At 60.6% G+C, this 914,685-nt stretch carries 824 protein-coding genes, 7 tRNA genes, 1 other RNA gene, 11 pseudogenes and 1 riboswitch (2 of these 844 cut by a window edge); of the genes and pseudogenes, 349 read left to right on the top strand and 494 right to left on the bottom strand.

Features of this window, described 5'->3' with window-relative positions; translation table 11 throughout:
• Positions 1-72, top strand: partial view of an anti-sigma factor family protein gene (locus tag DOCECA_RS06120; RefSeq protein WP_420764611.1) — the final stretch only. Its footprint begins 681 nt before the window's first position; only the last 72 of its 753 coding nucleotides appear in the window; its start codon lies beyond the left edge, outside the window; it ends in the stop codon at positions 70-72.
• Between the two features lie 134 nt (positions 73-206).
• Here the strand turns inward: DOCECA_RS06120 and DOCECA_RS06115 are convergent, their stop codons facing one another.
• Complete coding sequence (locus DOCECA_RS06115) at positions 207-1,043, bottom strand: IclR family transcriptional regulator (RefSeq protein ID WP_434610677.1); 837 nt, start codon at positions 1,041-1,043, stop codon at positions 207-209.
• Between the two features lie 244 nt (positions 1,044-1,287).
• On the opposite strand from DOCECA_RS06115, the gene DOCECA_RS06110 reads away from it, so the two are divergent.
• From DOCECA_RS06110 to DOCECA_RS06075, 8 genes are all read left to right on the top strand, one after another.
• Complete coding sequence (locus DOCECA_RS06110) at positions 1,288-2,313, top strand: ABC transporter ATP-binding protein (RefSeq protein ID WP_434610675.1); 1,026 nt, start codon at positions 1,288-1,290, stop codon at positions 2,311-2,313.
• Positions 2,310-3,179 (top strand): ABC transporter permease, encoded by an 870-nt coding sequence (locus DOCECA_RS06105; RefSeq protein ID WP_434650580.1) that lies wholly within the window; start codon positions 2,310-2,312, stop codon positions 3,177-3,179. The genes DOCECA_RS06110 and DOCECA_RS06105 overlap by 4 nt, the downstream gene beginning before the upstream one ends.
• Before the next feature lie 6 nt (positions 3,180-3,185).
• Positions 3,186-3,980, top strand: coding sequence for an ABC transporter permease (locus DOCECA_RS06100; protein ID WP_030140057.1), 795 nt, complete (start codon positions 3,186-3,188; stop codon positions 3,978-3,980).
• 7 nt (positions 3,981-3,987) lie between these two features.
• The gene (locus DOCECA_RS06095) at positions 3,988-4,278 is read left to right on the top strand and encodes a (2Fe-2S)-binding protein (protein WP_434700952.1); all 291 of its coding nucleotides are present in this window, start codon (positions 3,988-3,990) and stop codon (positions 4,276-4,278) included.
• Positions 4,279-4,438: 160 nt separating this feature from the next.
• Entirely contained in the window at positions 4,439-5,794 is a 1,356-nt protein-coding gene (locus DOCECA_RS06090) for an FAD-dependent oxidoreductase (RefSeq protein WP_434650578.1), read from the top strand.
• Positions 5,791-6,906, top strand: a complete 1,116-nt coding sequence (locus DOCECA_RS06085) for an NAD(P)/FAD-dependent oxidoreductase (RefSeq protein ID WP_434650576.1) — start codon at positions 5,791-5,793, stop codon at positions 6,904-6,906. The genes DOCECA_RS06090 and DOCECA_RS06085 overlap by 4 nt, the downstream gene beginning before the upstream one ends.
• A gap of 18 nt (positions 6,907-6,924) precedes the next feature.
• Positions 6,925-7,986 (top strand): ABC transporter substrate-binding protein, encoded by a 1,062-nt coding sequence (locus DOCECA_RS06080; RefSeq protein WP_434610664.1) that lies wholly within the window; start codon positions 6,925-6,927, stop codon positions 7,984-7,986.
• Positions 7,987-8,074: 88 nt separating this feature from the next.
• Complete coding sequence (locus DOCECA_RS06075) at positions 8,075-9,415, top strand: leucine-rich repeat-containing protein kinase family protein (RefSeq protein ID WP_445571600.1); 1,341 nt, start codon at positions 8,075-8,077, stop codon at positions 9,413-9,415.
• A gap of 7 nt (positions 9,416-9,422) precedes the next feature.
• On the opposite strand, the gene DOCECA_RS06070 is transcribed toward DOCECA_RS06075, so the two are convergent.
• The gene (locus tag DOCECA_RS06070) at positions 9,423-10,127 is read right to left on the bottom strand and encodes a YebC/PmpR family DNA-binding transcriptional regulator (protein ID WP_420764620.1); all 705 of its coding nucleotides are present in this window, start codon (positions 10,125-10,127) and stop codon (positions 9,423-9,425) included.
• Positions 10,128-10,343: 216 nt separating this feature from the next.
• On the opposite strand from DOCECA_RS06070, the gene DOCECA_RS06065 reads away from it, so the two are divergent.
• Both DOCECA_RS06065 and DOCECA_RS06060 read left to right on the top strand, forming a co-directional pair.
• Positions 10,344-11,732 carry a type VI secretion system Vgr family protein gene (locus DOCECA_RS06065; protein WP_445571599.1) on the top strand — a complete coding sequence of 463 codons (1,389 nt, stop codon included), beginning with the start codon at positions 10,344-10,346 and terminating at the stop codon, positions 11,730-11,732.
• A 451-nt stretch (positions 11,733-12,183) separates the two neighbouring features.
• Positions 12,184-12,681 (top strand): hypothetical protein, encoded by a 498-nt coding sequence (locus DOCECA_RS06060; protein WP_434650568.1) that lies wholly within the window; start codon positions 12,184-12,186, stop codon positions 12,679-12,681.
• Positions 12,682-12,724: 43 nt separating this feature from the next.
• Here the strand turns inward: DOCECA_RS06060 and DOCECA_RS06055 are convergent, their stop codons facing one another.
• Positions 12,725-13,633, bottom strand: a complete 909-nt coding sequence (locus DOCECA_RS06055; protein WP_445571598.1) for a 1-aminocyclopropane-1-carboxylate deaminase/D-cysteine desulfhydrase — start codon at positions 13,631-13,633, stop codon at positions 12,725-12,727.
• Positions 13,634-13,806: 173 nt separating this feature from the next.
• A complete protein-coding gene (locus tag DOCECA_RS06050; protein ID WP_420764625.1) occupies positions 13,807-15,846 on the bottom strand; it encodes an oxidoreductase in 2,040 nt (679 codons plus the stop codon).
• Between the two features lie 269 nt (positions 15,847-16,115).
• Here DOCECA_RS06050 and DOCECA_RS06045 point away from each other — a divergent pair, with 269 nt between their 5' ends.
• Complete coding sequence (locus DOCECA_RS06045; protein WP_434650564.1) at positions 16,116-17,246, top strand: carbon-nitrogen hydrolase family protein; 1,131 nt, start codon at positions 16,116-16,118, stop codon at positions 17,244-17,246.
• A gap of 2 nt (positions 17,247-17,248) precedes the next feature.
• Positions 17,249-18,286, top strand: a complete 1,038-nt coding sequence (locus tag DOCECA_RS06040) for an AraC family transcriptional regulator (RefSeq protein WP_445571597.1) — start codon at positions 17,249-17,251, stop codon at positions 18,284-18,286.
• A gap of 330 nt (positions 18,287-18,616) precedes the next feature.
• On the opposite strand, the gene DOCECA_RS06035 is transcribed toward DOCECA_RS06040, so the two are convergent.
• The 10 genes from DOCECA_RS06035 to DOCECA_RS05990 all read right to left on the bottom strand — a co-directional run bounded on the left by DOCECA_RS06035 (position 18,617) and on the right by DOCECA_RS05990 (position 28,966).
• On the bottom strand, positions 18,617-19,486 hold the full coding sequence (locus DOCECA_RS06035) for a DUF2242 domain-containing protein (RefSeq protein WP_445571596.1): 870 nt from the start codon (positions 19,484-19,486) through the stop codon (positions 18,617-18,619).
• Positions 19,487-19,707: 221 nt separating this feature from the next.
• Positions 19,708-21,579 (bottom strand): SurA N-terminal domain-containing protein, encoded by a 1,872-nt coding sequence (locus DOCECA_RS06030; RefSeq protein ID WP_445571595.1) that lies wholly within the window; start codon positions 21,577-21,579, stop codon positions 19,708-19,710.
• Between the two features lie 224 nt (positions 21,580-21,803).
• Positions 21,804-22,076, bottom strand: a complete 273-nt coding sequence (locus DOCECA_RS06025) for an HU family DNA-binding protein (RefSeq protein WP_003183171.1) — start codon at positions 22,074-22,076, stop codon at positions 21,804-21,806.
• Positions 22,077-22,224: 148 nt separating this feature from the next.
• Positions 22,225-24,621, bottom strand: a complete 2,397-nt coding sequence (gene lon / locus DOCECA_RS06020) for an endopeptidase La (protein WP_039589135.1) — start codon at positions 24,619-24,621, stop codon at positions 22,225-22,227.
• 160 nt (positions 24,622-24,781) lie between these two features.
• Positions 24,782-26,065 carry an ATP-dependent Clp protease ATP-binding subunit ClpX gene (gene clpX, locus DOCECA_RS06015; protein ID WP_024778305.1) on the bottom strand — a complete coding sequence of 428 codons (1,284 nt, stop codon included), beginning with the start codon at positions 26,063-26,065 and terminating at the stop codon, positions 24,782-24,784.
• A 107-nt stretch (positions 26,066-26,172) separates the two neighbouring features.
• On the bottom strand, positions 26,173-26,814 hold the full coding sequence (gene clpP, locus DOCECA_RS06010) for an ATP-dependent Clp endopeptidase proteolytic subunit ClpP (protein ID WP_003183177.1): 642 nt from the start codon (positions 26,812-26,814) through the stop codon (positions 26,173-26,175).
• Positions 26,815-26,906: 92 nt separating this feature from the next.
• A complete protein-coding gene (gene tig, locus DOCECA_RS06005; protein WP_420764630.1) occupies positions 26,907-28,217 on the bottom strand; it encodes a trigger factor in 1,311 nt (436 codons plus the stop codon).
• A gap of 413 nt (positions 28,218-28,630) precedes the next feature.
• Positions 28,631-28,715: transfer RNA gene (locus DOCECA_RS06000), tRNA-Leu, on the bottom strand.
• A gap of 58 nt (positions 28,716-28,773) precedes the next feature.
• Positions 28,774-28,849 (bottom strand) — tRNA-His (locus DOCECA_RS05995).
• Between the two features lie 40 nt (positions 28,850-28,889).
• Positions 28,890-28,966 (bottom strand) — tRNA-Arg (locus DOCECA_RS05990).
• A gap of 281 nt (positions 28,967-29,247) precedes the next feature.
• Between DOCECA_RS05990 and folD the strand changes: the two genes are divergently transcribed.
• Positions 29,248-30,102 (top strand): bifunctional methylenetetrahydrofolate dehydrogenase/methenyltetrahydrofolate cyclohydrolase FolD, encoded by an 855-nt coding sequence (folD, locus tag DOCECA_RS05985; RefSeq protein WP_420764631.1) that lies wholly within the window; start codon positions 29,248-29,250, stop codon positions 30,100-30,102.
• 325 nt (positions 30,103-30,427) lie between these two features.
• The gene (gene pbpG / locus DOCECA_RS05980) at positions 30,428-31,366 is read left to right on the top strand and encodes a D-alanyl-D-alanine endopeptidase (protein ID WP_445571594.1); all 939 of its coding nucleotides are present in this window, start codon (positions 30,428-30,430) and stop codon (positions 31,364-31,366) included.
• A gap of 51 nt (positions 31,367-31,417) precedes the next feature.
• Here pbpG and DOCECA_RS05975 read toward each other — a convergent pair whose 3' ends face one another.
• Both DOCECA_RS05975 and DOCECA_RS05970 read right to left on the bottom strand, forming a co-directional pair.
• Positions 31,418-31,621, bottom strand: a complete 204-nt coding sequence (locus tag DOCECA_RS05975; protein WP_420764633.1) for a DUF6021 family protein — start codon at positions 31,619-31,621, stop codon at positions 31,418-31,420.
• Between the two features lie 99 nt (positions 31,622-31,720).
• Positions 31,721-32,398: a peptidase C39 family protein gene (locus DOCECA_RS05970; protein WP_434610642.1), complete on the bottom strand. Its 678-nt coding sequence runs from the start codon at positions 32,396-32,398 to the stop codon at positions 31,721-31,723.
• Between the two features lie 222 nt (positions 32,399-32,620).
• Here DOCECA_RS05970 and DOCECA_RS05965 point away from each other — a divergent pair, with 222 nt between their 5' ends.
• A complete protein-coding gene (locus DOCECA_RS05965) occupies positions 32,621-32,785 on the top strand; it encodes a hypothetical protein (RefSeq protein WP_420764636.1) in 165 nt (54 codons plus the stop codon).
• Between the two features lie 198 nt (positions 32,786-32,983).
• On the opposite strand, the gene DOCECA_RS05960 is transcribed toward DOCECA_RS05965, so the two are convergent.
• Positions 32,984-33,733, bottom strand: a complete 750-nt coding sequence (locus tag DOCECA_RS05960) for a TerC family protein (protein ID WP_420764637.1) — start codon at positions 33,731-33,733, stop codon at positions 32,984-32,986.
• A 27-nt stretch (positions 33,734-33,760) separates the two neighbouring features.
• The gene (locus tag DOCECA_RS05955) at positions 33,761-34,024 is read right to left on the bottom strand and encodes a hypothetical protein (RefSeq protein WP_420764638.1); all 264 of its coding nucleotides are present in this window, start codon (positions 34,022-34,024) and stop codon (positions 33,761-33,763) included.
• A gap of 136 nt (positions 34,025-34,160) precedes the next feature.
• Here DOCECA_RS05955 and nhaR point away from each other — a divergent pair, with 136 nt between their 5' ends.
• Positions 34,161-35,057, top strand: a complete 897-nt coding sequence (nhaR, locus tag DOCECA_RS05950; RefSeq protein ID WP_420764639.1) for a transcriptional activator NhaR — start codon at positions 34,161-34,163, stop codon at positions 35,055-35,057.
• Here nhaR and DOCECA_RS05945 read toward each other — a convergent pair.
• Complete coding sequence (locus tag DOCECA_RS05945; protein ID WP_434563331.1) at positions 35,054-36,214, bottom strand: MFS transporter; 1,161 nt, start codon at positions 36,212-36,214, stop codon at positions 35,054-35,056. The genes nhaR and DOCECA_RS05945 overlap by 4 nt on opposite strands.
• 280 nt (positions 36,215-36,494) lie before the next feature.
• Here DOCECA_RS05945 and sstT point away from each other — a divergent pair, with 280 nt between their 5' ends.
• Entirely contained in the window at positions 36,495-37,727 is a 1,233-nt protein-coding gene (sstT, locus tag DOCECA_RS05940) for a serine/threonine transporter SstT (RefSeq protein ID WP_420764641.1), read from the top strand.
• A 79-nt stretch (positions 37,728-37,806) separates the two neighbouring features.
• On the opposite strand, the gene DOCECA_RS05935 is transcribed toward sstT, so the two are convergent.
• The gene (locus DOCECA_RS05935) at positions 37,807-38,316 is read right to left on the bottom strand and encodes a DUF1993 domain-containing protein (RefSeq protein ID WP_434650554.1); all 510 of its coding nucleotides are present in this window, start codon (positions 38,314-38,316) and stop codon (positions 37,807-37,809) included.
• Positions 38,317-38,445: 129 nt separating this feature from the next.
• On the opposite strand from DOCECA_RS05935, the gene DOCECA_RS05930 reads away from it, so the two are divergent.
• Positions 38,446-39,093: a YceH family protein gene (locus DOCECA_RS05930; protein ID WP_420764643.1), complete on the top strand. Its 648-nt coding sequence runs from the start codon at positions 38,446-38,448 to the stop codon at positions 39,091-39,093.
• 6 nt (positions 39,094-39,099) lie between these two features.
• Here the strand turns inward: DOCECA_RS05930 and DOCECA_RS05925 are convergent, their stop codons facing one another.
• Positions 39,100-39,921 (bottom strand): shikimate 5-dehydrogenase, encoded by an 822-nt coding sequence (locus DOCECA_RS05925; protein WP_420764644.1) that lies wholly within the window; start codon positions 39,919-39,921, stop codon positions 39,100-39,102.
• Positions 39,922-40,166: 245 nt separating this feature from the next.
• On the opposite strand from DOCECA_RS05925, the gene DOCECA_RS05920 reads away from it, so the two are divergent.
• Positions 40,167-40,517 carry a hypothetical protein gene (locus DOCECA_RS05920; protein WP_039589121.1) on the top strand — a complete coding sequence of 117 codons (351 nt, stop codon included), beginning with the start codon at positions 40,167-40,169 and terminating at the stop codon, positions 40,515-40,517.
• Positions 40,518-40,603: 86 nt separating this feature from the next.
• Here the strand turns inward: DOCECA_RS05920 and DOCECA_RS05915 are convergent, their stop codons facing one another.
• The 5 genes from DOCECA_RS05915 to DOCECA_RS05895 all read right to left on the bottom strand — a co-directional run bounded on the left by DOCECA_RS05915 (position 40,604) and on the right by DOCECA_RS05895 (position 48,414).
• Positions 40,604-42,124, bottom strand: a complete 1,521-nt coding sequence (locus DOCECA_RS05915; protein WP_420764645.1) for a nucleobase:cation symporter-2 family protein — start codon at positions 42,122-42,124, stop codon at positions 40,604-40,606.
• Between the two features lie 130 nt (positions 42,125-42,254).
• Positions 42,255-43,085: an arylamine N-acetyltransferase family protein gene (locus DOCECA_RS05910; RefSeq protein WP_434650552.1), complete on the bottom strand. Its 831-nt coding sequence runs from the start codon at positions 43,083-43,085 to the stop codon at positions 42,255-42,257.
• A 115-nt stretch (positions 43,086-43,200) separates the two neighbouring features.
• On the bottom strand, positions 43,201-43,995 hold the full coding sequence (xth, locus tag DOCECA_RS05905; protein ID WP_420764647.1) for an exodeoxyribonuclease III: 795 nt from the start codon (positions 43,993-43,995) through the stop codon (positions 43,201-43,203).
• A 70-nt stretch (positions 43,996-44,065) separates the two neighbouring features.
• A complete protein-coding gene (locus DOCECA_RS05900) occupies positions 44,066-46,642 on the bottom strand; it encodes a bifunctional diguanylate cyclase/phosphodiesterase (RefSeq protein WP_445571593.1) in 2,577 nt (858 codons plus the stop codon).
• A 200-nt stretch (positions 46,643-46,842) separates the two neighbouring features.
• Positions 46,843-48,414, bottom strand: coding sequence for a sensor domain-containing diguanylate cyclase (locus DOCECA_RS05895; RefSeq protein ID WP_434610626.1), 1,572 nt, complete (start codon positions 48,412-48,414; stop codon positions 46,843-46,845).
• Positions 48,415-48,700: 286 nt separating this feature from the next.
• On the opposite strand from DOCECA_RS05895, the gene DOCECA_RS05890 reads away from it, so the two are divergent.
• Both DOCECA_RS05890 and DOCECA_RS05885 read left to right on the top strand, forming a co-directional pair.
• Positions 48,701-49,849 carry a mechanosensitive ion channel family protein gene (locus DOCECA_RS05890; protein ID WP_434563318.1) on the top strand — a complete coding sequence of 383 codons (1,149 nt, stop codon included), beginning with the start codon at positions 48,701-48,703 and terminating at the stop codon, positions 49,847-49,849.
• 87 nt (positions 49,850-49,936) lie between these two features.
• Positions 49,937-50,416 (top strand): hypothetical protein, encoded by a 480-nt coding sequence (locus DOCECA_RS05885; RefSeq protein WP_420764651.1) that lies wholly within the window; start codon positions 49,937-49,939, stop codon positions 50,414-50,416.
• Between the two features lie 31 nt (positions 50,417-50,447).
• On the opposite strand, the gene DOCECA_RS05880 is transcribed toward DOCECA_RS05885, so the two are convergent.
• Positions 50,448-50,690 carry a hypothetical protein gene (locus DOCECA_RS05880; RefSeq protein ID WP_434610621.1) on the bottom strand — a complete coding sequence of 81 codons (243 nt, stop codon included), beginning with the start codon at positions 50,688-50,690 and terminating at the stop codon, positions 50,448-50,450.
• Positions 50,691-50,799: 109 nt separating this feature from the next.
• The gene (locus DOCECA_RS05875) at positions 50,800-52,023 is read right to left on the bottom strand and encodes an MFS transporter (RefSeq protein WP_445571592.1); all 1,224 of its coding nucleotides are present in this window, start codon (positions 52,021-52,023) and stop codon (positions 50,800-50,802) included.
• Between the two features lie 258 nt (positions 52,024-52,281).
• Here DOCECA_RS05875 and DOCECA_RS05870 point away from each other — a divergent pair, with 258 nt between their 5' ends.
• Entirely contained in the window at positions 52,282-53,199 is a 918-nt protein-coding gene (locus DOCECA_RS05870; RefSeq protein WP_434610616.1) for an AraC family transcriptional regulator, read from the top strand.
• Positions 53,200-53,361: 162 nt separating this feature from the next.
• Here DOCECA_RS05870 and DOCECA_RS05865 read toward each other — a convergent pair whose 3' ends face one another.
• The 4 genes from DOCECA_RS05865 to DOCECA_RS05850 all read right to left on the bottom strand — a co-directional run bounded on the left by DOCECA_RS05865 (position 53,362) and on the right by DOCECA_RS05850 (position 57,152).
• On the bottom strand, positions 53,362-54,255 hold the full coding sequence (locus DOCECA_RS05865; RefSeq protein WP_445571591.1) for a LysR family transcriptional regulator: 894 nt from the start codon (positions 54,253-54,255) through the stop codon (positions 53,362-53,364).
• Between the two features lie 7 nt (positions 54,256-54,262).
• Positions 54,263-54,949, bottom strand: a complete 687-nt coding sequence (locus tag DOCECA_RS05860) for a cysteine hydrolase family protein (RefSeq protein WP_420764655.1) — start codon at positions 54,947-54,949, stop codon at positions 54,263-54,265.
• A gap of 122 nt (positions 54,950-55,071) precedes the next feature.
• Positions 55,072-55,935: a TIGR03915 family putative DNA repair protein gene (locus DOCECA_RS05855; protein ID WP_445571590.1), complete on the bottom strand. Its 864-nt coding sequence runs from the start codon at positions 55,933-55,935 to the stop codon at positions 55,072-55,074.
• The gene (locus tag DOCECA_RS05850) at positions 55,932-57,152 is read right to left on the bottom strand and encodes a putative DNA modification/repair radical SAM protein (protein WP_434563302.1); all 1,221 of its coding nucleotides are present in this window, start codon (positions 57,150-57,152) and stop codon (positions 55,932-55,934) included. The genes DOCECA_RS05855 and DOCECA_RS05850 overlap by 4 nt, the downstream gene beginning before the upstream one ends.
• Before the next feature lie 161 nt (positions 57,153-57,313).
• On the opposite strand from DOCECA_RS05850, the gene DOCECA_RS05845 reads away from it, so the two are divergent.
• The 5 genes from DOCECA_RS05845 to tal all read left to right on the top strand — a co-directional run bounded on the left by DOCECA_RS05845 (position 57,314) and on the right by tal (position 61,068).
• On the top strand, positions 57,314-57,484 hold the full coding sequence (locus DOCECA_RS05845) for a YhfG family protein (protein WP_085987050.1): 171 nt from the start codon (positions 57,314-57,316) through the stop codon (positions 57,482-57,484).
• The gene (locus DOCECA_RS05840) at positions 57,484-58,089 is read left to right on the top strand and encodes a putative adenosine monophosphate-protein transferase Fic (protein ID WP_434610606.1); all 606 of its coding nucleotides are present in this window, start codon (positions 57,484-57,486) and stop codon (positions 58,087-58,089) included. Before DOCECA_RS05845 ends, DOCECA_RS05840 begins: the two co-directional genes overlap by 1 nt.
• A gap of 64 nt (positions 58,090-58,153) precedes the next feature.
• The gene (locus tag DOCECA_RS05835; protein WP_445571589.1) at positions 58,154-58,876 is read left to right on the top strand and encodes a metallophosphoesterase; all 723 of its coding nucleotides are present in this window, start codon (positions 58,154-58,156) and stop codon (positions 58,874-58,876) included.
• Between the two features lie 91 nt (positions 58,877-58,967).
• Positions 58,968-59,963 (top strand): tRNA dihydrouridine(20/20a) synthase DusA, encoded by a 996-nt coding sequence (gene dusA, locus DOCECA_RS05830; protein ID WP_434650538.1) that lies wholly within the window; start codon positions 58,968-58,970, stop codon positions 59,961-59,963.
• A gap of 178 nt (positions 59,964-60,141) precedes the next feature.
• On the top strand, positions 60,142-61,068 hold the full coding sequence (gene tal / locus DOCECA_RS05825) for a transaldolase (RefSeq protein ID WP_420764661.1): 927 nt from the start codon (positions 60,142-60,144) through the stop codon (positions 61,066-61,068).
• Positions 61,069-61,212: 144 nt separating this feature from the next.
• On the opposite strand, the gene rssC is transcribed toward tal, so the two are convergent.
• From rssC to DOCECA_RS05810, 3 genes are all read right to left on the bottom strand, one after another.
• Positions 61,213-61,695, bottom strand: coding sequence for an anti-sigma factor antagonist RssC (gene rssC, locus DOCECA_RS05820; protein WP_420764662.1), 483 nt, complete (start codon positions 61,693-61,695; stop codon positions 61,213-61,215).
• Complete coding sequence (gene rssB, locus DOCECA_RS05815; RefSeq protein ID WP_039589103.1) at positions 61,695-62,876, bottom strand: two-component system response regulator RssB; 1,182 nt, start codon at positions 62,874-62,876, stop codon at positions 61,695-61,697. The genes rssC and rssB overlap by 1 nt, the downstream gene beginning before the upstream one ends.
• A 341-nt stretch (positions 62,877-63,217) precedes the next feature.
• Positions 63,218-63,907, bottom strand: coding sequence for an MlaA family lipoprotein (locus tag DOCECA_RS05810; RefSeq protein WP_420764663.1), 690 nt, complete (start codon positions 63,905-63,907; stop codon positions 63,218-63,220).
• A gap of 201 nt (positions 63,908-64,108) precedes the next feature.
• Here DOCECA_RS05810 and DOCECA_RS05805 point away from each other — a divergent pair, with 201 nt between their 5' ends.
• Entirely contained in the window at positions 64,109-64,729 is a 621-nt protein-coding gene (locus tag DOCECA_RS05805; RefSeq protein ID WP_420764664.1) for an HAD family phosphatase, read from the top strand.
• A 109-nt stretch (positions 64,730-64,838) separates the two neighbouring features.
• Complete coding sequence (locus DOCECA_RS05800) at positions 64,839-65,105, top strand: DUF4404 family protein (RefSeq protein ID WP_434675067.1); 267 nt, start codon at positions 64,839-64,841, stop codon at positions 65,103-65,105.
• An 84-nt stretch (positions 65,106-65,189) separates the two neighbouring features.
• On the opposite strand, the gene queF is transcribed toward DOCECA_RS05800, so the two are convergent.
• The 5 genes from queF to DOCECA_RS05775 all read right to left on the bottom strand — a co-directional run bounded on the left by queF (position 65,190) and on the right by DOCECA_RS05775 (position 70,117).
• The gene (queF, locus tag DOCECA_RS05795; RefSeq protein ID WP_445571588.1) at positions 65,190-66,020 is read right to left on the bottom strand and encodes an NADPH-dependent 7-cyano-7-deazaguanine reductase QueF; all 831 of its coding nucleotides are present in this window, start codon (positions 66,018-66,020) and stop codon (positions 65,190-65,192) included.
• Positions 66,021-66,080: 60 nt separating this feature from the next.
• Positions 66,081-66,602 (bottom strand): copper-resistant cuproprotein CopI, encoded by a 522-nt coding sequence (gene copI / locus DOCECA_RS05790; RefSeq protein WP_445571587.1) that lies wholly within the window; start codon positions 66,600-66,602, stop codon positions 66,081-66,083.
• Positions 66,603-66,867: 265 nt separating this feature from the next.
• Positions 66,868-68,112 (bottom strand): lipoprotein-releasing ABC transporter permease subunit, encoded by a 1,245-nt coding sequence (locus tag DOCECA_RS05785; protein ID WP_434628411.1) that lies wholly within the window; start codon positions 68,110-68,112, stop codon positions 66,868-66,870.
• 63 nt (positions 68,113-68,175) lie between these two features.
• Positions 68,176-68,859 (bottom strand): lipoprotein-releasing ABC transporter ATP-binding protein LolD, encoded by a 684-nt coding sequence (lolD, locus tag DOCECA_RS05780; RefSeq protein WP_162843734.1) that lies wholly within the window; start codon positions 68,857-68,859, stop codon positions 68,176-68,178.
• Positions 68,860-68,866: 7 nt separating this feature from the next.
• Entirely contained in the window at positions 68,867-70,117 is a 1,251-nt protein-coding gene (locus DOCECA_RS05775; RefSeq protein ID WP_434675071.1) for a lipoprotein-releasing ABC transporter permease subunit, read from the bottom strand.
• A 94-nt stretch (positions 70,118-70,211) separates the two neighbouring features.
• Between DOCECA_RS05775 and DOCECA_RS05770 the strand changes: the two genes are divergently transcribed.
• Positions 70,212-70,808, top strand: a complete 597-nt coding sequence (locus DOCECA_RS05770) for a PilZ domain-containing protein (RefSeq protein ID WP_434563288.1) — start codon at positions 70,212-70,214, stop codon at positions 70,806-70,808.
• Positions 70,805-71,527: a glycerophosphodiester phosphodiesterase gene (locus DOCECA_RS05765; RefSeq protein WP_434563286.1), complete on the top strand. Its 723-nt coding sequence runs from the start codon at positions 70,805-70,807 to the stop codon at positions 71,525-71,527. Before DOCECA_RS05770 ends, DOCECA_RS05765 begins: the two co-directional genes overlap by 4 nt.
• A gap of 42 nt (positions 71,528-71,569) precedes the next feature.
• On the opposite strand, the gene sthA is transcribed toward DOCECA_RS05765, so the two are convergent.
• Positions 71,570-72,964, bottom strand: a complete 1,395-nt coding sequence (gene sthA, locus DOCECA_RS05760; protein WP_304553302.1) for a Si-specific NAD(P)(+) transhydrogenase — start codon at positions 72,962-72,964, stop codon at positions 71,570-71,572.
• 415 nt (positions 72,965-73,379) lie between these two features.
• Entirely contained in the window at positions 73,380-74,366 is a 987-nt protein-coding gene (locus tag DOCECA_RS05755) for an FAD:protein FMN transferase (protein ID WP_434702043.1), read from the bottom strand.
• Positions 74,367-74,593: 227 nt separating this feature from the next.
• On the opposite strand from DOCECA_RS05755, the gene DOCECA_RS05750 reads away from it, so the two are divergent.
• Complete coding sequence (locus DOCECA_RS05750) at positions 74,594-75,892, top strand: MFS transporter (protein WP_434650532.1); 1,299 nt, start codon at positions 74,594-74,596, stop codon at positions 75,890-75,892.
• A gap of 59 nt (positions 75,893-75,951) precedes the next feature.
• Here the strand turns inward: DOCECA_RS05750 and DOCECA_RS05745 are convergent, their stop codons facing one another.
• On the bottom strand, positions 75,952-77,415 hold the full coding sequence (locus DOCECA_RS05745; protein ID WP_445571586.1) for a glyceraldehyde-3-phosphate dehydrogenase: 1,464 nt from the start codon (positions 77,413-77,415) through the stop codon (positions 75,952-75,954).
• A 168-nt stretch (positions 77,416-77,583) separates the two neighbouring features.
• Here DOCECA_RS05745 and mfd point away from each other — a divergent pair, with 168 nt between their 5' ends.
• The 3 genes from mfd to DOCECA_RS05730 are packed head-to-tail and all read left to right on the top strand — an operon-like array spanning position 77,584 to position 84,315.
• Positions 77,584-81,033 (top strand): transcription-repair coupling factor, encoded by a 3,450-nt coding sequence (gene mfd, locus DOCECA_RS05740; protein WP_445571585.1) that lies wholly within the window; start codon positions 77,584-77,586, stop codon positions 81,031-81,033.
• Positions 81,034-81,043: 10 nt separating this feature from the next.
• Positions 81,044-81,610, top strand: a complete 567-nt coding sequence (locus DOCECA_RS05735) for a CsiV family protein (RefSeq protein ID WP_420764675.1) — start codon at positions 81,044-81,046, stop codon at positions 81,608-81,610.
• A gap of 11 nt (positions 81,611-81,621) precedes the next feature.
• Positions 81,622-84,315, top strand: coding sequence for a DEAD/DEAH box helicase (locus tag DOCECA_RS05730; RefSeq protein WP_434610580.1), 2,694 nt, complete (start codon positions 81,622-81,624; stop codon positions 84,313-84,315).
• Positions 84,316-84,380: 65 nt separating this feature from the next.
• Here the strand turns inward: DOCECA_RS05730 and DOCECA_RS05725 are convergent, their stop codons facing one another.
• The 3 genes from DOCECA_RS05725 to DOCECA_RS05715 form a co-directional block, all read right to left on the bottom strand.
• Positions 84,381-85,121 carry an S-methyl-5'-thioinosine phosphorylase gene (locus tag DOCECA_RS05725; RefSeq protein ID WP_445571584.1) on the bottom strand — a complete coding sequence of 247 codons (741 nt, stop codon included), beginning with the start codon at positions 85,119-85,121 and terminating at the stop codon, positions 84,381-84,383.
• A 10-nt stretch (positions 85,122-85,131) separates the two neighbouring features.
• Positions 85,132-86,142 (bottom strand): beta-N-acetylhexosaminidase, encoded by a 1,011-nt coding sequence (gene nagZ / locus DOCECA_RS05720; RefSeq protein WP_434650528.1) that lies wholly within the window; start codon positions 86,140-86,142, stop codon positions 85,132-85,134.
• Positions 86,143-86,313: 171 nt separating this feature from the next.
• A complete protein-coding gene (locus DOCECA_RS05715; protein WP_420764679.1) occupies positions 86,314-87,021 on the bottom strand; it encodes a TetR/AcrR family transcriptional regulator in 708 nt (235 codons plus the stop codon).
• Positions 87,022-87,261: 240 nt separating this feature from the next.
• Between DOCECA_RS05715 and lexA the strand changes: the two genes are divergently transcribed.
• A complete protein-coding gene (gene lexA, locus DOCECA_RS05710) occupies positions 87,262-87,870 on the top strand; it encodes a transcriptional repressor LexA (RefSeq protein WP_420764680.1) in 609 nt (202 codons plus the stop codon).
• 10 nt (positions 87,871-87,880) lie between these two features.
• Positions 87,881-88,354 carry an SOS-induced cell division inhibitor SulA gene (sulA, locus tag DOCECA_RS05705; RefSeq protein WP_445571583.1) on the top strand — a complete coding sequence of 158 codons (474 nt, stop codon included), beginning with the start codon at positions 87,881-87,883 and terminating at the stop codon, positions 88,352-88,354.
• 67 nt (positions 88,355-88,421) lie between these two features.
• Here sulA and DOCECA_RS05700 read toward each other — a convergent pair whose 3' ends face one another.
• The 7 genes from DOCECA_RS05700 to DOCECA_RS05670 all read right to left on the bottom strand — a co-directional run bounded on the left by DOCECA_RS05700 (position 88,422) and on the right by DOCECA_RS05670 (position 96,844).
• Positions 88,422-88,655 carry a hypothetical protein gene (locus tag DOCECA_RS05700; protein WP_003183419.1) on the bottom strand — a complete coding sequence of 78 codons (234 nt, stop codon included), beginning with the start codon at positions 88,653-88,655 and terminating at the stop codon, positions 88,422-88,424.
• 92 nt (positions 88,656-88,747) lie between these two features.
• Positions 88,748-89,272, bottom strand: a complete 525-nt coding sequence (locus DOCECA_RS05695) for a DUF6586 family protein (RefSeq protein WP_434563276.1) — start codon at positions 89,270-89,272, stop codon at positions 88,748-88,750.
• Between the two features lie 222 nt (positions 89,273-89,494).
• Positions 89,495-92,107 (bottom strand): type I DNA topoisomerase, encoded by a 2,613-nt coding sequence (topA, locus tag DOCECA_RS05690; protein ID WP_445571582.1) that lies wholly within the window; start codon positions 92,105-92,107, stop codon positions 89,495-89,497.
• A gap of 115 nt (positions 92,108-92,222) precedes the next feature.
• Entirely contained in the window at positions 92,223-92,459 is a 237-nt protein-coding gene (locus DOCECA_RS05685) for a DUF1653 domain-containing protein (protein WP_420764684.1), read from the bottom strand.
• A gap of 109 nt (positions 92,460-92,568) precedes the next feature.
• Positions 92,569-93,744 carry an acetyl-CoA C-acyltransferase FadA gene (gene fadA, locus DOCECA_RS05680; RefSeq protein WP_420764685.1) on the bottom strand — a complete coding sequence of 392 codons (1,176 nt, stop codon included), beginning with the start codon at positions 93,742-93,744 and terminating at the stop codon, positions 92,569-92,571.
• Positions 93,745-93,774: 30 nt separating this feature from the next.
• Positions 93,775-95,922 (bottom strand): fatty acid oxidation complex subunit alpha FadB, encoded by a 2,148-nt coding sequence (gene fadB, locus DOCECA_RS05675; RefSeq protein ID WP_420764686.1) that lies wholly within the window; start codon positions 95,920-95,922, stop codon positions 93,775-93,777.
• A 484-nt stretch (positions 95,923-96,406) separates the two neighbouring features.
• Positions 96,407-96,844 (bottom strand): hypothetical protein, encoded by a 438-nt coding sequence (locus tag DOCECA_RS05670; protein ID WP_420764687.1) that lies wholly within the window; start codon positions 96,842-96,844, stop codon positions 96,407-96,409.
• A gap of 102 nt (positions 96,845-96,946) precedes the next feature.
• Here DOCECA_RS05670 and DOCECA_RS05665 point away from each other — a divergent pair, with 102 nt between their 5' ends.
• On the top strand, positions 96,947-97,387 hold the full coding sequence (locus DOCECA_RS05665; protein ID WP_420764688.1) for a universal stress protein: 441 nt from the start codon (positions 96,947-96,949) through the stop codon (positions 97,385-97,387).
• Between the two features lie 107 nt (positions 97,388-97,494).
• Here the strand turns inward: DOCECA_RS05665 and DOCECA_RS05660 are convergent, their stop codons facing one another.
• Positions 97,495-99,414: an ATP-binding cassette domain-containing protein gene (locus tag DOCECA_RS05660; RefSeq protein ID WP_420764689.1), complete on the bottom strand. Its 1,920-nt coding sequence runs from the start codon at positions 99,412-99,414 to the stop codon at positions 97,495-97,497.
• 215 nt (positions 99,415-99,629) lie between these two features.
• On the opposite strand from DOCECA_RS05660, the gene DOCECA_RS05655 reads away from it, so the two are divergent.
• The gene (locus tag DOCECA_RS05655) at positions 99,630-101,558 is read left to right on the top strand and encodes a transglycosylase SLT domain-containing protein (protein WP_434700981.1); all 1,929 of its coding nucleotides are present in this window, start codon (positions 99,630-99,632) and stop codon (positions 101,556-101,558) included.
• Positions 101,559-101,764: 206 nt separating this feature from the next.
• Here the strand turns inward: DOCECA_RS05655 and DOCECA_RS05650 are convergent, their stop codons facing one another.
• The gene (locus DOCECA_RS05650) at positions 101,765-103,576 is read right to left on the bottom strand and encodes an ABC transporter transmembrane domain-containing protein (RefSeq protein ID WP_445571581.1); all 1,812 of its coding nucleotides are present in this window, start codon (positions 103,574-103,576) and stop codon (positions 101,765-101,767) included.
• A gap of 218 nt (positions 103,577-103,794) precedes the next feature.
• On the opposite strand from DOCECA_RS05650, the gene DOCECA_RS05645 reads away from it, so the two are divergent.
• On the top strand, positions 103,795-103,974 hold the full coding sequence (locus tag DOCECA_RS05645) for a PA1571 family protein (protein ID WP_003199629.1): 180 nt from the start codon (positions 103,795-103,797) through the stop codon (positions 103,972-103,974).
• 62 nt (positions 103,975-104,036) lie between these two features.
• Here the strand turns inward: DOCECA_RS05645 and pdxB are convergent, their stop codons facing one another.
• Entirely contained in the window at positions 104,037-105,179 is a 1,143-nt protein-coding gene (gene pdxB / locus DOCECA_RS05640; protein ID WP_434650520.1) for a 4-phosphoerythronate dehydrogenase PdxB, read from the bottom strand.
• A gap of 291 nt (positions 105,180-105,470) precedes the next feature.
• Here pdxB and DOCECA_RS05635 point away from each other — a divergent pair, with 291 nt between their 5' ends.
• Complete coding sequence (locus DOCECA_RS05635) at positions 105,471-106,874, top strand: MATE family efflux transporter (RefSeq protein WP_434650518.1); 1,404 nt, start codon at positions 105,471-105,473, stop codon at positions 106,872-106,874.
• Here DOCECA_RS05635 and tusA read toward each other — a convergent pair.
• Positions 106,871-107,122, bottom strand: a complete 252-nt coding sequence (gene tusA / locus DOCECA_RS05630; protein WP_420764694.1) for a sulfurtransferase TusA — start codon at positions 107,120-107,122, stop codon at positions 106,871-106,873. The genes DOCECA_RS05635 and tusA overlap by 4 nt on opposite strands.
• Before the next feature lie 187 nt (positions 107,123-107,309).
• Positions 107,310-108,383, bottom strand: a complete 1,074-nt coding sequence (gene rlmM / locus DOCECA_RS05625; protein WP_445571580.1) for a 23S rRNA (cytidine(2498)-2'-O)-methyltransferase RlmM — start codon at positions 108,381-108,383, stop codon at positions 107,310-107,312.
• Positions 108,384-108,555: 172 nt separating this feature from the next.
• Here rlmM and acnA point away from each other — a divergent pair, with 172 nt between their 5' ends.
• The 3 genes from acnA (at position 108,556) to DOCECA_RS05610 (ending at position 113,843) form a co-directional block, all read left to right on the top strand.
• Positions 108,556-111,297 (top strand): aconitate hydratase AcnA, encoded by a 2,742-nt coding sequence (gene acnA, locus DOCECA_RS05620; RefSeq protein WP_445571579.1) that lies wholly within the window; start codon positions 108,556-108,558, stop codon positions 111,295-111,297.
• 115 nt (positions 111,298-111,412) lie between these two features.
• Positions 111,413-112,201: a CPBP family intramembrane glutamic endopeptidase gene (locus tag DOCECA_RS05615; RefSeq protein ID WP_420764697.1), complete on the top strand. Its 789-nt coding sequence runs from the start codon at positions 111,413-111,415 to the stop codon at positions 112,199-112,201.
• 76 nt (positions 112,202-112,277) lie between these two features.
• Positions 112,278-113,843: a methyl-accepting chemotaxis protein gene (locus tag DOCECA_RS05610; RefSeq protein ID WP_420764698.1), complete on the top strand. Its 1,566-nt coding sequence runs from the start codon at positions 112,278-112,280 to the stop codon at positions 113,841-113,843.
• 168 nt (positions 113,844-114,011) lie between these two features.
• Here the strand turns inward: DOCECA_RS05610 and DOCECA_RS05605 are convergent, their stop codons facing one another.
• On the bottom strand, positions 114,012-114,704 hold the full coding sequence (locus DOCECA_RS05605) for an alpha/beta family hydrolase (RefSeq protein ID WP_445571578.1): 693 nt from the start codon (positions 114,702-114,704) through the stop codon (positions 114,012-114,014).
• Between the two features lie 96 nt (positions 114,705-114,800).
• On the opposite strand from DOCECA_RS05605, the gene ccoN (DOCECA_RS05600) reads away from it, so the two are divergent.
• The 23 genes from ccoN (DOCECA_RS05600) to DOCECA_RS05490 all read left to right on the top strand — a co-directional run bounded on the left by ccoN (DOCECA_RS05600) (position 114,801) and on the right by DOCECA_RS05490 (position 138,628).
• Entirely contained in the window at positions 114,801-116,225 is a 1,425-nt protein-coding gene (gene ccoN, locus DOCECA_RS05600) for a cytochrome-c oxidase, cbb3-type subunit I (RefSeq protein ID WP_434563260.1), read from the top strand.
• Positions 116,226-116,235: 10 nt separating this feature from the next.
• A complete protein-coding gene (gene ccoO, locus DOCECA_RS05595; protein ID WP_181286923.1) occupies positions 116,236-116,844 on the top strand; it encodes a cytochrome-c oxidase, cbb3-type subunit II in 609 nt (202 codons plus the stop codon).
• Positions 116,845-116,847: 3 nt separating this feature from the next.
• Positions 116,848-117,048: a cbb3-type cytochrome oxidase subunit 3 gene (locus DOCECA_RS05590; RefSeq protein ID WP_420764702.1), complete on the top strand. Its 201-nt coding sequence runs from the start codon at positions 116,848-116,850 to the stop codon at positions 117,046-117,048.
• Positions 117,045-117,998: a cytochrome-c oxidase, cbb3-type subunit III gene (gene ccoP, locus DOCECA_RS05585; RefSeq protein ID WP_445571577.1), complete on the top strand. Its 954-nt coding sequence runs from the start codon at positions 117,045-117,047 to the stop codon at positions 117,996-117,998. The genes DOCECA_RS05590 and ccoP (DOCECA_RS05585) overlap by 4 nt, the downstream gene beginning before the upstream one ends.
• A gap of 481 nt (positions 117,999-118,479) precedes the next feature.
• Positions 118,480-119,922 carry a cytochrome-c oxidase, cbb3-type subunit I gene (gene ccoN, locus DOCECA_RS05580; RefSeq protein ID WP_420764704.1) on the top strand — a complete coding sequence of 481 codons (1,443 nt, stop codon included), beginning with the start codon at positions 118,480-118,482 and terminating at the stop codon, positions 119,920-119,922.
• Complete coding sequence (ccoO, locus tag DOCECA_RS05575) at positions 119,922-120,530, top strand: cytochrome-c oxidase, cbb3-type subunit II (protein ID WP_039589059.1); 609 nt, start codon at positions 119,922-119,924, stop codon at positions 120,528-120,530. The genes ccoN (DOCECA_RS05580) and ccoO (DOCECA_RS05575) overlap by 1 nt, the downstream gene beginning before the upstream one ends.
• 5 nt (positions 120,531-120,535) lie before the next feature.
• On the top strand, positions 120,536-120,721 hold the full coding sequence (locus tag DOCECA_RS05570; RefSeq protein WP_003183474.1) for a CcoQ/FixQ family Cbb3-type cytochrome c oxidase assembly chaperone: 186 nt from the start codon (positions 120,536-120,538) through the stop codon (positions 120,719-120,721).
• A complete protein-coding gene (ccoP, locus tag DOCECA_RS05565) occupies positions 120,718-121,701 on the top strand; it encodes a cytochrome-c oxidase, cbb3-type subunit III (RefSeq protein WP_434563254.1) in 984 nt (327 codons plus the stop codon). Before DOCECA_RS05570 ends, ccoP (DOCECA_RS05565) begins: the two co-directional genes overlap by 4 nt.
• Positions 121,702-121,851: 150 nt before the next feature.
• The gene (locus DOCECA_RS05560) at positions 121,852-122,106 is read left to right on the top strand and encodes a type II toxin-antitoxin system Phd/YefM family antitoxin (RefSeq protein WP_434650506.1); all 255 of its coding nucleotides are present in this window, start codon (positions 121,852-121,854) and stop codon (positions 122,104-122,106) included.
• Positions 122,107-122,517, top strand: coding sequence for a type II toxin-antitoxin system VapC family toxin (locus DOCECA_RS05555; protein ID WP_420764707.1), 411 nt, complete (start codon positions 122,107-122,109; stop codon positions 122,515-122,517).
• Positions 122,518-122,612: 95 nt separating this feature from the next.
• The gene (locus tag DOCECA_RS05550) at positions 122,613-127,031 is read left to right on the top strand and encodes an RHS repeat-associated core domain-containing protein (protein WP_445571576.1); all 4,419 of its coding nucleotides are present in this window, start codon (positions 122,613-122,615) and stop codon (positions 127,029-127,031) included.
• Complete coding sequence (locus DOCECA_RS05545; protein ID WP_434563250.1) at positions 127,022-127,432, top strand: SMI1/KNR4 family protein; 411 nt, start codon at positions 127,022-127,024, stop codon at positions 127,430-127,432. Before DOCECA_RS05550 ends, DOCECA_RS05545 begins: the two co-directional genes overlap by 10 nt.
• An 84-nt stretch (positions 127,433-127,516) precedes the next feature.
• Positions 127,517-128,128: a hypothetical protein gene (locus tag DOCECA_RS05540; RefSeq protein WP_445571575.1), complete on the top strand. Its 612-nt coding sequence runs from the start codon at positions 127,517-127,519 to the stop codon at positions 128,126-128,128.
• Positions 128,129-128,633: 505 nt separating this feature from the next.
• A complete protein-coding gene (locus DOCECA_RS05535; RefSeq protein WP_434563246.1) occupies positions 128,634-128,993 on the top strand; it encodes a DUF6124 family protein in 360 nt (119 codons plus the stop codon).
• A 496-nt stretch (positions 128,994-129,489) separates the two neighbouring features.
• Positions 129,490-129,960 (top strand): hypothetical protein, encoded by a 471-nt coding sequence (locus DOCECA_RS05530; RefSeq protein WP_434563244.1) that lies wholly within the window; start codon positions 129,490-129,492, stop codon positions 129,958-129,960.
• 357 nt (positions 129,961-130,317) lie between these two features.
• Positions 130,318-131,733 carry a cytochrome c oxidase accessory protein CcoG gene (gene ccoG / locus DOCECA_RS05525; RefSeq protein ID WP_445571574.1) on the top strand — a complete coding sequence of 472 codons (1,416 nt, stop codon included), beginning with the start codon at positions 130,318-130,320 and terminating at the stop codon, positions 131,731-131,733.
• A gap of 11 nt (positions 131,734-131,744) precedes the next feature.
• Positions 131,745-132,284, top strand: a complete 540-nt coding sequence (locus DOCECA_RS05520) for a FixH family protein (protein WP_420764714.1) — start codon at positions 131,745-131,747, stop codon at positions 132,282-132,284.
• Positions 132,285-132,304: 20 nt separating this feature from the next.
• The gene (locus DOCECA_RS05515) at positions 132,305-134,755 is read left to right on the top strand and encodes a heavy metal translocating P-type ATPase (protein ID WP_445571573.1); all 2,451 of its coding nucleotides are present in this window, start codon (positions 132,305-132,307) and stop codon (positions 134,753-134,755) included.
• Between the two features lie 24 nt (positions 134,756-134,779).
• Positions 134,780-134,998, top strand: a complete 219-nt coding sequence (gene ccoS, locus DOCECA_RS05510; RefSeq protein ID WP_420764716.1) for a cbb3-type cytochrome oxidase assembly protein CcoS — start codon at positions 134,780-134,782, stop codon at positions 134,996-134,998.
• Positions 134,991-135,674: a sulfite exporter TauE/SafE family protein gene (locus DOCECA_RS05505; RefSeq protein WP_434563238.1), complete on the top strand. Its 684-nt coding sequence runs from the start codon at positions 134,991-134,993 to the stop codon at positions 135,672-135,674. Before ccoS ends, DOCECA_RS05505 begins: the two co-directional genes overlap by 8 nt.
• Before the next feature lie 118 nt (positions 135,675-135,792).
• On the top strand, positions 135,793-137,175 hold the full coding sequence (hemN, locus tag DOCECA_RS05500; protein ID WP_445571572.1) for an oxygen-independent coproporphyrinogen III oxidase: 1,383 nt from the start codon (positions 135,793-135,795) through the stop codon (positions 137,173-137,175).
• Between the two features lie 94 nt (positions 137,176-137,269).
• Positions 137,270-138,004, top strand: coding sequence for a fumarate/nitrate reduction transcriptional regulator Fnr (gene fnr, locus DOCECA_RS05495; protein ID WP_420764719.1), 735 nt, complete (start codon positions 137,270-137,272; stop codon positions 138,002-138,004).
• A 75-nt stretch (positions 138,005-138,079) separates the two neighbouring features.
• Complete coding sequence (locus DOCECA_RS05490) at positions 138,080-138,628, top strand: adenine phosphoribosyltransferase (RefSeq protein ID WP_420764720.1); 549 nt, start codon at positions 138,080-138,082, stop codon at positions 138,626-138,628.
• A 130-nt stretch (positions 138,629-138,758) separates the two neighbouring features.
• Here DOCECA_RS05490 and recR read toward each other — a convergent pair whose 3' ends face one another.
• The 4 genes from recR to dnaX form a co-directional block, all read right to left on the bottom strand.
• Entirely contained in the window at positions 138,759-139,361 is a 603-nt protein-coding gene (gene recR, locus DOCECA_RS05485; protein WP_445571571.1) for a recombination mediator RecR, read from the bottom strand.
• 66 nt (positions 139,362-139,427) lie between these two features.
• Positions 139,428-140,456, bottom strand: coding sequence for an NADP-dependent oxidoreductase (locus DOCECA_RS05480; RefSeq protein WP_445571570.1), 1,029 nt, complete (start codon positions 140,454-140,456; stop codon positions 139,428-139,430).
• A gap of 219 nt (positions 140,457-140,675) precedes the next feature.
• A complete protein-coding gene (locus DOCECA_RS05475; protein ID WP_003183512.1) occupies positions 140,676-141,014 on the bottom strand; it encodes a YbaB/EbfC family nucleoid-associated protein in 339 nt (112 codons plus the stop codon).
• 64 nt (positions 141,015-141,078) lie between these two features.
• Entirely contained in the window at positions 141,079-143,160 is a 2,082-nt protein-coding gene (dnaX, locus tag DOCECA_RS05470; RefSeq protein WP_434650494.1) for a DNA polymerase III subunit gamma/tau, read from the bottom strand.
• 143 nt (positions 143,161-143,303) lie between these two features.
• Here dnaX and DOCECA_RS05465 point away from each other — a divergent pair, with 143 nt between their 5' ends.
• Positions 143,304-144,071: a substrate-binding periplasmic protein gene (locus tag DOCECA_RS05465; protein ID WP_434650492.1), complete on the top strand. Its 768-nt coding sequence runs from the start codon at positions 143,304-143,306 to the stop codon at positions 144,069-144,071.
• A 132-nt stretch (positions 144,072-144,203) separates the two neighbouring features.
• On the opposite strand, the gene ffs is transcribed toward DOCECA_RS05465, so the two are convergent.
• The 6 genes from ffs to DOCECA_RS05435 form a co-directional block, all read right to left on the bottom strand.
• Positions 144,204-144,300, bottom strand: an RNA gene (gene ffs / locus DOCECA_RS05460) — signal recognition particle sRNA small type.
• Between the two features lie 160 nt (positions 144,301-144,460).
• On the bottom strand, positions 144,461-145,621 hold the full coding sequence (locus DOCECA_RS05455; RefSeq protein ID WP_445571569.1) for a zinc-binding metallopeptidase family protein: 1,161 nt from the start codon (positions 145,619-145,621) through the stop codon (positions 144,461-144,463).
• A 124-nt stretch (positions 145,622-145,745) separates the two neighbouring features.
• Positions 145,746-148,103 (bottom strand): NAD-dependent DNA ligase LigA, encoded by a 2,358-nt coding sequence (gene ligA / locus DOCECA_RS05450; protein WP_445571568.1) that lies wholly within the window; start codon positions 148,101-148,103, stop codon positions 145,746-145,748.
• A 137-nt stretch (positions 148,104-148,240) separates the two neighbouring features.
• Complete coding sequence (gene zipA / locus DOCECA_RS05445; protein WP_420764726.1) at positions 148,241-149,086, bottom strand: cell division protein ZipA; 846 nt, start codon at positions 149,084-149,086, stop codon at positions 148,241-148,243.
• Between the two features lie 258 nt (positions 149,087-149,344).
• A complete protein-coding gene (gene smc / locus DOCECA_RS05440; RefSeq protein ID WP_445571567.1) occupies positions 149,345-152,833 on the bottom strand; it encodes a chromosome segregation protein SMC in 3,489 nt (1,162 codons plus the stop codon).
• A 1-nt stretch (position 152,834) separates the two neighbouring features.
• Positions 152,835-153,494 carry a GntR family transcriptional regulator gene (locus tag DOCECA_RS05435; RefSeq protein WP_420764728.1) on the bottom strand — a complete coding sequence of 220 codons (660 nt, stop codon included), beginning with the start codon at positions 153,492-153,494 and terminating at the stop codon, positions 152,835-152,837.
• A gap of 279 nt (positions 153,495-153,773) precedes the next feature.
• Between DOCECA_RS05435 and xdhA the strand changes: the two genes are divergently transcribed.
• From xdhA to guaD, 4 genes are all read left to right on the top strand, one after another.
• The gene (xdhA, locus tag DOCECA_RS05430; protein ID WP_434650483.1) at positions 153,774-155,228 is read left to right on the top strand and encodes a xanthine dehydrogenase small subunit; all 1,455 of its coding nucleotides are present in this window, start codon (positions 153,774-153,776) and stop codon (positions 155,226-155,228) included.
• On the top strand, positions 155,221-157,620 hold the full coding sequence (gene xdhB, locus DOCECA_RS05425; RefSeq protein ID WP_445571566.1) for a xanthine dehydrogenase molybdopterin binding subunit: 2,400 nt from the start codon (positions 155,221-155,223) through the stop codon (positions 157,618-157,620). Before xdhA ends, xdhB begins: the two co-directional genes overlap by 8 nt.
• 114 nt (positions 157,621-157,734) lie before the next feature.
• Positions 157,735-158,571, top strand: coding sequence for a xanthine dehydrogenase accessory protein XdhC (gene xdhC, locus DOCECA_RS05420; protein WP_445571565.1), 837 nt, complete (start codon positions 157,735-157,737; stop codon positions 158,569-158,571).
• Positions 158,572-158,590: 19 nt separating this feature from the next.
• Positions 158,591-159,895 carry a guanine deaminase gene (gene guaD, locus DOCECA_RS05415; RefSeq protein WP_445571564.1) on the top strand — a complete coding sequence of 435 codons (1,305 nt, stop codon included), beginning with the start codon at positions 158,591-158,593 and terminating at the stop codon, positions 159,893-159,895.
• A gap of 120 nt (positions 159,896-160,015) precedes the next feature.
• Here the strand turns inward: guaD and DOCECA_RS05410 are convergent, their stop codons facing one another.
• Positions 160,016-160,780, bottom strand: a complete 765-nt coding sequence (locus DOCECA_RS05410) for a GntR family transcriptional regulator (protein ID WP_420764733.1) — start codon at positions 160,778-160,780, stop codon at positions 160,016-160,018.
• 242 nt (positions 160,781-161,022) lie between these two features.
• On the opposite strand from DOCECA_RS05410, the gene DOCECA_RS05405 reads away from it, so the two are divergent.
• Positions 161,023-162,213, top strand: a complete 1,191-nt coding sequence (locus DOCECA_RS05405) for a benzoate/H(+) symporter BenE family transporter (RefSeq protein ID WP_434563216.1) — start codon at positions 161,023-161,025, stop codon at positions 162,211-162,213.
• Between the two features lie 158 nt (positions 162,214-162,371).
• On the opposite strand, the gene DOCECA_RS05400 is transcribed toward DOCECA_RS05405, so the two are convergent.
• Complete coding sequence (locus tag DOCECA_RS05400; protein WP_249875505.1) at positions 162,372-162,716, bottom strand: YggL family protein; 345 nt, start codon at positions 162,714-162,716, stop codon at positions 162,372-162,374.
• Between the two features lie 233 nt (positions 162,717-162,949).
• Between DOCECA_RS05400 and dacB the strand changes: the two genes are divergently transcribed.
• A complete protein-coding gene (dacB, locus tag DOCECA_RS05395; RefSeq protein WP_445571563.1) occupies positions 162,950-164,416 on the top strand; it encodes a D-alanyl-D-alanine carboxypeptidase/D-alanyl-D-alanine endopeptidase in 1,467 nt (488 codons plus the stop codon).
• Positions 164,417-164,546: 130 nt separating this feature from the next.
• Here dacB and DOCECA_RS05390 read toward each other — a convergent pair whose 3' ends face one another.
• A complete protein-coding gene (locus tag DOCECA_RS05390; protein WP_445571562.1) occupies positions 164,547-166,931 on the bottom strand; it encodes a sensor domain-containing diguanylate cyclase in 2,385 nt (794 codons plus the stop codon).
• Between the two features lie 141 nt (positions 166,932-167,072).
• Positions 167,073-169,343 carry a bifunctional 23S rRNA (guanine(2069)-N(7))-methyltransferase RlmK/23S rRNA (guanine(2445)-N(2))-methyltransferase RlmL gene (rlmKL, locus tag DOCECA_RS05385; RefSeq protein WP_420764737.1) on the bottom strand — a complete coding sequence of 757 codons (2,271 nt, stop codon included), beginning with the start codon at positions 169,341-169,343 and terminating at the stop codon, positions 167,073-167,075.
• A 532-nt stretch (positions 169,344-169,875) separates the two neighbouring features.
• On the opposite strand from rlmKL, the gene rmf reads away from it, so the two are divergent.
• Positions 169,876-170,091 (top strand): ribosome modulation factor, encoded by a 216-nt coding sequence (rmf, locus tag DOCECA_RS05380; protein ID WP_003223300.1) that lies wholly within the window; start codon positions 169,876-169,878, stop codon positions 170,089-170,091.
• A 205-nt stretch (positions 170,092-170,296) separates the two neighbouring features.
• On the opposite strand, the gene DOCECA_RS05375 is transcribed toward rmf, so the two are convergent.
• Positions 170,297-171,316, bottom strand: a complete 1,020-nt coding sequence (locus tag DOCECA_RS05375; protein WP_420764738.1) for a quinone-dependent dihydroorotate dehydrogenase — start codon at positions 171,314-171,316, stop codon at positions 170,297-170,299.
• A 234-nt stretch (positions 171,317-171,550) separates the two neighbouring features.
• On the opposite strand from DOCECA_RS05375, the gene DOCECA_RS05370 reads away from it, so the two are divergent.
• From DOCECA_RS05370 to cobA, 8 genes are all read left to right on the top strand, one after another.
• Positions 171,551-172,762, top strand: coding sequence for a CmpA/NrtA family ABC transporter substrate-binding protein (locus DOCECA_RS05370; protein ID WP_420764739.1), 1,212 nt, complete (start codon positions 171,551-171,553; stop codon positions 172,760-172,762).
• A gap of 14 nt (positions 172,763-172,776) precedes the next feature.
• A complete protein-coding gene (locus tag DOCECA_RS05365; RefSeq protein ID WP_420764740.1) occupies positions 172,777-173,352 on the top strand; it encodes an ANTAR domain-containing response regulator in 576 nt (191 codons plus the stop codon).
• Between the two features lie 459 nt (positions 173,353-173,811).
• A complete protein-coding gene (locus DOCECA_RS05360) occupies positions 173,812-175,023 on the top strand; it encodes a nitrate/nitrite transporter (RefSeq protein WP_445571561.1) in 1,212 nt (403 codons plus the stop codon).
• Positions 175,024-175,032: 9 nt separating this feature from the next.
• Positions 175,033-176,703 carry a protein kinase domain-containing protein gene (locus DOCECA_RS05355; RefSeq protein WP_445571560.1) on the top strand — a complete coding sequence of 557 codons (1,671 nt, stop codon included), beginning with the start codon at positions 175,033-175,035 and terminating at the stop codon, positions 176,701-176,703.
• Between the two features lie 427 nt (positions 176,704-177,130).
• Entirely contained in the window at positions 177,131-179,584 is a 2,454-nt protein-coding gene (gene nirB, locus DOCECA_RS05350) for a nitrite reductase large subunit NirB (RefSeq protein WP_445571559.1), read from the top strand.
• Complete coding sequence (nirD, locus tag DOCECA_RS05345; RefSeq protein WP_445571558.1) at positions 179,581-179,901, top strand: nitrite reductase small subunit NirD; 321 nt, start codon at positions 179,581-179,583, stop codon at positions 179,899-179,901. The genes nirB and nirD overlap by 4 nt, the downstream gene beginning before the upstream one ends.
• Entirely contained in the window at positions 179,898-182,615 is a 2,718-nt protein-coding gene (locus tag DOCECA_RS05340; protein ID WP_445571557.1) for a nitrate reductase, read from the top strand. Before nirD ends, DOCECA_RS05340 begins: the two co-directional genes overlap by 4 nt.
• Before the next feature lie 10 nt (positions 182,616-182,625).
• Positions 182,626-183,381, top strand: a complete 756-nt coding sequence (gene cobA / locus DOCECA_RS05335) for a uroporphyrinogen-III C-methyltransferase (RefSeq protein WP_420764746.1) — start codon at positions 182,626-182,628, stop codon at positions 183,379-183,381.
• 186 nt (positions 183,382-183,567) lie between these two features.
• On the opposite strand, the gene DOCECA_RS05330 is transcribed toward cobA, so the two are convergent.
• From DOCECA_RS05330 to ppsA, 8 genes are all read right to left on the bottom strand, one after another.
• The gene (locus tag DOCECA_RS05330; protein ID WP_186609887.1) at positions 183,568-184,602 is read right to left on the bottom strand and encodes an OmpA family protein; all 1,035 of its coding nucleotides are present in this window, start codon (positions 184,600-184,602) and stop codon (positions 183,568-183,570) included.
• A 107-nt stretch (positions 184,603-184,709) separates the two neighbouring features.
• The gene (sigX, locus tag DOCECA_RS05325; protein ID WP_420764747.1) at positions 184,710-185,300 is read right to left on the bottom strand and encodes an RNA polymerase sigma factor SigX; all 591 of its coding nucleotides are present in this window, start codon (positions 185,298-185,300) and stop codon (positions 184,710-184,712) included.
• A gap of 91 nt (positions 185,301-185,391) precedes the next feature.
• Complete coding sequence (locus tag DOCECA_RS05320) at positions 185,392-186,216, bottom strand: mechanosensitive ion channel family protein (RefSeq protein WP_045155488.1); 825 nt, start codon at positions 186,214-186,216, stop codon at positions 185,392-185,394.
• A gap of 2 nt (positions 186,217-186,218) precedes the next feature.
• Positions 186,219-186,464 (bottom strand): CrfX protein, encoded by a 246-nt coding sequence (locus tag DOCECA_RS05315; protein ID WP_420764748.1) that lies wholly within the window; start codon positions 186,462-186,464, stop codon positions 186,219-186,221.
• Between the two features lie 63 nt (positions 186,465-186,527).
• On the bottom strand, positions 186,528-187,523 hold the full coding sequence (locus DOCECA_RS05310) for a zinc transporter ZntB (RefSeq protein ID WP_420764749.1): 996 nt from the start codon (positions 187,521-187,523) through the stop codon (positions 186,528-186,530).
• Positions 187,524-187,548: 25 nt separating this feature from the next.
• On the bottom strand, positions 187,549-188,040 hold the full coding sequence (gene rraA, locus DOCECA_RS05305; protein ID WP_420764750.1) for a ribonuclease E activity regulator RraA: 492 nt from the start codon (positions 188,038-188,040) through the stop codon (positions 187,549-187,551).
• Positions 188,041-188,168: 128 nt separating this feature from the next.
• A complete protein-coding gene (locus DOCECA_RS05300) occupies positions 188,169-189,158 on the bottom strand; it encodes an alpha/beta fold hydrolase (protein WP_445571556.1) in 990 nt (329 codons plus the stop codon).
• Positions 189,159-189,294: 136 nt separating this feature from the next.
• Positions 189,295-191,670, bottom strand: coding sequence for a phosphoenolpyruvate synthase (gene ppsA, locus DOCECA_RS05295; protein WP_420764836.1), 2,376 nt, complete (start codon positions 191,668-191,670; stop codon positions 189,295-189,297).
• Between the two features lie 184 nt (positions 191,671-191,854).
• On the opposite strand from ppsA, the gene ppsR reads away from it, so the two are divergent.
• On the top strand, positions 191,855-192,673 hold the full coding sequence (gene ppsR / locus DOCECA_RS05290; RefSeq protein ID WP_420764752.1) for a posphoenolpyruvate synthetase regulatory kinase/phosphorylase PpsR: 819 nt from the start codon (positions 191,855-191,857) through the stop codon (positions 192,671-192,673).
• A 121-nt stretch (positions 192,674-192,794) separates the two neighbouring features.
• Here ppsR and DOCECA_RS05285 read toward each other — a convergent pair whose 3' ends face one another.
• The 4 genes from DOCECA_RS05285 to DOCECA_RS05270 form a co-directional block, all read right to left on the bottom strand.
• Entirely contained in the window at positions 192,795-193,022 is a 228-nt protein-coding gene (locus tag DOCECA_RS05285; protein ID WP_434610477.1) for an MbtH family protein, read from the bottom strand.
• Positions 193,023-193,105: 83 nt separating this feature from the next.
• Positions 193,106-194,515 (bottom strand): aspartate aminotransferase family protein, encoded by a 1,410-nt coding sequence (locus DOCECA_RS05280; protein WP_445571555.1) that lies wholly within the window; start codon positions 194,513-194,515, stop codon positions 193,106-193,108.
• 122 nt (positions 194,516-194,637) lie between these two features.
• Positions 194,638-195,969 carry an ATP-binding protein gene (locus DOCECA_RS05275; RefSeq protein WP_420764755.1) on the bottom strand — a complete coding sequence of 444 codons (1,332 nt, stop codon included), beginning with the start codon at positions 195,967-195,969 and terminating at the stop codon, positions 194,638-194,640.
• Complete coding sequence (locus tag DOCECA_RS05270) at positions 195,969-196,649, bottom strand: response regulator (protein ID WP_420764756.1); 681 nt, start codon at positions 196,647-196,649, stop codon at positions 195,969-195,971. Before DOCECA_RS05270 ends, DOCECA_RS05275 begins: the two co-directional genes overlap by 1 nt.
• Before the next feature lie 212 nt (positions 196,650-196,861).
• Here DOCECA_RS05270 and DOCECA_RS05265 point away from each other — a divergent pair, with 212 nt between their 5' ends.
• The 4 genes from DOCECA_RS05265 (at position 196,862) to dsbG (ending at position 201,243) form a co-directional block, all read left to right on the top strand.
• Entirely contained in the window at positions 196,862-197,800 is a 939-nt protein-coding gene (locus DOCECA_RS05265; RefSeq protein WP_445571554.1) for a sel1 repeat family protein, read from the top strand.
• Between the two features lie 103 nt (positions 197,801-197,903).
• On the top strand, positions 197,904-199,631 hold the full coding sequence (dsbD, locus tag DOCECA_RS05260) for a protein-disulfide reductase DsbD (RefSeq protein WP_434650459.1): 1,728 nt from the start codon (positions 197,904-197,906) through the stop codon (positions 199,629-199,631).
• Complete coding sequence (locus tag DOCECA_RS05255) at positions 199,631-200,500, top strand: TlpA family protein disulfide reductase (protein WP_434610468.1); 870 nt, start codon at positions 199,631-199,633, stop codon at positions 200,498-200,500. Before dsbD ends, DOCECA_RS05255 begins: the two co-directional genes overlap by 1 nt.
• Positions 200,476-201,243 (top strand): thiol:disulfide interchange protein DsbG, encoded by a 768-nt coding sequence (dsbG, locus tag DOCECA_RS05250; RefSeq protein ID WP_420764760.1) that lies wholly within the window; start codon positions 200,476-200,478, stop codon positions 201,241-201,243. The genes DOCECA_RS05255 and dsbG overlap by 25 nt, the downstream gene beginning before the upstream one ends.
• Positions 201,244-201,291: 48 nt before the next feature.
• Here the strand turns inward: dsbG and DOCECA_RS05245 are convergent, their stop codons facing one another.
• Together DOCECA_RS05245 and DOCECA_RS05240 are read right to left on the bottom strand one after the other, a co-directional pair.
• Positions 201,292-202,104, bottom strand: coding sequence for an alpha/beta fold hydrolase (locus DOCECA_RS05245; RefSeq protein ID WP_445571553.1), 813 nt, complete (start codon positions 202,102-202,104; stop codon positions 201,292-201,294).
• A gap of 277 nt (positions 202,105-202,381) precedes the next feature.
• A complete protein-coding gene (locus DOCECA_RS05240; RefSeq protein ID WP_445571552.1) occupies positions 202,382-215,368 on the bottom strand; it encodes a non-ribosomal peptide synthetase in 12,987 nt (4,328 codons plus the stop codon).
• 282 nt (positions 215,369-215,650) lie between these two features.
• Here DOCECA_RS05240 and DOCECA_RS05235 point away from each other — a divergent pair, with 282 nt between their 5' ends.
• Positions 215,651-216,199, top strand: coding sequence for an RNA polymerase factor sigma-70 (locus DOCECA_RS05235; RefSeq protein WP_039589001.1), 549 nt, complete (start codon positions 215,651-215,653; stop codon positions 216,197-216,199).
• Positions 216,200-216,303: 104 nt separating this feature from the next.
• On the opposite strand, the gene DOCECA_RS05230 is transcribed toward DOCECA_RS05235, so the two are convergent.
• From DOCECA_RS05230 to DOCECA_RS05220, 3 genes are all read right to left on the bottom strand, one after another.
• Positions 216,304-217,317, bottom strand: a complete 1,014-nt coding sequence (locus DOCECA_RS05230; protein ID WP_445571551.1) for a GNAT family N-acetyltransferase — start codon at positions 217,315-217,317, stop codon at positions 216,304-216,306.
• Between the two features lie 67 nt (positions 217,318-217,384).
• Positions 217,385-218,164 (bottom strand): substrate-binding periplasmic protein, encoded by a 780-nt coding sequence (locus DOCECA_RS05225; protein WP_420764837.1) that lies wholly within the window; start codon positions 218,162-218,164, stop codon positions 217,385-217,387.
• 54 nt (positions 218,165-218,218) lie between these two features.
• Positions 218,219-218,878 carry a TetR/AcrR family transcriptional regulator gene (locus tag DOCECA_RS05220; protein ID WP_434610455.1) on the bottom strand — a complete coding sequence of 220 codons (660 nt, stop codon included), beginning with the start codon at positions 218,876-218,878 and terminating at the stop codon, positions 218,219-218,221.
• Between the two features lie 213 nt (positions 218,879-219,091).
• On the opposite strand from DOCECA_RS05220, the gene DOCECA_RS05215 reads away from it, so the two are divergent.
• Both DOCECA_RS05215 and ppnP read left to right on the top strand, forming a co-directional pair.
• The gene (locus DOCECA_RS05215) at positions 219,092-219,634 is read left to right on the top strand and encodes an exonuclease domain-containing protein (protein ID WP_434563176.1); all 543 of its coding nucleotides are present in this window, start codon (positions 219,092-219,094) and stop codon (positions 219,632-219,634) included.
• A 79-nt stretch (positions 219,635-219,713) separates the two neighbouring features.
• Complete coding sequence (ppnP, locus tag DOCECA_RS05210; RefSeq protein WP_003183665.1) at positions 219,714-219,998, top strand: pyrimidine/purine nucleoside phosphorylase; 285 nt, start codon at positions 219,714-219,716, stop codon at positions 219,996-219,998.
• An 86-nt stretch (positions 219,999-220,084) separates the two neighbouring features.
• Here the strand turns inward: ppnP and DOCECA_RS05205 are convergent, their stop codons facing one another.
• Together DOCECA_RS05205 and DOCECA_RS05200 are read right to left on the bottom strand one after the other, a co-directional pair.
• Positions 220,085-220,894, bottom strand: coding sequence for an MOSC domain-containing protein (locus tag DOCECA_RS05205; protein WP_434610452.1), 810 nt, complete (start codon positions 220,892-220,894; stop codon positions 220,085-220,087).
• Between the two features lie 71 nt (positions 220,895-220,965).
• Entirely contained in the window at positions 220,966-221,889 is a 924-nt protein-coding gene (locus DOCECA_RS05200; RefSeq protein ID WP_039588994.1) for a chemotaxis protein CheV, read from the bottom strand.
• Between the two features lie 482 nt (positions 221,890-222,371).
• Here DOCECA_RS05200 and DOCECA_RS05195 point away from each other — a divergent pair, with 482 nt between their 5' ends.
• From DOCECA_RS05195 to DOCECA_RS05185, 3 genes are all read left to right on the top strand, one after another.
• Positions 222,372-222,839 (top strand): hypothetical protein, encoded by a 468-nt coding sequence (locus DOCECA_RS05195; RefSeq protein WP_420764767.1) that lies wholly within the window; start codon positions 222,372-222,374, stop codon positions 222,837-222,839.
• Between the two features lie 225 nt (positions 222,840-223,064).
• Positions 223,065-223,958: a sensor histidine kinase gene (locus DOCECA_RS05190; RefSeq protein WP_434564091.1), complete on the top strand. Its 894-nt coding sequence runs from the start codon at positions 223,065-223,067 to the stop codon at positions 223,956-223,958.
• On the top strand, positions 223,955-224,614 hold the full coding sequence (locus DOCECA_RS05185) for a response regulator (RefSeq protein WP_420764768.1): 660 nt from the start codon (positions 223,955-223,957) through the stop codon (positions 224,612-224,614). Before DOCECA_RS05190 ends, DOCECA_RS05185 begins: the two co-directional genes overlap by 4 nt.
• Here the strand turns inward: DOCECA_RS05185 and yegS are convergent.
• Positions 224,598-225,515, bottom strand: coding sequence for a lipid kinase YegS (gene yegS, locus DOCECA_RS05180; RefSeq protein WP_434650445.1), 918 nt, complete (start codon positions 225,513-225,515; stop codon positions 224,598-224,600). The genes DOCECA_RS05185 and yegS overlap by 17 nt on opposite strands.
• A 348-nt stretch (positions 225,516-225,863) precedes the next feature.
• Between yegS and DOCECA_RS05175 the strand changes: the two genes are divergently transcribed.
• Positions 225,864-226,172 carry a hypothetical protein gene (locus DOCECA_RS05175; RefSeq protein ID WP_434563170.1) on the top strand — a complete coding sequence of 103 codons (309 nt, stop codon included), beginning with the start codon at positions 225,864-225,866 and terminating at the stop codon, positions 226,170-226,172.
• 60 nt (positions 226,173-226,232) lie between these two features.
• Here the strand turns inward: DOCECA_RS05175 and DOCECA_RS05170 are convergent, their stop codons facing one another.
• The gene (locus DOCECA_RS05170; RefSeq protein ID WP_420764839.1) at positions 226,233-227,420 is read right to left on the bottom strand and encodes a molybdopterin molybdotransferase MoeA; all 1,188 of its coding nucleotides are present in this window, start codon (positions 227,418-227,420) and stop codon (positions 226,233-226,235) included.
• 22 nt (positions 227,421-227,442) lie between these two features.
• Positions 227,443-227,982, bottom strand: coding sequence for a molybdenum cofactor biosynthesis protein B (gene moaB, locus DOCECA_RS05165; protein ID WP_434610448.1), 540 nt, complete (start codon positions 227,980-227,982; stop codon positions 227,443-227,445).
• 78 nt (positions 227,983-228,060) lie between these two features.
• Between moaB and mobA the strand changes: the two genes are divergently transcribed.
• Positions 228,061-228,663: a molybdenum cofactor guanylyltransferase MobA gene (gene mobA / locus DOCECA_RS05160; RefSeq protein WP_420764772.1), complete on the top strand. Its 603-nt coding sequence runs from the start codon at positions 228,061-228,063 to the stop codon at positions 228,661-228,663.
• A 75-nt stretch (positions 228,664-228,738) separates the two neighbouring features.
• On the top strand, positions 228,739-228,960 hold the full coding sequence (locus DOCECA_RS05155; RefSeq protein ID WP_039588986.1) for a YgdI/YgdR family lipoprotein: 222 nt from the start codon (positions 228,739-228,741) through the stop codon (positions 228,958-228,960).
• Positions 228,961-229,042: 82 nt separating this feature from the next.
• Here the strand turns inward: DOCECA_RS05155 and DOCECA_RS05150 are convergent, their stop codons facing one another.
• The 3 genes from DOCECA_RS05150 to DOCECA_RS05140 all read right to left on the bottom strand — a co-directional run bounded on the left by DOCECA_RS05150 (position 229,043) and on the right by DOCECA_RS05140 (position 230,657).
• Positions 229,043-229,933 carry a pseudouridine synthase gene (locus tag DOCECA_RS05150; RefSeq protein ID WP_434650443.1) on the bottom strand — a complete coding sequence of 297 codons (891 nt, stop codon included), beginning with the start codon at positions 229,931-229,933 and terminating at the stop codon, positions 229,043-229,045.
• Between the two features lie 73 nt (positions 229,934-230,006).
• Positions 230,007-230,327 carry a transcriptional regulator gene (locus DOCECA_RS05145; protein WP_420764774.1) on the bottom strand — a complete coding sequence of 107 codons (321 nt, stop codon included), beginning with the start codon at positions 230,325-230,327 and terminating at the stop codon, positions 230,007-230,009.
• Positions 230,328-230,417: 90 nt separating this feature from the next.
• Positions 230,418-230,657, bottom strand: a complete 240-nt coding sequence (locus DOCECA_RS05140; protein ID WP_420764775.1) for a glutaredoxin family protein — start codon at positions 230,655-230,657, stop codon at positions 230,418-230,420.
• Between the two features lie 191 nt (positions 230,658-230,848).
• On the opposite strand from DOCECA_RS05140, the gene DOCECA_RS05135 reads away from it, so the two are divergent.
• A complete protein-coding gene (locus DOCECA_RS05135) occupies positions 230,849-232,561 on the top strand; it encodes a cation:proton antiporter (RefSeq protein WP_445571550.1) in 1,713 nt (570 codons plus the stop codon).
• A 7-nt stretch (positions 232,562-232,568) separates the two neighbouring features.
• On the opposite strand, the gene DOCECA_RS05130 is transcribed toward DOCECA_RS05135, so the two are convergent.
• The gene (locus DOCECA_RS05130; protein ID WP_434675117.1) at positions 232,569-233,777 is read right to left on the bottom strand and encodes an ammonium transporter; all 1,209 of its coding nucleotides are present in this window, start codon (positions 233,775-233,777) and stop codon (positions 232,569-232,571) included.
• A gap of 340 nt (positions 233,778-234,117) precedes the next feature.
• Between DOCECA_RS05130 and DOCECA_RS05125 the strand changes: the two genes are divergently transcribed.
• The 4 genes from DOCECA_RS05125 (at position 234,118) to DOCECA_RS05110 (ending at position 236,635) form a co-directional block, all read left to right on the top strand.
• Positions 234,118-234,432: a DUF883 family protein gene (locus DOCECA_RS05125; protein ID WP_445571549.1), complete on the top strand. Its 315-nt coding sequence runs from the start codon at positions 234,118-234,120 to the stop codon at positions 234,430-234,432.
• Positions 234,433-234,434: 2 nt separating this feature from the next.
• Entirely contained in the window at positions 234,435-234,824 is a 390-nt protein-coding gene (locus DOCECA_RS05120) for a phage holin family protein (RefSeq protein WP_434563160.1), read from the top strand.
• On the top strand, positions 234,821-235,156 hold the full coding sequence (locus DOCECA_RS05115; protein WP_420764780.1) for a hypothetical protein: 336 nt from the start codon (positions 234,821-234,823) through the stop codon (positions 235,154-235,156). The genes DOCECA_RS05120 and DOCECA_RS05115 overlap by 4 nt, the downstream gene beginning before the upstream one ends.
• Positions 235,157-235,306: 150 nt before the next feature.
• Positions 235,307-236,635, top strand: coding sequence for a deoxyguanosinetriphosphate triphosphohydrolase (locus DOCECA_RS05110; RefSeq protein WP_434563156.1), 1,329 nt, complete (start codon positions 235,307-235,309; stop codon positions 236,633-236,635).
• 88 nt (positions 236,636-236,723) lie between these two features.
• On the opposite strand, the gene DOCECA_RS05105 is transcribed toward DOCECA_RS05110, so the two are convergent.
• Positions 236,724-236,903 carry a hypothetical protein gene (locus DOCECA_RS05105; protein WP_434650439.1) on the bottom strand — a complete coding sequence of 60 codons (180 nt, stop codon included), beginning with the start codon at positions 236,901-236,903 and terminating at the stop codon, positions 236,724-236,726.
• Between the two features lie 75 nt (positions 236,904-236,978).
• On the opposite strand from DOCECA_RS05105, the gene DOCECA_RS05100 reads away from it, so the two are divergent.
• The 3 genes from DOCECA_RS05100 (at position 236,979) to DOCECA_RS05090 (ending at position 244,260) form a co-directional block, all read left to right on the top strand.
• Positions 236,979-237,605, top strand: a complete 627-nt coding sequence (locus tag DOCECA_RS05100) for a response regulator (protein WP_420764782.1) — start codon at positions 236,979-236,981, stop codon at positions 237,603-237,605.
• Between the two features lie 11 nt (positions 237,606-237,616).
• Positions 237,617-241,237: a transporter substrate-binding domain-containing protein gene (locus tag DOCECA_RS05095; RefSeq protein WP_445571548.1), complete on the top strand. Its 3,621-nt coding sequence runs from the start codon at positions 237,617-237,619 to the stop codon at positions 241,235-241,237.
• A gap of 74 nt (positions 241,238-241,311) precedes the next feature.
• Positions 241,312-244,260, top strand: coding sequence for an HD domain-containing phosphohydrolase (locus DOCECA_RS05090; protein WP_445571547.1), 2,949 nt, complete (start codon positions 241,312-241,314; stop codon positions 244,258-244,260).
• Here the strand turns inward: DOCECA_RS05090 and DOCECA_RS05085 are convergent, their stop codons facing one another.
• Together DOCECA_RS05085 and DOCECA_RS05080 are read right to left on the bottom strand one after the other, a co-directional pair.
• Positions 244,261-244,743, bottom strand: a complete 483-nt coding sequence (locus tag DOCECA_RS05085) for a GAF domain-containing protein (protein WP_434563150.1) — start codon at positions 244,741-244,743, stop codon at positions 244,261-244,263.
• Entirely contained in the window at positions 244,740-245,630 is an 891-nt protein-coding gene (locus DOCECA_RS05080; protein ID WP_434563148.1) for an ATP-binding protein, read from the bottom strand. The genes DOCECA_RS05085 and DOCECA_RS05080 overlap by 4 nt, the downstream gene beginning before the upstream one ends.
• Positions 245,631-245,793: 163 nt before the next feature.
• Between DOCECA_RS05080 and DOCECA_RS05075 the strand changes: the two genes are divergently transcribed.
• On the top strand, positions 245,794-248,115 hold the full coding sequence (locus DOCECA_RS05075; protein WP_445571546.1) for a response regulator: 2,322 nt from the start codon (positions 245,794-245,796) through the stop codon (positions 248,113-248,115).
• Here the strand turns inward: DOCECA_RS05075 and DOCECA_RS05070 are convergent.
• From DOCECA_RS05070 to msrB, 3 genes are all read right to left on the bottom strand, one after another.
• Positions 248,099-248,560: a MarR family winged helix-turn-helix transcriptional regulator gene (locus DOCECA_RS05070; protein ID WP_434563144.1), complete on the bottom strand. Its 462-nt coding sequence runs from the start codon at positions 248,558-248,560 to the stop codon at positions 248,099-248,101. The genes DOCECA_RS05075 and DOCECA_RS05070 overlap by 17 nt on opposite strands.
• The gene (locus DOCECA_RS05065; protein WP_420764789.1) at positions 248,557-249,042 is read right to left on the bottom strand and encodes a glutathione peroxidase; all 486 of its coding nucleotides are present in this window, start codon (positions 249,040-249,042) and stop codon (positions 248,557-248,559) included. The genes DOCECA_RS05070 and DOCECA_RS05065 overlap by 4 nt, the downstream gene beginning before the upstream one ends.
• 171 nt (positions 249,043-249,213) lie before the next feature.
• On the bottom strand, positions 249,214-249,609 hold the full coding sequence (gene msrB / locus DOCECA_RS05060; protein WP_420764790.1) for a peptide-methionine (R)-S-oxide reductase MsrB: 396 nt from the start codon (positions 249,607-249,609) through the stop codon (positions 249,214-249,216).
• A 220-nt stretch (positions 249,610-249,829) separates the two neighbouring features.
• Here msrB and DOCECA_RS05055 point away from each other — a divergent pair, with 220 nt between their 5' ends.
• The gene (locus DOCECA_RS05055) at positions 249,830-251,041 is read left to right on the top strand and encodes a pyridoxal phosphate-dependent aminotransferase (RefSeq protein WP_434650434.1); all 1,212 of its coding nucleotides are present in this window, start codon (positions 249,830-249,832) and stop codon (positions 251,039-251,041) included.
• A 301-nt stretch (positions 251,042-251,342) separates the two neighbouring features.
• On the top strand, positions 251,343-252,230 hold the full coding sequence (htpX, locus tag DOCECA_RS05050) for a protease HtpX (RefSeq protein WP_003183732.1): 888 nt from the start codon (positions 251,343-251,345) through the stop codon (positions 252,228-252,230).
• Between the two features lie 48 nt (positions 252,231-252,278).
• Here the strand turns inward: htpX and DOCECA_RS05045 are convergent, their stop codons facing one another.
• Positions 252,279-252,983, bottom strand: a complete 705-nt coding sequence (locus DOCECA_RS05045; RefSeq protein ID WP_434650433.1) for a thiopurine S-methyltransferase — start codon at positions 252,981-252,983, stop codon at positions 252,279-252,281.
• A 104-nt stretch (positions 252,984-253,087) separates the two neighbouring features.
• Between DOCECA_RS05045 and DOCECA_RS05040 the strand changes: the two genes are divergently transcribed.
• Positions 253,088-253,855: a DODA-type extradiol aromatic ring-opening family dioxygenase gene (locus tag DOCECA_RS05040; protein WP_445571545.1), complete on the top strand. Its 768-nt coding sequence runs from the start codon at positions 253,088-253,090 to the stop codon at positions 253,853-253,855.
• Positions 253,856-254,055: 200 nt separating this feature from the next.
• On the opposite strand, the gene DOCECA_RS05035 is transcribed toward DOCECA_RS05040, so the two are convergent.
• A complete protein-coding gene (locus DOCECA_RS05035; RefSeq protein WP_030141884.1) occupies positions 254,056-255,729 on the bottom strand; it encodes a DEAD/DEAH box helicase in 1,674 nt (557 codons plus the stop codon).
• A gap of 465 nt (positions 255,730-256,194) precedes the next feature.
• Complete coding sequence (locus tag DOCECA_RS05030) at positions 256,195-256,950, bottom strand: spermidine synthase (protein WP_434610425.1); 756 nt, start codon at positions 256,948-256,950, stop codon at positions 256,195-256,197.
• Between the two features lie 141 nt (positions 256,951-257,091).
• Between DOCECA_RS05030 and DOCECA_RS05025 the strand changes: the two genes are divergently transcribed.
• Positions 257,092-258,438 carry a class II 3-deoxy-7-phosphoheptulonate synthase gene (locus DOCECA_RS05025; protein ID WP_420764795.1) on the top strand — a complete coding sequence of 449 codons (1,347 nt, stop codon included), beginning with the start codon at positions 257,092-257,094 and terminating at the stop codon, positions 258,436-258,438.
• Positions 258,439-258,571: 133 nt separating this feature from the next.
• Here DOCECA_RS05025 and DOCECA_RS05020 read toward each other — a convergent pair whose 3' ends face one another.
• Together DOCECA_RS05020 and DOCECA_RS05015 are read right to left on the bottom strand one after the other, a co-directional pair.
• Positions 258,572-259,801 (bottom strand): winged helix-turn-helix domain-containing protein, encoded by a 1,230-nt coding sequence (locus DOCECA_RS05020; protein WP_445571544.1) that lies wholly within the window; start codon positions 259,799-259,801, stop codon positions 258,572-258,574.
• A gap of 64 nt (positions 259,802-259,865) precedes the next feature.
• Positions 259,866-260,087 carry a DUF1127 domain-containing protein gene (locus DOCECA_RS05015; RefSeq protein WP_420764797.1) on the bottom strand — a complete coding sequence of 74 codons (222 nt, stop codon included), beginning with the start codon at positions 260,085-260,087 and terminating at the stop codon, positions 259,866-259,868.
• A 97-nt stretch (positions 260,088-260,184) separates the two neighbouring features.
• Here DOCECA_RS05015 and DOCECA_RS05010 point away from each other — a divergent pair, with 97 nt between their 5' ends.
• Positions 260,185-261,039, top strand: coding sequence for a LysR substrate-binding domain-containing protein (locus tag DOCECA_RS05010; RefSeq protein WP_420764840.1), 855 nt, complete (start codon positions 260,185-260,187; stop codon positions 261,037-261,039).
• Here DOCECA_RS05010 and DOCECA_RS05005 read toward each other — a convergent pair.
• A complete protein-coding gene (locus DOCECA_RS05005) occupies positions 261,029-261,778 on the bottom strand; it encodes a sulfite exporter TauE/SafE family protein (protein WP_434701003.1) in 750 nt (249 codons plus the stop codon). The two genes, DOCECA_RS05010 and DOCECA_RS05005, sit on opposite strands and share 11 nt — an antisense overlap.
• Before the next feature lie 147 nt (positions 261,779-261,925).
• Between DOCECA_RS05005 and DOCECA_RS05000 the strand changes: the two genes are divergently transcribed.
• The 3 genes from DOCECA_RS05000 (at position 261,926) to DOCECA_RS04990 (ending at position 264,154) form a co-directional block, all read left to right on the top strand.
• Positions 261,926-262,387 carry a MarR family winged helix-turn-helix transcriptional regulator gene (locus DOCECA_RS05000; RefSeq protein WP_434563134.1) on the top strand — a complete coding sequence of 154 codons (462 nt, stop codon included), beginning with the start codon at positions 261,926-261,928 and terminating at the stop codon, positions 262,385-262,387.
• A gap of 297 nt (positions 262,388-262,684) precedes the next feature.
• Positions 262,685-263,104, top strand: a complete 420-nt coding sequence (locus DOCECA_RS04995) for an organic hydroperoxide resistance protein (RefSeq protein WP_434563132.1) — start codon at positions 262,685-262,687, stop codon at positions 263,102-263,104.
• 36 nt (positions 263,105-263,140) lie between these two features.
• Positions 263,141-264,154, top strand: a complete 1,014-nt coding sequence (locus DOCECA_RS04990; RefSeq protein ID WP_434701004.1) for an alpha/beta hydrolase — start codon at positions 263,141-263,143, stop codon at positions 264,152-264,154.
• A 70-nt stretch (positions 264,155-264,224) separates the two neighbouring features.
• Here DOCECA_RS04990 and DOCECA_RS04985 read toward each other — a convergent pair whose 3' ends face one another.
• Both DOCECA_RS04985 and earP read right to left on the bottom strand, forming a co-directional pair.
• Positions 264,225-264,794, bottom strand: coding sequence for an elongation factor P (locus DOCECA_RS04985; RefSeq protein ID WP_007955690.1), 570 nt, complete (start codon positions 264,792-264,794; stop codon positions 264,225-264,227).
• 48 nt (positions 264,795-264,842) lie between these two features.
• Positions 264,843-265,976 carry an elongation factor P maturation arginine rhamnosyltransferase EarP gene (earP, locus tag DOCECA_RS04980; protein WP_445571543.1) on the bottom strand — a complete coding sequence of 378 codons (1,134 nt, stop codon included), beginning with the start codon at positions 265,974-265,976 and terminating at the stop codon, positions 264,843-264,845.
• A gap of 121 nt (positions 265,977-266,097) precedes the next feature.
• Between earP and DOCECA_RS04975 the strand changes: the two genes are divergently transcribed.
• Positions 266,098-266,484: a cytochrome b/b6 domain-containing protein gene (locus DOCECA_RS04975; protein WP_445571542.1), complete on the top strand. Its 387-nt coding sequence runs from the start codon at positions 266,098-266,100 to the stop codon at positions 266,482-266,484.
• 2 nt (positions 266,485-266,486) lie between these two features.
• A complete protein-coding gene (locus DOCECA_RS04970) occupies positions 266,487-266,969 on the top strand; it encodes a GreA/GreB family elongation factor (protein ID WP_420764804.1) in 483 nt (160 codons plus the stop codon).
• Between the two features lie 6 nt (positions 266,970-266,975).
• On the opposite strand, the gene cysB is transcribed toward DOCECA_RS04970, so the two are convergent.
• The 4 genes from cysB to DOCECA_RS04950 form a co-directional block, all read right to left on the bottom strand.
• Positions 266,976-267,950: an HTH-type transcriptional regulator CysB gene (gene cysB / locus DOCECA_RS04965; protein ID WP_003183769.1), complete on the bottom strand. Its 975-nt coding sequence runs from the start codon at positions 267,948-267,950 to the stop codon at positions 266,976-266,978.
• A 110-nt stretch (positions 267,951-268,060) separates the two neighbouring features.
• A complete protein-coding gene (locus DOCECA_RS04960; protein ID WP_420764805.1) occupies positions 268,061-268,561 on the bottom strand; it encodes a universal stress protein in 501 nt (166 codons plus the stop codon).
• A 96-nt stretch (positions 268,562-268,657) separates the two neighbouring features.
• Positions 268,658-269,563 (bottom strand): 5'-nucleotidase, encoded by a 906-nt coding sequence (locus DOCECA_RS04955; RefSeq protein WP_434675122.1) that lies wholly within the window; start codon positions 269,561-269,563, stop codon positions 268,658-268,660.
• Between the two features lie 18 nt (positions 269,564-269,581).
• A complete protein-coding gene (locus DOCECA_RS04950; protein WP_445571541.1) occupies positions 269,582-270,547 on the bottom strand; it encodes a putative 2-dehydropantoate 2-reductase in 966 nt (321 codons plus the stop codon).
• Between the two features lie 214 nt (positions 270,548-270,761).
• On the opposite strand from DOCECA_RS04950, the gene DOCECA_RS04945 reads away from it, so the two are divergent.
• Positions 270,762-271,838: a 3-deoxy-7-phosphoheptulonate synthase gene (locus tag DOCECA_RS04945; protein ID WP_420764808.1), complete on the top strand. Its 1,077-nt coding sequence runs from the start codon at positions 270,762-270,764 to the stop codon at positions 271,836-271,838.
• 83 nt (positions 271,839-271,921) lie between these two features.
• Here DOCECA_RS04945 and DOCECA_RS04940 read toward each other — a convergent pair whose 3' ends face one another.
• Positions 271,922-272,203: a GNAT family N-acetyltransferase gene (locus DOCECA_RS04940; RefSeq protein WP_445571540.1), complete on the bottom strand. Its 282-nt coding sequence runs from the start codon at positions 272,201-272,203 to the stop codon at positions 271,922-271,924.
• 635 nt (positions 272,204-272,838) lie between these two features.
• Here DOCECA_RS04940 and oprI point away from each other — a divergent pair.
• The gene (gene oprI / locus DOCECA_RS04935) at positions 272,839-273,090 is read left to right on the top strand and encodes an outer membrane lipoprotei OprI (RefSeq protein ID WP_011335311.1); all 252 of its coding nucleotides are present in this window, start codon (positions 272,839-272,841) and stop codon (positions 273,088-273,090) included.
• Positions 273,091-273,213: 123 nt separating this feature from the next.
• Here oprI and DOCECA_RS04930 read toward each other — a convergent pair whose 3' ends face one another.
• The 3 genes from DOCECA_RS04930 to DOCECA_RS04920 form a co-directional block, all read right to left on the bottom strand.
• The gene (locus DOCECA_RS04930) at positions 273,214-274,185 is read right to left on the bottom strand and encodes a L,D-transpeptidase family protein (RefSeq protein ID WP_434563123.1); all 972 of its coding nucleotides are present in this window, start codon (positions 274,183-274,185) and stop codon (positions 273,214-273,216) included.
• A gap of 243 nt (positions 274,186-274,428) precedes the next feature.
• Positions 274,429-274,722, bottom strand: coding sequence for a hypothetical protein (locus DOCECA_RS04925; protein ID WP_041020059.1), 294 nt, complete (start codon positions 274,720-274,722; stop codon positions 274,429-274,431).
• Positions 274,723-274,778: 56 nt separating this feature from the next.
• Positions 274,779-275,384, bottom strand: a complete 606-nt coding sequence (locus DOCECA_RS04920) for an arylesterase (protein ID WP_434563121.1) — start codon at positions 275,382-275,384, stop codon at positions 274,779-274,781.
• Between the two features lie 10 nt (positions 275,385-275,394).
• On the opposite strand from DOCECA_RS04920, the gene DOCECA_RS04915 reads away from it, so the two are divergent.
• The 4 genes from DOCECA_RS04915 (at position 275,395) to DOCECA_RS04900 (ending at position 280,122) form a co-directional block, all read left to right on the top strand.
• Positions 275,395-276,078 (top strand): ABC transporter ATP-binding protein, encoded by a 684-nt coding sequence (locus DOCECA_RS04915; RefSeq protein WP_039588896.1) that lies wholly within the window; start codon positions 275,395-275,397, stop codon positions 276,076-276,078.
• Complete coding sequence (locus tag DOCECA_RS04910; RefSeq protein WP_420764812.1) at positions 276,078-278,582, top strand: ABC transporter permease; 2,505 nt, start codon at positions 276,078-276,080, stop codon at positions 278,580-278,582. Before DOCECA_RS04915 ends, DOCECA_RS04910 begins: the two co-directional genes overlap by 1 nt.
• Positions 278,583-278,616: 34 nt before the next feature.
• The gene (gene greB, locus DOCECA_RS04905; protein ID WP_420764813.1) at positions 278,617-279,114 is read left to right on the top strand and encodes a transcription elongation factor GreB; all 498 of its coding nucleotides are present in this window, start codon (positions 278,617-278,619) and stop codon (positions 279,112-279,114) included.
• A gap of 144 nt (positions 279,115-279,258) precedes the next feature.
• Entirely contained in the window at positions 279,259-280,122 is an 864-nt protein-coding gene (locus DOCECA_RS04900) for a hypothetical protein (protein ID WP_445571539.1), read from the top strand.
• Here DOCECA_RS04900 and DOCECA_RS04895 read toward each other — a convergent pair.
• From DOCECA_RS04895 to DOCECA_RS04885, 3 genes are all read right to left on the bottom strand, one after another.
• Positions 280,109-280,417 (bottom strand): class I SAM-dependent methyltransferase, encoded by a 309-nt coding sequence (locus DOCECA_RS04895; protein WP_420764815.1) that lies wholly within the window; start codon positions 280,415-280,417, stop codon positions 280,109-280,111. The genes DOCECA_RS04900 and DOCECA_RS04895 overlap by 14 nt on opposite strands.
• 249 nt (positions 280,418-280,666) lie before the next feature.
• Positions 280,667-281,101 carry a DoxX family protein gene (locus DOCECA_RS04890; protein ID WP_434563116.1) on the bottom strand — a complete coding sequence of 145 codons (435 nt, stop codon included), beginning with the start codon at positions 281,099-281,101 and terminating at the stop codon, positions 280,667-280,669.
• Positions 281,102-281,198: 97 nt separating this feature from the next.
• Complete coding sequence (locus tag DOCECA_RS04885; RefSeq protein WP_445571538.1) at positions 281,199-282,620, bottom strand: transglycosylase SLT domain-containing protein; 1,422 nt, start codon at positions 282,618-282,620, stop codon at positions 281,199-281,201.
• Between the two features lie 230 nt (positions 282,621-282,850).
• Here DOCECA_RS04885 and DOCECA_RS04880 point away from each other — a divergent pair, with 230 nt between their 5' ends.
• The 3 genes from DOCECA_RS04880 (at position 282,851) to DOCECA_RS04870 (ending at position 285,525) form a co-directional block, all read left to right on the top strand.
• Entirely contained in the window at positions 282,851-283,660 is an 810-nt protein-coding gene (locus tag DOCECA_RS04880; RefSeq protein ID WP_445571537.1) for a TatD family hydrolase, read from the top strand.
• Positions 283,661-283,817: 157 nt separating this feature from the next.
• A complete protein-coding gene (locus DOCECA_RS04875; RefSeq protein WP_445571536.1) occupies positions 283,818-285,035 on the top strand; it encodes a methyl-accepting chemotaxis protein in 1,218 nt (405 codons plus the stop codon).
• Positions 285,036-285,162: 127 nt separating this feature from the next.
• Complete coding sequence (locus DOCECA_RS04870) at positions 285,163-285,525, top strand: terminase (RefSeq protein ID WP_434610396.1); 363 nt, start codon at positions 285,163-285,165, stop codon at positions 285,523-285,525.
• Between the two features lie 14 nt (positions 285,526-285,539).
• On the opposite strand, the gene DOCECA_RS04865 is transcribed toward DOCECA_RS04870, so the two are convergent.
• The 3 genes from DOCECA_RS04865 to DOCECA_RS04855 all read right to left on the bottom strand — a co-directional run bounded on the left by DOCECA_RS04865 (position 285,540) and on the right by DOCECA_RS04855 (position 287,637).
• Complete coding sequence (locus tag DOCECA_RS04865; RefSeq protein ID WP_420764821.1) at positions 285,540-286,337, bottom strand: acyl-CoA thioesterase; 798 nt, start codon at positions 286,335-286,337, stop codon at positions 285,540-285,542.
• A 145-nt stretch (positions 286,338-286,482) separates the two neighbouring features.
• Complete coding sequence (locus DOCECA_RS04860) at positions 286,483-287,244, bottom strand: CHAD domain-containing protein (RefSeq protein ID WP_434610394.1); 762 nt, start codon at positions 287,242-287,244, stop codon at positions 286,483-286,485.
• A 102-nt stretch (positions 287,245-287,346) separates the two neighbouring features.
• Positions 287,347-287,637, bottom strand: a complete 291-nt coding sequence (locus DOCECA_RS04855; protein WP_420764823.1) for a hypothetical protein — start codon at positions 287,635-287,637, stop codon at positions 287,347-287,349.
• A 208-nt stretch (positions 287,638-287,845) separates the two neighbouring features.
• Here DOCECA_RS04855 and DOCECA_RS04850 point away from each other — a divergent pair, with 208 nt between their 5' ends.
• Entirely contained in the window at positions 287,846-288,883 is a 1,038-nt protein-coding gene (locus DOCECA_RS04850; RefSeq protein WP_420764824.1) for a patatin-like phospholipase family protein, read from the top strand.
• Positions 288,884-289,055: 172 nt separating this feature from the next.
• On the opposite strand, the gene DOCECA_RS04845 is transcribed toward DOCECA_RS04850, so the two are convergent.
• The 8 genes from DOCECA_RS04845 to DOCECA_RS04810 all read right to left on the bottom strand — a co-directional run bounded on the left by DOCECA_RS04845 (position 289,056) and on the right by DOCECA_RS04810 (position 302,738).
• Complete coding sequence (locus DOCECA_RS04845) at positions 289,056-289,760, bottom strand: response regulator (protein WP_445571535.1); 705 nt, start codon at positions 289,758-289,760, stop codon at positions 289,056-289,058.
• 47 nt (positions 289,761-289,807) lie between these two features.
• A complete protein-coding gene (locus DOCECA_RS04840) occupies positions 289,808-292,459 on the bottom strand; it encodes a DUF4118 domain-containing protein (protein WP_445571534.1) in 2,652 nt (883 codons plus the stop codon).
• 131 nt (positions 292,460-292,590) lie between these two features.
• Positions 292,591-293,136, bottom strand: coding sequence for a potassium-transporting ATPase subunit KdpC (gene kdpC, locus DOCECA_RS04835; protein WP_434701011.1), 546 nt, complete (start codon positions 293,134-293,136; stop codon positions 292,591-292,593).
• A gap of 33 nt (positions 293,137-293,169) precedes the next feature.
• Positions 293,170-295,224: a potassium-transporting ATPase subunit KdpB gene (kdpB, locus tag DOCECA_RS04830; RefSeq protein ID WP_445571533.1), complete on the bottom strand. Its 2,055-nt coding sequence runs from the start codon at positions 295,222-295,224 to the stop codon at positions 293,170-293,172.
• A 9-nt stretch (positions 295,225-295,233) separates the two neighbouring features.
• Positions 295,234-296,928 (bottom strand): potassium-transporting ATPase subunit KdpA, encoded by a 1,695-nt coding sequence (gene kdpA, locus DOCECA_RS04825; RefSeq protein WP_434675130.1) that lies wholly within the window; start codon positions 296,926-296,928, stop codon positions 295,234-295,236.
• 8 nt (positions 296,929-296,936) lie between these two features.
• Complete coding sequence (kdpF, locus tag DOCECA_RS04820) at positions 296,937-297,026, bottom strand: K(+)-transporting ATPase subunit F (RefSeq protein ID WP_032863112.1); 90 nt, start codon at positions 297,024-297,026, stop codon at positions 296,937-296,939.
• A 447-nt stretch (positions 297,027-297,473) separates the two neighbouring features.
• A complete protein-coding gene (locus DOCECA_RS04815) occupies positions 297,474-297,884 on the bottom strand; it encodes a hypothetical protein (protein ID WP_445571532.1) in 411 nt (136 codons plus the stop codon).
• Positions 297,885-297,887: 3 nt separating this feature from the next.
• Complete coding sequence (locus DOCECA_RS04810) at positions 297,888-302,738, bottom strand: RHS repeat-associated core domain-containing protein (protein WP_445571531.1); 4,851 nt, start codon at positions 302,736-302,738, stop codon at positions 297,888-297,890.
• Between the two features lie 317 nt (positions 302,739-303,055).
• Here DOCECA_RS04810 and eat point away from each other — a divergent pair, with 317 nt between their 5' ends.
• Both eat and DOCECA_RS04800 read left to right on the top strand, forming a co-directional pair.
• Positions 303,056-304,420 carry an ethanolamine permease gene (gene eat, locus DOCECA_RS04805; protein WP_445571530.1) on the top strand — a complete coding sequence of 455 codons (1,365 nt, stop codon included), beginning with the start codon at positions 303,056-303,058 and terminating at the stop codon, positions 304,418-304,420.
• A 119-nt stretch (positions 304,421-304,539) separates the two neighbouring features.
• A complete protein-coding gene (locus DOCECA_RS04800) occupies positions 304,540-304,707 on the top strand; it encodes a DUF2897 family protein (RefSeq protein WP_003183831.1) in 168 nt (55 codons plus the stop codon).
• Positions 304,708-304,874: 167 nt separating this feature from the next.
• Here the strand turns inward: DOCECA_RS04800 and DOCECA_RS04795 are convergent, their stop codons facing one another.
• The 3 genes from DOCECA_RS04795 to DOCECA_RS04785 all read right to left on the bottom strand — a co-directional run bounded on the left by DOCECA_RS04795 (position 304,875) and on the right by DOCECA_RS04785 (position 308,242).
• Positions 304,875-305,726, bottom strand: coding sequence for an urea carboxylase-associated family protein (locus tag DOCECA_RS04795; protein WP_445571529.1), 852 nt, complete (start codon positions 305,724-305,726; stop codon positions 304,875-304,877).
• 16 nt (positions 305,727-305,742) lie between these two features.
• Positions 305,743-306,396: a GntR family transcriptional regulator gene (locus DOCECA_RS04790; protein WP_445571528.1), complete on the bottom strand. Its 654-nt coding sequence runs from the start codon at positions 306,394-306,396 to the stop codon at positions 305,743-305,745.
• Positions 306,397-306,598: 202 nt separating this feature from the next.
• Positions 306,599-308,242, bottom strand: a complete 1,644-nt coding sequence (locus DOCECA_RS04785) for a hypothetical protein (protein WP_445571527.1) — start codon at positions 308,240-308,242, stop codon at positions 306,599-306,601.
• A 453-nt stretch (positions 308,243-308,695) separates the two neighbouring features.
• On the opposite strand from DOCECA_RS04785, the gene DOCECA_RS04780 reads away from it, so the two are divergent.
• The 7 genes from DOCECA_RS04780 to rffA all read left to right on the top strand — a co-directional run bounded on the left by DOCECA_RS04780 (position 308,696) and on the right by rffA (position 314,603).
• Positions 308,696-309,646, top strand: coding sequence for a glycosyltransferase family 2 protein (locus DOCECA_RS04780; RefSeq protein ID WP_445571526.1), 951 nt, complete (start codon positions 308,696-308,698; stop codon positions 309,644-309,646).
• A gap of 2 nt (positions 309,647-309,648) precedes the next feature.
• A complete protein-coding gene (locus DOCECA_RS04775; protein ID WP_445571525.1) occupies positions 309,649-310,545 on the top strand; it encodes a DapH/DapD/GlmU-related protein in 897 nt (298 codons plus the stop codon).
• Complete coding sequence (locus tag DOCECA_RS04770; RefSeq protein ID WP_445571524.1) at positions 310,545-311,171, top strand: hypothetical protein; 627 nt, start codon at positions 310,545-310,547, stop codon at positions 311,169-311,171. Before DOCECA_RS04775 ends, DOCECA_RS04770 begins: the two co-directional genes overlap by 1 nt.
• Positions 311,172-311,200: 29 nt before the next feature.
• Positions 311,201-311,593 (top strand): acyl carrier protein, encoded by a 393-nt coding sequence (locus DOCECA_RS04765; protein WP_445571523.1) that lies wholly within the window; start codon positions 311,201-311,203, stop codon positions 311,591-311,593.
• Positions 311,594-311,719: 126 nt separating this feature from the next.
• Positions 311,720-312,682, top strand: coding sequence for a lysylphosphatidylglycerol synthase transmembrane domain-containing protein (locus tag DOCECA_RS04760; protein WP_445571522.1), 963 nt, complete (start codon positions 311,720-311,722; stop codon positions 312,680-312,682).
• Between the two features lie 15 nt (positions 312,683-312,697).
• On the top strand, positions 312,698-313,450 hold the full coding sequence (locus tag DOCECA_RS04755) for a class I SAM-dependent methyltransferase (RefSeq protein ID WP_445571521.1): 753 nt from the start codon (positions 312,698-312,700) through the stop codon (positions 313,448-313,450).
• A 49-nt stretch (positions 313,451-313,499) separates the two neighbouring features.
• A complete protein-coding gene (gene rffA, locus DOCECA_RS04750; RefSeq protein WP_445572149.1) occupies positions 313,500-314,603 on the top strand; it encodes a dTDP-4-amino-4,6-dideoxygalactose transaminase in 1,104 nt (367 codons plus the stop codon).
• Between the two features lie 111 nt (positions 314,604-314,714).
• Here rffA and DOCECA_RS04745 read toward each other — a convergent pair whose 3' ends face one another.
• The 24 genes and pseudogenes from DOCECA_RS04745 to mtnA all read right to left on the bottom strand — a co-directional run bounded on the left by DOCECA_RS04745 (position 314,715) and on the right by mtnA (position 345,494).
• Positions 314,715-315,047 carry a ComEA family DNA-binding protein gene (locus DOCECA_RS04745; protein WP_445571520.1) on the bottom strand — a complete coding sequence of 111 codons (333 nt, stop codon included), beginning with the start codon at positions 315,045-315,047 and terminating at the stop codon, positions 314,715-314,717.
• A 114-nt stretch (positions 315,048-315,161) separates the two neighbouring features.
• On the bottom strand, positions 315,162-317,156 hold the full coding sequence (locus DOCECA_RS04740; protein WP_445572148.1) for a polysaccharide biosynthesis protein: 1,995 nt from the start codon (positions 317,154-317,156) through the stop codon (positions 315,162-315,164).
• Between the two features lie 642 nt (positions 317,157-317,798).
• On the bottom strand, positions 317,799-319,808 hold the full coding sequence (locus DOCECA_RS04735; RefSeq protein WP_445572147.1) for a polysaccharide biosynthesis protein: 2,010 nt from the start codon (positions 319,806-319,808) through the stop codon (positions 317,799-317,801).
• Positions 319,809-319,907: 99 nt separating this feature from the next.
• Complete coding sequence (locus DOCECA_RS04730) at positions 319,908-320,924, bottom strand: MraY family glycosyltransferase (protein ID WP_445571519.1); 1,017 nt, start codon at positions 320,922-320,924, stop codon at positions 319,908-319,910.
• Complete coding sequence (locus tag DOCECA_RS04725) at positions 320,921-321,886, bottom strand: UDP-glucose 4-epimerase family protein (protein WP_445571518.1); 966 nt, start codon at positions 321,884-321,886, stop codon at positions 320,921-320,923. Before DOCECA_RS04725 ends, DOCECA_RS04730 begins: the two co-directional genes overlap by 4 nt.
• A pseudogene (locus tag DOCECA_RS04720) lies at positions 321,886-323,138 on the bottom strand (glycosyltransferase family 4 protein). Before DOCECA_RS04720 ends, DOCECA_RS04725 begins: the two are co-directional and overlap by 1 nt.
• Positions 323,139-323,152: 14 nt before the next feature.
• Positions 323,153-324,283 carry a non-hydrolyzing UDP-N-acetylglucosamine 2-epimerase gene (wecB, locus tag DOCECA_RS04715; protein WP_445571517.1) on the bottom strand — a complete coding sequence of 377 codons (1,131 nt, stop codon included), beginning with the start codon at positions 324,281-324,283 and terminating at the stop codon, positions 323,153-323,155.
• A 163-nt stretch (positions 324,284-324,446) separates the two neighbouring features.
• The gene (gene wbjC / locus DOCECA_RS04710; protein ID WP_445571516.1) at positions 324,447-325,562 is read right to left on the bottom strand and encodes a UDP-2-acetamido-2,6-beta-L-arabino-hexul-4-ose reductase; all 1,116 of its coding nucleotides are present in this window, start codon (positions 325,560-325,562) and stop codon (positions 324,447-324,449) included.
• A gap of 3 nt (positions 325,563-325,565) precedes the next feature.
• Entirely contained in the window at positions 325,566-326,603 is a 1,038-nt protein-coding gene (locus DOCECA_RS04705) for a polysaccharide biosynthesis protein (protein WP_445571515.1), read from the bottom strand.
• Positions 326,604-326,615: 12 nt separating this feature from the next.
• Entirely contained in the window at positions 326,616-327,818 is a 1,203-nt protein-coding gene (locus DOCECA_RS04700) for a glycosyltransferase family 4 protein (protein WP_445571514.1), read from the bottom strand.
• Positions 327,818-328,984, bottom strand: a complete 1,167-nt coding sequence (locus tag DOCECA_RS04695; RefSeq protein WP_445571513.1) for an EpsG family protein — start codon at positions 328,982-328,984, stop codon at positions 327,818-327,820. The genes DOCECA_RS04700 and DOCECA_RS04695 overlap by 1 nt, the downstream gene beginning before the upstream one ends.
• Entirely contained in the window at positions 328,981-330,264 is a 1,284-nt protein-coding gene (locus DOCECA_RS04690) for an oligosaccharide flippase family protein (protein WP_445571512.1), read from the bottom strand. Before DOCECA_RS04690 ends, DOCECA_RS04695 begins: the two co-directional genes overlap by 4 nt.
• Before the next feature lie 304 nt (positions 330,265-330,568).
• Positions 330,569-331,612: an LPS O-antigen chain length determinant protein WzzB gene (locus DOCECA_RS04685; RefSeq protein ID WP_445571511.1), complete on the bottom strand. Its 1,044-nt coding sequence runs from the start codon at positions 331,610-331,612 to the stop codon at positions 330,569-330,571.
• Between the two features lie 187 nt (positions 331,613-331,799).
• Positions 331,800-332,024 carry a lipopolysaccharide assembly protein LapA domain-containing protein gene (locus DOCECA_RS04680; RefSeq protein ID WP_420767792.1) on the bottom strand — a complete coding sequence of 75 codons (225 nt, stop codon included), beginning with the start codon at positions 332,022-332,024 and terminating at the stop codon, positions 331,800-331,802.
• Between the two features lie 26 nt (positions 332,025-332,050).
• Positions 332,051-332,347: an integration host factor subunit beta gene (ihfB, locus tag DOCECA_RS04675; RefSeq protein ID WP_420767791.1), complete on the bottom strand. Its 297-nt coding sequence runs from the start codon at positions 332,345-332,347 to the stop codon at positions 332,051-332,053.
• A 145-nt stretch (positions 332,348-332,492) separates the two neighbouring features.
• Entirely contained in the window at positions 332,493-332,771 is a 279-nt protein-coding gene (locus tag DOCECA_RS04670; RefSeq protein ID WP_420767790.1) for a hypothetical protein, read from the bottom strand.
• A gap of 201 nt (positions 332,772-332,972) precedes the next feature.
• Entirely contained in the window at positions 332,973-334,664 is a 1,692-nt protein-coding gene (gene rpsA / locus DOCECA_RS04665) for a 30S ribosomal protein S1 (protein ID WP_030141013.1), read from the bottom strand.
• A gap of 120 nt (positions 334,665-334,784) precedes the next feature.
• Positions 334,785-335,474 carry a (d)CMP kinase gene (gene cmk, locus DOCECA_RS04660; RefSeq protein WP_030141014.1) on the bottom strand — a complete coding sequence of 230 codons (690 nt, stop codon included), beginning with the start codon at positions 335,472-335,474 and terminating at the stop codon, positions 334,785-334,787.
• A complete protein-coding gene (locus DOCECA_RS04655) occupies positions 335,471-337,678 on the bottom strand; it encodes a bifunctional prephenate dehydrogenase/3-phosphoshikimate 1-carboxyvinyltransferase (protein ID WP_445572146.1) in 2,208 nt (735 codons plus the stop codon). The genes cmk and DOCECA_RS04655 overlap by 4 nt, the downstream gene beginning before the upstream one ends.
• Before the next feature lie 28 nt (positions 337,679-337,706).
• Positions 337,707-338,819: a histidinol-phosphate transaminase gene (hisC, locus tag DOCECA_RS04650; RefSeq protein ID WP_445571510.1), complete on the bottom strand. Its 1,113-nt coding sequence runs from the start codon at positions 338,817-338,819 to the stop codon at positions 337,707-337,709.
• A gap of 13 nt (positions 338,820-338,832) precedes the next feature.
• Positions 338,833-339,927, bottom strand: coding sequence for a prephenate dehydratase (gene pheA, locus DOCECA_RS04645; protein WP_420767788.1), 1,095 nt, complete (start codon positions 339,925-339,927; stop codon positions 338,833-338,835).
• Positions 339,927-341,012 (bottom strand): 3-phosphoserine/phosphohydroxythreonine transaminase, encoded by a 1,086-nt coding sequence (serC, locus tag DOCECA_RS04640; protein WP_420767787.1) that lies wholly within the window; start codon positions 341,010-341,012, stop codon positions 339,927-339,929. The genes pheA and serC overlap by 1 nt, the downstream gene beginning before the upstream one ends.
• Positions 341,013-341,332: 320 nt before the next feature.
• Entirely contained in the window at positions 341,333-343,996 is a 2,664-nt protein-coding gene (gyrA, locus tag DOCECA_RS04635) for a DNA gyrase subunit A (RefSeq protein ID WP_445571509.1), read from the bottom strand.
• A gap of 421 nt (positions 343,997-344,417) precedes the next feature.
• On the bottom strand, positions 344,418-345,494 hold the full coding sequence (mtnA, locus tag DOCECA_RS04630; protein WP_434610335.1) for an S-methyl-5-thioribose-1-phosphate isomerase: 1,077 nt from the start codon (positions 345,492-345,494) through the stop codon (positions 344,418-344,420).
• A 105-nt stretch (positions 345,495-345,599) separates the two neighbouring features.
• Between mtnA and DOCECA_RS04625 the strand changes: the two genes are divergently transcribed.
• The 5 genes from DOCECA_RS04625 (at position 345,600) to DOCECA_RS04605 (ending at position 350,593) form a co-directional block, all read left to right on the top strand.
• Positions 345,600-346,931 (top strand): TRZ/ATZ family hydrolase, encoded by a 1,332-nt coding sequence (locus DOCECA_RS04625; protein WP_445571508.1) that lies wholly within the window; start codon positions 345,600-345,602, stop codon positions 346,929-346,931.
• A 61-nt stretch (positions 346,932-346,992) separates the two neighbouring features.
• Complete coding sequence (gene ubiG, locus DOCECA_RS04620; RefSeq protein WP_039588851.1) at positions 346,993-347,691, top strand: bifunctional 2-polyprenyl-6-hydroxyphenol methylase/3-demethylubiquinol 3-O-methyltransferase UbiG; 699 nt, start codon at positions 346,993-346,995, stop codon at positions 347,689-347,691.
• 4 nt (positions 347,692-347,695) lie between these two features.
• Positions 347,696-348,367 carry an N-acetylmuramic acid 6-phosphate phosphatase MupP gene (mupP, locus tag DOCECA_RS04615; RefSeq protein ID WP_420767783.1) on the top strand — a complete coding sequence of 224 codons (672 nt, stop codon included), beginning with the start codon at positions 347,696-347,698 and terminating at the stop codon, positions 348,365-348,367.
• Between the two features lie 199 nt (positions 348,368-348,566).
• Positions 348,567-349,307: a YciK family oxidoreductase gene (locus DOCECA_RS04610; protein ID WP_434563054.1), complete on the top strand. Its 741-nt coding sequence runs from the start codon at positions 348,567-348,569 to the stop codon at positions 349,305-349,307.
• Positions 349,308-349,666: 359 nt separating this feature from the next.
• The gene (locus DOCECA_RS04605) at positions 349,667-350,593 is read left to right on the top strand and encodes a GGDEF domain-containing protein (protein ID WP_420767781.1); all 927 of its coding nucleotides are present in this window, start codon (positions 349,667-349,669) and stop codon (positions 350,591-350,593) included.
• 881 nt (positions 350,594-351,474) lie between these two features.
• Here DOCECA_RS04605 and DOCECA_RS04600 read toward each other — a convergent pair.
• From DOCECA_RS04600 to DOCECA_RS04570, 7 genes are all read right to left on the bottom strand, one after another.
• Positions 351,475-352,245 carry a TenA family transcriptional regulator gene (locus DOCECA_RS04600; protein ID WP_420767904.1) on the bottom strand — a complete coding sequence of 257 codons (771 nt, stop codon included), beginning with the start codon at positions 352,243-352,245 and terminating at the stop codon, positions 351,475-351,477.
• A 79-nt stretch (positions 352,246-352,324) separates the two neighbouring features.
• Positions 352,325-354,784 carry an EAL domain-containing protein gene (locus tag DOCECA_RS04595; protein ID WP_420767905.1) on the bottom strand — a complete coding sequence of 820 codons (2,460 nt, stop codon included), beginning with the start codon at positions 354,782-354,784 and terminating at the stop codon, positions 352,325-352,327.
• Between the two features lie 190 nt (positions 354,785-354,974).
• The gene (locus DOCECA_RS04590; protein ID WP_434563050.1) at positions 354,975-356,804 is read right to left on the bottom strand and encodes an ABC transporter ATP-binding protein; all 1,830 of its coding nucleotides are present in this window, start codon (positions 356,802-356,804) and stop codon (positions 354,975-354,977) included.
• A complete protein-coding gene (locus tag DOCECA_RS04585; protein ID WP_420767913.1) occupies positions 356,797-357,399 on the bottom strand; it encodes a DsbA family protein in 603 nt (200 codons plus the stop codon). The genes DOCECA_RS04590 and DOCECA_RS04585 overlap by 8 nt, the downstream gene beginning before the upstream one ends.
• Positions 357,400-357,435: 36 nt before the next feature.
• A complete protein-coding gene (trhO, locus tag DOCECA_RS04580) occupies positions 357,436-358,377 on the bottom strand; it encodes an oxygen-dependent tRNA uridine(34) hydroxylase TrhO (protein ID WP_420767907.1) in 942 nt (313 codons plus the stop codon).
• A 263-nt stretch (positions 358,378-358,640) separates the two neighbouring features.
• Positions 358,641-358,940, bottom strand: a complete 300-nt coding sequence (locus DOCECA_RS04575; RefSeq protein WP_420767908.1) for a BolA family protein — start codon at positions 358,938-358,940, stop codon at positions 358,641-358,643.
• 13 nt (positions 358,941-358,953) lie between these two features.
• On the bottom strand, positions 358,954-359,475 hold the full coding sequence (locus DOCECA_RS04570) for a DUF2059 domain-containing protein (RefSeq protein ID WP_420767909.1): 522 nt from the start codon (positions 359,473-359,475) through the stop codon (positions 358,954-358,956).
• A gap of 202 nt (positions 359,476-359,677) precedes the next feature.
• On the opposite strand from DOCECA_RS04570, the gene DOCECA_RS04565 reads away from it, so the two are divergent.
• Positions 359,678-361,072 (top strand): class II fumarate hydratase, encoded by a 1,395-nt coding sequence (locus DOCECA_RS04565; protein WP_030141034.1) that lies wholly within the window; start codon positions 359,678-359,680, stop codon positions 361,070-361,072.
• Between the two features lie 170 nt (positions 361,073-361,242).
• Here DOCECA_RS04565 and DOCECA_RS04560 read toward each other — a convergent pair whose 3' ends face one another.
• Complete coding sequence (locus DOCECA_RS04560; protein WP_420767914.1) at positions 361,243-362,205, bottom strand: DMT family transporter; 963 nt, start codon at positions 362,203-362,205, stop codon at positions 361,243-361,245.
• 190 nt (positions 362,206-362,395) lie between these two features.
• Between DOCECA_RS04560 and DOCECA_RS04555 the strand changes: the two are divergent.
• Positions 362,396-362,590 (top strand): annotated as a pseudogene (locus DOCECA_RS04555) (DUF6316 family protein); the annotation flags it as partial.
• A 148-nt stretch (positions 362,591-362,738) separates the two neighbouring features.
• On the opposite strand, the gene DOCECA_RS04550 reads toward DOCECA_RS04555, so the two are convergent.
• Together DOCECA_RS04550 and pap are read right to left on the bottom strand one after the other, a co-directional pair.
• Positions 362,739-363,923 carry a thiolase family protein gene (locus tag DOCECA_RS04550; protein ID WP_434610322.1) on the bottom strand — a complete coding sequence of 395 codons (1,185 nt, stop codon included), beginning with the start codon at positions 363,921-363,923 and terminating at the stop codon, positions 362,739-362,741.
• 104 nt (positions 363,924-364,027) lie between these two features.
• Positions 364,028-365,539 (bottom strand): polyphosphate:AMP phosphotransferase, encoded by a 1,512-nt coding sequence (gene pap, locus DOCECA_RS04545; RefSeq protein ID WP_434563044.1) that lies wholly within the window; start codon positions 365,537-365,539, stop codon positions 364,028-364,030.
• A 150-nt stretch (positions 365,540-365,689) separates the two neighbouring features.
• On the opposite strand from pap, the gene mnmC reads away from it, so the two are divergent.
• The 5 genes from mnmC (at position 365,690) to DOCECA_RS04520 (ending at position 373,253) form a co-directional block, all read left to right on the top strand.
• Complete coding sequence (gene mnmC / locus DOCECA_RS04540) at positions 365,690-367,672, top strand: bifunctional tRNA (5-methylaminomethyl-2-thiouridine)(34)-methyltransferase MnmD/FAD-dependent 5-carboxymethylaminomethyl-2-thiouridine(34) oxidoreductase MnmC (RefSeq protein ID WP_445571507.1); 1,983 nt, start codon at positions 365,690-365,692, stop codon at positions 367,670-367,672.
• Positions 367,673-367,958: 286 nt separating this feature from the next.
• Positions 367,959-369,731, top strand: coding sequence for an N-acetylglutaminylglutamine amidotransferase (locus DOCECA_RS04535; RefSeq protein WP_434675161.1), 1,773 nt, complete (start codon positions 367,959-367,961; stop codon positions 369,729-369,731).
• Positions 369,732-369,734: 3 nt separating this feature from the next.
• Positions 369,735-371,480: an N-acetylglutaminylglutamine synthetase gene (gene ngg / locus DOCECA_RS04530; protein ID WP_445571506.1), complete on the top strand. Its 1,746-nt coding sequence runs from the start codon at positions 369,735-369,737 to the stop codon at positions 371,478-371,480.
• A 175-nt stretch (positions 371,481-371,655) separates the two neighbouring features.
• Complete coding sequence (locus tag DOCECA_RS04525; RefSeq protein WP_420767887.1) at positions 371,656-372,846, top strand: osmoprotectant NAGGN system M42 family peptidase; 1,191 nt, start codon at positions 371,656-371,658, stop codon at positions 372,844-372,846.
• Positions 372,847-373,025: 179 nt separating this feature from the next.
• A complete protein-coding gene (locus DOCECA_RS04520; protein WP_024778700.1) occupies positions 373,026-373,253 on the top strand; it encodes a YheU family protein in 228 nt (75 codons plus the stop codon).
• Here the strand turns inward: DOCECA_RS04520 and csrA are convergent.
• The 3 genes from csrA to DOCECA_RS04505 all read right to left on the bottom strand — a co-directional run bounded on the left by csrA (position 373,242) and on the right by DOCECA_RS04505 (position 374,796).
• Positions 373,242-373,442 carry a carbon storage regulator CsrA gene (gene csrA / locus DOCECA_RS04515; RefSeq protein WP_420767888.1) on the bottom strand — a complete coding sequence of 67 codons (201 nt, stop codon included), beginning with the start codon at positions 373,440-373,442 and terminating at the stop codon, positions 373,242-373,244. The genes DOCECA_RS04520 and csrA overlap by 12 nt on opposite strands.
• A 148-nt stretch (positions 373,443-373,590) precedes the next feature.
• Positions 373,591-373,923, bottom strand: a complete 333-nt coding sequence (locus DOCECA_RS04510) for a YnfA family protein (RefSeq protein WP_434563038.1) — start codon at positions 373,921-373,923, stop codon at positions 373,591-373,593.
• Positions 373,924-373,980: 57 nt separating this feature from the next.
• The gene (locus tag DOCECA_RS04505) at positions 373,981-374,796 is read right to left on the bottom strand and encodes an SDR family oxidoreductase (RefSeq protein WP_420767890.1); all 816 of its coding nucleotides are present in this window, start codon (positions 374,794-374,796) and stop codon (positions 373,981-373,983) included.
• Between the two features lie 288 nt (positions 374,797-375,084).
• On the opposite strand from DOCECA_RS04505, the gene DOCECA_RS04500 reads away from it, so the two are divergent.
• Positions 375,085-375,237 (top strand): DUF3309 family protein, encoded by a 153-nt coding sequence (locus tag DOCECA_RS04500; protein WP_018606531.1) that lies wholly within the window; start codon positions 375,085-375,087, stop codon positions 375,235-375,237.
• Between the two features lie 56 nt (positions 375,238-375,293).
• Here DOCECA_RS04500 and DOCECA_RS04495 read toward each other — a convergent pair whose 3' ends face one another.
• From DOCECA_RS04495 to ccmA, 12 genes are all read right to left on the bottom strand, one after another.
• Complete coding sequence (locus DOCECA_RS04495) at positions 375,294-377,387, bottom strand: LTA synthase family protein (protein WP_420767891.1); 2,094 nt, start codon at positions 377,385-377,387, stop codon at positions 375,294-375,296.
• Positions 377,388-377,659: 272 nt separating this feature from the next.
• On the bottom strand, positions 377,660-378,535 hold the full coding sequence (speE, locus tag DOCECA_RS04490; RefSeq protein WP_434563036.1) for a polyamine aminopropyltransferase: 876 nt from the start codon (positions 378,533-378,535) through the stop codon (positions 377,660-377,662).
• A gap of 151 nt (positions 378,536-378,686) precedes the next feature.
• Complete coding sequence (locus tag DOCECA_RS04485; protein WP_434563034.1) at positions 378,687-379,094, bottom strand: hypothetical protein; 408 nt, start codon at positions 379,092-379,094, stop codon at positions 378,687-378,689.
• A 14-nt stretch (positions 379,095-379,108) separates the two neighbouring features.
• Entirely contained in the window at positions 379,109-380,311 is a 1,203-nt protein-coding gene (gene ccmI / locus DOCECA_RS04480) for a c-type cytochrome biogenesis protein CcmI (RefSeq protein WP_434610306.1), read from the bottom strand.
• Positions 380,304-380,777 carry a cytochrome c-type biogenesis protein gene (locus DOCECA_RS04475; RefSeq protein ID WP_420767895.1) on the bottom strand — a complete coding sequence of 158 codons (474 nt, stop codon included), beginning with the start codon at positions 380,775-380,777 and terminating at the stop codon, positions 380,304-380,306. The genes ccmI and DOCECA_RS04475 overlap by 8 nt, the downstream gene beginning before the upstream one ends.
• Positions 380,774-381,310, bottom strand: coding sequence for a DsbE family thiol:disulfide interchange protein (locus DOCECA_RS04470; protein ID WP_445571505.1), 537 nt, complete (start codon positions 381,308-381,310; stop codon positions 380,774-380,776). Before DOCECA_RS04470 ends, DOCECA_RS04475 begins: the two co-directional genes overlap by 4 nt.
• Positions 381,307-383,295 carry a heme lyase CcmF/NrfE family subunit gene (locus DOCECA_RS04465; RefSeq protein WP_434610304.1) on the bottom strand — a complete coding sequence of 663 codons (1,989 nt, stop codon included), beginning with the start codon at positions 383,293-383,295 and terminating at the stop codon, positions 381,307-381,309. The genes DOCECA_RS04470 and DOCECA_RS04465 overlap by 4 nt, the downstream gene beginning before the upstream one ends.
• Before the next feature lie 4 nt (positions 383,296-383,299).
• The gene (ccmE, locus tag DOCECA_RS04460) at positions 383,300-383,755 is read right to left on the bottom strand and encodes a cytochrome c maturation protein CcmE (protein WP_445571504.1); all 456 of its coding nucleotides are present in this window, start codon (positions 383,753-383,755) and stop codon (positions 383,300-383,302) included.
• Entirely contained in the window at positions 383,752-383,928 is a 177-nt protein-coding gene (gene ccmD / locus DOCECA_RS04455; RefSeq protein ID WP_007939192.1) for a heme exporter protein CcmD, read from the bottom strand. Before ccmD ends, ccmE begins: the two co-directional genes overlap by 4 nt.
• Entirely contained in the window at positions 383,925-384,680 is a 756-nt protein-coding gene (locus DOCECA_RS04450; RefSeq protein ID WP_434610302.1) for a heme ABC transporter permease, read from the bottom strand. Before DOCECA_RS04450 ends, ccmD begins: the two co-directional genes overlap by 4 nt.
• Before the next feature lie 94 nt (positions 384,681-384,774).
• Entirely contained in the window at positions 384,775-385,443 is a 669-nt protein-coding gene (gene ccmB / locus DOCECA_RS04445; protein WP_420767900.1) for a heme exporter protein CcmB, read from the bottom strand.
• Positions 385,440-386,075: a cytochrome c biogenesis heme-transporting ATPase CcmA gene (gene ccmA / locus DOCECA_RS04440; RefSeq protein WP_445571503.1), complete on the bottom strand. Its 636-nt coding sequence runs from the start codon at positions 386,073-386,075 to the stop codon at positions 385,440-385,442. Before ccmA ends, ccmB begins: the two co-directional genes overlap by 4 nt.
• 197 nt (positions 386,076-386,272) lie before the next feature.
• Here ccmA and fliK point away from each other — a divergent pair, with 197 nt between their 5' ends.
• Together fliK and DOCECA_RS04430 are read left to right on the top strand one after the other, a co-directional pair.
• Positions 386,273-387,844, top strand: a complete 1,572-nt coding sequence (gene fliK / locus DOCECA_RS04435; protein ID WP_445571502.1) for a flagellar hook-length control protein FliK — start codon at positions 386,273-386,275, stop codon at positions 387,842-387,844.
• Positions 387,841-388,170 (top strand): EscU/YscU/HrcU family type III secretion system export apparatus switch protein, encoded by a 330-nt coding sequence (locus tag DOCECA_RS04430; RefSeq protein WP_420767903.1) that lies wholly within the window; start codon positions 387,841-387,843, stop codon positions 388,168-388,170. Before fliK ends, DOCECA_RS04430 begins: the two co-directional genes overlap by 4 nt.
• Before the next feature lie 813 nt (positions 388,171-388,983).
• Here DOCECA_RS04430 and DOCECA_RS04425 read toward each other — a convergent pair.
• The 58 genes from DOCECA_RS04425 to DOCECA_RS04140 all read right to left on the bottom strand — a co-directional run bounded on the left by DOCECA_RS04425 (position 388,984) and on the right by DOCECA_RS04140 (position 452,287).
• Positions 388,984-389,379 carry a DUF2802 domain-containing protein gene (locus DOCECA_RS04425; protein ID WP_420767359.1) on the bottom strand — a complete coding sequence of 132 codons (396 nt, stop codon included), beginning with the start codon at positions 389,377-389,379 and terminating at the stop codon, positions 388,984-388,986.
• Between the two features lies 1 nt (position 389,380).
• Positions 389,381-389,866 carry a chemotaxis protein CheW gene (locus DOCECA_RS04420; RefSeq protein WP_024778681.1) on the bottom strand — a complete coding sequence of 162 codons (486 nt, stop codon included), beginning with the start codon at positions 389,864-389,866 and terminating at the stop codon, positions 389,381-389,383.
• A gap of 72 nt (positions 389,867-389,938) precedes the next feature.
• The gene (locus DOCECA_RS04415) at positions 389,939-390,811 is read right to left on the bottom strand and encodes a CheW domain-containing protein (protein WP_434675166.1); all 873 of its coding nucleotides are present in this window, start codon (positions 390,809-390,811) and stop codon (positions 389,939-389,941) included.
• A gap of 96 nt (positions 390,812-390,907) precedes the next feature.
• The gene (locus DOCECA_RS04410; RefSeq protein WP_420767361.1) at positions 390,908-391,699 is read right to left on the bottom strand and encodes a ParA family protein; all 792 of its coding nucleotides are present in this window, start codon (positions 391,697-391,699) and stop codon (positions 390,908-390,910) included.
• Positions 391,700-391,748: 49 nt separating this feature from the next.
• Positions 391,749-392,633, bottom strand: a complete 885-nt coding sequence (gene motD / locus DOCECA_RS04405) for a flagellar motor protein MotD (protein WP_420767362.1) — start codon at positions 392,631-392,633, stop codon at positions 391,749-391,751.
• A gap of 15 nt (positions 392,634-392,648) precedes the next feature.
• Positions 392,649-393,389: a flagellar motor protein gene (locus DOCECA_RS04400; protein WP_305499634.1), complete on the bottom strand. Its 741-nt coding sequence runs from the start codon at positions 393,387-393,389 to the stop codon at positions 392,649-392,651.
• Entirely contained in the window at positions 393,389-394,522 is a 1,134-nt protein-coding gene (locus DOCECA_RS04395) for a protein-glutamate methylesterase/protein-glutamine glutaminase (RefSeq protein WP_434563020.1), read from the bottom strand. Before DOCECA_RS04395 ends, DOCECA_RS04400 begins: the two co-directional genes overlap by 1 nt.
• A gap of 48 nt (positions 394,523-394,570) precedes the next feature.
• On the bottom strand, positions 394,571-396,820 hold the full coding sequence (locus DOCECA_RS04390; protein WP_445571501.1) for a chemotaxis protein CheA: 2,250 nt from the start codon (positions 396,818-396,820) through the stop codon (positions 394,571-394,573).
• A 30-nt stretch (positions 396,821-396,850) separates the two neighbouring features.
• Positions 396,851-397,636 (bottom strand): protein phosphatase CheZ, encoded by a 786-nt coding sequence (locus DOCECA_RS04385; protein WP_420767365.1) that lies wholly within the window; start codon positions 397,634-397,636, stop codon positions 396,851-396,853.
• Positions 397,637-397,654: 18 nt separating this feature from the next.
• Positions 397,655-398,026: a chemotaxis response regulator CheY gene (locus DOCECA_RS04380; protein WP_003183998.1), complete on the bottom strand. Its 372-nt coding sequence runs from the start codon at positions 398,024-398,026 to the stop codon at positions 397,655-397,657.
• 167 nt (positions 398,027-398,193) lie between these two features.
• Positions 398,194-398,937 carry an RNA polymerase sigma factor FliA gene (gene fliA / locus DOCECA_RS04375; RefSeq protein WP_003184000.1) on the bottom strand — a complete coding sequence of 248 codons (744 nt, stop codon included), beginning with the start codon at positions 398,935-398,937 and terminating at the stop codon, positions 398,194-398,196.
• Positions 398,934-399,764, bottom strand: a complete 831-nt coding sequence (gene fleN / locus DOCECA_RS04370; protein ID WP_003184001.1) for a flagellar synthesis regulator FleN — start codon at positions 399,762-399,764, stop codon at positions 398,934-398,936. The genes fliA and fleN overlap by 4 nt, the downstream gene beginning before the upstream one ends.
• Before the next feature lie 116 nt (positions 399,765-399,880).
• The gene (flhF, locus tag DOCECA_RS04365; protein WP_445571500.1) at positions 399,881-401,230 is read right to left on the bottom strand and encodes a flagellar biosynthesis protein FlhF; all 1,350 of its coding nucleotides are present in this window, start codon (positions 401,228-401,230) and stop codon (positions 399,881-399,883) included.
• Positions 401,231-401,241: 11 nt separating this feature from the next.
• Positions 401,242-403,371, bottom strand: a complete 2,130-nt coding sequence (gene flhA, locus DOCECA_RS04360; RefSeq protein ID WP_420767367.1) for a flagellar biosynthesis protein FlhA — start codon at positions 403,369-403,371, stop codon at positions 401,242-401,244.
• A gap of 230 nt (positions 403,372-403,601) precedes the next feature.
• Positions 403,602-404,738 (bottom strand): flagellar biosynthesis protein FlhB, encoded by a 1,137-nt coding sequence (flhB, locus tag DOCECA_RS04355; protein WP_445571499.1) that lies wholly within the window; start codon positions 404,736-404,738, stop codon positions 403,602-403,604.
• Between the two features lie 3 nt (positions 404,739-404,741).
• On the bottom strand, positions 404,742-405,524 hold the full coding sequence (fliR, locus tag DOCECA_RS04350) for a flagellar biosynthetic protein FliR (protein WP_420767369.1): 783 nt from the start codon (positions 405,522-405,524) through the stop codon (positions 404,742-404,744).
• 2 nt (positions 405,525-405,526) lie between these two features.
• Complete coding sequence (fliQ, locus tag DOCECA_RS04345) at positions 405,527-405,796, bottom strand: flagellar biosynthesis protein FliQ (RefSeq protein WP_003184009.1); 270 nt, start codon at positions 405,794-405,796, stop codon at positions 405,527-405,529.
• 23 nt (positions 405,797-405,819) lie between these two features.
• Positions 405,820-406,569: a flagellar type III secretion system pore protein FliP gene (fliP, locus tag DOCECA_RS04340; RefSeq protein ID WP_445571498.1), complete on the bottom strand. Its 750-nt coding sequence runs from the start codon at positions 406,567-406,569 to the stop codon at positions 405,820-405,822.
• Complete coding sequence (fliO, locus tag DOCECA_RS04335) at positions 406,569-407,006, bottom strand: flagellar biosynthetic protein FliO (RefSeq protein WP_434610286.1); 438 nt, start codon at positions 407,004-407,006, stop codon at positions 406,569-406,571. Before fliO ends, fliP begins: the two co-directional genes overlap by 1 nt.
• The gene (fliN, locus tag DOCECA_RS04330) at positions 407,007-407,465 is read right to left on the bottom strand and encodes a flagellar motor switch protein FliN (RefSeq protein WP_420767372.1); all 459 of its coding nucleotides are present in this window, start codon (positions 407,463-407,465) and stop codon (positions 407,007-407,009) included.
• A 59-nt stretch (positions 407,466-407,524) separates the two neighbouring features.
• Positions 407,525-408,493 carry a flagellar motor switch protein FliM gene (gene fliM, locus DOCECA_RS04325; RefSeq protein WP_003184019.1) on the bottom strand — a complete coding sequence of 323 codons (969 nt, stop codon included), beginning with the start codon at positions 408,491-408,493 and terminating at the stop codon, positions 407,525-407,527.
• A 9-nt stretch (positions 408,494-408,502) separates the two neighbouring features.
• Complete coding sequence (gene fliL / locus DOCECA_RS04320; RefSeq protein ID WP_420767373.1) at positions 408,503-409,006, bottom strand: flagellar basal body-associated protein FliL; 504 nt, start codon at positions 409,004-409,006, stop codon at positions 408,503-408,505.
• 218 nt (positions 409,007-409,224) lie between these two features.
• The gene (locus DOCECA_RS04315) at positions 409,225-410,589 is read right to left on the bottom strand and encodes a flagellar hook-length control protein FliK (RefSeq protein ID WP_445571497.1); all 1,365 of its coding nucleotides are present in this window, start codon (positions 410,587-410,589) and stop codon (positions 409,225-409,227) included.
• 85 nt (positions 410,590-410,674) lie between these two features.
• Entirely contained in the window at positions 410,675-411,019 is a 345-nt protein-coding gene (locus DOCECA_RS04310) for an Hpt domain-containing protein (RefSeq protein WP_420767375.1), read from the bottom strand.
• Positions 411,020-411,050: 31 nt separating this feature from the next.
• The gene (locus DOCECA_RS04305) at positions 411,051-412,757 is read right to left on the bottom strand and encodes an ATP-binding SpoIIE family protein phosphatase (protein ID WP_434610276.1); all 1,707 of its coding nucleotides are present in this window, start codon (positions 412,755-412,757) and stop codon (positions 411,051-411,053) included.
• Positions 412,758-412,762: 5 nt separating this feature from the next.
• Complete coding sequence (locus DOCECA_RS04300) at positions 412,763-413,068, bottom strand: STAS domain-containing protein (protein WP_258648063.1); 306 nt, start codon at positions 413,066-413,068, stop codon at positions 412,763-412,765.
• Positions 413,069-413,170: 102 nt separating this feature from the next.
• Positions 413,171-413,620 (bottom strand): flagellar export protein FliJ, encoded by a 450-nt coding sequence (fliJ, locus tag DOCECA_RS04295; protein WP_003184033.1) that lies wholly within the window; start codon positions 413,618-413,620, stop codon positions 413,171-413,173.
• A gap of 6 nt (positions 413,621-413,626) precedes the next feature.
• Positions 413,627-414,985 (bottom strand): flagellar protein export ATPase FliI, encoded by a 1,359-nt coding sequence (gene fliI / locus DOCECA_RS04290; protein WP_420767378.1) that lies wholly within the window; start codon positions 414,983-414,985, stop codon positions 413,627-413,629.
• The gene (gene fliH, locus DOCECA_RS04285; protein WP_434610273.1) at positions 414,975-415,805 is read right to left on the bottom strand and encodes a flagellar assembly protein FliH; all 831 of its coding nucleotides are present in this window, start codon (positions 415,803-415,805) and stop codon (positions 414,975-414,977) included. The genes fliI and fliH overlap by 11 nt, the downstream gene beginning before the upstream one ends.
• A 7-nt stretch (positions 415,806-415,812) precedes the next feature.
• Positions 415,813-416,832, bottom strand: coding sequence for a flagellar motor switch protein FliG (gene fliG, locus DOCECA_RS04280; RefSeq protein ID WP_007958288.1), 1,020 nt, complete (start codon positions 416,830-416,832; stop codon positions 415,813-415,815).
• On the bottom strand, positions 416,825-418,609 hold the full coding sequence (fliF, locus tag DOCECA_RS04275) for a flagellar basal-body MS-ring/collar protein FliF (protein WP_258648065.1): 1,785 nt from the start codon (positions 418,607-418,609) through the stop codon (positions 416,825-416,827). Before fliF ends, fliG begins: the two co-directional genes overlap by 8 nt.
• A gap of 15 nt (positions 418,610-418,624) precedes the next feature.
• Positions 418,625-418,951 carry a flagellar hook-basal body complex protein FliE gene (gene fliE, locus DOCECA_RS04270; protein ID WP_003184044.1) on the bottom strand — a complete coding sequence of 109 codons (327 nt, stop codon included), beginning with the start codon at positions 418,949-418,951 and terminating at the stop codon, positions 418,625-418,627.
• 249 nt (positions 418,952-419,200) lie between these two features.
• Positions 419,201-420,583, bottom strand: a complete 1,383-nt coding sequence (fleR, locus tag DOCECA_RS04265) for a sigma-54-dependent response regulator transcription factor FleR (RefSeq protein WP_420767381.1) — start codon at positions 420,581-420,583, stop codon at positions 419,201-419,203.
• Positions 420,584-420,588: 5 nt separating this feature from the next.
• Positions 420,589-421,797 (bottom strand): sensor histidine kinase, encoded by a 1,209-nt coding sequence (locus tag DOCECA_RS04260; protein ID WP_434563004.1) that lies wholly within the window; start codon positions 421,795-421,797, stop codon positions 420,589-420,591.
• Positions 421,798-421,907: 110 nt separating this feature from the next.
• On the bottom strand, positions 421,908-423,383 hold the full coding sequence (locus tag DOCECA_RS04255) for a sigma-54 dependent transcriptional regulator (protein WP_434563002.1): 1,476 nt from the start codon (positions 423,381-423,383) through the stop codon (positions 421,908-421,910).
• Positions 423,384-423,556: 173 nt separating this feature from the next.
• Positions 423,557-423,853: a flagellar protein FliT gene (locus tag DOCECA_RS04250; protein ID WP_420767383.1), complete on the bottom strand. Its 297-nt coding sequence runs from the start codon at positions 423,851-423,853 to the stop codon at positions 423,557-423,559.
• Positions 423,854-423,864: 11 nt separating this feature from the next.
• On the bottom strand, positions 423,865-424,260 hold the full coding sequence (gene fliS, locus DOCECA_RS04245) for a flagellar export chaperone FliS (RefSeq protein WP_445571496.1): 396 nt from the start codon (positions 424,258-424,260) through the stop codon (positions 423,865-423,867).
• A gap of 130 nt (positions 424,261-424,390) precedes the next feature.
• Complete coding sequence (fliD, locus tag DOCECA_RS04240) at positions 424,391-425,827, bottom strand: flagellar filament capping protein FliD (protein WP_445571495.1); 1,437 nt, start codon at positions 425,825-425,827, stop codon at positions 424,391-424,393.
• 81 nt (positions 425,828-425,908) lie between these two features.
• Complete coding sequence (locus DOCECA_RS04235; RefSeq protein ID WP_445571494.1) at positions 425,909-426,274, bottom strand: flagellar protein FlaG; 366 nt, start codon at positions 426,272-426,274, stop codon at positions 425,909-425,911.
• A gap of 72 nt (positions 426,275-426,346) precedes the next feature.
• Entirely contained in the window at positions 426,347-427,198 is an 852-nt protein-coding gene (locus DOCECA_RS04230) for a flagellin domain-containing protein (protein WP_045155383.1), read from the bottom strand.
• Between the two features lie 410 nt (positions 427,199-427,608).
• A complete protein-coding gene (locus DOCECA_RS04225) occupies positions 427,609-428,535 on the bottom strand; it encodes a ketoacyl-ACP synthase III (RefSeq protein ID WP_217860066.1) in 927 nt (308 codons plus the stop codon).
• A 228-nt stretch (positions 428,536-428,763) separates the two neighbouring features.
• Positions 428,764-431,697, bottom strand: coding sequence for a TIGR00180 family glycosyltransferase (locus DOCECA_RS04220; RefSeq protein ID WP_445571493.1), 2,934 nt, complete (start codon positions 431,695-431,697; stop codon positions 428,764-428,766).
• A 51-nt stretch (positions 431,698-431,748) separates the two neighbouring features.
• Positions 431,749-432,486: a cephalosporin hydroxylase family protein gene (locus DOCECA_RS04215; protein WP_445571492.1), complete on the bottom strand. Its 738-nt coding sequence runs from the start codon at positions 432,484-432,486 to the stop codon at positions 431,749-431,751.
• Positions 432,487-432,502: 16 nt separating this feature from the next.
• Positions 432,503-433,573, bottom strand: a complete 1,071-nt coding sequence (locus DOCECA_RS04210) for a class I SAM-dependent methyltransferase (protein ID WP_445571491.1) — start codon at positions 433,571-433,573, stop codon at positions 432,503-432,505.
• Complete coding sequence (locus DOCECA_RS04205; RefSeq protein WP_434650313.1) at positions 433,563-434,420, bottom strand: NAD-dependent epimerase/dehydratase family protein; 858 nt, start codon at positions 434,418-434,420, stop codon at positions 433,563-433,565. The genes DOCECA_RS04210 and DOCECA_RS04205 overlap by 11 nt, the downstream gene beginning before the upstream one ends.
• The gene (locus DOCECA_RS04200; protein ID WP_445571490.1) at positions 434,417-435,643 is read right to left on the bottom strand and encodes a methyltransferase domain-containing protein; all 1,227 of its coding nucleotides are present in this window, start codon (positions 435,641-435,643) and stop codon (positions 434,417-434,419) included. The genes DOCECA_RS04205 and DOCECA_RS04200 overlap by 4 nt, the downstream gene beginning before the upstream one ends.
• A complete protein-coding gene (rfbC, locus tag DOCECA_RS04195; protein WP_434562972.1) occupies positions 435,640-436,200 on the bottom strand; it encodes a dTDP-4-dehydrorhamnose 3,5-epimerase in 561 nt (186 codons plus the stop codon). Before rfbC ends, DOCECA_RS04200 begins: the two co-directional genes overlap by 4 nt.
• Positions 436,197-437,279, bottom strand: coding sequence for a CDP-glucose 4,6-dehydratase (gene rfbG / locus DOCECA_RS04190; protein ID WP_445571489.1), 1,083 nt, complete (start codon positions 437,277-437,279; stop codon positions 436,197-436,199). Before rfbG ends, rfbC begins: the two co-directional genes overlap by 4 nt.
• Positions 437,261-438,034, bottom strand: coding sequence for a glucose-1-phosphate cytidylyltransferase (gene rfbF, locus DOCECA_RS04185; protein WP_420767398.1), 774 nt, complete (start codon positions 438,032-438,034; stop codon positions 437,261-437,263). The genes rfbG and rfbF overlap by 19 nt, the downstream gene beginning before the upstream one ends.
• Before the next feature lie 264 nt (positions 438,035-438,298).
• Positions 438,299-441,868, bottom strand: a complete 3,570-nt coding sequence (locus tag DOCECA_RS04180) for a glycosyltransferase (protein WP_445571488.1) — start codon at positions 441,866-441,868, stop codon at positions 438,299-438,301.
• 94 nt (positions 441,869-441,962) lie between these two features.
• Entirely contained in the window at positions 441,963-443,528 is a 1,566-nt protein-coding gene (locus DOCECA_RS04175; RefSeq protein WP_434562966.1) for a flagellar hook-associated protein 3, read from the bottom strand.
• Positions 443,529-443,541: 13 nt separating this feature from the next.
• Positions 443,542-445,608 (bottom strand): flagellar hook-associated protein FlgK, encoded by a 2,067-nt coding sequence (gene flgK / locus DOCECA_RS04170; protein WP_420767401.1) that lies wholly within the window; start codon positions 445,606-445,608, stop codon positions 443,542-443,544.
• Between the two features lie 10 nt (positions 445,609-445,618).
• A complete protein-coding gene (gene flgJ, locus DOCECA_RS04165; RefSeq protein ID WP_445572145.1) occupies positions 445,619-446,917 on the bottom strand; it encodes a flagellar assembly peptidoglycan hydrolase FlgJ in 1,299 nt (432 codons plus the stop codon).
• Between the two features lie 14 nt (positions 446,918-446,931).
• Positions 446,932-448,002, bottom strand: a complete 1,071-nt coding sequence (locus DOCECA_RS04160; protein WP_170847652.1) for a flagellar basal body P-ring protein FlgI — start codon at positions 448,000-448,002, stop codon at positions 446,932-446,934.
• 45 nt (positions 448,003-448,047) lie between these two features.
• Positions 448,048-448,743, bottom strand: coding sequence for a flagellar basal body L-ring protein FlgH (flgH, locus tag DOCECA_RS04155; protein ID WP_420767402.1), 696 nt, complete (start codon positions 448,741-448,743; stop codon positions 448,048-448,050).
• 72 nt (positions 448,744-448,815) lie between these two features.
• On the bottom strand, positions 448,816-449,601 hold the full coding sequence (gene flgG / locus DOCECA_RS04150; RefSeq protein WP_186610404.1) for a flagellar basal-body rod protein FlgG: 786 nt from the start codon (positions 449,599-449,601) through the stop codon (positions 448,816-448,818).
• A gap of 49 nt (positions 449,602-449,650) precedes the next feature.
• Positions 449,651-450,388 carry a flagellar basal body rod protein FlgF gene (locus DOCECA_RS04145; protein WP_003199043.1) on the bottom strand — a complete coding sequence of 246 codons (738 nt, stop codon included), beginning with the start codon at positions 450,386-450,388 and terminating at the stop codon, positions 449,651-449,653.
• Positions 450,389-450,724: 336 nt separating this feature from the next.
• Positions 450,725-452,287: a sigma-54-dependent transcriptional regulator gene (locus DOCECA_RS04140; protein WP_445571487.1), complete on the bottom strand. Its 1,563-nt coding sequence runs from the start codon at positions 452,285-452,287 to the stop codon at positions 450,725-450,727.
• Between the two features lie 385 nt (positions 452,288-452,672).
• Between DOCECA_RS04140 and phhA the strand changes: the two genes are divergently transcribed.
• The 3 genes from phhA (at position 452,673) to DOCECA_RS04125 (ending at position 455,107) form a co-directional block, all read left to right on the top strand.
• Positions 452,673-453,458 carry a phenylalanine 4-monooxygenase gene (gene phhA, locus DOCECA_RS04135; protein ID WP_434650302.1) on the top strand — a complete coding sequence of 262 codons (786 nt, stop codon included), beginning with the start codon at positions 452,673-452,675 and terminating at the stop codon, positions 453,456-453,458.
• Positions 453,459-453,557: 99 nt separating this feature from the next.
• A complete protein-coding gene (locus DOCECA_RS04130) occupies positions 453,558-453,914 on the top strand; it encodes a 4a-hydroxytetrahydrobiopterin dehydratase (protein ID WP_420767404.1) in 357 nt (118 codons plus the stop codon).
• Entirely contained in the window at positions 453,914-455,107 is a 1,194-nt protein-coding gene (locus DOCECA_RS04125; protein ID WP_445571486.1) for an amino acid aminotransferase, read from the top strand. The genes DOCECA_RS04130 and DOCECA_RS04125 overlap by 1 nt, the downstream gene beginning before the upstream one ends.
• 193 nt (positions 455,108-455,300) lie before the next feature.
• Here the strand turns inward: DOCECA_RS04125 and DOCECA_RS04120 are convergent, their stop codons facing one another.
• Positions 455,301-455,864 (bottom strand): NAD(P)H nitroreductase, encoded by a 564-nt coding sequence (locus tag DOCECA_RS04120; RefSeq protein WP_434562958.1) that lies wholly within the window; start codon positions 455,862-455,864, stop codon positions 455,301-455,303.
• A gap of 154 nt (positions 455,865-456,018) precedes the next feature.
• Here DOCECA_RS04120 and DOCECA_RS04115 point away from each other — a divergent pair, with 154 nt between their 5' ends.
• Positions 456,019-457,473 carry a TrkH family potassium uptake protein gene (locus DOCECA_RS04115; protein WP_420767407.1) on the top strand — a complete coding sequence of 485 codons (1,455 nt, stop codon included), beginning with the start codon at positions 456,019-456,021 and terminating at the stop codon, positions 457,471-457,473.
• Here DOCECA_RS04115 and DOCECA_RS04110 read toward each other — a convergent pair.
• Positions 457,430-458,485 carry an AraC family transcriptional regulator gene (locus tag DOCECA_RS04110; RefSeq protein WP_434562955.1) on the bottom strand — a complete coding sequence of 352 codons (1,056 nt, stop codon included), beginning with the start codon at positions 458,483-458,485 and terminating at the stop codon, positions 457,430-457,432. The genes DOCECA_RS04115 and DOCECA_RS04110 overlap by 44 nt on opposite strands.
• A gap of 199 nt (positions 458,486-458,684) precedes the next feature.
• On the opposite strand from DOCECA_RS04110, the gene DOCECA_RS04105 reads away from it, so the two are divergent.
• Together DOCECA_RS04105 and DOCECA_RS04100 are read left to right on the top strand one after the other, a co-directional pair.
• On the top strand, positions 458,685-458,996 hold the full coding sequence (locus tag DOCECA_RS04105) for an Mpo1-like protein (RefSeq protein WP_420767409.1): 312 nt from the start codon (positions 458,685-458,687) through the stop codon (positions 458,994-458,996).
• An 11-nt stretch (positions 458,997-459,007) separates the two neighbouring features.
• A complete protein-coding gene (locus tag DOCECA_RS04100; protein ID WP_434562953.1) occupies positions 459,008-459,592 on the top strand; it encodes an HD domain-containing protein in 585 nt (194 codons plus the stop codon).
• Positions 459,593-459,646: 54 nt separating this feature from the next.
• Here the strand turns inward: DOCECA_RS04100 and DOCECA_RS04095 are convergent, their stop codons facing one another.
• Positions 459,647-460,465: a UDP-2,3-diacylglucosamine diphosphatase gene (locus DOCECA_RS04095; protein ID WP_420767411.1), complete on the bottom strand. Its 819-nt coding sequence runs from the start codon at positions 460,463-460,465 to the stop codon at positions 459,647-459,649.
• A 136-nt stretch (positions 460,466-460,601) separates the two neighbouring features.
• Here DOCECA_RS04095 and DOCECA_RS04090 point away from each other — a divergent pair, with 136 nt between their 5' ends.
• Positions 460,602-461,351 carry a helix-turn-helix transcriptional regulator gene (locus DOCECA_RS04090; protein ID WP_420767412.1) on the top strand — a complete coding sequence of 250 codons (750 nt, stop codon included), beginning with the start codon at positions 460,602-460,604 and terminating at the stop codon, positions 461,349-461,351.
• Between the two features lie 92 nt (positions 461,352-461,443).
• Positions 461,444-462,334: a DMT family transporter gene (locus tag DOCECA_RS04085; RefSeq protein ID WP_420767413.1), complete on the top strand. Its 891-nt coding sequence runs from the start codon at positions 461,444-461,446 to the stop codon at positions 462,332-462,334.
• A gap of 6 nt (positions 462,335-462,340) precedes the next feature.
• Here DOCECA_RS04085 and DOCECA_RS04080 read toward each other — a convergent pair whose 3' ends face one another.
• A complete protein-coding gene (locus tag DOCECA_RS04080) occupies positions 462,341-462,628 on the bottom strand; it encodes a SelT/SelW/SelH family protein (protein WP_420767414.1) in 288 nt (95 codons plus the stop codon).
• Between the two features lie 68 nt (positions 462,629-462,696).
• Between DOCECA_RS04080 and DOCECA_RS04075 the strand changes: the two genes are divergently transcribed.
• Complete coding sequence (locus tag DOCECA_RS04075) at positions 462,697-464,898, top strand: patatin-like phospholipase family protein (RefSeq protein ID WP_420767415.1); 2,202 nt, start codon at positions 462,697-462,699, stop codon at positions 464,896-464,898.
• Between the two features lie 136 nt (positions 464,899-465,034).
• Here the strand turns inward: DOCECA_RS04075 and DOCECA_RS04070 are convergent, their stop codons facing one another.
• The 3 genes from DOCECA_RS04070 to recQ all read right to left on the bottom strand — a co-directional run bounded on the left by DOCECA_RS04070 (position 465,035) and on the right by recQ (position 469,798).
• Positions 465,035-467,008 (bottom strand): FimV/HubP family polar landmark protein, encoded by a 1,974-nt coding sequence (locus DOCECA_RS04070; RefSeq protein WP_445571485.1) that lies wholly within the window; start codon positions 467,006-467,008, stop codon positions 465,035-465,037.
• A gap of 111 nt (positions 467,009-467,119) precedes the next feature.
• Positions 467,120-467,554, bottom strand: a complete 435-nt coding sequence (locus DOCECA_RS04065) for a MarR family transcriptional regulator (RefSeq protein WP_003199001.1) — start codon at positions 467,552-467,554, stop codon at positions 467,120-467,122.
• Positions 467,555-467,671: 117 nt separating this feature from the next.
• Complete coding sequence (gene recQ / locus DOCECA_RS04060) at positions 467,672-469,798, bottom strand: DNA helicase RecQ (protein ID WP_434650288.1); 2,127 nt, start codon at positions 469,796-469,798, stop codon at positions 467,672-467,674.
• Positions 469,799-470,125: 327 nt separating this feature from the next.
• Between recQ and DOCECA_RS04055 the strand changes: the two genes are divergently transcribed.
• The 4 genes from DOCECA_RS04055 (at position 470,126) to DOCECA_RS04040 (ending at position 474,026) form a co-directional block, all read left to right on the top strand.
• Positions 470,126-470,713, top strand: a complete 588-nt coding sequence (locus DOCECA_RS04055; RefSeq protein ID WP_420767418.1) for a UPF0149 family protein — start codon at positions 470,126-470,128, stop codon at positions 470,711-470,713.
• 8 nt (positions 470,714-470,721) lie between these two features.
• A complete protein-coding gene (locus tag DOCECA_RS04050; RefSeq protein WP_434562943.1) occupies positions 470,722-471,117 on the top strand; it encodes a YbaN family protein in 396 nt (131 codons plus the stop codon).
• Between the two features lie 156 nt (positions 471,118-471,273).
• The gene (locus tag DOCECA_RS04045) at positions 471,274-471,714 is read left to right on the top strand and encodes a hypothetical protein (protein ID WP_445571484.1); all 441 of its coding nucleotides are present in this window, start codon (positions 471,274-471,276) and stop codon (positions 471,712-471,714) included.
• Between the two features lie 266 nt (positions 471,715-471,980).
• On the top strand, positions 471,981-474,026 hold the full coding sequence (locus tag DOCECA_RS04040) for a hypothetical protein (RefSeq protein WP_445571483.1): 2,046 nt from the start codon (positions 471,981-471,983) through the stop codon (positions 474,024-474,026).
• Between the two features lie 105 nt (positions 474,027-474,131).
• Here the strand turns inward: DOCECA_RS04040 and DOCECA_RS04035 are convergent, their stop codons facing one another.
• Positions 474,132-480,497, bottom strand: a complete 6,366-nt coding sequence (locus DOCECA_RS04035; protein ID WP_445571482.1) for a retention module-containing protein — start codon at positions 480,495-480,497, stop codon at positions 474,132-474,134.
• Positions 480,498-480,946: 449 nt separating this feature from the next.
• Here DOCECA_RS04035 and DOCECA_RS04030 point away from each other — a divergent pair, with 449 nt between their 5' ends.
• The 3 genes from DOCECA_RS04030 (at position 480,947) to DOCECA_RS04020 (ending at position 486,042) form a co-directional block, all read left to right on the top strand.
• Entirely contained in the window at positions 480,947-482,305 is a 1,359-nt protein-coding gene (locus DOCECA_RS04030; protein ID WP_420767423.1) for a TolC family outer membrane protein, read from the top strand.
• Between the two features lie 19 nt (positions 482,306-482,324).
• Entirely contained in the window at positions 482,325-484,484 is a 2,160-nt protein-coding gene (locus tag DOCECA_RS04025; protein ID WP_434610212.1) for a type I secretion system permease/ATPase, read from the top strand.
• 193 nt (positions 484,485-484,677) lie between these two features.
• Positions 484,678-486,042 carry an HlyD family type I secretion periplasmic adaptor subunit gene (locus tag DOCECA_RS04020; protein WP_445571481.1) on the top strand — a complete coding sequence of 455 codons (1,365 nt, stop codon included), beginning with the start codon at positions 484,678-484,680 and terminating at the stop codon, positions 486,040-486,042.
• Between the two features lie 174 nt (positions 486,043-486,216).
• Here the strand turns inward: DOCECA_RS04020 and DOCECA_RS04015 are convergent, their stop codons facing one another.
• Together DOCECA_RS04015 and DOCECA_RS04010 are read right to left on the bottom strand one after the other, a co-directional pair.
• On the bottom strand, positions 486,217-486,813 hold the full coding sequence (locus DOCECA_RS04015) for a tRNA-uridine aminocarboxypropyltransferase (protein WP_434562937.1): 597 nt from the start codon (positions 486,811-486,813) through the stop codon (positions 486,217-486,219).
• 2 nt (positions 486,814-486,815) lie between these two features.
• A complete protein-coding gene (locus tag DOCECA_RS04010; RefSeq protein ID WP_420767427.1) occupies positions 486,816-487,709 on the bottom strand; it encodes a LysR family transcriptional regulator in 894 nt (297 codons plus the stop codon).
• Positions 487,710-488,042: 333 nt separating this feature from the next.
• Between DOCECA_RS04010 and speB the strand changes: the two genes are divergently transcribed.
• The 4 genes from speB to DOCECA_RS03990 all read left to right on the top strand — a co-directional run bounded on the left by speB (position 488,043) and on the right by DOCECA_RS03990 (position 492,491).
• Entirely contained in the window at positions 488,043-488,993 is a 951-nt protein-coding gene (gene speB / locus DOCECA_RS04005) for an agmatinase (RefSeq protein ID WP_420767428.1), read from the top strand.
• Between the two features lie 9 nt (positions 488,994-489,002).
• On the top strand, positions 489,003-489,410 hold the full coding sequence (locus tag DOCECA_RS04000) for a YybH family protein (RefSeq protein WP_434562935.1): 408 nt from the start codon (positions 489,003-489,005) through the stop codon (positions 489,408-489,410).
• A gap of 51 nt (positions 489,411-489,461) precedes the next feature.
• A complete protein-coding gene (locus DOCECA_RS03995; protein ID WP_445572144.1) occupies positions 489,462-490,997 on the top strand; it encodes a purine-cytosine permease family protein in 1,536 nt (511 codons plus the stop codon).
• Between the two features lie 105 nt (positions 490,998-491,102).
• Positions 491,103-492,491, top strand: a complete 1,389-nt coding sequence (locus DOCECA_RS03990) for a sodium:solute symporter (RefSeq protein ID WP_434650275.1) — start codon at positions 491,103-491,105, stop codon at positions 492,489-492,491.
• 208 nt (positions 492,492-492,699) lie between these two features.
• Here DOCECA_RS03990 and DOCECA_RS03985 read toward each other — a convergent pair whose 3' ends face one another.
• Positions 492,700-492,828, bottom strand: a complete 129-nt coding sequence (locus tag DOCECA_RS03985) for a PA1414 family protein (protein ID WP_256222727.1) — start codon at positions 492,826-492,828, stop codon at positions 492,700-492,702.
• A 138-nt stretch (positions 492,829-492,966) separates the two neighbouring features.
• Positions 492,967-493,860 carry a putrescine utilization regulator PtrR gene (gene ptrR, locus DOCECA_RS03980; protein ID WP_434562929.1) on the bottom strand — a complete coding sequence of 298 codons (894 nt, stop codon included), beginning with the start codon at positions 493,858-493,860 and terminating at the stop codon, positions 492,967-492,969.
• A 103-nt stretch (positions 493,861-493,963) separates the two neighbouring features.
• On the opposite strand from ptrR, the gene DOCECA_RS03975 reads away from it, so the two are divergent.
• Positions 493,964-495,136 (top strand): MFS transporter, encoded by a 1,173-nt coding sequence (locus DOCECA_RS03975; protein ID WP_445571480.1) that lies wholly within the window; start codon positions 493,964-493,966, stop codon positions 495,134-495,136.
• On the opposite strand, the gene DOCECA_RS03970 is transcribed toward DOCECA_RS03975, so the two are convergent.
• Both DOCECA_RS03970 and DOCECA_RS03965 read right to left on the bottom strand, forming a co-directional pair.
• A complete protein-coding gene (locus DOCECA_RS03970) occupies positions 495,137-496,591 on the bottom strand; it encodes an NCS1 family nucleobase:cation symporter-1 (protein WP_445571479.1) in 1,455 nt (484 codons plus the stop codon).
• 406 nt (positions 496,592-496,997) lie between these two features.
• Positions 496,998-497,834, bottom strand: coding sequence for a CvfB family protein (locus DOCECA_RS03965; RefSeq protein ID WP_434610199.1), 837 nt, complete (start codon positions 497,832-497,834; stop codon positions 496,998-497,000).
• Positions 497,835-498,163: 329 nt separating this feature from the next.
• Between DOCECA_RS03965 and DOCECA_RS03960 the strand changes: the two genes are divergently transcribed.
• The 3 genes from DOCECA_RS03960 to DOCECA_RS03950 all read left to right on the top strand — a co-directional run bounded on the left by DOCECA_RS03960 (position 498,164) and on the right by DOCECA_RS03950 (position 500,207).
• Positions 498,164-498,352 (top strand): hypothetical protein, encoded by a 189-nt coding sequence (locus DOCECA_RS03960; protein WP_018607615.1) that lies wholly within the window; start codon positions 498,164-498,166, stop codon positions 498,350-498,352.
• 196 nt (positions 498,353-498,548) lie between these two features.
• Positions 498,549-499,259, top strand: a complete 711-nt coding sequence (locus DOCECA_RS03955) for a TorF family putative porin (RefSeq protein WP_445571478.1) — start codon at positions 498,549-498,551, stop codon at positions 499,257-499,259.
• 81 nt (positions 499,260-499,340) lie between these two features.
• Complete coding sequence (locus tag DOCECA_RS03950; RefSeq protein ID WP_445571477.1) at positions 499,341-500,207, top strand: DUF6279 family lipoprotein; 867 nt, start codon at positions 499,341-499,343, stop codon at positions 500,205-500,207.
• Between the two features lie 137 nt (positions 500,208-500,344).
• On the opposite strand, the gene DOCECA_RS03945 is transcribed toward DOCECA_RS03950, so the two are convergent.
• Positions 500,345-500,737 carry a hypothetical protein gene (locus tag DOCECA_RS03945; protein ID WP_030141150.1) on the bottom strand — a complete coding sequence of 131 codons (393 nt, stop codon included), beginning with the start codon at positions 500,735-500,737 and terminating at the stop codon, positions 500,345-500,347.
• A gap of 188 nt (positions 500,738-500,925) precedes the next feature.
• On the opposite strand from DOCECA_RS03945, the gene DOCECA_RS03940 reads away from it, so the two are divergent.
• Positions 500,926-501,657 carry a DUF899 domain-containing protein gene (locus DOCECA_RS03940; protein WP_445571476.1) on the top strand — a complete coding sequence of 244 codons (732 nt, stop codon included), beginning with the start codon at positions 500,926-500,928 and terminating at the stop codon, positions 501,655-501,657.
• 199 nt (positions 501,658-501,856) lie between these two features.
• Here DOCECA_RS03940 and DOCECA_RS03935 read toward each other — a convergent pair whose 3' ends face one another.
• Both DOCECA_RS03935 and DOCECA_RS03930 read right to left on the bottom strand, forming a co-directional pair.
• Positions 501,857-502,114 (bottom strand): BrnA antitoxin family protein, encoded by a 258-nt coding sequence (locus tag DOCECA_RS03935; protein WP_053186480.1) that lies wholly within the window; start codon positions 502,112-502,114, stop codon positions 501,857-501,859.
• Positions 502,092-502,370, bottom strand: coding sequence for a BrnT family toxin (locus DOCECA_RS03930; protein ID WP_434610190.1), 279 nt, complete (start codon positions 502,368-502,370; stop codon positions 502,092-502,094). Before DOCECA_RS03930 ends, DOCECA_RS03935 begins: the two co-directional genes overlap by 23 nt.
• 579 nt (positions 502,371-502,949) lie before the next feature.
• Between DOCECA_RS03930 and DOCECA_RS03925 the strand changes: the two genes are divergently transcribed.
• Positions 502,950-503,222, top strand: coding sequence for a hypothetical protein (locus DOCECA_RS03925; RefSeq protein ID WP_420766644.1), 273 nt, complete (start codon positions 502,950-502,952; stop codon positions 503,220-503,222).
• Between the two features lie 196 nt (positions 503,223-503,418).
• On the opposite strand, the gene imm45 is transcribed toward DOCECA_RS03925, so the two are convergent.
• The gene (gene imm45, locus DOCECA_RS03920; protein WP_420766645.1) at positions 503,419-503,757 is read right to left on the bottom strand and encodes an Imm45 family immunity protein; all 339 of its coding nucleotides are present in this window, start codon (positions 503,755-503,757) and stop codon (positions 503,419-503,421) included.
• 263 nt (positions 503,758-504,020) lie between these two features.
• On the opposite strand from imm45, the pseudogene DOCECA_RS03915 reads away from it, so the two are divergent.
• Positions 504,021-505,214 (top strand): annotated as a pseudogene (locus DOCECA_RS03915) (IS4 family transposase).
• Positions 505,215-505,264: 50 nt separating this feature from the next.
• On the opposite strand, the gene DOCECA_RS03910 reads toward DOCECA_RS03915, so the two are convergent.
• Positions 505,265-505,696, bottom strand: a complete 432-nt coding sequence (locus DOCECA_RS03910) for a hypothetical protein (protein WP_445571475.1) — start codon at positions 505,694-505,696, stop codon at positions 505,265-505,267.
• Positions 505,696-506,454 carry a hypothetical protein gene (locus DOCECA_RS03905; RefSeq protein ID WP_445571474.1) on the bottom strand — a complete coding sequence of 253 codons (759 nt, stop codon included), beginning with the start codon at positions 506,452-506,454 and terminating at the stop codon, positions 505,696-505,698. The genes DOCECA_RS03910 and DOCECA_RS03905 overlap by 1 nt, the downstream gene beginning before the upstream one ends.
• A gap of 174 nt (positions 506,455-506,628) precedes the next feature.
• Between DOCECA_RS03905 and DOCECA_RS03900 the strand changes: the two are divergent.
• Positions 506,629-507,183 (top strand): annotated as a pseudogene (locus DOCECA_RS03900) (DUF899 domain-containing protein); the annotation flags it as partial.
• Positions 507,184-507,419: 236 nt separating this feature from the next.
• On the top strand, positions 507,420-507,692 hold the full coding sequence (locus DOCECA_RS03895; RefSeq protein WP_445571473.1) for a hypothetical protein: 273 nt from the start codon (positions 507,420-507,422) through the stop codon (positions 507,690-507,692).
• A gap of 102 nt (positions 507,693-507,794) precedes the next feature.
• Here the strand turns inward: DOCECA_RS03895 and DOCECA_RS03890 are convergent, their stop codons facing one another.
• The 8 genes and pseudogenes from DOCECA_RS03890 to DOCECA_RS03855 all read right to left on the bottom strand — a co-directional run bounded on the left by DOCECA_RS03890 (position 507,795) and on the right by DOCECA_RS03855 (position 524,662).
• A complete protein-coding gene (locus DOCECA_RS03890; protein WP_445571472.1) occupies positions 507,795-508,349 on the bottom strand; it encodes a hypothetical protein in 555 nt (184 codons plus the stop codon).
• 36 nt (positions 508,350-508,385) lie between these two features.
• Entirely contained in the window at positions 508,386-508,751 is a 366-nt protein-coding gene (locus tag DOCECA_RS03885; protein ID WP_445571471.1) for a hypothetical protein, read from the bottom strand.
• Positions 508,751-510,034 carry a VENN motif pre-toxin domain-containing protein gene (locus DOCECA_RS03880; RefSeq protein ID WP_445571470.1) on the bottom strand — a complete coding sequence of 428 codons (1,284 nt, stop codon included), beginning with the start codon at positions 510,032-510,034 and terminating at the stop codon, positions 508,751-508,753. Before DOCECA_RS03880 ends, DOCECA_RS03885 begins: the two co-directional genes overlap by 1 nt.
• Before the next feature lie 842 nt (positions 510,035-510,876).
• Positions 510,877-511,113: pseudogene (locus DOCECA_RS03875) on the bottom strand (transposase); the annotation flags it as partial.
• Positions 511,114-511,474: 361 nt separating this feature from the next.
• Positions 511,475-511,942, bottom strand: coding sequence for a hypothetical protein (locus DOCECA_RS03870; RefSeq protein ID WP_445571469.1), 468 nt, complete (start codon positions 511,940-511,942; stop codon positions 511,475-511,477).
• 139 nt (positions 511,943-512,081) lie between these two features.
• Positions 512,082-512,351, bottom strand: a complete 270-nt coding sequence (locus tag DOCECA_RS03865) for a hypothetical protein (protein WP_434562911.1) — start codon at positions 512,349-512,351, stop codon at positions 512,082-512,084.
• Positions 512,332-522,930 carry a two-partner secretion domain-containing protein gene (locus DOCECA_RS03860; RefSeq protein WP_445571468.1) on the bottom strand — a complete coding sequence of 3,533 codons (10,599 nt, stop codon included), beginning with the start codon at positions 522,928-522,930 and terminating at the stop codon, positions 512,332-512,334. Before DOCECA_RS03860 ends, DOCECA_RS03865 begins: the two co-directional genes overlap by 20 nt.
• Before the next feature lie 25 nt (positions 522,931-522,955).
• On the bottom strand, positions 522,956-524,662 hold the full coding sequence (locus DOCECA_RS03855; RefSeq protein ID WP_445571467.1) for a ShlB/FhaC/HecB family hemolysin secretion/activation protein: 1,707 nt from the start codon (positions 524,660-524,662) through the stop codon (positions 522,956-522,958).
• 247 nt (positions 524,663-524,909) lie between these two features.
• On the opposite strand from DOCECA_RS03855, the gene DOCECA_RS03850 reads away from it, so the two are divergent.
• Positions 524,910-525,185, top strand: a complete 276-nt coding sequence (locus tag DOCECA_RS03850; protein WP_445571466.1) for a hypothetical protein — start codon at positions 524,910-524,912, stop codon at positions 525,183-525,185.
• A 223-nt stretch (positions 525,186-525,408) separates the two neighbouring features.
• Here the strand turns inward: DOCECA_RS03850 and DOCECA_RS03845 are convergent, their stop codons facing one another.
• A complete protein-coding gene (locus DOCECA_RS03845) occupies positions 525,409-526,755 on the bottom strand; it encodes a DEAD/DEAH box helicase (protein WP_434650253.1) in 1,347 nt (448 codons plus the stop codon).
• A 192-nt stretch (positions 526,756-526,947) separates the two neighbouring features.
• Here DOCECA_RS03845 and DOCECA_RS03840 point away from each other — a divergent pair, with 192 nt between their 5' ends.
• Positions 526,948-528,246, top strand: coding sequence for a mechanosensitive ion channel family protein (locus DOCECA_RS03840; protein ID WP_434675210.1), 1,299 nt, complete (start codon positions 526,948-526,950; stop codon positions 528,244-528,246).
• A gap of 110 nt (positions 528,247-528,356) precedes the next feature.
• On the opposite strand, the gene DOCECA_RS03835 is transcribed toward DOCECA_RS03840, so the two are convergent.
• The 3 genes from DOCECA_RS03835 to DOCECA_RS03825 form a co-directional block, all read right to left on the bottom strand.
• Positions 528,357-529,223, bottom strand: a complete 867-nt coding sequence (locus DOCECA_RS03835; protein ID WP_434675211.1) for a carboxylate/amino acid/amine transporter — start codon at positions 529,221-529,223, stop codon at positions 528,357-528,359.
• Between the two features lie 343 nt (positions 529,224-529,566).
• Positions 529,567-530,166, bottom strand: a complete 600-nt coding sequence (locus tag DOCECA_RS03830) for an FMN-dependent NADH-azoreductase (protein WP_434650249.1) — start codon at positions 530,164-530,166, stop codon at positions 529,567-529,569.
• Between the two features lie 150 nt (positions 530,167-530,316).
• Positions 530,317-530,631: a 3-phosphoglycerate kinase gene (locus DOCECA_RS03825; protein ID WP_420766660.1), complete on the bottom strand. Its 315-nt coding sequence runs from the start codon at positions 530,629-530,631 to the stop codon at positions 530,317-530,319.
• A gap of 50 nt (positions 530,632-530,681) precedes the next feature.
• Here DOCECA_RS03825 and DOCECA_RS03820 point away from each other — a divergent pair, with 50 nt between their 5' ends.
• From DOCECA_RS03820 to DOCECA_RS03805, 4 genes are all read left to right on the top strand, one after another.
• The gene (locus DOCECA_RS03820; protein WP_256233402.1) at positions 530,682-531,605 is read left to right on the top strand and encodes a LysR family transcriptional regulator; all 924 of its coding nucleotides are present in this window, start codon (positions 530,682-530,684) and stop codon (positions 531,603-531,605) included.
• A gap of 14 nt (positions 531,606-531,619) precedes the next feature.
• Positions 531,620-532,423 carry an alpha/beta fold hydrolase gene (locus DOCECA_RS03815; protein WP_434650247.1) on the top strand — a complete coding sequence of 268 codons (804 nt, stop codon included), beginning with the start codon at positions 531,620-531,622 and terminating at the stop codon, positions 532,421-532,423.
• A gap of 4 nt (positions 532,424-532,427) precedes the next feature.
• A complete protein-coding gene (locus DOCECA_RS03810; protein ID WP_445571465.1) occupies positions 532,428-532,991 on the top strand; it encodes a peptidylprolyl isomerase in 564 nt (187 codons plus the stop codon).
• 84 nt (positions 532,992-533,075) lie between these two features.
• Positions 533,076-534,908: an ABC transporter ATP-binding protein gene (locus DOCECA_RS03805; protein WP_445571464.1), complete on the top strand. Its 1,833-nt coding sequence runs from the start codon at positions 533,076-533,078 to the stop codon at positions 534,906-534,908.
• A 163-nt stretch (positions 534,909-535,071) separates the two neighbouring features.
• On the opposite strand, the gene DOCECA_RS03800 is transcribed toward DOCECA_RS03805, so the two are convergent.
• The 5 genes from DOCECA_RS03800 to aceK all read right to left on the bottom strand — a co-directional run bounded on the left by DOCECA_RS03800 (position 535,072) and on the right by aceK (position 545,141).
• A complete protein-coding gene (locus tag DOCECA_RS03800) occupies positions 535,072-536,196 on the bottom strand; it encodes a GNAT family N-acetyltransferase (protein ID WP_434610164.1) in 1,125 nt (374 codons plus the stop codon).
• 140 nt (positions 536,197-536,336) lie between these two features.
• Positions 536,337-537,647, bottom strand: a complete 1,311-nt coding sequence (locus DOCECA_RS03795) for an OprO/OprP family phosphate-selective porin (protein ID WP_434562888.1) — start codon at positions 537,645-537,647, stop codon at positions 536,337-536,339.
• Between the two features lie 289 nt (positions 537,648-537,936).
• Positions 537,937-539,058 carry a beta-ketoacyl-ACP synthase III gene (locus DOCECA_RS03790; protein WP_434650244.1) on the bottom strand — a complete coding sequence of 374 codons (1,122 nt, stop codon included), beginning with the start codon at positions 539,056-539,058 and terminating at the stop codon, positions 537,937-537,939.
• 240 nt (positions 539,059-539,298) lie between these two features.
• Positions 539,299-543,210 carry an ATP-dependent RNA helicase HrpA gene (gene hrpA, locus DOCECA_RS03785; RefSeq protein WP_445571463.1) on the bottom strand — a complete coding sequence of 1,304 codons (3,912 nt, stop codon included), beginning with the start codon at positions 543,208-543,210 and terminating at the stop codon, positions 539,299-539,301.
• Positions 543,211-543,419: 209 nt separating this feature from the next.
• Positions 543,420-545,141 carry a bifunctional isocitrate dehydrogenase kinase/phosphatase gene (gene aceK / locus DOCECA_RS03780; protein WP_445571462.1) on the bottom strand — a complete coding sequence of 574 codons (1,722 nt, stop codon included), beginning with the start codon at positions 545,139-545,141 and terminating at the stop codon, positions 543,420-543,422.
• A gap of 130 nt (positions 545,142-545,271) precedes the next feature.
• On the opposite strand from aceK, the gene DOCECA_RS03775 reads away from it, so the two are divergent.
• Positions 545,272-546,180, top strand: coding sequence for a DMT family transporter (locus DOCECA_RS03775; RefSeq protein WP_420766669.1), 909 nt, complete (start codon positions 545,272-545,274; stop codon positions 546,178-546,180).
• Between the two features lie 114 nt (positions 546,181-546,294).
• Here DOCECA_RS03775 and DOCECA_RS03770 read toward each other — a convergent pair whose 3' ends face one another.
• From DOCECA_RS03770 to cysK, 3 genes are all read right to left on the bottom strand, one after another.
• Entirely contained in the window at positions 546,295-547,158 is an 864-nt protein-coding gene (locus DOCECA_RS03770; protein ID WP_434562880.1) for a DMT family transporter, read from the bottom strand.
• Positions 547,159-547,492: 334 nt separating this feature from the next.
• Positions 547,493-548,431: an aspartyl/asparaginyl beta-hydroxylase domain-containing protein gene (locus DOCECA_RS03765; protein WP_434562878.1), complete on the bottom strand. Its 939-nt coding sequence runs from the start codon at positions 548,429-548,431 to the stop codon at positions 547,493-547,495.
• A 354-nt stretch (positions 548,432-548,785) separates the two neighbouring features.
• On the bottom strand, positions 548,786-549,760 hold the full coding sequence (gene cysK, locus DOCECA_RS03760; protein WP_434610156.1) for a cysteine synthase A: 975 nt from the start codon (positions 549,758-549,760) through the stop codon (positions 548,786-548,788).
• 126 nt (positions 549,761-549,886) lie between these two features.
• On the opposite strand from cysK, the gene DOCECA_RS03755 reads away from it, so the two are divergent.
• The 3 genes from DOCECA_RS03755 (at position 549,887) to DOCECA_RS03745 (ending at position 553,327) form a co-directional block, all read left to right on the top strand.
• Positions 549,887-550,963 (top strand): DUF748 domain-containing protein, encoded by a 1,077-nt coding sequence (locus DOCECA_RS03755; protein WP_434610153.1) that lies wholly within the window; start codon positions 549,887-549,889, stop codon positions 550,961-550,963.
• A gap of 305 nt (positions 550,964-551,268) precedes the next feature.
• The gene (locus tag DOCECA_RS03750) at positions 551,269-552,114 is read left to right on the top strand and encodes an AAA family ATPase (protein WP_053143593.1); all 846 of its coding nucleotides are present in this window, start codon (positions 551,269-551,271) and stop codon (positions 552,112-552,114) included.
• Positions 552,115-552,148: 34 nt separating this feature from the next.
• Positions 552,149-553,327 carry a vWA domain-containing protein gene (locus DOCECA_RS03745; RefSeq protein ID WP_003198888.1) on the top strand — a complete coding sequence of 393 codons (1,179 nt, stop codon included), beginning with the start codon at positions 552,149-552,151 and terminating at the stop codon, positions 553,325-553,327.
• 119 nt (positions 553,328-553,446) lie between these two features.
• Here the strand turns inward: DOCECA_RS03745 and DOCECA_RS03740 are convergent, their stop codons facing one another.
• The 7 genes from DOCECA_RS03740 to DOCECA_RS03710 all read right to left on the bottom strand — a co-directional run bounded on the left by DOCECA_RS03740 (position 553,447) and on the right by DOCECA_RS03710 (position 559,317).
• A complete protein-coding gene (locus tag DOCECA_RS03740) occupies positions 553,447-554,367 on the bottom strand; it encodes a biotin-dependent carboxyltransferase family protein (protein ID WP_434610149.1) in 921 nt (306 codons plus the stop codon).
• Entirely contained in the window at positions 554,364-555,068 is a 705-nt protein-coding gene (pxpB, locus tag DOCECA_RS03735) for a 5-oxoprolinase subunit PxpB (RefSeq protein ID WP_445571461.1), read from the bottom strand. The genes DOCECA_RS03740 and pxpB overlap by 4 nt, the downstream gene beginning before the upstream one ends.
• A complete protein-coding gene (locus tag DOCECA_RS03730) occupies positions 555,065-555,817 on the bottom strand; it encodes a 5-oxoprolinase subunit PxpA (protein WP_445571460.1) in 753 nt (250 codons plus the stop codon). Before DOCECA_RS03730 ends, pxpB begins: the two co-directional genes overlap by 4 nt.
• Positions 555,818-555,879: 62 nt before the next feature.
• Complete coding sequence (locus DOCECA_RS03725; RefSeq protein WP_420766678.1) at positions 555,880-557,166, bottom strand: MFS transporter; 1,287 nt, start codon at positions 557,164-557,166, stop codon at positions 555,880-555,882.
• Between the two features lie 293 nt (positions 557,167-557,459).
• Positions 557,460-558,002: a DUF2937 family protein gene (locus DOCECA_RS03720; protein ID WP_003184238.1), complete on the bottom strand. Its 543-nt coding sequence runs from the start codon at positions 558,000-558,002 to the stop codon at positions 557,460-557,462.
• 12 nt (positions 558,003-558,014) lie between these two features.
• Positions 558,015-558,791, bottom strand: coding sequence for a class II glutamine amidotransferase (locus DOCECA_RS03715; RefSeq protein WP_445571459.1), 777 nt, complete (start codon positions 558,789-558,791; stop codon positions 558,015-558,017).
• A 31-nt stretch (positions 558,792-558,822) separates the two neighbouring features.
• Entirely contained in the window at positions 558,823-559,317 is a 495-nt protein-coding gene (locus DOCECA_RS03710; protein WP_445571458.1) for an MFS transporter, read from the bottom strand.
• A gap of 159 nt (positions 559,318-559,476) precedes the next feature.
• Between DOCECA_RS03710 and DOCECA_RS03705 the strand changes: the two genes are divergently transcribed.
• Together DOCECA_RS03705 and DOCECA_RS03700 are read left to right on the top strand one after the other, a co-directional pair.
• A complete protein-coding gene (locus tag DOCECA_RS03705; RefSeq protein ID WP_434701067.1) occupies positions 559,477-561,531 on the top strand; it encodes a S9 family peptidase in 2,055 nt (684 codons plus the stop codon).
• Positions 561,532-561,661: 130 nt separating this feature from the next.
• On the top strand, positions 561,662-562,135 hold the full coding sequence (locus DOCECA_RS03700) for a cyclic nucleotide-binding domain-containing protein (RefSeq protein WP_420766683.1): 474 nt from the start codon (positions 561,662-561,664) through the stop codon (positions 562,133-562,135).
• Between the two features lie 72 nt (positions 562,136-562,207).
• Here the strand turns inward: DOCECA_RS03700 and DOCECA_RS03695 are convergent, their stop codons facing one another.
• On the bottom strand, positions 562,208-562,492 hold the full coding sequence (locus DOCECA_RS03695) for a hypothetical protein (RefSeq protein WP_445571457.1): 285 nt from the start codon (positions 562,490-562,492) through the stop codon (positions 562,208-562,210).
• A gap of 76 nt (positions 562,493-562,568) precedes the next feature.
• On the opposite strand from DOCECA_RS03695, the gene DOCECA_RS03690 reads away from it, so the two are divergent.
• The 4 genes from DOCECA_RS03690 (at position 562,569) to DOCECA_RS03675 (ending at position 564,805) form a co-directional block, all read left to right on the top strand.
• Entirely contained in the window at positions 562,569-563,255 is a 687-nt protein-coding gene (locus tag DOCECA_RS03690; RefSeq protein WP_039593339.1) for a spermidine synthase, read from the top strand.
• A 48-nt stretch (positions 563,256-563,303) separates the two neighbouring features.
• On the top strand, positions 563,304-563,678 hold the full coding sequence (locus DOCECA_RS03685) for a YajD family HNH nuclease (protein WP_054596159.1): 375 nt from the start codon (positions 563,304-563,306) through the stop codon (positions 563,676-563,678).
• A 201-nt stretch (positions 563,679-563,879) separates the two neighbouring features.
• Positions 563,880-564,350, top strand: coding sequence for an RNA methyltransferase (locus tag DOCECA_RS03680; protein ID WP_420766685.1), 471 nt, complete (start codon positions 563,880-563,882; stop codon positions 564,348-564,350).
• A gap of 77 nt (positions 564,351-564,427) precedes the next feature.
• Positions 564,428-564,805 carry a YgaP family membrane protein gene (locus DOCECA_RS03675; RefSeq protein ID WP_420766686.1) on the top strand — a complete coding sequence of 126 codons (378 nt, stop codon included), beginning with the start codon at positions 564,428-564,430 and terminating at the stop codon, positions 564,803-564,805.
• A 121-nt stretch (positions 564,806-564,926) separates the two neighbouring features.
• Here DOCECA_RS03675 and DOCECA_RS03670 read toward each other — a convergent pair whose 3' ends face one another.
• On the bottom strand, positions 564,927-566,156 hold the full coding sequence (locus tag DOCECA_RS03670) for a hypothetical protein (RefSeq protein WP_434701069.1): 1,230 nt from the start codon (positions 566,154-566,156) through the stop codon (positions 564,927-564,929).
• 35 nt (positions 566,157-566,191) lie between these two features.
• Positions 566,192-566,641, bottom strand: a complete 450-nt coding sequence (locus tag DOCECA_RS03665) for a YcgN family cysteine cluster protein (protein WP_420766688.1) — start codon at positions 566,639-566,641, stop codon at positions 566,192-566,194.
• A gap of 159 nt (positions 566,642-566,800) precedes the next feature.
• On the opposite strand from DOCECA_RS03665, the gene DOCECA_RS03660 reads away from it, so the two are divergent.
• Positions 566,801-567,394, top strand: a complete 594-nt coding sequence (locus DOCECA_RS03660; protein WP_434610131.1) for a nitroreductase family protein — start codon at positions 566,801-566,803, stop codon at positions 567,392-567,394.
• Between the two features lie 121 nt (positions 567,395-567,515).
• Here DOCECA_RS03660 and DOCECA_RS03655 read toward each other — a convergent pair whose 3' ends face one another.
• From DOCECA_RS03655 to DOCECA_RS03620, 8 genes and pseudogenes are all read right to left on the bottom strand, one after another.
• The gene (locus DOCECA_RS03655) at positions 567,516-568,448 is read right to left on the bottom strand and encodes a D-2-hydroxyacid dehydrogenase (RefSeq protein ID WP_445571456.1); all 933 of its coding nucleotides are present in this window, start codon (positions 568,446-568,448) and stop codon (positions 567,516-567,518) included.
• A 122-nt stretch (positions 568,449-568,570) separates the two neighbouring features.
• The gene (locus DOCECA_RS03650; protein ID WP_445571455.1) at positions 568,571-568,864 is read right to left on the bottom strand and encodes a YcgL domain-containing protein; all 294 of its coding nucleotides are present in this window, start codon (positions 568,862-568,864) and stop codon (positions 568,571-568,573) included.
• Positions 568,861-569,994: a ribonuclease D gene (rnd, locus tag DOCECA_RS03645; protein WP_420766692.1), complete on the bottom strand. Its 1,134-nt coding sequence runs from the start codon at positions 569,992-569,994 to the stop codon at positions 568,861-568,863. Before rnd ends, DOCECA_RS03650 begins: the two co-directional genes overlap by 4 nt.
• 121 nt (positions 569,995-570,115) lie before the next feature.
• Positions 570,116-570,757: a class I SAM-dependent methyltransferase gene (locus DOCECA_RS03640; RefSeq protein ID WP_434610123.1), complete on the bottom strand. Its 642-nt coding sequence runs from the start codon at positions 570,755-570,757 to the stop codon at positions 570,116-570,118.
• Between the two features lie 64 nt (positions 570,758-570,821).
• The gene (locus DOCECA_RS03635) at positions 570,822-572,471 is read right to left on the bottom strand and encodes a phosphoethanolamine transferase (protein WP_445571454.1); all 1,650 of its coding nucleotides are present in this window, start codon (positions 572,469-572,471) and stop codon (positions 570,822-570,824) included.
• 162 nt (positions 572,472-572,633) lie between these two features.
• Positions 572,634-574,007: a glutamine synthetase family protein gene (locus tag DOCECA_RS03630; protein ID WP_445571453.1), complete on the bottom strand. Its 1,374-nt coding sequence runs from the start codon at positions 574,005-574,007 to the stop codon at positions 572,634-572,636.
• A gap of 372 nt (positions 574,008-574,379) precedes the next feature.
• Entirely contained in the window at positions 574,380-574,745 is a 366-nt protein-coding gene (locus tag DOCECA_RS03625; RefSeq protein WP_420766696.1) for a 5-carboxymethyl-2-hydroxymuconate Delta-isomerase, read from the bottom strand.
• A gap of 71 nt (positions 574,746-574,816) precedes the next feature.
• Positions 574,817-575,026 (bottom strand): annotated as a pseudogene (locus DOCECA_RS03620) (hypothetical protein); the annotation flags it as partial.
• A gap of 238 nt (positions 575,027-575,264) precedes the next feature.
• On the opposite strand from DOCECA_RS03620, the gene DOCECA_RS03615 reads away from it, so the two are divergent.
• The 3 genes from DOCECA_RS03615 to DOCECA_RS03605 all read left to right on the top strand — a co-directional run bounded on the left by DOCECA_RS03615 (position 575,265) and on the right by DOCECA_RS03605 (position 576,867).
• Complete coding sequence (locus DOCECA_RS03615) at positions 575,265-575,456, top strand: YegP family protein (RefSeq protein WP_249873713.1); 192 nt, start codon at positions 575,265-575,267, stop codon at positions 575,454-575,456.
• Positions 575,457-575,591: 135 nt separating this feature from the next.
• The gene (locus DOCECA_RS03610) at positions 575,592-576,398 is read left to right on the top strand and encodes an AraC family transcriptional regulator (RefSeq protein WP_420766698.1); all 807 of its coding nucleotides are present in this window, start codon (positions 575,592-575,594) and stop codon (positions 576,396-576,398) included.
• Between the two features lie 100 nt (positions 576,399-576,498).
• Entirely contained in the window at positions 576,499-576,867 is a 369-nt protein-coding gene (locus DOCECA_RS03605) for a cupin domain-containing protein (RefSeq protein ID WP_445571452.1), read from the top strand.
• Between the two features lie 9 nt (positions 576,868-576,876).
• Here the strand turns inward: DOCECA_RS03605 and DOCECA_RS03600 are convergent, their stop codons facing one another.
• From DOCECA_RS03600 to DOCECA_RS03590, 3 genes and pseudogenes are all read right to left on the bottom strand, one after another.
• Positions 576,877-577,623, bottom strand: coding sequence for a phytanoyl-CoA dioxygenase family protein (locus DOCECA_RS03600; RefSeq protein ID WP_445571451.1), 747 nt, complete (start codon positions 577,621-577,623; stop codon positions 576,877-576,879).
• 12 nt (positions 577,624-577,635) lie between these two features.
• Positions 577,636-578,235 (bottom strand): annotated as a pseudogene (locus DOCECA_RS03595) (methyl-accepting chemotaxis protein); the annotation flags it as partial.
• A 306-nt stretch (positions 578,236-578,541) separates the two neighbouring features.
• Positions 578,542-579,189 (bottom strand): annotated as a pseudogene (locus DOCECA_RS03590) (MCP four helix bundle domain-containing protein); the annotation flags it as partial.
• Positions 579,190-579,603: 414 nt separating this feature from the next.
• Between DOCECA_RS03590 and DOCECA_RS03585 the strand changes: the two are divergent.
• From DOCECA_RS03585 to DOCECA_RS03570, 4 genes are all read left to right on the top strand, one after another.
• The gene (locus tag DOCECA_RS03585; protein ID WP_434650218.1) at positions 579,604-579,759 is read left to right on the top strand and encodes a hypothetical protein; all 156 of its coding nucleotides are present in this window, start codon (positions 579,604-579,606) and stop codon (positions 579,757-579,759) included.
• Positions 579,756-580,022 carry a short-chain dehydrogenase gene (locus tag DOCECA_RS03580; protein WP_249873708.1) on the top strand — a complete coding sequence of 89 codons (267 nt, stop codon included), beginning with the start codon at positions 579,756-579,758 and terminating at the stop codon, positions 580,020-580,022. The genes DOCECA_RS03585 and DOCECA_RS03580 overlap by 4 nt, the downstream gene beginning before the upstream one ends.
• 286 nt (positions 580,023-580,308) lie before the next feature.
• Positions 580,309-580,725 (top strand): type II toxin-antitoxin system YafO family toxin, encoded by a 417-nt coding sequence (locus DOCECA_RS03575; protein WP_445571450.1) that lies wholly within the window; start codon positions 580,309-580,311, stop codon positions 580,723-580,725.
• Positions 580,726-581,292: 567 nt separating this feature from the next.
• Positions 581,293-581,781: a hypothetical protein gene (locus tag DOCECA_RS03570; RefSeq protein ID WP_445571449.1), complete on the top strand. Its 489-nt coding sequence runs from the start codon at positions 581,293-581,295 to the stop codon at positions 581,779-581,781.
• Positions 581,782-581,982: 201 nt separating this feature from the next.
• Here DOCECA_RS03570 and DOCECA_RS03565 read toward each other — a convergent pair whose 3' ends face one another.
• Entirely contained in the window at positions 581,983-582,636 is a 654-nt protein-coding gene (locus DOCECA_RS03565; protein WP_445571448.1) for a hypothetical protein, read from the bottom strand.
• Positions 582,637-582,883: 247 nt separating this feature from the next.
• On the opposite strand from DOCECA_RS03565, the gene DOCECA_RS03560 reads away from it, so the two are divergent.
• Positions 582,884-583,594 carry a hypothetical protein gene (locus tag DOCECA_RS03560; RefSeq protein WP_445571447.1) on the top strand — a complete coding sequence of 237 codons (711 nt, stop codon included), beginning with the start codon at positions 582,884-582,886 and terminating at the stop codon, positions 583,592-583,594.
• Positions 583,595-583,651: 57 nt separating this feature from the next.
• Here the strand turns inward: DOCECA_RS03560 and DOCECA_RS03555 are convergent.
• The 5 genes from DOCECA_RS03555 to dapA form a co-directional block, all read right to left on the bottom strand.
• Positions 583,652-583,741 (bottom strand) — tRNA-Ser (locus tag DOCECA_RS03555).
• 83 nt (positions 583,742-583,824) lie between these two features.
• Entirely contained in the window at positions 583,825-584,538 is a 714-nt protein-coding gene (gene purC / locus DOCECA_RS03550; RefSeq protein ID WP_025212375.1) for a phosphoribosylaminoimidazolesuccinocarboxamide synthase, read from the bottom strand.
• A gap of 28 nt (positions 584,539-584,566) precedes the next feature.
• Positions 584,567-585,325 carry an MBL fold metallo-hydrolase gene (locus DOCECA_RS03545; RefSeq protein WP_420766700.1) on the bottom strand — a complete coding sequence of 253 codons (759 nt, stop codon included), beginning with the start codon at positions 585,323-585,325 and terminating at the stop codon, positions 584,567-584,569.
• Positions 585,326-585,329: 4 nt separating this feature from the next.
• Entirely contained in the window at positions 585,330-586,445 is a 1,116-nt protein-coding gene (gene bamC / locus DOCECA_RS03540; protein WP_420766701.1) for an outer membrane protein assembly factor BamC, read from the bottom strand.
• A gap of 17 nt (positions 586,446-586,462) precedes the next feature.
• Positions 586,463-587,341, bottom strand: a complete 879-nt coding sequence (gene dapA / locus DOCECA_RS03535; protein ID WP_420766702.1) for a 4-hydroxy-tetrahydrodipicolinate synthase — start codon at positions 587,339-587,341, stop codon at positions 586,463-586,465.
• Positions 587,342-587,656: 315 nt separating this feature from the next.
• Here dapA and DOCECA_RS03530 point away from each other — a divergent pair, with 315 nt between their 5' ends.
• Both DOCECA_RS03530 and DOCECA_RS03525 read left to right on the top strand, forming a co-directional pair.
• Positions 587,657-588,217, top strand: coding sequence for a glycine cleavage system protein R (locus DOCECA_RS03530; RefSeq protein WP_003184325.1), 561 nt, complete (start codon positions 587,657-587,659; stop codon positions 588,215-588,217).
• Between the two features lie 10 nt (positions 588,218-588,227).
• Complete coding sequence (locus tag DOCECA_RS03525) at positions 588,228-588,701, top strand: peroxiredoxin (protein WP_434675234.1); 474 nt, start codon at positions 588,228-588,230, stop codon at positions 588,699-588,701.
• A gap of 138 nt (positions 588,702-588,839) precedes the next feature.
• Here DOCECA_RS03525 and DOCECA_RS03520 read toward each other — a convergent pair whose 3' ends face one another.
• A complete protein-coding gene (locus DOCECA_RS03520) occupies positions 588,840-589,910 on the bottom strand; it encodes an AI-2E family transporter (RefSeq protein WP_420766704.1) in 1,071 nt (356 codons plus the stop codon).
• Positions 589,911-589,939: 29 nt separating this feature from the next.
• Positions 589,940-590,179 (bottom strand): sulfurtransferase TusA family protein, encoded by a 240-nt coding sequence (locus DOCECA_RS03515; RefSeq protein ID WP_434562826.1) that lies wholly within the window; start codon positions 590,177-590,179, stop codon positions 589,940-589,942.
• 98 nt (positions 590,180-590,277) lie between these two features.
• On the opposite strand from DOCECA_RS03515, the gene DOCECA_RS03510 reads away from it, so the two are divergent.
• On the top strand, positions 590,278-591,711 hold the full coding sequence (locus DOCECA_RS03510; RefSeq protein WP_445571446.1) for a M48 family metalloprotease: 1,434 nt from the start codon (positions 590,278-590,280) through the stop codon (positions 591,709-591,711).
• A gap of 70 nt (positions 591,712-591,781) precedes the next feature.
• Here the strand turns inward: DOCECA_RS03510 and DOCECA_RS03505 are convergent, their stop codons facing one another.
• The 4 genes from DOCECA_RS03505 to rpoE form a co-directional block, all read right to left on the bottom strand.
• A complete protein-coding gene (locus DOCECA_RS03505; RefSeq protein WP_420766707.1) occupies positions 591,782-593,209 on the bottom strand; it encodes a DegQ family serine endoprotease in 1,428 nt (475 codons plus the stop codon).
• Between the two features lie 229 nt (positions 593,210-593,438).
• Positions 593,439-594,386 carry a MucB/RseB C-terminal domain-containing protein gene (locus tag DOCECA_RS03500; RefSeq protein ID WP_420766708.1) on the bottom strand — a complete coding sequence of 316 codons (948 nt, stop codon included), beginning with the start codon at positions 594,384-594,386 and terminating at the stop codon, positions 593,439-593,441.
• Positions 594,387-594,394: 8 nt separating this feature from the next.
• Positions 594,395-594,982: a sigma-E factor negative regulatory protein gene (locus DOCECA_RS03495; protein ID WP_039593313.1), complete on the bottom strand. Its 588-nt coding sequence runs from the start codon at positions 594,980-594,982 to the stop codon at positions 594,395-594,397.
• 30 nt (positions 594,983-595,012) lie between these two features.
• Positions 595,013-595,594: an RNA polymerase sigma factor RpoE gene (gene rpoE / locus DOCECA_RS03490; protein ID WP_003172477.1), complete on the bottom strand. Its 582-nt coding sequence runs from the start codon at positions 595,592-595,594 to the stop codon at positions 595,013-595,015.
• 557 nt (positions 595,595-596,151) lie between these two features.
• Here rpoE and nadB point away from each other — a divergent pair.
• Positions 596,152-597,768: an L-aspartate oxidase gene (nadB, locus tag DOCECA_RS03485; protein ID WP_434675236.1), complete on the top strand. Its 1,617-nt coding sequence runs from the start codon at positions 596,152-596,154 to the stop codon at positions 597,766-597,768.
• On the opposite strand, the gene DOCECA_RS03480 is transcribed toward nadB, so the two are convergent.
• Together DOCECA_RS03480 and DOCECA_RS03475 are read right to left on the bottom strand one after the other, a co-directional pair.
• Entirely contained in the window at positions 597,737-598,189 is a 453-nt protein-coding gene (locus tag DOCECA_RS03480) for a protein YgfX (RefSeq protein ID WP_434610097.1), read from the bottom strand. The two genes, nadB and DOCECA_RS03480, sit on opposite strands and share 32 nt — an antisense overlap.
• A complete protein-coding gene (locus DOCECA_RS03475; protein WP_003184348.1) occupies positions 598,173-598,427 on the bottom strand; it encodes an FAD assembly factor SdhE in 255 nt (84 codons plus the stop codon). Before DOCECA_RS03475 ends, DOCECA_RS03480 begins: the two co-directional genes overlap by 17 nt.
• 149 nt (positions 598,428-598,576) lie before the next feature.
• Here DOCECA_RS03475 and ygfZ point away from each other — a divergent pair, with 149 nt between their 5' ends.
• Together ygfZ and DOCECA_RS03465 are read left to right on the top strand one after the other, a co-directional pair.
• Entirely contained in the window at positions 598,577-599,518 is a 942-nt protein-coding gene (gene ygfZ / locus DOCECA_RS03470) for a CAF17-like 4Fe-4S cluster assembly/insertion protein YgfZ (protein ID WP_434610095.1), read from the top strand.
• 35 nt (positions 599,519-599,553) lie between these two features.
• Positions 599,554-600,375 carry an HDOD domain-containing protein gene (locus tag DOCECA_RS03465; RefSeq protein WP_434562814.1) on the top strand — a complete coding sequence of 274 codons (822 nt, stop codon included), beginning with the start codon at positions 599,554-599,556 and terminating at the stop codon, positions 600,373-600,375.
• A gap of 58 nt (positions 600,376-600,433) precedes the next feature.
• Here the strand turns inward: DOCECA_RS03465 and DOCECA_RS03460 are convergent, their stop codons facing one another.
• Complete coding sequence (locus DOCECA_RS03460; protein WP_445571445.1) at positions 600,434-601,819, bottom strand: sensor histidine kinase; 1,386 nt, start codon at positions 601,817-601,819, stop codon at positions 600,434-600,436.
• Positions 601,812-602,483, bottom strand: coding sequence for a response regulator (locus tag DOCECA_RS03455; protein WP_420766714.1), 672 nt, complete (start codon positions 602,481-602,483; stop codon positions 601,812-601,814). Before DOCECA_RS03455 ends, DOCECA_RS03460 begins: the two co-directional genes overlap by 8 nt.
• A 420-nt stretch (positions 602,484-602,903) precedes the next feature.
• On the opposite strand from DOCECA_RS03455, the gene DOCECA_RS03450 reads away from it, so the two are divergent.
• From DOCECA_RS03450 to DOCECA_RS03435, 4 genes are read left to right on the top strand one after another with little or no spacing between them, the layout of a single operon-like run.
• Positions 602,904-603,896 (top strand): Bug family tripartite tricarboxylate transporter substrate binding protein, encoded by a 993-nt coding sequence (locus tag DOCECA_RS03450; protein WP_420766715.1) that lies wholly within the window; start codon positions 602,904-602,906, stop codon positions 603,894-603,896.
• A 54-nt stretch (positions 603,897-603,950) separates the two neighbouring features.
• The gene (locus DOCECA_RS03445) at positions 603,951-604,412 is read left to right on the top strand and encodes a tripartite tricarboxylate transporter TctB family protein (RefSeq protein ID WP_434562810.1); all 462 of its coding nucleotides are present in this window, start codon (positions 603,951-603,953) and stop codon (positions 604,410-604,412) included.
• A gap of 1 nt (position 604,413) precedes the next feature.
• A complete protein-coding gene (locus tag DOCECA_RS03440; protein ID WP_420766717.1) occupies positions 604,414-605,928 on the top strand; it encodes a tripartite tricarboxylate transporter permease in 1,515 nt (504 codons plus the stop codon).
• Positions 605,921-606,964, top strand: a complete 1,044-nt coding sequence (locus DOCECA_RS03435; protein WP_434562808.1) for an AbrB family transcriptional regulator — start codon at positions 605,921-605,923, stop codon at positions 606,962-606,964. Before DOCECA_RS03440 ends, DOCECA_RS03435 begins: the two co-directional genes overlap by 8 nt.
• A gap of 126 nt (positions 606,965-607,090) precedes the next feature.
• On the opposite strand, the gene ung is transcribed toward DOCECA_RS03435, so the two are convergent.
• Entirely contained in the window at positions 607,091-607,783 is a 693-nt protein-coding gene (ung, locus tag DOCECA_RS03430; protein ID WP_434562806.1) for a uracil-DNA glycosylase, read from the bottom strand.
• A gap of 130 nt (positions 607,784-607,913) precedes the next feature.
• Between ung and DOCECA_RS03425 the strand changes: the two genes are divergently transcribed.
• Entirely contained in the window at positions 607,914-609,026 is a 1,113-nt protein-coding gene (locus tag DOCECA_RS03425; protein ID WP_420766720.1) for an enoyl-CoA hydratase/isomerase family protein, read from the top strand.
• 118 nt (positions 609,027-609,144) lie between these two features.
• Here the strand turns inward: DOCECA_RS03425 and DOCECA_RS03420 are convergent, their stop codons facing one another.
• Positions 609,145-609,540, bottom strand: a complete 396-nt coding sequence (locus tag DOCECA_RS03420) for a hypothetical protein (RefSeq protein ID WP_420766721.1) — start codon at positions 609,538-609,540, stop codon at positions 609,145-609,147.
• A 306-nt stretch (positions 609,541-609,846) separates the two neighbouring features.
• Positions 609,847-609,948: riboswitch (guanidine-I (ykkC/yxkD leader) on the top strand.
• A 60-nt stretch (positions 609,949-610,008) separates the two neighbouring features.
• Here DOCECA_RS03420 and DOCECA_RS03415 point away from each other — a divergent pair.
• The 12 genes and pseudogenes from DOCECA_RS03415 to DOCECA_RS03360 all read left to right on the top strand — a co-directional run bounded on the left by DOCECA_RS03415 (position 610,009) and on the right by DOCECA_RS03360 (position 623,035).
• Positions 610,009-611,076 carry a putative urea ABC transporter substrate-binding protein gene (locus DOCECA_RS03415; protein ID WP_445571444.1) on the top strand — a complete coding sequence of 356 codons (1,068 nt, stop codon included), beginning with the start codon at positions 610,009-610,011 and terminating at the stop codon, positions 611,074-611,076.
• 15 nt (positions 611,077-611,091) lie between these two features.
• The gene (locus DOCECA_RS03410) at positions 611,092-611,907 is read left to right on the top strand and encodes an ABC transporter permease (protein WP_434650199.1); all 816 of its coding nucleotides are present in this window, start codon (positions 611,092-611,094) and stop codon (positions 611,905-611,907) included.
• Entirely contained in the window at positions 611,904-612,692 is a 789-nt protein-coding gene (locus tag DOCECA_RS03405) for an ABC transporter ATP-binding protein (RefSeq protein WP_434610084.1), read from the top strand. Before DOCECA_RS03410 ends, DOCECA_RS03405 begins: the two co-directional genes overlap by 4 nt.
• 13 nt (positions 612,693-612,705) lie before the next feature.
• Positions 612,706-613,431 (top strand): urea amidolyase associated protein UAAP1, encoded by a 726-nt coding sequence (locus tag DOCECA_RS03400; RefSeq protein WP_434650197.1) that lies wholly within the window; start codon positions 612,706-612,708, stop codon positions 613,429-613,431.
• An 11-nt stretch (positions 613,432-613,442) separates the two neighbouring features.
• A complete protein-coding gene (locus DOCECA_RS03395) occupies positions 613,443-614,084 on the top strand; it encodes an urea amidolyase associated protein UAAP2 (RefSeq protein WP_434610080.1) in 642 nt (213 codons plus the stop codon).
• Between the two features lie 297 nt (positions 614,085-614,381).
• Complete coding sequence (gene uca / locus DOCECA_RS03390) at positions 614,382-618,011, top strand: urea carboxylase (RefSeq protein ID WP_445571443.1); 3,630 nt, start codon at positions 614,382-614,384, stop codon at positions 618,009-618,011.
• Between the two features lie 22 nt (positions 618,012-618,033).
• Positions 618,034-619,818: an allophanate hydrolase gene (gene atzF, locus DOCECA_RS03385; protein ID WP_445571442.1), complete on the top strand. Its 1,785-nt coding sequence runs from the start codon at positions 618,034-618,036 to the stop codon at positions 619,816-619,818.
• A gap of 245 nt (positions 619,819-620,063) precedes the next feature.
• A pseudogene (locus tag DOCECA_RS03380) lies at positions 620,064-620,681 on the top strand (GGDEF domain-containing protein); the annotation flags it as partial.
• The gene (locus tag DOCECA_RS03375; protein ID WP_434650192.1) at positions 620,674-620,892 is read left to right on the top strand and encodes a cysteine-rich CWC family protein; all 219 of its coding nucleotides are present in this window, start codon (positions 620,674-620,676) and stop codon (positions 620,890-620,892) included. The pseudogene DOCECA_RS03380 and the gene DOCECA_RS03375, both read left to right, overlap by 8 nt.
• Positions 620,893-620,925: 33 nt before the next feature.
• A complete protein-coding gene (locus DOCECA_RS03370) occupies positions 620,926-621,618 on the top strand; it encodes a pseudouridine synthase (protein WP_434650190.1) in 693 nt (230 codons plus the stop codon).
• A 309-nt stretch (positions 621,619-621,927) separates the two neighbouring features.
• A complete protein-coding gene (locus tag DOCECA_RS03365; RefSeq protein WP_420766731.1) occupies positions 621,928-622,812 on the top strand; it encodes an alpha/beta fold hydrolase in 885 nt (294 codons plus the stop codon).
• Positions 622,813-622,961: 149 nt separating this feature from the next.
• Positions 622,962-623,035: transfer RNA gene (locus DOCECA_RS03360), tRNA-Gly, on the top strand.
• A 215-nt stretch (positions 623,036-623,250) separates the two neighbouring features.
• Here DOCECA_RS03360 and DOCECA_RS03355 read toward each other — a convergent pair.
• Positions 623,251-623,727, bottom strand: coding sequence for an Lrp/AsnC family transcriptional regulator (locus tag DOCECA_RS03355; RefSeq protein ID WP_434610068.1), 477 nt, complete (start codon positions 623,725-623,727; stop codon positions 623,251-623,253).
• Positions 623,728-623,872: 145 nt separating this feature from the next.
• Between DOCECA_RS03355 and DOCECA_RS03350 the strand changes: the two genes are divergently transcribed.
• The 3 genes from DOCECA_RS03350 to DOCECA_RS03340 all read left to right on the top strand — a co-directional run bounded on the left by DOCECA_RS03350 (position 623,873) and on the right by DOCECA_RS03340 (position 625,396).
• Positions 623,873-624,502, top strand: coding sequence for a LysE family translocator (locus DOCECA_RS03350; protein ID WP_434610066.1), 630 nt, complete (start codon positions 623,873-623,875; stop codon positions 624,500-624,502).
• A 267-nt stretch (positions 624,503-624,769) separates the two neighbouring features.
• A complete protein-coding gene (locus tag DOCECA_RS03345) occupies positions 624,770-624,985 on the top strand; it encodes a type II toxin-antitoxin system HicA family toxin (RefSeq protein ID WP_445571441.1) in 216 nt (71 codons plus the stop codon).
• On the top strand, positions 624,986-625,396 hold the full coding sequence (locus DOCECA_RS03340) for a type II toxin-antitoxin system HicB family antitoxin (protein WP_198797116.1): 411 nt from the start codon (positions 624,986-624,988) through the stop codon (positions 625,394-625,396).
• 124 nt (positions 625,397-625,520) lie between these two features.
• Here the strand turns inward: DOCECA_RS03340 and DOCECA_RS03335 are convergent, their stop codons facing one another.
• Positions 625,521-625,667 (bottom strand): hypothetical protein, encoded by a 147-nt coding sequence (locus DOCECA_RS03335; RefSeq protein WP_434562766.1) that lies wholly within the window; start codon positions 625,665-625,667, stop codon positions 625,521-625,523.
• 174 nt (positions 625,668-625,841) lie between these two features.
• Between DOCECA_RS03335 and DOCECA_RS03330 the strand changes: the two genes are divergently transcribed.
• Positions 625,842-626,246 carry a low affinity iron permease family protein gene (locus DOCECA_RS03330; RefSeq protein WP_445571440.1) on the top strand — a complete coding sequence of 135 codons (405 nt, stop codon included), beginning with the start codon at positions 625,842-625,844 and terminating at the stop codon, positions 626,244-626,246.
• A 46-nt stretch (positions 626,247-626,292) separates the two neighbouring features.
• Here the strand turns inward: DOCECA_RS03330 and DOCECA_RS03325 are convergent, their stop codons facing one another.
• From DOCECA_RS03325 to DOCECA_RS03315, 3 genes are all read right to left on the bottom strand, one after another.
• Positions 626,293-627,201, bottom strand: coding sequence for an SDR family oxidoreductase (locus tag DOCECA_RS03325; protein ID WP_420766737.1), 909 nt, complete (start codon positions 627,199-627,201; stop codon positions 626,293-626,295).
• 80 nt (positions 627,202-627,281) lie between these two features.
• Positions 627,282-627,785, bottom strand: a complete 504-nt coding sequence (locus tag DOCECA_RS03320; protein WP_420766738.1) for a DUF4142 domain-containing protein — start codon at positions 627,783-627,785, stop codon at positions 627,282-627,284.
• Positions 627,786-628,131: 346 nt separating this feature from the next.
• Positions 628,132-629,481 carry a sensor domain-containing protein gene (locus tag DOCECA_RS03315; RefSeq protein WP_420766739.1) on the bottom strand — a complete coding sequence of 450 codons (1,350 nt, stop codon included), beginning with the start codon at positions 629,479-629,481 and terminating at the stop codon, positions 628,132-628,134.
• 365 nt (positions 629,482-629,846) lie between these two features.
• Here DOCECA_RS03315 and DOCECA_RS03310 point away from each other — a divergent pair, with 365 nt between their 5' ends.
• From DOCECA_RS03310 to DOCECA_RS03300, 3 genes are all read left to right on the top strand, one after another.
• Positions 629,847-631,082 carry an aminotransferase class I/II-fold pyridoxal phosphate-dependent enzyme gene (locus tag DOCECA_RS03310; protein ID WP_445571439.1) on the top strand — a complete coding sequence of 412 codons (1,236 nt, stop codon included), beginning with the start codon at positions 629,847-629,849 and terminating at the stop codon, positions 631,080-631,082.
• A gap of 12 nt (positions 631,083-631,094) precedes the next feature.
• Positions 631,095-632,261, top strand: coding sequence for an MFS transporter (locus DOCECA_RS03305; RefSeq protein ID WP_434610057.1), 1,167 nt, complete (start codon positions 631,095-631,097; stop codon positions 632,259-632,261).
• A gap of 104 nt (positions 632,262-632,365) precedes the next feature.
• Positions 632,366-633,385, top strand: a complete 1,020-nt coding sequence (locus DOCECA_RS03300) for a DUF4917 family protein (protein ID WP_434610054.1) — start codon at positions 632,366-632,368, stop codon at positions 633,383-633,385.
• Between the two features lie 23 nt (positions 633,386-633,408).
• Here DOCECA_RS03300 and DOCECA_RS03295 read toward each other — a convergent pair whose 3' ends face one another.
• The 5 genes from DOCECA_RS03295 to DOCECA_RS03275 all read right to left on the bottom strand — a co-directional run bounded on the left by DOCECA_RS03295 (position 633,409) and on the right by DOCECA_RS03275 (position 637,765).
• Positions 633,409-633,990, bottom strand: a complete 582-nt coding sequence (locus DOCECA_RS03295; RefSeq protein ID WP_434650180.1) for a DJ-1/PfpI family protein — start codon at positions 633,988-633,990, stop codon at positions 633,409-633,411.
• 202 nt (positions 633,991-634,192) lie between these two features.
• Positions 634,193-635,410: a class I SAM-dependent methyltransferase gene (locus DOCECA_RS03290; RefSeq protein ID WP_434650179.1), complete on the bottom strand. Its 1,218-nt coding sequence runs from the start codon at positions 635,408-635,410 to the stop codon at positions 634,193-634,195.
• A gap of 282 nt (positions 635,411-635,692) precedes the next feature.
• Entirely contained in the window at positions 635,693-636,310 is a 618-nt protein-coding gene (locus DOCECA_RS03285) for a TPM domain-containing protein (protein WP_420766745.1), read from the bottom strand.
• A gap of 28 nt (positions 636,311-636,338) precedes the next feature.
• Entirely contained in the window at positions 636,339-637,157 is an 819-nt protein-coding gene (locus DOCECA_RS03280) for a TPM domain-containing protein (protein WP_445571438.1), read from the bottom strand.
• Positions 637,157-637,765, bottom strand: coding sequence for a LemA family protein (locus tag DOCECA_RS03275; RefSeq protein ID WP_420766747.1), 609 nt, complete (start codon positions 637,763-637,765; stop codon positions 637,157-637,159). The genes DOCECA_RS03280 and DOCECA_RS03275 overlap by 1 nt, the downstream gene beginning before the upstream one ends.
• Positions 637,766-638,026: 261 nt before the next feature.
• Between DOCECA_RS03275 and bglX the strand changes: the two genes are divergently transcribed.
• Complete coding sequence (gene bglX / locus DOCECA_RS03270; RefSeq protein ID WP_420766748.1) at positions 638,027-640,318, top strand: beta-glucosidase BglX; 2,292 nt, start codon at positions 638,027-638,029, stop codon at positions 640,316-640,318.
• 130 nt (positions 640,319-640,448) lie between these two features.
• Here bglX and DOCECA_RS03265 read toward each other — a convergent pair whose 3' ends face one another.
• The 5 genes from DOCECA_RS03265 to DOCECA_RS03245 all read right to left on the bottom strand — a co-directional run bounded on the left by DOCECA_RS03265 (position 640,449) and on the right by DOCECA_RS03245 (position 644,879).
• Positions 640,449-641,606 carry a phospholipase D-like domain-containing protein gene (locus DOCECA_RS03265; protein WP_445571437.1) on the bottom strand — a complete coding sequence of 386 codons (1,158 nt, stop codon included), beginning with the start codon at positions 641,604-641,606 and terminating at the stop codon, positions 640,449-640,451.
• Between the two features lies 1 nt (position 641,607).
• A complete protein-coding gene (locus DOCECA_RS03260) occupies positions 641,608-642,198 on the bottom strand; it encodes a YceI family protein (protein WP_420766750.1) in 591 nt (196 codons plus the stop codon).
• Between the two features lie 231 nt (positions 642,199-642,429).
• Positions 642,430-642,741: an amidase gene (locus tag DOCECA_RS03255; RefSeq protein ID WP_445571436.1), complete on the bottom strand. Its 312-nt coding sequence runs from the start codon at positions 642,739-642,741 to the stop codon at positions 642,430-642,432.
• Positions 642,738-643,832, bottom strand: a complete 1,095-nt coding sequence (locus tag DOCECA_RS03250; RefSeq protein ID WP_445571435.1) for a serine hydrolase domain-containing protein — start codon at positions 643,830-643,832, stop codon at positions 642,738-642,740. The genes DOCECA_RS03255 and DOCECA_RS03250 overlap by 4 nt, the downstream gene beginning before the upstream one ends.
• Positions 643,833-643,994: 162 nt before the next feature.
• Positions 643,995-644,879 (bottom strand): acyl-CoA dehydrogenase, encoded by an 885-nt coding sequence (locus tag DOCECA_RS03245; protein WP_434610039.1) that lies wholly within the window; start codon positions 644,877-644,879, stop codon positions 643,995-643,997.
• A gap of 144 nt (positions 644,880-645,023) precedes the next feature.
• Between DOCECA_RS03245 and olsB the strand changes: the two genes are divergently transcribed.
• Entirely contained in the window at positions 645,024-645,779 is a 756-nt protein-coding gene (gene olsB, locus DOCECA_RS03240) for an L-ornithine N(alpha)-acyltransferase (RefSeq protein WP_434562738.1), read from the top strand.
• Positions 645,779-646,573, top strand: coding sequence for a lysophospholipid acyltransferase family protein (locus DOCECA_RS03235; RefSeq protein WP_445571434.1), 795 nt, complete (start codon positions 645,779-645,781; stop codon positions 646,571-646,573). Before olsB ends, DOCECA_RS03235 begins: the two co-directional genes overlap by 1 nt.
• Positions 646,574-646,685: 112 nt before the next feature.
• On the opposite strand, the gene DOCECA_RS03230 is transcribed toward DOCECA_RS03235, so the two are convergent.
• Complete coding sequence (locus DOCECA_RS03230) at positions 646,686-647,270, bottom strand: ACP phosphodiesterase (RefSeq protein ID WP_434650175.1); 585 nt, start codon at positions 647,268-647,270, stop codon at positions 646,686-646,688.
• A gap of 152 nt (positions 647,271-647,422) precedes the next feature.
• Here DOCECA_RS03230 and DOCECA_RS03225 point away from each other — a divergent pair, with 152 nt between their 5' ends.
• From DOCECA_RS03225 to DOCECA_RS03210, 4 genes are all read left to right on the top strand, one after another.
• On the top strand, positions 647,423-647,725 hold the full coding sequence (locus DOCECA_RS03225) for an ArsR/SmtB family transcription factor (RefSeq protein ID WP_057449693.1): 303 nt from the start codon (positions 647,423-647,425) through the stop codon (positions 647,723-647,725).
• 17 nt (positions 647,726-647,742) lie between these two features.
• Positions 647,743-648,909 carry an MFS transporter gene (locus DOCECA_RS03220; RefSeq protein ID WP_420766757.1) on the top strand — a complete coding sequence of 389 codons (1,167 nt, stop codon included), beginning with the start codon at positions 647,743-647,745 and terminating at the stop codon, positions 648,907-648,909.
• 33 nt (positions 648,910-648,942) lie between these two features.
• Positions 648,943-649,992, top strand: a complete 1,050-nt coding sequence (locus DOCECA_RS03215) for an alkene reductase (RefSeq protein ID WP_420766758.1) — start codon at positions 648,943-648,945, stop codon at positions 649,990-649,992.
• Positions 649,993-650,168: 176 nt separating this feature from the next.
• Positions 650,169-650,795, top strand: a complete 627-nt coding sequence (locus DOCECA_RS03210) for a hypothetical protein (RefSeq protein ID WP_445571433.1) — start codon at positions 650,169-650,171, stop codon at positions 650,793-650,795.
• Between the two features lie 197 nt (positions 650,796-650,992).
• On the opposite strand, the gene DOCECA_RS03205 is transcribed toward DOCECA_RS03210, so the two are convergent.
• Positions 650,993-651,625 (bottom strand): TetR family transcriptional regulator, encoded by a 633-nt coding sequence (locus DOCECA_RS03205; RefSeq protein WP_420766760.1) that lies wholly within the window; start codon positions 651,623-651,625, stop codon positions 650,993-650,995.
• A gap of 264 nt (positions 651,626-651,889) precedes the next feature.
• Between DOCECA_RS03205 and DOCECA_RS03200 the strand changes: the two genes are divergently transcribed.
• The 4 genes from DOCECA_RS03200 (at position 651,890) to DOCECA_RS03185 (ending at position 659,451) form a co-directional block, all read left to right on the top strand.
• Entirely contained in the window at positions 651,890-653,047 is a 1,158-nt protein-coding gene (locus tag DOCECA_RS03200) for an efflux RND transporter periplasmic adaptor subunit (RefSeq protein WP_420766761.1), read from the top strand.
• 3 nt (positions 653,048-653,050) lie between these two features.
• Positions 653,051-656,215, top strand: a complete 3,165-nt coding sequence (gene emhB, locus DOCECA_RS03195) for an efflux RND transporter permease subunit EmhB (protein WP_434562726.1) — start codon at positions 653,051-653,053, stop codon at positions 656,213-656,215.
• The gene (gene adeC, locus DOCECA_RS03190; RefSeq protein ID WP_420766763.1) at positions 656,212-657,669 is read left to right on the top strand and encodes an AdeC/AdeK/OprM family multidrug efflux complex outer membrane factor; all 1,458 of its coding nucleotides are present in this window, start codon (positions 656,212-656,214) and stop codon (positions 657,667-657,669) included. Before emhB ends, adeC begins: the two co-directional genes overlap by 4 nt.
• Before the next feature lie 528 nt (positions 657,670-658,197).
• A complete protein-coding gene (locus tag DOCECA_RS03185) occupies positions 658,198-659,451 on the top strand; it encodes an OprD family porin (protein WP_445571432.1) in 1,254 nt (417 codons plus the stop codon).
• Between the two features lie 476 nt (positions 659,452-659,927).
• On the opposite strand, the gene pcaC is transcribed toward DOCECA_RS03185, so the two are convergent.
• From pcaC to pcaR, 11 genes are all read right to left on the bottom strand, one after another.
• Positions 659,928-660,320, bottom strand: a complete 393-nt coding sequence (pcaC, locus tag DOCECA_RS03180) for a 4-carboxymuconolactone decarboxylase (RefSeq protein WP_030142291.1) — start codon at positions 660,318-660,320, stop codon at positions 659,928-659,930.
• A gap of 10 nt (positions 660,321-660,330) precedes the next feature.
• On the bottom strand, positions 660,331-661,131 hold the full coding sequence (gene pcaD, locus DOCECA_RS03175; protein ID WP_434650166.1) for a 3-oxoadipate enol-lactonase: 801 nt from the start codon (positions 661,129-661,131) through the stop codon (positions 660,331-660,333).
• A gap of 12 nt (positions 661,132-661,143) precedes the next feature.
• Complete coding sequence (locus DOCECA_RS03170) at positions 661,144-662,508, bottom strand: 3-carboxy-cis,cis-muconate cycloisomerase (protein ID WP_434650164.1); 1,365 nt, start codon at positions 662,506-662,508, stop codon at positions 661,144-661,146.
• A gap of 135 nt (positions 662,509-662,643) precedes the next feature.
• Positions 662,644-663,939, bottom strand: a complete 1,296-nt coding sequence (locus DOCECA_RS03165; protein WP_434650163.1) for an MFS family transporter — start codon at positions 663,937-663,939, stop codon at positions 662,644-662,646.
• 342 nt (positions 663,940-664,281) lie between these two features.
• The gene (gene pcaG / locus DOCECA_RS03160; RefSeq protein WP_420764443.1) at positions 664,282-664,848 is read right to left on the bottom strand and encodes a protocatechuate 3,4-dioxygenase subunit alpha; all 567 of its coding nucleotides are present in this window, start codon (positions 664,846-664,848) and stop codon (positions 664,282-664,284) included.
• A 1-nt stretch (position 664,849) separates the two neighbouring features.
• Positions 664,850-665,554, bottom strand: a complete 705-nt coding sequence (gene pcaH / locus DOCECA_RS03155; protein WP_420764442.1) for a protocatechuate 3,4-dioxygenase subunit beta — start codon at positions 665,552-665,554, stop codon at positions 664,850-664,852.
• Positions 665,555-665,590: 36 nt separating this feature from the next.
• Positions 665,591-666,796, bottom strand: coding sequence for a 3-oxoadipyl-CoA thiolase (pcaF, locus tag DOCECA_RS03150; RefSeq protein WP_434611535.1), 1,206 nt, complete (start codon positions 666,794-666,796; stop codon positions 665,591-665,593).
• Positions 666,793-667,572 (bottom strand): CoA-transferase subunit beta, encoded by a 780-nt coding sequence (locus DOCECA_RS03145; RefSeq protein ID WP_420764441.1) that lies wholly within the window; start codon positions 667,570-667,572, stop codon positions 666,793-666,795. Before DOCECA_RS03145 ends, pcaF begins: the two co-directional genes overlap by 4 nt.
• Positions 667,569-668,429, bottom strand: coding sequence for a CoA transferase subunit A (locus tag DOCECA_RS03140; RefSeq protein ID WP_420764440.1), 861 nt, complete (start codon positions 668,427-668,429; stop codon positions 667,569-667,571). Before DOCECA_RS03140 ends, DOCECA_RS03145 begins: the two co-directional genes overlap by 4 nt.
• Before the next feature lie 294 nt (positions 668,430-668,723).
• Complete coding sequence (locus DOCECA_RS03135) at positions 668,724-670,070, bottom strand: MFS transporter (RefSeq protein WP_434562714.1); 1,347 nt, start codon at positions 670,068-670,070, stop codon at positions 668,724-668,726.
• A gap of 109 nt (positions 670,071-670,179) precedes the next feature.
• The gene (gene pcaR / locus DOCECA_RS03130) at positions 670,180-671,022 is read right to left on the bottom strand and encodes a pca regulon transcriptional regulator PcaR (RefSeq protein WP_420764438.1); all 843 of its coding nucleotides are present in this window, start codon (positions 671,020-671,022) and stop codon (positions 670,180-670,182) included.
• 16 nt (positions 671,023-671,038) lie between these two features.
• On the opposite strand from pcaR, the gene DOCECA_RS03125 reads away from it, so the two are divergent.
• From DOCECA_RS03125 to DOCECA_RS03115, 3 genes are all read left to right on the top strand, one after another.
• On the top strand, positions 671,039-671,452 hold the full coding sequence (locus DOCECA_RS03125) for a hypothetical protein (protein ID WP_434610013.1): 414 nt from the start codon (positions 671,039-671,041) through the stop codon (positions 671,450-671,452).
• A gap of 132 nt (positions 671,453-671,584) precedes the next feature.
• Complete coding sequence (locus DOCECA_RS03120) at positions 671,585-671,785, top strand: hypothetical protein (protein ID WP_420764436.1); 201 nt, start codon at positions 671,585-671,587, stop codon at positions 671,783-671,785.
• Between the two features lie 353 nt (positions 671,786-672,138).
• On the top strand, positions 672,139-673,614 hold the full coding sequence (locus DOCECA_RS03115; protein WP_420764435.1) for an inorganic phosphate transporter: 1,476 nt from the start codon (positions 672,139-672,141) through the stop codon (positions 673,612-673,614).
• A gap of 185 nt (positions 673,615-673,799) precedes the next feature.
• Here the strand turns inward: DOCECA_RS03115 and ccoM are convergent, their stop codons facing one another.
• The 3 genes from ccoM to DOCECA_RS03100 all read right to left on the bottom strand — a co-directional run bounded on the left by ccoM (position 673,800) and on the right by DOCECA_RS03100 (position 674,656).
• A complete protein-coding gene (gene ccoM / locus DOCECA_RS03110; protein ID WP_030139315.1) occupies positions 673,800-673,916 on the bottom strand; it encodes a cytochrome c oxidase subunit CcoM in 117 nt (38 codons plus the stop codon).
• A gap of 145 nt (positions 673,917-674,061) precedes the next feature.
• On the bottom strand, positions 674,062-674,223 hold the full coding sequence (locus tag DOCECA_RS03105) for a hypothetical protein (RefSeq protein WP_305496283.1): 162 nt from the start codon (positions 674,221-674,223) through the stop codon (positions 674,062-674,064).
• A 91-nt stretch (positions 674,224-674,314) separates the two neighbouring features.
• On the bottom strand, positions 674,315-674,656 hold the full coding sequence (locus tag DOCECA_RS03100; RefSeq protein ID WP_445571431.1) for an aspartate-semialdehyde dehydrogenase: 342 nt from the start codon (positions 674,654-674,656) through the stop codon (positions 674,315-674,317).
• A 250-nt stretch (positions 674,657-674,906) separates the two neighbouring features.
• On the opposite strand from DOCECA_RS03100, the gene rapA reads away from it, so the two are divergent.
• The gene (gene rapA / locus DOCECA_RS03095; RefSeq protein WP_420764432.1) at positions 674,907-677,753 is read left to right on the top strand and encodes an RNA polymerase-associated protein RapA; all 2,847 of its coding nucleotides are present in this window, start codon (positions 674,907-674,909) and stop codon (positions 677,751-677,753) included.
• Between the two features lie 58 nt (positions 677,754-677,811).
• Here rapA and DOCECA_RS03090 read toward each other — a convergent pair whose 3' ends face one another.
• The 3 genes from DOCECA_RS03090 to DOCECA_RS03080 form a co-directional block, all read right to left on the bottom strand.
• On the bottom strand, positions 677,812-678,690 hold the full coding sequence (locus DOCECA_RS03090) for an ATPase (RefSeq protein WP_420764431.1): 879 nt from the start codon (positions 678,688-678,690) through the stop codon (positions 677,812-677,814).
• A 107-nt stretch (positions 678,691-678,797) separates the two neighbouring features.
• Complete coding sequence (locus DOCECA_RS03085; RefSeq protein ID WP_420764430.1) at positions 678,798-679,790, bottom strand: NAD-dependent epimerase/dehydratase family protein; 993 nt, start codon at positions 679,788-679,790, stop codon at positions 678,798-678,800.
• A gap of 41 nt (positions 679,791-679,831) precedes the next feature.
• The gene (locus DOCECA_RS03080; protein WP_420764429.1) at positions 679,832-680,725 is read right to left on the bottom strand and encodes a LysR family transcriptional regulator ArgP; all 894 of its coding nucleotides are present in this window, start codon (positions 680,723-680,725) and stop codon (positions 679,832-679,834) included.
• Positions 680,726-680,823: 98 nt separating this feature from the next.
• Between DOCECA_RS03080 and DOCECA_RS03075 the strand changes: the two genes are divergently transcribed.
• The 4 genes from DOCECA_RS03075 to DOCECA_RS03060 all read left to right on the top strand — a co-directional run bounded on the left by DOCECA_RS03075 (position 680,824) and on the right by DOCECA_RS03060 (position 686,129).
• The gene (locus tag DOCECA_RS03075; RefSeq protein ID WP_434562704.1) at positions 680,824-681,426 is read left to right on the top strand and encodes a LysE/ArgO family amino acid transporter; all 603 of its coding nucleotides are present in this window, start codon (positions 680,824-680,826) and stop codon (positions 681,424-681,426) included.
• Positions 681,427-681,600: 174 nt separating this feature from the next.
• Complete coding sequence (locus tag DOCECA_RS03070; RefSeq protein WP_420764427.1) at positions 681,601-682,197, top strand: superoxide dismutase; 597 nt, start codon at positions 681,601-681,603, stop codon at positions 682,195-682,197.
• Positions 682,198-682,550: 353 nt separating this feature from the next.
• The gene (locus DOCECA_RS03065; RefSeq protein ID WP_420764426.1) at positions 682,551-684,602 is read left to right on the top strand and encodes a putative bifunctional diguanylate cyclase/phosphodiesterase; all 2,052 of its coding nucleotides are present in this window, start codon (positions 682,551-682,553) and stop codon (positions 684,600-684,602) included.
• Between the two features lie 183 nt (positions 684,603-684,785).
• The gene (locus DOCECA_RS03060; RefSeq protein ID WP_420764425.1) at positions 684,786-686,129 is read left to right on the top strand and encodes an imelysin family protein; all 1,344 of its coding nucleotides are present in this window, start codon (positions 684,786-684,788) and stop codon (positions 686,127-686,129) included.
• 315 nt (positions 686,130-686,444) lie between these two features.
• On the opposite strand, the gene DOCECA_RS03055 is transcribed toward DOCECA_RS03060, so the two are convergent.
• From DOCECA_RS03055 to DOCECA_RS03045, 3 genes are all read right to left on the bottom strand, one after another.
• On the bottom strand, positions 686,445-687,680 hold the full coding sequence (locus DOCECA_RS03055) for an RNA polymerase sigma factor (protein ID WP_434650160.1): 1,236 nt from the start codon (positions 687,678-687,680) through the stop codon (positions 686,445-686,447).
• A 91-nt stretch (positions 687,681-687,771) separates the two neighbouring features.
• Positions 687,772-688,116 carry a YciI family protein gene (locus tag DOCECA_RS03050; RefSeq protein WP_434562700.1) on the bottom strand — a complete coding sequence of 115 codons (345 nt, stop codon included), beginning with the start codon at positions 688,114-688,116 and terminating at the stop codon, positions 687,772-687,774.
• Between the two features lie 55 nt (positions 688,117-688,171).
• Positions 688,172-688,606, bottom strand: coding sequence for a YybH family protein (locus DOCECA_RS03045; RefSeq protein WP_420764422.1), 435 nt, complete (start codon positions 688,604-688,606; stop codon positions 688,172-688,174).
• Positions 688,607-688,747: 141 nt separating this feature from the next.
• On the opposite strand from DOCECA_RS03045, the gene DOCECA_RS03040 reads away from it, so the two are divergent.
• A complete protein-coding gene (locus DOCECA_RS03040; protein ID WP_434562698.1) occupies positions 688,748-689,233 on the top strand; it encodes a GNAT family N-acetyltransferase in 486 nt (161 codons plus the stop codon).
• A 134-nt stretch (positions 689,234-689,367) separates the two neighbouring features.
• Here DOCECA_RS03040 and DOCECA_RS03035 read toward each other — a convergent pair whose 3' ends face one another.
• Positions 689,368-689,856: a GyrI-like domain-containing protein gene (locus DOCECA_RS03035; protein ID WP_445571430.1), complete on the bottom strand. Its 489-nt coding sequence runs from the start codon at positions 689,854-689,856 to the stop codon at positions 689,368-689,370.
• Between the two features lie 77 nt (positions 689,857-689,933).
• On the bottom strand, positions 689,934-690,596 hold the full coding sequence (locus tag DOCECA_RS03030) for a LysE family translocator (RefSeq protein WP_445571429.1): 663 nt from the start codon (positions 690,594-690,596) through the stop codon (positions 689,934-689,936).
• Between the two features lie 207 nt (positions 690,597-690,803).
• Here DOCECA_RS03030 and alaC point away from each other — a divergent pair, with 207 nt between their 5' ends.
• The gene (gene alaC, locus DOCECA_RS03025) at positions 690,804-692,018 is read left to right on the top strand and encodes an alanine transaminase (RefSeq protein WP_305496304.1); all 1,215 of its coding nucleotides are present in this window, start codon (positions 690,804-690,806) and stop codon (positions 692,016-692,018) included.
• A gap of 163 nt (positions 692,019-692,181) precedes the next feature.
• Here alaC and DOCECA_RS03020 read toward each other — a convergent pair whose 3' ends face one another.
• Complete coding sequence (locus tag DOCECA_RS03020) at positions 692,182-693,534, bottom strand: GntP family permease (protein ID WP_305496305.1); 1,353 nt, start codon at positions 693,532-693,534, stop codon at positions 692,182-692,184.
• A 92-nt stretch (positions 693,535-693,626) separates the two neighbouring features.
• A complete protein-coding gene (locus tag DOCECA_RS03015; RefSeq protein ID WP_420764418.1) occupies positions 693,627-694,160 on the bottom strand; it encodes a gluconokinase in 534 nt (177 codons plus the stop codon).
• A 216-nt stretch (positions 694,161-694,376) separates the two neighbouring features.
• On the opposite strand from DOCECA_RS03015, the gene DOCECA_RS03010 reads away from it, so the two are divergent.
• The 3 genes from DOCECA_RS03010 (at position 694,377) to DOCECA_RS03000 (ending at position 696,630) form a co-directional block, all read left to right on the top strand.
• Positions 694,377-695,408 (top strand): LacI family DNA-binding transcriptional regulator, encoded by a 1,032-nt coding sequence (locus DOCECA_RS03010; RefSeq protein ID WP_420764417.1) that lies wholly within the window; start codon positions 694,377-694,379, stop codon positions 695,406-695,408.
• A 158-nt stretch (positions 695,409-695,566) separates the two neighbouring features.
• Positions 695,567-696,121: a hypothetical protein gene (locus tag DOCECA_RS03005; protein WP_434562688.1), complete on the top strand. Its 555-nt coding sequence runs from the start codon at positions 695,567-695,569 to the stop codon at positions 696,119-696,121.
• Between the two features lie 86 nt (positions 696,122-696,207).
• Positions 696,208-696,630, top strand: coding sequence for a GNAT family N-acetyltransferase (locus DOCECA_RS03000; protein ID WP_434609992.1), 423 nt, complete (start codon positions 696,208-696,210; stop codon positions 696,628-696,630).
• 66 nt (positions 696,631-696,696) lie between these two features.
• Here the strand turns inward: DOCECA_RS03000 and def are convergent, their stop codons facing one another.
• The 3 genes from def to DOCECA_RS02985 form a co-directional block, all read right to left on the bottom strand.
• Positions 696,697-697,236 (bottom strand): peptide deformylase, encoded by a 540-nt coding sequence (gene def / locus DOCECA_RS02995; protein ID WP_445571428.1) that lies wholly within the window; start codon positions 697,234-697,236, stop codon positions 696,697-696,699.
• On the bottom strand, positions 697,233-698,183 hold the full coding sequence (locus DOCECA_RS02990) for a YihY/virulence factor BrkB family protein (RefSeq protein ID WP_420764413.1): 951 nt from the start codon (positions 698,181-698,183) through the stop codon (positions 697,233-697,235). Before DOCECA_RS02990 ends, def begins: the two co-directional genes overlap by 4 nt.
• Positions 698,184-698,357: 174 nt before the next feature.
• Positions 698,358-698,549 (bottom strand): CsbD family protein, encoded by a 192-nt coding sequence (locus DOCECA_RS02985; RefSeq protein WP_420764412.1) that lies wholly within the window; start codon positions 698,547-698,549, stop codon positions 698,358-698,360.
• A gap of 195 nt (positions 698,550-698,744) precedes the next feature.
• Here DOCECA_RS02985 and DOCECA_RS02980 point away from each other — a divergent pair, with 195 nt between their 5' ends.
• The gene (locus tag DOCECA_RS02980) at positions 698,745-699,122 is read left to right on the top strand and encodes a hypothetical protein (RefSeq protein WP_030139341.1); all 378 of its coding nucleotides are present in this window, start codon (positions 698,745-698,747) and stop codon (positions 699,120-699,122) included.
• 58 nt (positions 699,123-699,180) lie between these two features.
• On the opposite strand, the gene fadD1 is transcribed toward DOCECA_RS02980, so the two are convergent.
• Together fadD1 and fadD2 are read right to left on the bottom strand one after the other, a co-directional pair.
• Positions 699,181-700,872: a long-chain-fatty-acid--CoA ligase FadD1 gene (gene fadD1, locus DOCECA_RS02975; RefSeq protein WP_445571427.1), complete on the bottom strand. Its 1,692-nt coding sequence runs from the start codon at positions 700,870-700,872 to the stop codon at positions 699,181-699,183.
• Between the two features lie 363 nt (positions 700,873-701,235).
• Positions 701,236-702,924, bottom strand: a complete 1,689-nt coding sequence (gene fadD2 / locus DOCECA_RS02970) for a long-chain-fatty-acid--CoA ligase FadD2 (RefSeq protein ID WP_445571426.1) — start codon at positions 702,922-702,924, stop codon at positions 701,236-701,238.
• Positions 702,925-703,133: 209 nt separating this feature from the next.
• Here fadD2 and DOCECA_RS02965 point away from each other — a divergent pair, with 209 nt between their 5' ends.
• A complete protein-coding gene (locus tag DOCECA_RS02965; RefSeq protein WP_434675262.1) occupies positions 703,134-704,078 on the top strand; it encodes a lysophospholipase in 945 nt (314 codons plus the stop codon).
• 40 nt (positions 704,079-704,118) lie between these two features.
• On the top strand, positions 704,119-704,589 hold the full coding sequence (locus DOCECA_RS02960; RefSeq protein ID WP_420764408.1) for a MaoC family dehydratase: 471 nt from the start codon (positions 704,119-704,121) through the stop codon (positions 704,587-704,589).
• Positions 704,590-704,755: 166 nt separating this feature from the next.
• Here DOCECA_RS02960 and DOCECA_RS02955 read toward each other — a convergent pair whose 3' ends face one another.
• The 4 genes from DOCECA_RS02955 to DOCECA_RS02940 all read right to left on the bottom strand — a co-directional run bounded on the left by DOCECA_RS02955 (position 704,756) and on the right by DOCECA_RS02940 (position 708,493).
• Positions 704,756-705,619, bottom strand: coding sequence for an efflux RND transporter periplasmic adaptor subunit (locus tag DOCECA_RS02955; protein ID WP_420764407.1), 864 nt, complete (start codon positions 705,617-705,619; stop codon positions 704,756-704,758).
• 10 nt (positions 705,620-705,629) lie between these two features.
• Entirely contained in the window at positions 705,630-705,836 is a 207-nt protein-coding gene (locus tag DOCECA_RS02950) for a DUF1656 domain-containing protein (protein WP_420764406.1), read from the bottom strand.
• On the bottom strand, positions 705,823-707,823 hold the full coding sequence (locus DOCECA_RS02945; protein WP_445571425.1) for an FUSC family protein: 2,001 nt from the start codon (positions 707,821-707,823) through the stop codon (positions 705,823-705,825). Before DOCECA_RS02945 ends, DOCECA_RS02950 begins: the two co-directional genes overlap by 14 nt.
• A gap of 205 nt (positions 707,824-708,028) precedes the next feature.
• Positions 708,029-708,493: a PA2169 family four-helix-bundle protein gene (locus tag DOCECA_RS02940; protein ID WP_186709209.1), complete on the bottom strand. Its 465-nt coding sequence runs from the start codon at positions 708,491-708,493 to the stop codon at positions 708,029-708,031.
• Between the two features lie 207 nt (positions 708,494-708,700).
• Between DOCECA_RS02940 and DOCECA_RS02935 the strand changes: the two genes are divergently transcribed.
• Together DOCECA_RS02935 and DOCECA_RS02930 are read left to right on the top strand one after the other, a co-directional pair.
• Positions 708,701-708,937: a DUF3820 family protein gene (locus DOCECA_RS02935; RefSeq protein WP_060738861.1), complete on the top strand. Its 237-nt coding sequence runs from the start codon at positions 708,701-708,703 to the stop codon at positions 708,935-708,937.
• A gap of 29 nt (positions 708,938-708,966) precedes the next feature.
• Positions 708,967-710,154 (top strand): aminotransferase class V-fold PLP-dependent enzyme, encoded by a 1,188-nt coding sequence (locus tag DOCECA_RS02930; RefSeq protein WP_420764404.1) that lies wholly within the window; start codon positions 708,967-708,969, stop codon positions 710,152-710,154.
• Positions 710,155-710,280: 126 nt separating this feature from the next.
• On the opposite strand, the gene DOCECA_RS02925 is transcribed toward DOCECA_RS02930, so the two are convergent.
• Genes DOCECA_RS02925 through zwf form a run of 3 tightly spaced genes read right to left on the bottom strand, consistent with a single transcriptional unit; the run spans position 710,281 to position 713,136 of the window.
• Positions 710,281-710,946: a bifunctional 4-hydroxy-2-oxoglutarate aldolase/2-dehydro-3-deoxy-phosphogluconate aldolase gene (locus tag DOCECA_RS02925; RefSeq protein WP_283556083.1), complete on the bottom strand. Its 666-nt coding sequence runs from the start codon at positions 710,944-710,946 to the stop codon at positions 710,281-710,283.
• Between the two features lie 17 nt (positions 710,947-710,963).
• Complete coding sequence (gene pgl / locus DOCECA_RS02920; RefSeq protein WP_445571424.1) at positions 710,964-711,677, bottom strand: 6-phosphogluconolactonase; 714 nt, start codon at positions 711,675-711,677, stop codon at positions 710,964-710,966.
• The gene (gene zwf / locus DOCECA_RS02915) at positions 711,664-713,136 is read right to left on the bottom strand and encodes a glucose-6-phosphate dehydrogenase (protein ID WP_434562672.1); all 1,473 of its coding nucleotides are present in this window, start codon (positions 713,134-713,136) and stop codon (positions 711,664-711,666) included. Before zwf ends, pgl begins: the two co-directional genes overlap by 14 nt.
• 196 nt (positions 713,137-713,332) lie before the next feature.
• Here zwf and DOCECA_RS02910 point away from each other — a divergent pair, with 196 nt between their 5' ends.
• A complete protein-coding gene (locus DOCECA_RS02910) occupies positions 713,333-714,193 on the top strand; it encodes a MurR/RpiR family transcriptional regulator (protein ID WP_181289374.1) in 861 nt (286 codons plus the stop codon).
• Positions 714,194-714,333: 140 nt separating this feature from the next.
• On the opposite strand, the gene DOCECA_RS02905 is transcribed toward DOCECA_RS02910, so the two are convergent.
• The 11 genes from DOCECA_RS02905 to edd all read right to left on the bottom strand — a co-directional run bounded on the left by DOCECA_RS02905 (position 714,334) and on the right by edd (position 728,083).
• A complete protein-coding gene (locus tag DOCECA_RS02905) occupies positions 714,334-715,188 on the bottom strand; it encodes a D-hexose-6-phosphate mutarotase (protein ID WP_420764401.1) in 855 nt (284 codons plus the stop codon).
• Positions 715,189-715,473: 285 nt separating this feature from the next.
• Complete coding sequence (locus DOCECA_RS02900; RefSeq protein ID WP_420764400.1) at positions 715,474-716,820, bottom strand: carbohydrate porin; 1,347 nt, start codon at positions 716,818-716,820, stop codon at positions 715,474-715,476.
• A 130-nt stretch (positions 716,821-716,950) separates the two neighbouring features.
• Complete coding sequence (locus DOCECA_RS02895; protein ID WP_434609975.1) at positions 716,951-718,111, bottom strand: ABC transporter ATP-binding protein; 1,161 nt, start codon at positions 718,109-718,111, stop codon at positions 716,951-716,953.
• Positions 718,112-718,113: 2 nt separating this feature from the next.
• Positions 718,114-718,953 carry a carbohydrate ABC transporter permease gene (locus tag DOCECA_RS02890; RefSeq protein ID WP_420764398.1) on the bottom strand — a complete coding sequence of 280 codons (840 nt, stop codon included), beginning with the start codon at positions 718,951-718,953 and terminating at the stop codon, positions 718,114-718,116.
• A complete protein-coding gene (locus DOCECA_RS02885) occupies positions 718,946-719,854 on the bottom strand; it encodes a carbohydrate ABC transporter permease (RefSeq protein WP_030139360.1) in 909 nt (302 codons plus the stop codon). The genes DOCECA_RS02890 and DOCECA_RS02885 overlap by 8 nt, the downstream gene beginning before the upstream one ends.
• 140 nt (positions 719,855-719,994) lie before the next feature.
• Positions 719,995-721,296 carry an ABC transporter substrate-binding protein gene (locus DOCECA_RS02880; RefSeq protein ID WP_420764397.1) on the bottom strand — a complete coding sequence of 434 codons (1,302 nt, stop codon included), beginning with the start codon at positions 721,294-721,296 and terminating at the stop codon, positions 719,995-719,997.
• A 116-nt stretch (positions 721,297-721,412) separates the two neighbouring features.
• Complete coding sequence (locus DOCECA_RS02875; protein ID WP_445571423.1) at positions 721,413-722,672, bottom strand: D-mannose isomerase; 1,260 nt, start codon at positions 722,670-722,672, stop codon at positions 721,413-721,415.
• Between the two features lie 255 nt (positions 722,673-722,927).
• The gene (locus tag DOCECA_RS02870; RefSeq protein WP_420764395.1) at positions 722,928-724,397 is read right to left on the bottom strand and encodes an ATP-binding protein; all 1,470 of its coding nucleotides are present in this window, start codon (positions 724,395-724,397) and stop codon (positions 722,928-722,930) included.
• Positions 724,387-725,118 (bottom strand): response regulator, encoded by a 732-nt coding sequence (locus DOCECA_RS02865; protein ID WP_420764394.1) that lies wholly within the window; start codon positions 725,116-725,118, stop codon positions 724,387-724,389. The genes DOCECA_RS02870 and DOCECA_RS02865 overlap by 11 nt, the downstream gene beginning before the upstream one ends.
• A 182-nt stretch (positions 725,119-725,300) precedes the next feature.
• The gene (locus DOCECA_RS02860; protein WP_420764393.1) at positions 725,301-726,260 is read right to left on the bottom strand and encodes a glucokinase; all 960 of its coding nucleotides are present in this window, start codon (positions 726,258-726,260) and stop codon (positions 725,301-725,303) included.
• Complete coding sequence (gene edd, locus DOCECA_RS02855) at positions 726,257-728,083, bottom strand: phosphogluconate dehydratase (RefSeq protein ID WP_434650150.1); 1,827 nt, start codon at positions 728,081-728,083, stop codon at positions 726,257-726,259. The genes DOCECA_RS02860 and edd overlap by 4 nt, the downstream gene beginning before the upstream one ends.
• Before the next feature lie 230 nt (positions 728,084-728,313).
• On the opposite strand from edd, the gene gap reads away from it, so the two are divergent.
• The 9 genes from gap (at position 728,314) to DOCECA_RS02810 (ending at position 737,335) form a co-directional block, all read left to right on the top strand.
• Positions 728,314-729,315, top strand: a complete 1,002-nt coding sequence (gene gap / locus DOCECA_RS02850) for a type I glyceraldehyde-3-phosphate dehydrogenase (RefSeq protein WP_039593774.1) — start codon at positions 728,314-728,316, stop codon at positions 729,313-729,315.
• 201 nt (positions 729,316-729,516) lie between these two features.
• A complete protein-coding gene (locus tag DOCECA_RS02845) occupies positions 729,517-730,029 on the top strand; it encodes an RNA polymerase sigma factor (protein WP_445571422.1) in 513 nt (170 codons plus the stop codon).
• A 106-nt stretch (positions 730,030-730,135) separates the two neighbouring features.
• Positions 730,136-731,098, top strand: a complete 963-nt coding sequence (locus DOCECA_RS02840) for a FecR family protein (RefSeq protein WP_445571421.1) — start codon at positions 730,136-730,138, stop codon at positions 731,096-731,098.
• A 120-nt stretch (positions 731,099-731,218) separates the two neighbouring features.
• Entirely contained in the window at positions 731,219-733,810 is a 2,592-nt protein-coding gene (locus tag DOCECA_RS02835; protein WP_445571420.1) for a TonB-dependent receptor, read from the top strand.
• A 160-nt stretch (positions 733,811-733,970) separates the two neighbouring features.
• Positions 733,971-734,561 carry a biliverdin-producing heme oxygenase gene (locus tag DOCECA_RS02830; RefSeq protein WP_445571419.1) on the top strand — a complete coding sequence of 197 codons (591 nt, stop codon included), beginning with the start codon at positions 733,971-733,973 and terminating at the stop codon, positions 734,559-734,561.
• A gap of 135 nt (positions 734,562-734,696) precedes the next feature.
• Entirely contained in the window at positions 734,697-735,119 is a 423-nt protein-coding gene (locus DOCECA_RS02825) for a YbaN family protein (protein ID WP_434650146.1), read from the top strand.
• 56 nt (positions 735,120-735,175) lie between these two features.
• Entirely contained in the window at positions 735,176-736,522 is a 1,347-nt protein-coding gene (locus tag DOCECA_RS02820; RefSeq protein WP_434609955.1) for a CoA transferase, read from the top strand.
• A 108-nt stretch (positions 736,523-736,630) separates the two neighbouring features.
• Positions 736,631-736,990 carry a DUF5064 family protein gene (locus DOCECA_RS02815; RefSeq protein WP_434609953.1) on the top strand — a complete coding sequence of 120 codons (360 nt, stop codon included), beginning with the start codon at positions 736,631-736,633 and terminating at the stop codon, positions 736,988-736,990.
• 168 nt (positions 736,991-737,158) lie between these two features.
• On the top strand, positions 737,159-737,335 hold the full coding sequence (locus DOCECA_RS02810; protein WP_420764340.1) for a hypothetical protein: 177 nt from the start codon (positions 737,159-737,161) through the stop codon (positions 737,333-737,335).
• Between the two features lie 7 nt (positions 737,336-737,342).
• Here DOCECA_RS02810 and DOCECA_RS02805 read toward each other — a convergent pair whose 3' ends face one another.
• Positions 737,343-738,236, bottom strand: coding sequence for a helix-turn-helix domain-containing protein (locus DOCECA_RS02805; protein ID WP_420764339.1), 894 nt, complete (start codon positions 738,234-738,236; stop codon positions 737,343-737,345).
• 172 nt (positions 738,237-738,408) lie between these two features.
• Between DOCECA_RS02805 and pobA the strand changes: the two genes are divergently transcribed.
• Together pobA and DOCECA_RS02795 are read left to right on the top strand one after the other, a co-directional pair.
• Positions 738,409-739,599, top strand: coding sequence for a 4-hydroxybenzoate 3-monooxygenase (gene pobA, locus DOCECA_RS02800; RefSeq protein WP_434650145.1), 1,191 nt, complete (start codon positions 738,409-738,411; stop codon positions 739,597-739,599).
• A 94-nt stretch (positions 739,600-739,693) separates the two neighbouring features.
• The gene (locus tag DOCECA_RS02795; protein WP_420764337.1) at positions 739,694-741,184 is read left to right on the top strand and encodes an MDR family MFS transporter; all 1,491 of its coding nucleotides are present in this window, start codon (positions 739,694-739,696) and stop codon (positions 741,182-741,184) included.
• A 174-nt stretch (positions 741,185-741,358) separates the two neighbouring features.
• On the opposite strand, the gene DOCECA_RS02790 is transcribed toward DOCECA_RS02795, so the two are convergent.
• Positions 741,359-742,708, bottom strand: coding sequence for a spinster family MFS transporter (locus tag DOCECA_RS02790; RefSeq protein WP_434562648.1), 1,350 nt, complete (start codon positions 742,706-742,708; stop codon positions 741,359-741,361).
• A 361-nt stretch (positions 742,709-743,069) separates the two neighbouring features.
• Between DOCECA_RS02790 and DOCECA_RS02785 the strand changes: the two genes are divergently transcribed.
• The gene (locus DOCECA_RS02785) at positions 743,070-745,244 is read left to right on the top strand and encodes a hypothetical protein (RefSeq protein ID WP_420764335.1); all 2,175 of its coding nucleotides are present in this window, start codon (positions 743,070-743,072) and stop codon (positions 745,242-745,244) included.
• Positions 745,245-745,529: 285 nt separating this feature from the next.
• Here the strand turns inward: DOCECA_RS02785 and DOCECA_RS02780 are convergent, their stop codons facing one another.
• Positions 745,530-745,835, bottom strand: a complete 306-nt coding sequence (locus DOCECA_RS02780; protein ID WP_264428324.1) for a DUF2288 domain-containing protein — start codon at positions 745,833-745,835, stop codon at positions 745,530-745,532.
• 42 nt (positions 745,836-745,877) lie between these two features.
• Here DOCECA_RS02780 and DOCECA_RS02775 point away from each other — a divergent pair, with 42 nt between their 5' ends.
• The 6 genes from DOCECA_RS02775 (at position 745,878) to DOCECA_RS02750 (ending at position 751,175) form a co-directional block, all read left to right on the top strand.
• Complete coding sequence (locus DOCECA_RS02775; protein WP_434650143.1) at positions 745,878-746,114, top strand: hypothetical protein; 237 nt, start codon at positions 745,878-745,880, stop codon at positions 746,112-746,114.
• Between the two features lie 60 nt (positions 746,115-746,174).
• Entirely contained in the window at positions 746,175-747,302 is a 1,128-nt protein-coding gene (locus tag DOCECA_RS02770; protein ID WP_420764333.1) for a branched-chain amino acid ABC transporter substrate-binding protein, read from the top strand.
• 230 nt (positions 747,303-747,532) lie between these two features.
• On the top strand, positions 747,533-748,456 hold the full coding sequence (livH, locus tag DOCECA_RS02765) for a high-affinity branched-chain amino acid ABC transporter permease LivH (RefSeq protein ID WP_434609939.1): 924 nt from the start codon (positions 747,533-747,535) through the stop codon (positions 748,454-748,456).
• Entirely contained in the window at positions 748,453-749,709 is a 1,257-nt protein-coding gene (locus DOCECA_RS02760; RefSeq protein ID WP_420764331.1) for a high-affinity branched-chain amino acid ABC transporter permease LivM, read from the top strand. Before livH ends, DOCECA_RS02760 begins: the two co-directional genes overlap by 4 nt.
• Complete coding sequence (livG, locus tag DOCECA_RS02755; protein ID WP_420764330.1) at positions 749,706-750,473, top strand: high-affinity branched-chain amino acid ABC transporter ATP-binding protein LivG; 768 nt, start codon at positions 749,706-749,708, stop codon at positions 750,471-750,473. The genes DOCECA_RS02760 and livG overlap by 4 nt, the downstream gene beginning before the upstream one ends.
• Positions 750,474-751,175 (top strand): ABC transporter ATP-binding protein, encoded by a 702-nt coding sequence (locus DOCECA_RS02750; protein WP_072409624.1) that lies wholly within the window; start codon positions 750,474-750,476, stop codon positions 751,173-751,175.
• A 189-nt stretch (positions 751,176-751,364) separates the two neighbouring features.
• Here the strand turns inward: DOCECA_RS02750 and DOCECA_RS02745 are convergent, their stop codons facing one another.
• On the bottom strand, positions 751,365-752,273 hold the full coding sequence (locus DOCECA_RS02745) for a LysR family transcriptional regulator (RefSeq protein WP_434562640.1): 909 nt from the start codon (positions 752,271-752,273) through the stop codon (positions 751,365-751,367).
• 104 nt (positions 752,274-752,377) lie between these two features.
• Here DOCECA_RS02745 and DOCECA_RS02740 point away from each other — a divergent pair, with 104 nt between their 5' ends.
• The 3 genes from DOCECA_RS02740 (at position 752,378) to DOCECA_RS02730 (ending at position 755,434) form a co-directional block, all read left to right on the top strand.
• Complete coding sequence (locus DOCECA_RS02740; protein ID WP_434562638.1) at positions 752,378-752,977, top strand: short chain dehydrogenase; 600 nt, start codon at positions 752,378-752,380, stop codon at positions 752,975-752,977.
• A 59-nt stretch (positions 752,978-753,036) separates the two neighbouring features.
• The gene (locus DOCECA_RS02735; protein WP_434611532.1) at positions 753,037-753,711 is read left to right on the top strand and encodes a COG3650 family protein; all 675 of its coding nucleotides are present in this window, start codon (positions 753,037-753,039) and stop codon (positions 753,709-753,711) included.
• A 109-nt stretch (positions 753,712-753,820) separates the two neighbouring features.
• Entirely contained in the window at positions 753,821-755,434 is a 1,614-nt protein-coding gene (locus DOCECA_RS02730; RefSeq protein WP_434675272.1) for an NAD(P)/FAD-dependent oxidoreductase, read from the top strand.
• Between the two features lie 124 nt (positions 755,435-755,558).
• On the opposite strand, the gene DOCECA_RS02725 is transcribed toward DOCECA_RS02730, so the two are convergent.
• On the bottom strand, positions 755,559-756,653 hold the full coding sequence (locus tag DOCECA_RS02725; protein WP_445571418.1) for a PLP-dependent cysteine synthase family protein: 1,095 nt from the start codon (positions 756,651-756,653) through the stop codon (positions 755,559-755,561).
• 263 nt (positions 756,654-756,916) lie between these two features.
• Here DOCECA_RS02725 and nhaA point away from each other — a divergent pair, with 263 nt between their 5' ends.
• Positions 756,917-758,104, top strand: a complete 1,188-nt coding sequence (gene nhaA, locus DOCECA_RS02720; RefSeq protein WP_434609931.1) for a Na+/H+ antiporter NhaA — start codon at positions 756,917-756,919, stop codon at positions 758,102-758,104.
• Between the two features lie 201 nt (positions 758,105-758,305).
• Here the strand turns inward: nhaA and DOCECA_RS02715 are convergent, their stop codons facing one another.
• Positions 758,306-758,770 (bottom strand): outer membrane lipoprotein, encoded by a 465-nt coding sequence (locus tag DOCECA_RS02715; RefSeq protein ID WP_024776354.1) that lies wholly within the window; start codon positions 758,768-758,770, stop codon positions 758,306-758,308.
• 172 nt (positions 758,771-758,942) lie between these two features.
• Here DOCECA_RS02715 and DOCECA_RS02710 point away from each other — a divergent pair, with 172 nt between their 5' ends.
• Positions 758,943-759,224, top strand: a complete 282-nt coding sequence (locus tag DOCECA_RS02710) for a hypothetical protein (RefSeq protein WP_420764324.1) — start codon at positions 758,943-758,945, stop codon at positions 759,222-759,224.
• On the opposite strand, the gene pdxH is transcribed toward DOCECA_RS02710, so the two are convergent.
• The 4 genes from pdxH to dinG all read right to left on the bottom strand — a co-directional run bounded on the left by pdxH (position 759,172) and on the right by dinG (position 764,513).
• On the bottom strand, positions 759,172-759,819 hold the full coding sequence (gene pdxH, locus DOCECA_RS02705; protein ID WP_434609929.1) for a pyridoxamine 5'-phosphate oxidase: 648 nt from the start codon (positions 759,817-759,819) through the stop codon (positions 759,172-759,174). The two genes, DOCECA_RS02710 and pdxH, sit on opposite strands and share 53 nt — an antisense overlap.
• Before the next feature lie 24 nt (positions 759,820-759,843).
• Entirely contained in the window at positions 759,844-760,962 is a 1,119-nt protein-coding gene (locus DOCECA_RS02700; RefSeq protein ID WP_420764322.1) for an OmpA family protein, read from the bottom strand.
• 118 nt (positions 760,963-761,080) lie between these two features.
• Entirely contained in the window at positions 761,081-762,226 is a 1,146-nt protein-coding gene (locus tag DOCECA_RS02695) for a serine hydrolase domain-containing protein (RefSeq protein ID WP_420764321.1), read from the bottom strand.
• Between the two features lie 142 nt (positions 762,227-762,368).
• Positions 762,369-764,513 carry an ATP-dependent DNA helicase DinG gene (dinG, locus tag DOCECA_RS02690; protein ID WP_420764320.1) on the bottom strand — a complete coding sequence of 715 codons (2,145 nt, stop codon included), beginning with the start codon at positions 764,511-764,513 and terminating at the stop codon, positions 762,369-762,371.
• 98 nt (positions 764,514-764,611) lie between these two features.
• On the opposite strand from dinG, the gene DOCECA_RS02685 reads away from it, so the two are divergent.
• Positions 764,612-765,076 (top strand): CopD family protein, encoded by a 465-nt coding sequence (locus DOCECA_RS02685; protein WP_420764319.1) that lies wholly within the window; start codon positions 764,612-764,614, stop codon positions 765,074-765,076.
• Between the two features lie 51 nt (positions 765,077-765,127).
• On the opposite strand, the gene DOCECA_RS02680 is transcribed toward DOCECA_RS02685, so the two are convergent.
• The 4 genes from DOCECA_RS02680 to DOCECA_RS02665 form a co-directional block, all read right to left on the bottom strand.
• A complete protein-coding gene (locus DOCECA_RS02680) occupies positions 765,128-765,886 on the bottom strand; it encodes a collagen-like protein (RefSeq protein ID WP_420764318.1) in 759 nt (252 codons plus the stop codon).
• Positions 765,879-766,151 (bottom strand): DUF1145 domain-containing protein, encoded by a 273-nt coding sequence (locus tag DOCECA_RS02675; protein ID WP_420764317.1) that lies wholly within the window; start codon positions 766,149-766,151, stop codon positions 765,879-765,881. Before DOCECA_RS02675 ends, DOCECA_RS02680 begins: the two co-directional genes overlap by 8 nt.
• A 122-nt stretch (positions 766,152-766,273) precedes the next feature.
• On the bottom strand, positions 766,274-766,999 hold the full coding sequence (locus DOCECA_RS02670) for an OmpA family protein (protein ID WP_420764316.1): 726 nt from the start codon (positions 766,997-766,999) through the stop codon (positions 766,274-766,276).
• A gap of 90 nt (positions 767,000-767,089) precedes the next feature.
• Positions 767,090-767,785: an OmpA family protein gene (locus tag DOCECA_RS02665; protein WP_420764315.1), complete on the bottom strand. Its 696-nt coding sequence runs from the start codon at positions 767,783-767,785 to the stop codon at positions 767,090-767,092.
• A gap of 193 nt (positions 767,786-767,978) precedes the next feature.
• Between DOCECA_RS02665 and DOCECA_RS02660 the strand changes: the two genes are divergently transcribed.
• From DOCECA_RS02660 to DOCECA_RS02645, 4 genes are all read left to right on the top strand, one after another.
• Positions 767,979-768,476 carry a DUF6231 family protein gene (locus DOCECA_RS02660; RefSeq protein ID WP_420764314.1) on the top strand — a complete coding sequence of 166 codons (498 nt, stop codon included), beginning with the start codon at positions 767,979-767,981 and terminating at the stop codon, positions 768,474-768,476.
• A gap of 14 nt (positions 768,477-768,490) precedes the next feature.
• Positions 768,491-768,967: a YchJ family protein gene (locus DOCECA_RS02655; protein WP_434611530.1), complete on the top strand. Its 477-nt coding sequence runs from the start codon at positions 768,491-768,493 to the stop codon at positions 768,965-768,967.
• A gap of 67 nt (positions 768,968-769,034) precedes the next feature.
• On the top strand, positions 769,035-769,520 hold the full coding sequence (locus DOCECA_RS02650; protein ID WP_420764313.1) for an LEA type 2 family protein: 486 nt from the start codon (positions 769,035-769,037) through the stop codon (positions 769,518-769,520).
• Positions 769,521-769,525: 5 nt separating this feature from the next.
• Positions 769,526-769,726 carry an SEC-C metal-binding domain-containing protein gene (locus DOCECA_RS02645; RefSeq protein WP_034146774.1) on the top strand — a complete coding sequence of 67 codons (201 nt, stop codon included), beginning with the start codon at positions 769,526-769,528 and terminating at the stop codon, positions 769,724-769,726.
• Between the two features lie 128 nt (positions 769,727-769,854).
• Here DOCECA_RS02645 and DOCECA_RS02640 read toward each other — a convergent pair whose 3' ends face one another.
• Positions 769,855-770,412, bottom strand: a complete 558-nt coding sequence (locus DOCECA_RS02640; RefSeq protein WP_434562628.1) for a cysteine hydrolase family protein — start codon at positions 770,410-770,412, stop codon at positions 769,855-769,857.
• Positions 770,413-770,671: 259 nt separating this feature from the next.
• Here DOCECA_RS02640 and DOCECA_RS02635 point away from each other — a divergent pair, with 259 nt between their 5' ends.
• The 10 genes from DOCECA_RS02635 (at position 770,672) to pdeM (ending at position 783,912) form a co-directional block, all read left to right on the top strand.
• Positions 770,672-773,122: a penicillin acylase family protein gene (locus DOCECA_RS02635; protein ID WP_445571417.1), complete on the top strand. Its 2,451-nt coding sequence runs from the start codon at positions 770,672-770,674 to the stop codon at positions 773,120-773,122.
• Positions 773,123-773,342: 220 nt separating this feature from the next.
• Complete coding sequence (locus DOCECA_RS02630; protein ID WP_434701152.1) at positions 773,343-774,374, top strand: ligase-associated DNA damage response exonuclease; 1,032 nt, start codon at positions 773,343-773,345, stop codon at positions 774,372-774,374.
• Entirely contained in the window at positions 774,371-776,059 is a 1,689-nt protein-coding gene (locus DOCECA_RS02625; RefSeq protein WP_445571416.1) for an ATP-dependent DNA ligase, read from the top strand. The genes DOCECA_RS02630 and DOCECA_RS02625 overlap by 4 nt, the downstream gene beginning before the upstream one ends.
• Before the next feature lie 259 nt (positions 776,060-776,318).
• Positions 776,319-777,101 (top strand): transporter substrate-binding domain-containing protein, encoded by a 783-nt coding sequence (locus tag DOCECA_RS02620; RefSeq protein WP_434609912.1) that lies wholly within the window; start codon positions 776,319-776,321, stop codon positions 777,099-777,101.
• A 58-nt stretch (positions 777,102-777,159) separates the two neighbouring features.
• The gene (locus DOCECA_RS02615) at positions 777,160-777,888 is read left to right on the top strand and encodes an ABC transporter permease (protein ID WP_420764307.1); all 729 of its coding nucleotides are present in this window, start codon (positions 777,160-777,162) and stop codon (positions 777,886-777,888) included.
• Positions 777,885-778,595, top strand: a complete 711-nt coding sequence (locus DOCECA_RS02610; RefSeq protein WP_420764306.1) for an ABC transporter permease — start codon at positions 777,885-777,887, stop codon at positions 778,593-778,595. Before DOCECA_RS02615 ends, DOCECA_RS02610 begins: the two co-directional genes overlap by 4 nt.
• Before the next feature lie 27 nt (positions 778,596-778,622).
• On the top strand, positions 778,623-779,741 hold the full coding sequence (locus DOCECA_RS02605; RefSeq protein ID WP_445571415.1) for a succinylglutamate desuccinylase/aspartoacylase family protein: 1,119 nt from the start codon (positions 778,623-778,625) through the stop codon (positions 779,739-779,741).
• A 13-nt stretch (positions 779,742-779,754) separates the two neighbouring features.
• Positions 779,755-780,519, top strand: coding sequence for an ABC transporter ATP-binding protein (locus DOCECA_RS02600; RefSeq protein ID WP_420764304.1), 765 nt, complete (start codon positions 779,755-779,757; stop codon positions 780,517-780,519).
• A gap of 250 nt (positions 780,520-780,769) precedes the next feature.
• Entirely contained in the window at positions 780,770-783,256 is a 2,487-nt protein-coding gene (locus DOCECA_RS02595) for a ligase-associated DNA damage response DEXH box helicase (RefSeq protein WP_434650129.1), read from the top strand.
• Complete coding sequence (gene pdeM, locus DOCECA_RS02590) at positions 783,256-783,912, top strand: ligase-associated DNA damage response endonuclease PdeM (protein WP_445571414.1); 657 nt, start codon at positions 783,256-783,258, stop codon at positions 783,910-783,912. Before DOCECA_RS02595 ends, pdeM begins: the two co-directional genes overlap by 1 nt.
• A 34-nt stretch (positions 783,913-783,946) precedes the next feature.
• Here pdeM and DOCECA_RS02585 read toward each other — a convergent pair whose 3' ends face one another.
• Both DOCECA_RS02585 and dcd read right to left on the bottom strand, forming a co-directional pair.
• Complete coding sequence (locus DOCECA_RS02585) at positions 783,947-784,153, bottom strand: hypothetical protein (protein WP_420764301.1); 207 nt, start codon at positions 784,151-784,153, stop codon at positions 783,947-783,949.
• 102 nt (positions 784,154-784,255) lie between these two features.
• Positions 784,256-784,822 (bottom strand): dCTP deaminase, encoded by a 567-nt coding sequence (dcd, locus tag DOCECA_RS02580; protein ID WP_017126297.1) that lies wholly within the window; start codon positions 784,820-784,822, stop codon positions 784,256-784,258.
• Positions 784,823-785,175: 353 nt separating this feature from the next.
• On the opposite strand from dcd, the gene DOCECA_RS02575 reads away from it, so the two are divergent.
• The gene (locus DOCECA_RS02575) at positions 785,176-785,385 is read left to right on the top strand and encodes a cold-shock protein (protein WP_002554837.1); all 210 of its coding nucleotides are present in this window, start codon (positions 785,176-785,178) and stop codon (positions 785,383-785,385) included.
• Positions 785,386-785,562: 177 nt separating this feature from the next.
• Here the strand turns inward: DOCECA_RS02575 and DOCECA_RS02570 are convergent, their stop codons facing one another.
• On the bottom strand, positions 785,563-786,570 hold the full coding sequence (locus DOCECA_RS02570; RefSeq protein ID WP_420764300.1) for a DUF481 domain-containing protein: 1,008 nt from the start codon (positions 786,568-786,570) through the stop codon (positions 785,563-785,565).
• Between the two features lie 155 nt (positions 786,571-786,725).
• Between DOCECA_RS02570 and DOCECA_RS02565 the strand changes: the two genes are divergently transcribed.
• From DOCECA_RS02565 to DOCECA_RS02550, 4 genes are all read left to right on the top strand, one after another.
• Positions 786,726-787,079, top strand: a complete 354-nt coding sequence (locus DOCECA_RS02565) for an MGMT family protein (protein WP_434562610.1) — start codon at positions 786,726-786,728, stop codon at positions 787,077-787,079.
• Between the two features lie 44 nt (positions 787,080-787,123).
• Positions 787,124-788,701 (top strand): AmpG family muropeptide MFS transporter, encoded by a 1,578-nt coding sequence (locus DOCECA_RS02560; protein ID WP_420764298.1) that lies wholly within the window; start codon positions 787,124-787,126, stop codon positions 788,699-788,701.
• A gap of 144 nt (positions 788,702-788,845) precedes the next feature.
• Positions 788,846-790,561, top strand: a complete 1,716-nt coding sequence (locus DOCECA_RS02555; RefSeq protein ID WP_420764297.1) for a proline--tRNA ligase — start codon at positions 788,846-788,848, stop codon at positions 790,559-790,561.
• A gap of 17 nt (positions 790,562-790,578) precedes the next feature.
• A complete protein-coding gene (locus tag DOCECA_RS02550) occupies positions 790,579-791,532 on the top strand; it encodes a hypothetical protein (protein WP_434562606.1) in 954 nt (317 codons plus the stop codon).
• A gap of 63 nt (positions 791,533-791,595) precedes the next feature.
• On the opposite strand, the gene dinB is transcribed toward DOCECA_RS02550, so the two are convergent.
• Entirely contained in the window at positions 791,596-792,657 is a 1,062-nt protein-coding gene (gene dinB / locus DOCECA_RS02545) for a DNA polymerase IV (RefSeq protein ID WP_420764295.1), read from the bottom strand.
• 282 nt (positions 792,658-792,939) lie between these two features.
• Here dinB and DOCECA_RS02540 point away from each other — a divergent pair.
• From DOCECA_RS02540 to DOCECA_RS02525, 4 genes are all read left to right on the top strand, one after another.
• Positions 792,940-793,016 (top strand) — tRNA-Met (locus tag DOCECA_RS02540).
• Between the two features lie 220 nt (positions 793,017-793,236).
• Positions 793,237-793,313, top strand: a tRNA-Met gene (locus DOCECA_RS02535).
• A gap of 224 nt (positions 793,314-793,537) precedes the next feature.
• A complete protein-coding gene (mprF, locus tag DOCECA_RS02530) occupies positions 793,538-796,105 on the top strand; it encodes a bifunctional lysylphosphatidylglycerol flippase/synthetase MprF (protein WP_445572143.1) in 2,568 nt (855 codons plus the stop codon).
• Positions 796,105-797,394 (top strand): virulence factor family protein, encoded by a 1,290-nt coding sequence (locus tag DOCECA_RS02525; protein ID WP_445571413.1) that lies wholly within the window; start codon positions 796,105-796,107, stop codon positions 797,392-797,394. The genes mprF and DOCECA_RS02525 overlap by 1 nt, the downstream gene beginning before the upstream one ends.
• 55 nt (positions 797,395-797,449) lie before the next feature.
• On the opposite strand, the gene DOCECA_RS02520 is transcribed toward DOCECA_RS02525, so the two are convergent.
• The 3 genes from DOCECA_RS02520 to DOCECA_RS02510 all read right to left on the bottom strand — a co-directional run bounded on the left by DOCECA_RS02520 (position 797,450) and on the right by DOCECA_RS02510 (position 800,058).
• Positions 797,450-797,737, bottom strand: coding sequence for a type II toxin-antitoxin system RelE family toxin (locus tag DOCECA_RS02520; protein ID WP_434609895.1), 288 nt, complete (start codon positions 797,735-797,737; stop codon positions 797,450-797,452).
• Between the two features lie 11 nt (positions 797,738-797,748).
• Positions 797,749-798,039, bottom strand: a complete 291-nt coding sequence (locus DOCECA_RS02515; protein WP_445571412.1) for a type II toxin-antitoxin system Phd/YefM family antitoxin — start codon at positions 798,037-798,039, stop codon at positions 797,749-797,751.
• A 177-nt stretch (positions 798,040-798,216) separates the two neighbouring features.
• Positions 798,217-800,058, bottom strand: coding sequence for a potassium transporter Kup (locus tag DOCECA_RS02510; RefSeq protein ID WP_420764452.1), 1,842 nt, complete (start codon positions 800,056-800,058; stop codon positions 798,217-798,219).
• 334 nt (positions 800,059-800,392) lie between these two features.
• Here DOCECA_RS02510 and rimO point away from each other — a divergent pair, with 334 nt between their 5' ends.
• The 5 genes from rimO to tsaA all read left to right on the top strand — a co-directional run bounded on the left by rimO (position 800,393) and on the right by tsaA (position 804,621).
• Positions 800,393-801,733, top strand: a complete 1,341-nt coding sequence (rimO, locus tag DOCECA_RS02505) for a 30S ribosomal protein S12 methylthiotransferase RimO (RefSeq protein ID WP_445571411.1) — start codon at positions 800,393-800,395, stop codon at positions 801,731-801,733.
• A gap of 251 nt (positions 801,734-801,984) precedes the next feature.
• Positions 801,985-802,458, top strand: a complete 474-nt coding sequence (locus DOCECA_RS02500) for a GNAT family N-acetyltransferase (protein WP_420764451.1) — start codon at positions 801,985-801,987, stop codon at positions 802,456-802,458.
• Between the two features lie 81 nt (positions 802,459-802,539).
• Complete coding sequence (locus tag DOCECA_RS02495; RefSeq protein ID WP_420764292.1) at positions 802,540-803,250, top strand: rRNA pseudouridine synthase; 711 nt, start codon at positions 802,540-802,542, stop codon at positions 803,248-803,250.
• Between the two features lie 55 nt (positions 803,251-803,305).
• A complete protein-coding gene (locus DOCECA_RS02490; protein ID WP_420764291.1) occupies positions 803,306-803,767 on the top strand; it encodes a YehS family protein in 462 nt (153 codons plus the stop codon).
• Positions 803,768-803,922: 155 nt separating this feature from the next.
• Complete coding sequence (gene tsaA, locus DOCECA_RS02485) at positions 803,923-804,621, top strand: tRNA (N6-threonylcarbamoyladenosine(37)-N6)-methyltransferase TrmO (RefSeq protein ID WP_420764290.1); 699 nt, start codon at positions 803,923-803,925, stop codon at positions 804,619-804,621.
• 208 nt (positions 804,622-804,829) lie between these two features.
• Here the strand turns inward: tsaA and fpr are convergent, their stop codons facing one another.
• Positions 804,830-805,609, bottom strand: coding sequence for a ferredoxin-NADP reductase (gene fpr, locus DOCECA_RS02480; protein ID WP_003198368.1), 780 nt, complete (start codon positions 805,607-805,609; stop codon positions 804,830-804,832).
• A gap of 122 nt (positions 805,610-805,731) precedes the next feature.
• Here fpr and DOCECA_RS02475 point away from each other — a divergent pair, with 122 nt between their 5' ends.
• Positions 805,732-806,658, top strand: coding sequence for a LysR family transcriptional regulator (locus tag DOCECA_RS02475; RefSeq protein ID WP_039594356.1), 927 nt, complete (start codon positions 805,732-805,734; stop codon positions 806,656-806,658).
• 1 nt (position 806,659) lies between these two features.
• Here the strand turns inward: DOCECA_RS02475 and DOCECA_RS02470 are convergent, their stop codons facing one another.
• The 3 genes from DOCECA_RS02470 to DOCECA_RS02460 form a co-directional block, all read right to left on the bottom strand.
• Complete coding sequence (locus tag DOCECA_RS02470; protein WP_420764289.1) at positions 806,660-807,022, bottom strand: diacylglycerol kinase; 363 nt, start codon at positions 807,020-807,022, stop codon at positions 806,660-806,662.
• A gap of 71 nt (positions 807,023-807,093) precedes the next feature.
• Positions 807,094-807,747 (bottom strand): response regulator transcription factor ErdR, encoded by a 654-nt coding sequence (gene erdR, locus DOCECA_RS02465; protein WP_434562592.1) that lies wholly within the window; start codon positions 807,745-807,747, stop codon positions 807,094-807,096.
• A 216-nt stretch (positions 807,748-807,963) separates the two neighbouring features.
• On the bottom strand, positions 807,964-808,707 hold the full coding sequence (locus DOCECA_RS02460) for a tRNA-uridine aminocarboxypropyltransferase (RefSeq protein ID WP_434562590.1): 744 nt from the start codon (positions 808,705-808,707) through the stop codon (positions 807,964-807,966).
• Positions 808,708-808,890: 183 nt separating this feature from the next.
• Here DOCECA_RS02460 and DOCECA_RS02455 point away from each other — a divergent pair, with 183 nt between their 5' ends.
• Positions 808,891-809,313, top strand: a complete 423-nt coding sequence (locus tag DOCECA_RS02455; RefSeq protein ID WP_420764286.1) for a quorum-sensing-regulated virulence factor family protein — start codon at positions 808,891-808,893, stop codon at positions 809,311-809,313.
• Here DOCECA_RS02455 and DOCECA_RS02450 read toward each other — a convergent pair whose 3' ends face one another.
• A complete protein-coding gene (locus tag DOCECA_RS02450; RefSeq protein WP_445571410.1) occupies positions 809,314-809,508 on the bottom strand; it encodes a hypothetical protein in 195 nt (64 codons plus the stop codon). It lies immediately after the preceding gene.
• Positions 809,509-810,008: 500 nt separating this feature from the next.
• On the opposite strand from DOCECA_RS02450, the gene DOCECA_RS02445 reads away from it, so the two are divergent.
• Entirely contained in the window at positions 810,009-811,127 is a 1,119-nt protein-coding gene (locus tag DOCECA_RS02445) for an LOG family protein (RefSeq protein ID WP_420764284.1), read from the top strand.
• Positions 811,128-811,169: 42 nt separating this feature from the next.
• Here DOCECA_RS02445 and recX read toward each other — a convergent pair whose 3' ends face one another.
• The 5 genes from recX to DOCECA_RS02420 all read right to left on the bottom strand — a co-directional run bounded on the left by recX (position 811,170) and on the right by DOCECA_RS02420 (position 814,410).
• Positions 811,170-811,637, bottom strand: coding sequence for a recombination regulator RecX (recX, locus tag DOCECA_RS02440; protein ID WP_420764283.1), 468 nt, complete (start codon positions 811,635-811,637; stop codon positions 811,170-811,172).
• An 8-nt stretch (positions 811,638-811,645) separates the two neighbouring features.
• Positions 811,646-812,698: a recombinase RecA gene (gene recA / locus DOCECA_RS02435; RefSeq protein WP_420764282.1), complete on the bottom strand. Its 1,053-nt coding sequence runs from the start codon at positions 812,696-812,698 to the stop codon at positions 811,646-811,648.
• 83 nt (positions 812,699-812,781) lie between these two features.
• Complete coding sequence (locus DOCECA_RS02430; RefSeq protein ID WP_434609882.1) at positions 812,782-813,282, bottom strand: CinA family protein; 501 nt, start codon at positions 813,280-813,282, stop codon at positions 812,782-812,784.
• 70 nt (positions 813,283-813,352) lie between these two features.
• The gene (locus DOCECA_RS02425) at positions 813,353-813,868 is read right to left on the bottom strand and encodes a lysis system i-spanin subunit Rz (RefSeq protein ID WP_445571409.1); all 516 of its coding nucleotides are present in this window, start codon (positions 813,866-813,868) and stop codon (positions 813,353-813,355) included.
• Positions 813,865-814,410, bottom strand: a complete 546-nt coding sequence (locus DOCECA_RS02420; RefSeq protein WP_434650117.1) for a glycoside hydrolase family 19 protein — start codon at positions 814,408-814,410, stop codon at positions 813,865-813,867. The genes DOCECA_RS02425 and DOCECA_RS02420 overlap by 4 nt, the downstream gene beginning before the upstream one ends.
• 59 nt (positions 814,411-814,469) lie before the next feature.
• Here DOCECA_RS02420 and DOCECA_RS02415 point away from each other — a divergent pair, with 59 nt between their 5' ends.
• The gene (locus tag DOCECA_RS02415; RefSeq protein ID WP_420764278.1) at positions 814,470-815,282 is read left to right on the top strand and encodes a lipopolysaccharide biosynthesis protein; all 813 of its coding nucleotides are present in this window, start codon (positions 814,470-814,472) and stop codon (positions 815,280-815,282) included.
• 23 nt (positions 815,283-815,305) lie between these two features.
• Here DOCECA_RS02415 and DOCECA_RS02410 read toward each other — a convergent pair whose 3' ends face one another.
• From DOCECA_RS02410 to DOCECA_RS02320, 19 genes are all read right to left on the bottom strand, one after another.
• A complete protein-coding gene (locus DOCECA_RS02410) occupies positions 815,306-816,322 on the bottom strand; it encodes a phage late control D family protein (RefSeq protein WP_420764277.1) in 1,017 nt (338 codons plus the stop codon).
• Between the two features lie 9 nt (positions 816,323-816,331).
• Entirely contained in the window at positions 816,332-816,544 is a 213-nt protein-coding gene (locus DOCECA_RS02405; protein ID WP_420764276.1) for a tail protein X, read from the bottom strand.
• Entirely contained in the window at positions 816,537-816,920 is a 384-nt protein-coding gene (locus DOCECA_RS02400) for a phage tail protein (protein ID WP_420764275.1), read from the bottom strand. The genes DOCECA_RS02405 and DOCECA_RS02400 overlap by 8 nt, the downstream gene beginning before the upstream one ends.
• On the bottom strand, positions 816,920-818,830 hold the full coding sequence (locus DOCECA_RS02395; protein WP_445571408.1) for a phage tail tape measure protein: 1,911 nt from the start codon (positions 818,828-818,830) through the stop codon (positions 816,920-816,922). The genes DOCECA_RS02400 and DOCECA_RS02395 overlap by 1 nt, the downstream gene beginning before the upstream one ends.
• Positions 818,831-819,087: 257 nt before the next feature.
• Positions 819,088-819,654, bottom strand: coding sequence for a phage tail assembly protein (locus DOCECA_RS02390; RefSeq protein WP_420764273.1), 567 nt, complete (start codon positions 819,652-819,654; stop codon positions 819,088-819,090).
• 150 nt (positions 819,655-819,804) lie between these two features.
• Positions 819,805-820,311 (bottom strand): phage major tail tube protein, encoded by a 507-nt coding sequence (locus DOCECA_RS02385; protein ID WP_420764272.1) that lies wholly within the window; start codon positions 820,309-820,311, stop codon positions 819,805-819,807.
• Complete coding sequence (locus tag DOCECA_RS02380) at positions 820,311-821,477, bottom strand: phage tail protein (protein ID WP_434609871.1); 1,167 nt, start codon at positions 821,475-821,477, stop codon at positions 820,311-820,313. The genes DOCECA_RS02385 and DOCECA_RS02380 overlap by 1 nt, the downstream gene beginning before the upstream one ends.
• Before the next feature lie 2 nt (positions 821,478-821,479).
• Entirely contained in the window at positions 821,480-821,689 is a 210-nt protein-coding gene (locus DOCECA_RS02375) for a hypothetical protein (protein ID WP_445571407.1), read from the bottom strand.
• A 99-nt stretch (positions 821,690-821,788) separates the two neighbouring features.
• A complete protein-coding gene (locus DOCECA_RS02370) occupies positions 821,789-822,199 on the bottom strand; it encodes a phage tail assembly chaperone (RefSeq protein ID WP_445571406.1) in 411 nt (136 codons plus the stop codon).
• On the bottom strand, positions 822,193-824,700 hold the full coding sequence (locus DOCECA_RS02365; RefSeq protein WP_445571405.1) for a phage tail protein: 2,508 nt from the start codon (positions 824,698-824,700) through the stop codon (positions 822,193-822,195). Before DOCECA_RS02365 ends, DOCECA_RS02370 begins: the two co-directional genes overlap by 7 nt.
• Positions 824,701-825,336 carry a phage tail protein I gene (locus DOCECA_RS02360; RefSeq protein WP_445571404.1) on the bottom strand — a complete coding sequence of 212 codons (636 nt, stop codon included), beginning with the start codon at positions 825,334-825,336 and terminating at the stop codon, positions 824,701-824,703.
• Entirely contained in the window at positions 825,333-826,328 is a 996-nt protein-coding gene (locus tag DOCECA_RS02355; protein ID WP_445571403.1) for a baseplate J/gp47 family protein, read from the bottom strand. Before DOCECA_RS02355 ends, DOCECA_RS02360 begins: the two co-directional genes overlap by 4 nt.
• A complete protein-coding gene (locus tag DOCECA_RS02350) occupies positions 826,325-826,657 on the bottom strand; it encodes a phage baseplate protein (protein WP_420764265.1) in 333 nt (110 codons plus the stop codon). Before DOCECA_RS02350 ends, DOCECA_RS02355 begins: the two co-directional genes overlap by 4 nt.
• Before the next feature lie 11 nt (positions 826,658-826,668).
• Positions 826,669-827,280: a phage baseplate assembly protein V gene (locus tag DOCECA_RS02345; protein ID WP_434609857.1), complete on the bottom strand. Its 612-nt coding sequence runs from the start codon at positions 827,278-827,280 to the stop codon at positions 826,669-826,671.
• A 3-nt stretch (positions 827,281-827,283) separates the two neighbouring features.
• Positions 827,284-827,796, bottom strand: coding sequence for a hypothetical protein (locus DOCECA_RS02340; RefSeq protein ID WP_445571402.1), 513 nt, complete (start codon positions 827,794-827,796; stop codon positions 827,284-827,286).
• A 36-nt stretch (positions 827,797-827,832) separates the two neighbouring features.
• A complete protein-coding gene (locus DOCECA_RS02335) occupies positions 827,833-828,183 on the bottom strand; it encodes a phage holin family protein (RefSeq protein ID WP_434650110.1) in 351 nt (116 codons plus the stop codon).
• A 49-nt stretch (positions 828,184-828,232) separates the two neighbouring features.
• Positions 828,233-828,814: a DUF642 domain-containing protein gene (locus DOCECA_RS02330; protein WP_445571401.1), complete on the bottom strand. Its 582-nt coding sequence runs from the start codon at positions 828,812-828,814 to the stop codon at positions 828,233-828,235.
• 41 nt (positions 828,815-828,855) lie between these two features.
• Positions 828,856-829,038 (bottom strand): Com family DNA-binding transcriptional regulator, encoded by a 183-nt coding sequence (locus DOCECA_RS02325; RefSeq protein ID WP_434651105.1) that lies wholly within the window; start codon positions 829,036-829,038, stop codon positions 828,856-828,858.
• 461 nt (positions 829,039-829,499) lie between these two features.
• The gene (locus tag DOCECA_RS02320) at positions 829,500-830,234 is read right to left on the bottom strand and encodes a LexA family transcriptional regulator (protein ID WP_003198297.1); all 735 of its coding nucleotides are present in this window, start codon (positions 830,232-830,234) and stop codon (positions 829,500-829,502) included.
• Positions 830,235-830,778: 544 nt separating this feature from the next.
• Here DOCECA_RS02320 and DOCECA_RS02315 point away from each other — a divergent pair.
• From DOCECA_RS02315 to fdxA, 5 genes and pseudogenes are all read left to right on the top strand, one after another.
• Complete coding sequence (locus tag DOCECA_RS02315) at positions 830,779-831,132, top strand: DUF6124 family protein (protein WP_445571400.1); 354 nt, start codon at positions 830,779-830,781, stop codon at positions 831,130-831,132.
• A 252-nt stretch (positions 831,133-831,384) separates the two neighbouring features.
• Positions 831,385-832,127, top strand: a pseudogene (locus DOCECA_RS02310) (zeta toxin family protein).
• Positions 832,128-832,138: 11 nt separating this feature from the next.
• On the top strand, positions 832,139-832,306 hold the full coding sequence (locus tag DOCECA_RS02305) for a hypothetical protein (RefSeq protein WP_186611217.1): 168 nt from the start codon (positions 832,139-832,141) through the stop codon (positions 832,304-832,306).
• Positions 832,307-832,564: 258 nt separating this feature from the next.
• The gene (gene mutS / locus DOCECA_RS02300) at positions 832,565-835,132 is read left to right on the top strand and encodes a DNA mismatch repair protein MutS (protein ID WP_420764259.1); all 2,568 of its coding nucleotides are present in this window, start codon (positions 832,565-832,567) and stop codon (positions 835,130-835,132) included.
• Positions 835,133-835,276: 144 nt separating this feature from the next.
• The gene (fdxA, locus tag DOCECA_RS02295; RefSeq protein ID WP_065886008.1) at positions 835,277-835,600 is read left to right on the top strand and encodes a ferredoxin FdxA; all 324 of its coding nucleotides are present in this window, start codon (positions 835,277-835,279) and stop codon (positions 835,598-835,600) included.
• A gap of 490 nt (positions 835,601-836,090) precedes the next feature.
• Here fdxA and rpoS read toward each other — a convergent pair whose 3' ends face one another.
• The 8 genes from rpoS to DOCECA_RS02255 form a co-directional block, all read right to left on the bottom strand.
• Entirely contained in the window at positions 836,091-837,098 is a 1,008-nt protein-coding gene (gene rpoS / locus DOCECA_RS02290) for an RNA polymerase sigma factor RpoS (protein WP_420764258.1), read from the bottom strand.
• 106 nt (positions 837,099-837,204) lie between these two features.
• A complete protein-coding gene (locus DOCECA_RS02285) occupies positions 837,205-838,050 on the bottom strand; it encodes a peptidoglycan DD-metalloendopeptidase family protein (RefSeq protein ID WP_434562560.1) in 846 nt (281 codons plus the stop codon).
• Between the two features lie 226 nt (positions 838,051-838,276).
• A complete protein-coding gene (locus tag DOCECA_RS02280) occupies positions 838,277-838,912 on the bottom strand; it encodes a protein-L-isoaspartate(D-aspartate) O-methyltransferase (protein WP_161796107.1) in 636 nt (211 codons plus the stop codon).
• 41 nt (positions 838,913-838,953) lie between these two features.
• Positions 838,954-839,703: a 5'/3'-nucleotidase SurE gene (gene surE / locus DOCECA_RS02275; RefSeq protein WP_420764256.1), complete on the bottom strand. Its 750-nt coding sequence runs from the start codon at positions 839,701-839,703 to the stop codon at positions 838,954-838,956.
• Positions 839,691-840,749, bottom strand: a complete 1,059-nt coding sequence (truD, locus tag DOCECA_RS02270) for a tRNA pseudouridine(13) synthase TruD (RefSeq protein WP_434650105.1) — start codon at positions 840,747-840,749, stop codon at positions 839,691-839,693. The genes surE and truD overlap by 13 nt, the downstream gene beginning before the upstream one ends.
• Positions 840,746-841,219 (bottom strand): 2-C-methyl-D-erythritol 2,4-cyclodiphosphate synthase, encoded by a 474-nt coding sequence (ispF, locus tag DOCECA_RS02265; protein WP_434609843.1) that lies wholly within the window; start codon positions 841,217-841,219, stop codon positions 840,746-840,748. Before ispF ends, truD begins: the two co-directional genes overlap by 4 nt.
• Before the next feature lie 43 nt (positions 841,220-841,262).
• Positions 841,263-842,108, bottom strand: coding sequence for an S-formylglutathione hydrolase (gene fghA, locus DOCECA_RS02260; RefSeq protein WP_434562551.1), 846 nt, complete (start codon positions 842,106-842,108; stop codon positions 841,263-841,265).
• 8 nt (positions 842,109-842,116) lie between these two features.
• Positions 842,117-843,229, bottom strand: coding sequence for an S-(hydroxymethyl)glutathione dehydrogenase/class III alcohol dehydrogenase (locus tag DOCECA_RS02255; RefSeq protein ID WP_445571399.1), 1,113 nt, complete (start codon positions 843,227-843,229; stop codon positions 842,117-842,119).
• Positions 843,230-843,336: 107 nt separating this feature from the next.
• Here DOCECA_RS02255 and DOCECA_RS02250 point away from each other — a divergent pair, with 107 nt between their 5' ends.
• Positions 843,337-844,233, top strand: coding sequence for a LysR substrate-binding domain-containing protein (locus DOCECA_RS02250; RefSeq protein ID WP_420764251.1), 897 nt, complete (start codon positions 843,337-843,339; stop codon positions 844,231-844,233).
• 153 nt (positions 844,234-844,386) lie between these two features.
• Here DOCECA_RS02250 and ispD read toward each other — a convergent pair whose 3' ends face one another.
• The 23 genes from ispD to rpsB form a co-directional block, all read right to left on the bottom strand.
• Entirely contained in the window at positions 844,387-845,094 is a 708-nt protein-coding gene (gene ispD / locus DOCECA_RS02245) for a 2-C-methyl-D-erythritol 4-phosphate cytidylyltransferase (protein ID WP_420764250.1), read from the bottom strand.
• Positions 845,091-845,369, bottom strand: coding sequence for a cell division protein FtsB (ftsB, locus tag DOCECA_RS02240; protein ID WP_420764249.1), 279 nt, complete (start codon positions 845,367-845,369; stop codon positions 845,091-845,093). Before ftsB ends, ispD begins: the two co-directional genes overlap by 4 nt.
• A 171-nt stretch (positions 845,370-845,540) precedes the next feature.
• Positions 845,541-846,830, bottom strand: coding sequence for a phosphopyruvate hydratase (gene eno / locus DOCECA_RS02235; protein WP_258631378.1), 1,290 nt, complete (start codon positions 846,828-846,830; stop codon positions 845,541-845,543).
• A 154-nt stretch (positions 846,831-846,984) separates the two neighbouring features.
• On the bottom strand, positions 846,985-847,830 hold the full coding sequence (kdsA, locus tag DOCECA_RS02230) for a 3-deoxy-8-phosphooctulonate synthase (protein ID WP_122565457.1): 846 nt from the start codon (positions 847,828-847,830) through the stop codon (positions 846,985-846,987).
• Between the two features lie 4 nt (positions 847,831-847,834).
• Positions 847,835-849,466 carry a CTP synthase gene (locus DOCECA_RS02225; protein WP_420764248.1) on the bottom strand — a complete coding sequence of 544 codons (1,632 nt, stop codon included), beginning with the start codon at positions 849,464-849,466 and terminating at the stop codon, positions 847,835-847,837.
• A gap of 298 nt (positions 849,467-849,764) precedes the next feature.
• Positions 849,765-851,066, bottom strand: coding sequence for a tRNA lysidine(34) synthetase TilS (gene tilS, locus DOCECA_RS02220; RefSeq protein ID WP_445571398.1), 1,302 nt, complete (start codon positions 851,064-851,066; stop codon positions 849,765-849,767).
• 132 nt (positions 851,067-851,198) lie between these two features.
• Positions 851,199-852,146, bottom strand: a complete 948-nt coding sequence (locus tag DOCECA_RS02215) for an acetyl-CoA carboxylase carboxyltransferase subunit alpha (protein ID WP_420764246.1) — start codon at positions 852,144-852,146, stop codon at positions 851,199-851,201.
• A gap of 150 nt (positions 852,147-852,296) precedes the next feature.
• Positions 852,297-855,818: a DNA polymerase III subunit alpha gene (gene dnaE, locus DOCECA_RS02210; RefSeq protein WP_445571397.1), complete on the bottom strand. Its 3,522-nt coding sequence runs from the start codon at positions 855,816-855,818 to the stop codon at positions 852,297-852,299.
• 239 nt (positions 855,819-856,057) lie between these two features.
• Positions 856,058-856,702, bottom strand: a complete 645-nt coding sequence (gene rnhB / locus DOCECA_RS02205; protein WP_445572142.1) for a ribonuclease HII — start codon at positions 856,700-856,702, stop codon at positions 856,058-856,060.
• A gap of 11 nt (positions 856,703-856,713) precedes the next feature.
• Positions 856,714-857,844 (bottom strand): lipid-A-disaccharide synthase, encoded by a 1,131-nt coding sequence (lpxB, locus tag DOCECA_RS02200; protein WP_420764244.1) that lies wholly within the window; start codon positions 857,842-857,844, stop codon positions 856,714-856,716.
• Between the two features lie 2 nt (positions 857,845-857,846).
• The gene (gene lpxA, locus DOCECA_RS02195; protein WP_434650101.1) at positions 857,847-858,623 is read right to left on the bottom strand and encodes an acyl-ACP--UDP-N-acetylglucosamine O-acyltransferase; all 777 of its coding nucleotides are present in this window, start codon (positions 858,621-858,623) and stop codon (positions 857,847-857,849) included.
• The gene (gene fabZ, locus DOCECA_RS02190; RefSeq protein WP_003184897.1) at positions 858,620-859,060 is read right to left on the bottom strand and encodes a 3-hydroxyacyl-ACP dehydratase FabZ; all 441 of its coding nucleotides are present in this window, start codon (positions 859,058-859,060) and stop codon (positions 858,620-858,622) included. The genes lpxA and fabZ overlap by 4 nt, the downstream gene beginning before the upstream one ends.
• A gap of 111 nt (positions 859,061-859,171) precedes the next feature.
• A complete protein-coding gene (gene lpxD / locus DOCECA_RS02185) occupies positions 859,172-860,227 on the bottom strand; it encodes a UDP-3-O-(3-hydroxymyristoyl)glucosamine N-acyltransferase (protein WP_434562535.1) in 1,056 nt (351 codons plus the stop codon).
• A gap of 3 nt (positions 860,228-860,230) precedes the next feature.
• Positions 860,231-860,734 (bottom strand): OmpH family outer membrane protein, encoded by a 504-nt coding sequence (locus tag DOCECA_RS02180; protein WP_003184901.1) that lies wholly within the window; start codon positions 860,732-860,734, stop codon positions 860,231-860,233.
• A 45-nt stretch (positions 860,735-860,779) separates the two neighbouring features.
• Positions 860,780-863,155 carry an outer membrane protein assembly factor BamA gene (gene bamA, locus DOCECA_RS02175; protein WP_420764241.1) on the bottom strand — a complete coding sequence of 792 codons (2,376 nt, stop codon included), beginning with the start codon at positions 863,153-863,155 and terminating at the stop codon, positions 860,780-860,782.
• Between the two features lie 74 nt (positions 863,156-863,229).
• The gene (gene rseP / locus DOCECA_RS02170; protein ID WP_434701168.1) at positions 863,230-864,582 is read right to left on the bottom strand and encodes an RIP metalloprotease RseP; all 1,353 of its coding nucleotides are present in this window, start codon (positions 864,580-864,582) and stop codon (positions 863,230-863,232) included.
• 52 nt (positions 864,583-864,634) lie between these two features.
• Positions 864,635-865,825: a 1-deoxy-D-xylulose-5-phosphate reductoisomerase gene (ispC, locus tag DOCECA_RS02165; RefSeq protein WP_420764239.1), complete on the bottom strand. Its 1,191-nt coding sequence runs from the start codon at positions 865,823-865,825 to the stop codon at positions 864,635-864,637.
• Positions 865,822-866,628, bottom strand: coding sequence for a phosphatidate cytidylyltransferase (locus DOCECA_RS02160; protein ID WP_434650099.1), 807 nt, complete (start codon positions 866,626-866,628; stop codon positions 865,822-865,824). Before DOCECA_RS02160 ends, ispC begins: the two co-directional genes overlap by 4 nt.
• The gene (gene uppS, locus DOCECA_RS02155) at positions 866,628-867,383 is read right to left on the bottom strand and encodes a polyprenyl diphosphate synthase (RefSeq protein WP_434562533.1); all 756 of its coding nucleotides are present in this window, start codon (positions 867,381-867,383) and stop codon (positions 866,628-866,630) included. Before uppS ends, DOCECA_RS02160 begins: the two co-directional genes overlap by 1 nt.
• Positions 867,384-867,396: 13 nt before the next feature.
• Positions 867,397-867,954, bottom strand: coding sequence for a ribosome recycling factor (gene frr, locus DOCECA_RS02150; RefSeq protein ID WP_420764236.1), 558 nt, complete (start codon positions 867,952-867,954; stop codon positions 867,397-867,399).
• Complete coding sequence (pyrH, locus tag DOCECA_RS02145; protein ID WP_039591983.1) at positions 867,951-868,694, bottom strand: UMP kinase; 744 nt, start codon at positions 868,692-868,694, stop codon at positions 867,951-867,953. The genes frr and pyrH overlap by 4 nt, the downstream gene beginning before the upstream one ends.
• Positions 868,695-868,907: 213 nt before the next feature.
• Positions 868,908-869,774 (bottom strand): translation elongation factor Ts, encoded by an 867-nt coding sequence (tsf, locus tag DOCECA_RS02140; protein WP_072387961.1) that lies wholly within the window; start codon positions 869,772-869,774, stop codon positions 868,908-868,910.
• Positions 869,775-869,969: 195 nt separating this feature from the next.
• Entirely contained in the window at positions 869,970-870,707 is a 738-nt protein-coding gene (rpsB, locus tag DOCECA_RS02135; protein WP_003198231.1) for a 30S ribosomal protein S2, read from the bottom strand.
• A 375-nt stretch (positions 870,708-871,082) separates the two neighbouring features.
• Here rpsB and map point away from each other — a divergent pair, with 375 nt between their 5' ends.
• From map to dapC, 3 genes are all read left to right on the top strand, one after another.
• Positions 871,083-871,865, top strand: coding sequence for a type I methionyl aminopeptidase (gene map / locus DOCECA_RS02130; protein WP_186705495.1), 783 nt, complete (start codon positions 871,083-871,085; stop codon positions 871,863-871,865).
• Positions 871,866-871,909: 44 nt separating this feature from the next.
• A complete protein-coding gene (locus tag DOCECA_RS02125; protein ID WP_434650098.1) occupies positions 871,910-874,612 on the top strand; it encodes a [protein-PII] uridylyltransferase in 2,703 nt (900 codons plus the stop codon).
• A gap of 136 nt (positions 874,613-874,748) precedes the next feature.
• Positions 874,749-875,948 carry a succinyldiaminopimelate transaminase gene (gene dapC, locus DOCECA_RS02120; protein WP_434609821.1) on the top strand — a complete coding sequence of 400 codons (1,200 nt, stop codon included), beginning with the start codon at positions 874,749-874,751 and terminating at the stop codon, positions 875,946-875,948.
• A gap of 262 nt (positions 875,949-876,210) precedes the next feature.
• On the opposite strand, the pseudogene DOCECA_RS02115 reads toward dapC, so the two are convergent.
• Positions 876,211-876,357 (bottom strand): annotated as a pseudogene (locus DOCECA_RS02115) (DUF6124 family protein); the annotation flags it as partial.
• A gap of 86 nt (positions 876,358-876,443) precedes the next feature.
• On the opposite strand from DOCECA_RS02115, the gene DOCECA_RS02110 reads away from it, so the two are divergent.
• Both DOCECA_RS02110 and DOCECA_RS02105 read left to right on the top strand, forming a co-directional pair.
• Positions 876,444-876,785, top strand: a complete 342-nt coding sequence (locus tag DOCECA_RS02110; RefSeq protein WP_434650096.1) for a type II toxin-antitoxin system RelE/ParE family toxin — start codon at positions 876,444-876,446, stop codon at positions 876,783-876,785.
• A gap of 10 nt (positions 876,786-876,795) precedes the next feature.
• Positions 876,796-877,098: a Fis family transcriptional regulator gene (locus DOCECA_RS02105; protein ID WP_420764233.1), complete on the top strand. Its 303-nt coding sequence runs from the start codon at positions 876,796-876,798 to the stop codon at positions 877,096-877,098.
• A 240-nt stretch (positions 877,099-877,338) separates the two neighbouring features.
• Here DOCECA_RS02105 and DOCECA_RS02100 read toward each other — a convergent pair whose 3' ends face one another.
• Positions 877,339-877,701, bottom strand: coding sequence for a DUF6124 family protein (locus DOCECA_RS02100; RefSeq protein ID WP_434650095.1), 363 nt, complete (start codon positions 877,699-877,701; stop codon positions 877,339-877,341).
• 1,027 nt (positions 877,702-878,728) lie between these two features.
• Between DOCECA_RS02100 and DOCECA_RS02095 the strand changes: the two genes are divergently transcribed.
• Positions 878,729-879,031 (top strand): type II toxin-antitoxin system HigB family toxin, encoded by a 303-nt coding sequence (locus tag DOCECA_RS02095; protein ID WP_434609814.1) that lies wholly within the window; start codon positions 878,729-878,731, stop codon positions 879,029-879,031.
• Between the two features lie 5 nt (positions 879,032-879,036).
• The gene (locus tag DOCECA_RS02090; protein ID WP_434609812.1) at positions 879,037-879,408 is read left to right on the top strand and encodes a helix-turn-helix domain-containing protein; all 372 of its coding nucleotides are present in this window, start codon (positions 879,037-879,039) and stop codon (positions 879,406-879,408) included.
• Between the two features lie 83 nt (positions 879,409-879,491).
• Here DOCECA_RS02090 and DOCECA_RS02085 read toward each other — a convergent pair whose 3' ends face one another.
• The gene (locus tag DOCECA_RS02085) at positions 879,492-879,923 is read right to left on the bottom strand and encodes a hypothetical protein (protein ID WP_445571396.1); all 432 of its coding nucleotides are present in this window, start codon (positions 879,921-879,923) and stop codon (positions 879,492-879,494) included.
• Positions 879,924-879,960: 37 nt separating this feature from the next.
• Here DOCECA_RS02085 and DOCECA_RS02080 point away from each other — a divergent pair, with 37 nt between their 5' ends.
• The 4 genes from DOCECA_RS02080 (at position 879,961) to DOCECA_RS02065 (ending at position 883,016) form a co-directional block, all read left to right on the top strand.
• Complete coding sequence (locus DOCECA_RS02080) at positions 879,961-880,269, top strand: arsenate reductase (protein ID WP_238349422.1); 309 nt, start codon at positions 879,961-879,963, stop codon at positions 880,267-880,269.
• A 32-nt stretch (positions 880,270-880,301) separates the two neighbouring features.
• Positions 880,302-881,336, top strand: coding sequence for a 2,3,4,5-tetrahydropyridine-2,6-dicarboxylate N-succinyltransferase (gene dapD, locus DOCECA_RS02075; RefSeq protein ID WP_420764230.1), 1,035 nt, complete (start codon positions 880,302-880,304; stop codon positions 881,334-881,336).
• Positions 881,337-881,409: 73 nt separating this feature from the next.
• Positions 881,410-882,615 carry an aminotransferase class V-fold PLP-dependent enzyme gene (locus DOCECA_RS02070; RefSeq protein WP_434650093.1) on the top strand — a complete coding sequence of 402 codons (1,206 nt, stop codon included), beginning with the start codon at positions 881,410-881,412 and terminating at the stop codon, positions 882,613-882,615.
• Positions 882,612-883,016: a SufE family protein gene (locus DOCECA_RS02065; protein ID WP_445571395.1), complete on the top strand. Its 405-nt coding sequence runs from the start codon at positions 882,612-882,614 to the stop codon at positions 883,014-883,016. The genes DOCECA_RS02070 and DOCECA_RS02065 overlap by 4 nt, the downstream gene beginning before the upstream one ends.
• A 140-nt stretch (positions 883,017-883,156) precedes the next feature.
• Here the strand turns inward: DOCECA_RS02065 and tcdA are convergent, their stop codons facing one another.
• Entirely contained in the window at positions 883,157-883,969 is an 813-nt protein-coding gene (gene tcdA / locus DOCECA_RS02060) for a tRNA cyclic N6-threonylcarbamoyladenosine(37) synthase TcdA (RefSeq protein WP_053182857.1), read from the bottom strand.
• A 305-nt stretch (positions 883,970-884,274) separates the two neighbouring features.
• Here tcdA and dapE point away from each other — a divergent pair, with 305 nt between their 5' ends.
• The 3 genes from dapE (at position 884,275) to DOCECA_RS02045 (ending at position 886,692) form a co-directional block, all read left to right on the top strand.
• On the top strand, positions 884,275-885,426 hold the full coding sequence (dapE, locus tag DOCECA_RS02055; RefSeq protein WP_445571394.1) for a succinyl-diaminopimelate desuccinylase: 1,152 nt from the start codon (positions 884,275-884,277) through the stop codon (positions 885,424-885,426).
• Positions 885,426-886,235: a putative RNA methyltransferase gene (locus tag DOCECA_RS02050; RefSeq protein WP_434562519.1), complete on the top strand. Its 810-nt coding sequence runs from the start codon at positions 885,426-885,428 to the stop codon at positions 886,233-886,235. The genes dapE and DOCECA_RS02050 overlap by 1 nt, the downstream gene beginning before the upstream one ends.
• Positions 886,236-886,314: 79 nt before the next feature.
• Positions 886,315-886,692, top strand: a complete 378-nt coding sequence (locus DOCECA_RS02045) for a hypothetical protein (RefSeq protein ID WP_420764225.1) — start codon at positions 886,315-886,317, stop codon at positions 886,690-886,692.
• Positions 886,693-886,831: 139 nt separating this feature from the next.
• On the opposite strand, the gene DOCECA_RS02040 is transcribed toward DOCECA_RS02045, so the two are convergent.
• The gene (locus DOCECA_RS02040) at positions 886,832-887,041 is read right to left on the bottom strand and encodes a cold-shock protein (protein ID WP_007927922.1); all 210 of its coding nucleotides are present in this window, start codon (positions 887,039-887,041) and stop codon (positions 886,832-886,834) included.
• A 240-nt stretch (positions 887,042-887,281) separates the two neighbouring features.
• On the opposite strand from DOCECA_RS02040, the gene plsB reads away from it, so the two are divergent.
• The 3 genes from plsB to DOCECA_RS02025 are packed head-to-tail and all read left to right on the top strand — an operon-like array spanning position 887,282 to position 890,954.
• Positions 887,282-889,783 carry a glycerol-3-phosphate 1-O-acyltransferase PlsB gene (plsB, locus tag DOCECA_RS02035; protein WP_445571393.1) on the top strand — a complete coding sequence of 834 codons (2,502 nt, stop codon included), beginning with the start codon at positions 887,282-887,284 and terminating at the stop codon, positions 889,781-889,783.
• A 53-nt stretch (positions 889,784-889,836) separates the two neighbouring features.
• Positions 889,837-890,235, top strand: coding sequence for a YbaY family lipoprotein (locus tag DOCECA_RS02030; protein ID WP_420764223.1), 399 nt, complete (start codon positions 889,837-889,839; stop codon positions 890,233-890,235).
• 29 nt (positions 890,236-890,264) lie between these two features.
• A complete protein-coding gene (locus tag DOCECA_RS02025) occupies positions 890,265-890,954 on the top strand; it encodes a DUF4197 domain-containing protein (protein ID WP_434562515.1) in 690 nt (229 codons plus the stop codon).
• A 135-nt stretch (positions 890,955-891,089) separates the two neighbouring features.
• Here DOCECA_RS02025 and DOCECA_RS02020 read toward each other — a convergent pair whose 3' ends face one another.
• Positions 891,090-894,155, bottom strand: a complete 3,066-nt coding sequence (locus DOCECA_RS02020; RefSeq protein ID WP_434562513.1) for an efflux RND transporter permease subunit — start codon at positions 894,153-894,155, stop codon at positions 891,090-891,092.
• 6 nt (positions 894,156-894,161) lie between these two features.
• On the bottom strand, positions 894,162-895,262 hold the full coding sequence (locus DOCECA_RS02015) for an efflux RND transporter periplasmic adaptor subunit (RefSeq protein WP_420764221.1): 1,101 nt from the start codon (positions 895,260-895,262) through the stop codon (positions 894,162-894,164).
• A 93-nt stretch (positions 895,263-895,355) separates the two neighbouring features.
• Here DOCECA_RS02015 and DOCECA_RS02010 point away from each other — a divergent pair, with 93 nt between their 5' ends.
• Positions 895,356-895,991: a TetR/AcrR family transcriptional regulator gene (locus tag DOCECA_RS02010; protein ID WP_420764220.1), complete on the top strand. Its 636-nt coding sequence runs from the start codon at positions 895,356-895,358 to the stop codon at positions 895,989-895,991.
• 111 nt (positions 895,992-896,102) lie between these two features.
• On the opposite strand, the gene DOCECA_RS02005 is transcribed toward DOCECA_RS02010, so the two are convergent.
• Complete coding sequence (locus tag DOCECA_RS02005) at positions 896,103-896,885, bottom strand: class I SAM-dependent methyltransferase (protein ID WP_420764219.1); 783 nt, start codon at positions 896,883-896,885, stop codon at positions 896,103-896,105.
• Between the two features lie 92 nt (positions 896,886-896,977).
• On the opposite strand from DOCECA_RS02005, the gene DOCECA_RS02000 reads away from it, so the two are divergent.
• Complete coding sequence (locus tag DOCECA_RS02000) at positions 896,978-897,598, top strand: energy transducer TonB (protein WP_420764218.1); 621 nt, start codon at positions 896,978-896,980, stop codon at positions 897,596-897,598.
• A 3-nt stretch (positions 897,599-897,601) separates the two neighbouring features.
• Here the strand turns inward: DOCECA_RS02000 and DOCECA_RS01995 are convergent, their stop codons facing one another.
• The 7 genes from DOCECA_RS01995 to ppc form a co-directional block, all read right to left on the bottom strand.
• Positions 897,602-898,300: an extensin-like domain-containing protein gene (locus DOCECA_RS01995; protein ID WP_434562511.1), complete on the bottom strand. Its 699-nt coding sequence runs from the start codon at positions 898,298-898,300 to the stop codon at positions 897,602-897,604.
• Positions 898,301-898,316: 16 nt separating this feature from the next.
• Positions 898,317-899,138, bottom strand: a complete 822-nt coding sequence (locus DOCECA_RS01990) for an isocitrate lyase/PEP mutase family protein (protein WP_434650089.1) — start codon at positions 899,136-899,138, stop codon at positions 898,317-898,319.
• Between the two features lie 33 nt (positions 899,139-899,171).
• Positions 899,172-900,032 (bottom strand): DUF72 domain-containing protein, encoded by an 861-nt coding sequence (locus DOCECA_RS01985; protein WP_434650088.1) that lies wholly within the window; start codon positions 900,030-900,032, stop codon positions 899,172-899,174.
• The gene (locus DOCECA_RS01980; RefSeq protein WP_420764214.1) at positions 900,032-900,340 is read right to left on the bottom strand and encodes a hypothetical protein; all 309 of its coding nucleotides are present in this window, start codon (positions 900,338-900,340) and stop codon (positions 900,032-900,034) included. The genes DOCECA_RS01985 and DOCECA_RS01980 overlap by 1 nt, the downstream gene beginning before the upstream one ends.
• Before the next feature lie 329 nt (positions 900,341-900,669).
• Positions 900,670-901,359 (bottom strand): tRNA (adenosine(37)-N6)-threonylcarbamoyltransferase complex dimerization subunit type 1 TsaB, encoded by a 690-nt coding sequence (gene tsaB, locus DOCECA_RS01975; protein WP_420764213.1) that lies wholly within the window; start codon positions 901,357-901,359, stop codon positions 900,670-900,672.
• Positions 901,360-901,453: 94 nt separating this feature from the next.
• Positions 901,454-902,101, bottom strand: coding sequence for an adenylate kinase (adk, locus tag DOCECA_RS01970; protein ID WP_420764212.1), 648 nt, complete (start codon positions 902,099-902,101; stop codon positions 901,454-901,456).
• 289 nt (positions 902,102-902,390) lie between these two features.
• Complete coding sequence (ppc, locus tag DOCECA_RS01965) at positions 902,391-905,021, bottom strand: phosphoenolpyruvate carboxylase (RefSeq protein WP_445571392.1); 2,631 nt, start codon at positions 905,019-905,021, stop codon at positions 902,391-902,393.
• Positions 905,022-905,197: 176 nt separating this feature from the next.
• On the opposite strand from ppc, the gene DOCECA_RS01960 reads away from it, so the two are divergent.
• The 3 genes from DOCECA_RS01960 to DOCECA_RS01950 all read left to right on the top strand — a co-directional run bounded on the left by DOCECA_RS01960 (position 905,198) and on the right by DOCECA_RS01950 (position 907,083).
• A complete protein-coding gene (locus DOCECA_RS01960; RefSeq protein ID WP_420764210.1) occupies positions 905,198-905,542 on the top strand; it encodes a pilin assembly protein in 345 nt (114 codons plus the stop codon).
• Between the two features lie 286 nt (positions 905,543-905,828).
• Positions 905,829-906,242: a DUF4398 domain-containing protein gene (locus DOCECA_RS01955; protein ID WP_014336761.1), complete on the top strand. Its 414-nt coding sequence runs from the start codon at positions 905,829-905,831 to the stop codon at positions 906,240-906,242.
• Positions 906,243-906,291: 49 nt separating this feature from the next.
• Positions 906,292-907,083 carry an OmpA family protein gene (locus tag DOCECA_RS01950; protein ID WP_420764209.1) on the top strand — a complete coding sequence of 264 codons (792 nt, stop codon included), beginning with the start codon at positions 906,292-906,294 and terminating at the stop codon, positions 907,081-907,083.
• A 186-nt stretch (positions 907,084-907,269) separates the two neighbouring features.
• Here DOCECA_RS01950 and DOCECA_RS01945 read toward each other — a convergent pair whose 3' ends face one another.
• From DOCECA_RS01945 to DOCECA_RS01910, 8 genes are all read right to left on the bottom strand, one after another.
• Complete coding sequence (locus DOCECA_RS01945; RefSeq protein WP_420764208.1) at positions 907,270-907,599, bottom strand: hypothetical protein; 330 nt, start codon at positions 907,597-907,599, stop codon at positions 907,270-907,272.
• Positions 907,596-908,501, bottom strand: a complete 906-nt coding sequence (locus DOCECA_RS01940; protein ID WP_445571391.1) for an alpha/beta hydrolase — start codon at positions 908,499-908,501, stop codon at positions 907,596-907,598. The genes DOCECA_RS01945 and DOCECA_RS01940 overlap by 4 nt, the downstream gene beginning before the upstream one ends.
• 144 nt (positions 908,502-908,645) lie before the next feature.
• On the bottom strand, positions 908,646-909,923 hold the full coding sequence (locus DOCECA_RS01935; RefSeq protein ID WP_420764206.1) for a flavohemoglobin expression-modulating QEGLA motif protein: 1,278 nt from the start codon (positions 909,921-909,923) through the stop codon (positions 908,646-908,648).
• A gap of 37 nt (positions 909,924-909,960) precedes the next feature.
• Positions 909,961-910,515, bottom strand: coding sequence for a hypothetical protein (locus DOCECA_RS01930; RefSeq protein WP_445571390.1), 555 nt, complete (start codon positions 910,513-910,515; stop codon positions 909,961-909,963).
• 172 nt (positions 910,516-910,687) lie between these two features.
• Positions 910,688-911,404: a TetR/AcrR family transcriptional regulator gene (locus DOCECA_RS01925; protein ID WP_420764204.1), complete on the bottom strand. Its 717-nt coding sequence runs from the start codon at positions 911,402-911,404 to the stop codon at positions 910,688-910,690.
• Between the two features lie 101 nt (positions 911,405-911,505).
• Complete coding sequence (lysS, locus tag DOCECA_RS01920; protein WP_420764203.1) at positions 911,506-913,008, bottom strand: lysine--tRNA ligase; 1,503 nt, start codon at positions 913,006-913,008, stop codon at positions 911,506-911,508.
• Positions 913,009-913,115: 107 nt separating this feature from the next.
• Positions 913,116-914,211, bottom strand: a protein-coding gene (gene prfB, locus DOCECA_RS01915) for a peptide chain release factor 2 (RefSeq protein ID WP_095963568.1) whose coding sequence is annotated in 2 segments (ribosomal slippage) — positions 913,116-914,138 and positions 914,140-914,211 — 1,095 coding nt in all. Because the reading frame shifts where the segments join, the coding sequence is not laid out codon by codon here.
• A gap of 390 nt (positions 914,212-914,601) precedes the next feature.
• Positions 914,602-914,685, bottom strand: partial view of a tellurite resistance TerB family protein gene (locus DOCECA_RS01910; protein ID WP_434609775.1) — the 3' portion only. The gene runs 627 nt beyond the window's last position; 84 of the gene's 711 nt are visible here — the last part of the coding sequence; the start codon falls outside the window, past its right edge — the gene reads right to left on this strand; the stop codon is at positions 914,602-914,604.

The raw sequence follows: 914,685 nt of genomic DNA, 5'->3' as shown, positions 1-914,685 counted from the left end.
TACAACTATGCGATGGTCATCCCGAGCGATACGCCGACGGCGCAGAAGCTCAAGCAGACCTTGAATTTCTGACCACCACCTTCCCCTGTGGGAGCGAGCCTGCTCGCGAAATCGGTCGCACAGTTAGAAATGATGTCGACTGAGATACCGCCTTCGCGAGCAGGCTCGCTCCCACAGAGGTCTTGTGACAGGCCAAAAATCGGTATTCACCCCTGCCTGAACACCTGCGAAGGCCTGCGCAGCAGCGGATCGAACGGGTTGATTCGCGGGCCGATCATCGCGGCTTCGCGCTTGAGCATTTCCACCACCGTTGGCAGCCTATCCGGCCCGAGCCGGTCGCTGATGGTTGCCACGCTCAAGGCCGCCACGGCCCGTCCCTCACGATCGAGAATCGGCACCGCCACGCCGGCCATGCCCTGCAAGACCCCGGTGTTGCGCCCGGCATAACCCAGCGTGCGGACGTTCTCCACTTCCGTGCGCAGGAAAACCTCATCGTACAAATGAAAATCCTTGAGCCGTGGCAGGTTGTAATGGATCACCGTGTCGCGCTCTTCCTCCGGGAGGAACGCCAGGATCGCCAGGCTGCCCTGTCCCACGCCCAAGGCCACGCGGCCACCGATGTCGCCGGTGAATGTGCGGATCGGAAACGGCCCTTCGCTGCGGTCCAGGCAGATCGCATCGAAGCCACAGCGTGCCAGCAGAAATAGCGAATCCCCCAACGACGCCGACAACCGCAACATCGCGGGCCTGGCCAGTTCCCGCAGGTTGCCGGTGTTACCTGCGCGGGCCGCCAGGGCAAAAAAGTCCAGGCTCAAGCGGTAGCGTTTGCTGCGCGCATCCTGCTCGACCATGCCTTCATCCATCAGGTTGCGCAGCAAGCGGTGCGTTGTGGGCTGGGACAGGCCAATGCGCTGGGCCAGTTGCGTGACTCGCTCGCCGCCCTCTGCGGTCTCGCCCAGGCTGCGCAAAACGGCAAACAACCGAGAAACCGAGCCAACCCCTACTTCAATCTTTTTGGTATTCCGCTCAATGGAATCAGACATCGGATTTTTTACTCAGTTATTTATTCACCGAAAGAAACGGAAAATAGTCATCGCTTCAGTGAAATAGTCCATTGAGCCCATCCTATTCTTCGTCCTACTCTGCGTCCATACAGGGGCGATTCGAACAACAGCGGCAGCCGACGTAAGTCGAGCGCCAACGCACCCCGCGACATCCTTTCGTATCTGCCCATACAAAAAACCGCGCCTCGCGGCGACGCATAACAATCTCAGGTGGAGCGCAGTCATGGCTTTCGTGCAACTTCAAGACTTGAGCAAACGGTATGGCGACCTGGACGCCGTGGTCGCCACCAACCTCTGTGTGGAGAAAGGCGAATTCGTCTCTCTGCTAGGGCCGTCCGGTTGCGGCAAGACCACCACCCTGCAAATGATCGCCGGCTTCGTTGAGGCCAGCAGCGGCCGCATCCTGCTGGACGGGCGCGACATCACTCATGCCAAGCCCGCCAGCCGCGGCCTGGGCGTGGTGTTCCAGAGTTACGCGCTGTTTCCCCACATGACCGTCAAAGACAACGTCGCCTTCGGCTTGCGCATGCGCAAGGTGCCCAGCGCAGAATTGCAGTCCCGGGTCGATCGAGTGCTCAAGCTGGTGCGCCTGGACCGGCATGCCGAGCGTTACCCGCGAGAACTCTCGGGCGGCCAGCGTCAGCGCGTGGCATTGGCCCGGGCGCTGGTGATCGAACCGCCGGTGCTGCTGCTCGACGAACCCTTGTCCAACCTCGACGCCAACCTGCGTGAGGAAATGCAGTTCGAAATCCGCCGCATCCAGCGCGAAGTCGGCATCACCACATTGATGGTCACGCATGACCAATCCGAGGCGCTTTCGATAAGCGATCGAGTGGTGGTCATGCAGGCCGGCCGCATCACCCAGATCGACGCGCCCTACACCCTTTACGAGCACCCGCGCACCGAGTTCATTTCCGGCTTCGTCGGCAAGGCCAATCTGCTGCCCGGCGAACGTGATAGCGCCGGCGTCGTGCAAGCCAGCAGCACCGGTAAAGGTGAGCTGACCCTGAGCCTGCGTCCCGAAAAGATCGACCTGTGCGCCCCCGGCTCGGGACGACTGCAAGGCACCGTCACCCAGCGTTTTTTCCTCGGTAGCCAATGGCTGTATGGCGTCTGCACCCCTCTGGGCGAACTCAGCGTGGTACGGCGCAACGACGGCTCGGCGCCCCTGGCCGAAGGCACCGCGGTGGGTCTGGACTGGGATCCGGCGCTGCTGCGTGTGTTGAGCGTGGATGAGGTGTTGGCATGAAGCTGATCGATGCCATGAAGCGCGGCCGCCAAGGCTATTGGATGTCAGCCCCGGCCCTGGCCTTGTACCTGGGCCTGCTGGTGATTCCCCTTGGTCTGACGCTCGTGCTGTCGTTCAATGTTTTCGACTACGGCTCGGGTATCGACAGCGACGCCTACACCTTCGAGCACTACACCAGCCTTCTGGGCGACCCGTACTTCTACGAAATCTTCCTGCGCACGTTCTGGATCAGCGCCCTGACCACGTTGCTGTGCGTGGTGATCGGCGTACCCGAGGCGTACATCCTCAGCCGCATGGGCGCGCCGTGGCGTTCGATCTTTCTGATCCTGATCCTTACGCCGCTACTGATTTCGGTGGTGGTGCGAGCGTTCGGCTGGAGCCTGCTGCTCGGCGCCGATGGCCTGATCAACCAGACGCTGCAAGCCCTCGGCGGCTCACCCATGAAGCTGCTCTACACACCGTTCGCGGTGGTCATCGCCCTGGTGCACGTGATGCTGCCGTTCATGATCATTCCGGTGTGGACCTCGCTGCAAAAACTTGATCCCGCCGCCGAACAGGCCGCCCTATCCCTGGGCGCGAGCCAATTGACGGTGATCCGCAAGGTGGTGCTGCCGCAGATCATGCCGGGCGTGTTGTCCGGCACGCTGATCGTGTTCGGCCTCGCCGCCAGTTCGTTCGCCATCCCCGGCCTGCTCGGCGGGCGCCGCCTGAAAATGGTCGCCACGCTGATCTACGACCAATACCTGTCGGAACTGAACTGGCCGATGGGCGCGGCCATTGCCGTCGCGCTGTTGCTGCTCAATCTTCTGATCATGCTGTCGTGGAACCGCATGATCGAAGGCCGCTACAAGAAGTCACTGGGGTAATTCTTCATGTCCAGGAACGGTCCTTTCGCCCTGTTGTTTCATGCCTTGGTAGTGGTGTTCATGCTGGCGCCGCTGGTGGTGGTCTGCCTGGTCGCCTTCACGCCGGAAAACACCCTGAGCTTGCCCACCACGGAATTTTCCCTGCGCTGGTTTCGTGCCGTGTTCGAGCGCGCGGATTTTGTCGATGCGTTCTACAACAGCCTCATCCTGGCGTTCAGCGCGGCCTCGCTGGCGACACTGATCGCGGTGCCGGCGGCCTTGGCGATCACCCGGTTGGAGTTTCCTGGCAGGGATTTTTTCAACGGCCTGTTCCTGTCGCCGATCATCATTCCGCACTTGGTGCTGGGCGTCGCGTTGCTGCGGCTGTTTGCACTGATGGGCGTGAACGGCAATTTCAGCTGGCTGATCTTCGCCCATGTGCTGGTGATCACGCCATATGTGCTGCGCCTGGTATTGGCCTCGGCCATCGGCCTGGATCGCAGCGCCGAGCAAGCCGCGCAGTCATTGGGCGCCGGTCGTTTCACCCTGTTCCGCCAGATCACCTTGCCGATGATTTTGCCCGGCGTCGCCGGAGGCTGGTTGCTGGCGTTCATCAACAGTTTCGATGAAGTCACGCTGTCGATTTTCGTCACCTCGCCGGCGACGCAAACCTTGCCGGTGCGCATGTACGTCTACGCCACCGAATCCATCGATCCGATGATGGCGGCGGTGTCGGCGCTGGTGATCGCGCTGACGGCGCTGACCATGATTCTGCTCGACCGGGTGTATGGCCTGGATCGAGTCCTGGTAGGCAAACAATGAGGGCACCATGGCTCTGCTGAAACGACTGGCCGAAAACGACCGCCCGGCCCTGGATTTCCTGCTCGACGGCGAACCCGCCAGCGGCTTGCTCGGCGATACCGTGCTCACCGCGGTACTGACCTGCGGCGAACACCTGCGCGGCAGCGATTTCAGCGCCGAGCCCCGTGCCGGCTTCTGCCTGATGGGCGCCTGCCAGGATTGCTGGGTGAGACTGGGCGATGGCCGCCGCGTGCGCGCGTGCTCGACGATGCTCGAAGCCGGCCAGCAGATCAATCGCGAACCGGGGCGGCAGGTATGAACGGCTTTGACAGGTATGGCCCCATCGCGAGCAAGCTCGCTCCCACAGGTGACCTGCGGCGTACGCACAATCGGCATCCACGACAGATCCCATGTGGGAGCGAGCTTGCTCGCGAAGGCGGCCTCGACAGCAGCGAAAATCCGCTGCCGGTGGGGTTGCCATGAAACCCATCGTCATCATCGGCGCCGGCCCCGCCGGTATCCGCGCCGCGCAAACCTTGGTCGCCCATGGCATCTACCCGATCCTGCTGGACGAAGCCGCCCGCGGTGGCGGGCAGATCTACCGACGCCAACCCGTCAATTTCAGTCGGTCTGCGGGCAAGCTTTATGGCTTTGAGGCAACAAAGGCCAACGCCATCCACCAGACCCTCGATGCGTTGCGCGAGCAGCTCGACTACCGCCCCGACACGCTGGTCTGGAACGCTGAAGCCGGTCAGTTGGATACCTTGCATGAGGGCCGCGCCGATCGCCTGGATTACGCCAACGTGATCGTCGCAACGGGGGCCACCGACAGGATTCTGCCGGTCCCCGGCTGGACCCTGCCGGGCGTCTACAGCCTGGGCGCGGCGCAGATCGCCCTTAAATTCCAAGGCTGCGCCATTGGTGAACGGGTGGTATTCGCGGGCAGCGGGCCATTGCTGTATCTGGTGGCGTACCAATACGCCAAGGCCGGCGCGAACGTCGCCGCGGTACTCGACAGTTCGCCCTTGAGCGCGCAGACCCGCGCTCTGCCCGGCCTGCTCGCACAACCGGCCACGCTCGCCAAGGGCCTCTATTACCGCGCCTGGCTGACGACACATGGTATCCCGGTGCATCAAGGCGCCACCCTTGCGCACATCGACGGGAAACGCCGGGTACAGTCGTTGAAGTGGCGAAACAAAAAGGGCGAGCACACGCTCGATTGTGATGCGGTCGCCTTCGCCCACGGCTTGCGCAGTGAAACCCAACTGGCCGATCTGCTGGGCTGCGAGTTTGCCTGGAACCCGCTCAATCGCGCCTGGCTACCGCAACGCGACAGCGCCGGTCGCAGCAGTTCGGCCGGGGTCTACCTGGCCGGTGACGGCGCTGGGATCATGGGCGCCGACGCCGCCGAAATGGCCGGCGAGCGCGCCGCCCTGGCACTGCTCGAAGACCTCGGCTACCGAGTCGACCCGCAACGTTGCGCCCAGTTGGAACAGTCTCTCGAACGCATCGGTAATTTCCGCCAAGGCCTGGAGCAGGCCTTTGCCTTCCCTGATGAGTGGGCGAGCCTCGCTCAAGACGACTTGATGATTTGCCGCTGCGAAGAAGTCAGCGTCGGTGAAATCCGCCAGGTCGTGGGCGAAGGTCACTGGGAAATCAACCGGGTCAAGGCCCACTGCCGGGTCGGCATGGGCCGTTGCCAGGGGCGGATGTGCGGTGCCGCCGCCGCGGAAATCATCGCTTGCGCAAGTGGCCGCGACATCCGGGACATCGGGCGCCTGCGGGCACAGGCACCAGTCAAGCCCGTGCCGTTTGGCCTGGAGGTCGAGCCATGATCGAGGTCGATGCAGTAATCATTGGTGGCGGCATCGTCGGCGCCTCGGCCGCACTGTTTTTGAGCAAGGCCGGACGCCGCGTGGCGCTGTTGGAACGAGACTTCTGCGGCTCGCATTCCAGCGGCGTGAACTACGGCGGCGTGCGGCGCCAGGGCCGGCCCTTGTCTCAGTTGCCGCTGTCGCAACGTGCCCATGAAATCTGGGGTCAATTGCCGCAGTTGATTGGCATCGACGGCGAGTATCAGCGCAGCGGCCATCTGAAGTTGGCACGCAGCCTCGATGACCTGCGTTCATTGCAGAACTACGCCGCCAGCAGTCAGGGCTTTGGCCTCGATTTGCAACTGCTGGATCGCGACGAATTACGCAGACGGTTTCCCTGGGTCGGCACCGTCGCGGTCGGCGCCTCGCTGTGCCCGGACGATGGTCACGCCAACCCGCGGTTGGTCTCGCCGGCATTTGCCCAGGCGGCCCGCAGGCATGGCGCACAGGTTCACGAGCAATGCCCGGTCAGCCACGTCACTCACGACGGCCAACGCTTTGCCGTGCACACCGAAACCGGCCTCGAATGTCGCGCGCCGTGGCTACTGAATTGCGCTGGCGCCTGGGCGAGCCGCTTCGCCGCGCAGTTCGGCGAAGCAGTGCCGATGCACGCCGGGCACCCAGCGATGCTGGTGACCGAGCCGCTGCCCGTGGTGATGGACGCCAGCACGGGCGTCGAAGGCGGCGGCATCTATGCGCGCCAGGTCGCCCGGGGCAATTGCGTGCTGGGAGGGGGCCAGGGCTTCGCACTGGACGACGCCCGCGCCAGGCCCGGCCAGCACGCGGTCATCGAGATCCTGCGCCAGGCCGTCGAACTCTACCCTTTTCTGGAGGGCGCCCAGGCGATCCGCACCTGGAGCGGCACCGAAGGCTACCTGCCCGATCGCCAACCGGTGATCGGCCCCAGCAGCACCCAACCCGGTCTCTTGCATGCGTTCGGCTTCGCCGGCGCGGGCTTCCAGATCGGCCCGGCGGTGGGCCAGGCGCTCACCGAGATCATCTGCAGCGGGGCTTCGTCCACGCCGCTGGATGCGTTTTCCATCACCCGGTTCCACTCCATCTCCGTTGCTTGATAGAGGAAGGTCGCGCTAATGAATAACGTCAAACGCAGTGCACTGTTCGGCTTCTGCTCGCTGGGTTCCGCTTGCCTGGGCGCCCTGCTCCCCGTCACCCAGGCGTTGGCCGAGCCGACGCTTTACCTGGGCATGAACGGCGGCACCATGGAGCGGCTTTATGCCGACAAGGTCTTGCCGGCCTTCGAGAAGGCCAACAATGTCAAGGTGGTGATCGTGCCGGGCACTTCGGCCGACATCCTGGCCAAGGTCCAGGCCAGCAAGGGCAACCCGCAGATGCACGTGATGTTCCTGGACGATGGCATCATGTACCGCGCCATCGCCATGGGGCTGTGCGACAAGCTGCAGGACAGCGCCCCCCTGGCACAGATTCCGGCCAAGGGCCGCATCAAGGACCAGGCCGTCGCCGTCAGCCTCGGCGTCACCGGACTGGCCTACAACACGCGGCTATTCAAGGAAAAAGGCTGGAACACGCCGACGTCCTGGATGGATCTGGCGGACCCTCGATTCAAGGACAAGGTGGTGTTTCAATCGATGGCCTCCTCAACCTTCGGCCTGCACGGTTTTCTGATGTTCAACCGGATCCAGGGCGGCAGCGAAACTGACGTCGAGCCAGGCTTCAAGGCGTGGCCGAACACCGTCGGGCGCAACGTGCTGGAGTACATCCCCAGCTCGGCGAAAATCTCCGAGATGTTGCAGACGGACGAAGCGGCGCTGTTCCCGTTGACGCCGACCCAGGTCACCGCGTTGAAACTCAAGGGCATGCCGGTCGAATATGCACAACCGAAGGAAGGCGCGGTGGTGCTGAACGTCGCCGAATGTGCCGTCGCCCAGAACAGCGAACCCGAACTCGCGCAAAAACTCGCTGCCTTCCTGCTGACGCCCGAAGCCCAGGCCATCGCCCTTGAAGAAGGCGACCAGATCCCGTCCAACCCCAACACGCCGACCACCGACAAGACGCGAGGCCAAGTGGACGCGATGAAGCAGTACCTGGAAACCGCGATCGCGGTGGATTGGGATCAGGTCAATGAACAACGTCCGGCGTGGAATGCGCGGTGGAACCGCAGCATCGAGCGCTAGAAGCACTGGCGCAACCTTTTTGTTTATCATGCGGGCCTGCGCGGGTTTCACCATTGCGCTCGGCCCCTTGATAGCAGCGACTTCCCCAATGCAGACCCTCACCCAACTCCAAACCGGCCAGCTATCGGGCATTGCCCGACTGAAGCTGTCGTGCGGCCTGACGGAGTTTCCTCAGGAAATTTACGACCTGGCGGACTCGCTCGAAATCCTCGACCTGAGCGGCAATCAACTCGAAACGCTGCCAGCGGATCTCCATCGGCTTACTCGCTTGCGGATACTGTTCTGTTCGGACAACCGCTTCACCGAACTGCCTGAATGCCTGGGCCGTTGCAGCGCATTGACCATGGTCGGCTTCAAGGCCAACCGCATCGAGCGCGTCACGGGCGCAGCCTTGCCGCCGCTGCTGCGCTGGTTGATCTTGACCGACAATTGCGTCAGCCAGCTGCCGGATGAGCTGGGCCGGCGTCCCCACCTGCAGAAATTGATGCTGGCCGGTAATCGCCTGCGGCAATTGCCGCCGAGCCTGGCCCGGTGTCATCGCCTCGAATTGCTGCGTGTTTGCGCCAATCAACTGACCGAACTGCCCTCCTGGCTGCTGGAAATGCCGAGCCTCAGTTGGCTGGCCTACGCCGGCAATCCATTGCAAGCGCAAGGCGATACCCAGGCGCTGCATGCCGCCACGCCGATCGCTTGGTCGCAGTTGAGCTTGCAGCGTTCATTGGGCGAAGGGGCTTCGGGCGTGATCCACCATGCACTTTGGCAACCGCCCGGCAAGGCCAGGCGCGACGTCGCGGTCAAGCTCTACAAAGGCCAGATGACCAGCGATGGCTCGCCATTGCATGAAATGCACGCGTGCATCACCGCCGGCAAGCATCCGAACCTGATCGAGGTACTGGGTCAGGTCAGCGGCCACCCAGAGCAACAGGCCGGGCTGGTGATGGCCCTGATCGGGCCCGATTACCGCAACCTGGCCGGGCTGCCGAGCCTGGAATCCTGTACCCGCGACGTGTATGCCGATGAACTGCGCCTGAGCGCCGATGTGGCCTTGCGCATCGCCCGGGGTATTGCCGGCGTGGCGTGCCACTTGCACCGACAAGGCCTTACCCATGGAGACCTGTACGGCCACAACATCCTCTTCAATGACCAAGGCGATTGCCTGCTGGGGGATTTTGGCGCGGCGTCTTTCCACGCCACGGTCGAAAAAGACAGGCAAACACGGGCGTTGCAGCGCATCGAGGTGCGGGCCTTCGGGATTCTGTTGGGGGAATTGCTGGCGCGGATCGAACCGGCGCTCGGTAACGAGGATCTTTCACGACTGAAAGACCTCGAGGCGCGGTGCTGCCAGCCGGATGTACTGGCGCGGCCGGGGTTTGACGAGATTGAAGAATTGCTGCGAGTGGTGAAGGAGCTCGCTCCCTCACCACAGTGACTTTGGCTTAGCCCGCCAGACCGACAAACATATCCTGCACGTCGTCGTGGTTGTCGAGGCCTTCGAGGAACGCCTCGACTTCCGCCATCTGCTCATCGGTCAGGCCGCTGACCGGGTTTTTCGGCTGATAGCCCAATTTGGCGGACAACACCGTGAAGCCTTGCTCCGGCAACGCCTTTTGCACGGCGTCCAGGTCGCCAGGCTCGGTGATGAACAGCGTCGCACCGTCCTCGCCCGGTTCGAAATCCTGGGCCCCGGCCTCGATGGCGGCCATTTCCGGATCAGCGTCGGGGCTGTCCGGGGCGGCTTCGATCATGCCCACGTGGTTGAAATCCCAGGCCACTGAACCCGAGGCGCCCAGTTGGCCCTTGCGGAACGCAACGCGAATCTCCGCGACGGTACGGTTGATGTTGTCGGTCACGCACTCAACGATCAGCGGCACCTGATGGGGTGCGAACCCTTCGTAGGTGACACGATGGTATTGCACGGTTTCGCCGAGCTGGCCGGAGCCCTTCTTGATCGCGCGCTCCAGGGTCTCGCGGGGCATCGAAGCTTTTTTTGCCTGCTCGACCACCAGCCGCAGGTGCGCGTTGGTGGCGACATCAGCACCGTTGCGCGCGGCAATGGTGATTTCCTTCACCAATTTGCCGAAGATCTTGCCCTTGGCGTTGGCAGCCGCTTCTTTGTGTTTAACCTTCCACTGTGCGCCCATTACTCACTCTCTTGTCTGACGCGCCGAGACACCTGGCCGGCGCTGTGGCGCAAGTTTATACGGCCTAAACCGGCTGATCGACCAAAAAATCGCTGCCTCCAATCGACATTTTCACAACGTGTTGTAGGGGGTTTCCGAAATAGCGATTCGGGCACAGCGCTGCGCGCCGGGGTTTCGTACCCTTGCACTCTTATCCTTCAGCCAGCATGGGCCGCAATGCGCAACGATTCGGAACACCCTTTCAGCCTGACGATCCTTCAAAGCGACCTGCGCCTGCAAGTGCTGCGGCTCAATGGCCGTGAGGCCCTGAACCAGCCTTACCGCTTCGACCTTGACCTGATCGGCCTGGCGCCGCCGGTCAGCCCCGACAGTCTGCTGGGGCAGGCAGCTTTCCTACGCCTTGATGGCGAGTCGGGCGTACATGGGGTTGTGCATTATGTCAGCCTGACCGCCGACACCATGCGCCGCGTGGGCTATCGCTTGACGCTGGTCCCTCATCTGCAGCAATTGGAACAAGGGCCACGACGGCGGGTTTTTCATCGGCTCAACGTTGTCCAGATCCTGCAGTGCCTGCTGGAAGGTAACGCCGTGCCTTCCGACAGCTATCGTTTCGAGCTGCCGCACGGGCAGTATCCGACTCGCCCGTTCTGCATTCAATATGAAGAAAGCGACCTGGATCTGTTGCAGCGGTTATGCGAAGAGGAAGGCATTCACTATCACTTCGAACACGCGCCCCAGGGCCACGTCGCCGTATTCGCGGAAGACCCAAAGAGCTTCCCGGCACAGCCGGTCGAACTGGTCATGCGCCAGGATGCGGACAGACACCCGACTATCAGGCGGCTATACCAGCGCCATCATTCGATCATCGCCAGACCACCCGTGGGCCACAACGACCGAGGGGCGACACTCCCGCCTGGAAGCGCGGCCCCAGAAAAAATGCGTGAAGATCCGGCACAGGCTTACCGCTACCAGGCGGGTCGCCGCAGCCTTGAACGGTTGCGCTATCGGCATCGGGAAATCCATGGCCACGCCACAGAACCAGCCCTGCGCAGCGGTCACATCGCGCAGATCTGCAATCACCCGGTGTCGTCCTTCAATGATCAATGGCTGATCACCGAGGTCCAGCACCGAGGAAGGCAATTTTCCATTCTAGAAGCGAACCCGCCGGCCACGCCGCAACCGCGGCATTATCGCAACCGGTTTTGCGCCATCCCTTGGTCCACGGTGTTCCGCCCGGCGCTCAAGCATCCCAAGCCATGTATCGCCGGTTACCACGTCGCCTACGTGTTCGGCCCGCCCGGCCAGCAAGCCAGGCCTAACGAGCAGGGTAAAGTCGAGGTCAGCCTCTGGAGCCCGGAGGAAGAACCGATCGCGTTGCCCCTGTCTTGGCCGATGCCCGATGACCGTCCCCCATTGATTGCCGGCAGCGAAGTGCTGGTCAGCTTCATCGAGGGCGACCCAGACCGTCCAGTATTGTGTGCAGGATTGGTGGGCCCGGCCGTGGACAGCGATGGCCCTCCGTCTGCCCCCCCGCCTGAGCCAGGCGACAAAGATGTCGGGCTGCTGTTCAACTGGCTCTTGAACCCGCCGGACATCTCACCATGATCCTTTCCTAACCCAATTGCGGCTCGTCGATGCGCACTTTTCATTCAAAGTTTTCTTTCCGATAAAAAATGCCGCAACCCCATGGAGATTGCGGCAATAGTTCACGGCATTTCCAATCGAACGTTTCATACATTAACAACTGAACAATACAAATCTTCAGTTCTTTTTGTTCCCGTCCATGTCAAACCATTCGCCATCGGGAAATAGCACACTCCCATCCGGAAATTGAATCTATCCATCGGCAAATACTACACGCCCATCAAGGTATACCAACGTGCCGTCGCCATATTGAATAGTTCCATCGGGACGCGTGACCGATTCACCTTCGACATCCACCACACTGCCATCGGCCAGCGAGACTGTCCCATCGTTATTCGGGGTACTCCCGGGTGATTTTGCCAGGTTTACGAACGCCAGGGGATCGATACCCACGTTCAAGGTGGGCCACGGAATGGATGCCCACGCCGGGGCGGGTTTAGTGGACGGACCGGGTGTCGTCGCTGGTGCCGGATTGGGTTTTGGCGTTGGTTTAGGTGTTGGCTTGGGCGCTGGTTTGGGTGCCGGCATTGGGGTGGGCTTTGGTATTGGCTTGGGTGCGGGTTTGAGCGCCGGGCCAGGCTTGGCCGCCGGTTTTGAAACAAGGCCAGGCTTCGCCGTCGGCCTCGGGCGCGGCGGTTTCGCCATCTGCCGGTTAATGACAGCGTGTTGTGCGTTGTTGCCATTGAACGTATCCATGTTCTACCCCTCGTTTTATAAATACGGCCCGGCCGATCCAGGCTCGCTTATTTATAAATCCAAAAACATTGAGGCAACGATAGAGAACTTGAAAAGACCGTACAAACGAAAAAGATCATATAAATATGACGGGCAAGTATTTCAGAATCTCGACCGCACAACAGCAGACCTGCAAACTTCAACCAGAGCTGAACAACAATGTTGGAGATCGTAGGAAAGAGCGAGGATTGATTGCTGTACATGATCTTATTGATGGCTCACTGAAACCCCCGACGCCCCTGCAAGCCACCCGTATGAACGAAGATCAACCGAGTACCCGGCTCAAAGGCGCCGGCCTCGACCTGAGCCTTTAGCAACATCAACGCCTTGCCGGTGTAGAGCGGTTCCAGCTCGATGGCCTGGGTGGTTTCTATGAACGTGGAGAGATCAGCATCAACCTGGCCGAAACCACCACGGCTGCCGTCGAGCAGCTCGTAGAGCGGGTCGGCAAGCCCTGCCGCCCTCACGATGTTTTCCACGTTCTGGCTGACGCCATGGCCTTGGGGCACCGCCAGGACGCCATGCACCTTGCGCTGGCCGGCTTCAGCCAGCACCAGGCCCGCCAGCGACGTTCCGGTGCCGCAGGCCAGCCACCAGCCGTGATAGTCCGCCCAGCCCAACGCCGCCAGTTGATCACGGGCACAGGCGACCCAGCTCATGCAACCTTGCGCGCCGGGCAGGCCTGCCCCCCCTTCCGGCACCGCCCAGAGTTCAGGGTATTGCGACCGCCAGGGTGTCCAGAAACCCTCGTCATGACGCCTGCGGTATCCCTCGTAACCCAACCAGTGCAGCGTCATGCCGAACGCTTTCAAGTCGAGCACCGTGGGCGTATCCAGGGGATGACCGCGCAGCAGTCCGACCGTCGCGAACCCAAAGCGCCGGCCCGCTGCGGCCAGTGCGTGCAGATGGTTGGAATGAGCGCCGCCCAGGCTCATCACACCTGCAGCACCGGCCCGATGAGCTGCGCGCAGGTGGTGAAGCAACTTGAACCATTTGTTCCCGCTGATCAGCGGATCGATCCGGTCCAGGCGCAGCACTGCCACCTCGACGCCGGACCGGGCGAGCCAGTCCAGATGAAGGGGTTCGAGGCGAGGTTGAGGGTGCCAGTCGAGAGCGGGAAGTAGCATGGCGGCGAGTCGGGTGGAAAACAGGCCGGCATATTAACAGCTGGTTGCAAACGTCCTGACATCAGAAAAACGGTGGGGCGAGCTTGCTCGCGATAACGGTGGGTCAGCCAAACATTTCTGAAACTGACTGACCGCCATCGCGAGCAGGCTCGCTCCCACAGAGGACTTGCGCCTTACAACTGCGCCGCCAGTCGCGAGCCTTGGTTGATCGCGCGCTTGGCATCCAACTCCGCCGCCACGTCGGCGCCGCCGATAAGGTGGACGGTCTGGCCGGCCGCTTCCAAGCCCTCCTGCAACTCGCGCAGCGGATCCTGGCCGGCGCAGATAACCACGTTGTCCACCGCCAACACTTGCGGCTCGCCCGTTTCGCCGATGCGAATGTGCAGGCCCTGATCGTCAATCTTCAGGTACTCGACGCTGTTGAGCATCTGCACCTGCTTGTTTTTCAGACCTGTGCGATGAATCCAGCCGGTGGTCTTGCCCAGACCGTCGCCGACCTTGGACTTCTTACGCTGCAACAGGAACACCTGCCGCGCCGGCGCATGAGGTTGCGCCTTGACCCCGGCCACGCCGCCGCGCGCCTCGAGGTGGGTATCGATCCCCCACTCCTTCCAGAACGCTTCGCGGTCCTGGCTGGTGGCAACCCCCTGGTGTACGAGGAATTCCGACACGTCAAAGCCGATCCCACCTGCACCGATCACCGCGACGCTACGCCCTACCGGCTTACGCTCGAGGATCACGTCCAGGTAACTCAGCACCTTGGGATGATCCACGCCCGGGATGGCTGGCACTCGCGGTGCGATGCCGGTCGCCAGGATAATTTCATCGAAACCGCCGGCCACCAACTGCGCGACGTCCACCCGGGTATCGAGGCACAGCTCGACGTGGCTCGTCTGCAACTTGCGCTTGAAATAACGCAATGTTTCGAAAAACTCTTCCTTGCCGGGCACACGCTTGGCGATGTTGAACTGCCCGCCGATTTCACTGGCCGAATCGAACAGCGTCACCTGATGGCCGCGCTCGGCCGCCACGGTGGCGGCGGACAACCCGGCAGGACCGGCGCCCACCACGGCGATTTTTTTCACCTGGGTCACTGGCAGGTAGTTGAGCTCGGTCTCATGGCACGCTCGCGGATTCACCAGGCAACTGGTGAGCTTGCCACCGAACGTATGGTCCAGGCAGGCCTGGTTGCAGCCGATACAGGTATTGATTTCATCCGCCCGGCCAGCGGCTGCCTTGTTGACGAACTCCGGGTCAGCGAGGAAAGGCCGAGCCATGGACACCATGTCGGCGTCGCCCTCGGCCAGGATCTGCTCAGCGACCTCAGGCGTATTGATGCGGTTGGTGGTGATCAACGGAATGCTCACCGAACCGCGCAGCTTGGCGGTGACTTTACTGAACGCTGCCCTTGGAACCTTGGTGGCGATGGTGGGAATACGCGCTTCATGCCAACCGATACCCGTGTTGATGATCGTTGCACCGGCCTGCTCGATGGCCTTGGCCAGTTGGACGATCTCTTCCCAGGTGCTGCCCCCTTCCACCAGGTCGAGCATCGACAGACGGAAGATGATGATGAAATTCGGGCCGACCGCCTCGCGCACCCGACGCACGATGTCCACCGGGAGGCGCATGCGGTTTTCGTAACTGCCCCCCCAACGGTCGGTACGGTGGTTGGTGTGGGCCGCCAGGAACTGGTTAATGAAATAGCCTTCCGAGCCCATGATCTCGACACCGTCGTACTCGGCCTTCTGGGCCAGCAACGAACAAGTCACAAAATCGCTGATCTGTTTCTCGATGCCCTCTTCGTCCAGTTCCTTGGGCTTGAATGGGTTGATTGGCGCTTGGATCGCGCTCGGTGCCACCTGCTTGGGGCTATAGGCATAGCGTCCGGCATGGAGGATCTGCATGCAGATCTTGCCACCGGCTTCATGCACCGCCCGGGTGACGATCTGGTGCTTGAGGGCTTCCTCCTCGGTGGTCAGCTTGGCCGCACCGGAGTAAACGCCACCCTCATCGTTAGGACCGATTCCCCCGGTGACCATCAGGCCCACGCCGCCACGGGCGCGCTCGGCAAAATAGGCCGCCATGCGCTCGAAGCCACCGGGCTTTTCTTCAAGACCGGTGTGCATCGACCCCATCAGGGTACGGTTGCGCAGCGTGGTAAAGCCAAGGTCCAGCGGGGCCAGCAAATGCGGGTAATGAGGGGCGGTCATCGGTTACTCCACTACGGGCGATCACGGAAAATGCGGAAGCTCTATGGCCTCCGTCAGTCATGGATAACAGCCTAAGAGTCGGGATGGGGACGCTCAATGACCGAAACTGACAAGTTGATGATCCAAATGCACAGGACAATCGGTTCGCCTAGACTTCCCACATCCTCCTCACACCGCTGTGCGCCCTTTCGCTAATCCTTTGTTTTACCGTACCCTGCCAGGTGTCCTGGTGAAAATCACGAACCTGTAAGCGACCATTGACTGTCCCCATGCGCAAATTTCTGTACCTGCTGTTCTCACTGGCCTTGATGGCCGCCGTTATCACTTACGCACTGTGGACAGCGGACCGTCCAGTCGGCCATTACCTTTCAGACCTGCGCATCAACCTGGCGGTCGACCAGGGCACGCCCTCTGATCGCGGCAACTTGCTCGGCATCCAGCCCGAGCTTTTCCCCACCGACTACCAGAGCCCCCAGCGCCTGCGTCGCAAGCTGGCCGCCTATCTGCAAGCGGCGCGCGACCAAGGGTTTCTCAACGACAAAACCATCGTGGTCCTGCCCGAGCACATCGGCACTTGGCTGATGGTCAGCGGCGAAAAGGACGAGGTGTATCAAGCCAGTACATTGAAGCAAGCCATGCATTGGCTCGCCGCCAGCAATCCGCTGGCTTTTATTCGCGCCCTGGCAAGCGCCAAGGGCAGCAGCCGCCTGGACGATGCCTACCTGCGGATGAAAGCGGACACCATGGCCCGGGATTACCAGACGTTGTTTGGGGGCCTGGCCAAGGAATTCGGCGTGACCCTGGTGGCCGGCTCCATCGTGCTGCCCGAACCCAATGTCAGCGAAGGCGAGCTGAAGATCAGTGGCGGCGCGCTGTACAACACCAGCCTGGTTTTCGGCCCCGATGGTCGTCCGATCGGCCAACCCCTGCGTCAACGTCATCCGATATTCGACCAACAAGACGTGCTCGGGGCAGAAGAAAGCCAGGCTACCCCGGTCATCGACACGCCGGCCGGTCGCCTCGGCGTACTGATCGGCAGTGACAGTTGGTATCCGCTCCATTATCGGCAACTCGACGAGCAGGACGTGCAATTGATTGCCGTACCCGCCTTTGTGGTTGGCCGCGATTCGTGGAATAAACCCTGGGCAGGCTACAAAGGCCTGTCCACGCCAAGCGAAGTGAGCCTCAAGCCCGGCGAGATAACCGAAGGCCAGGCATGGCGTCGCCTGACATTGACCAGCCAGTTGCCGGTCAGCCAGGCCCGGGGGGGCGTCAGCGTGTTTCTGCGCGGCCAGTTCTGGGACAACGGCAGTGCCGGCCAGAGTTTCATCAGCCATGGCGGCCAGCAGTTCCCCGATGGCGAAGCCCGTGGCGCTCGCCTGTTGAACCTCTGGTTGTGAGCATGAAGCCACAGCCGATGCGCCTGGGCGACTTGTCCGTGGGTTTCGTCCATAGCCTTGCCGACGCGATTGCCAGCCACGGGAGGGATCCGCTGCCGTTGCTCGAACAATACGGCCTTGATCCTGCACGCCTGGCCGAACCCAGGGCGCGGCTGTCGATTCCGCGCTACATGCGCCTGGGCCACGCCGCGATCCAATTGACAGAGGATCCGGCACTGGGCTTGCGCATGGGTCAGCTCAGCCGCTTGAGCCAGGCCGGGCTCGCCGGCGTGACTGCCGCCCAGGCGCCCACCGTACGGGAAGCTGCCCGCTGCATGATCCGCTTCGAGCCGCTGTACGGTTCCAATTATCGCGGACAATCAAGCTTCCTCGAGGACGCCCGAGGCGCCTGGCTGCGGTTCTATTCCATCAGCCCCTATAACGCCTATAACCGCTTCGTCGTGGATTCGATCATTGCCGGCTGGCTCAAGCAGTTGTCCAGTGTGAGCGAAATCGGGCTGCAAGCCGAACGCATCGACATCGAATTCGAGGAGCCGGAGTATGGGCAGGCCTATCAGATACTTGGCGACTGCCCGGTGCAGTTCGGCGCCGAGCAGAACCAGCTGCGATTGGGCCTGGATAGCCTCGCACAGCGCAATCCTCAACACTGTCCCAGTACCTGGCGGCACCTGGTCCAATTATGCGAACGGGAACTGGAGCAACTGACACGCACGCGAACCTTGCGTGAACGTATCATCCAACTGCTGGGTCCGCTGCTCAGTGGTGGGCGGGAGCCGGATCTTGAAGAAGTGGCGATGCGCCTGAAACTGCCGACCTGGACGTTGCGCCGCAAACTGGCGGAGGAAGGCACGCAGTTCAGGGCGATCCTCAACGAGACCCGTCGAGACCTGGCCATGACGTACATTCGCGACACGGAGTTGGCGTTCGGCGAGATCGCCTACTTGCTGGGGTTCGCCTCGGCGGAAGCCTTTCAACGTGCCTTCAAGCGCTGGAACAACCAAACGCCCGGAGACTTTCGTCGCAGCCGCAAGGGGACATGAACCCGATACCCAGCGCCCAGGCTCCGTCGTGTCTCGTCGCCTCTAACTGGCCTCTAGCTGCCAGCAGACATGCCCCTAAAGCTCAGTCGCATCCTCGGCTGGTTCCAGCGGGTCCAGCTCATAGGCCTGATATTCCAGCAGCTCTTCCTGATAATCATCCATTGCGCGTCCTTCCCAATCGTTGAACCGAAGCCTGATGGCTTGGAATCAGCATAAAGCTGCTTTGTGAATAAAACATGAAGCCACAGCCTCATGAATTAAACGTAGCACAGCATTGGGGATTTAAAGCCAAGACATGTAGCAAGGAATGACAGCCCTTGCTACAGCTGCTCAGGAGGCCGGCAGGGGTTGGATTGGCTCGGTCGGTGCAGGCAAGGAGCTGGCCGGCGGCGGTGTGATGGTGTCCGACGAAGAAGGCGCGTAGGACTCCGGCTCGCTGGGTGCGATCGGCGCGGGCTCGACTGGCGGCGCGACCGGCTCCGATGCGGCGGGGGCCGACTCGACCGGCATGATGGGTGCCGGGGCCGGCGCTGGTTCCGCTGCAGGCGCTTGCAAGGCCCCAGGGGCGGATGCGGGAGCCGACGCGGGAGCCAAGGCTGCCGGTTCGGCCTTGGGTTCCGGAACGCCAAGCTCCGCTTTTGGCTTATCAGCATTCTCCACGGCTTTCTTGGCTTCCAGTGGCAGGAACACCTCCACCAGCGCGAAGAAGCGCTCATAGAACTTGGCCGCCGATACGGTTTCACTGGCGACCTTGACCATCGAATCATCCGAAGAACCGATCGGCATCGAGACCGATCCCAACACGCCCACGCCCAGGCTGGCGGAGTTGTTGATTTTCTTCAGGGCGTAGCGGTCCTGCAAGGCGTTGGCGAACATGGTGGCGCGATGGCCGGGACCGCCATCCTCGGCGCAGACCAGGTTGAAGCTGATCTCCATGTGGGTATCGCCAGTCTGCTGGAAACTCTTGTGGCCGCTGATCAGCTTCGGATCGCTGCTGGTGATGATGTAGCCCTGGCTGAGCAACGCCCGGCGCCCTGCTTCGCAGGTCGCCACATCAGTCACCGGATAGGTACGCGAGAACGTACCCGAATCATCAAAGTTCTCGTGCTCGTAGATGGCGGCCTTCTTGGAGGAGCAGCCGGCCGCGACAGCCAGCAGCAATGCCAGCCCAACGGTGCGCATGTGAAATGATTTGAACATTGAGCATCCTGGGTAAAACAATCCGGCGCGTATTGTGCAACAGAACGCGACCAGGCAGCTTGGGTAATCGTGTCTCAAAGGGGGTACAAATCTACGGGGGCTTGCGGACAGGAAAAAGACCAAGTTCGACGAATCGACGAACATCCCCGTCAACAGCAATACACAGATACAAAAAGACCCCGGCTTTTCGGCCGGGGTCCATGGCTAACGCATCAATGCACTCAGAAGCGCTTGATGTCCGCCTCGCTTTCCAACTGTTTGCGGTAAGCCGCAAAATCCTGCTGGCCGACACGGGACGCCAGGTAGCGACGGTACTCGGCCTTTTCTTCCTCGGTCGGTGCCGCACCTTCGTTGACGCCGTTCAGGCGCAAGACCGTCACGCTGCCGTCAGGCAGGGTCACGCTGGCGAACGTCGGCTTGTCCTTGGTCTGCGGCTTGGACATGCGGAACAGCGCCTGCAGCACGGCAGGATCGATGCCTTCCTGGCTGCGAGTCGCCGCTTCTACAGCTTTCCACGCCTGGCCATTGACCGGCTTGTCCAGGGCAACCTTGCCATCGCGCAGGCTGGCGATCAGCTCATCGGCCTGGGTCTTGGCACCTGCGCTGGCATGTTCCTTGGACAATTGAGCGCGTATCGGACCGGCCACGCTTTCCAGCGGCATTTGCGCAGGCTTGCGGTGTTCCTTGGCACGCAGCACCACGACCGTTTCCGGGTCCAGCTCGATGGCCGTGCTGTTGGCACCCTCTTCCAGCACTTCCGGGCTGAACGCAGCAGTGATCACGGCGCGGTTGGCCGCAATTCCTTCACCGCCTTCGCGACCAAACGGTGCCGAGGTGTGCACGGTCAGCTTGAGGTCCTGGGCAGGCTGCGCCAAGTCCGAGGCTTCGAACGAAGCGTCTTCCAATTGCTTGGTCGCCTCGACGAAACGCTGCTCGACCTGCTGAGCCTTCAGTTCGCGAGTCAGCTTGTCCTTCAGGCTCGCAAAGGTCGGCACCTCAGGGGCTTCAACACCCAGCAGCTTGATCAGATGCAGGCCAAAGTCGGTTCGCACCGGTGCCGAAACCTGGTCCTTGTTCAGGGCGTACAGCACCTTTTCGAACTCCGGATCGTAGACCCCTGGCCCCGCAAAGCCCAGATCGCCGCCATTGTTCGCCGAGCCTGGATCCTGGGAATATTCCTTCGCCAAGGCTTCAAACGACTCGCCTTTGGCCAGGCGCGCCTGGACTTCCTCGATCTTCGCCTTGGCCTGGGCTTCGGTGACCTTATCGTTGATTTCAATAAGGATGTGCGCCGCGCGACGCTGTTCGGACAAGTTGGCGATTTCTTTCTGATACGCCGCTTGCAGGTCCTCATCCTTGACGCTGACCTGGTCGAAGAAAGAGGCTTTCTTCAGCTCAACGTAGTCAATGACCACCTGGTCGGGTGTCATGAATTCCTTGGCGTGCTGATCATAGTAGGCCTTGACCTCGTCATCGGTCAGCTTCACGGTCGATGGATCTGCCTTGATGGTAAGGGTAGCGAAGTCACGGGTCTGCTTTTCCAGACGGGCAAACGCCAGCACCTGGGCATCGGTGACAAATCCGCTGCCAGCCAGGCCTGCGCGCAGCTGGCCGATCAGCATTTCCTGCGCCAGCATCTGGCGGAACTGCAGGCGACCGTAACCCAACTGGCGTATGACCTGGTCGAAACGCTCAGGGCTGAACTTGCCATCGACCTGGAACTCAGGCGTTTGCAGGATCACTTGATCCAGCGCGGCTTCGGAAAAAGCGAAATCCGCATCATGGGCGCCTTGTAGCAACAACTTGCGATCGATCAGGCCCTTGAGAGCCGAGTCGCGCAACATCTTTTCGTCCAGCAAGGAAGCATCGAAATCCTTGCCCAACTGTTGCATCAGCTGACGGCGTTGCATGTCGACCGCTTGGCTCAGCTCGTTCTGGCTGATCTCCTCGCCGTTGACCTTGGCCGCTTCATTAGTGTTCGAGGTGGCCTGAAAAATGGCTTCGAAACCGGTCAACGCCATCAATGCGACGATGATCCCGATGATGGTCTTGGCAATCCAGCCTTGTGAATTGTCCCTGATATTCTGCAGCATGCGTCCCCCAGAAACGGTTGAACTTCAAATTTAGGCAACCGTGGAGCGTGGGTAGAATCCGGATAGAAGAAAGGCGCATCCGAGGATGCGCCTTCTCGTAACTGGCGGAGCGGACCGGGCTCGAACCCGCGAGCCTCGGCGTGACAGCCCGGATGTTACCGGACGCATTACCGCTCCGCTGCCAAGCCAGGCATGACCCCGACCCGGATAAACTCAGTGAAACCTTAGTTGACGGCTTCTTTCAGCGCTTTACCAGCCTTGAAGCCAGGCTTTTTGGCAGCCGGGATCTCCAGGGTCTTGCCGGTCTGCGGGTTGCGACCGGTGCGAGCTGGACGATCAGTCACGGAGAAGGTACCGAAACCAACCAGAACAACGGAGTCGCCGGCCTTGAGAGCGCCAGTGACGGATTCGATTACAGCGTCCAGCGCACGGCCAGCAGCAGCTTTCGGGATATCAGCGGATGCAGCGATAGCATCAATCAGTTCCGACTTGTTCACTCTAAGTCCCCTTATATCTATTTGAGATGATTCTAAGTTTTTTTGGTGAAAGCAAAAACGAGTGCTGAATGGCCTGCAGACACTTAAGAGCCGCTTTATAACAAGGGCTCTAAAAAACTGTCAAGGAAGCCCCCCAGGCAAATGCGTATTAATGCGTGCTAATTCTTTCCTTAGAGTCAGACTCTCGCTTTTCTTCCTTCGCGACAATCTCCGGAGCCACATCCGGCAAGGGCTCCGGCGCGTATTGCAGCGCAATTTGCAGGACTTCGTCAATCCATTTAACCGGTTTGATCTGAAGATCCTGCTTAATGTTGTCAGGAATTTCCTTCAGATCGCGCACGTTCTCTTCGGGAATGATCACAATCTTGATCCCACCCCGGTGAGCCGCCAGCAGTTTTTCCTTCAAGCCGCCAATTGCCAGGACCTGACCGCGCAGGGTGATTTCACCCGTCATCGCAACATCGGCACGCACCGGAATGCCGGTCAGCGCGGAAACCAAGGCGGTGCACATACCCACGCCGGCACTCGGTCCGTCCTTGGGCGTTGCCCCCTCCGGCATGTGGATGTGGGTGTCGCGTTTCTCATGGAAATCCAGCGGGATACCCAGGCTCCGCGCACGGCTGCGGACAACCGTCAGCGCAGCCGTGATCGATTCCACCATCACATCGCCCAGGGAACCGGTCTTGATCAACTGGCCTTTTCCGGGCACCACGGCGGCTTCGATCGTCAGCAATTCGCCACCCACCTGCGTCCACGCAAGGCCGGTCACCTGGCCAATCTGGTCCTGCTGTTCGGCAAGGCCGTAGCGGAATTTACGCACGCCCAGGAAGTGCTCCAGCAGGTCCGAAGTGACCTTGACCGCGAAGCGTTTTTCCAGGGCGTGTTCCTTCACGGCCTTGCGGCAAACCTTGGCAATCTGCCGCTCAAGGCCCCGCACACCCGCTTCGCGAGTGTAGTAGCGGATGATGTCGCGGATTGCTTCCTCGTCGAATTCCAGCTCGCCCTTCTTCAGGCCGTTGGCCTGGATCTGCTTGGGCGAAAGGTATTTGACGGCGATGTTGATCTTCTCGTCCTCGGTGTAGCCCGGCAGACGGATCACCTCCATCCGGTCCAGCAACGCTGGCGGGATGTTCATGGAGTTGGAGGTGCAGAGGAACATCACATCCGACAAGTCGTAGTCGACTTCAAGGTAGTGATCGTTGAAGTTGTGATTCTGCTCGGGATCGAGGACCTCCAGCAACGCAGAAGCTGGATCGCCGCGCATGTCGCTGCCCATCTTGTCGATTTCGTCCAAGAGGAACAGTGGGTTGCGCACGCCGACCTTTGTCATTTTTTGAATCAATCTTCCTGGCATCGAACCGATGTAGGTACGGCGATGACCACGGATTTCCGCCTCGTCGCGCACGCCGCCAAGGGCCATGCGTACGAACTTACGGTTAGTGGCGTGGGCAATCGACTCTGCCAGAGAGGTTTTACCCACCCCTGGAGGACCGACCAGGCACAACACCGGACCACGAATTTTCTTCACACGCTTTTGCACAGCGAGGTATTCGAGGATGCGTTCCTTGACCTCTTCCAGACCGTAGTGGTCGGCATCGAGGATATCCTCGGCACGCGCCAGGTCCAGACGTACCTTGCTCTGGGCTTTCCATGGCACCTGGACCAGCCAATCAATGTAGGAGCGCACCACGGTGGCTTCCGCCGACATCGGCGACATCTGCTTGAGCTTGTTCAGTTCGGCCTGGGCCTTGGCAAGGGCATCCTTCGGCAGGCCGGCGGCATCGATGCGCTTCTTCAGCTCTTCGATTTCGTTGTGACCTTCGTCACCATCGCCGAGCTCTTTCTGAATGGCCTTCATCTGCTCGTTCAGGTAGTACTCGCGCTGGCTGCGCTCCATCTGTTTCTTGACGCGACCACGAATGCGCTTCTCAACCTGCAGCAGGTCGATCTCGCCATCGAGCAATGCCAATACATGCTCGACACGGGCTGAGAGATCGATGATCTCGAGGATTTCCTGCTTCTGCTCGATCTTGAGGGCCATGTGAGCCGCCATCGTGTCGACCAGGCGTCCTGGCTCGTCGATGCTGTTAAGCGACGATAGCACCTCGGCAGGCACCTTCTTGCCCAGCTGAACGTACTGTTCGAACTGCGACAGCAGGCTGCGGACAAACACTTCGGACTCACGCTCTGGTGCATCGACTTCATCGATGAGCGAGACTTCGGCACGGCAGTGACCATCCACCTCGCTGAAACGCTCGACCGCCCCTCGCTGCTCGCCTTCAACCAGCACTTTTACCGTGCCATCGGGAAGCTTGAGCAACTGCAGGACCGTTGCAATCGTACCTACGCGATAAAGTGCGTCTTCGCCGGGATCATCGTCGGCAGGATTTCTCTGAGCGATCAGAAGAATCTGCTTATCACCCGTCATCGCGGCCTCGAGGGCTTCGATGGACTTCTCGCGCCCCACGAACAGCGGGATAACCATGTGCGGATATACCACGACATCGCGCAATGGCAGGAGAGGCAATTCGATGGTTGTCTTCATGATTTCGCCTCTACGGCGGCCATAAGGCCGTAAACAGATGGAAGTGAGCTTGAAACCAAGATGGGGGCAGCCTTCAAAAAAAACAAGCGCTAACACGTCTAAAACGCGCTAATAGCAAAGGGGCCCGAAGGCCCCTTCTTTTATTTCAACTGCGGGACACTCACGCGTCCGGCGCAGCCTTGGCAGCCGGCTCACTGTTTTCGTAGATATACAGTGGCTTGGACTTGCCTTCGATGACACTTTCGTCGATCACGACTTTGCTCACCTCGGATTGCGAGGGGATTTCATACATCGTATCGAGCAGCACACCTTCAAGAATCGAGCGCAACCCACGGGCACCGGTCTTGCGTTCCAGGGCTCGTTTGGCAACCGACTTCAGCGCGTCCGAACGGAACTCAAGGTCTACGCCTTCCATTTCGAACAGCTTGGCGTATTGCTTGGTCAGGGCGTTTTTCGGCTCGGTCAGAATCTGCATCAATGCTGCTTCATCCAACTCGTCCAGGGTCGCCAGGACAGGCAGACGACCGACGAATTCAGGGATCAGGCCGAACTTGACCAGATCGTCAGGCTCGACTTCACGCAGGGATTCACCGACCTTCTTGCCCTCTTCCTTGCTGCGGACTTCGGCGTTGAAACCGATGCCACCACGGGTCGAACGGTTCTGGATGACCTTTTCGAGGCCAGAGAACGCACCACCGCAGATGAACAGGATGTTACGGGTGTCGACCTGCAGGAACTCCTGCTGCGGATGCTTGCGACCACCCTGGGGCGGTACGGAAGCGACCGTGCCTTCGATCAACTTGAGCAAGGCCTGTTGCACGCCCTCGCCGGAAACATCCCGGGTAATGGACGGGTTATCTGACTTGCGGGAAATCTTGTCGATTTCATCGATGTAAACAATGCCCATCTGGGCCTTTTCCACGTCGTAGTCGCACTTCTGCAACAACTTCTGAATGATGTTCTCGACGTCCTCACCCACATAACCCGCCTCGGTGAGGGTGGTTGCGTCGGCGATGGTGAACGGAACGTTCAGCAAGCGGGCCAGAGTTTCTGCAAGCAGGGTCTTACCCGAGCCCGTAGGGCCGATCAGCAGGATGTTGCTCTTGCCGAGTTCGACCTCGTCATTCTTTTTGTCACGCTGGTTCAGGCGCTTGTAGTGGTTGTACACCGCTACGGCCAGTACCTTTTTCGCGCGCTCCTGACCGATAACATACTGGTCAAGGATGCCGCTGATTTCTTTAGGCGAAGGCAACTTATGCGCGCTGCTTTCGGCCTGGGCTTCCTGCACCTCCTCGCGGATGATGTCATTGCACAGGTCGACGCACTCGTCGCAAATGAAGACCGAGGGACCGGCAATCAATTTGCGTACTTCATGCTGGCTTTTGCCACAGAAGGAGCAATAAAGCAGTTTGCCGTTGTCCTCGCCGTTGCGGGTGTCAGTCATTCGATCGATCCAAATCCGATAGGCTTGCAACACAAGATGAAGGCAATTGCGGGCTTTTTCAAGCCCGCAGGCGGCCGGTCATCCCAACCACCTGCATTTTGAGCGGCTTAGGCAGGCATTTGACGCTTGTTGATCACAGAGTCGATCAGACCGTATTCGGCCGCACGCTCAGCGCTCATGAAGTTGTCACGCTCGGTGTCACGCTCAATGGTTTCGAGGCTTTGGCCGGTGTGATGGGCCAGCAACGAATTCAGGCGCGAGCGAATATGCAGAATTTCCTTGGCATGGATATCGATGTCCGACGCCTGGCCCTGGAAGCCGCCCAATGGCTGGTGGATCATCATGCGCGAGTTAGGCAGGCAATGGCGCTTGCCCGCTGCGCCGCCGGCGAGCAGGAACGCACCCATGCTGCAGGCTTGGCCGATGCAGATGGTGGACACGTCAGGCTTGATGAACTGCATGGTGTCGTAGATCGACATGCCCGCAGTCACCGAACCGCCGGGAGAGTTGATGTACAGATGGATATCCTTGTCCGGGTTTTCCGCCTCAAGGAACAGCAACTGCGCCGCAACCAGGTTGGCCATGTAGTCTTCGACGGGGCCGATCAGGAAGATGACGCGCTCCTTGAGCAGGCGCGAATAGATGTCATAGGCACGTTCGCCACGGGCGGACTGCTCGATAACCATAGGGACCAGGCCGCCTGCGGCCTGGATGTCAGAGCTCTGCTGATAAAAAGAATTGCGGGACATGTCTCGCAGTCACTCCCAAATAGTTATGTCTTGAATACGCATAAGCCAGCGCGAAGGCTGGCTTATGGTGTGTATTTCTTACCGCAGAACCATCAATCGGCTTGTGGAGCTTCCACCGGCTTGACCGCTTCTTCGTAAGAGACCGCTTTGTCGGTCACGCTAGCTTTCTGCAGAACAGTATCCACAACTTGTTCTTCCAGCACAACCGAACGGACTTCGTTCAGCTGCTGCTCGTTCTTGTAGTACCAGGACACCACTTGCTCAGGCTCTTGGTAGGCCGAGGCCATTTCCTGGATCAGCTCGCGCACGCGGGCTTCGTCAGGCTTGAGTTCGAATTGCTTGACCACTTCGGCGACGATCAGGCCCAGTACCACGCGGCGCTTGGCCTGCTCTTCGAACAGCTCGGCCGGCAGTTGGTCTGGCTTGATGTTGCCGCCGAACTGTTGAACGGCCTGTACGCGCAGACGGTTCACTTCGTTGTCCAGCAGGGCCTTTGGCACTTCGATCGGGTTGGAAGCCAGCAGACCGTCCATGACCTGGTTCTTGACCTTGGACTTGATGGCCTGGCGCAGCTCACGCTCCATGTTCTTGCGAACTTCGGCGCGGAAACCTTCCAGGCCGGTTTCCTTGATGCCGAACTGAGCGAAGAATTCTTCGTTCAGCTCAGGCAGCTTCGGCTCGGAAACACTGTTGACGGTCACGGTGAACTCGGCGGCTTTGCCAGCCAGGTCCAGGTTCTGGTAGTCCTCGGGGAAGGTCACGTTCAGGACGCGCTCTTCACCGGCCTTGGCGCCAACCAGGCCGTCTTCGAAGCCTGGGATCATGCGACCCGAGCCCAGCACCAGCTGGGTAGCCTTGGCGGAACCGCCAGCGAATACTTCGCCGTCGACCTTGCCGACGAAATCGATGTTCAGCTGGTCTTCGTTCTGGGCGGCACGGTCGGTCGCTTCGAAGCGGGTGTTCTGCTTGCGCAGGATATCCAGCATCTTGTCCAGGTCGGCGTCCGAAACGTCGGCGCTCAGGCGCTCAACGGCAATGGATTCGAAACCGGCAACGGTGAACTCAGGGAACACTTCGAACGTGGCGACGAACTCGAGGTCCTTGCCTTTTTCCAGCACTTTAGGCTCGACGGAAGGAGCGCCAGCCGGGTTCAGCTTCTGCTCGACCACTGCTTCGTAGAAAGAAGACTGGATCACGTCGCCCACGGCTTCCTGGCGCGCATCAGCTTCGTAACGCTGACGGATCACGCTCATTGGCACTTTGCCTGGGCGGAAACCTGGGATTTTGGCCTTTTGGGCAGTCTGCTGCAGACGCTTGTTGACCTGAGTCTCGATACGCTCAGCTGGCACGGTGATGCTCATGCGGCGCTCAAGAGCAGAAGTATTTTCAACAGAAACTTGCATGGATATTCCTCGTTGCACAGACGTTGGCCGGGCGTTTCCGACCCCAGAATCAAGGGCATGCATTCTAGTAGGTCAAACTCAAGAAGTCACCCTACTGAAAACGCGCGGGAAACAGGCGCCGGGTTTAGAAGCGGAGCAATCAGTCATGCCCCGCCCGGTTTGCAAATAAAGTCGATCCTCGCCAGGGCTCTGCACGGCGCTTCTATATATAGAAGCGCCGCCCTCGAGCACTTGGCGTAAGGCCTCCACGAAAAGACCGACGGACATGCCAAGCATCATCACGAAACACAATCGCGACGAATCGCCCTGTGCCCGCATGAAAAAAACCGGACATGAGTCCGCGAATAAAACAAAAACGGCGCAGCCCTTTTCAGGTTCTGCGCCGTTCTCTGCTAATTAAATAGCGACTTGTATGGTGCGGACGGAGAGACTCGAACTCTCACACCTTGCGGCGCTGGAACCTAAATCCAGTGTGTCTACCAATTCCACCACATCCGCGTATCAAGCTTTTAAAGCAAAGGCGCCAGACTGTTAAATCTGGCGCCTTTCTAGAATATGGGGTGGACGATGGGGATCGAACCCACGACAACGGGAGTCACAATCCCGTGCTCTACCAACTGAGCTACGCCCACCATATTGCCTTGTTGCCTTACTTGTGCCAAAGCTGCCTAATGGCGCACCCGGCAGGACTCGAACCTGCGACCATCCGCTTAGAAGGCGGATGCTCTATCCAGCTGAGCTACGGGCGCCTTTTTAATCTGTATTCTTGGACGATTACAAACTAAGTGCTTTCAGTTTTACCGAGTTGAAACATCCAACTCCGCTCCACCTTCTTAACCAGTGCTAGGCTGTGCCCGACAAGTGCGACGAATGTTATAGACGGCCCGATAGGTCGTCAACTCTTTTTTAAAAAAAATTCATTTAATTAAAGGGGTTAGGGGAATTTACAGACCAAGCGCCTTTGCCCTCACGCCTCGGCATGCGAGAATGCGCTCTCTTTTTTTCCCCTCTCGATGGTTAACCACGCGCAATGACTGCACAACTTATCGACGGCAAATCGATCGCCGCCAGCCTGCGCCAGCAGATCGCCCAACGAGTCACCGAGCGCCGCCAGCAAGGCCTGCGCACGCCCGGCCTTGCGGTGATCCTGGTCGGCAGCGATCCTGCCTCTCAGGTTTATGTCTCGCACAAGCGTAAAGACTGTGAAGAGGTCGGCTTCCTTTCCCAGGCCTACGACCTGCCTTCCGAAACCACTCAGCAAGCGCTGGCCGATCTGATCGACCGCCTGAACGACGATCCGAACATCGACGGTGTTCTGCTCCAGTTGCCGCTGCCTGAACACCTGGACGCCTCCAAGCTTTTGGAACGTATCCGTCCGGACAAAGACGTCGACGGTTTCCACCCTTATAACGTCGGCCGCCTCGCCCAACGCATTCCATTGCTGCGCCCCTGCACGCCCAAGGGCATCATGACCTTGCTGGAAAGCACCGGGGTGGATCTTTACGGGCTCGATGCCGTGGTCGTGGGCGCCTCCAACATCGTCGGTCGCCCAATGGCGATGGAATTACTGTTGGCTGGCTGCACCGTCACCGTGACCCACCGCTTCACCAAGGACCTGGCCGGCCACGTCGGCCGTGCCGATCTGGTGGTGGTTGCCGCCGGCAAGCCTGGCCTGGTCAAAGGCGAATGGATCAAGGAAGGCGCCATCGTGATCGACGTGGGCATCAACCGCCAGGACGACGGCAAACTGGTAGGCGATGTGACCTACGAGACCGCCCTGCCCCGCGCCGGTTGGATCACACCGGTTCCCGGTGGCGTCGGCCCGATGACCCGTGCCTGCCTGTTGGAAAACACGCTGTACGCGGCCGAGACGCTTCATAGCTGATAAAGGCCTCGACGCAACCTGTGGGAGCGAGCTCGCTCGTGATAGCGGTGGACCAGCCAGCATATCCGTTGACTGAAACCTACCTATCGCGAGCAAGCTCGCTCCCACAGTGTTTTCAGCTGCCAACATCCGATCCAACCCGTGACGCTCGAATTACATTTTTTTCAGATTCGATTCGCCAGAATCCCCGTCCATTAAACTTTATTTATTCAAGCGTCCCGGTGGCAGCGGCATATGGCGCTGTCATCGCCCATACTCATAAAATGCGGCGCTTTTTCAACACGCCCCGCTCAACGGCACCCTTAACTCAATCGAGTCTACTCGCGTGAAAATCCGTCTTTCGATCATCAGTCTGTTTTTCGTTTTTACAGGGACTTTCATCGCGCACAACGTCAGTGCCCAGGAAACCATCGCTGCTCCACGGGACACTTCCAAACTGCAAGTCGCATCCGGCAGCGCCATCCTGTTGGACTTGCAGACCGACAAAGTGGTGTATTCCAGCAGTCCGGATGTCGTGGTGCCGATTGCATCGGTAACCAAGTTGATGACCGGCCTGATCGTGCTGGACGCCAAGCAGAACCTGGATGAATACATTTCCATGACCATCGCGAACACACCGGAAATGAAAGGCGTGTTTTCCAGGGTCAAGCTCAACAGCGAACTGTCCCGCCGGGATACGTTGCTGATCGCATTGATGTCGTCGGAGAATCGAGCCGCCGCCAGCCTTGCCCATCATTACCCAGGCGGTTATGCGGCGTTCATCGCGGCGATGAACGCCAAAGCCAAGGCCCTGGGCATGACCAGCACCCATTACGTCGAACCCACCGGCCTGTCAATCCACAACGTGTCGACGGCCCGGGACCTGACGAAGCTGCTGATCGCCGCGCGCAAATACCCCTTGCTGAGTGAGCTGAGCACCACCAAGGAAAGGACTGTAACGTTCCGCAAACCGGTCTACAGCTTGGGCTTTCGCAACACCGATCACCTGGTGCACAAGGCCAATTGGGATATTCAACTGACCAAGACCGGCTTCACCAATCAGGCGGGTCACTGCCTCGTATTGGTGACCAAGATGGGCAATCGTCCGATGGCACTGGTCATCCTCGATGCGTTTGGCAAATACACCCACTTCGCCGACGCAAGCCGCATCCGTAGCTGGGTCGAGACCGGAAAAAGCGCCAGCGTCCCGGCTGTGGCCTTGCAATACAAAGCCGCTAAGAACCTCAAGAGTCGCCAGAGCGGTGTGGTGGAAGCGTCTAAATAAGGCGCGATACATCACACATGAATAGCCCCGACTCGTCGGGGCTATTTGCATTCAGGGCTTCAAGTCACCCAGCGGATCATAAGGCCGGGAAGAAGGCGGTTCCTCGTCGTCCTCATCCTGGGGTGCCTTGGCCGGCCCTATCGGATCGACTTGGGGATCGTCGAGGTCCGGAGAGTCGGGATCGAATCCCAAGTCATCGTCACCGGACGAATGTTCGGAAGAATGCGGTCCCGAAGGTGTTTTCGATTGTGCCATTGCTGCCTCCTTGGATCATGGCCTGGAAACTCCAGGCCTTGACGGTAAGAACCCGAGGCACGCCGGGTCGTGCCCGCCAGGTGACGAACGGGGCAGCGCTCAGCGGGCGGTGCCCAAAGCCTTGGTGGCGCGCGCGGCTGCCTGTTCCTGCCCTGCTCCGGCCAACTCATCGGCGGCCTTCAACCAGCGCTTCGAATCGACATTGGCCGGCAACTGCCCCGGTTGCTGGACCAAGACTGCCCAACCGCCAGCGCCTTTGAAAGCCGATTCGAACGCACCGAAACTCATCGAGGAGCGGCGATTCATCCCTGAACGCAGCAGTACGGTGCGCTTGTGCCGGTTATAACCCACGAGGATTGCGTAGCGCGGCTCAGCCCAGAACGCCGAGCCGTCGGTATAGCGCAGCAACACCGGATAACCGGCAGCCACCTGTTCGAGCAACGCGCCAAGCTCAGCCTCCAGGGGATACACCACCAGCCCATGTTCACGTGCCAGGGTTTGCAGGTTCTGCTGTAAACGGGCCTCGCCGCCGGGCAGGTGCAGCGGCTTCTCCAACAACCCTGGGGTAGTCACTGTGCCTTGCAACGTCAATAGGGCCGCCAGGGATTGCGGCGCGCCCTGGAACATTTCGCCACGAAAGAACGGCACGCTGTTGAGTTCTACCCGTTCAGGCAGTCGCTTTACTTGCGGCGACACACTTCCCGCGCATCCCGCCAGGGCGGCGAGACACGCCGTCGCGAATACCAGTGATCGAAAAGATGAAATTACTGGCAACATGATGACTCTCTTATTCAGACAGCCCCGGTATCAAGGCCGGGCTTGGGCCGACGATGATAAGACGCGTGCCGGCCCGGGTATAGCCATAAGCGACAGTTTCGACACCGTGATAGAACCAACCGATTCTTTGCACATGCAAGATATCGACTGCCCGTAACACTTGAGCGACTAGACTGTCCATTGTAAGAGTGCATTGCCCGGTCTGGGCAGAAGGAGGCACAGATGAGCCTGATGACGACTATTCTGATGCTGGTTTTCGGCTGGTTGAGCGTAGCGGCAGCCATGTTGTGGGGGGTGTTGCGAATCGCCCGTCGCCACCATCCCGCACCAAGACGAGAAATGCAGCAGACCACTAAATCTTCCAGGCGCCACGCCACCGCGCACTAGGGCCTGCAGAAATGTGATCGCGAAGGCCAGACAACGCGAAACGGGGCGAGGAAGCGCAGTGTCCTGAAGTACATGAGCATTCCGAACCTCGTTCAACGCAGTCTGGGCGAGTGCGGATACGTTTCGTATAGGGCCTAGAGCGTCACCATGAAAAAAGCCGCCCGGGCGTTAACCCGGGCGGCTTTTGTCTGCCTTGGATCAGGCTTCGTCGACCAAGACCTTCTGCTTGGCGCGACGGGACATCATGTTCAACACCTCGATAGCCGCCGAGAAGGCCATGGCCGCGTAGATATAGCCCTTGGGCACGTGGGCACCGAAGCCTTCCGCGATCAGCGTCATGCCGATCATGATCAAGAAGCCCAGGGCCAACATGACCACGGTGGGGTTGTCGTTGATGAATTTCGCCAGCGGCTCGGCGGCCAGCAGCATCACCAATACCGAGACCACGACGGCAATAATCATGATCGGCAAGTGCTCGGTCATGCCCACCGCCGTGATGATGCTGTCAATGGAGAACACCAGGTCAAGCATCAGGATCTGACCGATCGCAGCGGCAAACCCCAGGGTCACGCCGGAAGTGGCCGACTTCGGATCATTGGGCGCCGGGTCCATGCTGTGATGGATCTCGGTGGTCGCCTTCCACAACAGGAACAGGCCGCCGGCGATCAGGATCATGTCCTTCCAGGAAAACGCCTGGCCGAGAATCTCGATGACAGGCTCCGTCAATTGCACGATGAAGGCGATGGTGCTCAGCAGACCCAGGCGCAGGATCAACGCCATGCCGATGCCAATCCGCCGCGCCTTGGCACGGTGTTGCTCGGGCAACTTGTTGGTCAGGATCGAAATGAAGATCAGGTTATCGATGCCGAGCACGATTTCCATGACGACGAGGGTTGCCAGAGCAATCCAGGCGGTGGGGCTGGCGGCGAGCTGTAACAGATAATCCATGGGTCAGTCCTGACTCGATTTGACGGGTTAGAGGGTATGGGTAGCGGGTTCGGATTCTTCAGCGTCCTTCTCCGGCGCTTTCTTGGGGCTGATCAGCCCGCCGGTGGCGTCACTGAGGGCTTGCTCGGCGGCCTTGTGCGTATCGTCGATGGCCTGCTTGGCCGTTTCGACAGCTTGCTCCTTCAACTGCTCGGCCAATTGTTGGGCGCTTTTTTCCGCTTGTTCGCAGCCCACCAGGGCCATCGAGGAAAATGCCAGCAAGGCTGCAAGCCCCAGGGTTCTATACGTCATGCACATTGCCTCTCAGAGAATAGAGGGAGCACGAAAGATGGCTCACCGATGGCCCGGAATTCTAGAGAGGGAGATACTTCAGGAAAATTCGTATTTTCAGCGGCTATACTTCGGTTTTTACGAAGCGGCGAGAATCATGCTCAATTATCGACAGCTGCATTATTTCTGGGTCGTGGCGAAAACCGGCAGCATCGTGCGGGCCTGCGAGCAACTGAACCTGACGCCGCAAACCATCAGCGGGCAAATCTCATTGTTTGAACAGACCTACAACATCAAGCTGTTCCGCCGAGTCGGACGCCAGTTGGAACTGACCGAGGCCGGCCGCCAGACGCTGCCTTACGCCGAGCACATGTTCCAACTGGGCGGCGAACTGGAGCTGATGCTGCGGGCTCAACCCAACGAGCAGCAAACGCTGTTCCGGGTCGGGGTGGCGGACGTCGTGCCCAAATCCATCGTTTATCGGCTGTTGGCACCTACCATGGAATTGAGCGAGCCGCTGCGCATTACCTGCCGGGAAGACAAGCTCGAACGGCTATTGGCTGACCTGGCGATCCAGCGCCTGGATCTGGTGATTTCCGACAGTCCGATGCCAAGTCATCTGGATATCAAGGGCTACAGCCAGAAACTGGGGGAATGCGGAATCAGCTTTTTCGCCACCCCGGCGTTGGCCGAACATCATGGGCAGGACTTCCCCCACGGCCTGCATGACGCCCCGCTGCTGATCCCCGGGCCGGAGACAGTCGTGCGCAGCCGGCTGCAACGCTGGTTCGCTGAACAGCAGATCCAACCGCGCATCGTCGGTGAATTCGATGACAGCGCATTGATGCAGGCGTTTGGGCAATCCGGCAGCGGGATCTTCATCGGTCCCAGCGTGATCGCTGAAGAAGTCCAACAGCAATACGGGGTACAGGTGATCGGCCAGACCGATGCGGTGAGCGAGTCTTTCTACGCCATCTCCGTGGAGCGCAAGGTCAGCCACCCGGGCATCGTCGCGATCGCCGAGGGGGCGCGGCGCGAGCTGTTCAGCGCTTAGTGCTGCACACAGGCGGCGCGGGGCTTGAACGTCATCAGCAATAACGCCAGCAGGATCGACACCAGAATGAACCCGGCCGCGGCGAAACCGACCTTACCCAGCCCAAGGGTATCGATGACCCGACCGCCAACCATCGCGCCCAGGCCTATACCCAGGTTCGCCCCCGCGATATTCAGCGACGCGGCAAAGGCCGGAGCTTCTGGTGCGGCCTTCATCAGCCGGACATGGCTGACCAAAAACAGCGCCGCCTGGGTCACGCCCCATATGCCAAGGGCGGCGGCTAGCCCAAGAGTCGAATGGATACTCGGCACCAGCGCGACCATGCCGCCGATCATGAACAGGCAGAACACCATCGAGGCGATCAAGGGATGCCGGTCCACCGCGCGACCGCCCAGGGAATTGCCGAGCAGGCCTACCGCGCCAAAACCCATCAGGCACCAGCCCACCAGCGTGCCATCGAAGCCGGCCAGGCGTTCAAGGATATCCGCGAGGTAGGTGTAGGCGGTGAACATGCCGCTGAACACCAGGATCGACAACAACACATGCCCTTGCATCAACGGGCTGTGCAGGATCTTGAATTGCGAGCGAAAGCTCACCTGGTGTTGATGCAGGTTTGTCCTAGGCAAGTAGATGAACAGCAGCAGCGCCTTGGCGAACGCAATGACGGCCAGGATCGCAAAGGCGCTTCGCCAGCCGAATGCATCGCTGATCAGCGTACCCACCGGGATACCAAACACCGTGGCGCAGACGATACCGAAGCCGATCCGGGCGATGGCCCTCCCGGCGAACTGCGGCCCGACTATGTCCACTGCCGTTTCGCTGGCCAATGCCCAGAACACAGGCAAGCCTAGGGCCGGGATCAATCGGGCAACTGCCATGACCCAGATGTTGGGCGCCAGCGCCGCCAGGGTGTTGGCCAACGCGAACATCACCAGCACGCTGATAAACAATTTGCGCCGTTCAACCCGGGCGAACCAGGCGGTGAGGAACGGCCCGAACGCCGCGACAGTAAACGCAAACAGCGTCACTAACAGCCCCGCCTGGGGAATGGTGACGTGCAGGTCGCGGGCAATGGAAGGCAGCAGGCCGACGATGATGAATTCCGTGGTCAACACCGTAAAACCGGCGGCGGACAACAGGAAAATGGGTAACAGCATGCGCGACTCCGGGGAAAACGACGACACCAGCGATAGCCATAGGCCCGCTGGCGGTATTGAAAAGTGAGAAGGACAAAGCCTACCAGAATGTGCCCGTCAGAAAAACGTGCTCAAACATGGGGGTGACGGATCGTCACGGGTCCGTCAGATTTTTCGTCGGGCTGTGATAAAGTCCGCGACCTGCAAACGCTCTACCTTCTTTCGGTCCCGTCCATGTGGCCTGCCGGCTTATAGCCCCGTTCGGCTGACCGTTACACATAAAAAAATCAGAGATACCGTTATGACAGCTGTCTCCCCTTCTCCATTGCACCGCCTCAAAAGCACTGGCCTGGTCACGCAGATCATTATTGGCCTGATCGCCGGTATTGTCCTGGCATGGCTGGCGCCGGACCTGGCGAAATCCACTGAATTCATCGGCAAGGTTTTTGTGTCCGCGCTCAAGGCGGTGGCACCGATCCTGGTGTTCGTGCTGGTCATGGCCTCTATCGCCAACCATAAGCACGGCCAGGAGACCCATATCCGGCCGATCCTGTTCCTTTATCTGTTGGGTACTTTCGCGGCCGCGGTGGTCGCGGTCATCGCCAGCACGCTGTTTCCCTCCAGCCTTGTGCTGAGCACCCAGGACGTTGCGGTCACCGCACCGGGTGGCATCAGCGAAGTGCTGCAAAGCCTGGCGTTGAGCGTCGTTGACAACCCGGTCCGTGCATTGATGACCGGCAACTTCATCGGCATCCTGGCCTGGGCCATCGGCATGGGCATCGCCATTCGCCATGCCGGCCAAACCACGCGCACTGTGCTCGAAGACCTGTCCAACGGCGTGACCGTGATCGTGCGCCTGGTCATCCGCTTCGCCCCGCTGGGGATTTTCGGGCTGGTGGCCTCGACGCTCGCCACTTCTGGCTTCAGCGCCCTGCTCGGCTACCTGCATCTGCTGATCGTACTGATCGGTTGCATGCTGTTCGTGGCGCTGGTGGTCAACCCACTCATCGTGTTCTGGAAACTGCGTCGCAACCCTTACCCGCTGGTGTTTACCTGCCTGCGTGAAAGCGGCATCACCGCGTTCTTCACCCGCAGCTCCGCGGCGAACATCCCCGTGAACCTGGAGCTCAGCAGACGCCTCGGCCTGCATGAGGATACGTACTCGGTTTCGATCCCGCTGGGTGCGACCATCAACATGGCGGGCGCCGCCATTACCATCACGGTCCTGACACTGGCCGCCGTGCATACCCTGGGTATCGTGGTGGATATCCCCACCGCCGTGCTGCTCAGTGTCGTTGCCGCCGTCTGCGCTTGCGGTGCTTCCGGGGTCGCGGGCGGGTCGCTGTTGTTGATTCCCCTGGCGTGCAGCCTGTTTGGCATTCCCAGCGAAATCGCCATGCAGGTGGTCGCCGTAGGGTTCATCATCGGCGTGCTGCAGGATTCGGCTGAAACGGCGTTGAATTCGTCCACCGATGTCTTGTTCACGGCGGCGGCTTGCCTGGGTGAAGAAGAGCGGGCGCGGGGCGCGGCGTAAACGCTTGGTGGCCTGACAGCCAGCCATAAAAAAGCCCGGGACGGCTCCACCGCCCCGGGCTTTTTCATGCCTGCGGGAGTTAGAACGCGCCCATGTAATCGCGCTTGCCTACTTCCACGCCATTGTGACGCAACAATGCATATGCGGTGGTCACGTGGAAGAAGAACTGCGGCAAGCCGTAGGTCAGCAGATAATTCTGGCCAGTGAAGCGTTTTTCCTTCGGCGTGCCCGGACGGGTCACGATTTCGATGCCTTCCTTGCCGTCAATCTGCTGGGCATTGATGCCATCGATGAAAGCCAGCACCTTGGCGATCAATGCCTGCAGCTCAGCGAAGGTGGTCTCGCTGTCGTCATACTTCGGCACTTCGATCTCCGCCAGGCGCGCGGACACGCCCTTGGCGAAGTCCACGGCAATTTGCACCTGGCGTACCAACGGGAACATGTCCGGGAACAGGCGCGCTTGCAAGAGCGCGTTCGGATCGATGTTCTTGGAGGTGGCGTGGGCCTCGGCCTTGTTCAAAACATCGCTCAGGGCATTGAGCATTTGCTTGAAAACCGGGACGGAGGCAGCGTACAGGGAAATAGTCATGGCGATCTCATGGAGTAATGGAAGGAAACGAATCAAACGTGGGCGATTATAGCCACGGCTTGTTGCGCACCTTGTCTTTTATTGCGCAAGGATTAGGCTAGGCGGCTTCCACAGCATAGGGAACGCGCGATGAGCATCGAAGAACAAAGCCCGGCCGAAGAACCGCGGCTCAACAGCACGGAAATCCGCATTCTTGGCGCCCTGATCGAAAAGCAGGCCACCAATCCCGAGACTTACCCCCTCACCCTCAACGCGCTGGTGTTGGCTTGCAACCAGAAAACCAGCCGCGAACCGGTGATGAACCTCAACCCGGGGCCAGTCGGCCAAAGCCTGCGAGCCCTGGAAGGACGTGGTTTTACCCGGTTGGTGATGGGCAGTCGCGCCGACCGCTGGGAGCACCGGGTCGACAAGGCGCTGGAACTGGTGCCGGCCCAGGTGATCCTGATGGGATTGCTGTTCCTGCGCGGCCCGCAGACCGTCAATGAGCTGCTGACCCGCAGCGGCCGCATGCATGATTTCGAGGACACCGAGCAGGTGGTGCATCAGCTGGAGCGCCTGATCGCTCGTGGCCTGGCGTTGCTGGTGCCGCGCCAGGCCGGCCAACGGGAAGACCGTTACATGCATGCCATGGGCGACCCGGCAGACATCGAGGCGATCCTCGCCGCGCGTCACCAGCCGACCGAACGCAGCGCGGCCGGCGGCGTATCGCTGGAGCGTATCGAAGAGCTAGAAGCGCGAATCGCAGCGCTGGAAGAACGGCTGGCACGATTGGAATGACAGGGCCTACACCGCTCGGGCAAACGCCACGGCCTTGTCGAATTGTTCCAGGTTGGGCCGAACGCCGGTGTACAGGACAAACTGCTCCAACGCCTGGATCGCAATGACCTCAAGGCCGGTGATCACCCGTTTGCCTTCCGCTCTGGCATGCACGATCAACGGCGTTTCCGAAGGAATCGCCACGACATCGAACACAGTGTCGGCGGCAGCGATGGCGGCGGGCTCGAATGCCAACAGGTCCGCTTCCGCCCCGCCGGTCATGCCGATCGGCGTGACGTTGATGAGCATCTGCGGCCGTCGGTCACCCAACTCGGCTTGCCATTCGTAACCCAGCGTGTCGGCCAGCGCTCGGCCGGTGGTTTCGTTGCGGGCAACGATCAAGCCGTTTGTATAGCCGCCGTCGCGCAAGGCGCTGGCGACTGCCTTGGCCATGCCACCGCTGCCGCGCAAGGCAAATGTTGACTCCTTGGGCACGGCATGGCTTTGCAACAGTTGCGCGATGGCGATGTAGTCCGTGTTGTAGGCCTTCAAATGACCATTGGTATTGACGATGGTGTTGATCGACTGGATGGCAGCGGCGGAAGGATCCAGCTCATCGACCAAGGCAATGCAGGCCTCCTTGAATGGCATCGACACACCGCACCCGCGGATACCCAGGGCACGGATACCGCCCACTGCCCCGGCCAGGTCCTGGCTGGTGAACGCCTTGTAGTAGAAGTTGAGCCCCAACTGCTCATACAGGTGATTGTGAAAACGCAGGCCGAAATTGCCCGGGCGCCCCGATAGCGACATGCATAGCTGGGTGTCTTTGTTGGGGTTCATCTGCATGTGCGTCTCCTTCAAGCCACTTTCGGATGGACGGGAGTGTCGTCCCGACCGGTTCATCGATGATCAGACACCGTGCGCAGCGAACCGACTCGGTGTTCGTAAAAAAAATCTGTCGCAGACCTTACACAACCTTTACCCAACAGCGCCGCAAATCCTGGGAAAATCGCTGTCATAGCAAGTATCCCCGCGCCCTTATTCGGGTCTGTAGCAGGCCACAGGCGCCGGGGTCGGAACGAGGAAACGCCATGAAACGCAAACTCCCTATCATCGCCCTGCTCGTGGGGGCACTCGCGGTCACCGGCCAGGCATCCGCCCATGGTCGCGGTGGTTGGGAGGGGCCCGCAGTGTTCGGCGCCATCGTCGGCTCTGCCATTGTCGGCTCCGCGCTCATCAACCGAGACCGGCCGGTTTACGTACAACAGCCCGTCTACGTTCAGCCACAGCCGGTCTACGTGCAGCAACCTCCACCGGTCTACTACCAGCCACAGCCGGTGTATATCGAGCAGCCGATCTATTATCGCCCGGCCCCGGTGTATTACGGGCCACCGAGGGGCTATTACTACGGTCCGCCACGTGGGCACTACGGGCGCTGGTAAACGGCCCCTCTAAAGCGAAACAAAAAAGCAGCCTGTGATTTATCATCACAGGCTGCTTTTTGTTGGGCTGGCGTTTTTCGCCAAGGCTAGACGTGCTCACCGCTTTTCAATCGCACCGGGCCATGATCCCCAGTGGGATGCTCAGGTGCGGCTACGACGGGGATTTCGTTACCGTCGCAGTCGTGCAACTTGCCGTCGCTGAAATAGTCACCTTCCCGTAGCGCCGCCAGGTCCTGATAACGCAGCACCCGCTCGGTGCCGGCGGCGAATACCGATTGTTGATCGGAGTTGCCGGTGGTGAAGTGGTTGAAGGCCAGGTTCAACATGATGGCCATGATGGCCGATGAGCTGATGCCGGAGTGAAAGATCGTCGCGAACCAGCTCGGGAAATGATCGTAGAAGTTCGGTGCGGCGATGGGAATCATGCCGAAGCCAATGGACGTGGCGACAATGATCAGGTTGACGTTGTTGCGGTAATCGACCTTCGACAGCGTCCGGATTCCGCTGGCGGCAACGGTACCGAACAACACGATACCAGCGCCTCCGAGCACGGAGGTCGGCACGGCGGCGATTACCCGGCCCATGAAGGGCAACAGCCCAAGCACCACCAGGAACACACCCCCTGTCGCCACCACGAAACGACTCTTGATTCCAGTCACTGCCACCAGGCCGACGTTCTGGGCAAAGGCGCTCTGGGTGAACGATCCGAAGATCGGCGCGATCATGCTCGACAACATATCTGCTCGAAGGCCGTTGCCCAGACGCCGGGAATCGACCTTGGTGTCGATAATCTCGCCCACTGCCAGGATATCGGCCGAGGTTTCCACCAGCGTCACCATGATCACGATGCACATCGACAGAATCGCGGCGATATGAAAGGTCGGCATGCCGAAGTGAAAAGGTGTCGGGAAGCCGAACATTGGCCCCTCACCCACTGACGAAAAATCGGCCATGCCGAGGAACACCGCGATGACCGTACCGATGACCATCGCCAGCAGGATCGATAACCGCGAAATCGTCGCGCTGCCCATCTTGCTCAGCACCAGTACCAACACCAGGGTCACCGCGGCCAGGCCAATGTTGGCCATGCTGCCAAAATCCGGCGCATGGCTGTTGCCGCCCATTGCCCAGCGTGCCGCCACCGGCATCAACGTCAGGCCAATGGTGGTGATGACGATGCCGGTCACCAGAGGTGGGAAAAAACGCGTGATGCGGGAAAACACCGGAGTGATAAGCAGGCCGATCAAGGAGGCGGCAATCACCGCGCCGAGGATGGCCTGGAAGCCGCCCTCCCCACCGGTGCCGACAATTGCAACCATGGTTGCGACGCCGGAGAACGAAACGCCTTGGACCAGCGGCAGTTGGCAACCAAAAAACGGCAGGCCCAGGGTCTGCAACAACGTCGCCAGCCCCCCTGCAAACAACGAAGCCGCGATCAGCAGACCGATGTCGGCCGGGGACAACCCGGCCGCCTGGCCGATGATCAACGGCACCGCGACGATGCCACCGTACATGGTCAGGACATGTTGCAGGCCGTAAGCCATATTCGCGCCGACCCCTAGGTTTTCGTCCTCGGGCCGTGGGAGTGAAACATGGGGCGTTTTCATGGTTCGGGGGTTCCCTGTTTTTTGTTATGCGCACACTGTATTCAAAAGTCAGGACAAATGTCCATAGAGTTGTATACAACTTGTTGCGCATCCGTCGCTGACAGGGAATGCAATTGCTAAACCAAAACGCTCAAGGCATCACACCCAACAGCCCTTCGATTGCGGGTCGCAGCAGTTCCCGGGGCGGCACCGTGAGGCTGAATTCATTTTCCAGCAACGTGATCAGCTCATCCGCGTCGTTGATGGTGCGTCGTTCACTTTCGTGCCCGATCCGGTGCACGGCATAGCTGTTGCCGTTGAGCGTCCTACGGAGTCCCTCACCGGTACGGGCGACCATCAGCCTTCCCATGAACGGTGATTCGGGATGGGAGCAGACGTACCAATTGCCCACGGTATAGTCGATTTCCTCCTGGCGTTGCAGGTCGAAAAGATACATCGGGCGCCATTCATCGCCGACCTGGGCGCGCAGCAGGTAGCCACCCGGGTTGACGTCGATGCGATACGGCTCATGGGGCGTGTGCTGGATATCGCGGCTATCCAGCAAAAGCGGCGCGGTGGGCACCATACCGCCGAAACCGACGTCGGTGATATAGCGCACGCCACTGAGCGTCACCACGCTCAAGCGATGGGTGCGCGCTGTCCAGGCGCCCTCGGCGGCGTTCATCACAACGCGTCCAGTGATGCCCTGGGCATCAAAGCCCAGGGTTTGCAACAGCGCCAGGAACAACTGGTTGAGTTCATAGCAATAACCGCCACGGCCCTGTTCGAAAACCTTCCGCTCGACGGATTCAAGGTCGATGGCGACCGGCTGGCGCAACAGTGTCGAGAGGGTTTCGAAGGGAAACTCGGCCGTATGGCGCTTTTGAAGCTGACGCAGCGTTTCCAGCGTTGGAGGCGGCGCCGTGTCAAAGCCCAGGCGTCGTAGATAGCGACCGGTGTCGCTCAGTCGAGGTTGGCTCATGGGGATGTCCTTTCCTGTCAAGGCAGGGCTTTGGGTTAGCGCGCTGCGATTGGGCAGGTATAAGGCATTTCCTTCCTACGGACAAATCCCACGAGTGCTTGGTCCGCTCGCCCCTTCAGCGTCGCTTGCGCGAAGACAAGCGAATCCAGGTAGGCGCATGGTCACTGGGATGCTCCTGGTTCCTGACCCAGGCATCCACGCCCGCGTCGCTCAGGTATGCACTGGCCACGGGGTTGAGCAGCAGGTGATCGATGCGCAGCCCGGAGTTCTTTTGCCAATGCTGGCGAAAATAGTCCCAGAACGTATAGATCCGCTCTTCTGGGTAGAGGTGACGCAGGGAGTCCGTCCACCCCTGGTCCAGCAGTCGTTGGTAGCACTCCCGGCTTTCGGGCTGCAACAACGCGTCCTTGAGCCAGGAGCGTGGGTTGTAGATATCCATGTCGGTTGGCACCACGTTGTAGTCCCCAGCCAACACCACCGGATGATCACTCGCCTGGAGTGCCTGCGCATAGTCGATCAGGCGCTCGAACCATGCCAGCTTGTAGTCGAACTTCGGACCGGGCTGGGGATTGCCATTGGGCAAATAGAGGCAGCCCACCAGCACGCCATGCACCGCCGCCTCCAGATAACGACTGTGACTGTCTTCCTCTCCTCCTGGCAGCCCGCGTCTACTCTCCAGGGGTTGCGCATCACGGGCCAGGATCGCCACACCGTTCCATGAAGCCTGGCCATGCCAGATCGATCCATATCCCACCGACTCCAACTCGGCGGCAGGAAAGTCCTTGTCCGCAGCCTTGAGCTCTTGCAGGCAGGCAATATCGGGTTTTTCCCGCTCCAGCCATTCCAGCAGGTTAGGCAACCGCGCCCGAATGCCGTTGATGTTGAACGTCGCGATCCGCAGGTTCTTCATGGGCGAATAATTCCTGAATGCCAAGACATAGCTGTGACCGGCGACAGGCCTCGGGGGTTGCAATCATTGCTCAGGAACCGGTTCTTGACATGGACTGGCTGCTTTCAAGCAAGGCAGCAAATGCCTGCTTGTCGATTGGCCGGCTAAGGAAATAGCCCTGCACTTCGTGGCATTCATCGGTGCCCAATGAACCCAATTGTGCCAGGGTCTCCACGCCCTCCGCCGTGACGGTCAAGCCCATCGCCTTGCCCAGGTTGATAATCGCCTGGACCACGGCGCGGTCGTTGCTGCTATTGCTCATCGAGGCAATGAAGCGCTTGTCGATCTTGATGCCGTCGAACGGGTATGTGCGCAGGTAGCCGAGGGATGAGTAACCGGTACCAAAATCGTCCATGTTCAAGCGCACCCCCAATTCCTTGAGCGCATTCATCACCTGGAGCGCGCCATCCACGTCGTTCAGCATGACGTTTTCGGTGATCTCCAGCTCCAGGCGACTCGCCGGGAAGTGGGTTTCGATCAATACCTGGCGGACATCCTCGACCACATCGCTGCGTTCGAATTGCGCCGGTGACAGGTTGACCGAAACCATCAGCGATCCCGGCCAGGTGAGCGCGGTTTCGCACGCCTCGCGCAGTACCCAGCGCGACAGCGGGACGATCAGGTCGGTTTGCTCGGCCAGCGGAATGAAGGCATCGGGGCTCAACAGACCCTGGGTTGGATGTTGCCAGCGCACCAGCGATTCCACCGCGACGATCTCCTGGCCGTCGACCGTGTAGCGAGGCTGGAAATGCAGGATGAATTCGTTGTTCTTCACCGCTTGGCGCAGGTCGTTTTCCAACTGACGACGATGCTGGATCTGATCGTTCATGTGCGAGGCGAAATAGCACCAGGTCTTTTTACCCTCGGACTTGGCCTGGTACAGGGCTATGTCGGCGCAGCGGATCAACTCGCCTGGTACGTAGCCTTGTCGTCGGCTCACGGCAACGCCGATGCTCACACCAATGTGCAGGGAATGGGACTCGTAGTGGATCGGTTGCTGCAGGCTGTCGATGAGCCGCGTACAGAATCGGTCGATTTCAGTGGAGTGCTCCGCGCCACTGAGCACTATCACGAACTCATCCCCTCCCAGGCGCGCCACCAGGTCCTGTTCACGCGTGCTGTCGCGCAGGCGCTGGGCGACTTCCAGCAACACAGCATCGCCCGCCGCATGGCCCAGGGAATCGTTGATCGGCTTGAAGTTGTCCAGGTCCACCATCAGCAGGGCCAACGGCGCGGAATGCTCCTTGGCGATCAACGCGTCGTCCAGGTGTCGCGCCAACTTGTTGCGATTCGGCAGTCCGGTCAGCGCATCATGCAGCGACAGATGCTGGACTTGAGCGTGGGCGGCCACCTCATCGGTGATGTCGCTGGCCGTGCCGCGATAGCCCGTCACGGTTGCCTTGTCCTGGATCGGTCGCGCCGAGACCCGACAGAATCGCAATTGCCCGGAATGATCGCGGTAAGAGCAGCGCAGGTTGCTGGCGTTCTGTTCTTCGACCAGGTTGCCCAGCCAGGAAGCAATGGGCAGGGTGTCGCAGAACAGCAACTGCTCGATCTCCTGGCCCAGCCACTGCTGGTCGGAAAAACCCGTGACGGCATTAAAGCGAGCCGATAGATAGGTGATGCGTTGCTGGCTGTCGATCTCCCATATCCAGTCGGACGCAGCCTCGGCCACGGCGCGAAAACGTTCTTCGCTGGCCTCGAGCGCTTGTTTCGATTTTTCAAGGCTGTCGTAGCTGGCGTCCACCTGTCGAGCCGTGCGCATGGCATACCGGAAAAAATAGGCGGTGAGCAACGCCAGGATCAGCAATGCGCCTCCCAACGGCGGAGCCAGTGACCACAGCAAATGCTGGCCCGGCCGCTGCAGCTGCGATATCAAGCTGTAGCCGGTACTGTCCAACGGCACCGCGGGCTGGCCGGGCTCCAATGTGGTGTCTTTCACCAGGTTCAGGTCGGTCAGGCCGTAACCCATGCCCACCTTGCGCAGTTTCACCGGCGTCAGTTGGTCGACGAACAGCAGGATCGACGTCTCCCTGGCGTTGACCTGGGGACGTTCGTCGTTGGGCACAATCACCGAAGCCGTGACGACGGCCGGCCAGCCTTCGAACAAGGTGTAGCGGATCATCGGCCTGGTCAGGTCAGGTTGTGCCTGGAGCTCATCCACGAGGTCCTTCAGCGGCATATTCATGAACGCCGCCGCGTCTGCCTGGACCTGCTGGCCCCGCACCACGGCATATTTGGTGCGCTCATGGTCAATGACAAACACACCTTCTAGTTCATCGTTGGTGAACAGGGTCTTGCCCATGTTCTGGTCGGCATAGGCCCACTGCACATCGACCTCGCCGCTTAGGTGCTCGTAGGCAGTGGTCCAGTAGGCGTAGCTGGTGATGTAGTTTTTCGTGGCTGTGATGCGATTATCGAGGGCACGCTGGATATAGAAGCGGGTCTCATCCACATCCTGTGCATCCAGCTTTTGCGCGATGTTGAACAGCGCGGCGACGGCCACCAGAACCCCCAGGACAAACAACACGCCAAGGGCCGCCACCAGGCGACGGGTGATCGGCGTATGACGCGAGACATCAGAGGGGGTATCGGCAGTGGTATCCATTGACCTGTTCCTATCCTTTCGGCGCTGGCTTCGCCGTGCAAAGGTCACGGCGTGAACCGCATCGGACCGTTGCGCTTTCATAACCTTAGCAGCCATCGTCCAGCCAGATGATGAGCCCACAAGATTTGACGAAAGGGCCCACGCCTAGCCTGCATGTTGACCAATGGACCGTTATCCGCCGCCGATGATTCCAACGGATCTCAACGGTCGGAACGCTCCAGCGCATCCAGCGCGCCTTCCCTGGATAGGACCGCGACACAGTTGCGACCGCTGTGCTTGGCCTGATAGAGCGCAGCGTCCGCCCGTTGGATAAACACTTCGGTACTGTCCAGGCTGCTCGGCACGAAGGCATAGCAGCCGAGGCTGACCGTCAGGTAGCCAGAGGGGGAAGCGGAGTGGCTGATGTGCTTGTCGATGACACAGCTGCGGATCTGCTCGGCCAATGCCATGGCACCGTGCAGGTTGGTGTCGGGCAGCAGGACGGCGAACTCCTCGCCGCCGTAGCGCACCGCCAGGTCGGCCTTGCGATGACAGCAACTCTTGAGCACCTTCGCCACCTCGGCCAGGCAGTGGTCCCCCGCAACATGCCCATAGGTGTCGTTGTAGCGTTTGAAAAAATCGATGTCGAGCATGATCAGGCTCAGGGGGCTGCGCTGGCGAGCGCCTCGCCCGAATTCGATGTCCAGGGCACGTTCGAATAAACGCCGATTCGCCAGGCCGGTCAGGCTGTCGTGGGTGGCTATCAGCTCCAGCGCTTCCTGGGCCTTGCGCAAGTCTGCCTCGATCCGCTCGCTGTTGCGCACCTGGCGCACGAAGACCCAACCAAACAGGCAAACGCCCAACACCACCAAGGCCACGATAAGGCTGGACTGGAACGCCCTGTCGTACCAGCCCGCCAGGATTGCTTGTTCGGACATCGCGGCGGTCACCATCAGCGGATAAGCCTGCAGATGCCGGTGCCCATATAACCGGACGATGCCGTCGGGCGCCGGGCGGAGCACCGTATCGCCGGCGCCCATGCTTGCGTGCTGGTGTTCGTAAACGTACTCATCGGCAAGCGGACGACCGATCTGTCCCTCATCGAAAGGACGACGCGCCAGCAACGTACCGTCGGACAGCGCCAAAGACATTTCGCCTTTGGCGTCGAGACTGAAGCTTTTAAAGAATTGATCGAAATAGGACATCTTGATGCCGGCCAGCAGCACGCCCTGGAAGTTGCCCTTCTGGTCATTCAATCGACGGGAAACCGGAATGATCCATTCACCGTTCTGTCGGCTTCGAACCGCTGGGCCGACGTGGGCGATCAGCGAGGCGTTCTGCTGGTGGAACTTGAAATAGTCCCGATCGGCCACCCCCGCCCCCCTGTGCAGGTGTTCGAAAGAAGTAATGATCCACTGGCCGTTCTTGTCGAACAGGAACAGACCATGCAACTGCTCCAGGGACTGCACCCGCCGGGCAAATGTCTGGTGCAGGCGTGGACGTGTCGACGGACCGAACCCGTCGTTTTGAATCCAGTCGGCCAGGCTGGCAAGCGCCAGGTCGGCTTGCAGGAATGTGTCCTGGGCCTGTTGGGCCATGGCCCGGGTGAGGTTGGCCGAAGCGAGGCGCGCCGACTCCAGGTCATGCCGACGGGACTGCTCCAGTTGCAAGAAGAGCAAACCGCAGAGGCACAGGCACACGGCTGCGATGAACATCACTGCGGCCTTGAGCAAAGGCAGGCGTTTCAAGGCACCGCCAGGCGCATGGTTCGGATCGTGGATGGGGATAGGCAAGCGAAATCCTGGGGAGGGCAAAACAGTGAGCGAGTCGCTCAAAAGCCCCCAATAATCGCGAGCTTAGCGTACCGCTTGGGGGGCGGCAATTTGCCTTTAGGAGGAAGTCGATGGATGGCGCAATGGATCCAAAACAAGCCAAGCGCAAGGCACGCGCCGCGCCCGGAGAATAAATTTGAACGGCCCCTGGCCCACATGAACTAACAAAGTTCATGGCCCGGCCCGTGCCTTGCGCGAATCGGCCAGGGCACAACCTGAACAGCAATGGCACAGGTGATCCCGACCCATGGATTCAAGCTCTCTCGACATTTTTACCGACACCCAACTGCTCGGCATTTCCATCGCCAATTGGTTACTGGCACTCAGCGTGATGACGGTGAGTTTCATCGTTGCCAGAGCCGGCATCGGCTTCCTGTTGAAAAACGTACGGGCCCGGGCGCAAAGGCCCGATGCCTACGTCAGCCATATTGCTGTCGAGGTCTTGTCCAGCACCAGCAACACCCTGCTATTGCTGGCCTCGATTCTGATCGGCATCGGTGTTCTGGACCTGCCGGAACGCTGGCTGGGTCGGGTCAGCAGCCTTTGGTTCGTCGTCGCCGCCTTGCAGGTGGGGTTATGGGCAAACCGGGCGATCGCCCTGGCCTTGCTGCACTATTTCGCGCGCCACAGCCACAGCGACATCCATCAGAAAAGCGCCTTGGCCACCTTGAGCCTCTGGGGCGCAAAAGTGTTCCTGTGGGCAGTGGTGCTGCTGGCGATGCTTTCCAACCTGGGCGTGAACATCACAGCATTCGTTGCCAGCCTCGGCGTTGGCGGCATTGCCGTAGCGCTCGCCGTGCAGAATATTCTCGGCGACCTGTTCGCCTCGCTGTCCATTGCCGTGGACAAACCCTTCGAAGTCGGCGACTTCATCGTGGTCGGTTCCCTGGCGGGCACCGTGGAACATGTCGGCCTGAAGACCACCCGGATCCGCAGCCTGGGCGGCGAGCAGATCGTCATGGCCAACGCGGGGATGATCAGCACCACCATCCAGAACTACAAACGCCTGCAGGAGCGCCGCATCGTCTTCGAATTCGCCCTGCCTCAGGAATGCTCGACCGAACAACTTCGGCAAGTGCCCGTCATCGTCGAAAACATCATCAAGGCCCAGGAGAAAACCCGCTTCGACCGCGCGCACTTTCGCGGTTTCGGCGAAAGCACGTTGGAATTCGAAACGGTCTACATCGTGCTGGACCCCAGCTACAACGTCTATATGGACATCCAGCAAGCCATCAACCTGGGGATGATGGACGAGTTCGCCAAGATCGGCGTGCGCTTCGCCATGCCGTCCCGCGCCGTGCACGTGGCTTCGTTGCCGGAGATGCCTGAGCAATTCGCCAGGGGGAACAGTGAAAGGATGCCGCTACGAACCGATGGGGCAGGCGCCAAGCATTAACCGTCAATTGCGCTTCCATGACCCAGCGCAAACGCCCACCCTGCCCCTTCGGCTAAGCTCAACCCATCACCACGACAGGGAATCGACATGAGCAAGGCAGACGAACTCGCAGCAAAGCTGAGGCAGGCCCAACGCGCGCCGGCCGACACTGACCATTGCGCCGACCTGGCGATTGAACACTGGCCTGGCCAGGTGTACGAGCTGTACCGCCAGATTGAAAGCTGGCTGGCGCCGGTCTGTGAGGCGGGCCTGGTTATCCGGCGTAACCCCACCCATGTGTTTGAAAGCCATTCCAGCGGGTCGACTTACAACTATGCCATCGACCAATTGGTGATCGAGGGCAATCACCGCCGTATCTTGCTCGACCCGATCGCTCGCTTTTCCCCCGATGCCGAGGGATGCATCGAAATCCATACGAAGGGATTGGAGCGCTGCATCCTGCGCACGGTGGGGATGCATGGCGAATCCCATTGGCATCTGCGGCCAACCGGCCAGCAGAAGCCCGAACCCGTGACCCTCGATGAAGACACTTTCCTGTCGTTCATCGAGGAAGGCTTGGGCCTTTAAGCACAAACGGGATTCAACGGATTGCCCGTTCTCAGAGTCGATTCGATTCAAATGCCGCATCAGGCCCGCTTTTGATTGGCGTCCCTGTTTGCCGGTCAATGAGGATCGCCATGGCATTGTCGATCTCGTCGGCGGCACGCTCCGCATGTTGGGCATCCGCCCAGGTCCAGTGTTGTTCGGACACCAGGCCGCCCACCGCCTGGGCGCATAACTCATCGCAACTGATGCCCATTTTTCCCGCAGCAGCTATTACCGCCAGAAGGGCCTGCTCCAAGGGTTGAATTCTCTCAGTAGACACAACTAACCAACTCGGTAGATAACGAGTCCAAAGTCTACCAAGATATCAATGTGCCACCAACCGCAGCCGCCCAACGGCTCCCAAGTCAACGCCCCGTGCTGTATGTCACGGTGGGCGACGCTTGTGTCGATGGTCGAGCCGCCGCCCGAGCTGCCAGAATGGTGAGGATTGCGGCTACGACCAAGACCGCGGCACTGGTCTCGAAGGTCGCGCGATAACCGCTCAAGTCAAACAGCACGCCGCCCACCGTGGCCCCCGAGGCAATGGCGAGTTGAACGATCGCGACCATCAATCCACCCCCTGCCTCGGCATCGTCCGGCAACGTCCTTGCCAGCCAGGTCCACCAGCCCACAGGCGCGGCCGTGGCCACCAGGCCCCAGAGGCCGAGCAGTAAGGCTGTGATGGACGCGGAATCGCCGAACCCCACCAAGGCCAGGGCGATCGCGGCCATGAGCAGCGGGATGATGATCAGCGTGCGATACAGGCCTTTTTTGAGGAGCGCACCGATCAGGAAGGTGCCGAGCAATCCCGCCAGACCAATCGCCAGCAACATCAGCGAAAGCAACGAGACGTCCACCCGCGTCACGCTCTCCAGGAACGGCCGCAGGTAGGTAAACAACATGAACTGGCCCATGAAGAACGTGCTGACCGCCAGCATGCCCAACGCAACCGGCGCCCGGGCCATCAGCTTCAAAGGATTGGCGGCGCCCCGTTTCGCCTGGATGGGCATCGACGGCAGGCTCATCAGCAGCCATGCCAGGGCGAGCGCGGCGACGGGCACGATGCAGAAAAACGCACCACGCCAGCCGATGATCGCTCCCAGGAAACTGCCCAACGGCGCGGCTACGACCGTGGCCAAGGCATTGCCGCCGTTGACGATGGCAAGGGCCCGGGGAACTTTATCCTGCGGCACCAGGCGCATGGCCGTTGCCGCCGACAACGACCAGAAGCCGCCAATCGCAACGCCGATCAGTGCCCGCCCGACCATGAAAACCAGATAACTGGGCGCCAGTGCCGCCACCGTTCCGGAGATGATCATCAACAGCGTCAGCGCCGAGAGCAGCCACTTGCGTTCGATGCGCGCCGCGATCGACGCGATGAACAGGCTGGTGACTAACGCAAAGGCACCGGAGACGGCGATGCCCTGACCAGCCTGTCCTTCGCTGATGTGCAGGTCTGCGGCCACCAGTGTCAGCAGGCTGACCGGCATGAATTCCGACGCAACGAGTGCAAAGGCCGCCAACGACATGGCGAGCACAGCGCCCCATGCAGGTTTGCCCTGTGGTTTTGGCAATGAGGTATCGGTCATGAAAATCCTGAAATTGCTTGATGGGCTCGGAGCCCCTCTCTTGGGTCTAGGGATTGCACCGAGCATGGACCCGGCGAGCGAGCGCCGTTCCGGATGAGCTTAATGTGACGTGCAGTTTTAACGACCGGCAAGGGCGACCGGTAGAACATTTCGCTGGAGTTCTTGCCCGATCCTGTGAACCCGCCTGTTTGCCATAGGCAACGCTTCGCTTGGCGGGGTAATGTTCTGCCTATAGCTCTCAATCCCGCAGATATCCACATGACCGCCCAAGACAGATCGCTCCAACAGAGGCTCGCCAACCTCATCGATAACCGGACGACAGGACCGGGCGACTTTGAAACGTCAATTGCCGGTCTTTGTTTTTTCCGGCGCGACGCCCCTGCCCCACCCATGACCTGCATGATCGAACCGAGCATCGTCCTCGTCGCCCAAGGGATGAAACAGGTGTGGATTGGGGGGCAGGCGTATGGGTACGACACCGCACGTTTCCTTATGACTTCGCTGGATATGCCTGCGAACTCGGAAGTGTTGGCCGCCAGCCCGCAACAGCCCTGCCTGGGGCTGGTCATGCGACTCGATTTGCGCATGGTGGCGGATCTGATCGCCCAGGGCAGCGTGATACCACGGGTCGAGCGCGCCGTCGGGATAGGTGCGGGGATCGGCACGGCCACCCAGGATTTTCTCGAGCCGTTCGTGCGCCTGCTGGCCCTGCTCGATGAACCCGACGCCATCCCGGTGCTGGCGCCCTTGATCCAGCGAGAAATTCACTATCGGTTGTTGATGGGCGACCAGGCCGCGCGGCTAAGGCAGATTGCCTCCGTCGACAGCCAAGGCTACCGGATCGCCAAGGCCATCGACTGGTTGAAGCTCAACTACACCGGGCCTGTCCGTGTGGAGGACCTCGCGTCGCGCGTGCAGATGAGCGCCCCGACGTTCCATCACCATTTCCGCCAGCTCACGGCTATGAGCCCACTGCAATACCAGAAATGGCTGCGGTTGAACGAAGCAAAGCGCCTGATGCTCAACGAGCACTTGGACGTGGCGAGCGCGGCCTACCAGGTGGGCTATGAAAGCCCCTCGCAGTTCAGCCGAGAATACAGCCGTCTCTTCGGCGCGTCCCCGAAGCGGGATATCGCGGCGTTGCGCAGGCCGGCAAATGCCATTAAAGCTGATTGACTCGTGGTGCCCGGCTCCACCTTGGCGACTCGGCCTCATCCTACGGGTCCGCCAGCGCAATACATTTGCGCGCCAGGATCAGGGGGATTGCATTGCACCTACACCAACCGCAAGCCAACCATGCGCAAGCCATGGAATACCTTGGAGCGCGCTTCGTTGTGCTCATCCGCCTGACACTGCGCGGTAATACTGCGTCATGTACTCCACGAACACGCGCACCTTGGCCGGCAGATGCCGGGCATGAGGGTAAAGCGCGTAGTAGTGCCGTTCCCCAAGGGTGTGCTCAGGCAGGATTCGCACCAGCCTGCCGGCCAACAGGTCATCTTGCACCGTCGCCAGGGTAAACGCGGCTATGCCGCCGCCTGCCAAGGCATAAGCGTGCAAGGCAGTGATGGTGTCTGTATGAAAAATGCCCTGGCAATCCAGACTGACGGGGCCTTCCCAGGCGCTGGTGAGCGTCCACTGAGGAGTCGCCCCATACGTCAGCAACCGATGCTCGTTGAGTTCGGCAGCACTGCGAGGCAAACCGCACTTGAACACGTAAGCCGGCGCCGCTACCAGCACCAGCGGTGAAACGCTGAGCAAACGGGCGACCAGGCTGCTGTCGGCCAAGGGCCCGCAAATCCGCAACGCGACGTCGAAGCCATCGGCCACCAGATCGACCAACGGATCAGAGCAAGACAAATCGATCTGGATCTCCGGATACCGCGCCTGGAAGGCCGGCAACCAATGCGCCAACTCCAAGGTGCCTACCACCAGCGGCGCGCTGATCCGAAGCAGCCCGAAGGGACGCTCGTGTTCCAGCGCGACGGCTTGGGACGCGGCATCGACTCGGTCAAGGATATCCACGCAGGCTGCGTAGTACCTTTCCCCTGCTGCCGTAAGGCTCATGCGGCGGGTATTGCGATTGACCAGACGCACGCCCAACGTGGATTCCAACTGATGCAAATGCCGGGAAACCGACGAGTGCGTGGTGTTCAGCCGCTCAGCGGCGGCTGAGAATCCCTGGGCCTCAGCGATGCAGCGGAACACACGCATGGCGACCATCTGATTCATAGGGGGCTTAGCGCACCGGTAGCTTGATGATTTCGGTGGTGTTCATCACATCGCCGAACGTATCCTCAATCTCGGCGAGGGCAGCCTTGTGCAAGGCGTCCTTGTCGATCGATTCCCCATTGACCCGGGTAATCGCACGCGTAGCTGATGCATCGGCCGCCACCAACACGTTATAGCTCAGCGGTGCCGCATCCCGAGCAGCGCCCGCCACGCACGCATGGGTCATGAGGCCGGAGACGATCACGTTCTCGATACCCCCGGCTTTCAGACGCTTGTCCAGATCGGTACTGCCGAACACGCTGACGGTGGTTTTTTGCAAGACCGGGTCATTGGGCCTGGGCTGCATATCAGGATGGAATTTCACGGTTTCACCGTCGATGGCAAACACAGGGGAGCCGGCGGGTGCGATGTGCTGAACGTGGTAGACCGGCATTTTGTGTTCATCGGCGAATTCGATCAGCTTCCGGGCGTTGGCCAGCGCTGCCGGGCCGTCAGGGATCGGCATCTTACCGGTGAAGTATTCATTCTGAAAATCGATCACCAGTAACGCGGTTTTACCGGCAGGCAACTGGCTCACGGGCACTGCACCAGACATTGCACGAATGGTTGGATGACTCTCGGCCGAGGCGCCGGCACTGGCGAGAACGCCTGAGAATACACAGGCGGTGAGCAATCGACGGGTAAAGCTTTGCATGGGCAGTTCCTTCTTTCATGGAGTGAATGAAGGGAATCCTAGGTGGATGGCTGGCGCCGGAACACAGCGCGGACGGCACAGAACTTGTTTGGAATTTGCACAGGTGAACCGTGATCGAGCGCTCAGGACTGTCTACAGCCCCGTACCTCTGCCCCACTGCCCGCGATTATCCGCTTCCCCACTTTCTCCCCCACTTCCAATGCCTGCCCATCCCTCTGCTTGCCCTGCCGCGCCTGCCCCACCAGCTGAGGAATCAAATCCCCTTCCGGTAAGTGCTTCCAGAATCGCCCCGGCATGTGCTGGCGCAACGCGGTGGGGTTGAGCCTCGCCGGATTGAAGATGTGTCGATAATAGGTGCGCCACAGTTCCGCGCCGGGATCTTCGGCGTGGCGGGCCCATTGTTGCCATTGCTCGGGGCAACGGCGTTGATAGTCCAGCGAATGCCCATCGAAACGAATGCCATCGCGGGGCGTTGCGATCAGCCAGCGTTGCCGGCCCAATCGCTCGGCAAAATGCCCGCTCGCGCTTTCAAGGATGTCGTGGGCGGGCTGGTGGAAAGCCACAAGATCCAACTGCAGTTGTTCGGCGACCGCCGGCGGCAGCGGTACGAAACGCACGAACGCATGAAGGTGATGGGCTTCGCGGCTGACCTGTTTGATGCGCCGTTGCAATTCGCTGCCCAATCGATCGCCAGCGAGCATTGCGGTGCGGTCGCCATGGGCGACGCGCCAGAGCACTTCGTACAGCAGATTCCAGCGTTGTTCGCCCTGGTAGCGGCTGGCCTGTTCCAATTGCCCCAACAACCCCGCCGGCACGCGCGTCTGGAACGGCCCCGGGCCCTGTGGCAGCGGCGTCGGCACAGCCAGCAGGTCGGCGATCGGGCCCTGGGCCCATGTCACGTCGCTGGGGTCGATTCCGTGGCCCAGCAGCGTTCGGGCCTGGTCACGCCAGGTGCTGAAATCGTCGCCACAATCGAGGGCGATCATGCCCACAGCCCCATTTGCACCGGCCGCTGTGGGTCGCGCAAGCGCGCTCGGAGCAGCCCGCTGCGCACTTGGCCGTCAGCGGGGCGGTAATCGCTGGTCACGATAAACGGACGCGCCTTTTCCAACACGCAACGCAACTGCACCAAGTCGTCGTAGCGAATCCGCCGCTCCCTGCGCAGTGTCACCAGCCGCTGGACACTGCGCAGGCCGATGCCGGGAATGCGCGCGAGCAAAGCCGGCTCGGCGCGGTTGAGGTCGAGTGGAAACACATCACGATTGGCCAATGCCCAGGCCAGCTTGGGGTCAATGTCCAGGTCCAGGTTGGTGGATGTGCTCAATAGTTCGCCTGCCTTATAGCCGTAGCCTCGCATGAGGAAGTCGGCCTGATACAACCGATGCTCCCGCAGCAAAGGTGGCGCGGCCAGTGGCACGCTGGCGGGGCTCTCGGGGATCGGGCTGAAGGCGGAGTAATAGACTCGCCGCAGGCCGTAGCCCTGGTAAAGCGACTCGGCGTTGCTGAGGATGGCGTGGTCGTCGGTGGCATCGGCCCCGACGATCACTTGCGTGCTCTGCCCGGCCGGGGCAAAACGAGGCGCCCGCGGCTCGCCCGCCACCGCCTGTTGGCCGTCGTGGATGGTGCCCATCGCCTGACGGATGGTAGCCAGTTGCTTCTCCGGCGCCAGGCGCTTGAGGCTGATCTCCGAGGACAATTCGATATTCACGCTCAGGCGATCCGCCAGCCGCCCGGCCTCTTCGATCAATAGCGGGTCGGCGTCGGGAATGGTCTTGAGATGGATATATCCACGGAACTGGTGCTCTTCGCGCAGCAACCGCGCGACTCGAACCAACTGCTCCATGGTGTAATCGGCCGAGCGAATGATGCCAGAGCTCAGGAAAAGGCCGCTGATGCAATTACGTCGATAGAAATCCAGGGTCAGCCGGACCACTTCTTCGGGTGAGAATCGCGCCCTCGGCACATTGCTGGAGCGGCGGTTCACGCAGTACTGGCAGTCGTACAGGCAGAAATTGGTCAACAACACCTTGAGCAGCGATACACAGCGACCATCCGGCGTGTAGCTATGGCAGATACCCATGCCATCCGTGGCCCCAAGCCCGTCCCGCCCCCGCGAACTGCGCTTGGGGGCGCCACTGCTGGCGCAGGATGCGTCATATTTGGCGGCATCGGCAAGAATGCCCAGCTTGGCAATGAGTTGCATGGAAAACACTCGGACACTGGATGCATGAACAGTATTCGCAGATGCGCCGTGTTGCAAGCTCCGTTGGTCAATCCAGCCGCCGAATCGACAGTGACAGATGGGTTCATTGGCTACGCGATGGGCTATAATCCGCTCACCCACGTGATTCGAGGTCCAACCCCATGGGCACTGTCAGCCTTGAAACAAAGAAGGCCTACGCGGCCAGGACTCGTAGGTCCAACTACGCAGCGAGCCTGCGCCTGGAGGGCTTCAAGGTGTCTTTCGAGGACGGCGAACGCAAGCTGCCATCCCGTGAAGACGTGTTGAAGACCTTCACCAAGACCCGAGCCTGATGCCCGACAAATATGGCGTCGGCGAGGACGCCTACTGCTATCCCGGCTCCACGGTCCTGCGCAACAAACTCGATATCCACGACGAACCCACCCTGGGCGAAGCCGAACAACAGCTTTCGGCGATCGCGGCGAGCAGTGTTGAATTCAACCCGCCCCCTTACAGCCTGGCTTACCTTCAGAACATCCATCACGCATTGTTCGCAGACCTGTTCGAATGGGCCGGACAGCTGCGGACCGTTGGCATGGCCAAGCAGGACACTCGCTTCTGCCAACCGGAATACATGGAGAAGGAAGCCGAAAAGATTTTCGCCCGCATAGCGGCAGCGAATTGGTTCGAAGCAATGGGCCGGGATGAACTCATAGTCGCCGTGGCGGACGCCTACTCCGATATCAACGTCATCCATCCCTTTCGTGAAGGCAACGGCCGCGCCCAACGCATCCTGTTTGAGCACCTCATCATGAATGTCGGGTTCGAAATAAGTTGGTGGGGAATCGAAAAAGACGAATGGATCAATGCCAATATCGCGGCTTATAACTGCGTGCTCGATCCCATGGAAACCGTTTTCAAGAAGTGTATTGGACAGCCGATACAATCTCGACCATAAGTTACCTGCGCTCTTTGCTTAAGCGATACATTCCGTGCCAGCCAACCCTGCCGAAAGACGATGTATGAACCAGACCGCCTCGTTCCCCCCGAATGAACGAGGCCGAGACTTTGTCGTGGGCGACGTCCACGGGCATTTCAAGCTTCTGGAAAGGGCCTTGGTGAAACTCGAGTTCAATACCGAAGTAGACCGGGTTTTTTCCGTGGGGGACCTCATCGATCGCGGTCCCGACTCAGAGGACGTATTGAATTGGCTTGGGCAACCCTGGTTTCATGCGGTACGCGGCAACCATGAGCAAATGGTTATCGATGGTATCTGCGGCCACGGAGACAGACACAGGCACATCCGCAACGGCGGCGCCTGGCTCTATGAGTTGAGCCCGACCACCCAGGAGCAACTTCTAGCAGCGTTTCAGCAACTTCCGATCATTATCGAAGTTAAGTTATCCGACGATAAAACAGTTGGGATAGTACATGCCCAAGCGCCAGCTGTCGGGCTTGAAAATGAATGGCAGAATGCGAAGGAAGCCATTACCGGAACGCGAGGAAAGCAGTCCGAACAACAAGCCTTGGCGCAAGCCCTTTATGCCCGGGACAAAATCGAACAGCAGGACCCGACTCCAATCAAAGGCATCCACGAAGTTTATGTCGGACACTCATCAGTCCCGCGCGTCACCCGCCTCGGCAACGTTCTCTACATGGATACTGGCTGCTCCTTTTCCGACGGAGCACTGAGCCTCATGGAAATCGGCAGCCAATCGGTTTTCAGCATAGGCATGACGCAGTGAATGGGCGGGCTGCCTAGTCCGGGCTGAATGCATTCGCTGCCGCCCCATACCTGATAAACTGTGCGGCCTCCGCATTTGCCTCCAGATTCCCATGCCTCTTCAAGAAACTTTGCGACAGTCCGTTTCCCGCCGCTTCAGCGTGGCCCCGATGATGGATTGGACCGACGCCCACTGTCGCTTCTTCCTACGCATCCTCTCCAAGCACGCCCTGCTTTACACCGAAATGGTCACCACCGGTGCCTTGCTCAACGGCGACCACGAACGCTTCCTGCGCCACCATGAAACCGAGCATCCGCTGGCCCTGCAACTGGGCGGCAGCGTCCCCGGCGACCTGGCGGCCTGCGCCCGAATGGCCCAGGAACATGGCTACGACGAGGTGAATCTCAACGTCGGCTGCCCAAGCGACCGGGTGCAGAACAACATGATCGGCGCCTGCTTGATGGGGCATCCGGAATTGGTGGCCGATTGCGTGAAAGCGATGCGCGACGCCGTGTCGATTCCGGTGACGGTCAAGCATCGGATCGGGATCAATGGTCGCGACAGTTATGAGCAATTGTGCGAGTTCGTCGGGACCGTGCGTGACGCCGGTTGCAACAGTTTTACCGTGCATGCGCGGATTGCGATCCTGGAGGGGTTGTCGCCGAAGGAGAATCGCGACATTCCGCCATTGCGCTATGACGTGGTGGCCCGATTGAAAGCGGACTTCCCTGAGCTGGAGATCGTACTCAACGGTGGAATCAAGACACTGGAGGCCTGCCACGAACATCTGCAAACGTTCGATGGTGTCATGCTGGGCCGCGAGGCGTACCACAACCCGTATCTGCTGGCCGAAGTGGACCAACAGTTGTTCGGCAGCACTGCGCCGCTCATTACTCGTGCCGAGGCCTTGGCACAGCTGCGGCCTTATATTGCCGATCACTTGGCACAAGGCGGTGCCATGCACCACATCACCCGTCACGTGCTGGGGCTGGGCACTGGGTTCCCGGGCGCGCGGCGGTTCCGGCAGTTGTTGTCGGTGGATATCCACAAGACCAAGGATCCGTTGGCCTTGCTCGATCAGGCGGGCCAGTTGCTGGAAGGGCGTTAACCATCACTTGCTTTGAACCTGCGCGCTGTTTTGGCATCGTATCTACCGGTAGTTGCCCCGGCCTTTCAAACACCCGTTTTCAGGTTGTTGCCGCTGGGGCCATCGATACCTCTTCACGCCCTTGAGTGGCTGCCGGCCCTCGGGTAATGTCAACGGACCCATAGGACAGAGCACGCTCATGACTTCCAAGCTGGAACAACTCAAGCAGTTCACCACCGTCGTGGCCGATACGGGCGACTTCGAAGCCATCGCCCGCATCAAACCCGTCGACGCCACCACCAACCCATCCCTGCTGCTCAAGGCTTCGGCCATCCACGGTTATGCCGAGCTGCTGAACGCTTGCGTGGCGGACTGCAAGGGCGACGTGGGCCTGGCCAGCGACCGCTTTGGTGTTGCGGTGGGCCAGGAAATCCTGAAAGTGATTCCGGGGCGCATTTCCACCGAAGTGGATGCACGCCTTTCGTTCGATACCGAAGCCATGCTCAAGCGCGCGCATCGGCTGGTCGATCTGTACGAAAAGGCCGGCGTTGGCCGTGACCGCGTGCTGATCAAGATCGCTTCGACCTGGGAAGGCATCCGCGCTGCCGAGAAACTGGAGCGCGAAGGCATCCAGTGCAACCTGACCCTGCTGTTCTCCTTCGCCCAGGCCGCTGCCTGTGCAGATGCCGGGGTTTTCCTGATCTCGCCGTTCGTGGGCCGTATCTACGATTGGTACAAGAAGGCCAACGGCAACGACTACACCGGCGCCGATGATCCGGGCGTGCAGTCCGTGACGCGCATCTATAACTATTACAAGGCCAATGACTACAAGACCGTGGTTATGGGCGCGAGCTTCCGCAACCTCAACCAGATCGAGCAATTGGCCGGTTGCGATCGCTTGACTGTCAGCCCTGAGCTGCTGGAGAAACTGGCCGCCGACGAAGGCAAGCTGGAGCGCAAACTGGCACCTGGGCAAGCTGGAGAAGCTCGCCTGAGCCTCAATGAGCCCCAGTTCCGCTGGTTGTCCAACGAAGACGCCATGGCGACCGAGAAACTGGCTGAAGGCATCCGTCAGTTCGCTCGTGACCAGGAGAAGCTGGAAGCGTTGCTGCAAGCCAAGCTTTGAGCTGATTCGCAAGGCATGCAAAAGGGCGAACCCTGATGGGTTCGCCCTTTTTTATGCGGCTCGGCCTGAGAAATCTGGCGTCTGACCAGGCCATTCGCAAGCAGGCTCGCGAAAGCGTCAGTCCGGCCTACGCAGGCTCAAGAATCAAGGCCGCTCCAGCGCATTCACCAAGTCATGGAACGCTTCGCGATTGGAGTCGTTCAGCCCCATGAGGATCTTGTGGGCTTCGAGTACCTTGATCCGCACTTCTTCCTCGGATTGGTCCTGGTCAGGCAGGTCGTCCAGGCAATCGGGGCATGGCACCGGATCGCCGACGATGTTGAACACCTGGTCGAAACCCATCGATTGCAGAAGACGGGTGATGTCGTTGTGGGTAGTGACGACAGTCGGCAGCAGGCCGACTTTCTGCCGCGACAGTATCGACAGCTTGGCCAGTAGGCCCAGCGTAGTGCTGTCGATGCTGCGGGTTTCGGTCAGGTCGATCACGATGGCGCTGAAATTCAGCGCGGTGAAGATCTTTTCTATTGTCGCATCCAGCGCCGAACACAAGGTCAGGCGCACCTCACCGACAAACTTCAGGACAAAAGTGCCGTCCTGCTCGGCGAACTGGATTCTACCGGTACTCATCAAAGGTTCCTGCTCAACACTAACAGGGCGATATCATCCGGCATCTCCCCTAGCGTGGCTAATCCAAACACTTGCCGCAGGCCTTCCAGGCTGCCGCCCGCTGCACTCACCCGCTCGGGCAAGGCCGCTTCTTTCTCTTTGAGTGTAGGCTCTGACAAAAGGTCCAGAATGCCATCAGACATCAGCGTCAGGCTGAATGTCGGTGGCAGCTCCAATACGTGGTCCTCATAGGTCGCCTCGTTGAACAGGCCTACCGGCAAACCACGCCCTTCCAGGTAACGAACACTGTCTGGTGTATATAACACAGGCAACGGCAGGTGACCGCCGATGCTATAGGTCAACAAACCAGTCTCCTCGTCGATGACTCCACCGACCATCGTGACGTGCTTGCCCAGCTTACAACTGATCAGGCCCCGGTTGATATGCCCAAGGACCTCCGAAGGCTTGAATTCCGGCAATGTACCGTTGCGCTTGGATTCGAACAGCAGGCGCGTGGTCATGAACTTCAGCAACACCGTGACGAACGCCGACGAAGCACCGTGCCCGGAAACGTCCGCTAGGTAGAACGCCACGCGACGCTCATCTACACGAAAATAATCGACGAAGTCCCCCGACAGGTACAACGACGGGATGATCTGATGGGCAAAACGGAAACCATCGACCGTCCAGGGGCTCACCGGCAGCATGTTCATTTGCACCTGGCGCCCGGCGTTCTGGTCCTCTTGCAACAGGTTCAGGCTGGCTTCGAGCTCGCGATTGGCGGTCTCCAGCTTTTCCCTGTAGCGCTGGTTCTCCACCAGCAGTCGCGAGCGATCCAGGGCTCGGCGCACCGAGTGCTCAAGCACCGCGAGGTCTTCGAGGGGCTTGATCAGGTAGTCCGCCGCGCCCAGGCGCAACGCCTCGACCGCGTCGTTCATCACACCCGCGCCCGAAACGACGATGACCGGGGTCTGCGACGACAGCTCGGTGACCTGGCGAATGAGTTCGAGTCCGCCCATCTGCGGCATGCGCAAGTCGCAGATGACCAGGTCGGGCTTCTCCTGCTCGAATACCTGAAGACCCTGTTGGCCGTTACTGGCCTGCAAGACGCTGAAACCACTGTCTTCCAAGTAGGCCGCGAGACTGGCTCGCACCACTTCGTCATCATCGATTATCAGCAGCGTGGCACTGGTTTTTGGCATGTGGGCAAACGGCGCCAGAATTAGGTTGGCGTAGCGGGCTTGGCGTTGGGCCTGCGCGCACTACTGGATTCGCTTTCTAGCCTCTCTGCCGTACCGGCTTCAGGCCTTCGCCCTACACACGGTTACACCAGAGGTGCCCTTCTAAGGCGCAGACGGTACTCCCATCCGCGGGGCGTTTCAAGCTCATGCGAATCGCCGCTTGCCGTCTTTATTTGTCAAAGCACGGAGAGTTATAAGAACCGAGCGAAGCGTAACTCAATGGAAGGACAAATCTGCGCTTGAACCCTACCAAAGCAAAGAAGGCGGCCATCTGGGCCGCCTCCGCAACTTACAATTGGAAATCAAAAATCATCTTCGACTTGACCATCCTTGACCTTGAATTCGCGGTTTTGCAGGAAGGCATTGCGGATGAACACATACTTGTCGCCGCTGACGAGCTTTTCCGCCGAGAGCAGGCTGGCACGGGTGTCGACGATGTTCAGGCCCCAGATCGAATTGCGGACCGAGACATTATCGATATAAGGGTAAGGGGTGGCGTAGCTGTCGACCCACTTGGCCGGCGCGTCACGCAGGGTACTCGGCCCCAGCAGTGGCAGCATCAGGTACGGTCCGCTGCCCAGCCCCCAATACCCGAGGGTCTGGCCGAAATCTTCGTCGTTACGTTGCAGGCCCATCTTGGTGCCCACGTCGAAAAACCCCAGGAGACCGAACGTGGTATTGAAAATCAAACGGGCTGTGTCGACTCCCGCAGCGGCCGGTTTGGCTTGCAACAGGTCGTTGGCCAGGTTGCCCACGTCACCGATGTTGCGAAACATGTTGTGGATGCCGTCTTCGAGGAATCGCGGCGTCACGTACTGATAACCCTGGGCCAGCGGTTTGAGCGCATAGGTATCAATGGTGTCGTTGAAGGTGAAGATTGGACGGTTGATGCTTTCCCATGGATCTTCTTCCGTGGCGGCCTGGGCGGCAAACGGTACCAGCAGGATACTGGCAGATAGACACAGCTGAGCTAGACGATGGCTCCAGCGCATAGGGAAAACTCCTTGGATTATTCAGGCAAGGGCGCCGAGCCCAGGCGGTAAGGCCGCTAGTATAAGACGGAAAACGTGGATAGGCAGCACTGAAGCAAGAAGCTCGCTGTAGGAATATTCCACAACTAACTCGCATCATGGTGCTGTCACCGGACTGTCATCCGCGCTCGCTAGGCTGCTGGTTATTTCAAGGACGTTCCCATGCCGCGCGCCGAAGCACTGCCCCTCCCTGCCCCCAGCCTTACCGCCGTACTGTTTGGCCTGAGTGGATGCCTGGTGGATTTCGGGGCGCGCGTACGCCAGCCAGGCACCCAGCCATCGGATCATGCCCATCCGACCCCAGGCGCGCTGGAAAGCCTGCAACGCTTGCAGCATCTGGATATCCCCTGCGCCTGGCTCGACGACCTGCCCCCCGCCGTCAGCCATGGCCTGGCGACTTCGTTGCCTGCGTCCATCAAGGCGCCGCAACTTCCCGCAACAAATCAACCTTGGCCGGCGCCGCATGCCTGCTGGCAAGCCCTCATGGCGCTGAACGTCCAACAGTTGGACGGCTGCGTGTTGGTCAGTGGCGAACCCAAGTTGTTGCAGTCCGGGCTCAACGCCGGGTTGTGGACCATTGGACTGGCGTCCTGCGGCTCATTGTGCGGGCTGTCCCCTTCCGAATGGCAAGCCCTGAGCCAGCAGGAACGGGAAATCAAACGGGCCAAGGCCACGGTGCAGCTCTTCAGCCTCGGCGTGCATTCGGTGATCGACCACCTGGGCGAACTGGACACTTGCCTGGCCGACATCAGCCTGCGCAGACAAAAAGGCGAGAAGCCCTGAGCCGGATCATGCAGGGTGCGTGAGTGTGGATTACTCTTAAGGCAGGCCAAGGACCTTTGACGCAGCGTCGCGGTCCATGTCTGTGCCTATCAATAAAGGGAGTACGCCAATGCCTGCCAGCCGGGAATTGCAAGAACAACTCGATACCTTGCGCGAGCAATTGGAACAGGACCCGCCGCTGTCTGAGCCAGATCGCGAACATCTGCACAAGTTGATGGTAGAGATCGAATCTCAGATCGAACTGGAAAACCAGCTTCAGGACAACAGCCTGGTCGACGGCGTAAACCTGGCCGTAGAGCGTTTTGAAGTGGAGCACCCAACGATCGCCGGAACACTGCGCAATATCGTCATTACCTTGGGCGGCATGGGGATCTAAACCCTTGAAACGCAGAAAGCCCTGCTATCGCCAGCAGGGCTTTTTAATGTTTACGAATTGAAATGCAATCCCACAATCAAGATGTCATTGGCGGGCCAGCCGATGGTTCGGCAATTGCACCTCGTCGGTACTGCGATACGGATTGATATCCAACCCACCACGCCGCACATACCGCGCATACACCGTCAGTTTCTCCGGCTTGAGCAAGCGCTGCAGGTCGAGGAAGATCCGCTCCACGCACTGCTCATGGAAATCCGAGTGCTGGCGAAAGCTGACGATGTAGGCCAACAAGCTCGCATGATCCAACGCAGCGCCGCGATACTCCACCGCTACGCTGCCCCAATCCGGCTGGCTCGTCACCGGGCAGTTGGACTTGAGCAAATGGCTGTGCAGGCTTTCCTCGACGATGCGCGAGTCATCGCAACGCAACAGTTCCGGGCGCGGGTGCTCATAGGAATCGACGCTGATGTCCAATTCGTCGATGCACGCACCGGGCAGCGCCACGATGCCTTCGTTTTCCACATCCTTGAGATTGCGGATCCGCACACCCACTGGCTTGCCGGCAGCCGCCGAAAGGTCCTGGCGCAAGGTCGCTTCCAGGCTCGCGGTGTCGGTGAATGGGGTCTGGTTCAACGAGTTCAAGTAAAGCTTGAAGGATTTGGACTCGATAATGTTCGGCGAATCCGCCGCGATGGCGAACTCGCCGATGGCCACCACCGGCTTGCCGGAAGGCAACAGCCAGGACAATTCGAAACAGTTCCAGAAATCCACGCCTTTGTACGGCAGGGTCTCGGCCGTCAGGCCCAGCTCCGCCCACTTCGCGGCGCGCGGAATCGGGAACAGCAGTGACGGCGTGTACGTGGCAATGTATTCGCTGGATTTGCCCAGCGGCGAATGTTCGGCTGCGGGATGCATGACGGAAACCTGACTGAAGAATCAGCGGATTCTATCAGCCTTTGCCGCAGCTTTTAGTGCTTACTGACTGACTGTCAGCTCGCCCCTCATGCCAGCCTGGTAATGGCCGGGAATATTACAGGCGAATTCCAGGCGCGTGGCCTTGCTGAAGGTCCAGGTCAGCTCGGCGGTCTTGCCCGGCTCCACCAGCACGCTGTTGGGATCATCGTGGCGCATCTTCGCCTCGCCGTGGCCCATGGCGGCATGATCCAACCCCGGCTTCATCGTGGTCGGCATCAACTGGCCGCTCTGCTGCATCTTGAGCATTTGCTTTTGGTGCTCCACGTGCGTTGCAGCGTTGCCGAGGTTGAACTCATGAAGCAGCTGGCCTTTGTTGATGAGTACGAATCGAACCGTCTCGCCGGCCTTGACGCCCAGCGCACCGGGATCGAACGTCATGTCGCCCATCACCACATCGATGCTGCGACCGGCCTTGGCCGCTGGCGCAGGCTGACCGAAATCAAAATGGCCCGGCGATGCCCACGACAGCGCACTGAGGGTCAATGCGCAAACAGCCAGGATCAAGCGTACTCCCATCAACATGTCCATACTCCAGTCAGATTCAGCGTGTGGGAAAATCCATCGTCGCAGGCCTGCCAGTCGGCTTACAACTCGATTACAACTTTGTCAGGTTGTGCCACGAACCCGCCTGCCGGACTCAATCCCGGTGGCGAGGGAGCTTGCTCCCGCTGGAGGGCGAAGCGCTCCCAAAATCCAAACGCTGCTTATCATTTCGATGAGTGAGATTTTTGGGCTGCGGCGAAGCCCAGCGGGAGCAAGCTCCCTCGCCACGTAAGCCGGTTCAGCCTCAAGAATACCGCAACGCCTGCGCCGGTTCGATCTTCGCCGCGCGCCACGCCGGGTACACGGTGGCGAGGAAGCTGAGGATGAACCCGGCAGAACAGATCAGCACCACGTCGCCACGCTGAAGCTCAGACGGCAGGTTGCTGACGAAATACACATCGGAACTGAAAATGTGCTGACCGCTGACCCGCTCCAGCCAACCCACCAACTCACTGACGTTCAACGCGGCGATCACGCCCAGCACGCCGCCAATGAGCGTGCCGACGATACCGATCACCGTTCCCTGGACCATGAAGATCGCCATGATCTGCCGCGGCGTGGCGCCGATGGTGCGCAGGATGGCGATGTCGGCGCCTTTATCGTTCACCACCATGATCAACGTGGCGATGATGTTGAACGCCGCCACCGCGACGATCATCAGCAACAGCAAGCCAATCATGGTCTTTTCCATTTTCATGGCGCTGAACAGGCTGCCCTGGGTGTGGGTCCAGTCGTCGGCCTTGTAGTTCGCGCCGAGACCGGTGGCGATGTCACCGGAAACCTTCGGCGCTGCGTACAAGTCCTTCACCGCCAGGCGCACGCTTTGCACCTGGTTCGGCTGCCAGTGCTGCATCTGCGCGGCGTCAGCCAGGTGGATCAGCGCCATGGAGCCGTCCAGCTCGGCGCCGACCTTGAACACGCCGACCACATTCAGCCGCTGCATCCGTGGCGTGATGCCGCCAGGCGCTGTGCTGACTTCCGGCACGATCAGGGTCAGTTTATCGCCCACGTTCAGGCGGAAGCGCCGGGCAGTGATCTCGCCGATCACCACGCCAAACTCCCCCGGTTTCAGGGCGTCGAGACGGCCCTGGACGATGTGCTGGGCGACGATGGAAACCTTGCCTTCCTGGGCCGGGTCCACGCCGCTGATCTGGATCGGCTGCATCGAACCTTTATGGCTCAGCATGCCTTCCATCTCGGTGAACGGAACGGCCGCGAGGACCTCAGGATTTTTCAATGCGGCGGCGGCCACTGGCTGCCAGTCATCGATCGGGTTAACGCCAACGATGGTGGCGTGCGGAACCATGCCGAGGATGCGCGAACTCATTTCGCGCTGGAAGCCATTCATCACCGACAACACGACGATCATCGCCAGTACGCCAAGGGCGAGGCCGATCATCGATGTCATGGAAATGAACGAGACAAAACGATTGCGGCGCTTGGCGCGGGTATAGCGCGTGCCGATGAAAATCGATAACGGTCTGAACATTCGTTGGGCACCGTATGAAAATAAAAGACCCGGCGCTTGCGACAAGCGCCGGGTTTCGGTCGATCAGATGGGCGTCAGGCAACCTTCCTGCAAGTGCAGGACGCGGTCCATCTGGCGGGCCAGGTTCATATCATGGGTCACCACCAGGAACGCCGTGCGCATCGAGGTGCTGAGCTCCAGCATCAAGTCCTGGATGCCCTGGGCGGTGTGGGAATCGAGGTTGCCGGTCGGCTCGTCGAGCATCACCAGGCCGGGCTTGTTGACCAGGGCGCGGGCAATCGCCACGCGCTGGCGCTCGCCACCGGACAGTTCGGCCGGCTTGTGCTCCAGGCGATGCCCCAGCCCTACCCGCTCCAACAGTGCAGTGGCGCGCTGACGGGCCTCGGGAATCGCCGTGCGACCGATCAACAGCGGCATGCAGACGTTTTCCAGGGCCGTGAACTCGGGCAGCAGATGGTGGAACTGATAGACGAAACCCAGGGAACGGTTACGTAACAGGCCACGGGCTTTCTCATTCAATGCCGAGAGTTCTTCGCCCGCCAGCCAGACACTGCCGGCGGTTGGCGTATCGAGGCCACCGAGCAGATTCAGCAAGGTGCTTTTGCCCGAGCCGGAAGTTCCGACGATCGCCACGCGCTCGCCGGGATGCAGCTCCAGCTGCAGGCCCGACAACACCACCACCGACTCCGGGCCTTCCTCGTAGGATTTGCCCAGGTTGCGGCAACTCAAGATTGCTTTTTCACTCATGCCCGACTCACTCATAACGTAACGCCTCCGCAGGCTGGGTGCGCGCGGCACGCCAGGCTGGATACAGGGTGGCGAGAAAACTCAGGACCAACGCGGCGCCGCAGACCATCAACACGTCATCGGCCTGCAATTGCGAAGGCAAGTAATCGATGAAGTACACGTCGGCGTTGAGAAACTTGTGCCCGATCAGGGTTTCGAGACCGGCAATCGCGGCGCTGACATTCAGCGCGGCGAACATTCCGACCAGGGCCCCGACGAACGTACCGATAACGCCGATGACGGTGCCCTGAACCATGAAGATGCGCATGATCTGCCCCGGCGTGGCGCCGAGGGTACGCAGGATGGCGATATCGCCCTTCTTGTCGTTCACCACCATTACCAGCGTCGAGATGATGTTGAACGCCGCCACGGCGACAATCAGCAACAGCAGCAGGCCGATCATGGCTTTTTCCATGCGGATCGCCTGGTACAGGTTGCCGTGTGTGCGGGTCCAGTCGCGGGCGTAGTAACGGTCTTCGCCGAGTTGCTGGGCAATGTTCCAGGCAACACGTGGCGCCTGGAACAGGTCATCGAACTTCAATCGCAGGCCTTGGACCTGGTCCGGTTTCCAGCGATGCAGGCGGGCGAGATCCTGGAGATTGGTCACGCCCAGGTAGCCGTCCAGCTCGCCGGCGCCGACATGGAAGATTCCGACCACGGTAAAGCGTTTCATGCGCGGGAACATGCCGCCCGGGGTGACGGTGACTTCCGGCGCGACGAAGGTCAGCTTGTCGCCGATGGCCACGCCGAGCTTGGCCGCGGCTTTGTCGCCGATCACGATGCCGAAGCTGCCTGGCGCCAGGTCGTCGAGTTTGCCCTGCTTCATGAAGTTGTCGATGATCGACACCTGCCGCTCCAGCCCGGGGTCGATGCCGTTGAGCAAGACCTTGGAAACCTTGCCGTCGTTGGTCAGCAGCCCCTGCATCTGGGTGAACGGCGCGACGGCCAGCACCTGCGGGTTCCGCTTGACGTTGGCGGCCAGGCTCGGCCAATCGCTGATGGCTTCGCCGGTTTCGAGGGTCGCGTGAGGCACCATGCCCAGTACGCGGGTGCGCATTTCATGATCGAAGCCGTTCATCACCGACAACACGACGATCATCACGACCACGCCAAGGGCCAGTCCGATGATGGACGTCAGGGAAATGAACGATACGAAATGATTGCGACGCTTTGCACGGGTATAACGCGTGCCGATGAATACGAAGAGAGGTCTGAACATGTCGGGGCTTGTTCGGAGGGAAAAGGAACGTCCTTGTGGCGGGGGTCACAAACCAGCTTTACACTCAGACCACCGCCGCTACCATGGGTTCGCCATGTCGACATTAGATGAAGAAGATCGCCGCGAATACTACCGTATCGAGGACACGATCGCACTGGAAATTCGGCCCCTGTCCGTTCCTGAAGCCGCCAGCCAGGAAGTGTTGCAGGATGAGTCCCCATTGTTCAATCTGCTCAGCGAATTGCACCTGAGCGAATTCGAGTCACAGCACCTGTTGCGCCAGATCAGCGAGCGCGAACGCAGCATCGCCGCCTACCTGAAGGCCATGAACAAACGCATCGACTTGCTCAGCCAGGTCATCGCGGTGACCGTGCTTGGCGAAATCGGCGAACCACAGCCTGTGATCATCTCCGAAGGCGGCATTGATTTCCAATACCCCTCCCCCGTTGCGGTCGGCGCGCACCTGTCGATCAAGCTGGTGCTGATGCCCCAGGCCCTGGGCCTGTTGCTCCGAGCCCGCGTCACGCATTGCGATCCCAAGGGCGATGGCTACGACGTGGGAACAGAGTTTGAACACCCGACCGACGCCCAGCGCCAATTGCTGGCCCGCTACATCCTGCAAAAACAGGCGCAAGAACGGCGCCTGGCGCGGGAACTGAACGAATCTGGCATCAATAAGGAAGAACCGTGACCCTCATCTATGGCCACCGCGGCGCCAAGGGCGAAGCACCGGAAAATACCCTCACCGGGTTCCAGGAATGCCTCAAGCACGGCGTGCGCCGTTGCGAGCTGGACTTGCACCTGTCCATGGACGGCGAATTGATGGTGATCCACGACCCGACCCTCAAGCGCACCACCGATCGCCGGGGCAAAGTCGTCGAACACACCGCCGCCGAACTGGTGACCTACGATGCGCGCAAAGGTGGCCCAGGCTGGATCAAGCCGTGCCCGATTCCTCGGCTGGAAGAGCTGTTCGAGCAATGCGATTTCGAGCACTGGCAACTTGAAGTGAAAAGCGCGTCACGCACCCGCGCCGCCGCGACCGTGCTGGGCATTCGCGAGATGGCCCAACGCTTCGGGCTGCTGGATAAGATCACCATCACCTCCAGTTCCCGGGAAGTGCTCAAGGCGGCCCTGGACCTGACCCCGGACATTTCCCGCGGACTGGTGGCCGAATACGCCTGGCTCGATCCGTTGAAGGTCGCCCAGAGTTATGGCTGCGAGATTCTGGCGCTGAACTGGACCCTGTGCACGCCGGAACGCCTTATCAAGGCGCAGCGCCAGGGGCTGCATGTGTCGGTGTGGACGGTCAACGAGCCCGCGCTCATGCGCAGGCTCGCCGACTTTGGCGCTGACAGCCTGATTACAGACTTTCCCGGTTTGGCCACTGCCACCCTCGAGAATTGCTGAAATCGGTCTCCCCGGCCGGCTCAGGCCACCGGCCGGAGCCGCTCAAAAAAGCCGGTTGAGCCCGTCATAGGCGGCTACCCGATAGGCTTCAGCCATGGTCGGGTAGTTGAACGTGGTGTTCACGAAGTATTTCAACGTGTTCAGTTCGCCCGGCTGGTTCATGATCGCCTGGCCGATGTGAACGATCTCCGACGCCTGATAGCCGAAGCAGTGCACACCGAGCACTTCCAGCGTCTCGCGATGGAAGAGGATCTTCAGCATGCCTTGCGGCTCGCCGGCGATCTGTGCCCGCGCCATGCTCTTGAAAAAGGCCTTGCCCACTTCATAAGGCACCTTGGCCTGGGTCAGTTCCTGCTCGTTCTTGCCGATCGAGCTGATCTCCGGAATGGTGTAGATGCCAGTCGGTACATCGTTGACGAAGCGCCAGCTGCCGTTGTCGACAATACTGCCGGCGGCCGAACGGCCCTGGTCGTGGGCGGCACTGGCCAGGCTCGGCCATCCGATCACATCACCGGCACCGTAGATATTCGGTACGCAGGTGCGGTAGTTCTCGTCGACCTCGATCTGGCCACGGCTGTTGACCTTTACGCCAATGTTCTCCAGGCCCAGGGTGTCCGTGTTGCCGGTACGGCCGTTGCACCAGAGCAAGGCGTCGGCCTTGATCTTCTTGCCAGACTTGAGGTGCAGGATCACACCGTTGTCGACGCCTTCCACGCGGTCGTATTCCTCGTTGTGGCGCACGGTAATGTTGTTGTTGCTGAAGTGGTAGCTCAAGGCCTGGGAGATTTCCGAGTCAAGGAAGCTCAGCAACTGGCCGCGGTTGTCCACCAGCTCCACCAGCACGCCCAGGCCGCTGAAGATCGAGGCGTATTCGCAACCGATCACCCCGGCGCCGTAGACGATGAGCTTACGTGGGGTGTGACCCAGGCTCAGGATAGTGTCGCTATCGTAGATACGTGCGTGGTTGAAATCGATATCAGCCGGACGATATGGGCGCGAACCGGTGGCGATGATGATGTGCTTGGCCACCAGTTTCTCGACCACGCCATTGCCACAGACTACTTCGACAGTCTGCTCGTCGGCGAAGCTGCCAGTGCCGAAGAACACATCGACACGGTTGCGAGCGTAGTAGCCGGTACGCGAGGCCACTTGCTTGGAGATCACCTTCTCGGCGCTCTTGAGCACGTCCGGAAAGGAGAACCAGCGCGGCTCGCCGATGGCCCGGAACATCGGGTTGGTGTTGAACTGCATGATCTGCCGGACCGAGTGACGCAAGGCCTTGGACGGGATGGTGCCCAAGTGGGTGCAGTTGCCGCCGACCTGCCGACGGCTGTCGACCATCGCCACTTTGCGCCCTGCCTTGGCAGCGTTCATTGCCGCGCCTTCCCCGGCAGGGCCGGAACCCAGTACTACCACGTCGTAGTTGTAGACAGCCATGCGTACTCCTCAGAACAGGCCGCGATGCCACGCTTGGCACCGACGGCTAAATCATGCCGACCGGCGGCATGAAGGAACAATTTGGGGCCGGTTCACGCGCCCGGCCACAGTCTATAGAAGCGTCAACGCCGCGCACATTACCCCTTGGTCGCGTCGTAGGCTAGGGGGCGTTCTCAATTAGTTTCCCCACCGCGTTGTGGGTAAATAAATTGAGAATGCCCCCTTTGCCTGCGCTATTTCGCCACGGGAGCCTTTCAGCACCCTGTCATTGCATGACACTGATCTCAAGTACGCTTGGATCATGTGGCGAGGGAGCTTGCTCCCGCTGGGGTGCGTAGCGCCCCCTCCATTTTTGTGAGCGCTTCGCACTCAAGCGGGAGCAAGCTCCCTCGCCACGGTAATTCCACTTCAATGATCATTGGTTTTTTCCACGGGTCATCCGTTCAAAGATGTCGTTGGTGCGGCTGACGAAACGCTCCCCATCCCGCAATACGAAAAATACCCCGACGCCATGTTCCTGGGCATAGTCCCAACCTCGTTCAGGACCGAGAATCAGCAACAGCGTCGATAGTCCATCGGCCATCATCGCCGAAGGATGAATCACCGTGACGGACGCCAGGTTGTGTAGGACCGGCGCACCAGTACGCGCATCAAAGGTGTGGGAATAACGCTTGCCGCCCTGCTCGAAGTATTTTCGGTAATCACCTGACGTTGAAATCCCGTAGCCGTTGACCTCGATGACCCGCTCCGCCACTTGCCGGTCGTCCCGTGGTTCTTCCAGAGCGATGCGCCAGGGCGAACCATCCGGCTTGCGCCCGATAGCCTTGAGTTCACCGGTAGCTTCGGCCAGGTAGCTGTCGATGCCCAGGGCCTGAAGCCTGGCGGCGATGCGGTCGACGGCGTAACCGGCCGCGATGCTGTTGAAATCGACTTCCACCGCGGCGTCCTTGCACAGTTGGTCGCGCTCAATGCGCAGATGTCTATGACCTACGCGCTGACGAGTTTCGGCCAGGGCCTCGGCGCTCGGCACCTGTTCTTCCCGGGACTGCGGACCGAACCCCCACAGGTTCAATAAAGGCTCAACCGTCAAATCGAAGGCGCCTGCGCTTTGCGAGGAGAGTTGCTCGCCCGCTCGGATCAGCTCGAGCACTGGCTCCGGCATCACTCGGCAACTATCAGCAGGCATCGTATTGAAACGCTCGATGTCCGAGTCACTGCGATAGGTGGACAACTGTCTATCTACTTCGGCCAGGATCTTTTCCACCTCGCCCTGCACCACTTTCGGACCGGGGGTAGCGACATGCCTGACGTACTGGATGGAATAGCGGCTGCCCATGGTCGGGCCGTCGAAGCGCTCCAAGGTGTCGCCGTTGCCGCAAGCGGATAACACGCCAGCAAGCATCACACCCCCTATCCATCGTCCAGTTAACAAATCTTCATCTCCCGACAAAACCGCGCCAGCCATTATGGGCTACAGACACGCGCAAAAAACCTGTGGGAGCGAGCTTGCTCGCGGCGGCGGGGGCTCATCGACAATGCGCTACCTGACACACCGCTATTACGAGCAAGCTCGCTCCCACAGGGGCTGCAGCGTTTTCATACAAGATTTGCCAAAGTGGGTACTTAACCATGTCTTCCAACACGAGCAACGGCAAGGCGATTTTCCGCGTCGTCAGCGGCAACTTCCTCGAGATGTTCGACTTCATGGTCTACGGCTTCTACGCCACGGCCATCGCCAAGACATTTTTCCCAACAGACAGCGCCTTTGCCTCGCTGATGCTGTCCCTGGCCACGTTCGGCGCGGGATTCCTGATGCGTCCGCTGGGCGCGATTTTCCTCGGCGCCTACATCGACCGCCACGGCCGCCGCAAAGGCCTGATCATCACCCTGGCGATGATGGCCGCCGGCACGGTGCTGATCGCCTGCGTTCCGGGCTACGCCACATTGGGCGTGGCGGCACCGTTACTGGTGTTGCTGGGTCGATTGCTGCAAGGCTTTTCCGCTGGCGTGGAGCTGGGTGGGGTGTCGGTGTACCTGGCGGAAATTTCCACGCCAGGGCGCAAGGGCTTTTTCGTCAGTTGGCAGTCCGCCAGCCAACAGGCCGCGGTGGTGTTCGCCGGTCTGCTGGGGGTCGGTCTCAATCATTGGCTGAGCCCCCAGGAGATGGGCGAATGGGGCTGGCGCGTGCCGTTCCTGGTCGGCTGTCTGATCGTACCGGTCATCTTCGTGATTCGCCGCTCCCTGGAGGAGACGGCTGAATTCCAGGCCAGAAAACACCGCCCTACCCTGTCAGAAATTGTCCGCTCCATCGGTCAGAACTTCGGCATCGTATTGGCAGGCATGGCGTTGGTAGTGATGACCACAGTGTCGTTCTACCTGATCACGGCTTACACACCGACCTTCGGCAAGGCCGAGTTGAACCTTTCGGACCTGGACGCGCTATTAGTCACCGTGTGCATCGGCTTGTCGAACTTCTTCTGGCTGCCCGTGATGGGCGCGTTTTCCGACAGGATCGGGCGTAAACCCCTACTGCTCGGTGCGACGATCCTGGCGATCCTGACCGCGTACCCAGCACTGTCCTGGCTGGTGGCGAACCCCAGTTTCAGCCATCTGCTGATCGTCGAGTTGTGGCTATCGTTCCTGTATGGATCCTACAACGGCGCAATGGTCGTGGCCTTGACGGAAATCATGCCAGTCGAGGTGCGTACCACTGGTTTTTCCCTGGCCTATAGCCTCGCCACCGCGACCTTCGGCGGATTTACCCCAGCGGCCTGCACCTACCTGATCCACGTGCTCGGCAACAAGGCTGCACCGGGAATCTGGCTCAGCGGCGCGGCGGTGTTGGGGTTGATTGCGACCTTGGTGCTGTTCAAGGGTAACCGGCATGAGCTGCGGACCGCCCAAGCTTCTGCCGTTAGTGGCGCCTGACAAATCCCAGGCAAAAAAACGCCCCGACAAGTCGGGGCGTTTTCACAAGCAGTTAACGCTTAGCGCGGGAATGCAGGCGGATTCACATCAGCCATGTCTTCCATCACGCGAACCACCTGGCAGCTGTAACCGAACTCGTTGTCGTACCAGACGTAAAGGACAACACGGTTATCCTGGACGATGGTCGCTTCTGCGTCGACGACACCGGCGTGGCGGGAGCCAACGAAGTCGGTGGACACCACTTCCTGCGAGTTGACGAAGTCGATTTGCTTATGCAGATCGGAGTGCAGCGCCATGTAGCGCAGGTAGTCGTTCATCTCTTCGCGAGTCGCGGCTTTCTCAAGGTTCAGGTTGAGAATGGCCATCGACACGTTCGGCGTCGGCACGCGGATCGCGTTACCGGTCAGCTTGCCGGCCAGCTCAGGCAGGGCCTTGGCTGCAGCAGTGGCGGCACCGGTCTCGGTGATGACCATGTTCAGCGCGGCGCTACGACCACGGCGATCGCCCTTGTGGAAGTTGTCGATCAAGTTCTGGTCGTTGGTGTACGAGTGAACGGTTTCGACGTGACCGTTGATGATGCCGAACTTGTCGTTCACGGCCTTGAGCACCGGCACGATGGCGTTGGTGGTGCAGGACGCGGCGGAGACGATCTTGTCGTCAGCGGTGATTTCGTTGTGGTTGATACCGTGAACGATGTTCTTCAGCTTGCCCTTGCCAGGCGCGGTCAGGACAACGCGGTCGATACCCGGGCACGCCAGGTGCTGGCCCAGGCCATCGGCGTCACGCCATACGCCGGTGTTGTCCACCAGCAGCGCGTCCTTGATGCCGTACTGGGTGTAATCCACCTCGGTCGGGTTCTTCGCGTAGATCACCTGGATCAGGTTGCCGTTGGCGGTGATGGTGTTGTTTTCTTCGTCGATGGTAATGGTGCCATTGAACGAACCGTGGACCGAATCGCGACGCAGCAGGCTGGCGCGCTTGGTCAGGTCGTTCTCGGCGCCTTTGCGCACGACGATGGCACGCAGGCGCAGGCCGTCTCCACCACCGGTTTTCTCGATCAGGATGCGCGCCAGCAGACGACCGATACGGCCAAAGCCGTAGAGCACGACGTCAGTGCCTTTGCGCGGCGTAGCGTTCTGTTGACCAACCACATCGGCCATTTCTTCGCGAACGAACTGCTCGGCGCTACGGCCATTGCCTTCGTTACGGAATTTGAACGCCAACTTGCCCAGGTCCACCGAAGCCGCGCCGAGCTTGAGCTCGCTCATGGCCTTGAGCAGGGGGAATGTTTCGTGGACGGAGAGTTCGCTGTCGTCGGAAGAACGGTGGCGAGCAAAGCGGTGGGCCTTGAGGATCGCGATGACAGACTGGTTGATCAGGCTGCGGCCATAGATCGAGCTCACCACATTGTTATTGCGGTAGAGCTGACCGATGAGAGGGATCATCGCTTCTGCGAGTGCTTCACGATCAATCCATTCACCAAGACACTGGTCGGGCTTCTGAGTCACGGTAACCTTCCACATGTAGGGGCTGAAAAAAGGGGCTACATTATGCCGCCGAGTCCTCTGCGGAGCAATGCGCGCCCGTCGCGCCGTGGTTTTGCGTTCTGACAGAGTAGTCCGCGACTGACAGCCGGGCACTTCCCCCGCTACAATTGTCGACTTTGTCGCAACGCTGGAGCTCAACCTTCCGTGCCCGTTCTGCGTCTTCCGCTTCTCCCTGCCGCGGCAGGTAAACAGCACTGGGGCAACCTGCCCGGTGCCGCCCTGAGCCTGGCTATCGCCGAGGCCGCCAGCGCTGCAAAGCGCTTCACCCTGTTGTTGACCGCCGACAGCCAGAGCGCCGAGCGGCTGGAACAGGAGCTGGGTTTCTTCGCCCCGGATTTGCCAGTGCTGCATTTCCCGGACTGGGAAACCCTGCCCTACGACCTTTTTTCGCCGCACCAGGACATCATTTCCCAGCGTATCGCCAGCCTCTACCGGCTGCCGGAGCTCAGTCATGGCGTTTTGGTAGTGCCGATCACCACAGCCCTACATCGCCTCGCACCGACTCAGTTCCTGCTGGGCAGCAGCCTGGTGCTGGACATCGGCCAGAAGCTTGACGTCGAGCAGATGCGCAGCCGGCTCGAGGCCAGTGGCTATCGCTACGTCGATACCGTTTACGAGCACGGTGAGTTCGCGGTCCGTGGCGCCCTGATCGACCTCTTCCCGATGGGCAGCAAATTGCCCTATCGCATCGACCTGTTCGATGACGAAATCGAGACCCTGCGCACTTTCGATCCGGAAAACCAGCGTTCCATCGACAAGGTCCAATCGATCCGCCTGTTGCCCGCCAAGGAGTTCCCGCTGCAAAAAGACGCGGTCACCCGGTTCAAGGCGCGTTTTCGCGAGCGTTTCGACGTGGACTTCCGCCGTTGCCCGATCTTCCAGGACCTGAGCAGCGGAATCACGCCGGCCGGCATCGAGTATTACTTGCCGCTGTTCTTCGAAGAAACGTCCACGCTGTTCGATTATCTGCCCCAGGACACCCAGGTGTTTTCCCTTCCGGGCATCGAGCAGGCGGCGGAAAACTTCTGGAACGATGTACGTAATCGCTACGAAGAACGTCGTGTCGATCCGTCTCGCCCTTTGTTGCCGCCTGCCGAGCTGTTCTTGCCGGTGGAAGACTGCTTCGCCCGCCTCAAGAGTTGGCCCCGTGTGGTGGCGAGCCAGCAGGACGTGGAAACCGGCGCCGGGCGTGAACGCTTCCCTGCCAAGCCTTTGCCGGACCTGGCAATTGAAGCCAAGGCCACGCAACCGCTGGCGGCCCTGGCCGGTTTCCTCGACGGTTTCCCTGGCCGTGTGCTGTTTACCGCCGAGTCCGCGGGCCGCCGCGAAGTGTTGCTGGAGCTGCTCGAACGCCTGAAGTTGCGTCCGAAGACCGTCGACAGCTGGCCTGACTTTGTCGCGGGCAAGGATCGCCTGGCGATCACCATCGCACCGCTTAACGACGGCTTGATCCTTGACGATCCGGCCTTGGGCCTGGTGGCTGAAAGCCCATTGTTCGGCCAGCGTGTCATGCAGCGTCGTCGTCGCGAAAAACGCGCCGACGCAGCCAACGACGCAGTTATCAAGAACCTCACGGAACTACGTGAAGGCGCGCCGGTGGTGCACATTGACCACGGCGTGGGCCGCTACCTGGGCTTGGCGACCCTGGAGATCGAAAACCAGGCCGCCGAATTCCTGACCCTCGAATACGCCGAGGGCGCGAAACTGTACGTGCCGGTGGCCAACCTGCACCTCATCGCCCGCTACACCGGCAGCGACGACGCCTTGGCCCCGCTCCATCGCCTGGGCTCGGAAACCTGGCAGAAAGCCAAGCGCAAGGCCGCCGAACAGGTGCGCGACGTGGCAGCGGAATTGCTGGATATCTATGCTCGCCGGGCCGCACGCGAGGGTTATGCATTCGCGGACCCGAAAGCCGACTACGAAACCTTCAGCGCCGGCTTCCCCTTCGAAGAAACCGTCGACCAGCAGACCACCATCGAAGCCGTGCGCGCCGACATGCTCGCGCCCAAGCCCATGGACCGGCTGGTGTGTGGCGACGTGGGTTTCGGCAAGACCGAAGTGGCGATGCGTGCTGCGTTCATCGCCGTGCATGGCGGCAAGCAGGTGGCGATCCTGGTGCCGACTACCCTGCTCGCCCAACAGCATTACAACAGTTTCCGCGACCGCTTCGCCGATTGGCCGGTGACCGTGGAAGTGATGAGCCGCTTCAAATCCGCCAAGGAAGTAAACGCCGCCGTGGCCGACCTGGCCGAAGGCAAGATCGACATCGTCATCGGCACGCACAAGCTGCTGCAGGACGATGTGAAGATCAAGAACCTCGGGCTGGTGATCATCGATGAAGAGCACCGTTTTGGCGTACGCCAGAAAGAACAGCTCAAGGCCCTGCGCAGCGAAGTCGACATCCTGACCCTGACCGCCACGCCGATCCCGCGCACATTGAACATGGCCGTTTCAGGCATGCGCGACCTGTCGATCATCGCCACGCCGCCGGCCCGGCGCCTGTCGGTGCGCACATTCGTCATGGAGCAGAACAAGAGCACGGTCAAGGAGGCCTTGCTACGCGAGCTGCTGCGCGGCGGCCAGGTCTATTACCTGCACAACGACGTGAAGACCATCGAGAAGTGCGCCGCCGACCTGGCCGAGTTGGTGCCGGAAGCACGCATCGGCATCGGCCACGGACAAATGCGTGAGCGCGAGCTCGAACAGGTGATGAGCGACTTCTACCACAAACGCTTCAACGTGCTGATCGCCTCGACCATCATCGAGACCGGCATCGACGTGCCAAGCGCCAACACGATTATCATCGAGCGCGCCGACAAATTCGGCCTGGCCCAGTTGCACCAATTGCGTGGCCGGGTCGGACGCAGTCACCACCAGGCCTACGCCTACCTGCTGACACCGCCGCGCCAGCAGATCACCCCGGACGCGGAAAAACGCCTGGAAGCCATTGCCAACACCCAGGACCTGGGCGCCGGCTTCGTACTGGCCACCAATGACCTTGAAATCCGTGGCGCTGGCGAGTTGCTTGGCGATGGCCAGAGCGGGCAGATCCAGGCAGTGGGTTTCACCCTCTACATGGAAATGCTTGAACGGGCGGTCAAGTCGATCCGCAAGGGCGAGCAACCGAACCTCGACCAGCCCCTCGGCGGCGGCCCGGAAATCAACCTGCGGGTGCCAGCGCTGATCCCCGAGGATTACCTGCCGGATGTTCATGCACGCCTGATCCTCTACAAACGCATCGCCTCGGCCACCGACGAGGAAGGCCTGAAGGACCTGCAAGTGGAGATGATCGACCGCTTCGGCCTGCTTCCGGAGCCGACCAAGAACCTGGTACGCACAACGCTGCTCAAGCTCAAGGCCGAGCAATTGGGCATCAAGAAAGTCGACGGCGGCCCCAACGGCGGCCGGATCGAGTTCGAGGCGCAGACCCCGGTTGATCCGCTGGTCCTGATCAAGCTGATCCAGGGCCAGCCCAAACGCTACAAATTCGAAGGCGCCACGATGTTCAAGTTCATGGTGCCCATGGAACGCCCGGAAGAGCGCTTCAATACCGTAGAGGCGCTGTTCGAGCGCCTCAATCCGACCACTGCTTGAAGGACGCCCAATGCGCCTGTTTCGCTCCTTGACGTTGTTGATGACGCTGATCGCTCCCCTGGCGGTTGCCGACGACTTGTACCAGGTTGAAATGATTCTGGTCCGCCAGAATGCCGAGCCGGCCATCATCAGCCGCGCCGCGCCGGAGGACTGGGACGCCGGCGCACAACGCCTGGGCGCGGACAGCCAGCGCACGCCGGCGATGGGCAACATCGTCGAGAAACTCAACGCCAGCGGTCAATACACCGTGCTGATGCACAAGGCCTGGCAACAGAACCTGGGCGAACAGGGCAGCAAGATTGCCGTCAGTGATGGCGCCGAGCAGTTCGGCCAGTTTCCCATCGAGGGCACCCTGGAACTGAAACTGGGCCGTTTCACTGACGTAGACGCCGACTTCTGGATCAACCAGATCGACGCCAATGGGCTGGTCACGGCCAGCGAGCGCTTGAAACAACAGAGCCATACCAAGAACGGCCAGCTGAACTTCCTCGATAACGGCCACCTTGGCTTGTTGATCAAGATCACCTCGTTGACTGCGCCTGCGCCTCGGCAGGCACCTGACGTCATTCCAGACTGATCGGCGCGCCCATGCCCTCGCCCCTGAGCAAACCGCTGGCACCTTCCTGGGTCAATCGATTCAAGGAACAAAGCCTGGAGCGTGGGCGCCGATACGCGCTGGAAAACCGCGTGAGGGTCGTCGAGGCCGGCGACAGCACCATCATCGCCAGCTGCGAAGGCTCGGGCGGCAGCGTCTACCGTCAGACCATTCGCCTCAAGGAGTCAGCCAAAGGCACATTGATCCTGCTAGACGCCGCGTGCTCCTGCCCGGTGCGCATCAATTGCAAGCATTGCGCAGCGGTGCTGCTGCAAGTTCAGGAAACCCTGGCCTACCCGGCCGCCGAAAAAGACGCGCAATTGCTGGAAAAGCTCCAGGCAGTGCTGGACAACCGCAGCCCCAAGGCCCCGCCGCAAGTCCTGGTGGAAAACGTGCAGCCGGTGCCACGGCTTTGGCTGGCAAGTGTCGAGTTCAGCGCCTTCGAGCCGCGCAACGGCAAGATGCAGCGTTATATCCAGCACCGCGCCGCCTTGTCCTTCAGTTATCTGGACGAGTACGTCAGCGGCCAGCGCAACACCGACGTACTGATTCGCCAGGAAACCCAGACGCTGCGGATAAAACGCCAGATCGAAGTGGAACAGTCCTACCGCGAGCAGTTGCGAATTCTTGGATTCAAGGTTGCGACCCGACAAAGCAAGGCTCTACCGGAGAGCGCTGGCGAACTGTACGAAATGGTCAACGACAGCGCCTGGCTGACCTTTACCCTCAATGACCTGCCAAAGCTGCGCACCCAGGGTTGGGAATTGCAGATTGATGAAGACTTCGGCTTCGACCTGACGGCGGTGGATGAGTGGTACGCCACGGTCGATGAGACTCCGGAGCGTGACTGGTTCGACCTGGAGCTGGGCATCATCGTCAACGGCGAGCGACTGAGCCTGCTGCCTATCCTGTTGAACCTGATGCGCTCGCATATCGAGCTATTCAACCCGGAACGACTGGCCAGGCGCCGCGATGACGAACTTATCCTGGTTAACTTGCCGCACCGGCCCAACTCGGAATTCGGCCCTCAGCAAGTTGCCCTGCCGTACGGGCGGTTGAAGCCCGTGCTGGCGACCCTCGGCGAGTTCTACCTGCAAGAGCCCGGCACCACCAAACTGCGCCTCAACAGCGCCGATGCCCTGCGCCTGAACCCATTGCAGGACATGCCGCTGCGCTGGGAAGGTGGCGAGCACATACGCAGCCTGGCCCAACGCCTGCGGGACATCAAGGACTACACCGCCACCGCCCCGCAGGGCTTGAACGCCACGCTGCGACCCTACCAGCTCGAAGGTTTGAGCTGGATGCAATCGCTACGACAGCTGGAAGTAGGCGGGATTCTCGCGGACGACATGGGACTGGGCAAAACCCTACAGACCCTGGCGCACATTCTCAGCGAAAAAAACGCTGGGCGCCTGGACCGACCGTGCATGGTGGTGATGCCGACGAGCCTGATTCCCAACTGGCTCGACGAAGCCTCGCATTTCACTCCGCAGCTCAAAGTACTGGCGCTGTACGGTGCCGGGCGCAAGAAACACTTCGAGCGCCTGGCCGATTACGACTTGATCCTGACCACCTATGCGCTGCTTCCCAAGGATGTCGAACGCCTCAAGGCGCAGCCGCTGCATGTACTGATCCTGGATGAAGCCCAGTACATCAAGAACCCCACCAGCAAAGCCGCCCAAGCCGCCCGGGAACTCGATGCCAGGCAACGGTTGTGCCTGTCCGGTACACCACTGGAAAACCACCTTGGTGAACTCTGGTCGCTGTTTCACTTCCTGCTGCCGGGCTGGCTTGGCGACGTCAAAAGCTTCAATCGCGACTACCGCGTACCGATCGAAAAGCGCGGCAGCGACGTACGATTGCAACACCTGAACGGTCGGATAAAACCATTCTTGCTGCGCCGTACCAAAGAGCAAGTGGCGACGGAGCTGCCACCCAAGACCGAAATCATCCATTGGGTGGAACTCAGCGACGCCCAGCGGGATGTCTACGAGACGATGCGCCTGGCGATGGACAAGAAGGTGCGCGACGAGATCACCCGCAAAGGCGTGGCGCGCAGCCAGATCATCATCCTGGAAGCGCTGCTCAAGCTGCGCCAGGTGTGCTGCGATTTGCGCCTGATCAGTGATGCCACCCTGCCCACCCGCGGCAGCACCTCGGGCAAGCTCGACAGCCTGATGGAAATGCTTGAGGAATTGTTCGAAGAAGGTCGGCGGGTGCTGCTGTTTTCACAGTTCACCTCCATGTTGGCGCTGATTGAAGATGAACTGAAAAAACGCGGCGTGGATTACGCCATCCTCACCGGCCAGACCCGAGACCGACGCACGCCAGTGAAGGAATTCCAAAGCGGCAAGCGTCAAATCTTTCTGATCAGCCTGAAGGCCGGCGGCGTGGGCCTGAACCTGACAGAAGCGGACACGGTGATTCACTACGATCCTTGGTGGAACCCCGCCACCGAAAACCAGGCAACCGACCGCGCCTATCGCATTGGCCAGGAAAAACCGGTGTTCGTGTACAAACTGATTGCCCGCGGCACGGTGGAAGAAAAGATCCAGCTGCTGCAAAAAGAAAAGTCCGACCTGGCGGCCGGCGTGCTAGATGGGCGTGTGGCTGGGGATTGGAAACTGCAGAATGAAGACATCGAGGCGCTATTTGCGCCGCTGCCGGACAAGCTGGAGAAGCGCTGAAACTCCTGATTGTGGGAGCGAGCAGGCTCGCTCCCACAAGATCATTCTCCAATAAACCGGACTTTCTAGCCCGCCATCAACACCCGCGCCAGGGTCGACTTCACTTTACCCATTCCGTCATGCAGGGCCTGCTCGATCTCCGCCATGGTAATCACCGCAGTGGATTTGCCCGCCGCCGGGTTCACCACCAGCGCCAGGCAGGCGTAGTCCAGTTCCAGCTCACGGGCCAGCGCCGCCTCCGGCATGCCCGTCATACCGACGATATCGCAGCCATCGCGCCCCAGGCGTGCGATTTCGGCCACGGTTTCCAGGCGCGGCCCCTGCGTGCAGGCATAGACACCGTGACTGCTATAGCCGCAGCCTTCGGCAGCCAGGGCCGCAATCAATTGCTGGCGCAGCGATTCCGTGTAGGGGTAGCTGAAATCAATGTGGGTCACCGCCTCCAGGTCATCGGCGAAATACGTATGCTGGCGACCGCTGGTGTAATCGATCAGCTGGTGGGGCACGCAAAAATGACCGGTACCCATCGCGGCGTGGATCCCGCCGACGGCGTTGACCGCCAGGACCGCCTCGGCGCCCGCCTGCTTCAGCGCCCAGAGATTGGCGCGATAGTTGACCTGATGCGGCGGGAAACGGTGGGGATGGCCATGGCGTGCCAGAAACAACACCTCACGCCCGGCGTATTCGCCGATCTGCACCTCGGCTGATGGCGCGCCGTAGGGCGTCTCCACCGCCAGGGATTGGCCAATGGTCAGGCCTTCCAGCTGGGTCAGGCCGGTGCCGCCGATAATTGCGTAAACAGTCATCGAAACATCCTTAATCAATCAGTTGAGCGGCTTTCAACGCGCCGATCGCTGTCAACCAGCGCGGATCCTGACGGTACTCGGTACTGGCGAAGGCCTGGCCACGCATACGGGCAATCCGCGCCGACGGCGTGACCTTCAGGCGCTGGGCAGCGCTCAAGGCGAGCTCGGCGGCCGCGCGGTCGTTGCAGACCAGCCCCATGTCGCAGCCCGCGGTCAAGGCAGCCTCGATCCGACTGGCGGCATCGCCGACCACGTGGGCGCCGGCCATCGAAAGATCATCGCTGAAGATCACTCCATCAAACTGCAACTCGCCGCGCAGGACGTCTTGCAGCCAACGACGGGAGAACCCTGCCGGGCTGGCATCCACCTGGGGATAAATGACATGGGCGGGCATGACGGCCGCCAGCTTCTTGCTCAGCTTGGTAAACGGTACCAGGTCGCAGGCTCGGATCTGTTCGAGACTGCGTTCGTCAGTAGGAATGGCGACATGGGAGTCTGCCTCGGCCCAGCCATGCCCCGGAAAATGCTTGCCTGTGGCCGCCATTCCCGCGGCGTTCATGCCACGGATAAACGCACCTGCCAGCAGTGTGGCGCGCTCGGGGTCGCCTTCGAAGGCACGACTTCCTACCACCGCGCTGCGTTGGTAATCGAGGTCCAGCACGGGGGCGAAGCTCAAATCGAGGCCGACCGCCAGCACTTCGGTGGCCATGATCCAGCCGCACTGCTCGGCCAAGTACTCGGCGTTCGGGTTATCGGCTATGGCCCGCATCGCCGGCAGACGCACGAAGCCTTGGCGCAGGCGTTGCACCCGGCCGCCCTCCTGGTCGACAGCCAACAACAGATCGGGGCGAATGGCCCGGATCGAGGCGCTCAGCTCGCGCACCTGGCGGGGATGCTCGATATTGCGGGCAAAAATGATCAATCCACCCACTTCGGGCTGACGCAACAGATGGCGATCTTCAGCCGTCAGCCAGGTTCCGGCGACGTCCACCATCAACGAGCCTTGAAGGGCACCAGTCATAACAGTTCCTTTTAATAACGAGGGACGCGCGCGATGCTGCATCCGCCCCGGCACCGCCAGGCTGAAGGGCCGGCAGACCGCGCGGGCGAAGAATATTGAGACGAATTCAAAAGGAGAATCGGCATGGGCGGCTAGCTTAGCGGATGTAGCCATCCGCGCCCACCCGTGTGCCTATGCCTTGGCGAGCGCCGGCGTCGATTTGCTGCGCGGACGCAGCTGCGCGGCCGCCATTGCTTCATCGGTGACGCCGCTTTCGGCGCGCATGCCCGCTGCCAGGAACGGCACCATCAGGCGCATCACCTGCTCGATCGACGTATTCACGCCGAAGTCGGTCTCGGCGATAGCCCGCAGCGCCTTGATGCCCGACATGCTGAATGCCGCGGCACCAAGCATGAAATGCACGCGCCAGAACAATTCGATAGGTGGTATGCGCGGCGCGGCTTCGTTGACCAGCAGCATGTAGCGACGGAACACCTTGCCGTACATGTCTTCGAGATAGCGCCGCAAGTGCCCTTGGCTCTGGCTGAATGCCAGGCCCAGCAGACGCATGAATATGGAGAGGTCGTTACCGCTGCGTGGCTGGACCACGAGGGCTTGTTCGACCAGGATCTCGAGCAGCTCTTCCAGAGTGGGCTTGACGTCAGGCTTGGCCTGGCGACGCTCCAGCTCGCGATCGAGGCTGATACAGAACGGCCCGAGGAAGCGCGAAAATACCGCTTGGATCAGGGCTTTTTTCGAGCCGAAGTGGTAGTTCACCGCCGCCAGGTTCACCCCGGCCTTGCTGGTAATCAGACGCAAAGAGGTTTCGGCGAAACCTTTTTCCGCGAACAATTGCTCGGCAGCATCGAGAATGCGTTCAACGGTTTCCGACTGGGCCATGGCTACTCCGCCTGACAAACACTTGTTTGAAACATACGTTTCAGCCTGGGGCTTGTCAAGCCTGCCGGGGCATTTTGCGAACGTCCGGTCAGGTATTTAACCACACCTTTGGCGAGCTGTAGCACAGTCCCTGCCAGCGGTTCCATCTACCGTCTGGCAGCCTGGCGAAAAAGGAGGATTGCCAACTGACTCGTACTGTATATAATCCCAGTCACTGTATAAAAAGACAGAGCGATCGATATGCTAAAGCTGACGCCACGCCAAGCAGAGATTCTGGCCTTCATCAAACGCTGCCTAGAAGACAACGGCTATCCGCCGACCCGTGCGGAAATCGCTCAGGAACTGGGTTTCAAATCCCCCAACGCGGCTGAAGAGCACCTCAAGGCGCTGGCCCGCAAGGGTGCAATAGAAATGACGCCCGGAGCATCCCGGGGGATTCGCATCCCCGGCTTCGAAGCCAAGGCCGACGACACCACCCTGCCTATCATCGGGCGCGTGGCCGCCGGCGCGCCTATCCTCGCCCAGCAGCACGTCGAGGAGTCTTGCAACATCAATCCTTCGTTCTTTCACCCGAGGGCCGATTATCTTCTGCGCGTGCACGGTATGAGCATGAAGGACATTGGTATCTTCGATGGCGATCTCCTGGCTGTCCACACCACCCGTGAAGCCCGTAACGGCCAGGTCGTGGTCGCGCGGATCGGCGATGAAGTCACCGTCAAGCGCTTCAAGCGCGAGGGCAGCAAGGTCTGGTTGATCGCCGAGAACCCGGAATTCGCCCCCATCGAAGTGGACCTGAAAGACCAGGACCTGGTTATCGAAGGCTTGAGCGTTGGCGTCATTCGCCGCTAAAGGAGGCTTTATGCAATTTCCTCATACAACACAGCACACACAACTTCCGCTGTTCGAGGCATTCATGGCCCAACCGCTGGCTCCAGTCCTGAACGAGGTCATCGAGTCGCCCTGGAGCGTCGAACCCGAAGCCTTCAGCGAGCTGTCGTTGCGTGGTGCGGCGGGAAATTGCCTGAACCTGCTAGCGCCGATCCTGAGAGAACTGAGCCAGGACCAGGACGCTCGCTGGCTTACGCTGATCGCACCACCGGCCAGCGTAACGCAGGCCTGGTTGCGAGACGCTGGTCTCAATCGCGAGCGAATCCTGCTATTGCAGCCGCGCGGCAGCCAGAGCGCCCAGCAGTTGACCTGCGAAGCGTTGCGCCTGGGGCGCAGTCATACGGTGGTTAGCTGGCTCAATCCCTTGACCGCGACCGCGCGTCAGCAATTGATCAGCGCCGCGCGCACCGGCGATGCACAAAGCCTGAATATTCGATTGGGATAAACGCAGGGCTTCTCCAGGACAGAGAAGCCAGACCAGTCACATTACTTCAAAAGCCGACAAACGGGGATCAATGTAGAACCCGCGGCCCCTCTTCCTTGTTGAATTCGCCTTCAACCAGGCGACCTGCCATCTGGACACCCACGCTGAGCATCGCCTTGGCGACCTCGACATGTTGGCCCTGAAGAAACACCTTGGCATCCTCGGAGAAGTTCAGGGTAACCAGCGAACCCTCGTCTTCAGCCCGGCGCAGCTCAATGCGACCATCAGGAAGTTCGACAATTTCTAGAAAGGACGTAGGCATAAAAGTCTGTTCTCCACGAAAGGCGGGGATTATATAGTCATCGGCCAGGCTTCGCTCAGGATCTTGACCAAGCGTTACCGACGGCCATCACGTCAGCATTCGTTCAAGCCGTCACGGAACCGAATCGCCAGGCTTTTGAGATTCTGACGCCAGCTCTCCAACTCTTCCCGACTCAGCTCTGGCTCTGGTTCCTGCTCGTCAAGATTGACCGCGACAATCAACGGCTGGGTAACATCACCCTTCGGTTTACGCGGGGCCCGTGGCGGCTGGAATAACGCGGCATGAGCCTCCAGCAACTTGGCCAGCCAGGTCTCGCGGTTCTGCGCCAACTCGACCATTTCCGCCAGCTCGGGAATCGCAAGGCTGTCCAGTACTTCTGGCATCAGCATCAGTTCGGCCCGTGACGCATTCGCCTGGGGCAAGCGATAGAACCCGGCAATTTCGTGGCAAAGACCCAGCAAGGCGCCGTACAAATGAAACAGCACGGATTCACGCCCAGCCTGGACCAGCGCGGGAGCATTCATGGCGCGCCCATCCTCTGCCCTGGCAAGCGCTTCGAGCGACAGGCCGGCAAAATAAATCTTCTGATTGGTACGGGTGTAGAGTTCGTGGGCCATGGCGGCATTCTCCCCAACGAAATAAAAGCGTCACGCAGGTGCGACAGTGTCGTGGATCAACCGAAGCTACTGCAAGCCAAAAACTGAAAGGCCGCATGAAAACCCAAGGGTTGTCATGCGGCCTTTTGCTTACGCGGCGTTTAGAACAACGACTGAATCGCCCAGCGGGAGCAAGCTCCCTCGCCACGAGGATCGCGCAGATTCAAATCCTTTCGCCATCAATCAGCGCTTGTCTTCAACGGTCCACTTGCCACCGTCGTAGAACGCTTTCCAACCGGTAGGCTTGCCGTCAACCTCGGTCTGCACGTATTGCTCCTTGGTCTTGCGGCTGTAGCGGATCACCGCTGGGCGGCCATCCGGATCCTTCTGCGGCGCGTCGCAGAGGAAATGATACTTTGGATCGATCTCATCCTTGTGCGGCAAGATCTCGATCACCAGCGGCGCCCGAGTCTCGCGATTTTTCGGAAACTGGCTGGCTGCCAGGAACAGGCCGGATGCACCATCACGAAGGATGTAGCTGTCGTTTACCTTCTCGCACTTGAGCTCGGGCATCTTCACCGGATCCATCTTCGGCGGCGCCGCGTCACCGCTCTTGAGCAGCTTGCGGGTGTTCTTGCAGGTCGGATTGGTGCAACCGAAGAACTTGCCGAAACGGCCGGTTTTCAGCTGCATTTCGCTGCCACACTTGTCGCATTCCAGGCTCGGACCTTCGTAGCCCTTGATGCGATAGGTGCCCTCTTCGATCTCGTAGCCGGCACAATCAGGATTGTTACCGCAGATGTGCAGCTTGCGCTTTTCATCCAGCAGGTAAGCATCCATCGCTGTGCTGCAGATAGGGCAACGGTGTTTGCCGCGCAGCACCAGGGACTCCGACTCACCTTCGTCGTCCGCGGCGATTTCGTCGCCTGGCACCAGGTTGACCGTCGCCTTGCAGCGCTCCTTCGGCGGCAGGCTGTAGCCCGAGCAACCCAGGAATACACCGGTCGACGCGGTACGGATCTGCATCGGACGCCCGCAGGTCTGGCATGGAATATCGGTCATGACCGGCTGGTTCGCCCGCATGCCGCTTTCCGGACTTTCGGCCACTTCCAGTTTTTTCTTGAAGTCGCCGTAGAACTCGTCGAGTACGTTCTTCCAGTCCCGCTCACCCTGGGCCACGTCGTCCAGGTTCTCTTCCATGCCGGCGGTGAAGCCGTAGTCCATCAGGTTCGAGAAACTCTCGGACAAGCGCTCGGTGACGATGTCCCCCATCTTTTCCGAATAGAAGCGACGGTTGTGCAGCGTCACGTAGCCGCGATCCTGGATGGTGGAAATGATCGCCGCATAGGTCGAAGGACGACCGATGCCACGTTTTTCCATTTCCTTGACCAGGCTGGCCTCGGAATACCGTGCCGGCGGCTTGGTGAAGTGCTGGGTCGGATCCAGCTTGATCAGCTTCATCACGTCGCCCTGGGCCATGTCCGGCAGGACGTCGTCGTCCCCCGGCTTGGTGATCTGCGGCATGACGCGGGTATAGCCGTCGAACTTCAGGATACGACCCTTGGCGCGCAGCTCGAAATCGCCAGCACCGACGCTGACCGTGGTCGACAGGTATTGCGCAGGTAGCATCTGGCATGCCAGGAACTGGCGCCAGATCAGCTCGTAGAGACGCTCGGCGTCGCGTTCCATGCCCGACAGCTTGCTTGGCTCGGTATTGGCGTCGGAAGGACGAATCGCTTCGTGAGCCTCCTGGGCGCCTTCCTTGCTGCTGTACACGTTCGGCGTATCCGGCAGGTACTTCTTGCCAAACTCGCTTTCTATATAAGTACGCGCCATCGCCACGGCATCGGCCGAGAGATTGGTCGAGTCGGTACGCATGTACGTGATGTAGCCCGCTTCGTACAGACGCTGGGCCATCATCATGGTCTTCTTCACACCGAAGCCCAGGCGGTTGCTCGCCGCCTGCTGCAAGGTGGACGTAATGAAGGGCGCCGACGGCTTGCTGCTGGTGGGCTTGTCTTCGCGCTTGACGATGCTGTAGCTGGAAGCCTTGAGCTTCTCCAGCGCTGCCATGGCCTGGGCTTCATTGAGCGGCTTGAAGGCTTCGCCTTTCTCGCGAGCCACTTCGAAACGCACGGTAGCGCCCTTGGCGGTACCGAGATCAGCATGGACTTCCCAATATTCTTCGGGATTGAACGCACGGATTTCCCGCTCGCGCTCCACCACCAGCTTTACCGCCACCGACTGCACACGACCGGCCGACAGGCCACGGGCGATCTTGGCCCACAACAATGGCGAGACCATGTAGCCCACGACGCGGTCAAGGAAGCGACGCGCCTGTTGGGCATTGACCCGGTCGATGTCCAGCTCGCCCGGCTGGGAGAAGGCTTCCTGGATAGCCTTCTTGGTGATCTCGTTGAACACCACGCGCTTGTAGCGGCTGTCATCCCCACCGATGGCTTCGCGCAGGTGCCAGGCGATGGCTTCCCCTTCGCGGTCCAAGTCCGTCGCGAGATAAATGGTGTCGGCGTCCTTGGCGAGCCGACGCAGTTCTTCGATGACCTTTTCCTTGCCCGGAAGGATCTCGTACTTGGCTTTCCAGCCGTGCTCCGGATCGACTCCCATGCGTGAGACCAGCTGCTTGCGCGCCTTGTCTTTCGGCGACAGCGCCGGCGCTTCACCAGCGGCCGCCTTGCCGCGCTTGGCGGCTGGCTCCTTGCTGGCGCTAGCCGAACCGCTGGTGGGCAGGTCTCGGATATGGCCGATACTCGACTTCACCACGTATTGGTTGCCCAGATACTTGTTGATGGTCTTGGCCTTAGCCGGGGATTCCACAATGACCAGCGATTTGCCCATGGATCAGAAAATTCCTGAATTCTAAAAAGTGAAAGGCGGTTGGCGCCTGACGCGGCACCGCTATATATAGTGGCTGCAAGGTGAGGTCAAGGGCGGGGTCGCTCTCACACTGGCCTCAAGACTTGGAAAAGATGCTCTCCTCGACCTGCACCAAAGCAAAGCGCGGCACCTGTTCGCCGTCAACTTCGACAGACTCCTGGAACATGCTCAACGGACGCACCCAAAAGCCGTAATCGCCATACAGGGCTTGATAGAAGACCACTTCTTCCTCGGTCTCGGAATGCCGCGCAACGCTGAATACGCGGTACTGCGGACCTTTGTAATGTTGGTAGAGCCCAGGTTGTATCGGCATGCGTTGGCCCTCACTCAAATTTTTTCAAAATAAAAACAAAATCTTTCTTTTACTAAACCCGAAAAACAAAAACCGGGGCACTTGGCCCCGGCTTCCATCAACGCAACGCTTAGACGCGTTCGAAGACAGTGGCGATGCCCTGGCCGAGGCCAATGCACATGGTGGACACCCCTAAAGTGCCGCCGTTCTGCTTCATGACGTTGAGCAGCGTGCCAGAGATACGCGCACCAGAGCAACCGAACGGGTGACCCAGGGCGATCGCGCCGCCGTGCAGGTTAACCTTCTCGTTCATCTTGTCGAGTACTTTCAAATCTTTCAGCACAGGCAGCGCTTGTGCGGCGAAAGCTTCGTTGAGCTCGAAGAAGTCGATATCGGAAATGCTCAGGCCCGCGCGCTTCAAGGCTTTCTGCGTAGCCGGTACTGGACCATAGCCCATGATCGCCGGGTCCACACCCGCGACAGCCATCGAACGAATCACGGCCATCGGCTGGATGCCCAGGTCCTGGGCACGCTGGGCCGACATCACGATCATGCACGAGGCACCGTCGGTGATCTGCGACGAAGTACCCGCCGTCACGGTGCCGCCCTTAGGATTGAAGGCCGGCTTCAAGGTCGCCAGGCTTTCCAGGGTGGTTTCCGGACGAATGGTTTCGTCGTAGTCGAACAGTTTCAAGAAGCCGTTCTCGTCGTAGCCCTGCATCGGGATGATTTCATCCTTGAACTTGCCTTCCACCGTCGCCTTGTGGGCGAGCTGGTGGGAGCGCACGCCAAAGGCGTCCTGCTGTTCGCGGGTGATGCCATGCATCTTGCCGAGCATTTCCGCGGTCAGGCCCATCATGCCCGAGGCTTTTGCCGCGTACAGCGACATGTGCGGGTTCGGATCGACACCGTGCATCATGCTCACGTGGCCCATGTGCTCGACACCGCCGACCACGAACACATCACCGTTACCGGTCATGATCGCCTGGGCGGCGGTGTGCAGCGCGCTCATGGACGAACCGCACAGGCGGCTGACCGTCTGGCCGGCAGCGGTGTGAGGGATCTGGGTCATCAGCGAAGCCATGCGGGCGATGTTCCAGCCCTGCTCCAGGGTCTGGTTCACGCAGCCCCAGATCACGTCCTCGACTTCGTTGGGGTCGACCTTGACGTTGCGTTCCAGCAGTTTGCTGATCAGGTGCGCCGACATGTCTTCGGCGCGAGTGTTGCGGTGCATGCCGCCCTTGGAGCGGCCCATCGGCGTACGACCGAAGTCGACAATCACGACGTCTCTAGGATTCAAGCTCATAAATGTTCTCTCGCTCTAGTCGTTGGGCGCTTAACCGAAGAAACGCTGGCCGTTCTTGGCCATTTCACGCAGCTTCGCGGTCGGGTGGTACAACGCGCCCAGATCAGCGTACTGGTCAGCCAGGGCAACGAACTCGGCCACACCGATCGAATCGATGTAGCGCAGCGCACCGCCACGGAATGGAGGGAAACCGATGCCGTAGACCAGACCCATGTCGGCTTCGGCGGCGGTTTCGACAATGCCGTCTTCCAGGCAACGCACGGTTTCCAGGCACAGCGGGATCATCATCCAGTTGATGATGTCCTCGTCGGTGACTTCGCGCTGCTCGTAGACGATCGGCTTGAGCACTTCCAGCACCGACGAATCGGCGACTTTCTTCTGCTTGCCGCGCTTGTCGGTCTCGTAGGCGTAGAAGCCCTTGCCGTTCTTCTGTCCCAGGCGCTTGGCTTCGTAGAGCACGTCGACGGCGGAACGACGGTCGTCTTTCATGCGGTCCGGGAAGCCTTCAGCCATGACGTCGCGACCGTGGTGGCCGGTGTCGATGCCGACCACGTCCATCAGGTACGCCGGGCCCATCGGCCAGCCGAATTTTTCCATGATCTTGTCGATGCGCACGAAGTCCACACCGGCACTGACCAGCTTGGCGAAACCGCCGAAGTACGGAAACAGCACGCGGTTGACCAAAAAGCCCGGGCAATCGTTGACGACGATCGGGTTCTTGCCCATTTTTTTGGCGTAGGCCACGGTGGTGGCAATCGCCTCCTCGCTGGATTTCTCGCCACGGATCACTTCCACCAGGGGCATCATGTGCACCGGGTTGAAGAAATGCATGCCGACGAAGTTTTCCGGACGCTTGAGGGCTTTGGCCAGCAGCGAAATGGAAATGGTCGAGGTGTTCGACGCGAGGATGGTGTCCTCTTTGACCTTGTCTTCGACTTCAGCCAGAACCGCCTGCTTGACCTTCGGGTTCTCGACAACCGCTTCGACCACCAGGTCGACGTGGCCGAAATCGCCGTAGGACAACGTCGGACGAATGCCATTGAGCACTTCGGCCATCTTCGCGGCGGTCATGCGACCTTTGTCGACGCGACCGACCAGCAGCTTGGCGGCTTCGGCCAACCCCTGCTCGATGCCGTGTTCATTGATGTCCTTCATCAGGATCGGCGTGCCCTTGGACGCCGACTGATAGGCGATGCCGCCACCCATGATGCCGGCGCCGAGCACGGCGGCCTGTTTCACGTCACGGGCAATTTCGTCGTAGGCCTTGGCCTTTTTCTTCAGCTCCTGATCATTGAGGAACAGACCGATCAGGCTCTGGGCGGCAGACGTCTTGGCCAGTTTCACGAAACCGGCGGCTTCGACTTCCAAGGCTTTGTCGCGACCGAAATTCGCGGCTTTCTGGATGGTCTTGATCGCCTCGACCGGCGCCGGGTAGTTCGGGCCCGCCTGGCCGGCGACGAAACCTTTGGCGGTCTCGAAGGCCATCATCTGTTCGATGGCGTTGAGCTTGAGTTTTTCCAGCTTCGGCTGGCGCTTGGCCTTGTAGTCAAACTCGCCGCTGATGGCGCGCTTGACGGTTTCAAGGGCCGCCTCCAGAAGCTTGCCGGGTTCGACCACCGCATCCACGGCGCCGACTTTCAGCGCGTCTTCGGCACGGTTTTCCTTGCCAGCGGCAATCCACTCGATAGCGTTGTCAGCACCGATCAGGCGCGGCAGGCGCACGGTGCCGCCGAAACCCGGGTAGATGCCCAGCTTGACTTCCGGCAGGCCGATCTTGGCCGCGGTGGACATGACGCGGTAGTCCGCCGCCAGGCACATTTCCAGGCCGCCACCCAGTGCGATGCCGTTGATGGCCGCGACGGTCGGTACGTTGAGGTCTTCAAAGTCGCTGAAGATACGGTTGGCTTCGAGGTTGCCAGCGATCAGTTCGGCATCGGGCAGCTTGAAGTTGTCGACGAATTCGGTGATGTCGGCGCCGACGATGAACACGTCCTTGCCACTGCTGACGATCACACCCTTGATCGACGCATCTGCCTTGATAGTGTCCACGGCCTGACGCAATTCATTCAGGGTTAGACGGTTGAACTTGTTGACGGACTCACCCTTGAGGTCGAATTTCAGTTCGACGATGCCACTTTCAAGAGCCTTAACCGTGATGGCTTTACCTTCGTAAATCATCAACTGATCTCCACGATATGGAAGCTGAACAGTACACGTTGGACGCTGGCCCCTGGCTCCACATGGACATAACCGCCGATGCTACGCCAATCGCCAGACACACCCGTCAACGCGATAGTCGGGTTCTGTAGGAACGTTCTGAAAATACAAACGCTCAATTCATACGCCCGTTTGATTTGGGTACGTCACCTTCACGGAATTTCCGACAATTGTCAATCGCCCTAAACAGGCGTTTGAACGGGACTCCGCAGTCATTACCGTACCGCCTGGATCCGTAACACGACCTTGCATGAGCGACCATTCATAGAATCAATCATTAGAAAAGTCGCCCTAATTCCAGGCGCACCGGATTCAACCGACTAAGCTGGTGACAATATGATTGAGTACGCGGGAAAAAGGACGTTTCGAAGCACGCCCTGGAAAGAATGGTTTTACCGGCCTGCCTGGCCAACCCGCCCGATGATGCTGTCGGGCTTTTTTACGCTCAGGCCAACGCCTTTAATACGGCAGAAATGTCCTGCAAAACACTGGCTTCGCCTTTCTCTCCCCAATACAGGGCGATCATTTGCCGGTCGGCCTCGACCTTATAGACATTGGCTGGCAATGCTCGGAAGTGGCCGAGCAACGCTTCATCCTGGCACACCTCCTGCCATTGGTTGACCCACACCCCTGGAGCCTTTTGCCAATAACTCCAGCTGGCCGGCTGGCTGCCCCGCCGGGCTCGGTGGTACTGCGCACAGGGGTTTGGTGGCTGCTGGCCAAGCCAATGGGGCCAGTCTTGCGGGGTCAATCGCATGGCCAGCCCGAGGCGTCGCGCCTCCATGCGAAGGGCTATACGCCCGCTCTGTGCGCGGGACGGTCGCAACCATGCCAGGGGGCTTAATACCACCAACAGGATTGACACCACTATCCAGACCGTCATATCTGTACTCCCGAATTCTGATGAGCCCATTGACCTGTATCGCCATCAATGCGCTTGAAACCAGCCATACTTACCGTATCGCCATTCTCTGGAGTGCTTTTCATGTACTACGAACACATCCTGGTCGCCGTCGACCTTACTGAAGAATGCGATCCCGTCGTCAAGCGAGCCCTCGCCCTTTGCGAAGGGCGGGACAACAAACTGTCGCTGGTGCATATCGTCGAGCCGATGGCGATGGCCTTCGGCGGTGACGTTCCGATGGATCTTTCCCAGTTGCAACAGCAGCAGTTCGACCAGGCCAAGGAACGCCTTGACCGATTGATCGTGAAATACCCTGCCTTGAAAAAGGAAAATAGCCACCTGACCTATGGCCAGCCGCGCCAGGAGATCCATCACCTGGCCAAGGAGCAAGGCTGCGACCTGATCGTGGTCGGCAGCCATGGCCGCCATGGCCTGGCGTTGCTGCTGGGCTCTACCGCCAACGACGTGCTGCATGGCGCGCCTTGCGATGTGCTGGCGGTGCACCTGGTCAAGCGCACCTGACCCTGGACCTTCGGGAGCGAGCAAGCTGGCTCCCACAAGGGATTGCGTTTCAAATAAAAAAATCCCGGCGTTCATTGCTGAATGCCGGGAATCTTCTCAACAGCGGATCAAGCGTCCAGCTCAGCCCAACGCTCGACCAGCGCATCCAGCTCAGCCTGCAACTGTTCCAGATGCGCGATTACCTTGGCGGTTTCGGCCGCGGGACGCTGGTAGAAGCCGGCATCAGCCATCTCGGCCTCCACCGCGGCGATCTGCTGCTCCTTCGCGTCGATATCACCTGGCAAGGCTTCCAGTTCACGCTGCAGCTTGTAGCTGAGCTTTTTCTTGGTCGGAGCCGGTGCGGCAGCGGCGGCAACCGGCGCCGGCTCGGCCTTGACGACCGCGGAGTTCAAGTCGGCCTTGCCTGATTTGCTCTCTGTCACACCCAGCAGGCGCGGCGAGCCGCCTTGGCGTAGCCAATCCTGATAACCACCGACATATTCGCGAACCAGCCCCTCGCCTTCGAACACCAACGTGCTAGTGACCACGTTATCGAGGAAGGCCCGATCGTGGCTGACCATCAGCACAGTGCCGTTGAACGTCAACAACACTTCTTCCAGCAGCTCGAGGGTTTCCACGTCCAAGTCGTTGGTTGGTTCGTCGAGCACCAGCAGGTTCGCCGGCTTGCTGAACAACTTGGCCAGCAGCAGCCGTGCCCGCTCACCACCAGACAGCGCTTTCACCGGCGTACGGGCGCGCTGTGGGCTGAACAGGAAGTCGCCGAGGTAACTCAATACGTGGCGGCTCTGGCCATCGATTTCGATGAAGTCGCGGCCTTCGGCGACGTTGTCGATCACGGTTTTTTCCAAGTCCAACTGATGGCGCAACTGGTCGAAATAGGCGACGTCGATCTTTGTCCCCTCCTCCACTTTGCCGCTGGTCGGCACCAGGCCGCCAAGCATCAGCTTGAGCAGGGTCGTCTTGCCGGTACCGTTGGCGCCAAGCAGGCCGATCCGGTCACCGCGCTGCAGGACCATGGAGAAATCCTTGATCAGGAACGGGCCGCCCGGATGGGCGAAACTGACATCTTCCAGCACCATGACCTGCTTGCCCGACTTGTCGGCCGTCTCGAGCTGGATATTGGCCTTGCCGGTGCGCTCGCGGCGTTCGCTACGCTCCACGCGCAATGCCTTGAGGGCGCGCACACGGCCTTCGTTACGAGTCCGTCGGGCCTTGATGCCCTGGCGGATCCACACTTCTTCCTGGGCCAGGCGCTTGTCGAACAAGGCGTTGGCGGTTTCTTCCGCCGCCAGCACCGCTTCCTTGTGCACCAGGAAACTGGCGTAGTCGCCGTTCCAATCGATCAGGCCGCCACGATCCAGTTCGAGGATGCGGGTCGCCAGGTTCTGCAGGAAGGAACGGTCGTGCGTGATGAACAGAACCGCCCCTTGGAAATCCTTCAGCGCTTCTTCAAGCCAGGCGATGGCACCGATGTCCAGGTGGTTGGTCGGTTCGTCGAGCAGCAAAAGGTCTGGCTCGGACACGAGGGCCTGGGCCAGCAGGACCCGACGACGCCAGCCGCCGGACAGCTCGGCCAAGGTCTTGTCAGCCGGGAGTTGCAGGCGGCTCAAGGTGCTATCGACCAATTGCTGCAGGCGCCAGCCATCACGGGCCTCGAGGTCGTGCTGCACATGCATCAACTTGTCCAGGTCGGCATCGGTGACGATGTTCTGGCTCAGGTGGTGATATTCGGCCAGCAGCGCGCCGACACCGTCCAGGCCTTCGGCAACCACGTCGAACACGGTCCGCTCGTCGGCTACCGGCAGCTCTTGTGGCAGCTCGCCGATTTTCAGCCCGGGCGCACGCCAGACGGAGCCGTCATCGGGCTTCTGATCCCCCTTGACCAGCTTCATCATGCTGGACTTGCCAGTGCCGTTGCGGCCGATGATGCACACCCGCTCTCCACGGGCGATCTGCCAGGACACCTTGTCCAACAACGGCATCGCGCCGAAAGCAAGGGACACATCGCTGAATTTGAGCAGGGTCATGAGCTTCTCCAAAAACCGGGCGCGCATTCTACCTGAGAAGAGACCTCAAAAGTCCGTCAATTTCGTCGTCGAAGCACTCTGTACTACAAATGTTGCGAAGTTGTGCCAACAGTCCCGCAAAGCTTTCGCCGGTTGCTGGCAAAAGGCTAAGCTACAGGCAAGTTACCCTGGGTTTCTCCCTGGGCTTGTCATGTTTATCTTTGCCCGGACGTATCATGCGCAGTCGCCTTTTCAGTGTTTTATCTTGTTTGTTTGTATGTGCCACTGCCGTTCAAACCGCCCATGCGGTGGATATTTCCACCCAGCGCCAGTACTACGACGAGGCCAAGCGCGCTCTGGCCAAAGGCGATTCCGCTCCCTACTTTCGCTACAGCCAGGCCCTGCGCGATTATCCGCTGGAACCGTACCTGGCCTATGACGAACTGACTGCGCGACTCAAGAGCGCGAGCAACGCCGAAATCGAAAAATTCCTCGCCGAACATGGCGACCTGCCCCAGGCCAACTGGATGAAGTTGCGCTGGTTGCGCTGGTTGGCCGAACGTGGCGACTGGGCAACCTTCGTCAAGTATTACGATCCCAAGCTCAACTTCACCGAGCTGGATTGCCTCAACGCTCAATATCAACTGAGCCATGGCCTTAAGGCCGAAGGTTATGCCAACGCCGAGAAACTATGGCTTACCGGTAAATCCCAGCCGACGGCTTGCGACGCGCTGTTCGGCATGTGGGCCGCGCAAGGCCAGTTGACCGAGCAGAAACGCTGGGAGCGCGCGAAACTGGCGGCCCAGGCACGCAACTATCCGCTGGCCAATAGCCTGGTCAGCGGCCTGACCACCCTTGCCCCCCGAGGCAAGCTGTTGGTTGACGTCGCGCAAAAGCCCGAACTGCTCAACCAGCCTTCGCGCTTCATGCCCGCCGATGAGCCCATGTCCGATGTCGTCAGTCTTGGGCTGCGCCGCCTGGCCCGCCAGGACCCGGAAAAAGCCATGTCATTGCTGGAGGGCTATGCCAGCACCATGCGTTTCTCTCGGGACGAGAAGGTCGCCATCGCCCGGGAAATCGGCCTGACCCTGGCCAAGCGCTTCGATAGCCGCGCCCTGGATGTCATGACCAAATATGACCCGGAGCTTCGGGACGACACCGTATCGGAGTGGCGCTTGCGCCTGCTCCTGCGCCTCGCCCGCTGGGACGACGCCTACCAACTGACCCGCCGCCTGCCCGAATCGCTGGCGAGCACCAATCGCTGGCGCTACTGGCAGGCCCGTAGCCTGGAACTGGCGCAGCCACAGAACCCCGAAGCGCTGACGCTCTACAAGCATCTGGCTCGCGAGCGTGATTTCTACGGTTTCCTGGCCGCCGACCGGTCCCAGTCACCGTATTCGCTGGTGAACAAGCCGCTGCCCATGAGCCAGGCGCTGATCAACAAAGTCCGCAATACACCGGGCATACGTCGGGCGCTGGAATTCCACGCGCGTGGTCAAATCGTCGACGGACGCCGCGAGTGGTATCATGTCAGCCGCCATTTCAGCCGGGACGAAATGGTCGCCCAGGCGAAACTGGCCTACGACCTCAAGTGGTATTTCCCAGCCATCCGCACCATCAGCCAGGCCAAATACTGGGATGACTTGGATATCCGTTTCCCGATGGCCTACCGCGACACGCTGGTGCGAGAAGCCAAGATCCGCGGCTTGCACCCTAGCTGGGCGTTCGCCATCACCCGGCAGGAAAGTGCGTTCATGGACGACGCCCGCTCCGGTGTCGGCGCCAGCGGCCTCATGCAATTGATGCCGGCCACGGCCAAGGAAACCGCGCGCAAATTCAACATTCCCCTGGCATCACCGCAGCAAGTCTTCAACCCGGACAAGAATATCCAGCTGGGCGCGGCGTACCTGAGCCAGGTGCACAGCCAGTTCAACGGCAACCGCGTCCTCGCCTCCGCCGCCTACAACGCCGGCCCCGGTCGCGTGCGCCAATGGTTGCGCGGTGCAGACCACCTGAGCTTCGACGTCTGGGTCGAAAGCATCCCCTTCGACGAAACCCGCCAATACGTGCAGAACGTGTTGTCGTACTCGGTCATCTACGGCCAGAAGCTCAACTTGCCGCAACCGCTGGTGGACTGGCATGAGCGGTATTTTGATGATCAGTGAGTATTAGCGAGACGCTGTTCCTGAGAAGAAAAAAATGCCCGCATCGAAAGATGCGGGCATTTTTGGTCGGCTACTTGGTCTGTTGCTGGACCTTGTGGGAGCGAGCTTGCTCGCGATGGCGTCGGCACCTTCAACATGGATGCAAGCTGACCCACCGCTATCGCGAGCAAGCTCGCTCCCACAGGGGATTCGTGTGGACGCTGCGCTCAGTCGGCTGCCGAGTCCAAGCCAACGTTGAACTGCAACGCTGCCAACCGCGCATACAGCGCATTGCTTGCAACCAGTTCCTGATGGCTACCCACCGCAACCACCTTGCCCTGGTCCATCACCGCAATCCGGTCGGCGTTTTTCACCGTGGCCAGGCGATGGGCGATGACCAGGGTGGTACGGTTCTTCATCAGGCTGGGCAAGGCTTGCTGGATCAGGTGTTCACTTTGCGCGTCGAGGGCGCTGGTGGCTTCGTCCAGTAGCAGGATTGGCGCGTCCACCAGCAGGGCCCGGGCGATCGCCAGGCGTTGGCGCTGGCCGCCGGACAGTCCAAGGCCGCCATCGCCCAGGTGGGTCTGGTAGCCGTCAGGCATTTTTTCTATGAAATCATGGGCGTGGGCAATCTGCGCAGCCTCGCGTACCTGCTCGAATGTTGCTTGGGGATTGCCGTAGCGAAGATTTTCTTCGACCGTGCCGAAAAACAGTGCCGGGTTTTGAGAAACCAGGGCGAAATGACGACGCAGGTCCAAAGGGTCGACCGAGGTCAACGGCACGTCGTCGATCAGGATCCGCCCTTGCACCGGATCGTAGAAGCGCAGCAGCAGGTCATACACCGTTGACTTGCCCGCGCCGGATGGCCCGACGAGGGCCAGGGTTTCGCCGGCCTTGATGCTCAGGTCGAGGCCATCGACCGCATAGCTGTCCGGTCGGGAGGGGTAGGAAAAACGCACGCCTTCAAGGCGCAGGTCACCCCGCACCCGCTCCGGCAACGTCACCAGCCCTGTGACCGGTGGCTGGATAATGTTCTGCGAACGCAGCAACTCGGCAATGCGTTCCGCGGCGCCCGCTGCCCGTTGCAGCTCGCCGATCACTTCGCTGAGGGTGCCAAAGGCGCTGCCAACGATCAGGCTGTAGAACACGAACGCCGCGAGTTCGCCGCCGGAAATCCGCCCGGCGATCACATCCATGCCGCCGACCCAGAGCATCACCCCTACCGCACCCAGCACCAGCACGATCACCAGGGTGATCAACCAGGCCCGCTGGGCGATGCGCTTGCGGGCGGTGTCGAAGGCTTGCTCCACCGTCACGGAAAAACGTTGTTCATCCTGAACCTGGTGGTTGTAGGCCTGCACGGTCTTGATCTGGCCGAGGGTTTCGGAGACGTAGCTGCCGACGTCGGCGATGCGGTCCTGGCTCTGGCGCGACAAGCTGCGCACCCGTCGCCCGAACACCAGGATCGGCGCCAGGACCAATGGCAGGGCAATGACCACGATACTGGTGAGCTTGGGGTTGGTGACAAACAGCAGCACGATGCCGCCAATCACCATCAAGGCGTTGCGCAGGAACAACGACAGCGACGAACCAATCACCGATTGCAGCAGAGTCGTATCGGCGGTCAGGCGTGACTGGATTTCCGAACTGCGATTGTTCTCGTAGAAGCCCGGGTGCAGATACACCAGGTGATTGAAGACCTGCCGCCGAATATCGGCCACCACCCGCTCACCGATCCATGACACGAGATAAAAGCGTGCAAACGTACCGATAGCCAGGCCCACCACCAGCACCATGAACAGGCCAATGGACTGATTGAGCAGATGCGGCGAACGGGTCATGAAGCCTTGGTCCACCAGCAGGCGGATCCCTTGGCCCATGGACAACGTGATACCGGCCGTGACAATCAGGGCCAGCAAAGCACCGGCGACCTGTTTGCGGTAAGGGGCGATGAAGCCGCTGGCCAGGCGTATTGCGCGGCGATGTCGTGAAGAAAGCATCGAGAGTGTCCGATAATGGAACAGGAAAAGATTGGCCATCAGTACCGAAACGCAGCGGAACCAAGTGGAATCGAAATGAGTCAGGTTAAATATGACCGCCGAGACTAATGCCTAGATGTTATCGGTCTAACGTCTGGCTGGAAACGCGAGTGTGTTTCTGGTTGAGTGGAGCTGTCGTCATGGACCTTCAAGGAGTGTCATGGCTCGGTCACCTGACGACATTACGATAGGCACGCAACCTGATGAGGAGACAGGCCATGTCCTTGCAACACAGCAGCGACGACAAGATTCAAGTAATCCGCACGCAACCGGACCAGTCCCTGGGCTGCTCGTTCATCGATGCCCAAGGGCGCGAAGTACCGATCACCGAAGACATGATCCAGAAAGCCTGCAGCGAGCTGGAGAAACGACTGGTCAAACCTGCCGAACAAAAGTGATACAGCCCGTCTTCAATTGAACCCGACCTTGATGTCGGGTTTTTTATGCCTGTTCACCGGGCTTAAACGATAGTAGCTCCCAGGGCCGTCACGATCTGCTGCAAGGCCGTCGACTGCCCTTCGATACGCACCTTCAAGCTGTCGATCTCCCGGCGTGGCGGGTAATGCTTGCGCAACGCATCAAACGCACTGCGCTGCTCACTCACCGTACCGATCAAGCTGCGGCGAAAATCCGCATCGTCGCGGCGCGGGTCGTACACGCTCCGGCACAACACCGCCAGCGCCCAGGCCGGGTCGGTATCGGCATCCAGCGTGATGCCCCCGAGCCAAGGCCGGGGTAACAAGTCGGCCAGATCGACTTCGGCGGGCCGCCCAAGAAAATCGCACAGGGCCTGGTAGATCTGCGCCGTGCCGCGCTGGCGACCGTCAAGGCTGTAGCCGGCAATGTGCGGGGTGGCGATCACGCAGAGGTCGGCCAGGTCCACGTCCACCGTCGGCTCCTGCTCCCAGACATCAAGCACCGCCTGGAGGTCTTCGCGCTCCAACAGCACCTCGCGCAACGCCGAGTTATCGATGACCGGGCCGCGCGCGGCGTTGATCAGCCAGGTGCCAGGCTTCAGGCTGTTCAAGCGATGCTCATCAAAAAGGTGCCAAGTCACGTGCTCACCCGTGCGAGCCAATGGCGTGTGCAGGCTGATGACGTCGCATTCCTCGATGATCTGCTCCAGGCTCACGTAGTCGCCGCCTTCGGCAGCGTGGCGAGGCGGGTCGCAGACTTTCACAGCCCAGCCCAGGCCCTTGAGCACCTCGATCAACCGCCCACCTACCTGCCCCGCGCCGACCACGCCAAACGTGCGCTGCGCAAGATCCGCGCCTTCGATCTCAGCCAGGGCCATAAGGCTGCCCAGTACGTAATCCACCACGCCACGGGCATTGCAGCCAGGCGCGCTGGCCCAGCGGATGCCGGCCTCGGCAAAATAATCCAGGTCCAGGTGATCAGTGCCAATGGTGCAAGTGCCGACGAAGCGCACCTTGCTGCCTTCCAGCAGGGCTCGATTGACCTGGCTGACCGACCGCACCAACAGCACATCGGCCTGCTCTACCAATGCCCGGTCAATGCCCCGCCCCGGCACCCGGCGGATCTCACCGAAACCTTGGAAAAATGCATCGAGCAGGGGAATGTTTTCGTCGGCGACGATCAGCATGGCAGAGCTCCTTTGGCGGGACGGGCAGTGTAGGCGTTCCTCGCCTCGATGGGCCAGCCCATTACTTCAGTGAACCCGTTTGTGGCGAGGAAGCTTGCTCCCGCTGGCCTGCGAAGCGGGCCCAAAAGGCAGGCGACTGCTGCGCAGTCGAGCGGGAGCAGGTTCCCTCGCCACAAGCATTCGTACGACTTAGCGAGCGATTACAAATCCACAACACAGGTTTTTTCCTGACCACTGCGTCAAGGCGTAGAATCCGCCGCCTTGCGTTTATCTTTTTCGGATGCTTGCCTCGTGAATCCTGCAATCGACACTCCTTCCGTCCTCTCTCGCCCCGCCCGGGTTCGCCTGGAGCTCAAAACGCTGCTCGCCCTCGCCTTGCCGATCATGGTGGCGCAATTGGCGACAACTGCCATGGGTTTTGTCGATGCGGTGATGGCCGGGCGGGTCGGCCCGCGGGACCTCGCCGCGGTGGCGCTGGGTAATTCGATCTGGGTGCCGGTATTCCTGTTGATGACCGGCACGCTGCTGGCCACTACGCCAAAAGTTGCCCAGCGTTTCGGGGCCGGCACATTCGAACAGATTGGCCCCTTGGTGCGCCAGGCATTGTGGTTGGCCCTCGCGGTGGGGCTGGCCGCGACATTAGCGCTGTTCAGCGCCGAGCCGATCCTGCATGTGATGCACGTCGATCCCGAATTGATCGGCCCTTGCATGGAATACCTGCGGGGTATAGGCACCGGGCTCCCGGCAGTGGCGCTCTATTACGTGCTGCGCTGTTTCAGCGACGGCCTGGGGCGCACGCGACCGGCCATGGTGCTGGGGCTGTGCGGACTGGCGCTGAACATTCCGCTCAATTACATCTTCATCTACGGGCACCTGGGCGTCCCAGCCATGGGCGGGGTTGGCTGCGGCTGGGCCACCGCCATCGTGATGTGGTTCATGGCAGCGGGCATGGCGATCTGGACGTATCGGGCCCCAATCTATCAATCGAGCCGTCTGTTCGCCCGTTTCGACTGGCCGCAATGGTCGATGATCAAGCGCCTGCTGGGCATTGGCCTGCCGATTGGCATCGCGGTGTTTGCCGAGTCGAGCATCTTTGCGGTGATCGCCCTGCTGATCGGCAGCCTCGGCGCCACGGTGGTGGCCGGGCACCAGATCGCGCTGAACTTCAGCTCGCTGGTGTTCATGATCCCCTACTCCCTGGGCATGGCCGTGACGGTACGGGTAGGCCAGGCGCTGGGGCGTGGCCAGCCTCGAGAGGCGCGCTTCGCCGCGGGCGTCGGCATGGGCACGGCCCTGGCGTACGCGTGCCTGTCAGCGAGCGTGATGTTCGCGCTGCGCGGTCCCATCGCAGCGATCTACACAGCCGATCCGCGGGTGATCGAGGTCGCATCGATGCTGATCGTCTACGCGGCGCTGTTCCAGTTTTCCGATGCGATCCAGGTCACGGCGGCCGGCGCATTGCGCGGCTACCAGGACACCCGGGTGACGATGATCCTGACGCTCTTCGCTTACTGGGGCATCGGCTTGCCGGTGGGTTACGCCCTGGGCCTGACCGACAGGCTCGGCACCGCCAGTGGCCCAAGCGGATTATGGCAAGGCTTGATCGTGGGGTTGAGCTGCGCGGCGCTGATGCTGTCGATTCGCCTGGCACGCAGCGCGCGAGGGCAGATCCGCATCAGCCGTGCGACGGGTTAGGCGAGTTTCTTGCGGATCCAGTAGAGGTAGGTGCCGGCGTCCTCTTGCTGGGCCACCAGCTCGTGGTCCAGAAACACGCAGAACTTAGGGATGTCGCGGCGAGTCGAGGGGTCGGTGGCGATGACTTTCAGCAGGCCACCTGGGGCCAGGTCGCGGATATGCTGGTGCAACATCATTACCGGTTCCGGGCAATTCAGACCAGTGGCATCCAGCGTGCCGTCGATTGGCGCATCGTTCATTTCACTCATGATCTACTCCTGAAACTGGCGGGCATTGTCGCGCAATGTCGGCGTTCGGTCACCCCTGGTTCAACACTGCACCCTGTGGGAGCGAGCTTGCTCGCGATGGCGCCAGCACATCCAATATCGATGCAAACTGACCCACCGCTATCGCGAGCAAGCTCGCTCCCACAAGGGCTTCATTGGCTTTCGAGGACTAACGGGACTTCGTTTTTTTGGTGTCCAACCGCCGCAGATGACACGTCACCTCCTCTCGGTCGTGGTACAGCTGCTTGCAGCCGATCTCGACCTGGATGCCCCGGGCCTTGAAACCCTCGGCGATGCGTTCGAGCAGGCGTTTCACCTCGGCGTAACGCTGTTTCATCGGCAACTTGAGGTTGACCACGGCCTCGCGGCAATGGCCCTCGCCGATCCACTCTTCCAGCATCGCCGCGTTGCGCGCCGGTTTCTCGACGATGTCGCAGACCATCCAGTCCACCGGCTGCCTGGGCTTGAACGTGAATCCGTCCGCCATCAAGTGCTGCACCAGGCCGGTGTCCATCAGGCTTTCGGCCATTGGGCCATTGTCGATGGCCGTCACCAGCATGCCACGGTTGACCAATTGCCACGTCCAGCCACCCGGCGCCGCACCGAGGTCCACACCGGTCATGTCGCTGTGCAGGCGTTCGTCCCACTGGTCCCGAGGAATGAAATGGTGCCAGGCCTCCTCGAGCTTGAGTGTGGAGCGGCTCGGCGCGTCCCGGGGGAACTTCAGGCGCGGGATACCCATCGGCCACATCGCTGAGTTATCCGCCTCAGCCAGGCCAAGGAAGACTTCACGACCGCTCTTGAAGGTCAACAGCAGGCGCGGCTTGCGCGGGTCGTCCACCAGTTTCCCTGCCCCGCCCAAGGCCTTGCGCAGCGGGCCTTCGAACTTCTTGCAGAAGTTCGACAGTTCCTTGCCGTCGTTCGTGTCAACTACCTCCAGCCACAGGCTGCCACACGTTGGGAAGGCCGTCATGTGGGACAGAATGACGCTGATTCGGTCGGTCTCAGGCAATTCGATGAACGTGCCACGCGCCCACTGCCGAGGAAAAATCAGATCGGCGAAACGTTGCCCGCGCATCAACCGCTCGGCGCCGTCCTCTTCGGTACAGACAAATTCGGCGCAGGCGCTGGCCGGCTTGGCCTTGGCGTACCCGGCGACGTTGAGCCGGGCCGCGTGTTCGGCGATCTCGGAACAGACCTCGCCTTCGAAGCCCGGCCGGCAGTGCATGAAAAGCGTGTTCATTGAAACTCCGTAGCAAAGCCTGTCACGAAAACCGGCGCATGATAGCGGAGTTCGGAACCGCGAACCTTGCTATACAGTCCAGTGATTAGTCATACGTTCAAAACAGGGCTAGGTTAAAGGCTCTGTCCGTTCCGTCAGTCCGTAGCCGTGCGGACTCAAAGGAGTGATTTCAATGCCGTCCATCGATAGCCTGAAAACCCTTAAAACATTGCAAGTCGACGCCAGGACCTACCATTATTTCAGCCTGCCGGACGCAGCGCGAAGCCTGGGCGACCTGGACAAGTTGCCGATGTCCCTCAAGGTTCTGCTGGAAAACCTGTTGCGCTGGGAAGATGACAAAACCGTCACCGGCACCGACCTCAAGGCGCTGGCCGGCTGGCTCAAAGAGCGCCGTTCCGACCGCGAGATTCAATACCGCCCGGCCCGGGTGCTGATGCAGGACTTCACCGGCGTCCCCGCCGTGGTCGACCTGGCGGCCATGCGCGCAGCGGTGGAAAAGGCCGGCGGCGATCCGCAGAGGATCAATCCGCTGTCACCGGTCGACCTGGTCATCGACCACTCGGTGATGGTGGACAAGTTCGCCAGCCAACAGGCCTTCGAGCAGAACGTCGACATCGAGATGCAGCGCAACGGCGAACGCTACGCCTTCCTGCGTTGGGGCCAGAGCGCGTTCGACAACTTCAGCGTGGTGCCACCGGGCACCGGCATCTGCCACCAGGTCAACCTCGAATACCTCGGCCGTACCGTATGGACCAAAGAGGAAGACGGTCGTCTCTACGCCTTCCCCGACACCCTGGTCGGCACCGACTCCCACACCACCATGATCAATGGCCTGGGCGTGCTCGGCTGGGGCGTCGGCGGTATCGAAGCGGAAGCGGCGATGCTCGGCCAACCGGTATCAATGCTGATTCCGGAAGTCATTGGTTTCAAACTCGTCGGCAAACTGCGCGAAGGCATCACCGCCACCGACCTGGTGCTGACCGTCACGCAGATGCTGCGCAAGAAAGGCGTGGTGGGCAAATTCGTCGAGTTCTATGGCGACGGTCTAGCCGACCTGCCATTGGCCGATCGCGCCACCATCGCCAACATGGCCCCGGAGTACGGCGCCACCTGCGGCTTCTTCCCCGTCGACGATGTGACGTTGGACTACCTGCGCCTGTCCGGCCGTCCGACGGAAACCGTGAAACTGGTGGAAGCCTACTGCAAGGCCCAGGGACTGTGGCGGTTGCCAGGGCAGGAACCGGTTTTCACCGACACGCTGGAACTGGATATGGGCAGTGTCGAAGCCAGCCTCGCCGGCCCCAAGCGTCCCCAGGACCGGGTGTCGCTGCCGAATGTAGGCCAGGCCTTCAGCGACTTCCTGGGCCTTCAGATAAAGCCCACCAGCAAAGAAGAAGGTCGCCTCGAAAGCGAAGGCGGCGGCGGTGTCGCGGTGGGCAACGCCGACCAGGTGGGCGAAGCGGAATATGAATTCGAAGGCCAGACCCACCGCCTGAAAAACGGTGCGGTGGTCATCGCGGCGATTACGTCCTGTACCAACACATCCAACCCCAGCGTGATGATGGCCGCCGGATTGCTTGCAAAAAAAGCCGTGGAAAAAGGCCTGGCCCGCAAGCCTTGGGTGAAGAGTTCACTGGCACCGGGCTCGAAGGTGGTGACCGACTACTACAAGGCCGCCGGCCTGACCGAATACCTCGACAAACTCGGTTTCGACCTGGTGGGCTATGGTTGCACGACGTGTATCGGCAATTCAGGCCCGCTGCCCGATCCGATTGAAAAAGCCATCCAGAAAGCCGACCTTTCCGTGGCGTCCGTGCTGTCGGGAAACCGCAACTTCGAGGGACGGGTGCATCCTTTGGTGAAAACCAACTGGCTGGCCTCACCGCCACTGGTGGTCGCCTATGCCCTGGCCGGCACCGTGCGCATCGACATCAGCAGCGAACCGCTGGGCAACGACCGCGAAGGCAATCCGGTGTACCTGCGGGACATCTGGCCGAGCAGCAAGGAAGTGGCTGACGCGGTGGCTCAAGTGGACACAAGCATGTTCCACAAGGAATATGCCGCCGTGTTTGCCGGCGACGAGCAATGGCAAGCGATCGAGGTTCCACAAGCCGCGACCTACGTCTGGCAATCGGACTCCACGTACATCCAGCATCCACCGTTCTTCGACGATATTGGCGGGCCTCCACCCGTGGTAAAAAACTTGGAGGGTGCGCGGGTCCTCGCTCTGCTGGGAGACTCGGTGACCACGGACCACATCTCCCCCGCCGGCAACATCAAGGCGGACAGCCCGGCCGGTCGCTACCTGCGCGAACAGGGCGTCGAGCCACGGGACTTCAACTCCTACGGTTCGCGACGGGGCAATCACCAGGTCATGATGCGAGGCACCTTCGCCAACATCCGCATCCGCAACGAAATGCTCGGCGGCGAGGAAGGCGGCAATACGATCTATATCCCCAACGGCGAACGCATGTCGATCTACGATGCCGCGATGTTGTACCAGGCCACCGGCACGCCATTGGTGGTGATCGCGGGTCAGGAATACGGCACGGGGTCAAGTCGAGACTGGGCGGCCAAGGGTACGAACCTGCTGGGAGTCAAAGCCGTTATCGCCGAAAGCTTCGAGCGTATCCACCGCTCCAACCTGGTGGGCATGGGCGTGCTGCCGTTGCAATTCAAGCTCGATCAGAATCGCAAGAGCCTGAACCTCACCGGCAGGGAAACTTTGGACATCCTCGGTTTGAGCGACACCGAGCTGACGCCACGCATGAACCTGCCCGTGGTCATTACCCGCGAAGACGGTAGCCAGGAACGGATTGATGTGTTGTGCCGGATCGACACCTTGAATGAAGTGGAATATTTCAAGGCCGGTGGCATCCTGCACTTTGTCCTACGGCAATTGATTGCAGGATAAAAAGAAGCGTCCTACGAAAACACCGCCTCAGATAGGCGGTGTTTTTGTATGGGCCTGCCTATAATCCCCGCCGGCTCTGCGAGCTTCGCCCGTTTTCCAGCCCCAAGGATTCGACATGCCCGCCCTACCCTGGCCCTACCTGGCCCTTCTCTCGATCGGCTATGGCTTCGCCCTGGTCTATGGCCACCTGGCCTGGACAGCGGCTATTTCGGTCGCGCTGCTGCTGTTCGCCGGGTATGCCGTTCGCCAGCGGCAGACGCCGGTCGGGCAGTTCCTCGGGCATTGCCTGTTCGCGGTGCTCGCGGTCGCGCTGGCCCTGCACTGGATGCCAGGCTTCTTCAACGGCAGGGCCATCGCGGCACAACGTTTTACCGATGATGCCGTGCGATTCGCCATGTACCTGAACCAGGACAAGCCACTGATTGGCTTCTGGTTGCTGTTGTTCTGCCCATGGATCATCGGGCGGCGCCCGTTTCGCTTGTCTGTCTATGCCACGGCCCTGGGCATGTGCATCAGTACGATCCTGGCCCTGGGCGGGGCCATGCTGCTGGGCATGATCAATTGGGCGCCTAAATGGCCAGACTCGGCCTGGCTGTGGGTCCTGAATAATCTTCTTCTGGTGACGTTGGTGGAGGAAGCGCTGTTTCGTGGCTATATCCAGGGAGGCCTGAGCCGGCGCTTTCAACACTTGCGCCATGGCGACAACCTCGCGTTACTGCTGGCCTCGCTGGTGTTCGGCCTGGTGCATGCCGGCGCCGGTTGGGAATGGGTGCTGCTGTCGGGGCTGGCCGGGATCGGTTACGGCCTGGCCTATCGATTGGGTGGCCTGGGTGCAGCGATAGCCACGCATTTTGGCCTCAACCTGCTTCACTTCACCCTGTTTACCTACCCGATGCTGGCGTGACACCGCCGGGAAGAATTATTTCAACAAAAAGCTGACGGTGCCGACAACCTTTCAAAGCCTTGCGGACTACCACACCATGCGTAACAACCAGCCTATTACACAACGCGAAAGGACCTTCCCGGCCCAGCAACGACTTATTTCCACCACCAACGCCAAGGGTGTGATTACCTACTGCAACGATGCTTTCATCGACATCAGTGGTTTTACAAAGGAACAATTGATCCATTCGCCGCACAACCTGGTGCGCCATCCCGACGTTCCGTCGGCCGTGTTCACCCACATGTGGAACACGTTGAAACAAGGCTTGCCATGGATGGGCATCGTCAAGAATCGCTGCCAGAACGGCGATCACTACTGGGTCAACGCCTACGTCACGCCCGTGTTCGAAGGCAATCAGGTCGTAGGCTATGAATCGGTACGGGTCAAACCCACCGCTGAGCAGATTACCCGAGCCGAAGCCCTTTATAAGCGCCTCAACCAAGGCAAATCCGCAGTGCCGGGCAGCGATAAATGGCTGCCGATGCTGCAGGACTGGCTGCCGTTCATCCTGGTCAGCCAGTTGAGTTTCGTTGTCGGCGCTTTTTTCACCTCTTCTTGGGGGTTTGCCCTCGCCGGCCTGCTGTCGGTGCCGTTGGGACTGCTGGGCCTGCAGTGGCAGCAACGCGGTATCAAGCGCCTGCTGCGCCTGGCCGAACAAACCACCTCGGACCCGTTGATCGCGCGGATGTTCACCGATAGCCGCGGCGTCCAGGCACGCCTGGAGATGTCGATCCTGAGCCAGGAAGCCCGCCTCAAAACCTGCCTGACCCGCCTGCAGGACACTGCCGAGCACCTGAACGGCCAGGCGCGCCAATCCAGCGCGTTGGCCCACGACAGCTCCAGCGGCCTGGAGCGCCAGCGGGTGGAAACCGAACAAGTGGCCACCGCCATCAACCAGATGGCCGCGACCACCCAGGAAGTCGCCAGCCACGTGCAGCGCACCGCCGATGCCACCCAAGAGGCCAATCGCCTGACGGGACGCGGTCGCGACATTGCAGGCGAAACCCGCGAGGCCATCGAGCGACTGTCGGTCGTCGTGGGCGAGACCGGGCAGACCGTGACCCAGTTGGCCAAGGACAGCGATGAAATCGGTGGCGTGGTTGACGTGATCAAGGGCATCGCCGACCAGACCAACCTGCTGGCCCTCAACGCCGCCATCGAAGCGGCCCGCGCCGGCGAGATGGGACGCGGGTTTGCCGTCGTCGCCGATGAAGTGCGGCAATTGGCCCAACGCACCAGCGAGTCCACTGGGCAGATCCATGCCTTGATCGCCAAACTGCAACAGACCGCCACCAACGCCGTGCAGACCATGGACGCCGGTCATCGCCAGGCTGAAGAAGGCGTTGCGCGGGTCATGGAAGCCGACCAGGCACTGGCGGGGATCAGCGAAGCGGTGGCACACATCACCGACATGACCACTCAGATCGCCGCCGCGACCGAGGAACAAAGTTCGGTGGCCGAGGAAATCAGCCGCAACATCAGTAACATCTCGGAACTGGCCGACCAGACCTCCGGGCAGGCCCACAGCTCGGCGCTGCTGAGCGAAGAACTGACCCGCACGGCCAACACGCAGTATTCGTTGGTGGAGCGGTTCAACCGCTGAGTTCAATTGGCGAACCAAAGGCCCGGACAGCGAAAGCTTCCGGGTTTTTGTCGTCTGGCAGGCCGCTATCGCGAGCAAGCTCGCCCCCACAGGGGGTGTGGGTCGTTCATTCAAATGCATTCCAATGTGGGAGCGAGCTTGCTCGCGATGAGGCCATGACTGGCAGCATCAGTCTTGAGACACAAACCCGGCCACCGCCTGCGCCGCCGCCTGCAGATGCTGCTCATGACTAAACCCCGACGCCTTCAACGGTTTCAGATCATGATCCGCCGCCACCAGCCACATGACCTCGATGCCCGGTGACAACGTGTAGCCCTGCACCGCCTCCCGATTGCCCAACGCATCCCGCTCACCCTGGACGATCAAGGTTCGGGTCTTCAACGTTGCCAAGTGCTCGACCCGCGGTTTCTCCGGTTTGCCTACCGCGTAGAAGGGATAGCCCAGGCACACCAGCGCATCGGCGCCCAGCTCATCAGCCACCAAACTAGCCATCCGCCCGCCCATGGACTTGCCGCCAATGGCCAGCTGCCCAGCGACATAAGGCCGCACGGTGGCGTACACCTCTCGCCAGCATTCCAGCAGCTTTGGCGCAGGGTTCGGTGGACGCTTGCCGCCGTCCACGCGCCGCTGGGCCATGTAGGGAAACTCGAAGCGCAACACATTGACGCCCTGTGCGCCTAGGCGGGTGGCCATTTGCGCCATGAAACCGCTGTCCATCGGTGCGCCGGCGCCATGGGCCAGGATCAGGGTCGGCGACTCGGCGCCAGCACCTGGCTTGGCGGCCGTCCACAGCCAACCATGTTCCGCCACGCATCGCGCCCATTGATCCCCGTCAATACTGGCCTTGTGCTGTTTGTCCATGCTTGCCTCGCTTTTAGTCTGCCTATAACTCCAGGCGAAGAACGCCGCACTGCCTTGCGCAGGCACTCACTTCGACTGAACCGTGGATGGGGAACCATGAACACTTCTATCAGTACCGCCTACAACTACAAGGTGGTCCGCCAATTCGCCATTATGACGGTGGTGTGGGGCATCGTCGGCATGGGGCTCGGGGTTTTTCTCGCGGCCCAGTTGGTCTGGCCGCAGCTCAACTTCGATTTGCCCTGGACCAGCTTCGGCCGCCTGCGCCCGTTGCACACCAATGCGGTGATCTTTGCCTTCGGCGGTTGCGCGTTGTTTGCGAGTTCGTTTTATTCAGTGCAGCGCACCTGCCAGACAACGTTGTTCGCGCCGAAAATCGCCGCATTCTGCTTTTGGGGCTGGCAGCTTGTGATCCTGCTGGCGGCCATCAGCCTGCCGCTGGGCTACACCAGTTCCAAGGAATACGCCGAATTGGAATGGCCGATCGACATTCTGATCACCATCGTCTGGGTCGCCTACGCCATCGTGTTCTTCGGCACCGTGGCCAAGCGTAGGACCAAGCACATCTACGTCGGTAACTGGTTCTTCGGCGGGTTCATCCTGACCGTGGCGATCCTGCACATCGTCAACAACCTGGAATTGCCGGTGAGCCTGACCAAATCCTACTCGGTGTATGCCGGGGCCACCGATGCGATGGTGCAATGGTGGTACGGCCACAACGCCGTAGGCTTTTTCCTCACCGCAGGCTTCTTGGGGATGATGTATTACTTCGTGCCGAAACAGGCCGAGCGCCCGGTGTATTCGTATCGTCTGTCCATTGTCCACTTCTGGGCGCTGATCACGCTGTATATCTGGGCCGGCCCGCACCACCTGCACTACACCGCGCTGCCGGATTGGGCGCAATCGCTGGGGATGGTGATGTCGCTGATCCTGCTGGCGCCAAGCTGGGGCGGCATGATCAACGGCATGATGACCCTCTCGGGCGCCTGGCATAAATTGCGCAGCGACCCGATCCTGCGCTTTCTGGTGGTGTCCCTGGCGTTCTACGGTATGTCGACCTTCGAAGGGCCGATGATGGCGATCAAGACCGTCAACGCCCTCTCCCACTACACCGACTGGACCATCGGCCACGTACACGCCGGCGCACTGGGCTGGGTGGCGATGATTTCCATCGGCGCGCTGTACCACATGATCCCCAAAGTCTTCGGCCGCACGCAGATGCACAGTATCGGCCTGATCAACGCGCACTTCTGGCTCGCAACCATCGGCACCGTTTTGTACATCGCCTCGATGTGGGTCAACGGCATTGCCCAGGGCCTGATGTGGCGTGCGGTGAACGAAGACGGCACGCTCACCTACTCCTTCGTCGAAACCCTGGTGGCCAGCCACCCAGGCTTCATCGTGCGGCTGGTAGGCGGGGCGATCTTCCTCAGCGGCATGTTGCTGATGGCCTACAACACCTGGCGCACCGTGCGGGCCTCTCAGCCTGCCGAAGCCACCGTTGCCGCGCAGATGGCTTGAGGAGTCCGCGATGAAACACGAAACAATCGAAAAAAACGTCGGCCTGCTGATGCTGCTGATGGTCCTGGCCGTGAGTATCGGGGGCTTGACCCAGATCGTGCCGCTGTTCTTCCAGGACGTGACCAATAAACCGGTGGACGGCATGAAACCCTACACCGCCCTGCAGTTGGAAGGCCGCGACATTTACATCCGCGAAGGCTGCGTCGGCTGCCACTCGCAGATGATTCGTCCGTTTCGCGCCGAGACCGAGCGCTACGGCCACTACTCGGTGGCCGGCGAAAGCGTCTGGGATCACCCGTTCCTTTGGGGCTCCAAGCGCACTGGCCCGGACCTGGCCCGGGTCGGCGCGCGTTACTCCGATGATTGGCATCGCGCGCACTTGTACAACCCGCGCAACGTCGTGCCCGAATCGAAAATGCCGGCCTACCCGTGGCTCGTCACCCAAGCCGTCGACAGCAGCCACACCGAAGGCAAGCTGCGCGCCATGCGCACCCTCGGCGTGCCGTACACCGACGATGACATCGCAGGCGCGACGGCCACGCTCAAGGGCAAGACCGAAATGGATGCGCTGGTGGCCTACCTGCAAGTGCTTGGCACTGCCATCAAGAGCAAGAGGTGAGCCATGGTGCTTGAAATGAGTACTGGAATGATCCGCGGCCTGGGCACCGTCGTGGTGTTCATCGCTTTCATCGGCCTGGTCCTGTGGGTGTTCAGCAGCAAGCGCGGCCCGGAATTCGCCCAGGCACGCCTGCTGCCGTTTGCCGATGAGCCGCCCGCCGACCTCATCCCCCAAGACCCTGAACCAAGGAGTACCCGGTCATGACCACTTTCTGGAGTACGTGGATCTGCGTACTGACCCTCGGCAGCCTCATCGGCCTGACCTGGCTGCTGATCGGCACCCGCAAGGGCGAGACCAAGGGCAGCGTCGACCAGACCATGGGCCACAGCTTCGACGGCATCGAGGAATACGACAACCCGCTGCCGCAATGGTGGTTCCTGTTGTTCGCCGGCACCTTGGTGTTTTCCGTTGGCTACCTGATTCTCTATCCGGGCCTGGGCAACTGGAAAGGCATCCTGCCCGGCTACGACAACGGCTGGACCGGCGCCCATGAATGGGAAAAGGAAATGGCCAAGGCTGACGCCAGGTTCGGGCCAATCTTCGCCAGGTTCTCCGCGATGCCGGTGGAAGAAGTCGCCAAGGATCCGCAAGCCTTGAAAATGGGCAGCCGCTTGTTCGCTTCCAACTGCTCGGTCTGCCATGGCTCGGACGCCAAGGGCGCCTTCGGCTTCCCGAACCTTGCCGACAGTAACTGGCGCTGGGGCGGCAATGCCGAAACCATCAAGGCGACCATCATGGGCGGCCGCATGGCAGCGATGCCCGCCTGGGGCGACGTGTTGGGAGATGCCGGGGTCAGGAACGTCGCCGCGTATGTGCGACACGATCTGGCAGGCCTGCCGCTACCGGCGGACAGCGGTGCCGACCTGCAAGCCGGCCAGCAAGCGTTCAGCACCACCTGCGTCGCCTGCCACGGCGCCAACGGCCAGGGCACCGAAGCCATGGGCGCGCCGAACCTGACGCAACCGGCCGGCTTCATCTACGGCACCAGCCTGGCCCAATTGCAGCAGACCATTCGCCATGGTCGCCAAGGCCATATGCCTGCGCAGAATGAACTGCTTGGCAATGATAAGGTGCAACTGCTCGCGGCTTACGTCTACAGCCTGTCCCAGGGTGCCGGCACCGAGCGCCTGCAAGCGGAACACAAAAGCGAATAAATCCTGACCACACGAACAGCCGCGTTCATCTGGATGCGGCCGTTCCGTGCCCCTGCGCGACTCATTGTCGCACCCTGCCTTAGTCTTTCTTTCGGTTCCATGGAATCAGGTCTAAGCTTGCCTTTGCGTGTGCTGGCGACTGCCGGTTTCAGGTCGATCCGACCCGATGCGTTCGACAATCGTTCGACAAAAAGGCCGCAAAGGCAGGTGAATACCGGCTGTTGCGACAGTTGCCTGTCACCCCCCGAACGCCGTGTTTGAACACACCCCGTTACAACCGACCTGACCCCCTCGCCTCCTTCCTTTGTCGCGACATTTTGCCGAGGGCCAATTTTGTCCCTACACCGAACATGGAAAGGCCGCAGAATCAGCTTTGGAAAGCATTGACCCCGGTCATGGCGCGTTGCAATGACCCCCCGCTTTCTCCATACTTGCGACCGATTTTTATCCTAATAAAACACCCAAACCGTGGAACCTTAGAATGAGCACAGCAATCAGTCCGACTGCTTATAACTATAAGGTAGTCCGCCAGTTCGCCATCATGACGGTGGTCTGGGGGATCCTTGGCATGGGGCTCGGTGTCTTCATCGCCTCGCAACTGGTCTGGCCGGAGTTGAACTTCGATCTGCCATGGACGACATTTGGACGCCTGCGCCCGCTGCACACCAACCTGGTGATCTTCGCCTTCGGTGGTTGTGCGTTGTTTGCCACTTCTTATTACGTCGTGCAGCGAACCTGCCAAACGCGACTGATTTCCGACAGCCTCGCCGCCTTCACCTTCTGGGGTTGGCAAGCGGTGATCGTTGGCGCGATCGTGACCTTGCCAATGGGTTTCACCACCACCAAGGAATACGCGGAACTGGAATGGCCCCTGGCTATCCTGCTGGCCATCGTCTGGGTGACCTACGGTTTGGTGTTCTTCGGCACCATCGTCAAGCGCAAGACCAAGCACATCTATGTCGGCAACTGGTTCTACGGCGCGTTCATCGTCGTGACCGCCATGTTGCACATCGTCAACCACGCGTCCCTGCCGGTCAGCTTCTTCAAGTCTTACTCGGCCTATTCGGGCGCCACCGACGCGATGATCCAATGGTGGTACGGCCACAACGCCGTGGGCTTCTTCCTGACCACCGGCTTTCTGGGGATGATGTACTACTTCGTGCCGAAACAGGCCGAGCGTCCGATCTACTCCTATCGTCTGTCCATCGTGCACTTCTGGGCGCTGATCACCCTGTACATCTGGGCCGGCCCTCACCACCTGCACTACACCGCGCTGCCGGACTGGGCGCAGTCCCTGGGCATGGCGATGTCGATCATCCTGCTGGCGCCAAGCTGGGGCGGCATGATCAACGGCATGATGACCCTCTCGGGCGCCTGGCATAAGCTGCGCACCGACCCGATCCTGCGGTTCCTGGTGGTGTCTTTGGCGTTCTACGGCATGTCGACCTTCGAAGGCCCGATGATGGCCATCAAGACCGTCAACTCCTTGAGCCACTACACCGACTGGACCATCGGCCACGTACACGCCGGCGCCCTCGGCTGGGTAGCGATGATTTCCATCGGCGCCATCTACCACATGATCCCGAAACTGTTCGGTCGCGCGCAGATGCACAGCACTGGCCTGATCAACGCGCACTTCTGGCTCGCGACCATCGGCACCGTGCTGTACATCGCCTCGATGTGGGTCAACGGCATTACCCAAGGCCTGATGTGGCGTGCGATCAACGATGACGGCACCCTGACCTACTCGTTCGTCGAAGCGCTGCAAGCCAGCCACCCGGGCTTTATTGTCCGTGCCCTGGGCGGCGCGTTCTTCGCCAGCGGCATGCTGCTGATGGCTTACAACGTATTGCGCACCGTTCGTGCCTCTGACCCGGCTGAAGCTGAAGCCGCTGCCAAGATCGCCGTTGTTGGAGCTCACTGATGAAGCACGAAGCAGTAGAGAAGAATATCGGCCTGCTGGCCTTCTTCATGGTTATCGCCGTGAGCATCGGCGGCCTGACCCAGATCGTTCCACTGTTCTTCCAGGACGTGACCAACAAGCCGGTCGAAGGCATGAAGCCGCGCACCGCCCTTGAACTCGAAGGCCGCGACGTCTACATCGCCAACGGTTGTGTCGGCTGCCATTCGCAGATGATCCGTCCGTTCCGCGCCGAGACCGAACGCTACGGCCACTACTCGGTCGCCGGTGAAAGCGTCTGGGACCACCCGTTCCTGTGGGGTTCCAAGCGTACCGGTCCGGACCTGGCCCGTGTCGGCGGCCGCTACTCCGACGACTGGCAGCGTGCGCACTTGTACAACCCGCGCAACGTCGTGCCTGAGTCGAAAATGCCGGCCTACCCGTTCCTCGTAGAAAACAAGCTCGACGGCAAAGACACCGCCAAGAAAATGGAAGTCCTGCGCTCCCTGGGCGTTCCCTACACCGACGAAGACATCGCCGGCGCCAGGGATGCCGTGAAGGGCAAGACTGAAATGGACGCGCTGGTGGCCTATCTGCAAGGCCTGGGCACCATCATCAAAAGCAAACGGTGATCTGGATGGATATCGGGATGATTCGTGGCCTGGGCACCGTCGTCGTGATGGTGGCCTTCATCGGCCTGGCTCTGTGGGTGTTCAGCCCCAAGCGCAAGTCGGAGTTTGACGACGCGACCTTACTGCCGTTCGCGGACGATCCCGAAGCCATCAAGCACGTCGAGCAAGCTTCTAGGAGTAACAAAGAATGACTACGTTCTGGAGTCTGTACGTCACAGTCCTCAGCCTGGGAACGATCTTCGCCCTGACCTGGCTGCTGCTGTCGACCCGTAAGGGCCAGCGCAGCGAAGCCACCGAGGAGACGGTCGGCCACTCCTTCGACGGGATCGAGGAGTACGACAACCCGCTGCCGAAGTGGTGGTTCATGCTGTTCGTGGGCACCATCATCTTCGCCCTCGGCTACCTGGTGCTCTACCCCGGCCTGGGTAACTGGAAGGGCCTGCTGCCAGGCTATAACTACCTGGACACCGAAAAGCAGACCCCTTTTGCCAACGGCCAGACCGGCTGGACTGGCGTGCATGAGTGGGAAAAGGAAATGGCCCGCTCGGATGCCAAGTTCGGTCCGATCTTCGCCAAGTTCGCTTCCATGCCCATCGAAGAAGTCGCCAAGGACCCGCAAGCCTTGAAGATGGGTGGCCGCCTGTTCGCTTCCAACTGCTCGGTCTGCCACGGTTCCGACGCCAAGGGTGCCTATGGCTTCCCCAACCTGACCGACGCTGACTGGCGCTGGGGCGGCGAGCCGGAAACCATCAAGACCACCATCATGGGCGGCCGTCACGCCGTCATGCCGGGCTGGGCTGCCGTGGTTGGCGAACAAGGCGTTGCCGACGTGGCTTCCTACGTCGTGACCGGCCTGCACGGTCGCAAACTGCCGGAAGGCGCCAAGGCGGATCCGGCCAATGGCCAGAAACTGTTCGCAGCCAACTGCGTGGCTTGCCACGGTCCGGCCGGCAAAGGCACGCCCGCCATGGGCGCACCTGACCTGACGCACCCGGCCGGCTTCATCTACGGTTCGAGCTTCGCCCAGCTGCAGCAGACCATCCGCTACGGTCGTCAAGGCCAGATGCCGGCCCAGGCCGACATGCAAGGCAATGACAAGGTCCACCTGTTGGCCGCCTACGTCTATAGCCTGTCACATGGCGAAAAGGCTCCGGCCGCTGACGCTCAGTAAAGCAACTTCCTGATACACGAAAGGCCCCGCCAATCCATTTGGCAGGGCCTTTTTTATCGGCCTTAGAAACATGTCGAGCCTGTTTCCCCTTGCCTGCACTTGGCGCCAGTAGTAACGTGCCTACATTCAGTTTCCATGGGGTACGCCACCATGTCCGTCACTACCATTTCCAGCCGCGAATTCAACCACGACACAAGTGGTGCCAAAAAAGCCGCCCGTGAAGGGCCGGTGATCATCACCGATCGTGGCAAGCCGGCCCATGTGCTGCTAAGCATTGAGGAGTACCAGAAACTGACCGGCATTGGCGCCAGTATTGTCGAGTTGCTGGTCATGCCCGACGCGTCGGATATCCACTTCGATCCCGAACGTGCCGTCATCACTCCCCGATCGGTCGACCTGTCCTGAATGTTTCTACTCGATACCAATGTCATCTCGGAGCTGCGCAAACCCCAAGCCGACAAGAACGTGCAGGCTTGGGCACGCAGCGTCCCCGCCCCCAGCCTCTACGTCTCGGCCATTACCGTGTTGGAGCTGGAAACCGGCGTCTTGCGCATCGAACGCAAGGACCCGGTGCAAGGCAGTCGCCTGCGCGCATGGCTGGACAACCACGTCATGCCCACGTTTGCCGGCAGGATTCTCGCCGTCGACCGCGCCGTTGCGCTTCGCTGCGCACGTCTTCACGTTCTCGACCGCAGCAATGAATGCGATGCTTTGATTGCCGCCACCGCGTTGGTTCACGGGCTGACCGTGGTGACCCGCAACGTGACGGATTTCCAGAGCAGCGGCGTGGCGTTGCTCAATCCTTGGTCAAGCTGATAACACAACGGACTCACCATTTAACGCCAGGGAGACAGGCGCAATGAAAGGCATCGAACCACCCAAGCATACAAGCGCCAGTTTGAGCATCGTCCATGTCTGACGCGCTCTGGGCTGCCCGCCTGGGCGACGCGCTGAACCACACTTCAATGATGGCCGACATTCTCGGCGGCGTGCTGGAGGTGGCGGCGAACATCGCGATCACTGCCGTGGCGACCGCCGCGGTGGTCGCCGCCACGGGCATTACCGTGGTCACTGGCGGCCTGGGCTGCTTCGTGCTCGGCCTGGTGGTGGGAACGGTGGTCGGCCTGGCCATGAGCAAGACCGGGGCCGATAAAGGCTTGAGCAATATATGCGAAGGCATCGGCAACGCCCTCTTTCCGCCCACGGTGCAGGCCAACATCCTCACCGGGTCCACCGACACCCTCACCAACAACATACCCGCCGCCCGCGCCGCCGGAGCGATTCAATCCCATGTCGCCCCGGCCGGCACCGAGCTCGAAGCCTCCGAGCCAGAAGAAGAACCCAGCTACCTGGACATGGCCGGGTCATTCTTCTCGCAGATGTGGCGTCCTACCGTCGCCACGCCCGCGCCGGGCGCCGTACCCAAGCCCGAAGACTTGGTCATCTGCACGAAGCACCCGCCGATGCCCCCGCAATTCATGGCCGAGGGCTCGGACAAGGTCACCATCAACGGCCAGCCCGCCGTGCGCAGCGGCGACCGCAGCACGTGCGACGCGACGGTGGTGTCGTCCGGGCTGATCTCACCGGACGTGACCATCGGCGGCGGTTCGGTGGTAGTGCGCGAGATCCGCAGCGGCAAGACCCCGGGCGTGGGGTTGGCGGTCACGGCGCTTTTGATGCTCAAGGGCGGCAAAGGCAAGTTCTTCAGCAAATTGCCCTGCATGTTGGTGGGCGGCGCGGTGTCCATGGCCGCCAGCAGTGCGGCGAACGCGGCTGCCAACGCCGCCCTGGGCTCGCCGAACCCGGTGCATGCCGCCACCGGCGCCAAGGTGCTGGGTGGTGATGAAGAGCTGGACTTCGTCTTGCCCGGCATCCTGCCGATAAACTGGCAGCGTTTCTACAACAGCCGCGACGAACGTCACGGCAGCCTGTTCGGAGCCGGGTGGAGCGTGAGCTATGAGGTAAAGGTCGAAATCCTCCCTCACCCCGACGGCGGCGAAACCCTGGTCTACACCGATGAACAGGCGCGCCCCATCGACATGGGCTCGATCCCATTGGGCGGCGCAGTGTTCAGCGCCGGCGAGGGTCTGGCCGTGCGCCGTCACGCGAACGGGCAATTGCTGATCGAAAGCGACGACGGCCTGTACCGTTTGTTCGAACCCACGCCGGTCAACCCGGCACACCTGCGCCTGAGCCAACTGGGTGACCGCAACGACAACCGTATCCACCTCGACTATGACGACGCCGGACGCCTGGTGCGGCTGCGCGACACCTTCGATCTGGTGCAGGTCGAGTTGATTCGCGAAGGCGAACGCGTCAGCCGGATCGAACGTCTCTACCCTGATCAATCGCGGGAAGTGCTGGTCAGCTACGCCTACGACGCCGCATGCAACCTCGCCGAAGTACGCGACGGTGGCAACCAGATGCAACGGCGTTTCAGCTATGACGCCGGGCAGCGGATGGTCGAGCACCAATTGCCCACCGGCCTGCGCTGCTTCTATGAGTGGGCCTTGATCCAAAGCCAGGAATGGCGCGTGGTCCGGCACTGGACCGACGAGGGCGACGCCTACCAGTTCGACTATGACCTGCACGCCGGTATCACTCGCATCAGCGACAGCCTGCAACGCGTCAGCATTCGGCATTGGAACAGCCAGCACCAGATCATCCGGTTCAGCGACAACCTCGGCCAGACGTGGCTGTTCGAATGGAATGATGAACGTCAGTTGCTCAGCGCCACCGATCCACAAGGTGGCCTGTATCAGTTCAGCTATGACGATGCCGGCAATCTGATCAGCGAAACCGACCCGATGGGCCGCAGCGAATCCACCCTCTGGCTCGAACATTGGGCACTGCCGCTGGTGGACACCAACGCCGCCGGCCACAGCTGGAAATACCGCTACGATCAACGCGGCAATTGCACCGCGCAAACCGACCCGCGGGGCCACATCACCCACTATCGCTACGACGCCCACGGCCAGGTCGTGGAAATCATCGACGCCACCGGCAAAAACAAAAAGCTGCGCTGGAACCCGTTTGGGCAATTGGTTGAACACGTCGATTGCTCGGGTTATCCGACGCGTTTCAGTTATGACCAGCGAGGCTACCTGCAAACCATCACCGATGCCCTCGGCGAGCGCACCCAATTCAGCTACGACGCCCAAGGGCGCTTGCTCAGCAGCCAATTGCCGGACGGCCGCACCGAGCACTATCAGCGCGACACCGCAGGCCAACTCACCGGCTACACCGACCCGGCCGGGCACACCACGCTTTACCAGCACAACCGCCGCGGTCAGGTCCGCCAACGCACCGACGCCCAGGGCCGGCAAGTGCAGTTCGCCTACGACAGCTTCGGCCGGCTGCAAGCGCTGACCAATGAGAATGGCGAGAGCTACCGGTTTGCCTGGGATATCGCCAATCGGTTGAGCGAACAACAAGACCTGGATGGCAGCGCCAAGCGCTACGACTATGACCGCCTCGACAACGTCGCGGCAGTGACGGCGATGCCTGCACCGTACGGCACGGGCCTGGCGCTCATTCCCGAAATACCGCCGGCGCCCATCGTCCATCGCCTGGAACGCGATGCCGTGGGTCGGCTGATCGCCAAAGTCACCGACGATGGCCGCACTGAATACAGCTACGATCCGCTGGACCAACTCACCGCCGTCACCTTCACCGACCTGCAAGGCAACGCGCAAACCCTGAGCTTCGCCTACGACGCCCTCGGCCAGTTGCTCGCCGAAAACAGCGCCGCCGGCAGCCTGCAACACCACTACGACGAACTTGGCAACCTGATCCAGACCCAACTGCCCGATGGCCGCTGGGTCAACCGCCTGTACTACGGCAGTGGTCATCTGCACCAGATCAACCTCGACGGCCAGGTCATCAGCGACTTCGAACGCGACCGCCTGCACCGCGAAGTGCTGCGTACCCAAGGGCAGATCAGCACCCGCAGCGAATACGACCGCAGCGGTCGCCTGCGCACGCGACAACGCCGCCACAGCGGCCAACCCTCGCTGTTGCCGGCGGCGGTGCAAAAACACTTCGAGTACGACCCCGCCGACAACCTCATCGGCAAACTCGACCAGCAACCCGCCGCGCAACAGCGCCAGCTCCTGCACTACGACGCCACCGGTCGCATCATCGCCAGCCAGGACAGCCTGCACGGCCAGCGCGAAACCTTCACCTACGACGCCGCCGCCAACCTGCTGGACGGCCCGGCCCCCGGCGCCGGATTGGTGGTGCACAACAAACTGCTGACCTACCAGGACAAGCGCTACCGCTACGACGCCTTCGGCCGGATGATCGAAAAACGCAGCGCCAAACGTGGCGTGCAGCACTTTGCCTACGACGCCGAAAGCCGCTTGATCGAGGTGCGCAATGACAACGGCAGCGTGGTCAAAATGGCCTACGACCCGCTGGGCCGGCGCATCGAAAAAACCGAACACGACAGCCACGGCTACCCGCTGGGGGAAACCCGCTTCACCTGGGATGGCATGCGCTTATTGCAGGAAAGTCGATACAACCAGACTAGCCTTTATCTTTATACGGATAACACCTACGAACCCCTTGCGCGGATAGATGGATACGGTGCGCATCAGAAAGTCCGTTATTACCACAACGACCTGAACGGCCTGCCCGAACAACTCACAGAAGTCGACGGACGAAGCGTCTGGCAAGCTCGCTTTGAGGTGTGGGGTAACCCTCTTCAGGAAATTCGTGAACCCTACTTCATTGAAGAGCAAAACCTGAGGTACCAAGGACAGTATCTCGATCGAGAAATTGGGCTGCACTACAACGTTCTCAGGTTTTACGATCCTGACGTGGGTCGCTTCACTACGCCCGATCCAATAGGCTTGGCTGGAGGCCTAAATTTCTATGCCTATGCGCCCAACCCTATCGGCTATGCAGACCCTCTAGGCCTTGCAGTCGACCCGCTGATAAAACTGAAAGACCGTGGGTACACCGGCGTCACGAAGACACCTGGTGGAGGTCTCGACTATTCTGAAAGTAACGCGCTTTACAACAAAAAATCCGGCGTGAACCCAATCGTTAGAATTGAATACACTGGCGACTACGGGAAGGACTTCGAGGCCGCAAACAAGGCGGCCAAGTTGAGTCAAAAAACTACTCCATCCGGCCACGTATGGCACCACTTGGATGATTACGACCCGAAGACCAACACAGGCACGATGCAGCTCATCAAGCAAAACGCCCACAGCGGCATAAGCCATAACGGCGGTGTAGCTCAATACAAAGCAGCTACGGGCAAGGCCTACACCCACCCAGCTCGTTTCAAGAGCAGAACAAAAGGAGCATCCAAATGCGGCTGACCCTCGAAGAATCCGAACACGCCCTCTCTGTGCAAGAGTTGAATGAGTTCCAAGAAAAATTCAATGTGGAATTACCGACAGCCTTTAGGCAATTTTATCTAAAGCACAACGGCGGCGATTTGGCTGAGAGCAATAGCGAGAATGATTTTTTGCTGGGTGGATTCACTCCGATCAAATACGGACAAGCCCCTATCGAAACGGTCTATCGAGACTTGACGGACGACGTTCCGTCGTTAAAGCAAATGATCCCCTTTGCGTACGATCACGGTGGCAATTCCTTCCTCTTATCCGTTAAGGAGGCTGACTTCGGAAATATTTACCTGTACTTGATGGATGAAGAAGATCTGGCGTTCGTATGCGAATCATTTGAAGAATTCCTCGCTGAACTCACGGGTCAATAGAGCCATGCGTCATCGCTGGACAGGCTTAGTCTACACACGAGCCCGTGAAGCGATAGCCTCACGAGGCTCGCTCAGGTCTGCGCCATGAGTATGGAAATTCGCAAGCATCTGGAAGTGAAACTACTGGCGGCGCTGCAGCAAACAACGTCAGCCCACTTGGACCTGAAGGCCAGCAAAAACAAACTTGGCCTGCTCGCTGCCAAGGAAAAATTTGGGGAAATCTACGTTCAACACCTAACCAAGGCCGACGGCTATTACGCGGGGTTGGAGCTCTATACCTGCGAGGCCTTCAGCTTCTGCAAAGAGCAATCCCCGCCCTACGAGAGCCGCCTGCTGAATGCATCGTTTTTATCGAAGAGCTCCTTGTCGGAGCAAGCAAAACAATTCGGTGACGAGCCGGGCGGCATCATCAGGACCCCGTCCCCTCAAGCCATCAGCGCAACCGTCAAGAAAATAAGCGAACGGCTCGAGAAATTTTACCTGCCCAAGGCAGAGCACAGCGTTCTTGGCTCCCCCACATTAATCGATGACGTGTTGGCCGAGCCGGATAACTATGCGTTCCCATTCCTGACGATTGTCTTTGCAGCGCACAAAAATAATCTGAGCCTGGATTCGGATTTGCTCAAGAACGCTCTGGCCACTAAATCAATATTCGGAAACAAGCAGTTCGACTTGCCGCTTGCGAAAAACTACTAGGCGCAGGTTAAGCGCAAATTCCCGTGGCGAGGGAGCTTGCCCTTGCTGGGCTGCACAGCAGCCCCAAAAAGGCAGGCGCATTCCTACAGAAAAAACGCTGCGCCACCGAGCGAAAGCAAGCTCCCTCGCACCGAATCCAGGGCATTACGAAGGCTTGTTTATTCTCCCTGCGCAATGCTTCCGACAAGCTACGAATCCTTGCGCCATTGCCTACAACTACGCCAGAATCCGCCCGCTTGTGCGCCTTGCCCATGGGTTCTATCGTTTCCCTGCCACTGCCCATCAGTGGTCGGGCTTGGCGGCCCGGTACACGAAAGGCGCAACAGCCCCCAATATGATTGCAATGTCTCTGGCATTTGGCACTCCTATGTTATGGCGGGTTGCGCAAGGATCCCTTCGGGGATGCCGGGTTCCTTTCGTGCCGGTCCGCCAACCTTGCGTAACCCGTCACCCCACCTGCTTGGCGGCAGACGGTGATGGTTCCTCTTACGAAAGGAGCTGCACCATGTTCAAAATTACACCGAATCCCCCCGAAACAGAGCGCATCTCTGCGTCCACTCAATCCAAAACGAAGAAACAAGACGAAGCAGAAAAGCGCGCCTTGGATTACTACCTGCTACCGAAACCGGAAAAGTCCGAAGATGCATCCAAACCGGACCTGCTCTTCATCGTGGCAAAAAACGCCGACAACGAATGCCTGCTCGCTAACCTCAGCGAAAACCTGGCATCCGCTGACGCGATGATCAGCAACCTAGCCTTCGACCTCGAAGGCCCCCGCCGCCACATCGCCCTCGGCATCCAGCAATTGATCGAACTGAGTTCAATGCTGGCCAGCCGTGTACTGGATAACGTCGATCCACGCTAGCTGCTACACCACCTCCGTGGCGAGGAAGCTTGCTCCCGCTGGGTGGCGAAGCCGCCCCAAAACAGACCGGCGCATCCCTACAGACACACCGCATCAGCCGGTTTACGACGGCTGCGCCGCCGAGCGGGAGCAAGCTCCCTCGCCACGGATCGCCTACACCTCAAAAGCAAGCGTGTAACCCGCCCTCACCAACCTGCAAGGCGACGTGCAAACCCTGAGCTTCGCCTACGACGCCCTCGGCCAGATGCGATTCAGCACGTCCAGTATGTGCGCAGTACAAAATCCGGAGCCATCTACAAGCTTGACTACCATCCAGGCGGCAGCCCTACCCAGCCCAACGTCCATGGAAATGATTATTGGAAGGTCTATAAAGTCAATAAAGCCGGTGAAGATGTTGTATTCGGCAGGATTGGACATAGTGACTTTAAAAATTATGACCCTCATAAAAGACTGACCCGTATACGTAAACGGCACGCTAATGAACGGTGGAACTTAAATGATTGATTTTGCAGCCGACATAAAATCCAAGCATTCAATTGCGAACATTTTATTGCAAGACAATATCTCGACCTATATGAATGAGCTCTATGAGCATCATAAAGTCGAGATAAAGAGCTACACGCTACCTGACGGTGAAACTAGAACAGCGTACGTAATCGATAGTACGCTCACCCTCTCAACCCTTCCTGACGGAACAATTTTTTCAATCGGTTGCAACGCGCGATACAAAGGGCTTTACGAACATACGCTTTCCACAGGGATGCCTTTTGACCAGATAAAGAAGCTGACCGAACGCCAGCGCATATTTAATGGCATCATAATCCTCAACGAGGATTTTGGCTTCTGCTACGTCTTGCCAACACCTTATGACGAGATAGCTGACAGCATCGAAAACATACCGCCGACGCTAACGCTGGATGAAATTTACATATCCGACTTTTCTTCCTGGCTTCATAAACCGCAATAACATAAACCATCAAATTATCCGTCTGAATGCCAGCTAGAAAGAGGCAGCGCGGAACGCTGGCTGAGCACAAGATTTGAGGCGAAACGCAGATCCCCTGACGAGGGAGCTTGTTCCCGCTGGGCGGCGAAGCCGCCCCCATCCAATCTCCGCCAATGCCATGCTCTGTCTATAGTCAATTGATCCAGGTCATGACTTGTTACATCCGCTACACCATTCAGCCCGGACACCCAACGCGACCAAAGGTCGCACCCTTGAGCCAGAGCGACAGGCGTATCATTGCGCCACTGCAACACCCTTTCTGACCGTGGTCGGCACGTACTGGCCTCGGCATTTTTCCACTGCCGTGGGATGCAATTGATGAGCAACCAGATTCCGGTACATGACGTTACCCCGCCTGCCAAAGACGCCAACAAAAGCGTCGACCTGTACGCCTCTCGGGAGAAAATCTACACCCGCGCCTTCACGGGCCTGTTCCGCAACCTGCGAATGGTTGGCGGGGGGTTTCTGTTCCTGCTGTATTTCGGCACGGTCTGGCTGAATTGGGGCGGTCACCAGGCCGTCTGGTGGAACCTGCCTGAACGCAAATTCTTTATTTTTGGTGCAACCTTCTGGCCCCAGGACTTCATCCTCCTCTCCGGCATGCTGATCATCGCCGCCTTCGGCCTGTTTTTCATAACGGTGTATGCCGGGCGCGTCTGGTGCGGCTACACCTGCCCGCAAAGCGTCTGGACCTGGATCTTCATGTGGTGCGAAAAGATCACCGAAGGCGACCGCAACCAGCGCATCAAGCTCGACAAGACGTCCATGAGCGCCAATAAATTCCTGCGCAAATTCGCCAAGCACAGCCTGTGGCTACTGATCGGTTTCGTCACCGGCATGACCTTCGTCGGTTACTTCACCCCGATCCGCGAACTGGTGTTCGAGTTCTTCACCGGCCAGGCCGATGGCTGGTCGTATTTCTGGGTCGGATTCTTCACCTTGGCCACTTACGGCAATGCCGGCTGGCTGCGTGAACAAGTGTGCATCTACATGTGCCCTTACGCCCGCTTCCAGAGCGTGATGTTCGACAAAGACACCTTGATCGTTTCCTATGACCCGCGTCGCGGTGAAAGCCGTGGCCCGCGCAAGAAAGGCATCGATTACAAGGCCCTGGGCCTCGGCGATTGCATCGACTGCACCATGTGCGTCCAGGTCTGCCCCACCGGCATCGACATCCGCGACGGCTTGCAGATCGAGTGTATCGGCTGCGCAGCCTGCATAGATGCCTGCGACAACATCATGGACAAGATGGATTATCCGCGCGGGCTGATCAGCTACACCACCGAACACAACCTCTCGGGGCAAAAAACCCATAAACTGCGCCCGCGCCTGATCGGCTACGCCTTGGTGCTGCTGGCCATGATCAGCTTGCTGGTAACGGCGTTTTTCATGCGTTCGCTGGTGGGTTTCGACGTCAGCAAGGACCGCGTGCTGTACCGCGAGAACGCCGAAGGCCGGATCGAGAACGTCTACAGCCTGAAGATCATGAACAAGGACCAACGCGACCATACGTACGTCCTGGAAGCCGCCGGCCTGCCTGATCTCAAGCTCGAAGGCCGACGGGAAATCAAGGTCGCCGCCGGCGAGATCTACAGCCAGCCGGTCGAATTGTCCAGCGCACCTGAACAATTGCCATCGAGCACCAACGAGGTGACCTTCATCCTCAAGGATGCCGATGACGAAAGCGTCCATGTTGAAGCCAAGAGCCGGTTCATCGGCCCACAGACTCGTTGAGAGAAATGAACATGCCTGCAGCAACTGCCACCAGCCCTTGGTACAAGCACCTCTGGCCGTGGATCATCATCGGTATCCTTGCCTGCTCGGTAACGCTGAGCCTGACCATGGTGACCATCGCGGTGAACAACCCGGATAACCTGGTCAACGACAACTACTACGAAGCCGGTAAAGGCATCAACCGCTCCCTGGAGCGCGAACTGCTGGCCCAGACCCTGCAATTGCATGCCAATGTGCAGCTGGACGACCTCACCGGGGAAGTCAACCTGCGCCTGGACGGCAACAGCCGTCCCCAGACCCTCGAACTGAGCCTGATCTCACCCACCCAGCCGGAGAAGGACCGCAAGATCGTCCTGACCCGCAACGACAGCGAACCTGGGCGCTACGTTGGCCAATTGGCAGACAAGGTCGAAGGCCGGCGCTTTGTCGAACTGCTGGGGGCGCAGAACGAGAAGACCTGGCGCTTGTTCGAAGAAGAGCAGATCAACCACGAACAGGCCATCTTGCTCGGTGATGAACCGCTGCAAGGCGCTGAAGACCTGAAGAAATAAGCCGCTTTTATGCAGCAACCATGACCACCCCACGGCCCTGCTACCACTGCGCCCTGCCCGTCCCGCCCGGCAGTCGCTTCACCGCCGTTGTCCTCGGTGAAACCCGCGAGCTGTGCTGCCCGGGTTGCCAGGCGGTGGCCGAAGCGATTGTGGCCGGCGGTTTGGAAAGCTATTACCAGCATCGCAGTGAAGCATCGGCCAACCCCCAGTCCCTGCCGGTGCAGCTGACCGAAGAACTGGCGCTGTACGATCGCCCTGACGTGCAGCAATCGTTCGTTCGCCATGAAGGCGAGCTTTGCGAAACCACCCTGCTGATGGAAGGCATCAGTTGCGCTGCCTGTGGCTGGCTGATCGAAAAGCACCTGCGCGCTTTGCCAGCGGTGGCCGAGGCGCGACTGAACCTGTCCAACCATCGCCTGCACGTCCGCTGGGCCGACGCCCAATTGCCGCTGAGCACCCTGCTCGCGCAATTGCGCCAGATCGGCTACGCCGCGCACCCGTACCAGGCCGACCAGGCTTGCGAACAGCTCGCCGCGCAAAACCGTCTGGCCCTGCGCCAGCTGGGCGTGGCTGGCTTGCTTTGGTTCCAGGCGATGATGGCGACCATGGCCACCTGGCCGGAATTCAACATCGACCTGAGCCCGGAGATGCACACCATCCTGCGCTGGGTCGCGCTATTCCTGACAACGCCCATTGTGTTCTACAGCTGCGCACCTTTTTTCAAGGGTGCCATGCGTGACCTGCGCACTCGCCACCTGACGATGGACGTTTCAGTCTCCCTGGCCATCGGTGGCGCGTACATTGCCGGCATCTGGACCTCCATTACCGGTGTCGGCGAGTTGTATTTCGATGCCGTCGGCATGTTCGCCCTGTTCCTGCTGGCCGGCCGCTACCTGGAACGCCGGGCTCGGGAACGCACCGCTGCGGCCACCGCCCAATTGGTGAACCTGTTGCCGGCCTCGTGCCTGCGCCTGGCGGATGACGGCCAGAGCGAGCGCATCCTGCTCAGCGAACTGCATACGGGCGACCGGGTGCTGGTGCAGCCCGGGGCTATCCTGCCCGCCGACGGCAGGATTCTCGAAGGGCAGTCCAGCGTCGACGAATCGCTGCTGACCGGTGAATACCTGCCGCAACCCCGCCAGGCCGGCGATGCAGTCACGGCGGGCACGCTGAACGTCGAGGGCGCGCTGACCGTTCAGGTATTGGCCTTGGGGCAGGACACTCGTTTGTCCGCCATCGTCCGCCTGCTGGAACGCGCCCAAGGCGAGAAACCGCGCCTGGCGGAAATCGCCGACCGCGCCGCCCAATGGTTCCTGCTGTTCTCTCTGGTTGCCGCCTCCGCCATCGGCCTGTTGTGGTGGCATCTGGATGCTTCGCGCGCTTTCTGGATCGTCCTGGCGATGCTCGTCGCGACCTGCCCTTGCGCGCTGTCCCTGGCGACGCCAACCGCACTCACCGCAGCCACCGGCACCCTGCACAAACTCGGATTGTTGCTGACCCGCGGCCATGTATTGGAAGGCCTGAACCAGATCGACACGGTGATTTTCGACAAGACCGGCACCCTTACCGAAGGCCGCTTGGCGTTGCGCGCCATCCGCCCCCTGGCGGCGCTCGACAGCGATCAGTGCCTGGCCTTGGCCGCGGCCTTGGAGAATCGCTCCGAACACCCGATTGCCCGCGCCTTCGGCCGGGCGCCACTGGCCGCTGAGAATGTGCAGAGTTTTCCGGGACTTGGGCTTGAGGGCTTGGTGGGGGAACAGCGATTGCGCATCGGCCATCCCGGCTTTGTCTGCGACCCGAGTGGCGCCACCGTACCGGTGATGCCGGACGAACCTGGGCAATGGCTGTTGCTGGGGGATGATGCCGGGCCGCTGGCCTGGTTTGTCCTCGACGACCGTCTGCGTACCGATGCCCCGGCCCTTGTCGCGGCCTGCAAGGCGCGGGGCTGGCGCACGCTCTTGCTGTCGGGCGACAGCTCGCCGATGGTCGCCAGCGTTGCCGCCGGACTGGGCATCGATGAGGCTCGCGGCGGTCTGCGCCCGGATGACAAGCTGGCCGTGCTGCAGCAGTTGCGTCAACAGGGCCGCAAGGTGCTGGTGCTCGGCGACGGCGTGAACGATGTGCCGGTACTGGCAGCGGCGGATATCAGCGTCGCCATGGGCTCGGCCACCGACCTGGCCAAGACCAGCGCCGACGCGGTACTGCTGTCCAACCGCCTCGAGGCCCTGGTTCACGCCTTCAGCCTCGCCCGGCGCACCCGTCGGGTCATCATCGAGAACCTGGTCTGGGCGGGGCTGTACAATGGCCTCATGTTGCCGTTCGCCGCCCTTGGCTGGATCACACCCGTGTGGGCTGCGGCCGGCATGTCCATCAGTTCGCTGACCGTGGTCTTGAACGCGCTGAGGCTGACCCGCCAACCCAAGGTGCAGGTTCTTGATGCCACGCCCGATACCCGTCCGCAGCCGGCCTGAGCCGCGCGGGCATGGAGGTCCGACATGCCAGCTCTTTACGTAATGATTCCGGCCGCGCTGCTGATCGTAGCGATCGCCGTCTACATATTCTTCTGGGCCGTGGACAGCGGCCAATACGACGACCTCGACGGCCCGGCCCACAGCATCCTGTTCGACGAACAAGACCCGAACCATAAGGCCGCGGTGGAAGAAGCAAGCGGCGAGGCCCAGAAACCGGACGACAAGGCGCCGCCCCATGCTTGATCTGGCGCCGCTGTTGATATCGGCCGTCATCCTCGGCCTGCTCGGCGGCGGCCACTGCCTGGGCATGTGCGGCGGTCTGATGGGCGCCCTCACCCTGGCGATTCCCAAAGAACAGCGCAGCCGGCGTTTTCGATTATTGCTGGCGTACAACCTGGGGCGGATCCTGAGTTACGCCACGGCGGGCTTGCTGATCGGACTGGCCGGCTGGGCCGTCGCCAACAGCCCGGCGGCGATGATCATGCGGGTGCTGGCCGGTCTGCTGCTGATCGCCATGGGCCTGTATCTCGCCGGATGGTGGAGCGGCCTGACCCGTATCGAGGGGATCGGCCGGGGCTTGTGGCGACACATCCAACCCGTCGCCAACCGCCTGCTGCCGGTATCAAGCCTGCCACGGGCCTTGCTGCTCGGCGCGCTGTGGGGGTGGCTGCCATGCGGGTTGGTCTACAGCACCCTTCTCTGGTCCGCCAGCCAGGGCAATGCGCTGGACAGCGCGCTATTGATGCTCGCCTTCGGCCTGGGTACCTGGCCGGTGCTCCTCGCCACTGGCCTGGCGGCCGAGCGTGTCACCGCCCTGTTGCGTAAACGCAGCGTGCGCATGGCCGGTGGGTTGTTGGTGATCGTCTTCGGCATCTGGACACTGCCGGGGCCGCATCAGCATTGGCTCATGGGTCATTGACCGAGTCGCGATGAGGCCATCATCGACCACACTCATTCGCTGTTGACGCAAATCAACACGCCCTTTTCCACGCCCCCCTAGACTCGCGACCATGCCAGCCTATCCGGGGAACGCCCGCATGCTCGACGCCATCCGTTGGGACTCAGACCTCATCCGCCGCTACGACCTGGCGGGACCACGCTACACCTCTTATCCTACTGCGGCACAGTTCGCCGGCCAGGTGGGCACCTTCGACCTGCTCCACGCCCTGCGCGACAGCCGCAAGGCACACAGGCCACTGTCGCTGTACGTGCACGTGCCGTTTTGCGCGAACATCTGCTACTACTGCGCCTGCAATAAAGTCATTACCAAGGATCGCGGTCGTGCCCACACCTACCTGCGACGCCTGGAGCAGGAAATCCAACTGATCGGCTGCCATCTGGCCCCTTCCCAACGCGTGGAACAACTGCACCTGGGCGGTGGCACGCCGACGTTCCTGAGCCACGACGAGCTGCGCCAACTCATGGCCAGCCTGCGCAAGCATATGAATCTGGTGGACGACGATTCCGGCGACTACGGCATCGAAATCGATCCACGGGAAGCCGACTGGTCAACCATGGGCCTGCTGCGGGAGCTGGGCTTCAACCGGGTCAGCATCGGGCTGCAAGACCTCGACCCTGCCGTGCAGCGAGCCGTCAATCGCCTGCAGAGCCTCGAAGAAACCCGGGCGGTGATCGAAGCCGCCCGGACCTTGCAGTTCCGCTCGATCAACATCGACCTGATCTATGGCTTGCCCCAACAAACGCCGGAAAACTTCGCGCGCACGGTCGAAGAAGTCATCAGCCTGCAACCGGACCGTCTCTCGGTTTTCAATTACGCCCACCTGCCGGAGCGCTTCATGCCGCAGCGGCGGATCGATGGCCAGGACCTGCCTACCCCGGTGCAGAAACTGGCCATGCTGCAAGGCACCATCGAACAGCTGACCGCCGCCGGTTATCGCTACATCGGCATGGACCACTTCGCCCTCCCCGACGACGAACTGGCGATCGCCCAAGAAGAAGCGACCCTGCAGCGCAACTTCCAAGGCTACACCACCCATGGGCATTGCGACCTGATCGGCCTCGGCGTGTCAGCCATCAGCCAGGTCGGCGATTTGTACTGCCAGAACAGCAGCGACCTGACCCACTACCAGAACACCCTTGCCGACGGGCAACTGGCAACCAGCCGCGGGCTGGTGTGCAACGCCGACGACCGTTTGCGACGCGCCGTGATCCAGCAGTTGATCTGCCATTTCTCGCTGGCGTTCGCCGAGATAGAGCGAGACTTCAATGTCGACTTGCGCGGTTATTTTGGCTCTTTATGGCCGCAACTACAGACGATGGCAGCCGATGGGCTGCTCGAATTGACGCAGACCCATATCAACGTACTGCCTGCGGGGCGCCTGCTGGTGCGTTCTGTCTGCATGGTCTTCGACGGTTATCTGCAGCAACAAAACCGCCAATGTTTTTCCCGGGTCATCTGAGCGCGACACTTTGACGGGGACACCGCACTGGCCGGAGTTTGTGCGCTGGGTTACCCTTACGTCTTATGTGTGTTTTCCCACAAGGATTTAAGAAATGTCCGAGCCAGTCAAATCCCGCGCTCACAGCCAGGCCCATTGCAAGGATTGCAGCCTGGCCCCTCTATGCCTGCCACTTTCGTTGAATCTGGAGGACATGGACGCGCTGGATGACATCGTCAAACGGGGACGGCCGCTGAAAAAAGGTGAGTTCCTGTTTCGCCAGGGCGATGGCTTCGACTCGGTTTACGCAGTGCGCTCGGGCGCCCTGAAGACGTTCAACCTGAGCGACGGTGGCGAAGAGCAGCTCACCGGTTTCCATCTGCCCAGCGAGCTTGTGGGCCTGTCGGGCATGGACACCGAGACCCACCCGGTCTCGGCCCAGGCACTGGAGACCACTTCGGTGTGCGAAATTCCTTTTGATCGTCTCGATGAGCTGGCGGTGCAGCTGCCGCAACTGCGTCGACAATTGATGCGGGTGATGAGCCGGGAAATTCGTGACGACCAGCAAATGATGCTGTTGCTTTCGAAGAAAACCGCCGACGAACGCATCGCCACGTTCCTGGTCAATCTCTCGGCGCGTTTTCGCGCCCGCGGGTTTTCGGCCAATCAGTTTCGCTTGAGCATGTCCCGCAATGAAATGGGCAACTACCTGGGCCTGGCCGTGGAAACCGTGTCCAGGGTGTTCACCCGCTTCCAACAGAACGCGTTGATCGCAGCCGAAGGCAAGGAAATTCATATTCTCGACCCGATCCAGCTCTGCGCCCTGGCCGGCGGCTCGGTCGAAGGCTGACGCACTCGCGCGGCTGAGGCTTTCGCCCCGTCGCGCTATACTGCCGCGTTTGCAGCCAGCCAGGACACCTCGACGATGGTCTTCGACTCCTTCGACATCAAATCCCTGATCCGCCCCGTGATCGACTTCCCCAAGCCAGGCGTGATCTTTCGCGATATCACTCCGCTGTTCCAGTCGCCCACTGCCCTGCGGCTGGTCATGGACAGCTTCGCCCATCGCTATGTCGAGGCCGAGTTCACGCATATCGGCGCGATGGATGCCCGGGGTTTCCTGATCGGCTCCATCCTGGCCTATCAGCTGAACAAGCCGCTGGTGTTGTTTCGCAAACAGGGCAAGCTGCCAGCCGACGTACTGGCCGAGGGTTACCAGACCGAGTACGGCGAAGCCTTTCTTGAAGTGCACGCCGACAGCCTGTGCGAAGGGGATTCGGTGGTGATGTTCGATGACCTGATCGCCACTGGCGGAACGTTGATCGCCGCCGCCAACCTGATCCGCCGCATGGGCGCCAGGGTCCATGAAGCCGCGGCGATCATCGACTTGCCGGAACTGCTCGGCTCCCAGCGCCTGGAAGACATGGGCATCCCGACGTTCTGCCTGACGCAGTTCTCCCTCAGCGAAAAATAACCTGGCCAAATCACATAACCCATTGTGGGAGCGAGCCTGCTCGCGATGGCGGTAGATCTGTCAATACCTATACTGGCTGACACACCGCTATCGCGAGCAGGCTCGCTCCCACAAGGGATTCGTGTTGCGGCTACAACGCGATTGGCTTGCGCCCGGCAAACGAATGCGCCAGCGTCCCGCCGTCCACCAACTCAAGCTCCCCACCCAACGGCACGCCATGGGCGATGCGGGAGGCGACCAGGCCTTTGTTGCTGAGCAGTTGGGCTATGTAATGCGCAGTGGCTTCGCCTTCGACCGTCGGGTTGGTGGCGAGGATGACTTCGGTAAACGTGCCCGCCTCCTCGATCCGCGCCATCAACTGCGGGATGCCGATGGCTTCAGGCCCCAGGCCGTCGAGCGGTGACAAGTGCCCCTTGAGCACAAAGTAACGGCCGCGAAAGCCGGTCTGCTCCACCGCATAGACATCCATAGGCCCCTCGACCACGCAGAGCAGGCTGTCTTCCCGTCGCGGGTCGGCGCATTGCGGGCAAAGATCGTCCTCGGTCAGGGTGCGGCACTGGCGACAATGCCCGACACCTTCCATGGCCTGGCTCAACGCCTGGGCCAGGCGAGAGCCGCCGCTGCGATCACGCTCGAGCAGTTGCAACGCCATGCGCTGGGCGGTTTTCTGACCCACGCCTGGCAAGGTTCGCAGGGCATCGATCAGTTGGCGGATCAAAGGGCTGAAGCTCATGGGGGAAACGTCCGACATAACAACGAGACGCGGTTTATACCCGCGCCTCCGATTAGCGTCAAATACTCAATCGCGCGCTACTCGCACCACCAACTTGCCGAAATTTCGCCCCTCCAACATGCCGATGAAAGCCTGGGGCGCATTTTCAAGACCGTCGACCACGTCCTCGCGGAACTTGACCTTGCCATCGCGCACCCAAGGCGCCATGGCGCTGATGAATTCCGGCTGGCGATCACCGTAATCATCGAACACGATGAAACCCTGGATGCGCACGCGCTTGGTCAACAGCGTGCGTTGTAGTTGCGGCAGGCGATCCGGGCCACTTGGCGGCTGATGATCATTGTAGGATGCGATCAAGCCGCAAAGCGGGACGCGCGCCTTGGCGTTGAGCAGCGGCACGACCGCATCGAAGACCTTGCCGCCGACGTTTTCGTAATAGATATCGATACCTTGATCGCAAGCCCTGGCAAGCTCTTCGGCGAAATTCGCGCTTTTATGGTCAATACAGGCGTCGAAACCCAGTTCATCGACCACGTACTTGCATTTTTCGCCACCGCCGGCCACCCCCACCACCCGCAAGCCCTTGATCTTCGCCACCTGGCCAACCACGGAGCCCACGGCGCCCGACGCCGCCGCCACGACCAGGGTTTCCCCGGCCTTGGGCTGGCCAATGTCCATCAACCCCATGTAGGCCGTCATGCCCGGCATCCCCAACACCCCCAGCGCCATCGAGGGGCTGGGCAAGCCGGAAGGGATCGGAATGACATTGCGGCCATCGCTGATGCAGTGGCTCTGCCAACCCGTGGCCCCCACCACCAGATCACCCTCTTGGAATTTTGGATGCATCGAGCGCTCTACGCGGCTGACGGCACCACCGGTCATCACCTCATCGATCTGCACCGGCGCAGCGTAGGAAGGCGCGTCACTCATGCGCCCGCGCATGTAAGGGTCCAGTGACAGGAAGAGCGTCTTGAGCAGGATTTGTCCTTCGGCAAGATCGGGCAACGTCACGTGTTCAAGTCGAAAGTTTTCAGGGGTTGGCGCACCTTGGGGGCGCGAGGCCAGCACGATGCGCTGATTGGAAATCGATGACATGGAGGCGTCTCCTAGTTCGTTGAGCGTACACGTATAGGGAGCAGACCATTGCCTTGGGGGCGCGTTCGATGTTTATGCCGGGATAGCACGGTGCAGCCTGCTCCGGACGGCGTTCCGACGAAAGCAGTCGAACAGAGACCCCATTGCTCCTGCCAGAAACAAAAATGCCAGGCGCGATGCCTGGCATTGTGTGTAGCCCATCCCGAGCGCGATGGCGAATCAGAACGGCAGTTTCATGCCCGGCGGCAGCTGCATGCCAGCGGTCATGCCGGACATCTTGTCCTGGCTGTTCGCTTCGATCTTGCGCACTGCGTCGTTGACGGCGGCGGCGAACAGGGCTTCGAGCATTTCCTTGTCGTCTTCGCTCAGGCCTTCGACCACGCTCGGGTCGATGCTGACGCGCTTGATATCGTGGCGACCGGTCATGACCACCGTCACCATGTCGCCACCGGATTTGCCGGTGACTTCAGCGTTGGCCAGCTCTTCCTGCATCTTGGCCATTTTTTCCTGCATCTGCTGCGCCTGCTTCATCAGGCCGGCCATGCCACCTTTCATCATGGTAATCACCTCGAAAGTACTTGGATAAACAACGCGCCCGGCCTGCCCGGCCCGGCGCCTTCAGTTATGAGCCCTGGGTGACCGGGGCCTCGACAGGTTCGATAGTATCGTGACGGACCACGGCGCCGAACTGTTGCATCATCTGTTGGATGAACGGATCGTTCTGGATCGATTCCTCGGCTTCGCGCTGACGGTCGGCGCGGCGCCGGGACGCGGCCTGAGCCGGGGTTTCCTGCTCGGGCTTGATCAGCTCGATGGTCAACGTGAGAGTGCGCTGGTGGTACTGGTTCAGCGCATCGTTGAGGCGACGCTGTTGGGTTGCGTTGAACAGCGCGCTGTGGGCCGGATCCAGGTGCAGCAGCCAATGGTCGCCCTCGACCGAGATCAAGGTGCAGTTGGCGGCGATGCTACCGGTCATGCCACTGATCTGCAGCTTGGGGAACAGCTCCAGCCATTGCAGGGCCAGCCCAGTGGCGGGCATTGCCGCCGGTTCAGGTTCTGGCTCCGGTGCCGGTTCGGCGGCATGTTCGCTGGCCAGGTCGTCCAGGTAGCTGTAGGCCGAATCGATGTCCGGCTCGATGTAGTCCTCGTCCAGCGGCGGCTCATCGTCCAGATCGATGCCCGGCGTCGCGACCTCGACGTCGGCCACCGTCGGCTCCGGCATTGGCGCAGCCACCCACTCGGGTGCATCGGGCACCACGCTGTCGGGTGTCGGCAGGGGCATCGGCGGCAACTCGGGCTGCTCGGCGATGGTTTCCAAAACGGGCTCGACGGCGGGTTGCTGGACAACTTGCGGCTCGACCGGGTCGTTCCAAGGCAGGTCGATGACTTCTTCGGCGACGGGCTCGGGGAGCGCCTCGACGACCGGTTCGGGCTCTGGCTCAGGCGTGACGACAACAGGCGCCGGGGCCGGAATCGGCTGGGCTGCGGGCGCCACCGCCGTAGGAGCAGGAGCCGCTGCCGACGCAACAACGGGCGTGGCAGCCACTGGCTTGGCGGAATCAGCTGTGGCCTGGCTGATCCCCACTGGCTTTAGCGCTTGTCTCGGGGCGTCCGCGGTATCGGCCGGCCGGAACGCAAGCATTCGCAGCAGCACCATCTCGAAGCCGCCGCGCGGATCCGGTGCCAGTGGCAGGTCGCGACGGCCGATCAGGCCCATCTGGTAATAAAACTGTACGTCTTCGGCCGGCAGCGCCTGGGCCAAAGCCAACACGCGGTCCCGGTCGCCATGGCCGTTGTCGACCCCCTCGGGCAAGGCCTGGGCGATGGCGACACGGTGCAGCACGTTGAGAATCTCCGAGAGCACGCCATTCCAGTCCGGCCCCTGCTCGGCCAGGTGACGCACCGCTTCGAGCAATGCCTTTGCGTCCCCTTCGATCAGCGCAGTCAAAACGTCGTAGACCTGGCCGTGATCGAGGGTGCCCAGCATGGCGCGCACCTCGGCGGCCATGACCTTGCCTTCGCCGAAGGCAATGGCCTGGTCGGTCAGGCTCATGGCGTCACGCATCGAACCGTCGGCGGCTCGTCCCAGCAGCCACAGCGCATCGTCCTCGAACGGCACGTTCTCCACGCCCAGCACATGGGTCAGGTGCTCGACGACCCGTTCCGGCGTCATGTTCTTCAGAGAGAACTGCAAGCAGCGCGACAAAATCGTTGCGGGAAGTTTCTGCGGATCGGTGGTCGCCAGGATGAATTTGACGTAGGGCGGCGGTTCTTCGAGAGTCTTGAGCAGCGCATTGAAGGAATGGCTGGAGAGCATGTGCACTTCGTCGATCAGGTAGACCTTGAAGCGCCCACGGCTCGGGGCGTACTGCACGTTGTCGAGCAGCTCGCGGGTATCCTCGACCTTGGTGCGGCTGGCGGCGTCGATTTCGATCAGGTCGACGAAACGACCTTCGTCGATTTCCCGGCAGACAGAACATTCGCCGCAAGGCGTCGACGTAATACCGGTTTCACAGTTCACGCACTTGGCGATGATCCGCGCAATGGTGGTCTTGCCTACGCCGCGGGTACCGGTGAACAGATAGGCATGGTGCAGCCGCTGGCTGTCCAAGGCATTGATCAGAGCCTTGAGCACATGGGTCTGGCCGACCATTTCGCGGAACGAGCGCGGACGCCATTTACGTGCAAGAACCTGATAACTCATCGAAAACCGTCGCAACGAAGGAACATAAGCGGCTAATGCTAGCGGAGCAGGGACGAAATTGCATCCGGTGCGCTCGTCTAATCTGGCTAAGCTAGGTTCAGCAGCTCGGTTGTCGACAGTTTTTTGTACAGTCAGGAGAGTTTATGCGTTCGGCCATGGGGGCTTTGCTGTTGTTGGGGACGGGGTGTTTCGCTGATGAGGTTCCCTTGCGTTTTGCCGTCACCGATGGCTGGGCCATGCCCATGGTGCAGATCGACAGAGGCCGCCCGACCCAAGGCATTCTGACGGACGTCATGACCAGCCTGGCGACCCAGGTGGGCATGCCTGCGCAATTCCATGTCTTGGCCCGCGCGCGGCTGGACAGCGCCATGGAGCAGGGCGAAATAGACATGCGCTGTTATGTCTCGCCTGATTGGGTGAAGGATATTGAGGGCGACTATCTCTGGAGCGTCCCGCTGTTCTTCCAGCGCGATGTGCTTGTCGGTTCGCCCGGCGCTCCCGCTGCCATCACGCCGTCGGCACTCACACAACAGCCCATCGGCACCGTGCTGAGCTACAGCTACCCCACCCTGCAGCCATTGTTCGACAGTGGCCACCTGCGGCGCGACGACGCCCGCAGCCAGGATCAGGTCCTGGCGAAACTGCTGGCCCGGCGATACCGCTATGCGGTCAGCAATCAATGGGCGCTGGACTGGTTCAACCAGCGTCACAGCGCTGACCGACAGCTACGCCAAGTCGCTGTCCTGCAGGAACAACAGTTGAGCTGCTATGTGCGCAATGATCCGAAGATTCCCGCACAGCGCATCCTGCGTACCTTGTCGAACATGAAGAGATCCGGGGAAATCGACGCGATCATCCAGCTATATACTGGCCGCAACGAAGGGTTGCGGGACGGCGATGCGTCTCCATGATCAACGGGTCGGGCCTGACGCTGTGGCGGCGCCCTGTGGTTTCGTCAGCCATCGGCACGAGCGTGATATCGCAGAACAGGAAGGTATCTGGCAAACCTTGCGAACGAAGGCCTGGGGGCGTTAAGGAGGCAACCCCACCAGCCACACCCCGGCACACAATGTTCCCGCTGTGGCTGCTTCCTTCCGGATCTGACCAGGTTCACGGGTAATCGTTGCGGGGGGACCGATGGGGTCACCATAACGACGCCCGCCTTGCGGCGAGCCGCGCCATTGTACCTATCTGACAAGAAGTTACAACCGTTCGTGTCGGATTAAAAAAATCCATGAGGTTCAAGTACTTGCTATGGGAAGAACCTCTTTCGCAATCGCCTCGGCCATTCAGATAGAACCTACAACAGCACCTCATCCGCCCGGCCACCCTCCTCCTGGATCACCAGATGGATGAAATGCAGTTTGGTGATTACTGCCGCCGGTACGACGAACGGGTAGAAATCCGGCTGGCCCATGCTGCGCGAGAGTTCGTTGAGCATTCCGGCCAGTTCGATCCAGGCGTTGACGAATGAAAGGAACGCCTTGCCGCCCGCATGCTCGGGGTCGAACAGGGTTTCGGGAGGAAATGGCTGGTAGTCGAAATCCATTTCCCGCGCACTCATGCCGAAGCCGAGCGCCGTGTCGACGGCGTCCATCATGTGCAGGTAATGGGCCCAGGTTTCAGCCCAGTCCTCCCACGGGTGCATGGTGGCGTAGGCGCTGACGTAACGGGCCTGCCAATCCAGTGGCGCGCCTTGTTGATAATGCCGCTCCAACGCTTCGGAGTAGCTTGCGCGCTCATCGCCGAACAAGGCGCGAAACGGCTCCAGCCAGTGTCTGTCGGCAACCAGCCGGTCCCAGAAATAATGGCCGACCTCGTGGCGAAAATGCCCGAGCAAGGTCCGATACGGCTCGTGCATCTGCTGCCGCACGTGCTCGCGGTGAGCATCGTCGGCTTCCTTGATGTCGAGGGTGATAAGGCCGCTGGCGTGCCCGGTCGTCGGCGGTTTCCCGTCGGGGTCGACGCCGATGAAATCAAAGGCCAGGCCGATGTTTTCGTCGGCGCTCTTGGGGATGACCGGCAAGCCGAGGCTAATCAGTTGCGCCACGAGGCGGCGCTTGGCGGTTTCGACCTTGCGCCAGCGCTCGGGGTTTTCCGGGATCGAGAGGTCAGGAATCGTGCGATTCAGGCTGCAGGCGATGCACAGTGTGTCGTGCCCGTTGGCTGGTAACAGCCAATTGCACGCCGCCGGGGTGTCGAGATTGGCGCAGCGGCGAAACAGTCCGGCCTGCGGGTCGACGTCCAGGAGCCAGGTATCAGGTTGCTCGCCGGGCTGAAGGGACGAAAGGCGGCTCTGCTCCGGCTGATACCCCAACGCCGCCAGGCACGCCAGGCATTGGCTGTTGCGAAAGAACAATGACTGGCCGCAGCGGCACGGCCAGACTTTGCTGTTGCGTGACCGATCACCCAGGAACGGCGCGGCGATGCGTGAGCTCAGTTGTTCGAAAAAGCGGTACATGGCGATCTCTCCCAGGAGCCTGCAAGACTAGATCACCTGATGCTCATGATCGTTCCAAAACGCTGTGTCATGACCCCGATAACCGTGGCGAGGGAGCTTGCGTCCCCGCCACAAAAGCCAAGCCTCAGAGCGCGACGCCATGCCCTGTCAAGAACTCGACAAACGCTTGTTCGTCGAGCACCTTGAGCCCCAATTCATTGGCTTTGGTCAATTTCGATCCAGCGCCCGGCCCGGCCACCACGCAGTGGGTTTTCGCCGACACGGAACCGGCCACCTTCGCCCCCAGGCTTTCCAACTTGTCCTTGGCGACATCGCGACTCATCAGCTCCAGCGAACCGGTCAGGACCCAGGTGTGCCCCGCTTCAGGCAAGCCCTCGACAACTTTCTTCTCGCTCCGCCAGTGCATGCCGAAATCCCGCAGTTGCTGCTCGGCAGCCAAGGCCTGTTCACGATTGGCGGCGATGGCGAAGAATTCGCGCACGGCGTTTGCCTGCTTTTCCGGCAACGCCTGGCGCATGTCCAGCCAGTCGGCATCCATGACGGCTTCGAGGGAACCGAACTTGTCCGCCAGTTTCTGCGCGCCGCCCGGCCCGACCGAAGGAATGTGCAGCTTGTCGAGGAAGCCTCCCAGGGTAGTACTGGCGGAAAATTCCGCGCTCAGTTCGCCCTGGTCCTGGATCTCCAGGCCATGGCGCAGCAGATCCTTGATGACCTGGCGATTGTGCGGGTCTTCGAAGAAGCTGTGGATCTCGTGGGCAACTTCCAGGCCGACATCCGGCAGGTACGTCAGCACCTGCGGCAGCGCCGCCTGCACGCGCTCCAGTGAACCGAGGGAGCGGGCCAGGACCTTGGCGGTCTCCTCGCCCACGTCGGGAATGCCGAGGGCGTAGATAAAACGCGCCAGACTCGGCTTCTTGCTGTCGACGATCGCTGACAGCAGATTTCTGCTCGACAGCTCGGCGAAGCCTTCCAGGTCGACGATCTGCTCGAACGTCAGCGCATACAGGTCAGCCGGCGACCCCACCAGGCCTTCGTCCACCAATTGTTCAACGCTCTTCTCGCCCAGCCCTTCGATATCCATGGCCCGGCGCGAGACAAAATGAATGATTGCCTGCTTGAGCTGCGCGCCACAGGCCAGGCGACCGACGCAGCGGTACACCGCGCCTTCGCTGACGGTTTCACGGCCCTTGCTGCGCTTGATCAGTTGCGTGCGTTCGACGTGGGAACCGCAAACCGGACATTGCTGCGGCACTGCCACCGGACGGGCATTGGCTGGACGACGCTCGGTGACGACTTGCACCACTTGCGGGATGACATCACCGGCTCGGCGAATGATCACCGTGTCGCCGATCATCAGGCCCAGGCGCGCCACCTCGTCCATGTTGTGCAACGTGGCGTTGGCCACCGTCACGCCAGCCACCTTGACCGGCTTGAGCCGCGCCACGGGCGTGACGGCGCCGGTGCGGCCGACCTGAAACTCGACGTCCAGCAGTTCGGTAAGCTCTTCGCTGGCAGGGAATTTATGAGCGATAGCCCAGCGAGGCTCCCGCGCGCGAAAACCCAGTTCGCGCTGTGACGCGATGCTGTTGACCTTGAACACCACGCCGTCGATTTCGTAGGGCAGCGAACTGCGCCGCTCACCAATGTCACGGTAGTAATCCAGGCATTCGTCGATGCCGTGGGCCAGCTTCAGCTCGCGGCTGATGGGCATGCCCCAAGCCTTGAGTTGTTTGAGATTGCCAATGTGGGTATCGGCGATGTCCGACGTCACCTGGCCGATGCCATAGCAGCAAAACTCAAGGGGACGATTGGCGGTTATCCGGGAGTCCAACTGGCGCAGGCTGCCCGCGGCAGCGTTGCGGGGGTTGGCGAACGTCTTGCCGCCCGCCTCCAGCTGGGTGGCGTTCAAGCGCTCGAAACCGGCCTTGGACATGTACACCTCGCCGCGCACCTCCAGCACCGGTGGCCAGCCGCTGCCTTGCAACTTGAGAGGAATGTTGCGCACGGTGCGCACGTTGACGCTGATGTCTTCGCCCGTGGTGCCGTCACCGCGCGTCGCGCCGCGCACCAGCATGCCGTCTTGATACAACAGGCTGACCGCCAGGCCATCGAGCTTCGGCTCGCAACTGTATTCCACCGCCGCGCCGCCGCCGAGCAAATCGTCCATGGGCAGGTCGAGGCCTTCGGTCACTCGCCGGTCGAACTCGCGCAGAGTGGTTTCGTCGAACACGTTGCCCAGGCTGAGCATCGGGATTTCGTGACGCACCTGGCTGAAGGCCGACAGCGCCACGCTGCCGACTCGCTGGGTCGGGGAATCGCTCGTCACCAGCTCCGGGTGTTGTTCTTCCAAGGCTTTGAGCTCATGGAAAAGACGATCGTATTCAGCGTCCGGAATGGAAGGTTCATCGAGGACGTGATAGCGGTAATTATGCTGGTCCAGCTCGGTGCGCAGCTCTAGGATGCGGGTTTCGACGGCGCTCATGGTGTTCTCTCATAAAGCAAAAGAGCAGCCTGGGCTGCTCAATTTTCTCAAGACGTTGAGGGGTGCTTCGCACCCCAGCGGGAGCAAGCTCCCTCGCCACAAGAGGCTCTCCAACCAAGGGGAGCCGGTCTCATCGCTCAACGCTTCTGGGTCAGCGCACGGCGTTCGAATTCGACAATGCGCTGGCGGTAGTGCTCGATGGTCTGGGCCGTCAGCACGCTGCGTTGGTCGTCCTTCAATTCGCCGTTGAGCTCCTGGGCAAGCTTGCGCGCAGCGGCCACCATCACGTCGAAAGCCTGCTTGGGATGACGCGGGCCTGGCAGGCCCAGGAAGAAGCTCACCGCCGGCGTGCTGAAATGGTCGATGTCGTCCAGGTCGAACACGCCAGGCTTGACGGCGTTGGCCATGGAGAACAACACCTCGCCATTGCCTGCCATGCTTTCGTGGCGATGGAAGATGTCCATCTCGCCAAAACGCAGGCCGCTTTCCAGGATGTTCTGCAACAGCGCAGGGCCCTTGAAGCCGGCCGGGTCGCGGCAGATCACGCTGATCACCAGCACTTCTTCGGCCTGGGCCTGTTCCTTGTCGCCGCTGGATGACTTGCTCTCGTCCGGGAAATCGCCGTCACGGCTGTTGAAGCTCGGCCCGCCATCGAGGTCGAGGTTCAGGTTCAAATCACCCTGGGACGGTTCGCTGTTGCGCTTGCCGCGCTTGGAACCCGACTCCCGTGGCTCACGGGCAGGCGCGCTCATGGACGGCAAATCGTGTTCGTCCAGCTGCGGCTCCTTGTGGGTGTCCAGCACCCGGGGCGGGCCCAACAGCTCGGCGCTGTCATCCTCATCGGGGAGGTTCGACAGGCTGCGATCCAGGCGAAACTTGAGTTTGCCCTTGCCGCCGCGCATGCGACGCCAGCCGTCGAAAAGAATACCGGCAATGACAATGATGCCGATGACGATCAGCCACTCGCGCAGACCGATTTCCATTTAATCCCGTGCCTCTATAAAAATGCTGAAAAATAAGGGGCTTAGCTATTTGCAAACCGCTTTAAAACGTGGCGCCAACTCTATGTTCTGAATGGCGTTTTGCCCACGCATACGAAAAATTGACATTAAACTAGCACGACCAAAGATAACTTTACACCGTCTGTCGCATAGGCTTGTGCCCAATCTGTGAATTGAACATCAGCCCCAAGGGTAAAAAACACCTACAGCGTTCAAAACAGAAGCCCTGCGAGCCTTTGTTCAGGCGTCCACCATGGCCATGGCCTCCTCCACATCCACCGCCACCAGCCGCGAACACCCCGGCTCATGCATGGTCACGCCCATCAACTGGTCGGCCATTTCCATGGCGATCTTGTTGTGGGTGATGTAGATGAACTGCACCGTTTCGGACATTTCCTTCACCAGCCGTGCGTAACGGCCGACGTTGGCGTCGTCCAGTGGCGCGTCGACCTCATCGAGCATGCAGAACGGCGCCGGGTTCAGTTTGAAAATGGCAAAGACCAGAGCCAGCGCCGTCAGCGCTTTTTCGCCGCCGGAGAGCAAATGGATGGTGCTGTTCTTCTTGCCGGGAGGACGCGCCATGATTGTCACCCCTGTATCGAGTAGATCTTCGCCCGTCAGTTCCAAGTAGGCGCTACCGCCACCGAAAACTTTTGGGAAAAGCGCCTGCAAACCGCCGTTGATCTGATCAAAGGTATCCTTGAAGCGGTTGCGGGTTTCCTTGTCGATTTTGCGGATGACGTTTTCCAGGGTCTCCAGCGCCTCCGCCAGATCGTCGTTCTGAGCGTCCAGGTAACGCTTGCGCTCTGACTGCTGCTGGTACTCGTCGATGGCCGCCAGGTTGATTGCCCCCAGGCGCTGGATGCGCTGGGCGATGCGTTCAAGTTCTTCCTCGGCGTCCTTTTCGTTCGCCCCGGCCACCAGGGTGGCGAGCACGCCGTCGAGGTCGTAGCCGTCTTCCAGCAATTGGTCCTGCAAGGCTCTGCGCCGCACCGTCAAGGCCTGCCACTCCATGCGCTGCTGCTCCATCTGGCCACGGATCAGCTGCGATTGCTGCTCGGCCTGGCTGCGGCGCTTCTCAGCGTCGCGCAGTTCGCGGTCGGCATCCTCCAGGGCAATCTGTGCAGTCTTGAGTTCTTCGTCGACGCTCATGCGTTTGTCGAGCAACTCTTCGAGCTTGAGGCGCAGTTCTTCCAGTGGCGCCTCGCCCTCTTCCAGGTTGAGGCTCAACTGCTCACGCTTTTCGGTCAGGCGCTCGGACTGCATTTCCAGACGTTCCAAGGCCTGGCGTGTGGAATCGAGCTGGGCCCTGAGCGAGCCCAGGCGTACCGCCAGCTGATGGGCATGGTCTTTATGCTGGCGCGCTTCCTGGCGCACGCGGTCCAGGCGTTCACGCAGGCTGTCGCGCTGGGCCAGCAGCAATTCACGCTGTTCGGTATCCACCGCCATCGCATCAAGGGCTTCTTGCAATTGCAGGCGCGCCTCGCCGATCTGTTCGTGTTCCAACGCCCGCTGCTCGCCCAACTCGGCGATTTCTTCGTCAAGACGGGTACGACGCAGGGCCAATTGTTCGACCTTGGCCTTGCCGGCAGACAGCTGCGCCTTGAGTTCGCCCTGCTGGCGCGCTTCATCTTGCAACAGCCGACGCAGGTGTTCGCGGCCGTTTTCCTGTTGGCGCTGTTGCGCCCGCAGGTTCTGTAGTTCGGTTTCCAGGGCTTCGACGCTGGCCTCGCGCTCTTCGCGCTCGGCGGCCAGGCGCTGGATTTCCTGGACTCGGGCGAGCATGCCGCTCTCGGCTTCAGAGGCCCGGCGAACCCGCAGGAAATGCCGCCCGACCCAATACCCGTCGCGGCTGATCAGGCTTTCGCCGGCTGCCAATTGCCCACGCAAGGCCAAGGCGTGCTCGAGGCTGTCCACCGGCTTGACCTGCCCCAGCCAAGGCGACAGGTCGACCTGGGCTTCGACCTTGTCCAACAGACTGCCTGGCACCCGCACGCCGTCGCCGGCCGGGCTGAGCAGGCGCAGATCGCCCTGGCTGAAACCGGAAAGATCGAACCCGGCGAAATCATCCACCAGCACTGCTTGCAGATCGGCGCCCAGCACGGTTTCCACCGCCAGTTCCCAGCCGGCATCGACCTTCAAACCTTCGGCCAGGCGCGGGCGCTCGGCCAGGTGCTGGTCGCGCAGCCATTCGGCAGTGCCGGTGCCTGGGTCCAATGCGGCTTGCTGCAAGGCCTCCAGCGAGGCCAGCCGACCGTTGAGTCGCTGCAATTCGCCCTGGGCCTGTTGCTGGTTCTGCAAGGCCAGCTGCAAGGCTTGGCGCAGTTGTTCAAGGCGTTCGACCTGGGCATCTTCGCTGGCCTGCAGGTCTTCGAGGGTGGCTTCGCTGGTCGCCAGTTGCTCGCTCAGCTCCAGAATCGCGGCGTCTTCCGGATCCGCGGCGAGCAAGGCGCGCTCTTCAGACAGGCGACGCTGACGTTCGGCCAGGCGCTCCATGCTGGTTTCCAACTGCTGGATGCGCGACTGCTGGACTTCTGCCTGGCGCCGCGGCTCGGCCGAGGTCAGGTTGAAACTGTCCCACTGCTCTTGCCAACCATGCATGGTCAACTCGGCTTCTTCCAGGGCTGCGGCTGCCTCTTCGGCGGCGGCGCTGGTGAGTTCCTGCTCCGGCGTGAGCCGCTCCAGCTCCTCGCCGAGGGTCAGCAACAAGGTGCGATCGTGGCCCAGGTGGGATTCGGTTTCCAGGCGTGCGCGCTCAGCCTCCTTCAAATCTTCCTGCAACTGGCGCAGGCGCTGCTGGCCGTGCTGGATGCTTTGCTCGACCCTGGCAATGTCGCCTCCCACGGAATAGAAGCGCCCTTGCACCAGGTTGAAGCGCTCGGAAAGTTCATGGTGCCCGTCGCGCAGGCGCTCGATGGCGGCATCGGCGTTGCGCTGCTCGGCGACCAACGCTTCGAAGCTGACTTCCTGGTTGCCGATGATCGCCTCGCGCTGGCCCACCTGTTCGTTCAACGCCTGCCAGCGCAGGGCCGACAGTTGGGCCTTGAGCTGGCGCTCTTCGGCTTTGTATTCCTGGTATTTCTTTGCCGCCTCGGCCTGGCGATGCAGGCGTTCGAGCTGGCGCTCGAGTTCTTCACGCAGGTCAGTCAGACGCGCGAGGTTTTCGTGGGTACGGCGGATGCGGTTCTCGGTCTCGCGACGCCGTTCCTTGTATTTGGAGATGCCGGCGGCTTCTTCGATGAAGTTGCGCAGGTCTTCGGGCTTGGCCTCGATCAGCTTGGAGATCATGCCCTGCTCGATGATCGAATAGCTGCGCGGCCCCAGGCCGGTGCCTAGGAAGATGTCGGTGATGTCCCGGCGACGGCATTTGGCGCCGTTGAGGAAATAGCTGTTCTGGCTGTCACGGGTCACTTTGCGGCGGATGGAGATTTCCGCGTAGGCCGCGTATTCGCCGATGAGGGTGCCATCGGAATTATCGAACACCAGTTCGATGCTGGCCTGGCTCACTGGCTTGCGGCTGGTGGAGCCGTTGAAGATGACATCGGTCATCGACTCGCCGCGCAGGTTCTTGGCCGAGCTTTCGCCCATCACCCAGCGCACGGCGTCGATGATGTTCGACTTGCCGCAACCATTGGGCCCGACCACCGCCGCCATGTTGCTGGGGAAGTTCACCGTCGTCGGGTCGACGAAGGATTTGAACCCCGCCAGCTTGATGCACTTGAGTCGCACGTCAGGCCGCCGTCAGGGCCGAAACCACCAGATCGCAACTGCGCTGGGCGTAAGCCGTCAGCACAGTGCGGATCTGCGGCAGATCACGGGCCAGCACGGCCGCGAGCAGGCGCTGGAACAGGTCGAGGAATTCGCTCATTTCCGCCTTGCGCTGCTCAAGAGCCAGGAAATAGGCGCGGCTCATGGCCGGTTGCAGGTTTTCAACGGTTTCCTGCAGATAAGGGTTGTTGGCAAAGGGATAGGCTGCTCGCATCACGCTGAAGCTATCGTCGACGAACGTACGGATGTCCTGGCGCTCGTAGGCTTCCTTGAGGCGCTGCTGGATCGCCACGAACGGCGCCATGTCTGCCTGCTCTTTCCAACCATGCGCCACTGCATTGCCCAGCAGGATATAGAGCTCGCTCATCAATGCGCAAAGGCTGCGCACCTTGTGTTCGGTGAGCTCGGTGACGTGGGCGCCACGGCGCGGCAAGATGGCGATCAGGTGACGCCGCTCCAGGATCAGCAAGGCCTCGCGGACCGAACCGCGGCTGACATTGAGCGCCAGCGTAACCTTCTGCTCCTGGATGCGCTCTCCCGGCTTCATTTCGCCGCGAATGATGCGCTCGGCGAGATGATGGGCGATTTGCTCGGCGAGGCTGTCCGGGGCCTTGAACGTCATGGTTGTCCTTCAAACTCTTCATATCTGCACAAGCGGCGCAGTGTAGCGCACTCAATACGTCATGGCGCAGGGCCTCCACCTGGTTTTTGGCACGATATAAGCAAAAAGTGCCTGCCCTCTTGGTGAAAGAGAGCCTGTGAGAGCGAGCTCGCTCCCACAAGGTTTTATCGACAAAACGGTATTTCTTGACCTTTAAGTCAGAAACTAATTGACCGAAAAGTCAGAACTGCTAAATTCAGCTCACGTCGATACAACAATAATGAATCTGCGAGGCCTTCCGTGATCCAGTTTTTACTCAACCAGGAACTCCGTAGCGAGCATGCCCTGGACCCGAACCTGACCGTGCTCAATTACCTGCGCGAACACGTTGGTAAACCCGGCACCAAGGAAGGCTGCGCCAGCGGCGACTGCGGCGCATGCACCGTGGTGGTGGGCGAATTGGAGACGGACGCAGAAGGTGGCGAGCGTATTCGCTACCGCAGCCTCAATTCGTGCCTGACCTTCGTCTCGTCGCTGCACGGCAAGCAATTGATCAGCGTCGAAGACCTCAAGCACGATGGCCAGCTGCACAGCGTCCAGCAGGCGATGGTCGATTGCCACGGTTCGCAATGTGGTTTCTGTACCCCGGGCTTCGTCATGTCGTTGTTCGCCCTGCAAAAGAACAGCGAGCAGCCCGACGCCCATAAGGCCCACGAAGCGTTGGCCGGTAACTTGTGCCGCTGCACCGGTTACCGGCCGATCCTGGCCGCCGCCGACCAGGCCTGTTGCGCCAAGCAGCCCGACCAGTTCGACGCCCGTGAGGCCCAGACCATTGCCCGCCTCAAAGCCATCGCACCGACCGAGACCGGAGAACTCAACAGTGGCGACAAACGCTGCCTGGTGCCACTGACCGTGGCTGACCTGGCCGACCTCTACGACGCCTACCCACAAGCACGGCTGCTGGCCGGCGGCACTGACCTGGCGCTGGAAGTCACCCAGTTCCACCGCACCCTGCCGGTGATGATCTACGTGGGCAACGTCGCCGAACTCAAGCGCGTCGAGCGTTTCGATGATCGCCTGGAAATCGGCGCGGCCACCGCGCTTTCCGATTGTTACGAGGCCCTGCAAGCCGAATATCCGGACTTCGGCGAACTGCTGCAGCGCTTCGCCTCGTTGCAGATCCGCAACCAGGGCACCCTGGGCGGGAACATCGGCAACGCCTCGCCCATAGGCGACTCGCCGCCCCTACTGATCGCCCTCGGCGCGCAGATTGTGCTGTGCAAAGGCCAGACTCGCCGCACCCTGGCCCTGGAAGATTATTTCATCGATTACCGGGTCACCGCCCGCCAGGAAAGCGAATTCATCGAAAAGATCATCGTGCCCCGGGCCAGCGCCGAGCAAGCGTTTCGCGCCTACAAAGTCTCCAAGCGCCTGGACGACGACATTTCCGCCGTGTGCGCGGCGTTCAACCTGCGCATCGACAACGGCATGGTCCGCGAGGCACGTGTGGCCTTCGGTGGCATGGCCGCGACCCCCAAGCGCGCCAAGCACTGTGAGGCCGCGCTGATCGGCGCGCCCTGGACCGACAGCACCCTCGAACGCGCCTGCGCGGCCCTGGCGGAGGATTTCACGCCCCTGTCGGACTTCCGCGCCAGCAAGGAATATCGCCTGCTCAGCGCCCGCAACCTGCTGCGCAAATATTTCATCGAACTGCAAACGCCCCACATCGAGACTCGGGTGACCGCTTATGTCTAATCATCACGCCGTAGAAAAGACCCAAGCCGAACTGGCGCAACTGTTCGCCCGCGACCTCACCACCGGCGTGGGCCGCAGCGTCAAGCATGACAGCGCCGCGAAGCACGTTTCAGGCGAGGCACAGTACATCGACGACCGCCTGGAATTCTCGAACCAATTGCACGTCTATGCCCGGCTCTCGGACCGCGCCCACGCGCGGATCCTGCGCATCGACACCGCGCCTTGCTACGCCTTCGAAGGCGTGCGCATCGCCATTACCCACCAGGACATCCCGGGCCTGAAGGACATCGGCCCGTTGCTGCCCGGTGACCCGCTGCTGGCGATCGACGATGTGCAGTTCGTTGGTCAACCCGTTCTGGCCGTTGCCGCCAGGGATCTCGAAACGGCGCGCAAGGCAGCCATGGCGGCCATAGTCGAATACGAGGACCTGGAACCGGTGCTGGATGTGGTCGAGGCGCTGCGCAAGCGGCATTTCGTGCTCGACAGCCATACCCACCAGCGCGGCGATTCAGCCACGGCGCTGGCAAGCGCCGAACATCGCATCCAGGGTTCACTGCACATCGGCGGCCAGGAACATTTCTACCTGGAAACCCAGATTTCCTCGGTGATGCCCACCGAAGACGGCGGCATGATCGTCTACTGCTCGACCCAGAACCCCACCGAAGTGCAAAAGCTGGTGGCCGAAGTGCTCGGCGTGTCGATGAACAAAGTGGTGGTGGACATGCGTCGCATGGGCGGTGGGTTCGGCGGCAAGGAGACCCAGGCCGCCAGCCCGGCGTGCCTGTGCGCCGTCATCGCGCACCTCACCGGCCAGCCGACCAAGATGCGCCTGCCCCGGCTCGAAGACATGCTGATGACCGGCAAGCGCCATCCCTTCTACATCGAATACGACGTCGGCTTCGACAGCACCGGTCGTCTGCACGGCATTGCCTTGGAACTGGCTGGCAATTGCGGCTGCTCGCCGGACCTGTCCGCCTCGATCGTCGACCGAGCGATGTTCCATGCCGACAACGCCTACTACCTGGGCGATGCAACGATCAACGGCCACCGCTGCAAGACCAACACCGCCTCGAACACCGCTTACCGTGGTTTCGGCGGCCCCCAAGGCATGGTCGCCATCGAAGAGGTGATGGACGCTATCGCCCGGCACCTGGGGCTCGACCCCCTGGCGGTGCGCAAGGCCAACTACTACGGCAAGACCGAGCGCAACGTCACGCATTACTACCAGACCGTCGAGCACAACATGCTCGAAGAGATGACCGCCGAGCTTGAACAAAGCAGCCAATACGCCGAGCGCCGCGAAGCGATCCGCCGCTACAACGCAGGCAGCCCGATCCTGAAAAAGGGCCTGGCGCTGACGCCGGTGAAGTTCGGCATTTCGTTCACCGCCAGCTTCCTCAACCAGGCCGGCGCGTTGATTCACGTCTACACCGACGGCAGCATCCACCTCAATCACGGCGGCACAGAGATGGGCCAAGGCTTGAACACCAAGGTCGCCCAAGTGGTGGCCGAGGTATTCCAGGTGGAAATGGACCGCGTGCAGATCACCGCGACCAACACCGACAAGGTGCCGAACACCTCGCCCACCGCCGCGTCCAGTGGCGCCGACCTGAACGGCAAGGCGGCGCAGAATGCCGCCGAAACCATCAAGCGGCGCCTGGTGGAGTTCGCCGCGCGGCAATACAAGGTCAGCGAGGAAGACGTGGAATTCCACAACGGCCACGTGCGGGTGCGCGATCACATCCTGACCTTCGAGGCACTGGTTCAACAGGCGTATTTCGCGCAGGTCTCGCTGTCGAGCACCGGTTTCTACAAGACCCCCAAAATCTATTACGACCGCAGCCAGGCCCGTGGCAGGCCGTTCTACTACTACGCCTACGGCGCGGCGTGCGCCGAGGTGATCGTCGATACCCTCACCGGCGAGTACAAGATGCTGCGCACCGACATCCTTCACGACGTCGGCGCCTCGCTGAACCCAGCCATCGACATCGGCCAGGTCGAGGGCGGATTCATCCAGGGCATGGGCTGGCTGACCATGGAAGAACTGGTGTGGAACGACAAGGGCAAGCTGATGACCAATGGTCCGGCCAGCTACAAGATCCCCGCCGTGGCTGACATGCCATTGGATTTGCGGGTCAAGCTGGTGGAAAACCGCAAGAACCCGGAAGACACGGTGTTCCACTCCAAGGCCGTGGGCGAGCCGCCGTTCATGCTCGGCATCGCCGCTTGGTGCGCCATCAAGGACGCCGTGGCGAGCCTGGGGGATTACCGGCATCAACCGAAGATCGACGCGCCGGCCACGCCGGAGCGGGTGTTGTGGGGGTGTGAGCAGATGCGGCAGTTGAAGGCTGTGAAGCCTGCGCAAGCCGAGGTCGAGTTGGCTTCACTTTAAACCGCGGCGCGGCCTTCGCGAGCAGGCTCGCTCCCACAGGGACCGCGTTGCAAATGTGGGAGCGAGCCTGCTCGCGAAAGCGGCCGAACAGACAACAGAGATGCCGAGGTGAACATGTACAACTGGATCAGCGCCCTCGCCGACCTGCAAACCCGCGGTGAACCCTGCGTGCTGGTGACGATCATCGAAGAGCTTGGCTCCACGCCGCGCAACGCCGGTTCGAAGATGGTCATCAGCGCCAGCCAGACGTTCGACACCATCGGTGGCGGTCACCTGGAATACAAGGCCATGGAAATCGCTCGGCAGATGCTCGCCAGCGGCCAGCAGAACACGCATCTGGAGCGTTTCAGCCTCGGCGCCAGCCTTGGCCAGTGCTGCGGCGGCGTCACCGTGTTGCTGTTCGAACCCATGAGGCAGGTCCAGGCGCAGATCGCCGTGTTTGGCGCCGGCCATGTCGGCCGGGCCTTGGTGCCGTTGCTGGCAAGCCTGCCCTGCCGGGTCCGCTGGATCGACTCGCGGGAGGCGGAGTTTCCTGAACAGTTACTCCATGGTGTGCGCAAGATCGTCACTGAAGAGCCATTGGATGAAGTCGACGACTTGCCCGCCGGCAGCTACTGCATCGTCATGACCCACAACCATCAGCTCGACCTGGAACTGAGCGCCGCGATTCTCAAGCGCAACGACTTCGCCTATTTCGGCCTGATCGGCTCGAAGACCAAACGGGTCAAGTTCGAACACCGCTTGCGGGATCGCGGCTTCGACAGCGGCACCCTGCAACGTATGCGTTGCCCGATGGGCATTGGCGAAGTCAAAGGCAAATTGCCTGTGGAGATCGCCATCTCCATCGCCGGCGAAATCATCGCCACCTATAACGCGGATTTCGGCCAGCATACCTCGCGCGCCGAACCCATTGCCAAGTTGCTGCCGGTTTCGCGCCGCAGCCAGCGTTAATCTTTTATCGAGACAGACCATGCCCCTGACACGCAAAGCCTACCGCGCCGCCCTGCTCCACAGCCTCGCCGACCCGGCCGAAGTTGGCATCGAGGCGTCCTATGAATATTTCGAGGATGGCCTGCTGGTGGTGGAAAATGGCCAGATCAGCGCCATCGGCCACGCCCATGAGCTGCTGCCGACCCTGGCGGCGGATATCGAAATCGCCCATTACCCGGACGCGCTGATCACTCCAGGCCTCATCGATACCCATATCCACCTGCCTCAGACCGGTATGGTCGGCGCCTATGGCGAGCAACTGCTGGATTGGCTCAACACCTACACCTTCCCCTGCGAAAGCCAATTCGCCGACCCGGCCCACGCCGAGGCAGTGGCGGATATTTTCGTCAAGGAACTGCTGCGCAACGGCACTACCACGGCCCTGGTGTTTGGCAGCGTACATCCCCAATCGGTGAATGCATTTTTCGAGGTTGCCGAGAAGCTCGACCTGCGCATGATTGCCGGCAAGGTGATGATGGACCGCAACGCCCCGGACTATCTGGTCGACACTGCCGAATCCAGCTACACCCAGAGCAAGGCATTGATCGAGCGTTGGCATGGCAAGGGTCGCCTGCACTACGCCGTGACGCCGCGCTTCGCGCCGACCAGCACCCCGGAGCAACTGACCCTGGCCGGCCAGTTGCTCAATGAATACCCGGACCTGTACATGCAGACCCACATCAGTGAGAACCTGCAGGAAGTGCAATGGGTCAAGGAATTGTTCCCGGAGCGCAAGGGATACCTGGACGTCTACGACCACTACCAGTTGCTCGGCGAACGTTCGGTATTCGCCCATGGCGTGCACCTGTGTGACGACGAATGCGCGCGCCTGGCCGAGACCGGATCGGCCATCGCCTTTTGCCCGACGTCGAACTTCTTCCTCGGCAGTGGCCTGTTCAACTTGCCGATGACGGAGAAGCACAAAGTGAACGTGGGCCTGGGCACGGACGTGGGCGGTGGCACCAGTTTCTCGCTGCTGCAAACCTTGAACGAAGCCTACAAGGTCATGCAACTGCAGGGCGCGCGGCTGAGCCCGTTCAAATCGCTGTACCTGGCCACCCTCGGCGGGGCCCGGGCCTTGCGCCTGGAAGACAAGATCGGGACGTTGCAACCGGGAACGGACGCGGATTTCCTGGTGCTGGACTACAACGCCACGCCATTGCTGAGCTATCGCCTGAAGCAGGCCAAGGACATTGCCGAGCGGTTGTTCGTGCTGATGACGCTGGGGGATGATCGGGCGGTGGCGCAGACTTATGCGGCGGGTCGGTTGGTGCACCAGCGGTAGGTTGTATTGCCTGCCAGGACGCTATCGCGAGCAAGCTCGCTCCCACAGTGGATTTGTGGTGTACACATAACCCTGTGGGAGCGAGCTTGCTCGCGATTGGCGGTATGACTGGTTCAACCCTCAGAGCTTGGCAGGCGAACGCCCCGGCTTCTTGCTCTGCAACAGGTGCGAGAACACCGCGTGCAAGTCATCCGACGCGCTTTCTTCGTCGAGGTTGAGCTTGCTGTCGATGTGGTCCATGTGATGCATCATCAGGTTCACCGCCAAGGCCGCGTCACGGGCCTCGATGGCGTCGATCAATTGGGTGTGTTCGTCATAGGAACAGTGCGAGCGGTTGCCGCTTTCGTACTGGGCAATGATCAACGAAGTCTGGGACACCAGGCTGCGCTGGAAGCTGATCAGCGGTGCGTTTTTTGCCGCCTCGGCCAGTTTCAGGTGGAACTCGCCCGACAGCCGGATGCCGGCGCCACGGTCGCCACGGGAAAAACTGTCGCGCTCGTCGCTGACCATCTGCCGCAGCTCGGCAAGCTGCTCGGCCGTGGCGTGCTGGACCGCCAGCTCCGTGATCGCCTTCTCCACCATGCGCCGGGCGAAGAAAACCTGGCGGGCCTCTTCGACACTTGGGCTGGCAACCACCGCGCCACGATTGGGCCTCAGCAACACCACGCCTTCATGGGCCAGGCGCGACAGCGCGCGGCGAATGATCGTGCGGCTGACCCCGAAAATCTCCCCCAGCGCCTCTTCGCTCAATTTCGTACCGGGCGCCAGGCGCTGTTCGAGGATGGCCTCGAAAATGTGCGCATAGACAATATCGTCCTGGGTTCCGCTGCGGCCGGCTTTGCCAGCTCGCGGTTGTTTCTTGAGGGGCTGCAACTGTTCGTTCATGGGCACTCGAGTCGGGAGAACTGCGGCGATTTAACCGTGACTGTAATACGGCACAGCGGGTCGCTGGCAAGTATCGCGTAAAAAACACGGCGATTGTACACAACCTCTGATGGCAACACGACTGTACGGCTGTTTGCGGACACGGCTGTATCGCGACCGGTCGGTGCGTTGAGTTTAGGCTTTAAACCCGAACCTGTGGCGCCACCCGCCCAGTCAATCTACAACAAGGACCGCCGCCCACCATGACCGAAGTCACGACCGCGCCACTTCGTCCATTGGCCGATACATCGCCCTCGGCCATCGTTGCCGGTTTCATCGCCATGATGACCGGTTACACCAGTTCCCTGGTGCTGATGTTCCAGGCCGGACAAGCGGCTGGCCTGACCACCGGGCAGATTTCCTCGTGGATCTGGGCCATCTCCATCGGCATGGCGGTGTGCTCCATCGGTTTGTCGCTGCGCTACCGCACGCCCATCACCATCGCCTGGTCGACACCCGGCGCGGCGCTGCTGATTACCAGCCTCGGCGGCGTGAGTTATGGCGAGGCCATCGGCGCGTACATCACCTGCGCGGTACTGGTCACGATCTGCGGCCTGACCGGCAGCTTCGAGCGCCTGGTCAAGCGTATTCCTGCCTCCCTGGCGGCGGCGTTGCTGGCAGGCATTTTGTTCAAGATCGGCAGCGAGATTTTCGTCGCGGCCCAGCACCGCACCGGTCTGGTGCTGGGGATGTTTTTCACCTACCTGATCGTCAAGCGCCTGTCGCCACGTTATGCGGTGCTGGCGGCACTGCTGGTGGGCACGGCGCTGTCGGGCGTGCTGGGGCTCCTGGATTTCAGCGGTTTTGCCTTGGAAGTCGCGACGCCGGTCTGGACCACGCCGCACTTTTCCCTGGCCGCCACCATCAGCATCGGCATCCCGCTGTTCGTGGTGGCAATGACCTCGCAGAACATGCCCGGCATCGCGGTGCTGCGCGCCGATGGCTACAACGTACCGGCCTCGCCGTTGATCACCAGCACCGGCATCGCCTCGCTGCTGTTGGCGCCGTTTGGCTCCCATGGCATCAACCTCGCTGCGATCAGCGCAGCGATCTGCACCGGGCCGCACGCCCACGAAGATCGCAACAAGCGCTACACGGCGGCCGTGTGGTGTGGAGTTTTCTACGGAATTGCCGGGGTTTTCGGCGCGACACTGGCGGCGTTATTCGCGGCGCTGCCCAAGGAACTGGTGCTGTCCATCGCGGCGCTGGCCCTGTTCGGGTCGATCATCAACGGCCTGAGCATCGCCATGAGCGAAGCGAAGGAACGGGAAGCGGCGCTGATCACCTTCATGGTCACGGCGTCGGGGCTGACGCTGTTTTCCATCGGCTCGGCGTTCTGGGGGATTGTGGCGGGGGTGTTGACGTTGCTTATCCTTAACTGGCGCAACGCTTAAAAGCATCGCGAGCAGGCTCGCTCCCCCAGGGGACTTGTGTCGCTCACATAACCTTGTGGGAGCGAGCCTGCTCGCGAAAGCGGCCTGAAGGACGACAATTACTTAACAGACAGGCACAAAAAAACCGGCACCTGTGAAGGTCGCCGGTTTTTTTAACATCAAGCCTTCGAATTGATCGGCTTTTCCGGATACCACACGTCCAGCAACGGGCTGACTTCAACGCTGGTCAGCTCAGGACGGGCCTTGAGCCAGGCTTCGACGGCAGCGCGCTGCTCTTCGGTAACCGAGCCACGCTTCTGCAGGCAAACCAGGCCGTAGTCGTCACCGCCGACATAACCCAGGCCGTTGGCTTCCATGGCTTCTTTCAGGAAAGCGTCGAGGAAAGCGTCAATAGCCTCATCGGCCAGATCTTCTTTGAAATCCAGGTTCAGTTCGAAACCCAGCTCTTGAAATTCATCCACGCACAGCTTTTTGCGCAGACGCTGGGAACGGTTAGTCGCCATTGAAACAATCCTCATAAGTAATAACGGCCGGCACTTTACCAGTTTGGTGCGTCGATTGCCCGACTCATCGGGCATCTGTGCCTACCGTCGGTAAAAAAATACCGCTTCGGCGGGCTTGGGCACGGCACAAGCCGTTGCGCCTTGGGGCATAATGCCGAACTTTCATGACCGTTGAGGACGTTCATTTTCATGTCCTCGTCTTTTCTCCCCTCGCCTGCAGGGTTTTACTTCACATGATCAAATCTTTGCGTCCACTGCTTCTGGCCAGCCTTCTTTTTCCCCTGGCCCTTCCGGTCTCCACCAGCGCCGCCACCATCAACACCGCCCTGTCGCCCAATGTGCAAAAGGCCCTCAAGAACAGCAAGCTGCAAGACAACGCCCTCTCCCTGGTGATGGTGCCGCTCAACGGCCCCGGCACCCCGACGCTTTACAACGCCGACGTCTCGGTGAACCCGGCGTCCACCATGAAGCTGGTGACGACCTACGCGGCCCTGGAAATGCTCGGGCCGAACCACCAGTGGAAAACCGAGTTCTACACCGACGGGACCCTCAGCGGCGGGATCCTCAACGGTAACCTGTACCTCAAGGGCGGCGGCGACCCCAAGCTGAACATGGAGAAGCTCTGGCTGTTGATGCGCGATTTGCGGGCCAACGGCGTGCAACAAGTCACCGGCGACCTGGTGCTCGACCGCAGCTTTTTCATCCAGCCGCAATTGCCCGAGTTCAACGACGACGGCAACGATGTGAACAAGCCCTTCCTGGTCAAGCCCGACTCGCTGCTGGTCAACCTGAAGGCCCTGCGCTTCGTGGCCCGCAATGACGGGGGCCGGGTGCTGGTGTCGGTGGAGCCTCCCATTGCCAACATCCGCATCGAAAACGTGGTCAAGGCCGCCAACTCCAAGCAATGCACCGGCGGCGTGCGCTACAACCCGGTGGCCCAGGCGGACGGCAGCATGACGGTGACCGTCAGCGGCCAGCTCGGCGAGGGTTGCAGTTCCCAGACTTACCTGTCGCTGCTCGATCATGCTACCTACACCGCTGGCGCCGTGCGGGCGATCTGGAAAGAACTGGGCGGCAGCATCCAGGGCAACGACCGCCTGGCCGCGACCCCGAAGAGCGCCAAACTGTTGGCCCGGGCATTCTCCCCGGACCTGGCGGAGATCATCCGCGACATCAACAAATACAGTAACAACACCATGGCCCAACAACTGTTCCTGAGCCTGGGCGCGGAGTTTCGCAACGAGGCCGACGGTGACGACGCCAAGGCGGCGCAACGAGTGGTACGCCAATGGCTGGCCAAGAAAGGCATCACGGCGCCGCACCTGGTGATGGAAAACGGCTCGGGCCTGTCCCGCGCGGAACGGGTCAGCGCCCGGGAAATGGCGGCGATGCTGCAAGCGGCATGGCGCAGCCCGTACGCGGCGGAATTCGTCAGCTCGATGCCCATCGCCGGCACCGACGGCACCATGCGCAAACGCTTGAAGACCACTGCCATGGCGGGCGAAGCCCACATCAAGACCGGCACGCTGAACACCGTCCGCGCCATTGCCGGCTACAGCCGTGACATCAATGGCAATACCTGGGCGGTGGTGGCCATCCTCAACGATCCGAAGCCATGGGGCGCTTCCTCCGTGCTGGACCAGGTGCTGCTGGACCTGTATCGCCAGCCGAAACTGCCACAGGCAGCGTCGCTGCTCTGAGCCAGGCCCCAACACCAACCCAATGTGGGAGCGAGCCTGCTCGCGATTCGGTCGACCAGCACACATCGATGCTGGTTGAGACACCGCTATCGCGAGCAAGCTCACTCCCGCAGCGGTTAGCGTGAAGCCATTATGCCAACTGCACCTCGACCCGATCCCGTCCTGCCTGCTTGGCCGCGTAAACCCCAGCGTCAGCCCGCAGCAGCAACGCATCGGCGCCTTCGCCGGCGCGCCAACCGGCCACGCCAAAACTGGCGGTGATGATGCCCACGTCGTCAATCGGCGCGCTGCGAAGACCATCCCACAACCCCAACGCCAGCGTGGAGGCGCTTTCGCTGTCGGTATCCGGGCATAGCACCACGAACTCCTCCCCGCCCAGCCGGCAAAACACATCGGTGCGGCGCAGTCGCTGGGTGATCCGCTGGCAGACCGCCTGCAACACCCGGTCCCCCACCGCATGGCCGTGCTGGTCGTTGATACGCTTGAAATGATCGATATCGAGCATGACCACCGTCAGCTCCCCGGAGCCACGTTCGACCCGGGTCATTTCCGTCGTCAGGCGTTCCTGGAAATAGCGCCGGTTGCGAATCCCGGTCAAGGCGTCGGTGACCGACAGCGCCCGCAGCTCTTCCTCGACGCGCTTGAGGTCCGAGATGTCGGAAATGTAGCCGTGCCATAACACGCCGCCGCCGGGCAACTGTTCGGGAGTCGCCTCGCCACGCACCCAACGCAGCCCGCGATGCGGCAGTTGCACCCGGTACTCCTCCCGCCAGGGGCTCAAGGTATCGGCCGAGGTGCGAATCGACGCGCGTACCCGTGCGCTGTCGGATGGATGGATACGCGAGAAAATCGCATCAGCGTGCCGCACCAGCACATCAGGCTCCAACTCATAAATGTCGCGGATGCCATCGCTGGCGTAGATCACACTGAACCCGCCGTTGAAATCCATCTTGAATTGATAGATGCCGCCAGGCACATGGGCGCTGAGTTTCTTCAACAGCAGATCCCTCGCCGCCAGCGCTTCGTGGACGCGCTTGCGCTCGGTGACGTCGATGCAGATCGCCAGGTGCCCGACCCATAATCCCTGCTCATCGAGCACCGGCGTAGCCAACATGTTGACCGTCAGGTGACTGCCGTCGCGGCGCACCAGGGTCCACTCACGAGCCTGTTGTCCACTTTGTTCGCCGCCCTCAAGCAGCATCGCGTGACATGTCGGGATCGGTTTTCCAAAGCGGGCCGCCAGTTGTGCGGCCCGGTGTTGCAACTCGCGGGGAACGTGGAGGCTCTCCAGGGTCATGCTTTGCAGGACGTCACAGCTGCGGTAGCCGAGCATCTGTTCGGCGCCGGCATTGAACGTAGTGATGACACCGCGCAGGTCGGTGGCGATGATCGCAACCTGGGTCGCGGCATCGAGCACGCCCCGCAGTTGGCCGTGGGTGCCGCGCAGTTCCGACTCCCGGGCCCGCAATTCCCGGGTGCGCTGCTCCACCAGTGCCAGGGCCCGCTGCCGTTGGCTGACCAGCGTATAAAACAACGCGCTCAGTAACAGGCTGAGCAATGCGCCCAGCACTGTCAGGCTTGTCACGCTGGAATGGTTGCTCGACAGGAACAGGCGGCTGGGACGCAATTCGACCCGGAAGTCCCGGTCCGCGAGGCGCAGTAATCGGGTCGCTGCCAAATCGCTTTTGCCCGGCTGGTCCGACGTCTCGTACAGCACCTCCCCATGATCGCCATCGGACAGGTCGATCACACGCATCGACAGATTGTCGCGGCCCGGCGCAGGCAGGTCATCGGCGACCAGCTGGCGCATGCTGACGGCGGCCACCACGTATCCGAACGGCTCACCGGCCAGATGCCGACTCACGGGGGCTGCGAGCACGACCCCGCGGGAAAAGGCCGGGTCGACCCCTATCAGGTTAACCGGTTGGGAAACCACCAGGGCGTTACGCTGGCGGGCCCGCTCCAGCGTCACACGGCGTAACGGCTGCGAAAGAAGATCCAGGCCCAGCGGCGAGCCATAGGACGGTTGGCTCTGGACGTACAGCACCGGTACGTATTCGTCCCGTTCGATGGCCGGGTGCAACATACCGGCTTCATCCTGTTCGCGAATGGTATAGGTGCCAGACACCTCGGCCCGCGCCTGTTGTTCAAACGGCTGCCGATCGTCCCGAAAGACCCGGGGCGCCCAGGCAAAGGCCCGGGTGCGCCGCAGCAGGGCTTCGGTGTAGCCATGGAACTCGCTGTTGGAAACCCCGGAGGAGTTGGCGAAGAAACGTCTCAGGCTGTCGAGGCGTTGCTCCTGGTCCTGGAAACGTTCCTGGAGGCGGCTATAGCGCTCTTCGGCTTGCAGTTCGAAGCGCTGACGCAATTGCTGGTTGAACAGGTTCAGCGTGCCCCAGGCCAGCAAACCGGTCAGCAGCAAGCCCGCCATCAGGACCAGGGACGCCACTAGCCATGCCGAAACATCTTCACTGATAAAGCCCAGGATTCTGGGACGCACCTGATGTAATGCCATACACATAACTCAGAAAGGGACCAGGCATATGTACAGCCCCGGCCACAGCCTAGTTATAGCTATCTGCCATCACTTTAGCCAGCCCCAATGATGCCCGGGAGCCTTGAATTTCAAGGCTCCCCTGGATCCAATGCCTCGAGATCAGCGCGCCATGATTTTCCAGGCGCGGTGGATTTTGCCGTTGCGGGCGAAGTCCGGGTCGATGGTCTTGGCGGTGATTTCCTCCACCGCGTAACGCTCGGCCAGGTTTTCTTCGAGCTGGAACTTGCGGAAGTTGTTGGAAAAATACAGCACGCCGCCCGGCGCCAGGCGCGCCATGGCCAGGTCGAGCAGTTGCACGTGGTCGCGCTGCACGTCGAACACGCCTTCCATGCGCTTGGAGTTGGAGAAGGTCGGCGGGTCGATGAAGATCAAGTCGTACTCGTCGCGACTGGCTTCAAGCCAGGCCATGACGTCGCCCTGCTCCAGGCGGTTCTTGTCCGAAAAGCCATTGAGGGACAGGTTGCGTCGCGCCCAGTCCAGGTAGGTTTTCGACAAGTCGACGCTGGTGGTGCTGCGCGCACCGCCCTTGGCGGCGTGGACGCTGGCGGTCGCGGTGTAGCAGAACAGGTTCAGGAAACGCTTGCCGGCTGCCTCCTTCTGGATCCGCAGGCGCATCGGCCGGTGGTCGAGGAACAACCCCGTGTCCAGGTAATCCGTGAGGTTGACCAGCAGCTTCACGCCGCCTTCGCTGACCTCGGTGAATTTGCCTTGGGCACTCTGGCGCTCGTACTGTTTGGTGCCGCTCTGGCGCTCGCGGCGCTTGATGACCACGCGGCTCTTGTCGACATTCAAGGCCTGGGGAATCGCCGCCAGCGCATCGAACAACCGGGCCGAGGCCTTTTCCGGATCGATGGATTTGGGCGCGACGTATTCCTGGACGTGCACCCAATCGTGGTACAGGTCGATGGCCATCGAGTATTCGGGCATGTCGGCATCGTAGACGCGATAGCACTCCACGCCCTCACGCTTGGCCCACTTGCTCAGCAACTTCAGGTTTTTCTGCAGCCGGTTGGCAAACATCTGCCCGCCTTCGCTCAGGCGCGCCTGCTCGATCACCGGGGCGGGTGCCGGGGCTGGCTTGATGGGGTTGCCGTTCTTGTTGTACTGGCGCTCCTGGGGGACATCCGGGGCCTGGTCGTAGGCGGATTGTTCACGCTCGGCCTGGCGTTGTTCCGGGGTGCGACGCTCGCCCGTGACGAACTGATCCGGCAGCACCTTGATCAACAGCAGCTTGCAGGGCAAGGCGCCGTTCCAGAACGAATATTGCTTGTGGCTGCGAATGCCCATGCGCTTGCCCAGGTCCGGCGCGCCGGTGAACACCGCCGCTTCCCAGTTGAGGCAGGCCTGGCGCAGGCGTTCGCCGAGGTTCTGGTAGAGATACAGCAGGCTGGCTTCGTCACCCAGACGCTCGCCATACGGTGGGTTGCAGATCACCAGGCCCTTCTGGTTCTGGTCCGGGCGTGGTTCGAAAGTGGCGACTTCGCCCTGGTAGATCTTGATCCACTCGCTCAGGCCCGCGCGTTCGACGTTGTTGCGGCCCGGCTGGATCAGCCGTGGGTCGGCCTCGTAGCCACGAATCCACAACGGCGGCTTGGCCAGTCCGGCGGCGGCGCGCTCGGTGGCCTCCTCATGGAGCTTGCGCCACAGCGCCGGCACATGGCCGAGCCAGGCGGTAAAGCCCCATTGCTGACGACGCAAGTTGGGCGCCATGTCGGCGGCGATCATGCCGGCTTCCACCAGGAACGTGCCGACGCCGCACATCGGGTCGGCCAGCGCCCCGCCTTCAGCGGCAATGCGCGGCCAGCCGGCGCGGATCAGGATCGCGGCGGCGAGGTTTTCCTTCAATGGTGCGGCGCCTTGCTGCAAGCGATAGCCGCGCTGGTGCAGGCTGTGGCCCGAGAGATCCAGGGAAAGGATCGCTTCGCCACGGTCCAGGCGCAGGTGGATGCGCAGGTCCGGGTTGAGCTTATCGATGGAAGGACGGTCGCCCGAAGGGGTGCGCAATTTGTCGACGATCGCGTCCTTGACCTTCAAGGCGCCGAAATGGGTGTTGTCGATGCCCGAGCCGTGACCGCTGAATTCCACCGCCAGGGTGCCATCGGGCAGCATGTGGTCTTGCCAATCGACATCCAGTACGCCGTGGTAAAGGTCTTCAGCGTCCTTCATCGGGAAGCGCTTGAGCACCAGCAACACGCGGTTCGCCAGGCGCGACCATAGGCAGAGCCGATAGGCTGTCTCCATGTCAGCGCTGCCGCGAACGGCCGAGGTGTGCTCGCGCGCCTCTTCAAGGCCAAGCCCGACGGCTTCCTCAAGAAGCAGGCCTTCGAGGCCCTTGGGACAGGTGAGGAAGAGTTCGAAACGGTCGGACATGGGATTTCCAGAGCCTTTGGCTAAGTGGGCCGGGCAACGCATTGCCGGGCCGGGTTCAATCAGGTGCTTTTCTCAAGAGCACCCGCGTGGCACGAGCGTGTGCCGTTCCGTACTCGCCGCTCAGGTTCAAAGAGCTTAGATGCGTGTACAGATAAAAAAATTCTGTGCAACAAATTGTGAAAAGTCACCCCTTTCGTCGAATAGTACCCGAGTGCAACAGGGGGACATTCTCATCCGACCATGGCGACCGCCTTTCGGCGCAGGGCTGATCATACAGGGGTCTTGCTCAAAAGCGGGTGTTGAACATCATGTTACTTATCGCCCTAGCATCTTTAATGTTACGTGCTTATGACAAAACGATCATTCCATCCGTGTGACGCTTTGGTTAGAACTCACCACAGGTTGACGTCGCAACGGCGTCAACACCTCGGCTCGTCACGCCGGCAACGAGCCGCCAACGGCAGAATGATTCTGCCCCGGCCTCAATAGAGGTCGACGCTAAGCAACAGTCAACAAGTGAGGGCAACACCCTATGAGAAGACTTAAGCGTGATCCGTTGGAAAGAGCATTTTTACGCGGTTACCAATATGGCGTTGGTGGTAAATCCCGTGAGCTTTGCCCCTTTACTCTACCGTCGGTACGTCAAGCCTGGATCAATGGCTGGCGGGAAGGACGCGGCGACAACTGGGACGGTATGACCGGCACTGCGGGTATCCATAGACTCAACGAACTTCACGCCGTCGGCTGACACAGGGCTTATTACTCAAGAACTCGACAACTTGACATCCAAACCGATTTAACCACGCACGTCCCATCCGGACGGCGGGCCACGGCCCAAGGGGCTCCTTCTGGAGCCCTTTTTAATGCCCGGGATTCGCGGATTTGAGCTGAAAACACTGTGTGGCGAGGGGCTTTATCCCCTCGCCACAAATGGACCTCACCAACCTAAGGAATCACCCCAACGCCGCAATCGCATCCACCGACTCTCGAATCAGCGCCGGCCCCTTGTAGATGAAACCCGAATAAACCTGCACCAGGCTTGCCCCAGCGGTGATTTTCTCGGCGGCATGCCGGCCTTCGGTGATCCCGCCCGCCGCAATGATCGGCAAGCGTCCCGCCAGTTCACCCGCCAGGATTTTCACGGTATGGGTGCTCTTGTCACGCACCGGCGCACCAGACAAACCGCCCGCCTCGTCACCGTGTTCCAGCCCTTCGACGCCTTCGCGTCCCAGGGTGGTATTGGTGGCAATCACCGCGTCCATGCCGGTCTCGATCAGGGCCTGGGCCACTTGGACGGTTTCCTCGTCGCTCATGTCCGGGGCGATCTTGATGGCCAACGGAACATGCCGGCCATGGATAACCGCCAGCTCCGCGCGGCGCCGGGCCAGGTCGGCGAGCAATTGCTTGAGGGAGTCACCAAATTGCAGGCTACGCAGCCCCGGAGTGTTCGGGGAGCTGACATTTACGGTGACATAGCTGGCATGGGCATAGACCTTGTCCAGGCAGATCAGATAGTCGTCGACGGCGCGCTCCACCGGGGTGTCGAAATTCTTGCCGATGTTGATGCCCAGCACGCCCTTGTACTTGGCCGCCGCGACACGGGCCAGCAGGTGATCGACGCCCAGGTTGTTGAAGCCCATGCGATTGATGATCGCCTCGGCCTGAGGCAGACGGAACAATCGTGGCTTCGGGTTGCCCGGCTGTGGCCGCGGCGTCACGGTGCCGATCTCGACGAAGCCGAAACCCAGTTGCGCAAAGCCGTCGATGGCGGCGCCATTCTTGTCCAGGCCCGCCGCCAACCCGACCGGGTTGGGAAATTCCAGGCCCATGACCGTCACCGGCAGTTTCGCCGCAGCCTTGCACAGCAGACCGTTGAGGCCCAAGCGCCCGCCCGCGCCGATCAGGTCCAGGGACAGGTCGTGGGAGGTTTCCGGGGAGAGTTTGAACAGCAGTTCACGGGCCAGGGTGTACATGGGCGGCTTTGACTCGGGCGACGAAATGAGGCCGCGATTATAGCCGCGCAACGGCGTCGCAAGCGAGGCGCTCGCACAAAACCGCAGCGCTGGCATATGCCTTGCACCTTTTTGGTCATCAGCGCCCCATGCCAACGACGGAATGAGTGCCGCACTGTTTCAAAGGACAACGGCGTCGGCGTCCGGCCTTCCTTGGCCCGGACACGGCGCTTTTTGATGTGGAAGGTGATATCGATGAATGAAGTTCCAGCCACGCCCCTGGCCTGGGTCAATGGCAGCGATGCCCCGGAAAAAAGCGCGATCAATCTTGGCTTCATGGCCCTGAGCGACTGCGCCCCGGTGGTGGTGGCCGCCACCCAAGGCTTCGCCCAACCCTACGGCCTGACCTTGAACCTCAAGCGCCAGGCGTCCTGGGCTAACCTGCGGGACAAGCTGGTCAGTGGCGAAATCGACGCAGCCCACAGCCTGTACGGCCTGATCTATGCCGTGCACCTGGGCATCGGCGGCGTCGCGCCCACCGACATGGCCGTGCTGATGGGGCTGAACCAGAACGGCCAGAGCATCAACCTGTCCCACGGCCTCCAGGCCCAAGGCGTGACCAGTCCTGAGGCACTGGAACAGCACGTGCACCAAACTCGCCCGAAACTGACGTTCGCCCAGACGTTCCCCACCGGCACCCACGCCATGTGGCTCTACTACTGGCTCGCGGCCCAGGGCATTCATCCTTTATCGGACGTCGACAGCGTCGTGGTGCCACCGCCGCAAATGGTCGCGCACTTGCAAGCTGGTCGTATCGACGGTTTTTGCGTGGGCGAACCCTGGTGCGCCAGCGCGGTGAAGCAGAACCTTGGTTTTACCCTGGCGACCACCCAGACGATCTGGCCCGATCACCCGGAGAAAGTCCTCGGCTGCACCCGCGCTTTCGTCGAGCAATACCCCAATACCGCCCGGGCATTGGTCATGGCGATCCTTGAAGCCAGCCGTTTCATCGAGCAAAGCGTCGAGAACCGTCGCAGTACCGCGCAATTGCTCAGCGCGCCCGAATACCTCGATGCGCCGCTGGATTGCATCGAGCCGCGCCTGCTGGGCATCTACGCCGACGGCCTGGGCAACAGCTGGCAGGATCCCCATGCCATGCGCTTCCACGGAGGCGGCGAGGTGAACCTGCCATACTTGTCCGACGGCATGTGGTTCATGACACAGTTCCGCCGCTGGGGCCTGCTGCGCGAAGACCCGGACTACCTGGCCGTCGCGCGCCAGGTCCAGCAACTCGAGCTGTACCGTGAAGCTGCTGCGACACTGGGCATGACGCCCCCAGGCCAGGACATGCGCAGCAGCCAACTGATCGACGGCACCACCTGGGACGGCACGGACCCGGCCGGGTACGCCCGCAGCTTCAAACTGCACGCCTTGAGCGATGCGGCTCCCCTTCTCGCCAGCCGCTGACAGGAGCCACGATTATGCTGCGTATCCTGCTGATCAACGACACCGCGAAAAAAGTCGGCCGCCTTAGAGCGGCCTTGATTGAGGCCGGCTTCGAAGTGATCGACGAATCCGGCCTGACCATCGACCTGCCAGCGCGCGTCGAAACGGTGCGTCCGGACGTGATCCTGATCGATACCGAGTCACCCGGACGCGATGTGATGGAGCAAGTAGTGCTTGTCAGTCGCGACCAGCCGCGACCGATCGTCATGTTTACCGACGAGCACGATCCGGATGTGATGCGCCAGGCCATCAAGTCGGGTGTGAGTGCCTACATCGTCGAAGGCATCCACGCCGCGCGCCTGCAACCGATCCTTGATGTCGCCATGGCGCGCTTCGAAAGCGACCAGGCCCTGCGCGCCCAATTGCTGGCCCGCGACCAGCAACTGGCTGAACGCAAGCGCATCGAACTGGCCAAGGGCATGCTGATGAAGATGAAAGAGTGCAACGAGGAACAGGCCTACACGCTGATGCGCCGCCAGGCCATGAGCCGCCAGCAGAAGCTGATCCAGGTGGCGGAGCAGATCATTGCGATGAATGAATTGCTTGGCTGAAAGCCTTGTAGTGCCTGGCCTGCCCCATTCGCGAGCAGGCTCGCTCCCACAATAGACCGCAGCTCCACTGTAGGAGCGAGCTTGCTCGCGATTGCAATCCCGCTTTCAACATCTCAATCGACTGACCCACCGTCATCGCGAGCAAGCTCGCTCCCACATTGATCTCAGGGTGAACGCAGCACTTTGCGAACGCCCCCGACCCACTGTGGGAGCGAGCCTGCTCGCGATAGCCATCCCCCTCCCTCGGGTTGGCACAGATCTCGCTTAAGCAACCCCACAGGTAACCAACGGCGGTTGCCCCACCTACGACAAAGACGTCGCACACCCTCTTGCCACTCAGGCAATCCGGGTTGCGGCGTTTTTTTGTTTTGGTCCCGCGGGACCGGTGGTGCGACCACAGGCGGCGCACTGCTCAAAGCACTGACTCATTTCTCGAGACTTTTACAGCTGAGGTGCGCGATGAATTCAAGCTTCTGGAAATCCGGCCACACCCCGACATTGTTCGCGGCCTTCCTCTATTTCGACCTGAGCTTCATGGTCTGGTACCTGCTTGGCCCGTTGGCGGTGCAGATCTCTGCCGACCTGCACCTGACCACGCAACAGCGCGGCCTGATGGTCGCCACCCCGATCCTCGCCGGTGCCGTACTGCGCCTGTTCATGGGCCTGCTGGCCGACCGGATTTCGCCGAAGACCGCCGGCATGGTCGGTCAGGTGATCGTCATTGGTGCGCTGTTCTGCGCCTGGAAACTGGGCATCCACAGCTACGAGCAAGCGCTGCTGCTAGGCCTGTTCCTCGGTGTGGCCGGCGCTTCGTTCGCCGTGGCCCTGCCGCTGGCCTCCCAGTGGTATCCGCCGCAGCACCAGGGCAAGGCCATGGGCATCGCCGGGGCTGGCAACTCGGGCACCGTGCTCGCCGCATTGATCGCACCGGTCATGGCCGTGGCCTTCGGCTGGACCAACGTGTTCGGCTTCGCGCTGATCCCGCTGGTGCTGACCCTGGTCCTCTTCGCCTGGCTGGCCAAGAACGCCCCCGAGCGCCCCAAGGCCAAATCCATGGCCGACTACCTCAAGGCCCTGGGCGACCGGGACAGCTGGTGGTTCATGTTTTTCTATAGCGTGACCTTCGGCGGCTTCATCGGCCTGGCCAGCGCCCTGCCCGGCTACTTCAATGACCAATATGGCCTGAGCCCGGTCAAGGCCGGCTACTACACCGCCGCCTGCGTCTTTGGTGGCAGCCTCATGCGCCCATTGGGCGGCGCCCTGGCGGACCGCTTCGGCGGCATCCGCACCTTGCTCGGCATGTACACCGTCGCGGCCGTCTGCATCGCCGCGGTGGGGTTCAACCTGCCAAGTTCCTATGCGGCATTGGCTTTGTTCGTCTGCACCATGCTTGGCCTGGGTGCGGGCAACGGCGCGGTGTTCCAACTGGTGCCACAACGTTTCCGTCGGGAAATCGGCGTGATGACCGGGCTGATCGGCATGGCCGGCGGCATCGGCGGCTTCGCCCTCGCGGCGGGCATGGGCGCGATCAAGCAGAGCACCGGCAGCTACCAATTGGCGTTGTGGTTGTTCGCCAGCCTTGGTGTCCTGGCCTGGTTCGGCCTGCACGGCGTCAAGCGTCGCTGGAGAACCACCTGGGGTTCGGCCGCCGTCACCGCTGCTCGGGTCTGACCGCCCATCATGAGCCTGCAATTGAGTTTTGCCGAAGCCAGTGCCATCGGCCCACGGGAGGAGAACCAGGACGCCCTGCGCCTGGTGACCCCTGCCCCGGCCTTGGCCGCCAGCAAGGGTTACCTGTTCGCTATCGCCGACGGTGTGAGCCAATGCGCCGATGGCGGGTTGGCGGCGCGCTCTACTTTGCAGGCACTGGCGCTGGACTACTACGCCACGCCGCAAACCTGGGGCGTGGCCCAGGCACTCGACCGGCTGCTGTCGGCGCAGAACCGCTGGCTGCAGGCCAACGGTGGCGGGCAGCCGCTGCTCACCACCGTCAGTGCCCTGGTGCTGCGGGGCCGGCGCTTCACCCTCGCCCATGTCGGCGATTGCCGGGTCTACCGCTGGCACGCCGACAACCTGCAACGGGTCAGCGAAGACCATGTCTGGGAACAACAGGGCATGCAGCATGTGCTCAAGCGCGCCCTGGGGTTGGATCAGCACCTGATCCTCGATTTCCTGGACGGTGAGCTACGCGAAGACGAAACCTTCGTGCTGCTCAGCGACGGTGTCTGGGCGGTACTCGGGGACACGGCCATCGCCGGCATCCTGCGCGACCAGCCGGACCTCAATCTCGCCGCGCAGACGCTGGTCAACGCCGCGCATCTGGCCGGTAGCCAGGACAACGCCAGCGCGCTGCTGGTGCGGGTCGATGCGGTGGGCGAAGCGAGCATCGGCGACGCGCTGATCCAATTGCAGCAGTGGCCCCTGCCACCTGCGCTGAAGGCGGGCCAAGTGTTCGAGGGCTGGCAGATCGAAGGCGCGCTCGGCCAGAGCCAGCAGTCGTTGCTCTACCGGGTACGCGATGGCCAGGGCCAACCCTGGCTGCTGAAAACCTTGCCCGGGCAGTTACGGGACGACACCCGGGCTGGCCAGGCGCTGCTATCGGAAGAATGGTTTCTCAAGCGGGTCGCGGGCAGGCAATTTCCGGAGGTGCATGGCGTGCCTCAGCGCCAGCATCTGTACTACGTGATGCGCGAATACCCGGGCGCGACCCTGGCCGAGCTGTTCAACCAGGGCGGTCCGCTGTCGCTGGCCCAATGGCAAGATCTGGCGCAGCGGTTGGTGCGAGCGGTGGGTCTGCTGCATCGAAGGCAGATCTACCACCGCGACATCAAGCCGGAAAACCTGCACCTGGGAGACGATGGCGAATTGCGCCTGCTGGATTTTGGCCTCGCGTACTGCCCCGGCCTGTCCGAGGACCAGGCCAACGTGCTGCCCGGAACGCCCAGCTACATTGCCCCGGAAGCCTTCGGCGGCAACGCCCCTACGGCGCAACAGGATTTGTATGCGGTCGGCGTGACCTTGTATTTCCTGCTGACGGGGCACTATCCCTACGGCGAAATCGAAGCCTTCCAGCGCCCGCGCTTTGGCGTGCCGATCAACGCCAGCCGCTATCGACCGGACCTTGCCGAATGGCTTGGACAAAGCCTGGAACGGGCCGTGGCGGCAGACCCCGCGCAGCGCTTTGAAACAGCCGAGGAATGGCTGTTGGTTCTGGAACAGGGCGAGCGGCGCAGCATGAGCGTAAGGCCCAGGCCTTTGCTCGAGAGAGAGCCGCTGAAAGTGTGGCGGACGTTGGCGCTGGTGTCGTTGGTGGTGAATGTGGTGCTGCTATTCCTGGTGTTTAACAGCTGAAATCCGGTCGCCCCCCATCGCGAGCAAGCTCGCTCCCACACTGGATCCTCAGTGGAAACAAAACCTGTGGGAGCGAGCTTGCTCGCGATGGCGGCCTGTCTACCACTACAAACTATCGGCCCCACGCTCCATTAGCGAGCAACACGCTTTGATTCGGTGCAATAAATTCCCCTCGGTTTCACCCGACCCGCCGATCACCCAACAAATCCGCGTTCCCGAAGCACTTGGCACAACCACTGCATAACCTCTCTCACCATACATAAAGCAACGCTTCCAACGATGAAGGCGGTGCTTCCCGAGAGAACGGGACCAGGACAAAGGCGTCCTCGCTAGCTGTGCTAGCGGGACGCCTTTTTTTGTTTTCGAAAAATTGTCGAGCCAGCCTGACCGCCGTGATGAAACAGGCCTGAGCTTGCGGAGAACCCTGATGAAAAAACTCAAACTGGTAATGATCGGCAACGGCATGGCCGGGGTTCGAACCCTCGAGGAACTGCTCAAGTTGAGCAATGAGCTCTACGACATCACGGTGTTCGGCGCCGAGCCCCACGCCAACTACAACCGCATCCTGCTCTCACCCGTGCTCGCCGGGGAACAGACGTTCGAAGAAATCGTGCTCAACGACCTGAACTGGTATCAGGAAAACAACATCAAGCTGTTGCTCAACCGCAAGGTAGTAGAGATCGACCGGGTCAAGCGCCGGGTCATCGCCGAAGACGGCAGCGAAGCCGAATACGACCGCTTGCTCATCGCCACCGGTTCCACGCCGTTCATCCTGCCGATCCCCGGCAACACCCTCAATGGCGTGATCGGCTACCGCGACATCGCCGACACCCAGGCGATGATCGAAACCGCCAAGACCCATAAACACGCTGTGGTGATCGGTGGCGGCCTGCTGGGCCTGGAAGCCGCCAACGGCCTGAAGCTGCGCGGCATGGACGTGACCGTCGTGCACATCGGCGAATGGCTGCTGGAACGGCAATTGGACAAGACCAGCGGCCAACTGCTGCAAACCGCCCTGGAAAGCCGTGGCCTGAAATTCCGTCTCAGCGAACAGACCCAGGCCCTGCATGACGCCGGCAATGGCCGTGTCGGCTCGGTACAGTTCAAGAACGGCGACGTCATTCCCGCCGACCTGGTGGTAATGGCCGCTGGCATCCGTCCCAACACCGAGCTGGCTGAAAAATCCGGCATCCCGTGCAACCGCGGGATCCTGGTCAACGACACGATGCAGACCTACGACCCACGCGTTTACGCCATCGGCGAATGCGCCAGCCACCGTGGCACCGCCTACGGCCTGGTCGCGCCGTTGTTCGAACAGGCAAAAGTCTGCGCCAACCACCTCGCGCAACTGGGTTTCGCCACTTACAAGGGGTCAGTCACGTCAACCAAGCTGAAAGTCACCGGCATCGACCTGTTCTCCGCCGGCGACTTCATGGGCGGCGAAGGCACCGAGACCATCACCCTTTCCGACCCGATCGGCGGCGTCTACAAAAAACTGGTGATTAAGGATGACGTGCTGGTCGGCGCCTGTCTGTACGGCGATACGGCGGATGGCGGATGGTATTTCCGCCAGATTCGTGAGAATCACGCCATCAGCGAGATCCGCGACCACCTCATGTTCGGCGAAAACGCACTTGGCGATGTAGGCCATCAGGGCCAGGACAAAGCCATGAGCATGGCCGACACTGCCGAAGTCTGCGGCTGCAACGGCGTGTGCAAGGGCACCATCGTCAAGGCGATCCAGGAACACGGGCTGTTCAGCGTCGATGACGTGAAGAAACACACCAAGGCCGCCAGTTCCTGCGGCTCCTGCGCCGGCCTGGTGGAGCAGATCCTGATCAACACCGTGGGCGGCGCGGCGGACGTCAAGCCGAAAAGCGAGAAAGCCATCTGCGGCTGCAGCGACCTCAACCACGGCCAGATTCGCCAGGCGATCCGCGACCAGCACCTGCTGACCATCGCCGGAACCATGAGCTACCTGAACTGGCGCACCCCGAACGGCTGCGCCACCTGCCGACCTGCGCTGAACTATTACCTGATTTCCACCTGGCCCGGCGAAGCCCAGGACGATCCGCAGTCGCGCCTGATCAACGAACGCGCCCACGCCAATATCCAGAAAGACGGAACCTACTCCGTAGTGCCGCGGATGTGGGGCGGCGTGACCAACCCGTCCGAGCTGCGGCGCATTGCCGATGTCGCCGACAAGTACAACGTGCCCATGGTCAAGGTCACTGGCGGTCAGCGCATCGACTTGCTGGGCATCAAGAAGCAAGACCTGCCCGGCGTGTGGAAAGACCTCGATATGCCGTCCGGCCATGCCTACGGCAAATCCATCCGCACGGTGAAGACCTGCGTGGGCAGTGAGTTCTGCCGCTTCGGCACGCAGAACTCCACCCAGCTTGGCATCGAGCTCGAACATGACTTGTTCAATATGTGGTCGCCGCACAAAGTGAAGCTGGCTGTCTCCGGTTGCCCTCGCAACTGCTCGGAAGCAGGCATCAAGGACGTAGGCATTATCGGCGTCGATTCCGGCTGGGAGATGTACATCGGCGGCAACGGCGGGATCAAGACCGAGGTCGCCGAGTTTTTCGTCAAGCTCAAGACCGCCGAAGAAGTACGCGAATACAACGGTGCTTTTCTTCAGCTGTACCGCGAGGAAGCCTTCTACCTCGAACGCACCGTGCACTACATGCAGCGGGTCGGCATGGAGCACATCAAGAAAGCGGTATTGGAAGACCCGGAGCGGCGCAAGGCCCTCAACGAACGTCTGAAGTTTTCCCTGTCCCTGGAACGGGACCCTTGGAAACAGCGGCTGGAACAGCCTCAACTGAAAAAAGAGTTCGAGGCCATCCCCGTGAAAAACCTGGAGGTGCCGGCATGAACTGGCTGGATATCTGCGCGTTGGACGAAATCAACGCCCTGGGCTCACGCATCATCCAGGGGCCGAAGGGCGATATCGCGATTTTTCGTACCAGCGACGATGAAGTTTTCGCACTCGACGACCGCTGCCCGCACAAGGGCGGCCCATTGTCCCAAGGCCTGATCTACGGCAAGCGCGTGGCCTGCCCGCTGCACAACTGGCAGATCGACTTGGAAACCGGCCTGGCCCAAGCCCCGGACATGGGTTGCGCCCACCACCATGCGGCCCGGGTAGAGAACGGCCGGGTCATGCTGGCCCTGCGGGAAGCAAGCTCATGAGCCGCCAGACCACAGCCTCGACCTGCTGTTATTGCGGGGTCGGTTGCGGCGTGTTGATCGAGCATGACGGCGAGCGGATCCTCGGCGTCAGTGGCGATCCTGCCCATCCGGCCAACTTCGGCAAACTGTGCAGCAAGGGCTCGACGCTGCACCTGACCGGCGACCTCGCCGCCCGCGCGCTCTACCCCGAGCTGCGCCTGGGCAAAGGCCTGGCCCGGGCCCGCACCGACTGGGACAGCGCGCTCGATCACGCTGCCAGTATTTTCGCCGAGACCATCGCCGAGCACGGCCCCGACAGCGTGGCCTTCTACATCTCCGGTCAATTGCTCACCGAGGATTACTACGCCTTCAACAAACTCGCCCGGGCTCTGGTGGGCACCAACAATATCGACAGCAACTCGCGGCTGTGCATGTCCTCCGCCGTGGTGGGCTACAAGCGAAGCCTCGGCGCCGACGCCCCACCTTGCAGCTACGAGGACCTGGAACTGAGCGACTGCGTGATGATCGTCGGCAGTAACATGGCCTACGCCCACCCGATCCTGTTTCGTCGCCTCGAAGAAGCCAAATCCCGCCGGCCAGAGATGAAAATCATCGTCATCGACCCCCGGCGCACCGACACCTGCGACCTGGCGGACCTGCACCTGGCGATCCTGCCGGGCACCGACGTCGCATTGTTCCATGGGATTTTGCACCTGCTGTTGTGGGAAGACTGGATTGATCGCAGTTTCATCAAGGCACACACCGAAGGCCTCGCGGACCTGAAGAATCTGGTACGCGACTACACACCCGCCATGGTCGCCCAGCTGTGCGGTATCAGTGTCGAGCAACTGCACCAATGCGCCGAATGGGTCGGCACCTCGCCCAGTTTCCTGTCGTTGTGGTGCATGGGCCTGAACCAGTCCACCGCCGGCAGCGCCAAAAACAGCGCCCTGATCAACCTGCACCTGGCCACCGGACAGATCGGCCGTCCGGGCGCGGGCCCGTTTTCCTTGACCGGCCAGCCCAACGCCATGGGCGGCCGCGAAACGGGCAGTCTGTCCAACCTGCTGCCCGGTCATCGCGAAGTAGCCAACCCGGAACATCGCGCTGAAGTAGCCGATTACTGGGGCGTCGAACAATTGCCGGCAACCCCCGGCCTCAGCGCCATCGAGTTGTTCGAGCAGGTGCGCAACGGCAAGATCAAGGCGCTGTGGATCGCCTGCACCAACCCGGCCCAATCAATGCCTGACCAGGCCGCCATACGCGAAGCCCTGCAAGCCTGCCCATTCGTGGTATTGCAGGAGGCTTTCCGCACCACCGAGACCGCCACCTTCGCCGACCTGCTGCTGCCAGCGGCCAGTTGGGGTGAGAAAGAAGGCTCGGTCACCAACTCCGAGCGGCGCATTTCACACGTTCGCCGGGCAATAAACGCACCGGGTGAAGCACGTCCGGACTGGGCCATTACTGTGGATTTCGCACAACGCCTGGAAAAACGTCTGCGCCCTACCTCCTCAAGCCTGTTCGGCTTCGAAACACCGGCGCAACTGTTCGATGAATACAAGCAGCTGACCCGTGGTCGCGACCTGGACCTGTCCGGTATCAGCCACGCGCTGATCGATCAGCTTGGCCCCCAGCAATGGCCTTTCCGCGAAGGCGCTACGGTCGGCACCGCCCGTTTATACGTAGACGGCGTGTTTCCTACGGAAAGCGGCCGGGCTCGGTTTGTAGCCGACCCCTATCGCGCCGCCAAGGAATTGCGTGACGCGCGCTATCCGTTGACCCTGAACACCGGCCGCTTGCGTGACCAGTGGCACGGCATGAGCCGCACCGGCACCGCCGCGCAATTGTTTGGCCATGTCAACGAAGCGGTGCTCAGCCTGCATCCCGACGAGCTGCTTCGCCATCGCCTGCAAGCGGGCGACCTGGTCAGCCTCAAAAGCCGTCGCGGCAGCCTGATCGTGGCGGTGGACAGCGACGAAAGCGTGCGCCCCGGACAGGCATTCCTGCCCATGCACTGGGGCGACCGGTTTCTCAAGGGCGGGGTCAACGTCCTGACCCAACCGGCGTTCGACCCTTTGTCGAAGCAGCCGGAGCTCAAGCACAGCGGCGTGCGCCTGGAACCGGTGAACCTGCCATGGCAGCTTTTCGCCTTGGTCGAAGGCGATGTACAACAGCATCTGGAGACTTTGCGTCCTCTGTGTGAGGCGTTTGCCTACGTCAGCCTTAGCCTTACCGGACGTGAACGTCCCGCATTGCTGATTCGCGCCGCCAGCGCCGCTGCGCCCGAACCGCAGCTGCTCCAGGCGATCGACGAGCAACTCGGCCTTATCGACGGGCCCGTCTTGGCCTATGACGATCCGCGCCGCTCCATTGGCAAGAGGGTGCGGATCGAAAACGGCCGCATCACGGCCATTCGGCTGGCCGGAGAAACCCTGGCTCGCCATTGGCTGCAGAACCTGTGGCTCGAAGGTCGCGCCGACGAGCAACTGCGGCGCTGGCTGCTGGCCCCCTTGAGCGCGCCACCGGGCAACACCGGTGCCGCCATGGGCGGCGGGAAAACCCTGTGCAATTGCATGAATGTCAGCCAGCGCGCGGTTTGCGCGGGTATCGAGCGCGGCCTGGATTTGCAGGGGCTGAAAAAAGAACTGGGTTGCGGCACACAGTGCGGTTCCTGCGTACCGGAAATCAAACGCCTGCTGGTTGCCAACACGCAACCGCTGGCGGCTATCTCGTGAGGAAAACACTATGAACGCAAAAGTCTGGCTGGTAGGTGCGGGTCCTGGCGACCCTGAATTGCTGACCCTCAAAGCCGTGCGCGCCATGGGCGAAGCCGACGTCGTGTTGATCGATGACCTGGTCAACGAGGCAGTGCTGGAACATTGCCCGGGCGCGCGCATCATCGCCGTGGGCAAGCGCGGCGGTTGCCGCTCCACGCCACAAGCGTTCATTCATCGACTGATGCTGCGTTATGCCCGCCAAGGCAAATGCGTGGTACGCCTCAAGGGCGGCGACCCGTGCGTTTTCGGCCGGGGCGGCGAAGAAGCGCAGTGGCTGCGCGAACACGGGGTCGAGGTGGAACTGGTCAATGGCATCACGGCGGGTCTTGCCGGAGCCACCCAATGCGATATTCCACTGACCTTACGCGGCGTTGCCCGTGGCGTGACGCTGGTCACCGCCCATACCCAGGACGGCAGCAGCCTGAACTGGCAAGCCCTGGCCCAGGGCGGGACGACCCTTGTGGTGTATATGGGGGTGGCGAAACTGAGCGAGATCCGTGAGCAATTGCTGGCGGGCGGTATGGCGGCGAATACACCGGTCGCCATGATTGAAAACGCCTCCCTGCCCCACCAGCGCGACTGCCGCAGCGACCTGGCATCGATGGAAACCGACGCCAGCGCGTTTCAACTCAAGAGTCCGGCGATCCTGGTGATTGGTGCGGTGGCGGCTGCCGCTGAGCTTGCCACCTCCCCGCCTGCCTGGGCCCAGGTTTGCGCCCTCTAACAGACAAACCAAAACCTGTGTGAGCGAGCTTGCTCGCGATGGCGGTGGTTAAGTCGCACATACATGGACTGACACACTGCCATCGCGAGCAAGCTCGCTCCCACAGGTTCTGCACAAGCCGTCCAATTAAATCCCAGACAAAGAAAAACCCGGCCTAAGCCGGGTTTTTCTAGTGCTGTGGGCTAATTACTTAGCTTGAGCTTCAACCTGCGCTTCTACGCGACGGTTGACTGCACGACCAGCGTCAGTGGCGTTGTCGGCAACTGGGCGGGATTCGCCGTAGCCAACAGACTGAACGCGGGACGATTCAACACCGTACTGGTTGGTCAGAACTTGCTTAACGGCGTTTGCACGACGCTCAGACAGTTTCTGGTTGTAAGCGTCAGGACCGACGGAGTCAGTGTGACCTTCAACAGTGGTGCTGGTGGATGGGTACTGCTTCATGAAGTCAGCCAGGTTCTTGATGTCGCCATAGCTGTTTTCTTTAACGACCGACTTGTCGAAGTCGAACTTGACGTCCAGCTCAACACGTACGACTTCAGCAACAGCTGGGCAGCCATCAGCGTCAACGGTTACGTTGGCTGGGGTGTCAGGGCACTTGTCGACGTTGTCGCACACGCCATCGTTGTCGCTGTCGGAGCAGACTTCAGCAGGTGCTGGAACTGGAGCAGCAGCTGGCTTGGAGCCGCCACCGAAGTTCACACCGATACCGACGCTAGGAGCCCACTCGGTGTCGCCCTGGTCGATGTTGTACTGAGCTTCAACGCCAGCACGGGCGTAGAAGTTGTCGGTGAAATACAGCTTGGCGCCGCCACCAACGTTGGCGAAGGTAGAACGGTTACGACCGTTGCTGCCATTCTGGTCGATGCTCTGGTCGGAGAAACCGGCCGAAACGTAAGGACGCAGCATGTCGCCTGGGTTGTTGAAGTGGTACAGAGCGTCCAGAGCGGTGTTCGCGCCCTTGACGTTGGTGCCATCGTCGGTACGTGCGTTGTGCACTTCGTCGTAGGCCAGACGCAGTTCAACGTCGTCGGTCAGGAAGTAACCAACCGAACCGCCGAACAGGTTGCCGTTGTTCTTGAAATCACGAGCGCTGTCGAACATTTCTTTCTTGGCGAAGCCTTCGATTTCAACTGCGCCTTGGCCTTGTGCCAGAGCGCCGAACGAAGTGGCAGCAATCAAAGAACCAATGGCAAAGCCCAAGGTGTTTTTCAGTTTCATCCGTTAAATCCCCATCTGGTGATTGTGAAGCAGTCCCGCAAACCGGGGGACAACTCGGCGGCAAGTCTATCAGAACTTGCCTACACGTAAGAGATATTTGCGCTGAACTAAGTTTCAGCTATGCCCGCAAATTTCTCACGCAGCTTATCGAGCGCGCGCTTATAACGCATTTTTGTCGCGCTCAGACCCATGTGCATTATGTCTGCGATCTCCTGGAATTCCAGTTCTGCGACAAATCGTAGCACCAGAATTTCCCTGTCGATCGGGTTCACATAAACCAGCCAGCGATCGAGTCCACCCTTTTCCTCGGGCTTGGGCGCCTTTTCCTCGGACGCTTCCTCGAGAGGGTCAAGGCTCAACGCGTCCATCAACCGACGCTTTCGCCGCTCCTTGCGATACTGTGTGATGCATTCGTTGTAGGTGATGCTATATAGCCACGTCTTGAACTTCGATTTCCCCTCGAAGTTCTTCAAGCCGTACAGCACCTTCAACATCACCTCCTGACAGACATCATCAGCATCACGATCGTTCCCAAGATATCTTGCACAAACGTTAAATAATGTTCGCTGGTAACGGCGCATCAACTCTTCGTATGCGCGTGTGACGTGAAACAGCTCCGAATGCGCGCGCGCGACCAACTCCTCATCGGAGAGATCACGGGGGTCGTAGCGCGTGGATAGCGATTGGGGTTTGTTCAAAACAAGTCGGGCCGACAGTCTAGGTCAATGTGCGCCGCAGCCTGCGGTACCAGGCATTTTGCGGCGGCATACATTAGCAGGATTTGCCGGGTTAGCGGCTACTCACATGCTGTTCCAGCAGGATCCGATTGGACAGCGACACCAGCTCGCCTTCCTCGGTCAGCAATGTGGTCTTCACCGTGCCGATCTCTTCGATCTGGCCTTCGACCTCTCCAACACGCACTTGTTGCCCAACCTCGTAGAGCTCACGCACATAGATTCCCGCAAGAATCTGACCGGCGATTTCCCGGCTTCCCAACCCCATGGCCAGCGCAACCGCCAGACCAACGGTAATCAAGACAATCACGATCACATGGTTGAGCAGGTCAGTCTTGACCTCCAACTGGCTGATCGCGACCGAAATACTGATGATGATCACCAGGCCCTGGGCAATCCGTCCAAGTCCCGAAGCATAATCGAGCCCGACACCTTCGGCGGCGCCGCGCACCAGGCCGTTGGCCAGTTGCGCCAGCAACACGCCCACCAGCAACACCAAGGCAGCGCCGAACACCTTCGGCAAATACAGCGCCAGCATGTCCAGGGTCGCTGAAACGCGCTCCAGGCCCAGGGACTCAGCCGCGGAAACCAGGAATATAAGCAGCACGAACCAATAGACGATCTTGCCCACCAAGGTCGAGATCGGAACCTGGATGCCGCCACGGGACAAGAGCTTGGTCAGGCCGGTGCCGCCCATCAGGCGATCGAGGCCCAATTTGGCGAGCAGCTTGGACAGCAACGTGTCCAGCAGCTTGGCCACGACAAAACCCAACAACAGCACCACCAGAGCGCCGAAGAGATTGGGAATAAAGTTAGCTATCTTGGTCCACAACGCAGTCATTGCCGTGACGAGGCTCTGGGTCCAGAGATCAAGTTCCATATTCAGTCAGCCTTATCAGCGGTGCGAGTAACAGGTTTGCGACGGGAAACCGGCGAGACGTGGGCCGACCCGTTGTTCAGGGCGATCATCAGCGCTGGCACCCAACGGCCCAGCAGGCTGAACAGATCGCCGGCGCCCACCTGGCGGTTGGCGGTTTTGAGTACACGGCCCAAGCATGCATCGTCGTCCCGGCTGGACGGCGAGGCCTTGAGCATGTCGCGCAGAGACTGTTCAAACGGATCGTGCATACGCACCTCTCGTGATGTCTGTGGAAGACGCGATCAGATTTCGTCGGGTCACATGAAACCCCATCACACCCAACGCAAACGGCGAAACAGCCACCATTGCCCCAGCGCAACGCAGACCATCAGCAGGCAAGCGACGAGGAAACCATAGGGGCTCTCGGAAAACGGAATGCCGCCGACATTGATGCCCAGCAGCCCCGTGAGGAAACTCATCGGCAGGAAGATCCCAGTGATGATGCCGAAGCGGTACATGGTGCGGTTCATGCGCACTGAAAGGCGCCGGTCCTCGGCCTCCAGCACCAGCCCCACGCGCTCGCGAGTCAGTTCCAGCTCTTCAAGGTAGCGGGTCAGGCTGTTGTTCAACTCATTCCAGTAGTCACCGTCGTCCTCGACGAACCAGGGCAACTTGATCCTCGACATCTGGCCGAAAATATCCCGCTGCGGCGCCAGGAATCGCTTCAGCCCGGCAGCCCGGCGACGGATGTGCAAAATGGCATCGTGCTCAGGCGTATACCGTTCGTCGGTATCGAGCTTTTCTTCCTCGGTGTCGACAATTTCCGACAGGCACGTCACCAGGTCCTGCACCTTATTGGTCAGGTACTGCGCCATATAAAGGATGAGTTCCGAAGCTGTCCGGGGCCCCTTGCCCTCGGACAGCTCGGCCAGCAGCTCATCGGTGGCGCGCAAAGGGCGCAGCCGCAGGGAAATCACTCGCTGCGCCGCCGCAAAGATGCGCACCGACACCATGTCTTCCGGCTCGGCCCCCGGATTGAGGTTGATCCCACGCAAAAACAGCAGCAGTTCGGCGTTGGGCAGCGGCAGCAGTCGTGGACGGGTGTTCTCTTCAAGCAGCAGGTCGCAGTTGAATTCACTCAAACCACTGGATTTGCGCAGCCACGTATGGGTTTGCGGATGACTGCGGTCCCAATGCAGCCACAGGCTTTCATGGGCCTGCAGCTGCAGATCGTCAAGTTCGGTCCGGGCTATCGAACGCGCGCCACCTTTACCATCCAGCACCAGGGCATGCACCAGCCCCCATTGCGCGTTTTCTTCCTCGAACATCCTCATCCCTTATGGCTGCAACGCTTTATTCAGGCATCTTCAACGGGCTCGGCGAGACAATCACGCCGTTATTGTCCGCATAGACATACTCGCCCGGACGGAACGTCACGCCAGCAAAGGTGACCGCCACATTGAGATCGCCGATGCCACGCTTGTCGGTCTTCATCGGATGGCTGGCCAGGGCCTGGACGCCGAGGTCGGTCTGGGCAATGACGTCGACGTCGCGGATGCAACCGTAGATCACCAACCCTTCCCAACCATTTTTCGCGGCCTTTTCCGCCAGCATGTCTCCCAGCAGCGCCCGACGCAGGGAACCGCCGCCGTCGACCACCAGCACCTTGCCGTCCCCCTTGAGCTCGACCTGTTCCTTGACCAGGGAATTGTCTTCGAAACACTTGATGGTCACTATCTCGCCACCAAAGGAATCGCGGCCGCCGAAATTGCTGAACATCGGTTCCACCACTTGCACGAGGTCTGGATAGGCATCGCACAGGTCAGGCGTGAGGTAATGGTTCATCGAACAACTCCTGTATGGGCTGGAACGTCGGGCTGAAGTGAACCGCTGTTTGTGACCGGAACAGCGGAACGCGTCATATCTTAGCCGCAAGCAGTCCAGAGCGAAATGCCCTCCTCAGAGCCTTCGCGTCAAACCGCCTCCGCCAGGTGGGGTTGATCCGCCGGCAACGGTCCGCGCTGATCCTCCAGCCACCGAGCCACCAATGGCCAGACCTCGGCCTGGGCGGCTTTACTGACGAGCATTTCGACGTGGCCGAAATCATCGCCGAAGCCTTGTTCGCGCCCAAGGCAGACAAATTGCTTGTGCTCGGAACCGATCTGCTCGAACAGTTTGCGGCATGCCCAGGTAGGATCCTGCTGATCGCCGACGGCGCTCACCGCCAGCACCGGCACCTGCACGTCGGCCAGGCCCGCCCACCAGTTTTTCTCGGCATCGCCGAAACGCCCGAACAGGCCATACCAGCGCAGGCTCTCCAGGGCCAGGCCGATGGGCTCATCTTCTGGGCCGCGCTTGAGCCTTGAACCGGACAAATGGGCGAAACGCTTGAGGATGAAGCGCCCGCTCCATTCAACCGGGGGAATTTTCAGTGGCCAATAGGTACGGCTGACCTGTGTACCAAAAAATGCCGCCGATGCCACGGCAGGCGCGCCCAGGTAATGGCCGCCCAAGGCCGCTGCCAGGGTGATGCCGCCCAGCGAGTGACCGATCCAATGGGGCACCTGCCCGCTCTGCTCGCGCACGAAGGCGCCGATGGCCGGCAAGTCATACCGGGCGTAGTCGGCCACGCGGTTGTTGCGGTAGCCCTGGTTTCGTTGGGATAAGCCATGCCCGCGCATCTCGGGAATCCAGACATCGAACCCCAACCGCGCCAGGTGCGCCCCCAGCCCCAGCCCCTTGGGCGAATACCAGAAGCGACGATTGGAAAAACTGCCGTGCAACAGGATCACCGGGACACCCCGGCTTTCGCCGACATCGGCCATGCCCAGCCGGGTGACGGCCAGCTCGACGCTGTAGTCGGGGCTGTTACCGGGTTTCAAACGATAGACATCTTCGCTCAGATCGCCACGCCGCTCGGCGCTGATCAGGGCGACAGGAAATAGGTTGCTGCTGCTTTGCATGATCTTCTTGCACAAAAAAGGGCGGCTTCCAAATGGAGCCCGCCCTACTTCAAATCAAAAGGGGCCGGAAGAACGGCCGCCGGATACCACAAGGAATTACCCCGGCTTACATTACCGATCAGGCCCCTTCACTCGATCAGACCGCAGCCTGCCCCTCAGCCAGGAAGAACCAGGTTTCCAGTACCGAGTCCGGGTTCAACGAAACGCTTTCGATACCCTGCTCCATCAGCCACTTGGCCAGGTCCGGGTGGTCCGAAGGGCCCTGGCCGCAGATGCCGATGTACTTGCCGGCCTTGTTGCAGGCGGCGATAGCATTGGCCAACAGCTTCTTGACCGCCGGGTTACGTTCGTCGAACAGGTGGGCGATGATCCCCGAATCGCGGTCCAGACCCAAGGTCAGTTGGGTCAGGTCGTTGGAGCCGATGGAGAAGCCGTCGAAGAACTCGAGGAATTCTTCGGCCAGGATCGCGTTGGACGGCAGTTCGCACATCATGATGACGCGCAGGCCATTCTGGCCACGGGCCAGGCCGTTTTCCGCCAACAGGTCGACCACTTGGCTCGCCTCGCCGAGGGTGCGCACGAACGGCACCATGATCTCGACGTTGGTCAGGCCCATCTCGTTACGCACGCGCTTGAGGGCACGGCATTCGAGTTCGAAGCAATCGCGGAACGATTCGCTGATGTAGCGCGACGCACCACGGAAGCCCAGCATCGGGTTCTCTTCTTCGGGCTCGTAGAGTTTGCCACCGATCAGGTTGGCGTATTCGTTGGACTTGAAGTCCGACAGCCGCACGATGACTTTCTTCGGCCAGAACGCCGCCGCCAGGGTGCTGATGCCTTCCACGAGCTTCTCGACGTAGAAACCGACCGGGTCGTCGTAGCCGGCAATGCGCTTGTCGACGCTGTCCTTGATGTCCTGTGGCAGGCCGTCATAGTTCAGCAGTGCCTTGGGGTGCACGCCGATCATGCGGTTGATGATGAACTCCAGGCGGGCCAGGCCCACGCCGGCGTTCGGCAGCTGCGCGAAGTCGAAGGCACGGTCCGGGTTGCCGACGTTCATCATGATCTTGAACGGCAGCTCCGGCATGGCGTCCACGGAGTTCTTCTTGATGTCGAAGCCCAACTCGCCTTCGAAGATGTAGCCGGTGTCGCCTTCGGCGCAGGAAACGGTCACGCCCTGGCCGTCCTTGAGCAGTTCGGTGGCATTGCCGCAACCGACCACGGCCGGAATGCCCAGCTCACGGGCGATGATCGCCGCGTGGCAAGTGCGTCCACCGCGGTTGGTGACAATGGCGCTGGCGCGCTTCATCACCGGTTCCCAGTCCGGGTCGGTCATGTCGGAGACCAGCACGTCGCCGGCCTGGACCTTGTCCATCTCCGAGACGTCCTTGATGATCCGCACCTTGCCGGCGCCGATGCGCTGGCCGATTGCGCGGCCTTCCACCAGCACGGTGCCGGTTTCCTTGAGCAGGTAGCGCTCCATGACGTTGGCCTGGGTGCGGCTCTTCACGGTTTCCGGACGGGCCTGCACGATGTACAGCTTGCCGTCGTCGCCGTCCTTGGCCCACTCGATGTCCATCGGGCACTTGTAGTGCTTCTCGATGATCATCGCCTGCTTGGCCAGCTCGCTGACTTCGGCGTCGGTCAGGCAGAAGCGCGCGCGATCAGCCTTGTCGACATCGACGGTCTTGACCGAACGACCCGCCTTGGCTTCGTCGCCATAGACCATCTTGATGGCCTTGCTGCCCAGGTTGCGGCGCAGGATGGCCGGACGACCGGCTTCCAGGGTGCCCTTGTGGACATAGAATTCATCGGGGTTCACCGCGCCTTGCACGACGGTTTCACCCAGGCCATAGGCGCCGGTGATGAACACGACGTCACGAAAGCCCGACTCGGTGTCGAGGGTGAACATCACGCCGGCGGTGCCGGTTTCGGAGCGGACCATGCGCTGCACACCGGCGGATAGGGCGACCAGTTTGTGGTCGAAGCCCTGATGCACGCGGTAGGAAATGGCACGGTCGTTGAAAAGGGAGGCGAAGACTTCCTTGGCGGCTCGGATGACGTTTTCCACGCCACGGATATTCAGGAAAGTCTCCTGCTGGCCGGCGAACGAGGCGTCCGGCAAGTCTTCGGCGGTGGCCGAGGAGCGTACGGCGACAGCGATGTCGGGGTTGCCTTCGGAGAGCTTGGCAAAAGCCGTGCGGATTTCGCTGTTCAGCTTCTCGGGAAACTCGGCTTCCATGATCCATTGGCGGATCTGGGCACCGGTCTTGGCCAGGGCATTGACGTCATCGACGTCCAGGGCGTCGAGCGCATCGTGGATCTGCTGGTTCAGGCCGCTCAGTTCCAGGAAGTCACGATAAGCCTGGGCGGTCGTGGCGAAGCCACCCGGCACCGATACTCCGGCGCCCGCGAGGTTACTGATCATCTCGCCCAGGGATGCGTTCTTGCCCCCCACATGCTCTACATCATGGACGCCGAGCTTATCGAGGGAAACTACGTACTCTACCAAGGTGATCTCTCCACTGACTGTGTTGGAAAAGCTCAAGGTACCGGCGGCTCCAGGGGAGCGCTCACCGGCGATATGGCCTGGACCTGGAAAATAAGTGAGAATGCGGGCCACGGGCGGCCGGCAAATCGCGCCTATCATATCCAAGAATCGTGACTAGCTCACTAGCTTAAGGCCCAAGGCGCAAATGAAACGATCTGCTTTCTTTATCTCCGACGGCACCGGCATCACGGCCGAAACGCTGGGCCAGAGCCTGTTGGCGCAGTTCGAAAACATTACCTTCACTAAGCTGACACGCCCCTACATAGACAGCGTCGACAAGGCGCGGGCCATGGTACAGCAAATCAATAAAGCCGCCGAAAACGACGGTTTTCGCCCGATTATCTTCGACACCATCGTCAATCAGGACATCCGTGAGATTCTCGCAACGTCCAATGGTTTCATGATCGACATTTTTTCCACGTTCCTGGCGCCCCTGGAACAGGAACTGAGCGAACATTCTTCCTATTCGGTCGGCAAGTCCCATTCCATTGGTCACAACTCCAACTACATGGAGCGGATCGAGGCGGTCAACTTTGCGCTGGACAACGATGACGGCGCCCGCACGCATTATTACGACAAGGCCGACCTGATCCTAGTGGGTGTGTCGCGGTGTGGTAAGACGCCGACGTGTCTGTACATGGCGATGCAATTCGGCATCCGCGCGGCCAACTATCCGTTGACTGAAGACGACATGGAGCGCCTGCAACTGCCCAATGCGTTGCGCGCCCACCAGCACAAACTGTTCGGCCTGACCATCGACCCGGACCGCCTCACCGCGATCCGCAACGAACGCAAGCCCAACAGCCGCTATTCGAGCTACGCCCAGTGTGAGTTCGAAGTGCGCGAAGTGGAAAACCTGTTCCGGCGGGAGAACATTCCCCATATCAACTCCACGCATTTTTCCGTGGAAGAGATATCGGCGAAGATCCTGGTGGAGAAAGGCGTGGAGCGGCGGTTCAAATAAAACCCGCAACACCACAAAGCCCTGCGGGAGCGAGCCTGCTCGCGATAGCATCACTTTGGTCTGACTGAAAGACCCAGTTGCCTGCATCGCGAGCAGGCTCGCTCCCACATGTGTCCGCGGTCTACTGCGCTAATGCCGCCTGCTCGTCCATCTTCTTGCGCAAACTCAACGGGCGCATGTCGGTCCAGACCTCTTCGATATACGCCAGGCATTCCTTCTTGAAGCCGCTTTTGCCGACCGTACGCCAGCCTTCCGGGATGGCTTTGTAGTCCGGCCAGATCGAATATTGTTCTTCGTGGTTGACCACGACCTGGAAGAGGATGTCCTCGCGATCGAATACTGAAGTCATGGTGTTTCTCCGTCATTGCTCAAGGTTCGCCGCGCCACGGGCGCAGCCAAGGTATGAAAGGAACGTACCGGGCCGAGGGAAAATTAGGCATCGGCCACGGCGGCTTCCAGGGCGCGCCGGAAAATGTCGGCGACCCGATCGATTTCCGCCGCCGTGATAATCAATGGCGGCAGGAACCGCACCACGCCGCCCTGTCGGCCGCCCAACTCCAGGATCAGCCCACGCTTGAGGCACTCGCGCTGCAAGCGTGGCGCCAGACGCGCATGCACCGGTGGGTGACCCTGGGTGTCCGGCACGCCCGCAGGGTCGACCAACTCGACGCCGAGCATCAGGCCGCGACCGCGAATATCGCCCATCTGCGGGAAATCCCGTTGCAGGATTAGCAAATGCTCGCTCAAGCGCTCGCCCATGGCGGTGGCGTGGGCCGGCAGGTCGTGTTCCACCAGATAACGCATCACAGCGCAACCGGCTGCCATGGCCATCTGGTTGCCCCGGAACGTGCCGGCATGGGCGCCCGGCGCCCAGGTGTCGAGCCAGTCGCGATACACCACGACCGCCAGCGGCAGGCTGCCGCCGATGGCCTTGGACAGCACGACCACGTCCGGGACGATTCCGGCATGCTCGAAGGCGAACATCTTACCGGTCCGGCCGAAGCCACTCTGGATTTCATCGACAATCAACGCCACCCCGGCCTGCTCGGTGATCCGCCGCAAGCCACGCAGCCAGTCGAGGTCGGCCGGTACGACGCCGCCCTCGCCCTGCACCACTTCGACGATGACGGCCGCTGGCAATTGCACGCCGGCCTCCGGATCGTTCAGCAGGTTTTGCAGATAATGCAGGTTGGCCTTGACGCCTTCCGCGCCGCCCAAACCGAACGGGCAGCGGTAATCGTAGGGATACGGCATGAACTGCACGCCGTTGCTGAGCAAGGCGCCCAAGGGCTTCTTCGGCCCCAGGCTGCCCATCAGGCTCAACGCACCTTGGCTCATTCCGTGATAGCCGCCCTGGAACGACAGCACCGTGCTACGCCCCGTCGCGGTACGTACCAGCTTGAGCGCCGCTTCTACGGCGTCGGTGCCGGTGGGGCCGCAGAACTGGATCTTCGCCTCGGCGACCAGGGCTGCCGGCAACAGGCCGAACAGATCCTGGACAAAGCGGTCCTTCACCGGCGTGGTCAGGTCCAGGGTATGCAGGGGCAGTTCATCGGCAAGCACTTGCCGGATCGCCTCGATCACTACCGGGTGGTTGTGCCCGAGCGCCAGCGTGCCGGCGCCAGCCAGGCAATCGATGAAAGTACGGCCCTCGACGTCTTCGACGTACAGCCCCTTGGCGCGTTTGAGCGCCAGGGGTATGCGTCGGGGATAACTGCGTGCATTGGATTCCTGGCGGTTCTGGCGCGCCAGCAACGGTGATTCGTCGAATTGGTAAAGCGTCTCGACCGGCGTGGAGCCGCCTCGTACTGTCGACGCTTCGATAGGACTTGTGACTGACATGTTCTCGACCCCGCAATGAGTGACCAAACGGCGCACCGGGCAGGTGCGCATTCGCAGCGCACATGCAGGTTTCCTGTTGTGGGAACGCATCAGCGAGGCACGGATTTACTGCCTCGGGCTATCTACTGAGTCAAAGAGGCTTGCACCGGCACGGTCAGCTCGACCCGCAGCCCGTCCGGGCGGCTGTCGAACTGCAAGCCGCAGCCGCATCGCTGAACGATGGCCTGGACGATTGCCAGCCCCAACCCGCAACCTTCGCTCTGCCCATTGCGCCAGAAGCGCTGCGTCAGGTGCTGGACATCGTCGGCGGCAATGCCGGGCCCGTGGTCGCGTACCTGGAAACGCACGCGCTGGCCCACCATTTCCAGGTTCAGCTCGACGTCAGTATCGTCCGGGGTATGGCGCAGGGCGTTGTCCAACAGATTGCGCAGCGCGGCTATGGACAAGACCGCCGGCATCTGGACCGGCGCATCGGACAATTGCGGCGAGACATGCAGCCTGATTCGCTGGGGAGCGCCATTGGCCGCGTCCTGGATAGCCAGCCGCGCGACTTGCGCGGCATTGCATTGCACACCGTCGTCGAACGACAGGCTGCCCTCGACCCGGGCCAGCAACAACAATTGTTCCAGGGTACGGTGCAACCGATCGGCGCCCTCCTCCGCCCGCGCCAGGGACTGGTCGCGAGCGGCGCCGTCGGTCATGCGCGCCACCTGCAGGTGCGTCTTGATGGCGGTCAAGGGGCTGCGCAATTCATGGGCCGCGTCGCCGGTCAGGCGGCGCTCACGTTCGATGGCCTTGCCGATGCGCAGCAGCAGCTGGTTCTGGGTTTCCAGCAAGGGTTGCAACTCGCTGGGCAACGGCTGGATCTGCAACGGCTCCAGGGAGTCCGCGTTACGCCGCGTCAACGCATCGCGCATGCGATTGAGCGGCGCCAAGCCCTGGCCGACGCCTAGCCACAACAGGCACAGGCAACCGAGCAACGCCACGCCGACCGGCACCGACGCCGCCAACAGCACCGACATGTTCAAGGCTTCGCGTTCAATCTGGCGGTCGGCGGTGGTGATACGCAAGTCGCCACGGGCCAGGGTGAAGCTGCGCCACGGCGCGCCATCGATCATCTGGTCATGAAAGCCCATCTTCTCGGCTTCCAGCGGTTGTCCCGGGGTGTCGTGGCTGCGTGCCAGGATTTCGCCCCGCAACGAGGTAACCTGACAAGCCATGCCCCCCGGGACGCTCAGTTGTTCGGCGCTGAAATGCGTACCCTCACCCTTGCTGGGCACCGGCGGCAATTGCTCCAGCAGCCCGGCGACCATCTGTGCCGAGGCGACCAGGCGCTGATCGAGAGAAAACATCATCTGATTGCGCAGGTCGCTGAGCATCCACGCCGCCGCCAAGGCCCAGATCAGGGCAAATGCCGCGCCCAGGGTCAGGCTCAAGCGCAATCGCAGGCTCATCACTTGGAAGATTCCCCGCCATCGGCCGGCCCCAGGCGATAGCCCAGCCCGCGCACCGTCTCGACAACGCCATTGCCCAGTTTGCGTCGCAGGTGGTGGATATGGACGTTGAGCGCATTGCTTTCCAGCTCGTCATTGAAGCCGTAGACGCTGTCCTTGAGTTGCTCGGTGGAGAGCACCCGGCCACGGCTGTGCAACAACGCCTGCAATAGCGCCTGCTCGCGCCGGGAGAGGTCAACCGGCTGGCCGTCCAGGGTGGTTTCCCGGCTGCTGGGGTCATACGTCAGGCGACCATGTTCGATCAGGTTGACGCTGCGCCCGGCAACGCGCCGCAACAACGTATGCAGGCGCGCCGCCAGCTCGCGCAGGTCGAAGGGCTTGAGCAGATAGTCATCGGCGCCGGCCTGCAAGCCGTCGACACGGTCGGTCACCGAGTCCCTCGCGGTCAGGATCAGCACCGGGATTTCCAAGCCCTGCTGGCGCAATTGCTTGAGCAGCTTGAGGCCATCCTCATCGGGCAAGCCGAGGTCCAGCACCATGACATCGAACGTCGCCACGCCGACCATGGCCCGCGCCGCCGATGCCGTGGCGACGTGCTCGACCGTCAGGCCTTGAGCCGTGAGCCCGGCCACGATGCCGCTGGCAATCAGCGCGTCATCTTCGCATACCAATACGTGCATGAACGCTCCATGGGCAAAAGCCGCGATTGAACCAAGTGAACATTAAGGCGCAATTATGGCAGCCCGCAAAGCCGTGGGTGCGAGGCATACCAGTAACCGTTGGAAACATTCGAACCCATCGCCATACATATATACCGCACCCGAATGGACCGTCGCTTTTACTTTGGTACCCGCTGGACACATATTTTCCTTATTGAAGCAGGTATCCCAACATGTATACGCATACGAACGCGCTGCTCAGTTACGCCGACTTTGTCACCGCGATCCAAAACCTGGTCGACCATGTAAAAAAGCAACGAACAATGGCGACAAACGAGGGCCTGGAGTTATACAACCTGGGAGAATTCAACAGGGCGAAACTCCATCTATTGATAGCTGCCACGGATGGCAACAAAGAAGCGCAATATGCCTTGGCGGAGGTGCTGAGGCGTGACGCCGGAAACATGACCGAAGAGGCGCGAAACTGGTACCAAAAGGCTGCTGGTCAAGATCATTTCTACGCCCTGCTGCGACTGGCGGACGAAACGTCGTTGGCCAAGGCCAAGGCATTGGCTGAAGCCAACGCAGACCCGGCTGAGCGCCTGCTACAGCTTTACGAATTGACGGGGGACATCGAGTCGTTGAGAAAATCCGAGCGAGCCGGTTCCTCCGAGGCCAAATGTATCCTGGCTTACTTGTATGGAAGGGATGAAAAACTTGTCCCCTCCGGCCTCACCCCAACGGCTGAACAGACGAGACTCCTGCTGGAAGCCGCGATTGCGGGCTTGCCCAAAGCCATGGCGTGGTACCCCAGACTGTTAACAGTACGCGATAAGACAACCAGACGTGCCTGGCTGGAAAAGAGGCTTCAGCTCAATGATGTCAATGCCTTGCTGGACTACGCCTTTGCGATCTCGACGGAATACGACATGGACGAGGATGAACAGGAATACGGCTACGAAAAAGACCTTGTCAAAGCCTACGCTCTGCTCTGGCTGGTCAGTGATACAACGCGCCAATTCAAGCGCCACGCTGATACTGTCAAAAATCTCGCCAACCTCGAAGCGCAATTGACCGCGCAAGAAATCACCGACGCCAAGCAACAGGCCCAAGCGTGGAAACTGAGCCATCCCCCGATGTCCGAATACCGGTTAACCTATCAGGAATTCTGATTGGCCCGACGGGTGCCGGCACGTTTGTAGGCTGGCGTTAACTTAAGGTTAATCGCCAGCCGCCACTGTGCGCCTCACTCTCCTGGTTCTAAGGCTCTACCCCATGCGTCGATTGTTTTTGCTGTGGCTGTTTCTGATCTCGGGCCTGGCCCAGGCCGCCAATCCCTTCGAAACCAAGCCCGACTTCCTGCCGGTGGAAAAGGCATTCGTCTTTACTTCCGAACGCCTGGACTCCGGTGAAACCCAGTTGTTCTGGCAGATCGCCGACGGGTATTACCTGTATCAGCAGCGGCTCAAGTTCGATGGCCTGGCCGAAGCGCAGAAACCGAAGCTGCCCGAGGGCGAAGCCCACAGCGACGAGTTCTTCGGCGAACAGCAAGTCTACCGCCAGGCATTGGAGCTGAAGATTCCCGCCGGGGCTACCGGCAAGGTCAAGGTCGGTTTCCAGGGCTGCGCCGATGCGGGCCTGTGCTATCCGCCCCAGACCCAAATCCTAGACCTGGGCGGCGCCGCACCGGTGGCAAGCACTGGCGAGGCGCAAGACCAGGCGCTGGCCAGCGGCTTGCAGCAGCGCGCGCTGGGCTGGAGCCTGCTGGTGTTCTTCGGCCTTGGGCTGTTGCTGGCGTTTACCCCTTGTTCGCTGCCGATGCTGCCAATCCTGGCGGGATTGGTGGTGGGTAGCGGCGCCGGCCCCCGGCGCGGCCTGGCGTTGGCCGGCAGCTACGTGATCAGCATGGCGATGGTGTACGCCGCCATGGGCGTGCTCGCCGCGCTGTTGGGAGCCAATCTGCAGGCATTGCTGCAACAACCGTGGTTGCTGGGCACCTTCGCGGCCATCTTCGTTGTATTGGCGCTGCCGATGTTTGGCTTTTTCGAACTGCAACTCCCAGCCGCCCTGCGTGATCGCTTGGAAAACGCCGGCCGCCAGCGCCGCGGTGGCAGCCTGGTGGGTGCCGGCGTTCTGGGAGCCCTGTCCGGTCTGTTGGTAGGGCCGTGCATGACTGCGCCGCTGGCCGGCGCGCTGTTGTACATCGCCCAGAGCGGCAACGCGCTGCATGGCGGCCTGATCCTGTTCACCATGGGTGTCGGCATGGGCCTGCCGCTGTTGTTGCTGGTGACCGTCGGCAATCGTTTCCTGCCCAAGCCAGGCGCCTGGATGAACCTGCTCAAGGGCGTATTCGGCTTCCTGTTCCTGGGTACCGCGTTGCTGATGATCCGCCCGGTCATCGACGGCTCGCTGTGGATCGGCCTTTGGGGCGCTCTGCTGCTGATTGCCGCTTACTGCGCCTGGCGCCAGACCCAGGGGTTCGGTCGCGCGCCCTATCTGTGGGGCAGCGTATCGCTGCTGTTCGGGTTGTGGGGAAGCCTGCTGGTGGTCGGGGCGGCGGGAGGCAGCGACGATCTGTTCAAGCCGCTGGAGGTCTACAGCGGTGCCCAGGGCAATGCGACTGCCCAGGCCCACGACGCCTTCATCACCGTCAGCGAGCCCGCCGCCCTGCAACGGGAATTGGACAGCGCCAAGGCCCAGGGCCAATGGGTCCTGCTGGACTACTACGCCGATTGGTGCGTGTCGTGCAAAATCATCGAGAAACAGGTGTTTGGCCGCGCCGAAGTCATGGCCGCGCTTAGCGACGTGCGCCTGCTGCGCCTGGACGTCACTGCCGACAACGCCGCCAGCCGAGCGCTGCTCCAGCGCTACCAGGTGCCGGGCCCGCCCAGCCTGCTGTGGATCGGGCCCGACGCAGAAGAACGCCGTGGCCAGCGCATCACGGGCGAGATCGATGCCAAAGGCTTCCTGGAGCGTTGGAACCTGACCCGGGATGCAGGCTGATGCTGACCTTTACCCTGGGCACCTTTGCCATCGCTATCCATCACCTCCTGTTGATCAGCGCGCTGGCATTGGCGACGTTCGTCGGCTGGCGAGTGGCCAAGCGCGGGGGCGAGAACCCCGAGTCGGTGCTGTTCGTGCTGTTTTTGCTCGGGCTGCTCGCCGCGCGAACAGGTTTTGTCGTGGCGTACTGGAACCATTATCGGGACGACCTCTGGCAGATCGTCGATCTGCGCGATGGCGGTTTCCTTGCATGGCCGGGGATATTGGTGCTGTTGGCCGCGGCGCTGCTGTGGGCGCGGCGCCGACCGACCCTGCGCCGGCCATTGGGCTTTGGTGTGGGCAGCGGCCTGCTGTTCTGGCTGGTGGCGACAATGTCATTGACCATCTATGACCAAGGCACGCGGTTGCCGGAGATCGAGCTGCGCAACGCCGACGGCCAAACGGTGAAACTTACCGACTATCAGGGCGGGCCTCTGGTGGTCAATCTGTGGGCCACCTGGTGCCCGCCCTGCCGTCGCGAAATGCCGGTGCTGGAAGCCGCTCAACTGGAACGCCCGGACTTGACTTTCCTGTTCGTCAATCAGGCCGAAAGCATGCATAGCGTCAGCACTTACCTCGCCACCCAGGGCCTGAGCCTGCACAACGTGCTGTTCGACGGCAGTGGCCGTCTCGCCCAGGCCGTCGGGTCAATGGCCTTGCCGACGACCCTGTTCTACGGCGCCGATGGCCGCCTGCTCGGCAGTCACCTGGGTGAACTGTCGGAAGCCAGCCTGGCCCGCGCCCTGGAAAATTTCGAAACGCCGGGTCCAACCTCGGCGATCCCACCTTCTACAAGGAAACTGCCATGCCCCGCCTCCACCACCTGCTGACCCTGGCTTTCGCCGGCGCGTTGCTGCAGGCACCGCTGCTTCACGCCGAAGAATTGCCAGCGGCCATCAAGAAGATCGAAGCCAAGGGCGCGAAAATCGTCGGCACCTTCCAAGCACCGGACGGCCTGCGCGGCTACGCGGCGCAATACCAGAACCGTGGGATGGCGCTGTACCTGACGCCGGACGGCAAACACGTCCTGCTGGGCAACCTGTACGACGCCGACGGCAAGGACTTGAGCGCCGAACCGCTGCAAAAACTGGTCTATGCCCCGATGGCCAAGGAAATCTGGGCGAAAATGGAGGCCAGCAACTGGATCGCCGACGGCAGCAAGGACGCACCGCGCACCGTGTACCTGTTCAGTGACCCCAATTGCCCGTATTGCAACATGTTCTGGGAACAGGCCCGGCCGTGGGTCAAGGCCGGCAAGGTGCAGTTGCGTCACATCATGGTGGGCATCATCCGCGAAGACAGCCCCGGCAAATCGGCCGCCCTGCTCGCGGCCAAGGCGCCGGAAAAGGCGCTGGCCGACCATGAGAAAGCCGGCAAGGGCAGCTCGCTCAAGCCGCTCAAGGAAATACCACCGGCCATCCAGGCGAAACTGGACGCCAATCAGCAATTGATGGACGAGTTGGAGCTGTCCTCCACTCCAGCCATTTTCTACCTCGATGACCAGGGCGAACTGCAACAGCAGCAAGGCGCGCCGTCGTCGGACAAACTGGTGAAGATTCTCGGGCCTAAGTGATCCGGAACACTGAACTGTGGCGAGGGGATTTATCCCCTCGCCACAAAGTCAGTGCATCCGTTTCAGAAATCCCAACAACGCTTCAGTCACACATTCCGGATTCTCCAGGTTGGATATATGACCCGCCTGCGCAATCAGCATGTGTTCGCAGCCGATCAGCTCGGCCATTTCCAGGGCCTCGGACGGTGGCCGCGGCTTGTCCTGGTCGCCACACATCACCAGCGTGCGCCTGGCATCCAGTTCAGGCAGGCGCGACAGGACGTCGTCCCGACCAAAAATGATCCGCCCCAACGGCACGATACTGTCCCTCAGGCGATCCGTTGGCAGCGCGGCCAAGGTGGCACGAAACTGCTGGTAGAGCGCCGACCGCGGATCGATGCCCGGCCGGAAGAAAATCGGCACGATGATATCCAGCAGCGGCTCGGGCACGCTGCCACTGGCCTCGATCTTGTCGAACAGTGAAAAATAATACTGGCGGGTCGGTTCCGGCTCTACCCCGACGTAGGTGTCCATCAACACCAGCGAACTCACTCGCTTAGGCGCTGCCAGCGCCAACCGCGCCCCCCACATTCCGCCCACCGACAGGCCGACCAGGTTGAAGCAGTCGATATCCAGGTGATCCATCAACGCCAGTGTCTGGCGGGACAAGTCGTCCAGTGAGGTCATGCCCTCGGGAAGTCGTCCGGATTGCCCGTGGCCCCATAGCTCCGGGACGATGACCCGATAGTGTTTCGACAGGGCATCGACCTGTGGCGCCCACATGCTCTGGTCCCACAAATAGCTGCTACCCAGCACCACTACCGGGCCTTGGCCCTGGTCCAGGTAATGGAGCGGTTGTCCGTCAATCGTTGCAAAGGGCATCGGTGACCTCCTTGTTTGGCAATGGAATGGCCCAGGGGAGACTGCCGTGACCCGCACTGAGCGTCAACCGCTGGCCTAAACCGCTTCGTAACGACCTGTAAGGTCTGACAGTAGATAAACGCAGCCACTGACGATAGCTCGACGGTTCGATCGCAAAACCGCGACAAAAGTCTCGCCCCCCATCGCGAGCAGGCTCGCTCACACATTTTGATCTCTGGACTCTGATCCATTGTGGGAGCGAGCCTGTCGCGATGAGGCCGCGACAGGCATCACAGCACTACAACCCCTCCAACTCCGCCATCAGATCATTCAACCGGTCCACTTTCTCCTCGGTCATTTCGCTGGCTTGCAACCCCGCAATGTATTCAGCCAATTGCTCCACGGTGCTGCACTCGAACATCGCCCTGAGCGGCACGTTGCGTTGCAAGGCCTTCTGCACGCGGGAGGCAATTTGTGTCGCCAGCAAGGAGTGCCCGCCCAGCTCAAGGAAATTGTCCCGCGCCCCCACCCGCTCGACCTTCAACACTTCGGCCCAGATATCCGCCAGGGTCTGCTCCAGCGCATTCGCGGGCGCCTGGTAGTCGTGGCCGTGCAACTGGCCGATTTCCAACGCCGGCAGCCCCTTGCGATCGAGCTTGCCGTTGGCATTGAGGGGCAAGCGGTCGAGCCACAGCCAGTGCAGCGGCACCATGTATTCGGGCAGCTCGCTGCGCAGGCGCTGTTTGATCCGATCCAGGCGTTCGCTCGGGCTGAGCGTCGAGTCGGCATCAACCAGATAGCCCACCAGATGCTTGCCATTGACGCCCTCCTGCACCCCGACCGCCGCATCGCGGACTTCGGGCTGCTCATGCAGCCGTGCTTCGATTTCCCCCAGTTCGATGCGGTAACCGCGGATCTTCACTTGATGATCTATGCGCCCGACGTATTCCAGCACGCCATCGCTGCGGCGGCGCGCCAGGTCGCCAGTGCGGTACAGCCGCTCGCCCGGTGCGCCGAACGGGTTGGGCACGAAGACCGGCGCCGTACGCAACGGATCGCTGACATAACCACGCCCCACTCCGGTGCCGGCGACGCACAACTCGCCCACCGCGCCCAATGGCACCAGTTCCAGCGCGCCGTCGAGCACGTACAAACGGTTGTTGTCGGTCGGCGTGCCGATGGGCAGGTAGGTGCCACGGGTCGAGGCCATGTCGACCCGGAAGAACGCCACGTCATCGGAACATTCCGCCGGTCCGTAGGCATTCACCAGGGCGATGTCGGGGTAACGCACCAGCCATTGATGGGCCAGCTCCGGTGGCATCGCTTCGCCGGTGGGCAGCATCCAGCGCAACCCATCCAGACCGGTGTGCTCCTGGGCGAGCATGCCCTGGATCAACGAAGGCACGCTTTCCAGCACGGTAATGCCCTGACGACCCACATGGTCCAACAGTCCTTGGGGATCGTGGGCGATGGCATTGGGCACGATGTCCACCCGGGCGCCGAACAACGGGGCGGTCAGGAACTGCCACACCGAAATATCGAAGCTCTGGGACGCGGTCTGGGCGATCACGTCCGTTTCATCCAGCGCCAGGTACGGCACTTTGCTGAGCTGGTTGTTGAGCATGCCGCGCTGCTGCACCATCACGCCTTTGGGCAAGCCGGTGGAGCCAGAGGTGTAGATCACATAGGCGAGGTTGTCCGGCCCGCTGTAAACGCCAGGATTGTCCACCGCCGTATCACTGGCCTGGACGTCTTCCCAGACCAGCAGCTTCGGCCTCCCGGCACAGGCGAACTCTTCCAGCAAGGCCAACGCCTGTTCGCGACAAGCTCTCGTGCAGACCAGCAACGGCGTGCGGCTCAGCTCGATGATGCGGCTCAGGCGTTGGCTCGGCAGGCCTGGGTCCAGCGGCAGATAACCGCCGCCGGCCTTGAAGCTGCCGATGATCATGCCCAGCAAGTCCAGGCCGCGCTCGGCCAGCAGCGCCACCGGCTGGTCGAGACCGACGCCCGCCTCGATCAGCCCATGACCGAGGCGGTTGCTGCGTACGTTCAACGCGGCGTAAGTCCAGCTGTCGTCCTGGCAACTGGCGGCAATGCGTTGCGGATGAGCCGCCACCCGGGCCTCGAACAGCTCCACGTAACTCTGCTCCAGCGGATAGGCACGTTCACTCTGGTTGCAGCCCTCGATGAGGAAAGTCTTTTCTTCAGACCCGATCAGCGCCAGCTCGGCCATGTCACCGTGGAAACCTTCGATCAACGCCAGCAGCAATCGCTTGAACTCACCCAGCAGCCCCTGGACCGTCGACTCATTGAAGTAACGCTGGTCGTAGGACAGGTGCAGTCCGAGATCGTCGCCCGGGTAACACACCGCCGTCAGCGGGAAGTTGGTGTGGGTGCGCCCTGAATCCGAGGTGGCGTTGAGGCTCTGGGCGCGGTCCAGCACCGAGACTTCCACCGGCGCGTTCTCGAACACGAACAGGCTGTCGAACAACGGCTGGCCCTTGGGCAGTTCGCTGACCTCCTGGATGCTCACCAGCGGCAGGTATTCGTACTCGCGCAGTTGCATGTTGCTGTCCAGCAAACCGTTGAGCCATTGGCGCACGCTGCAACGCTGGTCATCCGACGGAATCTGCACTCGCAAGGCGACGCTGTTGATGAACAGCCCCACCGTGCGCTGCATGTGCGGCAGCTCCACCGGACGGCCGGCCACGGTGACGCCGAACAGCACGTCGCGATCGCCGCTGACCCTACGCAGCACCAAGGCCCACGCGGCCTGGGCGAAGGTGTTGACAGTCAGCTGATGGGCCTGGGCCAGCTCGCGCAAACGCGCACCGTCTCGAACGTCGAGCCGGGTGTAGCAATCGCCGACGACCATGCCGCCGCTGTCACCGGCGTGCTCGCGCAGGAACGGTCGATCCGCGGGGATCGGCGTGGTCCGCTCGAAGCCTTGCAGGTTCTGCTGCCACCACTGCCGGGCTTCGGCCAGGCCCTGGTGTTGCAGCCAACCGATGTAGTCGCGATAGCGCGGCGGCACGGCCAGGTGGGGCTCGCGCTGTTCGCCAAGGGCCGTGTAGATTTCGAAGAAATCGTCCATCAGCAGCGAACGGCACCACGCATCGATGAGGATGTGGTGGTTGCTCATCATGAACCAGTAACGCGCCGCGCCAACCCGGATCAAGCGCAAGTGGAACGGCGCCTCGTTCAACAGATCGAAACCGGCCTCCCGTTCGCTCTTGAGCAGCGCCTGGAGTTTGGGCTCCTGGGCGTCGTCGGGTACTTGCGTCCAGTCGAGGTATTGCACCGGCGTGCGGCCGGGCTTGTGGATGACCTGCAGCATGTCTTCACCGACATTCCAGCAGAACGAGGCGCGCAAGGCTTCGTGACGGGCGATCACCGCCTGCCAGGCTTGGGCGAAACGCTGGGGGTCGAGTTCACTGTTGATGCGGTAGCGGTCCTGCATGTAGTACAGGCCCGTGCCCGGTTCCAGCAAGGTGTGCAGCAGCATGCCTTCCTGCATCGGTGTCAGTGGGTAGACGTCTTCGATCTCCGCGGCCGGCACCGGCAGGTTGTCCAGTTGCGCCTGGGTCAGTTTCGCCAGCGGGAAGTCCGACGGCGTCAGGCCGCCCGCCTCGTCCGTCAGGCAGTGTTCGATCAAGTGCTGCAGTTCGTCGAGGTAAGCGTTGGCCAGCACGGCGATGCTCTGGCGGTCATGGCGCTCGGCACTGAAGGTCCAGCGCAGCGCCAGTTCGCCGCCGCTGACCTGGCAGTCGAGGCTCAGTTCGTTGGGCAGCGGAGCGTCGGGGTCGTGAATCGCGCCAAGCGGCTCGTCCAGCGGTCGGAACAGCGCGTCCTGGCCGAGGGCATGGTCGAGCTGGCCGAGGTAGTTGAAAGTGACCAACGCTTGCGGCAGGCCGGCCATCGCCTCGCGGGTGCCGCTGTCTGTCAGGTAACGCAGCACGCCATAGCCGAGGCCCTTATGGGGCACGGCGCGCAGTTGCTCCTTGATGGCTTTGATCGAGGTGCCGATATCATCGGCCGATGGGCTCAGGCGCAGCGGATAGACACTGGTAAACCATCCCACGGTGCGGGTCAGATCGATGTCATCGAACAGCGCCTCGCGACCATGACCTTCGAGCTGGACCAACGCCGAATCGTGATTGCTCCAACGGCACAGCACCCGGGCCAGCGCCGTGAGCAACAGGTCATTGACCTGGGTGCGGTAGGCACTGGGCGCCTGTTGCAGCAATTGCCGGGTGCGCTCGGCGTCCAGGCGCAGGCTGACGATGCCGGCATGCCGTTCCTGCCGCCCGCCGTCGGGACGCGCGCAAGGCAGTGTCACCTGCGGACCACTTAACTGACCTTGCCACCAGCTCATTTCCTCGCGCAGGGATTCGCTACCGGCGTAGGCCCGCAAACGCGCGGCCCAATCACGCAAGGGGCTGGTCTTGGCTGGCATTTGCAGCGTTTGTCCGGCGACGCATTGGCGGTAAGCCGTTTGCAGATCGTCCATCAGCACCCGCCATGACACACCGTCCACCACCAGGTGGTGAATCGCGATCAGCAGGCGCTGCCGACCGTCCGGCAGGTGCGCCAGCACGGCTCGTAGCAGCGGCCCAGTCGCCAGTTCGAAGCCACGCTGGGCCTGGGCAAACACGGCTTCGCAGGCGTGCGGCGAGCCCACCGATACCGTTTCCAGCAGCGCTCCCTCGAACACTGGCTGATGCTCGGCGCGCCACTGACCGGCGCTGTTGCCAAAGCCCAGGCGCAAGGCGTCGTGCTGCTCGAAAACGGCGCGCAACGCTTGCTCCAGAGCATCCGCTTCCAAGGGCGTGGTCGGCTCCAGCAACAACGCCTGGTTCCAATGTTCACGGTTGGGTATTTCGTTGGCCAAGAACCAATGCTGGATCGGCGTCAGCGCCGACTCACCGCTCAACAACCCTTGCTCGGCGCTCACCTGTTCGCTGCGAGTCGCGACCGCCGCCAGGGCCTGCACGGTCTGGTGCTGGAACAGGTCGCGTGGCGTGAAGTGGAGGCCCTGTTGCCGGGCCCGGCTGACGACCTGGATCGACAGGATCGAATCGCCGCCCAGCTCGAAGAAGTTGTCGTTGAGGCCGACCTGCTTCAGGTTCAGCACGTCGCACCAGATTGCCGCCAGCGCTTGCTCCAAGGCATTGCTCGGCGCCACGTATTGTTGGCGATTGAGCTCCGGATCCGGCATCGGCAAGGCGCGGCGGTCGAGCTTGCCGTTGGCGGTCAGCGGCATGCTCGCCAGCAGGATCAAGTGCGCGGGCACCATGTAGTCCGGCAGTTGCGCCTTGAGGTGGTTCTTCAGCGCTTCGCGCAGCGCCGCTTGCCCGGCGGCGTCCTGAGCGGCGATGTCGGTGGCCAGATAACCGGCCAGTTGCTTGCCGCCGGGCATGTCCAGGGCCAGTACCACGGCCTCGCGCACGGCATCGTGCTCCAACAAACGGTTTTCGATTTCCCCCAGCTCGATGCGGAAACCGCGAATCTTCACCTGATGGTCGATGCGTCCAAGGTACTCCACCTGGCCGTCGGCGCGCTGGCGCACCAAATCGCCAGTGCGATACAACCGTCCGCCATGGGCGGCAAACGGGTCGGCGACGAAACGCTCGGCGGTCATGCCCGGGCGCTGGTGATAACCCTGGGCCAGCCCGGCGCCGCCAACGTACAACTCACCGGTCGCGCCCTGCGGCACCAATGCCAGGTCGGCGTCGAGAATGTAGGCGACCCGAGCACCGATCACGCTGCCGATCGGCACGCTGCCGGCGCCCTCCTCCAGTCGCTCCGGGGCGAGGCTCGCCAGCGGCATGACCACGGTTTCGGTCGGCCCGTAGGCGTTGAAGAATAGATCCGGGCTGAATGCGGCGCGGATACGCTGCAAATGCTCGCCGGTCAGGGCCTCACCACCGGTGATGCACATGCGCACCGGCAGCGTCTGGCCCTGGGTCGCCAGCCATTGCGCCAATTGGCTGCCATAGCTGGGGGTGAAACCGAGGATATTGATGCGGTGTTGGCGAATCAGGCCGCAGATTTCCTCGGCATCCCACTGGCCCTGAGCGCGCAGCACCACGTGGGCCCCGCTGAGCAAGGGCACCAGCAAGCGCTCGGTGGCGGCGTCGAAATTGATCGAATAGAAATGCAGCTCGCAGTCTTCGGGGCGCATGCCGAAGCGCTGGATCACCGCCTGGCAATGCATGGCGATTTCGCCGTGGGACACCACCACACCCTTGGGTTTGCCGGTGGAGCCGGAGGTGTAGATCAAGTAAGCCTGGTGTTGCGGCAGATTGATTAGCCCTGGTGACTGGTCGGGGTAATCCGCCACGGCCGCGCTGTCGTCTTCCAGGCACCAGCGTTGCACGCCTTCCGGCAGTGGGCCTAGGGCCTGAAACATGGCCCGATCGCTGAGCAACAGACCGACGCCGCTGTCCTCGATCATGTAGAGCAAGCGGTCCAGCGGGTATTCCGGATCCAGCGGCACGTAGGCGCCACCCGCCTTGAGGATCGCCAGCAAGCCGACGACCATTTCCAGCGAGCGCTCCAGGGCCAGGCCCACGCGAACCTGAGGCCCGACACCACGTTCGCGCAACATCCAGGCCAGGCGATTGGCCCGGCGTTCGAGTTCACCATAGGTCAGGCTCTGCCCGGCGAACGTCAGCGCCGGCGCGTCCGGGCGCACCCTGGCCTGTTCTTCGAACAATGAATGGATGCATCGATCCAGGCGATGCTCGCCCGGTTCTTCGCCCAGACTCTCGAGCAACTGCCGCTGTTCGCCGGCCTCCAGCAACGACAGCTCGCTCAGCCGCCGGGCCGGATCCACCAGCAGCGCTTCCAACAGGTTGCGCCAGTGCCCGGCCATGCGGGCAATGCGTGGCTCGTCGAACAAATCGGTGCTGTAGGTCAGGCAGCAACCCAGGCGCCGGTCCAGATCGGTGACTTCCAGGTTGAGGTCGAACTTGGTGGCCCGCGCATCGTTGACCAGATAGTCGACGCTGATGCCGGCCAGCGTGCGGCTTTGTTGGAATTCCCACCGCTGCACGTTGCACATCACCTGGAACAGCGGGTTGTACGCCGCGCTGCGCGGTGGCTGCAACGCTTCCACCAGATGATCGAACGGCAGGTCCTGGTGGGACTGGCCCTCGATCACGGTGTGGCGCACCTGCTCCAATAGCTCGCCAACGGACATCTGCCCGTCGAGTTGGCAACGCAGCACTTGGGTGTTGAGGAACGCGCCGATCAACCCTTCACTTTCCGGACGGATGCGGTTGGCCACCGGCGCGCCGATGCGCAGGTCGGTCTGGCCGCTGTAGCGATAGAGCAGCACGGCCAGGGCAGCGGTCATCGTCATGAAAAGGGTCAAGCCATGCTCGGCGTTGAAGGCACGAACCCGTGCGGCCAAGTCATCGCTGAGGTCGAAACGGAACAGTTCGCCGCGATGGCTTTGTACCGGCGGACGCGGGCGGTCCCCCGGCAACTCCAGCAAGGGATGTTCGCGGCCCAGCTGCGCGGTCCAGTAATCGAGTTGGCGTTGGCGCTCGCCGGATTCCAACCACTGGCGCTGCCAGGCGCTGTAGTCCAGGTACTGCACCGGCAACGGTTCCAGCGGCGACTCGCGATCATCGATAAAGGCTTCGTACAGCGCGCTTAGCTCCCGGGCGAAGATGTCCATCGCCCAGCCCTCGGTGACGATGTGATGCAGCGTCAGCACCAGGTAATGTTCGTGCTCGGCGGTCTTGACCAGGCAGGCCCGCAGCAGCGGCCCGATTTCCAGGTCAAAGGGCTCGTGAGCTTCGCTGTCGGCCAGTTGCTGCACCCGTTGCTGGCGAATGTCGGCGTCGAGCATGGAGAAGTCCTTCCAGTCCATGCGCAGGCCCGTCTCGTCGTGTACGTGCTGGCGAGGCACGCCGTCGACGCTCGGGAACGTGGTGCGCAAGGTTTCATGGCGCAGGATCAACGCCTGCAACGCCGCTTCGAAGCGCCCGACATCCAGCACCCCGCGCAGCCGCGCCATGCCACCGACGTTGTAGGCCGGGCTATGCGGTTCCATCTGCCAGAGGAACCACATGCGTTGCTGGGAATAGGACAACGGCACCGGTTGGCTGCGGTCGACTTTCTCGATTGGCGGCTGGCGGTTGGTCCGGCCGCTGGCCTGGATCAACCGCACTTGCTCGGCGAACGCTCCCAGCTCACTGGCCTCGAACAACGCACGCAACGGCAACTCGACATCGCAGGCCTGGCGCGTACGGGAAATGATCTGGGTCGCGAGCAACGAATGGCCGCCCAGGGCGAAAAAATCGTCCCTCAAGCCGACGCGGGCAAGGCCCAGCACGTCGCGCCAGATCGCGGCGATCTGCTGTTCGAGAGCGCTGGCCGGTTCGACGTGTTCGCGCACCTGCCATTGCGGCTCGGGCAAGGCACGACGGTCGAGCTTGCCGCTCGGGCTCAGGGGCATGGCGTCCAGGCGCAGCAGTTGGGCGGGCACCATGTAGTCAGGCAGCTCACTGGCAAGGGCGCTCTTCAAGCGCGCGGCCTGGGCGATATCGTCTTCATCAAGGACTGCTGCGGTGTAATAGCCGATCAACTGCGGACCGGCCGCCGTATCGCGCACCAGCACCGCCGCCTGGGCGACGCCGTCCTGGGCCAGCAACCGCGCCTCGATTTCCTGAGGTTCGACGCGGAAACCGCGCAGCTTCACCTGCTGATCGAGGCGGCCGAGGTATTCGATGACGCCGTCGGCACCCCAGCGCGCTCGGTCCCCGGTCCGGTAGAGCCGCGCGCCCGCCAGCCCTTGGGGGTCGGCGACGAAGCGCTCCGCGGTCAACCCGGGGCGCCCGAGGTAACCCCGGGCCAGGCCCAGTCCACCGATGCACAGCTCACCCGGCACGCCGACGGGCACGGGATTGAGTTCACTGTCGAGGATGCGGCACAGCACGTTAGCCAAGGGCCGGCCGATGGGCGAGCGCTCGCCATCGTCTGCGGTGCAGTGCCAATGAGTGACGTTGATCGCGGTTTCGGTCGGGCCATAACGGTTGTGCAATTGCGCCGCCGGCAATTGCGCCAGCACCCGGTTACGCAATTCGGCTGGCAAGGCTTCGCCCCCGGAGAAAATCCGCCGCAGGCTGGTGCAACGGGCACTCAACGGCTCGTCGATAAACAGGCTGAGCAACGGCGGGACGAAATGCAGCGTGGTTACGCCAAAGTGCTCGACCAATTGAGCGATGCGGTGCGGGTCGCGGTGTTCCCCCGGGCCGGCCAGGACCAATCGGCTGCCGGTGATCAGCGGCCAGAAGCACTCCCACACCGACACGTCGAAACTGATCGGCGCCTTTTGCATCAACACGTCGGTTTCATCCAGCTCATAGGCGGCCTGCATCCACTGCAAGCGTTCAGCCAGGGCCGCGTGGGTATTGCCGACACCCTTGGGTTGGCCGGTCGAGCCGGAGGTGTAGATCACGTAGGCCAGATGATCGCCGTGCAGGTGCAACCGCGGCGGGTTGCTCGGCCATTGCTCCAGGTGCAGCGCATCCATGGCGATGACGCTGACGCCCTCGCAGGCCGGCAAGCGTTCGAGCAGCGCGGTTTGGGTCAGCAGCAGATCGACGCCGCTGTCGTGGAGCATGTAGGCCAGGCGTTCGCTCGGGTAATCGACATCCAGCGGCACGTAGGCGCCACCTGCCTTGATGATCGCCAGCACGCCAACAAGCAATTGCGGCGAGCGCTCGGCGGCAATCGCCACGCACACGTCCGGGCCCACGCCTTTGTCCCGAAGATAATGAGCCAGCCGATTGGCCTGGGCGTGCAGTTCAGCGTAGTCCAGCGAGCCGCCATCCCACTGCAATGCCCTGCGTTGCGGTGTGAGCCGGGCCTGGTCATTAAGCAGTTCCGGGAGCCATTGCGTGGCGGGCGCGCAGGGTGCCGCCGCCCAACGCTGCTGCTGGGCGAGTTCATCGGCGCTCAACAACGGCAAATCGCCCAGGGCCTGCTGCGGATCAGCGCAGACCGCCCGCAGCAAACTGCAAAAGTGCTCGGCCAGGCGCGCGATGGTTGCCGCCTCGAACAACTCGTCTGCGTAGTCGAACGACAGTGTCAGCCGACCGTTGCGGTCTTCTTCGCTGTGCAACTGCAGGTCGAACTTGGCCTCGCGGCTGTGCCATGGCAACTCATCCGCCAACAGTCCCGGCAGACGCCGCAACGCGCCGAGGTCGCGCTGCTGGTGGTTGAACATCACTTGGAACAGACCTTGATCGCGAGCCTGGGGGAAGGCTTCCAACAGCTGTTCGAAGGGCAGGTCCTGATGGGCCTGGGCGGCGAGCGTCGCCTCCCGGGCCTGGGCCAGCAGCGCGGCGAAGGGTTGACGCGAATCGGTTTGCGCGCGCAGCACCTGAGTGTTGATGAAAAAACCGATCAAGCCTTGGGTTTCCAGGCGCGGGCGGTTGGCGTTGGGTACGCCGACGCGAATGTCGGACTGACCGGTGTAGCGCTGCAACAAGGCCTGGAACGCCGCCAGCAACAGCATGAACACCGTCGCGTCATGGGCCTGGGCGATCTGGCGCAGAGCATCACTGAGTGACTTGTCCACGCGCAGGCTATGGCGCGAGGCGCTGCGACGCAGTTGGGCACTGCGCGGGTGGTCGGTGCCCAGCGCCAGGGTCGGGTGCTCGTCGCCCAACTGCTGTTTCCAATACGCCAGTTGGCGATCGGCTTCGCCCTGGGCAAGCCATTGCCGTTGCCAACTGCCGTAGTCGGCGTATTGCAGCGGCAACGGCGCCAGCGCGGCGATTTGTCCTTGGGACGCTGCGGCGTACAGTCGCGAGAATTCTTCGATCAACACATTCATCGACCAGCCATCGGCAATGATGTGGTGCATCGTCACCAACAGCAGGTGATCGTCTTCCGCCAGGCGCAGCAAGGCGACCCGCAGCAGCGGGCCTTTTTCCAAGTCGAATTGAGTGGCTGCTTCGTCTTCGCGGAGACGCTGGGCCTGGGCTTCGCGTTGATCGGTGGCCACGTCGCTGAGGTCGATCACCTGGAGATTGAACTCGCCGGCCGGATCGATCCGCTGCAGGGCCACGCCGTCGCGCTCCAGGAACCGTGTGCGCAAGGATTCATGGCGCTCGGTCAATTGTTGGAGGCTGGCGCGCAGCGCTTGTTCGTCCAACTCACCACGCAGGCGCAGGGCGCCGGGGATGTTGTAGGCGCGGCTGGCAGGGTCCAGCTGCCAGGTCAGCCACAAACGGTTCTGGGCCAGGGACTGCGGCAGGGCTTCATCGCGCGCCAACGCTTTGATGGCGCCTTGGGCCTGGCCGCCGTCCTGTTGCAGATTTGCCACTGCCGTCGCGAACGCGTCCAGGGTTGGCGCTTCGAAGAGCAGGCGCAGGTTGAGTTCCAGACCAAGCACTTCACGCAGCCGTGCAATGATCTGGGTGGCTGCGATGGAGTTGCCGCCCAACAGGAAAAAATGATCGTCGCCACGAACCCGCTCAACGTGTAGCTGCTCGCACCAGAGGCGGCCGATCAGTTCTTGCAGCTCGGATGATGGCGCGGTTTCATCGCCGGTTTCAGCCTTGGCCGAGGGGAACCGTGCATAGCTGTCGAGGCTGGCGTCCGCCAACCGGGCGCGGCACGCCGAACGTTGCAGTTTGCCGCTGGACGTCTTGGGCAGCGCCCCCGGGTTGAGCAGCACCACCACGCTCGGCGCTTGCTGGCAGGCGTCGGCCACGGCCTGGCGAATCGCGTTGATCAAGGCGTCGGGGGGCAGGATCTTCTGTACGCTACGGCTGATTTCAGCAGCGATGCCGATGCCTTCCTCGCCCGCCTCATCGACGGCGAAGGCGGCAACCCGTCCTTTGCGCACCACTTCCACTTCCCGTTCGATGGTTTGCTCGATGTCCTGGGGGTAGAGGTTGTGCCCGCGCACGATCAGCATGTCCTTCAGGCGGCCGGTGATGTACAGCTCGCCTTCGCGCATAAAACCCAGGTCGCCGGTGCGCAGCCAAGTGCGGCCGTCATGCTGGACGAAGGTCTTGGCGCTGGCCTCGGGGTTGCGCCAGTAACCGTGGGCGATGCTCGGGCCGGCGGCCCAGACCTCGCCCACCTGGCTGTCGGCCAGCGGTTGCAGGGTGTTGGGTTCGACGATCAGCACCGCATGATCCGGCTGGCTCACGCCACAACTCATCACCGCGCAGCCCTGCCCCGGCTCGGCACGGTTTTGCGTCAAGGCTGCATCGTCCATGCGCATCGATGGGATGCCTCGGCCACGTGGCGTGCCGGCCACGAACAACGTCGCCTCGGCGAGCCCGTAGGAGGCCATGAAACGGTCGGCCGTGAAGCCGCACGCGGCAAATTTCCCGGCAAAGCGCTCCAGGCTATCGAGGCGGATCGGCTCGGAGCCGGAATAGGCCACGCGCCAGCCACTCAGGTCGAGGCGGCTCAGGGCGGACTCACTGACCCGTTCGCTGCACAATCGATAGGCGAAGTCCGGGCCGCCGCTGATGGTGCCGCCGTACTCGCTGATCGCTTCGAGCCAACGCAACGGCCGGGCGAGGAAATAGGCCGGCGACATCAGCACGCAAGGCACGCCGCTGAAGATCGGCTGTAGCAAGCCGCCAATCAGGCCCATGTCGTGGTAAAGCGGCAGCCAGCTGACGATGACATCGTCGGGGTTCACATCGATGCCGAAGCCACGGCGGATCAACAGTTCATTGGCGACCAGGTTGCCGTGGCTGACCTGCACGCCCTTTGGCAAGGCGGTGGAACCGGAGGTGTATTGCAGGAAAGCGATGTCATCGCGTTGCAGCTGCGGCGCTTGCCATTGCTCGGCGCGGGTCGGATCGAGCGTATCGACGCACAGCACCGGCGGTGCCGATTCGATGGCTTGCAAGGTGTCGCGCAGGTCAGCGGTGGTCAGCAACAGCCGCGGCTCGGCATCGGCGATGATCGACAGCAAGCGCTCCTGATGATGCCGACGGGAGGATTCCGGCGGATAGGCCGGTACGGCGATCACGCCGGCATACAGGCAACCGAAGAATGCCGCGACATAATCCGGGCCGCTGGGGAACAACAGCACCGCTCGATCAGCGAATCGGGCCTCGGCCTGCAAGGCGGCGGCGATGGTCCGGGCGCGTTGATCCAGGTCGCGATAACTCAACACCACGCCCTGCTCCGGGGTATCAGCCAGGAAGCGCAAGGCCACCTGATCCGGGGTCAACGCGGCGCGGCGCTGGAGTGCGTGAGCCAGGGTGCGGGGAAGTTCGAACGCGTCGGTCATGGGGGGTTCCTGCCTGAAATTCGGCTTGCAAGTGGTCACCCATGGGGACGGATAACACCGGCAAATAATTAGTCGGCGACCTTGTCCTCACGCGGGTGGCAGAACTGCAGGCCATCACGCGCCGCGACAACGGGTCGCAGCTATCGGGCTGGACTTCCTTTCATCAATAATTCTTCTTCTCAATTGACAATAATTATCATTACGCCTAATTTGGCCGTCGATGTGTAGGACATGTCCGCCGGACCGGTCGTCCTGCTAACTATTTGCAGCAAGGTGAATTCCATGACGGAACAAGTATCCACAAGCAGGTGCGACTCACCGCTACTCCAGGCATTCGTCGATAACCGAACCATCCTGGTCAAGATCGCAGCGCGTATCACGGGCTGCCGGTCCCGGGCCGAAGATGTGGTCCAGGATGCGTTTTTCCGGTTGCAGTCGGCGCCCCAGATCACCTCGTCCTTCAAGGCCCAGCTCAGTTATCTGTTCCAGATCGTGCGCAACCTGGCCATCGATCATTACCGCAAGCAAGCGCTGGAACAGAAATACTCGGGGCCGGAAGAGGAAGGGCTGAACGTGGTGATCCAGGGTGCTTCGCCGGAAACGTCTCACATCAACTTCTCCACGCTCGAGCACATTGCCGAGGCCCTGACCGAGTTGCCGAGCCGCACCCGCTATGCCTTCGAGATGTATCGCCTGCACGGCGTGCCGCAGAAAGACATCGCCAAGGAGCTGGGGGTCTCACCGACGTTGGTGAACTTCATGATTCGCGATGCCCTGGTGCATTGCCGCAAGGTGTCCGGGGTGCGTGGAGATACCTTCGCTCGGCGGTGATTCCGCGGTGGGCTGACCGAGCAACTCACTCCCACGCAAGCGTCGTCGCAGTGCATGTGGGAGCGAGCTTGCTCGCGATGGGGCCTTGAGAAACGCGGTGAGATTTACATCAACGAACACCGGTCAAAAAACCGCTCGCGCCCCAGGATCATCAGCGCCGCTCGCTTGTGCGGAAAGTCGAATTCCTTTTCGCAGTGGAAACACTGGTTGTGCAGATGCCCGATCATGCGGGCGTTGTCGGCCCGGGGCTCGGCCACCACGCGCTGGGTGCGCGGATCGTCCAGAAACAGATAGTGCACCAATGCCGACAGCCAGCTGGCGACCTTATGCGGGCCACGGTGTTGTTCCTCGCCCACCAGCATGTGAGTGCCACGGTCATAATCGTTGGCCTGGTAGAACGGCGCGATTCGATCCTCCTTGGCCCAGTAGGCCTCGAAATAGGCGAATGGCTCGTCGTTGAAACAGCCGATCAGCGTCAAGACCCGAGGGTCGTGCTGCAAGTTGCCCAAGTACTTCCGGTGCTGCTCCAGGCTACCCTCCTCCTGCCAGAAGCTGGCGACCCGAGGGCTGTTCTGCCAACGATTGAAACGCGTCAGGTCCTGCTCGATTTCAAGGGTTCGCAAGGACACCCAGGCACCCAGACGCGCGTCGAAACGCCGATACACCTCGCCCCGAGGCTTGATGGGCCGGCGAGGATGACGCTTGCCATCGGTGATGATCATCTGTTGCGGATAACTGCCACTGAACGACTCCCCCAGCCAGGGCTGCGGCAGTTGCCAGAACAGCGTACGTTCGCATGCGTATTCGTTGGGTTGCGCGGTGCCCACCAGCAGGCCGCTGAGCAACGCTTCACCAGGACGCTCGGCAAGATGCCAGACCAGGCACTGGCAGCCCGGATCCCGGGTAAACAGCCAATAGCAGGCCGCCCAAAGCGCCGGCCCCACCGGGCGCCCGTTGGTTTCCTGCAAATGCACGTGCAAGGGCGCGCCTCGTTCCAGGCGCAGCCGGATCAGCGGCGCGCCTTCGAGCATCAGGCTCAGGTGACGTTCGGTTTCATCGGCGCCCAGGCAGCGACCGCCGGGCAAGGGCAGCGTCGCTGCAGGATTGAGGTCTGGCATTGAAGGCTCACGTATTCGTCGGTAGTCAACGTGTGACGTGAGCCGGAAGGGGAAATTTAGTGTCGCCTCAGTGGCGAGGGGTCGACACGAGCTCGATCTGGTAGGGCTTGAAAATCTCCAACAGCTGCCCGCTGTCTCTCAACTTGCCCAGCAATTGCCCAAACGCCTCCCCGGAGATCGGCGCCTGGGGTCGCAGCAGCGCGAAATGGTGATAAATCTGGTCGATACGCTCGGACACGAGCAGTTGCGGAGCGACTTGAGGATTGCGCAGCAGATAGTCGCTGAGGTACGAACGGGTCACCAGCGCAACGTCCGCGCGCCCACGCAAGACCATTTGCAGATTGCTGTCATGGGAATACGTCAGCGTGGCGTTGAACTGGCCGATCAGGAACTTGGGATCGGCATTGAACTCGGCAAAAGCGTAGTGATAACCGCTGAACAGAGCCAGCCGCTTGGCCCGCAGGTCCGCGAAATAGCTCTGCTGGCGGTCAGGCAAACGCTGGGTCACGAAGATCTCCGCATCCTCCAGGCCCATGTCCACCGTGGTATGCGGCACATCCTGCCAACCCCAGTCAGGGTTTTCGAAGATGGCCATGTCGATCCGGCCTTGCTTGAAATCATTGAAGCGCCGCGGGATCGAGGTAGGGACGAGCACAAACTGGTAATCGGCCTGGGCGCGATTCAACGCCTCGACCAGTTCCGGTAGCAGGCCGGTGTCCGCACCTTTTTCGGGTCGAACGGTATAGGGCGGAAAATGTGCCGCACCGATCCGGACCAGCTGCGCCGCCTCGACGGGCAACATCCATAGCAAGGCCAGAGCAGCCAGAACGCGCGAGGTCACCCCCATCGGCGAAAACGTCAAGATAACCACTCCCCCAGAAGTCCGTTCAATATGTTCACGCTAGGCGGTTTCAGGCGCTTGGCCAGCCGCTGGTTTATCGTTTTCTTGCAATACCAGAATCAGCGCCTGGTCAGCCAATTGATCAAGGCTCAGGCTGCCTCCGGCGCGAAACCAGGTGGAGGTCCAGGACAATGCACCTGTCAGGAAACGTCGGGTAACGAATACGTCCCCGCGAATATACCCGGCCTCCTTGGCCTCTCCCAGGACTTCAAGCCACACACGTTCGTAGATATCACGCAAGGCCAGCACTTGCCGCTGCCCTTCCTCGGACAAAGAGCGCCATTCGTAGACCAGCACCGCCATCGCCTCGCCGTTTTCCCCCGTGATCGATTGCAATTCACAGCGGATCAACGCCAGCACCCGCTCGCGAATGCTGCCGCCCTCTGCCAGGGCTGCCCGCATCATCGCGGTGTTGTAGCGGACGGTCTCTTCCATCACCGCCCACAGAATTTCGTCCTTGCTTTTGAAATGATGAAAAATACTGCCCGACTGAATGCCCACGGCGCTGGCCAGATCCCGCACCGTGGTGCGCTCGAAGCCTTTGTTGCGGAACAGGTGGGCGGCGGTCTGGAGCAGTTTGCCGCGAGCGCTGTCCGGATCGGTCAGTTGCCCGGCGTCGACCAGCTCACGCATCACGTCCAAGGCTTTTTGCTCGTTCACCAACTTTGCTCCTCAGTCGAACGATCAATGCGCGGCCACTCTCAGAATCGCAGTGACACGGCAATTTAAGCTGGCCGGGGCAACCAAGCAAGCGCTCGGGCGCAAGAACCTGCGCTCGGTCCCTCGTGTCGGCGCCTCAAGATAGGGCTAGGCGCAGGCGCCGGGTTTGACTACGCTCAAACCCATCAGCACGCCGATACCGGGAACTCTGCAATGCCTCACTGGCTGGTGATTGATCTGGAGGCCACCACCGATGAAGGTGGCTGGCCGGTAACCGAAATGGAAATTATCGAAATCGGCGCGACCCTGGTGAATCGAGACGGCCGGGAAATCGATCATTTCCAGCGGTTCGTACGGCCGCTGAGGCGACCGCTGCTCACCCCTTTCTGTCGCTCGCTGACCCACATCAGTCAGGCCAACATCGACAGTGCCGGGCCTCTGACCGAGGTCTGGCCGGCGTTCGAACATTGGCTGGCGCCCTACCACCCCAACCTGGAAGGCTGGGTCAGTTGGGGCGACTACGATCGCAAGCAGCTGCTTCAGGAATGGCAGCAACAGCGATTGCACAGCCTCCTCGGCCAAGTGCCGCACATGAACCTCAAGCAACGTTTCGCCAAGGCCCGCCGGTTGGAACGACCGTTGGGACTCAATAGCGCGCTGCAACTGGCCGGGCTGCAATTTTGCGGACAACAGCACCGCGCGCTCGAGGACGCCCGCAATACAGCGCGACTATTGCCTCTGGTGCTGACGGGCTGACCCGGCGTAGCAGATGACGGCCCGTGTGGCCTTGTGCATACTGGCCGGCCTTTTTCAGCCCTTTCTCGAGGAATCGCCCATGTTCAAAGTCAACGAGTACTTCGACGGCACCGTCAAGTCGATCGCGTTCGGCACTGCCGAAGGCCCCGCGACCATCGGCGTCATGGCACCGGGCGAATACGAATTCGGCACCGCCCAGCGGGAAATCATGCACGTCGTTTCCGGCGCCCTGACCGTGAAACTGCCTGACAGCACCGACTGGGAAACCTTCGCGGCCGGCAGCCAGTTCAACGTCCCGGCCAACAGCAAGTTCCAGCTCAAGGTCGCCGTCGACACGGCTTACCTGTGCGAATATCGCGGCTGAGTCGGACCGTAGCAAGGGCGCTTGCCCCACGGCAAAAGCGATTGCGTGGTAAATGAAATGCCCGTGTCCAACGACACGGGCATTTTTTATTCCAGCACTTCGACCGGCATGCCCACTTCCAGGCTGCCATTACCGTCATTGACCAGGTTCTGCCCGAACATCGCACCGTCCGGGGTCGAACGGTACTGCAGCAACGTCGCGAAAGGCTCGCGCTGCGGATCGCGCTCACCGGTCTGCGGATCGATCGTGGTCATGATGCAGCGCGAGCACGGCTTGACCACGCGCAACTCAATATCGCCGATACGGATACGCTTCCAACCATCTTCGGCGAACGCCTCGCTGCCCTCGACCACCAGGTTCGGACGGAAACGCAGCATTTCCAGCGGGCGACCTACCCTGCCAGACAGGTCCTGCAATGAGGCCTGGCCGATCAACAGCAAGGGAAAACCGTCGGCGAAGGCCACCTTGTCATCGTCCTTGCCATACCCGGCGGCTGTGGTGCGGGCCAACTCCACTGGCACATGCACGAGCCGGGTAGGATTGCCGATGAACGCGCTGACCCAGGCAGCCGCCTCGTCGCCCGCATCCGGCACGCGCAACGTGTCGCGCCAGATGATCACGCCGCGCCGCTGTTCTTCGTGGGCAGGCGGCAACGGCACTTCGATGACGCCATGGCCCGGCGCACTGAGCGTCAGGCCACCCGCCTCGTTCCACAGCGCCGAAAGCTGGCTCATTTTCGCCACGGCTCGCTGGGTCAGGAACCGTCCGCTGGCCTCATCTACCAGCATCCAGCGACGATCACCGTCGAGCCCGAGCTTGTCCAGGCCAATCCCTTGGACCTGCTGCCCCTTGCCGGACTTCAACGGATAACGGTAAAGCGCACTCAGCCGCAACATGATCGACGTTCCTGGTGGCGAAAAAACGCAACCTTATACGAGCCGGTCGATGAAACAAACCCGGATTGGCTTCAGTCGAGCATCAACCGTTGGCGTACTACATCAACGAGCTTGTCCGGCTGGAATTTGGAGAGGAAATTGTCACAGCCGACCTTCTTGACCATCGAGTCGTTGAAGCTACCGGACAGCGAGGTGTGCAGCACCACATAGAGCCCACGCAGCCGCGGGTCGTTACGGATTTCGGTGGTCAGGCGATAGCCGTCCATCTCTGGCATTTCCGCGTCGGTGAAGATCATCAGCAACTTGTCAGTCATCACCTCGCCGGAATCAGCCCAGGCCTTGAGCATGTTCAACGCCTTCAAGCCGTCGCTGGCGATGTGCATCTTCACGCCCAACTGGCCCAAGGTATCGCGCAACTGGGAGAGCGCTACGTTGGAATCGTCCACCAGCAAGACTTCGCGACCACGGGCGCGCTCCAGCACCGGGTCTTCGAGTTTGTCTCGGGAAACCTTGGCGTTGTAGGGGACGATCTCCGCCAGGACCTTCTCCACGTCGATGATTTCCACCAACTGATCGTCCACCTTGCTGATGGCCGTCAGGTAATGCTCGCGGCCGGCGCTGGTCGGCGGTGGCAGGATGGCTTCCCAGTTCATGTTGACGATGCGGTCCACGCCCCCCACCAGGAACGCCTGGACCGAGCGGTTGTACTCGGTGACGATGATGGTGCTGTTCGGCCCGGGCACGAGCGGACGCATGCCGATGGCCTGGGACAGATCAATGACTGGCAACGTCTGGCCCCGCAGGTTGACCACGCCGCAGACGAAAGGATGGCGCTGGGGCATCAAGGTCAGCTTCGGCAGTTGCAACACTTCCTGGACCTTGAACACGTTAATGGCAAACAATTGCCGCCCTGCCAGGCGAAACATGAGAATTTCCAGGCGATTCTCACCCACCAGTTGGGTTCGCTGATCTACTGTGTCGAGAATGCCGGCCATCGATGACTCCTGGGCTTGTTCGGATGAATCTTGTAAAGGCTTATCGGCTGCCGGGGCCGGATCTTGACCCCGACACGAAATACTCCCTTCGGGGATTGATGTCACATTAACATCATGCTTTACTGGCGTTCCGTTTTCATCCGTTATTTTTTCGCTGCGCGACTCCGGTATGCGCACGAAGTTCCCCTGCCTAAGGGATTCCCCTAGGCACAATCAGGTCCAACCTGATATTCGCGCTATCCAATAGCCATTAATGTGACGCCATTCTCATTGCTGAACGGAGTCAGGCTTTTGTGCGCCATCGCAGGACACCGAACCTCAAGCCTTTCGGCCGATCCCGCCCGTGCAATCGTTTGCGAACAGCAGCCCTTTGCCGGATCGCATGGGCGCGCCGGGCGTATTGGTTCGTTGTCGGCCATGAGAGCCAACCGTTCGCCACGCGCGATTTACTTTTCGCCTGACATGATGTTGTGGAGATAAGCATGCCGAACGATCGCAAGAATTGGAGCCAGCGCCTTCCTGAGTTCCTGGTCGAAGCCGAGACCCTCTTGGCCAAGTCAGAGGAATGCCTGAGCCACCTGCAATTGATCAGCAACGATAAAGACGCCATTGATTGCATGCTCAGCACGCTGCTGAAGCTGGCAAACAAGGCCGATGCGCTGGCGCTGGAGGCCGTTTCGGAGTTTTCACTGCATATCCACGGCTTGCTCAGCCATGCGCAGGACATGGAACTGCATGAGCAGGCCCTGGTCGCGCTCAAGGATTGTTTCACGCTCATGGCCTGGCAGCTGGAGCTGGTCGACCACACCACCGGAAAACTGGGCCTGGACAACAGCGAACAGACGTCGCTGATCGAAGCCTTCGCCTTCCAGGTGGGTCAGAGCCCTTGTCAGGCGTTACAACCACCGCGCCCGCTGGCATTGGTGCCCTACGCCCAGAAACAAGCATGAAGCTGCCTCTCGCTGCCTGGTGCCATGTGCCCGGCGCACGGAGCTTTCGGGCCGCCAAGCCGAGCGCGACCAACGATATTTGAAGTGGTACTATGTCTCGCGTCGTTCGCTTCAACCAGCCGCCGCCAACTGAAGCAATCCCCGACCTGAAACGTTTACCCGACCCGGCCCGTCAGATGCGCTGACCGGCTTGCCCGCAGCGAACACCCATTGGCTCCATCCGCTATGTACGCCAGCTTCAAGTCATTCATTTCCTGGCCACCTTCCCGAGAAAACGCCCGCCGGTTCACGCTGTTGCTGTGCATCTGCTCGACCCTCGGTTGTCTGTTGGCTTACCTGTCGGCCCTCACGGTGCCGTTGAGCTTGCTGGTACTGAATGTCGCAGCCCTTGCCTGTGTCTGGATCCAGTATCGGTTGTCACGAAAATCCATCAAATTCCAGCCGCAGGAACTCGCTGACCGGCTGCTTGAGGTCCAGGAAAACGAGCGCCATCGCCTCAGTCGCGAACTGCACGACGACATTGGCCAATTGCTGACAGCGGCAAAACTGCAGAGCGAATGGCTCAAGCGTCGCATGCCGCAAGAGCTGCAAGGCCAATGCTCCGTGCTCAGCGAGACGCTGGAAGAAACGTTGAACAAGGTGCGCGACGTGTCGGCGATCCTCAATCCAAGGCAACTGACCAGCCTGGGACTCGAAGCCAGCCTGCGCGCGCATCTGCTCAAGACCCTGGCTAATACCCCCGTAAACTGGAGCCTGGATTGCCAGCAACGCATGACGGGTATCCCGGAAGAAATGACAGTGGCGGCTTTTCGGATCACACAGGAAGCGGTCACCAACATCCTGCGCCACGCCCAGGCAAAAAACCTGCTGGTACGCCTGCAACGACTGCCCGAAGGGCTGACGCTGCTCATCAGCGACGACGGCCGGGGCTTTGTCCCCGCCATCCATCCCGCCCGCGAAGGGCAACGCGGCATGGCCGGCATGTCGGAACGGGTCGAACAACTGGGCGGCGCCCTGAAGGTAACCAGCGAGGCCGGCAAAGGCACGCATATCGAAGCTCGCTTTCCCTGGGCGCCTCGCACCCTGGAACGGGCCAGCAAGAATAAGGTTCTCCATTGACTTGTAATTTGCTTCTGGTAGATGACCATTCGCTGATCAGGGCCGGTGTGCGCGCCCTGGTCCTCGACCTGCCTGGCTACGCCGTGGTCGGCGAAGCCAATGACGGCGCCCAACTGTTGGAGCTGGTAGAACGACTGAACCCCGATATCGTGCTGCTGGATATTTCCATGAAAGACACCAGCGGCCTGCAAGCCTTGCAACAGCTCAAGCAGGTCCGCCCCCAGAGCAAGGTGTTGATCCTGTCAATGCACACAGACCCAGAGGTGATCATGCAGGCGCTGGAGTCCGGAGCCCATGGCTATCTGCTCAAGGACGCCACTCCCACCGAGCTGGAGCACGCCCTGGAAGCGCTGCGCAACAACGAACGCTACCTGAGCCCGGCCATCGCCCATACCGTGATCAACCAGGCACTGACCCGGGTGCAGAAACAGCCGCCCCATCCTGCCCCGACCCATAACCTGACGGCGCGTCAGCTGGAGATCCTGCGGTTGATCGTGCGTGGCAAGTCCACCCGGGAAATCGCCAACGGCTTGAGCCTGAGCATCAAGACCGTGGAAACCCACCGCGCCCAGATCATGAAACGCCTGCAAATCCATGACGTGGCGGGCCTGGTGCTGTTTGCGGTGCGCGAGCAGATCATCAGCCTGGACGATTGAGCAATCCGGGGGATCCCAATAGCGGCGAGTCCACCGGCAGATGCACCCGCAGTGCCTTGGGACGCAAGGTAAAACGCAGATTATCGACCTGTAGTGGTTCGCCATCCAGATTGATATCCAGTCCCTGGGCTACCTTGATTTCCACCCAGGGCAAGCGTGCCCGCACGAACATGTTGTCGATACCCAGGCCACCGGCCAGCAGGTCCTTCAGCGTGCTCACCACCTCCTGCGGCGCCGGCAGGATACTGATATCAAGCAGCCCGTCATCGGCCAACGCCTCCGGACACAACATGTGCCCCCCGCCGGCCTGCCGGCCATTGCCTATCCCCAGCGCCAGCAGATCGCCGCGCCATTGGAAACCAGGCCCTTGCAGTTCGCCATAGGCTGCACTCAGCTCACCGAACCTTGAAAGGCCGGTGAACAGATAGGCGGCCCCGCCGAGAATTTTCTTCAAGTCTTCCGAGGTGTTCGCTGTTACCTGGCTACCGAAGCCGCCCGTGGCCATGTTAAGGAAAATCCGCCCGCCGACCTCACCCAGATCGACCGCCCGAGGCTCAACCTCCAGCAAGTCCAGGGCCCGCTCCGGCTCCAGCGGGACACCGGCGGCCCGGGAAAAATCGTTGGCCGTGCCCAGCGGCAGCAATACCAGGCTGGCATCGCCAGAGTGCTGGGCAATGGCCTCGGCAATATCGCGCAAGGTCCCGTCGCCGCCACCGGCAATCAACTGGGTATAACCGGCCGCCAGTGCTTCCTCCACACATCGCCGGGCATCACCAGCTTCCCAAGTCAACCGGACCGCGAGGTCCCAACCCTGTTTGCGCTTGAGCATCACTGCGGCGCGAACCTCTTCGTTGAGCGCTTGCTTGCCATGCAGGATCAATAGCGCCTTGCCTTTGCTCATTGTTGTCTCCGTCATTGGAAAGAAGGTTCAGGAAATGGGACCGCTCATTCACTGGAAAAAGCCCAGCCTCCTTCAATTTATATGAAAAAGCATGGCGTTCGGGCCGATGCCACGAAGGTGGGGACAGCCTTCCCATGGCTTTTTCTTATTCAAAGAATTTTCTTACAAGACGTGGCGAATCAGCTCAATTGACCCCCTGGGCATATTGAGACACCTTGGCATTCTGTTGCGTTTAACCGGCAAACGATCATTTAGACAAGGATGTGTCACCCATGGATGGATATGTCACGGCCCGTAGAGGCCCACTGAATCGCTCGATTAATCATGGCCACAGGGAAGGAACGTCCTATGCGCAGCCATGAATGCAAGGTGTCGCCCCGCCACTTCGTATCCTTCGGGAGCGAGCGGGCCGACGCCAAAAACGAAGGCAAAAGTTGCAGTAATCCCGCTGGAGGAATTGATTTGGAACCGCGCGTCGTTGAACTGGAAACCCACCTCAAGTACATCCGCAGGGACATGGATGAAATTCGTACCGACGTCAAGGCGGTTCGCCACCGACTTGCCTATCTGGCAGGCGCGGCGGCGGTGGTGGTCGGCCTGCTGGGGTGGGTCGCGAACAGCCGTTTCGATCAACTGGTGATGCTACTGTCGCGATGAAGGCAAAACCGCAACGGCCCGAGCCCAGCTCAGGCCGTCACCAATGAATGCGATGCAGGACTAACCCAGCACCTCGCTCAAAGGAATGAAGCCCACTTCATCGCCTTCGACCAACGTCCGCTCTTCGAGGACCTCGACCAGTCCGTCGGCCCAAGCTGCGCTGCGCAGGACTCCCGAACTCTGGTTGCGATAGATGATTGCTCGACCATTTTCGATGCGGCCTCGCAAGTATTCGCGCCGGCTGCCAGCCTTCGGCCAGGCGAAACCGGCCGGCACCTTGAACTTGAGGGGGGCCACTGACTGAACGCCCTGGCGTCGCAACAGATAAGGCCGAGCCAACAACGCGAAGGTCACCAGCGTCGAAGCAGGGTTCCCGGGCAGGCCTATGACCGGCACGTCGCGAAAATGCCCAAATGTCAGGGGTTTTCCCGGCTTGATGGCAAGTTTCCACAGCGTCAGCTCGCCTTCCTCACGAAGGGCGATGCCCAGGAAGTCAGCCTCCCCCACCGATACACCGCCAGTCGACAGGATCAGGTCGACATCCGACAGTTGGGCCAGGCATTTGCGGGTAGTGGGCAGGTCATCGGGCAGGATACCTGCATCGATAACCTCGCACCCCAGGCGTTGCAGCCAACCACAGAGCAACACGCGATTGCTGTTGTAGATCTGGCCCGGCCCAAGGGGCTGGCCAGGCTCCACCAATTCATCGCCCGTGGACAGGACCGCAACGCGCACCCTGCGCACGACTTCCAACGATGCACATCCCAGGGAGGCCGCCAGCCCAAGCTCAATCGGGCCCAGGCGGGTGCCGGCACAAAGCACCCGTTCGCCAACGGTCGTTTCCTGCCCTTGAGGGCGGATATTCTGCCCGATCGCCAGGGGCTGGATGAACCGCACCCGCTGGTCATCCTCAAGCTCGACGTTTTCCTGCATCTCGACGCAATCGGCGCCGACCGGAATCGGCGCACCAGTGAAGATCCGCGCGCAGGTTCCCGCGACCAGGGGCTCCGGAGCCTGCCCGGCGAAAATCCGCTGGCTGACCACCAGTGGCTCGCCGCGCCAATCGGCCAGGCGTAACGCGTAGCCGTCCATGGCACTGTTGGGCCAAGGCGGCAGGTCGAGCGTCGCCACCAGATCTTCGGCGAGGATCCGCCCCTGCGCTTGCGCCAGTGAAACCCGCTCACGCTCGACGATTGGCGAAGCCGCCGCGCTCTGGAGCAAGCGCTCCAGCGCGACTTCGACGGCCATCAAGGCACCGGTCTTGCCCGGTTTACCCACGGGATTCACAAGGGGCCGCCTGTTTCAAATGGGCTACGAAGTTACACGGCCGGTGCCGCGCATCCAGTTGCTCGGCCAGTATGCCGTCCCATCCGGTGCGCACCGCATTGGTGGAGCCCGGCAAGCAGCACACCAGCGTCCCGTTGGCCAGCCCGGCCAGTGCCCGGGATTGAACGGTGGAGGTGCCAATGTCCGCCACGGATATCTGCCGGAACAACTCACCGAAACCGTCGACCTGCTTGTCCAACAGACACACAACGGCTTCTGGAGTACTGTCACGGCCGGTAAAGCCGGTCCCCCCGGTGATCAGCACCACCTGCACCACCTCGTCGGCAATCCAGGCGGCGACTTGCGCGCGGATCTTGTACAGATCATCTTTGAGCAGCACCCGGGCCGCGAGATTGTGCCCGGCTTCCGAGAGCCGGTCGACGAAGACCTGGCCCGACGTGTCGGTTTCCAGGGTACGGGTATCGCTGACAGTCAGCACCGCGATATTGAGCGGTACGAAAGGTACATCAGCCTTGGGTTTCATAGGCTCGTCCAGTTGTAGGGGAAACAGCCTGGTGTTATATCACAGCGCCCGATTTTTTCGCCCGTGTGGAGACACCTCATGACCTTGAACAATCCCCTGCCGCCCTGCTCCATCCTGCTCCTGGCGGGCGGACGCGGGCAACGGATGGGTGGACAGGATAAAGGGCTGCTGGAGTGGCAAGGCAGCCCATTGATTGCTCATCTGCATCGGCAGACCCGGGCCATGAGCGATGACTTGATCATTTCCTGCAACCGCAACCGGGAGCGTTACGCCGCGTACGCCGATCAGTTGGTGCATGATGACGAGGGTGATTTCCCCGGCCCGCTGGCAGGCATACGGGCGGGCCTGAGGGCGGCACGCCATCCGTATCTGTTGGTGTTGCCATGCGACGTGCCGCGAATCGACACCAGCCTGCTCGAAGGCATGCGGGAAACGGCAAGCCGACACCCGGACAAGCCATTGATGGTTCGTCATGGCGAACATTGGGAGCCGCTGTTGTGCGTCATCCCGCGAGCCTTGGCCAATGACTTCGAACAGGCATGGAAAGAAGGCGAACGCAGCCCCGGCCGGATCATGCGCACGTTGCACGCGGTCCCATTGCAATGCCCGGCCGACGATCCCCGGCTGGCCAATCTCAATACGCCGGAACTCCTTGCCCAGCACAAAGGCGTGTCAGATTGACACTAGCCAGGAACTTGCTCGCGATGTATACGTCTGAAGGTCAGTAACTTGAAGAAATCCTTTCGGAGAAACACCATGACTCAACGGACCCTCGCTACTTTCATGCTCGCGCTGGGCCTCGCCACTCTCGCCGGGTGCGCATCGCCAACAGTGATTACCTTGAATGACGGTCGCGAAATCCAGGCCGTCGACACGCCACATTATGATGAAGACAGCGGCTTCTACGAATTCGAACAATTGGACGGCAAGCAGACTCGCGTGAACAAGGATCAGGTTCGTACCGTTAAAGACCTGTGATCCTCAGCGTCAAAGCCAGATAAAGAAAAGCCCGCAATGGTTATTGCGGGCTTTTTTGTTGCCTGCTCGAACCGTCGGCTCGCTACCACCCCAACGAAATCCGACTTTCAAAGTCCCGTTCCTGCCCCGTAAGCGGATCGATGAAACGAACACCTCGAGCCAGCAGCTTGAGCGGATTGGCAAAATCATCCACCGCGTCTCGCACCACGTCCGGATAGAACGGATCGTTACAGATAGGCGCGCCCAAGGCGTTCATATGGACCCGTAGCTGGTGTTTTTTCCCGGTGACCGGATACAGGCCGTAGCGCCATAGGTCCCCGCTTTTTTCAAGCACTTCCATGGCCGTTTCGGTGTTGGGCTCGCCCGCCCCCTCCTGCATGCGAAAAAAGGGTTCACCATCGACCATCCGGCTTTTGTGTACGCGGGGAAACGTCAATCCGGGCAATGCGGGAGCGATGGCTTGGTAGAATTTTTCAATCCGTCGCGTTGGAAACAAGGCTTGATAACGCGAGCGGGTGTCCGGATTGGCTGAAAACAACACCAGCCCGGCGGTGTGCCGATCGATGCGGTGCAAAGGCACCAGTTGGGGATTGTCCAGGCGATGAATCAGCCGTCGCAACAAGGTCTGCTCAACGTACTCGCCCGCTGGGGTGACCGGCAGGAAATGTGGTTTGTCCGCCACGACCAGATGTTCATCGACATACAGAATCGACTCCATCACCGGGATCGGCTTTTCGTCCGGTACTTCCCGAAAGTAATGGACGCGCAAGCCTTCCCGGTATGGCAGGTCGGCGCGGATTGCCTTGCCCTCGGCGTCCAGCACCCGGCCTCGAGCGATGCGATCGAGCCACTGCTCGCGGCTGATCGCCCTGAAGCGGTCGCACAGGCAATCCAATACCGTCTGCCAGGGGCCGGGCGGCAGGTAAAGCGTGCTGGCCTGATGCTGAGCTGCGGAAAACGATGGACCGGACATTAAAAAATTCTTCAGCCTGTTGCGGACTGGGTATTATCCGACAGTCACACGAGCCAGCCCAGCAATGATTGCCTCATGCAAGGATTGGCGCCGGCCTCGTCGCGGCCTCGGTGAATTCCTTAAGCCAGCGCAGCACCTCGACCGCCTCCCAGCGCCCCGGATCGTACAGCGCATACAACAGCCCCTGATAACCCACCACATCCAGCTGCTTGTGGTAGCCGGCGCGCTGGAACAGCGCCTCGATCTCGGCAAAACATGTGTTGAAGTGAAGTTTATTGAAGGGCGTCTTGCCTTCGGTCACCAGCCCGTCCAGACGCAATTCCAGGACCGCCTCGCGCACAACGTCCACGGACATCCGGTTCACGCTGTTTTTCAGTTGTTCGACATTGACCAAGGGACCCACTCCAGATAACTGTATGGGCATACAGTAACCGAAGAACGTCTTTTCGCCAATCGCGACGTAGGGACCCAGCCGATGGAAGGTTCAACGTAAAAATGCAGCAACCCGGTCTGGATCGTCGAAGGGCCAGTCCAGTTCGGCGCCTGTATCAACCCTGCGCAGCACTGGAATGCGCAGCCCGTAGGCTTCGGATAAGGCCTCGCTTTCGGCGATATCCACCAACTCCACCAATAATCCATATTCGACGAAAGGCATCAGCACGCTCTCGGCGACTTCACACAGATGGCAACCCAGGGTGCCGAACAGCTGGCATTCAGGAAGCATGGCAGGTAGACCCAAAAAGACAGTTCGCCATTCTAGGCCCACCTCACGCAACCGTCGAGCCGGCTAAAATGCCGCAGATTATTGTCGGTAAAACGCTGATGCAAATCACTGTGCTGAAATGACTTTCCAGTGATGCTCAAGTTTTTTGCTGTTCTACGCTGGATCCAGCAAGCCCTGAAACGGAGTGTCTCTTGTACGCCAACCTGCTGATCATCCTTGCCTCGTCCCTGGTGGTCATCGCCCTGTTCAGGCGACTGCGCCTGCCGCCGGTACTCGGTTACCTGTGCGTGGGCCTGGCCATCGGGCCCACTGCGCTGGACTGGGTCAACGACAGCGAAGAGCTGCCGGACCTGGCTGAGCTTGGGGTGGTTTTCCTGTTGTTTTCCTTGGGGCTGGAATTCTCGTTATCGAAAATGCTCGAGCTGCGTCGGGTGGTGTTTGGACTTGGCAGCCTCCAGGTCCTGGCTTCTGGGTTGCTATTGGGCGTGCTGCTGGCAAGCAGTGGTGTGCCGATGACGGCGGCCGTGTTGCTTGGTGCCGGGCTGGCCTTGTCGTCTACCGCCATTGTCAGCAAGGAACTGACCAGCCTGGGGGAAATCTTCACCAGCCACGGCCAGAACGCCATAGGCGTGTTGCTGTTCCAGGACGTCGTCGCCGTGTTGCTCCTGACCCTGGTGCCGGTATTTGCCGGCAGCAGCGAACACCCGTGGTATTGGGCGTTGCCGTTGACTCTGGGCAAGACCCTGGTGCTGTTTGGCGGTCTGTTGCTGGCCAGCCGACTATTGCTGCCACGGCTGTTCCATGAGGTGGCAGCCTCCCGGTCCGCCGAACTGTTCGTGCTGCTGGCCCTGGTGATCGTGTTGTTGACGGCATGGCTTACGCACCTGCTCGGCCTCTCCCCCGCCCTGGGAGCGTTCCTGGCCGGCATGCTGCTGGGAGAGAGCCACTACCGGCACCAGATCGAGGCCGATATCCGACCGTTCCGCGACATCTTGCTGGGGCTGTTCTTCGTCAGCATTGGCATGCTGATCGACCTGCAATTGTTTGTCGACGATGGCCTGTTGATCCTCGGGCTGACCCTCGCTCTGATGCTCATCAAGGGCAGCGTCGTGGCCGCCCTGGTGAAGTGGCGCGGCAGCGACGGCGAAACCGCCTGGCGCAGCGGCCTCGCCCTGGCCCAGGGCGGTGAATTCTGTTTCGCGCTGATGGCGCTGATGCAACAGAACCGACTCATGCCAGGGGATATCGGCGGCCTGCTATTGGCCGCCACCTTCTGCTCGATGCTGTTGACGCCGCTGTTGCTGCGCGCCGCACCCGGCCTGGCCGCGCGGCTGCACCGCAAACCCAACGAAGAGGCGCAACTGGACCAGATCAGCGCTCTCAATGCCGACTTGTCGAGTCACGTAATCATCTGCGGGTATGGCCGGGTAGGACAATCGATCGGGCGCTTTCTGCGCCGGGAGGGCTTGGCGTTCGTGGCCCTGGATGATGACCCGGTCATCATTCGTGAAGCGTCCGTCGGCGAACGATGCGTGCATTACGGAGACTCACGCAGAGCCGACCTGCTGGCCGCCGTAGGGCTGGGTCGCGCAAGGCTGCTGGTCATTGCAGTCGACAAGACGGACATTGCGATGACCGTGCTGAGGGAGGCCCGGCGGGTCAACCCGCAAGTGCCCATCCTCGTGCGCACCCGGGACGACAGCCAACTGGCCGAGTTGCAGGCAGCCGGAGCCACCGAGGTGGTTCCAGAACTGCTGGAATCGAGCCTGATGCTGGCCTCCCATGCGCTGATCATGCTCGGGCTGCCCGAGCAGCGGGTGCGGCACCATGTGGATCAAGTCCGTCACGAGCGCTATGGCTTGCTCCATGGCTTCTATCCCGGCAATCAGGACAAGGAGCCGTAGTACAGGCTCAGTCCTGACTGACCGCTCCGATCTTGTGAATGGACAAGTCGGCCCCGTAGTACTCTTCTTCCTGAGTCAGCCGCAAGCCCAGCACCGCCTTGATCACACCGTAGACCGCGAAACCACCGACCAGGGCGATCAACACGCCGAGGGCGGTGCCGACGAACTGGCTGGCGAGGCTTACCCCGCCCAAGCCACCCAAGGCGTCCTGGCCGAAAATCCCGCAGGCGATACCGCCCCAGACGCCGCACAGCCCATGCAGGGGCCAGACGCCCAGCACATCGTCGATTTTCCACTTGCCCTGGGCCGCGGTAAAACACCAGACGAACAGACCGCCAGCAATTGCGCCGGTCGCCAGGGCACCCATCGGATGCATCAGGTCGGAGCCGGCGCAGACCGCCACCAATCCGGCCAGCGGGCCGTTGTGCAGGAAACCGGGGTCGTTGCGCCCAACGACCAGCGCCGTCACGGTCCCACCGACCATTGCCATCAACGAGTTGACCGCCACCAACCCACTCACGCCGGGCAAGGTCTGGGCGCTCATCACGTTGAAGCCGAACCAGCCGACGATGAGAATCCACGACCCCAGCGCCAGGAACGGAATGCTCGAAGGCGCGAAGGCCACCAGACGACCGTCCCGGTAACGCCCGTTTCGCGGTCCGAGCAGGAGCACCGCGGCCAGTGCCAGCCAGCCGCCCATGGCGTGCACCACCACGGAGCCGGCAAAGTCATGGAAGCTGGCGCCAAAGTGCGCTTGCAGCCAAGCCTGGAAACCGAAATTGCCATTCCAGACCAGACCTTCGAAAAACGGATAGACGAACGCCACGATCAGCACCGTGGCGCATAACTGCGGGACGAACCGGGCACGCTCGGCTATCCCGCCAGAGATAATCGCCGGGATCGCGGCGGCGAACGTCAACAAGAAGAAAAACTTCACCAAACTGTAGCCGTGGTCGGCACTGAGAACTGCCGCCGGTTGCAGGAAAGTCACGCCGTAGGAAATCCAATAACCAATGAAGAAATAGGCCAGCGTCGATACCGCGAAATCGCTGAGGATTTTCGACAGCGCGTTCACCTGATTCTTCTGCCGGACCGTTCCTACTTCCAGAAACGCGAACCCGGCATGCATGGCCAGGACCATGACCGCGCCGAGCAGGATGAACAGCGTGTTGGAGCTATGGACCAGACCGTCCACAGCACTTTGCAGATTTTCCATGGTATTGGCAGACCTGAAGAAGTTGAAAAAGCACCGTGATGGTTCATCCCAGCCGGTCATGCACCAAGTTGAGACCGAACGACCGACCATAGGTGGGCAGCCGAACCGCTTTGGTGCATGAAACGCGACAACATGACGCCCCGCTTGGAGGTGCTTCGCCGGTTTTGATTATTTGGGTTAAGGTTTTCGGGCTTTCGCCCAGCTTCAGCGCACCGGCACACCTCGGCGCACCAGCACATGGCAAAGGGCGGAGCAAAAGTTGTACCAGTCAGTTTCACTGAACCTTCCGGTTGGGCTCATACTCGAACGCTTCAGACGTCACTTACGGAGATCCACCCCCATGGCCAGAACCCAGGCAAAGACTGCTCAAGAAACATTGATGGAAGATTTTCAGACGCTGGTCAAAGACACCGAACGATTGCTGGATCACACCGCCACGCTGGCAGGCGACCAGGCGGACGAACTGCGTGGCCAGATCCACGAAACACTGCTGCGCGCCCGCGAAACCCTCAAGGTGACCGAAGATTCAGTGCGTGAGCGCGGCCAGGCAGCCATGATCGCTACCGAAGAATACGTACAGGCCAATCCCTGGCAATCGGTCGGCATCGCGGCGGGCGTAGGCTTTTTGATCGGATTGTTGGCGACACGGCGCTGATCATGGGCATCGACGAATCCGGATCGCCCGAAACGGGCACTAAACCAACAGCGCGTCGCCTGGGCGCGGCATTCCTTGGATTGCTGCACAGCCACGTCGAGTTGTTCGGTATCGAACTGCAGGAACAAAAGGCTCGCACCGTCAGCCTGTTGTTATTCGCGGGGCTGGCATTGGTTTTCGGCCTGCTGTTACTGGTGGGGCTGTCGGCTCTGGTATTGATCCTGGTGTGGGATACCTATCGGTTAGCGGGCATCATCGGCCTGTGCCTGTTCTACCTGCTGGCGGCGCTGTTCTGCGGGCTTCGGCTCAAGGCAGCGATTTTTGATGAGTCCTCGCCTTTCCACGCCACTCTCGAAGAACTCGCCAACGACCGGGAGCGCCTGTTGCCATGAGTCGCCCAAATGCTCCTCAAGCCCGTACGCGGCAGGAAATGCGCAAGGCACTGGTGCGCCTGCGCATGGAGATGCATCGCCAGGAAATTCGTCAGGAAACGCGACAATTGCTGCACCCGTTGCAACGGGTACGCGGATTCACCCAGAGCTGGCACGAAGGGTTCGGCCTCAAGCACGCATCGCTTTGGGGCGTCGCCGCGGTGAGCCTGCTCGGCTTTCTCGGTGGCAAGCGAACCCGCAGTGGCCGCTCCGGTGGTTTGTCACGCCTGATCCGGCTGGCGACCGCCGTGCTTCCCCTGATCAAACTGGCCAAGAGTGCGCGCAAGCCTTGAGGCGAATCGACGGGCTCTTCCATCGAAGAGCCCTGTTCGACCGTCGACGCAGCAACACCCGGGCACAACTGATCGGGGTCCTGAGGCCTTGCAGGACGGCGCTCGAACCGGGAAGCTAGGACTTCGACTCATCAAACGGAGCAACCGGCCTTGGATTGGCACACCCTGCTGACGCGCGAACGCCTGGGAAAACCGCTGCACAGCCCGGAAGAGCTGGGCCGCAGTCCATTCCACAAAGACCACGATCGCATTATCTTTTCCGGTGCCTTCCGCCGCCTCGGGCGCAAGACGCAGGTGCATCCGGTTTCCAGCAACGACCATATCCACACGCGCCTGACCCATTCGCTGGAAGTCAGTTGCGTCGGTCGCTCCCTGGGTATGCGCGTAGGGGAAACCATCCGCGGCGCCCTGCCCGACTGGTGTGAGCCCAGTGATCTGGGCATGGTGGTGCAGTCGGCCTGCCTGGCCCATGACATCGGCAATCCACCGTTCGGCCATTCGGGCGAGGACGCCATCCGCTACTGGTTCCAACAGGCGGCGGGACGGGGCTGGCTTGACGCAATGAGCGAGGCCGAGCGCAACGATTTTCTCAACTTCGAAGGCAATGCCCAGGGCTTCCGCGTCCTTACGCAGCTCGAATACCACCAGTTCGACGGCGGCACCCGCCTGACCTATGCGACCCTCGGCACGTACCTGAAGTATCCCTGGACGGCTCGCCACGCCGATTCCCTGGGCTACAAGAAGCACAAGTTTGGCTGCTACCAGAGTGAACTGCCGTTGCTGGAGCAAATCGCCCATAAACTCGGCCTCCCGCAAATCGAGGATGAGCGCTGGGCAAGGCATCCGCTGGTCTACCTGATGGAAGCCGCGGATGACATCTGCTATGCGCTCATCGACCTGGAGGACGGCGTCGAAATGGACCTGCTGGAGTATCCGCAGGTGGAATCGCTGCTCCTGGACCTGGTGGGTGATGATCTGCCAGAGACGTACCGTCAACTCGGGCCGCTGGATTCGCGACGGCGAAAGCTGGCGATCCTGCGAGGCAAGGCCATCGAGCACCTGACCAATGCGGCCGCACGGGCATTCGTCGAGCAGCAGGAGGCGTTGCTCGCTGGCACGCTGCAAGGCGATTTGGTGGAACACATGCACGGCCCTGCCAAGCGTTGCGTATTAAACGCCAAGGACATGGCCCGCAAGAAAATTTTCCAGGACAAACGAAAGACCCTGAACGAAATCGGCGCCTACACCACGCTGGAGATCCTGCTCAACGGTTTCTGCGGCGCAGCCCTCGAACAACACGGTGGCCGTACGCCGTCGTTCAAGAATCGCCGGATTCTCGACTTGCTGGGCAATAACGCGCCCGATCCTCAAGGTTCACTTCACAGCGCCTTCCTGCGGATGATCGACTTCATCGCCGGCATGACTGACAGCTATGCAAGCGACATGGCACAGGAGATGACCGGCCGCACTCGCCAATAGCAGGCGATTGCAGCCGGCGATCGGTAGGGAAACGCGACCTGGCGCTCGCTTTGCAGCCTGCGCCTGGAGCCTTCCGGTTGTCAGCTCGTCATTTTCTGCCGCTGAAATAACGGCACAGTTTCTTTTCCCCAACTATTAAAAGCGCGGTTTTATATTCAATAAAATGTAAAACATGCCCTCCTCGCTCCACTTGCCTACCTGCCCCCCTAAATACGTCGTGGTATCCCGCTTCTTTTTTTGTAGGAAACTTCTGAAATTGATCGTGCATGCCGGTCTCCCCGCACGAGTTAGCCTTAACTGGGCTAAGGTGCGCGCTTTATAAGAGCTCTAGGGGACTTTATTCATGAACTCCGTTTTCATTGTCGACGATCATCCGGTCATCCGCCTCGCTGTCCGAATGCTGCTGGAGCATGAAGGCTATAAAGTCGTCGGAGAAACTGACAATGGCGTCGACGCGATGCAAATGGTGCGTGAATGCATGCCGGACCTGGTCATCCTCGACATCAGCATTCCGAAACTTGACGGGCTGGAAATTCTTTCGCGCTTCAACGCCATGACCACGCCCCTCAAGACGCTGGTCCTGACGGCGCAATCGCCAACGCTGTTTGGCATTCGCTGCATGCAGTCCGGGGCTTCCGGCTATGTCTGTAAACAGGAAGATCTCAGTGAACTGGTCAGCGCGATCAAAGCCGTATTATCCGGCTACAACTATTTCCCCAGCCAGGCACTTAACCCTGTTCGTCCAGATGATCCACGCAGTTTCGAGTTGGACCTGTTCAAAAGTGTCAACGACCGGGAGTTGATGGTATTGCAACTTTTTGCCCAAGGTCGGACCAACAAGGAAATAGCCAAAGGCATGTTTCTTAGCAATAAAACTGTCAGCACTTATAAAAAACGACTCATGCAAAAACTCAAGGTGAAGTCCCTGGTCGACCTTATCGAAATGGCAAAACGCAACGCACTGGTGTGAGAAACAACAGAATGCTCAAATGCATAAGCCGCTACTTTTTGTTGTTAGCCGCAGGACTCCATGCAGGGCTCCTCCTGGCGACAACGAATGTGCCTCAGGCCTACTCGTTGCTGAGTCGCGCGGCCGCGGATCATATCGAGATCAGGCTCGACGATACCCAGCGCGCCTGGCTCAAGGAACGTCGCGAACTGATCCTGGGAACCTCCGCCCCGGATTATCCGCCTTTTGACCTTTCCAGCAGTGGCCGCGACTACGAAGGCATGACCGCCGATTATGCCGGAGTCATCGCCAAGGCGACCGGCCTGCCAATGACCGTACTGCGGTTCGATTCGCGGGAAGCCGCCATCGCCGCGCTCAAGGCCGGAGAAATCGACCTGCTCGGCACTGCCAACAGGTTCGAAGCGCAGAATTCAGGCGTCGCTCTTTCGGCACACTACGCTGTCGATCAACCGGTGCTGGTCACCCGGACGAATGAAAACCGCCCGCTGAACGAAGACCTCAAAGGGCTGCGGCTCAGCATGGTCTATCACTACCTGCCGTTGGAGGAAGTCAAACAGCTATACCCCACGGCCCGCATCAACACGTATCCCTCCTACCAGAACGCGATCAATGCCGTTGCCTTCGGCCAGGCCGATGTCTTTCTTGGCGACGCCATCTCCACCCACTACATGATCAGCAAGGGGTACTTGAACAACATCCGCATGGCCAGCTTTGCCAAACACGAGGCACACGGGTTCGGCTTCGCGCTCCGGGAGGACGACACCCGCCTGTTGGACATCGTCAATACCACGCTCAACCAGATTCCCATTGCCGAACAAGCGGCAATCTCCAAGCGCTGGAGGGCAGGCAGCGACCTGTACCTCGCCGAACATAAAATCCAGCTGACCGACCGCGAACAGGACTGGCTGGCTCGGCACCCGGTGGTCCGGGTGGCGGTGAACGAAAGATTCGCGCCCTTTACTTTTTTCGACCCAGACGGGGATTTCCACGGCATCAGCGCCGACCTGCTGGAACTGATCCGCCTGCGCAGCGGCTTGCGCCTGGATATCCAGCGTTATCAGGACGATGACGAAATGATCGCCGCGGTCCTCGGCGGCAAAGCCGACGTGATCGCCGCGTTGCTGCCTGGCAGCGAACGACAGAAATCGCTGAAATTCAGCCGTCCCTACATGGACAGCTCGTTTGTATTGCTTACGCGCAAGCAGTCCGACACACCGGCAACGCTGGACCAGTTCGGCGCGCGGAGCCTGGCCGTTACCAAAGGCAACCCCATCATCGAATGGCTACGCAGCCAGTATCCAGACCTGCGAATTATCGAAACCGTCGATTCGCAGCATGCCGCCCAGTCGCTCGCCGAGGGGCAAGTCGACGGCAGCGTGAACGCGCTGGTCATGGCCAACTATTTCCTGGCGTCCCATACGCTGCAGGGCAAGCTGCAGATCAGCAGCACCGTCGGCACCCGCGACGCCATGTTCTCCCTGGCCACGGCCAGGAACGCGACGGAGCTGAGCGCCATCCTCGATAAAGCCCTGACCAGCATCGACCCCGATGAACTGGGCGTGATCGACAACCGTTGGCGCGGCTATATCCCGGCCTCGGAAAGCACATGGCGCACCTACAACCGCCTGTTTCTCCAGGTCGTAGCGGGGGCAGGCCTTTTGCTGCTGCTCTCACTGGCCTGGAATGCCTATATGCAACGGCAGATCCGCCAACGCCAGCGGGCGGAACTGGCCCTCAATGACCAGCTCGAGTTCATGCACGCCCTGCTCAACGGCACGCCCCATCCCATTTATGTAAGAGACCGGGACGGGGTCCTGCAAAGCTGCAACGACAGCTACCTGGAGACGTTCGACGCAAGACGCGAAGACGTGATCGGCAAGGACATCATGCCCGGGGCCATGAGCAACGCCTTCGAAGCGCTGGAGTACCAGGCCGATTATCGACGCGTCATGGCCCAGGGCACCGCACAGATCATCGATCGGCCCCTGCACATCGGTGACCGCAAGCTGACGATCTATCACTGGATACTGCCTTACCGTAACTCCGCGGCCCAGGTGCAAGGGATCATCGGCGGTTGGATCGATATCAGCGAACGGCGACAGCTTGTCGAGGATCTGCGAGCCGCCAAGGAACAGGCCGACGACGCCAACCGGGCCAAGAGCACGTTCCTGGCCACCATGAGCCATGAGATCCGCACCCCCATGAATGCCGTGATCGGCATGCTCGAATTGGCGCTCAAGCATGCCGACAAGGGCCAGATGGACCGCGCGGCGATTGAAGTCGCATACGAGTCGGCTTCCGGCATGCTCGACCTGATCGGCGATATCCTCGACATTGCCCGTATCGAATCCGGCCACTTGGGCCTTGCACCCGAACGGGTCGACCTCAAGGCGCTGGTGCAATCGGTCATGCGGGTTTTCGAAGGACTGGCCCGGCAGAAAAACCTGGCGTTGTCGTTGCGATTCGAGCCAACCGAGGGTAACCCGGACGTGCTGATGGACCCGTTGCGATTCAAGCAGGTGATTTCGAACCTCATCAGCAACGCCCTGAAGTTCACCGAGCAAGGTGAAGTGAATGTCAGCGTGAGGCTGTCACGCACGATCGGGGAAGACACCCTTCGAATGCAACTGAACGTGCGCGACAGTGGCATCGGCATCAGCCCCGCCGACCTGCAACGCCTGTTCGAGCCGTTTGCCCAGGTCGACAATGGCAACCGGATGGCCCGCAAGGGCGCTGGGCTGGGCCTGGTGATCAGCCGCCACCTGTGCCAGGTCATGGGCGGTGAACTGCACATGAACAGCCAACCGGGCGCAGGAACCCAGGTCCGGGTTTGCCTGCCCTTGGCCATCCTGCCCGACGCAAAGGCTCGCGCCCCCGTCGCGCCTGTCGTTGAAACAGCCGCCTGCGCGCTGAACGTCCTGGTCGTGGACGATCATCCGGCCAATCGCCTGTTGATGTCGCAACAACTGGACTACCTGGGTCATCACCACCATGTCAGCCATGACGGCGAACAGGGATTCAAGGCCTGGCAGGAGGGGAATTTCGACCTGGTCATCGCCGACTGCAACATGCCAGTCATGAGCGGCTACGAGCTCGCCGGAGCAATCCGTCGACACGAGGCCGAACAACGGCGGCCGCCCTGCACCATCCTCGGGTTCACCGCCAATGCACAACCCGAGGAAAAACAACGCTGCAAGGAGGCGGGCATGGACGACTGCCTCTTCAAGCCCATCAGCCTGAGCGCCCTGCATCAGTGGATGAGCACGATCAAACCCGGCGGCCGCGTCCACGCTTTCAACGTTCAAAGCCTGCAGATGCTGACTGGCGGCGACCCTGTCTCCATCCAGCGTCTGCTGGCGGAACTGCTCAGCAGCAATCGCGCAGACCGCCAGGAGCTACTCGACGTCGCCCGAGGGGCAAACCCACAGGCGATCACCGAGACCGCACACAAGATAAAAGGCGTCGCCCGTATCGTGCAGGCGACTTCATTGATCCAGCTGTGCGAGACACTGGAGCAGGCCTGCCAACAAGGGCTCGCGCCGGAACGCATCGATGAATGCACGCATGCCCTGGGCCGGGCGATGAGCGAACTGGAGCAGGCCCTGGAAACAGAGATCGCCAAGGCAAAATAACCGGTGTTTACTATGCTGTTCGCTCAGCAGTGCGTAGCCGGGGGCGATCTCCCCCAACACTTGGAGTGATGGAAATGCCCAGCGCACCGCGTCCGCAAAAACGCCGGTTTCCCCTGCACGTTCATATCAGTGTGATGTTCACGCTGCTCTTGCTGCTGACCGCTGTGGTGCTGGGCGTCTTCAACTATCGGCAAACCACCCAGATCATCCTGTCTGGCAGCGAACAGCTGTTCAATCGAATCGAACAGGACGTGCGCCTGGACCTGTACGACACTTATGAACCGATCCGCCATCTGCTGGGCCTGCTGGCCCACTACCCGGCGACGCGCGAACCGGGGATGGCCCAGCGACTGACGCTCCTCGCCCCCTTCACCCAGGCACTGCGGGACAACCCGAACCTGGCATCGCTGTACCTGGGCGATCGCGACGGCAATTTCCTGATGGTCCGGCCTTTGGGCTCCGAGGCCTCGAAGACGGCGATCAAGGCACCGGCTGCCGCGCGCTACGAGGTCTGGACCATCGAGCGCACGGCTGACGAAGGCCAGGTGCTCTCCCAATCATTGTTCTACGATCAGGCCCTGGCGCTCATCGGTCGCCGCGACAACTCTGGCGAGACCTTCGATCCGCGCAGCCGCGGCTGGTTTCGCAGCGCAATGGACACCTCCGAACAAATCACCACCGAACCCTACGTGTTTTTTTCCAGCCGCAACATCGGCACGACCCTCGCCCGCCGCAGTGGTGATCAGGCCGTCATCGGCGCAGACCTCACCCTGGCCGCCCTCTCCCAGACGCTGGCCAAGCACAAAGTAACCGCCAGTACCGAGATTGTCCTGGCTGATCTGCAAGGCAACGCCGTGGGTTATCCCAACAGCGGCCGGCTGGTGACCGACAGCCAGTCGGCACGCCTGATCAAGGCGCGCGACTTGCACCCGGCCATTGCCGCCGCGCTCGACAACGACACTGATACGCCGCGCCTGGAGGCGGCGGGACGCGAGTGGATCGTTTCTCGCAGCCACATGCAGGAAGGCGGCCCGAAGGGCCTGGAACTGGCGTTGCTGGTTCCGGAAGACGAGCTGCTCGCCGGCGCCTATCGCATGCGCTGGCAAGGCGCGCTGATCACCCTCGCCACCTTGCTGCTGTGCCTGCCCTTGGGCTGGCTGACCTCCAGGATCCTGGTCAAGCCATTGCGGGCCCTGGTGCAAGAGGCCGATGCCATCCGCAGTTTCAATTTCCATTACCCGGTGTCCCGTCGCTCCCCCGTGTTGGAGGTTGACCAACTGGGCGTTTCAATGGCCCGCATGAAGGAAACCCTGGCGAGCTTTTTCGAAATCACCGCCAGCCTGCGCGCCGAAACCCGCTTCGCCCCGCTACTGGAGCGAGTGCTGTTCGAGACCGTGAAAATTGGCCAGGCCCAGGCTGGCCTGATCTACCTGCGCGAAAACGATGGCGAGCACATCAAGCCCTGCGGACTGGTCATCGACGGTTCCCCTCGGGACCCGCAAACCTTCGCCCTGCGAGGTTACTCGCTGGACGCTGCGGACAATCCCCAATGGCTTCGCGAGCTGGCCGTCGCGCAAACCCTTGTATCGTCCCTGGGTTTCGAACAGGCGGGCGATTTGCGCAGTGTCCTGCTTGCGCTGGACGCGCCACGGGTACACCTGATCGGCATCCGCCTGTGCAATCGTCACCAGGAAACCGTTGGCGCGCTGGTTCTGCTGATCACCGACACCGGCACCGAAGCGGACCTGGAAAAGCTCCAGCCGGATCGCATCGCCTTCCTGCAGGCCGTGTCCGGCACCGCGACGGTGAGCATCGAAAGCCAGCGCCTGCAAGCCAGGCAAAAACAATTGCTGGACTCGTTCATCCAATTGCTGGCCGGCGCGATCGATGCAAAGAGCCCCTACACCGGCGGCCATTGCCAGCGAGTACCGGCCCTGACGCTGATGCTCGCCCAGGCCGCCGCCGCCAGCCCGGCGCCGGCGTTCGAAAGCTACCGCCCGACCGAAGACGAATGGGAGGCGCTGCACATCGCGGCCTGGCTACACGACTGTGGCAAGGTGACCACGCCCGAATACGTGGTGGACAAAGCCACCAAGCTGGAAACCCTGAACGACCGTATCCACGAGATCCGTACCCGCTTCGAAGTCCTCAAGCGTGACGCCTGGGTCGACTACTGGCAGGCGCTGGCAACCGGAGGCGAACCCTCATCCCTGGCAGAGCGACGCGACGCGACACTGGCCGCCCTCAACGATGACTTCACCTTTGTCGCACGCTGCAACCTGGGCTCCGAAGCCATGGCCGATGCCGACCTGCAACGCTTGCAAACCATCGCCCGCCGCACATGGACCCGAACCCTGGACGATCGCCTGGGGGTTTCCTGGGAAGAAAACCGCCGCCAGGCGCGCACGCCCAAGCCGACATTGCCCGTGAATGAACCCTTGTTGGTGGACAAACCCGAGCACCTGTTCGAGCGGCACGAGGCCGAGTTGATTCCAGAGGACAATCCCTGGGGTTTCCAGCTCGATGTGCCGACCTGGAAATACAACCGCGGCGAACTCTACAACCTCAGCATCACGCGTGGCACGCTGACCCGCGAAGAGCGCTACGTGATCAACCACCACATGGTCCAGACCATCCTGATGCTCAGCCAGTTGCCCTTCCCCAGCCACCTGGAAAATGTTGCGGAAATTGCCGGCGGCCACCACGAGAAAATGGACGGCACCGGCTACCCCAAGCGATTGAAGCGTGAGCAGATGAGCCTGCCGGCTCGAATGATGGCGATTGCCGATATCTTCGAAGCCCTGACCGCGGCCGATCGCCCCTATAAAAAAGCCAAGAAGCTGAGCGAAGCCCTGGGCATCATGGCCACCATGTGCCGTGACGCCCATATCGATCCCGAGCTGTTCGGGCTGTTCATCGAAGAAAGAATCTACCTGCGCTACGCCGAGGCGTTTCTCGACCCGCTCCAGATCGATGAAGTCGACCCGGGCGACCTATTGCTCAGGGCTGGATTGAAAGCATGATCAGCAATCGGTCAGGCGCAGGAATATCGCCGCCAACTGTTCGATACCGGCCTGGTCATGCTCGCTGAAGCGCGCCAGTTTGGGACTGTCCAGGTCCAGTACGCCGACCAGGCGCCCGTCCTTGACCAGCGGCACCACCAACTCGCTGTTCGAGGCGCTGTCGCAGGCGATATGCCCGGGGAACGCATGCACGTCCTCGACGCGCTGGGTCTGGCGGGTCGCCGCAGCGGCACCACACACGCCGCGACCGAAGGGAATCCTTACACAAGCGATCTGCCCCTGGAACGGCCCCAGCACCAGCTCATCGTTGCGATTGAGGTAAAAACCGGCCCAGTTGAGGTCGTCCAGCTGACTGAACAGGAACGCCGAGAACTGTGCGGCGTTGGCGATGAAATCGCGCTCATCCGCCAGCAGCGATTGCAACTGAGCCGATAACAAGCCATAGCCTTCGAGGCCTTCGCCAGTGCTTTTCAAATCGATCATGCATCTTGCTCCAGCAATTTCAGGCCCACCCAATAACGGGCAAATTGATAGGCGCAACGTCCGTTGCGATTGCCGCGTCCGGTCGCCCAGCGAACCGCTTGTATTTCCAGCGCCTCGTCACGCTGCCAGGCCAGCCCGGCCTTCGCCGCGAGCTCGCCGATCCAATGCTCAACCACGTCGAGAAAATGCTCTTGGGTGAACGGATAAAACGACAGCCAAAGCCCGAAACGGTCAGACAAGGCAATCTTGTCCTCCACGGCTTCGCTCGGATGAAGCTCGCCGTCGACCCGCTTCCAGTTCTCGTTGTCGCTTTCCTTTTCTGGCACCAGATGACGACGGTTCGAGGTGGCATACAGCAGCACGTTGTCCGGGGCCTGTTCGAGGGATCCGTCGAGCACGCTCTTGAGTACGCGGTAGTCACCTTCGCCGGACTCGAACGACAAGTCATCGCAGAACACCACGAAGCGCTGGGGCAATTTCGCCACTTGCTCGACCACCCGAGGCAGATCGGCCAGATGATCGCGTTCGATCTCGATCAAGCGCAGGCCCTGGCCAGCATGTTCGGCCAGCAACGCACGTACCAGCGAAGACTTGCCCGTGCCGCGCGAGCCCCACAGCAAGGCGTGGTTGGCAGGCATGCCATCGATGAACTGCCGGGTGTTGCGCCCCAACTGTTCGACCTGGCGATCAACGCCAATCAGGTCCGACAAGCGCATATCGAGGCTGACCTGGAGCGGCAGGAGAAAACCGCCGCGCCCGTCGCGCTGCCAACGGGCGGCCAGGGTCTGGTTCCAGTCGATGGCGGGCCGTGGCGCAGGCAAAAAGGGCTCGATACGGGTCAGCACCGCATCGGCGCGTTCAAGAAAAGCAATCAATCGGGCGTCCACGTCTTCTCCTCGGACAGGTTCACAGTAATGATGACGCTACAGCGACGAAACGACGAAGCCGATAGCGGGTCTGTTTCACACACTACATACCGGCCGCACCGATATTCAGAGATGATCAGCTATGCTTGACCGGCGAAGGGAAACGTAAGTGGTTCACCATTCCATGGACATCAGGTTCACCCAACGGTTGTCGTACAAACAGGCCCGACTGACCGTCCTGGTGGGTTTCGTGCTGGGTACTTTATTAAGCCTGGGACAGATCGGCATCGATTATGCCAGCGAAGACGCATCGATCAACCGTGAAATCCTCTCGCTGTTGGAAATCAGCCACAACCCGGCCTCGCGCATCGCCTATAACATCGACGCCGAACTCGCTCAGGAACTGGCCCTGGGCCTGTTGCGCTCGCCGGCCATCATCGGTGCCGAACTCATCGACAACAACAATACGGTCCTGGCCAGCGTCAAACGTCCCGAACTGCAGAGCAACAATCGGTTCATCAGCGACTTTCTCTTTGGCGCCCAGCGCCAGTTCGAAGACCGGCTCTACCTGACCCATCTGCCCGGCGAGTCCCTGGGAGTGTTGCGGCTGGATGTCGACACCTATTCGTTCGGCAGTCGCTTCCTGCGACGGGCCGAGATCACCCTGCTCAACGGTTTCGCTCGTAGCCTGATCCTGACCGGCCTGTTGCTGGCGCTTTTCTACGTCATGCTGACCAAGCCCTTGGTGCGGGTCATCCGCGAGCTAAGCAGCCGCGATCCCAGTAGCAGCGAACAGAGCCCACTGGAATGCCCTTCCGGCCATCAATACGACGAAATCGGCGTGCTGGTTTCAGTCGCCAACCAGCAGTTCGAAAATATCTCCACCGAGATCCAGCAGCGACGCACGGCTGAAAACCGCCTCACCGATTACCTGGCGCAATTGGAAAATATCGTTTCGGCGCGCACCGCCGAACTCAAGGCCATCAATGCCCGCCTCAGCCAGTCCAACGAAGAACTGGAGGTTGCCCGGCGTACCGCCTTGGACATGGCCGACACCCGTTCTGCATTCCTCGCCAACATGAGCCATGAGATCCGCACGCCACTCAATGGCCTGCTCGGTATGATCGCCCTGTCCCTGGATGGCCCACTGACCGCTGAACAGCAGCAACAGCTGTCGATCGCCCACGACTCGGGCAAAGTGCTGGTCGAGTTGCTGAACGATATCCTCGACTTGTCCAAGTTCGATGCCGGCCAGCTGGAGCTCGAACGCATCCCGTTCGACCTGGGTTCCCTGGTCGAAGACACCGCCAACCTGCTTTCACAAAATGCCGCCCCGAGCGTCGAACTGGCGTGCCTGATCGAGCCGCAGTTTCCCGCGCAGGTACTGGGCGACCCGACCCGCGTCCGCCAGATCGTCAGCAACCTGCTGTCCAACGCCTTGAAGTTCACCCGCTTCGGCCGGGTCGATGTGCGCTTGAGCCAGTATGAGGGCGGCGTGCGGATCGAGGTCTGCGACACGGGCATCGGCATCCCCCAGGAGGCCCAGGCGCGGATCCTCCAGCCGTTCACCCAGGCCGGCGCAGGCATTACCCGCCAGTTCGGCGGCACCGGGCTGGGGCTGGCATTGACTTACAACCTCTGCGAAGCCATGCAGGGCCGGCTCACGATCAGTTCCGAGGCCGGCTTCGGCAGCCAGTTCTGTGCCGACCTGCCGTTGCCTTGCCACACCCCTGCCGTCCCCGTCGTACACTTGCATGGCAACGTCGTGACCATCACCACCGCGAACAGCGGGCTGGCCGAACTGCTGGGCATGTTGCTACCTGCCTGGGGATTGGATTATGTCCAACGTTCCGTGGATGACGGGCTGCTGGGGCTCAAGCCCGACATCCTGATCACCGATTGCCCGGAATGCCTGTTCAACCTGCGGCCGACCTTCGACGCCACCATTCTGCTGGTTACCGCCTATGGCAGTTTCATGCCCAGCGAAGAAGCGAGCGCCCTCGCCCCATTGCTGCAACAGGCCCGGCCGCTAGCGCGCCATGCGCTTTATCAGGTCCTGCGTCGCGCCTTGCAAAGCGAGGCGACCACGATCAATGAGGCGCAGATCGACGCATTGCCGCCCACCCTGCGTGCTCGTGTCCTGTTGGTGGAAGACAACCCCGTCAACCAGCTGGTGGCCAAGGGCATGCTGGTCAAACTGGGTTGTGAAGTGGTTGTCGCGGCCCACGGCGCCGAGGGCCTGGATCAGCTCGAACAGCGGGAATTCGACCTGGTCCTGATGGACTGCAACATGCCGGTCATGGACGGCTACGAAGCCAGCCGGCAGATCCGCCGCAGCGGGCGCTGGCCCGACCTGCCGATTGTCGCGCTGACCGCCAACGCCATGCCCGAGGAACGTGAGCGCTGTCGGGCCGCCGGCATGAGCGACTATTTATCCAAGCCGTTCCGTCGCGAAGAACTGGCCGCATTGCTGGATCAATGGGTGCCCACTACGTCAGCGCTTTGATCTGGGCCAACAAATGATCGAGGCCGTCACGCAGCTCTCCCACGCGATCCAGATCAATACCGCTGTCACACAGCAAGCGAGCCTTGAGCGGGCCGACCTGCTCACGCAAGGTCCGCCCGCGCTCCGACAGGCTCAAATGCACTTCGCGTTCATCACGTGCCGATCGTTGCCGCTGGACCAGCTCCAGTTGTTCCAGGCGCTTGAGCAACGGCGTCAGCGTGCCGGAATCAAGCAGCAAGCGTTCGCCCAGGGCTTTGACGGTCGGTTGCTCCGGCGGGCTCACCTGCCATTCCCACAGTACGAGCATCGCCAGGTATTGCGGATAGGTCAGGCCAAGCTGATCCAACATCGGCTTGTAACCCCGAATCACCGCCCGCGACGCGGCGTACAACTTGAAGCACAACTGGCTGTCGAGCTTCAGCGAATCGACTGACAGATCATTCATTTGAGCAGGGCTTCGATCTCGGCGGTGAGGTCTTGGGGCTTGGTGGTCGGGGCAAAGCGCTTCACCACTTGGCCGTCCTTGCCGATCAGGAACTTGGTGAAATTCCATTTGATGCCCTTGGACCCCAGCACCCCAGGTGCCCGCTGCTTGAGCTGCACGAACAACGGATGGGCATTGGCACCGTTGACCTCGACCTTCTTGAACAATGGAAAGCTCACGCCGAAATTGAGTTCGCAAAACTCAGAAATCGCCCCCTCGTTGCCTGGCTCCTGCTTGCCGAACTGATTGCAGGGAAAACCCAGCACCACCAGCCCCCGGTCCTTGTAGGACTGCCACAACGCCTCGAGCCCCTTGTACTGCGGTGTGAAACCACATTGGCTGGCGGTATTGACCACCAACACGGCCTTGCCGGAAAAATCGGCCAGGGTCTTTTGCTCGCCCTTGATGGTCGTGCACGGGATGCTTAGCAGATTGTCGGTCATGAGGGCAGCTCCTGAAGAGGTGGGAGAATGAAGATAGCGACCAATTAAATTGCGTGCAATTTAATTCTCGGAACACCTCATGGATCATGATGCTGCTGTGACTGTTGTGATGAGCCATGGGTGTTGTGGCGAGGGCGCTTTCTCCCTCGCCACAAAGGACCGCGTAGAACGTTACTCCCGAGGCACGAGATCCAGGCACACCGAGTTGATGCAATAACGCAGGCCGGTGGGCGGCGGGCCGTCGGGGAAGACGTGCCCCAGGTGCGCGTCGCATTTGGCGCAGACCACCTCGGTGCGGATCATGCCATGGCTGACATCCCGCACTTCCACCACCGCGCTGCCTTCGATGGGCGCATAGAAACTCGGCCAGCCACAGCCGGAATCGAACTTGGTCATCGAATCGAACAACGGCTCGTTGCAGCAGATGCAGTGGTAAACACCGTCGGTCTTGGTCCCGTTGTATTTGCCGGAGAACGGTCGCTCGGTGCCTTTGAGCCTACAGACGTTGTATTGCTCCGGGTCGAGCATTTCACGCCACTCTTCAAGGGTTTTCTGCAACTTTTCCATCGTCCTACCTCGGCAATTGAAAAAGCCCGATCCGACGCTTTTCCGCAGATCGGGCGGCACGTATGATTGCGCCTCGTCAGGCGCCAGTCTGGCAGCCACGTCATGCGCATTCAAATGGATTGTGGCGCATCTACCGCGTCCGGCCCGGGCACAGACGCAGGATCCCCAGTACGGTAGTTCACACGCCGCCTGGATCGTTCATTTTCGGGAACACATCGCCATGCAGGTCAGCAAATCGAACAAGCTCGCCAACGTCTGCTACGACATTCGCGGCCCGGTGCTCAAGCACGCCAAACGCCTGGAAGAGGAAGGCCACCGCATCCTCAAGCTGAACATCGGCAACCCGGCGCCCTTTGGTTTCGAAGCCCCCGATGAAATCCTCCAGGACGTCATCCGCAACCTGCCGACCGCACAGGGCTACAGCGACTCCAAAGGTCTGTTCAGTGCGCGCAAGGCCGTGATGCAGTACTACCAGCAGAAGCAGGTCGAAGGCATCGGCATCGAGGACATCTACCTGGGCAACGGCGTGTCCGAGCTGATCGTCATGTCCATGCAAGCCTTGCTCAACAACGGCGACGAAGTCCTGGTGCCGGCGCCGGACTATCCGTTGTGGACCGCTGCCGTGAGCCTGTCCGGCGGCAACCCGGTGCATTACCTGTGCGACGAGCAGGCGAACTGGTTCCCTGACCTGGCGGACATCAAGGCCAAGATCACCCCGAACACCAAGGCCCTGGTGATCATCAACCCGAACAACCCCACCGGCGCCGTCTATTCCAGAGAAGTGCTGCTGGGCATGCTGGAACTGGCCCGTCAGCACAACCTGGTAGTGTTTTCCGACGAGATCTACGACAAGATCCTGTACGACGATGCCGTGCACGTCTGCACCGCGTCCCTGGCGCCGGATCTCCTCTGCCTGACCTTCAACGGCTTGTCGAAGTCCTATCGCGTCGCCGGCTTCCGCTCCGGCTGGATCGCCATCTCCGGGCCCAAGCATCACGCCCAGAGCTACATCGAAGGCATCGACATGCTGGCCAACATGCGCCTGTGCGCCAACGTGCCGAGCCAACACGCCATCCAGACGGCATTGGGCGGCTACCAGAGCATCAACGACCTGGTCTTGCCCCAGGGCCGGTTGTTGGAACAACGCAACCGTACCTGGGAACTGCTCAACAACATCCCAGGCGTCAGCTGCGTCAAGCCGATGGGCGCCTTGTATGCGTTCCCGCGCATCGACCCGAAAATCTGCCCGATCCACAACGACGAGAAATTCGTCCTCGACCTGCTGCTGTCCGAAAAGCTGCTGGTCGTCCAGGGCACGGCGTTCAACTGGCCATGGCCGGATCATTTCCGTGTCGTGACCCTGCCGCGAGTCGATGACCTGGACCAGGCCATCGGACGCATCGGCAATTTCCTAAAGTCCTACCACCAGTAGCCCGGTCAGCGTGCGAGGCCCCTCGCCTCGCACGCTGTCTGATTCAGCAACATATCCGATCTTTGCGCGCCGGCAGGCCTTCTACACTGGGAAACCAGCGACCTTAGGAAGAGGAAACTCAACGTTCACGGGGCAAGGGCGACAAATCTCGATTCCACGATCACTTTCAGAAAAGTCTTTCAAACATTTAGGACGCGTGTAGGACACAGTTTGAAATAGTAGGCGAGTTGAATAGCCTGCGGCAGCACCTTATATACCCCGCATAACGCTACATCTTTAGCATGAGGAGATTGCTACCACCATGATGCGCATCCTGCTGTTTTTGGCCACTAACCTGGCGGTCGTGCTGATTGCCAGCATCACCCTAAGCCTTTTCGGCTTCAACGGGTTCATGGCGGCCAACGGGGTTGACCTCAACCTCAATCAGCTGCTGATCTTCTGTGCGGTGTTCGGTTTCGCCGGTTCCCTGTTCTCGCTGTTCATTTCCAAATGGATGGCGAAGATGAGCACCGGTACCCAGATCATCAGCCAGCCGCGCACTCGCCACGAACAATGGCTGCTGCAGACCGTCGAGCAACTGTCTCGCGAAGCCGGTATCAAGATGCCCGAAGTCGGGATATTCCCGGCCTACGAGGCCAACGCCTTCGCGACCGGTTGGAACAAGAATGATGCACTGGTGGCGGTAAGCCAGGGCTTGCTCGAGCGGTTCTCACCGGATGAAGTCAAGGCGGTGCTGGCTCACGAGATCGGCCACGTGGCAAACGGTGACATGGTGACCTTGGCGCTGATCCAGGGCGTGGTGAACACCTTCGTGATGTTCTTTGCCCGCATCATCGGCAACTTTGTCGACAAGGTGATCTTCAAGAACGAAGAAGGCCAAGGCATCGCCTACTACGTGGCGACCATTTTCGCCGAGCTGGTGCTGGGTATCCTCGCCAGTGCGATCGTCATGTGGTTTTCGCGCAAACGCGAGTTCCGCGCCGATGACGCCGGCGCCCGCCTGGCCGGCACCAGCGCCATGATCGGCGCCCTGCAGCGCCTGCGCGCCGAGCAAGGTTTGCCAGTGCACATGCCCGACACCCTGAATGCCTTTGGCATCAACGGTGGCATCAAGCAGGGCCTGGCCCGCATGTTCATGAGCCACCCGCCGCTGGAAGAGCGGATTGACGCACTGCGTCGCCGTGGTTGATCGCTAGAGCCTCAAAAAGAAGCCCGCAGCAGTGCGGGCTTTTTTTTGCTATTCCAAGCGCGGGGGCGGACTTTTCAACGATGGGGTCATTGAATGCACCCCACGACTGGATACCAGATATACCCGCTCATCCAGCCGCTTTACGCCCGCCTGCAAGAACTTCCAACTCTCGCCCAGCACATCCTGTTCGTGCAAGACCTGCAACTCCCAAGCCCCACCCAGCAACCGCTGCACCTCGTCATGCCCTACCGAAAACGGAGGTCCAGGCATCTCGTCCTGGTTGTAATCCAGCGTGATCACCAGCCCGACACAGTCCGGCATTATGCTCTGCAGATGGGCCGCATACCGCTCACGCATCGGCTCGGGCAAGGCGATCAATGCAGCGCGGTCATACAACGTCGCGCAATCGGCTACGTCCAAAGGCGTCAACGCAAAGAAATCACCGCAACGGATTTCAATGGCGCCGGCACGAAATATCTTGAAGGCGCCCTCCTCACTCACGTTCGGCTGGAGCTGATGTTCCTGGAAGAAATCAGTGACGGCTTTTTCCGACAGCTCAATCCCCCGTACGGAAAAACCTTGTTGCGCCAACCACAGCAGATCCAGCGTCTTGCCGCACAAGGGCACCAACACTCGCGTCTCTTCAGGCAACCCCAACTGAGGCCAGAAACGCCGCAGGTAAGGGTTCACTTCAGGCAGATGAAAGCCGATCTGGTTGGTTGACCAACGCTTGTGCCAAAACTCGGGGTCCATGGGGTTCGCTCCATAAATTCGATCAAAACAGCTTAAAACTTGTATTAGATTTCGATCATTGACCTGACAGAAGATGACACATCTTAACCCTCAGGAGCCCGTCGATGCTGCCCAGCCTGTTTATCTCCCATGGCTCCCCCATGCTTGCCCTGGAGCCTGGCGAAAGCGGTCCGGCCCTGACTCGCCTTGCCGCGCAGTTGCCCAGGCCCAAGGCCATCGTCGTTGTCTCAGCTCATTGGGAGAGTGATGAGCTGCTGGTCAGCGCCAACCCACGGCCACGCACCTGGCATGATTTCGGTGGTTTTCCACCCGACCTGTACAAGGTGCAATATCCCGCCCCAGGCGATCCTCGGTTGGCAACACAGGTCGCCGACCTGCTCAACGCCACGCAGCTGCAGGCACGCCTCGACACGGGACGGCCCGCCGACCATGGCGTCTGGGTGCCGCTGTCACTGATGTATCCCGAGGCGGATATTCCGGTGGTACAGGTCTCTTTGCCTAGCCGTCAGGGGCCAACGCTGCAAACGCGGGTGGGCCGCGCATTGGCGAGCCTGCGGGAACAAGGCGTGCTGGTGATCGGCTCCGGGAGCATCACCCACAACCTGCGGGACTTGGATTGGAACGCCGGCCCCGACAGCATCGAGCCGTGGGCCAAGGCGTTTCGCGATTGGATGGTTGCCAGGCTGGCGTCGAACGACGAGACGGCATTGCATGACTACCGCCGCCAGGCTCCCCACGCCGTGCGCAGCCATCCCAGCGACGAGCATTTGTTGCCGCTGTATTTCGCCCGCGGAGCCGGTGGTACGTTCAGCGTTGCCCATGCTGGATTTACCATGGGGACGCTGGGGATGGACATTTATCGGTTCGACTGATCGCAAACCGAGTCGCGCCAATCGCGAGCAAGCTCGCTCCCACATTGGGTCTTCGGCGCTCAAAAATCCCCTGTGGGAGCGAGCTTGCTCGCGATTGGCCTCCCCGCCGCTCGCATTGAAAAGCGCCAAACGACAGGCAAAAAAAATCCCCGAACCAGTCGGGGATTTTTTCGTGCTCGATCAATCAACCCGTAGGTCGATCAATCCTCGCGGTAGCGACGCAGCTTGAGCTGCTTGCCGGCCACGCGGGTGTCCTTGAGCTTGGTCAGCAACTTCTCCAGGCCATCTTCCGGCAGTTCCACCAGGCTGAAGCTGTCACGCACCTGGATACGACCGATGGCTTCACGAGCCAGGCCACCCTCGTTGAGGATCGCGCCCAGCAGGTTCTTGGCGGCAATGCCGTCACGAGCACCCAGCGCGGTACGGCAGCGAGCACGGCCTTCGGCCAACGGGATCGGTGCACGACGCTCGCGATCACCACGGTCCGGACGATCGCCACTGCGCTCAGGACGGTCGCCACGCGGTGCGTTGTTCGGCACCAGTGGGCGTTCCTTCTCGATTGCAGCCAGGTTCAGCGCTTGGCCGTTGGTGGCCTTGCGCAACAGGGCAGCGGCCAGGGCACGTGGGGTGCAACCGATGTCGGCGGTCAGGCGATCGAGCAGATCACCGTGGGTCGATTCGGCGTCAGCCACCAGCGGCGACAGGCTGTTGGTCAGTTTCTTGATGCGGGCATCGAGAACGGCCTGGGCGTCCGGCAGGCGGACTTCAGCGACCTTCTGACCCGTCACACGCTCGATCACTTGCAGCATGCGGCGCTCACGCGGGGTGACCAACAACAACGCACGGCCTTCGCGACCGGCACGGCCGGTACGACCGATACGGTGTACGTAGGACTCCGGATCGTACGGCATGTCGACGTTGAACACGTGGGTGATACGCGGAACGTCCAGGCCACGGGCCGCGACGTCGGTCGCCACAACGATGTCCAGGCGGCCATCCTTGAGGGAGTCGATCACGCGCTCACGCTGGTTCTGGGCAATGTCACCGTTCAGCGCGGCGGCTTTGTAGCCTTTGGCTTCCAGGGCGCTGGCCAGGTCCAGGGTCGCTTGCTTGGTGCGCACGAACATGATCAGGGCGTCGAAGTCTTCGACTTCCAGCAGGCTGAGAACGGCGGAAGTCTTCTGGTCGGCGTGAACCAGCAGGTGAGCCTGCTCGATCGCGGTGACGGTCTGGGTCTTGCTCTGGATCTTCACGTGCTTCGGATCGCGCAGATGGCGTTCGGCGATGGCACGGATCGATTGTGGCAAGGTGGCCGAGAACAGGACGGTCTGGCGAGTCTCAGGCATGGCCTTGAAGATGACTTCCAGGTCGTCCATGAAGCCCAGCTTGAGCATTTCGTCCGCTTCGTCGAGAACCAGGTGGTTCACGGTGGCGAGGACTTTTTCGTCGCGACGCAGGTGGTCGCACAGACGGCCCGGGGTGGCGACAACGATCTGTGCGCCATTACGGATTGCTTTCAGTTGTGGGCCCATCGGCGCGCCGCCGTAGACAGCCACAACAGTCACGCCTGGCATTTGCTTGGCGTAGGTTTCGAAAGCGGTTGCAACTTGTAGCGCCAACTCACGAGTTGGGGCCAGGATCAGAGCTTGCGGCTCGCGCTTGGACGGATCAATGCGGTGCAGGATCGGCAGTGCGAACGCGGCGGTTTTACCCGTACCGGTTTGCGCCTGACCAATCATATCGTGACCGGCGAGAATGATCGGGATCGACTGCTGCTGAATGGCCGAAGGCTCTTCATAGCCGGTAGCGACTACTGCAGCGACAATATTGGGATGAAGTTCAAGAGCGGCGAAGCCGCCGATTTCCTGGGTCATGGGTCTGCCTCTAAGTGCATCCGCAAAGACCCATGCTCCAAAGCTGCGCATGCCGTGTTGAGACTCAAGAGTCGCCCTGGCAGCTTTGTCGGCGGGGATTTGCGAAAACGAATGAATGAAAAAGAACGTCGCGGAAGCATCCGTTGTGCGGACATGCAACCGAAGCTGGCTTCGGAATATTGCGCTACCTTGACGCGGCCCGGCTAAAGGCCGGCGCGCACTATACCGGAATTCGCCCAAAAAGGGAGCTTTTTTTACTGAAACACTGTTGTAGGGCTCGCGACCAAAAGCCTTGGGGCAGCCGGCTAAAACGGTTCACTTGCGCTGGCGTTCCCCTGTGGCGAGGGAGCTTGCTCCCGCTGGGTCGCGAAGCGGCCCCATCGATTCCAGACTACTGACCCAGGCGTCTGCTTCGCAGCCGAGCGGGAGCAAGCTCCCTCGCCACAAAAGCCCTTGCAGTTCTGATCACGTCGCCGGGCGGATGGCCTTGATCAGCGATTGCAACGAATACCCCAATCGTGGCGCCAGCCCTTCGGCCCGGGCAACCAAGCCTTGCATGTCCAGCGCCTGGTCCAGGTCCGCCGGCACGATCAGGATCACGTTGCCCTCCTTCACCGGCAATTCCCAATAGTGTCGGTGGTACAGGCCACGCAACAATGCCGCGCCCAGGGGCTTGCCGTCATCGGTTGCCCATTGATTGATCACTAGCCAGCCGCCCGGGTTGAGGCGCTTCTGGCAGTTTTCCAGAAAACCCCACGCCAGATGGCCTACGCCGGGGCCGACATCGGTATAGAGGTCGACAAAAATCAGATCGGCCGGCTCCGCCGTTTCAAGCAGTTCCAGGGCATCGCCGACGCGGATGTACAAGCGCGGATCGTCATCCAGCCCCAGGTATTCGATGGCCAGGCGCGGCACCTCGGGGCGCAGCTCGATCGCCTCGACATCTTCCAGCGGCAGAAACTTGAGGCAGGCCTGGGTCAAGGTTCCTGCGCCCAATCCCAGGAAGAGCGCGCTTTCCGGCTGCTCGTGACACAACGCACCGATGAGCATGGCGCGAGTGTAGTCGTATTCGAGCCAGCTGGGATCGGCCGTGAACACGCAGCTCTGCTCGATGGCATCGCCGAACTCGAGAAACCGGTAGTCGGCCACTTCGAACACGCGAATCATGCCGAACTCGTCGTGCACCTCGGCGAGCAAATGCTCGACGCGCTCCTCTGTCATTTCATCTCCTGATGTTGCCGGGCGGCCATGGGCCTGCCCATACGGGGCGAAGGCGCGATTGTCCGCGAAGCAAGCGGAGCAGGTCACGCACTAATTTGCTGATAACATGAGCGCCCGAGCGTAAATCACCTAGAGATCATGATGAGCCAACCCTGGAGCCCTGACAGCTGGCGCGCCCTGCCGATCCAGCAGCAACCCCGATACCCTGACGCGGCGCATCTGCAACGGGTCGAGCAGACCCTGGCCAGCTATCCGCCACTGGTGTTTGCCGGTGAAGCCCGGGAGTTGCGCCGTCAGTTCGCCGAAGTTACCCAGGGCCGGGCCTTTCTGTTGCAGGGCGGCGACTGTGCGGAAAGCTTCGTCGAATTCTCCGCCGCCAAGATCCGCGACACCTTCAAGGTGCTGCTGCAGATGGCGATCGTGATGACGTTCGCCGCCGGTTGCCCGGTGGTGAAGGTCGGGCGCATGGCCGGCCAGTTCGCCAAGCCACGCTCCGCCAATGATGAAACCATCGACGGCGTAACGCTGCCGGCCTACCGGGGTGACATCGTCAATGGCATCGGCTTCGACGAGCAAAGTCGTGTACCGGATCCGGAGCGGTTGCTGCAGTCCTACCACCAGTCCACCGCCACGCTGAACCTGCTGCGTGCGTTCGCCCAGGGCGGCTTTGCCGATCTGCACCAGGTGCACAAATGGAATCTGGACTTCATCGCCAACTCGGCCCTGGCGGAAAAATACAGCCACCTGGCCGACCGCATCGACGAAACCCTGGCCTTCATGCGCGCCTGCGGCATGGACAGCTCGCCACAACTGCGTGAAACCAGTTTTTTCACCGCCCACGAGGCGTTGCTGCTCAACTACGAAGAAGCCTTCGTGCGCCGCGACAGCCTGACCAATGACTATTACGACTGCTCGGCCCATATGCTGTGGATCGGCGACCGAACCCGTCAGCTGGACGGTGCCCACGTCGAGTTTCTGCGCGGGGTGAACAACCCGATCGGCGTCAAGGTCGGCCCCAGCATGAACCCTGACGACCTGATTCGCCTGATCGACGTCCTCAACCCGGACAATGACCCGGGCCGACTGAACCTGATCGCGCGCATGGGCGCCAACAAGGTTGGCGATCACCTGCCGCAACTGCTGCGCGCCGTACAGCGTGAAGGCAAGCAGGTGCTGTGGAGCTCCGATCCGATGCACGGCAACACCATCAAGGCCAGCAGCGGCTACAAGACCCGGGACTTTGCGCAGATCCTTGGCGAAGTGAAGCAATTCTTCCAGGTCCATGAAGCCGAAGGGACTTACGCCGGCGGTATCCACATCGAGATGACCGGGCAGAACGTCACCGAATGCATCGGCGGCGCGCGCCCGATCACCGAGGACGGCCTGTCGGACCGCTACCACACCCACTGCGATCCGCGGATGAATGCTGACCAGTCGCTGGAGTTGGCGTTCTTGATTGCCGAGACCTTGAAGCAGGTTCGGCGGTGAGTCTGTAGGTCCTTCTTCACCGGTTCAATCGCCTCGCGAGCAGGCTCGCTCCCACATTGGATTTGCTGTGTCACAAAGGCTGTAGTCACCGCAAATCCCTGTGGGAGCGAGCCTGCTCGCGAAGGGGGCCAGCTCAGTCACTGGTAATTTCAGCCAATGCCACCGCCAACCGAACCCCACCCTCCCGCTGGCAATTGAGTTGAACCCGCTCCAACCCCAACCACCGGGCCATGCTCCACAGATTCGCCGCCAGCGCCAGCATGCCCTCCTCGTCCATCCCGGGCACCTCTTCGTGCACGGCATGCACGGCCAATTGCCCCAAAGCCCGCTCCGCCCGCAAATCAACCCGGGCGGCAATTCGCTCGTTGTGTAGAAACGGCAGGACGTAATAGCCATACACCCGCTTGTGTACCGGCGTGTAGATCTCCAGGCGATAGCGAAAATCAAACAGCCGCTCGGTGCGATTGCGCTCCCAGACCAGCGAATCGAACGGTGACAGCAGCGCACTGGCGGCAACCTTGCGTGGAATTTTCACAAGGGGGCGACACCAGGCCGGCTGTTTCCAACCCTGGACCTGACAGCGCAGCAGTGCTCCGGCCTCTTCCAGTTCAGCCAGCCGCTCGCGGGCGTCCGCCGGGCTCAAGCGAAAGTAGTCACGCAGATCCTTCTCGGTGCCAACCCCCAAGGCTTCGGCGGCATGGATCAGCAGTGTGCGCTGGGCCTGGGCTTCGTCCGGCAGCGGTTGCTGCAGGATCGAGGCCGGCAAGACCCGCTCCGGCAAATCATAGAGGCGCTCGAAGCCACGGCGCCCCGCCACCGTCACCTCGCCCGCCGCGAACAGCCACTCCAGCGCATGCTTCTCCGCGCTCCAGTCCCACCACGGCCCAGCCTTTTCCTGGCGCGTGGACAAGCTGCCCGCGCCAATCGCGCCCTGGTCCCGAACAGATTGCAGGACTCGACCGATCACGTCTTGCTGCTCGCGGCCGAAACGCGCCAATTGTTGATAAATACCTTCGCCGCGCGCCGCCCGGGCCATGCGCCAGCGCATCGACGGATACATCCTCATCGGCAGCAGCGAAGCCTCATGCCCCCAATATTCGAACAACGTGCGACGACGCCCCTGGCTCCAGGCAGCTTGTTCGAGCAAATCGCGATTGTAATGACCGAGGCGGGAGAACAGCGGAAGGTAATGCGAGCGCACCAACGCGTTGACTGAATCGATCTGCAGGACGCCAAGGCGTTCGATCAGGCGGTTGAGGCGGGAGGGTTGGACCGGCGCCGACGGTAGCCGCCCATCGAATCCTTGGGCGGCCAACGCCAGACGCCGGGCCTGTTTGGGGGTAAAGGACAGAGTCGCGGGCATGGAGATCTCCTTGTCTGCTCGCAACCTACCTCACCACTAAGCGGTTTGTGTAGGGAAGGATGGCTCATTTGTGCATTGGGTCATCCCAGAATGGCCGGACCACTTCTTTTTCCACGTCGGCACGGCTGACGCCGATGTCCTTGAGCGCCTCGTCGCTCAGGCCGGCAAGCAATTCACGTTCATGGTGCAATTCATACCAGCGGCTAAACTTGTGCAGCAGATCGCTGAGGGAAAACCGGTGGAATGAGTGCTTGTCTATCGATACATACCCTTTCTGACCTTTCATCGTCATGTCCTCCGTTGGGGGTAGCTCAAGTCTCGCGCCAAGGCTAAGATCAATCCAACGAATGTTTCTTATGCAATACATCTCGGAGATTGATCCATTGTCGAGTTACCCGAGCATCGATACGGAAGTGCTGCGGACCTTTGTCGCCATCGCCGATCAGGGTGGTTTCACCCGTGCCGGGGAATTGGTCAACCGTACGCAATCCGCGGTCAGCATGCAGATGAAGCGGCTGGAGGAAGACGTGTTGCAGCGTCGGCTGTTCGAGCGCGACGGGCGACAAGTAAAGCTCACCGCCGAGGGCCAGGTGTTGCTGGGTTATGCCCGGCGCATCCTCAAGTTGCACAGCGAAGTGTTCAATACCCTGCGCGAACCCCATATGGTCGGCACCGTCCGCATCGGCACACCGGACGATTATGTGATGCGCTTTCTGCCAGGCATCCTGCAGCGCTTCGCCCAGTTCTACCCGCTGATCGAAATCGAGGTGCATTGCGAATCATCCAAGCAATTGCTGCTGCGCCAGGACCTGGACCTGTCCATCGTCACCCGCAAGCCTGGGGATGAAATAGGCCAGTTGCTGCGCAAGGAACGTTTTGTCTGGGCCGAAGCGGCGTGCTTCAACACCCATGAGCAAACGCCCCTGCCGCTGGCAATGTTCAACAGCGATTGCTTCTGCCGGCAGTGGGCCTGCAATGCGCTGGACGCCATGGGACGCGATTACCGCGTGGCCTATAACAGCTCGAGCTTGTCGGCGATCATGGCGGTGGTAGGCGCGGGCCTGGCAATCACTGCGCAACTGGAAAGCCTGCTGACCCCTGACATGCGCGTCCTCGGCGAGGCCGAGAACCTGCCGGAGCTGCCCGAGGCCAGCATCATGCTGATCCGCAACCTGCACAATCCGTCGCCGATCACCGAATGCCTGGCCGAACACATCGTGGAAGGCTTCAAACTTTAAAGATGAGCAGTACGGCGCACAGCACCAGGAAACCGCAGAACAGCCCACGCAACAGTCGCTCCGGCAAGGCGTGGGCGACCTTCACGCCCCAGCTGATGCTCATCAGCCCACCGACTGCCAGCGGCACGCCGATCCACCAGTCCACTTCATGATGAAACGCATAAGTGACAAGGGTCACGCCGGTACTGGGCAAGGCCAACGACAGCGACAGGCCCTGGGCAACTACCTGAGTCGTGCCGAACACACTGGTGAGGAACGGCGTTGCGACAACGGCCCCACCCACACCAAACAGGCCACCCATCGTTCCTGAAGCCGCACCCAACACGCCGAGCCATGGCCAACCGTGGCGCATCTGCGCCGAAGCGGGCGCCGTGGTGGTGAACATTCGGATGAGGTTATATGCAGCCAAAACAACCAAGAACACCACGAAGCCGATGCGCATGCTTTCGGCGTCAACGCCCACGGCCCAGATAGAGCCGAGCCAGGCGAAGCAGAATCCCATGGACGCCAACGGCAGGACATGACGCAACTCGATGCGATTGCGCTGGTGATAACGCCACAGCGCCAGCATGACGTTAGGCACCACCATCACCAATGCCGTGCCCTGGGCAATCTGCTGGTCCAGGCCGAACCATACGCCCAGCACCGGTATCGCAATCAGCCCGCCACCGATGCCGAACAATCCCCCCAAGGTGCCCAACGCGGCGCCCAACAGCAAATACAGCACGACCTCGATCACAGACCACTCTCCCCTTAATCAGGGCGCCTATCCTACGCAGTTGCCGAGACCGAGGAAACGCAACACCTGATCAAGTCGTCAGAATTATCTGGTGCATTAAAGATTCGTCCGCTAGATTCGTAATCATCTTTGACGAAAGGTTTTGCCATGAGCACCCAACGCGACACCCCCGACCCTTGCGAAGCCCTTTTGCTGGACAACCAGGTCTGTTTCGCCCTGCACTCGACATCGCTGTTGATGACCAAGGTGTACAAGCCACTGCTCCAAGCCCTGGGCCTGACCTATCCGCAGTATCTGGCGATGATGGTGCTGTGGGAAAAAGACGGTTTGACCGTCGGTGAAATCAGCACCCGCCTGCTCACTGACCCGGGCTCCCTGACACCATTGCTCAAGCGCCTGGAGGCCGAGGGCCTATTGAGCCGCACCCGCAGCCGTGAGGACGAGCGCGTGGTGATCGTCGAGCTCACCGAGCAAGGCCGCGCCTTGCAGAAAAAGGCCCTCGACATCCCCCAATGCATCCTCGCCGCCAGCGGCCAGACGTTGGAGCAACTGAAGAAACTGCAGCATGATCTCCAGCAGTTGCGTGGGCACTTGCAAGACAGCCTCTAACTTCAGGAACACCGCCGGCTCTATGTGGGACCGAGCCTGCTCGCGAAGGCGCCGGCGAATCCAATACCCCTCCCCTTGACCTTCCGCCCTTCCCGTCAAAACCCCCCGCATCGAAAAATTTTCAACCCCATCGAACCGCTCTAGAACAGCCCCTCCAGCCATTTCCGGCTTGCCAATTCATATTCTCCGTAAAAATTTATCTTGCGCACAAATTATTAGCGCTATACATTCTCTCCACACCTACTTAGCGCGCAAACATTTAGCGCAAATAACCAACCGGAAAACGAGGCGCCCACCATGAAAACGCTCTACACCGCAATCGCAACTTCCACCGGCGGCCGTGACGGTCGTGCTATCTCCAGCGACAACATTCTCGACGTCAAACTCGCCACGCCAAAAGAACTCGGCGGCGCAGGCGGTGCGGCGACCAACCCTGAACAACTGTTCGCCGCCGGTTACTCGGCCTGCTTCATCGGCGCGTTGAAATTCGTCGCCAGCCAGACCAAACGCAAGATCCCAGACGACGCCTCTATCTCTGCCCATGTCGGCATCGGCCAGATTCCTGGTGGTTTCGGTCTCGACATCGACCTGCACATCAGCCTGCCGGGCCTCGACCAGGCCGACGCCCAGAGCCTCGTCGATGCCGCGCACCAGGTGTGCCCTTACTCCAACGCCACCCGCGGCAACGTTGATGTGCGCCTGCACGTGACCGTTTGATCTTCGCCCCTCGAACCTGAATTTAAGGAGATGCACATGAGCACTTTCAGCAAAACCCTGACCGGCGCCCTTCTCGCCCTGAGCGTTAGCAACGCTTTCGCCGACGGCATCGTCGAACACAACACCCAGGCCTTCCTCGACGCGCTGAACGCCGGCACCGGCAAGCCGCTGGAGCAGTTGTCGCCCAAAGACGCCCGCGCAGTACTGGTCGGCGCCCAGGCCGGTGTGAAGTTGACGCTGCCCAAGGCCGATGTCAGCGAGAAAACCATCAAGGTCGATGGACAATCGATCAGCCTGACCATCGTTCGTCCGGCCGGTATCAAGGGTGAGCTGCCCGTGTTCATGTTCTTCCACGGCGGAGGCTGGGTGCTGGGGGACTTCCCAACCCATGAACGCCTGGTTCGCGACCTGGTGGCGGGTTCGGGCGCCGTCGCGGTGTTTGTCAACTACACGCCTTCACCCGAAGCGCGTTACCCGGTGGCGATCAACCAGGCTTATGCCGCAACCAAGTGGGTGGCCGAGCACGGTAAGGAAATCAATGTCGATGGCAAGCGCCTGGCGGTAGCGGGCAACAGCGTTGGCGGTAACATGGCTGCGGTCGTGGCGCTGATGGCCAAGGACAAGGGCACCCCGGCGATCCGCTTCCAAGCGCTGTTATGGCCGGTGACCGATGCCAATTTCGAGACGGCGTCCTACAACCAGTTCGCCGAAGGGCATTTCCTCAGCAAGAACATGATGAAGTGGTTCTGGGACAACTACACCACCGATGCCGGGCAGCGCAACGAGATCTATGCGTCGCCATTGCGGGCAACCACCGCGCAGCTCAAGGGCCTGCCGCCCGCGCTGGTGCAGACTGCCGAGGCTGACGTACTGCGCGACGAAGGCGAAGCCTACGCCCGCAAACTGGACGCGGCCGGCGTGCCAGTCACGGCTGTCCGTTACAACGGCATGATCCACGACTATGGCTTGCTCAACGTCGTGAGCCAGGTGCCAGCGGTGCGCTCGGCGATGTTGCAAGCGTCCCAAGAACTCAAGGAACACCTGAAGTAACAGGGCCCCTGGGAGCAAGAATGAAAAAGCCCGACTCAATGGTCGGGCTTTTTCGTACAAGAGACTTCGCTTATTTAGCGCGGCCTTTGTAGGAACCGCCTTCGCGGGTATCGATCTCGATCATGTCGCCGATTTCGATGAAGTCAGCAACCGACAGCTCGGTACCGTTCTTCAGTTTGGCAGGCTTCATCACCTTGCCGGAAGTATCACCGCGAGCGGAGCCTTCGGTGTAGTCAACCTGACGCACGATGGTGGTCGGCAGTTCTACGGAAACCAGGCGGCCTTCGAAGAATACGGCTTCGCAGACGTCGGTCATGCCTTCTTCAACGAATGGCAGAACGCTTTCGATGTCTTCGGCGTTCAGTTCGTACATGGTGTAGTCAGTGGTGTCCATGAACGTGTAGGAGTCGCCGCTGATGAAGGACAGGGTCGCTTCTTTACGGTCCAGGATCACGTCGTCCAGCTTGTCGTCCGCACCGTAGACGGTTTCGGTCTTGTAGCCGGTCAGCAGGTTTTTCAGCTTGGTCTTCATGATCGCGCTGTTACGACCCGACTTGGTGAATTCAGCTTTCTGAACCAGCCAAGGATCGTTGTCGATACGAATCACGGTACCGGGTTTGAGTTCTTTACCAGTTTTCATTGCGAATATCCGAATTTGGATGGGATTTACAAAAATCTAGGCCGCGTATCATATCCAATTTCGGTAAAACTTCACCAGCGCCGTGGCGAGATCGGCTCGCGAGGCCTGTCCCAGGCACCATGCCTGGGCGTGTTCGGCCAGTTCACGACGCGCTTCGCCAGTGGCTTTCCAGTGCTCGGCCATGTCCTGGCCGGCATTCCAGGCCCGCCAAAGACCGCTGATCGCTTTTTCCGCCGAAGCCGAAAGACCTTGGGTGTACAACGCGAGAAACGCTTCGAGCTTTTCCAGATGGACGTCTTCTTCCTGCTGGTAGATGTGCCAGAGCAACGGCCGCCCGGCCCATTGCGCACGTACGAACGAGTCTTCGCCACGCACCGCGTTGAAATCGCAGCACCACAGGAGCCGGTCGTAATCATCCTGCCTAATAAAGGGCAGCACCTGCACCGTCAGGGCGCCGCGGCGATGCAGCGCGCCGGACTCCAAGCCATCCACGCCCAGCCAGCGCGCCACATCGCCCAGGACCCGACCTTCGGGAACCAATACATGGGATGCGCGCGCATCGGTCGCCATCGCCTCGAACCAGCTCGCCAGTCCGGCGTTCTCATAGGCGAACAGCGAGATCAGGCGCGCCCCGGGTTCCCGCACGACGCCCAATCCATGCAGGAAATTTCGCTGCGCCACGTCATCCTGTTGAAACAGCCGACGATGCTCCAGCAGGCCGGCCTCGCGCAGCAAGCCCCCCGTTCCCTCTTGGAAACCAGGAAAAAAGAAATATTTCTGCACATGCTTGTACTTGACCGACGGCAGGCCATGGCAACCGATGACCCAGTCTTCGGCGCTCAAGTAGTCGAGGTTCATCCATAACGGCGTCACCTCGCGTTCGGCCATCGCGTCCATATAGGCACTGGGCAATTGGCAGGCGAAGGCTGCTATCACAACGTCCGCCGCGTCGGTGTCGCACCATTGCGTGGGCCAGTGTCGGACCTGTACACCCTGCTGCCATTGTTCACAAAGGCCGACGTCGATCTCGGGGCACAGCCGCTCGAAAGCACGCAGGTCATCGACCCAAAGCCGCACCGCGCATCGATGCTCGGCCACCAATTGCCGGGCCAGGCGCCACGTGACGCCGATGTCGCCAAAGTTATCCACGACGGTGCAAAAAATATCCCAGCGCACGGTCATTCCCGACTCCCTGTGGCAAAGCCTGATTGTCCCGCATTGGCCCCGTATTGCAGAAGGGCCGACGGCGATTAATCTTCATGCGACAATCAGCGCCTATCCATGCCCCTGCCAGGAAGCAGTCATGCCTGATCATCCCCCCGCCCTGCGCCTCACAGCCCTGCGATTGACCGTCAGTATTGCCCTGGGCCTGTGGCTGGGGTTTGTCGCCATCGTTCTGACGGGCTGGTTGCTGTCCAGGTTCCTGTTCGATGAACAACTGGCCCCGGTGGCCGCCGCGGTCCATCAACTGGCGCAACCGCCAGCGGTGCAACCGGCGCCCGAGCCGCCCACGCCGATGTTCGAGCAGTACCAGCAGAATCTGCAGAAGAACGAGCAGCGACAGGCGTTGGAACTGGTGCGCAACAATCCTCGCAACCTGTCCAACCCCAAATGCCAGTTCTGGCTGCAACAGGACCAGAACGCGCCCAGCGAGAAAAGCCGCGCCAATGTCCTGCAATTTTGCGAGTGATCATGAACAAGCAGACCGTTCACCAATTGATCCTCGACAAGCTCAAGGTTGACCTCGACGTCGCCGAGCGAGCCGCGCAAACCGCTTATGAAACCGCGACCCACGAGGAAAACATCGCCGAAAACAAGTACGACACCCTTGGTCTCGAAGCGTCCTACCTTGCCGCGGGGCAGGCCAGGCGCGTAGAGGAAATCCGCCAGGCCCTCGCCCTCTGCCAGAACCTGGCGCTAAGGCCTTACGATGGGCAACGCGGCATCCAGGTCGGCACCTTGATCGGACTGGAAGATGAAGATGGCCGCCAACAGTGGCTGTTCCTGGGGCCGGATGCAGCGGGGCTGAAGGTGTCGCTGGTGGGTCAGCCGATCACCGTCATCACCCCTCGCTCGCCGCTGGGCCGAGGCCTGCTGGGCAAATTCGAAGGGGATGAAGTGGAGATCGTCGTAGCGGGCGCCCGGCAACAATTCGCTGTCACCGAGGCGATTTAGTCCAGCTTAGTGCACCGGCAATTCGACGCCGTCGAACAGCTCTTCGAGTTCCTGCTTGTTGTGGCACTGAATGGCCTTCGCCATCACCTCCCGAGTGAGGTGCGGCGCGAATTTCTCGATGAAATCGCACATGAAGCCACGCAGGAAGGTGCCACGACGGAAGCCGATCTTGGTCACGCTGGATTCGAACAGCTCGCTGGCATCCAACACCACCAGGTCATTGTCGAGCTTGGTATCGACGGCCATCTTCGCCACGATTCCCACACCCAGGCCGAGGCGTACATAAGTCTTGATTACGTCGGCGTCGGCGGCGGTGAACACCACCTTCGGCGTCAGGCCACGATGGCTGAAGGCTTCGTCGAGTTTCGAACGGCCGGTGAAGCCGAACACGTAGGTCACGATCGGGTATTCGGCCAAGGCCTCGAGGGTCAGCTTCGGCAGCTTGGTCAACGGATGGCCCTGGGGCACCACCACGCAGCGGTTCCAGCGATAGCACGGCATCATCACCAGGTCGCCGAACAACTCCAGGGCTTCGGTGGCGATGGCGAAGTCCACGGTGCCGTCGGCGGCCATTTCGGCGATCTGCATCGGCGAACCCTGGTGCATGTGCAGCGCCACGTCCGGATATTGCTTGATGAAATTGCTGATCACCGGCGGCAGCGCATAACGGGCCTGGGTGTGCGTGGTCGCGATGGACAGGGTGCCTTTCTTCTCGTTGGAAAATTCCTGGGCGATCTGCTTGATGCTTTCGACCTTGCGCAGGATCTCGCCAGCCGTGGTGATGATGCGCTCACCGGCCGGAGTGACACGGGTCAGGTGCTTGCCGCTGCGGGCGAAGACTTCGACGCCCAGTTCGTCTTCCAACAGGCGGATCTGCTTGCTGATGCCAGGTTGCGACGTGTAGAGGCTTTGGGCGGTAGCGGAAACGTTGAGGTCGTGGTGCGCCACTTCCCAGATGTAGCGCAATTGTTGAAGCTTCATATGTATCCCTCAAAGCAGTTGGATGCGACGGGCATCAGCGACGGCATATAACTATATGAATGGTTGTATTAATAAATCTAGAACTTTTTATAAAAAGCCATCATTTAGCCTTAGGTCTCCCCGTGGCGCCGGCGCTGCACCAGCGGCACCAGGTAGACCGGCACCCGGGATAACTGCAATACCCGTGCGGCGGTCCTCCCCAAAGGGGTCTCGCCATTCGCCCCCTGGCAATGACTGCCTACGATCAACAAATCGACGGAGAGTTTCGCGGCCTGCTCGAGAATGACCTGGGAAGGATCACCCTGGAATACCCTCACCGACTTGATCAGCTTCAAGTCTTGCTGCCCCTCCCCCAGTTCCTCGCGAAAATTGTCGAGTACCCGCTGCTCGATATTGGCCATCACCGTATTCAGACCCTGGCGATGAAATTCGTTCAGCGCGTGCTCGTCGAGGTAGCTTTGCAACACCGACTCGGCGAACAGCCCCATCGGTTCCACCGCATGCACTACATACAACTCGGCTTCAAACGTCCGTGCCAACGCCAAGGCATGCTGCATCACATAAGGGGCATAAAGGCCCAGGTCTGTGGCGTACAGCATCGAACGAATCATGTGACCTCCTCGAATGCCTGAATGGCGGAGATTGATTCAGCTTAGCAGCGCCCCGAGGAGTGCGACGTGCGGCGTGACGCTCCCCGCAACGGGTGGTCAGAGCTTCACTTCGTTACTGATGCCATGGGGCACGTGCCCGGTGGCGACCACTTCCCGGGCAAGCTCGCAATGTCCGGTCTGGTCGTCGAAAAACACGTCGGCGGCAAAAGCCTCGAGAAAGGCCGACTTGGTCAAGCCGCCCAGGAACAGCGACTCGTCGAGGCGGATATCCCATTCGCGCAACGTGCGAATGACCCGTTCGTGGGCCGGCGCCGAACGGGCCGTCACCAATGCCGTGCGGATCGGGCAAGCATCCTCGGGAAACTCGCGTTGCAGCGCATTGAGCGCCGCCAGGAAGCCCTTGAATGGCCCCCCTCGCAGCGGCTCGCGCGCGGCCTGGCGCTCACTGGCCTGGAAGGCTTCCAGGCCACCGCTCTGATAGACGCGTTCCGACTCGTCGGAAAACAGCACCGCATCACCGTCGAAAGCAATGCGCAATTCCTCGCTGGCGGCACGGCTGGCGCCCCCCGACAGAATTGTCGCGGCCGCAAACCCCGCGTCCAGGGCGCTGCGCACGTCTTCGGCATGGGTGGACAAAAACAGGTCGCAGCCGAAGGCCTTCAGATAAGGGTATGGACTGCGGCCCCCAACGAATGCGGCGCGGGAAATCGCCAAGCCATAATGGTGGATCGAGTTGAATACCCGCAGGCCGGTATCGGCGCTGTTTCGCGACACCAGGATGACTTCGACACGGGCGCGCCCAAGGTGCTCGTTGAGGTTGAGCAGTTTCTGCACCAGGGCGAAGGCGTCCCCCGGCTCCAGGACCTCGTCTTCATGCTCGATCTGGTATTGCCGATAGGCCTCGACGCCACTCGACAGATAGACCTTGTGGCTTTCGCTCAAATCGAACAAGGCCCGCGATGAAATCGCCAGCACCAGCTTGTCATCGATGTTATTTGCCATGTTGCCCCCTTTCGCCTGTCAACGGTTGCGGCGATCCAGGAACGCCAGCGCCTGATGCAACGCTTCGATCTTCGGCAGCTCGCAGCCTGCCGCCTTGGCCGCCGCCAATGGCCGGGCGTAGATTGCCTCCAGCTCCAGCGGCCGTTTATGGGCGTAATCGTGATACATGCTCGGCCAATAGTCGGGCATTTTTTCGGTCATCGTGAACAGATAATCCGCATACCCAGGCGCGATCTGATGGCCGCAGGCCTGCGCACCGCGTACCACCTCGCCCATGAGCGCCTGGATCAGCCCGCGACTGTGATCATTCGCCATCAACGGCGAGGTGCTGGCGCCCAGCAGCACCGACAGGCCGTTATACGGTACGTTCCACACCAGCTTCTGCCAACGAGCCTGTTGCAGGTCGGGCATCGCCTGGGAGTCGATGCCGGCGTCACGGAACAGACCCGCCGCCTCTTCGACGATCGCCATGCGCTCAGCCTGGTCCTGGCAGGGACCACTGTGATAGCCGATGTTGACCGCACCGAGCGCCTGGTGAGCGATGACGCCCGGGCCGACACGATTCACGCAGATCAGGCACAGGCCACCCAACAGGTGCAGCGAATCGGGCAACAACGGCCGCAGATCGTCTTCGACATCGAGGCCGTTCTGCAGCAACAGGATTTTCGCCCCATCGGCGGCCGCCTGGATGATCGCCGGCGCCAGGTCCGCATTGCTGGTGGTCTTGGCGCCCACCAGCAGCCACTCGCAAGGCGGCATCTGCTCCGCCGACCGGTACGCCTGGACCGGATCGAGGCTCAGCGCGCCATGGACATCGCTGTCGATCCGCAGGCCGCCCTCGGCGACGGCGGCAAATTCGCTGCGCAACAAGAAGTGAACGTCGTGACCGGCCCGGGCCAGCATCACACCGTAAAACCCACCGATCGCCCCGGTGCCGATCATGCCGATCCTGCCGCTCCCGGGCCTAGCGCCTGCCTGCGTCATGCAACTCCCCCTCTCTGACAATCCCCGCGCATCATTACACAGGACCCACGCTTCGTGGCGAGGACCCTGCCCGCCGCAATTAAAGCGGCCCCTGCCCATTGTCGAGCCACCTCCGAACGCGCTAAGGTTCGGCTCCCCGACGCGCTTAACTTCGCTGTGCACCGCCGCGCGGGGATCGCTGGCGGCCGGCACCCGTGACCTGACGAGTAACACGATGGCTGATTTACCGATCAATGACCTAAACGTCGCCTCCAACGAGACCCTCATCACGCCTGACCAACTCAAGCGCGATATCCCCCTGAGCGACGCTGCCCTGCGCACCGTGACCAAGGGCCGGGAAGTCATCCGCAACATTCTCGACGGCACCGACCATCGCCTGTTCGTGGTCATCGGGCCTTGCTCGATCCATGACATCAAGGCTGCCCACGAATACGCCGAGCGCCTGAAGGTACTCGCCGCGGAAGTTTCCGACACCTTGTACCTGGTAATGCGGGTGTATTTCGAGAAGCCTCGGACGACCGTTGGCTGGAAGGGCCTGATCAACGACCCGTACCTGGACGACTCCTTCAAGATCCAGGACGGCCTGCATATCGGTCGCCAATTGCTGCTGGACCTGGCCGAAATGGGCCTGCCCACCGCCACCGAAGCCCTGGACCCGATCTCTCCGCAATATTTGCAGGACCTGATCAGCTGGTCGGCCATCGGCGCACGCACCACCGAATCCCAGACCCACCGGGAAATGGCCTCCGGCCTGTCCTCGGCGGTGGGCTTCAAGAACGGCACCGACGGCGGCCTGACTGTGGCGATCAACGCCTTGCAGTCGGTTTCCAGCCCGCACCGTTTCCTGGGCATCAACCAGGAAGGTGGCGTCTCGATCGTCACCACCAAGGGCAACGCCTACGGCCACGTGGTATTGCGCGGCGGCAACGGCAAGCCGAACTATGATTCGGTCAGTGTCGCCCTGTGTGAGCAGGCGCTGGACAAGGCCAAGGTCAAGCCGAACATCATGGTCGATTGCAGCCACGCCAACTCCAACAAGGACCCGGCGCTGCAGCCGCTGGTGATGGAAAACGTTGCCAACCAGATCCTGGAAGGCAACCAATCAATCATCGGCCTGATGGTGGAAAGTCATTTGAACTGGGGCTGCCAGGCGATCCCGAAAGACCTCGCCGATTTGCAGTACGGCGTCTCCATCACCGACGCCTGCATCGACTGGGGCACCACCGAGAAAACCTTGCGCAGCATGCACGCCAAGCTCAAGGACGTGCTGCCAAAGCGTCAGCGCAGCTGATCGATCGCTTCGACAGATAAAACACCAGCATAAAAAAACGCCGGGCTTTTCAGCCCGGCGTTTTTTTGGGGAACCGTTGGGTGTCAGAGCTTCGCCGCGTGCCGCTGGTGACGCTCCATGTATCGCTCCACATAGGAGCAGGACGGGATCACCGTGTAGCCCATTTCCTCGGCGTACTGCAGGGCCGTTTCAGTCAGCTTCGCCGCGATTCCCCTGCCACGCAACGCGTTGGGCACGAACGTGCGATAGATATCCAGGGTCTGCTTGCCCAGGTCCATGTAGGTCAGATAGGCACGATGACCGTCCACAATGGTCTCGAACTGATGACCAGCCTGGTCATGGTGGATGGTAACCGCCTCGCTCATCACTACTCCTCGCGGGTCTGAATGCCGACCCCTACCTTACCGATGTTTTTCCGGCGAAGGAACATCTACGCCACCCCGTGCCTGCTTGGTCACCGAGCGCAAAAAATCAATCGCTCAAACCCGAGCACGTCGTGAATAGTAGGCACCAATGACGCAAATGCTCAAGGCACGCCTGTCACTGAAGGGATAAACCCCGGCGGGTTTATCGATTGAGCGTCACGCTCACCCTGTAGTCGATCAAGGCGCAATAGCTGAACATCGCCAGTTGTTGAGTCTTGAGACGAGCGCCGATTGTTAAAGTCACCGCCGTTACCAATAAAAGATGTGCCGGCGGTTGCGCAAAAAATGAGCAAAAGTCTAGGAGAATCAATAAACAGCGACTTTAGCGCTCTGCAATGAGTTGGTCTGCCCAGCGGAACTTTTCTTCACCGCCGCGCTCCATTCCGGAGGTTGGGCTGTGCGTTTTTTAAACAGCACTCAGAAAAGTTGCTTGAAAAAGAATCACCGCCTACAATTTTTTTGCTTCTTGCGCTACGTCAGTTTACTTACTACAAGTAATGAGTAGTATGTACGCCGGCTAACTCCTCACTCTGGGGAGACAGTCATTAAATAGAAAGTCCTTGAAGGGGAACACGATGAACAACGTTCTGAAATTCTCTGCTCTGGCCCTGGCCGCAGTTCTGGCTACCGGTTGCAGCAGCGCATCGAAAGAAACCGAAGCCCGTCTGACTGCTACCGAAGACGCAGCAGCTCGCGCCCAAGCTCGTGCAGACGAAGCCTACCGTAAAGCTGATGAAGCTCTGGCTGCTGCTCAAAAAGCACAACAGACTGCTGACGAAGCTAACGAGCGTGCTCTGCGCATGCTGGAAAAAGCTAGCCGCAAGTAATAGTCCTTCGGGATTGTTATCGAGCCGACCTGTTACTGGGTCGGCTTTTTTATTGCCCTGAGTTTTTGCAAGGCAAAAAAAACCGCCGAGGTCGCAAGAAGTCGGCGGTTTGCTTCAGGACAGTTACTGGGGCATGTCGACCGGGGCGCTCGAGACCATCGGGGCTGATGCACTTGGCACTGCGATTTCCACCGGCAGGCCATCTTCGGCAGCTACCACGTCACGCACCACGTCCCAGTTCATGCGCAAGTTGCTGGTGATGTCCTCACGCTTGAGCATCGCATTGATGACCGCGGTGTGCTTGTCCACCACGGACGGGTTGCCCTTGTCGTCCAGGGGCGTATGAGCTTCCAGGTAAACCTTGCCGCCACTGAGGCCCAACTTGTACGGATCGTTGATGATTCGTACCGAAGTGCCCACCGGCACCATGCCGGCCATCTCCAGGACGTTGTTGTTGAACATACGGAAACAGCCGTGGCTGGTACGCATGCCAATGCCAAACTTCTTGTTCGATCCATGGATCAGGTAGCCCGGCGTACCCAGGGTGAACTTGAACGGGCCCAATGGATTGTCAGGACCGGCCGGCACGACATTCGGCAGCGGGTCGCCATCAGCGGCGTGTTCGGCCTTGATCGAGGCCGGAGGCGTCCAGGTCGGGTTAGGCGTCTTGGCGATGATGCTGGTGCGCGCAATGGGCGAACCCCAACCTTCGCGGCCAATCCCCAGCGGGAACGTATAGACCACGTTCCGGCCCTTGGGGAAATAGTAGAGGCGATATTCGGCGAGGTTGATCACGATGCCTTCGCGCGGGCCCGGAGGAAGAATGAAACGGGTCGGCAGGACAATCTCGGTGCCAGCCCCCGGCAACCACGGATCGACCCCGGGGTTGGCCGCCACCATCTCGGTATAGCCCAAGTCATAGGTGGTGCCCAGGTCAGCGAAGGTATCTTCGTATTTGGCCTTGATGACCTGCACCTGGCCGACGATGTCTTCGCCCGGTGGGGGCAGGGGCAACTCCAACGCAGCAACGGGACCAGCCATACACAGGGCGGCAAGAGACAGGCAGCGGGCGACGGCAGGCAAGCGCGGCAACATCCGGGAAATCCTTCGCAGATCGAACAAGGGGTATCGAAACGGCGATTGTACACTGCCCCCCGTTATTTCGGGGAGAGCGGCACCGGAGTGTCCGATGCGCAGCATGCCGGGGGATCAACTGAAACCCTGTGGGAGCGAGCTTGCTCGCGATTGGCGGTGGGCCTGCCTGCACTGTATGGGACTGTGCCGGCCCTATCGCGAGCAAGCTCGCTCCCACAAAAGCGATACTCTGGGCCAGAAGGATCACAACTCGAACCGCAACTCCGGCCAGATTGGCGAGGTGCCGCGTTTCTGCGACTCCAGGATCGCCCGGCACAAGGAACACAGGCGGTGATCCTGGAAAATCCTGCGATCGACCCCGGACCAACGTGGCTGGGCCGGCAACAGGCTGCCGCACAGGGTCCGGTCGGCCGATCCGCCCAGTTCCAACTGCCGGGTCACCAGGTGCACCCGTACTTCCTGGCAGGCGAACAGATCCAGCTGCTCGTCAGGCTCGATCAGTTGGTAGGCAAACAGGGACCAGGCGGGACGCGGCATCGGGGGCTCCAAATCGGGGGCGCCACATTAGCCGAAACACCGCCTGTAGAAAAGCGTCAAAGCAGCGGTTTCAGCGTCGGCCAGACATTTTCCAGCAACTTGCCCTGAGCCGCGACGGACGGGTGCAACCCGTCGCCTTGCATCATCCCCGGGACACCTCCCACATCCTTGAGAAAAAACGGCACCAGCGGCACCTTCTTCTCCTCGGCCAAGGTGGTGTAGACCTTCGCGAAAGCCTCGGTGTAGCGCCGCCCATAGTTGGGCGGCAACTGCATGCCCAGCAAGATCACCTTCGCACCGCTGGCGCGAGAGCTCTCGATCATCGCTGCAAGGTTTTGTTGCAATTGTGTTGGCGGCTGTCCGCGCAGCCCATCGTTGCCTCCCAACTCCAGAACCACCACCTCCGGCTTATGGGCCGCAAGCAGCGTCGGCAGGCGCGCCAGGCCACCTGCACTGGTGTCGCCACTGATCGAGGCATTGACCACTTTATCGTCGAAACCCTCGGCCTTGAGCCGTTGTTCTAGCAACGACACCCAGCCTTGCCGGGTATCCAGGCCGAAAGCCGCGCTGATACTATCGCCAACGATCAGGACTGTACCCGCCGCTGCGTTCTGGACCATGCACATCAAGGCCAGGCCGGCACTCAAAAACCACACACGCATCGGATTCTCCATGGGCTCAAGCATTCTCACCGCGACGGACCTTAGCAAAGTGGTTCCCAGCGCGGAAGGTGAACTGACCATCCTGCACGAACTCAGCCTGGAACTGAACAAGGGCGACAGCCTGGCCATCGTCGGCGCGTCCGGTTCCGGCAAGTCGACGCTGCTCGGCCTGCTGGCCGGGCTCGACCTGCCCAGCAAGGGCGAAGTGACCCTCGCCGGCCAAGCCCTCAGCGCATTGGACGAGGATCAGCGGGCACGGGTTCGCGCCGAACATGTCGGCTTCGTCTTCCAGTCTTTCCAGCTGCTCGACAGCCTCAACGCGCTGGAGAACGTTATGCTGCCGCTGGAACTGGACGGCCGCAAGGACGCCCGGGAGCGCGCCACGCAACTGCTGCAACGGGTCGGGCTCGGCCAGCGGTTGACTCACTCGCCACGCCAGCTCTCCGGCGGCGAACAACAGCGCGTTGCGATCGCCCGCGCCTTTGCCGCCGAACCCGACGTTCTGTTTGCCGACGAGCCTACCGGCAACCTCGACAGCCACACTGGCGAACGCATCAGCGATCTGCTGTTCGAGCTGAACAAGGAACGCGGTACGACCCTGGTGCTGGTCACCCACGACGAACGCCTGGCCCATCGCTGCCGGCGCCTGATCCGACTTGAAGCCGGCCAGATGGTCGCGCCCCTGGAGCCTTGATGGCACGCTTGCCCCTGCTGCGCCTGTTCAGTCTTGCCATTCGCCAGTTGCTGCGCGACGCCCGCGCCGGCGAGCTGCGCGTGCTGTTCTTCGCCTTGCTGGTGGCCGTGGCGGCAAGCACCGCCATCGGCTACTTCGGCGCCCGGCTCAACGGCGCGATGATGATGCGCGCCACCGAGTTCCTCGGCGCCGACCTGCTGCTCGAAGGCAGCTCCCCCGCCCGCCCGGAACAGATTCGCAGCGGCACCGAACTGGGCCTGGAACATGCCCGCGTGGTGGAGTTTTCCAGTGTCGTTGCCACCGACAACGGTATCCAGCTGTCCAGCGTCAAGGCAGCCGATGACATCTACCCCTTGCGCGGCGAACTGAAAAGCGCCCCCGCGCCCCTTGCACAGGAGGAAACGGGCGGACGTCCAGCCCCGGGTGAGGCCTGGGTGGAGGCGCGGCTGCTGACCGCCCTGGACCTGAAGATCGGTGACAGCATCGATGTCGGCAACAAGACCCTTCGCCTGAGCCGGGTGCTGACCTACGAACCGGATCGCGCCGGCAACTTCTACAGCCTTACACCGCGAGTCATGATCAATCTCAAGGATCTGGACGCCACAGGCGTGGTGCAACCGGGCAGCCGCGTCAGCTATCGCGACCTGTGGCGAGGCCCGGCCCCGGCACTGCAAACCTACCGCGACCTGGTCAAGCCAGGCCTGGAACCCAACCAGCGTCTGCAGGATGCCCGCGATGGCAACCGGCAGATCGGAGGCGCCCTGGGCAAGGCCGAGCGCTACCTGAACATGGCCAGCCTGGTGGCGGTGCTGCTGTCCGGCGTGGCCGTCGCCCTCTCCGCCAACCGCTTCGCCACGCGGCGCTTCGACGCCAGCGCGCTGTTGCGTTGTCTCGGCCTGTCGCGCCGGGAAGCCATGGTGCTGTTCAGCCTGCAATTGACGGTGCTGGGCCTGCTGGCCAGTATCAGCGGCGCCCTCCTTGGCTGGATCGCCCAACTGGGCCTGTTCGCCTTGCTGCATGACCTGTTGCCGACCACCGTGCCGCCAGGCGGCCTGTTGCCGGCGATCGCCGGGATCGGCACCGGGTTGGTGGCGCTGGCGGGGTTCGCCTTGCCGCCGTTGGCTGCACTGGGCCGGGTCCCGCCGCTGCGCGTACTGCGCCGGGACATGCTGCCGATCCCCTCCAGTACCTGGGTGGTCTACGGCGCCGCATTGGGTGCCCTTGGGCTGATCATGTGGCGCCTGAGCCTGGACCTGGTGCTCACGTTTGCCCTGCTCGGTGGCGGCGTGATTGCCGCGCTGGTCCTTGGTGGCCTGCTGCTGCTGGCATTGCAGAGCCTGCGTCGGATGCTGGCCCGCGCCTCGCTGCCCTGGCGCCTGGGGCTCGGCCAGTTGCTGCGCCACCCGCTGGCCGCGGCGGGCCAGGCCCTGGCATTCGGCCTGATCCTGTTGTCCATGGCATTGATTGCGTTGCTGCGCGGCGAGTTGTTGGATACCTGGCAAAACCAGCTGCCCAAGAACGCTCCGAACTATTTCGCCCTGAACATCCTGCCCAACGACAAACAGGCGTTCGCCGACAAGCTGATGGAACTGTCCGCGCAGTCGGCCCCGCTGTATCCCGTGGTACCGGGGCGGCTCATCAGCATCAACGGCGAGCCGGCCAAGGAATTCGTGACCAAAGACTCGGCGGGCGACCGCGCGCTGCAGCGCGACCTGAGCCTGACCTGGGCCGCGGATCTGCCTGCGGGCAATGTGGTGACCGCCGGAAACTGGTGGCCTCAACAGCCACCGGACGATATTCCAGGAGTGTCGGTGGAAGGCAAGGTGGCCGAAAACCTCAAGATCAAGCTGGGCGACCGCCTGGTGTTCAATGTCGGGGGTCTCAACCGGGAGGCGAAGGTCACCAGCCTGCGGGAAATCAATTGGGACAATTTCCAGCCAAACTTCTTCATGATTTTCCAGCCCGGCACCTTGAAGGATCTTCCGGCCACCTACCTCACCAGCTTCTATCTGGCAGCCGGTCACGACCAGCAGATTGTCGACCTGTCACGGGCGTTCCCCGCCGTGACGATCCTGCAGGTGGAAGCCCTGCTCGAACAACTGCGGAGCATCCTCGCCCAGGTGACGCTGGCCGTGGAATATGTGCTGCTGTTCGTGCTCGCGGCGGGGATGGCCGTGCTGTTCTCAGGCTTGCAAGCCACGCTCGATGAAAGGATTCGCCAAGGCGCATTGCTACGCGCCCTCGGTGCCGAGCGGCCACTGCTGACCAAGGCCCGGCGCATCGAGTTCGGTTTGCTGGGCGCGGTCAGCGGCTTGCTGGCCGCCCTGGGCTCGGAGTTGGTGAGCCTGGTGCTTTACCGGTACGCATTCGACCTGCCATGGCATCCGCATCCATGGCTGCTGGTGCTGCCATTGGTGGGCGCTTTGCTGATCGGTGCAGCGGGCGTATTTGGTACCCGCCGAGCGCTCAACGCCAGCCCGCTGACAGTGTTGCGCGAGGGTTGATAGACTTCCGGCTTCGCTATCACAAGAAGTTGCCATGAGTCGCTATCGCCCTCCCCGCACCGCCGGCACCGCGCTGATCACCCCCGAAGGTGAGGCGCGGATGCGCGCTGAACTCCACGAACTCTGGCACGTGCGCCGTCCCCAGGTGACCCAATCGGTCAGCGAGGCGGCGGCCCAGGGCGATCGTTCGGAAAACGCCGAATACACTTACGGCAAGAAGATGCTGCGGGAAATCGACAGTCGCGTGCGCTTCCTCACCAAGCGCCTCGAAGCGCTCAAGGTCGTCAGTGAAAAGCCCAGCGACCCCAACAAGGTTTATTTCGGCGCCTGGGTCACCGTGGAAGATGAAGAAGGCAACGAGTCCCGCTATCGCATCGTCGGGCCCGATGAGCTGGATTTGAAACAGAACCTGATCAGCATCGACTCGCCGCTGGCCCGGGCATTGATCGGCAAGGCCCTGGATGCCGAAGCCCGAGTCCAAACGCCTGCCGGCGAGCAACTTATATATATAACCCACATCGAATACCTGTAAAAACCAAAGAAAATTAATCCGCGGACATATCGCGGCACAACGACAAGCAACTTGTTATTTGACATCAACAGGTTCATCCGGGAAATTGAAAGTGCGCCGAGAGCGCACTTTTTTATTATCTGTACATATTCAAGGATGAATAACATGGACCCGAACTTCAGTGATCGATGGATGAACCACACACAGCAAATTTATAAACTTCGCATCGATGAACTAATTCTCCCCGGCACCCATGATTCAGGCTCTGACAGAGAAGCGCCGAAGATGCAGTTTCCGTTTGAAATCACCCAAGACGTTCCAATCCGCGATCAGATCAACCGTGGGTTTCGCGTACTCGACCTGCGCGTTGAGCTGTTCGCCGACCAGCCTGCCGGGCACCCGCGTCGCTTCCAGCTTTATCACCTGACCTCGTCGGGCCGTACCGTGGCCGGTGATGTCCTTGACGTGCTCAACGCGTTTTATGCGAACCCAGCCCGAGAGAAGGAAATCATCGTTTTGAACTTTCATCAGTTCAAGAATTTTACCGATGCGGCACATAACGAACTTCACGACCTGATTGACCAGACGATCGGACATCGACTGATCCACTACGCTCAGAGCTATATGACGCTTCAGGAACTATGGCAACGCATGCCAGGAAAGAATATCGTCATTTCCTATAACAGGCGTGGCGGGGATGGTTACTGGCCCGGGGTCGAGCACCAATGGTCCGGCGAGGACTATATAAGCACTTCAACGCTGAAAAAATTCATGGACGATGCCAGTTCACAGCCTAAAAGGCCCTACGCGCTTCGCTCCATCCAATGCGCGAAATATACAGGCTTCTTCGTCCCGGATGATTTCAGCGACAAAGTTGACGAATGGTTCGCGTCCCAAGACATCAATAGCTATATCCAACGCTTTCACATCATCAATACCGACTGGTCGACGCGAAGCAGCATTGTGCTCAACTGCATGCACGCCAACCAGTTCCGGGGCCTGGCCAAAGGGGACCTTAACGGCGGGTGATCAGTCCCTGCCTGGCCACACGGGTCAGCTGCCGGATCGTTTCGGCAGCGTCCGCCCGGGTGGGGGACTGGATCACGGCGAGGTCGAAGCTGTCATTGGCAAAACGCGCCAGGGACTCGCCGTCTTCGACAAATTGGATCAGGAAGGCAGCAGGCCCATGGTTGCGTCGCGGCCAGCCGTCCAGATAACGCAGCAGCGTTGGCTGGTGGGTACCGCCCAGGAGAATTTTCGGATTGCGTTGGAGAAGGTTCGCCGTGATTGGCGCAAGACGTACGAGGGGGCTGGATGCGTTCATTGTGTCGTGTCTCTGCCTCAAAAGTCTGCATGGCAGGTGAGAGGCAACACCGAACCAGCGCTTTAGCGGTATTTCGAAGCCCTGTTGTCCTGGCTTCTATCGGTGACCGGAAGTCACCTGGCGCCCCGCAAGTAGCTGTTTAAATCGGCGCATGAGCGGCATCCTAGAGAAGCTGACCGGCCAGTGTCAAGAATCGATGAGCACAAAAAAGGCCCGTACTGGACGGGCCTCGACGATTCAAGCAAGGGGTCAGCGGGCGATGGCGTTGTCGGCGGAAAGCTTGCCAGCACCTTCAATCAGCACGGCGATGCTACCCGCCAGCAGGGCCAGGCCAAACTCGTAGCCATTGTTGGCCATGAACAGACCATTGCCGATATGCACCGAGAAAATCGCCACCAGCGACAGAATCGCCAGACCCAGCGCCGCAGGGCGCGCCAGAAGGCCGATGATCAGCGCCAGGCCGGCAAAGAACTCGGTACCGCCCGCCAACGTCGCCATCAAGTAACCGGGAGCCAGGCCGATGCTTTCCATCCACTGCGCCGTCCCCGCCAAACCATAACCGCCAAACAGACCGAACAGCTTTTGCCCACCGTGGGCAGTGAAGATGATACCCACGACGATGCGCAGGACAGTCAGGCCGTAGCCAGCACGGGAGAACAGTACTTTGTTGATGAGAGTGCTCATGGATCATTCCTTGGTGATGTGTGGTTAGACGCCATATTAATCGAATAACCTTATCTAACTAGCGCAAAAACTCCGCCATAACGATCAGGTTATTTGATTATTTTCGCAGGACCACCTTTCGTTCCTGGGACTCCAGCGACTCTCGCTCCCGGTCAAACGCCAGATAGTATTTATTCACACTATTAACGTAGCTGACTGCGCCCATCCCCACCTGCTCCATGGCGATGCGCTCCACCTGGAAAAACCACTGGTTCGGGTTCAATCCCCGTCGCCGGGCCTCGGCGCGCATCCCTTGCACCCGCTCGGGTCCCATGTTGTAGGCCGCCAGGACGAACGCCATGCGCTCTCGCTCGTTGAGTTTGGGGCTGGCGAAAAACTTGCGGCGGATCATGGCCAGGTACTTGGCGCCAGCCTGCACATTACCATCGAGGTTGCGGATGTCATTGACCCCGACCCGCTGGGCCGCGGACGGAGTGATCTGCATCAGGCCCGTCGGGCCGCTGCCGCTGCGCGCGTTGGGTTGCAGGGCCGACTCCTTGAAGGCCAGGGCCGCCAGGTTGAGCCAGTCCATGCCTTGAGCCTGGGCGTGCTTTTGCAGCACCGGCCGCAGCTTCTCCAGGCGCTGGCGATTGGCCCGGGCCAACGGATAATGGACCTGGTACAAGCGACGGTAGATCCGCAGGAACGCAGCGTCCTCGTTTGACGGTGCCTTGTAGGTGACGAGGAATCGATCGATGCTCGCCCGCAGCATCGCGGCGTCACGACGGACGAACCAGAACTCATCGCTCGGCTCGCCGATGAGCAATTGGCGGTCGAAGCGCAGCTTGGGCAAGATCTTGCCCCAACGTTCGGCAATCGGCTGTTCGACAATGGTCAGGTGGAAGATCCCGCCCTGGACCATTTCCAGCACATCCTCCACCGCCAGGGTGGGATCGACCCATTCGATTTTCACCGCCGGCAACTTGAGCAACGCAAGCTTCTGATTGATCTGGCTGACGGCATCCCCCGCCGCGCTGCCAGTGGGCAGGGCCAGGGTCTTGCCAGACAATTGTTCGACGCGGGTATATCGCTTCTCCCCCTTGATGCCCACCAACAGCCACGGCACGTCGCTGCGGATCGGACCACTGGCGCTGACCGCCTGGCCCGGTTGCGGCTCAAGCAGTTCGCCGGGAGCGACCAGGTCGCCCTCGCCACGTTGCAAGGCGCCAAGCAGCTGATCCTTGGCCTTGGGAATGATCTTGAGGGTAATTTCCTGGCCGTCCCGGGCATGTCCGTTGAGGTATTGCTCGAACGCCCGCAACCGGTGATATTCGACGCCAATGGGCTGTCCCTGGACTTCGCCGGAACTGTTGCGGCTCTGATTGACCAGGACTTTCAGCACCCGGCTGTCCCGGATCTGCGCCAGGTCCCGGACGGTTCCCGGCGCCACGGCTTGCAGCGGTCCGGGCAGCCGCGCTTCGGCCGGCATCGGCAAAAACAGCGAACAACACAGCACAAGCAATACCTGGGGACGTGCCATCCACTCTCCGGAAGGACAGTGCCGAGCCATCCCAGGGAACGGGACCGACTGGCAAAACAGAGCACCTTGGGGCGCTGAAAAGTGCGAAAGACTGGCACAGCGATGGCATTCGCACCACCCCAACCGGTCTCGTGGCCTCAACAGACAGCCGCAACTCGTTGTAGTTCTTGGCTTTTTTTATAAATCTACAGCTCTGATATGCTTTGCGGCCTTTGGGCCGAGGTAGCACCATGCAACTCATCGATATCGGCGTCAACCTGACCAACCCCAGTTTTGCCGACAAACACCAGGCCGTGCTCGAGCGCGCTTATGAAGCGGGCGTCTGCCAACTGGTCTTGACCGGTACCAGCATCGAAGGCAGCGAGCAGGCCCTTGAACTCTGCCAGCACCTCGACGAAGAGGGGCAACGGCTGTTTTCCACTGCCGGCATCCATCCCCACAGCGCCAGCGACTGGACGACCGACAGCGCACGACACCTGAAGGATCTGCTCAAGCAAGACCGCGTCCGCGCGGTGGGGGAATGCGGATTGGATTTCAACCGGGACTTCTCGCCCCGCCCACAGCAGGAAAAGGTCCTGGAAGAACACCTGGCCCTTGCGATGGAGTTGCAATTGCCGGTGTTTCTCCACGAGCGCGACGCCGACCAGCGTCTGCTGGAAATTCTACAAGGCTTTCGTGACCGATTGCCCGCCGCGGTGGTGCATTGTTTTACGGGCGAGCAAAAAGCGCTGTTCCGCTACCTCGATCTGGACCTGCACATCGGAATCACCGGGTGGATCTGCGATGAGCGCCGGGGCACCCACCTGCATCCATTGATGCGGGAAATCCCACGCGGTCGGCTCATGCTCGAAAGCGACGCCCCGTATTTACTGCCGCGTACCCTGCGGCCCAAGCCCAAGAACGGTCGCAACGAGCCGGCGTATCTGACGGACGTCCTTCGCGAAGTTGCCCTGCACCGCGGTGAAACCCAGGAAGACCTGGCAGTCCACACCACCGCCTGCGCCCGGGCGTTTTTTGGGTTGCCGAACCTTTCCGAATGAGCCGAAAGGCCCTGGGGAGCGAGCAAGCTCGCTCCCCAGGGCTCTTGGTCAAGGGCTCTTTAGCATCTGTTGACGCACATCAAAACCCCGCCCCCTGGATAGCAGCAGAATACTGGCACCTTGCCGAAACTGTTTCCGCTATCAGAGAAGACCTACCATGGGTGCCTGGCTTAGCAATATCTCGCTTAAATACAAATTCTGGGCGGTCAATGCGGTCGCATTCGCCACAACCTTGCTGTTGGTGCTCTATGCCATGCATTTGGAACAGCAGGTCCGAGGGGTGAGCCTGGGTCTGGTCTTTGCCGAACGCTTCAGCCAATACGCCGTGGCGGTGATGGTGTTGATGCTGGCAATGCTGGGTGCCTCGCAACTGTTGATCCGCTTCCTGCTCAGTCAGCTCGACACGTTGAAAGACGTGATGCTGCACGTGGAAAAAACCGGTGACCTTTCTGCCCGCGTGCCCTTGGCCTGCCGCGACGAGGTGGGCCAGATGGCCGCCGCGTTCAACGCGATGCAGGCGGGTTACCAACGGGTGGTCGACACCGTCGCCAGCACCGCGCGGCAGTTGGACAACGGGGCCGCTCGGCTGGCGTCGAGCATGAACGAGGTGCGCCACGGCATGCTCGGCCAACAGAGCGAGACCGACCAGGCCGCCACGGCGATCAACAAGATGTCCGCGACGGTTTATCACATCGCCCAGCATGCTGGCGCCACCCGTGATCTGTCGAAAACCACCGACACCCTCGCCGGCAACGGCCGCGAGGTGGTCAGCCGTGTCCAGCAATCGATTACCGGCCTGTCCACCGGCGTGCAGCAGACAGCCGAGATGATCCAGCGCCTGGCCGAAGACAGCCAGAAAATCAACGGCGTGGTCGGTGTCATCCACAGCATCGCCGAGCAAACCAACCTACTGGCCCTGAACGCCGCCATCGAAGCGGCGCGGGCCGGTGACATGGGGCGAGGCTTTGCGGTGGTGGCCGATGAGGTCCGCAACCTCGCCAGGCGTGTCCAAACCTCTACGGACGAGATCACCACGATGGTGTCGGCGCTGCAGGCGGTCACCCGGGATGCGGTGGAGTTCATGCAGGAAAGTTCGCACAAGGCCGATGACTGCGTACAGCAGGCTTGCGCAGCCGGCGAGGCGTTGGCGCAGATCACCGAGGCGGTGGCAAAGATGCGCGAGAGCAATACCCAGATCGCCGTCGCGGCCGAGCAACAAAGCCACGTCGCCGAGGAGATGAACAGAGCGGTGCTGGGTATTCGCGACGTAACCGAAGACACCGTGCGCCAGACGGTGGACTCCGCCGCCACCAGTGCTGAACTGGCGACGCTGGCGGGGCAATTGAACAAGGCGATTGGGCAGTTGAAGCTTTGAACCCCTCGTCCAGAAGGCTTATGGCTATCGCCACCTATCGCCACGATAGCCAACCGCGATTCGCCGCCCCGCCCGGCCCGACCTATCCTTCGTTTATTCGGTTTAAACGGACTCAAGGAACAGCATCATGGGCAAACGTCACCCCAACCTTCCGGCCTGGCAATGGCGCGCCTACCCTGACAATCATCGCCACCCGACCAACCTGGTCCTGCACCTGATCGCGGTGCCGTTGTTCATCGTCGCGTTTTTGCTGATTGTCTGCGGCGTGTTCAGCCTGAGCCTGGGGGATGTCGCCATCGGTGTGATCGGCTTGCTTGCCGCACTCGGGCTGCAACGCCATGGCCATAGCCTGGAGACACAAGCGTCGGAGCCTTTCAGTGATCGCAAGGACGCGATGTCGCGCCTGCTGGTGGAACAATTCCTGACCTTCCCACGATTTTTTCTAAGCGGTGGATGGTGGCGCGCCTGGCGGGAGCGCCACCGCCGCTGAATCGCCGAAACGTCTCAGCCGAAAATGGTCACTGTCTGCCGGCTCATGGCGATCAGCCGCCCATCGGCACTCCAGAATTTCGCCGCGACATGGCCATAGCCATCCTGGGCGTGTTCGATCTCAGCCAAATACTGGCACCAATCCAACGTCGTGAGTTCCAGCAACGGCTGGACAAACTCGATCGTCCAGGTCAGCGTACTGCCCGGGGCCATCTGGGTGAGGTGTGGTAACAGCGCCGGTGGCCAGGCATCCACCAGCGCCAGGATATGCCCTTCGTCCAGGGGTTGTTCTTTCACATCGCCGCGCAAACGTACCCAACCGCCCATGCTGCGGGATTTATTGCCGGTGAATGGCAGCCCGCCCACGCTCCAGCGCATCGCCAAGTGGCGCATGAACTCAGGAGTAGCGCCCTTGATGTAGGGCAACTCCTGGCATTGCTCGACATCCTTGAATTCAGGCGCGGGGTCAGCCTGCACCGACACGGTTGAAGATCGCGACGCGCCAAAGCTGCCTTGCACCACGGTCACCACTTCACCGTTCTGTACCGCACGCCCCAAGACCTGGCTGACCGCCTTGCCTTCACGCAACACCTGCACTTGAAAACTGACGGGGACGTCGGGCGCGACGGGGCCGACAAAGGTGATCGCCAACGAACGCACCGGGCGATCCGCCGGGACCTGGGCCCTCATCGCCTCGTATTGCAGCGCCGCCACCAGCCCGCCAAAACTGGCCCGTCCCTGGCCCCATTCAGGAGGGATCACAACGGCGCCTGGCTGATGGCGCACGGCATCGATCAAATCGGAGAAGCGCATGTCGACCTCGAGAGCAGCGGAAAAAGATGAAGGAATCTTAACCAGCGCGGGCAAGCGACACAGCGCTCATTCCGGCCAAAGAGACTGACAGAAAAGCCGTGGGGCTTGAATCCACCCCGGATGGTCACAGGGGTTTGGGGTAGCCTCAGGATTTATCGAAACAACTGGCGATGAGTTTATCCAGCACGCGGTCGGACTTGGCCTCGGCCTTTTCCATGGTGATTCGCCAGACCGGCACACAGGCTTGCAAATCGGCTTCATGCTCGGCCCGCGCCAGCCATTGCCAGCAATCATGCCAATCCCCCAGGGCACCTTGGGCAGCCTTCAGCCGTGGCATGGCCGTTTCCGGCAAGCGATCGAGTTCAGGATAGGCCTCGATGGCGTAGCGCACGCGCTTGATCAACAGGCGCAACCGGTGACGGTCATGGGCGGGGTCGCGCAAGGCTTCGCCGAGTTTTTTCCATTGCTTGTCGAGGCGTTTTTCGATGCGCTTGCGCAGCCCGGCAAGCAGGCCCTGGCGCTGGGCAGCGCGGATGAAGCGTGGGAACGCGTCGAGAATCATCAGCAGCTGCGCCAATTCCGGGCTGCTGGCCACGGCGGGATAGGCTTCAGCCATTTGCACCTGGCGCCGCTGCGCCGCGTCGGTCTTGCCGTGCTTTTGCAGATAAGCCGCCAGCACCTCGCGGTCGCGCAAGGGCGTAGTCAGGGTTCCTACTGCCGACGCGGCCGTTTCCAGCTGTTCGACACCGGGCAATCCACGCAACGGACGAAGCAGGCTGCGCAACCGACGGACCGTGGTTCGCAGGTCATGCAGTGCTTCGCTGTCGGTTTGGGCATTCAAGCGGGCCTGGCAGGCCAACAGGCGGACTTCCAGGCCCAGTATCCGGGCCACCAGCCGATCAATCATCGGGCGTACTCCGTACGCAGCTTCGAGTTTCGAGCTACAGGCCGCAAGGGAAAACAGTTTCGCTTCCACTTACAGCTTGCAGCTTGTAGCTCGCCGCTGTGTTTATCGTCCTGCGCGGGATTCGCGAATGTAGAAGCGGGCCTTCTCGGCTTTTTGAGTGCAGCCTTCGAAGGCTTCGAATTGCTGCTGGGTCTTGGCGCCGGTCAGCAGCGACAGGGCCTTGGAGTAGCTGACCGTACCGGCAAAACCTTCGGCCTTGGCCAGGTCCAGTTCGCGCCAGGCGCTGTCGAGTTGACTGCCACAACTGTCGCGGTACGCGGTCTTGCCGGCACAACCGGCCAGGGCCAGAACCATCAGGGATGCCACCAGGGGCAGGCAGATCCGGGCTTTCATCGATAACACCTCAAGTCAGGTCAACAGTCGTGCTGGTAAGACGGTTTCGCCGGGAAAAAGTGCCTCGGCGCCACCGCTATATTCAAGTGTGGACGAGAATACGCAAATGCCGTCGCGGCGTGTCAAAAAACGACGCCTGCGCCACAACGATTTGAGCCGGGCCGTCGATGAGTGCATTGTTGACGTCTGTTCGATAAGAGGCCGGCTCATGACAAAACGTGTCGCATTGGTATTGGGCTCGGGCGGCGCCCGGGGCTATGCCCATATCGGAGTGATCGAGGAAATCGAACGGCGCGGCTACGACATTGCCTGCATCGCCGGCTGCTCCATGGGCGCCGTCGTGGGCGGAATCTACGCCGCCGGCAAGCTAGAGGATTACCGCAACTGGATCGAAAGCCTCGACTACCTGGATGTGCTGAGGCTGGTGGACGTCAGCTTTCGTCTCGGGGCGATTCGCGGAGAAAAAGTCTTCGGGCAAATCCGCAAAATTGTCGGCGAACTCAACATCGAAGACCTGCGCATTCCTTATACGGCTGTCGCCACCGACCTGACCAACCAGCAGGAAATCTGGTTCCAGGAAGGTTGCCTGCACCAGGCGATGCGCGCCTCGGCGGCCATTCCCAGCCTGTTCACCCCGGTGATGCAAGGCAACCGCATGCTGGTGGACGGCGGGCTGCTCAACCCGCTGCCGATCGTGCCAGTGGTGTCGAGCCATTGCGACCTGATCATTGCGGTCAACCTCAACGCCACCAACCAGAAGCAATATCGGCTGCCAGTGATCCAGCGCCCCGCCGCGTTCCGGCGTCGCTTCGATACCCTGGTCAGCTCCCTGGGCTCACGGCTGCCATTTCGCCGCAAACAGGCCGAGCAGCTGTTGCTGTTGGAGCAGGAAGCGCTGAAGGCCGAGGCCGCCGATATCAACCCGTGGATCGAATCCGCCGAGCCGGAAGGCCAGCAACCGGCCGCCGCGCCAGAGAGCGACGGTGCGCCAAGATCCGCCACCGGCTCGTTCATCATCGATAACGTCGGGCCCGCGTCCTTGCTGGATTTGATCAACCAGAGTTTCGAAGTAATGCAGACCTCCCTGGCCCAGTACAAAATCGCCGGTTACCCGCCGGACGTGCTGATCAACGTGCCGAAACGGGTGTGCCGGTTCTTCGAGTTCTACAAGGCGCCGGAACTGATCGCGTTGGGGCGGGAGATCGCCCGGGATACGTTGGATCGGTATGAGAGTGAGCAGAATTGAAGGATCGCAGAGTTCCCGTGGCGAGGGAGCTTGCTCCCGCTGGGCTGCGAAGCGGCCCCGAAAACTTCAGATATGATTTTTGCCTGACACACCCCATGCTCAGGTTTTTAGGGCTGCTTCGCAGCCCAGCGGGAGCAAGCTCCCTCGCCACGACAGCGCTTGGCCTTAGATCTCAACGGTGATCAAGCCCACCCTCCAACAACCGATACCCCACCCCCGCTTCAGTCACGATAAACCGAGGCCGGGTCGGGTCGTCGGCCAGTTTCTGGCGCAGGTGACCGACCACGATGCGCAGGTAGTGGCTGTCCTCAACGTGGGTCGGGCCCCAGATGTCCTTGAGCAGTTGTTGCTGGGTGATGACCCGCCCCGGATGTCGCGCCAGTTGCGCCAGCACCGCGTATTCCTTGCGGGTCAGGGCCACTTCGGCGCCGTTCAGCAGGACCCGGCGATACGCCAGGTCCACCGTCAGCGGGCCGAACGTCAGCGCCGCCGGCGGTGCCTCGCCTGGCGGCGCCTGGCGCAGCAACGCACGCACGCGGGCAAGGAATTCCTGGATGCCAAAAGGCTTGGTCACGTAGTCATTGGCGCCGTTGTCCAGCGCCTCGACTTTCTGCGCCTCGCTGGCCCGCACCGAGAGGACCAGCACCGGCACCGCCGACCACTGGCGAAACTCTCGCAACACTTGCTGGCCGTCCATGTCCGGCAGGCCCAGGTCGAGCACCAACAGGTCGGGTTTGTTCAACGCCGCCTGGGCCAAGCCCTCGGCTCCCGTCTCGGCTTCGAGCACCTTGTAGCCTTGCGAGGCCAGGCTGATGCGCAGGAATTTGCGGATCTGCGGTTCGTCATCGATGACCAAAAGGGTCGCGCTCAGGCTCATGGGGTCCATTCATCCAATCAAGTGGCGAGAGCATAACGCAGCGCCGGTCAGGCTTCATCGTCCATGCCTGGTTGTGCCTGCAAGGGCAGGTGCAAAGTGATGCAGGTGCCACAACCGTCGAGGCCGTCGCCGACGCTGATCCGCCCACCGTGGGCACCGACCATGCCCTGGCAGATCGCCAATCCGAGCCCGGTGCCCTGCCCGCCTCGATCACCGCGCGCAGCGGTGTAGAACATGTCGAAGATCTTTTCCCGCTCTTGCTCGGGAATGCCCGGCCCTTCATCCGCCACGGCGAACAGGATTTCGTCGGCCGTCGCCTCGGCGTTGAGCAGCAGCCGTCCATGGGCCGGGGAAAACCGCGCGGCGTTCTCCAGCACATTGACCAGGGCCTGTTCGATCAGCGCGGCGTGGACATACAGCAACGGCAAGCCGACCGGCACCTGGACATCGACCGCCAACGGCGCCAGCACGGCCCGCAGACGGTTCAACGCACTGGCGACGATGTCGGCGGGTGACACCCAATCGCGCGCCAGCTTCAGCGCGCCATGGCCGAGCCGGGTCATGTCGAGCAGATTCTGGATATAACGGTCCAGGCGCTCGGCCTCGTCGCGGGTGCCTTCCAGCAGCTCGCGACGGTCCTGCAGCGGGATCGCCTCGCCCAGCGCCAACAGGCTGTCGATGCTGCCGCGCATGGACGTCAGCGGTGTGCGCAGATCATGGGAGACAGACGCGAGCAAGGCACTGCGCAACTGTTCGGTTTCGCCGTGCAGGCGCGCTGCTTCCAGATCCTGTGCCAGTTGCGCCCGGGCCAGCGCCTGGGCCAGCGGCTGGCTGAGGGCCGCCAACAAGCGTCGACGATGGCCGCTCAACGGCTTGCCGTCTTTCGGGCAGACGCCCAGCAGGCCCAGCGGAGCGCCCTCGCTGGACAAGGGCCACCACCACCAGCGCCCGGACGGCAACGTCGCGGTGCCGGCACCGGCCGGTTGGTCGTGTTGCCAGGACCAGTCGGCGGCAGCGCGCTCGGCCTCGGTGAAGGTCAACGGCTCGGCGGTCTCGACCTTCCAACCATGCCCGCCGTCGCGGTTGAGCAGGCACAGCTGCAAATCGTCCTCGCTGTCGAGGTGTTGCACGGCGGCGCTGATCACGGCCTGGCGATCCGTGGCGGCAGTCAGCTTGCGTGACAGGTCGAGCTGTTCACCGGTTTCCTGCTGGGTGTCGCGCAGCGCTTGCAGTTGACGGCGCTGGCGGGCCGCGAGATTGCCCGTCAGGGCGGCCATCAGTAGGAAAAATGCCAGCGTCAGTACGTCCTCTTCGCGCTGGATCGTCAGGGAAAAATTGGGCGGGATAAACAGAAAATCGTAGGCCAGGAACGACAGCGCCGCACAGGCCAGGGCCGGGCCGAGGCTGCTGCGCACCGCCACCAGCAACACCGCCATCAGAAACACCAGGGAGATGTTTGGCAGTGCCAGCAACCCTGAGACTCCCCAGGCCAAGGCACTGGCCGCCCCTGTCGCCGCGAGCGCCAGGGCATAGTCGAAACCGGTGGCGAGGGTGCTCGGGGCCAGGCGCGTGGGCGGTGGCGATTCATCGCTGTCCAACACGTTGATTTCCAGGCCACGGGCGTTGCGCAAAAGGCGTGAGGCCAGGCCACCGCCAAACCATCGCCGCCGCAGACGCCGGCGGGACTGCCCTACCAACAGCAACGTGGCGCGGCGTTGCATGGCGTGCTGGATCAACGTCCGCGCGACCTCCCCGGCGCGCAGCGACACCACTTCCCCTCCCAGGCGCTCGGCCAATTGCTGGGCGTTCTGCAGGCGTTGGCGCGACGACTCGTCCCGCGCCCCGCCGTTATCCACATGCACCACGCTCCACGGCAGATGCCGGCGCTGGGCGACGCGGCTGGCGTGGCGCACCAACCGTTCGGCCTGCAAGTCGCCGTCCACGCCCACCAGCAACCGACCGCGCACCGCCGGCGCCGCCTGGCCCAGTTGCCGATAGCCTTGCGCCAGATCGTCGTCCACTTGCGCCGCCGCGGTCTGCATGGCCAGCTCGCGCAGCGCGGTAAGATTGGTCTGGGTAAAAAACGCATCGATGGCTGCCCGCGCCTGCTCCGGCACATAAACCTTGCCGTCGCGCAGGCGCTCCAGCAGCTCGCGCGGCGGCAAGTCGATCAGCAGCAACTCGTCGGCTTCCTGCAACACCCAGTCCGGCAACGTCTCGCGCACCTGCACGCCGGTGATGCCGCGCACCTGATCGTTGAGACTTTCCAAATGCTGGACATTCACCGTGGTGTAGACATCGATGCCTGCCGCCAACAACTCCTGGATGTCTTGCCAGCGCTTGGCATGCCGGCTGCCGGGCGCGTTGCTGTGGGCCAGTTCATCCACCAACACCAGGCTCGGGCGAGACGACAAAAGGCCGTCGAGGTCCATTTCCTCGAGCACCACGCCGCGATATTCCGAACGCACCAGCGGCTGCTGCTGCAGGCCATTCAACAGCGCTTCGGTCTCGGCGCGCCCGTGGGTCTCGACCACGCCGGCGACGACGTTCGTGCCTTGGCGCAGCCGGGCGTGAGCCGCTTGCAGCATGGCGTAGGTCTTGCCCACGCCCGGCGCGGCGCCGAGGAAAACCTTGAGGCGGCCACGGTCGTGGCGGGGCAGATTGGCTAGCAGTGCATCGGCGCGGCCGGAGTCGCTCATGCTATGTCTCTTGTTTCAGGGATGGAATTTAGCCTCTGTGGGAGCGAGCTTGCTCGCGATGGCGGTCGTTCAGCCGTCACTGTCATTGACTGACCCACCGCTATCGCGAGCAAGCTCGCTCCCACAGGTTTCTACAGTTTTTCCAGGGCCATGTTCAGCGCCAGCACATTTACCACCGGCGGTCCCACCAACGGCTGCTCGATGTTGTCATTGAGCAACTGCTGCAACCTCGACACTGGCACATTCCTGGCCGCCGCGACACGCGTCAGTTGATAGGCAATCGCGGCCGGAGGCAAGTGCGGGTCCAACCCGCTGCCGGAAGTGGTCAGCAGCGCCAGGGGCACCGGTCCCTGGCCGGGCACTTGCAGCTTCTGGGCACCATCGATCACCCGCGTGGCCAGTGCCGGGTTGCTCGGCGAAAAGTTGCTCGCGCCACTGGCCACCGTCGCAAACGCGCCAGCCGAGGGCCGTGGGTGAAACCACCCATCGCCGACGAAATCCTGGGCGATCAGCCGGGAGCCACGGACCTTGCCGTCGGCATCATGGACCAGGCTGCCGTTGGCCTGGTCCGGGAAAGCGATTTGCGCCACGCCGGTGACGATGAGTGGGTAAGCGATGCCGGTGATCAAGGTCATCAGCAGCAACAGGCTCAAGGCCGGGCGAATCAAGGTGAACATTGCTAAATCCTCAGTTGATGGATGTCTTCAGGCTCAAACCAACCCCAATCCCGTCAGCAACAGATCGATCGCCTTGATCCCCACGAACGGCACCGCGATCCCGCCCAGGCCGTAGATCAGCAGGTTGCGGCGCAGCAAGGCCGCCGCGCTCGCGGCTTGCACTCGCACGCCGCGCAGGGCCAGGGGGATCAACACGACGATGATCAGGGCGTTGAAGACGATGGCCGACAGGATCGCGCTTTGCGGGCTCTGCAAATGCATGACGTTCAATACGCCGAGCTGCGGATAGATGGAGGCGAACAGCGCCGGCAGGATGGCGAAGTACTTGGCGATATCATTGGCGATGGAAAACGTGGTGAGCGCGCCCCGGGTCACCAGCAGTTCCTTGCCGATCTGCACCACGTCCAGCAACTTGGTCGGATCGCTGTCGAGGTCGACCATGTTGGCCGCCTCGCGCGCGGCCTGGGTGCCGTCGTTCATCGCCATGCCTACATCGGCCTGGGCCAGGGCCGGAGCGTCGTTGGCACCGTCGCCACACATGGCGACGAGTCGACCATCGTTCTGCTCATGGCGAATGCGCGCCAGTTTTTTCTCCGGCGTGGCCTCGGCCAGCACATCATCCACGCCGGCTTCGGCGGCAATTGCGGCAGCGGTCAGCGGGTTGTCGCCCGTGACCATCACGGTGCGGATCCCCAGTTTGCGCAGCTCGGCAAAGCGCTCGCGGATGCCGGGCTTGACCACGTCCTTGAGGTGAATGGCGCCGAGCAATTTTCCGTCCACGCAGACCAGCAACGGCGTGCCGCCGCTCTGGGCGATCTTGTCGACTTCCCGGCCCAATGCGGTGGGCAGTCTGTCACGGGGCAAGCCAATGAAAGTCAGCAGCGAATCCACCGCGCCCTTGCGATACACGCGCCCCTGATAATCCACGCCGGACAAGCGTGTTTCGGCACTGAATGGCACGGCTGTCAGCAACTGCGCGGCGGGTTCAGCCTGAGGATGCAACCCACGCAGGTATTCGACGATGGACTTGCCCTCGGCCGTATCGTCGGCCAACGAGGCGAACAACGCGCCTTCGGCCAGCTCCTTGGCGCTTACGCCCGGGGCGGCATAGACCGCTGCGCAACGACGGTTACCAAACGTGATGGTGCCGGTCTTGTCCAGCATCAACACGTGCACATCCCCCGCTGCCTCCACGGCGCGACCGGACTTGGCGATCACGTTCAGGCGTACCAGGCGGTCCATCCCGGCGATGCCGATGGCCGACAGCAAGCCGCCGATAGTGGTGGGGATCAACGTCACCAACAGCGCCACCAGGAACACCAGCGGCAGGCTGCCGTTGGCGAAATGGGCGAACGGCTGCAACGTCACCACCACCAGCAGGAAGATCAGCGTCAGACCAATCAGCAAGATATCCAGCGCCACTTCGTTCGGGGTTTTCTGGCGTTTGGCGCCTTCCACCAGGGCGATCATGCGATCCAGGGTGGATTCGCCGGGATTGCTGGTGATGCGCACCAACAACCAATCGGAGACCAGCCGCGTATTGCCGGTAACCGCCGAGCGATCCCCGCCCGATTCGCGAATGACCGGCGCCGACTCCCCGGTGATCGCCGCTTCATTGACCGCCGCGATGCCTTCGATCACTTCTCCGTCGCCGGGGATCATCTCCCCCGCCGCAACGCGAACGACATCGCCTTTGCGCAGGCGTGTGGCGGGTATCACCTCGAAACCGTTCGCCGTCTGGCGGCGGGCACTCAAGCCTTCACTGCCAGCCTTGAGGCTGTCGGCGCGAGCCTTGCCGCGCCCTTCGGCCAAGGCTTCGGCGAAGTTGGCGAACAACACGGTGAACCACAGCCACAGGGCAATCTGCGCGGCTACGAAAGTCGGCACGGTGCTGTCGGGAACCAGGCACAGCACGGTGGTGAGGACCGCGGTGAGTTCCACCACCAGCATCACCGGCGCACGGTGCAACTGGCGTGGATCAAGCTTGACGAAAGCTTGCACCAACGCAGGCCGCCACAGCGCCGACAGATTGGTTTTCGGTTGCTCCGGCGCCTTGGCGACGACGGTCTTACTCATCGGCATGTTCATCTCAAATCCTCAGAAACCCAGGCTCAGGTGTTCGGCGATCGGGCCCAGGGCCAGGGTTGGCAAGAAGGTCAGGCCGCCGACCAACAGGATGGTCACGGTCAGCAACGTCACGAACAGCGGGCCGTGGGTGGGGAAACTGTTCTGGCCGACAGGGGCGGGCTTTTTCATCGCCAGGCTACCGGCCAACGCCAGCACCGGCAGGATGTAGCCGAAACGGCCAATTAGCATGCCCAGGCCCAGCATCAGATTGTGAAACGGCGTGTTGGCGCCAAAACCGGCGAAAGCCGAACCGTTGTTGGCCCCCGCCGAGGTGTAGGCGTAGAGCAATTGGCTGAAACCGTGGGCGCCAGGGTTGCTCACCGCCGCCGCAGGGCCGGGCAGGCTTGCGGCAATAGCGCCGAGCACCAGCACGCTCACGGGCATCACCAGCAGCGTTACCACCAGCAATTGCACTTCCCGGGCACCGAGCTTCTTGCCCAGGTATTCGGGCGTGCGACCAATCATCAACCCGGCGAGGAACACCGCAATCAGCACATTCAGCAACATCCCGTAGAGCCCGGCCCCGACGCCGCCGAAGACCACCTCGCCGACCATCATGTTCATCAGCGCCACCATGCCGCTGAGGGGGTTGAGGCTGTCGTGCATGGCATTGACCGAGCCGTTGGACGCCGCCGTGGTCGTCACTGACCAAAGCACCGTGGCAGTGGTGCCGAAGCGCGCCTCCTTGCCTTCCAGCGGCGCGGCTTGCTCAACCGCGGCGTTGTCGAGGGCTGGGTTGGGTTGGTACTCGGCCCACAGCGACGTCGCGCCGCCGATCAGGAACAGCGCAAGCATGCAGGCGATGATCGCCCGGCTCTGGCGCAGGTCCTTGACGTAGTGGCCGAAGGTGAACACCAGCGCCGCCGGAATCAGGATGATCGACGCGACTTCGAACAGATTGGTCCAGGCCGTCGGGTTCTCGAACGGGTGCGCCGAGTTGACGCCGAAGAAACCGCCGCCATTGGTGCCCAATTGCTTGATTGCAATCTGGCTGGCCGCCGGCCCGAGCGGGATCACTTGATCCACGCCCTGCATCGTCACGCCATGTATGTAATGCGCGAAGGTCTGCGGCACGCCCTGCCACACCAGAAACAGCGCCAGTACCAGGCACAGCGGCAACAATCCGTAGAGCGTGGCGCGGGTCAGGTCGACCCAGAAATTGCCGAGGGTCGTGGCGGACTTGCGCCCGATCCCACGACACAACGCCACCAGCACAGCCAGGCCAGTGGCAGCGCTGACGAAGTTCTGCACCGTCAGGCCGATCATCTGGCTCAAGTAACTGAGGGACGCCTCACCGCTGTAGGACTGCCAGTTGGTGTTGGTCATGAAACTGACCGCCGTGTTGAAGGCCTGGGTCCATTCCATGCCGGGCAGGTTTTCGGTGTTGAGTGGCAAATGCCCTTGCAACAACAGAACCGCGAACAGCAAAGCGAAACCCGCCAGGTTGAAGGCGAGCAAGGCCAAGGTGTACTTCTGCCAACTCTGCTCGGTGGTCGGATCGACACCGGCCACCTTGTAACAACACCTCTCCACCGGCCCAAACACCGGTGAAAGCCAGGTGCGCTGGCCTTCCATCACCCGATAGTAGAACCGCCCCAGGAACGGTGCCGGAATCAGCACCAGCGCAAAAAAGCCAAGGATCAGCCCGTAGTCATAGCCGTGCATAACCGCTCCTAACCCCGGTCCGCGCGCAACAGCGCAACCAACAGATAAATGAACAGCGCCACTGCCAACAGCAGCGACACCCCGTCCAGAACACTCATGGGATTTCTCCGTGGTACGGCGTCGTGCCGTGTGTGGAGAGATTGTCGGTAGGGAGGGTGTAAAGGTGCGAGATCGAGGGTTGGGTGGGGGGATAAAGAAATTGTAAAAAAACGGGGTGGGGTTGAGGGGGTGGCCCATTCACGAGGCGGCGGAACTGCTCAAGTCGTGGAGGCCCTTTAGGGATAACGCCGTCAATCTTGCTCGCGATTGACGGCCTCCCTCGTTTAGTCAGTGTCCATCAGCTGAACTGTTGCCGGCGGCTATCTTTTTTATTTTATTTAGCGCGTTCGCTAATGCTTCTTCAGCTGTATCCAGTTTGTTGTGATTTCAGAGTGTATCGGAATGTCCCGGCTGGATTTGTTATAGCCGTTTTAGCGCGCCACCAAACAGTTTCGCTCTGATGGCTGGTCAGCTTCCAAGGCGCGCCGAGGTGGCACTGCACTGCCTTATATGCTTGGAACATCATCTTTATTTAATGATTGCATCCAATGCAAATAGTAGTTGATTTGCTCTTGGATGTTGTTTGTTAGATCTCTATCTTCGTAATCAAAGATATTTACGATTCTATCGTCGTCCGCCGGTTCACCAGCAGTAACCTCGTAAGCGATTATCCCTCCAGACATCTGCGAAGACATCCGCGAAGGGTGTACGTTAAGCTTCGAGCCCTTGCATAAAAATTTTACATCCGGGTAATCTTTCCTAACTTTTCCAAAGCACATATACAGGTCAGCGTCGGTATAAGATCTTTCTGATCCGTCCGGCATGAGCACGGTCATCATGTTGGTTTTCCGATCGCATTTAAATTCCGCAGTCTTTAAAGAGCTGCCTATTTCAACTGCCACCTCACGAATAATCATATATCACCTTTTGAAATTAGGTATCGAATAGCCCACGAAAGCTCCATCTGAATCCACGGGAGTTGCGCCAACTATATCTTTTTTATCGACACCGCCAGGAACTGCTATCTCCAATTCCTTCCGATGGGGTGAGAGCAGACCAAGTTTTTTATTAACATCAATGCCTGGCACATTTTTTAATACATATACATACCCTGACTCGAGCCCGTACCCCGTTGCAAATTTTTTCGCCTCCTTCATCGAAGTGGTGGTGCTCACATAGATGCTGGGGGGACTCCGATTATCCTTAGCGTGAAGGAATAAATCAGTACTAAAGCCTAATGGTTCGAAGCCTTCGTCAAAAATTTCCCACGGTTCTCTGGTGTCGCCTCTATAGGTATAGATAGCTTTGGGCTTGGCGCCTGGGGACTCAGGGCCCCCTTCATTCACTCCAACTTTCGCCGAATCCTGCTCTCTAACCGCCGGCTTACACCCGCCGCTCCCAGGACAATCCACCAACCCCAACGGATCCACCCACCCCGTCGGGTTCAGGGTGTACCGATACCCATTGAGCCCACCCTTCAGCTTGCTCGGATCCAGCGTCAGATACCGCCCCGTCTCCGGATTGTAGTACCGGTGCCGGTTGTAATGCAGGCCGCTTTCCCGGTCGTGGTATTGCCCCTGAAAGCGCAGCGGTTGTTCCAGGCGCTTGCCGTCGCCGTGGCGCAGTTCGGTGAGTTTGCCGTAGCCGTTGTAGCGCGCGGCCCAGACGACTTCGCCTTGGTGGCTGGTCAGTTCCTGGGGAGTGCCGAGGTGGTCGAGGTGGTAGTAGAACGGCGTGGCTTTTTCCGGGCCTGCGCCTTCGAGCAGGGCCAGGGGGCGGAAGGTGCCGGGTTCATAGACGTAGCTCTGGTAGTGACGGTCGCTGCTTTCAGCGATGACCTGGTCGCCCTGCCAGATGAATTCCGTGGTGAGGCCGTCCACGGTCTTTTCGATGCGTCGGCCGAAGGCGTCGTAGCGGTAGGAGGTTTCGCTCCCGTCGGGGGTGGTGACGCCGATGAGCCGATGTTGGCTGTCGTAGCGGTATTGCGTGACGAGGCACTGGGCATGGCCGCGGCGTTCGCGGACCAGGTTGCCGTAGGCGTCGTAGTCATAGTGACGATCGCCCTCCATCAGCAGGCGGTTGCCCTTGAGGGTGGTCGGGCCGGGACGGTCGTTGAACAACACATTGCCGGCCGGGTCGTGGGAAAAGTGTTCCGGGGGTTGGCTGTGGGCGTAGTCGATGCGCACCAGGCGATCCAGCGCGTCGTAGTGGTAGCCGCGTCGGTTTCGCGTGTCGGAAAGCGCGGCGAGGTTGCCGTTGGCGCTGTAGGAATAGTCACGCCAGAACAGTTGTTTTTGCTGGCTTTGCCACACGGTCTGGGCCTTGAGGCGACCCTGTTCGTCGTAGCTGTAGTCGCTGAGCAACTGGCCCTGCTGGCGCTGGCGTTCGCGGCCGCCCTTGAAACGGTGTTCGGTCAGGCACGTGCCGTTGAGGTCGATGGCGATCAGCGCCCCGCCTCGCAGGTGGCGGTAATCCAGGGTGCTGCGATCGGGCAGGCGGCAATGGACCAGCCGGCCGACATCGTCGTAGCGATAATGCAGGCTCGCCCAACCCTGGTGTTCGGCGACGAGGCGGTCCTGGTTGTCGTATTCGTAGGCCAGCGGCCAATGGCCGTCTTCAACGCTGATCAGTCGCCCGAGGGCGTCGTAGCCGTACTCGACCGTGGCACCGTCGGGCAAGGTCTTGCGCAGCAGGCGGCCGGCGGTGTCGCGTTGGTAGGCGGTGATCCGCTGGCTGCCGTCGGCGCCGAATTCGGTCTTTTCCAGCAGGTGGCCGTTGAGGTCGTAGGCGTAGCCGGTGCGCTGGCCGTCGAAGCCGGTTTCCTGTCGGATCAGTCCGTTGGGCGTGTAGTCCAGCTGATACTTTTCGCCGGATTCGTTCTCGATTTCGGTCAGCAACAGCCGCGCCGAGTCGTAGCGGTACTTCAGTTCGCTGCCGTCGGGGTTGAGGCGGCGGCTGACCAGGTGCAGATCGTCGGCGTATTCGTAGCGGGTGATGCGCCCCAGTTCGTCCCGCTCCGCGGTGACCTTGCCGTAGGCGTTGTAGCTCCATGCACGGGTCGCGCCGGTGGGCAGGGTGGTCTGTAGCAAGCGGCCCACGGCGTCCCATTGGTAATGGGTGACGGCGCCGCGTTCGTCTTGACGGGTCAGCAGACGGCCCAGGGCGTCGTAGGAAAAAACTCGCTGGCCGTCGTCCGGCAGGATTTCTTCCGTCAGTTGGCCCAACGGGTTTCGCACAAAATGATGGGCACCGCCGTCCGGGTAGCTGATGGTATTCAGTTGCCCCTGGTCGTCGTAGTGATACCAGGTGCTTTGGCGAGCCGGGTCGACGACTTCGATGATGTCGCCCTGGGCATTGCGCCAGTAGGTCCACACGGCCTTGCCGCGAGTCCGGGCGTGTAGGAAACCGTTTCGGTATTCGTAGGACGTGGGCTCGCCTTCCGGCGGAATCAGCGCCACCAGCCGTCCGACTTCGTCGTAGCGGTATTCGGTGACGGCGCCCAGCGGGTCTTGCTCGGCGATCAGCCGGCCCTGTTCGTCATAAGCCTTGAGGTGTTCGCCGCCGGCGGGATCGACCTGGCGCACCAGCCGCGCGTGGTCGTCGTGGACATACACGTCCTGGCTGCCATCGATATGCCGGACCGTGACGCTGCCGTCATCGCCCCAGGTGTAGCGGCTGTCCATCTGCGCGAACGAGGCCCAATGCCGGACACAGCGCGCCGCCGGGCCGAGGCCTTGCCACTCCCAGTAGAAACTCGCGCCCCCGGCCAGTTGCCGCTGGAGGATGACGTGCTGGTCGTCGTAGTCGTAGCGCTCGCTCTCGCCGGCGGCGTTGGTCGCTTCGATGAGGCGCGAACGCGCATCGTAGCGGTAGGTCACCAGGGTCTGTTCAGTGCGCCAGGCTTCGTCAAGGGTCAGCGCCGGGTGGAAGCTCTGATAGTCGATGGCGACCAGGTGCCGATGTTCGTAGCGCAAACGCAAACAGCGGCCGGCACCGTTGTCCAGACGGCTGATGTCGCCGTAGATGTTGCGTTGGACGGTCAGGCGGTTGTCGTACCGATCGCTCAGGGCCGTCAGATGACCGTCGCGAAAATGTAGGAAAGGAGCGTCTTCGCCGGGCTGGGCGACGATCAATTCGTCCGGCTCGTTGCTCAGGTAAATCGCCGCGCGGGCCAGGCTGTTGTGGATGGCGGGGCGTTGCAGGCTGGGCCGGGGAAACGTGGTGCGGCGGTTTTCCTGGTCGACCCAGGTCACCTGCTCGCCGTCGATCAACAGGCGATGGGCCAGGGCATGGGTCCATCCGCGGCCGAGCCCGATGTCCAGGTCGGCGGCGCTGGTGCGGTAGAGGCGGGTGAAGACGAAGGGCAAGCGTCCGTCGAGGGTGCCGTCTTCGAGGGTGAGCAGCTCTTCGCCGGTGACCATGGACACCGGGCAACCGTCGGTGCGGGTCTGGGCGGCGCTGTCGGCGGGGTCGCCGTTGGGGTTTTTCGATTGGGCGGGGGCGTCGTCGTGGGGCTCGTACTTGTTTAGCTGAGTGGAAGGCTGGGATTTTTCCCGCACGATCGCGGCAGGATTGCTGACCGACAGAGGTGGGGAGTCTCCCGTGGTGATTTGCAAGGGTCTGACAGGCGCCGGCCCCACTGAAGGTCCTCGCCCCGCAATCACGACCGGCTTGAGCACATCGGCATGAGCGTTAAGGCTGTCGCCACCGAGTTGGCCCAGGCGTTGGCTCGAGGCCTGCAACCATGCGCGGGCTCGTTCCGAGCGAACCAAGCGCAGCGCCTTGCCGCTCAGGCGCAGACCCAAACCCAGGCCGCCGGTGACAGCCGCCAATAGGAAATTGATCAGAATCTCGGCGCGCATCTCCCCCATGACTTCGGCCAAATATTGCGGTGGCAACATCCGCAGCCAACTGGTGAACGCCGCCGTGTAAACGAAGAGCAAGGGCTCATCGCTCACAATCATCAGCGCTTTGGCGATCGCCTCTGACGAAGTTTCCAGCAGTTGCTCAAGCTCGGCCCCGGTGAGGTATTCCAGGAGCTTTTCACTGTTGGCCTGAAGGTCCGCCAGCAGATTGAAAATCTGTTTGACGTTGTCCCACAGTCCACGGAGGACTCTTTCAAAATCGCGCTGTTCGGCTTCTTGCAACACGTTAAAACGCTTCACGAAACCGCTTTCGGTGAACTCTTTCCACAGCGGTTGAAACTCGTTCCACTCGGCTTTCAGCCAACCTTCGAGTTCGGCGATCACGAGGTGGTAGGAGGCGTACAGCGCCTTCACATGATCGGTCGTAACATCAGGGAAAAAAGTGATGCGGTAACGCCGGCCGCGATCGCATTTGGGGATTTCCAAGATGCCGCTGGGGCCGATGACGTGACGGACTGGCTCGCCAAACGTTTCCTTCCCCTGCGCGTTCACACTGATCGGTTCCAACACCACCGGCGTGTCGCCGATCGGCACGAAACGTGATGCCTGGAACATATGCACAAGGGTCAATGGACCTTGCGCCGGACACGCTGTCACCACGGAGCTGACCCGTTTGCCGCCGTCCTTTGCGGGTGCGAGCGACACCTCGTTGCCCACCTTGAACACTTGCTTGATGTCCAGTGTCCGGCCACTCCAGAACTTCTCTGCCCACGTGTCGTAGTCCCCCAGGCAATGGCGAAAGTCCTGCAGTACCGCTTCGATATCGGGGTGATCCGGGTTCATGACCGCCATCACCAGCGAACCAATGACGTTGCCCTGGGCAAGGATTTTGTCGTAGGGGAGCATGTAAACATCTCGCAACGCAGGAGTGGGCGCGAGACTGTGCCGAGGACGGCTGGGGAAATAAGTCAGGAAAAGAAGCGGTGCGCGTAGGGCGATTCCTTAATTGGCTCAACCGAGCCAGTAGCCCACCGTAATCTCTGCTCGCAATGACGCCCACCCAGGTACCAGCGCTCCGAACTGGGGCACAAACCCAGCCTATCCAGCCGCGAACATCCCCGATACGACACGATTTCCTCCATTACGACCGCCCGAACCATACTGGCACGCCCACTGCACTGCCCTCCCCCAGCGCTTTTGCTACTTATCGAGGGGAGCCACCAATGAACACACAACTCAAACCCACGCTTGGCACCCTGCATTTGTGGGGCATCGCCGTCGGCCTGGTGATTTCCGGCGAGTACTTCGGCTGGAGCTACGGCTGGGGCGTGGCCGGCACGCTGGGCTTTCTGGTGACATCATTCATGGTTGCGGCCATGTACACCTGCTTCATTTTCAGTTTCACCGAACTGACCACCGCCATCCCCCACGCCGGCGGACCGTTCGCCTACAGCCGTCGGGCCTTTGGCGAGAAAGGCGGCTTGATCGCTGGGCTGGCAACCTTGATCGAATTCGTCTTCGCTCCACCCGCCATCGCGCTCGCCATCGGCGCCTACCTGAACGTGCAATTCCCGGCGCTCGATCCGAAACACGCCGCCGTCGGCGCCTATATCGTATTCATGGCCCTGAACATCCTCGGGGTGAAATTGGCCGCGACCTTCGAACTGGTCGTTTGCGTACTCGCGGTCGCCGAGCTGCTGGTGTTCATGGGCGTGGTCGCGCCAGCGTTCAGCTTCAGCAGTTTCGCCCTGAACGGCTGGGCCGGTTCCGACGTGTTCGGCGCACCGGCCATCGCCGGGATGTTCGCGGCGATCCCCTTCGCGATCTGGTTCTTCCTCGCCATCGAAGGCGCGGCCATGGCTGCCGAAGAAGCCAAGGACCCAAAACGCACGATTCCCAAGGCCTACATCAGCGGCATCCTGACCCTGGTAGTGCTGGCCATGGGCGTGATGTTCTTCGCCGGTGGCGTCGGTGATTGGCGCACCCTCTCCAACATCAACGACCCGCTGCCCCAAGCCATGAAAACCGTGGTCGGCGAAAGCTCCGGCTGGTTGCACATGCTCGTCTGGATCGGCCTGTTCGGCCTGGTGGCGAGCTTCCACGGCATCATCCTCGGCTACTCCCGCCAATTCTTCGCCCTGGCCCGCGCCGGCTACCTGCCCGCCTCCCTCGCCAAACTGTCGCGTTTCCAGACCCCGCACCGCGCCATAATCGCCGGCGGCGTGATCGGCATCGCCGCCATCTACAGCGACGGCCTGATCAACCTCGGCGGCATGACCCTCACCGCCGCGATGATCACCATGGCCGTGTTCGGCGCCATCGTCATGTACATCATGAGCATGCTCAGCCTGTTCAAACTGCGCAAAACCGAGCCCAACCTGGAACGCACCTTCCGCGCGCCGGGCTACCCGATCGTGCCGGGCATCGCCTTGGCCCTGGCGGTGGTGTGCCTGGTGGCAATGGCCTGGTTCAACGCCCTGATCGGGTTGATCTTCCTCAGCTTCATGGCGGTGGGCTTCGTGTATTTCGTGCTGACCGCACAGTTGCGTGCCGATGCCCCGGCTGATGCGATGTTGACCGGGCTATAAGGTGTACCCGGCATAACCGGCGTAGTATGGAACCACTGCGAACCGTCTTCGCTCATAAGTGGTAGAGGCAATGGCCAGCGAAATTTTCGCCCGGCCACTGCCCCCTCAAGGAGAGCCCTATGCCCTGGTATGCCTGGTTAATCCTGATCGTCGCCATCGGCTCGATCGTGGGTGGTCTGATGATGCTGCGCGACACCGCCAACAAGGTCGAGTTGACGGACGAACAGCGCAAACGTGTTGCCGAGCGCAATGCCGAGATGGATGCGAAAGAAGCGAAGGATCGCTGACCCGCTTTTCGTGGCGAGGGAGCTTGCTCCCGCTGGGGCGCGAAGCGCCCCCACCCCCTGCTGACCCGGTGTGGCAGTTCTATTGTGTTCAACGCGTCTGGGGGCGCTCCGCAGCCCAGCGGGAGCAAGCTCCCTCGCCACAAGAGCCGCTCGCGCCGTTGCGGTATTTAGTTCTCCCAATCCGCCTTGGCAATATGCAACCCATGCAGCCCTTTGTAAGCCGCCCGCTCCGGCTGACTCCAGCCCTGCAGCAACGAATCCTCCAACCGATAAATCTCCACTCCCAGCGGACGACAAACGCTTAAAGGATCCTGCGCCTCCGGCCCCCACATCGCCAGCGACAGATCCCCACCAGGGCACGTCGACAATGCACATAACAAATCGATCTCCGCAAAAAACTCCAGGTAATCGCCCTTCTGCGCCGGACACGCCTTCATGAAATACATGTCGTCATGATTCAGCCCGGTGCACTGGAAAATATTCAGCACATCGTGGACATCAAACTCGGTCAAACCATGGGGCAACACCGCACGCGTCAGGTTCGAGTGGCAGTGATGATGGAAATCTTCGCCGGTCAGCATCTTGTTCACGTACGGGTCACATCGCGTCCCCAGCAAATCATGCAAACGCCCGCCGTGTTCGTCGATGCCGTAAGCCGCCAAGCTGTCATCGGTGATCGTTACCAATGGCCGCAGGAATGGCAGGTTCGACCACAACCGATCATAGGTGCTGACATGAGCGCCCTGCAGCTGCCGCGTCCGCGCCGCCCACAACCGTTCACGTGGATCGTGGGCGTTCCAGACGTTGAAATCCCCGACTTGCGGACCGACCGGTGTTGTCACGCGAAAGACATGACCGGCCGGCACATGCCAGGCGCGGCCGGTGCGGATTGGGACTTCGAACTGCTCGATCAGGGTGCGTTTGTTCTGCTGGGTGCGGATGCGGTCGTAGAAGGGTTTGTCCACTTGGAGGGCAGAGCCTTTGCTGACCTGGTAGGCGGCTGGGTAGTCTTTGTACATGGCGCAGGTCCTCTGATCAGTGAGGGTTGGCGGGAGTCAGCAGGTGCACAAGCAACTGCTCGGAATCGTCGAGGTAAGGGCTCATCGCTTCGTAAGCCGCCAGCCTGTCGCCTTCGGCCAACCAATCATGGATGCACCGGTCACGCGCCAGCCAAGGAGCCTGGAAGCACGCCTCATCGGGCGCGGAGCTAAACACCAGGCGCAGTTGTGCAACCACATTGGTGAAAAACTCATCAAGCAACGGGCTACGCATCAATCCAACAACATTCTGATGGAACACCAAGCCATGGGTGCCAACCGAACGCCAGTCCTCACGCTCCCGAGCCAGATCCGCCGCCTCGAGGGCCTCGAGCATCCGGTCGGATTGATACTCGCGCAATGGCTGGCTGCCCAGGATGGCTTGAAGCTCCAGGGTGCGGCGGACCTTGAATAGATCTCGCACGTCATCGACACCCAGCCTTCGGACCACCACCCCTTTGTTACGCACGTAACGGGTCAGCCCTTCCTGGCCCAGGCAGTGTAACGCTTCGCGAATGGTGTTGCGGGAGGAGTTGTAGGCCGAGACCAGGTTGTTCTCAACGAGCGCCATGCCTGGCAACAGACGACCGCCGATGATATCGGCACGTAACTCAAGGGTGATCTGGTCGGCGAGGCCAAGTCCATCGTTCATATTCGATACCCGGAATTGTTCAACAATCGATGGCTATCGAATAATCACTTTTCATGCCAGGCATCACATCTACGTTTTGCAGAGCTTGCTGGCGTTCACCCTGCCAAAGTCGAACCCACCGCAAAGCACGGACCGGTCATTGCGACCGGCCTGTTTCCCCGTCAGCGATTTCCGGGCTGATTGTAATCAAGACCCTTGCCAGTCAGAGCTTACCGAAATTGACACAGCAATAACCTTTATCATCTTTTTCCTGCGCCTCCCTGAATCGATACGGTACCCATTCGCACCGGGTGATCAGCCCTGGACTGTTTAGCCCTTTCAGAAAAGGCAACAACTTACCGTTACCCAAGTCGCCGCCATAACCCGTTTCGGACACATAAAGTACGTGGATCGGTTGCTTATCGTGCAGAAAGGCAAAGTATGTCATGTGATCAACGACAACATTCTCCGCTGATTGCGTAGGAATATTGCACGATGCCCCCAACTTTTTAATTGACTCCAAGTGAGGTTTTACACCAAACACCGGAATCGACAGCGGTTGCCCAGGCAAGCTTGACTGGGTAAACGTTGCATTGCCAACTAGGCCTGGCGTAACGAGTACCGACAATGTTACCAGCGACGCCGTCGCCAAGATCAATAGAAGTGAATAAGCAGCCAATACAAAGGCGTTGTTGAGCTTCGCTGCGCGCCGGGTATGCATCAATAAGGCCGCCATGATGATGGAGACTGGCACGAACTGAATGCCGGCGTAGAAATTCTGGATATTGTAAAAAAATGCGTTGATCACATTGGCCCCGGCCAACAATAGCGCCAACACCACCGGAACAGTGATTCGCCGGCGAAACACTTGTAGCAAAAACACCAGAATACTTAGAACGTGAGTCGCGGCTATAAATGCGTACAGAACGTATTCAATAGCCAAATTAAGGTATGGCAACACTCCAAAGCCATCCGTTATCGGAGGCAGCCAACCGGATTGGTAAGTGGCATTAAATGTCAGATGCGGCAACATCCGCTCAGGAAAGCTAATTAAATTGTTATAGGCAGCGCTGATGAACTCGACGGGGGCACTGAACAACATGCCCGGCAATAGGGTATTGGCCGCTAACAGCTGTTGAATATATGGAGCGTCCTGGCAGCCGCCCAGTGCGCTGAAATACAGAAAGACCTGAACACATAAGGCAAGGACGAATAGCAGCAGCCCATAGCGGACCACTTTATGATAGGTAGCCGTCGCCGACCAGACGGCCGCCAGCGCGAACGGCATGTAAAACAGGCTTTTGGGATGAGCATAGAAGAAGAAAGACAGCAAAAAGGCCAATCCTACCGCCATTGCCGCTTGGGCACGTGGAGACTTGCCTTTCTTCAAGAACAGCGCAGCCAAACAGAGCACCAGAATCGCCAGCATCAGAAGATGCTCTGGACGCGACATAACCCATAAAAAAGGCAAGACACCCAGCGACGCCACTGCAACTAATCCAGCAAAACGCTGGCGCCCTGCTCCCGAGTCGTGCGCTTGGCGCAAACACCAATAAGCCAGCAAACCGAACCATATCAGTGCTAGAACAATACCGCTTATCCGTAGGCCAAGCGGCCCCAGGTGGGCATATATGGCCGACAGCAACATCGCCGCGGGATAAAATATCCAAGCGACCGCTCGCCCGGCGGTGGCCGTGCATTGTGGAAACAAGGTAACCGCATTGCCTTCCTCAAGGAAAAGCCGCGCAATTCTAAACTTTGTCACCACCTCATCGGAATAGATCGGGAGAAATATCCCACCCAGTAATACCGCAAAAAACAATATCAGGTGAAGGATCTGGATTTTTCTTATTACCACTTCTCTCATTCATCAACATCCGGTCGAATCAAGATGGACTGTCCATCTTCGTCAATAGAGGTCTACTCGTCGGCGCCGATGATAGCCGAATCTCGGAACCGAACCTATCATGTGTCCGTCGAGCCCCACTGTTCGGTGTGAGATCCATTCGAAGTGACGCTTCGACACCCACCTGTCCCTCTTCCAATTGAAGAAGCATCAAGCTCCCGGTGCCGTGACACCATCTGCTCCATGGCTTAAAATCCCTCTCTTTTTTACCGTAGACCCACTGAGGCGCCATCAATGCCTGCTGAAGTCGAGCGACGCCGGTGACTGGTAAAGCCTGATGCCCCACCCAATCGGCTGCCACATGGCGTGCACGGCCTAGCGCAAAGCAACGAATCTACAAGCCCGCAACATCCATGCAGGACGCATCGGCAGCCTGTGTCATCGTTCAATCCAATGGTCAGGATGAAGCTCAAGGTGATTGATAGAACCGTTTCAGTTAGCTTGGTTGTACCCGTTTATAAGAGCATGAGTATGCTCCCGGAGTTTTACGCACGCGCACAGGCGGCCCTTGGGCAGATTTGCGACGACTGGGAAATTATTCTGGTGGACGATGCGAGCCCGGATCAGACGTGGTTTGCCGCACTTGCGCTCCACGAACAAGATCCGCGGGTCAAAGCCATTCGCTTCGCAAGGAACAAAGGGCAACAACACGCCACCCTCTGTGGCATCAGCTACGCGTGCAAACGCTATGTCGTGACGATTGACGATGACCTACAGTGTTTCCCGGAAGACCTGTCACTTTTCATCGATCAGCTTCAGGCGGGTAAGCATGTCGTCATTGGCAAGATACCGATGGCCGAAAAACAACACAGTGCCTGGCGTAACCTCGCCTCCTGGCTTAACCAGAAACTTGTCAGCAAGGTGTTGGGTAAACCTACCGATTTCGGCCTTTCGAGCTACAGGGCGATGAGCCAGCAAGTGGCGAAACAGCTAGCCAGGTATCAAGGATCACATCCCCATATCGCCGCGATGCTGTTCAATTCGGTGCCCCTCAGCATGATGGCGAATGTGACCATCCGTCACGCACCGCGCGCCGACGGTGGTCCAAGTACCTACACCTTGGGCAAGATGTTCAAAACGCTTTCGTTCCTCATCATCAACTATTCGCTGCTGCCATTGCGCTATGTGGTGATTTGGGGATTCATGGTCAGTGCGTCGAGCATTCTCTTCGCCATATTCGTGCTGCTGCGCACTCTCTTGACTGATCATGTCGTGCCCGGCTGGGCGTCACTTGCTATCCTAGTGTCCTTTCTCACCGGTAACATACTTCTGGCTTTGGGCGTACAGGGTGAGTACCTCGGAAGGCTGGTAGAAAACGCAACTCATCTTAGCCAGTTCCCTATTATCGAAGAGCATGTGGATTAATAATGACCTCCACCTACCGAGTCATGGATTATTTTCCAACCGAAGATACCTTAAATAGCGGCTTCTTTACGCACCTCGACGAAATTGAAGCACAGGCATCGGGCGCCCTAGTGTACTGTCAGAATATTCATTACCTGCATAAAGCGCTGGCTATCGGCAATGTGGCCGGTATTCTGTGCCCCGACAACCTCAAAGATGAAGTAAGGGAAACAGAAAAAACAATTGTATTTTGCGTCGATCCTCGCACCTCCTTTTTCCGCCTCTACAATAGTTTCCATCAAGATGCTGGAGGTGCAACGCTGTCTTCCCCCTTCATCGGCGACAACTGCAAACTACACCCCAGCGCTGTTATCTCGCCATTGGCCAGACTGGGCAACAACGTCGAAGTTTCAGCGAATGTTGTCATAGAAGGCCCTGTCGAGATCGGAGACAACGTTTTTATTGGTTCGAATGCCGTGGTGGGCGCTGAAGGCCTCATCACCCTGCGCAACGGCGACGGCACACTGATGATGGTCAAGCATCAGGGCGGTGTCCGCATCGGATCGGGCTGCCAAATACTCGCCGGGGCGGTAATCGCGCGTTCGTTGTTTCAGCGACCGACCACCATCCACGATAATTGCCAGATTGGCATCATGAGCAATATTGGTCACGGCGCGGTGATTGGCGAAAATTGCGTGGTATCTGGCAACACCGTGGTCGCCGGGCGCTCTCGCCTGGGAACAGGCGTATGGGTCGGTGCCTCCTGCTCCATCGCCCAGGGTCTGGTGATCGGGGACGCGGTACAAATAAAAATGGGCTCGGTGGTCATCAACGACATTGCACCGCGTAGCGTTGTGTCCGGAAACTTCGCGATCAATCATAGGGCGAACATGACGGCCTATCTGGGGAGACTGAAGTAATGCACTCCATCGAGCTCTCATTGGGTTTCAAGGGCAAACGGACCTACGTACATGGGCCCGACATGCTCAACGCCACGATGCAATCCATCATGGATCACACGCCGCACGCACGAATCGAAAAGCTCGATTTCAAAATAGGTACAATGACCAGCCATTTGCTTAGTTGTCATTGGTGGCCAAGATCCACTCCCCGGGCGCCAGCGGGTAAAGATATCGCCAGCTTCACCTTTCACCTCGATGGCGTTGAACATGAAGGTAGACTAACTCAAGCCGAAGGACTTGCCGAAGCTCGACGCGCCTATGACGAGTCGCTGATCGAAAGTAACTGCCATTACTCCGATGCTAGGCATTCGATTAGCCTGACAAACATGCCGGCAGACTTTTCCTCGATAGAGGTACTGGTATCACTGAACAAAGCGTTGCATCTCAAAGAACTGTGCCTACCCAATGGTAGCCAGTGGGTTTTCTGTCGCTGGGAAAGCCCCAAGTGGCCGCTGAGCCATGACTTGGGCGGGGTAGAGCTGACGATCGAACAAACCCTGGGCACCCGATTGAGCCGTACTCGCATCGAACTCGGTGCGGAACAGATCGGAACCATTTACTTCAGCGCCCTCAACGTAGATTGACGGCTATCTGCGATAAGGATGCGAGCTGCATGCAGGACAGCCCCGCGACGGCTTCGATTGTGGCAAAATGCTCGGGCTTGAGCTTCGTACCCACCGCGAACTCGCCATTCGCCCCCTGCGTCACTCATCCCGGCCAAAATCTTGATCGGAATGACACCAGAAACCAGCACAAGGAAACACCCACCGTGCCAACAACAAAAGAAACGATCATCGAACTCATCAGCAAGGCCAATGTGATAGCTGATGCCTCGTCATTACGTGACCACCTGAAGTTGATCGACCAGGGAATTGACTCCATGGACATTTTCGCCATCATGCTTGCGGTCCAGGATCATTACCAGATCCAGATACCCGACAGCGATATTGAAAACCTTCAAACATTAGATGAGCTGGTCAATTACATAGACTTTAAACAATCATAAGCGGTTTATTGATCACTCAAGGTGAAACATCGTGCGAATGACCACCCTGCACGGTCACCGACTGCACATGCAACTTCATCTGTGTTTAGCGAAGTGTTCGCCGCCCTCAAACCTTGAGCAGCCCGTATGCCTGCAACGCTTTTAAAGCTGATTTTTGCCATTTTAATTTGCGTCTTCCTGGCAAAAACGCTGGATATCCAGCTAGCCTCATTAATTGATGACATCAAAGCATGGCATTATCTTGCGTTGGCTGCGGGCCTCCCCCTGACGCTAAGCTCGTTTTTTTCCATCAGTCGCTGGCAAGTATTTTTACGACTTAACTCAATTGACGAAGCGTTACCCAGTCTATGGAAGATAAGCTTGGTCTCTCAGTTTCAAGGCTTGATTTTTCCATCGTCCCAGGGCGGAGACGCTTTTCGTATGCTCCATATCGAACGGCGTCATCCGGATAAGCGGGGAAAGGCGGGCAGTACCGTCATCATTGAAAGGATGATAGGCTTATTGGTCCTATGTGCTCTTACTCTTTGCGCCCTACCTTTTCTACCGAGCTCAGACGACTATAACTCTCTCATCATTACCGTTCTCGTTATCAGCTGCATCGCTATAGGCGCGCAAATTTTATTCAGCAGTAGAAAAATCCATGCGTTCTATAGCCATCTCAACTTCCAGAACTCGCTGCTGTCTCGCCTGTTAGGGTATATGGAAAAACTTCATGCCAGCACCGTTAGCTTTCCCTATCAACGTGCTTTAAAAAGCTCTTTGCCTTATATTTTCTGCTATCAGATATCTCTCATATCGGTGGTGTATCTGGTATTTCGAGCGTATGGCTACGATATCCCATTCGCTCAACACTTCGCGCTATACCCTATCATAGCGATCCTGACCATACTTCCATTAACCATTGGCGGGCTCGGCGTGCGAGAAGGTTTTTTTGTATATTTTTATGGTTTGCTAGACGTACCGGCCAACGTAGCCGTAGGCGCTTCCCTTGCAAATTACACGCTGATGGTACTAATCCCCGCCGCTTGCGGAGGAATTATTTATTTGTGGGATACCATTCGGGACAATCGCCTGAAGCGCACCAATTAATAGAGAGCCTGGTCAATGAACTCAGATCGCAGCCCGTTTCCCAAGTCCGCCTTCGAAGTCCTTGCCCTGGCTGAGTCACGCCATTGGTGGTTTCGGGCACGTAACCGCGTAATTACGTGGGTATTGAAATCTCGCATCGGCAAAATTCACAATTTCCTGGAAATTGGTTGTGGTACTGGTTTTGTGCTGGAAGGCATCCACCAGGAGTACCCCGAGGCAACCCTTCATGGAACTGAGTTTTACGAAGAAGGCCTGACGCATGCACGTCGACGGTTACCCGGGGCACACTTTGAAAAGCTGGACGCGCGCACCATGGTCGATGTAGGACGATTCGACGTGATTGGCGCTTTTGATGTCATCGAGCATATAGAAGAAGACGAGCAGGTCCTGACGAATCTTTCACGCGCGCTGCACAAAAATGGTCATTTATTGCTGACTGTTCCCCAGCACAAATGGCTTTGGTCTGCAGCAGATGAACGCGCCTGTCATGTGCGCCGCTATACTCGCCGCGAACTCATCGCCAAGGTGAAAGACGCCGGATTCGAAATTCGATACGTGACGTCTTTTGTCAGTTTTCTTGTTCCCCTGATGTGGCTGGCCAGGCAGCGTCCTGGACAAAAGGACGCAGAAGTGAACAGCGAGTTCAATGTTTCTGAGCGAACCAATCGGTTCCTGGAGTTCGTCATGAAGATAGAGCTTGGCATTTTGAAGGCAGGTATCACGTTCCCCTTCGGGGGCTCGCTCCTGTTGTTAGCTGAAAAACAATAATCGGAGACATGCAGTGAACGACTTTAAAATCCCCTTCAATCGCCCTTACATGACGGGTAAAGAGCTTTACTATATCGCCGAGGCAAAATTCCTCAATAAACTCTCGGGCGACGGCCCGTTCACCCGGCGGTGCCATCAGTGGCTGGAACAGTATAGCCACAGTGAAAAGGTATTACTGACACACTCATGCACTGCCGCCTTGGAAATGTCCGCGCTATTGCTGGATATTCAACCTGGGGACGAAGTCATCATGCCGTCTTACACATTCGTTTCCACCGCTAACGCATTCGTGTTGCGCGGCGGGATACCCGTATTTGTGGATATCAGAGAAGACACCTTAAATTTGGACGAAAGGTTAATTGAAGCCGCAATTACACCTCGCACCAAGGCAATCGTTCCGGTTCACTACGCTGGCGTTGCATGCGAAATGGACACGATAATGGAGATCGCCCGCCGGCACGGCCTCTATGTGGTAGAGGATGCTGCTCAGGGGGTCATGGCCTCGTATAAAGGAAGAGCTTTAGGCAGTATTGGTGATTTAGGTGCGTATAGCTTCCATGAAACCAAGAACGTCATCTCCGGTGAAGGCGGCGCGCTATTGGTCAACGACCCCGCAATCTCATTGCGCGCCGAAATTATTCGCGAGAAAGGTACGGACCGAAGCCGCTTCTTCAGAGGGGAGGTCGACAAGTACACTTGGCAGGAAGTCGGATCATCCTATTTGCCAGGGGAATTGACCGCCGCGTTTCTTTGGGCACAACTGGAAGAGGCACAATCGATTACACAGAATCGCCTGAATAGCTGGAGCCGCTATCATCAGGCGCTCGAGAGGCTTGAGTTGACAGGCGCAGTACGCCGTCCGATCATCCCGGCAAATTGCACACACAATGCGCACATGTATTATGTTTTGCTTGCTCCCGGCATCGACCGCCAGCGCACGCTAGATAAACTCAAGCGCGACCATATTTCTTCGGTGTTCCACTACGTACCGCTGCATTCCTCGCCAGCAGGGCTACGTTACGGTCGTACCCATGGCGCGATGACAAATACAGACACCTTGTCGGAACGTTTGATCCGCCTGCCACTCTGGATGGGGCTGAGTGAGGACCAACTCACCCATATCGTCGACTCGCTACAGCGTGCCGTTTCCTGAAAATATGCGCATGCAATTAGTTCGAGTGTTTTTGTATAGGGCTAGAACTACGTACGCACATGCAAAAAGGCCGGTCATCGAGACCGGCCTTTTTCGTTTACTACTTAACCCTCATCTCACTTCCAACTTGTCACGATTCCTGTCTACGATAGCCTTGCCAATTCCCTTGACCTCCAACAGCTCTTCAACCGATGAAAACGTCCCGTTACTTTCACGGTAAGCAACAATCGCCTTGGCCTTGGCTTCTCCAACCCCCAACAGCTCTCGTTGCAAGGTCGCGGCATCGGCATCATTAAGATCGATTTTTATGCGTTGAGATGCTCCAACCTCAATGACCTGCTGCGGGGCTACGGTTTCCAGTTTGGCGGCAGGCGCGGCGATAGCAGCTATTGAGGCGCCGGTCAGAAGGGCAAAAACCAAGGAGTAGAAATAGCGTGTATGCATCAGTGAAGCTCCATGACGTCGTTAAGAAAGAAACAGCTTTTCCCAAGCTGCCTCTCAAACTTAGGCGATGATGCATCGCTGTCAAAAATGTGTACGTTACCGGTTGTGTATCAATCAGGGCTCAAGACGCCGTTGCTGATAGATCCAGTCGACAATCTCTCCGTCCGGGGCGTAACCACTGACAGTATCCCGAAGTAGCTGGCGGACCCTGGTATAGTCATCGCGCTCAATTGCGGCCAGCAACTCAGCCAGCTTGCTCTTGAGGACGTCCCAAGGCAGGTAGTCTTCGTTGGCGCTCATGATCATCGGGTGCTGGGTCGCGGCGACGTCGTAACCAATCAACAACTCTTCGTAAAGCTTCTCGCCCGGACGCAGGCCTGTGAATTGGATTGCAATGTCACCGTGGGGATTCTTTTCCGATCGAACGCTCAGGCCGGACAAATGAATCATTTTTTCTGCCAGCTCGACAATTTTCACTGGATCTCCCATGTCCAGCACGAACACATCTCCGCCCAACCCCATGGAGCCCGCCTGGATCACCAACTGTGCGGCCTCGGGAATGGTCATGAAATAGCGGGTGATCTTGGGATGGGTAACGGTCAACGGCCCTCCAGATTTGATCTGTTTATGGAACAAGGGGATAACCGAACCGGACGAGCCCAATACATTGCCGAACCGGACCATGGTGAAACGTGTCTTGTTGACCCGCGAGACGTTGCCCTTGTCGCCGAACAACACCGGGGCGAGTTCACGACTGAGGGCTTGCAATGTCAGCTCCGCGAGCCGCTTGGTGCTGCCCATTACATTGGTCGGGCGCACCGCTTTATCGGTGGAGATCAGGACGAAGTTCGATACCCCCGCCTGTAACGCAGCCTGTGCTGTGTTCAATGTACCAATTACATTGTTCAGGATGCCTTCGGCGATGTTGTGCTCGACCATCGGGACGTGTTTATAAGCGGCGGCGTGATAGACCGTATCGACACTCCAGGTCTTCATCACGTCCAGCAGTTTGTCCTCGTCTCGTACCGATCCGAGGATAGGCAACAGCCGAACCGAGAACGATTCCCGAATGACTCGTGGTTCGAGCTCAGTCAGAATGCTATAAAGATTGAATTCGCTATGCTCATACAGCAGCAACGTAGTCGGCTTCAGTGCCAGGATTTGCCGACAAAGCTCGGAACCAATCGAACCACCGGCTCCAGTGACCAGGACCGACTGCCCAACGATGCAATGCTCAAGCAGCTCAGCTTGCGCAGGTACCGAATCGCGCCCAAGAAGATCCGCGATATCCACTTCCTGGATGTCATCGACCTTGACCCGACCACTGGCCAGGTCCATGAAGCCCGGGACGCTGCGCACGTGCAGCGGGAACCCCTCAAGCAGCGCCAATATCTCCCGACGGCGCCCACGTGATGAGGAAGGCACTGCCAGCAGAACTTCTTCTGCGCCGGTTGCATCGATCATCTTTTGAATATTTCTGGGCGCGTAAACCTGCAACCCGGCGATCACGCGGTCGGTGATATCGCTGTCGTCATCTATAAATGCAACGGGTCTCATCACCCGCCCCATGCGTAGCGCGGCCACTAATTGATTGCCAGCGGCCCCGGCGCCGTAGATAGCAACCTTGGGCAGGCCATCGTCACGATTGGTGAATGGAACATGTTGAGCTGCGGCGAACCAGTCGCCCAAGAAATACTGTCGCATCATCAGGCGTAAACCGCCAATCATGATCAGACTCAACCACCAATAATTGAAAATAATGGAGCGTGGCACCACGGTTTTATGATTGCTGTACCAATACACGACAAGGGCCAGTAACAAGGCCGAAAGGCTGACCGCCTTGCAAATCGCGACCAGCGCATCATTTCCGAAATAACGCATGACAGCGCGATACATGCCAAAACGGATGAAGATCGGGATGGCGACCAATGGGGCGGAGCCAAAAAGCCATAAATGCGTTGCAATCGGGCTGGCCAATGCTTCAACTCCCAGACGAACGGCGAACGCCATCCATAAGGCGATCCAGACAAGGATAATGTCTGTTGCCACTTGTATCGCCCGCTTGTGGCGTCGCGGCAATCCCAGCAGGAAGATTCTTAACTTATCCATAAATCCTTTATGCATCTTGACCTGCCTCTGGCGCAACTCCATTTTTATTGAAACGGTGGACGTCACACATCACTGGTAAAACACTCATTGAAAAGAATAGCTGTATCAGCTTCCAAGATTAGACCTTATTTGGTCATCCCAGCGTGAGCCGAAGCCCATGACCCCAGCGGCACGTTATTACCTGCCTCGCCGCACCAGGCTCCGGAACACGAAGCCGCCGCAACAGGCAACAAGGCATGACGGCCATTGCAACGGGTCGAGCAGAGAGCGCCCGTATGTTTATGGCTGAGGCGGGCAACCTACCATAGTCGATGATCGTCAAGAAATATTTACGCATCAGCAGCCATGCTGGAGGACACAGTGGCATTGCAATCAGTCAAAATCCGCGTAATGCTGGATGAATCAAAAGTGCCTGGACGATCGCTCAGCGCCGCCTCTTTTCGGCACTTTGGATTGGCTTGTAGTAAAAAATCATCGCGCGTCAGCAAGGCCCATCATTTAATGGAGCATGCCCATAATGACGTCCTCAGGCCAACAGGAAATTAATGAAAGTTTTTTATCCCTGACAACATATCCACGGCAGCTTTTTTCGCTGACTTTGAACGGCATACCGATCCACCTGGCAACCGCCAACATGCTCCCTTAACGATCCTTGTGTTGCGCTATCGAGCGTCGTTGTTGGAATATCCAATCGACGATCTCGCCTTCGGGCGCGTAACCGCTCACGGTTTCGCGTAGCAGCATTCGGACCCGTGAATACTCATCGTTGGTAACGGCGGCCATCAGTTCATCCAGTTTGGCCTTGAGTTGTTCCCACGGCAGATGGTCTTCATTGGCGCTCATGATCATCGGGTGCTGGGTCGCGATCACGTTGTCACCGATCAGCAACTCTTCATAAAGCTTCTCGCCCGGCCGCAAACCGGTGAATTCAATCGCAATATCACCGTGCACGTTCTTCTCGGAACACACATTCAAGCCAGACAGGTGGACCATTTGCTCCGCCAGCTCGGCGATTTTCACCGGCTCCCCCATGTCCAGCACAAACACATCGCCGCCCCGCCCCATGGACCCCGCCTGGATCACCAACTGGGCCGCTTCTGGAATCGTCATGAAATAACGGGTGATATTGGGATGCGTGACGGTGATGGGACCGCCGGACTTGATCTGCTGGCGGAAACGCGGAATAACCGAGCCGGACGACCCGAGCACATTACCGAAGCGCACCATGACGAAACGGGTCTTGTTGACCCAGGCAACATTACCACTGTCTGCGAAGAGCACCGGCGCGAGTTCTTGACTCAGAGCCTGCAAGACCAATTCAGCCAGGCGCTTGGTGCTGCCCATGACATTGGTAGGGCGCACGGCCTTGTCCGTGGAAATGAGCACGAAGTTCTCGACCTGGGCCTTCAACGCCGCTTGCGCGGTATTCAACGTACCGATGACGTTGTTAAGCATACCTTCGGCAATATTATGCTCCACCAAGGGCACATGCTTATACGCTGCTGCGTGATACACCGTTTCGACGTTCCAGGAAGTCATGACATCAAACAATTTAGCCGCATTGCGCACCGAGCCCAGGATCGGCAATAAGTTCACCGGGATCGATTGTCGGACGATGGTCCCTTCCAGTTCACTCAAGATGCTGTAGAGGTTGAACTCACTATGATCGAACAACAGCAAAGTGGACGGTTGCAGGGCGAGAATCTGACGACAGAGTTCAGAACCGATCGACCCACCCGCTCCCGTGACCAGAATGACCTTAGCGCTGATACAACGGGACAGAAGCTCGGGTTGTGCAGGCACCGCATCGCGCCCCAACAAGTCGGCAATATCGACCTCTTGGATGTCGTCGACTTTCACACGGCCACTGGCCAGATCCATAAAACCCGGCACACTGCGTACGTACAATGGATAGCCTTCCAGGTACCCGAGGATTTCACGGCGTCGCGCACGACTGGCCGAAGGAACGGCCAATAGCACTTCCTGAGCGCCGGTAAGTTCAATCATCTTCTGAATATGCTTGGGCTTGAATACCTGCAAACCAGAGACCATTCGATTCGCAATACTGGTGTCATCATCGATGAAAGCCACCGGCTGCATGTCTCGACCAATACGCAAGGCCGCTACAAGCTGATTACCGGCGGCCCCGGCTCCGTAGATCGCCACTTTGGTAAGACCGGCACCACGGTTGACGAAGGGCATCTGACCGGAGGGAATGAACCAGTCGCCCATGAAATATTGGCGCATGAGCAATCTCAAACCGCCGATCATCACCAGGCTGAGCCACCAGTAATTGAAGATCACAGAACGCGGCACAGGCGTCATGTAAGAGCCGCCCCAGTACACCACGAGCGCCAAAACCAACGCGCTCAGGCTGACGGCCTTGACGATCGCGACCAAGGCATCGTTACCCAGGTAACGCATGACGGCACGGTACATACCAAAACGAACAAACAGTGGGATAGCAATGAAAGAAGCACAGACAAGGAGCCACGGATAACTGCTAAACGGATTGATCATCTCGTCGAAACCAAGGCGCACTGCGAACGCCAACCACAGGGCGGTCCAGACCAGCAGTACATCGGTCACGACCTGAAGCAGGCGCTTCTGCCGACGTGGCAGGCCCAGCAATTCAACACGAAGTCTATCCATGGATGTTTCCAGCACCTTGTTGTTCGTACCCATTTTCGTTATGTCCAACTGCTCGATGACAGCCGTCCATGACCCATTTTACGTCTATACCCGGGATATTCAGGCGCCCTCCAGCTGGCCGGCCTTGAACTTGAAAGCCAATAACACCAGGGGCACGTAGGCCAGCAAAACACCCGTCAGCCCATCCAGCTTTAGGACCACGACACACCACGCCAGGGGAAACAACCACAGCACATTGATCGCCGCCACTGCCAACGTGACAGGGCGATGATGCCCATAATGGCGCGAGGCAAACTGATAGGCATGGCTACGATGGGCCTCGTAAACTTTATCACCCCGCAAAAACCGCCGGATCAGGGTGACGGTCGCGTCGACGATGAACACTCCCAGCAGGATCAGCCACGCCCAGAACAAGGCCGGGGAAACCCAGGCGGCTTGCAGGGACATGATTCCGAGTGCGGTGCCCAGGAAGCCACTGCCCGCATCCCCCATGAAAATTTTCGCGGGTGGAAAATTCCAGAACAGAAAGCCCAGCACGGCAGCGGCCAAGACCAACGGAGGCCAGACCAGATCGGTGAAACCCGACAGAACGTACAGGGCACTCACCCCCAGGCAAGCCAGCACCGCCTCTATACTGGCGATACCGTCAATACCGTCCATGAAGTTATACAGGTTGAGAAGCCAGACAAGATAAAAAGCCGCCAGGGCATGCCCTATCCAGGATAGATCCACACTAACACCAAACAGGTCCAGAGGCGCCAAGCCTTCAAGCCATGCCAACGCCCAGACCGCAGCACTGAAATGCCCAAGCAATCGCCACCGCGCCGCAATATGTCCATGGTCATCCATGAAACCCACGATGGCGACCAATGCACCTGCCCCACCCAACGCGATCAGGTGGTGAAGCTGTGCCAAACCCAATTGGCCCAGCACGGGCAGTGTCAGCAGGAACGCCACGACGATGGCGACGCCCCCGCCCCGGGGCGTCGGGATACTGTGGGAGCTGCGTGCATTCGGAATATCGATGATGCTACGCGCCAAGGCATAGCGACGCAGCCCCGCAGTCATGAATAGTGAAGCCATCGTGACAGAGGCAAATAACCAAAAATACGTCATTTAGCTTGATTCATCCTGAAATGCCGTGCGGTCTTGGCCAGTGCATCATCGACACTCACGGGAGGGTTCCAATTCAAAAGTGTACGGGTCTTCTCGATGCTGACCTGCAGCGAACCACACAGGCGCTGGGACAGCGCTTTCCTGCCCAGCATGCTGGCGCCGCGCTCGAGTATCCAACTGGGGACCGGAATCAACCGCGCAGGTTTACCCAGCGCGTGGGCCATCCGACTGAGCAACATCGTGGTCGATAGATCTTCTCCATCGTTGACCAGGAGGGTCTGGTTCGCCGCCGCTGGATGATCAATGCACGTCACGATGAGATCGACCAGGTTATCGATGCTTACCAGGCTGCGCCGGTTATCGATGGAACCGAATGGCAAAGGCACCCCTTTGTCCAGCCAACGCATCATATTCAAGAAATTAGCCTTCACGCCGGGCCCATAAACCAGGACAGGCCGGATGATAACCACTTCCATTTCTGTCGCCTGCGCCACTTCCCGAAGGCCCTGCTCAGCCTCCTGCTTGGACACGCCATACGGGTCCGTCGGCGCAGGCATATCGTCGGCGGTATAAGGTTGGCCGGCCGGGGTACCTTCCCCGTTCACTTTGATGGAACTGATAAAAATAAATCGACGGACGCCGGCTTCAGCTGCTTGCCTGGCAAAATTCAGCGTTCCTTCCACGTTGACCTGCCGAAAAGCAGCCAGCGGATCAGCTTCCGTATCATGCATTACGTGCACGCGAGCAGCGCAATGAATGATTGTATCCACGTTGGCCAAGTGCGCGCGCCACTGGGTTTGCGCAGAAAACGAGTCGATCCGCACGGTACTGATAGGCGCTGATAAATGCCGATCACCGCGAACCACGGCAACCACCGATCTTCCTGAGTCTGCCTGTAACCTTAGGGAGACCGCTCCGCCTACAAACCCACTCGCACCGGTCACGAGAATACTTTGCTGCATCAGTGGTTCACCCTCCGTAGCGTGGCTTTTCTGAAAATATCTTCCAAACGCATCAGTAGTCGTTGCTTGGAGTAGTGCTGAAGATAATAGTCACGGCCGCTCTCTCCCATGACCTTGCGTAGGGGGGGGTAATGTCCGCCAATGCCTGAGTGATACGTGCCAAGCCATCCGCGTCGCCGGATGCACATGTAAACCCCGCACCGGACTCGTCGATTACACGTGCAGCTTCACCATTGATCATACCCAGCAGAGGCCTGCCCGAAGCCAGGTAAGCCTGGACTTTGCCGGGGATGGTTTTTTCAAACACATCATTGGTCTTCAGTGACACCAACAGTGCATCGGCGTTGGAGAACAAGGCAGGCATGGCATCCAATGGATGCCTGCCCAAAAGCAGAACGTTATCCAAGCCTCGCGCGCTCACCTGCTGGCTCAGCCACTGACTCATCCGGCCATCGCCGACAATGACCCAACGCACAGCAACTTTCCCGCGCAGTTGCTCAACAGCGTCCAGCACGGCAGGGAAATCCTGAGCTTCACCCAGATTCCCAGCGAATACCACCGTAAATACCGACTCCTCACGTGCAAGTATCGAGGTCGAGTGATCCGGAGCTGCAGAGAAGTCATCTTCAGCCCAACTGGGAAAGTAAATCAAACGTTGCGAGTCTATGGACCGAGTACAGTAGCCTTTGACATTCTCTAGAAAACCATTGGATTGCAGCAAAAGGTAGTCAGCACGGTTATAGATCCAAGACACCATCCGACCCACCATGGACAATAATGCCGGTTGTTTCAATACGCCAACCGCCTTCAGAGTGTCCGGCCACAAATCCAGCACCCAGATAAACACGGGGGCTTTCTTCAAGCGGCCGATCACCAACGCAGGGATAGCCGCCATGATCGGGGACACTGCGTAGACGAATATGGCATCGAAACTGCGTCCTCGCAACGAATAGGCACCCAAGGTAGAAGCACTGGAAAAAAAACTCAGGTAGTTGAAGATCAACTGGATGCTGCGTTTGCCGCGCGGGAGCATAGGCACCCGGACAACCTGGGCCCCCTGATATTCGGTGAACTGCGCAGGTGCTGCCTTGTAGGCTTCAAACACCTCTCCTTCCGGATAATTAGGCACCCCGGTAAGTACCGTGACCGAGTGCCCTTTTTCGGTGAAGTCACGTACCAGGTCGTTGATACGCATGTTCTCCGGCCAGAAATACTGCGTGACCACCAAAATATCCAGTTTGCTCTCCGGCATGTCCACAACTCGACTCAATACCGCTTCCAAACAACACGATTTACGTAGTCGGTATAGCTGTGCAGGATCCTGACAACCTTTTCCGAAACGTTAGGCATGCTGTAGTCCGCCACCAAGCGAAGGCTGCGCTCGCTGCCGGATTTTTGTGCCTGAAGAATATTCAATCCTTGCAGCACTCGCTCGATTTCCAACCCCACCATCATCACAGCCGCTTCTTCCATTCCCTCTGGTCGCTCATGAGCTTCGCGCAGGTTCAAGGCGGGGAAATTGAGAATGGAGGACTCTTCATTGATAGTGCCGCTGTCAGACAGAGCCGCATGCGACTCGAGTTGCAGTTTATTGTAATCCATGAATCCCAAAGGCTTGAGCAATCGGACATTTTCATGAAACACGATGCCCATGGAATCAACACGCTTTTGGGTGCGCGGATGGGTAGAGACGATAACAGGCTGGCCAAACGTACTGGCCACGGTATTGAGCACTTCGACCAATTTGAGAAAATTCTTATCCGAATCGACGTTCTCTTCGCGGTGAGCGCTGACCACGAAGAACTTACCCGCCTCCAAGCCAAGTCGCTCCAGGACGTTGGAAGCCTCGATGCTATCGCGATAATGGTTGAGCACTTCAAACATAGGACTGCCCGTCTTGATGACACGGTCTGCAGGCAAACCTTCGCTTAGCAGATAATCTCGAGCGATAGTGCTATAGGTCAGGTTGACGTCTGCCGTATGGTCAACGATACGTCGATTGATTTCCTCAGGGACGCGCATGTCAAAGCAGCGGTTCCCAGCCTCCATATGGAACGTGGGAATCTTGCGTCGCTTGGCGGGAATAACGGCCATGCAACTGTTTGTATCGCCCAGTACCAGCACGGCTTCAGGCTCGATGAAAGCCAGCACCCGGTCAAACGCGATGATGACATTGCCTATGGTTTCCGCGCCGGTGCTCCCGGCTGCATTCAAGAAGTGGTCTGGCTTTCGGATGCCTAAGTCCTGAAAGAAAATCTCGTTCAGCTCGTAGTCGTAATTCTGCCCCGTATGAACAAGGACATGCTCACAGTACTGGTCCAGCGCGGCCATGACCCGCGACAAGCGAATGATTTCCGGACGAGTGCCGACTACAGTTACGACTTTTAGTTTTTTCATTTGCTATGGCCATTTTTGAATAAATTAAACTTACTTGACATATCAACGCAACACCACCGAGCGGTAACGCCAACGATGACCACTCAAACCCTCGGCATGAGATGAAATATTCGGAGATTTCATTTCACGTGCCGACTGAAGCGCCATTTCTAGACATCCGATGCTAAACCTCTGTGCCAACCGGCAGCGCGTAAGTATCCGGTGCAGAACGATCAAAAATCTCGTTAGCCCAAAGCATCACAATCATTTCATCGGTGCCAATATTCGTGATGTCATGTGTCCACCCTGGCACGGTTTCAACTATTTCCGAACGTTCACCTGTGGTGGTCAGCTCATAGAACTCACCCGACACTATATGGCGGAATCGAAAACACGCAGTACCTTTGATAACAAGAAATTTTTCCGTTTTCGAATGGTGATAATGTCCGCCGCGAGTGATGCCCGGATGCGCCGTGAAGTAAGAAAACTGGCCAGAATCCTTAGTCTTTAACATCTCAACAAAAGCACCCCGAGGATCGACGTGCCTTGGAACTTCGTAGGTAAATTGATCAGGGGACAGATAGCTGAGGTACGTAGAGTACAGCGCCCGACATAATCCCGTTCCAACACGCTCGGAAATCATCGTATCGCGACTGTCACGGAAGGATTTCAGCTGGTCAGCAAGGGCTCCTACCGTGGTATCGTACTGAGGTACCTCTACAAAAGGTGTTCCTTCCTTTCTTCCCTCTAGAACTTCCATAAAACATTGTACGACATCATCAATATACGTAAGCTTTAGAGCCGCATTTGAATCATTTATTGTAATCGGCAATCCGTGAGCAATGTTATGGCAGAATGTAGCTACGGCTGAATTATAGTTAGGCCGTGCCCATTTACCGAAGACATTAGGCAAACGAAATATATGTACCGGCGATCCGGTTTTATCTTGCAAATCTATTAATAATTGTTCAGCCCCAAGCTTACTGCTTCCATAGGGGTTATCCAAGGGCGCTTGAGTAGACGAGGTATAGACCACAGGTACCGGCCGACCACTTTTTCGGATCGCATCGCAAAGGGCACCAGTAAGATCAGTGTTACCCTTTTGAAAATCTAGGGGATCTTGAGGACGATTGATCCCAGCCAAATGAAAAACAAAATCCACTTGATTAATTAAAGCTGGGAGACTCGCGATAGAATCATTACGTGTGAATGATAATACCTCAACATTGGATTTAACATAAAAATGCGATACGAGATTGCGACCAATAAAGCCGTTAGCGCCTGTTATCAAAATTTTCATTAATTACTCCTCAGGCGTCGCGTGCTCACCGCGCTGAATCGCACGCATGAAGTCCAATTTGAGTAACAGTTCCTGCATACCTTCTACATCCAGACGCTCAGTATTATGAGAGTTATAATCTTCGGTACGAGAAATTTTTGTTTCACCTTGCTCTACGAACTTAGCATAGTTCAGATCGCGTAGATCAGGAGGCACACGGAAATAATCACCACGGTCCTCGGCACATGCCATTTCCTCGCGGCTAAGCAGCGCTTCAAACAGTTTTTCGCCGTGTCGCGTACCGATTACCTGAATAGGATGATCTGGCACGTCAAGCATGCTAGTCAATGCTTGTGCCAAGACTTCAACCGTAGCTGCCGGAGCTTTCTGAACGAACATATCGCCATTCGAACCATGCTCAAACGCATACAATACAAGATCAACAGCGTCCGCAAGGGTCATCATGAATCGAGTCATATTAGGATCAGTCAGACTCAGAGGAGTGCCTGACCTAATTTGATCAATAAACAAAGGAATCACCGACCCTCTGGAAGCCATTACATTCCCATAACGCGTACCACAAATCACGGTACTGTTATCATTACGTGACTTTGCAACCATCACCTTTTCCATCATCGCCTTGGAGATCCCCATTGCGTTGATTGGATAAACAGCTTTATCAGTGCTGAGGCAAACAACTCGCTTCACATTATTCTGGATCGCGGCCTCAAGCACATTATCCGTGCCCAGTACGTTCGTCTTAACGGCTTCCATAGGATGGAACTCGCAAGAAGGCACTTGTTTCAAGGCTGCCGCATGAAATATGTGGTCTACGCCGCGTGTAGCGTTAAGGACGCTTTGAAAATCCCTCACATCACCAATATAAAACTTCAACTTACTGTTGGCATATTTTTTACGCATATCATCTTGCTTTTTCTCATCCCGGCTAAATACACGTATTTCTTTGATATCAGTATCCAGGAATCGCTTGAGCACCGCGTTTCCGAAGGAACCTGTTCCCCCGGTAATTAAAAGCGTAGAATCCTTGAACGAAATAGCCATAACCAACCCCATTTACAATAATGAAATAATGATACTTCTCGCGTTTTCTACGCTCAAATTTTTTTCATAATAATGTCGACCGTTTCTGCCCAACTCAGCGCATAGCGCTGAGTTCTCAATCAGCATATCCAGCTTTGCCTTTAGCGCCGCTGCATCACCAGCCACCACAGCATAGCCGCCGCGAACGCCATTTTCCAATATATCACCAAAATCCGTGACCGAATCCAGCGATGCCAGAATCGGCAATGAGACCTTAAAGTAATCAAGAGATTTAGACGGAAAACTGGGCACTGTTAACTTCCTAGACAGCGATATCAGACCGACATCACACGACTGGACAACATGCTCATATTCTTCACGCGGAATATAGTCGATAAATATAATATTCTGTAACCCACGAGTAGCAACTGCTTTTTGCAAACGATCTTTTTCAGTGCCTTTACCAATAAAAACGAAAGTTACTTCATCTTTTGAATACATCGCAGCCAATTCAAGAATATTTTCCAGTTCCTGTACAATTGACATCGCACCACCGTATATCGCAACAAATCCTTCAGGCGGCAAATTATACCTTTTCCTCACTTTACTTTTATCGACCGGTTCAATTTTCTTGATTTTTGCCCAGAGCGGCAAAAGTTGTACTTTTTCTTTTGAAACGGAAGGAAAATTTTCAAAAAGGAATCGAGCGTTGCCTTCTGTCATACAGCCAATTCGATCAAAACTGGTATACATCAATTCTTCCAGGTATCGAAAGAAACCGAAGAACAGCTTATTCCTGATCGCACCGAGATCTTTCAAATAGAATGGAAAAAAATCCCACAACACAAGAAAACATTTAGAATTATATCGTTTTCTAAAAAACCGGGACATTCCTAGAATTGTGACGCAAGGCGTATTCGCTATGAGCAAATCACAGCATTTAATCTCTTGGGCAATTTTATATCTTGCCAAAAAGGGAAATACAAATATTTTCAACCCCGTCCCTATGACGCCGGAACTATAAAATATCGAAGGGAGCTTAATCCGTATGACTTTAATTCCATCGATAACCTTCGTAACCGATTCCGGCTCGTTTTTTAACCAAGAGAAAACGACGACCGTAACATCGTTTCCTTCCTCGCTCATAGAATACGCCAGCTCATTAGTGAGCCAAGCGTCTTTTTTTTCGTCAGCATACTTCGTGGTAAGCAGTACAATATTTTTACGCAAGCTCATTATTTGGACCACAGCTCGTCAAGTTGATTGAGTAGGTTATTTGTTCGCTCCCGCCCCGTCGAATTGTGCTCATCATAAAACAGCTGACTCTGGTAAGGAATATAAACGATGGAAAGTGGACTCGAGAGAAATCGATAAAACGGCAAATACGCGACTACAGCAATTACAACAACCGCAAGCAGTCGACTTTTGTAATTTAAATGCAGCAATGCATTCATTGCCGCACCAATTAAAAAGACTGCGAAAAAATACTGATACCTGGTAGACAGCGTCGGAAATCCAAATATTATCAGTGGAATGAGCAGACCTACAAATGCCAGACGATAGAGCATGGGCGATGCTAATTGATTTGTATTATTTTGAGCATCATTATTCCTCCATGCTAGATAAATACTTGAAGAAATCACAATTGACACAAGGACATAGGCAGCACGGTATGCAAAAGAAGCATTAAATACATCCCTATCCAGATAAATCATATATTTTGGACTCACATAAACTATAAGCACTTCTGCTGCGGCACGAATAACATCCAACGAAGACAAGTACAGCGCCACGGAGACCAGGAAAATGACGAGAAAGGTCGTTCGGCTTAAGGGGAACCGATAAATCAGCAGCAACAGCAGCACCCCGCCTAACACCGAGTAGTGTATAGAGGCAGAGACGGCAAACAGTATAAATGCGAGAAACTGCCTTCCCAACAAAAACTTCTGCACCCCGAGCAGAAAGATACTAACCGCCAACCCCTGCCTAAGTAATGAAAACGTCGGAATCAAATAAAAATCCGGGACAGAATACATTACAGCCAACACCAGCAAACAATGCCTAGAAAAAAAGCTCCTCACTACGATCGATATGAATACGACCTCTACAATAGAAACCAAAGCGGAGAAATTCTCAAACGCCATACCAAGAAACGATGAAACACGAACAAGCCATTCATACCCAAACTCAAAATCCAGATAAAACTCTTCGCCACTTCGTATTGCATTGTAATGTGATTCATAGATAGGCCAGTCGTAACCTGTCTGAAATTTCAGACCAACAAACAAGGACAGAAGTGCCACTTGGAATGAATATATCGCCGTCGACGGCGAACCTGTCTTTTTCAATGACAACAGGCTCAACATCCAAATCGATGCATATATAAGATTATATTGCATCATGACGCGACCGCCCCTACAGACGTCGTTTTATTTCGACTAATAAAAAACCAGAGCAGCACTAAAAATAGCGAAATCAAGCCTTGCAGAACATAGCCGTAAGCCATATTTTCAAACCCATACAGCCGGTACAGAAAAATACACGATGCCAGATACAAAAATGCCGTAGTCACCTCATAAACGAGATAGGCTCGAACGCGCTGCTTGGCGAGCATCACATAAAGAAATATCCAGCCCAAACATTTCAGCCCATCCCCTATGACATATATCTTCAACACCTGTGAAGACATTGCGAACGCTTCACCATAAATCAGCCAGACAATAGAACCTGCCAACTGGCCAACCACAAGAACCAGAACAACTCCAAAAACCAACGCAACCACTGTCATTCGCCAAATAAAACTGTCCAGTACTCGCCCTTCCATTGCACTATACTTTGGCAATAAAAGGGTAGAGAACAATACGCTACAGATGCCCATATAAATATCTGACAGACGTGTTGCCGCATACCACAGACCCGACTCAGCCATTGTGCTATTCGTTGCAATATAGTTTCTCAGGAAAATCTGCCCTCCATACACGACCACTGCGGACCCCAACGCCATGAAGGAATAAGAAACCAATATTCTTAGTATTTTACCGTCAATTTTTTTAAAAGCACCTCGCACTCGTGGCAGACGAAACCTTTTTGGCAAAAACAAAATGCATACACCAGCAACAACTGGCGCTATTACCACAGAATAAACCGCCCCCACTTTACCAAAATAAAATGAAATGGCGCAAGTTGAAAGCGCCGTTATAAAAGCAGTGATCATCGAGTACCAAAAATACTCACTGTATTTCTGCACGCCATTAAAATAGGACACAAATAAATTATTCAGCCCTAGAAAAAAACCTGCCAGTGGCAGCACTAGCAGCACTACGACCCAATCCCCTTGCAGAAAGTAACCTGCTATCTCGCCACTTGAGAAAAGCAAAGCGACAAAACAAACAAAACTTAAGGAAACCAACAAAAACGCAGAAGTCCGCACTATACTTTCTTTAGAGTACTTATCTTCTGCGACTAACTTTACTACACCTGTGGTAGTAACTGATGAAACACCGGCACTTAGGATTTGAAGAAAGGATTGAACCTGCCCAACTACAGCCATTCCGCCAGGTCCAACATAAAACGCAACGACCTTTAGCGAGACGACAGAAAACATCAATTTAAATACGGCCTGAACGGCAATATTTATGATCGGCCGAAGCATTCCTTTTCTTATTACCGTACTGCCAACCATAGCGCAACACCTAGCACGAGCGACACAAAAAACCATAACAACATCAACTTGGAAACCAGAACTAATTATCTATGTCGCTAGAATCGATCGCCTAAAGCCTGGTAGAGTCCATATCCAAAATATCACCCCATCTAAATTGATGACCTGCACATTTATGACTTAACACTAACGCTGTCAAAATCAACATCTGCAGCCGGTACAAACCCACCAGTCTTGCTTCTATCAAGGGATATGAATCGCTTGCATACGTATTACCAACCTGCCTGAGACCTATCGATACGGAGCTGCTGCTGCCATGTATCGATTATTCTTCAACACGCGCTTGAAATACCTGCCTCATCAGCGCGCCCCCTAGCCCCAACACAAGGCCCAAGATCAGTCCTTTCAATAGAATAGCCAGCTTATTTGGCTTAATTGGGGTTTGTGGAACCTCTACGCTGCCATCTTGCCTGTATACCGACACTTGATCGGGATCGACTTTAAGCATACGATAGAAATCGTAACGCATCTGCAGCGTGCGTAGATCAGGAATGAATGCATCATCAGAAACCCTTGCCTCCAGAGCGGATACCTCCGCCGCCAGAGCTAAAGTCCCTCGCTGATAATCCATCTTACTGCCTGTATCGACAGTGATATCAACTGCAGCGGAGGAGTTTATCACAGGCGTCTTCAAACCAATTGTTTCAGCAATTTTTAGAGCCTCTCGAAGCTGCTGAATACGGTCCTCACGGACCCGTTGAGCATTCTCTCGTAGACTTATAATTCGCTGCTCCAGATTCCTTGCCCGAACCGCGGCCTCAGTAGTAACGTTTTTGACCAGCTCAGCCTCGGCAGCCTCACTGGCGCGCGCCACGTAGGCCTTGGCCCACTCGGTAGCCTTCACCGGGTCGCCGATTTGCACAGTGACGGAGAAACGATCTGGCGTATCCTTCCCAGGCCCTTTGACGACCAGCTGGCGAGAGAACCGCTCATACAAACGATCAAGAGCCCCCTCTCGTTGCGACTCATCAAGCGAAGGAAGATAAACCTCATTAAAAAAAGTCTGACGAAGCGACTCACCCTGCAAGTTACGAGCAAAAACATCGTAAACATGCTTGATGGTATAAGTTTCCAGCTCCGTACTTTTCCCACGCCCATAGTTCAACTCAGCGATCTCATTCTGAGTCGGCGGCATGATAAAAAGCTTTGCTTCATAGACAGGTTTGCTGAGGAACGCGTAAGCAGCGGCGCCAGCAGTGACCAGAAGAGTAATGGCGAGGATCAGCCATTTTTGAGCCCAAAGCCCGCGAGCGAGGGCGATCAGGTCGATTTCATCGTCGTCGCGCGTTGCAATACGATTATCTTGCATGGATAGCCTCGCTCCCTTTTTTTAGCTTTGCGCTTGCAGACACACGGGTCGCATTAAAAGGTAAGGCGGGCAAGTCCCCGACGGACACAGCGGTCTTTTTATTAAACTTAAACAAATGCAACATACCCAAAGTCAGAAATTTGCGGCAGTGATCCTTACTACGAGACTACTGGGCTCACACATCCATTTATTTCAGCCGCCGACCTCTCCCGGCGATCCACGCCAATAGGGGGCCAATCATCATTCCAGAGAGGAGCGCGAGCAACACAAAAACCGAAACAGGAAGTTGCGGTGCCGACCATCCCAGGAACAACAGCGCGACAGGCTGATTGTTTTCAAGCACGAACAGTACGATAGCCGAAGCCACGAGCACCGCAAGTACGACAAGCGCAAGGCGCTTAAAGTTCCGCATGGAGACCTCTTTTTTTTGGGGTCGATTCAGACCTCGTCACCCTCTTCCTCGTTCACCCGGTCTCGGAGCTCCTTGCCCGGCTTGAAATGAGGTACGAATTTTCCATCGAGGCTGACAGATTGACCTGTTTTTGGGTTGCGACCCACACGAGGGGCGCGGTAGTGCAGGGAGAAACTGCCGAACCCGCGGATTTCGATACGATCTCCGGTCGCCAGGCATTGGGACATTTGTTCAAGCATGGTCTTGATGGCCAGCTCTACATCCTTGGATGAGAGCAGCCCTTGATGGGTGACAATTCGTTCGATCAACTCCGACTTCGTCATGTTTTTCCCTTCTTTTTCAAGCAGCTAGGAAAATCGCTTCAAAGGTTTTAGCATGCCCGGAGGAATTTGAACAGCCCAACTCTTGACATATCTTCAGCGCCCCCTGATCGCCCCTTTTTGGCGCAGACTGAAAACAATTTGCAGGTTAGCGGCACATGACCAGCATGGTGCGAGTCAGGTAACCCGCCGGATTGAAGCCAAAGGGGTATTGATCCTGGTCTTTTGCATCATCGGATCGAGTGATCACCTTGTAGCCTGCCCCCTTGCACTCCTTGGCTGCGCGCTTATGGCACTTCTCCCAGCCGGAGCCCAGCCCTGAGCAATCGATCTCGATACCGCTGACACCTCGCACGGCGTGGGTCTTGGCGCTCGTGGCGCATCCTGCCAGCAGCAGAACAACCAACATCAGAAAGAGCTTATTCATTCAGATCCTTCGTTAGAGGGACGCATCCCTGTCCCGAATTTTTCCAGCTGTGTCATAGAAGAGACACCCATGCTGGCCGTTTGGTTTCGCAACGCTTCGAGAGGAACGCCTGGGACAACCCTACAATGCCTTGGCAAACCAGAAATCGCAGGCACAAAAAAGGGCGACCGAAGTCGCCCTTTTTTTATGGTCTGACAGAACTCAGTTCTGTTTTTCCATCTGTGCACGCAGCAGGTCGCCCAGAGTGGTAGGACCAGCAGCAATGTCAGTAGCTGGCTTGTCGCGCAGGCTCTGGATTGCTTCTTTCTCTTCAGCGTCGTCTTTCGACTTGATGGAGAGCTGGATTACGCGGCTCTTGCGGTCAACGCTGATGATCTTGGCTTCTACTTCTTCGCCTTCCTTCAGGACGTTGCGCGCGTCTTCAACGCGGTCACGGCTGATTTCGGAGGCTTTCAGAGTCGCTTCGATATCGTCGGCCAGGGTGATGATGGCGCCTTTGGCGTCAACTTCTTTCACGATGCCCTTAACGATTGCGCCTTTGTCGTTCTCTTGAACGTACTCGGAGAACGGATCGCTTTCCAGTTGCTTGATACCCAGGGAGATGCGCTCGCGCTCTGGGTCAACCGACAGGATAACGGTGTCCAGCTCGTCGCCCTTCTTGAAACGGCGTACGGCTTCTTCGCCCACTTCGTTCCAGGAGATGTCGGACAGGTGAACCAGGCCGTCGATGCCGCCGTCCAGACCAATGAAGATACCGAAATCGGTGATCGACTTGATGGTGCCGGAGATTTTATCGCCCTTGTTGAACTGGCCAGAGAAGTCTTCCCATGGGTTGGACTTGCACTGCTTGATGCCGAGGGAGATACGACGACGCTCTTCGTCGATGTCCAGAACCATGACTTCCACTTCGTCGCCGACTTGTACGACTTTCGAAGGGTGGATGTTCTTGTTGGTCCAGTCCATTTCGGAGACGTGTACCAGGCCTTCAACGCCTTCTTCCAGCTCAGCGAAGCAGCCGTAGTCGGTGAGGTTGGTAACACGGGCGGTGACGCGGGTGCCTTCTGGGTAACGGGCTTTGATAGCGACCCATGGATCTTCACCCAGTTGCTTGAGGCCCAGGGAAACACGATTGCGCTCGCGATCGTACTTCAGAACCTTGACATCGATCTCGTCGCCAACGTTGACGATTTCCGAAGGATGCTTGATACGCTTCCAGGCCATGTCGGTGATGTGCAGCAGGCCATCGACGCCACCCAGATCGACGAATGCGCCGTAATCGGTGAGGTTTTTGACGATACCCTTGACCTGCTGGCCTTCCTGCAGCGATTCCAGCAGAGCTTCACGCTCGGCGGAGTTCTCGGCTTCCAGGACACTGCGACGGGAAACGACAACGTTGTTGCGCTTCTGGTCCAGCTTGATGACCTTGAATTCCAGCTCTTTGCCTTCCAGGTGCGTGGTGTCGCGCACTGGACGAACGTCAACCAGGGAACCTGGCAGGAACGCACGGATGCCGTTAACGTCGACAGTGAAGCCGCCTTTAACCTTACCGTTGATAACGCCCTTGACCACTTCCTCAGCTGCGAAGGCCGCTTCCAGAACGATCCAGCATTCAGCACGCTTGGCTTTTTCACGGGACAGCTTGGTTTCACCGAAGCCATCTTCAACCGAATCCAACGCTACGTGAACTTCGTCACCAACGTTGATGTTCAGTTCGCCAGCGTCGTTGTAGAACTGCTCAAGCGGGATCAGCGCTTCAGACTTCAGACCAGCGTGAACGGTTACCCAGCGAGCCTGGTAATCGATATCAACGATAACGCCGGTGATGATGGAGCCTGCCTGAAGGTTCAGGGTTTTCAAGCTTTCTTCAAAGAGTTCCGCAAAGCTTTCGCTCATTTTAATTCCTGTTGATTAGGGCGAAGTAAACGCCCATCTCCACACCCCAGACGATGTGGGTTAGTTTCATATATAAGAAGCACCGCAGGACTATGACTGGTCCCCTGCGGAGCTTCCTGGTCACCCGGCGATATCGCGAAGCGCGATTTCACTCATGATGCGTTGCAACACCTGATCGATGGACAACTCCGTGGAATCCAGCTGTATCGCATCGGCCGCCGGCTTTAGCGGGGCCACTGCGCGCTGGGTATCACGCTCGTCGCGTGCACGGATCTCATCTAGCAGACTCGACAGACTAACATCCTCGCCTTTACCCTTCAACTGCAAATATCGGCGGCGAGCCCGCTCCTCCGCGCTGGCGGTCAGGAAAATCTTCAGCGGCGCATCGGTGAACACCACCGTGCCCATGTCCCGGCCGTCCGCCACCAGCCCCGGCGGCTCCTGGAAAGCCCGCTGGCGTTGCAGCAACGCTTCGCGCACCGCCGGCAGCGCGGCGACCTGGGAAGCCCCGGCGCCAACGCTTTCGGTGCGGATGACATCACTGACTTCATCACCTTCGAGGATGATCCGCTGCAACTGGCCATCGGTGGCCGCGATGAACTGCACGTCCAGATGGGCGGCAAGGGCCTTGAGCAGCTCTTCATTGGTCAGATCGACGCCATGGTTGGCCGCGGCGAAGGCCAGCAAGCGATACAGGGCACCGGAATCGAGCAGATTCCAGCCCAGTTGCTTGGCCAGCATGCCGGCGATGGTGCCCTTGCCCGATCCGCTTGGGCCATCGATGGTGATGACCGGTGCCTTGATGTTCACGACTGTGCCTCTTGTGCTACTCGAATACCGACCTGCGCGCACAACGCCAGGAAGTTCGGGAACGACGTGGCGACGTTGGCGCAATCATGGATACGGATCGGCGCGCTGGCGCGCAGGGACGCAACACTGAAGGCCATGGCGATACGGTGATCACCGTGCCCATGGACCTCGCCGCCACCAATCTGGCCGCCGTCGATGATGATGCCATCCGGCGTCGGCTCACATTTGACGCCGAGCGCGAGCAGGCCGTCCGCCATCACCTGGATGCGGTCCGATTCCTTGACCCGCAGCTCTTCGGCGCCAGTCAGCACAGTGCGGCCTTCCGCGCAGGCAGCCGCCACGAACAGCACCGGGAACTCGTCAATCGCCAGGGGAACCAGCGCTTCCGGAATCTCGATGCCCTTGAGTTTAGCCGCTCGTACGCGCAAGTCCGCAACCGGTTCGCCGCCCACTTCACGCTGGTTCTCCAGGGTGATGTCGGCGCCCATGAGGCGCAGGATGTCGATCACGCCGGTACGGGTCGGGTTGATGCCGACATGCTCCAGCACCAGGTCGGAGCCTTCGGCGATCGAGGCCGCCACCAGGAAGAACGCCGACGAAGAGATATCGCCAGGCACTTCGATGTGGGTCGCGGTCAGTTTGTTGCCGGATTCAACAGACGCCGTGGCGCCGTCGACCGTGACCGGGTAGCCGAAGCCACGCAGCATGCGTTCGGTGTGGTCGCGGGTCGGAGCCGGCTCGGTGACCGTCGTCTTGCCTTCGGCGTAGAGGCCCGCCAGCAGCAGGCAGGATTTCACCTGGGCACTGGCCATCGGCATGGTGTAGGTCAGGCCCTTGAGCTTGTTGCCACCACGAATGGTCATGGGTGGACGGCCCTCGGCAGCGGTCTCGATCACCGCGCCCATTTCCCGCAACGGGTTGGCAACACGGTTCATCGGGCGCTTGGACAGCGAGGCATCGCCGGTCAGGGTGCTGTCGAAGTCCTGGGCGGCCAGCAGGCCGGACAACAGGCGCATCGAGGTGCCGGAGTTGCCCAGGTAGATCGGGCCCGGCGCAGGCTTGAGGCCGTGCAGGCCGACACCATGAATCGTCACGCGGCCGTGGTGCGGACCTTCGATGACCACGCCCATGTCGCGAAACGCTTGCAGCGTCGCCAGAGCGTCTTCACCCTCGAGGAAACCTTCCACCTCGGTCACGCCCTCGGCCAGCGAGCCGAGCATGATCGAACGGTGGGAAATCGATTTATCGCCCGGTACACGAATCCGCCCCCTGAGGGAGCCACCAGGTTGTGCCAGGAAAATCAGATCGTTGGAGTTCATAGCGTCCACATAGGCCCGACGGGCCAGGATTTTACTGAAATGCTCGCGGGCCACCCTGGCACGTGTGAAAACGCCCAGCAATTGGTGCCCGTCCCCTGCATCGACCGCGTCGCGCAAGGCGTCGAGGTCGCTGCGAAATGTATCGAGTGTGCGTAGGACAGCTTCACGGTTGGCGAGGAAGATGTCATGCCACATGACCGGGTCGCTACCCGCGATTCTCGTGAAATCGCGGAAACCGCCGGCAGCGTAACGGAAGATCTCAAGATTTTCATTGCGTTTGGCCAATGAATCCACCAGACCGAACGCCAGCAGATGCGGCAAATGGCTGGTGGCGGCCAATACTTCGTCGTGTCGCTCGACCTGCATGTGCTCGACATCCGCACCCAACTCGCGCCACAGGCGATCCACCACCGCCAGCGCCGTCGGGTCCGTCTGGTCCAACGGCGTTAGGATGACCTTGTGCCGACGGAACAGCTCGGCATTGGAAGCCTCCACCCCGCTCTGTTCGGAGCCGGCGATCGGGTGACCGGGCACGAAACGCGCCGGCACGCCGCCAAACGCCTCGGTCGCCGCCCGCACAACATTGCCCTTGGCACTGCCGACGTCGGTGAGAATCGCTTGCCCGAGCTCCATGCCGGCCAATCGGGCCAGTAGTTTCTCCATGGCCAGGATCGGCACCGCCAGCTGGATCACATCCGCGCCCTGGCAAGCGACCTGCAAATCGTCTTCACAGCGGTCCACCACGCCCAGCTCTACCGCCAGCTTGCGTGAATGCGGGTCAAGATCGACGCCCACGACTTCCTGGCACAGCCCGCTTTCACGAAGGCCCTTGGCGAACGAACCGCCAATCAACCCCAGGCCGACCACCACCAGGCGACCGATCATAGGGGTCGCAGGTTGCAGCAAGGTGACATCACCCACGAGCCAGGACCTTGCTCAGCGCCTCCAGGAAACGGGTGTTTTCCGCCGGCAGGCCAACGGTGACGCGCAGGTGATTCGGCATGCCGTAGTTGGCCACCGGACGCACGATCACGCCTTCGCGCAGCAAGCCTTGATAGACCGGCGCCGCGACGCGTCCAACGTCCACACAAATGAAGTTGCCCTTGGAAGGAATCCAGCCCAGACCCAACTTACGCAAGCCCGTTTCCAATTGCTGCATGCCGGCTTCGTTCAAGCGACGGCTTTGCGCCAGGTAGGCTTCGTCCTGCAATGCGGCGCAAGCGGCAGCCAGGGCGAAGCTGTTGACGTTGAATGGTTGGCGCACGCGGTTCAGCACATCGGCCACCACCGCAGTGGACAAGCCGTAGCCAACCCGAAGCGACGCCAGGCCATAAGCCTTGGAGAAGGTGCGCGACACCAGCAGGTTCGGGTAGGCGGCGAGGAAATCCAACCCATCGGGCAAGTCACTGCCTTCGGCGTATTCGATGTAGGCCTCGTCCAGCACCACCAGGACGTGCTCGGGCACGTCCTGCAGGAAGTCGTCCAAGGCTTGGGCGTCGAACCAGGTGCCGGTCGGGTTGTTCGGGTTGGCGATGAAGACTACGCGGGTATTGGCGTCGATGGCGGCGAGCATGGCGGGCAGGTCGTGCCCCCAAGCCTTGGCTGGAACGACACGGGCATCGGCACCGACGGCCTGGGTGGCAATCGGGTAGACCGCGAACGCATGTTCACTGAACACGGCATTGAGGCCCGGCGCCAGGTACGCGCGGGCGACCAGCTCGAGAATGTCGTTGGAGCCGTTACCCAGGGTCACCTGGTTCAGCTCGACGCCGCAGCGCTCGGCCAGCAGGCTTTTCAAGGCGAAGCCGTTGCCATCGGGGTAGCGCGTCAGCTCGGCCAGTTCGTCGCGAATTGCCGCGAGTGCCTTGGGGCTCGCGCCCAGCGGATTTTCGTTGCTCGCCAACTTGACGATGCTGGCCGGGTCAAGATCCAGCTCGCGGGCCAGTTCGTCCACAGGCTTGCCTGGAACGTAGGGCGAAAGTTGTTGAACGCCTGGCTGGGCCAGGGCGAGGAAGTTGCCACTCATTTGCTATCCGCCCTTAAAGAACTGCCTTGGGGTAGGAACCCAGCACCTTGAGTGCCACTGCTTCCTGACTGATTTTCTCCAGCACACCTTTCACCAGCGGATCGCGGTGGTGGCCGACGAAATCGATGAAGAACACGTAGGTCCATTTACCACTGCGCGAAGGGCGAGTCTCGATCCGCGTCAGATCGATGCCGTTGTCATGGAACGGCACCAACAGCTCATGAAGTGCCCCCGGCTTGTTGCTCATGGAGACAATGATCGAGGTCTTGTCGTCGCCGGTCGGCGGAACTTCCTGGTTACCGATCATCAGGAACCGGGTGGAGTTGTCCGGACGGTCCTCGATTTTCTCGGCCAGGCGCGTCAGCTCGTAAAGGCCTGCCGCCATGTCGCCGGCGATCGCCGCCGAGTTCCACTCACCCTTGACCCGCTTGGCCGCCTCGGCATTGCTCGATACCGCCACGCGCTCGACGTTCGGGTAATGGGCGTCCAGCCACTTACGGCACTGGGCCAGGGACTGTGCGTGGGAGTAGATCCGGCTGATGCTGTCGGTCTTGGTGTTCTCACCCACCAGCAGGTGATGGTGAATGCGCAGCTCGACTTCGCCGCAGATCACCATGTCGTGCTCGAGGAAGCTGTCCAGCGTGTGGTTGACCGCACCTTCGGTGGAGTTCTCCACCGGCACCACGCCGAAATTCACGGCACCGGCCGCCACTTCGCGGAAGACTTCGTCGATGGCCGCCATCGGCTTGCTGATCACGGCGTGACCGAAATGCTTCATGGCCGCTGCCTGGGTGAAGGTGCCCTCCGGGCCCAGGTAAGCGACTTTCAGCGGCTGTTCGAGAGCCAGGCACGAGGACATGATTTCGCGGAACAAGCGCGCCATCTCTTCGTTGCCCAACGGCCCCTTGTTGCGTTCCATGACACGCTTGAGCACTTGGGCTTCGCGCTCCGGCCGGTAGAACACCGGCACTTCGCCTTCGGCCAGGGACGCCATTTTTACCCGGGCAACTTCCTGGGCACAGCGTGCGCGCTCGCTGATCAACTCCAGGACTTTCTCATCCAGGGCATCGATGCGCAGGCGCAGCGCCTTGAGTTCTTGCTCAGACATCAGCCGTGTTCCTTCTCGAACTCCGCCATGTAGGCAATCAGCGCGTTGACTGCGTTGATGTCCACGGCGTTGTAGATGGAGGCGCGCATGCCGCCGACCGAGCGGTGGCCCTTGAGGTTCAGCAGGCCACGCTCGTCGGCGCCGGCCAGGAACGGCTTGTCGAGACGATCATCCGCCAGGCGGAACGGCACGTTCATCCAGGAGCGATCAGACTTGTTGATCGGGTTGCTGTAGAGGCCGCTGGCATCGATGAAGTCATACAGCGTGCGCTGCTTCACTTCGTTGAGCTTGCCGATAGCCTCGACACCGCCCTGCTCTTTCAGCCACTCGAAGACCAGGCCTGACAGGTACCAGGCCAGGGTCGGCGGGGTGTTGTACATCGAGCCGTTGTCCGCCGCGACCTTGTAGTTGAGCATGGTCGGGCACAGAGAGCGGGCGCGACCGAGCAGGTCTTCGCGGATGATCGCGACCAGAATGCCGCTCGGGCCGATGTTCTTCTGGGCGCCGGCGTAAATCATGCCGAAACGGGAGATGTCCACTGGACGCGAAAGGATGTCCGAGGACATGTCGGCCACCAGCGGCACGTCACCGGTTTCCGGGACCCAGTTGAATTCCAGGCCACCAATGGTTTCGTTTGGCGCGTAGTGGACGTACGCCGCGTCCTTGGACAGCTTCCACTCGTTCTGGCCGGGTATCGCGAAATAATCGTAGGGCTTGGCGGTGGCCGCCACGTTGACGTGACCGTAGCGCGACGCTTCTTCGATGGCCTTCTGCGACCAGATACCGGTGTCGATGTAGTCAGCCGAGCCGTTTTCCGGCAGCAGGTTCAGCGCAATCTGGGCGAACTGCTGGCTGGCGCCGCCTTGCAGGAACAGCACTTTATAGTTGGACGGGATGTTCAGCAGATCACGCAGGTCCTGCTCGGCCTTGGTGGCGATGGACACGAATTCATCGCTGCGATGGCTCATCTCCATGACCGACAGGCCCTTGCCATGCCAGTCGAGAAGTTCGCCCTGGGCACGCTTCAGGACCGCTTCGGGAAGCGCCGCCGGGCCGGCACAGAAGTTATAGGCTCTCTTGCTCACATCCAATCTCGCTCTGATCTGGTGGTCACATAAATCTTTTGGTCCGCACACCGCCGTTACAGGGCTACCGCTTAGTCAAGACATGGCTGAATCAGTGGCGAGGGAGCTTGCTCCCGCTTGAGTGCGAAGCGCTCACAAAAAATAGGGGCCGCTGCGCACTGGAGCGCCAGCCGGCCCAGCGGGAGCAAGCTCCCTCGCCACAATGAATCAAACAAGCCTCAAGAGAGGGGCAGTCCCCATAGGGATTGCGCAGTGTCGCAAATTTTCAAACGGAACAAACAACAAGGGGGCGAATTTTCATCCGCCCCCTGCGTGCCCGCTTAGTCCTGCGGCTCTTCTTCGTCTGCGGCAGCATCGAGCGGTTGGTCGCCGACGACGTCGTCAACATCGGCACCGAGGGCGCCATCGAACGCCACGCCGTCCTCGCCTTCCAGCTCTTCGCCTTCGACTTCCGAAGGCTCCTGGACGCGCTCAAGGCCGACCAGTTTTTCGTCTTTGGCCAGCTTGATCAGCGTCACGCCCTGGGTGTTACGACCCAGGCTGGAGACTTCGTCGACCCGCGTACGCACCAACGTGCCTTGGTCGGAAATCAGCATGATCTCCTCGCCGTCGAGCACCTGGACCGCGCCAACCAGGCGACCGTTACGCTCGTTGCTGACCATGGCGATCACGCCCTGGCCGCCACGCTTGTACTCGGGGAACTCGCTGATGGCGGTACGCTTGCCGTAGCCACGCTCGGAAGCGGTGAGGATCTGGCTGCCTTCTTCGGGGATCAGCATGGAAATCAGCTTTTGCCCTTCCGGCAGACGCATGCCGCGCACACCACGGGCGGTACGGCCCATGGCGCGGACATCGGATTCCTTGAAGCGCGTGACCTTGCCGCCGTCGGAGAACAGCATGACTTCGCGTTCGCCGTCGGTGATGGCGGCGGAAATCAGCACGTCGCCCTCGTCCAGCTCCAGGGCGATCAGGCCGACGCTGCGCTGGCGGCTGAAGGATTCCAGCGGGGTCTTCTTCACGGTGCCGTTGGCGGTTGCCATGAAGATGTAGTGACCTTCGGTGTATTCCTCCACCGGCAGCATGGTGGTGATGCATTCACCGTCGTCCAGCGGCAACAGGTTGACCAGCGGACGACCACGGGCAGCGCGGGATGCTTCGGGAATTTCGTAAGTCTTGAGCCAGTACACCTTGCCCTTGCTGGAGAACAGCAGCAACGTGGTGTGGCTGTTGGCGACCAGCAGGTGTGCGATGTAGTCCTCGTCCTTGACGCCGGTAGCCGATTTGCCTTTGCCACCGCGACGTTGGGCCTGGTAGGCGGCCAACGGTTGGGTCTTGGCATAGCCGCCGTGGGAAATGGTCACCACGCGCTCTTCTTCCGGGATCATGTCCCCCAGGGTCAGGTCCAGGCGCGCATCGAGGATTTCGGTGCGGCGCACGTCGCCGTATTCGGCGCGGATCACTTCCAGTTCTTCGCGGATCACTTCCATCAGGCGCGTGGCGCTGTTGAGGATGCGGATCAGCTCGCCGATCTGGTTGAGGATTTCCTGGTATTCGGCCAGCAGCTTCTCGTGCTCCAGACCGGTCAGGCGGTGCAGGCGCAGTTCCAGGATGGCTTGCGCCTGCTCCGGGGACAGGAAGTACTTGCCTTCGCGCAGGCCGTATTGCGGATCTAGGTTTTCCGGACGGCACGAATCGGCACCGGCGCGTTCGACCATCGCCACTACCGCACTGGATTCCCAAGGGGTGCTGACCAGCGCTTCCTTGGCTTCCGACGGCGTTGGCGAGGCCTTGATCAAGGCGATCACCGGGTCGATGTTCGACAGGGCAACGGCCTGGCCTTCGAGGATATGGCCGCGCTCGCGCGCCTTGCGCAGCTCGAACACGGTACGGCGGGTAACCACTTCGCGGCGGTGACGGACGAAGGCTTCCAGCAGGTCCTTGAGGTTCAGGATCCGCGGACGGCCGTCGATCAACGCGACGATGTTGATGCCGAACACGCTTTGCAGCTGGGTCTGGGCGTAGAGGTTGTTGAGGATCACCTCGGGCACTTCGCCACGACGCAACTCGATCACGACGCGCATGCCGTCCTTGTCGGACTCGTCACGCAGCTCGGTGATGCCTTCGAGCTTCTTCTCTTTCACCAGCTCGGCGATCTTCTCGATCAGGCGAGCCTTGTTCAGTTGGTACGGCAGCTCGGTGATGACGATCTGCTGGCGACCGCCGACCTTGTCGATATCTTCAACGGTGGAGCGGGCGCGCATGTAGATGCGGCCACGACCGGTGCGATAGGCCTCGATGATGCCGGCGCGACCGTTGATGATCGCGGCGGTCGGGAAATCCGGGCCGGGGATGTACTGCATCAGCTCATCGACGGACAGTTCCGGGTTGTCGATGAGGGCCAGGCAACCGTCGATGACTTCGCCGAGGTTGTGCGGCGGGATGTTGGTCGCCATGCCCACGGCGATACCGCTGGAGCCGTTGACGAGCAGGTTCGGGATACGGGTCGGCATGACCGCCGGGATCATCTCGGTGCCGTCGTAGTTCGGCACCCAGTCCACGGTTTCCTTGTGCAGGTCGGCCAGCAGCTCGTGGGCCAGCTTGGTCATGCGCACTTCGGTGTATCGCATGGCCGCGGCGTTGTCGCCGTCCACCGAACCGAAGTTGCCCTGGCCATCCACCAGCAGGTAGCGCAGGGAGAACGGCTGCGCCATCCGCACGATGGTGTCGTACACGGCAGTGTCGCCGTGGGGGTGATACTTACCGATCACGTCGCCGACGACACGGGCGGATTTCTTGTACGGCTTGTTGAAGTCGTTGCCCAGCTCGCTCATCGCGAACAGCACGCGCCGGTGCACGGGCTTCAAGCCATCGCGCGCATCCGGCAGCGCCCGCCCGACGATCACGCTCATTGCGTAGTCGAGGTAGGACTGTTTCAGCTCGTCTTCGATATTGACCGGGAGGATTTCTTTGGCCAGTTCGCCCATGAGAAGCCTGATTCCTTTTTCTGGTGAAACCTCGTCACGTCCAGATGGGACGAACGAAGCTCGCCGCTGCAGGACAAATGCCGAGCAGCGACTTACGACAAATCAACGAGTTATGCCATGGATCTGCGCAGTAAAGGCCACCTCGCGAGGCAGCCTTGGAAACCGCCGGATGTTATCACAAGAGCCGCCACGCACCTATCCCCCAGATGCGCATGGTGCGTAGTTAGTTGACCGATGACAGGCTGAAAAGGGACGAGAGAAGCTCAGAGGCGCTGGGAATGGCGATTCGTGGCCGGATTTGGCTGTTTTTTCAGGCTTTGCCGGCCCCATCGCGAGCAGGCTTGCTCCCACAGGGCAACGTACGCCGTCCAATGGGGGAGCGAGCCTGCTCGCGATGGGGCCAGCTCAGGCGCCGAAGCCCTTAGTGCAACCGTTTGCGACACATCAGTTGGGCCATCTTCGCCGCATCTGGCCGCTCAACAATGCCTTTCTCCGTCACGATAGCGTCGATCAGGTCTGCCGGGGTCACGTCGAAAACCGGATTGAAGGCGTCGGCATCGGCCCCGACCCGCTTGCCGCCAACTTCCAGCAATTCGCGGCCGTCACGCTCTTCGATGGGAATGTCTTCACCGCTGGCCAGGTTCATGTCGATGGTCGAGCTCGGCGCCACCACCATGAAGCGCACACCGTGGTGCATGGCGCAGACTGCCAATTGATAGGTGCCGATCTTGTTCGCCACGTCGCCATTGGCGGTGATGCGGTCGGCGCCGACGATCACCCAGGTCACGCCTTTGGTCTTCATGATATGGGCGGCAGCGGAGTCGGCGTTGAGGGTCACCGGAATGCCTTCGTTCGCCAGTTCCCACGCGGTCAACCGCGAACCCTGTAGCCATGGGCGGGTTTCGTCGGCGTAGACCCGCTCGACCATGCCTTCAAGGAATGCACCGCGAATCACCCCGAGCGCGGTACCGAAGCCGCCGGTGGCAAGGGCGCCGGTGTTGCAGTGGGTCAGGATCGCCTGGGCGTTGCCCTGATGCTTGCGAATCAGGTCGACGCCGAGCTGGGCCATGGTCAGGTTGGCCTCGCGATCGCTTTCGTGGATCGCCATGGCTTCGGCCTCCAGGGCCGCCAGTGGATCGGCATGCTCTTTGAGGCGCGCCAAGCGGTCGCGCATGCGGTCAAGCGCCCAGAACAGATTGACCGCCGTCGGCCGGGAATCGGCCAGCAAGGCGAAATCCGCTTCCAGCGCATCTTGCCAGTCACCGCCCTCGGCCAACCGCGCCCGCGCCGCCAGCACCACGCCATAGGCGGCACTGATGCCGATGGCCGGCGCGCCGCGCACTACCATCGAACGGATGGCCTCGGCCACGCCGGCCGCACTGGTGTAGCCGATCCAGTTCTCCTCGAACGGTAAAACACGCTGATCGAGCAGATAAAGAGCGCCATCACGCCAATCGATGGCCTTCACCTTCTCCGCAGCCAACAGTCGATTGCGCATCCTTCACCCCGCACTCAGAAACAAAAGCCGCCGATTATAGCGATCCCTCCGCGAAGACGCTCGGGTATACTTCGCCTCCTTTATAACTCATGGAACCGTTCCACGATGCCCAAGCCTGCCGTTGCGCTCGACTTATTATTGCTGCCGACCTGGTTGGTGCCTGTCGAACCCGCCGGTGTCGTGCTCAAGGATCATGGTCTGGGGATTCGCGACGGTTGCATCGTGTTCATCGGGCCACGGGCCGAAGCCATGAGGTGCGACGCCGCTGAAGTCCGCGAATTGCCCGGCATGCTGCTCAGCCCGGGCCTGGTCAACGCCCACGGTCACGCGGCGATGACGCTGTTCCGCGGCCTGGCCGATGACCTGCCGCTGATGACCTGGCTCGAACAGCACATCTGGCCCGCCGAGGGCAAATGGGTCGATGAGGATTTCGTCCGCGACGGCACCGACCTGGCGATCGCCGAGCAGATCCAGGGCGGCATCACCTGCTTTTCGGACATGTACTTCTACCCCAAGGTCGCCAGCGACCGCGTCCATAACAGCGGCATCCGCGCGCAAATAGCCATTCCCATTCTCGACTTTCCGATCCCCGGCGCCGCCAACGCCGACGACGCCATTCGTCAGGGCATCGAATTATTCGGCGACCTCAAGCACCACCCGAGGATCAAAGTCGCATTCGGCCCGCATGCGCCATACACCGTGGGCGACGACAACCTGGAGAAGATCCGGGTGATCGCCGAAGAACTGGACGCGGCCATCCACATGCATGTTCACGAAACCGCCTTCGAAGTGCAGCAGGCTGTGGATAATACCGGCGAGCGGCCGATGGCCCGACTGGCGCGGCTTGGCCTGTTGGGGCCACGCTTCCAGGCGGTGCACATGACCCAGGTCAGCGACGAGGACCAGGCCCTGCTGGTAGAACACAACTGCAGCGTGATCCATTGTCCGGAGTCCAATCTGAAGCTGGCCAGCGGCTTCTGCCCGGTGGAGCGCCTGTGGCAGGCTGGCGTCAACGTCGCGGTCGGCACCGACGGTGCGGCGAGCAACAATGACCTGGACCTGCTGGGCGAAACCCGCACCGCCGCCCTGCTGGCGAAGGCCGTTGCGGGCTCGGCCACCGCCCTGGACGCCCACCGTGCGCTGCGCATGGCCACGCTCAACGGCGCCCGGGCTTTGGGCATCGAAGCGACGGTCGGTTCACTGGAAGTCGGCAAGGCCGCCGACCTGGTGGCCTTCGACCTGTCCGGGCTGGCGCAACAACCGATCTACGACCCGGTTTCGCAGTTGATCTACGCCACGGGCCGGCATTGCGTCAAACACCTGTGGGTGGCCGGAAAACAATTGCTGGAGGAAGGTCGCCTGACTCGCATGGACGAGTCGCAACTGACTGCCACGGCCCAGGCCTGGGGCCGGCGGGTGAACGGCCAGGACGAATAGCACGCCCTTTGAGCCAAGGCTCGGGGGTCACTGATTTTTCAAGTTTTTCGAGGATCTTCACATGAGCAACGTCGACCACGCCGAAATCGCCAAGTTCGAAGCCCTGGCCCATCGCTGGTGGGACCGCGAGAGCGAATTCAAACCGCTGCACGACATCAACCCGCTGCGGGTCAACTGGATCGACGAGCGCGTCAGCCTCGCGGGCAAGAAAGTCCTCGACGTCGGTTGTGGCGGCGGCATCCTCAGCGAAGCCATGGCCCTGCGTGGCGCCACTGTCATGGGCATCGACATGGGCGAGGCGCCGCTGGCGGTTGCGCAATTGCATCAGCTTGAGTCCGGCGTCAGCGTGGAATATCGGCAGATCACCGCCGAAGCCCTGGCCGAGGAAATGCCCGGCCAGTTCGACGTGGTCACCTGCCTGGAGATGCTCGAGCACGTGCCGGACCCTTCGTCGGTCATCCGCGCCTGCTTCCAGATGGTCAAGCCCGGCGGCCAGGTGTTCTTCTCCACGATCAACCGCAACCCGAAGGCCTACCTGTTCGCCATCATCGGCGCCGAATACATCATGAAGCTGCTGCCGCGTGGCACCCACGACTTCAAGAAATTCATCCGTCCTTCCGAGCTCGGCGCCTGGAGCCGCATGGCCGGGTTGACCGTCAAGGACATCATCGGCCTGACCTACAACCCGCTGACCAAGCACTACAAGCTGGCCGCCGACGTTGACGTCAACTACATGATCCAGACCCTGCGCGAGGAATAAGTCGATGCGTCTCAAAGCGGTTCTCTTCGACATGGACGGCACGCTGCTCGACACCGCGCCCGACTTCATCGCCATCTGCCAGGCCATGCGCGCCGACCGTGGCTTGCCGCCGATGAACACCCAGCACATCCGCGACGAAATTTCCGGCGGCGCCCGGGCGATGGTCGCGGCGACGTTCTCGATGGACCCCGAATCGCCGGGCTTCGAAGAACTGCGCCAGGAATTCCTCGACCGTTACCTCAAAGGGTGCGCGGTCCACAGTCACCTCTTCGATGGCATGGCCGAAGTGCTGGCCGACATCGAGGCGGCCAACCTTATCTGGGGCGTGGTCACCAACAAACCGGTACGTTTTGCCGAGCCGATCATGCAGCAGCTGGGCCTGGCCGAGCGCTCGAAAGTGTTGATCTGCCCCGACCATGTGAAAAACAGCAAGCCGGATCCCGAACCGTTGACCCTGGCCTGCAAGATGCTCGACCTGGATCCGGCCAGCGTGCTCTTCGTGGGTGATGACCTACGCGATATCGAGTCGGGCCGCGGCGCTGGCACCAAGACCTGTGCGGTCACTTACGGCTATATCCATCCAGACGACAATCCCAAGCACTGGGGCGCGGATGTGGTGATCGACCATCCCCTGGCCCTGCGTGAAGTGCTGGATAACGCGTTGTGCAGTTGCTGATCTGAGGCCCGCTCTTGTGGCGAGGGAGCTTGCTGTGGCGAGGGGATTTATCCCCGCTGGGGTGCGCAGCGTCCCCAAAAATATAACTGCCACCGCAGTACATCAAACCGAACCCAGAGGGGCGGTGCGACGTTTCGATAAATCCCCTCGCCACAACTGCGCACCACTGACGCATTGTTTTGTTTCGTGAGGTTTCTTTATGTTTGATTACTCCGCCCGCCCCGACCTGCTCGAAGGCCGCATCATTCTCGTCACCGGCGCCGGCCGCGGGATCGGCGCCGCTGCCGCCAAGGCTTATGCCGCCCATGGCGCCACCGTGCTGTTGCTAGGCAAGACCGAGGCCAACCTGACCCAGGTCTATGACGAAATCGAAGCGGCCGGCCATCCGCAACCAGCGGTGATTCCCTTCAACCTCGAAACTGCCCTGCCCCATCAATACGATGAGCTGGCCGCCATGATCGAGACCGAGTTCGGTCACCTCGACGGGCTGCTGCACAACGCCTCGATCATTGGTCCGCGCACGCCGCTGGAGCAGCTTTCCGGCGAGAATTTCATGCGCGTGATGCAAGTGAACGTCAACGCCATGTTCATGCTCACCAGCACGTTGTTGCCGCTGCTCAAATTGTCCAAGGATGCCTCCGTGGTGTTCACTTCCAGCAGCGTCGGACGCAAAGGCCGGGCGTATTGGGGCGCTTATGGCGTGTCCAAGTTCGCCACCGAGGGGCTGATGCAAACTCTCGCTGACGAAGTCGACACCGTAGCGCCAGTGCGTTCCAACAGCATCAATCCCGGCGCCACCCGCACCAGCATGCGGGCCCAGGCCTACCCAGGAGAAAATCCGCTCAACAATCCGACACCCGAAGAAATCATGCCGGTCTACCTGTACCTCATGGGACCTGACAGCCAGGGCGTCAATGGCCAAGCGCTCAACGCGCAGTGACAGCCATCCGCGTCGCGGCGGTTTACCGTCGCGACGCACCCTTCCTCGATGCGCCACCCAACCGAAACGCCAAGCCGTCGCCGCCCCTTGCTCGCATTACGACCACCGTCAGTCATCAACGCCTTGATTCAATAGTGGTTTTTATCAAGGTGAACTGAATGGCACGAGTTTCGCTCTAACCCTTTTAAACACGCCGTGTCCGGCGAGTAGCGAACATTGCGAAGGGTTTATGCCTGCCAGATAAAGCGGACTAAACTCAACTCAGTGTCCTTCGGGACTGATGGATCAGTACGACGCGTAGCCTAGGGCCACCTCACCCCCGCCGGTCAGGATCGATAAAGTTCAGGGGCTCACGCCATATGAAAACGCCCACACAGACCAACGCGATCGACTTTGATAGCGCCAAGTTGCAGCGCCTGGGCCTGGCCCAGCCGTCTCCACTCGTGGCGCGGCCCGTCAGCCTGTCCCAGCTGCGCCAACAACTTGGTCAACAGTTGCAGACCAGCCTGGAACCGCAACGGATCCTTGGCTTGTTCTTCCGCGAAGTGCAACGGCTGGTGCCCTTGGACGCGCTGGCGTATCAGCACAAGCCCAGCGACCTGCGTATGGAATTCGGCCAACGCGGACATCACAACCTCAGCTACAACCTCAGCCATGAGGGCGAACATCTGGGTGAGCTGGTGTTCCGCCGCAATCAGCGCTTTACCGAGTCGGAACAGAGCGACCTGGAATCGACACTGTCTTCGCTGTTTTTTCCGCTGCGCAACGCCTTGCTCTACCGCGCCGCCACCCAAAGCGCCCTACGCGATCCGCTGACCGGCACCGGCAACCGCATCGCGATGGACCAGACGCTGGAACGTGAGATCGACATGGCCCGGCGCCACATGCAGCCACTGTCGCTGTTGATGCTGGACATCGATCATTTCAAGCGGATCAACGACACCCATGGGCATGGTGTCGGCGATGAAGTGCTCAGGGCCGTCGCTGACTCGATCAAAAGCCATCTGCGCAATGTCGACATGGTGTTCCGGTTTGGCGGGGAAGAGTTCCTGATCCTGCTGGCCAACACCAGCCGGGATGCCGCGGCCATGGTCGGCGAACGGCTGCGTTATGCCGCCCAGACCCAGGATTATTTCGCCGGCGGGACAAGGATTGAACTGACCGTCAGCCTCGGCTGCGCGACATTGCTGCCGGGCGAGTCGGCCGAAAGCCTCTTGCGCCGAGCCGACAGTGCGCTGTATGTAGCAAAGCGCGAGGGCAGAAACCGGTTGACGATGGCGGGCTGAAGCCCCAACTGCTTGACGCCGACACACCGCCATCGCGAGCAGGCTCGCTCCCACAGGGGATTGGCGGTGTACATAAGATCTTCACTCACCACAAAACCACTGTGGGAGCGAGCCTGCTAGCGAAGGGGCCGGGTCTGCCAATACAAGATTAACTGCCAGACCGCCATCGCGAGCAAGCTCGCTCCCACAAGGGATTGGCGGTGTACATAAGATCTTCACTCACCACAAAACCACTGTGGGAGCGAGCCTGGTCGCGAAGGGGCCGGGCCTGCCAACGCAAGGTTAACTGCCAGACCGCCATCGCGAGCAGGCTCGCTCCCACAAGGGATTGGCGGTGTACATAAGATCTTCACTCACCACAAAGCCACTGTGGGAGCGAGCTTGCTCGCGAAGGGGCCGGGTCTGCCAACGCAAGGTTAACTGCCAGACCGCCATCGCGAGCAAGCTCGCTCCCACAGGGGATTGGCGGTGTACATCAGATTTTCGATCCCCACAAAACCATTGTGGGAGCGAGCCTGCTCGCGAAGGGGCCGGGCCTGCCAACGCAAGGTTAACTGCCAGACCGTCATCGCGAGCAGGCTCGCTCCCACAAGGGATTGGCGGTGTACATCAGATTTTCGATCCCCACAAAACCACTGTGGGAGCGAGCCTGCTCGCGAAGGGGCCGGGTCTGCCAATACAAGATTAACTGCCAGACCGCCATCGCGAGCAAGCTCGCTCCCACAAGGGATCGGCGGTGTACATCAGATTTTCGATCCCCACAAAACCATTGTGGGAGCGAGCTTGCTCGCGAAGGGGCCGGAACATTCAACACAAGGTTGACGGTTCAGACCGCTTTCGCGAGCAAGCCCGCTCCCACAGGTGGGTCAAGCTATCGGGTATCAGCTACCCGCCAACGCCAGGCGCTCGCGGCTGGGCGGGGTCTTCTCGGCTACGCCCGATTGCTCCAGCTGCATGCATCGTTCCAGGAACAGATACATGTAGTCGTAGCTCTTGCAAACGGCCTGCCGCAGCTCCACCTGCAGCGCCTTGCTCGGGTTCATGCCGGCCAGTGTGCAGATGATTTCCAGCGCTTCCCAAGGGTGGGCATCGTCATATTGGGCATGCATCTTCAGCCATTTCATGGCCCGCTTGCGGTCTTCCTCGGCGAAGGCCGATGCGTAGACGCCATTGGAGCAGACCAGCGCCGACCATTCCCCGGTCGCGCCCTCGATGGCGTAGTTGGTCGCCGCGATCGCCACGATCAGCGAGTCCGCCGAGCTGGTGTGCCAGCACCAATGGCTCAGTGCGTGCAGCTCTGGCGGCACCTGCTGTGCCTGGAGATCCTCGAGCGTCACACCATGGGCGGCGCTCCAGTTCACCCAGTAGTCGGCGTGATTGAGTTCGACACGAATGTTGCGCATCAGCCAGCGACGCGCCATGTCCTCGCCAGGGTGGCGGGCAAAGCGGGTCTTGGTGAGATTCTGTGCCATGTATAAAGCGAACTGTTCAACGACCGGCCAACCACCAATGAGGTAGTGGCGCATGGTCTTGGCGCTGAGCTTGTTGTCACGCATGCGTTGATACAGCTCGTGTTCGACAACCCGGCGCTTGCTCTCGCTGCAATCTGTAATGAGCTGCTGTGCCCATTTCGGATAGCTACTAGCGTCCATGAGCGGGCCTGTTCGGTTGAATGTGTCGATCACTGTCGGGCTCCTTTTGATTGTGATTTTTTGCGGACCAACAAGAGTTTCAGCGGAACGTGCCGGGGGCCTTGAATAACAACGGTTGGGGCCTGGCCGGCCTGCACTGCAATGTGTCACAGGTAAACATTTGTGGACGCTCGATAACATACCCCTGAGCGTAATCCACGCCAATCTCAAGCAATGCCTGTTCGATCTGTACCGTTTCAACGAACTCGGCAATCGTACGCTTACCCATGACGTGGCCGATATGATTGATCACTTCGACCATTGCCCGGTTAATCGGGTCGTCCAGCATATCCTTTACGAAACTCCCATCGATCTTCAGGAAGTCTACAGGTAAATGTTTCAAGTAAGCGAATGAAGACATTCCGGCACAAAAGTCATCCAGGGAAAAGTAACAACCCAAGCCTTTGAGTTCATTGATAAAGCGGATCGCACTGCCCAGATTGGAAATTGCACTGGTCTCGGTAATTTCAAAACAAATCATTTCTGGTGGGATGGCGTACGTCTCAAACTGTTTACGCAGGAAGTCCAGGAATGCCTGATCTCCTATAGTCGTGCCTGACAGATTAATCGCACACATTGCCAACGGACCCCGCCTTGATTCGTTCAGGCACTGGCGAATGATCCTGAAAACATTCTCCACTACCCAACGGTCCAGCGAAGTCATCAGGCCATAACGTTCCGCCGCCGGGATGAAACTGTCCGGCAGGATCATCCGGCCCGCCTCGTCATGCAGGCGCAACAGGATTTCAATGTGACCGCCGCCATGGTCACCCGGACCCAATGCGGCAATTTCCTGGGCGTAGAGACAGAAGCGATTTTCTTCCAGGGCCATATGCAGGCGCTGGACCCAGGCCATCTCGCCGAAACGCAGGGACAGTTCCGAATCGTCGGCATGGTAGACCTGGACCCGGTTGCGCCCTTTTTCCTTGGCCATGTAGCACGCCATGTCCGCGGCCCGCAGGGACGCCTCCAGCGTGGTCGGACTCTGGGCGATGTGCACGAGGCCAATGCTAACGGTGGTCACGAATGGCCGGCCTTTCCATACAAAATGCAGGTTCTGTACGGTCTGGCGCAGACCTTCGGCAATTTTTTCCGCCGCGTCCGGCGAACAGTTTTCCAACAAGATGCCGAACTCATCCCCGCCCAGCCGGGCCAATGTATCGTTTTCCCGCAACCCCGATTGCAGCAGCGCGCAAATATGGCGCAGCAACTCGTCACCCGCGGCATGACCGCACGTGTCGTTGACCAGCTTGAACTGATCCAGGTCGAGAAACATCAAGGCGTGGCGGCCCACTTGCCGAGTCAGGTTATGCAGGGCCTGTTCGAGGCGGTATTCGAATTCGCGACGGTTCGCCAGGCCGGTCAATGCATCGTGCGTGGCCTGCCAGGACAGGTTGGCGATGTACTGCCGCTCCTGGGTCATGTCGTGCAACACCAGCACCGCGCCGCTGACCTTGCCCGCGTGGCGGATCGGCGCACCGACCAGCGTGACCGACACGGTGCTGCCGTCCAGCCTCTGGATCAGCTTGGAATGTTCGCTGCCGCCGCCAAGCCGCCCGCTGAGGATATGCTCGATCAATGTCAGCCCCTCGGTCTGGGCATTGTCGTCGAGCAGATTGAACAGCGCCGCCAGGGGCAGCCCCGCCGCATGCTCGGCTTTCCAGTGCGTCATCGCTTCGGCCGCGGGGTTCATGTAGGCAATGGCGCCTTCAACGTCGGTGGTGATCACCCCGTCGCCGATCGATTGCAGGGTGATCTGCGCCCGCTCCTTCTCTAACTGCAGCGCGTTGGCGAAGACTTGTCGCTGGGCCAGCAATTTATGCGTGCGCAACAGCGCCAGCACGATCAGCCCCAGGGCCGTGGCGAAGTTGGTCACGAGCAACAGGCGCAGGATGAACCGCGACCCCTCGCCCAGCGCATCGCTGAAAGCCTTGGCGGCCGGCGTCACCGAATCGTTGATCGCGAAAATCTGCGCTTTCCAGCCTCGCACGTCGTTTTCCGTCACCTCCCCCGCCGTGATGCTGCGGTGCATTTGTCGCGCGACATTATCCAGCTCGGTGAGGTAGCCATCGCCCACTGTCCAGAGGTCGATGGCTTCTTCCAGGTAACTGAAGTGGCGAAAGTTGAGGTACAGCCAGATCAGGCTGGAAACGTCGTCCGGATGATTCCCGCCCTGGAGGATCCCGGCCCGCGCCGCTTCCAGGTCCGGCGGTTGGCGGTCGAGGGCCACGCGAAGGTCATGGCCGCCCTCAGGCACGGCGATGGCCTGTTGGTATTTGCGGAAAATCGATTCGTCACGGCTGTCGGCATACAAATTGAGGTAATAAATGGCGTCTTTCTGGCCCTTGGACCAAAGACTTTCCCCCGCCACATATCCGCGTACCGCAGACAAGACATACAGGCTGACGCCGCCAAGCAATGCTTGAAATAGCACAACGGCAATAAAGGGCCAGACAATGCCCAACAATCGTGGCGTTCCGAGAGTCCGCTTTTGCTTCATGAGGTCCCTTGCACAAGCATTGCCAATGAGCACCCGCGAGAATTCCGCTCCAGATTCCACAGCCTAGGCTAGTTTTCGATCCTTCGAACGAATGGATCACGGGATCGCTTGGCTTGGGGTGGAGATTCGGACGAATCGGGGGCTCTGGCTGATTTTTTTCCGATACTAAGCACAGAAAAGCAAAGGAAACTCAAGGTCGCTGTATTTGTTGCAAGTGACCATAGAGTCGAGCGTACAAACCACCCTCGGCAATCAGTTGCAGATGGTCGCCGTCTTCGGCGATTTGCCCGCCGTCGAATACCAATACCCGGTCGGCCTGTTTCACCGCCGATAACCGGTGGGCGATGATCAAGGTGGTGCGCCCGTGCAGGAACTTCGCCAATGCCTGGTGCAGGTTATATTCGGTGGCGGCGTCCAGCGCCGATGTGGCTTCATCGAGAATCACCACCCGGGGGTCGGCCAGGACCATGCGCGCAATCGCCAGTCGCTGACGCTGCCCGCCCGACAACCTCACCCCGGATCGACCCACAACACTCTCCAGCCCCATGGGCAGCGCCCGCACTGTCGATTCGAGCTGGGCGATCGCCAGTGCTCGCCAGCAATCCTCATCGCTGCAATCGCGACCCATGGACAAATTGGCCCGCACCGTGTCGTTGAACAGCGCCGGGTGCTGAAGCACCACCGCGACATTTTCCCGGATGGTTTCCAGGCCGATTTCCTGTTGGCTCGCGCCCCCGAACCGAATACTGCCGGCCTGTGGCGTATAGAGCCCCAACAGCAGTTGCACCAGGGTGCTTTTTCCGCCACCGCTGGCCCCGACGATTGCGACCTTTTCCCCCGGCGAGATGGACAGGTTCATCTGATCGAGCACCCGCTCCTCGCCGTAGCCAAAACTGAGTCCCTGGATGTCGATGCCTACCGTGTCCCGCCCTTTGAATGGGTCGACGCCACCGTCGTACTGAGGCTCATCGGCGCGGGCCAGCAATTCGTTGATGCGATTCAAGGCGCCGGACGCCGCGTAATAGGCGTATTGCAGGTTCAGCAGTTGCTCGACTGGGCCAATCATGAACCACAAGTAGCTGAACACCGCGAGCATCTGGCCCACGGACAGGTCCGAAAACAACACGGTGAGCATGGCCGCGGCGCGGAAAATGTCGATGCCGAACTGGAACAGCAGGCCACTGGCACGGTTCGAGGCGTCGGTTTTCCATTGTGAATTCACCGCGTAGTCCCGGACATCCCGGGCACGCATCCCCAATCGTCCGAGGAAAAATCCCTGGCGGTTACCGGCGCGTACTTCCTGGATGGCATCCAGGGTTTCTGTCAGCGCCTGGGTGAAACGCGAGGTGCTGTCGTTTTCCAGCTTCTTCAGGTGCTTGACCCGCTTGCCCAACTGCACCGTGGCGTAGATCACCAACGGATTGAACAACAGGATCAGCAGCGCCAGCTTCCAGTGCATCCACATCAGGATCCCGGCGGTGCCCACCAGAGTCAGCATGGCCACCAGGAACCGGCTGAGGGTTTCGCCGACGAACTTGTCGAGAGTGTCCAGGTCGGTGACCAGATGGGTGGTCACGGTGCCGCTGCCCAGGCTTTCGTATTCGCCGAGGGAAATGCGTTTGAGGCGTTCAATCAGCCGGATACGGATGCGATAGACGATGTCCTTGGCCAGGCTGGCGAATAAACGGGCCTGCAAGACGTTGAACAGCAATGCGCCGCAACGCAGTGCCAACGTCACGAGCAGCATCAACCCAATGTAGCCGGCCGCACTCTGCCAGGCCGCCGGCAGCGCATGATTCATGACCTTCAATGCCGCGTCGCCGTGACCCAGCAGGACTTCGTCCACCAGTAACGGCAGCAACAACGGGATTGGTACGCTGCACAGCGTCGCCAGCACGGCAACGCCGTTGGCGATCCACAGGGCTTTCTTGTGCTTGAGGGCCAAGCGACGGATTTCCGCCCAGCTCAACCGATCGATGCGCCGCGTGGCGGATACGCCATCACCGGGCAGGTCAGGCACAGGCCGCGCGCTCCAACCAGCGGCCCAGCAGCGGGGCCAACTGATCCAAAGGTTGGTAGCCGTTGGTCAGCAAGGCCAATTGGCCGTCCCGTTCGGCCAGCAGCGTGGGGAACCCGGCGATGCCCAGGTCTTGTACCCAAGTGAAATCAGCGGCCGTGGCGGCATGCTGATCGGCGCGATCGAAGGCGGCGGCAAACTCGATGCGAGGCAGCCCGGCCTGCTCCGCCAGTTCCACCAGGACGCTGGCGTGGGTCACGTCGCGACCCTGTGCATAAAAAGCCTGCTGGATCAGCTTCATCAGCGTCCAGGCCATGTCCGGCGCCAGGCTGCGGGCCGTCACCAGCGCGCGGCAAGCGGGCTCGGTGTCGTAGACAAAACCGTCCGGTAGCGCACCCTCGAGCTTGAACGGCTGGCCGGTGGCCTGGGTGACCGCCTGCCAGTGTTCCAAGATGTAGCGCCGAGTCGTCGGCTCCAAGGCCGAACCGCTGCCAGTGCGCAAGCCGCCCACCACCAGGTGCAATTCCACGCCCGCGGCCTGCGCCTGCTCGGCCAACGCCTCGGCCACCGGCGCGAAGCCCCAGCACCAGGAACACATCGGGTCCATCACATACAGCAGGCGCGACGCCATGGCTCAAGCCTCGGAAGGTGTTTGCTTGTAGTTGTAGCCGATCGGGTGCGGCATGTTGCGGGCCTTGGCCAGTTCGATCTGCTTTTGCCGGTCGATGGCGCTGCGGCGGGTCTTCTCGCTCAGCTTGTCCCAGCAGTGCGGGCAACTGATCCCGGGCACGTAGTGCTCGGAGGCGCGATCTTCAACGCTCACCGGCGTACGGCATGCATGACATTGATCGTAGTCGCCTTCGCTGAGATCGTGGCGCACGGTCACGCGGTTATCGAATACAAAGCAGTCGCCGCGCCATTTGGTTTCTTCCTGGGGCACCTCTTCAAGGTATTTAAGGATGCCGCCCTTGAGGTGATAGACCTCGTCGAAACCTTGGCCAAGCATATAGCTCGACGCTTTTTCACAACGAATGCCACCGGTGCAGAACATCGCCACTTTCTTGTGCCGGGTTGGGTCGAAGTGGGCTTTGATGTAGTCGGGGAATTCTCGGAAGCTGGTGGTCTTGGGATCGATGGCGCCTTCGAAGGTGCCGATGGCCACTTCGTAGTCATTGCGCGTGTCGATCAGCAGGACTTCCGGATCGCTGATCAAGGCGTTCCAGTCTTGCGGCTCGACATAGGTGCCAACCTGCTTGTTCGGGTCCACGCCGTCGACGCCGAGGGTGACGATTTCTTTCTTGAGCTTGACCTTGGTGCGGTAGAACGGCTGCTCGTCGCAGTACGACTCCTTGTGGTCGATATCATCCATGCGCGGGTCGTTCTTGAGCCAGGCCATCAATCCGTCAATCCCTTCGCGGGTGCCGGAAACGGTGCCATTGATGCCTTCCTCGGCGATCAACAACGTGCCTTTGATGCCGTTGTCGAGCATCGCCTTGAGCAGGGGCTCGCGCAGCTCGACGTAATCTTCCAGGGTGACGAACTTATACAGTGCCGCCACGACAATGGGTGGTGTCATGGGTATTTCTCCAGGTGGCTACCCTCGCAAAGGGTGAACCGGATGCGAAAAAAAACGCGCCGGGTAAGCGGCGCGGTGCGGATTCTAGCAAAAACATATGTATTGCAGGGCTGCAATTGCAAGGCCGGACACTGCCCTGTGGCGAGGGGATTTATCCCCGCTCGGCTGCGAAGCAGGCGCCAGGCTTCCTTCCGGATGGGCCTGCTTCGCAGGCCAGCGGGGATGAATCCCCTCGCCACAACAAGCTACTTCACCCATGACAATCAGTGCTTGCTGCCTCCGGCACAGGTCGGCGAAGCCGGGGCCGCGTCGATCTGGGCCCATTCTTGCGGCGTGTAGGTGTGCAGCGCCAGTGCATGGAATTCGCCCATCAATTCGCCCAGCGTGCCGTAGACCATCTGGTGACGCTTGACCCGATTGAGCCCCTCGAACTGTCGGCTGACCACGACCGCCTTGAAGTGGGTCTGCAACCCACGGCTGTGCATGTGGCTTTCGTCCAGCACTTGCAAGTGCTCGGGCTGCAGAAGCCCAAGGGTCGATTCAATGCGTTGTTGCATGCTCATGCCAGGGCTCCGCTTATGGCTTTTTCTTGGCCGGGGCAGCGGCTTTCGGCTCGAGCTCGGCGGTCATGTCCGCCAGCAGCTTGTTGACCACCGGCACCGCGCTTTCCAGCTTGGCCTGGGTCAGTTGCGCCGATTGCTGGGTCAGCTGGGGCATTTTTTCCAGGACTTTCTTGCCCAGGGGAGACTGATAGAAGGACACAAGTTCCTTGAGCTCCGATTCGCTGAAGTTGCTGGTGTAGAGCTTGACCATGTCCGGCTTGAGCTTGTTCCAGCCGATGGCCTGGTCCAGCGCGGCATTGGCCTTGGCCTGGTAGGTCTCCAGCGTGGCCTTTTTCGACTCGGGAGCTTTGGTCTGCTCGAAGCGCTGGGCAAACATCTGCTGTACTTGCATGTAGACGGGGGTACCCAGCTTGTCGGCATGCGCCAGGGTCAGGAACGCTTCGGCACTGGCGTTGTGGCTGGCGGTATCGGCGAAGACAGGGCCGCTGGCACACACCAGAGCAACGGCGGTACAGATGGCACGAAGACGGGTCATCGAGTTTCCTTTTCTAACAGGCGAGGTAAAACCCCAAGGGCGATCATTCTGCGCCTAATAAACGCCGGGGCTCAACCCCGACCCTTGGCGGGGCCGATTGACGGACAGAACCGCGCACTCCTAGATTGAGGGGTGATTGAGGGAACCGCTGGCGCCCACCAGGGCCTAAACTGCGCATTCAGACCTACAGGAGTTTGACCCGATGAGCCGTATTGAAACCGACAGCCTTGGCCAGGTTGAAGTCCCGGATGAAGCCTATTGGGGCGCACAGACACAGCGCTCCATGATCAACTTTGCCATCGGCAACGAACGCATGCCGCTGTCGGTGTTGCACGCTTTGGCGCTGGTCAAAAAAGCCGCCGCGCGGGTCAACGACCGCAACGGTGACCTGCCCGCCGACATCGCCCGCCTGATCGAGCAGGCCGCCGACGAGGTGCTGGCCGGCCAGCATGACGACCAGTTTCCTCTGGTGGTCTGGCAGACCGGCAGCGGGACCCAGAGCAACATGAACGTCAACGAGGTCATCGCCGGGCGCGCCAATGAGCTGGCGGGCAACCCGCGAGGCGGCAAGAGCCCGGTTCACCCCAACGACCACGTCAACCGTTCCCAGAGTTCCAACGACTGCTTCCCCACCGCGATGCACATCGCCGCCGCCCAAGCCGTCTACCAGCAATTGCTGCCGGCCATCAGCGAGTTGTCGGGTGGTCTCGCGGAACTGGCGGCGCGCCATATGAAGCTGGTCAAGACCGGCCGTACCCACATGATGGACGCCACGCCGATCACGTTCGGCCAGGAACTGTCCGCGTTCATCGCCCAACTCGATTATGCCGAACGAGCGATCCGCGCCGCCTTGCCGGCCGTCTGCGAGCTGGCCCAGGGCGGCACGGCGGTGGGCACAGGGCTCAATTCCCCCCATGGTTTTGGCGAAGCGATTGCCGCTGAGTTGGCGGCGTTGTCCGGCTTGCCCTTCGTTACCGCGCCGAACAAGTTCGCTGCGCTGGCGGGCCATGAGCCGCTGACCACATTGTCCGGCGCGCTGAAGACCCTGGCCGTGACCCTGATGAAAATCGCCAACGACCTTCGCCTGCTGGGTTCCGGGCCGCGAGCGGGGTTTGCCGAGGTGAAATTGCCGGCCAACGAGCCGGGCAGTTCCATCATGCCTGGCAAGGTCAACCCGACCCAGTGCGAAGCGTTGTCGATGCTCGCCTGCCAAGTCCTGGGCAACGACGTGGCCATCGGTTTCGCTGCCAGCCAGGGTCACTTGCAGCTGAACGTGTTCAAGCCGGTGATCATCCACAACCTGCTGCAATCGATCCGCCTGCTGGCCGATGGCTGCAGCAACTTCCAACAGCACTGCATCGCCGGCCTCGAACCGGATGCCGAGCAGATGGCGGCGCACCTGGAACGCGGATTGATGCTGGTGACGGCGCTGAACCCGCACATCGGCTACGACAAGTCGGCGGAAATCGCCAAGAAAGCCTACAGCGAGGGGCTGACCCTGCGGGAGGCCGCGTTGCAGCTGGGGTACCTGACCGATGAGGAGTTCGAGGCCTGGGTCCGGCCGGAGAACATGCTGGAGGCCGGTGGGCAGGGTTGAGTTTGTTGTCCTGAAGGCCGCCATCGCGAGCAGGCTCGCTTCCTCAGGGGCCTGTGTGGGCCGTGATGTCGGGTCCACAGACGAACCCCTGTGGGAGCGAGCCTGCTCGCGATGGCGCCAGCAGGCTCGACATCACCATACATGACACCCACCTACGCTCCCTCAGCGATCTAGCGACCCACCGCCAAACGCTCGCGCCGGGCCCTGAGCCCGGCGATGAGCGATGGTCCCAACGCCACCAGCGCGGATCCCAGCACGACCAACACCGCCCCGCCATACCCCAAAACGTTGATCTGTTCGGCATGGACATACTCGGGCCACCACCAGGCGGCCATCGCCACGGCGGCGAACGTCACCAGCGGCGTGATCGCCAGGGTCGCGCTGACCCGCGAGGCTTCCCAATGGGCCAGCGCCTCGGCAAACGCACCATAAGCAATCAACGTGTTGAGGCAGCAGGCGAGCAACAGCCAGCCCTGCAATGGGGTCAGTTGCAACGCCTCCAGCGGATGAACCCAAGGCGTGAGCAACAACGCGCAGAACAGGTAGATCACCATCATCACTTGCAATGAATTCCAGACCGTCAGCAGTTGCTTCTGGCCCAGGGCATAAAACGTCCAGACCGTCGACGCAGACAGCACCAGCAAGACCCCGGCGGTGTAGTCGCTCAACGACGTCAGCAACTCGGTGAGACGCTGGTTGAAGAACAGCGCAAAACCAATCAGCAACACCAGCAGGCCAATGCCCTGCCCCACGCTGAAACGCTCCTTGAATACAAACAGACTGGCGACCAGCAGCATGATCGGCCCCATCTGCACCACCAGTTGCGCCGTACCGGGACTCAGGCGGTTCAGGCCCATCAGGTACAGGACGTAGTTACCCACCAGCCCCAACACCGCCATCACCACCAGCCAGCCGCCACGCGGGCCAAGCACCTTGCGGCTGGGCAGGCGCCGTGTCGCCGCCAGGTAAACGAAGAGCAACCCGCCGGACACCGTCAGCCGAAACCAGGTCACCGTCACCGGATCCATCACTTGCAGCACTTGCTTGAGCTTGATCGGCAGGATTCCCCACAACAGGGCGGTCAACAAAGCCAGAAGAAGCCCGTAGACCCAGCGACCGGACGATATGTGCATGCAACCCTCGAAGCCCTCGATATGAACGCCCATTCTAGGCTCGGATCGATCGGTGGCACAGGCACAATCGGGCATTTGGCGCCGACGCAATTGTACGGGTCGCTAGCCGTCGATCGGCTGGACAGGCGCAAACCTGCGACACCACATATGCTCAATTGAGACAACCACGCAGCCCCCATGGAGACCCGAAATGCCAGGAACGCGCGCAAACGATACAGACGCCCCCAAGACAGTATTCCGCAGTGACCGGATCTGCCGGGTGAATGGCGAATTTTATTACAATACGCGCGAAGGCACCCAGGAAGGTCCGTTCGAAACTCGTGAGGCGGCGGAGCAGGAGATTGCGGCATACATCCAACGGATGCAGAAGTTGCCCAAGGTGGCTGAACAGTTTGCAGCTCCCGTGGCGAGGGAGCTTGCTCCCGCTGGGCCGCAAAGCGGCCCTTCTATGGTTCATACCCAGTAAAAAGGGGCAACTGCTTCGCAGCCGAGTGGGAGCAAGCGCCCTCGCCACGAAGCTCCTGAGGCGGCGCTTATCGCACCGCCTCGAACAACCCCGTCGCCCCCATCCCGCCGCCCACGCACATGGTCACGACGCCATAGCGCAGGTTGCGCCGTTGCAACTCCCGCACCAGATGCCCCACTTGCCGCGAGCCGGTCATGCCGAACGGGTGACCGATGGAAATCGAGCCGCCGTTGACGTTGTATTTCTCGTTATCGATTTCCAACCGGTTGCGACTGTAGAGGCATTGGGAGGCAAACGCTTCGTTGAGCTCCCACAGGTCGATGTCGCCAATCTGTAGCCCCTTGGCCTTGAGCAACCTGGGCACCGAGAACACCGGGCCGATGCCCATCTCGTCCGGCTCGCAACCGGCGACGGTAAAGCCGCGGAAAAACGCCTTGGGTTTGAGCCCCAGGGCCAGCGCTTTTTCCAGGCTCATCACCAGCGTCATCGAGGCGCCATCGGACAGTTGGGAAGAGTTGCCCGCCGTCACCGAACCGTCCTCGGCAAACACCGGCTTCAAGCCGGCCAGGCTTTCGTAGGTGGTATCGGGGCGGTTGCAGTCATCGCGGTCAACCACACCGTCCAGAATCTGAACCGCGCCGGTGTTCTTGTCCTCGACCCGGTACTTGACCGTCATCGGCACGATTTCATCGTTGAATAGCCCTTCGGCCTGGGCCCGGGCCGTGCGCTGCTGGCTCTGCAAGGCGTAGCGGTCCTGCTCCTCGCGGCTCACCTGATAACGGCGCGCGACGACCTCGGCAGTCTGACCCATGGGAAAGTAGATCCCCGGCACTTGCTCCTTGAGTAATGGGTTGATCAAGTTGTCGGTGTTGACGCTCTTCATCGTCAGGCTGATGGATTCGACGCCGCCGGCGACGATGATCTCGCTGCAACCCGAGGCGATCTGGTTGGCGGCAATCGCGATGGCTTGCAGGCCCGAGGAGCAGAAACGGTTGAGGGTCATCCCGGCGGTGCCGATGCCCAGTTGCGAGAGCACCGCCACGTTACGCCCGATGTTGAAGCCTTGGGCGCCTTCGTTGGAACCGGCGCCGACGATGCAATCCTCGACACTGGCCGGGTCGATGTCGTTACGCGCCAGCAACGCATTGACGCAATGCGCCGCCATGTCGTCCGGACGGGTCATGTTGAACTTGCCGCGAAAGGACTTGGCCAATCCGGTCCGTACGCTGTCGACGATCACCACTTCACGCATGGCGGCACCTCATTGTTGTTATCGGTTAAGAGTGGATTCGAGGATAAATCCACCGCATAACCGAACGCGACAATCATTCACCCCGCGTATGCGTGCCCATCGTGCTAGCTCTTTTTCCGCGCTTGCCTGGCGGAACGCTCGAACGCGGCCTCCAGCGCGTCATTGAGCGTGCGCAACACCTTGACCCGGGCCCAGCGCTTGTCATTGGCCTCCACCAGCGTCCAGGGCGCGATCTCGGTGCTGGTGCGATCGACCATGTCGCAGACCGCCGAGCGATAGGCGTCCCACTTGTCCCGGTTGCGCCAGTCGTCCTCGGTGATCTTGAAGCGCTTGAAGGGGATTTCCTCCCGCTCCTGGAAGCGCTCCAGCTGCGTTTCCTTGTCGATCGCCAGCCAGAACTTCACCACCACCACGCCGGCATCGGCCAGCTGTTCCTCGAAATCATTGATTTCGCCGTAGGCCCGCAGCCAGTCGGCGCGGCTGCAAAAGCCTTCGACCCGCTCCACCAGCACCCGGCCGTACCAGGAGCGATCGAACATGGTGAACTTGCCCCGGGCCGGAATATGTCGCCAGAACCGCCACATGTAGGGGTGGGCACGTTCTTCCTCAGTGGGCGCGGCAATCGGCACGATGCTGTACTGGCGCGGATCGAGCGCCGCCGCGACCCGGCGGATGGCACCGCCCTTGCCCGCCGCGTCGTTGCCTTCGAACACGGCCACCAGGGCATGCCGGCGCATGCGCTTGTCGCGCAGCAGGCCGGCGAAGCGGGCCTGCTCGGTGATCAACTGTTCTTCGTAGTCGGCCTTGTCCAGACGTAGCGTCATGTCCAGGCTATCGATCAAGGTCACCTGGTCATCCAGCGCTGGCAACGGCGCCACGTTGACCTTGGCCGCCTTGACCTTCGGCCGATCCAAGGCCTGGCGCAAGCCTTCGAGCAAGATGCGTCCGACCGCAAGGCTGCGGTAACAGGCATCCACCCCTTCGATCACATGCCACGGCGCGTAATCGCGACTGGTGCGGCGCAGCACGCGCTCGCCGTACTTGACGAACTTGTCGTAGGTCTTCGACTGCTGCCAGTCCAGCGGGCTGATGCGCCAGCTGTGCAGCGGATCGTCCTTGAGGCTTTTGAGGCGGGCCTTCATCTGTTTCTTGGATAGGTGAAACCAGAACTTGAAGATCAGCGCGCCCTCATCGCAGAGCATTTTCTCCAGGCGTTCGGCACCGTTGATCCCCTGGTCGAGCCGCGGGTCCTTGAACTCGCCGTGGACCCGCCCTTGCAGCATCTGGCTGTACCAGTTACCGAAAAAAATCCCCATGCGCCCCTTGGCCGGCAGCATCCGCCAATAGCGCCAGGCCGGCGGCCGCGCCAGCTCCTCGTCAGTCTGCTGGTCGAAGGTGCGGACCTCGATCAATCGCGGATCCATCCACTCGTTGAGCAACTTCACCGTCTCGCCCTTGCCCGCGCCTTCGATGCCGTTGATCAGTACGATGACCGGGAAACGCCCCTGCTGGTGCAGCTCGTATTGCGCTTCGAGCAACGCTTCGCGCAGTGCCGGGACTTCAGCCTCATAGGTTTCTTTATCAACGACGTGACCGATTTCGGCGGACTCGAACATGGGCAGCTCCTTCAAGGAATGGGGCAAGACTAGCGGATTGGATGCGCGCCTGCGCAGCAGATTCCTTCCGGATGCGGGCCCCCTTGCCTTGGATCAAGCAACGCCTTGCCGATCGGCTAGAATGGCGCCTTCATTTTCGCCGAGCCCGTCATGACGCCCATTCAACACCACGCCCAACTCGACTGGGACGACCAGGGTCGCCCCCGCTCCCGGGTGTTCAACGATGTCTATTTCTCCGACCAGTCGGGCCTGGAAGAAACCCGCTACGTGTTCTTGCAACAGAACAACCTCGCCGAGCGTTTCGCCGGGCTGGCGGAGGGTGGGCGGCTGGTGATCGGTGAAACCGGGTTTGGTACCGGGTTGAATTTCCTTTGCGCCTGGCAGTTGTTCGAGCAATGCGCACCGGCCGGGGCGCGGCTGCACTTTGTCAGCGTCGAGAAGTTTCCCCTGAGCCCCGAGGACCTGCGCCGGGCCCTGGCCTTATGGCCCGCGCTCAAAGTCCAGGCCGATCAATTGCTCGGGCAGTACGTGGCGATCCACCCAGGTTTCCAGCGCCTGACCCTGGCGAGCGGCCGGGTCACCCTGACGTTGTTGATTGGCGATGCCCTGGAGCAATTGCCGCAACTGGATGGGCGGATCGACGCCTGGTTCCTCGACGGTTTCGCCCCGGCGAAAAACCCCGAGATGTGGAGCGCCGAGCTGTTCGCCGAGCTGGCGCGACTGGCCGCGCCGGGGGCTACCCTCAGCACCTTCACCAGCACCGGCTGGGTGCGGCGCCGGTTGAACGCGGCGGGTTTCAAGATGAAGCGCACGCCAGGCATCGGCCATAAATGGGAGATTCTTCGCGGCGTGTTCCTCGGTTGGCCGGAGCAGACGCCGTCACCCGCGCCGATCAAGCCCTGGTACGCCCGGCCCGCGCCGCATACCGGCGAGCGGCGGGCCTTGGTCATCGGCGGCGGACTGGCCGGTTGCGCCAGCGCGGCCAGCCTCGCGGCCCGTGGCTGGCACGTGACCTTGCTGGAGCGTCACGCTGGGTTGGCCGAGGAAGCGTCCGGTAATCCCCAGGGCGTGCTGTACCTCAAGCTGTCGGCCCACGGCACGGCGCTGTCGCAGATGATCCTCAGCGGTTTCGGCTACACGCGGCGCGTGCTCGAACACCTGCAGCGCAGCCTCGACTGGGACGGCTGCGGTGTCCTGCAATTGGCCTTCGATGCCAAGGAAGCCGAGCGCCAGGCGCGCTTGGCCGAGGCCTTTGCGGCCAGTCTGTTGAAGGCGCTTGATCGCGACGAGGCCGAGGCGCATGCCGGCATTGGTTTGCCCAGCGGGGGCCTGTTTTACCCCGAGGGCGGCTGGGTGCATCCGCCAGCGCTGTGTCGCTGGCAGGCTTCGAACCCTGCGATTACCTTGCAGCCACACCATGAAGTGTTGGAACTGCGCCGTGTCGACGGCCAATGGCAGGCCTGGGACGGCGAACGTTGCGTGGCCAGCGCACCGGTGGCGATCCTCGCCAGCGCGGCCGAGATCAAACGTTTCGAGCCTGCCGCCGAACTGCCCCTCAAGCGCATTCGCGGGCAGATCACTCGCCTGCCGCAAACCACCCGCAGCCAGCGCCTGGCAACGGTGGTCTGTGCCGAAGGCTACGTGGCGCCGCCGCGAATGGGCGAGCACACGTTGGGCGCCAGTTTCGATTTTCACAGCGACGACCTGACCCCCACCGCCGCCGAGCATGCCGGCAACCTTAAGATGCTCGAAGATATTTCCTTGGACCTGGTAGACCGGCTCAACGCCAAAGCGCTGGACCCAGCGCAACTGGAAGGCCGCGCGGCGTTTCGCTGTACCAGCCCGGACTACCTGCCAATCGTCGGGCCACTGGCCGATCACTCTGCCTTCATCGAGGCGTATTCGGTTCTGGCCAAGGACGCCCGTCAAGTGCCCGACGCCCCCTGCCCCTGGCTCGACGGCCTGTACGTCAACAGCGGCCACGGCTCCCGAGGCCTGATCACCGCGCCGCTGTCGGGCGAGCTGATCGCCGCGTGGCTGGAGAACGAACCGCTGCCCCTGCCGCGAAGCGTGGCCGAGGCCTGTCATCCCAACCGATTTGCGTTACGGGCGTTGATTCGGGGCAAGGCCTGACGGACTTTGACGATTCGCCACATTCTCCTGTGGGAGCGAGCCTGCTCGCGAAAGCGGTGGTTCAACCGGCTTAGAAGTTGACTGAACCACCGCCTTCGCGAGCAGGCTCGCTCCCACAAGGTCTAGTTTTTCCTGGACAAATGTCGCAAGACCCACAGCCTCCATCCGTCGGCTTATAACGCATCGATATAAAACTCACAGCCATCCCTCCGGTCAGTTTCAGAGTACCCGCCCTTTTGGCGTGTATGGCTTGACCCCTCCCCAACGGAAAAACCGGTAAGGACTTATGTGCGGATTAGCTGGTGAGTTACGTTTCGATCAACACCCTGCGGACCTTGCGGCCGTAGAGCGCATCACCCATCACTTGGCCCCTCGCGGCCCCGACGCGTGGGGCTTTCATAGCCAGGGCCCAATTGCCCTCGGCCATCGACGCCTGAAAATCATGGACCTGTCCGACGGCTCGGCCCAGCCGATGATCGACAATCAACTGGGCCTGTCACTGGCGTTCAACGGCGCGATCTACAACTACCCGGAATTACGGGCCGAACTCGAAGGCCTGGGCTACGCCTTTCATTCGGGCGGTGACACCGAAGTGCTGCTCAAGGGCTATCACGCCTGGGGCGAAGCTCTGCTGCCCAAGCTCAACGGCATGTTCGCCTTCGCCATCTGGGAGCGCGACGCCAAGCGGCTGTTCATCGCCCGTGACCGTCTCGGCGTGAAGCCGCTGTACCTGTCTCGCACCGGCCAGCGCCTGCGCTTCGCCTCGGCATTGCCAGCATTGCTCAAGGGCGGCGACATCAACCCGGTGCTCGACCCGGTCGCGCTGAATCACTACCTCAATTTCCACGCGGTCGTCCCGGCGCCTCGCACCTTGCTGGCTGGTATCGAGAAGTTGCCCCCGGCCACTTGGATGCGTGTCGAGGCGGATGGCAGCACTGAGCAGAAAACCTGGTGGACGCTGCCCTACGGTCCCCGGCCCGACGAGCAGAACCTCAACCTGGAAGACTGGATCGAGCGTGTATTGGACAGCACCCGCGAAGCGGTCGCCATCCGCCAGCGCGCCGCCGTCGATGTCGGCGTGCTGCTGTCGGGCGGCGTGGACTCGAGCATGCTCGTGGGCCTGCTGCGCGAAGTCGGCGTTGACGACCTGTCCACCTTCTCCATCGGCTTCCAGGACGCCGGCGGTGAGCGCGGCGACGAGTTTCAATATTCAGACCTGATCGCCAAGCACTACGGCACCCGCCACCATCAGTTGCGCATCGACGAAAAAGAAATCATTGAACAGTTGCCCGCCGCGTTCCGCGCCATGAGTGAACCGATGGTGAGCCACGACTGCATCGCCTTCTACCTGCTCTCGCGGGAAGTGGCCAAGCACTGCAAAGTGGTTCAGAGCGGCCAGGGCGCCGATGAGTTGTTCGCCGGTTACCATTGGTATCCGCAAGTGGATGGCGCCAGCGACCCGTATGCGGCCTATCGCGCGGCGTTCTTCGACCGCACTTACGAGGAGTATGCCGCCACCGTTCAACCCAAATGGCTGACGGCCAACGATGCCGCCGGAGACTTCGTCAAGGAGCACTTCGACCAGCCGGGCGCCGATGCCGCCGTCGACAAGGCCTTGCGCCTGGACAGCACGGTGATGCTGGTGGACGACCCGGTCAAGCGCGTCGACAACATGACCATGGCCTGGGGCCTGGAAGCACGCACACCGTTCCTCGACTACCGTCTGGTGGAGCTTTCCGCTCGGGTGCCGGCCAAATTCAAGCTCCCCGAGGGCGGCAAGCACGTGCTCAAGGAAGCGGCACGCCGGGTGATCCCGAGCGAGGTCATCGACCGCAAGAAAGGCTATTTCCCGGTGCCGGGCCTCAAGCACCTTGAAGGCAACACCCTGGCCTGGGTCCGTGAACTGCTGCTGGATCCGAGCCAGGATCGCGGCCTGTTCAACCCGACCATGCTTGATCGCCTGCTGACCGACCCCAACGGCCAACTGACGCCGTTGCGCGGTTCGCGGCTGTGGCAATTGGCAGCGCTGAACCTGTGGCTCAGCGAGCAAGGAATCTGACCGATGAAACCCCATTCCACCCTCCACAACCAACGACTCTTGCGCGGCCAACCGCCGTCCTACGAACGCTTGCAGGCACGCCTGGCCGAAGACGGCAGCGAACTCAATGCCGCCCCCATCGCCGTGCATTGCGGCTGGGGCCGGCTGCTGATCGGCCATACGTTCCCGGACCCGGCGACCCTGGCCCAGGAACTGCTCAACGAACAACCCGGCGAACGGGACATCGCCCTGTACGTCGCCGCGCCCCAGCAAGTGCTGGGGCTGGAGCCGGCGCACCTGTTTCTCGATCCGTCCGACACCCTGCGCCTGTGGTTCAGCGATTACCGACAAGCCACGCGAGTATTCCGCGGTTTCCGGATCCGCCGCGCCCAGAACGACAGCGACTGGCAGGCCATCAACCAGCTGTACCAGGCTCGCGGCATGCTGCCCATCGACCCGGAGCGATTGACACCGCGCCATCAAGGTGGCCCGGTCTACTGGCTGGCCGAGGACGACGACACCGGCGCGGTGATTGGCAGCGTCATGGGCCTCAATCACCAGAAAGCCTTCAACGATCCAGAAAACGGCAGCAGTCTCTGGTGCCTGGCGGTGGACCCACAGTGTTCACGCCCCGGCGTTGGCGAGGTGCTGGTGCGCCACCTCATCGAGCATTTCATGAGCCGGGGCTTGAGCTACCTCGACCTGTCGGTACTGCACGATAATCGGATGGCGAAAAACCTCTATGCCAAACTCGGTTTCCGCAGCCTCCAGACCTTCGCCATCAAGCGCAAGAATGGCATCAACCAGCCGTTGTTCCTTGGGCCCGGCCCCGAGGCGCAATTCAACCCCTATGCGCGGATCATCGTCGAGGAAGCGCATCGTCGCGGCATCGAAGTGCAAGTGGACGACGCCGAGGCCGGCCTGTTCACCCTGATGCACGGCAGCCGCCGGATTCGCTGCCGGGAATCGCTGAGCGACCTGACCAGCGCAATCAGCATGACGCTGTGCCAGAACAAGAGCCTGACCCACAAAGTGCTGAAAAACGCTGGCCTGAACCTGCCGGCCCAACAGCTGGCGGGCAATGCCGACGACAACCTGGCGTTTCTCGATGAGCATGAACGGGTGGTCGTGAAGCCGTTGGACGGCGAACAGGGCCAAGGCGTGGCGGTGGACCTGCGCACGATCGAAGAAGTACAGGCCGCCATCGAAGCTGCCCGGCGGTTTGACAGCCGGGTATTGCTAGAAAGCTTCCACGAAGGGTTGGACTTGCGAATCCTCGTGATCGGTTTTGAAGTGGTGGCCGCGGCAATCCGTCGCCCGGCCGAGGTAATCGGCGACGGGCAGCACACCATCGGCGCGCTCATCGAAGCCCAGAGCCGACGGCGCCAGGCCGCTACCGGCGGTGAGAGCAAGATCCCGATGGATGCCGAAACCGAGCGCACCTTGAGCGCGGCCGGTTATGCCTACGATAGCGTGCTGCCCAAGGGTGAGCATCTGTTCGTACGGCGCACGGCGAACCTGCATACCGGTGGCGTCCTGGAGGACGTGACCGCCATCCTCCATCCGACCCTGGCCGATGCGGCGGTTCGTGCAGCACGGGCCCTGGACATCCCGATGGTCGGCCTGGACATGCTCGTCCCGGCGGCTGATCAACCGGAATACGTGTTCATCGAAGCCAACGAACGCGCCGGGCTGGCCAATCACGAACCGCAACCCACCGCAGAGCGTTTTGTGGACTTGTTGTTTCCCCATAGCCAAGCGGTGGTCTGAGATTTCTGTGGCGAGGGAGCTTGCTCCCGCTGGGCCGGGCCGGCCACCAGCGCGAGGCGGCCCTGCTGACTCACTTAGTGCTCCGATTTGAGCTCAAGGCGACTGCTTCGCAGTCGAGCGGGAGCAAGCTCCCTCGCCACGGGTCTCTCGTTCCAATATTTCGCGAGGAGTTTCCATGATCAGTAAGATTCCCGAACCGAATCTCGAATACCTGCAGAAAGTCTTGCTGGAAATGCTCGCCATTCCCAGCCCTACCGGTTTCACCGACACCATTGTCCGTTACGTCGCCGAGCGCCTCGAAGAGCTGGGCATTCCTTTCGAAATGACCCGGCGCGGTACCATTCGCGCCACCCTCAAGGGCCGCAAAAGCAGCCCCGACCGCGCGGTCTCGGCGCACCTGGACACCATTGGCGCCTCGGTCCGGGCCATCAAGGACAACGGTCGCCTGACACTGGCGCCCGTGGGTTGCTGGTCGAGCCGGTTTGCCGAGGGCAGCCGGGTCAGCCTGTTTACCGATACGGGCGTGATTCGCGGCAGCGTCCTGCCGTTGATGGCGTCCGGTCACGCGTTCAATACCGCCGTGGATGAAATGCCCATCAGTTGGGACCACATCGAACTGCGCCTGGATGCCTACTGCGCCACCCGCGCCGATTGCGAGACCCTGGGCGTGGGCATCGGCGACTACGTGGCCTTCGATCCCTTGCCCGAATTCACCGAAAGCGGCCATATCAGCGCCCGTCACCTGGATGACAAGGCCGGGGTCGCCGCGTTGTTGGCGGCGCTGAAGGCCATCGTCGACAGCGGCGAAGAGCTGCTGATCGATTGCCATCCGCTGTTCACCATCACCGAGGAGACCGGCAGCGGCGCGGCCGCCGCGCTGCCCTGGGACGTCAGTGAGTTCGTCGGGATCGACATCGCACCGGTCGCGCCGGGCCAGCACTCCAGCGAACACGCCGTAAGCGTGGCGATGCAGGATTCCGGCGGCCCTTACGACTACCATCTGTCGCGGCACTTATTGAAACTGGCCAAGGAAAACGAACTGCCGGCGCGCCGTGACCTGTTTCGCTACTACTTCAGTGACGCCCATTCCGCGATCACCGCCGGCCACGACATCCGCACCGCCCTGCTCGCTTTCGGCTGCGACGCCACCCATGGCTACGAACGCACCCACATCGACAGCCTGGCGGCTCTCAGCCGTCTGCTCGGCGCCTACATCCTCAGCCCGCCGGTGTTTGCCAGCGATGCGCAACCGGCCCAGGGTTCACTGGACCGCTTCAGCCATCAGATCGAACACGATGCACAAATGGAAAGCGACACCCGGGTGCCTTCTGTGGACAGCCTGATTGGGCAGCGTTCCGATAGCTGATCCCACATGCTCACTATTCCATCAAGAACACGCTCGCTCCCACGACAGACTTCAATGCACTGAGGCCCTGTGGGAGCGAGCTTGCTCGCGATGAAGCCAGAGCAGACATGAGAAACCCCGGGCTAGCCGCCACAGCTCATCCGCCGTAGCATCCGCCCAATATTTAGCGGAGCCCTATCATGCTGATCCCCCACGACCAACTCGAAGTCGACACCCTCACCCGCCTGATCGAGGATTTCGTCACCCGTGACGGGACCGACAATGGCGACGACACGCCTTTGGAAACCCGCGTCCTGCGGGTCCGCCAGGCCCTGACCAAAGGCCAGGCAATGATTGTCTTCGATCCGGAAAGCGAACAATGCCAATTGATGCTCAAGCACGACGTGCCCAAGCATCTATTCGATTGAACAGGCCTTGCGTGCCGCCTGGGCCTTTTTTCTCTGAATCTTGTCGTAGATTTCGGAACGATGCACTTCGACGTGTCGAGGCGCCTCCACGCCGAAACGCACGGTGCTGCCGCTGACCGACAGCACGCGCACGGAAATATTGTCGCCGATGGAAATCAACTCGCCCACTGCGCGGCTTAATACGAGCATGGTTCTTGTCCTTAAGAGTGTCTGGACCTTGACCATGCCCGGCCTGTTTTCCATGCACAAGATACCGGCGCGAATTCAGTATTCCCCTACACATCGGGATCCTTGTAACTGAAGGAAATGTCCTGCAAAAAACGTTTATCGAAGCCGATCAAGGTCCCGTGAATCGCGGCCCGAAGAGAATTATTCCCGCCCCCATTACACAGAGCGCCACGCCGATCCAGTCGGAAGCCAGCGGCCGCGCGCGCTCGATGACCGCCAGCCAGCCGATGGACGCGACGATATAGATCCCACCATAGGCGGCATAGGCGCGACCGGCATACGTGGCTTCGATACGAGTCAGCAACAGGGCGAACAATGTCAGGCTGAGTAACGCCGGCGCGATCCACCAGGCGCTCTTGCCCTGGCGCAACCACATCCAGAAGGCATAGCACCCGGCGATTTCAAAGAGCGCGGCAAGGAAAAACCATAGGTAATTGAGCATGGAGCGGTCCATCAGGAGGGCACGAGGCGCCATCCTGATGGATGCCGGGAAGGCAGGTCAACTTGGGGACTGTCGCGCCTTGGCGCGCATTTTGTCTGCCATGGCGGTCATTTCGTCGTAGAGCAGCTGTGGGTTTTTCTGCTTCAACGTCCAGGCCGCGCGCCCCTGTTCGTGGGGCAGGATCATGAACTGGCCCTCGGCAACGTGCTGGTAGATGTAGTCGGCGATGTCAGCGGCACTGATCGGCGAGCTCTCCAGCAATTTACCGACCTGGGCTTTCATGGCGGGAGTCGGCCCGCGGAACGAGTCCAGCAGGTTGGTCTGGAAGAACGACGGGCAGACCACGTGCACACCGATTTCCTGCTGCGCCAGTTCGATCAGCAGGCTTTCCGACAACGCCACCACGCCGGCCTTGGCCACGTTGTAGTTGCTCATGGCCGGGCCTTGCATCAGGGCCGCCATGGAGGCGATGTTGATGATTTTGCCACGGCTTTTCTCCAGCAGTGGCAGGAACGCCTTGCAGCCCTTGACCACCCCCATCAGGTTGATCGCGATCTGCCAGTCCCAATCCTCGAGGGACAGTTCGCTGAAGAATCCACCCGACGCCACGCCAGCGTTGTTGACGATGATGTCGATGCCGCCAAGTTTTTCTTCGCAAGCCTGGGCAAACGCGGTGAGCTGGCTGTAGTCACGCACGTCGCAACGTTGCACAAAGCCGTCGCCGCCCGCTTCGCGAACCAGCCTGAGGGTTTCCTGCAGGCCCGGTTCACTGACGTCAGACAAGGCCAGGCGCCAGCCTTCGCGGGCCCAGCGCAGCGCGATTTCGCGACCCAGGCCAGAGCCAGCACCGGTGATCATCATGCGATTTTGCATAGGGAAACAGCCTTGTTGTTCCGGGAGAGATGGGCCGAGTGTAGCGAAGGAGCCGGCCCGACCCACGTTCCATCATCTTGCTGAATGGCGAGGGCAAACCATGACAGTTGATGGGTTTGAAACCTTGGCAAGAGATGGCGTCAACCCGCGCGCAATGGCGACGACAAAAAACTTTGAATTTTTTACAGGACGTTACGGTCGGAGTTTATAAGCCGCCCGGATTTAATGCATGCGCGCTGGCAGTTGAAAGTTTCATCACTCCAGAACTGACCAATAAGGAAATCAACAATGGGCACTATACTTATCATCATCCTGATCCTCCTGCTGATCGGTGGCCTTCCGGTCTTCCCGCACTCCAGAAGTTGGGGTTACGGCCCGTCCGGTATCATCGGCGTAGTATTGGTGGTGCTGTTGATCCTGCTGTTACTTGGCAAGATATAGATCCCCAAGCGCAAAAAAAAAGAGGCCTTCAAGGCCTCTTTTTTATTCACCGGTTATCAGTCCGGCTTGCCGTCGATAACGCCGGCGGTGTTATCCAACAAACTCTTTGTCGCGGTTTGCAGGAACGATTCAAGCTTGAGTTTCATCTCGGCAGTTTCCGGTGCATCGGGAATGACTTCTGCCCGCGGGTTCGCACCGAGTTCATAGCGATACATCTTGGGCGCCATTTCTTTCTCTTTTGGCAGCACCAGGATCTTGTCGTCGCGAATGATCGCCGTGGTCTGCTCGCTACCGGACGGCTTGATCACGCCGAAACCGGTATCGCCTTGCGGCAGGTTCAGCAGGTCACGGCCCCAACATTGATTGCGCACTTCCCCGCCGAGGCGGCCCATGATGGTCGGGACGATATCGACCTGGGTGCCCACGGTGTGATTGCGCTGGCCAAACTTCTCCTGCACGCCCGGTCCGATCAGCAGCATCGGCACGTTGAAGCGGCCCAGGTCCATTTCGGTGATCTGGCGCTCGTTGCCGAAACCATGGTCGCCGACCACCACGAACAGGGTTTCCTTGAAGTAAGGCTCTTTGCGGGCCTTCTCGAAGAACTGGCCCAGCGCCCAATCGGAGTAACGCATGGCGGTCAGGTGTTCGTTCAGGCTGCCACGGTCAGTCACGCGCTCCACCGGCAACGGCGTTGGCAGGGCGTAGGGCGTGTGGTTGGACAGGGTTTGCAACAACGCATAGAACGGCTTGCCATTCTCCCGTGCCTTGAGCTCGATCAGGCCACGGTCGAACATGTCCTGGTCCGACACGCCCCAGGTCGGATCGGAGAACACTGGGTTCACGAAGTCGTTACGGCCAATGAACGTGGTCATGCCCTGGCTGCTGAAGAAGCCCGACTGGTTGTCCCAGGCGAAGTCGCCGTTATAGACATACACGTCGTCATATTCACGGGCGCTGAGCAGCTGCGGCAAGCCCGACAGCTTGTGACTGCCTTCCGGCGTCTGCATCAGGTATTCGAAACCTGGCAGGTTCGGGAAGCAGGCCATGGTGGCGAACATACCCTGGTGGGTGTGCGTGCCATTGGAGAAGAAGCGGTCGAACAGCAGGCCCTCCTTGGACAGCTTGTCCAGGTAAGGCGTGATGTTGCCCGGCGCGCCAAGGGCGCCCACGGAATGACCGGCCATGCTTTCCATCAGGATCACGACGACGTTCTTGATCGGCAGCGTCTTGTCGGCAGGCGGCGTGTAGTCGCGACGCACGGCGGCCGTCTCGGCGTCCACCAGCTTGTCGTCGGCCATCACCAGCATGTCGCGCACGGTCTGCTGCGCCAGCGGCTGCTCAAGAGTGGCTTTCCAGATGTTGTCACGGTCTTCGGACATCCGGCTCTTCGCCGCTGCCACCAGCGACAGCGTGCCGTTGAGACCCAACTGGTTGGCGAAGTTGGAATCAGTGGTGTAGACGTCACCCCAACGCAGCGGTGGCCCTTGGCGCAGGGTGCCACGCGCAGCGGCCACGGCCACCAGCAGGCAAACCAGGAACACGGCGACACGGCCATACCACGGCGCGATCTGGCGCGTGCCGATGCTGCCGCCACTGAAAGGCCCACGCGGCCGTGTGGCACGATCGGCGCCCTTGAACGCCAGGCTCAGGATGATGGTGCCGCCCACCCAGGCCAGCAGGTAACGAACCACGGGAAAACCATACCAGAGCATGCTCGCCACGGTTTTGGGGTCTTCCTTCACGTACTGGAAGACCAGGCCGTTGAGGCGCTGGTGAAACTCACGGTAGAAGTCCATCTCCATCAAGCCCAGGAACAGCGCGATGCTGGAGGTGACCGTCAGCCAGAAACGAAAGAACCCACGTGCCGCCATGGCCCGCGCGCTGAACAATGCCAGCAGCAGCGGAATGCAGAGATAGACGACCAGACGCAAGTCGAAACGCAGCCCGTTGATAAAAGCTTCCACGAAGGTCGAGGCTGGGGTATCGAGGATCATCTGGCGGTTGTAGACCAGCAGCGCCACGCGCAGCAGGCTGAGCATGATCATCATCACCAGGGCACAGAGCAGCGTGTAGGCCAGGTGCGATTTGACGGTCGGTTGCAGCAGGCGATGCGTGGTGCGCTGCTGACTCAGGGCGTCCGGGATTGCCATGTCGTTTTAGGACCTATTGGAAGTGGGGTCGAAAGTAGGAACAACAGCGCGCCCTCTGTTGAGCCATTCAAGGCCGGGGCTTGCGCGAAAGCGCAAATCTTGCACGAACGGTCATGGCATTGCCATTAATAACCGCCGCAATAAAAGCGCGTGGGATTGTCTGCAAGGTTTCGTGAAAATTTTGTTGATTGAATATTTGGCAACACAAAAGGGCCAGCGCCTAGTGGCGAGGGAGCTTGCTCTCTCGCCACAGGAGCAGACTGTCGCTGACGTCAGTCGTTGCTCGGCTTGTTGATCGCCTGCAGCACGTATTGCGGCATGGCGAACGCACCGATATGAATCTCGGGGTTGTAGTAGCGCGTCACGATACCGCTGCCGGTAAAGCGCTCGCGCAGGGTTTCGCGGGAGAGCTTGCGGTAAGCGGCGTTGGTCGAACCCCAGGCAAAGGTCATGGCGCCGCCGATATAGGTCGGCACGGCGGCCTGGTAGAAATGCCAGTCGGCGAACAGGCCGTGCAAGCGCCCGGCGGTGGTCTGGACTTCGCCCAACTGCATGAACGGCGTGCCGTTCTGAGTGACCAGGATCCCGCCTTCATTGAGGCAGCGGTGGCATGCCTGGTAGAAATTCTCCGAGAACAGTACTTCGCCCGGACCGATCGGGTCGGTGGAGTCGGAAATGATGACGTCGAATTTTTCCTGGGTCGTGGCAACGAAACGCATGCCATCGTCAATCACCAGGTTCAGGCGCGGGTCGTCATAGGCGCCCTTGGAATGGTTCGGCAAAAACTCCTTGCACATGTCCACCACCGTGCCGTCGATCTCCACCATGGTGATGTGCTCGATGCCCACATGCTTGGTCACTTCCCGCAGCATGCCGCCGTCACCACCGCCAATGATCAGCACGCGCTTGACCGCGCCATGGGCCAGGATCGGCACGTGGGTCAACATCTCGTGGTAGATATATTCATCGGCTTCGGTGGTCTGGATCACGCCGTCCAGGGCCATGACCCGGCCCATGCGCGGGTTTTCGAAAATCACCAGGTGCTGGTGCTCGGTGCGCACTTCATGCAGCAGCTTGTCCATGCGAAAACGCTGGCCATAGCCTTCGTAGAGGGTTTCAAGGTAATCGCCGGTCGGGGTGGTCGTCATGGTCAGGTGCTCCGATAAATACGCGGTTGGCCAGTGAGGCTCGCAAAGGCGCGCATTCTACGACGCTGGGGATGACAGGTCGAACCTTCAACTGTCTGACGACACAACGCAGCCTTTGTGGCGAGGGAGCAAGCTCCCTCGCCATGGTTTTTTAGTTGAATTTGCGTCCGAGCCCAGCCGGCACGCCTTCGATGGTGGTGTCTTCCCACGGCCCGTTCGGGCTGACGGAACGGCTCCAGCCATTGTTCCAGCGATAGTAGGTGCGCTGGCGGTAGAAGGTATTGGTCTGATCATCCAGCACATAGACCCCGAGCTTGGCATCCCAATGGCTGTTGCCGCCGGGTGGGGGCGCGAAACTGGCGGAGGTACGCGGCACTGGCTTGGCCGGTTTGTTCGGGGTCACCGGTTTGCCGGGGGCGGTCGACGGTGCTGGCTTGGTGGTCGGCGTCGACGGCGGTATGGGCGGCAGCGGCGCCGAAGGTTCGGGCGGACGCTGGACCGCACAAGCGCTCAGGCCCAGGACGAGCGTGAGCAGTGTGATACGAGCGATGGCGGTCATGGGGCGAGTTCCTGTCATTGGTCCGGACTGTCGATGGTCAATTGCTGCGGTGCGGTGGTACTGCTCGCCAAGGGCTGGCTGCGACCGATCCACTCGCCGGCGGTCGGTTGACCGGCCCGGGATATACGCGCCACCAGTTGGACTTCGGGGAAGTTCGACAGTTTCAGCTGCGGCATCATTGCGTCCGCGTCGCCCAACTCGACGCTGGCGGGCAGGTCGGCGACGGTCAGGCGCTTGGCCGCCAGCGGCGCCGGCGGGCCGGAAACGGCGCGGGCGAAAATGAACACGCTGTCGCCCGGCTGCACCTTCGCCTTGAGCGCCGGAGCCAGGTCGACGCGAACCTTGAGCAGTGCCACGGCCTTGGCCGTCGGCGCCTGGGCGAGCTTGCCCCCACTGGCCTGGAGCTTCTCGGTGGCCCGGGTGATGCCGCCCTGCAACGCTTCGCGGGATCTATCGCCTTCAGGCAATTGCGCCAGCAAGCGTTCCCAATAATCGATCGCTTCCTGATAACGCTCGCCTTCAAACGCGGCGATGCCCAACAGGCCAAGGCTGGTCACTTCCTTGGGGTCGAGCTTCAGCGCTTCGTCGGTCAGGGCCTGGACTTTATCCGACCATTTCTTGCCATCGGCAAAGTACTGCGCCTGCGCCCATTGGCCCAACAGCTCCGGTTGGCGACCCGCGACCGCCACGGTGCGTTCGAAAATCTTCGCCGCGTCCGCCGGCCGATCCTGCGCCATGTAGGTCCGACCGAGGAAATACAAGCCCTCGGCGGAATCCGGTTGTGCCGCCACCGCGCGCTCCAGGCGCAGGGTCATCTCCTCCATGGACTGCGGCGCCTGGGCGAATTCGCGGGTCAGTTCGACTTTGTCGATGGCACCGAAATGCAGGTACAACGCCAGGCCCAACACCGGCACCAGCACAGCGGCGAGAAGCGGCAACGGCTTGCCCAGGCGTGATTCACGCGGCGCATCGGCGCCTTCGGTATCAGCCAGCAATTCTCGGGCGGCCTCGGCGCGCCCGGTGTCCAGTTGGGACGCGTTGAGCACGCCCTCTTCCCGCTCGGCCTGCAGTTCGGCAACCCGTTCCTGATACAGCGCCACGTTCAGCGCGGTGCGATCTTCTTCCAATTGGGCGCGACGGCCACGTAACACGGGGATCAACAGAAAACTCAGGGCGACCAGGAGAAGCAGACCTGCGGCGAGCCAGAAATCAATCATGCTTGGTTTTATCCAACAGTTGGTCGAGGCGCTGGCGCTCTTCGACAGAAAGCGTATCCGGGGCGGCGCTGCGCTGCACCCGACGGCGGCGCACGATCACCGCGATCACCACGAAACCACCCAGCAGCAGCCCGGCGGGGCCGAACCATAGCAGCGCGGTCTTGGAAGACAGGGCTGGGTTGTAGCGCACGAACTCACCGTAGCGATCCACCATGAAATCGATGATTTGCTGGTTGTCCTTGCCCTCGCCGAGCATCCGGAAGATTTCCTTGCGCAAATCGGTCGCGATCGGCGCGTTGGAATCGGCGATGTCCTGATTCTGACATTTGGGGCAGCGCAACTCCTTGGTCAGCTCGCGAAACCGCTCGCGCTCCGCGTCATTGGCGAATTCATAGGTATCGATGGCGGCATGGGCCACACCCGACAGACTCAAACCGAGGACAGCGGCGGCTAACCAGCGCTTCATGGCTTGGTCTCATCCACCAGGGCCTGGTATTTGCCAGCCAGTTTTTCGCGCCAGACCTGTTCGTCGATCACACCGACGAACTTGTCGCGGATGATGCCCTTGGCGTCGATGAAGAAGGTTTCCGGCGCGCCGTACACACCCAGGTTCAGGCCGAGGGTGCCCTCCTCGTCGCGGATATCGAGCTGATATGGGTTGTGGAATTCAGCCAGCCATTTCAAGGCGTCGGCATTGACGTCCTTGTAATTGACCCCGTAGATCACCACGCCATTCTGGGCCAGCTTGTTCAACACCGGATGCTCGACCCGGCAGGAAATGCACCAGGTACCCCACACGTTGACCAACGCCGGCTTGCCCTGCAGGTCGGCGTGGGTCAGGGTCCTGTCGCCTTGTACCGAGGGCAGGGAAAATTCCGGGAACGGCTTGCCGATCAGCGCCGAGGGCAACTCCGACGGATTCAAGAACAGCCCCCGGTAGAGGAACACCGCAACCATCAGGAACAGCGCCAGCGGCAATACCATCAACCAACGTTTCATGCAGTGGCTCCTGTCACGCCCAGCGCTTCACGCACCCGGGTCTTCACTTTGACGCGATAACGACGATCCAGCGCCGCCAGGACTCCGCCCAGGCCGGTCAGCAAGCCACCGAACCAGATCCAGCGCACGAACGGCTTGACGTGGACGCGCACCGCCCAGGCGCCATCGCCCAGGGATTCGCCCAGCGCGACATAGAGATCACGGGTGAAACCAGCATCGATCCCGGCTTCGGTCATCACCGAGTTCTGCACGGTGTAGAGGCGTTTCTCCGGGTGCAGCACGGTAATTTCCTGGCCGTTGCGAAGGACCCGCACGGTGCCCTTGTCGGAGGTGAAGTTAGGCCCTTCGAAATGCTTGGCGCCCTCGAAGACGAACTGGTAGCCACCCAGGTCCATGGATTCGCCCGGCGACAGGCGCAGGTCACGTTCGGCACTGTTCTGGCTGGACAGCACCACGCCCAGGGCGCAAACGGCGATGCCCAGGTGGGCGAGTTGCATGCCCCAATAACTGCGGGTCAGGGTCGGCAGGCCCTTGATCAAGCCTTTGTGACGGGTCTTGTCGAAGATGTCCCGAACGCCGGCCAGCAATACCCAGGCGGCCAGGACGAAGGTCGCCAGCACGGCCCAGTTGAAGTCGCCGTAGGCGATCCCGGCCACCACGGCCAGGGCAGCCGTGCCCAACAGCACCGGTGTCAGCATGCCCATCAGCCATTTGACCGGCGTGTCTTTCCAGCGCACCAGCACGCCGACGGCCATCACCACCATGAGGATCGCCATCAGCGGTATGAACAATGCGTTGAAATACGGCGGGCCAACCGACAGCTTGGCGCCGGACAACGCATCGAGCACCAGCGGGTACAGCGTGCCCAGCAGGATCATCGACGCCGCCACCACCAGCACCAGGTTGTTGCCCAACAGCAGGGTTTCCCGGGACCAGAGGTTGAAGCCGACCTGGCTCTTGACCACCGGCGCGCGCAGGGCGAACAGCGTCAGCGAACCGCCGACCACGACCATCAGGAACATCAGGATGAACACGCCACGCTCCGGGTCCGAGGCGAAGGCATGCACCGACGTCAGCACGCCGGAACGCACGAGGAAGGTTCCCAGCAGGCTCAAGGAGAATGCCGCGATGGCCAGCAGGACCGTCCAGCTCTTGAATACCCCGCGCTTTTCCGTGACCGCTAGGGAATGGATCAGGGCCGTGCCGACGAGCCATGGCATGAACGAGGCGTTTTCCACCGGGTCCCAGAACCACCAGCCGCCCCAGCCGAGTTCATAGTAGGCCCACCACGAGCCGAGGGTGATGCCGATGCCGAGAAAGGCCCAGGCAACAATGGTCCATGGGCGCGACCAGCGAGCCCAAGCGGCATCGAGGCGACCACCGAGCAACGCGGCGATGGCAAACGCGAAGGCCACGGAAAAACCGACGTACCCCATGTACAGCATCGGCGGATGGACAATCAGGCCTATGTCCTGGAGCAACGGGTTCAGGTCGCGACCGTCGGTCGGCACCTGGGGCAGGATGCGCTCGAACGGGTTGGACGTGACGATCAAAAACAGCAGGAAACCGGTGCTGATGATGCCCATCACCGCCAATACCCGGGCCAGCATCACCTGGGGCAATTGCCGAGAGAACACCGACACGGCAAAGGTCCACCCGGCGAGGATCAAGGCCCAGAGCAACAACGAACCTTCGTGGGCGCCCCACACCGCGCTGAACTTGTAGTACCAGGGCAAGGCGCTGTTGGAGTTGCTGGCGACGTACTCAACGGAAAAGTCGTCGGCCATGAACGCGTAGGTCAGGCAGGCGAAGGCAAACAGCATGAACGCGAACTGTCCCCATGCCGCTGGCTGGGCGAGGCTCATCCACAGACGGTCACCACGCCAGGCGCCGAGCAATGGAACCACGGCCTGCACCAGGGAGAAACACAGGGCCAGGATCATCGCCAGATGGCCCAGCTCGGGGATGAAGATACCGGTGGTCATCTTATCAACCCTCCTTCGCGGGCGCGGGCGCCGATTGGCCGCTGTCTTTCAGGGCCTTGGTCACTTCCGGCGGCATGTACTTCTCGTCGTGCTTGGCCAGCACTTCGTCGGCCACCACCACTCCGTCTGCATTGAGCTTGCCCAGGGCGACGATGCCCTGCCCTTCGCGGAACAGGTCAGGGAGAATGCCGCGGTAGGTGATGGTCACGGTCTTGTTGAAGTCGGTGACGTTGAACCTCACGTCCAGCGAATCGCTGGAACGCACCAGCGACCCCTGCTCCACCATGCCGCCGGCGCGGATGCGAGTGTCCTTGGGCGCCTCTCCGCTGGCAATCTGCGTCGGGGTATAGAACAGGTTGATGTTCTGCTGCAGGGCGCTCAGGGCCAGGCCGACCGCCGCGCCGACGCCGACCAGGATCGCCAGAATGATGACAAGACGTTTTTTGCGCAGCGGATTCACTGACCATTCTCCCGGCGCAGACGACGCGCCTCTTGTTGCAGATACCGCTTGCGGGCCAGGATCGGCGCCGCCACGTTGAGAGCCAGCACCGCCAGGCAGATGCCGTAGGCTGACCAGACATACAAGCCGTGATGGCCCATGGCGAGGAAATCGCCGAATGACGCGAAACTCATCGAGCGGCCTCCAGGCTGTTCTGTACTTCGGCTTTCACCCAGCTGGCCCGGGACTCGCGCTTGAGCACTTCCAGGCGCATGCGCAGCAGCAGCACCGCGCCGAAGAAGCAATAGAACCCCAGCGCGGTCAGCAACAGCGGCAGCCACATCTCCACCGGCATCGCCGGTTTTTCAGTGAGGGTGAAGGTCGCGCCCTGGTGCAGGGTGTTCCACCACTCCACCGAGTACTTGATGATCGGGATGTTGATAACCCCGACGATCGCCAGCACCGCGCTGGCCTTGGCGGCGCTGTCACGATTGCTGATGGCGTTGCCCAGCGCAATAAGACCGAAGTACAGGAACAGCAGGATCAGCATCGACGTCAGTCGTGCATCCCAGACCCACCACGAACCCCAGGTCGGCTTGCCCCAGATGGCCCCGGTGACCAGCGCCACGGCGGTCATCCAGGCGCCGATGGGCGCGGCGCATTGCAGGGCTACGTCGGCCAGTTTCATTTTCCACACCAGCCCGACCACGCCGCATACCGCCAGCATCACGTAGATCGACTGGGCCAGCATCGCCGTCGGGACATGGATATAGATAATGCGGAAGCTGTTGCCTTGCTGATAGTCCGGCGGCGCGAAGGCCAGGCCCCAGACCACGCCGATGCCGATCAGCAACAGGGCGGCGATGCTCAACCAGGGCAGCATTTTGCCACTGATGCCGTAGAACCACTTGGGTGAGCCGAGCTTGTGAAACCAGGTCCAGTTCATTGCAGATTCCATCACGGTTGCGGCTCGCTATCGCGAACCGCTGGGGCGGCCTTTACTTCCTGGGAAGTGGTCAACTCCTGACCAGGCCTCATTATTATTCGCCGACGCTGATCTTCAGGCCAGCGGCTATTGCAAAGGGTGTCAGGGTTATCGCCAGGGCGGTCAGGCTCCCAAGCCACAGCAGATAACCGGTTGCCGGCATGCCTTGCAGTGCCGCTTGCAAGGCGCCACTTCCAAGGATCAATACCGGTATGTACAGCGGCAGAATCAGCAGGGCCAGCAACAAGCCTCCGCGCTTGAGCCCCACAGTCAGCGCCGCGCCTACCGCGCCGAGCAGGCTCAGCACCGGCGTGCCCAGCAACAGCGACAACAGCAGCACCGGCATGCAGGCCGCGGGCAAGCCCAGCATCATCGCCATCAACGGCGAGAGCAGCACCAGCGCCAGGCCGGAAAAAACCCAGTGTGCCAGTACCTTGGCCAAAACCAGAAGGGCCAGGGGGTGCGACGAAAGGACCCACTGTTCCAGGGATCCGTCCTCGAAATCACTGCGGAAAAGCCCGTCCAGCGAGAGCAGGACCGATAAAAGCGCTGCCACCCAGACCAGTCCAGGCGACAACGTTTGCAACAATTGAGTCTCCGGGCCGACCGCAAGCGGGAACAAGGCGATGACGATTGCGAAGAATACCAACGGGTTGGCCAGTTCGGCCGGACGACGGAACAACAGGCGCGCCTCACGGGCGAGCAACAAGCCAAAGACACTCATACCGCCCAGTTCCCCAGGTCGATGCTGCGATAACCGGAGGGCATCCGGGCCAAGGTGTGGTGCGTGGTCAGCAACACCATGCCGCCGTTTTCGCAATGGCCGGCCAGGTGTTCTTCAAGTTGCGCCACGCCCTGCTTGTCCAGAGCGGTGAACGGCTCGTCGAGGATCCACAGTGGCGGGCTGTCCAGGTACAGCCGGGCCAGGGCCACGCGGCGCTGCTGGCCGGCCGACAGGGTATGGCTCGAAACGTCCTCGAAACCTTTCAATCCCACCGCCGCCAATGCCCGCCAAATCGCCTCGCGCCCAGCCGGACGATGCAACGCGCAGAGCCAACTCAGGTTCTCTTCGGGGGTCAGCAGGTCCTTGATGCCGGCGGCATGGCCGATCCAGAGCAGGTTGCGTGCCAGTTCGCTACGCTGGCTGTGCAGCGGCTGGCCGTTGAGCAGGATCTCGCCGGCGGTGGGCTGCATCAACCCGGCCAGCAGGCGCAACAGGCTGGTCTTGCCACTGCCGTTGGGGCCACTGATCTGTACCATATCGCCAGGCGAGAGTCTCAATTCGAGATTTTCGAAAAGCAGTCGCAGATCTCGCTCACAGGCGAGGCCGACGGTTTGCAGGAGAGGACTGGTCAAGGGATCACGAGCCTTATACGGTTCAAGTCGGCAGTGCGGCAGCCGTTAAAGTGATGCAGCATAGATGCATTGACGGCCCGATCCACAGAGCTGCGTCAAACAATTGCAAGGTTTTGCCACTCTCTGGAAGGCGGGCGGCATTATACATGTGAAGTTCTTCTCTCAAGAGCGCTGATTTCCCCAAGGTAATACCGCAGATGACAGGCGACATGAACATCCCGCCGCTGCCCCAGCCCACGGCAACGACGCGTATGCCGGCGGTCACGGGCGAGTTGCTCAAGCTGCTGGCACCGGCCGAGGGATTGATCGGTCCGGGCCAGACCGCCAAGGCCGAGGTGCTGTCGCTCAAGCAGGCGGACCAGGCTTTCCAACTGCTGCTCAAGGTCACGCTGGAGAGCGGCCGGCAGGCCACCGTACAAGCCACCAGCACCCAGCCGCTGCCCCAGGGCACCAGCCTGGCCGTGACTCAGCCTTCGGCCAGCAACCTGGCGATTACCGTGCAGCAGGCCCTCGCCTCCAGCGTCGCCGCCCTGACCCGGATCGACACCGCGCAATTGCCCGTGGGCACTTTGTTGCAGGGCAAAGTGCTGACCAGCCAGGCCTTGCCGCAACAGCCCGGGCAACCGGCGGTGTATCGCTCGCTGGTAAGCCTGCTCAACACCGCCCAGGCCGGCAGCACCCTGGACATTGACAGCCCGCAGCCGCTGCGCATCGGCATGCTGTTGAGCGCCCAGGTACAGGATGCTCAGACATTGAAATTCTTGCCCTTGAGCAATCGCCAGGAGCAATTGGCGGTGAGCCAGCAATTGGTGACGCAAGTGAGCCGCCAGGGCTCGCTGGACAGCCTGCTCACCGCCCTGCAAAACCTTCCCGCCAGCGATGACGCCGGCCCCGAACTGCGCGCGGCGGTGACACGCCTGCTGGCTGGCCTGCCGGACGTACAACAACTGAGCACTCCCAAGGGCCTGGCCCAAGCCATGGTCGCCAGCGGCGTGTTCCTGGAAAGCAAGCTGCTGGCCGGCCAACCGCCAAGCCTGGCCCCGGACATGAAAGGCGACCTGCTGAAACTGATCGCCCAACTGACACCCGCCCTGCCCGCTTCCGCCAACCTCTCCGCGGTCATCGCCGCCAACACCCTGGCCCAGGCATTGCCCAGCTTCGTGCGCAGCGCCCTGGGGATGCTCGGCCAGGTCAGCGCCAAGCCACAACCCACCGGCTTTCCGCTGCCCGCCAGATTATTGAAAGGTCAGGATGAAGAAGGTGACCTGGAGCATCTGCTGCGCCTGGCGGCCGCCGCCGTGTCACGCCTGCAAAGCCATCAGCTGTCCAGCCTGGAGCAAACCGGGCTGACCGATGACGGCCGGTTGATGAGCACTTGGCAACTGGAGATTCCGATGCGCAACCTGCAGGACATCGTGCCGTTGCAGGTCAAGTTCCAGCGCGAGGAAACCGCCGCCCGGGAACAACCGGACGAACGCCGCGAACAAACCGAACCGAAACAGCAGCTCTGGCGGGTCGAGCTGGCCTTCGACATGGAACCGCTGGGGCCGCTGCAGATCCAGGCCCAGTTGCTCAGTGGCAGCCTGTCCAGTCAGCTGTGGGCAGAACGAGCGTACACCGCGGGCCTGATCGAAAGGAACCTGACCGCATTGCGCGAGCGCCTTGTGACGTGCGGGTTGAATGTCGGCGACCTCGACTGCCACCTCGGCACCCCGCCCCAAGGACCCAAGACCCGGCTGGAACAACGCTGGGTGGACGAAACCGCATGACAACCCACACCGAACCCCGCCAGGCCATCGCCCTCAAGTACGACGGCCACCACGCCCCCACCCTCACCGCCAAGGGCGACGAAGCCCTGGCCGAGGAAATCCTGCGCATCGCCCGCGAGAGCGAAGTACCGATCTACGAAAATGCTGAACTGGTGAAGTTGCTGGCACGGCTGGAGCTGGGCGACAGCATTCCGGAAGAGTTGTACCGCACGATTGCCGAGATCATTGCGTTTGCCTGGAACCTGAAGGGCAAATTTCCCCAAGGCTTCGACCCGCATGCGCAAAACATCGAGAAAGACGTGACGGAGCGTGGGGATGATTACTAATCGCTGAAGGCGCTACCCGTGGCGAGGGAGCTTGCTCCCGCTCGGCTGCTAAGCAGTCGTAAAAGCTGGGGCCGCTGCGCGACCCAGCGGGAGCAAGCTCCCTCGCCACGGGGACCGGGCTGGAATGATTATTTCTGAACGCCAGAAAAACCTGTGGGAGCGAGCCTGCTCGCGATGGAGGTCATACATTCAGCATATTTGCTGACTGTCACACCGCTATCGCGAGCAAGCTCGCTCCCACACAGAGGTCACGGAACGCGGGAATGATCAGCGATCAGCGACGACGCTATCCGTGGCGAGGGAGCTTGCTCCCGCTCGGCTGCGAAGCAGTCGTAAAAACCTGGGGCCGCTGCGCGACCCAGCGGGAGCAAGCTCCCTCGCCACGGTGGCTGGGCTGGAATGATTATTTCTGAACGCCAGAAAAAACCTGTGGGAGCGAGCCTGCTCGCGATGGCGGTCATACATTCAGCATATTTGCTGACTGTCACACCGCTATCGCGAGCAAGCTCGCTCCCACACAGAGGTCACGGAACGCGGGAATGATCAGCGATCAGCGACGACGCTACCCGTGGCGAGGGAGCTTGCTCCCGCTCGGCTGCGAAGCAGTCGTAAAAACCTGGGGCCGCTGCGCGACCCAGCGCGAGCAAGCTCCCTCGCCACGGGGACCGGGCTGGAATGATTATTTCTGAACGCCAGAAAAACCTGTGGGAGCGAGCCTGCTCGCGATGGCGGTCATACAACCTATTTGCTGACTGTCACACCGCTATCGCGAGCAAGCTCGCTCCCGCATGGGTTCTGGGGGATGGCTAGATATCAGCCGCCCTTGTGCAACTTGCTCATCAATTCGGCTTCGGCCTGGGTCAGGCCGCACGCCTGGGTCAGTTCGTCGATGCTGGCGCCCATGCCGACCAGCCGGGCGGCTTGGGCAAAGGACAAGCTGGAGGGGTCGCGCTGTTCCAGTTGCGCCAGTTTGTCCGGCAATGGCGCGACGACGGCACGCAGCTCATGGAGCGCTTCGCCCATGCGCACGGTGCCGTTCTGATAGTCGTCGACACGCTTGGCCAGGTCCCGGATGCGCTGATCGCGCAGCGCATCGCCCTGGGCCTGTTGAGCGGCGATTTCCCGCTGGCCACGTATGTAGGACAAAAACATCGCCAGCGTGCCTGCCCAGAAAAGGAACAGGACAATGACTGCTACCTCAAGAATCAAATCAGATACTCTCCAGTTCCGACCACTCTTCTTCGCTCATCATTTTTTCCAGTTCGACCAGGATCAGCAACTCGTTGTTCTTGTTGCACACGCCCTGGATGAACTTGGCCGATTCCTCGTTACCGACGTTAGGCGCGGTTTCGATTTCCGACTGACGCAAGTAAACCACTTCAGCAACGCTATCGACCAGGATACCGACCACTTGCTTGTCCGCCTCGATGATCACGATACGGGTGTTGTCGTTGACCTCGGTGGAGTTCAAGCCGAAACGCTGACGGGTGTCGATCACGGTCACGACGTTACCACGCAGGTTGATGATGCCCAGCACGTAGCTTGGCGCACCCGGGACCGGGGCGATCTCGGTGTAGCGCAGCACTTCCTGCACGCGCATCACGTTGATGCCGTAGGTTTCGTTATCGAGCTTGAAAGTCACCCATTGCAAGATCGGATCTTCGGAACCCTTGAGAGACGACGCCTTATCATTCATACCCTGACCCCTCGAAAAACCGCCTGTGGCGGTGTGTGTTCTGTCCGGCGTCGCCCTGCGCCGCCGGTTGTCTTATTTCGGTTTCCGGACCGGCTTGGCGCCGTCCAGGTGTTTTGCCCCGCCGCTGGCGATCAGCTCCGCCAGTTCGGAAACGTCCAGCAAGGCGCACATGTGTTCGATCACCGTACCGGCCAGCCATGGCCGTTGCCCTCGATGGCTGCGCCACTTGATCTCGTTCGGGTCCAGGCGCAGCGAACGGCTGACCTGATGCACCGCCAATCCCCATTCGTAGCCCTGCACAGAAATCACGTACTGCAGGCCCTGGCGAAAATCATCGCGATAACGATCCGGCATGACCCAGCGCGCGGTGTCCAGCACTTTCAGGTTGCCGGCCTGGCTCGGCAGGATTCCGAGGAACCACTCCGGTTGGCCAAACAACGGCGTCAATTCCTGCCCGGCCAGGGAGTAGATCGATCCCAGGCACACCAGCGGCACCGCCAGCGTCAAACCGGCCACATCGAACAACAAACACTCGAACGGCTCGGCGGCCCACGCCGGGCGATCATCGCCCGGCGCCGGCGGCGGCGTGTTGCTCGGCGGCATGTGGATTTCCACTACCGGCGTCACCAACCCCTGCAACAATGGCGCGACGGTGGAGACCGGCGCCAGGATCGGTGCGGGTGCTTCCATCACCGCCAACTGCGGCTTGACGAACGGCGCTTCCACCGCTGTCACAATCGCTGAAGCCTGTGCATCACGGGCCTGCTCCTCGAGCACGGCGGCCTGGAACTCGTCGAGCGCGGGTTCGGCTTCGACAGGCTCGGGCAACGCCTGGAACGCGCTCGGCTGCGCTGGCAATTCATCGGTCGCTTCCTGCAACAGCCCATCCAGATAGGACTGCAGGGCCAATTGGGGACGCGAAGTTGTCTTGATGGGGCGGTTCATGGGAACTGTGCGCCACTTGAAAAGGTTATCGGCATGGATACGGCAGGACTTGAGCGCCCGCAAGCAAGCACAACGTCTAAGGAGAACTTCATCAACTCAAGCCACCTGCTGCGCAACGAGCTGCTGGGCCAGCAGGTGCTTGAGAAGCGCGCGATAGGCCAGTACACCACGGCTTTTGCCATCGAATTGCGACGGTGTCACGCCGGCGCGGCTGGCGTCGCGCAAACGCGTGTCCACCGGGATGTAGCCTTGCCAGATGTCGTCCGGGTACATGTCGCGCAGCACTCGCAAGGTGCCGAGGGACGCCTGGGTACGACGGTCGAACAGGGTCGGCACGATGTTGAATGCCAGCGACTGCTTGCGTGAACGGTTGACCATCGCCAGGGTGTTGACCATGCGCTCCAGGCCCTTCACCGCGAGGTGTTCGGTCTGCACAGGAATGACCAATTGCTGGCTGGCGGCCAAGGCATTGACCATCAGCAGGCCCAGCAACGGCGGGCTGTCGATGATCGCGTAATCGAAATCCTGCCACAGCTGCGCCAGACTCTTGGCGATCACCAGGCCCAGGCCGCTCTGGCCGGGCGATTGGCGCTCCAAGGTGGCCAGGGCGGTGCTCGACGGCAGCAAGGAGATCCGCTCGTCGCTGGTGGACAGCAGCAACTGCCCCGGCAAGCCTTCGGGCACGCTGCCCTTGTGCAGGAACAAATCGTAGTTGCTGTGTTCCAGGCTATCGGGATCGTAGCCGAAGTAACTGGTCATCGAGCCATGGGGGTCCAAATCGACGATGACCACGCGCTTGCCGGCCTCGGCCAGCAAACCGGCTAAAGCGATGGAGGATGTGGTTTTGCCCACACCACCTTTTTGATTGGCGACTGCCCAGACTCTCATTCGGATCGTTCCTCCCGGTCGAGACGGGCTCGACCGAGAAATAGCTCGGTTATAAAGCCGGTGACGGAGAATTGACGGCGTTCTGTCTATCCGGCGACTTGACCGGGGTCGGTGCAGTTTGTGTGCCAGCCCGCTTCAATGCCGCATCGGGCTTTGCATTGGCGGTGCCGGTACCGGTCAGGCTGCGACGCACATCGAGGTTGCGCGAAACCACCAGCACCACCCGTCGATTGCGTGCGCGCCCCTCGGCCGTGGCGTTATTGGCCACCGGCTGGAATTCGCCATACCCCACCGACGCCAGGCGGCCCGGGTTGACACCCTGCATGGCGAGCATGCGCACGATGCTTGCCGAACGGGCCGACGACAATTCCCAGTTGGTGGGGTACTGCGCGGTGCGGATCGGCTGGTCGTCGGTGAAACCTTCGACGTGGATCGGGTTGTCGAACGGTCTCAGGATCGCCGCCACTTTATCGATGATGTTGAACGCCATGTCGCTGGGCATCGCGTCGCCGCTGCCGAACAGCAGGCTGGAGTTGAGTTCGATCTCGACCCACAACTCGTTGCCACGCACGGTCATCTGGTTGGAGCTGATCAGGTCGCCGAACGCCGAACTGATGTCATCGGCAATGCTCTTCAACGGATCGCTGCCACCGGCAATGCCGGCGTCGACCTGTTCGCTGTCCTTGACCAGCGGCTTGGCCGGGGTCGTCGTCTTCGGACGCTCTTCGCCGATGGGAATCGGCTTGAGGGCGCGGTCCGAATCGGTAAAGACGCCGATCAACGCTTCGGAAATGACCTTGTACTTGCCTTCGTTCACCGAAGAGATCGAATACATGACCACAAAAAAGGCGAACAGCAGCGTGATGAAGTCGGCATAGGAAACCAGCCAGCGTTCATGGTTGACGTGTTCTTCACGATGTCTGCGACGCGCCATCTGCCATTTCCCCCATCAGTCCATGAAGCCCTGGAGCTTCAACTCGATGGAACGCGGGTTCTCGCCTTCGGCAATCGACAGGATCCCTTCCAGCAGCATTTCGCGGTAGCGCGACTGGCGCAACGCAATGGATTTGAGCTTGGCCGCGATCGGCAGCAGCACCAGGTTGGCGCTCGCCACGCCGTAGATGGTGGCAACGAATGCCACGGCAATGCCGCTGCCCAGTTGCGACGGATCGGCCAGGTTGCCCATCACATGGATCAAACCCATGACAGCACCGATGATACCGATGGTCGGCGCGTAGCCTCCCATGCTCTCGAACACCTTGGCCGCTTCGATGTCGCGGCTTTCCTGGGTGTAGAAATCCACCTCCAGGATGCTGCGAATCGCTTCGGGTTCGGCGCCGTCCACCAGCAATTGAAGGCCCTTGCGCGAGTAGCTGTCGGGTTCGGCATCGGCCACCCCTTCCAGCCCAAGCAGGCCTTCCTTGCGGGCGGTCAGGCTCCAGTTGACCACGCGGTCGATGCCGCCGGCCAGGTCGACCCGAGGTGGAAACAGAATCCACACCAGGACCTGCATGGCGCGCTTGAAGGCGCTCATCGGCGACTGCAACAGCGCAGCGCCTACAGTGCCACCGATCACGATCAACGCGGCCGGGCCGTTGGCCAGCGCACCGAGATGACCGCCTTCCAGGTAATTGCCACCAATGATGGCGACGAACGCCATGATGATGCCGATCAGACTGAGCACATCCATTACAGGCACGCCTCGATCAGATGTTTACCCATGTCGTCCAGGCTGTAGACCGCGTCAGCCAGGTCGGCCTTGACGATCGCCATGGGCATGCCGTAGATCACGCAACTGGCCTCGTCCTGGGCCCAGATCGCACTGCCGCCCTGCTTGAGCAGGCGCGCACCCTCGCGGCCATCGGCACCCATGCCGGTGAGCACCACCGCCAGAACTTTGTCGCCGTAGGATTTCGCCGCGGAACCGAAGGTGATGTCTACGCAAGGCTTGTAGTTCAAGCGCTCATCGCCCGGCAGGATTTTCACCGCGCCACGGCCGTCGATCATCATCTGCTTGCCACCCGGTGCCAGCAGCGCCAGGCCTGGACGGAGGATGTCGCCATCCTCGGCTTCCTTGACGCTGATGCGGCACAGTTTGTCCAAACGTTCGGCGAACGCCTTGGTGAACGCGGCGGGCATGTGCTGGATCAACACGATCGGGGCCGGGAAGTTCGCTGGCAGCTGGGTCAAGACCCGTTGCAGCGCAACCGGGCCGCCCGTGGACGTGCCGATGGCGACCAGTTTGTAGGCCTTGCGCTTGGGCGCTGGCGACGACGGGCTGGCCGGCGCCGGGCGAGCGGGCGCCGGCGCAGGAGCACTGCGAACCGGCGCCGAACTGAAGCTGCTCGACGCAGAAGGCGCAGGCGTTGGTGCTGGCGCAGCAGCCGGCACTGACGCCGGTGCGCTGTAGGCACTGACGCGGCGGTTACTGCGGGAAATACTGTGGACCTTCTCACATAGCAACTGGCGGACCTTGTCCGGGTTGCGCGAGATGTCTTCAAAGTTCTTTGGCAGGAAGTCCACCGCCCCGGCATCCAGCGCATCGAGGGTGACTCGGGCGCCTTCATGGGTCAGGGACGAGAACATCAAAACCGGGGTCGGACAGCGTTGCATGATATGCCGCACTGCCGTGATGCCGTCCATCATCGGCATCTCGTAGTCCATGGTGATCACGTCCGGCTTGAGCGCCAGGGCCTGATCGATCGCCTCTTTGCCATTGGTCGCCGTACCGACGACCTGAATGCTCGTGTCCGCTGAAAGAATTTCCGAGACGCGGCGGCGGAAAAACCCCGAATCGTCCACCACCAGGACTTTAACTACCATAAACACTCCGTTAGACAAGGCGCGGCGTCGGGCCGCGCCCCTCCAGAATCAAATACGCCGAGCGGCGTAGCGCTTGAGCATGCTAGGCACATCGAGGATCAACGCGATGCGGCCGTCGCCGGTGATGGTGGCGCCGGACATGCCCGGGGTGCCCTGGAGCATCTTGCCCAACGGCTTGATGACCACTTCTTCCTGGCCCACCAACTGGTCGACGACGAAGCCGATCCGCTGGGTGCCCACCGAAAGGATCACCACATGGCCTTCGCCCTGCTCCACATGAGCGGCAGAGCTGACCAGCCAGCGCTTGAGGTAGAACAGCGGCAGTGCCTTGTCCCGTACGATGACCACTTCCTGGCCATCGACGACGTTGGTGCGCGACAGGTCGAGGTGGAAAATCTCGTTGACGTTGACCAGCGGGAAGGCGAACGCCTGGTTGCCCAGCATCACCATCAGGGTCGGCATGATCGCCAAGGTCAACGGGACCTTGATGACGATCTTCGAGCCCTGGCCCTTGGTCGAGTAAATGTTGATCGAACCGTTGAGCTGGGAAATCTTGGTTTTCACCACGTCCATGCCCACGCCACGACCCGACACATCGGAAATCTCGGTCTTGGTCGAGAAGCCCGGGGCGAAGATCAGGTTGTAGCACTCGGTGTCGCTCAGGCGATCGGCCGCGTCCTTGTCCATCACACCGCGTTTCACGGCAATGGAACGGAGCACGTTCGGGTCCATGCCCTTGCCGTCGTCGGAGATCGACAGCAGGATATGGTCGCCTTCCTGCTCGGCGGCCAGGATCACCTTGCCGCTGCGGACCTTGCCTGACGCTTCGCGCTCTTCCGGCGACTCGATGCCGTGGTCGACCGCGTTGCGCACCAAGTGGACCAGCGGGTCGGCCAGGGCCTCGACAAGGTTCTTGTCGAGGTCGGTCTCTTCACCCACCAGTTCCAGGTTGATTTCTTTCTTGAGCTGGCGGGCCAGGTCGCGAACCAGGCGCGGGAAGCGCCCGAAAACTTTCTTGATCGGCTGCATCCGGGTCTTCATGACCGCGGTTTGCAGGTCAGCCGTGACCACGTCGAGGTTCGACACGGCCTTGGACATGGCTTCGTCCTGGCTGTTGAGGCCCAGGCGCACCAGCCGGTTACGCACCAGCACCAGTTCGCCGACCATGTTCATGATCTCATCCAGCCGCGCGGTGTCGACGCGAACGGTGGTCTCGGCTTCGCTCGCCGGTTTTTCGGCGGGCGCGGCAGAAGGCGCGCGAGCCGGGGCTGGCGCCGCTGCGGCGGCAGGCTTCGGGGTTTCCGCTTTCGGTTCCGGCGCCTTGGCGGCCGGCTTCGGCGCGGCCTTGGCGGCGGGTGCAGCCGTGGCGGCAGCGGCAGGCGCGGCGGCGGCCGTGCCGACTTCGCTGAACTTGCCCTTGCCATGCAGCTCGTCGAGCCGCGATTCGAATTCGTGGTCGCTGATCAAGTCGCTTCCGGCTGCCGCTGCCACTGGTTTGGCCGGGGTCGGCGCCGAAGCGATGGCCGAATCCAACGCGTCGACGGCAAAGTTGCCCTTGCCATGCAACTGGTCGAGCAAGGCTTCGAATTCGTCGTCGGTAATGTCGGAGTCATCCCCCGCTGCCTTTGGCGCAGCCGGGGCCGCCGGCGCTACGACCGCATCGGGGGCGAACTGGCCCTTGCCGTGCAGTTGGTCGAGCAGCGATTCGAACTCATCGTCGGTAATTTCATCGCTGGCAGCGGCATCGGCGGCTGGCGCAGCGGGCGCGGCCGGAGCCTCGGCTTCGGCCTTGACGGCGTTCAGCGAGTCCAGCAGCGATTCGAATTCATGATCGGTGATGTCGCCCGATTCTTGCGCAACCGGTTCTTCGACCACAGGCTCGGCAACGGGCATGGCTTCGTCAGCCGACTGCGGCTCGGCCAGGCGCGACAGCGCGGCGAGAAGCTCGGGGGTGGCCGGGGTGATCGGCGAGCGCTCGCGCACTTCGCTGAACATGCTGTTGACCGCATCCAGGGCCTCGAGCACCACGTCCATCAGTTCCGAGTCGACGCGACGCTCACCCTTGCGCAGGATGTCGAACACGTTCTCGGCAATGTGGCAGCACTCCACCAGCTCATTGAGCTGGAGGAAGCCGGCGCCTCCTTTTACAGTGTGGAAACCGCGAAAAATTGCATTGAGCAGATCCGCATCATCAGGTCGGCTTTCCAGCTCGACCAGCTGTTCGGATAGTTGCTCTAGAATCTCGCCGGCCTCAACCAGGAAATCCTGAAGGATCTCTTCATCGGCGCCGAAGCTCATTAATGGCTGCTCCTAAAATAGGGCTAAAACTTAGAATCCAAGGCTGGACAGCAAATCGTCCACATCGTCCTGACCGGACACAACGTCTTCTCTTTTATCGGCATGAATCTGCGGACCTTCACCCTGAGAGAGATGTTTTTGTGGATCTTTTTCGGCAAGCATCGCTTCACGGTCGTGTTCGATACCTGCAAAGCGGTCGACCTGGCTAGCCATCAGCACCAGTTTGAGCAGGTTGCTTTCCACTTCGGTGACCAGCTGGGTCACACGCTTGATCACCTGGCCGGTCAGGTCTTGATAGTCCTGGGCCAGCAGAATGTCGTTGAGGTTGCTGGCCACGGCGCGATTCTCGGCGCTGCTGCGCGCCAGGAAACCGTCAACCCGACGGGCCAGCTCCCGGAACTCCTCGGCGCCGACTTCGCGACGCATGAACCGTCCCCAATCGGTGCTCAACGCCTGGGCTTCCTCGCTCAGGCCGTTGACCAGGGGCGTTGCGCTTTCCACCAGGTCCATGGTGCGGTTCGCTGCGGCTTCGGTCAGCTTGACCACATAACCCAGGCGCTCGGTGGCGTCGGTGATCTGCGAGACTTCCTCGGCCTGCGGCATGTTCGGATCGATCTGGAAATTGACGATCGCGCTGTGCAGTTCACGGGTGAGCTTGCCGACTTCCTGGTACAGACCGCGATCACGGGTCTGGTTGAGCTCATGAATCATTTGAACCGCATCGCCGAAGCGGCCCTTTTCAAGGCTGTCTACCAGTTCGCGGGCATGTTTTTTCAGGGTCGATTCGAAATCGCCCATTGAAGATTCGTTGTCCATAGCTCCCCCGTGGCGCCGTTAACCGATGCGTTCGAAGATTTTTTCGATCTTCTCTTTCAACGCCTGGGCCGTGAAGGGTTTGACCACATAGCCGTTCACACCGGCCTGGGCCGCTTCGATGATCTGCTCGCGCTTGGCTTCGGCAGTGACCATCAGCACCGGGAGGTGCTTGAGTTTTTCGTCGGCGCGCACGTGGCGCAGCAAGTCGATACCGGTCATGCCAGGCATGTTCCAGTCAGTCACCAGAAAGTCGATGCTCCCGCTGTTGAGGACCGGAATGGCGGTTGTGCCATCGTCGGCCTCGACCGTGTTGGTGAACCCGAGGTCACGCAACAGGTTTTTTATGATCCGCCGCATCGTTGAGAAGTCATCAACGATGAGGATTTTCATGTTCTTGTCCAATTCGACCTCCAAGCAGTCTTAAACGCGCCCAGCACCTAGACGCGCCATTTCAATCAATCCGGCACAACACTCGACAACGGTATGGAGCACAACGGATGGAGACTGGCCCGGCATACGCCATGCCAGCCCCGCTCGCAGCGTCCCCACACTGCTCGTCAGCGCGCTCGCCACTCCCCCAAACGCCCCCGCAAGCGGGCCGCGCACTGGCTATGTAACTGGCTGACCCGCGATTCGCTTACCCCCAGGACTTCACCGATTTCCTTGAGGTTCAGCTCTTCGTCGTAGTACAGCGCCAAGACCAGTCGCTCACGCTCCGGCAAATTGGCAATCGCATCCGCCAGGGCGCTCTGGAAACGTTCATCTTCCAGGTCGCGCGACGGCTCCATGTGAGCACTCGCGCCGTCCTCGTGCAGCCCTTCGTGTTCGCCGTCCTGCAACAGGTCGTCGAAACTGAACAGGCGACTGCCCAAGGTATCGTTCAAAATCCCGTAATAATCATCGAGACTCAACTGGAGTTCGGCCGCAACCTCGTGATCTTTAGCGTCTCGCCCGGTTTTCGCTTCAATCGCACGAATCGCGTCGCTGACCATGCGGGTGTTGCGATGCACCGAACGCGGCGCCCAGTCGCCCTTGCGGACCTCATCGAGCATCGCCCCGCGGATACGGATACCGGCGTATGTCTCGAAACTGGCGCCCTTGCTCGCGTCGTATTTGTTCGACACTTCGAGCAGGCCGATCATGCCCGCCTGGATCAAGTCCTCGACCTGGACACTGGCCGGCAAACGCGCCAGCAAGTGGTAGGCGATGCGCTTGACCAGTGGCGCGTAACGCTCGATCAATTCGTACTGGGCGTCCCGTGCCGATTTTTTGTAGAGATGGTTGTAACCGCTGGCTGTCATAACACGGGCCCTGCTGTTTGTTGCACGAGACGCTCGACGAAAAATTCCAGATGCCCACGTGGGTTGGCCGGCAGCGGCCAGGTGTCGACCTTCTGGGCGATCGCCTTGAACGCCAGGGCGCATTTGGAACGAGGAAAAGCTTCATAAACGGCACGTTGCTTCTGGACAGCCTTGCGTACGCTTTCGTCGTAAGGCACTGCGCCGACGTATTGCAGGGCGACGTCCAGGAAGCGATCCGTGACCTTGGTCAACTTGGCGAACAGGTTGCGTCCTTCCTGTGGGCTTTGGGCCATGTTGGCCAGGACGCGAAAGCGGTTCATGCCATAGTCGCGGTTAAGCAGTTTGATCAGCGCGTAGGCGTCGGTGATCGACGTCGGTTCGTCGCAGACCACCAGCAACACTTCCTGGGCGGCGCGCACGAAACTGACCACCGAGTCACCGATACCGGCTGCCGTGTCGATCACCAGCACATCGAGGTTGTCACCGATGTCGCTGAAGGCCTGGATCAGGCCGGCGTGCTGCGCCGGGGTCAGGTGAACCATGCTCTGGGTGCCGGAGGCGGCCGGCACGATGCGAATCCCGCCGGGGCCTTGCAACAGCACGTCGCGCAATTCACAGCGCCCTTCGATCACGTCCGCCAGCGTGCGCTTGGGTGTGAGCCCCAGCAGCACGTCGACGTTCGCCAGGCCCAGGTCGGCGTCCAGCAGCATGACCCGTCGGCCAAGCTCTGCCAGAGCCAGGGACAAGTTCACTGACACGTTAGTCTTCCCGACGCCACCTTTGCCGCCGGTCACCGCGATCACCTGTACGGGATGCATGCTGCCCATGTTCGTTCTTTACCTTGTCTTACTTAGACGGAGGCCACATTACTGGCTGCGCGTTCACATACGGAACAATGCATGGCAGACCATCGATGTAGGTACAAAAAATATTCATGAATACCTCAGCCAACCTGCTTGGTCGGGCTGTGGTAGATATCAGCGAACATGTCAGCCATGGCTTCTTCGCTGGGTTCTTCCTGCATTTGCACACTCACGGCACGACTGACCAGTTGATGACGGCGCGGCAGATGCAAATCATCCGGGATCCGCGGCCCGTCGGTCAGGTAGGCCACCGGTAGTTCATGACCGATCGCCAGGCTCAACACCTCGCCCAGGCTTGCCGTTTCGTCCAGCTTAGTCAGGATGCAGCCGGCCAGCCCGCAGCGTTTGTAACTGTGGTATGCGGCGGTTAGAACCTGTTTCTGGCTGGTGGTTGCCAACACGAGATAATTTTTTGACTTGATGCCACGCCCGGCCAGGCTTTCCAGCTGCATGCGCAGGGCCGGATCGCTGGCTTGCAGGCCGGCGGTGTCGATCAGTACGACGCGCTTGCGCATCAGCGGTTCCAGCGCCTGGGCCAGGGACTGGCCCGGATCCACATGGGTCACCGACACATTGAGGATCCGGCCCAAGGTCTTGAGTTGCTCCTGGGCACCGATGCGGAAACTGTCCATGCTCACCAGGGCGATACTCTGGGCGCCGTACTTGAGTACATAACGGGCCGCGAGCTTGGCCAGAGTGGTGGTCTTGCCCATGCCGGCCGGGCCGACCATGGCGATTACTCCGCCCTCTTCCAGTGGCTCGACTTCCGGCGTGGCGATCATCCGCGCCAGGTGCGCAAGCAGCATGCGCCAGGCCTGGCGAGGCTCGTCGATGTCGCTGATCAATGCCAGCAGGTCGCGCGCCAGCGGGCCGGACAGGCCAATGCGTTGCAGGCGACGCCACAGGTTGGCCTGGGCCGGACGGCTGCCTTGCAGTTGGTTCCAGGCCAGCGAGCCGAGCTGGACTTCCATCAGCTCGCGCAGGCTGTTGAGTTCGAAGCGCATCGAGTCCAGGGCACGGGGATCAACGCCCGCGGCTGCGGCAACGGGTACCGGTGCCGGACGACGCGGTTCGGCCGGCGTCGGCTCGATCAGCGGTTCGGCAGCGGTCAGCGGCAGGCCTGCGGTCAGTGGCTGGCCGGCGAACAATTGACGATTGGTGCCCGCGCTGGCCGAGCCTTCGCTGCTGCGCAGGCTCAACTCGGCCTGGGCGCTGGCGATGCGCGACTGAGTCTTGCGCAGCTCGTCCTCGAGCTCCATGTTCGGAACGCGAGGGGCCAGCGCCGACAATTTGTAGTCCAGGGCCGCCGTCAGCTCGACACCGCCGGCGATACGACGGTTGCCGATGATGGCTGCTTCAGCGCCCAGCTCGTCACGAACCAGTTTCATGGCCTGACGCATATCGGCGGCGAAAAAACGCTTCACTTGCATAAACCACTACCTCAGCCGTTGGGCCCTACTGTCGCAACGATGGTCACTTGCTTGTTGTCCGGTATTTCCTGGTACGCCAGCACATGCAGCCCCGGGACCGCGAGGCGCCCGAACCGCGAAAGCATCGCGCGAATCGGACCGGCCACCAGCAGGATCACCGGTTGGCCTTGCATCTCTTGCCGCTGGGCTGCTTCGATCAGCGAACGCTGCAGCTTCTCGGCCATGCTTGGCTCCAGCAGAACACCCTCTTCCGAGCCTTGTCCTGCCTTCTGCAGACTATTGAGCAATATCTGTTCCAACCTTGGTTCCAGAGTGATCACAGGCAGCTCAGACTCAGTGCCTACAATGCTTTGGACGATTGCGCGGGATACGCCGACCCGCACCGCAGCCACCAGAGCGGCGGTATCTTGACTCTTCGAAGCGTTGTTGGCGATCGCTTCGGCAATGCTGCGTATGTCGCGCACCGGAACCTGTTCGGCCAGCAGCGCCTGCAACACCTTGAGCAATTGGGACAACGAAACCACGCCCGGCACCAATTCTTCAGCCAGTTTCGGCGAGCCTTTGGCCAGTACTTGCAGCAGTTGCTGGACTTCTTCGTGACCGATCAGCTCGCTGGAATGCTTGTAGAGAATCTGGTTCAAGTGGGTCGCCACGACCGTGCTGGCGTCCACCACGGTATAACCGAGGGACTGGGCCTGGGCCCGCTGGCTGATTTCGATCCACACCGCTTCCAGGCCGAAAGCCGGATCCTTGGCGGTAATGCCGTTGAGCGAACCGTAGACCTGCCCTGGGTTGATCGCCAGCTCGCGGTCCGGGTAGATCTCGGCTTCCGCCAGGATCACGCCCATGAGCGTCAGGCGATAGGCGCTCGGCGCCAGGTCGAGGTTGTCGCGAATGTGGACGGTGGGCATGAGGAAGCCCAGATCCTGGGACAGCTTCTTGCGCACGCCCTTGATCCGCGCCAGCAACTGACCGCCCTGGTTGCGATCGACCAATGGAATCAAGCGGTAGCCGACTTCCAGGCCGATCATGTCGATCGGCGTCACGTCATCCCAACCCAATTCCTTGGTTTCCATGGCACGCGCTGGCGACGGCAGCAGTTCCTGCTGGCGCTTGACCTCTTCCAGCGCCTGGACCTTCTGCACGTTCTGCTTCTTCCAGAACAGGTACGCGCCACCCGCGGCCAAGGCCGCCATGCTCAGGAAAGAAAAGTGCGGCATTCCCGGCACGAGACCCATCACCGCCATCAGGCCGGCCGCCACGGCCAGGGCCTTGGGCGACGCGAACATCTGGCGATTGATCTGCTTGCCCATGTCTTCGGAGCCCGAAGCACGGGTCACCATGATCGCCGCCGCTGTGGATAACAACAGTGATGGCAATTGCGCCACCAAACCGTCACCGATGGTCAGCAACGCGTAGACCTTGCCGGCGTCGCCGAAAGCCATGCCGTGCTGGAAGATACCGACGGCCATGCCGCCAATCAGGTTGATGAACAGGATCAGCAGGCCGGCGATGGCGTCACCGCGGACAAACTTACTTGCACCGTCCATGGACCCGTAGAACTCGGCTTCCTGGGCTACTTCGAGACGGCGCAGCTTGGCCTGGCTCTGATCGATCAAGCCGGCATTGAGGTCAGCGTCGATCGCCATCTGCTTTCCAGGCATCGCGTCGAGGGTGAAACGCGCGCTCACCTCGGAAATCCGCCCGGCGCCCTTGGTCACCACGACGAAGTTAATGATCATCAAGATGGCAAAGACCACGATACCGACCACGTAGTTGCCGCCGATCACCACTTCGCCGAAGGCCTGGATCACCTTACCGGCGGCCTGGTGCCCCTCGTGACCGTGAATCATCACCACCCGGGTGGACGCCACGTTCAGCGCCAGGCGCAACAGCGTCGCCACCAGCAGGATGGTCGGGAAGACGGCGAAGTCCAATGGGCGCAGGGCGTATACGCACACCAGCAGCACCACGATCGACAAGGCGAGGTTGAACGTGAAGAACACGTCCAGCAGGAACGGCGGTACCGGCAGCATCATCATGGCGAGCAGGACCAGCAGCAACAGCGGCACGCCCAGATTGCCCCTGCTGAGGTCTACGACGTTGCTGCGAGCGGTGCTGAGTAACTGAGAGCGATCCACCAATATTCCCCGTTCCTGGAAGCAAACTTTTGACGCCCGGAAGGGGCGCAGGCGGGGTATTGCAAGAAGCTTTCCAACTTTCGCGGGAGGTTGAAATAGAGGCTTTCAAGGGATGCCGACCTGTGGGAGCGAGCTTGCTCGCGATGGCGGAGGGTCAGTTTGTGCGAGCGTTGACTGGAAGACCGCTATCGCGAGCAAGCTCGCTCCCACAGGGGCTTTGGCACCTTGGTTCAGGAATCGCGGCGCAAATCCGGCGGGATGGGCAGGTCCTTGAGCGGTTCTGGCCGCTTGGCCTTGCCGGCGCGGTGCTGGCGGATCTGGTAGACGTAGGCCAGCACCTGGGCGACGGCGAGGTACAAGCCTCCCGGGATTTCCTGGTCAAGCTCGGTGGAGTAGTAGATCGACCGCGCCAATGCCGGAGATTCGAGCAGCATCACTTCGTTGGCGACGGCGATCTCGCGAATCTTCAACGCCAGGAAATCGCTGCCCTTGGCCAGCAGGACCGGCGCATTGCCCTTGTCGGGATCGTACTTGAGCGCGACGGCATAGTGAGTCGGGTTGGTGATGACCACGTCGGCGTCGGGAATCGCCGCCATCATCCGCCGCTGGGAAACCTCGCGCTGCAACTGGCGGATCCGCTGCTTGACCTCCGGCTTGCCCTCCGAGTCCTTGTACTCGTCGCGCACCTCCTGCTTGGTCATCATCAATTTCTGCTTGCTCTGGTAGAGCTGGATCGGCACGTCGATGGCGGCGATGAGGATCAGCCCGCAAGCCATCCACAAGGTGCTCCAGCCGACCAACTGCACGCTATGGATGATGGCTTGCTCCAGCGGCTCATGGGCAATGCGCAGCAGATCGTCGATATCGGCCTGCAACACCGCCAGCGCGACGAACAACACCAGGAGAAATTTTCCGAAAGCCTTGAGCAGTTCCATCAACGCCGTGGTGGAAAACATGCGCTTGATACCGGCGGCCGGATTCATCCGGCTGAACTTCGGTGCCAGGCTACCGGCGGCGAACAGCCATCCGCCCAGGGAAATCGGGCCGATGAAAGCCGCCAACAGCAGAAAAATGAGCACCGGTTGCATTGCAAGCATCGCGATCTTGCCCGAATGCAACAGGTACTGCGTCATAGCGCCCGGCGTGAGCAATACCTCGCGAGGCAAGGAAAAATTCAACCGCATGATTTCCAGCAGATCCAACGCCAGTCCGCCACCGTAAATCAGCAAGCCACCGGCACCGGCGAGCATGATCGCCAGGGTGTTGAGCTCCTTGGAACGGGCAATCTCGCCCTTTTCCCGGGACTGCTTCTTGCGTTTCTCGGTGGGGTCTTCTGTTTTATCCTGACCGCTTTCGCTCTCGGCCATGGTTCAGCGCGCCTGTGCCATGTCGCGTAACAGCTGCAAGGCCTGGGTGGCCAACGGCTGATACTGATTGAGAATGTCCCCCAGGCTGACCCAGAAAATCACCATGCCCAGCACCAGGGTCAGCGGGAAGCCGATGGAAAAGATGTTCAACTGCGGCGCCGCCCGGGTCATCACGCCGAAGGCGATGTTGACCACCAGCAGCGCGGTAATCGCCGGCAACACCAGTACCATCGCCGCGCCGAGGACCCAGCCAAGCTTGCTGGCAATGTCCCAGAAATGATTGACCAGCATCGCGCTGCCTACCGGCAATGTGGTGAAGCTCTCCGTCAATACTTCGAACACCACCAGATGCCCGTTCATGGCGAGGAACAGCAACGTCACCAGCATCGTCAGGAACTGCCCGATAACGGCAGTGTTCACGCCGTTGGTGGGGTCGATCATCGAGGCGAACGCCATGCCCATCTGGATCGAGATGATTTGCCCGGCCACCACGAATGCCTGGAAAAACAACTGCAGCGAAAAGCCCAGCAAGGCGCCTATGAGGATCTGTTCGGCCACCAGCATCAACGCGGTGAGGTCCAGGGCGTTGACCGGCGGCATGGGCGGCAGCCCGGGGGCGATGACCACCGTAATCGCCAGGGCGAAATACAGGCGCACACGACCCGGCACCAAGGTCGTGCCGAAGACCGGCATGCTCATCAGCACGGCCGTGACACGAAACAACGGCAGGATGAACGACGCCACCCAGGTACTGATCTGGGTATCCGTCAGCGCGAGCATCGACATCGTCAGCCGATCAACTGCGGAATACTGCCGTACAACTGCAGGATGTATTCCATGAAGGTTTGCACCAGCCAGGGACCGGCGACGATCAGCGTGACCAGCATCACCAGCAGGCGCGGCAGGAAACTCAGGGTCTGCTCGTTGATCTGCGTGGCGGCCTGGAACATCGCCACGAGCAAGCCAACCAGCAGGCTCGGGATCACCAGGATGGCCACCATCATGGTGGTCAGCCAGAGGGCCTCGCGGAACAGGTCTACCGCTACTTCAGGCGTCATATCGTACTACCCGCGTGAGAGGTCTAAACACCGCCGAAACTGCCCGCCAGGGTGCCGATGATCAACGCCCAGCCATCCACCAGCACGAACAGCATGATCTTGAATGGCAGCGAAATGATCAGCGGCGACAACATCATCATGCCCATGGCCATGAGGATACTGGCGACCACCAGGTCGATGATCAGGAACGGGATGAAAATCATGAAACCGATCTGGAAGGCGGTCTTGAGCTCGGAGGTCACGAACGCTGGCACCAGGATGGTCAATGGCGCCTGGTCGGGGCTGGCAATGTCGGTGCGTTTGGACAGGCGCATGAACAGCTCCAGGTCGCTGCTGCGGGTCTGGGCGAGCATGAAATCCTTGATCGGCACCTGGGCCCTGGCCACGGCATCCTGGGCGCTGAGGGTTTCCGCCAGATAGGGTTGCAGCGCGTCCTGGTTCACCCGGTCGAACACCGGCGCCATGATGAACATGGTCAGGAACAGCGCCATGCCGGTGAGGATCTGGTTCGACGGCGTCTGTTGCAGGCCAAGGGCCTGGCGCAAGATCGAAAAGACGATGATGATCCGGGTGAAACTGGTCATCAGCATGACGAACGCCGGGATGAAACTCAGCGCGGTCATGATCAGCAGGATCTGCAAGCTGACCGAGTATTCCTGTGCCCCTTCGGCGTTGGTGCCCAAGGTGATCGCAGGGATCGACAGCGGGTCGGCGGAGTACGCCAACGGCGCGGCCAGCATCAGGGCCAACGCCAAGAGAATGCGCAACGGCATTACTTTTTATCCTTTTGGTCTTTTCCCAGCAGTTCCATGAGCCGTTGGGCAAACTCGGGCGTGGCCTGCTCCGTGACCGGCACCTGCACCGGTTCCTTCAGGACATGCAGCGCAGTGATGCTGCCAGGACTCAGGCCGAGCAGGATCTGCTCGGTGCCGACCTGCACCAGCACCAGCCGATCCCGTGGCCCCAGCGCGCGGGAACCGACAATGTCGATGACCTGCCCTTTGCCGGCAGGCCCCGCCTGCTGAACGCGTCGCAGCATCCACGCCAGGAAGAAAATCAACCCGAGCACCACCAGCAGGCCCAGCACCAGTTGCGCCAGTTGCCCGGCCATGCCGCTGCCACTCGCCGGCGCAACGGCAGCCGTGGCCACCGGCTCGGCTGCCAGAACACTGAACGGCAGCATCAGGGCTGCGGCGAGAAAGCCTTTCATTCAGCGCAGCTTCTTGATGCGTTCGCTCGGGCTGATCACGTCCGTCAGGCGAATGCCGAACTTCTCGTTGACCACAACCACTTCGCCATGGGCGATCAGGGTGCCGTTGACCAACACATCCAGCGGCTCACCGGCAAGGCGATCCAGCTCGATCACCGAGCCTTGGTTGAGCTGCAGCAAGTTGCGGATGTTGATGTCGGTGCTGCCCACTTCCATGGAGATCGACACCGGGATGTCGAGGATCACGTCCAGGTTGGGACCGTCGAGCGTCACTTGTTCGTTGCTTTTCGGCACGCTGCCGAATTCTTCCATTTGCAAGCGGTTGGACCCATGGTTGCCTGTGTCAGCCGCCAGCAATGCATCGATGTCTGCCTGCCCGGCATCGCCGGTTTCTTCCAGGGCCGCAGCCCACTCATCGGCCAGCGCCTGGTCATCCTGGGTATTCATATCGTCAGCCATCATGTTTCCTCGGCGGGCAAAAATCGGTTAAAAACCAAAACTTAAGAAGTTGACACCGCTCAGCGGCGTTCGATCGGCTCGATCACCTGTAACGCCAGGTTGCCTTTGTGAGAGCCCATCTTGACCTTGAAGGCCGGCACGCCATTGGCGCGCATGATCATGTCTTCCGGCATTTCGACGGGGATGATATCCCCCGGCTGCATGTGCAGGATGTCCCGCAATCGTAGCTGGCGTCGGGCGACCGTCGCGCCGATCGGCACGTCGACATCCAGCACGTCCTGGCGCAAGGCGTTGATCCAGCGCTCGTCCTGGTCGTCGAGGTCCGACTGGAAACCGGCGTCGAGCATTTCACGCACCGGCTCGATCATCGAATACGGCATGGTCACGTGCAGGTCGCCGCCACCCCCATCGAGCTCGATGTGGAACGTCGAGACGACAATGGCTTCGCTTGGGCCGACGATGTTGGCCATCGCCGGGTTCACTTCCGAGTTGATGTACTCGAAATTCACTTCCATGATCGCCTGCCAGGCTTCCTTCAAATCGACGAAAGCCTGCTCCAGCACCATGCGCACGACACGCAGTTCGGTCGGTGTGAATTCGCGACCTTCGATCTTGGCGTGACGACCGTCGCCGCCGAAGAAGTTGTCCACCAACTTGAACACCAGCTTGGCGTCGAGGATGAACAATGCCGTGCCACGCAGCGGCTTGATCTTCACCAGATTGAGGCTGGTGGGCACGTACAGCGAATGCACGTATTCGCCGAATTTCATCACCTGCACGCCACCCACGGCCACGTCGGCCGAGCGGCGCAGCATGTTGAACATACTGATGCGGGTGTATCGGGCGAAACGCTCGTTGATCATTTCCAGGGTCGGCATGCGTCCACGAACGATGCGATCCTGGCTGGTCAGGTCGTAGCTTTTGACGCTGCCCGGTTCAGCAGCGTTTTCGGTCTGCACCAGGCCGTCGTCGACACCGTGCAACAGCGCGTCGATTTCGTCCTGGGACAACAAGTCCTGCACGGCCATGTCGTGTTCCTACTGCAATACGAAGTTAGTGAAGAGCAACTGTTCGATCACCACTTTGCCGAGTTCTTTCTGGGCCACTTCCTGCACGCTGGCCGTGGCTTTCTGACGCAGCATTTCCTGGCCCACCGGAGTGGCCAGGGTGTCGAAACTCTGTCCGGAAAACAGCATCACCAGATTATTGCGAATCAGCGGCATGTGTACACGCAACGCTTCCAGGTCGGCCTGGTTGCGCCCCAGCAAGGTAATGCTCACCTGCATGTAGCGCTGACGACCGTTCTGGGTGTAGTTGGCGACGAAGGCCGGGGCCATCGGCTCGAAAACCGCTGGCTGCTTGCCCACCGGAGCAGCTTCCACCGCCTCGGCCGGCTTGCTCTGGGCGTTGTGCATGAAATACCAGGTCGCCCCCACGGACACGCCGACGGCCAGGAGCAAGCCCACCACGATCAGGATGATCATCTTGAGTTTGCCTTTGGTTGCGGGGTCTTTTACAGCTGCTGCTTCGCTCTTCGCCATGCCAATAATCCGTCGTTAATCGGGGGTTCACTGTTGCATGGCTAGGCTGGAGCAAGTGTTATGCCAGAAGAGAAACGATGGTCGACGCAATTTCGAGAACACCCTAAACCATTATGGGAGCGAGCTTGCTCGCGACGCCGATTTTTCAGCCACCGTTGCAGGTGACTGATCCATCGTTATCGCGAGCCAGCTCGCTCCCACAAGGTTAGTGCGTTGAATCAGGCGTAGTAATCGACCGCGCTGGTGCCAATGACGCTGGTGGTGCTGGCCGCCACTTCGGCAACGCTGGCCGGCATCTCTTCATCCAGCGAGTCAACTCGGCCGCCGGAGGACGTGGTGCGTCCAGCCTGGGCTTGCTGCTGGGCCTGTTGATCCTGGTTCTGCGAGCCACGGGATTGATCCGACACGCTGACGTCGACCTGCCCCATTCCCTGCTGGGCGAAACTGTCACGCAGACGATGCATCTGGCCTTCGAGGGCTTCGCGCACGCCTGAGTGGGCGCTCATGAAGGTCACCTGGGTCTGCTGGTCTGGAATCATGTTCACCCGAATATCCAGGCGTCCGAGCTCGGCAGGTTGCAACTGGATGTCGGCCGCCTTGAGATTGGCGCTCGACAAGTACATCACCCGGTTGACCACCTCCTCGGTCCAGCCGCCCTGGTTCATGGCGATGGGCTGATTGACCGGCACCGCGTTGGCGGTTTTCGGTGTGGCGGCCTGGGTCAGTGCCGCCAGGCGGTTGGCAAAGTCATCCACGCGCGTATCGCTGGAAGCGGCCGTCAGATCCTTGAGGCCTTCGCTGATCAGGCCACTGAACGCCTTGTCACCCCCCTGGCTGCCGGCACCGGTGCTGTCCTGGTCGGCTTGCACGGTGAGCATGCTCGCCATACCGGCGGCGAACGTCTGGGCCGAAGTCGGCTCACCATCGAGAGACGCCGGCGCAGCGGTCTTGGACTGCGCCTGGCTGGAAGCGGACACGTGGCCGCTCTGCTCCATCGCCAACCGCAACGCCGGTAGTGCGTCGAGCGGATCGGCCTGCGGGTCGAACTCCGGGTCCGTCACCGGCGCCGAGGCTTTGGCCGCCACACTCGGGGCAACGGGAGCCGCTACCGCCGCAGTGACTTGGGCCTCGATCGTAGGCACCACGGCAGGCTGCGCCTCAGCGACGCCCTCTGGAATAACGGTGCCCGGCAACAACGCAGGGTCCAGCGTCGGATCGACAGGCGCGGCATCCGCTACCGGCGTTTCTGGCGCATCGCTGTCGGCATCATCCGCCGTCTTGCTACCGGCAGTGGTCGGCTTGTCGGCGGGCAAGGGTTTGCCGCTATCGGCAACCGCCGGCTCCGGAGCGGCAGTATCGCTGCCCGCGTCCTTCTTGGCGGCATTGTCGGCGGTCTTGTCGCGCACCGGTTTTGCCGATGGCTCAGGCACCGCCGGTGATTTGACGGGTGCCTGCTTGGCGAAGACCTGGGCGAAGCTGGAGGCTCTGTTCTCGGCGTCCGGACCTGCTGCCAGTGGATTGACGGCGGCCTGCGGCTTGGCCTGGGCGGTGGCCTGGAGCAGTGTGTTGGGTGTAACGGGCATAAGATGGTCTCCGCTGCACTGGAATCATAGATGCAGTTGAGACAGGGCAATGCAAGGGACGGGCCAATGAAGCAAACGGGATGCTTCAGCAGTGAAAGCTTTCGCGCTCTTCTCGACAAAGCGTACGAACGTGAGCGAATTCGCTATCGATTTCATTGACCAGGCTCTCGATACCGTGCAGCGACGGCTCCTTGGCACGCTGCTCCAGCTCACCACACAGCTCGGCCAGGCGAATGGCGCCCATATTGCTGCTGCTGCCCTTGAAACTATGGGCAGTAGCACTGAGCATTTGCGCGTCCCTCGCCTCGTGCAGTACACGAAGGCGGGCTTCGGAATCCTTGAGGAAAGTATCCAACAGCTCCGGATACCCGTCCTCCATGACTTCCTTCAACGTGCTCAGCACGTCGAGATCCAGATGAATTTCGTTCACTTGTTCGCTCCCTGATCAAGAATGGCCCCGATTATGACAGAGCCTCCCAGAAAAACTCCACGCGCGCACTACGACCATCGTCGGACCAGGAGGCCTGATGACAGAGTTGGCGCACCAGGCTCACGCCGCGCCCAGACAATCGATCCCGGTCCAGCGGCCGCGCCAACACCTTGGCGACATCGAAGCCCTTTCCGCTGTCTTCGACTTCAATGATTAGTCTGCCACCGTCGCCCTGGGGCGTGACGTGCAGATGCACCCGCACGTGACCATCGTCCAACTTGTCCAGACGCGCGCCGCGCTCCTGATAGTAACGAGCAAAACCGGTCGCATCACGCTTCAGGCTGGAGTCGAGCCCCAGCACCCCGTGTTCCAGGGCGTTGGAATAAAGCTCCGACAACACGTTGTATAGGGCTCCACTCTGCGCCCTGAGCCCGTGGACCTCCAACAATAATTGCAGCAGGTAAGGCATCGGGTTGAAGCGCTTGAGTGTTTGCGCGCGGAATTCGAAACTCAACGACCAATCCAGCGGACTGGACTGGCCACTATCGGAATAGACCGGTGGCGGCGGGTTGAGTTGCGTCGGCGCGACCAGCCGCACCTCGACCATGCTGAAGTCATCACGGGCCTCACCGCGAAAATCCCGCAAGGCTTGCTGGATATCCTCGAAGAGACGGTCGGGTTCGCGGTTGGCCGAGAACACCTGCTGCAACCGCTCCACGCCAAACGGTTGATCATCGTGGTCGCTGGTTTCTATCACTCCGTCGGACAACAGGAAGACCCGATCACCCACCGACAGCGAGTGGACCTCGGTGCGATCGTCGAACAACTGGGGCGTCAGCACACCCAGCGGCAAGTGCCGCGCCGGCAACGGCGTGCGCACGCCACTGAGGCTGTCGTGCAGATACCCGTCAGGCATGCCGCCATTCCAGACCTCGACGGTGCAGCGCTGGAAACTCATGCTTAACAGCGTCGCGCAACAGAACATATCCACCGGCAGGATGCGCTTGAGCTTGGCATTCATCTCCCGCAGGATCTGCGCCAGGCCATAACCTTTGGCAGTCATCCCGTAGAACACTTCCGCCAGCGGCATCGCGCCGACCGCCGCCGGCAGGCCGTGCCCGGTAAAATCGCCGAGCAGGATATGCATGTCGCCGGCCGGGTTGAACGCGGCCAGCAGCAAGTCGCCGTTGAACAAGGCATAAGGTGATTGCAGATAACGGATATTCGGCGCGCTCAGGCAACCGGAGTGGGCAATCTTGTCGAACACGGCCTTGGCGACCCGCTGCTCATTGAGAAGGTAATCGTGGTGTCGGGCGATCTGGTCGCGCTGCTCGACCACCGTGGCCTGCAACCGACGCAAGCGGTCCATGGCCTTGATTTTCGCAGCCAGGATGACTTGGTTATAGGGTTTCGCCAGGAAGTCATCCCCACCGGCCTCAAGGCATCGGGCGAGCCCTTCGCTTTCGGTCAATGAGGTGAGGAAAATGATCGGGACCAACTGATCCCCGGCCAATTGCTTGATCTTCTGCGCCGCTTCGAAGCCATCCATGACCGGCATCATCGCGTCCATCAGCACAAGATGAGGACGCTGCTCCAGATAGACGTCGACCGCCTCGGCGCCATCGGCGGCGGTGAGCACGTGGTGCCCCTGGCGACGGACAATGGTCGACAACAGCAGTCGGTCCGCGGCGCTGTCTTCGGCAATCAGGATCGTCAGCGGCTCCGGCGACGATTGCATGGCGATCAACTGATATCGAACAGCTTGTCGAAATTGGAAATCGCGAGGATTTTCTTGACGTCGCTGCTGCTGTTGACGACGCGGATATCCGATTCGTCGCCACCGGCATGGTCACGCAACAGCAGGAGCATGCCCAAGGCAGAGCTATCTAGGTAAGTGGCCTCTTTCAGATCCACCACGATGGACTCGGGTTTCGTGTTGAGCTTTTCATAGGACTCACGAAACTCCTGATGCCGGCCAAAATCGAAGCGGCCCTTGATCGAGATCGTCAGTTTTTGCCCATCAGGAGATACTTCGGTAACGACAGACATATTCACTTCCTTGTCGTGGACATACGTGTACAAGGTTTAGCACCTGGTAGAGGTCTGAGCAAGGTTTCAAATCGCCTGCCCGACAAAACTCTACCGCCAATATCAATACGGGTCCTGGCGCGGCAAGCGCTGGGACAATTCATCCAGCAGTTTCTGCTCACGCTTATCCTCCAATTGCCGCGCCTCGTCGATGTAACGCTGTACCAGTTTGCGCAGCCCCTCGACTCGGGCGAACGCTTCCTGCCAACTCTGGCGAGCCTTCTCGAGATTGTTCTGGTGCCAGACCAGGCTTTGGCGCTGCTGATCGATGGCGGTGCCCAATTGCGCCAGGAACCCCTGGTAACCCAACAACCACTGTCCGGAAACGCCGTGACTGCCACGGGCGATCCACTGTTCCTGGTATTCCAGACGAAAATTCTCCAGGTCAGCCAGCTTGCTTTCAGCAACAGCCACTTGCCCCTGGAAATACGCCAACCGCTGTACAGCGGTTTTCTCAGCCTTTTCCGCCATGTCCACCACCGGTGCCAGGCGCGCCGCACGACTCGTGGCCATGATCGGTTACGTGCCGGAGACTGGGGCGAAAATGGTTTGCAGGTGCGCTTCGCTGGCGCCCATGCCGATGCTGTCATTCAGCGCCTGGCGCAGATACACCGCCATGGCCGGATAGAGGTTGATGGCCGTGTCGGTTTCGCGATCGCCGCCAGGCACATAGGCACCTACGCTGATCAGGTCGCGACTCTGCTGGTAACGGGACCAGTACTGCTTGAACTGTTGCGCCCGTTTCATGTGCTCGGGGCTGATCACCGATGGCATGACCCGGCTGATCGACGCTTCGATGTCGATGGCGGGGTAATGTCCTTCTTCCGCCAGACGCCGGGACAATACGATATGGCCGTCGAGCACACCACGGGCCGAGTCGGCGATCGGATCCTGTTGGTCGTCGCCCTCGGACAGCACGGTGTAGAACGCGGTGATGGAGCCACCGCCCTTCTCCGCGTTTCCGGCGCGTTCCACCAATTTCGGCAGCTTGGCGAAGACTGAAGGCGGATACCCTTTGGTCGCCGGAGGTTCGCCGATGGCCAGGGCGATTTCCCGCTGGGCCTGGGCGAAACGGGTCAGTGAGTCCATCAGCAACAGGACATTCTTGCCCTTGTCGCGGAAATATTCAGCGATACGCGTGCAGTACATGGCGGCACGCAGGCGCATCAATGGCGCATCGTCCGCCGGCGAAGCCACCACCACGGAACGTTTGAGCCCTTCTTCGCCGAGGATGTGCTCGATGAATTCCTTCACCTCGCGACCCCGCTCGCCGATCAAGCCCACCACGATGATGTCGGCTTCGGTAAAGCGGGTCATCATGCCCAGCAGCACACTCTTGCCCACACCAGTACCGGCGAACAGGCCCAGGCGCTGGCCGCGTCCAACCGTCAACAAACCGTTGATGCAACGAATGCCCACGTCCAGCGGTACGCTGATGGGGTCGCGCTTGAGCGGGTTGATCGTCGGGCCATCCATCGGCACCCAATCTTCAGCCTTCATACCGCCCTTGCCGTCCAGGGCCCGTCCAGCGCCATCCAGCACCCGGCCGAGCATGCTCATGCCCATGGGCAGGCGACCGGTATCGGCCAGCGGTACCACGCGGGCACCCGGGGCGATGCCGGCGACACTGCCCACCGGCATCAGGAATACCTTGCTGCCGGAGAAACCCATGACCTCGGCTTCGACCTGCACCGGGTGATAACTGTCATCGTTGATCACCAGGCAACGACTGCCCATGGCGGCACGCAAGCCTTCCGCCTCAAGGGTCAGGCCGACCATACGCAGCAGACGACCTTCCAGGATCGGCTGGCCGGCCAGTTCGGTGGCCTCGGCGTAGCTGCCCAGGCGCTTGCCAAAGCTGGTTCGCTCAAGGCGCATCGCGGCTGTCCGTTGCGCCAACAAGCGGTTCGTCACCGTCCGGATCGACGATGACAGCGGCCTTGGGTTCGTCCGGCAGATCCAGGCTGAGGTCGGCCGGAGCCGGATGCAGGGCCTGTTCGTGCAGTTGGTCAAAGAGTTTCGCCATGATCTGGCTGATGCGCGTCTCGATTGTCGCGTCGATGCGGCTGTGCTCGGTTTCTACGCGGCAACCGCCCGGCAGCAGGGACTCGTCCTCGACGATGCGCCAGGTTTCCTCGTGGCGCTCGCGCAGGGCCTTCACCAGTTCGAAGTCCTGAGGATTGATGTACAGCCGCACGTTGCCCACGCCCAGCGGCAGCAGCTTGAGGGCTTCGCGCATGACGTGTTCGATCTGGCTCGAATCGATCGCCAGCTCGCGCTGGATCACTTGGCGGGTGATGTGCTGCACCAGCCCGACCAATGACTTTTCGATCTGGGTGTCCTGCTCGGCGATGGGCTCGAACAGATTGAGCATCAGTGATTCCAACGCACGTAGCTTCGCCGTCAGCGCCACGTCGGCTTCCTGGCGAACCTTGATCGTCGTGCTGTGGAAACCTTCTTTCTCGCCAATGGCGAAGCCTTCGTTGTAGGCCTCCTGACGAATGCTCTCGACTTCTTCGAGGGTCAGTGGCTGGACTTCCTCCAGCGGCACCTCCTCCATCTCCGGCAGCTCTTCCACCGGCTCCGGCTCGGGCTCGGGCACGAAGGGGTCGAAACTGGGCAGCGACCAGACGTCGAAACCTCCGACGTCCCGGGCGCGGATCAGGTCGCTGGGTGCATCATCACTCTTGGCAGACATAACGACCTTAGATCATCTCTTCGCCGCCCTTGCCACCGAGCACGATTTCTCCGGCTTCGGCCATACGGCGGGCGATGGTGAGGATTTCCTTCTGTGCGGTTTCCACGTCGCTGACGCGCACCGGGCCCTTGGCCTCGAGGTCGTCGCGCAACAGTTCGGCCGCTCGTTTGGACATGTTCTTGAAGATCTTCTCCTTGACGCCTTCGTCCGAACCCTTGAGGGCCAGGACCAGGACGTCGGAGGACACTTCGCGCAACAGAGCCTGGATACCACGATCGTCGACATCGGCCAGGTTGTTGAACACGAACATGAGGTCTTCGATCTGACCGGACAGGTCTTCGTCGACTTCGCGAATCGAGTCCATCAGTTGACCTTCGATCGAACTGTCGAGGAAGTTCATGATGTCCGCCGCGCGTTTGATACCGCCCAAGGTGGTGCGCGAGGCATTGGAGTTGCCCGAGAACTGCTTCTCGAGAATCTGGTTCAGTTCTTTCAGGGCCGCCGGCTGCACGGTGTTCAACGACGACACACGCAGGATGATATCGAGGCGAACCTTATGGTCGAAGTTGCCCAGCACTTCACCGGCCTGGTCCGGGTCGAGGTACGCCACCACGATCGCCTGGATCTGGGGGTGTTCATAACGGATCACGTCGGCAACCGCGCGCGGCTCCATCCACTTGAGGCTGTCCAGGCCGCTGGTGTTGCCACCCAGCAGGATCCGGTCGATCAGGCCGTTGGCCTTGTCCTCGCCCAGGGCCTGGGTGAGCATCTTGCGCACGTAGTCGTCGGAACCGACGCCCAGGCTGGTCTGGTCGCCGACGATGTCGACGAACTCGCTCATGACCTGCTCGACCTGCTCGCGATGGACATTGCCCATCTGGGCCATGGCCACGCCAACGCGCTGGACCTCTTTGGGCCCCATGTGACGCAGCACTTGGGCGGCGTCGGTCGAACCCAGGGACAGCAGCAGGATCGCGGCTTTGTCGACCCGGGACAATTTGGCAACAGCGGCTCGATTATCACTCATCTGCGTTAATCCACTCTTTCACGACCTGGGCCACACGACCCGGATCTTCTGCCACCAGACTCTTGATGGCGTTCAACTGAGCGTCGTAGCCTTCGCTCGGGCTTGGCAGCAGGATGCTCTGCGGCCCGCCGAGGCTGACGCGATCGTTGGCCAATTCGCCATCCAGGCCGCCCATGCCTCCCAGCTCTACATCGCCCAAGCCTGCCAACTGCTTGTTCTTGCCGCCACCGGTGATGTTGTTCAGCACCGGGCGCAACACGCCGAATACCAGTATCAGGATGAACAACACACCCAATACTTGCTTGACCACATCCCAGAACCAGGGTTGCGAATAAAACGGAATGTCGGCGATTTCTTCACCGCGCTCCAGGGAGAACGGCACGTTGATCACGCTGACGCTGTCGCCACGGCTGGCGTCGAAACCAACGGCGTCCTGCACCAGGCGAGTGAAGCGCGCCAATTCGTCGGCGCTCCACGGCGCACGGCTGGTTTCGCCGTTGGCCGGGTTGATCTTGACCTGATCGTCCACGACGACGGCGACCGACAGGCGATTCAAACGGCCCTGCTGCTGCTTGGTGTGGCTGATGGAACGGTCGAGCTCGAAGTTCTTGGTGGATTGTTGACGCTTGTCGGCCGGGTACGGCGCGAGCATCGGCTGGCCGGTGGCCGGGTCCATGATCTGTTGGCCATTGGCATCGATCAGCGGCTGGCCGGGCTGCACCATGCCCGCGGCGGCGGTGGCGCCACCGGTGGTTTGCGGCGCGCTGGCCGGCGACGGCGGCTGGTTGCTCAGGGCACCCGGCACGCCTTGCGGACCATTGCTGGCGGTACGCTGTTCGTTCACCGACTGCTCGCTGCGCAACGCGGGTTGATCCGGGTTGAATTGCTCGGAGGTCGATTCGACCGCACTGAAATCCACGTCCGCCGAGACTTCGGCCTTGTAGCGGCCATTGCCCAGGATAGGTTGCAGAATGTTATGCACCCGCTGGGTGAACATGCCTTCCATGCGGCGGCTGTAATCGTACTGCTTGCCGGCCATGGTCAGTTCGGAGTTTTCCGCCTGGTCGGACAGCAGGTTGCCCTTCTGGTCGACCACGGTGATTTGCGACTTGCTCAGTTCGGGAACGCTGGTCGCCACCAGGTTGATGATGGCGACGACTTGGCCTGGCTCCAGGGAGCGGCCGGAATACAGTTCAACCAGTACCGAAGCACTCGGCTTGCGCTCATCGCGCACGAACACCGAGCTTTTCGGGATCGCCAAGTGCACACGGGCAGCCTTGACGTTGTTGAGGCTGGAGATGGTGCGCGCCAGTTCGCCTTCCAGGCCGCGACGATAACGAGTCGCTTCCATGAACTGGCTGGTGCCCAGGCCCTGGTCCTTGTCCAGAATCTCGAAACCGATGTTGCCATCGGTCGGTGTCACGCCAGCGGCAGCGAGCTTGAGGCGCGCGCGCGCCACGTCGTCGGCCTTGACCAGCAAGGCGCCAGAATTGGGTTCAACGGTGTAGGGAATGTCGGCAGAAGCCAGGGTTTCCATGACCTGCTTGGCGTCCATGCCTTCCAGGCTACCGTACAACGGACGGTAGTCTGGCTGCTGGGACCACAACACGACGGCGAAACCAATCGCCACGCTGGCAGCCAGGCCGACCAACAGGCCAACCTGACGCAGCATGGTCATCTCGGAGAGGTTTTCCAGGAAAGACAGACCGAACAACGGCGGTTTGCCGTCTACCGGAGTGGCCTTGGCTGGAACGTTATCAACGGCTGCTTCTGCCATGACTCAATAGTTTCCTTAGACCGGCATCTGCATGATGTCTTGGTAGGCTTGAACCAGTTTGTTACGTACCTGGGTCAACGCCTGAAACGAGACACTGGCTTTCTGCGAAGAGATCATTACATCCGTCAGGTCGACGCCACTTTTACCAATCTCGAAAGCACTGGCCAACTGGTTCGAAGCCTGCTGGGTATCGTTCACTTTATTGACGGCCTGACCGAGCATGTCGGAAAAGCTGCTGCCACCCACCTGGGGGACCGCGACCGATTTCGGCTGGGCCATGGCGTCCATTTGCATGGACCGCATGTCCAACATCAATCGATTAAATTCAATACCTTGGCTCATGGTCTATTCTCTCTGGCGGCCCGCATTTTTTTGACACTTACTCAGCGGGTACGTAGGTGTTAGCAACAAGGGTGCCAGCTCGATGGCCGTAAAAAACAAATGCATGCGCGAGCTCATCCGGACTCATGTGGGAGCGAGCCTGCTCGCGATAGCGGTCTGTCAGTCAACATCTACATCGCCTGAATCACCGCCTTCGCGAGCAGGGCTCGCTCCCACAGATTTAGAGGTGCAACTGCTTGGATCAATGATTCAACTGGCGAAAAGGTAAGCCTCCACATCCATCCCGGCATCACGCATTTGCGCCAACTTGTAGCGCAGGGTTCGGGGACTGATGCCGAGGCGTTCGGCCGCTTCCTTGCGACGGCCGCGCTCGGCGCGCAGGGTGTCGATGATCATCTGGAATTCGCGACGACGCAGATCGTCCTCCAACGCACCGGCTGATTCGGCTACCTCGACCGGAGGCACTACCGGCGCCAGCGGCGGTACCGGCAAAGGCGCACAAGCCACCGGACCGGCCAGGCAGAAATCCTCGGGCTGGATCAAGCCGCCCTGCTGCAGGATCAGCGCCCGCTGGATCGCGTTATCCAGTTCCCGGACGTTACCGGGCCAGGGATACCCGATCAGGCAAGCCTGTGCCTCGGCGGACAGGCGCGCCGTTGCGTGCTTCATTTTATTGACGTGCTTGGCCAGAAGACGCTCGGCCAGCGGCAGGATATCGGCGGTGCGCTCGCGTAACGGACGCCAGGCCAACGGAAAAACCGACAGCCGGTAATAAAGGTCTTCCCGGAAACGCCCCGCTGCCACTTCGCCCGCCAGGTCGCGGTTGGTTGTCGCGACCACTCGGATGTCCAGGCTGATGGGCTTGCGCGCGCCGACCCGCTCCACTTCTCGCTCCTGCAACACCCGCAGCAATTTTGCCTGCAGGCCCAGGGGCATCTCAGAGATTTCATCCAGCAGGATGGTGCCGCCATCGGCCTGTTCGAACTTGCCAGCCTGGGCCGCGATGGCGCCGGTGAACGAACCCTTTTCGTGGCCGAACAATGTTGCTTCGAGCATGTTGTCGGGAATCGCCGCGCAGTTGATGGCAATGAACGGCTCGCTGGCGCGACGGGACTGCTGGTGAATATAACGGGCCAAGACTTCCTTGCCCGTACCGGACTCACCGGAAATCAATACGGTTGAATCGCTGCGTGCCACCCGCGCGGCCAATTCCAGCAACTGCGCACTGGCCGGCTCGATCGCCACCGGGCCTTCACCTTCAACGGCAAGGCTTCCCAGGGCATGGCGCGCCACCAGGTCAAGCAGCGCCTTGGGCTCGAACGGCTTGACCAGATAGTCCGCCGCCCCCTGGCGCATGGCATCCACCGCTCGTTCGACCGCACCGTGGGCGGTCATCAACAGGACTGGCAATTGAGGCTGGCGCGCCCGCAGTAAACCGAGCAACTGATGGCCGTCCATGCCCGGCATATTGACGTCGCTGACCACCAGGCTGAACGGCTCACGGGCGACCGCCAACAACGCCTCCTCCGCCGAACCGACGACGGCATGATCATGCCCGGCCAACAGCAGTGTATCGGCGAGCGCCTCGCGCAGGGCACGATCGTCCTCCACCAGCAAAACCTTGATTGCCATTGCCTTCACTCCACCCTTGGCACACTGGAAAACAGCGGCAGGAGGACCAGCGCACACGTGCCGCGCCCCGGCCGCGAGCGCAACTGCAATTCACCCTGATGGGCCCGCGCCACGGCCTTGACCACGGTCAGGCCGAGGCCCGTCCCGGTGGTCTTGGTGGTAAAAAAAGGCTCACCCAGGCGGGTCAACACGGCTGGATCGATGCCGCTGCCGTTGTCGCTGACACACAGGCGCAACGTGCTGCCACGGGTGTATAGGTGGACTTTCAGGCGAACGTCGCCGTCGCCCGCCTGGATCGCGTTTTCAATCAGGTTCAATACCGCGCCCACCAGCGTGTCGCGGTTGCACAGGACTTCGCCCGCGCGGCTGTCACACTGCCAGCGGATCGGCAAACCCTGTACGTGGGTCGACGCTGCGGCCTGCAAGGATTGCAGCAACGCCTTGGGCGTCACGCGGTCGGTCAACGGCAATTCGCCGCGGGCGAACACCAGCATGTCGCGGACCTGGTGCTCCAGCTCATGCAAGCGTTCCTTCAGGCGGCCGGCGAAGCGCTGCTGGGTATCCATCGGCAGTTGCTGTTCAGTCAAATGACTGGCGTAGAGCAACGCGGCGGACAGCGGCGTACGGATCTGATGGGCCAGCGACGCCACCATCCGCCCAAGGGAAGACAGCCGCTCGTGGCGGGCCAGCTGATCTTGCAGGTGGCGGGTTTCAGTCAGGTCGTTGAGCAGCACCAACTGCCCGGGCTCGGCATCAAGCGAACGGGTCGAGATAGAAAGGCGTCGACCGTCCTTGAGGGAAATCTCATGGCCGTCATCTTCGCGAGGAGCGAAGCAGCGGGCAATCACATGCCGCCACAGCTCGCCCTCCAATGGCAGGCCGAGCAGCTCGCACGCTGCCGGGTTGGCTTCGCGCACGAAACCGTGCTCATCAATGACAATGACGCCGCCAGGCAAGAGGTCGAGGAGGTTTTGCAGCCGATTGGCCAGGCGTTCTTTTTCCGCCAGCTCCTGCATGCGCTGAGCGCTGACCACCGCCAGCTCACCCTTGAGCTCGGTGACCCGGGCTTCGAGCAGGCTGTAGGAGTCGGATAACTGGCTGGAGACCTGGTTAAACAGCGAAAACGCCTGCTCAAGTCCAAGCCGGCTAGCCTGCTCGGCGGACGGCATGAGTCCCGGCTCAGGGACAGGAGACATCAGGGCGGCTTGGGTCATCGTGCTCTCTCGCTTGGCTGACCGTCAGTTAAACGGAACGTTGCGAGGGCAGTAGCAATACCCGTGCCGAAAAAAAACCGCCCAGAAATCAGGCGGTTGTAAAACAGGCGTCAATCATCCGCCTGTTCATCTCCTTCGCGACGGCTCATGCCGTACTTGCGCATCTTTTCCACCAGAGTCGTGCGACGGATGCGCAGGCGTTCCGCCGCGCGGGCGACGATGCCGTTGGCATCGTCGAGTGCCTGCTGAATGAGGCCCTGCTCCAGGCCTCCCAGATAATCCTTCAGATCCAGGCCTTCCGGCGGCAGCATGGCGTTACTGGTGAAGTCCGGCGTATGGCCATTGATCGCTACGCGCTCTTCCAAGTCGCTGCGCAGGCTGTCGACCATCTGCTCGTCTTCGTCGTCGACGTAGCGGAACTTCTTCGGCAACTCGGCCACGCCGATCACGCCGTAGGGGTGCATGATCGCCATGCGCTCCACCAGGTTGGCCAACTCGCGGACGTTGCCCGGCCAGCCATGGCGGCAGAGGGACATGATCGCCGCCGAGTTGAAGCGGATCGAACCGCGCTTCTCATGCTCCATGCGCGAGATCAATTCGTTCATCAGCAGCGGAATGTCTTCGACCCGCTCACGCAGCGGCGCCATTTCGATCGGGAATACGTTGAGGCGGTAATAGAGATCCTCGCGGAAACTGCCGACCTCGATCATGCTTTCCAGATTCTTGTGAGTCGCGGCGATGATCCGCACGTCGACGCTCTGGGTCTTGTTGCTGCCCACGCGTTCAAAGGTGCGCTCTTGCAGCACGCGCAGCAGCTTGACCTGCATCGGCAGCGGCATGTCGCCGATTTCATCGAGGAACAGCGTGCCGCCGTTAGCCAATTCGAAACGCCCGGCGCGACTGGTAATTGCGCCGGTGAATGCGCCCTTCTCGTGGCCGAACAATTCGCTTTCCAGCAACTCGGCTGGGATCGCCCCGCAGTTGACTGGAACGAACGGCGCTTCGCGGCGCTTGGAATGGTAATGCAGGTTGCGCGCAACCACTTCCTTGCCGGTGCCGGACTCACCCAGGATCAGCACGCTGGCGTCGGTGTCGGCCACCTGCTGCATCATCTGGCGCACGTGCTGGATCGCACGGCTGGTGCCGACAAGGCTGCGGAAAAGATTGGGTTCACGATGCCGGCCGCGTTCACGGGCCTGGTCATACATTTCGCGATAAACCTGCGCACGGTGCAGCGAATCAAGCAATTTGCTGTAGCTGGGCGGCATTTCCAAGGTGGAAAGTACCCGGCGGCGCTGGTCTTCCGGCAGGTCTAGGGAAGAATTTTCTCCCATCAGCAAAACGGGAAGGAACTCATCCCAGGTTGAGAGTGTCTTTAGCAAGCCCAAAAGCGATGCGGGGGCATTTACGGTCCCGATAAGGACGCAAATGACTTCACGGCTGGACGACAATGAGCCGACAGCCTGCTGCCAGTCATGGCTGCCGCAGGGTAAATTTTCTTCGCCGAGAAAATTAAGGATCACCGCCAGGTCGCGGCGGCGGACGCTATCGTCATCGATCAGGAGAATTTTGGTTTCACGCCACATGCAATAGCAACTTCCCTAGTCAACTCAGTGCCCGAATTTGGGGGCAAGCTAGACGCTTGCAGACTTGTCATGCCTGTAGACGCCTGAAATCTGTAAACAGCCACTAGTTAAGTCAAAAAATCGCGCACAGTCAAATTTATGGCGCACTTTGTTCGGATTAAATGAAAATTAAATCATCCGAACAGGTGGTAAACCTTCGCCGCGTTCTGTGCCTGGTTAATCTGTGACATTTCGTTCACGATCGCCTGACGTTCCCCCGTCGCGGCATCCAGCAACTGCCGATACACGCCAAGCAACTCTTCCAGGTTGTTACGCAACGCCGCCTCGTCCACCTCGGACTCGCCCATGACGTCTTCCATGCAGGAACGGCACGCCAGATCCAATTGACCGATGGCCTCCCAATTGCGCTCAGCCAGGGCATCAACCAGGGCATCTCGGGTTTGTTCTATGCGCTGCAAGACAAGACTCATGAGCTTATTCCTCAGAATTGCGGGCCAGGTTGCGCGATACCGTCCCAGCCTTCCTTGACCGTGCGCAGTAGATCAGCGACTTCGTCGAGGATCTTCGGATCGGTCTTAGCGTTGGCTTCGGCGAGACGTTTCATCATGTAGGTGTAAAGAGCATCCAACTCGGCTACCGACTCGGCCTGGTTTTCCAGATCCAGGCCTTCACGCAGGCCACCCACGATACCGATGGCCTTACTGATCAGGACGCCTTTGTTGGCTATGTCCTTGCGCTCCATAGCGCCCTTGGCCTGGGCGATACGGTCCAACCCACCTTCCATGAGCATCTGCACGAGACGATGGGGACTTGCTTCGGAGGTTTGCGCCTGGGCGCCAATCTTCTGGTATTGGCGAAGGGCTAACATCGGATTCATGTTCTACCTCATCAAAAACTTCGGTTCGTATAAACAGCGTATCGACGCTGTGTCAAAAAACTTTAGACCGAAAAGCCGAAAGCCCGGAGCGTTGTCAAAACGCTGCCGGGCTTTTTGTATCGGTCGAAAATCAGCTGTTCTTCTGTTGTGCCGTCATCGCTTCAAACATCGAGGTGATGTTACTGGCAGTGGCTTTCAGCTTGCCGACGAGGGTATCCATGTCGTTGTACTTTTTGGTCAGTACGGCGGTGAGGGTTTCGATTCGGCGGTCCAAAGCTGCTTGATCGGCAGTCAATTTCTTCTGGATGATTTCAAGATTTTTGGACCTTGCCGTGAGGATATTATCAACGGGCTTTCCGTTGGCATCCAGTTTGCTTTCAGTGTATGGCTTGATCGCATTCTGCATGCGCTCGATCAGACCGTTATCGCCGGTGAACAGCGTCTGCACCTCCCCGCCCAGCTGCTTATCGTTCAGGGCTGCAGTGAACTTAACGCTATTGAAATCCAGGGCGCCCGTAGTCTGGTTGGTGGTGATCCCCAGTTGGGACAAAACGGTCAGTTTTGTGCCGGCCCCGGTTTCGGACAGCGGACCACGAATAGCGGCCAATAACGCACGCGGCATCGCATCGCCATTCAAGGCAGCCGGAATAGAATTTCCGTCAGCGTCTACGGTGGGCTTGGTCAGCGAAGTAACTGCCTTAGCAATAGCGTTATAGGCATCGACAAATTTCTGAATCGAAGCCTTCAGTCCGTCAGTGTTTGTCGCGACGGTCACTGTAACCGCCGTAGCCGTCGGCGCAACGAGCGTCATGCTTAATCCAGAGACCGCATTATCCAACTTGTTAGTTGGACTGGTCATCGCCAAACCATCGATGTTGAATACCGCATCTTTGGCCAGCGACAGGGAACCAGCGGAACCGGCGGTTGGCGGAGTAGCCATGGCAACCGTGCCGTCAACCGCAAGGCTAGCAATACCACTCATGGACAGGTCACTGCCCGCGCCGGTTTTGCTACTTCCTACCACCAATCGCGAACCGAAGCTGTCGGTGATGATGTTAGCGTTTATACCGCTGGCCTGGTATTTGGTGTTTATCGCGTCGCGCACTGACTGTAGCGTGGAGCCGGCTGGAACATCGACCGCATAGGAGTCGCCGTTCTGGCTGCTAATGGTCAAAGTCCCCGCATCTACCGTACTGGTTGCGCCGCCAGCAAAAGCAGCCGTCGAAACCTTCGAAGAGGTTGCCAGGCTATCGATTTTAATACTGTAGGTACCACCGACCGCCGAGTTGCTCGACGTAGCGGTCAACACCTTGATATCTGAGGAAGTGGCAGAAAAACCAGTAAACTGGGGCGTGGTTTTGTTTCCCAAGGCTTCAAGTGCAGACTGGAACGTAGCCAGCAACGATTTCAACGACCCAATGCCAGAAATGTTCGAGGTATTGGTCTTGGTGGCACGATCAATCTGACCCTGCTTGGCTGCTTTGTCAGAATCCACTAATGCCTTAACAATAGCAGTGGTATCGAGGCCAGAGCCTAAACCCAAGCCAGGTAGTATTGGACTTGCCATGTGGGACTCCCTCAGTGTGTCGCCGGTCTTTTGACCGTTACAACGCCCAAAAGAACATACAACAAAAATTCGTACCGGTTGTCAGGCTTCGGCGCTGAACAACAAGCTGTTTGCGCTGTTCAAACTGTCCGCCAGCCGTAAAACCTCTTCATTCGGAATCTGACGAATCACTTCGCCTGAGCTGCTGGCGATTACCTTGACCACTACTTTGCCTGAAGGCTCATCAATTGAGAACTCCAGGTTACGCTTGACCGATTGAACAAACTTCTCAATTTCCTCGACAGCCTTCTTGAGTTTATCCTGCTCGGCAACAGCGTCTTTAGGCGCTTGCTTGACCGGTGTCACGGTAACAACGCCGGCTTGAGGCTTCTCTACGGGCTTGTCGGCCACTGTGGGTGCCGGCTTCGCCGCTGGATAAGACAAGTTCAGCTTCACGCTCATATCCATGTCCATCACCTCTTGAACGGAAAAAGCGAGAGAGCACGCAAGCGCACTCCCCCGCTAAAACCCAACCGGCTATTACTGAAGCAGCTTCAGTACAGCGGATGGCAGTTGGTTGGCTTGGGCCAGAACCGAAGTAGACGCTTGCTGCAGAGTCTGCTGCTTGGTCAGTTGTGCAGTTTCAGCAGCGAAGTCGGTATCTTGTACGCGACCCAGTGCAGCACTGGCGTTTTCGTTGATGTTCTGCAGGTTGGAAATGGTGCTGGTCATACGGTTTTGTGCAGCACCGAGGTCAGCACGGCTGGAGTTGATCTTGGCCAGAGCGGCGTCGATTTTGGTCAGCGCGTTGTTCATCGAAGCTTCAGCGGTAGCCGAGTCGGTACCAGTAATCTGTACGGTAGCCGAGTCAACCGACAGGGAAGCTGCATCGAAGCCGCTATCCAGGGTCAAAGTGATCTGGTTGTCAGCACCGGTGTTGGAACCAACCTGGAAGGTCATGGTGCCAGCAGTACCGTCAATCAGGTTCTTACCGTTCAGGTTGGTCGACTTGGCGATACGAGTCAGCTCGTTCGACATCGAAGCAAATTCTTTGTTCAGAGCTGCACGGTCTTCGGTACCGTTAGAATCGTTTCGTGCCTGTACTGCCAGCTCACGCATACGCTGCAGAATGTTGGTGGACTCTTGCAGAGCGCCTTCAGCTGTCTGAGCGATGGAAATACCATCGTTGGCGTTCTTGATCGCCATTGTCTGACCACGGATTTGCGAGGTCATACGAGTGGAGATTTGCAGGCCGGCGGCGTCGTCTTTGGCGCTATTGATTTTCAGGCCGGAAGACAGGCGAGTCATCGAAGTGGAGAGCGCATCGGAAGCCTTGTTCAGGTTCTTCTGGACGTTCAACGACGTTACGTTGGTGTTTACTGTTAAAGCCATGACGAATTCCTCGTTGGTTGGGTACTGCGGCTTCCGGCCCTGGCAACCGCCGGGTGTGGCCTAGAGAACCTTCGTAATAGTTATCGTCGTAATCGGAACTTGCTTTAGCGGTTTTTTCAAAAAAATTGCCATCAGGTGGCCACCCCTCATAAATCAAGGACTTGCTAAAGCCTGGAGGGTAAAAAATGACGCCAGGGAACTGTCGCTAGCGAGACCGGGGGAACCTGCCAACGAGTCAACGGCATGGAATCACCTGATCAGCGGCCAACAGATCAACCAACTCGCATTCGATCGCCTGGAGATTGCGCTGAAAAAAACTTGCTCATAGCGCCTCGCTTTTCGATCAGGCAAAAAAATAGCGTTCAAGGTTTACACCTTGGCCGCTATTTTTGTGCCCGGCCTTTACTGGCTCACGGGCGATAGATGATCGCCGACCCCCAGGACAGGCCTACGCCAAAGCCACTTAACGCCACTCGCTTCCAGTCGGAATCGAGCACGTGCTTCTCCAGCAAGAGCGGAATACTCGACGACACGGTGTTGCCGGTCTCGACCATGTCCTTGATGAACTTCTCCGGCTCGCCTTCGAAACGCCGCGCCACGGCATCGACGATTGCGGCGCTGCCTTGATGAATGCAGAACGCATCGATGTCACTGGGTTGCAGATCGGAATCGGCGAGCAACTCATGCAAATGTGCCGGCACCTTGAGCAACGCGAAGTTGAACACCTGGCGACCGTTCATGAAGAATACGCCGTCGCTGACCTTCAGGTGCGGCGCACCGGAGCCGTCGGTGCCGAACTTTGCCTTGCCCAGTTGCCACGGCGCATCCTCGCCCATCCACGTCGCCGTGGCGGCATCACCGAACAGCATCGTGGTGTTGCGATCTTCCGGGTCGACGATTTTCGAGTATGGGTCGGCGGTTACCAACAGGCCATTCTTCAGGCCAGCGGCTTCCATGAAGCCCTTGATGGCGTAGATGCCATAGACATAACCCGAGCAACCCAGGGATATATCGAACGCCGCTACGCTGGTGGGCAGGCCGAGCTTGTCCTGAACGATAGCCGCCGTGTGGGGCAACCCTTCTTCATCGCCGTTCTGGGTGACGACGATCAGCACGTCAATGGATTCGCGCTTCAGATCGGGATTATTGGCAAACAGCGCATTGGCCGCTTCGACGCACAGATCCGAGGTTTCCTGGCCGTCATCCTTGCGTGGCAAGAAGGCGGAACCGATCTTGCCGAGGATGAACTCTTCATCCTTTTCAAATTTTGCACCTTGTGCGTAATTGTCCACGCCGGCTACAGGAACGTAGCTCGCAATGCTTTTTATGCCAATCATTACGGCTTCCCAATCAAAAACAGCCCAATACCACCGCTCGCAAGGAATCGAGGGGCGCCGACAAACGGGAAGTGTAAAGGGCTATCACCGGTCCTGATAAGGGCCAGGCGCCATCTTCCCGGTCAATACAATACAGTGAAGATGCGCGTTATGACTCGCAGGTCACGCTAAATTGCCGAATAAGCCCTTTTTGCGAGGGCTTATACGACAATGGAAGGAGGCATCGGGCTATGCCAGCAACCGCGCCCAGTCGACAGCCGTGGCGGTACCCAGCGCAAAACCTTTGTCCGTCAAGGCCAGGTTCGGGTTACGGACCGCGTCGTGTTCGAAACGCGCCTGCCACTTTTTGCATAGGGCATCGAGTGCCTCCGGCGCATCGGAAACCGTACCGGCGTGCAGCATCTGCGCCTGGGGTGTCCAGACCGTGAGATAGCCTGCGTCAGCTACTTTCAGACAAAGGTCGACGTCGGCAAAGGCCTCGGCGAAATGTTCTTCGTCCAGGCCGCCTACGGCTTCGAACAAATCCTTACGGATCATCAGGCAAACGCCGGACACCGCAGAGTAGTTCTGTTCCGCCTGATGGCCATTGAGATAACCCTTGGCGTCCTTGCGTTCACCAACGAACACCGAGGCCACCTGGCCATCGGGCTTGAGCACCAGGCCAGCCTGGGTGGTGATGCCGCGAATATCCATCTGTTTGCTGCCGACGATCCCCACTTCCGGTCGCTGGGCCTGGTTGAGCAAGCTGTCGAGCCAGTTGGCGTTGATCACTTGCACCTCGGCCGACAACAGCACCAGGTATTCACCCTTCGCCTGGGCGCTCGCCCAGTTGTACAGAGCCGACGCACTCAAGCGCCGATCGCTGCGCAGGATACGGATCCGATCGCCTTTGCCTTCCAGGCTGTCGAGCCACTGGGCCATTGCTTCGGACTGGCTATGATTATCTGCGATCAGGATTTCATGGCGATGATAACGGGTGCGCTGCAGCACGCTGACCAGCGCCTGTTGAATCTGTTCGAAGTTGTCCCGGCTTTCGAGAATGATCGATACCAACGGCCGCTCGGCATGCTGGTAGTCGATTTGATAGGTCAGCGGTTGCGCCGAGGTGACCTGGGCACGATAACCCCGGGCCGCCAAGTGGCGCGTCAGTACTTGACGCTCCTGGGCATTTTCCTCTTGCGCCGGGGCATTGCAGATCAGCAACGGCTCGGACAGATGCGCCAGGCCGGCAAGCCCCGCCTCTTCGATCAGACGCAACAACACGTCCAACTCCAACGCCTGGGTGTATTCAGGCGTAAAACCGCGTGCCTGTACCAGCACGTCACGACGAATCAGCCAATGCCGCGCCATCAGCGAAGGCACCGATTGCAGGAAGTCAAGATTGACGCCAGGACGGAACACATCGACCAGGCTGCCGTCGGCCTTACGCTGGATTTCGTCCATGGCCACGGCACGCACGCCATCAGCGCCGATCAGTTCAAGACTGGCGCGCAGCAGACCGCTTTCGGTGAACTGGTCGCCAGCCTCGGCCAGTACCATCCAGTCGGCGGAGGACTGCCCGATGATCTGGTTGATGCGCTCGACATAATTGCCAGTGCTGACTTTGACGAAGTGCACGGTGTCGCGCACGGTGGTGGTCGCCGGCAGGTCGCCGGTGGTGAAGACCACCACGTTGAACGCCTTGCTATGACCGTTGACCAGGCTGTCGAAGGTCGCCTGCAGCTTGAACATGTCAGCGTCCAGGTCCAGCAACAAGATGCCGAACCGCGGGCCGCCTTGATGCTCGGCCAGGTGCGCCGCGATGGACTTGAGCTGCTGCGCATCTGGATTACGCGCCTCAAGCCAATTCAACAAACGGCCGGAGTGCATGTTTTCCAGTAACCGGCGCTCTTGCTGACCCGGCACCGAGTCCAGGCGCTCGGCCCAGGCCTGCAGTTTCACTGCCTCATCTGGCTCATCGCTGCTTTTCAACGACTCGGCCAGGCGCTTGATCACGGTGCGGTTGAACGCGTACAGGCCTTGGGCTTCCCACAGACGGCTGCGTAGGGTGCGCTCGTTATCGTTTGGTTGCACACGCATCAGCTCATGCTGACGCAGCAGAATGCCTTCCAATTGTTGAAGCTGAAGGCGGCCGGCTGGCATGGCATGCAGCAGGAATTCAAAGTGAGTCAGAAGATCGAAGACCCGTTGATTGTAGAAAGGCATTTCAACAAATTGCTGTGGGCCAAACGAACGAACCGGCTCACCACCGGCCTCCAACCAGGCCGAACGGATAATCTGCGTGCCCTTGAGCGAACGCCCTTGCTGCAGGCAGTCGGCCATGGCCGCAAAACTGTCCAGAGCAATCTGCTTGATGCGTTCCGGAGCCTGCTCGCTGAGCTGGGTCGGCACCGATGCCAGGAACTCGGCGAACTGCTCACGCTCGGCGACGCTTTTGGCGTCTTTGTAACTCAACACCGTCAGGACGTTGGTGTTGTGTTCGGAACCGCCGTAGTTGAGTTCGCGCACGGCGAACGGAATCGGCAGGATCCGCGCCTTGGCACACGCCAGCAAGTAAAAGGTATGGCCGATCTCCTGCCACTCGAAACTGGTGCCAGGCGGCAACATGCCGTACCACTGTTGCAGCAAGTCAGTGCGGGTCACGGCGTAGAACGGCGGCAGGAATTGATCCATGAAACGGATCACACGGTCCTCGGCCAGTTCGCTGTCGTAGTCCTCATGCACCTTGCGGTCACGGCGGAAGTAGCAGACTTCTGTTGCGCAGGACAAATACATGATGCCGTAGCCGTGGCAAAGGCCGTAGTCGGGGTTGGCTTCGAGAAACTCAACCGATTCGGTCAAGGCATCATGCAGCAGGAAATCGTCGTCGGCAGCGAACACCATATAAGGCGTTTTGACCTGGTTGACACCGTAGGTCAATTTTTCCTGAAGCCCTTTGTAGGTGAATTGAGGCAAGTGGCGGTAATCGACCGACGGAAAATCCTCGGCGATCCGATCATCGCGCTCCACCGACGAGTCCAATACCAGTACCGAACACGGATAGCTGCTGTAGTAATGCAATGTGCGGCGCAGAAATGCGCTGCGGTTGTGGGAGATGACTACCACGGTGAACCGCTCGCTCAGCGGTGCCACGTTGTTTTGAAGCATATTTCGAACCTGCATATTTCCTAGTCCCCACAACCTGCCAGACGCCAATGACTTGAAACGGATGGATTAACGAACCCGACGCAGATAACCATCCGGCGCAACGGTGATCAGCAGCTTGTTCTGCAGTTGCTGGTCGATTTCGAAGCTGTCGTTTTCTTCGAGGTATTTCCACACAGCGGTTTTCGGGTTGTCGCCCGGGCCCCATGGGCGATCCGGGAAGAAGTCCGCCGGCATGTCTTCCACCACCGTGTCCATCACCACGCAGTAGCTGCCCACCGAAACCAGCGGCGCGTACAGGCGCAGTTCTTCGAGGACATGGTCATGGGTGTGGTTGGAGTCGAGTACCAGAATAACTTTCTTGCCTTTGGCCGCTGCATGGACCTGCTCGGCAATGGCCGGATCGATGCTCGAACCCTCGATCATCGAGATGCGCTTGCTCATCGGATGGCTCTCGATGGCTTCACGGTTGTACGGGCGGATATCCAGGTCGATGCCCAATACTTCGCCGTGGCCTTGCAACTCCAGCAACGAAGCGTAATAGATGATCGAACCGCCGTGGGCGATACCGCATTCGATGATCAGGTCAGGCTTGATCTGCCAGATCAGTTCCTGCATGGCCATCATGTCCTGCGGCAGTTGGATGATTGGCCGGCCCATCCATGAAAAATGGTAGCTGTACTTGTGGCGGGCCGACTCGTTGAAAAACTCCTTGGCCAAGCCGACGAGTTTCTGATCTTGGCCTTGCCCGGCGATTTCGGTCTGGCATTGGGCTTCGAAAGCTGTATGGATAGTGTTGTCAGTCATTTTTCGAATCTCGCGGTTATTGGAACGAAGCGCTATCAACGGCGTGGTAGACGTAGCGCCCACCGGTCATCCGCTTGATCTCTCCGAGGTAATTGGAATTCATTACGAACAGGTTGGCGCCTTCGGGCAATGCATTCATGGCTTCTTGCGGCGAAGACACCCGGGCGCCCGACAGCGGCAGATATCGCCCCTGCTTGGCCGGGTTGATATCCACCACGCAGTCCACCGCTACACCGGCTCGTTGCAGGAATAGCGAGTAGATCACCCCTTTGGAGGATGCCCCCCAGATCGCCGAGCCTTGTTGCGGCGCGGCCTGAACGATCTGCACGGCGCGACTGAGGCTGGCGGTGAATTCGTCTGGCATTTGCAAGGCTGGAACGGGTTGCTCCGGCTCCAGGCGCAACGTGGCCAGATCGGCAACGATGTACAGGTACTGACCGCCGAACAGGTGCCCGGCCTCATGCACCGTGCCAAACATCCGGCGCAGGTCATCGAGGCGGAAATAGTTCACGTGCTCATAGAACAGGTCGAACCAGGCACGATGCTCCAGGATCCAGTCCAGGCACGGCACTTCAATGTAAATCTGTCCGCCCTGGTTGGCCGCTGAGATTTCTGCAAGGAAAGCCACCGGATCCTGAATATGTTCCAGCACGTGACGTAGCACGACCGCGTCGGCCGACAGGCCCAGATCGCGAGTGAACGGCGCCTTGATCACGTCGGCGTTGTCGCCCTCATAGGCAGGGTCGATACCCGTGATCGCATAACCACGTTCCTTGAGCAGTTCCAGGAAATAGCCTTTGCCGCAACCGACCTCGATCAAGTCCTGACCGCTGAAATGCCTGGCGATGATGCCTTCCACGTCAGCGAGATGCCTCTGGAACTGACCGGAGTGGGCCTGTTCATTCTGGTAGTCGCTGTCATAGCTGAGCTTGTCCGCATCGAACGCTTGGTTGAAAACCAACCCGCTCACGTCGTCCTGAACCAACACCATGTCGGCACTCGCCGAGGCTCTGGCCGACTGCTCATCGGCGAAGGTACGGTTCTGCAGAACCGGAAGGCCGGCGGCCCGGTACAGCTCACGCGTCATGTTCGGCTCCCAACAAGGTTTGCAAACGTTCGGCCACGCCCCAGAACGCCATGGGTTCGTGGGTCGGATAGGGATAATGGCCCAAGTTCAGGCGAATGGCCGCGCCACGCTCGCGCAGGCGTGCTTCTACCAGTGCGCGAACCGACACCGGTTCGCCACTTGAGCAATTGACGACACCATTGAATTCGCGCAGCGACAGCAGACCCGCCATATAAGCACTCGCTGTTTCGATGGCCAGGTAATCGCGCAACTGCTCGCCACCCGACATATCGAATACCGGCGCTTGGGCATCGATGGCCCGGTCCAGCGCCGCGAGCAGGCTGTTGGGGTTCTGACCGATGCCGTGCAAATAGAACAAGCGTACCCACTGCAACGTAAACGAATGCTCGCGTTGCAGGTGTTCAAGAAACAGGCGCAAGGTATTTTTTGCCAAGCCGTAAGGGTTGGACGGTTGTGGCGCAGTCTTCTCGTCAAGCGGCCCGCTCTGCAGGCCATATTCAAAACAGGTACCCGTGACCAGCACCTGTCCCACCCCCGCCACGACTACCTGTTTGATGAATTGATAATCGGCCATCAGGTTATGTTCGAAATGAAGGAGGGCCTGGTAATTCGGCAATCCCGGCCACGCCAGGTGCGCCAAGGCATCGACACCCTTGACCAATGCAGCGACGTCCAGCTCTTTGGAATGGACATCGGCCGCGACGAATTCAACACGGTCGAACCAGGGCAGCGCCTCGGCCGGCTCGATCCGACGCGCAACGGCCCGAACCTGGCAACCACGCGCGAGCAGAGCTTCGACGAGATGTCGACCCACAAATCCGGTTGCCCCCGTCACCAGCACCTTCATAGGAGCGTCAACTCAGGTACGGCGACTACAAATCGGCCACCCCACCCACGCACCTCTTCCAACTGCTGGCTGACTTCGCTCAGCAGGTTCCAAGGCAGGACGAGAATGTAATCAGGCTTCTCGGCGGCAATACGCTCAGGCGCCACTATGGGAATGCGACTGCCCGGCAAGTATTTACCTTGTTTGTGTGGATTGGCATCGGCTACCCATGCCAGCAGGTCGGGCCTGACCCCCGCATAATTCAGCAATGTATTGCCCTTGGCCGCTGCGCCGTAGCCCACCACACGCTTGCCGTCGGCCTTGGCCTGCAAAAGGAAACGCAGCAAGCCATGCTTGATCGCTTCGGCAGCCGGCGCCAGGGTGGCGTAGTACGCGGCGGTCTTCACGCCAGCCTCCTGTTCGGCCTGCAATTGTTGCTGCACCGAGGACTGGATCGAACGCCGCACTCCGTCGGCACGCTGGACGAAGACTCGCAACGAACCGCCATGGGTCGACAACCGGCTGACATCGAATACTTCCAGCCCGTTGCGCTCGCACAGGGTTTGCACGGAGGTCAGCGACAAGTAGGAAAAATGCTCGTGGTACAGCGTGTCGAATTGCTGCCCGGCCATCAATGCCAGCAGTTGCGGAAACTCGAAAGTCGCTACGCCGGTTGGCTTGAGCAGGGTGGCAAAACCAGCAAGGAAATCGTTGATGTCCGGCACGTGGGCAAGGACGTTGTTGGCCGCCATCAAATCCGCTGCCCAGCCTTCGCTGTTCAATTGCATGGCCGTTTCGCGACCAAAGAACAACTCGCGGATCACCAGGCCTTTGGCACGAGCCGCCTCGGCGGTGCTGCGCGTCGGCTCGACGCCCAGGCAGGGAATACCGCGCTTGGCCACGTACTGCAACAGGTAGCCATCGTTGGCGGCAATTTCCACCACGCGACTGTCTGCACTCAATTCGAAGCGCTCCACCATCTCGGCAACGTAGCGCTCGGCGTGGGCCAGCCAGGTGCTGGAGAACGAACTGAAGTAGGCGTACTCAGCGTCAAACAATGTGTCCGCGCGGGTGTAGTCCTCGGTCTGCACCAACCAGCATTGCTGGCACACCGCGACCTTGAGCGGCATCCACTGCTCGGCCTGATCCAGTTGGTCGGCCCGCACATAAGCGTTGGATGGCGGCGAAGTACCAAGATCGATCAAAGGCAAAGCCAGGGCAGTTCCGCAACCTCGGCAGTTCATAGACGCACTCCAGCGAAACGCTCGTCGAGCAAGGGATGGTTGCTGTCCCGGCTCGACAGATTATTGACAGGCAGCGGCCAGGCAATCGCCAGCCGCGGATCATTCACCGACAGGCCGCCCTCGTGCTCGGGAGCGTAGTCGGCACTGTGCAAGTAAAGCAGCTCGGCGTCTTCGGTCAGGGTCTGGAAGCCATGGGCAAACCCGGCCGGGATCAACAGGCTGCGGCCATCGCCAGCCTTCAAGTGCTCGGCATGCCAATGCAAAAACGTCTCGGAATCGGGACGCAGATCCACGGCTACATCCCAGACTTCGCCACGCAGGCAGGTGATCAACTTGGCTTCCGGCTGCGCCGCGTTCTGATAATGCAACCCACGCACGCTACCGCGCTCACGAGTGCAGGAATGGTTGATCTGGCGGATATGAAATGGCTGGCCAAATGCGCTCAGGCTACCTTCGCAGAACAGCCGGGCGAAATGCCCGCGCTGATCTTCGAAGCGTTTGTGCTGAACGCTGAACAGACCGGCCAGCGGCAACGCCATCAAGGAAAACTCGCTCACAACGCCCCTCGATACAGGTTCAGTTGGCCGAGGCTGACTTGACGCATATCATCGCCGTCCTGCCATGCCAAGTGCCAATCCAGGGTCTGGGCCAGGCATTGTTGCAACGACCAGCGCGGCTGCCAGCCAAGCAGCTGCCGGGCGCGACTGCTGTCCAGGCGCAACAGGCCGGCCTCGTGTAAGTCGCACGGCTCGATGCGCAGGCCGGGCGCTTGCGGCCAGCGCTCGGCCAACAGCTGGACGACCTCGCCGACGCTGCACATGTCGGTTTCACCCGGGCCGAAGTTCCAGGCACCGGCGAACTCTGGTCCCTGCTGATAAAGGCACTCAGCCAATAATAGGTATCCGGCCAACGGTTCCAGGGCGTGCTGCCACGGACGAACGGCCTGTGGATAACGCAGCGTCACCGGCTCGTCTGCCGACCAGGCTTTAAGCACGTCGGGAATCAGGCGCTCGGGAGCGAAATCACCGCCGCCCAGCACATTGCCGGCCCGCGCCGTGGCCAGAGCAAGGCCATGCTCGGCATAGCGCTCAGCCGAAAAGAATGAGGCGGCATAAGACTGCGCCAGCAATTCGCAGCAGGCCTTGCTGCTGCTATAAGGATCATGACCGCCCAAAGGCTCGTTTTCGCGGTAGGGCCATAACCATTCCTGGTTGGCGTAGACCTTGTCGGTGGTAACCAGTACACATGCCTTGACGCCACCCACCTGGCGAACCGCTTCCAGCAGGTTGAGAGTGCCCATGACGTTGCTGGAATACGTGCCCAATGGGTCCCGGTAACCTTCGCGCACCAGCGGCTGAGCGGCGAGGTGCAGGACGATCTCCGGCTGCACGTCGGCCAGCAGTTCCAGCAAGGCGCCGAGGTCGCGCAAGTCACCGCGCCGGTCATCGATGCCCTCGCTCACGCGGGCCAACTCGAACAGGTTCGGCTGGGTGGCGGGGTCGAGGGAAAAACCACTGACCTTGGCCCCGAGGCTTTGCAGCCACAGCGTCAGCCAACTGCCCTTGAAGCCGGTATGGCCTGTGACCAGTACGCGCTTGCCACGCCAGAACTCAGGGTTCAAGACCATTGCTTCCATGGGGCCTCGCCGCTTTGCCACAGGGCTTCGAGGTGGTTCTTGTCCCGCAGGGTGTCCATCGGATGCCAGAAACCGTCGTGCTGGAAAGCGTTGAGTTGCTCCTGCGCTGCCAGCGTCGCCAGCGGTTCGGCCTCCCATGAGGTCTGATCGTCAGCGATATAAGGCAACACCTTGGGCGAAAGCACGAAGAATCCGCCATTGATCCAACCGCCATCGCCTCGCGGTTTTTCGGTAAACCCGAGGACAGAATCGCCGTTGCGCTCCAGCGCACCGTAACGTCCAGGCGGCTGGACGGCTGTCACCGTGGCAAGCTTGCCGTGGGACAAATGAAAATCCACCAGCGCGCCAATATTGAGATCCGACACACCGTCGCCATAGGTGAAGCAGAACGCCTCTTCATTCTCCAGGTAACGCGCCGCCCGACGCAGTCGCCCACCGGTCATGGTGTCATCGCCAGTGTCGATCAAGGTCACACGCCACGGTTCACTGTAGTTCTGGTGAACGTCCATGCGGTTGTTGCACATGTCGAAGGTAACGTCAGAGGTGTGCAAGAAGTAGTTGGCGAAGAAATCCTTGATGGCATAGCCCTTGTAGCCCAGGCAGATCACGAAGTCGTGGATTCCATGGGCGGAATACTGCTTCATGATGTGCCAAAGAATTGGCTTGCCACCGATCTCGATCATCGGCTTGGGCTTGAGGTGCGACTCCTCGCTGATCCGCGTGCCGAGACCACCTGCCAAGATAACTGCCTTCATCGTCTCCCCTCTTGTTCATCACCGGGCTCGACCAAGCGTTGTTTCGCTTTGCGGACGCGGGGATTACACCTTCAATGCCGATTTGGGCGCTGCGAAAGGCCGCGAGCGCTCGTTTTATGGCGATATGAGGGGGGCTTGCAGGAAACGCGCCAGCTCTGTTGAGGCGGTTTCAGGGGAAGGAAGGCGAAAAGACGACCGTATGCGGCCTTTATGGCGAGGGAGCCAGCTCCCTCTCCACGAGTGTCAACGCTGCACAGGCAACGTTCAATCCGGCAACCACCCCCACAACCAATGCTGCAGGTTCTTGCCGTTGAGCATGTAGTCCCGCAGCACCGCTTCGCGCAGTTCGTCACCCATGCGGTAACTCGCGTCCGGATCGGCCAGGTGCATGCGGATCGCTTCAACCCACTCCTCAGTGCTGTTGCTGCGCACTTTGGTGCAGGGCAGAAAACCGTCGTAGGCCTTGGTGTCGGTGCAGATGACCGGGTAGCCACAGGCACCGTATTCCAGCAAGCGCAGGTTGCTCTTGCAGTCGTTGAAAATGTGGAACTCCAGGGGAGCCAGCGCCAAGTCGAGATTCAGGCTGGCCAGCTTGAATGGGTAGGTGTTCAAGCCGACCGAGCTGTGGAACTCATGAATATACGGACGCAGTGCATCCGGGCACATACCGAAGAACACCCATTCCACTTCGTTTGCCAACTCGCGAACCACGTCCGCAATGATTTCCAGATCACCGCTGTGGCTGGTTCCTCCCCCCCAACCCACCCGAGGCTTGGAGGACGTGCCGCGCCGGCTGGTCAGCTTCGCCCACGGCTCAGGTGGCAACATGTTAGGCACGATACGAATTTCATTGTGCATGCTGGACAAGGCATCAGCGAGCGAAGGTGTCGTCACCACCACACGATCACACAGCCCGATTCCTTCGCGCAGCATCTGTTCGATATTGGCCGGCTTGTTGCGCGCATGCGTGTTTTTCTTGGGTGCCTGGATGACGTAATCGTCGAGTTCGAAAATCCGCAAGGCACCGGAGTATTTTTTCATTCTGAGAATATCGCCGGCGGCCCCTTCGCTGTAGCGCCCCTGCAATACGATCGTATCCGGCGACAGGCGCTCAATCTCGACGGTAGGAGGCGACTCGTAGGCGACCCGAGCGATTACCCGCCCGGCGGCCTCCAAAGCGGCCAACGGGGCCGTGACGCGATAATGCCCAACCGCGGTGGCGTTGACCGGCAAGCCAAGTATCAATGGCAGGGCGCGGCGGCAGAACGGGTTCCAATTGTTGCGCAGCGAAGGTTCCAGGCTGAAGCTGGACGCCCCGAGGCTCAGCGCAGGGTTGTAGCCTGGATCCTGGGCGATCTGCGGCAGCCATTTGCGATAGAAGATTTCGCGCTCGCGCTCCACCAACGCGGTTTCTTCAGGCTGGACAGCGGTCGACGGCAGGTCGACTTTCATGACCGTGGCGTAGGGCGTCCAGACAACCAGGTAGCCAATTTTTCCTGCGCGCAGGCACAGATCGACATCGCTGAGGCCGAAGGTTAAGGACGCATCCAGGCAGCCGAGTTCATCGAATACCTGCTTGCGCACCATCAAGCAATCGCTGCTTACCGAACTCCAGTTCTGCGTCGTATGCAAACGCTGCATGTAGCCGCGCGAAGCCGCGGATTCACCGTAGAACGGCGTGCCCACCGGCCCAGCCAACCCAAGAACTTGCCCGCCGCCGACAATCGTGCCTTGAGGACTGAGTATCCTCGCACCGACCACCGCTACCTCAGGACGCTGGGCATGATTGACCATCTCGTCCAACCAGTCATTTTCACAAATGACCGTTTGCGGACTGAGCAACAGCAAATAGTCGCCCCGGGCCTGACCTGCAGCAAAATTGCGCACCGCTGCATCGCTGTCATCACCGGCGTATCGCAATACGCGCAACATGCTCGCACCCAACTGCGACATGTTATCCAGCCAGTCGAGCATTGCCGGGTCCCGGACGCCGCTGTCAACAATCAGAATTTCATAATGGGTGTAGGCCGTACGTTCGATCAGGCTCTCGGCGCAACGCTGCAAGGCGGCGAGCGAGTCACCGGTACGCATGATGATCGATACCAGCGGGCGCTCGCCGTGTCGGTAGCTGATGCGGTTGATCAACGGCAAGGTGTCCGGGGAAATCTCATGATCGATGCCGATACGCTCCAGATGCGCGCCAACCAACCGGGCGTTGCCCTCGATCACCTCGGGCAGCGACAACCATTGGGCGAAGCTCAGGACCGACTCAACCTGGATTTCCGCGATGTGTTCGATGGTCTGAGGGCCAGCCTCTTCCACCAGGCGCCAGAGCAGATCGTGGGGCGCCAGTTCACCGTGATCCGGTTCAAAACCACCGAGGGCCATGAATCGTTCACGCTCGAAAGCCAAGGTCCGACCGACATAGGGATAGGCGCGCATCAGGTCCAGGTTGAAATCCGGCTTGAACACTGGCTCGAAGGACTCGCCGTCCACCAAAGCGCCTTCATCGCTGTAGACGCAAAGGATGCCCGGCCTCCCGGCAACGCGCTCGGCCAGGATCAACAACGCTGAATCGCGCAGCACGTCGCCCGCGCGCAGCACGTAGAACCAATGGGCGCCTTCCAGCTGTGGAACGATGGCATTAAGCTGACTCGGCCAATCCGCCTGGTAAGGCAACTGCAGAACCCGTTCATCCGCTTCGCAAGGAGCATCGGAAAGCACCACTACGGCCTGGGCTGAATACAGCTGGCCCTTGATGCTGCGTAGCGTCGCCTCAAGCGACTCCGCATCGCCGAGCGCGTCGATGACCAAAGGCACGATGTTCGGCCGAAACGGCCAACTATCGATGCGCGCGGGCATGACGCGTCGTTCTACCTCACTGAACCGGCGGACGGCCAGCCATTCACGATAGAAGTCGGCATAACTATCGCTTTGCGCCCCGACTCGACCATTCACGACGGTATTGCGGTTGCCCAATACGCGGGTTACGCAGAGCTCCTGCCAGGCGTGAGGTTCATCGGTGATCTTGTCCAGATCAATGCAGCGCACCCAACCAGAAGCCGGCGCCGCTTCACCGCTGCGCGCGACAAGCATCTGCGCCAGCCATTCCCACTCTGTCTTTGCTGCCTTGAGCATTTCCGGGGTCTTGCTCAAACGCTCCGGGTAGAGGCGCTCGATACTCAACACGGTATTCAAGGCAATCAGATTGCCGCGCCGCATCAGGCAAACAAACAAGGCGAAGTCGAGCACCGCGACAAAACCGGCACCGTCCTGGATCAACGCAGGCAACAATTCCAGCACATCGGCGCGGCGCATCAGGGTGGAACTGAAATTGCCGATGAAGTTGGTTGGCGTGCTCTCGAAAATTGCCAGCATGTCGTCGCCTTTGAGCAAGGCGTCATTTGGCGAGAAGCGGCAGTTATCCACCCGGGGCGGCAAGATGAAGTTGCCTGCGTCGCACAACAGCCGCAGCGCGAACACCACGCTCACGTCAGCATGATCCATCAACGCCTGGGCCTGCATCGCAATGCTCGGTGCGAATAGACGATCGTCATCGCACAAGACCTTGATGAACTCGCCCTGCGCCTCATCGACACAACGCAACAGATTGCCCGGCAGTCCTAGCCGTTGAGGATTTTTCAGATAGCGGACCGGATGGGCCGGCTGTTTGAATGACGCGACTATGTTGCGAATCTCATCGTCAGGCGAATCGTCGCAAACGATGATTTCAACGTTTTCGTAGGTCTGGGCCAACGCACTGAGCAGTGCCTGGTCAAAGAACCGAGGGTTGTATGCGGGGATGACGATGCTGACGAGGGGAAGTGACTTCACGGTTTAAACTCTCGAGCGGCGGGCCCCGGCCTTTTCAGGCCGGAGCCCCGGAACCGCTTAAAAAAAGACGGTTGGCGGCTCGGTCGATACCGGCTCAGATCTTGTTGAACAGACCCAACTGGGCGATCTTGCTGAACGCCAGTTGCGAGGCTTGCAGCATGGTCTGTTGCAATGTCAGGCGGGTTAATACCTCGGCCGAATCGGAGTCACGGATCGACGATTGGGTCTGTTTATTGGCCAGCATCAAGCTCTGGTTGGTGTCGCTCTGGGTGTCCAGAGCGGCACCACGACCACCCACGGAACTCAGGGCGCTGGACAATTGATCGGTGCCGCTTGCCAGGTTGCCGATGCCGGACGCCAGCGAAGCCTGCAGTTTCTGCAACGCTATCGGATCGTTGTTGGTCGGTGTGTTCAACGCGGTTTTCAGCTGATTCACGGTGTCCAGGATGTTCTGGGTTTCGTGGGTGTTGACCGCGATGCTGAACTGATCGTCTGCGGCTGGCGTGCCGTCCAGGGTGAAGCTCACGCCCGAAGCGGTGGCTACGTTACCGGCCAGGGTGCCGCTGGACACGGGTTGGCTGTTAGCGGTCAGCGGCGCTGCGTAAAGGTCGAAATCGGTGGCGCTGGTGAACTTCAACACGGCCGCCCCCGTAGGGAAACTAGCGTGGTAGGCCACCGGATCGGTGATTTCGCTGCCGGTGACTTGCACCGCGGTCGGGTTGCCAGGACTGCGCATCGGAACAAAGGTGTCCGGCTTGGCAGCCAGGGTGAAGGTATGGCCTGGCAACACCGTGCCAGGGACATCGCCCGTTTGCAGATTGATGTTCAGGGTCAGCTCCACACCACGGAACTGGACCGCCTGCCCGCTCTTGCTGTTAGGGTCGAACGCGCCGCCCTGGCTCGCTTCGGCGGTCACGTCATTGCCGAGCGAGTCGGTGATTCTCAGTTGCGTGCCGCTGGTGAACTCCACGGTGTACGGCTCGCCGCTGCGGAACTTGCTGTTATAGCTAACGCTGGAGGAAACCTGGCCGTCGGACAAGACCACGCGCCCGTCATCCACCGGCGGCGCGGTCCGAGTGACCTGGCTGCGGCTGGTGTTGACGGCTTGCTGGAACACTTCCCAGCCGGTGCTGTTGGTGGCCATCGACATGGTGTCACCGACCGGCAGGTCGAGCGTCACCTGGTCGCCGTTGTAGCTGTAGCTACCATCGGTGTTGCGGGTGAACGGGACGGTGTCACCCTTGGAACCGGAGAAGATGTACTTCCCGTTTTCGTCCTTGCTGTTCATCAGGCTCAGCAACTGTTCTTCGATCTGCGCCAGCTCCGAAGCGTTGGCCTGACGGTCAGCGTCGGTGTAACCGGCGTTACCGGCACCGACAGCCAGTTCCTTGGCGCGCTGCAGCACGTTGCCGATGCTGGTCATCACCGCTTCGGTGGTACCCAGGGTGGCCTTGATGGTGTTGGCGTTGGTTTCGTACTGGGCCAGCATCGAAGCCTGGGTACCCAATTGCAGCAGACGCGAAGCGCCCACCGGATCATCGGCGGCGGTGTTCACGCGCACCAGGCTGCTGGCCTCTTCGCTGGTCTTGACCACGTTGGCGAAATTCTTCTGGTAGTTCGCAGCCGTGCTTTCGTAAAACTGAGAAGTAGAAATGCGCATGGGCTACGGCTCCTTAAAGACTGTTGATCAATGTGCTGAAGATTTCCTGCGCAGCCTTGATGATCTGCGAAGACGCGGTGTAGTACTGCTGGAACTTGACCAGATTGCCGGTCTCTTCATCCAGGTCAACGCCCGACAGCGAGTCGCGGGCATTCTTGGCGTTGTCCAGGATCGCGCCGGTGGCGGCGCTGTCCAGCTTGCCTTGGGCGGCCTTGGCACCGACGCCTTCCACCAGTTTGCCGTAGGCATCGTTCAAGGAAATGCCCTTGCTGGCCGAACCGGTATCCACGGTTTTGGCGGTCTGCAAGCCAGCGAGCACGGTACCGTTACGGTTATCAAGGCTACCAGGCTGACTGAGGCTTATATCGATGCCGGCACCGTCGGAAGGCGCGCCGGCGATGGACATATCGAACGTGACGGTACGCTGCACCGGCGGTACGGACGAATCCATGATCGGGGCGCCGGTGGCGTCCTTGAGCGGAACGCTCAGGCTCAGGGTGTTGCTCTGACCGGGTTTGATGGTGCCACTGCTGATCACGCCGCCCTTGGCATCGAGCAACTGATAAGCCTGGCTGGTGCCACCGGCCGACGTCGCCCCGAACACCACTTTGACCGGCATCGAATTCTTGATGCCGTTCTGGATGATGCTGGTAGTGGCTTCGTCGTAGATGTCCAGCTTGGTGGTCATGGTCGGCTGGCCGCTGGCCGGAATGGTCAGCGTGCCGCTGCCGCCCGGCGTGATGGCGGCGCCCAGCGGCGCGGCAATCGCCAGCCGCTTGGAGTCGGTCATCTCGGTCTTGATGCTGCCCGCGGCGTTGCGGGTCGGGGTGATCTTGAACGAGTCACCGACGGCCGCGGTGCCGTTGGCGAAGGTCAGCGAGAAACCATCGACCACCGGTGCCGGCGTGGTCGCGGTGTTGAACGCACCCATCGGCGTGTTATCGGGCAGACGCTGGACGGTGTAGTCGGTGGCGCTGGTGAAGGTGATCTTGTAGTCGTTGGTGGTCAGCTTGCCCGTGTCTTCGATCGACACGTTGAAGTTGCCGGACCCGGCGCTGTTGCCCAGCGAGGCAACGCTGCGCTGGCTCATCTGGGCCGCACTGTTGATGCTGCTGAACAGGTTGGAACCGAATGCGCCGTTCTTGTCGATACCCGAGGCCTGGATGCTGTTCATCTGGTCGGCGACGACCAGCGCCACACGGCCCAGCTCGTTCATGGCCGGGTCGAGGACGGTGCTGCGGTAGCGCATCAGGCCACCGATTTCACCGCCGGTCATCACCTGGGTGATGTCCATGACGCTGGAGCCGCTGTTGAGCTGGATGCCAATGCGACCGGGGTCGTTCTTGTCCGGCACCGCTTCCAGTTTATTGGTGATATTGCCCATGACCAGTGGCTGGCCGGATCCCAGGTAGATGTCCAGGCTGCTGCCGTTCTCCACGACCTGAGTGCCGGTGAAGGTGGACAGCTGGCGAATGGTCTCGCTGCGGGCATCGAGCAGGTCGTTCGGCGCGCCGCCGGCGTTGGAGACTTCGGCGATTTTTTTGTTCAGCTGGGCGACCGTGGTGGCCAGGCTGTTGATCTGCTCGACCATGTTCGACAGGTTGCCGTTGATGTTCTCGCTCTGCGCCGTCAACTGGCTGGCTACCGAATTGAAACGGTTGCTCAAGGCCTGTGCATCGCTGAGCAGCAACTGGCGAGAGGCGTCGTCGCCCGGCTTGGCGTTGACGTTCTGCACCGAGGCGAAGAACTTGGTCAGCGCGCCGTTGAGGCCAGTGCCGCTGTCCGACAGCAGGGAATCAAGCGGTGTGATCTGCCCCTGGTAGGCCGCCGCATCGCTGTTGAGCGAGGTGGTGGTCTTCAGTTGCGCTTCAAGATAGGAGTTGTAGACCCGGCGTACGTCCGCCAGGGTCGTGCCGGAGCCGATGAACACGTTGCCGTACTGGTTCGACGCCTTGGTGGTCTGCACGGTCTGCTGACGCGAATACCCTGCGGTATCGACGTTGGCGATGTTGTTACCCGTGGTCACCAGTGCGGTCTGGCTTGCGGACAGACCCGACATCCCGATATTGAGCAAACTCATGGTTCAGACCTTATAAAGTCGTGGTGGCACCAGCCGAAGCGTAGTTTTGGTAACTCGTCATCTGCCGGGCTATGTTCGAAATCTTGCTGGCGTAGTTCGGGTCGGTGGCGTAACCGGCCTTCTGCAACTCGCGTACAAACTGTTCCGGGTTATCGGCCGACTTCAGCACAGCTTGATAGCGACTGTTGCTTTGCAGCAGATTGACCAGGTCATGGAAACTGTCACGGTACGAGGCGTAGGAACGGAACTCGGCCGTCTCCTTGACCATCTCGCCATTGCGGAATTCGCTGGTGATCGCCCGCGCCGAATCGCCCTTCCAGTTCGCGCTGGCCTTGATGCCGAACAGGTTGTGGCTGCTGCTGCCATCGGGCTGGCGCATCACCGATTTGCCCCAACCGGTTTCGAGAGCAGCCTGGGCCACCAGGTAACGAGGGTCGACGCCGATACGGTCCGCTGCTTCCTTGGCCATTGGCAGCATGGCGTTGACGAATTCATCGGCATCGCGGAAGGCCTTGCGCGCCGGCGCCAACGGTGGCTGGGCCACGGCGCGGCCATAGACTTGCATGTCGCCTTTGGGCTCGGCAGCCTTGAGCGCGGCCAGCCAGTCACCGTTGGCCAGCTCACCGGAAGCCGGCTTGACGGCGGCAATGGCGCGATCAGGCAACACGTTCTGCGCCATCGCTTCAGGCCTGACCGATGCCGAAGGCACCAACCCCGCGAGCAAGCGGTCGGCGAGTTTCGGTGGCAGGGCCAGGCGGCGCTGGTTGATCAATTCCATGTCGTTACGGTGAATGCCCTCGGCACCTTGCGGCGCGCTCACGGCACGCGACGCCCAGAGTGGGCGCTGGCCGTTGCTGCGCGACAACGGCCCGTCGGGCAGCGTTCCGGCCGCCACAGGCGTGGGTACTGGCGCCTTGGCCTTGTCCAGCGCCTCTTGCTGCTTGGCGGCCGATAAGGTGGCCGCCTCGCCCGAGGCCAGCGGTTTGTTCTTCGACATCTGGCGCAGCAGCACGTCAGCCAGGCCGATACCGCCGCCCTCGCGGGACATGGAAACGGCCAACTGCTGGTCGTACATTTCCTGGTATTGCTTGGCTTCCGGCGTGTTCATTGGATTGTCCTTGCCCAGGGCCTCGGTGGCCGAACGCATGGACTTGAGCATTTCGCCGAGGAACAGCGACTCGAACTCCTGCGCCACTTTGCGCAGGTTGCCTTCGCTGTTCTTGTCGCCGACCTTGAGCTGATTGAGGCGATTGAGGTCCGAATAGGACGCTGAATCCCCACTGATCAAGGCGCCTTTGCGCATATCCACCATGACCGCTTTCCTTAAATCACGATCAGGTCGGCTTGCAACGCGCCGGCCTGCTTCAAGGCTTCGAGAATCGCCATCAGGTCGCCCGGTGCCGCGCCGACCTGGTTCACCGCCCGGACGATTTCATCCAGGGTCGTGCCCGGACCGAACTTGAACATCGGCTTGGCTTCCTGCTCGGCATTGACCCGTGAACGCGGGACCACGGCGGTCTGGCCGTTGGACAATGGGCCCGGCTGGCTGACGATCGGGTCTTCGGTGATGGTCACGGTCAGGCTGCCGTGGGTCACGGCGGCTGGCGAAACCTTGACGTTCTGGCCAATCACGATGGTGCCGGTGCGCGAGTTGATGATGACTTTCGCCACCGCCTGGCCCGGGTCGACTTCGAGGTTTTCCAGGATCGACAGGTAGTCGACCCGCTGGCTCGGATCCAGTGGCGCGGTGACGCGGATCGAACCGCCGTCGATTGCCTGGGCCACGCCTGGGCCGAGCATGTCATTGATCTTGTCGACGATGCGCTTGGCCGTGGTGAAGTCGGAACGATTGAGGTTCAGCGTCAGGCTGTTGCCCTGGTTGAAACCGCTCGGCACCGCACGTTCAACCGACGCGCCGCCAGGGATGCGCCCGGCCGACGGAACGTTGACGGTGATCTTCGAACCGTCGCGCCCTTCGGCATCGAAACCGCCCACCACCAGGTTGCCCTGGGCGATGGCGTAGACGTTGCCGTCGATACCCTTGAGCGGGGTCAGCAACAAGGTGCCGCCGCGCAAGCTCTTGGAGTTACCGATGGACGAAACGGTGATGTCCACCTGCTGGCCGGGCTTGGCGAAGGCCGGCAGATCGGCACTGACCGACACCGCCGCAACGTTTTTCAACTGCACGTTGCCGGAGCCCGCCGGCACCTTGATGCCGAACTGCGACAGCATGTTGTTGAAGGTCTGCAGGGTAAACGGTGTCTGTGTGGTCTGGTCACCGGTGCCATTGAGGCCAACGACCAGGCCGTAGCCGATCAACTGGTTGGAACGCACGCCGGAAATACTGGCGATGTCCTTCAGGCGCTCGGCTTGAGCGCTGAAGGCTGCCGACATCACCAGGGCACCGATCAACAGCTGTTTAAGATTCAACTTGATCACCTAGAAAGGGAACTTCGGGCTGAGGAAGAAGCGGTCGAACCAACCTGGCTGACTCGCATCGGCAAAGGCACCAGTGCCCGAATAGGTGATGCGCGCATCGGCCACGCGAGTGGACGAAACGGTGTTATCGGTGGCGATGTCATCGGCCCGAACCATGCCGGCGATGCGTACCAGTTCGTCACCGGTGTTGAGCGTCAGCCACTTTTCACCCCGTACGACGATGATGCCGTTGGGCAGGACGTCGGCCACCGTCACGGTGATCGAACCGGTCAGGCTGTTGCTCTGTCCCGACTTGCTGTCGCCCTTGGTGGCACGGTCGGCGCCATAGCCGGCGTTGAGGCTGAGATCGTTGCTGCCGATCGGATTGTTGGTGGTCAGGCCCGAGCCGAACAGCGATGTCAGGCCGACGCTGGTCTCGCTGGTCTTGTCGATCTGCGAGTTGGCGTTCTTGCTGGCCTGGGTCCGCTCGTTCAGGGTGATGGTGATGATGTCACCGACCCGGAAAGCCTTGCGATCGCTGTACAGATTCTGCTCGAAACCGGCCTGGTAGATCGAACCGTTATTGGCCGCCGCCGGCAACGGTGTGCGCGGCAACACCGGAGCGTAGTACGGGTCATTGGGCCTTGGCGTTGGCGCGACACAGCCCGCCAATGCGGTGATCCCACTCAATGCCAGAACAGATACGAAGCGATTCATGACCCTACCTCTTGGTGTTGCAGGCGACCCTGGAGCCGCCCTGTCTACGTGATGACGAATGTTGCGACGCGATTACAGGTTCTGCGTGACGAACGAGAGCATCTGGTCGGCGGTGGAGATGACTTTGGAGTTCATCTCGTAGGCGCGCTGGGTGGTGATCATGTTGACCATCTCCTCAACGGTGCTCACGTTCGACGTTTCCAGGGTGTTCTGCAGCGTGGTGCCGAAGCCGTTCAGGCCAGGCGTGCCGACTTGTGGCGCGCCGCTGGCAGCGGTTTCCATGAACAGGTTGTTACCCACCGCTTGCAGGCCGGCCGGGTTAATGAAATCGGCGGTCTGCAGGTTGCCGATCACCTGGGAGGCCGGGTTGCCCGCCACGGTGATGGACACGGTGCCGTCGCGGCCCACGGTGAAGGTCTGGGCATCGTTCGGGATGATGATGGCCGGTTCCAGGGCGAAACCACTGGCGTTGACGATCTGGCCATTGGAATCGAGGTGGAAGGTACCGTCACGGGTGTAGGACGTGGTGCCGTCCGGCTGCAGGATCTGGAAGAAACCGCGACCGTCGATGGCCATGTCCAGCGGCTGCTCGGTGGTCTGCAGGCTGCCGGCGTTGAAGTTTTTCTGCGTGCCGACGATGCGCACACCGGTACCCACTTGCAGGCCCGACGGCAATTCGCTGTCCTGGGTCGACTGGGCGCCTGGCTGGCGTTTTACCTGGTAGAGCAGGTCCTGGAACTCGGCGCGATCACGTTTGAAACCCGTGGTCGAGACGTTCGCCAGGTTGTTGGAAATGGTGGACAGGTTTGTGTCCTGGGCGGACAGACCTGTTTTGGCAACCCAAAGAGCCGGAAGCATTCGATTCTCCTCTCACGCCTGTTTTTCGGCGCAGCGCTGTAATTAGTGATTAGATCTGCAAGACCCGAGCCATGGCCTCATCGCCTTCTTTGGCGGTGTTCATCATCTTGACGTGAAGCTCAAACTGCTTGGCCAGGGCCAGCACCGAAGTCATTTCATCCACGGCATTGACGTTGCTCGCTTCCTGGAAGCCCGACACCAGTTGTACGTTGGCATCGATGGGCGCGGGCTGGCCGTCCTTGGTACGGATCGAGCCGTCGAGGCCCTTGGTCATGTTCTTGAGGTCAGGGTTGACCAGTTTGATTCGGTCCACCTCAGCCATCACCCGCGGGCCTTCGCCCATGGCGCGAATGCTGATGGTGCCGTCCTGGCCGATTTCGATTTTCTGCTCTGGTGGCACGGCGATCGGACCGCCATTGCCCATTACCGGCATGCCGTTGCCGGCCCGCAGCACACCCAGGGCGTCAACGTTGAGGCTGCCGGTACGCACGTAGCTTTCACCGCCGTCGGGATTCTGCACGGCCATCCAGCCCGGCCCGCTGACCGCCACGTCCAGGTCGCGACCGGTTTCAACCAGTGCTCCCGGGGTGAAGTCAGTGGCAGGCCGCTCGGACATGGCAAACGCCCGCGCCGGAAAGCTGTCGCCGAACACCGGCATCGAACGTGCCTGCTCCAGGTCTTTCTGAAAACCATTGGTGGAGATGTTCGCCAGGTTGTTGGCATGGGCCCGTTGCGCCAGTGCGTTCTGGCTGGCGCCGGTCATTGCCACATAAAGGTACTTGTCCACTGTCGTTCCTCTGCATGCCGGACGTTTGCCGCCCACTGCTGTGTTGCACAGCCTTAAGCAAATTGCAGACCAACTTATTTCTGACGCTGGTGGGGCCGGTAAATAAAGGGCTTGGCGGAATTGAAAGGGATTATGGAAACGTATCGAAGACGAAAAACCGGCGGTGTCGTGCCGCTTACGGCAAGTGTCCGCCTAACCTGATCAAATAGACGCCCCGTGGCGAGGGAGCTTGCTCCCGCTGGGCCGGTCCGACGCCTCGGGCGTAGCGGCCCCACACTTTTGGCGATTGCTACGCAACCGAGCGGGAGCAGCTCCCTCGCCACGAAGCGTCTATCATCACATGCCGGGTTCTTTGCCCACCTCATACTCACGCAACTTATTGGCAATCGTCGTATGGGAAACCCCCAGCCGCTTGCCCAGTTGCCGGCTGCTCGGGTGTTCGGAATACAGGCGCTCGAGCACGGCCTTCTCGAAACGGCCGACGATCTCGTCCAGCCCTCCGTCGAGGGAAAAGTCACCGAGGGGTTGGCGCACGCCGTAGTCCGGCAGGCGAATGTGTTCGGCCTTGACCTTCCCGCCGTCGCATAGGGAAACGGCCTGGAACAGCACGTTTTCCAGTTGCCGGACATTGCCTGGCCAGTGGTAATGACTGAGCCGGTCCATCGCCGCTGGGGCCAGTCTTGGCAGTGGGCAGCCAATCTGGCGACTGGCCTGGTCGAGGAAATGCTCGACCAGCGGGGCCAGCCCGTCGAGGCATTCGCGCAGCGGCGGGATGTGCAGAGAAAGCACATTCAGGCGATGGTACAAATCTTGACGGAATTCTCCCCGGGCACAGAGTTCGGACAAATCGACCTGGGTCGCGCAGATCACCCTGACATCCAGGTAGACCTCTTCGTCACTGCCTACGCGGCGGAAGCAACCGTCCTGTAGGAAACGCAGCAATTTCACTTGCAAGCGCGGACTCATTTCTCCGACACCGTCGAGAAACAGCGTACCGCCCGCCGTCAGCTCCAGCAGCCCGAGCTTGCCTTCGGCCCGCGCCCCTTCGAAGGCGCCGGGCCCGTAGCCGAACAGTTCAGTCTCGGCCATGGACTCCGGTAATCCGGCGCAGTTGAGCGCCATCAACGGCGATTGCCCCCGTGGGCTTGCCAGGTGACAGGCACGGGCCAGCAATTCCTTGCCGGTTCCGGTTTCGCCTTCTATCAATAGCGGCGCGTCCAGCGGCGCCATGCGCCGGGCCTCGCGGACCACCGCCGCCATTACCTTCGAACTCTGGAAAATACTGTCGAAGCCGCGCAGTTCCTGCTTGCGCACGTTATAGATGCGCTCGCCCACCCGGTCGGCGCGGTGCAAGGTCAGCACCGCGCCGGCCATCGCCTCGCTGTCGTCGTGCTCCGATTGGAGCGGCGCGATGTCCGCCAGGAACACATCGCCCTTGACCTTGACCCGCAGGCCATTGATCCGCGATTGGTTGGCGCGCACCAGTTCCGGCAGGTCGAAGTCCTCGGCGTAGCGGGACAAGGGAATCCCCGGCACCTCGTCGACCCGCACCCCGAGCAACTGCGCCGCCGCCCGGTTGGCCGCGACGATGGAGCCGCCCATGTCGATGGACAACACCGGAAACTCCAAGGCGCCAAGCAAGGCATTGAGCTCCATGTGCCGACGCTCGCTCGGCATCAGCCCTACGCGCTTGACGCCGAACACCCCGGCGATGCCTTCGAACTTCGGACGCAACGCCTGGAACTGGATGTTGATCAGGTTCGGGCAGTGCAGGTAGATCGCATTGCCATGCTCGCCACCGACCTCGCCCCGGGCGACGTTGATGCCGTATTCCACCAGCAGATTGAGAATGTCCCGCAGGATGCCGATGCGGTTCTGGCAATGGACTTTGATACGCATGAGAGGCCCGATGCTGTTCACTTAAGGTTTGTTTGATTCATTGTGGCGAGGGAGCTTGCTCCCGCTGGGGCGCGAAGCGGCCCTGTTTTTTTGGGGCTGCTGCGCAGCCCAGCGGGAGCTAGCTCCTCGCCACAGTTTTCTGCGCTGCGGCGCAAATAGCCGTCAAGATTATGTGACAGTTTGAGGACCTTTCCCAGCCGAAAATACCTGCAACACCGAGACTCGCCAGAATACGTAACGTAAACTTTACACTTTATGCATGACTGGCGGTTGTTCGGCCAGCTAGCCCTGCTGCGCCTGCCCCTGGTTTGGGTTATCCCTTATGCATCGCTGGAGATAACAACAAACAAATCTTCCCCTTGAGGGATATCAGCAGGAGAGCAGCATGAAGCAGACGCAATACGTGGCCCGCGAGCCCGATGCGCAAGGTTTTATCCACTACACCGCTGAAGAACACGCAGTGTGGAACACGCTGATCACCCGCCAGCTGAAAGTCATCGAAGGCCGTGCGTGCCAGGAGTACCTGGACGGTATCGACAAGCTGGGGTTGCCCCATGACCGCATCCCGCAGCTGGAGGAAGTCAACAAAGTGCTGGGCGAGACCACGGGCTGGCAGGTCGCCCGGGTGCCCGCGCTAATCCCTTTCCAGACCTTTTTCGAGTTGCTCGCCAGCAAGCAGTTTCCGGTGGCGACCTTTATTCGTACCCGTGAAGAACTGGACTACTTGCAAGAGCCGGACATTTTCCACGAGATCTTTGGTCACTGCCCTCTGCTGACCAATCCCTGGTTTGCTGAATTTACCCACACCTACGGCAAACTCGGCCTACAGGCCTCCAAGGAAGAACGCGTCTACCTGGCGCGTCTGTATTGGATGACCATCGAATTCGGCCTGGTGCAGACGCCGCAAGGCCGGCGCATCTACGGCGGCGGCATTCTCTCGTCGCCCAAGGAAACCGTGTACTGCCTGTCAGACGAGCCGGAGCACCAGGCCTTCGATCCGCTGGAAGCCATGCGCACGCCTTACCGCATCGACATCCTGCAACCCGTGTACTTCGTGCTGCCCGAGCTCAAGCGCCTGTTCGATCTGGCCCACGAAGACATCATGGGAATGGTCAAGCGCGGGCGGGAACTGGGCCTGCACGCACCGAAATTTCCACCGAAAGCCGCGTGAACCGCTGGTTTTGATTCCAATTGAGTCTGTTGCGCCTCGCGACTTTGCTTTAGCGTGGCTGCATCGACGTTTTCCAAATATCCGATCCGGGAACCCACCATGACCACTTTGAACCAAGCCCATTGCGAAGCCTGCCGCGCCGATGCCCCACAGGTCAGCGACGAAGAACTTCCAGTACTGATCAAGCAGATTCCCGACTGGAACATCGAAGTGCGCGACGGCGTGATGCAGCTGGAAAAGGTTTTCCTGTTCAAGAATTTCAAGCACGCCCTAGCGTTCACCAACGCCGTCGGCGAGATCTCCGAGGCCGAAGGTCATCACCCGGGCCTGCTCACCGAGTGGGGCAAAGTCACCGTCACCTGGTGGAGCCATTCGATCAAGGGCCTGCACCGCAACGACTTCATCATGGCCGCTCGCACCGACGAAGTGGCCAAGACCGCCGAGGGCCGCAAGTAATGCATTTCGATGCCATCGGCCGCGTGCCCGGCGACCCGATCCTGGGCCTGATGGAGGCCTACGGGGCGGACAGCAACCCTGGCAAGTTCGACCTGGGCGTTGGTGTCTACAAGGACGCCCAGGGTCTGACGCCGATTCTTCAGTCAGTGAAACAGGCCGAGCAGTGGCTGGTGGATCGCCAGTCCACCAAGACTTACATCGGCGGTCATGGCGACGCCGCGTTCGGCCAATTGATGAATGCGCTGGTGCTGGGCGCCGATTCACCGTTGATCGCCGGCAAACGCGCCGGTGCCACCCAGACCCCAGGCGGCACCGGCGCCCTGCGCTTGAGCGCCGACTTCATCGCCCAGTGCCTGCCGGGCCGTGGTGTCTGGTTGAGCAACCCGACCTGGCCGATCCACGAAACCATCTTCGCCGCCGCGGGCGTCAAGGCCAGTCATTACCCCTACGTGGGCGCCGACAACCGCCTGGATTTCGAGGCAATGCTCGCCAACCTGGGCCAGGTGCCAAAAGGCGATGTGGTGTTGCTGCACGCGTGCTGCCACAACCCGACCGGCTTCGACCTGTCTCACGAGCAATGGCGCCAGGTGTTGGAAGTGGTGCGCAGCCGTGGCCTGCTGCCGTTGATCGATTTCGCTTATCAGGGCTTCGGCGACGGGCTGGAGCAGGACGCCTGGGCCGTGCGGTTGTTTGCCGAAGCGTTGCCCGAGGTGCTGGTCACCAGTTCCTGCTCGAAGAATTTTGGCCTTTACCGCGACCGCACCGGTGCGCTGATTGTCTGCGCCCGCGATGCCGACAAACTGGTCGACATTCGCAGCCAACTGGCCAACATCGCCCGCAACCTTTGGTCGACGCCGCCGGATCATGGCGCGGCGGTGGTGGCGACGATCCTCGGCAATCCGGAACTCAGGGGCCTGTGGGCCGACGAAGTGGAAGCCATGCGCCTGCGCATCGCGCAACTGCGCAGCGGCCTGCTGGAAGCGCTCGAACCCCATGGCTTGCGTGAGCGCTTTGCCCATATCGGCGTGCAACGCGGGATGTTTTCCTACACCGGCCTGACACCGGGACAGGTCAAGCAGCTGCGCGAGCGCCACAGCGTCTATATGGTCGGCACCGGCCGGGCCAACGTGGCCGGCATCGATGCGACGCGCCTGGATGCGCTGGCGGTGGCGATTGCGGATGTTTGCAGGTAGCTTTCTGTCGCCGCTGGTCTCGTGGCGAGGGAGCTTGCTCCCGCTGGGCTGCGCAGCAGCCCTAAAGTAGAAGCTTAAGATTGTCAGGCTGTCTCTGCTCGACACTTTGGGGCGGCTTCGCCGCCCAGCGGGAGCAAGCTCCCTCGCCACGATGGATCCAAACAGCCTCGAGTCATCCGCCGCCCTTGAGAAGTTATTCCCCCGTCCAGGCCCGAACAAACCGCCCGATATCTTCCTGTGGTGCCGTGCGCGCCTCTTTCTGCGGCGTGCCAAGGTAAAGGAAACCAATCACCTCCTCGCCGTCTTCAAGCCCCAGGCCCCGGGCCACATGCGGCGAGTAAGCCAACTCACCCGTACGCCACACGCCGCCTATCCCTTGTGCATAAGCGGCCAGCAGAATGCCGTGTGCCGCGCAGCCTGCCGCCAGCAATTGTTCAGGCTTTGGAATCTTGAAATGGTCTTGCAACCGCGCAATCACTACCACCACCAGCGGCGCCCGTAGCGGGCCGTTGAGGGCTTTCTCCACGACGGCTTCGGGCACCAGCGGATCATTGAAGCGCGCTGCTTCGGCCAACAGCTCGCCCATGCGATGGCGTGCCTGCCCCTCCACCGTCAGGAACCGCCACGGGCGCAACTGGCCATGGTCGGGCGCGCGCATCGCGGCCGCGAACATGACTTCGCGCTGTTGCGGCGTGGGCGCCGGGTCAACCAGGCGTGGCACGGAAACACGGTTGAGCAAAGCATCTAAAGCCTGCATCGGCGACCTCCTGGAAAAATGTTCGGCTATTCTAGTGGCTGTTCCGTCAATCCGTTAGCCCGAATTCAGAGACAGGCAACGCCGGACGCCGGTTTACACGCCGCTTGTCGCAGGTAGAATGGCGCCCTTTCCTCTTTCAGACCGAGCGGACTTCATGGCGTTGCCGACCCTGCGGATCATTGGTTTCATCATCGGCATCTTCCTGATCACCCTGGCGATCTTCATGGTCGTGCCGATGGCCACGTTGCTGGTCTACGAGCGCACCGGCGACCTGCCATCGTTCCTCTGGTCAAGCATGATTACTTTTGTCGCCGGCCTGGCACTGATTCTTCCCGGACGCCCCGAGCACGTCCATCTTCGGCCCCGGGACATGTACCTTTTGACCGTCAGCAGTTGGTTGGTGGTGTGTGTGTTTGCCGCGCTCCCCTTCCTGTTGACCCAGCACATCAGCTACACCGATTCGTTCTTCGAAAGCATGTCAGGCATTACCGCCACCGGCGCGACGGTGTTGAGCGGCCTGGACACGATGTCGCCCGGAATCCTGATGTGGCGATCGCTGTTGCACTGGCTTGGCGGCATCGGCTTTATCGGCATGGCCGTGGCGATCCTGCCGCTGTTGCGCATCGGCGGCATGCGGCTGTTCCAGACCGAGTCGTCCGACCGCTCGGAAAAGGTCATGCCCCGCTCGCACATGGTGGCGCGGCTGATCGTGGCGTCCTATGTGGGCATTACGGTTCTCGGCACGCTGGCGCTCTGGTGGGCCGGGATGAGCCTGTTCGATGCGATCAACCATTCGATGTCGGCGATTTCCACCGGTGGTTTTTCCACCTCGGACCTGTCCCTGGCCAAATGGACCCAGCCAGCGGTGCATTGGGTCACTATTGTGATCATGATCCTCGGCAGCCTGCCGTTCGCCTTGTATGTCTCGACGCTGCGGGGCAATCGCCGGGCGCTGATCAAGGACCAGCAAGTCCAGGGGCTTATCGGCGTGCTGCTGGTCACCTGGCTGGTGCTTGGCACCTGGTATTGGGCGACCACCGACCTGCATTGGCTCGACGCGCTGCGGCATGTGGCGCTGAACGTGACGTCCATCGTCACCACCACCGGTTTCGCCCTGGGCGACTACAGCCTCTGGGGCAATTTTTCACTGATGCTGTTCTTCTACCTGGGTTTCGTCGGCGGCTGCTCGGGCTCGACCGCCGGCGGAATCAAGATTTTCCGCTTCCAGGTCGCCTACATCCTGCTTCGGGCCAACCTTAACCAACTGATCCACCCGCGTGCGGTGATCAAGCAGAAATACAACGGCCATCGCCTCGATGAAGAAATCGTGCGTTCGATCCTGACCTTCTCGTTCTTCTTCGCCATCACCATCTGCGTGATCGCCCTGCTGTTGTCGCTGTTGGGCGTGGAATGGATGACAGCGTTGACCGGCGCGGCCAGTACCGTGTCCGGCGTCGGCCCTGGGCTCGGCGAGACAATCGGCCCGGCCGGCAACTTCGCGCCGCTGCCGGACGCGGCCAAGTGGATCCTCTCGGGCGGCATGTTGCTGGGCCGGCTGGAGATCATCACGGTGTTCGTGCTGTGTATTCCTGCGTTCTGGCGTCACTGACCGGCTTGGCCACGCCCCGCGCCCGATAGTCGCCGGGCGTGGTACCGAACCAACGGCGGAAGGCCCGGAAAAAATTGCTCGGATCGGCAAACCCGAGCAAGTAGGCGACTTCCAGCAAGGTCATGCTGGGTTGCGCCAGGTATTGCTCGGCCAGTTCGCGTCGGGTGTCGTCCAGCAAACTCTGGAAACTGGTGCCCTCTTCCTGCAAGCGCCGCTGCAAGGTGCGCTGGGACAAGTGCAGCGTCTGCGCCACCACGTCACGCTTGGGCTCGCCCTGGGGCAGCAACCGGCACAGCACTTGCCGCGCCTGGTGAGTCACGCGGCTGCCTGAAAACCGCGCCAGGTATTCCCCCGCGAACCGGTCGTGCAACAGCGCCATGGCCTCGTTGGCCGTGGGCAGTGGTGTTTCCATGTCGTCCTGCTGGAAAATCAGCGCATCGTAGGGTGCGTCAAAAACCAGCGGCGCGCCGAAGGCCTGTCGATAAGGTGCAACGTCAACGGGTTCGTTGCCTTGGAACAGCACTTTCACCGGATGCAAAGTGCGCCCGGTCAGCCAACTGCACAAGGCCAGCGCGCAAGCCAGGGACGCTTCGGCACTTTGCCGGGTGGGCGGAAGGTGGTCGCCGTGTACCGTCAGGATCAGCCCATACCCTTCATCCAAATGGCGGAAGCTCAAGTCGGCGCTTTCGGCAATGATTCGTTGATAACGCACCAACCGGCGGAACCCTTCGGCCAGCGTCCGACTGGACATCAACGCGTAACCGACCACATGGAACGATGCCGGGCGCACCACCTTGCCCATGTTCAAGCCGATGGCCGGATTGCCCGACTGCTCCACCGCAAGCTGCCAGAGCCGTGTCATCGAATCCTGGGGAAAGCGCGCATCAGGATCGTCCAGCGCCTCGAAATCCAGCCCCAGTTGCTTGAACAGCGCCCGACAGTCCAGGCCGTCCATTTCCAACGCCTTGACAATCCCCATCGCCCAGCTTGAAGAAGTGGTTCGTTCGCTCATGACGTTTACTTGCATGACGAGCCGCACGGTACGGCTGGATTTGCGGAGGATATCAGTGTCCTGTCATACGAACAGTATTTGTAAGACAGGACACTAGAGTGGCGCTGATTGTCACTGGCCGTTGCGAATGACCGCTCTAGACTTGGTCATGAGGCATGAAACACCGGTCGCCAGAACAATAACCAAAGAGCCCGCAGTCTTGGAAAACACTAAACGATTCAACACCTTCGCCGAATTTTATCCGTACTACCTCAGCGAACACCGCAACAGCACCTGCCGACGCTTGCACTTCATCGGCACCTCCCTGGTCCTGCTGGTTTTCGCCACGGCGCTGGTGGTCGGTGCCTGGTGGCTGTGGGTCGCCCTGCCGGTGGCGGGCTACGGTTTCGCCTGGGTCGGGCATTTTTTCTTCGAGAAAAACCGTCCTGCCACTTTCCAACATCCCCTTTACAGCCTGCTCGGTGACTTTGTCATGTACCGCGACATGCTGCTGGGCAAAGTCGCGTTCTAGGAGGGCTGTCGATGAATTCTCACGCACGCTTCACCCACATGCAGGACGGGACCCAGGAAGACTGGGCAATCATCGCGGCCGACTTCAGCGCCTATGCGCGGCAGCTGCCGAGTCGGGTTCTCGCCCATTTGAAATTGCTCGACGGCGATTTTGGCGGGTTCCCGGTGGATCGCATGACCCATTCCCTGCAAACCGCCACGCGCGCCTACCGCGACGGGCGGGACGAGGAGTACGTGGTCTGCGCCCTGCTTCATGACATCGGCGATACGTTGGGCACCTACAATCACCCGGACATCGCCGCGGCGATCCTCAAGCCGTTCGTCAGCGCCGAAAACCTGTGGATGGTGGAAAAACACGGGATTTTCCAGGGCTACTACTTTTTCCATCATTTGGGCATGGACCGGCATTTGCGCGAGCAATTCTGCGAACATCCTCAGTACCAGGCGACCATCGACTTCTGTGCGAAATACGACGCCGCGGCGTTCGATCCCGAATACGACACGCTGCCGTTGAGCTTCTTCGAGCCGATGCTGGAAAGGGTGTTCGCCGCGCCGAAGCAATCCATCTACAAGGCGGCGATGGCCGAACAGCCCTGAATTCTTGCAGACGCAGCCACAGGTTCTAAGTGGGTGGATAGACAGGCCGGCGCTCTAGGCAGGCTCAGCCACTTTCAATTCAGCCTTGAGCAGCGCCTCCCGCGCCTGGGCGTCCGCCAACCGATACAGCTCGATCGTCCCATCCCAATGTTCGATCAGCGCCGTGCAGGATTCGACCCAGTCGCCGCAGTTAAGGTATTCCACCTCGCCCACCTTGCGAATCTCGGCATGGTGGATGTGCCCGCAGACCACCCCGTGCAACTCACGCTTCACGCATTCATGGGCGATGGCTTCTTCGAAATCGCTGATAAAACTGACGGCGGTCTTGACCTTGTGCTTGAGGTACGCCGACAGCGACCAATAGCCGTAGCCGTAACGGGCCCGCCAATGGTTGAGCCAACGGTTCAGCGTCAGGGTGAATTCGTAGGCCCAATCCCCAAGGAACGCCAACCAACGGTGGTAACGGGTGATGACATCGAACTGATCGCCATGGATCACCAGCAGGTGCCGGCCGTCGGCGGTGACGTGCACCGCTTCGTCCACCAACTGGATATTGCCCAGTATCAGCTTCGAATAACGCCGCAGGAATTCGTCATGGTTGCCGGTGACATAGATCACCTCGGTGCCGCGCTTGCTCATGGTCAGCAGGCGGCGAATGACATTGGTATGGGCCTGGGGCCAATACATGCCGCTGCGCAGTTTCCAGCCGTCGATGATATCGCCCACCAGATAGACCTTGTCGGCGTGGTAACCCTTGAGGAAGTGCGACAGGTGTTCGGCCTGGCAATCCCGAGTGCCCAGGTGCACATCGGAAATCCACAGGGTGCGTACACGTTGCTTGCGGCTGGGCCTGGCGAGCTCGGCGCTGGTCATGGGGGCAACCCTCTGATCGTTTTCACCACAGTGCACCCGAGCGGTTAATGCTCCGTGACAGCAATAAGTCGATTACATGACAGCGCGGGGCGCCGCGCCCTCGGTGTAGACTGGCCGCCTGACAAGGGAGACTGCGATGAGACCGATCCTCACGCTACGCCACTACAGCCACGATCTGATTGTCCACAGCCACGACCACGCGCAACTGGTGTTCGGGTTGTCTGGCGCGCTGGACTTCGAAGTCGAAGGGCGTGGCAGCCAGGTGGTGCAGCAGAGTTTCGTGGTGGTACCGGCCGGTGCTCATCATGCGTGCGGCAGCCCACGGGGCAGCCGTTGCCTGGTGCTGGACGTGCCGGATGATGAATGGATCGGGCAATGCCTGGGCGACCATGCCGATGCCAGCCGCCGATTACTCGACAACAATACCCGCCTGCCCCTGGATGCGGGGCAAAGCCAACTGGTCAGTTGGTTGGCGGGCAGCCCGGTGGACGACCCGGTGATTGCACAGCAAGGCGCGGTACTGTTGCTGGCCAGCCTCAACGGCGGGCGTTTGGAAACCACCGGTGGCCGGCGCCTGCCCTACGCGGCGCTCAACGCTCACATCGACCAATATGCCGCTTATCCGCTACAGGTAGCGGACCTGGCGCAAGTCGCAGGGCTTTCCAGTGCTCGCCTGCATGCCCGTTTCGTCGCCGAATGCGGCCAGACACCGATGGAATACATCCGCAGCCGCCGCTTGCACAAGGCACTTGAGCTGCTGCGTGACTCGCAGTTGGCGATCGGCGAGATCGCCCATCGCGTTGGCTACAGCTCGCAAAGCGCTTTTGCCGCAGCCGTGCAGCGCGAATTCGGCGTCCCGCCGGGCAAGCTCCGGCAACCGCGCTAGTCTCGCGCTAAAAATCGCTAGGATCGCGACAGACGAAGGCGCTTGGCAGCGGGCTTAATAGCCGAACGTCCCACCGTTGAACAAGGATTGCAATGACACCCCGTACCGCCCTCGGCGCCCTGCACATCGGCGCACTCATGTTCGGCCTCACCGGCGTGTTCGGTAAGCTCGCCGCAGCCTCGCCGGCCGTCATCGTGTTTGGTCGCGCGGTGTTCGCCGTGCTGGCGCTGGCGGCGTTTGCCCGGTTCGCCAGCCCTACCCGCTGGGAAAAGCTGCGGGGCCGGGACCTGCGCAGGTTGCTGCTTGGCGGGCTGTTGCTCACCGGGCACTGGGTGAGTTTTTTCATTTCGGTGAAAGTCGCCGGCGTTGCGATCGCCACCCTGGGATTCGCCAGTTTTCCGGCTTTTACGGTGCTGCTTGAAGGGCTGATTTTCCGCGAGCGCATCCGCGCCAACGAAATCCTCTTGGTGGTGCTGGTGAGCGTCGGCCTGGTGTTGGTCACGCCAACCTTCGACCTGGCGAGCGGCGCTACCACCGGGCTGCTCTGGGCGGTGGCCTCGGGGCTGTTGTTCTCGTTGTTATCACTGACCAATCGCGCCGGTTCCGGACACGTGCCCCCGGTGCAGGCCGCGCTGTGCCAGAACGTCGTGGTCGGACTCTGCCTGTTGCCAATGGCCGCGCCGCAATTGGCCGACGTTCGTCCGCTCGACTGGTTGTGGATCGGCCTGCTCGGGGTGTTCTGCACCGGCCTGGCCCATAGCCTGTTCGTCGCCAGCCTCGCGGTGATCAAGGCCCGCACCGCCGCGGTGGTGTTCGCCATGGAGCCGGTCTACGGCATCACCATCGCCTGGCTGCTGTTCGACGAAGACCCGACCCTGCGCATGTTGCTCGGTGGCGCGCTGATCATCGTTGCGATCGTGGTGTCGAGCCAGCTGGACGGCACAAAGAAATCCAGCGCCGGCGCCCAGGCCCCGTCTCACTGAGCCCGGTCACTGGATTCTGTCGTTGTGCCCCAGGTCGCGCTCCGGGTCGATCTGGTCGCGGACCCGCTGCTTGAGCACCTTGGCCTCGGGAAAACCTCCATCCGCCTTGCGCTCCCAGATCTGGGTACCATCGCAGCCAATGTGGAAAACCCCACCGGTGCCTGGCACCAGGGACACCTTGCCGAGGTCGTCGCCGAACGTGCTTAGCAGTTCCTGGGCCAACCAGGCGGCACGCAGCAGCCATTGGCACTGTGTGCAATAAGTGATGACGATTTCCGGTTTCTGCGCGGTCATGGGATCAACTCCTGGTTGCAAAGGCGTCGTTATACTACTCGCCTTTGATTGCCTACCCGGAATTGACGATGCGCCGCCTGCTGCCTTGCCTGCTACTTTTGCTATTGCCCCTGCTCGGCCAGGCCAACGAGCCCGCCGTCGAAACATCGCGCCCGAAGATCGGCCTGGTACTGTCCGGCGGCGCGGCTCGTGGCCTGGCCCACATCGGCGTGCTCAAAGCCCTGGAGGAACAAGGCATCAAGATCGACGCCATCGCCGGCACCAGCATGGGCGCGGTGATCGGCGGCCTCTATGCCTCGGGCTACAAGATCGACGAGCTGGAAAAACTCGCCCTGGGCATTGATTGGCAACAAGCCCTGTCCGATGCCCCGCCGCGCAAGGACGTACCCTTCAGGCGCAAGCAGGATGACCGGGATTTCCTGGTCAAGCAGAAACTGAGCTTTCGCGACGACGGCAGCCTCGGCCTGCCGCTGGGAGTGATCCAGGGACAGAACCTGGCCCTGCTGCTCGAAAGCCTCCTGGCCCACGCCAGTGATACCCGGGACTTCGACAAACTGCCAATCCCCTTCCGCGCCGTGGCGACCGACATCGCCACCGGTGAAAAAGTCGTGTTTCGCAAGGGCCACCTGCCCAAGGTCATCCGCGCCAGCATGTCGATCCCGGCCGTGTTTGCGCCGGTGGAGCTGGACGGCCGCCTTCTGGTGGACGGTGGCATGACCGACAACATCCCTTTGGATGTGGCTCGGGAAATGGGGGTGGACGTGGCCATCGTCGTTGATATCGGCACCCCACTGCGCACCCGCAAGCAACTGGTCACGGTGGTGGACGTGTTGAATCAGTCAACGACGCTGATGACCCGGCGCAACTCCGAAGAGCAATTGGCCACGTTGGGGAAAGATGACGTGTTGATCCAACCGGCCCTGGCAAGCTTCGGTTCCACCGACTTCGGACGAGCGCAGGAAATAGTCGATGCCGGTTACCGCGCCACACGGATACTCCAAACGCGCCTGGCGCACTTGCGTCCCGCCGAGCCGGCCGACGCCGAACTGCTGGCGGCGCGCACCCCGAGCGAGCGCACCCCGGTCATCACCGCGATCCGGGTGGAAAACGATTCGAAAGTCGGTGACGACGTGATCCGCTATTACATTCGCCAGAAGATCGGCGAGCCGCTGGACCTGGGGCGCCTGCAGACCGACATGGGCACGCTGTACGGCCTGGATTATTTCGAGCAGGTGCAATACCGCGTCGTACACAAGGGCGCGGACAACACGCTGGTGATCAATGCCCGGGGCAGACGCACCGGCACCGATTACCTGCGCGTGGGCCTGAGCCTGTCGGACGACATGCGCGGCGACAGCGCCTTCAACCTTGGCGCCAGCTATCGGGTCAACGGCATCAATCGACTGGGTGCGGAATGGCTGACCCGGGCGCAGATCGGCGACAAACAGGAGCTGTACAGCGAGTTCTACCAACCGCTGGATGTCGGCTCGCGCTACTTCGTCGCGCCCTATGGACGGTTCGAATCGCGCAACGTCGATTCGATCCTCGACAACGATCCGGTGGCCCAGTACAGGGTCGAGCGCTATGGCTTTGGTCTGAACCTGGGTCGCCAGATCGGCAACAGCGGGGAGATCCGCTTCGGTGTCGGCCAGGCCTGGGGCAAGGCCGACGTGCGCATCGGCGACCACGACCAGCCCAGCGAGAATTTCAATGAGGGCTTTTACGAGCTCAAGTATTCCTTCGACTCCCTGGACAACGTGTACTTCCCCCACGAAGGCGAAGACATCGGTTTGTCCTGGCGTCAGTACGAACCGGGCCTGGGCTCGGACCAGCGCTACCGCCAATGGGAATTCAAACTGGACAAGGCCCTGAGCAGCGGCCCGGATACGTTCATCCTGGGCGGTCGCTACGGCCGCACCCTCGATACCGCCGAAGTAGTGACCTCCAGTTTTGTCCTCGGCGGCGCTCGGCAATTATCAGGCTTTCGCGAGGACGGGATATCCGGCCAGAACATGAGCCTGATGCGCGCCGTGTATTACCGCAGGCTCACGCCTCGGGCCTACCTGCCGTTGGATTTCCCGCTGTATATCGGCGGCTCGCTGGAGCGTGGTCGGGCCTGGAACAACGACAACGAGTTCGACAGTGGCTACATCAACGCCGCCAGTATTTTCCTGGGTTTCGACACGCCGCTGGGCCCCTTGAACTTCAGCTATGGCGTAAATGACGACGATGAGCAGGCGGTGTATTTGAACCTGGGGCAGACGTTCTAAAGAACACAGCCCCTACCTTGTGGGAGCGAGCCTGCTCGCGAAAGCGGTAGACCGGCTTGCACTGGTCGTGAATACACACCTGTCATCCCGAGCAGGCTCGCCCCCACACAGGATTCCCGTCGGCCTTGCAATCGTCTCAGCGAATCCCGGCGAGCAAAACCCGGGCGGTTTCCCTGAGCGGTTCATCGCCCTCTTGCAGCAGCTCTTCCAGCAACGTGATGGCGCTCTTCAGATCGCCCTCGTCGATGCAATTCTGGGCTTCTTCGAGTTTCTCCGAGTGCTCCGATGTGTGCGGTTCGAAGGAGACAGGTTCGAGGGAGAGGGATTCGAATTCGGGTTCAACGGGCGCTGGCTCCAACTCCAGCGCTTGCTCCTCATCGGCAAACCCATCGAGGAAATCATCGTCCAACGACTCCGTTTCCAACGGCGCGCCCCATTGCAGGTCCGTCTCATCGAAGCCCGATAGGGTCAGCGTATCGGCAGCAGCGGCCGGCGGTTTTGGGGGCTCTGGGGATGCCCGTTGGTCATCGGCCAGGTCCCAGCTGTTCTCCAGGGAAAGTCCATCCAGGTTCAACTCGAACTCATCGCTGGGCGCGGCCACAGGTTTCGGCGCGGGCACTGGTGCCTGAGGTTCTGTCGGCGTTTGCGTCGCAGCATTAACGAGGGTGACCCTGGGGTAACGTTTGCGGACGTCTTCCAGTGCCTGGCGATCGACGCCCTGGGCCGATAAATGGCTCTCCTGGGCCTGGAAGCCGATCACATCGCCCTGCTTGCCTAATACATCCAGCAACTTCAGGCCCAGGTCGGTACGGTCCGGCTCGGCCAGCAGTGCCGCACGCAGCAGCCCCGCAGCTTCAGTGAAACGGCCATACGTCAGGTAGATCCCAACGCCCTCGAGCACGTCTCCCAAAGGCGCATCGCCATTGTTGAACGACGAGGCGACCTCGGGATGCTCTTTGTCGGCACTCTCGGCATAGGTTTCGGTGTCGTCATCCAGGGCCAGGTCCGGACGCTCGGCCAATGGCACAGGCCTTGTCAGTTCTTGTTGTTGACGGTGACGAAGGAACAGCAAAAGCGCAAGCAACCCAACCAGCCCCACCAATCCCCCTACCCACAACCAGTCGACGCCTTCGGTTTGCGTCGCTGGTGCTGTCTCGTCCATCGGCAAGGCTTCGGCGGGTTCGGTTGATTCGGCAGGTTCCGGAGCAAGTTCCGAGGTGATCTCAGGTGACGATGCCTGGGTCAGTTGCGCTTGGAGATCGCTGATCTGCTGGCGTTGAGCGGCGATTTCCTGGTCCTGAGCCTGGATCCTGGCTTGCAGTTGTTCGATAGTCTGCTGTTGCTGCTGGCCTTGCAGCACACTGGCTGCCAATTGCTCGGCATTGTTGTCGGGCGCGGCGGGAGCCGGGCTGACAGGACTTTGGGCTGGAGCAGGCAGGATGGCCGAATCGGGAAGCAACAAGCGTTGGCCGATGGAAAGTCGCTCGCTGCCGGGGTTCAAGGCCTCAATCCCCTGCATCAGTTCATTGACCGATGCATTGCTGCCCGCATCGTGCAGGCGCTTGGCGATGATCCAAGGGTTGTCGCCCTGCACCACGGTGTAGCGTTTGCCCTGTGTGGCCGGAGGCGCCTTGATGGCTGCCTTTGTCTCGGCCGGGGCGGAAGGTTCATCAACAGACGGAGCTATGCCGGGCGCGCCCGGTGGATCGATCAACACGGTGTATTCGCGCAACAAACGCCCGTTGGGCTGATTGAGCTGCACCAGAAAGTTGAGAAACGGCTCCTCCACCGGTTTGCTGGACGTCACCCGAATGAAACTGCGCCCGCCACGCAGCACGGGGGTAAAGCGCAAATTATTGAGGAAGAATACCCGCTCCACGCCCGCACGACTGAAATCCTCCGCCCCCGCCAGGCTGGCGGACAGGTCGCCCTCGCTGAGGCCCGCCGCGTCAACCAAGGCGATATCGGCGCGCAACGGCTGGTTCAGGGCGGAATGGAGCGTGATCTCACCCAGCCCCAGCGCCGACGCCAGGGCTGGAAATCCCAGGACACCCACGACGACCGACACGTTGATCCAACTGCGCAACGTGGACTGCAAACTTTCAAGCATGGGTATCCCTTTGATCAACGACCTATGCGAAACGCTTCCAATACGATCGCTTAGTACTGGTTATAGTTCGCTAACCGTCGAATCTCAAAAGTCGGATGCCAGGGATATGCCTCAGGATTTTTCAAGGTTGGCCAGGATCGTGCCGTGAACCCGCATGCAAACCCGCATGTCCGCTTCATCGACGCCCTCGAACAACTCCCGGCGCAACTGCGTGGCAATGGTTTCGATTTGTTCGATCAGCGGTAACGCCGGGGCGCACAGCACGATTTTCTTGGCCCGACGGTCTTCGGCCACGGCTTGGCGTTGCACCAGCCCCTGGGTTTCCAGGCTATCGAGCAAGCGGGCCAAGGTCGGGCCTTCGACGGCGACACTCTGGGCCAACTCGCGTTGGGTCGGCGCCTGCTCGAAACGGGCCAGGTGCAGCAGCACCAGCCAGCGCGCCTGGGACAGGCCCAGTCCGGCGAGACGACGATCCAGTTCGGCGCGCCAGCCTCGGGACATTTGCGCCAACTGCATGCCAAAACGGTGTTGATCGGTCAAAGGCATAAAAAACTCATCAAATCTGAAATAGAGAAATACTAATTATTAGTCAGCTAAGCATGAGCTTGAGGTTCAGGCAAGGCTCGCACTGTAGTGAATCGTTAAAGGAATGTAACTGGCTGATCAGACTTCAAATTCCGATTGCAATGCAGCCCTGACGCAATACAAAACTCCTTCTGGGACACGTCCTACAAACAACGCGGCAACTTCCGATACGGGAGGCAACTCGCCCTCCCCATCGAGAAACGCATCCTGAACCTCGCCCATCAATTCTTCAGGCAGATCCAGCGCCTGCTCCAGGGACAGTTGTTGCTCGCCAATGGCCTCGGCCAGCATCGTGTAGACGTTCTTTTCCGAGCATTGCAACTGTCCGGCAATCTGCAGCGGGGTCATGCCGGCTCGAGCCAAGGTGATGAGTTCGTGGCGTACATCGGCCACCGCTGGCGGTGTCTCGGCTTCGCCTCCCAACACCTGGAGGAAGGCCTCGCCATAACGCTCCAGCTTGCGCGCGCCGACACCACTGACCCGGGCCATTTCCGCCAGGGAAGTCGGTTGGCTGCGGAGCATTTCCAGCAAAGTGGAATCGGGAAAGATGACATACGGCGGTACACCGTGTTCCTCGGCCAGCTTGCGACGCAGGGCGCGCAAGGCTTCCCACTGATCGCGCTCTTCGCCGCGCACCAGTTGGCTGGCCTGGCTCTTGCTGCTCTTGACCGCTGTCGCGGGCTTGAGGTCGCGGCGCAGCTCCAGGGTGACCTCACCCTTGAGCAAGGGGCGGCAACTCGGGCTCAGGCGTAAGCCGCCGTAGCCTTCCAGGTCGATGTCCACCAGCCCGCGGGCCACCAGTTGCCGGAACAATGACCGCCATTCGCTTTCGCTGCGGGCCTTGCCCACGCCAAACACTGACAAGTGCTGATGACCGAAGCCACGGACTTTCTCGTTGTCCTTGCCCAGCAGCACATCGACCAGATGCCCCACGCCATAACGCTGGCCCGTGCGATAGATCGTCGAGAGTGCCTGGCGGGCAGGCTCGGTGGCGTCCCAGGTCTCCACTCCATCGACGCAGTTGTCACAGTGCCCGCAAGGCTGGGGCATGTCTTCGTCGAAATAGGCGAGCAGGGTCTGGCGTCGGCAGCGGGTTTCTTCGCACAGTGAAAGCATCGCGTCGAGCTTGTGCTGCTCCAACCGCTTGTGACGTTCATCGCCCTCCGAGTTCTGCAGCATCTGCTTGAGCATCACCACGTCTTGCAGGCCGTAGGCCATCCAGGCATCCGCCGGCAAGCCGTCACGACCGGCACGCCCGGTTTCCTGGTAATAGGCCTCGAGGGACTTGGGCAAGTCAAGATGAGCGACGAAACGCACGTTGGGCTTGTCGATGCCCATGCCGAACGCCACGGTGGCGACCATGATCAAGCCTTCTTCGTTGAGAAAGCGCTTCTGGTGATAGGCCCGCAAGTCATTGGGTAGCCCCGCATGATAGGGCAATGCCGGGAAACCTTGTTCGCTGAGGAACGCCGCCACCTCCTCGACTTTCTTGCGCGACAGGCAATAGACAATGCCCGCGTCGCTGCGCCGCTCCGCGAGGAACGCCAGCAACTGCTTGCGTGGCTGCTCCTTGGGCACGATGCGATAGAAAATATTCGGGCGGTCGAAACTGGAGAGGAATCGCTCGGCGTCTTGTAGATGCAGCCGCTCAATGATTTCTTCACGGGTACGCTTGTCGGCGGTGGCCGTCAGCGCGATCCGCGGTACATCGGGAAACAGCTCCGCCAGTTGTCCCAACTGCAGGTATTCGCGACGGAAATCATGACCCCATTGGGACACGCAGTGAGCTTCGTCGATGGCGAACAGGGCTATTTCCAAGCCCTGTAGAAAAGCCAGCATGCGCGGCTGCACGAGGCGCTCCGGCGCCAGGTACAGCATTTTCACCTCGCCACGCTTGATGCGCGCCGCCAGGTCCCGCTGCTGCTCGGCGCTCAAGGTGGAATTGAGCGATGCGGCGGCGACACCCAGCTCTTCAAGCGTGGCGACCTGGTCATCCATCAAAGCGATCAGCGGCGAAACCACCACCGCCAGACCATTGCGCAGCAGCGCGGGCACCTGGAAACACAAGGACTTGCCACCGCCGGTGGGCATGAGCACCAGGGCATCGCCACCGCTGGCCACGCGCTCAATAATGGCACCCTGGCGGCCACGGAAACTGTCGTAGCCGAAGATGTCCTTGAGAACGCGTTGAGCCTGTTCGAGCATAGAAACTCCAAAATCACCAAAACATCCCTGCAAGGCTGGTTCAGAATCCAAAAGACTGCACCGACAAATCGTAAGTGGGCGTTTCGAACCGGCGGGACGCCGCAGGGCATCACAAAACGCGGCAGTATACCCGAGGGCTTCGTTGCGAAGGGGGTTGCTGACAAGAGGCGCTAGCGGCGAGTGTTGGACCAGGCCCAGACCTGCCACAGATCGCCCTGACATTGAGTCATGCCCGGCCAACGAAGAGGCAAATCCACCACGCGGCTGGCCTGAGCGCTTAAGAAGGCCTAGAATTCCCGCATTGTTTATTCCCCAAGGTAGCCCGTAATGTCCTTCGCTGAGCAACTGACCCGCCTGCAAGTCTTCCTCGACGCCGATGAGCTGCACGAAGAGGCGCTGGATTACGTGGCCGCTCATGGCTATCTGACTGCCCTGTCGATCTGCGCGGAATCGGTGCCCGATCGTGAGTGGATCGACGCCCTGTTCGCCGAAGAACCGCACTACGCCGACGAAGCCCAGCGCGCTGAAATCGAAGCCACGCTGGTGGGCCTCAAGGCCCACATCGCGCGTCAACTGGCTTCCGATGAGGAATTCGAGTTGCCGTGCGAGCTGGACCTGGGCGACGACCCGGACGATTCGGAACTGCGCGGCTGGTGCATCGGTTTCATGGAAGGCGTGTTCCTGCGCGAAGCCGCCTGGTTCGAAACCGCCGAGGAAGAAGTCAGCGAAATGCTGCTGCCGATCATGGTCGGTTCCGGCCTGTTCGACGAGCAACCGGAGTTCGAAGACATTGCCAAGGACGCGAACCTGATGGACGACATGATCGTGCAGATCCCGGAAGCACTGACGGCCCTGTACCTGCTGTGCAACGCACCGGACGAGAAGCCGGCGATTCTCAAGCCTCGCCACCACTGAGTCACCGGGTGCGCGCCCCTATCGGCAAGCGCCCGCTGATCCTGCGTTACGCTCTGCTGGCCGTCGGCTGGCTGAGCGTGGTGCTGGGGGTCATCGGCATCTTCATTCCCGTTCTCCCCACCACCCCCTTCCTCCTCCTGGCCGCTGCCTGTTTCGCTCGCAGTTCGCCGCGCTTCTACCAATGGCTGGTGGAACATCCCCGCCTCGGCCCGTGGATCGGCGACTACCTCAGCGGCAACGGCATCCCGCTCAAGGGCAAGGTCTACGCCATCGGCTTGATGTGGGTAAGCATCCTGCTCTCGTGCTACCTGGTGCCATTGCCGTGGGCGCGGGTCTTCATGCTGACCAGCGCGGTGCTGGTGACGGTTTACATACTCCGGCAAAAAACGCTGCGCCGGCCCTGATGCAGAAGGTCGCGTAGCGTCGCAAAGGTTCTGCACCTTTCGTCGCGAATCGCTGCCGACCTGTCAACCTTGACAGTAGCCAGCGCGCCACGGTCGAGGCTCAATGTCATCATTTCGTCATGCTTCAACCATAGCGTCGCCCCAAGGAGCGTGGTCATGCCCGACATTTCCTTCCCACTCGGTTCCTACGCCAATCAAGTATCGCCTCGCGCCCGCCATGCAGCCAAACGGCTGCCCCCTACCGTGCGTGCCACGTTGCCCTGCCCCAGGTTGGAAGAGGCCTCCCCGCCGGATGTGTTCGACCCTGGCAAAGAGTTCGAAGTCGTTCACGTGCTGATCGAATATCCGCAAATGGCTCGCAACGACATTCTTAGGTGCTATTGGCTTGGGGAAGATTCGTTGGGGTGTACCAGCAGCAAATTGACCGTCTCCGACGTCTTCGAAGGCTGTCCGGTGCGGTTCGCGGTGGGGACAGAATTTGTCATGCCGAACATGGGCCGACGTGTCAGGGTGAGCTATACCTTGTGGCGCGCCGGCACGCGGGAATATGAATACTCATCGGTACTCAACTTGTTGGTGCGTGAACTCATAGCATGACCCGTTCCAGCAGAGCCCTCCCGTGGCTGAATAGACCACACCCGACATTTCGCCGGGTGTTGTCTATTCGGCTCAGCTTAAACCGTGTCCAGCTTCAAACTTCGCCCACCAAGCCTGCGAAAAACGTCACCCCTCCCAGCTCCCTACCGCTCATCCAAAACCTGCCCATACCTGTCGACTCTGACAGTAGCCGGCGCTGTCGGCTGGGAGTTTGATAGCCCATACGTCAATGGGCATTCGCCCGTTCTGCTCTTGGGAAAATCGCCATGGATATCCGATCCCCTGCCTTAAACCAGCTGTTTGAACTATATCCTGTGGTCATTCCGGGTTGGATAAGTCCGGTGAAACCAGCAGGCATCGCAAATGGCGGAGTGCCCAAGAAGCTTTACGAGTCATCGTCCGACGGACTGCTATGCGTGGTTGACCCATGGGCCGAACTCATCGGTCGTTCCTGGACAATGGCCGCGTTTGATCGAGTCGATTTATACGTCAATGACGGGCCGACCCCCGTTGATGGCCATACCGTTCTGCCAGGGCAGGAGCAAGAACGCATCCCATTGCATGTCACTCCTGGGAGATTGAATGAAGGGGTGAACAAACTGCACTATAAAGTCACCCGCGTTGGGAACAACGAAGAGCTCTCTCGACCGCTGAACGTTCTCTATCACCTGCAATCGCCGGGTGACCCATCACTCAGCGCGGATCTAGTCATTCCACTTGACGTTATTAGCGACGGCGTCAGCTTCGATAAGGCGGAGCAAGGGGTGGAGTTCGGATTCACTTATACCAACCGCCGAAACTACGACCATATCGATTTTTTTGTGGGCAACGTGACCGTCCCATTCGACGTGGCGGATGTTCCCCAGCCGGTTGCGCATACGTTGTTCACCGACACGTTCAGGCAGGCGGGGGACAACCCCGCCACGCCGCTGCGATTCACCGTCACCGACCAATTGGGCAATGCCAACGAGTCGAAGACCAGGCGCCTGGATATTCATCTTGAAGTTGCGTTGATCACCCCTACCCTCGACAGCGTAAAAGACCCCGCCGGCCAGGACATTCCCGACGAAGGCAGCACCACCAGCACCGCCTTGACGCTCTCGGGGCAGGCAAGCAAAGGAAAGCAAATCGAGGTATACGACGGTAGTGGGTCCAGCGCCGTTTCCAAGGGGACTGCAACCGCAGATGCAGCAACCGGCCTTTGGACCTTGGCCATCACCGTCCCCGCAGGAAGACGTCGTCTTTATGCCAAATCCCTTTACCACCCCACAAATGTGTACTCGAATGTACGCCACCTTACGGTGACTATGGCCCTGACGATCGATACCAGCCCGGTAAGATTCACCCAACCGGTGCACGTGACCACCGCATCCGAAGCGCATCCGTTCAGGCCGGATTTCTCGGACGTGCAGCGGCAAGCCTCCAATGGGAGTCCTCCGTACAGCTACACCTCCAGCAATCCCAGTGTCGCTTCGGTGAACGCCGCTGATGGCCGAGTCTTTATCGCACGCGCAGGGACCACCGATATCCGCGTCACCGACAGCACCGGAGCCAGCCTTGCCTACACCGTGACCATCAACCAGGCTTGGGTGTGGGTTTTTTCCACGCACCGTATTAGCGGTGATAACGCAGAAAGGTGGCGGCGAAGTGTTTCCGGGGCGATAGCCCCTTCGCCGGGCACTCAGTTCACAGCCCTCGACGCCCGTTATGTGTTCCCCGCTGATTGGCGTTCCGCGGTTTATTACGGTGCCGTCGCCGGGCCAGATCGTTACTATCGATTAACTTGGTACGGTACCTGGGACACGACTAACCAGCTCCCACTCTATCGAGGCGTCGGCTACATCATATCGACGGCCAGTTCTCGAACCGTTGGCGCTTATCAATACATCGCGCTGACCTGGCTGAACAAAGAAGCCCTGCCGAACAGCAAGACACTGGCCCGGCAGTTGGCGACCTCCGGCCAAGTCTTCGACGGCATCGGCCAGTTGGTCGATGAGGCAACGTTGCAAGTGCGTCAGCCCGGCGCCATCGGCGACGATCAAGGCGATTCTCAGATCCCTATTCCTGATGGACATCACCAGGTCGAGGGGGCTACCGCCACACTCGTGACCTGGCGCGAGGGTTCGGTCTATCAATGGAAAGTAATCCTGCAGCAGACGGATGCCGAAACAGTATTTGGCGAGGATCCCGCTCCGGAAGACGACACCCTGACCGTAGCCTCTAATCCCAACGCCATTCTCGCCACCTGGCTCGATGCGTCGGGGACGTATCGGTACCAGGTCATCCTCCAGGACAGCGTGGTGGACGCTTGACCGGCAGGAAACGCTGAACGAGGCCTGACAGGGTTCGTCATGCTTGAGTCCAAAGCGCCAGGCAGCACCCGGCATTTCGCCGGGTGCTGCCCACTTCGTTTCAGCTCAAACCGTGTCCACCTTCAACGAATGATCATTGAGCATTCCGTTGATGATCGTCGCCGTATCAGCCCCGCCAATCATTCCACCCGATCCCGGCGTCACCCCGTAATGGCTGGCAAGATCGATGCCGGCCAGGTCGATGGTCTGGTTCGGCGTGGCGCCCGCGGTGCTGCTGACGTCGATGCTGGTCACGACCGATGCGCCGGTTCCGGTAACGGTGAAGTGCAGGTAGTCGTCCAGGGACGCCGCGCTGCCGTTTTCGCCCAGTAGCAGTTGGGACAGGTCGAGTTTGTCCAGGCCCGGGGTGAAGTCGGTGATGACGTCGTGGCCGCTGTTGCCAGCCTGCCATTGGAAGGTGTCCGCGCCGCTGCCGCCGCTGAGGATGTTATTGCCCAGGCCGCCAATCAAAATGTCGTCGCCGCCCCCGCCGTTGAGCACGTCATGGCCAAGGCCGCCATCGATGCGATTGCCCGAGCCGTCACCCGTGAGGGTGTCGTTGAAATTCGAGCCAACGAGGTTTTCGATGCCGGCCAGGGTGTCGGTCCCGGCCCCGAGGGTGTTTTGCGCGGCCAGCAGGCCGAGGTTCACGGTGACGCCTGCCGTGGCATGGGCATAGCTGGCGGTATCGTTGCCGGTGCCGCCGTCGAGCAGGTCGTTGCCGACGCCGCTGTAGAGCACATCATCCCCTGCCCCACCGTGCATGGCGTTATTGCCAGTGCCCGCGCTGAGAACATCGTCACCACCGCCGGCGTTCAGCACGTTGTCGCCATTGCCGGCCAGCAGCACGTCGTCGCCCGCCGTCCCCGTCAGGGTGTGACCGGCTTGATAGCTGATGCCTACCCCGGCGCTATCGCTGCCACCGTGGTTGTCGCTGGCGGTGTAGGTGCCATGGAAATCCGGCGTGCTGTTTTGAGCGCCCGCGTAGTTGACCGTCAGGGTCAGCTGGTAGTTTTCCGAGCCATTGCCATTGCCAGGATTGGGAATGTTGGTCACATGGATCTGGTAATTGCCAGTCGCCGCCGCCGTGAACGAGGCACCGTCGCTGATCGCGATGAAGGGCCCGCCATTCAAGGAGTACTCCATGGCGATGCGGCCCGCGGCCAGGTTGTGATCCAGTTTGAGGGTTTCGCCCTGCTTCAGGCTGATGTTGAGCCGGTCTTCATCGTTGGCGTTGCTGTTCGACACCGCCCCCAGCGCGCCACTGACCACCAGCACCGCTGTCATGCTCGCGGCATTGGCGACGAAGGCGCTGCGGTTCAGGTTGATCGACTGGACGTTGTTGCCGGCGAAGCTTGCGGTGCCGGTGCTGCCGGTGAAGTCCGCGCCCTTGGCAACCCAGCCTGTGTTGAAACTGGTCGGCGACGCGGTAAGCGGGTCGCCATTGGCGTCGCTGTCGTTGCCCAGCAACAGCTCACCGGGGACTACGATATTGCCCGACAGCACGTTGGTTATGACGTTGTCATCGATCGCCACCGGCGGGCTGTTGGGTTGGACCTTGATGACCAGGTTGGAGCTGGCCAGGTCGCCATCGTTATCACTGAGGGTGTAGCCGATGTTCTCGGTGATCAACGTACCGGTGGTGGTCTGGGAGGTGTAGCTGAACGCCCCGGTGTCGAGGTTCACCACCAGAGTGCCGTCGTGGCCGGTGGCGATGCTGACCGTGTTGGTCGCCGTATTGAAGACCCCATGATTGGTTCCACCGCTGGCAGTCAGTGCTCCCTGGCCACCGTTGGCGTCCGGGTTGTAGCTGTAGGTCGTGCCGTCCACCAGGAGGCTTTTGACAAATCCGCCGTCGGCGCCGAACGAACCGCCCTCCCCGAGCAGGCTGCCGGTGACCGGCACGCCCTGCACGGTACCGGAAAGCACCGAGTTGAGCTGGTTCAGGTCGGTGACCACGACCGCGTTCGTGTCGGTGTGGGTGCTGCCGTCGTGGGCCAGCGGATCGAGATTGATGTTTCTCGCGCCGCTGCCCAGTCCGATGGCGTAGTTCTTGATGCCATTGGCATCGAGAAAGGCTTTCCACGCGACCTCGTCCGCCGAGCCGATTTCGCCCAAGGTCGGCTTGCCGTCTGAAAAGAAGTAGCCAACGTTTTGTGCGCCAACCAGTTTGCCGGAGGTTGCGAACGCAGTCTGGGCCGTGGCCACCGCCGCGTCGTAATTGGTGTCACCGTGCGCTTTCAGCGCGGCGATCAGCGTCTTGGCCGTTGCAACGTCCACCCAGACGGCACTCTGGTCGGTGGCGCTGCCGCTGAAGGTCACCAGTTGGACTTTCACGTCGCCCATGTCGTCGTATTTGTCGAGCAAGGCGCTGACCGCCTGCTTGGCCAGGTCCATTCGCGAAAGCCCCGGGACACCGGAGGCATCTTTCATGCTGCCGGAGACGTCGAGCACGATCAGCAGGTTAGAGTCGATCTCGGTCGCCGTGACCGAACGCTCGGACGCGACAGCCTTGGGTACGTCATCGACGATGCTGACCACCAGGTTGCCGGTGGTGCTGTTGCCCAGGGCGTCAGTAGCCTGATAGGTGAAGTTCTCGGTCAATACGTTCGGGCCATTGTTGGCATTGGGCGACGTTGCCGCCGCAGACGTCAGCGTATAGGTGTAGGAACCATTGGGGTTGAGCGACAATTGGCCGTGGGCGCCGTTGGCATCACCCACCAGGGCGAACGTGACGGCTCCGGTTGCGCCAGTGACCGAGCCTACCAGGGAGCCAGTCGCGGTTTCGCTGGTGGAGCCTGGCTCGCTGCCGGTCGTGGTGCCGGGCGCCAGGTCCTGGCCGTCCTGTTTCAGGTCCAGGGCCTTTTCGTAGACGGTGATGTCATGGTCGGTCTCGGCAACCAGGCAACTGTTGTGCACATCGATGGTGATGGTTGTGGTGCTTTCATCGCCGTCACCGTCGCGCACGGTGTAGGTGAACACATCAGTTGCACCTGGCGCGCCGACGGAGTCCGGATTGCTGTGATAGACCGCATTGCCGTTGGCATCCAGCGTCAGGTAGCCATAAGCGCCATTGATCTGCGTATTGAGGCCGCCGTTGGCGGGGCTTGAGGTGTCGTTGCCAGCGCGCACGCCAACCACCGTGCCACCGTCGGCACCAAGCACGTCGTTGTGCAAAACGTTGCCGCTGACCGTCCCGCCCTCCACCACCGCTGCGGTATCGCAATGCGCCTTGGGCACATCGTCGACAATATTGATGACGATGGTGCTGGTGACGGTGTTGCCGAGTGCATCCGTGGCCTGATAGGTAAAGCTTTCACTCAGTTCATTCGGGCCATCGTTGGCGGCGGGCGTTGTCGTGGCGGGCGACGTCAGGGTGTAGGTGTAGGAACCGTCCGGGTTGAGCAATAGTTGACCGTGGGCGCCGGTGGCATTGCCGACCAGGGCGAACGTGACGGCGCCAACGGCACCGGTCACCGAGTCCAGCAGGCTGCCGCTGGCGGTTTCGCTGGTGGCGTTCGGCAGGCTACCGGTGACGGTGCCGGGAGCCAGGTCCTGGCCGTCCTGGTTCAGGTCGAGCGCACTTTCACGCACGCTGACTTCATCATCCGGTGCGGCGACAAGGCAGCTGTTATGCACGTCGATGGTGATGGTGGTGGTGCTTTCGTCACCGTCGGCGTCGCGCACGGTGTAGGTGAACACGTCGGTGGCACCCGGTGCGCTGACGGCATTCGGATTGCTGTGGTACACAGCGTTGCCATTGGCGTCCAGGGTCAGGTAACCATAGCTGCCGTTGATCTGGGTATTGAGGCCGCCGACGGCCGAGGTCGAGGTATCGCTGCCGGCGCGAACGCCGATCACCGCGCCGCTTGCCGCAGGCCCATCGGCACCGCCCTCATCGTTGTTGAGAACGTTGCCGCTGACCGTCCCGCCCTCATCCACCGAGGCGGAGTCGGCATGAGCGGTAGGCAAGTCATCGACAATGTTCACGTCCAGGTTGCCGGTGGCCGTGGTCCCGTTATCGTCCGTGACCACCACGGTAAATTGCTCGCCCAGGCTGTTGGCGCCGCTGGCGTTGGGATGGGCTTCGTTGTCGAGCAAGGTGTAGCTGTAGCTGACCACGCCCGTGGCGGCGTTGAAGCCGGTCACGGTCAGGGTATTGCCCAGCGCCGTGGTGATCGATTGTGGAAAACCGGCGGCCACGCCACCGCTGACCACGGTGATGCCGCCGACGCTCAGGCTCTGCACGCCGTCCAGCGCGGTCACGGTGAAGGTGCCGTTTTGCGTCAGCGCCGACGTGTCCGGGCTGCTGCCGTCGTCGAGGTTGTTTTCCTGGACCGTGAGCTCGCCGCCATCGGTATCCAGGCCGGTGATGATCACCGGGTCGTCGTTGTTGTGGACTTGCAGCACCAGGTTCGCGGTGCTGGTGTCGCCATCGGCGTCGGTCAGGGTGTAGGTGAAGGTTTCCGTGCCGCTGCCGCCACCATTCAGGCCTTTGAAATCGGTATCGGACGCATTGAGTGTGTAGGTGTAGGACCCATCGGCGTTCAGGACGAGGGTGCCATAGGTGCCGGTGAACGTTCCGGGCGTGATCGGATCGGACGCCACCTGATCGGCACCTTGGGTGTCGTTGGGCAGCACGCTGCCGGTGAGGGTCAGGCTGCTTTCCGACGCGGTGCCGGTGTTGCTGTCGTCCACGGCGTTGGGCACGTCATCGACGATATTCACGTCCAGGTTGCCGGTGGCCGTGGTGCCGTTATCGTCTGTGACCACCACGGTAAATTGCTCGCCAAGGCTGTTGGTGCCGCTGGCGTTGGGATGGGCTTCGTTGTCGAGCAAGGTGTAGCTATAGCTGACCACGCCCGTGGCGGCGTTGAAGCCGGTCACGGTCAGGGTATTGCCCAGCGCCGTGGTGATCGATTGTGGAAAACCGGCGGCCACGCCACCGCTGACCACGGTGATGCCGCCAACGCTCAGGCTCTGCACGCCGTCCAGCGCGGTCACGGTGAAGGTGCCGTTTTGCGTCAGCGCCGACGTGTCCGGGCTGCTGCCGTCGTCGAGGTTGTTTTCCTGCACCGTGAGCTCGCCGCCATCGGTATCCAGGCCGGTGATGATCACCGGGTCGTCGTTGTTGTGGACTTGCAGCACCAGGTTCGCGGTGCTGGTGTCGCCATCGGCGTCGGTCAGGGTGTAGGTGAAGGTTTCCGTGCCGCTGCCGCCGCCGTGTAACGCGACAAACTGCGGATCGCTGGTGTTCAGCGTGTAGGTGTAGGTGCCATTGGGATTGAGAACCAAAGTACCGTAGGTGCCGGTAAATGTGCCGCCAATGATCGGCCCGCTGTCAGGGCCGGTGGGAATGCGGTCCGCACCTTGGTGATCGTTGGGCAAAACGTTGCCGGTCAGGCTCACGAGGGTTTCCGACGCGGTACTGGCGTGGCTGTCGTCGATCGCCTGGGGCACGTCGTCGGTGATGTTGACGTCCAGGCTCCCGTTCGCGATATCACCGTCGGTGTCGATTGCCACCACCGGGAATTGCTCGCTGATGGTGTTGGCACCACCGCCCGCCGGATGCGCTTCGTTGTCGGTCAAGGTGTAGCTGTAGGTGACGACGCCAGTGGCGGGGTCGTATCCGGTAATCGTCAGCGTGTTGCCCAGGGCCGAAGTGATGGACTGCGGGAAACCTGCGGGCACGCCACCGGTGATGACGCTGATGCCGCCGATGCTCAAGCTGCTCAGGCCGTCGGGAGCCGAGATGGTAAAGGTGCCATTTTGCACCAATGCACCAGCATTACTGGCGGTGCCGTCGGCGAGGTTGGCCTCGTTGGCGGTCAATTCGCCACCGTCCACGGTCAGGCCATCGAGGGTGATGGGGTTGTCTGGGGTTTCAGGAATGACCGGCGCAACGGCTGCGTCGTCGCCATCCGGGTCAGCCGCCACCTCCAGCAGCGGAAATTCAGGTATGCCATTGAAGCCTGCGGTGGGGAAGCCGATCAGTGGATCGACCTGTCCACCGACTTCTTCCAGCAACACAAAACTGTGCCCGCCGCCCACTGCGCCGGGGTTGCCGCCCTCGGCCCCGGCGGCCGTGGCCTCGCCAGTCTGGGTCGGGTCGGCGCCGGCCGCGATGGCTTGCTGCAGCTTCTGCACATCGGTCAGTTGGGCCTCGCTGGGCGTCGGCGTTTGCGGCGTGTCCACCCGCGGCGCCTGCTGATCGGCGAGCAATTGTGGGGTCAAGGTCAAGTCGCTGCCGCGACCCAGGGTCAGCTCATGGCCGTTCTGCAACTGCACCGCGACAGCGCCTTCGGCCCCGGTGACCAGGTGCTCGCCGGCATACAGCCGGTCACCTTCGACCAGAGGACGCCGCAGCCCGCCGACGTCCTGTGCGAAAACCTGCCCTACCACCTTGCTGACGGTACCGATGAGCGCTGCCATGTGCATTCCCTCCGCTGCCAACCACAGTCGGCACCTGTCTGGGTGAAGATCGGTGCTGGGTAGCCGCCAGAATTTGGAAAATCTGCCAGCTTTCGAGACCGTACGAGGGACAGTCAAATTGCCATAACGACAAAAAAACGTCACTCAAAACTGTCTCACTTTTGAACCCTTCAGCACCTCTTCACATCGTTTCAAAAATTATGTGGAACTTTTTATTGACGCCTACAAACCGACGCAACCCTTATTCGGCGAGGCTTTCGCTTTGAACAATGTGCTGGATTTTTCCAAGCTCATAAGTTTTTTTTGGAATAACTGTTATGAGAAATTCTTCTTAGGTTTTTCCTAGGATGTTCTTAGCTGTGTTGTTACAAGGTTGAAACGGTTTTGATCTTTTAAACGTCAATATTCTGGCGACAACGAAGTACAACAGACCTCAGGAGAAGCACCCCATGCGCGTTCTTACCCCCCTCTGCAGCGCGGTTCTACTGGCCATGGCCTGCTCCTCTCAGGTTCAGGCGATGTCCCTGACCGAGGCGATCCAGAGCACCATCGCGACTCACCCGGAACTGGCGCAACGGGTAGACAGCCGTCTGTCGGCCAACGAGGACGTCAAGGTCGCCAGAGGAGGCTTCTTTCCGTCGGTGGATTTGAACGCCGGTTATGGCCGTGGCTACAGCGACAACACCAATACCCGGGCACTGGGCAACCATCACACCAACATCCTGACCTACACCCAGTCGGAACTGCGCCTGCGGCAGATGATCTTCGACGGTTTTAATACCGCCAATGAAGTGGAACGTACCCAGGGCGTGGTCAATTCCCGGGCCTATTACGCCCAGGGCACCGCGCAGGATCTGGCGCTGCGGACCATCGAGGTCTACCTGGAAGTGCTCAAGCGTCGCGAACTGGTGACCTTGGCCAAGAACAACCTGCAAGCGCACCTGCGCGTCAATGACCAGATCGGCCTGCGCACCGAGCGCGGCGTGGGCAGTACCGCCGACTCCGATCAGTCCAATGCACGTCGGGCCCTGGCGGAAAACAACTACGACACCGCCCAGGTCGACCTGGCGGACGCGGAAGCAAATTTCTACAGCGTGGTCGGGCGCATGCCCGATGAGCTGGAAACCCCACCGTCCACCAAAGGCGAGATCCCCGTGGACCTGCGCGAAGCCCAGCAAAGCATGGTGGATAACAACCCGTACCTGAAATCGGCCCAGGCCGACATCCAGTCCGCCGAAAGCCAATACGAGGTGGCGAAATCACCGTTCTATCCGCGCTTCGACGCCGAAGCAGCCGTGGGCGCCAACAACAACCTGGGCGGCGAGGAAGGCCACGACAACAACTGGCGGCTGGGCGTGGTGATGAACTACAACCTGTTCCGCGGCGGCAGCGACAAGGCGCGGCTGGCATCCAACGCCCACCAGATCAACCAGGCGATGGACATCCGCAACAACGCACTGCGCCAGCTCAACGAAGACACCCGCCTGGCCTGGAACGCAATGCTCAACGCCCGCAAACAGACCCCGACCGCCCGGGAATACGCCGACACCACTTCTCGTGTACGCGCGGCTTATCAAGATCAGTTCGGCCTCGGCCAACGCACACTGCTTGACCTGCTCGACAGTGAAAACGAGCTGTATAACGCCAACCGCCGTTACACCGAGGTGCGCTACACCGAGGAATACTCGATGTACCGGGTGTTGGCGAACATGGGCCTGCTGCTGCAGAAACAACGGATCGTGCTGCCGGCCGATGCGGTCGCGCAGACCGAAGTCAAGAACCAGGCACGGCTGCCGGAACTGAAGTAATCCAGTGGGAGTGATCAGCATGACCCGCATGGAACCGGCAATTCCCGGCACCGACCCGCGCTTGAACTTCGATGATCCCTTGCTGGACGGCTTGTTGATCCTCTGCAAACTCCATGGCGCGACCGTCAGCCGCGCCAGCCTCAGCGCCGGGCTTCCTATGGCGCACCAACGTCTGAGCCTGGACCTGCTGCCTCGCGCAGCGGCCCGGGCCAGTTTGCAGGCGCGGCTGTTGCGCCGCGAGCTGGGGGATATATCGGCGCTGAATTTGCCGGTGATGCTGATCCTCGCCGGGGGCCGCTGCGCGATATTGCGGCGCTGGGGCGAGGACGGTCGCGCGCTGATCCTGCCCAGCGAGGCCGATGGCGGTGAACAATGGGTCAGCCGCGAGGAACTGACCACCGATTACAGCGGCCAGGCGCTCTTCGCCCGGCCGCGCCATGAGCTTGAAGACCTGCGCGCGCCCCTGGTGCCACGGGTCGAAGCGTGGTTTCGCGACACCTTGAAACTGTCCCGCTGGCTGTACAGCGACGCAATCCTGGCCAGTTTCCTGATCAATCTGCTGGGCTTGATGGTGCCACTGTTCGTCATGCAGACCTACGACCGCGTGGTGCCGAACCAGGCCACCTCCACGTTGTGGGTGCTGGCCGTCGGGCTGTTGATCGGCACCGGTTTCGAGCTCGTGTTGCGGGTGGTGCGTGCTCATCTGCTGGACACCGCCGGCAAGAAAACCGACGTGATTCTTTCCGCCACCCTGTTCGAGCGCATCACCGGCATGGCCATGAAAGCCAAGCCGGTGACCATCGGCGGATTCGCCCAAAGCATCCATGACTTCCAAGGGCTGCGGGAGTTTCTTACCGCCGTGACCCTTACCAGCCTGATCGACCTACCCTTCGCCCTGCTGATGCTGGTGGTGATTGGGCTGCTGGGCGGTTGGCTGGTGGTGATTCCGGTGGTGGCGTTTCCCATCACCGTGGTATTCGCGATGATCATCCAGGCGCGCCTGCGCGACACCGTGCAAAAAAGCCTGGCCCTGGGCGCCCAGCGCCAAGCCCTGCTGATCGAAACCCTCGGCGGCCTGGAAACCCTCAAGGCCTGCAGCGCCGAAAGCGAACGCCAGCACCAGTGGGAAAGCACCCACGGCGCCCTCACCCGCCTCGACAGCCATGCGCGCAATCTTTCGGCCCTGGCGACCAACGGCACGTTGTTCCTGCAACAACTGGCGGGCATGGCGACCATCGTCGCCGGGGTCTACAGCATCATCGCCGGCAACCTCAGCGTCGGCGCACTGGTGGCGACTTACATGCTCGGCAGCCGCGTGCTGGCTCCGCTCGGGCAGATCGCCGGGTTGATCACCCGCTACCAGCAAGCGCAGCTCACCATGCGCAGCACCGATGCCCTGATGGCCTTGCCCCAGGAGCGCGACGCCAAGCAGCGCCCGCTGGACCGAACCCAATTGCAAGGTGCCCTGGACATCAGCGGCATCACCTTCCATTACAACGGCCAGGACGCTCCGGCGCTGGCCGATGTCAGCTTCAGCCTCAAGCCCGGCGAACGGGTCGGGATCATCGGTCGCAGCGGCTCGGGCAAAAGCACCCTGGCGCGGCTGGTGATGGGGTTTTATGCGCCGGAGCAAGGCCAGTTGCTGCTGGACGGCCTGGACTTGCGGCAACTGGACGTTGCCGACTTGCGTCAGCAGATCGGCTATGTCGCCCATGACTTGCCGCTGCTGGCCGGCAGCCTGCGGGACAACCTCACCCTCGGCGCGCGCTACATCAGCGACGGGCGCATGCTGGAAGTGGCGGAACTGACCGGCGTTACCGAATTGGCCCGTCAACATCCCCAAGGCTTCGACCGCCCGGTGGGAGAACGCGGGCAACTGCTGTCCGGCGGCCAACGCCAGGCCGTGCTACTGGCCCGGGCCTTGTTGCTCGACCCGCCGATCCTGCTGCTGGACGAACCCACCAGCGCCATGGACAACAGCAGCGAAGACACTCTGCGCCAGAAGCTTCATACCCATGTGCAAGGCAAGACCGTGCTGCTGGTCACCCACCGTACCTCGATGTTGAGCCTGGTTGACCGGTTGGTGGTGCTGGATAACGGGCGGATCGTGGCGGACGGACCGAAGGACGCGGTGATCGATGCGCTGCGCAAAGGGCGGGTGGGCTCTGCTGCGGTTTAGCTGCCAACAAATACCTTTGTGGCGAGGGGATTTATCCCCGCTGGGCCGCGAAGCGGCCCCAAGACAGTCAACTCAATCTGTCTGGTACACCGAGGTGTCAGGGTTTAGGGCTGCTTCGCAGCCCAGCGGGGATAAATCCCCTCGCCACAAAAGCAGCACTCAGTAAATCTCATATAGCCAACGGGTACCGCCCATGTCTGCTCAAACATCCGATTCAGCCGCCCGAAGCTACTTCGGCAGCTTCAGCAAAAGCGCTGAAAGCGAGTTCATGCCGGAAACCGCCGGCGCCACGCTGCAGGACTCGCCCCGTCGCTCGCGGGTCACTGTCTGGCTGGCGGCCGGGCTGATTGTCACTGGGCTGGTCTGGGCGAAACTGGCGGTCCTGGAGGAAGTCACCACCGGCGAAGGCAAGGCGATTCCATCGAGCAAGATCCAGGTGATCCAGAACCTGGAGGGCGGCATCGTCACCGAGATTTTCGTGCGCGAAGGCCAGATGGTGAACAAGGGCGACACCTTGCTGCGCCTGGATGACACGCGGTTCCTGTCGAACAAGGGCGAGAGCGAGGCCGACCGTTATGCGTTGATGGCCCAGGTCGAACGCTTGTCGGCGGAGGCCGAAGGACGGCGATTGCAGTTATCCAGCGAAGTGACCGGCAAGGCGCCACAAGTGGCCGAGGACGAGCGTGCGCTCCATGAGCAGCGCCAGCGTCGCCTGGCCAGCGAGCAACGGACCTTGACCGAACAATTGCGGCAGAAAACCCAGGAACTGGCGGAGTTTCGCTCCAAGCAAGGCCAATTCAGCTCGGCACTGGCGTTGCTGCAAGAAGAGATGAACATGTCGGCACCGTTGGTGCGTACCGGGGCGGTGTCGCCGGTGGAGATTCTGCGGCTCAAGCGCAGCGCGGTGGAAATCCGCGGCTCGCTCAACGCCACCACCCTGGCGATCCCTCGGGCCGAGTCGGCCATCAATGAGATTAAGAGCAAGATCGACGAGTCGGAACAGACCTTCCGCTCCGACGCGGCCAAGGAGCTCAACGAGAAACGCACGGAACTGTCGAAAATCACCGCCTCCAGCATCGCCATCGATGACCGCGTGACCCGCACCACCGTAGTCTCGCCGGTGCATGGGGTAATCAAGCAAATGAAGGTCAACACCATCGGCGGCGTGGTCCAGCCGGGCAGCGACATGATCGAAGTCGTGCCCCTGGAAGACAACCTGCTGATCGAAGCCAAGGTCCGCCCACAGGACGTCGCCTTCCTGCACCCAGGCCAGAAAGCCATGGTCAAGTTCAGCGCCTACGACTACACGATCTATGGTGGGCTGAGCGCCAAGCTCGAACTGATCGGCGCCGATACCATCACCGACGACAAGGGCAACAGTTTCTACCTGATCCAGGTACGCACCGATAAGAACCACCTGGGTGGGGATGCGAAACCGTTGCTGATCATTCCGGGGATGGTGGCGACAGTGGACATCATCACCGGGGAGAAAAGTGTGTTGGACTACCTGCTCAAGCCGGTGTTGAAGGCGCGGACCGAGGCGATGCGCGAGCGGTAATCCGAATCTACGCCGATCTCGTGGCGAGGGAGCTTGCTCCCGCTGGGCTGCGCAGCAGCCCCAAGACCATTCACCTCGTTGTGTCAGGCAGACCGCGCCAGCAGGTTTTACGACGGCTGCGCCCGAGGCGTCGGACCGGCCGAGCGGGAGCAAGCTCCCTCGCCACAGGGGTCTCTATACCCCTCCATGGTTCTTCTGGTAAGTCTCCTCCCCCATCGCCGCAATCTGCCCCTCGATCAACGCCTCGAACGGCCGCAACAACGGCTCGAAACTCACCGGTGTCTCAAGCGTCTGCAACGCCTGGGCGATCGCCTCCACCGTCGACAACGCCCCTGGCCCTGGCGCCTTGCGCAAGCGATAGCGGGACACGCCGCCGTCGGCCAAGGTCACCCTTGGCAGTGCCGCCAGCAGCGGGTTGAGGTGCAGTAACTTGCGGGCCTTGCGCCAGGTGCCGTCAGGAACGACCAACAGCAGCGGCTCATCGCAGGGGGTGTAGGCTTGCAGCGGCTGCGCATCGTCGGCGGGAAACAACAACCGCGCCCGGTAACCCGGTTGATCGAGCAGCCGTGACAGATCCTCGAACACCTCGCCCACGATCAATTCGGCATTGTTGAGCCCCAACGCCGCCAGCCGTGCGGTGTTCAAGGCATGGTTCACCTCGCTGGGATGCTGTAACAGCAACACGCGGGTGCGGCTGTCGAGGCTGGGGATCAAAGGGCACAGGCAATGGCTTTGCGGCCTGAGGCAACGTGGGCAGTGGATTCTGGACATGGTCAGGCCTGGTTCAGTTGAGCTTTGAGCAGATCACGGAAGGTCTGGATCAGCGGCTCGCGGCTGCGGCCACGGCGAACGATCATCGAGAACGGCGCCTGATAACCAAACGTCGCCGGCAGCAGCACGCGTAAATCGCCCTTGTCGACCCAGGCCTGAGCGTAATGCTCGGGCAGATAACCGATGTAGGCGCCCGACAGTACCAGGATCAACTGTGCCTCCATGCTTTCCACTGTCGCCGCGCTGTGCTTGAAGCCATGGCGGGCCAGCTCGGCCTGGCTCCAGTAACCGCGCCCGACCATGCGCTGCTGGGTGATGAGTTGCTCCGGGATACGTCGTTCGCCGAACAACGGGTGGCGACTGCTGCAATACAACCAGTGCTGCTCGCGGTACAGCGGCATGTAGACCAGCCCACTCATGCGCGTGGAAAACGCGCCGATGGCCAGGTCCAGGCGGTTGTCCTGGACGCCGAGTTGCAATTCGTAAGGGCTCAGGACCGACAGGTGCAGATGCACCGCCGGGTGTTCCTGACTGTACGCGCCGATGGCTTCGGCGAACGGCAAGGCTTTGTCGCTCACCGTGGAATCGATCACCCCCAGGTTCAGGGTGCCGCGCAACTCGCCCTTGAGGGCCGCAGCATATTGCTCGAAGCCTTCGAGTTCGCCGAGCAGGCGCAAGGTTTCCTGATGGAACAACTCGCCCTTGCTGGTCAGGCTGAACCCACCCCGCCCGCGATGACAGAGCACCAGGCCCAGGGCCGATTCGAGTTGGCTCATGTAGGTACTGATGGCGGATGTGGAGAGGTTGAGCTCGTGCTGCGCGTTGGCAAACCCCTGGTGCCGGACCACGCTGACGAAGATGCGCAGCAGTTTCAGGTCGGGTAGAGCGTTGGCCATGGGGGTATCTCCATACAAGCAGGTCAATGCACATTTGTGGCGAGGGGATTTATCCCCGCTGGGCTGCGAAGCGGCCCCAAGACAGTCAACTCAATCCGCCTGATACACCGGGATATCAGGGTTTAGGGCCGCTTCGCGCCCCAGCGGGGATAAATCCCCTCGCCACAGGGGGCGTCATTTGCCCCAGGATTGCGCCGCTGCGGAGTCTATCGCCCCGCCCGCCATTAGTTTAGAAAAATCTGAACTAAGTATTTGCCGCCAGCGATTCTTCACGGCACAGGCTTTTCGCAGAATCGGCCCCTGATAAATAAAACAAACGATGAGGCCCTACCCGTGGACAAGATTCTTCACCAACCACTGGGCGGCAACGAAATGCCGCGCTTCGGCGGCATCGCCACCATGATGCGACTTCCCCACGTGCCCACCGCCGCCGGCCTGGACGCTGCCTTTGTCGGCGTGCCGCTGGACATCGGCACGTCCCTGCGCGCCGGCACCCGTTTCGGGCCGCGCGAAATCCGCGCCGAATCCGTGATGATCCGCCCCTACAACATGGCCACTGGTGCCGCGCCGTTCGACTCCTTGTCGGTGGCGGACATTGGCGACGTGGCGATCAATACCTTCAACCTGCTCGATGCCGTGCGAATCATTGAGGAGTCGTACCACAAGATCCTCGAACACAACGTCATCCCCCTGACCCTGGGCGGTGACCACACCATTACCCTGCCGATTTTGCGGGCGATCCACAAAAAACACGGCAAGGTCGGCCTCGTGCACATCGACGCCCACGCCGACGTGAACGACCACATGTTCGGCGAGAAAATCGCCCACGGCACCACCTTCCGCCGCGCCGTGGAAGAAGGCCTGCTCGATTGCGACCGCGTGGTGCAAATCGGGCTGCGCGCCCAGGGCTATACCGCCGAGGATTTCAACTGGAGTCGCAACCAGGGCTTTCGCGTGGTCCAGGCCGAAGAGTGCTGGCACAAATCCCTGGCGCCGTTGATGGCTGAAGTGCGCGAGAAAGTCGGCGGCGGCCCGGTGTACCTGAGCTTCGACATCGACGGCATCGACCCGGCCTGGGCGCCAGGCACCGGCACCCCGGAAATCGGCGGCCTGACCACCATCCAGGCAATCGAAATCGTCCGCGGCTGCCAGGGCCTCGACCTGGTCGGTTGCGATCTGGTAGAAGTTTCGCCGCCGTACGACACCACCGGCAATACCTCGCTGCTGGGCGCCAACCTGCTGTACGAGATGCTCTGCGTACTGCCCGGCGTGGTTCATCGCTGAGGCGCGGCCATGAACGATCGAGATCAAGTCCTCGAAGCCGCCGCCGATCTGGTGTCGGCCTTCGCCCGCAACGATCGCGAGGCTTACTTCGGCGCGTTCAGCACCGATGCGAGCTTCGTGTTCTACACCCTCGAACAGCCGCTGCTGTCGCGCGATGCCTACCAGGCGTTGTGGGATCGCTGGCGGTCCGAGGATGGCTTCGAGGTGCTGAGCTGCACCTCGAGCAACGCCTTCGTCAGCCTGCAAGGGAACGTGGCGATTTTCATCCATGACGTGGCCACCGAGCTGCGCATGCAAGGGGAGCTTCACTTTAGCCAGGAGCGCGAAACCATCGTGTTTCGCCAAGAACAACAAGGCCTATGGCTGGCCTGTCATGAACATTTGTCCGCAATGCCGGAAGGGCTGCCACCCCCTTAGCCAAGCAGGCGACGTTCACGCACGATGAACGCGCCTTGATGATCGGAGCAGATCATGAATAACAATAACGATAAAAGCCTTACGCAGATTGAAACCAACGGGGTCGAGCAGATCCCGGACCATGAACGAACCGCCGGCCCGGGTGATCTGTTTCGACTGATCTTCGGCGGCGCCAATACCTTTGCCACCGCCGTGTTCGGCAGTTTCCCGGTGTTGTTCGGCCTTTCGTTCCAGGCCGGGGTCTGGGCGATCGTGCTGGGGGTGTTGGTCGGTTCGATCATCCTCGCGCCGATGGGCCTGTTCGGCCCGCTCAACGGCACCAACAACGCGGTTTCGTCCGGCGCGCATTTCGGTGTTCACGGCCGGATCGTCGGCTCGTTCCTGTCGCTGCTGACCGCTATCGCGTTCTTCTCCCTGTCGGTATGGAGTTCGGGGGACGCGCTGATCGGCGGCGCCAAGCGGCTGGTCGGTGTGCCGGAAACCGACTTGAGTCTGGGCCTGGCCTACGGCCTGTTCGCCCTGCTGGTGCTGACGGTGTGCATCTACGGCTTCCGCTTCATGCTGTGGGTCAATCGCATCGCCGTGTGGGCCGCGAGCCTGTTGTTCCTGCTGGGCATCTTCGCCTTCGCGCCGAGTTTCGACAGCCAGTTCGCCGGCACGGTCGCCCTCGGCCAAACAGGCTTCTATGCCGCCTTCATCGGCGCGGCACTGGTGGCCATGAGCAACCCGATTTCTTTCGGCGCCTTCCTGGGTGACTGGTCGCGCTACATTCCGCGAAATACCCCCAAGCGACACATCATGCTGGCGGTGATTGCCGCTCAGTTGGCAACGCTGATCCCGTTCCTGTTCGGCCTCGCCACCGCCACCATCGTGGCGACCAAGGCGCCGGACTACATCGCGGCAAACAACTACGTGGGCGGGCTGCTGGCGGTTTCGCCGGGATGGTTCTTCCTGCCGGTGTGCCTGATAGCGGTGATCGGTGGCATGTCCACCGGCACCACATCGCTGTATGGCACGGGATTGGACATGTCCAGCGTATTCCCACGGGTGCTGTCGCGGGTCAAGGCGACGCTGCTGATCGGCGTCATGTCGATTGCCTTCATCTTCATCGGCCGCTTCGCGGCAAACCTTGTGCAGAGCGTCTCGACCTTCGCCGTGCTGATCATCACCTGCACCACGCCGTGGATGGTGATCATGATCATCGGCCTGTTGGTGCGCCGCGGCTTCTACTGCCCGGATGACCTGCAAGTGTTCACCCGAGGCGAGATCGGCGGACGCTACTGGTTCAGCCACGGCTGGAACTGGCGCGGTCTGGGAGCGTGGATTCCCAGCGCATTGGTCGGGCTGTGCTTCGTCAACTTGCCGGGACAGTTCGTCGGGCCGCTGGGTGAATTGGCCGGCGGGATCGACATCAGCCTGCCGGTGACCCTGGGGCTGGCCTCGGTGGTGTACCTGGCATTGCTGGGGCTGTTTCCGGAACCGGCGGCGGTGTATGGGCCGGGGGGGGTGGCGAGGGGATTTATCCCCGCTGGGCTGCGAAGCGGCCCTAATACCAGGCGCCTCGGTGTGCCAGACAGATTGAGTTGACTGTGTTTGGGGCTGCTTCGCAGCCCAGCGGGGATAAATCCCCTCGCCACAAAGGCATCAATCACCCGACTTCACTATAAAAAAGACAATCGGAGACACGCCATCATGGCCCTGGATTTAATCGTCGTTCTCATCTATGCCACCGGCATGATCGCCCTCGGCTGGTACGGCATGCGCCGCGCCAAGACCCGTGACGACTACCTCGTCGCCGGACGCAACCTCGGCCCGGGCTTCTACCTGGGCACCATGGCCGCCACCGTGCTCGGCGGCGCATCGACCATCGGCACCGTGCGCCTGGGCTATGTCCATGGCATTTCCGGATTCTGGCTGTGCGGCGCCATCGGCCTGGGCATCGTCGGGCTGAGCCTGTTTCTCGCCAAGCCGTTGCTCAAGCTCAAGATCTATACCGTGACCCAAGTGCTAGAGCGCCGTTACAACCCGGCCGCACGCCATGCCAGCGCATTGATCATGCTGGTCTACGCGCTGATGATCGGCGCCACCTCGACCATCGCCATCGGCACGGTCATGCAGGTGCTGTTCGGCCTGCCCTTCTGGGTTTCGATCCTGGTGGGCGGCGGCGTGGTGGTGCTGTATTCAACCATTGGCGGGATGTGGTCGCTGACCCTGACCGACATCGTGCAATTCCTGATCATGACCATCGGCCTGGTGTTCCTGCTGATGCCCCTGTCCATCAGTGACGCCGGTGGCTGGGACGCGATGGTGGCGGCCTTGCCGGCGCGCTATTTCGATTTCACCGCCATTGGCTGGGACACCATCATCACGTACTTCCTGATCTACTTCTTTGGCATCTTCATCGGCCAGGACATCTGGCAACGGGTGTTCACCGCCCGCAGCGAAGGCGTGGCAAAAGTCGCCGGCACCGCCGCCGGCCTGTACTGCGTGCTGTACGGCCTGGCCGGTGCGCTGATCGGCATGGCCGCCAAGGTGCTGTTGCCGGACCTGGAAAACGTCAACAACGCCTTTGCCAGCGTGGTGCAACACAGCTTGCCCAACGGGATACGCGGTCTGGTAATCGCCGCAGCCCTCGCGGCGCTGATGTCCACTGCGGCGGCGGGTCTGTTGGCGGCCTCCACCACCGTGGTCCAGGACCTGCTGCCGCGTCTGCGCCAGGGTCGTGAAAGCGGCAACGGCGACGTCCATGAAAATCGCATCGCAACCCTGCTGCTGGGCGCCGTGGTCCTGGCGATCGCCCTGGTGGTGAGCGACGTGATCAGCGCCCTGACCCTGGCCTACAACCTGCTGGTGGGCGGCATGCTGGTCCCGCTGATAGGCGCCATCTACTGGAAACGCGCTACCACGGCCGGCGCGATTACCAGCATGTCGCTGGGCTTCGTGACCGCGCTGTTCTTCATGGTCAAGGATGGCCTGGACGCGAATACGCCGATCTATTACAGCCTGAGCGTGGCATTGGTGAGTTTCGTGGTGGTCAGCCTGCTGTCGCCACGATCGAATGTGGTGCCAAAGGCGGCTTGATCGTCAACTCTCGGCAAGAAGAGATTCCTGTAGGACGGAGCTTGCTCGCGATGACGGCGGTACATTCAACATGGATGCATGCCGGTCACCGCTATCGCGAGCAAGCTCGCTCCCACAGGTTCTGTCTTTCAGAAATAAAAAGATCGCAGCTGCGGGCCATCTCGACTGAAATGGTCCGCAGCTGCGATCTCTCCAAATTCGGCGGTGTTTACCGGCGGCGCGGCTGGCGGCGGCGTTGCTCATCGTCAGTGCGGATCGGTATCGGCTGCATGGGCGGCTCGATCAGGCCGAGCGCGACACCCAAGTCGTGAAGCCAGTTCTGGATTTTCTCTTTCATCGTGGTGCCCCCTCAGGTGGTGCGAGCGGCAGATTTCTGTGGCCCCTTCGCACTGATAATAGTCCGAAGTCCTACGCAATGCTCGTTACAGATTGCAATGATCTGTTACTGAATTGATCCGAATCCCAGGCTGTGAGTTCAAGCCGATTGCGCCGTCATCATTGGCGCCCGCGGCCACGCTTGTTGTTGCATCTCAATCCAGGCGTTCAGGTTGGCTCCGACCATGCCTTTACGCCACATCAACCACGTTGTCGCACTCGCAAATGGCTCGGCGAGTGGATGAACCATCACACGCTCGCGCCCCGGCAGGCTGGCGAGCATCGACTCGGACATCAGCGCCACCCCGGACCCGGCGATGACACACGCCAGCATCCCCTGATAGGACTCGATCTCCATCGCCCGCCCCATGGTTGCATGATCATGGGCAAACCAGGCCTCCAGGCGCATCCGGTACGAACAGCCCCGGCGAAAGGTGAACACTGCGCGGCCTTGCACGTCCAGCGCACTGCGTACCGGTGCGTGGTCAGCCTCGGTGATCAGCACCAGCCGCTCGTCGCACAACGGCACGCCATCGAGCCCCGCCAGTTCCAGCGGGCCGTCCACCAACGCCGCGTCGAGGCGATTGGTGAGCAGGCCTTCAAGTAATTCGCCACTCGGCCCCGATTGCACTTGCAGGTTCACCGCCGGGTAGGCCCGGTGATAAGCCGCCAGCAGATCAGGCAAATGCGTCGCTGCCGTGCTGTACATGGTGCCGAGCAGGAAATCCCCGGCCGGCTGACCGCCCTGCACCGCCGCGTGGGCTTCGTCATGCAGGGCAAACAGCTTGGTCGCATAGTCCAATAGGACTTTTCCCGCAGGCGACAATTGCAAACGCTGACGCTCTCTTAGGAAAAGATCCACGCCCAACTGCTCTTCGAGCTGTTTGAGCCGCGTCGACAAGTTCGACGGCACCCGATGCAAGCGCTCGGCAGCCCGGGTGATCGAACCTTCCTCGGCCACGGCCTGGAAAATCCTAAGTTGGCTGAACTCCATGACCTTCTCCAAAAAAGAACAAGTTACTCACTATTATTCATTTTTAATGAAAGTCAATCAGTCCTAGCCTGACGGTCATTCGCCTCAGCGCTGGAGTACGACCATGCCGCCCTTGATTCGCCTGCTCGCCAGTTTCATAGCCCTGATGATGGCCATGGGCATCGGCCGCTTCGCCCTTACACCGCAGTTACCTCATTTGATCGGCGAAGGCCAGGTGGACTTGACCGCCGCCGGTCTGATCGCCGCCGCCAACTACCTGGGTTATTTCCTCGGGGCGCTGGACGCCATGTTTGCCCGTCGCGCCGAACAGGTACAGCGGCGTTTATTGGGCGGCCTGTGGTTGTGCGTGCTGCTGACGCTGGCGTCGTTCTGGGCCTGGGGCTTCTGGCCGCACTTGGCGCTGCGCTTCGGCACAGGCGTGGCGAGCGCTTGGGTGATGGTGATGATCACCGCCCTCAGCCAACCCTTGGCTGCGGCGGCGGGACGGCCACGGCTTGGTGCACTGGTATTCGCCGGACCGGGGCTGGGGATTTTTCTGACAGGCTTGTTGGCCCTTGGCTCGAACCTGCTGGGCCAGACCTCCGACGTGTTGTGGCTGGTATACGCCGGCGCGGCACTGGTGATGTTGTTGGTGATCCTGCCGGCCCTGCCGAAACCCACGTCGGCAGCCGCCCCAGCAGCATCCGTCGTTGCATCCAGCAATCGCGGCATCGCCCGGCTTTGCGTGGTCTACGCCTTGTATGGCGTGGGCTACATCATACCGGCGACGTTCCTGTCGCAGATGGCTTCGGCGCAGTTCCACGGGCAATGGCAGGCGGATCTGTTCTGGCCTTGTTTCGGCCTGGCGGCCGCCACGGGCGTGCTGTTGGTGAGTCTGCGGCGGCCGAACCCGGACACCACTGCCCGGTGGTTGATGGCCACTTTATGGCTGCAAGCCGCGGGCGTGTTTGCCTGCATGCTGGGCAGTGGCACAGGCCTGGCGCTGGGCGTGATCCTGTGTGGCGCCCCGTTTCTGGCCTGCATGCAACTGATGGTGATGCGCGCCCGGGAACTGGCGCCCCATGCCACCCAGCGCAACATCGGTTTGTTGACCGCGTGCTTCGCCGTCGGCCAACTCAGCGGCCCCCTGTTGGCGGCACTGAGCAGTCACTTCAGCGGCGGCTTGCAACCGGCATTGATCGTTGCCGGCAGCGGCCTAGTGCTTGCGGGCGGCCTGTTGCTGCGGCCCACCAATGCGAGCGCGGTGAAACCTTGCGCCCAGACCGCCCTGCGCTGATCAAGCCGGGCCGACCGGGTTTAACGACGGGTTCAGGTGTAGGAAGGGTTGGCGTCGGGCCAAGGCGAAATACAACACGCCTCCAAGGAAGCAACCGGTGAACCAGGCAAAGTTGGCCATTGGTTGGAGGAACGGTGTGAAAGTGATCGCCACGCCCATCAGCGTCGCCGGGATCAACGCTTTGACTGCTGTCCAGTTAATGCCTCCGCTGTAGTAATAGCGCCCGCTCGGGCCGTCATTGAATAGCGAATCAACGTCGATCTGCTGCTTCTTGATCAGGTAGTAATCCACCAGCAGGATCCCGAAAAGCGGGCCAATAAACGCCGCTAGCACGTCCAGGGTGTAGTGGATCACTTCAGGGTTATTGAACAGGTTCCAAGGCGTGATGAAAATCGAGGCCACTGCCGCGATCATGCCGCCGGCGCGCCAGCTGATCTTGCTCGGCGCGACGTTGGCGAAATCAAAAGCCGGGGACACGAAGTTGGCGACGATGTTGATGCCAATGGTTGCGGTGACGAACGCAAAGGCTCCCAGCAAGACGGCCACGTCGTTGTCGATGCGTGCCACGGTGGCGATCGGGTCGTGGAGCATCTCGCCGAACACTGGCAACGTCCCGGAAACGATCACCACGGTCACCAGGGAAAAGGCCAGGAAATTCACCGGCAGCCCCCAGAAATTGCCGCGACGTACGTCGGACATGCTCCGGCAGTACCGGCTGAAATCACCGAAATTCAAGGTAGGGCCGGAAAAGTACGACACAACCAGGGCCGTTGCCACGATCACCTGGCCGAATGCCTGCCAGCCGGACAGCGATTTTTCCGCCAAGGTAAAACTGATGTTGCTCCAGCCGGCCTTCCAGACGATCCAGCCGGCCAGCAGGAACATCACGGCATACACCACCGGCCCGGCCCAGTCGATGAAGCGACGGATCGACTCCATGCCCGTCCAGAACACCAGCGCCTGGACAAACCACAGCCCAAGGAAACCGAACCAGCCGAGGTAGGACAAACCTGCAAAATGTGGCGTCGCGTAGACTTCCATCGAAGGAAAGAACCGCAGGACCACGATGACCAGAGCGCTGGACGCCAGGTACGTCTGGATCCCATACCAAGCCACGGCGATCAGCCCACGAATGACCGCCGGGATGTTCGCCCCGAACACGCCGAACGCCAGCCTGCAAATGACCGGATAAGGCACCGCCGCCTGTTGGCTCGGTTTGGCGACCAGGTTGGCAATCAACTGCACGATACAAATCCCGCCGAGCAAGGCAATCAGCACCTGCCAACTCGCCAGGCCCAAGGCGAACAGGCTGGCAGCAAACACATAACCGCCGACGCTGTGCACATCACTCATCCAGAACGCGAAGATGTTGTACCAATTCCATTTCTGCGGCAGCGGGCCCAGGTCTTCGTTATAGAGGCGGGGGCTGTAGCCGTTGGGCAATTGCTCGGACATTGCGGGGCTCCTTGGGTGGCCGCCGTGCTCCCGCGTTTGATTGTCCACCACACTGCGCACGGGAGCCGGCGTGGTTTGTATACGGGTTCCTACGCAGAATGCGTGCCATGGCTGGTGGATACGAGACAAACCGCGCTTTTCAGCGCAGGTAAAAACCGAACGAACACAACAGAACGCCCACGAACGGGGCGCGGGTGCATGGTTAAGGTGCAAGGATTTTTGTATACAGCGAAGATCTGTGGCGAGGGGATTTATCCCCGCTGGGCTGCGGAGCAGCCCCAAAAATAACCACTCAATCTGGCAGGTACACCGAGGCGTTCGAATCAGGGCTGCTTCGCAGCCCAGCGGGGATAAATCCCCTCGCCACAGGATGACCTAGCCAACGGTGGTTTGCTCGGCCTAACGATCAAGTCAGCTCAATACGATCAGCATGAATGATAATCTGGCCATTCTTGTACAGCGCACCAATGGCTTTCTTGAAGTTGCCCTTGCTGACGCCAAACAGACTGGTGATCAGCGCAGGATCGCTCTTGTCGCTCACCGCGAGCGTGCCGTTGTTCTCACGCAACTTTGCAAGAATCTTGGCGTTGAGGCTGGTCGCCGCTTCCTGGCCCACCGGCTGCAAGCTCAGGCTGATCTTGCCGTCCGGACGGACTTCCTTGATAAAGCCCTTTTCCTGTTTGCCGGCGCGCATGAACTTGAAGATTTCGTTCTTGTGGATCAAGCCCCAGTGCTTGTTATTGATGATTGCCTTGAAGCCCATGTCGGTGGCTTCGGCGACCAGCAAATCCACTTCCTGACCAGGCGTGTAGTTGGCCGGGGTCTTGTCCAGATAACGATCCAGGCGTGCCGTCGCGGTGATGCGGCGGGTGTGCTTGTCCAGATAGACATGCACCACGCAGTACTCGCCCGCAGTCAGTTGACGTTTTTCTTCGGAGTACGGCAGCAGCAGATCTTTAGGCAGGCCCCAGTCCAGGAACACACCGATGCTGTTGACCTCAACTACTTTCAGACTGGCGAATTCGCCCACCTGGACTTTCGGTTTTTCCGTGGTAGCGATCAGTTTGTCGTCGCTGTCCAGATAAATGAAAACATTGAGCCAGTCTTCATCTTCGCTGGGAATATCCTTGGGGATATAACGGTTGGGCAGCAGGATTTCACCGTCCGCGCCGCCGTCCAGATATAAACCGAAGTTAGTATGTTTAACCACTTGCAAACTGTTGTAGCGCCCGACTAAAGCCATTTCCAAATACCCTCGTTACGTGGCCGGCATTCTACCCGGTTTTGCCGTACGATTCGTCGCCGCCAGCATCGATCGGCGTGCGCCCCTTGATTTTTCAGGCTTTTTGGCCCGCAGGCGGCCATTCGTCAGAAGACACTGGGTTTGAATCGCCCCGCTTACGTTTGTAATTTCAAGGCGGGTTGTTATTTAAAACAGTGGCTTAGGTCAATACACAGGCATGAGTCGGTCGATATTCCAGCCCTACTGCAAATAATTCAGGGGGATATTTGCCAAGCAATTGTCAAGTATTTCCTGTACGATGCCTGGCCCAATTAATTATCCATAGGTTAATGGCCGTCATGCGCGTAAAAGCATCCAACAGCAAAGCAAAGCCAGCTCCAGCCGTTGAAACCAGCGAGTCGATCAACGACCAGATCGCTGCGTTCCTCAAGTCCGGCGGTGAAATCCAGCAGATTGCCAAAGGTGTCAGCGGCCAGACATTCGGCCCGTCCAAGCAGATCAGCCTGGGCAAGAAGTAATCCCCGCGTCACCTGGTCCCAAAGCGCTTTGAATCTCGAAGCGCTTGGACTGGAACCCCTCTCTCAGCCCCTTCCCCGCAAAAATCGACGAACGGCCATCTCGCTCGGGCATTCGCCGGTATGCTTGCACCTCTCTAGCTCAAGCGTTTCAGCTTGGTTACGGTTCCCTGCTCCTCGCTATTCATGGAGTGAAGCATTGCGCATTCCTGTTGTCCTGCTGGCGTTCAGTCTGCTCGCTTGCCCTGCTTCTTATGGGCAGGTGTTTCAGCGTGAGCTCGGTGACTTCGACCTTAAACTCGGCACCACACCCAGCCGCAGCATGGCCCAGGGCCTCGTCACGCCGTCGAGCACCGGCTCGTTTCATGGCGGCCTGGACCTGAGCCACGACAGCGGCTGGTACGTTGGGCAATGGTCACCCAGCGCAGGTTTCTCCGCTGACCTGGAAGTCGATTCCTACATGGGTTTCAAACAGCCCTTCGACCAGACCTTGGGCTACGAAGTCGGCCTGATCCACTACAGCTACCCCACCGTCGATACCCTCGACAGCCAGGAATTCTATGGCGGCCTGACCATTCTAGGCAGCCGCTTCGGTGCGGCCTTGAGCAACGACCCGGACAAACAGAACAGCACCCTGTTCGCCGACCTCGGTGGCAACGTGCCCTTCGGCATCGGCATCAGCGCCAAGTACACCACCCACCAGCTTAATACCCCGGTCTCGGTGGAGAATGGTTACGTAGGCAGTTTCAGCGACTGGTCGTTGAAAATATCCCGTCCCTGGAAAGGTATCGACCTGGACCTGATCTACAGCGACTCAAGCCTCAGCGGCAGCAGTTGCTCGGCCTATTCCGGGCACAACAGCGAATGCGACAGCCTGCTGACCCTGAAGATGGCCCATCCTTTTTACTAAGCGTTACTTATTCGTTCGGCTGAACTGCCACGCGCCTGCCATGCTCAAACAAATCACCTCCGCCTTCGCAAGGACCCGCTCATGTCGCGCTGGTTAACACGCACCGCCATGTTCATCGCCCTGCTGCTGACACTCACCGCTTGCAGCCGTGTCGGCCTGGCCTACCGCAACCTCGACCTGATCATTCCCTGGACCCTCAACGATTACCTGGAGATCAACGGCGAGCAAAAGGACTGGTTCGACGATCGCCTCAAGGAACACCTGAGCTGGCACTGCACCACGCAACTGCCGGGCTATCTCGATTGGCTGGACCGCCTGAAGACCATGGTGCAAACCAACGCGGTAACCGACGAAGCCCTGCAGCAACGCACCCGCGAAGCCAAGGCCGCCATCGCCGAAACCGCCCGGGCAATCACCCCGTCGGCCATCGAACTGCTGCAAGGCCTGAGCGACGAACAAGTCGCCGACATGGACGCCGCGTTCGTCAAGGATCAACAAAAGCGTCAGCGCGAATACCTCAAGCCGACGTTGCAGCAGCAGATCCAGGAACGTGCCGAGCGCATGGAGAAACGGCTCAACGACTGGATCGGCCCGCTCAACGACGCCCAGCGCCAGCGTGTGATGGCTTGGTCTACCGCTCTTGGCGATCAAAACCAGCAATGGATCGCCAACCGCGCCCACTGGCAAAACCAGTTCAGCGAGGCCGTCGCCCAACGCCAAAGCCCCGACTTCCCGAAACGCATCGAGCAACTGCTGGTAAACCGCGAGAGCCTGTGGACCCCCGCTTACCGCGAGGCCTACAACAAAACCGAAGCCCAGGCCCGCAGCCTGCTGGTGGACCTGATGGCCAACAGCACCCCGGCCCAGCGTGAACGGTTGTTGCAAAAAATTGATGGGGTGAAGAAAGATTTCAGTGATCTGAAATGCTTGAAGGCAGCACGCTCGTAAAACCACTGTGATCCATGTGGAAGATCCAATGTGGGAGCGAGCTTGCTCGCGATAGCGGCCTGACATTCAACAGGTGTTTTGCCTGTTTAATCGCCATCGCGAGCAAGCTCGCTCCCACACGGTTCAGTGCCAGCCTGTCAGGCAATCTGCGCCTTAGAAGCCAAATCATCAAAGGTAAACTCATCCAGCGCATCTTCCTGCTCATCCAGCACCTGGCGCGGATGATCATTGCCCGGAATGCTGCTGTCGATCAGGCTCAACAACCGCGAGCCGCGAGGCGTCAGCACGAAGTTTTCGCCATTGCCGCCCTCTTCCTCCGGCCGAGGCTCGATATACCCACGCTCCAACAGCAGCTTTTCGTACTCCCCGGCAACCGCTTTCAGATGATCGAGGTTCTCGATTTCCTCGCCCTGTGCCGCTTTTTCCGCCGCGTGCTGCTCTGCATAAGGCCGAGGGGTAAAACTGTGGCCGGCGCCGTTCTGCACTTCGTGGAGCAACCGTTCGATCAAGTCCCAGTTATAAGTCGTCATCCTGGTCCATCCTCTAAAGCTTAAGAGAGAGATGCCTACCTAACGTGTGACCGAAGCGGTTCAGCGCCGTTCAGCCGGGTTTTCGACCGCCCTTATCCACAAGCCGACCAACGGTTTGTCGAATCCGCCACCAGCCAAACGACTAACCGTTGCAATCGTCGGTAAATCCATCCCTGAGGAGAAGCCCCATGAACATCGAGCACCATCAGGTCGTCTCGCATGAAGAATGGCTCGCCGCCCGCCGCGAACACCTGGCCCATGAAAAAGCCTTCACCCGTGAACGAGACAAACTCAGCGCCGAACGCCGCGCCCTGCCCTGGGTAAAAATCGACAAACCCTACCGCTTCCAAGGTCCCCACGGCGAACTGAGCCTCGCGGACCTGTTCGGCGGCCGCAGCCAACTGATCATCTACCACTTCATGTTCGGCCCCGGCTGGACCGAAGGCTGCCAGGGCTGCTCGTTCCTGTCCGACCACATCGACGGCGCCAACCAACACCTGGCCCACCACGACGTAGCCGTGGTCGCCGTCTCCCGTGCACCTTTTGCCGAATTCCAACCGTTCAAGCGCCGCATGGGCTGGGCCTTCGACTGGGTCTCGTCGCAAGGCTGCGACTTCAACTATGACTTCGGCGTCAGCCTCAAAACCGAAGACAGCGCCGCCGGAACAGCCACCTACAACTACGAAAAAACCGACACCACCGAAGGCGAACTCCCAGGCCTGAGTGTCTTCTATCGCAACGAAGCCGGCGACATCTTCCACACCTACTCCACCTACGCCCGCGGCCTCGACATCCTCGTCGGCACCTACAACTACCTCGACCTCACGCCCAAGGGCCGCAATGAAGACGAGATCATGGATTGGGTGAGGCATCATGATAAGTATGAAGAGGCCAAGCCGCGTGGATGCTGCCACAGTTGATGCGCCAAGCAGCCCAGTCGAGCCCAGTCCCCGTGGCGAGGGAGCTTGCTCCCGCTCGACTGCGCAGCAGTCGCCAGTTTTGTCTTAACCACAGCGCCACGCGAGAGGATTGATCGAATCGGAAGACCTGCGAGCGCCGCTAACAGAATCGATGACAACGGGCGACTTCTCAGTCGCCCGCTTCATAGCATTGATTTGCTCATCGCCGATGGCCCTGCTGGGCCTGCATGTATTGGCGAAGAAGCTGATTGATGCGTGTCTGATAGCCCGCGCCCTGCCCCTTGAACCACTCGACCACATCGGCATCAAGGCGAATAGTCACCGCCTGCTTTACCGGCACACGCAGCTCGGCGCGACGGAAGAAATCCTCATCCAATTCGGGGATATCGCTGGTATCGATGTCCGCATCATCTAACTTGGCCAAGCGCTCCCAGTCAGTTTTCGATGTTTTCGACATAACGTATGGCCTCCTGCTTAGTGGCTTTTCGGGCGGAGATGATGCGGATCACATCGTCCCGCCGTTCGGTATACACGACCACGCCAATCAACGCTTTGATCAATCCGATAGTGATCCAACGCTCTTCCCCGTAAGCCATTCGGTCATCGTGGAAGACCAGCATCGGATGCTGGAAAATGCCCGGCACGTCGTTGAAGTCGATGCCGTGCTTAAGAATGTTGGCCCGGTTCTTGGCTTCGTCCCATTTAAATAGCATGGGACCTTCTGTACTTACTTACGTACATACACACTACTCTCCTCTGCAGAAATACACAGCCCCGGTAGCTCGATGAGATGACCATCGGATCACTAGCGACATTGGAAACGGCTCAGAAGGCGCAACCGTATTCGACACATGCCTCTTTCCCGAAGATTACTGTCGTAACCGTCCATCCGAAATCAGACGCGTCCCGTATAGAAGTACGAAGGATCCCGCTCGAAGGTTGAAACTTCCTACAAACGGACAGATGACAAAACAGCTCGTAAATGGAAGAAACGAGGACTTATCCGCATCCCAACGGACGCTAAGAGGCCAAGCCCTGCGGCCACTGATGCGGATAAGCACAATCTAGCCGAGCACCGCCCCGTGGCGAGGGAGCTTGCTCCCGCTCGACTGCGCAGCAGTCGCTTGCTTTAAGCCGACAAATGCCAGGCCAAACGTCCTACATAAAGCTCAGAAAGCGGCGTCTTGTGGCTCCGGAGTGGACCAGCTTATAGTCCCTCGTCGCCCAAAAAGGCGACCGGGTTTGGCGACCCGAATAAACAGAGAGACTCATCAACTTCCGAGGCTCTTGCTATGACTAGATTCATGCCCATCACTGGCGTCGACTGCACGCCCGCCACCCTGCTCATCGACACCGAAGCCCCACTCGACGTCCTCTTCGAAACCGCCGACTACCGCATCCGCACCGTGACCCAACTGCTGGAAAACATCGCGTTTCGTTCGGATATCAGCTCCGATACGGTTGTGCTTTCGGACTTTTGCAAAATGCTGACGATAGCGTTGCGTGATGGGTGTGACGTGCTGGATGTAATTGGGAGACGGTTGCGGGCGCAAGCTGCTGAGTGACGAAAACGGGCGACCTTTGGGTCGCCGTTTTCACATGTGCGGAAAGCTAAAGAAAACCAGGGACACAGATAACGTAGTCTGTCCCCGGTTCTGCTTAGCTCCATCTGTGCTCTCATTTAAGGTTTGTATTGTCTGGTCCTGAAACGGCTGTAAACCTATTTCAGGACTAGACATCCTTTTAAGGACAAGCCAACACTTAACGACCTACAAAATTAGACGGAATCGCTGCTTGCTTAAATAAATAAACCTTCTCAACAGGGCAATCGGGATAGATCCATTTGGCCCAGTTCTTAATCAGCCATTCCCTTGAAATCTCTCGGGTATCTGAAAAACGACTTTCAAGAGGTAGGCGCACCACCAAAAGCCCCGCCTTATTACCGGACGCAACGGCAATAGAATGCCCGTACTGGTCGTCCGGAATATCAACGACCATGAAATCTACGATCTCCTCATACGGCCATTTAGCAGGGAGTCGGAATATCTGCCCACGAGTTATCGCTGGAGCCAGACTATCGACTAATTTGATACCTTTCATTATTTAACCCTCAAATCATGCCCACCAGATGTGTCCTTTGAATTAGGAACAGCAACCAAATCAAAATAATATTCGCCAATGTGTTTTCCTGTTTTGCCGTGCACCTGCTCCAACCTGCCAGGAAAAACGGGGACGGAAAAACGGGGACAGACCCTGAGGGATCCCCGAATTTTCTTATAGAAAATCAAGAAGTTGGAATATTGAAGAGACCTGCATGAGTCGGCAACTTGGTTTGCACCACGCAAAAACAAGATCCCGAACCCATGCAGGCCATCCGATTTTTACACAGAGCGCTCGCTCAAGCACTTCCCTCTGTCCATTCCCGTCGTCTGACTACGTTGATGAGTTGTGTTAGTTCATTGCTGCAAGGCCGTCGTCTGACGCTGACAGGACTAGGGCGGTCGATGCCAGGCCGGGCTTAACCCAAACATGCCATCAAGCGAGTAGATCGATTGCTGGGTAATCAGCACCTCAGAGCAGAGCGCCCACTGTTCTACTGGGTGATGTTACGAGCGTTGCTGGGCTCGCTAAAACATCCATTGATTTTGGTCGACTGGTCTCGAATTGACGCCCCAGGAGACGCGTTCTTGTTGAGAGCAGCGATTCCGTTGGCCGGACGCTCATTTCCCATTTATGAAAGTGTGCATGAGCGTGAGAGTTGCCCGAGATACCAAAAACGATTGCTCAACACACTGGCTGAACTACTGCCTGACGGCTGTATTCCCATCTTGGTAACTGACGCGGGTTTTCGGCGTCCATGGATGAAGGCGGTGGCAGCACAGGGCTGGTATTACGTAGCTCGCATACGAAATCGTGAGCTTTATCGCACTGGTGGCGCTGACTGGCAACCCGTGAAAAGCCTATATGCTCTGGCCACTTCATCACCCAGATCGTTGGGCCATGTCGAGATGACCCGTAGCGCTCCCCATTTCATCGACTTGTATTGTGTCCGGCACTCAGCCAAAGGACGAAAGCATCAACGCGTCACAGGCTCAATCGCCAAAAGCAAGCTCAGTCGACAGTCCGCCAGGCGTGAACGTGAACCTTGGTTGCTGGCGAGCAATCTGGAGCACAGTGAGTGGAATCCGGCGAAAATCGTCGCGATTTATAAAAGGCGCATGCAGATCGAAGAAGGCTTCCGGGATGTAAAAAGTGAGCACTTGGGGTTGGGGCTGAACCTGCATAGAAGTCATTGCCCTCGGCGCATTGAGGCGCTGCTGTTGATTGCGGCTCTGGCCAACTACCTCATCTTCCTGACAGGGCTACAGGCCCGTGAAAGCAAATTGGAACAGCGTTATCAAAGCAACAGCCTAAAAGATAGACGGGTGCTTTCGTTGTGGCGCTTGGGACTGGAGTATTGGCGTTGCTGTACGGACTTTGGCGGACGAGAGCATTTAGAAAAGCTCGAGCAGGCCCTGCGTGACGAGGTGCATTATCAGGCGCAGAGCCTGGCGTAGATTTGTGGGGATCCCTCAGGGTCTGTCCCCGGTTCTGCTGCTCACAAACATCAAAAATCGCTAATACTATTCACACCCTCACTGGAACCCACTGACAGCATGCAAATAATATTTAAAATTTCTGCGGGCAGCTCAGATCCCTTTTTACCACTTTTGGGTTTGGCGACCAACTTGTATTCTCCCCCACTAAAATCATGACTATACAGCCCCTTTTTCGCCATAGAAACAAACGACTGCAAGTATCTATTCCGTTGAGCTTCGGAGCTGAACACTGGTAGATTCTCTTCGACCACCTCAACCTCAAAGCATTCTTTTAACGAATCAAAATACTCATATATCAACTCATATTTAGAAAGGGACTCTTTTATTGACTGCGGAACGCCCCCCTTTCCTCCAGTCGCAAAATGCGCAAGATACCCATCTTTATAAGAAGCAAACCAATCTAAGTCATTGACTTCCAAAAACTCATCATCCATTTCCATTATTCCGCTCCAAAGATATTTGTGCAATTCTCGCAACGTGGAACTACGTCTCCTGTTCGAGGGCGAATCGCAGGAGTAAATTTAATATCACTGAGCTTAAGGCTAGGATTGCTCAAAAGCAGTTCATTAGCAGCTCTAAACTCAGCACAACGACCCAGGGTGTTGCCACATGCTGTTTTAATACCCAAACCTCCGAGCTTGTCCGCGTACGCCTGCAGTTCAGGTGCAATCGTACTCGGAACAGCTCCACTAGAAGTAGTAACTATTTTCCCTGTTAATGGATCCACCGCACCGATAACAGTTGGCGGCTTATACTTACCAAACGTTCCAATGTACTTCTCTAGCTCTTGATTAGCATCGTCAAGGAGCTTAGCTACATCCTCTTTTGTTGTCCCAGCAATATTTTTTTCTGCATCAACCGCCCCCGCAAGATTACCCCCAGCCTTCGGTGTCAGTCCATTACTGGTCTCAAGGTAGAGCTTGCCGTCCGCTGCCAACACTTCCGTGTTACCAGTCTTACTGTTGATGACCCGACGGTAGCCCTCTGGCAAACCACCCGTCACGCTGGCTCCCGAGGAACTGCCTTCACGATAGCCTGCAGGCAAAGCGGTTTTCTCTGCCGTTAGGGTCGCTCCCGTACGTATGGCCTTGGCTTCAGTAAACTTATCCAAAGCCGCCTGAACCCGAGGCGAGATCCCTGCTTCGCCAGTGCCAGCACCACGCGCGCCGCCTGAGGTAGGTATGACCAGCGCAGCCACGCTCGTTGCGTTTTCCCACTGATCAGTGACCTTCGCCAGGTTCGTCAGGTCGTTTAGTGAGGAAAAAAGGGGACAGATTTATTTTCCCATCGGCGTTTACCTCCCACGCGATCAACCAGGTCCGGATCGCCCCCCATCATCACAGGCTCAGAAAATAAATCTGTCCCCTTTTTTCTGAGCCTCGCCGACCTGTTCGGCGGCCGCAGCCAACTGATCATCTACCACTTCATGTTCGGCCCCGGCTGGACCGAAGGCTGCCAGGGCTGCTCGTTCCTGTCCGACCACATCGACGGCGCCAACCAACACCTGGCCCACCACGACGTAGCCGTGGTCGCCGTCTCCCGTGCACCTTTTGCCGAATTCCAACCGTTCAAGCGCCGCATGGGCTGGGCCTTCGACTGGGTCTCGTCGCAAGGCTGCGACTTCAACTATGACTTCGGCGTCAGCCTCAAAACCGAAGACAGCGCCGCCGGAACAGCCACCTACAACTACGAAAAAACCGACACCACCGAAGGCGAACTCCCAGGCCTCAGCGTCTTCTATCGCAACGAAGCCGGCGACATCTTCCACACCTACTCCACCTACGCTCGCGGCCTCGACATTTTGGTCGGCACCTACAACTACCTCGACCTCACGCCCAAGGGCCGCAATGAAGACGAGATCATGGATTGGGTGCGGCATCATGATAAGTACGAAGAGGCCAAGCCCCAGGGCTGCTGCCACAGCTGATACGTCAGCCCGCCCAGTCGAGCGACGTGGCGAGGGAGCTTGCTCCCGCTCGACTGCGCAGCAGTCGCTTGCTTTAAGCCGACAAATGCCAGGCCAAACGTCCTACATAAGGCTCAGAAAGCGGCGTCTTGTGGCTCCGGAGTGGACCAGCTTATAGTCCCTCGTCGCCCAAAAAGGCGACCGGGTTTGGCGACCCGAATAAACAGAGAGACTCATCAACTTCCGAGGCTCTTGCTATGACTAGATTCATGCCCATCACTGGCGTCGACTGCACACCCGCCACCCTGCTCATCGACACCGAAGCCCCACTCGATGTCCTCTTCGAAACCGCCGACTACCGCATCCGCACCGTTACCCAGCTGCTGGAAAACATCGCGTTTCGTTCGGATATCAGTTCCGATACACTGGTGCTTTCAGACTTTTGCAAGATGCTGACGATAGCGTTGCGTGATGGGTGTGACGTGCTGGATGTAATTGGGAGACGGTTGCGGGCGCAAGCTGCTGAGTGACGAAAACGGGCGACCTTTGGGTCGCCGTTTTCATATGTGCGAAAAGCTAAATTTGTCCGATTTTCCCTTACTTTTTCCTTCCGCTTTCCCCCTTTTTTCAAGCTAAGGCAAGCTCGCAACCGGAACACGCTCCTGTGGCCGCGAGACATCAAACACATGCTGCTCGCAACGGTTGCCCACGAACTGAAACTCCACCAAATAAACCTTGCCCCGCTCCGGCGTAAAAGTGCTTCGAACCGGACCACAGCGGTAACTACTATCGATGCTGCCGCCACTGGCGGAACCAGAAACCTCGAACGGTTGATCGACGTCAGCCTGAACTTCCAACTGCGGAAAGTGCTTCAAGGTTGCGCTGTGCACCGTTTCGTTGACCTTGGCAATCCAGCCGAACACCTTGCCTCGACCGGTATCCACTACAGTCCCCTGCATATCCATCCGCTGATCAGGATCCGCCGCGCGCCTGATGGAAAACTCTACCGGATAAGTGGCCCCAGACGCTTTCATAATGACTTTGGCGTGCTGTGCATCGACGGTCACTTTGTTTTGCTGGAACTGGATGCCGTCGTTGAGTACGGTGGGGGAGGAATCTTTGACGTTGGATTTGCAGCCGGGTAACGTCAGGATCAGGGTTAAGATTACAAATAAAATTTTATTCATATTGGGCCCACGCAAAAAATCATAGACCGCACCTTTTCATACCCACTTAAAATCAGGAGAAATATTACATTCAATCCCTACAGAAACAAGAGCATTGCGCACCCGTAAAACTTCCTCTGCCTGGCCGACAAACACGAGAAAACTACCGGACTGAAGCTTTTTCCTAGAAACCAAAAAATTGCAACCCGCCACATCAGAGACTACTCTGACATGCGCTTCACTTTTATAATCACCAACACAGCTAACACTATACTCAACCTCATCCAATTTAATTTCCTCTATATGCGTCGTAACCACCGACCAGCCACAATCAGCGCATCTCACTCCTTGAGCGCTAGCCTCTTTGAAGATCTTTAGATCCCCTCCGCACCGTTCACAAAGCATAAAATTCGGCTTACTCATCAAGGCCTACCAGGATTGAATGTTTTAAAGGTCCCTTGGTTTGCCAAGTCAGGAAGATTAAACAATGGCGAACTCGGATTCGACGAGGACCTAGGGGCTACCACGACCTTACCATTACCGTAAGCCCATACCAAGCTAGTTGGTGCCTTCACGGGGACTCCCATTTTGTTTGCCAGATTCTGCGCGAATCCAGTGTCACATGCCCCGGTATCGCATGACAACAACCGGATAGGCTGGCCGGTATAGTTAGGATTGTTCTCGATAAGGCGCGATACGACTCGTTGGTCAGCCATTACCGTACCATTAGGGGTAACAATTTCTATTTTCTGTTTACTACCGTGAGCTATCACATCAAAAAAACCATCTGCATCCACGTCTGACCTCTTGGATGCATTTTTAAAAAATAAGTCCGTATCCCCCATAAAATTGGCTGGCCCCGGAACAGCTGTATCTGTTTTGCCCGTTACGCCCCTTATGCCGTAGAAACCAGCCAACGTCGCTGTAAGTGTGCTCAGCGTCATCGCCAAATCATAGCGACGCTCAACTTCATCACGTGTCATTCCCGACTCATTTGATAACGCAGTAATTACTACGTCCCTTGTAACATCCTCCGCACCCAACCCCTGCAACGCTTTCTCTAAATTTTCCGCATCGGCTGGATATAAATCTTTATAGAGCAGGCGATAAGAGGCATTTTCGCCATATTTCGCAAGGGCTTCTTGGGCTTGCGCAACCAAAACTGCACAGCCTCCGGACGACTTATTACCTGCCGTACAAATAGATGCAATAGCGGCATCTCGATCTTTATCACGTTTCTTTATCGAGGCCAGCTCAGCCTTTTCGTCATCACTAAGTACAGTTTTGCGCTCAAGGACGGCTTTTCTCGTCGCTTCTTGAAGACTGAGATAGTTGTTTTCTACAGCATTCTTCCCTGCCAGCGCAGCTGCTACCGCATCCAGCGAACCAGCCCCGACAGATGCACCACCAATACCCGCAACTAATGTGGCAAGACTGGATATGGTTTGCTTCTGTTCCTGCGTGAGCTGGTCGTTACTCACACCACCGTACAACTGCTCCTTGATAATCCGAGCCGCCTCTTCCGCAGCAACCGCCCCTACCGCTCCAGCAAGCGCAGAGTTACCGCTGGCCCTGGCAACCAAGGCACCCAATACCGCGTGCGCCATCAGATTTGCAGTCGAGTCTCCTTCGGTAGCGTCTCTAATTTCCTGGGCAATATATGGCGCCGCCGCACCACTCAAGGCACCGGTGATATTGCCTACCAAGACGCCTTGTACAATCGCGGCGATGGCCTGGGACGCTTTCTGGAAGCTGCTGCCCATTCCATGAAAAAAAGGGGACAGATTTATTTTCAGTCACTGCAAATCAGGTCAAAATGCTGAGCACTCCGCTAGTCACGAGGAAAATAAATCCGTCCCTTTTTTCCGCAATTGAGGATGCGCTGCCCGGGTTAAAGAAAAATAAATCCGTCCCCGTTTCTCAATGAAGGTCTGCCTGACGGCAGGCCATTACCGGCCCGCACACAAAAAATCTGACACTCCCGAAGAAGACCGGACACTTCCCATTTTGCACCGCTGTGGCTTTGCTTAACTCTTCACAACTAAATCCATCGCAATAGCTAACCTTAACTGAGAATGACGACCTCGTAGTTTTTTACGATACTGTTCAATTTCAATAGCGACGAAGTTTTCAGGCTTCGGATCTCCACAGTTTCGAGACAGTTCAAAACTGACCACAATAGAGCCGTTTACCAGAAGCACGTAAAAGTCCTCTCCCTGGTCGGGCGTGTGGCTAAGCACATAGGCAGACGAAATCGGGCCGAACATTTCCTCAAGAAATGTCAAAATTATTACATTATTAAATATGTAGCATGCTGAACAAATTAGCGTCTCTCTAATTTTCATCTCAGTCACACTGCCTATAAGTTTCATTTAAGCACCCCAGGAAACGCGGACACTAAATTCCCAGCCTCATCTGTTAGCACACTCATTTTCGTTGTGGAAGAAAAATCATTAAATTTATCCGTCCCAATATTTTTCCCTACGTCCACCTCCCGCACAAATCTTGGCCCATCTGAACACAAAAAGGGGACGGATTTATTTTTCTGCTCTCCCCTTGGCCGCCCCTGACCTCGTTGTTCTATTCGGATACCAACTATCCGCTCTACCTCATCAACGAAGCGTCCCGTCTCAGTCAACTGGCCTCGCTGCAACGCATCACGGATCAAACGGACCTGCTCTGCAGGTATGGCCTCGCACACGAAAGCCTCATACCTACGACGCCGCTCCAAAGCCGTAGCGCCTAGAGCAACGAAGCAGGGATCGACATCCAGCCATTCGCTGTCAGGCCCATTACCCACCCTGCTTCTGAGAAAAAAGGGGACAGATTTATTTTCCCATCGGCGTTTACCTCCCACGCGATCAACCAGGTCCGGATCGCCCCCCATCATCACAGGCTCAGAAAATAAATCTGTCCCCTTTTTTCTGCTCTTATGGGCTTGCTCAGCGAGCAGTTCCATATAAAAAACATAGTCATCATCTGAGAAAAAACAGACCGATCGATTATTCCCTCATTGTATTAGATGCAAGGGAACACCCGGTATCATGACGCGTGCTCTGCGTGGCATATAGGAAGAGTCCTTTCATACAGTCGAACCAAAAGCTTAGTCAACCTAAATAGAAGATATCACTTCCTTATATTTCCTGCTATTTCAGCCAGTCAAAGCACATCACAAAAACGTCGTCTGTCCCCGGTTCTGTGTTCACACCCTCACTGGAGCCCACTGACAGCATGCAAATAATATTTAAAATTTCTGCGGGCAGCTCAGATCCCTTTTTACCACATTTGGGTTTGGCGACCAACTTGTACTCTCCCCCACTAAAATCATGACTGTACAGCCCTTTTTTCGCCATAGAAACAAACGACTGCAAGTATCTATTCCGTTGAGCTTCGGAGCTGAACACTGGTAGATTCTCTTCGACCACCTCAACCTCAAACCACTCTTTTAACGAATCAAAATACTCATATATCAACTCATATTTAGAAAGGGACTCTTTTATTGACTGCGGAACGCCCCCCTTTCCTCCAGTCGTAAAATGCGCAAGAAACCCATCTTTATAAGAAGCAAACCAATCTAAATCATTGACTTCCAAAAACTCATCATCCATTTCCATTATTCCGCTCCCCCCCCCCAAAAAAAGGGGATAGATTTATTTTCCCATCGGCGTTTACCTCCCACGCGATCAACCAGGTCCGGATCGCCCCCATCATCACAAGCTCAGAAAATAAATCTGTCCCCTTTCTTCTGCTGACTTACACCATGTAACCCGCAGCCCTCATCAACAGCAAAACCGTCTCGTCAAACTGCCGATCAGACATACCTCTAATCGACTTTGAGCTCTTCCAGTGCCATATTACTGGAAGGATTTTGCTATCCAAACGATCATATTCTTCTAAAAAAATATTTGCCAAAGCATATTTATCTAAATGGGGATCGACCTCCAGCATCATGTTCAGCACCGTGCTTGGCAACTTGCCTTCCAGTAATTGCGCTAACAAATGTCTATTTTTTGAAGGTGACATAAGTAATGTCTCCAATGGTTTCAATTTTATCGACCTTTCCGTATCCGTATCTTTGGGATATTTGGCCTGTCCAAGTATTCAAGGCAGCGTTTTCTTTTGACATTCCATGAGCAATATTTTCGAGATATTGAGCAGTGTTAACGCTGTCAGTACCAGCCACCCAAGCCCCACGGATTTGATTGACCTGGATACCCTCATTGCCGAGACGTTGCATTGCGCTGGCAAACATGTCAGTGCCTGATGCATCGTACAAAGGGTGATTGTGTGCTGCACGAATATCAAACCCCAGCACTCCTTCCTTGTTTACGTTCACGACTAATCCTGCTACACCATCAGGATTGCCATACTTTAGTTCGACCCCTCCATCTTTGGACACGCTCATCATAAAATCGTCTGTGACATCGACTTTGGGGATGGGTGGCTCAATTCTCGCCAGTCCTCCTTTTTCATCGACAAGCACGGGGCTAGGTGATTTCCCGGTGGTAAGCCCACCTTCAAGCACAACCCCTATACCAATACCTATCGCAGTACTGGACGCCTCATTCGACTGTACAACCCTAGCGCCGTTGCCCTGCATGATATGCAGATTGTCAAGATAGCCCTTCAGGCGAAGCTCTTCCGGAATCTGCAAAACCGAATTCCAGGCCTCCTGCACATCAGCCGCCGCACAGCTAGGGCAGTTGGCCGCTCCCATTGCCCAAAGCGCCGCCTTTGACGGACCGCTGGCCATGCCTTCCACTGCCAAGGCAAAACCTTCCTGGCTACCTCGCCCCTTGGCCTCAAGGACTTCACGCATGTAGCGTGCATCGGTCCGGTAGTCCAGCGGATCAACCAATGCAACATTCTTTAGCATTTTTTCGAGTGAGGTCTTGTCTTTGAACAACTCGACCAAGCCAACGCGCTCATTGTTGTAATCGGCCAATGACACGTTGAACAAGGTGTCATTCTTGTACTGATTCAACTCCACTCGAAGATAATCCGCTGCCCTGGCAGTCTTGCCCTCCGTCAGCACGCTGTCCCAACCACGGTCCACCATGGCAGCGGCGGTGCGTAGCAGTTCCTGCTGTGCTTTTTCTTCGGTTAAGCCATTCTGCGCCGCGTATCGTTTTACGCGCTCTTTATCGCTGGCAAATTCGATTTCATCCGGGTGCAGTTGACGGTTGTATTGCGTACTGTTCTGCGCAGCCCATGAGCCAATTTGCAAGTCTGCCGCATCGCCACCGCCTGCTGCTGCCGCAAGTATTCCGATCAGTTGCGAGTTCATCACCAGCAACTTTTTCCTCTGCTCGGGTTGCATGCTCTCGAACTGCTTGGCGAGGGTATCAACCAGAGCCTCGTTCAAGCCGGCAGCCAATGCGCCAGTCTTGAAATCACCTCCAGCCACCTCAGCTGCTAAACCACCCATTACTGCGTGTAAACCGATCTTAGCTATACCGCCTTCTTTTAAATCGAACCCTTTACCGAGATCCCCCACGAGGTTGAACCCCGCCGCAGCAAAGGTGTTCGCCAGACTGGAACGCAGGGCATTATCGAACTGACTGTCACCACCCAGCGCCCGGTCCAGCAGCGTTGACGTACCGTTCTGCAACAGTTGGTTGGCGCCGAACCGACCGATGCCTTCCAAACTCGATAAACCACCTTGGGCAACAACTTTGCCCACGTTTGGCAAGGCTCCTTCCACCGATGTGGTGGTATTGGTCATCTTGTCGAAGATTCCGGCCGTCAATCCCGCCGTTACCCCAGACACGACATAACCGCGCAAGGCATCCGAAGAAGTGACGTCCTTGAATACGGCCCCCAGATTTCCACCGTTATTGATAAAGCTGACCGTGGCGTTGCTCGCAGCGCCCGTTGCGATAGCCGTGAGCGCCACGTTCGCCCAACCGGCGGCCACAGTTGAAGTGGCAACTGTGCCACCGACGACTGTCGATCCGGCCACTGTTCCGGCTGCCATGGCGGTCCCCGAACCTGCGGTGGCACCTGCCATGCTGCCAATCAAGCCACTGGCAGCACCCGCAGTGAAATAGACCACCAGAATCGCAATGATCATCTGCACAGCCGGCCCCATGCCGGAGTGGCTGTATTTATAAGAGTCGTGGACTTCCTTGACCTTGCGCCAATCCACATCGCCGCGCTTCTCGGCTTCGGCCAACCACGCCAGTTGCGGGTCCGCATCGACCATGGCTTTGATCGATTGATGGACGCTTTCTTGATTGACCTGCTTGATGTCGATGTTCAACCCATCGACAGCTTTGATCGCAATGGTACCGGCAGCAACCATCTGCGTCTGGCGCAGTGTTTCGTCGGTATTGCCCTTACCCGACATCGAGCTCCAGGCCATGCTGCTTTTGCTTTTTGCGTGGTCCTCCTTATGCAGGTCCTTTACAGCTTCGAAGGTAATAGAACCGCCACTGTCCAACGTGATGTCCTTGCCACTTTCAAGCTTCGCCACCTGATATCGCTGGTCATCCCCGCTCTTGATGACCAGATCACCTCCCGTAGTGATCTCACTCCCAACGTTCTTCACATCAGTCACTTCATCACGCTGAGTCTTCTTGCTCCCCCAACTCCCCTTTTTCTTCTCGTCATACAGCGAATAATCGCTGTCTTGTGCCGCCAGCAACCCCAGCTTGCCCCCCGCCACCAGATAAGCCTCGTCACCCGCCGCGATCCGGCTCGACACCATCGTCAGGTTCTTGCCGGCGTCCATGGCGACGTTTCCACCGGCGGTAATTTCAGCCTTGACCTGCTGGACATGGTCTTCCTGGATCGTCAGCTTCTTGCTCTTGTACAGAAAGTGCTGTTCATCCGCCGCCGAGCTGATGTTGACGTTCTCGGTCGCGGCCATGTCGACGTCGCGCTTGGCGTCGATCTGGCTGGCAACGACATTGAGGTCCCGGCCGGCCGTAGCCGATACATCTCGCCCGGCGCTGACGCTGGCGCCGTACTGGGTGATGGTGCTGCTGTTGCGGTTGACGTCGCGGATCAGGTTGTCGACGGTCTGCGCAGCGACGAGGTTGACGTCGTTTCCGGCATTCACGCGGATGTCGCGCCCACTTTGCAGGGCACCGCCGATGTTGTTGAGGCTGCCGCCCGCCGAGAGGCTCAGGCCATTGGCGGCTTCGATGCGCGCCGCGCTGTCGGCGAAATCGTTGCGATCCTGGACCTGGCCGTAGGCAATTTGCGATGACGTCACCGTGCGCTCGTTGACCACATCCCCCATCAACGCCGTGGCAGAGACATCCCGACCGGTGATGATGCCACCCGCCCTGTTGACGAGATGGTTGCCGGCCAAAAGGTCGAGACGCTCACCTGCTTGCACCAAGCCGCTGTTGACCAGATTCTCCCCCGCCGAAGCTGACAGGTTACTGGTCGCCTTCAGCGTACCTACGTTAGCCAGGTTCTTGCCGGCGACCAGGTTGAGGTTGTTGCCCTCAATCAACGCCCCATTCGGCGAGAGGCGGTTGTTGGCGTTGGCCAGGTACAACACCGGCACCAGGACTTGCTCGCCATTCACCTCGGCACTTTCCATCCAGACGATGTCGTGGGTCAGGGCCGCGACTTGTTCGGAGGTGAGGCTGACACCCACAGCCAGATCGAGCTCTGTTTTGCTGGCGATGGCGTTGTTCATCAGGTACTTGAACATGTCCTCGTTGGAGGTTTGTCCGTCGATGAAGCGCTGGCCGGTGCGAGCGATCACGGCTTCCTGGATCAGCTTCTGTTCATAAAAACCATCACCCAGGCGTTTGGCGCTTTCGTCCGGGTCGTAGCCGAGGTTCTCCAGCAGGTAATCCGAACTCATGAACTGCTTGAGGTCAGTGAGCAGCGGATTGGTTTCGATCAGGTATTTGTGCGGGCTGGCCGTCACGGTGCGCGTGGGCAAGCCTTGGACACGGTTAACGGTGAGGTCGGTCGTTCGTCCGCCCGCCGTGTCGGCATGGATGGGGTCCATGTTGCTAGCAGACGGTGGCGTAACGTTGCCCAGCGCAAGATCCCGCACTTGACCTACAGGCAGCGCTTGCTGGCGCTGGGCCGGGCTCAGGCTTGCGCTACCCAAAGACCAGTTCTGCGGTGCGCTGGCAGCCGAGGTACCGCCACCCTGCCCGCTCAGGCGAAACAGGCCATTTTGCCCAGTCGGCAAGCTGAACCCAGGCAGGCTCACCGGGTTGACTTGCTGTTGAGACAGGTCGGCCGGTAACTGACGGTTAAGCAACACAACCGAGGGGTGGGTCGCGCTGTAGACACTTGTGTTGGCGGAGCGGCCCGTCACGCTGGAAGAAGTGTTCAGGACGACCAGGCTGCTGATGTCGTTGGATGCGGTGAGCTTCGCAGTGCCACCGGCTTGAATGATGGCCGCTGCGACCGATGCCCCATCGGCCTGGACAGCAACCGGCCTGTTGATGCCGTAAAACAGAGAGGGATCGAACTTGCCGACCAGTTCGTTGAATGCCACGGGATCGAACGGTCCGGAGCGCGGGTGTTTCCTGTTGTAATCCTTGACCTCATCAATGAGTCGATAGAAATACTCACCGGTGATCCAAGTGCCCGCGCCTACTTCATGGCCGGATGTTCCGGAAGCCGAAAGCGCAGCCTTGTTGGTGATGTTGGTACTGGTGATGGACAGGTCGTTGGCTGCCGACACCACACTGTATTGGTTCAGGAAATCTGTGCTGTTGACGGTCAGGTTGCGTCCGGCCAGCAGCGTCGCGGTTGGCGAGTCCTCGCTGACAACGCTTTCTACGGTGTTGTAGATAAACACCGGGCCACGCACTCGCGGGGTATCCGGACCGTCGCAATGTTGGACACACCGGATGGTCATATAGCCGCCGGTGACCTCCTGCGCCATGCTGAACTTGTCGCGCTGGTTGACGATGTTGTCCGCGGCCAGGGTGATATCCCCTCCAGCTTCAATGCTGGCGGAGCTATTGAGCACGTTTTGAGCCGAAGTGCCTGCTGTGGCTCCGCTGACCAGCAGATTGCCCAGACTGTAGACGTCGGCGTAACGGTTGGTAAAGGACGCCGTCCGCAGCTCCATGTTCCGCCCGCTGAACAAGAACCCACGACCGCCATCCGGTGCTTGGGCGTTAAGCAGGGCCTGGGTTGTAACCGTTAGATCTCTAGAGGCCGCTATAGCCCCATAGTTGCTGACGCCGGCGGCCGTCACGCTTAAATCATTGGCTGATGACAACTGCCCGTAGTTGGTCAATTGCCCGCCAACTTTGATAACGGTTGTCGCGCCGCCCGCGATGCTTGCGGCGTCAGCCAACTCCAACTGCCCGGCGTCAGCGGTCAGGTTGCCGAGACTGGTCATTCGACCGCTACCGGAGTATGTCCCGCCAAGCGTCAGCACCAATGTGCCGTCACTGGCCAGCAGTCCGTCGTTGCGCCAGTTACCTCCGCTGCCCACAAAGGCCGTTGTCGCCAGCAATTGTCCCGTTGCGGTCTGGGTGAAATTGTTGACATTGACGTTCAGGGTGCCGGCTTGGAGTACGCTGGTGTTGGTCCAGCTGTCAGCGTTGAGTGTCATGGCTCCGTGCGTAACGAAGCTACCGCCGGCATTGACGACATTGTCGGTGGCGACACCAAAGGTGCCGATGCCGATGTGCAGGACGCTGCCATCGGCATTAAGCAAGTCGCCCACACCCAAGCTCAAATCGGTATTGGCGCTTTCCAGCACACCACTGCGGTTATCGAACAAACCACCGATCTGGAAGTTGGTTTTGCCGCCGGTACCCAACGCACGGATTTTTCCGGTCTGGTTGTCCAGGCTCCTAGCCTTGACCGACAAGGTGCTATCGCTCTCGATGATGCCCAGTCGGTTGTTCAAGGCGCCGGTCAGGTTCAAGTCGATCTGGCTGCCGGCGATCTGGCCGTCGTTGTCGCCGCTGTTGTCAAAATCGTTGGCCGTAACGTTGACTTTGCCTTTGGCGTAGAGGCCACCGTTGCGGTTGTCGAAGTTACCGGTGGTGATGACGACGTCGCCGGTTTGGGCCGAGATGCGTCCGCCGTAGTTGTCCAGGCCACCCAATGCGATAAGGTTCAGGCGCTGGGCCTGGGTGATACCGCCCTGGCGGTTGTTGTTCAGGTCGTAGCCGTTTCTCAGCACGCCGGTCAGGTCGGTTTTCAGCAGGCCTTGCAGGCTGGCGAGCACGCCGCCGCGGTTGTCGAGGTTGCTCGCTTCAACGCTCAGCTCACCGGTCTTGGCCTGGATGCGGCCGCTCTGGTTGTCGATGTCTTGGTCGACGACCAGGGTCAGGTTGCCCTGGCTTTGTACGGTGCCCTTGCCGTTGGCGAGGCTGTCGGCGTCGATTTGCACGGCACCGTTCTGGCTGTAGATGAGGCCGTCGGCGCTGTTCTGAACCGCGCCGGCGGTGGCCAGGACGAGTGCGTCATTGGCCGCGACGGTGCCGCGATTGCGGTTGTCCAGGCCGCCGATGAGCAAGGTAAGCAGGCTTTGGCTGGCAATCTGGCCGCCCTGGTTGTCGAGCTGCGTGGCGCGCTCGACCCGCAACGGCCCGGTGCTGGCAAGCTTGCCGTTGGTGTTGGTCAGAACGCCGAGCAGGTCCAGGGTCACGGCGGCATTGCCGATCAGCGTGCCGCCGGTGTTGTCCAGGGTGGTGCCGGTGAAGGTCAACGCTTGTTGCGCGTTGACGGTGCCGTCCGCGTTGCCCAGGGTCATGGCGTTCATGACCAGGGTCGCGGCGCTGTCGATCAAGCCACCTTGGGCGTTGTTCAGCAAACCACCGGTGACGGTCAAGGTCTGGTCGGCGCCGCTGGACAGAATCCCGCCGCGGTTGTCGATGCTGGCCGCGGTGATGGTGAGTTTTTTCTTGCCGGCCAATGCGCCGTCAGCACTGTTGAGCAGCGCACCGCTCAAGGTCACGCTCACGTCTTCGTCGCGGCTCGACAGCGTGCCGGCGTTGCGGTTGTCCAGGCTCGCGGCGCTCAGGTCAAGGCCTTTGAAGCCCGACATCAGGCCGCCCTGGTTGGTTACGTCGCGGGCCTTCACGGTCAGCAAACCGTTGCTGATGAGTTTGCCGGCGCTGCTATTGAGATCGCGAGCCGTCAGGTCGAGGTTCTGGCTACTGGAGATTTCGCCGCCCTGGTTGTCCAGGTCCCGCAGGTTCTTGAGGCTGAGTACACCGGCGGTGGTGATAAGGCCGGCGCCGTTGTTCAGATCGCCAGTGGCGGCACCGAAGTCGATGGCGATGGCGCTACCCAGCAACGAACCTTGCTGGTTGTTCAAGTCGCGGGTGCTGATGGTCAAGGCGTCAGTGGCGTTGATCAGGCCCTGGTTCTGGTTGACCAACGGACCTGTGAGTTTCAGGTCGAGGTTGGCGCGGCTGGTCAGGGTGCCGCCGCTGTTGTCCAGGCTGGCGGCCTCGACATCCAGCACGGCGGCGGCGATCAGGCCCTTGAGGTTGGTCAGCGCGTTGTCGATGCGCAGGGTCATCGCCTGGTTGCTCAGCAACTTGGCGTTGTCGTTGATCAGGTTTTGCGCGGCCAGGGTGAACGCCTGGGCGCTGGAGATTTCACCCCCAGCGTTGTTGACGCCCTTGAGGTTTTTCAGCATCAGCAAGGGGGCGTTGATCAAGCCGTTCTGGTTGTTCAGTTGCCCTTGGTTCAGATCAAGACTCAGCGACGTGTCGCTGAAGAGTTGGCCGCCCTGCTGATCGAGGCCTGTGACGCTGGCGGTCAGCGCGCCGCTGCTGGCGATGCGTCCGCCGTCCTGGTTGGTCAACTGTTTCGTGGTGAGTTCGAGGTTGGCGCCGCTGCTCAGGCGTCCGGCCTGGCTGTTGTCGAACGCGCCGGTTTCAATAGTGACCGCTTGCTTGGCGCTGATGCTGCCTTGGTTGCGGTTGTCCAGGCTTGCGCTTTTGAGGATGAGACCGGCATCGGTGACGATGCCGCCGCCCTGGTTCAGCACGGCGTTATCAAGCGTGAGCGCCAGTGCCCCAGCACTAGAAACGCTGCCCAGGGTGTTGATGAGGCTGGCGGCGGTAACGTCGAGCGCCCCTTCGGCGCTCAAGGCGCCCTTGGCGTTGTTCAGGTCGCCGTCGAGGTGCGCGGTGAGGTTCTTTTGGGTCAGCAGCGAGCCGCCGCTGTTATCCAGCGTTTCGCCGGTCAAGGTCAGGCCGGTCTTGCCGGAGAGCAGGCCCTTGGTGCGGTTGAGCACGTCCTGCACCGTCAGGGCCAATGCGCCGTTGGCGATGACTTGACCGCCGTCGCTGTTGTCCAGCGCGTCGCCGGTCAAAGCAACATCGCCGTGGCCAGACAGTTCGCCGCCACGGTTGTCGATCGAACCGACGTTCAGCGTCAGCGTGTCGGTCGCCCCGACCAGCCCTGCCGTGCGGTTGTCCAGCGAGGCGCCGGTCAGCGTCAATCCGCCGAGGGCGATCATCTGGCCGCCCTGATTGTTCACACTGTCGATAGTGGCCGTGACGTTGGTTTTGCCGGCGATCTGGCCGGCGCCGTTGTTGAGGTGGGTGGCCTCGATGTGCAGGTCACCGTCGGCAATGATCGCGGCGTCCCGATTGATCAGTTGACCGTCCACGGTCATGACCAGGACGCCACGGCTGCTGATCAGGCCATCGGTGTTGTCCAGGCTGGCGCTGTGGGCGTCGATGGATTGGGCGGAAACCAGCCCCTTGATGTTATTGAGCGCCTGGTCGATACGCAGGGTCAGCGCCTGGTTGCTGATCAACTTGCCGTCGCGGTTATCGAGGTTGCGGGCCGCCAGCGTGAACGCCTGGGCACTGGAAATCTCGCCGCCACGGTTGTCCACGTCCTTGAGGTTTTTCAACACCAGGAGCGGCGCGTTGATCACGCCCTTGAGGTTGTTCAAATGGCCGTTGTTGAGGTCCAGGGTCAAGGCTGTTTTGCTGAACAGTTCGCCGCCCTGCTGATCCAGGCCGGTGATGCTGGCGGTCAGCGCCTTGTCGCTGGCGATGCGACTGGCGGCGCCGTTGTTGACTTGGTTGGCGGTGAGATCAAGGGTGTCGCCGCTGATCAGATAACCGCCTGCGGTGTTGTCGAACACGCCGGTGGTGACGCGGGTGGCGCCCTTGGCGCTGAGCAGGCCGTTGCTGTTGTCCAGGGCGACGCTGGTAACTGTAAGGGAGGCGGCGCCGGAGACTTCGCCGTCGTGGTTATTCAACTGTCCGACATCAGCCGTCAGATTGCCGTTGCTATTGACGATGCCTTGGGTATTGAGGAGTTTGTCGGCGGTGACGTTCAGCGCGCCGCTGCTCAACACACGACCCTTGTTCTGGTTATCCAGCGTCCCGGCTTTTACCGTGGCGGTTTGTCCGGCGCTGAGGGTGCCGGCCTGGTTGCTCAGCGTTTGCGCAATGTTGGTCGTGAGGTTACGGCTGGCAACGATGCTCTTGCCGCTGTTATTGAGCGCCTGCGCCGTGACGCTCACATCTCCCGCAGCATTGCGCGTGTTATTCGCATTCACCCCAGCTTCAATAATCCCGTTGTTGCTCAACTGTCCACCGGCACTGAGGCTGATGCCATCGCGCGCCGCCAACGTCTGCCGGTTGGTTAAATCCCCCTGAGCCTGCGCATTCAACGTCGTCCCGGCATAAACCGGTCCCTTCACATCAATGCTCGCAGCCTTGACGTTAACCGCCCCCGTGGCCGAGGTATCGACCATGCTCAAATGCCCATTGGCATCGAGCTGGATATCCCCGCCACTGGCAATCAACTTGCCGTCCAGCTTCACTCCAACCCCTGCCTCGGTGCCGACCAACTTGATCGCCCCGGCGTACATCCCGCCCAGGGCCGAGGAGTCGATCGCCAGTTCCGGCTTGGCGCTGCCATCGTCGGCACGGGCCGTGGCATTCAAGGTATCGGCGTTGACGTCGTTGCGACCGGCCACGATCGTCAGGTTCTTGGCCTGGATTTCGGCATTGATCTTGGCGCTGCGAGTGATGATTTCGAAATGATCGACGTTGTTCGCGTTGAGCCCCGCGCCTTCGATGGAGACGCTGCCCTGGTCCACTTGGTAGCGATCCAACCGACCATTTTCCACCACCGGTTTGCCGGTGCTCAGGGTCACTTTCGGGCTGTTGATGAAGCCGCAGCCGTTGCAGGTGATGCCATACGGGTTGGCAACGATGACGTGGGCCGACTGCCCTGCCACTTCGGTGTAGCCGCGCAACTGGCTGGGGTTGCCGCCGTTGACTTCGTTGAGGATGGTCGTGGCGGCCGTGCCGTTGAGATTCGGGTTGCCGAGGATGATCCCGCCCAGTTGCGTGGACTGGGTCCGGGATGTGGCGTTGTTGAGAATGATGCCGTTGCTGCCGACGTTGTAGTCGGTAAATGTGTTGTGGGACAGGCCGCTGCCGTTGGGCTTGGCGATGTTGACGATGGGCACGCCGTTGCCCGCCTTGCCGAGACTGGTGCCCGGCGCGCTGACCACGATGCCGTCGGCCTGGGCCCACAGCGGTTGCCAGAACATGACGTTGGCCAACAGGAACGCCAGGCCGCGCTTGGGCATGCCGAGGAACCGCTCGCGGTTTTTCAGGGCAGCAGAAGGTTGGCGGGCCAGGAAGGTGTATTGGCGGTCATCCATGATCGGGTCTCGTTGCAGCGAATTTTTAGATGGATAGGTCAAGGCGGAAGTAGATCGGCGCTTCGCGCTCGGTCAGGGCATCCGGACGTTCCAGGGAATGGGCGAAGGCCACGCTGGCGCTCAGGTGTTGACCGCGGGCAAACAACTCCAGCGAATTGCTCGACATACGTCCGTGCTGATCGCCGTTGTAGCGATCGCCCCGAATGACGCCCTGGTCGTAACCGAGGCTGGTGCCGTATTCGGCGAACACCGGACGCAGCCATTCCACGGTCACCGGACGGCTCCAGCGCAGGTCGTTGCGCCAGTAACCACCGCTGTCCCCCGCCAGGGATTGATCCTTGTAGCCACGAATCGATGATTCCCCGCCCAGGCTCATGCGCTGCGGGCTGAACAACACGTCTTCGCTGCGCTGGCCGGTCATCAGGCTGCTGAAGCTGAAGGACTCTCCCCCTATCTGGAACGGTTGCAGATAGCTGAGGGTGGCGGTGTATTTACGGTAGCGTGCATCGGCCTGACCCGGCCTCGGGTCGTCGTCACCTTGGGCATCGAAGGCGCCGATGCCTTGCTGCATGCCCAAATCCAGGTTGACGAAAGCGTTGCCGACCCGACGACCGTGGTTGATGCCGAACTGGCCTTCGCTGAGGCGATTGCTGCTGACATCGAGTTTGCTGTCTTCGATGTAGCTGTTGGTACGCAGGTAGGCCAGGCCAGTGTTGAGAGAGGTTTTGCTCACCGCGTCGCGGTGGATCACCCGCTCGACGCGCAACTGATGGTTCTGGCTGTCGCCGGTCTGCTTGAAGTTGAAACCGTTGGCCGCGATCTGTGAGCGGTATTCGCTTTGGCTGTAGGTGTAGCTGACGTTCCACCAGCCCCAAGGCAAGTTGTAATAGAGCATGGCGTTGTTGGAGGTGTGCTGGTGGTCGGTCATCGCATCGTGGCCGCCGCGCAACATCAATTGATCGGCTAATCCCAGCGGACTGTCCCACTCGAAACGAGTGCCCCACTGTTGTTCGCCGGTGCTGCGCTGGCCGTCGTTGCTGCGAGAGAGGCCGGCGCGCCAAGGCTTTTGTGGATCGTTGGTGACGCGTACTTCACTGCCGCCAACGTTCTGGCCAGGGGTCAGCTCCATTTTGGCCTGGTTCGAAGGGAGGCGATTGAGCTGGTCCACCAGTTGCTCGATTTCCCGCAGGTTGACCAGGTCGCCGGTCTTGCCGGGAAACGCCATCGCCAATTCCCGCTCGGACAACCGGCTGTTCTCGGCGCCCTTCAGGCCTTCCAGTCGCCCTTCCACCACCAATACGCTCAGGTGTCCGGCGGACAAATCCTGCTGCGGCAGATAGGCACGGCTGGTAACCAGGCCTTTTTCGATGTAGTGATCGGTGATGACTTTGAGCAATTCGTTGAGCTGCGGCACGCCCAGGCATTGGCCGATGTAGGGCTTGAGCAAACGCTCCTGATCGCTGGCGGACAAACTGTCGGCGCCTTTGAGCTCAATGGTCTTGATGGGAAAGCAACGGCTATCGGCAGGCGCTGTCGGCTGGGTAGGCTTCGCCTCCTTGCCCGGCAGGTCCTTGAGTTCTTCCAGACGCCGGCGCTGCTCTTCGAGCAAGCGATTCTGGCGTTCGCGGATCAGGTCGGTGTCGCCGGGAGTTGGGGCGGCATGAGCAAGGGAAAGCGGAGAAAGGCACAGCAAAGCCACGCACAACCTCGCCCAAGGGGCGGGTGAGAACATGTTCGATCCTTCGACAAAAGCGATATCAAAATAGTGGCGCAATATTAATGAGCCATCATTTTGGCGTCAACCAACCGCGTGCGCTTCGAGATCATTGGCGCACCCGCTTATCTGAGAACCAGACGGCTCTTGAACATCGAACAGTCCGCCTCCTGCAGGGCTGGCGCCGTGGCAATCAAATGAACTTTCCAACGCAGCCCGGCCTCAACCGGATATCTGCCCAACAAAGGAATACGAGGCCCGAGCCATGAAAACCCTCCTCAAACTCACCCTCGCCGCCACTCTCGCCTGCGCCCTGCCGGCCTGGGCTACGTGCACGCCTGAAGAAGCCACCATCAAGCGTGAGCAGCTGGCGGACAAAGTCGCCAAGCTCACCGAGCAGGACCCATCCAAGGCAAAAGAGATGAATGAAGAACTGCAGGCCATGAACATGGAGACATCCAGCAAGGACGTGCCGGACAAGTGCCAGTTGATCGACAAGCGTCTGCAGGAGTTGGAAGAGGCGCAGAAGAAGGCGGAGTGATGAGTCGGGCACGACCCGCTTTTGTGGCGAGGGAGCTTGCTCCCGCTGGGCTGCGCAGCAGTCCCAATAAAAGCCCCCCGTTTGCTCCTGGCACACCGAGTCGCTGGTTTTAGGGCTGCTTCGCAGCCCAGCGGGAGCAAGCTCCCTCGCCACAGGGTTGTGGAATTCCCTCAATAAAAAACCGGACCCAAGGTCCGGTTTTTTATTGAGCGTTAACGCGATTTCACTCAGCCGCCGGCGCCTCTGGCTTGCGGCGCTTGAGCGGGGCCATGCCGTCCTTGCTGACCAGAGACGGCGCGTCGGTCTTCGGGCGGTTGGCGGTCTTGCGTTTGGTCGGGGCCTTGGCGCCGGTCTTTTTCTTGTCGCCCTTGCCGTCGACCTTTTTCTTCTTCACGCCAACGGCCTTGCCCGATGCCTTGACCTTCTTCGGTCCGCTGTAGGTGCCTTTGACTTCCTTGATGGTGCGGCGCTCGAAGCTCTGCTTCAGGTAGCGCTCGATGCTCGACATCAGGTTCCAGTCGCCGTGGCAAATCAGCGAGATCGCCAAGCCATCGTTGCCAGCACGACCGGTACGGCCGATGCGGTGAACGTATTCATCACCACTGCGGGGCATGTCGAAGTTGATGACCATGTCCAGGCCTTCCACGTCCAGGCCACGAGCGGCGACGTCGGTGGCGACGAGGATTTTCACGCCGCCCTGCTTCAGACGGTCGATGGCCAGCTTGCGGTCCTTTTGATCCTTCTCGCCGTGCAGCACGAACGCCTTGTATTCCTGGGCAACGAGGCGGCCGTAGATGCGGTCGGCCATGGCCCGGGTGTTGGTGAAGATGATGGCCTTTTCGTAGGTCTCGTTGGCCAGCAGCCAGTTCACGATCTGTTCTTTGTGCTGGTTGTGGTCAGCGGTGATGATTTGCTGGCGGGTGGTGGAGTTCAGCTGGCTAACCGCGTTGAGCTGCAGGTGCTCGGGGTTGTTCAGCACCTTGGCGATCATCTCGCGCAGGCCCGAACCGCCGGTGGTGGCGGAGAACAGCATGGTCTGCTGGCGGTTCACGCACTCGTCTACCAGGCGTTGCACGTCTTCGGCAAAACCCATGTCGAGCATGCGGTCGGCTTCGTCGAGCACCAGCACTTCGACTTCCTTGAGGTCGAGGTTGCCGGCGTTCAGCTGCTCGATCATCCGCCCAGGGGTGCCAATCAGGATGTCCGGAACCTTGCGCAGCATGGCGGCCTGGACCTTGAAATCTTCGCCGCCGGTGATCAGGCCGGACTTGATGAAGGTGAACTGCGAGAAGCGCTCCACTTCCTTCAAGGTCTGCTGGGCCAGTTCACGGGTTGGCAGCAGGATCAGCGTCTTGATGCTGACACGGACCTTGGCCGGGCCGATCAGGCGATTGAGGATCGGCAGCACGAACGCGGCCGTTTTGCCGCTGCCGGTCTGCGCCGTCACCCGCAGGTCACGCCCTTGGAGCGCGAGCGGAATAGCCGCTGCCTGCACTGGCGTTGGCTCGACAAATTTAAGCTCGGCCACGGCTTTGAGCAGGCGTTCGTGCAGGGCGAATTGGGAAAACACGGGTGCTACCTCGAAGAAATGCAAAAAAACAGCTGCATAGGGTAACGGTTTCGAGCGCGAAGGCCGAGTTTCTTTATGCAAACGGCCGCAAATCAGTGTGTTGTCATGATTGGATTCACGATCAACGGTCACTTCCCGCCGCTTAAAATGCTCTAATTCGCCCCTCGCGCTCATAAAAGAACCGACTCGCCCATGGATATCAAACAACTCTGGCTCAACCTCCAGGATTTCTGGGGCGCCCTTGATCAACATCCGATCCTGCATTCGAGCCTTGCGCTGGTGTTGCTGCTGGCGATCGCGCTGGTGCTTGGACGGGTGGCGCGCTATTTGATCCTGCACGGCGCCAAGCTGATCGGCCGCCAGCCGGCGCTGCACTGGGTCAACGACCTGCGCCAGAACAAAGTTTTTCATCGCCTGGCGCAGACGACGCCGTCGCTGATCATTCAGTTCGGCTTGCACCTGGTGCCAGGGCTGAGCAAGACCAGCATGATTTTCCTGGGCAATGTCGCGCTGTCCTTCACCATCCTGTTCATGTTGCTGGCCATCAGCGCCTTGCTCAGCGCCCTGCTGGACGTCTACGCCCGCACCGAACACGCGCGCACCCGCTCGATCAAAGGCTACGTGCAGCTCACGAAAATGGTGTTGTACGTGTTTGGCGCGATCATCATTGTCGCCACGCTGATCGATCGTTCGCCGCTGTTGCTGCTGTCGGGCCTGGGTGCGATGTCGGCGGTGATCCTGTTGGTCTACAAGGACACCCTGCTGTCGTTCGTCGCCAGCGTGCAGCTGACCAGCAACGACATGCTGCGGGTTGGCGATTGGATCGAAATGCCACAAGTGGGCGCCGACGGTGATGTAGTGGACATCACGCTGCACACGGTGAAGGTGCAGAATTTCGACAAGACCATCGTCTCGATCCCCACCTGGCGGTTGATGTCCGAGTCGTTCAAGAACTGGCGCGGCATGCAGCAATCCGGCGGACGACGGATCAAGCGCAGCCTGTTCATCGACGCCAGTGGCGTGCGCTTCCTGCATGACGACGAAGAGCAGCGCCTGTCCCAGGTTCGCCTGCTGACTGATTACATCGGCCGCAAACAGGCCGAGCTCAAGGCCTGGAACGAAGCCCAGGGCAACGTCGCGGCGATGTCGGCCAACCGTCGGCGCATGACCAACCTGGGCACCTTTCGCGCCTATGCCCTGGCCTATCTGAAAAGCCACCCCGAGATCCAGCCGAACATGACCTGCATGGTCCGGCAGCTACAGACCACCGCCCAAGGGATCCCGCTGGAGATATACTGCTTCACGGGTACCACCGTGTGGGCCGACTACGAGCGCATCCAGGGGGATATTTTCGATTACCTGCTGGCGGTGATGCCGGAGTTCGGGCTGGGCTTGTACCAGCAGCCGAGCGGCACGGATTTGCGGGCGGGATTGCTGCCGGCGGCGCTGGGGACGAGTCACTTGTCGGAGCCGGAGAAGCAGGCGGTCTAAAGCCAACCCCATTCGCCTGTGGGAGCGAGCTTGCTCGCGATAGCAGTGTGTCAGAAACATAGATGCTGACTGGTACAACGCCATCGCGAGCAGGCTCGCTCCCACAGAGGTCAGCGTGTAACGAGCGGTTGGCGAACCCCCAACCGACTGATCCACACCGCCGCCAGTATCACCGAACCACCCAACACCAACCGCCCCAGCGCCTCGTGCTGGTTCCAGATCAGCAGGTTCACCAGCAACCCCACCGGCACGTGCAGGTTATTCATCACCGCCAGCGTGCCGCCGTTGACCAGGCACGCGCCTTTGTTCCACCAGTAGAGGCCCAACGCGGTGGAAACCAGGCCGAGAAAGACCAGCACGCCCCACTGCAACGGCGCTTGCGGCCAGAAGTCGGCTTTGCCGAACAGCAGGAACGCCGGCAACGCCACCATCAATGCACCGAGGTAGAAATAACCGAAACGCCGGTAATGCGGCAGATCGCTTGGGTGACGCGCCACCAAGTGCTTGTAAAGCACCTGCCCGGCCGCGTAGGTGAAGTTGGCCAGTTGCAGCAGCAGGAAACCCATGAAGAAGTCCGGGTTGATCCTGTCATAACGAATCACCGCCGCACCGGCCACGGCCACCAGCGCCGCAATCAATGCCCAGGGATTGAAGCGCCGATTGAGGGCGTCTTCGATCAAGGTCACGTGCAGGGGTGTAAGGATGGTGAACAGCAGCACTTCCGGCACCGTCAACACCCGGAAACTCAGGTAGAGGCAGACGTAGGTCACACCAAACTGCAAGGCACCGATCAAGAGCATGCCGCGCATGAACGACGGCTCGACCTGGCGCCAGCGCGTCAGGGGGATGAACACCAGCCCCGCCAGCACGACCCGCACCAGCACCGCGAAATAACTGTCGACATGCCCCGCCAGGTATTCGCCGATCAGGCTGAAGGAAAACGCCTGGATCAGCGTTACAAAAAGTAGATAGCCCATACCGCCCCTCGTTTTGAATGGCGGCGAAGATAGCGGGTTTTGGTGGTTGTCGCGAATCTCTCCGAACACTGAACCCTGTGGGAGCGAGCTTGCTCGCGATAGCGGCAGGCCGGCCAACATCTACATGGCTGATCCACCGCTATCGCGAGCAAGCTCGCTCCCACATGGGCATTCAGCGAATGGAATATCCCAGACAAAAAAAAGCCCGATCTCGCTTAAGCGTTCAATCGGGCGGGTGCACTCAGGAGCTGTGAAAGTGCGAAGGGAGGTTCGATGCGCAAAACGGTTTGAAGGGAAGCGCCGAGTCACTAGAACACCCGGCGATTATCCGAAGATTAACGGCTCAGGCGACCTGGGAAAGCTTGGCGTTGGCCTGGTTCAAACCCTTCTCCTGGAAGTCGCCGCCCAGGTTCATGCCCTCGGCATGAATGAAGGTCACGTCGTGGATACCGATGAAGCCCATGACCTGGCGCAGGTACGGTTCCTGGTGATCGGTGGCGCCGCCGGCGTGGATGCCGCCGCGAGCGGTGAGCACGAAGGCGCGCTTTTCGGTCAGCAGACCTTGAGGACCGGTGGGGGTGTATTTGAAGGTCACACCAGCACGCAGCACATGGTCGAGCCAGGCTTTCAAAGTGCTGGGAATGGCGAAGTTGTACATCGGCGCCGCCATCACCAGGACGTCGGCGGCCAGCAGCTCGTCAGTCAGTTCGTTGGAGCGTTCCAGCGAAGCGTTCTCGATGTCGTTGCGTTGCTCGGCAGGCTTCATCCAGCCGCCCAGCAGGTTGGCATCCAGGTGCGGCACCGGATTGATTGCCAGGTCGCGGACGCTGATCTCATCGGCCGGGTGCGCGGCTTTCCACTGGCTGATAAACGTTTGGGTCAGTTGACGGGAAACCGAATCTTGCTGGCGGGCGCTGCTTTCGATGATCAGGACGCGGGACATGGCTTGTAGGCTCCATCTGAGAATGTTGTCAGTCGATGGAGTGAAGGTTAAGCGTGATCATATCGATGAAAAAGCGCAAATAATTGCTGCGAACCATCGATATTTTCGTTTATAAGCGGAGCAAGCTTTGTGATGCTGCCCCGCCGCTGGCTATTTCGGCTTGCAGGTCAGCTCGATGCGCAGCTTGATGATGTTGCGGTTGAACTTGGCGGTGGCGTTCTTGAACTTGCCGGCGGCGACTTCGATGTTGCGGGTGCGCGGCGCCTCCGGGCCGTTGCGGAACACTACTTTGCAGGTTGCATCGGTGCTGCCGTAGTTGTTGACCTGGATCGAGCCGATGTCGGCGTCGGTGTCATAGGCGTTGTAGTCGATGCTCAGGCCGTTGAGGTGTTTTTCCACATCGATCGGGTAGGCAAATGCAGTCAGCGGCAGCAGGGCCAGCACCGCACAACAGATTTTTTTCATTCGGCAGTCTCCACCAAGGGACCGCCAGCTTAGGACAAGAGGAGCTCAATATGAAAGCGCCCCGCGTGACCCTTGATCAATGGCGAACGTTGCAGGCGGTGGTGGACCACGGTGGTTTCGCCCAGGCCGCCGAAGTGCTGCACCGCTCGCAATCGTCGGTGAGCTACACCGTGGCTCGCATGCAAGACCAGCTCGGCGTGCCGCTGCTGCGCATCGATGGGCGCAAGGCGGTGCTGACCGAGGCCGGCGGCGTGCTGCTGCGCCGCTCGCGGCAACTGGTGAAGCAGGCCAGCCAACTGGAAGACCTGGCCCACCACATGGAGCAAGGCTGGGAAGCGGAAGTGCGTCTGGTGGTGGATGCGGCCTACCCCAACGCCCGCCTCGTCCGCGCCCTCACGGCATTCATGCCACAAAGCCGGGGCTGCCGGGTGCGCCTGCGTGAAGAAGTGTTGTCGGGCGTCGAAGAAGTGCTGCTCGAAGGCGTGGCCGACCTGGCCATCAGCGGCTTCAGCATCCCTGGTTACCTGGGCGCGGAGTTGAGCGACGTCGAATTCGTCGCGGTGGCCCACCCCGAACATGCCCTGCATCGCCTCAACCGCGAACTGAGCTTCCAGGACCTGGAAAGCCAGCTGCAAGTGGTCATCCGCGACTCCGGTCGCCAGCAGCCCAGGGACGTCGGCTGGCTCGGTGCCGAACAACGCTGGACCGTAGGCAGCCTGGCCACCGCCGCGACGTTTGTCGGCAGCGGCCTGGGGTTCGCCTGGCTGCCGCGGCACATGATCGAACGAGAGCTCAAGGAAGGCTTGCTCAAGCGTCTACCCTTGGAGCAAGGAGGCAGCCGCAACTCGACTTTCTATCTGTTCTCCAACAAGGAAAAACCTCTGGGCCCGGCCACGCAAATCCTCATCGAGCTGCTGCGCACCTTTGATACCGCGCCGCTGGATGCGCCGTTCGCCGCTCCTGAACAAGCCTGACAAGGAACTCGCCGATGGCCTATTTTGCGCACGAAGGTTGCAACCTGCACTATGAGGAATATGGCCACGGCGCGCCCCTGGTGCTGGTCCACGGGTTGGGCTCCAGCACACGGGATTGGGAAAAGCAGATCCCGGTGCTGTCCGCCCGCTATCGCCTGATCGTGTTGGATGTGCGCGGACACGGTCGGTCCGACAAGCCGCGTGAGCGCTACAGCATCGAAGGGTTCAGCGACGACCTGAGCGCCCTGATCGATTACCTCGGCCTGGGCGCGGTGCATCTGGTGGGCTGGTCCATGGGCGGCATGATCTGCTTCCAACTGGCCGTGGACGAACCCGCGCGGGTCAAGAGCCTGTGCATCGTCAACAGCGCCCCGGAGGTCAAGGTCCGCACGCCCGACGATTGCTGGCAATGGTTCAAGCGCTGGAGCCTGATGCGGCTGCTCAGCCTGGAAACCATCGGCAAGGCCCTCGGTGCCAAGCTGTTCCCCAAACCTGAACAAACCGAGTTGCGCCTGGAAATGGCCCGGCGCTGGGCAATGAATGACAAACGTGCTTATCTGGCCAGCTTCGACGCCATTGTCGGCTGGGGCGTACAGGAACGCCTGTCGCAAGTTGTCTGTCCAACCCTCATCATTTGCGCCGACCACGACTACACCCCGGTGGCGCTGAAAGAAGCCTATTCAAAGCGTTTGCCTGACGCACGACTGGCAGTCATCACCGATTCACGGCACGCTACGCCGCTGGATCAACCCGAACGCTTCAACCAAACCCTGCTCGAATTCTTGATCGCAATCGATTCCACTACTCAGGATCACTGAACCCATGCTGAAAAAAATCGCCCTCGCCGCCGGCTCCGTCCTCTTTGCTGCCAACCTGATGGCCGCGCAACCGGCCAAGGCCCCTCACGTATTGCTGGACACCACCAACGGTCAGATTGAAATCGAACTGGACCCGGTCAAGGCCCCTACCAGTACCAAGAATTTTCTTGAGTACGTTGACAGCGGCTTCTACAACAACACGATTTTCCACCGTGTGATCCCGGGCTTCATGGCCCAGGGCGGCGGTTTCACCCAACAGATGCAACAGAAAGACACCAAGGCGCCGATCAAGAACGAAGCCAGCAATGGCCTGCACAACGTACGCGGCACCTTGTCGATGGCCCGCACATCCAACCCGGATTCGGCCACCAGCCAGTTCTTCATCAACGTGGCCGACAACGCCTTCCTGGATCCGGGTCGCGACGCTGGTTACGCGGTGTTCGCCAAGGTGGTCAAGGGGATGGACGTGGTGGACATCATCGTCAACTCCCAGACCACCACCAAGCAAGGCATGCAAAACGTGCCGGTCGACCCTGTGATCATCAAGTCGGCCAAGCGCATCGACTAAACCCACAGGGCAAGCCTGGGCGGCGTCGGCGATCCCGCGCCGCCCACAGCAAAAAAGGAGAGCCCTGCCCGGGCTAGGTACCCCATGGTTTATCGCCGTTTCGAAAAACTGATCGACATCTTCCGCGACGCCCCGACTTCGGCCCCGCCGAACCGCGTCCTGCCCTTTTACACGTATTACCTGAAACAGGTCTGGCCCAGCTTCGCCGTGCTGCTGGTGGTCGGCCTGATCGGCGCGCTGATCGAAGTGGCGCTGTTCAGCTACCTGAGCCGCATCATCGACCTGACCCAGGCCACGCCCAACGCAGAGTTCTTCAAGCTCCACGGCCTCGAACTGGCCTGGATGGCGGTGGTCGCACTGGTTCTGCGGCCGATTTTCGTCGCCCTGCATGACTTGCTGGTTCACCAGACCCTGAGCCCCAGCATGACCAGCCTGATCCGCTGGCAAAACCACAGCTATGTGCTCAAGCAGAGCCTCAACTTCTTCCAGAACGATTTTGCCGGGCGTATCGCCCAACGCATCATGCAGACCGGCAACTCGCTGCGGGACTCGGCGGTGCAGGCCGTGGATGCGTTGTGGCACGTGCTGATCTACGCCGTCAGCTCGCTGGTGCTGTTCGCCGAAGCCGATTGGCGCCTGATGATCCCGCTGTTGATGTGGATCGCCGCCTACATCGGCGCGCTCCATTACTTCGTCCCCCGGGTCAAGGAACGCTCGGTGGTGTCCTCCGATGCCCGTTCAAAGCTCATGGGGCGGATCGTCGATGGCTACACCAACATCACCACCCTGAAGCTGTTCGCCCACACCAACTTCGAACAGCAATACGCTCGAGAAGCCATCGAAGAGCAGACTCAAAAAGCCCAGCTCGCCGGTCGCGTCGTGACCAGCATGGATGTGGTCATCACCAGCATGAACGGGCTGCTGATCGTCGGCACCACAGCCCTGGCGCTGTGGCTGTGGACCCAGTCGCTGATCAGCGTCGGCGCGATTGCACTGGCCACCGGACTGGTGATCCGCATCGTCAACATGTCCGGCTGGATCATGTGGGTGGTCACCGGCATTTTTGAGAATATCGGCATGGTCCAGGACGGCTTGCAGACCATCTCCCAGCCCGTCAGCGTCACCGACCGAGATCAGGCCAAGCCGTTGGCGGTGGCCCAGGGCGAAGTGCGTTTCGAGCAGGTGGATTTTCACTACGGCAAGAAAAGCGGCGTGATCAGCGACCTCAACCTGGTGATCAAGCCGGGCGAGAAAATCGGCCTGATCGGCCCGTCCGGCGCCGGCAAATCGACCTTGGTCAACCTGCTGCTGCGCCTTTATGACGTGCAGGGCGGGCGCATCCTCATCGACGGCCATGACATCGCCCACGTCGGCCAGGAAAGCCTGCGCGCACGCATCGGCATGATCACCCAGGACACGTCGCTGCTGCACCGTTCGATTCGCGACAACCTGCTTTACGGCAAGCCCGACGCCACCGACGCGCAACTCTGGGAAGCGGTACACAAGGCCCGGGCCGATGAATTCATCCCGTTGCTCTCAGACGCTGAGGGCCGCACCGGTTTCGATGCCCACGTGGGCGAGCGCGGCGTGAAGCTCTCTGGCGGCCAGCGTCAGCGCATCGCTATTGCCCGGGTGCTGCTCAAGGACGCGCCAATCCTGATCATGGACGAAGCGACCTCCGCGCTGGACTCGGAAGTCGAGGCGGCCATCCAGGAAAGCCTCGAGACGCTGATGCAAGGCAAAACCGTGATCGCCATCGCCCACCGCCTCTCCACCATCGCCCGGATGGACCGGCTGGTGGTGCTGGAGAAGGGTCGCATCGCCGAGACCGGCAGCCATGCCGAGTTGCTGGCCCAGGGCGGATTATACGCGCGGCTGTGGCAGCATCAGACGGGTGGGTTCGTCGGGATCGACTGAACCCTGGTTAGGTACAAACCCCCGTGGCGAGGGAGCTTGCTCCCGCTGGGTTGCGTAGCAGCCCCAAACTGTATCTGGCACTGCGATGTGTCAGATACACCGCAGGGGCCTGCTGCGCAGTCCAGCGGGAGCAAGCTCCCTCGCCACCAAGTGTCAGACATCCTCAGCACTGCCGATAAGGCAGTGCCGTTTTCGCTTCTTCGGCATACGCCATCACGCCCTCCTGCTCGCGCGCAAGAAAATCCGCCACCGCCGCTTTCAAGCCCGGATGGCGAAGGTAGTGCCATGAACGGGTGATCACCGGTTCGAAGCCGCGAATCAACTTGTGCTCACCCTGGGCCCCGGCGTCAAAACGCTGCACGCCGTTGGCAATCGCGTAGTCCATGCCTTGGTAGAAACACGTCTCGAAATGCAGCCGATCGAACTCTGCCAGGCAGCCCCAATAACGCCCATAAAAACTGTCGCCCGCCAACAGGCTGAACGCCATCGCCACCGGCCGTGAACCTTGCTTGGCCAGTACCACGCGAATGGCCTCGGGCATGCGCTCGGCCAGCAGGCTGAAAAAAGCACGGGTCAGATAAGGCGCCTGCCGACGCACCGCGTAGGTATTGGCGTAACAGGCATAGACAAAATCCCACTGCGCCTCGTCCAATTGATGGCCTTCCAGCCATTCGAAATCAATGCCCTGCCCCGCCACCTGCTCGCGCTCCTTGCGCATCTGCTTGCGCTTGCGGGAACTGAGCGCGTCAAGGAAATCCTGGAAATCCCGATAGCCGCGATTCTGCCAGTGGTACTGGCAACCGATTCGCTGCAACCAGCCCTCCTGCCTGGCCAATGCCTCGTCGGTGAAGGCGTCGGTGAAGTTGATGTGGGCGCTGGATAGCCCTTCGATCTCCAGATAGCCCGGCAGGCTGCCCAGCAGTTCCAAGCCATCCTCAACACGCGCCGTCAGCAGTCGCGGGCCGCTCACCGGACTGAATGGCACCGCCGTCAGTAGCTTGGGGTAATAGTCGATGCCGGCCCGGGCACAAGCGTCGGCCCAGCCATGATCGAACACGTACTCACCGTAGGAATGCCACTTGCGATAGCTGGGCAAAGCCGCCAGCAGCCGCCCCTCTTCAAGGTGCAGCAGATGCTCGGGCTGCCACCCGGAATGCGAACCCAGGCTGGCGCTGTCTTCCAGGGCGGTGAGAAAAGCGTGGCGCAAGAAGGGTTGATTGACGGGCACCAGCGCGTCCCACTCATGTGGCGCGATGGCGGACAGGCTGTCCAAGACGTGAAGCGGCATGCGGTTCCCCGATATCCAGACGACGGATTGGGCGAGTATCGCCGATCCGAATCGCAAGGGGATAAAAAAACCCCGCCAGAGGCGGGGTTCAAAGGAGCTGTAACGGATGAAAGTGCAGCGGTGTATCAGGTCAAAAGGGCTTAGAACACGTACTGGGCACGGACTACGAAACCGTCGCCATCATCATCGCCATTGGCGTTGGTGACTTTATCGGTCTTGGCCTTGACGTAGGCACCGGTGATTTTCACCGCTTCGTTGGCGTACCAGTTCACTCCCAGGTTGTGCACCTTGGCTTCGGCATCGCCCACTTCGCGGGTCGCCGAGGCGGTGGTGATGTTGTCGTCTTCGACGGTCATGCTGTCGAAGCGGTAGAACACTTCCCAAGCGCCGATGGATTTGTTCTGAGGCTTGATGGCGTCGAATTTGCCGAGTTTATAACCACGGGATTCACCAGTGAGGGTGTAGGCACCCTGGACGTAGAAGCCGTGACCTTTTAGGTCTTCGAAGGCGTCGCTGTCAGCCTTGGTCTTGCGGGAGATGTATTCACCCTGGATAGACGCTGGGCCCATGGCGAAAGCGGCTTCCAGACCGAAGGCAGTGTCGGTGTCGTAGGAACCGGCCGGCGAGTTGTTGGCGCCGCCCAGGACCGGACGGTTGCCGTTAGGGCCGGCGTCATTGCCGCCCAGGGTTTCAACGCCACGCATGCCCAGACGGGAGCGATAACGAGCGTCGAATGCGGTGTCCGAAACGTCACGCGAGGCCACGTTCAAACCGAAGTGCAGCACGTTGCCAGCTTCGTGCATCGGGGCGAACACGAAACGACCATTGGCTTGCTTGATGCTGTTGCCGTCGGTGTCGTCGGTGTCTTTGCTGAACACACCGGCCGAGACGTAGAACGAATCAGCGAAGACGCCGGATGCTTGCAGGCCCAGGCCGTTCTGGTGGCCGTTGGCCCAGTCGATCAGGTCGTAGGCGGCATTACGCTCAGGTGCGGTGACCCATTTGGAGCTGGTGGCTTTTTCAAGGCCGAAATCCGGGTCGAAACGGCCGACCTTGATCGAAACCGGCTTGAAGCCGTTGTAGGCCAAGGAAGCTTCGTCGAAGTAGCCGTTATCGGAATCGCCGCTGTTGTGGGAGAAATCGTAGTTGATGGTGTAGGCCCAGTCCGTGTACAGCACACCGGACAACTCCAGGAAGCCACGGCGGATGTAAGCGGCATCGGCTTTGTCACCGTTGTCGGTGTAGATGCCATCGAACTGGCTGTAGTCAGCCTGCAAACGACCGCCGAGCTTGAAGCTGAACTCTTTGTCAGTGGTAGCGACCTCCAGGCCGCCCTTGGTCTTGACCACGATATCGGCGCCGTCAGTGGTCACGGTGCCGGCGAAAGCCTGGGCGGTTACTGCCATTGCCAGAGCGCTGGCGGCAAAACCTGCGAAGTGCTTACGGATCATCGAAGAATTCCCCTAGTTGGTAGTCTATGCGTTAGAAAACACGCGGAACTGGGCCCGCTGGTGTTGGGAGGGGATCTTGGCGATGGGGTGTGTCAGGCAAGTTGCTATCACATAAAGATTTTATGACAGCGGAACTTTTTACTTCGAAAGGGAATAACAGAAATGCCACAAAAATGTGGGAGCGAGCCTGCTCGCGAAGGCGGTGGATCAGTCAAATTCAAGTTGACAGATCTTCCGCCTTCGCGAGCAGGCTCGCTCCCACAGGAGTTTTTTTACATTGAACGAGAGATCAACGCTTGCGCAGGATCACGCTGCCGATCGAATAGCCGGCGCCAAACGAGCTGAGCACCGCGACGGAGCCGCTGGGCAGGTCGTCCTGATACAGGTGGAACGAAATCACCGAGCCGGCCGAGCTGGTGTTGGCGTAGCGGTCGAGGATCACCGGGGCTTCCTCTTCGCTGGCCTCGCGTCCCAGCAACTTGCGCACGATCAGCTGGTTCATGCTCAGGTTGGCCTGATGCAGCCAGAATCGCTTCACTTCGCCGACGTTCAGCTGGTTTTCCTCCAGGTGGGCGCCGATCAGTTCAGCGACCATCGGGCAGACGTCACGGAACACCTTGCGACCTTCCTGGACGAACAGTTTGTCCCGGCTGCCAACGCCCTCTTCCGCCGCACGGTTGAGGAAACCGAAGTTGTTGCGGATGTTGTTGGAGAACTTGGTAAGCAGCTTGGTGCTGACCACATCGAACTGATACGGCGACGTGGCCTGGTCCGCCCGCTCGATGATCACGGCGGTGGCCGCGTCGCCGAAGATGAAGTGGCTGTCGCGGTCACGGAAATTCAGGTGGCCTGTGCAGACTTCCGGGTTGACCATGAGGATCGCCCGGGCCTGGCCCAGTTGAACGCTGTTGGCGGCGGCCTGGATGCCGAACGTCGCCGAAGAACAGGCCACGTTCATGTCGAAACCGAAACCTTCGATGCCCAGGGCTTCCTGAACTTCGATGGCGATGGCCGGGTAAGGACGCTGCAAGTTCGAACAGGCCACGATCACGCCGTCGATGTCGGCGGCGGTGCGACCGGCGCGTTCCAGGGCCTGCTTCGCCGCGCCGACGGCCATTTCGCAGAGCACCGACCACTCGTCATTGGAGCGCTCGGGCAGGCGCGGCGTCATGCGTTGTGGGTCGAGGATGCCGTCCTTGTCCATGACAAAGCGGCTCTTGATGCCCGACGCCTTCTCGATGAACGCGGCGTTGGATTCGGTCAATGCTTGCACTTCGCCGCGCTCGATGGCCTCGGCGTTATCGGCGTTGAACTGCGCGACGTAAGTATTGAAGGATTGCACCAGCTCTTCGTTGGAGATGCTGTTGGCCGGGGTGTACAGGCCGGTGCCGCTGATGACGACGTTATGCATGGTCGTGTCTCTATTCTGTTCAGGCAGAAAGTATTGGCACCGACGTACCAACACGCAAAGGGGCTTTTCCCATCCCGGGGAAGCAGCCCTGGCATCGCTTTATTCCGATCCGCCCGTGACCTTGAAGAGCAAAACCACGGGACCGGTATTTATAGGCGCGAAGTTTGCCATAAACGCTGGCTTTTGGCCCATGTTCCCTTTTACCAGACAAGAATCCACAGGGAATAGGTGGTGGTCTGATCAACCCTCCACCAACCCCCACTGCTTACCCAGGCGCTTGTCGGAAATCGGCACCTTGGTCCCCAACTGCTGGGCGAACAGCGACACGCGGTATTCCTCCAGCCACCAACGGTAGAGCTCCAGTTGCGGGTCGCGCTTGCCTTCCTGGGCGTGTTTGCTGGCGCGGGCCTGGTATTGAGCCCAGAGATTGGAGAGCTCGCCGCTCCAGACCCGGTCCTTCTGGACCTGGCTGCCCAGCTTCTCGAAACGTTGCTCGATTGCCTTGAGATAGCGTGGCAGCTCCTTGAGCCATTGATGGGGGGTTTCCCGCACGAAGCCTGGGTACACCAAGTGGCCGAGCTGTTGCTTGATGTCGTTCAGCGCCACGGCCTGGGCCAGGTCGATCTTGCCCTTGAAGCGTTTTTGCAGGCCGTGCCAGAGCTTGAGGATGTCCAGGGTCAGCTTCGCAAGGCGTTCGGCGTGCTCGGTCCAGGCGCCGCGCTTGCGTTCGGCCAGGGCCGCCAGCGCGGCACCGTCACGGGGCAGGCTCGGCTCGCCTTCGAGGATGCAGCTGTCGAGGCTCGCCAGCAGGATGTCTTCCACCAGAGCGTCGACGCGCCCCAATTCACGATAGAGCAGGCCCAACTCCGTCAATCCCGGCAGCTTGCCACGGAGGAATTTCGCCGTTTCGGCCAATTGCTGCATGAGCAAACGCTGCAAGGCACGACGGTGCTGGAACTCGGCTTCGGCCGGGGTCGGGAAGCGCCCCTCCTTGACCACGCCGCCCTCTTCCACCAACGCCGGGTACACCGTCATCGACAACCCGGCGATCTTCTGCTGGGTTTTCTCGGCCACCGGTGCGAAGACTTTCGCCTCCACCGGTTCCTGGCTCTTGGCTGTTTGCGGCACGGCCAAGGCGGCCTGGCTGGCCTCGGCAAAACGCGCCGTCAGCTCGGCCAGGTCGCGGCCTTCACCGAGGAACTTGCCCTGACCATCGACGATTTCCAGGTTCATGCGCAAATGGCTTTCTACCTGCTGCGCCGCTTCCGCCCAGGCGTCATCGCTGACCCGCGCACCGGTCATGCGCAGCAATTCGCGCCCCAGGGATTGCGGCAACGAACCTTCGGCAAACGTGATGCGTTGCAACGCGGCCTTGACGAAGTCCGGCACCGGCACGAAGTTCTTGCGCAAGGCCTTGGGCAGGTTGCGCACCAGCGCGATGCACTTGGCTTCGATCATCCCCGGCACCAGCCATTCCAGGCGCTCAGGTGGCAGCATCGGCAGCAGCGGCGCCGGTACACGCAACGTGACGCCGTCGCGGGGATGGTTGGGCTCGAAGTGATAGCTTAACGGCAACGTCAAGTCGCCGACGCGCAAGGTGTCGGGGTACTGGTTGGCCGTCACCTCGCTGGCCTCCCGGGCCAGCACGTCTTCTTCGCGCATGATCAACAGCTGCGGATCTTTCTGGCTGTTGATCCGATACCAGCTGTCAAACGTCGCGGTCTGATGAATTTCGGCAGGCAGGCGCGCGTCGTAGAAGGCGAACAGCGTTTCCTCGTCCGCGAGGATGTCGCGGCGACGGGCCTTGGCTTCGAGCTCGTCGAGTTGTTCAAGCAACCGCGTATTGGCGCTCAGGCACTTGGCCTTGGACTGGATCTCGCCACGCACCAGCGCCTCGCGGATGAACAATTCACGGGACACTACCGGGTCCACCGGCCCGTAGTGAACGGGCCGACGACCAACGACGATCAGCCCGAACAAGGTGATCTGCTCATAAGCCACCACTTGCCCGCGCTTCTTCACCCAATGGGGCTCGAAGTGGTTTTTCTTGATCAGGTGCCCCGCCAGCGGTTCGATCCAGTCCGGCTCGATCTTCGCCACCATGCGCGCGTACAACTTGGTGGTTTCCACCAGTTCGGCGGTCATCAGCCACTGCGGACGCTTCTTGCCCAGGCCTGACGATGGATGGACCCAGAAGCGCCGCTGGCGAGCGCCGAGGTAATCGCCGTCTTCGGTTTTCTGGCCGATCTGGCTCAACAGCCCCGAGAGCACCGCCTTGTGCAGTTTCGGGTAATCGGCCGGCTCTTTGTTGAGGCTCAACTGCATGTCGCGGCAGATCAGGCTCAACTGGCGGTGGGAATCACGCCATTCGCGCAGGCGCAGGTAGTTGAGGAAGTTCTTGCGGCACCAGTTGCGCAGCGGGTTGGCGGTCAGGGCTTGGCGCTGTTCTTCGAAACCTCGCCACAGATTGACCAAGCCGGCGAAGTCCGAATCCGCGTCCTTCCATTGGGCGTGAGCCTGGTCGGCGGCCTGTTGGCGCTCGGGCGGACGCTCGCGCGGATCCTGGATCGACATGGCGCTGGCGACAATCAGCACTTCCTGCAGGCTGCCCAGCTTCGCTGCTTCCAACAGCATGCGGCCCATGCGCGGATCCACCGGCAAACGCGCCAATTGCCGACCCAACGGCGTCAATTGGCTGTTTCGATCCACCGCCGACAATTCTTGCAGCAGGTTGAATCCGTCGCTGATGGCCTTGCCGTCCGGCGGCTCGATGAACGGGAAATCGGTGATCTCGCCGAGACGCAGGTGCAGCATCTGCAGGATCACCGCCGCCAGGTTGGTGCGCAGGATTTCCGGATCGGTGAATTCAGGGCGACTGATGAAATCCTCTTCGCTGTACAACCGCACGCAGATCCCCGGCTCGACCCGCCCGCAACGGCCTTTGCGCTGGTTGGCGCTGGCCTGGGATATGGCTTCGATGGGCAGGCGCTGGACCTTCGCGCGATAGCTGTAGCGGCTGATGCGCGCGGTGCCGCTGTCGATTACGTAGCGGATACCCGGCACGGTCAATGAGGTTTCGGCGACGTTGGTGGCCAGCACCACGCGACGGCCCGGGTGGGACTGGAAGATCCGTTGTTGTTCGGCCGGCGACAAGCGCGCGTACAGCGGCAAGATCTCGGTGTGCTTGAGTTGGGCCTTGCGCAGCATTTCCGCGGCGTCGCGAATCTCCCGCTCGCCCGGCAGGAACACCAGCACGTCGCCAGGGCTGCGCCGTTCGCTGCGCTCGTAGGCAGCGATTTCGTCGAGGGTGGCGAGAATCGCCTGGTCGACGGTCAAGTCATCCTCGACCCGGTTACCCTCCTCGTCTTGCTCAAGGGTCAGCGGGCGATACCAGGTTTCCACCGGGAAGGTGCGGCCCGAGACTTCAACGATGGGGGCGTCATCGAAGTGCTTGGAGAAACGCTCCAGGTCGATGGTCGCCGACGTAATGATGACTTTCAGATCGGGGCGACGCGGCAACAGGGTCTTGAGGTAGCCCAGCAGGAAGTCGATATTCAGGCTGCGCTCGTGGGCTTCGTCGACGATGATCGTGTCGTAGCGTTCGAGGTAGCGGTCGTTCTGGGTTTCCGCCAGCAGGATGCCATCGGTCATCAACTTGATGAGCGTGTTGGCGTCGCTCTGGTCCTCGAAACGCACCTGATAACCCACCAGCGCGCCCAGAGGCGTCGCCAGTTCTTCGGCGACACGGCTCGCCACGCTGCGGGCGGCGATGCGGCGTGGCTGGGTGTGGCCGATCAAACCCTGCTGGCCACGGCCGATCTCCAGGCAGATCTTCGGCAACTGGGTGGTTTTGCCCGAGCCGGTTTCGCCGGCGATGATCAGCACCTGATGCTTGAGCAGCGCCTCCTTGATCTCGTCGCGCTTGGCGGCGATCGGCAAGTTGTCGTCGTAGCGAATCGACGGCACGCTCGCCTTGCGCGCCAGCACCAGGTCGCACGACGCTTGCATCCGCGCTACCCACTGGGCCAGCTTGGCCTCGTCGGGCTTCTTGCGCAGCTCGAGCAACTGCCGCCGCAACCGGTGCCGGTCGGCGAGCATGGCGTGATCGAGATTTTTCAGCAGTTTGTCGATAGCGGGGGTTTGGTCAGTCATCAGGTACGCAGGGTTCGTCGGTTTGAGCGAGGGGGCGATTGTCGCAGATTTGCGGCTATTGCGCCGAACACCAGAAGTGGCCTCACCACCGTCCCCTTGTGGAACGAGCTTGCTCGCGATAGCGGTGGATCAGCAATCGTTGATGTTAACTGGCACACCGTCATCGCGAGCAAGCTCGCTCCCACAGGTGGCTTTTGCTTGCCTGCTGGTTATTCGCTGTCCAGGTCTTTACGCCGATACGGGAACACATCGATCACCTTTCCCGCCCGGATCGCGTCCTGCAGGCCTTTCCAGTAGTCAGCGTTGTACAACTCGCCGTGCAACTGGTCGAACAGCTTGCGCTGCCCGGCGTCGGCGAACAGGAACGGCGGGAACTCTTCAGGGAAAACGTCCAGCGGGCCGATGGAATACCAGGGCTCGGACGCCATCTCATCTTCCGGCGTGCGCGGCTGGGGGATATGGCGGAAGTTGGCCTCGGTGAGAAAGCAGATCTCATCGTAATCGTAGAACACCACGCGGCCATGGCGGGTTACGCCGAAGTTCTTGAGCAGCATGTCGCCGGGGAAGATATTGGCGGCCGCCAGTTGCTTGATCGCCAGGCCATAATCTTCCAGCGCCTCGCGCACCTGAGCTTCGTTGGCGTTTTCCAGGTAGAGGTTCAGAGGCGTCATCCGGCGTTCGGTCCAGCAGTGGCGGATCAACACCGTGTCGCCCTCCACCGACACCGTGGACGGCGCCACATCCAGCAGTTCTTCCAGGCAGGCCGGCTCGAATTTGCTCAGGGGGAAGCGGAAGTCGGCGAACTCCTGGGTGTCGGCCATGCGCCCGACCCGGTCAACGCTTTTCACCAATCGGTATTTCTCGATGACCGTGGCCCGGTCGACGTTCTTCGACGGCGAGAAACGGTCCTTGATGATCTTGAACACAGTGTTGAAGCCCGGCAGGGTGAACACGCTCATGACCATGCCGCGCACGCCCGGCGCCATGATGAACTGGTCATCGGTGTTCGCCAGGTGGTTGATCAGCGCCCGGTAGAACTCCGACTTGCCGTGCTTGTAGAAACCAATCGAAGTGTACAGCTCGGCAATGTGCTTGCCCGGCAGGATGCGCTTGAGAAAGCCAATGAATTCCGCCGGCACCGGCACGTCCACCATGAAATACGAACGGGTGAACGAGAAGATGATCGACACCTGCGCCTCGTCGGTGATCAGCGCGTCGATCTGGATACCCCGGCCTTCGCGGTGCAGCAACGGGATCACCAGGGGCCACTGATCGTCACGGGTGTAGATGCGGCCCACCAGGTAGGCGCCCTTGTTGCGATAGAGCACCGAAGAAAACAGTTCGACCGTCAGTTCCGGGTCCTTGCAGACCCAATCCGGCAGGTTTTCGCGTAGCTGGCTTTCGAGACGTCGCAGGTCGCCGGGCAGGTCTGCGTACTCTTCACTGAAGCGATAATCGGCAAAGATCGCCGCGAGCATTTTGTCCAGTTGCCCTTCGGGTTTATAGGTGCGGGTCTGGGCCGCGCGAGCACGACGCAGGCTCGGCCGGGTCGTGTGGATGAACATGGTGCCGTCACTGATCAGATCATGGCTGAACAGGCCGCAGAAGATCGAGTTGTACCAGGTCTCCGACAATTCATCGTCGAAGCGCAGGTCGATCAGGCTGATATAGGCGCTCTTCACCAATGGCCAGCAACCAACGTCCATCAAGGCCTCGGCGCTAAAGGCCTGGCGCAACCGGGCGACGGTTTCGAAGACTTTTTGTTCATACAGATTGATGCGCGCCGCCGAGGCCGCCTGCGCCTCCAACCATTGCGCCTGCTCGAACCGGGCGCGGGCGCCGTCGGTGATCTGCCGGAAATGCTCACGATAATCGTCGAAACCGTCGAGGATCGAACGGGCGATATCGGTCGCGGGCCATGGCTGCGGCATAGGGTAAACCTCGGCGGGTCATGCTTGTTATTGGCGACTGAGCTTAGAGGCCAATCCCTGGGCAACGCAACCATTGCCATCGGTGTTTAGCGGGGTGACACTTGCGACCCGATCAAGGAAGGATGCACCCGTGAACCTCGTCGATATCCTGCGCTTGCTGTCACTGGCCGCCATCTGGGGCGCGAGCTTCTTGTTCATGCGCATTATCGCTCCGGTCATCGGTACGATTCCCACGGCTTTCTTTCGCGTCTCCATTGCCTTCGTCGGCCTGCTGGTCATTCTTGCGCTGATGCGTGTCGACTGGAATTTTCGCGGCAAGCTAAAAGCCGTGATGGTTTTGGGCTTGATCAATTCCGGCATTCCCGCAACGTTTTACTCCCTGGCGGCCCAAGTGTTGCCGGCCGGTTACTCGGCGATCTTCAACGCGACGACGCCGCTGATGGGCGTGCTGATCGGTGGGTTGTTTTTCCGTGAGCCACTCACGGCGGCCAAGGTCAGCGGGGTTTTTCTCGGCCTGATGGGCGTCGCGATCCTCACCCGCGCAGGTCCGGTGGCGTTCGACCAGCAACTGTTGATGGGCGCCCTCGCCTGCCTGCTCGCCACGACCTGCTATGGCTTTGCCGGTTTTCTGACCCGGCGCTGGCTCGATCATCAAGGCGGGCTGGACAGCCGCTTGTCCGCCCTTGGCAGCATGTTCGGCGCCACGATCTTCCTGTTGCCGCTGTTTGGCTACAGCGTGATCACCCAACCACCGGCCAGCTGGGGCGGCTGGAGCGTATGGCTGTCGCTGCTGGGCCTGGGCCTGGTGTGTACGGCGCTGGCGTACATTCTTTATTTCCGCTTGCTCAGCTCCATTGGCCCAGTCAAATCCATGACAACGACCTTTCTGATTCCGCCGTTCGGCGTGCTGTGGGGCGCATTGCTGCTGGATGAGCCACTGGGCATGGCCCATGTGTATGGCGGGGTGTTGATTGCGGCGGCGTTGTGGTTGGTGTTGAAGCCTGGGGTGGTCAAGCCGGTTGGAGCGTCTGCCCGGTAATTCATCGGTGTAGCGGAGTAGGCCATCGCGAGCAAGCTCGCTCCCACAGGGTTATGCGCAGCCTTTTGTGGGAGCGAGCTTGCTCGCGATAGCGGTGGAACTGCCAGCGATCAGCTAGCGACTTTTACGAAACACAAACACCAAACCCACGATGATCAACCCCATCCCCAGCAAGCTCAACAACGCCAACCGGTTGCCGAACACCAGGTAGTCCATGATCGCCGTCACCGCCGGCACCAGGTAGAACAGGCTGGTGACGTTGACCAGGTTGCCCCGGGCAATCAGCCGGTACAGCAGCAACGTCGCCAACACCGACACCACCAGCCCCATCCACAACACCGGCACGATGAAACCCGCGCTGCGCTCGAAGTGGAAGGGTTGGAACGGCACGAACACCGAGCACAACACCAGCCCGGCCAGGTACTGCACCGGCAGCGTGCCCAGTGGGTTGTCGGTGATGCGCTTCTGCATGATGGAGCCCGCCGTCATGCTCACCAGAGCCAGCAACCCGCACAGCATGCCCGCCAGGGACATGCCGGCCAGGCCAATGCCTTGGTAAACCACCATCACCAACCCCACCAGCCCCAGCGCCAGGCCGAACATGCGCTGCCATGAACGCTGACGCTCCATGAGCACCACGGTAAGGATCGGCTGCACGCCCATGAGCGTCGCCATTACTCCAGGGGTGACGTTCAGTTGCAGCGCCAGCAGATAGAAGATCTGATAGGCACCCAACAGCACCAGTCCCGTCGCCGCCGCGTACAGCATCGGCTTGCCGGTGCCGGGCAGCTTGAACTTCAACATGGGAATCAACAGCACCAATGCGCACAACGCGATGGCGAAGCGGATCAGCAGGAAGGCGAAAGGTGACGCGTGGGCCAGGCCCAATTTGGAGAAGATCGCCCCGCTGCTCCACAACAGAACGAACAGGCTCGTGGAAGCCGTCGCCAATAAGGCGTTTTTGGAAAAGGAAAACATGAAAACCACCTGTAGTCAGGCAAAAAGCCAACTCAGCCGAAGCTGAAATCCAGTCGTTTTTTCAGGCGGGCGCAGGGAACGGCAACCGTTGCCGATCAGCCCTGAACGCCAACACCCGGCGGTGATACGCAGGCGTATACCGGTGAGCGACTGACAGGTGGAGGGTATTGACCGATCTGCTCAGGCGACCTTTTCCCGCACGGCACGACGCCAGCGTTGAACGCTGGGACCACGACCGCGGTGACTGGGAATGAAGGCATGAGCCGATCTCTTGGAGGGTGGGTTCGAAAACCGAGCGCTGACTATAACCAGCGCTCGACATGTAACGCAATGTTTAAACAAACAACCAGTAGCCGAGCGCCGTCAGCACAGCCACGGCCAGCACCGGACGCATCACCCGATACGCCTTGGGGTGCTTGCGCTTGAATTGCTTGACCCTACCGCTGATGCCGTCACTGAACGACTTGCTCCAGGCGTAGGCCCGGTTGATACCGCCGACGCGTTCGTCGTCGAGGTTCTGCGGCGCGGTAGCGCGGCCAAGGAATGCACTGATAGCGCGATTGAGACGAGTCATCAGCGGGTTTTTAAGTGGACGCTCGACATCGCAGAACAGGATAACGCGGGTCTGCGGCGTTTCGTTCTTGACCCAGTGCACGTAGGTTTCGTCGAACATGACGTCTTCACCGTCGCGCCAGGCGTAGATTTGTCCGTCTACGAAGATCCGGCAATCATCGGAGTTGGGCGTGGACAACCCGAGGTGATAGCGCAGGGAGCCAGCGAACGGATCGCGATGGGGGTTCAGGTGACTGTCGCCCGGCAGCAGGGCAAACATCGCGCCCCGAACGTTGGGAATTCGATTGACCAGCTCAACGGTCCTTGGGCAGAGCTGCTTCGCCGAGGGCAGCGGCTTGTCATACCACTTGAGATAGAAGCGCTTCCAGCCCTTCTTGAAGAAAGAGCCGAAGCCGGCATCGTTGTTCTTCTCGGCGGCGCGAATATAACCCTCGTCGAACAGGCGCATGGCTTCGTCGCGGATCACTTGCCAGTTCTCCTTGAGCACATCCAGCTCTGGGAACTGGCTGCGATCCAGATAAGGTTTGGACGGCACGCTGGAGAACAAGTACATCAGGGCGTTATAGGGCGCGAAGAATGCCGAGTGGTTGACGAACTGGCGCAGGACAGGCAAACGCGCCTTGCCACGTAAATGCACGTAAAGCGTGCTGCCCAAAAACAGCAGCAATACCGAAGCCTTCGCGACAAACGAAACGGTCATTTCTTTTTCAACTCCTTGTTTAAATGCAACTTGCGCTACGCCATCTGCCCGACGCGGCGGCCGGCCATGTTAAATATCCCTGTCCAGGTTAAACATCGCCGGAGGCGACATTCACTGTTGAGAGAAATGCAACAAAGCCTTTGTTACCATGCGTCGCCTGAACCTTGGCTGACGCACTCTCAAACGTGACTCCTTTTCGTGGCGAGGGAGGTTGCTCCCGCTCGACTGCGCAGCAGTCGCCTCCAACCGCAAGGATCGCCGGGGCGCGCTTCGCACGCCAGCTGGAGCAAGCTCCCTCGCCACATGGATCAAGCTTCCCCTCCACAGAAAGCTATTTCGCCATTGCACAGAGGTTTACTGCTGGGTCTCCTGCTCGGTAAACAAGTCACTGAACAACATGCTCGACAGGTATCGTTCGCCCGAATCCGGCAGGATTACCACGATGGTCTTGCCCTGCATTTCCGGCTTTTCCGCCAGGCGTGCCGCCACGGCCATCGCCGCGCCGCAAGAGATGCCACAGAGAATTCCCTCTTCCTGCATCAAGCGCAGGGCCATGGCCTTGGACTCGTCATCGGTCACCCGCTCCACCTGATCGACGATCGACAGATCGAGGTTCTTCGGCACGAAGCCCGCGCCGATACCCTGGATCTTGTGGGGGCTGGGCTTGATTTCCTGCCCCGCCATCACCTGGGTGATCACCGGGGAAGCCTCGGGCTCTACCGCCACCGACAGGATCGGTTTGCCGCACGTATTCTTGATATACCGCGAGACACCGGTAATGGTTCCGCCCGTCCCGACGCCCGCGACCAGAACGTCCACCGCGCCATCGGTGTCGTTCCAGATTTCCGGGCCGGTGGTTTTCTCGTGGATCGCCGGGTTGGCCGGATTTTCGAACTGCTGCGGCATGAAGTATTTCGAGGGGTCGCTGGCCATGATCTCGGCGGCTTTCTCGATGGCACCTTTCATGCCCTTGGCCGGCTCGGTGAGCACCAGTTCCGCCCCCAGGGCCTTGAGCACCTTGCGCCGCTCGATGCTCATGGACGCCGGCATGGTCAGCATCAATTTATAGCCACGGGCGGCGGCCACGAATGCCAGGCCAATGCCGGTGTTGCCCGAAGTTGGTTCGACGATGGTCATGCCAGGCTTGAGTTTGCCGGAGCTTTCGGCGTCCCAGATCATGTTCGCGCCTATCCGGCACTTGACCGAATAACCCGGGTTGCGCCCTTCGATCTTGGCCAGGATGGTCACGCCGCGCGGGGCGATGCGATTGATCTGCACCAGTGGCGTATTGCCAATGGAATGGGCGTTGTCAGCGTATATACGACTCATGACCGGGTCCTTAATGCAGAGGGAATTTAGCGCTTAAAGGTAAGCCTGTTGCCCAAAGGCGTCCAGTTGCACCGAACGTTCCCGTTGTTACAAGAGTCAATGGCTTTAACAACGGAGACTACTGTCATGAAGCGTCGATACAGCTGGCCACTGTGGGCCTTCGTCGCCATCGTTGCGCTGTTGGTGGCCCTGCATTTCGCATTGCCTTACCTGGTGCGCAACTACCTCAACGACAAACTGGCGGACATGGGTGATTACCGCGGCCAGGTCGTCGATGTAGACCTGGCCCTCTGGCGTGGAGCCTACCGGATCAATGGCTTGAAGATCGTCAAGGTCGACGGCAAGGTGCCGGTGCCATTCGTCGATGCTCCGGTGGTCGACCTGTCCGTGAGCTGGCACTCGCTGTGGTATGACCATGCGGTGGTGGCCGAAGTGGAATTCGCCCGTCCCGAAGTCAACTTCGTCGACGGCGGGGCCGACCGGCAGAACTCCCAGACCGGCCAGGGCACCAACTGGCGCGAGCAGTTGAGCAAACTGTTGCCTATCACCTTCAACGAAGTGCGCCTGCGGGATGGCAAGGTCACCTTTCGCAATTTCAACTCCAAGCCACCGGTCAACCTGCGGGCCACAGAGGTCAACGCCAGCTTCTATAACCTGACCAACGTGGTCGACACCGAAGGCAAGCGCGACGCCCGGTTCGAGGGCAAGGCCCTGGTGGCCGAACACGCGCCCCTGGAGGTGCAAGCGACCTTCGATCCCTTGAGCAATTTCGAGGACTTCGACTTCCGTCTGCGGGCCAGAAACATCGAGTTGAAACGCCTGAACGACTTTGCCGCGGCCTATGGGAAATTCGACTTCAATGCCGGTCACGGCGATCTGGTGGTCGAAGCCGAAGCTGACAATGCTCGGCTCAGCGGCTACATCAAGCCGCTGCTTCGCGACGTCGACGTGTTCGATTGGCAGCAGGACGTGGAGAACGAGAAAAAGAACATCTTCCGCTCGGTCTGGGAAGCCTTGGTCGGCACGGGCGAAACGGCCCTGAAAAATCAGAGCAAGAACCAGTTCGCCACGCGGGTGGAGCTGAGTGGCAACGTGCATCAGCAGAACATCAGTGCCTTCGAAGCCTTCCTGCAAATCCTGCGCAACGGTTTCGTACAGGCCTTCAATGCCCGGTACGAGCAACCGCCGCCTTCCAAAGATTAGATCTTGCGTTATTGGTGGCGGGGGATACATCCCCGCCAGGGTGCGAAGCGGCCCCAAACCAGGCAACTCGGTGTGCAAGGTAAAACGGGTTCACTGCCTTAGGGCTGCTGCACAGCCCAGCGGAGCGGTGCGACGTTTCGCTTAATCCCCTCGGCACAAGACTGAGTCAACATGTGACGCTCCATTCAGAGACTGAATACAGCGTCTGCGTTCACAGTCGGCGGGGCCTCGCGGTATAGTCGGGCACGACATTTATTTCGCGCGCCCCGCCTCGCCGGGCCGGCGACACGTTCGAGGAATTGCAGATGAAGTTCGAAGGCACCAGCGCCTACGTGGCCACCGATGACCTGAAACTGGCCGTCAACGCCGCCATCACCCTGGAGCGGCCGCTGTTGGTCAAGGGCGAACCGGGCACTGGCAAGACCATGCTCGCCGAACAACTGGCGGAGTCCTTCGGCGCGCGCCTGATCACCTGGCACATCAAGTCCACCACCAAGGCCCACCAGGGCCTGTACGAGTACGATGCGGTCAGCCGCCTGCGGGACTCGCAGTTGGGCGTGGACAAGGTCCACGACGTGCGCAATTACTTGAAGAAGGGCAAGCTCTGGGAAGCCTTCGAGTCCGAAGAACGGGTGATCCTGCTGATCGACGAGATCGACAAGGCCGACATCGAGTTCCCCAACGACCTGCTGCAAGAGCTCGACAAGATGGAGTTCTACGTCTACGAGACCGACGAAACCATCAAGGCCAAGCAGCGCCCGATCATCATCATTACCTCCAACAACGAAAAGGAACTGCCGGACGCCTTCCTGCGTCGCTGCTTCTTCCACTACATCGCATTTCCCGACCGCGCCACCCTGCAGAAAATCGTCGACGTGCATTACCCGGATATCAAGAAGGACCTGGTCAGCGAAGCGCTGGACGTGTTTTTTGATGTGCGCAAAGTCCCGGGCCTGAAGAAAAAGCCTTCCACCTCCGAGTTGGTGGATTGGCTCAAGCTGCTGATGGCCGACAACATCGGCGAAGCGGTGCTGCGCGAGCGTGATCCGACCAAGGCCATTCCGCCGCTGGCCGGCGCCTTGGTCAAGAACGAACAGGACGTGCAATTGCTTGAGCGCCTGGCGTTCATGAGCCGTCGCGGCACTCGCTGATCCTCTTCGTCCAACAAGAGCGAGGGCGATTGCCATGCTGCTTAACCTGTTCAATGAGATGCGCGCCGCCAAGGTGCCCGTGTCGGTGCGAGAACTGCTGGACCTGATCAACGCGCTGAAACAGCGGGTGATTTTTGCCGACATGGATGAGTTCTATTACCTGTCCCGGGCCATCCTGGTGAAGGACGAGCGGCATTTCGACAAGTTCGACCGGGCGTTCGCCGCGTATTTCAATGGCCTGGAGAAACTCGACGATCACCTCCAGGCGCTGATTCCCGAAGACTGGCTGCGCAAGGAATTCGAGCGCTCGTTGACCGACGAGGAACGGGCGCAGATCCAATCCCTGGGCGGCCTGGACAAGCTGATCGAAGAATTCAAGAAGCGCCTGGAAGAACAAAAGGAACGCCATGCCGGCGGCAACAAGTGGATCGGCACTGGCGGCACCAGCCCGTTCGGTTCCGGCGGCTTCAACCCCGAAGGCATTCGCGTCGGCGATGCCGGCAAGCGCCAGGGCAAGGCCGTCAAGGTCTGGGACCAGCGCGAATACAAGAACCTCGACGACCAGGTCGAACTGGGCACCCGCAACATCAAGATCGCCCTGCGCCGCCTGCGCAAGTTTGCCCGTCAGGGCGCGGCGGAAGAGCTGGACATCGACGGCACCATCGACCACACCGCCCGGGATGCCGGCCTGCTGAATATCCAGATGCGCCCGGAGCGACGCAACACCGTCAAGCTCCTGTTGCTGTTCGATATCGGCGGTTCGATGGACGCCCACGTGAAGATCTGCGAAGAGTTGTTCTCGGCCTGCAAGACCGAGTTCAAGCACCTGGAATACTTCTACTTCCATAACTTTGTGTATGAATCGGTATGGAAGAACAACCTGCGCCGTACCTCGGAGCGCACGTCGACTCAGGATTTGTTGCACAAGTATGGCGCCGACTACAAAGTGATCTTCATCGGCGACGCCGCCATGGCGCCCTATGAAATCACTCAGGCCGGCGGCAGCGTCGAGCACTGGAACGAAGAAGCCGGTTACGTGTGGATGCAGCGCTTCATGGAGAAGTACAAGAAGCTCATCTGGATCAATCCCTACCCCAAAGACACCTGGGGTTATACCGCCTCGACCAACATCGTGCGCGAGCTGGTGGAAGACCGGATGTATCCGCTGACCTTGCGGGGGCTGGAGGAAGGGATGCGGTTTCTTTCCAAGTAAAGTTCTTTGGTGCCTTTCAGGGCCTCATCGCGAGCAGGCTCGCTCCCACAGGGGTCTTGTATACGACGAAGATCCAGTGTGGGAGCGAGCCTGCTCCGGGCGGCGATCCGACGATGCTTTTAGCGGTTTAACAGCGCCCGCATACACTCCACCTGCTGCCGATGCGCAACCGCCTGCACCACCGGACGCAACCGCACCTGAGTTCCCGGCAGGCATTGCGCCAGCCGCGCCAGGGACAGCGGCGTCAAGGCCCCCAGGCGTGGGTAACCCCCGATGGTTTGCCGATCATTGAGCAACACGATCGGCTGGCCGTCCGGCGGTACCTGCACGGCACCGAGGGGAATGCCCTCCGAGATCATCGCCGGCCCCTGATACTCCAGCGCAGTCCCCAGCAAACGCATGCCCATGCGGTCGGCGCGACTGTCCAGCGTCCACGGGCTGTTGAACGCATCGAACAGGCTCCGTCCGCTGAACTCGCCATTCTGCGCACCCAGGATCAGATCCAGCGGCTGTACCTGCTGGAAATCCGGAATCCGCGTATGCGGCATGGGCCGAGGCGTCGCCGAGCCTGAATAGCTCAAGCGCGCCCCACGATCCAGGGCCCGCCCTCGCCCATCCAGGCCACCGAGTTCTTCGCGCACGACGGTCGAACGGCTGCCCAGGACTTGCGGTGCATCGAACCCGCCAGGCGCCGCCAGGTAGGCCCGGGCACCGAGCACGGGCTGGGTCAGCGCCAGCACCTGGCCCTTGCGCAAGCTGAAAAAGCGCCACGACGCCACGCCTTGGCCGTCTATCCGCGCACCCAGGTCCGCTCCGGCCAGGGCCAGCACACAATCCTCTTCAGCCACCACGGTGAAGCCGCCGAGGGTAACCTCCACCACCGCCGCGTCGAGATCATTGCCGAGCATCCAGTTGGCCCACGCCATCGACAACCAATCCGCCGCGCCGCCCTGGGTCACGCCCAAGTGCCTCACGCCGAAGCGGCCGGTGTCCTGCAACAGGCACAGCGGCGTGCTGGCCTCGATCAACAACCGACTCATGCCTGGGCCCCCAACGGTGTGTCGTCGCCACCCAGGGCGATGAATTCGGCGTGGTCCACGGCAGCGAAACGCACCGTGTCCCCCGGCTGCATCAGGCTGTAGCCGTCGCGCTCACGATCAAACAGCTTGGCCGGGGTGCGCCCGATCAGGTTCCAGCCGCCGGGCGACACCGCCGGATACACTGCGGTCTGCCGTTCGGCAATGCCGACACTGCCCGCCGCGACCCGTTTGCGCGGCGTGTCGAGGCGCGGGGCGGCCAGTGCTTCGTCCACCAGCCCCATGAAGGCGAACCCCGGTGCGAAGCCCAGGGCAAATACCTGGTATTCGCGCTCGCTGTGGCGCCGGATCACCTGCTCCACCGTCAGCCCACTGCGACTCGCCAGCAGGCCCAACTCCGGCCCGACGGTAGCGTCGTACCACACCGGCAGCACGTGGCATTGACCGGCGGATCGGGCGTCCGGTGAAAGGTTATGCAATGCCTCGTCGATCAATTCGCGGGCCTGGACCGGGTTCAGGACGAGCAAATCGTAATGGACCATCAACGTGGTATAGGACGGCACCAGGTCGATCAAACGCTCGGCAAACACCGCTCGCAGGCGCTCGCTGGCGGCCAGCATCCAAGGCATGTTGGCCTCTGCGATTTCGTCGAACAGGCGCACCATCAGGCAGTCCACCGCCACCACTTCCAAGCGTGGTTTCATGGCGCGCTCTGCCGGTCCAGGGCTTCACGGATGCGTTGCACAGCGGCTACCGAACTGGCGTTGTCGCCATGTACGCACAACGTAGTGGCGTGCAGGTTCAGGGCGCTGCCATCGCTGGCCGTCAACGGATCGCCGCGAGCAATTGTCAGGGCCTGCGCGATAATGACCTCGGGGTCGTGATGCACCGCGCCCGGCGTTTGCCGCGAAACCAGGCGGCCGGCACTGTCATAAGCACGATCGGCGAAGGCTTCGAACCACAGCGTCAGGCCATACTCATCGCCCAGGGCCTGGGCGGCGCTGTTGTCCCGGGTCGCCATGAGCATCAACGGCAACCCGCGATCATAAGCGGCAACGGCCTGGATGACGGCGCGCAGTTGCGCCGGGTTGGCCATCATGTCGTTGTACATCGCCCCATGGGGCTTGACGTAGCTGACGCGCCCACCCTGGGCGCGGCAGATGCCGTCCAGCGCGCCGATCTGATAATGCAGCAAGTCCTGCAGTTCCTGGGCGCCATAAGCCATGGAACGCCGGCCGAAGCCAGCCAGGTCCTGATAGGCCGGGTGGGCGCCTATCCGCACGCCGTGGCTCAGGGCCAGGCCGACGGTCTTGCGCATGATGCTCGGGTCGCCGGCATGGAAACCGCAGGCGATGTTGGCGCAATCGATGAAGGGCATCACCTCGGCATCCAGACCCATGGTCCAACTGCCGAAACTTTCGCCTATGTCGCAATTCAATAGCAGGCGGTTCACGGTGAACGCTCCTGTAGGTTCTTTCTTTTAAGCCTGTGGGACCTCGTCCCTCAGGGTATCAGTTACTCGGCTTCCAGCTGCTTGCCTTGGGTTTCCGGCAGGCTCAGGGCCGCCAGGATCACCACGCCGTAGGACACTGCGGCAAACGCACCAATGCCAACACTCAACGGCACCTTCTGGCTCAAGATACCGATCAGCAGCGGAAACAGTGCCGCCACCGCCCTGCCGATGTTGTAGCAGAAACCCTGGCCAGAACCCCGGATGCGCGTGGGAAACAGCTCGGTGAGGAACGAGCCCATGCCACTGAACATACCCGATGCGAAAAAGCCCAGGGGAAAGCCCAGCCAGAGCATCACGTTATTGCTCACCGGCACCTGGGTGTACAGCAAGACGATGGTGAACGAGCCTACGGCATACAGGACGAAATTCTTCTTTCGTCCCAGGATGTCCGACAGGTACGCACTGATGACGTAACCCACGTAGGAGCCGACGATCACCATGGCCAAGTAGCCACCGGTGCCCAGGACGCTCAGGCCACGTTCGTTCTTGAGAAAAGTCGGCAGCCAGGACGTGATCGCGTAGTAACCACCCAGCGCGCCGGTGGTCAGCAACGAGGCGCGTATCGTGGTGAAGAGAATGCCGGGGGCGAAAATCTCGTAGAACTTCGCTGGGTTTTCCGGCGTCAGGCGGGCCTTGGTCTGGTTGTAGACTTCCGGATCCTTGACCAACCGGCGGACGAAAATCACGAACACGGCGGGCACGATGCCGAGAATGAACAATGCGCGCCAGGCGTCTTCCGGCGGCAGCACCGAAAACAGCAGCGCATACAGGATCGCCGTCATGCCCCAACCCAGCGCCCAGCCCGATTGCACCATGCCCACCGCTTTACCGCGGTCCTTGGCGCGAATGACTTCGCCCATCAACACCGCGCCGGCGGTCCACTCGCCGCCGAAACCGAAGCCCATCAGCGTGCGGGCGATCAACAGTTGTTCGTAGTTCTGGGCAAAGCCGCACAGAAAAGTGAAGAATGCGAACCACAGCACCGTCAGTTGCAGGGTACGGACCCGGCCGATGCGGTCAGAGAGAATGCCCGCCACCCAGCCGCCAATGGCGGAGGCGATCAAGGTGCTGGTGTGGATCAGGCCTGCCTGCCCGGTGGTGATGCCCCACATCGCGATCAGGGTCGGCACCACGAAACTGAGCATTTGCGTGTCCATGCCGTCCAGGGCGTAACCGATCTTGCAGCTCCAGAAGGTGCGCCGTTCCTGCTGGTTGATGTTGCGATACCAATCGAACGGGCCGGACCGGGCCTGGGGTTGGGGGACGCCGAGCGTGTCGGGTGCACTCATGGTGGTTCTCCACGGTTTTATTGTTGTGAGTCTCGACGATGCTGGCGCGGAGACCGTTGCCCCGATTCTTGAGCGCGCAGCCGATCCCGTCCAACGAATAAAACCTTGGCCGGGTCATAAGAAAAATTTGATTGGGTGGGCAAGATTGCCGGAAAACTTGGAGGACACCGTTGTGGCGAGGGGATTTATCCCCGCTGGGTCGCGAAGCGGCCCCCAACAAGGCCAAACAGGATTATCTAATTGACTGCAATGGGGGCTGCTTTGCAGCCCAGCGGGGATAAATCCCCTCGCCACTAGAGCCCGCGCAGGTCACGCTCTTCGATCGGCCGGCTCTGGCGCAAGCGCTTGCCACCCAGCACCACCCAGTCGATCAGGCGGAACAGGCATTCCAGGCCGAACGACAGCAACATCGCGCCGCTGATGCCCCAGATCATCGCCTCGGGGGTCAGCAGGATCTGGTAGCTGTAGCCGTTCCATGTTTCCTTGCGGATGTCCGGATCGGCGGCCAGCGCCACTTGCAGCAGGCGGATGTACCACGGGCCTTGCATCGCCTGGAATTGCTTGTCCAGGGCCTGCTGGCGCACGAGCAAGGTGTTCAGGCTGTCGGCATCGCTGCGAAAGATCGGGTCTTCGCTGGCGCGGTAATGGGCCACGAGGGCCTGCATGTCGCCTTTGAAGAATTGATTGGCGGTGCCCTGGAAACCTTGCAGGCCAGTCTGCGCCTCGATCAGGTGAGCCTCGACCCGCTTGGCGTAGTCATTGATGAACCCCGGAACCTGGACCCCCACCAACAGGCCCACCGCGAACAACACCAGCCGTAGATAACTGAGCAACATAACGTGACGTCCTTATTCGGTCCGGCCGTGGCTGACGCATTCGCCGCGCCGCCACAGGCTCCATTGGCCCGGCTCGTAGCGGGTCCAGGTTTCGTTTTCGGTCAAGGGTTCGGTAGCGATCACCGTGACCACGTCGTTGGGGGTGGTTTCCGCCTGGAAATCGACAATCACGTCCACGTCCTTGAGCCGCGCCGGGCCGAACGGCGCGCGACGGGTTATCTGCGCCAGTTTGGTCGAGCAATAGCAGAACAGCCAGTCGCCATCGCTGAGCAAGCAGTTGAACACGCCTTTGCTGCGGTATTCGGTGCAGGCCTCGATCAACGACGGCAGCAACTGTTCCACGTCCGCTGGCTCGGGAAACGCCTGGCGCACGCGGTTAAGCAGGTCGCAGAACGCCGCTTCGCTGTCGGTATCACCCACCGGACGGTAGAAGCTTGCGCCCGGCTGGAAATCAGCGAGCTGGCCGTTGTGGGCGAAACACCAGTTGCGTCCCCATAACTCCCGCACGAACGGGTGCGTATTGGACAGGCAGACCTTGCCGACGTTGGCCTGGCGGATATGCCCGATCACCACTTCGCTCTTGATCGGATAACGCTGCACCAGGTTCGCCACTTCAGACTCGCTGCTCGCGGCCGGGTCCTGGAACAGGCGCAGGCCACGGCCCTCGTAAAAGGCGATGCCCCAGCCGTCGCGGTGCGGCCCGGTCTTGCCGCCGCGCTGCATCAGCCCAGTGAAGCTGAACACGATGTCGGTCGGCACATTCGCGCTCATGCCCAATAACTCACACATGCTCGAACCCTCGTTTGATTGGGCGGCCCGATTACAGGCGCGGTTCGATACGCGAACGCTGGGGGTTGCTCGGCACGGGTGGGCGACCGTAACGGTCGTCACCGGCCACGCCGAACGGCGGCTCGTCGTCAGGCTCGGCAGCGGCGGCGGCTTTATCGGCGGCGGCCCGTTCCCTGCGAGCGTTGGCAGCGCGTTCGATGGGGAAGCGGATCAGCACGAAAATCAGATAAAGGCCGAACGCGATCATGCCGTACATAAGCAGGTCGGACGCTGCGCGCCATACGTTGTTGCCGACCTTGAACAACACGTCCAGGGCGACGATGGCCAAGGCCGGCGCGACCTTTTCCTTCACCGGGTCGACGATGGTGGGGCTGAACAGCAACACCGCCATCAGCAGCCGCAGCGGCTCGCGCAACCAGCGCCACATGAAGCGGGTCATGCGCATCCAAACCAGGAGGCAGCCCACGGCGGCAAAGGCGTACAGGCCCCAGGCAATCAGATAGTCGTTCTCGGTCATGGTGTCCATGGCAAGGCAGGCAAAGAGGCGCTTATAGTAACGGCTTTTCGCTCGTCAGGCTGCCCCGGCATCCAGCGGATGCCCGGCATGGAGAGTTTTTCGGTCCGGCGGCAGAACTGACCCCGCCAGGCACTTGTCCCTTTTCGTATCACGCTCGAGAGTTTTTCCATGCCCCGATCTGCCCACGTTACCGATGCCCCGATTGCCCGCAAGGCCCCTGGTATCGACCCGTATGCCTGGCTGCAAGACCGCGACACCGACGCCGTGCTCGATTACCTAAAGGCTGAAAACAGCTACCAGGAGGCCCTGCTTGCCGACCAGGCCGAACTGCGCGAGACGCTGTTCCAGGAAATCAAGGGACGGATCCTCGAAACCGACCTGTCCCTGCCCTCGCCCTGGGGTCCCTACCTGTATTACACCCGAACCACGGCGGGCGACGAATACCCGCGCCACTACCGCTGCCCGCGTCCGGCCGACGACAGCCTGACCGTGGATGAAAGCCATGAACAGCTGTTGCTGGACCCGAACGCCCTGGCCGGCGGCGGATTCTTTGCCCTGGGCGCGTTCAGCATCAGCCCCGATCACCAACGCTTGGCCTACAGCCTGGATACCACGGGTGATGAGATCTACACGCTGTTCGTGAAGGAATTGTCCAACGACAGGGTCAGCGAACTGTCCTTCGAAAACTGTGATGGCAGCATGACCTGGGCGAACGACAGCCTGACGCTGTTCTTTGGCGAACTGGACGACACCCATCGCCCGCATAAGCTGTTTCGTTATCGTTTGGACGGTACCGCCGCCGAAGAGGTCTTCCATGAGCCGGACGGGCGGTTTTTCCTGCATTGCTACCGCTCCAGCTCGGAAAAACAGTTAATCCTGTCCCTGAGCAGCAAGACCACGAGTGAAGTCTGGGTGCTCGACGCGGCGCAGCCGCAACAGCCGTTTACCTGCGTGGCGCCACGGGTGGAAAACCATGAGTACGACGTCGACCACGGCTTGCTCGATGATCGTTGGACCTGGTTTATCCGCAGCAACCGTGACGGCATCAACTTCGCGCTGTACGAGGCCGTCGACACGGGCGAGGCGCCGACCGAGGCCGACTGGCAGAACCTGATCCCCCACAGCGACACGGTGATGATCGACGGCCTGAGCCTAAACGCCATGGCCATGACCTTGAGCTTGCGCGAAGGCGGCCTGCCGATCATCGAAGTTCACCCACAGGGATCGCCGACATATCGGGTGCAACTTCCAGACGCGGCCTACAGCCTGCACGTACAGAACAGCCTGGAATTCGTCAGTGAGCGCATCCGCCTGCGCTACGAGGCACTGAATCGCCCGGCCCAGATCCGCCAGTTGGACCTGGCCAGCGGCAACCAGGTCGTGCTCAAGCAAACCCCGGTACTGGGTCCGTTCGATGCCGACGCCTATGTCAGCCAACGGCTTTGGGCCACGGCACCGGACGGCACGCAAGTGCCCATCAGCCTGGTGGTCAAGCGCGAGGCCCTGGGTCGGCCAGTGCCGCTGTATCTGTATGGCTACGGCGCCTATGGCGAAAGCCTCGACCCGTGGTTTTCCCATTCACGGTTGAGCCTGCTGGACCGCGGCGTGGCGTTTGCCATCGCCCATGTGCGCGGTGGCGGTGAACTGGGCGAAGCCTGGTATCGCGCCGGCAAGCAAGAGCACAAGCACAACACCTTCAGCGACTTCATCGCCTGCGCCGAACACCTGATCGCCAATGGCTTCACCACCGCCGGCCAGTTGGCGATCAGCGGCGGCAGCGCCGGTGGGCTATTGATCGGCGCGGTGCTCAACCAGCGCCCGGAGCTGTTCAAGGTCGCGATCGCCGAAGTGCCGTTTGTCGATGTTCTAAACACCATGCTTGATCCCGAGTTGCCATTGACGGTGACCGAATACGACGAATGGGGCAATCCCGAGGAGCCGCAGGTCTATGATCGGATCAGGGCCTACGCCCCGTACGAAAACGTCCGCGCCCAGGAATATCCGGCGATGCTGGTGATCGCTGGCTACAACGACAGCCGCGTGCAGTACTGGGAAGCGGCCAAGTGGGTCGCGAAGCTGCGGGCCACCAAGACCGACGACAACCTGCTGCTGCTCAAGACCGAACTGGGCGCCGGCCATGGCGGCATGAGCGGTCGCTACCAGGGATTGCGCGACGTAGCGCTCGAATATGCGTTTGTGTTGAAGGTTTTGGGAGTGGCCTGAGGAACTCTGTGTGAAGGCCGGGTCTTAGCTCCATGCGCTGGGCCCGGATTTGACTCAATCCTCTGTGGGAATTGGCTGATACCCAAGCACTCCAAAACCGCAACGAGCACAAGAAAAAGACCGTGACGACATGTCAGAACCGACCTTACTGAACAACCAAATCCGCGATTGGCTGATGGACTGCGGTCTGTTCGACCAACTGCTGCCCGTCGACTTCGCCGCCGCATCGGGTTACTTCAGCATCAGCACCGTCGCCGAGGGCGAGGCGATTTTTCGCGAGGGCGATGCCGGCAGTTTCATGTGCATCCTTCATACAGGGCAGGTGGCCGTGCAGAAAACCGGCCCCGACGGCCAACCCGTGACCATTGCCACACTGCGCAGCGGCAGGGCGTTCGGCGAAATGGCCGTGCTCGACGGCGAACGGCGCTCGGCCAGCTGCATCGCGGCCACTCACTGCCAATTGCTGAACCTGGGGAAGGACTCATTGGAAAAAATGCTCAACGACGCACCGAAGGTCGCCGCCAAGATCATCCGCGCCCTCGCCGTCTCCCTCTCCAAGCGTCTGCGCATGGCGGATGGACAGCTGCTGTCGCAGCAGGTCTAGCCCCTAGCTGAAACACAGACCTGTGGGAGCGAGCAAGCTCGCTCCCACAGGGGATGGCGTCGTATTCGCAATCTACCCCCCCGGCGACTTGGCCTTCTCCAGCTTCGGCTCCATACCCGGTATCGGCTGGTCCTTGGGCGGCCTGGGCATTTCGATGGGCGGCAACAGGGGCGGGCCGTTTCCTGGCGCCACCTTTGGGACGCCGCTGGGCGTAACCGGTGGATACGGCATGGGCGTGGCGGTGCCGGGAGAGCCGGGAATGCTCGGCGGCGCGACCGGAATCGTCGGTTGCTGGGCCTGGGCGCAAGTTATCGAGAGCGTCACCAGCGCAATGGCCGTTAGAATGATGCACTTCATCAATGGCTCCGTGGCTATTGTCTGCTTTCAGGCTAGCCCCTGCCGGGCCGGTCTGCTTCTTCTCCATGAGATTTCCATGAAACGTTTTGTTCTGCTCGACACCACGCCTATCCCCGACAACGGCGGCGCCTTGTGCCTGTTCGAGTATGGCGAGGACTTCGTCATCAAGATCCAGGGCGGCGACGGCGGGCAACTGATGAACACCCGCATGCACGGTTCCGAAGACGCCTTGGCCGAGATCCCCTGCCGCAAGGTCGCCGGTCGCCCCGGCTCGCGCGTGCTGATCGGCGGGCTTGGCATGGGCTTTACCCTCGCCTCGGCCCTCAAGCATTTGGGCAAGAGCGCTGAAGTGGTGGTGGCTGAACTGGTGCCAGGCGTGGTGGAGTGGAATCGTGGCCCCTTGGGCGAAAAAGCCGGGCGACCGCTGTCGGACCCACGCACGGTGATCCGCCTGGAGGACGTTGCCAAGGTGTTGCAAGCCGAACCTCAGGGGTTCGACGCGATCATGCTGGATGTCGACAACGGCCCCGAAGGCCTGACCCAGAAAGCCAACAGCTGGTTGTATTCGGCCGGGGGCCTGGCCGCCTGCGCCAAGGCCCTGCGGCCCAAGGGCGTACTGGCCGTATGGTCGGCCAGCGCCGACCGGCAGTTTTCCGACAAGCTGAAGAAGGCCGGTTTCAAGGCTGAAGAGGTGCAGGTGTTCGCCCATGGCAACAAAGGCACCCGCCACACCATCTGGATTGCCGAGAAGCTCAAGGGCTGAGCTAAACTCTGTCCAACCGTCATCAGTCTTTTCTACAAAGGTGAACCTATGAGTTCGTCCACCCCGCCGTCCAACACTGCCAAGCTGGACCGTATCCTCGCCGACGCCCAGCGCGACCGGGAGATGGGCTACCGCGACAAAGCCCTGAAAATGTACCCCCACGTCTGCGGCCGCTGCGCCCGTGAATTTTCCGGCAAGCGCCTGAGCGAACTGACCGTTCACCACCGCGACCACAACCACGACAACAACCCGCAGGACGGTTCCAACTGGGAACTGCTGTGCTTGTATTGCCACGACAACGAGCACTCGCGCTACACCGACCAGCAGTATTTCGGCGACGGCTCCCTGAGTACGCCGAAGATCGCCAAGGCGACCCACAACCCCTTCGCCGCGTTGGCGGGGTTGATGAAAAAAGACGACTGATTGGCATCACCGAAGAATCTTTACAGGCTGCAAGGCCGCCATCGCGAGCAGGCTCGCTCCCACAATTTTTGATCGCCAAAAAATCCAATGTGGGAGCGAGCCTGCTCGCGATGACGATCGAACGAACACCACACATCTCGAACCTGACCACCCTCCCCCATTCCCCGTATAATCGCGCCTTTTCCCAAAGGCACCCCGTCCGTGGCCAACAAACGCTACAGCTGCATCGGTCTGTTCAACCCCAAGTCACCGGAAAACGTCGGTTCGGTCATGCGCGCCGCCGGCTGCTACGGCGTGGCGTCGGTGTTCTACACCGGCAAACGCTATGAACGCGCGGCCGACTTTGTCACCGACACCAAGAAAGTCCACTACGACATCCCGCTGATCGGCATCGACGACTTGAAAAAGATCCTGCCCCTGGGCTGCGTGCCGGTGGCCGTCGAACTGGTGGAAGGCGCCCGTCCGTTGCCCGAATACACCCATCCGGACCGCGCCTTGTATATCTTCGGCCCGGAAGACGGCTCGCTGGACAAAGACATCCGCGACTGGTGCGAAGACGTGATCTACATCCCCACTCATGGCTGCATGAACCTGGCGGCCACGGTCAACGTCGTGCTGTACGACCGGATGGCCAAAGGCAACAACACGCGCTCGGGACCGCAATTCCGCTGACCGGCGGGAAATTCCATGGAACGACGGATTCGCTCTGGCAGTCAGCTTTATACAAATTCCCACACTGGAGACAGATCATGAGCGATAACAATCCGTTCGGGCCGGTTGAAACCACCCCCTTCCAATCCCACAGCCCACAGAACGTTCACGGCTGGGAGCGCATTGGTTCATTGGCCGGCGGGGTGCTGATGATGGGCAAGGGTCTGCGTCGCGGCGGGGTGATCGGCCTGGCGCAACTGGCAATCGGTGGCATGGCCTTGGCGCGCGGCATCACCGGGCATTGTTCGGCCAAGAGCATGCTGGAAAGAAATCGTCAGCATCTGCATGACGCCCGCGCCCGCATCGAACAGGCCGGCGACGAACTGAGCCGCATGAAGGCCAATGCCGAGGCGGCGACAGGTACGGCCACGGTGACGGGGAATGATTCGTTGAGTTCGCCTAAAGCTGGACTCTGATTTTTGCAGTGCCGCTGATGCCCTCATCGCGAGCAAGCTTGCTCCCACATTGGATTTGTGGTGTTCACAAGAACCCTGTGGGAGCGAGCTTGCTCCGGGCGGCGTTCCGACGATAGCGGTATTACTGAAGTAACCGGGTATCCAGAACAGTCGAACCACCACCCAGAATGCTCTCGCTGAGCTGCACAAATTCCTCGGTGTCGACCGTTTCCAGGCGCATCGCCGCCTGCAGCACATCATCGAGCGAGCGCTTGTTGCGCGTCTTCAGGCGAATCTCCCGGTCCAGCTCCTGTAACAACAGCACCGCCCTGGACACCATCGCGGGGCTCATCTGCTCGCCGCGCAGCGTGGTGACGCCCTTGCTGTCCCGGGCGAGCCGATCGTTCAGGGCCTGATAACGCTCATCGCTCATGCCTCCGGCTCGGCGCAGCAATTCGATGGCGTAGTATTCATTGAACCCTTCGCTGATCCAGTCGCTGCGATCATGATCGTTGATACGCGCCAGCACCTGCATCAACTCGCGCAGCAAAGGGCTGCTGCCTCGCTCGCTGACCAACGGTGGGCGGCTATGCAGATAAATCGATTCGCGGCCGGCCTGGGCGCCACGCCACAACGGATCGCCAGCGCCGACAATCAGCAACTTGCCGGGATGACGCGGCACCACCGCCTGGACCTGCGGCCAGACAAACGTCAGCAGTGTCAGTACGTCCATCCTGCGCATGCCCTGGCCCTTGGGCGAAGTCACCGTCACGTCGGTCTCGCCCAGGCGCGTGCGGCGACTGCCGAGCTTGCCGGCAAGCATCCAACCGGTGGGACGATCGAAGAGGCGAGATGGATTATCGATACGAAAGCGTTGCTTGCCGATACGCGGCCAGGCCGTCTCGATGCTTTGCCAGCCGCCCGGCAACTCGAACGCCAGGCGCGACACCAGCTCAACGCCGTCCTGCTGGTCCAGCTTCGCCGGCGGCACCAGGGCGTCGCCGCGCAGCAGCGCCCAGCCAGGGGTCATGCGGGTTTCGAAAGAGCCGTTCTTGCGCGACTCGCTGATGCGTACGCGGTAAGTCAGGCTCGCCTTGTCAGCAGCGGGACGCCAGACGCCTCGCGACGCCTTGCCGGATGTGAGCTGCCATTGGCCGTCCGCCTTGAAATCGCTGTAGCGGCCATCATCGCCGAGGTCAAAATCCAGGCTGCGCACCGCCGAGCCCCGCGCGAGGGTCAGGCGCACTTCAGCCTGGTCGCTCTGCGGCAACAAATGCACCTGATAATCCAGATCGACTTTCTGCGCCGCCCACAGCGGCCCGCACACCGCCAGCAGCCCCGCCGCCAGTGTCTGTCTCAATCCTGAAGCCATGGGCGCTCCCGTGATGCGATGCGATGTCTTTTGATTCAACCAGCGCGGAAAATCAGATGATCTTCCCAATCTTCTTCAGCCACGCTGCCTTCGGCCAGCATGCGCCCCGACTGGGAAATGCGCTCGTGATGCACGGCATCCCGGTCGCCACAGACCAAGTGGTGCCACAGCGGCAAATCCTTGCCCTCGCTGACCAGGCGATAACCGCAGGTCGGCGGCAGCCATTTGAACTCGTCGGCCTTGCCCGGCGTAAGCTGGATGCAATCGGGAACGAAGTCGCGGCGGTTGGGGTAGTCGGTGCACTGGCAGGTCTTCAGGTCCAGCAGTTTGCAGGCAATGCGCGTGTAATAGACGGCGTTGTCGTCTTCGTCCTCGAGCTTTTGCAGGCAGCACAGGCCACAGCCGTCGCACAACGATTCCCACTCCTGCGGATCGAGCTGATCGAGGGTTTTGCGTATCCAGAACGGTTCGACTTTGGCGGCCATGGCTCGAGCATCAACATCACGTGGTGAAAAGGCCGACAGTCTAGTGCCGAGGCTTCGTGAGGCCAAGCATTGGCGACTGTCGGTAGAAGGGACTTGTCAGGCCACACACCGGGACGTAGGTTGCGTCATCAGATTCCCTGACCTAGCCAAGGTGAACCCATGAGCGCCAACTCCCGCATTGCCGACTACGCGATCCATCCCCAATTCATCGAACGCTGGTCCCCCCGCGCTTTCACTGGCGAACATATTGCGGAAGAAACCTTGCTGAGTTTCTTCGAAGCCGCGCGCTGGGCGCCTTCGGCGTACAACTCACAGCCGTGGCGCTTCCTTTATGCCCGTCGTGACACGCCGAACTGGGAGCGTTACCTGGGCCTGCTCAACGAGTTCAACCGTGGCTGGGCCCAGCACGCCTCGGCGCTGGTGATCATTGCCTCGAAAACCACGTTCGCGGTGCCCGGCGCCACCGAAGAAACCCCGGCGCAATGCCACACCTTCGACACCGGCGCGGCGTGGGGCCATCTGGCGCTGCAAGCGAGCCTAAGCGGCTGGCATACCCATGGCATGGCCGGCTTCGACCAGGAGCTGACCCGCAAGGAATTGAAAATCCCGGACGGCTACGCCCTGCATGCCGCCGTGGCGATCGGCAAGCTGGGGGATAAATCCACCTTGGCCGACTACCTCCAGGCCCGCGAAGTCCCAAGCCCGCGCCGGCCGTTGAGCGAACTGGTGGCCGAGGGGGATTTCACTCTCTGAGCGTCACAAGCAACAGTGGGAGCGAGCTTGCTCGCGATGGCGTCAGGCCAGTCACTTTTGATGGCAACTGACACACCGCTATCGCGAGCAAGCTCGCTCCCACAGTTTGATCGGGGCTTGCTCAATAGCCCCGATTGAAATCCACTTCCCCACGCAGCGCTTCGCCAGCCTGGTAAGCGCGCAGGTTCTCCAGGAACAGCTGCACCATCATGGACGGCGAGGTCGGTGCCGAGCTGTGTCCCGTCAACAGCAAGCCCCAAGCCGTCCAGAACGGATGGCGCTGCGGCAACGGCTCCTGGCGACACACATCGATCACCGCCCCGGCCAGGTGCCCGTCCTTCAAGGCTTGCACCAGGTCGGCATCAACCACGGCCACGCCACGGCCGACATTGATAAACAAACCGGTGGGCTTGAATTGCTTGAACAGCGCGGCGTCGTAGATGTCATGGGTATCCGGCGTGTTCGGCAGCAGGTTGATCACGTAATCCATCTCGCCCACCAACCGCGGCAAATCCGCCAGCGCACCGACTTCGATAAACGGCGCCAACTCACGGGCTTCACTGGCGATGCCGTACAACTGCACGCCAAACGGCACCAGGAACTGCGCCACGCGCTGGCCGATATCGCCGGTTCCGACGATCAGCACCTTGCGCCCCGCCAGGCTTTGCCCCTGGCGGTTGTCCCACTTGCGCTCCACCTGGCTGACCAGCCGAGCCAGCACCTCGCGCTCATGCCCCAGCATGTAGGTCAATACATATTCAGCCATCACTTGGCCAAAGATGCCCACTGCGCGGGTCAGGCGGTACTCGCGGGTCAGGCCCTCGGCCAGCAGCGGCGTGATGCCCGCCCACGTCGATTGCAACCAACGGGGTCGATGGCCCTGACGCAACAGCGTCGCCAATAGATCAGGCTGGCCGAGCCAGACCGGGCAGTCGGTGGCAAGCCGCGACAGCTCGGCGGAATCGCCGCTGGTCAGCACTTCGATATCGGGTGCAGCCTGACGCAGGAGCTGGGCATAGACCGCGTGGTCGTGTTCGGCAATCAGAACGCGCATGAATCAAACCTTTCAAAAACAGTGCAGACGACCGCTGACAGAGTATCGCTCCATCCTTGCGGCCAATCGCCAATAATCATTTTTCGTTTTCAACAGGCGCCTGGACAGGCGCCCGGGCATCGTCAGACCGGATCGTTGCGTCGCAGCAACTCTTCAGGCAGATGCTCGATGTACTCATCTTCGGCCGGTGGCATTTGCAGGTGATAACCCTGGGTGTCGAGGTTCTCCAGCACCTTGCCGATGTCCTCCCGGGACAACTGGCGCTCCGGGCTCAATACCAGGTCGAATGCGTGGATGGCCTTGCCGAATGCCGCCATCAACGGTTCCGGCACACGGGCCAACGCTTCGCTCTTGAGCACGTACAGGTACATCTCGTTTTTCTTCGAGCTTCGGTAGATGGAGCAGATTCGTTTCAAGGTTGTTCTCCGGCGGTGGCCAGGCTGTCGAGCAATGCCTGGCCCATCAACTCGCGGCGCCAGCCACGCAGCGAATCGGGCAGTTGGTAAGGGCCCTCGGGAAAGCCACTCTTGATCAGGGCTTCGAGGGTTTTCTTGCGCAGCATCAATTCCGGGGCGATGCCCAGGCGCTCGGCTTCGGCCTGTCCCAGTGCCTTGAGACGCTTGAGCAGCGCCGAGGCCTCGATGGGCAAGGGTTCAGCCACGGCGGGCGGCCACTGTTCGGGCGGCACGCTGCCCGCGCGCTTGATCAGGTCCAGCAGGAACTCACCGTCCTGACGCACGGTACGCGGATGCATGTCTTCGATTTTTGCCAGCGCAGCGAGGTTATCCGGCTGCGTGCGGGCCAGGGGCCACAACGAGTGCTCGCGAATGATCCGGTTGCGCGGCAAATCACGAGCCCTCGCCTCGCGCTCGCGCCAGGCACACAGTTCGCGCAGCACGGCCAACTGCGCGCGGGACAGTTTCCAGGCCAGCTTAGCCTCGCGGTAAACCTCGTAGGGGTCCACTTCGCGACGCAGGTTGGCGACCAGTTCGGCGCCGTCTTCCAGCACCCAGGCGTATTTGTCGTCGCAAAGCTTGGGACGCAGCTCTACAAAGACTTCCGCCAGATGCACCGCGTCCTCCGCGGCGTAGCTGATCTGCGTCTCGGACAAGGGTCGCTGCAGCCAGTCGGAGCGCGTCTCGCCCTTGGGCAACTCGATGCCCAGCACCTCCTGCACCAACCGCGAGTAACCCATGGAAAAACCCAGGTTCAGGTAGGCGGCGGCCAGTTGGGTGTCGAACAGCGGCGCGGGCAGGCTGCCCGTCAGGCGTAGCAGGACTTCCAGGTCTTCGCTGCAGGCATGAAGCACCTTGAGCACAGCCGGATTTTCCAGCAGCGCGGCCAAGGGCTGCCAATTGTCGATGCTCAAGGGGTCGATCAGGTACGCACTTTTACCATCGCCAATCTGCAGCAAGCCGGCGATGGGATAGAAGGTGTCGACCCGCATGAATTCGGTGTCGAGGGCGACGAACGGCAACTGTTGCCATTCGGCGCAAAACCGACCGAGGCTATCGTTGTCGCGAATCCAGTGAATATCGATGGCCACACGGCTCTCCCTTGAAGAATGGCGCGCAGTATATATCGCCGTCGGCGATTGCGAGCATCTACGGAGCAAGAGCTTGAGAGAAATCGCCTACGCAATCGCAAGAATAGTCCTACATCAGAACTTAACTGGCCTTGCGTAATACATAAACCCGTCTCAAGGCGAAACCCGGAAGGAAATCCTGATACCACAGCACACTGAAACCGGCTTCGACAAACTCCCCTTCGACGTCGTTCTTGCCAGCCAGGATTCGCCGCCCAGGCTGGCCGAGCTTGAGACGCCCTTCGATCCGGACCGACACGACCACCGTATCGCGGCTGACCCGATGAAACTCGCGCAACAAGGCCTGGCGATGTTCGCTGGCCTTGATGTGCTGAAACAGTTGCAGGCAGAAAATGCAGTCCACGGCGTTGGCTGACAGCCCAAGGGTAAACGCCGAACTGGGGAAGGTCTTGACCCGCTTGAGCAACGCACCACCGTGGTGGCTGCGTGCGTGATCGAGGGTGTCCGGCGAAGGGTCCGCCGCCAGGATGACCCGGTTGGCATGTTCGGCCAACACCGGCCAGAACCGCCCGGCTCCACACGCGACATCCAACACCAGCCCAGGCTCACCGGCCACTTTCATGGCGTTGCGCACCAATTGCTCGTCACGCCAGAAGGTCAGGCGTAAACGGCGGGGCACCGGCTGGCGACAGATTTGTGCATGCTCTTGGTCATGCTGCCTGGCGAATTCAAGCTCGACGGTGGATGGGGGTTGCCCGGACATACTTACGCTCATGGAAGATTCGACAACAGCTTAAACAACGCCAGGTGAAAAAAAGGTGTAGGAATCATTCCCGGGCAAGCACGCCATCGATCACCGCTCCCCGGCAATTGGCAAACAGATCGAGGTCCGGGTTGTAGACCTTGCTGTTGACTTCCAACAGCCCAATCATCGAATGAAACAAGTTGTCCTGGCTCAGGGGCTTGTCCCGACTCAGTTGCAAGCAATGGGTGTCGACAGCAAAGGACTTCTGATAGCTATCGGAGAACCATGCCAGCATTGCCACATGTTTCTGTTGTTCCGGCGCTAGCATGTAGGGCGTGCCATGGAGGAACAGGTTGTACTCGCCCAAGGATTCGCCATGGTCCGACAGGTACAGCATGGCCGTGTCGACTTTGTCCTGGTTGGCCCGCAACAGATCGATCAGCGTCGACAACACGTGGTCGGTGTACACCAGCGTGTTGTCGTAGCCGTTGACGATGCTTTCGCGGCTGCAGTTGTTCAACGCGTTGCTTTCACACACCGGGGTGAAATGCTCGTATTCCTTGGGGTAGCGCTTGAAGTATTCCGGCCCATGGCTGCCCATCTGATGCAGTACCAGCACGGTGTCCTTGTCGAGGCTGTCGATGAAGTGCTGCAAGCCCTGAAGCAGGATTTCATCACGGCATTCACTGTTGGCGCACAGGGCCGGGACCTTGAGATTACTCACGTCCTGCACCGTGACCCGATCACAGGTGCCTTTGCAGCCGGACTGATTGTCGCGCCAGATCACGTCCAGCCCGGCGTGCTTGAGCACGTCGAGCAACCCCTCTTCGTTCTTGGCCTTGCTCGCGTCGTAGTTCTTGCGCCCCATGTTGGAAAACATGCAAGGCACTGACACGGCGGTTTCGGTGCCACAGGAATGCACGTCGGTGAAGGCGATCAGGCCGGCCTCTTTGTCCAGTTGCGGCGTGGTATCACGGTTATACCCAAGAATGCCGAAGTTCTCGGCACGGGCGCTCTCGCCCACGACCAGCACAGTGAGGGATTTTCGTGGATGGGTTTGCCAGGCCGGGTTGCGACTCGCATCCTCGCCCAACGTGATGAACGGTTGTTTGGCCGATGCGACCTGCTCGCGCAAATAGCCGATCGACGCACCGATGTAGTTGCTCGGCACGACCATCAAGTGCAACTCGTGATGATTGCGAAACAACGACGCCAAGCCCTGGTAGTTGACCAACGCCACCCCGCCGAGCACGGCAATCGTGACCACGGAGACCACAAACTTACTTAACAACTCCTTGGGCCAGCGACGATATTTTATCGGTGTCTTGAATAACAACCAGGCTGGCAGGACTCCCAACGAGAATAAATAGGCAAACAACTTGAACGACAACAGGTCGCGAACTTCCGTGGCATTGGTTTCGGCGAAGTTGCGCAACATCCCGGCATCGATCAACACGCCGTACTCGGCCATGAAATATGCCACGCCAGCGCTGATCATAAACAGGGTCATCAACAACGGCTTTAGCAGCGGCCGGAACGCCAGCAGCGTGAGCACCAGGTTGAACGCGCAAAACACCATCACGCCAAACGCCAGGCACAGCAGCGCACCGTGCCCATCGGATGCGGTTATGGTGAGCAGATGCTGCCAGAGGATCAGATTGAAACCCACTAACAAAAAGGCACTGGCGGCCAGCGTCGCCCACTCGGGGCGCACGGCTTTGATAGTCAGCATGATGGGTGGAAACTTCCTGAAAAGTTGCTTTAAGAAAGAAAAGCGCCGCAAGGAAAATGTGAAAATTCATTCCCTACGGCAGCACAAACTTTAGGTAGCCCACCATCAATTTTTCGTGAAAAAGTTGCCGTTAAATAATTATTTAAATCCTTCTGAACGCCCTCAGGCCTGGTTCAGGTACCAACGCCAATCCTGCTCGCCGACCTCACCCATGAACTGGCGATACTCCGCACGTTTGACCGCCAGGTAGACACCGAGGAACGCCTCCCCAAAAGCGTCCCGCGCCCAAGTGGACGCCTCCAGGGCGCGTAAAGTCGTGAGCCAGTCGGTGGGCAATAATTGGTTGGCCTGGGCATAGCCGTTGCCTTCGACAGGCGCACCAGGATCAGACTGTCCACGGATGCCCCGATGGATGCCAGCCAATATTGCCGCCGCAGCCAGGTAGGGGTTGGCATCGGCGCCACAGATACGATGCTCGATGTGCCGCGAGGACGCCGGGCCGCCGGGCACCCTCAAGCTGACGGTGCGATTGTCCACGCCCCACGTCGCCCCCAGCGGCGCGTAGCTGTTGCTTTGAAACCGACGGTAGGAATTGGCGTTCGGACAGAACATCAACAGCGAGTCGAGCAACGTTTCGAGCATACCGCCCACCGCTTGACGCAGTAACGGCGTGCCATCGGCGGCTTCGCTGGCAAACAGATTGTGGCCATCCCGGTCCGCGAGGCTGACGTGCATGTGCAGGCCAGATCCCGCCAGATGCTCGAATGGCTTGGCCATGAAACACGCCGCCATCCCATGTTTATGGGCCACGCCCTTGACCAGTCGTTTGTAGCGCACCGCTTCATCCATGGCTTGCAAGGCATCGGCACGGTGTTCGAGGGTGATTTCCACCTGCCCCGGAGCGTATTCGGAAATGGCTGTCCGGGCCGCAATGCCCTGCAGTTTGCAGGCCGCATAGAGATCGGCGAGAAAGGGCTCGATCTGCTCCAGTTCACGCAAGCCATAGACCTGGGTATGGCGCGGCCTGCTGCCGTCGGCGTCCCGCGCCGGTTGGGGCCGGCCCTCGCTGTCACGCTGCCCATCCAACAGGTAGAACTCCAGCTCCGCCGCCATCACCGAGAAATAGCCGTCCGCCTGCAATTCGTCGATGACCCGGCCGAGCAGATGGCGGGGATCGGCGATGGCCGCCGGCATGCCCTCCTGGGGATGCATGGCCACTTGCACCGCGGCGGTGGGAATCTGCCGCCAGGGCATGCGTTGCAAGCTGCCGCTGATGGGATAGGCCCGGCAATCAATGTCACCCACGTCCCAGACCAGGCCGGAATTCTCCACGTCGTCGCCATTGACGGTCAGCCCCAGAATCGTGCTGGGCAGTGGCCGGCCACTTTGATAGACCGCGAGCAATTCGTCCCGATGCAGCCACTTGCCCCGGGGCACGCCGTTGTTGTCGACGATAAACAATTCGAACAGCTCGATATCCGGGTTTTGTGCCAGGAACGCCTGGGCCTGTTGCTCGGATGCAAAAGAAAGATTCATGGACACACTCGTATATTCATGTCGGACGGGCGACCAGGCGCCGTCAGGCTGTACTCGCCAGCGACGAGCACAGTTCAAGGATCAACAGGAAATACGAAGGTCTGGAGGACGCGCATGGCGGCAATGCCAGAGCGCCCAGAACGCCAGTTCACAGGGCAGCGCGCAGGATGAAGGTGCGATGGCAGGTATGCGACCGCCAGCCGCCCCCTCGGCGGTGAGTGGTGGGTATGCAGGGCCTGCGGGCCAACCGTCCATAGAGATATCACAGGAAATGTTCGGTTCAAGCGTCACACGACGCCATTGACCGTTAAACCATCATTTAGCGGAGTCTGGATCGACTCGCGCTAAACAATCGCACCGCTCGAACAGACATTAAAAACCGATGGCAGCCTTGGCGTACGGGCCACGGTCGATATCCAGCAGTTCCACGCACAACTGCACGCTAACGCCGGCGGGCCAAGGGCCCAGGTCCTGAATTACCACCAGCAGGCTGTCCGCCAGCTGTTTTTTGATTTCCGGTGAACGGCCGCTCAGCAAGGCCAGTTTCACATGCACGAAAGCCCGCTCCCCCATGCCGGTTCCTACGCGGAACGTCTCGAGCTTCACGGCCCGGCTCTTGATGTCGAACTCGGCAGCGAACTGCCCCGAGGCTACCAGCGCATTGTTCAAGCGCAACAGCGCGACATCAGCGTTCAGCTCGGTCAGGTTGGCGGTGTACTCCATGTGCAAGTGAGGCATGCGTTCGACTCCGATTCGAAAAAAGTGATTGCTGGAATGGGTTGGCGCAACCATACCTCGACTTTGTGCTTTCAGGCAGGTTTTGTTTCGCCCATCGCTCCCATGCGCTCGCTCATGAAGGCCTCCAGCCGGGACCTCAACCAGCGCTCCGCCGGATCGTTGTCGACATGGCTCAGCCAGACCATGGACAGGTCCAGCGTCGGCGTCTTGAAGGGAAATGGCTCGCTGAACAAGTGACCGGAAGCGGCCATGGCCGTGGCGGTGTAGTCCGGCAGGCTGGCGGTTACGCTCCAGCATCAACGTTTCAAAGACGACCATGAGGTTGATGTCGGCCTTGCGCAATTCGTTGCGGTTCATCCTTTCGCTCCTGGTTATCAGTTTGAGCAGCGCTGAAATTCGCTGAAATATCCCATCATCATTGGAAACGTTTTCCCCATAGCGAAAACGTGCAGCTTGGCTAGGCTTGCGACGACATGTCCAGAACATGTCTTGAATGAATAAATCGCAGGGAGCGAACCGATGTATTTTGAAATCTACCGACAGACCCGAGGAACCCCAAGCACCGGACGAGGCCAGTGGCGCTGGCGCCTGAGGGCCGGCAATCACGAAACCATCGCCAGCGGCGAGTCCTATGTGAACAAGGCCGACTGCCTGCACGTTATCGGATTGATCAAAAGTGCCCACGGCGAGACGCCCGTAAAGGAAATCTGAAGCCGTCCATGGGCGGCGGATGCGCAAGCTGCTCTGCACCAGAGCAGCTTTACCCGAACTTGAATTGAGTTTTTTGCTGCGACGCGAGCTGGCAGGCGGGTATCGTGTGCAGACAACAGCGAGAGGTCGGAGCTCATGAGTCAATTCAGTCACCGTCGCGACTGGCTGATGCGTGCGCCTGAATCGAGGAAACTGGAACGCATCGAGGCCTATTTCAGCGGTCATGGGTATAACACCCATCGGCATGACACCTATGCCATCGGCTTCACGCTTTCCGGCGTCCAGAGCTTCAATTACCGGCACAGCAAGCGCCATAGCCAGCCCGGCGGAACCATCGTCCTGCACCCGGACGAGGTGCATGATGGGGAGGCCGGAACGATCGATGGCTTTCGTTACCGGATGTCCTACATTGAGCCCGCGTTGATCCAACAAGTGTTGGGCGGCAGGTCACTGCCCTTCATCGAAGGCGGACTTTCGAACGATCCACGACTCAACATAGCGACCCGCCGGTTATTGGCCAGCCTCGAGCATCGTCTCGATCCACTGGAGGAAGAGGATGCCATCTACGACCTGGCCCAGGCGCTCGCCGTCGCGTCAGGGAGCCGACGAGGCCGCAGGCTGCTTGACTACCCTGCTGCGGAACGCGCGCGGCTGTTCATTCATGATGCCCTTGACCAACCCATTACCCTCGATGACCTCGTGCAGGCCAGTGGCCGGGACCGATGGAGCCTGTCGCGGGACTTTCGCGCCTTGTACGGCACCAGCCCCTATCGCTACATCACCCAACGTCGATTGAGCGAAGCTCGTCGCCTGGTATTGCACGGCATGCCCTTGAGTGAAGCGGCGCTGGCCTGTGGCTTTTTCGACCAGAGCCACATGACGCGGCTCCATACCCAGGCCTTTGGTCTTTCACCGGCACGCTGGCTGAAAATGCTGCGCTGAAGCCCTGCGCCCCTCCAGCGGAAAGCTGCACGATCATCCAATACCCGCGACGATCCAGCCCCTAACGTAGCACTCACTTTCAATTGAGGAGCGTACCGCGATGAATCATTACTCCCCCATTAACTTCGCCCAGAAATACGCGCTGTTCCATGAGCAATGGGCACCCAAGGTTGTCGCCGAGATGAACGACTACCAGTTCAAGATTGCTCGTCTCGAAGGCGATTTTAACTGGCACACCCATGCCGATACCGACGAAACCTTTATCGTGCTGGAAGGTGAACTGCGCATCGACTTTCGCGACGGCGCCGTCATGATTGGCCCGGGCGAGATGTATGTGGTCAAGAAAGGCGTCGAACACAAACCCAGTGCCGAGCGGGAAGTGAAGTTGTTGTTGATCGAACCGCGGGGCGTCATCAACACGGGGGAGCAAATCAATACGCGAACCGCAGTCAATGACGTCTGGATCTGACCGGGCAGCTCAGTCGTATTCCGCTTCCTGGTGATCGCCTAGCAGCCGTCGCTGGCGAGGCGTCGCGGCGGCCAGTACTGCGGGGTTGAACTGCCAATGAAGATAAGGCGAGAACTTCTGCGCAACCATCCGCCGACCGTAATGCACTTGGAGCATGTACCGCGTGCGGTCGGCCGTCCGGTTGTCGCTGCCGGCGTGCCACAACTCACTGCGCAGTACCAGAACATCGCCCGCCCGGCACAACACTGGCTGCGCCGAACGTCCCTGCCACTGCGTTTCGTCCGCCGCAGGCGCCCGGCCCGCCTTGTGGCTGCCGGGTATTACCCGTGTCGGGCTCAGGTCAGCATCGATGTCATCAAGGTAAAACTGTGCGGTGAACACCTGCATCGGCAGTTCGAAACCGGGGTCGGCCAACAGGGCGGGCGGCAGCTCCATGGGCAGGTAATCCAGATGCAGAGGCGCGCCGATAAAACCGGGATGGCAGCGCCAGGCTGTCTGCCCGATGATATGGCAATCATCTCCCAAGGCGGCCTCGGCAAGCTCGATAACTGCGCTCACGTCCAGGTACGGCAACCAGAACGGATCCCTGTTGAAAACGCATTTGTAATGATCGATGACGCCGCTGTAATCCCAGTGCTGAGGCTTCAGCAAGTCGATAGCGCGACGCAGGTCGGCGACCTGCCCGGCGTCCAACACACCGGGCATCAGGACGAAGCCGTCCTGATGCAAGGCACGTAGAAGGTCGTCAGTCGCCACGACACCACCTCCTCAGGTGCGGAAGCGGCCGGTCAGCTCTGCGAGATTCCTCGACAGATTCGACAACTGCTGGCTGGCATGCATGCTTTGGGCAGAATTGGCGGCCGCTTCGTTGGAAAGATCGCGGATATCGGAAATATTGCGGGCTATTTCCTCGGTGACGCTGCTTTGTTCCTCACAGGCATTGGCGATCTGCGCGGCCATGTCGTTGATCCGCTGGATCGAACCGCCGGTACCGCTGAGCACCTGATCGACACCTGCCGCACGCTCCACGCTGTCCCGGGCCTTGCTACTGCCCACATGCATGGCTTGTACCGCCTTGGCGACGCCGCTCTGCAAGCGCTCGATGCGAACCTGGATGTCCTTGGTGGAGTCCTGGGTGCGGGCCGCGAGCGCCCTCACCTCGTCGGCCACCACAGCAAAACCACGGCCCTGCTCACCGGCCCGAGCGGCTTCGATGGCAGCATTCAGCGCCAACAGGTTGGTCTGCTCAGCGATGCCACGGATCACCTCGAGCACGGCACCGATACTGGAGGTCTCCTGGGCCAGTGCCTCGATCGTACCCGAGGCGCTCTCCACTTCCTGGGCCAACTGGCGGATCGACTCGATGGTGCTGCTGACCACCTCGGCACCATCGCGAGATTGACTGCTCGCCTGTTGCGCTGCATCCGAAGCACTTACCGCGTTGTGCGCCACTTCATGCACCGCCGCGCTCATTTGAGTGGCGGCGGTACTGACCTGATCGAGCGCGGCATGCTCGCTGCTGATCAACCGATCGTTCGTCGCGGCCATATCGGCCATGGCCCGCGCGGCGGAATCGACCTCGCCGGTCACCCGCCCTACTTCGGCAATCAGCGGTTGCAGCTTGTCGAGGAAACGGTTGAAGGCGCTGCCGAGTTGTCCCAGCTCATCGGACGAACGCACCTCCAGGCGTCCCTTGAGATCGCCGCCGCCCTCGGCAATTTGCTCGACACGATGCAGCAGCCGGCGCATCGGGCTCAACACCACCAGCGGCAGGGCAACCAGCACCAAGATGCAACCGAGCAAACCGACCAACAGAATCACACCCTGTTGCACCCCGACTGTCTCGCCGTTTTCAATCGCTGCGTCCCCTTCACGATGCGACGCAGCATCTTCCAGCTCACCCAGCTTGTCGATGGAATCGCGCATGGTTTCGAACAAGCGCTCACTGTCACCAAAGCTCAGCGCGCTAGCGCCCTGCGGATCGCCTACCGACAGCTCGAGGACCCGTCGCGAAACCTGCATCCATTTGCCGAAACTGTCATTGAACTGACTGACCAACGCCTGCGACTCGGCACCGGGCTGCATCGCGGCATATTGCTGCACACGGTCATAAGCCTGCTTCGCATTTTCGCTGTGACTGGCACCCAGCGTTTGCAGGTGCTCGCTTGCATGACCGTCCAGCAAACTGCGCTCGGCCACGAACGCCTGATAAAGATCACGATCGGCATTGAGCAACAGGCTGATGGCCGGCAGATATCGCTTGGTCAATTGCGTACTGGATTCGGTCACCTGGCCGATGCCGCGCATCCCCGTCCACCCCATCAGCACCAGCAACACAGCCAGGAACGCAATCGGCAGAGTGATTTTCCAACGAAAGCCCAAGTCGGCGAAAAACCGCAGCATGGTGTCACTCCTTACACGGGGGGAATACCTGCCTATCGGCAGCCTTGTCTTGAGCTATAGCCCATTAGTCTGATTGTCACAAAGGTTTGGGTGTGAAGGGTTGTGGTTATGCGGGATGCGGAGGGGGTAAAAAAAAGCGGGGAGGCAATTGCAGCGGGGAATATTTCCTACATTTCCCACCCACATAATTTAGAGAAGTTTCTGACTCATCATCTGATTGAGGATTTCTACGGAAGGGATCTATAGTTCAAGCGCGTCGTTCATCAGAGCGGCTTGGGTTTGGCGACCCATGACAAATATGCAGGAACCTCTCACGGATTGCGGAACGCTACCGTGCGCAATATGCTGCTTTCCGGTAGCTGTGCGTGGGAGATCTTCGGATCTGCCGGTTTTTCTATTTGTCCGGTTCGCCAACCCGCGCACAGCTACCACCTTATTCGTTTGGCGACGATTAAGAAGGTCTTCAATCAAATGGAATTTAAAAAATGAATAGATACATGGCTCTTACCAGCAATGCCGACGATCAGCCCCTATTCGTCGATACCACTGCGCCTTTGCACATCCTGCTTGACACGGCGGGCTATAGAATCCGCGCAGTCACCCAGCTTTTAGAGAACCTCGCCATGCGAGGGGATATTCCAAGTGACTCAGTGGTCCTCCAGGACTTTGCGCAGCTGTGCTGCATCTCCTTGAGAGATGGTTGTGACGTGCTTGATGTCATCGCCCGACGCTTGGACGCAGAGCCGGCCTAGCTCAAAGGGCCTCTCACGGGGCCCATTTCGTCGAAACAAGCATGGTTCGATGACACTGAACCCCTCCGGTTTGCCCGGACTCGATTAATCACATAAGCTGATCAGCATGAATACACACACCTCGGAGGCTCCGATGGCTACCACAAAAAAAGTCGAGAAAGCGCGTAGAAAAGTCACTCACGAAGAGCTGACATTTCTTGACGTTCGACAAGCTGCACGTGATGGTCAGAAAGTGTTCGATAAATTTGTAATCACTGGCAAGCTTCCTATTACAAAGTAGGCCTGGATGCCAGCCGTTAAAATTTCCGCACTTTTTGAAGAAACTCAGAACTGGAAAAATATTGCCGCACACTTTTACAATTACAAAGTGTGCGGCGAGCTTCCGGCTATCTTTGGCAGAGATGAACAGCTCGATCTGAGTGATATGTGTCACATCCATTTGGCGAGCACTGCAGAAACACAAGCTCGCTGGGCCCAAATCGACCGCCAGTACTATCGCACAGCCTTAACGGAAGACCCTGACAACGACTTCTGGCTTATTTATGCCTATGATGACTTCAAAGATACGTACCTACTGCTGACGATCATTGGACCAGACGCTCACAACCGTAAAGAGTGGGGATCGTTTTTACGTACGATTCATAGCGACATTGTGGAACCTTGGATTGTAGGAAAAATCACTTTTCCTGAGCTAGATGACTGACACTATCTAGCTCTAAGCAAACATTCGTGCTCGCCGCTTCGAAGACCTGTTTCGATATGATGGCGCTCGCGACGACGAGTGGCGTCTGCCTGATTGCGAATAGTTTGAATTCGCTGCAATAGGTTACGAGAGACAGGCTCTCCGCCAGGAAGAAGGCTCCCGGGATGTAAAAGTGAGCATTTGGGGTTGGGGTTACACCTGCACAGAAGTCATTGCCCCTAGTCGCATTGAGGCGCTGCGGTTGATTGCGGCTCTGGCCAACTGCTTAATCTTCCTGTCGGGCTACAGGCCCGTGAAAGCAAATTGGAACAGCGTTATCAAAGCAACAGCCTTAAAAATGGGCGAGTGCTTTCGTTGTGGTGCTTGGGGTTGGAGTCTTGGCGTTGCTGCATGGACTTTGGTGAACGAGAGCATTTAGGAAAACTCGAGCAGGCCCTGCGCGACGATGTGCATCATCAGGCACGGGTATTGGAGTAGATTTGTGGGAACCCTCAGGGTCTGTCCCGTCCCTCCTTACGGCTAGCCGCCATTCACAGCCACCAGCTTCCAGCACGAAGGAAAAATGCAATGCAGACCAGTGAAATCATCAGCACCGCCGGCTTACTTCTCACCGCATTAGTAGCTGCCGGTGGCTGGCTCTGGCAACGCTGGCAGGAACGTACAAGCGTGCGTGTGGCGATCGTTGCAGAGGTGCTGGCGTTGAGGAAGATCGCCGTCGAGCGAGATTACCTTTCCGGCCTAATCGAATTTGGGAACCAGTTAATTACAATACCAGAAGACCAGCGTCCAGAAGCGTCATTGCAGGTACGAATTCCTGAGCACTATTGCAGAGTTTATGTCGCGAGCCTCGGGAAGCTGGGATACCTCTCACCAGAGGATGCTCAGTTGGTTGTCAGCTTCTATCAATACGTCGATAGCGTTGTGCAGGACGTCACAAAGGGCGGAATCATCTACGAGGGGTCAAATGACCCAAAAGTTTTCACAGAGGCTGCAAACGTCCTGAAGTCTGCCTTAGACGTTGCCCAGCAACTGGCTGACAGACATGCGAAGAAATGAGCGTCGAGATACCGCGAGGAACGGGGGACAGACCACGATTTTGAGCTCACTTGTAATCGCCCTGCCGCATAATCGTGGTCTGTCCCCTTTTTCCCAATAATCGTGGTCTGCCCCCGTTTTACTTGAATAGCTGATTGTTGCGACAGACAGCTATATAAGTTAGCTCGACAGCCATATGCAACGCTCCGTAGCAATCACAATCTACTGCATATCCTCTAACAGCTTCTTTGTAATCACTTCCTGCTGAATCCAGTTAACAGTAATCTGTATCAACAACTTCAAATCCTTAACATCTTTACCTTCCCACTTTCGAACGTAATGAGTTTCATCATTGCCGAGCCAAATCGCCCGCTTAGCACACTGCTTAACATTCTCATTTGAAACGAACGCTTCAATCACCTGTGCAATCGGACGCTTTTTTATATCTTCTTCTTTGCCCGGATTCTGAGCAGTGCAGTAATCTTTGATCAGATACTCTAGAGACTTCCTAAATCCAACACCGGCTATTTCCCCTAAGCCATACGACTCCGCTTGAGATGCCTGCTTATAAATCTCCGAAAACTGCGGTGATATATCTGTAACTTCCTGTACAACGGCAACAGTTTTAGGCGTCCATGGCAGCAATGACCTCAAGGATAAAATACCCTTTAGGATATCCATTCGGTATGAAGCTATAAACATCCTCTTGCAATTAGTTTTTGGGCACACATACAAAACATCCACATTCTCACGAGCATCGCAACGCAGGCCCGTTATAAAGTTAGGAGTAACGCCAAAATGACATATCGGACAAAAATCCGGCAATACATCGACAGTTATATATTCCTTCCCACCGCTAATTAAAAGCTGTTCCATGCTCCCCCCAAAATCAATCAAGCTGGTTAGTATACAAGTCACGGCGCTATCAAGATTTATAACCAGATTCGCCTCGTAACACGCTCAGACTATCCGCAAACATTGCAAACCGCCATCAGTTGCCCCTCACCAGTCCTTGGACGGCGGCAGGGCCAAGATAGACAGGAACGTAGCGAGCGTATTACAGACACCTACCGGGCAGCGACTAAGGCTAAACTGGATCACTACCACGCAAAAGGAAGTGAACATGAATGACGCATGGAACCTGCAGGCATTGCGGGCACAGGTCAAGATTCGCCAGCCTGACACAAGCAAAAGGCTTGTTCAGATCATCAATTCGCTTGGTCGATCACGTGATATCTTCGAGTACCACAAGTGTCTCGCCCGCGATGCCTTCACCGCATTCAACGCCGAAAACGACCCCCATGGAATAAGTTTTGCCCATCGAATTCTTGGAGGTGGTGACGACAACGGCGTTGTTCATGAAGCTGGCTTAATCAGTGAAGCTAACTTGATCGCCTGCATTGCAATCACTCGCAATTCGTACGACAGTTTTGGGCAATTACTGAATGGCCTTGTGGTGCCCCTGCCCCTCACAGGCAATTTCTACATCCACAACGTCAAAGTCGCCCTTCCGGCTGGAGAGCTTAAAGATCGCCTGAATGACGCCCTCACGTCAGAATGGTTTGGGTACACACACGCCTTCATGAACATGGTCAAGCACCATCGATTGATCGTACACAATCCGTCAATTTCATTCATAGACGACAACAGGGGCGGCAAGGTTGAGGGCTTTAGACACAAGGAGAAAGATTATCTGGCGTGCTGGGTTCGGGAGGCGCTGGAAGGAACCGTGGGGCTCCAGAATTCGCTACGGGCATGCGGTGTACTACTCAATCGCATGTACCTTGGGAAAAATCCCACAAAACCTACCGGAATTAGTAGTACAAAGGAGTAGTACAGCTCAAAAAGAAAAACCCCCGTAACTCATTGAGTTACAGGGGTTTTCTGAATATGGCGGAGAGATAGGGATTTGAACCCTAGGTACTGTTGCCAGTACAACGGATTTCGAATCCGTCCCGTTCGGCCACTCCGGCATCTCTCCAGTGGCGCGCATCATACCAGCACATTCGCCGGAAGCGAACCCCCGGGCGAAATTTTTTCCGTGCTATCAGTCGCTTGCGTCGACTACAGCGGTACACCCAGGCGCTGGGCGACTTCTTCGTAGGCTTCGATGACGTCACCGAGGCCTTGGCGGAAGCGGTCCTTGTCCATTTTCTTCTTGGTGTCCTTGTCCCACAGGCGGCAGCCATCCGGGCTGAACTCGTCGCCCAGGACAATGGAGCCATCGCTGAACACACCGAATTCAAGCTTGAAGTCCACCAGCAGCAGGCCCGCGTCGTCGAACAGCTTGGTCAGCACTTCGTTGACCTTCAGGGACAGTTCCTTCATGCGAGCCAGTTGCTCGGCGGTGCCCCAACCGAAGGCCACGACATGGGATTCGTTGATGAACGGGTCGCCCTTGGCGTCGTCCTTCAGGAACAGCTCGAACGTGTAAGGGTTGAGCTTCATGCCCTCCTCCACGCCCAGGCGCTTGACCAGGCTGCCAGCGGCGTAGTTACGCACGACGCATTCGACCGGGATCATGTCCAGCTTCTTGACCAGGCACTCGTTGTCGCCCAGCAGCTTATCGAACTGAGTCGGCACGCCGGCGGCTTCGAGCTTCTGCATGATGAAGGCGTTGAACTTGTTGTTCACCATGCCCTTGCGGTCGAGTTGTTCGATGCGCTTGCCGTCGAACGCCGAAGTGTCGTTGCGAAACAGCAGGATCAAGCGGTCAGCGTCGTCGGTCTTGTAAACCGACTTCGCTTTGCCGCGGTAGAGTTCTTCACGTTTTTCCATGATGGGCTCCGCTTGCTAAGTAGATGGGCTAGGCGATATGTCGCCAGTCGAGCCCTGAATCTTGATCGGCCAGTTGCAGCCAGTCCGGGTCGCACCCAAGGGTGTCGACGAAACATTGCCGGGCCAGCTGCGGCAGGTTGTTCTTGCTGCTCAAATGGGCCAGGACCAGGTGTTGCAGGCCTTGCCAGCCCAACTCGGCCACCAGGTATGCCGCCTGGTGGTTGTTCAAATGTCCGTGCTCCCCGCCTACCCGCTGCTTGAGAAAATACGGATAGTACCCACGCGCCAACATGTCCCGGCAGTGGTTGGACTCGATCATCAACGCATCGAGGTCCCGGTAGCTGTCCATGACCCTGTCGCAATACGATCCCAGGTCGGTGAGCAATCCAAAGCGCCGCTCGCCGTCGCTGAACACATACTGGGTTGGCTCCCGGGCATCGTGGGCCACACTGACCACGCTGATATCCAGGCCGCCGACACGCAGTTGCTCGCCGCCGGCCACGAAACCAGCTGGCTCGATGGGTTTGCGCAGGCCTTCGAACGTCCCACGGCTCAGGTACACCGGCAGATTGTAGCGCCGAGACAGCAAACCCACGCCATGCACGTGGTCGGCATGTTCGTGGGTCACCAATATCGCGCTCAGTTGCGCCGGGTGCACACCCAGGCGCAGCAGGCGCTTCTCGGTTTCCCGCAGGGAGAAACCACAATCGACCAGAACGTAGGTCCCAGCACTGGCTATCAGCGTGCCGTTCCCCTGGCTACCGCTGCCGAGAACGGCAAAACGCATCGGATCAGCCCAGGTTGTCCTGAATCACGCCCAACACCTTGCGGGCTACATCGGCCGGCGCCACGGTGTTGATGTTCTTCTCGACGGTGACCTGGACGTTGTCGCCGACCTTGCTCAGGCGAACCTGGTAACGCTCGGCGCGGGCTTCGATTTCTTCCTTGTCCGGCGCGCTGCCGAACAGGTTGCTGAAGAAGCCAGGCTTCTCGTCTTTCTTCTCGGCTTTTTCAGCCAGGTTGATGTAGTACAGGCCCAGGCTGCGGTTGATGTCTTCAACGCGCCATTCGCCCTGCTCCAGCGCACGACCCACGCTCGACCAGGCACGGTCGAGGTCGGAGCCGACGTTGAGCACCGGGTTGCCGCTGCCGTCTTCGCTCAGGCTGACGCGGCTTGGCGTGTCGTAGTCGCGGGTCGCGAGCATCGAAACCGAACCGCCCTGCTCCGCGGTGCGGCTCATGCTGGCAAGCATGTCGTCCACCAGCGCGGCGTCGAGGCCGGTATTGACCGAGCGATTGGTGAAGGCCACGTCGGCGGTGCTGCCGGCGGGACGCTCGGCGCTGACCACGTAGATCTCACTGGTGTTGCGCTGTACGCCCGGCTCGATCCGTACGCGCACGCGGGTTTCGCTGTCTGCCGAGACACCGGCGGCGCTCAGGCGCTTGGCCATGGCGGCGGACAGTTCATCGGAACGCTGCCAGGTGGTGGTGAATTCACCCGTCTGTGGGCGCTGCTCGTCCAGGCGGAAACCGTTGTCCTGGAAGAACTGGATCGCCACCGGCCAGACTTCGGCCGGTGGGTGCTGGCCCATGACCCAGCTGGAGTCACCGCTCTTTTGCAGGGTGTAGTCACTGGCATCGGCCACGGCCGACAGCGGCTGTGGTCGCGGGACAACGTATTCGCCCTTGACGCTGTCGTCGGCGACGTTGCGCGGGATCGGCAGCAGCGGATCCAAACGCTTGGCGACGCTGACGTCCGGTGGCAGTTGCATCGGTGCAGTCTGTTGCGCTTCGAGGTAGTCGCTACCACGGTCGCGGAAGTAACCATCCGGTCCCCAGATCCACCCGCAGCCACTGGTGCTGGAGATAATCAAGGCAAGTGCGGAAAGTCCGGCCATTCGCTTCATGCGTTGTACTTCCTCAATTAAACCAGGACGCCGGACTGGCGCATGGCCTGCCGCAGCGGTTCGTGACAGGTGTTGCTCAACCAGGTGAGCGGCAGGCGAATGCCTTCGTGCATCAGGCCCATTTCGACCAAGGCAAACTTCACCGGGATCGGGTTGGCTTCGATGAACAGGTCCTTGTGCAGCGGCATTAGTTTTTCGTTGATTGCACGTGCGGTCTCGGCATCGCCCTTGAGCGCGGCCTCGCACAGATCGGCCATTTCTCGCGGAGCGACGTTGGCGGTCACGGAAATATTGCCCTTGCCGCCCAGCAGGATCAGCTCGACGGCTGTCGGGTCATCGCCAGACAGCACGATGAAATCCTTGCTGACGCCATCGAGGATGGCCTTGGCCCGTACCAGGTCGCCCGTGGCTTCCTTGATGCCGATGATGTTCGGCACGGTGGACAGGCGAATCACGGTCTCGGCTTGCATATCGCAGGAGGTGCGGCCGGGAACGTTATAGAGGATCTGCGGGATGTCGACCGCTTCGGCAATGTACTTGAAGTGCTGGTACAAGCCTTCCTGGGTCGGCTTGTTGTAGTACGGAACGACCAGCAGGCAGGCATCGGCGCCGGCTTCCTTGGCGTTGCGGGTCAGTTCGACGGCTTCGCGGGTCGAGTTGGCTCCGGTGCCGGCGATCACCGGAATGCGGCCGTTGACCTGCTTGACGACGGCGCGGATGACTTCGATATGTTCGTTGACATCAAGGGTAGCCGACTCGCCGGTGGTGCCGACGGCGACAATGGCATGGGTGCCGTTTTCAAGGTGGAAGTCCACGAGTTTGCTGAGGCTGGCCCAGTCAAGACGCCCTTGTGCATCCATGGGTGTGACCAGTGCCACCATACTGCCCGCAATCATGAAACCGCTCCTGCCGGAAAAAGAGAGCCGTAATGGTACTGGCGCCAAGATGCTTGTACAAGCGAACTCCCATTCCCCTTGGCGATGGTTTTCGCTACCCTTCAGGCTTTGATCGGTAGCGATAAGCTCATACGCCGGTCCCCAGCCTCCGTTTTCGTCGTTACAAGCCCCGATCCTGCGTGTGTCCCGGTGTATTTGTGTTGCCCCGCAACGCAACGCATCCACGAGGCGAAGGGCTTGAACCGTTCGATTTCCCAAGGCTGGCACCACATCGAGCTGAAACGTACCGACCGCTCATCGCTTTAGGAATGCTGCATGTCCACCCCCACAGTCCGCGAACAATTCCTTGTTATCAGTGCCCTCGGCGCCAACCCCATGGAGCTGACTAACGTCCTGTGCCGCGCCAGCCATGAAAATCGCTGCGCCGTCGTGACGTCACGCCTGACCCGTCATGGCGAGTGCAGCGCGCTCGTGCTGGAAATTTCCGGCAGCTGGGACGCGCTGGCCCGCCTTGAGGGCAGCCTGCCCGTACTGGCCAAGAAACATGCCTTCACCGTCAACGTGGTACGCAGCGCCGCCTTGGAGAATCGTCCCCAGGCCCTGCCTTATGTGGCTTACGTGAGCTCGGCCTACCGCCCGGACATCATCAACGAGCTGTGCCAGTTCTTCATGGACCACCACGTCGAACTGGAGAACCTGACCTGCGACACCTACCAGGCCCCGCAGACCGGCGGCACCATGCTCAACGCCACGTTCACCGTGACACTGCCGGCCGGCACCCAGATCAGCTGGCTGCGTGATCAGTTCCTGGATTTCGCCGATGCGATGAACCTGGACGCATTGATCGAACCGTGGCGCCCACAAAACCCAATGTAAGGAAGCGTTCATGGCCGTTGCCATCGACCAGCCGGTTACCGATTTCCAGGCGCCCGCCACCAGCGGGCAGACCATCAGCCTCGCCGCCCTGAAGGGCAAGCAAGTGGTCATTTATTTTTACCCCAAGGACAGCACGCCCGGCTGCACCACCGAAGGCCAGGGTTTCCGCGATCAGTACGCGCAATTCCAGGCCGCCAACACCGAAGTGTTCGGCGTCTCCCGGGACAGCCTCAAGTCCCACGAGAACTTCAAGTGCAAGCAGGAATTCCCCTTCGAGCTGATCAGCGACAAGGACGAAGCGGTTTGCCAGTTGTTCGACGTGATCAAGTTGAAGAAGCTTTACGGCAAGGAATACCTGGGCGTTGATCGCAGCACGTTCCTGATCGATAAACAGGGAGTGTTGCGCCAGGAATGGCGTGGCGTGAAGGTGCCGGGGCATGTGGATGCGGTGTTGGCGGCGGCTCAGGCGCTCAACAAGGCCTGAGTTTTTTCGTTGTCAGCTTCGGCCTCATCGCGAGCAAGCTCGCTCCCACAGGATTTCACGGAACACCGCAAATCCCCTGTGGGAGCGAGCCTGCTCGCGAAGAGGCCGGTAGCCTCACCGGCTAGGCTAACTCACCTCTTATAACAACGGCGCCACCACCGGCTCCTTGCTCGGCCACGCATCCAGCACCGCCTTGAACAGCGTCGCCAGGGGAATCGCGAAGAACACTCCCCAGAACCCCCACAGTCCGCCGAACAACAGCACTGCGCAGATAATCGCCACCGGATGCAGGTTCACCGCCTCGGAGAACAGCAACGGTACGAGCACGTTGCCGTCCAGGGTCTGGATGATTCCGTAGACGGCCATCAGATAGATGAACTGATCGCTCCAGCCCCACTGGAACAGTGCGATCAATGCCACCGGCACGGTCACCACTACGGTGCCGACGTAGGGCACCACCACTGAAATACCCACCAGCAGCGCCAACAGGGCGGCGTAATTGAGCCCCAGGGCGACGAAGCCGATGTAGGTGACGCCGCCACAGATAAAAATCTCGATGACTTTCCCGCGGATGTAATTGGCGATCTGCCGATTCATCTCCTGCGCCACCCGGGTGATCAATGCCCGTTCGCGCGGCAGGTAACCGCGGACCCAGCGTCCGATCATTTCCCGGTCCTTGAGGAAGAAAAACACCAGGATCGGCACCAGCACCAGATAGATCATGATGTTCACGAGCAACGGCAGGCTGGACAGCGAAAACGTCAGCGCCCACTGGCCGAACTTGCCGATCTCGCCGCGTACCACTTCGATCGTCTGCAATACCTGCTCGTCCGAGACCAGGTGGGGATAACGCTCCGGTAGCAGCAACAGCAGCGATTGCCATTTGACGAGCATCCCCGGCAATTCGTTGAACAACGTCACCAACTGGTGCCACAGCAAGGGCACGATCACCACCAGGAAGACCACCAGCACGCCCATGAACAGCGCGAACACCAACCCTACCGCGACCGAACCCGGCAGTCGCAAGCGCTCCAAAGTGATGACCAGCCCTTGCATCAGGTACGCCAGCACCATCCCCGCCAACACCGGTGCCAACATGCCGCCCAGCGTGAGCACGGCGGTAAAAGCCAGGAACAGGAGCACTGCCAGGACCACCGCCTCTTCATCGGAAAAGTAGCGCTGAATCCAGTCGCGTAACACTTTGAACATTAAAAATCCCTAAGAGATGTCGCCTGCCTTCAGGCTTTTTTCAACCAGTAACGGTAGGTGCCGTTTTCGTCCTCTTCACGCAGCAGCGTATGACCGGCCAACCGGGCGAAGGTGCGGAAATCGCGCTGGGAGCCAGCGTCCGTGGCGGTTACCTTGAGCACGGCGCCACTGGTCAGACGATTGAGTTCCAGCTTGGCCTTGAGCAACGGCAACGGACAATTCAGGCCACTGGCGTCCAGCTCGGCATCGTGGGCTACAGCATCGGTCATTGTTTCACTCCGCAACGGGTCGTCGAGCCGCCTAGAATATCTGGTCCCGGACCCGCTGTCCGGCTACAGTAAGGTCTTTGTCGACTAAGGCTTCGTGCATGACATTTCTGCGCCCCACCCTGCTGACGCTCGCCTGCCTGCTTGCCTCACCGGGCTTCGCCGACGACCTGCCGTCACTTGGCGACGCCAGTTCTGCCATCGTCTCGCCAGAACAGGAGCACCAACTGGGCCGCGCCTGGCTGGCGCTGCTGCGCAGCCAGGTTTCACAGCTCAACGACCCCCAGCTCAAGGACTACGTCGAAACCAGCGTCTACAAGCTGGTGGAGACCAGCCAGGTCAATGACCGGCGCCTGGAATTCATCCTTATCAACAGCCCGCAGCTCAACGCCTTCGCCGCACCGGGCGGAATCGTCGGGGTCAACGGCGGGCTATTCCTCAACGCACAGACCGAAGGCGAATACGCGTCGGTCATGGCCCACGAGCTGGCGCACTTGTCGCAGCGCCACTTCGCCCGTGGCGTGGAAGCTCAACAGCGCATGCAAGTGCCGATGATGGCCGCGCTGCTGGCTGGCATCGTGGTCGCCGCCGCTGGCGGGGGCGATGCAGGGATTGCCGCCATCGCGGGGACCCAGGCCGCCGCCATCCAGGAGCAACGGCGCTTTTCACGCCAGAACGAACAGGAAGCCGACCGAATCGGCATCCAGAATCTGGAAAAAGCTGGGTACGACCCTCGATCCATGCCGACCATGTTCGAGCGTCTGATGCGCCAATACCGCTTTGACGCCAAGCCTCCGGAGTTTCTGTTGACGCACCCGGTCACCGAGTCGCGTATCGCCGACACCCGCAACCGCGCCGAACAGGCCAAGCCGGGGGGCATCGAGGACAGCATGCGTTATCAACTGATTCGTGCGCGCGTCCAGCTGACCTATGAGGAAACCCCAGGCCTGGCCGCCAAGCGCTTTCGCGCACTGTTGGACGAGAACCCCAAAAACGATGTGGCCCGCTATGGCCTGGCCATCGCCCAGGTCAAGGGTGGCCAGTTGAATGAAGCGCGGGAGAACCTCAAGCCGCTGCTGGCCAAATCACCCAACGAAATCATCTACAACCTGGCCCAAGTCGATCTGGACATTACCAACAACAAGCTGGCTGACGCCCAATCCCGCGTCGACCGGATGCTGGTTCAATACCCTGGCAACTATCCGCTCAACCAAGTGCGCGTCGACCTGCTGCTAAAGCAAAACCGCCCCGCTGACGCAGAAAAAGCCCTGGAGACGCTGCTCAAGAATCGCCCGGACGATCCGGACGTCTGGTACATGGTTGCCGAGACGCGCGGCCTGTCGGGCAACATCATCGGCTTGCACCAGGCCCGCGCCGAATACTTCGCGTTGGTCGGCGACTATCGCCAGGCGATTCAACAATTGGACTTCGCCAAACGCCGCGCCGGCGGCAACTTTCCATTGTCGTCCCGCATCGACGCACGGCAGCGTGAGCTTATGGAACAGGAGCGAATGGTCAAGGACATGATGGGCTGAGCTTCAGCCAGGCATAAAAAAAACCGCCTCGACATACATCGAGGCGGTTTTTTTTCAGCTGCAGACGGGCTTATTCAGCCAGTTTGAACGTGATGAAGCTCGCACGTCCCTGGCGCAGGACTCGCATCGACACCGAGCGATTCTTCGGCAGGGCCTTGGCGATATCGGTGAATTCCTTGGCGGACCCGATGGCCTGGTTATTCAGGTGCGTAATGATGTCGCCCGGTTGCAGGCCGATCAGTGCAGCAGGACCGTCCTGTACCTCCCTGATCACCACGCCGCCCTGCAGTTCCAGAGTGCGCTTCTGCTCGTCGGTCAATTCGACCACCGCGACGCCCAAGCGATTACTGCTGCGCTCTACGCCGGACTTGGGCAGCGAATCCAGCTCCTTGCCCTCTTCCGGGATAGCGCCAACGGTCAACTCGACGTTCTTGCGCTTGCCTTCGCGAATCACTTCGAGGCTGGCCTTGGCACCGGCCTTCAGGGCACCCACCAGGTGCGGCAAGTCGGCGGACATGACGATCGGCTGGCCATTGAGGCTGAGAATCACATCACCAACCTGCAAGCCGCCCTTGGCAGCCGGGCCACCTTCCTGGATCTGTGCCACCAGGGCACCGGCGGGTTTTTCCAGCCCGAACGACTCGGCCAGGTCCTTGTTCACTTCCTGGATGACCACGCCCAGCCAGCCACGGCTGACTTTTCCTTCGCTTTTCAACTGATTGGAAACGTCCATGGCCACGTCGATTGGAATGGCGAAGGACACACCCATGAACCCGCCCGAGCGGGTATAGATCTGGGAATTGATGCCCACCACTTCACCGTCAAGGTTGAACAACGGGCCGCCGGAGTTGCCGGGGTTGATCGGCACGTCAGTCTGGATGAACGGCACGTAGTTCTCGTTCGGCAGGCTGCGGCCGATGGCGCTGACAATGCCCTGGGTCACGGTGTGGTCAAAGCCGAACGGCGAACCGATCGCCACGACCCATTGGCCGGCCTTCAGGTTCTGGGATTTGCCAAGCTTGAGGACTGGCAAATCCTTGCCTTCGATTTTGAGTAGCGCCACATCGGACCGTGGATCGGTGCCGATCAGTTTGGCCTTGAGCTCACTGCGATCGGCCAGGCGGACCAGGATCTCATCGGCATCCGCGATGACATGGTTATTGGTGAGGATGTAGCCATCGGGCGAAATAATGAAACCCGAACCCAGGGATTGCGCTTCCCGCTGGCGGCCACCACCCGGTGAACGAGGCTGCGGCATTCCGCGCTCGAAAAACTCGCGCAGCATGGGTGGCAGACCTTCCAGGTCCGGCATCTGTGGGTCCATCACCCGGCGCTCAGGCAGCTTCTGCGTCGTACTGATGTTCACGACTGCGGGTGAAGCCTGTTCGACCAGTTGGGTGAAGTCCGGCAATTCGACCGCCGCTGCGGGAACGGCCTGACCGAGGACCAGCACGGTGGCGAATATGGACAGATAGGTTTTCAAGCGTGGTATCGACATACGGCTCCCGTTACGACGAGCATGGTTAAGCGATATGGAGCTGAAACACCGGAGAACGATACGCCGGTATTTTCGTTCCGCAAACAGACAAGGCCAGAGCCGAGCGGCTCTGACCTAATAGAAAAAAAATCGATTTTTTGCAAATGAAAATGCTGACAGGAAGTTTCAGCAATTCGATCAAGCCTTGGCGTTAACCGCCTGCCGCGCAATCGAGCCACTTGCGCAATGGCTACTTGGCTGCCGCGACGTCGGAGCGCATGGAAAGCGCGATCCGTTCCGCCGTCCCGATAGGTATCTCACCTACCACCGTGACCATCATTTCACCTTGCGGCGTGGTCAGACGGCGGGATACGGCGGCGGTCGGACCTAGCTGAGTTCGGGTATCGGTAGCCGTGGCGCCGTTCAACGGTTCCAGAAACACCGAGAACCGAGCCAGGCCATCGTCGTACATGAGGCTGCTGACCTGCACTTTGGTGTCCGGGTCATTTCGCGCAACACTGCTGGTCAATTCAAAGCCCGGCGGAAGCCAGTCCGAACGCCATGCGGTCTTCACTGCCGTCGCCTTGTTCGGATCCTGCGCAACAGCCGTGCATTCGGCACTGGCCTGCAGGTCAGCGTCCGAAGGTGAGGTGATGTTCAGGCGGGTGAATTGAAAGCGTTCGAGCAACTGTCCCTTGTCGTTGAGCAGCAGGGATTTGAGCGGCAGCCCGGTTTCCTTGTCCAGATGCAACTCGAACCCGTAGCGATGCTGGTCCTTCGGAGTCAGGGCCACAATGACAGCTTGTCGCCCAGCCACACGCGACTTGCCGATCACGGCAAGGTCATACCAATTCTTGAGTTTTTGCGGATCGAGCGCACGTGCAGTGCCATCTGGCGTATTTCCCAGCCCGGCGATCAAGGTGCCACTGACGCATTGAGTACGTCCATCAATGCGCATGACCTCCTGTGCCGAACCGTCGAGCTGGAGCAACCGCTCGCGGATTTTGCCATCCTGGACGCGATGCCAGATGTTATGGGTAGAAAAACTACCGTTACGCTCGTAAACGAAAGTGCCCTGGAAGCTTTGCTGTTGCTCGGCTTGACTCAGACGATTAAGCCAGTCTTGAGCCTCGCCGGCATGGGCTGGAATCACGCACCAGCCACCGAGCAGAAGCGATAAAAGAGGTATGGCGCGCATGGTCCTCCTTAACGGTTTTCCAGACTGGCCGCGCGAGCGTAGGGCAGCGCGCTTTCAGTGCCCTTCAATGCAGCCTGTTGGGCATGCTGGCGCAGATAGTTAGGCAGGCGCTGATCGTGCCAGCCTGGTTGTCCTTGCAGGACACCATTGTTCATCGGGCCAGCAGCTTCCGAACCTTCACTGTAGCCGGCCAGCACCGCAGGACCTTTGACCTGTGGCGTTGCCAGGCTTGGCTGGTTCGATTGCTGCGCCATTTGAACGCCAGCGATCTCGTCCTGGTTGTACAACCGCACACCGGCCAGTACCGCAACGGTGACCGAAGCAGCTACAGCCAGGCGACCCAGGCTGCGCCATGGACCGCGGGAGGCTTTTGCCGGTACGGCTTCATCAGCCAGCGCAGCAGACACTGCCGCAGCGATATCCAGACGCGGAAGCAGCAGGTCCTTGTGCATGACAGCCCGGGCGATCTGATAGCGCGCCCAGGTCTCACGGGTTTCAACGTCGTCGAAGGCATTCAATACCCGACGTAATTCCAATTCGTCCGCTTCGTTATCCATCACTGCGGACAGCGATTCCTGCAGGGCTTCACGACTCATGGCGTTCCTCTCTTGGCTGTCGCCGCTGTCTCAGTTTTCCTGCAACAACGGTTGCAGGGCTTTATCGATGGCCTCCCGAGCGCGGAAGATCCGGGAGCGCACGGTACCCACCGGACATTGCATGACGCTCGCAATGTCCTCGTAACTCAGACCGTCGAATTCACGTAAAGTTAAAGCCGTACGCAAATCTTCAGGCAATTGCTGGATGGTTCGATGGACGGTGCCTTCGATCTCATCCCGCAGTAACGCACGCTCCGGAGATTCGAGGTCCTTGAGGCCATGATCGCCATCGTAGAACTCAGCATCTTCGGAACTCACATCACTATCCGGCGGCCGGCGGCCGCGTGAAACCAGATAGTTTTTCGCCGTGTTAATGGCGATGCGGTAAAGCCACGTGTAAAACGCGCTATCCCCGCGGAAATTTCCAAGTGCGCGGTAGGCCTTGATGAAGGCTTCCTGGGCAACATCCTGGGCTTCATGGGTGTCGTGCACGAAACGCACGATCAACCCGAGAATTTTGTGCTGGTATTTCAGCACTAGCAGATCGAAAGCTCGCTTGTCGCCGCGCTGAACGCGTTCGACCAGCTGCTGATCCTCTTCCTGGGTTAGCATGAACACTCCTCGATAAGCTCGAAGGAGGGTTGCACTACTAATCGACCGGGCTTGCAAACATAGACTCGGGCTTTTCGCAAAAGTTCTCCCCCTTCCAAGCAAGTTTCCGGCGCGCTCTGATCCGGCACGCACGAAAAACGCAGCACGAGATTCCCCGGCTGCGCGAATAATCTGTCGCCGGGCCTGTCGGACGAGGATTTGAATCGAAGTCCTTAACCAACCCGACGCTGTTCCCTTTTGCAGACAACCGTCTATTGAACGTAGGCGCCTGGCAAAAGTTCCCGCTATTTTCAGCTCTTCGAAACGAAAATCTGGCAACCGTGACGAGATAAACAACGTTCTGTCCGCGAAAACGTCGCGTTGTCGCCATTTCAAGAAAACCCTGATCCGACGAAGCGTGTTGTTTTTCCGTCACGCTGGTTTCACATCGCCATGATTGCCCGGCTATTGTGCCGATCCCCCCCTCTATATACTAGTGGGCTGCAAGGCTGCCCGACCCGTCAAACGGATGTCCGGCGCCAACCCCTCACGGGTCGCTTTGAGCGGAAATCATTCGAATGAGCCAACAGTTCCAACATGATGTTCTGGTAATCGGCAGCGGTGCCGCCGGATTGAGCCTGGCGTTGACTTTGCCCGCGCATCTGCGCATCGCCGTGCTGAGCAAGGGCGACCTGGCCAACGGCTCGACGTTCTGGGCCCAGGGCGGCGTCGCAGCCGTGCTGGATGACGCCGACACGATCCAATCCCACGTCGACGACACACTCAACGCTGGCGGCGGGCTGTGCAATCAGGATGCGGTGCGCTTTACCGTCGAGCACAGCAGGGAGGCCATCCAATGGCTGATCGACCAAGGCGTGCCATTCACCCGCGATGAGCAGTCCGGCACCGAAGATGGCGGCTTTGAATTTCACCTGACCCGCGAGGGCGGCCATAGCCATCGGCGGATCATCCATGCCGCCGATGCGACCGGCGCGGCGATTTTCAAGACGCTGCTGGCCCAGGCCAGGCAACGGCCGAACATCGAGTTGCTGGAGCAACGGGTCGCGATCGATCTGATTACCGAAAAACGCCTGGGTCTGAACGGTGATCGCTGCCTGGGCGCCTATGTGCTCAACCGTGGCACGGGCGAAGTCGACACCTACGGGGCGCGCTTCGTGATCCTGGCCTCCGGTGGCGCGGCCAAGGTCTACCTCTACACCAGCAACCCGGACGGCGCCTGCGGTGACGGCATTGCCATGGCCTGGCGTTCCGGTTGCCGGGTGGCGAACCTGGAGTTCAACCAGTTCCACCCGACTTGTTTATATCACCCGCTCGCCAAGAGTTTTTTGGTGACCGAGGCCCTGCGCGGCGAAGGCGCGCACCTGAAGCTGCCCAACGGGGAACGCTTCATGCAGCGCTTCGATCCTCGCGCCGAACTGGCCCCACGGGACATCGTTGCCCGAGCCATCGACCATGAGATGAAGCGCCTGGGCATCGACTGCGTTTACCTGGATATCAGCCACAAGCCCGAAGCGTTCATCAAGAGTCATTTCCCGACGGTCTACGAACGCTGCCTGGAATTTTCCATCGACATCACCAAGCAGCCTATCCCGGTGGTGCCGGCGGCGCATTACACCTGCGGCGGGGTCATGGTCGATCAGTTCGGTCGCACCGACGTCCCCGGCCTGTATGCCATTGGCGAAACCAGTTTTACCGGGCTGCACGGCGCCAATCGCATGGCCAGCAATTCGCTGCTGGAATGTTTCGTCTACGCCCGCTCGGCAGCGGCCGACATCCTTGAGCAATTGCCGCGCATCGACATACCTGCCGCCCTGCCCTCGTGGGATGCCAGCCAGGTCACCGACTCGGATGAAGACGTCATCATCGCCCACAACTGGGACGAACTGCGGCGCTTCATGTGGGACTACGTTGGGATCGTGCGCACCAACAAACGCTTGCAACGGGCCCAGCATCGGGTACGACTGCTCCTCGATGAGATCGATGAGTTCTACAGTAACTACAAGGTCAGCCGGGACCTGATCGAACTGCGCAACCTCGCGCAAGTGGCCGAATTGATGATTCGCTCGGCGATGGAACGCAAGGAAAGTCGAGGGCTGCATTACACCCTCGATTACCCGGACCTGTTGCCCGAGCCATTGGATACTATCCTGGTGCCGCCCACCTACGCCGGCTGAACCTGAGCCGCACTCGCAGGCGTCGGTGCACATCCGGCGCCAGCGCATCACGGGGCACACACAGCGAGCGGACCCGCCGCTCGCCCTGGAGCCGAAAGCGCAACACGACGATTATCGGCAATGCGAGGCTATCGGGCCGCAACTGCACCGATTGCCAGCCGCCGTCGGAGCTCCATAGCTGCCAGCCACCGGCATCGCGACGCAAGCCGCGAAACGCCTGTCGATGGGTAAGCAGCAGGTGTCGCGGCAGTACCCAGGCGCCATGGCCCAGGCACAGTATGATGCCGACGGCTGCGAACCCGGGTGGGACGGCCAATAGCAACAACGAGCCAAGGGCGAACAGCTGCGCCAGCAGATAGGCCGCCAACAACTGCCCGGAGGCGCGCCAGCGGCATTCGAAGCGATTACTTGGGTTGGACACGGTCCAGGATCATCCGGACCATGCGCTGCAACTCCGGATCTTCGGACTCACTGCGTTCCATGAACCAGCCGAACATGTCCTGGTCCTCACATTCCAGCAGGCGGACGTAGCATGCACGGTCAACCTCATTGAGGTGGGGGTAGACCTCCTTCACGAAAGGCACCAGCAACACGTCAAGCTCAAGCATGCCGCGGCGGCTGTGCCAGTAGAGGCGATTCAGTTCAACATCTTCGACCATGGAGCGCTCCTCAAATAGGGCGCAAGTATACAGGCCCGGCCGTGGCGGAACACACGGCTTTGTCGGCCGTCGACGATCCTTTGGCAACTACCCATTTCAAGGGCGCCCCCTTATGATGTCCACCAGACTTTTTTACCCTGCGATGACCCATGGCTGATTCCGCTTTTTTCTGCACCCTGTCCCACGAAGGCATTCTCGCGGTCCGCGGCGTGGATGCCGGTAAATTCCTGCAAGGCCAATTGACCTGCAATCTCAATTACCTGAGCGACAGCCGGGCCAGCCTCGGCGCCCGCTGCACACAGAAAGGCCGGATGCAATCAAGCTTCCGGATCCTGCTCGAGGGCGACGGCGTACTCATGGCGATGGCCAGCGAGTTACTCGAACCGCAACTGGCGGACCTGAAAAAATACGCGGTGTTTTCCAAATCCAAACTCACCGATGAAAGCCCGGCCTGGGTTCGCTTCGGACTGGAAAACGCTGACGCCGCCCTCAGCGAACTGGGCCTGGAGCTGCCGGCCGACACCGATAGCATGGCACGCCATGAATCCTTGATCGCCATCCGCGTATCCCCGGGCCGCGCCGAACTCTGGGTCCGCGCCGAACAGGCCGATACGCTGCGCGCTCGCCTGGGCTCGCAACTGGGCGAAGGCGACTTGAACCGCTGGCTGCTGGGCCAGGTTCGTGCGGGAATCGGCCAAGTCATGGCGGCCACACGCGAACTGTTCATTCCTCAGATGCTCAACCTGCAGGCCGTTGGCGGTGTCAGCTTCAAGAAAGGCTGCTATACCGGCCAGGAAATCGTCGCGCGCATGCAGTACCTCGGCAAGCTCAAGCGTCGCCTGTATCGCCTGCAACTGGACGCCACCGAGTTGCCGGAGCCTGGCACCCCGCTGTTTTCCCCTACGCATGGCAGCTCGATCGGCGAGGTCGTCATTGCTGCCCGGGCCGAGCAGAATATTGAGCTGCTGGGAGTGTTGCAGGCCGAAGCCGCCGAGGATGGCAATTTGCACCTCGGTGCTTTGGAAGGACCCGCGCTACAATTGCTGGACTTGCCTTACGAACTGGACCGCGACCGCGAAATCCAGCGTTGATCGCAACATTTTGTCGCAACACCTAGAGAACCGAAATGAGCGATTTGGCGGATAAGGTCCAGCGGGATTTGGTGGCGGCCATCGATAAGGACGACCTGGTCCTGCCCACACTACCGGAAGTGGCCATGCAGATTCGCCGGGCTGCGGAAGATCCGGAGATCAGTGTCAGTAACCTGAGCAAAGTGATCGGTCGTGACACGGCACTCTCGGCGCGCCTGATAAAAGTGGTAAACAGCCCGCTGCTACGCGCCACGCAGGAAGTGACGGACTTGCACACGGCCATCACTCGGCTGGGCGTCAACTACAGCAGTAACCTGGCGATTGGCCTGGTCATGGAGCAGATATTCCATGCCCGCTCCGATGTCGTGGAACAGAAGATGCGTGAGGTGTGGCGCAAGAGCCTGGAGATCGCCGGTGTCAGTTATGCGCTATGTCGCAGCTATACCCACCTCAAGCCTGACCAGGCCGCGCTGGGCGGATTGGTCCATCAGATCGGCGTGCTGCCGATCCTGACGTACGCCGAAGACAACAACGAATTGCTGTCGGATCCAATCAGCCTCAACCACGTCATCGAGACGATTCATCCCGTGTTGGGGGACAAGCTGCTCAGCGTCTGGGAGTTTCCGGAACGATTGATGAAGTTGCCGGGGTTGTATCTGGATTTCACCCGGGATTCAGAACAACTCGATTACGTCGACCTGGTGCAAGTCGCCGCACTGTACTGCTACAAGGACTCCGACCATCCGCTGAGCAGAATCGACGTATTTGGCGTCCCCGCGATCAAGAAGCTGGGCATTGACCTGGACAACCACGACCGCTGCGCGGATCTGGAAGAAGCGCGGTCGATGTTTTACTGACAAAGCCCGTTGTGGCGAGGGACTTTGCTCCCTTTCCACGGGTTTTGCATTGCCTGGCTTAGCCGGGGATAAAACTCACCCGCACCTTCAGCCCACTCTCCTGCCCGTCATGCAGGGTGATCTGGGCCAGATGCGCGCGACAGATTTCCCCGACGATCGCCAATCCCAAGCCAGAACCGGCCACTTGCTGGTTGCGTCGATAGAAGCGCTCGAATACTCGCTCGCGCTCAGTCTCAGGAATGCCGGGGCCGTCGTCCTCGACTTCCAGGATCGCCGGCGCGATCACCCGCAGGATGACGTTGCCACCCGAGGGGGTGTGGGCCAGGGCGTTGTCCACCAGGTTGCTCAACAGTTCGTTCAGCAACGTCGGTTCGCCCCGCAACCAGACGGGCTCATCGGCCTCCAGCGCCAACGCGACCCCACGGGCATGGGCCAAGGGTGCCATGGCCATGCCCAGCTCACGGGCGAGCTGGCTCAGGTCGAGCAATTGCGCGCCGCCCTCGGCTATCGCCCGGGCGCCATTTTCCACCCGGGCCAATGACAGCAACTGGTTGGCCAGGTGGGTCAAGCGGTCGGTGCCCTGGGCGGCGGTCTCCAGGGTTTGGCGCCACGTGGCCGATTCGCTGGCGCGCAGGCCCAGCTCCAGGCGAGCCTTGAGGGCGGCCAATGGCGTTCGCAGCTCATGGGCGGCGTCGGCAATGAATTGCGCCTGACGCTCGAATTGGCCGCGCAGGCGCTCGGTGAAGTGATTGAGTGCCCGTACCAGCGGCCATAACTCATGTTGGACTTCCACCAGCGGCAGCGGTCGCAGATCGTCTGGCTGCCGCTCTTCCACCGCCGTGCGCAAGCGTTCCAGGGGACGCAGCGCGGCACTGACCGCGAACCACACCAAAAGCAGCGCACCCACCGCCAGCATGCCCAACCGCAGCAAGGTATCGGCCATCAAGCTGCGCGCCATGCTGACCCGCGCCTCTTCGGTTTCCGCCACGCGGATTTCCGCCATGCCGTTCATCTCCGGCTCGCTCACGGCCTTGAGCAGGCTTACGACGCGCACATTCTGGCCCTGATAAGAGGCGTTATAGAAGCGCGCCAGCGCGGGGTAATCGTCCGTGCGCGGCGTACCCGGCGGCGGGCCAGGAAGATTTTCGTACCCGGAGATCAGCTTCTGGTGGATATCGTTGACCTGATAGTAGATACGCCCGGCGCTGTCATAGGCGAAGGTGTCCAAGGCCACGTACGGCACGTCCGCACTCAGGGTGCCGTCTCGCTGGGAAAGCCCGGCGGCAATGGTCCGGGCCGAAGCCAGCAACGTCCGGTCATAGGCAGTATCGGCCGCTTCGCGGCCATTCCAATAGGCACTCAGCCCACTGGCGAGCATCAGCACCACCAGCAGCGATGCAAGGTTGCGAAGGAGCCGCCAGCGCAGGCTGTCGGGCTTATGCATCACGGGTTTCCAGCAAATAGCCCAGGCCCCGGAACGTCACGATCGCCACCGCATGGCCATCGAGTTTCTTACGCAGCCGATGAACGTAGATCTCGATGGCGTCGGGGCTGGCCTCTTCGTCCAGGCCAAACACCTGGGCGGCCAGTTGTTCCTTGCTCATCACCCGCCCCGGTCGAGCTATCAACGCCTCCAGGACCGCCTGCTCGCGGGAGGTCAAGGTCATCAGTTCCTCATCAAGGGTAAAGCGGCGGGTGTCCAGGTCGTAGACCAACCCACCGCAGCGCTGCTGGCGCTCGCCCCCGAGTACGCTACGGCGCAGCAACGCCTTGACCCGGGCTTCCAGCTCGGTCAGTTCGAATGGCTTGGCCAGGTAATCATCGGCGCCGAGGTTCAGGCCGTGGACGCGGTCCTTGACGTCGCTGCGCGCGGTCAACATCAGCACCGGCAAGGTCTTGCCCCGCGCCCGCAAGCGCGCCAGCACTTCGAAACCGTCCATGCGCGGCAGCCCCACATCTAGAATCGCCACGGCGTATTCCTCGCTGCTCAGGGCCAGGTCAGCGGCCACCCCATCGTGCAGCACGTCCACTGTCAAACCCGTGCTCTTGAGCGCCTGGGCGACACTTTCGGCCAGCTGCAGATGGTCTTCGACGAGCAGAACACGCATGGGTTTTTCCTCGATTCAGGGATGGCCGGCGCCATTCTTTGGCGCGGAGTTTACAGCCGCATCCGCCACTGTGAAGCCAAAAATCATCCTGAAAGCTTTTGAAAGGTTAGCGAAAGGTTGGGTCGTTAGAGTCGCTCCACGGACAGTTTCGACTGCCGGTCGCGACACACCTCGCGAACGAAAAACGCCACGAAGCGTTTTCGCCGAATAAAAACAATAAGCGGAGTATTCACCATGCTGTCCATACAGCTCCAGGCTTCAATGCCCACCCGCCTTTGCTGCCCCAACCAGACTACCCTTGCCTGTGCCTCTGCGCAGACCGAACTGCTGCGTCTTTGAAACGCGTTCAGGGGTCTGCACCGTACATGTTCTGCGAAGCCTGATTTGAAACACAAAACAACAACTCCTGTGGAGACAAAAATGAACCTAGCACTGCGTAAAGTAGCCCTTGCCGTCGGATGCCTGATGCTCGCCGGGCAAACGCTCGCCGCTGATTCGTCCAAAGAGCCAAAGCGCCCTGAGTGCATCGCCCCCGCCGCACCCGGCGGTGGTTTCGACCTGACCTGCAAATTGGCGCAAAGCGCACTGGTCAATGAAAAGCTGCTGACCAAGCCGATGCGCGTCACCTACATGCCCGGCGGTGTCGGCGCGGTGGCCTACAACGCAGTGGTTGCGCAGCGCCCGGCAGACGCCGGCACGCTGGTGGCCTGGTCCAGCGGCTCGTTGCTGAACCTGGCGCAAGGCAAGTTCGGCCGTTTCGATGAAACCAATGTGCGCTGGCTCGCTGCCGTCGGCACCAGCTATGGCGCCATCGCGGTGAAAAGCGATTCGCCCTACAAGAATCTCGACGATCTGGTACAGGCTCTGAAGAAAGATCCTGGCTCGGTGGTGATCGGCTCTGGCGGCACCGTCGGTAGCCAGGACTGGATGCAGACCGCTTTGATTGCCAAGGCTGCCGGTATCGACCCGCGCAAACTGCGCTACGTGGCCCTTGAAGGCGGCGGCGAAATCGCTACCGCTCTGCTCGGCGGTCATATCCAGGTGGGCAGTACGGACATCTCCGACTCCATGCCACACATCCTGAGCGGCGACATGCGTCTGCTGGCCGTATTCTCCGATAAGCGCCTGGACGAGCCGGAAATGAAAGACATCCCGACCGCCGTGGAACAAGGCTACGACATCCGCTGGCCGGTGGTACGTGGCTTCTACCTGGGCCCGAAGGTCACCGATGAGGAATACGCCTGGTGGAAAAACGCCTTCGACAAACTGCTGGCCTCCGAAGAGTTCGCCAAGCTGCGTGACCAGCGCGAACTGTTCCCGTTCGCCATGACCGGTCCGGAGCTGGACACCTACGTGAAGAAGCAAGTGGCCGACTACAAGATGCTGGCCAAAGAGTTCGGCCTGATCCAGTAATCGCCCCTGTCTCGCGGCGGCGTCGGCACAACCGGCGCCGCCCAGGAGTTAGTCATGCTCGTCATCCAACGTATTGTTGCCGCGGTGCTGCTGCTGGCCTGTATCGGCCTGGCGCTGATGGCCTGGCCTTATCAGGCCGCCTTTTCCTATGAACCGGTCGGCCCGCGCGCCTTTCCCCTGCTGATAATCGGGCTGATGGGGCTGGCGCTGCTGTACATGCTGTTTCGTCCTACCCCCGTCGTGCACAGCGAAGACGACCCGCAACTGGACCGTGAAACCCTGCAGAAAATCGGCATCTGCGTTTTGCTGCTGTTGGTCTTCGCCGGAACGTTCGAACCCCTGGGCTTCATCCTCGCCAGCATTGTCACTGGCGTGCCGATGGCGCGCCTGTACGGCGGCCGCTGGGTACCGAGCGTAGTGATCATCAGCCTGATGGCCATTGGTCTTTATCTGTTGTTCGACAAGCTGATGGACGTGCCGCTGCCCCTGGGCCTGCTCGACGTCCTGGAGAATTGATATGGATACCCTGAATTATCTCGGCCAGGGTTTTGGCGTTGCATTGACTCCCTACAACCTCGTCACCGCGTTGAGCGGCACCTTGATCGGCACCGTCGTAGGGCTGCTGCCGGGCCTGGGCCCGATCAACGGCGTGGCGCTGCTGATCCCGATCGCCTTCGCCCTGGGCCTGCCGCCGGAGTCGGCGTTGATCCTGTTGGCGGCCGTTTACCTGGGCTGCGAATACGGCGGGCGTATCAGCTCGATTCTGCTCAACATCCCGGGCGAAGCGTCCACTGTAATGACCACGCTGGACGGCTACCCAATGGCTCGCCAAGGCCTGGCCGGGGTCGCTTTGTCACTGTCGGCGTGGAGTTCGTTCCTCGGCGCGCTCATTGCCACCTGCGGCATGGTGCTGTTTGCTCCCTTGCTGGCCAAATGGGCAATTGCCTTCGGACCGGCGGAATACTTCGTACTGATGGTGTTCGCCATCGTCTGCCTGGGCGGCATGGCCGGTGATCGACCGCTCAAGACGTTCATCGCCGCGCTGATCGGTCTGTTCCTGTCGTGCGTCGGCATCGACGCCAACAGCGGCGTCTACCGCTTCACCGGTGACAACATTCACTTGACCGATGGCATCCAGTTCGTCGTGCTGGTGCTGGGCCTGTTCTCCATCAGCGAGATTCTGTTGCTGCTGGAAAAAACCCATCGCGGCCAGGAGGCCGTGAAAGCCACCGGGCGGATGATGTTCAACGTCAAGGAAGCTGCCTCGGTGTTCTGGGTGAACATGCGCTGTGGCGTGCTCGGTTTCATCATGGGCGTATTGCCAGGTGCCGGCGCGACCCTGGCCAGTGCCGTAGCCTATATGACTGAAAAACGCATGGCCGGTGCCACCGGTACGTTCGGCCAGGGCGACAAGCGTGGCCTCGCGGCGCCGGAAACCGCCATCGGTGGCGCAGCCTGCGGCGCCCTCGTGCCTATGCTGACCCTCGGCGTTCCCGGCTCGGGCACCACGGCGGTCATGATCGGCGCGCTGTCGCTGTACAACATCACCCCCGGCCCGCTGCTGTTCCAACAGCAACCGGACATCGTCTGGGGCCTGATCGCCTCGTTGTTCATCGCCAACGTCATGCTGGTGATCCTCAACATCCCTATGATCCGCGTGTTTACGCGCATCCTGGCGGTGCCGAACTGGGCGCTGGTGCCGGTCATCGCAATCATCACCGGGATCGGTGTCTATGCGGTACACGCCACCACGTTCGACCTGTTTCTGATGATCGGCATCGGTATCTTCGGCTATATCCTGCGCAAGCTTGAGTTCCCGCTGTCGCCAGTCCTGCTGGGCTTCATCCTTGGCGGCCTGATGGAGCAGAACCTGCGTCGTGCGTTGTCGATCTCCAACGGCGCGCTGGAAATCCTCTGGTCGAGCCCGATCACCTTCGGTTGCTGGGTCCTGACCGCAATCATGTTGTTCCTGCCGCTGCTGCGCATCTGGCGTCGCCGCAGTGCCCAGCGTCGTGCCCTGGCCAATGCCTGAGACGACAACTTTCAGACAATGGTGGGGAACACCGCTGGTCGGTCTGGCCGGCGGTTATCTGGCCAGCCTGATCGGCTGGCCCTTGCCCTGGATGGTCGGCTCGCTGTTGGCGATCATCCTGGTGCGCTGCCTCACGCCATGGCAATTGATGGAAATCCCCGGCGGCCGCAAATGCGGCCAATGGGTGGTGGGCATCGGTATCGGCCTGCACTTTACGCCAGTGGTGATGGAGCAAGTCCTGAGCCACTTCGGCCTGATTTTCTTCGGCGCGCTGATCACCAGCGTGTCCAGCGTGGTGAGCGTGTGGCTGATGCGCCGCACCGGCGAGGACCGCGCCACCGCTTTCTTTTCCAGCATGCCAGGCGGTTCCGGCGAGATGGTCAACCTCGGCGCCCGCAACGGCGCGATGCTCAGCCATGTCGCCGCGGGCCAGAGCCTACGCGTGCTGGTGGTGGTGCTGTGCGTTCCCGCCGCCTTCAAGTACCTGCTGGGCGAAGGCACCCCACTGCAACACGCCACGACGGTGGACTGGATGTGGCTGGCGATCCTGTTCCCGGCCGGTGCACTGCTCGCCTGGATCTGGGAGCGCCTTCGCCAGCCCAACCCATGGCTGTTCGGTCCGCTGTTGGTCAGCGCGGCGGTGAGCATCGGCTGGGATTTGCACATCGGCCTGCCCGACGGCGGTAGCCAGATCGGCCAATGGCTGATCGGCAGCGGCCTGGGCTGTCATTTCAACCGGCAGTTCTTCCGCCGGGCACCGTCGTTCATGGGGCGTACATTGGTTGGCACGGTATTGACGATGCTGATCGCCACGCTCGCGGCCCTGGGCCTGAGCACCTTGACTCACCTGGATTTGCGTTCGCTGACCCTGGGCATGATGCCCGGTGGCATCGCGGAGATGAGCCTGACGGCGGAGACGTTGCAATTGTCGGTGCCGTTGGTCACGGCGTTGCAGGTGATGCGGCTGCTGTTCGTGCTGTTCCTGGCGGAGCCGTTGTTCAGGTATTGGATGCGCAAGACAGGTTCAAGCTTGTAACCGAGTTGCCTCATCGCGAGCAGGCTCGCTCCCACGGGAGTCTGCGGCGAGTATCCATTTGGCGTCCCACCACAAAACCTTTGTAGAAGCGAGCCTGCTCGCGATGGGGCCCGCTCGACTAGCGCGTCAAACCGGCGGCAACCGCCACTCGATCGGCTTCTCGCCGTGCTGCTCCAGAAACTTGTTGGCCCGGCTGAAATGCCCGCAACCAATAAAGCCCCGATGGGCCGACAGCGGTGACGGATGCACTGAGGTCAAGACCAAATGCTTGGTCGCATCGATCAGCTTCTGTTTGCTCTGGGCATGGGCGCCCCACAGCAGGAACACCAGGTTCGACTGGTGTTCGCTGACCACCTCGATGACCCTGTCGGTAAAGTGCTGCCAACCTTTCTTGGCGTGGGCGTTGGCATTGGCGCGTTCAACGGTCAGGGTGGTATTGAGCAGCAATACGCCCTGTTCGGCCCAACTTTGCAGGTAACCGTGGTTGGGAATGTCGATGTTCAGGTCGCGCTTCAATTCCTTGTAGATATTCACCAGCGATGGCGGTGTCGGCACGCCCGACTGCACCGAGAAGCACAAGCCATGTGCCTGGCCCGGCCCGTGGTAGGGATCCTGGCCGAGGATCACGACCTTGACCTTGTCCAGCGGAGTGGAATTGAGGGCGTTGAAAATCAACGGGGCCGGAGGGTAGATCTCCTTGCCGGCGGCGTATTCACTGCGCAGGAATTCGCGCAACTCTGCCATGTAGGGCTGGTCGAACTCGGCACGCAGTGCCTGCTTCCAGCTGGGTTCGAGCTTGATACGGTCGTCAGCGGTCATGGTTGTACCCGGTAAAAACAATGGGCGCACCCTAGGAAAGCCCACAAGGCTTGTCAATTGATCTGACACGGATCCGGCACTTTCCCGTACAGCAGTCATACTGATCATTCAATTTCTGATCGAGGTCACGATGAATCTGCACTTCGAAGAACTCACCGGCATCGATGGCGCGCGCCTGGGCATCGCCACCCTGGACGCCGAGAAATCCTTGAACGCCCTCTCTCTGCCAATGATCAACGCCCTGCGTGATCGGCTCGACACCTGGGCCAGGGACCCGCAGATAGTCTGCGTATTGCTGCGCGGCAAAGGTGCCAAAGCGTTTTGCGCCGGTGGCGAGGTCCGCAGCCTGGCAGAAGCCTGCCGCGCCCACCCCGGCGAGGTGCCGCCGCTGGCCGCGCAATTCTTCGCCGCCGAATATCGCTTGGACTTCAATCTCCATACCTACCCCAAGCCATTGCTGTGCTGGGGACATGGCTACGTGCTCGGCGGCGGCATGGGATTGCTGCAAGGCGCGAGCACGCGGATCGTCACGCCGAGCAGTCGGTTGGCGATGCCCGAAATCAGCATCGGGTTGTACCCGGATGTAGGCGCCAGTTGGTTCCTGTCGCGCCTGCCGGGCAAGCTGGGCCTGTTTCTCGGCCTGACCGGTGCCCACATGAACGCGCGCGACGCCATCGACCTGGGCCTGGCCGATCGTTTTTTACTCGATGAGCAGCAGGACGACCTGATCGAGGGCTTGTTGCAACTCAATTGGCAGGAACAGACCGAGATGCAACTCAACAGTCTGCTCAAGGCCTTGCAGCAAGAAGCGCTGACCCAGTTGCCCGAAGCCCAGTGGTTGCCCCGTCGGCACAAAATCGACGAATGGCTGGATGTCAGTGACGTCCGCTGCGCCTGGAAGGCCCTCAGCTTGCTGGTGGAGCATCCTGATCCGCTGATCGCCCGCGCGGCCAAGACCATGACCGAGGGCTCGCCGTTGACGGCGCACCTGGTCTGGGAGCAGATCAGCCGGGCGCGGCATTTGTCGCTGGCCGGTGTGTTCCGCATGGAGTACACCTTGAGCCTGAACTGCTGTCGCCATCCGGAATTCAGCGAAGGCGTGCGGGCGCGATTGATCGACAAGGATCACAAACCCCACTGGCACTGGCCGGACATCAATCATGTACCGGAAGCAGCGGTGCAAGCGCATTTTCACAAGGTGTGGGAGGGTCGGCATCCGTTGGCGGATTTGTCCAACGAATAACCGAGCCAGAATCATATCCGCGCAGGAGAAAACTCACGCCCACAGAGGTCATCCCGCCGGATTTATCGCAGGCACAAAAAAAGCGGCGCTTCATGCGCCGCTTTTTGCTGCCTGTCCTTTACCGATGGTTGCCTCGCCCATCATGACCACGTCCTCGATGGTCATGTCCGCGGTCACGCCCGCCCCGGCCACGACGGTCATCGTTCCAGCCGCCTCGATCGCGACCATCCCAGCCGCCTCGGTGTGGATAAGGCCGGTACGCCGCTCGCGGTGGCGAGTAATAGCGCGGGCCATGTTGGTAGTAGCGCGGGGCCGAGTAATAACGGGGCGCCGGTTGGTAGTACCGTGGGGCGTAATAGCCCCGTGGGGCCGAGTAATACCCACCGCTGTAATAGGCCGGCGCTGGTGAGGTATAGACCTCTGAACGATAGTAGCTCGAGCCTCCGTCGTAGTAAGGCACGCATGCCGAAAGAGTCAGACCAAGAAACGCAATGAGGAGCAGTCGTCGATACATGGCGGCCTCCTGGACCGCGAATGGGCCGCACCAGCGACGCTGATGGGCGGCAGTCATCTATTGGGGTGACTGACGATTAATCTGACAGCGAAATCGGAATCTGGTGCGACCTGGCAACAACTGGAAACATGTCCCTCGTCGCCCTCTTCCGGTGCGCGACAGCACCACAACCAAGCACAAATCCGCCCCCCGATCATTCCTCCCTCAGACCCACCCCCTCTGGCCCGGGCCTCTGCCCGAATTGGCACGGCTCTCGCTTTACCAATCCCGTGCAGGAGTCATCACAGGTTCGCGGCACCACAATTTGCAATGGCTGACTAGGGTTCCGGCTCGCCTCTGGCGAGTGGCTGGTCCGAGAGTTGGCGACCTCCAGTTGAGGTTACACGGCGGGACAAAAGCCCGGGAGACAAGACACCGTTCGCGGTGCCGCGTTGCTCCTGTCCGCCCTTGATCAACTGGAGAACCACCATGTTCAAGCTTCGTCTGTCCGCCCTGCTCGTCGCCGTCCTCTCGGCCTTCCTGAGCTTCTCATCCGCCGCCACGCAAAAAGACCACTTCAGCGTCTGCTGGACCATTTATGCCGGCTGGATGCCCTGGGAGTACGCGGGCAGCCAAGGCATCGTCGACAAGTGGGCAAAAAAGTACGGCATTACCATCGATGTCGTGCAGCTCAACGATTACGTTGAATCCATCAACCAGTACACCGCCGGCCAGTTCGACGGCTGCACCATGACCAACATGGACGCCCTGACCATTCCCGCCGCCGGCGGCGTGGACAGCACCGCGCTGATCGTCAGCGATTTCTCCAACGGCAACGACGGCATCGTCCTCAAGGGCGAAGGCAAGAAAGTCGACGATCTTAAAGGCATGGACGTCAACCTGGTGGAACTGTCGGTGTCCCATTACCTGCTGGCCCGTGCCCTGGATTCGGTCGGCCTCGCCGAGAAAGACCTGAAAGTCGTCAACACCTCCGACGCTGATATCTCCGCTGCCTTCAACACCGACCAGGTCAAGGCCGTCACCACTTGGAACCCGATGCTTTCGGACATCAAGGCCCAGCCGGGCGTGAGCGAAGTGTTCAACTCCAGCCAAGTGCCCGGCGAGATCATGGACATGATGGTGGTCAACACCCAGACCCTGAAAGACAACCCAGCCCTGGGCAAGGCCTTGACCGGCGCCTGGTTTGAAGTGGTGGCGCTGATGAACGCCAGGAACGCTGCCGCCAACGCTGCGCTGGAACACATGGCCAAAGCGTCGGGCACTGACCTCAAAGGTTTCCAGGCGCAACTGGACACGACCAAATTGTTCGCCACGCCCACGGAAGCGCTGGCCTTCGTCACCAGCGAACAACTGCCCGCCACCATGGGCAAGGTGGCGGCGTTTTCGTTCCAGCACGGCTTGCTGGGCGAAGGCGCCAGGGACACCGATGCGGTCGGCATGGCGTTCGCCAATGGCGTGACTCGCGGCGACAAGGCCAACCTGAAGCTGCGCTTTGATCCGACCTACGTACAGCTGGCCGCCGACGCCAAGCTGTAAACCGGAGGAGCTGGCATGCGCCTGATCAACCGCTACCCGGACCGTCCCAGCCGCTTGTTGCTGGTGATCCTGCCGTTCGCGTTGGTGCTGTTCGCCTACTTCATGGGCTCGGCCGAACGGTTGACGGACAACCCCAACGACAAGCTGCTGCCCAGCGCCGGGCAGATGGCCGATGCGGTGAAACGCCTGGCCTTTACCGCCGATGCGCGCAGTGGCGACTACCTGCTCTGGCAAGACACCGCGTCGAGCCTGCGCCGGTTGGCGATCGGCCTGGGCATCAGCGCCCTGGTCGGGCTGTGCCTGGGCATCGCGGCTGGCACGCTGCCGCTGTTGGGCGCACCGCTTTCACCGTTGCTCATCGTGGTGTCGATGGTGCCGCCATTGGCGATTCTGCCGATCCTCTTCATCGTCTTCGGCCTGGGGGAACTGTCGAAAGTGATGCTGATCGTGATCGGCATCACACCGTGTCTGGCCCGGGACTTGGAACAGCGCGCCCGGGAGATTCCCCGTGAGCTGCTGATCAAGGCCCAGACCCTCGGCGCGTCAACCTGGACTCTGATCTTGCGCGTGGTCCTGCCGCAACTGCTGCCACGCTTGCTGATCTCCCTGAGGTTGATGCTGGGTTCGGCCTGGCTGTTTCTGATCGCCGCCGAAGCCATCGCGTCCACCGATGGGCTGGGTTATCGGATTTTCCTGGTGCGTCGTTACTTGGCGATGGACGTGATCCTGCCGTACGTGGTGTGGATCACCCTGCTCGCCTGGCTGATGGACTGGGGCCTCAAGCGCCTGACCCGTCGAGCGTTTCCTTGGTACGAGGGAGCGCAGGCATGAGTTTTATCTGTGTGAACAATGTCTGGCAGCAATACGCCGATCAGGTCGTGCTGGAACGCTTGAACCTGAACGTCGCCGAGGGTGAATTTTGCACCTTGGTGGGCGCATCGGGTTGCGGCAAGTCGACTTTCCTGCGCTTGCTGCTCGGCCAGGAGCGCGCCAGTCGCGGACAGATCCTGCTGGACGGCGAACCCTTGGCGGGCGAGCCGGATGCCAGCCGGGGCGTAGTGTTCCAGCGCTATTCGGTGTTCCCGCACCTGACGGTGCTGGACAACGTCGCCCTGGGCCTGGAGTTGCCGCGCTCGCCGATGCTGGGGCGTTTGTTCGGCAGTGCCAAACGCCAGGCTCGCGAAGAGGCTGCGCAACTGTTGGACAAGGTTGGCCTCGGCCACGCGCTGGACAAATACCCGGCGCAGCTCTCCGGCGGCATGCAGCAACGGCTGGCGATTGCCCAGGCGTTGATCATGAAGCCCCGGGTCCTGCTGCTGGACGAACCGTTCGGCGCCCTCGACCCGGGCATTCGCAAAGACATGCACGCCCTGCTGCTGGAACTGTGGCGCGAAACCCGGCTGACGGTATTCATGGTCACCCATGATCTGTCCGAAGGTTTCAGCCTCGGCACACGCCTGCTGGTGTTCGACAAGGTCCGCGTCGATCCACATGCCCCTGGCGCCTATGGCGCACGCATCACCTACGACATTCCATTGAACAGCGACCGTCGCACCGCCCGTGCCGCCGTCGACGCCCTGCCCGCCGAACTGGCCGGCACGCTGCGTATCGCTTGAAAGGAGCTTTTCCATGACCGATTCGATCCAAGTCTTTCCCCCCTTCGCTGAAGAGATTCTGCCCGGCGGCGGCCACCGTTCCTTCGTGCTCAAGCGCGGCCAACTGCTGCGCCTGACCAACCTTCGCGGCGGCGCCAACGTGAGCCTGACGCTGCTCAACGCCAACGAAAAAACCGAACGCCTGAACCTGCCGGACAGCCTTAAGTGCCAACACACCGCCAAGCTCACCGCCGGCCATTGCCTTTATTCCGACATGGGCCGGGTATTGGCGGCGATCACCGTCGACACCTGCGGCTGGAGCGACAGCCTGGGCGGTGTGCTCTGCGCCGAGGAAGTCGCTGAAAAATATGGCCAGGGCCGCTATCAGGAACTGCGCAACGGCTTCTTTCGCAACGGCACCGACAACCTGTTGGTGGAACTGGGCAAATGGGGGCTGGGCCTGTCCGACCTGCTGATGACCCTCAACCTGTTCAGCCGGGTCGATGTCGACGAGGCCGGCCACTTTCATTTCGTGGAAGGCAACTCCAAGGCGGGCGACTACATCGAGTTGTACGCGCCAATGGACACCTTGGTGGTGCTGACCGCATTGCAACACCCGATGGACCCGAACCCGCAATACGCCCCGCAGCCGCTCAAGCTCAGCTGGATGAATGCCAACCCCAGCGTCGCCGAACACTGCCGCCTTTCGCGCCCGGAAAACCAGCGGGGCTTCATCAATACCGACCGCCTGTTCGCCTGAGGATCGTCGCCATGTCACTCGCCATCGCCACCGCACACAAGCACGCCGAGACCGCTGTCTACCGCGCCACGATTCCCGCCGGGGAACCCTGGCTGACCGAGGTCAAGGCCGGCCAGACCCTGCGCATCCTGGACCTGGAAGGCAACCAGGCGGTCGATACGCTGTTCTACAGCCTGGCCAACCCCAAGGAACGCTACGACGTGCAACGCACCCTGCGCCGGCAGAACAGCGTTTATCTAAGTACCGGCAGCGTGCTGTACTCCAACCTCGGTCGACCGATGCTGACGATCATCGAAGACACCTGCGGACGTCACGACACCCTCGGCGGCGCCTGCGCCCAGGAAAGCAACACCGTGCGCTACGCCCTGGAAAAACGCTACATGCACAGCTGCCGCGATAACTACCTGCGGGCCTGCGCCCACGACGGCCGCCTCGGTAAAGGCGACATCGGGCCGAACATCAATTTCTTCATGAACGTACCGGTGACCGCCGAGGGCGGCCTGACCTTCGAAGACGGGATCTCGGCACCGGGCAAATACGTCGACCTACGGGCCGAGATGGACGTGATCGTCCTGATCTCCAACTGCCCGCAGTTGAATAACCCATGTAACGCCTATAACCCCACGCCTGCGGAGCTTTTGATATGGAACTGAAACTCATGCGCCTGCGCCGTTGGCTGTTCGCGTTGTGCCAGAGCCGGTCGGGGCAGTGCATTCAATGATCGGCTGAACGCCGCCGGTCCTGTGGGAGCGAGCTTGCTCGCGATAGCGGTCTGTCAGCTACATCGAGGTTGGATGTGCCGCCGCCATCGCGAGCAAGCTCGCTCCCACAAGGTCCGATGGTGTTTTTAAGAAAGTTTCGCCCACGGGGACGACCCCGGCGGCCATCGAAAACTGCGGGACGGCCCGCATCCCAGTTCAGGCAGCACCCATGCCTGAGGGGGCAATGCCATGTTCGAAAAAATCCTCATCGCCAACCGTGGCGCTATTGCCTGCCGCGTCCTGCGGACCTTGCGCGAGCTGAATGTCCAAGGCATCGCGGTGTACTCCCAAGCGGACGAAGCCAGCCTGCATATCCTTCAGGCCGACGAAGCCCACTGCTTGGGCGAAGGCGCGGCGGCGGGCACCTACCTGGCGGTGGATAAGCTCCTGGCAATCGCCAAAAGCAGCGGCGCGAAGGCGATACATCCCGGCTACGGTTTCCTCTCGGAAAACGCCGCTTTCGCCGAAGCCTGCGAGGCCGCCAGTATCGCCTTCATCGGCCCCACGCCGGAACAACTGCGGGTGTTCGGCCTCAAGCACACCGCCCGAGACCTGGCCAAGCGGCACGGCGTGCCGCTGCTCGAAGGCACCGAACTGCTCGACAGCCTCGACGCCGCGCTGCTGGCCGGAACGCAGGTCGGTTACCCGGTAATGCTGAAAAGTACGGCTGGCGGCGGTGGGATTGGCATGCGTGTGTGCCGTAGCGCCGCCGAATTGAGCGATTCCTTCGAAGCGGTCAAGCGCCTGGGACAGAACAACTTCAGCGACGCCGGCGTGTTCATCGAAAAATACATCGAACGGGCACGGCACCTGGAGGTGCAGGTCTTCGGCGACGGCCAAGGCCAAGTGATCGCCCTCGGCGTGCGCGACTGTTCGGTGCAGCGGCGCAACCAGAAGGTCATCGAAGAAACGCCCGCGCCCAACCTGCCCGAGGGCATGGCCGACGCCCTCTGCGCAGCGGCGATCAAACTGGCCCGGGCAGTGAACTACCGCAGCGCGGGCACCGTGGAATTCGTCTACGACAGCGACGCCGGGCGCTTCTGCTTCCTGGAAGTAAACACGCGCCTGCAGGTGGAGCACGGCGTTACCGAGCAGGTATGGGGCGTGGACCTGGTGCGCTGGATGGTGCAACTGGCCGCCGGCGAACTGCCGCCCTTGAGCGAGCTGAGCCTGGGCCTGAAAGCTGAGGGCCACGCGATCCAGGCGCGCCTGTATGCCGAGGATCCGGGCCGGGATTTCCAGCCGAGCCCGGGCCTGTTGACCGCCGTGAAATTCCCCCATGCCGACGGGCAACAACTGCGCATCGACACGTGGGTCGAGGCCGGCTGCCAGATCCCGCCCTATTTCGACCCGATGATCGCCAAGGTGATTCGCTGGGCGCCGACCCGTGAACAGGCGCGCTTGGGATTGCATCAAGCGCTGGACGAAAGCCTGCTCTACGGCGTGGAAACCAACCGCATCTACCTGCAACAGATTCTTCTCGACGCGCCCTTCGCCGGCGGCCAGCCCTGGACGCGCTGCCTGGAAACCCTGGCCTATCGCGCCAACACCTTCGAAGTGCTCAGCCCTGGCACCCAGACCAGCGTGCAGGATTACCCGGGCCGCCTCGGTTATTGGGCCGTGGGCGTACCGCCGTCGGGTCCGATGGACAGCCGCTCGCAGCGCTTGGGCAATCGCCTGCTGGGCAATGACGAAGGCGCGGCGGCCCTGGAAATCACCATGAGCGGGCCGGTGCTGCGCTTCAATTGCAACGCCCGGGTGGCGGTGACCGGTGCGCAAATTGCCCTGACCCTGGACGGCGAAGCGGTGCCGATGAACGCCCCGCTGTCGATCAATCCCGGATCCACTCTGGCCCTGGGCACCATCACCGGCGCCGGGGCGCGCAGCTATGTGTGCCTGCAAGGTGGCTTGCAGGTACCGGATTACCTCGGCAGCAAAAGCACCTTCACCCTCGGCCAGTTTGGCGGCCATGGCGGACGGGCGCTGTGTACCGGCGATGTGCTGCACCTGGCTGCGCTGGATGAGCACGCCGTGTTGCCGACAGCGGACGAGCCGCCTCTGCTGTTGCCAGCCGTGCGGCAAATCCGGGTGATCTACGGCCCCCATGGCGCGCCGGAATATTTCACCGAGCGCTACATCCAGACGTTTTTCGATACCTCCTGGGAAGTGCATTTCAACTCCAGCCGAACCGGCGTGCGACTGATCGGGCCCAAGCCGCAATGGGTGCGCGCCGACGGCGGCGAAGCAGGCCTGCACCCGTCCAATATCCATGACAATCCCTACGCCATTGGCGCCGTGGACTTCACCGGCGACATGCCTGTCATCCTCGGCCCCGACGGCCCTAGCCTGGGTGGCTTCGTCTGCCCGGTGACGGTGATCGAGGCGGACCTCTGGCAGTTGGGGCAGCTCAAGGCGGGGGACAAGGTGCGGTTCGTACCGGTGGATCTGAAGACCGCCCGCTCCCTTGCATTGAAATGGGATCAATGTGGGAGCGAGCCTGCTCGCGAAGGGGCCAGTTCAACCACCGCGTCGACTTCTTCGCGAGCGGGCTCACTCCCACAGGGGATGGTGTCGCCTGTGGTATTGGACATCGGCCAGGACGATACCCGCCTGGTCGCACGCCTGTCCGGCGACACCCATCTGCTGCTGGAAATCGGCGCACCCGAACTGGACCTGGTGCTGCGCTTTCGCGCCCACGCCTTGATGCAGGCGCTGGAACAAAAACACCTGCACGGCGTGATCGACCTGACGCCTGGCATCCGTTCGCTGCAAGTGCATTACCAACCCGAACAACTGCCTCTGGCCGAACTGCTGGCAATCGTTGCCGGCGAGTGGGGCGCCGTGTGCGCCGCGCGAGATCTTCAAGTGCCGTCGCGCATCGTTCATCTGCCACTGTCCTGGGACGATCCGGCCTGCCAATTGGCCATCGAAAAATACATGACCACCGTGCGCAAGGACGCCCCTTGGTGCCCAAGCAACCTGGAGTTCATCCGCCGCATCAATGACCTGCCGAACCTCGACGAGGTCCAGCGCACGGTCTTTGACGCCAGCTACCTGGTGATGGGGCTGGGAGACGTCTACCTCGGCGCGCCGGTCGCCACCCCGCTGGACCCGCGTCATCGCCTGGTGACCACCAAATACAACCCGGCACGGACCTGGACCGCGGAAAACTCGGTGGGCATCGGCGGCGCCTACATGTGCGTGTACGGCATGGAGGGTCCCGGCGGCTATCAGTTCGTCGGGCGCACGTTGCAGATGTGGAATCGTTATCGGGACGTCGCCGCGTTCGATGGCAAGCCCTGGTTGCTGCGGTTCTTCGACCAGATCCGCTTCTACCCGGTCAGCGCCGATGAGCTGTTGCGCATCCGCCGGGATTTCCCGCTGGGCCGCTTCGACCTCAAGATCGAGCACAGCCAACTCAACCTCGCGCACTACCAACATTTCCTGGCCCGGGAAGCGGACAGCATCGGCGCATTCCGCCAGCAGCAACAACGTGCCTTCAACGCCGAGCGCGAGCGCTGGATCGCCAGCGGCCAGGCTCATTTCGACAGTGAGGAACCGACACTCGCGCCGAACGAAGATGCGTTGCTGGACGCGGGCCAACTGAGCGTCGACAGCCACATCGCCGGCAATCTCTGGCAAGTCCAAGTGCAGGTGGGTACGCGAGTTGCCGCCGGTGACGTACTGGTCATTCTGGAGTCCATGAAGATGGAGATCCCGGTGCTTGCGCCCATGGCCGGCTTGGTACGTGAAGTACGCGTCCAACCCGGTTCGGCGGTGCGCGCAGGGCAGCGTGTCGTGGTGCTGGAACGTGACTGAACTCAATCAAAGGATTAACGCGATGAACCTTTCTCTGCGCCTGGACAACCTTCGCGACGCCTATCGCAAAGGGGAAACGACACCCCGCCAGTTGCTGCTGGCCCTGCGGGAAAAAGCCGCTGCGCTCAACCCGGACTACCACCTGTTCATTCACCTGCTGTCGCCCGAGGAACTGGAGCCTTATCTGGCGGCCCTGGAAAGTCGCGACCTGGACAGCTTGCCGTTGTATGGCGTGCCGTTCGCCATCAAAGACAACATTGACCTGGCCGGCATTCCCACCACGGCCGCCTGCCCGGCGTTTGCCTACGTACCGCAACGTTCGGCCACGGTGGTCGAGCAGTTGCTGGCGTTGGGCGCTGTTCCCCTGGGCAAGACCAACCTCGATCAGTTCGCCACCGGGCTCAACGGCACCCGCACCCCCTACGGTGCCTGCCGCAACAGCGTGCTGGCGGATTATCCGGCGGGTGGCTCGAGTGCCGGCTCGCCGCTGGCGGTGGCCCTGGGTGTGGCAAGCTTTGCCTTGGGCACCGACACCGCGGGCTCCGGCCGGGTGCCCGCGGCGCTGAACAATCTGGTCGGGCTGAAAGCCACCAAAGGTTTGGTTTCCACCGCCGGCGTGGTGCCGGCCTGCCGTACGCTGGACTGCGTGACGACCTTCACCGCGACGGCGCGGGAAGCCAGCCAGCTGTTGGCATTGACCGCGCATTTCGACCCGCGCGACGAATACAGCCGCCGCAACCCGCAATGGAACGACGGCTCGGCGTTCGGCGCGCCACGGCGCTTTCGTTTCGGTGTGCCTCGCTGGCAAGACCTGGAATTTTTTGGCTGCGACGAAGGCCCACGGTTGTTCCGCGACGCCATTGAGCGACTCGAACGTCTGGGCGGCGAAGTCGTCGAGCTGGACCTGTCGCCCTTCCTCGAAGCGGCGCGCTTGCTGTATGAGGGACCTTGGGTCGCCGAGCGCTACAGCGTTGCCGGGGACCTGATCGAGCGCGACTCCAGCGCGGTACTGCCGGTCATCCGCGCCGTGCTGGAGAAAGCGCCTACCGTAACGGGTGTAGAAACATTCCGCGCCCAGTACCGTTTGCAAGCGCTCAAGGCCCAGTGCGACCGAACGATGGAAGCCCTCGACTGCGTGCTCACCCCCACCATCGGGCGCCCGGTGAGCCTCGCCGAACTCGCTGCCGAACCGCTGCAGCGCAACGCTGAACTGGGTTATTACACCAACTTCATGAACCTGCTGGACTACGCCGCCGTCGCCGTGCCCAGCGCCTTCATGGCCAGCGGTTTGCCTTGGGGCGTGACGTTGTTCGGCCGGGCCTTCACCGATCAATACCTGCTGGGCGTGGCCGACGCCTTGCAGCGTCAGCAACTGGATGACTTGCCAACCCCCGCCAATCCCGCGCGCCATGATCGGGCTCGGCTGGTGGTGTGCGGCGCGCACCTGGAGGGTTTGGCGTTGAATTGGCAACTCAAACAGCGTGGGGCCCGGCTGGTCGAGGTCAGCCAAAGCTCGCCGGATTATCGGCTCTATGCCCTCGCCGGCGGCCCGCCAATGCGCCCCGGCATGCTTCGGGTTGGCGAGGGAGGCATGGCGATCGAGGTGGAAATCTGGGAACTGCCAACCAGTGAACTTGGCTCGTTCCTGACCGGTATCCCCGCACCGCTTGGGTTGGGCAAGGTGCAATTGGCCGACGGGCGCTGGGAAAGCGGTTTCATCTGCGAGCCGTATGGCCTGGACGGCGCACAGGACATCACCCATTTGGGCGGATGGCGGGCTTATTTGCGAACCCTGGAATCGCGATGAACCGGTGGCGAGGGAGTCCGCTCCCTCGCCACCGTTTCACAAATCGCAAATCCAGGGGCTCCTTTTCTCACAAGGCCACTAAACTGATTCCATCGGGTCACTCCTGAGGAATCGCCATGTCGCTTCGTTCGCCGCTGTATTCCCAGCGCTCACCGGTGCTGATGCTCGCCGTTTTGCTGGGTGCCGCCTTCCTGCTGACTTCGCTGTTGGCTTATTACGCCGCCAACACGTCACTCAAGGACAACATCCTCAAGGCGTTGTACGTCAACCTCCTGATCGGCCTACTGGTCACGGTGACGGTGTTCGTCATGCTTTATCGGCTGATCGCCAGTTTCCAACGCCGGATCGACGCCCAAGCGATTCTGGATGGACTGACGGAACTGCCCAATCGCCGGGGCTTCGACCTGCTGGCGGTGCAAGCACTGCACGAAGCCCAGCGAGAACCCAAGCCCTTGAGCGCGTTGTTGCTGGAGGTGGATGCTTTCAAACAACTGGATGCCACCCACGGCCATGTCGTCAGCGACCAATTGCTGAGCGGTTTCGCCCACGACCTGACCGACACATTGCGGCACTCGGACATCGTGTGTCGGTGGGGCACAGACGCCTTCGTCATGCTACTCAAGGACACCGATGGACAGAACGGTCTGAAAATCGCTGAGAAAATTCGCCAGCGCATCGAGTTGCAGCGCTACTTTTGCAGCGGGAAACAATTGCAGGTCACCGTCAGCATCGGCCTGACCACCTTGCAGGACAAAGACACCTTGCATAGCCTGCTGTCCCGAGCCGATCATGCGCTGCAACGCGCCCGACAAACCGGCAGCAACCGAACCTGCGTGGAAATGCCTCACTCCAGCTATGAATGAACCTGACCATTGCCCGGCCTGCGGCGGCGCCAACGACTGCACCCTCGCCGATCCGAGGACCGCCGACCGCGCCTGCTGGTGCTATGGCGTCAGCATCGACCCGGCTGTGCTCCTGGCATTGCCGGCCGAGCTACGGAACAGATCCTGCCTGTGCCCACGGTGCGCTCAGGTCGACGACCAGTTGCGCGCCAATCCGCGACCGATCGCGTAATATTGCGCCCCCGCTTCCTGGCCTGAACGTCCCATGCGCGTTGACCGTTTCCTCAGTAATCTGCCGCGTTTCAATCGGCAGCAGGTCCGCCTGCTCCTGGTGGGGCGTCGGGTGCGTATCGATGGCCAGACCGTCACCGACCCACACGCGCCGGTGCGCGAGTTCAGCCACGTCGAAGTCGATGGTGACGTATTGCAAGCAGGCCGACCCGCGCGGTACTTCATGCTGCACAAGCCGCCTGGCTGCGTCAGTGCCACCCGCGATCCACAGCACCGCACCGTGCTCGATCTACTGGACGAGCCGGACAAGGACGACTTGCACATCGCCGGCCGCCTGGATTTCAACACCACCGGGCTGATGCTGATCACCAACGACGGCAGTTGGTCGCGGCGCCTGACCCAACCGCAAACCAAACTGGCGAAGGTCTACTACGTCGAGACCGAGCAGCCCCTCACCGCCGAGTACGCCCCCACCTTTGCCAAAGGCCTGTATTTCGGATTCGAAGACCTGACCACGCAACCGGCGCAACTGACGCTGCTAGGGCCGAAGTCCGCGCGATTGAGCATCGTTGAAGGTCGCTACCACCAGGTCAAGCGCATGTTCGGTCACTTCAATAACAAGGTGCTGCGCCTGCACCGCGAGAGCATGGGCCCCCTGGTGCTGGACTCGGATCTCGAGCCCGGTCGCTACCGTGCCCTTGGCCCCGAGGAGATCTGCCTGGTCTGAGTCAACGACCGCTGGGCAGAAGTGCCGGACAATTTTCAAAGAGCACTTGCGCAACGCTCGACCCCCTGCTTGAATCAAACCGTCGGCCGAAATGTGACCGACGAGTCACCTCATACCTCTAAGAAACTTTTTGCCGGCTGGAGCCCCCAGGTTCCGCCCCATCCCTCCGGCAAACTGCCCGCCATAACAATACCCGTCGACCGAATGTCATGGATCGACATGGGCCTTATCTTCCAGGCGTATGCCTACCTGTCACATTGCCCGTGCAATCTCATTGCGCGCATACCCGCTTGCCAGGAGTCTTATGACATGAGGCCAGAAATCGCTGTGCTGGATATACAGGGTCAGTATCGGGTTTACACGGAGTTCTATCGCGCAGACGCCGCGCAAAAGACCATCATCCTGGTCAACGGCTCGATGGCCACCACCGCGTCGTTTGCCCAGACCGCCAAGAACCTCTACCCGCAATTCAACGTCGTGCTGTACGACCAGCCCTACGCGGGCAAGTCCAAGGCCCATAACCGTCACGAGAAAATGCTCACGAAGGAAATCGAAGGGCAGATCCTCCTGGAGTTGATCGACCACTTCGCCGCCGAACACGTGCTGTCCTTTTCGTGGGGCGGCGCGGCCGCGCTAACGGCACTGGCCCACCGCCCGCGGCGCATCGAAAAAGCCGTCATCAGCTCGTTCTCACCGGTGCTCAACATGCCGATGCGCGACTACCTGGAACGCGGTGTCGACTACCTCAGCAGCCTGGACGGCGACCGTGTTGGACATTTGGTCAACAGCACCATCGGCAAGCACCTGCCGCCCCTGTTCAAGCGCTTCAACTATCGCCACGTCAGCAACCTGGCCGAGCATGAATACGGACAGATGCACTTTCACATCAACGACGTGCTTCACAGCGACCAGCAGTGCTACGTCAACGCAGCCAGGAAGGTCAACGTTCCGGTGCTGTTCCTGAACGGCGAATGGGACGAGTACACCTCGGCAACCGACGCCAGGCTCTTCGCCGACCACGTCCAGCACAGCAGCTTCACCACGTTGCAAGCGACCGGCCACTTCCTGGACATGGAACACAAAGCCGCCTGCCGCGACAGCCGCGACGCGTTGCTGGGCTTCCTCAAGCCGACCCGCCACGAAAGCCGACCGCGCTACAGCTATGTGCAGGACTACCATGCACTGGCTATCTGAAAAAAAGTCATCGCGAGCGAGCCTCCCACAACGAGGCTTGCCCGCGACGACCGCTCTGCTTTAAGGCTTGCGCAGACGGATGACCTGACCGGCCGGAAAGAAAAACTTCAAATCCAAGGCGACATCTGGTACAAAGTCAGCCGCTCTGAGCGGGTGTCGTATAATGGCATTACTCCAGCTTCCCAAGCTGATAACGAGGGTTCGATTCCCTTCACCCGCTCCAATCGAATTCTGGTCTCGCGTCGTGGTGGTTTTTGACGGGAGATTGAAAAAACCGGCTCTTGGTGGCCGGTTTTTTTTGGTCTGGGGTTTGTGGGGTTTCTGTCCTGACGCTTACGCCAGTCATTTATTGTTTTCCATAAGGGCGGTAAGGCGGCGGATGATCAGCGCTTGGTTCGTCGACATAAAACAGCAAGTTGCTTACGACAGACAACCGCCTCAATCCCCACCCAAATGCCCCAACGGCAACGGCCCCGGCGCCTTCACCGTGTTGATCGCGAAATTGCTGCGAATATCACTGACCCCCGGCAACTTCAGCAGCTTGCCCGTGACAAAACGGTCATAGGCTCGTAGGTCAGGCACCGCCACTTGCAGCAGGAAGTCGGACTCACCGGACACCAGGAACGCCGAGATCACTTCGGGCAGCGCGGTCACCGCCTGACGGAAAGCCTCGGCTCGCTCGTCGGTGTGCCGTTCGACCTTGATGCCAACGAAAATCGTCATCCCAAGTCCCACTTCATCGCGATCCAGGATGGCTTGATAACCGCGAATCACCCCCGCCTCTTCAAGCATCCGCACGCGACGCAGACAGGGTGAGGGAGACAAGCCGATTTCTTCGGCCAGTTGCACGTTGCTCAGCCTACCGTCCCGTTGCAGTGCCGTCAGGATTTTGCGGTCGAACGTATCCAATTTCATAATTTGGCATTATCCGTTTCAATCATTCGATTAAGTGGCAGGTTATGCCAATTTCAAGAGCTTTAGAAGCTGACTACGCAACCACCTGCCCTGCCCTTCGACCCTAGACTGGCGTCTCCAATCTACAGAATGCGGAGGGCTTGCAATGACAGGGCTCTGGTTGTTTTTCATGGCATTGACGGTGGCGTATCTACTGCCTGGGCCGGACATGATCCTGGTGCTGCAAACCGGCGCTCGACAGGGCAAAGGCGTGGCATTGGCAACGGCGCTGGGATTGGGCGTTGCCCGGGCATGTCATGTCGCGCTGGCAGCGATGGGCCTTTCGGTATTGTTCAAGACGGCGCCGTGGACGTTTGATGCGGTGCGCCTGGCCGGAGCTGCTTATCTGGCCTGGATCGGGTTTCAATGTTTGCGGACGACGTTGTTGCCCCGCTTCGAAGGAGCCGCCGCTGAAATCGGGAAGAGGCAATGGCATCAGGCGATCCGGCGCGGTCTGTTGACGAATTTGCTCAACCCCAAGGCGTTGCTGTTCTGCTCGGTGTTGCTCCCGCAATTCATCGATCCACAGGACGGGCCTGTGTTGGGACAATTCGCGATATTGGGTGTAGTACTGGTCGGCGTTGGCCTGCTGTTCGACAGCGCTTATGCATTGATCGGTGTAGCGCTTGGGCGATGGCTCCAACGCTCGCCTTCGGCCCAGCGCGTGCAGCGGTGGGTGTTTGGTGGTTTGCTGATCGGTTTTGCGGTCCGGCTGACGTTTGTGCAGCAGTCGTGAGTCCTATGGATTTGTAGCGGATACGCTGAAAAACCAGGGCTGCTCCGCAGCCCAGCGGCAGCAAGCTCCCTCGCCACGTCAATATCAACCACCCCGTCTCACATCCCGAAATAAAGCCAACCCGCCCTTTCCCACCCTAGCGTGACGCTGCTCCTAGACTCCAAGCAAAGAGCTCGCCAGCCCCAACCGTCCTCAATGGTGGTTATGGTGTTGATCATTTTTCTTCAGTAGGTATAGTACTTACCGATGACACCACAGGGAGGTGTTGTGAACAGCCGATTTTTGATAAGCCAAATTGTTGCGGATGGTTGGTATCTGGTGCGTATCCGAGGCAGTCACCATCACTTCAAACACCCAACCAAACCGGGGCTGGTTACGGTTCCTCATCCCAAGAAGGACCTGCTCAAGAAGACGGCTATCACTATCTTGCAACAGGCCCTCCTCCAGACGCCTGGTTGCCGCGCTTTTCCAGAGGACGATTGAATGCTTTACCCAATTGCGATTTCCATGGGCGATGACAAGCACGCCTGGGGTGTGGAAGTGCCGGATATTCCCGGTTGTTTTTCCGCAGGTGACGACCTGGACGAGGCCATGGCGATGGCGCGGGAGGCCATCGAGGGTCATTTCGAGATTCTGGCCGAAGACGGTTCGCCCATTCCATCGGCCAACACCGTTACCCTGCACGCAGCCAACCCACAATACGCCGGTTGCACCTGGGCGCTGGTGGACATCGATGTGACCAAGTACCTGGGCAAGGCGCAGAAACTCAACATCACGTTACCCGGCTACCTGCTCAACCGGATCGATGAATATGTATTGCACCATCCCGAAGAGAAGAGCCGCTCCGGCTTCCTCGCATCGGCAGCGCTGAAGGTGCTGCAGCAAGGGCGATGAGCAATCACTGACGAAACACGAACCGGTGTGAGCGAGCTTGCTCGCGATGGCGTAGGGTCAGCGATATCAGGTTGTCTGACACAGAGCCATCACGAGCAAGCTCGCTCCCACCGTTTCACCGATTCTACTTGCTCTCCGACTTGGACTCCTGCATCTGCACCGAAGACTTGCTGCCGTCGGTGTTGTCCTTGGTCTCGTTACCCGAGTTGTCGAAGCAGCCTTGCAAAGCGAACAGGCAGCAGGCGAGGCAAAGGGTGCGGGCGATATTCATGATGTACTCCAATGCTGAGGGCTTTCATGAGTGACCCGTGGCAGCGGCAATGGTTGCGACTGTCATCGTGCTGCACGATGAACGTAAGGGACCTTGCGATTGAAATGTAAGTAGAATTTTCACCGCCTCGTTGCTGTCTCACCAGACAGGTGCATCCCAAAAGGAAACACAGCAATGACGTTCGCCAAAATCGCTCAAAAACTATCCCTCTGGGCCGGGAGCCCCAAGACCTTCCTAGGGGCCATCGTGCTGTTGGCGCTCTGGGCTGCCAGCGGACCTTTGTTCGGTTTCAACGATACCTGGCAACTGATCATCAACACCTCGACCACGATCATCACCTTCCTGATGGTGTTCCTCATCCAGAATACGCAGAACCGCGATACGGATATCCTGCACCTGAAAGTGGATGAATTGCTTCGGGCGTCCAAGGACGCGCAGAACGCAATGCTCGGTCTCGAGTCGCTTGATCTCAAACAACTTGAAGCGTTGAGGAAGCGGTATCAGGACATGGGCAAGGTCGACGCCAAGAGCCTTGATGGCGTCGAACAGGAAAAAAAGGTAGACCTGAACCAATGCTGATACTGATGCGCGAGGGGCCCATGCCACTCGCGCACTCCCTTGGGCATCAGGGCAACGGGTTGCCTCCCGTCACGCCAAATACTTCCCCGGTGATATAGCTCGACTCCTGGGAAGCGAGCAGTACATAAAGCGGCGCGCATTCAGCGGGTTGGCCCGGACGTTTCATCGGAACCTGGGAGCCGAACGTAGGAATCTTCTCCCTAGGTTGTCCGCCGCTGGGTTGCAGCACGGTCCAGATTGGACCCGGCGCGACTGCATTGACACGAATGCCCTTGCTGATGACTTGCCCGGCCAGCGCCTTGGTAAACGCCACGATTGCCGCTTTGGTGGTGGCGTAGTCCAGCAGCGTCGCGGACGGATCGTAGGATTGGATAGAGGCGGTATTGATGATGGTTGCCCCAGCTGGCATCAGCGGAACAGCAGCCTTGCAGATCCAGAACATCGCATAGATGTTGGTCTTCATGGTGTCATCGAATTGCGCGGTGGTGATGTCGGCAATGTCTTTTTGCGCCTCCTGCTTACCGGCGACATTCACCAGGATATCCAGGCCATCGAGTTGCTGCTGCGCCATCTTCACCATCTGGACACAGAACGCCTCATCCTTCAGGTCGCCTGGTATGGCGATGGCCTTGCGGCCCTCAGCCTTGATCAGTTCGATGACTTGTTGTGCATCGCGCTCTTCGCTGGGCAGATAATTGATCGCGACATCAGCCCCTTCCCGGGCGTAGGCGATGGCAGCGGCGCGACCAATCCCCGAATCGCCGCCCGTGATCAAGGCCTTGCGCCCCTCCAGGCGACCAAAACCTTGATAGCTTTTTTCACCATGATCCGGTTGCGGTTCCATATCCTGATCAATGCCAGGGGGTGACTGCGGCTGGTCGGGAAATTCCGGACGCGGGTATTGGGTCAGCGGATTCTGCATCGCGTATTGGTTGGGTTCTCGGCGTGTAGACATCGAGGTTCTCCTTTTCAGCGGGCAAAACAAGCCGGGACGTTGGCGCCCCGGCCCTGGAATTGACACAGGTGCAGCGGAGATCAACGGCTGGCTTGCAGGGCCCTGGCCATTTCAAGGTGCGTCTGCAATTTAGGCAGGGTTTCGTCGGCGAATGCCTTGATCTCCGGCACGTCAGTGGTCTGGGCCTGCTGCTGGATCTGCGCGATGGCGTCCTCAGTGGCCTTGACCTGGCTGGCGGCATACGCCGCTTCAAACGACTCGCCCTCGGCGACTTGCGGCTGCAGGGTCTTCGCTTTGTCCGCCACTACTTCCCGCGGCGCGACAGGCAAGTCGAGTTTCTTGGCGATCTTCGCCAGATGTTGGTTGGCGGTGGTGCGGTCGTTGATCACCATGATGGTGTAATCCTTGACTTCCCGTGACTCCGCCTTCGAATGTGCCTCGCGGCTGGCTTCGATGTCGGCCATGCCTTTGGCGGATGCATCGTTGATGAATTCGACAGGTGACTGGGCCCACGCACTGTTGGCACCCAGGCCCATCAGTACAACAACACTGGTGGTGCGTAAAAAGGTGGCCATCCGGCTCATGGTCGCGCCCTCCTCTGAAAGATATTGCGACGGGATTTGCGCCGCAGAAATCAGAACCACCGTTGAACATTCAGCGAGACGTCCCGCCCGGCTTGCGGCCAATCTCGGCTTTCAGCGGACTTTTATCGACACTCGCGATGGTGGTTCTCCCACTTTTGCGACCCGCTTCGGACACCTTCGTTCGATCGTGGGCAATGTTTCCCGGATAAATGTTGCTTGATCCGCCCATAGTCCAACCCTCCGTAAACAAAGAATGATGGGCACGCTTGCCCCGTATTCATTTGAAGTGACCTGGGATTCAAGGTTTGGAGAAAACGCTCACGCCACGACGAACGGTGGCGCGAATTCAAATGCCGAAAGCCCTATGATTGTGGCGCTTGGCTGCGTACATCGCCTCATCGGCATGGCGGAACAGCGTTACGTCTTCGGTCCCGTGGTCAGGAAAACAGGCCAGACCGATGCTCGGCTCGATGCTGAGACAGTGGCCGTCCAGCCGCAGAGGTTGGGCCAATGCGAGACGAATTTTCTCCTGTACCCTGCCGGCATCTTCCACGCTGTGGACGCTATGGAGCAACACGACGAACTCATCGCCACCGATGCGCGCGACGGTGTCGGCGTCACGTATGCACCCCTTCAATCGGCTGGCGACCGCTTGCAGCAGCATATCGCCGACGCCATGGCCGTAGGTGTCGTTGACTTGCTTGAAACGATCCAGGTCGATGTACAACAACGCCATCCGTCCGGAAACAACACGGGCCGTGGCCAACGCGGCCTTGAACCGATCCCGCAGCAACTCACGGTTGGGTACCTGGGTCAGTTGGTCGTACTGCGCCATGTGCTGAAGCCGGGCGTGCAGTTGTTGGCGCTCGATGGCGAGGGTGATCTGGGCGCAGACGTATTGCAGCAATTCCTTGTCCTGCTCCGTATAGCGACCACTGTCCGGAGCACTCTTGACGATCAATGCGCCGATCGTACTGCCTTGCGAATTCAGCGGTACACCCAGCCAGCAAGGCGCATCAGGCTTCGCCACTAGGTCGCAGAATTCCACGGGCGACGAGCTGCAACCGGGCGTGAGCAGGATCGGCTGGCCGCTGCGTACCACTTCGGCGCACAAGCGCCCGATAGCCGTGCCAGGCAGCTCGGGCTGTCGTTCTCGATCGTCGACGTGATAGGCAAAGTTGAGCTGTGCGCACTGCTCGTCATACAACGCCACCGAGAAATTCAGCGCCGGCAACCACTCGCCAATGATGAGGTGGATACGCTTGAATAATGCCAGCAAGTCGGCGGCGGCATGGGCCGCCTCGGAAATTGCATACAACGCGGCCTGCCTGGATTCCGCCTGCTTGCGCTCGGTGATGTCGCGAGCCACGGCGATCCGAAGCTGGTCAGCCTCCGACCAGCGCGCCGACCACAAGATGTGCACCACGCCACCGTCCTTGCGCAGATAGCGGTTTTCGAAATTGAGCTTGGGCTCGCCCCCCATGATCTCCCGCGCCGCCTCGAGGGTCCGTTGGCGATCGGCGGGATGAACCAGCTCGATCATCGACCGACCGATCAGTTCCTGGGGGGTATAGCCGAAAATACGCTCGCAGGCGGCGCTGACGAATACGAAGCGTCCCTGGACATCGACGGCGCAGACGGCATCGAGCAGCAGGTCGAGGTAACTGGCCAACGGCGTGGAGTTTCGGGTGTCCATGACGCGCAAGCCATCCGGGTAATCAAGCAATGGGCGAACCGGGTCGCCCCCGTTCATGACGCCGACGGAGCATGCAAAGCCGACGCGCCCCCCACGGTACCGATGAGGATAGCGCAGGGTATCGACACGCGGGGTGCCCAGACGCCTGAGGATAGCAAACGCCCCGGGCTCAGAGGCCAGGAAGCAGCTCCGACATGGCAAATGGATTTCCCGGCCAAGGTCCTAGGCAGGGTCCTACGCAGAAGTCTCCGGTAACACTCAAACACGCCGGAATCAGCCGATTCAAAGCCCCACCCATCGGTCTGTAAAGTCTGGACACACAAGCCCCACGGACAGCAACGCTAACCAAGGAATGTATTCACGCCATGGACCAGATTGCGCAGCCCACTCAGCACTTCAGTAACTATCGCAAAATCATTTCCCTGGCGGACCGGGACTGGCAGAACGCCGAAAACGGAAAGATCGCTGGACTGAACGTCGAGGTCCAGTCTCCCAACGTGCTCATCGACCAATACGGTCGCACCTTGCATCACTTTTGCACCACGTCGTACCTGGGCCTGGATTATCACCCCGCCTTGCTGGATGGCGCCATGACCACGCTGTGGGAAACAGGAACACTGCGTGTCGCCAACTCCAGAAACCGCAGCCGGCTAGCAATCCTGGACCAATACGAAACCCAGCTGTCGGAGCTGTTCGGCGCCAGCTGCCTCAGTGCGCTGTCCTGCAGTGCGGCGAGTGCGGGAATCCTGCCGCTGCTGGCCAGCGGCGCGCTGACGAAAAACCGCCCGCCGGTGATGGTGTTCGACAAGCACGCCCACTACTCGATGAACCATATCAAGGCCGCGTGTGCGGATGAAACCCAGGTCCTCACCTGCCCACACAACGACATGGATTTTCTTGAGGACGTCTGCAAACGCCAGGGCAACGTGGCCTACGTGACGGACGGCGCCTACAGCATGGGCGGCATGGCGGACCTGGACAGTTTGTTGTACCTCAAACAGCGCTATGGTCTGTTCCTTTATTTGGACGATTCCCATGCCGTGTCTACCGTGGGGCCCTGCGGCATCGGTCGGGTACGCTCACGGATCCACGCCTTGGATGAGCGAACCCTGATCGTCGCCTCGCTGGCCAAGTCCTTCGGGGCCAGTGGCGGGCTGGCCATGTTCGGCAGCGAGCGGCACAAGACGCTGATGCAGCGTTACGGCGGCCCCGCCAACTGGTCGCAGAGCCTCAATTCGGCGGCTATCGGCGCCGGCATGGCCTCGATCCGCTTGCATCGCAGTCGAGAATTCCACGCCTTGCAAGAACGTTTGCAGGCTAATATCCGTTTTTTCGACAGCCTCATCCGCACCGAACAGTATGCAAGCCCCATGGCAATCCGCCTGGTGCGCTGCGGTGAGGCAGCCCTGGCTACCCGCCTGGCGGTGGAGTTGGCCGACCTGGGGTATTTCACTTCAGCGGTCTTTTTCCCCGTGGTGCCGCAAGACAAGGCCGCGATCCGCATCACCCTGCGCGCCGACATGGAGCCGGACGTGATTCGTTTGTTCTGCGAACAGCTGACCAGTCTTTTGGTGGCCCACGGCCGTGATATCCGTCCTTGAAACGAGCCCTTGATGAAAAACCGTACAACACTGATCGTCACCTGCACCACGGTCTTCCTGGCACAGCTGGGCATGAGCATCTATCTGCCAGCCCTGCCGGATATCGCCCAGGCTCTGAGCGCCGATGCATCCCGAGTGTCGTGGGGGTTGTCGGTGTACCTGGTCGGCATGGCCTTGCCGATGCTGATGTGGGGCAGCCTGAGCCAGCGTCTTGGACGCAAACCGGTGCTGTTGGCGGCATTGACGCTGTACGGCCTCGCAAACCTGGCGCTGCCGTTGGGTACGACGATAGAAACGTTCCTGGCGTTCAGGTTGGTCCAGGGCGTCGGCGCCAGCGGTATTTCGGTGATGGCGAGGGTGCTGATCCGTGACAGCTTCAGCGGCGACCAGCTGGCCAAGGCCTTGTCCTGGATATCGATCGCCTTCGTGGTTGCCCTCGGCATCGGCCAGTACCTCGGCTCACTGATCCAGGCTGCGTTTGGATGGGAGGCGATTTTTCTCGGATTGGGCGCGGCCAGCCTGGTCATGGCCGCCGCGGTGTCCACGGCGGCGTTCCCGGTACTTGCCGAAAACAGCAATGGACAGTCGGCTTGGGGGATCTACGTACGGATACTCCAGCATCGTGGTTTTCTGTTGCCTGCGTTGGCGGGCGGGTTGGGTTATGGCGTGATCATCGCCTTCAACACCGCCGCGCCGCTGATCCTGCAACAGGGCTTTCACTGGTCTGCCATCGAGTATGGGCTGTTGGGCTGGCCGATCAGCGGCGCGTACTTGCTGGGCGCGCTCGCGGTCAATGCCTTTGTGCTGCGCACGGGCCAGCGCCGGCTGATGGGTTGGGGCATTGCCCTGGTCCTGGGTGGCAGCGCGACCATGCTGGCAGGAAGCGTTTCATTGAGCAGCGTCGCGCTTTTGTTCTGGTTGCCATACTGCTTCGCGGTGTTCGGCCAGTCGTTGAATTATCCGATCAGCCTGTCGCTGGCAAACGAAGGCTCGCCGATCGCCGGCGCTTACGCCATGGCGTTGAGCGGTTTCCTGCACCAGCTGATGGCGTCTATGATCGGCGCGATTGCCAGCCTCTTGCTAAGCCAACAGGCGTGGCCACTCGCGGTTTTATGCATGTTATTGGCGACGGCGGCGACGCTGTGCGCCAGGTTCACGCCAAATGGACCGGGTCGGTAAAAACACAGGAAATCGACTGTTCAAAACGCATCTCGATCTGGCTCAAGACTGGGTCGTGATAAAGTCACGCCCTGCCTTAGCCACGTTTTGAGATGATTTTCGCGATGACCGATTTCCAGGAATACGACGCCCGGCTCGAAGATTGGGAGACCTTGCGCGCCGACACCGCCTTCAGCGGCTTGTTGGTGGGCAATGGCGCCAGCCGCGCCGTGTGGGATGATTTCGGCTATGACTCGTTGTTCGAGAACGCCCGCACCGTCGAGGAAAAACCCTTGAGCGCGTCGGAACTGAGCGTCTTCGACGCGCTGCAGACACGCAGTTTCGAACAAGTGCTGGGGGCGCTGAAAACCACCAGTCGGGTCAACAAGGCCTTGGCCGTCAGCTCCGCGGCGCCGCGCAATCGTTATTACGCGATCAAGGAAGCGCTGATCAACACCGTACATGCGGTGCATATTCCTTGGCGGTTGGTACAACCGTCGACCCTGGAGAACCTCAATCAGGAACTGGGTAGCTACCGTACGGTGTTTACCACCAACTACGATCTGCTGAGCTATTGGGCGATCCAACAAGCGCCCGAAACCCTCACCGATCTGTTCCTGGGGGCCGACCACAGCTTTGACCTGAGCCAGGCCCACCTCGACAAACCCCGTCTCTTGTACCTGCACGGTGGCCTGCACCTGGTGCGCAACCAGGACGGCACGGCACGCAAGCTCACCTCCACCGAAGGCACGCTGCTGGGCAGCTTCGCCATCAACAACACCATCAAGACCCTCGACGATGTGCCGTTGTTGGTCAGCGAAGGGCCGAGCCAGGACAAACTCAAAACGATTCGCAGCAGCGACTATCTGTCGTTCTGCTACGACCAACTGCTGCACCACCACGACAATCTGTGCCTGTTCGGCCACGCCCTGGGCGAGCAGGACAGCCACATTGTCGATGCCTTGCGCCAAGCCGCGCCGAAGACCGTCGCCATCTCGATCTACCCACGCAGCCAGGCGTTCATCCAGCACCAGAAACGGCATTACGCCAAGCTGTTCCAGGGTTTGGACACAGAGCTGCGTTTCTTCGATGCCAAGAGCCATCCACTGGGCGATCCGAAGCTGTCGGTGCCGGTGGAGGTCTAGACCGCTCCGATTGGCCCGGCGCCCTATAGGGTAATCGCCGTACCGAGCAACGTCAGGAACCCCGCCAGCCAGCTCGGGTGCGCCGGCCAGGCCGGTGCCGTGGCGAGGTTGCCCTGGACATGGCCTTCGGTCACCGGGATGTCGATGAACGTCCCGCCGGCCAAGCGCACTTCCGGGGCACAGGCCGGATAGGCGCTGCACTCGCGCCCCTCCAGGATGCCCGCCGCCGCCAGCAATTGCGCCCCGTGGCACACCGCCGCGATCGGCTTGCCCGCCAAGTCAAAATCGCGCACCAGTTGCAAGACTTTTTCATTCAGCCGCAAGTATTCCGGAGCGCGACCGCCTGGCACCAGCAACGCATCGTAGTCGGCCGCCTCGACGCTGGCGAAGTCATGGTTGAGGGCGAACAGATGTCCCGGTTTTTCGCTGTAGGTCTGGTCGCCCTCGAAGTCATGAATCGCCGTGCGGACAGACTGCCCGGTCGTTTTATCCGGGCACACGGCATGGACGGTGTGGCCGATCATCTGCAGGGCCTGAAACGGCACCATGACTTCGTAATCTTCGACGTAATCGCCGACCAGCATGAGGATTTTCTTGGCGGCCATGGAATGGGCTCCTTTGGAATGCGTGAGAGTGGACGCATTAAAGGTAGACCGCTGTAACGACAGCCCGCCATTAACTGACAGACTGCACCACTTGATGGGTGGGAGCGAGCAGGCTCGCGAATCAGGCAGCGCGGTTTGTCAGATATTCCGCGTTATCGTTCTTCGCGAGCAGGCTCGCTCCCACAGGGTTCAGATCGGTTTGTCAGGCCAGGTAACCATCCGCCCGCAGCAGCGTTTCGAGGCAGTGCTCGGTAATGTGGTAGAACGCCTTGAGTTCGTCGATCCTGGCCAGCAGTTCGGTAGGCTCCACCGGTTCGGGGCGTTTGACCGCAAGGATCATCTTGTTCTTGTTGGTGTGGTCCAGGGAAATGAACTCGAACACCTTGGTCTCGTAGCCGCAGGCTTCGAGGAACAACGCCCGCAAACTGTCGGTGACCATTTCCGCCTGCTGGCCCAGGTGCAGGCCATATTGCAACATCGGCTTGAGCAGCGCCGGGCTCTGGATTTGCAGGCGGATCTGCTTGTGGCAGCACGGTGAGCACATGATGATCGAGGCGCCCGAGCGGATGCCCATGTGGATAGCGTAATCGGTGGCGATGTCGCAGGCGTGCAAGGCGATCATCACATCCACCGCGCTCGGCGCCACGGTGCGCACGTCACCGTGCTGGAAACTCAGGCCCGGATGCTCCAGTCGTGCCGCGGCTTCATTGCACAGCTTGACCATGTCTTCGCGCAGCTCGACACCCGTCACCACGCCTTCGGCCTGCAAGGTGTTGCGCAAGTAATCATGGATGGCGAAGGTCAGGTAGCCCTTGCCCGAGCCGAAATCCGAGACTCGCACCGGCTTGTCCAAGGCCAATGGCGAAGATGTCAGCGCGTGGCTGAACACTTCGATGAACTTGTTGATCTGCTTCCACTTGCGCGACATGGCCGGGATCAATTCGTGCTTATGGTTGGTCACCCCCAGGTCGGCCAAAAAGGGCCGATTCAGGTCGAGGAAGCGGTTTTTCTCGCGGTTGTGCCCGGCGGACGGTACTTCCCGCAGTTGCTGCGGCTTGCTCTTGAACAGCGAGCTCTTGCCTTTCTTGCTGTATTCCAACTGCGCCTCGTCGGTAATCGCCAACAAGTGAGCATTCTTGAACGAAGTCGGCAACAGCGTGGCGATGGCATCCACGCCTTCGGCCAGCGAAAAATTCTTGGTGATGTCGCGGGTCTTGTAGCGATAGACAAAGGACAGGCACGGCTGGTCCTTGACGGTCAGTTGCTTGACGATCAGCCGCTGCAGATCGCTTTCGTCACCGACGTACTTGGCCAGCACCAGCTTGATGAACGCGTTTTGTTCGAGACTGGTTTGCAAAAGCTCGATGAACTGTGCGTGGTGATCCGGCCCGGGACGGGTGGGAGTTGCGGTGACGGACATGGAAAAGCGGCCTCGGGGCGGGCGGATCGGGAATGACGGGTATTTTAGGGGGGATCGGATGCGGGGGCACGGGGAATTTCCCCAACGGTGCGAAATGCGCAGCGCAATCTAGGTGGCAGCGCGCTTTTGTGGCGAGGGAGCTTGCTCCCGCTCGGCTGCGAAGCAGTCGTCGATGTGCGAGCCCGTTGCCTGACCCTGGAATCGATGGGGACCGCTTCGCGGTCCAGCGGGAGCAAGCTCCCTCGCCACAAAGGCGCCTTCGCCATGGTGGCCTGCAGCCAATCAGCCCAACACCACCAACCGATTCGGCAGCTCATTACGCGCATGGGTCACCGGCACGTGCTCCTTGAGCAATTCGCCGCAAGCCTCGATGCACGCCACAAAACCTTGCAACGTCTGGCCCTGGCGAACCTGCTGGGTGAACGTACCGACAATGGCATCCCAATGGCTGTTGTCGAGTCGCTTGGAAATACCCTCGTCCACCAGGATTTCCACATACCGCTCGGCCTCGCAGACGAAAATGAGCATGCCGGTGCTGCCTACGGTGTGATGCAGGTTCTGTTCGAGGAATTGCCGGCGCGCCAGGTTGGAAGCCCGCCAGTGGCGTACCGAGCGAGGAATGAGGTGCGTGGTGACGGCAGGAATGCGAAACATCAGGCACAGCACGATGAAACCACCCCATTGCACCCACAACAGGCTATGCACGCTCAGCCATCCCGTCACGTAATGCAGGATGCCCGGCACCACCAGCGCCAGCAGGCTGGCCCAGAGCAAGGGGATATAGGCGTAGTCATCGGCGCGGGCGGCGAGCACCGTGACCAGTTCGGCGTCGGTGTCGCGCTCGACCCGAGCGATCGCCTCGGCCACTTTGCGCTGTTCGTGTTCAGTCAGTAATGCCATGTTTGAAAATGCCCGCTCATTGTTATTGTCACCAGCCGCCGGACGAACCGCCGCCGCCGAAACTGCCGCCACCACCGCTGAAGCCACCGCCACCACCGCCGCCGAAGCCGCCTCCTCCGCCTCTATAACTTGCGCCGGAGCCCCCTCCGCTGGGCAGGATACCGAGCACTTGGCAAACGAAAATCGTCAGGATGAAAAGCATCGCGAGGAAGATGAACAAGCCTGGGTGGCGCTCGACGAAATCGCCCTCGTCCGCACTGCCCGCGCTGTATGCCGCAGCCGGTTCATCGAGGGGGTTGCCACCCAACACCACGAGCATCGCCGCCACACCGTCACTGATGCCCTTGTTGAAGTTGCCCGTCTTGAACGCCGGGGTGATCACCTGGTTGATGATCACCGAACTCTGGGCGTCGGTCAGGCGATCTTCCAGCCCGTAACCCACTTCGATGCGCAGTTTACGGTCATCGCGGGCGACGATCAGCAGCGCGCCGTTGTTTTTATCCTTTTGCCCGATGCCCCAATGGCGCCCCAATTGATAACCGAAGTCTTCGATGCTGGCGCCTTGAAGGTTCGCCAGCGTAACGACAACCACCTGCTCGCCGGTGGCCTGTTCATGGGCCTTGAGTTGCGCATCGAGTTGCGTGCGCACCGATGGGTCGAGCAACTGGGCGGTGTCCACCACCCGCCCGGTCAGCGCCGGGAAGCTCAATTCTGCCTGGGCCGTGGCTGCAAAAGCCCAGAGCAACAGCACGAACAGCTTCAAGCGTCGAGCAGCAAGCCTCAAGCCGAAAGCCGTACGCGTTACCTGAGCTTGCAGCTTGCCGCTCAGAACTTGAGGCTGCTCCATCAGAACTTCACTTCAGGCGCTTTTTCGGCATTCGGGCTGGTGGCCTCGAAGGTCTCGCGAACTGGCAGATCGCTGTACATCACGCTGTGCCACAGGCGACCCGGGAAGGTACGAATCTCTGTGTTGTATTTCTGCACGGCCAGGATGAAATCACGACGCGCCACGGCGATGCGGTTCTCGGTGCCTTCGAGTTGCGATTGCAAGGCCAGGAAGTTCTGGTTGGCCTTCAGGTCCGGGTAGCGCTCGGATACCACCATCAGGCGGCTCAATGCGCCACTCAACTGGTCCTGGGCCTGCTGGAACTGCTTGAGTTTTTCCGGGTTGTCCAGGGTGCTGGCATCGACCTGAATGGACGTGGCCTTGGCCCGGGCTTCGATCACCGCCGTCAAGGTTTCCTGCTCATGCTGGGCATAACCCTTGACGGTCTCCACCAGGTTGGGAATCAGGTCGGCGCGGCGCTGGTATTGGTTCTGCACCTGGCCCCAGGCCGCCTTTGCCTGCTCGTCCAGGGTCGGGATGTTGTTGATGCCGCAACCGGCCAGCAGCGTGGTGAACAGCATCAGGGCCAGCATTTGCAGCGCGCTGCGGTGGTTCAGTCGTCGAATCATCGGGTGAAGCTCTCCCTTGTATTGCATTAAGAAAACACCGCCACCTATCTTACCGGCGTCTGGGGCATAATCGCCGCCGCACTGGATCGAATCGGGTCTATGGGCTAAAAGATGCGCAGTGCGAAACTAAGTTCATCGGCACAGGTTCGAAAGTGTGCTGCATTTAACTGGATAACACCCGAACAACAATAGCCGTTCCTCACATTTAGGCTGACCGGCGTGTCCTGATCACCGCCCTTTAGGCTTGCGAGAAAACTATTCATGAAGAAGCTGTGTTTGCTGGGCCTGTTTGTCAGTCTGGCCAGTCAATCCGTATTAGCCGACAACCTGCCAGCCCCCATAGAGAACAAGGACGCTTTCATCAGCAGCCTGATGAAGCAAATGACCCTCGAGGAAAAGATCGGCCAGCTGCGCCTGATCAGCATCGGCCCGGAGATGCCCCGGGAGATGATCCGCAAGGAAATCGCCGCCGGCAACATCGGAGGCACATTCAACTCCATTACCCGCGATGAGAACCGTCCGATGCAGGACGCGGCCATGCGCAGCCGGCTGAAGATCCCGATGTTCTTCGCCTATGATGTGATTCATGGCCATCGCACCATTTTCCCGATTCCCCTGGCCCTGGCCTCGAGCTGGGACATGGACGCCATCTACCGCTCCGGCCGCATCGCGGCCAAGGAAGCAGCGGCCGACAGCATCGACATCACCTTCGCGCCCATGGTCGATATCTCCCGCGATCCACGCTGGGGCCGGACCTCCGAAGGCTTCGGCGAAGACACTTATCTGGTGTCGCGCATTGCCGGGGTGATGGTCAAGGCGTTCCAGGGCACCGGCGCCAACGCCGCCGACAGCATCATGGCCAGCGTCAAGCACTTCGCCCTTTACGGCGCCGTGGAAGGCGGCCGGGACTACAACACCGTGGACATGAGCCCGGTGAAAATGTACCAGGACTACCTGCCGCCCTATCGCGCCGCCATCGACGCCGGCGCGGGCGGGGTGATGGTCGCGCTGAATTCCATCAACGGCGTACCGGCCACCGCGAACACATGGTTGATGCACGACCTGCTGCGCAAGGAATGGGGCTTCAAGGGCCTGGCCGTCAGTGACCACGGCGCGATTTTCGAGCTGATCAAGCATGGCGTCGCTCGGGACGGTCGCGAAGCGGCCAGGCTAGCGATCAAGGCCGGCATCGACATGAGCATGAACGACTCGCTCTATGGCAAGGAGCTGCCAGGGCTGCTCAAGGCGGGCGAGATCGAGCAGAGCGACCTCGACAACGCGGTGCGTGAAGTGCTGGCCGCCAAGTACGACATGGGCTTGTTCAAGGATCCGTACCTGCGTATCGGCAAGGCCGAGGACGACCCGGCCGATGTCTATGCCGACAACCGCATGCACCGCGCCGATGCCCGTGACGTGGCGCGCCGCAGCCTGGTGCTGCTGGAAAACCGCAACCAGACTCTGCCCCTGAAGAAAACCGCGAAGATCGCCCTGGTCGGCCCGCTGGCCAAGGCGCCGATCGACATGATGGGCAGTTGGGCCGCCGCCGGGCGACCGGCGTTGTCGGTCACGGTGTATGACGGCATGGCCCGCGCGTTGGGCGGTGAGTCGAAGCTGATCTATGCCCGTGGCGCCAACATCACGGGCGACAAGAAGGTGCTCGATTACCTGAACTTCCTCAACTTCGATGCCCCGGAAGTGGTGGACGATCCGCGTCCGGCCCAAGTGCTGATCGATGAAGCGGTGAAAGCCGCGAAAGAAGCGGACGTAGTCGTCGCCGCCGTGGGCGAGTCCCGTGGCATGTCCCATGAATCGTCGAGCCGTACCGAACTGAACATCCCCGCCAGCCAGCGCGAGCTGATCAAGGCCCTGAAGGCCACCGGCAAGCCGTTGGTGCTGGTGTTGATGAATGGCCGCCCGCTGTCGTTGCTGGAAGAAAAACAGCAGGCCGATGCGATCCTGGAAACCTGGTTCAGCGGTACCGAAGGCGGCAACGCCATCGCGGACGTGCTGTTCGGCGACTACAACCCGTCGGGCAAGCTGCCGATCACGTTCCCACGCTCGGTCGGGCAGATTCCGACCTACTACAACCACCTGAGCATTGGTCGGCCGTTCACGCCGGGCAAGCCAGGCAACTACACCTCGCAGTACTTCGACGACACCACCGGCCCGCTCTACCCGTTCGGCTATGGGCTGAGCTACACGACGTTCAGCCTGTCGGACATGGCCCTGTCGTCCACCACGCTGAACAAGACCGGCAAGCTCGACGCCAGCATCACTCTGGAAAACACCGGCGATCGTGACGGCGAAACCGTGGTGCAGCTGTACATCCAGGACGTTACCGGCTCGATCATCCGTCCGGTGAAGGAGCTGAAAAACTTCCGCAAGGTCATGCTCAAGGCCGGCGAGAAGAAGGTCATCCACTTCGACATCACCGAAGACGACCTGAAGTTCTTCAACGCGCAGCTCAAGTACGCGGCAGAGCCAGGCAAGTTCAACGTGCAGATCGGCCTGGATTCCCAGGACGTGAAGCAGCAGAGTTTTGAGTTGCTCTGACCCAGCAACACCGCAATACCTTTGTGGGAGCGAGCTTGCTCGCGATGAGGCCCCATCAGTCACCGCATCATCGACTGTCAGGCCGCCATCGCGAGCAAGCTCGCTCCCACATTGGTTTTACGGTGGATGGTTAGCCCCGCCGATCCAGCAGATTCACCACCACCCGATCCACCAACCCCCATACCCTTTGCTTGATGCGCTTCCACAATGGCCGGCGCTGCCAGGTGTCGAGGCTCACTTGCAGGCTCTGCTCGAAGTCCCGTTCAAAACTGGCGGCCACGGCCTTGCTCAGCCCAGAGTCCAGTGCTTCCAGGTTGGCTTCGAGGTTGAAGCGCAGGTTCCAGTGATCGAAATTGCATGAGCCAATGCTGACCCAATCGTCCACCAGCACCATTTTCAAGTGCAGGAAGCAGGGCTGGTATTCGTAGATTTTCACCCCTGCCTTGAGCAAGCGTGGGTAATAGCGATGGCCTGCGTATCGCACCGATGGATGATCCGTGCGCGGGCCCGTCAGCAGCAGCCGCACGTCGATGCCTCGCGCCGCGGCCTTGCGCAAGGAGCGGCGCACGTTCCAGGTCGGCAAAAAGTATGGCGTGGCCATCCAGATGCGTTTCTGGCCGCTGTTCAATGCCCGGGATAGCGACTGCAGGATGTCGCGGTGCTGGCGGGCGTCGGCATAGGCGACCCGGCCCATGCCTTCGCCCACCGGCGGGACGCGAGGCAGACGGGGCAGGCCGAAATTGGACGCCGGTTTCCAGGCCCGTCGATGGCGGTTGGCAAGCCATTGGCGATCGAACAGCAACTGCCAGTCCAGCACCAGCGGGCCGACGATTTCCACCATCACTTCGTGCCAATCGCTTCGGTCGTCCGAAGGGTTCCAGAATTCGTCGGTGACCCCGGTACCGCCCACCACCGCCAAGCGTTGGTCGACCAACAGCAACTTGCGGTGATCGCGGTAGAGATTGCGCACCCAACGCCGCCAACTCAGGCGATTGTAGAACCGCAGCTCCACGCCCGCCTGGATGAGGCGATTGCGCAGGCCCAAGGTAAACGCCAGGCTGCCATAGTCATCGAACAGACAGCGCACGCGCACCCCGCGCTCGGCCGCCTGGACAAGGGCCTGGACCATCGCCTCGGCGCAAGCGCCCGCTTCCACCAGGTACAACTCCAGTTCGACCTGTTCCTGGGCGCGGGCGATTTCCACCAGCATGCGCGGGAAAAATTGCGGGCCGTCGATCAACAGCTCGAAGCGATTGCCTTCACGCCAGGGAAAGACCGGGCCGCTCATGTCAGCGCGCCGTGAAAATCAGCACCGCACTCACCGGCACCGACAGGCTGATGGTCGACAATCCGGCCAGGTCGCGCAGCTTCTCCAACCCCGGCGCCAGGTCGAAATCCGCCGCGTTGAGCACCACCGGTTCCAGGGTCACGACCTGAAAACGCCGCTCATCCAGGCGAGTCGCCAGCAGTTGGACGTTGTACTCATGCTGCTTGCCATGCAGGTCCACGGTCACCGGCAGGCGCAGTTCCAGTTGCGCGCCGTTGGCCAGGTCCTGGATCGGCATCAGGTCGAGCTGCGCGGTGATGGTGGCTTCGGCGAATTGCTTGATATCGAACAACTCGGCGCGCATGCGCTCGTCCCGCAGGGGGATACCGCTGTTGATGGATTCGAGTTCGACCTCCAACCGTGCCTGGCCCTTGGGCTGGACCTGCCCATGAAGCACCAGGAAACGTTGGACTTCGGAGACATTGCCGTTTTTGCTGCTGATAAAGGACAGTCGCGATGACTCACCATCCAGGTACCAGTCGGCCTGGGCCGGCAGCGTGGCGCAGGCCAGGAGCAAGGTGGTGACAGCACGAGAAAATAACCGCTTGAACATACAGACTCGGGGGGCAGATAAACCTGTGGCGAACCTTAACCGGGCCGAGGGCGCTTGCAAACTGTCAGTTTCACAACATCGCTGCTGCCAACATAACCCAGTGGCGAGGGAGCTTGCTCCCGCTGGGCTGTGAAGCAGCCCCAAGTCGCGATTGACTGAAGGATTTGCGAGCGCTGCGCACTCGAGCGGGAGCAAGCCCCCTCGCCACAAAAGGCATCGCTGAAACAGCATTCAGGGTTCTAACCGACAGCCTTCCCGCTCCCCCATCCACCGCGCACTGTGGCTAGGCCCCAAGCCGCTGACTGTGATGCGTTTTGCTTCGACGGTCTCGAGGAAATCGCTGATCGGCACCGACTGCTTCACATAGCCGCGGCAATAGTCGGCCGGTTGCCGCATCACATAGCGGCACGAGCAGTATTCCTTCGCGGTATAGGCGCTGATGATGTCGGGAAACGCCCGCAAGGCCACCCGCTCCTGCCAGCCCCAACCGAACAGGCCAACAAGCAACATCGACAAAAGAATGAGCACTACCCTGCGCTTCATGGTTGCACCGTCCCGGCGAAGGCCGCCATGGCACGCTTGAGCAGTTCGTTGTGGCGATAGGTGCCGTCGCGGTCATCGCCGTAGCGCACGATCACCAGCCTGGCGCTGGGGATGACATACAACGCCTGGCCCCAATGGCCCAGGGCGGCGAACGTATCCGGCGGCGCGTCGGGCCACGGGCGGATCGACGGGTCGGCGCCGCGATTGAGCCACCAGTGTCCGCCAGGCACGGCTTCGTCCTGGCCCGCCTGAAACCGAGCGAAAGGCTCGCGGTTGAAGGCAATCCAATCCTTGGGAATCAATTGCCGATCGCCCCAACGGCCATCGCGTTGCATCAGCACGCCGACACGCGCCAGGTCCCGGGCGGTGAGATAGGCATAGGACGAACCGACAAACGTGCCGCTGGCGTCGGTTTCCCAGGTCGCGTGGCGGATGCCCAGCGGCTCGAACAAGGCTGTCCAGGGGTAATCGGCATAACGCGCCGGGCCGACGATATTTTTCAGGGCTGCCGCCAGCAGATTGCTGTCGCCGCTGGAATAACGGAACACCTGCCCGGGTGGGCTGAAGCTTTCGTGCCTGGCGGTGAACGCGGCCATGTCGTGGCGCCCACGGGTATAGAGCATCGCCACGACCGAGGAATTGAGTGGCGCGTATTCATAGTCTTCTTGCCAGTCCAGGCCAGACGTCCAATGAAAAAGATCGGCCAGGGTCATGTCCGGATGTCGCTTGAGCGGCGGGTAGTACTGGGCGGCTGGATCATCCAGGGCAAAGCGTTTTTCACCGTAGGCAACGCCGAACACCGTCGCCAGCAGGCTTTTACTGATGGACCAGGTCAGGTGCGGGGTCTGTACGTCAGTCGGTCCGGCGTAGCGTTCGTAGACCAGTCGACCGTCCTGGATAACCACCAGCGCGTCGGTGCGGATGCCTTGGCGGGTGGCGTCGTCCCTGGGTGCAAAAGCGTAATGCGCCAAGGCTTCGATGGCCGGCCCACTCGAGGCCTGGCCGGTCGGCCATTGTTCGCCAGGCCAGACTTCGGCGCGGGCCGTCAGGGTCAGCAGCAGGAGCGAAAGCAACAACCAGCCTTTGGGCATGCGCGGGGCTCGCAGAGGTGAACTTGCAGAGCCTATTCAGACTTGATGACAGTTTGAGTTTTGGTGTTCGAAAGGACGCCTTCGCGAGCAAGCTCGCTCCCACAGCGGACCTTATGCGCGACGCAAGCCCCGAAGGAGCGAGCTTGCTCGCGATGAGGCCCTTCAAATCGACGAAGACCCCAACGCCTTGTCCAACCGCTTGGCCCGCGCCCCCGCCGCGATGTCCATCACCGCCTTGTCACGCCCCCACATCTCACGCCACGCCGCCGGCCCATCGGCCAAGGCATCGTCCAACTCAGCATCGAGCCCTTTGAATTGGGCGAACAGCCCACCCAGCAACACATGCGCGACAGCACTCGAAGGGTTGTGGCGACTCGTCTGCGCGCAACCGGCGAGCAACGCCAACAGACGCAGTTGCAACGGCCGGGGCCAGCCGCATTCTTGCCCTAAGCCGTACAACCAGGCGGTCATTGCACTGAGCACGTAGACATCTTCCAAGGTGCGAAACGGTTTGACGTAGACGTCCCAGCCGTCGCCGGGGAGCAATTGGCACAGCGCACCGTCCAGCAACATCCGCCCATGGCTGATATCCGGCATGAACGGCAACGTCGGCAACTTTTCCAGCGTCACGCCCGGTTCGCCCGCATGCACCACCGCCAGGTTCAATCGCGGCGCCTCGTCGGGAGCCTCGCTTCGGGCCGCGACCAGCAACCACTCGGCGGCATCGCCCGCGGTGACAAAATCCTTGCGCCCGCTCAGCCGCAAGTCGGCGAGTCGGGTCTGCATGTCCGCCGGGCGCAAGCTGCGCTGCTCGGTGGCGCACAACGCACCGAGGCTTTGGGGCGCGCTCGGCCAAAGCGCCCGCAACGCCGCTTGGTAACCCACCAGAAACGCCAACCCGGGCGTGGCCATCGACCGACCGCCGACCACGGCCAACTCGAACGGCGTCACCGACCCCAAGCGATGCAGCAACGCGGCATAACCTTCGGCCAGATCCGCACAGGCGGGCAGCCGCTCGCCGCGTTCGATCAGGGTTTGCCAAGGCATCTGGGCCTCCTTGTGGGCTGTCATATAAGCATCACCAAAGCTTCATGGCGATGACACCGGGGCTACATAGCCTGACTTTGCACAACATGGCTGCATAAAGAAAGTCGACAGGCTGCAACTGAACAGCCCGCACGGAGATTCGCTATGACCCAGATCGCCCGCATCAGCGACACCGGCAATGAACGCCGCCTGCAAGCCGAACGCCTGATCGGCGCCCAGGCCTTGCAAGAAGCACAGGCCCTGCGCTTCAACGTCTTCAGCGGCGAATTCAACGCCAAGCTCAAGGGCGCGGAGATGGGTCTGGACATGGATGACTATGATGTTCACTGCGCTCACATTGGCGTACGCGACCTGAACACTGGGCGCCTCGTGGCCACCACTCGCCTGCTCGACCACCAGGCCGCCAGCAGCCTGGGCCGGTTCTACAGCGAAGAAGAATTCGCCCTCCACGGCCTAATTCATCTCCAAGGCCCGATTCTGGAAATAGGCCGTACCTGCGTGGACCCGGCCTACCGCAACGGCGGTACCATCGCGGTGCTCTGGGGCGAGTTGGCCGAAGTCCTCAATCAAGGCGGCTACAGCTACTTGATGGGTTGCGCAAGCATCCCGATGCAGGACGGCGGCATCCAGGCCCAGGCAATCATGCAGCGCCTGCGCGAGCGCTACCTGTGCACCGAACACCTGCAAGCGGTGCCGAAAAAGCCGTTGCCGGCTTTGGACGTCCCGTCCAACGTCATCGCCGAAATGCCCCCGCTGCTCAAGGCCTACATGCGCCTGGGGGCGAAAATCTGCGGCGAGCCCTGCTGGGATGAAGACTTCCAGGTGGCCGACGTGTTTATCCTGCTCAAGCGCGACGAGCTCTGCCCGCGTTATGCCCGTCACTTCAAGGCGGCGGTCTGATGAGCCGGTTGCGGGTGTACGCGCGAGTCGCACGAGTATTGCTGGTCGTCACCCTGGGCCTGGCCATGGCCAGTGTGTTCGGGATGCTGGAACGTCTGGGACTCGCTCATTCGATGGTGCGCCGCCAGCGCTGGTCGCGTTTCTTCATGGCGCGGCTGACCAATGCCCTGCCCTTTCGCGTCACCGTCCATGGGCAACTGCCGAAACAGCCGATGCTGTGGGTCAGCAACCACGTGTCCTGGACCGATATCCCACTGCTGGGCATGCTCACGCCCCTGTCGTTCCTGTCCAAGGCCGAAGTGCGTACCTGGCCGGTCGCCGGATGGCTGGCAGCCAAGGCCGGCAGCCTGTTCATCCGTCGTGGTTCGGGCGACAGTCAGTTGATTCGCAAGCAGATGAGCCGTCACCTGGAGCAGGCCTATCCGCTGCTCATGTTCCCCGAAGGCACCACCACCGACGGCCGCACGCTGCGCACTTTCCACGGCCGCCTGTTGTCGGCGGCCATCGATGCCGACGTGGCCTTGCAACCGGTGGCGATCCGTTACCTGCGCAAGGGCGAACCCGATTTGCTGGCGCCGTTCATTGGCGATGACGATCTGCTGTCGCACCTGATGCGATTGTTCGCCAATGATCGTGGCGATGTGGAAATCCATCTCTTGGCGCCGATTGCTTGCCACGGCCAGGAACGCGCGGCCCTGGCTTTCCAGGCGCAACAAGCGGTACACAAAGCATTGTTCGGCGAAATGCCCGAGAAGCAGACAATTCCGGTTCGGCCCGCGGCGATTGCGGCTTGATCCGAATGCGCATGAGCCCCTGTGGGAGCGAGCTTGCTCGCGATCGCGATTTAACATTCAGCAGATGTGCTGGCTGATACACCGCCATCGCGAGCAAGCTCGCTCCCACAATTTAGTCCTGCGGTGAGGCCTGATTCCGCGCAAAATCCTGCAACTGCGGATAGAACAACCGAAAGTCTTCGCTCAACGGCTCATAGAGCCTGACCAGTTCTGACATCGCCCCCGCCAGTTCCTCCGGCCGCGATAGCCGCCGGGAAATGCCGCGCAGCACCTGGCCCAGCACCTCGAATTGCGTATACGACCCCAGCCAGTCGTCCGCCGCCATATAAGGTGCGATCTGCGCCAGCCGCCCCGGCAGTTGCGGTTCAGCAGCGAGGACCTGATAGACCCGGGAGGTGAAGTCCATCAGCGGTCCTTCGCTGTACAGCGTCCAATCCCGGGCCAGGCAATGGTCGAAGAATACATCCAGCACGATCCCGGCATAACGCCGCCGCACCGTGGAAAAACGCGACAAGGCGATATCCACCAGCGGATGGCGATCGGTGTACATGTCGATGCGTCGATGCAGGGCTATCGCCGCTTCGATCCGCGGGTTGAATTGGCCCTGCAGCGGCCCTTTGACGAAGTCGCCATAAAGGCTGCCGAGCAGTTGTTCCCGGCCAGGGCCGCCGAGGTGCAGGTGTGCGAGATAGTTCATGGCCCGCAGCTTAGCACCCCGACGCCTATATCGTTATAACCCGATATAGCGATTTGAAAGATCTTCAGATCAAATACATATTGGTATATCGCGAAGCAACGATTTAAGGTTCGCCTCATCGCGATATAGCGTTATTCATGTGAGCTGCCCCAATGACTCTCGACCTCGACGAAATAATAAAAGCCCTGGCACACCCAGTACGGCGAGACATCCTCAACTGGCTCAAGGACCCCAAGGCCCAGTTTCCCGAACAGTTGCACAACCACGAATTCGGCATCTGCGCGGGCCAGATCGACCAGCGCTGCGGCCTGTCGCAGTCCACGGTTTCGGCGCATCTGGCGGTGTTGCAACGGGCCGGGTTGATCACCAGCCAGAAGGTCGGTCAATGGCACTTCTTCAAACGCAACGAGGAAGTGATCCAGCAGTTCCTCAAGCAAATGAGCCAAGAGCTCTAAACCGACAAGGATTCGAAATGCCCCTTTCACTCTTGATTCTGGCGCTTAGCGCCTTCGCCATCGGCACGACGGAATTCGTCATCATGGGCCTGTTGCCCGATGTGGCGGCGGACCTGGGCGTATCGATTCCCGGCGCCGGCTGGTTGGTGACCGGCTACGCCCTAGGCGTGGCCATCGGTGCGCCGTTCATGGCCCTGGCCACCGCGCGACTGCCGCGCAAGGCTGCGTTGGTGGCATTGATGGGGATTTTCATTGTCGGCAACCTGCTCTGCGCAGTAGCCAGCGACTACAACGTGCTGATGTTTGCCCGAGTCGTCACCGCCCTCTGCCACGGTGCGTTCTTTGGAATAGGCTCGGTCGTCGCCGCCGGCCTGGTGGCGCCCAACAAGCGTGCCTCGGCCGTGGCCCTGATGTTCACCGGCCTGACCCTGGCCAATGTGCTTGGAGTACCGCTGGGCACTGCATTGGGCCAGCAAGCCGGCTGGCGCTCGACCTTCTGGGCCGTGACGATCATCGGCGTGATTGCCCTGATCGGCCTGATCCGCTTCCTGCCGGCCAAGCGCGACGAGGAAAAACTCGACATGCGTTCAGAGCTGGTGGCGCTCAAGGGCGCCGGCTTGTGGCTGTCATTGAGCATGACCGCGCTGTTCTCCGCTTCGGTATTCACCCTGTTCACCTACGTCGCCCCGCTGCTCGGCGAAGTGACCGGCGTGTCGCCCCGTGGCGTGACCTGGACCCTGGTACTGATCGGCCTCGGCCTGACCCTGGGCAACATCATTGGCGGCAAGCTGGCGGACAAGAGCCTGGCGAACACGCTGATGGGCGTATTCCTGACCATGGCCGTCGTGTCCACCGTCCTGAGCTGGACCAGCGTGGCGCTGATCCCGACCGAGATAACGCTGTTCCTGTGGGCCACCGCCTGCTTCGCCGCCGTGCCGGCCCTGCAGGTCAACGTGGTGACCTTCGGCAAAGACGCGCCCAACCTGGTGTCCACCTTGAATATCGGCGCCTTCAATATTGGCAATGCCTTGGGCGCCTGGGTCGGCGGCACTGTCATCGACCATGGCCTGGGCCTGACCACCGTGCCCCTCGCCGCCGGCGCGCTGGCCGTGCTGGCGCTGCTGGTGACCCTGATCACTTTCCGTCAGGGCGGCCATGCCGACCTGGCACCTGCCACTCACTGACTTCTGATCCTTCACTTTGCGAGGTTGTATTTCATGGCAACAATTTTCGACCCCATCAAACTCGGCGACATCGAGCTGAAGAACCGCATCATCATGGCCCCGCTTACCCGCTGCCGCGCCGACGCAGGCCGCGTACCCAACGCCTTGATGGCCGAATACTACGTGCAACGCGCTTCCGCCGGCCTGATCCTCAGCGAAGCCACGTCGGTCACGCCAATGGGCGTGGGTTATCCGGACACCCCTGGCATCTGGTCCAACGACCAGGTACGCGGCTGGGCCAACGTGACCAAAGCCATCCACGGCGCCGGCGGCAAGATCTTCCTGCAGCTCTGGCACGTGGGCCGGATCTCCCACCCTTCCTACCTGGACGGCGAACTTCCAGTGGCACCGAGCGCCATCCAGCCCAAGGGCCACGTAAGCTTGGTTCGCCCGTTGGCTGACTACCCGACACCGCGAGCACTGGAAACCGCTGAAATCGCCGACATCGTCGATGCCTACCGCGTCGGTGCCGAAAACGCCAAGGCCGCCGGTTTCGACGGGGTGGAAATCCATGGTGCCAACGGCTACCTGCTCGACCAGTTCCTGCAAAGCAGCACCAACCAGCGCACCGATCACTACGGCGGCTCCCTGGAAAACCGTGCTCGCCTGCTGCTGGAAGTCACCGATGCGGCCATCGACGTCTGGGGCGCCGGCCGCGTGGGCGTACACCTGGCGCCGCGCGCCGATTCCCATGACATGGGCGACGAGAACCGTCTGGAAACCTTCAGCTATGTCGCCCGCGAGCTGGGCAAGCGTGGCATCGCCTTTATCTGCTCCCGCGAGAAAGAAGGCGACGACAGCATCGGCCCACAACTCAAGCAAGCCTTCGGCGGCCCGTACATTGCCAACGAGCGCTTCACCAAGGAAAGCGCCAACGCCTGGCTGGCAGCAGGCAAGGCGGACGCCGTGGCGTTTGGCGTGCCATTCATTGCCAACCCGGACCTGCCGGCACGCTTGAAAGCCGACGCGCCATTGAACGAGCCGCATCCGGAAACCTTCTACGGGAAAGGCCCGGTGGGTTATATCGATTACCCTGTACTTTAATCTCAACCTCTATAAAAGCCCTGCCTCGAAAGAGCCAGGGCTTTTTTAATTTCCAATATTCGGTCAAACATAAGAACTTTGTAATCAAGGCAAAGCCGCTCATTATCGGGAACAGTGAGCGCATACGGCGTTCCCCTCTGCCAATGAAAGGCAACATTGAAAAAAGGAATTTGAGAATGAATGACGCGACGGACAGCACGCCACCGGCCAATAACGACCTTATCGAGAGACTCCTTTCACAGTTCCGCTTTTTGCCCTTGTCAGTCTTGTACGAGCAATTCAAGTCACTCGACACGACAGAGTACGCCGAGGCACTTAACGCCTTGATAGAAAAGAATAAAAAGAACGATGAGGTCGACCGGAAGATTCAAGCCTGGGAGCAAGAAAAGATTCGCCAGGATAAAACCCGATTGCTGGTCAAGATATTCAACCACACCGACCAGGCTTTTCAATTTCGCGAAAATAACCTCAACCTGAACGCCATTGATCATGACTTCTTCAATATCCGTCGCGGGGATATCCAGGCGTTGAAATTCGACTTCTCGTACGTCAGGACATTGCGCAGCCGTAGCAAGGATATGTTCCAACACTTCATTGTGTTTGGCGACAAACAATGTGGATTCCGCTTCGATTTCGGCTTACGGGTGGAGACTTCTTTTGGCGTTTTCACCCCCACCCTGACACCGGTACGGACCCATAACGTGACCTCTATTGGCGCAACGCCCGTCAATTGCACAACTCGCATCACGCACGCGGCGGAGGGAGAACCCTACGGCTTTACCGTAGAAATCGTAATTAGCTGAATACTGCCCCGTCAGGCCAACCCGATGGGGCACATATTTCCACTTTGTAAGCGCACCGGGCCACTGCGCTTACAACCGCGAAACAATTTTCCTACAAAATTCGCCATTGATTTTATATACCCTTGGCCGACGTCAGTTTATAAAGCCTTTCTCACGCGCCCGTATTGACACAAACCGATTCAATTACGCATTTTGTTTCATTTGCGCAGGCTAGGGCTCAGGTGCAGCATATCCAGCCCGATGTCCACCCAGCGTTCGGCTTCATTCGCCAGGGCGAAACTGTCTGGAGCCAGCAACCACTGGTAAAGAATGCCGTCGATATAGGCATGGATGGCAACCGCCGCCCTTTCGGGATTGAGGTCATCCGGCAACTGGCCGCGTTTCATTGCATTGCGCAACGACAAGGCGATACGCACGTTGCAGTCGAGGCTGACTTCACGTCGCTGCTGGCGCAAATCGCACATTTCATCGGTGAACTCGCACTTATGGAACAGAATCTCATTGATGCGCCGGGTTTTCGGGTCCAGGGCCACCTGCTGGAACAACCGTACCAACAACTTGCGCACGCACCCCAGGGGATCAAGCTCTTCCTCGTTTTCGCTCGCGCGGGCCAATTCATCGAGCGGTTCATGCAGCGTATCGAGCATGGCCTGGAGCAGATCCGCCTTGTTGCTGAAATGCCAATAGATGGCGCCCCGTGTCACACCCGCGAGCGTCGCGATATCGGCCAGCGTGGTACGCGCAACGCCTCGCTCGAAGAAGGCTTTTTCGGCCGCTTCGAGTATCTGGCTGCGAGTCTCCAAGGCTTCCTCTTTGGTACGACGGACCATGGCAGTAAACACCTCAATCAGGATGCGTAAGCAATGCGTAAGGATCAGCAGGACAATCTATAGGCAACGTCTGCCTGCACGCGTCCCCGGTCCGCATTGGCCTTTGTCAGGCTTTTGTAAATCCGGATGGTACGCAATTTGGCTGTTTACAAACAACCGTGTACGTAAGTATATTTCTTAGCATCCTACTAATTGCTTATCTGGCTCTTTTTTCACCTTTCACTTTCGAGCGCGCCTGTTACGCGCCTGGACCCGAGGATTTCCATGCAATTCAAGCCAGCTGTTACCGCTCTGGTCACTGCCATCGCCCTGGCATCGCTGCTCAGCGGATGCAAAAAGGAAGAGGCTGCACCCGCGCCTCCCCCTCCTCAGGTCGGCGTCGTAACCCTCAAGACCCAGCCTTTTACGCTGACCTCTGAACTGCCGGGCCGCACCAGTGCGTTCCGCGTTGCCGAAGTGCGCCCTCAGGTCAATGGCATCATCCTCAAGCGCCTGTTCAAGGAAGGCGCCGACGTCAAGGCCGGCCAGCAGCTGTACCAGATCGACCCCGCCGTTTACGAAGCGAACCTCAAGAGCGCCGAGGCCAACCTGCGTTCCACCAAGTCGATCGCTGATCGCTACAAGCAATTGGTTGATGAACAAGCCGTGAGCCGCCAGGAATACGACACTGCCATGGCCAATCGCCTGGAGTCGGAAGCCAGCCTGCAGACCGCGCAGATCAATGTGCGGTACACCAAGGTCTATGCGCCGATTTCAGGTCGCATCGGACGTTCCTCGGTGACCGAAGGCGCGCTGGTCAGCAACGGGCAGACCGATGCCCTGGCGACCATCCAGCAACTCGACCCGATCTATGTCGACGTGACGCAAAGCTCCGTCGAGCTCCTGCAACTGCGCCGCGAGCTGGAAAGCGGCCGCCTGCAGAAGGCCGGCGACAACGCCGCCATGGTCAAGCTGACCCTGGAAGACGGCAGCCAGTACCCCCATGAAGGCAAGCTCGAATTCTCCGAAGTCTCGGTCGACCAGACCACCGGCTCCGTGACCTTGCGCGCCGTGTTCCCCAACCCCGACCACACGTTGCTGCCGGGCATGTTTGTCCACGCGCAACTGCAGGCTGGCGTGAACAGCGCGGCGATCCTGGCACCGCAGCAAGGCGTGACCCGCGACCTCAAGGGTACGCCGACCGCCATGGTCGTGGGCGCTGATAACAAGGTCGAACTGCGTCAGCTCAAGGCCAGCCGCACCGTTGGCAACCAATGGCTGATCGAAGACGGCCTCAAGGCCGGTGATCGCCTGATCACCGAAGGGTTGCAGTACGTACGGCCAGGGGTGGAAGTCAAAGCCACCGAAGCCACCAACGTTGGCGCTAAGAACCCGGCCCCCGCTCAGGCAGCTGACAAAGCCGCCGGCGGCAAAGGGGAGTAAACCATGTCGAAATTCTTTATCGACCGTCCGATCTTCGCCTGGGTGATCGCCCTGGTGATCATGCTGGTCGGCGCTTTGTCGATCCTCAAGTTGCCGATCAACCAGTACCCGAGCATCGCGCCGCCGGCCATTGCGATCCAGGTGACCTACCCAGGTGCTTCCGCACAAACCGTACAAGACACCGTGGTGCAGGTGATCGAGCAGCAGCTCAACGGCATCGACAACCTGCGTTATGTGTCCTCGGAAAGTAACTCCGACGGCAGCATGACCATCACCGCGACCTTCGAGCAGGGCACCAGCTCCGATACCGCCCAGGTCCAGGTCCAGAACAAGCTGAACCTGGCCACCCCGCTGTTGCCGCAAGAAGTGCAGCAGCAAGGCATCCGCGTGACCAAGTCGGTGAAAAACTTCCTGATGGTGATCGGGGTGGTGTCGCGCGACGGCAGCATGACCAAGGACGATCTGTCCAACTACATCGTGTCCAACATGCAGGATCCGATCTCGCGCACTGCCGGTGTCGGCGACTTCCAGGTCTTCGGGGCCCAGTATGCGATGCGGATCTGGCTCGACCCGGCCAAGTTGAACAATTTCAGCCTGACCCCGGTGGACGTCAAAAACGCTATCGCCGCGCAAAACGTCCAGGTCTCGTCCGGCCAACTCGGCGGCTTGCCTGCCCTGCCCGGCCAGCAACTGAACGCGACCATTATCGGCAAGACCCGCTTGCAGACCGCCGAGCAATTCAAGGCGATCCTGCTGAAGGTCAACCCGGACGGCTCCCAAGTGCGCGTTGGCGATGTGGCCGACGTTGGCCTGGGCGGCGAGAACTACAGCATCAGCGCCCAGTTCAATGGCGCACCAGCGTCGGGCCTGGCGGTAAAACTGGCCAACGGTGCCAACGCACTCGACACGGCCAAAGCCCTGCGCAAGACCATTGACGACCTCAAGCCGTTCTTCCCCCAGGGCGTAGAAGTGGTGTTCCCATACGACACCACGCCGGTGGTGAGCGAGTCGATCAAGGGTGTGGTTGAAACCCTGGTCGAGGCGGTCGTGCTGGTGTTCCTGGTGATGTTCCTGTTCCTGCAGAACTTCCGAGCCACCATCATCACCACGATGACGGTGCCGGTGGTGTTGCTGGGTACCTTCGGGATTCTCGCGGCGGCCGGCTTCAGCATCAACACCCTGACCATGTTCGGCATGGTGCTGGCCATCGGCTTGCTGGTGGACGACGCCATCGTCGTGGTGGAAAACGTCGAACGGGTGATGAGCGAAGAAGGCCTGTCGCCCAAGGAAGCCACCAAGAAGTCCATGGGCCAGATCCAGGGCGCCCTGGTGGGTATCGCCCTGGTGCTTTCGGCGGTGCTGCTGCCGATGGCGTTCTTCAGCGGCTCCACCGGCGTGATCTACAAACAGTTCTCCATCACGATCGTCTCCGCGATGGCGCTGTCGGTGTTGGTCGCCCTGATCTTCACCCCGGCCCTGTGCGCCACCATGCTCAAGCCCATTCCGAAAGGCGAGCACGGCACGCCGAAACGCGGTTTCTTCGGCTGGTTCAACCGCACTTTCGACCGTGGCGTCAGGAGTTACGAGCGTGGCGTGGGCAACATGCTCCAGCGCAAGGCTCCGTATCTGCTCGCTTACGTGATCATTGTGGTCGGCATGGTCTGGCTCTTCACCCGCATCCCTACCGCGTTCCTGCCCGAAGAAGACCAGGGCGTGTTGTTTGCCCAGGTACAGACACCGGCCGGCTCCAGTGCCGAGCGCACCCAGGTGGTGGTCGACAAGATGCGTGAGTTCCTGCTGCGTCCAAGCAAGGACGGAGGTGAAGGCGATGCCGTGGCCTCGGTGTTTACCGTGACCGGCTTCAACTTCGCCGGTCGTGGCCAGAGCTCGGGCATGGCGTTCATCATGCTGAAACCGTGGGAGGAGCGTAACGCCGACAACAGCGTGTTCAAGCTGGCCGCTCGCGCCCAGCAGCATTTCTTTACCTTCCGTGACGCAATGGTGTTCGCCTTCGCCCCGCCAGCAGTGCTGGAATTGGGTAACGCCACCGGTTTCGACGTGTTCCTGCAGGACCGCGCCGGCATCGGCCACGACAAGCTGATGGAAGCTCGTAACCAGTTCCTGGGCATGGCGTCCCAGAGCAAGGTCTTGACCCAGGTCCGTCCGAACGGCCTGAACGACGAGCCGCAATACCAGCTCGAGATCGACGACGAGAAGGCCAGCGCGCTGGGCATCACCTTGGCCGATATCAACAACACCCTGTCGATCGCCCTGGGCAGTAGCTACGTGAACGACTTCATCGACCGTGGCCGGGTTAAAAAGGTCTACGTGCAAGGCCAGCCGGGCGCTCGCATGAGTCCGGAAGACCTGAAGAAGTGGTACGTGCGCAACAGCGCCGGGACCATGGTACCGTTCAGCGCCTTCGCCAAAGGCGAGTGGACCTACGGTTCGCCGAAGCTCGCGCGCTACAACGGCGTGGAAGCGATGGAAGTCTTGGGTGCTCCGGCGCCGGGCTATTCCACCGGTGAAGCCATGGCCGAGGTCGAAGCCATCGCCAAGAAGTTGCCGGCCGGCGTCGGCATCTCCTGGACAGGCCTCTCGTACGAGGAACGCCTGTCGGGTTCCCAGGCCCCAGCCCTGTACGCGCTCTCGCTGCTGATGGTATTCCTCTGTCTGGCGGCACTGTATGAAAGCTGGTCGATTCCGATCGCCGTCATGCTCGTGGTGCCGTTGGGGATTATCGGTGCCCTGCTGGCCACCAGCCTGCGCGGTCTGTCCAATGACGTGTACTTCCAGGTGGGCTTGTTGACAACGATCGGCCTGGCGGCGAAAAACGCCATCCTGATCGTCGAGTTCGCCAAGGAACTCCACGAACAAGGCCGGACCCTGGTGGAAGCCGCCATCGAAGCCTGTAGGATGCGTCTGCGGCCCATCATCATGACGTCCCTGGCGTTCGTCCTCGGCGTCGTCCCGCTGGCGATTTCCACCGGCGCCGGTTCGGGCAGCCAGCACGCCATCGGTACCGGCGTGATCGGCGGTATGCTCACGGCCACCATCCTGGCAATCTTCTGGGTGCCATTGTTCTTCGTGACAGTGTCGTCGTTAGGTCGTCGCAAAAATGCCGACCAGGACAACACTCCTGAAACTTCTAAAGAGGCTGGCCAATGAGCAAGTCGCTACTCTCCCTGACCATCGCCGCGGTCGTGCTCAGCGGTTGCTCCCTGATCCCGGACTATCAGCGGCCCGAAGCTCCGGTCGCGGCGCAGTACCCGCAAGGCCCGGCCTACGAACCTGCCAACGCCCCCGGCCAGGCAGCCGCCGAGCAGGGCTGGAAGCAGTTTTTCCATGACCCTGCGCTGCAACAGCTGATCCAGGTTGCCCTGGAAAACAACCGCGACCTACGCGTCGCTGCGTTGAACATCGACGCCTACGCCGCGCAATACCGCATCCAGCGGGCGGACCTGCTCCCGGCGGTCTCGGCAACCGGCTCCGGCAGCCGTCAGCGCGTGCCGGCACGGGCTTCGCAGACCGGCGAAGCGGCCATCAGCAGTTCCTACTCCGCAACGCTGGGGATCAGCGCTTACGAGTTGGACCTGTTCGGTCGCGTCCGCAGCCTGAGCGAGCAAGCGTTGCAAAGCTACTTCGCCACCGAAGAAGCCCGTCGCAGCACCCAGATCAGCCTGGTGGCCAACGTCGCCAACGCCTATCTGACCTGGCAGGCGGACAAGGAACTGCTCAAGCTGACCCAGGACACCCTGGGCACTTACGAACAGAGCCTGAAGCTGACCTCGCGTAGCGCCGAAGTCGGCGTGGCCTCGGCCCTGGACCTGAGCCAGGCGCGCACCGCGGTGGAAAACGCCCGCGTGCAACTGGCTCGCTACACCCGCCAAGTGGCCCAGGATGAAAACAGCCTGACGCTGCTGCTGGGCACCGGCCTGCCGGCCAACCTGCGCACTCAACCGTTGAGCGATGACCTGCTCAGCGAAGTGCCGGCCGGGCTGCCGTCGGACCTGCTGCAACGTCGTCCGGACATTCTCCAGGCCGAACGCAACCTGCTCGCCGCCAATGCCAACATCGGCGCCGCACGGGCCGCGTTCTTCCCAAGCATCAGCCTTACGGCCAACGCCGGTACCCTGAGCCCTGACCTGTCCGGTCTGTTCAAGGGCGGTTCGGGCACCTGGACCTTCGCGCCGCAGATCAACCTGCCGATCTTCAACGCCGGCAGCCTGCGGGCGAGCCTGGATTACGCCAAGATCCAGAAAGACATCAACGTCGCGCAGTATGAGAAGTCGATTCAGACAGCGTTCCAGGAAGTCTCCGACGGCCTGGCCGCGCGCCAGACCTACAACGAACAGCTGCAGGCCCAGACCGACTTCGTCGCCGCCAACCAGGACTACTACCGCCTGGCCGAGCGTCGCTACCGCATCGGCGTCGACAGCAACCTGACCTTCCTCGACGCCCAACGCCAGTTGTTCAGCGCACAACAATCGCTGATCACCGACCGCCTTGCGCAACTGACCAGCGAGGTCAATTTGTACAAGGCCCTGGGTGGTGGCTGGAATGCCGAGACGGGCAAGCACGAACCGCTGGCGGAAAAAGCGCCGGAGACGAAGTTGTTCTGATTGATGTACTGAAAACAAAAAGCCCACCGAAAGGTGGGCTTTTTGTTAGGGCCTGCTTTATCCACAAGTTGGCTAACGGGGGTCGACAGTATCCGGTACTCGATCAGCCTTTGAGAGCCTGCTTGGCGAGAGGTTTCGCCAGAACCCAAGCGTTGGTGAGCCTCGCCCGTAAATTGTGTCGGGTGGCATTCGCCCTGATGAAAAACCAGAGCGAATAGCGCCCTAATTCTATGCTGCAGGGTTCCCCTGCAACATAGAATCTCCCACAGGGGATTGCGACCATCCATTCGATTGTTTTGCTGTTCGATAATCGCCCAAAACCCGCAAACAGCAATTGAACCGATCCCGGGCCGCCCTTCACCATCGCTCGCACAAAACCAATAACAACAGGTTCGATGCCATGTCCCCACGCCCTGCACCGTCCGGCTGATCCTCAGTCGCTTTAACAACCTGCCCCCACCGTACCGTTCGCACCCAAAAAATGCGGCAACAACTCGCTTCGTCCACAAAAAATAAGAGACAACGCCCATGAAGCCCACACAGCACTTGTTCCCCAGCCTCATTGCCGTCGCCCTGACCAGCACCGCCCTCCCCGTCCTGGCGGCGGAATCGGGGTTCGTCGAAGATGCCAAAGCCACGCTGAACCTGCGCAACTTCTACATCAACCGCAACTTCACCAACCCGGACAATGCCCAGGGCAAAGCCGAGGAATGGACCCAGAGCTTCATCCTCGACGCCAAGTCCGGCTTCACCCAGGGCACCGTCGGTTTTGGCGTTGACGTGCTGGGCCTGTACTCGGTCAAGCTCGACGGCGGTCGTGGCACGGCCGGCACCCAGCTGCTGCCGGTGCACGACGACGGCCGCCCGGCCGATGACTTCGGTCGCCTGGGCGTCGCCCTGAAGGCCAAGGTCTCGAAGACCGAATTGAAAGTCGGCGAGTGGATGCCAGTGTTGCCGATCCTGCGTTCCGACGATGGCCGTTCCCTGCCGCAAACCTTCCGTGGCGGCCAGGTGACTTCCACCGAAATCAACGGCCTGAACCTCTACGGCGGCCAGTTCCGCGCCAACAGCCCGCGTAACGACGCGAGCATGGAAGACATGTCGATGAACGGCCGCGGTGCATTCACCTCCGACCGTTTCAACTTCGGTGGCGGCGAATACGCCTTCAACGAAAAACGCACCCAGGTCGGCGTCTGGTACGCGGAACTGTCCGACATCTACCAACAGCAATATTTCAACCTGACCCACAGCCAGCCGATCGGCGACTGGACCCTGGGCGCCAACCTCGGTTACTTCACCGGCAAGGAAGACGGCAGCGCACTGGCCGGCGACCTTGACAACAAAACCGCCTTCGCCATGCTTTCCGCCAAATACGGCGGCAACACCTTCTACGTCGGCCTGCAGAAAGTCGGCGGCGACGATGCCTGGATGCGCGTCAACGGCACCAGCGGCGGCACCCTGGCGAACGACAGCTACAACTCCAGCTACGACAACGCCAGGGAAAAATCCTGGCAACTGCGCCACGACTTCAACTTCGCCGCCGTCGGCGTGCCGGGCCTGACCCTGATGAACCGCTACATCAGCGGTGACAACGTTCACACCGCCACGGTCGACGACGGTAAGGAATGGGGCAGGGAAAGTGAGCTGGCCTACACGGTGCAGAGCGGCGTGTTCAAGAGCCTCAACGTGAAATGGCGTAATTCGACGATGCGTAGGGACTTCAGTACCAACGAGTTCGATGAGAACCGGTTGATTGTCAGCTATCCGATCAGCCTGCTGTAAAAACCAAAGATGGATGGAGGCTGTACCACCGTCATCGCGAGCAAGCTCGCTCCCACAGGGGATTGGCAGTGGACGTAGATTCAATGGCCGCTGGAGATCAGTGTGGGAGCGAGCTTGCTCGCGATGGCGTCATCACATCCAACATCGATGCAAGCTGACCCACCGCTTTCGCGAGCAAGCTCGCTCCCACAGGGGGATTGGCGGTGGACGTAGATTCAATGGCCGCTGGAGATCATTGTGGGAGCGAGCTTGCTCGCGATGGCGTCATCACATCCAACATCGATGCAAGCTGACCCACCGCTTTCGCGAGCAAGCTCGCTCCCACAGGGGACTGGCGGTGGACGTAGATTCAATGGCCGCTGGAGATCATTGTGGGAGCGAGCTTGCTCGCGATGGCGTCATCACATCCAACATCGATGCAAGCTGACCCACCGCTTTCGCGAGCAGGCTCGCTCCCACAGGAATCGAGGTATGCCCTAACCCCGCGATTCGACACCCAGTTCATCCCAGACCGATTCGGCCAGATGGAAGGTGGCATTGGCCGCCGGAATGCCGCAATAAATCGCACTTTGCATGATCACTTCCTTGATCTCACTACGGCTGACGCCATTGTTGGCGGCGGCGCGCAGGTGCAGCTTGAGTTCTTCGTTGCGGTTCATGCCGATCAGCATGGCAATGGTGATCAGGCTGCGGGTATGGCGCGGCAGTCCCGGGCGGGTCCAGATGTCGCCCCAGGCGTGACGGGTGATCATCTCCTGGAATTCGCTGTTGAATTCGGTCAGGGCGTTGAGGCTGCGATCCACGTGGGCATCGCCCAGCACGGCGCGGCGCACTTGCATGCCTTCGTCGTAACGTTGTTTCTCGTCCACAAAAAACTCCTCAGGCCCGGCCAGAATCAAGCAGGAAATCCAGCACCCGCGCGCTGAACGCAGCGCCGGCCTGGACGTTGGACAAATGCGCGGCGCGGAACTCGGCATATTTGGCCCCATTGACCCGCTCTTGTATAAAATGCCCACCGGACGGCGGTGTCACCGCATCCTCGGTGCCCGCCACAACCAACAACGGCACGCGGATCGACGCCAACTGCTCGCGGAAATCGGCGTCCCGCACCGCCGCGCAGTTTGCCGCATAACCCTGGGGCGAGGTGGCAGCCAGCATGTCGGTGATTTTCTTTACCGTCGCGGGGTGCGCCTCGGCGAAGTCCGGTGTAAACCAGCGGCCAATCGACGCGTCACGCAAGGCCACCATCGCCGCCTGGCCGTCACGCAGCACGGTTTCGATGCGCGGGTTCCACACCGACGGGTCGCCAATCTTGGCCGCCGTGTTGCAGATGACCAGTTTGAACAACCGCTCGCCCGCGTTGATTCCCAGCCATTGGCCGATCAGCCCGCCCATGGACAATCCGCAGAAATGCACCTTGTCGATGCTCAAGGCATCAAGCATGGCCAGCACATCGCGCCCCAGCTGTTCAATGCTGTAGGGGCCTTCGGTCACCAACGACTGACCATGACCACGCGTGTCGAAACGCAGCACGCGAAAGTGTTCGCTGAAAGCTTGGATCTGCTCGTCCCACATGTGCAGGTCGGTGCCCAGGGAGTTGGAAAGCACCAGAACCGGCGCGTCTTCCGGCCCGTCCAATCGATAATTCAGATCGCCCTCGGCGAGTTTGACGAATCCCACAACAATCTCCTTTCAGGCATTCAAGGCAAGGTGTTCGGCCACGGCTCGGGCGACCCAGGTCTGGGCTTGTCCAAGGTAGTGGGCCGGGTCGAGCAGATGATCGAGCTCGGTCGTGGATAGCTGCGCGGTGACCTGAGGTTCGTCCCCCAGCACTTCGCGCAGGTGCCGTTGTTCGGCCACGGCACGCTTGCAGCATTGTTCGAGCAGATGATGCGCGGTGTCGCGCCCCACACGCTGGGCCAGGACGATGCTCACGGCCTCCGCCAGCAGCAGCCCTTGGGTCAACTCCAGGTTACGGGCCATGCGCGACGGATCCACTTCCAGCCCGTCGGCCAGCAGCCGCGCCTGTTGCAGCGCGCCGGATACCAGGCAGCAGATCTCCGGCAGGGTTTCCCATTCGGCGTGCCACAGCCCCAGGCTGCGCTCATGTTCCTGGGGCATGGCGCTGAACAGCGTCGACAACAAGCCCGGCACGCGCGTCGCCGCGCCGATCAGCACGGCCGCGCCCACCGGGTTGCGTTTGTGGGGCATGGTGGACGAACCGCCCTTGCCCGGCGCCGAGGGTTCGAACGCTTCGCCGGCTTCGGTTTGCATCAACAGACTGATGTCACGCCCCAACTTGCCCAGGCTGCCGGCGATCAGGCCCAGCACCGAACCGAACTCCACCAGGCGATCGCGCTGGGTGTGCCACGGCTGCTCCGGCAGGTTCAATTGCAGCTCGGCGGCCAACGCCTCTGCGACTGGCAGCGCGTGCTCACCCAAGGCAGCGAGCGTCCCGGAAGCGCCGCCGAATTGCAGCACCAGCAGGCGCGGCTTGAGCTCGCGCAAGCGTTGGCGACTGCGGGTGATCGCCCCCAGCCAACCGGCGACCTTCATGCCCAGGGTCACCGGCGTGGCGTGTTGCAACCACGTACGCCCGGCCAATGGCGTCGCGGCGTAGCGTTCGGCTTGTCGGGCCAGGCTGTCGGCCAGTTGCGCCAGTTCGTTTTCGATCAGCCCAAGCGCCTGGCGCAGTTGCACCACCAGACCGCTGTCCATCACGTCCTGGCTGGTGGCACCCAAATGCACGTACCGCTCAGCTTCCAGGCTCTGGATGGCGATGCGCTTGCCCAACGCCTTGACCAGCGGGATCGCCGAATTGCCGGCACTGGCGATCGCTTCGCTCAACGCGCCGAAATCGTACAGGTGGGCGTGGCAGGCGTTCTCGATCGGCGCCACCGCCTCGTGGGGGATCAGCCCCACTCGCGCCTCGGCCCGGGCCAGTGCCGCTTCGACGTCCAGCATGGCCTGCACCCGCCCCGCATCGCAGAACACGTCGCGCATGTCGCGGGCGGTGAAGTAGGCATCGAAGAGCTGATTGCCCGGTCGTTCGCTCATAAACATTCCTTGAGAAAATAGATGCAGTTATGGCGAGGGAGCTTGCTCCCGCTTGAGTGCGAAGCGCTCACAAGAGAGGGCTGCCGCGCAGCCCAGCGGGGATAAATCCCCTCGCCACAATGAATCAAGCAAGCCTTAAAGATCGTGATGCAAATACGCCGGCTGCTTGGGCAGGCGCAGGCTGAACAGGAACGCCACTACCATCATCACCGTGACATACCAATAAAAGGCGTTCTCCATGCCCTGGGCCTTCAGGCTCAAGGCGACGTATTCGGCCGAACCGCCAAAAATCGCATTCGCCACCGCATACGCCAACCCTACTCCCAGCGCGCGCACTTCCGGTGGAAACATTTCAGCCTTCACCAAACCGCTGATGGAGGTGTAGAAGCTGACGATCGCCAACGCCAACGTGATCAGGACAAATGCCAGGAACGGGCTGCTGATGCTTTTGAGTGTCAGCAGGATCGGCACCGTGCACAGCGCCCCAAGGCCACCGAACCAGAGCATGGAGTTACGCCGGCCAATCTTGTCCGCCAGCATGCCGAACAGCGGTTGCATGCACATGTAAAGGAACAGCGCGCCGGTCATGATGTAGCTGGCGGTCTTGGCGTGCAGCCCGGCGGTGTTCACCAGGTATTTCTGCATATACGTGGTGAAGGTGTAGAAAATCAGCGAACCACCGGCGGTGTAGCCCAGTACGGTAATGAAGGCGGCCTTGTGGCTGCGAAACAGTGCAGCGATGCTGCCGGCGTCCTTGTTTTCGCGCATTTCCTTGCTGCTGGTTTCCTTCAGTGAGCGGCGCAGGAACAGGGAGATCACTGCCGCCACGGCGCCGACCACGAACGGAATCCGCCAGCCGTAGGCCCGCAGCTCGTCTTCGTTGAGGAACTGTTGCAGGATCACCACCAGCGACACCGCCAGCAGCTGCCCGCCGATCAGCGTCACGTACTGGAACGACGCAAAGAAGCCGCGCTGGCCTTTCAGGGCGACTTCGCTCATGTAGGTGGCAGTGGTGCCGTACTCGCCGCCCACCGACAGGCCTTGCAGCAGACGGGCGAGCAACAGCAGCACCGGCGCCCAGACGCCGATGTCCTTGTAGGTGGGCAGGCAGGCGATGAGCAACGAGCCGAAGCACATCATCAGCACCGAGATCATCATCGAATTCTTGCGCCCGTGACGGTCCGCCACCCGGCCGAAAATCCAACCGCCGATCGGCCGCATCAGGAACCCGGCGGCGAATACACCGGCGGTGTTGACCAATTGCACGGTGGGATTGTCCGACGGAAAGAATGCCGGCGCGAAGTAAATGGCGCAAAAGGCATAGACATAGAAGTCGAACCATTCGACCAGGTTGCCGGATGAGGCACCGACGATGGCAAAGATACGCTTGCTGCGCTCTTCACCGGTGTAGTGGCTGGTTGGGGTGGTCATGATTTTTCACTCGTTGGGGGCTGACGTCGTCTAGACACACTTCGTAACAGTCCCGTTCCACAAACAGTCTTTCATGCAGTAGCGCCTGTACCAACGCTATCGCGAGCAAGCTCGCTCCCACAGGGCTTGCATCACACCCGTGGCGAGCAAGCTCGCTCCCGCAGGGCTTGCATCACACCCGTGGCGAGCAAGCTCGCTCCCGCAGGGCTTGCATCACACCCGTGGCGAGGGAGCTTGCTCCCGCTCGGCTGCGAAGCAGTCGCAAACCAGGCAGCGCGATTGGTCTGACGAAATGCGTCGCAAGCCAGCGGGAGCGAACTCCCTCGCCACCGAGAATTTCACTCAGTAATCGAAGAACACCGTTTCGGCATCCGTGCCCTGCAGGATCACGTTCCACTGGTACACACCTGACGCATCGGGCTTGGCCACGAGGGTGCCGCGTCGTTCCTGCGGCACGCAGGCCAGCAGCGGGTCGGCTTCGTTACCGGGTTCATCGTCAAAATAGATCCGCGTCAGCAGATGCTTGACCAGCCCACGGGCGAACACCAACACCACCAGGTGCGGGGCTTGGGTCGTGCCGCCCAGCCCCGGCACGGTGCCGGGCTTGATGGTGGTGAAACGAAAACGTCCCTCGGCATCCACCGGTACCCGACCAAAACCGTCGAAATGCGGGTCGAGGGGTTTGTCCTGGTCGTCTTCCGGGTGGGCGTACTTGCCGGCCGCGTTGGCCTGCCAGACTTCCAGCATCGCGTCGTTGACGAACTGACCATTGCCATCGACCACCTGCCCGGTGATCGCCACCCTTTGGCCGAGGGTCTGCTCGTCGGTCAGGTCTTCGCGGTTCAGCCAGGTCAGGCCGATGTGGTAGTAAGGCCCGACGGTGTGGGACGTAGTGGCGTTGAGCGTCATCTTATTTCTCCATCGGCGTGGCATCGCGGCCGCGCAAGACGATGTCCCAGCGATAACCGAGGGCGTAGTGAGGGACGGTTTTTTCCAGGTCGAACCGGGCGATCAAGCGTTCCTTGGCACTGGTGTCCGGCACGCAGTTATAGATCGGGTCGTATTCCAGCAACGGGTCGCCGGGGAAATACATCTGCGTCACTAGGCGCGTCAGGATGCTCGGCCCGAACAGTGAGAAGTGGATATGCGCCGGGCGCCAGGCGTTGTGGTGATTGCCCCACGGGTAGGCGCCGGGCTTGATGGTCTGGAATTGATACCAACCGTCGGCGTCGGTGACGGTGCGACCGGTGCCGGTGAAGTTCGGGTCCAGCGGCGCGTCATGGTTGTCACGGTCGTGGTTGTAGCGTCCGGCGGCGTTGGCCTGCCAGATCTCCACGAGAACGCCCGGCACCGGCTCGCCGTGTTCATCCAGCACGCGCCCATGAATGATGATCCGCTCGCCGAGCGGCTCGCCAGTGTGCTGGGCGGTCAGGTCGTGGTCCTTCTCCTGAATGCGATCTGCGCCCACAGTCGGGCCGGTAATTTCCGACAGCGAATGAGGCAGATACACCAAAGGTTTCGACGGCGAGCGCAGGTTGGTGGACTGGTACGACGGGTGCAGGTATTCCGGCTGGGTGCCCACTTGAGGGCGGCGGTAACCAGGCTTGTCAGTCATGAAGCATTCCTCGGTTTCTTATTAGTGAAACGACCGTCAGACGCGTTCGATCGCCAGCGCCAGACCTTGGCCGACCCCAACACACATGGTCGCCAGGCCTTTCTTGCCGCCGGTCTTTTCCAGATGATGCAATGCGGTCAGTACCAACCGTGCCCCGCTCATGCCCAGCGGGTGGCCCAGGGCGATGGCGCCACCGTTCGGGTTGACTTGCGGCGCATCGTCCGCCAGCCCCAAGTCCCGAAGTACCGCCAAGCCTTGGCTGGCAAAGGCTTCGTTAAGCTCGATCACGTCAAAATCGGCGACGGCCATTCCCAGGCGCTCGGTGAGCTTGCGCACCGCTGGCACCGGGCCGATGCCCATCACCCGGGGCGCCACCCCGGCACTGGCCATGCCCAGCACTTTGCCCCGAGGCGTCAGGCCATGTTTTTTAACCGCCTCTGCAGACGCCAGGATCATCGCGGCCGCGCCGTCATTCACACCCGAGGCGTTGCCGGCGGTGACGGTTTTGTCCGCGCCGTTGACCGGCTTGAGCTTGCTCAGGGTCTCCAGCGTGGTGTCAGCCCGTGGATGCTCGTCCTGCTCGACCACGGTTTCACCTTTTTTGTGGGCGATGCGCACCGGCACGATTTCCTCGGCAAAAAAACCGGCCGCCTGGGCCGCTGCCGCCCGCTGCTGGCTGCGCACGGCGAAGGCGTCCTGGTCGGCGCGGGAGACAACATGGTCGTCGGCCACGTTATCCGCCGTCTGCGGCATCGCGTCCACGCCGTACTGGGCTTTCATCAAAGGGTTGATGAAGCGCCAGCCGATGGTGGTGTCTTCCAGTTTCATGTTGCGGGAAAACGCCGCGTCGGCCTTGCCCATCACGAACGGCGCACGGGACATCGACTCCACGCCGCCAGCAATCGCCAGTTCCATCTCGCCGCTGGCGATGGCGCGGAACGCGGTCCCGATAGCATCCATGCCCGAAGCGCAGAGGCGGTTGAGGGTCACGCCAGGAACACTTTCAGGGAGGCCCGCCAACAGCAGCGCCATGCGCGCGACGTTGCGGTTGTCCTCGCCGGCCTGGTTGGCGCAGCCGAGGAATACCTCGTCCACTGCATTCCAGTCCACGGATGGGTTGCGCTCCATCAATGCCTTGATCGGCACGGCGGCCAGATCATCGGCACGCACGGCGGCCAGGCTGCCGCCGAACCGGCCGATGGGGGTTCGAATCGCATCACAGATAAAAACGTCGCGCATCAGGCTTCTCCCGGTGTCTGCCCGTGGGCGGCCGCAGTGCGGGCCTCAAGGTCACGCAGTGCGCGCAGCTCCACCTCGGTCGGCTCGGCGGTGGTCTGCACCTGGTCGGCGAAGCGGATCGCCCACCCGGTGGCCGCGATCACTTGCTCGCGAGTCACGCCAGGGTGCAGCGAGGTGACCACGAATTCATGACTGCCAGCTTCCGGCTCCATGATGCACAGGTCAGTGATAATCCCCACCGGCCCGGCACCCGGCAAGCCAAGGCGCTTGCGCGAGTCGCCACCTTCGCCGTGTCCGACCGAGGTGATGAAATCCAGCTTGTCGACAAACGAACGGGCCGACTGCTTGAGGATGATCAGCACACTCTTGGCGGAACCGGCAATTTCCGGCGCGCCACCCGCGCCGGGCAGGCGGACTTTCGGCTGATGGTAGTCACCCACCACCGTGGTGTTGATGTTGCCGAAACGGTCGACCTGGGCCGCACCGAGAAAACCGACGTCGATACGCCCCCCTTGCAGCCAGTAGCGGAAAATCTCACCGGTCGGTACGACAGTGTCCGCGGTTTCCGCCAGCTCACCGTCGCCGATGGACAGCGGCAATACGCTGGGCTTGGCACCGATCGGACCGGACTCGTAGATCAGCACTACATCGGGTGACGAAGTCAGCCGTGCCAGATTGGCCGCTTTGGACGGCAAACCGATGCCCACGAAGCACACGGCATTGTTCTTCAACCGCCGCGCCGCCGCGACCGTCATCATCTCATTGGTGGAATAGGTCATGGTTTCACCTGCGAAGCGGCTGCGAGCCGGGCCTGGAACTCACTGAAATCCTGGGTGCCGCGAATGTATTCGTCGATCCAAGCGCTAAACGTATCGCGATCCCGGGCGATGGGGTCCCACGCTTGGTAGAAACGATTATCTCGCTCGGTATAACCGTGGGCGTAGGACGGATGGGCGCCGCCGGGCACATGGCACACGGCGCTCAACGCCCAGGTCGGCAGCACGCAGGCGTTCATCGGCGCATTCAGGTCATCGACGATTTCTTCCACGGTGACGATGCAGCGCTTGGCGGCCAGGGCGGCTTCTTTCTGCACGCCGAGGATGCCCCACAGCAGCACGTTTCCTTTGCGGTCGGCTTTCTGAGCGTGGATCACCGTGACGTCCGGGCGCACCGAAGGCACGGCGGCCAACACCTCACCGGTAAAGGGACAGGTCACGCTCTTGATCAGCGGGTTGACCTTCGGCAGGTCGGAACCCGCGTAGGCCCGCAGCACCGCGAACGGTAGGCCGGAGGCACCGGCAACGTAGGCATTGGCCAGGTCTGCGTGGCTGTGCTCCTCGATTTCCAGCGGATGCGGCCATTGCTTTTCCACTGCGTCACGCAACCGGTGCAACGAGCCCACGCCAGGGTTGCCGCCCCAGGAGAAAATCAGCTTGCGAGCACAACCGGCTCCGATCAACTGGTCATAGATCAGGTCGGGCGTCATGCGCACCAGCGTCAGGTCTTTCTTGCCCTGACGGATGATTTCATGACCCGCCGCTGTCGGGATCAAGTGGGTGAAGCCTTCGAGCGCGACGGTATCGCCGTCGTTGACGAACTGCTTCACCGCATCGTGCAGCGAAAGGATTTCAGCCATGGGGCAGGCTCCCGTTTTCCAGTAGACCGACATGAATAAGGCGCGAGATTAGGCGCCGGAATGACTGAAGATTAAGCTTCGGGATGAGGGCAAAACAATCCGATAATCGACAGAGCGTTCGTTTATCGAACAGATTGTTGCTTGGCTATCTATTTATCAGGACACAGCAAATTCCCTGTGGGAGCGAGCTCGCTCGCGATAGCGACGTATCAACTTGCATCAATGTTGACTGACCCACCGCCATCGCGAGCAAGCGCGCTCCCACAGGTCTTTTACAGGCTCAAACTCTATGGCTCAGGTTGCGTCCGCATGGCTGACCATGCCCTTGATCACCACCGCCACGGTCGCCAGGGCCGCCGGGATCACCAACGCGGTCAGGACCTGTTCGAAGTTCCAGCCCAGCCCCAGCAGGGTCGCGCCCATCCAGGCCCCGAGAATCGCCCCGAAGCGACCTATGCCCAGCATCCAGGAAACACCGGTGGCCCGGCCCTGGGTCGGGTAGAAGCGCGCCGCCAGGGACGGCATCGCCGATTGGGCGCCGTTGACGCACATGCCCGCCACCAGCACCAAGGTGGCAAGCAGGGTGATGTTGCCCAGACTCTGCCCTACCGCATAGGCAAACAGCCCTGCCAACAGATAGAAAATGCCGATGACCTTGTGCGGATTGAACCGATCCATCGCCCAGCCCACGCCAACGGCGCTCAATACCCCACCGAACTGGAACAGCGCGCCGATGAACGCCGCCTGCTCCATGCTCGCGCCGCTGTCACGCATCAGGGTCGGCAACCAACTGGTCAGGAGATAAACGATCACCAGGCCCATGAAATACGTGAGCCACAGCAACAAAGTGCCGGCGCTGTAAGTGCCCGAGAAAATCACCGCCAGCACGTTGCGCGCCTTCACGGTTGTCTGCTCCGGCACGCTGAAGCTGGACGCCTGGGCGATAGTCGTTGGGTCAATCGGCGCCAGGGTCTTGCGCACTTTGTCGGTGCCACGGTTACGCACAACCAGGTAACGCGCGGACTCCGGCAACCAGAACACCAGCACGACCGCGAGTATCAGCGGCAGAACGCCGCCAATCAGCAGGAGGCTGTGCCAGCCAAATGCCGGGATCAACTTGGCCGAGATGAACCCGCCGCCGGCCATGCCGAGGTTGAAGCCACAGAACATGCTGGTCACCAGCAGGGATTTCTTGCGCTCCGGGGTGTATTCCGACAGCAGAGTGGTGGCGTTCGGCATGCCGGCGCCCAATCCCAGGCCGGTCAGGAAGCGCAGCACCAGCAATTGATCGACATTGGTACAGAACGCCGAGGCCAGGCTGAACGCGCCAAACAACACGACCGCGCCGACCAATACGAGTTTTCGTCCAAAGCGATCGGCCAACGGGCCGGAGCCCAGGGCGCCGAAGACCATGCCGATCAGCGCGGCACTCATGACCGGGCCAAGGCTGGCCCGGTCGATGCCCCAATCCTGGGACAACGCCGGCGCGATGAAACCCATGGCCGCGGTATCGAGGCCATCAAGGAAGACGATCAGGAAACAGAGAATGACCACGCGCCACTGATAGCGTGAGATCGGTTGAGCGTTGATGAAGGACTGCACATCGAGGCAGGTGCCTACGGAAGTCTGGGGCTGATTCATTTTATTTTTATTCCACGCAAGAGACGCCAGATGACGCTGCGCGACATTAATGAGGCCGGGCAAATACCGTCAATTCATCGCAGCCGAGTGTGTGCGTTTATCGAACAGCTTAAGAAAACAACTGTGCGCTCAAGTCGCGGCTGGCCCCCAGCAGACCTGGCAGGAAACGTTGCTCCAACTCATTGCGGCTGACCCGCCCGGCATGGGTGCTGACATTCAGGGCCGCGACTACTTGACCCGACGCGTCATAGACCGGCACGGCAATTGAGCGCAGCCCCTGCTCCAACTCCTGATCGACGATGCACCACCCTTGCTGCCGGACCTGATGCAAGCATTCAAGCAGCGCCTCGGGCGTATGCAGGGTCCTGCTTGTCTTGGCCTGAAGGTCGGCATGGTCGAGGTAATCTCGCAGCGAAGCGTCGTCCAGGGCCGCCAGCAGGATCCTGCCCATGGACGTGCAATACGCCGGCAGGCGGCCGCCGACGGACAGGTCCACGGAAATCAGCCGCTGGGTGGTCGCCGACCGGGCGATGTAGAGGATATCGTCGCCTTCGAGCGTGGCCATGTTGCAGGCCTCGTGCAGCTGTTCGCTCATGCGGTCCAGATAAGGCTGGGCGGACACGGCCAGCGGCGTCGATGACAAATAGGCGTGGCCCAGCGTCAGTACTTTGGGCAGCAATGAATAGGTACGCCCATCGGTGGTCGCATAGCCGAGCTTGATCAAGGTATACAGGCAACGGCGGACGGCGGCGCGGGGGATTTCCGTGCGATGGCTGATCTGCGCGATGGTCAGGTGCCGCTTGCGCTCCTGGAAAGCCTGGACCACGGCAAGGCCCCGGGCCAGCGAGGTCATGAAATCCGGGTCACCCGTCATGGCCTGGATCCGCTTGGCCGGCGAGGCGACGATCGGTGGCGCGACTGACGTAAAGGCATTGCGCAATTGGTCGTTCATGTCAGGTCCTCGGAAATTGACGACTATTACAAGCGGCTGCCCGGCCGACAGACAAGCACCTGGCGATCAAGACCGTTCGATTATCGAACTGGCGACCGATAATCGCAATCCATGCATCAGCTCTTCATCTGGCCATGCTCCTGATATCGCCCACTCGGGTATGGAAATAACAAAGATGGGCCGTGACGGGTTGCAACAAACGAGGCTCAATATTGAACTTGTGGTACGTCTTGAAACTCTGTTGACACAACTTGCACATACAAACATTGGTTCACACAAGGCAACCGAACGTTTTAACTTTAGCGATAGTGTTATTCAGATGGACCGCTATAATGCGCTCAGTGACGGCGCGGCCAATCGGCCAGTCCCCGTCCGCGGGCACGACAGTTCTAACTGTCATGTCGGCAACCGGTGCGTGAAGCATCGATGACCGCTTCCTCTGTGTCGGCAATAACCCGAAGCCCTGATGCTACGTCAGCTGTCAGCTCTGGTGCCGTGGCCGTCTGCATGACTGCATGCAGTGCGTATCACCAGATTAATTTTCAATTCATTAGGTAATACTGTGACGAAAGAAGAACTGCGCGCGGAACTTGAGCGCCAGGAACAACGTTACAAGGAAGTCTACGGCGGGGAAATCACCACCTACGCCGCGCAACCCGAACCGGAACGCAAACCTTGGCGCAAACGCGCCACCGTCCAGGACCAGGCTTTCAGCCAGGAACTTCAAAAGATGGAAAAAGAGCTCAAGTCCGAAGAAGGATGACGTCGCGCACTTGATGTTGTTACGGGCCGTGTCCGGTCGCCACCCAGGCCGGACACGGCAGCGGACGCCCGCCAAAAGTGGGCCGCTTCAACTCACCAGCCATCGGTCGGGTAACCGTAACGACTGCTCGTCCTTCAGATTTTTTCTTCCGACGATCCCGGCGCGAGGCGAACACGCCAACAGAGCTTTCATCCTTGTAAACAAAGGCTTGCAGCCTCGTGGCGCCCCTCGAAAAAGACAGCCTGCACCCCGGTCGCTTAGCAGAAGATTGTTACCGATGAGCAGGCAATGCATCGATTTGCGAGGTTTTCTGGCATAATCGCGCCCCCTTATGACCGGGTCAGAAAACCTTCATGATCGATTTATTCAGCGGACTGGATGCTTGGGTGCTCGTGAGCCTCTTGCTCGCCCTGGCTTTTGTCCTCGCCTTCGAGTTCATCAACGGCTTTCATGACACCGCTAACGCGGTTGCCACTGTTATCTACACCAAAGCCATGCCGCCTCACCTGGCGGTGTTCTTTTCCGGTGTGTTCAATTTCCTCGGCGTGTTGCTGGGCGGTGTGGGGGTGGCGTATGCCATCGTGCACTTGCTGCCCGTGGAACTGTTGATCAACGTGAACACCGGCCACGGGTTGGCCATGGTGTTCTCACTGCTTGCGGCGGCCATCACCTGGAACCTGGGCACGTGGTACTTCGGTATCCCGGCCTCCAGCTCCCACACCCTGATCGGCTCGATCCTTGGCGTCGGCCTGGCCAACGCATTGATCAATGACATTGCGCTGCGCGATGGCGTGAATTGGCAGAAGGCAATCGACATCGGTGCTTCCCTGGTGTTCTCGCCCATGGCCGGCTTCCTGATCGCCGCCCTGGTGTTGATCGGCCTGAAATGGTGGCGTCCGTTGTCGAAGATGCACAAGACGCCGGAACAGCGCCGCAAGATCGACGACAAGAAACACCCGCCATTCTGGAACCGCCTGGTGCTGGTGATTTCGGCCATGGCCGTCAGCTTCGTCCACGGTTCCAACGACGGCCAGAAAGGCATCGGCCTGATCATGCTGGTGCTGATCGGGATCGTCCCCGCGCAGTTCGTACTCGACCTGAACAGCACGACCTACCAGATCGAGCGTACCCGCGACGCGACCCTGCACTTGAGCCAGTTCTACAAGCGCAACAGTGAATCCCTCGGCGAATTCCTGGCCTTGGGCAAGAGTGTCGAAGGCGATCTGCCGGAGAAATTCCGTTGCAACCCGCAACAGACCGAACCGACCATCAACGCGCTGCTCGATACGCTCAAAGGCGTGGCGGACTACCACTCGCTGCCTTCGGAAAGCCGTATCGAAGTGCGTCGCTACCTGCTCTGCCTGGACGACACGGCGAAAAAGGTCGGCAAGCTGCCGGGTTTGGCGGCTCGTGAGAAAGACGACCTGAACAAGCTGCGCAAGGACCTGACCGCGACCACCGAATACGCGCCGTTCTGGGTGATCCTGGCGGTTGCCCTGGCGCTGGGCCTGGGCACCATGGTCGGCTGGAAGCGCGTGGTATTGACCATCGGCGAGAAGATCGGCAAGCAAGGCATGACCTACGCCCAAGGCATGTCGGCCCAGATCACCACCGCTTGCATGATTGGCGCGGCGAACGTCTTCAGCCTGCCGGTTTCCACCACCCATGTACTGTCTTCCGGCGTGGCGGGCACCATGGTCGCCAACAAGAGCGGCCTGCAAGGCGGCACGGTGAAGACCATCCTGCTGGCCTGGGTGCTGACCTTGCCGGCAACGGTGGCCCTGTCGGCGGCGCTGTTCTGGCTGGCGTCCAAGGCCATCAGCGGCTGAGTCTCTGGCAGTTATGAAAAAAGGTGCGTTCCTTGCGGTTCGCACCTTTTTTCATGCCCAGCCACCTGTGGGAGCGAGCAAGTTCGCCCCCACAATGGTTTTATGGGAAACCGGAACATTTGCCAAAAAAAAGGGCGACCGAAGTCGCCCAAAATGCCTTGCGTGCTCGCTGTCGCTGAAAAGGCCTACGGCTTCTTGCGCTTGTGCGCATCTTTCCAGATGAATAATCCAAAACCTGCGAAAAACACGAACATGAGGCCGACCGTCAACACACCGGCAAACACCACATTATCGATAAACATGACTGGCCTCCTGGTCTTGCCCCTGTTTCGTTGGAGCCAAGTTAACCAATCGGGCCTGGATGAAAATTGACCGGAATCAATACCGCTCGCGACGGAGCGAAATGAAGAGGGAATAATTGATTTGGATCAATGAATCGAGGGGAGCTCAGCGCTTTTTCGGTTTGTTTTTCGGTTTTTTCTTTGGCTTGCCCAGCGGCATGGCCTGCTCGAAAGCCTGGCGAACTTCATTGAGGCGTTTTTCGTTGAGGTCGTGAACGCGCTTGGCGCGCTCAGCGCCCAGGTCAATCAGCTTGTCTTCTTGGCTCATGGTGTGTCGGCATCATACGGTGAGTTCGGATGCGCCCATGATGCGGGCTGCTTCCTGCGTTGACCAGCCCGGCCGTCTCGGCGGGCTTGGATCAGATCTGGATATCGACCCACAGGCCTTGGCGCGACTCCCCTTCCACCAGCGGTACGACCGGTACTGTGTTGTCGGCGTTCAGCTCGGTGCCCGGCACCGCCAAATGTTCGCCGGGGTCTTCATCGGCTTCACGGCGACGCCTTTCACGCTCCTGCTGGCGGCGCTGTTCCTCGCGCAGCAACAACGCGGTTTCTTCAGGATCGCGCTTTTGCAGGTCGATGGTGCTTTCGCTGGAGCTTTCCTGAACAGGGACCACGGGCGGAATATCCGGTCGCGGCCGGATAGGATCCTGCTGCGCGGTAACGGGTACGGCGCTCAAGGGAAGCATGGGTGGCAACATAAAGGTCTCCTGTCTTCAGGTTGTCGGCTGTGGCGGGGACAGCTTGAACCGCTGGTCCGAAACTTGTGACCCGGTTGGCATTGCGCCCTGCCAGCCCACAAGCTTGTTTGATCGCGCAACCCGTTTAAGTTCCCTTGGCCAGGTTGACGGGGAGCGCCCACGCGAGGCCTGGCAGATGTGCGTAAATCCTTTGGTCTGGCGGCTCATTCCGTTAAGATAGCCGGCTTTTTCACGGCGGGAGTCAGGCAGCATGGCGCAGCAGTATCAACCGGGGCAACGCTGGATCAGTGACAGCGAAGCCGAGCTGGGTTTAGGCACCGTTCTGGCACAGGACGGCCGCTTGTTGACCGTGCTCTATCCGGCCACTGGCGACACTCGCCAGTACGCGCTACGGAATGCGCCCTTGACCCGCGTACGGTTTTCGCCGGGCGACGTGATCACTCACTTCGAAGGCTGGAAAATGACCGTGCGCGAAGTCGACGACGTCGATGGACTGTTGGTCTACCACGGCCTTGACGGCCAGAACGAAGTCGTCACGCTGCCCGAAACCCAGCTGTCGAACTTCATCCAGTTCCGCTTGGCCAGCGACCGCCTGTTCGCCGGCCAGATCGACCCACTGGCCTGGTTTTCCCTGCGCTACCACACGCTGGAACATACCAGCCGCCAATTGCAGTCCCCGCTTTGGGGCCTGGGTGGCGTCCGCGCCCAACCGATCGCCCACCAACTGCACATCGCCCGTGAAGTGGCTGACCGCATTGCGCCACGGGTACTGCTGGCAGACGAAGTGGGCCTGGGCAAGACCATCGAAGCCGGCCTCATCATCCACCGCCAACTGCTTTCCGGGCGCGCCAGCCGCATCCTGATCCTGGTCCCGGAAAACCTCCAGCACCAGTGGCTGGTGGAAATGCGCCGGCGCTTCAACCTGCAGGTGGCGCTGTTCGACGAAGAACGCTTCATTGAAAGCGATGCCAGCAACCCCTTCGAAGACACCCAACTGGCGCTGGTGGCGCTGGAATGGCTGGTAGACGACGAGAAGGCCCAGGACGCGCTGTTTGCCGCCGGATGGGACCTGATGGTTGTCGACGAAGCCCATCACCTGGTGTGGCACGAAGACCATGTCAGCCCTCAATACGCGCTGGTGGAGCAACTTGCCGAAACCATTCCCGGCGTACTGCTGCTGACCGCGACACCTGAGCAACTGGGACAGGACAGCCACTTCGCCCGTCTGCGCCTGCTGGACCCGAACCGTTTCCATGATTTGCAGGCCTTCCGTGCCGAAAGCGAGAACTATCGCCCGGTCGCCGAAGCCGTCCAGGAGTTGTTGGACAAAGGGCGCCTGTCGCCCGAAGCCCACCAGACCATCCACGGTTTCCTGGGTAACGAGGGCGAAGCGCTGCTGACGGCTGTCAACGATGGCGACATCGAAGCCAGCGCCCGCCTGGTTCGTGAATTGCTCGACCGACATGGCACTGGCCGCGTGCTGTTCCGCAATACCCGCGCCGCCGTGCAAGGCTTCCCGGAGCGCAAGCTGCACGCTTATCCTTTGCCATGCCCGGACGAATACCTGGAACTGCCGCTGGGCGATCATGCCGAGCTGTACCCGGAAGTCAGCTTCCAGGCCCAGCCGGACGCCAGCGAAGAAGAGCGCTGGTGGAAATTCGACCCGCGCGTCGAATGGCTGATCGACCAGTTGAAAATGCTCAAGCGCACCAAGGTCCTGGTGATCTGCGCCCACGCGGAAACCGCCATGGACCTGGAAGACGCCCTGCGCGTGCGCTCTGGCATCCCTGCCACGGTGTTCCACGAAGGCATGAACATTCTGGAGCGCGACCGCGCGGCCGCTTACTTCGCTGATGAAGAGTTTGGCGCCCAGGTGCTGATCTGCTCGGAAATCGGCAGCGAAGGTCGTAACTTCCAGTTTGCCCATCACCTGGTGCTGTTCGACCTGCCATCGCACCCGGACCTGCTGGAACAACGGATCGGCCGCCTGGACCGGATCGGCCAGAAACACACCATCGAGCTGCACGTGCCCTACCTGGAAACCAGCCCGCAGGCCCGGCTGTTCCAGTGGTATCACGAAGCCCTGAACGCGTTTCTCAACACCTGCCCGACCGGCAACGCCTTGCAGCATCAATTCGGCCCGCGCCTGCTGCCATTGCTCGAAGAAGCCGACGATGGCGACTGGCAAGCGCTGATCGACGAGGCCCGCGTGGAGCGCGAGCGCCTGGAAGCCGAGCTGCATACCGGCCGCGATCGCCTGCTGGAGCTCAATTCCGGCGGCGCGGGTGAAGGTGATGCGCTGGTGGAAGCCATTCTCGAACAGGATGACCAGTTTGCCCTGCCGATCTACATGGAGACCTTGTTCGACGCCTTCGGTATCGACAGCGAGGACCATTCAGACAACGCGCTGATCCTCAAGCCGAGCGAGAAAATGCTCGACGCCAGTTTCCCCTTGGGCGACGACGAAGGCGTGACCATCACCTACGACCGCAACCAGGCGCTGTCTCGCGAGGACATGCAATTCATCACCTGGGAGCACCCGATGGTGCAAGGCGGCATGGACCTGGTGCTGTCGGGCTCCATGGGCAACACGGCCGTGGCGCTGATCAAGAACAAGGCACTCAAACCCGGCACCGTGCTGCTGGAACTGCTCTATGTCAGCGAAGTGGTCGCCCCGCGTTCGCTGCAGCTGGGCCGCTACCTGCCACCAGCGGCCCTGCGCTGCCTGCTGGACGCCAACGGCAACGACCTGGCGGCCCGGGTCTCTTTCGAAACCCTGAACGACCAGCTCGAAAGCGTGCCACGCGCCAGCGCCAACAAATTCATCCAGGCCCAGCGCGACCAACTCGCGCCGCGGATCAATGCCGGCGAACAGAAAATCATCCCACGCCATGCCGAGCGCGTGGCCGAGGCCCAACGTCGCCTGGCGGCTGATACTGAAGAAGAGCTGGCACGCTTGACCGCGCTGCAAGCGGTCAACCCAACCGTGCGGGACAGCGAGCTGGAGGCTTTGCGCCAGCAGCGTGAGCAAGGGTTGGCGATGTTGGAGAAGGCTGCGTTGCGGTTGGAGGCAATTCGGGTGCTGGTGGCGGGGTAATTACGGCTGGGCTTTCGTTTCCGTGTGGGGGCGAGCACGCTCGCTCCCACAGGGTTCGTTACTGAGATCGGTTGCTCAGTTGCTGTTGCAGGTACTGGATCTGCGATTGCAAGGTGTTGATGTTGCGGGTGACCTGGCCGCGGAAGGCATCGAACTCGGCGGTGTTGCCGGAACGGTTTTCCTGTTGGCTCTTGAGCACGACCATGTCCTGCTCTAAACGCTCGATGGCCGAGTTGGAAGTGGCTCGTTTCAAAGCCGTGATGTCCGCACCGATGCTCTTGAGCTGCGCATCCAGGGCACCACCCTCGCCTTGGTTCTTCAAGGCCGACACTTCCGCCGCCAACGCCTTGACCTGAGCCTGGAGTTCTTTGTTGGCCGCTTGCAGCTGGGTGTTGGTGTTTTCCTGCTGCGAAGCCTGGGTGATCATCTTGGCCAGTTGCGTGTCCAGGTCGGCGGACGGGCCGAAGGCGCCTTGCAGCGCTTTATATTGTTCCTGCAGCTTGCCGTCGAATTGGCGGCCCTGCTCTTGCATCTTGTTTTCCAACTGTCTGATCTGCAGTTTCAAGGCTTCACTGTCGCTCATGACATTGGACTGTCCGGCGACCACCTTGCCGGAAATGTCCTGCAGGCGCCCGGCCGCATCCTCGCTGATGCGGGCGAAGCTTTCCTGGGTGGCCACCAATTGCTGTTCCATCAGGGAAATCTGCTGGAAACTCCACCACGCCAGGAAGGCCAGCGCGCACAGCAAGGCTCCGACCAAGGCCCACAGCGGCCCGGTGCTCGGTGCCTTGACCTTCGCCGCCGCAACGGACGCCGGACGCGCCTGCACGTGGGGCGGGCGATTGCTCAGGAAGTCATCGTCATCGGGGATGTCCGCCCGCATCCGCAGGCTCGGTACATCGTCGAAGTCGTCGTTGGCATCGTTACGCGTGGGCATGGGTTCAACCTTTGGGAAATCGGTGGTGACTCGATGCGGCGAGTATAACCCCCTCGCCCGCCGCACCCATTGACCCCGAACCGGGCACTCGGTTCATGACGGGGCGATCAGCGGCCATGCTGGACGCGCCACCAGGCGCAGAATTCATCGAGGGCGGCCCAGAGGCTGACCTTCGGATCATAATCCAGACAGTGCCGTGCCCGGTCGATATCCAGGGTGAAATTCCTGCTCATCACCTGCATGCCCAGGCGTGACAGCGTCGGTTCAGGCCGTCCGGGCCAGATTGCGCAAAGACCTTCGTTCATGGCCGCAACGCTGTAGGCCAGTCCATAGGAGCGGTAACGCCTGACCTGCGGGACTTCCATCTGCCGCATCACATAATTGACCACATCCCACAGTGGGACAGGCGCGCCATTGCTGATGTTATAAGCCTTGCCCAAGGCCGAATCGGTGGCCAGCAGGCTGCTGAGCAGCGCTTCGTTGAGGTTCTGTACGCTGGTGAAATCCACTTTGTTCAAGCCGTTGCCAACAATCGCCAGGCGTCCCTTGCGCTGCATTTTAAGCAGCCGCGGGAAAATGCTCATGTCGCCGGCACCGGTGACGAATCGCGGGCGCAGGGCCAGCACTTCCAAACCGAACTCCTGAGCACCGAAGACTTTCTGTTCGGCCAGGTATTTGGTGGCAGCGTAGGGATGCTTGAAACGTTTGGGCACCTGTTCTTCGGTCAATCCCAAGTGGTCACGACCATCGAAGTAGATCGAGGGCGAAGAAAGGTGAACCAGTCGCCGGACCTTTTGCTTCAGACAAGCCTCGACGATGTTCTCGGTGAGCTGGACATTGCCTTGGTGAAAGTCCTGGTAGCGTCCCCATAACCCCACCGAGCCGGCGCAATGCACCACGGCGTCGACATCGCGACACAGGTCCCGGGCCAACATCGGGTCGCCCAGATCGCCCTCGATGAACTCGGCGCCGCGCGTCACCAGGTGCTGGACGTTTTCAGGCCGGCGGCCATTGACCCGAACATCCAGGCCTTGCTCCAGGGCGAAACGCGCAAAGCGTCCGCCAATGAAGCCGCTTGCGCCGGTGACCAGAATTTTCATGAAATGCTCCTAAATCAGTTTCGTGCCACAAGCCAGCTGCATCAGTTCACCCCATGCAGCGTGCTGCCTGCCGCTGCGACCAGCTGCTCGGTCAACAAACCGAGCAGCTGCCCACCATTGCGCCAATGATGCCAGTACAGCGGCACGTCAATCGGCTTATCTGCGAGTAATTCCACCAGTTCGCCTCTTTCCAGTGCATCGCGAACTTGCAGCTCGGGCACTAGCCCCCAGCCAAGCCCCGCCTCGATAAGGCGAAGGAAACCTTCGGATGATGGACATAAATGGTGTTCGAATCCGCCTTCGACGCCGAGGGAAGCCAGATACCGGTGTTGCAGGAAATCATCCGGCCCGAACACCAGGGCAGGTGTGCGAGCCAGTAGATCGGCGCGCACCCCGCCGGGGAAATGCCGGGCAATGAAGGCGGGGCTGGCGAGCGCCCGGTAGCGCATGGCCCCCAGCAACACGCTGCGGGCGCCGGCCACCGGGCGTTCACTGGCGCAAAGACAAGCGGCGACCTCTCCGGCGCGCATGCGCTTGAGGCCTACGGTCTGGTCCTCCACCACTAAATCGAGCAACACATGCTGCTCGGCACAGAATGTCCCCACCGCGCTGGCCCACCATGTGGCCAGGCTGTCGGCGTTCAGCGCAATGCGCAGGCGCTCCGGCAGGCCCTCTTCGTCCAGCGCCGGCACCAGGCTTTGCAGGTCGCGCTCCAGCAAACGCACCTGTTGTACATGGTTGAGCAGGCGACGGCCGATTTCCGTGGGCGTCGGAGGCGTGGCGCGCACCAGCACGGGCTGGCCGACCCGCGCTTCGAGTAGCTTTATCCGCTGGGAGATGGCCGATTGCGACAATCCCAGCACCTGCGCGGCTCGCTCGAAGCCAGCTTGCTCGACAACGCTCGCCAGGGCGGAAAGCAGTTTGTAATCGAACATCAGTTTTCCTTATGGCCGATCAGCATGATTTGTTTTTCTTATACTCCCGCACCCCGGAGAATGGCCAGCAATTTGCGAACTCCTGGAGTGACAACGTTATGTGGCAAAGCTATGTAAACGGGCTGCTGGTGGCCCTTGGGTTGATCATGGCGATCGGCGCGCAGAACGCGTTCGTGCTGGCCCAGAGCCTGCGCCGCGAGCATCACCTGCCGGTGGCTGCGCTGTGCATCGCCTGTGATGCGCTGTTGGTCGCCGCCGGGGTGTTCGGCCTGGCAACGCTGCTGGCCCAGAGCCCATTGTTGCTTTCGATCGCTCGCTGGGGCGGCGCTGCGTTCTTGCTTTGGTACGGCAGCCAGGCGCTGCGTCGGGCCTGTTCGAGGCAAAGTCTGGAGCGGGATGAAAAGCAGGTCGCGCGGTCTCTGCGAACCGTGCTGCTGAGCGCGCTGGCGGTCACGCTGCTCAACCCTCACGTCTACCTCGACACCGTGTTGCTGATCGGCTCTCTCGGTGCCCAGCAGAGCGTGCCTGGCGCCTACGTCGTGGGCGCGGCCAGTGCTTCGCTGCTGTGGTTTTCCACGTTGGCCCTGGGTGCCGCGTGGCTCGCTCCCTGGCTGGCCCGCCCTGCGACCTGGCGCGTCCTGGACCTGCTGGTGGCCGTGATGATGTTCACGGTAGCAGCGCAACTGATCGTGTCGGGCTGATATTCCAAACCGCTCTGGAACCTCTATTCCACACAGTTGTTGCGTGGTTATGCCGCACCCCCGGTGCTATGATCCGACTCCTGCGCCGCAAAGAGTACAAACTCCCCGGCGCTAGTCTGGCCGCCCGTGATCGGCCTTGCGCTCACCGCAACTGACCTGATTAGGAGAATCACCATGGCTTTCGAATTGCCGCCGCTGCCGTACCCACACGACGCACTGGCGCCACACATCTCCAAAGAAACGCTGGAATACCACCACGACAAGCACCACAACACCTATGTCGTGAACCTGAACAACCTGGTGCCTGGCACCGAGTTCGAAGGCAAGACCCTGGAAGAAATCGTCAAGACTTCCTCGGGCGGTATCTTCAACAACGCCGCTCAGGTCTGGAACCACACCTTCTACTGGAACTGCCTGACGCCTAACGGCGGCGGCCAACCTACCGGCGCGCTGGCTGAAGCCATCAATGCTGCCTTCGGTTCGTTCGACAAGTTCAAGGAAGAATTCAGCAAGACGTCCATCGGCACCTTCGGTTCCGGTTGGGGCTGGCTGGTGAAAAAGGCTGACGGTTCCCTGGCCCTGGCCAGCACCATCGGCGCCGGCAACCCGCTGACCAGCGGCGACACCCCGCTGCTGACCTGCGACGTCTGGGAGCACGCCTACTACATCGACTACCGTAACGTGCGTCCAAAATACGTCGAGGCGTTCTGGAACCTGGTGAACTGGGAGTTCGTGGCTCAGCAGTTCGAAGGCAAGACCTTTACTGCCTAAGCTGTGATGTCTTGAAAAACGGCGTTTTTCCGACGGGAAAGCGCCGTTTTTTTTAGACTTGGATTGCTCTGCGCGAGCGAGCTTGCCCCTCGGCAAGCTTCGCGGTGATCAAGCAATATCGCCCCAGGTAAATGACCTCGCGTCCGAAAAACCAATAAAAATCCCGCCAAGCCTCAAGTTGCAGGCCCTTCCAACCGAAACAATGGTCGTAGAGTCATCACTCTGCAAACACCGTATAACGGCCAGGTTTCAGGCGAAATCCCTTGTGTTTGATTGTCCCTTTGACTGACATCACAGGATTGCCAATACTCATGGCATCTTGACGCTACCCGCACGGAACAAGGAATCCCTCTTTGAAGCTGGAACTCAAAAACAGCTTGTCTGTGAAGTTGCTCCGGGTCGTGCTCCTCTCGGCGTTGATCGTTGGCATGGTTTTAAGCTGCGCCCAGATCGTATTCGACGCCTACAAAACCAACCGGGCCGTCGCCGACGACGCCCAGCGCATCCTCGATATGTTCCGCGATCCGTCCACCCAGGCGGTCTATAGCCTGGACCGCGAGATGGGCATGCAGGTGATCGAAGGCCTGTTCCAAGATGAAGCCGTGCGCATGGCGTCCATCGGGCATCCGCGCGAAACCATGCTGGCCGAAAAAACCCGGCCTCTGCAGAAGTCTGAAAGCCGCTGGCTGACCGACCTGATACTGGGCCAGGAGCGGACCTTCACCACGCAACTGGTGGGCCGCGGCCCCTACAGTGAATATTATGGCGACCTGAGCATCACGCTCGACACCGCCACCTATGGCCAGGGCTTTATCGTCAGTTCGGTCATCATCTTCATTTCCGGAATGCTGCGGGCTCTGGCCATGGGCCTGGTGCTGTACCTGGTTTACCACTGGCTGTTGACCAAGCCGCTGTCGCGAATCATCCAGCACCTGACCGAAATTAACCCGGACCGCCCCAGTGCCCACAAGATCCCGCAGCTAAGGGGTCACGAGCACAACGAACTGGGCCTATGGATCAACACCGCCAATCAATTGCTGGCCTCCATCGAGCGCAACACCCACCTGCGCCACGAGGCCGAAAACAGCCTGCTGCGCATGGCCCAGTACGATTTCCTGACCGGCCTGCCCAATCGCCAGCAACTGCAACAGCAACTGGACAAGATCCTCGTGGATGCCGGACGTCTGCAACGTCGCGTCGCGGTGCTGTGCGTGGGGCTGGATGATTTCAAGAGCATCAACGAACAGTTCAGCTACCAGACCGGTGACCAGCTGCTGCTTGCCCTGGCCGATCGGCTGCGCGCCCACAGCGGACGCCTCGGCGCATTGGCGCGACTGGGCGGCGACCAGTTTGCGCTGGTCCAGGCCGATATCGAGCAACCCTATGAAGCCGCCGAACTGGCCCAGAGCATTCTTGACGACCTGGAAGCTCCGTTCGCGCTGGACGACCAGGAGATCCGCCTGAGGGCGACCATTGGCATCACCTTGTTTCCTGAAGACGGCGACAGCACCGAAAAGCTGCTGCAAAAAGCCGAGCAGACCATGACCCTGGCCAAGACCCGCTCGCGCAATCGTTATCAGTTCTACATTGCCAGCGTCGACAGCGAGATGCGCCGCCGTCGCGAATTGGAAAAGGACCTGCGCGAAGCCCTGTCGCGCGAGCAGTTCACCCTGGTGTACCAGCCGCAGATCAGCTATCGCGACCTGCGCGTGGTGGGCACCGAAGCGCTGATTCGCTGGAACCATCCCGAACACGGTTTCGTGCCGCCAGACCTGTTCATTCCTCTGGCCGAGCAGAACGGCACGATCATCGCGATCGGCGAATGGGTCCTGGACCAGGCTTGCAAGCAGCTGCGCGACTGGCATGACCAGGGCTTCGTCGACCTGCGCATGGCGGTCAACCTGTCTACCGTGCAGCTGCACCACGCCGAGTTGCCCAGGGTGGTGAACAACTTCCTGCAGATGTACCGCCTGCCGCCGCGCAGCCTGGAGCTGGAAGTCACCGAGACCGGCCTGATGGAGGACATCACCACCGCTGCCCAGCATTTGCTGAGCCTGCGCCGTTCCGGCGCGCTGATCGCCATTGACGATTTCGGCACTGGCTACTCATCGCTGAGTTATCTCAAGAGCCTGCCGCTGGACAAGATCAAGATCGACAAGAGCTTCGTCCAGGACCTGCTCGATGACGAAGACGATGCAACAATCGTTCGCGCCATCATCCAACTGGGCAAGAGCCTGGGCATGCAGGTCATTGCCGAAGGTGTCGAGACTATCGAGCAGGAGGCGTACATCATTTCCGAGGGCTGCCATGAAGGCCAGGGTTACTACTACAGCAAACCCCTGCCCGCGCGGGAGTTGGGCCTTTACCTGAAGCAGGCGGAGCGCATCAAGGCTTCCATCGTCTGATCCTCGCCGGCCCCGTCATCGGAAATTTCTTACGGACGTCGTCGAAAGACAGCGATCCGCTCGAGTGAATAAGAAATATTTACAGGCACAACCCTTTACACATAATGCAAATCTTTCGCATTATGTCGCAGTTTTGCGCGCCCTCGCGCCTGTCCCATTCATCACCGAAGCAGGATTTTCGCCATGATTCGTATGCCTCTGGCTACCGCCAGTCTGTTGGCCATTGCTATTTCCCTCGCCGGTTGCGGCGAAGGCAAAGACAAGGCCGCCGCGCCGCAAGCGCCAACGCCGGCCGCCAGCACCGCTGCACCGGCTGCCCCCGCTGCCGCTGGCAAGATCGATGAAGCCGCCGCCAAGGCTGTTGTCGCGCACTACGCCGACATCGTCTACGCCGTCTACAGCGATGCCGAATCCACCGCGAAAAACCTGCAGACCGCCGTCGATGCCTTCCTGGCCAAGCCGAACGCCGACACCCTGAAAGCCGCCAAGGCTGCCTGGGTCGCCGCACGCGTGCCATACCTGCAGAGCGAAGTGTTCCGCTTCGGCAACACCATCATCGACGACTGGGAAGGTCAGTTGAACGCATGGCCCCTGGACGAGGGCTTGATCGACTACGTCGACAAATCCTACGAGCATGCCTTGGGTAACCCGGGCGCCACCGCCAATATCATTGGCAACACCGAGGTCCAGGTCGGCGAAGACAAGGTCGACGTCAAGGACATCACCCCGGAAAAACTCGCCAGCCTGAACGAGCTGGGCGGTTCCGAGGCCAACGTCGCCACCGGCTACCACGCCATCGAATTCCTGCTGTGGGGCCAGGACCTCAACGGCACCGGCCCTGGCGCTGGCAATCGCCCGGCCTCGGATTACCTGGAAGGCGCCGGCGCCACGGGCGGCCACAACGATCGTCGTCGCGCCTACCTGAAGTCCGTCACCCAGCTGCTGGTCAACGACCTGCAGGAAATGGTCGGCAACTGGAAGCCGAACGTAGCCGACAACTATCGCGCCACCCTGGAAGCCGAGCCTGCCGAAACCGGCCTGCGCAAGATGCTGTTCGGCATGGGCAGCCTGTCCCTGGGTGAACTGGCGGGCGAGCGCATGAAAGTCTCCCTGGAAGCCAACTCCCCGGAAGACGAACAGGATTGCTTCAGCGACAACACCCACAACTCGCATTTCTACGATGCCAAGGGCGTGCGTAACGTTTACTTGGGTGAATACACACGCGTAGACGGCACCAAGATGACCGGTGCCAGCCTGTCGTCCCTGGTGGCGAAGGCCGACCCGGCCGCCGACACCGCGCTCAAGGCCGACCTGGCCGATACCGAAGCGAAGATCCAGGTCATGGTGGATCACGCCAACAAGGGTGAGCACTACGACCAACTGATCGCCGCTGGCAACACCGCGGGCAACCAGGTCGTGCGCGACGCCATTGCCGCCCTGGTCAAGCAGACCGGTTCGATCGAACAGGCCGCAGGCAAGCTGGGCATCAGCGACCTGAACCCGGACAGCGCTGATCACGAGTTCTGATCAACGCCGGTTCGGTCACCGATAAACCCGTGGGAGCGAGCTTGCTCGCGATGGGGTCTACCAGCCAACCATGATGTTGGCTGGGCCACCCCCATCGCGAGCAAGCTCGCTCCCACGTTGGTTTCTGGATACATGAATTCCATGCGTGCGATAACCTCCCTTGTGGGAGCGAGCCTGCTCGCGAAGGCGGTGGGTCAAGCGCAGTGATGCAGGATTTGCCGACGCAGCAGCTCCTTCATATAGCCGACACATCGCAGGGGGCCGCTTCGCGCCCCAGCGGGAGCAAGCTCCCTCGCCACGGGCCTGCTCGTGCCATCAGTGCAAGCCGGCAAGCCTGGCTTCGATAAACCGCCGCTCCGGCAACTGCTGCGTCAACGCCAGCGCACGACGGTACGCCGCCCTCGCCTCCTCCACCCGTCCCAACTGCCGACAAAACTCCGCCCGCGCCGAATGGGCCAGGTGATAGTCGGTCAATTCGCCCCTACCCAGTATTCCATCGATCAGGCTCAGCCCAGCCAGCGGCCCGTCGCGCTTGGCCAAGGCGGCCGCGCGGTTGAGTTCGATGACCGGCGATGGCACGGCACGCAGCAGCACATCGTAGAGGCCGACGATCTGCGGCCAGTCGGTTTGCTGCGCTGTCGGCGCTTCGGCGTGCACCGCAGCGATCGCCGCTTGCAGGCAATACGGTCCGAACCGCCGGGTATTGAGCGCCGCCTCGATCATGGCGCAGCCTTCGGCAATCATTGCCTGGTCCCACAGCGATCGGTCCTGTTCATCCAGCAAGACCAGCTCACCGGTCATGGAAGTCCGCGCCGGCCGCCGCGATTCGTGCAACAGCATCAATGCCAGCAACCCCATGACTTCGGCTTCGGGCAACAGCTCCATCAACAGGCGTGCCAGGCGTATGGCTTCGCGGGTCAGGTCTTCCCGGGTCAACTCGGCGCCCATCGACGCCGAGTACCCTTCGTTGAACACCAGGTAGATCACGCGCAGGACGCTGTCGAGGCGTTCAGGCAATTCGGTGCGGGACGGCACCTGGTAAGGAATTCGTGCATCACGGATCTTCGCCTTGGCCCGCACGATGCGCTGGGCGATGGTCGCCGGCGCCGCGAGAAATGCGTGGGCGATCTCCTCGGTCGTCAGGTCGCACACTTCTCGCAGGGTCAACGGCACTTGGGCGTCAGCCGCCAGCGCGGGGTGGCAGCAGGTGAAAATCAGCCGCAGGCGATCGTCTTCCACGTCCTCGTCACTCCAATCGGCCTGCTCCAGTTCCTCGAGCTGCGCAATCAGCATCGGTTGAGATGCCGCGAAGCGCGCCCGCCGGCGCAGGCCGTCAATCGCCTTGAACCGCCCCGCCGATACAAGCCAGGCTCGCGGATTGTCCGGCACTCCGTCGCGCTGCCAGCGCTCCACCGCGATGAAAAAGGCCTCGTGCATAGCCTCTTCAGCGAGGTCGAAGTCTCCCAGCAGGCGAATCAGGGTCGCCAGGATCCGCCGCGAGTCCTGCCGGTAGACCTGCTCGACCCGCGCCTTGACCACTTCGGCCGACATCAGCCGGACAGCCCCCTGGTCACTGGGCTGATGGATCGCATGGAAGAAACAAGCTCAAGGTTCATGGAAGCAATCCTGTTGATCATCGTTTTCAAGGATTCAATTGACGTACCGGTCGAACCTCGACACAGCCGACCCGGGCCGCCGGTATGTGGCCGGCGACCTGGATGGCTTCATTCAGGTCCTTGGCGTCGATCAGGTAGAAGCCCGCCAATTGCTCCTTGGTTTCGGCGAACGGGCCGTCGGTGATGGACAGTTTGCCGCCGCGCATGCGCACCGTGGTGGCGGTCTGCACCGACTCCAGGGCTTCGGCCGCGACCATCCGGCCACTGCCCTGGACCGATTCGGCGTAGGCCATGCATTCGGCGTCCTCGGGACTGTCCGGCGAGTTGTGCAGGACCTCTTCGTTGCTATACACCAGGCATAAATACTTCATGGAGAGCTCCGTGATCGGCTGATCGACAAGGATGGCAGAAGCGAACCGCAGCCGCTCAGGGCTGCAAATCGAAAATCGCCGTCCCGGCCATGGGATCGAACGGCGCGGACCAATGCTCGTGGACGATTTTCCACTGCCCGGCCGAACGTTTGTAGCAGGCCGTCACGCGCATCCAGCAGGCCTGCTCCTCGCCCTTGTCGTTGGTGCCACCGCAATAAGCCAGCCAGTGGGCAAACGCAATGTCATCGGCTGCGTTGATCTGCACCTGGTGAAAATCGAACTTGTGAGGGCCGGGGCACATTTCCATGCAAGCCTCCCAGTGCGCCCGGTAGGCGACCTTGCCCTTGAATTGCAAGGCCTGGATGGCGTCGAACGAAACGATGCCATCGTCATAAAGCGCCATGACCTTTTCTACATCCTTGGCCATGACCGCTTGGCGATAAGTATCGATCAGGGTCTGGATCTCGGTATCGGCAGCTTGGGTATTCATGGTGATTCTCCGCAGTTTTTTGTTAGAGACACCCTTTGTCGTTTGGAGAAACGGCAAATCGACAGCTAAACAAAAATAATCCAAAGAAAAAATTTCGCTAGAATCCAAGGTCCATTCTGTCGACAAACAACGGACGTTTTCGTGACTGCTCAGCTCGTACCCTATGAAGACCTGACCCCACTGCAACGGCAACAGGTCGAATCCATCGAGATTTACCCCGACCAAATCAAGTTCTCTGGCGACATCCACGGCGCGCTGCACACACTGCTGTCCAAGCCCGGCCCGGGGGTCAAGGGCTTCGCCTTGTTGGACGACGAGGTGCCCGTGGCATTCCTGCTGCTCAAGCGCCCGCCCGTGCTGCCGGCCTGGGCCAACGAACACAGCGCGACCCTGCACGCGTTGCAAGTTGACCACCGCGCCCAGGGCAAAGGCTATGGCAAGGCGTGCCTGCAAGCGCTACCCGCCGCGGCCCGCGCGGCCTGGCCGGAAATCAGGGGATTGGAGCTCTCCGTCGATGCTGACAACCACTCGGCCATCGGCCTCTACACCCGACTGGGCTGGGTCGACAGTGGCGAAGCCTACAAAGGCCGCATCGGTTATGAGCGGCGGATGGGGTTGGTGTTTTGACAAACAGGGCCAACGATCAATAGCTGCAAAGTTTGCAGCGAGCTTGCTTGCGATGAGGGCATATCGGTCGACGTCGACGTTGGCTGATCCGCTGCTATCGCGAGCAAGCTCGCTTCCACGGGGACCCGAGGTGATCAACTCGGCTTGAGCGGTATCCAGATTTCCAGGTGGCCTTCGCCGGTCCGGGGATTGAAATCTTCACTGTAGCGCTCAAACTCCGGTTCATCCGCCGCCTGATGGCCGGATTGGGGCAGCCATTCTTTCCAGATGTATTGGAACGTATCCGGCAGATCCTTGAGCGGCCCTTTGTGCTCGAAGACCGCGTACGACCCGGGCTGGATCTCGATCCAGCGGTATTGTTCGGGTAGGTCGTCGAGCCGGCTGATTTCCACGCCAGCGATGTACTCGAAGCCGCCCTGGCCGTCCGGGTTGCAGCACACCCCGTACGTCACCTCGTTTTTCTGTCCGGGCACCTTGCCGAGCCAAGGCAGGAATTTTTCCCAGAGCTGCGGGATGTCCTGGGCGGTTTCCTGGGTAAAACGCGCGCCGAAACCGGCGATGAGCTGAAAGCGTCCCTGCTCGAAGCGCGGCTCGGCTGCGTTAGCGCGTTTTTGCGTTTCCATTGCTCAACACTCCGAAAACTTGAAGTCGGGTTTGGCAGTATAGAAGCCAAACCGTAATTGCCAGGCCGTTTCGCTTGTTAAAGTCCCGGCAAGCTGGGGGCGTTTACCGTTCCTACAAACTCGTTATAACCAGAAACGATCACGTAGACCGCGAAATAACAGAAGATCGCCGCCGATGCCCAATAGGAGTACCGCAGCAACTTGTCGCCCAGCATTTTCCCGCCCTGGGTCGCTGCCAGGCACAGGCCAGCGCTCCAGAGCAGCCCGGCGCTGAGGAATCCGCCCAGGAACAAGGCCGAGCTGAGCACGGTGCCGCCACCCGAGCGGGCGATGAGCGTTCCGCCCACTGCGGCGAACCAGAGAATGGCGCTGGGCGATGACGTGGCGAGGAAAATCCCGCGAAAAAATTCCTGGCGCGGCGAGTTGGCCCGAGACTCGCCCGCCTCAGCCAGCACCGCGTTGTGATAGATCGCCGAATGAACCATTTTCGCCGCGAAATACAAGAGCAGCACCGAGCCGCCAATCCACAGCGCCCAACGCACCGGTTCGTATTGCAGCAAAACGGTCATCCCGGCCAGCGCCAGGACTGCATAGACCAGGTCGCCCACGCACGTGCCCAGGCCCAAGGCGAAGCCTTGGAAATAGCCGCGTTGCATCGCCAGCGTGATCATCGCGATGTTGGCCACGCCAATGTCCAGGCACAGCGAAAGACTCAGCAGGAAGCCGCTGGAAAATTCCATGATTCGTTCCATCAGGATTGGATAGGCGTGTTCAGCCGCCTGCGGAGCCTTTCGGGGGCGCCGCAGCCAGGGCGACAGTGTCGTCGAAAATAGTTCGGCGCGGCTACTGGACAATTCGACATCCGCCCGATTATCTTGCGCCGCAGGCCACTGCAGTGGCCAACGTCGCTCGGACGGTTCCGGGCGCTCACGTATCTCGAGGCAACAATGGCCGAACAAGGTTCGCCGCGCCGCTTTGCGCGCATCGATCGACTCCCCCCGTACGTATTCAATATCACTGCCGAGCTGAAGATGGCTGCGCGTCGGCGCGGCGAAGACATCATCGACTTGAGCATGGGTAACCCCGATGGCGCCACGCCCCCACATATCGTGGAGAAGTTGGTCACCGTCGCCCAGCGTGAAGACACTCACGGCTACTCCACGTCCAAAGGCATCCCGCGCCTGCGCCGCGCCATTTCGCGTTGGTACAAGGACCGCTACGAGGTGGACATCGACCCGGAAAGCGAAGCCATCGTCACCATCGGTTCCAAGGAAGGCCTCGCGCACCTGATGCTGGCGACCCTGGACCAGGGCGACACGGTGCTGGTGCCCAACCCCAGCTATCCGATCCACATCTACGGCGCGGTGATCGCCGGCGCCCAGGTGCGTTCGGTGCCGCTGGTGCCCGGCGTGGACTTCTTCGATGAGCTGGAGCGGGCCATTCGCGGTTCGATCCCCAAGCCGAAGATGATGATCCTCGGCTTCCCCTCCAACCCGACCGCGCAATGCGTGGAGCTCGATTTTTTCGAACGGGTCATCGCCCTCGCCAAGCAATACGACGTGCTGGTGATCCACGACCTGGCGTACGCCGACATCGTGTATGACGGCTGGAAAGCGCCGTCGATCATGCAAGTGCCAGGGGCCAAAGACATCGCGGTGGAGTTCTTCACCCTGTCCAAGAGCTACAACATGGCCGGCTGGCGCATCGGTTTCATGGTCGGCAACCCGGAACTGGTCAGCGCCCTGGCGCGGATCAAGAGCTACCACGACTACGGCACCTTCACCCCGCTGCAAGTGGCCGCCATCGCCGCCCTCGAAGGCGACCAGCAATGCGTGCGCGACATTGCCGAGCAGTACCGCCAGCGCCGTAATGTGTTGGTCAAAGGCCTGCACGAGCTGGGGTGGATGGTGGAAAACCCGAAGGCGTCGATGTACGTCTGGGCCAAGATCCCCGAAGCCTATGCGCACCTGGGCTCACTGGAGTTTGCCAAGAAGCTGCTGGCCGAAGCCAAGGTCTGCGTCTCGCCGGGGGTGGGGTTCGGGGAATATGGGGATGATCACGTGCGCTTTGCGCTGATCGAGAACCAGGATCGGATTCGCCAGGCGGTGCGGGGGATCCGTGGGATGTTCCGGGCGGATGGGTTGGCTGGCAAACAAGCCTGACGGCCAACCACAACCTCTATGTGGCGAGGGAGCTTGCTCCCGCTCGACTGCGAAGCAGTCGCAAACCGGTCGCCTCACTCCATGAGACGGAGTTGACTGGATTGGGGCCGCTTCGCGGCCCAGCGGGAGCAAGCTCCCTTGCCACAGTTAGTCCAAGGTGTTCTTAGATCACCAGCGACAGCAGCAGGATGAAGATCAAGCCCACCACGGACAGAATGGTTTCCATCGCGGTCCAGGTCTTGAAAGTCTCGGCCACGGTCATGTTGAAGTACTGCTTGACCAGCCAGAAACCCGCATCGTTGACGTGGGACAGGATCAGCGAACCGGCGCCAGTCGCCAGCACCAGCAGCTCACGGTTCACGCCCGGCATCATCCCCACGACAGGCACCACGATCCCCGCACCGGTAATGGTCGCCACGGTTGCTGAGCCTGTGGCGATACGGATCACCGCCGCCACCAGCCACGCCAGCAGGATCGGCGAAATCTGTGCACTCACCGCCATGTGACCGATCACATCGCCCACACCGCTGGTCACCAGCATCTGCTTGAAGCCACCACCAGCACCGATGATCAGGATGATCGCGGCGGTCGGGGCCAGGCTCGCGTCGAGCCATTTCAACATCTGGCTGGAACCGATCCCCTGTTTGTAACCGAAGGTGTAAAGCGATAGCAGCAACGCCAACAACAGCGCCGAGATCGGGTGGCCGATCATGTCCATCCAGACGCGGAAGAGGTTGCCATCCGGCAGCGCCACATCAGCGAACGTCTTGAGCAGCATCAGGAACACCGGCGAGAGCACGGTGATCAGGGTGATGCTGAAGCTTGGCAGCTCGGCGGCGTTCGTCTCACGGGCCAGTTGGTCCACCAGTTCCTGATTTGGATGCCCGGGGATGTGCTTGGCGATGAAGGTACCGAAGATCGGGCCGGCAATGATAGCGGTCGGCAGCGCGACGATCAGGCCATAAAGAATGGTCTTGCCGATGTCGGCGCCGAAGATGCCGATCGCCAGCAGTGGCCCCGGGTGCGGCGGCACCAGGCCGTGGACCGCGGAGAGGCCGGCCAGCAGCGGGATACCAATCTTGATGATCGACACGCCGGTGCGGCGCGCCACGATGAACACCAACGGAATCAGCAACACGAAGCCGATTTCGAAGAACAGCGGGATGCCCACCAGGAACGCGGCGAACATCATCGCCCACTGCACCTTTTCCTTGCCGAAGGCACGGATCAGCGTCTGGGCGATCTGATCGGCCCCGCCCGATTCAGCCATCATTTTGCCGAGCATCGTGCCCAGCGCCAGGATGATGCCGACAAAACCGAGCACGCCACCGAAGCCGTCCTGGAACGCCTTGATGATGGTGCCGGTCGGCATGCCCGACGTCAGGCCGAGGAACGCGGCGGCGATGGTCAGCGCAATGAACGGGTGGAATTTGAACTTGGTGATAAGGACGATGAGTCCGATCACCGTGACCACTGCATCAAGCAGTAGAAACGTCTCGTGGGACATGCCGAACATGGGAGGTGTCTCCTGATTTGTTGTTGTTATTGAAGCAGTTATTTATGGGCCGTCGGGACAGCGCTATCTTTCTGACGCATATTTTTCGAAACTCAGCCGGCGAGTTTCAAACCGTGGGCCAGCCACCAGACGTAGGCCTGGCGGGCCAATTCATCGATGCTGTGGCTGGACGCGTCCAGAGCCAGGGTCAGGGGCTCGCCGACAGGGGATTCGAGGGTGGCAAACTGGCTGTCGATCAGGGTCGACGGCATGAAATGGCCCGGACGGTGGGAGACACGATCGGCAGCCACTTCGGGGGTCAATTCAAGGAATACGAAGCCCAGGCCCGGCAGGGCGCTGCGCAGGCGCTCGCGGTAGCTGTGCTTGAGGGCCGAGCAGGTCAGCACCGGGCGCTCGCCCGTGCCGTCGACACGACGCAACTCGTCGCACAGGCTGTCGAGCCAGCCGGCACGGTCGTCGTCAGTCAAGGGAATACCGGCGCTCATCTTCTGAATGTTGGCCGCGGGGTGGAACGTGTCGCCTTCGATGGCGGTGGCGCCGCTCAGTTGGCACAGGGCCTGGCTGACGCAAGTTTTGCCGCAACCGGCAACGCCCATGATGACCAGGGCGGTGATTGGATTATTCATGTAACACCTCAGCGCGCAGACAGCGCTACCTTTGCCAGTTATGACACCGCAGCAAAAGCAGAAGTTGCCGACGCCTTCTTGTCATTTTTGTGGTTGCAGCATGTTCGTCCACGACACCCACGGGACAGGGATCAGGCAAACCCTGTCAACGCATTTGCAGCCGCGCCGAGACAGCGCTACCTTAGTGCCTTGATTTTTGTTTGGCAAGCCGCCCTGATGACCGCCCCTAAAAACGATAAGAATACTCGCACCACCGGTCGCCCCACGCTCAATGAAGTCGCCCGCCTGGCCGGGGTCAGCCCGATCACCGCCTCCCGTGCCCTGCGCGGCGTCAGCACCGTGGCCGTCGAACTGGTGGACAAGGTCCGCCAGGCCGCCCTGGAACTCAATTACGTCGTCAATCCCGCGGCCCGGGCCTTGGCTTCGGCCCAGAGCCATTCAGTGGTGGTACTGGTGCCGTCACTGTCCAACCTGTTGTTCATCGACACCCTGGAAGCCATCCATCGCGTCTTGCGGCCCAAGGGATTCGAAGTGGTGATCGGCAACTACCATTATTCCCGGGACGAAGAAGAAGACCTGCTGCGCAATTACATGGCCTATCAGCCGCGCGGTCTGTTGCTGACCGGATTCGACCGGACCGAAAGCGCCCGGCGCATGATCGAGGCCAGCAATATCCCCTGCGTGTACATGATGGAACTGGATCCGGGCGCCGGCCTCAACTGCGTGGGATTCTCCCAGCTCCAGGCCGGCGAGACCGCCGCCGAGCATTTGATCTCCCGAGGCCGCAAGCGCCTGGCCTACATTGGCGCGCAACTGGATCAACGCACGTTGCTGCGCGGCGAAGGCTTTCGTCGCGCCCTCCAGAAGGCCGGGCTCTATGACCCTGACCTGGAAGTGCTGACCCCTCGCCCGTCGTCGGTGGGCCTGGGCGGCGAATTGTTCCTGCAATTGCTGGCCAGCCATCCAGACGTCGACGCGATTTTCTTCGGCAACGACGACCTGGCCCACGGCGCCCTGCTCGAAGCGTTGCGCTGCGGCATCAGGATTCCCGAACAGGTTTCGATACTGGGCTTCAACGACCTGCCCGCTTCGGCCCACATGGTCCCGCGCTTGAGCAGCATCAGCACCCCGCGAGAAGAAATCGGCCGGCGCGCCGCCGAACAGATGCTCACGTTGATGGCCGGCAACCGCATCGCCCAGCCGGTCGTCGACCTGGGTTTCGAACTCAAGATTCGCGAAAGCACCTGAGCGCCCCGCCACCCTGCGGTCGATCCATGCCGACGAACGGCAAGGATTGGCCGCACCGCGCTATGCTTTTCGCCCGTAGCCCTTGAAAAACGGGGCCTTGCGCGACGGCATGGTAATTGCTCCCACCATCGCTCAGCCATTACCTACGGGTACACATCATGTTGGTCAGCGTAAAACAACAAGCGATAAACCTGCCCCTCAAACGCCCCGGCGAAGACCCGACCGCCGAAGCCGCCAGCGGTTTGCAAAGCGCCGCCCTGCAATCGCTGCGTGACAACGTCCAGGCCCAGGCCAACCAGGGCAGCACCCAGGTCCAGGAATCCATCACCCGGCAAGCCACGCAGCAGGTCAACGCCGCCACCGCCATCAGCGACAACGTCGACGAGGCCTTCGCCAAGACTCGCGTGCAACTGCAGACCGTCGCTTCGTCAGCCGCCGACGAGGCGAAGAAAGCACGCAGCTCTGCCATGACGGAGTTCAAGGAATACATGAGCAAGACGCCTGAAGAACGCTTGCGTGACAGCATTCTTGAGGAAATGGGCATCACTGAAGAAGAGTACGCGCAGATGCCCCCTGAGAAGCAACGGGCGGTCGGCGAGGAAATTGCCCAGCGCATGCAGGACAAGGCCGCTATGGCGCAGGTGGAAAAAGCCCAGGAAAGCCGGACGGATGAGAAGAATCCGGCCACGGACATGTTCCTCGCCTCGCTGTAGACCTTGCAGACAGGCGCCGGAGATGTCCCGGCGCATTGTTTGTTCCCTTATAATCGCCCATCTCCACTGCCCTCTCCGCCCTCGCCATGCCCGACTTCCACTACACACGTCTCGACGAGCCACTGTGGCCGTTGATGAACAAGTTCTACCGCGCCCACCAATCCTCGATGAAAGCCGTGCGCGACGCCCAGCTGTGGGTAGCACGGCGCGAAGACATCGTCGCGGCGCTGTGCCTTCGACCGGTTTCGGGCGGGCATTGGTTGACGGGATTGTTCGTCGACCCGGCGCACCGCGTACAAGGCGTCGCCGCGCGACTGATCGCAGAAGCGGTGAAGGGGCTGGATGAACCGGTGTGGCTGTTCTGTCACCCGGACTTGCGCGGGTTTTATGAACGACGGGGCTTCAGCTTCGACCCCGAACTGCCCTATGCGATGGCTGAAAGGCTGAGCCGGTATGCGCGCAGCAAGCCGATGATTGCGATGGGGTTGGAGCCCAACATACTCTCCTGACGCCGAACACAGTTCATTGTGGGAGCGAGCAGGCTCTCTCCCACAATTTTTTTGTGTCGGTTTTAGCTAGTCGTCAGCCATAGGGTCCAGATCCGGAAACATCACCTCGGTAAACCCGAACTTGCTGAAATCAGTGATGCGCGACGGATACAAGCGGCCGATCAAGTGATCGCACTCATGCTGCACCACCCGGGCATGAAAGCCCGAGGCGGTGCGCATGATCGGCTCGCCCTTGGGGTCGAAACCTTCGTAGCGGATATGCTGGTAACGATCCACCGCGCCGCGCAAGCCTGGCACCGACAAGCAACCTTCGAAGCCTTCTTCCATCAACCGACTCAGCGGCGTGATCAAAGGATTGATCAGGATCGTCTGCGGCACCGCTTCGGCATCGGGATAGCGCTCGCTGTGCTCGAAGCCAAAGATCACCAGTTGCAGGTCCACGCCGATCTGCGGCGCCGCCAGACCGACGCCGCCGACGCTTTCCATGGTCTGGAACATGTCGTCGATCAGTTGCCACAACTCGGGGCTGTCGAACATTTCCGGCGGCAACGGCGGGGCGATGCGCAGCAGGCGTTCGTCGCCCATCTTCAGGATTTCGCGGATCATGGTCGGGCTTCGTCTGTAGGGGTATGAGCAACGGAATGGTCGCGCCCCAGGCCCGACACATGCTGTTTCTCGTGCTCGCCCGGGGTCTTTTCACCGGTGTCCTTGCCTTCGGCGGACATGTGTTCGATGACCGCATTCATCTCGGCGCCGAGTAGCAACACCGCCGCAGAGATATAGAAATACAGCAACAACACGATGATCGCGCCGATACTGCCATACATGGCGTTGTAGTCGGCGAAAGTCTTCACATAGAACGCAAAACCCAGGGACGCGATGATCCACACCACCACCGCTAATACCGAGCCCGGCGTGATGAAGCGGAACTCCTGTTTGACGTCAGGCATCACGTAATAGATCAGCGCCACTGCCACCATCAGCAAAAACACGATGACCGGCCAGCGCGCCAGGGTCCAGACGGTGACGATGAACTCCTCCAGCCCGATCTGCGAGGCAATCCAACCCATCACTTGCGGGCCCAGTACCATCAAGGCCGCGGCGACCAACAGCATGCCGGCGATACCGACCGTATAAAGAATCGACAGCGGAAAGCGCTTCCAGGCCGGGCGCCCCTCGACCACGTCGTACGCCGCGTTCATGGCGCTCATCATCAGCCGCACGCCGGCCGACGCGGTCCACAGCGCAATGACGATACCCACCGAGAGCAAACCGCCCTTGGACTGCTGAAGCTGGTCGATCACCGGGTTGACCTGCTCCAGCGCCTGGGGCGGCAGCACCAGTTCCGATTGCAGGCGCAGCCAGGAAAAGAAATCCGGCAGGTGCAGGAAGCCGATCAGCGCGATGAGGAAAAGAATGAAGGGAAACAGCGAAAACAGCATCTGGTAAGCCAGTGCGGAGGCGTAGGTCGACATCTCGTCGTCGAGAAACTCGGTCACCGTGCGCATCATCACGCGATGCAGGGGCAAGCCTTTCAAGGCCGGGAACATCATGTGCGTCTCCTTTCGCCGCAAAAGAGGAAGGTCGCCTGGCGACTCACGGGGCTGCTATCCGTGACAAAAGTAACCTGTTTGGCGACTTTGGAACAATTTCCCCGGTGCAAGTTCGAGCCGACATGATAACGGCCACCCGCGGATGGCCGTTCCAATCGCTTTTTTACAGGCCGGTTATGCCTCGTCAACGCCTTTCTTGACTGCATCCTTGGCCTTGCCCGCGGTTTGCTGGGCCTCACCTTTTTTCTCCTGGACCACGCCCTCGGCGCGCATGCGGTCATTGTCGGTGGCCTTGCCGACACCTTGCTTGATATTGCCGACAGCTTCGTTGGCAACGCCCTTCACTTTATCGTTCGTGCTTCCCATGATGTTTCTCCTGTGAACAACTGTAAGAAAAGTCATTACATAGGGGTTGACCGACGCCGTTTGCAGGGAGTTTCATTTTTTCAGCGGCGCATTTCATCGTCAGATGCAGGTTGCGCTTTATGTTTACCGACCCACACCTGAGAATGCTCCACGTATTCAGGCTGCGCCTGAAGCTCCAATTCCCGTAGGAACGTTATGAAACTCGATAAAAAGCAGGCCATCGCCCGCAGGAACCAGGAACTGGGCGGTGCCGTCCTGGGCGTCAACAACTGCCATTTCAGCGAACTGAACCGCAACCGCAACATCTTCTGGTTCGACATCCCGGTGGCCCGCCTGGCCATTGGGCAGTACGAATGGATTCACCTGCTGCTGCACACGCCTGCCACCGACGAACTCTTGCACCTGAAAGTGCCCACCGTGTTCCTTCGGGAAAAAATGGAAGGCCTGGAAGTACGCAACCAGGGCAAACGCAAGGCAGCCTTGAGCCTGGAGCTCAGCGCAGACAAGGATTCGTACCTGCAAGACATGCGGCCCGGCGGCACCAATCTGGATTTTGCGCAGTTTCGGTTGTAACGCTCCACTCGATCAACAAAAAGCCCCGCATCAGCGGGGCTTTTCATTGGTGGGGTTGTTACTTTTTCAGCCCCAGCTTCCTGAGCTCTTCATCCCGCAACTCACGCCGCAGGATCTTGCCGACGTTGGTGGTCGGCAGTGCATCGCGGAACTCCACGGACTTGGGCACCTTGTAGCCGGTGACGTTGGCGCGCATGTGCTCCATCACCTGTTCCTTTGTGAGCGTGACACCCGGACGCGCGACGATGAATATCTTGATCGCCTCGCCGGATTTCTCGTCAGGTACACCGATGGCCGCGCATTGCAGCACGCCCGGCAAGGCCGCCAGCACGTCTTCCAGCTCGTTGGGGTAAACGTTGAAACCGGAGATCAGGATCATGTCTTTCTTGCGATCGACGATGCGCATGTAGCCATCCGGCTGGATCAAGGCGATGTCACCGGTCTTGAGCCAGCCTTCGCTGTCGAGGATCTCGTCGGTGGCGTCCTGGCGCTGCCAGTAGCCCTTCATGACCTGCGGGCCTTTGACGCACAATTCGCCGATTTCCCCCAAAGGCAACTCTTCGCCCGCGTCATTGATGACCTTGCACAAGGTCGACGGAACCGGAATGCCGATGGTGCCGACCTGGATGTTCTGGATCGGGTTGACCGTGGCAACCGGGCTCGTCTCGGTCATGCCGTAGCCTTCGCAGATCGGGCAACCGGTGACCGCTTTCCAACGCTCCGCCGCCGCCAACTGCAAAGCCATGCCGCCAGACAGGGTGACCTTCAGCGCCGAGAAATCCAGCTTGCGGAAGGCTTCGTTGTTGCACAGCGCCACGAACAACGTGTTGAGCCCGACGAAGCCGCTGAACTTCCATTTCGACAGCTCCTTGACCATCGCCGACAAATCGCGCGGGTTACTGATCAGGATGTTGTGGTTGCCGATCAGCATCATCGCCATGCAATGGAAGGTAAACGCGTAGATATGGTACAGCGGCAGCGGCGTGATCAGTACTTCACAGCCCTCATTGAGGTTGGAACCCATCAGCGCCTTGCATTGCAGCATGTTAGCCACCAGGTTGCGGTGGGTCAGCATGGCGCCCTTGGCCACGCCCGTGGTGCCGCCGGTGTATTGCAACACCGCCACATCATCACTGGTGGGGCTCGCTTCGTTCACAGGCTGGCCGTGGCCCTTGCTCAGGACGTCGTTGAACTTGATGGCCTTGGGCAAATGATAGGCCGGGACCATCTTCTTGACGTACTTGATCACGCTGTTGATCAACAGGCGCTTGAGCGGCGGCAGCAAGTCGGCCACTTCGGTGACGATGACGTGCTTGACGCCAGTCTTGGGCACCACGCTTTCGGCAAGGTGCGCCATGTTAGCCAGGCAGACCAGTGCCTTGGCACCGGAATCGTTGAATTGATGCTCCATTTCCCGCGCGGTGTAGAGCGGGTTGGTATTGACCACGATCAGCCCGGCGCGGATGGCGCCAAACACAGCCACTGGGTACTGGAGGACGTTGGGCAGTTGCACGGCGATTCGATCGCCCGGCTGCAAATCGGTATGCTGTTGCAGGTACGCGGCAAAGGCACCGGACAATTCGTAGAGCTCACCGTAGGTGATGGTCTTGCCGAGGTTGCTGAATGCCGGCTTGTCGGCGAAGCGTTGGCAGGAATGCTTCAACACCGCCTGAATATTCGGATACTCATCTGGATTGATGTCGGCAGCAATCCCAGCTGGGTACTTATCCTTCCAAAAGTTTTCAATCATGGAAGCCCCACTCCTCAGCAACGCGAATTCTCACCGCATTTGATGCGATTATTATTGGTGTATGTCTATTGGTGAATCTGGCTTGGATAACGGCCGAGAAGTCACAAAAGCGCGCCGAGAGTAGCAGCTTTGCCAAGGGTCGCCTAGAGCCAAAAGCGGCCCCTACAGTCACAAATATGACTCAAGAACATTCAATGGTCATTTTTAGAGTAAAAATTCTAAGCCTTATCTAATTGTCCCGAATCCATAAAACCTGTGGGAGCGAGCTTGCTCGCGATAACGATGTATCAGCCAATCTTTCTGGCACCGATACACCGCCATCGCGAGCAAGCTCGCTCCCACTAAGGGGCTGTCGCGCCGGCCTCAGGCGATATCGCGCAACTCCCGGCGCAGGATCTTGCCCACCGGTGTCATCGGCAGCGATTCCCGCAACACGATGTGCTTGGGCACCTTGTAGCCGGTGAAATTCTCCTTGCAGTACGCCTTGAGCTCTTCGAGGCTGACGCCCGCCTCACGGGCCACGACGAACAGTTTCACCGCCTCCCCCGAACGTTCGTCCGGCACGCCGATGACCGCGCAGCTGGCGACTTTCGGGTGGGCCATCACCACATCCTCGATTTCGTTCGGGTACACGTTGAAGCCCGAGACAATGATCATGTCTTTCTTGCGATCAACGATGCGCACGAACCCGTCGGGGTCGATCACAGCGATATCTCCGGACTTGAACCAGCCCTCCCTGTCGAGCACTTCGGCGGTCGCTTCGGGCTTGTTCCAGTAGCCCTTCATGATCTGCGGCCCCTTGATGCACAGCTCGCCGCGTTCGCCCAAGGGCAGCTCGACACCGTCGTCACTGATGACTTTCATCAGCGTACCCGGCACCGGCAGCCCCACCGTGCCCAGGCGCGACTTGCCACCGTAAGGGTTGGCGCTGGCCACTGGCGAGGTTTCCGTCAGGCCGTAGCCCTCGGTGATGCCGCAACCGGTCAACTGCTTCCAACGTTCGGCGGTGGCCTTGACCAACGCGGTGCCGCCTGAGTTGGTGACCTTGAGGTTGGAGAAATCCAGCGTCTTGAAATCCGGATGGTCCATCAGCGCGACGAACAGCGTGTTGAGCCCCAGCAGCAACGAAAACCGCCAGTTCTTCAGCTCCTTGATGAAACCGCCGATGTCCCTTGGATTGGTGATCAGCACGTTTTGGTTGCCCGTGACCATCATGCACATGCAGTTCGCCGTGAAGGCGTAGATGTGATACAGCGGCAGCGGTGCGATCATCACCTCCTGGCCCTCGCGCAACAAAGGCTTGCCGTCGTCGCCGATCTGCCCCAGGCAGGCGCGGGCCTGCTGCATGTTGGCCACCAGGTTGCCGTGGGTCAGCATGGCGCCCTTGGCCAAGCCGGTGGTGCCGCCGGTGTATTGCAGCACGGCAATGTCCCCGAGGCTGACATTGAGCGGCTTGATGGCCTGGCCCCGTCCCAAACGCAAGGCGCTCTTGAAGGAAATGGCCTGGGGCAGCGAATAGGCCGGGACCATTTTCTTGACCTTGCTCACGACTGTATTGACCAGCCAGCCCTTGGCGGTGGGCATCAGGTCGCCCATCTTCGCCTCGATCAGGTATTGCAGGTCGGTGTCGGGCAGCACTTCCTGCACTTTCTGCCCGAACAGGTTCATGTACACCAGCGCCCGGGCGCCGGAGTCCTTGAATTGGTGACGCATTTCCCGGGGGGTGTACAGCGGATTGGTGTTGACCACCACCAGCCCGGCGCGCAGGGCACCAAAAACCGCGATCGGGTATTGCAGGACATTGGGCATCTGCACGGCGATACGATCGCCGGGCGCCAGGTCGGTATTGGCTTGCAGGTAACCGGCGAAGGCCGCGCTGTAACGCTCCAACTCGGCGTAGGTGATCGTCACCCCCATGTTGCTGTACGCCGGACGGTCGGCAAATTTCTTGCAGGAACGCTCGAACACCTCGACGACTGACTTGTAGGCACTCAGGTCGATGTCCGAGGGCACGCCGGCCGGGCGTTTGTCATTCCAGAAATCAGGCTGCATTGTTTTTGTCCTCTTTACCTGAACATATCCGGTAACCGCTTGCGTATCGCTTGCACAGGCGGAGCTCATGGGACACTAGCAGCTATGGCCAATCAGGCAAATATGGCAACTTGCGTCATAGATTGTGTGAATCTTGCTGAATCGCCTGGCGCAACGGATGCGCTATACAATGCAGCGACGCTGCGTCTGACTTTGTGCAAGGAACCGCCATGATCCACCAAACGTTCTGGCTGACCGCGACCGATCACAGCCGCTTGCTAGTCAACCAATGGCTACCCGAAACCGCCCCGCTGGCGGTGATCATGCTGGCTCACGGCATGGCGGAACACAGTGGCCGCTATGGGCGCCTGGCCCAGGCGTTGTGCGATGAAGGCTACGGCGTCTACGCGCCGGACCAACGTGGCCACGGCAAGACCGGCGAAGAAGCGATCCTGGGTCATTTTGCCGACCAGGACGGCTGGGCCAAAGTTGTGGGCGACCTGGCAAGCCTGAACCATCACATCGGCCAGCAACATCCAGAAACACCAATCCTGCTGCTGGGGCACAGCATGGGCAGCTATATCGCACAGGGCTATTTGTTGCACCACAGCGCCAGCCTGCACGGGGCCATCCTCAGCGGTTCGAACTTCCAACCCGTGGCGCTTTACCGCGCGGCGCGGCTAATCGCCCGCTTCGAACGCAGGCGGCAGGGCGCCACTGGGCGTAGCGCCCTGATCGAATGGCTCTCATTTGGCAGCTTCAATAAAAAGTTCAAACCGACCCGCACGCCCTTCGACTGGCTCAGCCGCGACCCCGGCGAAGTCGACAAATACATTCGCGACCCGCTGTGCGGCTTTCGTTGCACCAATCAACTGTGGATCGACCTGCTCGGCGGGTTGCAGCAGATCAGCAAAGCGTCCAATCTCGCGCAGATTGATCCAGGGCTGCCGCTGCTGGTGATTGGCGGTGAATGTGATCCGGTGAGCGAAGGCAAGCGTCTGAGAGATCTGGCCGATGCCCTGCGCGACGCCGGCAACCAACGTTTGCAACTGAAGATCTATCCGCAGGCTCGGCACGAACTGTTCAACGAAACCAACCGCGATGAGGTGACCGCCGATGTGCTGGCCTGGATTGCCCAGACGCTAAGCCACCAGCGACCACCACGCAGCGAGTAGGTTTGCAGCGTTTTTTCTCTACACGTCACAGGATCCAGACATGACCCAGGTTACCAACATCCCTTACGAAGCCCTCGAAGTCGGCCAGACCGCCAGCTACAGCAAGACCGTCGAAGAGCGCGACATCCAGCTGTTCGCCGCCATGTCCGGCGATCACAACCCGGTACACCTGGACGCCGAATTCGCCGCCGCCAGCATGTTCAAGGAACGCATCGCCCACGGCATGTTCAGCGGTGCGCTGATCAGCGCGGCAGTGGCCTGTGAGTTGCCTGGGCCGGGGACCATCTATATCGGCCAGCAGATGAGTTTCCAGAAGCCGGTGAAGATTGGCGATACCCTGACCGTGCGCCTGGAGATCCTGGAAAAGCTGCCGAAATTCCGCGTGCGTATCGCCACGCGCGTGTTCAACCAGCGCGATGAGCTGGTGGTGGACGGCGAAGCGGAGATCCTGGCGCCGCGCAAGCAGCAGACCGTGACCTTGCCCGAGTTGCCGGCAATCAGCATCGGCTGATGCGACTCGACACTCCCGTGGCGAGGGAGCTTGCTCCCGCTGGGGTGCGAAGCGCCCCTTGGAAAAGGCTTGCGCGTCCAACCTGAACAACGCAACGTTCGTTTTGCGACTGCTTCGCAGCCGAGCGGGAGCAAGCTCCCTCGCCACGGGGTGCGCGGCGCAGCGGCTATCGCTGTTCGTCCTGCACCTGCACACTCGCTGTCATCCCGGCACTCAGGCTCACCCCTTCCGGCACCTTGTCCAGCTTGATCCGCACCGGGATCCGCTGGGCCAGACGCACCCAGTTGAAGGTCGGCTCGACCTCTGCCAGCAGTTGCGCATCGGGGTTGGTGTTGCGGTCGGTGATGCCTCGACTGATGCTTTCCACATGGCCGTCCAGCGCATGGCCGGCGCTCATCAACCAGACCTTGACCGGATCGCCGACGCGAATGCGCGGCAACTTGGTTTCCTCGAAGTAAGCTTGCACGTAGAACGTCGAATCATCGACCAACGCCATGACCGGTTGCCCGGCGTTCACATAGTTGCCTTCGGCCAGGCGCAGGTTGGTGACGTGGCCGCTGCGTGGGGCCAGGACCTGGCTGCGAGCCAGGTTCAGCTCCGCGACCTTGGCCTCGGCCTGGGCCTCGCGTAGCTCGCCACGGGCGATGCCGGCATTGATCTGGGCGTTCTCGCGCAATTCGGCGCTGATGGCCTGGGGTCCCAGGGCCGCTCGACGGCTGGCTTCGTGTTCGCGCAGGCTCAACTGCTGCTGGCGGGTCTGCACTACCGCGCGGGCCTTCTCCACCGCGGCCTCGAAACGCTCGCGATCGATACTCAGCAACAAATCCCCCGCCTTGACGTGCTGGTTGTCCACGGCCCTGAGCTCGCGCACCCAACCCGAGACGTCTGGGGCGATCACCACCACGTCGGCACGGATCCGCGCGTCCCGGGTCCAGGGCGTGAGCATGTAGTACTGCCACAAATGAAAACCGGCGAAGATCGCCAGGGCCACCACGCTCAACGTGACGGCGACACGTACGGAAGTACGCATGTTCAACTCCTCATGACGGTCCGAGGACCAGGGTAATGACAGTCAAAACACAGACATACAGAGCGCAGTCGAACAGCGCTTCATGCCAGATCCAGCGCCCTGCCGGCACGAGACTGAGCAGCAGTCGCAAGGCTCCGGTGACCAACAAGGCCAGCACGACATATATCAAAAACGGGCTGAGCAGCACCCCGCCGATCGACCATTCATGCAAGCCCATGGCTATGTTTCCCTTCTGAAGATTCGTGCTGGCGGCACCAGGCGCGCCAACTGTTCTGCAATTGCACCACCGCGCCCTGGGCCAGCTTCAGCGCGTCGCTTGGCGGTTGCTTTGAAAGCGCTGCCAGATAATCGTCGCTCGCCTGGGCCAGTGCGTCGGCCTGCCCGCCCGCCGGGCCGTGCTCCAGTACCTGCTCCAACGTTTCGAAATATCGGCGTTGGGCTGGACTGTCCGGGACTTGGGCGACGGCCAGGCTCAAGCGCAGATGGAGCAATTCGTCCCCGACGTCCAGGCCCAGCAAACCATCGTCCCAACGACTGCGCGCCGGCACCGGCAGCTCCGGATAGTGCCGCGCCAGTTGCAGCAAACGATCGGCCATGCGCCCGCCGAACCAGCTCTCGGCGCCGCGCAGATTGCGATGGGCCAAGCGCACCAGGTCATCGAGCGTTGCCGCCAGCAACCGACGGCTGTGCCAGGCCGGGTTGCGCAGAATCAACAGGTTGAATGCCAGCACGGCCGCGCCGACACCGATCATCATGGCCTGGGCATTGTTGAAAAATGTCGCAACGTCGTACTTCATGGCGTTAAGCGGCGATACCAACACCACGAAGTGCAGGCAGAACGAGGTGGCGGTCGCGTAGAGCGGCGGCTTGGCCATGCCCAGCGCCCCCAGGAACAGAGGTACGCCCATGGCCATGCAGAGCATCGCAAAGCTGCTCCATTGGGGCAGCAGAATTTCACCGATCACAAACGCGGTCGGTACCGCCAGGAGAATGCCTCGCAAGAAACTCATGCCGATCTGCGCGCCATTTTCGCGGCTGGCGAACAGGCTGCACACCACACACGTCAGCAACAGCGCGCCCGAGGCGGCAGGCCAGGCAGTGGCCAGCCAGAAACACGCCACTGCCAGGAACGCCAGGGCGCTGCGGGCTCCAAACACCATCGCCAGGGACAGGTCCCGATGGGGCGCCAGGGTGCGTGGCGGGTCGGCCGCCGCCCTGCCCTCTTGCACCGCCGACAGCGCAGCGCAGGCCGCCAGGGCGGTGTCGAGCAACAAGGCGAAACGTGCCAGGCAATAACTTTGTGCCGAGCTGAACCGTGCTTCGTGAGACGCATCCCATACCCGCGGCCGCAGTGCCTGCAATGTCGTGCTGTCGGCGTCGAGGGCTTGCTGCACCTCGCTCATCCACGGCTGCAGCGCTTGGGCTTCTTGAGGGTCGAGCTGGTTCCATTGTCGGCGTACCGAGCGCGAAATGCGCAGCAGCATCAACAGTTTCTGGCTCAAGCCACTGATGGCCCGGGCACGCTGGCGGCCCAGGCGGCCTTCGAACCAGGCATGTTCGCGCTGGGCGTCTACCGCGACGATTTTGCCGAGGATTTCCAACAGACCTTTGCGCGCCTGGGCATCGCCGGCCAATGTGGCGCGCGCCGCCTGCATGCCACTTTGCCAGGCAGCACGTGCCTGATCCGCCAATTGCCGTTCAACCCGCAACGGCCAGAGCAAGGCGCTGGTCACGGTGGCGCAGGTGATGCCCAGGCTGATCTCGGTGCAACGCGCCACCGCCTGGTCGAACACTCCAAGCGGATGGGCGATGGCCGGCAAGGCAATGATCGCCACGGTGTAGCCAGCCAGCACGAACGAATACGACCACGCGCTGCGCAAGAGCGTCGAACAGGCCGTGCACACGCCCAACCACAACGCCAGCGCCAGCAGGAACAACCAGGGCGCCTGGGCGAACAGGCCCATGAACACCACCGACATGATTGTCCCCACCAGAGTCCCGACCAAGCGTGCCAGGCCCTTCTGCACCACCATCCCAGACAACGGCTGGGCAACGATAAACGCGGTCATCAGCGCCCACGACGGCTGCTCCAATCCCCAGCGCAACGCCAGCCACAACGCCAGGCCGCCACCGAGCACAGTCTTGATGGCGAACTGCACAGCGAGACGATCAGGGGCGAACAGAGCCTGAAAGGTGATGGGCACGCGCAAAACTCTTCTTGAGATGATGTAACGATAGATCGTGAGAGGGGCGGCGCAATTATTAGGGAGCTATCTATTCACGTCCAGAGTTGATTGTTGAGCGTTCTGACAAACACTCTTGCGAATTGGTGCCGAAAAGTCTTACTGCCCAGATCGCTCCCATAAAAAAACGCCAGGCAAGCTGGCGTTTTTTCTTCACACGCGGATGTTAGCTGGCGCGCGCCTGGTTGCGCAGAGCCTTGACCTGGTCATGGTTGCGTTGCACGCCGTGGTACTGACGCTCAACGAGGTCACGAATGCCCACCAGGTTGTGTTTGTTGATCTTCTCGATGGCTTCCTTATAAGCCTTCAGCGCGTGGTCTTCGCCGCGTTCGGCTTCGTTCAGCACAGCCTCTTCGTCCTTGCCGGTGAACATGGATTTTACGTCGACCCAACGGCGGTGCAGGTCACCGGCAACGCTGGTAGAAGTCTCCGGATCGCCACCCAGGGAACGCACGGCGGCTTGCAGCTCAGCCGCAGCGGTGGCGCAATCGGCGGCGCGCTTGACGAACAGCGCCTTGAGCTCAGGGTGCTTGATGTCTTCAGCGCAGGTCTTGAATCCTTCCTGGCCATCCTTGCTGGTCTCGATCAGGTCGTTCAAGACAGAGATGGATTCTTTGTTGATGTCAGTCATTTTTCAGTTCCTTTGCTTGGTGAATAAAAACCTGCAAGGGATATTGCATCGGCCATGCCAGCCTTAAGCACAACTTAAAATCCATTTAAATCAATACGTTATGAACTCTATAGAAATCTGTATCCGCGTTATTTGCATGATCTGTCATTTGGCCTGCATGCAGAATGCCTGTATTTTGCCTAGGACTTTCAACAAGACAGCCGCCCAATGAATCCAGAAAAGCTTGAGCTGCTGGTCACCCGCCAGATGCCCTTCGGCAAATACAAAGGCAGAATTCTTGCCGACCTGCCAGGCCAATACCTGAATTGGTTCGCGCGGGAGGGCTTCCCCCACGGCGAATTGGGCGGGTTGCTGGCATTGATGCAGGAAATCGACCACAACGGTCTGTCTGACCTGCTGGATCCGCTGCGGGCTAAACATGGCTTGCCCAAACCTCGCCATTGACCCCTGCCATTGACTGACTGAGCTCTGCGATGCCCGAAAATACGCTGCGTGCCCACGACGAAGCCTTCTGGGAAACCTTTGTCGGTCGTTACGATGTCGACGTCAATGGTCCGCTCAACCTGGAAAACGGCTACTTTGGCCGGATGTCCCGTACGGTGGTCGCGGAGTACCAACGCAATATCGACTGGGTGAACCGCGGCAACTCGGTCTACGTGCGCCAACAGTTCGACCTGGAGCATTGCGAAGTGATTCGCCGAGAGGTGGCGCAGCTCATCCACGCCCCAGCGTCCACCGTGGCGTTGGCCACCAACGCGGTTGACGCCTTGCAGACGCTGATCCGCAATTACAACCAGCTCAAGCCTGGCGACCAGGTTCTGATCAGCGACGTGGAGTACGAGTCGGTCAAAAGCGCGATGCGCTGGCTCGCCCGCCAGCGTGGCGCCGAGGTCATCGAGCTGGTCCATCCGCACCCCGCCAGTTTCGACAGCCTGGTGGGCACGTATCGAGAAGCCTTCATTCGTTATCCGCGCCTGAAGCTGATGGCGCTGACCTACGTTAACCACCTGACCGGCCTGGTGATGCCGGTCCAGGCGATAGCCGAGACGGCACGGGAGTTCGACGTCGATATCATTCTCGACGGCGCCCACGCCCTGGGGCAGATCGATTTCAATCTCAATAAGCTCGGCATTCAATTTGCCGGGTTCAACTTGCAGAAATGGCTCGGCGGCCCTCTGGCCCTGGGCTTTCTCTATATCGCTCCACACCGGCTGGCCGACATCGACCCGGACATGGACGAAGGCCACTACCCCACCACCGATATACGCTCGCGCACGCCCCACAGCACGCCCAACATCCCGGCCCTGCTGACGCTGCCCCTGGTATTCGAAGAGCACCGTGCCCTGGGCGGAGCACCGGCCAAGGGTGCTCGGCTCTGTTATCTACGGGACCTGTGGGTGAGCGCGGTGCGCGATGTGCCCGGCATCGAGGTCATGACCCCAGACGACCGACGCCTCTATTGCGGTATCACGTCCATGCGATTCACCAACCAGCCTGATCAACAGGTGATGGCCGACCGACTGCTCAAGGAATATGGGATCTTTACCGTGGTGCGCAAGACCAGCGTCGGCCTCTGCATCCGCATTACGCCGGGGTTGATTACCTTGGCGCGGGATATGGAGCGGTTGACTGCGGCACTGATCAACCTGAACAGTACGTAACCCGTGGCGAGGGCGCTTGGTCCCTGGCCACGGGGATCTGCAGCCAAAAAACAGGCAAAAAAAAACGGTGCGCCGACCAAGCGCACCGTAAAGCCGTAGAACACACAACGAAGTTCGGTAGGACGATCAGTCCAGCAGCGCCAATGCCTCGGCGGTGCATTCCTGGATGCGGGCCCAGTCGCCGTTCTTGATCCACTCCGGATCGAGCATCCAGCTCCCGCCTACGCACATCACGTTTTTCAACGCCATGTAGCTTTTGATATTGGCCGGGCTCACGCCGCCGGTCGGACAGAATTTCACTTCGCCGAACGGCCCGCCCAATGCCTTGATGGCAGCAACGCCGCCGCTGACTTCCGCCGGGAACAACTTGAAGCGGCGATAGCCCAGGCCATAACCTTCCATGATGCCCGAGGCATTGCTGATCCCCGGCAGCAACGGAATCGGACTCTGGACGCTGGCTTCCAACAGATCCCGAGTGATACCCGGCGTCACGATGAATTGCGAACCGGCAGCCTCGGCGGCGGCCAGCATGTGGCGATCGAGCACCGTGCCGGCACCGGTCACCAGCTCTGGGCGCTGCTCGCGAAGGACCTGAATGGCCTTGAGCCCGTATTGCGAGCGCAAGGTCACTTCCAGTGCCGTCAGGCCACCGGCGGCCAGGGCATCGGCCAGCGGCAGGATGTCCTGTTCACGCGCGATGGTAATCACCGGCAGGATCCGCGCCTTGGCGCAGAGGCTGTCGATCAGCGTCACTTTGTCCGCCATGGAAACGGTCGGGGATGGGTTTGTCATAGCGGCTGATCCTTGGTTCATGGGCACCAGTAAATCTCTAACGTAGGTTGCAGAAATGCGCGGATCGGCATCTCGGCGACATCGTCACCAGACACCGCGGCATTCAGGGTGGTCAGTTTCGATTGACCGGAAATAGACAGCACTTTGTGCCTGGCCGACGCCAGCAAGGCGCGGCTCATGGTCAGGCGTTGGTGTGGGACCGTCGGCGCGAGCATCGGCCAGCAGCGGCGAGCACCATTGTTATCCAGGGCCTCGGCCAGATTCGGGCTGTCGGGAAACAGCGACGCGGTATGCCCGTCATCGCCCATGCCCAGTATCAGCACGTCGATCGGCGGCAGCTCGCCGAGCAGGCGATCCGCCTGCTCGGCGGCGGCTTCCAGATTGGCGCTGGCGCTGTAGAGGCTCAGGAACTGGGCCTTGGCCGCAGCCCCTTGAAGCAGATAACGCTTGAGCAGGCCGGCGTTGCTGTCGGCATGTTCAACCGGCACCCAGCGCTCATCGGCCAGGCTCACCACCACGTTCGACCAGTCCAGCGCCTGCTTGGCCAGATGCTGGAAAAACGCCACCGGGCTACGACCGCCGGACACCACCAAGGTCGCCGCGCCTTTGGCATCGATCGCGGCGCGCAATTGCTCCGCCACGTTCACCGCCAATTTTTCCGCCAGCACCACTGGGCTCTTGAACTCCAGGGCAGTGACACCCTGGGGCAGTTCCAATTCAGATATCGCCATACCATGACCTCCCATCCCGCGTGATCAGTGCAATGGAGCTCATCGGCCCCCATGACCCAGCGGCATAAGGCTTGGGCGCATCGCCAGACTTCTTCCAGCCGGCGATCAACTGGTCACACCACGTCCACGCGGCTTCGATTTCATCTTTACGAACAAACAGGTTCTGATTGCCGTTCATGACTTCCAGCAACAACCGCTCGTAGGCATCGGGAATCCGTGCGCTGCGGTAGGTGTCGGAAAAGTTGAGTTGCAGCGGACCGCTGCGCAACTGCATGCCCTTGTCCAGGCCCTGCTCCTTGGTCATTACCCGCAAGGAAATCCCTTCGTCCGGTTGCAGGCGGATGATCAGTTTGTTGCTGATCTGCAAGCGCTGCTCGGGGGCGAAGATGTAGTGGGACGGTTCCTTGAAGTGAATCACGATCTGCGACAGCTTCTGCGGCATGCGCTTGCCGGTGCGCAGGTAGAACGGCACCCCGGCCCAGCGCCAGTTGCGGATATCGGCGCGCAGGGCAACGAAGGTCTCGGTGTCGCTCTGGGTATTGGAATTCGGCTCTTCGAGGTAGCCGGGCACCGCCTTGCCTTCGCTGTGGCCGGCGATGTACTGGCCACGCACCACCTGGGTGGTCAGGCCTTCCGGACTGATCGGCGCCAAGGCCTTGAGCACCTTGACCTTCTCGTCACGGATGCTGTCGGCGGAAAGGTCCGCCGGGGGGTCCATGGCGATCAGGCACAACAGCTGCAGCAGGTGGTTCTGGATCATGTCCCGCAGTTGGCCGGCCTTGTCGAAATAGCCCCAGCGCCCTTCGATCCCGACCTTCTCGGCCACGGTGATTTCCACGTGGGAAATGTAATTCTGGTTCCACTGGGTTTCGAACAGGCTGTTGGCGAACCGCAGCGCGATCAGGTTCTGTACCGTTTCCTTGCCCAGATAATGGTCGATGCGGTAAGTGCGGTTCTCCGGAAAGAACTGCGCCACGGCGTCGTTCACCTTGCGCGACGATTCGAGGTCCGAACCGATGGGCTTTTCCAGCACCACACGGGTGTTTTCGCTGAGGCCGACTTTCGCCAGGTTCTCGCAAATCGCGCCGTAGACCGCCGCCGGCGTGGCGAAATAGGCAATGACTTGTTGCTGCGTCAGCCCGACCTGCTCGGCAAGCGCGACGTAATCGTCCGCCTTGAGAAAATCCACGTGCAGGTACGTCAGCCGCGCCAGGAAGCGTTCGATCACGGATTCGTCGAGGTCTTTATCACCGACGTAACGCCGCAGTTCGGTGGTGATGAACGCCAGATGCTGTTGTTCGCTGCCCGGTTCACGGGCCAGCGCCAGGATCCGCGTGTCTTCGTGCAACAAGCCGGCGCCATCGAGCTGGTAAAGGGCAGGAAACAGCTTGCGTAGCGCCAGGTCGCCCAACGCGCCGAACAAGGCAAAAGTACACGGTTCAACCGTAATCGAATGCATGATGTTTGTTCTTTTATCAAGTTAAGCTACAAATACCTTTTTTCAAGGCATCACTCAAGGAAAAATGTAGTAATAACTACAACATTTTCCGAAAATACCGATTCCGAGTGGTGGTCCGTCGGAGCCATCAGTAGGATAGGCCACCGCAAAGGGTCGTATCAAAGACCCGTCTCTCTAGGAATCCTGTATGGACCGCGTGCGAAATCTACTGGAGCAGATCCAGAGTCGCCTGGAAGACCTGAACAAGGCCGAACGCAAGGTGGCCGAGGTGATCCTGCTCAACCCACAGCAGGCTACCCGCTTCAGCATTGCCGCCCTCGCCCAGGCGGCCTCGGTCAGCGAACCGACCGTCAACCGCTTTTGCCGCTCGTTCGGCGTGAGCGGTTACCCGGAGCTCAAGCTGCAACTGGCCCAAAGCCTGGCCAGCGGCGCGGCTTATGTCAGCCGCGCAGTGGAAGCCGACGACAACCCTGAAGCCTACACCCAGAAAATCTTTGGCAGCGCCATTGCCTCATTGGACAGTGCCTGCCAGGCCCTTGATCCAAATTTGATCAGCCGCGCGGTCGACCTGCTGATCCAGGCCCGGCAGATCCACTTCTTCGGCCTCGGCGCCTCGGCTCCGGTGGCGCTGGATGCCCAGCACAAGTTTTTCCGGTTCAACCTGGCAGTGACCGCCCACGCCGACGTGCTGATGCAACGCATGATCGCCTCGGTGGCCCATACCGGTGAGTTGTTCGTGATCATTTCCTACACCGGTCGTACCCGCGAACTGGTGGAAGTCGCGCGTATCGCCCGGGAAAACGGCGCATCGGTACTCGGCCTGACCGCCGAAGGCTCGCCACTGGCCAAGGCCAGCACCTTGAGCCTCAATATTCCGCTGCCCGAAGACACCGATATCTACATGCCGATGACTTCGCGGATCATCCAGCTCACCGTACTGGACGTGCTCGCCACCGGCATGACCCTGCGCCGCGGGGTGGACTTCCAGCCGCACCTGCGCAAGATCAAGGAAAGCCTCAATGCCAGCCGGTATCCGGTTGGGGATGAGTTCAACTGATTCGTTCCGGAACTTTTGGTGCCTGATAGGTCGTCATCGCGAGCAAGCTCGCTCCCACAGGGGTTTTGTGAACGCCAGAGAACCTGTGTGGGAGCGAGCTTGCTCGCGATGACGGCAGCCGCCACACCGTAGATCCAGAGCTAAGCCCCTACCCGCGCCTGCAAACTCAAATGCGCCCGCTCCCCGGGCGCCAGGCTCAGGCTGTCGGTGCCGCCACTGGCCGCTTCGACGCAAACGAACTCGTTGACCTCATCCCAGCTCACGCCCAGCAACGGCCGTGTACCGGGATGCCACACCACCGTGTCGGCGCTTTCACCGGTGTCGATGCACAATTCCCGCTGCCAGGCGTGATCCTTGAGCTGCAACTCTCCTTCATGCTGGAACACTCGCTGACAGCCGCCCTCGACCCGCAACTCGCCTTCCTGCCGGCAAACCGCACGGTTCAACTGGTCGTAACCTTGCGCGCCTTCGAGTCCAGACAGCGCTACCTCGCCAACGTCACCAATGCGCCAATAGGCATGCAAGGCCTGGCTCAATTGGCAAGGCAGGCTGTCTTGATGCTCGGTGCTCAAGCGCAATTCCATGCGGTCGCCCAAGTCGGCATGCAGGTCCACTTGCCAGTCGCACAGCTGCAATTGCCAATGCAGATGCACGCCATCGTCATCGCTGGCGCTGTCGAGCAACTTCCAATCGATCAGCCGCGCCCAACCATGAGACGGCCAGGCATTTTCACTCGGATGGCGGCCATACCAAGGCCAACACACCGGTACCCCGCCGCGTATCGCGCCGACCTGGGGCCACTTGGCCGCGCACCACAGCCAAGGTTTCTGGCCTCGCGGCTGGAAGTGCAACAACTGCGCACCCTGGCGACTGAAAACCGCTTGGCACAACGGATGGTCAATAACCAAGACGTCGCGCTGCTGATAGCGCTCCCACGCAAACACCGGACGCTCGCGCAAGGATCTGAAAAAGCGTTGTAGCGGATGCTCATGCATGGGCTGTAGTCCTGGGAATCACTGAACTCTCAATTGATGCGACAGTTTTGGTGGCGAGGGGATTTATCCCCGCTGGGGTGCGGAGCAGCCCCAAAACAGGTTGCAGATAATCTGCCTGACGCACCGAGTTGGCCAGCTGAGGACTGCTCCGCAGCCCAGCGGGGATAAATCCCCTCGCCACAGGTTCGGCCCCCAACCAAACAATTGATCGCTCCGCAAAAAAAAGCGGACAGCCTTGGCCGTCCGCAAATATGCGCACATAGAGGAGAGCTTATCGCAACAGCGTCAGAACACCGACTGGATTTTCAGGCCGGCCACCAGCGCGTTGTCCACCTCGTCAACACCGCCCGGGTGAGTGACGTATTGCAGGTTCGGACGCACGGTCAGCCAGTTGGTGACGTGGAAGCCGTAGTTGATTTCGTAGTTGTACTCGGTGCTGCGCAACGGCGAAAACAGCGGATCGTCGTAATCGGTCACGCCATTGGCTACGTTGGTCAGATCGGCGTTCTTCTTCACGTCTTCGTTGACATGGATACGGGCGAAGCCGATACCCACGTCATCCTTTGGACGCGCATCGAATGGGCCCTTGTACACGAACATCAGCGACTGGTAGTTGTCGACGATGTTGGTGTCCTTGTCGTGGAAGGTGGCGTTGGCCGCGATGTTCAAGCCGCGCGAAGCGTCACCATTGTGGGTGGTGAGCTGCTGTTGCATGACGAACCAGTAGCCGTCCTTGCTGCTGTGGCTGCGATAGGCGCTGCCGGTGGTTGCGGCGTCGTTGCCGTTGTCGTCCTCACGGACGTCATCGGCCTTGGCCGTGCTCTTGTAGTAACCGACACGGTATTCGCCAGGCAGGTTGTTGAGCTTGGGCGACCAGACCAACTCGACCGGAATCAGCGTACCCTCGGTCCCGCTGCCGCTGAGCTTGTAACGGTTGTTGTTTTCCAGTTGCGAAGGGTTCTGGTTGTACGCACCGATTTGCGCGTAGAGCTCAGGGGTGATGTTGTACTTGAACCGAATCGCTGCCTGCATGATTGGCCAGTTGTACCAGATGCCGGTGGCCCAGTTACCCGCTTGGGAACCGCAGAAGGCCAGGTTCTGGAAGTCGCAAGGGAAAGTGTTGAAATCCTCGCCCACGCCGTAGTAACCGGCCTTGACGTCCAGCTTGCTGTCAAAGTACTTCTGCTTGATCCACAACTGCGTCAGACGCGTGGTTTGGCCGCGGCCCCAGACTTCCTGGGACGAACTGAGCGTGCCGGCACGCGGGTCACCGATACGGTCGTTGGAAATGTTGCGACCATCCCGGCGAGTGAACTGGATCTTGGCTTCGGTATCGTTCCAGCCCGCCAGTTTTTCCAGGTCGAGCGCGACACCCAGGCCAAACTGCTGGGACCAACGCGCAGTCTTGTCATCGTTGTAGCCGCCGTGGAGGTTGGCACCCATCTCACCGACGAAATCGGCCTTGATGTCGATACCCTGCTCGATCAGCTTGGTCCGTTCACCGCCCCAGTCGCCCGTCATCCACTGCGAATCGGCGCTGAACGCGTCGGCAGCGTGTGCGCTACCGGCCAGCATCATCGCCGCAACGGCTGACAACTGGCAGATAAGCTGGGCATTGTTCTTCTTCTTCATCCCTACATCCTCGTCTTTATTGTTATTAACTGTTTTTATCTAACGCGGTTTACAACGATTGCGACGGATGTCCCCACCCGTCGCATACTCCTTCCTGTGGGAGCGGGCTTGCTCCCCCCACACTTGTTCATCACCGGCCTTTGAACTGCGCCACGTTGGCAGGTCGGTCTTCGGCCTGCGGCTGCGCAGCCACGCCCAGGCGTTCGCCGGACTTGGCGTCGAACAGCAGCACTTTCGCTGGGTCGAATTGCAACGTCAGGGTCTCTCCCGGCTGCGGCGCCACGTCTGGCGCCAGGCGGCAGCAGACCTTGGTGTCGTTGAGATTGACGAACACCAGGGTGTCTGGCCCGGTGGGTTCGGTGACCTGCACTTCGGCGCGAATGGTTGGCATGCCGTTCGGCTCGTTGCCGGCCAGCACGATCTGCTCCGGGCGCAAGCCAAGGATCACTTCGCGATCTTCCAGGCCGGCGTCCTGCATGCCCAGCGGCAACTCGCAACGGGCCTGTCCGCTGTCGAGCAAGGCCAGCAGGCGGCCGTCCTTGCGTTGCAGGCGCAGCGGGATGAAGTTCATTGGCGGCGAACCGATGAAGCTCGCCACGAACAGGTTCGCCGGGTTGTTGTAGATGTCCTTCGGCGTGCCGAACTGTTGGATGATCCCGTCCTTCATCACCGCCACTTTGTCGCCCAGGGTCATGGCTTCGATCTGGTCGTGGGTGACGTAGACCGTGGTGGTCTTCAGTCGCTGGTGCATCAGTTTCATTTCGGTGCGCATCTCGACCCGCAGCTTGGCGTCGAGGTTGGACAACGGTTCGTCGAACAGGTAGATCTTCGGCCGCCGCGCCAGGGCCCGCCCCATCGCAACGCGCTGTTGCTGACCACCGGAGAGCTGGCCAGGCTTGCGGTTGAGCAGGTGCTCGATCTGCAACAGCTTGGCGACCCGCGCCACTTCCTCATTGATGTCCGCCTGTTTCATCTTGCGAATCTTCAGGCCGAACTCGATGTTCTCGCGCACGCTCATGGTCGGGTACAGCGCGTAGGACTGGAACACCATGGCGATGTCGCGATCCTTCGGGCTCATGCCGCTGACATCCTGGTCGCCGATCATGATCGCGCCGCCGGTGATGGTCTCGAGGCCGGCGATGCAATTCATCAGAGTCGATTTGCCGCAGCCCGAAGGACCGACCAGGATCAGGAATTCGCCTTCTTTGATCGACAGCTGGATGTCTTTCAAGGTGTCGGGCAGGCCCGCGCCGTAGGTCTTGTTTACATTGCGAAGTTCAAGCGTAGCCATGATTACCCCTTGACCGCGCCAGCCGTGAGGCCGCGCACGAAATACTTGCCTGCGATCACATAGACCAGCAGGGTCGGCAGCCCGGCGATCATCGCCGCCGCCATGTCCACGTTATATTCCTTGGCCCCGGTGCTGGTGTTGACCAGGTTGTTCAGCGCCACCGTGATGGGCTGGGAGTCACCGCTGGAGAACACCACGCCGAACAGGAAGTCATTCCAGATCTGCGTGAACTGCCAGATGAGGCAGACCATGATGATCGGCGTCGACATCGGCAGGATGATCCGCCGGAAGATCGTGAAGAACCCGGCGCCATCGAGGCGCGCCGCCTTCACCAGCGCGTCGGGAATACTCACGTAGTAGTTACGGAAGAACAGCGTGGTGAACGCCAGGCCGTAGACGACGTGGACAAACACCAGGCCAGTGGTGGTGCTGGCCAGGCCCATCTTGCCGAGGGTGAACGAGGCCGGCAGCAGCACGGTCTGGAACGGCAGGAAGCAACCGAACAGCAGCAGGCCGAAGAACAACTGCGAGCCACGGAAGCGCCACATCGACAGCACATAACCGTTCAGTGCACCGATGGCCGTGGAAATCAGTACGGCCGGCACGGTGATCTTGATCGAGTTCCAGAAGTAACCGTTGACCGTCGCCCAGGCCTTGACCCAGCCGATGCCGCTGACCACGGTCGGCCAGCTCAACAGGTTGCCGGTGCTGATGTCTTCCGGCGTCTTGAAGCTGGTCAACAGCATGACCACCAACGGCACCAGGTAAAGCAGTACCGCAACAATCAGCACCGCATAGATCGCGATGCGGCTGATGGAAGGTTTCGCAGCGAGACTAGTCATGACGCTTGGCCCTCAGCTCGGAATACAAGTAAGGCACGATGATCGCGAGGATCGCACCGAGCATCAGGATTGCACTGGCCGAGCCCATGCCCATCTGGCCGCGACTGAAGGTGAACGAATACATGAACATGGCAGGCAGATCGGAGGAGTAGCCCGGACCACCGGCCGTCATGGCCGCCACCAGGTCGAAGCTCTTGATCGCAATGTGCGCCAGGATCATCACGGCGCTGAAGAACACTGGGCGCAGGCTCGGCAGTACGACTTTCCAGTAGATGCGCGGCATGCTCGCGCCATCGATCTGCGCGGCGCGGATGATCGACTGGTCCACGCCTCGCAGGCCGGCCAGGAACATCGCCATGATGAAGCCCGAGGCCTGCCAAACGGCAGCGATCACCAGGCAATACACCACGCGATCGGGGTCGATCAGCCAGTCCAGGCGGAAGCCTTCCCAACCCCAGTCACGCAACAATTTGTCCAGGCCCATGCCCGGGTTGAGCAGCCACTTCCAAGCGGTACCGGTGACGATCATCGAGAGCGCCATTGGGTACAGGTAAATGGTGCGGATGAAACCTTCGCGGCGAATACGTTGGTCGAGAAACACCGCCAGCAGCACGCCGATGACCAGGGTGATGCCGATGAACATCCCGCCGAACACCGCGAGGTTCTTGCTGGCCACCCACCAGCGGTCGTTGTCCCACAGCCGCGCATACTGAGCCAGGCCCGCCCATTTATAGGTAGGCAGGAAAGTCGACGTCGTGAACGACAGGACGAACGTCCACAGGATGTAGCCATAGAAGCCCACCAGGACGATGAACATGCTCGGCGCCAGCACCAGTTTTGGTAGCCAGCGCTGCAATGCATCGAAAGGCGAGGCCTTGCTGAACACAGCAACAGAACTCATGGGGAAATCCAGTACCAGGAAAAACTACAAGTTTGTTCCTTGTGGGAGCGAGCCTGCTCGCGATGGCGTCGTATCAGCTCATGCACTGCTGCCTGACACTATGCTTTCGCGAGCAGGCTCGCTTCCACAGGGGTTAGCGGTTACTTCGCAGACTGAACCGCTGCGCCAAGTTTCTTGGCTGCGTCGGCCGGGTCGGCTTTCGGGTCGTTGATGTAGTTGGTCACGACGTCAAAGAACGCGCCTTGCACGGCCAGCGTGGTCGCCATGTTGTGCGCCATGCTCGGTTGCAGGCCGCCGTTCTTGGCGTCCGCCAGGAAGTCCTTGGCGGCGGTCTGGGCGCAGGAGTCGAAACCGTACTTGCCCATGTCGGCCAGCATGTCGTTACGCACCGGGATCGAACCCTTGTTGATGCTGAAGACTTTCTGGAAGTTCTCACCCAGCACGACCTTGGCGATGTCCTGCTGGCCCGCCGCAGTGCCTGCATCCTTCTGCTTGAACACCGCCAGGGAGTCGATGTTGTAGGTGAAGGCCTTCTCGGTACCCGGGAACGCTACGCACTCGTAGTCCTTGCCGGCGACTTTCTTGGCGGCGGTCCACTCGCTCTTGGCCCAGTCACCCATGATCTGCATGCCGGCCTTGCCATTGATGACCTTGGCCGCTTCCAGGTTCCAGTCCTGGCCCTTGCCATCGGCGTCCATGTAGGTCGCGACTTTCTTCAGCTCGGTCAGCGCCTTGACCATTTCCGGGCCGGTCAACGCTTTGTTGTCCAGGTCGACCAGTGCTTTCTTGTAGCCATCAGCGCCCATGACCGAGAGCACCACCGCTTCGAACACGGTGCTGTCCTGCCAAGGCTGGCCACCGTGGGCCAGGGGGATGAAGCCCGCGGCCTTGAGTTTGTCGCCGGCGGCGTAGAATTCTTCGAGGGTGGTTGGATTCTTGGTGATACCGGCTTTCTTGAAGACTTCCGGGTTGATCCACAGCCAGTTGACGCGGTGGATGTTCACCGGCACGGCGACGTAGTCACCTTCGTACTTCACGGTATCGGAGACTTTCTTGTCGAGCAGGCTGTCCCACTTTTCTGCCTTGGAAACGTCCTTGAGGACGTCGGTGTCGAGCAGGCCGGTGGTCGCCCATTCCTGGATGTCCGGGCCTTTGATCTGGGCAACGCCCGGTGGGTTGCCGGCCACGGCGCGGCTCTTGAGCACGGTCATGGCGGTAGAACCGCCACCGCCAGCGACGGCGCCGTCCTTCCAGGTAAAACCGTCTTTTTCTACTTGAGCCTTGAGCACATCGACCGCGGCTTTTTCACCGCCCGACGTCCACCAGTGGACGACTTCCACGGAACCTTTCGATTCGGCGGCCAGGGCGCTGACAGGGAATGCTGCGACGGGAAGCAAGGAAGCAAGAGAAATGACAGTAGCGAGGCGAGAAATCGCATTCATCTAGAAGTACCTTTCTTGTTGTTATGCATGCAAGTCTGGTGCTTGCGCTGCATGGATTCTAATCAGGGGTTATCCCTTCGCAGGTAACGAAGGGACGTGGATATGTCACGACATGGTTACACAGGTGCAGGATCGGACAACCGCGCCAAGGCTGACGCCATGCTCGGGGCCAACGGCAGACGAGGGATCAACACCGCTTGCCAGGCATGATAAAGGTCCGGCTTGCCCGGCCAGATGTCGGCGCTGGGGCGGTTCTGCGGGTCGAGCTCGTGATGCCAGCTGCCGTTGCAGCGATCGATGAAATGTTTGTCACAAAATTCCCAGAAGCGCCGGTACCACGCTTCGTATCGAGCCTCGTCGGTACGTTTGAGCAAGGCACTGGCCGCCGCTGCCGCTTCGGCATGCACCCAGTGCAGGCGATGGCGAACCACGGCGCGATTGTCCCAGTCCAGCGTGTAAACGATGCCCGGGGCGCCGTCGACGTTCCAGCCATGGCGGCAGTTCTGGTCGAACAGTTTCTGAGCGTCCTGGGCCAGCCAGCCCGGCGTCAGCATGCCGATCTGCACGCGTGCGGCCTCGAGGTGCAACAACAGCCGCGCCCATTCGAAACCATGGCCAGGGGTGGTGCCGTAGGGACGAAACCCATCGGCCGGGTTGTCGTGGTTGTACTCGCGCAGCGGCTGCCAGTCGCGGTCGAAATGCTCGACGACCATGTAGTCGTTGGCGGCCGCGTGACCATGGATCACCCGCTCGACGATACGCAACGCGCGAGCCAGCCAGCGCGGATCGTCCGTGGCATCGGCGAGGGCGAGGAAGGCTTCGGTGCCGTGCATGTTGCTGTTGGCGCCGCGATAGGCCTCTTCTTCTGACCAGTCGCGGTTGAAGGATTCACGCAGGGCACCCTCCTCCTCGCACCAGAAATGTTCGTCGATGACCCGCACGGCCTCCTTGAGCAGAGTCTCGGCGTCAGGGCGCTGGGCCACGACCGCAGAGCTGGCTGCCAGGGCAACGAAAGCATGCAGATAAGCGGCTTTTCCAGCCTCGTTTTCAGCCGGATCGGTCTTGGCGAACCAACCGCCATGCTCGGCATCGCGCAGCGGCCCCATGAGCGCCTGTACGCCATGGTCAACCAGCTCGGCGAACCCCGGCAGGCCTTGGATGTGGGCCATGGCGAAGCTGTGGGTCATGCGCGCGGTATTCATGGTTTCGGCCCGGGCATCGGCCGGCAGGCGGCCCAATTCGTCCAGGTTGCCAAAGCCGTCCGGCAGCTTCGAGGCCTTGGCGAACGTCAGCAGACGCAAGCCTTCTGCGGCAAGCCATTGCTGGTGGGCGGGCGCATTCAGCCAACTGCTGAACGCCGGTTGGAAGGTGTCCATCGAGATACCTTTTTTGTTGTTTTGACGCAGGGAGTCTAAACAAGGGAGGGTTGACGGCAGGTAACGAAAGGGGCGAGTTATGTCACCGAGTTGTGACATTGGCATGGATATGTGTTGAAGCGATTGGCGCCTTCGTCGGAACGCCGCCCGGAGCAGGCTCGCTCCCACATTGGACCTCATTGACGCGCATATCCTGTTTGACGCAGATCCCCTGTGGTAGCGAGCTTGCTCGCGACGAACGATAACGCGGTCCAATCAATCCACGCTGCGAGGCAACTGCAACGTCACCCGCAACCCACCCTCGCGCAGGTTCTGCAAACTCACCTCACCGCCATGGCTGTGGGCAATGTTGCGTGCGATACCCAGCCCCAGGCCGTACCCCTGCTGCTGCCCGGCCAGGCGAAAGTGCGGCTCGAAGACTTGTTCGAGGCGTTGTTCCGGTACGCCCGGGCCTTCGTCATCGACGTGCAGAATGAACGCCGACTCATCATCATCGATGTGCAAATGGGCTCTCTGGCCGTATTTCAAGGCATTGTCGATCAGGTTGCCGATGCACCGCTTGAGGGCCAGCGGCTTGCCGGGATACGGCGCCAGCGCCCGGCCATCCTGGGTCACTCGGCCGTTGCCGTTGGGCGCCAGATAAGGCTCTACCAGGCAATCCAGCACATGGTTGAGGTCCACCGGCTCGATGTTTTCGTGGATGTCGGTGTCCTTCACACATTGCAGCGCCCCCTTGACCAACAGCTCCAGCTCATCCAGGTCTCGGCCGAACTTGGCTTGCAGGTTTTCATCCTCCAGCAGCTCGACCCGCAACCGCAGCCGGGTAATCGGCGTGCGCAGATCGTGGGAGATGGCGCTGAACAACTGGCTGCGCTCGGTCAAATAGCGGCTGATGCGCTCGCGCATGGCATTGAAAGCCCGGCCCACCTCCACCACTTCGCTGCCGCCACCCTCGGCCACCGGTTCCACTTCGGCACCGAGGGACATGTCCCGCGCCGCTCGGGCCAGGCGTTTCAATGGTCGGCTCTGCCAATGCACCAACAAGCCGATGAACAACAGCAACAGGCTGCTGGTGAGCACGATGAAGCCCACCTGCTGCTTGGGCAGATCCTGCTCTTCGAGGCTGGTATAGGGTTCGGGCAGCAGCGAGGCGATGTAAAGCCATTCACCCGGCGCCATCTGGATTTGCGTGACCAAGACCGGCGGATTCACCGGCTCAAGCGTCAAGGCGTAATGGGCCCATGATCGCGGCAGCTCGTCGAGCTTGAGCCCGCCGTTGAAAATCCGCAGGTCTTCAGGGCTGACGAATTTGACCGAGATGTCGGCGCTGCTGCCCAGGGAGCGCCGCAGCACGTCATCCACGGCCTGGAGCACCGCCAGCTTTCGCGGCGTCACGGGCAGCACGTCCATGCCCAGCGGCTTGTCATTGAGGGTGACGACAAAGCGTGTGCCGCCCATGCTGCGCAACTGGTCCAGCACCAGGGGCCGGTACGCCACCGGCAGCGAGCGCAGATAACTGACAGTGGCGGTCATCGAATGGGCAAGGCTGCGCGCGCTGGTGACCAGGCCTTCAAGCTGGGTGGCGCGCAATTGGGAGACCCAGATCAGACTGGACAGCGTCTGGGCGAACAGCACCACCAGTAGCGTCAGCAGCAGCATCCGCCCCAGCAACGAGCGTGGCACGGGCACCCGGCGCACGACTTTCCTGATCGCTTCAGTGACCATTGCTGGCAACCACACTGGCCGCCAGTTGATAACCACTGCCGCGCACCGTGCGGATCAACCGCGGCGGCTTTTCCGTGTCGCGCAGGCGCTGGCGCAGGCGACTGACCGCCATGTCGACGATCCGGTCCAAGGGCATCAGTTCGCGCCCACGCGTGGCGTTGCCGATGGTGTCACGGTCGAGGATTTCCTGAGGGTGGTCGAGGAACAACTTGAGCAGGGCAAAATCAGCACCGGAGAGAATCACCTCTTCACCGTCGGCGTGGAACAGCCGATGGCTGACCATGTCCAGCCGCCATTCGTCGAAGGCCAGCACGTCGCCGCCCGTCCGCTCCTGGCCGAACTGCGCCCGGCGCAGCAGCGCCTTGATGCGCGCCTGCAATTCACGCGGGCTGAACGGCTTGCCCAGGTAATCATCGGCACCCAATTCCAGGCCAATGACCCGGTCGGCTTCGTCGGAGCTGGCGGTGAGCATGATGATCGGCACATGGGCCTGGCGTGGATGTTCGCGAACCCAGCGGCACAGGCTGAAACCGTCCTCATCGGGCAGCATCACATCGAGGATCACCAGGTCGCTTGGCGCCTCGTTCAAGGCCTGGCGAAACCCGGCGCCATCAGGCGTGGTGCGCACCTGGAAACCCGCACGGCTGAGGTAAGTGTCCAGCAGTTCGCGAATCTCCTGGTCATCGTCGACCAACAAAATCGATTTGTTCACTGCACTCACGGGGCCTCGTCCTTGTTGTGTGGATTGGGGGCGATTATGCCTGATGGCCGGGTTTTACAAACACTACAGAGCCCCTTGTGGGAGCGAGCTTGCTCGCAATAGCGGTGTATCAGTCAATCTCAATGGCGACTGACACTCCATCATCGCGAGCAAGCTCGCTCCCACAGGAGCGGTTTCCAATTTCAAATCGTGGAGGATTGCTCCAACGCCACGCCCGCGCCCATCAGGCCGGAGTATGGCGCCGTCACCAGCCAGACCGGAATACCCTTGAAATAATCGCTCATGCAGCCCTTGTCGGCGAAGGATTTGGCGAAACCGCTTTCGACGAAGAAATCGGCAAACCGCGGGACCACGCCGCCAACGATGTACACGCCGCCACGCCCGCCCACCGTGAGTACGTTGTTGCCGGCCACGCGGCCCAGCCATCGGCAGAACTGCTCGAGCACTTCCAGGGCGATAGGGTCGCCGGCCAGCCCGGCGGCAGTGATCGACTCGGGGGTATCGAGCACCGGGTCATGACCGTCCACCGCGCAAATCGCCCGGTAGACACGGGGCAGGCCGCTGCCGCTCAGGGCGGTTTCGGCGCTGACGTGGCCGATCTCGTTGTAGATGTGCTGCCAGAGCTGGGTCTCGCGCGGACTGCTCATCGGCAGGTCGACATGGCCGCCCTCCCCTGGCAACGCCGCAAAACGGCCCTCGCCCAAGTCCAGGAGCGTACCGACGCCCAGCCCGGTGCCCGGGCCGATCACCACCGCCGGGCGCATCGGCTCCGGCGTGCCCTGGCAGACAACCCGGTACTCATCCGGACGCAAGCAGGTCATGCCCAGGGCCATGGCGGAGAAGTCGTTGACCAGCAACAGTTTCTCCACCTGCAACCTCTGGCAGAACGCCAGGTTGCTCAGGCGCCAATGATTGTTGGTAAAACGAAACTCATCGCCGCTCACGGGGCCGGCCACCGACAGGCACACCGAACCGATGGCGCCCGGTTTCATTCCCATGCCATTCAAGTAAACCTCGATGGCATCTTCCGGGCAGGCGTAATCCGCTGTCGCCAGCACCTGGATATTCTCCAGGTTGTGGTTCTTCCACAGGGCGAAACGCGCGTTGGTCCCACCGATGTCACCGACCAAAGCCAGTTTCAATTAAGCGTCTCCAGGGCAGAAGTGAAGGCGCTGGCGCCCTGCTCTGCCGAGCTGAAGGCCATGCGCATGAAACCGAACAGCTCGCGACCAGTGCCGATGTTGTTGCCCAACAGGCCCTTGGCCGGTTCGCGCGCGGCGAATTCCTCGGCGTCGACCTTCAGCTCCAAGGTGCCTTTGACGCCATCGACGCGGATGATATCGCCCTCCTGCACCCGCGCCAACGCGCCGCCGACATAAGCTTCAGGGCTGACATGAATGGCCGCCGGGATCTTCCCGGATGCCCCGGACATGCGTCCATCAGTGACCAGCGCCACCTTGAAGCCACGGTCCTGCAGCACGCCGAGGAACGGCGTCATCTTGTGCAGCTCCGGCATGCCGTTGGAGCGCGGGCCCTGGAAGCGCATCACCGCGACAAAATCCTTCTCCAGCAGACCCGCCTTGAACGCATCCGCCAGGTCCTGCTGATCCTGGAAGACCATGGCCGGCGCTTCGACGATCTGGTTTTCCAAGGCCACGGCCGAAACCTTCATGACCCCACGCCCGAGGTTGCCTTCCATCACCCGCAACCCGCCTTCTGGGGAGAAAGCACGGGCCACCGGACGCAGGATGGTTTCGTCGAGGCTTTCGGTCGGGCCGTCGCGCCACACCAGCTCGCCATCCTCCAGGAACGGCTCCTGGGTGTAGCGACTCAGGCCATGGCCGAGCACGGTGTTGACGTTGTCGTGGAGCAGGCCGGCTTCCAGCAATTCGCGGATCAGGAAGGACATACCGCCCGCCGCCTGGAAGTGGTTGATATCGGCCTTGCCGTTCGGGTAGACGTGGCTGAGGGTCGGCACCACTTCGGAGAGGTCGGCCATGTCCTGCCAGGTCAGCTGGATGCCCGCCGCCATGGCGATGGCCGGCATGTGCAGGGTGTGGTTGGTGGAACCGCCGGTGGCGTGCAGTGCAACGATGGAGTTGACCAGTGAGCGTTCGTCGACGATTTCGCCGATGGGCATGAAGTTGCCGCTCTGCTTGGTCAGGCGCGTCACCTGGAACGCGGCCTCACGGGTCAACGCATCGCGCAGCGGCGTGTTCGGGTTGACGAACGAAGCGCCCGGCAAATGCAGGCCCATCACTTCCATCAGCAACTGATTGGTGTTGGCGGTGCCGTAGAACGTGCAGGTGCCCGGACTGTGGTAGGACTTCATTTCCGATTCCAGCAGCTCTTCACGGCTGGCCTTGCCCTCGGCGTAGCGCTGGCGTACGTCGGCTTTTTCCTTGTTGGAAATGCCCGAGACCATCGGCCCGCCGGGCACGAAGATCGTCGGCAGATGACCGAAGCGCAGCGCGCCCATCATCAGGCCAGGGACGATTTTGTCGCAGATGCCGAGCATCAGCGCGCCGTCGAACATGTTGTGGGACAACGCCACCGCCGTGGACAGTGCGATCACTTCACGGCTCGGCAAGCTCAGTTCCATCCCCGCCTCACCCTGGGTCACGCCGTCGCACATGGCGGGCGTGCCGCCGGCGAACTGGCCAACCGAGCCGATCTCGCGCAGGGCTTTCTTGATTTGTTCTGGAAATGTTTCGTAGGGCTGGTGGGCCGAGAGCATGTCGTTGTAGGACGACACGATGGCGATGTTGGCGGCGTTCATCATCCGCAGGTGGTGCTTGTCTTCAGTGCCGCAACCGGCCACGCCATGGGCGAAGTTGGCGCACTGCAGCTTGCCGCGCATCGGCCCGTCGCTGGCTGCACCGCGGATCAGTGCAAGGTAAGCCTCGCGCGTAGCGCGACTGCGGGCGATAAGCCGTTCGGTGACCTCAAGTACGCGGGGATGCATGTGTAGAACTCCAGGCTAGCGGGTGTGGCGACCTGATTGTCTATGCTGGTTAAAAGCCCGTTGCACACCCGGTGAAAGACAAGGCGACAAACGGTTTTTGACCAATCGGACCAGTTGATTCAGGTCACTCGTTGTAGATAAAACAAAATATTGCCACTAAAAAGGCTTGTTTTCTATTTTTATGCGAATAATCTTGTAATTCCAACAACAAATCGATGGCGGCGCAGTTAATGACTCTTCGAATCGCAATCAATGGTTTTGGCCGCATCGGCCGCAACGTCCTCCGCGCACTGTATACCCAAGGCTATCGTCGCGACCTGCAGATCGTCGCCATCAACGACCTGGGCGACAGTGCGATCAACGCTCATCTGCTCAAGTTCGACACCGTGCATGGCACTTTCGATGCCGACGTGCAGCACGATCACGAAAGCCTGACGGTCAATGGCGACCGCATTTCGGTCAGTGCCATCCGCAACCCGGCCGAGCTGCCCTGGGCCGCCGAGAAAATCGATGTGGTGTTTGAATGCACCGGTCTGTTTACCGACCGCGCCAAGGCTGCCGCCCACATCAGTGCCGGCGCTCGCAAAGTGATTATCTCGGCCCCGGCCAAGGGCGCCGATGCCACTGTGGTGTACGGCGTCAACCATGACATCTTGCGCCAGTCCCACCAGATCATTTCCAACGCGTCGTGCACCACCAACTGTTTGGCCCCGGTGGCCCAGGTGCTGCACCGCGAGCTCGGCATCGAAAGCGGCCTGATGACCACCATCCATGCCTACACCAACGACCAGAACCTGACCGACGTCTATCACAGCGACCCGTACCGCGCCCGCTCGGCCACCCAGAACATGATCCCGAGCAAGACCGGCGCCGCCGAAGCCGTGGGCCTGGTGCTGCCGGAACTGGCGGGCAAGTTGACCGGCATGGCCGTGCGCGTGCCGGTGATCAACGTCTCCCTGGTGGACCTCACCGTGCAACTCAAGCGCGAAGCGTCGGCCGATGAAGTCAACGCACTGCTCAAGCAGGCCAGCCAGCACTCCAAGATCCTCGGCTACAACACCCTGCCGTTGGTCTCCAGCGATTTCAACCACAACCCGTTGTCGTCGATCTTCGATGCCAACCACACCAAAGCCAGCGGCAAGCTGCTCAAGGTGCTGGCCTGGTATGACAACGAATGGGGCTTCTCCAACCGCATGCTGGATAACTGCCTGGCGTTGTGTAACGCGGAGTAACTGCCCAGCAGCAGGAAGCTTTTCTGTGAGAGCGAGCTTGCGCGCGATAGCGTCCGGTCAGCCTGGATCATAGGGTGATTGGACCACCGCTATCGCTGGCGAACTCACTCCCACAGGGTTTCAACACTCATGAAATGAAGGCTTGACCATCGACGCAGATGATAAGCATTATCATCTACTCGAACCGGATCGGGCCCTATCGTGAGTCAATCGCGTTTTCACCACATTTTTCTCGCCCAGCGTACCCCGCTGCTGCGCACCCTCGAGCGGATGGTCAACAACCCGAGCACCGCCGAAGACTTGCTGCAGGAAACCTACCTGCGTGTCACCCGCGCCTTGAGCGAACGCACCGTCGATCATCTCGAACCCTTTGTTTTCCAGACTGCCCGCAATCTGGCGCTGGATCATCTGCGCGCACGGCGGATCCAGTCGCGGGCCCTGGTCGACGACGTGCCGCTGGACATCGTGAACAACGTCGTCGCCCCTCAAAGCAGCGCCGAAGATGCCGCCCACGCCGCGCAAATGCTCGAACGCCTCAACGTCAGCCTGCAATCCCTCAGCCCCCGTCAACAGCAGATCTTCATTCTCAGCCGGCTGCATGGCCACAGCTACCAGGACATCGCGCAACGATTAGGCGTGTCCCTGAGCACGGTGCAAAAAGAACTGAAACTGATCATGGCCATCTGCGTGGGCGTGGCCGAACGCAACCCGTGAATACATGCGGCGAGCCGCAAGCTTCGAGCCGCAAGCGGGATGTGGGCTTGCCAGCTACCGCTTGCGGCTTGTAGCGTGTGCTTGCCGCCAATAATGAGAATCCACCGTGACGGACAACCATCGCCCACCTGAAGCCGCCGAGGCGCAGGACACCGCCCACGCCATGGATCAGGCGCTGGACTGGTTGATCCTGCTCGACAGCCCCAGCGAGGAGCAGCGCCGACACTTCCAGGCCTGGCTGGCGGCCGATCCACGCCATGGCGAAGCGTTCGCCAGGGCCCAGGCGATCTGGAACGGCCCGCAGATAATCGAAAGCGCCCGGCAACTGAGGGACCGGCCAAAGATCACCACGCTGTCGCGCCTGCGCGCCCATTGGAAACCCCTGGCCACCGCCGCCGTGCTGTTGCTGGGACTGTTCAATTTCAGCGACCTGCCCCTGCGCTTCCAGGCCGACCACCTGACCGTGGTCGGTGAACGCCAGCGCCTGCAGTTGGAAGACGGCTCCAAGGTGCTGCTCAATACCGATTCGGCCTTCTCCAGCTCATTCGACAACCAACGGCAGGTGGCCCGGCTCTACAAGGGCGAAGCTTTCTTCGAGGTGCCAGCCAACCGTCATTTGCCGTTGGAGCTGGACGCAGGCCCGGTCACCGCCAGCGTCAGCGACACCTCGTTCGCCGTGCGCTACGTGGATGGCGTCGCGCAAGTCCAGGTGCAGCGCGGCGACGTCGACCTGCGGGCCACCCGCTACGACACCCACGTGCGGCTGTCGGCTGGCGAAAGCATCCGCATTGGCCCCAATGGCTTCGACCGCCCGGCACGGCTCGATGCCGGCACCGACCTTGCCTGGGTGCAGGGCCGACTGGTGTTCGAGAACCGTCCGCTGAGCCAGGTCTTGGCGGAGTTGCGACGCTACTACCCAGGCTGGATCATCAACACCAACGAACGGCTGGCCAACGTCGCGGTGACGGGCAACTACCGCCTCGACCAGCCCCTGGACGTGGTCCGCTCCCTGGCCCAGATCACCTCCGCGCGCCTGCAGGAATTGCCGGCGCTGGTGATTTTGAACTAAATGAGAATTATTTTTACTCGATAGCCTCCGCTGGTTCGTCTCGTTATAGCCAATGCAATTGATTCGCATCTCCACGATGCCGATCTGCACCTATAACAGATGCGACACGGAGCGCTATCGATGTCCTCTCGCCTTACTTGCCGGTTACCCGCCCCTTCCCGCGCACTTTCATTGCTGACCGCCGCCATCCTGATGGCCGGTGCCGCGCCGGCCGCCCTTGCCGCCGCTGGCCAACCGCCCGCGCACAACATGGGCGACTACAGCTTCAACATCGCCCGGCAGCCCTTGGTCTCCGCGCTCAACGCGTTCACTGCCGTCACAGGCTGGCAGGTGGGGCTGCCGGCTGAACTGGCCGAAGGCATCGCCTCGCCGGGCGTCAACGGCTCGCTGTCGCCGGAGAAAGCCCTGGAGCGCCTGTTGGTGGGGACCGACTTGCGTTACCGCAAACTGGGCAGCAACAACATCGTTCTGGAAAAACGCAGCGCGGGCAACGTGCTGGACTTGCAGCAGGTGACCATCAGCGCCACCCGTCAAGAACAGGACATCACCCGCGTACCGAGCACCGTTTCCGTTCATGATCGCCAGCAACTGGACCGTAACAACGTAAACACCATCAAGGACTTGGTGCGCTACGAGCCCGGCGTATCGGTGGGCGGCGCGGGCGAGCGCGGCGGCATCAGCGGCTACAACATCCGCGGCATCGACGGCAACCGCATCCTGACCCAGGTCGACGGCGTGGAAGTGCCCGGCGGTTTCTTCAACGGCCCCTACGCCAAGACCCAGCGCAACTATGTCGACCCGGAGATCATCAAGCGCGTGGAGATCCTGCGCGGACCGGCCTCGGTGCTGTACGGCAGCAACGCCATTGGTGGCGTCGTGAGTTATTTCACCCTCGATGCGGATGACATCATCAAGCCGGGCAAGGATGTTGGCGCGCGCCTGAAGACTGGCTACAGCTCCGTCGACGAGAGCTGGCTCAAGTCCGCCACCATCGCCGGTCGCAGCGGGCCCTTCGACGGCCTGCTGCACTACAGCCAGCGCGACGGCCATGAAACCGAATCCTACGGCAGCAACAATGGCACCGGCCTGGACCGCACCGCGGCCAACCCGCAGGACGTGCGCGCCAACAACGTGCTGGCCAAGCTCGGCTGGAACTACAACGATGACGCACGCCTGAGCCTGGTCTACGAGAAGTACAAGGACGACCGTGACACCGATCTGAAAAGCGCCTACGGCGGTCCTTACGCCAACGGCCAACCGGCCATTCCCGCCTCCATCCTGCCGGGCGGCATGTACCAGTGGCGCACCGGCAACGACACCATCACCCGCGAACGTTTCGGCCTGGAGCACAGCTTCGCGCTCGACAGCCTGCTGGCCGATAACATCAAGTGGAGCCTGAACCACCAGGTCGCCAAGACCGACCAGAGCACCGCCGAATTCTACTTCCCGATCACCCGTAGGGTCCTTCGCACGCGAGAGACCCTGTATGAAGAAAAACAGTGGGTGCTTGATGCGCAAGTCGACAAGTCATTCAGCATTGCCGACACCGATCACACGCTGACCTACGGCACCACGCTCAAACAGCAGAAAGTCACCGGTTCGCGCAGCGGCAATGGCGTGTGCCTGGCGGTCGGCGTGGGCTGTGCCGCCGTCGGCGCCATCAGCACGCGGGACGTACTGGCAAAAGCCAGTGACTTCCCGGACCCGACCATCAACACCTACAGCCTGTTCGCCCAGGACCAGATCAGCTGGGAAAAATGGACCTTCACACCGGCGCTGCGTTACGACTACACCCAGCTCAAGCCACACCTGACCGAAGAATTCCTCAGCACCGTTGACCCTACCGCCGGCGGTAAAGTCAGTGATGAGAACAAGACCTGGCACCGCGTCTCGCCCAAGTTCGGGCTGACTTACGCCCTGACCGACCAATACACCTGGTTTGGCCAATACGCCGAGGGTTTCCGCACCCCGACCGCCAAGGCTCTGTACGGGCGCTTCGATAACCCGGACGCGGGCTACAGCGTGGAACCCAATCCCGACCTGGAGCCGGAAAAAAGCAAGAGCTACGAAACCGGCCTGCGCGGTCGTTTCGACTCCGGTTCGTTCGACGTGGCGGTGTTCTACAACAAGTACCGCGATTTCATCAACGAGGACGCCATTACCCCTGGCGCGGACCAGTTGACCTTCCAGAGCAACAACATCAAGCACGCCACCATCAAGGGCATCGAGGCCAAGGGGCGCCTGGACCTGGACGTGTTCGGCGCGCCACGGGGCCTCTATACCCAAGGTTCGGTGGCTTACCTCCAAGGCCGCAACGACGACACCGGCGAACCGCTCAACAGCATCAACCCGATGACCGGCGTATTCGGCCTGGGCTATGACCAGGAGCAGTTCGGCACTTTGCTCAGCTGGACCCTGGTGAAGAAGAAAAACCGCGTCGACGACAGCAACTTCAACTCTCCTGACGGCGTCAGCAGCCAGTTCAAGACGCCGGGCTTCGGCATCCTCGACCTGAGCGGGTACTACAAGGTCACCGACGACGTCACCGTCAGCGGCGGCCTCTACAACCTCACCGACAAGAAATACTGGCTGTGGGACGACGTGCGCGGCTACGACAGCGTCGGCGAAGCGGCAGTGCTGAGCCCGGCCAACCTCGACCGCCTGACCGCCCCTGGGCGCAACTTCACGGTCAACCTGATCTGGGATATCTGATCCGATTCTTCACGTAAAACAGTTACCTGTGGCGAGGGAGCAGGCTCCCGCTGGGACGGTCCGACGCTTCGGGCGAAGCGCCCCCAGATCTAACGCTCGCTGCGCAACCGAGCGGGAGCAAGCTCCCTCGCCACGATGTATTCCACTCGAAGGAATTGCTATGACCACACAACGCACCCTTTCCCGCTCCCAACGCCTGAACCAGATCACCCACGAGCCCCACGGCAAGCTCGACGCGCTGGTCAAGGCTCACGCCCCATTCGAAACCCAGGCCAGCTACGCCCGCTTCGTCGTCGCCCAGTACCAATTCCAGTCGGAACTGGTGGCGCTGTACAACGACGCGCAACTGACCGCGCTGATTGCCGACCTGCCCGCGCGCTGCCGCGCCGAAGCGGCCAAGGCCGACCTGGTGGACCTGCACACCGAAGTGCCGCCGCCAGTGGCCGGCGCAGTGAAAAACCCAACCCAGGCCGAAGCCCTCGGCTGGCTGTTCGTGTCCGAGGGTTCCAAGCTTGGCGCCGCGTTCCTGATCAAGCGCGCCGTGGGGCTGGGGCTGAGCGAAACCGTTGGTGCCCGACACTTGGCAGAACCGGCGGGCGGGCGTGCCGAAGGCTGGAAAACCTTCACCCGGATCCTCGACGCGCTGCCCCTCACCGAACAGCAGGAAGCCGAGGCGGACAAAGGAGCGCTGGCGGCCTTCAACCGCTTTACCGTGTTGCTGGAGCAAGCCTACGCGACCGAGTTGGCCTGAAGCCTTCACAGTTTCCCTTGCGCGAGCGAGCCTGCTCGCGATGACACTGGCTCAGTCGCCACAGAAGTCGCCTGACCCACCGCCATCGCGAGCCGGCTCGTTCTCACAGGGAATGTGCATGAAAGAAAAACACTGATGAAACGCCCTTCCAGATTCACTCGCCTGCTCTTCGCCCTCCTCGCCTACACCAGCCTGGCCATCGGCCTGGTGGCCATCGTCGTGCCGGGCTTGCCCACCACCGAATTCATCCTGCTTGCCGCCTGGGCCGCGACCCGCAGTTCGCCGCGCCTGAGCGCTTGGCTGGAGGGCCATCGGTTGTTCGGGCCGATGCTGCGCAACTGGCGCAACGGCAAGGTTATCCCGCGCCGGGCCAAGATCGCTGCAACGGTCAGCATGCTGTGCTGTGCAGGGTTTATGCTGCTGATGCTCGATCACCGCTGGCCGGTATACCTGGCACTCGCAGGCATGGGCCTGAGTAATCTCTGGATCTGGTCCAGACCGGAGAATCGTGGCGAGGGAGCTGGCTCCCGCTGGGCCGGTCCGACGCCTCGGGCGTAGCGGCCCCCGACGTTTGTTTGATCTATGCTCGCTCTCTGGTTCAGGAGGGTTTCCAAATGTCAGACCTACTCACACCCATGCAAACCGCCATGGGCTTGCCCACGACACCCATCCCCTTCACCAGCGAAGGCGCCCTGCCCTCCGCCTTCGCCGTCACCGAGCTGGCCTGCGCGAGCATCGCCACGGCCGGTCAAGCGGTCGCCGAACTGATCCGCCAGCAAACCGGTCGCCTGCCGTCGATGGAAGTCGACCGGCGCCTGGCCTCATTCTGGTTTTCCACCTCCCTGCGGCCCATCGGCTGGGGCGTGCCGCCCCTGTGGGATCCGGTGGCGGGCGACTACGCCACCGCCGACGGCTGGATCCGCCTGCACACCAACGCGCCGCATCATCGCCAGGCGGCGCAAAAGGTGCTCGGCGCCTGCACCGACCGCGCCGACATGGCCAGCAGAGTGGTCCGGTGGAACAAGGCCGAACTGGAACAGGCCGTGATCGATGCCGGCGGTTGCGCCGCGCAGATGCGTTCATGGCTGGCATGGCAGGCGCATCCCCAGGGCATCGCTGTCAATGCCGAGCCCCTCGTTCATTTGGATAGCGGAGCGCAAGGCGCGCCTGGCCCCTGGCTCGGCTCCGTCGCCCAGCCCTTGGCGGGCCTCAAGGTGCTGGACCTGACCCGCGTGCTGGCCGGCCCGGTTGCCAGTCGCTTTCTCGCCGGGCTGGGGGCCGACGTGCTGCGCATCGACCCGCCGACCTGGAACGAACCCGGCGTGGTGCCTGAAGTCACCCTCGGCAAACGTTGCGCCCGCCTCGACTTGCGCCAGCCCACCGATCGAGCAGCGTTCGAGGCGCTGCTCCAGGAGGCGGACATCCTGTTGCACGGCTACCGCGCCGACGCGCTCGAACGCCTGGGCTACGGCGCTACACAACGTCGGCAGTTGGCGCCCGGCCTGATCGACGTCTGCCTCAACGCCTACGGCTGGAGCGGCCCCTGGCAACACCGCCGCGGCTTCGACAGCCTGGTGCAGATGAGCTGCGGTATCGCCGAGGCCGGCATGGCCTGGAAACACACGGACAAACCGACGCCTCTGCCGGTCCAGGCGCTGGACCACGGCACCGGTTACCTGATGGCCGCCAGCGCAATCGTGTTGCTGAATCGACGCTTGGCCAACGGCCGTGGGGGCTCGGCACGCTTGTCACTGGCGCGCACGGCGAAGCTGTTGATCGAGGGCGGCGCCGGCAGTGAGGTTGCATTGCGCCCCGAAGACGAGGCTGACCAGGGGTTGCTGGTGGAACAGACGCCCTGGGGTCCGGCGCATCGCTTGCAGGTACCGCTGAAAATGCCCGGCACGCCGCTGCAATGGAAGTTGCCGGCCGCTGACCTGGGCGCCCACCGCGCGCAATGGTGACGGTTCAATAGACCGCACCCGTCGCCCGACATGTTTATCGATAACGGGAAAACTTATGGGGCAGGCGCGGTGTCTGCCGTTCTCCACGCCTTCGAAGGAGAGACGCTGATGGCCACGTTCCAACCCGGACACCTGCACATGGAGCGCCATGCGCTGAACAAGGATGATTTCAGCTACAACCTGTGCATCGATTACGAAATAGCCCAGGATCCCGACGAGGGAAAGGGCATGTCATTTCGCCTGCACGGCACGGTAGAAGACAAGAACGTAGACGAGACGTTTTTCCTGGCCAAGGACCAAGCCTTCGACTTCGCCCGCCACGCCACCCGCATTGCCCAATACTACGGCCTGCCCAAGAGCACGAACATCGGCGCGATGCACAAGTACTACGACGAAATGTTCGAAGACGTGCGCCACCAGTTGGATGTCAAGCCGGGGGATCCGATGAAACCTGAGCATTTGGAATAGAACGCTCGAAAGAACAACCCTAATCCCTGTGGGAGCAAGCTTGCTCCCATAGGGAACATCAGCGAGCTGAATATCTGCTTACATACACAAACCGCCTGGCTGGCAACCCGCCATGGCTGACCTATGCTGAAAACAGTACCCCCGGGTATTCGTTCAGAGGTCATCGCCATGAACATCAAAACAAGAAGACGCCTCGCCATATTTGTCACCTGCACCGCCACGCTGGCGCTGTATGGCACCGCGGCTTATCGGGTCGAGCAGGCCAGGCAGCTGCCCCGTGAATACGCCAGCTGCAACTTCGAACGCTGCATACCGCACAACGCAACCTTGAACGCGCTGCGCTGAGACGGTTTCAGTCGTCCTGCTGATCGGTCTTGAGCCGGTCTCGGAAGGCTTTGGGCGAGATACCGACGCGCCGACGGAACAGTCGGGTGAAGTTGGTCGGGTCGGAGAAGCCAAGCATCTCGGAGATCTCATAGATCGTCATGCCTGTATAGGTCAGCAGCCGCTTGGCTTCCAGCAACTGGCGCTCGTGCATGATTTGCAGTGCCGGCTGTCCCGCGAGTTCGCGACAGGTGCCATTGAGGTGCGACACCGAGATGCCCAGGCGATGGGCCAGGTCCTCGACCTTGACGTGCTGGCGATAGGTCTCTTCCACCAATTGGATGAACCCGTTGAGGTATTCCCGGGCCCGCTGCGGGCGCTGGGTGGAGATACGCCGGTTCATCACCTGGCGGCTCACCCAGACCATGATCACGCTGACCAAGGCATGCATGAGCATTTCCCGGGCCGGTTGATGGCCCACGTACTCCGCCTGCATGGCACTGAACAAACTATTGAGGTAATCAGCGTTCTCTCCGGCCGGATAGGCTTCCGCCTGGGCCAGGACATTGACCGAATGGCCTAGCTGGGCTTGCAGGTGCGTGACCAGCGGCGCCGCCAGGGTCACGACATAACCCTGCACATCCTCCGAAAAACGGAAACCATGGACCGACAGCGGCGGCAGGATCTGCACGGCCGGCTCGTCGAGCCGTGTACGCTGGCCTTCGATTTCCAGTTCCGCTTGACCCTTGAACACAAAAAGCAGCTGGCACAGATCGGCATGTCGATGAGGTTTTATTTCCCATTGGTGCTCGCTGCTGCGGCTGGAAATGGTTTCGCAGTGCAGCAGATCCGGCGTGGGCCAATCCTGGCTCTCGCCGTAGAGCTTGAACACGGGAATCGAAGGCAGCTCAGTTTTCTTCATAACGAGGATCGGCCTTGGGTTACGGGCGGTAATCGCACCGATTGGCAGAATGTGCAGGTTTCAGCTCAGTTTTCCCCTTCAATTGACAGGTCCGCAAGCGAAAAATGCACGCCAGGATTACTAAAAATAAACGCCGACCCTGGTCGCGTGCCTCTTGCGAGCCATAACAACAATGAAAACCCTCAAGACCCAAGTCGCCATTATCGGCGCCGGCCCCTCTGGGCTGCTGCTCGGCCAGTTATTGCACAACGCAGGGATCGACACCGTGATCCTCGAGCGCCAGACTCCCGATTACGTCCTCGGCCGGATCCGCGCCGGTGTACTCGAGCAGGGCATGGTCCATCTGCTGCGCCAGGCCGGAGTTGGCCAACGCATGGACGCCGAGGGCTTGTCCCATGATGGCTTCGAGCTGGTCCTCAACGGTCGGCGCGTCCACATCGATCTCAAAGGGCTGACCGGTGGCCAGAACGTCATGATTTACGGTCAGACCGAAGTCACTCGCGACTTGATGGCCGCCCGGCAGGCATCCGGCGCCCAGACGCTGTATCAGGTCGACAACGCCCAGCCCCACGACCTGAAGACCGAGCACCCCTTCGTGACCTTTGAACACGCCGGCGAAACCTGGCGCCTGGACTGCGATTACGTGGCCGGCTGCGATGGTTTCCATGGCGCGGCAAGGCAATCGATCCCGGCGCAAAAGCTCAAGGTCTTCGAACGCGTCTACCCGTTCGGCTGGCTCGGCATCCTCGCCGACACCCCGCCCGTCCACGAAGAACTCGTCTACGCTCGCCACGAGCGCGGCTTTGCCCTGTGCAGCATGCGCTCGCGGACCCGCACCCGTTATTACCTGCAAGTGCCCGCCGAGGAACAAGTGGCCGACTGGCCGGACGAGCGTTTCTGGGATGAACTGAAAATACGCCTGCCCACCGACCTGGCCGAAACCCTGGTGACCGGTCCCTCCATAGAAAAAAGCATCGCACCACTGCGCAGCTTCGTCGTGGAACCGATGCAGTACGGGCGGATGTTTTTGGTGGGCGACGCCGCCCACATCGTCCCGCCGACCGGGGCCAAGGGGCTGAACCTGGCTGCCAGCGATGTCAGCACGCTATTCAATATTTTGCTTAAGGTCTATCGCGACGGTCGCGCGGATCTGCTGGAACGCTATTCCGACATCTGCCTGCGACGGGTCTGGAAAGCCGAGCGCTTCTCCTGGTGGATGACGTCGATGCTGCACCGCTTCGATGACGACGCGTTCAACCAGCGCATCAGCGAGGCGGAGCTGGAGTATTTCGTCGACTCCGAGGCGGGGCGCAAAACCATCGCGGAAAATTACGTCGGCCTTCCTTATGAGGCTATCGAATAGGCGGCTACCGAATTAAACTGCGGGCTTCGTCCCCTCGCCGCCAGGCGCGATGCCCGCAGGTCCTGCCTTGACTCAGCTCGATACGCCTCAAGCTATGCAACCCGCTATCCGCAGCGTGCTGGTGGCGCTGATGCTGGCGATTTTCCTCGGTGCGCTGGACCAGACCATCGTCGCGGTCTCGATGCCGGCCATTTCCGCGCAATTCAAGGATGTCAGCCTGCTGGCCTGGGTGATCTCCGGCTACATGGTCGCCATGACCGTAGCGGTGCCGATCTACGGCAAGCTGGGCGACTTGTATGGCCGGCGCCCGCTGATGCTGTTCGGCATGGGCCTGTTCACCCTCGCTTCGCTGTTTTGCGGGTTGGCACAGAACATGGAGCAACTGGTGCTGGCGCGGATTTTCCAGGGCATCGGCGCCGGCGGCATGATTTCTGTGAGCCAGGCGATCATCGGCGACATCATCCCGCCCCGCGAGCGTGGGCGCTACCAGGGTTATTTCAGCAGCATGTATGCGGTGGCCAGCGTGGCCGGACCGGTGCTGGGCGGCTACATGACCGAGTACCTGTCGTGGCGCTGGGTCTTCTGGATCAACCTGCCATTGGGCCTGGGCGCCTGGCTGGTGGCCCGGCGCGCCCTGGTGGGGCTGCCGGTGCCACAACGCACACCAATCATCGATTACCTGGGCACCGTGTTGCTGATCATCGGTCTGACCTCGCTGCTGCTGGGCATTACCCAGATCGGCCAAGGCCATGCCTGGCACAGCCGCGAAGTGCTCGGGCTGCTGGGTGGCGCAGTACTCGTGCTGGGTCTCTTCGCCTGGCATGAACGCCGCGCACGGGAGCCGTTGCTGCCTATGCACCTATTCGTCAACCGCAGCGCGGTGCTGTGCTGGTGCACGGTTTTTTTCACCAGCTTCCAGGCGATTTCCCTGACAGTGCTGGTGCCGTTGCGCTTCCAGAGCGTGACCGGCGCCGGCGCCGACAGCGCCGCGCTGCACTTGCTGCCGCTGGCGATGGGTTTGCCGATGGGCGCCTATTTTGCCGGGCGGCGCACCTCGATCACCGGGCGCTACAAACCGATGATCCTCAGTGGCGCCCTGCTCTTCCCGTTCGCCATTCTTGGCATGGCTTTCACGCCGCCCGCCGTGTTCTGGCTGAGCAGCCTGTTCATGTTGCTCAGCGGCATCGCTTCGGGCATGCAATTTCCCACTTCGCTGGTGGGCTCGCAGAATTCGGTGCAGCAACGGGACATCGGTGTCGCTACCAGCACCACTAACCTGTTTCGCTCATTGGGCGGCGCGGTGGGTGTGGCGCTGATGTCGGCGTTGCTGCTGGCCTTGCTGCAGGATTCCGGTTTTGCCCAGCTCGCCGGTTCGTCGATGATCGGCGAGGGGCATTCCGGCAACGTCCTGCTCGATGGTTTGAACGCCGCTCCCGGAGAGGCACGGGACGCCTTGCGTGAGGAGTTGCAAGCGACGTTCCGGCACTTGCTGATGATCAGCGCGGCGGTGTCATTGCTGGGGCTGGCGGCTGCGGTGGCCATGCCCGATCGCCTGTTGCGCGGGCGAGAGGAAAAGGCTCGTTAGTGCAGATGGCGCTGAACCCTGTGGCGAGGGGATTTATCCCCGCTGGGCTGCGCAGCAGCCCTAAAACCGACGCCGCACTGTGTCAGGTTAGCTGAGTGTTTTTCGAGGGCTGCTCTGCAGCCCAGCGGGGATAAATCCCCTCGCCACAAAAGCTGTTTCGCCAGCAGTTTGATCTCAAGCTGTCGCCGCCACGCCCGCCGGCTCCACCACGACGCTCATCCCGTCCTTCATCCGCTTGGCATCGCGCACGAAGCAGCGAGACGCCAGGAACAGGAACACCATGGTCAGCAACAGCGCCACCGGGATCAGATACATCGCGTCATGCAGGCCGATGGCCTTGAAGGCTTCGGTCATTTGCGGGGCACCTGCTACAGCCATCGCCGTGTGGGCGAAGTAGTCGGACAAGCCGCCCACCACCACCGGCCCGAGGCCGCCGCCGAGCAGATACAGCCCGGCAAAATACAAGGCCATCGCCGTAGCACGCAGTCGCGGCTCCACCACGTCCTGGATCGCGGTATAGACGCAGGTGTAGAAGTTATAGGCAAACAACCAACCAACGCTGAACACGGCCACGAAAACACCGATCTCGATGCGCCCGGCATGGAGGGCCCACGCCGTGGTCACTGTCGAAATGGCCAGGCTGAACGCTGCAAACAACAGACGGCCGTTGGGCACGCGCTGGTGGATCTTGTCTGCGACCCAGCCGCCAAGGGTCAGCCCGAACAATCCGGTCACGCCCACCATGATGCCGGTCGCCACGGCCGCCTCGTGCAGCGGCATCCCGAAATACCGTTGCAGCATTGGCACCAGGAATGAGTTGCAGGCGTAGGTGGCGAAGTTGAAGCACAGCCCCGCCAGCACCAACCAGAGAAAGGTCGGAATCGCCAGCACCCGGCGAACCGGTTTATCAACCTTCTCTTGGGACACCTGCACGGTTTCCGCCGCGCCGCGCTTGGGTTCCTTGATGAAGAACATGAACACCGCCAGCACCAGCCCCGGCACCGCCGCGATGAAGAAAGGCGCACGCCAGCTGTCGAAGGCCTTGACCATCGCGCCGATGGTGAAGAACGCCAACAACAGGCCCAGCGGCAGCCCCAGCATGAAGATGCCCATTGCCCGAGCCCGGCGGTGAGCCGGGAACAGATCGCCAATCAATGAATTGGCGGCCGGCGCATAGCTGGCCTCACCGATGCCCACGCCCATGCGCACCACCAGGAACGCCCAGAAACTGCCCACCAGGCCATTCACCGCGGTCAATCCGCTCCAGGCGGCCAGGCCCCAGCCCATCAACTTGCTGCGCGAACCGGTATCGGCCATGCGCCCCAGCGGCAAGCCCGCAATAGCGTAGACAATGGTGAACGCGGTGCCGATGATGCCGATCTGGAAGTCGCTGAGGCTCCACTCCATGCGGATCGGCTCGATGATGATCGCCGGGATGGTGCGATCGAAGAAGTTGAACAGGTTGGCCAGGAACAACAGGAACAGAATGCGCCAGGCATTCGCCGCTTGGGTCGAGTTCTGCATGGGTCCGTCTCTTTTTATTGTTGGGCGAGGCATCCGAGCCCGGAGTCTGCAATCTAGACAGCGGGACGCGAGCTGTCTCCAATCATTCGCACGGCTGATACCAAACCATGGCGCAGGGCGTGTTTCATTGCTTTGGTCAATTTGCTGCAACAACTGCCATCATTTTGCCTGCTCTTGATTAAAGAACCTCGCGCGATGGCCGATCCAACATGATCAGGAATAGATTCTCCCGAGCGCTGCTCAGGCTGCAGCCCTGAACGCTTGGGCCGACATTCGCGTTGCCATCAAAGGACGCGAGTTCCCATTCGCGATGGTTCGATGACATATCGTCGATCCGACCAGTCCAGGCATACGGCGCACAATGACTTCCAAAAAAACAGCCACTGCGGTTTCCGATCTGACCTTGAGCCCAGCCGCCAACGGCCCTGAAACCTCGACGCTGTCGAGCAGCTCGCGATCCCTGGCTACCCAGCAATACCTGTATTTCACCGAGACCAACACCGACCGCATCCTCGACAACCTCGACGGCCTGCGCGATGCCGTGTTCCCCCGTCCGCCGCACCTGGTGGACGACGAGAGCGAACGTGGCCAGCAGGAGTTCCCATCGGTTTGCCTGATCGGCCTGGGTCGCTGCGGTTCCAACATCGCCCTGGACGTCGCGGAGTTGGTCTACAACGCCCGCAAGTTCTACCTCAACGAATTCAATGCCGAGGATAAAAACTACGGCGACAAAAGTTATCGCCCGGCGCAGTGGATGCGCAACCTGCGCCTGGGCAACAGCAAGGCAAGCAAACCGGTGTTCCTGGTGGAACCGCTGGTCATGCTGGGAGACTTGGACAAGGACATCGCCGGGCGCATCCGTTTCTCGCGCAAAGGCGAGAAAAGCGGCTTCTTGCGCGACTACAGCAAGATGAAAATCATGGACCTGTCGGAAGTCCATGCCGGTGGCGCCGGCAACGCGCCGATCCTCGGCCAGTATCTGGCGAAGATCATCCTGAACAAGGACACCCAGCGTTTCTCCAGCCCCGACTGGAAGATGATTCACTCGTACCTGATCGACAGCTGCGGCATCAAGGCCAACCAGTCGCGCCTGTATTTTTCGATCTTCAGCGCCGGCGGCGGTACCGGTTCGGGCATGGCCTCGGAGTTTGGCCTGGCCCAGCAGTACTCCTACATGAACAAGACGTTCGACACCAAGCCGATGGACGAACACGATAGCAAGAGCGGTCACTCCTTCGTCTTCGAGCCGATTTTCACCAGCGGCATCTGTGTGCTGCCGAATATCTCCGACCACCGCAGCGAAATGTCCGAGGCTCTGCACATCAACGCCGGTCGGCTGTTGTGCAAATACCTCTCGGAAGAATGGGATTTCTCGTACAACTTCGCCAACGAAGACAGCAGCGAAGCCAGCGTCATGGGCCGCATCCGTCCGTGGAACGCGATGATGTTGATCTCCAACGACATCATGCGCTACGCCGAAGAGAGTGATGACGGCAACATCCAGAACATAGATGTCAATGCCATGGAAAAGCACGCCAACCAGTACATTTCTCAGCAGATATTCAACATCCTGACGGCCCAGGCCGTGACCACCGACTACGACCAGAACTACTTCCGTCGCGCCGGCATCGACATTGGTGAAACCATTCGCCTGGACGCCAACGACCTGTTCATGAGCCTGGCCGGCCCGGTGGCGATTGCCTACGCCGAGTCCGTGGTCCCGGAAACCCCGGCGCCGAGCGGCGACAAGTTCAAGGTGTTCGAGAAAGAGCCACCGCGCTTGAACATCGATGACCTGTTTTTCCGTTCCATCGACCTGCCGCACTTCAACAAAGTCACCCAGGCCATCGAAGGCATCAGCCTGTTGCCCATCGAGTCCAAGCGCTACCGCGCCTCGCTGGAGCAGTACAAGAACTCCGGCTACGACGCCGCTGCGCTGCATGACCTGCACTTCTTCAAGAACTGCTCGTCGGTGGTATCGATCGTCTCGTTGCCCAAGGATTACAAGCTGTCCTACATGGACTTGAACCGGCTCAAGACCCACCTCAACAGCCTGTTCCCCAACACCACGCTCAAGCGCTACGCGTTGGTGATCGGCGCCTCGGCGAACCTGTCGCTGACCACGCTGATCGCCAAGAGCCCGTGCCTTTCGGACGACTTCCTGACCCTGATCGTGGCGTTTATCAAACGCTGCTTCGCCCGTACGCCGTACCGCTTCGATGAGACCTTGGACAACTCGATCCTGGACTTCATCATCAACGAAGAATTCGACGAGGCACGCATCGACGACCTGCTCAATGAATTCGAGAACCCGGCGAAAATCCTCGACACCAACTGGTACGCGATCAAGCCGATGTATGAAAAGAAATACCGCGAGCTGATCAGCGACAAGGAAAAATTCGTCTCGATCAACGACATCCGCCTGTCCCGCGACTGCGTGAAGAAGTCCATCAAGTACCTGCGCGAGATCTACCGTCATCGGATCGGCAAGACCAAGGTTATTTCGCTTAATAACCATACTGGCCGTACTTATTAAGTCTGGCTTGAGACCGAGTCGCCCAAATCGCGAGCAAGCTCGCTCCCACAGGTTTTGTGAACACAGACCCATTGTGGGAGCGAGCTTGCTCGCGATAGCGGCCTTGAATCTCTCCCCAGAACAACATCCAGAAACAATTAAGCAGCCAAAAGGCTGCCCAATAAACTGTTCCCGTTACGTATACGTCACCCTGCCCTGTGGCGTTTCGCCACGGCAGGCTGTCATCTCGCTACTCACCTACACACTTTCAACCGAGCCAGGGAGCGAACCAAGTTGGTGCATCGATCAATTCGATGCCCTTTCCTGGATCATGATCCAAGGCGAAACCACCACCGCCCAGAGCTGCGGATCGCGCTCCAGAAAATCCAGCGCCCGCGTTTCAGACAGCTTGGCGACCTGCCCGGCGCCCAGCCAGGCGGCGACTTTGGTACCTTCGTCCTGGGCCACGGCCTCGGCGGCAGCGATCAGATCCAGTGCCGGATCGACCCACAATAGGGCACCCTTGGCAAAGAACGGCTCCAGCTCTTTCCAGGTGATGGATGCGGTTTCACCGAGCAATTTGGCATAGAGGGTGCTAGGTTCTTGATTCATGGGAGCTGTCCGGAAAAGAAATCGGCGCGAATGATAACGTCGGTGGTCTGGCAGAAAAACCCAGTTGCAATTGCAGCACCGATTGAAAAGCGCAGCAAAGCCAAGGATTGCCGATTTGACCGGACAACCCTCGCCGCGAATCTGTCTTTTTCTTTCAATAAAGCGACACCCTCAGGTTTTGCCCCCAAGCGCCAGCTTCCCTTGCCAACAATCGGCGCTCTACACTGTACCGGTACAGTTGCCGGGGGCATTTTCCGCGAGGATATCCAAGATATCTGACCCGGTTCTGCTGCTACGGCGCCAGGACTATAAAAACTACAACAGCATGAGTGGAGCACTATGACTAAGGCTACTAAGCAGATTTCCAAACTGTTTGCCGCTATGGTTCTGGCCGGGGTTGCCAGCCATTCGTTTGCCGCCGATACCATCAAGATCGGCATCGCCGGCCCGAAAACCGGCCCTGTAGCCCAATACGGCGACATGCAGTTCAGCGGCTCCAAGATGGCGATCGAGCAAATCAACGCCAAGGGCGGCGTCGACGGCAAGAAACTCGAAGCCGTTGAATACGATGACGCCTGCGATCCAAAACAAGCGGTCGCCGTCGCGAACAAGGTCGTCAACGACGGCGTCAAGTTCGTGATCGGCCACCTGTGCTCCAGCTCCACCCAGCCGGCTTCGGACATCTACGAAGACGAAGGCGTGATCATGATCACCCCAGCGGCCACCAGCCCGGACATCACCGCCCGTGGCTACAAGATGATCTTCCGCACCATCGGTCTGGACAGTGCCCAAGGCCCAGCGGCCGGCAACTACATCGCCGATCACGTCAAGCCGAAAATCGTTGCGGTCCTGCACGACAAGCAGCAGTACGGTGAAGGCATCGCCAGCGCGGTGAAAGCCACCCTCGAGAAGAAAGGCACCAAGGTTGCCGTGTTCGAAGGCGTCAACGCCGGCGACAAGGACTTCTCCGCGATCATCGCCAAGCTCAAGCAAGCCGGTGTCGACTTCGTTTACTACGGCGGTTACCACCCGGAGCTGGGCCTGATCCTGCGTCAAGCCCAGGAAAAGGGCCTGAAAGCCCGCTTCATGGGTCCGGAAGGCGTGGGCAACGATTCGATCACCCAGATCGCCAAGGATGCTTCCGAAGGCCTGCTGGTGACCCTGCCGAAGTCCTTCGACCAGGATCCGGCCAACGTTGCATTGGCTGACGCGTTCAAAGCGAAGAAGGAAGACCCGAGCGGCCCGTTCGTGTTCCCGTCCTACTCCGCAGTGACCGTGATTGCCGAAGGCATCAAGGCGGCCAAGTCCGAAGACGCGACCAAAGTGGCTGAAGCCATCCACGCCGGCACTTTCAAGACGCCGACCGGTGACCTGAGCTTCGATGAAAAGGGCGACCTGAAAGACTTCAAATTCGTGGTTTACGAGTGGCACAACGGCAAACCTAAAACTGAAGTTTCGCCTCAGTAAGGCGCTGCCTCACTGACTGCCAATAAAGCCCACGGCGTGCCGTGGGCTTTGTTTTACGAATGTATGGGCCGCGCTGGCGTGATCCGCCAGTCTCCCCACCTGAAAATCTCAAAACCGTCATCAGCGGTTCGCTGGCAAAACCCGGATTCGAAGTGGATAGAGATCCACGGGGCCGGGCGGGAAAATGACTCCACCAGTGAAATGCGTATCAGGTTTTTAGGAGCGCTGTAATGCCTGACATCTATCACTTCTTCCAACAGCTGGTTAACGGCCTTAACGTTGGCAGCATGTATGCCCTGATCGCCATCGGCTACACGATGGTTTACGGCATCATTGGAATGATCAACTTCGCCCACGGCGAGGTGTACATGATCGGCTCCTACGTGGCGTTCATCGCCATTGCCGGGCTGACCATGATGGGACTCGACAGTGTCCCGCTGTTGATGACCGCGGCTTTTATCGCGAGCATCGTGGTCACCAGTTCCTATGGCTACAGCATCGAACGGATCGCCTATCGCCCCTTGCGCGGCAGCAACCGTCTTATCCCGCTGATTTCCGCCATTGGTATGTCGATTTTCCTGCAGAACACCGTTCTGCTGGCGCAAGACTCCAAGGACAAAGCAATCCCCAACCTGATCCCTGGCAACTTCGCCTTCGGTCCGGGTGGCGCACAAGAAGTGCTGATTTCCTACATGCAGATCGTGGTGTTCGTCGTCACTGTGATCGCCATGCTCGGCCTGACCCTGTTCATCTCCCGTTCTCGCCTGGGCCGCGCCTGCCGCGCCTGTGCCGAGGACATCAAGATGGCCAACCTGCTCGGCATCAACACCAACAACATCATCGCCCTGACTTTTGTCATTGGTGCTGCGCTGGCAGCCGTTGCGGCTGTTCTGCTGAGCATGCAATACGGCGTGATCAACCCGAACGCTGGTTTCCTCGTCGGCCTCAAGGCCTTCACCGCTGCGGTATTGGGCGGCATCGGCAGCATTCCCGGAGCCATGCTCGGTGGATTGGTGCTGGGGGTGGCGGAAGCCTTTGGCGCCGATATTTTCGGCGACCAGTACAAGGACGTCGTTGCATTCGGCTTGTTGGTTCTGGTGCTGTTGTTCCGTCCGACCGGCATTCTGGGCCGTCCGGAGGTTGAGAAAGTATGACTAGGAATCTTAAACAGGCACTGTTCAGTGCCTTGCTGGTCTGGGCCGTGGCCTACCCGGTACTCGGTCTGAAACTGACCATCGTCGGTATCAACCTGGAAGTGCACAACACCAGCCCTGCGGTGCTTGCGACCATCGCGATCTGCTCGGTGCTGATGTTCCTGCGCGTGCTGTTCAACCAGCAAATCAGCAAGGCCTGGCGCTCCTCCCCGGGCCTGCCGCTGATCCCGGCCAAGGCCAGCAACTTCCTGACCCTGCCAACGACTCAGCGCTATTTCATCATCGCCCTCATCATCGTCGCGCTGGTATGGCCGTTCTTCGGCTCGCGCGGCGCGGTGGACATCGCTACGCTGATTCTGATCTACGTGATGCTCGGCCTGGGCCTGAACATCGTGGTAGGCCTGGCCGGCCTGCTGGACCTGGGTTACGTCGGTTTCTACGCCGTCGGCGCCTACAGCTACGCGCTGCTGTCCCACTACTTCGGCCTGAGCTTCTGGATCTGCCTGCCGATCGCCGGGCTGATGGCTGCCACCTTCGGTTTCCTGCTGGGTTTCCCGGTCCTGCGCTTGCGTGGTGACTATCTGGCGATCGTGACCCTGGGTTTCGGTGAGATCATCCGGCTGTTCCTGCGTAACATGACCGACATCACCGGTGGTCCGAACGGCATCAGCAACATCGAGAAGCCGACGTTCTTCGGCCTGACCTTCGAGCGCAAGGCCGCCGAAGGCTTGCAGACCTTCCACGAGTACTTCGGCCTGCAATACAACTCGATCAACAAGGTGATCTTCCTGTACCTGGTTGCCCTGTTGCTGGCACTGGCGGCACTGTTTGTCATCAATCGCCTGCTGCGCATGCCGATCGGCCGTGCGTGGGAAGCGCTGCGTGAAGACGAAATCGCCTGCCGCGCGCTGGGTCTCAACCCAACCGTGATCAAACTGTCGGCCTTCACCCTCGGTGCTGCGTTCGCCGGTTTCGCCGGTAGCTTCTTCGCGGCTCGCCAGGGCCTGGTGACGCCCGAATCGTTCACCTTCATCGAGTCGGCGATCATCCTCGCCATCGTCGTGCTGGGCGGGATGGGCTCGCAGCTGGGCGTGATCCTGGCGGCGATCGTGATGATCCTGCTGCCTGAAATGATGCGTGAATTCAGTGAATACCGCATGTTGATGTTCGGCGCCTTGATGGTGCTGATGATGATCTGGCGTCCTCAAGGTCTGCTGCCTATGCAACGCCCACACATGGAGCTGCGCAAATGAGCCGCGAGATCCTCAAAGTTGAAAACTTGAGCATGCGCTTCGGCGGCTTGCTTGCGGTCAACGGCGTGGCCCTGACCGTGAAAGAGAAACAGGTGGTTGCCCTGATCGGGCCGAACGGCGCGGGCAAGACCACAGTGTTCAACTGCCTGACCGGCTTCTACCAGCCCACCGGCGGCACCATCCTGCTGGACGGCGAGCCGATCCAGGGCCTGGCCGGCCATCACATCGCTCGCAAGGGCGTGGTGCGGACCTTCCAGAACGTGCGGCTGTTCAAGGACATGACGGCGGTCGAGAACCTGTTGATCGCCCAGCACCGTCACCTGAACACCAACTTCTTCGCGGGCCTGTTCAAGACCCCGGCGTTCCGCAAGAGCGAACGCGAGGCGATGGAGTACGCCGCGTACTGGCTGGACAAGGTCAACCTCACCGAGTTCGCCAACCGTACCGCCGGCACCCTGGCCTACGGTCAGCAACGGCGCCTGGAAATCGCCCGCTGCATGATGACCCGCCCGCGGATCCTCATGCTCGACGAACCGGCCGCCGGCCTGAACCCGAAGGAAACCGAAGACCTGAAGGCGCTCATCAGCGTGTTGCGCGAGGAGCACAACGTCACCGTCCTGCTGATCGAGCACGATATGAAGCTGGTCATGAGCATTTCCGACCACATCGTCGTGATCAACCAGGGCACGCCGCTGGCCGACGGTACGCCGGAACAGATCCGCGATAATCCCGAAGTGATCAAAGCCTACCTGGGGGAAGCGTAAATGCTGCAATTCGAAAACGTTTCCACCTTCTACGGCAAGATCCAGGCGCTGCACAGCGTCAACGTCGAGGTCCGCCAGGGCGAAATCGTCACGCTGATCGGCGCCAACGGTGCTGGCAAATCGACGCTGCTGATGACCCTCTGCGGTTCGCCCCAGGCCCACAGCGGCAGCATCCGCTACATGGGCGAGGAACTGGTGGGCCAGGAGTCGGCGCAGATCATGCGCAAGAGCATCGCTGTGGTGCCTGAAGGCCGTCGGGTATTTGCCCGGCTGACCGTGGAAGAAAACCTCGCCATGGGCGGGTTCTTCACCGACAAGGGCGACTATCAGGAACAGATGGACAAGGTGCTGCACCTTTTCCCACGCCTGAAAGAGCGTTTTACCCAGCGCGGCGGCACCATGTCCGGTGGCGAACAGCAAATGCTCGCCATCGGCCGTGCGCTGATGAGCAAGCCCAAGCTGCTGCTGCTCGACGAGCCTTCCCTGGGCCTGGCACCGATCATCATCCAGCAGATCTTCGACATCATCGAACAGCTGCGCAAGGATGGCGTGACGGTGTTCCTGGTGGAGCAGAACGCCAACCAGGCGCTGAAAATCGCCGACCGGGCGTACGTGTTGGAGAACGGTCGCGTGGTGATGCAAGGCACCGGTGAAGCGCTGCTGACCGACCCGAAAGTGCGCGAGGCGTACCTGGGCGGCTGAGGCTGTCACCAAGAAAAAAACGGCCTTCGGGCCGTTTTTTTTTATCTGGATGCGCACGCCCCCGTGGCGAGGGAGCTTGCCCCCCCCTGGGCCGGTCCGACGCCTCGGGCGTAGCGGCCCCCAGTTCTTGCGGTCGCTACGCAACCGAGCGGGAGCAAGCTCCCTCGCCACGGGTATAGCGTCTTCACTCTACAACCGATCCAACGCCTCCCCACTGCGCTTGAACCATTCAATCAAATAATCAGCCAGCACCTGGGTACGCTTGGGCAACCCACCCTGATAAGGATGCACCAGGTACATCGGCATGCGCCGGGTCTGGAAATCGCGCAACAGCCAACGCAGGCGTCCGTCCGCCAGCTCTTCATGGAGCAAATACGATGGCAAACGGGCGATACCCGCGTCGGCCAAGGCGGCTTTTTTCAACAGGCTGTAATGGTTACTGGCGAACGGCCCGGACACTCGCACCCGCAACAATTCGTGCTGCTGGTGATACAGCCACTCTTCCCGACCACTGTAGTGGCTGTTGAGCAGGCACTTGTGCTCCACCAAGGCGTGGGGGGACTCGGGTTCGCCGTAGCGTTCCAGGTAGGCCGGGCTGGCGCAGGTCATTTCATGCCAGGCCAGCAACGGTCGAGCCACCAACCGCTCATCGACCGCCGCATCCGAACGAATCGCCAAATCGAAGCCATCGCGGGTTAAATCGCGGTAACCATTGTTGAGCTCCAGCTCAATCTGCACGTCGGGATAGGCACAGGCAAATTCCGTAAGCAATCCCTCGAAGAACGTTTCGCCCAACGAAACCGGAACCGTCATGCGCACCGGCCCGGAAATTTCGCCCTTCAAGCGCGCCAACGCCTGACGCGCCCTTTCCACCTGGACCAACAATGCCTGGGCCTGGGGCAACAGCGCAGCGCCCGCCGCCGTCAGGCTAAGGCGTCGTGTCGTGCGCTGGAGCAGCAGCACCGAAAACCGCTCTTCCAACAGACTGATGCGCTTGGACAGTTGCCCCTTGCTGCACCCCAACTGCTGCGCCGCCAAGGTGAAACTCCCAGCCTCCACCAGCACGGCGAACGCCGCGAGGTCATCTATCTCGCTCACTGGATTGTTTCCAATTGAAAACCAAAGGTTTCCTATTAGCACGATTATCCCGAAGAAAATCCAGCCTAAACTGCAACCTCGTTCAAACCAATGAGGAACAGCCCATGAAAATCCTGTTGATCGGCGCCAACGGCACCATCGGTTCGGCCATCGATAATGAATTATCGCCCCGCCACGAAATCGTACGCATCGGCCGCCATAGCGGTGACGTACAAGTCGATATCAGCGACAGCGCCTCGATCCGCGCCTTGTTTGAAAAGACCGGCCGCTTCGACGCGCTGGTCTGTGCCGCGGGCAATGTCACCTTCGCACCTCTGGGCGACATGACCGAAGACAGCTTTGCCCTAGGCCTGAAGGACAAACTGATGGGCCAGGTCAATCTGCTGCTGATCGGCCGCGAGTTCGCCAACGACGGTGCATCCTTTACCTTCACCACTGGCGTACTTAGCCACGACCCCATCAAGAGCGGCGCTTCGGCGGCACTGGTGAACGGCGCCCTCGACAGTTTCGTGCGCGCGGCGGCAATCGAATTGCCGCGCGGGCTACGGGTCAATTCGGTAAGCCCGAACGTGCTTCTGGAAGCCATGGACAACTATGCGCCGTACTTCCGTGGCTATAAGCCCGTTCCTGCGGCGGAAGTGGCGTTGGCCTACGCGAAGAGTGTCGAAGGCCTGCAAACCGGCCAGACCTTTCACGTGGGCTGACCCCTTGTGATAGAGGGACAGTCTGAGTAACGTGGCGGCACTTGTCTGGAGACCCAATGATGCGTGCCGCTCGTTCCCTGCTGTTTGTCGCCCTCCTCCCGCTTTTCGCCGGCTGCCAGCTGCTCGAAGCCCCGCGCCAGAGCGCGCCCCATGCGGGGCAAACACGTATGCAAGGCGAACTGACAGCCGCGGACGGCAAGTTGATGTTCCAGCCGTGCCAGGAACAGCGCCGCTACATGGTCAATGACGCCGGCGGCACCAGCGTCCTGCAACAAGCCGCCACCCTGGCGGATGATAGCGGCAAGTTGTTCGCCGACCTGCGCGGCCGCATCGTTTCCAGCGCATCGGCCGGTGCCGACAGCCAGCTGGACGTTGGCCAGCTCTATCGCCTGGAACCTTCGGGGACCGCGTGCGGCGACGCAGACTTCAAGCGCGTGATTCTGCGTGCAACGGGCCACAGCCCTGAATGGACCCTCACGGCCAGCGGCAAGGGCCTGGTGCTGGATCGGGTAGGTCAGCCGCCACTGGCGGTGCCCTATGTCGAGGAGCAATTGGGTGATGGCCGGTTCAACCTCGGTACCGAAGCCAATGGCCAGAAAGTCGAGCTATGGGTCACCCCGGCTCGCTGTGTCGACAGCGCCAGCGGCAGCGTGCAACACATGAGCGCCGAATTGCGGATCAACGGCCAGGTCCAGCGCGGATGTGCCTATTTCGGTGGCGCACGGGACGACTGACTTGTCGCCAGTCTGTTTTAACCTCACGGGTAGCAGGGAATGCAGCTTATAATCGCCGGTTTGAAGCACGCCCTGGCGCAGTTGTGCGCCCCGCGAACCGGATCCTGTCATGTTACGAATCACCGAACTCAAGCTGCCGATCGACCATCCCGAAGAAGACCTGCGTCCCGCCATCGTGCAACGCCTGGGCATCGCCAGCGATGACCTGCTCGACTTCACCTTGTTCAAGCGCAGCTATGACGCACGCAAGAAATCTTCCGAGCTGTGCTTCATTTACACCATCGACCTGACGGTGCGCGATGAAGCCAGCGTGCTGCGCAAGTTCGCTGATGACCGTAACGTCAACGAAGCGCCGGACGTCAGCTACAAAGTGGTTGGCCAGGCGCCGGCCGACCTGGGCGAACGGCCGATCGTGGTCGGCTTCGGCCCGTGCGGCATTTTCGCCGCCATGTTGCTCGCGCAGATGGGCTTCAAGCCGATCATCCTCGAGCGCGGCCCGGAGGTGCGCCAGCGCACCAAGGACACTTGGGGCCTGTGGCGCAAAAGCGTGCTCAACCCTGAATCCAACGTGCAATTCGGCGAGGGCGGTGCGGGGACATTCTCCGACGGCAAGCTCTACAGCCAGATCAAGGACCCTAAATTCCTTGGGCGCAAGGTCCTGCACGAGTTCGTCAAGGCCGGGGCGCCCGAAGAAATCCTCTACGTCAGCAAGCCACACATCGGTACGTTCCGCCTGACAGGCGTCGTGGAAAACATGCGTGAGCAGATTCGCGCGCTGGGCGGCGAAGTGCGCTTCGGGCAGCGAGTCACCGATGTGCTGATCGAAGACGGCCAATTGGTCGGTGTCGAGTTGGCCAGCGGTGAACAGATCCATTCCAAACACGTGATCCTTGCCCTGGGCCACAGCGCCCGGGACACGTTCCGCATGCTCCACAGCCGTGGCGTGTACATGGAAGCGAAGCCATTTTCGGTGGGTTTCCGCATCGAACACCCGCAATCACTGATCGACAGTGCACGCCTGGGCAAGTACGCCGGCCATCCGAAGCTCGGCGCGGCCGACTACAAACTGGTGCACCACGCCAAGAACGGCCGTTCGGTGTACAGCTTCTGCATGTGCCCGGGCGGTACAGTGGTGGCGGCGACTTCCGAGCCGAACCGGGTCGTGACCAACGGCATGAGCCAGTATTCACGTAACGAGCGCAACGCCAACTCCGGCATCGTTGTCGGCATTACCCCGGAAGTGGATTACCCGGGGGGCCCGCTGGCGGGAATCGAGTTGCAGGAGCGCCTGGAGTCCCACGCCTTCGTACTTGGCGGCAGCAACTATGAGGCCCCCGCGCAACTGGTGGGCGATTTCATCGCCGGCAAGCCTTCGACGGCGCTGGGCAGCGTTGAACCGTCCTACAAACCGGGGGTTGCCTTGGGCGACCTGGCCCTGGCCCTGCCGGATTTCGCCATCGAAGCCATTCGTGAAGCGTTACCGGCGTTCGAGAAACAGATCCGTGGCTATTCGCTGCACGATGCAGTGCTCACCGGCATCGAGACGCGCACCTCGTCACCGCTGCGCATCACGCGAAACGAAACGCTGCAAAGCCTGAATGTGAAGGGCTTGTTCCCCGCTGGGGAAGGCGCCGGTTACGCAGGCGGCATCCTGTCGGCGGCCGTGGATGGAATCCGGATTGCCGAGGCGGTGGCGCGGGATATGCTCGGCCTCGAGGCCTGACATTCATCCCGGTGTGAGCGAGCTTGCTCGCGGTGGCGGTGGATCAGCCAGCATTTGTGTTGAATGTTGATCCGCTATCGCGAACAGGCTCGCTCCCACAAGGGATCTCAGCGTGTTCAAGAACTCAGATGTTAGCCCGCAACACACTCTCCGGCAGCGCTTCTCCGCGTTCCGCACACGCAGCCACCGCATCGATCAACCCACTCAACTCATACCCCTGCTGCTTGAGCCACGCCGGATCATAATAAGTCGTGGCATAACGCTCCCCGCCGTCGCAAAGAATGGCCACGATCGACCCTGACTCACCAGCATCCACCATCCCCTTCGCGGCGATCAGCGCGCCGATCAGGTTGGTACCGCTGGACCCACCTACCCGTCGCCCCAACCGCTTGGCCAGGTAATGCATGGCCGCGAGAGACAAGGCGTCCGGGACCTTGACCATCGCATCGATGACCGTGGGCAGGAACGACGCTTCGACCCGTGGTCGGCCGATGCCTTCGATCCGCGAGCCGCAATCCAGGCGCAGGCTGGCGTCGCCGCTGCGGTAGTAATCGAAGAATACCGAGCGCTCGGCGTCGGCACACAGCACATGGGTACAGTGCTGGCGGTAACGCACATAACGTCCCAGGGTGGCGGTCGTGCCACCGGTTCCGGGGCTGGAAATCAGCCAGGTCGGTTCCGGATGCTGCTCAAAACGCATCTGCTGGAAGATCGACTCGGCGATGTTGTTGTTGGCGCGCCAGTCCGTAGCGCGCTCGGCGTAGGTGAATTGGTCGATGAAATGGCCGTCATGCTCCCGCGCCAGGCGTTCGGACTCGGCGTAGATCTGCGTAGGATCATCCACCAAATGGCTCTGGCCGCCATAAAAGGCGATCTGTGCGATTTTTTCCCGAGAGGTCGTCGCCGGCATCACCGCAATGAATGGCAGGCCCAGCAACCGGGCGAAGTAGGCCTCGGAAATTGCCGTCGATCCGCTGGAGGCTTCGATCACCGGCGCCCCCGGCTTGAGCCAGCCGTTGCACAACGCATAGAGGAAAAGCGAACGAGCCAATCGATGCTTGAGGCTTCCAGTGGGATGGCTGGACTCATCCTTGAAGTACAGCTCAATGCCCGGCAACCCCGGCAACGGCAGTGGGATCAAGTGCGTATCGGCGCTGCGCTGGAAGTCCGCCTCGATGATACGGATGGCTTCACGCGCCCACGGGCGGTGGTCGTTCATGGTGTTTTCTCGCTGGATCGGTACGACGCAGGCAGACCGATAGCCACGGGGCACGATCTGGTTCGGAAATACGAGACGCAAGCTTAGGAAAAAACCGACATCGCGCACAGGTACAGCTAAGGTCCAATATGCCCGTCAACTGCCCGACGGCAATACAGGCGCTGTAACAGCATATAACAAAAAAGAATATAACTTTTGTTTTAACAACTAAGGGTACGGGTTAGGGTGTCCCTATCTTTGGATCCGATGAATGGAGAGCAGTCTTGGCTCTACGTAGCTCTATGACACGTTTTTTCCAACTGGAAGCGGCAAGCGGCCTTTTGTTGATCGCGGCCGCTGTGCTGGCCCTGGTGATCAACAATTCGCCGCTGGACTGGCTTTATAACGGCTTGCTGGAGACTCCGGTGGTGGCTCAGGTCGGCGCCTTGCAGATCGCCAAGCCCTTGCTGCTGTGGATCAACGACGGCCTGATGGCTATGTTCTTCCTGCTCATCGGCCTTGAGGTCAAGCGGGAGGTCCTCGACGGGCAATTGTCCAAACCATCGCAGATTGTCCTGCCGGGCGCTGCAGCCGTCGGCGGCATGCTGGTGCCGGCGCTCATCTACTGGTTCCTCAACCGCGACAACCCAGCCGCACTGGCCGGCTGGGCGATCCCGACGGCCACCGATATTGCCTTCGCCCTGGGCGTGCTGGCCTTGCTGGGCAAGCGAGTGCCGGTGTCGCTCAAGCTGTTCCTGATGACGCTGGCGATCATTGATGACCTGGGCGCCATTATCATCATTGCGATCTTCTACTCTGGCGACCTGTCGACCCTGTCATTGGGGCTGGCTGCGGCCTGCATCGCGGCATTGGTGGCAATGAACCGCATGGGCGTGGTCAAACTCGGCCCCTACATGGTGGTCGGGCTGATTCTGTGGGTTTGCGTGCTCAAGAGCGGTGTCCATGCCACCCTGGCGGGTGTCACCCTGGCCTTCTGCATTCCACTGCGCACGAAAAACGCTGAAACGTCGCCATTACTGACCCTCGAACATGCGCTTCATCCCTGGGTGGCGTATGGCATCCTGCCGCTGTTCGCCTTCGCCAACGCGGGTCTGTCGTTGAGCGGCGTCACCGTCGAAAGTTTTACTCACCACGTGCCGATGGGCATCGCGGTCGGGCTGTTGCTGGGCAAGGCAGTCGGTGTGTTCGGCCTGACCTGGCTCGCGGTGAAAGTCGGCATTGCCAGCCTTCCCGCCGGGGCGAACTGGGGGCAGATACTGGGGGTGGCGATTCTCTGCGGGATCGGTTTCACGATGAGCCTGTTCGTGGGTTCCCTGGCGTTCGCACCGGGTGCAAGTGAGTATGCAGGAATGGACCGGATGGGGATTCTTACCGGGTCGATCCTGGCGGCGGTAATTGGGTATGGGGTTACGGCGATGGCTAGTCGCAAGCCCGTTTCGCAGCATTCATGACGTGTTGAGCGGGCCGTACAGCGGGGCACTCATCCAGCGTTTTCATAGCTGAATCAGCGCCTATCGCGAGCAAGCTCGCTCCCACGGTTTTTTCGGCGGACGCACCATTCGGTGTATACCCCGATCCACTGTGGGAGCGAGCTTGCTCGCGAAGAGGCCAGTTCATTCAACGTTATCAGCGGCGTTCGCGATCAAAGCCACTTAGTGGGAAACGCGACTGGTTCCACCGACAGTAGAAATCCGCACCCGCTCGCCCACGCGGAACACTTCATTCTCCTGAACCTGTTGAACATAGGCACGCATGCTGCCGTCGTCTTCACGAACCGTGATTTCAACACCCTGGGTACGGGTCAGGCCTTCTTCAGTGGCCGAACCGATCAAGCCGCCAGCCACCGCGCCGATTACGGCGGCAACGATGCTGCCACGGCCACCACCGATCGCGCTGCCACCCACGCCGCCTACTACAGCACCCGCCGCACCGCCGATAGGCGTCTTGGTGCCTTCGATCTTGACCGGACGCAGGGATTCAATAGTGCCCATGCGAATCGTCTGAACGCGACGCGCTTCGTCACGGGAGTAGGAGTCACCGGTCAGGCTCGACTGACAGCCAGTGAGCAACATCGCCATCGTGGAAAAGGAAGCAACCAGCAAAACAGACTTACGCATAGCATCAAACTCCAAAAGACAGGGATCCATTAAACTCCCCGGCTTGACACCTGTCACGGCCTCGCCGGGATAAAATTCTTTTCATTCAGGTGGGATACAGGCGCACCCGAGAAAATTCATCAAACATCAGCGCCAAATTCAGTCAGCAGCGTTACCGCTCCAAGGACTCTCCATGGATTACTTCATCATAGTCGCTACCACCCTAGCCGGCCTGTACTTCCACTGGTGGCTGTACGTACGCATCAAACGCTGGATGGACCGAGACCTGGCGCTGTCATTGGCGGGGCAGGATGAACCGAAAAAACACTACATGCTGCAACAACTGGCTCGCGCCCGCGAACAAGGCGTCAAGCGACGGGACCTGCCGCAATGGCTCCAGGCGGCAGCGGCAGGTTACCCCATCAAGGCGCCAGGCGCTCGCGAGTCCAATCCGCCCCTTGCAGGCGGTAGTTGAGACGATCATGCAGGCGACTGGGGCGCCCCTGCCAGAACTCGATGCGCTCGGGCAGCAAGCGGTAGCCGCCCCAGTGCTCGGGACAATGGGGTTGGCTGTCGCTGAAACGCTGCTCAGTGGCCTTGAGCAAGTCTTCCAGCTCGCCGCGCCCGGCAATCACCCGGCTCTGGGGAGAGGCCCAGGCACCAAGGCGGCTGCCCAGCGGTCGGACCTGGTAATAAGCGTCCGACTCCTGCGAAGTGACTTTCACTACCTTGCCTTCGATACGCACCTGACGCTCCAGTGTCGGCCAGAAAAACGTCATGGCCGCGTACGGATTCGCAGCCAGTTGCTGGCCTTTGGCGCTGTCGTAGTTGGTGAAGAAAGTAAAGCCCTGGGCATCCAGGCCCTTCAGTAGCAGGATCCGGCAGTGAGGCCGGCCGTCAGCGTCCACTGTTGCCAGGGTCATGGCATTGGCTTCCACCGGAGCTTGTTCGGTTTTCACCGCGTCGGCGAACCATTGGTGGAACAACGCGAACGGCTCGGCCGGGGCTTGCGCCTCGGTCAGGCCATCGCGGGTGTAGTCACGGCGCATATCAGCCAGCGCTTGGGTCATGGCGCGTTCCTTGTGATCAGCCAATCACTGTTTCTTGGAGGAGTCGGCGGCAGCAACTTTTTTCCCGTCAGCCGCGGCCTTGGCCGGTTCAGGTTTTTTCGCCGGAGTCGCCTTCTTGGCCGGGGCTTTTTTGGCCGGGGCCTTTGCAGGAGCCTTCTTGGCTGCGGCTTTCTTGGTTGCCGGCGCGGCGGATTTTTTCGCCGCCGGGGCCGGGGCAGGTGCCGCGGGCTTGACGTCCTGGGCAGCCACCATGGTCACCGGCGCAGGGGTCGGCATGTTGTACTTGCTCAACAACGCGACCATGGTATTGGCGGGCGTTACCAGCAATTCGACACGACGGTTCAAAGCCCGTCCCTCGACGCTATCGTTGGCCGCACGTGGCGCCACCGAGCCCATCCCGCGCAGCATCAGGCGATCACGCTGCAAGCCACTGAGCCGGAAGATCGCCGCGACGGATTGGGCGCGCTCCTGGCTGAGCTTCAGATTCGCCGGCGCCGCGCCCGACGTATCGGCGTGACCGAGGATCAGCACCGCGGTTTTCGGATCGGCCTCTAGAATCTTGGCGACGCGAGTGAACGGGCCGAGTGTCACCGGCAGTAGCATGGCCGGACGGTCCGGGTTGAACGAGCCGTCCACGGGAGCGGTGACCACCAGCACATTATCGCGGCGCTCCAGCTCAAGCTTGCTGTCCTTGATGGCGGTACGCAGCTTTGGCTCATAGTCGTCGAGCCAGGCCTGGGTGACTTTCGGGTCGGGCATCGGCACTGCCTTCGCGGTCTCCTGCTCTTTGCCACCGAACGGCCACCACCACTTGCCACTGCTCTCGGCTTGGGCCTTGGCGACGGTAGCCGGCGCCTTGGTTTCAGGCTTGGCGACAGGTTTCGCTTCTTCTTTCTTGGCGACATCGGCGCCATCGTCGGAGGAGAACGGCCACCACCAATGCGTGGCCCCCTCTGCCTTGGCTTGCGGCGCCACGGCGGCGGGCTTCAAGGGAGCCGGCGGGACCGGCTCCTTGGCCGCGACCTTGTCGGAGGACCCGAACGGCCACCAGCCACCGCCGCCCTCGGCATCATTTTGTGGGTTTTGTGCGCAACCGGTGATAGCGAAGCACAGCGCCAGAGCGAGGGTTTTGTTCGATGACATTGGATATCCACAAAATGATCTGAAGTAAAAAACGAAGGCCATGTTCCGGCCGCATAAACAGTCGCTTGGAAAGCGAAAACAACACCTTGTTCCTTTACCCACTACCGCCAATGGCGTTTTATAGACAAGTGGCAAGCACCCGTGCAAGGTTCTGGGCGCGTGGGTCCATCAAGACATAGGGCCCGAGGGTATTGGTCACGAACCCGAACGCAACGTCATGCTCAGGATCGGCGAAACCGATGGAGCCCCCTGCTCCGGGATGACCAAACGCCCGCGGCCCCAGGCCGTAGGTCGCATTGGGCACATCCGGTTGATCCAGCATGCAACCCAGGCCGAAACGGGTCTGGGTCAACAATGTCTTGTCCTCGCCGAAACTGTGCTGGCGAGTCAGTTCGTCGAGCATTTCACCTTCCAGCAAGCTTCCGTCCAGCAGGCCGGCGTAGAACCCGGCGAGACTGCGGGCGTTGCCGTGACCGTTGGCAGCCGGTTGCTGCATCCGCCGCCATTCCGGCTTGTTGGTGCTGGTCATGATCGATGGAGGGTTGGTGAAGGCCCGGGTGGTCATGGCCGTCGGTTCGCGCATCGTGACCTGCAACAGACGCTGGGCCGCTGCGTCGCCAACGTTGCCTTTGCCGCGGGCAATATGCGCCACGCGATGAAACTCTTCGTCGGCCAGGCCAACGTGGAAATCCAGTCCCAGGGGTTTGGCAACCCGGGCCACGATGGACTCGCCTGGCCCACGGCCATCGACCCTGCGCAACAATTCGCCCACCAACCAGCCGTACGTGATCGCGGCATAGCCGTGGCCCTCGCCGGGGGTCCACCAAGGCGTCTCGGCAGCCAGTGCATCGACCATGGTCTGCCAATCGTAAAGTGCCGCGGGGGCCATCAACTCCCTCAATGCGGGAAGTCCGGCCTGATGGCAGAGCAACTGGCGCAGGGTGACGGATTGCTTGCCCGCCGCCGCAAACTCAGGCCAATAGCGAGCGACCGGCGCGTCCAGTTGCAACTTGCCTTCGGCGACCAATTGCAAGGCGGTAACGGCGGTGAATGTCTTGGTGCAAGAAAACAGATTGGCGATGGTGTCGCAGTGCCAAGCCTCATGGCCATCCTTGTCGGCTGTGCCGGCCCAGAGGTCGATGACCGTGCTGCCCCCGACCTGGATGCACAACGCCGCGCCGCGCTCCTGCGGATCGTCAAACAGTGCCGCGAACGCTTCACGCACTGCTTCGAACTGAAGTTCGTAATGGCCTTGAATTTGCACCCGCAACTCCTTTGAAACACACGCTTTTTTCAGCTGGCTGGCATTGTTTCAGTCATTGATGTTTTTGTGAACCTTCGCGAGACGGCTGGTTAAGCGCAGTCTTGTGTGGCGAGGGAGCAAGCCCCCTCGCCACACAAGACCGTCAGGAAATCTCCCGCCGAAACGGTGGCAGCGCGTTGAGGATGGCCTTGCCATAACGTTGGGTCACCAGCCTGCGGTCGAGCAAAGTGATGGTGCCGCGGTCTTCCTCGGTGCGCAGCAAGCGACCGCAGGCCTGGACAAGTTTCAGCGAGGCGTCCGGCACGGAGATTTCCATGAACGGATTGCCACCCCGGGCTTCGATCCATTCGGCCAGCGCGGCTTCAACCGGGTCGTCCGGGACCGAGAACGGTATCTTTGCGATCACCACGTGCTCGCAATAGGCGCCGGGCAAGTCGACGCCTTCGGCAAAACTTGCCAGGCCGAACAGTACGCTGGAGTCGCCGCCATCGACCCGCGCCTTGTGTTTGTTCAGGGTCTCCTGCTTCGACAGATTGCCCTGGATGAACACCTGCTTGCGCCAGTCACGGTCGAGACCGTCGAACACGTCCTGCATCTGCTTGCGCGAGGAAAAAAGCACGAGGGTTCCACGGGAACCTTCCACCAGGTCCGGCAAGTCACGGATGATCGCCGCGGTGTGGGCCGCGGCGTCCCGTGGGTCGGCCTTGAGGTCGGGGACTCGCAACACGCCGGCGTCGGCATGGTGGAATGGGCTCGGGACCACGGCCGTCACGGCGATTTTCGGCAAGCCGGCGCGCATACGGAAACGGTCGAACGTACCCAGGGCGGTCAGCGTGGCGGACGTCACCAGCGCGCCGTAGGCAACGTTCCACAGGTTGCGCCGCAGCATGTCCGCCGCCAGGATCGGGCTGGCATTGACCTCGATGTCGAACAGCGAACCGCTCTCGGCCAGGGTCAACCAGCGCGCCATCGGTGGGTTGTCTTCCGGGTCTTCGGTGGTGAAAGCCGTCCACAGCTCCCAATTGCCTTGCGAGCGGGACAGCAGGCTGCCGAACAGCGGATACCATTCCTCGGCCTGGTTGCTGGCGATCCCGATGTTCACCTCGCCATCCATGCCTTCCTTGAGCAAGTCGGTCAGGCGCGTGAACAAATCCGTCAGGCGCGCGAAGCCCTTCTTGAGCTCGATGCCCATCTCGCGCATATGCTCGGGGATGATCCCGCCGACAAACCGATGGCGAGGCCGCTCGCGGCCCTCTACATCTTCGCCTGGCTTGAAATCAGCCACCTGTTCGCATGCGGTGAACATGAACTGCTGGTTCGTCTTGATCTCACGCGCGAGCTCGGGCACCTGTTCGATGAATTTGCCCAGGTCGCCCGGCAGTGGGTGCTGAGCCAACAGCTTGGTCAGGTTCTTCGCCGTGGTTTCCAGCCAGTCGGCGGTGGAGCGCAGCCGCGTGTAATGGGCGAAATGGCCGATGGCCTTGTCCGGCAGATGATGGCCTTCGTCGAACACGTAGATGGTGTCGCGCGGGTCCGGCAACACCGCACCACCGCCCAGGGCCAGGTCGGCCAGGACCATGTCGTGGTTGGTGACGATCACGTCGACCTTGCCCATGCCTTCGCGCGCCTTGTAGAAAGCACACTGGCCGAAGTTAGGGCAGTGACGATTGGTGCACTGGCTGTGATCCGTGGTCAGGCGCGACCAGTCGGCGTCTTCCAGGGCCGTTGACCAGCTGTCGCGGTCACCGTCCCACTTATTGCCGGCCAGTTTTTCAATCATGCTGGTAAACAGCTTCTGGCTCGCCTCGTCGACTTCGATCTTGAAGCCTTCCTCTTCGAACAACTGCGCGGTGGCGGTCTGGGCGTGGCCTTCCTGCAGCAACATGTCGAGCTTGGACAGGCACATATAGCGCCCGCGGCCCTTGGCCAGGGCGAAGGTAAAATTCAGCCCGCTGTTGCGCATCAGGTCGGGCAGGTCCTTGTAGACGATCTGCTCCTGCAGGGCGACGGTGGCTGTGGCGATCACCAGCCGCTTGCCGGCAGCCTTGGCGCTCGGAATCGCCGCCAGGCTGTAGGCCACGGTCTTGCCGGTACCGGTGCCGGCCTCGACCGCCACGACGGCCGGCTCGCCACTGCGCCGTCCTTCGTCATCGGTGTCGATGTCGCCCAGGACTTTTGCCACTTCGGCAATCATCAGGCGCTGGCCATATCGCGGCTTGAGGCTCTTGGCTTCGAGAAAACGCGAGTAGGCGCCCTGGATCGTGGTTTTGAGTTCGGTGCTGATCATGAATGTCGGGCGCAAAAAACGCTGGATAAATTTTCAGTGGTTCGGATCGGCGGCTATCATACCCCGCTAATGAATCTCGCGCAGAACGGAGTGACCCAATGACACCCTTTGCCCTCGTCTACACCCTGCATTTACTGGCGGCCCTGATCTGGGTCGGCGGCATGTTTTTCGCCTGGATGATCCTGCGTCCCGCCGCAATGACGGCGCTTGAAGGCCCCGCCCGGCTAAAACTATGGGTAGAAGTGTTTCAGCGTTTTTTTGTCTGGGTCTGGGTGGCGGTGGTGCTTTTGCCGATCAGCGGCGTAGGCCTGATCCACCTGCGCTTCACCGGCTTCGAAACCGCGCCACGTTATGTGCAGGTGATGATGGGGCTGTATATCGTGATGACGGCACTGTTCATCCGCATTCAGGGCCTGCAACTGCCTGCATTGCGCACCGCCGTGACGGCCCAGGACTGGCCGACTGGCGCAGCGATGCTGGGCAAGATACGCCGCTTGGTGGGCATCAATCTGTTGATCGGGTTGCTGGTGGTGGCGATAGGCGCGGCGCGGCCGATGTTTTGATATCGCATCAAACCCAGTGGGAACCCGCTCCCACTGGGTCATGAATGTTATTCAGAACCGCTGCACCGTCACCGCGCCCGCCGTTCCGGCAGGCCCTGGCTGGCCATCGGCGCCTGGCCGGCCGCTCTTGCCACCGTCGGCGGTATAGACCAGGCATCCCTTGGCCTTGCCGCCTGCTCCGGGTTTGCCACCGTGCCCAGGTTTGCCGCCGGCGCCGCCGTCCACCGTGACCTTTATCTGTTCATCGGGGTAGGCGCGAGGCAACTCGAGCCGCACCAGCGCACCGGCCGCGCCCGGCTGGCCGTCGCCGCCATTGCTGCCGTCGGCGCCGCGACCGGCCGAACCCCAGGTACACCCCGGAGCTTGTCCGTTGGCGCCGTCGAGCCCCACATAACCTGGCGCACCGCTGCCGCCACGGGCATCGACTGACAGTAGCGGTGCGTTCAGCGCATTGAAGCGCAGGTTGAGATTGCGCCCCGGCCGCGCCGCCTTCGTGTAGGTTCCCGGCGCGCCGCGAGCCGTGATCTGGCTGCCTTCGTCCAGTTCGGCCTGGGCCACCTTCATCTCCAATGCCTGTTGCGCCGGCACGATCGCAATGCGTGCCTCGCGCCCCAGGTGCAGCTCTGCGATGGACAGTTGCGTGACGTTCGAAGGCACCAACAGCGTGCCGTAATCGGCCACATCCAAGCGCTCCAGGGCCAGCACGCTGGTGGTGTTCGGCAGGCGCATCAAGGAATTGCTTTCGACCTGAACCACTTGGGCACAGGCCAACGGGCACACGAATGCCGCGAGTAGACACAATTTACGCATGGGAAGCCTCTGGCGCGGTCGGAAGGGTTTGCAAGTGGAAGATGCCGAACAGCAGCACTCGGAGGCGATCACGGCCCGGAGCGGGACGCCCGCGAAACTGTGCCCTGAACAACAACAGCTCAAGCAAATGGACCGCCAGCAACAGCGCCCCGGCGAGATTGACCAAGACATGCAGCGGGTGGACAAACGGCAAGAGCAGGTTGACCAGCACCACCAGCCAGAACAGCAGGGTCAACAAGCGCCCCAGCCCCCAAAACACCTTCATACGCCCCCCATTCGAAATTATTCTTTGCGTGAACAGTAACGGCTCGCGCAAAGGATAAGCCAGAGGGCCGGGCAAATTTAATTTTGCGATCCGACGGCTCTGGCCCTTTGTCGCAACGGTTATCAACGCTGGATGCGCAACTCAACCCGACGGTTCTGGGCGCGGCCTTCGTCGGTCTCGTTGTCGGCCACCGGTTCGCTTTCGCCCTTGCCTTCACTGGTGACTTTTGCCGGCGCCACGCCCTGGGTCAGCAAATACTCCACGACGCTGCCGGCCCGGCGCTCGGAAAGGCCTTCGTTATAAGCGTCGGTACCGACACTGTCGGTATGGCCGACCACGCGAATGCTCGCGACGTTGGCGTGGCTCAGCTTGCCCATCAGCTCGTCGAGCTGGCTTCGAGCCGCCGGGGTGAGATCGGATTTATCGAATTCGAACAGCACCTTGCCGGTGTCATTGAGGGTGATGACTTCACTGGTCGGCGTTTGCGGCTCGTCCGGTGGTGCGCTGGCCGGATACTGCGGCAGCGGGCAGCCGTGATGTTCAACGGCCGTACCGGCCGGCGTGTCGGGGCAACGGTCGCGACGATCGAACACGCCATCGTCATCTTCGTCGCCATCCTGGGCATAACAGATCAAGCCTCCGCCGAGCAGCCCCAACGCGGCGCCACCGGCCGCCCAGCCAGTGCTTTCGATGGCACCCAGACCGCCGCCGACGAGCCCGCCGATCAGGCTGCAGATCGGCCAGGTGCGTTGATTGAGTGATGCGCTGCCGTCGCTGTGAGTGGCGCAACCGGATAACAGACTGCTCGCGAGCAGCACCGGCATGGCAACCCTGATGAGAACCTTCATGATGAATGCTCCTGTGTCACCGGCCCATACCGGTCACACAGGAGTAAAGACCCGCATCCGCGACTGTACAAGCCGCGGATGACAAGGGTTTCAACGGTTTATCTTGATTTCGGTACGACGGTTCATCGCCCGGCCATCAGCAGTTTTGTTGTCCGCCACCGGCTGGCCTTCCCCGGCGCCTTCCACCGAGACGAAACTGGCGCGAGGCACGCCGCTTTCCACCAGGTACTGCACCACGGAATTGGCGCGTTTTTCCGACAGTCTCTGGTTGTAGGCATCACTGCCGACACTGTCGGTGTGCCCCGTCACCCGCAGTTGCGCGGTGGAGGTTTCCTGTTTCAACCGGGTCGCGATGGTGCTCAGTACTTCCTTGTCGGTTGGTGTCAGCGTGGCCTTGTTGAATTCGAAATGCACATCGCGCACCACGATCGTTTCTTCCTTGACCACTACCGGCTCTTCGGCCATTGGCGCCGGGGCGGGCGGTGGGCAGCCGTCGGCGTCGACCTGCACGCCTTTCGGTGTGCCCGGGCACTTGTCGCGGCTGTCCGGGACGCCATCGCCGTCTTCGTCGCCATCGCCATGGGCCCAGCACCAACCTGCCGCCACGGTGCCGGCCACCAACGCGCCCGGCCCAATCCAGGAACTGCTCTCGATGGCGCCCAATCCCGCGCCCACGACACCACCGGTGGCCGCACAGATCGGCCAGTCGGTTTTCTGCAAACCTGCGCAACCAGTCAACACACTCGTTAGCAGAACCAGGGGTAACGCTGTCCGAACTATGCTCATCGGGTTTTCTCCTTGAAGGATCGGCTTCGCCGCCGATTCAGGGGAGTAAAGACCGGACTTCGGATCTGCGCCAGCCCCAACGATTACAGGTTTTCGCCACGTGTTTGCGCAGGTTCCGTACGTTCGTGGACAAACCGCTCTAGGCCATGATGTCCGGGCAGGCTATCTTGGCGGTTCTGATTGAGGAACTTCGATGACCGTTGCCATTTCTTCGCGTACGCCCCAGCAAGCCCTGGCCGCCGTGCTTGACCGTTACGCCCCGCAAAGGCTGCTGCTGATCGGCGCCAGCAGCTTTCCTGCGCTGGAGGCGTTCCAGCAGGCCCATCCCGCCACCGAAGTGGTCCACGCCGGCCCCGGCGCGCTGCCGGCGGACGTGGCGGCGCGGCGTTTCGACCTGGCCCTTGCGCTCGATTGCCTGGAGCATTTGCCCAAGCGCGACGGTCTGAACCTGTTGGGCGGCATCCGCAATCTCAACGCCAGCCGGATTGCGGTGCTGGCCGACCTCAACGCCTGCGGCTGGCAGGAAACGGACTTCTTTTCCCTGGCCTTGCAAGCCAGCGAGCGGTTCCAGCGCGAGGACCAGGTGCTGACCCTGTTTACCTACGATCTGCTTGAATACAAGCAGGTCCCCGACTGGCTCAACTCACGGTTTTGGGCTAACCCCGAAAACTTTGGAAAATATTGGTGGTAGCTGTGGACACAAGCCTGCACACGACCATTTGCCCTTGTGGCAGTGGCAACCCATTGGATGGCTGCTGCGGCCGTTACCATGACGGCCATCCCGCGCCCTGTGCCGAAGCCTTGATGCGCTCGCGCTACAGCGCTTATGTACTGGGCCTTGTGGACTACCTGGTCAGCACCACTCTGCCGGCCCAGCAGGATGGCCTCGATCGCCAGTCCATCAGCGAATGGAGCGCCAGGAGCACCTGGCTGGGGCTGGAAGTGGAAAGCAGCGAAGTGTTCGGCGGCCAACCGGAACACGCTTTCGTTACGTTCACCGCGCGCTGGCACGACGGCCAAGGTGAGCACAGCCATCGCGAACAGTCATCGTTCGTGCAGAACGGCGGGCGTTGGTACTTCATCGACCCCACCGTGCCGGTGAAGATCGGCCGCAACGACAGTTGCCCTTGTGGCAGCGGGCATAAATTCAAAAAATGCTGCGCCGGGTATTTCAATCGCTGATTTTGCAAACGTCTGACGCTCGTCCACCACCCGAGGGCTAAACTGGGGACAAACCAGAGGCACGGACATGACCTTCAAACTCCAATGGCTATGCGTCACCTGCCTGCTACTGATCGTAGGGCTCGGCGGTTGCGCGTCCTGGCAAGCTGAAGAGGCACCCGAGCCGCGAGTCCACCTGGTCAAGGTCGAGGTGGTGCGGGCGCGCCTGGTGGAGCAAAGGTTCATGCTGCACTTTCGCGTCGACAACCCCGGTGATAGCGACCTCACCGTGCGCGGCCTGACCTACCGGGTTCATTTGGGCGACCTCTTGCTGACCGAAGGCGAGCATGAGCACTGGTTCACGGTTCGCCCCGGACGCAGCGGGTATTTCAAGCTGCCGGTTCGCACCAACCTGTGGCCCCAGGTGCGGGAGCTGGTAAAGCTGTTGGAGAAACCTCGTGAGCAGATCCCCTATCGCCTGGAAGGTGAGCTGGAAACCGGTTTATTCATCGCCCACTACGTGCACCTGGAGCGCAATGGCGTGATAATCGCCGCCGATTTAATTGCGGAGTAACCCCGATGACACAGCAACCCCATGTCCATGGCCCTGATTGCAACCACGATCATGACCACCACGACCATGATCACGGCCACGTCCATGGCCCGAACTGCGGCCACGCCCACCAAGAGCCCGTGCGCAATGCCTTGAAGGATGTGGGCCGCAACGATCCATGCCCTTGCGGCAATGGCAAGAAATTCAAGAAGTGCCACGGGGCTTGATGGCTAAAAAGTTTTTTGCCTGTTAGACCGTCATCGCGAGCAAGCTAGCTCCCACAGGATTCAAAGTCCGCCTAAGAATGTTGTGGGAGCGAGCCTGCTCGCGATGCGGCCGCCCTGTACCCCATCCATTACCCCGCCTGCAGAATCTGCATCACACTGACCACCGTCGCATATTCCCCGTGCAGGTTAGCCAGGGACATCCCATGCACCTCGGCAGCCGAACGGGCATTGCCGAAGTAATCGGCCTTGTCGAAGGTGAAACAGGCGTCTTCGGCCACCCATGTATCGAATCCCAGGTTGCCGGCCGTCCGCGCGGTGGACTCCACCGAATTGTTCGTCGCGACGCCGACGATCACCAGTTGCCCGATTCCCGCACCGCGCAAATCCGCCTCCAGGGAGGTGCCGCAGAACGCATCCGGCACCTGCTTTTGAACCAACCGCTCCCCGGCCATCGGCTCGAACCGTTCCTGGACTTGCACGCCTGATTGCCCGGGCCAGAACACCGAGTCTTCAGAGCGGGACAGATGGTGGACATGGATGACAGGCCGCGCCGAATTCCGCCAGCGGGCAAGCAGCTCAAGCATGCGCAGCTCCGCCTCGGGGTTGTTGCGGGGGCCGAGCTTGGGGTGGAGGATGCCTTTTTGTTGATCGATAAGAATCAGCGCCGCGTTTTTCTGTAGATCCATGTCGGATTTCCCATGATCGATCGTTGGATTTTGCACCACTTGAACATCACCGTTCCCTACGAGCAAGTCGTCGATCGGCCCGTGGCGAGGGGCCGCTTCATCGCCACGTGTTCAGCGGATTGCGGGCTTCGCCGCAGGCTTCGCCGCGGGCTTTCATCGCCAAATCAACAAATAACCCCACCGCCCGCTTGCGCGGCCCCTCCCTGCTCACTAACGTAGCGCCTTTATTGGTGCCACCCCCTCCCGCAGGAGCTTTGCCATGGCCTCGCCAGCCTTTATTTCCCTCATTCCCAAGCTCGGCGTAGCCGCAGCAGTGGCCAGTGTGCTCGGTTTGAGCGGTTGCCAGGCCTGGAATACCCAGGACACTGTCCCGCCTACCACCGGCGTGCAACCGCTCAAGGGGCTGGCGCAGAATGTCTCGGTCCGGCGCAACGCGATGGGCATGCCGTTGATCGAAAGCAACAGTTTCCACGACGCCCTGTTCGCCCTCGGCTATGTCCACGCCAGTGATCGGATCACGCAGATGGCGACCCTGCGCCTGCTTGCCCAAGGTCGGCTGGCGGAAATGTCCGGGGCCGAACGGCTCGATATCGACCGCTATATGCGGGCGGTGAACCTGAAGAAAAACGCCGACGAGCTTTATAAAGCGTCATCGCCGCGCCTCAAGCGATTCTTTGAAGTCTATGCCCGGGGCGTCAATGCCTACCTGTTCCGCTATCGCGACAAGTTGCCGGCGGACTTGGCTGCCACCGGCTACAAGCCCGAATACTGGAAGCCGGAAGACTCGGCGCTGCTGTTCTGCCTGCTGAATTTCAGCCAGTCGGCCAACTTGCCGGAAGAGCTGGCCACCCTGGTGCTGGCCCAGACCGTCACAAACGACAAACTGGCCTGGCTGAGCCCGTCCTACCCCGATGAACCGCTGCCCCTGGCGGAAGCCGATAAACTTCAGGGCGTCCGCCTCAATGGCCAGGTGCCCGGCCTGGACCAAATCAGCAAGGCTGGCGCCCAGTTGTCCGACCTGAATCTGTTGGGCGCAGCGTTTTCGAGCAACTGGGCCATCGCCCCGCAACGCAGCCGCAACGGTAAAAGCCTGTTGGCCAGCGACAGCCATGGCCCGCTGGGCGTGCCGTCGCTCTGGAGCCCGGTGCAGATCCGCGCGCCCAAGTACCAGGCGGCCGGGCTTTCCGTGGCGGGTATTCCGATGATCCTGGCCGGCTTCAACGGCCACGTGGCGTGGAGCATGACCAGCGTCCTTGGTGACAACCAAGACCTGTTCCTGGAAAAGATCCGACGCCAGGGCAACGGGCTGTCCTACGAAGTGAACGGCAAATGGCAGCCGGCGACCGTGCGCAACGAAACCTATTTCATCAAGGGTCAACGGTCTATTCGTGAAGCCGTGTACGAGACCCGCCACGGCCCCCTGCTCAACAGCGCCCAAGGCCCGGCCATGGCCAACGGTCTGGGGCTGGCCTTGCAATTGCCGAGCTTCACCGACGACAAGACCCTGGATGCGTTCTTCGATCTGTCACGCTCGCGAAATATCGAGAAAGCCTCGGATGCGAGCCGGGAGATTCGCGCCCTGGCGGTGAACATGGTGTTTGCCGACGCGCGCAACATCGGCTGGCAAGTGACCGGCCGCTACCCCAACCGCCGTGAAGGCGAAGGATTGCTGCCATCGCCCGGCTGGGAGGGTCGCTATGACTGGGACGGTTATGCCGACCCGATGCTGCACCCCTACGACCAGGACCCGGTCCAGGGTTGGCTCGGCACTACCAACCAGCGGGTCATTCCCCATGGCTACGGCATGCAATTGTCCAACTCCTGGGCGGCGCCGGAGCGTGGCGAGCGCCTGGCCGAACTGGCCGGCGCCGGCAAGCACGACGCCCGCAGCCTGAGCGCCATGCAATATGACCAGACCACGACGTTCGCGGCCAAACTCAAGAAAGTCTTCGAAGCCCCAGGCATGGCCCAGCCGCTGAAACAGGCGATCGAAGCCCTGCCGGTGGCGGACCGGGCCAAGGCTCGCGAGGCCTACACCCGCCTGATGGCGTTCGACGGCAGGCTCAGCCCGGTGTCCACCGACGCGGCGCTCTACGAGCTGTTCCTGCAGGAAAGCATGAAGCAGACGTTCCTCGATGAACTGGGTCCGGAAAGCAGCCCGGCTTGGAAAGCACTGGTCGCGAACGGCCAACGATCCTACTCGGCCCAGGCCGATCACCTGCTCGGCCGCGAGGACAGCCCGTTCTGGGACGACGTGCGCACCCCGCAGAAAGAAGACAAGGCCGTGATCCTGGCTCGCAGCCTGGCAGCGGCAATCACTGTCGGCGAGAGCCAACTGGGCAGCGACCACACCACTTGGCAGTGGGGGAAACTGCACCGCTACGAGTGGAAAAACACCAGCGGCCAGGTCGTACGTGGGCCGTTGGCGGCTGGCGGTGATGGCACCACGCTCAATGCCGCCGCATTCGCCTGGGGCCAGGATTTCAACACCGCCCTGGCGCCGGCCCTGCGCTTGATCGTCGATTTCAGCCAGCCCGAGCCGTTGACGATCCAGGGCGGCGCCGGTCAATCGGGGAACCCGGCCAGCCCGAACTATGTGAACGGCATCGATCCGTGGATCAAGGCGCAGTATCAAAGCCTGCCGATGCAACCGCAGAACTTTGATCGCGGGTATGGCAAGGCGCGGTTGACGTTGGTGCCTGGAAAATAACCTGGAACGGCCTTTGAGATTTGCGGTGAGTTGAAAATTGCCATCTCGAGCAAGCTCGCTCCCACAATGAGGCGGTGTTGAGTTCCGTATTTCCGCATCACACCAAGCCACTGTGGGAGCGAGCTTGCTCGCGATGGCGTCAGTCCGTCCTCTGAAAACCGATCGAACTTCTCCCCCCGCCCCCGCCTCTACCTGACAAGCCCATCGCCCCGGTGACCGCATGGATCTTGTCATTGCCCGCCCCGAAGGCCTGTACTGTCCGCCCGGAGATTTCTACATCGACCCCTGGCGCCCGGTAGAACGCTCAGTGATTACCCACGCCCACGGCGATCATGCCCGCGGCGGCAACCAGCACTACCTCGCAGCGGCCCCCGGCGAAGGCATTCTCCGTTCCCGGCTGGGCCAGGACATCAACCTGCAAACCCTGCCCTATGGCGAACGCCTGCGGCATCACGGCGTGACGCTGAGCTTTCATCCCGCCGGCCATGTGCTGGGCTCGGCCCAGGTCAGGTTGGAATACGAAGGCGAAGTGTGGGTCGCCTCCGGCGATTACAAAGTCGAGCCCGACGGCACCTGCGCACCGTTCGAGCCGGTGAAATGTCACACGTTCATCACCGAATCCACCTTCGGCCTGCCGATCTATCGCTGGCAACCCCAGGCGCAAGTCTTTGATGAGATCAACCAGTGGTGGCGCGGGAACATTGCCGCCGGCCGGGCCAGCGTGTTGTTCTGCTATTCCTTCGGCAAGGCCCAGCGGATTCTCCACGGCATCGATGAAAGCCTCGGGCCGATCCTCGCCCACGGCGCGGTGGAACCGTTGAACCGGGTGTACCGAGAAGCAGGTATTCACCTGCCGCCGACACTTTATGCGGGCGATTTCAAAAAGAACGACCCGATCATGAGCCAGGCGCTGATCATTGCTCCACCTTCCGCCGGCGGTAGCAGCTGGATGCGTCGTTTCGGCGACTACAGCGACGCCTTCGCCAGTGGCTGGATGCGCCTGCGCGGCACCCGTCGGCGCCGCGGCGTGGACCGCGGATTCGTGTTGTCCGACCACGCCGACTGGCCTGGCCTGCTCTGGGCCGTCGAGCAGACCGGCGCCGAGCGGGTCATGGTCACCCATGGTTCGGTCGCCGTGCTGGTGCGCCACCTTTGCGAACAAGGTCTCGACGCCCAGGGTTTCACCACCGAGTACGGCGACGATGAAGAAGACCTCGCCCAGGCACCCGTCAGCGGCGAGGAGGCACCATGAAAGCCTTCGCCGAGCTGTATGCCGAACTGGACGCCACCACCTCCAGCAACGCCAAGCTGGCCGCCATGCAGGATTATTTCGGCAAGGCATCGCCGGAAGATGCCGCCTGGGCTGTGTACTTCCTCTCCGATGGCCGTCCACGGCAACTGGTGCCGGTGAAAATCCTGCGTGAGCTGGCGGTCCGGGTGTCCGGGTTGTCGCTCTGGCTGTTCGAGGAGAGTTATCAGGCCGTGGGCGACCTGGCCGAAACCATTTCTCTGGTCCTTCCCGAATCGACCCACAACAGCGACGAGGGCCTGGCGCTTTGGATCGAAGAGAAACTGTTGCCGCTGCGCGGTGAGTCGCCCGAGGTCCTGGCTCAACGGCTTCCGGCGCTATGGGCGCAGCTCGACCGGTCGAGCCTGATGCTCTGCATCAAGCTGATCACCGGCAGTTTCCGCGTCGGTGTGTCCAAGCTATTGGTGACCCGTGCCCTGGCGACAATGGCCGGGCTGGACAGCAAACGGGTGGCCCAACGACTGGTGGGCTACACCGATCTGTCCCATCGTCCCACGGCGGCCAGCTACCTCAAGCTGATCGCCGCCGAGTCCGACGATGAACATGCCCAGCGCGGCGGCCAGCCATATCCGTTCTTCCTGGCACACGCCCTGTCGCAACCGGCGGAGCAATTCGACACCCTGCTGGGGCCAGCCAGTGACTGGCAGGTTGAGTGGAAATGGGACGGGATCCGCGCCCAGGTGATCAAGCGCGACGGCCACTTGTGGATCTGGTCCCGAGGCGAGGACCTGGTCACCGAACGATTCCCGGAACTGCACCCCCTGGCCCAGGCGTTGCCCGACGGCACGGTAATCGACGGCGAGATCGTCGTCTGGAAAGCGCCGCAGTCAGTCACCGACGACGCTTTCGACCCGCAGGCGCCGCTGCAACCTGCGGTGCAACCCTTCGCCTTGTTGCAACAACGCATTGGTCGCAAGACCCTGGGCAAGAAAATCCTCGAAGACGCCCCCGTGGTGGTGATGGCCTATGACCTGCTGGAATGGCAAGGCGAGGACTGGCGCAGCCGGCCCCAGGCCGAGCGTCGCGAACAGCTGGAAACGTTGGTCGCCCGTTGCCACAGCCCCGTGCTGTTGCCGTCGCCCGTCGTGACCGGCCGGGACTGGCTCGACCTCGCCCGCCAGCGCGAAGCCTCACGCAGCCTCGGCGTCGAAGGCATGATGCTCAAGGCCCGCAATGCGCTGTACGGCGTCGGGCGGACCAAGGACATGGGTGTTTGGTGGAAATGGAAAATCGACCCGTTCAGCGTCGATGCCGTGTTGATCTACGCCCAACGCGGCCATGGCCGACGCGCCAGCCTGTACAGCGACTACACCTTCGCGGTGTGGGACAACCCGCCGGGCAGTCGCGAACGCACGCTGGTGCCGTTCGCCAAGGCTTATTCAGGCCTGACCGATGCACAAATGCGCCAGGTCGACAGCATCGTGCGCAAGACCACCGTGGAAAAGTTCGGCCCGGTAAGCAGCGTCACCCCCACCTTGGTGTTCGAGTTGGGCTTTGAAGGCATCGCCCTGTCCAAGCGCCACAAGAGTGGGATCGCGGTGCGCTTCCCGCGAATGTTGCGTTGGCGCCAGGATAAGAGCGTCGATGAGGCCGACACACTGGCAACTCTTCAGGACTTGCTGAAATAACACCCCTCGCCACAAAAAACCGTTCGTCTTTTGCCATAGCGTTTTTCCAAACAGCGCACGCTCCATCCCGGTGCGCTTTTTGATGTACGCTCATCCCCGCGCACCACCGCGTTCCGTCACCTGCCGCGAGTGCTTTTAAAACACTTGTTCGGCACCATGGTTCGGAAATTGCTACCTTTATGCCGTCATACCGTTCAGACCTTCACCGGTAACAATCCAACGCGCCACAAGCGCTCAAATTGGTTTTAGGGACTCAATAATGAAAAAAGCACTGCTGACCCTTTCTGCACTGGCATTGTGCGTGGCTGCTGGCGCTGCCACGGCCAAGGAATACAAGGAACTGCGTTTTGGTGTCGACCCGTCCTACGCCCCGTTCGAATCCAAGGCCGCCGACGGCAATCTGGTGGGTTTCGACATCGACCTGGGCAATGCGATCTGCGCAGAACTGAAGGTCAAATGCAAATGGGTCGAAAGCGATTTCGACGGCATGATCCCAGGCCTCAAGGCCAATAAATTCGACGGCGTGATCTCGTCCATGACCGTGACCCCGGCCCGCGAAAAAGTCATCGACTTTTCCAACGAGCTGTTCTCCGGCCCAACGGCTTATGTATTCAAGAAAGGTTCGGGCCTGAGCGAAGACGTTGCCTCGCTCAAAGGCAAGACCGTTGGCTACGAGCAAGGCACCATCCAGGAAACCTACGCCAAGACCGTGCTGGACAAGGCTGGCGTCAAGACCCAGGCCTACCAGAACCAGGACCAGGTCTATTCCGACCTGACCTCCGGCCGCCTCGATGCCGCGATCCAGGACATGCTCCAGGCTGAGCTGGGCTTCCTGAAGTCGCCAAAAGGCGAAGGCTATGAAGTCAGCAAGCCAGTGGACAGCGAACTGCTGCCCTCCAAGACCGCTATCGGTATCAAGAAAGGTAACAAAGAGCTGAAGGCGCTTTTGGATAAAGGTATCAAAGCGTTACACGACGACGGCAAGTACGCCGAAATCCAGAAAAAACACTTTGGCGATCTGAATCTGTACAGCGGCAAATAATGCGCAGTGCCCACCCGGTTTCGGGTGGGCACTTTTTTTCTGCCCAAGGCAATCTTCCATGTTCGAACAACTCCTACAAAATCTGGGGCTCTCGGCCTTCAGCCTGCAGGGCTTTGGCCCGCTCCTGATGCAAGGCACCTGGATGACGATCAAGCTCTCTGCCCTGTCCCTATTGTTAAGCGTTCTGCTCGGCCTGCTGGGCGCCAGCGCCAAGCTGTCCAGCGTCAAGCTGCTGCGTGTTCCAGCCCAGCTCTACACCACGCTAATTCGCGGTGTACCCGACCTGGTGCTGATGCTGCTCATCTTCTACAGCCTGCAAACCTGGCTGACGTCTTTTACCGATTTCATGGAATGGGAATACATCGAGATCAACCCATTCGGCGCCGGGGTCATCACCCTGGGTTTCATTTATGGCGCGTACTTCACCGAAACCTTTCGCGGCGCGATCCTCGCGGTGCCTCGCGGGCAGGTCGAAGCGGCCACGGCCTATGGCCTCAAGCGTGGCCAGCGTTTCCGCTACGTGGTGTTCCCGCAAATGATGCGCTTCGCCCTGCCGGGCATTGGCAACAACTGGATGGTGATGCTCAAGGCCACCGCGCTGGTGTCGATCATCGGCCTGGCTGACCTGGTCAAGGCGGCCCAGGACGCGGGCAAGAGCACCTACCAGCTGTTCTACTTTCTGGTGCTCGCGGCGCTGATCTATCTGATGATCACCAGCGCGTCCAATATCATCCTGCGCTGGCTTGAACGGCGCTACGCCGCCGGAGCCCGGGAGGCGGTGCGATGATCGAACTCCTGCAGGAATACTGGCGACCGTTTCTCTACAGCGACGGCGTCAACATCACGGGCCTGGCGATGACTCTGTGGCTGCTCAGCGCTTCGTTGCTGATCGGCTTCGTGGTATCGATCCCGCTGTCCATCGCCCGGGTTTCACCCAGGTTCTACGTCCGCTGGCCGGTGCAGTTCTACACCTACCTGTTCCGTGGCACGCCGCTCTACATTCAGCTGCTGATCTGCTACACCGGCATCTACAGCCTCGAGGCGGTGCGCGCCCAACCCGTGCTCGACAGTTTCTTTCGCGACGCGATGAACTGCACGATCCTGGCATTCGCCTTGAACACCTGCGCCTACACCACGGAGATTTTCGCCGGGGCCATTCGCAGCATGAACCACGGCGAGGTCGAGGCGGCCAAGGCTTACGGCCTGACTGGCTGGAAACTCTACGCCTACGTGATCATGCCGTCGGCCCTGCGTCGTTCGCTGCCGTATTACAGCAACGAAGTGATTCTGATGCTGCACTCGACGACCGTGGCGTTCACCGCTACCGTTCCAGACGTGCTGAAGGTCGCGCGGGATGCAAACTCGGCCACGTTCCTGACGTTCCAGTCGTTCGGGATCGCCGCCTTGATCTACCTGACCATAACGTTTGCACTGGTGGGCCTCTTCCGCCTCGCCGAACGCCGCTGGCTGGCCTTCCTCGGGCCAACCCACTAAGGCTTCCGTTCCAGGACATACACGCACATGCGCCACCAGATACATGACCTGCTGGCCCCGCTGCCGGGGACCGCACGCAAGATCCACAGCTTTCACTTCGGCCCGGAAAAGGCCGATGGCAAAATCTACATCCAGTCGTCCCTGCACGCCGATGAGCTGCCCGGCATGCTCGTGGCCTGGCACCTCAAGCAGCGCCTGGCCGAGTTGGAGGCCTCCGGCCATTTGCGACACGAGATCGTGCTGGTGCCGATCGCCAACCCCATCGGCCTTGAACAAGTGCTGATGGACGTGCCGCTGGGCCGCTATGAGTTGGAGAGCGGGCAGAATTTCAACCGCCGGTTCGTCGACTTGAGCGAAGAGATCGGCAACGAAATCGAAGGCTTGCTGACCGACGACCCGCGGCACAACCTGAGGCTGATCCGTACCAGCCTGCGCGATGCCCTGAGCCGCCAGAGCGCCAGCACGCAATTGCAATCCCAGCGCCTGGTCCTGCAGCGGCTGGCCTGCGACGCCGACATGGTGCTCGACCTGCATTGCGATTTCGAAGCCGTGGCCCACCTCTACACCACCCCCGAAGCCTGGCCGCAGGTCGAGCCGCTGGCGCGCTACATCGGCGCCGAGGCCAGCCTGTTGGCCACCGACTCGGGCGGCCAGTCGTTCGATGAGTGTTTCACGCTGCTGTGGTGGCAACTCAAGGAACGTTTTGGCGAACGATTCGAGATTCCCCTGGGAAGCTTTTCCGTCACCGTCGAACTGCGCGGCCAGGGTGACGTCAACCACGGCCTGGCGAGCCTCGACTGCCAGGCATTGATCGAGTACCTGATCCACTTCGGTGCCATCGACGGCGAACCGGTGCCATTGCCCGACCTGCCCTACCCGGCCACGCCGCTGGCGGCCGTCGAACCGGTGGCGACGCCGGTTGGCGGGCTGCTGGTGTACAACGCCCTGCCCGGCGAGTACATGCAGGCGGGGCAACTGATCGCCGAAATCATCGACCCGGTCAACGACACCGTCACGCCCGTTCATTGCCGCAACGCCGGGCTGCTTTATGCCCGCTCGCTGCGCCGCATGGCCACCGCCGGCATGGTCATCGCCCATGTCGCCGGAACCGAAGCCTACCGCAGCGGCTACTTACTTTCGCCTTGAGGATGCCTGTTCCATGTACAAACTGACCATCGAAGGCCTGCACAAGAGCTATGGCCAGCACGAGGTGCTCAAAGGGGTTTCACTCAAGGCCAGGACCGGCGACGTGATCAGCCTGATCGGCGCCAGCGGCTCGGGCAAAAGCACCTTCTTGCGCTGCATCAACTTCCTCGAACAACCCAACGACGGCGCCATGACCCTGGACGGCCAGTCGATCCAGATGATCAAGGATCATCACGGCATGCGCGTGGCCGATGCCGACGAGCTGCAACGCATCCGTACGCGCCTGGCCATGGTGTTCCAGCACTTCAACCTATGGAGCCACATGACCGTGCTGGAAAACATCACCATGGCGCCACGCCGGGTGCTGGGCGTCAGCAAGCAGGAAGCCGACGAGCGCGCCCGTCGTTATCTCGACAAGGTCGGCCTGCCGGCCCGCGTCGCCGAGCAATACCCGGCGTTCCTGTCCGGCGGGCAGCAACAGCGCGTGGCGATTGCCCGCGCCTTGGCGATGGAGCCGGAAGTCATGCTGTTCGACGAACCGACTTCCGCCCTCGACCCGGAGCTGGTGGGAGAAGTGTTGAAGGTGATCCAAGGCCTGGCGGAAGAAGGCCGCACCATGATCATGGTGACTCACGAAATGAGCTTCGCCCGCAAGGTTTCCAACCAGGTGCTGTTCCTGCACCAGGGCCTGGTGGAAGAAGAAGGCGCGCCGCAAGACGTGCTGGGCAACCCCAGGAGCGAGCGACTCAAGCAGTTCCTCAGCGGCAATCTGAAATAACTCCCCGCCTCCGTGGCGAGGGAGCTTGCTCCCGCTGGCGTTCAATCAACGAGTCTTAAACACAGCAATACCTGCGGGAGCGAGCTTGCTCGCGAAGGCGATAGACCAGTCGCCATCGATGCTGCCTGAGCTGGCCCTATCGCGAGCAAGCTCGCTCCCACAGGGGTCCGCGCCCGACCAGTCGATCAAATAAACCTTCATCTCCTGCCGTGGTCACTGAAGAAGGACCTTCAGGGCGCACACGGCACGCATGGCGACATCCAGCAACTTCGCAAAAAAGTGGTTCGACGCCCGGGGCTGGAAGCCGTTCGCTTTTCAAAAAAATGTGTGGGCCGCGGTCAAGCGCGGCGAGTCGGGGCTGCTGCACGCCAGCACCGGCGCCGGCAAGACCTACGCCGTGTGGTTTGCCGCCCTCAACCGTTTCGCCCGCGCCGTGCCGCCGCCGGACAAACCCCGAAAACGCAAACCTGCGGCCGAGCCGTTGACAGTCTTGTGGATAACGCCGATGCGCGCGCTGGCCGCTGATACCGGCAAGGCACTTCAAGCGCCCCTCGACCCGTTGCAGATCCCCTGGACTGTCGGCCTGCGCACCGGTGACACCAGCGCGAACGAACGCGCCCGCCAAGGCCGACGCCTGCCCACGGCGCTGATCACCACCCCGGAAAGCCTGACCCTGATGCTGGCCCGCGCCGACGCGCAAACCGCCGTTTCGACCTTGCGCATGGTCGTGGTGGATGAATGGCACGAATTGCTCGGCAACAAGCGTGGCGTGCAGCTGCAACTGGCCCTGGCCCGCTTGCGGCGCTGGCATCCGGGGCTGATCGTGTGGGGAGTCTCCGCGACCCTGGGTAACCAGGCCCACGCCGAACAGGTGCTTATCCCACAAGGCAATGGTGCCAGCGTGCAGGGTGCCAACGCCAAGGCCCTACAGGTCGATACGCTGTTGCCGCCGACCCTTGAACGTTTCCCCTGGGCCGGGCACATCGGCTTGAAAATGCTGCCCCAGGTCGTCGCCGAAATCGACGCCAGCAGCAGCTGCCTGGTCTTTACCAACACCCGTGCGCAGTCGGAAATCTGGTACCAGGCGATCCTCGAGGCACGTCCGGACTGGGCCGGGCTGATCGCGCTGCATCACAGCTCGTTGTCCCGCGAGACCAGGGATTGGGTGGAACAAGCCCTCAAGGATGGCCAGCTCAAAGCGGTGGTGTGCACCTCAAGCCTGGACCTTGGGGTGGATTTTCTGCCGGTAGAACGGGTGTTGCAGATCGGCTCGGCCAAGGGTGTGGCGCGGCTGATGCAGCGCGCCGGACGCTCCGGCCACGCGCCGGGACGGACCTCGCGAATCACACTCGTGCCGACCCATAGCCTGGAACTGATCGAGTCCGCCGCCGCGCAGGACGCCGTGGCGCAGCGGCGCATCGAGCCCCGGGAATCGCCGCACAAACCCCTGGACGTGCTGGTCCAGCATTTGGTCAGCATGGCCCTGGGCGGCGGTTTCAGGCCCGACGAACTGTTCGACGAGGTGCGTGGCGCCTGGGCTTACCGCGATTTGAACCCTGCCGAATGGGCATGGGCCCTGGCGTTCGTGCGCCACGGTGGACTCTCGTTGACGGCCTACCCTGACTATCGACGGGTCGAGCCGGACGAGCACGGCGTATGGCGCGTGCCTGACGCACGCCTGGCCCGGCGCCACCGCATGAGCATCGGCACCATCGTCAGCGACGCCAGCCTGCAGCTGAAGTTCTGGAGCAAGGGCGGGGGCGGCAAAACCTTGGGCAGCGTGGAAGAAGGTTTTATCGCGCGGCTGCGTCCCGGCGACGGGTTTCTCTTCGCCGGGCGGTTATTGGAACTGGTCCGGGTCGAAGACATGACGGCCTACGTGCGGCGCAGCCAGGCGAAAAAAGCTGCCGTGCCACGCTGGAACGGCGGCCGCATGCCACTTTCCAGCGAACTTGCCGCCGCGGTCGTAGCACGCCTGAGCGAGGCCGCCGCAGGCCATTTCGACGGCCCGGAGATGCGCGCCGTGCAACCATTGCTATCGACGCAACTGCGCTGGTCCGGCCTCCCCACGCAGGGCACGTTGCTGGCCGAAGCGCTCAAGTCCCGGGAGGGCTGGCACCTGTTCCTCTATCCGTTCGCCGGGCGCCAGGTTCACCTCGGGCTTGCCAGCCTGCTGGCCTGGCGCGTCAGCCAGCGACAACCGGTTACATTTTCCATCGCGGTCAACGACTACGGACTGGAACTGCTCAGCGCCACCCAAGTGGACTGGTCAGCGCACCTGAACCCGGGGCTCTTGCGCACCGATAATCTGCTGGTGGACGTGCTCGCCAGCCTGAATGCCGGAGAACTGGCGCTGCGGCGCTTTCGCGAGATCGCCCGAATCGCCGGGCTGGTATTCGCCGGCTATCCCGGCGCGCCGAAGAGCACACGGCAAGTCCAGGCCTCCAGCGGACTGTTTTTTCAAGTGTTCAAGCAATACGACGCCGATAACCTGCTGCTGGCCCAGGCCGGCGAGGAGGTCCTGCGCGAAGAATTGGATATACGCCGACTGGAGCAGACCTTGGAACGCCTCGATACGTTGAAGCTGGACCTGCACATCATTAAACGCCCCACCCCGCTGGGCTTCCCGTTATTGGTGGAACGGTTCCGCGAAAGCATGAGCTCGGAAAAACTTGCCGATCGCATCCGCCGGATGGTCAGCGAACTGGAACGAACCGCCGATAAAGGTACCGTCTGATGCCCGCGCCCTACCCCATCAACCTCGCCGGTGAAGAACTCTGGCTGCTGCCGCACAAAGCCCTGTACTGGCCGGCCCAGGAAACCCTGATGGTGGCCGACGCACATTTCGGCAAGGCCGCTGCCTATCGCAGCCTCGGCCAACCGGTGCCCCACGGCACGACGGCGAGCAATATCGCCGTGCTGGATCAACTATTGGCAAGCGTGCCGTGTCGATTGCTGATTTTCCTTGGGGATTTCCTTCACGGGCCTGGTTCCCATGCCCCCGGCACACTGAACGCTCTCGCCGGTTGGCGTGAACGGCATCAAGCACTTCCCATCACGCTCATACGTGGCAATCACGACAAGAGCGCTGGCGATCCACCGCCCTCAATGAATATCCGCGCCGTACCCGAGCCACTGCTGCTGGGCCCGTTCGCCGTGCAACACGAACCCACGCCGCACCCAAGCCGACATGTGCTGGCCGGGCATGTGCACCCGGTCTATCACTTGACAGGCAAAGGCCGGCAACGGCTTCGGCTTCCGTGTTTCCGCCTCGGTAGTGATGTCAGCCTGCTGCCGGCCTTCGGTGCGTTCACCGGAGGCTATCGGGTCGAGCAGGACAACGACTGCAAGATCTTCGTGATTGGCGACAACGAAATATGGCCCGTCAGCTGAAGCGCATTCGCTTCAACTGACGGGCCATATGTGATCAGGCTACGGGCGCAGGAGGCGGCTCGTCGGGAAGTGTCGGTTCGCCGGGTTCGGTTGGCTGCTCGTTGGGGGTATCGGGATCTGGCTGACCGGGGATGCCGCCTGCCGCTTCAGCAGGATGGGCCAGCAGTGACCAAGCCAGGACGCCGATCTGATTGGGCTCAAGACTTGCCAGTTCGGCACTGATTCGCGGATCGATCTTCATAGAGCTACTCCTGAGCGAAGGCCCATTGGGCTGACGCAAAAAAACGGGCAGGACACTTCATAGAGTGCCTGCCCGCCCAGGAATTCCAACAGCTCGTCAGAATCAGGTGCGCGGCAGTGTTACGCCGCGCTGGCCCTGGTATTTGCCACCCCGGTCCTTATAGGACACTTCGCACTCTTCATCGGATTCGAGGAACAGCATCTGCGCCACGCCTTCGTTGGCGTAGATCTTGGCCGGGAGGGTCGTGGTGTTGGAAAACTCCAGGGTCACATGGCCTTCCCATTCCGGTTCCAGCGGCGTGACGTTGACGATGATGCCGCAACGGGCATAGGTGCTTTTACCCAGGCAAATGGTCAGCACGTTGCGCGGAATACGGAAATACTCGACGGTGCGGGCCAGGGCGAAGGAGTTCGGCGGAATGATGCAGACATCGCTCTTGATGTCGACGAAGCTCTTCTCGTCGAAGTTCTTCGGGTCGACTGTGGCCGAGTTGATGTTGGTGAACACCTTGAATTCATCGGCGCAGCGCACATCGTAGCCGTAGCTGGAAACACCGAAGGAAATCAGCCGGTCGGCGCCTTCGCCACGCATCTGGCGCTCTACGAAGGGCTCGATCATGCCGTGCTCTTGCGCCATGCGGCGAATCCACTTGTCCGATTTGATGCTCATGGCGGGTTTCCTGAAATAGCGAGGTGGAAAAAACTGTCCGGCATCTTACCGGGGCGCGGGGCGGGTTCAAAGTGCGGGACGCAATTCTCGCCGATCCACCTTGATTTCCGGGCCCTGGCGGCAACCGTCAGCGCCGTCAGTCATTAAAACCGAGAAACCTTCGCAAAGACCATTGGCACGTTCCGGAAAAAGGGTTAAGGTGGCGTCACTGTGCTGCTTGTGTCACTGAGAATCTCTACACGATATGTTGAATTTCGATCCAACCATCTACAAGAATTTTTCCTGCTCTTTGCACTCAGTCTCGGCCAGGGTTCTTCCTGAGTCGCAGTTATCTTTGTTCAAGGAGTTACACCATGTCTAATCGCCAAACCGGTACCGTTAAGTGGTTCAACGATGAAAAAGGCTTCGGCTTCATCACTCCACAATCCGGTGACGATCTGTTCGTTCACTTCAAAGCTATCCAATCCGACGGCTTCAAAAGCCTGAAAGAAGGCCAACAGGTTTCTTTCATCGCTACCCGCGGTCAGAAAGGCATGCAAGCTGAAGAAGTTCAAGTTATCTAACTTGTACTTGCTTTAGTAAGAAGCCCCGCCCTTAAAAGCGGGGCTTTTTTGTGCCTGTTGATTTTTCAGGAACAAAAAAACTGTGGGAGCGAGCTTGCTCGCGATAGCGGTCTGTCTGATCCACCGCTATCGCGAGCAAGCTCGCTCCCACAGGAGGGTTCGTTGATTAGCCTGGGATTACCAGGTCACACCGAACCCAGCCGTGTAGCGCGTCTTACTGATGTCGCTGTCTTCCGTCCCTTCGATGACATCTTTCTCGGCCTTGAGATTGAGTGACGCCCAGTCGGTCACTTTATAGCGCAACCCCAACTCTGCGTCGTAGGCATAATCCGCCACGCCAGACAGCGGCTTGCCGACTTCGCCATTGGTGAAAAACTCAACCCGTTTGCCGATCAGGTAACGGTTGTAGTCCCATTTCATGGCGACGGAATAGAAGTTGTCCTTGCCGCCATCGCTGTACTCGTAATCGGTGCGGTTGAGCAGCGAACCCAGGGAGAACGCACCCAGTTCGTCGTCCCAGAACTGGTAGCCCGGACCGGTACCCACGACACGCTGGCGGGCCAGGTCCTCGACTTTGTCGCGCTTGTAGTTGAGCCGACCTTGCCAGAACCATTTATCGGTGATGAACCGGTCGAGGGAGTACTCCAGTCGCCAGTTATCAGCCGAGACTATGTCGTCCTGGAATTCGCGGTTGTATTCGCCTTCGGCGGTGTGCCGCCACCTGCCGTGGCGCGCCGAGGTCTTGAAGTCGATGTCGTAGTCGTCGGTGTCGTTTTCCGCCCGCTGGTAATCCAGTGCGGCGTCGATATTGCCCTTCCACACCAAATCCTCGACCACCGGCTTGGGCTTGAGAATCTGCTGGATGCTCGCCAGCTCGACGGTCTTGGGCACATCACCATTGGCCAAGGTCACCTTGCCATCCTCGGCCGCCTGCAACGCTTTGGCTTTCTCGCCACTGTAAGCGTCCTGCTTGACCAACAACTGCTGGTCGCTTTCAAGGGTCTTGACCTGTTTCCAATCGATAGGGACCGCGCCGGCATAATCGGTCTGGATCAGCAACTTGCCGCCGTCGAAAACGGTGATCTTGCCGCTGAGCTTGTCGCCGTTCTTCAACCAGACGGTATCGGCAAGCAAAGGCATGGAGGCGCTCGTAACAGCTAGGCAAAGCAGGGTTCTGGACAACATAAGCGATAATGGGCTCAAGTTTGCGATGAAAAGGCGGCATTATCCCCCAGGATGACACCTCAGCAACGACTGACCCACGTATGGAAGATGAGTTCATTTATCAACCCGCCCTGTAGGAATTAATCTACAGACGGACACTTTCAGGAACCGCGCTTGTGACTGACGCCACTTCGGCCACCGAGAACGCCGCCCAGATCCGCCGCACCACGCTTTACCTCACCCTGGCACAGGTGCCTGCCGGCAAAGTCGTAACCTACGGCCAACTCGCCGAAATGGCCGGGCTGGGCCGCGCCGCGCGCTGGGTCGGACGAACCCTCAGCCAATTGCCCGGCGACACGAAGCTGCCGTGGCATCGCGTGCTCGGTGCCGGCGGTCGGATCAGCCTGCCGGTGGGAAGCCCCTCAGGGGACGAACAACGCGCGCGCTTGCGCACGGAGGGGATCAGTGTCCTGAATAATCGTGTTGATATTCAGCGCCATGGCTGGCGCCCGGTAGAGCACAGCGGTTAGAGTGCGCGCTTTGTTTTCGCAATTTTTGAGGCAGACTCCAGCCCATGCCCCGTAAAACCTGGCGCGCCGCCCTCGCCGCCTATGCCAGTCCTTCGACGCTCGTGCTGTTGCTGCTTGGCTTCGCCGCCGGCTTGCCGTACATGCTGGTGTTTTCCACGCTCTCGGTCTGGTTGCGCGAAGCCGGCGTGGCTCGCGAGACCATTGGTTACGCCAGCCTGATCGGCCTCGCCTACGCCTTCAAATGGGTCTGGTCACCATTGCTGGACCAATGGCGCCTGCCACTGCTGGGCAAGCTGGGACGCCGCCGATCCTGGCTGGTGCTGTCCCAAGGGCTGGTCATCCTGGGCCTGGTGGGCATGGGTTTCTGCGATCCGCAAAAGCACCTGTCCTGGCTGATCGCAATCGCGGTGATAGTGGCCTTCGCCTCCGCGACCCAGGACATCGCCGTCGATGCCTATCGGCTGGAAATCGTGGACGACACCCGCCAGGCCGCATTGGCCGCCAGCTACATGTCCGGCTACCGGGTCGCCGCCCTGCTGGCCACGGCCGGCGCGCTGTTTTTCGCCGAGGGCTTCGGCTCCACCGGGTTCAGCTACAAACATTCGGCCTGGGCGGGCACGTACCTGTTGTTCGGCGTGCTGATGGTGCCCGCCTTGCTGACCTCACTGTTCATGCGCGAGCCTCCGGTGCCACTGCGCACACAGTTGCAGGCCGGGCGCTATACCTTCGTCCATCAGCTCGCATCGGTGTTCGTCCTGATCGTGCTCCTGGTGTCGGTCCCGGCCATGTTCACCCAACTCTATAACACCGACTTCGCCAGCGTGCTGTTCGAGGGCGTCAGCCTGCTCGACCTGCTGCTCGAGGACCGGGCGTTCCTGCGCGCCATCCTCTATATCCTCCTGACTGTCATGTGCCTGTCGTCGATGGGCCGTCGCGGCCTGGCGCCGGTGCTCACCCCCGTCAACGACTTCATCCTGCGCTACCGCTGGCAGGCGCTGCTGCTGCTCGGCCTGATCGCCACCTACCGGATGTCCGACACGGTCATGGGCGTCATGGCCAACGTGTTCTACATCGACCAAGGATTTACCAAGGACCAGATCGCCAGCGTCAGCAAGATATTCGGGCTGATCATGACGCTGGTGGGCGCCGGCATGGGCGGCCTGCTCATCGTGCGATTCGGCATCTTGCCGATCCTGTTCATTGGCGGCGTGTCCTCGGCGGCCACCAATATCCTGTTCTTGATGCTCACGGGGATGGGCGCCGACCTGGAGATGCTGATTGTCACTATCTCCCTGGACAATTTCAGCTCCGGCCTGGCGACCTCGGCATTTGTCGCGTACCTGTCCAGCCTGACCAACCTGAAATTCTCCGCAACCCAGTACGCCCTGCTCAGCTCGATCATGCTCTTGCTGCCGCGCCTGATCGGTGGGTATTCCGGGGTCATGGTGGAAAAGTTCGGCTATCACGATTTCTTCCTGATCACCGCCCTGCTCGGCGTTCCAACCTTGCTGCTGATCGCGCTCCACTGGTACCAGGAAAATCGCCGCCAGGACTCGACGCACGGAACGGAGTCAGAGCCGGAGTCGAAATCGACGCCGACCCGGCCCGCCCAAGAGTCGTAGGCCCAAGAATCGTAGGAAAGCTCAGCAGGCGCCGAAGAAAGCGGCGCCTGGATCCGGCAACAGGCCACGCGCCTGTACGCCAGGGCATCTCGCCCGTACAATGCTGCGTCACTTCTCGTCATCAGCAACCGACAACGGCCAACCATGCGCACCAGTCAATTTTTGCTCGCCACACAGAAAGAAACGCCTTCCGACGCCGTCGTGATCAGCCACCAGCTGATGCTGCGTGCCGGCATGATCCGCAAACTCGCCTCCGGCCTGTACACCTGGCTGCCGATGGGCCTGCGGGTCATGCGCAAGGTCGAAGCCATCGTCCGTGAAGAAATGGACGCCGCCGGCTCTCTGGAAGTGTTGATGCCGAGCACCCAACCGGCCGAGCTGTGGCAGGAGTCGGGACGCTGGGAGGAGTACGGCCCCGAGCTGCTGCGCATCAAGGACCGTCACGGTCGCGACTTCTGCGCAGGCCCGACCCACGAAGAAGTGATCACCGACCTGATGCGCAACGAGTTGAGCAGCTACAAGCAGCTGCCCATCAACCTGTATCAGATCCAGACCAAGTTCCGTGACGAGATCCGTCCGCGCTTCGGCCTGATGCGCGGTCGCGAGTTCATCATGAAGGACGCCTACTCGTTCCACGCCGACCTGGCGTCGCTGCAGGTTACTTACGACCGCATGCACCAGGCGTACTGCAACGTGTTCACCCGCCTGGGCCTGAAATACCGCCCGGTTGAAGCCGACAACGGCTCCATTGGCGGTGCCGGCTCCCACGAATTCCACGTACTGGCCGAGTCCGGCGAAGACGACATCGTCTTCAGCAACGGCTCCGACTACGCCGCGAACATCGAGAAAGCCGAAGCCGTGCCACGGGAAACGTCCCGCGCCGCGCCGACCGAAGAATTGCGCCTGGTGGATACACCCAACACCAAGACCATCGCCCAGTTGGTGGAAGGCTACAACCTGCCGATCGAACGCACCATCAAGACCCTGATCGTGCGCGCGGAAGAAGAAGGCAAGCTGATCGCCCTGATCGTCCGCGGCGATCACGAGCTCAATGAAATCAAGGCGGCCAACCAGCCTGGCGTCGCAAGCCCATTGGTCATGGCCACCGACGCCGAGCTGCGCGACGCCATCGGCGCCGGCGCCGGCTCCCTCGGCCCGCTGAACCTGCCGCTGCCGATCATCATTGATCGCTCGGTGGAGCTGATGAGCGATTTCGCCATCGGCGCCAACATCGACGACAAGCATTATTTCGGCGTGAACTGGGAGCGCGATCTGCCGGTTCCAGCCGTCGCGGACCTGCGCAACGTGGTGGCCGGCGATCCAAGCCCGGACGGCAAGGGCACTCTGGAAATCAAGCGCGGTATCGAAGTCGGACACATCTTCCAGCTGGGCGACAAGTACAGCAAGGCGATGAAATGCGAGGTGCTGGGCGACAACGGCAAGCCGGTCACCCTGCAGATGGGCTGCTACGGCATCGGTGTATCCCGCGTGGTGGCCGCTGCCATCGAGCAGAACAACGACGAGAACGGGATCATCTGGAGCGACACACTGGCGCCCTTCCAGGTCGCGCTGGTGCCGCTGCGCTATGAAACCGAACAGGTTCGCGAAGCGACCGACAAGCTCTACGCCGAATTGACGGCCGCTGGCTTCGAGGTGCTGCTGGACGACCGCGACAAGAAAACCAGCCCCGGTATCAAGTTCGCCGACATGGAACTGATCGGTATCCCGCACCGGATCGTAGTCAGTGATCGCGGCCTGGCCGAAGGCAACCTGGAATACAAGAGCCGCACCGAGGCCGAGCCGCAAGCGCTACCGGTCGCCGAAGTGCTGTCCTTCCTCCAGGCTCGTATCCGCCGCTGAGACCAGATAGAGACGTCATGTTCAAGCGAAACACCTTAGGCCTCGGGGGCGCCGCACTGTGCGGCGCCCTGTTGGTCAGCGGCTGCGCCAACCAGATGTCGCAACGCAACGAGCACGAAGAACGGATCGAGCGCAAGCTGCTCGACCATAGTCTGCAAATCGATGTGGGCGAGCCCAAGGTGCTCGACTTGCCGCAGCGTCGGGTTCGGATCAACGAGCAAAAGACTTTCGAGGTCACTGAATTCGAAGTCACCCGGCACTACGATCGCTACACGCCCTACCAGCCATGGCGCGAGGTCTATGAGATCCCGCTGGGCGCGGTGGCGGTGGTGGCCGGTGTCGGCGCGAACGTGGTCAATGTGTTCGCCCTGGGCACCTTGCCTGACACCGCGACCCGTGACTGGATCAGCTACGGTTTCGCCGGCCTGAACCCATTCATGAACGTCCCGTCCAACGGTCGAGCGCAACAAAACCTGGCCGGTATCGACGAAATCCAGCGCGACAAGCGCACCGAGCACTCGAGCCTGCCCTGGAGCGAACGCCCGGTACAGGTGAAGGCCGCCCGCCAGACATTCGAGATGAGCACCGACCGCAACGGGGTGCTGCGCTTGAACCTGCTGGAAAGCCCGTTCGCCGAACATGACCTGAGCCAGTTCGGCAAATTGCAGATCAGCGTGACGGATGCCCAGGACGAGGTGCATACCGACTCGTCGCTGAGCATCAGCAGCACCCTGCGCAGCAAATTGGTCGAAGCCCACGCATTGATCTACGACGACCTGGAAGATGACGAAGTGAGCCAGTGGGTTCACCGGGTCAAACGCCTCTCGGAACTGGGCCTTGAAGAAGAAGCCAGTGAGCTGGAGCAAAGCCTGATCGAACTGACCCGCAACGATCCGGAACTGCAGACCGAGTTCCTGAAGGCGTTGACCAAGGATGGCGGACGGTTGGTGGCGGACCCAGGGGCGAGTTGAACCTGGCTGAACGAGGGATGCTTCCCCTGTGGTGAGGGGATTATCCCTCACTACAACGAGCGCTTACCGATCAAACAGCTCCAACTGTTCATACCCTCCCCGCAAATCCTCCAACCGTACCCCGATCCCCAACAACCGCACCGGCTTGCCGCCACGGTTGAAGGCCTGGGTCAACAAAAGCTGGTAACTGCCCAGATCCCGCCCGGCCCCGGACTGCTCCAGGGTGGTCTGGGTGAAATCATGGAATTTGACTTTGACGAATGGCTTGCCCGGGCGGTAACTGCTGTCGATCCGCGCCATGCGCCCGCTGAGGGTTTCCATCAGCTCCGGCAACTTGTCCAGGCAGCTTTTCAGATCGGGCAGATCAACGTCGTAGGTGTTTTCCACGCTGATGGACTGACGACGGCTGTCGTTGTGCACCAGACGCTCATCGATCCCACGGGCAAGGCTCCAGAGGCGCTCGCCAAAACTGCCGAATTCACGCACCAGGGCGAGCTTGTCCCACTGACGCAACTGTGAACAATCGGTGATCCCGAGCCTGTTCAACTTGTCGGCGGTGACCTTGCCAACACCGTGGAGTTTATTCACCGGTAATGCCGAGACGAAATCTTCCACTTGGTCGGGGGTGATGACAAACAAGCCATTGGGCTTCTTCCAATCACTGGCGATCTTGGCGAGAAACTTGTTCGGCGCAACGCCAGCGGACACGGTGATGTGCAGCTGATTGGAGACACGCCGGCGAATGTCTTGGGCAATACGCGTGGCGCTGCCGCCAAAATGCGCGCTGGCGGAAACATCCAGGTAAGCCTCGTCGAGGGACAGCGGCTCGATCAGATCGGTGTAATCGCTGAAGATCGTGTGGATTTCCTTCGACGCCTCTCGGTAGGCGTCCATCCTCGGCTTGACGATGGTCAGGTCAGGGCAGAGCTTCAGCGCATGGCCAGAAGACATGGCAGAGCGCACGCCATAGGCCCGGGCCTCATAGTTGCAGGTCGCGATTACGCCGCGCCGGTCCGCCGAGCCGCCGACCGCCAATGGCTTGCCGGCCAGCTGCGGATCATCACGCATCTCGATAGCGGCATAGAAGCAGTCGCAGTCGACGTGGATGATTTTGCGTTGCGTCATGAGAGAAGCGGCACACGGATTGATTCGGGGCGCCAGTATCTCATTCGAACCTGTATATAGCACCAGTGCTTTGAAAGATCCTTCGTTGAACCTTGAAAATTCCTACATGGATGTATTTCCTCAATCACCCAGAGCCCGCCAATAGGGCGCCAGCCCTTGCCCGGCTTGCGTCACAGCGCGAAACCTGGCCCTGCCCCTGGGCTAACCGCTTGAAGCGGAACATGTTTTTCCTAAGCAAGGGTTGACAGCCCGTCGATCTTCTGTAGAATGCCGCCTCACAGACGCGGGATGGAGCAGCCTGGTAGCTCGTCGGGCTCATAACCCGAAGGTCGTCGGTTCAAATCCGGCTCCCGCAACCAAACATCAAGAAAGGCTACTCGAAAGAGTGGCCTTTTTTGTGCGCGCCTGATTTATGCGCCTGCGCCCCATGGCGCTTCTATCAACCTAAGCCCTTGCTGATGGTTGTAGGACAATTTTCTTTTGTTTTCGTGTATTTAGGTGAACTCGTCGTTTATTTCACCCAGCCCCTTATTAACGGTTGACACTCTGGCGTTCGCCTGTAGAATGCCGCCACACAGACGCGGGATGGAGCAGTCTGGTAGCTCGTCGGGCTCATAACCCGAAGGTCGTCGGTTCAAATCCGGCTCCCGCAACCAAACACCAAGAAAGGCTACTCGAAAGAGTGGCCTTTTTTGTGCGTGTCGAAAAAACTCCATGACAAATATTTTGTAATATTTTCCACCGCAGGGATTGGTAACTTGGCTGGATACCCCCATCCTGTCGCGCATAGCTCAAGAGGTGATTGATGCGCGCCCACTCGTCTGACCCACAAGACACTGTTTCTGCGACACAACCGATCAAGGCCGAGCGATTGCGCTGGATGGAGCGGATCAGCCAGTACCGGCAACCGATCGGCCTCGCTGTCACGCTGCTCCTGTTTGCAATTGCCTTGATCGCCTGCCGCCATCTGTTGAGCGAGCTCGACCTTTACGCCCTTCACGACTCGATCCTCGAGGTGCCGAGGCCGGCCCTGCTCGGCGCGATCGCCGCGACCGTGGCCGGTTTTGTCATTCTGCTGGGCTATGAGTGGTCCGCCACCCGCTACGCGGGGGTGAAGCTGCCGCCGCAAACCCTGGTGCTAGGGGGCTTCAGCGCTTTCGCCATTGGCAACGCCATCGGCCTGTCGCTGCTGTCGGGCGGCTCGGTTCGTTATCGCCTGTATGCTCGCCATGGCCTGGGGGCGACGGATGTCGCCCATATGACGTTGTTCGCCAGCCTGTCGCTGGGCTGCGCCCTGCCGCCCTTGGCCGCCCTGGCGACACTGAGCAATCTGCCTGCGGCATCCGCCGCCTTGCATCTTCCAGCCACGTTGCTGGGATCGATCGCCGTCGCGGTGCTGCTGCTGACTAGCGTGCTGGCGGTGGGTATCTATCGCCGTCGCCTGCCGGACCAACCCTACCGCGACAGCCTGCTGGTCAGGGCCGGTCGCCGGACCTTGCGGCTGCCCGGCCGACGCCTGACGCTCCTGCAATTGGTGATTACCGCGCTGGACGTCGCTGCTGCCGCGACGGTGCTCTATCTGTTGCTGCCCGAAGCGCCCCCGTTCGGTCCGTTCCTGCTGGTGTACTTGCTCGCGCTGGCCGCCGGTGTACTCAGCCACGTGCCGGGCGGGGTCGGGGTGTTCGAGGCGATCCTGCTGGCCGCGTTTGCCGACAAGCTGGGTGCGGCGCCGCTGGCCGCCGCCTTGCTGCTGTATCGCTTGATCTACGTGCTGCTGCCGATGCTGGTAGCGTGCGTGCTGCTGTTGATCAATGAGGCGCAACGACTCTTCCAGACACGCCAGTCCTTGCGGGCGGCGTCAGGTTTCGCGGCACCGATCCTGGCCGTGCTGGTGTTTTTGTCGGGCGTGGTGCTGCTGTTTTCCGGGGTGACACCCGAAATCGACACCCGCCTGGAGCACATCGGGTTTCTGATTCCTCACCGACTGGTGGATGCCTCGCACTTTGGCGCCAGCCTGATTGGCGTGCTGTGCCTGTTGCTGGCCCAAGGCTTGCGCCGTCGCCTGTCCGCCGCCTGGATGCTCACCACCGTGTTATTGCTGGTGGGTGCCCTGCTCTCGCTGCTCAAGGGCTTTGATTGGGAAGAAGCCACGCTGCTGACCTTGACTGCTGCCCTGCTGTCGATCTTCCGGCGTTCGTTCTACAGGCCGAGTCGCCTGACCGAGTTGCCGTTTTCGCCGTTGTTCTTGATCGCTAGCCTGTGCGTCCTGGGGGCGTCGATCTGGCTGTTGCTGTTCGCCTATCAGGACGTGCCCTACAGCCATCAACTGTGGTGGCAATTCACCCTGGATGCCGACGCTCCCCGCGGCCTGCGCTCATTGCTCGGTGCCGCGGTGCTGCTGGTGGTGGTGTCGCTGACCTGGTTGCTGCGCACCGCGCGGCCGGTGATTCACTTGCCTACGGCACAAGAGCTGGAACGCGCCAAGACCATTCTCATGGCATCGTCTCAACCCGACGGCGGCTTGGCCCTGACCGGCGACAAGGCGCTGCTGTTTCACCCCAACGACGAGGCATTTTTGATGTACGCCCGTCGCGGCCGCAGCCTTGTCGCGCTGTACGACCCGATCGGGCCGACCCAGCAACGGGCGGAAATGATCTGGCAGTTCCGTGACCTGTGCGACATCTATCACGCCCGGCCAGTGTTCTACCAGGTACGCGCCGAGAACCTGCCTTACTACATGGACATCGGCCTGACCGCGATCAAGCTGGGCGAAGAGGCGCGAGTCGACCTCAAACGTTTCGATCTCGAAGCCAAGGGCAAAGAGATGAAGGACCTGCGCTACACCTGGAATCGCGGCACCCGCGATGGCCTGTCGCTGGAAATCCACGAGCCGGGCCAGGCGCCCATGGAGGAACTGAAAGTCATCTCCGACGCCTGGCTGACCGGCAAGAACGTCCGGGAAAAAGGCTTCTCCCTCGGACGATTCAGCGATGACTACCTCAAGCATTTCCGCATCGCGGTGATTCGTTTCGAAGGCCGGCCGGTGGCATTCGCCAACCTGCTGGAAACCCACAACCACGAATTGGCCAGCCTCGACCTGATGCGCGCCCACCCCGAGGCGCCGAAGCTGACCATGGAATTCATGATGGTCGGCCTGATTCAGCATTACAAAAACCATGGCTACGCTCGCTTCAGTCTCGGCATGGTCCCTTTGTCGGGCTTGCAGCCGCGTCGCGGCGCACCGCTGACCCAGCGCCTGGGCTCGATGGTGTTTCGCCGTGGCGAGCAGCTTTACAATTTCCAGGGGCTGCGCCGCTTCAAAGACAAATTCCAGCCTGACTGGGAACCTCGTTACATGGCCGTGCCCGCCGGACTCGATCCGCTGGTTGCGCTGGCTGATACCGCCGCCCTGATTGCAGGCGGCCTGACTGGATTGGTGAAACGCTGATGATGCAACGCTCGTGGCGATACGTAGTGGCCGCCCTGCTGGTGCTGGCTGTGATTCTCGGTGGCGGCTACTGGTATTGGAACCGCCCTGCCCCGCAACCGACCCTGGAACAACTGGAACCCGCCGACGGCGTGCCAATGACGCGCGTCATCCCCGGCACCAAGCCCCGCGCCCAGGTGCTGGTGGCCGTGAATGAGGACCAAAAGCTCAGCGACACCCAGTTGACGACCCTCAGCCGCAGCGGCTCGGCACAGATCGTCCAAGTGATCCTGCCCAAGGACTGCATGTTGCAAGGCCGTGCTCTACAGGCCGGCCTGAGACAACTCCACGGCCCGGCCACGCTGGTCAGCGGCATCGGCCCCGGCGCCGTGCTGGCCTGGCGCTGGTTGGCCGAGCAGAAGGAAGACAATGCCCGGGCCGTCTCGGTGGACCTGGCCCTGGAAAAACCTGGCTGCACGCACCTGCTGCCCAAGAGCGCCGCACACGGTCACTGGCTGGTCGCCTGGAACGATAACCCCGACGACACCAGCGCCGGGTTCGTTCGTGATCAACACAATGCCGAAACCAGCATCAGCGACTACGACATCAACCTGCCGCAAGTGCTGAACAATGAACTGCGCAAGATCCTGGTAGGTGCCGAAAAGGGCAAGGGCGGCCTGAGCATCCCGGTGGTGGAGGTGCCCGGCAGCCAGGCCCGGGATACCGTGACGCTGTTTCTCTCTGGCGACGGTGGCTGGCGTGACCTGGACCGCGACGTGGCCGATGAAATGGCCAAGGTCGGCTACCCGGTCGTCGGCATCGACACCCTGCGTTACTACTGGCAGCACAAGAGCCCCGAACAGAGCGCCGCCGACCTGACCGAGCTGATGCAGCACTACCGCCAGATCTGGGGCACCAAGCGCTTCATCCTGACCGGCTACTCCTTCGGCGCCGATGTGCTGCCGGCGATCTACAACCGTCTACCGGCGACAGAGCAACAGCGGGTCGATGCAATCATCCTGCTCGCCTTCGCTCGCACCGGCAGCTTCGAAATCGAAGTCGAGGGCTGGCTCGGCAACGCCGGCACCGAAGCCGCCACCGGCCCGGAGATGGCCAAGCTGCCCGCCGAAAAAGTGGTGTGCATCTACGGCGCCGAAGAGGCCAACGAAAGCGGCTGCACCGACAAGACTGCCGTGGGCGAAGTCATCAAGTTGCCGGGCGGCCACCACTTCGATGAAAACTACCCGGCCCTGGCCAAGCGCCTGATCGGCGAGATCGACAAGCGCCAAACCAAGCCTGCCGTGCACTAAGCGGGGGCAAGCCAGACAAAAGCCCCCACCGCCGCAAGGCACTTGGGGGCTTTTGTTAACGGCGACGTTCTGCCGCGTCGTATACTTCTTTATCTCGCCGCGCGCCAACGGCGACTATCAGCACCTGAATCGCTTTTCCGTCGACCCTGTAAACAATGCGGGTATCACCCGTTCGGATCCTTCGGCACCCGGCCAGGCTGGCTCTGAGCGGCTTGCCGATCTTGTCCGGCTCGCCATTGATGATCCGCTCTTCGATGACATCAAGGATACGGTTCGCAGCCGCAACACCCAACTGATCCAGATCGTCTTGAACCTCCGGATGGTAAACAACGTTCCAAGCCATTCACCGCCCCTTCAGTCGTTTTTGGCATACCGCGCCCGCATATCCTCATGACTGACGGCCTTGGCCCGATCGAAATTGATCAAGCGTTCACGAGCCGTCGCCTCGACGCGAAGATTTTGCAGCTCATCGAGCATTTCCTGATAAGCGTCGACGTTGATGATCACCGCTGCGGGTTCATTGTCCTTGAAGATCACCAGCCTTTCGGTTGCACGACTCGATACTTCCTTGAGCTTCGCGCTGAACCCCCTGACCATTGCCGTAACGGATATCGCTTGATCCGCCCGCTCCAGTAGTGCTGCCATACCCCACCTCCTTCTACCTGATTCCGCATACTCTAAAACGCATCTTTAACTGTAAAATATTACGTCATATTAGACGCAAATCAAGGTAAGGAAAGACCAACCGACCAAATGCCCAAGAGGCTCCCACAAAAAAGCCCCCACCGCCGCAAGGCAATGGGGGCTTTTTGTTTCCCGGTGCTACATCTCCACCTGCGTCCCCAATTCAATCACCCGATTCAACGGCAGATTGAAAAAGCGCAGGTTGCCGTTGGCATTTTTCAACATGAAAGCAAACAACGACTCACGCCAACGCGCCATGCCCTCCAGCTTGGAGGCGATAACAGTCTCGCGACTGAGAAAGTAGGTGGTGCGCATCGGACTGAAATCCAGGTCGTCCAAATGACAGAGCTTGAGCGCCTCGGGCACGTCCGGCTCGTCGGTAAAACCGAAATGCAGGATCACCCGGAAGAAGCCCTCGCCATAGGCATCGACCTCGAAACGCCGTTGTGGCGGCACGCGGGGAATGTCTTCGTAGACCACTGTCAGCAACACCACCTGCTCATGCAGCACCTGGTTGTGCAGCAGATTGTGCAATAGCGCATGGGGCACCGCATCCGAGCGCGCCGTCAGGAACACCGCCGTGCCCTGGACCCGGTGCGGCGGCTGCACGCGGATGCTGCTGATGAAGACCGGCAGCGGCAACGCCCCTTCGTCCAGCCGCTCCACCAACAGCTGCTTGCCGCGTTTCCAGGTGGTCATCAATACGAACAAGGCGATGCCGGCTATGACCGGGAATGCGCCGCCCTGGATGATTTTCGGCACGTTGGCGGCGAAGTACAGCCCATCTACCAGCAAGAAACCGAACAGCACCGGCACCGCCAGCAGCGGCGGCCATTTCCATAGCAACAGGATCACGGCGGAGACCAGGATCGTGGTCATCAACATCGTACCGGTCACCGCCACGCCGTAGGCCGATGCCAGCGCTCCGGACGACTCGAAGCCCAGCACCAGCAAGACCACGCCGACCATCAAAGACCAGTTCACCGCGCCGATGTAGATCTGGCCCTGTTCGGCGCTGGAGGTGTGCTGGATGTACATGCGCGGGATGTAGCCGAGCTGGATTGCCTGGCGCGTCAGGGAGAACGCGCCGGAGATCACCGCTTGCGAGGCAATCACCGTCGCCAGCGTCGCCAGGCCCACCAAGGGCAGCAATGCCCAGCTCGGCGCCAGCAGATAGAACGGGTTGCGCGCCGCTTCAGGATCACCGAGCAGCAAGGCGCCCTGGCCGAAATAGTTGAGCATCAGGCCCGGCAGCACGAGGATGAACCAGGCACGGGCGATGGGTTTACGGCCGAAGTGGCCCATGTCGGCGTACAGCGCTTCGGCCCCGGTCAGCGCCAGCACCACCGCGCCAAGGATCGCTACGCCCATGCCCGGGTGGACGACAAAGAAACGCACGGCCCAGGCCGGGTTCACTGCGTTCAATACTTCCGGGTGCTGGCTGATGCCATACACGCCCAAGGCGCCGAGGACGAGGAACCAGGTCACCATGATCGGACCAAAGAGGATGCCAATGCGCGCGGTGCCGTGGCGCTGGATCAGGAACAACGCCACCAGCACCACCACCGATAGCGGCACCACCCAGTGATCGATGCCTTCGAATGCGAGGCCCAGGCCTTCGACCGCCGACAATACCGAGATCGCCGGGGTGATCATGCTGTCGCCATAGAACAGCGCCGCACCGATCAAACCGCAGATCACCAACAACGTACGCAGCCGCGCCCTGCCGGCCGCCGCGCGCCGCGCCAGGGCAGTCAAGGCCATGATTCCGCCTTCGCCCTGGTTGTCCGCGCGAAGGACGAACATCATGTACTTGATGGACACGACCCAGATCAGCGACCAGAAAATCAGCGACAGGATCCCCAGCACCCCGTCATGGTTGACGGGCACGCCATAACCACCGGAAAACACTTCTTTAAGGGTGTACAGCGGGCTCGTGCCAATGTCGCCATAAACCACCCCGACCGCCGCGACCAGCATGCTCAGCGGTTTGGCCGCCGAGTGCTCGGCGCCCGCCGCCTGACTACCTGCATGACCCATCCAACACTCCTGATTTCCAGACCTGCCTTCTTGAAAGAAGCCGTACGCTCTTGTGACGCAGCATGGGCGGTTTTACGCTTTGTAACAGACGTCCTGTTGACTGCAGCGTTCGCCAGAAGGCAAAGGCGCGAAGCATAGCGCAGCACTCGTCGTATTTCCCGGTATAAAGCTGGTCAAGTGCGGCGACCACGGATAGAATTGCGCACTTTTTGATCAGAGGCGCGTCAGGCGCCCTGTCTCCGCAAGAGACGATCCCCCTACACCGAGGTTAGACATGTCCACCACTACCGCGCCAGCCAATCCCAAGGTTGGCTTCGTATCCCTGGGTTGCCCGAAAGCGCTGGTCGACTCCGAGCGCATCCTGACCCAGCTGCGCATGGAAGGTTATGACGTTGTGTCCACCTACCAGGACGCCGACGTGGTGGTGGTCAACACCTGTGGCTTCATCGACTCGGCCAAGGCCGAATCCCTTGAAGTGATCGGCGAAGCCATCAAGGAAAACGGCAAGGTCATCGTGACCGGCTGCATGGGTGTGGAAGAAGGCAACATCCGCGACGTGCACCCGAGCGTGCTGTCCGTGACCGGGCCGCAGCAGTACGAACAAGTGGTCAACGCCGTGCATGAAGTCGTGCCGCCGCGCCAGGACCACAATCCGCTGATCGACCTGGTGCCGCCACAAGGCATCAAGCTGACCCCGCGTCACTACGCTTACCTGAAGATTTCCGAAGGCTGCAACCACAGCTGCAGCTTCTGCATCATCCCCTCGATGCGCGGCAAACTGGTGAGCCGTCCGGTGGGCGACGTGCTCGACGAAGCCCAGCGCCTGGTCAAGGCCGGCGTCAAGGAATTGCTGGTGATTTCCCAGGACACCAGCGCCTACGGCGTCGACGTCAAGTACCGCACCGGCTTCTGGAACGGCGCGCCGGTGAAAACCCGCATGACCGAACTGTGCGAAGCCCTCAGCACCCTCGGTGTCTGGGTCCGCCTGCATTACGTCTACCCGTACCCGCACGTTGACGAGCTGATCCCGCTGATGGCCGCCGGCAAGATCCTGCCGTACCTGGACATCCCGTTCCAGCACGCCAGCCCGAAAGTTCTCAAGGCCATGAAACGCCCGGCTTTCGAAGACAAGACCCTAGCGCGCATCAAGAACTGGCGTGAAATCTGCCCCGAGCTGATCATCCGCTCGACCTTCATCATCGGCTTCCCGGGGGAAACCGAAGAAGACTTCCAGTACCTGCTGGACTGGCTGACCGAAGCCCAGCTCGACCGCGTCGGCTGCTTCCAGTACTCGCCCGTCGAAGGCGCACCGGCCAACGACCTGAACCTGGACGTGGTGCCGGATGACGTCAAGCAGGACCGTTGGGAGCGCTTCATGGCGCACCAGCAGGCCATCAGCTCGGCGCGCCTGCAAATGCGCATCGGCCGTGAGATCGAAGTGCTGGTGGACGAAGTCGACGAACAAGGTGCCGTCGGCCGCTGCTTCTTCGATGCTCCGGAAATCGACGGCAACGTGTTCATCGACAACGGCAGCAATCTCAAGCCGGGCGACAAGGTCTGGTGCAAGGTCACCGACGCCGACGAGTATGACTTGTGGGCTGAGCAGATCGGTTGATCCAGGCCTGGACTCAAGCCGAATAGGCTTTTGTGGCGAGGGAGCTTGCTCCCGCTGGGCTACGAAGTAGCCCTATCCTTGCGATTGCTACGCAATCGAGCGGGAGCAAGCTCCCTCGCCACAGGTTGTTTGCCAGCCACTCGCCGCCTCTAAAAAAAACTTTCTGAAGCCCTGCTCTGTAACAAGAAGCAGGGCTTTTTTACGGCTATCGTATGCAGACAAGAAAACTCCACCACAAGGAACAGGCGGACATGCGCCAGCATTCGGTCATCCACACACCGAAACCGAGCGATTATCAGGAACTGACCCGGGTCTGGGAGGCATCGGTACGGGCCACCCATGATTTCCTGCCCGACAGTTATATCGAACTGCTCAGAAACCTGGTGCTCACCCGTTACCTGGACGCGGTGATGCTCATCTGCACCCGTGATTCACGCCAGCGCATCACAGGGTTCGCCGGGGTCGCGGCTGGCAAGATCGAAATGCTCTTCATCGACCCCGAGCATCGCGGCCAAGGCCTGGGCAAACAATTGCTGCGCTATGCCATTGAACACCTGAACGCCGATGAACTGGACGTCAACGAACAGAACCCGCAAGCCCTTGGCTTTTATCTCAAGCAAGGGTTCGAAGTTATCGGTCGCTCGGCAAAGGATGGCATGGACCAGCCCTACCCGCTGCTGCATATGCGCTACAAGCAGCCCGATCTGAAAGCGGGGCGCGGCTAAAAACGGCATGAGGCAAATGGACCCGCGATTAACCGGCGCCAGACAGGTACAATGCCCACCCCTTTTTGTTACGGCCCCGTCATGACTGACCCGATTCGTCTCTCCAAGCGTCTCATCGAACTCGTCGGCTGTTCCCGTCGGGAGGCTGAGCTGTTCATCGAGGGCGGCTGGGTCACCGTGGACGGCGAAGTCATCGATGAACCGCAGTTCAAGGTCACCACCCAAAAGGTCGAACTCGACCCCCAAGCCAAGGCCACCGCGCCAGAGCCTGTGACCCTCCTGCTGAACGTCCCGGCTGGCATGGATGTCGACGCGGCAATGGCAACCCTGGGGCCACAGACCTTGAGCGAAGAACATCGCTTCGGCAAGCGCCCGCTCAAGGGCCACTTCCTGCGCCTGACCGCCAGCGCCGATTTGCAGGCTGGCGCCAGCGGCCTTTTGGTATTCACCCAGGACTGGAAGATCCTGCGCAAGCTCACCGCCGACGCGGCCAAGATCGAGCAGGAGTATGTGGTGGAAGTCGAGGGCGAGATGGTCGCCCACGGTCTCAATCGCTTGAACCACGGCCTGACCTACAAAGGCAAGGAATTGCCGGCGGTCAAGGCCAGCTGGCAGAACGAGAACCGCCTGCGCTTCGCCATGAAGAACCCGCAACCGGGCGTTATCGCGCTGTTTTGCCAGGCCGTCGGGCTCAAGGTCGTTGCCATCCGCCGCATCCGCATAGGCGGCGTGTCGATCGGCAAGGTGCCGTTGGGCCAATGGCGCTACCTGTCCGCCAAAGAGAAATTCTAATTTTCCGGCGCCGCACCGAACCGGGGCGCCCACTGCCTTCATCAGGATTGCACACATGATTCACAACGACGTACTGCGCAGCGTGCGCTACATGCTCGACATCAGCGACAAAAAAGTCGTCGAGATCATCAAGCTGGGCGGCTTGGAAATCTCCCTGGAAGATTTGGCCGGCTACCTCAAGAAAGATGAAGAAGAAGGCTTTGTGTTCTGCCCCGACCTGGTCATGGCGCATTTCCTCGACGGGCTGGTGATCTTCAAGCGCGGCAAGGACGAAAGCCGTCCGCCGCAGCCGATCGAAGTGCCGGTCACCAACAACATCATCCTGAAGAAGCTGCGGGTGGCCTTCGAGCTAAAGGAAGACGACATGCACGCCATCCTCAAGGCCGCCGACTTCCCGGTGTCCAAGCCGGAACTGAGCGCATTGTTCCGCAAGTTTGGCCATACCAACTACCGGCCGTGTGGCGACCAGTTGCTGCGCAACTTCCTCAAGGGCCTGACGCTGCGCGTTCGCGGCTAATGCCGAAGGGCTGTCATTTCTTGAAGCGCTGCTGATGGTGGCAGAGCTTTTGTGGCGAGGGAGCTTGCTCCCTCGCCACAAAAGCCCCCGCCATAAACGGCAAGACCAGCTGCCCGCGCTATGATGCCCTTTCAACCCTGCCTTGATCCCAGCCCATGACCTACAACGTCTCCCCCATCGGCTTCGTACGCTCCTGCTTCAAGGAGAAGTTCGCCATTCCGCGCCAACCACAACTGGCCCCGGCCGCGCGCGGTGTGTTGGAGCTGGTGGCGCCGTTCGACCAGGGCGAGGCCGTGCAGGGTCTGGAGCAGGTCAGCCATGTCTGGTTGCTGTTCCTGTTCCATCAAGCCCTGGAAGACAAGCCACGATTGAAAGTACGGCCGCCGCGCCTGGGTGGCAATAAATCCATGGGCGTCTTCGCCACCCGAGCCACCCATCGCCCCAACGGTATCGGCCAGTCGGTGGTGAAGCTGGAACGGGTGGAGGCCGCTCGACTGTGGATCTCGGGCATCGACCTGTTGGACGGCACACCCGTGCTCGATATCAAGCCCTACGTCCCCTATGCGGACATCATCGACTCGGCCTCCAACAGGATCGCCAGCGCCGCGCCTGAGTTGATTCCAGTGCAATGGGCGGACTCTGCCCTGCTTCAGGCACGCGACCACGCAAGGCGCCTCGAAGAGCCCTTGGTGGAGCTGATCGAACAATGCCTGGCCCAAGACCCACGCCCGGCGTATCAGGTTCCTACAGCTGAACGGGAATACGGTGCGCGGTTCTGGGATCTGGACGTGCGCTGGCATTACCCGGAGCCGGGGGTGATTCGGGTGTTGGAAGTCGTTCCTACGGCTGGATAAAACCCGGAAACGAAAAAGCCCGCGCGGCCTTCATCAGGCGGCGCGGGCTTTTTGATGGTCTTTCAGTTGGACCAAGTCGCTGCCATCGCGAGCAGGCTCGCTCCCACAACTGATTTGCAGCGATCACCAAAGTTGTGGTCATACATATCCAGTGTGGGAGCGAGCCTGCTCGCGATGGCGGTCGGTCAGCCACCGCAAATGCCGAAGCTTACTTCTCTACAAACGCGCGCTCGATCAGGTAATCACCCGGCTCGCGCATACGCGGCGAAACGGTCAGGCCGAAGCTGTTGAGCACTTCGCTGGTTTCGTCGAGCATGCTTGGGCTGCCGCACAGCATCGCGCGGTCGTCTTGCGGGTTGATCGGCGGCAGGCCGATGTCGCGGAACAACTTGCCGCTGCGCATCAGGTCGGTCAGGCGACCTTCGTTCTCGAACGGCTCGCGGGTCACGGTGGGGTAGTAGATCAGCTTTTCGCGTAGCGCTTCGCCGAAGAACTCGTTCTGTGGCAGGTGCTCGGTGATGAATTCGCGATAGGCGACTTCATTGACGTAACGCACGCCGTGGCACAGGATCACTTTTTCGAAACGCTCGTAGGTTTCCGGATCCTGGATGACGCTCATGAAAGGCGCCAGGCCAGTACCGGTGCTGAGCAGGTACAAATGCTTGCCAGGCTTGAGGTCGTCCAGCACCAGCGTGCCGGTGGGCTTCTTGCTGATGATGATCTCGTCGCCTTCCTTCAAGTGCTGCAACTGGGAAGTCAGCGGACCATCAGGGACCTTGATGCTGAAGAATTCCAGATGCTCTTCCCAGTTCGGGCTGGCAATCGAGTAAGCGCGCATAAGCGGGCGGCCGTTGGGCTGCTGCAGGCCGATCATCACGAACTGACCGTTCTCGAAGCGCAGGCCCGGATCGCGGGTGCACTTGAAGCTGAACAGAGTGTCGTTCCAGTGATGAACACTGAGGACACGCTCGTGGTTCATGTTGCTCATGTACGGGGGACTCCTGGAAATGATGCCTGCGCCGGTAATCTGCGCAATTGCATCGCATTCTAATGGCGGCGACAATATCTGTTAAATGGATTATTAAGATAAGGGTTATCGGTTATATCGATATGCGATTTACTCTACGGCAACTTCAAGTCTTCGTCGCTGTCGCCCAGCAGGAAAGCGTGTCCCGTGCCGCGGGCTTGCTCAATCTGTCGCAGTCGGCCGCCAGCACTTCCATCACTGAATTGGAGCGTCAATCCAGCTGCCAACTGTTCGACCGCGCCGGCAAGCGCCTGAGCCTCAACGCCTTGGGTAAGCAATTGCTGCCCCAGGCCGTGGCATTGCTAGACCAGGCCAAAGAGATCGAAGACTTACTCAACGGCAAGTCCGGCTTCGGTTCGCTGGCGGTCGGGGCCACGCTGACCATCGGCAATTACCTGGCGACGCTGCTGATCGGCGGATTCATGCAGCGCCATCCGGAAAGCCAGGTGAAGCTGCACGTGCAAAACACTGCCAATATCGTGCACCAGGTCGCCCATTACGAAATTGATCTGGGTCTAATCGAAGGCGATTGCAGCCATCCGGACATTGAGGTGCAGAGCTGGGTCGAGGATGAATTGGTGGTGTTCTGCGCGCCCCAGCATCCACTGGCCAAGCGTGGTCAGGCGACCATGGAGGAATTGACCCATGAAGCGTGGATTTTGCGGGAGCAGGGTTCAGGTACGCGGCTGACCTTCGATCAGGCCATGCGCCACCACCGCAGCGCGCTCAACATCCGCCTGGAATTGGAACACACCGAAGCGATCAAGCGAGCAGTGGAATCGGGCCTGGGCATTGGCTGCATTTCGCGCCTGGCGTTGCGTGATGCTTTCCGTCGCGGCAGCCTCGTGGCCGTGGAAACCCCGGACATGGACCTGGCGCGGCAGTTTTATTTCATCTGGCACAAACAGAAGTACCAGACCTCAGCCATGCGTGAATTCCTCGACCTCTGCCGAGCTTTCACCGCTGGGGTCCAGCGCAGCGACGAGATCGTCCTGCCTGCCATCGCTTGAATCAGAGCAGCACCAGGCCCCAGACCAGGGCAATCATCGTCAGGGCGACAAGTTGGGCCGCGCTGCCCATGTCCTTGGCGTTTTTCGACAAGGGGTGCAGCTCAAGGGAAATACGGTCGATCGCCGCCTCTACCGCCGAGTTGAGCAACTCCACGATCAAGGCCAGCAGGCACACCGCTATCAACAGCGCCTGCTCCACGCGGCTCACGTTCAGGAAAAACGACAACGGAATCAGGATGACGTTAAGCAGGACCAGTTGACGGAACGCCGCTTCGCCGACGAAAGCTGCACGCAGCCCGTCCAGGGAATAGCCGGAGGCATTGAGGATGCGTTTCAGGCCGGTTTGGCCTTTGAAAGGAGACATAGAGTGGGCAACTGATCGATAGGAGTGGAGAAGCTACTGTAATTGCAGTCAAAAAAGCGTGAATTCAGGCGCTACGACTGCGGCGAAATTGACTCAAGTTGTTGCAACAACAAGGCAGCCTGGGTCCGGGTGCGCACATTCAATTTACGAAAGATCGCCGTAACATGAGCCTTGATGGTGGCCTCTGACACATTCAGTTCGTAAGCGATCTGCTTGTTCAACAGACCTTCACAAACCATGGTCAGCACTCTGAACTGCTGGGGCGTCAGGCTCGCGAGCCCTTCGCTGGCCGCCTTGGCCTCGTCGGACACGCTCACCGCCTCGAACGCCTGCGGCGGCCAGGATACATCACCGCTGAGGACGGCCTTTACCGCCCGTTGAATCATTTCGAGGGAGCTGGATTTGGGGATGAACCCGCTGGCACCAAATTCGCGGGCCTTGACCATCACCGAAGCTTCTTCCTGGGCTGAGACCATCACCACAGGAATCTGCGGATACTGCCCACGCAACAGGACCAGCCCTGAAAAACCATACGCGCCGGGCATGTTCAGATCCAGCAGCACCAGGTCCCAATCAGCCTTTTCCGCCAATCGGGCTTCCAGCTCCGCGATGCTGGCCACCTCCGTCAACCGGACATCCGAACCAAGGCCCAGGGTCACCGCCTGATGCAACGCGCTGCGAAAGAGCGGGTGGTCATCGGCAATCAGGATTTCGTATGTGGCCATTTTTCAAATGATCCTGTTTTTTTAAGGCAGGCCCGATGCATTCGCGCCTCGCCATGCAACTCAAGATAACGCCATTCAGCGTTATCCACAGGGGCACGTTCAACGCCAATCACAGCGTCTTAAACTCCGGCCGCACCCTGGTCGGCGCCAAGCATGCCCAGCGAAACCGGGGTGGTCAAGCTGCACGGCCACCGCTGCACCCAGTATGGGCCACTATTAGGCCAACGCCGCCTGAGCCGAGCGGACAAAGGGCAGCAGTTCGGCATGGGCCGGAGTCGACACGTTCACTTCCTGCTGACGCTTGGCACCCAGGTAATGCTGGCTGAACACATCGAAATAGGCGTCCAGGGCCGACGCCGCGTCGCTATCGCCCGCCAGCTCAAGGCACAGCGCCGCGACCTCGGCGGTGCACAGGTGCTCACTGCGTGTGGAGCGCCGCAAGCGATAGCGCGACAGCCTGTCGGGCAGCAAGCTCAAGATGGGCAGCCGGTCAAAGTAAGGACTTTTACGGAACATCTTGCGCGCTTCCGTCCAAGTGGCATCCAGCAAGATGAACAAGGGACGCTTGCCCCGAGCCAGATCAACCGTGTGGGTTACCCGGGAGGGTTCGACATACTCACCTGGAAATACCAGGTACGGTTGCCATTGTGGATCGTTCAACAAAGCCAGGAGTTGCTCATCGACATCAGTGCGCGACCAGATGAAGGCATGGTTATCCCGTACCACATCGGCGATCAGCCAGCCCGTGTTGCTCGGCTTGAAGACTTCCTTATTGGTCATGATCAGGCAGACGCCGGAACGGGTCTCGACGCTCGGACGCCAGGCACACAAGCAATGGCTCTCGATCACTCGACAGGCGCCACAACGGGGCGCGCGCCACCCTCGGGCCTGGAGCGGCTTGATGCCTTCATCGACGCGTTGGTCGCGCAAGCGGGCTACGGCGTTGGAAGCACAGCTCATCGCGGGCAACGCCCGCAGACAGGAAAACTTGACACGAACCACACTCGCAAGGGCAATGAAGACCGGCAGTCTACCAGAGCGCGCAAACCTGTACCGTCTACCCGGGCTTCCCTATAATCGCCGCCACTGAACGCACAGTCACGTGACCGGTCGAACCACCAGTTACTGAACCAGGAGAGTTTCATGCTGCGCCTTATCGTTCCAACCGTTGCCGTTCTGCTGGCGACGTCCATCAGCGCTCAGGCTGCGTCGCTGAAAGAACTCGAACTGAACAAGATGCTGCAGAACGTTGCCAAGCAAAGCAGTGTCGGCACGCCGCGCGCGATCAACGAAGACATTCTTGACCAGGGCTACACCGTCGAAGGCACCGAGCTGATCAACCATCTCAGCGTCCAAAGCAGCCATGCGCAAAAAATGCGCGCGGATCCCAAGGCGGTTTATTTCCAGCTGGGCTCCACGGTGTGCACCAATCCAGGGTTCCGCAAACTGATGGCCAAGGGCGCGACCATGCGCTACGAGTTCACCGAAGTGAAGACCAACCGTCCGGTCGCCAGCGAACGTTTCCAGGAATCGGATTGCCCGAAACCGGCCAAGACCAAGAAATAATCAACCCGCGCGCGCGCGCCGCTGCTCTTCGTCGGCGCGCAGTTCCGCCACCAGCGCCTGCAAATAGCGTGAGCGCCATTCCCGACCTTCCAGCCGACGGCAACATTCCTCTTCCAGGCTTACCCGATTGGCTTGAGCCGCTTCCAACAACATCGAATACAACTGCCCTTCGAGCTCCAGCGTTACCCTGGTCATTTCTCCCGCCTCCCTGCCCATCAATGCAGCATTTCATCGCGCGGACGTCCAGCCCTGGACGTCGAACTACGTTGGCACGCCTTTAATGGAGTTAATCAGAGCGGTACGCACCCAGCCGGTGAGCTGACGAGCGGTACGGGCCGAGGTCATTACTGAACCCATCGCGAGCGACCGATGAGCGTAGGACTACGGGGAAATGTTGCAAACGTTCACATTCGAGCGCCATGATCTGGACAGCGAAGTTCACCGCCAGAGGCTAGATTCAACGTATCGTTTTTACTGGGCAGAAAGAGGCTGCCCTCACCAATAAGCGATGTTCAACCGTTTTTCATCCAAGGGAAACAGCAGGACCCGTTGGATGGCTTGGCCGCCTTGCTGCAGATTACGTCGAGCCAGGTTTACGCCCGGGCACGCGCCCGGACTCACAACGGCACAGGAAGTGTCGTGGCCCTGATGAATCTCTCGTCAGGACCGGGGTCCTGTTCAGAAGGAGAAGCTGAATGCCTTACAAACCGAATGACCTGCTCAGCCGTCATTTTGAGAGCCATGGCCACGACCTCACCCGCAAGGTCGAAGAGCAACTCAACCTGGTATCGCCCAACAGCCCCAACCTCCCCATCTACCGCGACATGATCCTGACTGTGCTGCGCATGGCCCAGGAAGATCACAACCGCTGGAATGCCAAGATCACGCTTCAGGCCCTTCGGGAACTGGAACATGCGTTTCGAACGCTGGAACAATTCAAAGGGCGCCGCAAGGTTACGGTCTTCGGCTCGGCCCGAACGCCCATCGAACACCCTTTGTATGGCTTGGCACGGGAGCTGGGAGCGGCGCTGGCTCGGTCAGACATGATGGTGATCACCGGCGCAGGCGGCGGGATCATGGCCGCGGCCCATGAAGGCGCGGGCCGCGAGCACAGCCTGGGATTCAACATCACCCTGCCCTTCGAGCAGCATGCGAACCCGACCGTCGAAGGGACGCAGAACCTGTTGCCGTTCCATTTCTTCTTCACTCGCAAGCTTTTTTTCGTCAAGGAAGCCGATGCCTTGGTGCTGTGCCCCGGCGGTTTCGGCACTCTTGACGAAGCATTGGAGGTCCTGACGCTGGTGCAGACGGGCAAAAGCCCATTGGTACCGGTGGTGTTGCTGGACGTGCCCGGAGGCAAGTTCTGGCAGAGCGCCCTGGACTTTATCCGCGAACAATTGGAGGAAAACCGCTACATCCTGCCGACCGACATGAAGTTGATGCGCCTGGTGTACTGCGCCGAGGACGCTGTGGAGGAAATCAACCAGTTCTACCGTAACTTCCATTCCAGCCGCTGGCTCAAGCATCAGTTCGTGATCCGCATGAATCACGAACTCAGTGAACAAGCACTGCAACAAATGCAGGCCGAGTTCGCCGACCTGTGCCTGAATGACTGTTTCCATCAGCACGCTTACAACGGCGAAGAACCCGAGGAAGCGCCCTTCAGTCATCTGACGCGATTGGCATTTACGTTCAACGCCCGTGACCACGGTCGTTTAAGGGAATTGGTGGACTACATCAACCTGCCGGAAAACTGGGCCCAACCCACCGCCAAGGCCCACCCCCTGACTTGGGAGCCGATCAAGGTAACGTGAGCCCATAAAAAAACGGCCCGCTATCGACATAGCGGGCCGTTTTTAGTCGTCCATGCTGCGACCACTGAACAAGCGGTTGATCATTTCCATGGAATAGCCTCGATACGCCAGGAAACGCCCTTGCTTGGCACGCTCCCGAATGTCGATAGGCAAATGTCCCGAAAACTTGCGGCGCCAGGTCTCGGCTAACTGTTGCTGCCAATCGATACCGCTCTCGCGCAAGGCTGATTCGATATCCGCTCGTTGCAACCCGCGTTGGCCAAGCTCTTCACGAATGCGCATTGGACCGTAGCCGGAGCGGGCGCGATAAGAGACGAAGCTCTCGAGGTACCGCGCTTCCGATAACAGCCCCTCTTCCGTCAAACGGTCAAGAGCGGCGTCGATCAACTCATCAGGAGCCCCGCGTTGACGCAGTTTACGCGTCAGCTCCACACGACCGTGCTCGCGCCTGGCGAGCAGGTCCATCGCAGCTCGCCGCACCGCGACGAGGGTATCGAGTACGGCGGTCATCGGATCAATCAGATATCAGCGTCGGCCAGGTCGTCGGCAGTCTCGCGGTTGGCCACGGCTTTGACGTCCGCCACCGGGCTCAACAGCTTGTCACGCAGTTGCTTCTCGAGGGCTGCCGCGACTTCCGGGTTGTCCGCCAGGAATTTGGCCGAGTTGGCCTTGCCCTGACCGATCTTGGTGCCGTTGTAGGCATACCAGGCGCCCGACTTCTCGACGAAACCGTGCAGCACACCCAGATCGATCATTTCGCCGTTGAGGTAGATACCCTTGCCGTACAGGATCTGGAACTCAGCCTGACGGAACGGCGATGCCACCTTGTTCTTCACAACCTTGACGCGGGTTTCGCTGCCGACAACCTCATCACCTTCTTTCACCGCGCCAGTACGACGGATGTCCAGGCGAACCGAGGCGTAGAACTTCAACGCGTTACCACCGGTGGTGGTTTCAGGGCTGCCGAACATCACGCCGATCTTCATGCGGATCTGGTTGATGAAGATCACCAGGCAGTTGGCGTTCTTGATGTTACCGGTGATCTTGCGCAAGGCCTGGGACATCAGGCGAGCCTGCAGACCCACGTGCGTGTCGCCCATCTCACCTTCGATTTCCGCTTTCGGTACCAGGGCCGCCACGGAGTCGACGATGATCACGTCAACTGCGTTGGAGCGCACCAGCATGTCGGTGATCTCCAAGGCCTGCTCGCCGGTGTCCGGTTGGGAGACCAGCAGGTCATCGACGTTGACGCCCAGCTTGCCGGCGTATTCCGGGTCCAAGGCGTGTTCGGCGTCGACGAAGGCGCAGGTAGCGCCCGCTTTTTGAGCCTGGGCGATCACGGACAGCGTCAGCGTGGTCTTACCGGAAGATTCGGGACCGTAGATTTCAACAATACGACCTTTTGGCAAGCCGCCGATACCAAGAGCGATGTCCAGGCCCAGGGAGCCGGTGGAGATGGAAGGAATAGCCTGGCGATCCTGATCGCCCATACGCATTACGGCACCCTTGCCGAATTGACGTTCGATCTGACCCAAGGCCGCAGCCAAGGCTTTCTTCTTGTTGTCGTCCATTAAAGTCCTCACGTAATCAATAAGGCCTGACGGCCAACACCTGTATAAGTAGCCAGTATTATTCCACAGCGATCGGGGATCGCCTACCCCTGATTTGAGATTTCTGCGGCGGCATGTTGTAACAGCCCGTCTAGCGCGGCCTTCACCGTTTGTCGGCGGACCTCGTCGCGGTTGCCAGGTAAGAATTTCTGCTCGCTGTACACCGCCTCGCCAACACCCCAGGCAAGCCACACCGTGCCCACCGGCTTGTTCGGCGAGCCCCCGTCCGGCCCGGCCACGCCGCTGACCGCCACGGCAAACCGCGCCAGGCTTTTCTGCTGGGCGCCGCGCACCATGGCCTCCACCACCTCGCGACTGACCGCGCCGACTTTGTCGAACAGCTCTGCGGGAACACCCAACTGCTGGGTTTTCTGGCGATTGGAATACGTGACAAAACCGGCCTCGAACCAGGCCGAGCTCCCCGGAATCCGAGTGATTGCCTCGGCGATCCCCCCGCCGGTGCAAGACTCGGCCGTGGTGACATGGGCATTTAGCACCTGCAAGCGCCTACCCAATTCAGCGGCCAGTTCAGTGATGTCGTCCACGCTGCTCTCCTGATTCGACGCAATGGGCCCTACCGTACACGAGCAATCGCCGCTTGCAAGACTCGGCGGATTACCGGCCCAGCGCCCTGACATACGCCTGGCAGGCCTGCAAGGCAATCAGTCCACGGTCGCCCGCGTCGGTGATGGCGATAATTCGTTGAGCATGCGCCGGGTCAAGTCGGGCGCGTGAGGCGCCATGATCCACGCCGCCGGTACCGGTGGTGGCAGGCACTGTACAACCGGCGGCGACATCGTCGGCGTCGAGGAGGACTGACAGCCGGACATCGGCAGTAGCAAGGCGATCGCGCAGGCGATCCTGATCACGTTGGGCATCGCTCAGGGCTCGGTAATGGGTTTGTTCGCTGGTGGAGAGTTGTTGTTCCAGGGCGAGGCGTTTCTGTGTTTCCTTATGCTGGGAAGCCGCAGCTGCCGCGGTCATCTGCTTTAAGGTCTCGGCCTGCGCCCGCGCTTGCTCGGCCAAGACCCTGCCGTAACGCCAATCCTGGACCTTCCACGCCATGCTGGTCGCCAGCAGCAAAAGCCCCAATACTGTGATGGGAAAGAACCTCAACAGCGCCGGATTCATCCCAACACCTGCAACGCCCGCCCATGCAAGGCCCGCCGCTGCGCCGCGCCATTCTGGCCGCCATTGATCCGCTGCGTGATGGCGTCGAATCGACCAGCATCAGCGAGAGAATTAAGCCCATGCGACGCCCAGAACCACGCAGCCGAAAGCGCGGCCCATCGCGGCAGCTCCAGCAATGCAGGCTGCTCCATCAGATCCAGACTCAAGGCTTTACCGCAGGCCTGGTAATTAGCCCGCCCGGTGATCTGGATCAGACCTCGCCCACGGTATTTTTGCCCGTCGCCATCGGCTTCGGGGGAGTTGCCCAGGCACGAAGCCAATCGGCCAGTGTCATACTTTGATAAATAAACATCGTTGCCTAGCTCCCGTACGTGCCGCAGCTGGCCGGACTCGTGCCCCACCTGCGCAATGAATGCAGCGGCACGCTTGGGGCCGATGATCTGGTAAAGCTCCATGGCAGTGCCTAGGAGAGGTGCAAAAACGCCGGCATTGTCGCCGGCGCTTGGGAGGATACGCAGTAGTTGGGCTGGGGTGATGAACATGGCGCTCTCTTTAACGCGAATGAATACAACAACGATCATTGACTAACGGAATGGAATGAATGAGCAGGCGAAGTAGTTTTGAGAAATCGCTCATTACGGAGTCATCGTTTACACCGTTTGAAAACATGAGCTTTAGCGAATGTAGGAATGTAAAAAGTGGACCGGTTTTCATCATCGCCTCGGGCAACTCAGCGAAGGGCTTTCCGCTGGAGGAGTTTTCAGCCGTACCCATGATTACCATGAACGGCGCTATATCCATGTTCAGCCAAGCGCATACAAAACCCTTTTTTTACATCTGCTCCGATACCCACTTCCCGCTCCAGCAGCCCGATCTTTTTGCAACCGCTATGCGGCTCAGTGAGAACGTTGCCTTATGGGAGGACCAGTTCGACATCGTCCAAGCTAAGCCAAGCGGGCGAGCCTTCGGCTTGAAAAAAGCTCCCAGGGCCTCGATCTGCTCCACGTTATTCAACCCGCAGAAGTCTCTCGTCAGGTACAGATCTCTTTTTAGCAAGCGAAGCAAAGACATCGGCTTCAGCAAAAATATGACCCTCGGTTGCTTCGATGCCAGGACGGTGATGTATTTGGCCTTACAGGTCGCCTACCATCTGGGCTTCAATAGGGTTTTCCTTGTAGGTTTCGACTTGGACCAAGCGGCCGGCCGATTCTATGAAACGGTCGAAAGCAAACGCTCGCCCTGCGGGTTGGATCAGCATTACAAGACTCGCATCCTGCCTTCTCTAAAACTGATGTCCAAGCAGATCATTGATGATGATTTTCAGGTGTATAACTTGTCCGCGACCTCAAGGGTGCCGGCAGATATCATCAAAAAAATCAGTCTCGACGACGCACGGCGAATGCTACGTAACTGAATGATGGCCCCTCCAAGCCCCGGTCACGCTCTTGCATCCAGGCAAGTCGCCTCAACGCTGCAGCGGTAGCTTTTCTCCCGGCTACCGCTGGCGGTGACCTTGTCGATCGACCAGCGACCGCGCATGAAATCGGGCCAGGAAGGATCGAGCAGCACGATGCCCTCGGCGGACAGCCCCGGGTTACCCGGGCATTCGATCGTCACCTTAAGGGCCTCGCGCAGCATCCGGCGCACCTCGCCTTCGCCGGCGGCGCGGGCCTCTTCTGCGCTCTGGAAGCGCTGGCGCAGGGTCTTGAACGGCGCGATGCCGCTCTCCTCGACCCGCAGCTTGCCCGCCGCCGCATCCCACCAACAGGTCTTGCAACCCTCGTACTTCGCCCGCGCGGTTTCATCCAGCTTGGCCGAAATGAAAGCGTGGTCGCCCGGGCGATTGTTCGTCGTCACCGACAGCCTTATCTCGGGCAGGACCTTGCCCGACAACGACTTCGCCTGACCGCGCCGGGCCAGCACATACAACTCGTTGACTGGTTTGGCCACAGCGTCATAACGATGGGCCAGGCGGGTCAGCAAGCCCATGTCGGTTTCGTTGGTTTGGTCAATGTGCTCGATTTTAATCAGCGAAAGCTCCGGCGCCACACGGGGCGAGAACCCGTGCCTGGACGTCAGCTCCCGAAACAACGCCCCCAGGGTCGTCGGGCCATGGCTGATGGATCGGCGCTGCTTGAAGCCCGTCTGGTCAGCCGCGCTGAACGGCGCCGCCATGGCCACCAGAACGAGTTGCAGAGGAAACAACAACGGCGTGCGCCGAGTGATGACAAACTCGCCTTTGTCCACCAGCCCCGATTCAAGATAACCGACCCGCAGGCCGATTTTCCCGCCCAGGCTTGGCAACCCTTCGAGTCCGTCCAGGCTGATGGTGAGCGTCAATTGATCGGACTCGATCCCCGCCGCGTCGACGTGGCTCCAACCGAGCAGGCGTTCGTTGAGCAGCGCGGCGTTCGCACCATAAATTTCCACCGCAGGCGTGAAACCCAATGACATGTCGCCTCCTTAATCCCAGGCCGAAACCGGAGGGATCGCCACGGGCTTGAGATCCACTTCCGGCAGGACAATCCATACGCCCGCCGGCAATACCGGGCCCCATTGCGCCAACCCCGGATTGAGCAGCCAGAGCGCCTCCTCAACGAGGTCGTCACAGCGCTCAAGCTCGCGGTACAGCAACAGATTCACCGAATCACCGGCGATACTTCGAACCCTACGCATTGGCGAACTCCGTTAAATCAATCACCCAACCGACCACCATCGCCGTGCCATCGTCGATGACCTCGGTCTGGGTCTCCGACACCTTGTTGATCTGCCACAGCCCCCAGTTGCGACCGATGCCATCGACCAATGGCAAAGGGATGCGCAAGGCTTGCAGTGCTCGCAATTCATCGAGGCGATCCATGGCGGTCGCATACATCGATTTGCCGGTGATCGTCAGCCCTTGCAAGCCTTGCCCGACCTGACTGGACCTGGGTTTGCTGGTGAGGATGTCGATGTTTTTCCAGCCACCGTCCGAGGTGCGAACCAGCGAGTGATAAGCGAAGTTGCGGGAGAGGCCGAAAATGAAATTGCCCAACGCCATTTGTTGACGCATCACGTACCTCCGTCCGTCAGGGCCGCGTCACTGCGCATGGCGAGTGAGTTGGGCATGAGTTGGAATTGGCTGCTGATTTGTTGCACCACCAGGTTCGCCAATTGGGCGGCACTGGCCTGATCCTGGCCGTTGATGTAGATGTTTGCGGTCAGGGTGTTTTGCTGGGTGGTTGCCTGGGTGCCGGCCAGGTCTTTGCTGACCTGCTCTGGGGCGGCGAGCCTGTCGGCGGGCGTGGCGAGTTTGTCACCCAGCCAGGACCCCGCCTCCCTGCCCATCCAGCTTCCCGTCAGGCCGCCAACAAGCGCGCCGATCGCTCCACCGAGGACGGTGCCGATGCCCGGACCGAAAAAGGTGCCAATCGCAGCGCCTGCCGACGCGCCCGCCCGGCCGCCGCCAGCGGCCCCCAGGCCCTCTCCGATCATTCCGCCGTCCCCATTGATCGCGCCCTCGACGACCTCAGCGGCGGCACCTAAAACCATCGCTTTGGGCATTAAACGAGTCACCGTACGCAATGTACTGGTCACGCCTTGCAGGGAGCGGCCGCCGCTCACACCACCCTCGGCCTTCGCAGCGCTCGTCGGCTCCAAAATTCGCTTGGCCGCTCGACTGCCCAATTCATCCGTGAGGGCCTTGAGCAACGCCCCCACCAGCGGCTTGATCGCCGCGCCGACCAGCACAATGGCGGCGGCGGCTTTAGGTGAGGTTTCAGCCAACTCGCTCATGTCATCGTTCAACGACCCGAGCCATTGCAGCGAGCTGTCCACAACGGGTGTCACGGCATTGCCAGCGGCCGCCGACAAACGCTCATTGCTGGCGTTGAAGACGTTCCACCGACCTTGCTGGGTGTTCGACAACGCCAACGCATCCTGCCGCACCGAGCCCTTGTCACCCAATAGCGACGTGGCGTAGTGGGCCGGGTCTTTCACCTGCCAGAACGCTGCGTTCACATCGTCAAGCTTCTGAGCCATGCGTAGCACCGCTTGGTCGCCCACGCCAAACAGCGAAGCGGCGAGGTTCGGGCGCTGGTCCACAGGCTGCGCATTCAAGGCCGCCAATACCGACATCGCCGTACCGGGCGCTGCGTCTTTGGCACGCAGCCCACTCGCCACTTCCTCAGGGTCAAGCCGCAACTGCTTCCAGGCTGCCTGCTCGGTCGCGGAGGCCTGATTGCCCTTGCCCAAAGCCTTCGCGAAGCTATCCAGCGCGGCGCCGGCTTCAGCTTGTTGCGAACCGGTGTTGAGCAACGCCGCCGTCAACGCTGCGGCTTGCGCTGGTTGCAAACCCGCCGAAGTCGCGGCCGCACCGTCACGCTGCAACACGGTACCGATCTCACTGGCTTTCGCACCGCCGGGGAGCTTGCCGAGGTGGTTGGTTGCATCCGCCAGGTCAAACGCTTTTTCAGCGCTGAGTTTCATGGCGGTGCGCCAGCCGAGCAGCATCTCGGCGGCTTCCATGGCCGGCATCTTGAATGTGGATGCCGTCACCCCTGCATCACTGGCAAAGCGCAACAGTGCCAATTGCCGGTCCGAGGCATTGGGCAGATCGCTGCTGATTCCCGCCCTGGCCGCCAGGCTTTCCATCCTCACGACATCAACCGCCGTGGTCCCGCCCGCCGCCACCAATGGCGCGCTGGCGATGCGCTGGGTGGGCTCAGCCATCTCGGCAATCTGGCGAGGGCTGAATTGGGTGGCCAGCTTCAGATCGGCAATGGCTGAATCCATCGCTATCGCGGGTTTCAGCAGTTCTGGTGGCTCAATACCGCCGGCCGGCTGACCCTTCGGTTCCTTGGCTGTCTCGCCCTTGGCGCCGGTTCCCATTGCCTGGGAAAACAATCGCTGCGCCGAAAGCTTGACGGTCAGCGACTCGATTGCCGTGGTCAGTCGGCCGAGCTTGAGCCCAAGGTTTTCCATCGCGAGGCTCAGTCCTGGCAGCCGATCCCCAGCGGAGATGATCACACTGCTCGCAGGGTTCGTATTTGAGGCCGCCAACCCACTCTCGTTGAAGGCTGCGTATCTGAGCGAATATCTATCGTCCGCCATCCCGCTCTACTCCTGTTTCACGCCAAGGCGAGTGATCGCGATGTCGTATCGGCGCAAGGCCTTGCCGGCGTCCCACTCCAGGATTTCCGCTTCACTTACCGAGTAAATGAGCGGCACCACATCGAGGATCACTTCGATGTCGCGCTCCGAAAGAAGTCCGCCGGTTTGTTTAAAAAATCGTCGATGCGCACCTGAAGTTGCGTCCAGTCAGGCACAGTCAGCGAGGCCAGATCGGGCAGCATCAGGCCGGTGCAATGGGCCGTGATGAACTCGGCGCGTTCCTTGGCCGTCTTCAGTTTCTTCATCGCCTTGGTGGCCCGCAGAACCGGCATTTCCAGGGTCAATGAGGTCAGGCTGCGGCCCGCGACGTCGAGTGGTTGCAGCAGCGGCATCTGGTCAGGATCGGCCTGTGGGTCATCCAGGAAATACGACGCCGGGCGCGTGGACATTTCGAGCACGTACTGGGCAATGCTCACGTAATCCGGACGCTTGAGCTGATCGAGCTCCTTGCCCGACAGGCCGGTGGCCAATTTGGCCAATTCGAAGAATTGCTCGTCTTCGTCATCGCCGGCACGGGCCAAGGCGTCTTTTTGCGCGGCGTAGTACAGCGGCCTGAGTTGCAGTTGCTCGAGCTGCGAACCGTCGTCATCGGTGATCGGCGATAACAGCTCAAGGGTTGGAGGCATCCAGGACATAAAATCAATTCCTTGAAAAATCGGGGATCCCCTGTGGGAGCGAGCTTGCTCGCGATGGCGACGGTTCATTCAATATCAAGGTGTCTGACACTCCGCTATCGCGAGCAAGCTCGCTCCCACAGGGATTGCATCTAGCCGGCTGGCAACTGCTTAAGGCAGCAACACCGCACGACGCGCATCGCCAAGAATGTCGACGCCGTTGAGCACGAACTTCTGGGTGCGCACGTCGATGTCGATCACTGGGATGCCGTTTTCCAGGCGGCTGTAGGTGCGGCAGGACAGCTCCAGGGTGGTGGTGGGCGTCTCGTTCATTTTCAGGGCGGCTTCGTCGAGGGATTTCAACTTGCCGCCCACAGTGTGGTAGGTGAACCAGGTATTGCCGTCCTGATCCTGGCCCGCCTCGCGCACGTTCAGCAGGATGTCGTCTCCGACGCTCACGCCCAGCGCCAGCATGATTTCCGGGCCGACACCTTGCAGCACCAGTTTGGCTGTCAGCGCTTTGCCGCTCTTGGCCATTTCCTCGCCGATGAAGCGTCCGCCGCGCATTTCTTCCATTTCGAATTCAATTTTCGGCGGCGTGAATTCTTCCACGGTCGCCGACAACGGCAGGCCCTGCAGGGTGGCCGCAATGGCCTGTCTTACGCGGTTGGTAAACATTAGAGAACGTCCTCCAGAAACTGCTCGATGATTTCATCGCGGGCATTGAGTTGATAAATCATGTGTTCATTCGGCGCATAGCGGCCGTAGTCGATGACTACGTACCAGGTGCCGTTCTTGTACTTCTCGACGCTGTTCAGTTCCGGGTGCAGGTACACGCTGCCGCCAGGAATGGTTTCGTCGGCCACCAGGGTTTGCAGCCAGTCGTTGATGCGCTTGACCTCCTGGTCCATGAACGACTTGGTCAGGTTCTTGGCCATGGCTTTCTGGCCGGCCTTCACCAGCTTGCGGCTGATGGCGTCTTCCAGGCCGACGTAGCTGATGAACTTGCCGGTGATGGAACGGTTGCCCAGCAAAGAGAAGCCGCCGAGGATGGTGCGGGCGTAATAGCTGACGCCGTAGCGGTTGAGCAGATCGCCTTCGGTGGAGGTGTCGAGGATGTTGTATTCGACGGTGCGGGAAACGTCCTCGGCGAAGGTCACCTGATTGCCCGGACTCTCCCACTGCTTGACCTTGGCAAGTGCGGCGATGGCCAGGCTCGACGGGGCCAGGAAGACGTTTTTCTTCGCCGCCTTGGAGTACACCGCCGGCATGTTGTGCACCACCAGGCAACGGTCGAAACCGAGGTCGGCGCCGCCCAACTCCTGGCTGTAGGTCACTTGATCAGCGACCGAGGCGTCCTTGCCATCCAGCACCACACGGGCCTTGATGCGCTTGCCGAACGAAGCGAACTCGCCGGCCACGGCCTTGGTGCCGGTGAAGCCCGGCGCGCCGATGATCGTCAGGTCTTCGGCCACGCCACTCAACGCGGCCAGGCCCAACTTGCGCCCGGTCTGCGCCTCGATGCCGCCGACTACATTGTTCTGCGTGTCGGCCAGTGTCGCGCCCTCTTCGACGATGACCACATACACCGGCACCTTGACCACTTTGAGGATCTGGTACACCGCGTGGAACAACGTCCCGGCCTCGGCACCGCTCGGGTCGAGCTGGGCTTGGGTGGTAAAACTGTTGATGCGAAACGGAGTATTTTTCGGAATCAGCGGGTTGGCATTCGGCGCGGTGCCGACCAGCCCGATGACGTTGTCCCCCAGGCCACCCATGGCCTCGGGAGATTCGGTGGCATTGACGGTGATGCCGTTGTGCTCGAAGTTCAAAACCTCAGCCATGGTTATTCAGCCTTTTTGGTGGTGGCCTTTTTGGCCGGGGTGGATGCGGAAGCCGATTCGCCGGCTTCGGTTTTTTTCAATGCCAGGCGACCGGCGCTGAGCAAGGCGTTGGCCTCGACGTCGAGGAGGTCGAGTTCCTGGCCGGTGCTGGACCAATGACCGCCTCCGGTGGGGAAAGGGAGTAGCACGGTGTAGGTTTGGCGTGGTGCCATTTGGGTTTGTCTCCAGATATGAAAAAGCCCCTGGGGAAGGGGCTATTGGGTGTTGTTGAAATTTGACGGTCAAAAAAATGCCCCGTGGTGCGGGGCGATTTATTGGGTTTGGCTGGCGAACCAGGACAGCACGACGGGGCGGTGTTGGCTGTCGGGGAAACTAGGTGACTGCGGCCAATCCCGGAGGGACTGCCGGTAGATAAGCAATTCGGAAAACTGAGCGTCCGTCAGGGTAGTCTCCTGTTGCAAGTCCTGTTCATCTCGATGACGTGTCACGAGCCACTCGCTGGCGTGCATCTTCTCATCGCGCCAGGCTCGCTCGCTGGCGGCCAGAGAATTGCCCTCCCTCACCGGCTCGACAAATGCCTCTCCGTCGTACCGCCATCCGTGGCTGATTTCTTCGCCGCATGGTTTCCACATCAAATCCGGGTGGAAACGTCCTGCTGGATCGACCTCCGTCACCTCATGCACAACGCTGTCTTGTATCAATGCCCACATGTTGATCACCATCTGATAACTACTTGGCCGGGCGACCCATTGCCACCGTTGCCGTTTTCATTGCCACCGCCCCCGCCGCTGCCGGCAAGCGTACTAGACGAACCGCCTTGCTCAACTGAACCCGCTCCTGCCCCATAACCTCGGCCGCCCGCGCCATGTCCGCCGCCGTATATGGATCCAGAAGAAGCCACGCCATTGTCGTGGCGAGTTGCATGTCCACCTGAGCCCAACGTGGTATTGATATCTCCTCCTGAGCCAAGGCCCGCTCTGCCGCCGTACCACTTCGACGCACCAGCGCCGCCCGTGGCACTCATGAAACTGCCAAAAGACGATGCATTGCCAGGGGCTCCGTCGCCATCACTTCCGGCCCAGCCAGCCCCACCAGCGCCAACAGTAACCGTGACAGAGGAAACGCCGGTCAGATCTACCAACCCTTCGGCAATCCCGCCGCCACCTCCGCCGCCTCCGCCGTGGGAGAAGCGCCCGCCACCGCCACCACCGCCAAATACAGTAACCCAGACCTTCCTGACGCCAGCTGGCACTGCCCAAGTAAACACCCCGGCGGCCTTATAAGTCTGAGTTGCCTTGAAAGGACCGTGTCGACTGGTTGTAATTTCCTCCCAGTCTTTCCACTGCCCATCCTCACGACGCGCGCGGACCGCCATGCCAACCTCATCCCCGGACATTCCCCCAATCAGCGTTTGTGTCAGACGCTCGCCGGCATTGGACAGGCCGGAAACCCTGAGACCGTAACGTCGAGTAGGGCTCCAGCCGGGCGGGATGTTGAGCTGGCCTGACGTGGCTGTCAGGTAATCACCCGGTATCGTGTAGTCATTCAAATCGAGCGCGGTACCAACGATTGCGCGGCCCACTCCAAACGCCCCTGGAGCAAGCATTGCGCCCGGGGTCAGATCGAGCGGGTTAGCTTGTTTTGGAGTGTTGTTGCTGCTCCATATCTGCGCCCAAGAAGTCCAGACACCACTAGCAGTACGCGTACGTATACAAGTAATCGGTAGGATGGAATTCACCAACGAATCCCAAACCTGCGTAGCCATGTTGCTGCTGCCCCGCTCCATGTGGAACACGGTGCCCTGGGGAATTTGTCCCGTGCCCTGCTGTGGGGGATATTCCGGCTTCGTTCCCGTGGTCGAAGCGCTGACTAGAAACACACCGTTTTCCACGAGGCTATCGATACTCCCGGTGTAGCTGTAGGCAGAGCCCCCCAGGCCATAACGAGCCATGACGGCCCGAACCCCTCCGTTGAACGCAGCAGACAACGCATCCGGGACCGATCCGTTCTCCGCATACCAGGTAATGCCCGCGCCGGTCGACAAGGTGATGCTGTCCATTGTCTTCAACACCAACTGATTAGCAGCAATACCCGCCACATAATCCGTACCTTGCAAGACGATGGTTGCAGTACCGGTCGATACGTTCAGCAGGTTAATGGTGCCGCCATTGAACCCAGTGCTTGCCTTCGGCAAGGTGATATTCACCGGGTTGGCCGAGTTGATGATGAACGACTTACCGAACGCATCCGCAGTCAGAACGGTACTCGCGTCCAGCCCACCAACGCTCGAATGGTTGCCGAGCGCACGCTGCACAAATGCAGTCGTCGCGAGTTGCTGATTGTTGGTGCTGACCGGTGCAGTCGGAGCCGTCGGGACGTCCAGCAACGCGGGCGAATTGAGCGGCGCAAACCCTTGCGTGATGTTCTGAAACACCAACGCCGTAGTGCCCAGTACAATCACCCCATCGGTAATCAACTGCCAGATCGTGTTACCAAGCGTCGTCCCCTCCTCCACCGAGACAATCAATCCCGAGGTCACCTCGACACTCGCATCGGCATCCGTCGCCCGAACCCAAGCACCGTTCGCAACCACGTAGATACCGTTGTCCTTCGCCAAGGTCTGGGACTTGACCAGAACCCGATTCCCGGCGACCACCGCCACACCATCAATCGCCTGCGCACCACTCAAGACAATGTTGGCCGTCGTCGCCACACGCACCGACTGCTTCCTGTCGAGCTTGGCGAGTTCGTCGGCCACGTAGCCGGTCACCCAGGCTCGCGTCGCCTTGACCACGGTATCGTCAATCAACAACGTCACCAGCTCGGCATTACTCGTCTCGAAAATCGACCGGATATAAAACTCTTTCCCCGAGCCCGAAGTCGCCAGTACCGGCTTGAACGACTCCGGATATTTGACGATCGCATACAAAATCCCGGTATCGGTCCAGATCCCCGCCTCACGCACATACCAGCCGCCCACGTCGGACGGGATGGTGACCTCGGCCAGCAACCAACTCGGATTCTTCTCATCCTGGAACAGCGCATTGAGCGGCCCGCGCCAGACTTCGCGCTTGAGCGCGGTGGCGGTAGCCGCCGGGTTGTATTGCGCACCGCCGCCGTCACCGACGGAGATCTGCGACAACTTGATCGGTGTGCCCGCCGCCTTGCAGGCGGTTTCGTAGGCGATCCCCGCATCGGTGAGCAGGGTGTAGTAGTCGGCCATTTAGGACCCCTGTGGATAAATAGTGGAGGTTTCGACGGTGTAGAGCCCGGCGGCCATATAGGCTTGGCCCGAGGCTTGCAGCCCTTCGATGACAATCGGGAAGACGGTAGTCAGCTCACCGCACAGCGTGGCGGCGCCGATGACGTGACGGCCGAAGGCACTCAAGCCGACCGAAACGCCCAAGGTGTCGCGCTCACTCTTGGCATCGGCCAGGCGGCGGTCGAGACGGGCGTCGATGGTTTCGCTGTAGGGCTGTTCCGTGAACGCCCTGACGGAAAAACTGTAGGGCGGGCCTGGTGGCGTTTGTTCATACCAGGCGCGCACTTCGGGCCTGAGTTGCAAACCCTTCGCGGCATTTTCCAGCGCCGTTCGCGTCCCCGCCTGCCGCGCGGTGGGCCAAGCGAGTTCCACGGTCAGGCGTTTTTCAGCCTCGGGCGCCGCGGTGCTCCACTCACTGACCCCACGATCCGCCCCCAAATACGGCAGGAACGCCAAAGGCGTGGCCGCCGGGTTCATCAACTCGGGAAACGGCGGATCGATGCGTTCCAGCAATTGGGCAAACCCAAGATCCAGCGCCCGCTCCAGCGGTGAACTGTTGACCGGCAGCAGGCTCGGTCGAGATGTGTCGTCGCTCATAACGTATCCACCTCGACCTCGACGCCCGTGCAGTACGGCGCCTGGAAAGCCGTCGTCACGATCGGCGCAAGCGGTTCGAGAATCTGCAGTTGAACCGCGCCGGCGCTGTGCAGCGTGTAGTCGATCCAGCTCGGGTCCACCCGACCTTCCAGGCGATGGCAGGCCTCGGCGTATTCCTGCAGTTGCCGCTGTGCAGCAACCTGGGTCAGGCCCGAGTCAGGGCCGGGATTGATCTTCGCCACGACGCGGATCTTGTAGCTCTCGATCTGCGCGGGTTGGACGATGACCCGGTCCGTTTCCGGTCGTACATCCGGTCGGGCGAAGTGCTCGCGAACACCGTCGAGCAGCCCTTCGGATGGCGTTCCATCGCCGTAGCGGGACAGCACCGTGACCGTGACTTCGCCGGGCGCGGTGCGGCGTCCGTTGCCGTCCTTGATCTGGGCGGCGTAGCTGTCCGGGTCGAAGGTGTACGTGACCGTCACCACACCCGCCGAAGCGCTTTCAACCTTCACGACGGGGCGTTGCCCCAGGGTGAAAATTTCCCGTCGATATTGCATGCGCGAGCCAGCCGCCGGGGCATGGGGCGCCAGGTAGTAGCGCAGCCGCGCATCGTCATCGCTCTCGTAGACCGGGGGAACGGGCGGGAATGCCGCCGGATCGCCCGGGTCGAGCAACTGGCGTTCAAGACCCATGTCCGCGAGGCGAGCATCGAGGTTGGTGCCGGTGGCCCACCACGCCAGCATCTGCTTGATGCGGGCGTTGTATTTGCGTTCGTGGGTTTGCAGCCGGACACAGAACGCCTCGAGGGCCAGGGTCAGCAGTTCGCTTTCGTTTTCGAGGCTGTCGACCAGTTTTGCGGCGCTTGCGGGAGAGCGTGCCGCGACATACTCCACCACGAAGGTCTTGAATTCTGCGAGCAGATCCTCGAATGCCTCGACGGTGACGATGGCCGGTTCGGCCAGTTGGTTCTGGCCGGGTATCAACATGCTCATGCCACCACCTCGAAAGTCTGTTTGCGGTTTCTCCAGGTGCCGGCGAAACGCAGCAGCAATCCCGCACCGTGCCGGCTGGCAACGATGACCTGCGGCTCGAAATCATCGATACCGTTGTGCGGGTTGTAGAACGCTTGGGCCGCATGGCTCTGGGCGAGGATCAGCAGGTCGTCACCGAGGTTCTGCCCCAGTAACTGCGTGAGTGCGCAGCCATACAACGGACGCTTCTGACGAGTGCCCAACGGCGTGGTCAAGGCACGGGTAGCGCGCTGCACGAACTGCAGCCAGTCGTCGACCGTGGCGCCGGTATTTCGATCGATTCCAATCATGGGGAAATCTCTTATGCGGTACTGATGACGCGTCCCTGGTGATCCACCACCGGGCCGCTCAGGTGCACACCCGACGCGTCGAGGCGAATGCCAACAGCGCCCAGTTGCAGCTCGATGGTTTGCGGCGTCATCACCAAACTGGATGGGCCAATGTTCAACCGGAGGGATTCGCGGGAACCGCTGAATGCCGCCGGACCGTTGTTCCAATGCAGGACATGGCTGGCGTGGTCGTAGCCGTTTTCCGCGCCGTCCTGATAGAGGCGACGCGTCAGCGAAGCCTGGGTCGAGACGGGCGGAAACTGACCACCGTTAAGGCCGAACAGCGCCACCGCTTGGCCACCGCCGTCGCCGCCGCCATGGTTGAGCAACAGGCACTGCTCGCCCACGGACGGAATCCGCGACTCGCTCTGGGCGCCGGCGCTCGGGTTGAAGAAGCGGATCGCCGGTGTCAGCAGCCCGCCATGGCTGACCTTGCAGGTATTGGTGGCGGCATCGACTTCCTGACACACACCGATGCGACAGAAACTTTCCGCACGCCGATGCAGGTCTTCGAGCTCGGTTTCCATCTGCGCCAGACGCTCGATGATCGGCCCCAGATGCATCCGCAACAGCGCATCAAACATGGTTCAACCCTCGAGTGCTGTGTATTGATCTGGGTCGTCGATGCTCAAGACTTCCCAGGTTCGCGCGAATTTCGGAATGCCCAACGGGTCATCCAGCAGCGTTGGCCCCAGGTACAGGGCCTGGCTGAAAGAAAGGGTCCAGGCGGTGTATTGCCGCGCCGGATGGATGAATGTTGACGGGAGGCCATCGAGCTCCGTCGGCAGGTCGCATTGATCACCGGACAGCCCCCAGCGGTTATCCATGACCAATTGCTTCAGCTCTGCGGCCAAATCGCAGGCGTCCCATCCCGGAACGGCCATGACCACCTGCAAAGACACCGTCAGCACATGGGCGATACGCCCGTCGTTGGCGCGAAGGCCGGACGCATCGCGCTCAATGGCGATCAGCACCCAAGGTTGGTCGTCGGTGCCGTCGAATTCTTGGGGGCTGCCGATCTTCAAGGCGGGATAAGTGGCGCGCAGCGTCTGGGCAATGGCGAAGAACAGCTGCGACGGTTTTTCGATAAGGACGGGCATTGATCGCCTCCTTTATTTTGGATCAGCGAGGACGATTCACGGCTGGTCGGGAGGAATGTCCCGCGGTGGCACTTCGCAGACGCCAATCCGCTTGGCGACCCAGCGTTCATAGAGACCGATCGCCACATCGGCACCGGCCATGGCGGTCAGGCAACCCAGGGCACAAGCGCTCCAGATCGACATCCCGAGGGCGTACAAAAGCATCGTTGCCGATACGCCGCAGACCACGCAGGCACCGGAGCGCAGAACCACGCGGCGCAGCAGCGGCCAGCCACGGGCTCCCTCCTTGTCGGCGCGCCACATCTCGCCGGACACCCCGCCCACCAGGGCGAGCACGATGACCAGCCAGATCGGCATGTCCAGCAACGCTTGTTGCTCGTTTGTCATGTCAGGCTTCCTGGGGGTGAGTAATGAGCGTTTGGAGACAGGCGACGTTCTACAGTCGCTCAACGATGACGTTGTCGATGAAAGCGAAGTTGACGTAAGGATTCTGTTCGTTGGAGAAGGCCAGGGTTGTTTGAGTGGTGACCGCCGTAAAATCCAAGGTCATGGTGGCCCATTCGACCACACTGCCTCGGGCTACTGGCGTATTGAATGTTGCGGTTTGCCCGGCGACTTTCACTTGGATAACACCTTCCCCAGAGCGATTGGCGTAAACCGAATTACCTGCGCTGAAGGTCAAGCGATATTTAGCACCGGCCACCGTGGCGAAGTTCTGTTGAATCCCACCTCCGTTGCTATAAACGCTGTTAGCCAAATCGACAATCACCACACCTGCCGGCGCTACGGAACCACGGATCGAAGCGGCGACATTGAAGTACTCCGCCCCAGACAGGAAGGTTGTCCAACCGGTGATGAAATCGGCCTGTCCCGTCCTATTCAACACACAACTGTCAGCGCAGCCCGGCTGTTCAAAGCTGCCGTTGGTCAAAAGATTGGCCGCCGTGGCGTTGCCCGTTGCGCTGAATAGCGTGAAGGCCAGCAGGAATGGAGCAATGGTTCTTTTAATAGAGTTCATGGTGATACCTATTGAGTCGAATGATTGTTCGCGAAGGACTGTCATTGGGTACGGCATGCAGGGACTATCCCGCACGCTGTTCGCTCGCTGGCGTTCACTCGAAGCTCAACGGCCTTCACATGATTCAACGTCCCACACCGGGAACACTTGATCTGGAGTTCGGTGTTCTCGCCCATCCGGGCCAGAAGTTTTTTACAGTGACCGCATCTGAAATCCTTCAGCATCGAAAGCCCTCCCATTGGCGGCGGTTTGAAGTGCCTCGCGGCACAGGCATTCCAAAAAGCCCGGTTACCCAGGCTTTTCAGTAATGCGCTTGATCTTTCGGCGCGACTGGCGCGGTACGGATCCATTCAAATTGTTCCTCCGGCCGCGGTCCCTGCCCGCCGGATAACTGCTTCTGGTGCTTTACGCTGCACACCCGGGCCAGTTGCCAACCCTCTGAACCGTTAAGGCCGGTTCATCGCTGCCTGTGGGTAGAACTAAAGAGCTTTGTTGCCAGCCGCTTTGTCGAGCGGCTTGGACACAGAATATGCATGGATGCATATACAGTCAATGCGTAAATGCATTTATTTATGCATGGCAAATGCATGAACGCATGAAACCCGCAGAAACACTGAGGGTTGCCAGTTTTCAGGAGGCGAAAAAAAACCCGCGCGGCGGCGGGTTTTATCTGACAGCGGAGGGGTTAACGGGCGTACATGCCCCACCAGAAGACGTGACCGAGGATGACGATCTGCTCGTCCTGCATTTCCTGGAACGTGTAGTCCTCATCCGGATGTTCATCGCGGTTGAAGCTGCGCAGACGAATGCCAGTGGGCAAGCGGTATAGCTGTTTCACCCGCAGTTGGCCGTTGTGGTTGATGGCGTAGAGGTCACCGTCGACAATATCGCCGATCCCGCATTTGCCCGCGTTCACCCCAACCGTGGCGCCGTCACGCAGCACCGGCAACATGCTGTTGCCGCGTACCGTCACACACTTGGCCTGGTCGAACTGCACGCCGTTGTGGCGCAGGCTGCGCTTGCCGAAGCGCAGGCTGGAGCGCTCGCTTTCCTCGATGACGAATCTTCCTGATCCAGCAGCCAATTCAACCTCACGCAGAAAAGGGACCGACACCTCGTCTTCTTCGACAGGTGTTTCGTCGTCCCACAGGCTTATGTCCTTGAGTTCGGAATGCGGCTCGTCGCGGCGTGCATTGCCGGCGGGCACAACGTCCGCGCGCCCGCGCAACTGGTCGGTGCTCACGGCAAAATATTCGGCGATCTTCGAGATGTGTTTATCCGAAGGGTCGACGATCTTGCCGCTGAGGATCCGCGAGAGGGTGGACTGAGGCACGCCGGTACGCCGGTGAAGCTCCGTGGGGGAGATCCCGTGCTGATCGAGCAATGCTCTTAATACGGTAGAAACGTTGCGTTTTTGCATAACGCGCATAGTGCTTGTTCTTTTCGCAGAAGACAAATGCTGATTTGCATAAATATGCAATTCCAGCGTCGCGCATTTCTTGTGGCGAGGGAGCTTGCTCCCGCTTGAGTGCGAAGCGCTCACAAGAAGGGTCTGCTGCGCAGCCCAGCGGGAGCAAGCTCCCTCGCCACGGAATTCTTCCTACAAGCCCTTGGGAAAAGGCTTCAAAGACGTCCTTCAAATGTGCGACGCAAGGCTACGTTTCCTTGCGCCTCTGCCTACAACTACGCCAGAATCCGCCGGCTTGTGCGCCTTGGATCCCATCGGTACTTTTGATCCTGTCACTGCTCATCAGTGATCGGGTTTAGTAGCCCGGTATTTCCAAGATGTACATCGCTCCATCCAGTCAGGTATTCCCATTCCTGCATTCGATGGTAGCTGTGCGCAGGGCGCCCTCGGGTGCGCCGGTTTCTTGGATCCCCGGTCTACTAACCTGCGTACAGCTGCCACCCACTTCGTTTAGTAGCGAATCGGTGATGGCTCCCACTTCGAGGATCCAAGCATCATGAGCAAGAACACTCCAAATCCCCCAGACGATCACATCTCCCGCAGCCAATCGGCCAACGCCAAGAAACTCGACGACGCGACCACCCGCGCCCTGGACTATTACCTCAAGCCGAAAACCGACAAAGAAACCGCTGACACACCCGACACCCTTTTCATCATCGCCCCCAACATCGACGCCGAATGCCTGCTCGCCAACCTCAGCGAAACCCTGGCCTCGGCCAACGCCATGGTCAGCGACCTGGCATTCGACCTGAAGGGCTCGCGGCGGAATATCCTGCTGGGGGTTCAACAGATGATCGAGCTGAGCCAGTTGCTGGCGAACCGGGCGTTGGATGTGGTTGAGGTGAGGTAAACAGGTCCCATTAAGCAGAAACATAAATGGCCGTATGTATAGCCATAGTGTTCACTTAAGAAAACGAAGAGCTTGTTGGGGGAGTTCGCTCCGCTGGGCTTGGGAGCCCTCCTTTTTTGTGTGCACTCCGCACTCAAGCAGAAGCAGGCTCCCTCGCCACCGCTTCACCGATTTCCATCATGGACAGCACTGGACACCAATAGGTCGCTTGAGTCCGGGTCAAACACAGGAATATTAAAAAGGATTAGATTAATGACGGAGGATGCCAACACTCGCAATCAGGAAGTGGCTTTAGCAGATCGAACCGTTTATGAAGACGCATTGCGCTTCGCTCGATCCAATAAAAAAGCAATCGCAAAACGACTTACAGATAAGGAGCTTTATCCACCAGAAGAAGCGCCGGTATCAGTTTTCATGGCGGGTTCCCCTGGCGCAGGTAAAACCGAGGCCTCAATAGCTTTGGTGAATCTCTTTGCGGATACCGCCATTCTACGGATAGATGCTGATGAGCTGCGAAGTGAGTTTCCAGCTTATACGGGAACAAATTCGTGGCTTTTTCAGGGTGGGGTTTCGATTCTGGTCGACAAAATCCTCGATTCGCATTGGATCAAAGGCAATCGTTTATCCTTGACGGGACGTTTTCCAACATAGATGTTGCAAGACGGAACGTCGACCGCTCATTGAAAAAAGGCCGATTCATACAAATTTTGTATGTCTATCAATCACCTGTGCTTGCCTGGGGGTTTGTCAACGCTCGTGAGGCGGCCGAGGGTAGGAGGATTCACAAAGAGCATTTCATCCAGCAATACTTCGCAGCACGTGACGTCGTGAACGCGCTTAAGCTAGAGTATCAAGGTGATGTCCATGTAGATCTGTTGCTCAAACATATCGACAATTCGGGACGACTTTACAAGGCTGGTGTCGATAAGATTGACTACCATATCCCTGAGCAACACACGCGGGCGGACCTAGAGGCCATGCTCGGAGCACCATAAGGAGGGCACCTATGATTTCGATCAAGCTTGGCTTGTCCAAAGGAACCAAGAGCACCTTCGCCGATTTTATTCGTAACGCGAAATCGGACCAAAAGAAGCGTGTTTATAGCGAGGTTTTGACGGAGGCTACCAAGCAGCAAAACCTAGTCATGATGCAGGCCGAGGCGAAACGAGCCTGATGTCAAGACTGGAACGAAGCCCGACCATGTGTCGGGCTTTTTGTTGCCTGGTTTCATACCTCAGGCATATTTCCGCGCCGCATCTAGAAGCGATATCGGAAGGAAGAAGCCCAGCTTCACCAACATCGAAGCACTCATCCCTGGGTAGCACCAGACCGCCCATGTTAACCTTGCGCCCATCGCGGAAAAGCCGGGCCGATGCCCCTCCTTTTGCCTACACCTTTCAACGAGCTTTGCCTGACCCCAATGAATACCGCCGTGAACGACCTGTCCTCCCACACGCCGATGATGCAGCAATACTGGCGCCTGAAGAACCAGCACCCCGATCAGCTGATGTTCTATCGCATGGGCGACTTCTACGAGATCTTCTACGAAGATGCGAAGAAAGCCGCCAAGCTGCTGGACATCACCCTGACGGCGCGTGGGCAATCGGCGGGCATGGCGATTCCGATGTGTGGGATTCCTTACCACGCAGCGGAAGGTTATCTGGCGAAGCTGGTCAAACTCGGCGAGTCCGTGGTGATTTGCGAGCAAGTCGGCGACCCGGCCACCAGCAAAGGGCCGGTGGAACGCCAGGTCGTGCGGATCATCACGCCGGGCACGGTCAGTGACGAAGCCTTGCTGGACGAGCGTCGGGACAACCTGATTGCTGCAGTCCTGGGCGACGAGCGCCTGTTCGGTCTGGCGGTGCTGGACATCACCAGCGGCAATTTCTCGGTGCTGGAAATCAAGGGCTGGGAAAATCTGTTGGCGGAGCTGGAGCGGGTCAACCCGGTGGAGCTGTTGATTCCCGACGACTGGCCCAAAGACCTGCCGGCGGAAAAACGCCGTGGCGTACGTCGTCGGGCACCGTGGGACTTCGAGCGCGATTCGGCGTTGAAAAGTCTTTGCCAACAGTTCGCCACGCAAGACCTCAAGGGCTTTGGTTGCGAAAACCTGACCCTGGCCATCGGCGCTGCCGGTTGCCTGCTGGCCTACGCCAAGGAAACCCAGCGCACCGCCCTACCCCACTTGCGCAGCCTGCGTCACGAACGCCTGGATGACACCGTGGTGCTGGACGGCGCGAGTCGGCGCAACCTGGAGCTGGACACCAACCTGGCCGGCGGACGCGACAACACCTTGCAGTCGGTGGTCGATCGCTGCCAGACCGCCATGGGCAGCCGCCTGCTGACCCGCTGGTTGAACCGTCCGCTGCGGGACCTGACGGTACTGACAGCGCGCCAGTCATCCATTACTTGCCTGCTGGACCGCTATCGCTTCGAGCAGTTGCAACCGCAGCTCAAGGAAATCGGCGACATCGAGCGGATCCTCGCTCGCATTGGCCTGCGCAATGCCCGTCCCCGCGACTTGGCGCGCCTGCGCGACGCCCTCGGCGCGCTGCCGGAACTGCAAGTGGCGATGACCGACCTCGAAGCACCGCACCTGCAACAACTGGCGCGCACCACCAGCACCTACCCGGAACTGGCCGCGCTGTTGGAAAAAGCAATTATCGACAATCCGCCGGCGGTGATCCGTGACGGTGGCGTGCTGAAAACCGGCTACGACGCCGAGCTCGACGAACTGCAATCGCTGAGCGAGAACGCCGGCCAGTTCCTGATCGACCTCGAAGCCCGGGAAAAAGCCCGTACGGGCCTCGCCAACCTCAAGGTCGGCTACAACCGCATCCACGGCTACTTCATCGAACTGCCGAGCAAGCAGGCCGAGCAAGCCCCGGCCGATTACATTCGCCGCCAGACCCTCAAGGGCGCCGAGCGTTTCATCACTCCGGAGCTCAAGGCGTTCGAAGACAAGGCGCTGTCGGCCAAGAGCCGCGCCCTCGCCCGGGAAAAAATGCTCTACGAAGCCCTGCTCGAAGACTTGATCAGCCAGCTCCCGCCGCTGCAGGACACCGCCGCCGCCCTGGCTGAACTGGACGTGTTGAGCAACCTGGCCGAACGCGCGTTGAACCTGGACCTGAACTGCCCGCGCTTCGTCAGCGAACCGTGCATGCGCATCAGCCAGGGTCGTCACCCGGTGGTCGAGCAAGTACTGACCACGCCGTTCGTGGCCAACGACCTGAGCCTGGACGACAATACCCGCATGTTGGTGATCACCGGCCCGAACATGGGCGGTAAGTCCACCTACATGCGCCAGACGGCGTTGATCGTGCTGCTGGCCCACATCGGCAGCTTCGTGCCGGCGGCCAGCTGCGAACTTTCCCTGGTGGACCGCATCTTCACCCGGATCGGCTCCAGCGATGACCTGGCGGGTGGGCGTTCGACGTTCATGGTGGAAATGAGCGAAACCGCTAACATCCTGCACAACGCCACCGAACGCAGCCTGGTGCTGATGGACGAAGTCGGCCGGGGCACCAGCACCTTCGACGGCCTGTCCCTGGCCTGGGCTGCCGCTGAACGCCTGGCTCAACTGCGCGCCTACACGCTGTTCGCCACGCACTACTTCGAATTGACCGTACTGCCGGAAAGCCAACCGCTGGTAGCAAACGTCCACCTCAACGCCACCGAGCACAACGAACGCATCGTCTTCCTGCATCACGTGTTGCCCGGCCCAGCCAGCCAGAGCTACGGGTTGGCGGTGGCGCAGCTAGCCGGCGTGCCGAGCGATGTCATCACCCGCGCCCGCGAGCACCTGAGCCGCCTGGAAACCACCAGCCTGCCCCACGAAGTACCCCGCCCGACCAAAGGCAAACCGGCCGCGCCGCAGCAAAGCGACCTGTTCGCCAGCCTGCCCCATCCGGTGCTGGATGAACTGGCCAAGGTTGACCTGGACGACCTGACGCCACGCCGTGCACTCGAATTGCTTTATACATTGAAGACACGGATCTAACGCACAGGCTTTCAAGCTGTTAGAATCTCGCGCGGTTTGGGATGCTGCTGCCTATTAGCCTGGGTTTGCAGACTATCGCTCCCGAACCCCGCGACCCCTACCGTGAAGGGGCTTCGCCGCAGCCGCCTGAGGAGAGAATTAGAAATGACCTTCGTCGTCACCGACAACTGCATCAAGTGCAAGTACACCGACTGCGTAGAAGTGTGTCCGGTGGACTGCTTTTACGAAGGCCCGAATTTCCTGGTCATTCACCCGGACGAGTGCATCGACTGCGCCCTGTGTGAACCGGAATGCCCGGCGAATGCCATTTTCTCGGAAGACGAAGTGCCAGCTGGCATGGAGAACTTCATCGAGCTGAACGCTGAATTGGCGGACATCTGGCCGAACATCACCGAAAGGAAAGACGCCTTGCCGGACGCTGAAGAGTGGGATGGCAAGCCAGGCAAGATCGCAGACCTCGAGCGCTGATCTTTCCCGCGTCACCAAAGGCCCCTTGCGGGCCTTTTTGCTGGTTGAAAACAAAATCGCAGGCAAAAAAAAGGGGCGGTTTGACCCGCCCACATTTTTTCCCTAATCCCTTTAATCCTATTCATCGTCCTGATGAATCGCATCCTGCGATATCCTTTCCTTCCCATCATCCTTGACAGGTGTGTCTGTCCGTCGACACAGGACTGATATTAGTGTTTTCCCATTTCTGTGCAATGGCCCGCAGGCGTCTTCCTGCCCTCTGTAACAGTCCGTTCACAGAAACTTATCTTGTTTAAAAACAACTAGTTAACTATTTTTCACCGCATTCGTTAGTCATCTGTCCCATTGAAGGAAAACCGAACGCTTACGTAACAGTAGGCAAAGGCTTACAAACTGAAACTACAAAATGGGTAGGACTGGAAAATCAAATGGCCCAGAAACGCAAAAGCCCCGAACCAGTCGGGGCTTTCTCTGCTGCGCTTGGTGAGTGTTATTGAAACAACGATTCGCTCGACAGGCCATTTTTCTCCAGGATCTCCCGGAGGCGCTTGAGGCCTTCGACCTGGATCTGCCTCACCCGCTCCCGAGTCAAACCAATCTCCAGGCCGACATCTTCCAGCGTGCTGCTTTCATGGCCGCGCAAGCCGAAGCGGCGAATCACCACTTCCCGTTGCTTGTCCGTAAGCTCCGAGAGCCACTGGTCGATGCTCTGGGACAAATCGTCATCTTGGAGCAACTCGCATGGATCGGTGGGACGGTCATCGGTCAGGGTATCGAGCAGCGTCTTGTCAGAGTCCGGCCCCAGGGAAACGTCCACCGACGAAACCCGCTCATTGAGCCCAAGCATGCGCTTGACCTCACCCACAGGTTTTTCCAGCAGGTTGGCGATTTCTTCAGGTGAAGGTTCGTGGTCCAGCTTTTGGGTCAGTTCACGGGCAGCCCGCAGATAGACATTCAACTCCTTGACCACATGGATCGGCAGCCGAATGGTCCGGGTCTGGTTCATGATCGCCCGTTCGATGGTTTGGCGGATCCACCAGGTCGCGTAGGTCGAGAAACGGAAGCCGCGCTCGGGGTCGAATTTCTCGACAGCGCGAATCAGCCCCAGGTTTCCCTCTTCGATCAGGTCCAGCAGCGAAAGCCCACGATTGACATAACGTCGGGCGATTTTCACCACCAGGCGCAGGTTGCTTTCAATCATGCGTTTTCGACCGGCCGGGTCGCCACGTTGCGACAGGCGCGCAAAATGAACTTCTTCCTCGGGGGAGAGCAGCGGCGAGAAACCGATTTCGTTGAGGTACAGCTGAGTGGCGTCCAGCGCCCGGGTGTAGTCGATGTACTTATGTTGTTTAAGTGAAGCGGAGTGTTTGGATTTGGCACGAACGGAAGGTGGAGTCGCCCCTTCATCATTCGACATCGAATCCATAGCGATGCCGGTCTCCATAAGGAGAACCTCATCGTCGATGTCAAACTCCGGCACTTCTTTACTGAGAGCCATTGTTATAGTCCTTTGGTGAGTTCGACCTCAAGCTCGAGCGACGCCTTTATCCTTGGCAACGCTGGAGCCTGTTCCCTCTACGTGACGGAACAGGCTGACAACCGAATCAACGACGTGGCAGGAATTGCAGCGGATCTACAGGTTTACCTTGTCGGCGAATCTCAAAATGCAGCTTCACCCGGTCTGTACCCGTTGATCCCATCTCGGCAATTGTCTGTCCGACCTTGACCTGCTGCCCCTCCCGAACCAACAGCCTGCGGTTGTGACCGTAGGCACTAACGTAGGTATCGCTGTGTTTGATGATCACGAGTTCGCCGTAGCCCCTCAAACCACTCCCGGCGTACACAACCGTGCCATCAGACGCGGCTAAAACAGGCTGTCCCAAATCCCCGGCGATATCAATTCCTTTATTCAAACTACCGTTTGAAGAGAATTTTCCAATGAGAACGCCATTAGAAGGCCATCCCCAGCCAGTCGGGGCGGGGCCTGCAGGAGGCATCGGAGCAGGGGCCGGCTTGTTCGCGACGGACGGTACAGCCGCCGGCGCGGGACCCGCCGGACGACGGATAACCGTGGTTTTGCTTGAGGACGAAGGTGTGGAACCGGACTGGGTGACGACCGCCGTAGGCGTTGAACCGCTGCGCCCGTCAAAGCGAATTGTCTGACCTGGGTGGATCGTATAAGGCGCAGGAATGTTGTTCCGGGCCGCGAGGGCTTTGTAGTCCCAGCCGTAGCGAAAAGCGATGGAAAACAGCGTATCGCCACGCCGGACTACATACTGGCCGGTCGTGACCGTTGGCCGTTGCGGTGTCGCATTGTTGCGATCAACCACTCGGACGTTACCCGAAGGCGTGCTGGAACAACCGACCAGCAAGGTACCCAAGAGAAGGCCAGTCACCAGGCGCTTTAAGCTCGTGATACCCATACGCTGCGCAATGACTGTGAGACTCACCCGCCGCTCCCTTTGTGGTGGCTGAAGAAATTCGAAACTGCCTGTCCAGGCAGACATGTTGCCCTATGGCTCGCCGACATTGCGCGTCTATAAAGGAAGCGCAATGGCCGCCCGCACACGTTTGCTCGACGCTGTTTAACGTTATCTGGCAAACCGAAGCCCGGCGAACGGGTGCTGCCGTAAGACACAGTCCGTGTCCTGGAATTCAGCATCCGATCACAAATGCTCAGGCCAACGGCCCGTTGAGCAACGGTACGAAACGCACCGCCCCGAGGACGTGTCGTGAAAAACCGTGCTCTTCGCGCACAATCAACATCAGCTGCTGGACTTCACCCGCACCGACCGGAATGACCAGGCGCCCGCCCGGAGCAAGCTGATCCAACAAGGCCTGGGGGACGTCTGTGGCCACCGCCGTGACAATAATGCCGTTATAAGGCGCCAACGCTGGCCAGCCTTCCCAACCGTCTCCCCAGCGAAATACCACGTTGCGCAGATTCAATTCCACGAGACGTTCCTTGGCGCGATCTTGCAGCACCTTGATCCGCTCCACGGAAAACACACGTTCCACCAACTGCGACAACACGGCGGTCTGATAGCCCGAACCCGTGCCGATCTCCAGCACCTTGTCCAGCGGCCCAGCCTCCAGCAGCAGCTCGCTCATGCGGGCCACCATATAAGGCTGGGAAATGGTCTGGTTATGGCCGATCGGCAACGCCGTGTCTTCATAGGCGCGATGGGCCAGCGCCTCATCGACGAACAGGTGACGCGGCGTGCGACGAATCACCTCCAGCACCTGGGCATTCGACAGCCCTTCTTCGTAAAGCCGCTGGATCAACCGTTCCCGGGTGCGCTGGGAGGTCATGCCAATTCCCCGGCGCAGCATATCGTCTTGTTCACGTGACATCAGTGCAGCCCCTCCAGCCAGCCTTCGAGATGCCTGAAGGCATCGTTGAAGGTTCGATCCAGCTGCAACGGCGTGATCGAGACGTAGCCCTGCATGACCGCATGGAAGTCCGTGCCAGGCCCGCCATCTTCGGCGTCGCCGGCGGCCGCGATCCAGTAGCCGGCCTTGCCGCGCGGATCGACGACATGCATCGGTTTGGCCGCGCGGGCACGATGGCCCAGGCGAGTGAGCTGGATGCCACGGATATGGTCTAGCGGCAAATTCGGGATGTTCACGTTCAGCACCGTGCGCGGCGGCAGGTCCAGTTCGCCGTGGGCCTCCACCAGCTTGCGGGCGAAGTAGGCGGCGGTAGGCAAGTTGTCGACCTGCCGTGAAACAAACGAAAAGGCAAAAGAGGTGTGGTTCAGGAAACGACCTTCCAGGGCCGCGGCAACCGTACCCGAATACAGCACATCGTCCCCCAGGTTTGCCCCCAGGTTAATACCTGAGACCACCATGTCCGGCTCGCGCTCCAACAGGCCATTCAGGCCCAGGTGCACGCAATCGGTTGGCGTACCGTTGAGGCTGATGAAACCATTGTCCAGGTAGCAAGGATGCAACGGACGGTCGATCGTCAGCGAACTGCTGGCGCCGCTTTTGTCCTGGTCCGGGGCGATCACCACGCACTCGGCAAAATCCGCCAGCGCAGCATAAAGCGCGGCAAGACCGGGTGCTGTCACCCCGTCGTCGTTAGAAATCAGAATACGCATGGGTTGTCCGTCTGCCCTGCAGGCACCAGATCGACGAGTTCGCGCACCAAGACAGTGGCGAAACATCCGGCCGGCAGGACGAATTCCAATTGCAGAATGTCCAGCGAGGGATAATGCCACGACAGCCCGCCAATGGGCAGCCGCAGGATGCGACGTTCGTGACTCATCCCCGCGTTTATCAACCAGTCGCGCAGGTCCGCCTCGCTCTGGGCGACGGCCTGCTCTAATTCAAAGACCACGCCAGCGGCGGGTGAAGGGCCTTCGCCCCATTGGGGACCGGTCGGGTGCAGATCGAGAATCGCCAGGCGCGGATCGCTGCATTCAGCCTCCCCGGCCGGGAAAAAACTGCGGCTGTCGGTGAAAGCCAGCAGATCGCCCACCTGGGCGTGTTGCCAGGTACCGTCGGCCACTCTGGCCGCCAGCACTTTGTTGAAGAGAAAACTGCGGGCCGTCGACAGCAGGCGCGAACGCACGTTGCGCTGTTCCGGCAAGGCTTTGCGCGCCGCCCATGCACGAGCATCGACAACATTGCCACCTTCGTGGCCGAAGCGCTGGGCGCCGAAATAGTTAGGGATGCCCTGGCGAACAATTTGTTGCAGGCGTGCCTCGATCGCCGCTTTGTCGCCTGTGAACTGGGTCAGGCGCAAGGTAAAACCGTTGGCCGAGTGCGCACCGCGCTGCAGCTTGCGCCTGTGGCGGGCGGTCTTGAGGATTTTCAGGGTGTCATTTTCGGCCGCCGACAGGTCCGGGTCGGCCTTGCCTGGCAATTGCACGCTGAACCACTGACGAGTCAGTGCCTGGCGATCCTTGAGTCCGGCGTAGCTGACCGTGCGCAGCGGCACGCCGGCGGCCTTGGCGATACGCCGGGCAGCCTCCTCGGTGTTCAAACCGCGTTTTTCCACCCAGATCCACAAGTGCTCGCCATCGCCGGTCAACGGAATGTCGAGCACTTCATCGACCTGGAAATCCTCCGCCGTGGCTTTCAGTACCGCGCTGCCCAACGACTCGCCATAGGCCCGTGGCCCCAGTAGTTCAAGTTCGGTCATGAGCGCAACAACAAGGCAACGGAATGGACGGCTATGCCTTCTTCCCGACCGACGAAGCCCAGCTTCTCGGTGGTGGTGGCCTTCACGTTCACCTGGTCCAGGTCTACCTGGAGATCTTCGGCAATCCGCTGGCGCATCGCTTCGATGTGCGGCGCCATCTTTGGCGCCTGGGCAACGATGGTGTTGTCGACGTTGCCCACTTTCCAGCCCTTGGCATGGATCAAGGAAACCACGTGACGTAGCAGCACACGGCTGTCGGCGCCCTTGAATTGCGGGTCGGTGTCAGGGAAATGCTTGCCGATATCGCCCAGGGCGGCAGCGCCGAGCAAGGCATCGCTCAAGGCGTGCAGCAACACGTCACCATCAGAATGCGCAAGCAGCCCGAAGCCGTGTGCGATCCGCACGCCGCCCAGAGTAATGAAGTCGCCTTCAGCAAAACGGTGAACATCGTAGCCGTGGCCAATACGCATAAAAAAACGCCCCGATTTTTGTCAGGGCGTGATTCTACCCGCATTAGCCGTTCAGGGCGCGTGCATGATGTTGCAAGTGTTCATCGATGAAGCTGGCAATGAAGAAGTAGCTGTGGTCATAGCCGGGTTGCAGCCGCAGTTCCAACGGGTGATCGGCCGCCTTGGCCGCCTGTTGCAAGGCTTCGGGCTTGAGCTGGTTGGCGAGGAAATCATCGCGATCACCCTGGTCCACCAACAGCGGCAGCTTTTCTCCCGCTTCGGCGATCAACGCGCAGGCATCCCATTCGCGCCATTTCGAACGGTCTTCCCCAAGGTAGCGGGCGAACGCTTTCTGTCCCCACGGGCAATCCATCGGATTGTTGATCGGAGAAAAGGCCGACACCGAACGGTAACGCCCGGGGTTGCGCAAGGCGCAGACCAGCGCGCCATGACCGCCCATGGAATGACCGCTGATGCCACGCTTATCCGAAGCCGGGAAATGCGCTTCTACCAAAGCCGGCAATTCCTGCACGACATAGTCATGCATCCGATAGTGTCGCGCCCAAGGATCCTGCGTGGCGTTCAGATAGAACCCTGCCCCCAGGCCGAAGTCCCACGCACCGTCCGGATCACCGGGCACTTCGGCGCCACGGGGGCTGGTGTCCGGCGCGACGATGATCAAGCCCAACTCGGCGGCCATGCGCTGGGCACCGGCCTTTTGCATGAAATTTTCGTCCGTGCAGGTCAAACCGGACAACCAGTACAACACCGGCAACTTACCGCCCTGCTCCGCTTGCGGCGGCAGATACACGGCGAAGACCATGTCGCAACCCAGCACTTCGGAACGGTGCCGGTAACGCTTGTGCCAGCCGCCGAAGCTTTTCTGGCAGGAAATGTTTTCCAGGCTCATGACCGACCTCAGAAATGAATAACGGTACGGATGCTCTTGCCTTCATGCATCAAGTCGAATGCCTTGTTGATGTCCTCCAGGCCCATGGTGTGAGTGATGAAGGTATCCAGCGGGATCTCGCCCTTTTCAGCCATGTCCACGTAGCTCGGCAGTTCGCTGCGACCGCGCACGCCGCCAAACGCCGAACCGCGCCAGACGCGTCCGGTTACCAGTTGGAACGGACGGGTGGCGATCTCCTGGCCGGCCCCGGCCACGCCGATGATCACCGATTCGCCCCAACCTTTATGGCAGCATTCCAGGGCGGCACGCATCAACTGCACATTGCCGATGCACTCGAAGGAAAAGTCCACGCCGCCGTCTGTCATGTCGACAATGACTTCCTGGATCGGACGGTCGAAATCTTTCGGGTTGACGCAATCGGTGGCGCCCAGCTGCTTGGCGATTTCGAACTTGGCCGGATTGATGTCGATGGCGATGATGCGCGAGGCCTTGGCCTTCACGGCACCGATCACGGCCGAAAGCCCGATACCGCCCAGGCCGAAGATCGCCACGGTGTCACCCGGCTTGACCTTGGCGGTGTTCAACACGGCGCCGATGCCGGTGGTAACGCCGCAACCCAGCAGGCAGACCTTTTCCAGGGGAGCATCTTTCTGGATCTTCGCTACGGAGATTTCCGGCAGCACGGTGTATTCAGAGAACGTCGACGTACCCATGTAGTGGAAAATCGTCTCGCCCTTGTAGGAAAAGCGCGAAGTACCGTCCGGCATCAGGCCTTTGCCCTGGGTGGCGCGGATGGCCTGGCAGAGGTTGGTCTTGCCCGACTTACAGAATTTGCACTGGCCGCACTCCGGGGTGTACAGCGGGATCACATGGTCACCCACCGCCACCGATGTCACACCCTCGCCGATGGCTTCGACAATGGCGCCGCCTTCATGGCCAAGAATCGAGGGGAAGATTCCTTCCGGGTCAGCGCCGGACAGGGTGTAGGCATCGGTGTGACAAACGCCCGAAGCCACCACGCGCAACAGCACTTCGCCCACCTTGGGCATGGCCACGTCGACTTCAACGATTTCCAGGGGTTTCTTGGCCTCGAAGGCAACGGCAGCGCGTGACTTGATCATCCGGATACTCCAGCAAAATAAAACGAGACAGGGAGTGTAATCCTATGCCGGAAACTGAATAATCCAGCCGAAAGCAAAACATTATTGCCATATAGGGATAATCAGCCATGTCAGACAACCGCTGGGAAGGCATCGATGAGTTCGTGGCTGTGGCCGAATGCAGCCAGTTCACCGCCGCAGCCGAACGTCTCGGTGTGTCGTCTTCCCATATCAGTCGACAAATCGTACGGCTTGAGGAGCGCCTGCAGACACGCTTGCTTTATCGAAGTACCCGTCGGGTAACGCTGACCGAAGCCGGGCAGACCTTCTTGCAGCATTGCCAGCGCTTGCAGGATGGGCGCGAGGAAGCATTGCGGGCCGTCGGTGATCTTGCCAGCGAACCCAAGGGCATGCTGCGCCTGACCTGTGCCGTTGCCTACGGTGAACGGTTCATCGTGCCATTGGTGACGCGGTTCATGGGGATCTATCCACAGTTACGGGTGGACATCGAGCTGAGCAATCGCGCGCTGGACCTGGTGCATGAAGGCCTGGACCTGGCGATTCGCCTCGGCCGCTTGCAGGACTCACGGCTGGTAGCCACGCGCCTGGCACCGCGGCGGATGTACCTTTGCGCTTCGCCGTCCTACCTGGAACGTTATGGTCGGCCCCATAGCTTGTCGGAACTGAGCCGCCACAACTGCCTGATCGGCAGCTCCGACATCTGGCAACTGGAGCAGAACGGCCGGGAATTTTCCCAGCGGGTGCAGGGAAACTGGCGCTGCAACAGCGGGCAAGCGGTGCTGGACGCTGCGTTGCAAGGCGTGGGGTTGTGCCAGTTGCCGGATTATTACGTGCTGGAGCATCTGCACAGCGGTGCGTTGATTTCGTTGCTGGAAGCCCATCAGCCCCCAAACACGGCGGTGTGGGCGCTTTATCCGCAGCAGCGACATCTGTCGCCGAAGGTGCGCAAGTTGGTGGATTACTTGAAGGAAGGGTTGGCTGAGCGGCCGGAGTATCGGGGGTAACGCTGGTTTTATATTGCCTGATCGATTGCTATCGCGAGCAGGCTCGCTCCCACAGTGGATCTTCAGCAGATACAAACTTTGCGTACAGACAACATCCCTTGTGGGAGCGAGCCTGCTCGCGATGGCGATCCTGAAGACGCCTCCATTGCTCGCTTAACGCCGATTCGCCCACCGCTGGCGCAACCACTCAAGGTCTTCCGGCCGGGTGACCTTGATGTTATCCGCCCGCCCCTCAATCAGCCGAGGCGCTTGCCCCGCCCACTCCATGGCGGACGCTTCATCGGTTATCACGGCATCGGCCACCAGGCTGTCGGCCAGGGCCCGGTGCAAGGCGCCAAGACGGAACATCTGCGGTGTATAGGCTTGCCAGATCACGCTGCGATCGACGGTCTCCAACACACGGCCATGCTTGTCGGCGCGCTTGAGGGTGTCGCGAGCCGGGACGGCCAGCAGGCCACCGACCGGGTCGTTCGCCAGCTCATGGAGCAACGTATCCAGGTCGACCCGGGCAAGATTGGGACGCGCGGCGTCGTGAACCAGCACCCAATCGAAATCGTCGGCGCCCTGTTCGTGTAAGTGCAGCAATGCATTGAGGACCGAATCCGAACGCTGCTCGCCGCCGTCCACCCGCTGGATCCGGGGATCGCTGGCGCAGGCCAGGGTCGGCCAATAGGGATCGTCGTGAGCAATGCTGACCACCACGCCCTTGACGGTCGGGTGATCGAGGAAACAGCCGAGGCTGTGTTCAAGAATTGTGCGTGCGCCCAGTTGAAGGTATTGCTTGGGTCGGTCCGCGGCCATGCGAGCACCAACGCCCGCGGCAGGAATCACGGCCCAGAAGGCCGGTGGACGAATGCTCATTGGGCCAACTGGTAGAGGGTTTCGCCCTCCTTGACCATGCCCAATTCATGGCGAGCCCGCTCTTCGACGGTCTCCATGCCTTTCTTCAGTTCCATCACTTCGGCGTCCATCACCCGATTGCGCTCCAGCAATGCCTCGTTTTCGGCGTGCTGGTCGGCAATCTGCTGATTCAGCTCGGCCACTTGCGCCAGGCTGCCATTGCCCACCCACAGGCGGTACTGCAGGCCGGCCAGCAACAGGAGCAAGACGAGAAACAACCAATTGGGACTGCGCATCGAATATCAGGTATCCAGTGAAAAAAGACCGCCATGCCAAACTTTGAAGCGTCTGATAGCACGAAGCCTGGAAGATCCAGGCTTGTGCTTGATAAGGCATCAGATTAGAGGCAAAACCACCGCGTTGGTAATTGTTGCGACGCAATCCGCTGTCTTTTTACCATTTACCGCTTAACCGCGAAACTCGGCGCGACCGTTGTACTTGGCCTTGCCGTTCAACTGCTCTTCGATGCGCAGCAGTTGGTTGTACTTGGAAACGCGGTCAGAGCGGCACAGCGAACCGGTCTTGATCTGGCCCGCCGCGGTGCCCACGGCCAGGTCGGCAATGGTCGAGTCTTCGGTCTCACCGGAGCGGTGGGAGATCACGGCGGTGTAGCCGGCAGCCTTGGCCATCTGGATGGCTTCCAGGGTTTCGGTCAGGGTGCCGATCTGGTTGAACTTGATCAGGATAGAGTTGGCGATCTTCTTGTCGATGCCTTCTTTCAGGATCTTGGTGTTGGTCACGAACAGGTCGTCGCCCACCAGCTGGGTTTTCTCGCCGATCTTGTCGGTGAGGATTTTCCAGCCAGCCCAGTCGGACTCGTCCAGGCCGTCTTCGATGGAAATGATCGGATAGCGCTCGGTCAGGCCCTTGAGGTAGTCGGCGAACCCTTCGGCGGTGAATACCTGACCTTCGCCGGACAGGTTGTACTTGCCGTCTTCGAAGAACTCACTGGCCGCGCAGTCCAGGGCCAGGGTCACGTCGGTGCCCAGCTTGTAACCAGCGTTGGCCACGGCTTCGGAGATCACTTTCAGGGCGTCTTCGTTGGACGCCAGGTTCGGTGCGAAACCGCCTTCGTCACCCACGGCGGTGCTCAGGCCACGGGCCTTCAGCACAGCCTTGAGGTGATGGAAAATCTCGGTGCCCATGCGCAGGCCTTCGGAGAAGGACTTGGCGCCAACCGGCTGCACCATGAATTCCTGGATGTCGACGTTGTTATCGGCATGTTCGCCGCCGTTGATGATGTTCATCATTGGCACCGGCATCGAGTACACGCCTGGCGTACCGTTGAGGTTGGCAATGTGGGCGTACAAAGGCAGGTCCTGGTCCTGAGCGGCGGCTTTGGCGGCGGCCAGGGACACTGCGAGGATCGCGTTGGCGCCCAGAGTGGCTTTGTTTTCGGTGCCGTCGAGCTTGATCATGGCCTGGTCGAGGGCCTTCTGGTCGGCAGGGTCCTTGCCCAGCAACAGGTCGCGGATCGGACCGTTGATGTTGGCGACGGCTTTCAGCACGCCCTTGCCCAGGTAACGGCTCTTGTCGCCATCACGCAGCTCCAGCGCTTCGCGCGAGCCAGTGGAAGCACCGGACGGCGCGCAGGCGCTGCCGATGATGCCGTTGTCGAGAAGCACGTCCGCTTCGACAGTGGGGTTGCCACGGGAGTCGAGAACTTCACGACCTTTGATGTCGACGATTTTTGCCATTGTTGTAAACACTCCAAAGTTGACGAAAACGACGCAGCGAGAAGAAAACTTTTACGGTCGGCGGGTAAAGAGCAGCGGGCAGGCTCGCCGACGACAACGCCCGGCCCGCAGGCCAGAGCGTTGATCGAGCGGTACTTTACCGGAGAAAACCGCGTTACGCGGTTTCTATCGTCGGAAAACCCTTGACCAGCTCATCCAGCGACTTGAGCTGAGACAGGAAAGGTTCCAGCTTGTTCAAGCGCAAGGCACAAGGGCCGTCGCACTTGGCATTGTCGGGATCAGGGTGGGCTTCAAGGAACAGGCCAGCCAGAGACTGGCTCATGCCGGCCTTGGCCAGGTCGGTCACCTGGGCGCGACGACCGCCGGCGGAATCGGAGCGACCGCCGGGCATTTGCAGCGCGTGGGTCACGTCGAAGAACACCGGGTACTCGAACTGCTTCATGATGCCGAAGCCGAGCATGTCCACGACAAGGTTGTTGTAGCCGAAGCTCGAACCACGCTCGCAGAGGATCAATTGGTCATTCCCGGCCTCTTCGCATTTGCTCAGGATGTGTTTCATTTCCTGGGGCGCGAGAAACTGGGCTTTCTTGATATTGATCACCGCGCCGGTCTTGGCCATCGCGACCACCAGGTCGGTCTGGCGCGACAGAAAGGCCGGCAACTGGATGATGTCGCACACTTCGGCGACGACCGCGGCCTGGGCCGGCTCGTGGACGTCGGTGATGATCGGCACGCCGAACGCTTGCTTGATGTCCTGGAAGATCCGCATGCCTTCTTCCAGGCCCGGGCCACGGTAGGAGGTGACCGACGAACGGTTGGCCTTGTCGAAGCTGGCCTTGAAGACGTAAGGGATACCCAGCTTCTGGGTCACCTTCACGTATTCTTCGCAGACCTGCATCGCCATGTCGCGGCTTTCCAGCACGTTCATGCCACCAAACAGCACCATGGGCTTGTCGTTGGCAATCTCGATGTCGCCGACGCGGATGATCTTCTGGGCCATCGTCTTATGCCTTTTTCTGGTGTTGAGCCAAAGCGGCTTTCACGAAACCGCTGAACAGCGGGTGACCGTCGCGCGGTGTCGAAGTGAACTCCGGGTGGAACTGGCAGGCCACGAACCATGGATGGTCGGCAGCTTCGACCACTTCGACCAGCGCGCCGTCACCGGAACGACCGGAGATCTTCAGGCCGGCTTCGATCAGTTGAGGCAGCAGGTTGTTATTCACTTCGTAGCGGTGGCGATGGCGCTCGACAATGACATCCTTGGCGTAGCAGTCGTGCACCTTGGAGCCGGCTTCGAGCAGGCACTCCTGTGCGCCGAGGCGCATGGTGCCGCCCAGGTCGGAGCTTTCGGTACGCACTTCGACGGCACCGGTGGCGTCTTCCCACTCGGTGATCAGGCCCACGACCGGGTGGCCACTGGCACGATCGAATTCGGTGGAGTTGGCGTCTTTCCAGCCCATCACGTTACGGGCAAACTCGATGACCGCCACTTGCATCCCGAGGCAGATGCCCAGGTACGGCACCTTGTTTTCACGAGCGTATTGCACCGCGGTGATCTTGCCTTCCACGCCGCGCAGGCCAAAGCCGCCCGGCACGAGGATCGCATCGGCGCCTTCGAGCAGGCCGGTGCCCTGGTTCTCGATGTCTTCGGAGTCGATGTAGCGCAGGTTGACCTTGGTGCGGTTGCTGATGCCGGCATGACTCATCGCCTCGATCAGCGACTTGTAGGCGTCCAGCAGCTCCATGTACTTGCCGACCATGGCGATGGTGACTTCGTGTTCCGGGTTGAGCTTGGCATCGACCACGGCCTCCCACTCAGACAGGTCCGCGCTGGCGCATTGCAGGCCGAAGCGCTCGACGACGAAATCATCGAGGCCCTGGGAGTGCAGGATGCCCGGGATCTTGTAGATGGTGTCGGCGTCTTCCAGGCCGATGACCGCGCGTTCTTCCACGTTGGTGAACTGGGCGATCTTGCGACGCGAGGACATATCGATCGGGTGATCGGAGCGGCATACCAGCACGTCCGGCTGCAGGCCGATGGAACGCAGTTCCTTGACCGAGTGCTGGGTTGGCTTGGTCTTGGTTTCGCCGGCCGTGGCGATGTACGGCACCAGCGTCAGGTGCATCAGCATCGCGCGCTTGGCACCGATTTCGAAACGCAACTGGCGGATGGCTTCGAGGAACGGCTGGGACTCGATGTCGCCCACGGTACCGCCGATCTCTACCATCGCCACGTCCGCGTCGCCGGCGCCCTTGATGATGCGGCGCTTGATTTCGTCGGTGATGTGCGGGATGACCTGGATGGTCGCGCCCAGGTAGTCACCACGGCGTTCCTTGCGCAGCACGTGCTCGTAGACACGGCCGGTGGTGAAGTTGTTGTTCTGGGTCATGGTCGTGCGGATGAACCGCTCGTAGTGGCCCAGGTCCAGGTCGGTCTCGGCGCCGTCATGGGTAACGAACACTTCACCGTGCTGGAACGGGCTCATGGTGCCCGGGTCGACGTTGATGTACGGGTCCAGCTTGAGCATGGTGACCTTAAGTCCCCGCGCCTCCAGGATGGCCGCCAATGAAGCCGAGGCAATGCCTTTCCCCAATGAAGAAACAACACCGCCCGTGACGAATATGTAGCGCGTCATGAAAAACCCTAGAAGTCTGCGTTAAAGCGGTCCGAGCCGCCGGGGAAAGCGAAGGAAGGCCGAAGCCCCCGATCACCTGCATTAATCACAGTGCACCTTTCAAAAAAACCGCCGCGTCGGGACAGACCGGAGGTGAAATCACCGGTACGTTGCTCGCTACACATTTTTTGGAATCGCCCAGCAAAGACTGCTTGGTAATCGGCAACTCCTGCAATTCAGGCGAATCCACAGAAGTTGTATCAAGAAGGGAGCGTAGTCTACCGGAAAGCCCCTTTCAGCTCAAACCCAGATCTTCCTTTCATGGCTGCCAAATGAGTTGCCAACGGTCACTGGCGTCCCGATCGAACCCCTTCAGATTGGCCAACCCCAGCAATTGCTCGCCCCGGTACAGGAGCGGCAAACGGCCACGGACGAACGCCGGCACGCTGTTTTCGTTGAGCAAACGCTTGAGGTCCCGGTGTCCACGACCCGGCAATTCCATGACTTCGCCGCCCCGGCGATAGCGAACGCAAAGCGGTCCCGGGGGGGCTTCGCCGCGCAAGCTCACCCGGCCATTGCCCGGCAAGGCCAAAGGCTGATCCACGCAAGGCCATTCAACGGGGCCTGAGACTGGCTGCAGCCAGTGGTCGGATAACCACCAGATGCGTCCGCCGGTCCGGTGTATTTCCCCATCGGCCAGTCGCCAGACAGGATGGCCATCGTCCCTGGCATCACGCAACGAGTCCCAGCCAACCCAATGGTCACTGTCGGGAAGCCGCGTGACGGGCGCCAGCCAATGACTCAACGCATTGCGTTGCCGGGCGGGGGACAGGGCCCGAAAAGATGTCATTTCAAGGGACCGCAGCCCGAGCCAATCGAAGGCATTCGGCGTGAGGGCGCACGCCAGGTCGATCTGCGCCAGCTCGTCCAGCAAGCCTTGCGCCTCGCTCAGGTGCGCGGCGCTGCGGGCCAGGGTCAGCGACGCCTGGGGCCACTGCTCGGCCAAGACTGGAAAGACCCGCTGCCGCAGGAAATTGCGGGCGTAACGATGATCGTCATTGGAGGGATCTTCAACCCAGCTCAAGCCATGCCGGCTGGCATAGGCCTCCAGTTCCGCCCGGGAGACATCGAGCAATGGCCGCAGCAAATGCCCCTGCCCCAAGGGCCGCTGCTTCGGCATCGCCGACAAGCCTCGCGCCCCGGCCCCGCGCAGCAAACGAAACAACAGGGTTTCGGCCTGGTCGTCCCGGTGTTGCGCCGTGAGCAGCACTTCGTTGTTCTGCGTCGCCGCGATGAAAGCCGTGTAACGCGCATCCCGGGCAGCGCGCTCGACACTGGCGCCGGGCCGGACCTCAACGCTGATCACTTGCAGCGGTACCCCAAGGGTCTCGCAGACCCGGCGACAATGTTCCGGCCACGCCTCGGCGACGGCCTGGAGGCCATGGTGGACATGGATGGCGCCGAGGGGCGGCAGGACCTGGCTTTTTGCCAGGGAAACGAGCAGGTGCAGCAGGACGGTGGAGTCGAGGCCACCGGAGAAGGCGATGCGCCAGGTGGACGCGTTGCGCCAGTCAGATAACTGAGCGAGAAGCCGGTTGGGCAGATCCGTGTTTGAGTTCATAGGAGTCAGCCTAGGGCATAAACAACTGTGGGAGCGAGCCTGCTTGCGATGGCGGTGTCTCAGTCAACTCAGGAGTTGAATGTTAAATCGCTATCGCGAGCAGGCTCGCTCCCACAAGGTATTGCAATCAGATCAGAGACCGTAGCTCATCAAGCGCTCATAGCGACGGGCCAGCAGCGCGTCGTTGTCAAAGGTTTTGAGCATCGACAACTGCGAGCTCAGTTCAGCGCGAATCAGCGCCGCTGCTGCGGCCGGATCGCGATGGGCGCCGCCCACTGGCTCGTTGATCACTTTATCAACGATGCCCAGGCCCTTGAGGCGCTCGGCGGTGATGCCCATGGCTTCGGCGGCATCCGGTGCCTTCTCGGCGGTTTTCCAGAGGATCGAAGCGCAACCTTCCGGCGAAATCACCGCGTAGGTGGAATATTGCAGCATGTTCAATTGGTCGCAGACACCGATGGCCAACGCACCGCCAGAACCGCCTTCGCCGATCACGGTGGCGATGATCGGGGTCTTCAGGCGCGCCATCACGCGCAGGTTCCAGGCGATTGCTTCGCTCTGGTTGCGCTCCTCAGCGTCGATGCCCGGATAGGCGCCCGGGGTGTCGATGAAGGTCAGGATCGGCATCTTGAAGCGCTCGGCCATTTCCATCAGGCGGCAAGCCTTGCGGTAGCCTTCCGGACGCGGCATGCCGAAGTTGCGACGCACCTTCTCGCGCACTTCGCGGCCCTTCTGGTGACCGATTACCATCACTGGCTGGTCGTCCAGGCGGGCGACACCACCGACAATCGCGGCGTCGTCGGAGAAATGACGGTCGCCGTGAAGCTCATCGAACTCGGTGAAGATGTGTTCAATGTAGTCCAGGGTGTAGGGACGACGCGGATGACGCGCCAGACGCGCGATCTGCCAGCTGGTCAGCTTGCCGAAGATGTCTTCGGTCAGCGTGCGGCTCTTGTCCTGCAGCCGAGAGATTTCATCGCCGATATTCAGCGAATTGTCGTTACCGACCAAGCGCAACTCTTCGATCTTGGCTTGCAGGTCGGCGATCGGCTGTTCGAAATCTAGAAAATTCGGGTTCATAGGCGTCCGTCTTGGGTCGACGTCCAAGAGAGCTTGGGCCGGCCGGTTGTCTATTCGCGCCCTACCTTAAGGGAGAGGCGCGTTCAGGTCGAGATTAAAAATTCGAGTCGAGGTCAGGGGCGCTCCGGGTGCGGGAGTGGCCCCTGGCCGTCAACGGTATTGGAGGAAGACGTTGTCTTTGCCGAACTGGTCACGCAAGGCTTGAATCAACGCATCCGCCGGGTCGATCCGCCACCCCTCGCCAAACTGCAGCACGGCCTTGGCGTCGGGGCGCACGTACTCCATGGTAATCGGGCAAGCACCGCGATGACGCTTGAACAATTCACCCAACCAGCGTAGCTGATCGCCCTTCAGATCCTGGGTCTGCAACTTCAGGCGCAGGCTCTCGGCCAGGTTGGTGCGGGCATCCTCCATGCTCATTACGCGTTTGACCCGCAACCGCAGGCCGCCGGAAAAGTCATCATTGCTGACCTCCCCTTCCACCACGACCATCGCATCCGTCTGCAGCAACGACTGCGCCGAATGGAACGCGTCGGCAAACAATGACGCTTCGATACGCCCAGAGCGGTCGTCGAGGGTGATGAAGCCCATCTTGTCGCCCTTTTTGTTTTTCATTACCCGCAGGGCGATGATCATGCCGGCGACCGTTTGCGTGTCGCGTGCCGGCTTCAGGTCGATGATGCGCTGACGGGCGAAGCGGCGGATCTCGCCTTCGTATTCATCGATCGGGTGACCGGTGAGGTACAGACCCAAGGTGTCTTTCTCGCCCTTGAGGCGCTCCTTGAGGGTCAGCTCCTTGGCCTTGCGATGATTGGCATACACATCGGCGTCTTCCTCGACGAACAACCCGCCAAACAGGTCGGCGTGGCCGCTGTCGTGGGTGCGGGCCGTCTGTTCGGCGGCCTTGATCGCTTCTTCCATCGCCGCCAGCAACACCGCGCGGTTGCGGTCGATGTTGGCCTGGTAGGCCTTGGGCTCGTCATGGAAGTACGGGCCCAAACGGTCCAGGGCGCCACTGCGGATCAGCCCGTCGAGGGTACGCTTGTTGATACGTTTGAGGTCGACCCGGGCGCAGAAATCGAACAGGTCCTTGAAGGGCCCGTCCTGGCGCGCTTCGGTGATCGCCTCCACCGGGCCTTCGCCCACGCCCTTGATCGCGCCGAGGCCGTAGATGATGCGGCCTTCGTCGTTCACCGTGAACTTGAACTCCGAAGCGTTCACGTCCGGCGCGTCGAGGCGCAGCTTCATGGTCCGCACTTCTTCGATCAAGGTCACGACCTTGTCGGTGTTGTGCATATCCGCCGAGAGCACCGCCGCCATGAACGGCGCCGGGTAGTGTGCTTTCAACCATGCCGTCTGGTACGACACCAGGCCATAGGCGGCGGAGTGGGATTTGTTGAAGCCATAGCCGGCGAATTTTTCCACCAGGTCGAAGATGTTGCCCGCCAGGTCCGCATCGATGCCGTTGTTTGCACAACCTTCGATGAAACCGCCGCGTTGTTTGGCCATCTCCTCGGGCTTTTTCTTACCCATCGCTCGACGCAGCATATCCGCGCCGCCGAGGGTGTAGCCGGCCATCACCTGGGCAATCTGCATCACCTGTTCCTGATACAGGATGATGCCGTAGGTCGGTGCCAGTACTGGCTTGAGGCCCTCGTACTGGTAGTCGGGGTGCGGATAGGCCAGCTCGGCGCGCCCGTGCTTACGGTTGATGAAGTCGTCCACCATGCCCGATTGCAGCGGGCCCGGACGGAACAGGGCCACCAGTGCGATCAAGTCTTCCAGGCAGTCGGGCTTGAGTTTCTTGATCAGCTCCTTCATGCCTCGGGATTCAAGCTGGAACACCGCCGTGGTTTCAGCTTTCTGCAACAGGCTGTAGGTCGGCTTGTCGTCAAGCGGAATGAAGGCAATGTCCAGCGGCTCTTCGCCGACCTTGGCCCGGTCGCGGTTGATGGTCTTGAGCGCCCAGTCGATGATGGTCAGGGTCCGCAGGCCAAGGAAGTCGAACTTCACCAGGCCCGCCGCCTCGACGTCGTCCTTGTCGAACTGGGTGACCAGGCCGTCGCCCTCTTCATCGCAATAGATCGGCGAGAAGTCGGTCAGCTTGGTCGGCGCGATCACCACGCCACCGGCGTGCTTGCCGACGTTACGCACCACGCCTTCGAGCTTGCGGGCCATCTCCCAGATTTCCGCGGCCTCTTCGTCGACCTTGATGAAATCCCGCAGGATTTCTTCCTGCTCGTAGGCTTTTTCCAGGGTCATGCCGACTTCGAAGGGGATCATCTTTGACAGGCGATCCGCCAGGCCATAGGACTTGCCCTGCACCCGCGCCACGTCGCGCACCACAGCCTTGGCGGCCATGGAACCGAAAGTGATGATCTGGCTCACCGCGTTGCGGCCGTATTTTTCGGCCACGTAGTCGATCACCCGGTCGCGACCATCCATGCAGAAGTCGACGTCGAAATCGGGCATGGAAACCCGTTCCGGGTTGAGGAAACGTTCGAACAGCAGGTCATATTCCAGCGGGTCGAGGTCGGTGATCTTCTGCACGTAGGCCACCAGCGACCCGGCGCCCGACCCCCGGCCAGGGCCTACCGGCACGCCGTTGCTCTTGGCCCACTGGATGAAGTCCATCACAATCAGGAAGTAACCGGGGAACCCCATCTGGATGATGATATCCAGTTCGAAATTCAACCGATCGACATAGACCTGGCGCTTGGCTTCGTAATCTTCGGTGGTGTCCTTGGGCAACAGGACGCTCAGCCGTTCTTCGAGGCCGTCGAACGAGACCTTGCGGAAATATTCATCGATGGTCATGCCATCGGGAATCGGGAAGTTGGGCAAAAAGTGCTTGCCCAGCTTCACTTCGATGTTGCAGCGCTTGGCAATCTCGACGGTGTTTTCCAGCGCCTCGGGCAGGTCGCTGAACAACTCTGCCATTTCCTCGGCGCTCTTGAGGTACTGCTGGTCGCTGTAGTTTTTCGGCCGACGCGGGTCGTCGAGGGCGCGGCCCTCGCCGATGCAGACGCGGGTCTCGTGGGCCTCGAAATCTTCTTGCTTGATAAACCGCACGTCGTTGGTCGCCACCAGCGGCGCACCGAGCTTGTCGGCCAGGGCCACGGCGGCGTGCAGGTGCTCTTCGTCATTGGGACGGCTGGTGCGCTGCACCTCGATGTAGAAGCGATCCGGGAACACCTCCATCCAGTCGCGAGCGAGCTGCTCGGCTTCTTCGGTATTGCCGCTGAGCAGGGCCAGGCCGATCTCGCCCTCCTTGGCCGCCGACAACATGATCAACCCTTCGCTGGCCTCGGCCACCCATTCGCGCTCGATGATGATCGAGCCGTTGCGCTGGCCGTCGATAAAGCCGCGGGAAATCAGCTCGGTGAGGTTGCGGTAGCCCACGGCATTCATCACCAGCAGGCTGATACGGCTCAGCGGCGCATCCGGGTCCTTGCTCGCCAGCCACAGGTCGGCGCCGCAGATCGGCTTGATCCCGGCGCCCATGGCGTTCTTGTAGAACTTGACCAGCGAGCACATGTTGTTCTGGTCGGTAACCGCCACGGCAGGCATGTTCATGCCCACCAGGGTCTTGACCAGGGGCTTGATCCGCACCAGACCGTCGACCAGGGAATATTCAGTGTGCAGGCGTAGATGAACGAATGAAGCCGGCATAGTGATCCTGCGTTAAGTCATGAAAACAACAAGGCCCGGATTGTACCGGGCCTTGGGTAAAACATCAGCCATGTGTATCCCGTCAGGCAAATGCGCACACTACTTTTGTGGCGAGGGGATTTATCCCCGCTGGGCTGCGAAGCGGCCCCAAAAGCCCATCAGGCAACGGGTTGTCAGCTAAAGGACCGCTTCGCGCTCCAGCGGGGATAAATCCCCTCGCCACAAATCCACATTCGCCTTTATGTAATGGGAGCCTGATTACTCACGATCAGCCCAACACGCGCTTCATAAGCCAGCCGAACCGGCGCGAACGAACGCCTGTGGATCGGCGTCGGCCCAAGGCGTGCCAGGGCTTCCAGATGCACCGGGGTCGGATAACCCTTGTGGCTGCCAATCCCGTAGCCGGGGTAGATCAATTCGAACGCGGCCATTTCCCGGTCGCGGCTGACCTTGGCCAGGATCGAGGCGGCTGCGATGGCCGGAACCTTGCCGTCGCCCTGGATGACCGCCTCGGCGCGCATCGACAGTTTCGGACAGCGATTGCCGTCGATCATCGCCAGCTTCGGCGTGACATGCAGCCCGTGCACCGCACGCTGCATCGCGAGCATGGTGGCGTGCAGGATATTGAGTTCATCGATTTCTTCGACTTCGGCCCGGGCGATGCACCAACTCAAGGCTTTCTCACAGATTTCTTCATAAAGCTTTTCGCGACGGGCCTCGGTGAGTTTCTTCGAGTCATCGAGACCCAGAATCGGCCGTGTCGGATCGAGAATCACCGCCGCCGTGACCACCGCGCCGCACAACGGGCCGCGTCCTACTTCATCGACACCGGCGACAAGCTGTTCCACCTCGGCGACCAGGTTGAAATCCAGGCCCATCTGCAGCTTTACGTTGCTCATTGTTTCTTGCCGATCAGGGTCAATACAGCCTCCGCAGCCTGGTTGGACGCATCGCGTCGCAAGGTGCGGTGGATTTCGTCAAAGCCCCGGGTCTGTTCCTCACCGCCGTCGATCAGGGGCAACAGCGTATTGGCCAGCGACTCGGCGGTTGCGTCGTCCTGAAGCAGCTCGGGTACCAGCAAGCGCTGGGCCAGAAGATTCGGCAAGGAAACGTAAGGGCTCTTGACCATGCGCTTGAGAATCCAGAACGTCAGCGGCGCCAAACGATACGCGACCACCATTGGGCGTTTGTATAACAACGCCTCAAGGGTAGCAGTGCCAGAGGCAATCAACACGGCATCGCAGGCGGCCAGCGCTTGGTGGGACTGACCGTCGAGCAGCATCACCGGCAAATCGCGCCCGGCCAGCAAGGCTTCAAGCTGGCCGCGCCGCTGCGGGCTGGCACAAGGAAGAACAAACCTGACATCGGGACGCATCGTCCGCATCCGTTCGGCGGCGTCGAAGAACAACCCGCCCAGGCGACTGACCTCGCCGCCCCGGCTGCCAGGCATCAACGCCACCAGCGGCCCTTCCGGCAGGCCCAATGCCTGGCGAGCCGCCGCGCGGTCTGCCTCCAGGGGAATGGTATCGGCCAGGGTGTGCCCGACAAACCGCACCGGCACGCCTTTTTCTTCGTAGAAGCGGGCTTCGAATGGCAGCAGCGTGAGCATCAGGTCGCAGCCTTCGCGAATCTTCAGCACCCGCTTCTGCCGCCAGGCCCAGACGGACGGGCTGACGTAATGCACGGTCTTGATGCCAGCCTGGCGCAACTTGAGCTCGATATTGAGGGTGAAGTCCGGCGCGTCGATGCCGATGAAGACGTCCGGTTTCTCCTCGATCAGCGTCTGGATCAGTTTCTTGCGACGGGCCAGTAACTCGCGCAAGCGTCCGAGCACCTCCACCAGGCCCATGACCGACAGCCGCTCCATGGGAAAGTAGGACTCCAGGCCTTCGGCCTGCATCAACGGGCCGCCGACACCGATGAATTCGACCGCGGGATGCTGCGCCTTGAGCGCGCGCATCAAGCCGGCACCCAGGATGTCACCGGAAGCCTCTCCCGCTACCAGCGCAATACGCAGATTGGCCATGGTCAGCGGGTGATGCCGCGGGTCGAAGACTGGATGGAGTCGCGGAATGTCGCGACCTCCGGGAACTGCACTGACGCTTCGGCCAGTTCGGCGAGCGCCTGGTCGACCGTCAGGCCCTGGCGGTAGACGACCTTGTAGGCGCGGCGCAAGGCCGTGATCGCCTCTTCGCTGAAACCACGACGACGCATGCCTTCGAAGTTCATGCTGCGGGCTTCGGCCGGGTTGCCGAACACCGTGACATAGGCCGGGACATCCTTGCCGATGGCGGTGCCCATGCCGGAGAAACTGTGGGCACCGATATGGCAATACTGGTGGACCAGGGTGAAACCGGACAGGATCGCCCAGTCATCCACATGCACATGGCCGGCCAACGCGGTGTTGTTGACCAGGATGCAATGGTTGCCAATGATGCTGTCGTGACCGATATGGGCATAGGCCATGATCAGGTTGTGATCGCCCAGCGTCGTTTCGGAACGGTCCTGGACGGTGCCACGGTGGATCGTCACGCCTTCGCGAATCACATTGTGATCGCCGATCACCAGGCGGGTTTCTTCACCTTTGTACTTGAGATCGGGCGTGTCCTCGCCTACCGATGAAAACTGGTAGATGCGATTGTGCCGGCCGATCCGGGTCGGGCCCTTGAGAATTACGTGGGGACCGATCACCGTGCCCTCGCCGATTTCCACACCTGCGCCGATGATTGACCAAGGGCCAACCTCGACATCGGCGGCCAGCACGGCCGACGGATCGATGATTGCGCGAGGGTCAATCAAACTCATAGCTTGCGTTCCGCGCAGATGATTTCAGCGGAGCAGACCGGCTTGCCGTCGACCGAAGCCTGGCATTCGAATTTCCAGATCTGGCGCTTGCAACTGATGAACTTGGCCTCGAGGATCAATTGATCGCCCGGGGTCACCGGCTGGCGGAAACGCAGCTTGTCGGAGCCGACGAAGTAATACAGCGTGCCATCGGCAGGCTTCACGTCGAGCATTTTGAAACCAAGGATCCCGGCAGCCTGAGCCATCGCTTCGATGATCAACACGCCCGGCATGATTGGATGCGCTGGGAAGTGGCCATTGAAGAACGGTTCGTTGATGCTGACATTCTTGTAGGCGCGAATGCGCTTGCCTTCAACATCCAGGTCCACGACCCGATCCACCAGCAGGAACGGGTAACGGTGAGGCAGGTATTCGCGAATCTCGTTGATGTCCATCATTTCGGGGGGAAGCCTATGTAAAGATTGGGAGCGCACGATTGACGCGCACCCCGCTAGCAAATCAAGGAGGCCAGGGCCTAGCGGCTGTGCACACTTGATATGGAAATGGTATCAGCCATCTGATGAAGCATTACCGCCAGGGGTCACGTCCCCTACACGCTTTTCCACCTGCTTGAGGCGCCGCGCGATGTCGTCGAGCTGGCGGATACGCGCCGCGCTCTTTCGCCACTCGGCAGCCGGTTGCATGGCTGTGCCGGAAGAATAGGCACCCGGCTCGGTAATCGAGTGGGTCACCATGGTCATCCCGGTCAGGAATACGTTGTCACAAATATCGATATGGCCCACCAGGCCCACGCCGCCGGCGAGCATGCAGTGCTTGCCGATTTTGGTGCTGCCGGAAATGCCGACACAAGCCGCCATGGCGGTGTGATCACCGACCTGGACGTTGTGGGCGATCTGGATCTGGTTATCGAGCTTGACGCCATTGCCGATGACCGTATCGGCCAGCGCGCCACGGTCGATGGCCGTATTGACGCCTATCTCCACGTCGTCGCCAACGCTCACGCCGCCAATCTGGGCGATCTTTTGCCAGACGCCCTTCTCATTGGCGAAACCGAACCCTTCACCGCCCAGCACCGCGCCGGACTGGATCACCACCCGTTTGCCGATGCGTACATCGTGGTAGAGGGTGACCCGCGGAGCCAGCCAACCGCCCTCGCCGATCTCGCTACGCGCACCGATGAAGCAATGGGCGCCCAGCGTCACGCCGGCGCCAATCCGGGCCGCGCTTTCGATGACGACGAAGGGACCGATACTGGCCGAGGGATCGACGACGGCATCCGACGCGATCACCGCGCTGGGATGAATGCCTGCCGCCGACTTGGGCTTGGGATCGAACAGATGGGAAATTCGCGCGTACGCCAGGTACGGATCGGCCACGATCAGCGCATCGCCGACAAACCCTTCGGCATCGCCAGCCTTGAGCAATAACGCGGCAGCCCGGCTGTCAGCCAGGTATTTGCGGTACTGGGGATTTGCCAGGAAGCTCAACTGAGCTGGGCCAGCCTCTTGCAAAGTGGCTAGCCCAGTGATGACCTTCTCCGGGTCGCCACGCAGGGTGGCGCCAAGGAACTCAGCCAATTGGCCGAGCTTGATAGTCGCTGTCATGGATTACTTCAGCTGGTTCATGCGCTCGATGACCTGGCGCGTGATGTCGTATTGAGGTTTGACATCGATCACTGCGCCCCGCTCGAACACCAGGTCGAAACCACCTTTCTTGATGACTTCTTCCACGGCGCTGTCGAGTTTCGGCTTGAGCTGCTTGAGCATTTCACGGTCGGCCACGGCTTTCGCTTCGTTCAGTTCCTTGGACTGGAACTGGAAGTCACGAGCCTTCTGCTTGAATTCAAGCTCCAGGCGTTCGCGCTCGCCCTGGGCCATCTTGTCGCCACCGGCCACCAGACGGTCCTGAATGCCTTTGGCACTGCTTTCCAGGCCTTTGAGCTTGGTCAGTTGCGGGCCAAATTTCTTCTCGGCGTCTACGGCGTATTTCTTCGCCGCGTCGGACTCCAGCAAGGCCATCTGATAGTTCAGCACGGCGATTTTCATGTCGGCAAAAGCCGGGCCTGCGACCAGCACGGTCGCCAGGAGAACCAATTGAGTCAACTTACGCACGATGTACTCCTACAAAATCCGTTGTCGTTATCTTGGGTCAGACGCTTAGAACGTCTGGCCGAGGGAGAATTGGAACACTTGGGTTTCAGCGTCGTCCGGTTTCTTGATCGGCATCGCCAATGCGAAGCTCAACGGGCCCAGCGCGGTGACCCAGGTCACGCCCACACCGACGGAGCTGGCCAGGTTGCTGAGGCTGATGTCGTTGCACTTGGTATTGGAACTCGTACCGTTAGCGTTGGTGGTGTCATCACAACTGGAGTCGAATACGTTACCCACGTCCCAGAATACCGAGGTACGCAGGGAGCGCTGATCCTTGACGAACGGCATCGGGAACAGGATTTCCGCGCCGCCCTGGATGAGCACGTTGCCACCGAACGGCAGCGGATCCTGGTCCGGATCGCGGATGGTCCCCGGGTTGGTGCCACGGCTCGGCGTACTGCGCGGGCCCAAGGTGCTGTCCTTGAAACCACGGACCGAGTTGAAACCACCGGCGTAGTAGTTCTCATAGAACGGCAGGCCATCGGTCGAACCGTAGCCATCGCCATAACCCAGCTCGGTGTGCAGGCGCATGGTGTAGTTGTCGGTCAACGGCTGGAACAACTGGCCACGGTAATCGAGCTTGAAGAACGACAGGTCACTGCCAGGGGTGGTGGTTTCCAGCACCAGGCTCTGGGACCGACCGCGCGTCGCCAGCACGCCCTTGTTCAATGTCGATTCGGACCAGCCGACAGACGCCTTGAAGTTCAGGTAGTTATCGCCTTCCTTCTCGACGAAATCGAAAATCTCGTCAACGGTGTAGCGACCGGTGTTGATCTTGTCCTGCTGCGCGGTGAGGCCGAAGGTAAGGCGCGAAGTCTCGCTGATTGGGTAACCAACGTTCACACCCGCACCCAGGCTGTCCACGGCGTAGCTGGAGATGTCAGCATCGAGCTCGTCGTAGTCGGTGGTGCGATAGAAGGCGTTGTAGCCCAGGCTCACGCCGTCGGCGGTCCAGTAGGGGTCCACGTAGCCGAAGTTGTAGCGGGTCTGGTACTCGCTTCGGGTCAGGCCGAGGCTGACCTTGTTACCGGTGCCCAGGAAGTTGTTCTGGGTGATCGACCCACCCAGGATCAGGCCCGCGCTCTGGGCGAAACCGACGCTGGCGGTGATCGAGCCGGAAGCTTGTTCTTCAACGCTGTAGTTCACATCCACCTGGTCATCGACGCCCGGTACGGCCGGGGTCTCGACGTTGACTTCCTTGAAGAAGCCCAGGCGTTCCAGACGGGTCTTGGACTGGTCGATCAGGTAGGTCGACGCCCAACCGCCTTCCATCTGGCGCATTTCACGACGCAGCACTTCATCTTCGGATTTGGTGTTGCCACGGAAGTTGATGCGGTTGACGTAGGCACGCTTGCCCGGATCCACGGCGAAGGTGATGTCGACGGTATGGTCTTCATCGTGCGGCTGCGGCACGCCGTTGACGTTGGCAAAGGTATAACCCTCGTTACCCAGGCGACGGGTGATCAGCTCGGACGTGGTGGTCATCAGCTTGCGCGAGAACACCTGGCCCTTCTGCACGAGCAAGAGTGATTTCACCTGGTCTTCAGGGACCTTCAGGTCACCACTGAGCTTGACGTCACGAACGGTGTACTTCTCGCCTTCGTTGACGTTGACGGTGATGTAGACGTGCTTCTTGTCCGGCGTAATGGACACCTGGGTCGAAGCGATATCCATGTTGATGTAGCCACGGTCCAGGTAGTAGGAACGCAGGCGCTCCAGGTCACCGGAAAGTTTTTCACGGGCGTATTTGTCGTCGTTCTTGAAGAACGACAGCCAGTTGGTGGTCTTGAGCTCGAACAGGTCGATCAGGTCTTCATCCGGGAAAACCGTGTTGCCCACCACGTTGATGTGCTGGATGGCCGCCACGGTGCCTTCGTTGATGTTGACCTTCAGGCCGACGCGGTTGCGTGGCTGCGGCACCACTTCGGTGTCGACGGTGGCCGAATAGCGACCCTGGGCGACGTACTGGCGCTGCAGCTCGTTACGCACACCTTCGAGAGTGGCGCGCTGGAAGATCTCGCCTTCGGCCAGGCCGGATTGCTTGAGGCCTTTCATCAGGTCCTCAGTGGAAATCGCCTTGTTGCCCTCGATCTCGATACTGGCGACCGAAGGGCGCTCGACGACCGTGATGACCAGGACATTGCCGTCGCGGCCCAGCTGGATATCTTGAAAGAAGCCGGTCTTGAACAACGCACGAGTGGATTCCACCAGGCGCCGATCATCCGCCTGCTCGCCGACGTTCAGCGGCAAGGCACCAAAGACGCTACCTGCGGAAACCCGCTGGAGGCCGTTGACGCGAATATCAGAGATAGTGAAGGACTCGGCGTGAACTTCGGCGATCATCAATACGGTGAGAACCGCAGTTAGCAGCAGACGTTTCATGAAGTCCTTTCTTATTCCAACTGGCAATAAACAAACTGCCGCAAAATGCGGCAGATTCGCAATTCAGCGAAGCGTTACAGACGACCCAGATCGTTGACCAAGGCAAGCAACATCACCCCGACCACCAAGCTGATACCGATCTGTATCCCCCAACCTTGCACCCGATCCGACAAGGGACGACCACGCGCCCACTCGATCAGATAAAACAGCAGATGCCCCCCATCCAGTACCGGGATGGGCAGCAAATTCAGAACCCCCAGGCTAATGCTCAGATAAGCAAGGAAATTCAGGAAATCAGCGACGCCCGACTGGGCAGAAGCGCCCGCCACTTTAGCAATGGTTATCGGTCCACTCAAGTTTTTTACCGAGAGCTCGCCGAACAACATTTTCTTCAGCGAGTCGAGGGTCAGGACACTCATGGTCCAAGTACGCCGCGCGCCCTCGCCAATTGCCGCGACAGGGCCGAAGCTGACCTCTCGAACCATCTCCGGTGGCCAGTCGACCGCCTTGACCCCGGCCCCCAGGTAACCCGTCGGCGCTTTGGCTTCGCCACGGGCGGCCAACGTCACGGGAACATCAATCGTGGCGCCGTCGCGCTCCACGCTCAGCAATATTTTGGCATCAGGACGGACACGAACCGAGTCGACCACCTGTTGCCAGTCGCTGACCGCCCGCCCGTCGAACGCGAGCAAACGGTCACCGGTCCTCAGGCCCGCGGCATGTGCCGGGCCTTTCGGGTCGAGTTCGGCGAGGACAGGCGCCAGCGCGGGACGCCATGGACGGATCCCGAGGGAGCGGATCGGATCAGGCTCGTCGGCACCTTTGAGCCAATTATCGAGTACCAGCTCCCGGGGCGAGTCCGCGGTGGATCCCTCCTCGCGAACGATCATCTGCAGGGAACCGCTCTCACCCAGGCGACGCACCAATTGCAGATTGACGGCGGCCCAGCCTGATGTTGGCTCGCCATCGATGGCCACGATTTCCTGGCCCGCGCCCAACCCGGCGCGCGCCGCAACGCTCCCCGCCTCGACCGCGCCAATGACAGGGCGCACCTGCTCGCTGCCCAGCATGGCCAGCGCCCAGAAAAACACCAGGGCCAGCAGGAAGTTGGCGATCGGCCCCGCCGCCACGATGGCGATGCGCTGACGAACGGTCTTGCGATTGAAGGATTGGTCGAGCTGGTCGAGAGGAACTTCACCCTCGCGCTCGTCGAGCATCTTCACGTAGCCGCCCAGGGGGATGGCCGCGACAACGAATTCAGTGCCCTGCTTGTCGTGCCAGCGTAGCAGGGGCATGCCGAAGCCGACGGAAAAACGCAGGACCTTGACGCCACAGCGACGCGCGACCCAGAAATGGCCGAATTCGTGAAAAGTGACCAGCACACCCAGCGCAACCAGGGTGCCGACGATCATATAGAGCGCGCTCATCTGTTTTCTCCACAATCCTGCCCAGGACAACCCTGGCTAACGTACCGCAGCCTCAACGTCCGTGGCGGCTCAACCACTGGCCCGCCAACTGGCGAGCCCTGGCATCCACGGTAAATACCGCGTCGAGGTCATCGAGGGAGACCACGGCCTCGAGGTTCAAGACTTCCTCGATGATACTCGCGATCTCGAGGTAACGGACACGCCCATCGAGAAACGCTGCAACCGCCACTTCGTTAGCGGCATTAAGCATGGCCGGCGCGCTGTCGCCCACCTCGGCCGCCTGCCGCGCCAGGCGCAGACAGGGAAAGCGCTGTTCATCGGGCGCCTGGAAATCCAGGCGCGCGATCGCGAACAGGTCCAGCGGCGCCACTCCCGAATCAATCCGCTCCGGCCAGGCCAACGCGTTGGCGATCGGCGTGCGCATGTCCGGGTTGCCCAACTGGGCCAGCACCGAACCATCGACGTAGTCGACGAGGGAGTGGATCACGCTCTGCGGGTGGATCACCACTTCTACCTGCGACGGCTTGGCGTCGAACAGCCAGCAGGCCTCGATCAACTCCAACCCTTTGTTCATCATGCTGGCTGAATCCACGGAAATCTTGCGCCCCATGGACCAGTTCGGATGAGCGCAGGCCTGCTCGGGTGAAACATGCACCAATTCTTCCAGCGGTGTCTGCCGGAACGGACCACCGGACGCCGTCAGAAGAATCCTCCGGACGCCCACTGTCCCCAGGCCACGGGAAAAGTCCTGCGGCATGCATTGGAAAATCGCGTTGTGTTCGCTGTCGATCGGCAACAGTACCGAGCCGCTTTTGCGCACCGCTTGCATGAACAGCGCGCCAGACATCACCAGCGCCTCTTTATTGGCCAGCAGAATTTTCTTGCCAGCCTCCACCGCCGCCAAGGTCGGGCGCAGCCCCGCCGCACCCACGATCGCCGCCATCACGGCGTCGACTTCCGGATCGGAGGCCACCTGGCAAAGACCCTCTTCCCCCACGAGCACCCGGGTTTGCAGCCCCGCGGCCCGCAGGTCGTCTTGCAGCGCGCTCGCCACGCCAGCCTCGGGCACCACGGCAAACCGTGGCGCGTGGCGAATGCACAGCGCCAGCAACTCGCTCAAGCGCGTGAAACCGCTGAGGGCGAACACCTGGTAGCGCTCAGGGTGCCGGCCAATGACGTCCAGCGTGCTGAGGCCGATCGAACCCGTAGCGCCCAGCACAGTGATCTGCTGTGCACGACTCACGACGCGGCCATCCAGAGCAGAACGGCGAAGACAGGAATCGCGGCAGTCAGGCTGTCGATACGATCCAGTACGCCGCCGTGGCCCGGCAGCAGGTTACTGCTGTCCTTGATCCCGGACTGGCGCTTGAACATGCTTTCGGTCAAGTCGCCGACCACCGAGACAAACACGATGAGGGCTGCGCCGAACAACCCCATCAACAGTTGCGCAACGGTCCAGTCTCGCACGAAGCCGACCACCGCCGTGATGACCAGGCTCAAGGCAAGGCCGCCATAGACGCCTTCCCAGCTCTTGCCAGGACTGACCTTTGGCGCCAGCTTGCGCTTGCCGAAGGCACGACCAGAAAAATAGGCTCCGACATCGGCGCCCCACACCAGCACCATCACCGCCATGATCTGCCAGTTGCCCAGAGGCCCCTGCTTGATCCAGATCAGCCCTTGCCAGGCCGGCAACAGGATCAGCAGCCCTATCACCAGCTTGGTCGCGGCATTGGACCAGTGGTGCGTGGTACGCGGATAGGTCAAGACCAGGAACGTCGCGGTTGCCCACCAGAGCACCGCCGCTCCCAGTACCCAGGGCGCGATACCAGGCACCACATACATGATGAACAACATGGCCGCTACCGCCGCCGCGTAGGTCACGCGCGCCGATTGAGCGGCAAAACCCGCCAGCCGCGCCCATTCCCAAGCGCCCAACGTCACGACCAAGCCGATGAACAGGGCGAAGCCCGCACCTTCCAATAGGAAAAAACCACCCAACGCGATGGGCAACAGGATCAAGGCTGTGATGATTCGTTGTTTTAGCATTAAACCCGGGCTCCAGCTTCGATCTGCTCGCTCGTTTTACCGAAACGACGCTGACGGGAAGCGAAATCGGCCAACGCGGTGCGCATGGCTTCGTGTTTGAAGTCCGGCCAGAACAGGTCGGAGAAGTACAGCTCGGCGTAAGCCAGCTGCCACAGCAGGAAATTGCTGATGCGGTGTTCGCCACCGGTGCGGATGCACAAGTCCGGCAGCGGCAGGTCGCCGGTCGCCAGGCACGTTTGCAACAGGTCGGCAGTGATGTCCTCTGGCCGCAAATGACCGGCCTGAACCTCCCGCGCCAGCCGCTGGGCGGCCTGGGCAATATCCCATTGGCCGCCATAATTGGCGGCGATTTGCAGGACAAACCGATCGGCGCCAGCCGTGGCTGACTCAGCCTCGCGCATTGCCGCCTGCAGCTCAGGATGAAAACGTGAACGATCGCCGATGATCCGCAAGCTGATCTTGTTTTCGTCCAGGCGCTTGGCTTCACGTCGCAAGGCCTTGAGGAACAGGTCCATCAAGGCACTGACCTCATCGGCCGGACGCTGCCAGTTCTCGCTGGAGAAGGCGAACAGGGTGAGCACCTCGACGCCGGCCTCGGCACACACCTCGATGACTGCACGGACCGCATCAACCCCGGCTTTATGCCCGGCGACGCCGGGCATAAAGCGTTTCTTGGCCCAGCGGTTATTGCCGTCCATGATGATCGCCACGTGGCGCGGCACCGCGAACGGCACGGCCTGCTTGGTCTTATCCATTAAAACGAGACCCTTATACGGCCATCAGGTCTTTTTCTTTCTCGTCCGTGGCCTTGGTGATCTGGGCCTCGGATTCTTTGGTCAGCTTATCGATATCAGCGATGGCACGACGCTCTTCGTCTTCACTGATTTCCTTATCCTTGACCAGCTTCTTCAGCTCACCCAACGCGTCACGACGGATGTTGCGCACGGCAACACGCGCGTCTTCCGCAGCGCTACGGGCCTGTTTGGTAAAGCCTTTGCGCGTTTCCTCGGTGAGAGCCGGCATCGGGATCAGCAGCAGCTCACCCAGGTTGGTTGGGTTGAGGTTCAGACCGGCGCTCTGGATCGCCTTGTCTACAGCAGCGAGCATGTTGCGCTCGAAAGCCACGACCTGCAGGGTACGCGAATCTTTCACGGTGACGTTGGCAACGCTGCTCAGCGGTGTGTCAGTGCCGTAGTAAGGCACCATGACGCTGCCGAGGATGCTCGGGTGAGCCTTGCCGGTACGAATCTGACCGAATGCGTGGCTCAGGGAGTCCAAGGATTTCTTCATGCGCTCTTCAGCGTCTTTCTTGATTTCGTTGATCATTGCTTGCCTTCCTCGATCAGTGTTCCTTCGGCGCCGCCATGGACGATGTTCAGCAGGGCACCGGGTTTGTTCATGTTGAAAACGCGCAGCGGCATCTTGTGGTCGCGGCACAGGCAGATAGCTGTCAGATCCATTACACCCAGCTTGCGATCCAGCACTTCATCGTAGGTCAGATGATCGAACTTCTCGGCATGCGGGTCTTTGAACGGGTCAGCGGTGTACACGCCATCTACCTTGGTTGCCTTGAGCACGACATCGGCATCGATTTCGATCGCTCGCAGGCACGCGGCCGAATCCGTGGTGAAGAACGGATTACCGGTACCGGCGGCAAAGATCACCACTTCCTTGGAGTTGAGGTGGCGCATGGCCTTGCGGCGATCGTAGTGATCGGTCACGCCAACCATGGAAATGGCCGACATCACGATGGCCGAGATATTGGCACGCTCCAGCGCGTCGCGCATAGCCAGAGCGTTCATCACAGTGGCCAGCATGCCCATGTGGTCGCCCGTGACCCGATCCATGCCCGCCGCGCTCAGCGCAGCACCACGGAACAGGTTGCCACCGCCGATGACCAGGCCGACCTGTACGCCGATCCCGACCAACTGGCCAACTTCCAGGGCCATGCGGTCCAGCACTTTCGGATCGATCCCGAACTCTTCCGAGCCCATCAGGGCCTCGCCGCTAAGCTTGAGTAGAATGCGTTTATAGCGAGCCTGATAACCACTGCCCTGCTGAGCCATTGCGAATCTCTCCTGCGGCGTATTTTCTCAAAAAATTCTTAACGGGCTGTTTGCAGCCTCGTTCACTCTAGCTTGACGCTGACACAGCGCCATCGGAACACGGCTTTGTAAGCCAGTTCCGACAGGAAACCAATATAAATCGGCATCCTCATCCAAAAAGAGGCTGCGCGCGTGAGCGGGCAGCCTCTTCTGGGCGACAGTCGTTGAACCGTCTTATTGCTTGCTGGCAGCAGCTACCTGGGCAGCAACTTCTTCAGCGAAGTTGTCGACCGGCTTCTCGATGCCTTCGCCTACTTTGAAGTAGGTGAACGAAACGATTTCAGCGCCGGCTTTCTTCGCCAGGTCGCCGACCTTGATTTCCGGGTTCTTGACGAACGCCTGCTCAACCAGGCTGGCTTCGGCCAGGAATTTGGAAATACGGCCGCTGACCATTTTTTCAGCGATTTCAGCAGGCTTGCCTTTCAGCTTCTCTTCGTTCAGCTGCAGGAAAACACCCTTCTCGCGCTCGATCGCTTCAGCCGAAACGTCCGAAGGCAGCAGGAACTCAGGGTTGGTTGCAGCCACGTGCATGGCGATGTCTTTCGCCAGCTCGGTATCGCCGCCCTTCAGGACAACTGCAACACCGATCTTGTTGCCGTGCAGGTAGGTACCAACCACATCACCTTCAACACGAACCAGGCGACGGATGTTGACGTTTTCGCCGGTCTTGCCAACCAGGACCAGGCGGGCTTCTTCCTGAGCTTCGATCAGCGGAGCTGCGTCGGTCAGTTTGTCAGCGAAAGCTTTTTCGACGCTGGCAGCGACGAATGCCTTGAAGTCATCCTGCAGAGCCAGGAAGTCGGTCTGGGAGTTGACTTCCAGCAGAACGGCGGCTTTACCGTCGTCCTTGATGGCGATGGCGCCTTCAGCGGCAACGTTGCCAGCTTTCTTGGCAGCCTTGATGGCGCCCGAAGCGCGCATGTCATCAATGGCTTTCTCGATGTCGCCGCCAGCCTTGGTCAAGGCTTTCTTGCAGTCCATCATGCCTTCGCCGGTACGCTCGCGCAGTTCTTTGACCAACGCTGCAGTAATCTCTGCCATTTCAAAATCCTCTTGGATAGGTTTTCAACCATTCCACCCGACCGAACGGGCGATCAATTCTTCCTGGAAAAACCACTGTTTATAGATCGCTGCAGGTTACAAACAGGTAGCTGCGCTTGCGACAAGTGGTTTTCGAGGTGGCAAAAAGGGGGCCAAGCCCCCTTTTTGCTTACTGAGTCAACGCCAGGGCGTCAATTACTCAGCGGCTGCCGCCGGAGCTTCTTCAGCGAAGACTTCGGTGCCGCCATTAACGTTGTTGCGACCACGGATAACAGCGTCAGCCATCGAACCCATGTACAGCTGGATGGCGCGGATGGCGTCATCGTTGCCTGGGATGATGTAGTCAACGCCTTCCGGGCTGCTGTTGGTATCGACAACGCCGATGACCGGGATACCCAGCTTGTTGGCTTCGGTGATCGCGATGCGCTCGTGGTCAACGTCGATCACGAACAGTGCGTCAGGCAGACCGCCCATGTCCTTGATACCGCCCAGGGAGCGGTCCAGCTTCTCAAGATCGCGAGTGCGCATCAGCGCTTCTTTCTTGGTCAGCTTGGCGAAAGTACCGTCTTCGGACTGGACTTCAAGGTCACGCAGACGCTTGATGGAAGCGCGGATGGTCTTGAAGTTGGTCAGCATGCCGCCCAACCAGCGGTGATCGACGTACGGCGAACCGCAACGTGCTGCTTCTTCAGCAACGATCTTGCCGGCGGAACGCTTGGTGCCGACGAACAGAATCTTGTTTTTGCCCTGGGCCAGGCGCTCTACGAAGGTCAGTGCTTCGTTGAACATCGGCAGGGTTTTTTCAAGGTTGATGATGTGGATCTTGTTGCGCGCGCCGAAAATGTACTTGCCCATTTTCGGGTTCCAGTAACGGGTCTGGTGGCCGAAGTGCACACCGGCCTTCAGCATATCGCGCATGTTGACTTGGGACATGATAGTTCCTTGATAAGTCGGGTTTGGCCTCCACGTATCCCAATGACCAACCAGCGGCGGTGAAAGCCGAAGGCACCCAGGTCATCGTGTCGACACGTGTGTGGATTTAAGCTTACGGGGTCATCCCCGGAAAGCGGCGCATTTTATACCACAGCAAGGGCGAAAACGGAACACGGATTCTGAAATCCCGGTGAAGCCCCCTTCCCACAGCCCTTTCATGGGCCATGGATGCACACCCCTATAGAGAGAAGCGATGCATGTGGACGGGGATTTGCGCTGATCGTCTGTTAGAATCGCCTCTTTCAGGGCCGCATGGATCATCATCCGCCGCCCATTTCGTTTTGAACAGCGCCGTCGGGCGCAGAGAGAGCCTGTATGACCGTTACCCTCAAGACTCCCGAGGACATCGCTAAAATGCGTGTCGCCGGCAAACTCGCCGCCGAAGTGCTGGAAATGATCGCCGACTACGTCAAGCCGGGCGTTACCACTGAAGAGCTGGACCGCATCTGCCACGACTATATCGTCAACGAGCAGAAAGCCATCCCTGCCCCGCTCAACTATAAAGGCTTTCCGAAGTCGATCTGTACCTCGATCAACCATGTGGTCTGCCATGGCATCCCCAATGAGAAACCATTGAAGGACGGCGATACCCTGAACATCGACGTCACTGTCATCAAGGATGGCTACCATGGCGATACCAGCCGGATGTTCCATGTCGGCAACGTACCGGAGTGGGCCGAACGCCTGTCCAAGGTCACCCAGGAATGCATGTACATGGCCATCGAACTGGTGAAACCGGGCTGCCGCCTGGGCGACATCGGCGAAGTGATCCAGAAGCACGCGCAGAAGAACGGTTTCTCGGTGGTGCGCGAGTTCTGCGGCCACGGCATCGGCAAGGTGTTCCATGAAGAACCGCAGATCCTGCATTACGGCCGCGCCGGCACCGGCATGGAACTGCAGGCGGGCATGACCTTCACCATCGAGCCGATGATCAACCAGGGCCGCGCCGACACCAAGGTACTGGGCGACGGCTGGACCGCCATCACCAAGGACCGCAAGTTGTCGGCGCAATGGGAGCACACGCTGCTCGTCACCGAGACCGGCTACGAAATCTTTACCCTGCGCAGCGATGACACCATCGCGCGCGTTTCCGCCTGACCCGTACCCAGCCTATAGATATAGATAGAAAGGAAAGTCATTCGATGCCGCAGGTGGACCCCGAACTCTTCGACCGCGGCCAGTTCCAGGCTGAACTGGCCCTGAAGGCAAGCCCCATTTCGGCGTTCAAGAAGGCGATCCGCCAGGCCCACGAAGTGCTCGACCAGCGCTTTCGCAGTGGCCGCGATATCCGCCGGTTGATCGAAGACCGCGCCTGGTTCGTCGACAACATCCTGCAAAAGGCCTGGGACCAGTTCAACTGGAGCGAGGATGCCGACATCGCGCTGGTGGCGGTGGGCGGCTACGGGCGTGGCGAACTGCACCCCTATTCCGACATTGATCTGCTGATCCTTTTGGATAGCGCGGACCACGAGATTTTCCGCGATTCCATCGAGCGCTTCCTGACGCTGCTGTGGGACATTGGCCTGGAAGTCGGCCAAAGCGTGCGTTCTGTGCAGGAATGCGCCGACGAGGCCCGCGCCGACCTGACGGTGATCACCAACCTGATGGAAAGCCGCACCATCGCCGGCCCCGAGCGCCTGCGCCAGCGCATGCTGGATGTGACCAGCACCGCGCACATGTGGCCCAGCAAAGACTTTTTCCTGGCCAAGCATGCCGAGCAGAAGGCCCGGCACCACAAGTACAACGACACCGAATACAACCTGGAGCCCAACGTCAAGGGCTCGCCCGGCGGGCTGCGTGACATCCAGACGATCCTGTGGGTCGCCCGCCGTCAGTACGGCACGCTGAACCTGCGAGCCCTGGCCGGCGAAGGTTTCCTGGTGGAAAGCGAGAACGCCTTGCTGGCATCGTCCCAGGAATTCTTATGGAAGGTCCGCTACGCCCTGCACATGCTCGCCGGACGCTCCGAGGACCGCTTGCTGTTCGATCATCAGCGCTCCATTGCCGGCCTGCTGGGTTTCGAAGGACAGGATGCCAAGCAATCCATCGAAAACTTCATGCAGCAGTACTACCGTGTCGTGATGAGCATCGCCCAGCTCAGCGAACTGATCATCCAGCACTTCGAAGAGGTCATCCTCGCCCCCGAGGACGAGGAGCCGCCGCAGCCGATCAACTCGCGCTTCCAACTGCACGACGGCTACATCGAAGCGCGCAATGCCAATGTGTTCCGCCGCACCCCGTTCGCCATGCTCGAGATTTTCGTGCTCATGGCCCAGCAACCGGAAATCAAGGGCGTGCGCGCCGATACCATTCGCCTGCTGCGGGAAAACCGGCATCTGATCGACGATGATTTCCGCCACGATATCCGCAACACCAGCCTGTTCATCGAACTGTTCAAGTGCAAGATCGGCGTGCACCGCAACCTGCGACGCATGAACCGCTACGGGATCCTGGGGCGCTACCTGCCGGAATTCGGCTACATCGTCGGGCAGATGCAACACGACCTGTTCCACATCTACACGGTCGACGCCCACACCCTGAACCTGATCAAGCATCTGCGTAAGCTGCAGTACACCCAGGTGTCGGAGAAATTTCCGCTGGCCAGCAAGCTCATGGCCAAGCTCCCCAAGCCCGAGCTGATCTACATGGCGGGGCTGTATCACGACATCGGCAAGGGCCGCCAGGGCGACCATTCCGAGATTGGCGCGGTGGATGCCGAGGCTTTTTGCCAGCGGCACCAACTGCCAACTTGGGACAGCCGGCTGATCGTCTGGCTGGTGCAGAACCACCTGGTGATGTCCACCACCGCCCAGCGCAAGGACCTGTCCGACCCGCAGGTGATCCATGACTTCGCCCAGGCCGTTGGCGACGAAACCCGCCTGGATTACCTCTACGTGCTGACCGTTGCCGACATCAACGCCACCAACCCGACCCTGTGGAACTCCTGGCGAGCCAGCCTGTTGCGCCAGCTCTACACCGAGACCAAGCGCGCCTTGCGCCGTGGCCTGGAAAACCCCGTGGACCGCGAAGAGCAGATCCGCCGCACCCAAAGCGCGGCCCTGGATATCCTGGTGCGCGGGGGCACCGATCCGGACGATGTCGAGCAGCTCTGGTCGCAATTGGGTGATGACTATTTCCTGCGCCACACCGCCGGCGACGTGGCCTGGCACAGCGACGCGATCCTGCAGCAACCGGCCGATGGCGGGCCGCTGGTGCTGATCAAGGAAACCACCCAGCGCGAGTTCGAGGGCGGCACGCAGATCTTCATCTATGCGCCGGACCAGCACGACTTCTTCGCGGTGACGGTGGCGGCGATGGATCAGCTCAATCTCAACATCCATGACGCTCGGGTCATTACGTCCACCAGCCAGTTCACCCTCGACACCTATATCGTGCTCGACACTGACGGCGACTCTATTGGCGACAACCCGGCGCGAGTCAAGCAGATTCGCGACGGACTCACCGACGCCCTACGCAACCCGGCGGACTACCCGACCATCATCCAGCGACGCGTGCCCCGCCAGCTCAAGCATTTTGCCTTTGCACCACAAGTGACGATCCACAACGACGCCCAGCGTCAGGTCACGGTGTTGGAGCTCAGCGCACCGGATCGCCCGGGCCTGCTGGCGCGAGTCGGCCATATTTTCCTGGAATTCGACCTGTCGCTGCAGAACGCCAAGATCGCCACGCTCGGCGAGCGGGTGGAAGACGTTTTCTTCATCACCGACGCCCACAACCAGCCGTTGTCCGATCCGCAGCTTTGCAGCCGCTTGCAGGAAGCGATCGTCCAGCACTTGAGCGTCAACCAGGAACCCGATGCTCACCTGACTCGCATTAGCATCTGAACGAACACCACTCCCTGTGGGAGCGCGCTTGCTCGCGATGGCCGCGGAACATCCAAGCCGATGTTGCCTGATCCACCGCTGTCGCGAGCAAGCTCGCTCCCACAAAGGATCGCGCCCACATTGAACGAGGCCCCCGATGAACAACGCTTTGAACCAGCTCCAGCCGTACCCGTTCGAAAAACTCCGCGCCCTGCTCGGCAGCGTCACGCCGAACCCAGACAAGCGCCCGATCGCGTTGTCCATCGGCGAGCCCAAGCATCGCTCGCCAAGCTTCGTGGCCGAGGCGCTGGCCAGCAATCTGGAAAAAATGGCGGTGTACCCGACCACACTCGGCATCCCGGAACTGCGTGAAGCCATCACCGGCTGGTGCGAGCGCCGCTTCAACGTGCCGAACGGCTGGCTCGACCCGGCGCGCCACGTGCTGCCGGTCAATGGCACCCGCGAAGCCCTGTTCGCCTTCACCCAGACCGTGGTCAACCGTGGCGACAACGCCTTGGTGGTGAGCCCGAATCCGTTCTACCAGATCTACGAAGGCGCGGCGTTCCTGGCCGGGGCCAAGCCGCATTACCTGCCGTGCCTGGACACGAACGGTTTCAATCCGGATTTCGATGCCGTCTCGCCAGACGTCTGGAAACGTTGCCAGATCCTGTTCCTGTGCTCCCCCGGCAACCCGACTGGCGCGCTGATCCCGGTGGATGTGCTGAAGAAACTCATCGCCCTGGCGGATGAATATGACTTCGTCATCGCCTCGGACGAGTGCTACAGCGAACTCTACTTCGACGAACAAACCCCACCGCCAGGCCTACTCACCGCCTGCGTCGAACTGGGCCGCAAGGACTTCAAGCGTTGCGTGGTGTTCCACAGCCTCTCCAAGCGCTCCAACCTGCCCGGCCTGCGCTCCGGTTTCGTGGGCGGCGACGCCGATATCCTCAAGGGCTTTTTGCTGTACCGCACCTATCATGGCTGCGCGATGCCGGTTCAGACCCAACTGGCGAGCATCGCCGCGTGGAACGACGAAGAGCACGTGCGAGCCAACCGCGCCCTGTACCGGGAAAAATTCGACGCCGTGCTGGAAATCCTCAGTCCGGTGCTGGACGTACAACGCCCCGATGGCAGCTTCTACCTGTGGCCGAACGTAGCGGGCGATGATGCCGCCTTCTGCCGCGACTTGTTCGAACAGGAACACGTAACCGTCGTGCCAGGCTCGTACCTGTCCCGCGATGTGGACGGCGTCAACCCAGGCGCCGGCCGCGTGCGCATGGCCCTGGTTGCGCCATTGGCCGAATGCGTGGAAGCGGCGGAGCGGATCCGAGCGTTTATCCAGCGCCGGGGTTGATGGCTGTATCGCGCTGAAGCGGACCGCTGTTGTGGCGAGGGAGCTTGCTCCCGCTGGGCTGCGTAGCAGCCCAAAGCAGTCAACTCAATCTGCCTGACATACCGCGCTGCCCGGTTTCAGGGCCGCTTCGCGCTGGAGCGCCAGCCCGGCCCAGCGGGAGCAAGCTCCCTCGCCACAGGGGTTTGATGTAGACCTCATATTTGTTGACACCACATACCCTGTGGGAGCGAGCCTGCTCGCGAAGAGGCCGGCACTTATTACATCAAGTCCGAAGCTCTACCCGATCCAGGCACTTGTTCGCCAACAACATCCCCAACTCAATCATCTGCGGCACCCCCAACGCTACATGCCGTCGCGAGCCGTCCAGGTCAAACGTCAGGTTGCTGAGTATTGCATAGGCCGAGGCCAGGAGATGCCCGCAATCGCAGGATTCTGTAGACATTCTCAGTAGCAACCGGACTTGTGAAATGCACCTATTTCGGTACACTTCCATTCATGGTTGATATTGCCCCCATACTGAACGTACGTTTCTTCCGCACCGACGCCGGGAATGAGCCTGTTCGCGAATGGCTGACTGACCTGCCTCGCGAGCATAGACGGATGATCGGGACTGACATCAAAACCGTTCAGATTGGTTGGCCTATAGGTATGCCGGTGGTTCGCAAGCTGGACACTGGGCTATGGGAGGTCAGGATTGACCTTGGAGATACCATCGCCCGCGTTCTCTTCACTGTGGTGGGCTCTGACATGGTTCTGCTCCACGCTTTCATAAAGAAAAGTCAAAAAACGCCAACCACCGACATGGCAACCACCAAGCAACGCAAAGCAAGACTATGAGGCACAGCAAATGAACAAACACATCGGATCTGATTTTGACGACTTCCTCGCCGAGCAAGGTATCGCCGAAGAAGTTTCCGCAGCTGCGCTCAAACGCGTTATTGCCTGGCAGATTGCCGAAGCAATGAAGCTTCAGAAAGTGACCAAAAAGGCCTTGGCACAGCGGATGCACACCAGTCGCACTGCTGTTGATCGTGCGCTGGATCAGAACGATGCGGGGATGACGCTGGCAACACTTGCCAGCGCAGCGCGTGCGTTGGGTCAGAGGGTGGAAGTACGGCTGGTGCCTGAGCAGGAAGAAACCCACGCATAACAGCTGTTGTGGCGAGGGAGCTTGCTCCCGCTGGGCTGCGTAGCAGCCCCAAAGCAGTCAACTCAATCTGCCTGACATACCGCGCTGCCCGGTTTCAGGGCTGCTTCGCGCTGGAGCGCCAGCCCGGCCCAGCGGGAGCAAGCTCCCTCGCCACAGGGGTTTGATGTAGACCTCATATTTGTTGACACCACATACCCTGTGGGAGCGAGCCTGCTCGCGATGAGGCCGGCACTTATTACATCAAGTCCGAAGCTCTACCCGATCTAGGCACTTGTTCGCCAACAACATCCCCAACTCAATCATCTGCGCCACCCCCAACGCTACATGCCGTCGCGAGCCGTCCTGATCGAAGGCAAGGTCGTTGAGCATTGCATTGGCCGAAGCCAGGGTTTCGCTGAGGTTGGCCAGCAACACTTCGGTGTCGATACCGTCAGCCACAGTGAATAAATGCACTGAGGGCTTGGGCTCTGACTTGCTGTCGTCATCAGGCTTGAGATATTGATCCAGCACACGGTCAGCTGCTTCTTGCAGTTTTTCGGGGGCGTAATCGCCGTAGGGGAAAGTGGAGGCTGGCTTTGGAGGATTAGGCGTATCTTTGATCATGTTATTGCTCCTAGAGAATTGGGAGCCGCCACCGAGTCTTCTCACGGACCGGAGGGTGGCAGCCGTACGCGGGGTGAGAATCCGAGTCCCTAGAAGCCCGGCCATGCCGAAGCATGCCCGCGCACAGCCGCCATAACATAATGCGCAGACGAAAAGCGCCTGCACTTTATATGGTCGACGCCTGCGCGCCTAGAGGAGTTCGGATTCTCACGTCCGGTCGCTGAACTGGCAGCAACACCCAGAGGCTAGAGCCCTCGCTTCCGACGGACAACCTTAAAAACTTGTCGGAAACTTCGGTGCGTCTGACAGACCACAAGCGCTTGCTCAGACAAGAAAAGAAATAAAACGCACCTCATCGAAGCAAGCCCTTGATTTTACGGGTTTAACACCGCAAAAAAACTCATGCAGCCTGTTTCAAGAATCAAGCTCGCTTGAATTCACTGATATCAGTAGCCATGATCGCCCCCGTCACCGGCGAACGCTGGCAGGAGTCTGGGTCCCTCTCCGGGTTGACCCAGCCACGCAGAAGGGGCAGAGCAAGCTCAACTGCGTGTCGATTGAAGCCGCCTTCGGGCGGCTTTGCTTTTTATGAGGTCTGGCTAGCTGCACATGCCGCCTTGCTTGTCTATGCCGAGCCCGACGAAGTGATCGCCGTGGGCAGAAAGAATTTCGCCACCTCACCGGCATCGATTCGTGCAGCAAGCGTTCCGTCGATATGGACAGCGACATAGCAGTCGCGCCCCAGGAACCCCGTGTCTCGAGTCACGACTACGGTTCCGTATGTCTCTTTCGGCTTTGAGGAGAAAGCAAGGATCAGTCTTTCGGAACCGGCTTCGCTTCGCCTGGAGAAACTGGCGACGTAGAACACCCCGCCAGCAAAGCAATAGCTACCGCGCCTACGAACAATCTCATGGCGTCCCCTGTGGAAGATGGGCCCAAGATATCGGAAACAGAGTGCCCGGCAGAACTGCAAGCTGTTGCTTGTGAATGCTTGCAAAAGTCCCACCACGGGACTACATTCTCACCCATGAGAATTATCGCCATCAGTCACCTGAAAGCCTTCTGGGAGAAATACCCAGATTCCGAACAGCAGCTTAAGGCTTGGCTTGACGATGCCAAAAAAGCCACTTGGACCAACCCAAACGACATCAAGGCGCAATACGGTAACGCAAGCATTCTCAAGAGTCGCCGCGTGGTATTCAACATCAAGGGTAACGACTACCGCCTGGTGGTCGCCATTGCCTACCGCTTCGGCGCTGTGTACATCAAGTTTGTCGGCACTCATCGTCGGTACGATGAGATCGACGTAAACACCGTGGAAATGGAGTAATCACCATGAACATTCGCCCAATCCGCACCGATGACGAATACCGGATAGCTCTCAAAGAGATCTCTCCCCTGTTTGAGAATGAGCCTGAACCTGGCACCCCGGAAGGCGATGCTTTCGAAGTCATGATCACTCTGATCGAGGCCTACGAAACCAAGAACTTCCCGGTTGATCTGCCTGACCCAATTGAAGCCATCAAGTTTCGCATGGAGCAATCCGGACTCACCGCGGCCGATCTGGCTCCCGCTATCGGAAAAACGAACCGCGTATACGAGGTGCTCAACCGTAAACGCTCGTTAACTCTGCCCATGATCTGGAAGCTTCACGATATGTTCGGCATTCCAGCAGAAAGCCTGATAAAGCCAGTAAAAGCTGCCTGATACTAGCCCGGGCAGTCCGGGCTTTTTTATGTCTTCCAGAAACGACAAGCCCACATCTGCGGGCTTTGTCGTTAGGGTAAGGATCAGAAAATGGATGTGATCTCGATGGTCGCAAATTGTTGATCTTCTGGATCCCTCTCGGCGTTGACCCAGCCACGCAGACGGGTCGGGATAAGCTTAACTGCAATGCCAACTACACATATCCGGCAACAGCTTGCAGTTGAAGTGCCATATTGACCGCCTAACATCAGCTTGGCCGTTACACCTATGTCGCAGCCCTGCCCTGTGGAATGAGCCTGTGGGAGCAAAGCTTGCTCGCGATGAACGATGACACAGTGTTGCAGTTGAACCGTGTCGCCTGTATCGCGAGCAAGCTTTGCTCCCACAAGCTCGCTCCCACAGGTTTTGGTGTACATCAACCTGGGCCGCCGCGAAACCGTCCGGTCATGGCATAATCCTTCACCTTTTATTTCCGGCACCTGCAAAGGGGGCAGTTCCTTGACCGATTCAAGCAAAACGTTGCACCTTTTCGGCATCAAAGCCTGTGACACGATGAAAAAGGCGCGCACCTGGCTCGATGATCACGCTGTGCATTACGATTTTCATGACTACAAGACCGCCGGCATCGACCGTGAGCACCTGACTCAATGGTGCGACGAGCATGGCTGGCAAGTGGTGTTGAACCGCGCCGGTACGACCTTTCGCAAACTCGACGACGAACGCAAAGCCGATCTCGACCAGACGAAAGCCATCGAACTGATGCTCGCCCAACCCTCGATGATCAAGCGCCCGGTGCTCGACCTCGGTGACCGTACCCTGATTGGCTTCAAGCCAGATATCTACGCGGCAGAAATCAAGTAAGCCTGCCCAGTCCATTTTGTAGAGGTAATTTCATGTCCACTACCCTGTTCAGCCTGGCCTTCGGCGTCGGCACCCAAAATCGTGAAGGCGCCTGGCTGGAAGTGTTCTACGCACAGCCATTGCTCAACCCGTCGGCCGAAATCGTGGCAGCCGTCGCGCCGATCCTTGGCTACAGCGAAGGCAACCAGGCCATCACATTCACCACCGCTCAGGCCTCGCAACTGGCCGAGGCACTTCGCAGCGTCGACGCCGCGCAAGCCAAGCTGCTGACTCGCCTGGCTGAAAGCCACAAGCCGCTGGTCGCCACCCTGTTGGCCGAGGATGCCCAGCTGAGCTCCACCCCTGAGGCTTACCTGAAGCTGCACCTGTTGTCCCATCGTCTGGTCAAGCCTCACGGCCTGAACCTGGCCGGTATCTTCCCGCTGCTGCCAAACGTGGCATGGACCAGCCAGGGCGCGATCGACCTGGCCGAACTGGCCGAGCACCAGCTCGAAGCCCGCTTGCGTGGCGAGTTGCTGGAAGTGTTCTCGGTGGATAAATTCCCGAAAATGACCGACTACGTGGTCCCGGCCGGCGTGCGTATCGCCGACGCCGCGCGCCTGCGCCTGGGCGCCTATGTGGGCGAAGGCACCACGGTCATGCACGAAGGTTTCGTCAATTTCAACGCCGGCACCGAAGGCCCGGGCATGATCGAAGGCCGTGTCTCGGCGGGCGTGTTCGTCGGCAAGGGCTCGGACCTGGGTGGCGGCTGCTCGACCATGGGCACCCTGTCGGGCGGCGGCAACATTGTGATCAAGGTCGGCGAAGGCTGCCTGATCGGCGCCAACGCCGGCATCGGTATCCCGCTGGGCGACCGCAACACCGTGGAGTCGGGCCTGTACGTGACCGCCGGCACCAAAGTCGCCCTGCTGGATGAGAACAACCAGCTGGTCAAAGTGGTCAAGGCCCGCGATCTGGCCGGCCAGCCGGACCTGTTGTTCCGCCGTAACTCCGAAACCGGCGCGGTGGAATGCAAGACCCACAAGTCGGCCATCGAGCTGAACGAAGCATTGCACGCGCACAACTAAGCTCCACACCATCACCTGTGGGAGCAGATTTGCTCCCACAGGGTCCGGCGTAACTCCAGCAGGGCCCGCAAGCATGTTGATTCAATCCCCCTGGCGTGCCGATTTCCCGGCCATCGCCGCCCTGCAACGGCAAGGCCAGACCTACCTGGACAACGCCGCCACCACGCAAAAACCCCAAGCTTTGCTCGACGCTCTGGCGCATTACTACGCCAACGGCGCGGCCAACGTGCACCGGGCGCAACATCTGCCCGGAGCCCTGGCCACCCAAGCATTCGAAGACAGTCGCCTCAAGGTCTCACAATGGCTCAACGCGGGTGACTGCGGGCAAATCGTATTCACCCACGGCGCTACTTCGGCGTTGAACCTGCTCGCCTACGGGCTGGAACACCTGTTCAACCCAGGCGATGAAATTGTCGTCAGCGCCCTGGAACATCACGCCAACCTGTTGCCCTGGCAGCAACTGGCCGAGCGCCGCGCGTTGACACTGGTGGTACTGCCACTGGACGCCGACGGCGTTATCGACAGCGCTGCGGCCGCCGAGCTTATCGGCCCTCGCACGCGCCTGTTGGCGGTGAGCCAATTGTCGAACGTGCTTGGCACTTGGCAGCCGTTGCCGGCATTGCTGGCGATGGCTAAGGCGCAGGGTGCGCTGACGGTCATCGATGGCGCCCAAGGCGTCGTCCATGGTCGTCATGATGTGGAGGCCTTGGGCTGCGACTTCTATGTGTTTTCCAGTCACAAGCTGTACGGCCCGGAAGGCTTGGGCGTGCTGTTTGGCCGCACCGCAGCGCTTGGCCAACTGCGTCACTGGCAGTTTGGCGGCGAAATGGTGCAGCAGGCCGATTACCACAGCGCCACCTTCCGCCCGGCGCCACTGGGTTTCGAAGCCGGGACGCCGCCTATCGCCAGTGTGATCGGCCTGGGAGCGACCCTCGATTACCTGTCCGGCCTCGACGGGCAGGCGGTCATCGATCATGAAACTGCCCTGCATGACTATCTGCTTCACGGCCTGCAGGCGCGCAACGGCGTGCGCCTGGTGGGCGAGCCGCAACTGGCCCTCGTCAGTTTTGTGGTCGACGGTATCCACAATGCCGACCTGGCGCACCTGCTGACCGAGCAAGGCATCGCCGTGCGCGCCGGGCATCACTGCGCAATGCCGCTGTTCAGGCATATGAAGCTGTCCGGGGCGATTCGGGTGTCGCTGGCGCTGTACAACGACTCCGCCGATCTCGAACGTTTCTTCGAGGCCCTGGACCAGGCCTTGGAGATGCTGCGATGAACCTGCCTGCCGATGCGGTCGCCGCGCTGCAAGTTTTTCAGGACGCCTCCGGTTGGGAACAGCGGGCCCGCCTGCTGATGCAGTGGGGCGATTGCCTGGCGCCATTGAGCGATGCAGACAAGTGCGACGCCAACCTTGTCCACGGCTGTGAGAGCCAGGTGTGGTTGGTGGGGCAGTTGCGCGACGGCCACTGGCAGTTCTCCGCCAACAGCGATGCGAGATTGATCCGTGGCTTGGTGGCGTTGTTGCTCGCGCGGGTCAATGGCTTATCCGCTGACGAGTTACAGCAGGTGGATTTGCCGGATTGGTTCAATCAGTTGGGGTTATCGCGGCAGCTATCGCCGTCGCGCAGCAATGGATTGAATGCGGTGTTGAAGCGCATGCGCGAACTGACGCAATAACCTGTGGCGAGGGAGCTTGCTCCCGCTTGAGCGCGAAGCGCTCACATTAATGGGTCTGCTGCGCCCGACGCGTCGGACCGGCCCAGCGGGAGCAAGCTCCCTCGCCACAGGCCATCACTCCGTTAGTCAACTGCGCTGCATCACTCCCCGGGCTTGACCCTGTCCGCCGGCCGCCGCACGCCCGCGACAATCTTATCCACAGCCTTGGTCGCCGCGACCATGCCGAACGTCGCCGTGACCATCATCACCGCGCCGAACCCGCCGGCGCAGTCGAGCTTGACGCCGTCTCCGACAAAACTCTTCTGCAAGCAAATGCTGCCATCCGGTTTCGGGTAGCGCAGCTGTTCGGTGGAGAACACGCACGGCACGCTGTAGTGGCGGGTCACGGTGCGGGAGAAGCCGTAGTCGCGGCGCAAGGTCGAGCGCACCTTGGACGCCAGCGGGTCATTGAAGGTGCGGTTCAAGTCACAGACCTGGATCAGCGTCGGGTCGATCTGCCCGCCCGCGCCGCCGGTGGTGATGATCTGGATCTTGCGGCGCTTGCACCAGGCGATGAGCGCGGCCTTGGCATTGACGCTGTCGATGCAGTCGATCACGCAGTCGATGTTCGGCGTGATGTACTCGGCCATGGTGTCGCGGGTGACGAAGTCCGCGACTGCATGCACGGTGCAATCGGGGTTGATGCCGCGCAGCCGCTCGGCCATCACCTCGACCTTGGGCTTGCCGACGGTGCTATCCAGGGCGTGTAGCTGGCGGTTTGCGTTGCTGACGCAGACGTCGTCCAAGTCGAACAGCGAAATCTCGCCCACGCCACAACGGGCAATGGCTTCCGCCGCCCAGGATCCGACGCCGCCAACACCGACAATTGCCACATGGGCCGCCCGCAGGCGCTCCAGGCCTTCGATGCCATACAAACGGGCGATGCCGGCAAACCGTGGATCTTCTGTACTCATGACCGTTACCCCAAAAACCGGCGCGCATTATAGGGCTTTGCCGTGGCAATTCGAGCTGTTCGCGAATTGAATCCCACCAATTTCCCCTTGTGGGAGCGAGCTTGCTCGCGATGGCGTCAGTCCAGTCAATAGAGTATCGACTGATCAACCGCCATCGCGAGCAGGCTCGCTCCCACAGGATTTGTGTTCCAACCGACCAGCACCAGGGGCCCATGATGGTCGTTTTGCTATAAGATAACCGCCATTTTGCGCGAGCCAGCCTGCTCCCGCACTAGCCTTGCGTCCACATTATTCCCGGAGCTTCCATGACGGCCCACGCCGACCTTTCGCCGACCCTGCAACTCGCCATCGACCTGATCCGCCGTCCGTCCGTGACGCCGTTGGATGCCGATTGCCAGAAAATCATGATGCAGCGCCTGGGCGACGCCGGTTTTAAGCTGGAGCCGATGCGCATCGAGGATGTGGATAACTTCTGGGCCAGCCATGGCAAGCAGGACGGCCCGGTGCTGTGCTTCGCCGGCCACACCGATGTGGTGCCGACCGGTCCGGTGCAGGCGTGGCAGCTCGACCCGTTCAATGCGGTCATCGACGAACACGGCATGCTCTGCGGCCGCGGCGCGGCGGACATGAAAGGCAGCCTGGCGGCGATGGTTGTGGCGGCCGAGCGGTTTGTCGCCGACTACCCGGACCACAAGGGCTCGCTGACTTTCCTGATCACCAGCGATGAAGAAGGCCCGGCCCACCACGGCACCAAGGCCGTGGTCGAACGCCTCAAGGCCCGCCGGGAGCGCCTGGACTGGTGCATCGTCGGCGAGCCGTCGAGTACCACGCTGGTGGGCGATGTGGTCAAGAACGGCCGTCGCGGCTCCCTCGGCGCGAAACTCACCGTACGCGGCAAACAGGGTCACGTGGCTTATCCACACCTGGCGAAGAACCCGATCCACCTGGCCGCGCCGGCCCTGGCCGAACTGGCCGCCGAGCACTGGGACCATGGCAACGATTTCTTCCCACCGACCAGCTTCCAGATCTCCAACCTGAACTCTGGCACCGGCGCGACCAACGTGATCCCCGGCGATCTGGAAGCGGTGTTCAACTTCCGCTTCTCCACTGAATCCACCGTCGAGGGCCTGCAACAGCGCGTCGCCGATATCCTCGACAAGCATCAGCTGGACTGGCACATCGACTGGGCTTTGTCCGGCCTGCCATTCCTCACCGAGCCGGGTGCCCTGCTGGACGCCGTGTCGTCGAGCATCAAGGACGTGACGGGCCGCGAGACGAAAGCCTCCACCAGCGGCGGTACGTCCGACGGTCGATTCATCGCCACCATGGGCACGCAAGTCGTGGAGCTGGGGCCGGTCAACGCGACCATCCACCAGGTCAACGAACGCGTGCTGGCGGCTGATCTCGACGTGCTCACCGAGATCTACTACAAGACGCTGATCAAGTTGCTCGCCTGATGCTCGCCTGCCCGATCTGCAGTGAACCGCTGAACGCCGTGGACAACGGCGTCGTGTGCCCCGCCGGCCACCGGTTCGACCGTGCGCGGCAGGGTTACCTGAACCTGTTGCCGGTGCAGCACAAGAACAGCCGCGACCCCGGCGACAACCAGGCGATGGTCGAAGCTCGCCGCGACTTTCTCAACGCCGGGCACTACGCCCCGGTCGCCCGGCGCCTGGCCGAATTGGCCGCCGAACGGGCACCTGGGCGTTGGCTCGACATCGGTTGTGGTGAGGGCTACTACACCGCGCAAATCGCCGATGCCCTGCCCAACGCCGATGGCTATGCCCTCGACATCTCCCGCGAAGCGGTCAAGCGCGCCTGCAAACGCAACCCGCGGCTCACCTGGTTGATCGCCAGCATGGCCCGGGTGCCGCTGGCGGATGGCTGCTGCCAGTTCCTCGCGAGTGTGTTCAGCCCGCTGGATTGGCAAGAGGCCAAGCGCTTGCTCAGCCCCGGCGGCGGCCTGATGAAAGTCGGCCCTACCGCCGGCCACCTGATGGAATTGCGCGAGCGCCTGTACGACGAAGTGCGCGAGTACACGGACGACAAGCACCTGGCCTTGGTGCCGCCCGGCATGGCGCTGGATCACAGCGAAACCCTGGAATTCAAGCTGACGCTCGACAGCGGCCAGGACCGCGCCAATCTGCTGGCGATGACGCCCCACGGTTGGCGCGCCAGTGCTGAGCGCCGCGCCAACGTGATCGAACAGGCCGAGCCGTTCGAAGTCACGGTGTCGATGCGCTACGATTATTTCATTGTTCAATAATTAACCTTTGGCCCCTGGCAATCGCTTGGGGCCAGCTAAATCCGCGAATGGATTTTTCAAGACCGCAGTGAGGACATCCATGCGCCAACCCGATATCGAGATTTACCTGAAGGACGCCGACGTTGACCACAAGGCCATCGCCCACTGGCTAGGCGAGGCCCTGGGCCCATGCAGCGACTGGGTACAAAAAGGCCAGACCTACAAGTGCAAGGCTGGCCACATTCCGGTGACCTGGCTGCCCAAGGCCGTAGGAAAATGGAACAGCCTCTATCTGGAAAGTGACCAGACCCCGTGGGAAGACGACATTGCCTGCGCCCGCGCCGCCTTCGCCGCGCTGAACGTCGAAGTGCGCTGCGCGCCCGGCTCCTGGGTGGAAGAAGAAGGGGAAGAATCGGCGGACCGCTGGATCCGCATCAGCGCCGATGGGGAAGAAGAGATTACCTGGAAAACGGCGTGATTTAGCGCCCAGCGCTGATCTAATGTGGGAGCGAGCCTGCTCGCGAAGGCGGTGTGACAGTTAATGAGTCATTGTCTGATACACAGCTTTCGCGAGCAGGCTCGCTCCCACAGGGTTTTGTGTTGCCGGTGAATGCGGCTTACAACCCCACCACATCCTCAGCCTGCAGGCCCTTCTGGCCTTCCACGACCGCGTACTCGACCTGCTGGCCTTCGGTCAGTGAGCGGTGGCCCTCGCCACGGATCGCGCGGTAATGCACGAACACATCCGCTCCGCCCTCGCGCTGGATAAAGCCGTAGCCCTTGGCGTCGTTGAACCACTTCACACTGCCGGTTTCGCGTGTTGCCATGATGCTCACTCCTGTTTTCTTATTGTTAAGTCGGCTTTTCCCGCCCGATTGAAAAGGCAAAGCCGTACGAACCTAAGCCACCGTCCGAACGTCCATGGGGAAGCCCCGGGCAGTAACCGGCCGAGTATATGACACCCGGAAAAACTCTCAACTGACTTTACTTCGGTGCTTTTTTGCCGATTTTCGACGAATCCGGCACACTGGCGCCCGCTCCATCCCATTCACTCATGCAGAAGCCGTATGACCCGCTCCCCGTTCCGCCGTCTTGTGTTTGGCACCTTGCGCCGACTTTTATATCTCTGGGTTCGCTCCGAGACGATCAATCAGTCGTCCTTTACCCTCAACCTCGACCGCAGTCGCCCCGTGTTCTACGTCCTGCAAGACCCTTCGCTGACCGACCTGGCGGTGCTCGACACCGAATGCACCAAGGCCGGCCTGCCGCGCCCGGTACTGCCGGTCTCGGTGGGCAACCTGCTGGAGCCGGCGGCATTTTTCTACCTGACGCCGGCACCGGACTGGCTCGGGCGCCAGGATAAACGCGGTGCGCCGCCCACCCTGACGCGGCTGGTCGACGTGCTGACCCACAACGCCGCCGAGGACGCGCAGATCATTCCGGTCAGCGTGTTCTGGGGCCAATCGCCCGACAGCGAATCCAGCCCGTGGAAACTGTTGTTCGCCGACAGTTGGGCGGTCACCGGACGCCTGCGCCGATTGCTGAGCATCATGATCCTGGGGCGCAAGACCCGCGTGCAGTTCTCCGCCCCGATCCATCTGCGCGAACTGATCGAGCACGATAAAGGCCACGAACGCACCGTGCGCATGGCCCAGCGGATCCTGCGGGTACACTTTCGCAACTTGAAAGCGGCGGTCATCGGTCCCGACATCTCCCACCGACGCCATCTGGTCAAGGGTCTGTTGAACCAGCCGCTGGTCAAGCAGGCCATCGCCGAAGAAGCCGAGCGGGAGAAGATCTCGCCGGAGAAAGCCAAAGCCCAGGCCCTGCGCTACGGCAACGAGATCGCCTCGGACTACACCTACACGGCCATCCGCTTCCTGGAAGTGGTGCTGAGCTGGTTCTGGAACAAGATCTACGACGGCATCAAGGTCAACCACATCGAAGGCGTGCAAAACGTTGCCCAAGGCCATGAAGTCATTTATGTCCCCTGCCACCGCAGTCATATCGACTACCTGCTGCTGTCGTACCTGCTGTTTCGCAATGGCCTGACGCCACCGCACATCGCCGCCGGCATCAACCTGAACATGCCGGTGATCGGCAGCCTGCTGCGCCGCGGCGGGGCGTTTTTCATGCGCCGCACGTTCAAGGGCAACCCGCTCTATACCGCCGTGTTCAACGAATACCTGCATACGCTGTTCACCAAGGGGTTCCCGGTGGAGTACTTCGTCGAAGGCGGCCGTTCGCGCACCGGGCGCATGCTGCAACCCAAGACCGGCATGCTCGCCATTACCCTACGCAGCTTCTTGCGCTCGTCACGCATGCCCATCGTCTTCGTGCCGGTGTACATCGGTTATGAGCGGGTCCTGGAAGGCCGTACCTACCTGGGCGAACTGCGCGGCGCGAGCAAGAAGAAGGAGTCGATCTTCGACATCCTCAAGGTCATCGGCGCCCTCAAGCAACGCTTCGGCCAAGTGGCGGTGAACTTCGGCGAGCCGATCAAGCTGGCGGAATTCCTCGACGGCGAGCAACCTGGCTGGCGCCAGCAGGAGCTGGGCCCGCAATTCAAGCCGGCCTGGCTCAACGCGACCACCAACCGCCTCGGCGAACGCGTGGCGCGGCACCTGAACGAGGCCGCCGCTATCAACCCGGTCAACCTTGTCGCCCTGGCATTGCTGTCCACCAGCCGACTGGCTCTCGACGACCAGGCCATGGCCCGCGTGCTGGACTTGTACCTCGCGCTGCTGCGCAAAGTGCCCTATTCGCCCCATACCACCTTGCCTGAGGGCGACGGCGGGGCGTTGATCGAGCATGTCAAAGGCATGGACCTGCTGTCGGAACAGAGCGATGCCTTGGGCAAGATTCTGTATCTGGATGAACAGAACGCGGTGTTGATGACCTACTACCGCAACAACGTGCTGCACATCTTCGCCCTTCCGGCGCTGCTGGCGAGCTTCTTCCAGAGCAGCTCGCGCATGAGCCGCGAACAGATCCTGCGTTATACACGGGCCCTGTATCCGTACTTGCAATCGGAGCTGTTCATTCGCTGGTCGCTGGAAGAACTGGACGATGTGGTCGACCAGTGGCTTGAAGCGTTCGTCGAGCAGGGCCTGCTGCGCTTCGAGAAAGACCTGTACTTGCGTCCCGTTCCAAGTTCTCGAAACTTTGTGCTGCTGACCTTGCTATCGAAGAGCATCGCCCAGACCTTGCAGCGCTTCTACATGACCGTTTCGCTGCTGCTCAACAGCGGGCAGAACAGCATCAGCGCCGAAGAACTGGAAGACCTCTGCACAGTCATGGCCCAGCGGCTGTCGATCCTGCACGGACTCAACGCGCCGGAGTTCTTCGACAAGAGCCTGTTCCGCCACTTCATCCAGACGATGCTCGACCTCGACGTACTGCGCCGTGATGAAGCGGGCAAGCTAAGCTATCACGAGCTGCTCGGCGAATTGGCCGAAGGCGCGGCCAAGCGTGTGTTGCCGGCGGAGATTCGCTTGTCGATCCGCCAGGTGGCGTTGCATCGCAGTGAAGACGCCATGGCTCCGGACACGCCAGTCACCCAGGATTGATTCTGTCACAGGCCCCAGGATTTCACTGGGGCCCCCAATATGGAAATGTCCCCATGAAAAAGCTTCTTCTCGTCGCTGCTGCCACGTTGCTCAGCGCCTGCTCCAGCACGCCGCTGGCCAGCAAGAACAGCCTCGACGGCGAGGTGTTCTACCTGCAACGCATCGCCTTACCGCCCACTGCTACCTTGACCGTGAGCCTGCAAGACGTCTCCCTCGCCGACGCGCCAGCCGTGACGGTCGATGAGCAGCGGGGCCCCGTCAAAGGCCAAGTCCCATTACCATTCAAGCTCAGTTATGATCCGGCGCAGGTCAAGCCCGGCCACCGTTATGCCGTGAGCGCCCGCATCGAAGTCGACGGCCAGTTGATGTTCATCAGCACTGAACAACACACCGTGCAGCTCGATGGCAAAGATCCGCAGCCGTTGAAGATTCGCGTCAACGCTGCACGCTGATTCCTGTTCCACTCTTCAAGGAAGCTGCCATGCTCCGCTTTACCCTTCGTTTCACCGGCCTGTGCGCCGGCCTGTTGATCTGCGCCAATGCCATGGCCCTGTCCCTCGGCGACCTTTCCCAGAAAGACGCCACGGGTGGTCTCAAGGATGCCCTGACCCAAGGCGCCCAGGTGGCGGTCAAGCAGCTGGGCACCCCAGGCGGGTTCAGCAACAACCCGGACGTCAAGATTGAATTGCCAGGCAAGCTCGGCAAAGTCGCCAGCAAGATGAAAGCCTTCGGCATGGGTGACCAGGTGGATCAGCTGGAAACCAGCATGAACCAGGCGGCCGAAGCCGCGGTGGTGCAGGCCCAGCCGATCCTGGTCGACGCCGTGAAGAACATGAGCGTGAGCGACGCCAAGGGCATATTGAGCGGCGGCAACGATTCGGCCACCCAGTACCTGAACAAGAGCAGCCGCGAGCAGATTCGCGCCAAGTTCCTGCCCATCGTCAAGCAAGCCACCGACAAGGTCGGCCTGGCCCAGCAATACAACGCCTTTGCCGGCCAAGCCGCGACACTGGGAGTGGTCGATGCCAAGAGCGCCAATGTCGAGAACTATGTGACTGAACAGGCGCTGGATGGTTTGTTCGAGATGATCGCAAAACAGGAAGCCACCATTCGCCAGAATCCGGCGGCTGCGGCGACCAGTTTGGCGAAGAAGGTTTTTGGCACCCTCTAAGCCAAGCGCAAAAACACTGTGGGAGCGAGCCTGCTCGCGATATCGGTATCAGCCATAACATCTCTGTTGGCTGTAGCACCGCAATCGCGAGCAGGCTCGCTCCCACATTTGATTTTCAGTGCTATCAGACTCGGTTCAAGTCTTCTTGACCCTGAACCACGCCGCATACAACGCCGGCAGGAACAGCAGCGTCAATGCCGTCGCCACGATCAATCCCCCCATGATCGCCACCGCCATCGGGCCGAAGAACAGGCTGCGTGACAGCGGGATCATTGCCAGCACCGCCGCCAGCGCGGTGAGCACGATCGGGCGGAACCGTCGCACCGTCGCTTCGATGATCGCCTGCCACGGGGCAAGCCCGGCCTTGATGTCCTGTTCGATCTGATCCACCAGGATCACCGAGTTGCGCATGATCATGCCGGACAAGGCGATGGTGCCAAGCATTGCAACGAAACCGAACGGCTGGCGGAACACCAACAGGAACAGCGTCACGCCGATCAACCCCAGCGGCGCGGTGAGGAAGACCATGGCAGTGCGAGAGAAGCTGCGCAGTTGCAGCATCAACAAGGTCAGCACCACCACGATGAACAACGGCACACCGGCGTTCACCGATTTCTGGCCTCGGGCCGAGTCCTCTACCGTGCCACCCACCTCAAGCAGATAACCATCCGGAAGTTCCGCCTGGATCGGATCCAGTGTCGGGAAAATCTGCTGCACCAGGGTCGCCGGCTGTTCTTTGCCGTAGATATCGGCCCGAACGGTCACGCTCGGCAGGCGGTTGCGGTGCCAGATCACGCCCTCTTCAAAGCCATACTCCAGCGTGGCGATCTGCGACAGGGCAACGGTCGTGCCGTTGTCGGTCGGCACCGCCAGGCTTGGCAACAGCGACAGCTCCGTGCGCTCATGCACCGTGCCGCGCAGCAGAATCTCGATCAACTCGTTGTCTTCACGGTACTGGCTGACGCTGGATCCGGTGAGGGAGCTTCGCAAGAAGCTCGACAGATTCGCGGTGGTCACCCCCAAGGCTCGCGCACGGTCCTGGTCGATGTTCAGATAGACCACTTTGCTGGGCTCTTCCCAGTCCAGATGCACATTGGCAACGTAGGGGTTTTCCCGGACTTTTGTCGCCACTTTCCTCGCCAGGGCCCGCACCTCCTCGATGTGCTCGCCTGTCACGCGAAACTGCACCGGGTAGCCCACCGGCGGACCGTTCTCCAGGCGCGTCACCCGCGAGCGCAAGGTTGGGAACTGCTCGTTCAGGGTGGTGATCAGCCAACTGCGCAACGGCTCGCGGTCTTCGATGGTCTTGGCCAACACCACGAATTGGGCGAAGCTCGGCGCCGGCAGTTGTTGATCCAGGGGCAGATAGAAACGCGGTGAACCGGTGCCGACATAAGCGACGTAGTTGTCGATGCCGGCGTGGTCCTTGAGCAACGCTTCCAGGCGCTTGACCTGCTCGGCGGTGTTGACCAACGAAGCGCCTTCGGCCAATTTCAAATCGACCATCAGCTCCAGGCGCCCCGACGCCGGGAAAAACTGCTGCGGCACAAAACGGAACAGCACCACCGAGCCCAGGAACAGCAGCACGGTCAACGCGATGACGGTCTTGCGCCGACGCACGCACCACTCCACCAATCGCCGTACACGCTGGTAGAACGGCGTACCGTAGGGATCGGGCTGGCCGTCCACCGTGCCATGCTTGGCCGCATGAATCTTCGCCAGGTCCGGCAGGAGTTTTTCCCCCAGGTACGGCACGAATACCACGGCAGCCACCCAGGAAGCCAACAGTGCGAGGGTCACCACCTGGAAAATCGAACGGGTGTACTCGCCGGTGCCCGATTGGGCGGTGGCGATCGGCAGGAAGCCCGCCGCGGTGATCAAGGTCCCGGTGAGCATCGGAAACGCCGTACTGGTCCAGGCGTAGCTGGCCGCCCTGATCCGGTCGAAGCCTTGCTCCATCTTGATCGCCATCATCTCCACGGCGATGATCGCGTCGTCCACCAGCAGCCCCAGGGCCAAGACCAGGGCGCCGAGGGAGATTTTGTGCAAGCCGATCCCCAGGTAGTACATCGCGGCGAAGGTCATCGCCAACACCAGCGGAATCGCCAGCGCCACCACCATCCCGGTACGCAGCCCCAGGGAGAAAAAGCTCACCAGCAACACGATGGTCAGCGCTTCCACCAGCACCTGGACGAACTCGCCGACACCGGTCTTCACCGCCGCGGGCTGGTCGGAAACCTTGCGCAATTGCATACCCGCCGGCAGCGTGTTCTGGATGCGGGCAAACTCGACTTCCAGGGCCTTGCCCAACACAAGGATGTCACCGCCCTCCTTCATCGCCACGGCCAGGCCGATGGCATCTTCGCCCATGAACCGCATGCGCGGCGCGGGTGGATCGTTGAAGCCGCGACGCACGTCTGCTACATCGCCGATGCGGAAGGTGCGGTCGGCCACGCGGATCGGAAAGTCACGGATCTCTTCCACGGTCTGGAAATTCCCGGAAACCCGTAGCTGCAATCGCTCGCTGGCGGTCTCGAAGAATCCGGCCGTAGACACCGCGTTCTGCGCTTCCAGGGCTTGCTGGACCGCCGCCAGCGGCAGGCCGAGGGTCGCCAGTTTCACGTTCGACAGTTCGACCCAGATTTTCTCGTCCTGCAGGCCGAGCAATTCGACCTTGCCCACATCCTTGACCCGCTGCAGCTGGATCTGGATGCGGTCGGCATAATCCTTGAGCACGCCATAATCGAAGCCGTCACCGGTGAGTGCGTAGATATTGCCAAACGTGGTGCCAAACTCATCGTTGAAGAACGGCCCCTGGATACCCGGCGGCAAGGTATGCCGGATATCGCTGATTTTCTTGCGGATCTGATACCACAGCTCGGGAATCTGCTTGGAATGCAAGGAGTCGCGAGCCATGAACGTCACCTGGGATTCGCCCGGGCGGGAGAACGAGACGATCTTTTCGTAATCGCCGGTTTCCATCAGCTTCTTTTCGATGCGCTCGGTGACTTGGCGCGACACTTCCTCAGCCGTGGCGCCTGGCCAGATCGTGCGAATGACCATGGCCTTGAAGGTGAACGGCGGGTCTTCGCTCTGGCCAAGCTTGGTGTAGGAAAGCGCCCCGACGATTGCGAGCAACAGCATCAGGAACAGTACGATCTGGCGGTTCCGCAACGCCCATTCGGAAAGATTGAAGCCCATCGGGGGTTACTCCTTGGCCGCCAGGTTGACTACGCGGTTGGAGCGATCCACCGGCCGCACCTGCTGGCCGTCCAGGAGCACATGCACGCCAGCGGCCACCACCCAGTCATTGGCACCCAGGCCTTCAAGCACCGGCACGTTGTTTTCGCCAAAGGCACCGACACGCACCGGGACTTTCTTGAGGGTGTTGTCGGGGTTGACCACCCAGACATAAGTCGCGCCGTTCTCGGCGGTGAGGGCCGACAGCGGCACTGACAGGGGGACCTTTTCGGCATTCTGGATAAACACCCGGGCGCTCTGGCCCAGTTCCGCCGGGACGCTGCCGGCGGTGAAGGCGACACGAGCGGCGAAGGTGCGGGATCTGGGATCGGCGGCCGGCGAGAGTTCGCGGATACGTCCGCTAAAGCGCTGGTCAGGTTGGCTCCACAGCTCGACCGAAACCGGCTGGCCAATCTTGAACCGACCGAAACTCTGCTCCGGCAGGCTGATCAGCACCTCGCGTTCACCGTCGGTGGCCAGGGTGAAGACGGTTTGACCGGCCGACACGACCTGACCCACTTCCACCGAACGCCGGGCCACGACGCCATCCTGGGGCGCACGCAAAATCGAATAGCTGGCCTGGTTGCTGGCAACGTCGAATTCAGCCTTGATCTGCTTGACCCGCGCGGCCCCGGAGCGAAAGAGATTTTCGGCGTTGTCGTATTGGGAGCGGCTGACCATCTGCCGCTCCATCAAGGTCTTGTAGCGGTCACGCTCGGCACGCACCAGGCTCAGGTTGGCCTCGGCGGCGGCGACCTGGGCCCGGCTCGCCTCGAGTTGCAGACGCACGTCTTCGGGATCGAGTTCAGCCAAGGGTTGATTGGCCTTGACCCGCTGCCCCTCCTCCACCAGCCGTCGGCTGACTTTGCCACCGATGCGAAAGGCCAGGTCCGGCTCGAATCGCGCCCGCACTTCGCCAGGATAACTGTCCATCGCCTGGGCCGAGGGCTCGGGCTTGACCACCATGGCCGGGCGGACGGTGACGGCCACCGGCTCCTCGTGGCCACACGCAGACAATAAAAAAGCCAGGCTGACTGGCACGGCGAGGGGCAGGACATAGCGGAACATGGTGGATGACCTTTCGCTAATGATGCTTGGAATAATTATACTGGCGGGTATGTTATTAATAGCAAACTCACCAGTCCAGTATTAAAGCGAAGAATGTCGAACAATCCTCCCCCTCCCAGCGGCCCTGGTCGTCCGAAGGATCTGGCCAAACGCCAGGCCATTCTCGATGCGGCCAAAAATCTCTTCCTGAGCCTGGGTTACGCCAGTACCAGCATGGATGCGGTGGCGACCGAGGCCGGCGTATCGAAGCTGACGGTCTACAGCCACTTCAACGATAAGGAAACGCTGTTTTCCGCCGCGGTGATCGCCAAGTGCGAGGAGCAAGTGCCGCCGCTGTTCTTCGAATGGGTCGAAGGCGTCCCGATCGAACACGTGTTGTTGAACATCGCCCGAGGCTTCAATCAACTGATCAACAGCGACGAGTCGGTGAATCTGCATCGGCTGATGGTCGCCCTGGGTAGTCAGGATCCGAAGCTCTCGACGATTTTCTACGAGGCCGGCCCGCAACGCATGCTCTGCGGCATGGAGCGGTTATTGAGCAAGGTCAACCAGAGCGGCGCCTTGAGCATCGACAAACCGCGAAATGCCGCCGAGCATTTTTTCTGCCTGATCAAGGGGGCGGCCAACTTCAGGTTGCTGTACGGCTGCGACGGACCGCAAGACGCCGAGGCGGCCGAGGCTCATGTGCAGGAAGTGGTGGGGTTGTTCATGCGGGCCTATCGGCCTTAGCTCCCAAGCGCCATCACTTGGGGGCTTCATTCGCGAGCAGGCTCGCTCCCACAAGGGATCGTGGTGTTCCGTGTGGGAGCGAGCCTGCTCGCGAACGGGGGCGCCTCGGTTTCAAGCCTTGAGCGCCTTCTTGGGATAGATATCGTACCGACTGGACTTGCCCTCGAGCCCATGGCTCGGCTTCGGCCCTTCGATGCAAGGCGCCTTGCGCGGGCGCTTGACCACCACCCGGTGGGTCGCCAGCGCCAGCGCCGCGGCCAGCAGCGCCGGTGCGTCATTGTCATCGCCCACCAAAGGTCGGAACAGGCGCATTTCCTTTTTCACCAGGGCGGTTTTCTCTCGATGGGGAAACATCGGGTCCAGGTAGATCACCTGGGGCGGCTCGCCTTCCCAATGGCGCATCACCTCGATGGAGTTGCCCTTGAGCAAACGCATGCGCGCCACGATCGGCGCCACGTCGAAATCTTCCGCGCCACGGGCCAGGCCATCTTCCAGCAGTGCACCGATCAGCGGCTGGCGCTCGATCAGGCTCATTTCGCAGCCCAGGCTCGCCAGCACAAACGCGTCCTTGCCCAACCCGGCCGTGGCGTCGAGTACCCGCGGACGCACACCTTGGGCGACACCGACCGCCTTGGCGATCATCTGACCGCTGCCACCGCCGTACAAGCGCCGATGGGCCGCGCCACCCTCGACGAAATCCACCCGCACCGGTCCCGGCGCGTCCGGACCCAATTGCTGCAATTGCAATCCCTGCTCGCCGACCTGCAAGGCAAACTCGCCATCGTCCACTTGCAAAGGCAGGCCAAGCCGCTCTGCCCATTGTTCGGCCTGGGGCTGGAACGCCGGAATCAAGGCCTCGACATGGATGCGGCAGGCCGCGGGTTGCTCAATCATGAAAACACGCTCGAAAAAATTAAGGATCGGCAAAACCAGCCGATAACAACGGTGAACGGCATTTTGCCAGAGCTGAGCGTCGACCGAGAAAAATGTCAGACATTCAATCCACATCGATAGGCGTTATCTCCCCTTACGGCGATTACAGCCTGCGTAACACCCAAGCGCTGAGCGGCGTCAGTCACCTGTGGCAGGATTTTTTTGCCCGGGCCCTGGCCGATCAACTGGGTGAAAACGCACCGGCGCCTGGCAGCTACCAGCCCGTCGCCCTCGATGAAGCGGTTGAACCGACCCTTGGCGCCGAGCTGCTGGAGCACATCGTCAGCCAGCGCACCTGCGACGTGAAGGAAACCCAGGTCAAGCCGCCAGAGCCGTTGTTCCTGCCGATTGCCGAGTTCGAACTGGATTTGCTGGACAAACCGTTCCCACCGTTCCCGCCCGAAGAAATCGTTGCCCAGCAAAAGCAGCAAACCTTCGAGAGCAACTGGGTTCGCCCGATCGTCCTCACAGCCGGCCAGCCACAGTCGGAACCGGGCCCGGCGCCGCACCCGCGTCCATTGCACCTGCCGATCGCCGAGTTCGAACTCGACTTGCTGGATAAACCGTTCCCTCCGTTCCCGGAAGAGGAATTGGTGGCGCAGCAGAAGCAACTCGATTTCGATACCCGTTGGGCACGTCCGATCGTTCTGCAGAACCTTCGTATCGCCGCCTGATTCTTACCGACAGATCCACCACGGCCCTACATCCAGATGGAAGTGGTTGCGGTGCGCCGCGTTGTAGTCCGGACTCAACACCACACTGAACATCTCACAGGCGCCATCTCGCACCTGCCGCAGGAACTGCGCATCGGTGTTGTCTTTCGGCCAGTCCCTGAGCACGCTGATCGCTTTCCCATTGGCCAGGCGAAACCCGGCAATATCGAGCGCGCTGGCGGTGGCGTGCTGGCTGCGCGCCCCGCTCTCACGGCCGTACATGTTGCGACAGGCAAAGCTGCCCAGATGATCGACCCGCGTGACTTTCTGCCCATAGGCCGCCGTTGCCGCCGGCTGCAGCGCATGGCGCTCGAACAACGCAAAAGCCACGGCCAGCGGGCAACTGGCCAGGAAGCTGCTGCTCAGCGCCACCTCGCCGCCCTGCACTCGCAACACATTGGTCAACGGACAGGTGGTGTTGGCGCCGCTGTCCGCCTGGCGAGAGGTCCGAAGCCCTGACGTAGCGAGCGCCTGGTCGCACAGTTGCGGGTCGTTGCGCAGGGCCATCAGCTTGTAGCGGGTCAGCATGTTCGGCGGGGCGCTGACGTCCAGCGGCGCCCAGGGATTCCATTGCGGCGGCACCGACAACCAGCCGCGCCATACGCCAAGCACTGCGGCGCCGACGATCAGCAGCACCACCATCAAACCTTTGAAAAACCGCACGACAACGCCCCGGGCATCAGCCCTTGAATAATTGATTGGCCTGCTTGAATGGCATCGAGCGACGGGTGAAGGTGAACGTGCCTTGCTCCTGGATTTCCTGCGCGGCGCGGAAGAACTCGCCATAGGCCGCCAACGCCAACGCCGAGCCGACACTGATGCGCTTGACGCCCAGTTCGCTCAACTGCGCCACGGTAAGGTCCAGGGCGCCGGACATCAGCACATTGACCGGTTTGGGCGCCACCGCTTGTACCACCGCGAGGACCTGTTCGGCGCTGCTCAATCCTGGCGCGTACAACACGTCGGCGCCTGCGTCGGCGAACGCCTTGAGGCGTCGGATCGTGTCGTCCAGGTCGGGTTTGCCGTGCAGGAAATTTTCCGCGCGGGCGGTGAGCATGAACGGGAACGGCAGGCTGCGCACCGCCTCGGCCGCGGCCTTGACCCGCGCCACTGCTTGATCGAAACGATAGATCGGGCTGTCTTCGCGCCCCGTGGCGTCCTCGATGGAGCCCCCCACCGCCCCGGCCTCTGCCGCACGCAGCAGGCTGGCCGCGCATGCGTCGGGCGCATCGGCAAAGCCGTTTTCCAGGTCGACCGCCACTGGCAGATCCGTGGCCGCCACAATCGCTCGCACGTTGGCCAGGGTGTCATCCAGGCCCAGCGCACCATCGGGCCGCGCCAGGGAAAAAGCGTGGCCGGCACTGGTGGTCGCCAAGGCTTCGAAGCCAAGGCTGGCGAGCATCTTCGCCGATCCGGCATCCCACGGATTGGGAATTACAAAGGCCCCTTCGCGTTCATGCAGGGCCTTGAACGCCTGGGCTCGCCGGGTTTGTGCATCCATCAGAGTCGCTCCTGAGCAATGGGAGGGTTTGCCTTAGAGCAAACCCAGTTGCTCGGCGGCGGGTTCTCTATATAGCTCAGGCAGGGCCGGCAAGCCAGGCAAACGGTTCATCAAGCGGCTGTGAAAACGCATCGCGAGCTTTGCCGCCAGAAGGTTGTCGGCGGTGTGCAGGAACATGTACGGGGTGCGCCCTTCTTCGATCCACTCGGCGATTTTTTCCACCCAGGGCGTCAGGAACGGCTCGTTGGCTTCCACCACTGGATGGCCGACGAAGCGCACCTGCGGGCATTGAGTGAAAGCCGCTGGCCGCGTTGGCACCCGAGGCTTCTTGTATTGCGCATGGATCACTGAGGGATCGGTCGAGGCGCAGCTGAACAAGCCCCGTGGATCGAGACAGATGCGTTCCACGCCGCGATCGAGCAACAGGCGATTGAGCCGGCGCTCGGCATCGCCCTTGGCAAAAAACTCGTCGTGACGGACCTCGACCGCCAACGGGCTCGGGAACGCGTCGATAAACGCCGCCAGCTCCTGCATCCGATTGGGCGTGAAGGCCTTGGACAGCTGCAGCCAAAACGGCGAGACGCGCTCGCCCAGCGGGCTGAGCAGTTGAACGAAGGTTTCAGTGGCGGTCAGGTGTTCACGCAAGTCGCCGCCATGGCTGATGTCGCCCGGGATCTTGGCCGTGAAACGAAAATGCTCGGGCATGATTTCCGCCCAGCGCTGGACAGTGGCCGCAGACGGGCTCGCATAGAAGGTCGTGTTGCCTTCCACGGCATTGAAAACCTGGCTATAGAGGTTCAGGAAGTCGGAGCTTTTTGCGTCTTGGGGATAAAGATAATCGCGCCAGGCGTTTTCGCTCCAGGATGGGCAGCCCAGGTAATAAGGCAACCGCATCAGATGTAGAGGTCGAGCCCTAGCACTTCCATATCCCAGTCGACAAAACCGGCAGTGCTCAAATAACTGGCAAGGGCCGTGGCGACACTGCGGCTCATGGCGCGGTGATACAGCATGTCCTGCTGACGGGCGGGGAGATTGCTCAGGCGCTGCGCAGAGGCTTTGGCGGCACGTGCGGCCAGTTGCTCTTCGGACGGAAATTCCAGGTCGCCATCGATATCATCGAAGTTTTCGGGCTCAGCGGATTTACCCGCACGAGGCCGACGCTTGATCGGGTAGGACTGGGATGAAACGCCGTCTATACGCATGACAGAATGCTCGGTATCAATGATGGCAATTTAGCGGCACATTCGTAGCCGCGCAAACGCGCAAGTGATAACTAGAACACAGAAAGCCAAAAAGGTTTAAAAACGGGCCGGAAAAGTGACGACTGGCAAGGTTGGGTGTGACTTATGGACGGGGAAATGACTTTCAGCCAGAAAACTCTGGGATTAAAAGTGCCTGTGTGGCGGGGGATTTATCCCCGCTCGACTGCGCAGCTCTCGCCAGATCCGCATCTGGCGCAACAATGTCGGGGGCGCTACGCGCCCAGCGGGGATAAATCCCCTCGCCACAACTGTGCCCGCTTGGAGTGTGGTCAAGCCTGGGATTGTCGCTCGGATTTTGGCGTTGCTACCTTGTCCCGCAGGTAAACCGGCTGGGCATCATCGGCCACAATGGCCTCGCCGCGTTCCCAGGCGAAGCGTGCCAGCGCAAGCAAGTCTTCGGCATGGGGCAACATCGAGGCGTCCTGGCCAACAAGGCTGACACCGATCCGCTCGGCATAACCCCAGCCCGTACCGGCGCCGAACCAATCACCACTCGCCTCAGCCGGCAGCGCCGCCGCCTCGGGTGGCAGTACCGCTTCAGGCCCCGCCAGGCGCATCTCGCCGTTCGCTTCGCGATAGCAGCCCCAATACACCTCGTCCATGCGCGCATCGATCGCCGCGGCGACCTGGCGCGCACCGTGTTCGCGCAGGGCGCGCTGGGCCAGCACCGCCAGGTTCGACACCGGCAGCACCGGGCGCTCCAGGGCAAAGGCCAAGCCCTGCACCACGCCGATGGCGATGCGCACACCGGTGAAAGCCCCGGGCCCGCGACCGAAGGCGATTGCATCCACCGCTTGCAAGTTGGTGCCGGCATCGCTGAGCAACTGCTGGATCATCGGCAGCAATTTCTGCGCATGCAAACGCGGGATCACCTCGTAATGGCTCGTGACCTTGCCGTTGTGCAGCAAAGCAACGGAGCAAGCTTCAGTCGCGGTGTCCAGGGCCAGCAAGGTGCTCATTAATGTGTCCGTAAATCAGGTGGGGAAAAAGTGCGCCAGTATAAACAACTACGGCCCGCAAGCGGGCCGTAGTTGTTGCTGCCGATCAGACTTTTCAGCTCAAGGCCGCAAGCACTTTGGCAGTGATGGCCTCAACCGAACCGACGCCTTCGATATGGCTGTATTTCGGCTTGCCGTTGGCAGCCGACAGCTTCTGGTAGAAATCCACCAGCGGCTTGGTCTGGGAGTGGTAGACCGACAAACGATGACGCACGGTTTCTTCGGTATCGTCCTTGCGCTGCACCAGTTCTTCACCCGTCACATCGTCCTTGCCTTCGGCTTTTGGAGGATTGTAGACGGTGTGATAGACACGGCCGGACGGCTCATGAACACGTCGACCGGCGATGCGCTGGACGATTTCTTCGTCCTCGACGGCGATTTCAACGACTGCATCCAGCTCGACGCCGGCGCTCACCAGGGCTTCAGCCTGTGGAATGGTGCGCGGGAAACCATCGAACAGGAAGCCATTGGCGCAGTCAGGTTGAGCGATACGATCCTTGACCAGGGCGATGATCAGGTCATCCGACACCAGGCCGCCGGCATCCATGATGCTCTTGGCCTTGATGCCCAGCTCGGTGCCGGCCTTGACCGCCGCACGCAGCATGTCGCCGGTGGAGATTTGCGGGATACCGAATTTTTCGGTGATGAACTTTGCCTGAGTACCTTTACCGGCCCCGGGAGCTCCCAGCAGAATGACGCGCATCGATGTGCTCCTCAATTTTTTTATGTAAACGCTCGGATTCGCCTCGTGGGGCCAATCTCGGAAAACAGGATCGTGGCCGCCCAAACGGCCAAAGGCTGATCAAGATACACAGCAGGCCCGACCCACACAAGCCGCCGAAAGTCGGAGGAACCCGCGTCGAACGCGACCTTCGTACGAGGTGGCGAGAGTCGCAACCTGACAACAAACTGTCGCCTGGCCGACCTGTCGTTCTCCATAAACGGCTACGCCCGGACGAGCCGGGCGAGTTGTCGCGGGTAACGACCCGACGTCAGCCGGTGTTGCGCAAACCGGCGGCGATCCCGGCTACAGACACCAGCAATGCCTGTTCCACGGGGCTGCCTTGGGCAACGTCCTGCTGTCGCGAACGTGCCAGCAGTTCGGCTTGCAACAGGTGCAAGGGGTCGAGGTAAGTGTTGCGCAGGCGAATGAATTCCAAGGTATCTGGGCTATGTGCCAGTAGCTGCGACTGGCCGGTCAACCCCAGGACCACCGAGCAGGCCTGCGACAATAGGTCGCGTAAATGCTCGCCCAACGGCAGCAATGCCGGTTCCACCAGACGCTCATCGTAAGACTGGGCAATATCGGCGTCGGCCTTGGCCAGCACCATCTCCAGCATGTCGATGCGGGTGCGGAAGAACGGCCATTGTTCGCGCATCTGCCCCAGCAATTCACCCTCGCCGCGCTCCAGCGCCTTGCCCAGGGCGGTTTCCCAACCGAGCCAGGCTGGCAGCATCAGGCGGGTCTGGGTCCAGCCGAAGATCCACGGAATCGCCCGCAAGCTCTCGATCCCCCCGGCGCGACGCTTGGCCGGACGGCTGCCCAAGGGCAGACGACCCAACTCCTGCTCCGGCGTGGACTGGCGAAAATACTCGACGAATTGCGGATTTTCCCGCACCACCGCGCGGTAGGCACTGACGCCGTCAGCGGCCAATTCGTCCATCAAATGGCGCCATTCTGGCGTGGGCGGCGGCGGTGGCAGCAGGGTCGCTTCCAGCACCGCGGCGAGATAAAGGTTGAGGTTCTGTTCGGCGATGTCCGGCAGGCCGAATTTGAAACGAATCATTTCGCCTTGCTCAGTGGTGCGGAACCGCCCCGCCACCGAACCTGGCGGCTGCGACAGGATCGCCGCGTGCGCCGGGCCACCGCCACGGCCTACCGTACCCCCGCGACCATGAAACAACAGCAGTTCGACTTGCTGCTCGCGGCAGATGTCCACGAGTCGCTCCTGCGCTCGATACTGTGCCCACGCCGCCGCCGTGGTCCCGGCGTCCTTGGCTGAATCGGAATAGCCGATCATCACCTCCTGGGGTCCTTGCAGGCGCGAGCGATAACCCGGCAACGCCAGCAGGCGCTCCATCACCGGCCCAGCGTTGTCCAGGTCGGCGAGGGTTTCGAACAGCGGCACCACCCGCATCGGCCGCAACACGCCGGCTTCCTTGAGCAGCAATTGAACTGCCAGCACATCGGAAGCGGCACCGGCCATCGAGATCACGTAGGAACCCAGGGACGCCGCCGGTGCCGCCGCGACTTCCCGACAGGTCGCCAGGACCTCGCCAGTGTCGGCGGACGGTTTGAAATGCGGCGGCAACAACGGACGACGGTTATTCAGCTCATCCAGCAGAAAACGGATGCGCTGCTCTTCGTCCCAGTCTTCATAGCGTCCAAGCCCGAGGTAATCGGTGATCTCGGTCATGGCCATCGTGTGGCGCGTCGAATCCTGGCGCACATCGAGGCGCACGAGGAACAGCCCGAAGGTCACCGCGCGGCGCAGGCAATCGAGCAGCGGCCCGTCGGCAATCACCCCCATGCCGCACTCGTGCAGGGACTGATAGCACAACTCCAGCGGATCGAGCAGTTCGCGGTTGTCCTGCAACACTTCGGAAGAGGCCAGCGTAGTGGCTTTCAAGGAGGCCTGGGCCCAGTTGCGGGTGGCCCGCAGGCGTTCACGCAATTGCTTGAGTACCGCGCGATAGGGTTCGGCGCTGTCACCGGCCTGGGCGCGCAAGGCCTCGCTGGCCTTTTGCATGGAGAGGTCGGCCGCCAGGTGATCGACATCGCGCAGATAAAGGTCCGCCGCCATCCAACGCGCCAGCAACAGCACTTCGCGTGTGACCGCGGCGGTGACGTTCGGGTTGCCATCCCGGTCGCCGCCCATCCAGGAGGCAAAGCGGATCGGCGCGGCTTCCAGCGGCAAGCGCAGCCCGGTGGCGGCGTGCAGGGCCTGGTCGGCCTTGCGCAGGTAATTGGGGATGGCCTGCCACAGCGAATGCTCGATCACCGCAAAGCCCCACTTGGCCTCGTCCACGGGCGTGGGCCGGGTGCGGCGGATTTCTTCAGTGTGCCAGGCTTCGGCGATCAATCTTTGCAAGCGCTCATGGATCTGCGCGCGCTCGGCACTGGTGAGGTCACGGTGATCCTGGGCCGCCAGTTGCGCGGCGATGGCGTCGTATTTCTGGATCAGCGTACGCCGGGCGACTTCCGTGGGGTGGGCGGTGAGGACCAACTCGATATCGAGCCGGCCCAACTGCCGGGCCAGCGATTCGGCGCTGTGGCCTTCGGCGCGCAAGCGTGCCAGCAACTCGGGCAACACTCGCGCTTCAAACGGCGCAGGCTTGGATTCTTCGCGCCGATGAATCAACTGGTATTGCTCAGCGATGTTTGCCAGGTTCAAGAACTGGTTGAACGCTCGCGCGACCGGCAGCAATTCCTCCTCGCTCAACTGATTGAGGCTGGCGCTCAGTTCGGCGTCCATGGAACCACGTCGGTCCGCCTTGGCGCCTTTGCGGATCTGCTCGATCTTGTCGAGAAAGGTGTCCCCGTACTGGTCGCGAATGGTGTTGCCCAGCAACTCGCCGAGCAGGTGGACATCCTCGCGCAGGCGGGCATCGATATCGGTCATCAGCAGTTCTCCAGCAAAAGGTCCGGACAGCTTTGTAGGAGAGAGTGCCGATGCTGATCGTTTATGACAAGCGACGAAGGGACATTAAACCTTGTCGGACAAAGCTAGTCTCAAGATAAGCCCCACAACGGCTTGTCACTGTCGCGCCTGCCATAAGCAGGGCTATTGAGGTCATCATGAAAATCCGTGAGCTTGCCCAGCATTGGGAAGAAAATGCCAAGGGTCGCCTGACCCAGACCGGCTACACGATTCATCTCGATGTAGAGGCCGCTGCGCGCCTGGCGGCCATCTGCGACATGTACCCCAAGCGTCAGCCCGAAGAACTGCTCGGGGAGCTGATCGGCGCCGCGTTGGAAGAGCTGGAAGCCAGCTTCCCCTACGTCAAGGGATCGCAAGTCGTATCGACCGATGAGGAAGGTGATCCGCTGTATGAAGACGTGGGCCCGACGCCACGTTTTCTCGCGCTGTCACGCCGTCATCTGCGCGAACTTTCCTCCCACAGCGACAAATCCAAACACTGATTGCCGCCCTTCCCGGCGTGCGAAATTCCAGCGCGGAGCCTGTCCCAGTCGCGCTGGAATACCGCTGCCCGCCTTGAAAGTTCAGCTTTTTGGCGCTTGACCAATCAGTCAGTATTTCTTTTGGCGAATGGCCATCCTTGCCTGAACTTTTGAAAAACGCCTCGGGTCACACCGAATAACCATACTGGAACGGCCGTTTAAAAAAACGCGCCCTGGCGCCAGCGCCAAAACAGACGTCACGGCTTCGGTCCCAGCATGGAATGGTGTTTTTTTCAGGAGTTTTCCAATGGAGTTGAAGCCTATGAATACCTGCACTGCCAAACCCTCATCCACTGGCCTGCGCGGCCTGAAGTTGGCTGCCCTGGCTATCGGTAGCAGCTTCATTCTGGCCGGTTGTGCCGGCAACCCACCTTCGGAGCAATACGCGGTCACGCAATCTGCGGTCAACAGCGCCGTCAGCGCTGGCGGCACCGAGTTTGCCGCCGTGGAAATGAAATCGGCCCAGGACAAGCTCAAGCAGGCCGAGATCGCCATGCACGACGAGAATTACGAAGAGGCCAAGCGTCTGGCCGAACAGGCCGAATGGGATGCCCGCGTCGCCGAGCGCAAGGCCCAGGCCGCCAAGGCCGAACAGGCCCTCAAGGATTCCCAGAAAGGGGTTCAGGAACTGCGTCAGGAAGGCATGAACAAGGTCCAGTGACCCGGTTTGAGCCACGACGCACTTCTCATTGATAAAAGGACGACAGACTATGACGCACAAACATTTCATGATGCCCGCCCTGCTTGCCGCCTGCGTAGCCCTGGCCGCTTGCTCCCACGATCCGAACGCGAACCTGGAACAGGCGCGCACCAACTACAACGGCTTGCAGGCCGACCCGGCGGCCACCAAGGTCGCGGCTCTGGAAACCAAGGACGCTGCCGATTTTCTCGCCAAGGCCGACAAGGCCTACATGGATAACGAGGACGAAGCCAAGGTCGACCAACTGGCCTACCTGACCAACCAGCGTGTCGAAGTGGCCAAGCAGACCATTGCCCTGCGCAACGCCGAAGCCGAGCTGAAAAACGCCGGTGACGAACGCGCCCGCGCACTGCTGGAAGCCCGCAACGCGCAGATCAAGCAGTTGCAGGACAGCCTCAACGCCAAGCAGACCGAGCGCGGTACGCTGGTGACCTTCGGCGACGTGCTGTTTGCCACCAACAAGTCGGACCTGCGTACCAGCGGTATGACTAACGTGAGCAAACTGGCGCAGTTCCTCCAGGAAAACCCGGATCGCAAGGTGATCATCGAAGGCTACACCGACAGCACCGGTTCGGACTCCTACAACCAATCGCTGTCCGAACGCCGCGCCAGCTCCGTGCGCACCGCCCTGGTGAAAATGGGCGTCGACCCGGCCCGCATCGTGACTCAGGGCTACGGCAAGGAATTCCCGGTCGCCGACAACACCAGCGTCTCGGGCCGCGCCATGAACCGTCGCGTGGAGGTCACCATCTCCAACGACAACCAGCCCGTCGCCCCGCGTTCGACCATGAGCGCCAACTGATCGGTTGACTGCAACTCAAAAGCCCCGCCTGACTTCAATCAGGCGGGGCTTTTTTATGATCAAATTTATTTGGCTGCACACGATCCTTGTGGGAGCGAGCTTGCTCGCGATAGGGGAGTGTCAGGCACTATCAATGCTGCTGAACCACCGCTATCGCGAGCAAGCTCGCTCCCACAGGGGTCTCGCTTAAGGCTGAAGTTTTTGTGGGGTCTCCTGCCCCATGCACCGCACCGCGCGCTTCTTCTCGTTGATCAGCACACCGGTCAGGCCTTTCTGTTCGGTGTCGAACAACACCAGCACGCCATCGATGCACTGGGCCACTTGCGGCGCCGGCTCCAGGGAAACCTTGTAGTCCTCCCCCGGAACGGTCTTGAGCATGGTGAACTCGTTGAGCAGCAACGCATCCTCGGGCTTGGCGAAATGCAGGTAGCCGTAGTACCAGAGCGCCGCGACGGTGCCGAGGATGCTGCAGATTCCTGTGATTATCAGGGGGATGGCGTTACGTTCTTCGCTCATTGCGGATTCTCAGGTGATTCAACGGGTGATTTCGGGTAATTCGGAATTTCGCCCAGGCGGCGCAGGCCGTCAAAGTGCCGGGGGTCGTCGAGGTAGCGCAGCATCACGGTTCGCCAGGTTGGGTCGGCGAAGGTCTGCACATGCCCGCCACGGGTCAGTTGCAGCACCCGTGGCGGCGGCGCAGCTTGATACAAGCGGATGCCGTTGGAAAGGGGCACGATCGGATCGTCGAGGCTGTGGTAGATCAGTTTCGGTACGCCGTTCAATTGCGCGATCGAGCCGATGGCGCTGTCGCCGTCCGGCACCAGCCACGACAGCGGCACCTGGAGTGGCCAGGTCAGCCATGAGGTGCCAAGAGCGAAACGCCCTACATCACGATAACTGGCGGGCACGCCGTCGAGCACCAAGGCCTTGAGCTGCTGCTGGCGCTGCGGGTGCTCGACCAGGTAATGCACCGCCAGCGCGCCACCGAGACTCTGGCCGAGCAGCACCAACGGCTTGCCCCGCACTTCGGGCGCCTGGTCGAGCCAATTGAACGCGGCGTCGATGTCCTGGTAGATCGCCGGCAGGCTCGGCTCGCCTTCGGAAACGCCATAGCCACGGTAATCGACCATCAAGACTTGATAACCCTGCTCCGGCAACCACCAGCTCCCGCCGAGGTGCCAGGCCAGGTTGCCGCCGTTGCCGTGAAGATGCAGCACCGTGCCCTTGACCTCTACACCCGGCTTCACCGGCAGCCACCAACCCCGCAGCTTCAGCCCATCGGCGGTGGTCAGGGAGACGTCGCGGTATTCAAGGTTGGCCCGCTCCGGGGTAAACGGCAGGCCGCGTTCGGGGTAAAACAACAGGGAGCTGCAACCGGTCAGGGCCAGCAGCAGGCAAATGATGCCGAGGGTTCGCATCCGGTGAAGCCTCGCAAGTCAGAAGTGAACGCAGTCCCCTGTGGGAGCGAGCTTGCTCGCGATAGCGGTATGTCAGTCACAGCTGTATTGACTGTCCTGTCGCTATCGCGAGCAAGCTCGCTCCCACAGGGATTGTTGGTGTGGTTAAAGGATATTGGAATAATCCGCTTCGATCCGGTCCAGGCTCAGGTGGTTCAAGAAGTTGGAGAAGCACATCCAGGCCGACAGCGCGTTCATGTCGCGAAATTGGTCGGGCAGGTACTTGGGCGGTACGACCAGGCCTTCATCCACTAACTGGCGCAACGTGCGCATGTCCTCCAGGGTGGTCTTGCCGCAGAACAGCAACGGCACCTGCTCCAGCTTGCCTTTGCGCACGGCCAGCTGAATATAGTTGTAAACCATGATGAAGCCCTTGAGGTAGGACAAGTCTTTGGTGAACGGCAGTCCGGTCGGCACCGAACCACGGAAAACCCGGCTGGCGTTGCCGTAGCTTTCGGCCATTTCAAAGCCCTGTTCACGGAAGAACTCGTAGACCTGCAGGAAATCGGCGCCCTCTTCCACCATATGAATGGCGCGGGTACGGTTGGTGAGCTTGCGCAAGCGACTCGGGTAGGACGCGAAGGTGATGATCTCCATCAGGATCGCCAGGCCTTCCTGAGTCACTGTCGACGAGGGCGGGCCCTTGGACAGGAAGGTGCAGATCGGCTGGTTCAGCCCGTTGAGGGTGGTGCCGACGTGCACCAGCCCTTCATGGACCTCCAGGGCGCGCACATCGCGCTCGTTGAACATCGCGTCGGTGCGGATCTTGATGTAGTCGGCGCCCGCCGCCGCGTCGGCCACGATCCCGTCGGACTCGAACACGCGGATGGTTTCCTCGGCTTCGCCGAACACCCGGTTGAGGCGATGCTGCAACAGGCTCACGGCTTCCTTGGCGCTGAGGACCTTGGGCTCGTCCTTCAGGTCGCCACGGCCATCGATGTTGTTCAGGTAATCGGACAGCATCAGCCCCAGGTCGGCCAGGGTCGGGTCACCGGCGTGGAAGGCGTCGGACGCCGCGCCATACAGCTCCTGGGAAATCAGCCCGAAGTCCTCGGTGCCGCGCGCTTCGAGCATGCGCACCACCATGCGGTATTCCTTGCACATGCGGCGCATGATCTGGCCAACCGGGTTGAACTGCCCGAGCTGGCGGGTGATGTCGCGCTCGATGTTCTGAAACTCCAGCTTCACTTTGCTGGAATCGAACGACAGCGGTCGGTTGAGGTAATAGTCGCGGTCCACGGCGGGCATTTCCTTGCCCTTGGTCTTGAGAAACCCTTTGCGGATGTTCTCGTCCCACTTCACCGCGTCGAGGATTCGAATCGGCGTCTGCGCCAGCACAATGCGATCGGACAAGGTGCGTATCGTCTGCTGGTAATCGTCCACCCGGAACTCCTGTGAAAAAAACGTCCGCTTGTAGCAGTTATTGGGATTTGGCCAGTCGCTGATAGCGCACGGCTTCCGAGAACACGTCGGAATTGGCTGGGTCGTCGAGGTAGCTGAACACCTTGACCATGTCGCTGTCCACCAACACGCCATCGCCCTCTTCGCTTGGGTTCGGCTGGCCACTGAGGAGCTTCTGGCCGATGGCCTGGTTGATCTGTTCTATGTCCAGGTTGTAGACCACCAGTTCCTGTTTGTCGGTCAGTTCGAAACCGGCAATGACGAAATGTCCGCCATAGCGGGCCGGCACCTTGGCCGACAGGTACCAGCGGCTGCCGTGCCGGGAGACCGTCACGGGAATGGCTTCGCGTTCCCGGGGCTTGGCCCTGAAGTAGCTGATGGCCTGGTAGCGGTGCTTGCCGACTTGCGTCAGCTCCAGGTTCAACGGCTCGCCCCAGGCGTTGGTGCTGGTCCATTGGCCGAGCAGGCCCTTGGGCGCGGCTTCGCTGTCGGGCAACGGCGCCTTGAACGACACCAGGCACCCACTGAGCAGCAGCAACGACACGGCCAGAACAACGGCATGCCAGGCTTTCATTGGAACTCCCTATGGTCTGTGGCGAGGGGATTTATCCCCGCTGGGCTGCGGAGCAGCCCCCTTGCAGTCAGCTCAGTTAGCCAGATGCACCGAGTTGGCTGGTTTTGGGGCCGCTTCGCAGCCAGCGGGGATAAATCCCCTCGCCACAAGGGCTGTGGTGAACCCATCTGGATCACACCGACGCCAGTACCAGGTGCATGTAGCGGGTCAGGATGCCGAGCATGTCTTCTTCAGCGACAGGCTCGGCGCCATTGAGCAAGCCCTGATATTCCATCCGACCGATAATCGCCGTCAACACTTTGGCATCCTGTTGCGGCTCGCGCGAGCCCAACACCTGGAAAAACTGACAGGTGCCATGGAGCAGGATTCGTTGATGAGAACGAACCAGTTCCGCCAGGCGTGGGTTGAGCAGCGCTTCCTGGCGAAAGGCCTGTTCGGCCATCAAATAGTCGCGACGACTCTGCAACTGATGCTGCACATAATCAGCGGTCATCCGCGCAATGTCGTCGGCCAATTGCGAGCGCGACTCGGCGCTGCCGTCCCCGTAGGCGACCATTTCACGCAGCAGCCCCTCGTTGTTGGTCCACAGCTTGGCCATGAACGCCGCGCTGCGCTCCACGTACTGGGCGAAGGTATCGGTGAGCAGGTCGTCGATGTCCTTGAAGTAGTAAGTGGTGGCCGACAGCGGCACGCCCGCTTCGGCGGCCACCGCGCGGTGTCGCACGGCCCGCACGCCATCGCGCACGACGATGCGCATGGCCGCGTCGAGAATGTCCTGGCGGCGCTGTTCACTGCCCTGTCGGCTGGCCTTGCGACCCTGGTACTGAACACTTTCAGCGACAGCAGTGGCGACGCCCGCTGCACCTTCTGGAGCCATTGCACGATTCACGACAGGTGTTTCCTCGCTATTTCAGAAGTAACCAATTGATACGTTTGTACCAGACAGGCAATAAAAAGCCGCCCATCGAGGCGGCTTTTTGATTCAGACCATTACGCTTGGGGCCGCATGTGCGGGAAGAGGATCACATCCCGGATCGACGGCGAGTTGGTCAGCAACATCACCAGGCGATCGATGCCGATGCCTTCACCTGCGGTCGGCGGCATGCCGTACTCCAAGGCGCGGACGAAGTCGGCGTCGTAGTGCATGGCTTCGTCGTCGCCCGCGTCCTTGTCGGCTACCTGGGCCATGAAGCGCTCGGCCTGGTCTTCCGCGTCATTGAGCTCGGAATAGGCGTTGGCGATTTCCCGGCCACCGATGAACAGCTCGAAGCGGTCGGTCACGCTTGGGTCTTCGTCGTTGCGACGGGCCAGCGGCGATACTTCGAACGGGTACTGGGTGATGAAGTGCGGCTGCTCCAGCTTGTGCTCCACCAGCTCTTCGAAAATCATCACCTGCAGCTTGCCCAGGCCTTCGAAGCCAAGCACCTTGGCGCCGGCCTTCTTAGCGATGGCACGGGCCTTGTCGATGTCCTGCAGATCGGCGGCGGTGATCTCAGGGTTGTACTTGAGGATCGAATCGAACACCGACAGGCGCACGAACGGCTCGCCGAAGTGGAACACTTTGTCGCCGTATGGCACATCGGTGCTGCCCAGGACCAACTGCGCCAGTTCGCGGAACAGTTCTTCGGTCAGGTCCATGTTGTCTTCGTAGTCAGCATAGGCCTGGTAGAACTCGAGCATGGTGAACTCGGGGTTGTGCCGGGTCGAAACGCCTTCGTTACGGAAGTTGCGGTTGATCTCGAACACTTTCTCGAAGCCGCCGACCACCAGGCGCTTGAGGTACAGCTCCGGGGCGATACGCAGGAACATTTCCATGTCCAGGGCGTTATGGTGGGTTTCGAACGGCTTGGCCGCCGCGCCGCCAGGGATGGTCTGGAGCATCGGCGTCTCGACTTCCAGGAAGTCACGCTTCATCAGGAAGCTGCGGATGTGGGCGATGACTTGCGAACGCACGCGGAAGGTCTGGCGCACGTCTTCGTTGACGATCAGGTCGACGTAGCGCTGGCGGTAACGTTGCTCGGTGTCGGTCAGGCCGTGGTGCTTGTCCGGCAGCGGGCGCAAGGACTTGGTCAGCAGGCGCACGCTGGTCATTTCGACGTACAGGTCGCCCTTGCCGGAGCGGGCCAGGGTGCCTTCGGCGGCGATGATGTCGCCCAGGTCCCAGGTCTTGACGGCGGCCAGGGTTTCTTCCGGCAGGGTCTTGCGGTTGACGTAGACCTGAATGCGCCCGGTCATGTCCTGGATCACCATGAACGAACCACGGTTGAGCATGATGCGACCGGCAACCTTGACCGCAATCGCCGCCTCGGCCAGCTCTTCCTTGGTCTTGTCTGCGTACTTCTTCTGCAGGACGTCGCAATACGCGTCGCGGCGGAAGTCGTTGGGGAAGGCCTGGCCCTTCTCGCGCTCGGCAGCAAGCTTTTCCTTGCGCAGGGCGATCAGGGAGTTTTCTTCCTGTTGCAGGGCTTGCGGGTCGAGTTCTAGGTCGCTCATGTCTTTAAGGATTCCATCACAGGTTCGTTGCCCCCGGCCCCGGGCCGGAGTTTGCGGGCAGGCCTCGCTTGCGTGCAAGCGTGCCTGCCCACCGCGTGGGTGTCGCGTTACAGCCCTTGCTTGAGGCTGGCGATCAGGTATTCATCGATGTCGCCATCGAGCACTTTGTCGCAGTCGCTGCGTTCGATGCTGGTACGCAAGTCCTTGATCCGCGAGGCGTCGAGCACGTACGAACGGATCTGGTGACCCCAGCCGATGTCGGACTTGGTGTCTTCCAGTGCCTGGGACGCGGCGTTGCGCTTCTGCACTTCCTGCTCGTACAAGCGGGCCCGCAACATTTTCATCGCGGTGTCTTTGTTGGCGTGCTGGGAACGTTCGTTCTGGCAACTTACCACCGTGTTGGTCGGTACGTGGGTAATCCGCACGGCCGAGTCAGTGGTGTTTACGTGCTGGCCACCGGCACCGGAGGAGCGGTAGGTGTCGATGCGCAGGTCGGCCGGGTTGATCTCGATTTCGATGTTGTCATCGATTTCCGGAGAGACGAATACCGCCGAGAATGAGGTGTGGCGCCGGTTGCCGGAGTCGAACGGGCTCTTGCGTACCAGGCGGTGCACGCCGATCTCGGTCCGCAGCCAACCAAAGGCGTATTCGCCCTTGATGTGCACGGTGGCGCCCTTGATCCCGGCGACTTCGCCGGCGGACAGTTCCATGATCGTGGCGTCGAAACCGCGTTTGTCAGCCCAGCGCAGGTACATGCGCAGCAGGATGTTGGCCCAGTCCTGGGCTTCGGTGCCGCCGGAACCGGCCTGGATGTCCAGGTAGGCGTTGTTCATGTCCATCTCGCCGCTGAACATGCGACGGAATTCCAGCTTGGCGAGGTTCTCGTCCAGGCGAGTCAGTTCGGCGACGACATCGCCGACCGCGCCTTCGTCGTTCTCTTCGACAGCCATGTCCAGCAGGTCGCGACAATCGGCCAGGCCGCTGGACAATTCGTCCAGGGTCTCGACGATCTGCGCCAGCGCAGAACGCTCGCGGCCCAGTTCCTGGGCGTAGGAAGGGTTGTTCCAGACATTCGGATCTTCAAGCTCGCGATTGACTTCGGTCAGGCGCTCATGCTTTTGATCGTAGTCAAAGATACCCCCGAATAGTTTCGGAGCGCTCGGACAGGTCCTTGATAGTGTTCAGGATCGGGTTGATTTCCATGGCGGGCAGCACTCGTTGGCGAACTTTTGAAAGCCGGCGAGTATAACGTAATCAAACGCCAGCGGCAGCCCGCCCGGCGGCTTTAGGGGCAATGAGATTCCGCGTACGCCCCCTGTGGCGAGGGAGCTTGCTCCCGCTGGGGCGCGCAGCGCCCCTGAAACCAGTTGGCTCGGTGTGTCAGGTTGACCGAGGGAGCCATTTTAGGGCTGCTGCGCAACCCAGCGCGATCAAGCTCCCTCGCCACGAAAAGCATCTTTCGCCGCAAACCTATTCCACCCCCACCCGATTGCCGGCCGGAAGGTCGGAGGATCAGCAGCGACGGCTGGGACTGATCCCGCAGCAACCCTCCACAGGTATAGTTTCAACTCTTCCAATTACTCTACGAACAGATCAGGCAGTCGCCTGGCGCACCTGCTTTTCCAGTTCCGCCTTCAACCCCGGCTCCAGCTTCAACTGCCGCGCCAGTTCGTCGAG

Source organism: Pseudomonas sp. E102 (assembly GCF_052660185.1).
Note: the sequence above shows the minus strand (reverse complement) of the source record. Positions and strands in the feature narration are given on the sequence as shown.

What these genes read in the sequence shown, in the direction of transcription:
- DOCECA_RS06115 (WP_434610677.1), bottom strand. Translation starts at nt 1,043, where the DNA reads ATGTCTGATTCCATTGAGCGGAATACCAAAAAGATTGAAGTAGGGGTT.
- DOCECA_RS06110 (WP_434610675.1), top strand. Translation starts at nt 1,288, where the DNA reads ATGGCTTTCGTGCAACTTCAAGACTTGAGCAAACGGTATGGCGACCTG.
- DOCECA_RS06105 (WP_434650580.1), top strand. Translation starts at nt 2,310, where the DNA reads ATGAAGCTGATCGATGCCATGAAGCGCGGCCGCCAAGGCTATTGGATG.
- DOCECA_RS06100 (WP_030140057.1), top strand. Translation starts at nt 3,186, where the DNA reads ATGTCCAGGAACGGTCCTTTCGCCCTGTTGTTTCATGCCTTGGTAGTG.
- DOCECA_RS06095 (WP_434700952.1), top strand. Translation starts at nt 3,988, where the DNA reads ATGGCTCTGCTGAAACGACTGGCCGAAAACGACCGCCCGGCCCTGGAT.
- DOCECA_RS06090 (WP_434650578.1), top strand. Translation starts at nt 4,439, where the DNA reads ATGAAACCCATCGTCATCATCGGCGCCGGCCCCGCCGGTATCCGCGCC.
- DOCECA_RS06085 (WP_434650576.1), top strand. Translation starts at nt 5,791, where the DNA reads ATGATCGAGGTCGATGCAGTAATCATTGGTGGCGGCATCGTCGGCGCC.
- DOCECA_RS06080 (WP_434610664.1), top strand. Translation starts at nt 6,925, where the DNA reads ATGAATAACGTCAAACGCAGTGCACTGTTCGGCTTCTGCTCGCTGGGT.
- DOCECA_RS06075 (WP_445571600.1), top strand. Translation starts at nt 8,075, where the DNA reads ATGCAGACCCTCACCCAACTCCAAACCGGCCAGCTATCGGGCATTGCC.
- DOCECA_RS06070 (WP_420764620.1), bottom strand. Translation starts at nt 10,127, where the DNA reads ATGGGCGCACAGTGGAAGGTTAAACACAAAGAAGCGGCTGCCAACGCC.
- DOCECA_RS06065 (WP_445571599.1), top strand. Translation starts at nt 10,344, where the DNA reads ATGCGCAACGATTCGGAACACCCTTTCAGCCTGACGATCCTTCAAAGC.
- DOCECA_RS06060 (WP_434650568.1), top strand. Translation starts at nt 12,184, where the DNA reads ATGGATGCCCACGCCGGGGCGGGTTTAGTGGACGGACCGGGTGTCGTC.
- DOCECA_RS06055 (WP_445571598.1), bottom strand. Translation starts at nt 13,633, where the DNA reads ATGCTACTTCCCGCTCTCGACTGGCACCCTCAACCTCGCCTCGAACCC.
- DOCECA_RS06050 (WP_420764625.1), bottom strand. Translation starts at nt 15,846, where the DNA reads ATGACCGCCCCTCATTACCCGCATTTGCTGGCCCCGCTGGACCTTGGC.
- DOCECA_RS06045 (WP_434650564.1), top strand. Translation starts at nt 16,116, where the DNA reads ATGCGCAAATTTCTGTACCTGCTGTTCTCACTGGCCTTGATGGCCGCC.
- DOCECA_RS06040 (WP_445571597.1), top strand. Translation starts at nt 17,249, where the DNA reads ATGAAGCCACAGCCGATGCGCCTGGGCGACTTGTCCGTGGGTTTCGTC.
- DOCECA_RS06035 (WP_445571596.1), bottom strand. Translation starts at nt 19,486, where the DNA reads ATGTTCAAATCATTTCACATGCGCACCGTTGGGCTGGCATTGCTGCTG.
- DOCECA_RS06030 (WP_445571595.1), bottom strand. Translation starts at nt 21,579, where the DNA reads ATGCTGCAGAATATCAGGGACAATTCACAAGGCTGGATTGCCAAGACC.
- lon (WP_039589135.1), bottom strand. Translation starts at nt 24,621, where the DNA reads ATGAAGACAACCATCGAATTGCCTCTCCTGCCATTGCGCGATGTCGTG.
- clpX (WP_024778305.1), bottom strand. Translation starts at nt 26,065, where the DNA reads ATGACTGACACCCGCAACGGCGAGGACAACGGCAAACTGCTTTATTGC.
- clpP (WP_003183177.1), bottom strand. Translation starts at nt 26,814, where the DNA reads ATGTCCCGCAATTCTTTTTATCAGCAGAGCTCTGACATCCAGGCCGCA.
- tig (WP_420764630.1), bottom strand. Translation starts at nt 28,217, where the DNA reads ATGCAAGTTTCTGTTGAAAATACTTCTGCTCTTGAGCGCCGCATGAGC.
- folD (WP_420764631.1), top strand. Translation starts at nt 29,248, where the DNA reads ATGACTGCACAACTTATCGACGGCAAATCGATCGCCGCCAGCCTGCGC.
- DOCECA_RS05975 (WP_420764633.1), bottom strand. Translation starts at nt 31,621, where the DNA reads ATGGCACAATCGAAAACACCTTCGGGACCGCATTCTTCCGAACATTCG.
- DOCECA_RS05970 (WP_434610642.1), bottom strand. Translation starts at nt 32,398, where the DNA reads ATGTTGCCAGTAATTTCATCTTTTCGATCACTGGTATTCGCGACGGCG.
- DOCECA_RS05965 (WP_420764636.1), top strand. Translation starts at nt 32,621, where the DNA reads ATGAGCCTGATGACGACTATTCTGATGCTGGTTTTCGGCTGGTTGAGC.
- DOCECA_RS05960 (WP_420764637.1), bottom strand. Translation starts at nt 33,733, where the DNA reads ATGGATTATCTGTTACAGCTCGCCGCCAGCCCCACCGCCTGGATTGCT.
- DOCECA_RS05955 (WP_420764638.1), bottom strand. Translation starts at nt 34,024, where the DNA reads ATGACGTATAGAACCCTGGGGCTTGCAGCCTTGCTGGCATTTTCCTCG.
- nhaR (WP_420764639.1), top strand. Translation starts at nt 34,161, where the DNA reads ATGCTCAATTATCGACAGCTGCATTATTTCTGGGTCGTGGCGAAAACC.
- DOCECA_RS05945 (WP_434563331.1), bottom strand. Translation starts at nt 36,214, where the DNA reads ATGCTGTTACCCATTTTCCTGTTGTCCGCCGCCGGTTTTACGGTGTTG.
- sstT (WP_420764641.1), top strand. Translation starts at nt 36,495, where the DNA reads ATGACAGCTGTCTCCCCTTCTCCATTGCACCGCCTCAAAAGCACTGGC.
- DOCECA_RS05935 (WP_434650554.1), bottom strand. Translation starts at nt 38,316, where the DNA reads ATGACTATTTCCCTGTACGCTGCCTCCGTCCCGGTTTTCAAGCAAATG.
- DOCECA_RS05930 (WP_420764643.1), top strand. Translation starts at nt 38,446, where the DNA reads ATGAGCATCGAAGAACAAAGCCCGGCCGAAGAACCGCGGCTCAACAGC.
- DOCECA_RS05925 (WP_420764644.1), bottom strand. Translation starts at nt 39,921, where the DNA reads ATGCAGATGAACCCCAACAAAGACACCCAGCTATGCATGTCGCTATCG.
- DOCECA_RS05920 (WP_039589121.1), top strand. Translation starts at nt 40,167, where the DNA reads ATGAAACGCAAACTCCCTATCATCGCCCTGCTCGTGGGGGCACTCGCG.
- DOCECA_RS05915 (WP_420764645.1), bottom strand. Translation starts at nt 42,124, where the DNA reads ATGAAAACGCCCCATGTTTCACTCCCACGGCCCGAGGACGAAAACCTA.
- DOCECA_RS05910 (WP_434650552.1), bottom strand. Translation starts at nt 43,085, where the DNA reads ATGAGCCAACCTCGACTGAGCGACACCGGTCGCTATCTACGACGCCTG.
- xth (WP_420764647.1), bottom strand. Translation starts at nt 43,995, where the DNA reads ATGAAGAACCTGCGGATCGCGACGTTCAACATCAACGGCATTCGGGCG.
- DOCECA_RS05900 (WP_445571593.1), bottom strand. Translation starts at nt 46,642, where the DNA reads ATGGATACCACTGCCGATACCCCCTCTGATGTCTCGCGTCATACGCCG.
- DOCECA_RS05890 (WP_434563318.1), top strand. Translation starts at nt 48,701, where the DNA reads ATGGATTCAAGCTCTCTCGACATTTTTACCGACACCCAACTGCTCGGC.
- DOCECA_RS05885 (WP_420764651.1), top strand. Translation starts at nt 49,937, where the DNA reads ATGAGCAAGGCAGACGAACTCGCAGCAAAGCTGAGGCAGGCCCAACGC.
- DOCECA_RS05875 (WP_445571592.1), bottom strand. Translation starts at nt 52,023, where the DNA reads ATGACCGATACCTCATTGCCAAAACCACAGGGCAAACCTGCATGGGGC.
- DOCECA_RS05870 (WP_434610616.1), top strand. Translation starts at nt 52,282, where the DNA reads ATGACCGCCCAAGACAGATCGCTCCAACAGAGGCTCGCCAACCTCATC.
- DOCECA_RS05865 (WP_445571591.1), bottom strand. Translation starts at nt 54,255, where the DNA reads ATGAATCAGATGGTCGCCATGCGTGTGTTCCGCTGCATCGCTGAGGCC.
- DOCECA_RS05860 (WP_420764655.1), bottom strand. Translation starts at nt 54,949, where the DNA reads ATGCAAAGCTTTACCCGTCGATTGCTCACCGCCTGTGTATTCTCAGGC.
- DOCECA_RS05855 (WP_445571590.1), bottom strand. Translation starts at nt 55,935, where the DNA reads ATGATCGCCCTCGATTGTGGCGACGATTTCAGCACCTGGCGTGACCAG.
- DOCECA_RS05850 (WP_434563302.1), bottom strand. Translation starts at nt 57,152, where the DNA reads ATGCAACTCATTGCCAAGCTGGGCATTCTTGCCGATGCCGCCAAATAT.
- DOCECA_RS05845 (WP_085987050.1), top strand. Translation starts at nt 57,314, where the DNA reads ATGGGCACTGTCAGCCTTGAAACAAAGAAGGCCTACGCGGCCAGGACT.
- DOCECA_RS05840 (WP_434610606.1), top strand. Translation starts at nt 57,484, where the DNA reads ATGCCCGACAAATATGGCGTCGGCGAGGACGCCTACTGCTATCCCGGC.
- DOCECA_RS05835 (WP_445571589.1), top strand. Translation starts at nt 58,154, where the DNA reads ATGAACCAGACCGCCTCGTTCCCCCCGAATGAACGAGGCCGAGACTTT.
- dusA (WP_434650538.1), top strand. Translation starts at nt 58,968, where the DNA reads ATGCCTCTTCAAGAAACTTTGCGACAGTCCGTTTCCCGCCGCTTCAGC.
- tal (WP_420764661.1), top strand. Translation starts at nt 60,142, where the DNA reads ATGACTTCCAAGCTGGAACAACTCAAGCAGTTCACCACCGTCGTGGCC.
- rssC (WP_420764662.1), bottom strand. Translation starts at nt 61,695, where the DNA reads ATGAGTACCGGTAGAATCCAGTTCGCCGAGCAGGACGGCACTTTTGTC.
- rssB (WP_039589103.1), bottom strand. Translation starts at nt 62,876, where the DNA reads ATGCCAAAAACCAGTGCCACGCTGCTGATAATCGATGATGACGAAGTG.
- DOCECA_RS05810 (WP_420764663.1), bottom strand. Translation starts at nt 63,907, where the DNA reads ATGCGCTGGAGCCATCGTCTAGCTCAGCTGTGTCTATCTGCCAGTATC.
- DOCECA_RS05805 (WP_420764664.1), top strand. Translation starts at nt 64,109, where the DNA reads ATGCCGCGCGCCGAAGCACTGCCCCTCCCTGCCCCCAGCCTTACCGCC.
- DOCECA_RS05800 (WP_434675067.1), top strand. Translation starts at nt 64,839, where the DNA reads ATGCCTGCCAGCCGGGAATTGCAAGAACAACTCGATACCTTGCGCGAG.
- queF (WP_445571588.1), bottom strand. Translation starts at nt 66,020, where the DNA reads ATGCATCCCGCAGCCGAACATTCGCCGCTGGGCAAATCCAGCGAATAC.
- copI (WP_445571587.1), bottom strand. Translation starts at nt 66,602, where the DNA reads ATGTTGATGGGAGTACGCTTGATCCTGGCTGTTTGCGCATTGACCCTC.
- DOCECA_RS05785 (WP_434628411.1), bottom strand. Translation starts at nt 68,112, where the DNA reads ATGTTCAGACCGTTATCGATTTTCATCGGCACGCGCTATACCCGCGCC.
- lolD (WP_162843734.1), bottom strand. Translation starts at nt 68,859, where the DNA reads ATGAGTGAAAAAGCAATCTTGAGTTGCCGCAACCTGGGCAAATCCTAC.
- DOCECA_RS05775 (WP_434675071.1), bottom strand. Translation starts at nt 70,117, where the DNA reads ATGTTCAGACCTCTCTTCGTATTCATCGGCACGCGTTATACCCGTGCA.
- DOCECA_RS05770 (WP_434563288.1), top strand. Translation starts at nt 70,212, where the DNA reads ATGTCGACATTAGATGAAGAAGATCGCCGCGAATACTACCGTATCGAG.
- sthA (WP_304553302.1), bottom strand. Translation starts at nt 72,964, where the DNA reads ATGGCTGTCTACAACTACGACGTGGTAGTACTGGGTTCCGGCCCTGCC.
- DOCECA_RS05755 (WP_434702043.1), bottom strand. Translation starts at nt 74,366, where the DNA reads ATGCTTGCTGGCGTGTTATCCGCTTGCGGCAACGGCGACACCTTGGAG.
- DOCECA_RS05750 (WP_434650532.1), top strand. Translation starts at nt 74,594, where the DNA reads ATGTCTTCCAACACGAGCAACGGCAAGGCGATTTTCCGCGTCGTCAGC.
- DOCECA_RS05745 (WP_445571586.1), bottom strand. Translation starts at nt 77,415, where the DNA reads ATGTGGAAGGTTACCGTGACTCAGAAGCCCGACCAGTGTCTTGGTGAA.
- DOCECA_RS05735 (WP_420764675.1), top strand. Translation starts at nt 81,044, where the DNA reads ATGCGCCTGTTTCGCTCCTTGACGTTGTTGATGACGCTGATCGCTCCC.
- DOCECA_RS05730 (WP_434610580.1), top strand. Translation starts at nt 81,622, where the DNA reads ATGCCCTCGCCCCTGAGCAAACCGCTGGCACCTTCCTGGGTCAATCGA.
- DOCECA_RS05725 (WP_445571584.1), bottom strand. Translation starts at nt 85,121, where the DNA reads ATGACTGTTTACGCAATTATCGGCGGCACCGGCCTGACCCAGCTGGAA.
- nagZ (WP_434650528.1), bottom strand. Translation starts at nt 86,142, where the DNA reads ATGACTGGTGCCCTTCAAGGCTCGTTGATGGTGGACGTCGCCGGAACC.
- DOCECA_RS05715 (WP_420764679.1), bottom strand. Translation starts at nt 87,021, where the DNA reads ATGGCCCAGTCGGAAACCGTTGAACGCATTCTCGATGCTGCCGAGCAA.
- lexA (WP_420764680.1), top strand. Translation starts at nt 87,262, where the DNA reads ATGCTAAAGCTGACGCCACGCCAAGCAGAGATTCTGGCCTTCATCAAA.
- sulA (WP_445571583.1), top strand. Translation starts at nt 87,881, where the DNA reads ATGCAATTTCCTCATACAACACAGCACACACAACTTCCGCTGTTCGAG.
- DOCECA_RS05700 (WP_003183419.1), bottom strand. Translation starts at nt 88,655, where the DNA reads ATGCCTACGTCCTTTCTAGAAATTGTCGAACTTCCTGATGGTCGCATT.
- DOCECA_RS05695 (WP_434563276.1), bottom strand. Translation starts at nt 89,272, where the DNA reads ATGGCCCACGAACTCTACACCCGTACCAATCAGAAGATTTATTTTGCC.
- topA (WP_445571582.1), bottom strand. Translation starts at nt 92,107, where the DNA reads ATGGGCAAATCGCTGGTCATTGTGGAATCCCCGGCTAAGGCCAAGACC.
- DOCECA_RS05685 (WP_420764684.1), bottom strand. Translation starts at nt 92,459, where the DNA reads ATGCCGATACAACCTGGGCTCTACCAACATTACAAAGGTCCGCAGTAC.
- fadA (WP_420764685.1), bottom strand. Translation starts at nt 93,744, where the DNA reads ATGAGCTTGAATCCTAGAGACGTCGTGATTGTCGACTTCGGTCGTACG.
- fadB (WP_420764686.1), bottom strand. Translation starts at nt 95,922, where the DNA reads ATGATTTACGAAGGTAAAGCCATCACGGTTAAGGCTCTTGAAAGTGGC.
- DOCECA_RS05670 (WP_420764687.1), bottom strand. Translation starts at nt 96,844, where the DNA reads ATGACGGTCTGGATAGTGGTGTCAATCCTGTTGGTGGTATTAAGCCCC.
- DOCECA_RS05665 (WP_420764688.1), top strand. Translation starts at nt 96,947, where the DNA reads ATGTACTACGAACACATCCTGGTCGCCGTCGACCTTACTGAAGAATGC.
- DOCECA_RS05660 (WP_420764689.1), bottom strand. Translation starts at nt 99,414, where the DNA reads ATGACCCTGCTCAAATTCAGCGATGTGTCCCTTGCTTTCGGCGCGATG.
- DOCECA_RS05655 (WP_434700981.1), top strand. Translation starts at nt 99,630, where the DNA reads ATGCGCAGTCGCCTTTTCAGTGTTTTATCTTGTTTGTTTGTATGTGCC.
- DOCECA_RS05650 (WP_445571581.1), bottom strand. Translation starts at nt 103,576, where the DNA reads ATGGCCAATCTTTTCCTGTTCCATTATCGGACACTCTCGATGCTTTCT.
- DOCECA_RS05645 (WP_003199629.1), top strand. Translation starts at nt 103,795, where the DNA reads ATGTCCTTGCAACACAGCAGCGACGACAAGATTCAAGTAATCCGCACG.
- pdxB (WP_434650520.1), bottom strand. Translation starts at nt 105,179, where the DNA reads ATGCTGATCGTCGCCGACGAAAACATTCCCCTGCTCGATGCATTTTTC.
- tusA (WP_420764694.1), bottom strand. Translation starts at nt 107,122, where the DNA reads ATGAGTGAAATGAACGATGCGCCAATCGACGGCACGCTGGATGCCACT.
- rlmM (WP_445571580.1), bottom strand. Translation starts at nt 108,383, where the DNA reads ATGAACACGCTTTTCATGCACTGCCGGCCGGGCTTCGAAGGCGAGGTC.
- acnA (WP_445571579.1), top strand. Translation starts at nt 108,556, where the DNA reads ATGCCGTCCATCGATAGCCTGAAAACCCTTAAAACATTGCAAGTCGAC.
- DOCECA_RS05615 (WP_420764697.1), top strand. Translation starts at nt 111,413, where the DNA reads ATGCCCGCCCTACCCTGGCCCTACCTGGCCCTTCTCTCGATCGGCTAT.
- DOCECA_RS05610 (WP_420764698.1), top strand. Translation starts at nt 112,278, where the DNA reads ATGCGTAACAACCAGCCTATTACACAACGCGAAAGGACCTTCCCGGCC.
- DOCECA_RS05605 (WP_445571578.1), bottom strand. Translation starts at nt 114,704, where the DNA reads ATGGACAAACAGCACAAGGCCAGTATTGACGGGGATCAATGGGCGCGA.
- ccoN (WP_434563260.1), top strand. Translation starts at nt 114,801, where the DNA reads ATGAACACTTCTATCAGTACCGCCTACAACTACAAGGTGGTCCGCCAA.
- ccoO (WP_181286923.1), top strand. Translation starts at nt 116,236, where the DNA reads ATGAAACACGAAACAATCGAAAAAAACGTCGGCCTGCTGATGCTGCTG.
- DOCECA_RS05590 (WP_420764702.1), top strand. Translation starts at nt 116,848, where the DNA reads ATGGTGCTTGAAATGAGTACTGGAATGATCCGCGGCCTGGGCACCGTC.
- ccoP (WP_445571577.1), top strand. Translation starts at nt 117,045, where the DNA reads ATGACCACTTTCTGGAGTACGTGGATCTGCGTACTGACCCTCGGCAGC.
- ccoN (WP_420764704.1), top strand. Translation starts at nt 118,480, where the DNA reads ATGAGCACAGCAATCAGTCCGACTGCTTATAACTATAAGGTAGTCCGC.
- ccoO (WP_039589059.1), top strand. Translation starts at nt 119,922, where the DNA reads ATGAAGCACGAAGCAGTAGAGAAGAATATCGGCCTGCTGGCCTTCTTC.
- DOCECA_RS05570 (WP_003183474.1), top strand. Translation starts at nt 120,536, where the DNA reads ATGGATATCGGGATGATTCGTGGCCTGGGCACCGTCGTCGTGATGGTG.
- ccoP (WP_434563254.1), top strand. Translation starts at nt 120,718, where the DNA reads ATGACTACGTTCTGGAGTCTGTACGTCACAGTCCTCAGCCTGGGAACG.
- DOCECA_RS05560 (WP_434650506.1), top strand. Translation starts at nt 121,852, where the DNA reads ATGTCCGTCACTACCATTTCCAGCCGCGAATTCAACCACGACACAAGT.
- DOCECA_RS05555 (WP_420764707.1), top strand. Translation starts at nt 122,107, where the DNA reads ATGTTTCTACTCGATACCAATGTCATCTCGGAGCTGCGCAAACCCCAA.
- DOCECA_RS05550 (WP_445571576.1), top strand. Translation starts at nt 122,613, where the DNA reads ATGTCTGACGCGCTCTGGGCTGCCCGCCTGGGCGACGCGCTGAACCAC.
- DOCECA_RS05545 (WP_434563250.1), top strand. Translation starts at nt 127,022, where the DNA reads ATGCGGCTGACCCTCGAAGAATCCGAACACGCCCTCTCTGTGCAAGAG.
- DOCECA_RS05540 (WP_445571575.1), top strand. Translation starts at nt 127,517, where the DNA reads ATGAGTATGGAAATTCGCAAGCATCTGGAAGTGAAACTACTGGCGGCG.
- DOCECA_RS05535 (WP_434563246.1), top strand. Translation starts at nt 128,634, where the DNA reads ATGTTCAAAATTACACCGAATCCCCCCGAAACAGAGCGCATCTCTGCG.
- DOCECA_RS05530 (WP_434563244.1), top strand. Translation starts at nt 129,490, where the DNA reads ATGATTGATTTTGCAGCCGACATAAAATCCAAGCATTCAATTGCGAAC.
- ccoG (WP_445571574.1), top strand. Translation starts at nt 130,318, where the DNA reads ATGAGCAACCAGATTCCGGTACATGACGTTACCCCGCCTGCCAAAGAC.
- DOCECA_RS05520 (WP_420764714.1), top strand. Translation starts at nt 131,745, where the DNA reads ATGCCTGCAGCAACTGCCACCAGCCCTTGGTACAAGCACCTCTGGCCG.
- DOCECA_RS05515 (WP_445571573.1), top strand. Translation starts at nt 132,305, where the DNA reads ATGACCACCCCACGGCCCTGCTACCACTGCGCCCTGCCCGTCCCGCCC.
- ccoS (WP_420764716.1), top strand. Translation starts at nt 134,780, where the DNA reads ATGCCAGCTCTTTACGTAATGATTCCGGCCGCGCTGCTGATCGTAGCG.
- DOCECA_RS05505 (WP_434563238.1), top strand. Translation starts at nt 134,991, where the DNA reads ATGCTTGATCTGGCGCCGCTGTTGATATCGGCCGTCATCCTCGGCCTG.
- hemN (WP_445571572.1), top strand. Translation starts at nt 135,793, where the DNA reads ATGCTCGACGCCATCCGTTGGGACTCAGACCTCATCCGCCGCTACGAC.
- fnr (WP_420764719.1), top strand. Translation starts at nt 137,270, where the DNA reads ATGTCCGAGCCAGTCAAATCCCGCGCTCACAGCCAGGCCCATTGCAAG.
- DOCECA_RS05490 (WP_420764720.1), top strand. Translation starts at nt 138,080, where the DNA reads ATGGTCTTCGACTCCTTCGACATCAAATCCCTGATCCGCCCCGTGATC.
- recR (WP_445571571.1), bottom strand. Translation starts at nt 139,361, where the DNA reads ATGAGCTTCAGCCCTTTGATCCGCCAACTGATCGATGCCCTGCGAACC.
- DOCECA_RS05480 (WP_445571570.1), bottom strand. Translation starts at nt 140,456, where the DNA reads ATGTCATCGATTTCCAATCAGCGCATCGTGCTGGCCTCGCGCCCCCAA.
- DOCECA_RS05475 (WP_003183512.1), bottom strand. Translation starts at nt 141,014, where the DNA reads ATGATGAAAGGTGGCATGGCCGGCCTGATGAAGCAGGCGCAGCAGATG.
- dnaX (WP_434650494.1), bottom strand. Translation starts at nt 143,160, where the DNA reads ATGAGTTATCAGGTTCTTGCACGTAAATGGCGTCCGCGCTCGTTCCGC.
- DOCECA_RS05465 (WP_434650492.1), top strand. Translation starts at nt 143,304, where the DNA reads ATGCGTTCGGCCATGGGGGCTTTGCTGTTGTTGGGGACGGGGTGTTTC.
- DOCECA_RS05455 (WP_445571569.1), bottom strand. Translation starts at nt 145,621, where the DNA reads ATGTACCGCTTTTTCGAACAACTGAGCTCACGCATCGCCGCGCCGTTC.
- ligA (WP_445571568.1), bottom strand. Translation starts at nt 148,103, where the DNA reads ATGAGCGCCGTCGAAACCCGCATCCTAGAGCTGCGCACCGAGCTGGAC.
- zipA (WP_420764726.1), bottom strand. Translation starts at nt 149,086, where the DNA reads ATGGAAATCGGTCTGCGCGAGTGGCTGATCGTCATCGGCATCATTGTC.
- DOCECA_RS05435 (WP_420764728.1), bottom strand. Translation starts at nt 153,494, where the DNA reads ATGACGTTCAAGGCCCCGGACAGCCTCGCCGAGCAAATCGCCCATCAT.
- xdhB (WP_445571566.1), top strand. Translation starts at nt 155,221, where the DNA reads ATGTCTAATCATCACGCCGTAGAAAAGACCCAAGCCGAACTGGCGCAA.
- xdhC (WP_445571565.1), top strand. Translation starts at nt 157,735, where the DNA reads ATGTACAACTGGATCAGCGCCCTCGCCGACCTGCAAACCCGCGGTGAA.
- guaD (WP_445571564.1), top strand. Translation starts at nt 158,591, where the DNA reads ATGCCCCTGACACGCAAAGCCTACCGCGCCGCCCTGCTCCACAGCCTC.
- DOCECA_RS05410 (WP_420764733.1), bottom strand. Translation starts at nt 160,780, where the DNA reads ATGAACGAACAGTTGCAGCCCCTCAAGAAACAACCGCGAGCTGGCAAA.
- DOCECA_RS05405 (WP_434563216.1), top strand. Translation starts at nt 161,023, where the DNA reads ATGACCGAAGTCACGACCGCGCCACTTCGTCCATTGGCCGATACATCG.
- DOCECA_RS05400 (WP_249875505.1), bottom strand. Translation starts at nt 162,716, where the DNA reads ATGGCGACTAACCGTTCCCAGCGTCTGCGCAAAAAGCTGTGCGTGGAT.
- dacB (WP_445571563.1), top strand. Translation starts at nt 162,950, where the DNA reads ATGATCAAATCTTTGCGTCCACTGCTTCTGGCCAGCCTTCTTTTTCCC.
- DOCECA_RS05390 (WP_445571562.1), bottom strand. Translation starts at nt 166,931, where the DNA reads ATGGCATTACATCAGGTGCGTCCCAGAATCCTGGGCTTTATCAGTGAA.
- rlmKL (WP_420764737.1), bottom strand. Translation starts at nt 169,343, where the DNA reads ATGTCCGACCGTTTCGAACTCTTCCTCACCTGTCCCAAGGGCCTCGAA.
- rmf (WP_003223300.1), top strand. Translation starts at nt 169,876, where the DNA reads ATGAGAAGACTTAAGCGTGATCCGTTGGAAAGAGCATTTTTACGCGGT.
- DOCECA_RS05375 (WP_420764738.1), bottom strand. Translation starts at nt 171,316, where the DNA reads ATGTACACCCTGGCCCGTGAACTGCTGTTCAAACTCTCCCCGGAAACC.
- DOCECA_RS05370 (WP_420764739.1), top strand. Translation starts at nt 171,551, where the DNA reads ATGAATGAAGTTCCAGCCACGCCCCTGGCCTGGGTCAATGGCAGCGAT.
- DOCECA_RS05365 (WP_420764740.1), top strand. Translation starts at nt 172,777, where the DNA reads ATGCTGCGTATCCTGCTGATCAACGACACCGCGAAAAAAGTCGGCCGC.
- DOCECA_RS05360 (WP_445571561.1), top strand. Translation starts at nt 173,812, where the DNA reads ATGAATTCAAGCTTCTGGAAATCCGGCCACACCCCGACATTGTTCGCG.
- DOCECA_RS05355 (WP_445571560.1), top strand. Translation starts at nt 175,033, where the DNA reads ATGAGCCTGCAATTGAGTTTTGCCGAAGCCAGTGCCATCGGCCCACGG.
- nirB (WP_445571559.1), top strand. Translation starts at nt 177,131, where the DNA reads ATGAAAAAACTCAAACTGGTAATGATCGGCAACGGCATGGCCGGGGTT.
- nirD (WP_445571558.1), top strand. Translation starts at nt 179,581, where the DNA reads ATGAACTGGCTGGATATCTGCGCGTTGGACGAAATCAACGCCCTGGGC.
- DOCECA_RS05340 (WP_445571557.1), top strand. Translation starts at nt 179,898, where the DNA reads ATGAGCCGCCAGACCACAGCCTCGACCTGCTGTTATTGCGGGGTCGGT.
- cobA (WP_420764746.1), top strand. Translation starts at nt 182,626, where the DNA reads ATGAACGCAAAAGTCTGGCTGGTAGGTGCGGGTCCTGGCGACCCTGAA.
- DOCECA_RS05330 (WP_186609887.1), bottom strand. Translation starts at nt 184,602, where the DNA reads ATGAAACTGAAAAACACCTTGGGCTTTGCCATTGGTTCTTTGATTGCT.
- DOCECA_RS05320 (WP_045155488.1), bottom strand. Translation starts at nt 186,216, where the DNA reads ATGGAACTTGATCTCTGGACCCAGAGCCTCGTCACGGCAATGACTGCG.
- DOCECA_RS05315 (WP_420764748.1), bottom strand. Translation starts at nt 186,464, where the DNA reads ATGCACGATCCGTTTGAACAGTCTCTGCGCGACATGCTCAAGGCCTCG.
- DOCECA_RS05310 (WP_420764749.1), bottom strand. Translation starts at nt 187,523, where the DNA reads ATGTTCGAGGAAGAAAACGCGCAATGGGGGCTGGTGCATGCCCTGGTG.
- rraA (WP_420764750.1), bottom strand. Translation starts at nt 188,040, where the DNA reads ATGAACCATTACCTCACGCCTGACCTGTGCGATGCCTATCCAGACCTC.
- DOCECA_RS05300 (WP_445571556.1), bottom strand. Translation starts at nt 189,158, where the DNA reads ATGCAAAGCAGCAGCAACCTATTTCCTGTCGCCCTGATCAGCGCCGAG.
- ppsR (WP_420764752.1), top strand. Translation starts at nt 191,855, where the DNA reads ATGAAACGATCTGCTTTCTTTATCTCCGACGGCACCGGCATCACGGCC.
- DOCECA_RS05285 (WP_434610477.1), bottom strand. Translation starts at nt 193,022, where the DNA reads ATGACTTCAGTATTCGATCGCGAGGACATCCTCTTCCAGGTCGTGGTC.
- DOCECA_RS05280 (WP_445571555.1), bottom strand. Translation starts at nt 194,515, where the DNA reads ATGTCAGTCACAAGTCCTATCGAAGCGTCGACAGTACGAGGCGGCTCC.
- DOCECA_RS05275 (WP_420764755.1), bottom strand. Translation starts at nt 195,969, where the DNA reads ATGAGCCTGCGATTGCGCTTGAGCCTGACCCTGGGCGCGGCATTTGCC.
- DOCECA_RS05270 (WP_420764756.1), bottom strand. Translation starts at nt 196,649, where the DNA reads ATGCACGTATTGGTATGCGAAGATGACGCGCTGATTGCCAGCGGCATC.
- DOCECA_RS05265 (WP_445571554.1), top strand. Translation starts at nt 196,862, where the DNA reads ATGTATACGCATACGAACGCGCTGCTCAGTTACGCCGACTTTGTCACC.
- dsbD (WP_434650459.1), top strand. Translation starts at nt 197,904, where the DNA reads ATGCGTCGATTGTTTTTGCTGTGGCTGTTTCTGATCTCGGGCCTGGCC.
- DOCECA_RS05255 (WP_434610468.1), top strand. Translation starts at nt 199,631, where the DNA reads ATGCTGACCTTTACCCTGGGCACCTTTGCCATCGCTATCCATCACCTC.
- dsbG (WP_420764760.1), top strand. Translation starts at nt 200,476, where the DNA reads ATGCCCCGCCTCCACCACCTGCTGACCCTGGCTTTCGCCGGCGCGTTG.
- DOCECA_RS05245 (WP_445571553.1), bottom strand. Translation starts at nt 202,104, where the DNA reads ATGCCCTTTGCAACGATTGACGGACAACCGCTCCATTACCTGGACCAG.
- DOCECA_RS05240 (WP_445571552.1), bottom strand. Translation starts at nt 215,368, where the DNA reads ATGACCGACGCGTTCGAACTTCCCCGCACCCTGGCTCACGCACTCCAG.
- DOCECA_RS05235 (WP_039589001.1), top strand. Translation starts at nt 215,651, where the DNA reads ATGACGGAACAAGTATCCACAAGCAGGTGCGACTCACCGCTACTCCAG.
- DOCECA_RS05230 (WP_445571551.1), bottom strand. Translation starts at nt 217,317, where the DNA reads ATGCCAGACCTCAATCCTGCAGCGACGCTGCCCTTGCCCGGCGGTCGC.
- DOCECA_RS05225 (WP_420764837.1), bottom strand. Translation starts at nt 218,164, where the DNA reads ATGGGGGTGACCTCGCGCGTTCTGGCTGCTCTGGCCTTGCTATGGATG.
- DOCECA_RS05215 (WP_434563176.1), top strand. Translation starts at nt 219,092, where the DNA reads ATGCCTCACTGGCTGGTGATTGATCTGGAGGCCACCACCGATGAAGGT.
- ppnP (WP_003183665.1), top strand. Translation starts at nt 219,714, where the DNA reads ATGTTCAAAGTCAACGAGTACTTCGACGGCACCGTCAAGTCGATCGCG.
- DOCECA_RS05205 (WP_434610452.1), bottom strand. Translation starts at nt 220,894, where the DNA reads ATGTTGCGGCTGAGTGCGCTTTACCGTTATCCGTTGAAGTCCGGCAAG.
- DOCECA_RS05200 (WP_039588994.1), bottom strand. Translation starts at nt 221,889, where the DNA reads ATGGCCGGCATTCTCGACACAGTAGATCAGCGAACCCAACTGGTGGGT.
- DOCECA_RS05195 (WP_420764767.1), top strand. Translation starts at nt 222,372, where the DNA reads ATGCCGAACGATCGCAAGAATTGGAGCCAGCGCCTTCCTGAGTTCCTG.
- DOCECA_RS05190 (WP_434564091.1), top strand. Translation starts at nt 223,065, where the DNA reads ATGTACGCCAGCTTCAAGTCATTCATTTCCTGGCCACCTTCCCGAGAA.
- yegS (WP_434650445.1), bottom strand. Translation starts at nt 225,515, where the DNA reads ATGAGCAAAGGCAAGGCGCTATTGATCCTGCATGGCAAGCAAGCGCTC.
- DOCECA_RS05175 (WP_434563170.1), top strand. Translation starts at nt 225,864, where the DNA reads ATGCGCAGCCATGAATGCAAGGTGTCGCCCCGCCACTTCGTATCCTTC.
- DOCECA_RS05170 (WP_420764839.1), bottom strand. Translation starts at nt 227,420, where the DNA reads ATGGCCGTCGAAGTCGCGCTGGAGCGCTTGCTCCAGAGCGCGGCGGCT.
- moaB (WP_434610448.1), bottom strand. Translation starts at nt 227,982, where the DNA reads ATGAAACCCAAGGCTGATGTACCTTTCGTACCGCTCAATATCGCGGTG.
- mobA (WP_420764772.1), top strand. Translation starts at nt 228,061, where the DNA reads ATGACCTTGAACAATCCCCTGCCGCCCTGCTCCATCCTGCTCCTGGCG.
- DOCECA_RS05155 (WP_039588986.1), top strand. Translation starts at nt 228,739, where the DNA reads ATGACTCAACGGACCCTCGCTACTTTCATGCTCGCGCTGGGCCTCGCC.
- DOCECA_RS05150 (WP_434650443.1), bottom strand. Translation starts at nt 229,933, where the DNA reads ATGTCCGGTCCATCGTTTTCCGCAGCTCAGCATCAGGCCAGCACGCTT.
- DOCECA_RS05140 (WP_420764775.1), bottom strand. Translation starts at nt 230,657, where the DNA reads ATGCTTCCTGAATGCCAGCTGTTCGGCACCCTGGGTTGCCATCTGTGT.
- DOCECA_RS05130 (WP_434675117.1), bottom strand. Translation starts at nt 233,777, where the DNA reads ATGGAAAATCTGCAAAGTGCTGTGGACGGTCTGGTCCATAGCTCCAAC.
- DOCECA_RS05125 (WP_445571549.1), top strand. Translation starts at nt 234,118, where the DNA reads ATGGCCAGAACCCAGGCAAAGACTGCTCAAGAAACATTGATGGAAGAT.
- DOCECA_RS05120 (WP_434563160.1), top strand. Translation starts at nt 234,435, where the DNA reads ATGGGCATCGACGAATCCGGATCGCCCGAAACGGGCACTAAACCAACA.
- DOCECA_RS05115 (WP_420764780.1), top strand. Translation starts at nt 234,821, where the DNA reads ATGAGTCGCCCAAATGCTCCTCAAGCCCGTACGCGGCAGGAAATGCGC.
- DOCECA_RS05105 (WP_434650439.1), bottom strand. Translation starts at nt 236,903, where the DNA reads ATGCACGATCAATTTCAGAAGTTTCCTACAAAAAAAGAAGCGGGATAC.
- DOCECA_RS05100 (WP_420764782.1), top strand. Translation starts at nt 236,979, where the DNA reads ATGAACTCCGTTTTCATTGTCGACGATCATCCGGTCATCCGCCTCGCT.
- DOCECA_RS05095 (WP_445571548.1), top strand. Translation starts at nt 237,617, where the DNA reads ATGCTCAAATGCATAAGCCGCTACTTTTTGTTGTTAGCCGCAGGACTC.
- DOCECA_RS05090 (WP_445571547.1), top strand. Translation starts at nt 241,312, where the DNA reads ATGCCCAGCGCACCGCGTCCGCAAAAACGCCGGTTTCCCCTGCACGTT.
- DOCECA_RS05085 (WP_434563150.1), bottom strand. Translation starts at nt 244,743, where the DNA reads ATGATCGATTTGAAAAGCACTGGCGAAGGCCTCGAAGGCTATGGCTTG.
- DOCECA_RS05075 (WP_445571546.1), top strand. Translation starts at nt 245,794, where the DNA reads ATGGACATCAGGTTCACCCAACGGTTGTCGTACAAACAGGCCCGACTG.
- DOCECA_RS05070 (WP_434563144.1), bottom strand. Translation starts at nt 248,560, where the DNA reads ATGAATGATCTGTCAGTCGATTCGCTGAAGCTCGACAGCCAGTTGTGC.
- DOCECA_RS05065 (WP_420764789.1), bottom strand. Translation starts at nt 249,042, where the DNA reads ATGACCGACAATCTGCTAAGCATCCCGTGCACGACCATCAAGGGCGAG.
- msrB (WP_420764790.1), bottom strand. Translation starts at nt 249,609, where the DNA reads ATGGAAAAGTTGCAGAAAACCCTTGAAGAGTGGCGTGAAATGCTCGAC.
- DOCECA_RS05055 (WP_434650434.1), top strand. Translation starts at nt 249,830, where the DNA reads ATGCAGGTCAGCAAATCGAACAAGCTCGCCAACGTCTGCTACGACATT.
- htpX (WP_003183732.1), top strand. Translation starts at nt 251,343, where the DNA reads ATGATGCGCATCCTGCTGTTTTTGGCCACTAACCTGGCGGTCGTGCTG.
- DOCECA_RS05045 (WP_434650433.1), bottom strand. Translation starts at nt 252,983, where the DNA reads ATGGACCCCGAGTTTTGGCACAAGCGTTGGTCAACCAACCAGATCGGC.
- DOCECA_RS05040 (WP_445571545.1), top strand. Translation starts at nt 253,088, where the DNA reads ATGCTGCCCAGCCTGTTTATCTCCCATGGCTCCCCCATGCTTGCCCTG.
- DOCECA_RS05035 (WP_030141884.1), bottom strand. Translation starts at nt 255,729, where the DNA reads ATGACCCAGGAAATCGGCGGCTTCGCCGCTCTTGAACTTCATCCCAAT.
- DOCECA_RS05030 (WP_434610425.1), bottom strand. Translation starts at nt 256,950, where the DNA reads ATGACAGAGGAGCGCGTCGAGCATTTGCTCGCCGAGGTGCACGACGAG.
- DOCECA_RS05025 (WP_420764795.1), top strand. Translation starts at nt 257,092, where the DNA reads ATGAGCCAACCCTGGAGCCCTGACAGCTGGCGCGCCCTGCCGATCCAG.
- DOCECA_RS05020 (WP_445571544.1), bottom strand. Translation starts at nt 259,801, where the DNA reads ATGCCCGCGACTCTGTCCTTTACCCCCAAACAGGCCCGGCGTCTGGCG.
- DOCECA_RS05015 (WP_420764797.1), bottom strand. Translation starts at nt 260,087, where the DNA reads ATGAAAGGTCAGAAAGGGTATGTATCGATAGACAAGCACTCATTCCAC.
- DOCECA_RS05000 (WP_434563134.1), top strand. Translation starts at nt 261,926, where the DNA reads ATGAGCACCCAACGCGACACCCCCGACCCTTGCGAAGCCCTTTTGCTG.
- DOCECA_RS04995 (WP_434563132.1), top strand. Translation starts at nt 262,685, where the DNA reads ATGAAAACGCTCTACACCGCAATCGCAACTTCCACCGGCGGCCGTGAC.
- DOCECA_RS04990 (WP_434701004.1), top strand. Translation starts at nt 263,141, where the DNA reads ATGAGCACTTTCAGCAAAACCCTGACCGGCGCCCTTCTCGCCCTGAGC.
- DOCECA_RS04985 (WP_007955690.1), bottom strand. Translation starts at nt 264,794, where the DNA reads ATGAAAACTGGTAAAGAACTCAAACCCGGTACCGTGATTCGTATCGAC.
- earP (WP_445571543.1), bottom strand. Translation starts at nt 265,976, where the DNA reads ATGACCGTGCGCTGGGATATTTTTTGCACCGTCGTGGATAACTTTGGC.
- DOCECA_RS04975 (WP_445571542.1), top strand. Translation starts at nt 266,098, where the DNA reads ATGCCTGATCATCCCCCCGCCCTGCGCCTCACAGCCCTGCGATTGACC.
- DOCECA_RS04970 (WP_420764804.1), top strand. Translation starts at nt 266,487, where the DNA reads ATGAACAAGCAGACCGTTCACCAATTGATCCTCGACAAGCTCAAGGTT.
- cysB (WP_003183769.1), bottom strand. Translation starts at nt 267,950, where the DNA reads ATGAAGCTTCAACAATTGCGCTACATCTGGGAAGTGGCGCACCACGAC.
- DOCECA_RS04960 (WP_420764805.1), bottom strand. Translation starts at nt 268,561, where the DNA reads ATGATTCGTTCGATGCTGTACGCCACAGACCTGGGCCTTTATGCCCCT.
- DOCECA_RS04955 (WP_434675122.1), bottom strand. Translation starts at nt 269,563, where the DNA reads ATGGCAAATAACATCGATGACAAGCTGGTGCTGGCGATTTCATCGCGG.
- DOCECA_RS04950 (WP_445571541.1), bottom strand. Translation starts at nt 270,547, where the DNA reads ATGACGCAGGCAGGCGCTAGGCCCGGGAGCGGCAGGATCGGCATGATC.
- DOCECA_RS04945 (WP_420764808.1), top strand. Translation starts at nt 270,762, where the DNA reads ATGGCTGATTTACCGATCAATGACCTAAACGTCGCCTCCAACGAGACC.
- DOCECA_RS04940 (WP_445571540.1), bottom strand. Translation starts at nt 272,203, where the DNA reads ATGAGCGAGGCGGTTACCATCCACCATGACCAGGCTGGTCATCAGTTC.
- oprI (WP_011335311.1), top strand. Translation starts at nt 272,839, where the DNA reads ATGAACAACGTTCTGAAATTCTCTGCTCTGGCCCTGGCCGCAGTTCTG.
- DOCECA_RS04930 (WP_434563123.1), bottom strand. Translation starts at nt 274,185, where the DNA reads ATGTTGCCGCGCTTGCCTGCCGTCGCCCGCTGCCTGTCTCTTGCCGCC.
- DOCECA_RS04925 (WP_041020059.1), bottom strand. Translation starts at nt 274,722, where the DNA reads ATGCCGCGTCCCGCCTGGTCCCTGTTTGCCTACCAACTGATCGAGCCT.
- DOCECA_RS04920 (WP_434563121.1), bottom strand. Translation starts at nt 275,384, where the DNA reads ATGCGTGTGTGGTTTTTGAGTGCCGGCCTGGCCTTGATGTGCATGGTC.
- DOCECA_RS04915 (WP_039588896.1), top strand. Translation starts at nt 275,395, where the DNA reads ATGGGCTCAAGCATTCTCACCGCGACGGACCTTAGCAAAGTGGTTCCC.
- DOCECA_RS04910 (WP_420764812.1), top strand. Translation starts at nt 276,078, where the DNA reads ATGGCACGCTTGCCCCTGCTGCGCCTGTTCAGTCTTGCCATTCGCCAG.
- greB (WP_420764813.1), top strand. Translation starts at nt 278,617, where the DNA reads ATGAGTCGCTATCGCCCTCCCCGCACCGCCGGCACCGCGCTGATCACC.
- DOCECA_RS04900 (WP_445571539.1), top strand. Translation starts at nt 279,259, where the DNA reads ATGGACCCGAACTTCAGTGATCGATGGATGAACCACACACAGCAAATT.
- DOCECA_RS04895 (WP_420764815.1), bottom strand. Translation starts at nt 280,417, where the DNA reads ATGAACGCATCCAGCCCCCTCGTACGTCTTGCGCCAATCACGGCGAAC.
- DOCECA_RS04890 (WP_434563116.1), bottom strand. Translation starts at nt 281,101, where the DNA reads ATGAGCACTCTCATCAACAAAGTACTGTTCTCCCGTGCTGGCTACGGC.
- DOCECA_RS04885 (WP_445571538.1), bottom strand. Translation starts at nt 282,620, where the DNA reads ATGGCACGTCCCCAGGTATTGCTTGTGCTGTGTTGTTCGCTGTTTTTG.
- DOCECA_RS04880 (WP_445571537.1), top strand. Translation starts at nt 282,851, where the DNA reads ATGCAACTCATCGATATCGGCGTCAACCTGACCAACCCCAGTTTTGCC.
- DOCECA_RS04875 (WP_445571536.1), top strand. Translation starts at nt 283,818, where the DNA reads ATGGGTGCCTGGCTTAGCAATATCTCGCTTAAATACAAATTCTGGGCG.
- DOCECA_RS04870 (WP_434610396.1), top strand. Translation starts at nt 285,163, where the DNA reads ATGGGCAAACGTCACCCCAACCTTCCGGCCTGGCAATGGCGCGCCTAC.
- DOCECA_RS04865 (WP_420764821.1), bottom strand. Translation starts at nt 286,337, where the DNA reads ATGCGCTTCTCCGATTTGATCGATGCCGTGCGCCATCAGCCAGGCGCC.
- DOCECA_RS04860 (WP_434610394.1), bottom strand. Translation starts at nt 287,244, where the DNA reads ATGATTGATCGGCTGGTGGCCCGGATACTGGGCCTGGAAGTCCGCCTG.
- DOCECA_RS04855 (WP_420764823.1), bottom strand. Translation starts at nt 287,637, where the DNA reads ATGAAAGCCCGGATCTGCCTGCCCCTGGTGGCATCCCTGATGGTTCTG.
- DOCECA_RS04850 (WP_420764824.1), top strand. Translation starts at nt 287,846, where the DNA reads ATGACAAAACGTGTCGCATTGGTATTGGGCTCGGGCGGCGCCCGGGGC.
- DOCECA_RS04845 (WP_445571535.1), bottom strand. Translation starts at nt 289,760, where the DNA reads ATGAGCCTGAGCGCGACCCTTTTGGTCATCGATGACGAACCGCAGATC.
- DOCECA_RS04840 (WP_445571534.1), bottom strand. Translation starts at nt 292,459, where the DNA reads ATGAGCGACTCCGGCCGCGCCGATGCACTGCTAGCCAATCTGCCCCGC.
- kdpC (WP_434701011.1), bottom strand. Translation starts at nt 293,136, where the DNA reads ATGTTCACCTTGATTCGCCCGGCCTTGAGCCTGTTGCTGCTGATGACC.
- kdpB (WP_445571533.1), bottom strand. Translation starts at nt 295,224, where the DNA reads ATGAACATGCCGATGAGTAAGACCGTCGTCGCCAAGGCGCCGGAGCAA.
- kdpA (WP_434675130.1), bottom strand. Translation starts at nt 296,928, where the DNA reads ATGCACGGCTATGACTACGGGCTGATCCTTGGCTTTTTTGCGCTGGTG.
- kdpF (WP_032863112.1), bottom strand. Translation starts at nt 297,026, where the DNA reads ATGAGTGTTCTGGACGGGGTGTCGCTGCTGTTGGCAGTGGCGCTGTTC.
- DOCECA_RS04815 (WP_445571532.1), bottom strand. Translation starts at nt 297,884, where the DNA reads ATGATTATTCGTGAGGTGGCAGTTGAAATAGGCAGCTCTTTAAAGACT.
- DOCECA_RS04810 (WP_445571531.1), bottom strand. Translation starts at nt 302,738, where the DNA reads ATGCTCCCCTACGACAAAATCCTTGCCCAGGGCAACGTCATTGGTTCG.
- eat (WP_445571530.1), top strand. Translation starts at nt 303,056, where the DNA reads ATGAACACACAACTCAAACCCACGCTTGGCACCCTGCATTTGTGGGGC.
- DOCECA_RS04800 (WP_003183831.1), top strand. Translation starts at nt 304,540, where the DNA reads ATGCCCTGGTATGCCTGGTTAATCCTGATCGTCGCCATCGGCTCGATC.
- DOCECA_RS04795 (WP_445571529.1), bottom strand. Translation starts at nt 305,726, where the DNA reads ATGTACAAAGACTACCCAGCCGCCTACCAGGTCAGCAAAGGCTCTGCC.
- DOCECA_RS04790 (WP_445571528.1), bottom strand. Translation starts at nt 306,396, where the DNA reads ATGAACGATGGACTTGGCCTCGCCGACCAGATCACCCTTGAGTTACGT.
- DOCECA_RS04785 (WP_445571527.1), bottom strand. Translation starts at nt 308,242, where the DNA reads ATGAGAGAAGTGGTAATAAGAAAAATCCAGATCCTTCACCTGATATTG.
- DOCECA_RS04775 (WP_445571525.1), top strand. Translation starts at nt 309,649, where the DNA reads ATGACCTCCACCTACCGAGTCATGGATTATTTTCCAACCGAAGATACC.
- DOCECA_RS04770 (WP_445571524.1), top strand. Translation starts at nt 310,545, where the DNA reads ATGCACTCCATCGAGCTCTCATTGGGTTTCAAGGGCAAACGGACCTAC.
- DOCECA_RS04765 (WP_445571523.1), top strand. Translation starts at nt 311,201, where the DNA reads ATGCAGGACAGCCCCGCGACGGCTTCGATTGTGGCAAAATGCTCGGGC.
- DOCECA_RS04760 (WP_445571522.1), top strand. Translation starts at nt 311,720, where the DNA reads ATGCCTGCAACGCTTTTAAAGCTGATTTTTGCCATTTTAATTTGCGTC.
- DOCECA_RS04755 (WP_445571521.1), top strand. Translation starts at nt 312,698, where the DNA reads ATGAACTCAGATCGCAGCCCGTTTCCCAAGTCCGCCTTCGAAGTCCTT.
- rffA (WP_445572149.1), top strand. Translation starts at nt 313,500, where the DNA reads ATGACGGGTAAAGAGCTTTACTATATCGCCGAGGCAAAATTCCTCAAT.
- DOCECA_RS04745 (WP_445571520.1), bottom strand. Translation starts at nt 315,047, where the DNA reads ATGCATACACGCTATTTCTACTCCTTGGTTTTTGCCCTTCTGACCGGC.
- DOCECA_RS04740 (WP_445572148.1), bottom strand. Translation starts at nt 317,156, where the DNA reads ATGGATAAGTTAAGAATCTTCCTGCTGGGATTGCCGCGACGCCACAAG.
- DOCECA_RS04735 (WP_445572147.1), bottom strand. Translation starts at nt 319,808, where the DNA reads ATGGATAGACTTCGTGTTGAATTGCTGGGCCTGCCACGTCGGCAGAAG.
- DOCECA_RS04730 (WP_445571519.1), bottom strand. Translation starts at nt 320,924, where the DNA reads ATGACGTATTTTTGGTTATTTGCCTCTGTCACGATGGCTTCACTATTC.
- DOCECA_RS04725 (WP_445571518.1), bottom strand. Translation starts at nt 321,886, where the DNA reads ATGCAGCAAAGTATTCTCGTGACCGGTGCGAGTGGGTTTGTAGGCGGA.
- wecB (WP_445571517.1), bottom strand. Translation starts at nt 324,283, where the DNA reads ATGAAAAAACTAAAAGTCGTAACTGTAGTCGGCACTCGTCCGGAAATC.
- wbjC (WP_445571516.1), bottom strand. Translation starts at nt 325,562, where the DNA reads ATGAAAATTTTGATAACAGGCGCTAACGGCTTTATTGGTCGCAATCTC.
- DOCECA_RS04705 (WP_445571515.1), bottom strand. Translation starts at nt 326,603, where the DNA reads ATGGCTATTTCGTTCAAGGATTCTACGCTTTTAATTACCGGGGGAACA.
- DOCECA_RS04700 (WP_445571514.1), bottom strand. Translation starts at nt 327,818, where the DNA reads ATGAGCTTGCGTAAAAATATTGTACTGCTTACCACGAAGTATGCTGAC.
- DOCECA_RS04695 (WP_445571513.1), bottom strand. Translation starts at nt 328,984, where the DNA reads ATGATGCAATATAATCTTATATATGCATCGATTTGGATGTTGAGCCTG.
- DOCECA_RS04690 (WP_445571512.1), bottom strand. Translation starts at nt 330,264, where the DNA reads ATGGTTGGCAGTACGGTAATAAGAAAAGGAATGCTTCGGCCGATCATA.
- DOCECA_RS04685 (WP_445571511.1), bottom strand. Translation starts at nt 331,612, where the DNA reads ATGCAAGATAATCGTATTGCAACGCGCGACGACGATGAAATCGACCTG.
- DOCECA_RS04680 (WP_420767792.1), bottom strand. Translation starts at nt 332,024, where the DNA reads ATGCGGAACTTTAAGCGCCTTGCGCTTGTCGTACTTGCGGTGCTCGTG.
- ihfB (WP_420767791.1), bottom strand. Translation starts at nt 332,347, where the DNA reads ATGACGAAGTCGGAGTTGATCGAACGAATTGTCACCCATCAAGGGCTG.
- DOCECA_RS04670 (WP_420767790.1), bottom strand. Translation starts at nt 332,771, where the DNA reads ATGAATAAGCTCTTTCTGATGTTGGTTGTTCTGCTGCTGGCAGGATGC.
- rpsA (WP_030141013.1), bottom strand. Translation starts at nt 334,664, where the DNA reads ATGAGCGAAAGCTTTGCGGAACTCTTTGAAGAAAGCTTGAAAACCCTG.
- DOCECA_RS04655 (WP_445572146.1), bottom strand. Translation starts at nt 337,678, where the DNA reads ATGATCGGTCGCCTGGTGGTGGTCGGCCTGGGGTTGATTGGCGGTTCG.
- hisC (WP_445571510.1), bottom strand. Translation starts at nt 338,819, where the DNA reads ATGAGTGGCAACTTCCTCGCCCTGGCCCAGCCAGGCGTTCAACAACTT.
- pheA (WP_420767788.1), bottom strand. Translation starts at nt 339,927, where the DNA reads ATGTCTGAGCAAGAACTCAAGGCGCTGCGCCTGCGCATCGATGCCCTG.
- gyrA (WP_445571509.1), bottom strand. Translation starts at nt 343,996, where the DNA reads ATGGGCGAACTGGCCAAAGAAATCCTCCCGGTCAATATCGAAGACGAG.
- mtnA (WP_434610335.1), bottom strand. Translation starts at nt 345,494, where the DNA reads ATGCGCAATCGACTGTTGGCTGCGGAGAAGGTGAAGGCCATCGATTGG.
- DOCECA_RS04625 (WP_445571508.1), top strand. Translation starts at nt 345,600, where the DNA reads ATGCCCAAGCCTGCCGTTGCGCTCGACTTATTATTGCTGCCGACCTGG.
- ubiG (WP_039588851.1), top strand. Translation starts at nt 346,993, where the DNA reads ATGAGCAACGTCGACCACGCCGAAATCGCCAAGTTCGAAGCCCTGGCC.
- mupP (WP_420767783.1), top strand. Translation starts at nt 347,696, where the DNA reads ATGCGTCTCAAAGCGGTTCTCTTCGACATGGACGGCACGCTGCTCGAC.
- DOCECA_RS04610 (WP_434563054.1), top strand. Translation starts at nt 348,567, where the DNA reads ATGTTTGATTACTCCGCCCGCCCCGACCTGCTCGAAGGCCGCATCATT.
- DOCECA_RS04605 (WP_420767781.1), top strand. Translation starts at nt 349,667, where the DNA reads ATGAAAACGCCCACACAGACCAACGCGATCGACTTTGATAGCGCCAAG.
- DOCECA_RS04600 (WP_420767904.1), bottom strand. Translation starts at nt 352,245, where the DNA reads ATGGACGCTAGTAGCTATCCGAAATGGGCACAGCAGCTCATTACAGAT.
- DOCECA_RS04595 (WP_420767905.1), bottom strand. Translation starts at nt 354,784, where the DNA reads ATGAAGCAAAAGCGGACTCTCGGAACGCCACGATTGTTGGGCATTGTC.
- DOCECA_RS04585 (WP_420767913.1), bottom strand. Translation starts at nt 357,399, where the DNA reads ATGTGTTCCTGGTGCTGGGGCTTCGCGCCGGTGGCCGAGGCGTTGGCC.
- trhO (WP_420767907.1), bottom strand. Translation starts at nt 358,377, where the DNA reads ATGACACCACCCATTGTCGTGGCGGCACTGTATAAGTTCGTCACCCTG.
- DOCECA_RS04575 (WP_420767908.1), bottom strand. Translation starts at nt 358,940, where the DNA reads ATGAGCATGCAACAACGCATTGAATCGACCCTTGGGCTTCTGCAGCCC.
- DOCECA_RS04570 (WP_420767909.1), bottom strand. Translation starts at nt 359,475, where the DNA reads ATGACCCGTCTTCGTGCCATCTGTACCGCCGTTGCTCTGGTGTGTGCC.
- DOCECA_RS04565 (WP_030141034.1), top strand. Translation starts at nt 359,678, where the DNA reads ATGAGCCGTATTGAAACCGACAGCCTTGGCCAGGTTGAAGTCCCGGAT.
- DOCECA_RS04560 (WP_420767914.1), bottom strand. Translation starts at nt 362,205, where the DNA reads ATGCACATATCGTCCGGTCGCTGGGTCTACGGGCTTCTTCTGGCTTTG.
- DOCECA_RS04550 (WP_434610322.1), bottom strand. Translation starts at nt 363,923, where the DNA reads ATGCGTGAAGTGGTGATCGTCGACAGCGTACGGACCGGATTGGCCAAG.
- pap (WP_434563044.1), bottom strand. Translation starts at nt 365,539, where the DNA reads ATGTTCGAGTCCGCCGAAATCGGTCACGTCGTTGATAAAGAAACCTAT.
- mnmC (WP_445571507.1), top strand. Translation starts at nt 365,690, where the DNA reads ATGACGCCCATTCAACACCACGCCCAACTCGACTGGGACGACCAGGGT.
- DOCECA_RS04535 (WP_434675161.1), top strand. Translation starts at nt 367,959, where the DNA reads ATGTGCGGATTAGCTGGTGAGTTACGTTTCGATCAACACCCTGCGGAC.
- ngg (WP_445571506.1), top strand. Translation starts at nt 369,735, where the DNA reads ATGAAACCCCATTCCACCCTCCACAACCAACGACTCTTGCGCGGCCAA.
- DOCECA_RS04525 (WP_420767887.1), top strand. Translation starts at nt 371,656, where the DNA reads ATGATCAGTAAGATTCCCGAACCGAATCTCGAATACCTGCAGAAAGTC.
- DOCECA_RS04520 (WP_024778700.1), top strand. Translation starts at nt 373,026, where the DNA reads ATGCTGATCCCCCACGACCAACTCGAAGTCGACACCCTCACCCGCCTG.
- csrA (WP_420767888.1), bottom strand. Translation starts at nt 373,442, where the DNA reads ATGCTCGTATTAAGCCGCGCAGTGGGCGAGTTGATTTCCATCGGCGAC.
- DOCECA_RS04510 (WP_434563038.1), bottom strand. Translation starts at nt 373,923, where the DNA reads ATGCTCAATTACCTATGGTTTTTCCTTGCCGCGCTCTTTGAAATCGCC.
- DOCECA_RS04505 (WP_420767890.1), bottom strand. Translation starts at nt 374,796, where the DNA reads ATGCAAAATCGCATGATGATCACCGGTGCTGGCTCTGGCCTGGGTCGC.
- DOCECA_RS04500 (WP_018606531.1), top strand. Translation starts at nt 375,085, where the DNA reads ATGGGCACTATACTTATCATCATCCTGATCCTCCTGCTGATCGGTGGC.
- DOCECA_RS04495 (WP_420767891.1), bottom strand. Translation starts at nt 377,387, where the DNA reads ATGGCAATCCCGGACGCCCTGAGTCAGCAGCGCACCACGCATCGCCTG.
- speE (WP_434563036.1), bottom strand. Translation starts at nt 378,535, where the DNA reads ATGACGACCACCCCGACCGGCGATTACCTTGAAACCCTCTACGAAGGC.
- DOCECA_RS04485 (WP_434563034.1), bottom strand. Translation starts at nt 379,094, where the DNA reads ATGACCGCCATCGCTCGTATCACACTGCTCACGCTCGTCCTGGGCCTG.
- ccmI (WP_434610306.1), bottom strand. Translation starts at nt 380,311, where the DNA reads ATGATTGATTTCTGGCTCGCCGCAGGTCTGCTTCTCCTGGTCGCCCTG.
- DOCECA_RS04475 (WP_420767895.1), bottom strand. Translation starts at nt 380,777, where the DNA reads ATGAAGCGCTGGTTAGCCGCCGCTGTCCTCGGTTTGAGTCTGTCGGGT.
- DOCECA_RS04470 (WP_445571505.1), bottom strand. Translation starts at nt 381,310, where the DNA reads ATGAAACGTTGGTTGATGGTATTGCCGCTGGCGCTGTTCCTGATGGTT.
- DOCECA_RS04465 (WP_434610304.1), bottom strand. Translation starts at nt 383,295, where the DNA reads ATGACCACCGGTATCTTCATCCCCGAGCTGGGCCATCTGGCGATGATC.
- ccmD (WP_007939192.1), bottom strand. Translation starts at nt 383,928, where the DNA reads ATGAGTTTCGCGTCATTCGGCGATTTCCTCGCCATGGGCCATCACGGC.
- DOCECA_RS04450 (WP_434610302.1), bottom strand. Translation starts at nt 384,680, where the DNA reads ATGAACTGGACCTGGTTTCACAAGCTCGGCTCACCCAAGTGGTTCTAC.
- ccmB (WP_420767900.1), bottom strand. Translation starts at nt 385,443, where the DNA reads ATGAGTGTCTTTGGCTTGTTGCTCGCCCGTGAGGCGCGCCTGTTGTTC.
- fliK (WP_445571502.1), top strand. Translation starts at nt 386,273, where the DNA reads ATGACAGGCGACATGAACATCCCGCCGCTGCCCCAGCCCACGGCAACG.
- DOCECA_RS04430 (WP_420767903.1), top strand. Translation starts at nt 387,841, where the DNA reads ATGACAACCCACACCGAACCCCGCCAGGCCATCGCCCTCAAGTACGAC.
- DOCECA_RS04420 (WP_024778681.1), bottom strand. Translation starts at nt 389,866, where the DNA reads ATGAATGATAAGGCGTCGTCTCTCAAGGGTTCCGAAGATCCGATCTTG.
- DOCECA_RS04415 (WP_434675166.1), bottom strand. Translation starts at nt 390,811, where the DNA reads ATGAACCGCCCCATCAAGACAACTTCGCGTCCCCAATTGGCCCTGCAG.
- DOCECA_RS04410 (WP_420767361.1), bottom strand. Translation starts at nt 391,699, where the DNA reads ATGAGAGTCTGGGCAGTCGCCAATCAAAAAGGTGGTGTGGGCAAAACC.
- motD (WP_420767362.1), bottom strand. Translation starts at nt 392,633, where the DNA reads ATGGCGCGTCGCAGACATCGTGAAGAACACGTCAACCATGAACGCTGG.
- DOCECA_RS04400 (WP_305499634.1), bottom strand. Translation starts at nt 393,389, where the DNA reads ATGGATGTGCTCAGTCTGATCGGCATCATCATGGCGTTCGTCGCCATC.
- DOCECA_RS04395 (WP_434563020.1), bottom strand. Translation starts at nt 394,522, where the DNA reads ATGGTAGTTAAAGTCCTGGTGGTGGACGATTCGGGGTTTTTCCGCCGC.
- DOCECA_RS04390 (WP_445571501.1), bottom strand. Translation starts at nt 396,820, where the DNA reads ATGAGCTTCGGCGCCGATGAAGAGATCCTTCAGGATTTCCTGGTTGAG.
- DOCECA_RS04385 (WP_420767365.1), bottom strand. Translation starts at nt 397,636, where the DNA reads ATGGACAACGAATCTTCAATGGGCGATTTCGAATCGACCCTGAAAAAA.
- DOCECA_RS04380 (WP_003183998.1), bottom strand. Translation starts at nt 398,026, where the DNA reads ATGAAAATCCTCATCGTTGATGACTTCTCAACGATGCGGCGGATCATA.
- fliA (WP_003184000.1), bottom strand. Translation starts at nt 398,937, where the DNA reads ATGACAGCCAGCGGTTACAACCATCTCTACAAAAAATCGGCACGGGAC.
- fleN (WP_003184001.1), bottom strand. Translation starts at nt 399,764, where the DNA reads ATGGGCAGCATGCATCCCGTACAGGTGATCGCGGTGACCGGCGGCAAA.
- flhF (WP_445571500.1), bottom strand. Translation starts at nt 401,230, where the DNA reads ATGCAAGTGAAGCGTTTTTTCGCCGCCGATATGCGTCAGGCCATGAAA.
- flhB (WP_445571499.1), bottom strand. Translation starts at nt 404,738, where the DNA reads ATGGCCGAGAGCGAAAGCGGTCAGGATAAAACAGAAGACCCCACCGAG.
- fliR (WP_420767369.1), bottom strand. Translation starts at nt 405,524, where the DNA reads ATGTCGATGCTCGCGCTGACGGATACCCAGATCAGTACCTGGGTGGCG.
- fliQ (WP_003184009.1), bottom strand. Translation starts at nt 405,796, where the DNA reads ATGACGCCTGAAGTAGCGGTAGACCTGTTCCGCGAGGCCCTCTGGCTG.
- fliP (WP_445571498.1), bottom strand. Translation starts at nt 406,569, where the DNA reads ATGCCGTTGCGCATTCTCTTGGCGTTGGCCCTGATGCTGGCCGCGCCG.
- fliO (WP_434610286.1), bottom strand. Translation starts at nt 407,006, where the DNA reads ATGAAAGGCTTTCTCGCCGCAGCCCTGATGCTGCCGTTCAGTGTTCTG.
- fliN (WP_420767372.1), bottom strand. Translation starts at nt 407,465, where the DNA reads ATGGCTGACGATATGAATACCCAGGATGACCAGGCGCTGGCCGATGAG.
- fliM (WP_003184019.1), bottom strand. Translation starts at nt 408,493, where the DNA reads ATGGCCGTGCAGGACTTGTTGTCCCAGGACGAAATCGACGCGCTGTTG.
- fliL (WP_420767373.1), bottom strand. Translation starts at nt 409,006, where the DNA reads ATGGCGAAGAGCGAAGCAGCAGCTGTAAAAGACCCCGCAACCAAAGGC.
- DOCECA_RS04315 (WP_445571497.1), bottom strand. Translation starts at nt 410,589, where the DNA reads ATGCCCGTTACACCCAACACACTGCTCCAGGCCACCGCCCAGGCCAAG.
- DOCECA_RS04305 (WP_434610276.1), bottom strand. Translation starts at nt 412,757, where the DNA reads ATGCAATCGTCGCCGGAGCCGCTGACGATCCTGATTGCCGAAGACAGC.
- DOCECA_RS04300 (WP_258648063.1), bottom strand. Translation starts at nt 413,068, where the DNA reads ATGTCTGTCGTTACCGAAGTATCTCCTGATGGGCAAAAACTGACGATC.
- fliJ (WP_003184033.1), bottom strand. Translation starts at nt 413,620, where the DNA reads ATGGCCACGAGTCGTGCGGCGCGCCTGGCACCGGTGGTGGACATGGCG.
- fliI (WP_420767378.1), bottom strand. Translation starts at nt 414,985, where the DNA reads ATGCGCCTTGAGCGAACCAGCTTTGGCAAGCGCCTGGGCAGCTACGCC.
- fliH (WP_434610273.1), bottom strand. Translation starts at nt 415,805, where the DNA reads ATGTCTGCCAAGAGTGATGATGCACCCAGCGACCTGATCCGCGCCCGG.
- fliG (WP_007958288.1), bottom strand. Translation starts at nt 416,832, where the DNA reads ATGAGTGATAATCGAGCCGCTGTTGCCAAATTGTCCCGGGTCGACAAA.
- fliF (WP_258648065.1), bottom strand. Translation starts at nt 418,609, where the DNA reads ATGGCAGAAGCAGCCGTTGATAACGTTCCAGCCAAGGCCACTCCGGTA.
- fliE (WP_003184044.1), bottom strand. Translation starts at nt 418,951, where the DNA reads ATGAGCCAAGGTATTGAATTTAATCGATTGATGTTGGACATGCGGTCC.
- fleR (WP_420767381.1), bottom strand. Translation starts at nt 420,583, where the DNA reads ATGGCAATCAAGGTTTTGCTGGTGGAGGACGATCGTGCCCTGCGCGAG.
- DOCECA_RS04260 (WP_434563004.1), bottom strand. Translation starts at nt 421,797, where the DNA reads ATGACCCAAGCCGCCCTGATGTCTCCTGTCCCTGAGCCGGGACTCATG.
- DOCECA_RS04255 (WP_434563002.1), bottom strand. Translation starts at nt 423,383, where the DNA reads ATGTGGCGTGAAACCAAAATTCTCCTGATCGATGACGATAGCGTCCGC.
- DOCECA_RS04250 (WP_420767383.1), bottom strand. Translation starts at nt 423,853, where the DNA reads ATGAGTCTTGTCTTGCAGCGCATAGAACAAACCCGAGATGCCCTGGTT.
- fliS (WP_445571496.1), bottom strand. Translation starts at nt 424,260, where the DNA reads ATGAATCCGATGTTAGCCCTTCGCCAATACCAGAAGATTGGCGCCCAG.
- fliD (WP_445571495.1), bottom strand. Translation starts at nt 425,827, where the DNA reads ATGGCAAGTCCAATACTACCTGGCTTGGGTTTAGGCTCTGGCCTCGAT.
- DOCECA_RS04235 (WP_445571494.1), bottom strand. Translation starts at nt 426,274, where the DNA reads ATGGATATGAGCGTGAAGCTGAACTTGTCTTATCCAGCGGCGAAGCCG.
- DOCECA_RS04230 (WP_045155383.1), bottom strand. Translation starts at nt 427,198, where the DNA reads ATGGCTTTAACAGTAAACACCAACGTAACGTCGTTGAACGTCCAGAAG.
- DOCECA_RS04225 (WP_217860066.1), bottom strand. Translation starts at nt 428,535, where the DNA reads ATGATTGGCATAAAAAGCATTGCGAGCTACGTTCCTGTAGCCGGCGTG.
- DOCECA_RS04220 (WP_445571493.1), bottom strand. Translation starts at nt 431,697, where the DNA reads ATGCAGGTTCGAAATATGCTTCAAAACAACGTGGCACCGCTGAGCGAG.
- DOCECA_RS04215 (WP_445571492.1), bottom strand. Translation starts at nt 432,486, where the DNA reads ATGACTGACAACACTATCCATACAGCTTTCGAAGCCCAATGCCAGACC.
- DOCECA_RS04210 (WP_445571491.1), bottom strand. Translation starts at nt 433,573, where the DNA reads ATGACGCGTGAGCTGTACCGGGCCGCCGGCCTTCCGGTTCTGCAGAAC.
- DOCECA_RS04205 (WP_434650313.1), bottom strand. Translation starts at nt 434,420, where the DNA reads ATGAAGGTGCTGGTGACGGGGGCAACCGGATTTGTGGGTCGACATCTC.
- DOCECA_RS04200 (WP_445571490.1), bottom strand. Translation starts at nt 435,643, where the DNA reads ATGAACTGCCGAGGTTGCGGAACTGCCCTGGCTTTGCCTTTGATCGAT.
- rfbG (WP_445571489.1), bottom strand. Translation starts at nt 437,279, where the DNA reads ATGGAAGCAATGGTCTTGAACCCTGAGTTCTGGCGTGGCAAGCGCGTA.
- rfbF (WP_420767398.1), bottom strand. Translation starts at nt 438,034, where the DNA reads ATGAAGGCAGTTATCTTGGCAGGTGGTCTCGGCACGCGGATCAGCGAG.
- DOCECA_RS04175 (WP_434562966.1), bottom strand. Translation starts at nt 443,528, where the DNA reads ATGCGCATTTCTACTTCTCAGTTTTACGAAAGCACGGCTGCGAACTAC.
- flgK (WP_420767401.1), bottom strand. Translation starts at nt 445,608, where the DNA reads ATGAGTTTGCTCAATATCGGGATGTCGGGTCTGTCCGCAAGCCAGACC.
- DOCECA_RS04160 (WP_170847652.1), bottom strand. Translation starts at nt 448,002, where the DNA reads ATGTCGGCAGCCTTCAGCGCTCAAGCCGAGCGCCTGAAGGACATCGCC.
- flgH (WP_420767402.1), bottom strand. Translation starts at nt 448,743, where the DNA reads ATGAATCGCTTCGTATCTGTTCTGGCATTGAGTGGGATCACCGCATTG.
- flgG (WP_186610404.1), bottom strand. Translation starts at nt 449,601, where the DNA reads ATGCTTCCGGCTCTTTGGGTTGCCAAAACAGGTCTGTCCGCCCAGGAC.
- DOCECA_RS04140 (WP_445571487.1), bottom strand. Translation starts at nt 452,287, where the DNA reads ATGCGTATCAAAGTCCATTGCCAGAACCGCATCGGCATCCTGCGGGAC.
- phhA (WP_434650302.1), top strand. Translation starts at nt 452,673, where the DNA reads ATGAAGCAGACGCAATACGTGGCCCGCGAGCCCGATGCGCAAGGTTTT.
- DOCECA_RS04130 (WP_420767404.1), top strand. Translation starts at nt 453,558, where the DNA reads ATGACCACTTTGAACCAAGCCCATTGCGAAGCCTGCCGCGCCGATGCC.
- DOCECA_RS04125 (WP_445571486.1), top strand. Translation starts at nt 453,914, where the DNA reads ATGCATTTCGATGCCATCGGCCGCGTGCCCGGCGACCCGATCCTGGGC.
- DOCECA_RS04120 (WP_434562958.1), bottom strand. Translation starts at nt 455,864, where the DNA reads ATGCAGGCTTTAGATGCTTTGCTCAACCGTGTTTCCGTGCCACGCCTG.
- DOCECA_RS04115 (WP_420767407.1), top strand. Translation starts at nt 456,019, where the DNA reads ATGGCGTTGCCGACCCTGCGGATCATTGGTTTCATCATCGGCATCTTC.
- DOCECA_RS04110 (WP_434562955.1), bottom strand. Translation starts at nt 458,485, where the DNA reads ATGAGCGAACGAACCACTTCTTCAAGCTGGGCGATGGGGATTGTCAAG.
- DOCECA_RS04100 (WP_434562953.1), top strand. Translation starts at nt 459,008, where the DNA reads ATGAATTCTCACGCACGCTTCACCCACATGCAGGACGGGACCCAGGAA.
- DOCECA_RS04095 (WP_420767411.1), bottom strand. Translation starts at nt 460,465, where the DNA reads ATGACCAGCGCCGAGCTCGCCAGGCCCAGCCGCAAGCAACGTGTACGC.
- DOCECA_RS04090 (WP_420767412.1), top strand. Translation starts at nt 460,602, where the DNA reads ATGAGACCGATCCTCACGCTACGCCACTACAGCCACGATCTGATTGTC.
- DOCECA_RS04085 (WP_420767413.1), top strand. Translation starts at nt 461,444, where the DNA reads ATGACACCCCGTACCGCCCTCGGCGCCCTGCACATCGGCGCACTCATG.
- DOCECA_RS04080 (WP_420767414.1), bottom strand. Translation starts at nt 462,628, where the DNA reads ATGACCGCGCAGAAACCGGAAATCGTCATCACTTATTGCACACAGTGC.
- DOCECA_RS04075 (WP_420767415.1), top strand. Translation starts at nt 462,697, where the DNA reads ATGCGCCGCCTGCTGCCTTGCCTGCTACTTTTGCTATTGCCCCTGCTC.
- DOCECA_RS04070 (WP_445571485.1), bottom strand. Translation starts at nt 467,008, where the DNA reads ATGCTTGAAAGTTTGCAGTCCACGTTGCGCAGTTGGATCAACGTGTCG.
- DOCECA_RS04065 (WP_003199001.1), bottom strand. Translation starts at nt 467,554, where the DNA reads ATGCCTTTGACCGATCAACACCGTTTTGGCATGCAGTTGGCGCAAATG.
- recQ (WP_434650288.1), bottom strand. Translation starts at nt 469,798, where the DNA reads ATGCTCGAACAGGCTCAACGCGTTCTCAAGGACATCTTCGGCTACGAC.
- DOCECA_RS04055 (WP_420767418.1), top strand. Translation starts at nt 470,126, where the DNA reads ATGTCCTTCGCTGAGCAACTGACCCGCCTGCAAGTCTTCCTCGACGCC.
- DOCECA_RS04045 (WP_445571484.1), top strand. Translation starts at nt 471,274, where the DNA reads ATGCCCGACATTTCCTTCCCACTCGGTTCCTACGCCAATCAAGTATCG.
- DOCECA_RS04040 (WP_445571483.1), top strand. Translation starts at nt 471,981, where the DNA reads ATGGATATCCGATCCCCTGCCTTAAACCAGCTGTTTGAACTATATCCT.
- DOCECA_RS04035 (WP_445571482.1), bottom strand. Translation starts at nt 480,497, where the DNA reads ATGGCAGCGCTCATCGGTACCGTCAGCAAGGTGGTAGGGCAGGTTTTC.
- DOCECA_RS04030 (WP_420767423.1), top strand. Translation starts at nt 480,947, where the DNA reads ATGCGCGTTCTTACCCCCCTCTGCAGCGCGGTTCTACTGGCCATGGCC.
- DOCECA_RS04025 (WP_434610212.1), top strand. Translation starts at nt 482,325, where the DNA reads ATGACCCGCATGGAACCGGCAATTCCCGGCACCGACCCGCGCTTGAAC.
- DOCECA_RS04020 (WP_445571481.1), top strand. Translation starts at nt 484,678, where the DNA reads ATGTCTGCTCAAACATCCGATTCAGCCGCCCGAAGCTACTTCGGCAGC.
- DOCECA_RS04015 (WP_434562937.1), bottom strand. Translation starts at nt 486,813, where the DNA reads ATGTCCAGAATCCACTGCCCACGTTGCCTCAGGCCGCAAAGCCATTGC.
- DOCECA_RS04010 (WP_420767427.1), bottom strand. Translation starts at nt 487,709, where the DNA reads ATGGCCAACGCTCTACCCGACCTGAAACTGCTGCGCATCTTCGTCAGC.
- DOCECA_RS04000 (WP_434562935.1), top strand. Translation starts at nt 489,003, where the DNA reads ATGAACGATCGAGATCAAGTCCTCGAAGCCGCCGCCGATCTGGTGTCG.
- DOCECA_RS03990 (WP_434650275.1), top strand. Translation starts at nt 491,103, where the DNA reads ATGGCCCTGGATTTAATCGTCGTTCTCATCTATGCCACCGGCATGATC.
- DOCECA_RS03985 (WP_256222727.1), bottom strand. Translation starts at nt 492,828, where the DNA reads ATGAAAGAGAAAATCCAGAACTGGCTTCACGACTTGGGTGTCGCGCTC.
- ptrR (WP_434562929.1), bottom strand. Translation starts at nt 493,860, where the DNA reads ATGGAGTTCAGCCAACTTAGGATTTTCCAGGCCGTGGCCGAGGAAGGT.
- DOCECA_RS03975 (WP_445571480.1), top strand. Translation starts at nt 493,964, where the DNA reads ATGCCGCCCTTGATTCGCCTGCTCGCCAGTTTCATAGCCCTGATGATG.
- DOCECA_RS03970 (WP_445571479.1), bottom strand. Translation starts at nt 496,591, where the DNA reads ATGTCCGAGCAATTGCCCAACGGCTACAGCCCCCGCCTCTATAACGAA.
- DOCECA_RS03965 (WP_434610199.1), bottom strand. Translation starts at nt 497,834, where the DNA reads ATGGCTTTAGTCGGGCGCTACAACAGTTTGCAAGTGGTTAAACATACT.
- DOCECA_RS03960 (WP_018607615.1), top strand. Translation starts at nt 498,164, where the DNA reads ATGGCCGTCATGCGCGTAAAAGCATCCAACAGCAAAGCAAAGCCAGCT.
- DOCECA_RS03950 (WP_445571477.1), top strand. Translation starts at nt 499,341, where the DNA reads ATGTCGCGCTGGTTAACACGCACCGCCATGTTCATCGCCCTGCTGCTG.
- DOCECA_RS03945 (WP_030141150.1), bottom strand. Translation starts at nt 500,737, where the DNA reads ATGACGACTTATAACTGGGACTTGATCGAACGGTTGCTCCACGAAGTG.
- DOCECA_RS03940 (WP_445571476.1), top strand. Translation starts at nt 500,926, where the DNA reads ATGAACATCGAGCACCATCAGGTCGTCTCGCATGAAGAATGGCTCGCC.
- DOCECA_RS03935 (WP_053186480.1), bottom strand. Translation starts at nt 502,114, where the DNA reads ATGTCGAAAACATCGAAAACTGACTGGGAGCGCTTGGCCAAGTTAGAT.
- DOCECA_RS03930 (WP_434610190.1), bottom strand. Translation starts at nt 502,370, where the DNA reads ATGCTATTTAAATGGGACGAAGCCAAGAACCGGGCCAACATTCTTAAG.
- DOCECA_RS03925 (WP_420766644.1), top strand. Translation starts at nt 502,950, where the DNA reads ATGACTAGATTCATGCCCATCACTGGCGTCGACTGCACGCCCGCCACC.
- imm45 (WP_420766645.1), bottom strand. Translation starts at nt 503,757, where the DNA reads ATGAAAGGTATCAAATTAGTCGATAGTCTGGCTCCAGCGATAACTCGT.
- DOCECA_RS03910 (WP_445571475.1), bottom strand. Translation starts at nt 505,696, where the DNA reads ATGGAAATGGATGATGAGTTTTTGGAAGTCAATGACTTAGATTGGTTT.
- DOCECA_RS03895 (WP_445571473.1), top strand. Translation starts at nt 507,420, where the DNA reads ATGACTAGATTCATGCCCATCACTGGCGTCGACTGCACACCCGCCACC.
- DOCECA_RS03890 (WP_445571472.1), bottom strand. Translation starts at nt 508,349, where the DNA reads ATGAATAAAATTTTATTTGTAATCTTAACCCTGATCCTGACGTTACCC.
- DOCECA_RS03885 (WP_445571471.1), bottom strand. Translation starts at nt 508,751, where the DNA reads ATGAGTAAGCCGAATTTTATGCTTTGTGAACGGTGCGGAGGGGATCTA.
- DOCECA_RS03870 (WP_445571469.1), bottom strand. Translation starts at nt 511,942, where the DNA reads ATGGAAATGGATGATGAGTTTTTGGAAGTCAATGATTTAGATTGGTTT.
- DOCECA_RS03865 (WP_434562911.1), bottom strand. Translation starts at nt 512,351, where the DNA reads ATGTCACCTTCAAAAAATAGACATTTGTTAGCGCAATTACTGGAAGGC.
- DOCECA_RS03860 (WP_445571468.1), bottom strand. Translation starts at nt 522,930, where the DNA reads ATGGATGACCGCCAATACACCTTCCTGGCCCGCCAACCTTCTGCTGCC.
- DOCECA_RS03855 (WP_445571467.1), bottom strand. Translation starts at nt 524,662, where the DNA reads ATGTTCTCACCCGCCCCTTGGGCGAGGTTGTGCGTGGCTTTGCTGTGC.
- DOCECA_RS03850 (WP_445571466.1), top strand. Translation starts at nt 524,910, where the DNA reads ATGAAAACCCTCCTCAAACTCACCCTCGCCGCCACTCTCGCCTGCGCC.
- DOCECA_RS03840 (WP_434675210.1), top strand. Translation starts at nt 526,948, where the DNA reads ATGGATATCAAACAACTCTGGCTCAACCTCCAGGATTTCTGGGGCGCC.
- DOCECA_RS03835 (WP_434675211.1), bottom strand. Translation starts at nt 529,223, where the DNA reads ATGGGCTATCTACTTTTTGTAACGCTGATCCAGGCGTTTTCCTTCAGC.
- DOCECA_RS03830 (WP_434650249.1), bottom strand. Translation starts at nt 530,166, where the DNA reads ATGTCCCGCGTCCTGATCATCGAAAGCAGCGCCCGCCAGCAAGATTCG.
- DOCECA_RS03825 (WP_420766660.1), bottom strand. Translation starts at nt 530,631, where the DNA reads ATGAAAAAAATCTGTTGTGCGGTGCTGGCCCTGCTGCCGCTGACTGCA.
- DOCECA_RS03820 (WP_256233402.1), top strand. Translation starts at nt 530,682, where the DNA reads ATGAAAGCGCCCCGCGTGACCCTTGATCAATGGCGAACGTTGCAGGCG.
- DOCECA_RS03815 (WP_434650247.1), top strand. Translation starts at nt 531,620, where the DNA reads ATGGCCTATTTTGCGCACGAAGGTTGCAACCTGCACTATGAGGAATAT.
- DOCECA_RS03810 (WP_445571465.1), top strand. Translation starts at nt 532,428, where the DNA reads ATGCTGAAAAAAATCGCCCTCGCCGCCGGCTCCGTCCTCTTTGCTGCC.
- DOCECA_RS03805 (WP_445571464.1), top strand. Translation starts at nt 533,076, where the DNA reads ATGGTTTATCGCCGTTTCGAAAAACTGATCGACATCTTCCGCGACGCC.
- DOCECA_RS03800 (WP_434610164.1), bottom strand. Translation starts at nt 536,196, where the DNA reads ATGCCGCTTCACGTCTTGGACAGCCTGTCCGCCATCGCGCCACATGAG.
- DOCECA_RS03795 (WP_434562888.1), bottom strand. Translation starts at nt 537,647, where the DNA reads ATGATCCGTAAGCACTTCGCAGGTTTTGCCGCCAGCGCTCTGGCAATG.
- DOCECA_RS03790 (WP_434650244.1), bottom strand. Translation starts at nt 539,058, where the DNA reads ATGCATAACGTCGTCATCAGCGGCACCGGCCTGTACACCCCGGCCAAC.
- hrpA (WP_445571463.1), bottom strand. Translation starts at nt 543,210, where the DNA reads ATGACTGACCAAACCCCCGCTATCGACAAACTGCTGAAAAATCTCGAT.
- aceK (WP_445571462.1), bottom strand. Translation starts at nt 545,141, where the DNA reads ATGCCGCAGCCATGGCCCGCGACCGATATCGCCCGTTCGATCCTCGAC.
- DOCECA_RS03770 (WP_434562880.1), bottom strand. Translation starts at nt 547,158, where the DNA reads ATGTTTTCCTTTTCCAAAAACGCCTTATTGGCGACGGCTTCCACGAGC.
- DOCECA_RS03765 (WP_434562878.1), bottom strand. Translation starts at nt 548,431, where the DNA reads ATGACCGTTTCGTTTGTCGCGAAGGCTTCGGTATTGCTGCTGTTTTTG.
- cysK (WP_434610156.1), bottom strand. Translation starts at nt 549,760, where the DNA reads ATGAGTCGTATATACGCTGACAACGCCCATTCCATTGGCAATACGCCA.
- DOCECA_RS03755 (WP_434610153.1), top strand. Translation starts at nt 549,887, where the DNA reads ATGAAGCGTCGATACAGCTGGCCACTGTGGGCCTTCGTCGCCATCGTT.
- DOCECA_RS03750 (WP_053143593.1), top strand. Translation starts at nt 551,269, where the DNA reads ATGAAGTTCGAAGGCACCAGCGCCTACGTGGCCACCGATGACCTGAAA.
- DOCECA_RS03745 (WP_003198888.1), top strand. Translation starts at nt 552,149, where the DNA reads ATGCTGCTTAACCTGTTCAATGAGATGCGCGCCGCCAAGGTGCCCGTG.
- DOCECA_RS03740 (WP_434610149.1), bottom strand. Translation starts at nt 554,367, where the DNA reads ATGAGTCGGTTGTTGATCGAGGCCAGCACGCCGCTGTGCCTGTTGCAG.
- pxpB (WP_445571461.1), bottom strand. Translation starts at nt 555,068, where the DNA reads ATGAAACCACGCTTGGAAGTGGTGGCGGTGGACTGCCTGATGGTGCGC.
- DOCECA_RS03725 (WP_420766678.1), bottom strand. Translation starts at nt 557,166, where the DNA reads ATGAGTGCACCCGACACGCTCGGCGTCCCCCAACCCCAGGCCCGGTCC.
- DOCECA_RS03720 (WP_003184238.1), bottom strand. Translation starts at nt 558,002, where the DNA reads ATGTTGCTCAGTTATCTACGGCTGGTGTTGTTCGCGGTGGGCCTGTTG.
- DOCECA_RS03715 (WP_445571459.1), bottom strand. Translation starts at nt 558,791, where the DNA reads ATGTGTGAGTTATTGGGCATGAGCGCGAATGTGCCGACCGACATCGTG.
- DOCECA_RS03710 (WP_445571458.1), bottom strand. Translation starts at nt 559,317, where the DNA reads ATGGACACCATGACCGAGAACGACTATCTGATTGCCTGGGGCCTGTAC.
- DOCECA_RS03705 (WP_434701067.1), top strand. Translation starts at nt 559,477, where the DNA reads ATGCCCCGATCTGCCCACGTTACCGATGCCCCGATTGCCCGCAAGGCC.
- DOCECA_RS03700 (WP_420766683.1), top strand. Translation starts at nt 561,662, where the DNA reads ATGTCAGAACCGACCTTACTGAACAACCAAATCCGCGATTGGCTGATG.
- DOCECA_RS03695 (WP_445571457.1), bottom strand. Translation starts at nt 562,492, where the DNA reads ATGAAGTGCATCATTCTAACGGCCATTGCGCTGGTGACGCTCTCGATA.
- DOCECA_RS03690 (WP_039593339.1), top strand. Translation starts at nt 562,569, where the DNA reads ATGAAACGTTTTGTTCTGCTCGACACCACGCCTATCCCCGACAACGGC.
- DOCECA_RS03685 (WP_054596159.1), top strand. Translation starts at nt 563,304, where the DNA reads ATGAGTTCGTCCACCCCGCCGTCCAACACTGCCAAGCTGGACCGTATC.
- DOCECA_RS03675 (WP_420766686.1), top strand. Translation starts at nt 564,428, where the DNA reads ATGAGCGATAACAATCCGTTCGGGCCGGTTGAAACCACCCCCTTCCAA.
- DOCECA_RS03670 (WP_434701069.1), bottom strand. Translation starts at nt 566,156, where the DNA reads ATGGCTTCAGGATTGAGACAGACACTGGCGGCGGGGCTGCTGGCGGTG.
- DOCECA_RS03665 (WP_420766688.1), bottom strand. Translation starts at nt 566,641, where the DNA reads ATGGCCGCCAAAGTCGAACCGTTCTGGATACGCAAAACCCTCGATCAG.
- DOCECA_RS03660 (WP_434610131.1), top strand. Translation starts at nt 566,801, where the DNA reads ATGAGCGCCAACTCCCGCATTGCCGACTACGCGATCCATCCCCAATTC.
- DOCECA_RS03655 (WP_445571456.1), bottom strand. Translation starts at nt 568,448, where the DNA reads ATGCGCGTTCTGATTGCCGAACACGACCACGCGGTCTATGCCCAGCTC.
- DOCECA_RS03640 (WP_434610123.1), bottom strand. Translation starts at nt 570,757, where the DNA reads ATGTCCGGGCAACCCCCATCCACCGTCGAGCTTGAATTCGCCAGGCAG.
- DOCECA_RS03635 (WP_445571454.1), bottom strand. Translation starts at nt 572,471, where the DNA reads ATGCTGACTATCAAAGCCGTGCGCCCCGAGTGGGCGACGCTGGCCGCC.
- DOCECA_RS03630 (WP_445571453.1), bottom strand. Translation starts at nt 574,007, where the DNA reads ATGAATCTTTCTTTTGCATCCGAGCAACAGGCCCAGGCGTTCCTGGCA.
- DOCECA_RS03625 (WP_420766696.1), bottom strand. Translation starts at nt 574,745, where the DNA reads ATGCCTCACTTGCACATGGAGTACACCGCCAACCTGACCGAGCTGAAC.
- DOCECA_RS03615 (WP_249873713.1), top strand. Translation starts at nt 575,265, where the DNA reads ATGTATTTTGAAATCTACCGACAGACCCGAGGAACCCCAAGCACCGGA.
- DOCECA_RS03610 (WP_420766698.1), top strand. Translation starts at nt 575,592, where the DNA reads ATGAGTCAATTCAGTCACCGTCGCGACTGGCTGATGCGTGCGCCTGAA.
- DOCECA_RS03605 (WP_445571452.1), top strand. Translation starts at nt 576,499, where the DNA reads ATGAATCATTACTCCCCCATTAACTTCGCCCAGAAATACGCGCTGTTC.
- DOCECA_RS03580 (WP_249873708.1), top strand. Translation starts at nt 579,756, where the DNA reads ATGAATAGATACATGGCTCTTACCAGCAATGCCGACGATCAGCCCCTA.
- DOCECA_RS03575 (WP_445571450.1), top strand. Translation starts at nt 580,309, where the DNA reads ATGCCAGCCGTTAAAATTTCCGCACTTTTTGAAGAAACTCAGAACTGG.
- DOCECA_RS03570 (WP_445571449.1), top strand. Translation starts at nt 581,293, where the DNA reads ATGCAGACCAGTGAAATCATCAGCACCGCCGGCTTACTTCTCACCGCA.
- DOCECA_RS03565 (WP_445571448.1), bottom strand. Translation starts at nt 582,636, where the DNA reads ATGGAACAGCTTTTAATTAGCGGTGGGAAGGAATATATAACTGTCGAT.
- DOCECA_RS03560 (WP_445571447.1), top strand. Translation starts at nt 582,884, where the DNA reads ATGAATGACGCATGGAACCTGCAGGCATTGCGGGCACAGGTCAAGATT.
- purC (WP_025212375.1), bottom strand. Translation starts at nt 584,538, where the DNA reads ATGGAAAAACGTGAAGAACTCTACCGCGGCAAAGCGAAGTCGGTTTAC.
- DOCECA_RS03545 (WP_420766700.1), bottom strand. Translation starts at nt 585,325, where the DNA reads ATGCGTTTTGCCGTTCTCGGCAGCGGTAGCCAGGGGAACGGCACGCTG.
- bamC (WP_420766701.1), bottom strand. Translation starts at nt 586,445, where the DNA reads ATGAAGCGAATGGCCGGACTTTCCGCACTTGCCTTGATTATCTCCAGC.
- dapA (WP_420766702.1), bottom strand. Translation starts at nt 587,341, where the DNA reads ATGATTGCGGGCAGTATGGTGGCACTGGTCACACCCATGGATGCACAA.
- DOCECA_RS03530 (WP_003184325.1), top strand. Translation starts at nt 587,657, where the DNA reads ATGTCCACCCCCACAGTCCGCGAACAATTCCTTGTTATCAGTGCCCTC.
- DOCECA_RS03525 (WP_434675234.1), top strand. Translation starts at nt 588,228, where the DNA reads ATGGCCGTTGCCATCGACCAGCCGGTTACCGATTTCCAGGCGCCCGCC.
- DOCECA_RS03520 (WP_420766704.1), bottom strand. Translation starts at nt 589,910, where the DNA reads ATGTTCAAAGTGTTACGCGACTGGATTCAGCGCTACTTTTCCGATGAA.
- DOCECA_RS03515 (WP_434562826.1), bottom strand. Translation starts at nt 590,179, where the DNA reads ATGACCGATGCTGTAGCCCACGATGCCGAGCTGGACGCCAGTGGCCTG.
- DOCECA_RS03510 (WP_445571446.1), top strand. Translation starts at nt 590,278, where the DNA reads ATGACATTTCTGCGCCCCACCCTGCTGACGCTCGCCTGCCTGCTTGCC.
- DOCECA_RS03505 (WP_420766707.1), bottom strand. Translation starts at nt 593,209, where the DNA reads ATGTCGATACCACGCTTGAAAACCTATCTGTCCATATTCGCCACCGTG.
- DOCECA_RS03500 (WP_420766708.1), bottom strand. Translation starts at nt 594,386, where the DNA reads ATGCGCGCCATACCTCTTTTATCGCTTCTGCTCGGTGGCTGGTGCGTG.
- DOCECA_RS03495 (WP_039593313.1), bottom strand. Translation starts at nt 594,982, where the DNA reads ATGAGTCGTGAAGCCCTGCAGGAATCGCTGTCCGCAGTGATGGATAAC.
- rpoE (WP_003172477.1), bottom strand. Translation starts at nt 595,594, where the DNA reads ATGCTAACCCAGGAAGAGGATCAGCAGCTGGTCGAACGCGTTCAGCGC.
- nadB (WP_434675236.1), top strand. Translation starts at nt 596,152, where the DNA reads ATGAGCCAACAGTTCCAACATGATGTTCTGGTAATCGGCAGCGGTGCC.
- DOCECA_RS03475 (WP_003184348.1), bottom strand. Translation starts at nt 598,427, where the DNA reads ATGGTCGAAGATGTTGAACTGAATCGCCTCTACTGGCACAGCCGCCGC.
- ygfZ (WP_434610095.1), top strand. Translation starts at nt 598,577, where the DNA reads ATGGCTGATTCCGCTTTTTTCTGCACCCTGTCCCACGAAGGCATTCTC.
- DOCECA_RS03465 (WP_434562814.1), top strand. Translation starts at nt 599,554, where the DNA reads ATGAGCGATTTGGCGGATAAGGTCCAGCGGGATTTGGTGGCGGCCATC.
- DOCECA_RS03460 (WP_445571445.1), bottom strand. Translation starts at nt 601,819, where the DNA reads ATGCATAAGCCCGACAGCCTGCGCTGGCGGCTCCTTCGCAACCTTGCA.
- DOCECA_RS03455 (WP_420766714.1), bottom strand. Translation starts at nt 602,483, where the DNA reads ATGCGTGTTCTGCTCGTCGAAGACCATCTGCAGCTGGCCGAAAGTGTC.
- DOCECA_RS03450 (WP_420766715.1), top strand. Translation starts at nt 602,904, where the DNA reads ATGAACCTAGCACTGCGTAAAGTAGCCCTTGCCGTCGGATGCCTGATG.
- DOCECA_RS03445 (WP_434562810.1), top strand. Translation starts at nt 603,951, where the DNA reads ATGCTCGTCATCCAACGTATTGTTGCCGCGGTGCTGCTGCTGGCCTGT.
- DOCECA_RS03440 (WP_420766717.1), top strand. Translation starts at nt 604,414, where the DNA reads ATGGATACCCTGAATTATCTCGGCCAGGGTTTTGGCGTTGCATTGACT.
- DOCECA_RS03435 (WP_434562808.1), top strand. Translation starts at nt 605,921, where the DNA reads ATGCCTGAGACGACAACTTTCAGACAATGGTGGGGAACACCGCTGGTC.
- ung (WP_434562806.1), bottom strand. Translation starts at nt 607,783, where the DNA reads ATGACCGCTGACGACCGTATCAAGCTCGAACCCAGCTGGAAGCAGGCA.
- DOCECA_RS03425 (WP_420766720.1), top strand. Translation starts at nt 607,914, where the DNA reads ATGAATCTGCACTTCGAAGAACTCACCGGCATCGATGGCGCGCGCCTG.
- DOCECA_RS03420 (WP_420766721.1), bottom strand. Translation starts at nt 609,540, where the DNA reads ATGTATCGACGACTGCTCCTCATTGCGTTTCTTGGTCTGACTCTTTCG.
- DOCECA_RS03415 (WP_445571444.1), top strand. Translation starts at nt 610,009, where the DNA reads ATGTTCAAGCTTCGTCTGTCCGCCCTGCTCGTCGCCGTCCTCTCGGCC.
- DOCECA_RS03410 (WP_434650199.1), top strand. Translation starts at nt 611,092, where the DNA reads ATGCGCCTGATCAACCGCTACCCGGACCGTCCCAGCCGCTTGTTGCTG.
- DOCECA_RS03405 (WP_434610084.1), top strand. Translation starts at nt 611,904, where the DNA reads ATGAGTTTTATCTGTGTGAACAATGTCTGGCAGCAATACGCCGATCAG.
- DOCECA_RS03400 (WP_434650197.1), top strand. Translation starts at nt 612,706, where the DNA reads ATGACCGATTCGATCCAAGTCTTTCCCCCCTTCGCTGAAGAGATTCTG.
- DOCECA_RS03395 (WP_434610080.1), top strand. Translation starts at nt 613,443, where the DNA reads ATGTCACTCGCCATCGCCACCGCACACAAGCACGCCGAGACCGCTGTC.
- uca (WP_445571443.1), top strand. Translation starts at nt 614,382, where the DNA reads ATGTTCGAAAAAATCCTCATCGCCAACCGTGGCGCTATTGCCTGCCGC.
- atzF (WP_445571442.1), top strand. Translation starts at nt 618,034, where the DNA reads ATGAACCTTTCTCTGCGCCTGGACAACCTTCGCGACGCCTATCGCAAA.
- DOCECA_RS03375 (WP_434650192.1), top strand. Translation starts at nt 620,674, where the DNA reads ATGAATGAACCTGACCATTGCCCGGCCTGCGGCGGCGCCAACGACTGC.
- DOCECA_RS03370 (WP_434650190.1), top strand. Translation starts at nt 620,926, where the DNA reads ATGCGCGTTGACCGTTTCCTCAGTAATCTGCCGCGTTTCAATCGGCAG.
- DOCECA_RS03365 (WP_420766731.1), top strand. Translation starts at nt 621,928, where the DNA reads ATGAGGCCAGAAATCGCTGTGCTGGATATACAGGGTCAGTATCGGGTT.
- DOCECA_RS03355 (WP_434610068.1), bottom strand. Translation starts at nt 623,727, where the DNA reads ATGAAATTGGATACGTTCGACCGCAAAATCCTGACGGCACTGCAACGG.
- DOCECA_RS03350 (WP_434610066.1), top strand. Translation starts at nt 623,873, where the DNA reads ATGACAGGGCTCTGGTTGTTTTTCATGGCATTGACGGTGGCGTATCTA.
- DOCECA_RS03340 (WP_198797116.1), top strand. Translation starts at nt 624,986, where the DNA reads ATGCTTTACCCAATTGCGATTTCCATGGGCGATGACAAGCACGCCTGG.
- DOCECA_RS03335 (WP_434562766.1), bottom strand. Translation starts at nt 625,667, where the DNA reads ATGAATATCGCCCGCACCCTTTGCCTCGCCTGCTGCCTGTTCGCTTTG.
- DOCECA_RS03330 (WP_445571440.1), top strand. Translation starts at nt 625,842, where the DNA reads ATGACGTTCGCCAAAATCGCTCAAAAACTATCCCTCTGGGCCGGGAGC.
- DOCECA_RS03325 (WP_420766737.1), bottom strand. Translation starts at nt 627,201, where the DNA reads ATGTCTACACGCCGAGAACCCAACCAATACGCGATGCAGAATCCGCTG.
- DOCECA_RS03320 (WP_420766738.1), bottom strand. Translation starts at nt 627,785, where the DNA reads ATGAGCCGGATGGCCACCTTTTTACGCACCACCAGTGTTGTTGTACTG.
- DOCECA_RS03315 (WP_420766739.1), bottom strand. Translation starts at nt 629,481, where the DNA reads ATGGACACCCGAAACTCCACGCCGTTGGCCAGTTACCTCGACCTGCTG.
- DOCECA_RS03310 (WP_445571439.1), top strand. Translation starts at nt 629,847, where the DNA reads ATGGACCAGATTGCGCAGCCCACTCAGCACTTCAGTAACTATCGCAAA.
- DOCECA_RS03305 (WP_434610057.1), top strand. Translation starts at nt 631,095, where the DNA reads ATGAAAAACCGTACAACACTGATCGTCACCTGCACCACGGTCTTCCTG.
- DOCECA_RS03300 (WP_434610054.1), top strand. Translation starts at nt 632,366, where the DNA reads ATGACCGATTTCCAGGAATACGACGCCCGGCTCGAAGATTGGGAGACC.
- DOCECA_RS03295 (WP_434650180.1), bottom strand. Translation starts at nt 633,990, where the DNA reads ATGGCCGCCAAGAAAATCCTCATGCTGGTCGGCGATTACGTCGAAGAT.
- DOCECA_RS03290 (WP_434650179.1), bottom strand. Translation starts at nt 635,410, where the DNA reads ATGTCCGTCACCGCAACTCCCACCCGTCCCGGGCCGGATCACCACGCA.
- DOCECA_RS03285 (WP_420766745.1), bottom strand. Translation starts at nt 636,310, where the DNA reads ATGGCATTACTGACTGAACACGAACAGCGCAAAGTGGCCGAGGCGATC.
- DOCECA_RS03280 (WP_445571438.1), bottom strand. Translation starts at nt 637,157, where the DNA reads ATGGAGCAGCCTCAAGTTCTGAGCGGCAAGCTGCAAGCTCAGGTAACG.
- DOCECA_RS03275 (WP_420766747.1), bottom strand. Translation starts at nt 637,765, where the DNA reads ATGATTCGACGACTGAACCACCGCAGCGCGCTGCAAATGCTGGCCCTG.
- bglX (WP_420766748.1), top strand. Translation starts at nt 638,027, where the DNA reads ATGAAGAAGCTGTGTTTGCTGGGCCTGTTTGTCAGTCTGGCCAGTCAA.
- DOCECA_RS03265 (WP_445571437.1), bottom strand. Translation starts at nt 641,606, where the DNA reads ATGAGCGGCCCGGTCTTTCCCTGGCGTGAAGGCAATCGCTTCGAGCTG.
- DOCECA_RS03260 (WP_420766750.1), bottom strand. Translation starts at nt 642,198, where the DNA reads ATGTTCAAGCGGTTATTTTCTCGTGCTGTCACCACCTTGCTCCTGGCC.
- DOCECA_RS03255 (WP_445571436.1), bottom strand. Translation starts at nt 642,741, where the DNA reads ATGAAGCGCAGGGTAGTGCTCATTCTTTTGTCGATGTTGCTTGTTGGC.
- DOCECA_RS03250 (WP_445571435.1), bottom strand. Translation starts at nt 643,832, where the DNA reads ATGCCCAAAGGCTGGTTGTTGCTTTCGCTCCTGCTGCTGACCCTGACG.
- DOCECA_RS03245 (WP_434610039.1), bottom strand. Translation starts at nt 644,879, where the DNA reads ATGCCTTGGCAAACCCTGATCGAACGCGGCGAGCGGCTGCCCGCCTGT.
- olsB (WP_434562738.1), top strand. Translation starts at nt 645,024, where the DNA reads ATGACCCAGATCGCCCGCATCAGCGACACCGGCAATGAACGCCGCCTG.
- DOCECA_RS03235 (WP_445571434.1), top strand. Translation starts at nt 645,779, where the DNA reads ATGAGCCGGTTGCGGGTGTACGCGCGAGTCGCACGAGTATTGCTGGTC.
- DOCECA_RS03230 (WP_434650175.1), bottom strand. Translation starts at nt 647,270, where the DNA reads ATGAACTATCTCGCACACCTGCACCTCGGCGGCCCTGGCCGGGAACAA.
- DOCECA_RS03225 (WP_057449693.1), top strand. Translation starts at nt 647,423, where the DNA reads ATGACTCTCGACCTCGACGAAATAATAAAAGCCCTGGCACACCCAGTA.
- DOCECA_RS03220 (WP_420766757.1), top strand. Translation starts at nt 647,743, where the DNA reads ATGCCCCTTTCACTCTTGATTCTGGCGCTTAGCGCCTTCGCCATCGGC.
- DOCECA_RS03215 (WP_420766758.1), top strand. Translation starts at nt 648,943, where the DNA reads ATGGCAACAATTTTCGACCCCATCAAACTCGGCGACATCGAGCTGAAG.
- DOCECA_RS03210 (WP_445571433.1), top strand. Translation starts at nt 650,169, where the DNA reads ATGAATGACGCGACGGACAGCACGCCACCGGCCAATAACGACCTTATC.
- DOCECA_RS03205 (WP_420766760.1), bottom strand. Translation starts at nt 651,625, where the DNA reads ATGGTCCGTCGTACCAAAGAGGAAGCCTTGGAGACTCGCAGCCAGATA.
- DOCECA_RS03200 (WP_420766761.1), top strand. Translation starts at nt 651,890, where the DNA reads ATGCAATTCAAGCCAGCTGTTACCGCTCTGGTCACTGCCATCGCCCTG.
- emhB (WP_434562726.1), top strand. Translation starts at nt 653,051, where the DNA reads ATGTCGAAATTCTTTATCGACCGTCCGATCTTCGCCTGGGTGATCGCC.
- adeC (WP_420766763.1), top strand. Translation starts at nt 656,212, where the DNA reads ATGAGCAAGTCGCTACTCTCCCTGACCATCGCCGCGGTCGTGCTCAGC.
- DOCECA_RS03185 (WP_445571432.1), top strand. Translation starts at nt 658,198, where the DNA reads ATGAAGCCCACACAGCACTTGTTCCCCAGCCTCATTGCCGTCGCCCTG.
- DOCECA_RS03170 (WP_434650164.1), bottom strand. Translation starts at nt 662,508, where the DNA reads ATGAGCGAACGACCGGGCAATCAGCTCTTCGATGCCTACTTCACCGCC.
- DOCECA_RS03165 (WP_434650163.1), bottom strand. Translation starts at nt 663,939, where the DNA reads ATGACCACCCCAACCAGCCACTACACCGGTGAAGAGCGCAGCAAGCGT.
- pcaG (WP_420764443.1), bottom strand. Translation starts at nt 664,848, where the DNA reads ATGACGCTCAACGCCACTACGTCCCACACCGTCGGGCCTTACTACCAC.
- pcaH (WP_420764442.1), bottom strand. Translation starts at nt 665,554, where the DNA reads ATGACTGACAAGCCTGGTTACCGCCGCCCTCAAGTGGGCACCCAGCCG.
- DOCECA_RS03145 (WP_420764441.1), bottom strand. Translation starts at nt 667,572, where the DNA reads ATGACCTATTCCACCAATGAGATGATGACGGTCGCGGCGGCGCGGCGG.
- DOCECA_RS03140 (WP_420764440.1), bottom strand. Translation starts at nt 668,429, where the DNA reads ATGGCTGAAATCCTTTCGCTGCACGATGCGGTGAAGCAGTTCGTCAAC.
- DOCECA_RS03135 (WP_434562714.1), bottom strand. Translation starts at nt 670,070, where the DNA reads ATGAATCAGCCCCAGACTTCCGTAGGCACCTGCCTCGATGTGCAGTCC.
- pcaR (WP_420764438.1), bottom strand. Translation starts at nt 671,022, where the DNA reads ATGAACGACCAATTGCGCAATGCCTTTACGTCAGTCGCGCCACCGATC.
- DOCECA_RS03115 (WP_420764435.1), top strand. Translation starts at nt 672,139, where the DNA reads ATGATCGATTTATTCAGCGGACTGGATGCTTGGGTGCTCGTGAGCCTC.
- ccoM (WP_030139315.1), bottom strand. Translation starts at nt 673,916, where the DNA reads ATGTTTATCGATAATGTGGTGTTTGCCGGTGTGTTGACGGTCGGCCTC.
- DOCECA_RS03105 (WP_305496283.1), bottom strand. Translation starts at nt 674,223, where the DNA reads ATGAGCCAAGAAGACAAGCTGATTGACCTGGGCGCTGAGCGCGCCAAG.
- DOCECA_RS03100 (WP_445571431.1), bottom strand. Translation starts at nt 674,656, where the DNA reads ATGTTGCCACCCATGCTTCCCTTGAGCGCCGTACCCGTTACCGCGCAG.
- rapA (WP_420764432.1), top strand. Translation starts at nt 674,907, where the DNA reads ATGGCGCAGCAGTATCAACCGGGGCAACGCTGGATCAGTGACAGCGAA.
- DOCECA_RS03090 (WP_420764431.1), bottom strand. Translation starts at nt 678,690, where the DNA reads ATGCCCACGCGTAACGATGCCAACGACGACTTCGACGATGTACCGAGC.
- DOCECA_RS03085 (WP_420764430.1), bottom strand. Translation starts at nt 679,790, where the DNA reads ATGAAAATTCTGGTCACCGGCGCAAGCGGCTTCATTGGCGGACGCTTT.
- DOCECA_RS03080 (WP_420764429.1), bottom strand. Translation starts at nt 680,725, where the DNA reads ATGTTCGATTACAAACTGCTTTCCGCCCTGGCGAGCGTTGTCGAGCAA.
- DOCECA_RS03075 (WP_434562704.1), top strand. Translation starts at nt 680,824, where the DNA reads ATGTGGCAAAGCTATGTAAACGGGCTGCTGGTGGCCCTTGGGTTGATC.
- DOCECA_RS03070 (WP_420764427.1), top strand. Translation starts at nt 681,601, where the DNA reads ATGGCTTTCGAATTGCCGCCGCTGCCGTACCCACACGACGCACTGGCG.
- DOCECA_RS03060 (WP_420764425.1), top strand. Translation starts at nt 684,786, where the DNA reads ATGATTCGTATGCCTCTGGCTACCGCCAGTCTGTTGGCCATTGCTATT.
- DOCECA_RS03055 (WP_434650160.1), bottom strand. Translation starts at nt 687,680, where the DNA reads ATGTCGGCCGAAGTGGTCAAGGCGCGGGTCGAGCAGGTCTACCGGCAG.
- DOCECA_RS03050 (WP_434562700.1), bottom strand. Translation starts at nt 688,116, where the DNA reads ATGAAGTATTTATGCCTGGTGTATAGCAACGAAGAGGTCCTGCACAAC.
- DOCECA_RS03045 (WP_420764422.1), bottom strand. Translation starts at nt 688,606, where the DNA reads ATGAATACCCAAGCTGCCGATACCGAGATCCAGACCCTGATCGATACT.
- DOCECA_RS03035 (WP_445571430.1), bottom strand. Translation starts at nt 689,856, where the DNA reads ATGGAAACGCAAAAACGCGCTAACGCAGCCGAGCCGCGCTTCGAGCAG.
- DOCECA_RS03030 (WP_445571429.1), bottom strand. Translation starts at nt 690,596, where the DNA reads ATGGAATTTTCCAGCGGCTTCCTGCTGAGTCTTTCGCTGTGCCTGGAC.
- alaC (WP_305496304.1), top strand. Translation starts at nt 690,804, where the DNA reads ATGGCCGAACAAGGTTCGCCGCGCCGCTTTGCGCGCATCGATCGACTC.
- DOCECA_RS03020 (WP_305496305.1), bottom strand. Translation starts at nt 693,534, where the DNA reads ATGTTCGGCATGTCCCACGAGACGTTTCTACTGCTTGATGCAGTGGTC.
- DOCECA_RS03015 (WP_420764418.1), bottom strand. Translation starts at nt 694,160, where the DNA reads ATGAATAATCCAATCACCGCCCTGGTCATCATGGGCGTTGCCGGTTGC.
- DOCECA_RS03010 (WP_420764417.1), top strand. Translation starts at nt 694,377, where the DNA reads ATGACCGCCCCTAAAAACGATAAGAATACTCGCACCACCGGTCGCCCC.
- DOCECA_RS03005 (WP_434562688.1), top strand. Translation starts at nt 695,567, where the DNA reads ATGTTGGTCAGCGTAAAACAACAAGCGATAAACCTGCCCCTCAAACGC.
- DOCECA_RS03000 (WP_434609992.1), top strand. Translation starts at nt 696,208, where the DNA reads ATGCCCGACTTCCACTACACACGTCTCGACGAGCCACTGTGGCCGTTG.
- def (WP_445571428.1), bottom strand. Translation starts at nt 697,236, where the DNA reads ATGATCCGCGAAATCCTGAAGATGGGCGACGAACGCCTGCTGCGCATC.
- DOCECA_RS02990 (WP_420764413.1), bottom strand. Translation starts at nt 698,183, where the DNA reads ATGATGTTCCCGGCCTTGAAAGGCTTGCCCCTGCATCGCGTGATGATG.
- DOCECA_RS02985 (WP_420764412.1), bottom strand. Translation starts at nt 698,549, where the DNA reads ATGGGAAGCACGAACGATAAAGTGAAGGGCGTTGCCAACGAAGCTGTC.
- DOCECA_RS02980 (WP_030139341.1), top strand. Translation starts at nt 698,745, where the DNA reads ATGAAACTCGATAAAAAGCAGGCCATCGCCCGCAGGAACCAGGAACTG.
- fadD1 (WP_445571427.1), bottom strand. Translation starts at nt 700,872, where the DNA reads ATGATTGAAAACTTTTGGAAGGATAAGTACCCAGCTGGGATTGCTGCC.
- fadD2 (WP_445571426.1), bottom strand. Translation starts at nt 702,924, where the DNA reads ATGCAGCCTGATTTCTGGAATGACAAACGCCCGGCCGGCGTGCCCTCG.
- DOCECA_RS02965 (WP_434675262.1), top strand. Translation starts at nt 703,134, where the DNA reads ATGATCCACCAAACGTTCTGGCTGACCGCGACCGATCACAGCCGCTTG.
- DOCECA_RS02960 (WP_420764408.1), top strand. Translation starts at nt 704,119, where the DNA reads ATGACCCAGGTTACCAACATCCCTTACGAAGCCCTCGAAGTCGGCCAG.
- DOCECA_RS02955 (WP_420764407.1), bottom strand. Translation starts at nt 705,619, where the DNA reads ATGCGTACTTCCGTACGTGTCGCCGTCACGTTGAGCGTGGTGGCCCTG.
- DOCECA_RS02950 (WP_420764406.1), bottom strand. Translation starts at nt 705,836, where the DNA reads ATGGGCTTGCATGAATGGTCGATCGGCGGGGTGCTGCTCAGCCCGTTT.
- DOCECA_RS02940 (WP_186709209.1), bottom strand. Translation starts at nt 708,493, where the DNA reads ATGACTGACATCAACAAAGAATCCATCTCTGTCTTGAACGACCTGATC.
- DOCECA_RS02935 (WP_060738861.1), top strand. Translation starts at nt 708,701, where the DNA reads ATGAATCCAGAAAAGCTTGAGCTGCTGGTCACCCGCCAGATGCCCTTC.
- DOCECA_RS02930 (WP_420764404.1), top strand. Translation starts at nt 708,967, where the DNA reads ATGCCCGAAAATACGCTGCGTGCCCACGACGAAGCCTTCTGGGAAACC.
- DOCECA_RS02925 (WP_283556083.1), bottom strand. Translation starts at nt 710,946, where the DNA reads ATGACAAACCCATCCCCGACCGTTTCCATGGCGGACAAAGTGACGCTG.
- pgl (WP_445571424.1), bottom strand. Translation starts at nt 711,677, where the DNA reads ATGGCGATATCTGAATTGGAACTGCCCCAGGGTGTCACTGCCCTGGAG.
- zwf (WP_434562672.1), bottom strand. Translation starts at nt 713,136, where the DNA reads ATGCATTCGATTACGGTTGAACCGTGTACTTTTGCCTTGTTCGGCGCG.
- DOCECA_RS02905 (WP_420764401.1), bottom strand. Translation starts at nt 715,188, where the DNA reads ATGCATGAGCATCCGCTACAACGCTTTTTCAGATCCTTGCGCGAGCGT.
- DOCECA_RS02900 (WP_420764400.1), bottom strand. Translation starts at nt 716,820, where the DNA reads ATGAAGAAGAAGAACAATGCCCAGCTTATCTGCCAGTTGTCAGCCGTT.
- DOCECA_RS02895 (WP_434609975.1), bottom strand. Translation starts at nt 718,111, where the DNA reads ATGGCTACGCTTGAACTTCGCAATGTAAACAAGACCTACGGCGCGGGC.
- DOCECA_RS02890 (WP_420764398.1), bottom strand. Translation starts at nt 718,953, where the DNA reads ATGACTAGTCTCGCTGCGAAACCTTCCATCAGCCGCATCGCGATCTAT.
- DOCECA_RS02885 (WP_030139360.1), bottom strand. Translation starts at nt 719,854, where the DNA reads ATGAGTTCTGTTGCTGTGTTCAGCAAGGCCTCGCCTTTCGATGCATTG.
- DOCECA_RS02880 (WP_420764397.1), bottom strand. Translation starts at nt 721,296, where the DNA reads ATGAATGCGATTTCTCGCCTCGCTACTGTCATTTCTCTTGCTTCCTTG.
- DOCECA_RS02875 (WP_445571423.1), bottom strand. Translation starts at nt 722,672, where the DNA reads ATGGACACCTTCCAACCGGCGTTCAGCAGTTGGCTGAATGCGCCCGCC.
- DOCECA_RS02870 (WP_420764395.1), bottom strand. Translation starts at nt 724,397, where the DNA reads ATGGTCACTGAAGCGATCAGGAAAGTCGTGCGCCGGGTGCCCGTGCCA.
- edd (WP_434650150.1), bottom strand. Translation starts at nt 728,083, where the DNA reads ATGCATCCCCGCGTACTTGAGGTCACCGAACGGCTTATCGCCCGCAGT.
- gap (WP_039593774.1), top strand. Translation starts at nt 728,314, where the DNA reads ATGACTCTTCGAATCGCAATCAATGGTTTTGGCCGCATCGGCCGCAAC.
- DOCECA_RS02835 (WP_445571420.1), top strand. Translation starts at nt 731,219, where the DNA reads ATGTCCTCTCGCCTTACTTGCCGGTTACCCGCCCCTTCCCGCGCACTT.
- DOCECA_RS02830 (WP_445571419.1), top strand. Translation starts at nt 733,971, where the DNA reads ATGACCACACAACGCACCCTTTCCCGCTCCCAACGCCTGAACCAGATC.
- DOCECA_RS02825 (WP_434650146.1), top strand. Translation starts at nt 734,697, where the DNA reads ATGAAACGCCCTTCCAGATTCACTCGCCTGCTCTTCGCCCTCCTCGCC.
- DOCECA_RS02820 (WP_434609955.1), top strand. Translation starts at nt 735,176, where the DNA reads ATGTCAGACCTACTCACACCCATGCAAACCGCCATGGGCTTGCCCACG.
- DOCECA_RS02815 (WP_434609953.1), top strand. Translation starts at nt 736,631, where the DNA reads ATGGCCACGTTCCAACCCGGACACCTGCACATGGAGCGCCATGCGCTG.
- DOCECA_RS02810 (WP_420764340.1), top strand. Translation starts at nt 737,159, where the DNA reads ATGAACATCAAAACAAGAAGACGCCTCGCCATATTTGTCACCTGCACC.
- DOCECA_RS02805 (WP_420764339.1), bottom strand. Translation starts at nt 738,236, where the DNA reads ATGAAGAAAACTGAGCTGCCTTCGATTCCCGTGTTCAAGCTCTACGGC.
- pobA (WP_434650145.1), top strand. Translation starts at nt 738,409, where the DNA reads ATGAAAACCCTCAAGACCCAAGTCGCCATTATCGGCGCCGGCCCCTCT.
- DOCECA_RS02795 (WP_420764337.1), top strand. Translation starts at nt 739,694, where the DNA reads ATGCAACCCGCTATCCGCAGCGTGCTGGTGGCGCTGATGCTGGCGATT.
- DOCECA_RS02790 (WP_434562648.1), bottom strand. Translation starts at nt 742,708, where the DNA reads ATGCAGAACTCGACCCAAGCGGCGAATGCCTGGCGCATTCTGTTCCTG.
- DOCECA_RS02785 (WP_420764335.1), top strand. Translation starts at nt 743,070, where the DNA reads ATGACTTCCAAAAAAACAGCCACTGCGGTTTCCGATCTGACCTTGAGC.
- DOCECA_RS02780 (WP_264428324.1), bottom strand. Translation starts at nt 745,835, where the DNA reads ATGAATCAAGAACCTAGCACCCTCTATGCCAAATTGCTCGGTGAAACC.
- DOCECA_RS02770 (WP_420764333.1), top strand. Translation starts at nt 746,175, where the DNA reads ATGACTAAGGCTACTAAGCAGATTTCCAAACTGTTTGCCGCTATGGTT.
- livH (WP_434609939.1), top strand. Translation starts at nt 747,533, where the DNA reads ATGCCTGACATCTATCACTTCTTCCAACAGCTGGTTAACGGCCTTAAC.
- DOCECA_RS02760 (WP_420764331.1), top strand. Translation starts at nt 748,453, where the DNA reads ATGACTAGGAATCTTAAACAGGCACTGTTCAGTGCCTTGCTGGTCTGG.
- livG (WP_420764330.1), top strand. Translation starts at nt 749,706, where the DNA reads ATGAGCCGCGAGATCCTCAAAGTTGAAAACTTGAGCATGCGCTTCGGC.
- DOCECA_RS02750 (WP_072409624.1), top strand. Translation starts at nt 750,474, where the DNA reads ATGCTGCAATTCGAAAACGTTTCCACCTTCTACGGCAAGATCCAGGCG.
- DOCECA_RS02740 (WP_434562638.1), top strand. Translation starts at nt 752,378, where the DNA reads ATGAAAATCCTGTTGATCGGCGCCAACGGCACCATCGGTTCGGCCATC.
- DOCECA_RS02735 (WP_434611532.1), top strand. Translation starts at nt 753,037, where the DNA reads ATGCGTGCCGCTCGTTCCCTGCTGTTTGTCGCCCTCCTCCCGCTTTTC.
- DOCECA_RS02730 (WP_434675272.1), top strand. Translation starts at nt 753,821, where the DNA reads ATGTTACGAATCACCGAACTCAAGCTGCCGATCGACCATCCCGAAGAA.
- DOCECA_RS02725 (WP_445571418.1), bottom strand. Translation starts at nt 756,653, where the DNA reads ATGAACGACCACCGCCCGTGGGCGCGTGAAGCCATCCGTATCATCGAG.
- DOCECA_RS02715 (WP_024776354.1), bottom strand. Translation starts at nt 758,770, where the DNA reads ATGCGTAAGTCTGTTTTGCTGGTTGCTTCCTTTTCCACGATGGCGATG.
- DOCECA_RS02710 (WP_420764324.1), top strand. Translation starts at nt 758,943, where the DNA reads ATGGATTACTTCATCATAGTCGCTACCACCCTAGCCGGCCTGTACTTC.
- pdxH (WP_434609929.1), bottom strand. Translation starts at nt 759,819, where the DNA reads ATGACCCAAGCGCTGGCTGATATGCGCCGTGACTACACCCGCGATGGC.
- DOCECA_RS02700 (WP_420764322.1), bottom strand. Translation starts at nt 760,962, where the DNA reads ATGTCATCGAACAAAACCCTCGCTCTGGCGCTGTGCTTCGCTATCACC.
- dinG (WP_420764320.1), bottom strand. Translation starts at nt 764,513, where the DNA reads ATGATCAGCACCGAACTCAAAACCACGATCCAGGGCGCCTACTCGCGT.
- DOCECA_RS02685 (WP_420764319.1), top strand. Translation starts at nt 764,612, where the DNA reads ATGACACCCTTTGCCCTCGTCTACACCCTGCATTTACTGGCGGCCCTG.
- DOCECA_RS02680 (WP_420764318.1), bottom strand. Translation starts at nt 765,886, where the DNA reads ATGCGTAAATTGTGTCTACTCGCGGCATTCGTGTGCCCGTTGGCCTGT.
- DOCECA_RS02675 (WP_420764317.1), bottom strand. Translation starts at nt 766,151, where the DNA reads ATGAAGGTGTTTTGGGGGCTGGGGCGCTTGTTGACCCTGCTGTTCTGG.
- DOCECA_RS02670 (WP_420764316.1), bottom strand. Translation starts at nt 766,999, where the DNA reads ATGAAGGTTCTCATCAGGGTTGCCATGCCGGTGCTGCTCGCGAGCAGT.
- DOCECA_RS02665 (WP_420764315.1), bottom strand. Translation starts at nt 767,785, where the DNA reads ATGAGCATAGTTCGGACAGCGTTACCCCTGGTTCTGCTAACGAGTGTG.
- DOCECA_RS02660 (WP_420764314.1), top strand. Translation starts at nt 767,979, where the DNA reads ATGACCGTTGCCATTTCTTCGCGTACGCCCCAGCAAGCCCTGGCCGCC.
- DOCECA_RS02650 (WP_420764313.1), top strand. Translation starts at nt 769,035, where the DNA reads ATGACCTTCAAACTCCAATGGCTATGCGTCACCTGCCTGCTACTGATC.
- DOCECA_RS02645 (WP_034146774.1), top strand. Translation starts at nt 769,526, where the DNA reads ATGACACAGCAACCCCATGTCCATGGCCCTGATTGCAACCACGATCAT.
- DOCECA_RS02640 (WP_434562628.1), bottom strand. Translation starts at nt 770,412, where the DNA reads ATGGATCTACAGAAAAACGCGGCGCTGATTCTTATCGATCAACAAAAA.
- DOCECA_RS02635 (WP_445571417.1), top strand. Translation starts at nt 770,672, where the DNA reads ATGGCCTCGCCAGCCTTTATTTCCCTCATTCCCAAGCTCGGCGTAGCC.
- DOCECA_RS02630 (WP_434701152.1), top strand. Translation starts at nt 773,343, where the DNA reads ATGGATCTTGTCATTGCCCGCCCCGAAGGCCTGTACTGTCCGCCCGGA.
- DOCECA_RS02625 (WP_445571416.1), top strand. Translation starts at nt 774,371, where the DNA reads ATGAAAGCCTTCGCCGAGCTGTATGCCGAACTGGACGCCACCACCTCC.
- DOCECA_RS02620 (WP_434609912.1), top strand. Translation starts at nt 776,319, where the DNA reads ATGAAAAAAGCACTGCTGACCCTTTCTGCACTGGCATTGTGCGTGGCT.
- DOCECA_RS02615 (WP_420764307.1), top strand. Translation starts at nt 777,160, where the DNA reads ATGTTCGAACAACTCCTACAAAATCTGGGGCTCTCGGCCTTCAGCCTG.
- DOCECA_RS02610 (WP_420764306.1), top strand. Translation starts at nt 777,885, where the DNA reads ATGATCGAACTCCTGCAGGAATACTGGCGACCGTTTCTCTACAGCGAC.
- DOCECA_RS02605 (WP_445571415.1), top strand. Translation starts at nt 778,623, where the DNA reads ATGCGCCACCAGATACATGACCTGCTGGCCCCGCTGCCGGGGACCGCA.
- DOCECA_RS02600 (WP_420764304.1), top strand. Translation starts at nt 779,755, where the DNA reads ATGTACAAACTGACCATCGAAGGCCTGCACAAGAGCTATGGCCAGCAC.
- DOCECA_RS02595 (WP_434650129.1), top strand. Translation starts at nt 780,770, where the DNA reads ATGGCGACATCCAGCAACTTCGCAAAAAAGTGGTTCGACGCCCGGGGC.
- pdeM (WP_445571414.1), top strand. Translation starts at nt 783,256, where the DNA reads ATGCCCGCGCCCTACCCCATCAACCTCGCCGGTGAAGAACTCTGGCTG.
- DOCECA_RS02585 (WP_420764301.1), bottom strand. Translation starts at nt 784,153, where the DNA reads ATGAAGATCGATCCGCGAATCAGTGCCGAACTGGCAAGTCTTGAGCCC.
- dcd (WP_017126297.1), bottom strand. Translation starts at nt 784,822, where the DNA reads ATGAGCATCAAATCGGACAAGTGGATTCGCCGCATGGCGCAAGAGCAC.
- DOCECA_RS02575 (WP_002554837.1), top strand. Translation starts at nt 785,176, where the DNA reads ATGTCTAATCGCCAAACCGGTACCGTTAAGTGGTTCAACGATGAAAAA.
- DOCECA_RS02570 (WP_420764300.1), bottom strand. Translation starts at nt 786,570, where the DNA reads ATGTTGTCCAGAACCCTGCTTTGCCTAGCTGTTACGAGCGCCTCCATG.
- DOCECA_RS02560 (WP_420764298.1), top strand. Translation starts at nt 787,124, where the DNA reads ATGCCCCGTAAAACCTGGCGCGCCGCCCTCGCCGCCTATGCCAGTCCT.
- DOCECA_RS02555 (WP_420764297.1), top strand. Translation starts at nt 788,846, where the DNA reads ATGCGCACCAGTCAATTTTTGCTCGCCACACAGAAAGAAACGCCTTCC.
- DOCECA_RS02550 (WP_434562606.1), top strand. Translation starts at nt 790,579, where the DNA reads ATGTTCAAGCGAAACACCTTAGGCCTCGGGGGCGCCGCACTGTGCGGC.
- dinB (WP_420764295.1), bottom strand. Translation starts at nt 792,657, where the DNA reads ATGACGCAACGCAAAATCATCCACGTCGACTGCGACTGCTTCTATGCC.
- mprF (WP_445572143.1), top strand. Translation starts at nt 793,538, where the DNA reads ATGGAGCGGATCAGCCAGTACCGGCAACCGATCGGCCTCGCTGTCACG.
- DOCECA_RS02525 (WP_445571413.1), top strand. Translation starts at nt 796,105, where the DNA reads ATGATGCAACGCTCGTGGCGATACGTAGTGGCCGCCCTGCTGGTGCTG.
- DOCECA_RS02520 (WP_434609895.1), bottom strand. Translation starts at nt 797,737, where the DNA reads ATGGCTTGGAACGTTGTTTACCATCCGGAGGTTCAAGACGATCTGGAT.
- DOCECA_RS02515 (WP_445571412.1), bottom strand. Translation starts at nt 798,039, where the DNA reads ATGGCAGCACTACTGGAGCGGGCGGATCAAGCGATATCCGTTACGGCA.
- DOCECA_RS02510 (WP_420764452.1), bottom strand. Translation starts at nt 800,058, where the DNA reads ATGCTGGTCGCGGCGGTCGGGGTGGTTTATGGCGACATTGGCACGAGC.
- rimO (WP_445571411.1), top strand. Translation starts at nt 800,393, where the DNA reads ATGTCCACCACTACCGCGCCAGCCAATCCCAAGGTTGGCTTCGTATCC.
- DOCECA_RS02500 (WP_420764451.1), top strand. Translation starts at nt 801,985, where the DNA reads ATGCGCCAGCATTCGGTCATCCACACACCGAAACCGAGCGATTATCAG.
- DOCECA_RS02495 (WP_420764292.1), top strand. Translation starts at nt 802,540, where the DNA reads ATGACTGACCCGATTCGTCTCTCCAAGCGTCTCATCGAACTCGTCGGC.
- DOCECA_RS02490 (WP_420764291.1), top strand. Translation starts at nt 803,306, where the DNA reads ATGATTCACAACGACGTACTGCGCAGCGTGCGCTACATGCTCGACATC.
- tsaA (WP_420764290.1), top strand. Translation starts at nt 803,923, where the DNA reads ATGACCTACAACGTCTCCCCCATCGGCTTCGTACGCTCCTGCTTCAAG.
- fpr (WP_003198368.1), bottom strand. Translation starts at nt 805,609, where the DNA reads ATGAGCAACATGAACCACGAGCGTGTCCTCAGTGTTCATCACTGGAAC.
- DOCECA_RS02475 (WP_039594356.1), top strand. Translation starts at nt 805,732, where the DNA reads ATGCGATTTACTCTACGGCAACTTCAAGTCTTCGTCGCTGTCGCCCAG.
- DOCECA_RS02470 (WP_420764289.1), bottom strand. Translation starts at nt 807,022, where the DNA reads ATGTCTCCTTTCAAAGGCCAAACCGGCCTGAAACGCATCCTCAATGCC.
- erdR (WP_434562592.1), bottom strand. Translation starts at nt 807,747, where the DNA reads ATGGCCACATACGAAATCCTGATTGCCGATGACCACCCGCTCTTTCGC.
- DOCECA_RS02460 (WP_434562590.1), bottom strand. Translation starts at nt 808,707, where the DNA reads ATGAGCTGTGCTTCCAACGCCGTAGCCCGCTTGCGCGACCAACGCGTC.
- DOCECA_RS02455 (WP_420764286.1), top strand. Translation starts at nt 808,891, where the DNA reads ATGCTGCGCCTTATCGTTCCAACCGTTGCCGTTCTGCTGGCGACGTCC.
- DOCECA_RS02450 (WP_445571410.1), bottom strand. Translation starts at nt 809,508, where the DNA reads ATGACCAGGGTAACGCTGGAGCTCGAAGGGCAGTTGTATTCGATGTTG.
- DOCECA_RS02445 (WP_420764284.1), top strand. Translation starts at nt 810,009, where the DNA reads ATGCCTTACAAACCGAATGACCTGCTCAGCCGTCATTTTGAGAGCCAT.
- recX (WP_420764283.1), bottom strand. Translation starts at nt 811,637, where the DNA reads ATGACCGCCGTACTCGATACCCTCGTCGCGGTGCGGCGAGCTGCGATG.
- recA (WP_420764282.1), bottom strand. Translation starts at nt 812,698, where the DNA reads ATGGACGACAACAAGAAGAAAGCCTTGGCTGCGGCCTTGGGTCAGATC.
- DOCECA_RS02425 (WP_445571409.1), bottom strand. Translation starts at nt 813,868, where the DNA reads ATGAATCCGGCGCTGTTGAGGTTCTTTCCCATCACAGTATTGGGGCTT.
- DOCECA_RS02420 (WP_434650117.1), bottom strand. Translation starts at nt 814,410, where the DNA reads ATGTTCATCACCCCAGCCCAACTACTGCGTATCCTCCCAAGCGCCGGC.
- DOCECA_RS02415 (WP_420764278.1), top strand. Translation starts at nt 814,470, where the DNA reads ATGAGCAGGCGAAGTAGTTTTGAGAAATCGCTCATTACGGAGTCATCG.
- DOCECA_RS02410 (WP_420764277.1), bottom strand. Translation starts at nt 816,322, where the DNA reads ATGTCATTGGGTTTCACGCCTGCGGTGGAAATTTATGGTGCGAACGCC.
- DOCECA_RS02405 (WP_420764276.1), bottom strand. Translation starts at nt 816,544, where the DNA reads ATGCGTAGGGTTCGAAGTATCGCCGGTGATTCGGTGAATCTGTTGCTG.
- DOCECA_RS02400 (WP_420764275.1), bottom strand. Translation starts at nt 816,920, where the DNA reads ATGCGTCAACAAATGGCGTTGGGCAATTTCATTTTCGGCCTCTCCCGC.
- DOCECA_RS02395 (WP_445571408.1), bottom strand. Translation starts at nt 818,830, where the DNA reads ATGGAAAACCTTGGGCTCAAGCTCGGCCGACTGACCACGGCAATCGAG.
- DOCECA_RS02390 (WP_420764273.1), bottom strand. Translation starts at nt 819,654, where the DNA reads ATGTCCTGGATGCCTCCAACCCTTGAGCTGTTATCGCCGATCACCGAT.
- DOCECA_RS02385 (WP_420764272.1), bottom strand. Translation starts at nt 820,311, where the DNA reads ATGTTTACCAACCGCGTAAGACAGGCCATTGCGGCCACCCTGCAGGGC.
- DOCECA_RS02380 (WP_434609871.1), bottom strand. Translation starts at nt 821,477, where the DNA reads ATGGCTGAGGTTTTGAACTTCGAGCACAACGGCATCACCGTCAATGCC.
- DOCECA_RS02375 (WP_445571407.1), bottom strand. Translation starts at nt 821,689, where the DNA reads ATGGCACCACGCCAAACCTACACCGTGCTACTCCCTTTCCCCACCGGA.
- DOCECA_RS02370 (WP_445571406.1), bottom strand. Translation starts at nt 822,199, where the DNA reads ATGGTGATCAACATGTGGGCATTGATACAAGACAGCGTTGTGCATGAG.
- DOCECA_RS02365 (WP_445571405.1), bottom strand. Translation starts at nt 824,700, where the DNA reads ATGGCCGACTACTACACCCTGCTCACCGATGCGGGGATCGCCTACGAA.
- DOCECA_RS02360 (WP_445571404.1), bottom strand. Translation starts at nt 825,336, where the DNA reads ATGAGCGACGACACATCTCGACCGAGCCTGCTGCCGGTCAACAGTTCA.
- DOCECA_RS02355 (WP_445571403.1), bottom strand. Translation starts at nt 826,328, where the DNA reads ATGAGCATGTTGATACCCGGCCAGAACCAACTGGCCGAACCGGCCATC.
- DOCECA_RS02350 (WP_420764265.1), bottom strand. Translation starts at nt 826,657, where the DNA reads ATGATTGGAATCGATCGAAATACCGGCGCCACGGTCGACGACTGGCTG.
- DOCECA_RS02345 (WP_434609857.1), bottom strand. Translation starts at nt 827,280, where the DNA reads ATGTTTGATGCGCTGTTGCGGATGCATCTGGGGCCGATCATCGAGCGT.
- DOCECA_RS02340 (WP_445571402.1), bottom strand. Translation starts at nt 827,796, where the DNA reads ATGCCCGTCCTTATCGAAAAACCGTCGCAGCTGTTCTTCGCCATTGCC.
- DOCECA_RS02335 (WP_434650110.1), bottom strand. Translation starts at nt 828,183, where the DNA reads ATGACAAACGAGCAACAAGCGTTGCTGGACATGCCGATCTGGCTGGTC.
- DOCECA_RS02330 (WP_445571401.1), bottom strand. Translation starts at nt 828,814, where the DNA reads ATGAACTCTATTAAAAGAACCATTGCTCCATTCCTGCTGGCCTTCACG.
- DOCECA_RS02325 (WP_434651105.1), bottom strand. Translation starts at nt 829,038, where the DNA reads ATGCTGAAGGATTTCAGATGCGGTCACTGTAAAAAACTTCTGGCCCGG.
- DOCECA_RS02320 (WP_003198297.1), bottom strand. Translation starts at nt 830,234, where the DNA reads ATGCAAAAACGCAACGTTTCTACCGTATTAAGAGCATTGCTCGATCAG.
- DOCECA_RS02315 (WP_445571400.1), top strand. Translation starts at nt 830,779, where the DNA reads ATGAGCAAGAACACTCCAAATCCCCCAGACGATCACATCTCCCGCAGC.
- DOCECA_RS02305 (WP_186611217.1), top strand. Translation starts at nt 832,139, where the DNA reads ATGATTTCGATCAAGCTTGGCTTGTCCAAAGGAACCAAGAGCACCTTC.
- fdxA (WP_065886008.1), top strand. Translation starts at nt 835,277, where the DNA reads ATGACCTTCGTCGTCACCGACAACTGCATCAAGTGCAAGTACACCGAC.
- rpoS (WP_420764258.1), bottom strand. Translation starts at nt 837,098, where the DNA reads ATGGCTCTCAGTAAAGAAGTGCCGGAGTTTGACATCGACGATGAGGTT.
- DOCECA_RS02280 (WP_161796107.1), bottom strand. Translation starts at nt 838,912, where the DNA reads ATGACCTCCCAGCGCACCCGGGAACGGTTGATCCAGCGGCTTTACGAA.
- surE (WP_420764256.1), bottom strand. Translation starts at nt 839,703, where the DNA reads ATGCGTATTCTGATTTCTAACGACGACGGGGTGACAGCACCCGGTCTT.
- truD (WP_434650105.1), bottom strand. Translation starts at nt 840,749, where the DNA reads ATGACCGAACTTGAACTACTGGGGCCACGGGCCTATGGCGAGTCGTTG.
- ispF (WP_434609843.1), bottom strand. Translation starts at nt 841,219, where the DNA reads ATGCGTATTGGCCACGGCTACGATGTTCACCGTTTTGCTGAAGGCGAC.
- fghA (WP_434562551.1), bottom strand. Translation starts at nt 842,108, where the DNA reads ATGAGCCTGGAAAACATTTCCTGCCAGAAAAGCTTCGGCGGCTGGCAC.
- DOCECA_RS02255 (WP_445571399.1), bottom strand. Translation starts at nt 843,229, where the DNA reads ATGATCAAGTCACGCGCTGCCGTTGCCTTCGAGGCCAAGAAACCCCTG.
- DOCECA_RS02250 (WP_420764251.1), top strand. Translation starts at nt 843,337, where the DNA reads ATGTCAGACAACCGCTGGGAAGGCATCGATGAGTTCGTGGCTGTGGCC.
- ispD (WP_420764250.1), bottom strand. Translation starts at nt 845,094, where the DNA reads ATGAGCATTCGTCCACCGGCCTTCTGGGCCGTGATTCCTGCCGCGGGC.
- ftsB (WP_420764249.1), bottom strand. Translation starts at nt 845,369, where the DNA reads ATGCGCAGTCCCAATTGGTTGTTTCTCGTCTTGCTCCTGTTGCTGGCC.
- eno (WP_258631378.1), bottom strand. Translation starts at nt 846,830, where the DNA reads ATGGCAAAAATCGTCGACATCAAAGGTCGTGAAGTTCTCGACTCCCGT.
- kdsA (WP_122565457.1), bottom strand. Translation starts at nt 847,830, where the DNA reads ATGGCCCAGAAGATCATCCGCGTCGGCGACATCGAGATTGCCAACGAC.
- DOCECA_RS02225 (WP_420764248.1), bottom strand. Translation starts at nt 849,466, where the DNA reads ATGACGCGCTACATATTCGTCACGGGCGGTGTTGTTTCTTCATTGGGG.
- tilS (WP_445571398.1), bottom strand. Translation starts at nt 851,066, where the DNA reads ATGAACTCAAACACGGATCTGCCCAACCGGCTTCTCGCTCAGTTATCT.
- DOCECA_RS02215 (WP_420764246.1), bottom strand. Translation starts at nt 852,146, where the DNA reads ATGAACCCGAATTTTCTAGATTTCGAACAGCCGATCGCCGACCTGCAA.
- dnaE (WP_445571397.1), bottom strand. Translation starts at nt 855,818, where the DNA reads ATGCCGGCTTCATTCGTTCATCTACGCCTGCACACTGAATATTCCCTG.
- lpxB (WP_420764244.1), bottom strand. Translation starts at nt 857,844, where the DNA reads ATGGCCAATCTGCGTATTGCGCTGGTAGCGGGAGAGGCTTCCGGTGAC.
- lpxA (WP_434650101.1), bottom strand. Translation starts at nt 858,623, where the DNA reads ATGAGTTTGATTGACCCTCGCGCAATCATCGATCCGTCGGCCGTGCTG.
- fabZ (WP_003184897.1), bottom strand. Translation starts at nt 859,060, where the DNA reads ATGATGGACATCAACGAGATTCGCGAATACCTGCCTCACCGTTACCCG.
- lpxD (WP_434562535.1), bottom strand. Translation starts at nt 860,227, where the DNA reads ATGACAGCGACTATCAAGCTCGGCCAATTGGCTGAGTTCCTTGGCGCC.
- bamA (WP_420764241.1), bottom strand. Translation starts at nt 863,155, where the DNA reads ATGAAACGTCTGCTGCTAACTGCGGTTCTCACCGTATTGATGATCGCC.
- rseP (WP_434701168.1), bottom strand. Translation starts at nt 864,582, where the DNA reads ATGAGCGCGCTCTATATGATCGTCGGCACCCTGGTTGCGCTGGGTGTG.
- DOCECA_RS02160 (WP_434650099.1), bottom strand. Translation starts at nt 866,628, where the DNA reads ATGCTAAAACAACGAATCATCACAGCCTTGATCCTGTTGCCCATCGCG.
- uppS (WP_434562533.1), bottom strand. Translation starts at nt 867,383, where the DNA reads ATGGATAAGACCAAGCAGGCCGTGCCGTTCGCGGTGCCGCGCCACGTG.
- frr (WP_420764236.1), bottom strand. Translation starts at nt 867,954, where the DNA reads ATGATCAACGAAATCAAGAAAGACGCTGAAGAGCGCATGAAGAAATCC.
- pyrH (WP_039591983.1), bottom strand. Translation starts at nt 868,694, where the DNA reads ATGGCTCAGCAGGGCAGTGGTTATCAGGCTCGCTATAAACGCATTCTA.
- tsf (WP_072387961.1), bottom strand. Translation starts at nt 869,774, where the DNA reads ATGGCAGAGATTACTGCAGCGTTGGTCAAAGAACTGCGCGAGCGTACC.
- rpsB (WP_003198231.1), bottom strand. Translation starts at nt 870,707, where the DNA reads ATGTCCCAAGTCAACATGCGCGATATGCTGAAGGCCGGTGTGCACTTC.
- map (WP_186705495.1), top strand. Translation starts at nt 871,083, where the DNA reads ATGACCGTTACCCTCAAGACTCCCGAGGACATCGCTAAAATGCGTGTC.
- DOCECA_RS02125 (WP_434650098.1), top strand. Translation starts at nt 871,910, where the DNA reads ATGCCGCAGGTGGACCCCGAACTCTTCGACCGCGGCCAGTTCCAGGCT.
- dapC (WP_434609821.1), top strand. Translation starts at nt 874,749, where the DNA reads ATGAACAACGCTTTGAACCAGCTCCAGCCGTACCCGTTCGAAAAACTC.
- DOCECA_RS02110 (WP_434650096.1), top strand. Translation starts at nt 876,444, where the DNA reads ATGGTTGATATTGCCCCCATACTGAACGTACGTTTCTTCCGCACCGAC.
- DOCECA_RS02105 (WP_420764233.1), top strand. Translation starts at nt 876,796, where the DNA reads ATGAACAAACACATCGGATCTGATTTTGACGACTTCCTCGCCGAGCAA.
- DOCECA_RS02100 (WP_434650095.1), bottom strand. Translation starts at nt 877,701, where the DNA reads ATGATCAAAGATACGCCTAATCCTCCAAAGCCAGCCTCCACTTTCCCC.
- DOCECA_RS02095 (WP_434609814.1), top strand. Translation starts at nt 878,729, where the DNA reads ATGAGAATTATCGCCATCAGTCACCTGAAAGCCTTCTGGGAGAAATAC.
- DOCECA_RS02090 (WP_434609812.1), top strand. Translation starts at nt 879,037, where the DNA reads ATGAACATTCGCCCAATCCGCACCGATGACGAATACCGGATAGCTCTC.
- DOCECA_RS02080 (WP_238349422.1), top strand. Translation starts at nt 879,961, where the DNA reads ATGAAAAAGGCGCGCACCTGGCTCGATGATCACGCTGTGCATTACGAT.
- dapD (WP_420764230.1), top strand. Translation starts at nt 880,302, where the DNA reads ATGTCCACTACCCTGTTCAGCCTGGCCTTCGGCGTCGGCACCCAAAAT.
- DOCECA_RS02070 (WP_434650093.1), top strand. Translation starts at nt 881,410, where the DNA reads ATGTTGATTCAATCCCCCTGGCGTGCCGATTTCCCGGCCATCGCCGCC.
- DOCECA_RS02065 (WP_445571395.1), top strand. Translation starts at nt 882,612, where the DNA reads ATGAACCTGCCTGCCGATGCGGTCGCCGCGCTGCAAGTTTTTCAGGAC.
- tcdA (WP_053182857.1), bottom strand. Translation starts at nt 883,969, where the DNA reads ATGAGTACAGAAGATCCACGGTTTGCCGGCATCGCCCGTTTGTATGGC.
- dapE (WP_445571394.1), top strand. Translation starts at nt 884,275, where the DNA reads ATGACGGCCCACGCCGACCTTTCGCCGACCCTGCAACTCGCCATCGAC.
- DOCECA_RS02050 (WP_434562519.1), top strand. Translation starts at nt 885,426, where the DNA reads ATGCTCGCCTGCCCGATCTGCAGTGAACCGCTGAACGCCGTGGACAAC.
- DOCECA_RS02045 (WP_420764225.1), top strand. Translation starts at nt 886,315, where the DNA reads ATGCGCCAACCCGATATCGAGATTTACCTGAAGGACGCCGACGTTGAC.
- DOCECA_RS02040 (WP_007927922.1), bottom strand. Translation starts at nt 887,041, where the DNA reads ATGGCAACACGCGAAACCGGCAGTGTGAAGTGGTTCAACGACGCCAAG.
- plsB (WP_445571393.1), top strand. Translation starts at nt 887,282, where the DNA reads ATGACCCGCTCCCCGTTCCGCCGTCTTGTGTTTGGCACCTTGCGCCGA.
- DOCECA_RS02030 (WP_420764223.1), top strand. Translation starts at nt 889,837, where the DNA reads ATGAAAAAGCTTCTTCTCGTCGCTGCTGCCACGTTGCTCAGCGCCTGC.
- DOCECA_RS02025 (WP_434562515.1), top strand. Translation starts at nt 890,265, where the DNA reads ATGCTCCGCTTTACCCTTCGTTTCACCGGCCTGTGCGCCGGCCTGTTG.
- DOCECA_RS02020 (WP_434562513.1), bottom strand. Translation starts at nt 894,155, where the DNA reads ATGGGCTTCAATCTTTCCGAATGGGCGTTGCGGAACCGCCAGATCGTA.
- DOCECA_RS02015 (WP_420764221.1), bottom strand. Translation starts at nt 895,262, where the DNA reads ATGTTCCGCTATGTCCTGCCCCTCGCCGTGCCAGTCAGCCTGGCTTTT.
- DOCECA_RS02010 (WP_420764220.1), top strand. Translation starts at nt 895,356, where the DNA reads ATGTCGAACAATCCTCCCCCTCCCAGCGGCCCTGGTCGTCCGAAGGAT.
- DOCECA_RS02005 (WP_420764219.1), bottom strand. Translation starts at nt 896,885, where the DNA reads ATGATTGAGCAACCCGCGGCCTGCCGCATCCATGTCGAGGCCTTGATT.
- DOCECA_RS02000 (WP_420764218.1), top strand. Translation starts at nt 896,978, where the DNA reads ATGTCAGACATTCAATCCACATCGATAGGCGTTATCTCCCCTTACGGC.
- DOCECA_RS01990 (WP_434650089.1), bottom strand. Translation starts at nt 899,138, where the DNA reads ATGGATGCACAAACCCGGCGAGCCCAGGCGTTCAAGGCCCTGCATGAA.
- DOCECA_RS01985 (WP_434650088.1), bottom strand. Translation starts at nt 900,032, where the DNA reads ATGCGGTTGCCTTATTACCTGGGCTGCCCATCCTGGAGCGAAAACGCC.
- DOCECA_RS01980 (WP_420764214.1), bottom strand. Translation starts at nt 900,340, where the DNA reads ATGCGTATAGACGGCGTTTCATCCCAGTCCTACCCGATCAAGCGTCGG.
- tsaB (WP_420764213.1), bottom strand. Translation starts at nt 901,359, where the DNA reads ATGAGCACCTTGCTGGCCCTGGACACCGCGACTGAAGCTTGCTCCGTT.
- adk (WP_420764212.1), bottom strand. Translation starts at nt 902,101, where the DNA reads ATGCGCGTCATTCTGCTGGGAGCTCCCGGGGCCGGTAAAGGTACTCAG.
- ppc (WP_445571392.1), bottom strand. Translation starts at nt 905,021, where the DNA reads ATGACCGATATCGATGCCCGCCTGCGCGAGGATGTCCACCTGCTCGGC.
- DOCECA_RS01960 (WP_420764210.1), top strand. Translation starts at nt 905,198, where the DNA reads ATGAAAATCCGTGAGCTTGCCCAGCATTGGGAAGAAAATGCCAAGGGT.
- DOCECA_RS01955 (WP_014336761.1), top strand. Translation starts at nt 905,829, where the DNA reads ATGGAGTTGAAGCCTATGAATACCTGCACTGCCAAACCCTCATCCACT.
- DOCECA_RS01950 (WP_420764209.1), top strand. Translation starts at nt 906,292, where the DNA reads ATGACGCACAAACATTTCATGATGCCCGCCCTGCTTGCCGCCTGCGTA.
- DOCECA_RS01945 (WP_420764208.1), bottom strand. Translation starts at nt 907,599, where the DNA reads ATGAGCGAAGAACGTAACGCCATCCCCCTGATAATCACAGGAATCTGC.
- DOCECA_RS01940 (WP_445571391.1), bottom strand. Translation starts at nt 908,501, where the DNA reads ATGCGAACCCTCGGCATCATTTGCCTGCTGCTGGCCCTGACCGGTTGC.
- DOCECA_RS01930 (WP_445571390.1), bottom strand. Translation starts at nt 910,515, where the DNA reads ATGAAAGCCTGGCATGCCGTTGTTCTGGCCGTGTCGTTGCTGCTGCTC.
- lysS (WP_420764203.1), bottom strand. Translation starts at nt 913,008, where the DNA reads ATGAGCGACCTAGAACTCGACCCGCAAGCCCTGCAACAGGAAGAAAAC.